The organism is Cytobacillus oceanisediminis (assembly GCF_022811925.1).
Lineage (GTDB): Bacteria > Bacillota > Bacilli > Bacillales > Cytobacillaceae > Cytobacillus > Cytobacillus oceanisediminis_D.
On the sequence record NZ_CP065511.1, the window covers coordinates 737,501 to 1,660,246 of the forward strand.

The following is a 922,746-nucleotide window of genomic DNA, read 5'->3' on the forward strand; positions in this document are numbered from 1 at the left end:
AGTCGGTAGAGCAAAGGACTGAAAATCCTTGTGTCGGCGGTTCGATTCCGTCCTGAGCCACCATTTCCTAAGTCTTTTCAGACTTGGAGGGGTAGCGAAGTGGCTAAACGCGGCGGACTGTAAATCCGCTCCTTCGGGTTCGGCAGTTCGAATCTGCCCCCCTCCACCATTTTTATATAGGGGTATAGTTTAATGGTAAAACGAAGGTCTCCAAAACCTTTGATGTGGGTTCGATTCCTACTACCCCTGCCAGTAGGATAGTGGCGGTTGTGGCGAAGTGGTTAACGCATCGGATTGTGGCTCCGACACTCGTGGGTTCGATTCCCATCAATCGCCCCATTATTCTTTTTAACAGCATTATTATTGGGCTATAGCCAAGCGGTAAGGCACCGGACTTTGACTCCGTCACCCGCAGGTTCGAATCCTGCTAGCCCAGCCATTTTTAAGGCAGCATAGCCAAGTGGTAAGGCAGAGGTCTGCAAAACCTCCATCCCCGGTTCAAATCCGGGTGTTGCCTCCAAATCATAATCATATGCGGGTGTAGTTTAGTGGTAAAACCTCAGCCTTCCAAGCTGATGATGAGGGTTCGATTCCCTTCACCCGCTCCAACAATGGGCCTATAGCTCAGCTGGTTAGAGCGCACGCCTGATAAGCGTGAGGTCGATGGTTCGAGTCCATTTAGGCCCACCATTATACATACCATTTTCAAACTAATTCCAATAGGGATTAGTTTTTTTGTGTTTGAGAAACTCCTTTATAAAACGGTTATTGGAAATTTTATATTCCTATGTTAAAAGCCCGTCTACTAGAGGTATTTGGTAATTATACTAATACTTATGGCGCAAACTATACTGTGTTTTTATGTGTTTTTTCACCTTTTCTCTACGAAATTCAATCTCTCCTTAGGTTAGTATCGACCACCTAATTTTCATTTGTTTTATCTTCTAACTCTTTTAATCTCTTTTCCAGTTTTTTAACTTTACCATCTGAAAATATTGCAAAAGAGAACGCACCAGCTGCTAATGAAAAAGCCAAAATTACAAAAACATCCAAATTAGCCCCTCCACTTTTATTTTAACGTAAAATCCCAATTCTTTATGTTCATTACATTAACATCTTTTAAAGCCTTATGAAGATTACATGATTTCCAAAACAGGTGAGTTGACTTTTTGTGAACTATTTGTGAACCGTTATGCTTGCCAGTGCAGAATTCAATGGATGAAAGCCTTGATATTACTGTGTTCTTGCTTGGATTTCAGCATTATTGCCTGCGAGAAATATGAAAAAAGTGTGATTCACTTCACTTTTATGAAAACCCTTCTCAACTATGATGTAGGTAACAAAGTTAAGGAGCTGATGGAAGGTGGAAACACGAAAAGTGGACCAGAGCAGTTCAAAAGAACATAACTCTCTAAAGGGTACGTTCTTTTCAGTTACAGTTGTAGGGCTTGGGATCTTTGTTACTTATTTAATCTTGTACGGCCTGTTTATGGCCAGAATATAGGGGGGATAAACAATGATGCATCGTTCTGAAAAGGTATGGCTTATTTTAAGCTTTGGAATGATTATTGGATTCATGTTAATCGCGGGCTACCAGGCATTCGCCTTTGAAATGGGGCCGCCAAGCTATGGAGAGCGAATTGATCCTCAGAAAGTGGATGAAACACCACCGTTTGATAAGCCTGGAATTAAGAAAATTGGCGAAAATGAGTATGAAGTAGTTATGACTCTTCAAGTGTTCAGTTTTACTACAAGTGAGATAGAAGTGCCAGCAGGATCAACAGTTCATTTTACATTGACGTCAAAAGATGTCGTTCATGGGTTTCAGGTTGCGGAAACTAACTTAAATGCAATGGTTGTGCCTGGTTATGTACAAAAAATCACCCAGAAATTTGATAAGCCAGGCGAATATTTGGTTCTTTGCAATGAGTACTGCGGTGCGGGTCATCAAATGATGAGCACGACCATTACGGTGAAATAAAGGGGGGATAGACAGTGGAAACAGTTATTAAACAATCAGGAAAAACACAAGCTATTAAGGAAAAAGCAAATAAAGTTATGGGGATTAGCCTCGAGGATGCAAAATTAACGAAATCATATTTATCTGTTGCTTTCTTAGCCATCCTTCTGGGCGGAATACTTGGACTGCTGCAAGGTCTGAACCGGGCTGGAATGTTCGAATTACCAGCATGGCTGAATTATTATCAGGTTCTTACAGCTCATGGCCTTCTGCTAGTAGTCGTACTGTCGGCGTTCTTCACAATTGGATACTTCTATGCCGGGTTATCCCATACACTGGGCGGCTTGCTTCCTAAGGTCAGAAAGATGGCATGGATTGGCTTCTGGATGAAGATTTTCGGATTTGTCCTAGCGGTGATCCCGATTTTAATGAATGAAGCATCTGTTATGTATACTTTCTATCCGCCAATGGCTGCTTCACCCATTTTCTATATCGGCTTAGTATTTATCGTATTGGGTGTATGGATGTGCGCCTTTGGTGCCTTTATCAATGTGGCCAGCTGGAGAAAGAGAAATCCCGGCCAGCATATCCCGATTCTTTCTTTCTTTGCAACAGGTGTCTTTGTTCTCTTATTCTTTGGAAGCATACCTGTAGCCATTGAGGTTTTTACCATTATTCCATGGGCTTTTGGATGGGTGGAGACAATAAATGTTATGGTTGCACGCACGCTGTTCTGGGCGTTCGGCCATACGCTGGTTAACATCTGGTATTTAACAGCTGTATCTGCCTGGTATGTCATTGTGCCGAAAGTTATTGGCGGCCGAAGATGGAATGACCTCTTAACAAGAATTGTGGTTATTGCACTAGTAATTATGAATATTACCGGCGGGTTCCACCATCAAATTATTGACCCAGGTATTTCTGAACCTGTGAAATATATGCACGTGTTTATGAGTTTGGCAATTGGCTTCCCTTCATTAATGACTGCTTATGCAATGTTTGCAGTCTTTGAACGCACAGCGAGAAGGAAAGGCGGAAAAGGCCTTGTTGGCTGGTATAAAAAGCTTCCTTGGGGAGACGTCAGATTCCTTGCACCATTTATCGCAATGGCTGCTTTTATCCCTGCTGGGGCAGGCGGCATTGCTCAAACTACAAACCAATTGAACCAAGTAGTCCATAACACGATGTGGGTCGTTGGCCATTTCCACTTAACACTTGGCATGTCGGTAGTTATGACGTTCTTCGGCCTTAGCTATTGGCTCATTCCTTATGTATCTAAAAGAGTGCTGACACCGCAGATCAATAAACTTGGGGTTATTCAAACGATTATATGGACGCTCGGTATGATCATCATGTCTGGTGCGATGCACTGGGTAGGGCTGCTTGGATCTCCAAGAAGAACTTCCTATTCAACATATTTTGATAATGCAACTGCTTTAAGCTGGGATCCTTATCTGTTCTTCCTGGCTATCGGTGGCACGCTTCTGATGATTGGTGTACTTATGCAGGTATACGCAGTTTTCTACCTCATGTTCTTTGCACCAAAAGGAAACACAGAGTTCCCTATTGCAGAAGTGGAAGAAGATGAAGCGCCAACACCTAGATGGACAGAACGCTGGGGATTGTGGGTTGTGTGTATGATTGTCCTTGTCGGCATGGCATATGTCATTCCATTGGTCGATTTCATTGTCAATGCGCCTCCAGGTTCACCCCCATATAAAACCTGGTAAGGAAAGAGAGATAGCTCGGCTGCTGGGCTGTCTCTTTCTTTTAAAAGGAAGTGATGAATCATGTTTCCAAAAAATAGAACGGCTTTATCAAGCTTGCTTGTATTGATGTTTGGCGTAGTCCTTTTTTACATTGGCACAGATGGGTTTCAGGCTTTTACTGCTGAAACAGCCAGGGTTAATCAGTTAATGGATGAAAAGCCTCAGTTCCCGGATGTAACGCTTGAAGATAATAATGGAAGGACCTATTCTTTCTCGGAATTTGAAGGGAAGTATGTTTTTATCACTTTTTTATATACTTCATGCGGTACTGTTTGCCCCGAGCTGGAGGTTAATATGTCTGAAGTATATAAACGGATTCCGGAAGAGTATATCGGCCATGACATTCAATTTCTTAGCATCAGTTTTGATCCGGAGAGGGATGATCCCAAAACATTGGATACTTACCGTAAGGCTTTCGGCAGTGACGGAGAAACGTGGAGAATGGCGAGGATTCCGGAACAGCAGGAGCTTGATTCTTTGCTGGACCGGTTTGGCGTCATTGTCATACCGGATGAATACGGCAACTTTGCCCATAACTCGGCTTTTTATCTGGTGAACCCAAAAGGACAGTTAATCGAAGTTATGGATTACACATTGATTGAAGAAGCGGCTGATCGGGTAACAGAGATTCTGCATAGTGGAGGGGAATAATGATGAAGCCATCAGTATACGGATTCCTGCTGCTTCTTGCACTGATTCTCCCGCCAGTAGCTAATTTGCTGGAGTCCATTATGATTACCCATATGCATATGCAAATGCCTTTACTGGTGATCACTGGTTTATTCATGGCGAAATTCTTTCAAATTCGCTTTCCGGAATTCTTTTCAAATTGGAATGAAAACGGAGTGCCGGGTTTATTGCTGTTTTCAATCATTATGGTGTATTGGTCTCTGCCAAGGACAATGGATGAAGCTTTGACGTTTACAAGTGTAGAAGTCTTTAAATTTATCTCACTGCCATTTTTGGCCGGGGTGCCATTGCGGGACAGCTGGCCAAAACTAAGTTCATTTTGGAAGCATGCTCTCATTATTTTCTTTACTATCTTATTTTTAGCTCTGGGATGGCTATATATCTGGTCCCCTGTACAGCTTTGCAATAATTATTTGGTCATCGAGCAGATTACGCTGGGATGGGGTTTTATCTCAACCGCGTTTGCAATGGTTGTATACTTGATTTATAGCTATTTTATGGATTTTTCAAAGTATGAGTAAAAGAATGACTGCTGCTGTGTTGGGAGCAACATTTACGTTTTTCGAATGGTTTTTCTCGTTTTATGAGTAGTGAGGTAAGAAATAAAATGGAATTATGCTAAAAATCATTAATATATATGAGAAGGAGTGAGTAATTGGGGAGGGGAAAAAATGGCGGATCCAATAGTCGTTAGATCGCTGGATGAAATTAAATTTTGGTCCAGGATTATGAAAGAACATGCACTATTTTTAAGTTTGGGGTTTACCTATGAACAGAAACAATTAATTGCCGAAGCACAGCAATTTATCGCTCTATTTGAAAGAATCGAGGAAAAGCTGGCCAGATTTACAGTCAACTCAGAACTTAGCCAGGTCCAGGCATTTAATAACGAGGTTTATCAAGCAGCTGCTGCAATCTGGAGCTATAAGAGGAAAGTGCTGGGGCTGACATTAAGATGCGAAATCCGTTCAAATAATTTTCCTTTATTGATTGACCATATAAGCAGAGAAGCTGCATACTTTGCAAATCGATTAAAAGACCTCAACTCAGGGATACTCGCACCAAAACCGGAAGCCATTATAGAAGAAAATGTCTTCTTTCTAAGGATCATGGCTGACCATGCTAAGTTTATTGGCCATTTACTAGATCCTTCGGAAAGAAAGCTGGTAGAACAGGCAAGAGAGTTTAGCCATGATTTCGACCAATTGGTCTTTCAAGCTGTTGATCTTGACTCTATGCAGCCTGAATCAGAAACGAAACCAATACTTAGCCATTTTTTAAATGAGAATAAAGTATCAGTTGCTTCATTAAGGGACTTCAAGAAAACGGCCAGAGAATTAATAGAGGCCTGCCGGATCAAAAGCAATATTCATCCACTTCTGGCTGACCATACATTTAGAGAAGCAGAGAGATTTTTGGAAATAATTGATTTGTTTGAGGCGAGTCTTAAAAAAGCCTAGATTTGCAGGTGGTTCAAATTCTGTTTCCTCCTTAATGCATATTAAAATGATACAAATTAAGCCAGCCGATTAAGAGGCTGGCTTAATTTTCGCTTGGGCAACTTAATTGCACTTTGCTTATTTATTTAATAATAGACAAAAAGATTGCTCTAGACCCACCCGAATTCCGCTTGGTAATATAAGCAAGGGTAAAGTAGGAGGCTAGAGCATGGAAGAGGAAAAATATCAAAACCTTAAGTTGGGTGAGCGTGCTGCGTCTATTAGTATTGCAGCCTATATATGTCTTTCTGTACTAAAATTAACTATTGGATATGTGAGTGACTCTGCTGCTTTGAAAGCGGATGGGTTGAATAATACAACAGATATTATTGCTTCAATTGCTGTGCTTATAGGGCTTAGGATTTCTCAGCGTCCGCCGGATAAAAATCATGGGTATGGCCATTGGAAGAGTGAAACCATTGCTTCCATGGTAGCTTCATTCATTATGGCTGCAGTAGGTCTTCAAGTTCTGCTGAATGCTGTTTCATCCATGTTTGATGGAGTTCATGAATCTCCTGATATTTTTGCTGCATATACCGGAGTTTTTTCTGGAGCCGCAATGTACTTTGTATACCGATACAATAAAAAATTAGCTATTAAAATTAACAGCAAGGCCGTAATGGCAGCGGCAAAGGACAATATTTCAGACGCATGGGTGAGTATAGGCACTGCCGTCGGGATTTTTGGTTCGCAGCTGAACATGCCATGGCTTGATCCATTAACAGCCATAGTTGTCGGGTTTTTAATATGCAAAACGGCTTGGGATATTTTTGTACAAGCCTCCCATGAGCTTTCAGATGGATTTGATGAAAAAAAGATTAAGCATTATCAGGATGTCATCAAAAATGTAGACGGGGTAAAAGGCATTAAAGATATTAAAGGCAGAAGCTATGGAAACAATGAAGTGATCGATGTGGTCATTCTGGTTAATTCCAAGCTTGATATTAAGGAAGCCCATGATATTGCGACACATGTGGAGAAAGTGATGGTGAAGGATTATGGGGTTTATGATGTTCACGTCCATGTGGAACCGAATTAAAAAAAATGCGTCTCTTAATGAGGCGCATTTCTTTTTCTAGCTGAACATTTTATCCAATTCCCGTAAATGATCATAGGCATTTACCAGGTGCTCAGGTACTATTTTTCTTCCATAATCCCAGGAGTTTTTTTCTATTTCAGACATGAGCTGTTCTTTCTCGTCATCTTCTCCATACATTAGGGTTCTTATATCATGTTTGTTTTTCTTGAAATCCAGATAATAGCCGATTTCATGGTATAGCATCAATTTAACCAGGTTCTCATCTGTTTCTTTAATTTTAAAATTAATTTTGGCTATGTAGCCGTTCACTTTCAGGTAGTTAAACTTAATTGTATTCGTTGAGACGTTGTAGCTCATGGGTGCAGTAAGTGTATTGCTGAACTCGTAATTTATATTGAGACGTTGTCCGTTTAATGTATGTAAAATAATTTTTTCAATATCCCAGATATACAGCACTTTTCTTATCACAGTCCTTTCACAGCGTTCTTGTCTTGATTATACAAGCCTATTAATGCCGGTAACAGTGTTTTCATATACTTTAGGTCCATTTGGGCACAATCGGTAAAAATGAGAATAGGAGAATGAGGCAAAAGAAGGGGAGAAATAGAATGGAAATATCTGAAACTTTTCGGTTTTTGCTCCGTACATTTAAATAGGGTCTTATTTCTTGAGGTGATGAGAATGTTGGAAAAAAGAAAACAATCGGTTGTTTCCATTTCAATGATGAAATTGCAGGTTTATTTATTCATTGCAACGATTGCGCTGGTATTTGGGGTGCTCTTTTTACATGCTGTGATTTATGGCGGAGGGGAAATGTCTTTTGATCTTACAGGTATGCTATTATTTTTAGCTGGTATGGCCGTTATAGTTATTTTGCATGAAGCCATCCATTTGGCAGGTTTTCGCTATATTGGCGGTGTCCCATGGAGCGAAATGTCCTGGGGAGTCAACTTGAAATTGGGTGTAGCCTATGCTCATGCCAAACAGCCTGTTACGGTTCAGCAGATGAAAAAGGTTTTAATGCTGCCTTTCATTCCGACAGGCCTATTACCCCTTGTTCTTGGAATTGCACTAAATATGCCGGGATTATCGATACTAGGGGCGATATTGACTGTTGGATGTTTTGGGGATCTTGTTTTGTATCAAAAGCTCTTAAGATTCTCAAATGATGCACTTGTCATTGACCATCCTACCAAACCGCAGTTTACAGTTTATGAATAGTGATAAAACCGGGAGCATTTCTAGATTCTTGGGCTTCATATTATAAACTTTTATGTTTGTTGTCCCACCCAATAAATATTTGGGTAAAAAAGAAAGCAACTAGGGCCGCCAGTGATGATATGAGGAGGTTTCTCATTGAATCCAGTCCATAAAGCTGGATCCCTATCAATTTGGATGTATTTGTACACAGTCTCCAGTTTTCAAAAACAATGGCTGTCTTATGAAAAAATGGAAAGAAAACACCGAACAGCATGAGAAAATAGATATATTTTTTCATTAACATAATCCTTTCTTTCTGATCCTAATAGAAAGATATGATGCCGATCCTGCTATTAGTATCAAATGGACAAGAAAAAGGACAGTCGCAGAGGCTGTCCTTTTTCAGTCTATTTTCTTTATGCGGCCATCAACCGCTGAGCTGAATGGTTGTGGTAAATTCTGTATATAATTTACTAGGGCATCTAAATCATTTGGTCCGGTCATTCTCTCTTTCCCTTTTCGGAATACTGTAAAATTGTCTCCGCCATCAGCGAGATAGGTATTTACAGTGACCGAATAGATTTTTTTCGGATCAAGTTTTGTTCCGTCAGGCAGATAAATATCTTTTATTTTTTCACCGGCAGGCTGGCTGTCACTCCAGGAATAAGTGAAGCCAGAAATCTGAAGAATTCTTGTTGTATTTGGCTGCCATTGCTGATTGAGGACATCACGAATTTGGCTGCCTGTCAGGTTCATTTTGACCAGTTGATTGCTGAAGGGAAGGACGACATATAAGTTTCCCCAAGTAACACGGCCGGCGTCAATGTCTGCCCGGATTCCTCCTGGATTGATGAAAGCCAAGTCTGTGTTCATCGCTGCCCGCTGGGAATCGGCAATAAGATTGCCCAGGGCTGATTCACCGCTTCTGTTTTGTTCGGCTGTAATTGGAATTGCAGCAGTGCCAATATATCTGTTAACTGCGGGTTCTACTTTTCTTTCATAGCGCTCGATCATCCTGGTTATGTCGCTTGCGGGCTGGATATTCTCTTGAAAAACATTCACAATTTCAGCGTGCTTGCGGACAATCTCCTTTGTCCGGGGATCTATTTCTATATCTACATCAGAAAAGGCAGTGCCATATGAATAGGCCTGCACAAGAAGCTTACCATCCACCACACTGTTCAGATAGGCATGACTATGGCCTCCGAAAATAATATCCACTTCGTCATCCGCCTGATGGGCCAACTCTATTAACTGGCCTCTGGCATGCTCCCCATTTGGTTTTGATTTGCCTGGAACATGGGCTAGTACCACAATGGCTCTTACTCCTTGTCTTTTAAGTTCTCGGGCATACTTGTTGATGGCTTCAGCTTCATCGGTGAAGATCAGACCTTTCACACTGTTAGGTGCGGAAAGAGACGGTGTTTCTTTCATGATGACTCCGATAAATCCAATTGGGATACCGCTAACGTTTAATATTTTATATGTAGGAAGGATGGGCTTGCCTGACTTTTGACTGATGACATTGGCTGCAATCCAAGGGAAATGGGATCCGGAATAATCTTTTGTTGCTGAAGGGCTGCTGCCACTTAGCAGGCGAAGCAGCTCTTCAGATCCTCGGTCAAATTCATGATTGCCGATAGTGCCGATATCAAACCCCATCTTATTCAAAAATTCAATAGTCGGTTCATCCCGCAGAAGAGCGGATACTGGCGGGCTAGCTCCAATCATGTCGCCAGCATGAAGCAAAATGGTGTTTTCATTTTCAGAAGCACGCTGCCGCAAATAGGCAGCGAGGTAATCTGCGCGTCCTGCTGGTCTATCGTTAACCTGCCGAGTGACATTCAGCTGTCCATGGAAATCATTAATACCCAGCAATTGAATTTGCTTGTATGGTGCTTCTTTACGTTCTTCAACATGTCCGTGATATTCTTCAGAAAGACCCTGCTGATCCCATTGTTCTTTTTCTGCAGGCTGCCCGCTGTATAGGGGCATTCCCAGAAAGCTAAATAATATAAGGGAGAAAAGTACTTTCATCATTCATCCTCCAGTATATGTGGCAGGGATAGTATTTGCAGATATTAGGTATTTAATCGGGTGATGGGCAATTAGAGATCAGAAAAGTTTGGCCTCCTGCCAAAAGGGTAAGGTCTTAAAGAAACATAATACTGCAAAAGGAGATGACAATACATGAATGATAAGAAGCTATGGCTATCAGTTCCATTGAGTGCAGGATTATTGTTGGCAGGGTGCGGAACGGATGAACAGGATCCGCCGCCGGAAACGGAAGATGTGGAATTGGAAGATAATCAGATGGAAGTAAACAATAATGAAGATAGTGAAATGCAGGATCCTGGGACATCAGAAGAATCTGATATTGAGGAGCCAGGCATGAATGAAGAATCACCACAAGATGAAGAGAGTATGGATGAAAGTGATATGGATATGAATGATGAGGAGTCTGACGGGAACTAACCTGCATAATTCACGGAAAACGTCTGCCACTGGCAGGCGCTTTTGATGTTCATTCAGAAGTAAAAAGCCTGAATTAAGGAAACGAGGTTAGGAGCAGAATAAAGGTAAAATTTTTCATCTGACAGAATTCTGAAAAAATTCCTTTCATTATTTTCCGCAATTCTGTATACTATAATTGAATTAAATAGCAATAACTAGGGGTGCCCAATAGCTTGGGCTGAGAAAGAAACGCGTTTAAGTTTCTTGACTCTTTGGACCTGATCTGGATCATACCAGCGTGGGGAAGTTAGAATGTGCAAAAGTTTTTTTGTGCAATAACATCTGCGGTTAAGCCGGTCCATCTTTATGTGGACCGGCTTTTTTACATATCTGGCACTTCCTTGGTTCCAGGTCTCGTCCTTACATTTTTAATAAGGGAGATATGATCAATGACTGCAAGTTCATTAAATCAGAAGAGCATTTCCATTATGTCGAGCTTTACTGGCAGCAAAAAAGTATATGTGGAGGGATCCAGGACTGATATAAAGGTTCCGATGCGTGAGATAGAATTAAGTCCCACTACCGGAAATTTTGGAGAAGAAATCAATGAGCCGGTTCGCGTATATGATACGAGCGGACCTTATACGGATCCTCAATATACGGCAGATCTAAAAAAAGGGCTTCCTGCATTAAGAAGAAAGTGGATTCATGAACGCGCGGATGTTGAAGAGTACGAAGGCCGAAGAGTGAAGCCCGAGGATAATGGGTTTCGGGACGAAAATGATCCGCGTGCTAATCATAAGGTCTTTCCTGGCTTAAACCGCAAGCCATTGAGAGCGAAAAAAGGGAAGAATGTTACCCAGCTTCACTATGCCAAAAAAGGAATTATTACTCCGGAGATGGAGTTTATAGCCATTCGGGAAAATATGGAACCGGAATTTGTGCGGTCTGAAGTAGCAAGAGGGCGGGCGATTATTCCTTCCAATATCAATCATCCTGAGACAGAGCCAATGATTATCGGAAGGAATTTTCACGTGAAAATTAATGCGAACATTGGAAACTCGGCTGTTTCATCCTCTATTGAAGAAGAGGTAGAGAAAATGACCTGGGCTACCCGATGGGGAGCAGATACAATTATGGATCTGTCTACAGGCAAAAATATTCATACTACACGTGAATGGATTATCAGAAACTCCGCCGTTCCGGTCGGTACTGTTCCCATTTATCAGGCACTTGAAAAGGTTAATGGCATTGCTGAGGATCTTACTTGGGAAGTATACAGGGATACCTTAATCGAACAAGCAGAGCAGGGGGTTGACTATTTTACAATTCATGCAGGTGTCCTTTTGAGGTATGTTCCGCTGTCAGCAAAACGCTTGACCGGAATTGTGTCGAGAGGCGGATCCATTATGGCCCAATGGTGCCTGCATCATCATAAAGAGAACTTTTTATATACACACTTTGAAGAAATCTGCGAGATCATGAAAGCTTATGATGTGGCCTTCTCCCTGGGGGATGGACTGCGGCCGGGATCGATTGCAGATGCAAATGACGAGGCTCAATTTGCAGAGCTCGAAACACTTGGGGAGTTGACTAAAATTGCTTGGGAACATGATGTACAGGTAATGGTCGAGGGACCTGGCCATGTTCCAATGCATTTAATCAAAGAGAACATGGATAAACAATTGGAGATCTGCAAAGAAGCGCCATTCTACACACTTGGACCACTTACGACTGATATAGCCCCGGGATATGACCATATTACCTCTGCCATCGGGGCTGCCATGATAGGCTGGTATGGTACGGCAATGCTTTGTTATGTTACCCCTAAGGAACATTTGGGTTTGCCAAATAGGGACGATGTGCGCGAGGGTGTCATCACGTATAAAATTGCAGCCCATGCTGCAGATCTGGCAAAGGGACATCCTGGAGCGCAAAAAAGGGATGATGCCCTGTCAAAAGCCCGTTTTGAATTCCGTTGGAGAGATCAATTCAATCTCTCATTGGATCCTGAGCGCGCTTTGGAATACCATGATGAAACACTGCCGGCTGAAGGTGCTAAAACAGCTCATTTCTGTTCCATGTGCGGGCCAAAGTTTTGCAGCATGAGAATTTCTCAGGATATCCGGAATTATGCAAAAGAGCATAAGCTTGGCACGGGTGAAGCGATACAGAAAGGTCTGGAAGAAAAAGCTGAGGAATTTAAAAAGGCTGGGGGAAGCATTTATCAGTAGTCTTTTTATAGTTTATAGAAATTATATCCGCTGGGGGTGCCTGTTTGCAGGCTGAGATTAAAGCAAAAGCTTAAGACCCTTGGAACCTGATCTGGCATGAATACCAGCGTAGGGAAGTGGAGTATCGGGGCTGTATTTATTGGGGCCCCATACCGCCGCTTTCTATTTAGAAGGTGGTTTTTTATTTGCAGAAAATCTAAAAATAGCAGGGGAGCAGTCGCTATGAGAAAACAGCTGCATGTTATATCAGATGGAAAGCTTTCTCTAGAGGCCTTCGCTGAAATAGCAGGTGAAGTGGAACCCTTTGCAGACAAGTTCCACTTGAGGGAAAAACATCGAACCTCTAAGGAGCTATATGAAGGAGTTAAGCTGCTTCGTAATAAGGGAATCCCCATTCATAAAATTGTTATAAATGATCGGGTGGATGTTGCATGGACATGTAAAACGGGTGTACATCTTGCTTTTCACAGCCTTCCAGTCCATGTTGTCAAAACGCATTTTCTAGAAATGCCTATCGGATGTTCCGTACATTCTCCTGAAGAAGCAGAAGAGGCTGTAAAACAGGGGGCTGATTATATCCTGTTTGGGCACATATTTAAAACCGATTCCAAGAAGGGAGTCCCGCCAAGGGGTACTGGGTCACTGGAGGCTCTTAAAAAGGCAGTAGATATTCCGGTATTGGCAATTGGAGGCATTAAACCAGAGAAAGTCCCTGAGGTTTTGGAGGCGGGGGCAGATGGCATTGCTGTAATGTCAGGGATTTTGCAGGCAAAGGACCCTGTAGAGGCAGCAAAGCTCTTTTCAAAAAAATTAAATGAGGAGGGGAAATAGTGAGGAAAATGTTTGACGCCGTTATAGTTGGAGGTGGCATTAACGGAAGCTCAATTGCATTTCAACTGGCTAAAAGAGGGTATAAAGTGGCCGTTTTGGATAAGGGGAAAATTGCCGGCAAGGCTTCCGGAGCAGCAGCTGGAATTTTAGGAGCCCAAACGGAACTGACAGAAGACGGCCCGCTATTTCAGTTGGCATGCAAAAGCCGCTCCATGTACCGGAGCCTGATTCCTGAACTGGAAGACTTATCACAAGTGCATATTGGCTATCAAAATAAGGGTGTATATAAAGTGGCGGCTAATAAAGAAGAGGAGCAGGTATTAAAAAGATTGATTGAAAGCCAGCAAAAAGCGGATGAGCAGGCCGAATGGTTTTCGATTGATGACCTGATCAAACGTGAACCGTTCGTATCAAACAAATTGAGGGGTGCCATGTATATACCGAATGACGGACAGGTACAGGCATATGAATTGTCCCTTGCATTTGCAAAAGCTTCAATAGCCCTCGGTGCAGAAATATATGAGTATATGCATGTATCAGATTTTATTTTAAAAGATGAAAAGGTTTATGGGGTCAGAACCAGCCAGGGAGAATTTCTGGCAGATTCTGTTATTATTGCTTCCGGGGCCTGGAGCAGGGAGATTCTTGAAAGAACGGGCCTTGCGCTGCCCATTATTCCGGTTAAAGGCGAGTGCTTCTCGGTCAAGATTGAAAAACCGCTTGTACAGGGGACAATCTTTTCACACGGATGCTATATCGTTCCAAAGCAATCTGGGAGGTTGGTAGTTGGAGCGACGGTTAAGGTAAATTCATTTGATGAGAAGGTGACCTTTGAGGGGATATCCTTGCTGATGGAAAAGGCTCAAAACCTGGTTCCGGATATCGCGAATGCAGAATGGGAACGTGCCTGGACAGGAATTCGTCCGCAATCGGCTGATGGCCAGCCTTTTTTAGGCGAACATCCTGCTTATAGAGGGCTATATATTGCCGCTGGCCATTTTCGAAATGGGATCCTCCTTGCCCCGGCAACAGGTGAACTGATGGCAGACATCCTCGAAGGAAAAACGGAGCAGCCAAATCCTTTTCAGCTGTCCCGCCTTGAATGCATAGTCCATTCGTCAAAAGGGGTGCTTTTATGAATGTTGTCATTAACGGTGATGCTATGGTGCTGCCGGAAACAGTTAATTCTGTTTCACGTCTGCTCGAGCACTTTAATTTGGAGCAAAAGGTAGTCATTGTCGAACTGAACCAGCATATTTTGGATAAATCCACGCATGCTGAAACCATTCTGTCAGATGGGGATCGAATCGAAATTGTACACTTTGTAGGAGGCGGATGATTTGTTGAAAATTGGACCATATGAATTTAACTCACGGCTGCTGCTCGGAACAGGAAAATATCCAAACTTTGATGTGCAAAGGGAAGCTGTTGAAGCTTCGGAAACAGAGGTGCTTACGTTTGCTGTACGCCGTATGAACATTTTTGAAGCGAACCAGCCCAACTTTTTGGAAAAGCTGGACTTAAAGAAATATAAATTACTCCCTAATACGGCAGGAGCAAGTACAGCTGAGGAGGCTGTCCGAATAGCGAGGCTATCCAAAGCTTCCGGGCTCTGCGACATGATTAAGGTTGAGGTTATTGGATGCAGCAAAACGCTTCTTCCCGATCCAATAGAAACAAAAAAAGCAGCGGAAATCCTATTAGACGAGGGATTTATTGTTCTGCCCTATACTTCTGATGATGTCGTGCTTGCTCGAAAACTTGAAGAACTAGGCTGCCATGCGGTCATGCCATGTGCTTCGCCAATTGGTTCAGGGCAGGGAATCATTAATCCTATTAACCTTCAATTTATTACAGAGCAGGCTACTGTGCCGATTATTGTGGATGCTGGAATTGGGAGCCCGGCAGATGCGGCATTGGCAATGGAGCTGGGAGCAGATGGAGTGTTATTAAATACGGCTGTCTCCTCTGCCGATGATCCTGTTAAAATGGCAAAAGCAATGAAACTCGCCATTGAAGCAGGGAGGCTGGGTTATGAAGCAGGCCGGATGCCGAAAAAACGTTATGCATCAGCAAGCAGCCCGGCGGAAGGAATGGTTTTTAGTTGAATGAACGGTACTCCCGCCAGATGTTATTTCCTCCAATTGGTAAAGAAGGACAGAAAAAGCTGAGGGAAAAACACGCTTTAATTGTAGGGGCTGGTGCATTAGGGGCTGCAAATGCAGAAACCCTCACAAGGGCAGGCGTCGGCAAATTAACCATTGCCGATCGGGATTATGTGGATTGGAGCAACCTGCAGCGCCAGCAGCTTTATTGTGAAGAAGATGCTGTCCGAAAATCGCCAAAAGCGATAGCAGCGGCTAACCGCCTAAAAGCCATCAATTCAGAGGTGCAAGTTATCGCCCGTATTATGGATGTAGGAGTACAGGAAATTGAAGAGCTGATTGAGGGTGTTGATTTAATCATTGACTCAACAGATAATTTTGACATTCGCTTTCTGATCAATGATATATCTCAAAAGCACCGGATTCCCTGGATATATGGAGGTTGTGTGGGGAGCTATGGTTTAAGCTATACCATCTTGCCAGGGGTGTCACCGTGCCTGAATTGCCTGATGGACAAATTGCCATTGGGGGGAATTACCTGCGATACGGCTGGTGTTATTCAGCCGGCTATTCAAATGGTTGCGGCTCACCAGTCTGCTGAGGCCTTAAAAATATTGGCAGAAGACTTGGAATCCTTACGCGGGACGCTTGTTTCCTTTGATTTATGGAAAAATCATTTTAGTTCTGTTAATGTTTCTTCCTTAAAAAATCCGCAGTGCTTATCGTGCGGGACTAATCCAGTTTATCCCTTCCTGGACTACAGAAATCAGACAAAAACAGCGCTGCTTTGCGGGAGGGATACCGTTCAAATCAGGCCTTCAGCCCTTCAGGATATGGATGTTGCTTATCTGGAAAAATCCCTGGTCTCTCAAGGAATCAATGTAGAGAGCAACCCTTATTTGCTCTCATTTTCGATCGATCAGGCCAGAGTGGTTGTATTTAAGGATGGAAGAGTGCTGGTTCACGGGGTAAGTGACATTCTACAGGCGAAGAACCTGTATCATCGCTTCCTGGGATAATGAGCTAAGCCTGTCGCTCTAAGAGTGACAGACTTATTTTAGGAAAAATGGGAATTTCGATTAAGACAAAGTACATATAGCATCAAATTATTTTAATATGATTGAAAAAAATGGTGAAAATTTTGAAGGCATTGCTGAAGAAGAAAGCATTTGAAGGAAGAGAAAAAAGACCTGTCCACTCAGCATTTGAAGGACAGGTCTTTTGGGAATTACTTATCCTCTCTCAATAAATAGTTATTTCCATCCTGGTCTTTAAACGTAAACATAGTTCCAAAAGGCATCTTTACCATATCCTCAACTTCCACGCCATTTTGTTTCATTTGTTCATAGGCAGCTTCAATATCAGATGTGCTGAAAAGGATGGATGGGTGGGCAACTGCAGATGGGTTTTGCTGTTCCATGGCTGCCTTTGAATAAAGAACTAAAGTTGTAAATTCATCATTGCTTGGAGCAACTTCAATCCAGGCAGCATTTGGTCCATAGGTTGTTCGAACTTTAGAACAAACCCCATTTTATTCAGCCAGAAATCTTTTGCCTGTTCCTGGTCCTTAACGTATACTGTGATTTTTCCAATTTTATTGATCAAATTAAGATCTTCTTTGATTCCAATCTTATAATAAGGATTTTATCAGTCCATGGCGGCAAAAACAATTTCAGTATAGGATGGTTCGCTTGAATTTATTCATAATTGGAGATAATTACTGTAAACATTGAGAGGAGAGGGATTATGAACATAGATTCCATAAGGTTCACTGATCCTCCTGTCCATCATCAATTTCCGTCATTATATGAGAACTTGGGGCTTCCTGAAGTTTCTTCCTTTATTGAGCAGAAATATGAATTTGATTTTACAATAGGAAAAAAAAAAAGAACTGGGCATGGAAGCATTCGAATGTATAAGCAATATGAAGAGTTTAAGGTGATAATCTCTGAAAAATTGACCGGATTCGGACCAAAAAGGCTTGAAAAGCTGGAGAGTCTGCTGATGGAGGAGGTTAAAGAACGATTTAGCAGCAATATAGAAGCTGAAACTAAAACACGAAAAGTATACCACATGCATTTTGGCCGTAATGACAGGGATAAATAGGGACAGTTTAACTGTCCCATATGGCTTACTTGGTGTTATCTCTTTGGGCTTTTAAAGCGATTCTTTCAAGACCATTTTCTCTGTCATCCGCATATTCTGTATCTTTTGGAAGTGCATTATTCTTATGATCTGATTGACTTTTCTTATTCTTTGCCATGATTTTCACCCCCTTTATAGCCATTAAGGCATCTGCGTTTTTAGTTTGCATTCTTTTTATGAGGCTATGCTTTGCGTTTCTATTTTTAAGTAGTTTTTGATGTGGGACTTAAGTGGGGCCTTATCTTGTTCAATCAAACGTTTGATTGAAATGCAATATACATCAAAAGAGTGCACTCTGCACTCTTTTTTATGTGTTAATTGACTGGCATCATAATCCGGATGAGGGTGCCGTTTTGCGGCTTGCTTTGAACATTGATGGTACCTCCATGGAGGTGGACAAGCTGTTTGGTGATGGCCATGCCTAGTCCTGATCCGCTTCCGGTTTCGCCTGTATGGGTTCCTCTATAGTAGCGGCTGAAGAGCTTTCCGAGTGTGGCGCTGTCCATGCCGATGCCATCATCCTTAATGTTAATGACAATTAGATGCTCTTCTATGGAAGTGAGGCTAACGGAAATGGCTGTTCCTGGCGGGTTATATTTAATCGCGTTGGATATGATATTATCCATAATCCGCTGAAACCATTTGGGATCAATGGAAGCCGTAATGGATTCAGGATGCGGAATGAAATGGAATGTTCTGTCCTGATAGACAGGATCATTAATGTAATAAATGATGATTCGGCGAATGAATTCGTTTAAGTCGGTCGGCACTTTGGCAATTGGCAGAGCATTGTTTTTGAGACGGTAAGTTAAGGTTAAGTCCTCCAGCAGGTCCATCATATAATCCGACTTTTCAGCCATAATGAGGGAGAACTCCTTTGTTTCCTTTTCGGACCATGTGTAATCATTGGAGGCAAGCATTTGAGCATATCCGGAAATGGAGGAGAGCGGAGTTTTTAAATCATGGGAAAGGCCGCTGATCCATTCTTCTCTTGTATTGGCCATAATCCGCTGCTGCTTCTCATTTTGCTGAAGAGTTTCGGTAAGCTGTGTTAAGGTTGCAATTAACTCTTTATAAAGACGGAACTTTCTTTTCAATTTTCCTTTTCTGCTGAGTGTTACCGGCCGGCCATGGACATCTGCAGGCTCCTGATATAGCCCGCTCCCCAGATTTTGAATCCATTTCATTAATGTCAGCAGAGGAACACCGAATTTGCGTGCATACCAGAGAGTTCCGCCCAGAAGCAGCAGGAATGCCAGGATAAAAATGATAAGGAGACTTCTGTTTAGACTTTCAAATAAACTTTTTTCCAGACTGGAAGCCTTATTGTCAGCAGGAATCCCTAATAGGATGGCACTTTCTGTGTTTGGGTCAAAGTATACAGATGGTGTGCTGCTTTCCGTATCCTGCTCTGCGAATAGCTTTCTGACTGAGTATTTGTTCTGCTGATTTTTGGCTCCATACTCATCCACTACATTGCCTTCAGGAGCAATAAGCTGGACCCAGGCATTTCTCCGGGATAGTTCGTTCTCTATGTTTTCAGAAAGGTTCAGCTTCTGTTGTTTCCAATCAACAAGTGGCGATATTTGATTCAGAAGTTTAGTCTCAGCCTTGGCTTTTCCAAAAAGGACAAAATGCGGTTTAGTGCCGATCTTCCAATATGTATAATGGGCTTCACTGCTTTCCCCATAAGTAATGGCGGCGATTTCACTTTTCCTTAACTTTTTAGGAGCTTTGTCCGGCATATTGAAAGTGCCAAGAACCTCCCCGGTTTCATTAATGGCAAGGAGCCATCCATTCTGTTCCTTTGCCAGGCTTTTCAATTCCTCTTTAAAAACAGCTTTCCCGTCTTTAAAGCTAACATGGTCAGATACAAAATAATCCTCAGCATTGGAGAGATCCTGTTTGGATTCGAAATCCATCATTGAAAAACCAAGAAAAGCCCAAAAAGAAATCAGAATGATAAAGAAGAGCACAAAAACGGTAATTAATTGGACAAAAAATTGAAAGATGAATCGTCTATGGATGTTCATGAATACAGCCTTCCGGAACAAATTTATAGCCAAGTCCCCTTACTGTAATAATGTGGCAGGGGCTGCTTGGATTGCTTTCAATTTTCTCCCGGAGCTTTCGGATATGCACCATGACCGTGTTGTCCTCCCCAAATCCTTCTTCTCCCCATACATGTTCATATAGCTGGCTTTTGCTGAAAATCTGATTGGGATGTTTGCTTAAGAATAGGAGAAGCTGGTAGACTTGCGCTGGCAGGTCTATCCTTTTTCCAGAAACAGTAACTTCCCCTGCTGAAGTATTGATCTTAATTCTGCCAAAATCATAGATTGTTTGTACGGGAATAGGCTGACTTCCTTTATGGCGCCGCAAGTGTGCTTTAATTCGCGCAGCTACTTCAAGCGGATTAAAGGGCTTGGTAATATAATCATCTGCTCCAAGGGCAAATCCTGAAAGTTTATCAAGGTCGGTGGATCGTGCAGTCAGAAAGAAGATGGGAGCATCTGTCGTTGCCCTTATTAAAGGGCAAATATCAAAACCGCTGCGGTCAGGGAGCATCACATCCAATAGAATGAGATCATAGGTATTGGCCCGGCAGCGCTCTAATGCCTGTGCGGCAGTAGAGGCGGTATCGATATTTCTGAATTGTTCACGCTGCAGTATCGTGCATAGCATGTGCAAAATGGCTTGTTCGTCATCAACAAGCAGTAATCTTGAATCTTGCATGGTTATTCTCCTAATCTAGTTTGTTCAAACCTATCATATCACTCCATTTCCAAAAATATAGGAATTAAGGAAAAATTAAGGAAGTATTTCAGGGGGGTTAAGATTGACGATATATACTTTAATCAGAATCACGCTGAAGGGAGCATGGAATATGTTTGTGATGTGCAAGAGAGAGTTTATAAGTCTTTTTAAAGGGATTAAATCCATTATTATGATTGCCATATTATTTGCAGTATCGTATTATGCAGCGAAGTTTTCCAGTGTACTATCATCTGGAGTGGAACTGACGGCAGGCGAGGCTGAGGATATCCATACGATCGGTCTTTTAAGTGTCATTTTGCTGCTTGGACAATTATTTGTGTTCGGTTTGTCCCATGACACAATAAACAGAGAAATCCATGAGCGTACAATGAGGTTTCTGGTGACAAGGGCATCACGCTCTACTATATTATTCGGTAAATTCCTTGGAATATGGTTGTTCTGGCTGTTCTGTATTGTGGTGTCTTTTTTGCTGATCAGTATCTTTTCCAAGAAGTTTAATCTGTTTATTTTTTCCCAGACGATGAGTCTGGTGACTTACCAGGCAGCTTTAGCTGTCCTATTGTCCGTGCTTATCCCTAGACCTGGATATACCATGTTTTTAGGCAACATTCTGGGGCTGATGCTTCCGGCTTTTGGATTTTGGGCTGCTTTTTCTCCAAATGGCTGGGTAAACTGGATGAAATACCTTATCCCTTTTTACTATTTGGAGCGTGATGATTTTACTTTCTTAGTCATACTGGGGCTGGCAGGTATGATGCTGCTGGCTGCAAATGCTGTCTTTAGAAGGAGGGAATGCTGATGATTGCCATCGAAGCGAAACAGCTCTCAAAAGCCTATGGTGCCCATCAGGTGGTCATGGGAATGGATTTAGCCGTAAGGAAAGGCGAGATATTTGGGTTTCTCGGACGTAACGGTGCAGGTAAATCCACCTTTATTAATATGCTGACAGGAATCATTTCCTCCAGCAGCGGAACATACTCACTTCTTGGGGTTGAAGGACCTGATAGCAAAGTGATGAAAAGAGTGGGGGTTATGCCGGATTATTCATCTTTCTATGGGTCATGGACCGCTCTGGATCATTTGCGCTTTTTCTCAGAGCTATCGGGCGCCAGGGCTTCAAAAGAGAAATGTCTGGAGGTTCTGAGAAGTGTTGATCTTTTATCACATGCCAATAAGAAAGCAGGCAAGTTCTCCTTTGGCATGAAAAAGAAACTGGGGATTGCTCAGGCGATTATTCATGATCCGGAGCTGATATTCCTTGACGAGCCTACATCGGGTATGGATGCGGAATCTGTTATTCTCATTCACCGTCTCATTAAAGAGCTTCAAAAACAGGGGAAGACGGTTTTTATGACATCGCATAATCTGGATGAAGTGGAGAAGATTTGCTCAAGGATTGCCATTATGCGGGATGGAATCATTGATAAGATTGGAACGATGGAAGAGTTACGGGCCTTTTACCGGTCAACCATAACTGTCAAAATGAAACACTCCAACGTGCCGAAGCAGGAACAAGCTAAGCTGAAGCAATGGCTTGATTCAACTGGCAGCCTGCTTGAACACGGGGATGCTTATACAGTGATCACAATCAGCGATGAGAATAAGATTGCTGACATGATAAGGGCTTTCACACAATGCAAGGCGGATGTTCTGCGGGTGGAAGTTGAAGAGCCATCGCTCGAAGAAATCTTTTTAAATGAATAATAGATGGGAGATTAATATGCATGTAAATATAAAGGAACCTCAAAACAGGATTTCACGGAACGCCATCCGGGTATGGATCATCAGTGAGGCGATCCAAAATATCATCGGATTTGCGGTTCTCGGAGTGTTGTTTTATCTGGATGATCGATTTTCATGGAAAGAATGGATCGGGTGGATCCTGATCATTTTATTGACTATATCGATACCGGCGGCAATTTGGTCTTTCATATCGCCATACATTCAGTACAAAAGCTGGCGTTACGATGTGGATGAAGAATATGTCCAGCTGAAGTCAGGGGTGTGGCAGGAAAGGCATCTGCTGATCCCCATGAGCAAAATACAATCGGTTGAAACCGTGCAGGGTCCTATTATGAGGAAATACGGCCTATATTCCGTAAGCATGGGAACGATGGGGTCTTCTCATGTAATCCCGGCATTGCCAAAAGAGGAGGCTGTCTCATTAAGAAATAAGATAGCCAAACTTGCCAAAGTAAAGGAAGAGGACGAATGAAGCAAGCCAGAAGATATCATCCGCTTCTTATATTGTTTGGACTCATTCAATTACTAAGAAATTCAGCCTTTATTGCCCTCTTTTTATTTGTGATGAAAGCGGGCTCCCAATCCTTTTTGATTGTATGGGGACGTAAGCTTTTTCTTCCTTTTATTGCTTTGGCTGCTTTGTATGTTCTTCTGGATTGGCTATCAAATAAGTATGAAGTGGACGATGCTCATATCCATTTATCCAAGGGAATCTTTGTCCGCTCCAAGAGAACTGTACCATTTACTAAAGTGCAAAATATCCAGAGACATACGTCTCTGCTTCACCGGCTATTTGGATTCACATCCCTTACCTTTGAAACAGGAATGGATGGAAGTGAGTCTTCAATAGAGTTTAAGGTAATTTCCTTAAAAGAAGCGAACCGGCTGGAAGAGACGGTTTCAGCGAAAACGAAAGCGGAAGTGCCGGAAGTGAGTGAAAAAACACTGCATTTTTCTCCGGGACAAAAAGATCTTATAAAAGCGGCCTTTACATCCCTAAGCTTTCTTATACTGCTGTCTTTAATAGCTTCTATTTATACAAAGATATCTGACTTTATTGATCTGGAAGAAAGAGGAATAGGCTTTTTGAAGGGATTCCTGGATTCCTGGCAGGTGCAGGCTGCTGCAATCATCTTTTTTCTGATTATATCTGTATTGGCAGGTTTCTTGCGGACCTTTATCAAGTATGGGAAATATGAAATATCTTCTGACGAAACCCGTATTTATATCCGGAAAGGATTCTTAGAAGAGACCTCCTTTTCTATTTCAAAAGATCGAGTCCAGGCAATAGAAATCAAGCAGAATATGATGAAACGTTTGACCGGGGTAGCTGAAGTGAAATTGGTGACAGCAGGTGATGTTTCGGAAGGAGATGAAAAGGCAGGCGTAAATTCGCTATTTCCTTTTCTGCCAGTTGATCGGGCCTGCAAGATAGCAGAGGAGATATTGCCGGCTTATGAAATTTTACAGAACATGCATCCGCTTCCGAAAAAGGCCCTATGGGCAAGCTTATTAAAGCCAAGCTGGCTATGGATCTTATCTACAGCCGCCCTGGTTTATTTCAAGCCTGAATTTCTGGGTATTGAAGAAACCTGGCTGGCAGGTTCTATCCTTCTCTTTTCCTTAATTGTCTTTGTACGAATCGCTGGGTATACAAATGCCCGATATTTGATCAATGGCCCTTTTATTCAAGTCAAAACCGGCATTGTTGGCACGCGGTTATTTATCTCTAAAAGAAGCAAGGTTATTGAGGCAGAAGTAACGGCAACACGATGGCAAAAGCTGTTTGGACTTGCCTCCATACAGACAGTGAACCGAGGTAAGCCTGTTCAGCATGCCTGTGTGGAGAATGTGCCAGCCGAGGTGGCTTCATCTTTCTATTCCTGGTATAAGAGCCGCAGGGAGGAAGTTCAAATTAAATAGATTTTTTTACCATAAAAAAGAAACCTCCATGATTACCTTTCGTATTAAATAAGTACAGGATAATCATGGAGATTTTCTTTTGAAGATGGTGTGGGTAATCACTGGAATAATTCTTATTGTGGCAGCAGCAGTTTTGGCCTTATTCATGTATCTAAAGGGAAAAAGCAGCGGTGATCATAAGTCAGTCATCGGGTATGTGCAGGAACACAGGGACACAGACAGCATGGAATCATGGCCGGAAAAATGAATCTTATCAACAGTAAGTTTCGTAGATTAGCAGGAAGCATTTGTTAGATTCGGGAACTTATTAGAAGATGTTCACAAGTAGATTTGTAAAAGATAAATTAAAGGGTGGAGAGTATGGCTAGAATTTTATACATAGAAGATGAAAGCGATATTGGCAGCTGGCTGAAAAATGATTTAGGGGAAAGAGGCTATGAAGTGATCTGGCTGCAGTCTGGAGAAGGCATGGAAAACTATCTTTCTGATGCGGATATTGCCATTTTGGATGTTATGCTTCCGGGGCTTGACGGGTTTTCGCTTGGGAAGCGGATTAAGAAAGTAAAGAATGACATGCCAGTACTAATGCTCTCGGCAAGAACGGCGGTGGAGGATAAGCTGGAGGGCCTGAGCTTTGCTGATGATTATCTGACAAAGCCTTTCCAGCCGGATGAGCTTGCTGCAAGGATTGAAGTGCTGTTAAGGCGATTTCAAAAGAATGATCAGGTGCTGGATCTGCATCACTTACAGGTGCATACAAAGGATTTTCGGATTATCAATCGGGAGGCAGACGGTGAAATTCAATTGACAGGAAAGCAGTATCAGCTGTTTCAGTACTTCATTCGCCATCTGAATCAGATTCTGACAAAAGAGCAGCTCTACGAAGGCGTCTGGGGAGAACAATATATGGAGGGCGACAAAACCTTGATGGTTCATATCCGCTATCTTCGTGAAAAACTCGAGAAGAACCCTTCCCGTCCTGAAATCATTGAGACCATCCGCGGAATCGGCTACAGGGTGAAGATATGAAAAGGTTCTTTCAATCGCTGCAGGCGAAGTATATGGCGATTATTCTGGTTGCCTTATTCCTTTTTCAGGCAGCTTATTTACTCGTGGCTATGCTGGCTATGGGTCTCCAGGAAGACATTTTAGGAGAACAGAGCAAGAATGAATCGGATCCCAAACATATTGAAGAAAAATGGCATGCGGATGCAAAAGAACTGGAGAGGGCTTCAAAGGAAACCATCCTTAGGCATTTTTCCAAATGGAAAAAGAAATATCCGGATGCTTCGATGTTTTGGGTAGACGAACAGGGAACCTTGATGGAGCAGCTGGATGTAAAGGGAAATCTGCCAGCTAATTGGACGCCTGCCTTTACAGCGAAGTTTATTAAGGAACGGTATGGCGGAGATCCGTTTACAGTTATAAGCTTTATTGGCGGGGATGAAAAGAACGGTTTTATCGTTCTGGAAATACCGAGGAATTTATTTCTTCCGCCGATGGTGCAGGTAACAGAGAAATATGGAATCCTCTTAGGGGCCGGTCTGCTTTTGATCATTTCCCTGTTTATCATCGTTTCCTTTTTATTTTTCCGGGGCATCCGCAAAAGGCTGCTTCATCTCCAGGAGGCGATGGAAAGACGGGATATGGATAATCTGCCGATCAAAATCGATGTGCAAAAAAATGATGAAATCGGCCAGCTGGAACAGACATTTAATGAGATGGTCTTAGAGCTTAAGGAAAGCAAGCTGCGCGAGCAGGAGGAAGAGCAGCTGCGGAGGGAGCTGATCGCCAATCTGTCCCATGACCTGCGGACGCCTTTGACGAAAATCAATGCGCAAACATACTCGATTGCAAAGGAGAATCTGTCTCCGGAAGGAATACAGGCTGTCAAAGCACTGGAAACCTCGATAGTCAATATTGATAGACTGATTGAGAATTTAATGAGCTACACGCTTTTAATGGCGAGCAAGCATAAGCAGGAGCTGATCGAGCTGGATGCTGTCCGGTTTATTCGAGAAAGTATGGCATCATGGTATCCGGTTTTTGAGAAGAATAATTTTGAAGTGATCATCGAGTTAGAGCCATTTGAAGAGAAATGGCTAGCGGATCCGATGTGGCTGGGCCGTATTTTTGATAACATTCTGCAAAATGTCCTGCGGCATGCAAAGGATGGGCTTTACCTTGAAGTGGCGACTGAATCAACTGATGAGTACGATGCGATTGTTTTTATTGATCATGGGAAGGGGCTGAATAACAGTTCCAATGAAAAAGGAGCCGGAATTGGGTTATCCATTATCGATTTAATGGTAAAGGGGATGAAGCTGGATTGGGAGATGGAATCTGGTGTTAAAGGTACAGCGATAAGAATCAGGAGAATCAAATGAAAGTGATTAGGTGAAGACATTAAGAACAATTATGATTCCAGTTAGTATATTTATTAAGTGAATTAAAAGGGAGTCACTCAAACTAGGAGTGGCTTCTTATTGATGAAAAATATTAATAAACAAAAATTACTATGAAAGGATTTTGTTAACCAACTGTATTAGCAGAAAAATACTGTACTTGTGTCTTAAAATATTGGTCATGCTCCTGATTTACGATCCAGAATACTATATCTAGAAATATAATGTTCAGGAGATGATTTGCAATTGGATAACATGAACAACACACAGCCAGACGATCTTTGTCAGGAATTTGCCGAAATTCTGGGATCAGTACCATCTGTCATAAATGGAGTTTGTACTGCGACTAATTCCCGTACAAATATACACCCGGTTGTATTAGGCCGGAGAGCTGAATCCTTTATGTTTGTTCCTCAGGCATATTCATTTGAAAATTTCGATCGGGACGGCCGGGCATTATGTCTTGGTGAGACAGTCCTCCTGCAGGAGGAAGTTAACCCCTTTATGACCAGCTTGCGTGAAGATGGAATCATTGTCACTGCCCTTCATAATCACTGGCTTTTTGAAAATCCAAGGTTAATGTATATGCATTTTGAATCCATTGATGAACCTTTAACTTTTGCCAGAAAAGTAAGAAATGCCCTAGACTTATTAACTACCCGCAATGTTGGAAGATCTGGCAGGGGACAAAGATCATCAAATAGACGAGGAGAAGAACTTTGTGAAGAGTTCAACAGAATTTTGGAAGGCAGCATGAATACATTTGAAAATGGGGTTTGCATTGTAATGAAATCCCGTACAAATATTAGGCCACGCGTTCTTGGCAGGAGGGGAAATTCCTTTTTATTAATTCCTCAAATGTTTGCATTTGAATCATTGACAGCAGACGGCCGGGCTCTTTGCAGTGGAGAAACGGTGATCCTGCAAGAAGAGATAAACCCATTTATTAGTGAGCTTCGTAAACATGACATTATTGTGACAGCTTTTCATAATCATTGGCTCTTTGATGATCCGAGGCTGATGTATATCCATTTTGAAAAAGTGGAAAAACCAATTCGCTTTGCCAATGATGTAAGAGATGCTCTTGAGGTGCTGACTGAAAAAAAGATATCATCAAATAGTAAATAAAGGAGTCACTTTTTCCGTGTGCTTCCGGGGATCTTCCAGTCGAAGATCCTTTTTTTATTTATTCATGGATTAAGAGCAATAAGTTCTTTCTCATAAAAAGGTTAAGCAACCTTTTTTGATTCCCTATTTCATTGGCTAGGTTCAAGCACATTGTTAATTTAAACTCTGATTGAAGTACAGGCGCGGGATTTCTGGGAAAAGCGGAACCGCAATCTGAATTTTAGAACAAAGTTTTGCAGAAAACGTCAAAATACATAAGCGGTTAGATATTTAAACAAATTTTAAACTTCTCCCTACCTTTGTTTTAACCTTGACTGGCTAAGATGGAAAGTGAGGTGAGAGGAATGGAGTTTATCGTAAGAACGGAAAATTTATCAAAGCATTTTGGTCAGGAGAAAGCTGTGTCAGGTCTGGAAATGAAAATACCCAAAGGGGAGATCTACGGATTTCTGGGTCCGAATGGTGCGGGGAAAACCACAACGATCCGGATGCTTTTGGGGCTGATGAAGCCTGATTCCGGCAGAATTGAAATTTTTCAAAAAGACTTAAAGAAAGACAGACTAACTATATTGGGACGGGTGGGCTCGCTTGTGGAGTCACCATCATATTATCCGCATTTAACAGCAAAAGAAAATCTGGAAGCAATGAGAAAAATACTTGGTGTGCCGAAACAGAGAATCGCTGAAGTGCTGGAGATTGTCCGGCTAACAGATGCTGGTGATAAAAAAGTAAAGGGCTTCTCACTTGGCATGAAGCAGCGGCTTGGAATTGCTGCCTCGCTGCTGAATAACCCGGAACTGCTGATTCTCGATGAGCCGACAAACGGTTTAGACCCTTCAGGAATTATTGAGATCCGCAATTTAATTAAAAGCCTGCCATCGGAATGCGGGATGACCGTGTTAATCTCCAGTCATTTATTATCAGAAATTGATCAGATGGCGACAACAGTAGGCATTGTGACGAAAGGGAAAATGATTTTTCAGGATTCGATTGAAGCGATGCGCATGTTTGCACAGCAGTCCGTTTTATTAAAGGTCAGCGAGAGCGACAAAGCCTGGCGATCCCTGCTGGGGAGAGGAATGAAGGCTGGTTTGGATAATGGCATTATTTCGCTTCCGCAGCAATCGGATGAAAAGGTGGCAGAGGCTGTGCGCGGACTTGTAGCAAATGGATTTTCCGTTTATCGGGTGGAAGAAGAAAAGCGATCATTGGAAGACATTTTCCTTCAAATGACGAGGGAGGGGCAGGCCGGATGATGGGAAAGCTGCTGGCAGCCGAATTTATGAAGATTAAGCGGAAAGGAATCTGGTTTCTGACCGTCCTCGGCCCAATTGGGGTAGTAGCCATGCAAATGGTCAATTACGGGGTGCGCAAGGATTATTTGTTCAGGCAAAATGATGACCGGTGGGGGTATTATTTGGACAATATTCATTCGTTCACTCCGCTTGCGATTGTGCTGGGCATCGTAATCCTGACATCTTTTATGTCGAGCATTGAGAATGAAACGAATGCCTGGAAGCAGCTGATTGCACTGCCAGTTTCGAAAATGAGCGTGTATTTATCGAAGTTCACAGTGCTGTCGGTTCTGCTCCTGACTTCTTCTGTGCTTTTAATGCTGTTCACAATCGTTTTTGGATTGTCTCTGGATTTAGGCGGGGAGGTTCCGTATGCCGGTCTGCTGAAATTTAGCTTTTATCCTTTTTTTGCGGCATTACCTGTTTTGGCGCTGCAGCTTTGGGTAGCGACTGTAAGTGTGAACCAGGGTGTGCCAATCACTCTGGGGATTCTGGGTGTAATTCTGACATATGCTGGTTTTACTTTGCCGGATTGGCTGATTTGGAAATGGCCGCTGCTGCTGAATGAGTGGGATGAACCGCTCATCAACGTCCTGCTCGGTGTTGGAACTGGCTTCTTCTTATACGCAGCAGGCATGATTGATTTTGCGAGAAGGGATGTGAAATAGATGCTATCTATTCTAAAGTCGGAATGGTTTAAACTGCGTAAATCAAGGATCTTCGGCATTCTTTTAGTGGGACCGCTGATTGGGCTGGGTGCGGGGATTGGGGCAGATACAGCTGAAACGGCGGGGGTGATGAATGAATGGTACATGCTTTTGATTTATATGAATTTGCCTTATTCGGTCCTCTTTTTGCCGTTAGTCACAGGGGTTCTGGCAAGCCTTGTCTGCCGGTATGAGCATCAGGCCGGGGGCTGGAAGCAGCTTCTGTCGCTGCCTGTCACAAGGGGAAAAGTGTTTGCAGCTAAGTATGCGCTGATTCTGCTATTGGTTTTGCTCATACAGTTATTTTATTTAGCTGCCATTTATGGAGCAGGATTGTATAAAGGCTTGGCCGATCCGTTTCCGGCAGCGATTGTCTGGAAAAGCATATTGGGAGGCTGGGTCGCGACTTTCCCATTAGTCGCTCTGCAGCTGTGGATGTCCGTCTGGTTCAAAAGCTTTGCGGCACCTTTTGCGGTCAACGTCGTTTTTACACTGCCATCCATTCTTGCGATGAATTCAGAGAAAGTAGGCCCCTATTATCCATGGGCACAGCCATTTGCAATGATGTATCCTGCGGCAGATACAGGCGATATCTTCTTTATTCCATGGGAACAGCTTTTGACTGTAATCGGCGGATTCTTTTTACTGTTTTATCTGGGCGGCTATTTTTATTTTCAGCGGAAGGCTGTGTAGACAGGATACCAAGGGAGAGATCTCTTGGTATTTTTAAATGGTAAATTGTAATTATTTGAAACTTTTTCTATATTATTCCGTAAAGCTATAGTGGAATTATTTTTAATAGAATAGGAGTGTTCTTTATGGAACAAGAAGTAAAAACAAATAGCGCAAAACCGAGTATGCTTGGGATGATTTGGAGTCCTGGGGAGCAGTTTGACCGCATACGCCAGAACCCGAAGATTTGGGTGCCGCTGATTTTGGTCAGTATTCTGTTTGCGGCAGGTATGTTTTTGATGGCCATGTCGATGGATGCTTCTTACCTTGGGCTTGAAGGCATGAGTGAGGCAGAGGCAGAGATGGTAATGATGTTTTCGAGGGTGGGTGTGGCAATAACAGGAATTTTCACACCTGTAGTGGTTGCCCTCATTTCCGGTGGTATTTATATGATTTTCATTAAAATTGCTGGATCAGATGCAACCTTCAAACAGATATTTTCCATGAATATTTATATTCTTGTTATTGGCGGGATAGGCCTCTTGGTCAATATGGCATTAAGAGCAGCTATTGGAGGAAATCCGGAAATATTTATTACTAGTTTAGCAGGATTGATGAACAGCGAGAAACCAGGGGTTTTGGGTTCTATCGAGTTATTCAGCATCTGGCAGTCTGTTGTAACGGCTATTGGCCTTCATCGGGTTGGAGGATTATCAAAAGGCTGGGCTTGGGGCATTGCGATTGCCTTCTTCATCATCGGCATTGTCTTCACTTTAATCAGCAATACCCTTTCAGGAATGACTGGTGTCTAAATGAAAAAGAAAGTTTGGATAGCAATAGGAGTTGCGGCTGTGTTTTTGCTGATGGCTGGCGTTAGCGTCTACAGACAGGCGTTTGCGAAAGGGCCTGAAGTAAAAACCGCCCATCCGGTTCAGGAGGAAATTACAGAGCAGATCATGATTCCGGGAACGGTAGAGCTGATGAATGAACAGAAAATATATGCTTCTCCTGAAAAAGGCGAAATAAAGGAGTTCCTGGTAGAAGAAGGGGATTCCGTTAAAAAAGGAGAGGTACTGGCCAAATTCGATGAACAGGCTTTGGAGCTTGAACTGGAAAAAGTCAAACTTCAGGCTGAATCAGGATATTTAAAAATCAGCCAGCTGGAAAAACAGGAAGACCAGCTGGGGAATAAGAAAAAAGAGCTGCGCAAACAGGCTGGTGAAAAGGAAGCTGATAAACAGATACAGCCTGAAAGGGATCAGTTGAAACTGGAAAAGCGATTGGCGAATCTGGAATTAAGCCAGGTGCTTCTGCAGAAGAAAGATATTGAAAAACGTCTTGGAGAATTAGAGGTTAAAAGCACAATGGATGGAGTGGTGCTTCAGGTGAACAAGGCAGCCTCCTCCGATCCAGCTTCGGCAGGGAAACCTGTCATTTATGTTGGCGATTTAAAGGCGATCGGCGCATCAGGCTTACTTTCAGAATTCGATTCATTAAAGGTGAAAGAGGGGCAAAAGGTGACTCTCCGGTCCGATGCGATTCCTGAAAAGAAATGGAAAGGCGAAGTCAGCGAAGTAGCTGATATGCCGGAAGAGAATCAGGGAATGAACCCTGCCGAAAATAGTGCGCCACAGTATCGGGTGGAGATCACGGTGAAGGAAATGTCCCTGAAACCAGGTTTTCAGCTCATAATGGAAATCGAAACGGATAAGAAGAAGGCTCTGACTGTTCCGGCAAACTCGGTTATAACTGGAGACAGCAGCGTATATCTATTCGTGGTCAGGGATCAGAAAAGCTATAAACAGGAAGTGGAGACAGGTGTCGCTTCCGGGAATAAAATCGAGATAACAAGCGGCCTCAAAGAGAAGGATTTGATTATTACTAATCCATCAGATCAGCTTAAAGACGGCATGGAAGTGGATGCGAAATGATTGATCTTAAAGGCATAATCAAGTCTTATCAGGCGGGAAAAGAAAGAATTGAAGTGTTAAAAGGGATTAATCTGAGCATTGAGCAAGGGGATTCTGTGGCGATTATGGGGCCATCCGGATCGGGAAAGTCCACGCTTATGAATATTATTGGATGTCTCGATCTGCCGACAGAAGGAATATATGAATTGGATGGTGAGAACATATCCAATTACTCGGAAGCAGAGCTGGCAAAGGTCAGAAATCAATCGATCGGGTTTGTGTTTCAGCAGTTTCACCTGCTTCCGAGACTGACGGCCATTCAAAATGTAGAGCTGCCGATGATTTACAGCGGCCTTGCAAAAAAGGAACGATTGGAAAGGGCGGAAGCCGCACTGATCAAAGTGGGTCTTGCTGATCGGATGGAGCATCTGCCAAATGCCTTATCAGGAGGTCAGAAGCAGCGGGTTGCCATCGCCAGAGCGATTGTGAACGAACCGAAAATCATATTGGCGGATGAACCAACAGGTGCTCTTGATACGAAAACAAGCGCCTCCATTATGGAGTTGTTCAGTGAGCTGAACCATGAAGGGTCTACGATTGTAATGGTTACACATGAACCTGAGGTTGCAGAGTATGCCCATCACACGATTATGGTGAGGGATGGGCTGATTGTGTCCGCAGAACCTTCCCGCAGGGGGGCGCCTACATGAGTTTTTTAGAAAATATCAAAATGGCGCTTAGTTCCTTAAAGGCGCATAAAATGAGATCGATTTTAACGATGATTGGGATCATTATTGGTGTTGGGGCTGTCATTATTGTAGTCGCAATCGGCCAGGGCGGAGAAGCGATGCTGAAGACGCAGCTGACAGGTCCCGGCAATACAGTGGAGCTGTTTTATCAGCCTTCTGACGAGGAAATTCAGGCAAACCCAAACATATTTAATGAAGCTCCTTTTGATGGGGAAGATATCAATGCACTGGAGCAGATTCCAGAGATTAAAAGAGTAGTTGCTTCAAGCTCACAGTTTTCACAGGCTTCTTTTGGGGAAAAGAAGGCAGAAACATCGACAACAGGAGTAGGTCCAGCCTATTTTGAGCTGAACAATGTTGATATGGAGAAAGGGCGGTCCTTTACGGCTGCAGATTTCCTTGGCGGACGCAGAGTGGGGCTTGTCAGCTATTCCATGCAGGAGGAGCTCTTTGATGGCAAGTCGCCGGTTGGCGAAGTGATCCGGATTGGGAACCAGCCGATTGAAATCATTGGAGTCATGGAAAAGCAGACAGGGCTCTTTTCATTCGGTGTTCTGGAGATCTATGTGCCTACTAAAACATGGCAGACAATTTATGGGAAGAGTGACTTTACCCAGGTGACGCTTCAGGCAGAATCCGCTGATCAGCTTCAGACGGCAGGAAAGAAGGCTGCCAACCTGCTTAACAAGATGCATAATACAGAAGAATCTTATATGGTTATCAACATGGAAGAAATGGCAGAAGGAATCGGCCAGATTACAAAGGTCATGACTTTAATCATCGGCAGTATCGCCGGTATCTCGCTATTTGTTGGCGGAATTGGGGTCATGAATATCATGCTCGTATCTGTAACGGAAAGAACGAGGGAAATCGGCATCCGAAAAGCACTCGGAGCGACCAGAGGGCAAATCATGGGACAGTTTTTAATCGAATCTGTCACGCTGACCTTAATTGGAGGAGTGCTGGGAATCCTGCTGGGCTGGGGTTCTGCATCTCTGATTTCATTCTTTGCCGGCTGGCCATCACTCATTTCCTGGCAGGTCGTCGCAGGCGCCCTTTTCTTCTCAATGGCGATCGGCATCATCTTCGGTCTGCTGCCGGCTAATAAAGCTTCTAGGCTGAGTCCAATTGAATCTTTGCGGTATGAGTGATTATTTAAGAGGCTATCTTCGGCTGAGGCTGGGGGTGGTCTTTTTTGCTGGCTGGGAATGTACTGCGATTAGTGTATGTAAGCTATCCTATATCTGGTAATATAGTGAAATAGGACTATGATACGATGAGGGTGTGCTTAGGATGTTTGCTTATGAAATGCTGGCGAGATTTTACCGGGAAGATGGATCGGTCATTTTTCCGGGAGAAATCTTTGGTGCAGCCAGAAAGCGAGGCAGGCTGTATGTCCTGGACCGCTTGTGCCGGATGACGGCGGTCAGGTTTGCTTCGTTTATTGACAAAAAGGCATTCATAAACTTTATCCCGACAAGCATTTACTCGCCGGAGTTCTGCCTGGAATCAACCGTCCAGCTTGCGAACCGATTAGGGGTGGATCCGAGTCAGCTCGTATTTGAGGTAGTGGAAACCGATAAAGTGGAGGATACGGATCATTTGAAAAGGATCCTCGCTTATTATAGGGAAAAAGGATTCCGCTATGCACTGGATGATGTGGGGGCTGGATTCAGCACGGTGGAGTTATTGAGCGAGCTGCAGCCGCATTATATGAAGCTGGATATGAAATATGTCCAGGGCGTGTCAAAAGATCCAGAGAAACAGAAGACAGCGGAAGCTTTTTTGCAGCAGGCATTGAAACTGAGATCGGTTCCGCTTGCTGAAGGGATTGAAACCCGGGAAGACTTTGTGTGGCTCCGGGGCAGGGGATATCAGCTGTTTCAGGGATATCTGTTTGGAAAACCTGCTCCAATTGCAGAAAAAGATAAGATATCAGTAAAGTAATGAAAGAAAATGCCTGTATTTTGCAGATCTGAACAAATTTCTTACTGTTTTTTCTAAAAAAAGGAGAGATGGAAAGATTTATGTGCGGATAGCTGAAAAATATGTGCGTTCAGCTTTTTTGGTGGCATTTCCTGCATTAGGGCCAGAGGCTTTATCAGTATTGTCTTCTGCGGTCTGAAATAATTGTTGGATAGATATGTAATCAATCCGAAATATATGTAACCTTTCACTCATGTTTATATTGCGGACCCAGGGGAATAGTCTTAATAGAAACATAATACTGCAAAAGGAGATGACATCACATGAAATACAAAAATCTACTATTATCGATTCCATTAGGAGCAGGATTAATGTTAGCAGGATGTGCTTCTGAGCAGGACCCACCTCCGGAAGATGAGGAAAACATGGAAATGGAAAATCAGGAAGATAACCAGGAACCAGATGTAACGGAAGAGCCTAGTGAAGAAAATATGGATGAAGAAGAGCCAGATATGGATGAAGAGCCGTCTGAAGAGAATAATAATCAATAAATAAACTTGACCTGAAAACAGCATCCGATACGGATGCTGTTTTCGTGCAGAAAAAAGTCAGCTATATAAAAAGGTTCAAAGGGTGATTACCCTTTGAACCAGTTAAATTTATTATGATTTAGTATCCTAAGAAGCTGCTTTGGTTATCATCTTTGCAAATCAGCAGAATTTTGCCTTTATCAAGCGTTTTTTCATATGATTCTGCCTCAGCTTGAGATAGTCCAATTTCCTCCATTTTAGTACGGAGTTCATCTCCCTGGCTTTGGAACATGTTTTTGAAAGCTGTCCCCAGCCCAGTTTCATCCACGCCAATTTTTTTAGCTTCAGAGTGGTCGGCTACCGTATCTGTTATGCTATCATCATGTGCAAGAACGAACACTTCATTTTCTGCGACACCTCTGCCATGCAAAGAATTGGCCGCCTGAACAGCTTCATTAATTGTGCTAAACTCTTTTACTAATGCCATTTAAACCTCTCCTTATCTATTTGAGATATAAGTTATTTACACTTTTTATATAGTGAATAAACATTAAGGAGGGTTCACAATGAAATATTCCAGAATTTAGAGGGGATTTTTCCAAAAGAGAAGAATACTCTCTTTATAAATTTTAATAGGGGAAAAGACGATGGACATTAAAACAAAGAGATTAACCGTAAGAAAGTTCGAGTCAGAAGACTGGCAGGCAGTTTATGAGTACACATCAAATCCAGAAGTAATGAAATACATTCCAGGTGGTATTTTTACAGAAGAAGCTGCTAAAGAGTTTATCCGCATGAATACCGAAAAAGCAGAGCATTTTCCCGTTCTTTTAAAAAATGAAGAGGTACTGATTGGCCATGTCGCTTTTCATAAGTATTTTGGCGATCATACATATGAAATTGGCTGGGTGTTTAATCCGAAGTTTTATAATAAAGGCTACGCATCAGAAGCAGCATATGCAGTGTTGAAATATGGCTTTGAAGAACTTGGGCTTCACCGGATTATTGCAACCTGCCAGCCCGAGAATCCGCCTTCTTACCGGGTGATGGAGAAAATCGGCATGAGGCGGGAAGGCTTTTTCAAAAAGTGCATTCCTCATGGCGATGAGTGGTGGGATGAATATTATTATGCGATTTTGAAAGAAGAGTGGAACATAGATAACTAAACAAGCAAGTATATCACCATCCTGTCTGGCTAAAAATAATAAAACAGGGGGTGATATACATGGCTAAAGATGTTCTTTGTGAAGTAAATAACTGCACTTATTGGGAACAGGGAAATAAGTGTGGTGCAGAAGCTATTTACGTTGTCAGCCATAAAGGCAAGCAGGCGTCCAATAGTAAAGAGACAGACTGTAAAACGTTTGAACCAGAAGTTTAAGCTAAGGGGTAACCGATTTGGTTACCTTCTTTATTTATTATTGATAATAATTATCAGTTTCATTCAAAAAATTTTCATCTTGCTGATTCTTTTGTTTTTCGAAGAGGCGTCAGTTTTTTCATGTTATTAAAAATCTTATAGTGAGCAGTGCCTATTTTTTCTTCTACATAATCCAATGAATAATCACCTGATGGATCAGATAGTTCCCCAATTGCACGTGATAGGTCATCAATCACTGTTCTGTATGAGTCATTCTTCTTATGGTCTTCCTTCGAATTCATTTCTACCATAATGTCGTGAGCAAGGCTTTGGATTCTCCGTAAACGAATTTGCTTCGCTGGCATATTATCGCATCCTCCCCTTTTTTACTGAATCAATATATTATATATGGCCTTTCCATAGAAAAAATAACTGAATTCCCATGTGCGCATTTATTGGAATATTATAGTATAATGAGTGGGTGTTTATTTTTCTGACAATTTAGTAAAAGGAGGCGTTCATTATGCTAAATAAAACTTTAGTTATTATGGATAAAAATAAGGGGAAAACGCCTAATTAAAATCAGCGTTTCCCCAAAATGTGAAAAGGGGAAATTAATATGAATACTGCCAAAGTGAGAATTGAAGAAGTAACAGCAGACAATTGGTATGATTGCTGCCTGTTGGAGCTTTCAGAGGTACAAAAAGCCTATATGGAGCCGAATGCTGTTTCCATTACGCAATCTAAATTTGAAACAGCGCTGAGACCGTATGTGATTTACTTGGAAGATAAAGCTGTCGGCTTCTTAATGTTTAATACATGTATAGAAGAATTGGATGCTTACTGGATTTATCGAATTATGGTTGACAAGGCGCACCAAGGCAAGGGAATAGGCCAAAAAGCGATGGATCTGATGATTGCGGAGATGGCGAAACTGCCGAATGCGAAAAAAATTGCAGTAGGCTACCATCCTGAGAATCTTGGGGCACACAAGCTTTATGCAAGTTTGGGATTTGCAGATCATGGCCACCGTTTTGGGAAGGAAATGGCGGTTGTGAAAGATTTAGGCTAGTGGAACAGGTGGGGAGAAGCAATGAAAATGGGAATGGCCCTGTTTATAGGAGGGCTGATTTTGTTTATGTCCGGCATCTTTCTGTCTGCCTATTGGACAGTCACCGGCAGTTTCATGGGGATCTTCGGAGGCATGATGATGGGATGCTCTTCTTATTTCCTTGCGAAACTGGGCAGAGGGCAGGTTAAGCGATAATGGAATTTATGATTTTTTTATTTGTATTCTTTATTTTTCTGGCAATCAGTTCAGTAATGAATGTTTTATTCAAGATGACCGAAAAGAAACACTGGGGCATGTCACTGCTGCTGAGCCTGGTGTTAACTGTCATTGCCATTGCTATTTTGGGGATTAAATAGAGATTGAAACCGGGTATTTTTGTGTATAAAAATGCTTGGAAAACACAAACTTTAGGTATCCTATTACGAAAAGGTGATGAAAAATGGATAAAGAATATCAATTTGCAAATTTGTCCGACGGAGATCTGCAACAGGTGCATAATCTTGAGAAGCAGTTAAGCGAAGAAAAGGGAGAAGAAGTCATTCTCATTGCTTATCATGATCAGAAAGAGAACAATAAATAAAAAGATTAGAAATCCCCAGGCAGAGATTGTAAATTAAATCAAACTGTATATCCATAATAAAACGCTTGGGAATTTATATCCCAAGCGTCTTTTTCTGTATAATTTATTTTTTATCTACAGACTGTGCATCATACACCTTCACCTGAGGAGGTGCAGCAAAATATTGAGGAGCCTTTGCTGTAAATGATGTAAAATGTTCAGTCTGATTGTGGAACTTCACAGCGTCCATACCCTTCCATAATTCCACCATCGTATAGGAACCCTCTTTTTCTGTATCTTTTAAAAGGTCATAAGAGATATTGCCTTCTTCTGCTCTAGAGGCATCAATAAGCCGATGGATTTCAGCAAGAAAATCATTTTCTTTATCAGTTTGTACTTGGAAGCCAGCATGAATAATGATCATGTTATATTTCTCCTTTATGAGTTATTTCCACTCCGTGATATCTTCAACAGGCAGGCGGACAGATTTATAGCCCTGATCAGCGGCTTTGCCGATTGAGATAAGCATGACAGGGTAGTAGCGTTCCCTGTCCAGATGGAATGCTTCAGCGATGCGGTCTTTTTCATAGCCTCCAATTGGATTTGTATCATAGCCATGGGCACGTGCTGCAAGCATTAGCTGCATGGATACGAGACCAGCATCGATCAGGTTCATATCTTTCTTTTGCTCGAATGTCATGTTTTCCACTAAACCTTTGATGGATGGCACCTGCTTGTCTCTTACATCAGCAGGCATGTATCCTTTTTCAACGGCTGTATCATAAATTTTTTCAATGAATGCTTCACTCTTCATATCAACAAAGACGGCAATGACAGCTGCTGAAGTCTCCACTTGCCTTTGATTGAATTTTGCGAGCGGTGCCAGTGTTTCTTTGCCTTCTTTTGAATCAATGACAACAAAGCGCCATGGCTGCAGGTTAACGGATGAAGGAGCTAAAGACGCTTCTTCCAGGATTTCAGCCATTTCTTCTCTGCTGATTTTGACTGTTGGGTCATAATTACGGATGGAACGGCGTCCTGTGATGATTTCCTTAAAGTCGTTGATAACTGTTTTATTCATAATGAACTCTCCTTTATGCTTTTCTGGATGTGGAATCACAATTTATCTACATTCTCTTGAATGCGTGTGAGCATATCTAATAGCGTGCTTCGCTCAAGTTCCGAAAAACCGTTCAGGATGCTGGAAATAAACCGGTGTTTTTCTTCACAGTAAGCAGCAATTTTTGTTTTTCCTTCTTCTGTCAGGCTGACATAGGTATAGCGATTATCTTCAGGACTTTTCCTGCGGATTACCATGCGTTTTTCTTCAAGCTGCTTAAGGTGTCTTGTGACAGCAGCATGATCAATATTCACTTTTTTCTGAAGCTCCCGCTGCGTAATTTCTTCCGCTTCAAAAAGCTCCCGAAGAATCTCAAGCCGTGACTGGCTGATGCCTGTACAGCGTTCAAACTTCGGCATTGTCTGCTTACTGAGCTCAAACAGCCGGGCGGCAATTATTTCTTCTTTCTTTGAACATTTGAACACAGCATCCCCCGCCTTTTAGATAATTGATAGGTCAATGATTGATACGTCAATTAATATACTCCAAAATATTTTAGAAGTCAAACTGGATGCTTAAGGCAGAGAAAATCCTGCTGAATAACTCATGAGTCAGCAGGGTTTTCAGTAATTGAGCTTCGGTTTCCTAAAGTTTCTCTGCTTCTATAAGCCACACATATCGATTTAGCTGCTTAAACTCAACAGAGAATCCATTGGAATGAAACATTCTTTCTAATATGGGGATGGTTGTATAGTATTCTGTTTCCAGGTCTTGCGCCAGGCTGAGGTAATGTTTTTTTTTAGCTTCGTGGATAAAAGTCTCTTTTTCGTCCTTGCTTCCAAAGACAGTATCGGCAAAAACAACTTTTCCGCCAGTTGAAAGGAGGGTGCTGTATTTAGAGATGGCATTGGCTTTTTCGCTGTCTTCTAAATGATGGAATGCGTAGGAGCTGACGAAGGCATCTATGGGGCCAATCAATTGAAAGTTTAAGAAATCACCATCTAATAATGTGAGATGAGGCATTTTTTTGCTTGCTATTTTCCGCATGGCAGCAGAAGGTTCCACTCCGACTACTGAACAGCCTTTCTCCAGGAGCTTTTGAGATAAGTTCCCCGTACCTGTACCAAATTCCACCACATTTCCATTAACAAGATCGGCAACTTCATTGAGAATTTGTTCATAATTCAAAAACACCTCTTGATATTCAAGGTCTTTACCCGTTACAGCCTGATCATAGGATTCTGCCCAATGGTCAAACAAATCTACAAATTCACGGCCCATTGAAAAATCACTCCTTATAATTCTTATAATGCTTATTGGTATAGTATGAATAAATATCTCGCTTGGCAACTTTGGAATTTTCCTTAAATCTCCGTCTCCAGATGATTTTTTAGCCGATAATTGACAAAAAAAAATTTAAAACATACTATACAAGTAGGAATAATATGAATTAAAGATAACGCAATAAATTTCCAAAGAACGGAATGGAGAAGCGTAACCATTCTTTGTGAAAAACAGAGGTGCTGACGATGAATTATCACAGCTGTGTGAAAGAACTGATTGGGCATACCCCTCTTGTGAAAATCAAACACTATGCTATTCCGCAAGGAGTAAATGTTTTCGCAAAGCTTGAATATTTTAACCCGGGAGGCAGTGTAAAGGACCGGTTAGGACAGAAGCTGATTCAGACTGCGATTGGGGATGGGCTTCTCTCGGAAGATGGTGCTGTAATTGAACCGACTGCAGGGAATACAGGGATCGGCTTAGCGCTGGCTGCAATTGGAACGAAGATCAAAGTCATCTGTGTCGTACCTCAAAAATTCAGCATTGAAAAGCAGGAACTAATGAAGGCGTTAGGGGCAGAAGTGATTAATACGCCAACTGAAGAAGGCATGGAAGGTGCTATTAAGAAGGCAGAGGAACTGCTGAAGAAGATTCCTAATTCCTATAGTCCTCAGCAATTCAGCAATGAGAATAACCCGCTAACGTATTATGAAACATTGGGACCTGAGGTTTTCGAAGAGTTAGATGGGAAGATTGATATTTTTGCAGCTGGAGCAGGGACTGGCGGTACGTTCATGGGCTGCGCCAGATATCTTAAAGAAAAGAATCCAAAGATAAAAACAGTTATCGTCGAACCTGAAGGCTCCATTTTAAATGGCGGAAAGGCAGGGCCGCATCGAACCGAGGGAATCGGGATGGAGTTTTTGCCACCGTATATGGAAATAGGCTTATTTGACGCCATTCATACGATTTCAGATAAAGATGCATTCAAACGAGTGAAGGAGCTGGCATTGCTGCAAGGATACTTAGTTGGAAGTTCGTCGGGAGCTGCTTTCGAAGCAGTACTGAGAGAAGCTGAAAATGCTCCGCCTGGCACGAATATTCTCACCATTTTTCCTGACAGCAGTGAGCGGTATTTAAGTAAATCTATTTATGAGGAGGATGAACAATGAGAAAGAAAACACAAATGATTCACGGCGGCATCTCCAGAGATGAACATACAGGTGCTGTCTCCATACCTGTCCACCATGCCAGTACGTTTAAACAAGATGGTGTGGGAAATTTTGTTTATGAGTACGCAAGAACAGGGAATCCGACCAGGCATGCTCTTGAGGAATTAATAAAGGATCTGGAAGGCGGATACCGAGGCTTTGCTTTCGGTTCGGGCATGGCGGCTATCTCTTCTGTAATGCACTTATTTTCAACAGGAGATCATGTTATTTTCACAGATGATGTGTATGGCGGATCTTATCGCTTAGTGACAAAGGTCTTATCTAAATATAATGTAGATGTAACCTTTGTGGATACAAGTGATTCGGCTGCTGTAGAGGCGGCGATAAAGGAAAATACAAAGGCTATCTATGTTGAGACGCCAACGAATCCATTGCTGAAGATTACAGACTTGGCCGGAATCTCCAAACTGGCCAAATCCAAGAATCTGCTTATGATTGTGGATAATACCTTCAGTACCCCTTACTGGCAAAATCCGATTGAATTGGGTGCAGATATAGTCCTGCATAGTGCCACCAAATATATAGGCGGACATAGTGATGTTGTTGCCGGGCTGGTTGTGGTGAATTCCGAACAGCTCGCAGCAGATATGCATTTCATCCAAAATTCAATCGGTGCTGTTCTCGGACCGCAGGATAGCTGGCTATTAATCAGGGGAATTCGGACACTGGCCATTCGGATGGAGGAAATTGAAGAAAATGCGAAAAGGGTGGCACATTTTCTTTCCGATCATCCGCAGGTTTCAAAGGTTTATTATCCAGGATTTAAAGATCATAAAGGGTATGACATTCACTCGAAGCAGGCACGGGGCTTTGGCGGAATGATTTCCTTTGATGCCGGAACCGGTGAAAAGGCAGAAGAGGTGCTGAAAAAAGTAAAATATTTTACACTGGCAGAAAGTTTGGGAGCAGTTGAAAGCCTGATTTCCCTTCCAGCCAAAATGACGCATGCATCGATTCCGAGAGAACGTCGTTTGGAATTAGGAATTAAAGATGGCCTAATTCGCATTTCGGTTGGCCTGGAAGATGCTGAAGATTTAATTGAGGATTTGCAGTCAGCATTATAGGAAAAAGCCCCAGTTAGTTTTCATTCTAAATGGGGCATTTTTTTTATTCTTTGTGGTTGGGGATTTATCTTGCCTCATGAGTAGGCACTTATTTTTTTCTAATAATGGTCTGCAAGATAAATATCATCTATCTGCTGGGCTATCTTAAAATCCAGTCCAGTCAGCCCATTTTCACTCCAGGAAGTGAGGGAGACGATCACCATTTTATATTGAATGGCGATAAAAGGATGGTGATTTTCGTTTTCGGCAAGGTCCGCTATTTTATTTACGAATGCGATACCTTCCAAATATTCTTTGAAGCGATAACGGCGATCAATCCATTTGCTGTCTTTTCTTTTCCAGTCCGGCAGCGTGGATAGTTGCCGGGCTATTTCTTCTTCACTTAATCTTGTCATACTGTGACATGCCTCCGATCAAAGATGACATCGAGTCCGTTTTGAATCAGCCGGACATAGCGTTCTTCCCTACTTAACTTTTCAAGCTGGTCCAGGAGCAGTTTTTTCAAAGGCGATTCTTTGTCATGCTTTTCAAGCAGTTCCAAAACTTCCAGCTGAAGCAGCCATTCTTCCGGGAACTCATCGAGAATTTTTCCGATAACACTCTGAAGAAGGACATCCTGAGGGAAATTCGTTTCCCGGATTTGCCTTACTTCCGCATATAGTTCTTCCAGAGGCGTAAGGGTTGTTCCTTCTTTTGGGCTTTCTTCGTTTATAACAGATTCCCCGTGGTATGCAGCGTAATCTGCTGCAATGGGCCGTGCAGAAACAATCTGGCTGCCCACAGCTAAATCGTATGTGCCCCAAGTGGGATGGAACAAGATTTCTTCTCCCTTTTTGACGAGACATTCTTCAAGTGATATTAAGACAAGGGAATCATGATTAAATAATAGATTCGTCACATGGCCGGAAATTTCTACTCCGCTTTCGAAGGTGATTTGCATCATTTTATTCATCTCAATGCCGAGCTTCTTCAGGCTTTGTTCAGTTTGATTCTCCAGCTTAATGCCTCCAGCCAGTTTTCCGATAGGAGCTCCAAAGCCTTCATTATGAATATCAGGACCATGATGATTAATTTGTTCATTTTGAATCGAAAGGGCACTTGGACCTGACGTTTTGACATAGATGGCTTCACCTTCTGCATCTTTCATGATATCAGTGAAAAGACCAGTAATCTGAATTCCAGAATTGAGTTCGATGTGTGCAACCTGGCTTGAAGCGATCGCTTTTTCGATAGCCTTCGTACCGCCTTTCCTGAAGGCCATCGACTCGCCGAATCTCGTCACTTCCTCTATCAATTGTTCAAAACTTTCGCAAACAAATAGCTGAGTCTGCATAGATGTAACGTCATAGCTGGTGTTAATTGCGTCTTCAATTGTGAACCTGCGCTTCATCACCTGATCGGACAGGCAATGTTTGCTTTCCCCTACAGATGACAGCAGTCCTGCACCGAAGATTTTGGGCTGCTGCAGATCGCCAATCAGGCCAAATTCGACTGTCCACCAGAAAATACGGGAGATTTGCTCAGCTTCAGAAAGTCCTTTCACGAGCTGCTGCTTTTCCTTTAATCGCTGTTTGGCTGCTACAATTTCTACTTCTGTTGAAGCAGGACTTTCCATGACAATCGATAAATGCCTGGTTGCTTCAAACACATCATGTTCTTCTTTTGTCGCAAAAGCGTTGGCGCCGATATTTCCAATTAATTTAACAAACTCTGAGTATGTTTCATCAAATAAAATCGGTGCATGCCCCGCCGCTTCATGGAGAATGTCAGGAGCGGGTGTGTATTCGATATTGGTCTTCTGGCGTATATCCGTTGCAATTGGAAGGATGCCATGCGCTTGAAAATCAAAAAAAGCTGTACCGGGAATCAATCCGTCGACAATGACAGCTCCCCAGCCGATTTTATCTAAATGATTGTTCATTTCACTTACCCTTGGAATGCTGTCAATGGAAATGCCGGACGCCTTCAGGCCTGAAGTGAATGCTTCATGGGCGATGTCCTCAAGGAAATGATGATTTTGCCTCATCACATATCTCCAAACTGCATGATCAATGGGGCTGTATGCATTGTAATGCTGCTGGGCTGTAAAAGGACGTAAGTGCAGGGGTATCGATTTCTTCATTTGGTATGTCTCCTTTTATTGGTTTTTATGCTTAAACGCTTTTAAGTGCGAAAGTGAACAGATATAAAAAATCCCTGCTGAATTTTCATTCAGCAGGGACGAATTTATTCGCGGTACCACCCTGATTGTAAGTAAAGAACTTACCACTTCACAGAATAACGGCTAAACCGTCTTATTTCAGGAAAAGAAATAAGAAGCTCCAGAAACGTAATTCATGATCTCCTATGTACTGGTTTTCAGCACCACCAGCTCTCTGCAACAGGGAGGATACCATTACTTCAATTCCTTCAAAGCATTTAAGTATTTGGATGCTTTATATCTTAAACGCTTTTAAGTGTTAAAGTCAACACATTTTTACTTTAATGAAAAGAAAAAGCCCTGAAGCATTTCTGAGCTTGGGTATTATTGCTCAATTTTAGCTGATCTGCGCTCCTGCTCTGCCATGATTTCTGCATCTTCGGCATTGTCCCGTGTTACTTTCTGAGTCAGAATGGACCCAACCGCCACCAGGAGCATGACCGCAATATAATACCCTTTTTCATTAAGCTCCATATCAGCATTGTAAAGTCCGATCAGAAACAAACCGACGCCGGCAATCAGTGTAAAGTATGCTAAAAATGTAAAAGCTGGCGTATTTCTCCTTCTATACTTTTGCATGTGTTTCAATCCCCTTTTTCCATAACATATTTTCTCGTTTTCCCCTTGCAGTGCTGTAAGGTTTGCACCCTAATCAGCAGATGTAACATTTTATTCTTTATGAATTAAAATTATCCTTTTTTGTAAAAAAATGCAACATGAAAATAAAGTGCCTTTGGCCAAGGAATATATTGAGAAGGTAGAGTCGAAGGATCGGGTTGGGGTAAAGCGGAAGACTTGTATATGCTAAGAGAATCTTAGAAGACAGGCATGGGAATATCCATGCCTGTAAAAACCTCAATAATAATACATGTGTTGAGGGGGATATTGCTGTGTGTATTGATATTGCTGGTTTGATTCCGTGCTATAAGCATTTCTGCTGCAGTTTTTCGTCGGGCCGATAAAGGCTGAAGGCTGAACAGGAGCTACGGTCTTTTTCCATTGCTTTTCATCCATACAATAAGTGTGCGCCATTATATTTGAAGGAGTTAATTTGAGAATGTCAGATCCCAGGATGACTTCCGGAGTAGGAGCATTAAAGATGGCCAGCAGGTGAGTGCTGTCGGTATTTGCTACCTCATAATGCCACCAGCCCTGAGGGACATTGGCTACCTGCCCGGGAGTAATGTAATAATTCTGGATTTGTTTTGTAAATGGATTAAGTAATGAAACCGTTGCGGCTCCCGAAATGCAATAAACCAATTCAGCAGCGTTTTGGTGATAATGAGGTTCTATCACATTATTTTTGCTTAGATAGATGTCCAGAAGGGAGACATCTTCCAGCGTGTTTAATTGCTGAATGCCTAATATATTTATTAAATTTCGATTATCTTTTTTCATCAGATTGCTTTTGTTCACATCAAAAAAGTAATTTAAAGACGGAGAGGTGTAATCCAAATATTTAACCATTTCTGCTCAGTCCTTTTGGGAAATGAATTTCTCAGATAAAGTATGCATATGACCGCAATCAGTGCATGTACCCGGATAACGTGGCAACCGTGGTTGTGTTTAATAAAGAAGGAGAGATAATAATGAAGAAAAAGCAGAGTGTTTAGGTGTAGGATTTGCATATGAATTAAAAAGAATCAACATAGCCAAACATAGGAGGACCTCCAATACTAAAAGCGAAAAAAGGCTTGTGCGCTGCAGTCATCTTTATTTGTTTTCTTACCCCATAGTGTACCTTCCATTAGTCCGTATTAACGTATCTTCTTTTTCCAAATTCTCCATCTTGATGCAAATAGTCTGATCATCTGCTACGGCTCAAGCCTTATTTGAAAATAAAGCTGAAGGTCATTTTAGCAATTTCGAAATACAGATAAGATGAAACCAAGAAAGGGATCGTGTCGATAAATATTCTTTTAGCACCCTATCCTTTGAAAATCAGCAATTATTGAGGGAGGGATCAAATGCCATTCTTGCCGTCCAATTTATTAAAAATAATACTGCTTCTTTTCCTGCTCACTTCAATTAGTATTACTTCGCTTGAATATCCGGCTTCAGCTAAGGAAGATATCGAAGCAAAAATTGAAAAGGGCATTAAGGATTACCTGGAAGAATATCAAGTTCCTGGAGCTTCAGTTGCCATCGTCCATAATAATGAGCTGTTTTTTTCAAAATCATGGGGAGTTACTGAAGAATCAGAGGAGGAGGTTACAGAACAAACTCCTTTTACGATTGGCTCCATAAGCAAATCATTAACGGGAATGGCCATTATGAAATTAGCTGATAATAGAACCATCCGCCTGGAAGCCAGCATTCAAGAATATCTTCCCTGGTTTACACTGAAAAATGGGAGAGCTGCCGAAATAACAGTGGAGCAATTGCTCGCGCAGACAAGCGGGTTGAGCACCTACGATGGACTGGCACTATCTGATAAAGAGTTAACAGGCAGTAATGCTATTAAGAATCAAGTCAAGAAATTGTCAGAAGTTGAACTGACTGCTGCGCCTGGTGAGAAGCATCAATACAGCAATGCCAATTTTTTAGTTCTGGGTGCGCTGATTGAAGAACTAACAGGAATGTCATATGCGGAGTATATGCAGAAGCAGATCTTTGAACCTTTAGGGATGAAAAATGCTGCAGCTAATAAGGAGGGAGCTTATAAGAATGGATACCTCAGCGGCTATCAATCCTGGTTGGGAATGCCGGTGAAAAGTTCTGTAGCCTATGATAATGCAGGCGCACCATACGGATACATTACAGCCAGTTCTGCAGATATGGTTCAATTTGTAAAATTATTGAGCGGGAAAGGGCCGGATCATTTTATCAGTGACAAAACTTTGGATTTATTTATGACACCGCAGGTCCAGACAGGAGAAGACCGATATTATGGTTTAGGAATACGCATATCACATCCGGATACTCCCAAAGAAACCATCTGGCATTCTGGTTCTACCCCTGATTCGCATGCAGAAGTCTTTTATATTCCGGAAACCGGCTGGGGCGGCGTGATTCTGACCAATAAGAATCATATTTTAGAGGAAGATGGGCTTTACTATCTGAAAAATCATATTATTAGTCTTTTGAATGGCGATGAGCCTGAACAAGTACCTAATCTTAGTCTGACCATACAATACATTGTGCTGGGATGTGTCCTGCTGCTAGTTATACTTTCAATCTATTTATGGAAAAGATTAAGAACCCAGAAGTTTTTAAAAAAGGGAATGGGACTTTTCTTAGGGCTGCTTTTTATTGGCCTGTCAGCAGCACTAGTCCCTCTTTTCACATTTAGCACATCTTCTCCTTGGCATTCCATCTCTGTCTTTGCACCTGATATTGCCCTTTTAACGATTTTGGCTGTAATTATGCTAGGAATAAATGGGCTGCTGCTGATTAGATTAATTTTTAAAAAAACAAGATAATGGAAATGCCTGTCTACATCCGTTAGACAGGCATTTATTATACGTTCACTGCATTTTTTCTTACTTTCCGGGCTGTCATGGCTTTCCATAATCCAATCCCTATTAACGCTCCAATGATATTTAGTATAAAGTCATCAATATCTAAACTGCCTCTTCTTGTGACCAGCTGTATAATTTCCACACTCAGGATCATGACCGTCATGGTAATTGTAAATGACTTAAGTCTGTTAAGCCTTCTAATATAATAGGGCAGAAAAATTCCCATTGGCAAAAATGCAGCCACATTGCCGGCAAGGTTTTTTATAGGAATGATTAAATTCATGCTTCCATTGGAAATAGCCATCACATACCCATTAATTGTTTTAAAGGGCACAAAGTTTGAGGAAAACTTCATATATTCCATTAACGGCATGTCTGACCAAAATCCTCTCGACATAAAAAAGAGCAGTACCGTTAATGCACATAGGTAAAAAAGAAAGCTTATTCCGATCATCAATTTTATTATTTTCTTCATTTTTTTCTCCGCTTAAAAATAGTCTTTGATAATAATAACATAATTTTTCCAGATTTCACTCGAAAAAATTAACTGCCAGCTATTATAATGTAAAGTACTTGCCGTGGAAGAGCTGCCAGATGAAATGAGGGAGTATTTTTTGACAAGTCCTTAGTAGATTAATAGTAATACTTTGGTAGATAGGGACATCTCTTATACAGAGGTGTTTATTTTGAAAAAGAAACTTATATGGTTATTCTTAGTTATAGTCTTGATTTTTACAATTTATGAGGTAATGTTAAAAACCAAAACGGTCCGTTATACGGGTGAAAACGGGGATTGGTCAGTTGAAATTAATGCTAAGCTGACTGGTTTCGAAGGAAGTCACTCCATTAAGATCCGCTATAAAGGGACAGGTACCGTTGAGCGAGCGGATTATAGAATTTTCCCGGATGATTATGAAGGAGGCTATCCGGATTTTGATAAAAAAGGAAACTATTATTGGGAGTGCAGGGACTGCGGTTATTATGACCAGAAAGATGAACTTCTTTTTTTCATTGTATGGAAGGAAAGAGGAACATCAGATGAAAAGGTGGGTTTTTTAGATTTAAAGAGGAGCCGATAGGAGGAAATTAATGCTGTGGGTTATGACGCAAAATAAGAGAAGCTTAGTCAATGTGAAAGAGGTAACCGTTAAAGGGAAAACTGTGGAAGGAATAATCAGCAGGAGTTTTTTTGTATATTGGAGTAGAGTGCTAGGGGAATATGACTCTCATGAAAGAGCATTGGAAGTGGTTGAACAGATTCATAAAAAATTAGAGCATGAAGAAAATGGTTCAACGGCCTTTTCTATGCCTGATAAGTAGAATTCAAGAATATTATGCCGTACCGATTATAAGCTGGGAGCGGCATTTTTATATGGTGAAAGTGGATGGTTAAATTTATATCTAATTGGATGGTTAATTGTTGGCCAGTTTACGATATTATTTAGTTATAGAAGTTTATTAAAATGTAAAAGAAGAGGTGCGCAGCATGGGAATAATGCTTGGGCTGGTTCTAATTATCTTAATTTTTGCTGTGGTTTCGACTTTGCTGCTGACAGGCAAGGCTGATGAGAACTATGGAAGTTCAACAAAACGGAACACAACCAATTTAACCTTAATATATGTGGTTATTATTTTTATCGGATTAGCTTCTCTCGGAGTTTATATTTGGCGGATTTAAATACAGAAGGAGATGAAGAAAGATGACATGGGCAGTATTGGTACCTATTATTCTCGTTAGTCTGCTGAAAATCGTGCTGACCTGTATGCCGACCGGCACGGTTAATTGGCTGATCCGGAAATTTGAAACTCATTCCAGGCTTGATGAGAAAGAGGTTACAGTCACAATTGGTGATCATAGGCTGGAAGATAAGGAGAAACTTCAGATTATCAATCAGTTCAATGAAGGAATATTTATTAAGAAACATTATATCCATCCTGGGAACGAACAGCTTTTTTTACAGCCGGAGAAGTGTGGAACCCCGATAGTTATCGAGTTTCTGGACAGAGATGACAGGCTGTTCATATTTAGTTATAAGGACCGTATTGATGTGGTCAAACAGCGCAGGAAAAAGGTCATCGCATATAGCCTGATTTCTGATAGCCTTCAAAACAGTTCGCTGGCAATCAAGGCCAGTTAAAATAAGAATATCAAATAGACGCCTGGATCTTTAGTGATTTAGGCTTTTTTTATGTCTGCAGGAGGGGGATGTAATTAAACCCCCAGAGGCAGCAGTTATCTCTTGGGTTTTCTAAAATTTCAAAAAATAACAAAAATAGTATTGACATATTAATCCAAATGTATATAATTTAAGTAATTAAGTAAATACTTAAATATTAACGGAGGTACAATAGTTGGCCATCAATGAATTATTTAAGGCACTATCTGACGAAAACAGAAGGAGGATTTTGGACCTCTTAAAGCATGGAGATTTAACAGCGGGAGAAATTGCACAGCATTTTGAAATGAGTAAAGCAGGTGTATCTCAGCATTTGTCTGTTCTGAAAAATGCTGAGCTGGTATATTCCGTGAAAAGGGGGCAATATGTTTATTATTCTTTAAATTCAACAGTATTTCAGGAAGTTCTAAAATGGATTGTTCAATTTCAAACAAATACAAAGGGGAATGATTAATGCTTAAAAAGTTCTTCAACATTATTTTAATCCTTTTTGCTTTTGGTGTAAGCATGTATTTATATGGATCAAATTTGGCATTAGAAGCAACGGGATATGGGCCATTGCCTGTATTATTATTTAGTATTCCTTTTACGATGATCATTGTAAACAGCAGCTTATTTTTTCTTCCAAAAATGATAAAAACCCATAGTTCTTATCTACGATATAAAAAGGATTTGAAAGTATATTTTTGTCTATAAGCCTAATATTGGCCATGCTTCATTTCGGTTTTATCCTTTTAGTTCTTGGATTTGAAGTCAGCTTCATTTTATTAGTGCCTTTAAGTGTAGGGATTGTCCTTATCACCACAGCAAATACTCTTCCCAGATTTCAATTAGAAATTTCCCGCACCTCTTCAGAATTAACCCAATCTGCTCATCAAGCATGGAACATCGCTGTTCGTCCCTTAGCTTTCCCATTGATTATTGGAGGATTAATCATGCTTTTCTGTGTGTTCCTTCCATCGAATCTAGTCCTTATTGGATTCTTTTTAGTACTGATTAGTACACTGCTGATATCCATATTTTTATCTTATAAAGCCTACCAAACACATGTAAGCAATCTATAAGCAGGAGCGTGAATGATTATGGATAACCCTAGAGTATGTTCAGAATGCGGCTCAAACAAAACAGAAATAGGTGAATTCAAAGGGTATGGGTCGCTGTTTAAGAAAAACGCAATCCTGAAATGTTCTGAGGTAGAAGCCTGTTTTTGTATGAAATGCGGCTATATATTATTTTTAAGAGTGAAGAACCCGGAAAAGATTCTATAAGTGGTCTCTCGCCAAAAGGATAAATAATCCTTGGAGTTTACAAGTTTTTTTAATTTTTTTATAATTAGTAAATTAATGCTAAAAAGGTGGTAATGAATATGGAAATCTATCAAGCTTCAATGGAGGATCGAGAAGGAGTTTCCGCTTTATTTAATTTATATCGTATATTTTACAAACAAGCACCCGATTTGGAAGCAGCAGCTGAGTACATAAAAGAACGCTTAGAGAAGAACGATTCTGTTATATATGTGGTGAAGAAGGAAGGAAAGTACCTTGGATTTACTCAGCTTTACCCAACTTTTTCATCTATATCTATGAAAAGAGCCTGGATCCTGAATGACTTGTATGTGGATGCAGAGGCAAGGAAACAGGGAATAGGGGAAAAGCTCATAGACAAAGCGAAAGAGCTCGCTGCTGAAACAGGGGCGGTAAATATCAGCCTCAGTACGGCTCCTGATAATTTCTCTGCACAAAGACTCTATGAAAAAATCGGGTTTAAGCGAGATGAGCAATTTTATCATTATGAATTAAGTATCTAATGAAAATGAAAAAACGCCTGAAAAAACCAGGCGTTTTTTCATTATTCGAGATTTTTCAGAGCCTCAGCAAACCGCTTAATTCCTTCATGGATGTTTTCTTCATTTTCCCTGCCAAACGTAAAACGCACGAATCCATTCTCAGATCCCATGGTTGTTCCGGGAACATAGATAACACCCCGTTTAATTGATTCCTCAAGCAGCTGATTTTCATTGTGCTCTTTTTTGATCCGGCACCAAAGATGGATTCCGCCTTGCGGAATGCTGAATTCCACTTGGTCTTTCAGGAAATGATCCAGGCTTGAAATAATTGAGTTTCTCCGCTGTTCCAATTGCCTGGCCAGAAATTTTAAATGTGACTCAAAGCGTGCGGACTCAATAAAATCATTCGCAATCCATTGCGAATAGCTTCCATGACCGAAATCGACCTGCTGCTTGGCATCTGATAACCGCTCAATTACCGATCTGGGGCCAATGATCCAGCCGACTCTGAGCCCGGAAGCGACAATTTTGGTCAAAGAGCTTATATATAAAACAATGCCGCTGCGGTCCAGGGCTTTGAGGGTATTCATTTTTTCGCCGGTAAAGGGTGTTAGGCTGTAAGGATCATCTTCTACCACCGGAATCCCGTATTCAGAGGACAATTCAAGGATTTTTCTGCGCCTGTCTTCAGGAAGCAATGTGCCTGTTGGGTTCTGAAAAATAGGATTTAAAAAGATCATCTTAATTCGATGCTTTTTATATAAGGCTATAATATCATCCGGATTTACTCCATCCTTGCCTGTTTTTAAATAATAAGTTTTGACTCCGGCTGATTTAAAGATTGGCAGGCTGTAGTGATAAGAGGGATCCTCGACGGCAACAGAGTCCCCGGGTTTTAAGAGGCATTGGACGACAAGGTGCAGGGCCTGCTGGGCACCGGATGTAATAAGTATGGAAGAAGGGCTGGTCTCGATGTCCCGGAATTTTTTTACATGGCCAGCCAGTGTTTTTCTCAGGATTTCATTTCCCTGAGGATGATCGTACCCCAGTGTCCCGATAAAAGATCGATTGGAAGTAATCTCTCTTAGCGAAGCCAAAGGAAAGAGGTCCTGAGAGAGTTCTCCGCTGGCCAGGTTGATCAGTTTTGTCTCTGCCAGTTCTTTATGGATCCTTTGTGTGACTGGCAAATTGGGCAAAAAGGAGCCTGCTTCAATATACCGGTTCCAGCTTGGGATGCGTCTTTTGGCCATTCCCCAAATATCTTTGCTGACCATTGTGCCGCTTCCCTGATTTCGTTCTACTATCCCGTTTGACTCCAGTTCATCATATGCAGCAACAACCGTGCTTCTATTGATATCAAACTGTTTTGCTAATCCTCTTTCTGAAGGAAGCGGTTTGTCTGGGGGGAATGTGCCATCTGCTATTCCGTTTTCTATATACATCGCAAGCTGCTTATAAATAGGTGTTTTTGATTTTCTATCAGGTTTCCAATCCAATTGAAACATCCTTTTAGTAAAAATGAGATATGTAATATTATATCAGCTCTTCAAATAATTATCGGCTGAAGGATTGAGTGAAAGTTCATATTGACTTTTGTAACTGTAAATATTATTATTACAGTATATCCTGTAGTATAAATGAATGTAACTTAAGTTGTGTATTAACTGTAATGTTTATTATTACATTTTTATAAAGACGAATTCAATAGAGGGAGTGTTTTTAAATGGTGAATTTATTCTTATCATCAAGCTGCGGTTCCTGCCGGAAAGCCCGGGCATGGCTTGAGGAGCATCAAATAGAGTATGTTGAACGGAACATTGTAACAGATCCGCTTACAGTGGAAGAAATTAAATCAATTCTTCGTCTTACAGAAAATGGGACTGAGGAGATTATTTCAACTAAATCAAAAGCTTTCCAGGAGTTAAACGTGAATATTGATTCCATGCCGCTAAAAGAGTTATATCAATTGATTATCAATAATCCGCAAATGCTGCGCAGACCGATTATTCTGGATGAAAAAAGACTCCAGGTCGGCTTTAACGAGGACGAAATTCGCAGCTTCCTTCCACGGAACTTTCGTACGTTTTCATACAATGAACTGCAAAGATTGGCTAACTAGGCAGCACCAGTCTGTAAATTCTTGACAAGTCAATCTGTAACACTTAGTATTACAGTACAGTACCAGAAAATATAGGAGGCCGGCCATGAATAGCGATTTTACTCTTGCCATTCACAGTCTAACTTATCTCGCCCTGCAGCTGGATCGCATGTCAACGAGCGATGCGATTTCTGAAAGTGCAGGTGTCCATCCGGTCCGCATCCGAAAAGTCCTGAGTTTATTAAAAAAACATGGATTTATTAAATCAAAAGAGGGAACGGGCGGCGGATTTATTTTTGCCCGGGATTTAAGCGAAGTGAATCTTTGGGATATTTATAAGATTACTTCTGAAGGCGCACTGCAGCCCAAGTGTCCGGATTCAAATGAAGCGTGTGTGGTGGGTGCAAATATGCAAAGAGTTCTGATCAACATCTTTTTAGGTGCAGAGGAACATTTGGGTGAATATTTAAAGCACTATACATTAAAGGATATTGTTGATTTGATCTATAAAGAAAATTAATTGGGAGCTTACAAGCTTTCCATTCGTTAAAATGTAACAAAAAATATTACAGTTTAAAAATCTCTTTTAAGAAGGTGAAAAAATATGATGTCCAACAATAATGCCATTTTAAAAGCGGGAGATTGGATTAAAGGAAAATCCCGTGAAGGGGAACTAATCATTGGCTATATCGAGACCTTAGAAGAAGGTATTATAAAGACAAAAGTAATTTCAAGTGATAATAAAACCATTGAAGGCAGAATCATTCCGCTGCTGAGCAAACAGGTTAAGAAAATGCCGGCAGCAAAAGTAGCCAACAAAGAACAGATCCATTTCCTGATTGACCTTGCCCTTTCCACTGAAGATGAAGAATGGTTTTTTGAATTGACCTCGAAGCTTAACTCGATGAGAGAGCTTGTGAAGGATATTAAATAAAAGCCGGGGAAGTGCCTGTGTCCGTCTGCTTATAAGCAGGCAGATGCAGGCACTTTGTTTTATATCGCCTTACAGTCTAACGGAGAGAGCAGAAGTATTAACTCCTATTTGTCTGCCATGTCTGTTTTTGACATGGGAGATGATGCACCTGATTAGAGAAGTGTTAATGAAGAACTGGAAAAGGAGTCTGTCAATATAGAAAGGCTCCTGGAATCTATAAAGGAACCGATGCTGGTAATAGATGATTATTATGCGGATGCCCTTAAGAATGTGGATAGTAACTAAGAGATTTCTTTTGGGATTTACATACACTAAAGGAATTCAAAGAACCCCCACAAAGATGTGGGGGTTCTTGTTCACCAAATATAAGCACCTTCACAAGTATTAGCTTTGGGTTCATAATAGCAATGCTGTTTGAATTGCCCTGAGAAAGGCTGATCGTACCATGTTGGCGGACATGCAGCATACGGATTGAAATACCAGAGAGCAAACTTGGAAGGATGCTGTCTCCAAAAGTCTAAGGTTTGCTTGGCCAATCTCTTTTCCACGCTTCTTGCCCTGTTGTAAAAAACATTCCCTTTCTGTACAGCTTCAAAAGAATAATTTCCACCCTGGATCTGGAAAATGACTTGCGGTATGGTCCTTAAGCCTTCAAAATCGAGACAATTAGCTTTTCGCCGGTTAACTATTACATTCCCAACCATCAGCATCCCCAGTTTTCCTTCACCTTCGGCTTCCGCCCTCATCATCCTTGCCATCAAAGCCACGTCACTGTCGGTATATTGTACTCTTGGCACTTTTTATCACCTCTAAAAGAATTGTATTAAGAAATCCTGTAAACATGATAACGGGTTCAAAGGAAGAAATATTAATTGGGGGTGCAAACCGCATTGCGTTCAGCACCCCCTTATAACGGATATATAAACAGTTAGTGTGGCTTAACTGCTTCGGGTTCTTTTGAAATAAGCTACCTAATTTATATGCTGTCTCAGTTTGAGATATGCAGAAAAAGGGCGTTTGATGAAACTTTCTCTATGGAAATTCGTACCATTACTTAAGAGGGGTGGGTATCTTGAGAACTCAAAATGATAAGAGAGAAGTAAGCCTGAAAAATTTATTATATGGTATAGGCCTATTTATTTTCGGAGGTTTGGCTTTAACAAATGTAACGACGCCACTGCCTTCAAAGGAATCAACCAAAGAATTTCTGCTGTTTATTTTGGGGTGTACATTAATCTATTACTTTTTAGTAAGTGTCTACTTCATAGGCGGATTATGGAGGAAGGTTTTTTATGCGATTTTAATTTTGCTATGCGGATTTAGTATATTAATGGTTTTTTATTTGATAACACATTCAATACCGCACTAATATTTAGAAAGGGAGAAGGGGACAGGTATTCTGTCACCAATTTTCAACTGGGACGAGGAACCTGTCCCTCTGTCCCGCTCCAAAGTGCCTGTTCTCTTAACGGAACAGGCACTAATTTTTATCTCTCCTTAACTGGCTCCCTCATGAACACTGGTGCGGGAATCCCCATTGTTGTTTTTCCAGGCCTGGTTTTAAGTGCCGAGAATAAGAAACACCCTGCAATGACAATGATGCTTCCGACAGCTTGTATCCAGTTCATGACCTCTCCTAAGAAGATAAAAGCTAAGATGGCTGTAAAAATCGGATTAAAGTTTAGGAACAGGCCGGAAGTGCTTGGTCCCAGCTGGTTGACCCCGATGTTCCAGAGCACCATGCATAGGACTGTTGAAATTAGACCCGTATACAGAATGGATAAAAGAAATGAAGCACTGACATCTGTAACGGTGAAACCAGCAGTGTTGAACGGCAAAAGCACGAGAAGGCCAAATATGCCTGAGTATAAGATGGACATCATAGGTGTAACGAAAGACATGGCCCATTTGCTGCAGACCGAATAGATTCCCCACATGCCCACCGCGGCCATCATATAAAGGTCCCCATTATTAAACTGCAGCGAAACCAGCATCTCCAGGCTTCCTTTTGAAAGGACCAGCAGTACGCCAAACAATGAAACGAACATGGACATGAGCTGCAGTGTGTTTATTTTTTCATTTAGAAAAATGAAAGAGAAGGCAGCAATGGAAAACATATTTAAAGTTGAGATTAAGCCAACGCTGGTGGCCGATGTTTTTTCCAGGGCCATGAATTGCAGTGCCTGAAACAAAGCTACTCCCGTGATGCCCATCAGCAATAATGGCAGGATGGCATTTTTCGGAGGCAGCAGCCGTTTCTCTTTATGCCATACAAGAGGAACAAGACAGATGATGGCGATAGCCCATCTTAAAATGGTTAAGGTAATAGGGGATGCGTGATCCACAAGCGTTTTTCCTACAATAAAATTTCCGCCCCAAAGAAAACTTGTTAATAGAAGGAGAAGGTAATATTTCACGTCATTTAGCTCCTTTTCAGAGCCATTGTGCACAATGACATTATTTATATGAATAATTTTAACATTTTTTAAATCAAACAAAAGATAATTTTGTATAATGGATTTAATTCAAAATAATTAAAAGTATATCAGATTATAAGTTTAGAAGATTCAGTTTGAGCATATGATTTGATCAGTATTTGGAATAATTGAAAAGGGCTGATGAATAGTGGAATCAATTGTAAGCAAGGTATTAGATCACCTGGATATAAAAATCTTGGATATGCTTCAAAAGGATGCTCGGATCAGCAATCTGGAACTGTCGAAAAGGGTGAATCTGTCTGCTCCGGCTGTGCATGCGAGAATTAAGCGGTTGGAAGCGGAAGGGTATATCCAAAAGCATGTGGCTATTTTAAGCCATGAGAAGCTGGGCTTTGATTTATTATGCTTCGTGTTCATGAGCACCAATATGCACCAGGCTGAAAGACTGGAATCTCTTGAAAAAACACTGGAATCCATGAAGGAAGTTTTAGAATGTCATTGTTTAACAGGGGAGTATGATTATCTGCTGAAAGTAGCATGCAAGGATCGCAAGGGGCTGGAGATGTTTATCAGGAAGCTGAATGAATTGGGGATCACGAAGATTCAGACCAGCCTGGCACTGAGGGAGATTAAGGATTCGACGGTGCTGCCGATACAGGATTAGCGTCTTTAACGAAAACTTGAACCTTTTCCAAAAATAAGCGTAGAAAGTAGGAACAAAGGTCAGGAGGGATTAGTTTGACAAAAAAGCTCGCGCAGCTCGAAACACGTTATTATGTGCTTTTTGGCGCTGTAATTGGTTCTGTACTCGGATTAGTGGCTTATGTGAAAGATTGGATCTAATCGATGAACATTATTGATACTATTCCGTTTTTTATGCGCAGCTATCAGCCTACATCAGAAGAAATGATGAGGTGGGAGCATGAGTGATCATAAAGATAAACCTAATGCAGGCTATACGCTATTTAAACCAACAGGTGTACGCCATGAACTTCCTCTTGTCGATTTAGTGAAACAACAAGTAACGGGAACTGTTCTTTACAAGGATAAGATACATATGACCGTTGTTGTTGACGTAAAGGCAGGTACAGTACAAGTTCAAGGAGACACTGCTGATTTAGGGGATTTAGCCATTAGCAGAGAGTCTTACATTGATATGTTCAAAGATCAGGCAAAGTTTTTCATTGATAACCATATTTCTAATCCCCAGCAGTATTATGATGAACTGATTAATAATCTTTCCGAGTAATTGGATGACGGGCAGCTTGTACAAGGGGTTATTTCCAAGGGCTGTGTTTAAGATGCACATAATCAGGAAAAATACATAAAAGAACATGTGCAGGGGAGGGAGCAAAAATGCCTTATGATAAAATAAGCGATCTGCCTGATTCCGTCAAAGATAATCTTCCGCATCACGCACAGGAAATTTTTAAAGAGGCGTTTAATTCTGCAAGCGATGAGTATGACGAGGAAGAAACGGCCTTTAAGGTTGCCTGGAGTGCAGTGAAGAAGAAATATGAGAAGAATGATGATGATAAATGGGTGAAGAAGGAAGAGTAAATAGGCATTTACAGTAAAAGGTGTCCCGTTCCAGGACACCTTTTTTATTCATCATCATCCGCTTCATTCTCAACATATCTCTTCAAGTTCTGGTATTGTTCTTCAAACACAAATTTAGCTGTCCATCCTAAAAGTTTGGTTGTCAGCCTATAGAAGAGGTTGCTTGGAACAAGGCTTGCTTCGACAATCAGACGCGTTCCGTTATGTTCTCTAGATAAGTGATACTTTGAAATGCTTAAGCCTTCTTTGGAATGAGAGTGAATAACAACTTTATGGGGAGCTTCATATTCAATCAATTCGGAATCGATTTTGATGATTTTTTTATCCAGTTTCTGAACGGTGACAAACTTAGTGCCAGGCTCCGGGACAGGTTTATTTTCTTCATTGTCATAAATGTTTTCGATAAGCATAGTATTCCAGAGCTTTATTTTTTCATCATCATCCACGTATTTGAAAACCAAATCAATCGGGGAGTGGATAACATCTTCATATCTGTAAACAAGCATTTCTTTCATCTTAAAATCCTCTTACTTTCTATATTATTCAAAGGCATCTTAATAGTTTTTTCGGCAGAACTTGCCTGTTATTAAACTCATAAATATATCGGTAAATATATTTAAATTTTCTGAAACTAAATAAACCATCATCCGTATTTAGAAATAAGGGGTGATGGAAATGTCAGGATTCATTATTATTGGTTTACTTCTTATTATCATGATCGCTATTGGTGGTTCCATACCATCGAATCGTTCTTATGTCAGCGGGAAAAATCATTCTTCCTATCATCATACAGGAGATTATAGCAGTTCGCATAACTGTGATAGTTTTGGAGGCGGCTTTGGAGGAGATGGCGGAGGCTGCGGTGGAGGAGGCGACTAAATATCATTCTCTTAGTCCAGCAATTTGAGTTAAATTCCACAAAACTAGAACCCGTCATTCATGGCGGGTTATTATTTTTCTCTTTGCTGTTTGCGCATACGAGATATGCTAGACTGAAAGAAACAAAAGTGGAAGGAAGATTCCAAATGAGTGTAACACTATTAAAGGGGCAAAAGGTTGATTTAACGAAGAAGCACCCTGACATTCAGGAGGTTACGGTTGGACTTGGCTGGGATATAGCAGGGACAGATTTTGATCTCGATGCGAGTGTGTTTCTGCTCGGCGGAAATGGAAAAGTGGAATCAGAAGGGGATTTCGTTTTTTACAACAATCCGATTGCCGGTGAAGGCAGTGTTCTTTACCATGGAGACAGCCGGATTGGAAGTGACCACGGCGACAGTGAACAGATTGAGGTCCGCCTTTCTAAAGTTCCTCCCCATGTGGAAAGGCTCAGTTTTACTGTGACGATTCACGATGCCGAGCAAAAGGGACAGCATTTTGGGCAGTTAAATAAAGCCTATATCCGCATCCTGAACCGAGTTTCCGGTGAAGAAATCCTTCGATTTGATCTGGGAAAAGATTTTACTGCTGAAACGGCGATTGTGGCAGCAGATCTTTACCGGCATAATGGGGAGTGGAAGTTCAATCCGGTTGCAAGAGGATTCCATGGCGGGCTTGCGGCTTTGTGTGCCCATTTTGGGGTGGAAACGGATGAGGAGGCTGCACCAGCCGAAGCTCTGCCGGCACCCGTGCCAGAATCTAAACCAGCTGCGCCTGTTCCTTCTCAGGCAAAACTGTCTAAAATTGAATTGAAAAAGAAAGAAACCGTCAATATTCAAAAATCGACCAGGATTACAGCTCATCTTGAGTGGGATGCTGACAACATGGATTTAGATCTCTACTGCTTTTATGTCACGAAGGCAGGAGAGCAGGGAAAAGTCTACTGGAAAGACCTTGGCAGTGCTGATAGCATGCCCTACATCACGCTTTCCGGGGATTCACAGAACAAGGGGCAGGAAACCATTCTCATCCACAGGCCAGATGAATTGAAGTATCTATTGTTTGCAGCCTATAGTGCACTTTCGAACGGGATCGGAAGCTTTAAAAGCATGAGGGCACGCGCTGTGGTGGACAATCATCTCGGCAGCACTGTGACGGCACCGCTTCTTGAAGAAAATAAGTATGCGTATTGGGTTGCGATCGCCCATGTGGATCTAACCATTCCAGGCGGTATGAAGGTTAGCCACGTTGAAGCCTATTCCGGCAGGCATAAAGAGAATTCACCAGTCCTATTTCCTGATGGAACGTTTCAAATGGACATTGGGCCAATTGAATTCAAGCGGGACGGAAAAGGATTCTTTGGCGGGCTGTTCGGTAAAAAGTAAAACAGAGGGCTTTATTAAGGTCGGCAACATTCCAATTTGACAGCAATGAAATGGTAAAAGAGCCTTAGCTTGAAGGCTCTTTTATAGTTTCTGCACTGCTGGAAGAATTCAATACGACTATTCCTCCAATAATCAAAATGATTCCCAGTATCTTAAGGCTGCTGAATGCTTCTCTCCATAGTATGGCACCGATTAAAGCAGTTAACGCTGTTCCTGCTCCTGACCAAATGGCATAAGCCAGACTTAATGGAACGGTTTTGAGACATAATGATAAGCAATAAAATGAAAGTGCATAGCCAAACAAGACTCCTGCAGATGGAAGCAGCACAGTAAATCCATCCGACAGCTTAAGCATGGTAGTGGCAAAAATCTCTCCGGCGATTGAGATTGTTAAATAAAAATATCCCCTCATATTAATGGCCTCCACCGCTATTCAATAAGATGACTCCTCCAACTATCAAAGCCAATCCCAGAATCTTTTTGCCATTTACATTCTCTTTATAGATGGTGATTCCGACCAAGGCTGTCAGCACAGTCCCGAGGCCAGCCCATATCGCATAGGCCACTCCCAGCGGCAGTGTTTTTAACGATAAAGACAGCGCGTAAAAAGCGACACCATATCCAATGATTACGCCAAGGGATGGCAGGAGCTTTTTAAATCCGTCTGCTGCTTTAAGCAAGGAGCTGCCAAACACTTCACTTACAATGGCTAATGCTAAAAGTAAATAGGCATTCATAAAGTCTCCCCGTTTCTTCTCCGAATGGATTCAGTTTATTTTACCTTTTCGAAGGTTCCTTTTGCCAAGTATATGAATAAAAGAATAAATGAAACCAATTTATTTCCAAATCGTAATCATAGATATATTCTTAATAGGGGAAATTCCCCCGGCGTTATGATGGAGGCCTTGTTATGAATTTCATAACACAAAAAACAAAATCACTTTGGATAGATCAAATAGCCAGCAAAAGCTGTGAAATAACGGATTCATCAGATTTTACCTGTATGGATCCATATGTTGAGGGGAAAAGAATTGTGCTGCTGGGAGAGAGCAGCCATGGAGTCGGGGATTTTTACACAGCCAAAATCAATATGATTAAGTATTTGCATAGTGTCCATGGATTTAATGTAGTTATTCTCGAGAGCGGTCTGCTTGAAGCGGTATTTTGCAGAAAAACTTTGAAAGGCCTGCCTGCCAGGGAACAAATCCAAAACGGACTGCTGGATATTTATCATAATGAAGAAATGCTTCCTTTATTTCAGGAAACCTGGGCCAATGGGATGCATCTCGCCGGAATGGATATTCAGCCTGCATACCCGCTGATCTCGCAAAACATGCTGGAATGGCTCAAGATTCATACAGAGGAAGAACTATATGCTTCCATTTATCAGGCAGAAACAGTATTTTTCAACATTGATAAGGAGATAAGGGGACAAACGAAAATACCTAAGAAGATTAAAGCAAAGATACAAATGTGTATGGATCTATATCATTCAAGCCTGGAACTTTTTGAGAACAGATTGGAAGAAGCCGATTGGGAAAAAGAAAAGATCTTTCACATTATTGGGAAGGGACTCGAAAATCGGCTGAAGTGGCTGGAAATCAATACAAAAAGCTGGATTTCTTCTGGCGTCATGCGGGGAATGCATATGTTCGGAAATCTGCAGTGGTTATTGGAAGAGTGTTACAAGGGTGAAAAGGTCATTGTATGGGCTCATAATTTTCACATTAGAAAAAGCAAAACAGTGACTTCTAAGCTGTTTGGAATCAAGAATGTCGGACAGCAGCTTTCAAAATGCTATGGGGATCAGGTTTATTCCATAGGATTTTATGCTGGAGAGGGTGAGTTTTCCTCCCTGCTTAGAGTGAACTTTCCCATTAATGTGTCTAAAAAGCAGCTGGAAAGGTTGCTTATGGAGGCCAGTGGGCATGACAGTTTTGTGCCTTTATGTGAAAAGGGGCTTCCACAGCGGAACTGGCTGAATCGGAGGTGGCGGCTCCTCGAAGCTGGCATGATGGGACAGCTGCCCATTGCCATATATCCGCAAAAGCACTATGACGGCATCATGTTTTGCAGAAAGGTTAAGCCGCCTGTGTATTTTAAGCGTGATGAAAGGAGTAAGGCATGAAATTTTTAAATTTTATATGTATGTTGTCATGACCATCATGGTATTGGTTAACCCGGCAAGCGAATTTTGGTTAAAAGGTGAGTATTCAGCCATTGCAAGCTGGCTTACGGTTTTTTTTATTTTTTGTGGGGACTATATTTGTTATTAATGCGAAATTTTATTTGTCCAAAAAACGAGTCTTGGACATCAATCTCGCCACCTTTGAGGAATAGCCTTCCTTCGGCTTGGCATTCTAATAAAGAATGCTAAAAAAGGAGATTGATGTTTCATGTACTTTTATAAAGAAGATTTAATCAATATGATTGTGCCGGATAAGCCGGATCCGCATGCGGCAAGAGTGCTTCAGGAAGCGTTGGGCGGACAGTTTGGCGAAATGAGGACGCTGATGCAGTTTTCATTCCAGAGCGCAAATTTCAGAGGAAAAGCGAAGCAATATCGTGATCTGATCAGAGGTGTGTTTTTGGAAGAGCTAAGCCATGTCGAACTCGTTCAAACTACGATTAATCAGCTTCTAAATGATGCTGGGGGAAGTATGCCAGGCAATCAGGCTGAAGATGGAGCTCCATTGGATGATGTGATTCAAGGAGGAGCAAACCCTCATCATTTTATTATGGGGGCAAAGGCATCTCTCCCTGTCGATGCTGGCGGCAACCCGTGGAACGGCTCCTGGGTATATGACCACGGTAACCTGGTGGCCAACCTCCTGAATAATGTCGTTCTTGAATCGACAGGTGTTCTCCAGAAATCAAGGATTTACGAGATGAGCAGCAATAAGACACTAAGAGAGACGATTGCCTTCCTGATTGTCCGGGATAATGCCCATCAAAATGCATTCGCAAAAGCACTGGAAACGTTAGGAGTGAATTGGGGCAAAATATTCCCGATTCCTAATTACGATTTAAATAAATACCCTGAATGCCGAAAATATGTGGAAATGGGCTTCCACAATGCCCAGTTTAATTTCAGGCTTGATGATACCCGGATCGGTGAGGTTTTCCAGGGGACCACTCCTAGCAGAAATGGTGGAGACCTTTCCGTGGTAGAACCGCCAAAAGGCTATCCTGTTCCTGAAATGCCTGATATGCCGAATGAGCATGCGCCGGGGCTTTTTGATTTGAATAATTAGTTTTTTCTTCTGGCGTCCTGAATATAGGACGCCATTTTATTATATATTTTTAAGGTTTCCTCCAGCATTTTTGGGGAATCTATAGTTATCGAATCAATGAAGAACATGTTTGTTGCTGAAAGGAGTGTCGCGGATGGAGTCCATTTGGCTTGAGTATGCCTGGGCATTATTGATATTAATTGGACTGGAAGGCTTGCTGTCGGCTGACAATGCTCTTGTCTTGGCCGTCATAGCGAAGCATTTACCCGAAGATCAGAAGAAAAAGGCGATTAATTACGGAATCATTATGGCTTTCGTTTTCAGGTTTGGTGCGCTTTTTGCCATTTCATTTATTGCAAACGTCTGGCAGATCCAGGCGATTGGGGCGGCCTATCTATTGTACCTTGGCTTAAAACATGTGATTAAGGCCAAGTTCGGGAAAGAAAATGAAAATATTCGTGAGGATGTAAAGGAAGAAGCGGCGGGGAAAGGATTTTGGCCTACGGTAGGGAAGATTGCATTAGCCGATCTTGCCTTTGCCATCGATTCGATTCTTGCAGCTGTGGCGCTGGCACTTGGTCTGCCGGATTCACCGCTTGATGATTTCGGCGGCATGGATGGAGGCCAGTTTATTGTAGTGGTGCTTGGCGGGATCGCCGGACTGATCCTGATTAAGTTCGCGGCTACCTGGTTTGTTAAGCTCCTTGCCAAACGGCCCGCATTAGAAACAACCGCTTATGCGATTGTCGCCTGGGTTGGTGTCAAACTTGCTGTTATCACACTTGCACATGAGGATATCGGTGTCCTTGACCATCATTTTCCTCATAGTACAGGCTGGACACTGGTCTTTTATGGCGTATTGGTGGCCATTGCCCTGTTTGGCTGGTTTGCGCCGGGTAAAAAGCAAACTGAGGGTGAAGCTTTATAAAGAGAAATGCGTTGATCTTTGGATTAACGCATTTTTTTATGGACATAAAAATGCAGCTAGTGCAGCTGTCTTTTTTTATTGTGGAAAAACAAAAAATTTGAGATTGAATTAAGTATAAAAAATTACAGGTGATATTAAAAGAGTGCTAGTGATAACGCTTTCACGGACTAGTAATAAAGTTATAATTTTTCCTGTAGGCAGGTGATTTTTATCCATTATAAAGGGGGAAAAAGAATGAAAAGAAAGTGGAAAGTTATTTCTCTTATGCTGACGGTTATGATGTTTGCGTTTATTGCAGCGGGATGCAGCCAGGGCACTGGCGGCGGCAGCAGTGAAGTGAGTGTCGGAATCGTTTTGCCAACGAAAGATGAGCCTAGATGGGTTCAGGATGAGCAAAGATTTAAAGATGCGTTAAAAGGAACGGAATATACAACTGAGATTTTGTTTAGCCAGGGATCCTCGGCTAAGGAAAAGGAAAATGTAGAGACTTTGCTGAACAAAGGAATTGATGTGCTGATCATCTGTCCTCAAGATGGAGATGCAGCTGCTGCAGCGGTTGAAGCTGCAAAGAAAGATGGCGTAAAAGTCATTTCTTATGACCGTTTAATTACCAATACAGATGCTATTGATTATTATGTAACATTTGACAGCCTTGCTGTAGGAGCTGCACAGGCGCAATACCTGGTTGACAACGCAAAGGGCAAGGATGTGCCTTTATATCTATACGCCGGCGCTGCTTCTGATAACAATGCTTTCTTGTTCTTCCAGGGAGCATGGAGTGTGCTTCAGCCTAAAATTGCAGATGGGACATTCAAGATTGCTAACTCAAGCGAAGCTGTTACTCTAAAAGATACAGCTGATCTGTCCCGTGACCAGCTAAGCAAAATTATTGGCCAGGTGACAACGAACTGGGATCCGAACGAAGCGAAGAACAAAGCACAAACTCATTTGACAGCAGCTTCTGACGATATGAAGGGCGATGTGGCTATTCTTGCTCCGAACGACGGAACTGCCCGTTCGATTGCAGATGTTTTTGGAACTGACAGCGCAGTATCAAGCTATCTAGTAACAGGTCAGGATGCAGAGAAAGCTTCCATTCAGTACGTTATTGATGAAAAGCAATCCATGACAGTATTCAAGGATGTTCGTACTCTCGTAAAAGATGCAATGGGCATGGCGATCGATATCCTTGAAGACAAAGACCCTGAGACAACTGGTTCTTACGATAACGGCAAGATTGAAGTAAAAGCAAAGCAAACAGATGTAATCGTTGTCGACAAAGATAACGTGAAAAAAGAACTGATTGATTCTGAATACTATAAAGCAGATGAATTTACAGGACTTTAATCAATAAAGGACGAGAAATGGTGATAGATGCGTCTATCACTATTTCTCCTTCTGATTAGCTGTTTGGCTAAGGGGGGAGCATAATGAGCGAAAATATTTTGGAAATGCACGGGATTTCCAAGGAATTTACAGGTGTCAAAGCGCTCAGCAATGTCAATTTCAAGGTGGAAAAAGGTGAGATCCACTGCTTGATCGGTGAAAACGGAGCGGGCAAATCCACTCTGATGAAAGTGCTCAGCGGCGTATACCCTTATGGCGCCTATCAGGGGGATATTGTATTTGAGGGCAGTGTGCAGCAATTCAACAAGATCAGTGACAGTGTAAAAGCAGGAATCGTCATTATCTACCAGGAGCTTGCATTGTTTCCTGATCTCACAGTCTATGAAAATATATTTGCGGGCAATGAAATTAAGCAAAGCGGAATCGTCGATTGGAACCGGACCATTGCTGAAGCTAAAAAAATGCTGGATAAGGTTAAACTCGATGTGAACCCTGAAACACTCGTAAAAGATCTGAGCGTTGGAAAACAGCAATTAGTCGAAATTGCCAAAGCTTTAAGCAAGGACGTGAAACTGCTTATCCTGGATGAGCCGACTGCAGCATTGAATGAGGATGACAGCGGAAATCTGCTGGATTTGTTAGGTGAGCTGAAAGAGCAGGGAATCACCTGCATTATGATCTCCCATAAGCTGAAAGAAGTCATCTCCATTGCAGATAAGGCTACGGTGCTTCGTGATGGCCAAACCATCTGTACCCTGGACGCAGCAAAAGGCGAAATCTCTGAAAATGTCATTATTAAAAACATGGTCGGCAGGGAGATTGAAGATATTTATCCAAAGAGGCCGAACAAAACATTTGGCGATCCTGTTCTTGAGCTTCGCAGCTGGTCTGCGTATGCTGTGCATTTGGGCAGGCAGGTTGTAAAAGATGTTAATTTTCATGTTAAGAAAGGAGAAATTGTCGGGATTGCGGGCTTGATGGGGTCAGGCAGGACAGAACTTGCCCTGAGTATTTTCGGAAATCCAAAATCTTATAAATTACAAGGCGAACTATTGGTGGATGGCGTTCCAAAAACGCTGAAGCATCCGAGTGACGCCATCAGGTCAGGGATTGCGTACGTGACGGAAGACCGAAAAGGGGATGGCCTGTTTTTAATACAGGATATTAAAAACAACATTTCTGCAGCAAACCTCAAACGGGTTGCTGTAAATGGAGTGATTAATGATAACGAAGAAGTGAAGGAAGCAACGGAATATAAAAAGTCCATGTATATCAAAGCATCTTCCCTTGAGCAAGTTGTCGGAAATTTGAGCGGTGGAAACCAGCAGAAAGTGTCCCTGGGCAAATGGCTATTTGTCGGGCCAAAATTGCTGATCCTGGACGAGCCGACGCGGGGCATTGATGTTGGGGCTAAATTCGAAATTTATACGATTATGAATCAATTGATTAAGGAAGGCATGAGCATCATTATGATTTCTTCAGAACTGGGTGAAGTTCTTGGGATGAGCGATCGTGTCTATGTCATGGCGGAAGGCCAAATTAAAGGCGAGCTGTCGATTGAAGAAGCAAATCAGGAAAGCATTATGCAGCTTGCTACGCAATAGGAGGTTAAACTAATGGAATTTATAAACGAAGCGAAATCGCTATTTAAGGATAATATCCGTGACTATGGCATGTACATTGCCTTATTCGTTATTATGCTCACCTTCACCATTATGACTGACGGACTGTTTATGTCTTCACGAAATATAAGTAATTTGCTTGATTCAACAGGGTACATCGCTGTCCTGGCAGTGGGGATGACGCTGGTTATCGTGATTCGCCATATTGACCTCTCAGTCGGATTTGTTGCCGGCTTTTTGGGAGCCATTGCTGCGATTCTCCTGACGGGAATGGGAGTGCCTTTTTATATCACCATTCCGATTATCCTCGTGCTGGGTATTTTTGTCGGACTATTCAATGGTCTCTTAGTGGCAAAATTCGGTATCCCATCCTTCGTAGCTACTCTTGCAGGAATGCTGATCTTTAGAGGTGCACTTCTTCAGGTAACAGAGAAGACAGGGACCATTATCATCAAGGATGACGGATTTAATGCAATCGGAAATGGGTTCATTCCTTCTATTATGCAAGTGAATGGACTGCATCTCCTTACACTGATTCTGGGTTTACTGGCGATATTGCTGTATATAAACAGTGAAATTTCCACCCGGAAAAACAAGATCAACTATCAATTCGAGGTAGTGTCAAAAGGGATTTTTATTATCAAATTAGTTTTTGTTTCTGCTATCATTTCCTATATTACCTGGATCCTGGCAGGCTACAACGGATTTTCCTGGACAGTTGTCATTATGCTTTTAGTGGTTGTCATCTACCATTTCCTGACAACGAAAACCGTGCTTGGAAGACATATATATGCTGTGGGAAGCAATCCGGAAGCGGCACATCTCAGCGGAATCAATGTAAATAAAATTACGTATATAGTCTTCGGTTCAATGGGGATGCTGGCAGCCCTTTCAGGCATATTATTCACCTCGCGCCTTCAGTCAGCGACTACTACAGCTGGGACATTATTTGAACTCGATGCCATTGCAGCTGCTTATGTCGGCGGGGTTTCTTCTGCAGGGGGCGTGGGCAAAATCACCGGTGCCATTATCGGTGCTGTAGTCATGGCCTCTTTATCAAGCGGCATGAATCTGCTCGGGGTAGGGGTTTCCCTCCAGTATATGATCCGCGGAGGAGTATTGGCGGGTGCTGTGATCTTTGATGTCATGACCCGGAAGAAGAGAGGGTAGATTTCCAGTTTCCTGCATTAGCAGTTATAAAAATGGGGCATCCGGCAAAAGGGTGCCCTCACGGTGAGATGGGCAGCATTCCTTAAAGCACCGATTATCCTCCTGTTAACACCAGACTATCCTCTCTCTTTCTAACTCTTCTATAAGCCTTAAAAAGGTGATATGATTAAAATTATTTAACTATTCATACTTAGGAAACGGAGATACAGCCTTGCGTAAAACGGGTATTCTACTATTTTGTCTTACATGTATCATCCTTGGTTATTTTACATTTACGCTATCAAAGAAAACGTTTACATACGAATGGGATCTCCCACCTGCATCAGATGGCCTGGAAGTAAAATATCGGCTGGTCCTGATAACGCAGGAATTAGAGACCCCTTTCTGGGACAAGGCAGGTATTGCTGCACAAGAACAAGCACGGAAGGATGGAGCAAGCCTGGAAGTCTGGGGAAGCTATGGAAAGAATCAAGAGGAATTTTTAAAAAAGTTAGAGATAGCCATTCAATCAAAAGTGGACGGCATCATTGTTCAGGGGCTGGACACTCAGGAATTCAAAGATTTAGCAAAGATAAAAGCAGCTTTTTATGGAATCCCGATTATTACTGTGGCCAATGACGTGCCCAAATCTGAAAGTTTGAGAAAAACGTACGTCGGCTCGGATCAATATCTGGCCGGGCAGTTAATTGCAGAACAGCTACTTGACGATATGGGCCATAAGGGAAAAGTCATTCTCATGGGCGACAAGCATAAAGAGTTTTATCAGCAGCAGCGTCTCGCTGGCATTCATGAAGTATTGAAGGATTATCCAAATATCCGGACCGTCTATGCGGAAACGACTGATGTTAGGGAGGAAATTATCGCTGCCACTCAGAACATGCTGAATCAAAACCCGGATACTGATAGTTTTATAGCTATTAAAGCCAATATAGCCGGAGCGATGATTCAGGAAATTGGCAGGCGATCACAGGTAGAACCTTATTATATCTATTCTTTTGACGATGGTCCGGATTCAATATCTCTGCTTACTCAGGGAAAACTTGATGGAATCATTGAACAGTCTCCTGAGAAGATGGGAAGCCTCAGTGCAGAGCTGATTTTGAAATGGCTTAAAGATGAAGAAGTGCCGCTGAAATCTGAGGGCTATCTTACCGACATCAGGATATTAAAGGCGATGGAAAAGCAATGAACAAAATTCATAAGAAAATCTGGACACTCACGACTGTTATTCTATTGATCATGGCAGCAATATGGATAACACTTACCTATTATAATCAGAAAACTCAGAATCAATATAACGACATTCTTCAGCGGTACCTTCGGATGAATGAGGTTACAAGAACAAGCCAGCAGATGATTGCAGACTTGAATAACTACTTCATCACGCCCATTCCGGAAAATCTGGACAAATTGAACAAAAGCAAGGAAAAAATGATAAAGGTAAAAAGGGATGTTTCATATCTTCGAAATTCAGAAAATGATTTTGCTTTGACAAATTATATGAATCTGATTGACAGCCTGGTTGAGACGACGGACCGCTCCCTTCTTTTCTTTATTGAAAAGGAGACAGAGGATTCTGTGAAAGAATTCTCGGAAGCGACGCGCATCTCGATGTATATCTCCGAGATGACGCTGACGCTGATCGATAGTGAACTAAATACGTATGAACGGTTTTACCGGGGGATCATTGAACAGTCCGAAGAAATCAAAAAACTGGGGATTTGGCTGATGCTGATGATAACCTGCCTCTTAATGTTCTTGACCTATGGCTTTTCCTTAAGCATTACGAAGCCTATACAGCGGTTGACCAAGGCAGCCAATGAGTTATCAAGGGGCAGATTTCACTTGCCGATAAAGGTTGATTCAAATGATGAAATTGCCTTTCTTGCCCAGACCTTTGACCGGATGCGGATTAATATCAATAACCTGATTTCAGAGATCCAGCATAAGGCACAGCTGGAGCATGAGCTCCAGGAAAGCAAGTTATTGCTGAAGGAAAGCCAGCTCTTGAACCTGCAAAGCCAGATTAACCCTCATTTTTTATTTAACACATTAAATACACTTTCCAAGAAAGCCTATCTGGAAGGTTCTCATGAAACCAGCGACCTGCTTGTTAGTGTGGCCGGCCTGCTGCGCTATAACTTAAAAAGGCTTGATAAGCCCGTAACACTTAGAGAAGAAGTGATGGTCCTGCAGCAATACATGGATATTCAAAAAGCCAGATTTACAGAGCGCCTGCATTTGAGAATGTCAATAGATGAATCGTGTCTGAATGTGGACATTCCGGGTCTCACCCTGCAGCCGATCATCGAGAATGCCGTCAACTATGCAGTGGAGCCAAGAGAAGAAGGCGGGATCATCTGGTTTCGCATTCAGGACGGAAATGAATGTGTGATTATAGAAGTGGAAGACGATGGTCCAGGTATTGAGGAATATAAAATTAAACAGATTCTTCAAGGGCAGTTCATTCAGAAGGATGGAAATTCAACAGGCATCGGGTTTACCAATGTTGTCAGGCGTTTGCGCCTTTTTTACGGCTATGAAGATGTCATGAACATTGAGAGCAGTGCTGCCGGCACAAAAGTAGTGATGACAATACCGAAAGATAGGAGGGGGGCAAATGACAAAACTCCTGATCGCGGATGATGAACAAATTGAACGGGAAGGACTGGACGTGATTCTGCAGAAAGCCTTTCCTGGCGTTGAAATTAGCCAGGCGAAAAATGGGAAGATGGCCGTTCAATTGGCTAAAGAGTTTAACCCTGATTTAATCATGATGGACATTCAAATGCCAGGGCTGAATGGCCTGGAAGCTATTAAGCAAATCAGTGAAGAGGATCCGCATATTAAATTTATTATGATTACAGCTTTCGATACATTCGATTATGCCCGGCAGGCGATAAAGCTTGGGGTCAAGGATTATTTACTCAAGCCAAGCAAGATCACGGAAATTGAAGCAACAGTTGGGAAGGTGCTTGAACAGATTGAGGAAGAGCGGAGGTTCCGTGAAATGACGAAGCTTCAGCAGGAGGCGCTGCAAAAGGCTCTTCCGGTCATTGAGACGGATGTCGTGACACAGCTGCTGTTCGATCATGTCCATGAAGTTCACCTGGATATGCTTGTTGAAATGCTCGATATTCGCTCAACAGATGAACAGTTCGTCATGAGCATCCTGCTTCCTGATGGACAAGAACACCTCTATACCTCAGTCAAAGAGAAGGTCAGGCATGCAGGCAGTGCATGGGTAGGTGCTCTATATGGCCGCCAGCTTCCCATCATCGTTTTTCGGGAAAAGCAGCATTCATTCCGTTCACAGGCTATATCTATAGCCGGCGAAATTCTGTCTCTTGCGAAAAAAGGCTCGTCAGAGGGCTGGTTCGTCGGGATTGGGAACGCTTGCGGGTCGTTGCAATCCATCCGTCAATCCTATCAGGAATCGGTTATTGCCACCCTGGATTCAACTCTCCCTGTTAAATACCGATTTTATTCCGATGTGCCAGTGCTTAGCGCAGGGGAAGATTTAGAGCTGACCAAAGAGCGGGAAAAGCAGTTTTTCGATCAAGTCAGGCTTGGCAAATGGCAGCAAATCAGCTTAAGTGTAATGGAGATGATTCAGCGGTGTGAAATGGAAAGGGCAGGGGTGATTCAAGCGCAGCAGCGGGTGCTGCAGCTGCTCTGGATTGCTTCACGTGTAATGAGTGAGATTGGGGTAGAAGCTCCTGCACCATTTTTTGAGTATCAAACCCAGGATTTCCGGCAGCTGCGCGCTGAAACGGATCAATTGCTAAAGCAAATGAAGAAATCGTATATGAGGCATTACGATAAGCTGGAAGCGGATACTATCCACCAGCTGAAACATTATATTACTGAACATTCTCATAAGGATATTTCCCTTGAAGCACTGGGAAGGAAAGTGGAGCTAAGCCCAATCTATATCAGTAAAATGTTCAAGGAGAAACTCGGGGTAAATTATATCGATTTCCTGACTGAATGCCGAATTGAAAAAGCCAAGAAGCTGATGGCGGATCACGGAAAAAGTCTGAAAGAAATTACCTTTGAGGTGGGCTATCATGAACCGAACTATTTCAGCAAGGTTTTCAAAAAGATGTGCGGCCAGTCACCGACAGAATTCCGAAAAACCCTTCTGGGCAAAAAAGATTGATGGAAGGAAAAGGGGGCAAGACAGATGGATAGAATCCAAAGAAAGCTGACTATGGCTGCGCTGTTTCTGGTTTGCCTCCTGTCAGCCTGCCAAACGAATACAGCACTCGAAAAAAATCCCGGGAAAGCAATTCCTGCTGCCGGTGAAGTGGAAGGAGGAGAGGATGGGGAGAAACCCATTAAGATCGGCTTTTCAATGGATACTTTATTGGAAGAGCGCTGGCTGAAGGATAGAGATCTGTTCAAAGAGGCTGTAGAAGAGCTTGGAGCCGAAGTGGAGATCATGGCTGCGAATGGGGATGATGCGGTTCAAATATCACAGGCAGAAACATTGATAAAACAAAGGGTTGACCTGCTGGTTGTCGTTCCCCATAATGCTGAAGCCACCGCTTCGATCGTCAAAAAAGCACATGAGGCAGGCATTAAGGTCATCTCATATGACCGGCTTGTGAAAAATGCTGATATCGACTTATACATATCCTTTGATAATGAAAAGGTTGGCGAGCTGCAGGCAAGTGCCATCACCAAACTGGTTCCTAAAGGGAAGTATGTGTATATTGGCGGAGCCATCACTGACCATAACGCCCATTTATTCAAACGAGGAGTCTTTAACGTGCTTCAGCCTTTAATTGAAAAAGGAGATATACAGATCGTATATGATCAGTGGTCCAGAGATTGGACGCCGGCGAATGCATTTGTGAATATGGAAGATGCTCTTAAAGCCAATCAAAATCAAATTGATGCCGTGATCGCAGCAAACGATGCAACTGCAGGCGGCGCCATCCAGGCACTGGCAGTGCAAGGGCTGGCAGGGAAAATTCCTGTAGCCGGTCAGGATGCCGAGCTTGCCGCTGCCCAGCGGATCATCAGAGGAACGCAGACGATGACGGTATACAAACCTATCGGCACGCTGACCAAAGAAGCTGCTGAACTAGCGGTCAGAATGGCAAAAGGAGAACAGATAGAAGCGAACCGAAAAATTAACAATGGCAAAATAGAGGTGCCTTCCGTCCTTCTTTCGCCAATTGCTGTCGATAAACACAATATGGATCGTACCATTATTGCAGATGGATTTCATTCCAGAGAAGAAGTTTATAAGTAGGGACGAGAGGACAGATACACACTCCCTCCCGCCGCCTGGGACATGGAACCTGTCCCTATGTCCCTATTGCATGAACGGGTCTGCACTGGTATGATAAATGTAATTATAATGAAATGGAGGTTTTCCTTTTGACAGCATCAATGAGACTAAGAAACCCGCTTTTCAATCGTTAATTGAATACGTTTGAAGGCTCTGCCTATGTTCAGAGCAGCGGGATTGGTCTGTCTATTTAAGGAAACCTGAATTTAACGGTTATTTTTAAAGAGGGGATGAATTTCTCCTCTTTTTTGCTGTCTATAGAAATAGAATGTATAGAGCGGATTGATCAACTGAATATAGGCAAAGCTTGTTTTTATTAAATATAGAAATGAGTGATTAGTTCATGAGTACTGTAAACCCTAATCTGAAGGAGAATTGGCTGAAGAATATTATTCTCTTTTTAAGCAGTCAGACGATCTCCCTTTTTGGATCGTCCCTCGTTCAATACGCCATTATGTGGCATATTACCTTAACGACAGAATCCGGTTTGATGATGACTCTCTACATCATTTGCGGGTTCATTCCGACCTTCTTTTTATCGCCGGTCGCCGGTGTCTGGGCAGACCGGTATAACCGGAAAATGCTGATTATTTTAGCGGATGGTCTTATTGCCTTTTCAACGCTGATTCTCGCTATCCTCTTTTTAATGGGATATGAATCCATCTGGCTGCTGTTTGTCATGGCAGGGATTCGTGCCCTTGGAACAGGGGTTCAGACTCCTGCCGTCGGGGCGATTCTGCCGCAGATAGTCCCTAAGGATAAGCTCACAAAGGTAAATGGAGCAAACGGGAGCATACAAGCGGTCATTATGTTTGTCTCGCCAATGGTCAGTGCCGCTCTGCTGGCGATGGCATCACTTGAAGTCATCTTTTTCATCGATGTGATCACAGCAGCGATTGCCATTGTCACACTGATGACTTTTGTCAAAATCGCTGTGCACGAAAAAGCAGCAGCCAAACAGACAACGAGCTACTTCAGCGACTTTAAACAAGGTCTGCAATATGTAAACAGTACTCCTTTCCTGAAGAAATTCTTCCTGTTCTTTGCGGTCTTTTTTGTCCTGATGGCACCTGCGGCCTTTTTGACGCCGCTGCAGGTTACCCGCACCTTTGGCGGGGATGTGTGGAAGCTGACAGCCATTGAAATTGCTTTTTCAGTCGGCATGATGGCTGGGGGCGGAATCATTGCTTCCTGGGGAGGATATCCAAATAAAATTAAAACCATGACCCTTGCCAGTCTTATCATGGGGATTTGCACCCTGGCTCTTGGCATCGTTCCGGTTTTCTGGATCTATTTAGTGTTCATGGCGTTATTCGGGGTTGCCATGCCAATATTCAATACACCGACAACAGTATTGCTGCAGGAAAAAATTGAAGAGAATTATTTAGGCAGAGTGTTTGGTGTCATGGGGATGATTTCCACCTCGATGATGCCGATTGGAATGCTGATATTTGGCCCGATTGCAGATATCATTGCCATCGAATGGCTTCTTGTGGGAACAGGGGCATTCATTATCCTATTAGCGGTCATTTTAGGCCGGGATCAGGTGCTTCTAGAAGCGGGGAAGCCTGCTCTGAGTGAAAGCTAAAGGACTCTTCCTATTAAATGAGGTTCTTTTGTAAGCAGTTCCGTTTAAGGTAAAAAAACAAAATTAACAGTCAAAGTAAAAGTCCACTTCGCAAATGAATTGGGCTTTTATTTTTTATTTATATTTTCCTGATTGAATGTTAGATTTTAATTATGTTTAAATGTACAGGATATTATAAGTTTGCAGGAGGTTATGATGGGTTTAAAATATAAATGTTTAATCTTAGACCATGATGATACAGGAGTAAAAAGCACACCAGGTATTCACTATCCGTCATTTGTAGAGGCTCTTAAAGACTTGCGGCCAAATGATGACCCTATTGTTTTTGAAGATTTTGTCAGATGCTGCTTCCATCCAGGTTTTTCTTCATTATGCAAAGACATTATTAAATTTACAGATGAAGAACAAAGACACCAGCAGATGGTATGGAAAAAATATACCGAGTCAACTGTACCAGACTTTTATGAGCTGTTTTCAGAGACTATTCAAGAATTTAAAAAACAAGGTGGAATTGTGACGGTTGTTTCTCATTCCGAGAGGAGTCGAATTGAAAGAGATTACTCCATTCATTGTGGATTTGTGCCAGATGCCATTTTTGGATGGGAACTTCCTGAACATCAGAGAAAACCATACCCATATCCAATTAAGGAAATTTTAAGACGCTATGATCTTCAAGAGACTGATGCATTAATGCTGGATGACCTGAAGCCTGGATTGGAAATGGCCAGAAGCTGCAATGTGGATTTTGCGGCTGCAGGGTGGTCTCACAGTATCCCTGAAATCAAGGAACAAATGAAATCAGAATCAAAATATTATTTTGAAACAGTAGAAGAATTTAATAAATTTATTTTTGAATAACAAGACGCTTGGGCCAAACCCTAAGCGTTTTGTTATGCTATTTCACTTGCTTAATCAATAGTGTATTAAAGAGTGAGTAACAAGGAACAGCAGCAGTTATGGAGAATATTTATACTTAACATTATTTGAGGGGGGTATAAGTATCAGGCAAATTATCGCACTCGGAGGAGGAGGGTTCTCCATGGAGCCGGAGAATCCATTATTAGATGAATACATTTTACGTCAGTCAGGTAAAGAAAATCCTAAAGTCTGTTATGTGCCTACTGCAACAGGAGATTCCGAAGTATGCATTAAATGGTTTTATGACTTCTTTGAAAAACAGAAGTGCCAGCCTTCCCATTTATCTTTATTTAAACCCCCAACAAGAGATATAGAGGGATTTATACTGGATAAAGATATCATTTATGTTGGAGGCGGAAATACGAAGAATTTATTGGCTTTATGGAAAGAATGGGGATTAGATAAGATTTTACGAAAGGTATGGGACCAAGGGATCGTATTAGCCGGCATCAGCGCGGGCTCCATTTGCTGGTTTGAAGAAGGGGTGACGGATTCTTATGGCGATAAACTGGAGCCCTTAACATGCCTGGGCTTTTTACAAGGAAGCAATTGCCCTCATTACGACGGGGAAGCGGAAAGAAGGCCTGCCTATCATGGGCTTTTGGCTTCTGGTAAAATAAAGCCTGGAATTGCAGCGGATGATGGAGTGGCTATCCACTTCATTGAGGAGGAGGTCAGCCGAATCGTAAGCTCAAGACCGAATGCCAGGGCCTATAAGGTCTATTTCGATAAAGAAGTAAAAGAGATTGAACTGAAAACCGAATATTTGGGTTCTTGAGGCGAATCAGTGTTTTGCTGTTAACTTTATTAAAATAGAAGGAAGTGCTTAAAGTTGGATTTACAGACGGTTATGCAGGAGCTCGAGGCTCTCGGCAAGGAGCGGACCAAGAAAATGTACATATCAAACGGCGCACACGAGCCGCTTTTTGGCGCTGCAACAGGAGCAATGAAGCCAATCGCTAAAAAAATTAAAAGAAATCAGCCTTTGGCAGAGGAGCTATACGCTACAGGGAACTATGATGCCATGTACTTTGCAGGCATCATTGCAGATCCAGAAGCCATGACAGCAGAGGATTTTGACCGCTGGATGGATGCAGCTTATTTTTATATGCTGTCCGATTATGTGGTGGCCGTTACATTAGCTGAAGCAGATATTGCACAGGACGTTGCCGATAAATGGATCGAAAGCGGGGAAGAGCTGCGGATGTCAGGGGGCTGGAGCTGCTATTGCTGGCTTTTGGGGAATCGTCCGGATGCTGAATTTTCAGAGGAGAAGCTGGCAAAAATGCTTGATAAAGTGAAAGACACCATCCATGATTCTCCGGAGCGTACGAAATCCGCCATGAATAATTTTGTCTATACAGTGGGTGTATCATATTTGCCGCTCCATGAAAAAGCGGTTGAAACAGCAAAAGCCATCGGGCCGGTAGAAATGAAGCGGGACAAGAAAAAAAGCAGTTTCCTGCACGCCTCAGAAAATATCCAGAAGGAAGTAGATAGAGGGAAGCTGGGTTTTAAAAGGAAATATGTAAGATGTTAAAACCTCGCGTGATGTATGAGCATTGATACAGAGTTGGAGGGACAGGGACCTGCCCCGTTGTCTCCATTCTTAGAACGGCACATTGGACGAAATAAAAAGGGGAGCTGCTGCAAATGAGAATACCTATCTATCAAATTGATGCTTTTACAGACGAGCAATTCAAAGGGAATCCAGCGGCGGTATGTCCATTGGAAAAATGGATTGATAATGACCTGATGCAAAGCATTGCTGCCGAAAATAATCTGGCTGAAACAGCCTTTTTTGTGAAGAAGGGAAAGGATTATGAGTTAAAATGGTTCACGCCAAAAGCAGAGATTGATTTATGCGGGCACGCGACATTGGCAGCTGCTTATGTCATTTTTACCTATCTCGATGAAAGCAAGATGAATGTAAAATTCCATACAAAAAGCGGAATTTTAGAAGTATCGAATGACCGTGAACTATTAACAATGACGTTCCCTGCCCGGGAAGGGGAAAAATGTGAAGCTCCGGAGGCACTCATTAGAGGACTGGGCAAGGAGCCAATAGAGACTTATTTATCAAGGGACTATCTGGCCGTCTTTGAATCAGAACAGGATTTACTGGACATGGAATTAAATATGGAAGAACTTAAAAAGCTGGATGCTTTCGGGGTTATCGCCACTGCCAAAGGAAATGAATCTGACTTCGCATCAAGATTTTTTGCTCCAAAGGCAGGTGTTGATGAAGACCCTGTTACCGGATCAGCTCATTGCACATTGGTTCCATACTGGAAAAAGGTGTTAAATAAGAGTGAATTTACGGCACTGCAATTATCAGAAAGGGGCGGAAAGCTTTATTGTGAAGATTTAGGCGATAAGGTGAAACTATCTGGAGAGGCTGTTGCTTATTTGGAAGGATATATTCATGTTTAGACGATCTGTTTCTTTGTGTGCCAGCGCATGTTATAATGAGGAACTTAGGAATTATGATCTCATAATGGAACGGATGCCAAGAAAAGCCTCCGCCTAGTGATGAAATATGGAGGTGCAAGTGAATGAATAAACGGTGGACTATCAGTAAAATTAAAGATTTTGTTGAGAAGAATTCGGATAGTAAGCTGCTAACGACGGAATATCATGGGTTTTCTCAAAAGCTGCTTTTTCAATGTGCATGCGGCAGTGAGTTTGAAAAAACATTTACGAAATTTAAAAATAATCACCAGCGCAAATGTGACGTTTGTCAGCCGCCAAAAGAGTCACGCTAAACGAATATCAGGAAATAAACGAAGTGCCGATTTCAATTTCAAGAAATTGGCGCTTTTTCTTTTTAATCTTCCTCTTTGTTCCGGAAAGAAATTGACTGAAGCAAGTAAATTAATTATTATATTTGACAAAGGCAACTATATTCAGAGGAGTGATTTCTTTGTCAATTATCTCATTTAAAGAAAGAATCAATGCTGTTCGCCATTTTAATCGTTTTATGACCAGGCAAATCGGAGCTTTGCGGGAGGGGTTACTACATAGTCCCTATTCGCTTACAGAATCCAGAATCCTGTTTGAAATTGCCACTAACGAGGACCCTGCAGCATCAAGTTTAGCTCAAGAGCTGGGTTTAGATGCAGGCTATTTAAGTCGAATATTAGCCCGGTTTGAAGAGAAAGGCCTTATAAAGAAAGAACGTTCTGCTAAAGATGCCAGGCAGCGCATTTTAAAGCTTACACCAGAGGGAGAAAAAGCTTTTTCTAAACTAAATGAACGTTCATACAATGAAATAGCGGAACTTCTCGGAAAATTGTCGGAAAGTGAACAGCAGCAATTAATAAACGCTATGAAAACCGTCGAGGGACTGATCAGCAAGAATGAAAGCCTAAAATTTTCTGGACCATATTTTCTTCGTCAGCATGAACCTGGTGATATGGGGTGGGTTGTACACAAGCATGGTCTTTTGTATTCACAAGAATATGGATGGGATGAGAGATTTGAAGCTCTTGTATCTCAAATTGCAGCAGATTTTATAAATAACTATAATCCTAAGCGGGAACGCTGCTGGATTGCCGAAATGAACGGAGAAATAGTGGGTTCTATTTTTGTTGTTGAAGGAAGTGAGGATACGGCTAAACTTCGTCTATTAATAGTAGACCAAAAGGCGAGAGGATTGGGCCTTGGTTCACAATTGGTTGAAGAATGCATAAACTTTTCCAAACAAGCAGGATATAAGAAACTCGTTCTATGGACAAACAGTGTTCTTAAAGAAGCGCGGCTTATCTATCAGAAAAAGGGATTTCAGCTTGTTAAGGAGGAAAAACATCATAGCTTTGGGCACGATTTAGTTGGAGAAACGTGGGAACTGCTGCTTTAAGGGACAAGGGGACAGGTACACTGTCCCTTTTGCTGTTTTTTCAGAGAAAATGTGCCCCTCAGATCAATAGATTAATAAAAAGCCTCCATTCAAATTGAATGGAGGCTCATAGAAGGAAACGGGATTACGGATGAATGGCCGTCGGCCTCCAGTGCCATGGTTGGTTATTGGTTACGGGTGAAGTTGTAATGGGTCATGGATAATCGGTTAGGCCATTGCCATTACAAGGTACCTTTGTACACAATAGGAGGGTGTTCCTTCTATGCCTTGAAGCAGAGTCTCACCGCTTCAAGGTTTAGAAATACTTTTCGCTGTCAAACTCTAATTCTATCAAATAATTCTTGTTATTGATTAAGTTGGACAGACGATTCGCCTGGCGTTCGGCTTCCAGGCCCTTTAATCGGTACTGCTCGGGATCGAAAAGGGCCATTTTCACCATCGACACGTTTTCCGACACGGTATAAAGGAATTCCTCCCTGGCTGCTGTGCCATACTCCTTGAATTTACGGGCCTTTGCCCGATATTGGGTGGCAAGCTCGATTGCTTCTACGATTGGCAATGATTCATTGTTAAATGTGATGTCATGTTCAATATTGGCTTTATATACAAGCTTATCAAGCAGTCTCATGTCTTTGCGGACTTCATCCATCTCTTTTTCCACCATGGCTAGCGATCGCGGTATTTCAGGAAGCTTGCTGCCTTTTTCAATATCAGCAAATGCGACACGGTCCATTTCTTCTTCTAACTCGTGAATTCGTTTAGCCAGTACACTTTTTAATTTTACTGCTTCAGCCAGAGTAAGTTTTTGCATGCCTGAATCTGCTCCTTTAATAGATTCGTTCTTAGTATTATTATATAGTTGGGAGTCATTTATTAAAAGAAATAGCTGAGCTCCTTGATATTCTGGGGGAAGCTTAAAAACGCACGACTTTAAAATTTGTATGTAAGTTCAATGTGGAACCTTGAAAAGACAGCTCGATGAAATAATGCCCATCTCTGATAGAATGAAGGTTGTTTTCGGTAAATTAAAATGATATATTACCACTAATAAACTTATTAAATATCTTTAATAAGTTTATTAGTGGATGCTTTTTAAATCTGTTTAATAAGTATAATTTGCAGGTGGTGAGTATAATGAAGACTGCTCCAAAATCTTTAAAGCTGGTCATCCTTGCTGGTATACGCAGATCGCTTTTAGACCTAGGAAGTGCAACCAAAGTTGAACTAAGCGATAAATTGGGAATCAGTTTCCCGACGATAAGCAAGTTCCTGTCACAGATGGAGAAGGATGGGGAAATTTTGTCGGCGGGATTGGATGAATCCAGTGGCGGGAGAAGAGCCAAAAGATATACATATAATCCTGACTATATGCTGGGCCTGGCAATTTTCTTAGAGAAGACAGAGACGAATTATGCCATTTTTAATTGTGCGGGAGAAGTGAAGGAACAAGGAACCGTTCAAAGTGTATTGACTGACAGCGGGCTGCATTTATTAACGAGTTCGATTGAAGCCTTATTGATGGCCAATCAGGCAATCCGTTCGCTTGCCATTGGGGTGCCTGGTTCCGTTAAGAATGGGCGGATTTTTTACATACCCGGCTATGAACAGTTTCAAGATTTCGATATTAAAGGATATTATGAGAATCTCTTTTCGATGCCAGTTGTTGTTGAGAACGACATGAATGCTGCTGTTCTTGGATATCACCATTATAAGGGGATAAAAGATCATCAATCCCTTGTTTATTTATATTCCGGTCAAAATGGTCCTGGTGCAGGATTTATGATTAACGGGGATGTTGTGCGGGGAAACACATTTTTTGCCGGGGAAGTCTCATTCGTTCCCCAATATGATGACCGTAACTTCCGCGAAGCCCTGGAAAATGAAACCAGTCATAAAGAGGTACTGATATCCAGAGATAATCAGGTTGATGCAATCAGCAGATTAGTAGCCTCGATTACGGCTATCATTAATCCTCATACGTTCATTTTCTGCAAAGATGAAGTGGAAGAGACCCTAGTAGAAAAAATTGCAGCAGCAAGCTCAAAATATATCCCGCCAGAACACCTCCCCATTCTTGCAATAAGTGATTGGAAACAAGACTATTTATACGGATTGCAGAGTCTGGGGCTGGCGCTTATGCTTGATTCGTCCGAAAAATATATCAGAAAATAGGTGAGGCTGAATCCATGGCAACAATCCTTTTGGTGATCATATATTTAGCTTTTATAAGCCTGGGTCTGCCGGATTCATTGTTAGGGGCAGCCTGGCCTGTCATGCAAGCAGACTTTGGCGCCCCGCTTGAGACTGCTGGATTGCTTTTTATGACTATAGCTGGCGGCACAATCATCTCGAGCTTAGTTAGCGGAAGAATCCTTAAACGGTTTGGAACTGGGAAGGTTTCATCTTTCAGTACGTTAATGACTGCAGGTGCGTTACTTGGGTTTTATTTTGCTCCATCTGTTATTTGGCTATTTTTATTTGCCATACCACTTGGGTTGGGAGCAGGAGCTATTGATGCCGGATTAAACGATTATGTTGCTGTACACTACAAAGCACATCATATGAGCTGGCTGCACAGTTTCTGGGGAGTCGGAGCCACTATTGGCCCTATCATCATGGCCCAGTATATTGCAGGGGGAACCTCCTGGAGCAATGGGTATTTTTCCATTGCAGGAATACAATTTGTGCTGGCAATTATCCTTTTGCTGACTTTGCCTTTATGGAATAAAGGAAAGAAATATAATAAAGCTTTAAGTGAAGAGGCGGAAAAATCAGAAGAAAGATTGGATCATGCTGAAAATGTAAAGCCACTCCAAATCAAAGGAGTTAAATCAGCATTAATTTCCTTCTTGTTTTATTGCAGTGCTGAAGCCACTATGGGACTTTGGGGAAGCAGTTTTCTGGTAAGCGTGAAGAATCTGCCGGCAGCGGCTGCTGCCCAATGGGTTTCCTTGTATTTCGCTGGCATTACAATCGGCAGATTTATTACAGGTTTCATTACTTTTAAAATGAATAATCGCAGCCTTATTCGGATGGGCCAAATTATTGCACTTGCTGGTGCCATCCTTCTTGTCCTGCCATTGCCATCTGCTTTCACGCTTGCCGGCTTTATTTTGGTTGGATTAGGATTGGCACCGATCTTTCCGTGTATGCTGCACGAAACGCCAGCGCGTTTTGGGAAGAAGCATTCCCAGACCATCATGGGCTATCAAATGGCTGTTGCATATACAGGCAGTACCTTTATGCCGCCAGTTTTAGGCTTCATTGCCTCTCACTCAACAATTGGAATCTTCCCGTTTTGTATTGTTCTTCTTGCTGCAGCAATGTTCTTAAGTTCTGAAAAACTGAACCGCTTGCTGAATATGAAAGAGATTAAAAGTTCAACAGATGTTACCTTTAACACACCTAAATGAATTTGAAAGCAGGTCATTAAAATGAGTACAGAAAAAGAAAAAATGCTGTCTGGAGAAATGTATGATCCTGCCGATCCGGTATTATTAAAGGAACGCGAAGAAGCAAGGCGAATGGTCAGAATTTATAATCAAACTCTGGAGACTGAAGGAGAAAAAAGGACAAAATTATTAAAGGAACTCCTCGGTTCAACTGGGAAAAACGTATATATGGAGCCAAATATCAGATTTGATTATGGCTATAATACGCATGTAGGTGAAAACTTTTTTGCGAACTTCGATTGCACGATCTTAGATGTCTGTGAAGTTCGTTTTGGAGATAATTGCATGCTTGCACCCGGAGTACAAATTTATACGGCAACACACCCGCTTCATCCTGCTGAACGCAATTCAGGCAGAGAATACGCAAAGCCGATCACGTTTGGAAACAATGTATGGATTGGCGGAAGTGCCATAATCAATCCAGGTGTAACAATTGGGGACAATGTTGTGATCGCATCAGGTGCAGTCGTTACCAAAGATGTGCCAGATAATGTAGTAGTTGGCGGAAATCCAGCGAAAGTAATTAAACAAATTGAGCTTTAAATTCTCCTCAGCATCCATAAAAAAGCCATTTCCCATTGGGGATTTGGCTTTTCTTATGTTTTAGTGAAGGAAGCTGACTCTATTTTTTGTTTTGTTCAAATATTTCTTTGTCCATTCCATCCGGCGATTTTAAAACAAGCTCTGTAAAAGCCTCTACAGCTGGAGATAGCCACTTTTTCTTTTTGATCAGCATATGAGAATAAATGGGTTCGAACTCCTCCGAATGTGTTAATAGTTTTAACTTTCCGTTCTCTACATCTTCTTTAACAGTGATGTAAGGCAAAGCGCAAAAACCAAGTCCGCTCATGACCATCTTCTTGATTGCTTCTATGCTCCATAGTTCCATTGTCTGAAAGTGCTGGATGCCATGCTTTAAAAGATATCTTTCAAACATTGACCGATAGCTGCAGCCTTCTTCATTTGTGATATAAAAGGGGCTGGCCTGACTTTTTTTATATTCATCAAAATGGTCAGGTCCATCATTCCCGCTCACAAGGACAATTTCCTCTCGGAACAAGGGATAGTGAATGCATTTTTCAGGATTTATTTCGGGATAAACCATGAATGCTGCATCTACCCGTCCGCTCATTAAATCACTTTGGTTTTGTCCGCATGTACCATTGATTAAGACTAATTTGACATGAGGATATTTTAATGAGAACTCCCTTATGATGGGTCCTAGCCTTGAGATGGTTAAAGACTCTGGTGCAGCCACTTTCAATACTCCGTTCACTTCACGGCTGCTTCGCATTTTTTTAATCTGTTCATGAGTAGAAAGAAGGTCCTCCGCTAAAGGAATTAAATCCCTGCCTAAAGGAGTAAGCTGCAGTTTTCTATTGATATAAGTAAAAATCTCTCCGCCAATCTCCTGTTCAAGTGCCTGTATGTGGGCGGTTAGGGTGGATTGGGTATACCCTAGCTTCGCAGCAGCGCCTGTATAACTGCCTATTTCTGCAATGGACTGAAACGTTATTAGATGTCTGATTTCCATTCCGTCTCTCCCTTGTATCGAAAAAAATGATAATGGATTTTTGAATTTCAATTTTATATATAGATAAAGTCATCATACAATAAAAGCTGTTAATTCGTAAATGAGTAAAAGAAGGTGAGTTTATGAGTATACTAGCGTTTCTATCTTATGTAATCATTACATCCATTACGCCTGGTCCAAGCAATATCTTAATCATGAATGAAGCGAGGAGATTTGGCTTCGCAGGATCGTGGAGGTTCACGGCGGGTATCCTGGCAGGGTTTGCTGTACTTGGGATCTTGAGCGGTGTATTCACAGCAGGTCTATATACTTTAATTCCAGTAATAGAGCCTTATTTAAAAATGGCTGGTGCTATTTATCTGCTCTGCTTAGCCTGGCAGGTAGGTCTGTCCAAACGATCCGGGGAGAAAGTAAGTGACATGAAATCTTCCTTTTTATCAGGTTTTATCTTTCAAATCATAAATGTAAAAAGCATTTTGTTCTTTTTAACTGTCATGAGTGCTTTTATACTTCCTTTTTATCATTCATCCCAGTCCATTGTTTTTTATTTAACGTTAGCCATTATTCTAGGGTGGTCAGCATTGCTTCTGTGGTCAGGGTTTGGCTCGATTTTTAAAAGAATTTTCACCCATTATGACAAGTTATTTCGGCTGGTGATGTGTTTGCTGCTGGTTTATTCTGCGGTTACTATTTTTCTGTGAATACCTATTTGTTTAAAGCTAGGTGACTGAAAAAAAGTAAGCTGTTTCTTTTTACAACAGATGGATGGTTTGTAATTCTTCGCTCTACGGTGACTTTCTGCAGGAATCAGGCGCTGAAGTGCAGCGATGAGAATAAGCTGGCCCCATGGATTCCGCACGAAACGAATAACATTATTCCTCAAAGAGAAAACTGTTAATAAAACTCTGGAGGAAAGTCATGAGAGATAATAAAGAAAAACTTGAGAATACGCAAAACAACGGTCAAAACGAAGATTTAAATGAAATTAGCAATCCAGACTACGGCCTCGAATCAGTTGCAGATGGATGCGATTTTGCAGATGGAGAAAAGAAGCCTCCCCAGTGCGATAGGCTATAGAATACCAGGATATCATTAAATTAAGGAGTTATAGAAAGTGTTGACCAGAGATGGTAAACGCTTTTTGTTCCGCCAGCAAAAGAGGAATTTCAGTTTTTACTTACTTAATAGAAGGTCTCTAACTAGGTTGCTTCAAAATTTTAGTATAAATATGGAAATTGATTTGGGGAGTTTAACAATCGAATTATTAGACTTTTTAATATTTTCACAAATCGATTTCATTCTTAAATTGATATACTAAACATATTAGACAACTTGAGGGAGGAACTATATGAAAGACATTTTAAAAATTGGAAGCGCTTTTATTGGTGTAATTGTGGGTGCTGGATTTGCATCGGGGCAGGAAGTTCTTCAGTATTTTACCAGTTTTGGCATTATGGGTATTTTTGCTGCTATTGTTGCAACCGCTTTATTTGCTTATGTCGGCATGATATTGGTGTGGTTAGGGAGCAGCATGAAAACTTCCTCACATAAGCATGTGATTTATAAGATAAGTGGCCGATATCTAGGGTTAATTATAGATTATATCCTTATTTTTACTTTGTTTGGTGTAGGTGTAGTCATGATAGCAGGTGCAGGGTCAAACTTAAATCAACAATTTGGATTGCCTATCATAATTGGAACAAGTGTTATGACGATTCTTGTTCTATTAACGGGAATGTTAAAGGTTGACCGTGTTGTTGCTATCATCGGTGGAATTACCCCAGTTCTAATCCTTTTTGTCATCATCACATCTATCTATAGTTTTATAAATGCTGATGGATCATTCCTCGCTTTGAATGGTGTGGCCAAGGAGACTCCGACAACTCTGCCAAACTGGTTTATTTCTGCCATCAATTATGTGTCCTTTAACACGGCAGTAGGTGCCTCAATGGCAATCGTGATGGGTGGAGCTGAAAATAAACGTAAAACTGCCGCGTTAGGTGGATTAGTTGGAGGTTTTGGTCTCGGTGTTCTCATTCTGCTTAGCCATCTGGCTATTTTCTCTAAGATTGAAAGTGTTGGCAGTATGGATATGCCAATGCTAGCCATTGTTAATAATATTTCACCTGCATTGGGTACGATCATGTCGGTTGTTCTCTTTGCAATGATCTTCAATACAGCTATAAGCATGTTTTTCTCTTTTGTGGCCCGGTTTTCCAAGGTTGATTCCGCACATTTTAAAAGGTTATTCGCGGGAACCATGATTGTAGCATTTGCAGCAAGCTTCATAGGTTTTACTGATCTTGTTAGCTACTTCTACCCGCTAATTGGTTATCTTGGATTGGTCCTAATTGCTGTATTATTTTACGCTCCACTTAGAATGAAAAGGATTGAAAAAGAAGGATACGGAGATGGCGAAGAATATCCTAAAAAAATAGTGAACAGCTAGATGCCAATAAAACAGAGAATAATGGAGAAGGAGAGCGTGGATGTGCACTGTGCTCTCCTTCTTTTTTAATTTGATTATTAAAGACATTGGTGAACGATCTGAATTCCTGGCAGCCTTCTTGTTCCGGCAGTTTTAGAATGTCAGCTGTGTACGAATGATATAAATAGTGTCTCAAGAACTTTGGTGTTTAGTGAGGTTCTTTTCTGGTCAAAGTAGGATAGGAGATGATTTTAATGATTGAAGAATTAATGAAAATGCTTGAAGAACGAGAAGAAGAGATGCTTAAGATACGCCGTTATTTACATCAGAATCCTGAGCTTTCATTTAAAGAGGAAAAAACGGCAGCCTATATCGCTGATTTTTACAGAGGGAAAGATGTTGATCTTATAACGAATGCAGGGAATGGATATGGCATTGTTGTCACTATTGAAGGTGGTAACCTGGGAAAAACCGTGGCACTTCGGGCTGATTTTGATGCGCTTCCTATTAAAGAAGAACTGGATGTTCCGTTTAAGTCAAAAAAGGAAGGTATCATGCATGCTTGCGGCCATGATGCACATACAGCATACCTTATGGTTTTGGCTGACTGTTTAATCCAATTAAAAGATAAGATCCATGGCACCGTGAAAATAATCCATCAGCATGCGGAAGAAGAGCCTCCAGGCGGAGCAAAAAGCATTGTTGAGGAAGGATTTCTCGCTGATGTCCATGCAATTTTTGGCATACATGTTTTGCCGATCGCCCCTGCTGGAACTGTTGGCTATCACAGCGGATATTCCTTTAATGGCCGCGCTTATTTTAAACTTAGAGTGCAGGCAAGCGGCGGACACGGTTCCTCTCCGCATAAGGCCAACGATGCTATTGTGGCAGGCGCTTATTTTGTAACAGCTATCCAAACAGTTGTGAGCCGCAGAGTGGATCCGTTTCATGCCGGTGTAGTGACAATTGGTTCATTTGATGGTAAAGGGAGTTTTAATGTGATCAAGGATCATATCGAAATTGAGGGGGATGTACGCTATTCCAATGATGAAACAAAGGATGTGATGAATAGAGAAATTCACCGCATTGTAAATGGTCTTGAGGAGTTATTTGGTGTAAGCTGTGAGCTAACGTATGAACCCGACTATCCGCCGCTGTATAATGATCCTGAATTGACAAGGTTTGTCGCGGATACGCTTTCAGCAGCCGGGGATAAAGACATTATCGAGATAAAGGAATTTCCTAAAATGGCACCATCGGACGATTTTGCGTATTATTTGGAGAAGGTCCCTGGCTGTTATTTTTATATTGGGTGCACGCCAAAGGGAACAGAAGAACCATACTTCAATCACCACCCTAAATTTGATATCGATGAGGGTTCGATGCTTGTTGCCGCAAAATCAGTGGGATATGTTGTTTGCCATTATTTTAATAAAAAAGAAAACAAAAGCTCACGCTGATGTGAGCTTTTTATGTTTAAAGGAATTCGCTTTTAACTTCTTATTGTTTTTGAATAGATTTGATAGGCAATCTCCAGCTGTAATGATGCGAAATTCCTCGCAGCATTAAAGTAACAGTAAAAAGAATATAGAAATGATAAGACTTTGATAGCCAATCAAGGCCTATAATAAACCCCGCAAAGATGGCCCATAAAAGATATACTTCATCACGTAAAACAATGGGCTTTCGCTGAGCCAGCACATCGCGGATCATTCCTCCGCCGGCACCGGTTATGGCAGCTGAGAACATAACAGCAAATAAGGGTAAATCAATTGATTGTGCATACATAGCTCCCTGAACAGCAAACGCTGACAAGCCAATTGAGTCAAAAATACTCCATTTCGTCAAAAGCTGAACTGCGCTGCTTGGCAATATGATGACAATGCTGATGGTAATAAGGGCAACGATAAAAAGAGTCGTTTGCTGCCATAATTCTATGATCGGAATGCCAGTAAGAAGGTTTCTGATAGCCCCGCCTCCAAATGCTGTAATTAACCCCAAAACATAGGCGCCCATAATGTCGTATTTTACTTCCAGTGCAACGACTGCCCCGCTCATTGCAAATGCAATGGTTCCAATCACGTTCAATACATCCCAAACCATACAATCCCCCTAATCAAGTATCTCTGTCCTTGTACCTGAGAGGTTTACCTATTCTATATTAAAAGGCCTGCCCCGTGGGTGCGTGATACGCTCTCCAGAGAAGCGTCCCGCAGCAGTCTTCTTACCTGAGAGATTCATCTTTCCTATAGATTTGCCCCTTCGGTGACGTACAATACGTTCTCTCCCGCAGCAGTCATTCGCTAGTATTTGTTTTTATAATTATAAAGTATAGAGCAGAGGCTTGGACAGTCAATTAAAATGTCTAAGTGGAAGTTTGAAAAGGGGGAACTGAACATGATCCCCTGGTGCTATGGCGTGCATAATTCTGCTTGTAGGGATTGGTGCCACCATTGTATTAAAGCGGAAATGAAGCAGGGGCAGTCGCTGCTTTTGGGTGCGTCAAAGAAGTGAACGCTAAAAACCCCTACAATTGTAGAGGATCTCGCATGAAGGTTATTCATCCTTCTTTTGTTTCTTTGCCAAAATCGTCCGCAGTTCGTTAATTTCCTCATCAGACAGGGAGTCTTCCTGGATGAATTGGACTAGCATGGATTTCACCGTTCCGCCATAGATTCGCTTGATAAAGGATTGAGCTTCTGCCCGCTGGCATTCATCCTGTGAATATAACGGGAAAAAGGTATAGATTCTCTGGTTTTTATTTACGCCCACTACATTCTTTTGGACAAGCCTGTCCAGAAGAGTACGGATTGTTTTGGGCTTCCAGTCTGTGCACTCTTGTAAGGATAGAATGACTTCATTAGCCGTTTTGGGTGCGCCGTGCCAAAGGACTGTCATGACTTCCCACTCGGATTCTGAAATGCTGGGAATCCTATCAGTCATATTACCGCCCTCCTTCTTTAATGAGATGAACGAATTAATAAATACCTTTTTTCTTCAAAATGGATAATGTAATTTCAGCTGCTTTACTTCCATTGGAGTTATCTTCATTCTGTATATTCGTTGCAAAAAAGTATGTGTCCTGCTCTGACTCAACATAACCGATGAACCATCCATTGATGTTTTTTCCATTTACAGTGCCTGTACCTGTTTTTCCTGAAAGGAGGGCCCCTTCTTTTCCTTCTAGTTTAATGGAATCTTTCACCGTTTGGATATTCTTTTCTTTAAAACCAAATTCGTTGGCATAAAATTTTTTTAGCAGCTGAACTTGTTCCACTGGAGAAATTTTAAGGGAAGATTCCAGCCAATATTCGTCTATTCCACCAGATAGATCGCGATTCCCGTACCTGATTCGGTCTAGAAAAGTTTGAATCGTACCGGGATGAGCCTGCTTGTCTAACGTCTGAAAATACCATGTAACGGAATTTTTTATTGCCGAAGTTAAATTCTGATCCGCATTCCAGGAATCAATAGGATATTTAAGTCCGTTCCATTTGGCCAAGGAGTTTTCATCCGTTATGGTGCCTGACTCTAAACCAAGCAGAGCACTATAAATTTTATAAGTAGAATTTGGTGAAACCCTTAATATGCTTTGTTTTTTATTATGAATAAGATAGTGGTCTGCTTCTTTATCATACAATACAAAACTTCCATTATATCCTGCAAAATAATCACCTAAATCCTCATATATAATGTTATCATCCTTGAATTTATAGCTGCCATCTTCATGAGCCATTACTGATATAAATGGAGCCTGGCCTGCAATAAATATCCCCGCCAAAATGATTATAACCGCACTTTTCCATCTCAGCAGTTTTGATTCCGACTTAAAACAGGCAATTTTTTCAATTCTCGTTTTGATTTGTTTCTTTGACCCGTTTAAATGGTCTGCCAAATCGACTGTCACTGCCCTTGAGGCTTTATGGGCAAAATGAATAATGCTGTTGCCATACTCCATATAAGACTGCTCATCCAAAGAATTTAAAACCGCCGCATCACAGGCAATTTCGCGATCCAGCCTCATTCTCCTAAAAGCTAGCCAAACTAGAGGATTAAACCAATATAGTATTTGAAAAATCACGATTAAATAATTGACTGCAACATCTTTATTTTTATAGTGGTTCAGTTCATGTAAAAAGATATATTCTATATCCTTTTCAGAAAGCCACTTGTCAAAATGGCGGGGAAGCACCACATAAGTCTTAAAAAATCCAAACGTCATTGGGGTTTTAACGAGAGATGACTCTCCAACAATAATACTCCTAGAAATCTTCAGTTTGTGTTTGCAGTGTTCGAATAATGATAAAAGCCCGTTATTTCTCAGGCTGTTTGTATGTTTCTTTATTTTACTGATCTTAAGCCTTGCGATCAGCGTAAATACAGCTAAAACAGCCACCCCCGAAATCCAAATATAGAATAAAGCATTATTTATTAATGTTAAGTCGTAGCGTTCCACCGAAACGGCTATGTCTTCCATCCAATTATTTTGCCTTAAAGGACTCTCCGCAGATGGTGCAATTTGGGATTGGACGCTGCTCTTGCTATTCCAAAAGGAAAATGAATCGGAAAAAGGCATGAGTTGTATTGGAATAAGAGGCAGTGGTAAAGCAAGCAATAATAGAAACCAAAGATTATAGTGAGCTTGTGCTGTTAAATGTTTCTTAAAAATGTTTTTTAACAGAAGAATGACTCCGATTGTAAAAGAAGACACCAGCAGACATTCCAAAAAAACAGATAAGAACTGTGAGCTTGTGATCATCCTCAGACCTTCCTCGCAATATTTGACATCTAGTTTCAATCCCTTAGAAAAAAAGAATACGAACCATTCTAGCATCCTATTTTTACTTTATCAAATCAGGGAGATCTTGTGAAACACCATAATATCAAGGGTTTTTATGAGCGGTTGACAAACATGGACTACAAATGTAGTATTGTATTACACCTGTAGTCTATATGGGGGTGTTTAAAAATAAAGTTGAAATATATGTTCAAAATTAATAAGGAAAGAGGTAATAAAATTGAGGAAACGATATCAATCGATTACTAGCAGGAATATGTTAAAAGCAGTCTGGTTATTCAGTTTGGTTCTGCTTCTTGCCCTGACTGGCTGTGCAAATGGCAATCATCCATCAGATGCAAGTGCGGCAGAAAACTCCAAAAAAACTTCTGTAAATACAAACCAAAAATTCAAACAGCTGGAGAAGGAGTATGACGCACGGTTTGGAGTGTATGCATATGACACAGGAACGAAAAAGACTATTGCTTACAGGTCTAATGAGAGATTTGCTTACGCATCTACATTCAAGCCGTTGGCAGCTGCAATATTGCTGGAGAGAAAATCACTGGAGGAAATGGATGAAAACATTACATACACAAGTGATGACCTGGTTACATATTCTCCGATTACAGAAAAGCATGTAAAGACTGGCATGACTTTGAGGGAACTCTGTGAAGCGGCAATCCGGTTTAGCGACAATACCGCAGGCAACTTAATTTTAGAGGAACTAGGAGGCCCTGACGGATTCGAAGCAGCTTTGAAAGAAATGGGGGATACTGTCACCAAGCCTGAGCGCTTCGAGACGGATTTGAACGAGGCAGAGCCAGGGGACATCCGGGATACAAGTACACCTAAAGCACTTGCAGCAAGCCTTCAAAAAGTTTTGATTGGCGATTTTCTGCCTGAAGAAAAGCGGAACATTTTAACCGATTGGATGCGGGGTAACGTTACTGGGGATCCATTAATCCGTGCTGGTGTGCCAAGCGGCTGGGAGGTAGCTGATAAGAGCGGTGCAGCAGGCTTTGGCACCCGTAATGACATTGCAATTGTCTGGCCTCCAAACAGGGAGCCGATTATCATGACGATCCTTTCCAGCCGGGATTCAAAGGATGCAGAATACGATAATGCCCTGATTGCAAAGACAGCGGAGATGGCAATAAAGGCTTTGGATTAAAGCATTTACCAGCGAGGAAGTTCTCCCCCGCTGAAAAATGTGAAAGGGTATTTCTATTCAGTTTCAAATAACCGTTTTGTAAAAAAACGTAAGGAAAAAGGCCGGTTTTTGTTAACATGATCTTTATTTAGCCATAAAAATAATCACACACCCCTTCAACATTCCTTTTCTAGAATATGGTTGAATACATATTTTAGATAGGAGATGGAGAGCATGAACAACAAATTATTAATTGGAACAGGGGTGGCTTTGTCACTGCTATTCAGCCCAATCAGCCAGTCGTTCGCAGCAGAACCGGCAACAGGGGAAAGGAAACAAGTTGATAATATAGCGCACCGCGGTGCCACAGGGTATGCACCGGAGAATACGATAGCCGGGTTTGATCTGGCTGTAGATATGAAAGCTGATTATATCGAAATTGATGTTCAAAGAAGCAAGGATGGCGAATTAGTGGTAATCCACGATACAACTGTGGATCGTACAACAGATGGCACCGGAAAAGTGGGGGATTTAACGTTTGACTATTTAAGAAGTCTTGATGCCGGCATTTGGAAAGGGGAACAATTCGCAGGGGAACCAATCCCGACATTTGAAGAGATTCTGGATCGCTACCATGGTAAGGTTGGAATATTAATAGAATTGAAGGCTCCAGAGCTTTATCCTGGCATTGAAAATCAAGTAGCAGATGCATTAAAAGCACGAAATCTAGATAAGCCGCAAAATGAAAAAATCATTATCCAGTCTTTTAACTTTGACTCTATGAAAACAATGGATCAGCTTCTTCCTAAAGTTCCCATTGGTGTATTGACCTCTAACCGTGCCGATACAACAGCGGAAGCTTTACAGGAATTTTCAGCTTATGCAGATTGGTTCAATCCAAGCTATGGAATTGTCACAGAAGAATTAGTGAATCAGGTTCACTCTCTTGGCATGCAAATTGGGTCATGGACAGTGCGCAGCCAGGAAGCCGCCGACTTCCTGTTCGAAATGGAAGTTGACGCCATCATTACCGATTATCCGGATTATGTAGATCCTAGAAATTAATACCTGGAAAAGGGGCAGCTGCTGCTCCTTTTTTGTCTGTAATTTATTTGCTGAATAAATTGAATCTGCTCATATATGAATAGAATAATATTAGGAATGTATTAATTAAATTCTAATCCAGGAACCCCTCATATTGACGGGTTTTTATTTTTTTCTCCAGCTCTAATGGATTTTTAAAATAATAATATTATTTTACCAAACTAAATCAAAAGAAACATGCTCCATACAGAAACCGGAATGGCATCGCTCACATAAAATTTTTAATAATTTAAATTGACTGAAAAGTATAATTGTATTATTATTCTAACAATATATATATTCTTCGCAAAACGAATGAATAGGAATTCATCTTAGAGAAGGGGATGGGAATTATGTCACAATTATTAGCTTTGGTTATTCTATTACTTATTTTATTTATTGGAGATCTGGTTGCGGTTCGCACAAAGGCATGGGTGCCGTCCATTTTCGTCTGTGCCGTACTGTTCCTTGCCGGTTATTGGACATTCTTTCCGCAGGATATCGTGGCATTGGCAGGAGTTCCGCCTGTTGTGGCTACGATGATGATGTACTTATTGATTACCAATATGGGAACATTGCTATCGATTCAGGAATTGAAAAATCAGTGGAAGACGATTGTTATTGCTTTATCAGGGATTTTGGGAATTATCGCAGTGTTACTGGGAATCGGAACATTTATTTTTGGTTTTAAGACAGTAGTTGTAGCCATTCCTCCTTTAGTTGGAGGTGTGGTATCTGCCCTGATCATGTCGGAAGGAGCTAAAGAAGCGGGTCTTGCTTCTCTATCTGTCTTTGCGATAGTGATTTATGTTATGCAGGGATTTGCCGGATATCCGCTCACATCCATTGTCCTGAAAAAAGAAGGAAAGCGGCTTTTACAGCAGTACCGAAGCGGACAGCTTGCCTATAAGGGAAAGGGCACGGCAGCTGAAGAGACGGCTGCTGCATCAGCGGCAGCTCCAAAACCTGAGCTTAAGCTTTTTAGAAATATGCCGGAGAAATATAATACAGATTTCTTCAAATTTTTAAGATTGGCAGCAGTATCCTACCTTGCTTATCTTACATCGACACTGCTGGCTCCAGTTGCCAGTGTCAGTCCATTTGTACTTTGTCTATTGTTCGGGGTTATTGCTACAAGTATTGGCTTTCTTGAAAAGCAGGTACTGCAGAAAGCAAACGGCTTTGGCTTTGCGATCATGGCCCTGATGCTCTTTATTTTTGACGGCTTAAAGCAGGCTACACCTGGGATGATGCTTGAAATTATTTATCCGCTTGCAGGAAGCATTATTCTAGGCGTAATGGGTATGTATACCTTCTCATTCATCGCAGGGAAAATTTTAAAGGTGAGCAAGGAAATGGCTTTCGCTGTTTCGCTGACGGCACTATATGGATTTCCGGCTGACTATATTATTACAAATGAAGTGATTAAATCATTAACAGAAGATGAAAAAGAGAGGGAAATGCTGACCAGCAATATGCTGCCGCCTATGCTTGTCGGGGGATTCATCACCGTTACCATTGTGTCGGTCGTATTGGCCGGAATTTTTGTCGGACTTTTATAAGAAAGGGATTGGATCGAAATGAGTGAAGTTCAAACAGGGAAAAATGTGAATCTGGAAAAAGTACAAGCACGTATCGAAAACCATATTGACACCTTAAGCACTTATACAGCCACTCCAGGCAGAGGAACAACCAGGCTGACGTATAGTCAGGAGGATCTGCTTGCACGGCAGTATATTAAGGTAAAAATGAAGGAAGCGGGCTTGACTGTCCGTGAAGATGGATTGGGCAATATCTTTGGAAAGCTTGAAGGGTCCCTAAAAGATGCACCAAGTGTTCTGATCGGCTCTCACTTTGATTCCGTCCCGAATGGGGGATCTTATGATGGACCTGCCGGAGTTGTAGCAGGACTTGAAGTGGCTGCACTTTTCACTGAGAATGGATTAACGCCAAAATATCCTCTGGAGGTTATCGCCCTTATCGAAGAGGAAGGCTCCAGATTTGGCGGCGGCTTAATGGGCTCACGCGGAATGGCCGGTTTGCTGGCTGAGGAAGACTTCAAATCATTGAAGGATAAAGATGGCATTACGACCGTTGAAGCTATGGAGAAAATCGGGCTCGATCCATCTCTTCCGAAAACAAGAGACCAGCAGTCAGTAAAGTCTTATCTGGAATTGCACATTGAACAGGGGCCTATTTTAGAAGAAAAGAATATCCCGATCGGGGTAGTCGAAGCGATTGTCGGCTTAACACAATTGGAAGTAACCGTAAAGGGACAGGCCGGACATGCTGGGACCACTCCAATGGACAGGCGGTCTGACGCGCTGGTTGCGGCCGCCAGAATGATAGCCCAATTTCCCGAGCTGGCTGCGGCTGAAGGAGAAGGGACGGTAGTGACAACCGGGCAATTGCAGGTATATCCAAATGGAGCCAATGTGATTCCGGATCAAACGGTCTTTTCAGTAGACATTCGCTCCAGCAAGGAAGAACATGTCCAGAATGTTATTCAAAAAGTGAAAGAATTAGCAAATTCCTATCGTGATAGCGGAGTAGAAATAACTGTTGAACAGCTTTTATATATTCAGCCAAAAGAGATGAATAAAGAGATTGTCAGCCTGTTGAAGGAGAAAAGCAGTGAACTGGGTTTCACTTCATGCTCCATGAATAGCGGCGCTGGCCACGATGCCATGGTTTTCGCAGATTATACGAATACAGGGATGCTGTTTATTCCAAGCAAAAACGGACTAAGCCATTGTCCGGAAGAATGGTCTGATTCCCGGCATATCGCCGAAGCTGTTAAAGTCCTGTTTGAGGCAGCAATAGAGCTAACGGAGGCGGAATAAGCAATGATTCATAACAGGCTAAAAGAATTGATGGGGGCATATAGTGATGAATTAACGGAACTGCGCAGAAAATTGCATCGTGAACCAGAGGTGTCATGGGAGGAATACAAAACCACGCAATTTATATGTGAGTATCTAGATGGTTTGGGCATCCCCTTTAAAAGAACAGAACCAACTGGTGTCATTGCTGAAATAGGAGGCGGGAAGCCTGGAAAGACGGTAGCTTTAAGGGGAGACATGGATGCGCTGCAGGTGGAGGGATTGAATAAGGATCTGCCTTATGCATCCCTGGAAAATGGCAAAATGCATGCATGCGGACATGATGCCCATACCGCAATGCTGCTGATTGCCGCCAAGGCATTAAATGAGATAAAAGAAGAATTGCAGGGGAATGTCCGCCTGCTGTTCCAGCCAGCCGAAGAAGTAGCCGAAGGGGCGAAGATGATGGTGGAACAGGGAGCGATGGAAGGCGTGGACAATGTCTTTGGCATCCACATCTGGTCGCAAATGCCGACACATAAAGTGTCCTGTACACCCGGGCCATCCTTCGCATCAGCTGATATATTCAAGGTGACATTCAAAGGGAAAGGCGGGCATGGGGCGATGCCGCATGATTGCATTGATGCCGCATGATTGCATTGATGCCGCTATAGTGGCATCTTCCTTTGTCATGAATGTGCAGAGTGTTGTGTCCAGAACCATTGATGCCCAGCTTCCTGCCGTACTCACCATTGGAAAAATGACCGTGGGCACAAGGTTCAACATTATCGCTGAAAATGCAGTCATTGAGGGAACAGTCCGCTGCTTCGATTCTGAAACAAGGAATCATATTGAAAAACAGCTTGAGCGTTATGCTGAAAAGACGGCAGCAATCTACGGTGCTACTGCAAAAGTAGAATACATCAGGGGTTCGCAAGCGGTAATTAATGAGGAATACAGTGCCCAACTCGTACAAAAAGTCGCATCTGAAGCTTTCGGGGAAAATGTACTTTACAAGGAAAAACCAACAATGGGTGCGGAGGATTTCAGTTTTTTCCTGGACAAAGTACCTGGCAGCTTCGCCCTCGTTGGCAGCGGCAATCCAGAAAAAGACACAGAATGGGCCCACCACCACGGAAAATTCAATATTGACGAAGACGCCTTATCGACAGGTGCAGAGCTATATGCACAATATGCCTGGGCATACTTGAACGAATAGCCGTAAATCTGATCTTAAAGAGAAATCCGCTCCTCTATATGGAGGAGCGGATTTATTTTAACCGAGTTTCAGTTCTTCTTATAAATTTTAAAGCCATGAAAAAAGGAAGCAGTTAATAAACTCTGCTCCCCATACACTGGTGATATTTAAATTTCCTGTGATCAAGGGGAATAGGTAATTGTCAATGGGTCTCTAATATTTTTGCAGATAATTTGGCGGAATGAAATTTAGGGGCAGTGGTCTTAAGATTACTTTAATGTCAGTGGGCATTTCAAAATCGTGCTGTGCTTGTTTTAAATAATGGTACATGGCTTTCCCGCCTACTGAATTGGCAGAGTGAACCGTTATACGATCTGCAAATAGCTGTTTTTGAACCATTATATGAACAAGCAAAAGACCATTTCTCGATTTACTTACTAAATCATGGTCCAAAGACAAGTGGTCAATTTCAAAGGTCTGAAGCAAATGGATACACTCATCAATGGTCTCAACTAATACATGACCATCAGGCGCTTTCCGATAATCATCCAGGAATACACTTATTTTCTCCAATTTTCTCCCCCTTTCGAAGGGATGACTAAGAAAAGTCAAATTGACCCTAAGGATTTGATTCACATTTCATTGTAACATACATATATAAGCAAAGATACCTTTAAGGGGATAACTGGAATTTTGAGCGCTGATTATGTTTTCAGGCGTGAATACAAAAACTTGGTAAAAAATGTGTATTTCTAAGAAAAGCCCAAAAGGAATAGTTCCCTTTTGGGGCTTCAAAAATCTATCTGCCGACGCCGTTTATTTCATTAATAAACCGCTCAATTACTTCCTGAATGCTCATCACACCGATATTTCCCTCTTTACGTTTTCTCAGCGACAGGGATTGCTGCTCCATTTCTTTATCACCAATCACCAGCATGTAGGAAACTTTCTGTTTTTCGGCTTCTCTGATCTTGAGTCCCATTTTCTCTGTTCTGAAGTCGACTTCTGCACGGATACCAGCTGATTCCAATTGTGATTTTACATAGTCTGCATATTCTGCATGGGCATCTGAGATGGGAATGACCTTTGCTTGGACGGGTGACAGCCACAGTGGGAAATCGCCAGCAAAATGTTCAATTAGAATAGCCATGAAACGTTCAACTGAACCAAAGATTGCCCTATGAATCATAATAGGAAGATGAAGTTTGTTATCTTCACCAACATAAGCACAATTAAACTTTTGCGGCATTTGAAAATCCAGCTGGACTGTACCGCATTGCCAGCTTCTGCCGAGTGAATCCAATATATGAAAGTCAATTTTCGGCCCGTAAAATGCCCCATCACCAGGATTAATCTGATAGTTAACTCCTTTGTTTTTCAAAACAGATTCTAAAGCCCCTTCAGCACGTTCCCACATTTCCTGTGATCCCATGTATTCCTCTGGGCGTGTTGAAAGTTCAACTTTATAGTCAAAACCAAAATGGGAGTAGAACTCATCAATTAGGACAAGTATTTTATCAATCTCCGCTTCAATCTGATCAGCCATCACAAATAAATGGGCGTCATCTTGAGTGAACGACCGAACTCTTAACAGTCCATTTAAAGAACCTGAGAGCTCGTGTCTGTGGACTAATCCCAGCTCCGCATAGCGGAGAGGCAGTTCCCGGTAGCTTCTCCGTTTGCTGTTGAAAATCAATATCGCACCCGGGCAGTTCATGGGCTTTATCGCATAATTTTGTTCATCCACATTTGAGAAATACATATTTTCATGATAATGATCCCAATGGCCGGATTGTTCCCAAAGTTCCTGTTTCATCATAATCGGTGTCTTAATTTCCTGATAGCCTGCCCGCTGGTGTTTTCTTCTCCAATAACTTTCAAGTTCATTTCGCATCACCATTCCCTTTGGCAGGAAAAAAGGCATTCCTGGGGCTTCCTCCATGGATGTGAAAAGCTCCAGCTCTTGACCTAACTTTCTATGATTTATTTTTTCTGCTTCCATTTTCAATTCCTCCTGATTTTTAGTTATAAAAAAAGACCACACTCCTCCCAAACATAGGGACGAGTGTGGTCGTGGTGCCACCCTAATTCCATAAAGCAATCGAAAGACTGTTTTATGCTCAAAAAGATAACGGAATCCCCGATTATGGATACTCTGATATAGATCATTTCCCCATAATAGCTCCAAGGCGGTAAATCATTCCCTTTTCTTCAGGGCTTGCAGCCGGTGACCCTGATCTCTGGAAAGAAATAAAGAATGATTCATGTCCTTTTCAACGCTAACTATATAGTTTTAATTAAAATAAAAAGCCGCACTCATCCCAGCAAAAGGGACGAGTGCGGCCGTGGTTCCACCCTAATTCCATAAAGCATATCGAAAGACTGCTTTATGCTCAAAAAGATAACGGATTCCCCGATTATGGATACTCTGATATAGATCATTTCCCCATAATAGCTCCAAGGCGGTAAATCAATCCCGTTTCTTCAGGGCTTGCAGCCGATGGCCCTGATCTCTGAAAAGAAAACAAAGAAAGATTCGTGTCCTTATCAACGCTAATTATATAGTTTTAAATAAAATAAAAAACGCACCCATCCCAGCAAAAGGGACGAGTGCGGTCGTGGTGCCACCCTAATTCCATAAAACATTCCCAAAGACTGCTTTATGCTCAAAAAGATAACGGATTCCCCGATTATAGATACTCTGAGTACATCATTTCACTATAATAGCTCCAAGGCGGTAAACCAATCCCGTTTCTTCAGGGCTTGCAGCCAAATGGCCCTGATCTCTGGAAAGAAAATAAAGATAGATTCGTGTCCTTTTCATAGCTCATATTGGATATTTTTACTGATTTTAATACACTTTTTGGAAAAGGTCAAGAGGGTTAATAAAACTTTTTAGACACTAATGAAACAACCCGGATTCCTTCGATTTCTTCATCAGCGCTTTCGTTTTTCTGCTTAATGGCTCTTTCAGGAAGGTTCCAATTAATAGTGCAATGAAACCGAATAGCATCAGGATCAGGAGGTCTCTGTACACTCTCTCCCATACAATGCCTCCAACAGCTTCTCTCATTAAATCAATGGCATAAGAGAAGGGCAGGAAGGGGTGGATGGTTTGGAAAAATTCCGGAAGCAAGGCGGTCGGATAGGTTCCGCCAGCACCCGCAATCTGAAGCACCAGCAAGACAATCGCCATGGCTTTACCTACATCGCCAAATACAGATACTAATGTATAAACAATTAATATAAACACTAAGCTGCTTACCAATCCAAACAGGATAAACCATACTGGTGCTGCCATATCCACTCCCAGAATGAAGATATCCCCTATTGTCACTACAAGGGTCTGTGCAAATCCAATGCTTAGGAAGGTGAGTAGCTTGCCGAAATAGATTTGTTTTCCTGTAAAGTCTTCGGGGTGATGAACATCTGTGGCCAACAGGGAAATTAGCAGAAGGGCACCAACCCAGATCGCAAGTACGGTATAAAAGGGAGTCATGCCTGTTCCGTAGTTTTGGATTGGGAAAAGGCTGTTTTTGTTGAGCAGAACAGGTTCCTCGAAAAATCCCTTCTCTGCTTCCGGATCATTTTGCAGCAGTTCAATTATCTCATTGATGTCTGTTTCGCCCTGGATGTCTCGAATCCGGTCGGCTAGTTGATTAATCTTTTCACTGACGTACGGAAACTCTCCGATGATATGTTTAAGTGTTTCCTCCCCTTCACCTAAGTTGCCCTCTGTATTAGCAAGAATCTTTTCAACCTCAGGCATGGAAGATTGTATTTCAGTCAGGATATTCCGGGCATTACTCAATGTTTCCTTGGCGCTGGACACTTCCTGTTTGATGGCTGGCCGGATGTTTTCATTATATTCTTTAACGAATGCGTCAATCTTGCCTGCAGTTGCAGCGGAATTTTCCTGAAGCCGGGTGATTAAATCATCCGCTTCCTGCTGCTTGTCTGAAAGAAAGGCATTGACCTTCTGTCCGTTTTCCTGGATAGACTGCAGTTCCTGTTTTAATGCAGCTAATTGTTCCAGAGCCTGATTGATTTGTTCCTGATTCTGGCTTGTGCCTTGTTCATTACTAGACTCCTGCAGCTGCTTTAGTGCAGTTTCGATTGCCTCGATATTCTGAAGCGAACCCGCTATCTGCTCATTGATTCTATTGCCAATTTCCTTTCCCTGTTCCAAGTTCAAATCAGAGGATTGAACCGCAGAGATAAAATCGTTCACCTTCACCGCCATATTCTGGACCTTCTCCAGATTCTCCTGAACCTGAGGCTCCATTGCATTCAGGCGATTCTCAGCCTCGTTTATAAATTTCATAGTTTCATTAATGGTCTGCAGACCGCTGCCTGTTGCGCGTTTGGCATCGGGAACGAGTGCTTGTGCCTTATCAATCATTTTTTTTGCATTCTCAGCATCTGACAAGGAGCTGCTTAATAAGGAATGGATTTCAGGAAGCTTTTCCTCCATTTGAAAAACATACTCTTCGAACCGCTTTATATCCGGGAGGTCTTTTTCAATCTCCAGACCCAATTCATTAAACTTCTCAAAAATAGTGCCGTTCACTGTAGAGATGAAATTGCTTGTAACCGCATCGACAATCCCGCCTGCACCTTTTTCGGTGATTTTAGGCGCAATGGCATTGATTTTTTCATTCACATAATACTCGATTTTCGCTTTTTCGGGCTGATCTTCAATGACAGTTCCCAGCTTGTGAGAGAAATTTTCCGGAATCACGATGACGGCAAAATAGTCGCCGTATTCCACCTTTTTCATCGCGTCTTTACGGTTATCAAAGTGCCAGTCCATATCATCGTTCTTCTTCAATTCCTTGACGATGTCATCTCCAATATGTATGTCCTTATCACGAACCACTGCTCCGGCATCTTCATTCACGATTCCTACTGGAAGCTGATTCGTTTGACTATAGGGATCCCAAGAAGCCTCGATGTTAAACCAGGCATATAAAGAAGGCAATAACGTCAAACCTCCGATTAATACTGCCGCAACCCAATTCGTAAAAATACTTGTAATATCCTTTTTGTAAATTTTCCACATGCTGTTCAGTCCAATCTGCTCGTCTTCCTATAGATTTTGTGAATAATCCGTTAAATATATTCAGGATCTCAGTGAACAACAATTCTATACCTTTTAAAAAAATGAGTAAAGTCAGAAGGCAGAGGGCAATTATATTCGGGGCTAAAGGAGCAGGCTCATTCGGACAAGAGGAGAAAAAACCCGACATTCATCAATAAATGACCAGCTTCTCTGCTTAAGAACTCATTACTTTTATAAAATCTTCAATAAATCCCTGATAATTAAAATCTAGAAAAATATTTTTATTCTTTTCAGAAGGCTTGGAACTGACTCTGAAATCAGCAATGGACGTACCTCTTCCATCATCCGCTGTTAGTATTTTCACATCTCTTCTAATAGAACGTCCCATTTCCGGGTTGGCCATGAGGAAGAGTGTTACAACATCATGTAATGGAGCACCGTTAATTCCAGGAATGAGTTTTTTATAGGCTTCTATATAATATTCCATCACTTCATCCATAATTTGAATTACTGGATTGTCAGTCATTTCCTGTATTATGTTGATATGTTCCATCGTGACGATAGCCCTGTTTGTGACATTAAGCGGGATAATATAGATATTATCCATATTGGTTACCACTACCTGTGAAGCGACAGGGTCACCATAAAAATTTGCTTCAGCTGAGGGGGTTACATTTCCAGGAACCAGAAAAGCACCACCCATTATATAAAAATCTTTAATGTCGTCTGATATATTTTCCCCTAATATAAAAAGTGCAGCTAAAGAGGTATTTCTCCCTACGTCTACTATAGTTACATCCTGGTTCTCCCTTATAATGTTGTAGAGCTCCGAGAAATTGGTTAGTTCCCCTTTTGCATCCTCTGGAGGCCGTATAGGGCCCAAGCCCTCTTTTCCATGAATTTCAGGATAAAACTTGGGAATCTCCCCTGATGAAGGGCTATTAGCTCCTCCGATAATAGGAATATCCGGTCTGCCGGCCAGTTTGAGTAAATAGGCGATGTTATCTGTTGCTTGTTCTTTTGTAACGTTCCCATAACTCGATACGATAGCTAGTACATTTATGCTTGGATTAAGAAGGGCATATATGATGGCAATGGAATCATCAATCCCAGGGTCAGCAAACAAAATGATGTTTTTCATATTCTATTCCCCCAATACTAAATATCCATTTCTATAACATATCAAAAAGGGGAGCGGGTTATGCCATTAAGGTGATTAACCTTATGGTGAAAAAGCTGCCAGGGCAGGTCTGATAATATTAGCAGAGGCATTCAACATGTTATTGACAAACATTTCAAAAAAATATATGATAAAAATCCTGCCAATTTTACATTGGCCTAAGGGGACTGTGAAAAGTTCATTCTTCTTTGAAAAGGATGGGTAACTATGAATAAAGAGCAATTGATGGAAAGTGCACGCAGTATGAAGGAAAGAGCCTATGCTCCCTATTCCAAATTTCCGGTTGGAGCAGCATTATTGCTAAAAGACGGCACTGTCATTAATGGAGTGAATGTGGAAAATGTTTCGTTAGGTGCAACGAATTGTGCCGAGAGAACAGCTATTTTCACTGCAATTGCGAACGGTTACAAAAAAGGTGATTTTCAAGCTATTGCTGTAGCAGGCGATACGGCAGATTTTCTTCCGCCATGCAGCATCTGCAGACAAGTGTTAGCCGAGTTCTGTATGCAGGATATGCCAGTTTACTTAACGAATGAGAAAAAAGAAATCTTAGAATTGACATTAAAGGATTTATTGCCGTATGCATTTACGGATTTAGAGATGTAATATAAATGGAGGGCAGGCTTTGAGAGATATTCATCAAAGCTTGCCCTCTTATTTTATCGTGAACTAAAAGTGGTTAGTCTTCACCTGCAATAACCACTCTGTTTCTTCCCTCTTGTTTTGCCTTATATAACGCTTGGTCAGTTCTGTTCATTAATTCCGAAAGGCTGCTGGCTGCAGTGGGAAAGCTGCAAATTCCCATTGAATGGACAATTTGGGGTTTAGCATTTGGTGCAGGTGTGGGGGCGATATTGGGAATCATAGCATACAATCAGCAGTGGCTGGGGTGAGTGAAGGGGTTTAAGAACAGGGTTCCCACATCTAAAAGTGTGGGAACCATTTTATTTATCTATCCATATCTATAGCAAAGGTTTCCTTAAGGCCCTTCATTCCTTGAGGGGTTATTTTGATGGCCCGGGTTTTGGGGATGCGCTGTATCCAATTTTGTTCAAGAAGTTTTTCCAGGATGGCATTCCCCAGTGCGCCTGCAAGGTGATGGCGTCTTTCGCTCCAGTCCAGACATTTATGGGAAAAAGAGCGGCGCTTCTTTTTCAATGAGGTCAGGTCTATTTGCATGGAGTGGAAAAATGTTTTTCCATCTTCCGTAACCCTAAATGTGTCATCTTCTTCCGTAATAAATCCTTTTCTTTTTAGCGATTCAGTTAGCTGCACACCTAAATTTCCAGCGAGATGATCATAGCACGTCCTGGCCAAACGGATCGCTTTATCTTCAGAGGCATGGTGAAAAGACTTGATTTCTACAGGAGGTGCTATGGAGAGAAAAGATTCCATCACCTGGGCAACTTCTTGATTCAAGATGCCATAATATCGGTGCCTGCCCTGTTTTTCTGCCGTCACCACTTGAGCATCCAGCATTTTTTTGAGATGGAAGCTGGCTGTTTGCGGTTTAATCCGTGCCATATGGGCGAGCTCATTCACAGTGTGATACCGGCCATCCAATAAGACGGTCAGTATGGCTGCCCGACTTGGTTCACTGACCAGAGAAGCGACTTTTGCAACGTTAGAATTCACATTCATATCATATTCCTCCATGTAATCCATATTTCGATGATAATTGAAATAATTAGCCCTTACAATGATATTTGAAAAAATATTCAGGAGGAAAATGTAATGAAAAAGGAAGAAAACCAAATACAGACTAAGTCCATTCAGCCTAAAATCTTATACTATGGAACACCAGTGATCTTATTAACAACACTTAATGAAGATGAAACATCCAACATCAGCCCATTATCCTCGTCATGGGCATTAGGGGAATGTATTGTCCTTGGAATCGGAGCTGGGGGGAAGGCATTGGAAAACCTTCGCAGTCATCCCGAGTGTGTTGTAAACGTTCCTCATCCTGGTCTTTGGGAGAATGTAGAAGCTTTAGCCCCGCTGACAGGCAAGAACCCAGTACCGGAATACAAACGGGTTAATTCATTCCGCTTTGAAAGGGATAAATTCTCTGCAGCCTCGCTTACAAAGCAGGAAGCAGAAATCGTAAAGCCCCTTAGAATCCTGGAATGTCCCCTTCAAATTGAGAGCAGGGTGGAACACATCAGAGTTCCGGAGCATGACCCCCACTTTGCTATCGTAGAAGTAAAAGCATTAAAGGTCCATGCCCATACATCCATCATTATGGATGATCATCATGTGAACCCCCATGAATGGAGTCCACTCATTTATAATTTCAGACACTATTACGGACTGGGCGGACACCTTGGGAAGACCTTTCGGGCATAGTTCTATGAAAATAATCACTTTGCTAAGCTGTTTAGAAATATTTCATACATATTTTAGAAAGTTTTAAGATTTATGTGATATAGTTCTTTTAATTTCTTAATCTGGATAAAAGGTTTATAAAATTATCTTGAATGCTAAGAATAAGGTATGATCTGATGAAAATTTTTATAACAGAGTGAGTGAAACAGATGTCCATTAAAATGAGGTTTCTGCTGTCTTATATTGGAGTGATTCTTTTTTCGATCACTTTATTATTGGCAGCAGGTTTTTTAATTATTTTTGCCATAACAGGTGATGTAAGATCTATAGAGCATCTTTATAAAAAATCCTATATACAAAAACCTTTAACCACAGTTGAAGAAAGTGTGTTTCTCGATTTAAAGCTTTTTGCTAAGAATAATCCGAAACAGCTCCTTAATGAAAAGGAGCTCAAAAAGATTGAGCAGGAGGATATCGAGATAGTTGTTAGAAAGGGTACCGAAGTCGAGTACGCTTCCCCTGATCTTAACAAGCAGGCATTGGTTAAATCTCTTCCGGGGTTTGAAGAAACAAACATTAACACGCGAGATACCATTAAACTCAACGACTATTTATTTACGTATGTGAAGTTTGATTTTTATTTTCCGGATAAGAGGGAAGGAAGTGTTTTCGTATTAAGAAAGGCCAGTTCCTCTGCTGAACTCATTCGAGAATTGTTCCCTATTTTATCCGGACTTTTACTGTTTCTGTTTATTATGATTATTGGTATATTGAATTATTTAGTTTCACGAAGCATTATTAAACCTATCTCATTTCTTAAAGAAGGTGCCGAAAGAATTAAATCAGGAGATTTAAATTTTGAAATCAAGGCGATTTCAAATGATGAAATCGGACAGTTAAACAGGGCGTTTGAGGAAATGAGAATAAAGCTAAAAGAATCGATAAGCCTCCAGCTTCGGTATGAAGAAAATCGAAAAGAGCTTCTGACCAATATTTCTCATGATTTGAAGACACCTATCACTTCGATTATTGGATATGTAGAGGGGATTAAAGATGGTGTAGCCAATACCCCTCAGAAGATGGAAAAGTATTTGTCGACTGTGTACTTAAAAGCAAATGACATGGATTCATTAATTGATGAGCTGTTCTTATTTTCCAAGCTGGATTTAAAAAAAGAACCATTCCATTTTGAGACTGTCGAACTGGATAAATATATGAAAGACTATGCAGAAGAACTTTATTTGGATTTACTTCAGCAAGGAATCCATATGGAGCTTCATCTTTTGAATAAACCAATCTGCGTGAAAGTGGATAGAGAGAAATTGAAACGAGTATTGGCCAACTTAATAAGCAATTGTGTTAAATATATGAACAAAGACAGGAAGAAGATTTCTATTTCTCTTCATGAACGATTAGGCGATGTAATTGTTAAAGTAGAAGATAATGGGCAAGGGGTAGAACCTTCTGCCTTGCCAAATATTTTTGAACGTTTTTACCGTGCAGAACAATCAAGAAGTTCCGAGACAGGCGGAAGCGGCTTAGGACTTGCGATCGCGAAACAAATAATTTTGGAGCATAGAGGGGAAATCTGGGCTTCAAGCGAGATAGGTAAAGGTACAAGTATATTCTTTTCCCTAAAGAAAGGTGAAAAAATATGAAAAAAATATTGCTTATTGAAGATGACGTTAGTATTGCAGAATTGCAAAGAGATTATTTAGAAATAAATAAGTTTCGTGTCGATATTCAACATTCTGGTGATGAAGGACTCCAACAGGCTCTTCAAGAGCACTATGATTTAATTATTTTAGACATCATGCTTCCAGGAGTAAATGGGTTTGAAATATGTAAACAGATACGCGCAGTTAAAAACATTCCTATCTTGTTTGTGTCAGCTAAAAAGGAGGATATCGATAAAATTCGGGGTCTCGGTTTAGGGGCGGACGATTATATTACCAAGCCTTTTAGTCCGAGTGAGCTGGTAGCCAGGGTGAAAGCACATCTTGAGCGATATGAGCGTTTAGCTGGAAAGCAAACTCAAACAAATACCATTTTCGTTCATGGAATATCAATTGATAAGTCAGCGCGCAAAGTTTATATTGACGGGGAAGAAACTCCGTTTACAACAAAGGAATTTGATTTATTAGTATTTCTTGTCATGCATCCAAATCAAGTATTGAGCAAAGAACAGCTTTATGAAAAGATTTGGGGGCTGGAATCAGCTGCAGATGTTTCAACGGTCACCGTTCATATCAGGAAAATACGAGGGAAAATTGAAGGAGACCCTGCACAGCCGAAATTTCTGGAAACCGTTTGGGGAGCCGGTTATCGATTCAATGTTTAAATAATGTTATGTGTTTAATTAGTTCCGTCACAAAGGTGGCGGTTATTTTTTTATAAATATGAAGAAATTTTAAGGTTAAGTTTATCTTTCTTTAAGAATTTATTTAGAGGGAGTTTACATTTTGGTACTAACATAATAGAGGCAGTAACTAATCAGAGTCATTTTATTTAAAGAAGATAGGCAGGTGAAGCAGATGCAGGGGTGGCTAACAATAGTGATTGGAGGCGTGATCCTCCTTCAAGGCTGTGTCTCGGATAATAATGCAGATACAAAAACACAGGAAAAGGAGGTAAGGGAAGATATGGATATGAGTGAATCATTGCTTCAAGCTGCAGAGCGCAGAGAAACAGAAACAATAAAGAGATTGATTGAGGAAGGTGCTGATATAAATAAAAAGGACTCAGACGGACGAACTGCTGCTATGATTGCAGCTTACAATAATGATGTCGAAACCTCTAAAGTCCTGATTAAAGCGGGGGCTGACGTCAACATTCAGGATAACATGAAAAACAACCCTTTCTTATATGCCGGTGCAGAAGGATATGTTGAGATTCTAAAGCTTACGATCGAAGCAGGTGCGGATCCGGCGATAATGAACCGTTATGGTGGAACTGCATTGATTCCTGCTTCCGAACATGGCCATATAGATGCCATCAAGGAACTTCTGACCAAGACAGATATTGATGTAAATCATGTAAATGATCTCGGCTGGACAGCTTTATTGGAAGCAATTATTTTGAATGATGGAAATGTAATACAGCAGCAAACTGTGCAATTGCTAATCGATGGCGGGGCGGATGTGAATATTCCGGATGGAAATAATGTAACTCCTCTGCAGCATGCACGTGAGAAAGGATTTAAAGAGATTGAACGTATTTTGTTAACAGCAGGAGCAAAATAGGCTTGTAATTATTAAGATCCACCAAAAATGAGAATGAGGTGTCGATAAAAATGAACAAAGCAAAGGCAATAACATCTATACTTATTGGATTTACATTAGTAGCAACGGGGTGCAGCGCTGGTGCAAACGCCCAGGAAAATCATAGTAAGCAGAAGCAAGAACAAGCGGTTAAAGAGACTAAAAAGGATCAATTAACCAAAGGACAGGAAATGGCTAACATTCTTAGCAGCACAAATTGGCAAGGTACAAGAGTGTATGACAAAAATAAGAACGACTTAACAAAAGAGAATGCAAACTTCATTGGTCTTGCGAAATATGATGTGAAATCAGGAAGATATGAATTTTTTGATGCGGAGACAGGCGAAAGCCGCGGCGATAAGGGAACTTTCTTTATTACCAATGATGGGAAGAGAAGAATATTAATTTCAGAATCAATGAATTATCAAGCTGTTGTCGAAATGACAAAACTAAATAAAGATATTTTTACTTATAAAAGAATGGGAAAGGATGCTAAAGGCAACGACGTAGAGGTATTTGTTGAACATATTCCATATAAAGAAAATGAGCTTTCTTTTACTGATCCGGGCAAGCAGCTGGACGCTGTTACGGGAGATATTATTAAAGACATAGATGGAGATAAAATTTTAGGCAGCACCCTCTGGAACGGAACAAAGGTATTAGATGAAGACGGCAATGATGTAACAAAGTATAATACGATGTTTATAAGTCTGGCAAAATTTGATGACAAGACTAATAAATATGAATTTTTCAATCTTGAAACAGGCAAAAGCCGCGGTGATTTTGGCTACTTCGATATTGTGAACGAAAATAAAATAAGAGCCCATGTTTCAATTGGAGCTAATAAGTATGGTGCAGCGCTTGAACTTACCGAACTTAATAAGAATAAATTTACTTATAAAAGAACGGGTAAAGACAAAGATGGTAAAGATATAACGGTGTTTGTTGAACATGAACCTTATAAGGGTGATTTTAACCCGAAATTTACTAAATAATAAACATCAAAAAGAGCAGCATCTATTCAAAAAGGAATGGATTTTTCCGTTCCTTTTTTGTGTGTTCCTTTAACTTACACTTTTCTTTTTTTTCTATTCTTATGCTTTGCCAAAAGAGGGGCTGAGTCTAAACGGGCGAAGCAGGATATGCTAAGGCCCTGTTATTTAACCAAGACCGGCACACCAAGTTCATCAAATGCATGCTTAAAGTCAAATGCAAAAGGATCAGGTCCATGCTGAATATAAAATTCGTATCTTTTGAAAGCTTCCTTCCAGGAAACATCCGATAACATGTCCGTCCACCATACCACATAATTAGGCTGTCTCTCTGGTAGAGGCCCAAACCACTTATTTCTGTCCTGCAATGCCTGCCTATGCAGGCCGGAATAGGTAAACTGATATAAAGATTGAAGGTTTTTCCATACTGTTAAGGTGAGAATGGGGGTACCCTCTCCTTTGATTATTTCTTTAGGGAACCTTGCTCTATTTGGTGAGAATTCTTTTATGAGCTGCCCTGTTTTAGCAGCCTCCCGCATGACTTCATTTCCCGCTTCAAAAAACTCCCGGGAGGCAGGATGTGCTTCTGAATGCTTCAGTCGTCCAACCGTCAAAATGGCTACAAATGCCAAAGTCAATTCCTCCATTTAACTTTTTTACCTACATATATTCTGGAAGAACTGGACTAATACCTGGATGGACGGGATATTATTTAATGGCTGCTGCCAGATATAAAAACAGTTTACAACGCAAGGTTAAGCATTGGCATTCTTATAGGGGAGGGTTACTTTACTTCCCTTAAGCCCTTCCCTTCAAGAATATCTTGAATACCTTCTTCACAAACGCCATATGAACGCCAGGAACAAGTTTCGCAAACAGTTTGTATATCTGAGGGAAGAGCATACTTTTGGATGTTTTTCTCAATGTCCTTCCAATACAGGATTTGCCCGATTTTAAGTCCTAGTTTTTCTAAAATAAGGGCATCTCTTGCGTAAATATCGTTGTGTTCACAGTGGTATTCACCTGAGTTGGGATACTTTTCACACAGTTGATCTGGCCCTTTTACAAGCTGTATCCATGTCCTGGGGTTGTCTCTTAAGGCTTGATGCAAACGTGTCATATTTTCCACGTACTCCTGGGAATAGCCCATTCCCCGATATCCCAGAAGGCAAAAAAGATGATGGCCGCGCAGCTTATACATAAAATCACCCCAATTTAACTTGTTCGTTTATGTTTAAATGTTAACTTAAAAAATATATAGTTAACATACTTGTTTATCATAACATTTAAAATGGATCAGCTGAGGTTTTTCTGGCTAATCTGGTTTACAGCCTTTCGGGGGAGGCTGTTAAAAATGGAAAATAAAATTTTGTAAATATTGAATTGCCTGTGACATGTTGATATATTAACTTATATATAGGCAATCAATGATGTGATCAAGTAAATAAGGATTGTGAAACAGAAAATATAGCCTGGGCTGAAAGCTATATCACCCCTCCTTATTGAACCCTGCCACGGAGATGTTAGTAAAGCTAACCGGGTCGTTTCGTTACAAACGTTTGGAGGACTTTATATTTTAATTAAAGTCGAACTAAGGTGGTACCACGTCTATTAGCGTAAAGACGTCCTTTTGATGGACTCTTTATGCTTTTTTTTATTTATTAAACAAATTTCATTTTCCAAGGAGGAAAAGAAGATGTCTCAACAAAAACCAAACAATTTTTCAAAATGGTATCTTGATACGATTCAAAAAGCCGATTTATTTGATTACACCCCAGTTCGCGGCTGTATTGCCTTTAAGCCGGATGGCTATGAAATATGGGAACATATTCAGGAAGAGATGGATAAGCGTTTTAAAGAAACCGGTCATCGCAATGCATATTTCCCGATGTTGATTCCAGAATCCTTCTTTCAGAAGGAAAAGGATCATATTGAAGGATTCTCGCCAGAGCTTCCATGGATAACTGAAGCGGCAGGAGAGAAATTGGAGGAACGTCTGGCACTGCGCCCAACTTCTGAAACCATGATCGGACATTTGTATTCAGATTGGATTAAGAGTTATCGGGATCTGCCTGTATTAATCAATCAATGGGCAAATGTATTCCGCTGGGAGAAGAAAACTCTTCCATTTATCCGCACTTCTGAATTTTTATGGCAGGAAGGCCATACGGCTCATGTGGATGAGGAAGATGCGCGTAAGGAAACCATGCAAATGCTGGCCATTTATAAAGAAGTTGTAGAAGGATTACTGGCGATTCCGGTTTATGATGGCCAAAAAACACCGTCAGAACGCTTTGCCGGCGCGGTTGATACTTTTTCCATTGAAGCGATGATGAAAGATGGAAAAGCTGTGCAGGCAGGTACTTCCCATTACTTAGGTACAAAATTTGCGGAAGCTTTCGATATCAAATATTTGAATAAAGAAAATAAACACACCTTTGTCCATACAACATCCTGGGGTACGTCTACACGGTTAATTGGCTCCGTCATCATGGTTCATGGAGATGAGCAAGGCCTTGTGCTGCCTCCAAAAATAGCACCGACTCAAGTTGTGCTGATTCCAGTCGGGCCATGGAAAAAGAACCCGGCCATTATGGAGAAGCTGGATGAAATCTTTGCCGCTTTAAAAGCAGAAGGAATTCGCGTCCGTCTTGATGATTCCGATCAATCACCAGGCTATAAATTTAATGAGTGGGAGCTAAAAGGCGTACCTGTGCGAATTGAACTTGGTCCACGTGATTTAGACCAAAATCATGGCTTGATGAAAGCACGTGATCTAGACGAGAAAGTTTCCGTACCATTAGAATCCATTGTAGACAGCATAAAAAAAGAGCTTGAAACCATGCAGACTCGTCTATTTGAAAAAGCAAAAGCATTCCGCTCGGAGAATTCGCACACTCATATCGATACAATGGAACAGTTAGAACAGCACATAGCAGAATCCGAATTAAATGACACCATTCCTGGCTGGATTTTAGCTGGCTGGTGCGGAGAAGACGCATGTGAAGAAAGTGTAAAAGAAAAAACAAAATTCACAACAAGGAACATTCCGTTCAACCCGCCGGCAACTAAGCACACATGCATCCATTGTGGTAAAGAAGCGAAGCATACGGTTTGGTTTGCGCGAGCGTATTAAACTGAGAATGTGAAATATAACGTGATCTTTCAGGGTCAATTATTTTTAGGTCCGCCTCACTCAGGCGGCCTTTTTTTTATGGACGTCCAGGTTTCACAGTAAAGCATTAAAAAAGGAACTTTAACATATTTTATTAAACTGATTAGTATGTTAAAATCTAAAATGTCTAAAAATTTAGATAACGTTTTTGGACAATGTTTTAATTTAGGAGGCAGATATTATGACAAACAAATATATTGGCGTGAAAATACTAAGAGGAACAGGTCTAAAATAATTTTAAAGGTATTGAAAGGGGAAAATCATTTGAATCAAACCTTATTAATTATTGATGCCCAACAAGAGTTAATTGATGGGAATCTGGAAGAAAGTAAAGTTTTTAATAAAGAGCAGCTTATTGGGAATATCAATTTAGTGATTGAAAAAGCAAAGCAATCCAGTGTTCCAGTTGTCTTTGTTAGGGATTTAGATGTTGCCGAAGGGAAAGGCAAAGGATTTCAGGTTCACGAAGAAATTAATGTGCCTGCGGAGACAAAGTTCTTTGATAAAGCTGCAACGAATTCTTTTCATGGAACAGGACTGCTGGATCACCTAAAATCTCAAAAGGTCAAGCATGTTGTTATAATGGGGTGCAAAACCCAGCACTGTATAGACAGTGCAGTTAGAACTGCAACTATTAGTGGATTGGATGTCACATTAGTAGGTGATGGACATTCAACAACGGACAGCGATGCTTTAAGTGCAGAACAAATTATCAAGCATCATAATAAAACCCTTCATGGCCACTACAATGTGGAACACTTTTCAGTTGTCAGAAATGCAGTGGAAGACTTGTTTCATCCGATACATGATTCTTATAGGTAATTTGAAATTATAGTATAGCATTAGATTCCCAATTTCTTACTAAGAAATTGGGATATTTAATTTGCGAAAGAAACACATTAATGATAGTAGAAGGATGAAAGAATTTCCCGAATTTCAAGAATGCCATCCTCGTTTTTTTTCCTCATTTTTTGCTTTGAGAATCCATTTAATGAACTGTTCCCGATCGTATAAGCGGATATGATTTGCTTTAGCAAATTCAATTGCTTGATGGGCGAAGCGCTCGTTTGTGATGACCCAGCATTCAGCATCATCATAAATATCCATTTGTCTTAACGTTTTTTGGATTAGGCGTATTCCGACTTCTCTTTTATGGCTTTTGACTTTTACAATCACTTGATTGCCAGTTGGAGAGGTCAGTAAAAAACTTATATCCGGATTTTTATCAATCGGTTTAGTAACTGTATAACCTAGTTTGGATAATAGCGAGATGGTGAAGTCCTCTAATTGTTCATCTGAAAGTTTGCGGATTACCCAGATTTCGGAATCCACTTGCCTTTTCTGATCCCGGCGGAACCAAAACAATCCGTAAACAAGATAAAAAATTACCCCTCCCAGAAAAGTCAGAAATGTATTTTCCAAATGGTTCGTGTTTATAAATACAATTATCGGCACCAGGATGATCACAATCCAAAGTATTAGATGTTGACGGTCGTTCAAGCTAAAATACATCCCTTCATTTAAAAATCTTCTAATCTTGTTATATCACAAATCATTTGAGCGGCAACACAGCAGGCTGTAAGAAATAGGATAATCTAATAGTTTTGGAAAAGCAGAAGTATTTAGGGATTATCTGCGGTCCCATCCTGCTGAAGCAGCAAGGTACACTAGTTTCAAGGAAGAATTAGCAAAAAGGTTTGATAACACAAGCGAGTATAGCAAAGCGAAAAAAACATTTGTGAAGGAAATGGAGCAGAAGGCACTTGCTTGGTTTGCGGAAGGAGGAAAATTAAATGTAGAGGAATAGCAATATGCTCTCATTTCTTCACAAATATGGCATTAGGCTAAAAGGATTTTTAATGACAGCCAATGTGCTTAACAAAATTTTGGTATGCTTTTGCAGTAATCATAGAAATCAAATAAATGCTTATGAATGAAGCAACAGATACGAAGAGTATATATATTGCTGTATAAGGTTTAGGACTATCCATATTGAAAAAGGCAAATATAGTTATTAACAATGAAAGTCCTATTGCTTTTGCGGTGTGTTTATTTTGGGTGCTCATAAAATCCTCCTTTCGATTAATCTCAATAACTGCCTGTTAGTTAAATATCATATATTTATATATTAACATATAATTCCATAAATTCCTTTTGAAGGATTTATCTTCAAAATACCGAATAAAATTAGGAAAGTCTTATATTTAGGAGATTACTATGGGTTATGTAATGGATTTAAGAAAAATAGTTGGAAGCCGTCCTCTTGTTATTACTGGAGCGAGTGTTATCCTTTTGGATAAGAATAATAGGCTGTTATTACAATTAAGGAAGGATAATAACTGCTGGGGATTGGCGGGAGGTTCTCTGGAGCCCGGAGAAACATTGGAAGAGGTGGCTAAGAGAGAGCTGCTTGAAGAAACTGGGTTAACAGCAAATGATCTGCGGTTGTTTAATATTTATTCAGGAGATGAATTTTACTATAAATATCCTCACGGTGATGAAGTATATAATGTCATTACCGCCTATATCTGCACCGACTATGATGGAGATCTTACAATCGATTACGAAGAGGTTAATGGTTTACGCTTTTTTCATGTTCATGAAATTCCCTCGAATATAAGTCCTCCAGATCGTAAAGTGATTAAGGATTATATTAATTCCATATAGAAAGGAGTTCCCAGGCGGAGCTCTTTTTTCTTCGCTGAAAAACATGGAATTTTGGGATAATTTTCTATCTGAAACATGGTAAGATTAGTTTGGAAGGAGTGAGCGCAGAAATAATTATTTTTTTAATGTTTGATGATACTGAAGGATTTGTTCAAAAAATGAAAAGTATAAATTTCGTTAATATAAAAAGGAAGTTTGAAAATGGAAAAAAACAAGAAGTTTTTGGCGGTACTGCTAACAGTAGCATTATCAGGTGTACTGGCTGCTTGTGCAGACTCATTTGAAGAATCGAGCAGCCAGCCAGTTAGTAACAGCTCCGCTCAAGATAAAGATGGCGGCTCAATGGATAAGGATTCTGCAGATTCAGAGGAAAATGAAGCAGAAAACTCTTCTGGCAGCAGTGATACCACACAGCTCAGTGAACAAGAAGATACAGACAATTCATCCGCAGTCTCAAATGATGGAGAGTCAGCTGAGTCCAGCAATGATCAAAGTGAAAATCTTGAAAGTAATAAGGATGAATATCTCAAGAAACTAAACAAAATGGAAGAAGCGGACAGATACGCAGAAGCCAAGACAACCACGGCAGAATTGGTGGAACAAGAGGCAGAAAGATATAGAACTTGGGATGAGGAATTAAACAAAATTTATGGTCTGTTAGAAGAGCAGCTTGATAAAGTACAGATGGACCAACTAAGAGAAGAACAGCGGAACTGGATCCAACAAAGAGATGAAACTGCGAAAAAGTCTTCTCTAAAATACAAAGGCGGATCGATGGAGCCATTGGAATATGTAGCTGCACAAGCAAGTCTTACAAGAGAGAGGTGTTATTTGTTAGTTGCAAAGTATATGAAGTAAGTTAACACTGACGAGTATGTTGATTCTTCAAATTCCTCAACCCCTCTGTACTACATAAATGGGTGAAAGAGCTGTAGATCCAATAGGGAATGGCAGCTCTTTTTTCTTCTTCGACAGACGGGGCAGTGTAATGGAGTGAAATTTTATTGATTACTAGATTTAATTCAGAGAAGGGGTTATAAGGTTGGAATGTAAAGAGATCACTAAATATTACTTGATTAATGCTTTTACAAAAGAAGAGTTTAAGGGCAATCCCGCATCTGTTGTTTTACTGACAGCAGACAAATCTGAAGGATGGATGAAGTCATTTGCAAAAGAAATTAAACAGCCAATTACAGCTTTTATTTCGTTAACAAATGATAATGCATACCAGCTTAGATGGTTTACCCCCACTCAAGAAATAGATTTATGCGGACATGGAACATTGGGGGCTGCCCATATTTTGTGGAGTGAGGGTATTGTAAGGGAGACAGCAATCAATTTTCATACTAAATCAGGCATTCTTAAAACTGAATTGTCAGGGCATCAGATTATGATGAGATTGAAGATAAAAGAATCCTGTCCAATCAAGGTAAGTGATAAACTTCAACAGGTTTTTAATTTCCCTATCAAAGCTGCTGCCTGGGCAGAGGATCGGTATATTATTGAATTTGAGAATGAAAATATAATTCATAATGTCGAAGCAGATTATGAATTAATAAAGGAGCTAAATGGCCCAGGAATCATAATTACCAGCCGGGGATTGGGGAAGTATGATTTTGTTTCAAGATACTTCGCTCCCAAGATTGGAATTAAAGAGGACTTTGTTACTGGTTCAGCACACTGTGCATTAGCCTCTTATTGGAGTAAGCTTCTTAACAAAGCAGATTTTACCGCTTATCAGGATTCAGAGCGTGGGGGTGAAATAAAATTAAGAGTGGTGGAGGGCACTGTTGAACTGATAGGGGAATGCGTAACTCTTTTAAGGGGACAGATATGTATTGGCAGCGAAAATAATATAGTTACTTAATAGATAATTCCTCATTGTTGAACCATCATTGTTAAGGTGTTGTTAACATAAACTTGATCAATTGTGGATCAAGTTTTTTCAGAGGGAGTCGAAGTTGGCTTGTTACATAGGTTTGATAATTTTTCACTGTATATGAAACCCTCAGTGTAAAAGACGGAATAAATTAAAAATTGAAACAATTTAAAGTTTCAACCGTATATTTAGGTAAATGAGGTGTGGAGTTGAAGTATCTAATTATCGGAATCGTTTTATCAATAACTGGTGTTTTATTATTTTTTGGTTTTTGGGGATTAAGTAAGGCTTACTTAGTGACAGGAGCAATTGGATTGTTTTTTATAGCCATGTCTGTACTTATGTCAGGTTTAATAGCTGGCCCCCACCGGATGAGGGCAGGCTTAGAAGCATCAGATTCTCCTGGCGAAAGGCAGAAACGAAAAAGAACAAGCATCGGCTCAGTTTTAATTGGTCTGCCAAATATTATGACTGCGCTGCTTCTTTATCTTTTCTTAACTATATAAGAGTTTATCAATAAAGCCTTTTTAACTAGGGGGATTTAACCTATGTGGTGGCTAGTGATTTTTATTGTTGGAATTATACTATTTGCCTTATTTATTGATTGGAGACGCAAGAAAAACAATAATAACCCTCCTGTCCCAACAAATCCTAACGCAAAACCAGGAGAAAGTTCAAATTATATGATGGGAGATAATAAAGACACAGGAGGATTTCAATAATTTCATGAACTAATTGTTAACAAACGCAGCTGCCAATCCAGGTGGCTTGTAATCAGGTACGGAACCGGCACTTATCCGCAAAAGGGTAAGTGCCTTTATTCTAAAAAAGATATAGAAAAATGAAACCTATATCTAACTCATTCGTCTTAGCATCAAAGTGAAAATGGGGTGGGGAGTGTGTGAGAAAGGTCAGGGATGAAGGCCCATTAGAAAATCGCGATGCTTGGCTGGAGTTTATCATGGATGAGTACGGTGAAAGGCTCACAAAGCTGGTTTATAACTATGTGAAGGACTGGAAGCTGGCGGAAGATATTGTTCAGGATGTATTCATTGCGTGCTACAAAAATTTTGACAAAATCGATGAAGTGATCTCCTTTAAATCATGGATTTATCGATTGACTATTAATAAATCAAAAGATGTCTTGAAGAGTTATGCGTTTCGAAAAGTAGTGATGAATTCAAGCCTGTTTGCTCTTTTTTCTTCAAAAGAATTGTCGCCGGAAAAGGATCTGCTGAAGCGCAGCGAGGAAGAATTTCTTTCCTTATGTGTATTGTCTTTGCCTGTAAAGTACCGGGAAGTGGTTACTCTCTATTATTATGAAGAATGTTCGATTGAAGAGATCCAAGGAATATTAGGCGTGAACCACAATACGATCAAAACCAGACTGAGCAGAGGCAGGTTGAAACTGAAAAAAATGATGGAGAGGTGGGGATATAATGGAGAGCAAGCTTAAGCAGCTGCGGAGGGCGATGGACTCGACGACTCACAAAGGTGACCACTTTACGGAATTTCAAAAAATGAATATTAGAAAAGCTGTCCATACATATAGAAGAGTGAAGCCAAACAGACCCAATAAATTCGTTATATTCGCCATTTCCACTTTTGCCATCTGTCTCTTAGCCTTCTTCGTTTCAACTGAGATTTTGATCAGGCAAGATCCCGAAAAGATAAGTGGCGGCATGAATAATGAATGGGAAATACGGCATGAATATAAGGTGAATCAAAATATAAAATTTAGCATATTACCCGATCCTAATCTGAAAGCAACAACGCCTTATGGCTATATTTTTAGTTTCGCAGAGCCTTTTGACACTTATAAAGGAAAAGAACTTTCCATTTCTGCCTTTCATAAAGAAACTGGTGAAAGAATACAAGTTTTACCTCATCAAGAAATAACAGAACCATCTCCTGGATACCCAGGTTTGCAGCGTTTTACGACTACATTCACACTTCCTTACGAAGGCCTGTGGAAGTATGAAGTGTATCTGGATGGCAAAGCCTATGGGGATGTAGTTGTCAGTGTGGCTGAAAAAGAGAAAGACGCCCCTATTACTCTGCCAGAGGACATACCAGATTTTGTTCAAGAGAGCGATTTTGACACTATTGATTGGGAGAGAAAAGCTGTGGAGTTCGGTGACAGGGGCATTATCGGAAATGAAAACAAGTCCGGTGTGATAGGCGCTGGCATGCCAAGTCTAAACGGCCAAAAGTGGATGTGGCATCTTTGGGGAGTTGAAGATGCAGATCTGACGATTGTTGGATTTCATAAAGAATCGCAAACTGTCCATCAAATTTTAACGAATGGAATGGGATGGACCATTCGTGCTTATGGTCCAAACAACGGGGCAGATGCGCATACACCATCATCTGTTAAAATTCCTAAAAAGGGAGAATGGGCCATTTTGCTTTATGTGGATGGGGAGTTATTCGATCAATTGATTTACGATATAAATGAATGATTATGCTTTATTATGATCTTCTTCGCAAAGATTTGAAGTTTTATTTATACGAGTTTATTGGGAGGTCTTATATGAAACCACGAATTTCAGTTATCACATTAGGTGTAGATGATTTAGAAAGGTCCTTACATTTCTATCAGAAGGGTCTTGGACTTCCAACACAGGGGATAGTAGGAAGAGAATTCGAGCATGGTGCTGTGGCGTTTTTTGATCTGCAATCAGGATTAAAACTGGCAATTTGGAATCGTAAAGATATCGCTCATGACACAAGCATGAAGCAGACAGGAATAAGCCCAACTGAATTTACAATTGGGCATAATGTTGGGAGTAAAGAAGAGGTAGATACGGTAATGGAACAGGCTGAGAGTGCGGGTGCAGTTATTACGGTTCAAGCTCAAGACACCTTTTGGGGTGGATATTCTGGATACTTCCAAGACCCAGATGGGCATTTGTGGGAAGTGGTTTGGAATCCTGCTTGGGAATTTACAGAATAAGTTCCATTGCAATGCCTTTATCAATAAATAGGTACAAGAGCTGCCGATCAAGCTTGTTGATCGGCAGCTCTTTTTTTATCCAGCCTCTTATTCTGAAAAAGCTTTTGAATAATGGACAACACCGGCAGCGTTTTTAAGAGCATTCTCCGTCAATTCCAGAGCCATGAACACTTCGTCAGGTACTTCAAACGGAGCCTGGATATTCCAAAGGCTGGCTGGCTTAAAGCCGAACTTTGGATAGTAATCCTTATGACCTAGCACGACTATGGATTGATATCCGGCCGCTTTTGCCTTGTTAAGTGCAGTTCGAATTAATTGACTGCCGATGCCTTTTCCTTGATAACCGGGAGCAACAGAAACGGGGGCAAGTGCCAGAGAATCTGCAGCTTTCCCGCCATCAGCTATGGTGATTTTTGATAGAAGTATGTGACCCACAACCTCCTTAGCCTGAGTTAACGCTACTAAAGAAAGCTCCGGAATAAATGCGTCTGAATTTCTGATTCTTTTAACAAGGAAATGTTCTGTCTTGTCGCTGTATTCTTCATTTAAAAAAGCTTTTTTGATCATTCCTTCCGTGGAATGATAGTCTGCAGGGAGTTCTTGCCGAATTAAAATATCCATTTATAGTCTCCTGTTCTATAAGTGATTTATAAAGTTCGATATAAATGGCACTTTCTCATGCAGGCAGCCATGAAGAAAGTGTTACTCCTCCAGCTCTAAACATAAATTCAACAAACAAAAACCTCCAATTTGGGATGTTTTCATTTTATTAAGTTATCTGGCAATGGTCAACGGTATCAGCACTCGTGAATAGTCGAGGAATTGCCTGCAAAGGAGAAATAGCTTTTTTATTGAATATGTAGGTAATGAGCTTAATAAAGAGGTGATGTCTGTGCTTTTTCATTATCATTTTTGGACTCCGCATGTGGAGGAAACAGAAAGATTTTACGTAAATAACGGCTTTCTTATATATCAGCGAATTGGAAAATACCAGGGGGTTTTTCAGAACTTTGATCCTCCTTTAGTGTGGGACGACTTCCGGGAGAAGAAAATCCTTTTTCGTATAATCGAAGCAAGAAAAGGGACCGTAAATATCACTTTTGGATATGGAAAGAAGGTAATATTTGACCATATAGGCTTTTGGGTATCTGAAAAAGAACAAGAGCTTATATGTCAAAATGCAGATAATATGGATTGGACTGTTGATAGGGGGGAACGAAGAACGTTTATTACAACCCCTTATTCTTTTAGGATAGAACTTCAAACAAACAAAGATATAGTAGATTCGATGACTGATAACATAAAAATAGAAGAATTAAGATTAGAAACAAAGAAAACGGGGTTAGAAGATGACCTTTCCATTATGTTTGGAAAACCTGTCAGCTCAATTAAATCGGTAATTGGTGAGACAGTTACAATCAGGGAAGCTGTTTTAAAGGGTTTCTCATCGAAACCATTAGTGGACCCTAATGGCGTAAGGATTTTGAATGGATACTGCTGATTTAATATAGGGGGAAACACTATGGGAAGAACGGTTACTTTCTCATTTAGCAGTACCCAGTATGAGGGTGCTGAGGCGACAGAGACATTTACTTTTGAAAAATTAGGCATTGACGAGAATATGGATGATAATGCCTTAGAAAAAGAATTAGAAGAAATCTTTCAAGCTTGGGTTTGGGATAAACTCAATATTTCTTATAGTATAGTAACTACCAAAGAAAAGGATAAGTTGTGATGATTCCTGTTAAATCTAACATACGATAAAAAGAGTTATTTGGCCTTTCTTGAACATTTTGTGACAATCGCTAAATTACCACCTGATTTTAGTATCAGGTATTATATTTATAACTATTCAACTGACCCCCATTCGCACAATAATGGAGAAGAAATAATTCGACGTTGAAATGGGGTATTCTTTTGAGATTTCCACAATTAAGAATTGGTCATATGAAGCCAAAATTTCCAATCATGCAAGGTGGTATGGGCGTAGGTATTTCTTTAAGTGGTCTGTCGTCAGCTGTTGCGAATGCCGGGGGGATTGGAACTATTTCTGGAACAGGAATTAGCATCGAAGATTTAAGATTGCATATAAGAAAGGCTAAGGCATCTATCAAGGGTGAGGGCTATATTGGGGTGAATGTTCTTTTTGCCATGAATGATTTTGCTGAAAAAATGAAAGCAGCGATTGAGGAAAAGGCTGATTTCATTATTTCAGGTGCTGGAATATCAAGAGATATGTACAGCTGGGGCAAAGAATCTGGCACACCGGTCATCTCGATTGTGTCATCTGCTAGGCTGGCCAAAATGTCAGAACGGCTTGGTGCTTCTGCCGTTGTGGTCGAGGGCAATGAAGCAGGAGGACATTTAGGAACTGAAAGACCGCTGTTTGATATTTTACAGGAAGTCGTGGAAGCAGTTAAGATTCCTGTCATTGCTGCTGGAGGGATTATGACAGGAAGAGATATCGCTCATGCCATTCATATCGGTGCTTCCGGTGTTCAGATGGGAACAAGATTTGTCGCAAGTCAAGAATGTGATGCACCATTATCCTTCAAAGAAAAGTATGTCCATGCCAAACAGGAAGATATCGTCATGGTGAAAACCACCGTAGGGCTGGAAGGCCGTGCCATTAAGAACCACTTTACAGAGCAGATATCTGACAATAAAAAGGTGAAAATAAAGAAATGTATCGATTGCCTGAAAAACTGCTCTTATCGCTTTTGCACAATGGATTCCTTGATAACTTCCATGGATGGGGACTGCGAGAATGGTCTCGTATTTGCGGGGGCAAGAGTCCATGAAATTAACGAAATATTGCCTGTTCAGACGATCATCAATAACCTCAAAACTGAATATGAAGCTTGTATTTAATTTTATATTGGTGCATTGCTTCAAGTCTAGCTGCCAAATAGGCGGCTTTTTTTATTTAAAGGGGTGTTTAGATGATGAAGGAATAAATCATTTAAATATAGAATACCTTTTTGAATGGGATAAAGATAAAGAATGGGTCGTGAATGGGAGAAGAAATATGGAGAATAAGGGACACAATCATGAAAAGACAGAGTAATTCTAATTCGTTAATCCTCGTAATCCACGAAATCTATGGAATAAATCAACATATTAAGAGTTTTTGCGAATTATTATCAAAGCAGGGTTTTGATGTGACTTGCCCAAATTTATTAGAGCGAGAGACACCTTTTGAATATTCTCAAGAGGAAGCCGCTTACCGTCATTTTATGGATCATGTAGGATTCGCCAGTACTGCCCAAAAAATCAAAGGTTTATTATCAGATGTTAAAGGTGAATACGAAAAAATATTTATCATTGGTTTCAGTGTAGGTGCCACAGTTGCCTGGCTGTGCTGTGAGGAGGATGGTATTGATGGAATAGTTGGCTACTACGGTTCCCGGATTAGGGACTATGTGGAGTTGACACCCAAGTGTCCTGCAATGCTATTCTTTCCGGAGGAAGAGCAGTCTTTTAATGTTGACGAGGTACTATTAACCTTGGAAAAAAAGAAAATTGAAGTACATAAATTTACAGGAAAACATGGATTCAGTGACCCTTATTCCTCTAGATATGATGCAAAATCAGAACAAGAAGCATTTAGCAAAACGATAGAATTTTTATTTCATATTGATTGAGGTATTTTAAAGCTAAAGGTGAGTGTTATCGACCTGGGAATTTTAATAAAAGGTTTACAAGCTCGTTCAATATTATTAATACAAAGATGCTAATTTAGATTAAGCGGGGATAGCATGTGTGGCTATCATTGTATTTGGCGCAGGCGGAGCCAAATGCTTTTTTTGTTTTGCTTATAAAAAGTTTGATTATTGTAAATTCAACTTAATAAGCTTACTTTTTATTATGCAGCCTCCATAAAGGATGAGGTGGGAAATGTCTATTATTTTAGGGAGAAAAATCTTAGCGTCCATTTTTAGCAGTGTGTTATTTGCACTGATTTTTTCAGTGCTAACCGGCTTTGATATGAATTCATTTGTAAATTTATATTATTTAAACTTTATGTTTGTCGTTACTTATGGAGTAATCAATTCCAGATTCAGTGACTGGTTGAGCAAGAAGCTTTTCACTTCAAACACTAATCGTGAAATTGCCTCCTTTTTTTTCCATTGTTTATTTGGTTCAGTGTTAAAAGAGCTTAGTCTTGTTTCAGCTGTCTCTTTTTTCATCATTGACCGTTTACTGACAAAAGTAAAAATAAGATGGTGGTCAGTAAGTATAGCTTTATTCGTTATAGTGCTTATATTTATCTTTGTTATTAATATTGATTTCCTATAACAAGTGCAAGAGCTGAAAACTCATTGAATTTCAGCTCTTTTTTGGTGTCAAAGGGACAATTTTGTTCAATATTGGCTGATACTCCTATGAAAGCTCAAGCTCTGCCGGTAATACTTAACTGTTTACAAAAATTATCTCGAAATAATATAATAATCTAGTGATGTATGCTTAATCTTATTTTAAGAACGGGGGACCCAATATTTACAGCGGAGTTTCCGCTTGGGGTGAATCCTATCTATGGAAGGGCTTACTGTTTCCACAGTCCTAACCCGAAAGCTAACCTCGTCAGCGTTTAAGGAAACATAAGAGAATATGAAATAGTGTGAATTGACAAAATCCGTATTTTTGGCGATTTTCTTTTTTATCAGGATCATCTTTGTTTCCCTTGCCTGCGCAGCACGTATAAAACTAAACAAGAAGGTAGGGTAATTGATGAAAAAAATTAAATTAAGTTTAGCCACTCAAATTTTCATCGGTCTTATTTTAGGGATTGCGGTTGGTGGTATTTTCTATGGAAGTGAAACGGCGCAAAGTGTCCTGCAGCCGTTTGGCGATCTTTTTATCCGCTTAATCAAAATGATCGTGGTTCCCATTGTACTATCAACGATTATTGTTGCCATTGCTGGTGTTGGAGACATAAAGTCCGTTGGTAAGCTTGGCGGGAAATCATTGGCTTATTTTATCGGCATGACCATGGTTGCCATTGTGGTTGGCCTGATTGCCGGCAATGTGATTCAGCCTGGTGCCGGCCTGAATATGGACAGCCTGCAGCAAAGTGACATTTCAAGCTATGTCGAAACCAATAAAGAGCAGGAGGGCAAGTCGATAGCGGATACATTTTTGCATATCGTACCTACTAATCCTGTACAAGCCATGGTTGAAGGAGATATGCTGGCGATTATCTTCTTTGCCGTTGTATTTGGCCTCGGAATTGCAGCAATTGGGGAAAAGGGAAAACCAGTTCTGAGATTTTTCGAAGGCACGGCAAAGGCCATGTTCTATGTGACAAACCTATTTATGAAGTATGCACCAATCGGAGTATTTGCCTTAATTGGTGTAACAATTTCCAAGTATGGTTTTGCCTCATTGATTCCATTGGGCAAGCTGGCACTTACTGTATATGGAGCCATGATATTCTTTGTTCTAGTTGTGTTAGGGATAATGGCCAAAGTTGTCGGGTTCAGCATCTTTAAATTATTGAAGATGATTAAAGAAGAATTGATTTTGGCATTTTCAACTGCAAGTTCTGAAACAGTGCTTCCGAGAATCATGGACAAAATGGAGAAAGCGGGAAGCCCGAAACATATTTCGTCATTCGTTATTCCAACAGGCTACTCTTTTAACCTGGACGGATCCGTTTTATATCAGGCCATTGCCTCTTTATTTATTGCACAGATGTTTGGAATAGAATTAAGCATAGGGCAGCAAATTACGTTAATGTTAGTACTGATGGTTACATCGAAAGGAATGGCGGGAGTGCCGGGCGTATCCTTTGTCGTGCTGCTGGCTACATTCAGCACAATCGGATTGCCTGCAGAAGGCCTTGCCTTTATTGCCGGCATCGACCGTATCCTTGATATGGGCCGAACAGCCGTTAACGTGGTGGGGAACTCACTGGCGGCGATTGTTATTGCTAAGTGGGAAGGTCAATTTAACCCTCCAGCAGAAGAAAGATTTGAGCAACAAGCTTCATAATAAATTGGAAAACACTAACAAATGGCAGCGTATTTGTTAGTGTTTTTTTGTTTCTTTGTGGCATTCCATAAAGAGAGGAAGATGGAGCAGGTTCGGACAGAAAAGCGGGAAACCAACGTGAATGAGTCCGAAGATGGAGCAAGTTCGGACAGAAAAGCGGGAAATCAACGTGAACGAGTCCGAAGGTGGAGCAGGTTTGGACAGAAAAGCGGGAAATCAACGTGAACGAGTCCGAAGATGGAGCAGGTTTGGACAGAAAAGCGGGAAATCAATGAGAAAGTCCGAAGGTGGAGCAGGTTTGGACAGAAAAGCGGGAAATCAACGTGAGAGAGTCCGAAGGTGGAGCTAGTTCGGACAGAAAAGCGGGAAACCAACGTGAATGAGTCCGAAGGTGGAGCAGGTTCGGACAGAAAAACGGGAAATCAACGTGAGAGAGTCCGAAGGTGGAGCAGGTTCGGACAGAAAAACAGGAAACCAACGTGAGAGAGTCCGAAGGTGGAGCAGGTTCGGACAGAAAAACAGGAAACCAACGTGAACGAGTCCGAAGATGGAGCAGGTTCGGACAGAAAAGCGGGAAATCAACGTGAGAGAGTCCGAAGGTGGAGCAGGTTCGGACAGAAAAACAGGAAATCAACGTGAGAGAGTCCGAAGGTGGAGCTAGTTCGGACAGAAAAGCGGGAAACCAACGTGAATGAGTCCGAAGGTGGAGCTAGTTCGGACAGAAAAACAGGAAACCAACGTGAACGAGTCCGAAGATGGAGATAGTTCGGACAGAAAAACAGGAAACCAACGTGAGAGAGTCCGAAGGTGGCTCATGAAAAGTTAATGCTGCTCCACTTTTATCAAATAGCCCTTCAGGGTCATAATTATATTATAATGGAGTAAAAACTAGGAGGAGTTAACTTGACAATGGGAAATATGGAGCTGTCACCAGAACAGCGTGAAGAACTGCTTGAAACTCTGAAAGCACGTTTTGAGAAAAACATGCACCGCCATGAAGGTGTGGAGTGGGCTGATGTTCAAGCGAAGCTCGAGGCTAATCCTGAAAAATTGTGGTCACTCAATGAAATGGAAGGGACTGAAGGTGAACCGGATGTTGTCCGCCATGATCAAGAGACCGACGAATACATATTTTATGATTGTTCAGCTGAAAGTCCAAAAGGCAGGAGAAGTATTTGTTACGACTGTGAAGCGCTGGAGGCACGGAAAAAACACAAGCCGGAAAACAGTGCTATGGATATGGCAGCTGCCATGGGCATTGAACTTTTAACAGAAGAGCAATACCGGGAACTTCAGGAGCTTGAAAATGTCGATAAGAAAACCTCGAGCTGGGTGCAAACACCTGAGAATATCAGAAAACTTGGAGGGGCTATCTTTTGTGACCGCCGCTACGACACTGTTTTTGTGTATCACAATGGAGCCGATTCCTACTATGGTGCAAGGGGTTTCCGCGGCTCGCTGAGGGTGTAGACTCATTGCAAATCTACTTCCTGGATTACACTATAACAAACAGGTTTTGTAATGTGCTGCCATTTCGGCGGCTTTTTCTTTATGAGAAAACTGGCAATTCAGTTGATAATTGTACAGGGGAAATTTAAATGTCAAAGTGTAGATGGGGGTGAATTTGCTGATCATCTAATAGGTTTAGCGGATAAAGAACCGCAAGGAAGAGCGGAGGATTTTGGCGGACCAGATGTAATGACATTAAGAGAAATGGCTGAACTGAAAATCAAACTAAATAATGAACCAAATAAAGTTTTAAGCTTATCTCTAACTGGAAAACTATATAAATCCTTTTCTGATGGGAAAAACACCAATCCTGCCCGGAAAATGGGAAAAATCACATTCGGGGAATATCTAAGTGAAAAGATAAAGGGGCAGTAGTGCACTCATACTGATTGAGGCGTTGATCCAGGAAGGGATTAACGCTATTTTTGTGGAACTACCTTAATATGCAGATATGGAATCCAGATTAAAAATTACATAATAGAGGTAATCACCTATGATTTATTTTAGATTTTGTTTTTATCAATTTTTTTTATTTTCCACGCTTTTTGTTATTAACATCAACTTTGATAAATACATCAGTAAACCATTTACTCGTGTTGATTTAATCGCCATATGTATAAGTGTGCCTATCCTAATCATTCTTTTTATCGTTGTAAGTAAGTTATATAGAAGATTCGAGGTTATTAGATTGCGAAATAAAATATTCATTTCAATCCCTATTTTTATCATATCAGTCCTATTTGTAGGGTTTCTTGAGCAGCTGTTCTTCTAAAAATCAGCTGCCGATATGGCTGCTTTCTGTACTTAAATTAAAGGGCTTTTGGGAGTGTTCAATAAGTGAAGATTGCAGGAATCAAGAAATATGTTATTTTGCTATTGGATTGAGGAGAAAACCTTAAAAGGAGAAGTAAGATGAAGACCGTTATTAGGGCTGCTATTGAAGATTTGGACAACATTGTGAATATAGACAGTGAGGTTATTGGCAATACAAGCAGACGAGATTATATTCAAAATGCCATTGAAAGAGGACATTGTATCATTGCGAAAAACCAGCAGGAGATCGAGGGATTTTTAATTTACGATACCACCTTTTTTGATTGCTCTTTTATATCATTAATTATTGTGTCACCTTCTAAGAGACGTAAAGGAAATGCTAGCTCACTGATCGATTTTATGCTGAGGACAGCTCCCACTGCAAAGATATTTTCCTCTACTAATCGTTCTAATGTTAATATGCAGAAAGTTTTTAGTGCAAATGGATTTATTCAGAGTGGTATAGTTGAAAATTTAGATGAAGGAGATCCTGAAATCATTTATTTCAAATCAAAATTGATTAATTATTAAGATGCTTTTTGTTAAAGAGAGCTGTTTTTACGCTTTGCTTTTTTAAAAAACGGGGCAGATTTGTTGAAAATGTTCATAATAAAAAGACCAATAAGAGATTTTTAAAGAGAGAAATCTAGAGTTTTAAGTAACGGATCAATTTTGAGTCGAAGGTGAAAAAATAAGATTTATTTTCATCATCAAATAAGAGTAAATATGGCTTTTCGTTTTTGGAATGATAATGATAATTTCATCAATCAAAGCATATATCCATTTGTTTTCTACTCGATGAGACGGTTCTAAGGGTATTTTAATCATATAGCCTTTGTCTGGAATTGGTTTTAAATTTTTAACAACATTATCAATTTCTTTAATTATTCTTTCAGCTTCTAATTGTATCTTAGGATTTGTTGGGACTGTTTTCGTTATCTCATTTTTTTCAATATCAAGAAGTTCAATATTCGAACTGCTTTGTGCATTTACTATGACTAGATTAATTAGCAAAAATATGTGAATGAATGAAAACAGTATTTTATGAACCACAATTTTCACCTCGGTTGTTATTATCACCATCGATAATTAAGTTATGTATGAACTTGTTGTGCTCATGAGATCTTGGGTGAAAGAGCTGTCATTTAGGCAGCTTTTTCTTACTCAGCTAACGGGGAGTTTAGTTGAAGAAGGGGTTTGGGTTAGTAATAGTGAAGAATAAAAGAACCTCAATCAGGGAGTGTGGGGGCAGAAATGATTAAAGCTGTTATATTCGATTTAGATGGAACTTTGTTAAATAGAGATGAATCAGTAAAAATGTTTATACAGAAGCAATACGAAAGACTAATTAAATTGGTAGGGCATATACCAAAAGAGACATACGTGAAAAGGTTTATTGAACTAGATAACCGTGGATATGTTTGGAAAGATAAAGTGTATCAGCAACTAGTCAATGAATTTAAGATTACTGACATTTCTTGGGATAATTTACTTCAAGATTATATAAGTCAATTTAAGAATACTTGCATCTCTTTCCCAAATCTTATTAGTATGTTAGAAGAATTAAGGGCCAATAAACTAGTTCTAGGATTGATTACTAATGGTAAAGGGCAATTTCAGATGGATAACATAACAGCATTGGGAATAAGGGATTATTTTCAAACTATTTTAGTGTCTGAATGGGAAGGCGTTAAAAAACCGGACCCTCAAATATTTAATCGGGCCCTGGACCAGCTTAATGTATTACCTAATGAAAGTATATTTGTTGGCGACCATCCAGAAAATGATGTAAAAGCTGCCCAAATTGTAGGAATGAAAGGAATTTGGAAAGCGAATTTTCAATCGAACAATATCGAAGCAGATTTTATTGTAGATGATTTGGGGGAATTACCTATAATCATTGAAAATTTAAGGCGAAAAATTATTGAGTCATGTTAAACAAACTGGGCTCGAGTTCAATGAGTGCAAACTATCTTTAGTGCCATGACTTTCAATAAACGGCGTATTTCTGTGTAATAATTGCACCTTTTTTTACTGCCTCTGCCTGAAACGTAATAACCATGGCACGACACAGTTTGAATGCAAGGTTCCTTAAAATAAAGGAATCTTGCATTTTTTTGTTGGACTCCGATTCTATAATAATATGAATTTCATTTCTTGTGATAACAAATTGTCATTTTTAAAAATAAAATTGACAATTTGTTATCACGATGATATAGTGACAATATGAAAACGTTTTCTGATCATTTTCTTGAGAACAGGGATGACAGCCGTCTTGGAAGCATCAAAGGAATGACAGGTAGGAGAGGTATTATGGATGTATTAGATAGGATAAAAGGCAGATTAATAGTTTCATGTCAGGCCCTTGAAGATGAGCCGCTTCATGATTCTTATATTATGAGTAAGATGGCTTTTGCAGCAAAGCTAGGCGGGGCTTCCGGAATTAGAGCAAACAGCGTGAAAGATATCCGTGCAATCAAGAAGGAAGTCGATCTGCCCATCATCGGGATTATCAAAAAGGATTATCCCGGCAGCGGTGTGTATATTACGGCAACGGAAAAAGAAGTAGATGACCTGTATCAGGAAGGTGCAGATATCATTGCTTTTGATGCGACAAAGCAAATCCGTCCGGATGGCAAAAGTTTTCAGGGATTTTTTGCAAAAGTGAAATCTAGGTACCCAGATCAGTTGTTTATGGCTGATATTTCTACATTAGAAGAAGCGATTGCAGCTGAAAAAGCAGGGGTTGATATTGTGGCAACCACTTTAGCGGGATATACTCCTTATTCGGAAGGAGTTGTTCCTTTGGAATTACTGGAACAAGTACTATCCCATGTTACAGTTCCTGTTATTGCGGAAGGGAATATGGATACACCGGAAAAAGCAAAAAGAGCTATTGAATTAGGAGCTCATGCAGTTGTTGTAGGAAGTGCCATTACACGTCCGAAATTAATTACTGAGAAATTTGCAAAAGCTATACAAAACTACTAGTGAAAAATTAGAAATGAGGGTGTTCGGGATGAAAGGAATTTTTACAGCGTTAATGTGTTCATTTGATGAAAACGGAAAGGTGAACGAAAAGGGATTAAGGGAGATTGTCCGTTACAATATCGATATTTCAAAGGTGGATGGCTTGTATGTCAATGGAAGTACAGGTGAGAACTTTCTGATTTCCACTGCACAAAAAAAGCAAATCTTTGAAATCGTAAAAGATGAAGCTAAAGATCAAGTGAAATTGATTGCTCAGGTGGGTTCATTAAATATTGATGAAGCAGTAGAATTAGCACAATTTGCAACAGATTTAGGCTATGATGCTATTTCAGCTGTAACACCTTTCTACTATAAGTTTGATTTCCAGGAGATTAAAGATTATTATTACACCATTTTAGAAAGCGTTAACAACAAAATGATCATCTATTCTATCCCAGCCTTAACAGGGGTTAGCATGAATCTTGAGCAATTTGGAGAGCTTTTTGAAAATGAAAAAGTGATCGGCGTTAAGTTTACAGCACCTGACTTTTTCTTACTGGAAAGACTTCGCCATGCTTATCCTGATAAGCTCATTTACTCCGGATTTGATGAAATGCTGCTTTCGGCAAGTGTCTTGAATGTAGACGGAGCGATTGGCAGTACGTTTAATGTAAATGGACAGCGTGCAAAGCAAATTTTTGAACTGGCACAAAAAGGCCAAATTGAAGAAGCAAGGAAGCTTCAAAAGGTAACCAATGATTTAATCGGCGAGATTTTAGATAACGGCTTATACCAGACGATTAAAGAGGTCCTGAAGACACAAGGCGTTGATGCAGGTGTATGCAGGAAGCCGATGAAAGCGCTTGAAGAGGACAAAGTTCAGCGTTCGAAAATGATTGCGGAAAAATATCTGTAAAATCAGGGGGATAAATGATGACTGGATCATTTGCTGTAATTGATTACGTTATATTATTTGCCTACCTATTGTTCATTCTATGGGTAGGGATTGCAGTTGCCAAAAAAGAAATGCAGGGAAAAGAGTTCTTCAAAGGGGATGGCTCTATTCCGTGGTGGGTGACATCTGTCAGCTTATTCGCAACCTTATTAAGTCCGATTTCATTCTTATCCTTAGCCGGAAACTCCTATTTAGGATCATGGGAGCTGTGGTTTGCACAATTAGGTTTATTTATTGCCGTGCCAATCGCAATTTATTATTTCCTGCCGGTTTATCGGAAGTTAAATTTAGATACAGCTTACGAATATTTAGAGCGGCGCTTTGATACAAAGCTGCGCGTCATTGGCAGTCTGCTTTTTATTGTCTATCAAATCGGGCGCATGTCCATTATTATGTATCTGCCGGCTTTGGCATTAGCGGCTGTTACAGGCATCAATGCCGTGCTGATCGTATTATTCATGGGTGTAGTGGCAACCATTTATTCAGCTTTTGGAGGGATTAAATCAGTGCTTTGGACAGACTTCATCCAGGGTATTGTCTTAATCGGCGGCGGTATTTTTGCCCTCATTATGCTGATGTTCTCCATTGATGGCGGATTTGGAGAAGTGGTCCGTGTCGGAACGCAAGACGGGAAATTCTTTACGGATACACCATTCTTTGATCCGAACTTTGTCAATAATAGTGTTCTGCTTCTTATTTTTGGTGCCGGGATTTCAACAGCATTCTCTTATATTTCAAGTCAGGATATGGTTCAGCGTTATTTAACAACTACTGACTTAAAAGAAATGAATAAAATGACTTATTTAAATGGTATTCTGTCACTTGGTACAGCAACATTGTTCTTCTTTATCGGAACAGCCTTATATACATTTTATACACAGCAGGCAGGTGCGATGCCGGAAGGAAAGGCTGACCTGATTTTTGCCAACTTTATCGTTGCTGAACTGCCGGCAGGAATTTCAGGCTTACTGATTGCCGGATTATTCGCTGCGGGACAATCAACACTTTCAACGGGCTTGAACAGTGTGGCGACAAGCTGGACATTGGATATTCAGAAAGTTCTTAAACCAAATATGAGTGATGAAAAAAGCACTAAGATGGCGCGTAATGTATCAACAATTGTAGGGATTTTCTCCATTGCTTTTGCCATAATCCTGATTTACACAGATGTAGGGGATGCTTATTCCTGGTTCAATGGATTAATGGGGTTAGTATTGGGTATTATCGGCGGTACTTTCACGCTTGGAGTCATGACGAAAAGAGCAAACGCCAAAGGGGCAATCTGTGGTTTCTTCGCAACAGCAGCCGTTGCAATCTATGTGTCTTACTTTACTGATATTACCTTATGGGCCTATTCCATTATTAATTTAATTGCTTCTATCGTGTTCGGTTATGTCTTTAGCTTATTATTCAAGCAAAAAAGCAAGGCTGAAGATGAAAATCTGACATTCTATGATAGTAAAAAACCAGCGTAAAATGGTGAGACTATGTTTCAAATAAAAAAGAAAATAAAGACAGATGTCTTGGTGGCAGGAAGCGGGCTAGCCGGGATAAAAGTAAGTAAAGAGCTTGCAGATCAACAGGCAGATGTATTGATGGTCACAAAGATGCAGGTTGCATCAGGTTCAAGCTTTTATCCGCTGAAAGCCTCCCTTGGAACTCAGGTGACAAAAGATCAAGAAGACGAATCTGTATTTCTTGAGGATATTGAGAGCCTGAGCCATGGCATGCATGGACAGGATTTGGCTGAGGTGTATGTGAAAGAAATCCCAGAGCGTGTTAAGGAATATCAGGCGATTGGTGTGAAGGCGAAAAAGTTAGAAGGAGAGCGTAAAGCTTGTTTCGCTGAACATGAACGGGAAATCTATTTATTAAGTGACTGGGATCAGATTCGTGAAAATGTGAGAACTATTTTTGCAGCGTATGAAAATCTGTCTATCATGGAAAAAACAATAGTCCTTACTTTGCTGAAAAAAGATAACTGTGTGGCGGGAGCCATACTTTTAGATGAAAATAATGAACTCGTTATGGTGGAGAGCAAGTCTGTCATATTGGCAACAGGCGGTTTCGGCAGTATTTATCAGCATAACTTAAATCCCAATGATGTGGATGGATCCGGCCATATCCTGGCGATCGAAGCGGGGACCCGTTTTGTTAATATGGAGTACATTCAATTCATTCCAGGCATTACGGCCCCGAAATATAAAACCCTTTTTGGAGAGCATACATTAATGTATTGTGATGATATAGTCGATGAAGCAGGAAGCAGCTTACTTGACTCTGTGCTGCCTGAAGGGTTATCGAAGCAGGAAAGTCTGAAGATTCGGAGCACGCACGGTCCGTTCACCCATTCACTAGATTCGAAGTATTTTGATATCGCGATGATGAAAAACATCATCGCGAATCAAAATGATCGCGGATTCAGGCTTTTATATCGGACCGGGTTATATGAGAACGAGGAAGAGTTCTACACGGTCTATTTAAATTGGCTGAAAGAGAGAAATATTCATCTTTTGGAAAATGAAATTCGGATTGCCCCATTTGCCCATGCCAGCAATGGAGGAGTCTATATTGACACATATGGCAGAACCGGCGTGAACGGATTATATGCCATTGGCGAGCTGTCCTGCAATATTGAGGGGGCGAACCGATTGGGAGGAAATTCGACTGGTGCCTGCATGGTATTTGGCAAAAGGGCTGCAGCAGATTGTGTCAGGTATATCGAAACACAAAGCCGTGCGGAAATCTCTGAACATGAAGCTTTGAAACAGATCGAGAGCATGTTTGGCGTTCAGGGGCAAAGAAAAGGTCCTTTTATAGATAAAGAGAAAAAGGTTCATCAGGCTATTGAATCGATTAAAAAGCTCATGTGGTATCATGGTAATGTCGTGCGCAATAAGGAAGGCCTATTGAAAGCATTGGAAACCATCAGAAAGCTGGAGTCAGAGCTTGACTTAGGAAGATTATTCGAACAGCAGTCGACCCGAAAGCTGACAGTTAAGGCACGAAACTTCTTCAAGCTTTCGCAAATTCTGCTTGAGGCCATGCTGGAACGAAAAGAAAGCAGGGGCGCACATTATCGTGAGGATTATCCGGAAGAACGGGAAGAATATAATAAAAGATTGTTTATTTCCATGAAAGATGATGGAGCATTGGAGTATCGCTTTCTGAATGAATAGGGAGTAGCTTTTCAATGCTCATAAGTGGAGGGGGAAAACCTGGATATGGGTTTTCTCTTTTTTTCAATTGTAAGGGAGGAGCACAATCATGCAGATTGGAGTCATTGATATTGGCGGAACATCGATAAAATATGGCATCGCTTCAGACGAAGGAGAGCTTTTTAGCCTTGATTCTATCCCCGCTGAGGCTTATAAGGGCGGCCCTTTTATAGTAGAAAAAGTGAAGATGATCTGTGATGTGTTGTTAAAACAGGCAAGAGTAGAGGGCATTGCCATCAGCTCGGCAGGTCAGATTGATAACCAGAATGGGACCGTGGTGCATGCAACGGATAATATTCCGGGATACACGGGTACCCGGCTAGCTGAGTTTATTTCAAAACATACTGGACTGCCGGTTACTGTTGAAAACGATGTGAATTGTACGGCTTTAGGTGAATATTGGCAAGGTGCAGCTAAAGATACAGATGATTTTATCTGTGTAACTATTGGCACGGGGATTGGCGGTGCGTTATTCTTAAATGGTAAGCTATACACAGGCGCCAACTTTTCAGCCGGGGAAATCGGCCATATCAATCTGTACCCAAACGGGAAGCCCTGCACCTGTGGAAACAATGGCTGTTATGAAAGATATGCTTCCAGTTCAGCCCTATCAGAGCAGGTGGAGGAAAGAATGGGTGTGAATCTCCCATTAGAGAAGTTTTTCGAGCTTGCCAGAGAGGGCAATAAGGAAGCTTATAACCTATTTGTGCAGTGGGCAGATGATGTGGCGACAGGCATTCAAAGCCTTGTTCATATTTTTAATCCCGAGCTTGTATTGATTGGCGGCGGAATTTCTGCACAAGGAGACTTTTTATTGCAAGAGATACAATCGTCTTTAGCAAAGAAAGTGATGCCAAACCACTGGAAGTCGCTTCGTTTGAGAATTGCTGCGCATGAAAACAAAGCTAATTTATTAGGGGCAGCGAAGCACTTTTTGGACATGAACAGGAAAAGTTAGTTGAGGGGTTACTATGGAAACGAATAGAAAAATCACAGGACTGAAGCCTACTATATTAATGGAACAGCATAAACACAACTTTACTAAATCCGACCATAGAATACATGAGTATATTTTATCGAATACGGACAAGGTTTTATACCATTCATTAACGGAATTATCTGAGGCGATAGGAGCTGCAGAGGCTACAGTTTTACGTTTTTTCAGAAAGCTGGGCTTTAAAGGTTTTCAGGATTTTAAATTTTCGCTGGCCCAAGAGGTATCTGGCAATTCCAGTCAGGCTGGCGACGAGACCTATATTGAACGCATTCGTACGAATATGGTACATGCCATTGAAGATACGTATAGTATGCTGAATAATCAGGCTCTTGAAAACAGCATCGAGGCAATAGTCCGTTCCAGGGATGTGGTGATTTTCGGCATAGGCTCTTCCGGAATTGCCGGGCTTGATATGCAAAATCGCCTAATGAGAATAGGAAAACATGTTGATGTCGTCACAGATCCTCACTTCCAGGTGATGAGGGCGACCTCCTTAGATGAACATTCCGTTGTGATTGCGATTAGTTTAACAGGCAGCACAAAGGATATTGTCGACACTGTCAAAATAGCAAATGAAAAGAAAGCTACAGTGATTGTATTAACAAACTATGTGAAATCCCCTTTGGCAAAATACGCAGATTATATTTTACTGACATCTGTAAAGGAAAGCCCGTTAGACAGCGGTTCATTAGTAGCCAAAATCACACAGCTATATTTAATTGATCTTATCTGCACGGGAATCACCATGAAAAACTATGAACAAGCTTCAAAAGTTAAAATGGAGATATCCGAAAATATCAGTAATAAGCTGTATTAATGGGATTCATTTAAGCAACTACTGCTGTTTCTAATTGTATTAAATATTAAAAGGAAGGCCATTGTGCCTTCCTTTTATAACTAATTGGAAAGGGAGATTATATAATGAAAAAGCGTTACCTGTTATTTTTTTCGTTAACGGTCCTTTTTTTATCATTGGCTGGATGTTCAAATAATGACCAAACTAAAAATTCAGGAGAGGAGAAGCAAGAAGGAACCAAAGAGAAAGTGGAATTGACTATCTCGGCAGCAGCAAGCCTGCAGGATGCCTTAACGGATATTGAAGCAAGCTTCGAAAAAGAGCATCCGAATGTGCTGGTAAACTTTAACTTTGGAGCTTCAGGCTCACTTCAGCAGCAAATTTCCCAGGGAGCACCCGTTGATCTTTTCTTTTCAGCTGCAGAGGATAAATTTGATAAATTAGTACAGGACGGGCTTATTGAAGAAAAGAATGGAATTGATTTAGTTGGAAATGAACTTGTTCTGGTGGTGCCTAAAGAATCAGCAATGGGAATTAAATCGTTTAATGATCTTGCTGAAGCAGATAAAGTGTCTATCGGCACTCCAGAGTCTGTTCCTGCAGGGAAATATGCGAAGGAGTCTTTAGAAAATACGGGTATTTGGAAAAACATGGAACAAAAAGTGGTGTATGCCAAAGATGTTCGGCAAGTGCTTACATATGTAGAGACAAATAATGTGGATGCTGGAATTGTTTATAAAACGGATGCATTAATATCTGAAAAAGTTAACATTGTGGACACGGCAGATGAAAACACTCACGATGCCATTATTTATCCTTTGGGTGTGGTTAAAGATACAAGCCATCCAGAGGAAGCCAAGTTATTCTATGATTATCTTCAAAATGAAAAATCAATGAGTATTTTTGAAGAGTATGGGTTTAAAGGCCTTAAATAAGTTAAATGGCTGCTGATTTTTGTTCACCAGTCCTAACGTTTGCCGGAAATATCCCAGGAAAAAACGATTCCAACAGCTATTTATGTAGCTATTGACTCAGGCAATGCCTGGTTATAGGTAGCGAGTATGATAGGAATTTCATTTATCATGCTAGTTTTTGTCCAGATGATAAAATCTTAAAAATTCATTTTAAATTAGCTGGCATCCTTTTGCGGGATGTCTATTTTTATTGCAAGAGAGCTGGAATTCGCACAAACATCAGGTGACAGTTCAAAAAGAGGCAAAAAAAGAGCCGCCAATATTGGCAGCTAAAGCTTAAAACAAGAAGCAGATTAAAATCCGCAAGGAGAAGCCATGCGGTTAGCCGATATCAAAATGACCATCCTTTGATAAACGCCAAGCAGGTTATTCAACAATCTGTTCCCACGTAATATTGAAAGCCAGCTTCCAAAAAATACCCAGGTAAATAATCGCTATCCCCAAATACAGATAGATTCCATATGGCAATAATGTGCTGACAAAATGAAGGCCGGCAAATAATGCCACAATCAGCATCAATCCGAATATAATGGCACTATTGCCGTTTTGATTGTACTCATTAAAAGACTCCGAAAAGGGCAGGGCTTTCTTTAGAACCATAAAACAAATGACCGCATATAGACAGGCACTGATAAATACAGCGATAAGATCCGGCAGGATTTTTGCCCCAAATAGGAAAAGGAATAGTGCACTTAGAAGCAAGTAAACTGGCAAATATAACTTAAAGATAAATGCCTTGATGGTACCCCTGAACACCGGCTTTAGCTGTTTGAGAGGGGCAACCCGGTAAATAAAGGCACCCTTATATTTGCCTGAATACTTTAGAAGAATCATAATGGTCGGAATGATGATCAAGCTAAAGTAAATCGTTAAATAGGACTTGCTGTCAGATAGCTGTGCAAAATCTTCACGAAGAGTATTCATGATAAAAATAAACGGAATCACGATGGAAAAACCCAGAGACGGATAGGCTTTCAGCTTAAAATCCCGTTCATTTCTCATCATGCTGCCGGCAAATCTGAAAACTGCTCTTTCTTCAGGTGAGCGGCAAATGATGCTGAGAAGGAATTGTCCCGCTTTACTCCGTTTCGTTTCTTTGGCTTTTCCATGATAAGCAAGCTTTTGGAGGTTTTGCTCGAAGGTGCTGGTAAATTTCATATAAATCCAGATGGACAGGATCGGAACAATGAGTCCTAATGCTGAAAAGATGAGATAAAACGGCTGGAAGGTGCCCTTCATCATCATTTCGATATTTGCCCCAAACCACATTGGAAAGATGAATACCTGCCACCACTTTGGCTGAAGCGAAACCGTTAAGTCAATTAACTCAAAAGAGCGAATAAGCAATTGATAGCCAACCATGATCATAAGGGACAGCCCAATTTGGACATAGTTGATGATATCTTTTAATTTTTCCCCATCAAAAAATCGCAAAATCGATAAATAGATCAGGGCGGTTAAACCAACAACCAAAAGGTCAATCAGGATGATGTTTACGGCAGCTATAAGGAAAAATAAGAGGCCATTTTTAATTAGTCCCACTATCAAAGGGATTCCCGCAAGCGCAATGGTAAGGAAAGAAAGATAAATCGTAACATGCACCATTTTTGCTGTGCTGATCGTTTTTCGGTCGACTGGCTTTGGAAACAGGATGTTACGATCACGAATATCCAATAAAACCGAAGAAAAATCGGAAATCATGGAGGTCATGACGAAAAAGGTGAAAATCCCATAAAAGAGGCTCATCTGGAAAAGGTAATTGTCCCCCATAAGCACAAATGGAATCAAAAACAGCCCAAACAATACGTAAATCCATAAAGACTTTATGTACTGATTGTTCTTTTCTTTGTTTCCTTTTTTTGCATTCTGCGAGAAAATGGTGGGCACACGCCGTCCATCCATCGTTAGCTTTACTTGCAGGAGTGTTCTCATTATCTTGTAATCTACGCCAAAGCTGCTGAAAATCCGCTCAAAACGATCCAATAGTTTAAGAGTGCGATAGTCCTGCATCCCTACATCTCCCTTACTACTGAAACAAATCTGGCACCAAGTTCCTTATGTTCACTGAATCCCGTAAGCTGGTTGAAGATCTGTTCGAGTGAACCTTCCGTATTTTGCTGCCTTAACTCTTCAAAGGTGCCATCTGCAGCAATTCTGCCGTCATGCAGGAGAATAATGCGGCTGCTTATTTTTTCGACCACATCCATAATATGAGAAGAATAAAAGATCGTTTTTCCCTGTTCGGCAAGCTGTGCCATGATTTCTTTGAATATCATGACACTATTTGCATCCAGACCATTGATGGGTTCATCAAAAAACAGAAGTTCCGGATTATGCAGTAAGCTCGAGATAATGAGGAGCTTTTGACGCATTCCTTTTGAATAAGAAGCTATCCGGGAATGGTAGACTTCCCCTGTTCCAAATAGTTCCATCAGGCTTTTTGCCTTATCACTGGCGAGGTCCGAATCGAGACCATACAATTCGCCAACAAAGGTTAAGTATTCCTGGCCGGTCAAATTATCGTATACATCAGCGATTTCCGGCACATATCCGATTTTTCTTTTATATTCAATATTTCCATCCGAAATATCCTGGCCAAAGATTTTGACTTGTCCTGAATAGTCATCTTCAATGCCAAGCATGACTTTGACAGTAGTGCTTTTTCCAGCACCGTTCGGGCCAATATACCCGATGATTTCCCCGCTTTTCACCTGAAAAGATACACCATTCAGCACGGACTTCGGACCATAGTTCTTTCTCAAATCACTAATCTCTAATATAAAGTCCTCCATCATCTTAACCCCATTTCTAAATTATTCCATTAATTCTAGTGTAACATTAGATTTGTTGTTTGCTAAAGGGGGATTTGGGAATTCCTTTATTATTAATTGCGATGTAAAACTGAAGGTATAAGAATTCATGGTTAATGGAGCAGGAGGTATCCTCGTAGGCTAAAAGGCCAGGTTAGTGGAAGCACACCATTGGCTGCTTCCACTATTTAAGCTTACAAATTGTCTTTATGATAGGGCGAATTCATTTCTTCGCTTACTGCACTGAAGGTATTCCCATCAAGGTCAAAGAAATCAAACCCTTTCATAATCCCATAATCATGAATGTCTGTTGTTTCCACTCCATTTTGTTTCAACCGATCGTAAGCTTGCTGGATGTTATCTACTTCGAAATTATAATAGACATTTTTACTTTTCCCTTTGACGGTAAATTCCGTTGGCTGAGGTTTTTCTACCTTTATTAAAGCAAGACCTGTGGTGTCATTCTCAAAAACATAACCCACACCATGATCAGCCCCGTTTTCCTGCCACTCATCTACTTTCGTTAGGCCGAGGTTTACTTCATACCATTTTTTAGACCTTTCCAAGTCCGTAACCGGAATAAAAATGCTGCCTACCTTAAACATGCAAAGTCACACTCCTTATTTTTTGTTCCTATACAAACGAGTATAATAAAAGAAAAGTTACAAAAAAATGAAAATATTTTTCGGAGGAAAAATGATTATTGAATCTTTAACTGTTGAGGAAATTTCTTTGAGGCTATATAAATATTGTTTATCCTTAACATCCTCAGAATGGCTGGCCGAGGATCTAACCCAGGAGACAATGATTAAATTGATCAAAATAAGAGAAAAAGAGCCAGACAGAGTGATTAACATAACTTTTTTGTACACCATTGCCAGAAATATATTTATTGATGAAAAGCGCAAGAAAACTGAAATGTTGGTGGACCCTCATGAGTTATTTGAGAAAAGTTGGGATTTTACGGAGTGGGACAGTTTAGTAGAAATCTTATATAGTACACTTCCACTCCGTCAGGCTATGCTAATAACGTTAAAAGATGTGTTCCAATATACTTCTGAAGAAATCGCCGCAATGCTGAGAGTCAGTAATGAATCAATTAAAACAGCCCTTCACCGAGCAAGAACTTCATTAAAGAAAAATACTTCAATAGATAATAAAAAACAGCCATACAATGACAATATAATAAATGAATTTTCATTAGCAGTTAAAAACCAGCAGCCGTTAAAGATATTTTACTATTATCGACTGCTGCAAACAGAACAGTTCAAGGTGATTACCAATAGGGAGAAGGGTTTCCATGCCATTTTTATATCAGATCCTGATGGAAATATTCTTCAGATATTATCAAGATAGTATATAGCTATAGAAGTTAAGGGGAGAAAAAAGTGATACCGACATTAGAGACTAAAAGATTGATGCTGAGAGAAATCTTGAAAGAAGATGCTGAGAGTATATACGCTTGTTTTTCTAATGACAATGTGACCCGTTACTATGGGCAGGAAACATTAGAAAGGATGGAACAGGCTGAAGCAATTGTTGACTTTTTTGCAAATAGCTACAGGGAGAAAAGAGGAATACGCTGGGGAATTGAACTTAAAGGGAAGAAAGGAATAATTGGGACTGTTGGCTTCAATGCATTGTCTCTCAAACATAAGCGGGCAGAAATAGGATATGAAATACATCCTGAACATTGGAGAAAAGGCTATACTTTCGAAGCTGTATCGAAAGTTATTCAATATGGATTCGAGGAATTGGATCTAACTCGTATTGGGGCAGTTGTATTTATGGAAAATGAGGCATCTAATAAATTACTGACTAGAGCCGGATTTCAAAAAGAGGGTATTCTAAGAGATTATATGCAGCAAAATGGAGAAGCACACGATACCTATGTATATTCAATTCTAAAAGATAATAGGTAGGCTCTAAATAGGAGAATTAATGAGAAACCTTGCCGGCCAGGTGGCTTATTCAATTTGCACAGACGGGGAAGAAGAGTTTATTACATTTGAGGTGGCTTTAAATGAAAACTTATGCAGTTGAGGATTTACCGAAAAATAAAATAATAGAATTCTTTAAATTGCATTGGGGAAGCCCAGAAATGGTTACCTCCAGTGGAATTTATGATTGTAGTGCACTAGATGGTATTGCTGTTGTAAATGAAGAAGACAAAATCATTGGCTTAATTACCTACATAATTAAAGATAAGGAATGCGAAATTATATCCTTAGATAGTATGGAAGAAGGTAAGGGGATAGGTACATCATTAGTTCAAGAGGTAGAAAATCATGCTATAAAGAAAAATTGTAAAATCGTTAAACTTATAACAACAAACGATAATTTATTAGCATTAAAATTTTATCAGAAACGAGGATTTATCCTGTCCAAAATTATTAATAATGCGGTTGAGAGAGCAAGAAAGGTAAAACCCGAGATACCCTTAATTGGAAATGATGGTATTCCGATCAGAGATGAAATTGAATTGATAAAGGTATTGAACTAATGGGTACTTATGTACAAAATTAGCTGCTAATCGAGCAGCTTTTTTCTTTTTAAACTAAGTAGTTGAACGGGTATAACTAAAAAATCGTAATGATTACTATTTACAAATCGTAATCATTACGATAAAATGTTCACTATGTAAAGGGGGAGTTACATTGGTAAAAAAATTTGCAGGCTTACTTAGGTTATTTATTGTTATCTTAACGCTAGTTGCGTGTGGAGGAAAAGCTACAAACAGCACTGAAAGTGAGAGGGAACCAAAAGGATCCAGCAAAGAGTTAAAGATTTATACAACTGTATATCCTCTTCAGTTTTTTGCTGAACAAATTGCAGGAGATCAAGCTTCCGTGGAGTCTATTCTGCCATCGGGATCAGACTCGCATACATATGAACCAACCACCAGCGATATGATAAAAATATCTGAATCTGATGCTTTTATTTATAATGGGGCAGGTTTAGAATCATATGCAAACAAAATCTCGGAAACCATTCAATCTGATGACGTTAAGATACTTGAAGCATCAAAAGGAATTAACTTGGAAAAGCATGTACATACCCATGAAGGAGAGGATGGCGGCCATGAGCATGAAGAAGAAGGCAGTCATGAGGATGAACATGCTGGACATAATCATGGGGATCAAGATCCTCACGTTTGGCTGGATCCTATTCGTTCTATTCAGCTGGCAGAGCATATAAAAGATTTATTAGTTGAATTAAAACCTGAGCAAGAAGAGATTTTTAACCAAAACTTTGAGGGGCTGAAAGGAAAGCTCGAAAACTTAGACCAGGACTTCCGTGCACAACTTGAAAATTTACCTGAAAATAAAATTATTGTATCTCATGCTGCTTATGGCTATTGGGAGAAAACCTATGGGATCGAGCAAATCGCAGTATCCGGCTTGAGCCCTGCTAACGAACCCTCACATAAAGAGGTACAAAACATCATTAAGACTGCTGAAAAGCATGGTTTGAAGCATGTATTTTTTGAACAGAATATAACTCCTAAAGTGGCAGACATAGTTAGGAAGGAAATTGATGCAGAGGCTTTACGTATACACAATTTATCGGTTTTAACAGAAGAAGATATAAAGAATAATGAGGACTACTTTACTCTCATGCAGTACAACTTAGAGGAACTGACAAAAGCTTTATCGAAACCTTCATCCGAGGGAGCTTCTGAGACAAATGAGCAGGGTGAACACGATCACGGCCATACTCATTCACATAATGAAGAAACAGCAAAAATTTATGAAGGATATTTTGAAAACAGTCAAGTGAAGGATCGATCCTTATCCGACTGGGAAGGTGACTGGCAGTCGGTATACCCATATCTTCAAGATGGCACCCTTGACGAAGTATTTGCTCATAAAGCAGAGCATGGGGGAGAGATGACAGCTAAAGAATATAAGGAATATTATAGTGAAGGATACCAAACAAATGTTGGACGAATTCAGATACAGGGGAATAAGGTAACGTTTTTCAAAAACGGAGAAGAATATTCTGGGGAGTATATCTACGATGGGTATGAAATTTTAACATATGATGCGGGAAATAGAGGGGTTAGATATGTATTTAAACTAGAAGCAAAAAATGAAGGTCTTCCTCAATATATTCAGTTTAGTGATCATAGTATCTATCCGACAGAAGCTAGTCACTATCACCTGTATTGGGGTGACGACCGAGAAAAATTACTGGATGAAGTTACCCATTGGCCTACGTACTATCCATCTGACATGGATGGCCATGACATTGCCCTTGAAATGATGGAGCATTAAAATACGGAGCAGAACAGGAGGATGATGATTTAAGAGATTCGTTATTACAAACTAAAAGAAGAAACTGGTTCTGCAGAATATAAGATAGCAAATTAAATGAAAAATATGCTTTGAACTTCACGATGAAATCAAAAAGAAAATCTAGTATGTAAGGCAAGAAACTAGAATGTTCCCGGCTCTGATGAAAAGGCCCATTTCAACATTGCAGATAGCGGCAGTTTTTATTTTTTCTGCAATCAAGAAAAACATGATTGGATTGTGTATTGTGTATTGTGATACTTATTAGATGGTTTTTTTAGTTAAAGAAAGCCGCCTGTATAAAATACAGGCGGCTTTCTGTCAGCTATTAATCTCTATTTTATCTTCCTTATGAATATCTTCCGTACCTGCTTCCAGTGCAGTCTTGTAGTATAAGCATTTATGCTCGATGACATCCATTGTTTTTCTTAGTTCTTCCATTTGTGCTTCTACATTTGCTTTTCGCTCCAGAAACATGTCATATCTTTGCTGCAGTGTAGCATCCCCTTCAGAACACCAGTCTATGAAATTTTTTATTTCCTTAATAGGCATTCCGGTGGCTTTCAGGCATTCTATTACTTTTAGAGCGCTAAGGTCGGATTCTTTAAACAAGCGGTTTCCGCTGGAGGTCCGTTCTACAAAAGGCATCAGACCTTCTTTGTCGTAGTAGCGGAGGGTATATACTGTCAGATTCAATTCCTTTGCCACTTCACTGATCGTGTATGTCTTCATTATTTATCTCCTATTCTTATAGATATAGACCTAGAGTTAACTATAAGGTATGAGGTGAGATTATCATGGTATTTTATAAATGTCAAAGTCACTTTATTGGGATTAAAAAAATTAAATTTATCACTTGACCTAGAGTTAACTATAAGCCTTAACATGGTGGTGAAAAGAGAGAAACGATGGGAACTTAACTGAGTTCTTTTTAAAATCTATCATTCTCTTAAAAAAATTCTTCAGGAGGTTTTATTCATGATAACTTCTAAAGCGCGGGCCGTTGACGGTCCGGACAAGCCGTTTAGAGTGGCTGAAATTAAAAGGCGCGATCTGGATTTGCATGATGTACTGATTGAAATTAAATATGCTGGCATTTGCCATTCTGACATTCATACTGCTCATGGGGAGTGGGGTCCTGTGAACTATCCGCTCGTACCCGGGCATGAGATTGCAGGAATTGTTGCGGAAGTAGGAGCTGAGGTTACAAAGTACAAGGTCGGTGACCGGGTTGGGGTCGGATGTATGGTTGACTCCTGCGGAGAATGTGATAACTGCCGTAAAGGAGAAGAACAATACTGCTTCAAGGGAAATATTCAAACCTACGCAGGTGTTGACAAATACGGTGAACCAACTCAAGGCGGGTATTCTACGCACATTGTAGTACAGGAAGAATTCGTACTCAGAATTCCTGATAGCATTGGGCTTGACGCTGCAGCACCACTGCTTTGCGCGGGCATTACTACTTATTCGCCGCTAAATCATTGGGAAGCTGGGCCGGGAAAGAAAGTAGCGGTTGTCGGTATGGGCGGCCTTGGCCATATGGCTGTCAAAATTGCACATGCCATGGGTGCAGAAGTAACAGTCATTTCGCAAACATTGAATAAAAAAGAAGACGGCCTGCAATTCGGAGCAGATCATTACTTTGCCACAAACGACCCGGAAACTTTCAAAAAACTTGCCGGAACGTTTGACTTAATTATTAACACGGTAAGTGCAAAGATCGACATAGATGCTTACTTCTCACTGCTCACGCTTGACGGAACATTGGTTAACGTTGGTGCTCCAGCAGAGCCATTGTCAGTCAATGTGTTCTCACTCATAGGCCATCGCCGTTCCTTTGCGGGTTCTATGATTGGAGGCATCCGTGAGACGCAGGAAATGCTGGATTTCTGTGCAAAACATAACATCGCTCCAAAGATTGAAGTCATTACAGCTGATCAAATAGATGAAGCTTACGAACGAGTTTTAGCTTCAGATGTGAAGTATCGATTTGTGATTGATATCAGCACAATGTGATATGTGAATGATAAGTTAATCATTGTAAGGTGTCTTGAAAGGCTGGCTTTCAAGACACTTTTTTTTCGAATGATCGTACAAAAATAGCTTATAGTATTGAAGCCATTCTCCAATACTCCCCAGGCAAATCATTGCAGCCCCAAAGTACAGATAGATTCCATATGAATAAAGTGCTGACGAAAAGCAGGTCAAAGTTTTGCTGTTCTTTTTATTTACAAGTCTTTTTAATTAGATCCTGAATCTATGAAAATGAGAATCTTTTTAACGCCTAATTCAAGAACCTAACCAGTTCATCAATGAAAAATTAATCGATATTTGTAAAATGGTTTTTACTAAAGCCTTACATATATTTAATATTCATTTAAGAATAATCTGATAACTTATGAATAGTGGACACGGCAGCAAAGGATCATAAGTCATCCAATTATTTATCAGGAGGCGGATTAGATTGAGCAATAGCGGCATGAACAGGCGGGACTTTTTAAAAGCTGGAGGAGCAGGTACGTTAGCAGTTGCATTAGGAGCGTCGGGTGTCTATTCTTTAGGCGGCATAACAAAGACATTGGCTGCAGCACCAGGGAACAATCCAACTAGTGGTTTTGGCGGATATGGCCCATTAGTAAAAGATCCAAACGGAATATTAGATCTTCCTAAAGGGTTCCATTACAAAATTATATCCAAAACGGGCGATAAAATGTCAAACGGTGACCTCGTGCCTGCAATGCTTGATGGAATGGCTGCTTATAGAGGCGAGAAAAACACGACCATTCTTGTACGCAATCATGAAAACAGCACAAATTCTCAATACCCTGTAAACGGAAAAAATCCTTGGAGCAAAGGTGCTGCGGGAGGTACAACCACAATAGTCGTTGGTTCGAACAGAGAGGTTATTCAGGAGTATGTGACAAGTTCTGGTACAATCCGCAACTGTGCCGGCGGCTCCACAACCTGGGGGACTTGGTTAACATGTGAAGAGACACGGGAATTGGGACATGGCTTTGTTTTTGAAGTCAATCCGCTTGATCCGGAAAACGAAATGTCGAAAACCCCAATCCGTGATATGGGTTACTTCTCTCATGAAGCCTGTGCAGTCGATCCTGCGACAGGGATATGGTATCTGACAGAAGATGCGAGTCCAAGCTTCCTATATCGGTTTACTCCAAATGACCGTACCCAGACTCTCGGCTCCCTTCAAAAAGGAGGAAAATTGGAGGCATTGGCAATCGATGAACTTCCGGCATCTAAAGCAAGTTCGTTTGAAAAAGGACAAAAATTTGGCGTCGTGTGGAAGGAAATCAATCCTGAACGCGCACAGCAGGATGCCAAAGACAAAGGCTGTATTCAGTTTAGCCGCTTAGAAGGTGCGTTCTTTTCTGCTGGTGTGTTCTGGTTTGACGATACGAGTGCCGGGGATGGCAGACTTGGCCGTGTTTACCGCTACTTTCCTGCTACAAATACATTAGAACTTTTTTATGAATCCACTGATAAAAACGATTTGGAAATGCCAGACAATATTTGTATGAGTCCCTGGGGTGACCTTTGGATTGCTGAAGATGGCGGCGGGAATGACAGAATCATTGGCCTGACACCTGAGGGAAATGTGTATACCTTTGCTGAGAACACATTGAATGGCTCTGAATTTGCCGGACCGGCATTCTCCCCTGATGGAAATACGTTCTTTGTAAATATTCAAACCCCAGGTATCACATTTGCGATTTGGGGACCATTTGCAAGGCGAAACTCTGCCCGCCAAAGAGCCATGGGACATGCTGCTCCGCCTGCCGGCCTCGGCCCGATTGTGTCCGGCAAAGTCGCATCACTTGCCGAAGAGCAAGGAATGAGCATCCTGGAAGCAGCTGCATTAGAGCGTCATGGAATGCCTATTCTATAACTGCTAAATTTATATGAATTTTAATGGAAATTTTCTGGATGGTAAATGCCATCCAGATTACGGAGGTGCAGGATGCTGCAGAATATCGGGATACCCGGGCTCATTTTAATCCTGGTGATTGCGTTAATTATTTTTGGACCTTCAAAGCTTCCGGAAATTGGACGAGCTTTTGGCAATACGTTGAAGGAATTCAAGAGAGCGACCCGTGACTTAGTAAATGGTGCTGAAGAGAATGAAGAAACAAAAAATGTGAAAGAGAAAACCTATCTAAAGGCAGTAGAGACAAAGGAAAGCAAGACTGTGAATTAAAGTCTGCTATTTACCGGAATTCTCGCTTTTTTAAAAGAACAGGGAGGGGGATAGAGTCATCTTCCTCCCTGTTTATGAAATGAATTGAAAAATTTCAACCTGTGCCCAATAGAAAGGGAGTTCTTTAATGACTGCCACTAGTCCACTCAAATTAACGGAAGAAAGCAAGGAGAATTCAGTAAAAGAGATTCATTGCAATAAGTGCTTCACCTGCCGTCTTTGCTCCAAACCAGGAAAGAAGATAGCAAAAGTAATGGAGGCTGTCCCAGAAGATCGTTAAGTTACGGTCTTTTATGGACAGCCTTTAATTTTTTTTAAAGACCTATACGATATGTAATCAAAATCATTTCAATATTCGATGGAGAAACTTAGTTTTAGTCAGTTTTCTGGCAGTATGAAAAAAAGAAAAGGCAGGACTTATTTAACTTCCCTTAGTCTCTTCCCTTCAAGTATCTCTTAACTGCCTTCTTCACAAACTCCATATAGGCCAGGAACAAGTTTTACATTGGCTATCAGAGAGTGCGACATACTCTTGAAGGTGCGATTCAATGCCCTTCCAATAGAGGATTAGACCGGATTTTATATCCCAATTTCTCTAAAATAGGGGCATCTCTTTCATAAATATGGTCGTGCTGGCAGTGGTATTCACCAAAGTTGGGGTACTTTTTACTCAGCTGACCAGCTCCCTTTACAAGTTGTATCAATCAAAAAAAATAGTAAATTACGAATGGCTTCACCGTAAATTTAATTCTGCAATTATATACTATAAGCCGCTTAATCCTAAGATGTATATTTATGTGAGAATACCCTGAAAGGAGTTTTCTTCATGAATATTACATCTTTTTTAGTATATTGTTTTATTGTTACGTTTACGCCAGGCCCGACGAATATCGTCATATTATCCACTGTCCATAATATTGGGACGAAAAAGGCGATGGAATATACGTATGGAGCAACGATTGCTTTTGGCCTGCTGCTTATGATTTCAGCTATGCTGAATACGATCCTTATGGAGGTCATACCAAAAATATTAATCGTTATGCAGTTAATCGGAAGCTTTTATATATTCTATCTCGCTTATCAAATATTCAAAGCGGATACTTCAAAGCCAGCTGTAAACCAAAATGGCACCTTTATGTCGGGCTTCCTGATGCAGTTTTTAAATCCAAAGGTCGTTTTATTTACAATGACTGTCATTCCCAGCTTCATCATGCCGTATTATACGGAAGTGCCGGCTGTGACACTGAGTGTTCTCGCCATCACGTTTATTGGATTTTTAGCATTTATTACATGGGTTCTTTTCGGTACCATTTTCAAGGCGTTTTTACAGAAGCATGATAAGATTGTAAATATAGTAATGGCCATATTTTTAGCTTATTCCGGCTTGATGATCTGGATGTAGGTATGCTGTTAAGGGGTGAGTCCAATGGACAAATTTATCTATAAAAAATCGACAGGGATTACTGCGTTGTCAGCAAGTATTTCTGAATTTGCGTATAAAAAGCATGCTCACGCGGAATATGCAATAGGTGTTACGCTGCGCGGCATTCAGCACTATACCCTGGATGGCGGTCTGCAATTATCCTATCCCAATGGCGTTATGCTTTTTAATCCGGAACAGGCACATGACGGAATGGCGCATGATGAGACCGGTCTTGACTATGTGATGTTATATATTGACCCCCAGCTGATTTCAGAGGTCAGCGGGACAAAGGATATCGTCCGTTTTTCAAATCCCGTTGTGTATGATGATCGGCTTGAACAAAAAATATTGAGTCTTTCTCATGCCATATTAAGCGAAAAAGATGAAGCATTATGCAGTGAATTGCTTTTATCCCTCACAGATCATCTCATTCATACTAAACTTTCATCATATGATAAGAAAGATAATGCTCTAATTAGAAAAGCGAAGGATATGGTTCATGCAAGCTTGGGGAATGTGCTTAAACTGGACGACATATGTAAAGAGCTGAATCTATCAAAATTCCAGTTCATCAGATTATTTAAGGCTCATACTGGAATATCACCGTACCAGTATTTTCTTAACTGCAAGATCGAACGCGCCAAGCAGGTAATAGAAAAGAATAAAGACATCTATGCAGCCGTTACTGAATGTGGTTTTGTTGATTTAACTCACTTAAATAAGCATTTTAAAAGCGTTTATGGGACGACAGCATTTGAATATATGTCACATTTAAATTGAGGTTGAAATTTTAGGAGGCGAAGCTTTGAATATTATTTTCTTTGAAAGAAAGTTTCCAAGTGCGAATATGGTTCTGATCAAGGATGAACTTCCAATCCTTATTGATACTGGATTTGGAAGTGATATCAAAGAAACTGAGCAATTAATGAAAGAAGCAGGTGTTTCACCGGAAGAAATACAACTTATTGTAAACACGCACTATCATAGCGACCATGTGGGAGGCAATTTTCATTTTCAAAAAAATTATGATGTTAGGATTGCTGCTCATAGATGGGAAGCGGAATTAATTAACTCCTGTGATCCCGAAGCCTGCAGTGCAGAATGGCTGGATCAGCCTGTAGAACCTTATCGAGTCGATACTAAACTTTCAGATAAAGATGAAATTCAGACAGGAAGCAGAACCTTTAAAGTCCTGCATACACCTGGACATACTTTAGGGCATATTTCTTTGTATGGACCTGAAGAAGAGGTATTAATTTGCGGGGATCTTTTTCACCAAAATGATATCGGATGGTTGAATATCTTTCGGGAGGGTGTTTCATCAATCCAGCGATCGATGGAAAGTCTGGAACGGCTGTCGGGACTCCGGATCGGGCAGGCCTATTCAGGACATGGGCCTCAAATCGAGAATCCTCTGGCTGCCATTGATACAGCAAAGAGACGGTTTGAAAAGTGGCTTAAGGCACCAGAAAAAGTGTCATGGCATGCCTGCAAGCGGATTTTTTCATTCACCTTAATCATGAAAGATGGATTGGCCAAAGAAGAGATCAGCGACTACCTGCTAAAGTGCGGATGGTTCCAGGATTTTGCGCGCTATTCTTTCCAGCTGCAGCCTGAAGAATTTATTCCAGTCCTGCTCGATGAAATGATTCGTTCCGGAGCAGCAAGCTGGCACAATAATCATTTGGTCGCCAACACCCCATACCAGGCACCGCAAAAGGAATGGGTGAATAAGGATATAAAGCCAAAAGATTGGAAATTCGATACATAAACAGCAAGTGGAAACTGGGCTAATAAGTTGAATACCATCTTCAATTATTGTAATATTCAGTGATTAATTGATATATTGTTTAACTTTCGGGAGGGAGCTTTTTATGCCATTAAAAGTTGGGGACATGATTACATTTGAACGGACTTTTACAAAAAGGGATGTTGAATTATTTACAGAAATATCAGGTGATGAAGGAATTCACCATATAACCCCGGATGAACAGGGGAGGCTTGTAGTCCAAGGATTATTAACGGCCACTCTGCCAACCAAAGTGGGCGGAGACGCAAACGTGTTGGCCCGTACGATGAATTTTTAGTTTTTGAGACCTGTCTTTACAGGAGATACAATCATATGTGAAGTAACGATCGATAAATATGAAGAGCAAGATCATAATAGAATGGCCATTGCCGCCTCTTTCCTTTGTACGAACCAGAATGAGAAACAAGTACTAAGAGGGAATTTTGCGGGTGTGATATTATCTTAAATGGTGCATATATTGAGCAGCTGCCGAGTAAGGCAGCTTTTTCTTTTTGTGCTAAACAATATTAATATTGCAAAATATGGAACTTCTGAAAATGGATTTCGTAATAGTATTAAAGAAGGGGGGATTACATGGTCTGGTTACTCCTGCTTGCAGTGGTTATTTGGTTTATTTTATTTTTGCGCAAAAAGCTCTCATTTAAATTTGGTTTATCTCCAAAATCATTAGACATAAAACCAATTAAAGGGTTGAAAAAGTTAAGTGATCACCTGGAGAAGTCCCTTAGTAAAAGTTATATGGGAAACGTAGAAGAGAGGGTAATGAAAGAAATTAAGCTAAAAGAAAATGAGTAAAGCTGGCGTCTGCTGGATTTAAAACGCTACTTTATTTTGACTTCTCTTTTAAAAGAGTCACTTATGTTCAGCGAAAAAGTCGATGATCTGTGGCATCAGATGCTCATGTTTACCCGTGAGTATGATGACTTTTCAAAAGAATATTTAGGAAGCACTCTTCGTCACAGTCCAAATCTAAAAAAGTCGCCTGAACCTGATTTGCGCGGATTTTTTGATTGGGTGTATGGTGAGCTCTTTTTCATAAGAAAGGAAAATATCCATCTTTATAAGGGATTTTACAGATTCCCTGTACCTCCAAATATAATTGATGAGTTTAAGTGTTTGCCGGAAAATGAACTAATAGAGCTCTATTTTAAGAGTGATAGCCAATATATGGCTACTGTGCTCTCGCTCATTTCTGTCATGAAAAAAACAGCAAAGAAAGTAAAAAATTACGAAAAAGACGCCATACAAGAAATGATGAGAAAAAGAAAAAATCAGCAAAACTATAACGCAATGCTCGTTCCTTTTTTATCTGTGTCGTATTTTCATTATGATGATTTTTCCGGTTACATGAAAATCAGCAGCAAGATTTCATCAAGCTGTACAAGCTGCGGGTCGGGCAGCTCCTGCTCAAGCTGCGGCGGGGGTGGAGATTAATAAAGAAGAGCCGAGCTGGTCGAAAAAGCCAGCTCGGCTCAGCAGCCGGTAAGACATTGACGGGGGGAACACCCCTCACACAAATGAGGGTATAACTTATTTATCTTTTGCAAGTTCTTTTCTATTGGGAGCAAGTGGCTGCTGTTCTAACCACTTGTTTTTCACCATAATACCGAACCATTTTCTGGTGATTCCCAAGGTTTTTAGAATGGCTTTTTCATAAGCTAAGGCCAGGTCTGTTCGCATGGCTCCAGCTAGACCTGTCCCGTAATATACTTGTGCAGTTTGAGCCAGGAAACCCATATGATACAACATTAATTTATCAGAAAAAGGAGAGTCTTTTGACGTTGTAATCTCTGATTCCCACGACATTGGGACTGGCAAATTATCTTTGTGCAAAATTTTTGAAAGAGCCTGCAGGTTTTCATCGGCAGTTTTTTCTAATTCCTCAAAAAACTTTCTTACTTCTTTTAATTCTGTGACTTGACTGAATCCGATTGAAAGAGCTTTTGCCATAATGCCCTTTTTAATGTTAAGAGAAATACTGATTATTTCTGTGGAAGATAAAAGTCTCCCTTTTCCGAAAAATCCATCAGTAAAATCTGTTGCAGTAATAAGTTCAGGGCTCTCGTTAGGATAAAAATAGGGATCTCTTTGAAAAACTCCTTTCTTCAGCAGCAGCTCAATGGTTAAATCGTACATGCCTTTTGCGTCATCAACACACGAGTTGTAAAACTCCCGTATGTCCTTTCTGACTGAAACACATAAAGCGGTTGTATGACCCAACAAACCATGTATAGTCATAATATGTAAATAATTCAGGCAGAATGTGTCTGAAAACAATCTCCCTGCACCTTTATTGAGGTCGGACACTGTAAACCCAATGGGAACTGGAAATCCATCCTTCTCAATGAAGGAAACAAGCTGCTTCTTTTGCTTTTCCCCTGTCTTAATAGCTATATCAAAAACTTGTTTTATTTCTTCGTCTTCTATAATGGAGATCATATACCTATTTACGATTTCGGTCATTGTTCCGTTTACATACTCCCCCCATAGTGTTCCTATTTCGGAAGATGTAAGCTTTAAATTTTCATTTTCCAATTGTTCTCACCTCTTTAGTATTTTTTACTAATACAGAATTAGGTATACATTTCTTTGGGATTAAACCTTTAGAGTAATTATGCAGGTTCTTTCTTGGTGCTTGATGCCGCGATTGATAAGGCACCTCCATTAGGCAACCATAAAGTTGCCTGTGTTGACAAGTAACCGTATGGTTGCTTATAATCAATATATGAATTGGGACAAAGAGGCTATATTCAAAGCACTTGGTGATTCGACTCGGCGGCTTATTTTAGACGAACTGTCTGAACGCAAAGAGATGACGCTGTATGAACTGACGGCTCGTCTCATTATGAAGCACGGCCTTTCCATTTCGCGGCAGGCAATAGCTAAACACCTTTCTGTATTAGAAGAAGCAGAGCTCATAAATTCCGAACGAAAGGGAAAATATCGCGTAATTATTTTTAATAACAAGCCGCTTAAAAATTTGCTGAAAGGATGGGTAGAGTAATTTTATAAAATCGGAATAGGAATTAACAAATGTGTGGGCTGGTTTTGCTGGCAGCCAGATTGTTAGTACAGAATCATGCGTTACAAATATCAAAGGAGGCAAAAACATGATGAAAGTTATTGTTACCAGTGTCTTCGTCCAGGATCAAGATAATGCATTGAAATTTTACACAGAAACGCTGGGGTTTGTAAAAAAGCATGACATCCCCGTCGGAGAACACAGGTGGATCGCCCTTGTTTCTCCAGAAGATCAAGACGGTACGGAGCTTTTGCTGGAACCGAATGAACATCCGGCCGCCAAAGAATATCAAATGAAGATATTTGCCGAAGGAATCCCGGCCACAATGTTTGGCGTTGCTGATGTTCACGAAGAGTATAACCGATTAATAAAACTCGGAGTGAAGTTTACTATTGAGCCGACAGTAATGGGTGATGTCACATTGGCTGTCTTCGATGATACATGCGGCAACCTTATTCAAATTGCGCAGAAGTAGCTCAGTAAAGGGCATTTTTGGGGGTTCTATTTTCTCATTATGTTGCGTAATATATACGCAGACAAAATAGAACACATTATTTCAAGATAATGGATGATAGAGGGCCGAACGTTGTGATTCTGCTTTCAACACACGAATAATGTCATTTCCTCTCGAATTCTTTTATGTAAAAAGAAATTGGGGAGGATTTTTTATGTTAAAGAGATTTAGAAACATGCTGATGGTTCTTGCGGCTGGAGTTCTCATGCTTGCGGCTCCTTCATTTACAGAAGCGGCGTTCGGGGATCGGACACTTGCCAATGGATCATCAGGGTCAGATGTGGCCGAATTGCAGGATTACCTTATGACGAAAGGGGTTTTCCCGTACCATACATCGACAGGATACTATGGATCTATCACGGTGGAAGCCGTCAAGGACTTTCAGCGTAAGCGCAATCTGAAGGTTGATGGAATTGCAGGACCGCAAACAAGCCATGCGTTAAAAGTGCTGAGATATGGAGATATTGGGAAGCAAGTCATTCAAATTCAATATCAATTGAAACAAACAGGTCACTATAAATCTAATTTAGATGGTATTTATGGAAATGGCACATTGAGCGCTGTCAAGAGCTTTCAAAAACAGCAAGGACTGACTGCAGACGGAATTGCCGGTCCGAAGACAAGAACAGAGCTGGATCGAAAGGCCAAGCGCGGCACAGCTGCCGGTAAAACTTTAACTGTGGAAAGCACAGCGTACACGGCAGATTGTGAGGGCTGTTCAGGTGTGACACGGATGGGCCTGGATTTGAAAAAGTACCCTGATGCGAAAGTGATTGCTGTCGATCCCAGTGTCATTCCGCTTGGATCTATCGTGAAAGTAGAAGGCTATGGAGTTGCGATAGCAGCGGACATAGGCGGCGGCATAAATGGAAGTTCAATCGATGTGTTCATTCCTAACCGCAGCGATGCCCTTCAATGGGGCCGGAAAAGCGTACGTGTGGAAGTAATCGAATAGGTATGGGCTGGCTCGCACATTCATGCGGGGCAGCTTTTTTGTTTTGGAAATCCCTAAATAGAGGAAGGCAAATACATATAAAGAAGTATAAGACTTCATCCATATTGTGGACGGAATATGGCTCCGTTACTGATATATTAATGCTAAGAAAATTAGGGAATGAGGTTAAAAAATGATTAAAGGACTGTATGAAGCACATTTACCAGTAAGTAATATCAGTAAGTCGATTGAATTTTACAAGGGCTTGGGGTTGGAATTAGCAATAAAATACGAAAAAACAGCATTTTTTTGGATCGTTAAGAATGAAAGCTGGCTTGGATTATGGGAATGTGAACAGGCGAAAATAACTTATCATCCATCCATCAGACATATTGCATTTAGAGTAGATTTAGAAGATCTAAAGAATGCCAAAACGTGGCTGGAAAAGCGCGGCATTGAAATGCGTGAAGAATTCGGCTTTAAACCTCTTGAACCCATTGTAATGCCAGACCAGACACATGCTATGGTCTATTTTCATGACCCAGATGGAAATTCATTAGAATTTATCTGTAAATTATCATCTGAGCCTGAAGATAAGCCAAAGATGTATTTAAGTGATTGGGAAAAGTATTTGAAGAATAAAAACTAAAGTTTTTTCTTTGATCAATGAAAGGGGCGGGGTAGTTGAACAAAGGTTATAATTATAGATACAGCTTCATTGAAAACTTGTACAAAAAAGGATGCGTATCATGCCGATTAATTCTTTTGAAAACTATCCTATGACCTGGAAGCCATCCATCGATAAAACAGAAAAGCCCATTTTTCAAGCACTGGCAGGGCAATTGGAACAGGATATTTTAAACGGAGTTTTATTGCCTGGAACGAAACTTCCTCCACAGCGGGAATTGGCCGATTATTTAGATTTAAATGTGAGCACCATTTCAAAAGCATTTAAAGTGTGTGAGTTAAAGGGCTTATTAAGTGCAACGGTTGGAAGCGGCACATTTGTGTCCTATGATGCTCTATCGAATGCTTATTTACTTGAAGATACAAAGCCGAAGCATTTAATTGAAATGGGAGCGACACTTCCGGATAATGCTTCTTTCGAGCCGCTGATGCTCCAGCTGAAAAGTATGCTGCAAGAGACCGATTATGAAAAATGGTTTGGTTATGGCCGGGCAGGCGAAAGCCATTGGCAAAAGGATGCAGCGGTTAAGCTTATCCGCAGAGGCGGGTTAGAAACAACCGTTGATCACATTTTATTTGCGAATGGTGGTCAAAATGCTATTGCTGCTGCACTGGCAAGTCTTTGTAAGCCTGGAGAGCGCATTGGAGTTGACCAGCATACATACCCTGGTTTAAAAACGGCTGCAGCGATGCTTAGTGTGCAGCTGGTGCCAATAAAAACAGAGAATTATGAAATGAGTCCAGCGTCTTTTGAATATGCGTGTAAAAATGAAAATATTAAAGGCATTTACTTGATTCCGGATTATCATAATCCGACAGCTTCCTTTATGTCGGTCGAGAATCGAAAAATGATCGCAGCCATTGCCAAAAAGTATAATCAGTTCATTATCGAAGATGCATCGTACCATCTTCTCAACAAAGAACCATTGCCGGCAGTCGCATCGTTTGCACCAGATCAGGTTATCTATATTGCAAGTCTATCTAAAACATTTGCACCGGGTCTGCGGCTGGCCTATGCAGCAGTGCCGAGTCAATTCAAAGAGCCAATTTCAAAGGCACTTTATAATTTAAATGTATCCGTTTCCCCATTACTGGCAGAACTGGCAGCACGTACGATTGTATCAAATCAATTTGAAGTCTTAATTGAGGGTCATCAGGAGCAGACTATCCGCAGAAACCAACTTGTAAACCGATATTTGGCAGACTTTACGTGTTTAGGTGCTGAAACAGGCATCTTTCGCTGGCTGCTATTGCCAGGCAAGATTACAGGTGCTGAATTTGAAACGTTAGCTAAACAGCAAGGGGTACAAGTGTTTGCAGCTGAACGCTTTGTAGTTGGAAACAGTTGTCCGGAGAGGGCTGTTAGAGTTTCTGTATGTACACCGGAAACGCTTGAAGAGCTTGAGAGAGGTTTGATTATCCTTAAACGCCTGCTAAACAATCTTAGCTAATATTGTTCGCCATACAATTATAATATTGTATGGTTTTTTTGCGCGTGTTAAGATGATTTAAATCTAGTTGGAATATTATGAAAATAGAGCGTTCTAGAAAGGGAGGTGAGCTTTTGTTACCGTTAGACGTCCAATCTGCTTGGCTGCAAAGCTATATAAATTCTTCAGAAAAACAGCAGCAATTATACAAAAGAACATTAATTGTCATTGTCATATCCCAGATTTTTGGAGGAGCAGGACTTGCAGCAGGGATAACAGTAGGGGCACTTCTAGCGCAAAACATGCTGGGTACAGATAGTGTAACGGGAATTCCGACGGCGTTATTTACTTTTGGATCAGCGGGGGCTGCGCTGCTGGTGGGCCGTCTTTCACAGCGATTTGGACGCCGTCCTGGACTTGCGGCAGGATTTATGGCTGGAGGCATCGGCGCCATTGGAGTAGTGATTTCAGCATTAACAAACAACATTCTGCTTTTGTTTATTTCACTGCTCATCTACGGGGCTGGAACGGCTACAAACTTACAGGCACGCTACGCTGGAACTGACCTGGCAAACCCAAAACAAAGGGCAAAGGCTATTAGCATGGCCATGGTTTCCACTACATTCGGTGCTGTCGCAGGACCTAACCTGGTGGATGTAATGGGGGAGTTTTCCATATCCATAGGAATTCCTGCTTTAGCCGGTCCCTTTTTATTAGCGGCTGCGGCGTATATACTTGCTGGATTCGTTCTATTTATTTTCCTTCGTCCTGATCCCTTTATTGTGGCAAAAGCAATATCAGAGGCACAAAGTAAAACCAATCATTTAGTGAAAAGTTCAAATTTGGCATCGATAAACAGGCGAGGCATTTTTGCAGGGGCTGCCGTAATGGTTTTAACTCAATTTGTGATGATGGCCATTATGACGATGACCCCCATACATATGGGACACCATGGACATGCTTTAAATGAAGTAGGGCTTGTCATTGGATTTCATATAGGTGCGATGTTTTTGCCTTCGTTAGTAACTGGCTTCCTTGTTGATAAAATTGGCCGTGCTGCTATGGCTATTGCTTCTGCTGTTACGCTGCTTGCTTCTGGCATTCTGGCTGCAACTGGACCTGCTGATTCAATGGCCGTACTCAATATAGCCCTTGTTTTACTTGGGCTTGGATGGAATTTTGGATTAATTAGCGGCACGGCCATTCTGGTAGATTCAACTCACGCTTCTACTCGGGCTAAAACGCAGGGTTCTATCGATGTATGGATTGCTTTGTCAGGAGCATTAGGAGGAGGATTATCCGGAATAGTTGTAGCATATTCCAGTTATGCAGCCCTTTCCATTTCAGGTGCTGTCCTTTCATTACTGCTTATTCCCATTGTGATATGGGCAGGTATCCATCAAAAAGAGAAAGGTATAAGCAGAACTAACTGAATTTTCAGTATCGTAATTAACTAAAAAATTATAAAAGGAATGTATATAAATGGAACATAAATTTGCTGAGAGAGCTCGCTTTGTAACATCTTCCGAGACACGTGAAATATTAAAAGTAACAGAAAGACCAGAAGTTATCTCTTTTGCGGGAGGTTTGCCAGCTCCAGAGCTGTTTCCTGTAGAAGCTCTAAAGGATGTATGCAATGCTGTATTGAATGAAGAAGGTGCGGCTGCCCTTCAATATAGTACGACTGAAGGATATATTCCTTTGAGAGAAGCTATTTGTCAGAGAATGAAAATGGCTGGGATTGACTCCAGCTTTGAAAATGTTCTTATTACATCAGGATCCCAGCAGGCAATCGACCTGACGGGAAGATTATTTATCAATGAGGGAGATGCTATTATTTGCGAAAGCCCGACCTATCTTGCAGCCATTAATGTATTCAAGTCATATAAGGCCCAATTTATTGAAGTAGCAATGGATGATGATGGAATGGTGATGGAAGAGCTGGAGCAAAAGCTGCAAGAGCATCCTGATGCAAAATTTATTTATACAATTCCTGATTTCCAAAACCCTACTGGCCGCACCTTAAAACTCGAAAGACGAAAAAGAATGATTGAGCTTGCTAATCAATATGATGTGCTGATTGTAGAGGATAATCCCTATGGAGCTGTAAGATTTGCTGGAGTGGAACTCCCGCCTGTGAAACATTTTGACACAGAAGGCAGAGTCATTTATTTAAGCACTTTCTCTAAAATTTTCACTCCCGGTCTTCGGCTTGGCTGGATTTGTGCGGACGAAACTTTCATTGATAAGTATGTTGCTTTTAAGCAAACAGCTGACTTGCACACGGATAGCTTTGCTCAAAGAATTACGGCAAAATATATGGAGCTTTACGATATCGAAGAGCACATAAATAAAATAAAAGCTGTTTATAAAGAAAGATGCACAGCTATGTTATCCTGCATTGAAGAATTTTTCCCAAATAATTTATCTTACAGTAAGCCGGAAGGCGGATTATTTATTTGGGTTGAGCTTCCGGAGGGCATTGATTCAGCGCATATATTCACAGAGTGCCTGAAAAACAATGTTGCTTGTGTACCTGGTGCTCCCTTTTTTCCAAATGGCACACAAACAAATACATTGCGTTTAAATTACTCCAATATGTCTAAAGAGAAAATCATTGAAGGGATGAAGCGTATGGGAGAAGTATTGCATCAGGAGTTAGAAATAAACAACTCTTTTTATGATTCATTGACAGTCTGACCGAGGAAAACAGCCAAAGTGATCCAATTTTATATGAATCATACATTTCCTTTGATGGCTATTGGCGGGGATACGCTACAACCAGAGATCAATCTAACAATTTCACCTCAACAATACCGACTAAAAAATCGTGTGGTATAAGTGTTAAAACACTAAATTTAGCGTATATACGAATAAAATTGCCAAATTTTCCAAAAGGTATCCTTAACATATAAAAAGTTGAGGATACATTTATGCGAAATTTTGAACCGATCAATCCAATAAACCCTACCCAAAGAGCACGGAGGTATAAAGCTCACGTTAGCACCCTTGGAACAACTCAACTTCATCTGCGAAATCCCTATATTATTGCATGGTGGTCGGCGGCATTTCCTGGATTTGGTCATCTTCTTTTGTCTAAATATCTTAGAGGTTATGCCTTGTTTATTTGGGAGATTTTTGTAAATAATATGGCCCACATAAACCAAGCGCTGGTTTTATCTTTTACTGGGAATATTGAAATGGCAAAAGACGTTCTTGACCCAAGGTGGACACTTATGTATATTCCTGTTTACATTTTCGCGATTTGGGATAGTTATCGAACAACTGTAGATTTGAATAGAGTATTCCTATTAGCTGAACGAGAAAATGCGGATTTCAATTCATATATCATTGGTGCCTTAGAGATAAATTATTTAGATAAAAGAAGACCACTAAACGCAATAGTATGGTCTGTTTTTACTCCTGGGTTAGGGCAATTATATATCCATAGAGTTGTGGCTGCGATTTTTACAATGATTTTTATGATTGTTTTTGTCTATTTTTCAAAAATTCTTGTGGCCATTCATTTTCTTTTCATAGGAGAGATTAGTCAAGCAACACAAGTCATTAATCCGCAATGGTTTCTTTTTATTCCTTCTCTTTACGGGTTTTCTATATATGATTCATACGTTAATACAGTTGAAAATAATAAACTATTTGAAAGTGAACAACGAAAATATCTAAAGGAAAATTACCAGCAGTATCGAGTGAAAATTCCCGTTTCAGTGGATGAGGTGAAATGATTGCAGATAATCTCAACCTTTGAGCATTCCTCCTATCTTGAATTAGCAATCACAGCTTTGGAAAAAGAGGGTGTGAAGAAAGAGAGTATTCTTGCTGTTCCCCTTATTAACAGAGTAGAGGAAAGGAGATTATTTGATACACTTCATCGGGCAGACGGCATTAGTCTTTTTGATAAGGGAGCAGCGATTGGAACGGCTTTTTCTGTTATTGGAGCAAGTGTAGGGTTTATTTTAGAATGGGGTCCCATTTATTGGGGGCTAATTGGTGCGGCAACTGGCTTTATACTTGGCTTTATTATCGACTACATCATTTTTAAAGTTGTACATAAAAGAAATAGGGTAGTAAAAGGAAAAAAGTCTGAAGTAGTTTTAGTTATAGAATGTCAGAAGGAATTGGCTGAGAAAGTTGAAGATGTGCTGTGGGAATACTTAGCATTAGGAGTAGCAAGAGTAGAGTAATTGTTCTTGTTCAGTTAACATAAAGTAATACATCAGGAATGGGACTTACTGTTTATTAAAGTAAAGGAACAGCATAGTTGCAAAAGTTATCTAACCAGGCGGTTCTCTAGAGAAGCATTGTATTTCGGGGAAAGAGATTGTGAATACATGTACTTAAACTAATAATAGGGAACATTTAGTAAATGGGGAAATAAGGAAAGGGGATTTCACATGATACTAGAAGCAGTAATGTTACAAGTTAAGCAGGGTATGGAGGAGGAATATGAAGAAGCATTTCGTGAAGCATCAAAAATTATTTCTTCTATGAAAGGTTACATATTTCACGAGCTTCAGCGATGTATGGAAGTTAGGGGTAAATATTTATTGCTGGTGAAGTGGGAATCATTGGAGGACCATACAATTGGGTTTAGACAATCGATAGAGTATCAAGATTGGAAAAAACAGCTGCACCATTTCTATGATCCATTTCCTGAAGTTGAACATTTTGAAAACGTTCCTCTTTAATTGGTGTTTTAGTCATTTTTCTATTAATGGTTCATCCTTCAATTTGGATGAATCATTTTTTGCTTTTAGGTACTCATTTTTTATGACAAGAAAATATCTTCCTAATAATCAAATGAATGTTTGACTATTCAAAAAAAGATGCATATACTAATAGTCAAATGATCGTTTGATTAAGGAGGTGGCTTCTTTTGAAGCACGATGATGTTTGTGAAGTAACCTGCGTCGATGAAGAGAAAGTAAGGCGTGTGAAAGAATCTGTCTCCCATCAGAATACCTCTGCTGTTGCCCAAATATTTAAAGCGTTATCTGATGACACTAGGGTTAAGATTGCCTTTTCCCTATGTGAAGAAGAAGAATTATGTGTCTGTGATGTAGCCAATATTGTTGGGTGCACTACGGCAACGGCTTCTCACCACTTACGTCTTCTTCGAAATATGGGCTTGGCGAAATACCGGAAGGAAGGCAAATTAGTCTTTTATTCGCTCGATGATGATCATGTCAAACAGCTGATTCAAATTGCCTTAACACATCAAAAGGAGGTGGAGCACTATGAGTGAGGCTTTAGCGAAATCAGATGAAAAAAATGTCTATCGTGTACAGGGTTTTTCCTGAGCAGGCTGTGCTGCAAAGTTCGAAAAGAACGTAAAACACCTGGATGGTGTTTCTGATGCAAATATAAATTTCGGTGCATCAAAGCTGACGGTTTATGGAGAAGCAACCATTGAAGAACTAGAAAAGGCCGGAGCTTTTGAAAATTTAAAAGTTATCCCTGAAAAGGAGCGATTTGAAGAGAAGAAAGAACCTTTTCTGAAAAAACATGCGACTGTCATTGCCTCCCTTGTCCTCCTCATAATTGGCTGGTTTGCCGGGCAGCTGAATGGAGAAGAGAGCATTTTTTCGATTCTAGCGTATGGTGCCTCTATGGTAATTGGCGGTTATCGCCTTTTCACAACAGGGCTGAAAAATTTAATTCGCCTTCAGTTTGATATGAGAACACTTATGACGATTGCCGTCATTGGTGCTGCCTTTATTGGGGAATGGGGCGAAGGAGCAACCGTCGTCATCCTATTTGCGATTAGTGAAGCTCTTGAAACGTATTCCATGGATAAAGCTCGTCAATCGATCCGTTCCTTAATGGATATAGCTCCACGGGAAGCCTTAATCCGAAGAGGGAACAAAGAAATGATGGTTGAGGTGGAGGACATTCAGCTTGGCGACATTATGATTGTCAAGCCAGGGCAAAAAATCGCGATGGATGGCATCGTAGTAAAGGGCTTGTCTTCCGTCAATCAAGCTGCTATTACGGGGGAATCTGTCCCTGTTGCTAAAACGGCTGAAGATGAAGTCTTTGCAGGGACATTGAATGAAGAGGGACTGCTTGAGGTTAAAGTGACGAAACATGTAGATGATACGACAATTGCGAAGATCATCCACTTGGTGGAAGAGGCTCAGGCTGAGCGAGCACCTTCACAAGCCTTTGTCGACAAATTTGCTAAATACTATACGCCGCTCATCATGCTTATCGCCTTAGGTGTGGCCGTTGTTCCTCCGCTGTTTTTTGGAGCTGATTGGGATACGTGGATTTACCAGGGATTAGCTGCGCTTGTGGTTGGGTGCCCTTGTGCGCTCGTCATCTCTACTCCTGTTGCGATTGTAACTGCGATTGGGAATGCCGCAAAAAATGGCGTACTGATCAAAGGCGGTATTCATTTAGAAGAGATGGGGGCAATCAAAGCCATTGCCTTTGACAAAACGGGAACACTAACAAAAGGGATCCCCATGGTAACGGATTACCTGCCGCAATCCAATGCCAATTCTAATGAGCTTCTGTCCATTGTTGCCGCATTGGAAAAAGGATCACAGCATCCACTGGCATCAGCTATTATGAAAAAGGCGGAAGAAGAAAATGCGCCCTACCAGGATATCAGTATTGAAGACTTTTCCTCCATTATGGGAAAAGGAATTAAAGGGATCTTTCAAAATAGGATGTATTATGTTGGAAGCCCGAATTTGTTCGAGGAACTATTAACAAATGGAATTCCAGCTGAATTAAAAGCAACAATTGCCCATCTTCAAAAGCAAGGAAAAACGGTCATGGTGGCAGGTACCTCAAAGGAAGTATTGGGTCTGATTGCCGTTGCGGATGTGTTAAGAGAAAACAGCAAAAATGTTATTGAAAATCTTCATTCTATGGGGATTCAAAAAACCATTATGCTTACTGGCGATAACGAAGGAACTGCAAACGCGATTGGTGAACAAGTAAGCGTATCGGATATTAAAGCTGAATTATTGCCACAGGATAAATTAACGTTTATAAAAGATCTTAGAAATAAATATGACCGTGTGGCAATGGTTGGTGACGGTGTAAATGATGCCCCTGCATTGGCTGCTTCTACCATTGGGATTGCCATGGGGGGAGCTGGAACGGATACCGCTCTTGAAACAGCGGATATTGCCCTGATGGCAGATGATCTTGGGAAACTGCCATTTACCGTTAAGTTAAGCAGAAAAGCCCTTAGCATTATTAAGCAAAACATTACGTTTTCATTAGGGATAAAGCTTGTCGCATTACTTCTGGTCATTCCAGGCTGGCTAACGCTTTGGATTGCGATTTTTGCAGATATGGGTGCGACTCTTATTGTCACATTAAACGGCTTGCGTCTTCTCAGAATTAAGGACAAATAAGTTAGGGCTTCCCACTTTTCATGGGAAGCTCTTTTACTAGGGGGGATATTTTGTTATGTACTTTAACAACCGGGTGCTCTATTTTAATGGCCTGATTGTGAAGTAAGAGCAGCCCAATTTCTCGTTAATAACATTGAGAAATTGGGCTTGAACTTTCCTTATGTTACCTTAAATAAAACTAGTAAATACAACTAAAACCAAGCCTTCTTGCGTGAAGGGATATTTTCTTTCAACTTATTCTTCTTATCTAGAACTAAGCTTTACAACGGAATCTATAATCTGATTCCAGTCTTCACTATGAATCTCGTGTCCAGTTCCATCAAGTGTCACTAATTCAGAATGAGGGATGGCTTTCTTAAGAGCAAGCCCGTGCTCGTATGGGAGGGCTGGGTCTTCTGTGCCATGAATAATGAGCACCGGTACGCTGATCTCATCCATTCTATCGAAATATACGTCTCCACCTTGCAGCATGGCATGGTTAAATCTGCTTGGCAGATGTTTGGCGCGATCTGCTTCTCTTGCAGCAAGTTTATATATTCTTTCCTGCTCGAAAGGTTTGGAGCCGGCTAAAGTTTTCCATCCGCCCGCGAGATAAGGAATAGCGGCATCCCGATTCGACCAATCGATGGAAGCGCTCTTCGCGTGGTAATCCAGTATGTTCTGATCCATTGGCGGCAGCTTTTCCATCTCAGTCCCAAACACACTTGATGCAATGAGCGTAAGCGTCAGTACACGGTCAGGATATCTTAACGCTAGAATCTGGCCAGTTAAGCCTCCCATGGACATGCCAACGATATGTGCCTGCTCTATATGATAAGCATCCAGTACACCAGCCGCATCGTCGGCTAAGTCTGTTATCGTATAATTGGAAGTCCCAGGTTCATAAGTGGTCGATCGTCCCAGATCCCGATGGTCGTACCGAATGACAAATCTCCCCTGATCAGCTAGACGGAGACAGAAGTCTTCGTCCCACCAGTCCAGTGAAGTCATTGCGCCCATGATCAAAAGAATTGCTGGATCCTTAGAATTTCCAAAGCTCTCTGTACATATATCCACTTTATTTATTTTCATTATCTGTTCACTCATATTTTACCTCCGTATGATCTTATCACCGTTCCTAATATCGCAAATCAGATTTTTTCCGGAGCATATTTGGCCTGCCCCTGTTCATTATCTGTGCCGAATCCACTTGATAATCATGACGAGGCCTCCTTTTAAATCTTATTTAACAAGGGACTCATCCCTATATTTATTACCTTAACATATGTCTAAGCACTTAAAAGCTAAAATTTCCCTGTGTTTTTTCTGGATATGAAACTTTTCATACTAATTTGCAGATTAGAGAAGGGAAAATATGAAGGGTGTGAATAACTAATATATTCGCATGTAGGTTAGATTAACAACCTTATTTTGTACTAATGAGGCAAGTTAAATATATCTAAAAAAGCACACATTCTTAAATAGAAGGGATGTGTGCTTTCGATTTTTATGTTCTTTTCTCTTTAGTAATAAATAATAAAATCTGGGTGATGACGGCCAGGATAGGCAATTCCAGCAGAGGGCCTACTACTAAGGTTAACGCAATCAAAGGCTGATCTGGAAATGCGGTCATAGCAATGGCTAAAGCAATCGGGGAATTTCTGGCTAAAGTAGTCAAGCTTAAACTGGCTCTGTCGGAGTTCGGAAATCTCATAAGCTGTCCAGCTTTTTGACTGACAAAAAGATTAACGATAAAAAATAAAAGGATAGGTATTGTTATTTTCCACAGTAAATCTAAATGATTAAGCAATAATTGTCCCTGTGATGCAAACATTGCAACGATGGCCAAGCTTAGAAAAATAATTGGCAATATGCTAAGATTGGATACAAGGCTTTCTCTTAACTGATCCTTGTTTTTTAAGAGGATCTTGGTTAAAACCGCCAGAACTAACGGTATGATTAATGCAACCAAAATACTTTCAACTAAAAACCCCAGTTCTATTACTCCTGTCGTTCCGCCAAAGATCAGGAGGTAAATAGGCAGCAATATGACCTGTAAGATTAAGTTTAGAGGCAGGATAGCAGTTGATAAGGCTACATTTCCTTTTGCTATGCCTGTAAAGATTAAGTACCAATCAGTGCAAGGTGTAACCATCAGCATAATAAACCCAATATATAGTGCGGGATTATCGCCTAAAAATACCATTGCCAGCAGCCATGCCAGGATGGGTGTCCAGACAAAGTTAATGATGATTGAAGTGTATGTAAATTTTATGTTCTTAAAAGCTATCCTGATATCTTCAATAGGAATTTGCAAGAAAGTAATATATAGCATTGCTACTAATAAAGGCATAATAAAATTTTCCGAATTAGACCTTATTAACTCTGCTTGCCCTATACTAATACCGATAATCACTGCTAAAAATATTATAAGAGTATATAATTTCTCAATTAAGTTCAATTTGTCTCACGGCCTCTGAAATATTTATGCACAAATAACTTTAGCATAGTTACATTTGATTTGCTTATATCAGCAACAGGTGCCGCAAATCATCTCTCCACAATTTCTCCATATTTATTTGCTATTGTTTACTTTGGCAATAATCAGTAAGGAAGAAACTGAATAAGGATGTGAAAAAAGATGAAGGTAAAAATATTTCTGGCTGTCTTACTCATTTCAATTGTATTAGCTGGCTGTGGACAAGCCAATTCAAATGATGAGGCTGCTTTAAAGGCTGAAGACATCAAAGAATTAGTGAATGATTACAGTGTAGGAAACGTGAAAAGCGAGTCTGCTTCGATTACCTCACAGCAGCTGATGGTAAAAAAAGCGGATGGTGAAGAATTAGTCTATGATTTGCCAAAAGAAGAATTTTTTGTTTCTATTGCACCTTACGTTAATGAAACCCATCCTTGAACTAATCATAGCTTGACAGGTTGTCAAGGTGAATTAGCTGAGAAAGAGTTTGATGTATATATTGAAGATGAGGAAGGCAATGTCATTTTGAAAGAAAAAGTAAAGTCCCAGGCTAATGGGTTTTTCGATCTATGGCTCCCAAGAGATAAAACGTATCAAATAAGGATTAAGTATGATGGAAAAGAATCAGAATCAGAAATTAAAACTTTTGAGAATGACGGTACTTGTATTACAACTATTCAATTAACTTAAAAGAACCTTCTGTTACCTGAAGGTTCCTGGTTTGTTAATCCTTTGCTAACAACTAAAGATGCATAAATTTAAGTCAAGCTGCCAATAGGCGGCTTTTTTGTTTACTCAAAGGAGCAGCAGGCTTAACGTTTAATAAAGAAGATATTCTGTTAATTGTTAACGAATTACATTTACAATAAAATGAAAACCGATTATAGTTATTAAAGAGTCATTATATCTATGATTGGGATTTATGGCGTTAATCAACTCACCATAATGAAAATAAAACATAAAGGAGATAGAGACCTATGGAATTCTGGGAATCAAGTTTTATAGAAAAACAAACCATGTGGGGGTTTGAGGCTGCAGATTCCGCTATCTTAACAAAGGACTTTTTCCTTGAAAAGAATGTTAAGGATATACTGTTGCCCGGTATTGGATATGGAAGAAATGCGAAGGTTTTTATTGAAAATGGAATAAATGTGACCGGTATTGAGATTTCCAAAACAGCCATTGATCTGGCGAGGCAAAATGGGATTGACAGCAGAATTTTTCATGGCTCAGTAATTGACATGCCTTTTGATGACCAACTTTACAATGGTGTATTCTCTCACGCTCTTCTTCACTTATTGAATAAGGATGAGAGAGAGAAGTTTATTAAAGATTGCTATGATCAGTTAAAGCCAAATGGATATATGATTTTTACAGCTGTTTCAAAAAAAGCCCCCATGTTTGGTAAGGGCAAACAATTGGATAAAGACTATTTTGAGATCATGGAAGGTGTGAAAATGTTTTTTTATGATTCTCACACCATAAAACAAGAATTTGGACAATACGGCCTGATCGAGATTTCAGAAATTGACGAGCCAAATAAGGATATGAAAAATAAACCATCAATAAACTTCTTCATGATAAAATGCAAGAAAAAATAGTGCCAGCTGCCATCACGGCAGCTTGTATTTCCCTTTAATTACTTATTTTTTCTCAAGGATAGCATCCTCATCAAATGAAATAAAATTCAACTGTACAAACATTTGTTCCTCCCTTACTATTGAACTGAGGAGGAATAATAAATGCAAAAAACAAATTATTTAGAGTTAAGACATTTCTCTACTGAACATATGGATATTTTAAATTCTTTTGAGCTTCCTAAAGAGCAGGTTCAATTCACTTCGCTGCCAGGCAATTATAAAGAAGTAACTGAAGGTCAGTATCGGATCGTTATCCTTTGTGATGGAGAACCAGTGGGCTTCTTTTTGCTGCATTCAACTGAAAGAGTAAAAGATTATTCGGACAATCCGCAGGCGATGCTGCTAACTTCATTATCCATTAACCAGGCTAAGCAAGGACAAGGGTATGCAAAACAGGCTATGTTATTACTAAGAAAATTTGCTGCTGACGAATTCCCTGACTGTAATGAAATCGTATTAGCTGTTAATCATAAAAACATAGCTGCTCAAAAACTGTATGAGAAAGTTGGGTTTCAGGATACAGGGAGCAGAAAAATGGGACCAATTGGAGAACAGTACATAATGAATTTAATTTTTGCTGAATAGTTCTTATATTAAAAAGGGGGGGTCAGCTATAACAAATGTAAGAACACATCAATTTTATGGGGCTGAAGTAATAGAAAGGAAAATACGATACGATTCCGAGGTCGTGGAATATAATTGTATGCTGTTGACAGTACGAAATCAAAGTGCGGTGCTTTTTCATATTATTGAAGACACTTTTACAATGATAGCCAATCAAGCTCAATTAACCATACCGAAAGGCAGTTATACAATTGCTTATTACTGGGAAGATCGCCCATATAATTTATATTTCTGGAGAGATCATAAAGGAAATTATTTAGGCTCCTATTTTAACATTGTAAAAAATACATTTATAAACGATAGAATGGTATCTTTTGAAGATTTAATAATCGATATATTGGTGCTTCCGAATGGAGAATATTATATTTTAGACGAGGATGAATTGCCTGAGTCATTGGAGAAATTTGAGAATGGTTCTGTCCAGCAGTCTTTAAACTTATTAACAGAATCTTTACAGGCAGTTCTTCTTCAAACTATTTCAGAATCTGAAGGCATTTATGCGCATGAGAAATTTATTCCTTTGTTGGAGAAGTTTGTGAATAAGCACACGTAAAATACATTATCCCAGAAATCAGTGGGGATTTAAGGTCAATAATTTGATATTGATATTAAATATAAAAAGCACTATAATGACAGTATAAAAGTTCATGGGTGTTACGTAATGTATAATTGCCTGACTCTATGTCTTTTTTTAAAAGTATAATGGTGAGATGGATAACTAGTAGGATAACCTGCTTAGAGATTAGCCCGCCATAAAATAGTTTGTGTATATTCATGCACAAAACTATTTTATGGCGGGCTTTTTATTTTGGGAAAAGGGGAGTTTACATTGTCAGAAACAGTCAGAGTAAAGATTAATGGGGAGGTTCGTGAGGCGGAAAAGGGAGTGCGTATCCTTGATTATCTTTTGCAGCAAGGGATAGAGCACCCGCATATCTGCTATTCAGAGGTATTAGGCCCAATACAGACTTGTGATACATGTATGTGTGAGATAGATGGGAAAATTGCGAGGGCCTGTTCTACGCAAATGGAGGAAGGAATGAATATCCTGACTTCCTCAGAACGGGCCAAAACGGCACAATCAGAGGCAATGGACCGCATCTTGGAGAATCACTTGCTTTATTGTACGGTTTGCGACAATAACAACGGGAATTGCCGTGTTCATAATACCGCTGAATTTTTGGAAGTTGAACATCAAACCCGTCCATTCCGGGAAAAAGGATATGAAGTGGATATGTCACATCCTTTTTACCGATACGATCCGAATCAGTGTATTCTTTGCGGGCGCTGTGTGGAAGTATGCCAGGATTTACAGGTTAATGAAACACTGACGATTGATTGGGAGCGGAAAATGCCGCGTGTCATTTGGGATAAAGATTCATCCATAAATGAATCTTCCTGCGTATCCTGCGGACAGTGTGCAACGGTTTGTCCATGTAACGCGCTAATGGAAAAATCAATGCTCGGGGAAGCTGGTCTTATGACTGCTATTCCAAATGAATTATTAAACCCAATGGTAGATCTGATTAAAGAAGTCGAACCCGACTATAAGACCATCTTTGCTTTGTCAGAAGTAGAGGCTGCAATGCGGGATACCCGCACAAAGAAAACCAAAACCGTTTGTACGTTTTGCGGAGTTGGGTGTTCATTTGAAGTATGGACAAAGGGCCGTGAAATCTTAAAGATCGAGCCGACTGAAAATGGGCCTGTTAACAGTGTTTCTACCTGTGTTAAAGGAAAGTTTGGGTGGGATTTTATCAATAGCGAGCAGCGTCTTACAACCCCTTTAATCCGAAAGGGGGATGAGTTTGTTCCTGCCTCCTGGGATGAAGCCCTGACATTGATTGCAGAAAAATTGGGCTCGATCAAACAAATGTATGGAGGGCGTGGTTTAGGATTTGTCAGTTCTTCCAAAACAACGAATGAAGACGCTTATCTTATGCAAAAATTAGCCCGCCAGGTATTTGAATCAAACAACATTGACAATTGTTCTCGATACTGCCAGTCACCTGCAACAGATGGATTGCTGGCGACAGTTGGACATGGAGGCGACTCCGGCACGATTAAAGATATTGCGAGTGCAGGGCTTGTGATCATTATTGGTGCAAACCCAACTGAAGGCCACCCTGTGCTGGCGACCCGGGTGAAGCGTGCAAAGAAATTATATGGCCAGAAGCTGATTGTGTCAGATCTTCGAAAACATGAAATGGCTGAGCGATCTGATCTGTATCTACATCCTAAACAGGGAACGGATTATGTATGGATAACAGCTGTTGCCAAATATATCATCGATCAAGGCTGGCATGATGAAACCTTTATTGAAAAACGTGTAAATCAATACAGTGAGTATCTGTCACTCCTTGAAAAATACACGCTTGAATATGCGGAGGAAGTAACGGGGCTTTCAAAAGAACATCTGATTGAAACAGCTAAAATGATATATGAAGCAGATGGAACATGCGTTTTATGGGGAATGGGAGTCACTCAAAATGTAGCAGGATCACATACATCCGCTGCGATCGCGAATCTTCTGCTTGTAACAGGGAACTTTGGCCGTCCTGGTGCAGGGGCATATCCTCTTAGGGGGCATAACAATGTACAGGGATCCTGCGATATGGGGACTCTGCCGCAATGGCTTCCAGGGAATCAGCGTCTGGCAGATGATTTGGCCCGGGCGAAGTTTGAACAGGCATATGGCGCCAGAATTTCCGAAAAGCCTGGGCTAACCAATATTGAAATGTTAGAAGCAGTGGAGAAGGGCGATTTAAAAGCCATGTATCTAATGGGAGAGGATATGGCATGGGTCGATTCAAACTCCAACCATGTGCATGATACTCTCAGCAAACTGGAATTCTTTGTTGTTCAGGATGTGTTTCTTACCAAAACGGCCCAATTTGCAGATGTCGTCTTGCCGGCGGCTCCGTCACTAGAGAAAGATGGAACATTTACCAATACAGAGCGGCGCATTCAGCGGCTCTATCGTGCACTTGAACCATTGGGTGAATCAAAACCGGATTGGTGGATTATTCAGCAAATCGCGCAATATATGGGGGCTGATTGGAATTACGGACATCCAAGCGAAATAATGGATGAAATTGCAGACTTATCTCCGATTTTTGAAGGTGTATCGTATGAACGGCTTGAGGGATGGAACAGCTTAATATGGCCAGTACAAAAAGATGGAACCGATGAGCCCCTCCTTTATACGGAACGGTTTAACTTTCCAGATGGAAAAGCCCGTCTTTCCCTGGTGGAATTTGTTCCGCCTATTGAATTTTCGCTGGAATACGATCTGACATTGAATAATGGACGGCTATTAGAACATTTCCATGAAGGAAACATGACCAATAAATCCAAGGGGCTTCAGTATAAACTGCCTGAGGTATTCGTGGAAGTTTCCCCGGAGCTGGCACGTGAACGAGGTGTTAAGGACGGGTCGCTTGTACGTCTTGTGTCCCCGTATGGAGCAATAAAGCTTCGTACGATCATAACCGATCGGGTACAGGGGAAAGAACTGTATGTCCCTATGCATTCAGTCAGTCATGAAAATGCGATCAATCTATTAACTGGAAGTGTCGGTGATGTTCGGACACAGACACCAGCCTATAAGCAGACAAAAGTAAAAATGGAAATATTAAAGGCAAAAGGCAGTACGCCGCTTCCGTTATATAATCCCCGTTATGCAAAACGAAATCCGCAGCTCGGTGTACAGGTGGAACGAAAATGGGCACGTGAAGATTATGAGCCCATTGCCGGCCTGACAGGAGGGATTAAGTAATGGCGAAACCGATACACAAAGTCGCTGAACCAATATTAAATGAAAAAGATATGCAAGGCCAGGCTCTTGAAAAAGTGCTGAGAGACTTAACGCAAAATGCGGATGGCATACAGGAAGCAATAAAACTGCTCCAAGAGCTTCATGAGAGCGGAATTCTGGAAGCCGTTACTAGTTTAGTTGAAGCAAAGGAAAAAATCGCTAAGATTGCGGTTGGGCAAATGCTGCGGCCGCCTGTCACAAACGCCATTAATAATGGAATGGCTGTCGCAGGACTGTTGACGGAGCTAAATCCTGAAACGACGAAAATATTGATGGAAGGCTTGTCTAAAGGTCTTCAAAAAGCAGAAGAGGGACTTCAGCAGAATCAAAAAGTAGGTCTATTTGATTTAATAAAACTTACGAAGGATCCTGATGTGAACCGTGCCATGGGATTCGGCATCAACTTTTTGAAAGGGCTTGGAGAGGGAATGAAGGAATAGACCTCCGTGACTCCACTGTCTAAATTATATTAATAATAAAATAGGATTAGTAACGATGGAGGGGAACAATGGCTGTATTAGATCGATTGAATAAAGGGAACTGGTTAATAAAATTTTATCAGATAATGTTAAATTCATCGTTGAGTATTCTAAGCTGTGCCCTCATTTTTTTTCTTTTTAGGGAACTTTACCATATTGTAAATGATGCATTTATTGGAAATTATAATGTACATGATATTCTTGGGAAGGTTTTAGTATTTTTCCTGTATTTCGGATTTATTTCGATGATTGTTGAATATTTCAAGGAAAATTATCATTTTCCATTAAGGAACCTTCTCTATATAGGAATTACAGCGACCATCCGTTTTATCATTGTGAATAATGAACATCCAATCCAAAATCTGTGGTTATCTTTAGTAGTATTGGTCCTTATGATTAGTTATTTTTTACCAAGTAAGAGGTTGTTTTTAATCGGCGAAAGAGGAGAATCGTAATGACAATTGAACATCAATTCAATATGCTGGTTCGGGAAATACGTAAAGAATGTGTTGGGAATGGACCGAGAGAAATTACCACACGGTTTGCAGGTCCCTGGGCGATTAGTGAGATGAAAGGGAATCTGACTAATATAGAAAAATTTATGATTGAATCAAGTGAAGGACATCAGATGGTTCATGAGGCAAGGACTACATTAGTGAAAAGGATCTATGAGGATTCTTCTAAAGTAAAAAAATTGGAGGAATTAGTTCAGGCGAAGCTTGTCAGCATTTATGCGGATATTAATATAGATTTGGATATTGCCATGACTGTTTATGTGTTTGACAAAGATATTAGGGTTAATGAAAAGTAGACCGAGCCTGCCTTGATATGACATAACTGCGACCCAGGAAAGATTATTAATGGACACCCTTGGTTAAATGAAATCAAGTAAATATCTTATTATATAGTGTGCGATTGTTCAATTAGGGCAGTCGCTTTTCTTGTATAAAAATATTTATAATAGAAAAGTAGAAATTGTAAAAATATTAACCTGGAGGAAACTATGTATGAATGGAATTGTAAAAACTCCTGAACCACCTTATTACGCAGTGATTTTTTCATCACAAAGAACTGAGGGAGATAGAGGTTACGGAAAAATGGCGGAAAAAATGGTAGAGTTAGCTTCTCAGCAAAAGGGATTCTTAGGCGTGGAAAGTGCTCGTGATGAAGGGTTAGGAATTACAGTTTCATATTGGGTTTCCTTGGATGCAATAAAGAATTGGAAGGAAAACTCAGCACATCAAGTTGCACAGGATAGAGGTAAAAATGAATGGTATAAGAGCTTCGCGCTAAGAGTGTGTAAAGTAGAAAGGGATAACTTTTTCGAAATATAATAATTCTTGCCTTTTTCAACAAACGGGGGCTTTAACGGAATAAGAACGGGAACGTCCAAATCAGACGTTCCCATATTTTTTGCCTGAAAAACAACAATACTATTTAACAAAGCCTTTCTTATTAAACAAACGGGGCAGTTTAGTGTAACAAGATAAGCTGATAAAGATAAAAATGAGTGGGCGCGAAGATTGGAACTTCGCACCGCTCATTTTTATTTTTATGGTTTCCCGATGAATCAGAAATCGGGTTTCTTTGTCGTTTTCTCTACGTAGGCGAAGCGCGAAGCTGCTGTAAATATTTTTCCGACAGTAATTGCAGCCCAAACATCTAGCGTGCGACCTTGGGCTAGAAGATTTTGGTTGGTATTCTTGGTATCCAATCGGGAGGTGGCGGGCGCGTGGGGACATGGACGACAGAAATTTCTGAAAGCCCGTGAGCCCTAAACCCCGAGCGAATCACGGGTACCAAGTCCGCGGACGAGATTCGCCATTGCAAGCCGACGCCAGCCCGTTTCGCGACCCGCAACTGAGCCTCTGCCTGACGAATCTTGGACATAGCGATCGCGGGATCGGAGAGCCCACGCATGGATTTGCTGACATTACCCCAGTAGGCCCAATCCTTCGCATCGACGAGCATGCCATTGAGGAAGTTTTCGAACTGCAAGCCACCGCAGCGATATCCCCATCCCGGCGGGGTGCCCGCGGCTTCCAATTGATAGTAGGCGTTACGTGCCGACATATTTACCCCTGCTTCAAAATCTCTAACCCAGGCCCCGGGGCCGGTCATGGACGGTTGGATCCCTTTCCAACGCCAGACGGCACCCTCCACGCGGGCGGCCCCGACCGAGCCGGCCCATTTGTCCGGTGTGGGCTTAGGATTAGCCAAGCGGGTAATGAATGGTTGCGCCAAGCCGAAAACCGACCACGCGAATTGGATTTTTTCGTAGGCGTCGTGGGCCTGCTCGATGATGCTGACAAGGTTCTCATTCTCCAGCTGTTCGAGGATCGCTTTCTTCGCGGCGTGGATGCGGGGCGTCATTGCCCGGTTGAGCCATTTAGGATAGGTCAGGTTCGCGCTTCCGTATGTGGGAGGATCGGGGTCGATCTGATCTCCGTCTGAAATGTCATCGGCATAGATAACGATGCTTCGAGTGGGCGGCCACTTGTCGAATATCAGCCGGATCTGGACGGTTGAAAGGTGAGCCTGAGCCCGCTTTTCATCCGGCTCCTTGCTTAGGGGATCGAGCATGTAACTGGTGAATGCGTCCACATACAAGGCACTTTGATTGTAGGTGAATCCCTCTATCACGCGCAGGACCCGTGCCAGATCGATCGGCCGGTTCGTCTGGCTCGCTTCCTGCTCGAAACTGGCGAGAAGGTCCATGATCACAGCCTGCCCGGTTTTCTCTGCGGACCAGAGCTGGTCGATAACATCTTCCAGCAGCACATCGCTTAGGCCCATCAGTGCCCGCCATCGCATGGACTGCGACTCCTCCTCTTTAAGGAACGCGATGGTATCGGCGACAGAATCGATATTGTGCTTGGACTGCATTCCGGCGTGCGCTGTCAGGACCAATGGTTGTTCGTACCTCAGTTCAAAAGGGTCCGGTCCGTCCAGATCGACACTGAAGCGTAGTCCAGGCTTGACCGCCTCGTTGATGAGCCAAACTTTCTTTTCCGCATTGACACTCAGCGTGTAGGCGCCCGCGTCCAGGTCCGTGTCGACGTAGCCGCGAAGGGCCGGGCCCTCTCGGGATAGGAACGCGATCCGGCCTTCGTAGAGGTCGAGGTCCATTCTGTAGATTGCGCCGGTCCCGGCGGCGTCGCGGTTCGACGATGCAATGCGTTCATGTCTGATTGGCCCGAGTTCGAGTCTGGATTGCGGTGTCTCCCGTGCTGCCTGAGGCGGAGCCGGGCTTGGGAGAGGACTCCCCTTTGGGGCCTCTGGGCGGGCATGTGCTGATACAGGTGAGGCCCGCACTGGCCGATCGGGTGCCGCGATGGGGGCGATTGGTGCGGCTGGCTCAATCCGACCGGTCATGGCTTAGTACCATTGTTACCAGCTTGGTTCATAGCGTTCCCACCTTGATTTGCGTATCCACCGTTGCGATTGCGTTCGTTATTTTCAGTCATCTATTTCACTCCCATGTTTGTAATGGGGAAGATCTAAGCATGGTTAGCACCATTCCCGCAATATATTCTGCCCAACCGAAATGGTCTTACCCACTTATTTGAAATTTTCCTAAAATACCCTTTTAGACTTTTTTGTCTTTGGCTAATTTTTTACGATTATTTATCTGTAAAAAGCGGTTGGATCTTTCAACTTAGCAACCAGTAAATCCTTCACACGACGACTTACAAGGTATTGATCTTTGACATAGATGTACTCTCGTGCATTGATGATGCCGTTCTTGACAAGTTGCCAAGCAGACTGGTCGGGAGATTTAAACTTATAAGAGTCTCCAGGTTTGAATTTCGATAGGTTGGGAAAGGTCCGCCCGATAGAAACCAGCATCTTTCTCGGTTTGACTTTGCCCCCTGGCGCGGTACACGTGTCCATGACTCCTGATCTTGAGGCGGCAACGCGGATAAAATCTTGCCTAACAGCGTCAGGAGTCATTTGGAATTTGACTTTATCCAGCGCTGGGGTTGATGGATGATCCATCCAACGGTCGCGGAAGACGCTAAAGGCCTCAACTAGTCATTACTGATTTCAGACTGTATTATATACCACTTTAGTTTTTCAATATCTAGCTTAAGTCAATTTCTAAGCCGTAAGAAGATAGTTAAAACTTATTCCCTAACGCTACAAGGTTTTAAAATACATATTTACTCTGATAATTGGGAAATCCTATGTCATGAGACGGCTAGGGTATTAGTCATCTAAAACGAAAGGGGTACATCACTTGTCAAATATTAAGAGAATAACTAATTTATCCGACTATCAATCCGTACTGCCTTACGCTAGTGAGCTCTTTGGCGTATATAATTCCTTGATCGGTTGGAATTCTAAAAGGCAGCTCGACCGAATCAAAAACAATATTAAATATGAAAATAACGCTCTATTATCTCGATTGAGTCCTTATTTGGAAGTCAAGACAAATATCAATTTCGGTAAAAAATGTTCAATTTCGGCTCCCGACTTGAAGCCTGCGGGATTTGCTGCTCCTAAATTGATTCCCCAGGATTCCATTGTACTTCAGCAAATCAGCGAAAAAATTTATAATTTTGGAAAGGTTCCAAATAAGGAAGATGAGTGGCGGCACCTTGTGAACAATGACTTTCTTACGGAAATCCTTAGAACCAAAGTCATCGACCATTACAATGAAGTTTTAGCCAGCTGCTGCGAAGAAAACGACACGGAGGAAAAAAAGGAAAAATGTCAAGAAGAGGTGAGGAGTGGTATCGCCAATGAAACAGTGATTGCAGGGGTCATTAAAGAGCTAGTTGTAAATGGTCGCGTCAATGAATTAAACAATATCTTTTTTAAAAAATTGGACATGGACTCAAAGGACTCTTTCCTTCAAGCGTTAAACAAGAAAGACATGGATTTTACGGACCCTTACCTGACCTTTGATCCAAAAAAAGACGTAAAAAACGCTGCATTGTCCCCGCTTGGTATTGTCCATTTGTTCCGACAGTATTTCTTTGAGTTGGACACGTTTCTTGGGACGCCAACTGGCCACGTATGGCTAAGCCCCGGATCAACAGTAGAACTGGTAGAGGTTAGTACTCGGAGGACTACTACCGAAAAGACCGTTGAAACATTTTTTGAAACCACGAAAAAAAAGGAGACCAATATAACGGACCAAGATGATATAAGTGATGCGGTGAAGGAAGAAAACAAAGAAGATCTTAAACTTGGTTTCACAACCACCGTGAATCAATCGTGGGGTACTGGAGACGCTTCCGCCACAGCAAGCCTTAACATGGACAAAACCCAACAGTCCTCCAGGGAAAAAACTCATAAAAGGATGAGACAACAGAGCGAAAAGCTATCAAGCGAAATACGTGAAAATTATAAATCGACTTTTAAAACTGTTACAGAGGTAACAGACACGTCAAGTAAACGGTATGTTATAGCCAACAACACAAAAAAGCTAATTAACTATGAATTACGTAGAAAGATGAGACAGGTTGGTGTACAAGTCCAAGATATTGGTACTTATCTATGTTGGGAGACCTTTGTTGAAGATCCCGGTGAAGATCTTGGACTTGCGGAAATGATTCATTACGCCCAACCGACCGATCTCGTGCCGATGCCGGACCAGACAGAAATACCCATTCCTGCCGATCAAGTGATTCCTTTTACAGCAAATGCGAAATGGGATTTTGACGACCAACGACAACACGGATTTGTAACACTTACAATGATCGATCCCCCGAAGGCACCAGACGGTTTTGAAGTTGTCGTTGTTGAAGGAATCATTCCGGCCACACAGATCTCAGGTACTGGTGATGATTTCCACGGAGTTTGGGGTTTCGGGGCTCGGTTTACGCCATCTAAACAGCTTGAAATTGGTGTCATCACGGGTCCCGGTGGCCTTGAATGGGACAAACGCGTAGACTTTGTAGTCGGTGGAACGTTGAGATATACAGCGAGCACAGCCAAAAGAGAAGAAATCGCAGCCGCCAACAAAAAGAAGAAAGAAGAGGGTATTGCAGCAACCAACGAAAATAACCGTAAATCCAAAGAAGCTTTTTACAAGGCTGTTAAGGAGCGTGTCGAACTTGCCAGCGGGATCAACAAGCGCAAATTTGAAGAGTTGCGAGAAGAAGAACGCATCATTATTTACCGTAGGCTCATACGTTCCTTGATGACTGATGCTCATTACGACAATGTGGTAAAAGGTAGCGAGCACGGCCGTCACGTTCTCTCGGAATTGATAAACTCAATCTTTGATATTGATAAGATGCTGTACTTTGTCGCTCCAGAGTGGTGGAAGCCCCGTAAGCATATGCAGAAATTTAAGACTTTGTCCGACATCCAGACACAGCTTGACGGTAACCTCGTTCCCTGGCCTGATAGTCCTCCGCGGAAAGACAATTACCTGATTACTGAAAAATCGCAACCAGCACCGTTGGGCAGTTCGCTCGGATGGCTTTTGCAATTAGACGGGGACAATTTGCGAAATACCTTCCTTAACGCACCCTGGGTTAAAGCAGTTATCCCTGTACGGCCCGGAAAGGAGAAGGCTGCTATAAATTGGCTACAAAACGCTAATATAGAGGGGGTTGATGGCCTGAAATGTGATTACGCTGCTCCAGAAGATGAACTAAACCAAATCAAAACGAGGTTGGGACTAGAACCTGAAGCGACAGTCACCATACAAAACGCAATCGACTATCTTTGCTTTCAAGTTGCAGAGAAACATGAGGAATCCAATAAAGTCAACACTTATCCGGAAACTGAGCTAAACGTTGATAACAAGGTTACTTCAACTCCAGTTGAAAAGGTCTTTGAGCATGGTTTTTATCCACTACAAAATGGCTTCCGTGTAGACCCGAACGATCCAAATCGGGATCCTAACAATAAAGATAAGAACTTCCAAGTTTTCGACCAATGGATTGAAGTACTACCGACTGATCAAATGGTCCCTGTCGAGGTAACCTACAACCCGCTTACAGGGAGGCAAATTCCCATAGAATGTGAACGAGAGTCTGGAATACCTGAAGTAATGGAAATAATCATCGATAGTACCATTACAGATACTTCTACTGCACCTTATCCCGGCCATGTTGTGAAACTAGGTGATAAGGGAGCAGAGGTGAAAAAGATTCAGGCTCGTCTCAATGAAGCGAATATTGATGTTAATATTGATGGTATTTTTGACCCGAATACTCAGATGAAGGTAAAAGAATTTCAAAAAAGATTCGAGCTTCAAGTTGACGGAATAGTTGGTCCAGAAACTTGGCACACTCTCTTTAACTCTGATTTAAAAGCAGCGCCTCATTTACGAAGTCTTGGGATAGAGGCGTTAGGTAATCCGGAGAGTTGATCAAAAGTTGCACTAAATCCTTGTTGTACAATAGGGTTGATTCATAATCCATCCGACAACTAAGCCATACTTATGAAACGGTCGGCGTTGAGTAGGAGACCGAATATTAGAAGCTTTATGTAAAATAGACACACAAAGAAATATGTTATTCTTATTCCGTAATCGGGCGCGATTGTTTAATAACATAGGCAGAAAATGATCAATTTTAATACTACAATATAAGAATCCTTTTTGATTAAACTTTTTTCAAAATGGATTCTTTTTATTTATTGTAAAATGCTGGCTCGTAAGATACAAAACAACAAAGAGACTAACTAATAACCAAGGGGTATGAGGTGTATTTAAGCTATGTCTACTTTGCCCCTGGTTACAGCAACGCTGGTACTGGGCCAATATGAAAATCCACTTTAAAAGCTACAACAGGAGAATAGAGTCATTCTAGAGATACCGGCTTTCTCTGCAGCATCCGTCCGAGTCATTCCTTGTTCCAGAAGATGAGTAATAACTAACAAGCACATCCTTATTGAACTAAAGGGTGCAATTACTTAATAAATTCTATAAAACTAGTATATTTTTTAGTTTTCAGGCGGATAATGTTAATAATAGAACGGTCAGGGAGTTGTTCATTATGCTTGTATCTGAAGCCTGGAATCTTTATAAAGCAGATAAACAAATTCAGGGATATTCTTCTCAAACCTTAAAGGTATATAAAGTGCAAATGTCTTTATTAATCAAGTACTTTGGAGATATTAAAATCACTGATATTACAACAGAATCCATTAAATTATTTCTTGGAGAAGTTGCTGCAGAGTTAAAAGCTTCTAGTCTCTGTCATCGGATACGTTTTATAAAATCATTGTTTAAATGGGCTCAAGAAGAGAAATACGTTTCTATTAACCCGGTATCTACTATTAAAGAACCTAAGCCAGAGAGTAGAATTCCTAAGTTTCTTACGGAAGAGGAAATTGAATTGCTTCGTGAAGCATGTAAAACAACTTTTGAGAAAGCTATTTATGTATTCAACAGGCTGTAGGATAGGAGAAGTTGTAAACTTAGATAAGCACTCAATAAATATGGCAGAACAATCCGTTATCGTTTTTGGAAAAGGAAAAAAAGAAAGAGAAGTGTATTTTAATACTCAATGTAGTATTTGGTTAAAAAGATATCTAGAAGAAAGAGCTGATGATCAACAAGCGTTGTTCGTTACGATTCGAGCACCACATCGAATGAATATTGCACAAATGAGATATGTCATAAAACAGATTTCCAAAAGATCACGAATAAATAAGTGCATTCACCCACATCAACTTAGACATAGCTATGCAACTACACTTATTAATAATGGGGCGCCATTAGAGGTTATACAAAATTTAATGGGACACGAAAAAAGCGAAACTACCAGAGTCTATGCATACCTGAGCGGCCACTTGAGACGTGAATTATATAAGAAATTTTTTTAGGTGCTGCTTTGCAGCATTTTTTATTGAACTAAAGGGCAGGTTTGTTCAATAAGGATAGTCTTAATTGACTTGGGAAAAATACCCCTAAATATAATTTAGGGGTGATGAAAGAATGAACAAAAGGTTTTCTCTTTTATTACTTATGTTCAGTATCATAATTTGCGGAACAAATAATGTAAATGTATTAGCCAATTCAAAAGGAGAAAGAAAGCCTCCTAAAAGTGTATGTGTAAAGGAATTTGAAAAGAAACGGATAGAATTTGATGACAGTGTACTAAAAGATATTGTTAAGAGCTACAACTTAGACTTATCTGGATATCAAGAATTTAAGCACAGTTACTTAAACTTAAAAGTAGGGGATAAAATTAATGACCATTCTGATAAAGTTTCATTACAGCATTTATTTGTAGGTCATAGTATTGGCTCAATGCGATTGTTTTTAGAGAATGGCTTAGAAGGGTCAAAAGGATATTTTCTTTATAAAAGAATCGAAGGAAACAATGTCAAAAAGGAATTGCATAAAATGGGTGAAGTTTGGGTTGTTATGTCAGTAGATGAAAAGAAAGCAGAAAAGCTGCAACTGATGCCTTTTAATTGGAACAAATGCACTGAAAATTGACAATTACTGATATAAACTCTTTCAACTAAAATATGCAATTGTTCAATATCAGCTGCCGAACCAGGCGGCTTTTTTGTTGAACTAAAGGAGCAGGTTTAAGCAATAAGTAAAAAAGATAACTTAGTTCGACGTATTGATCTAAGAAGGATTAATGCGTCTTTTTGTTGAAATTATTGTACAACATCCAAAAAATATACGAGAAGTGTGAGGAATAATGAAAGTACTCGTACTAGGTGGGAAGGGGTTTCTTGGCTCTTCTTTAATTGCCCAGGCAAATAAAAAAAAGGTAACTATTTACGGAACTTCACGTCACGCAGTAGATAAAAAGAATATCATACAAGTAGATGTTAATAATTTCTCCTCTTTAAAAGGGATGATAGCTGAAATTAAACCAGATGTTATTGTCTGGACTCTTATGAGTAACGATAACGAAATGGAATTAATCCACACAGGTCTTAATAATTTGTTGACAGTCATTAAACCTGAAACAAAACTTATTTTCATTTCAACTGATGCCGTATTTACTGAAGGGCTAGGAAACTATAAGGAATCGGATACAATAGGTTTTCTCCCAAATGATGCTCCTCTTTCTGTATATGTAAATGCAAAACATACGGGAGAACAACTAATTAGGCATCTCCATAACAATCATATAATTGTTCGAATAGGACCACTCTATGGTGACCGAAATAATATAGAAAAAAGAACAAACCGAATCATCCGATTAATGGAGGAAAATCAAGAAGTTAAAGCAGCAACTAATTTATACCGTACATTTACACACGTTAATGATTTATCGAATGCAATACTTGAATTGATTTACAATGAATTTACAGGAACTCTACACTTAGGACCTAAACAGAGCATAAGTTATTTTACATTTTATGAAAGACGGTTAAAGCAACTTGGAATTCATACGACTATAACACCATACGAAATAGATACGGATAAAGAAAGGTATGTTTCTCTAGATACTTCACTTAACACTCAAAAGGCAAACAATTTAATAAAGACTACTTTTCAAATAATATAAAAATAAAATCCTTATTTAGCTATAGGGGCAGGTTGTTGAATAAGAACTGCAGCAAATAAAGCTAAAGTTGTGAAAGGATTTGCACAGAAGTGATCTATTAGAGTTCAAAAAAAGGATTGTATTTATGTAAACAACTGTAAGGATTTAAAACACGTTGAGTTTTTGTATGCATTTGTTAATTTGGTTGAGATCATGGGTTGAGAGTTTGGTCTAGGTAGTTCCCTAAAAGATGAAATAGGAATAAGATTTCGATATTAGCTAGGTATTTGAACTATGCTTGCTTTGCTTCAATATGGAGCAAAGCATCTTTCTTTTTCGGCTAACGGGACAGGAAATTGTTTAAATCAATCGAATTACCACATTATTGTGTTATTAGAACCGACATTTTTAGGCAATATATGTCGGGCAGCAAAGCCTGCTTTCTTCTAAAATGATTATTGGAAAGGGATGGAATAGATGGATTGGCTGGAAAAAATGAATAACGTATTGGATTATATTGAACAAAACCTTGATAGTGAAATTGACTATAAAAGGATGGCAGCAATTGCTTATACTTCGGAGTTTCATTTCTCAAGGATGTTTTCATCTATTTCTGGTATATCATTATCAGAATACATTAGACGAAGACGTCTAACAGCTGCAGCTTTTGATATTCAAAAAAGTGATATGCGGATAATAGATATAGCAGCAAAATACGGTTATGATTCTGTTGATTCATTTACCCGGGCTTTTAAAAAGACACATGGAATGACGCCTTCTGCTGCCCGTAAAAATGGAATGCAATTAAAAGCCTTTCCAAGAATCTCTTTTCAAATTTCTATTAAAGGAGATGTAGAAATGGATTACAGATTAGAGAAAATCGACTTTGAACTAAGAATTGTTGGAAAGGGAAGACCGGTAAAAACTAGTAGAGCATTCAAAACCATACCTTCAATATGGAATACTGCGAAAAAGGATGGATTTATGCAAAGGCTAATAGATATGTCATGGGAAAATCCAAAATGTACACTTGAAGGTCTATTGGGGATTTGCGGTAATGAAGCTGCTATTACAGATGAAGAGTTTGAGTATTTTATGGGGGTGAGATATGAGGAGGAACTCCCGAAGGATCTAAGAACAATTTGTATACCTCCAAGTACATGGGCTGTCTTCCCCAATATACCTAATGCATGGAAAAGGTTGTATTCAGAATGGGTTCCGACTTCTGGCTATGAGTTAGCAAATTTGCCTTGTATTGAATGTTATTACGGACCAAAGCATCAACCAAGGCATGAGTTATGGGTTCCAGTGAGATCAAGATAAAAGAACGTTCTATAATTGAATTCCTTATTAAGGTAAAGGGGGAAATGGAATAAGCCATATTGAAAATCAAGTGAGGGTGTTATTACTTATGTAGACCAAGATGAAGAAGCCGACTTCTATTCTGATGAAGAAGAGGGATGCTGCGTTTGTTGTACCAACGAGGGTAGTTGTTAAATAAGAAGAGGTTATTACAAAAGGAGAATTCAACCAAAATTGGAAATCCAAATTTATGGGGTGCAGCCTTAAAGAAAAAAGGAGGAGGTAATTTTATTAAAAGGGAGAATTTAATAAGCATATTATTGAGAGGAGTTTGAAGATGTATCATAGCTTAAGCGATTTTTATGCATCTTGGGAATTTGAGGCAGGAGCTACAAGCAGGATTATTAAAAATCTCACGGATGAATCATTAAAGCAAGAAGTCACTCCAAATCAATGGTCTTTAGGACGTATTGCGTGGCATACGGTCACTTCTATTATAGTTATTAGTTCACAGGCAGGATTAAGGTTTGACGCTCCTGATGAAGACTGGTCTGTCCCATCATCTGCTAATTTCATTGCTGAAAGCTATATTAAATCTTCACATGAATTTGTTGAGGCTTTGAAAACTCAATGGACTGATCAGACCCTATTGGAACAAATTAATTTCTTTGGAATAAACATGACAAAGGGAAGTCTTTTATTATTTTTAAGCCAACATCAAACTCATCACCGGGGACAAATGACTATTCTAATGAGACAAGCAGGAATTAGTGTTCCAGGGATTTACGGTCCTTCAAAAGAAGAATGGGCACAATTTGGAATGGCTGAACCAAAACAGACTTTATTTGACAAAAATTTTTAGAGACTGGATTGCATCTAGATATTTAATCAATTCACTATTATACAAAGCAAAGCCCCCTAATAACTGACTTATGAACCAGCTGCCATCTAAGGCGGCTTTTCTTAATGGGCTAACGATGCAGGATAGTTAAAGAAGTTTTTCTTTTCTGGATAGGTGCAAACTGTGTAGGAGGACCTTATGAAGGAATTGTATAAGTTGTTAGAAAATAAATTTTCATATAGAGGTGGAATTATATGCCTAAAATTGACAATATGTTAGCAATTCTATGGATGCTTCGTTCAGGTGAAAAAATTACTGCAAAACAAATTTCAGAAAAGTTAGAGATGAATATAAGGACTGTGTATCGTTATATTGATACAATTTCAACAAGTGGCGTACCTATAATTTCAGAACCAGGACATAACGGTGGATACACTTTATTGAACAACTTTATTGAGGCTCCTCTTTTTTTTGATTTTGAGGAGCAAACTTCACTATTTCACGCTGCTGTTTTTGCAGAAGAAGCCGGATATTATGGAGGTGAAGCACTAAATAGGGCCATTTCTAAACTAAGTAAATACTCAAATCAAGAGCAGGAAACAAAGATAAACCAACATTTAACTAGTCTTGAAGTAATAAGTCGATTAAGTTCACTCTCTATGAAACCTTATTTGAAGGAGTTGGAACAGGCCGTTGCTGACGGGTACTCAGTAAAAATTCTCTACCATAAAAGTGGCGAAAAGCAATTAAATTATAGATTGGTCGATCCGTACAGAATTATCTATTGGAATAATATGTGGTATGTGATTGGATTTTGTCATCTTAGGAATGATATCCGTAGTTTTAGAGTAGATCGAATTGAAAGTCTAATGCTAACCGAAAATAAGTGTAACCGGCCAGAAAATTTTTCAGCACGTGACTTTTTTATAAAAAACCTTCTTCCAACTATGGAAGATAAGGAAGGGATTATTCCTTTGGTTATTAATGGAGATAAAAGTGTATTGGCTGATATTTGCCAACATTGGTTTTTAGGACATTATTTACAAGAACGGACTTCAAATCAAGCAGTTTTTCTTCTTGAAGAAGATATAATACATACATATGTACCTTATTTACTTTTACCGTACAATAAATCTATTAAAGTTATTGAGCCTATAAGTCTTAAGAAAAGACTTATTGAAGTTCTGTCGGAATTAATAAAATTTCATCATGATAACTTCCTGACGTTAACTGTCAGGAAGTTATTTTATAATTGCTATATAAATTGTGATTGGGAGTGTTGTTGGATGCAAACAAAAAAAGTTTTTCTATATGTATTTAATTCAATGTCGGACTGGGAATATGGATATTTAATTGCTGAACTAAACTCAGGAAGATACTTCAAAAAAGATTTAGCACCTTTAAAAGTAATTACAGTAGGAGCTAATAAAGAAATGATTATTACTATGGGAGGACTGAGCATAAAACCAGATATTTCCCTTGATGAATGTACTCTTGAAAGTAAAGATCTGTTAATTTTACCGGGAGGGACTACTTGGAGTGAAGAAATTAACCAACCTATCTTGGAAAGAATAGGCCAAGCTTTAAAGCTTGGCACTGTTGTTGCTGCAATTTGTGGTGCAACTGAGGCCCTGGCGAATATGGGATACTTAGATACTAGAAAGCATACAAGTAATAATTTAGAATACACTAAAATGGTATGTCCTAACTATAAAGGAGAAAAGTTCTATGAGGGGGGATCTGCCGTATCTGATGCGAATTTAGTTACTGCATCAGGAATAGCTCCTCTGGAATTTGCGATGGAAGTACTGAAAAAATTAGATGTATTTGCACAAGATACATTACATTCCTGGTATAACCTAAATAAGACTCATAAATCTGAATACTACTTCCAGTTAATGAATTCAATAAATAGCTGAGCTAAAAAATCTACTTAGCAGTTTTATATTAGTTCAAATAAAAATAATGAAGTAACTGAAAAGCTCACTTTCTCTATTTTGTTTTGTAGAGAGTTGGGCTTTTTAAGTTGGAAATTCCTTATCGCTGTAAATCCGCATTTTCCTGCCGTTACCTCATATTGAAGTTACGTGCAACATTCCTGAAAGAAGTTTGTGAACAAATGTACTTAAGCTATAGGGTGCGTTACTTTTATATCCAGCTGCCATCCCAGGTGGCTATTTTTATTGAACTAAAGGGGCAGGTTACTTGAACAAGGAACCAATTTAATTTTAGACTTTTGAAGAAGATTACTGGAATATTATGCTAAACTTAATAAAACGATATTGAAGGACTGATTTTATTAATGGAAATTAGGAAACCTAATGATTCAGAACTTAAAAATATTATTTTACTATCGCCCCTAGCTGTATTTGATGGCACATTAGGTGAAGTAAAACCTACAAATGAAAAAATCAAACATCTTGTTGAACCACTGCTGGAGAAGGGAAGCTATTATTTAATAGCAACTGAGAACGATAAATTAATGGGCTGGATTCTTATAGGGGCAAGTAAAGACCAATTCACTGATAAGATGAATGGATTTATTTATGAACTATTTGTTAGAGAAGAATTTAGAGGAAACGGAATTTCTAAACAGTTAATGAGAACAGCCATTTACCATCTAAGACAAGATGGACACTCCGAAGTCCGTCTAAGTGCATTTGCAGGGAATCAAGCTAAAAAATGGGCTTTAATATAAGAACAGTTTCTATGAGTTTGCCATTATAAGCAACTGGTTTCTTTCACTAATGGGTGCTTGAATTCAAGAAGGTAATGTTGCTGCGGCAGCCTTTTTTTATTTAACTACCGGGGCAGTTTTGTTCAAGAAGAACGATAATATTGTCTTAGAAACAATAAGAAAGGATGTTTATTAGTGGAAATACGCAATGTGAAAAGTTCTGATTATTACGTGATATCACCTTTGATTAACGAGTGGTGGGGTGGTAGGCCAATGTCCGATAAGTTGCCAAAGTTGTTCTTTGACCATTTTGATAATACAAGTTTTATTGCTGAAAAAGATGGTCAAATCATTGGCTTTCTAATTGGTTTTTTGTCTCAATCTAACACTGATGTTGCATACATACATTTTGTTGGTGTAAATCCCGACTTTCGCAGGATCCAAATTGGAAAGCAACTTTATAATGAATTTTTCAAGGTGGTAAAAATGAATAATAGAAATGTTGTTCGTGCTGTAACTTCACCAGTAAATAAGGATTCAATTGCAGGTTTTCAGATCGAAAAGGGTGACAAAGAAATTGATGGAGTATCTGTATTTACTGATTACGATGGATCAAGTCAAGATAGGGTATTGTTTGTTAAAGAGGTAAATTAAAACTTATTCTTGCTTTGCTAACTCGTATTTATTTTTTTGATTAGCTGCCAACCCCGACAGCTTTTCTTGTTCCATAAAAGGGGCAGGTTAATGCAATAAGGAGTATTGTTAGTAGATTTTAATTTGCATTTATTTACTGTCAATCGTTATAATTAGCACCAGGTATTAATATCAACTTCTAATTTAAGGCGGGTGGATTATATGATAGGTGCTAGAATAACAGCTATAGGGACATATGTACCCGAAAAAAAGCTAACAAATTTTGATCTTGAGCAAATGGTCGATACAAATAATGAATGGATTATTCAAAGGACTGGCATTCATGAACGCAGAATTAGCCATCCTAATGAATTTACGAGTGATTTATGTGAAGCTGCCGTAAAGGATTTAATGCAAAGATATAATAAAAAAGTTGAAGATGTAGATATGATAATCGTAGCAACAAGTACGCCGGATTTCCCATTTCCTTCTGTTTCAAGTATCATTCAAGACCGTTTAAATATTGGTCAAACAGGTGCCATAGATATAAGTGCGGCATGTGCAGGGTTTGTTTATGCATTACATACAGCTCATACTTTTATCGCCTCTGGACTCCATAATAAGGTGCTTGTTATCGGAGCGGATACATTATCAAAAATTACTGATTATACTGATAGAAGTACATGCATTTTATTTGGTGATGGTGCTGGTGCGGTATTGGTTGAAAAGGATGAACAATCAAAAAGTTTCATTGGGTTTAATCTCGGAAGTGACGGGAGCGGAGGACAGCATGTTTACCGAACAGGGTTATCAAAAAAGGTTAATGGTATTGAGTTACTCGATACTCAATTTCTTGTACAAAACGGCAGGGAAGTTTTTCGATGGGTTGTTAGGAATGTTCCTAAGAGTGTAAAAAAAATTGTAGAAAAAACGAAAACGAGTTTAGAACAAGTTGATTGGTTTATTCCTCATAGTGCTAACTTACGGCTAATTGAGCCCATTTGCGAGAAATTAGAATTCCCAATGGAAAAAACTCTTTATAGCCTAGTCAACTTTGGAAATACTTCTGCTGCAACTATTCCATTAGCTCTTGACCTTGGAATTCGTGAGGGAAAAGTTAATAATGGAGACAGAGTTCTTATGTATGGATTTGGATCTGGTTTAGTTCACGCTGGTCAACTTTTAGAAATAAATTTTGACGAGCAAACTAATATTCCAACACAGCTGTAACATAAAAAGATTGTGAAGGATTATACTTAATCTATCAGGTGCAAAATTTGAACACTGGTAGCTGCTATGGTAGCAAAACTAAGTTCAAATAAATAATTTCAAAGGTGATTTTATGAGTTCATTAAAAGGAAAAAAGATTTTAATTACAAGTGGAGGAACACTTGAAAAATGGGACAGTGTTAGAGGTCATACTAATCTGGCGAAAGGTACTATGGGTTGTTATCTCGCTGAAGAAGCGTTAAGAAAAGATGCAGAGGTAATTTATTTACACGGCTATTTTGCGAAATTACCTGAAAATCATAGAGATATGACTTTATATCAATTTGAAGGTATTTATGACTTAGGTGAAAAATTAAAAAAAATTGTACAATCTGAACATATAGATGTTGTAATAATGGCTGCAGCTGGTTCAGATTGGGTTATTGATAAAATAGTAGATCAAAGTGGAAATCAAATTTTAGAATCTGGAAAAATGTCTAGTGACGAATCTCCAATAATTCATTTTAAAAAGGCTCCTAAAGTATTATCACAAATAAAAAATGGAATTCAATTTATTACTTGTAGGATTTAAGTTAGAACATACAAATGAAGTTGATTTCTTAATCGAAAGAGCTAATCTACGAATGATCACTTCTAATGCAGAATTTATGGTTGCTAATAAATCAGGTTCACTATATGGTGAGGAAGAGAAACATTATATCGTTATAAAAGATCAAAAACCTCGTTGCTATTCAAGTAAAAAAGAAACTGCCATAGGGTTAATAAATTTACTTGAAGGCTATTTAAGCTAACCATTTGTTGTTCAATTAAAGGGTGAGATGCTTTAAAAGCATCTCTTTTTTGTTTAATTGTGAAGAAATGCACTTAAACGAAACCAGCTAATAGTTTGTCAACATTTTTCAATGAAATAGAATTTTATATTATGGTATGCTAAAAATAAGCATGCCAAATAACCTTCCTAACCTGGATGTTTGGAAAGTTTTGCTTTTATTAGTCTATCTGGGTAGCTAAGCTAGATCTTGGAAAGTCGTTCTGCTTTTCAAAAGGGCATAAATCCATTGTAAAAGCTTATTGGCACAGGCTATTATTGCTACTTTAAAGGGTTTTCCTTCTTCCCGTTTTTTATCATAGAATTCTCTCAACCTTTTATTGCGAGGGATTAGTTCCTCCGTCGTTTTGCTTTTCCTGGAATCCCGAATAGCACACCTAACGGCCATATACAGTGTATGCCTAAGTCGGCTTGAACCTCTTTGGGTAATCCTGTTTACGGTTCCTCTGAATTTACCTGATTCAAAGATACTCGGGTCAATACCAGCGAATGCGACAAGCTTTTTAGGGTGATCAAACCGTTCAATCTCGCCAATTTCGGAAATGATCGTTGCAGCGATCTTTTCTCCGATCCCAGGGATTGATTGGATGATTTTATATTCTTCAATATCTTTTGCCAAGGCATCTATCTCTTCTTCAAATTTGGATAGATGCTTTTGGTATTCCAGAAGCATTTTTATATACATTTCCACGCTTAAAATGTGGCTTTGGTAGATATTTTCCCTAAAGGGATTTTGGCTTGCAGCAGCTAAAAGGGATATTGCTTTTGTCTTAGCCCATTTGATGGAGCGCCTTGGACATAACTTTTTTATTGTGTTAGTAACTGTCTCTTCGCCTGCTTCTAAGATACTTTGAGATGTTGGAAATTCAAGTAAGGTGAGTAGAGAGACAACAGAATATAAGTCCCCAAACACTCCTCTATATACTGGAAACACCTGATCCAAGACGGCTTGGAATTGCAGTTTTGTTTGCACATAAATCCCCGTAATATTTTCGTGCTGTCTAGTCAGGTTTCGAAGGTTCAAGAGCTGGATACCGCGTTTTTTATAAGGTACCAAATCCTCCTTGTAATACATCTCGCAGAGATGATTGGCATCAATTATATCTGTCTTTACCTTTCTTAAACTTGAACTCTTTGCCCGATATGAGACTAAAGGGTTAACAATAATGATCAAGTATCCTCTTTCCTCAAAATAATGGACTACCGGAGTATGATAGTGACCGGTTGACTCCATGACTAATGGAGGTTTTACCCCAGTTATTCTCTCAACATCTGAGAGAAAGGAATGCAGTTTTTCCAGACCTTCAAGAGTGTGTTCAACTTTAAAGCTTTTTTGATAAGGTTTTTTCTTATCCAGGAAAGCTTGTATCTGGCTTTCACCTTTGGCTACATCCAGTCCAACCACTGGATTCATTGGCTTCTCCTCCTAAATCATATTTGCCGGTACCCCTAATCCTTCTTGCAGTATCATAGCTTCGCTTGTTATACGAGATCAACGTCCCAACCAGCCTCAATCATGTTTCTACAAGTAGGGGGCGAACGGTTTAGTTGACGGGATCATGTCCCACGGGTGCTTACGTTCTACCCCGGCTACGGTTATCATATATCGATATAAAAAATGGTCAACCAGAAATATTTTCATTTCTAGTTGACCTTATAATACGAAAGGGTGCTTTGCTTAAAGAGCTGGCTGCTAAGATACAGCCTTTTCTTATGCAATAAACGGGGCAGGATTGTTTAAGATATTTGACACTTCTATTTTGTGTAAAAATTAATTATAATGAATAATTATTATATAAAAGGGAGATTAACAATGATTATAAATCCTGCAATATCTTCTGATGCACCAGTAATTCATGATTTAATGATTAAGGCATTTATGGAATATAAGAATGATATTCCACCATCAAGTGCTTTAGAAGAAACTGTTCAGTCAGTATTAGACGCTTTAGAAAAAGAAGAAAAAGCATTGATTGCTTATGAAGATAATCAACCAGTTGGAATGGTGCGATTTCAGATAAAAGACGAGGGTTTGTATTTTTATCGTTTGTCAGTTATTCCCGAAAAACAAGGTAAAGGCATTGCAAAAATTATATTAAAGTCTTTAGAGGATTACGTAAATAAAATTGGAGTTCCTACAATACTATGTAAAGTCAGAACGACAGTAGCTAAGAACATAAAGCTATATAGTTCCATTGGTTATCATGTTTATGATGAAGAGATTGTACATAAACCAAACGGTATAAATATTAAAGTTGTTTCTATGAAAAAAGAACTTTAGTTATTCAAGTAACAGGTGCGATTGTCCAATAAGGATAGTCGCTTCTTGTGTTAAAGGGACAGTTTAGTCTAAGAAGGAATGATAAAATAGAATTAAAAAATGGAGGGGAAATTAATGTTAATCGGACATATTAAGGAGATTGTTCGTCATCCCGTAAAATCCTTTTACGGAGAGAGCGTACAGAAAACAAGAGTAATGGATTATGGTTTGTACGGAGACCGTAGCCATACTTTTTTAGATAAAACAAGACCAGGGAAGTTTTTAACAATAACGCAGTTTCCAGAGATGGTTCGATACAAAGCAAGATTTGTAGGAGAAGAGTTAATGGAGGAGTATCCTAAGATTGAAATAATGACACCTGAAGGTAAGATTCTTGATTGGGGTAATGAAGAATTAACTAAAGAAATTGAAAACAAATCGAAACGAAAAATTTCTCTTATTACATATTCCCCTTCAAATGTACCTTTAGGGGCGATTGAAGAAGAACACATTCAACTTGTTACGGACGCTTCATTACAAGAATTGAAACAAATTTTGGGAAAAACAGAGATTGATTATCGACGTTTTCGTCCCAATTTACTTATATCATTAAAAGATAAAATCCCGTTTATCGAAGAGAAATGGTTTGGGAGACGAATTAGAATAGGGAACGAAGTTGAATTAGAATTAAAAAGGCATTGTGAAAGATGTATGATTATTACTGTTAACCCCGATAGTGCAGAACGAGATTCTACTTTACTGAAAACAGTTGCAAAAGAAAGAAATAATTATTTTGGCGTTTATGCTACTGTTATTAGAACTGGTGAAATTAATGTGGGTGATGAAGTTCTTCTTGAATAGATTTTTGGTTTGGTAAAACAGCACAAATAATTAACGAAATACCTTTCAGTAAATGGGGGGCAAGCTGAAGTTTGTGAAGAAATGTACTTAAAGTAACGGGTGCGTTTAGTTAAACAAAGGGGAATTGAAAAGACGTAGAAATGTTAGGTTAGGTAAGTAGCTATCAATTATTTTGGAATGTTTATTCACCAGGAGGTGTGTATTTGTCAAAGGGGTTGCTCCATCATATCGAGCTGTACGTATCAAATCTGGAAAGGTCATCCGAATTTTGGGGGTGGTTTCTCGAGGAGTTAGGATATGTATCTTTTCAAAAGTGGGAATTCGGACAAAGCTGGAGACTAGGTGAAACCTACATTGTCTTTGTGCAGGCAGAGGAACGCTTTCTTGATATTCCATATCATAGATGCCGAGTGGGGCTGAATCATCTGGCATTTTATGCTGAATCACGGCTTCACGTTGATGAAATAACGAATGTATTAGAGGCTAAAGGGGTCAATATCCTTTATAAAAACAAGCATCCTTTTGCGGGAGGAACTGCTCATTACGCAGTCTATTTCGAAGATCCTGATCGAATGAAAGTTGAATTAATTGCTCCTTTATAAAACCTGGTCTGCTTCTATTAATGATAGGCAGTGATATTTATGAGTAGGAGGCGCAAAATGTTTATTGTAAATGTAGAAGGAGCTATAAGGAAAAATGACAAGTGGCTCATTGTTGAAAGAAGTAAAAAAGAGGAACATGCAGGTGGTTTGCTTTCCCTTGTTGGAGGAAAGGTGGATTTAGAAGGAAACTCATCAAATATTTTAGAAAGAACTGTAAAGCGTGAAATTTTAGAGGAAGTCGGTGTAAAAGTAAAAGACCGTTTAATTTATGTACACAGTACTTCTTTCGTAACAGATACTAATCAAAATGTAGTCGATATTGTTTTTCTTTGCGAATATGAATCTGGTGATGCATTACCTTTATGTTCCGATGAGGTCGAAGAGGTGTTATGGCTAACAACTGAAGAGATATTACATCACCCTAATGCGCCTGTTTACTTAAAGGAAAGCATTAAATGTGCTGAAGCCTTGATTCCAGTCCATTAGTAGCAGGGTTCTTCTTAATCTCGTAATTGGAAAGAAAAAAGCAGCCCAATTTCTCATTAATAATTTTGAGAAATTGGGCTTTAAACTTTTCTAACTATTATTTTATCAGGAACTATGCTTTGCAACAGAATCTATAATCTGATTCCAGTCTTCACTATGAATCTCATGTCCAGTTCCAGCAAGTGTCAGCAATTCAGAATGCGGGATGGCTTTCTTAAGCGCAAGTCCGTGCTCGTATGGAAGGGCCGGGTCTTCTGTTCCGTGAATAATGAGAACTGGTACGCGTATCTCATTCATTCTATCGTAATAGGCTTCTCCACCCTGTAGCATGGCATGGTTAAATCTGCTCGGCAAATGATTGGCACGGTCTGCTTCTCTTGCTGCCAGCTTATACATTCTTTCTTGTTCGAAAGGTTTGGAGCCGGCTAGTGTTTTCCATCCTCCCGCGAGATACGGAATAGCCGCATCCCGATCCGACCAATCGATGGAAGCGCTCTTCGTGTGGTAATCCAGGATTTTCTGATCCATTGGCGGGAGCTTTTCTATCTCAGTTCCAAATACACTTGATGCAATAAGTGTAAGTGTCAATACACGTGCCGGATATCTTAAGGCAAGAATCTGTCCGGTTAATCCGCCCATGGACATGCCGACGATATGGGCCCGGTCAATGTGATAAGCATCAAGTACGCCTGCTGCATCGTCAGCCAAGTCTGTTATTGTATAATTGGAAGTTCCGTGTTCATAAGTGGTCGATCTGCCCAGATCCCGATGATCGTAACGAATGACAAATCTCCCCTGATCAGCCAGACGGAGACAGAAATCCTCGTCCCACCAGTCCAGTGAAGACATTGCGCCCATGATCAAAAGAATTGCTGGATCCTTAGAGTTTCCAAAGCTCTCTGTACATATATCCACATTATTTATTTTCATTATTTGTTCACTCATATTTTACCTCCGTATAATCGTAAATATCGCAGATCAGATTGTTTCCGGAGCATTTAGGCCTGCCCCTGTTCATTATCTGTGCCGAATCCACTTGATAATCATGACGAGGCCTCCTTTGAATTTTTTACCAAGGGACTCATCCCTATATGTATTACCCTAACATATCTCTAAGAACTTTAAAGCCGAATTTTCCGGTGGTTTCTGCTTTAGACTGAGTGAGGAGATGTGGGCATATGGAATAAAAAAGAAATAAAAAGAGCCGTATTTACGCTAAAAACTGTAAATACGGCTCTTTTTTGAATTAACCATTGAAATAAATGAATTCCTGTGGTAAATTTATATAGATGTGCATTATAAAAATAAAGTTAAGTATATTATCCCTATCTTAATTATATAATGCAATCGATTCGTTTGTCAACCTTTTTATAAATTTTTTTAAAGGAGTGTTTGCTATGAATTCAAAACTTCAGCAGGAGCAAAAACGATTGGATGGTGTTATGGAGACGATTACGGAGGAAGTCCGCAGATTGGAAGAAGAAACCTCCAGGCGCAAAAACGAAGTGGTTCATATCCGCAAACACTTTTGGGATGAAGTGAAGGTGAATACGGATACCTTTGATGATTATTTGGAGACCATTATCGGTTTGAGGCAGGAGGCACAGGCTCTGTCTGTCAGCCAGAGTACCCATCGGCATGCTTCCAAGCGCTTGTCTGCCTTGCGCCGGATGGAGGAGGTGCCCTATTTCGGCCGGATCGATTTTACGGAAGAAGGATCTTCAGAACAGGAGCCTGTTTATATTGGCATTTCTACGCTGAGAGATCAGAGCGGCGAGAATTTTCTTATTTACGACTGGAGGGCGCCGGTTTCGAGTGTGTACTATGATTACCAGCCCGGCCCGGCTAAGTATGAAACACCCGGAGGCGCAATTGAGGGCACATTGGAGAAAAAGTGGCAATATTTGATCCGCCGCGGTGAACTTCAATCCATGTTCGATACGAGTCTGACCATTGGGGATGAAATTCTGCAGCAGGTTCTCGGCAAGGGAACTGATAAGCATATGCACAATATTGTCGCGACCATTCAACAGGATCAAAACCGGATCATCCGCCATGATCAGGGAAGGCTGCTTATTGTTCACGGTGCAGCTGGAAGCGGCAAGACGTCAGCTGCCCTGCAGCGGATTGCTTATCTGCTTTACAAGTACCGGGAAAATCTGAATGCTGATCAAATCATTCTGTTTTCACCTAATAGGATGTTTAACAGCTATGTATCCAATGTGCTGCCGGAGCTCGGGGAAGAAAACATGCAGCAGGTTACCTTCCAGGAATATTTGGATCATCGGCTGGGTAAAGAGTTCGCCGTAGAAAATCCATATGAGCAATTGGAGTATGTTTTAACTGCTGTGAAAACCCCTGAGTACAGATCGAGGGTTGCGGGCATTAAATTTAAAGCATCTGCCCGTTTTTTTGAGGCGATTAATGCTTACTTGAAGTCGCTGGAGTTATCGGGAATGATGTTTAAGGATATAAGTTTCAGAGGAAATTCAATCGTTGCTGCTCAGCAAATGGCAGATCAATTCTACAGCAGTGGCACTTCACTCCGTTTTCATAACAGACTTGAGAAGCTGGCGGATTGGCTTATTAAGAAAATTACTGAAGCTGAAAAAGCCGAACGGTCCAAGGAGTGGGTACAGGAGGAAATTGAACTGCTCAGCAATGAGGAATACCATAAGGCGCATGCCTACCTGGCGAAAAAACGCGGCTTTACAGGGGATTCGATTCATGATTATGAAATCGAGCCTGAAGCGTTAGCCCGCCTGATTGTCCGGAAAAAATTCAAGCCGCTGCGAAAACAAATCCGGGCCATGCGTTTCATTGATTTTAAGGCGATATACAAGCAGCTTTTTGCAGATCCCCTGAAAATCCGAGAGTGGATGGAAGAGGAGATGCCGGCAGAATGGGCTGCTATCTGTCAGTCGACTCAGGAAATGCTCGATGAAGGCAGATTATGTTATGAAGATGCTACTCCATTTTTATATGTGAAAGAGCAAATTCAAGGCTTTCAGACAAATAGTGCGATTAAACATATTGTGGTGGATGAGGCGCAGGATTACTCTCCGTTTCAATTTGATTTCTTAAAGCGTTTGTTTCCTGCATCCAAGATGACGGTGCTCGGTGATTTTAACCAGGCGATCTTCGCCCATGCCAGCGAAACGGCTGATTTTCACACACTCACCAGCCTGTATGGACCGGATCAGACAGAACTGATTAATTTAGCGAGGAGCTACCGGTCGACTAAACCGATCATCGAATTTACACGAAGACTGGTTCCTAACGGGAAAGAGATTATCCCGTTTGAACGCGATGGCAAGCTGCCTGAGCTGAAGCAATTATCCGATCAAACCGAACTGCACAGCTTCATTGCCTCTCAGGTTGCTGACTGGAGAAGCCAGGGGCTTAACAGCATGGCCATTATCTGTAAGTCTGCAGAAGAAAGTGCACAGGCCTATGAAGCCCTGTCCGGCATCGAGGGAATAAAACTCCTGAAAAGCAACTCGACCGAATATGAAGAAGGAGTTGTTGTCGTACCTTCGTATTTATCCAAGGGCATTGAATTTGATGCCGTTATTATTTATGATGCATCGGAAAGTGTATATGGTGATGAAAGCCTGCGAAGAGTGTTTTATACCTCCTGCACGAGAGCGATGCATGATTTGCAGCTCTGCAGTGTGGGTGAACCGAGTCCGTTCTTGCAGGATGTTTTGCGGGAAGGTCTCATTCAGGTTTGATCAGGTCAGGTGTATCCTATAATCAAATCTATATTTAACATAGAAAGAAGGATTGATCGAATGTCGCAGCAAACCAATACGGATCAAAACAAACCGCCGTATGGCATGATCGCCATTTTATTTATCGGGGCTTTTGTAGCGATATTGAATGAAACATTGCTGAATGTAGCTCTCCCATCCATTATGGAAGAATTTGATGTGAATGCAACTGCCGTACAATGGCTGTCTACAGGCTATATGCTTATTAACGGGATTTTAATACCGGCGAGTGCATTCTTCATTCAGCGATTTTCCGACAAGAAATTATTCATTACAGCCATGTCACTGTTTACTTTGGGAACATTCCTGGCCAGTATTGCGCCTGCATTTGGTGTGTTATTAGGGGCTCGGATGATTCAGGCTTCAGGATCGGCGATTATGATGCCGTTATTAATGAATGTCATGCTTACCGCATTTCCGGTCGAGAAAAGAGGGGCTGCAATGGGGATGTTTGGTCTTGTCATGATTACAGCTCCAGCGATTGGGCCGACTCTTTCAGGATGGCTGATTGAACATTACAGCTGGAGAATGTTATTTGACCTTGTTCTGCCAATTGCCCTGTTAACCGTAGTTTTTGCAGTCTTTAAATTAAAAGATATTACACCGCAGAGAGCGATTAAGCTTGATTTCATCTCTCTGGTATTATCAAGCATTGGATTTGGCGGACTGCTTTATGGCTTTAGTTCAGCAGGGGAAAAAGGATGGGATAGCCCCCTCGTGTACGGCACAATTGCGATTGGGGCAATTGCTTTAATTACCTTTATAATCCGTCAGCTACGGATGGATGATCCTATGCTTGAGTTTCGCATCTACAAATATCCGATGTTTGCCCTGTCATCGGCCATTTCAATCGTGATAGCTGTCGCCATGTTTTCAGCGATGATTTTGATGCCCATCTATGTACAGACCATCCGCGGAATTTCACCAATGGATTCGGGTCTATTGATGCTTCCGGGAGCGATTGTTATGGGGATCATGTCTCCCATTACAGGAAAACTCTTTGATAAGTATGGGGCAAGAGTTTTGGCGGTGATCGGGCTGACCATTACCGTTGTAACATCTTATTACTTCAGCAGAATCGGCATGAATACGGCCTATTCTACCCTTGTTCTGCTGTATACCTTTCGGATGTTCGGGATGTCAATGGTTATGATGCCTGTCATGACCAATGGATTGAATCAGCTGCCGGCGATAAATAATCCGCACGGAACCGCTATGAATAATACACTGCAGCAGGTATCCGGCGCCATTGGCTCTGCGCTGCTGATTACCGTCATGAATAACCGCACGAAAGAAAAAGCAGAGGAACTGGCAGGTGACACACTGGCCAATATGAGTGCAAGTGCAGCTCAGCCATCTGCACAGGCCGCAGCTGATATGCAGCAGCAAATCATGAATGAAGCGATGCTGCATGGCATTAATTTCACTTTCTTCCTTTCTGCATTGATTGCGGTGATCGCCCTCATACTTGCTTTCTTTATTAAAAGAGTGAAACCCCATCATGAAAATCAAACAGGTGAAGAAGCGGCTGTTAAAGATTGATTAATAGGCTGAAAACCGGGTGGTATCCAGTTCCGATACCGCCCGGTTTTTTATTTAGCCACTATTTTTTTAATAAAAAAGGGGCGGTTGCAATAACGCCAATCACATACAAAAGCAAAGCGAAGTAAGCAGGAAGCAAGTGGATGAAATCCGTATAGTTAATAAAAAAATGAGTTAAGATCCCGGCGGCAAATGCCGGAATGGCCCCAATGGTGAAGGTCCACCACACCCATCTTTCCCCCTCGCGGATTCCCCATAAAGCCAGCATCAAGACGAGCAAGCCCACACTTAATAGTGCACTTCCAAATCCCGCACGGTCATGTGCGATCACAGGAATTAGCCGATCGTTAAATTCGTTCAGAGCTTCAGGAGTCAGGCAAAGATAAGCAAGGTCCGTTGGTACAAATACATGTGAAGCTCCTATGGCGGAAATGACCATCCCGCCAATAGCTAATGAAAACCCCAGTATCACAAAGCAAAGCTGGCCGAATAAGCTCAGCTTCCACTGCGCACTGTTGAAAAGATTTGAACTGGAGGGAGATGCAATTGCTGTTCTTGATTTTGCATATCCCAATATAAATAAGGGAAGTAAAATAAGCCAAAACAGCCCATGAAGCCAATCGAAATAACCGTAGCCAATAAACAGGACAATTCCCAGGAAGCCGATAGTGCCTGCTATATTTACTGCTTTTCTTGCCCAGTGGAGGCCATTTCTTATTCCATGCCTGGCAAGCTGCATATAGATGATTCCGCCTGAAATCATCGTTCCTGACAGCGTCATTCTGTCATGAGCCATAAAATATAAAATGGCAGGGTTAAAATAAATAATATCTTTCCTAAAGATTCCCAGAAATCTCTCATCATAGGGAAGGATCACCGAAGTCATGCTGAAAAACAGGGCAATGAACCCTGCAATGGCAATAGCTAAGCCAAACAGCCAGTACCAGCGCCATCCCTCCACATTGGCAGTCTCCTTCGGAAATGTGCTGGTATAGGCCTCATTAATCCTCTTCGGCAATCCGGGTCCAGTAAAAATGTACTCATCGCTTAACATAGTTAAAGAAGCTCCGCTTTCCAGCAGTTTAATAGCATCTGAAGGCTCTTTAATACAGCCTGAAGTGATGATGGGGAAATCTTCGCTGAACAGCTTCCTGAGAGTTCCAAGCTTATGAATGAGTTCTTCCGGGGAATCCTTTCCTGTAAGGAGAATTCCGTCCGGGCTATAGTCCAGGCTGAGAATATCATCCTGCGAAATAGAAAGGATGATAGGTTTATTTAATTCATATTTAAATTGGTTAAATTGGCTCGCTGATTGAAAAGTATGGCTGCCCAAAATAAATCCGTCGCTAAAAGGAAGTAATTCTTCACAAATTTGGATGGCCTCTTGATAAGTTCCTTCAACGTTTATAAGAAGCGGAATTTTCTTTTTCTTTAGAGAAAGCAACTGTTTCTTAGCAGCCGTTAACTCTACTGAAGCGTCCATTAATCTATGTATCTTTTCTTGTTTCGGGTCTACATATAGTTCTTCTGCTGACCCTCGAATAGAAACGGGCCCGATTTCAATAAAACCAAACCCCAGATTATGAAAAGCCTTCATCCCGGTTAAGTGAGGATCAATCCTGCCGCTTAGTCCGACTGGAGTGGAAAAATGAACGCCAAATACATTTTTCGCAAGCTTTCTGGAGGGTTCCATATGACCAAGAAATTCGATTAATCCTTCCCCTATACGGCTGGATGATATCATGCTCATCCCGCGATGGATAAACTCCCTGCTGAAGGAAGCGGGCAGCTTCTGAAGTATGGGCTTAAAAATAGGATGATACGACCAATCCGGCAAACAAAACACCTCCCATTTATTTCTATTTTAGCATATAGGTTTGGGATGGGTGTTGCCGTTAGAAAAGTATATAAATAATAGGGACGATTGGATCGCCCCATAGTACACCATAGTACATTCCAAAACATATCATTTGACAAATTTGCTATTTTCATAGAAAAAGGATATTGACGAAACGAGTAGGGGTATGTAGAATGTAGTAAGTGATAATAATTATCAATATCAAATACATATATAAAGGTGGAAAGAAACATGAACTTATCAAAATTACTAAAGCCTTTTATCGCAACAACAGCTCTAACCCTTACTCTGGCTGGATGCGGGGGAGAAAGCACTTCTGAGGGTAAAAAGGACACCGCTTCCAAAAAGGAAGAGCAGGTAGTCAATGTCTATACTGCCAGACATTATGAGGCAGATGATCAAGTATACAAGGATTTCACAGAAGAAACGGGCATTAAAGTCAATGTCGTTAAAGGGGAAGCCGAAGAACTGATTGAGCGTCTAAAGCGTGAAGGCGAAAGCACGGAAGCCGATTTATTCATTACTGTGGACGGCGGTGTCCTTGCGCACGCAAAAGAAAATGATATACTTCAGCCTGTTGAATCTGATGTAATCAATGAAAATGTACCTGAGAATTTGCGCGATAACGAAAACAAATGGATTGGAATGGCTACAAGGGCACGTGTAATCGTGTATTCGAAGGACAGAGTCTCACCTGATCAATTATCCACTTATGAAGATTTAACAAGCGATAAGTGGAAGGGCAAAGTGCTCGCCCGCTCTTCAACCAGCCTTTACAACCAGTCCCTGCTTGCTTCTTTCATTGAATTAAATGGTGATAAAGCGGCAGAAGAATGGTCAGAAGGCATTGTGAAGAACTTCGCCCGCCAGCCGGATGGCGGGGACCGAGACCAGGCTAAAGCCATCGCAGCCGGCATCGGTGATGTGGGGATTATGAATACGTACTATGTAGGACTGCTTGCCAATTCATCTGACCCTGAAGAAGTGAAAGTGGCGGAAGGTTTGGGCGTATTCTTCCCTAACCAGGAAACAAACGGCACACATGTGAATATCAGCGGAATTGGGTTAACGAAGCACAGCAAAAATCCTGAAAATGCGACGAAGCTGATCGAATATATGACTGGCAAGGATGCTCAGGAATATTTAGCAGCAAACAACTATGAATTCCCTGTTAATCCTGAAGCGGAAAAGCCTGAAATCCTTAAGTCATGGGGTGACTTTAAGATGCAGGAGCTTGACTTTGATACTTTAGGCAAGCATAACCAAAAGGCTATTGAAATCTTTAATAAAACAGGCTGGAAATAATAATGAATACGGAATCTGTTAAACATTTCTTTCGAAAGGATTTTAACGGATGGTGGCTGGTAAGCTTGATTGGGGCGGCAATGATTTTGCTGCCCATCTTGTTTATCTTTTTTTCTATTTTCCAGGAACCGAATGAAAATTGGTTTCAGATCAGGGAGTATCTATTAAAAAATTATGCTGCCAATTCGATTATCCTGGTTGTGCTGACAGGGGTTTTTACAGCTATATTGGGAGTAAGCCTGGCCTGGCTCATAGCTGCATACGACTTCCCGATGAGGCGCTTTTTCAGCTGGGGGCTGATTCTTCCGCTGGCTATTCCTCCTTATATCGCAGCCTATACCTATCGAACAATGTTGAGCTATACAGGGGTTGTTCAGGTAACCATAAGGAACGAGTTCGATTATCAGATTAACCCGGAATGGCTTTCCATATCCTCGCTTAAAGGTGCTGTATTTATATTTACGATTTTTCTATTTCCGTATGTATATATCATTTGCAGAGCTTTTCTTGAAAATCAAAGCTCTTCCTACCTTGAGAATGCAAGGCTTCTGGGGAGAAAACCCTTTGCCATTTTTGTGAGAATTGTACTGCCGCTCTCAAGACCGGCAATCGTTGCTGGAGCTGTGCTTGTTATTTATGAGGTTTTGAGTGATTATGGAGTGACAAGCTATTTTGGCATTCATACGATTACGACAGCCATATTCCAGACTTGGTTTGGCATGTATGATGCAGATTCAGCCATGCGCCTGGCTGCATGGTTAATGGTCATCATAGTTGGATTGTTTTTTATTGAAAAATTGCTCAGGCAGGGGAGACGGTATAATATCAGCAGCAAATCCAGGCCCCTGGGACGCCAAAAGCTGAAGGGGCTTCGGGCTGCAGCGGTTTTTATCTACTGTTCGGTGATTTTCCTTCTTGGGTTTTTAATACCTGTGGTTCAGCTGCTGGCATGGTCCAGGCTGACTTTCACGAAGGTGTGGAACGACACGTTCTTTACATTATTAAACCAGACTGTTTTTGTTGGAATAATCTCTACGGCACTGATTCTTTTATTTGCCGTGATTATCGCAAATGTAACACGGTCCCATTCCTCCGGAGCGTACATTTTATCCAAGCTGGCAACAGCAGGATATTCGATTCCCGGAGCGATCATTGCGATTGGAGTCCTTGCGTTATTTATAGAACTTGATTCTGTGCTTGCGCCATTTTACTCTTATATGGGGTGGGGTAAAGCTCCCCTTATCTTAAGCTTATCTCTGGCCATGCTGGTGATTGGCTATACCATACGATTTATGGCAACAGGCTATAATGCTGTTGAAATCGGATTTGAGAAAATAGGGAACAAATATACAGAAGCATCAAGGATGCTGGGCTTCGGCGTCACAAAAACCTTTTTCAAGGTGGATTTGCCCTTGATTAAAGGCGCTTTATTCAGCGGTTTTATTCTAACATTTGTAGAAATTATTAAAGAGCTTCCATTAGCTTTGCTGCTCAGGCCATTTAATTTTGATACCCTTGCCACGAAGACCTATCAATACGCAAAAGATGAGATGATTTATGAGGCGGCCATACCTTCCCTCATGATTATTCTCATAAGTGTTATATCTGTTGCGGTGTTTCAAATGATTGATAAGAAGGTGAAGAAATGAACATCCTTACAATTCATAACCTGACATTTTCATTTCCAAAAGCTCATGTTCCTGTAATTGAAGATTTTTCTTTTACAATGGACGAAGGGGAGATCGTTGGCATACTTGGACAAAGTGGAAGCGGGAAGAGCACGCTTCTTCGATTGATTTCAGGTCTTGAAATTCCAAGGGCGGGCACGATAGAAATCGCCGGTACAGAAGCAGCAGGCAAGAAGACTTTCCTGCATCCGGAAGATCGCGGAGTGGGCATGGTATTTCAGGACTACGCGCTTTTTCCTCATATGTCAGTAAAAGATAATCTTTTATTCGGCTTATCCCGCCTGTCACGAAAGGAAAGATTGCCGCGTGTCAGGGAGATGCTTGAGCTTGTGCAGATGACTGATTTTGAAAAAAGATATCCGCATCAGCTAAGCGGCGGGCAGCAGCAGAGGATTGCTCTGGCCAGGGCTCTTGCGCCAAAGCCGAAATTGCTGCTGATGGATGAGCCATTCAGCAATTTGGATGCGAATTTAAAAGGCTCGATCAGGGATGAACTTCGGGAGATCCTGAAAAAGGCAAACATGACCTGTATCATGGTGACACATGATAAAGAAGATGTAGAGGCCATCTGCGACAGAAGCATCGTATTTGGAAAACCTGAAGGATCACAATATGAAATCAATGAAAAGGAAAGTAAGCTTACATTTGTAAGATAACACTTTAAGGCTCGCTGAAAAGCGGGCCTTTTGACATTAAACAAACGGTTGTAAGATTTAAAAGTCATAATAGGTAGAAACAAATATTTAATTATTTTTTTATTGCAAATGCAACAAAAATAAGTTAGATTGAATACATAACATTATTATTGCATTTACAACAAAAAAACGTGTTGAGGAGCTGAGTACGCTGGAAATTCTCCGTGAAATTGGCATGATCGCAAGGGCTCTGGATTCCATAAGCAATATCGAGTTTAAAGAGCTTGACCTTACAAAAGGTCAGTACCTGTACCTTGTGCGAATATGTGAAAATCCAGGCATAATTCAGGAAAAGTTAGCTGAGATGATAAAAGTAGATCGGACAACAGCGGCCCGAGCGATTAAAAAGCTTGAAATGAATGGCTTCATAGAAAAGAAAGATGATGAACAGAACAAGAAAATCAGGAGGCTCTTCCCAACAGAGAAAGGGGAAAAAGCTTTTCCTTTTATAAAAAGAGAACATGAATATTCCAATGCGATTTGCTTAGAAGGACTTTCCGAGAAAGAAGCTGAAACCATTTTCGAGCTGCTTCAAAGGGTTAGAAAAAATGTAGAAAAAGACTGGGAATATGTGAAGAAGGGGAACAAGAGAAATTATTAAAGGAGAGGCATAATGACTATTCATATAAAAAAATGTACGCTTGAAGATTTAAGCAGACTTCAGGAAATTAGCTATGAAACATTTAGTGAGACGTTTAAGGATCAGAATTCTCCCGATAATATGCAAGCCTATTTGGAAAAGGCATTTAACCTAAAGCAATTAGAAACTGAACTATCTCAATCTTCATCACAGTTCTACTTTGTTGAATTTGAGGGCGAGACTGCCGGGTATTTAAAGGTTAATACCGATGAGGCTCAGACTGAAGAAATGGGCGAGGAAGCACTTGAAATCGAGAGGATTTATATCAGAAGCCCATTTCAGAAACAGGGGCTTGGTAAGTATCTGTTCCATAAAGCCCTGGAAGTTGCGATGGAGCTTAATAAAAAGAAAATCTGGCTGGGTGTATGGGAAAAAAATGAAAAGGCAATTGCCTTTTATAAGAAAATAGGGTTTGTCCAAACGGGAGCCCACTCTTTTTATATGGGTGATGAAGAACAAACGGATTTTATAATGGTCAAGACTCTCAAATAATTTTTTCGAAGGGCGGATGGTTATGTATATTCCAAAATACTATAAAGTCACAAATGCGGATGAAATTTGGGAGTTTGTTCAAAGTAACTCGTTTGGCACGATGGTCACAGTAAAACAAGGAAGACCCATTGCTACGCATCTGCCATTGCAGTTAATGAAAGAAGGAGATACGTGCTATTTAACAGGGCATATGGCTTATGGGAACCCGCAATGGAGAACATTCGAAGCCTCTGAAGATGTGCTGGTGATGTTCCAGGGGCCACATGCTTACATTTCTTCCTCCTGGTATGAAGAAGAAAATGTACCGACATGGAACTATCAGGCTGTCCATGTATATGGTCAAGCGAGTATTCTGAGTGAAGAGGAATTAAAGAGGGACCTGGCCATGCTGCTTCAAAAATATGAAAAGCATCGCAAAAATCCTGTCTTATGGGATAAGCTTTCTCCGGAGCTTTTAGAACAGCAGCTGAAAGGAATTGTTGGATTCAAGATTAAAGTACAGGAAATTCAAGCTGCCAATAAACTAAGCCAGAACCGTAATGAAAGAGACTATCAAAACATCATTCATAAACTCTATGAAGAGAATGATCTTAATTCTAAGCAAATGGCCCAGCTGATGGAGGGAAAGGTGAAAAAGGGATTATAAGTTTATAGGAAAAACAGAGGAACCCAGATGGCCCTCTGTTTTTTAGTATTTGGAATATTATGTTAGCATAGGGGAATATCGAACTTATTTTACATGAAACGAATTAATATCAATCTCATACATTAGTTATTAAAAGGGAGGTGAAACCTCGATATGAAAATCATTTTATTTTTGGCCATACTCGGTTTATGCCTGATTGGTTTTAATTGGCTTATGGGATATAGAAAAAATCATATCACCATTGATCTGGATGAGAGGTATGTGGATTTTAAAGAGTATGTTGAAGCAATACAGAGTGAACTTGTCAATCAAGGGAGAGATGCCAGTTATATAGGGAATCGAAAATTTGTCATTGATGGCCGTACCTATATTTTCATAGAACGCAATGTTTCGATGGGAGGTGTTCCCTTGCAAAGAACCATTCTGAAACCGGAAAAATGACTGACCTGAAGGTGTTAAAGGGCGATAGCGGAAGACAAAACATCTTCCAGCTCGGAAGATGTTTTATTTTAGATGGGGAAATCCCTGCTGGCGAAGAGCCTCATACACCAATATAGCAGCTGTGCTCGAAAGGTTGAGTGAACGGACATTATCATTCATGGGTATTCTTAAAAAGTGATCTTTATTTTCTTCCAGTAAGTCTTTTGGCAAGCCCGTTGTTTCTTTTCCAAACATAAAATAATGTTCCTTTGAAGCATCGCTGAAATCAAAGGATGAATGTGCTTGTTCACCAAAGGTTTCAATATAGTAAAACTCCCCCTGGTTTTGTGAAAAAAAGTCATCCATTGAATCATAATACGTTATGTTCACGGATTCCCAGAAATCAAAGCCTGCCCGTTTTATCATTTCTGCATCTGTTGAAAAACCAAGCGGCCGGATTAAATGCAAGGAAGTATCCGTTGCAGCGCAAGTAAGGGCAATATTTCCGGTATTGGCCGGAATATCCGGCTGATATAGTACGACATGTATGGCCAAGGATTGTCACCTCTATCTTCATTTTACCCTCCAAATTATAGCATATTGATTGGGCGCATTAGAAATTATGCTAACGAGGCAGCTTAGTTGGACAAGCACGGTTTGGATAATTATGATGGAATTTATCGGAAATGGTAATATGAGGAAGGTGGAGGATTTTGATCTTTTTAAAACCACTGGAATTAATAATATTCTTGGCTTTCACATTATTATTTGTTTGTGACTATTTTCCAGATAATCCGCTTGCGTATAAAACCCCAAAAAACGTGGTGATTATACTGTTTGTTGGGTTATTTCTGACCAGTTTCTTCATTAAAAGATATAGAGACACTAATCGGGAATTAGCCTTAAAATGGCAATTATGTTCGATCGCCTATATCCTTTTCTTAATGGGGTTGCTAACAGTATTTGGAGGGCAATCCGCCTCAGGAATATCATTTGATAATGGTTTCTTATGGATTGGATTCCTTATTTCGTCAATAGAAATATTTTCTAATTGGAAGAAAATAAAACAGTCAAAAACTACAAATAGTGAAGAAACACACGTAAAATAAATGGTGCTTATGTTCAGGATCAGCTGCCGAATAAGGCGGCTTTTTCTTATTTAGCAAAAGGGGCAGCCGTTTTCGCTTCTTTTATTGAGGGAGTTTAGTATAAAAACTTTTTCTCTAAATTTAATTTGAGTACTAGTCGAACTTTTATAAGGTATTGCTTTTCTAATGCAGGAAACATTAATGAATTGGGATAACCAAACTAAGACAGATTCTGTTTTTTATAAAAAAATCCTCTTTTCTAGAACGAAGGATTTCACACATTTTCTGTTTTTTCAATTTGGATCCTATATTTAAAATTTTTAGGAGTATTGGTATCATAAGAAGCTAAAATATTATTTAGTTCAGCCTCAAATTCCTCAATAGATCTTTCACTGGTTTTTGCAAGATCAATTTTAATAGTTGGTTCTGGTTCGGAAAAACTTATTACACGTTGAATATCTGTATAATTTTTTCCTTCTATATAGTCAAATAGAACACCTTCGATTTTAGCTAAATTAGTCTCTGTCTGAACTTCCTCCAGAGGTCTTTTAGTTATGTCATATCTATATTGTTCCATTTCTTTTTTAGCAATTTGCTTTGATAGATATTCCTTTAGTTCTTTTTCACTCTTTGCTGAATCCATAAAAATATAGATAATTGATTCTTCATGACTTACCGAATAGCCAAATAAACCAAATTCATCATCCACAGTGTCAAGAACAGACATGATCTGGCTGCTCTTATCTTCCTCATTAATGGGAGCATCATCTTTTTTTACAGCCAAATCAAATACAAAGAGTGCAGCAACGATTGTTAAGATTGAAGCAAACTTCTTCATGTCATCCTTCTTTCATAATAGTTTACCATATTTACCCAAGGGGAATTGCTGTCTTTTCAAATATTTATCTACCCGGATATAAATTTGTCTTGTTTGGATATTAGATATTGTTTAAAAGGGATCTCTCTTGTTTCTTATTCTACAAACGGGGCAGTTTAGTTGAATAAAGAAGGAGTTTTTTAACAGAGGTATTTTGTTAAAAGTTTCTATTCGAGTTAAAGATATAACAAATTTTATAGCGATTTACTTTACATCCTTTGCAATAAGGTTGCATAATGATCTATTGTATAGGATGTATTTTTCATATACATATCTAAAGGAGAGTGTAACTTGTGAGCAAAACCTGTGTTCCGACTGGCATTGAACTAAAAGACACTGGCTTTGGATATACGTTGTCCTTAATAGGCGGTAAATATAAAATGATCATTATATATTGGCTGTCTGAACATAAGGTTATGCGGCATAATGAGCTGAAGCGAAGTATTGGTACCATTTCCTTTAAAACGCTAAGCATCATGTTAAAAGAGCTGGAGGCAGAGGGCCTTATCATACGCAAGGAATTTCCCCAAATACCTCCAAAAGTTGAATATTCATTATCTGACCGTGGTCTTTCTCTTGTTCCATTGTTAAATATGATGTGCGAGTGGGGAGAGAAAAATCGTTTGCCAGCTCTGGATAATGCAGAGTAAGCCTTGCTAACTTTTAAAATCAAAAGAAGTATTTCTCAACAAAAATACTTCTTTTTTATAGCTTTAAATAAGCGGCCTATTACAGGTTGTCAACAAAATTCAAATAATCCTGAGCGCTTTTTTCCAATTTGCTTGTACCCGGCTCATTTTCTTCTTCTTCGTTTCCACCCGGCTCACTTTCTTTGCCATAAAACGCAAAAAACGATCGATAATCTGCATTGCAGTACAAGAATGTCGTTTTAAATGGAACTAAAATTTGTTCAAGTGTATACTGATATCTCCCAGTTTCACTATAATCTTCTTTTTTGATTCCGGCAGATACACCTAAAGCTACTTTACGATTCTTTAATTTATCGCCTCCATTTGAACCATAAGCCCATCCATAAGCTAAAACATCGTCAAACCATTTTTTAAGGAGAGGCGGACAATTAAACCAATATATAGGGAACTGCAAAACAAGATTACCATGTGATTCAACCAATTTTTGTTCTTTTTCCACGTCTATGTTTCCATCAGGGTAAACCTTAGACAATTCGTGAACAGTATACTTTTCCGGATGTTTTTTCAGTTCTTCTACCCATCGCTTATTAATGACGGATGTTTCTATGCTGGGATGTGTTACGATAATAAGAGTTTTCAAAGACTTCTCCTCCTTAAGTAATATTTATATCTTAATGATAAAGTGAACACTACAAATATGTAAGTATGCACTTTTAGTACAGGTACTTACATAAAGGTTAGTGTTAAATCAGTCATAAAAATTTTTTCTATAAGGGAGGACCAGCGAACCAATCGCTAAGTAAAATAGCTACATTCTCAGGTCACCGTACGTAATGTGAAAAGATCGTGTACTAAGTCATTTTTTACCTATTCAAGAACAGGGCACTTTTCTTTAATAAGAAGGCGTCTTTTTGATATGCCCCTACACATTAAGGTATCTGATTTTGTTAAGGCAAAGAAATATTGTGAAGATTTTCACTTAAACTAAAGGGTGCATTACTTTAAGATCCAGCTGCCAACTCAGGCGGATTTTCCGGCCTGGGCTGCAGAAGTACAAATACAAGGACGAATTGCTCTATATAGCACTTCTAAGGACAACTTAGCATCTCAATCTGTGGCAAGGAAACTACAATTAGCTCAGTATGGAACAGACATTCATATAAGTTGATTAACACAGGACTGCTTTTGCATCTAATAGGGCAATAATCCAGGAGGGATTATTGCTTCTTTTGTTAAAGTCACTATTGGGCAAACGGGGCAGAATACTTCAATAAGATTTTGTATAATGACTATATAAAAAACTTAGGTTGGGGTGATTTGGTGTCAATAAAAGGCATTAATCATTTTTTATTTTCAGTTTCCAATTTAGAAGCTTCTATTGAGTTTTATAAAAATGTGTTTGGTGCAAAGTTGTTAGTTAAGGGAAAAAGTACTGCCTATTTTGATTTAAACGGTATATGGCTTGCCCTTAATGAAGAAAAGGATATTCCTCGTACTGAAATTTGCCAATCATATACACATATAGCTTTTTCAATAGAAGAAGCGGAATTTGATAATATGTACCGTAAACTAAAAGAATTGAAGGTAAACATCCTGTCAGGTCGTCCAAGAGACGAAAAAGATAAAAAGTCTATTTACTTTACTGATCCAGATGGGCATAAGTTTGAATTTCATACTGGTACTTTACAAGACAGACTAGATTATTACAAAAAGGAAAAAACACATATGGAGTTTTACAATTAAATGATTTTAGTTGGTTTGATGAGTTTTTGAAGGATTGCAATGTAACTGGTGCTTATATTCAAGATCAGCTGCTAATCAGACAGCTTTTTTCTTATTAAACTAAAGGGGCAGGCTAATTTAATGGAATTATTATCAGTTAATAATATTTTGTAAAGTGGTGAATTCATGAATATTATAGATAAATTTGGTGATGTACCTAAAATAGAAACGGAACGTCTCGTTCTTAGAAAAATCACATTAAATGATGCAGAAGATATGTATTTATATGCCTCGAATGAAGAAGTAACGAGATATGTAACGTGGGATACTCATTCTTCATTATCAGATTTTATTAATTCATTTTTACCTCAATATGATGCTCCATGGGGGATTGAGCTAAAAGAAAATGGTAAATTTATTGGAACAGTTCACTTTGTTTGGTGGCATCCAAAACACAATAGTGCTGAAATTGGATATGTTCTATCTAAAGAATACTGGGGCAAAGGGTTAATTACCGAAGCAGCAAAGGCAATCATCTCTTTTGGGCTCGAAAGTATGAACTTAGTTCGTATTCAGGCAAGATGCTTCTTAGAAAATGAGGGTTCAGAGCGTGTTATGGAAAAGTTAGGTATGTCTTTTGAAGGTATAAGTAGAAAAGTAATGTATGTTAAAGGGGAACATAAAGACTTAAAGGTGTACTCTTTATTAAAGTTTTAGAGTTTTTACCAAAGATTTAACGTAGTAAACAAATTATGTACTACCTTTTATTTTTTTTTGTTTCAACTGATGAACGTTATTTTACAACAGTCGTATTTAGATATAAAAGAAAAAAACGTAACCAGCGGGAATCTGCTCATCAATTTTACCGCAGGATGGGATATCAGGCAAAAACTACAGGGTTTGTTAAGAATTTTCAATGGCAGAATCAGATAATGGAGCCAACATACAAGTTTAATAAACTTATTTGTAAGAGAGGGCAGCAGCCTTCTCTTTTTTTGTATCTCCATGGGACAAACACCGTTCCCTTTTTTCTGCCTTTTCATAGCTTGTTACTAGCTTATGGGAAAGGAGGACAAACATGTTTGGATTTTCAATGATACAAATGGTTCGTACACATGCGGATAAGCTGGATTTGCAGCTCCGACAAGATTTGATTCACCTTTATACCCCTTTTAAATGGACACCCTGCTTTTTACATTCTCCTTTGGAAAAAGTACTGAAAAGAACCAAAAACTTTCCTGTAGTTGTGGAATTTAAGAAAGGCTGCAGTTTTTCTGATGCAGTAGAGGAATGTCATGCTGTTTCACAAAGGCATTTCAGAGCAAAGGTAAATAGAAGCTTTTCAAGCATTTCCTGCTGCAGTATGGATATGACGCCAGCCGCACTAGATGATCTATTAACCTCTTGCTCCCATATTCATAAAATCCATTACGATCGAAGAGTACAAGCACTGCTCGACGTCGCTACACCCTCTGTTGAAGCAGGAGAAGCGCTGAGAGAAAGCAATTTGCTGACAGGGCAAGATGTAACGATTGCCGTAATTGATACTGGAGTTTACCCTCACCAGGATATAGGGGATCGTTTAAAACATTTTAAAGACTTTATTAATAACCGTACAGCAGCGTATGACGACAATGGCCATGGTACCCATTGCGCCGGTGACGCTGCCGGTGATGGTACCGCCTCGGGCGGAATATATCGAGGGCCTGCACCGAATGCAAATATTATTGGTGTCAAAGTATTGGATAAGCTGGGTTCAGGTTCCCTGTCCACTGTCATGGCAGGGGTTCAGTGGTGCATTGAGTATAACAGCACCCCGGAAAACCAGCCGAAAATTGACATCATAAGTATGTCGCTGGGAAGTTCACCTGTAGGGGATCCGGAAGATGACATGATGGTAAAAGCGGTTAATGCAGCATGGGATGCCGGTATTGTTGTTTGTGTTGCAGCAGGAAATTCAGGTCCGAATTTTGGAACGATTGCCAGTCCTGGAATCAGCGAAAAGGTCATAACAGTCGGGGCCATGGATGATTGGAATACACCCGTTCGTGAAGGTGATATAATCGCAAACTTTTCAAGTCGTGGAACCCTATCAAGTCAGTTGATTAAGCCAGATGTTGTAGCACCTGGTGTAAATATCATATCATTACGGTCGCCAAATTCATATTTGGATAAACTGCAAAAATCAGCACGTGTGGGTACTGAATACTTCTCATTATCCGGAACTTCAATGGCAACGCCAATTTGTGCTGGAGTTGCCGCATTAATTCTAGAAAGCAACAGACAGCTGTCACCGGATCAGGTCAAAAATAAACTTATGACCGGTGCTGAAACATGGGGGAATCCCCAGAATGAAAATAATAAATATATATATGGAGCCGGTTATATAAGCGCCAAAAATTCAATCCTGGAAACAAACAATCAATAAAAATTCAAAGCGATTCTTCTAAAGGGAATCGCTTAATTCTATTATTAGGTACATACTAAAAGAAAAGAATTATCCGAAGGAGAAAAATATAACAAACCAACGTAAATTAGTAATATTTATTGCAGCAAGTTTGGATGGGTACATCGCTGCAAAGGATGAATCACTGGATTGCTTTTTAATGTTGAAGGGGAGGGCGATAACGGTTTTTCAGCTTTTTATAAAACAGATGACACAATCATAATGGGGAGAAAAACATATGACTGGGTTAATGAAGCACGAGAATGGCAAGTTTCCATATGAAAACAAAGAATGCTATGTTTTTTTTAATTTGTCCATAGGTACACTAAATATGTAAAGTTTATTAACCAAGGTCTAACCTCTTTTAGAGAAACTAAAGCACCAGGATGGAAAAAAATATTGATCGTTGGCGGAGGGGCCTTGCTGCATTCTTTTATAAAAGAAAAATTGATAGATGAAATCATCCTTACGGTTGCTCCTGCAGTAATTGGACGGGGAATCCCATTGTTTAAAGAAGGTGATTATGAACCTGAACAGATTTTCAAAAAACATTTAACTCAATAAGCACAACTTCTAATTAAATAAACGAAGGCTTATGTTCAAGACCAGCTGCTGAATTTTGCAGCTTTGTTTGTTCGACTACCATGAAAATAAGTTTCCTTAAGATTAGATAAATGACATTCCTTAAGAAGACCCTGCTTAATCGTTTAAAAAAAGAGGAGAGCGTTAAAATAATAAATCTATGGATTGGTTGACTGGATTAAGGTCAGTATCAGTATTGACACTTCCTATCCATTTTCATTCTCTGTGGTGAAGCGCTGATTTTTGCGCTTCATGGATGACTAACGGGTGATATTGACTCAGGAAGGATTAACGCATTTTCTATTCAAGTAAAAGTGCAGTTTAGTTGAAGAATAGTCTTTAGCTCTTATTCAACAATCGGTCCATTTAATTGAGTTAAGTGGTTGAAAAAAATCCTTACTTTTATATGCAGTAAAAAGTATTGTGAAAAATCAGAAAAAAGTGATTCATCAACGGTTTTTAAAGTTCTACATAAAATAAAAACGCCAATCCTCCGATTCATATGGGTTTGGCGTTTTTCTACCTTTATAGTTGTGTTTATGTAAACCTAAAATTGCATTTGCTTGTTTTTGCTCTGCCTAATTTTTACCTTTATCACTCACGTAGATATCACTATAGAATTTTTAGCCTAATGGTTGTTGAGAACCAGGTGGGACGTAAAAAGGTGGGACTTTAATCCATCCGCGCTTGCGCATTAAATGTTTTAATCTAGTCGCGAAAGCTAATTTTTCTGCTTGAAACTGAATAAACAATATACCTACATCTGTACGAATCGATTCTGAAGCAGCACTAGCAGCACGCATAATTAAGCTAATAATTTTTAAAGATAATTCGTTTGCAATTACATCATCCGTTAATTTAACACCGAAAGGAACACTGTTAGGGTCTGATTTTGGCATATCTTCAGGGGCAGAAGGCAATGTAATTCCTTCCTTAATCATAAAATCATGAAGTCGTTCCCTCTGACTGTTCCCTAGTTTCATGTCTTCTTCAAGTATTGCTTTTAGTTCATTATCCGTCGTGGTATTTATACCTGCTTGAACAGAAACTTTTGCTAATTCAAGGCCTGCTAAGTAAATCCAGCATGCCATCACTTCTCCAACATGAAGAGGTTGATCTTCATCTTGATCTGTCATCGATTTCATGGTATCCATAACTGTTTCCCATACATTTAGCATGTGATCCCTCCTGATTTTTTAGCTTATTTACTTATATTGTTTGTTGCATATGAATATCTATTCAACAGGTGAGAATGAGAACAATTAGGGAATGCTTGATCACAATTGTTGCCATAAGAAAAAACATGTTAAGTAAGAGGACGTCTTTTTGTAATGCTCCAACACATTTAAGAGATTAGATATTGTTAGGTAAAGAAAAGATTGTGAAAATTTCCATTTAAACTAAAGGGTGTGTTGATCCAAGAAGGATTAATCGCCTTTTTTGTTGTATTCCTTATTGGACTAACGAAGCGGATAGTTGAAGAAGAAATAAATGGTGATTTGCCTCTAAACAAGAAGGAGGAAATTTATATGCTCTTTATGCTGATTGTCAAAGCCTCGAAGAATTCGGAAGCCGGTCAGCTCCCGAGCCCTGAACTCATGGAAGCTATGACGAAGTACAATGAGGAATTAGTCAAGGCAGGCGTGCGGGTTATGGCTAAAGGACTCCATCCAAGTTCAAATGGGATTCGCATTTCGTTTCCGCATCCAGGGGAAAAGCCGGTGGTTACCGAAGGCCCATTTACAGAATCGCAAGAATTGATTGCCGGCTTCATTCTGATTGATGTGAAGTCGAGGGAAGATGCCATCGAATGGGCCATGCGGATGCCGGACCCCCAAGGACATGGGGAAGGTCAGATTGAATTGCGTCAAGTATTTTAGGCATCAGAGGGAATAGGCGGAATGGTTTTACTGTTGTACTAACGGGGCAGGTTAGCATTCCTGTAGATCGTTATTTTTGAGCTTTGAAAAAAATAGGGCTCCTCAGTAAGATATGAGTAAGACACGACTCTAACTCAAACTTAGGAGGAACCCTTACTATGAAGTTTAAAATGCAGGACAAACAAAATCAACTAATAGAAAGAATTACTGATAAACATCTTGTGGTTGGTGTGGATATTGCACAACAATTTCACGTAGCCAGAGCAGTGAATTTCCGTGGGATTGTAGTAGGAGATCCAATCACTTTTCCAAACAACGAAGAGGATTTTCGTCCCTGTTAATCTGGATTAATAGCATTAAAAGATTACATAAACTTGAGGCTGCCATAGTTGGTATGGAACCTACCGGTCATTATTGGATTAACCTTTCTAAATGGCTGATGAAACAAGATATTGAGGTAGTGACAGTTAACCCTCATTTGGTGAAAAGAAATAAAGAAAACCGTGATAATACCCAATCAAAGAGTGATAAAAAAGACGCTCTTGTAATAGCCGATATGGTGAAGAACGGTTACTATGCCTTTGTGAGGAATACTTCTGAGTCGTTTGAAAAGCTCAGGGTGCTCATGTCAAATCGGGATGTCATTGTTAAGAGGCTTGTAAGCTCGATTAATCAATTGAATCGCTGGGTGGATATTGTCTTCCCCGAGCTTAGGCAAGTATTTAAAGACATCACTGCTAAAGGGGCCATCGCAACACTTCGGCTTTTCACATCTCCGATGGAACTGGGTTCCATGAAGCCTGAAGAGATCGTGGCCGGGTGGAAGTTACTGATGAAGCGACAGCCTGGATTAAAGAAAGCCTATTTACTCCTCAATGTAGCCAGGAAATCAGTTGGTACAAGGCAAGCATTAGAAGCTTATAAATTTCATCTTGAACAATTACTCGAAGAGTATGACCTTGCGATTCAACAACTTGAAAGAGTTGAGCTGGCAATTAAGGATGAACTACCTAAAATTCCTTTCGCGAATAAGTTACTTATGATTAAGGGAATTAGTGAAATTTCGTTAGCTGGTATTTTAGGGGAAGCAGGAGATTTAAGTGGTTTTTCACACGGCAACTCTTTACTTCGCCATGCAGGACTCCATCTAGCCGAAGCCAGTTCAGGGAAGTGGAAAGGGCAAATTATCATTTCAAAGCGTGGAAGATCAAGGTTAAGACGTTTCCTCTATTTAGCTACTATGAGTCTGGTAATGAACAACCCGGAATTTAAAGCCCTCCACTCGAATAATGTTAAGGTCAAGAAAATGAAAAAAATGAAATCTATAATGAAGCTGATCGGGAAGTTAGCTAGGATCTTTGTAGGGATAGCGCGAAAAAACGAAGCTTATTGTGCCAAGAAGGTCCAGCCGTTAACTGAGTTGGCAGCGTAGTTCAATTCACTTTTTCTCGAAGAGAATCATTACCCCTTATATTTTTAAAGGTCGAGTGTTGGCTTATTCGCAGGATTTCAAATATGTACGGAGTATCAGGTTTGTTCAACAAAAGGGCACTGACCCATCAGGTTAGCATAACTGGCCTCCACCCCTTGGATAGGCATGACGAAGGAATGAGAGGGCAATTGACCCGTTGAGACATGGGAGGGAAAGCCTCCAAGGGCTGGCGTGGAGAAGTACATCATATGGTAGAATTTGGAGTGTAATCCTACTCCTCTATTTAACTATGTCTTCACGTAGCCATTTGTCCAGAATCTACTTTTTTCAATTTAGAAATATATATCCATGGAAGATGAAATCCTGCGAATAAGCGAGCATTCGTGAGTAAACCGTATTAAACTGAGGGAGTTAAATAAGTCCATATCCAATTAGAACTTCTATAAAATTGGAAGTTCAATTTTTCCGCGAATATTAACGATAAACTATAAAAAAACTAAATAATTAAAGAATAGGAGTAATGTTAGAAGGCATCATTATTTCGTGTATTCTGGTTACAAATGAATAATGAAAATGTTTTTGTCAATTTAAAAGGGAGACATATTCAATAACTTACTTTTTGGAGGTATAAGTAATGGCTAAAATTCCTATTAGACCAATTATTAAATTTACTAAAGAACAAGGGCCAAAGGCTGGTAAATTTGTGAAAGAAAATTGGAAGGATATTAGTAAAGTAATTGCGGGTGGTGCGATAAATCAAATAACTAAAAACAGAAAAGAAGAAAAACTAAATCAGGAAATATCATTATAGAAAAATGCGTTATTTTCAATATCAATCTGAAGAATTACCAAATTTAAATAATAAAACGCGGAAAGAATTACTACAATGTAAGATAGAAATTGAACAATTTATTCAACAAATAGAAACTGAGGAAAATAAGGGACTTGCTATAAAAACCGGTTCACTCCAAAGAATAAACAATTGGAATAATATTCTTATTCAAATTGAAGATAAAATGTCGGCAAAAGATTATCAAGAATTGTTACTTATTTACAATGATCCAAATTATCAAAGCAAATATTATGAAGGATTTGAAAAATTTATAAGTAATACAAAAAAGTAATAGAACAGGGGATATGGAAGAGCTGTATACTTATCTTCAAGCAAAAACCAATAAAGATAGAACCACAATTGAAAAAGATTTCCAGAGCTAGATTGACATATAAAAATATAGTAAGTCTGTCGACAATAACTAATTGAAATAATATATTGTATTAAACTTGAATCATCATCAATAGCAGTAGACAAATAAACAATTAGAAAATTTAAAAAGTAAAATTTGTTTGAAAATTATTACGCTTTTTGTTGAATTCAACTAACAACTGCTTATGTTCAAGATCAGCTGCTAATCTTCAGCTTTTTTCATATTGAACTAAAGGGGCAGGTTAGTGAAAGAGGGCGTTTCCAAAAAACAGGAATTCTTTTAGTAATACAGAATATTTGTTATGAATAAACTTTGAGTTCCGGGTGTAGTACATGGTTATTAAAAGTGGGTGGCCGGGAGAAATCCTGGCTTTTTTTAGTTAAATGAATCTCTATCTTATGTTTCCAAAATTTTTATTTAAATTTAACTTTTCTTTGAGTATAATTATCTAAATTACTCATAAAGGATGGACACCATGTTCAAAAAATTCTTTGGAAGAAACTATACAGTTGCTGACTTCTGGATTTGGTTTGAAAAGAATTCACAAGACTATTATCGGTTAAAAGAAGAAAATTTAAATTCATTGTTCAACAAACTAAGTAAACAGTTATCTAAGATAAATGATGATTTAGCATTTGAATTTAGTGCAGATCTTATAGAAGGAAAGAGAGAGTTTATAATAAGCGCTGATGGCATCTTGTCTGCCTTTCCAGACGTCATTGACCTTGTTGAAAATGCACCCCAACTTGAAGGCTTTAAAATAATTGCCTTTCGCCAAAAAAGTGCTGTTGATGATATTTCCACTATAGAATATGATGATATAAGTTTAGGGCCTGATGATGTCTATTTCACTTACAGAAAAAATGGTGATACTTTAGACATTGTTCTATATCTCAGAGGCTATGACTCTGATTTTGAAGAATGGGAAAATGCTGCCTTTATATTATTAGACACTATTATTGGAGAGTATGATGTTGCTACTAAAATAGGAAGCATTGATATGCTACCTTATAAAGAAAGTCCTAATTTAAAATCCATTTTAGAATTACCTTCATTAATAGATAAGGAAGTAAGGGGGATAAGCTTATAAGGCTTATCCTTTATTAGATAGCAGCTCTTATTGTACTAAAGGGGCAGTTTAATAGAAGAAGATAATATAAATATTAATGAAAGAGGATGTCTTGAAATGGTTACTCGGAATGTTATTGAAAATGATTATAATAAAGTAATAGATGTTATTAATGATTGGTGGGGAGGTCGGGAAATGAAACATTTGTTGCCTCGATTATTCTTCGAACATTTCCAATCGACGAGTTTTATAGTTGAAGATGAAGACAAAAGTTTGTCGGCTTTCCTTATTGGATTTGTCTCTCAAACACATCCTAACGAAGCTTATATACATTTTGTTGGTATTAATCCTGAACTTAGAAATAAAGGATTAGCAAGAGAATTATATAATTTATTCTTCTTAAAAGTTCGTAATTTAGGGTGCGATACAGTTAAATGTATAACTTCTCCAGTTAACGAAGGTTCGGTTGCATATCACAAGTCAATGGGTTTTACTCTTACTTTAGGAACGGATTATGCTGGAAAAGGACAAGACCGTATTTTATTCTCTAAGTACATAGGTTAACATTTTTATCATTTTAAAGTCGATGTGTTTTAGCTAACGGGTGAAAGAGTTGAAGATCCAGCTAGGATTAGCAGCTCTTTTTTCTTATTCGACTAACGGGGCAGTTTAGTTTAATAAGGGAAATAGTTTATGTAGATAGAAAAGAAGGCTCCTGAAATAGCATAAAGGGTTCCGTTTTGGGGTGCATAATCTATAAATGACAATAGAAATGTCCTGTGAATTGGTACAGGACATTTTGCAGTAATTGAACGAACCCGTGGTATTGCACGCAACATTAGCCAACTCTTGAAGGAGTTCTTAATAGAGAGTCGTTTCATCAAAACGGGGCATGTTAGTTGAAGAAGAACATAGAATACTAAGGTGCAATGCTAGATGCTTAAGAGGCATTATTATCTCTTAAGCATCTGGAATCATTGTAATAGCAACTGTTCGAACTGCAGTATCTTCTGCATTATTTTCACTTGTATTATGATAGTACTTATTAATTAATTCATTTAATTCATTTTGGAATTGCTTGAATTTTTCATCATCTAACGCTAACGCGGCTAAAGAAAAAGTAGCACTATCCTCTGAATTGTTTTGTTCTTCTAATTTTTTAAGATAACTTTGATATTGATACAAAAGAGATAATTGGTAGTAAGTAACATAATCAAGTTTCTGCTGTTGCGATGCTTTTTTCCATTCCTCCGCATCGATTTTAGCCTCATCTTCTATTAAAGCATAATATTTTTCAGAAACTGATTTCACTTTTTTTCTTTAATAACGTGAATAATTCCAGAATCCATCATAATTTGTAACTGTCTATATAGAGTTGCTTGAGGTACATCTTTAATGATTTTGACCATTTCTAAAGGTGTTAATCCATTTTCTTTATTTCTCATTAATGATTGGCAAATTTTCATTCTAACGGGATGCATTAAAACATCAACTTTATTGACCATAATATCCTCTTATTCATCCAATTTTTCATTCCTATTATAAATAATGAGAATTATTATTGCAATCATCCAACTTTTTATTTATCATTATCGATAATGATAATGAAAGTTGGTTATGCAGAGTTAAATGCTCTTAAAGATATTGATTTTTAGCTTTTCTCTAAGGGCGTTAATCTAAGACTATTACTTTTATGAGAGGGGATAAGAAAATGATAAAAAGAATAGGATTGATATTAACAGTTAGTATTATTATGTTTTTGACTGTTTTTGGACTAAGTACAAAACTTAGTTTTGCAGCGGAAATAAAGAAAATTAACGGGGAAACACCTTCGGGTATTCCATTGAATGAGATGGAAGAAAAGATAGATCAATATGTATCGCAGTATTTAGATAAAACAACACCAGGGGTTGCAATTGCAGTTGTGAAAGATGGTCAAATTATTCTCTCAAAAGGCTATGGATATGCGGATGTTGAAAAGCAAATTTCAGTTGATCCATCAAAGACAGTTTTTGAATGGGCATCCATAAGTAAATTATTCACTTGGACATCTGCAATGCAATTAGTTGAACAAGGTAAACTTGATTTAGATGAGGATCTTAAAACATATCTACCTTCTGACTTTGCAAAAAAACTTAATTTCCAACAAACTGTTACAATGAGAGATCTTATGAATCATGCTGCTGGATTTGGAGACTACGCCTTTGATACAATTGCTTTTTCAAAGGATGGATTATTCCCTCTTGAAGAAGCATTACTACTTGATAAATCTAAACAGTATTATAAAGTGGGAACAGCTAGTTCGTATAGTAACTATGGAGCATCTCTTGCTGGTTATGTAGTGGAATGTATAAGTAAACAGCCATTTCATGATTATGAACGGGAACATTTATTTAATGTACTTGAGATGAATAATACAACGGGAAATACAACATTTGATGATAATAAAAAACTTTTAGAAACAAAAGCAAAGGGATATTTACCAAATCCAGAAGGAGGTTTCCTTCTTGGTAATTGGTCATATGTTTCTCATTATCCGGCAGGTTCTATAAACGGTACGGTAGAAGATTTGGCAAAATATGCAATTGCAATAACTCCTGAAAAAGGTCAAAAATCACCACTATTCGATAATTCAGTTACATTAGAAACTATGTTTTCACCAAGTTACAGTTTAGATGGAGAAATGGTTGGAACGGCACATGGTTTTTTTGAATATTTGGGAGAATACCGTACTATTGGTCATGGAGGTAATACTGCAGCATTTTCAAGTCAATTTGCGATAGTACCTGAAGAAAGATTTGGAATTGTAATCCTTACAAATGCAAGTGCTGAAATGGACATTCTATTTGGAGTACAAGAATTGTTAATTGGTAAAAAGCATACAGAGAGTAAAGTTCCTTATCAAAAACTACCTTCTTCAAATGAAGTAGATGGAAAATATGTTCCATTTCAACGGCAAGAGGGAAATTTTTTAGAATTTGCAAATTATCAAAATTTATATACTGTTAGTGCAACGAACAAAAATGAAATCACAATGAGTTTAGGGCAATATAAAGGTACTTATGTACAGACGAAACCATATTATTATGAACTTGTTAAAGAAAATTTCCTATTTTTAGAAATGCGTATCCCATTTTAAAATTCAAAATGGAAGAAGGCAAAGTGAAACAGATAATTGTAGGACATGGTATGGATTTATCTGAACTACCACCTGATAGAACAATCCCAGTTTTAATTGCTAGTGTTTTAGTATTATTAAGTACAACTCTATATTTCTTAATTGCACCACTGATTTTACTCATTCTTAAATTTAAAAATAGAAAGAAACAATTAGAATTAGAAGATAAAAGATTTAATTTCTACTATTCAATGTTAATATTATGTGGTACAACGACCGTTTTAAACAATCTAATATGTATTACTAGAATTATGATGAATAAATTCCGTACTTTTGCGGAGGTCAAACCTCATCTTTACTGAATTATCCTTTACTCGTATGTACAGTTATTGTTCTTCTCTATCAAATATATGAGAAAAATAGTAAGTTCTAAAAACGTAAAGTATTTTATATTCTTACACTTACTTTGTTAACTTTATTATTTGCATTATTAATAGGATGGAATTTCTTTATTGTTGTATAAATAATTATCTAACTATGATTGTCAGTGTTGTTGAACAATTTTATATGGAAAATCATGAGTGAAGAATGGAAGAACCCACAAATTGGTGAAGTAAATCAAATATTACAGTTCCGAGATTTTCATTAAAAAAGTTAACAGCACTTTATATAATTATCTTGTTCAGCTAACAGGTGCTATTACTTTAAGATATTAGCTGCCAAAAGGCGGCTTTTTTTGTTGAACTAAAGGGGCAGCATTCCTGTAATGAAGGAAAATGGAGTTTGAACAAAAAAATAACCTCTTGGTAGAATGAGAGAGTCCTGAAGCCGGCAAGCGAAAAGGACATTACTCAAATACCAGGAGGCTTTAAAATGAATTATAACCAGAATAAGAAGATTGCTCAAATTACTCCTTACACCCTAATTATAGGGGTGGATATCGCGAAATTCAAGCATGTGGCACGTGCCCAGGATTTCAGGGGAATGGAGTTTGGAACCCCTTGTTATTTTGAAAATACAAAAGAAGGTTTTGAGCATTTTCTTCATTGGATTTCGGAAACGAAGAAAGCACACAGTATGGAGAAAGTGATTGTCGGTATGGAGCCAACAGGTCATTATTGGTTTAACCTGGCTCATATTTTAAAAGAGAACGAGATTAAGTTTGTAGCTGTAAATCCCTTGCACGTCAAGAAAAGCAAGGAGCTTGATGATAATTCTCCAACTAAGAATGATGTAAAAGATGCCAAGGTCATTGCCCAGTTGGTCAAGGACGGAAGATACGCCGAACTTATCATACCGCAAGGTGTTTATGCCGAACTCCGTGTAGCAAAGAAAATACGCGATCTTTTAACCGAGGACCTTCAAACGGTCCAAGGCCAGGTGCATAACTGGATTGACCGGTATTTTCCGGAATTTCTTAAGGTCTTTAAGAAGTGGGAGGGCAAGGCTGCATTACAATTCTTACGGCTTTATGCTCTACCGTATGAAATAGCCAATTTCACAGAAGATGAATTGCTTTTCCATTTAAGAAAATCCGTAAAAAGAAGTGTAGGTGCTAATAAGATTCGGGAGTTAAAGCAAGCAGCGAGTCAGTCCATCGGACTTCGCCAAGGCTCTGAGATGGCAAAAATGGAGCTTAAAACTCTTCTGGCTAAATATGATTTGATTCAGAAGGAATTCGAAGAATTGGACGGAAAAATAGATTACCTGCTTGATGAAATTCCAGGTGTAGCCCAAATGTTAGCGGTCAAGGGTGTTGGAAGAGATACAGTCGCTGGTTTCTTTGCGGAAGTGGGTGACCTACGTGAGTACACTCACTCACCCCCGACAAATTATTAAGCTGGCTGGCTTGAGTCTGAAGGAAAATACGTCTGGAAAGCATAAGGGAAAAACCACCATCTCCAAGAGAGGACGGAAGAAGCTAAGGGCTCTGTTGTTTAGGGTTTGCATGATTCTAGTTGCCAAAAATTCAGCTTTTAAGGCCCTGCATACTTACTTTACACAACGGCCAGACAACCCGCTAAAGAAGATGCAGTCCCTTATCGCTTTGTGTAATAAATTGATTCGTATTTTCTTTAGTATAAGTAAAAAGCAATTTGAATTTAGTGAAGAAAAGATGTTAAAAGATATCCCTCACTTGGCAGGATCAAAGAAGGCAGAACTGGCCGCTTAATTCTGGTTTCGTTTAGATTAGAAATAGTCCTTGGCTTATAGTTTTGGAGACATTTGAAGCACGGATTAGTCGGCAAAGCAACTAAATTACGGGCATGGACCCTGTGGGGCAGCATGGCCGACATCCACCTCATGGAAAGGTTGGACGAAGGAATTTGAGAGCGAAGACTCTGTGAGGCATGGGAGGGTTGACCTCCATGAGAAATGTGGACATCCACCAGTGCGATCATATTTTTACTCATCCACCAATTTCTGTAATTGGTTGGTTAGTGGGTTATAATTCTTTTTTCTTTAATGGTCCAAATATATCCTTTCAAGTGATAAATCTCCAACAATAAAGGACTTACCGGCAGGTAATTAACTATGAAAATCTAAGAAAACAAGAGTAAACAGCCGTTTTCGCTTCTTTTATTGAGGGAGTTTAGTTGAAGAATCGTCATTAGGTTTTTTTCAACAATCGGGCCATTTTCTTGAACAAGAGAAGGAATTATTTGTAAGAAAATCGAAGTTAATCAAAGATGTTATTTAGTTTAGCTTCGGACGTGCTACTTAACATTAAGGAGGAAATCGATTATGAGCGACACACAGACAATACGAGGGCTCACCACTGTCAGTTTTTGGACGGATGATCTAGCAGCGGCAAAGAAGTGGTACGCCAAGCTATTGAGCATTCAACCATACTTTGAACGTCCAGGATATGCCGAGTTTCGCCTCGGCGACTACCAGCACGAGCTGGGTCTGATCGATAGACGATTCGCGCCCGATGGTTCAGTTACCGGCCCAGCCGGTGCAGTAGTGTACTGGCACGTCGACAATGTAGAAGCAACTTTCAAGAAGCTGCTCTCTATGGGAGCAAAAGAGTACGAGGCACCCACAGAGCGCGGAGAGGGATTCATCACTGCTTCTGTGGTAGATCCTTTTGGGAACATCCTAGGCATTATGTACAATCAGCACTATTTGGAGGTTCTAGGTTCGACCAGAAAAGCGTGACCCCTGCCGTTGGCATTCACAGTCCACCTAGGCTTTGCAAGTTGCACTGTGGGGTAAAGCAATTATCTGTGCAGTGGCAGCAGACTCTCTTTTATATATATGACTTCATTAATATAAAGCCAAATTTTTCTCTGTTATTCATTTTGGTATGGGCGTTTATAAGTGTTGGGATAGAGCGAATCTCTGAGTACATAGGGATCTTTCACTATCAAAATGGATATAACATCTATTATTCTTTTGCTATTTATTTAGTGGTTCAAAGTTTTTGGGTGATATTTTACAGGATTATTAAAGCATATGGAGAAAAACAACTTTAAAATGTAATGGTAGCTGTTTGTATATTGTCAGAATTTTTATACAAATGATATCACTAAGCTAATCAATAAATGCTGTGAATAAGCAATAAGTAATTTTGTTGCAGAATTAAAAGCAATGTGTGAAGAAGCATTAGAGTTATAAAACACTTATATACAATTAGGGGTAAAGAAAACATACTGTTCTTTAGTAAAAAAGGTGACTTTTTATCTTCGGATAAACAGTAGCCCTCTCCCTTACAGGAAGAGGGCTATTTACCTTTATTTTAGCTGCATAATGGAGCACGTTTTGTGCATGTAACCGGTGTATTTGCCGTTTTCTTTCATAGCTATTCTCAACTACTTAACAATTTGAATAAAGGTAATTACGATAGCTAAAGTAAGCATAGTTAAAGCATTTAACCCCATAATCGGTCTATGTTTGGCTCTTAAGAAGTGAGCATGTAAAGCACCAAGCATAAGAATAATAATTAGGGATCCTGAAAGCAAAATAAATTTAGGAAGCCAAAATCCTATGATCAATCCACCTACGCTCAAACTTTCCAAGAAAGCAGTTAATTGCATAAACCATAGGGGGTAACGATATTCGCTCCAGTGCTTAACCATTGACTTGGTACGTGTTAATTTCATCGAAATGGATATTGCGAAAATCAAAATTAAAATAATTTGAATGGTTACCGTTATAACATCCATACAGTTTCCTCCTTTTGTATAATAGACGTAGCTGCTATACATGAATTCTAGGCTTTTTTGTTTAGTGAGTATGTAGTCTGGACTACATTCCGCAGAATTTGGGGGAGGGCTATATGGATAAGATTAAGTATTTATCGAGAATACAGCTTTTGGGGGATCTGGAACTGGAAGAATTAAAGAAATATGAACCGGTCATACCCATGAAAGTTGTGAAAAAAGGTACCATTATTAGTTCTCCTCATATGGATCAAAAGATATTGTATTTAATCAAATCGGGTAAAGTTCGTTTGTATAGATTAACTGAAAGCGGGAAAGAGTTTACAGTTGATATTTTAGAAACTGGGCATTTGTTTGGAGATATTGGTACGTTTACAACAGGTTCTGAAAATTTATATGCTGAGACATAGGAAGATTCTGTTATTTGCAGAATAGATAGAGTGCAGTTTGAAAAAATAATACATGAAAATCCAAGTATTTCATTAAAGCTTCTTGAAATAATCTCCAGCCGTTTAAAGGAAGTCGAAGAGTTATTAGAGTATATGGCATATAGCAGTGCAAGGAAACGGCTTTTATTCCTGTTAAATAAACTTACAGAAAAGTTTGGGGATAAATTGTCTAGCAGCAGTCCGGGAGATTGGATTGCACTTGATATTTACATAACTCATCAAGAATTAGCAATGATGATGGGCAGTATTCGTGAAACAGTGACAGCACTTTTAAATGAATTGAATGCAGAAGGAATTGTACGCAAAGCAGGAAGGCGAGGAACAATGGAAGTTCATAGTGTACGCCTAAAATGTGCATTAAAAGAGGACGGATAAAAATCAGCACTTATTGCAGAGAGCATTGGTGACTGCATTTACACCGAATATTCTTAGTAAGCAAACGGGGCAGCATAGTAAAGAAAGCAAATTTCATTATGTACAATAGTAAATTACATTATTTACAAGATGTTGGTATGGGATTCTCGATTAGTATTTACCGGATTAAATAAAGGAGAGAAGGCTATGAGTAAATCATTTATTGAACAAGTACATTATATTAGAATTCCTGTAAAAGATTTAGAACTGTCTGCACAATGGTATAGAGATGTATTAGAGCTCCAGTTACTAAACAATACTGAGGAACTTGCAATTTTAAAAGTAAATGAAGGACCTTTCTTACTTATCTTAGTTCCTACCGAAGATGAAACATTTGCACATTTTACAATTGAAAATGAACAAGAATTTAGCATTGGCTTTACAAGTCCAGAATTATCTAAATTTCATCAACACTTAATTGATAATCAAGTTAAGGTCGAGGATATAAAAGAAGATAATGGTCATGCCTTTTTCCACTTTTATGACCCAAATGGTAATAAACTTCAAGTACACTGGTAAGATTATAATAAATAAATTACCTTATTTCATTAACGGGTGCTTTAACAGAATAAGAACGGGAACGTCCAAATCAGACGTTCCCATATTTTTTGCCTGAAAAACAACAATACTATTTAACAAAGCCTTTCTTTTTAAACAAACAGGGCAGGTTTATTCACTAAGAATCTATGCTGTTATATCACATTAGACTATTGTTGCGTAACAAGAATCTTCACTTTTAAATAACTTTGCTAAAGAATGTACTTAAGTTAACGGCAGATAATTGAAGAAGTTTTTGGAAGTAATTATAAGGTTAATTATAAAAATAACACACTACTTTTATGTTAGTATTTTATTAAAATAGTCCCGACCAAATTGAATAGGTAGGGACTATTTTACTTACAAGAGGCTTTGATAATGTTAATGAACTCTGTGCAGCCAAAATACTTTCAAGCTTGTGTTCATTTGTACAAGCTAAATTGAATTTCCTAAGCTGCTTTATCTTGAAGTAGTAATGGGACACGTTCCACTAGGCTTAGGGCGTCTAACCAATTCCCCTCCGCAATTGGGACAAATATAATTCATATTTTCTGTGCAAGGTTCACAAAAAGTACATTCGTGAGTACAAATATAAGCAATGGTTTCTATTGAGCTGCTTTGTTCACAAGCTTCACAAGACTTTCTCATTTCTAATGCCATTTATTACTCTCCTTTGTTAAGTTCTTTTTTACTTACCACACAACAAAATTTTCCAATTTAACTTTATAACATTGCTAATATTTCTTCTGTTTTTTTAATAATTGCAAATTCTTCATGCAGATTTGCTAAAGTCATCTCATGTATTTTTTCTGCATTAAATGTTTTCCCATTGAAACTCTGCCTATCAAAAGTTGCCGTCGCATCTGAAACTAAAAAAGGATTAAAGCCGAGATTTCCAGCCATACGTGTTGTTGTTTCCACACAGTGGTTAGTCGTCAAGCCTGTTATAACAATATTAGGGCAATTATTTTTCCTTAATATTTTTTCAAGGTTTGTACCAATAAACGCACTATTAACACTTTTGGTAATAACAATATCCTTTGGCTGTGGGTTAATCATTTCCTTGAATTCACTTGTTTCGCTTTTATAATAAAAAAGAGATTCTTTATTTTTTGACAAGTGTTTAACATAGATGACTAATCTTTGATTTAAATTCCAATACTCTATTAGCTTTTCGATATTTCTTTCAGCACATGGATTGTTTCTCTTTCCCCAACTGGAATCATCAAAAGCGCTTTGGACATCGATCACAATTAACGGGACGTTATCATGCAGCTTTATCAAAGTCATTACCTCCATAGATTTAATAACTTAATTGTAATAATTCACTTTCACTTTTTACATAGATTTATTATTGTATTTTTATTAAAATATTTAATAAATTAAGCTTTTTATAAGGTTACACTTTAAAAATGAAGGTGGCTTTAGAATGGATGAAATTGACAAGAGAATTTTGGTTGAATTGCAAGAGAATGCACGCATATCGGTGACAGAGCTAGGAAAAAAAATTGGGCTATCCACACCGGCAACAAATGAGAGGTTAAAAAGATTAGAGGAAAAGGAAGTTATTATAGGGTATCGAGCTGTTATTAACCCGGAAAAAATAAACAAGCATGTTATTGCTTTTATACTTTATGACACAAAGAAATGTAAGGAGTTTAGAGATTTTTGCATTGCCCATCCAAGTGTAATAGAGTGTCATAGGCTAGCTGGACAATTCAGTTATTTAGTAAAGGTTGTAACAGAAACAGTTCACACTCTTGAGGACTTTATAGACGATTCAATGGTTTATGGACAACCCTCTTCATTAATAAACCTTTCATCACCGGTAAAACATAAACCTATAGCTTAGTTTGCATTATTTCTTTCAGCTGCTGCACAGTACGATAGAAATATGTACTAACGGAGAAGGTGGTTATTCAACTTAAGGGTGCTTATATTCAAGATCAGCTGCCGAATTGGGCAGCTTTTTTTATTCAACAAAAGGGGCAGATTAATGAAATATAGATATACTCACTAATATACAAAATGTTACAATTATTGGTAGAGGAGAAAGAGTTGAGTATTTTTCTTTTTGCTGTTATTCACATATTGATAGGATTAGCCTTAATTTATTTTTATGGAAAATTGCCAAAGGCACTTACGGTATTTCTATCTGTGTTCTTTATTATTAGTTTTCTTTATTGGGGAACAATTTTAATAAATTCTTCGTTAAGCTAATGGGTGCTTATGTTCAAGAACAGCTGCTAATCAGGCAGCTTTTTTCTTATTCCATAAACGGGGCAGGTTAGTGAAACAAAAAGATGATAAAATTCCATCTTATATGTGGTATTTGACACATACTGTGAAAAAAATATGCTTTAAAAAGGAAAAAAGCGCCTAACAAGAGGCGCTTTATACATTAGCAATCCTTAGATTCATTGTAGTGTAGAGGAGGGGGGATTAACCATCCTTTTTCTTTGTTAAGCTTTAAGATTTTTAAACCGAATTGTGCCTTTGCCATATGAAACTGACCATACATCATGGCAATATCTTCTCGAATACTTTGACCCATTACTTGACTACATGTCACTAATCCAGCAGCTGTATCTTTTGAAATTGATGCGCTAATTTCTGGATCAGTAAATCTGGCTCCTACCGGGATACTTTCAAGATTTGCATTAGGGCGATCCGGTGGAGCAGGTGGTAGTCCAATTCCATTTGTTTTTAATAAGTCTTGCAATTGATTATTCTCGTTTTTTAAACCTTGTATCGCTTCTTCAATGAGTTTTTTTAAGTCTTGATCACCAGAATGGTTAAAAAAAGACTGATATCCTGCAATCATGCCGTTATTAGTCAAAAGATGAGTCCAAGTCGAAACTACCTCACCATAATGCATGGGTTCATCCTGGGGGTTACCACTTAATATTCCCATAACTACACTCCTTATCATTTTTTGAATATTCATATGTTACTCCTTTTAAGTAAAAATGAGTATAAGGATAGTATGTATTTGAATGCAGGAGGATATTCTCTGTAATGGAATTTTAATGTAAGGATATATATGACTGATTACCAGGGAAAACGGTTTATATTGCACAATTCGAACAGGTTATTAAAGTAAAGGGTGCTTACTAAAAGAACTAGCTGCCATCTTAGGCGGCTTTTCTTATTCCATAAAAGGGCAGGTTTCTTCAACAAGGGAGCGTTTTTTATGGAAAAATATGGGTGATCCTTTAATTGAGAAAACTGCTATTGGAGGTGATAAAAATTCCTAAGGTTGCAATGAAACGATGTTTTTTTGCATTAAGACTATTGGTTTTTATGATTCTCCTGGCATTTGTTATTTTTAATGGTTTAGAAACAGAAAGTTTTATCGCATTGTTGATAACACCTTTATTCTTCATAGGAAAGCCTTGGTACAGTTATTTTAGAAAAGACCAAAAGTAAATATGTTTAAGGTCATCGTTTTTATTTTATAGATAACGAATAGCTTGAGTTAAACTAGGGGTTGCTACGGCAGCCCTTTTTCTTATTCCACTAAGGGGTAGATTAGTTCAACAATTGATTGGGGTAATTTGGTAAAATGAATTTAAAAAGGAGGGTATAATGAAAAAGTTAAAATCTATTTCTATTTTAATTATAACATTTGTCGTACTTCTACTATCTGATGTTTATATCAACAAAGACGACGTTTCTACCAACGATGACGATGATGATGGTAAGGCTCGAGATGACCGTATTGCATCTGTTATTAACGCTGTATTTGATGAATATGGTTTATTCAACTCTCAAGTAGGTAGTACAGACTCAATAATCCGGATTGAAATGGACGAAGCAAACAGTGAGCAAGAGCTACTGGAATATTTAGAGAAAAACATATCTAAAGCAGATTTAAGGCACTACAATATAAAAATTTTGAAGAGAAATTTAAAAGAAGTACAGACAGAGCATGCTATGCTGTTGCTTGAAGGTATTGCAATGGATTACATAAAGGAAAAAAATTATAATGATGTTCAAGTTTATTATCCTAATGGTAAACCAGAACAAGTATTAAAAATAATTATTAATGAGACAAGTGAACGATCCAGTGAAGATTTAAAAGCTGAGTTAGAAAATTTCTTAGCTACTAAGGGTGCTGAACTTCCAGTACCACTAAGAGATATTTCATATGAAATTCAGATAATAAAAGTTTGAATGATTTTCCCTCAGGAAAGTCGTTATCCTTATTCAACTATAGGGTGCTTTTGCTCAAGAAAGTGTTGCAATGATCTTCAACAATCGGGCAGGGCTTTTTACAGTGAAGACCGAAGTATTTAGGAAGGAAAAATTTAACTGAAAGGGAGGAATCCTTGATGGGAAAGCATCATGCGTTAAAACTGTATGATTATCACGTTTGGGCGAACAAAAAGTTTTTCGAGCGATTGAAAGAATTGCCCAAGGACATTTATGATCGGGAAATACAAAGTGTTTTTTCCTCGATTGCGAAGGCACTTGTTCATATTTATACGGCAGATACAATATGGCTCGGTGTAATGCAGGAGAATAGTATGGAAGAGATTCAAGCTTCTATCGCCATTGCTCAAGAAACGACAAAAGATAAGAGTCTTGAAGAAATGGAAAAGCTGTTTCAAAGTTTGTCAGAGGAATATCAAAAGCTTCTTAACAATGTTAGCGATTTGGATAAAGAGATTTCACCAGTGCATCCTAAATTTGGGCGTTTGGATACTCATTTTTCTGAATTGATTCAGCATGTTGTTAACCATGGCACATATCACCGCGGAAATCTTACGGCAATGATTCGTCAACAGGGATACTCAAGTGTATCTAATGATTATGTTTTTTATCTTTACGATATCAGCACGTCAAATTAGTTTTTTGCTTAAATTTATTCCGGAAGGTAAGTAAGGTTTTGTATCTAATTATCGCACTCGGGTTCTTTTAGAGTAAAGCGTAATGTGTATAGGGCCATTTAAGGGGAATCAGTTTATATCTGCAAATTTTTTCAACATATTAAGACCTGTAGGTTGATAAGACAATTTTACAAAATTAAAAAGAATCAAAATCTTATATAAAATGTGATTGATGGTGGAAATCACATTTTAGATTTTGATTAAGAACCAATAAAATCTATTGAAATATTAAAAGGTGTCATTTCAAGGTTAGTGGAACTTGATAATTTAAAGAATTTTTTATAAAAAGGATGACTGTCATGAAAAAGCAGTGAAAATAGCCTCCTAAGATAAATTTAATTATATTAGGAGGCGTTGAATATGAAATTTAACATTATTAATCGTGACAATTGGGATCGAAAAGAATATTTTGAACACTATTTACAGCAGCAGACAACATTCAGTATAACGAATGAAATGAATATTACTATTCTGATGAAGAACTTAAAGAAAAAGAATTATAAGTTATATCCTGCGTTTATTTTTATGGTTACAAAAATCGTTAACTCCCACAGAGAATTTAGAATAAGTTTTAACTCAGAAGGTAATTTAGGTTATTGGACAGAGATTTGCCCTCTCTATACAATTTTTGATAAGAAGACGCACACATTTTCTGGCATCTGGTCACCAAACTTAGCAGTTTTTTCTGAGTTTCATTCTCAATATGAAAATGATGTAGAAGAATACAATGGTACGGGGAGATTATTTCCAAAAACACCTATACCAGATAATAATATTCCGATCTCTATGATTCCCTGGAGTTCTTTTACGGCATTTAATTTAAATATAAATAATGGTGGGGATTTTCTCTTGCCCATAATAACTGGAGGGAAGTATTCACAAGTAAATGATGAATTATTCCTGCCTGTCTCTTTACAAATGCATCATGCTGTTTGTGATGGCTATCATGCTGGAGTTTTTATGAATGATTTACAAAGACTTGCTGATGAAAGTGCAGACTGGATTTAGCTGGTCATTGGAGGAGTATAACAAAGGAACTGTGTACAGCAGTTCCTTTTTTATAGAAATACTAAAGTTTGTAAAGATAACAATCGAAAAACGAAAAGAATAAAATAAGATAGGGGCTAGTTACGATGATAAAAGGTTTCGGCGGGATATTTTGGCGAACTAAGAATCTTGATGCTGTGAAAAAATGGTACAGTGAAGTGTTGAAGATTGAAATAGAAAATTGGAATGGGACTGTGGTTAAACCACAATTAGGGAATGAAACCATCTTTTCTTTCTTTGCCGAGAATGACAGTTATTTTCCAACAGAACAACAAGTGATGTTGAATTTTCAAGTACATAATCTAAACGAGACTATTAAGCATCTTGAACAAATGGGTGTACCTCTTGTTAAGGAAAAAGAGGTTAGTGAGTTTGGGAAGTTTATTTGGATTGAAGACCCTGAAGGTCGGCTGGTCGAGCTTTGGGAGAAATAGCAAGTTGTCATTTATTTGCTATTGAGCTATCGGGTGCCTATGTTCAAGGTCAGCTGCCGAAAAAGCGGCTTTTGATTATTAATTAAACAGGCCAGGTTAGTATAAAAAGGAGTTCCTGTCATTTTGTTGAAATACTCTTTAGTGGCACCTAATTTTTTTAAGGAGTGGATAAAAATGAATCGAACTGAATTGCTCTTAAGAATGCTTGATACTACATACGATAATGAGAGCTGGTATGCGCCTTTCAAACCTGCAATAGAAGGACTCACCGCCGAACAGGCCAGGTGGAGACCGGCAGGAGAGACAACAAAATCAATTTGGGAAAATGTTAATCATCTTATTTACTATAAAGAAAGACTTGCAGCAAATTTAGAAGGCCGTGAATGGGCACAAAATCTCGATGGGGATCAAACTTTCTGCCTTACAGAACAAATAAATGATGACAGGGAATGGATGGCTGTCGTTGAACGCGCAGAAAAGGTTCAACGCAGTTTAAGAGAAGCTTTAATTAAAACAACCACTGAAGTGCTTGAACAAAATTCTCTGGAAGAAAAGCTATTAGACATAATGCTTCACGATGCATACCATACGGGTCAAATTATTCAAATTAGGAAGATGCAGGGTTCCTGGCCATCACATCGTTGATAGGAGGAAAAGCAGCTGAATAATAGACATAAATAAACGGGTGATTTGCTCCTGGATCCTAAGGGGTTATGCAACTGAAGCTGTGAGTAATTTAGTGAAGAAGTTATTTGTTGAGTTTGATGTGCATCGTATACAAGCCAGCCTTGATGCAAGAAATAAACCCTCACAAAAGTTGTGTGAGCGTATAGGTATGAGAAAAGAAGCTCATTTCATACAGGATTTTTGGAATATGGATGAATGGACAGAGAGCATTGTGTATGGAATGCTACTTTCAGATTTAAATTTATGAAACTAGCAGCAGGATTGTACTGAGATTTTTTATATATATTAAATTCCGTTGAAATGCTCCTCGCGGTACTGGTTGAGTTACTTTTCCAGACAAAGTACCCCTAAAGATTTCACTAAACTGTATTAATTTGATTATACAGCTGCTTTATTGAACTATAGGTGCTTATGCTCAGGGATGCTGCCGAATAAGGCGGCATTTATTATTTAATTAACGGAGCAGCTTAGTTGAAATTATTTTTAAAATAAAAAGTTGACGCCTTTTGCTACTCGGTGATACAATGTACTTGTAATAAGCAATACTGAATAGCGGAGTTTTCAAAAGCTGTTCAGTATAAATTTTCCCTGGTACTAAGTAATACTGAATATACGTCAGACACAATAGAGGAGGCTCTGAACATGGAAAATTTAACTGAAATGCTGAAGGGTTCGCTGGAAGGCTGTGTACTGGAAATCATCAGCCGACATGAAACCTATGGCTACGAGATTACCCGCCGGCTGAACCAGCTTGGATTTACCGAAGTCGTGGAAGGGACGGTCTACACCATCCTCGTGCGATTAGAAAAGAAAATGCTGGTGAACGTGGAAAAGAAACCGTCAGATATGGGGCCGCCCCGCAAGTTTTACTCACTTAATGATGCCGGCCGCCAGGAACTTGAATTATTTTGGGAAAAATGGGATTTTGTATCATCAAAAATCAACGTCTTGAAGTCAACCTAGTTTCATAAGATATTCTGTCGGATATTTTTGGAGTGTCTTGTTCAGCTTTATAAAAAAGGAGGAAAAATAGCATGTTGGAAATGTTCAAAAAAATGATTGGTGATAAAAAAGAATACAAGATGATGATGGCAAGGGTTGAAGCACTGCCTGAGGATTACCAGTTTGTATTTAAGAAAATTCAAAACTACATGTGGAATTTCTCAGCGGGCAACGGGATGGATATGCTGCACATGCAGTATGAATTAATCGAGTTGTTCGAAGCCGGTGCGGCAGAAGGCAGACAAGTGCTGGAAATCACCGGAGATGACGTGGCGTCCTTTGCTGACGAACTAGTGGCAAATGCTAAAACCTATGTCGCCAAGTATCGAGAAGATTTGAATGAGAGTATCATGAAGCGATTGGGAAAAAAGTAAATTCTATAGATAATACCGACTGAATAGGTGTTTTACAAATGTATTTATTACCTGCACTATTCAGTTTCATTTTTACCCCGGTACTAAGTTATACAGAATATCTGTCAGACTAAGTAGAGGCTTGTAGGCAATCCAGCTCCGTAAGGCGCTTATTATAAGGAGGAAAAAAGTATGAGCAATGCAGCGATTTCTGTAAAAGGGTTAAAAAAATCCTTTAAAGACAAGGAAGTCTTAAAGGGGGTGGATTTTGAGGTGCAGCGTGGCTCCATTTTCGCACTGCTGGGCTCAAATGGAGCGGGCAAGACGACGACCGTCAACATCCTCTCGACGCTGATGAAGTCCGATGGCGGAGAAGCAGGTATTTGCGGCTTTGACGTCCAGCGTCAACCGGATCATGTTCGCCAGAGCATCAGTCTGACAGGGCAGTTCGCAGCTTTAGACGGCATGCTCACCGGGCGGGAAAACCTGATGATGATCGCCAAGCTGCGGGGAATTTCCAATCCTGCTCAAGTCGCTGACAATCTGCTTGCAAGATTCAGCCTGACCGATGCGGCCAACCGCCGGGCGGACAATTATTCCGGCGGGATGAAGCGCCGGCTTGACATCGCCATGAGCCTTATCGGGACGCCAGCAGTCATTTTTCTCGACGAACCGACGACAGGGCTTGACCCGGAAGCGCGAATTGAAGTCTGGGATACCGTCAAGGAACTTGCCGGCGGCGGCACGACCATCTTGCTGACGACCCAGTACCTGGAAGAAGCCGAACAACTGGCGGACCGAATCGCCATCCTGCATGGCGGAAAAATCATCACGACCGGTACCCTTGCCGAACTTAAAGGGATGTTCCCGCCCGCGAAAGTGGAGTACATCGAGAAGCAGCCGACATTGGAGGAAATTTTCCTCGCGATCATCGGCAAAAAGGAGGAGATGTAAATGAAAAGCAAAACAGGGGTATTACTAGGGCGTTTAATGCGCAACATTATGCGCAGTCCGGATACAATTATCACGGTGGCGATTACGCCGATTATGATGCTGCTGCTGTTTGTCTACGTATTTGGCGGCGCCATAGAGACAGGCACGGACAACTACGTCAATTATTTATTGCCGGGAATCTTGCTGATGGCCATCGCATCCGGCGTTGCTTACACTTCCGTGCGGCTGTTTTCGGATGTTAAGAGCGGGCTGATGGCGCGTTTCATTACCATGCCCATCAAGCGCTCGTCGGTATTGTGGGCTCACGTGCTGACCTCGCTTGTTTCCAATGCGCTTACTATCATGGTGGTTATCCTCGTTGCGCTCTTAATGGGCTTCCGTTCCAGCGCTAATATCCTGGATTGGCTCGCGGTAGCAGGGATACTCGGGCTGTTTACGCTGGCGCTGACATGGCTGGCGGTCATTCCCGGATTGAAAGCGGGGTCTATGGAAGGGGCTACAGCCTACTCGTACCCGCTGATTTTCCTGCCGTTTATCAGTTCGGCCTTTGTTCCCACCGATACCATGCCTAAAATAGTCCGTGCGTTCGCTGAGAACCAGCCTGTGACTTCAATCGTGGATGCGATCCGCGCCCTCTTGTATGAAGGGTCTGTTGGCAGCGGCATCTGGATCGCGCTTGCCTGGTGCGTCGGCATCATGGTCATCTCTTACTTCTTCGCCGTTAAAGAATTCAAACGCCAGTTAGGGTAAGTACACCATTATAGGATTAACGGAATCATAGCCCTGCAGGACACCTTTGGGTAAAGGTTAATAAAGCATGCAAATAATGAAAAAGGTGAATCTGCAGTGGATTCACCTTTTTCTTATTGTATGATACTTTTTTTAATGACAAGTGACATGCTTTCAGCTATTTGCTGATAAGTAGCATCATTCGGATGGAAGACGTCACTGGAAAGATCGCGTTTGGCATCCGTGACCAGATTGAAAGTATCCACTACTTGAACTCTGTATTTCAAGCCTAGTGTACGGGCAGACTCATTCCATTTTTGGATGATGGAATCAAATGAATCCCCGTTGGGCGATTGCTTGAATGGATTATAAAGCCCCATATAGAGTATGACTGCATTCGGATTACTTTCACGAATGTTTTTAAACGTCTTTTCCAAATTGGGAATTTCGGTCTCCACGATGCCAAGGGCGGTTTCTTCAGAATATTTTTTTAGGATCTCTCCGCTATTAAATAGGTTATTTCCCCCTATTGTGATAGTAATGATTTTGGCATCTTTAAGAGATCTCTTGACTTCCTTTTGTTCTAACTGGACCAGCAAATCTTCAATCCTTGCACCTCTTACACCCAGGTTTTGGAAACGTTCAACAGTATTATTTTCTTTAAGTTCATTTCCAACCAGCGGGACAAAACCTTCTCCCTTTGATGAGCCGACACCCCTGGTTAATGAATCTCCGAGTGCGATATATGTATCACCAGGTGTGACAGGAACTTCCTCTGATTTTGCTAATATTTCCGCTTGAGGCGGGCTGGTAACATCCATATAGGCACTGGCAAGGCCATACCCAAAAAGAACTGTCAGCGCAAGGGATAAGGTGAAAAATAACGGCCACATCCATTTTTTCATCGTTTGACCTCTCCTTCTAATGTAATTGTATCTAAATTTTTCTCAAATTGAGTATTTAAAAGAGTCATTGTTCGAAGATTTAGTTAGAATAGAAAAAGGGTGATGCTATGAGCTTAAAGCCGACAGTTCTATTGGAAAATGCAACGAAAATCATTGGAAAGAAAACGATTATTGATAATATATCATTTGAAATTTATCCAGGAGAAGTATTTGGGTTCCTGGGCCCTAATGGCGCCGGGAAAACCACCACGATCCGGATGCTCGTCGGGCTCATTAAGCCAACGTCCGGAAAGATTCACATCTGCGGTTTTGATGTAAGAAAGCAATTCGTTCAGGCGATGCAGCGCCTTGGTTCTATCGTCGAAAATCCCGAGCTGTATAAGTATTTGAGCGGCCGCGAAAACCTGCAGATGTTTGCGCGAATGCTGCCTGATGTGGATGAAGAACGGATACAGGAAGTCATTGATCTGGTTGATCTGACCGCTAGAATTGATGATCAGGTTCGGACCTATTCATTAGGAATGCGTCAGCGTCTTGGTATTACACAAGCATTGTTAGGCCGCCCGGATGTGCTTATATTGGATGAGCCTACGAATGGCTTGGACCCGATGGGAATAAAAGACCTTCGAACATTTATCAGGAAGCTGGTCGATGATACGGGCCTTTCGGTGCTCGTATCCAGTCATATTTTAAGTGAAATCGAATTGCTGGCGGATCGTGTGGCTATTATGAGCCATGGGAAAATCGTGAAGGTCGGCAGCGTAAGCGATTTAGTTGGTGCACTGTCATCTGGTGTGGATTGGAGAGTCAGTGATTCTGCTCGTGCACTTGCTATTTTACAAGAATCCCAGTATGTCCAGGCTGCAGAACTATACGATGACCATACTATACACACTCTTATGGATGAAAGCAAAACCTCAATTCTGAATGAGGCTTTAATGAAGGCGGGTATTGAGGTATGGACGATCGAAAGGAAAGTGCAGACATTGGAGGACCTATTCATCAGTTTGACAGGAGGCGATCATATTGTCTAATCCGAATATGGTTGGACTGATTCGTAATGAAGTGATGAAAATTGCTTCCAAAAAACGCCTGGCGGTTGTCAGCGTTATATTAGTCATTCTGGTCTCGATGTTTACATATGCACAGTACCGGGAGATACAGGAGAAAATAGAAAAGCAGGGCACTCTGGACTGGCGGGTGGAGCTTCAGCAGGAGATTGTCGACCGGCAAAATCGGCTCGCATCGAGTGGAATCCAGGACGAGTTCAGACAGTTCCTTGAATTTGATCTGAAGCAAAAGCAGTACTATCTGGACAACGATATCAACCCAAACTATCCTGGAGCCCCTACGTTTATCCGCATCTTTTTCTCACAGGGAGTCACACTTGTCCTGCCTTTATTCATTATTATTATAATGGCTGATATTGTGAGCGGGGAATATAATGATGGCACCATCAAAACATTACTGTCCCGGCCGGTTAAACGATGGAGAATCCTGATGGCTAAATGGCTGACGGTTTTGCTGTATACCTCCATGCTGATGGCGGCAACCGTGATTGTTTGTTATGGGGTTTCAGGAATCGTGCTCGGATATGATGGATGGACCGCCCCAATTTTGACCGGATTTCAAGCTTCTGCATCTGGTGAATTTTCAACGGAATACATCCATACTCTGCCGATGTGGGAATACTTGCTGATGTCAGTTGGACTTGCCTGGGTAGTAACAGCGGTTGTTGGAACCATAAGCCTCATGATATCAGTTCTAGTCAAAAATACAGCGACTGGAATAGGGGCGATGATGGCCGTGTTAATCGCAGGCACTCTGCTATCTTCTATCGGTTCGAGCTGGACGAGTTCCAAGTATTTAGTGAACTTGAACTTTGATCTGATTAACTATTTAGAAGGCCAGGCTCCGCCGATTGAAGGGATGTCCCTGCCGTTTTCGCTGACCGTTCTCGGGGTTTGGACGGCCGCCTGCCTGGCTGTGGCGTTTTGGAATTTTACTCAGAAGGATATGTATTAAGAGGGTCATTTTTCAAGGCTAATCTTACCAATATTTAGAGTTCAGAAATAATTGATTGACAATTGGATGAATTTAAATTATTATCGCTTTAAATAATTAAAAAGTTGAATATTTTTCTTCTTATCCAGAGAGGTGGAGGGACTGGCCCTTTGAAGCCTCGGCAGCAGGTTCTGATGAATACTGTGCCAATTCCAGCAAGCGTATCGCTTGAAAGATGAGAAGAGGGTTTATCAAACTCTCTTCTTAGGAGGAGAGTTTTTTTATTGTTTGTAAATCCAACTTAATTTATGCGAAAAGTAGATATTTAAAATGCAAGAGGAGAGAAGAAAAATGAAATATGGTTTCTGGCTGCCGATTTTTGGAGGCTGGCTGCGAAATGTGGATGACGAAAAGATGCCGCCAACCTTTGAATATGCTAAAAACGTCATTCAGTCGGCTGAAAAATGGGGATACTCGACTACGTTAATAGCTGAATTATATTTAAATGATATTAAAGGACCGGACCATGATTCTCTTGAAGCATGGTCCACGGCAGCCGCACTTGCAGCCGTGACGGAAAAAATTGAAATTATGACCGCGATTCGCCCTGGTTTTCATAATCCTGCTGTAGCAGCAAAAATGGCAGCCAATATTGATCAAATCAGCAGCGGACGTTTTACTCTTAACGTTGTTTCTGCCTGGTGGGCCGAAGAAGCCCGTCAATATGGCGGCATTTTTACAGAACATGATGAGCGGTACGCCCGTACTGAAGAGTTCATTGATGTTCTAAAAGGGTTATGGACAGAAGAAAACTTCAATTATTCTGGCCAATTTTACGACTTAAACGATACGAAGCTTGCTCCGAAGCCAGTTCAAAGACCTAACCCGATTCTTTATGCAGGCGGTGAAAGTGAAAAAGGCAAGCAGACCATCGCAGAAAAATGTGATGCTTATGTTATGCACGGCGGAACGGTTGAAGAGATTGAACGGAAAATAGGAGAAATGAAGGCACGGCGTGAACAAACGAACAATGCGCCATTCAGTTCTTTCGGAATGGCAGCTTATGTTATTTGCCGTGATACAGAAGAAGAGTCTCTTGCTGAGCTTGAAAAAATCACGACCGTAAAGGATTCCAGCGGTTACGCAGGCTTTAAGGACTTCACGACAAAATCACAATTAGAGCAGCAGATTCAGCTGCAGGATTACTCTGTCTCTAACAGAGGTTTGCGGCCAAACTTAGTAGGAACACCAGAGCAAATTGCTGATCGAATCCTGCAATATGAAGAAGCTGGACTAGACCTGCTATTATTGCAATTTTCACCTCAACTGGAGGAAATGGAACGCTTCGCAAAGACGGTTATGCCATTAGTGGAACAAAAACGCAGTTTAATAAAGAGCTAGAAAGGGGCCGGAATAATGACCAAGGTATATGTAATACATGAAAATAGTGAGTGGACAGTCCATTTGACAAAAAGGCTGGAGGAACTGGGTGTTCCTTATGAAGAATGGCATTTAGACGAAGGGACGTTAGATTTATCTGCAGAACCGCCAGAAGGAATCTTCTATAGCCGGATGAGTGCTTCTTCTCATACTCGTGATCATCGTTTTGCAGCTGAATTTTCCGGACAAGTATTGGCCTGGCTAGAAGCACATGGCCGTACAGTGTTAAATGGAACGAGCGCTCTCAAGCTGGAAGTTAGTAAGGTCTTACAATACTTGGAGTTAAACAAATCTGGTGTCAGGACTCCAAAAACGATTGCAGCGGTGGGAAAACAAAATATTATTAATGCAGCTGAAGAATTTGCAGGAAAGCCGTTTATCACGAAACATAACCGAGCCGGTAAAGGCCTGGGTGTTCAATTATTCCATAGTATTGAAGCTTTAAAAGCTTATGTGGAGGGACCTTCCTTCGAAGAGCCTGTTGATGGTATTACTCTTATTCAGGAATACATTCAATCTCCTGAAAGCTATATCACCCGCTGTGAGTTTGTAGGGGGCAACTTTGTTTATTCCGTCAGGGTTGATACTTCGGAAGGATTTGAACTTTGCCCGGCGGACGCATGCCAGATTGGCGACTTATTCTGCCCGGTAGGAGAAGAGGTTGAAGAGAAGCCTAAATTCCAGATCATTGAAGATTTTGAGGACGAAATTTTAGAAAAATACAAAGAGGTTCTGGCCAGGAATCATATTCAAGTCGCTGGAATCGAATTTATCAGAAATGCTGAAGGTAATATTTACACTTATGATATTAATACAAACACAAACTATAATTCTGATGCAGAAGCGAAAGCTGGAAAATATGGAATGCTCGAGTTAGCTTCATTCTTAAAGAAGACATTGGAAGAAAAATACGCTGTATCGGTAACGGCTTAAGTTGTGGGGACTTGCCTCAGCAGGTCCTTTTGGATTATAAATTGAATTCGGAGGTACCAAAATACTTCAGGATCGGCTGCAAATTACAGCCGATTTTTTTTTTATAACAATTGGGGCAGGTTAATTGAACGGGGAAGTCAAATAAATAGAGGTTAATAACTCTAAGTATTGGAGTGACTGCAAATGCAAATATACCCAGATGATCCATTTATTACTAGAACAGTAGAAGTTGGCGGACTTACGAAATCGCAGCTTCATCAAAAACTGCAGCAATACTCCATCTTGATGAATGAGTATGGCGAAAGACTGTTTGCCGATGATAGATTTACGACTTCTGATAGGGTGTCCAGCCTGAAGACAGTTGAGCTAACCGTTATGAACCTTGGTTTTCATGATGGAGCTACTACAGAACAGCTTTTTAAAAGAGCGAGAAGCCTTGGTTTGGAATTATGTCCGCATGAGCTGGGTCCTCACCTGAGACTGAAATATCTGGACCAGCCTGAAGGTTTTTCGGGGAATACCGCAAAGCAGCAGCAAGAAGCTCCACCTGGCTCTGTCACAATAGCATCGGAGATCCTAACTGAAGATGATGATTTTCCGAAAGGTTTTTATCTTAGACGAATTAATGGCGTTTTATGGCTGCGCGGATACATAGCGGACCATCTGCACGTTTGGAACCCTGAAGACCGCTTTATCTTTATCAAACTATAAAAATTATGAAAAGAGAGAGATTAAGTGAAGACTTGCCTTTTTTATTTAACTAAAGAGATCAGCTTTCAAACCAGGAGTTTTTTTTCTGTTTAACAAGGAATTGATTGAAGAAGAAATCAGGCAACTATTTTCTTTTTAAACTAAAGGGGGAGGCTAGATAATAAGGTATTGGTTAATTAATGATGACTGGATTTTGCATTGTAACCGTAAGGATGATCACTATTAACCAGGAAATGAAATAAAGTAGCAACTTTCTATATAATTTGATATATTTTTACATAATTATCGTAAAGGAATGACCTATATGAAATTAATTAAACGATTTATTTTAAACCGCCCTGCTGAAAAGCGGCTTGCATATTTTTATGGTATGGTTACAACGGATGAACAGGTGTGGCTGCTGCGCGACGAGAATGGCGACCTATTTCTCTTAGAAGATGATGGGGAATATGAATTTTTGCTGCCTGTATGGCCAAGCAGAAGCTTTGCTGAAATGAAGGCTGCCAATTTAGATGAGTCATACGAAGCGTTTAACATTCCACTTTCAAATTTTTTAGACGAGTTATTAGTTGATATTGAACATGACGGTGGTGCTGCAGCGATTTTCCCTAATGAAAACGATACAACCATTCAAAAACGTGAAGAAATAAAAGAAATGCTTCGCAATTTATAGCAAGAAAAATGCTCACATTAAATAGGAAAGTGTATTTAGACTAGTAACGGAGAATCCTAACATAAGTGAGTTCAGTTCTTTTGTAGAAATTGAGTATGTTATATAACTAATGGGTGCAAGAGGAGCAATAAGAAGCGACACCATTAACCAGTAATGTATGGATTTCTTTGAGAGGTGTGTGGCAGTTAATGATTTTGGTCAGTTCTTGTTTAGCTGGATTAGAAGTTAGGTATAACGGTACACATAGCTTAGATAACAAGATTAGTAATTTAGTTGGAGAGAATAAAGCTGTTACGGTCTGTCCCGAAATGCTTGGTGGGTTTTCAACCCCAAGGGAACCTGCTGAAATAGTAGGCGGAGACGGAGAAGATGTACTGGATGGAAAGGCTAAAGTGGTTGAGAAATCTGGTAATGACGTAACCGAACTTTACATAAAAGGAGCTTATGCAACTTTAGAAAAAGCTAAAAAAATTAACGCAACAATAGTTGTTCTCAAGGAGAATAGCCCATCTTGTGGTAGTTCAATGATTTATAACGGTGAATTTAAGGGTAACAAAATTGTTGGAAACGGAGTTACTTCAGCTTTACTTAAAAGAAATGGTTTACAAGTAATTTCAGAAGAACAATTTGCTGAAAATTTCTTTTAGTAATCAATTTACGGGTACTTATGTTCAAGATCAGCTGCTAATCGCGCAGCTTTTTTCAGGTTAGTAAAATAACTAGAAGAGATATTACCCAAAAGGAAAATTAAATCAGGATTGGAAATTCCAAGTTTCTGGGGTGCAGCCTTAATGAAAAACAGGGAAGGTAATTTTATTAAAAGGGAGAATTTTAATATGAGTATAAATTGAGAGGAGTCTGAAGATGTATCATAGCTTAAGCGACTTTTTAAAATCCTGGGAATTTGAGGCTGGGGCTACAAACAGGATTCTTAATAATCTCACAGATGAATCATTAAAACATGAAGTCACTCCAAATCAATGGTCTTTAGGACGTATTGCGTGGCATACGGTTACTGCTATAAAAGTGATTAGTTCGCAGGCAGGTTTAAGGTTTGAAGCTCCTGATGAAGATTGGTCTGTTCCATCTTCGGCTAATTTCATTGCTGAAAGCTATATTAATTCTTCTTATAACTTTGTTGAGGCTTTGGAAACTCAATGGACTGATCAGACCCTATTAGAAAAAATTGATTTCTTTGGCATAAAAATGACAAAGGGAAGTCTGTTATTATTTTTAAACCAACATCAAACCCACCACCGAGGACAAATGACTATTCTAATGAGACAAGCAGGACTTATTGTTCCAGGGATTTACGGACCCTCAAAAGAAGAATGGGCACAATTTGGAATGGCTGAACCAAGACAAACTTTATTTGATTAAATTCTAGAGCCACTATTGAAAATAGAAATTAATCAATTCATTATTATACAAAGACCATAATAACCGATTAAATCCAGCTGCCATCTTAGGCGGCTTTTCTTATTGTGCTAAGGGGGCAGATTAGTAAAGAAAGCAAAAATGTAAAAATTTATTTGAATAATGGGAAGAGGGGTTAATTGTGAAGAGAGTAGACGTTGTATATGCGTTTATTTATGAAGAAATAACAGAGAAAGTATTAATGGTTAATAATCGACATTCAACTTGGTCTCTACCAGGTGGGGCAGTTGAAAAAGGTGAAACGTTAGAACAGGCAGTTATCCGAGAAACAAAAGAAGAAACTGGTTTAGTAGTTGAAATAGAAAATATTATTGCAGTTAATGAAGCGTTCTTTTCTAAACACGGTCATCACGGTTTAATGATTACATTTGGGGCAAAAGTTATTGACGGAGAAATTACAATTAAAGATAAGAACGAAATTGCAGAAATAAAATGGGTAGACATAAATACTGCTAATAACTTAATGCCTTACCACCCAGGTGGAGTAGAGGACTTATTAAAATCCTCTACACCTTATATTTTTCAAGGTGAATGTTAATAAAATCTTTTTCAACTAATGGGTACTGTTAGTTAAATAAAGACTGCTAACAGCAGCCATTTTTCTTGTTCGACTAACGGGGCAGGTTGGTTAAAAAATTAAAAAACTGTTCAATACTTGTATGATAAGTATGATAGCGGGTTTTACAGCTTGTGCTGAGTTTACTTCATACGCTTTAGTACATCCCGTTATCCGTCATTTACCTCAAAAGCAGCATATATACTTTGAACAAGGTTCGCTGAAAACATTTGGACTTATTATGCCTATATTAATGCCTGTAAGTGTAATTCTAACCTTGTCTTTCGCAGTATTTACGAAAGAACCTGGAATTATCGGGCTTGCAAGCCGTTTTTCTTCTGCTGGAATGTTCATTTTAGCAACAATAATAACTATTAGATTTAACGTTCCTATTAACAAGGCAATCAAACAGTGGGATGCAGACAATCCGCCAATTGATTGGAAGGAGATAAGAAAACGATGGATGTTCTATCAATCTATTCGTTCTTGGTTACTTCTTATTGGCTTCGTGTTACTTTGTTTATCAGTTAGGATTTAATTATATATGCTTTGAGCAAACGGGTCAGGGTAATTAAGCAGTAAGAAGGTGTGTCTCATTTGAAAAATAAGTAGAGGATATATTCAGCAGGGATTTTTGCGCTAACAGTGAGTAACCTTAAACTGTTTTATTAACAAACGGTCACGTTTCCACAGGACGTGTCTTTTTATTTGGACCCAATTGTTGAAGATGAACTGGGAATGATAATGAAAATTCATAGTTAAGGAAACAATATGTAAGACAAGGTAACAGATGATCCTGGAAATTTTCCTTTTTAGGGAGTGGATGGATGGACCTATTAACTTTTACTGAGGAATTTTTTGATTATATAAGGAAGTTTTTACTTTTAAGATTTACTCTATTTGCTTTGGTTCTCATTACCTTTTCAATTGTCATAAACCGTATTATAAATTGGTTCTTTAAGAAGTCTAATTTTTTTGATGAAGAGGTAGAACAGACGATACAAGGTGTAACTCGATCCATTTTTAGATATGGAATTGCGATTAGCCTTGTTATTTACCTAATTAGTCAGTTTGTAGATATAAAAGGTATTCTTGCAGGTGCAGGGATTGCCGGTGTTGTCATCGGTTTTGCTGCACAGCAGATGTTAAAAGACGTTATTTTAGGGTTCGCAAGATTAACGGACAAAGAGTTTCGTGTCGGCGATTTTGTTACTTTCAACGGGACAAGTTCAGGTACCATTGAAGAGATAAGTATACGCTTTATGCAAATTCGTGAATGGTCGGGAAAGCTCCTTACCATCCCGCATGGAGAGATTAGAGCGATACAAAATTTTAATAAAGGCTGGATGCGGGTTATTGAACGGATTACGGTAAGTTATCAGGAAGATCCAGCAAGAATAAAGGAATTGTTAGAGAAAGCAAGTGTTATGTGCAATGAAAAATTAGTTCATAGCCTGTATAGGCAAGGGGGCGAGGCTGCTGAACCTTTTCAATATATTGGGATTACAGACTTAAATCCAAACCTTAAACATGTTGGGTACGAATTTTGTATTGTAGGCTTGGTTAAGCCTGAAGAGTATTTTGAATCTTCCAGGCAGGTAAGATTTGAACTAATGTCTTTATTCCATAAGAATCAAGTACAAATGCCAACCGCGAACATGTTCGTTCAAACTGAAAATTTACAGGAGATTCTTGAGCAGCCTTCACCCAGCACGTAAAGGAAAAACTAGCTGATTCGAGAGCCTGGCGGTTTATGAGGAGTGGCAGCAAATTATTTAGAATGTGGATTTGCAGATCGGCAGCTTGTCTATTCACTGTTTCAGATAGCACTTTGGAACAAAATTTATGGTGATAATATTTTGTGAATCAGATAAAACTAGTGTTTAGGAAAGGAGGGATTGCGAATGTCTGTGAAAAAGCGGGTAACAGGATTAGTCGTTGTGCTTGCAATGGTTGTGGTGCTGTCAACTCTAGGCTCATTCGGTGTATTTGCCGAATCCGGTGTTGGAACTAAGGTGAAATCGATTGAGGTCGAGCTGAACGATGATTACTTTAATCCGAAAGTCATCACTATTCCGAAAGGAACAACCACAACGTTAATATTGAAAAATAAAGGTAAGAAAGAGCACACCTTCACAGTGGAAAAGCTCGGAATTGACGCCGAGATCCAGCCAGGAAAAGAAACAAACATTTCCGTGAAACCGAATCAGCCCGGTACATATGAGCTTATATGCCGGTACCATTTCCAGGAAGGAATGGTTGGAAACGTAATAGTCAAATAATAACCGGGGCCATTAAGGCCCTTGTTTTTTTATGGTTGAAGGAAATTTATTTATTATTACCCAGATAGCAACACTGCAGCTAACTTTCCTCTGTAAATGGATTATAAAAAATCGTTCACCTCTAATAAATGGTAAATATAATGTATAGTAACGCTTAAACCAATATAGAAGGAGGTGAATAGGTGTATTTTTTTAAACCTATTTCTGATGAGGTTCGTCTATTTCAGGAAATATTCAATAAATATAAAAAAACAATGAAGCTCATTTTAGTGTCTATTTTTACTTGTATTGCTGCTATTCTACAGGCTGCTGGCGGCTTTTTACCAGGTATAGGATATTTTTTAAGTCCGCTTGCCACTGCACCTATTATGTTATGTTCCATGTTTTCCATTCCATTTGGAGTAATGTCCTATTCTCTGACAATTATGTTGTTATTTATCCTGCAGCCATCTGAACTAATTATATTTCCTTTTACAACAGGCTTGTTAGGGCTTGGCATTGGGGCTTCTTTTTCCTTTTTCAGGAAGAGGTTAAGTGTTATTGCTGCTGGTACAATCCTTTTAATGTTAGGAATTATGAGTTTAATATTTTTTTTTCACTTTCCAGTTTTAGGTCCAGCCGTCTCTGTATCCTTTTCATTTCTTACAGCGGGAAGTATTTTTTTATTTGTTTTCCTTTATAGCTGGTTATGGGTTGAAGTTGCTTTAATCATGATTATAAGATTAAAAATGATTATCATTTAGTGATTCTCCACCTCGTGGTTTTATTTCCGATTCAATCCATGTAAGAGATTTATCAGGATTAAGCAGAATTCTATAGTTATGATTCATGGAACTATTTCAAAAACAGTGCCTTGGTTAAAATCAGTCACTTTCATAGATCCATAAACCCCTAAATATAATCTGGTCTGTTTCAGATTCGTTCCCAAATTAACATAATAGGCTGATTGAGATCCAAAATCATAATCGGTTTGTATCACACTAAATTCATTTTGTTCACCATTTGGTCTTATGGTGGTATAGGCTAAAGCCCCTCTAACCTGAGGCTGCGATTCTTTCCGGGCAAGATCGGTAAACACAACGCTTCCTGTTAAACCAGGGATTCTTTTCCCCATATAGGCTTGCACTCCTGTAAGTGCAGTTCCTCCAAACTTATCTGGTCTAGAGTCTTTATGAAAATAACTGGTTAAAGGCCGGAGACGACTCGCTGAAAGTGCTGCTGCTTCATTGTAATAAGCAATTGTCTTCTCATCCAAAGTCCCATTATTGGTGCAGCCTCTTATAATCGATGCAGGAAAATCACCTTCCCAGCCTCGCCAGCCAAAGTTTATAAATCCTTCCATGTCAGGTTCTGAATTCATGAAAGAAGCTTGAACAAGCTGAGTAACCGGTATGGGTTTATAATGAACGAATGAAAAAATCGATTCGACCAAATCCTGGCCGACATTCCCTGCATATTTAATATACTGATTATAAAACCTTTGAAATGAAATGCCTGGAATATTGCGAACCCCTTTGGCCATTACTGTTAGGGTTTCCTGAATCGCTGCGGGAAGTTCATTAAAGCGCGTGGCAATGGGGGGATTAATGATATAAGTATTCTTATCTACATCCATTTCAATTATTTTACCAGCAATTTCGAGATCATCCTGGCTTAAGTTAAATGGATCATGGCCTGATCCGCCATCTCCGGTTGTTAAAACAAGTTTTCCTGTTTCTGGTGAAAAGTTTAAACTATTGACTCCGTTATGATTTGAAAATGGCCTTCTTAAGTTAAGTAAAGTCCTTCGTTTTTGGGGTCCGCCATTCGATTGTAAAATCCATTCTTCAATGGTATCAATATGGTCATATTGTGTTTCTCTATTCATCCACCTGAGGTTTAAAGTTCCAGGATCACACGGGTTAGGATTAAAAGATTCAGAAAGAACACCTGGTCCTTGTGTCCCGGCTGCTGAATAATGAAGATAAAACAGACCGTTATAATAAAATTCGGGATGAAACGCTAGTCCCAGCAATCCCCGTTCATCATATCCGCCACCAGAAACACCTAGCTTTAGGATTCGGGGGCGAATATCTAAAAAAGTCCTTAAGCTTGAGTTTCTTATGTAAAAGATCTCTCCTACCTGGGTTGCAATAAATAATCTTTCCTTTGAGTCACCTGGAAGTATAGCTGTTTTCAAAACAGTAGGTAAATTTATCTTACTGGCAATGGGCCGTAAACCAACCTTGACTGTTATCAACTGACTTTCCACCCCTTCATATTGTTTCCTTTTATAAGAATATGATTAGAACCGGCTATTAGTACTAAGTTAGTCAGGGGAACTCTGGAACAGACTCCTTCAATTATAGATAGTCTAATATTATTAGATGAAGGATGTGTGTTACCGTGCTAGAATGTAAACAAAAACAAAGGAGCAACAGGATGGGGGAAGTTGAATGATCATACATAATATACTGGTTGCAGGAAGCTATGAAAAGGAATTTCAAGAACAGCTGCCAGCTGAAGCATCTCAGTGCTTTCGTTTTAAGCAGGTTGACGATATTACAGAAGAGGATTTGTCATGGGCGGATGCCTATGTCGGTTTCAAGCCATGTCCCGGCTTCCGCTTTGCCGATCTTAAATGGGTACATTCCTTTAATGCCGGAGTAAACAATTATTTGGAAATTGAAGGATGGAAGGAACGTGATATTCTTCTAACCAGGACTGTTTGCTCGTTTGGACAGAGAATAAGCGAGTATTGTTTAAGCTATGTATTAAGGGATCTTCAATTTCATCAATACTTTGAAGGAAAACAAAGGGAGAAAAGGTGGGCTCCAAAAACTCCGCAAATGGTGAAGGATCAAACGATTGTTATCTTTGGTACAGGGGAGATTGGGCAGGAGGCTGCGAAGGTTTTTTCAAGTCTTGGAGCCACCGTTTACGGCGTCTCGCAAAGCGGCAGGCAAAAGGAGTATTTTCATAAGGTCGCGAAAACCAGCTCTGCAGGCACACTGGCTGCACAGGCAGATTGGATTATCAGCACATTGCCTTTGACAAAAGAAACGAGTAAGCTATTTGATCGTACGTTTTTCAGCCATTTAAACGGAGCTGCCTTTATTAATGTCGGCAGAGGCCATACAGTGGACGAGCAAGCGCTTATTGAAGCGCTCAATTTCAGAAAGGTCCGTTTTGCTGTGTTAGATGTTCTTGAAACAGAACCGCTGCCAGAGACTTCCGGGCTATGGGGAAGAGACGATATCATCATCACTCCTCATATATCAGCAGTGACAGAGCTAAATGAAGCGATCGCTTGCTTTTTGGATACATTGAAGAGAATCGAAAATAATGATGCTATACCTAATAGGGTGGATTTTCTGAAGGGGTATTAATAGATAAGCAAAGATCTTCGGTGGGGACGTATTCATGGCTAGGGAAAATTGTTTAAAGGTTAGTGTTAAGCAAACAGGCGCTTTTTTGAAATATGGATAGCGTCTTTCTTTATGAAAAGGGCCAGATTGTTGAATATGAAATAGCAGGATTTATTATAAAAAGGCAGAATCTTAAAAAGATGATTTGTTTATTAGTTTTGTTGAATTCTAAAGTAGGAGATGACTATGAAACTGACTTTCTCTGAATAAAAAGTTGTTCTTCGGGATTCTCATCTTGTTGGGTGAAAAAAGTTCGTTTAATTTTCTAAAAGTGAGGGAATGCTTATGTCATCTTATTTCTTTGAAACCGGGTTACATGGGGAAAATGCTCATGTTGACCCCTTGGAGGTGTTTGAGGGTTTACGGTGGGAGATGGCTGGCGTTAAACCCGCAAACTGTCCATATTCAGTATGGCAGATTATAAACCATATGATTTTTTGGCAGGATTTCTATCTTGTCTACCTTAATGGCGGCGTGCCCAATCATCCAGAGCATGACGAAGACTCTTGGCCCGCGGAAACAGCTCCGTCAAATGAAACCGAGTGGAGTGACACTGTTTTACAATTCAGTAAGGGGCTAATGGAAGCTGAAAACGAAGCAAAAAAAGATTTAAAGGAACAAAGAGACGCGGGATTGGAAAGGACGCGTGGTGACCTTTTAGCCACGCTTATGGCACACAACAGTTATCATACCGGACAGGTAGCACTGATTCGGCAATTAATTGGAGCATGGCCTCCCCCTTCTTGGTGATGCATGGAGCCAACTGCTTACCTTTTTAAGTCTTGAAAGTTCAACGATCGGGTGCTTTAATGAAAAAATGAAAAAGCTCAATTTTTCTTTGAATTACGGGGAAGTTGGGCTTTTTAGTATTCCCTTATCATTGTAAATCGCACTTTCCTGACGTTACCACTAATAGAGCTAAGTTTGTTAAAAAAGTACTTAACAAAGGTGTGCTAAATTAAAGTGGCAGGTTTATTGAAGGATAATTTACGGATGAAGGAAGCTAGCCGCTTTTCTAAAGGAACATTTCAATTTTATTTCTATCTTTTCTGCGAAACCATTTTTTTAACCTAATAAGCTGGGAATACGGACTATTATGGCCCGCTTTTATTCAAGAACGCCTGTTTCTTCTATTACTACATTGCAGTTAACATCAAAGCCTAACATTTTGTAATCGTCTTCCCACTTTTTAAAGTCAAAGTTCCGATTCCGGTTTTTTTTCTTTTGACCCAGGCCAACAGGGTCTATTCCGAGATCCTGAAATTGTATTAATAATCTTAAGCATTCCTGTTCAATTTTTTTCTCCAGGTTCTTTTCAATCTCTCCAACAATCTGTGGGGTTAAAATATCTCCCGTAAACTCACGAATAATTCCTTCGAGATTAATGGTTATGGCAGCGTGATTATCAGTCATTTTGATTTTATTTTTTGATTTTATGCTCTTTACAGCAGCTCGATCTCCCTTTTTTAACTTAACATCAAAGTTTCCTTCGCTATATTTATCTACCAGCAATTTAAAATAGAACAGGTCCTTTACAGGGAGGATGGCCACTTCTTTATCCTTTTGGAAGAGACTAATTCCAACTATCTTCACCTTATCATTCCCGGCTTTCTTTAGGCGGGGCAGGAAGGGATCCTTACCATCCTGATAGTAATCACGGGAAAAAATATGCAAATTGGTTATTGGAATATCGCGATGTTCAATATTATGTTGAATAAGATTAGAGATATACGTAGCGTTTCCCCGGCTTCCATACTCGCCATTTAACAATTCTTCTGTTTTTCCCTCTGCGGTTGCAACAAATACGCGCGCCCCCATACTTGCATCTCTCTGAAAAGAATCTATTAAGTCATAAATTCCTTTTGTGGAAATTTCAGGTCCGAATACAGCCAGCTTTAATCCACCAGAGACTACTGGTTCTGATGTTTGTTTAGAAACATCTAGACGTATGTCCTGCCTAAGTTTTCCACTTCCAGAAAATGTCTTGTTAATTACACTTTGATCAGGCTGGAATTCCTGGAATAATACAGTTCCTCTATACTTATCTTTCTCATCCTCTGCTAAATCGTAGCCGACTCCTACTTCAATATTTATATCATCAATGATTTCTTTTTCCACACACCCTGAAAGCAGCAAGGACAGGCATATTAGTATAAGCTTTTTCATTTCTATTTCACCTTTACTATTGGCAATTATGACAGCAGCGAATTCCAACTGAATATATAAAAAGGTAATAGCAAATCCCATCTTTCCCAACAGTATCACTTAGTGAATAGCTTTTTCTTTTGAGTACTGATTTAGATGGAAATACATACTACGGGAAATAATCCAAATATGAATACAAAATTAGTATTAATCTTTGTGTGGGAGAATATTCGTAATAAGGGAATTCCTGAATTAAGGAAGTTTTAGTTATTAAGATGAAAGTAGATGCTTTAGGGGGCTGGCTTCTATATAAAGGTTTAGCAGATCAAGGGCTACAGCTTTCTGTGCTAAAGGGGCAGGGTAGTTGAAGAAGAAACCTTATACCAATAATTATCGTAAAAAAGGGTAGGGCTTATCCTGAGACATTTGTGTATAGTAACTTGCATCGTTTTTTTATTTGTTACTGGTTGCACTAATTCGAATACTAATTCACATACCAAGTTAAAAGCCTATACACCATCTGATACTGATATCCCGGTTGGTGCTAGAAGTAAATTCTAACTCTTAATAATTTCTTTGTATAAAGGTTGAAAAAATGTTTTTGGACAGCAGGCAATCACATATTTGTTCTGTTCTAGTACATTTGCTCGCACTAAACTTGTCTTTTTTGCATTTCCTAATATTAGTTAGGAAAGGAGGTGCAGATAAAATGCCTTGTACTCTAGAAAATTTATCTCAACAAGTTTGTTTAACTCTAATCTACAATTTAAGTAGTCGCATACTTTTAGATTCTTTCATTGATTGTGGAGCATGTAAACTAGAAACTGAACTAGACCCTATTAATAGAAATTTAACTATAAGAGTCCCATTAGTTCTTGAAGGAGAAGTTACATTTACTGATAATCCATTCCAATCTGGTTGTGTTACAACAGGTGTTCGGTTAGGAACTAAATAAAAGTATTTTATTTAAAAGGAAAAGTAGAGTGTTGATTCTACTTTCCCTTATTTTACTTTGTGTTTTGTTGTAGTCTGATTAGAAAGTGAAATTAATTCTTTTAAAATGTTTTGATAATGGTGAGGATGTAATATGATAATCACTAATTGAATTATGTTGAATAAAAAAGACGAAAAATAACAGAGTAATTTGCTGCGTAGTACAAGGATACTATGCATTCAATACAGGATGTATCTGAACTACTTTGTGAAAGAATGTACTTAAAGTAAAGGGTGCTTGTGTTCAAAATCAGCTGCCAACTCGGTGGCTTTTTTCTTTATAAAATAAAGGGGCAGATTAGATCAAAAAGGTTATGGTTTCATTCAATAAGAATATATATATAATCGACCCGAAACTAATATGAGGTGGATCTAAAATGGATAAAAGAGTTATTTTCGACTTTGAAATCGATTTTACTAATGGCGGTGGATTGCAAGGACAGGATTTTCGGCTTGATCTTGATGGTGATGACATTACTGATGAAGAGTTGGCGAAGTATATCGTAGAAGATATGAGGCTGCTTATGGTCGGGGAGGTTAGGATACTTAACAAGAAAATAATTAATGAGAAACATAAACGAAATTGAGATTTTATTTATGCTGCGGGTAGAAGGACTTTGTCAAAGGAAAGCCGAAGAAGGAGATAGGGCATTTCAAAAAATGATCGATGAAGGACATCTTGAACATTATCAAAAGGAACTTTAGTTCATTCGTGAACATGGAATAGAGTGGAGTTATATTAACATAAATAAAGTCAAAGGGAGCGTGGCGAGTATGTCTTATGCTATAGATGTTTTGGCCGATCAATTGTCAGCAAATACAAATGATCCTAGCTGGTACATTCCGTTTTCAGAATCAGTTGCAAACTTATCAGAGGAAGATGCGTTTTGGAAACCTAATGAGGAAAGCAATAGCATCGCTGAAATTGTGCAGCATCTTCTCTATTGGAATGAAACCTGGCAAAAGAGGTATCATAAATCTCACGTAGATGCTGTTCCATCCTTACGCAATAATAATGAAAGCTTTATAATACCGGAAAATACGAAGTTTACTGACTTAAAAGAGCAGCTATTAGAGGTGCTCCTGCAGTGGCAAGACTTACTCTCCCAAGATAAACTAGAAAGTGAAATTGAGGGTTTCCCTGTAGCTGCAAAGTGGTGGGCAATACTTGGGAATCTATCCACGCATAATGCCTACCATATAGGACAAATCATATACGTCCGGAAACTGCAAAAGAGTTGGAGTAATGACAACAAGTAAGAGGGTTAATAGGATTTCGATGGGGCAAGGGTTAGTCTGATAAGGACTGACAAAGGTAGTCTATGCAGTCAGTATTTAAATTAAAAGATAATATACTTAATTAAAAATCAGATAAAGTAAACCCAGAGATTAATATGGAAACAAATAGATCAACATTACTCAAAAAAGCAAAATGGATTGTCCTATAATTAGACAATCCATTTTTGTTGTTATTTATTCAATTCAACCGTTTCATTCACATCTGTCGATTTAGAACTTTGCCCTGTCATCCGTTTTAAGAGAAAGGCTATTTTCTTCGTAAAGTTACCGGTTTCCCAATATTCGACTGCTTCCGCTTTTATTTTTATCAAGACTACATTAGGATCATCATAAGAAGTTTGCATAATTTCCTCATATACTTTGCTCCACAATTCCTTTTTCTTATCTAAGTCCTCAACTATTTCTGCTTTTCCACGGACGGAAACATAGGATTTACCTGCATAAGCTACATTAACATCTTGATCATGTAAAATTTCCTCATATTTATTAGTCTCTTTTTTAGTGAAAAACCATAAGTCACCATCAAACTCTACTTCTTGTGTTTTCATTGGACGGGAAACAAGTCCTTCTTCAGTTACCGTGGTCAGCATGGCCGTGTCTATGTCTTTGATTAACTCTCTTAATGTTTCTATTTCTTCTTGATTCATCATGTTAGACATTTCCATCACCTCGTTAAAGTTTTATAGAGGTATATTACCCTTAATACCAGCTTTTATTCAGGTTGCCTAACAAGGCAGCTTTTTTCTTTTTGAACATAGAGGCAGGTTAATCGAACAAGGAAGTCAAATAATTAGCATTACATACCTAATAAGTATTAAGAGGAATAGAAGAGGATTGAAAGTGAATTGCTTAAAAGTTTGGAGGAGATATAAATGGTTTTCGGTTCATTCTTATTTTCTATCATTCTTTGGATTGCAGGATTATTTATTCTGTATATAGTCATTTCTGCAGCAGTCAGGGATGGTATTAACAAGTCTGTGGCTGGTCAATTTATCGAAGCCAAGTATGGGAGTAAAAAGGAAAGGGACTCATTTCTTGACCGTGATTTAGATAATGACATATAAAGAACGAACGTGGTATATAATTTCAAATAGACTATATAAAATATAAGGAGAAAAAAATGCACGCATTATTAATAGGAGCAACGGGAGCAACAGGTAAGGACTTGCTGGATTTATTGCTGGAAGACGATTCTTTTCATCAGGTTGATATTTTTGTCAGGCGTGATCTTCATATCCAGCATGAAAAATTAAAGGTGCATGTGATTGACTTTGACAACTCAGAACAATGGAAGCATTTGGTGAAGGGCGATGTTTTGTTTTCTTCTTTGGGAACTACTCTTAAAGCTGCGGGAAGTAAAGAAGCTCAATGGAAAATTGATTACGATTATCAATACCAGTTTGCTAAAGTTGCCAGAGAAAACAATGTGAGTAATTATGTGTTGGTATCTTCAGGTTCTTCCTCGCCTGATTCTCTCTTTTTTTATACAAGGATGAAGGGGCAGTTAGAAGAAGCTGTAAAGGCTTTAGGGTTCCCAAAACTATCAATCTTCAAACCGCCAGTATTGATACGAAAAAATAGTGATAGAACAATGGAAGTTGCCGGATTGAAAACCATACAGCTTTTTAATAAATTTGGAATACTTCGTTCTCAAGAACCTCTGCCGACTGAAATATTGGCGGAAGCCATGATCAATTCCGCTAAAACAAAAGATTACGGCATTCTTACGTTAGAAGGCAAAGCGATTCGGGAATGTGCAGGGCTGAATAATATCGATTAATCAATAGGTACATCATAGAGTAAGATACTAATAACTTTGGCCAAAAAGGTCAAAGTTATTTTTTTATACCTATTTCACCGATCATTATGATTCTTAAAGCTTGAATGTGCTGCTTTCCTCCAATATCGATGTGACAATATGCCGTGAATCCCATTCCCCGCCTGAAAATTTGACGATCGGATATTTTTTCGGAAAAAGCTTTTGCCGGATCGTGTCGGCTGAATTCCCTTCTTTGTGCAGAGCGAATACGTCATCCTGGATGGACAGCAAATAATCCCGCTTTCGCTGGAGTGCTGCGCGCCCATCTTCTACATAGCCTGCATGGCTGCAGAACACATCTTCGAAATCATAAGTTAGAACCCGATCCAATGAGCGGATAATTTCCGGAATGCTTTCTTCGGCTAAAACGACCTTGGTCTTTTCGCTGACGAATAAATCGCCAGTAAACAGCTGGCCTGTTTCCCTGTTTAAGAAGGCTTTATGATCGAAAGCGTGGCCGGGGGTGTCGATGATATCCCACTGCGCTTTACGGGATGAAAACGAGTCAGGCATGGCCTGGGCATTGAATGGCTTCCTTCTTCCCCAAAAGAGCTGCCTGTATAAAGGGTAATCTGCCTTTTTGGCACAGGAATGGATAGATTTTTCGTTTAAAAAGATAGGCAGTTTCTTCGTTTTTTCAGCATATGCCGCGCAGCCTGTATGGTCTTCATGAAAATGGGTGATCACGACCTGGTCAAAATCGCCTTCATCCATAAATGGCTCAAAGAATGTATGTAAGGACTGGGCGCCCGTGTCAATTAAGACTCCATCCGTTAAATAGCAATAGACATTTAATGAAACACCCTGAAACTTAATTTGACCATTCAGGTAGGAAACACCGTTTTTCTCTCCAGTGGATGCCTTCTTCTTAACAAACAAAACATTCAGCTCCTTTCCCGATATCAGGGTCAAGCAGGGAGTATTTCCCCGTAACGCTGTACATTGTTTCTGCCATTCCTTTTTGCATCATAAAGTGCGAGGTCGGCGTGCTTCAATAGGATTTTGGCTGCACCATCCAGATTATCCGCTGAGACTTTTGTATGTGACAGGCCGAAACTTGAGGTGATTGAAATTGTTTTCTCATCCACCACGATCGGGCTCCCGGCAATGTCCAGGCGGATCGCTTCGATCAGCAGGTGTGCTTCGTGTGCAGGCGTGTCAGGCAAATAAATCATGAATTCTTCCCCGCCATATCTGCCGATGATATCACGATTTCGAAGGCTGGTTTTCACGAGGCTTGCGACCTGGACCAGCACTAGATCGCCAGCTTCGTGGCCATATGTATCATTGACATGTTTAAAGTGGTCAATATCAAACATAATAAGTGAAACATCCGCACCTGGAGATAGGGTGCTAAGTGAGCTTTCCATCTCACTTAGAAAATAGGCCCGATTATAAATCTGGGTTAAACTATCAATGCTGGCCAAACGTTTAAGGGTTTTCTGCATATTTACTTTTTCAGTTACATCCGCCAGGGAGATAATTCGTCCAATTGGGTCTTTGTTCAGGGAATAGACGGGTGAAAATTGTACTTGGAAATGGACCTGTGCACCCACTTTTTCCCACACATAATCCCCATTCCTACCAGAGCAGATAACTTGTCTAAGCATGCTGTTTCCATGCAGAACATCATGAATAGGCTTGCCGATGGCAGATTCCTTCAGGTCAGGCATAACAGGCAGCATCGCCTGGTTATAATCCACGATCGCCCCGTTCTGATTGAGAACGATGACACCCTCCTTCAAGCTTTCAAAAACCGTGTCCCTTGCTATTGGAGCGAGATTGAACATCTGGAATGAGAAGAGCGCTATGCCATGAAGAATGAAGGAAATACTCATGGATACAGGGCCTAAATCAATGCCGTAGGGACTCAGGTCATTCAGATAATAATGGTTGGCCACAATCGGAACAGCCAGTCCGGCGGTCATCAAAAGGATTTGCACCCGGAATCGCCAGAAGGATCTTCTTAAGCGCAGAAGAAGGATGATGATGCTGAACATCAGGCACATGAACAGAAAAATGGCGTGCACATAAAACCAGAACCCATATTCCAAATCCAGCACGGGAAATGGCGTATCCTCTCTCAGCCTGATTGCTGAGTAGTAGAATTGATGGAGCTTATTGGTATGATGCATAAAGATGGTCAAAATCGGGATGATGAACAGGGAAAAATACAGGCGCCTGCTCAGCTTGTGTCCGGCATATTCCAGACACATCAATAAGGTGAAAACAGGAATGAATGGCATGAACAAATATTCAATGCCCAGCCAGAATTGAATTTCTGTTAAAGTGGAGCTCGTCAGTTCGAATGCATAGGAAAAGGTAAAAATCGCGGACAGCAGTGTTAAGATCTTATAAGGTCCGGCACCCGGTGCATTCCTTAGTTTAAAGTGTGCAAAGAAACAAAGCGATAAGCTGAGTGCCCCTGAAAAAGTGAGAATGAGGATGTACATCCATAATTCGTGCCCCATATGAGTTTTCTCCAAAATGAAAATATTTTTCTCCTATTATATAATTCCTTTTTCTATAAAACTAGCTTTATATTCTTCAATAAGCTATGGGGCTCATTGCGTTTCTGAAAAGGTCATTTCATTGGGTGCAGCAGCGCTGAGTGTCAGGACAGCCGCCCGTTTAGGGAGGCTTTCCTTAATACAATCTATTTTTATAACTATCCTGGAGGTCCTTCGCCACTTGTTCGGATGTATCATTCGGCAATTTTGTATGAGCTGCCAGCATTGCAGGGGCAGAAGGAAGGGTTTCTTTCGCAAGCCATGACTCCCTGTTCCATAATCCCGATCGAATCAATGCTTTCGCACAATGGATAAAGCATTCCTCTGCTTCTACTAAAATTCCAAATAAGGGAGCTCGGCCTTTTACCTTGCTCTTCTCTAAGAGCTCAGGATCACGGCAAATATAAGCTTTGCCATTAATTCTTAGCGTTTCTCCAAGCCCGGGTATGAGAAAAAGAAGTCCAATATTGGGATTTGCTATGATATTATGAGCGGAATCCATTCTTTTATTGCCTGGCCGTTCGGGAATAAAAAGATGCTGCTCGTCAAGAACCGTCACAAATCCGGGGGAATCCCCCCTTGGAGAAACATCACATTTTCCGTCAGAATCTGAAGTGGACAAAGTTAAAAAAGGAGATTTGGAAATAAAATCAATGCAATGCTCATCGATGAAAGTAATGACTTTGCTGGCGGCACGCGCACTGGGCTGGCCGATTTCCTCCCGAAAAGACGCAAATTCTTCTCTGGTAGTTATAATATCTTGATATTTTGAACTCATAGGTTTCACCTTTTTCTAATGGAATAGGGATCTTTAGTGTTCTGTCTTGGATGATCTTTTGACAATACGGAAAACAAAATAATAAACCCCGCTAAGCCCCAATATCCCCAGCACAGTCAGGAAAGGCATTTTTTCAGAAAATAATATTCCAATCACAAATAGGGCAAAACTCAAAATGATGGCTAATAGACTTAATAAAAGCCGCTGCGATTTATTCAAAACTCTCACCGCCTTCTTTTCTATAAAATCATGTGTGTTAAAATAGCCATACCTTTTTACTGGAGTGCTGCAAATGGACTTTTTGTGGATTTGTTTTGGCTGTTATTCGTAATCATGTGCTTAAGTTTTTTCGTATTCCTTGCTTATAGACAGCACGAAATGAAGAAAGAGCAGGAATATATCATAAAGTTAAATCATGAGATTCTGGATAGATTAAAGAATAAAGAAAGGCTGTAAACTATATTTTAACATAAATATCCATTTTTGAAGGAGGGAGTAAATGAATATTTCTAACAAGTTATTAGACTATGCAATTGTTTATGATGATCGAAGACAAGTAAACTCAGGAAAGTATGAGGATAAGAGAATCATTATGGAGGAGGTTAAAAACAGATTTAAGGCTGAAGTGGAAAACAGAACAGACAAGAGCGTACTAGTCGTTTATGATTGGCGCAAGACACATAGCGGGATGGAGATTATATTGTATGCTTTTGAAAGCTGACAAAGACCGTAATATAGTCGAGGTATGGTCGGGCAGATCTGCTGTCTGGCCATGCCTCTTTTTCTTTTTTTGTACAGGCTACTTTATCGGGACAAAGAACGTGTCCCTCTGTAATGCAAATAGACCATCTTGCCGGGCGTTTTTATAACTGACCATGAAACTTTCCGTCCAATAAAATCGTAAACTATTATAAAGGAGGGACTGATTTTGAAAGAAAATAGCGGCAGGTTTGATTTTTACTCGGCCATCATTATTTCTGTAATAGCCATAATATTGATGATTAGAAACATGATAACGGGTATAGACTTCTTTTCCGTGACTAATGCTTTGGCAGTTTTTGCTCTCGTGGTATCCCTCAGAAGTTTATATAATTTAACCATGTCATCCCAGAAAGGGGAATCTTCATGAATTTCTTAATATTATCTCAAGCCGGATTTAATGGTGGCGATATTTTATTTCAGCTTTTAGCTTTTGCCTTTTTACTGACGATTCCAGCGTTTATGGTCATTCTGTTTTTTATTTTTAAGAGAAGAAACGACAGACTGAAGCGGGTGGGAGAAAAGCTGGACCGATTATTAGAGAATAAGGGTGGTTAGCGGCTTATGAAATTTACTCTTTTTACCTCAATCCCTGAAGCAGAAACTTTAAAAGGAATCTTAGAACTGCATAAAACCATATTTGGAGAGTCTGATCATTTAGTCAGCAAAATGAAAAGCAGACCCCAATTACTGGTGCTGACGGCTATGGATGGAGAAAAGGTGATCGGATATAAAATGGGGTATGCCATTGATCAGGATACATTTTATAGCTGGCTGGGCGGGGTCGACCCTGATTACAGAAAAAACGGGATTGCTTCCATACTGATGGAAAAGCAGCATGAATACCTAAAAGAAACGGGATATAAAGTGGTCAGGACGAAGACGATGAACAAATGGCGAAGCATGCTGATATTAAATATTAAGCATGGATTTGATGTTATTGAAACATACACCGATGAAAAAGGACTGCATAAGATAGTACTGGAGAAACGATTACATAACTGAGGCTGCCGAAAATGGGCAGCCTTTATTTGTTTGTTCATGAAATTTTCATAATTACCAATAAAATATTAATTCACCATGTCTTTTTGGGGCGCTCAAATGGATTATATATATGAGAAGATTGCGATTCTCGAATCTGCCAAACCGAATTTAGCAGAATTGGAGCATGAAAATATTGGGGGGATTTATATGAGCTCACTTTTGGTGGATGAAAGGCCAATTTTAATTCTTCCGTCATTGGCGGAGAAGATGGGACTGAATGAGGCGGTGCTCATTCAGCAGATTCATTATTGGCTTGTGAAGAGCAGGCATATAAAAGAAGGGCGCAAATGGATTTACAATACCTATAAAGATTGGAAGAAGCAGATGCCATTTTGGTCCCATGCAACGATCGGACGTACCATTCGTTCCCTTGAGGAGATGGGGTTCTTGATATCTGCGAATTTTAATGCCACTAAAATGGATAAGACCAAATGGTACACGATTGATTATAAAAAACTGGCTGAATTGGAAGCATCACTTGGCATGGAACATCGAGTATATCAGGTTGAAGAATCGAATATAACAGATTGCGATCTCGAGGATGACAATATGCAACAACCAATACCAGAGACTACTACAGAGACTACAACAGAGAAAAAAGATATTCCTTATGCTGCGGTTGTCGAATACCTGAACAGCCAAACCCATTCAGCATACCGGACAGGCTCGAAGAAAACGAAGAAGCTGATCCGGGCACGGTGGCTGGAGGGATTCAGGCTCGAGGATTTAAAAAAGTGATCGACCTGAAGGCGGAGGAATGGCTGCATGATCCGTACTGGAGGAAGTTCCTGAGGCCTGAGACGCTGTTTGGCGCCCGCTTTGAATCGTACCTGAATCAAAAGCCGCTTGGTAAGCAGCTGCGGGAGGAGGATTTTAATCTTGATGACTAAACGGGAGTCTTGAATATTACCAGAAGCGCAAGGCTGTCGAAATTGCGGGTCGGATTCAGCAAAATGCCCAGACTGGAGACATTTCCTGTACTTTGCGGGATGGCATTCAGGATCTCATGCAGATTGAGGATCATGTTGGGGATGATGACTTGGGGGAGGTCATGCCTTCCTTGGTTGAGCTTTACGGGGAAGCGGAAAAGGATCTTGGCGAAATGACCGGGATTCCGTCTGGTTTTAGGAACCTGGACAGGCTGACCGGCGGGTTCCAGGAGTCTGATTTGATCATTGTCGGAGCGCGGCCGAGTGTCGGGAAAACAGCCTTTGCCTTGAATATGGCTCTTCATGCGGCTGATCAGGATGTGGCCCTTATTTTTTCATTGGAAATGTCTAAAAAGCAGCTCCTGAAAAGGATGATCAGCTGCAAAGGGGAAATCAGCTCGATTAAAATGAGGAACCCGAAGCGCTATTTCAGTGATGGAGACTGGGCTCATTTTTCCGGTGTGATGGGGGAGTTCGGCGAGGTGAAGCTGCATATTTTCGATCAGGCAGGGATGGATATTGGGTACATCTGGTCCAAGGTCAGAAAAGCACGCCGGAAGTACGGCGAGAGTAGACGGATGCTGGTGGTGATTGATTATATGCAGCTGATTGCGGGGGATCCCAGGCATCAGAACCGCCAGGCGAAAATCAGCGAGATCAGCCGGAAGCTGAAGACGATGGCAAGGGATTTGAATGTAGCTGTGATTGCTCTTTCGCAGCTAAGCCGGGGCGTGGAAAGCAGGCAGGATAAGCGGCCGATGCTTTCAGATTTGCGGGAGAGCGGGCAGATTGAGCAGGATGCGGATGTGATTGCGTTTTTGTACCGTGATGATTATTACCATAAGGAATCCGACCGCAAGGATACGATTGAGATCATCCTCGCCAAACAGCGGAATGGGCCGATTGGGACTGTGCGTTTGGCGTTTTTGAAGGAGATTGGGAAGTGGGATTTGCCGGCGGGGGAGTTTGCGTGAGTGGCTGCTTTAGTGGCGGGGAAGTCGGTTGTGAGCGGGACGAATGTAGGGTTGCGTTCCCTTTGAGTGGGGAAGTCGTTGATGAGGAGCACGAATAAGGTGGAATCGTTCCCTTTGAGTGGGGAAGTCGTTGATGAGGGGCACGAATAAGGTGGAATCGTTCCCTTTGTGCTGGGAAATCGTTGATGAGCTCACGAATGAGGTGGAATCGTACCCATTGTGCGGGAAAATTGTTCGTGAGCGTCACGAATTGGATGGAATCGTTCCCTTCGCAATGAGAAATTGATAATGAACGGAACTAATCGATCTGAATAGTACCCCTCAAATTAGAAAACTGATAATGAGCGGCGCTAATCAGGCAGAGTAGTCACCCTCAGATTGGCAGACCGACATTGAACGGCACAAATCAAACCGAATAGTTCCCTCAAATTTAGCAAACCGACATCAAGCGCCCTTAATTGTTATGCTTATTCAACGCCTGACCAGAAAAGGGACAGATTCACTGTCCCATCAGGTTGTTCTTAAATACCCCTCATTTTGAACATCTATATGAAATTGAATATCAGATTTTAAATTAGGATAGTAAATGGACCGCCAGTTTTTTAGCTCTTTTCGGTCGATTTTAGTGCGATACAATTGCCCCAAGCCCAGAATATCTGCTTCGCTTTCCTGGAGTTTGGCTAACATGCTGCTGAATCGGTCTGTCAGTAAATGGCTCAACTCTTTTTTGATCATATCACTGGATGTTTTGCCCCTTGTCTCGAGGACGACAACCTTTAGGTTTATTCGGCTTTGTAAAATTGGCTGTTTATCAGTCAAGTCAGTTTGGTGGTCCATGGAGTTGCCGATAATCATGACACTTGCGTGATTCAGGACTTCAATTTGTCCATGGGTGCCTTCATTATTAAAAGCGTTGAAAAGCAGGGTTTCATCATTGCTGATCTGCTCCACCATCTTTCCGTTCTTTATTACGGCAGAGCCGACTTGTTCGTAGGTAGTCGTTTCTCCGGTAACAATCAGCGGGATTGCTACATCGCGTGTATAGGAATGGATGCTGCGGTAGACTTCCCATATTCTTGTAAGGGCAATTTCCGGATTCCAGCCTGCATTTTTTTCAAAGTAATCGAACATGTTGGTTCCTCGAAGATCCTTTGATTCTGAGAGTATCGAAAAAAATTCATCCAGGTTCTGGTCACAAATCGTTACTAGTGCTTTTGGGGATACTTCCCGTGATCTCATGAAACCGGCGATGATGTCTTTCATGCCTTTCTCCGCTGTTTTCCTCTCAATCATGATTACTTTTACATGAAGCAGGTCTACACTGGTCTCCATGTTTCGGCTGATGACATCGACAGCGTGGGAAATGGTTTCCCCCGTACCGGATACAATCTTTACTTCCAAAGACCCTTCCACAGGCTCAGGAATTTTTAGGAAAACCTTGTATTGATCGTCTTCAACAGTAGAAATGCCAAGGACAACAGGAAGTGTCCGATGATTGATATCCCTAATGTCCCAGCAGCCGGTTAATGTCATCACTGCCAGAAGCAGACAGACAGTAATAGGGGCTTTAGATTTTACATTAAATGGTTTCATCTTTACCCTTCCTCTTCATGCGGCGTCCAAAGAAAAAGATTGAAAATGGAACTGCAATTAAAATGTAGAACCTCAGAAACGTATTCCACCAAAATAATTTCTCAACATCCTTCCAGTCCGGAATGAAAAAACATGAAATATAGACTGCGGCGGATAGCGCGAGCAACAATTTTACCGGTTTAATGGAAGGAAGGTAATGACTTAAGATTCGAATTGCTTTCCAGGACACAAGGGCAAGGTAAAGCATGATAAAGGAGATGAGGCTCAGCAGAAAAAACATCGTGACCCTGTCGAACATCAGCCAATTAATATTGATGGCATCCACAGCCACAACATATGGAAGGAAGGTTGTGGCTGATGTTGCCTGCCCAAAAGTCAGGACCGGAATATAGACTGAAAAAAGGAAAAAGGGAATAAGGAATGCGGCGGCCCATAATACATATTTTCTGTCATAGGAGAAATAAGGCTGGACAAAGCCGAGAAACAGAAAGCCTCCGGAGAAAGCAAAAAAGCTTTCTAAGTATGTTCGTTTTATAATGAATCCGAGATCTGCATCTAAAGGAACCATGTACCTCCAATCCACGTTCTGAAAAGAAGTGAAGAAAATAAAGATGATGATGGGAAGAAATAAAAGGGATAGGAGAAGTCCAGTGCGAAAAATGGTTTCGACTCCTTTGGCTGCTATATATGTTGAAATAGATATCAATAAAAGCATGATGGCCCATAAGGGAGTGTTGGATAAAAAGACAATGGTGATGATTTCGGCATAAGCCCGGAGTGTTATCAATAAAATCATGCTGAAATATAAGAATACCGGGGCAATAAAGAAGATAGCTGTCCCTTTTCCGATTCCTGCATAGATGCGAATGATGTCTTTTTTCGGAAAATAGCTTAGTCCCTTCATATAAATAGTGATAAAAATGAAATGAATGACCACGCCGACCAGAACAGGAAGCCAGTGGCCCTGTTCTGTACTTGAAATAACATTGCCCGGATACATAAAGAAAATAAGGCCCAAATGACTGATGACATACATCAGCATGACATGCAAACTTTTATCCGCCATTGCTTTCATTCCCTTTTAAATTTAAGTAGAGATAGGACTTGCCATAAGTATTGAGGCTTGCTAGGTAAGCGCCAACGAAAACCAAACCGGCAACCAGTCCCAGGATGCCAAATATCGCCGCCAGAAGCACAATGGCATATTTGAAAAGCCGAATGGAAACAGAGTTTTGAAACCCGACGATGGTTGAGTTGGCAATGGTAGTGGCGGCAAGAATGATGATCAGCAGATTGCTGACTAATTTCGCTTCCACGGCAGCCTGCCCCAGAATAATTCCACCTACCATTGTAATAGTGGGTCCAATGGATTTCGGCAGCCTTACACTGGCTTCCAGGATTAATTCAAGAATAAGAAGCATGAAAATAATTTCCACCAATGCCGGATAAGGAACTCCTTCGCGGCTTTGGGCAACTGATAAAGCTAGCTGGATCTGCAAGACTTCAGGGTTTACGGAAACCAGTGCCACATACAGCCCGGGTGTTATCAGCGTGATTAAAATGCCGATGATTCTGATCGCCCGAATGGCTAGCATGATGGGGAGAGGAAAATTCCGGTCATTTTCAACAGCAAACATATCCCAGAGCAAATTTGGAAGAATCAGCGCAAAAGGCAATCGATCCACAAACAGAATGACTTTTCCTTTTTTCAGATTCTGAACCGCATGATGGGGCAGCTCGGTCGTATTAAACTTTGAGATTGCACTCCAAGATGGAAACCCCAGCATTTTGGCTAGCCCCTGCAGATCACAGGCTTCTATTTGAATATTTTTTTCAATATGATCACGAATGCTATTAACCAGATCCGCATCCGCTTGGCCATCAATATACAGCAAGGATAGTTTGTTTTTGCGGCTGCGGCCGGCTGTAAAAGAGTCGATTCTGATTTCGTCCGAGTTCACCAGTTTTCGGACCATGCCGATATTAGTATCGATTCCTTCTGTAAAGGAATCCAATGCTCCTTGAATAACATTTTCATTTGTGGGTGAATCAATCGAACGATCGAGCATCGCGGGTACAGGCTCCATAATGATAAAACGGGCGGTGTTTTCAAAATGGATAATCAGTTTGCCTTCATATATGGATGAAATGGCTTTCCGGACATCCCCTTCAATCACTTCCCCTATGGCCCGCCATAAATCCCCAGAAGGCTGATTCTGCAAAAGGATGCTCTCCGCATGCTTGTGAAGCACCACTCTCGTTTTGATAAAATCAATGAGTGTATTAAATCCCAGCAGCATAACGGCAGCATCAGCAAGATAGTCTCTCTGAAGATGAAAATCGCCATTGTTTCCAAGCTCTGCTTTTATTTCATTAATAAATCGATCCATTGCGGGTTACCCCTTCGTAAGACATAAATATTATTAATCTTCGCTGGATGGAAAATTTTATTCCTAAAAACTTTATTTGGAGTGTTACCTGCGGCTAAAAATGAGGTATCTTTCGTTCTTTGAACGAGAGTTCCGCCACCTAAAAAGGAATTAACAAAACTCGAGAGGAATAATTAATGTGGGAGGATAGACAAATGAAAATTATCGCAGTTCACGAACATCCACATTTATTTGATAGCGCAGTTCAATATTCCTGGGAGAAGTGGGGAACAGAAGAAAACTTCACTTTTTACCAGGATTGCATGATTCACTCCGGGAAAACAGAGGACGGCATCCCGAGATTTTATGCAGCGATCGAGAATGAGGAGATCATTGGCACGTACGCTTTAATCCGCAATGACCTCAATAGCCGGCAGGATTTGTATCCGTGGCTGGCATGTCTGTACGTTGATCCCAACAGCAGGGGAAAGAAGCTTGGTGCCAGGCTGCTTGATCATGGTATTGTAGAAGCGGCGAAGCTTGGATTTAAAAAACTCTATCTCCAGACCGATTTGGAAGGGTATTATGAAAAATACGGCTGGACGCATAGCGGAGAGGTATACGGGGCGAGCGGTGACTCCATTAAGTTATATGAAAAGGATACTGCATCAGCTAGACAAGCTGGGAACGACAAAAACTAAACGCCCAGGATTATCCTGAGCGTCTGTTTGAATGATTATTGTCGTTTTCCAAAAAACGTACCGGTCACTTCCTGTTCCTGCAGGGATAGAAGCTGGGAGACGGTAATGAATTCGTAGCCTTCTTTTTCAAGATAGGTCAGCAGGTCCGGAAGTGCTTCAGCAGTTGGCTTATGGATATCGTGCATTAAGACGATTGAGCCTGGCACGGCATTGGCCTTCACGATTTTTTGAATAGCCGAGGCATTGAGTGTTTTCCAGTCCAGTGAATCGACGGACCATAGAATAAGCGGTGTATGGGCCATTCCAGCAATTTTTTTCACATCTTCATTCATGGCCCCATAAGGCGGGCGGACGGTTGCTGGAAGCTGGCCGCTTGCTTCTTTGATTTTGTTGCTGGCTTCTTCCATTTCTTTGCGGATTTCTTTTTCGCCGAGGGATGAAAGGTCTGCATGGCTGTCACTGTGATTTCCGATTTCATGGCCTTCTTCAGCCACTTGGCTTGCGAGGGCAGGATAGAATTGCGCCTGGCTGCCAAGCATATAAAAGGTAGCCTTTGCGTTATGTTTTTTTAGAATATCCAGAATAAGCGGTGTGACTTTCGGGTGTGGCCCATCATCAAAGGTAAGGGCAATATACTTGCCGTTTGGATCCAGCGGAGCTGCTTCTGGTTCCTTGACTTCCGGTTCAGGAAGCTGAATGTCAGGCAGTTTCAAATGCTGGGCGATTTCATCCTTTAAGAGAGGACGGATCTGTTCGATTGGAATTTTCACTTTGACCGCTCCGGCTGCACCGGCCGCAATTTCATATTCGTTAAAATAAAGGGTGAAATTCTTGCCGCTCAGTGACCATTTCCAGCTCGGCGGATTTTCCAGAGTTTCGTCAAGCAGGTCATCAAACAGATAGTCCTGGAGTTCTTCCTTCTCGCCGATTTGCTTTTTTATCATCGTCCTGAGGGTCGTCAGGGACTCCTCATCCATACGGATTACATCAGCAAGCTGCACCATTTTCTGATTGGCAAGATCGATGGTGAACGTTTTAACCACTGCTTGCCCATTTGCGCCACCGGTGTACTGGTAGGCTTCAAATACAAGGGTGTACATGGTATCGGAGACTTTTTTCGGCTCCGCCTTGATATTAAGATGGGCACGGAATTCTTCGCTGTCCAGATGCTGCCGGTTTGCTTTCACAAGTTCCAGGAATTCCATTTCCTGAGCCTGAATCCATTCTTTCATGGGTTTGTTCAAATTCTCAATTTCAGTGATCGGAGTACTGATCGCAAGGGTATAAGATTTCGTTTCCTTTGTCCGGGTTTCAAGGTTTAATCCGGGGAAAGCTGCCGGGGAAGTGGTTTCTGTTCTGGAAAAAGCCTGCAGGCTGGTGTCAGCTCCAGAGCTGATAAAATAATAGATGCCTGCAACGAAGATGCTGAATAATACCCATGATGGCCATTTTAACCGCTTAAGCAATGATATCCTTTCCTTTCCTGTCTTTAAAATTATGACTCTCCAAATATATAATTATATCAGGTGAAAAAGGGAAAATCATCGGGCTTGAGAAAAATTCACCATTTACTTTTAAAAAAATATAGTATAAAATAACACTTTAATCCGACTAAAAAGATAAGAAAAGGAGTGAATGAGGTTGGCTCAAGTAGAAGTTAAAAGTAAATCATGGGTTTCAGCACCAACAACAGTTGTTTCAAACTTAAATCCGATTCAAAAGCCTTTTGTAGCAGCTGGCGTTCTTGCAGCTATCATTTTGTTCATTTCCATTATAAATGCAGCGAACATGACACAGGGAGTTCTATTTATTATTGGAATTGCACTCGGCATGACCTTGCTTCATGCCCGCTTCGGCTTCACATCTGCATTCAGGCGCTTCGCAAGCGTCGGAAACGGGCAGGGCCTGCAGGCGCATATGCTGATGCTGGCCGTTGCTTCAGCATTATTTGCGATTATTTTAAGCACTGGCTTTAGTTTTACAGGAATCGAGCCTAAAGGATATGTGTCTCCTGTAGGAGTTAGCGTCCTGTTTGGTTCCTTTATTTTTGGAATTGGGATGCAGCTTGGGAATGGCTGTGCGTCCGGTACTTTGTATTCGGTAGGCGGAGGACAATCCTCCATGATCCTGACGCTGATTTCTTTCATCGTTGGTTCCACGATCGGAGCGTACCACTTCTCATTCTGGATGGAAGAAACACCGGCATTGCCGCCAATCTCCCTGGCTACATCTACGGGACTCGGCTACGGCGGAGCATTGCTTCTGCAGCTTGCCTTATTTGCATTGATCTATTGGGTAACTCTGCAAATTGCGAAAAAGCGTAAAGCGCCAATGATGAAAGCTCTGCCTACAACGGCCGGGTGGAAAAAAATCCTGAGAGGATCCTGGCCATTGTTCGCAGCCGCAATCGTCTTGGCTTTGCTGAATGCACTGACTCTGACTGTCCGCGGAACACCTTGGGGCATCACATCCGCATTCGCATTATGGGGCTGTAAAACGTTGATGGCAATGGGAATCGACGTAACATCATGGGGTTACTTTGCAAGTGAACCAAATTTAGCCGCATTGAAAAATACAGTGCTTGCTGATTCTACAAGCGTTATGAACTTCGGCATCATCCTTGGTGCCTTCATTTCAGCGGCATCACAGGGAACGTTCAAGCCTGGAAAAATCAAGCCGGGTGTCGCAGGTGCTGCGATTGTCGGCGGACTGCTTATGGGATATGGTTCCCGCCTTGCGTTTGGCTGCAACATCGGTGCCTACTTTGGCGGAATCGCATCTTTCAGCCTGCACGGCTGGGTATGGGCCATCATGGCCATGCTTGGAACGGGCGTGGCGCTGTTCATCCGTCCGCTGTTTGGATTGAAGAACCCGAAATCTACGGATTCGGTTTGTTAATGGAAAGCCTGGCACTCTTGATGAGTGCCAGGTTTTTTTAGCCAAAAAACAAAATCAGTTCCTGCTGTCAAAATGATTACTCTCCAGCTGCCCCAGCAAATCCTCGGCTAGTTCTTTAATTCCGTTGAAAGGGTTCCCGCCATTTCCAAGACTTTCCTCTCATTAGTAACAGAGTTACATTTTTTGAAAAATATTGAATTTTAGGAAAAAGTAATCTATTAATATTTCTAAACTCGAAATATAATGAATGGCAAATAGTAGAGGAGGGATTCTATGAAAAAGAAAAAGCTTCTCAGACCTGCAGCTGTGTTAGCTGTCATTTCTATGACTCTATCATCATTTGCCTACACACCTGCAAATGCAGCTGTGAAAGAAAAATCGGCACAGGCAGCACAAATCGAGGAGGAAAAGTCTCAGCCAATCTATTCATATGAAGAGGCGATTCGTGAAACTGTGTATGTCGAATCCACACTTGATTCGGATGAAAACGGAAAAGCAGACAGGATTGCCGTGGATATCATCCGTCCGAAAGAAACAGAAGAAGGCCTGAAGGTTCCCGTGATCATGGATGCGAGTCCATATTATGAAAGTCTTGGGCGGGGAAATGAAAGTGAAGTGAAAGACCGGGACAAGGATGGCATTAATGAGAAGTTCCCTCTATTTTATGATAATTATTTTGTGCCAAGAGGGTATGCAGTCGCTTTGCCTGAAATGGTTGGGACCAATAATTCGGATGGCTGTCCGACAACAGGCGGATATGAGGAAATTGAAAGCATCCGAGTTGTGATTGACTGGATGAATGGCAGAGCAAAAGCCTGGGACAAAGATAATAATGAAGTGAAAGCAGAATGGACAACCGGGAATGTGGGCATGATTGGAAAGTCCTATGATGGCACGCTGGCCAATGGGGTAGCGGCTACAGGCGTAGAGGGCTTAAAAACAATTGTTCCAATTGGAGCCATTAGCAGCTGGTACAATTATTACCGCTATGAGGGACTTACATATTACAACAACGGGCCAGGGGGCTTGGCCAGCAGAGTTGCCAGCAGCTCCCGAAAACAAGCCTGCAAGCCGGTGTTTGATCGTTTGAACTTTCAAGCGGATGATCCTTCAGGAGATTATAATGAGTTTTGGGATGAAAGAAATTACGTAAAGGACGTAAAAAATGTAAAAGCAAGTGTGTTTGCGGTCCATGGATTAAATGATTTCAATGTAAAAATGAATCACCTTGCGGATTGGTGGATAGCCCTATCCAAAGAAGATGTTCCGAGAAAACTATGGCTCACCCAGACTGGCCATGTTGATCCATTTGACTTCCGGAGAGCAGAGTGGGTTGATACGCTGCATCGCTGGTTCGACTACTGGCTGATGGATATTGAGAATGGCATTATGGACGAGCCTGCTGTTGATATTGAAAGAGGTGCGGATAAATGGGAAACCCAATCCTCATGGCCGGATCAAAATGCGGCAAATGTTAAAATACGATTAGCGCCAGGCGAGAATGATCAGACAAATGGCATGCTGACAACTGGGCCTGTGAAGGGCAATTTCCAGCAATCCTTTACAGATAACCCGGCACAAACAGAGCAGCAGATGGTCACCAATGAAACGGCTGTCAAAAGCGACCGCCTTGCATTTCTTTCTCCACAGCTTGAAGAAGATGTCCGTTTAAGCGGCATACCTGAAATTTCACTTCGGGCAAAGGTCAATAAAGAAGACTCTAATTTGACAGTTCTCATTGTCGACTATGGAACGGATACCCGCATTCATCATGAAGGCCCGGGAGAGGGAGTCCGAACTCTGAATACAGAAAGCTGCTGGGGAGAAAGTATTTTAACAGATGACGCATGTTACAAAGAAACAGAAAAAACTACTCAGACAGCACCATATGAAGTCGTGACAAGAGGATGGTTTGATCCGCAGAACTGGAAAACGATTGAGAAGGATGACCCTTTAAAAGAGGGCAAGAATTATAAGTTTGAATGGGATGTTTTGCCTGAAGACTACGTATTTAAGGAAGGTCACCGAATCGGCATCATCATCGCTGGAAGCGATCGAAGACGTACAATTCCTTCAACAACAGGGGCCACGTTTGAAGTAAAGCTTGGGCAAAGTTTTATCAGCCTTCCTGTTGTGGGCGGAAAAAAGGCAGTTGGATTTTAATAGAATAGAAGAGGCGGGTCTGCAGCAAGTGCAGACTCGTTTTTTATTTCACAGCAAAAAAGAAGGTCAATTGTTTACGCAAATTCCATTTCATAACAGAGTTCTTCCTGCTGTGTATCGTCAAACCACTTCATTCCAGCTGCGGTCATGCCGATTTTCCCGAGCACCTTCCCGGATGCAGGGTTGGCCGGATCCACAGCCGCGATCATTTTCCGGACGTTCGGGCAATTTTTCCTTAAAGCGGCCACGCATGCAGCCGCTGCTTCAGCAGCATATCCCTTTCCCCAGCAATGCTGATTAAAATGATAGAGGAGCTCGACTTCGTGTTCATTTTCTGCCGGATTAAACCCGCAAACTCCAATGATGGCGGAGGTTTCTTTTAGCAAAACAGTATAAACAGAGTAGCCTTTTTCATTCTGCAGCCGCTGGTAAAAATCGATGGAGCGCTGGACACGGCTTTTTGAGCTGGCGCCGCCGCAGTATTTCATTACCTCCGGGCTGCCCCAAATCTCATAAACTGCATCCAGATCATCGGCCTGCATGGTCCGAAGCAGGAGCCGTTCCGTTTCAAAAGGAAAGGTCATTCAATTCACCTCGCGCGGTTTCGTATTCTATGAAAATATTATAAGATAGAGTGAGGAAAAACGTTAGGAGTTTTTGTCATGCACGTACTCTATAAATCTTTGATTTTGGGAATGGCCGCCAGCATCCAGGGTCTCGCGATGACCTTTTTCTTGTTTCCGCATTTTATCCCGTCCGGCGGCGCGGCGAGTATGGCGGTTTTATTCAATTATCTATTGGACACGCCTTACTCGGTGACATTGTGGGTTTTGAATGCGGGCCTGCTGCTGGCAGCAGCCAAATGGCTCGGGAAAAGCAGTGTGATCTGGACACTGTTTTGTGTTTCGGTTACTTCGGTTACGATTGATTTTCTGACTCCATACATAACGGAACCGCTGAATCCGGTTCTCCTGGATCTTTTGCTTGGAGCTGTAGTCTTTGGAATAGGAGTGGGAATTTTATTCCGGATGGGCGCTTCGTCAGGAGGCATGGATATCCTTGCGTTAATCATTTCAAAAGCAAGGGGAAGTGCGCCGGGACGGACGTTATTTTACATAAATGGCAGTCTGCTTATCCTTGCCGGCGTTGTCGTGGACTGGAAGGTTATTGTTTATGCAGTGATCTGCCAGATGATTGGGACGCGGATGATTGATCTTATTTACAAGGTTGATATAAAAATCCTTGCGGAGAAATATAAAATTCATTACTAAAGAAAGGGCCGTGCAGGCCTTTTCTTTTTTATGGAAAATAATTTACTATTATTCCAGGTTAACAGGAAAGCGGGGATACTATGATTCAGCTGCAAGAAGATAAGGAGAATAGCAAGAAGAATAATGAAGAAGAGGATAATGGCTGGGATGTAGGCGAGAATGCGTATGAAGCTGGGGAGCAGCTGGCGGATGAGGGCTGTCTTGGCTGTGCCGGCGGGTGTTTTTTTCAGGCTTTATTTCTTGTGATGACACCACTATATTTTTTTCTGACATAGAAAGGACAGGGGAACCTGTCCTCTATTAGATATATCGGCCAAAATGTTATGATATTGCCGGATTTTTATTTTATCGGTCACTTTCAAAAGGATATCCATCCGAATTTCATTTTATCGGTCAGATTTTCAATATATTGGCCACTCCGCGTCACATTAGTTTTTCGGCGATGGCACAGTGCAAATAATTTAATATAATACTCTCCACAAATAAAAAGTAGCATACGCTTCCCAATTCTCCCAGCCAGCCGAATATTTTAGGATTTCCTCCTTCGCTGGTTTCCTTTCAGAGCCGAGAGTCGCTTTGATCGCATTATGAAGGCCGACATCATCGATTGGAAAAGCGTTCGGGAAGCGCAGACACCGCATGAGGACATAATGGGCGGTCCAGGGGCCGATGCCGCGTATTTTGGTCAGCCTTTTTTCTGCAGCCTTCACATCTCCCGTGGTCAGCAAGTCCTTTTTCGAAAGCTCGCCATTTGCAATCAAGCGGGCTACGTCTATCAGATATTCACATTTTTTCAAGGTCATTTTTAAGTCAGCCAGATCTTCGATGGTTAACCCGGCAATCGTTTCCGCTTCAGGGAAGAGCCAGTATTTACTCCCGCCGTTTTCCAGGGACTCCCCATATTTTTCAACCAGCCGCCGCTTTAGTGTATACGCATATGTAAGGTTAATCTGCTGCCCAAGGATTCCCCACGCAAGAGCCTCGAATAAATCGGGAATTCCCATAACTCTCAGTCCGAAAAATTGCTCGGCAGGCTTTTGCAGCAAGGGATCTGTTTGTGCCATCTCATAAAATGGGGTCAGGCTGGCTCCGAGGTCGAACCAATCATGAATATATGCCGCAATTTCCGCTTTCATTTGATGCGTGACGGGCTTATGAATGACGACGGAGAGAGATTGATCTGACACAGCACTTATTTCAAGCAGCAGCTTTTCATTCCCGATGGCAAGGGCGCGTCTAATTGTCTCGCCGGAAATTTCATAGAGGCATTCATTTGCCGATCTTGATAAGTATCGCAAGTTTTCGGAAAAGCTGAATTCATGCGGAGTGAAAATGACCAGGCCATTTTCATTCACTTTCCAGTCAACAGTGTGAGAGCTCATTTGGATTCCTCCTTTTCTATATTGTAAACCCTCAGGATTACGTTATCTTGCGTTTATATTTAGGAAATCGCTGATGATAAATGTTTTTTGTGTATACTTTTTAGCAGAGGTGAGCGCAGATGGCTTATGAACAGATTCCGGAAGATTATTGGAACGCCATAAAGGATTGCGACAAGTCCTATGATGATCTCTTTCTTTATGGTGTTAAAACGACAGGGATATTCTGCAGGCCATCGTGCCGGTCGAGGGTCCCGAATATCGGCAATGTCGCTATTTTTAAAAATGCCGCTCAAGCACTGGCGGAAAATTTCAGGCCGTGCAAGCGCTGCAAACCGGAAGGCCTCAGCCTGCCTGCTGAAGAATGGATTAAGCAAATAACCGGGTGGATCGATCAGCATTATAGCGACCCGATTACATTGCATCAATTGGGGGACCTGTTTCATGGAAGTCCCTATCATTTACAGCGGGTGTTCAAAAGGGTCACCGGGAAGTCGCCCACAGAGTATATTCAGGATATCCGGCTCGAAAAAGCCGTCCATATGCTGGAGGCCGGGGAGCAATCGATAGCCGATGTCGGTGCATCAGCAGGATTCCCCAGCACCCCCTATTTTATCTCTTTATTCAAAAAGAAGCTGGGTACAACGCCTGCAGCATATAGAAACAAAACTAGGGAGGAGAAAGAATGAACATTGAATGGGCGAACCTGCAGGAAGGTGAATGGAGCCTTTATCTGGCGAAAACAGAAAAGGGTCTCTGCTATATTGGATCTGACCCGGAGTTTGAGGATTTTGAAAGCTCCTTGAAAAAATACTTGCCAGATGCGGTGCTTGTGGAAAATAAAGAAGCATTGCAGCCATACATGATTGAATTACAGGAATTTCTTCAGGGGAAAAGACAAGTTTTTTCAATGGACCTGGATGTGAAAGGCAGCCCGTTTCAAGAGGAAGTCTGGGAGGAATTAGCGCAGATTCCATACGGAAAAACAGTCTCTTATTCGGACATCGCAGAGAAAATAAACAGGCCACAGGCAGTCCGGGCAGCAGGGAAAGCAATCGGTGCCAATCCGCTGTTAATCGCGGTCCCATGCCATCGTGTCATCGGAAAAAATGGTGCGATAACCGGCTACCGCGGAGGCATTGAAATGAAGCAGCTTCTGCTTGAATTGGAGAAACAAGGCTGAAGAGATGGACCTCTTCGGCTTTTTTATTATTCAGCAGCTGGTATATAGCTTGAGGCGATAATAAATTGGATCCTTCAAAATAAATCCGAATTCGGATCTATTCAGGGAGGAGAGGGATAAAACAGACGACCTGAGTCCGAATGTGTGGCTTTATTCGGACAGGATGCGGATAAAACCGAGGATTTGAGTCCGAATGCAGTGCCTATTCGGACAGGATGCGGATAAAACCGAGGATTTGAGTCCGAAAGCAGTGCCTATTTGGACAGGATAGGGAGAAAACTGAGGATTTGAGTCCGAATGCAGTGCCTATTCGGACAGGATAGGGAGAAAACCGAGGATTTGAGTCCGAATGCAGTGCCTATCCGGACAGGAGAGGAAGAATAGCTGCCGAAAAAACTCCCGACAGTCTTGTTTTATTTTTTAGCGGTTAACTTCTTTTTCGAAAAGCATTTGGAATCCGTAATTTAGTAATGCCAAAGCATAATACATAATAAATAATCCCATTGAGTTTAATTTATTTAACTTATAATGGCCTATTTTTTGAAAAATTGCACTCAAAGGAAAAGCGAATAAGAGATCCATGATGAGATTGCATAAGGCATAGATCGAGAATTTTCCATATGTAAAATGAAATACCCATAAGTTTATGGTGAAAAATGGCCCGTATATAAAAGCAAGGTCATCAAAAATAAGAAATTTAGTGCCGCCTTTTACATTCCACCATTTAAAGATGAAGTTAAGAAGAGAAAGTATCAGCAAATTACCTGCGCAGAACAGTGTAACCGGTAAATACCTTTTCAATGATTTCTTTGGAAGAAACTTAATGACTATAGCCCATAAGATAATCGCATTGACTATTCTAAAGAAATTTGCCATCCGGATACCACCCCCATTTTTTCCTTATCATGTGACATTTGGCTTTTTTTATTCAGTTTAGGATTTCCGATTCATTATCCAATCTTTAATCCCTCATAGTTTCGGATTATAATAAACTAAAGCATGATCAGGGGGGAGTAAAATGAAAAGCATTACCTGCGAAAAAAGATCCTATTCCAGAGAGTTTCATTCGCACCAGCATGAGTTTGGCCAGTTTCTTTTCCCCTTGCAGGGCTCCCTGGATATACAGACGAAATGGCAGGAAATTAAGCTTGACCCGGACTATTGTTTTTACCTTCCGCAAGGGGTTGATCATAACTATCGGTCGATGGACCGGAATGAGTTTTTGATCCTGGATATCCCGAAGGCCTATTTGCCGGAAGAGACCAGCAGTATGTACATTCAGCTGGATCAGCAATGGTCTTCGATCCGTTATTTGCTGCTGGAAGAGGCGGGGAATCAGGGGAATGCGTCTTCCCTGGCTGATTTGACCAGGTTTGTGACCAGCAAACTGCAAATCGCCAAGCCCCCATCGATTGACTATATTCATAAGCATTTTAAGGAGTCCATCCGATTAGAGACTTTAGCGCAAATCGAACATTATCATCCAGCCTATTATTCCGCATGGTTTAAGAAGAAAACCGGGAGAAGCCCAAAAGCCTACATATCTGATCTTCGTTTGAAAGAGGCGAAGCATTTATTAATGTCAACATCCTGGTCCATGTCGGTGATCAGCGGGGAATTAGGCTTCGAAAATTCTTCCTCCTTTACCCGGTGGTTCAACCGCTGTGAAGGGGTAGCACCACAAAAGTACAGGATCCTTAAGAATGGATAAAAGGGATATTAAACTTGGTAAAGAAAATTCTCAGGGAATTTTCTAAGATAAGTTTAATGATTCCTTTTATCTTTTTTTATTGAGGTGAGAACATGAGTGTTAAAATAGCTCCGTTTTATATATTGCTTGCCGGAGTGCTCTGGGGGACCACGGGTACCACGCAGGCATTTGCGCCGGAAAACGCACACCCGATTGCCATCGGGGCTGCCCGTCTGGCGGCAGGAGGTTTATTTTTATTATGCATGGTTCTACTGGCAGGGAAACTGGAACTGAAAAATTGGCCCATTAAGAACACCCTGATGGCATCACTTTGTATGGCGCTGTACCAGCCATTGTTCTTTTCAGCGGTCACTTTAACAGGGGTTGCCATTGGGACCGTGACCGCAATAGGGAGTGCGCCGATCTTATCTGGTTTCCTTGAATGGCTCTATTTGAAAAAACGCCCCTCTGCCATTTGGTGGTGTTCAACCTCCCTGTCTATTTTGGGCTGTGTTCTGCTTTTCATGAACAAAAATTTGGTTCATATGGACCCGATTGGCCTAATAATGGCATTGGGGGCTGGTTTGACATTTGCAGGCTATACGCTTGTCAGCAGGGATCTGGTTGAAAATTATTCATCTTTATCAGTCGTTGCCGTTGTATTCACACTAAGTGCCATTCTGCTATCGCCATTCTTATTTATTTTTGACATGTCCTGGCTTGCGAGTGTTCGAGGTTTGACTGTCAGTCTACACCTGGGGATCCTGGCTACGGGAATTGCCTATTTCCTTTTTTCAAAAGGGCTTGTCCATGTTTCCTCTTCAACGGCTGTCACACTTGCGCTGGCGGAGCCATTGACAGCTGCACTATTAGGGGTTTTCCTATTGGGTGAATCGTTAAACATGACTTCCTGGTTAGGGATTTTCCTTTTGCTGCTTGGAATTGGAGTATTGATAGGGACTTCAAAAGGTTCTGGAAGAAACCTTGAGCCTGGGGTGGTTCAGAAACATTGATATTCATAGAAAGCCTAACTTCTACCGAAGAAATTAGGCTTTCTTTTTTTTGTAGAACAAAAAAGATTGCATTGCAGAATAAACTTCTTTAATATTTTTTGTAGAACAAAAAATATTCCGGAGGGTTTATGAAAGAACAAACCTTTACATCATTCGAACAGTATGAAGAATTTCTTAGAAACAAGATGATTCATAAAGCGAAAAAGAAAGGCCTGGAAGGTGAGGATCTTGCAGAATATCTGAAAAAACATGAAAATGATGCAGCACGTATTTGGAAGGAAAATGATCTTCAGAAATGGCTGGAAAAGGACGGGTATGTGACCATAGCCGTTTGGAGGGACGAAACAGGACAGCGGAAAATTGGAAGGGGCCGGCCAAAGAAGCCTGAAGGCCAAAAACTTAAGCATTCCATCCATGTCAGGCTGGATGAAGAAATGTTCAAAAAGCTGAATCATTTCTGCCAGGAAAAAAAGGTGGATGTTTCAGAAGCCATACGGATTCTTATCAATAACCTTTGATCTTAAAGTCCAAAATTCATAGGAAAAGGCAGGAAAATCAATGAATGATTCTTTAGAAAGTATAAGAAATGCCCCGGGTGCACCTTCAAAGTCAAGGCGATTATGGATGGCGATCGTTCTTGGTACTTTAGCCGCGTTTGCCCCCTTATCCATCGACATGTATTTGCCGGCTCTGCCTGATATAGCTAATGATCTGCATACCAAGCCGTCCCTCGTACAGCTTAGTTTAACCTTTTTCCTGCTCGGCCTATCATTAGGCCAGCTGCTTGCAGGGCCGCTCAGTGATGTGCGCGGACGCCGGAAGCCGCTACTTATAGGGTTATTGATTTATTTTGCCGTTTCTCTCTTGTGCGCCTTTAGCCATTCCATCTGGGGCTTGATTGTGCTGAGGTTTATTCAGGGCCTGGCCGGGGCAGCCGGGATTGTCATCTCCCGTGCGATTGTCAGGGATCTTTACTCAGGCACTGAGCTGACTAAATTTTTCTCTCTGCTGGCTTTAGTGAATGGTGTGGCCCCCATACTTGCCCCTATACTTGGCGGCCAGTTATTGCGGATTGCTCCCTGGCAGGGAGTGTTTATCGTTTTGAGTGTAATCGGCTTGGTGATGTTTCTTGTCGTCCTATTCGGTCTGCCGGAGACGCTGCCAGATGTTTCCCGATCACAGGGCGGCATAAAAAACACATTAACTACCTTTCAACAGCTCTTGATTGATCGAAGCTTCATAGGGTATGCATTGTCGCAAGGCCTGGTGTTTGCAGCCATGTTTGCGTATATATCCGGCTCACCCTTCGTACTGCAAAACATTTATGGGGCCTCCCCGCAGGTGTTCAGCCTGATATTTGCCATCAATGGACTTGGAATTATCATTTCCAGTCAAATTACGGGAAGGTTAGCGGGGCGGATCAGTGAAAGGAAGCTTTTTACGGCTGGTATTTGCATCGCTTTCATTGGAGCTATTACTCTTTTAATCATCCTTCTTTTTGATGCAGGATTGTACGCAATTTTGCCGCCGTTATTCTTTGTTGTCTCAAGTATTGGGGTGGTGAGTACTTCAGGCTTTTCGCTGGCCATGCAGAATCAGGGAAAGTCAGCAGGGAGTGCCTCCGCATTACTGGGGGTACTATCCTTAATTTTTGGCGGATGTGTGGCTCCCCTTGTTGGCTTAGGAAACAGCCCGGCGATGTCAATGGGGATTGTCATAGCTTGTACTAGTGCCGGGGCTGTTCTGTCCTATATGTTCCTGGCAGCCCGGGCAAAGGGGAGTTCCATTGATAATGAGAAAGCTGTCATGTAAATAACCTATTAATCTAGTAAAATGAATCCTAAATGAAAGGGGAAATTAACAATGGATATACAGAAAATAATCACGACTCGCCGCAACATAAAAAAATTTAAATCTGATAAAGTGGAGCACAGTTTAATCACATCCTGGCTGGAGGCTGCGAGCATGGCACCCAACCATAAAATGACGGAGCCATGGGAAGTATTATTTGTTGGTCCGGAAACAAGGGCTAAGCTGAATCACAAAACCGATTTTGGCCAGGCACCAGTCGTGCTGGCGATCCTATCCAGGTATGGAGCAACCGATCTGGAACGAACTGAGAATATGGCTGCAGTATCCTGCTTTATTCAGAACTTCATGCTGATGGCGTGGGAATCAGGAGTGGGGACATTCTGGTCTTCCCTGGGGGTTTCAGCTGCAGCAAGAACTACTTTAAATGTCCCGGATGATTGCGATGTGGTCGGTATTTTAGGAGTAGGCTTTCCTGAGGAAGTACCTGAAGCTAAGGAGCGTACACCGATTGATAGGAAAATAAAGCATTTATCATAAGTATTTTATAGGGCGCCTATCCAAAACAAGGATGGCGCTCATTTTTTTACTCTAGAACAGGATTAATACGAGTAATGGTCAATTCATTCGAAAAAAGGGAACCTAATATAAAAAAACAATAAGTGCATTATTTTAAGAAGGATTAAGGCTTATTTTATGAATTAACGCTTGATTTCAAATGACTTTGATAAATTTTCTGTAATTCTACTCCTTTAAGGACTTTAATAACCATAAAAGTTATTTACAATGTCTTCAACAACCCGTAATGATTCAATTAATAGGCTGTTGCATTGAACGGTTTAATCTCCCTTCTTTTTCTCTAAGGGTAAGCTAGTTTGTCCAAACTATACAAGATACTTTTAAAAAGTTTGCTAAGTTTATTTAAAATTTTCTTTACATTATAAATATTCTGAATTAATATAATTGTATACAATTATTCAATTATATTGGAGGGAGGGGAAAAGGGTGATTTCGGAAAAAAAGATAGCTAGAATTTCAGCAAAAGATATTGCTTACTCAGAATTAAAGAAAAGAATTATAAATTGTTCGTTCAAACCAGGTCAGCCTATTATAGAGGATGAATTAGCCAGCGAATTAGAGATTAGTCGCACTCCTCTCAGAGAGGCGCTGCAAAGGTTAGAGTTAGAGGAATTAGTGGTTCGACAGCCTAATGGACGATTAAAAGTTGCACCAGTATCAAAGCAAGAAGTAAAAGAATTATTTTTAGTACGTAGTATGTTAGAAGGAGTTGTGGTTGTAGAAGCAATTGAGAACATTACAGAGAAAGAAATTAGGCATCTTTCCTATTTAGTGAAAATGCTTAAAGAAACATCGAGAGAAGGAAACTATGAAGATGTTAACCATTTCGGCAGTCAATTTCATATTTCTCTCTACGACCTTTGCGATAACAAAACAGTTGTAAAAATTTTGTACCAGCTTAATGATCGTATCACCAGATATAGAAGGTTAGCACATTTTGTTGATACAAAAAAAACATCAGATGAGCATGAGGTTATTCTTGAGTACATTATTAAAAAAGATAAAGTAAACGCTGAATTAACAATAAAAAACCATGTTTTGGATTCGTTGGAGCAAGCTTTAGAAATTGTGAAACAGTATGAAGAAGCTATTATAAACGAGTAGACTAGGGGGATTATATGTCATATGCAGTAATTGGAGCTGGTAACACAGGCCAGGCAATCGCAAGCTACCTCTCACTAAATGGAAAAAAGGTAAAACTATATAGTCGAAGTCCTATAAAAGCAGAAAGGCTTACACAACAAGGTCTTGAACTTAAGGGCGTGTACTCAGCTAAGATATCTATTGAAGCGTCTGCCAATATTAACGAGGTTATCAAAGATGCAGAATTTATTATTATTACAACTACTTCTTTTGGGCACAAACCAATCTTTAGACAACTCAAACCATTCCTGAAAAACAATCAAACAATTGTCATCTTCCCAGGTTATTGGGGGGCAGCGGAATGTAAAGAAGTTCTAGGTCCTGTCATGGAAGATAGGAATATTACTATTGCAGAAACGAGTGCCATGCCATTTGTTAGTAAAGCAGATAATGCTGGATCAGTTTATATCAATAGAATTAAGAAAAATGTTCAAGTCAGCTCTATACCTACCTCAAAGAATCCTTCCATATCGACAACATTTTTAGATGCATTCCCTCAATTAATACCAGCCAATAATATTTTTGAAACATCATTGAATAATACAAATGTTTGTATTCATACCCCAATTACTTTATTTAATGCCAGCAGGATTGATGCTTCTGAGGAATTCAAATTTTATACCAATGGTGTTTCTCCCTTAACGGTAACCTATGTTGAAAAACTTGATGAGGAAAGGAGAAAACTAGCAGACTTGTTCCTGGTTGAAACCATAGATATTTTAACCCTATTGAATGATTTTTATGAAACAGACTATTCGAGTCTTTACGAAGCTTTACCAGGATTATTCCCAGAAGCTATTGCCCCAACTACTTTAAATCATAGGTATATGAATGAAGATATTCCTTTTGGTCTTGTTCCTATATCCGAATTAGGAAGAAAAGTGGGGATAGAAACCCCTTATACAGATTCAATTATTAATACAGCCTCATTACTAATGAACAAAGATTTCAGGAAAGAAGGAGTCAATTTTGAAGGACTAACGAAAGAGGAAATTGTTAGTTTAGGAGGGCTTACACAACCTATTTAACAATCTTTGTATAAAAAAATAGGAGGTATTGTTATGGCAGAAATAGGGATGGAAAATAGGATAAATCTCTTAAATAAAAAGGTAACTGCGGTTGATTTAATCACGATTGTTATTTTTGCCGTTTTGTATCGTGTACTTTGGTATTTCTTCAAATTTGCAGGAGTTGTTTTCCCTTTCAACCATACTTTTGTCTATCTTTTCTGTGCGTTTTGTTTGGTTCTTTGCTGGGTGGTTGTAAGAAGGCCTTATGCGTCGGTTTATTTCACCGCAGCTTGGTGCGCAATAAACTTTTTTCTTCAAGGCGAACTCCCAATCTATTGGATACTAGTTGTAGCTGCTCCATTTTTACCTGAACTATATTTAAAGAAAAGAAGTAAATCTTTTAGCAATCCTGATGATGTATATTCTAGTACAAAAGATTTAATTGTAGCTGCAGTGCTTTACAACATTGTTTACGAGGCTTTTGTTTGGTGGAGTATTATTTATCCTTATCAGATTCCTGTTCCTTTTAATCTAATGGCGATTGTTTTTGGAATTTCCATTATTGGTATGATTATCGGTACTGTGATTGCGAAGCCGCTTGGACTTAAATTAAAAGCTCTCATAGGATGATTATTTGGAGGTGTATAGTAAATTATGGCAGCGATTGATTTTGTTTCTAATCTAGATACAGATACTTGGGTTCATAGACTAGATCCAAGGGCTAAACTACTTTTAATATTAGGATTCGTTATTATTCCTCTATTGTTTATGGATCCTCTTTATTTATCAGCGGTTTTACTGTTGGGTCTGCCGGTGTGGTTTTCTGCCAAGATTAAAATTAAGTCTATTGCTCCCTTGTTAGGGACAATCGTTATACTCGCTCTATCTGCAGTTGTTTTTTCTACTTTTTATAATTACAATCAGGCCGATGCAGTAGTTCTTTTTTCTATAGGGTCTCTTCAAGCAACCGATATTGGACTATTCTCTGGCTTAGTACTTGGTTATAGGATTGCCATCCCCTGCTTTATGACTATAATCATCATTTCAACTACAGACCCTGCGTTATTAGCAAAAGGGTTAATGAAAATGAAGGTACCTATGAGTATAGCCTTCATGTTTTTAGGAACATTGCGTTTTTTTCCTTTAGTATTCGAAGAACTCACTAATATTTCCAACGCTCAAACCATTCGAGGTGTAAATAAGAAAGGAATAAAGGGTAGTTGGAACAGTTTTAAATTGGCTGCTTTTCCTCTTTTAGTAAACTCATTGAGAAGAAGTAGGACAATGGGGCTTGCTGTTGAAAGTAAAGGATTTAGTAAAATGGCTTGGCGTGAATACTATCAAGATATGAAACTCACAAAAATGGATATTACGGTTATCATTTTAACGATTCTATTCTTTGCTGCTGCGTTATACGTAAGATATGCGCTCGGACTAGGTGGAAATAATTCGATAGTCGCATAATCTAGAGTATAAGTCGAGACCCTTCAAAAAGGAGGAAGTTATGGATAATAACAATATTATTGAGGTAAGAGGGGCTAGTTTTTCATATCCAGGTGTAGAAGCAAAAACTTTGAAAAACATCAACTTAGAGATCAAGAAAGGGGAATTTGTCCTCATTTCCGGCACTAGTGGAAGTGGAAAGACAACTCTTGCAAAATGCCTTAATGGGATAATTCCCCATCTCTCTGAAGGGAATCTGACAGGGGACATAATCATAAATGGAAAGGATACCCAAGGTGTTCCAATGCATGAACTTTCCTCCGAAATCGGAATGGTATTTCAAAATCCAGAAGATCAGATTTTTTCAATACGGGTAGAGGATGAAGTTGCATTTGGAGTGGAATGCCAAGGGTACACTAAGGAAGAGATACAAAAACGGGTTCAGTATGGACTTCAAAAATTAAGATTAGAAGACATTAAAAAGCAAATTACATTTTCATTATCTGGAGGGCAAAAGCAAAAGGTGTCAATTGCAAGTAACTTAGCCATGTTGCCCTCCATTTTAATACTTGATGATCCAACAACGGATCTAGATCCAATTAGCAAACAAGAAGTAATGGATATAATATCAGAGTTAAAAGAAGAAATTGATACAACCTTCCTTATTATAGAGCATGATCTGAATGATTTGATTGAATTTATTGATAGAGTCATTATCATGCACGAAGGGGAAATTCTTTATAACGGAAGCCCTAGTGAAATTTTTTATAACCATTTTAAAGCACTGGATGATCTAGGAATTCGAATCCCGGATCATATAAGGTTAGGGAAATATCTGTTTGATAAAGGCTTTAAATACAATTCCTACCCCATATCTAAAAGGGAAGTATTAGAATGGGCCAAACAACTACTTACTTCTAAAAAGTTAACACTGCCTATGGCTGAAAATCAGGTAACAGGTGATAGGCAAGACAGCGTTGCAAAATTACAGGATGTAAACTTTAGTTATCAAAAAGGTAAACAAATTCTACATGATATAAATTTAGATATTAAAAAAGGGGAACTTTTGGCTATCGTTGGACATAATGGTTGCGGTAAATCCACTTTAATGAAAAACCTAATTGGATTATTAAGGCCATCTCAAGGTTCGGTTGAAATCAATAACAAAAACACTAAAGATTTCAAAGTACAAGACATAATATTAGAAATTGGGTATGTTTTCCAAAATCCTGATAATCAACTGTTCTGTAATTCAGTTGAAGAGGAAGTGCAATTTGGCTTAAAAAATAGAGGCTACAGCGAAGAGATAATCAGTAAACAAGTTGAATTAGCCCTCAATACAGTAGGATTACAGAAAAAAAGAAAGGAACATCCTTTTTCTTTGAGCAGGGGAGAGCGACAAAGATTAGCCGTGGCAACGATGTTAGTTTCAAATCCCAAGATTATTTTATTGGATGAACCAACGACTGGCCAGGATGAGCAAAGCTTAAAAGCTCTTTTAACTTTAATGGAAAATCTAATTACGGAAAAAGAAGCAACAATTGTGATGATTACTCATGATATGGAAGTCGTAGCTCAATACGCTAGTAGAGTAGTAGTTGTAGATGCAGGGAGAATTGTACTTGATGGCAGCCCAAGTGAAGTCTTTTCTACAAACTATCAAAAACTTCATTCCCTAAAATTAAAGCCGCCGATTATCTCACAATTCTCAGCAGAATTAAATAAATACGGATTTCCAAACGTTTCTAATTGGAACATGTTTAGTAACCATTTTATTAGAAAAGACAATGATGCTCAAAGCGTATCAAAAGTATCAATCATTTAATATTACAGCTGACTATACCTACCTTCAAATTCATTTTGAAATTCTAAGCTCCATTACAATAAACAAACTTATTTATGATACCTTAAAATAAGAAGAATGATGAACAAAGTTTTCTAATATTAAAAAGCCTACTTTACCGCTGGAATTTGAAGAGGTAAAGTAGGTTTTCTTTTTTTGACGCAATTATTGAACCAAGATTAATAAAGTCCTTTTCGGAGTGTCACACATGGCAGTGAATTCCCCTCTTTCAACAGTCAAATCAATATTTTTTAAGACCTGTGTTTTTCCATAAGATTTCGATAGGTTTTTTGTTTGTATCATCTTGGTCATGGCTTCGACCTCCTTCACTACCATACTATACCGGCCATTTTTCCCGCCAACCATCGATGTAACAGAATGTAAAGTGACACTTTTGTCATGTTGAAGGCAGAGACGGCAGGATCGCGTCATTTTAAAATGCAGACGATCTTATTGAAGGGAAAAAAACAAGCAGACGCTTTGACATGGACTGCTTGTTTTTAACTTAGTTGTATGTGCATTTTTTGAGGTACTGTTTCTCGGCTTGTCCCTATTTTTAAATGCTGATTCCTTTCTTTCCTTAAAAAACGAAAATGCCAGCGCATATAAAGGCAGGCTCCAATATAATAGATGGCTGACCACCATACTTGCCAGCCCTAATATACTACGTAGCCAAAGTAATGGATAGGACTTCGTAACATACAGAAAAACCGACCCAAAACAAAAGGTAAAGCAAAAATTTCTTCTTTGGTTTAGGCATGAAGTTAACATATAGGATTCCGAATGTTGGCCGGCAGGGTGATTCCAATAAATAAATCAAATAGCTGGGGACCTGGATCCATTAAGTCGTATAGGTCTAAAACATGGCCAAAAATTAAATCTGCAAGAAGCGCATTTAAAGTGACAGCCAGCCAGCCAGGTTGTATAAAGCTCCTGCCGGGTTAATTTTAATGGAATAATGAAAATCAATATAGAGTTGATAGCAAGCGTTGTAATTGTAAAGATATAGACCATTCAGATTCTCCGGTTTTTATAGAGTTATTTCTTATCTATCTTGCCCTCTTTTTGAAATTTATCTGCTTATTTGGCGGTGAAGTGAGTTTCTATTAAAAGTAGTTCATTTACGGTAATGAATCCTATTTACATTTGGACTGGAACCTAAAGATAAGTTCATCTAATATCTGACTGTTTTTTATAGTATCAGGATGCTCTAAACCTTTCTTTATTCCAGTTTCAATAAGTGTTTTTCTAAAAAGTTGAATCTTCTTTCTAAGTTCACTGCAAAAATGACACATTTATTTACTCCTTTAAATAATAAAAGTCCAGGAACTATTATTGCAAATTAAGGAAAAACATTGAATCATTTCGACAAAACTAGTCTCTAAATGACAAAAAATTAAAAAACAGAGAGGAGTGTTTTGGGAGGATTGAATTCTCGCTCAATGCAAATAATATCTAAAAACTTTCCGGAGTGGAAAATGATCTTACAAATTGCCTCAGTTGTTGTGTTTAATTTGATATTATATAAGACCATTAAGGGGATATCAGCCAATAAAATTGTCCATATTTGGGTTTTTACTATTGCATTCCAACTATTCTTTGATATTTTTATCGATCTAAAGTACAAAGGATACTGGTACTTTACACAAGGAATAGACTGGGTAGCATTTCCTGCTTAAACAATCTTAATCCCACCTATTAATTTGATGTTTATCAATTGGTATCCTTTTAATGGTTCTTTCATGAAAAAGGTACGTTACTTTATTATTTGGGAAATCTTCCTGCTAAGCTAAGAAGCTGTAGCCATGCTGCCTCATCCATTTGGTTTCTTTCATTATGGATGGTGGAGTATATGGCATTCTGCCATTGTTAATCCGATCTTATTAACCATACTTCTAGGGTATTACAAATGGATTAGTGCATTAGAAAAGAAAGCGTGTGTCTAAAAAGGGCTGCTGAGGCAGCTCTTTTTTAAAAGAATGTATAAATTCTGAAGTTACATAATTGTCTAGCTCCAGGCGCCTTCCGCTTTTCTTTCCCGTTCACCTTATGGCATAATTTTCTAAGACAAAGGAGTGAGAGGATGCAGAAAGTATTCATTATTGAGGATGATCCGAAGATCGCGGAGCACCTGCAGACCTACTTAGTGAAGTATGGCTATGACGCTGCGGCTGCGGAACAGTTCGATGATGTGATGGGGGAGTTTCATAAGCATAAACCGGATCTTGTCCTCCTGGATATTAATCTTCCGAGCTTTGATGGCTATTACTGGTGCAGGCAAATCCGGCAGGAGTCAATCTGTCCGGTTATTTTCATTTCCGCACGGGTAGGGGAGATGGACCAGGTGATGGCGCTGGAGAATGGGGGCGATGATTTCATCACCAAACCGTTTCATCCGGAAATTGTGATGGCGAAAATCCGCAGCCAGCTGCGCCGTGCTTACGGGGAGTATGCATCACAGGCCCAGGAACGAGTTATGGAGGCAGAAGGATTGAAGCTGTTTCCGGAAAGGCTGGAATTGTGTTTCGGTGATAAAACCGTTCCGCTGTCCAAAAAAGAGGCGGATATTATTGAGAATTTACTGGAGCGGTATCCTCGTGTGGCCGGCCGTGAAGACTTGCTGGAAAAGCTGTGGGATGAGCAGGTCTATGTGGATGAAAATACGCTGAATGTAAATATGGCAAGGGTAAGAAAGAAATTTGAGGCAATCGGGCTTTCAGGAGCGGTCGAAACCGTGAGAGGCGCAGGTTACCGTTTGATTGTTACCTGGTGAAAGGCTGGAGAAACATGAAATTATTCCTTAAAGAGCATGCGTTCCTAATCACTGTACAGATCTTTCAATTTTTTATGATTCTGGCCATCTATTGGCTTGATGGCTATCGTCATCTATTGCCAGCCCTATATGGCATCTTTCTCGGCCTATTCTTTCTCACGGCCTACCTGGCCTACCACTATTTTAGCCGCCGCAAGTTTTATAAGAGGCTGACGGAGGAACTTGCTTCCCTTGACGATTCCTTTCAAACAACAGAAAACTCACCGATTTCACAGGCGCTTGATCATCTGCTGAAGGATCAATACAGGCATTATCAGACGAGAATCAAAGAGCTGGAATCCAGGCAGGAGGAGCATCTGAAGTTTATGGATCAATGGGTCCATCAGATGAAAACACCGCTTTCTGTCATTGAACTGATTGCGCAAAACCTGGATGAACCTGACTCCTCCAGTATTCGTGAAGAAACGGATCGGATGAAAACGGGCCTGAACACCATCCTCTATATGGCCAGACTTCGGACGATCGAACAGGATTTTCATATCAGACCTGTAAACTTGTCTAAAATCATTCATGAAGTGAATGGCGAAAACAAACGGTTTTACATCCGGAACGGGGTGTATCCGAATCTCCTGCAGGAGAAGAAGGACATGATCGTGGAGACAGATGAGAAATGGCTGTTCTTTATGCTTTCTCAGCTGATCAATAATGCGGTCAAGTATTCCAGAGGGAAGAGCAATCGGGTTGATATTGCCATCTTTGAAAAAAACGGTGAAGCTGTCTTAGAAGTGAAGGACTATGGCATTGGGATTCCGGAGGAGGACAAGCGCCGTGTGTTTGAACCTTTTTATACCGGTGAAAATGGACGGAAATTCAGAGAATCCACAGGTATGGGGCTGTACTTGACGAAGGAGGCAGCCGATCATCTTGGCCATCGCATTGAACTGGAATCCAAGATGGGAGAAGGGTCTCTTTTCCGGCTGATTTTTGGAAAAACACAAAACCTTACAGCCTTGTAAGGTAAGTGAAAGAAAAATCGATTTTTTGAAATGGGTATAGAAGATATACTGATCACAAGTCAACGGAATGTGAAAGGAGAACTTGTGATGCTAAAAGTGAAGCAAGTAAGCAAGATTTATGAAGGAAAGATCGCCTATCGAGCGTTAACGGATATTAACTTAACCATTGATGAAGGTGAGTTTGTCGGAATCATGGGTCCATCGGGAAGCGGGAAAACGACGCTGCTGAACATGATTGCCACCATTGATGAACCGACAACAGGAGAAATCCTGATCAATGAAAGAAATCCACATGTCTTAAAAAAAGAGGAGCTGGCCCAATTTCGGCGCCGTGAATTAGGGTTTGTCTTCCAGGACTTCAATCTGCTTCATACCTTAACGGTTGAAGAAAATATGGTCCTGCCGCTGACATTGGACGGAAAAAAAGTGAAGGATATGAAGGAAAAGGCGTATCAAATTGCCGAAAAACTGGGGATTACCGGCATTATGAATAAACGGACGTATGAAATATCCGGAGGACAGGCGCAAAGAGCCGCTGTGGCAAGAGCGATGATTCATACGCCGAAGCTGCTTTTGGCAGATGAACCAACAGGTAATCTCGATTCCAAGTCTTCCAAGGATGTTATGGAGATGCTTGAATCGATTAATAAAACGGAGAAGACAACCATGATGCTTGTCACACATGATGCGCAGGCAGCGAGCTATTGCAACCGGGTCATTTTCATCCGGGACGGGAAGTTCTATTCAGAAATTCACCGCGGTGACAACCGCCAGGCCTTTTTCCAAAAGATCATCGATACACTTTCACTGCTGGGAGGGGATGCACATGACCTTTCGTCAGTTCGCGTTTAATAACGTCATACGCAACAAACGGCTGTATGCAGCCTACTTCCTCAGCAGTTTATTTACGGTCATGGTTTTCTTTACCTTCTCGATTTTTGCGAATCATCCTGCATTAAGCGGGGATCAGATGAACTCAACCGTCACGAAGGGAATGAATGCAGCTGCAGGAATTATCTATGTGTTTTCGTTCTTTTTTGTTTTATATTCGATGAGCTCATTCCTGCAATCCAGGAAGAAAGAGTTTGGGTTATTAATGATTCAGGGCATGTCCATGAAGCAGATCCGTCTAATGGTCTTCCTGGAGAATATGCTGATTGGCTTATTGGCAACCCTGGGCGGAATTCTCCTTGGCCTTGTGTTTGCAAAGGCGATTTTGCTGCTGGCTGAAAATGTGCTGATTATTGAACGATCGCTGTCTTTTTATTTTCCGGCTAAAGCCATCCTGATCACTTTTATCTCCTTTATTATTTTATTTTTCTTTATTTCCTTATTTGTGACATATGTTCTCCGCAGCAAAAAGCTGATTGAATTAATTAAAGGGAATAAAATGTCAAAAGGTGAGCCAAAAGCGAATCTTCTCTTAACGGTGCTGGCTGTCCTTTTATTAGGGGCGGGGTATGCAGTCGCCTTACTTGCAAAAGGTGTGATGGTAGTAGCTGCAATGGTGCCAGTCATTATTGTTGTTTGTATAGGCACTTATTTGTTATTTACACAATTAAGCGTGTTTATCATTAGAAGATTAAAGAAGAATGAGCATGTTTTCTGGTTTAAAACCAATATGCTGCTGTTTTCGGATTTAGCCTTCCGCATGAAGGATAATGCCCGGACTTTTTTTATGGTGGCCATGGTTTCAACGGTTGCCTTCAGTGCAATCGGCACTTTGTTCGGATTTCAAACCGTTTTGACCTCCAGCATAAAAAATGTGAATGCCACAACGTTTTCCTATAAAACATCTGAAGGACATGAGGAACAGAATGTAGCATTTATCAATCAAACGTTAAAGGAAGAAAAGATTGAAGCGGATTCGGAGCATACCGTATTGCGCTACTTTGAAATCGGCGGGGATACCATCCTGATTGCCAGTCAATCTGATTTTAACCGCTTTGCCGCGCTCATTGACGAAGATCCGATTGACTTAATAGACGGGCAAGTAATGACAGTGGAGTTTGCAGGAACCAGCTTCGGGCAAACGAAGGAACTCCTGAATGAAACCATTACACTGACGTCCGGCACAGTTTTGAAACCGAAAGAAGTCATTCATTCGAAAGCCTTGCCGGCAACAGATTCGTATTTTATCGTGTCAGATGAAGACTATCAAAAGCTTCCTGAACCAGAGTTTCAGGAAAGCTATTATGCCTGGCAGGCAAGGGATGGAAAGGAAAGGGTAATGGCTGCCTCTGAAAAGCTGTACAAGAAACTGCCAAGATATGAAATTACATCAGTAGACTACGAAATATATGAGATTATGAAAGGCTACGGGCCCATATTATTTGTCGGGCTGTTCATAGGGATTGTCTTCTTCGTATCAGCCGGCAGCTTCCTATACTTCAGGCTTTACATGGACCTGGATGAAGATAAACAAAAATTCCAATCGATTTCCAAGATGGGGTTAACCGAGAAAGAGCTGAAAAAGGTCTTAAACAGACAGACCATGATCCTCTTTTTCGCGCCGATACTTGTGGCACTGATCCATGGTGCTATAGCCCTGACAGCGTTATCGAACCTGTTCTACTTTAACCTGTTTAAAGAATCAGTTGCAGTTCTGAGTGTTTTCCTGGCCATCCAGGTTGTATACTTTTTCATTGTGCGCTTTTTCTATACGAAGCAGATTAAGGCGGCGATTTAAATTTAATAAGCATTGTGGGGGCCAGATTGAATCTGGCCTTTTTTTAAATTGAAATTGACAGGGGAAAGGGGAATTGAGTAAACCTGGTGCTGATTCGGACAGGAGAAGGAGAAAATCGAGGAAAGCAGTCCGAATCCGGGGCTGATTCGGACAGGAAAAGAAGAAAACCGGTCAGTGGAGTCCGAACCTGATGCAACTTCGGACAGGAAAAGAAGAAAACCCGGCTGTGGAGTCCGAACCTGATGCAACTTCGGACAGGAAAAGAAGAAAACCCGGCTGTGGAGTCCGAACCTGATGCAACTTCGGACAGGAAAGAGAGAAAACCGGTCAGTGGAGTCCGAACCTGATGCAACTTCGGACAGGAAAGGGAGAAAACCCGGCTGTGGAGTCCGAACCTGATGCAACTTCGGACAGGAAAAGGAGAAAACCCGGCTGTGGAGTCCGAACCTGATACAACTTCGGACAGGAAAAGAAGAAAACCGGTCAGTGGAGTCCGAACCTGATGCAACTTCGGACAGGAAAAGAAGAAAACCCGGCTGTGGAGTCCGAACCTGATGCAACTTCGGACAGGAAAAGGAGAAAACCCGGCTGTGGAGTCTGAACCTGATGCAACTTCGGACAGGAGAAGGAGAAATCCGCGCGGTGGAGTCCGAACCTGGAGCCACTTCGGACAGGAGGAGTGGAAATCCGGGCGGAGCAGTCTGAACCTGGAGCCACTTCGGACAGGAGAAGAAGAAATCCGAACAGAAGAGCCGAACCTGATACTCATTCGGGGAATGAGGGACTCCGCAGTTTTATCATACTCAACATCAAACCTGCATATAGAAAAGAGAATATAAACCTATGCAGGAGTGATGGAATGGCAATCTTGGTTACAGGAGGAGCAGGTTATATTGGTTCACATATTGTAGATCTTCTCATTCGAAAAGGGTATGAAACAGTGGTAGTTGATCATTTGGCTGAGGGTCACAGGCAGGCGGTCCATCCGAAGGCAGCTTTCTATGAGGGGGATATCAGATCGCAGGATTTTCTGAATAGTGTCCTTTGCCGTGAGCGAATAGAGGCAGTCTTTCATTTTGCGGCATCATCACTGGTAGGGGAATCGATGAAAAATCCGCTAAGTTACTATGATAATAATGTAATTGGTTCTCTTAGCCTTCTAAAAGCTTTGGAAACTTATAATGTTAAACGGCTCGTGTTTTCGTCCACTGCCGCCGTATATGGAGAGGCGAAAAGCCAGCCTATACGGGAAGACGCTCCGCTCAAGCCTGCCAGCCCGTATGGCGAGACAAAGCTTGCCATTGAACGGATGCTCCATTGGTGGGGGCAGTCATCAGGAGCAAAGTTCGTGTCGCTCCGGTATTTTAATGCTGCAGGGGCAAAGGCATCAGGGGAGATTGGGGAAGACCATCAATACGAGACACACCTAATTCCGATTATCCTGCAGGCGGCACTTGGAAAAAGAGAATCTGTCTCCATTTTTGGGGATGACTATCCAACAAAGGATGGTACCTGCATAAGGGACTATATTCATGTAGAGGATTTGGCTGAAGCCCATCTGCTGGCACTCCGGTACCTGGAAGATGGAGGGGAAAGCAATGTCTTTAATCTGGGCGGCAGCAAAGGGATCTCTGTAAAAGAAGTAATCAGAACTGCAGCAGAGGTAACAAACAGATATTTTAAAGTAACGATAGCTCCCCGCCGGTCTGGAGACCCGGCAGAACTGGTTGCGTCATCAGAAAAAGCAAGGTCACTGCTGAACTGGAAGCCACAAAAAACAAGTATCCGCCAGATTGTCGAGGATGCCTGGAGCTGGCACAGGTCCCATCCTGACGGATATCACAAATCATACACGAGCTTGCCTTAAGTATAGTAAAAGCTTTTCCCTCAGCTCAGGTCTTTGCAGGGCGTAATCAATCGAGGCTTTAAGAAAGCCGAATTTATCTCCAATATCATAACGGCTGCCCTTGATCAGATACGAATAAATTTTTTCCCGGTGAAGCAAAGCATGAAGGGCATCTGTCAGCTGCAGCTCGCCTTTTCTGTCCGGGCTTCCGTTCTCAAGCATGTCAAAGATTGCAGGTGTTAAAACATAGCGGCCAATAATCGCATGGGCAGAAGGCGCTTTTTCAGCAGGAGGTTTTTCAACAAGGCTATCCACTTTGTATAATGGGCCCCTCTGTTCTGAATAGCCGACAATTCCATACTTATTGACTTCAGACAGAGGAACCTCACTGCATCCGAGGATGCTCGCCCCTGTTTGGTTATATTGCTCAATCATTTGCAGCATGGCAGGAGGTTCCCCGTCAATAATATCATCGCCAAGGAGGACGGCAAACGGCTCCCTGCCAATGAACTTTCTCGCGCATAAAATGGCGTGCCCCAATCCCAGCGGCTCCTTTTGCCTGACATAATGGATATCAGCCAGATTGGTTATTTCGCGCACTTCTTCGAGCATCTCAAGCTTTCCGCTTTTCTGCAGCAGCAGCTCCATTTCAACCGACTTATCAAAATGGTCTTCAATGGCCCGTTTGTTTCTCCCGGTTATGATGATGATATCTTCAATCCCTGAAGCGATGGCTTCCTCCACAATGTATTGAATGGCGGGCTTGTCGACAATGGGGAGCATTTCCTTTGGCTGTGCCTTTGTGGCCGGCAGAAAGCGGGTTCCGAGGCCTGCAGCGGGAATGACCGCTTTTTTAATCATTTAATTCCCCCCTTTCCACTCTATTTTTATGTCGGAGGAAGGTTGTATTATCCCTTCCTGAATATTTTGCCCCTGTTCGTGAACCCTAAATTTGTAAATAATCTTGAACCAAGAGGTGTAAAGGTTGCTTTTTAAAAAAATGACAGCCGAGAAAAATCTTCTTATTCTGGCCGGAATTGCCTTAGTTTTGTTTGTATCCCCCCTATACATATTAGGTGAAGACGCGCATATCCGCGTTCATGATAATCTGGATTCCAATCTGGCCTGGTATAAAGTCCTGGCTGAAAGCGGGCAGCTGACAGGACCAATAGATGCTGTTATTCCGCAGATTATAAACGGAAATCTGTCCCGAAATGCATTTGGCTCTGAATTTACTTTAATTGTGTGGCTGTATGCCCTTTTCCCGAAGATGATTGCCTATGCGCTCAGCCAGACGATTACAAGGGTATTTGCCTTTATCGGCATGTATTTGCTTTTGAAAAAGCACTTCCTTAAAGAAGAGAAGTGGGCGCCCATTACGATTGGGACAGCCCTAGCTTTTGCCTTCACACCATTCTGGCCATCCGGTATGCTGAGCACACTTGGGATGCCGCTTGCACTGTGGGCTTTTTTAAATATCAGGCAGGGGGAAAGGTCCTGGAGAAATGTTCTTGTCCTCACCCTGTTGCCTTTATATGCAAGCATTGTCCTTGGCTTTTTCTTTTTCCTGAGTGCGATGGGGATTTTCTGGCTGACAGACTTGATCCGGAAAAGAACATTGAATTGGCCATTTCTCTTATCGATTGTTTATATGACCGGAATCTTTTTCATCGTGGAATACAGACTGGTTTATTCCTTTCTTTTTGACGATGAGCCAAACAGCCGGGATGAATACTTTCATGCGAGGCTTACCTTCTGGCATTGCGTCAGACTGACATTCAAGAACTTTGCTCTCGGGCACCACCATGCTGCCACGATGCATACTCTGGTCATTCTTCCGCTGATGTTTGTGGCCCTTTTTATGACGCTAAGGCAGAAAAAGGGGAAGATGGACAAGGTGTTTTTGTTCCTGTTCCTTCTTAACTTTGCCCTATCAGCATGGTATGCCTTCTGGTTTTACAAAGGCTGGCTGCCGCTGACAGAGCGATTTCATGTTCTCGATACTTTCAACTTTGCCAGGTATCACTTTTTAAGGCCGCTGGTTATCTATGTGCTTTTCGCGCTATCCCTGAAAATCATTTGGTCATATTGCCAGTTCTGGAGGCGGCTGGTTCCGGTTTTTGTGCTGGCACAGGTCATGACCGTTTCATTTTTTAACGAGGAAATTCTTTTTCAGGATAAGCCAACGGTCAAGCAATTTTACGCAGAAAAGCAGTTCTTGGATATTAAAGAATACATTGGGCTTCCGCAGGAGGATTACCGGGTGGCAAGCATTGGGCTTCATCCGGCCATTGCCCAGTATAATGGCTTCTACACGCTGGATTCGTATAATAATTTCTACCCCTTAACATACAAATATCAATTTCGGAAAATCATTGAAAAAGAGCTGGAAAAAAATAAAGCCATCCGCATTTATTTTGATGAATGGGGCGGAAGATGCTATCTCTTTACAGACGAGCTTGGCAAGCATTATATGTTCAAAAAGCGGACGAAAAAAAGGCTGAAGAATCTTGAGTTGAATACAGAAGCCTTTAAGGCCATGGGCGGTTCCTATCTTTTTTCATCCGTCCCGATCGACAATGCGGAAGATAATCAGCTTCGGCTGGAGAAGGTTTTTGAATCAAAAAGCTCTGTGTGGAAAATCTACCTTTATAAAGCCATATAAGCAGGGGGAATTAGAATGACCAACCCAGTACTCACCATCGTAGTTCCTTGCTATAACGAAGAGGAGGTACTGCCGGATACCATTCATCAGCTGAATGGGATGCTTGCAGAATTGCTGGACGAGGATCTTGTTTCTGATAAAAGCAAGATTTTATTTGTGGATGATGGCAGCATGGACCGGACCTGGCAGATCATTTATAAGCAGAGCCTGAATAACCCTAAAGTACGGGGGCTGAAGCTTGCCAGAAATGCAGGACATCAGAATGCCCTGCTTGCGGGATTAACAGCTGCAGGAAAGGTTTCGGATTGCACGGTGTCCATCGATGCCGATCTTCAGGATGATATTGCCGTGATCCGGGAGTTTATCCTGAAATTCCGTGAAGGATATGACATTGTCTATGGAGTAAGGAAAAAGAGGGACAGTGATACGTTTTTCAAAAGAAGCACGGCACAGGGATTTTATAAACTGATGAAGAAAATGGGCGTAGATCTTGTCTATAATCATGCTGATTTCCGCCTGATGAGCAAGCGTGCCTTGGAAGAGCTGCAGCGCTATGAGGAAACCAATCTGTTTTTACGCGGAATTGTGCCCTTATTGGGCTATAAAACGGCCAATGTTTACTATGACCGAAAAGAGCGGCTTGCCGGAGAAACGAAGTATCCGCTGAAAAAAATGCTGGCCTTTTCCTTTGAGGGTATTACTTCTTTTTCCGTGACGCCAATCCGGATGGTATTGGCATTGGGGATCGGATCTTTTTTTATCAGCTTTCTATTTGGCCTCTACTTTCTAGGTTTGCGCTATTTTGGCGAAACGGAAACCGGCTGGACATCGTTAATCGCCTCGATCTGGATGTTGGGGGGGCTTCAGCTGACAGCCATTGGTCTGGTGGGGGAATATATCGGGAAAATCTATAAAGAGACAAAACGCAGACCTAAGTTTTCGATTGAAGTAGATGCGTTTAATTTACCGATTTCCCGCCATTTGATTACGGACGGAGACCATGATGATGAGTTCGCGGACATTCATTTTGGAACATTATCTGAAACGAACTGATACTTTTATTCGATTTTTGCTTGTGGGAACAGTGAATACAATTGTCGGGCTATCCATGATATTTATGCTGCTGGATTTGGCGGGGCTGTCGTATTGGACTGCTACATTTCTGGGAAACAGTACGGGGGCAGCGGTCAGCTATTTCCTGAACAGATCGTTCACCTTCAGGAGCAGGGCCCGCATTCAAAGCAGTGCTGTGCGCTTCATATTCATTCTGTTTTTTAGCTATATTCTTTCTTATTCCATAAGCGGCATGGCTGCAGAATTTATCCAGACTTTCACCCTTCTTGGGCATGATGTATCACCTGAAGAGCTTGCGGTTCTTTTGGGAGCGGGCATTTACACATCAACTAACTATATCGGGCAAAAATACCTCGTTTTTACTAAATAGTGAAATATGAACTGCCAACAGAGCAGGTTTTTAGGGGAAGTTCACGGGGGAGCCAAATTAGTCTCACTTATTAAAGGTGAGACTAATTTTATTTACAGTAAATCCTGTCTGCATTTTTCTGTTTCTTCACTCATTCATTTACAAGAAAGTTATGGCAAAATAGGAGACTTTCTTTTAATTCATTACTAACCCTTTCTGAATCGTAGGCGCAAACAGACAGGAGTTTTGTTTTGGCAACGATTAGATCAGCTTCTTTTTCAGATACCGATAATTTTTTATTGACTTCAGGTTCATCACGCCATTCGACATGAGCCCAGCTCCGGACAGCTAAATCCCGTTCTGAATAACCTTCAATTAAGTTTGGGAGATAATCGAAAATAGAATTAACGCTAAAGTCCCCCTTGGCATAATAGAAGTCATAATTATTGACGAACATTACTTTTTCCAGGCAGTTATTATTCAACTTCTCTGTGAGTCTTTTCTTAATCAATGGAGTCATTCGGTCATTTTCTACAATGATGGAGTATTCATTTTGTTCTAAGCCGGAAATAACAAATTCAATGACATTCGAAATATACTGGTCCTGATTCTTGAAAAAATTTAATACATGTCCCTTAGTAAGGCCGTGAATTTCATGGACTTCTTTTACATGTATACTTTCCAAATTTGCACCCCATTGGATTCTGACATTTTATGCCTGCAAATTCAGTTTATCATACTTTGATATTGAAATGGGTTCACCAGCGAAAGAAGAAATCCCTCTTTCTAAAGCCCTGTTGAAGGATTGTAAATAAAATGCAATAGTGTTAACCTGAAACGACATAGTGTTTTTCCTATGTAAAAAGGAGCGAATACACTATGCTTAGTAAGGAAGAAAACTTACTATTCATTAGAGAACTTGGACGTTTGCAGGCTGATTTTGAGAACTGCAGCGATGATCAAGTATGCAACAGCATTCATCAGGATATTCTTTTACTTCTTAAGGCGCTATCAATGACTGCTATGAAATAGCAGTTTTTTTATGCTTAATATTCGAAGTTTGTGCATGCTTTTATTTGAGGAATAGAGAAATGATGTTTTCCTTTATATGTTTTCTTGCATATAATTCTGAAAAATGTTAATCTAAATAAGAATTATTTTTGTTCGGTGTAAAGGATAGTTTGAGTAAAACTTTACGTCTTGATGATCACTGAGAGCAAGGATAGTAACACAATGTGTGTTTATACGCACAAGGAGGCAACAAAAATGGAAAATGGTAAAGTAAAATGGTTTAACAGTGAAAAAGGCTTCGGATTCATCGAACGCGAAGGTGGAGAAGACGTATTCGTTCATTTCTCAGCTATCCAAGGCGAAGGTTATAAATCTTTAGAAGAAGGTCAAGAAGTGACTTTCGATGTTGAGCAAGGTCAGCGTGGAGCTCAAGCAGCTAACGTGCGTAAAGCTTAAATTTTAAAACCAAACTCAGGGCAGGCTCTTAATGGGCCTGTTTTTTTGTGAAAATAAGGAACCCTGCTCACGAATGAGCAGGGCACATGTACACAGTAAATCAAATGGTAAACAAAGTGTATCATATTATTGTGAATTTTCCTAACAGCTTTTGAATAAAGAATCACGGAAATCCTATCCCCGGGCAACCTGCATCATAATTTTAGTGACAAAATGCTCCTTATCATTCTGTACAACGGTATCATAAATGTACTCTTCAAAAACATGCTCCCCTAAGGTTAAATGCAGCCTTTCCATCTCTGAGAAAAATCGCTTATATGTATGGCTGATGGTTTTTTCGCTCCCAACATGATAGCCGATGAGAAAATCACCTTTTACGGCCCGAAAATACGGATGTCCTTCCTTTGGATTGGGCTGCTCGATATACAAATAGCTGTAATTGGAGTATTCCCCCTTCAGCATCTGCTCCCGCTTCGTTATAGATCCAATCGGATACCCTGAGTCAAGCTGTGAGATCTGCAATTCATTAATAAAATCCGAGATGACCTCCACAAATTCTTCATCGGATATATTTTGGATGTTCCTGCTTAGATAGAGGGTTGCTTCCGGCAATGGCTGAAGCGTAATCCTATTAAAATCAAGTTGAGAAGCTTCTTCCATTAATCCAATTTTGGCCTCGATCATTTTCTCCTTCATTTCGATTTCCTGCCGCTTTTTTACAATCTCTTCTTTTTTCCGGTACATAATGGACAAAAAGCTTTCGGGCGATTTATTTTGCATGTACTGCTGAATATCGTTAAGAGACATGCCAAGATCCTTTAATAAATCAATCACAAAAAATAACTCTAATTGGTGAATGGAATAATAGCGGTATCCTTTTTCGTTTTTCTTTACCGGGGACAAAATCCCAATCTGATCGTAATAAAAGATAGTCTGCTTATTAACCTTGCAAAGCTTTGCGAATTCACCTGTCGTTAAATATTTTCCATCTTTTTTACTCATTTTTTACATCACTGCCCTTGACTATATAGTTACTATATACACTAGGATAAAACGTATAAATAAATCAAGTTTTGACTGTTTTGTAAGGAGCATGATATAGATGAAGACACAAAAAATCACATTGGGATTATTATTAACAAATTTATTCATAGCCTTTTTGGGAATTGGACTGGTCATTCCTGTTCTGCCTACATTGATGAATGAATTGGGCATAACGGGCACAACCATCGGGTATTTAACAGCCGCTTTTGCATTGGCCCAGCTGATTGTTTCCCCGTTTGCAGGGAGAGCAGCCGATAAATGGGGCAGGAAGATCATGATTGTCACGGGCCTATTTATTTTCGGCTTATCAGAATTTTTATTCGGGATCGGCAAAGAGATCGAGCTGCTGTTCGTTTCCCGGATCTTAGGCGGAATTAGTGCGGCCTTTATTATGCCGGCCGTAACAGCCTTTATCGCAGATATTACGACGACGGATACCCGTCCAAAGGCACTCGGATATATGTCAGCAGCCATCAGTACCGGATTTATTATCGGCCCTGGCATCGGCGGATTTTTAGCGGAGTTTGGAACGCGCGTGCCATTCTTCTTTGCGGGAGCACTCGGCGCACTTGCAGGAGTCCTTTCCATGATTTTATTAACTGAGCCAGAGCGCAGTGAAGAAGAAAATCAAGAAGGGGCCACAGATGGCAAGAGCGGCTTCAGACGCATAACAGAGCCAAAGTATCTCCTGGCCTTTATTCTGATCTTTATTGCGTCATTCGGGCTGGCCGCATTTGAATCATTCTTTAGCTTATTTGTGGATCACAAATTTGCCTTTAAACCATCAGATATCGCCATTGTGATCACAGGCGGAGCCATTTTCGGAGCCGTATCGCAAATCCTCCTGTTTGACCGCATGACCCGCATTTGGGGCGAAATCAAACTGATCCGCTACAGTTTAATATTATCTGGCCTGCTTGTGTTCTTAATGACTGTTGTTCATTCCTACTTCGCGATTTTACTTGTAACCTTCATTGTGTTCGTAGGGTTCGACTTATTCCGTCCGGCTGTCACTTCCTATCTTTCCAACATCGCAGGCAATGAACAAGGCTTCGTGGGCGGCATGAACTCGATGTTTACTAGCCTCGCGAATATCAGCGGCCCTATTATAGGGGGGATGCTGTTTGATATCGATATTAACTATCCTTATTATTTTGCGACGGTCATCCTGGCAGTGGGGATTGGTTTAACGCTGGTATGGAAAAAGCCTGCTGAGAAGGCATCCAAAGTGGTGAAAGCAGTATAGAAGCTAATTAAAATACACATTCCACAAAAAAATAGAGTGCAGGATATAATAAAAGAAGTATTAATTACCTGAAAGAGAGTTGATTTATTGTGGATACTCAAATAACTGCGAAATTTAAAATAAATAAGCCGGCTAATGAGGTGTTTGAAGCCATAGTAGACCCAGTTAAAATCGGTCATTTCTGGTTCTCATCGAGTTCCGAAAGATGGGAGCAAGGCAAGTCCATTACAGTGAAATATGATGAATATAACGCAGAAGGCATTTTAAAAGTTTTAAAAATGGAGGAAAATAAGAAAATCGTGTTTTCATGGGGCGGAGAAACGAATGAAGAAACAGTTGTTGCCATTACACTGAATGAACCGGATCATTTAAGTACAATCATTGAGGTGAACGAATCTGGTCTTGACGAAAATGACCCTGAAGTCGTAAGCAAAATGCTGGGACAAAAAGAAGGCTGGATTTATATGCTAACTTGCCTCAAGGGCTATTTGGAACATGGCATTAGTGATTTGAGAGCGTCATTAATCCATTAATAAGATTTCAACTCTGTTATCGACTATTAACCCAGGCGTAATGATTGGAAGGTTCGCATGCATAAAGTAAAAAGAGTGAATTAAAGTCTAATTCACTCTTACCAGAATTAATTTTTAGCTCCATTATCCGGGTATGGCTGACCGTACCCTTCTACTTTCCCAGCACGTTCTCTTTCATATTCTGAACCTGCACCTTGACGATTATCAACTGAGGATTTCGCTGCTTGCTTCTCTGACTTGCCGTTCTGACGTGACAATATCTTCACCTCCCATACACACTTTAGATTGCTTAATAATTGTGAAACTATTCAAGGGGGGAGACAGGAATCAGGAGAGAATGTGCAAAACGCGTTCCTGCAAAAGCAGGAGCGTTTTTTTTTGCCAAAGGCGGTTTGAATAAAAAAGGAGAAATAATACAAAAAGGAGAAGTGATTAGGGAAGAAGGAGTGGTTTTTTTTGGCGGATTTACAAATGGTTGAATTTGATACAAAACTCCTCGAAGGAACGGGGAGTTTTTGCCTGAGAAGTAAAAAGATTCGCTGGGATACATAAGCAAAAATAAGTGACTGAACGAAAGGTTCGAGGAAGGACTAAAGTATATCCAGCTATTTGAAGGCAATAAGCAAGCTGGTTTTATTGAATACACGGATGCTGCTTTTTCTTCAAGAGTCGTCTACGCAGACAATTATCTGGTCATTCATTGTCTATGGGTAAGCGAAACACTGGAAAAGGATACGGCACTCAATTGATAAACAGATGTCTGCAGGATGCAAGGAATAATGCTAAGCAGGGTGTCATTGTGGTGACAAATCCCGATACCTCATGGACACCGGGCAAGGACATTTTTTTGAAGAATGGATTTCAATTGGCAGATACGGCACCTTTTCAATTCGAGCTGCTTGTGTATCAGTTTGAACAGAGTTCCTCAATGCCTTTCTTTCCAGCAGATTGGGATGAAAGAATAAGTAAATTCGACGACCTGACAATCATGCGCTCTTTTCAATGCCCATACGTTGACATCGCTGCAGAAAACATAATCACATCAGCAAATAAATTAGGCATCCCTCTCAAAATAATCGATTTTAAGCACAGAGAAGAATTAATGGAGTTATCTCCAACTCCTTATGGTGTGTTTTCGGTTATTTATAAAAAGAAGCTTATTTCCTTTCATAGACTGACTGTTCATTCGGCAGTGAAGCGGCTGAAGGGAATTATGTAAAAAGAACATTGTGAGCATCTGTATACAAACAGCTAGGTACCTAAACCTGTTAGCTGGCTAAAAGGCAGGATTTATATGAACAGCAAATAATTGTAAATATAATACAAATTCACAAGGGGATGGATATATGAATAAGCCGTTGCTAAAAGGTGTGGAAGGAATATTTATTCCGGTTAAAGACCCGGAGCTTTCTGCAAAATGGTATAAAGAAATACTTGGATTTCAGCTTGATTTAATAGTGGCATAATAGATTAATCAGTATTTAAATGGCCATTCAAAAAAAGGCTGCCGGTACGGCAGCCGAAATAGAGGCTAAGCTTCAAACGTAAAGGTGACTTTATATTTAAATATACCTGTATATTCCTGTCCGCCAGCTAGTGGAAATAAAGCAATTTCTCGAATATCATTAAAAATAAAAGTAGCGCTGTCTCCTGGTGGGACGTTTAAATTCATGCTTGGCCCGCTGTTGAAAACAATTAAAGCATTGAATCCAACCCCATTTGTGCTTTCAAATGAACCAATCATCGTCACGTCTATCTCCGGATCTGCAATAAATACGATATTTCCAGTTGTGCTGCTGGTGCCAGAAACAGGAACACAATTTGAAAAAGTTAAACTTTGATCATTTTCAGTAAGGGGGCGTGGAGGGCAATTATCATCACATCCGTTTTTATTAGAACTCATCATTATTATTTCCTCCTTTCTCATAGAGTGTTTTTTACTCTATTAAGCTATGATAAAAGGGAGAAAACGCTTGGACAAAGATTATGGTATAAAGATACATTTTGCTCTTATATAATTATGATGCTGCTTGCAGCATTTTAATAGGATTAATCGTTAGCTGGCTTTTCAGGTACATATATGCTATGTTGTAAACATATAGTAGACCTTTCTTTGTAAACGGGAAAGGTCTGCTTTTTATATATTCAAAAGAAGGATGGTGCAAGGAAATGACAGTAGAATTGAAGTTTTGCAAGGTGTTTAATCCCAGCAGGGGGGTTATCTACTATGAACCATAGTCTTGAGGCTCTTACTGAAAAAGAGTACTTTATTAAACAGCTGACGTTTATTGATGAAAATTATCAGGATTTGAATAGCCTTTATGTATCTTCCACTCCGTTAAAGGAGCGGAAAAACGACTTCCTTAGTATCTATGTAAGCGAAGTGGAGCAATACATTGCACGTTGTAATCAGGTTCCTGCAGAACCGCCTTTGCGAAAAGTGTTGATTGGAACAAAAGTAACAGTGTTATTAAACGGGGAGGATGACCGGGAGGATTATCATATCTGCCTGCCAGATCAGTCGGACCCTGATAATGGCTGCATTTCATTCTTGTCTCCGGTTGGCAGGCAGCTTCTGTTAAAAAATATGGGTGAACAAACCTCCCTGATTATCCCAAGCGGCCAGCTGGATGTGGTAATCGAAAATATATCGTATTGGGATCAGGAGACAGGTTAACATATTTTTACTTGGAGCAGAGGGACAGAAGACTGTCCCCCTGTCCCACCAGGCGGAAAAAGCTTGCGGTTCAAATAATTGACTTCCTAAACTGTAACTTATAGTATTACAGTATAGTTTCGCTGTCAGTTTATTTTGCGTAAACATTAAACAAACTAGGTTTGAACGAAAAAAAGGAGTGATTTACATGAATCCAAGCTATAAACCGCTATTAGAATCTCTTCAGTTAAAAAATAATGTGGAGTTAAAAAACAGAGTGGTCCTGGCTCCGATGACCAATTTCTCTTCCCATCCGGATGGAACGGTGTCAGATGCCGAGATCGATTATTACGTACGCCGCTCCAAAGGGGCCGGAATGGTGATTACGGCCTGTACAAATGTGACAGCCAACGGAAAGGGATTTCATGGTGAATTCGGCGGCGATCACGATGGGATGATTCCAAGTCTTTCGAGGCTGGCAGCCAGCATTAAAGAGCAGGGTGCCAAAGCGATTCTCCAGATTTTTCATGGCGGGAGGGAATGCCCTCCAGAGCTTGTTCCAAATGGGGAAACAGTAAGTGCCAGTGCGGTTGCTTCAGAAGGAAGCGAAAATACGCCAAGGGCACTGACGGAAAAAGAAGTGGAGGACATCATTGCCGCTTTCAGAGAGACCACCCGCCGGGCCATCCAGGCAGGCTATGATGGTGTCGAAATTCATGGAGCCAACGGCTATTTAATTCAGCAGTTCTTTTCTCCGCATTCAAATCGCCGTGAGGACCGATTTGGGGGCAGCCTTGAAAAGCGCATGACGTTCCCGTTAGCTGTGGTAGACGCAGTGCAAAAAGCTGTACAAGAACATGCGAAAGAGCCATTCATTGTCGGTTACCGTTTTTCGCCTGAAGAGCCGACTGATCCAGGGATTACAATGGAAGATACACTTCAGCTTGTGGATGTCCTATCGGATAAAGGGCTTGACTATCTTCATGTCTCCCTTATGGAGTTCTGGTCCAAGCCAAGACGCGGGGCTGATGAAGCTAAGCCGAGAATTCAGCATCTTTTAGAAAAAATTAATAATCGCCTGCCGCTTATCGGAGTAGGGTCGATCCATACTCCTGATGAAGCTGTAAAAGCACTGGAAACGGGAGTGGCCATGGTTGCTCTTGGCCGGGAACTGATTATGGAGCCGGATTGGGTGCAAAAGGTGCAGGAAGGAAAAGAATCTGAAATTGCCACAACTTTATCCAGGAAGGATCAGGAGAAACTGGTTATCCCGGATCCGCTCTGGCAGGCAATCGTGAACACTCCGGGGTGGTTTCCGGTTGTAGATTAAGTGATTGGATGGCAGTACCTTTATGATTATATTAAAGGGCAGAAGTGACAGCCTTTACTGTCATTTCTGCCCTTTTGTTTTCATATTTCTCCATCTTCCTTTAATGATGATGCCCCTGCCCGGCTTCCTGCTTGCCTGTTCCTTCTTGCAGGAATTCCAAGTCGCTTTTCGACAGCTCCCCCACAATAAACTGCTTTTGCGGCATGATCAGGCTATCGCCTTGCTGGGCATGCACTTTTACAAAGTAGAGCCCATCCTTGTCAAAGTCCTTGCTGATGCTGTAGACGCCCCCGCCCTCATTGACTGCTTCTTCCATCCCATATTGGACAGTGCCGTCCTGCTTCCAAATTTCGAAATGAACAAAATCAGCATGATCAGCCGGTTTGCCGTCCTGTGTGAGAGTGGCTTTAATTGTTTCCTGTTCTCCAGCTGTAAAAGTGTCGGGTGTTTGTATTTCCAGTTTCAGCGGAGTTTCCTGTTTGTAAAGCTCTGCTGCATTCTCATCAAGTGAACATGCACTCAGAAAAGACAGCAGCAGGATCATAAAGATATATTTTTTCACGGCATTAGACTCCCCTATCATAAACTTATGCATTCAGAAACCTCTTCAACGCTGGTATTCTCCGGATTAAGAAAAAGTCAATTATCAAAACAGCGATGATCGTTAAGCCGACTAATGGGAAGAGGACTCCCATGGCAATTAACAGAAGGAAGAATCCCTTTGTGTTGTTAAACCCAGCTGTTTTTGGTGCACCCATGTCTTTTTTCGGCTTGCGTTTGAGCCACAGATAATAGCCGCTTACCGCCACAAGGATGATGCCAAGGCAGATGAATAAACTGATTAATTGGTTAATCAGACCAAATTGTGTCCCCTTATGAAGCGTAATTCCCCACGCGACCATTTTCCCGATCCACCCGTAATGGTCATAGCGGTAATCTGTCAAAACCGCACCTGTATACTGATCGACATGCATCGTAATTTCATCCTGCGCTTTGGGCGGGAAGGCTGAAATTGTATACACTCCCAATTTATCCTGTGGAATATAAATTGAATAGCTAGGATGGACGCCTTCACGTTCTGCAGCAGAAACAACATCATCAATCGAAAGAGGAATAAATCCCTGAAGGTCTGACACAGGCACGTCCAGATTTTCGGCAGCCCATGGAACATCGGCAATGTCTTTCGTTTGGATGGTTGACTGTGGTCCGCTTCCAACCCAGACACTAGGGGGATATCCTTCCCCGGTATTGGTTGCCATCGATTGAAAGTTCGTACCCCAGAATCCGGACCAAGGCAATCCTGTCATGATTAAAAAGAGCATCCCAGCAGTGACCCAGAAGGCAGGTACAGCATGCAAATCTCTTCTGAATGTTTTTTTTCCTTTATTCAGACGCGGAAAAAGTATACCAGCCATGCCGGGCCTTTTCTTCGGGAACCATAAATACAGCCCCGTTACAATCAGCACAACTGCCCAGCAGGCCGCAAGCTCCACGATCCGGTCTCCCAGCGTGCCGGCCATCAGTTCCCCGTGAAACTCTTCAATTTTATCCATAATCCGCTCTTCGCTGTTTAATTCCCCGAGGGACTCACCTGTATAAGGATTCATAAAAACAGTAAGCGATTCATCGTTATTCACAATGCCGACTTCACTTGAACGATTGGCGCTTTCCCCGGGACGGTACACCGTCACTGCTGCATCCGGATAAAGCTTCTTCACTTCTTCAATCTGCTGTGAAGCCGAAATTTTTTCATTCTGAGGGGTGACTTCATAATAATCCTGATAAAGGACACCCTCGATTTGTGGCTTAAATAAATAGATTGCTCCTGTTACTGCCAGAATAAAAAGAAATGGCGCAAAAATAATGCCCGCATAAAAATGCCATCTCCAAACCGTTCTGTACAGAGATGTGTTAGTCTGCGGCTGTTTCTGTATATCAGTCGTTTCTTTAACCTTTTCCATGTCATCAAAGCTCCTCTTCGTCCATCTTCTTTTCATATCTTAAAAGGGGAATGTGAGAAATGAATGAAGTTTTGAAAAAATTTTTTGGCAAAAAGCTATCATAACAGCCAGAATACAAGGATTTCTATATATAGTGTTGAATAGTGTCATTAATGAACAGATAAGGGAGTTTTAAGATGATCCATAAACAATTAAAATCACAAAAAAGCATAGAGATTCTGGCAAAGGTAAGGGAGATTGCCATTGGTTTTCCTGAAACCGCCGAACAGGTTGATAAATTTGGACATACTTCATTTCGGGTGAAAGATAAACCTTTTATTATTTTGGGAGAAAACGAAGAGGGCATTCCGTCCATTGCCATGAAAACATCAAAAGAAACGCAGGAGTTTTTATTGCAGGGAGGCAGCCGTTTTTTCAAGACCCCCTATATCGGGCAGCATGGCTGGACCTCCATTCTAGGTGATCATGAACTAGAGTTTAATGAGGTAGAAGGCTTGATAAAAGAAGCTTATTTGCGGACAGCCCCTAAATCTATCCTGAAAAGCTTGAAAATAGGGGGGAGTCAATCCTAGAAGCATGAAAACCAGACAAATCGTCCGGGTTCAGTTAAAGGAAAAGGGCAGTCAATCCGCCTATTAATAAAAGGATGGTACTTGATAGAATGGCGATTTTACCTGTGCGGTCTGATTTATGAAAAAGTCGAATAAACATTCTCCACACCTCGCTTTTTAGTCAGTTATAGTATAGTACGATTTGGGATTGAAAAGGATTCATGACATGCTGAGAGAAAGATTCTCTGGGCATTTTTTTGTGGAAGCAGGCATCCATTTTCTCTTTCTGAGCGAATTCCATTAATCCTATTTTTCATTTTCCAAAATGGATAGGGGGATTCTAGTTTGATACCCAAGCTTGCAACTGCCCTGTGAATATAATGAAATGATCATCATGAAGAAACCAAATAGAAGATACAGGGGAGATTATATGGAAGAAAAGAAAATTTACTATGATAAGGAAAAAGGCTGCTTAATAGCACCTAAAACTGGGTGGAAGCGAATGAAGGCAGCCTTTTGCATCCGTCTTGTGTCTGCTGCTTCTCAACTGCTCGTGCCGCCAAAAGAACATCCATGCAATGGAGATGAACAGCTTCCCGGGAAAATAGGCAGCTACACCAAGGGACTTCCCCATAATTCTCTTGGAGAAGTTGTATCCGAGGCGTATGACCAGTATATGGAAGCTTTAAGTTCGGAAATCCAGAGGATTTTGAATCAATCCCAATGGGAGGGAAGGTTAGGCTTTCAAATCCACAGGCTTCCTATGTGTATGATTTAATTGGACCGGATTGCCATCAATTGAAACTGTCCAAGCCTCCAGCATTCAGCAGCGCATGGGAGGCGGGAGAAATGGCAGAGTTATACTGGCAGGCACTTACCAGGGATATTCCTTTCTGGGCTTATGAAAGTGATCTCCTTATTGCCGAGGCTGCTGGTGAACTATCAAGATTTTCTGATTTTCGCGGACCGGAAGTTAACGGAAAGGTCACTCCTGAAACATTGTTCCGCAGTGAGTTTCCAGGTAATCTTACAGGTCCCTATATTTCACAGTTGCTGTGGAAGGACATTCCATTTGGTTCTGCAGACATTCCCCAGAAATACCGCACCACTTTGGCTGGGTCTGATCATATGACATCTTATGAAGAATGGCTGGATATACAAAATGGCTCATCACCCCGAGAACCGATAAAAGATCCGGTGCCCCGCTATATCCGCAACGGGCGTGACTTAGGTGAGTATGTACATTATGATTTTTCATTTCAATGTCCGCTATCGGCCTGTTTAATTTTGCTTAGTTATGGGCCCGATGCTCTCGACACGAACAACCCTTATCTTAAGTCGGCTACCCAGGGAGGTTTCATTACCTTCGGAGCTGCTCATATATTGGACATGGTCACAAAAGCAGGGAGGATGGCACTGGAAGCTGCCTGGTTCCAAAAGTTCCTCGTCCACCGCAGACTCCGGCCAGAAGAATTTGGCGGGCGTGTTCATAACCATATGAATGGATCGGCTAAATACCCGATCCACTCAGAACTCCTTGAATCCAGCGTCCTTACTCAGGTTTACAGCAGATATGGCTCTTATCTTCTGCCTATGGCATATCCGGAAGGCTGTCCGACCCATCCAGCCTATCCTGCCGGCCATGCATGCATAGCCGGTGCAGGGGTTACGATCCTTAAAGCATTTTTCAACGAATCATTTGTGATTCCGGATCCGGTGGAAGCATGTTTGGATGGACTCTCGCTGCTTCCTTATCCGGGGGCACCTCTGACAGCAGGAGGGGAGCTTAATAAGCTTGGTGTGAATATTTCCCTGGGCAGAGACACAGCAGGTGTTCATTGGCGTTCTGATGGCATAGAAGGGCTAAAGCTTGGTGAAGCAGTGGCCATTGGGCTCCTGCGGGATTACAGCTCATCCTTTAATGAGCATTTTAACGGTTTTACGCTAACCAAATTTAATGGAACGAAAGTAATAATTTAATAAGCTTTAGAGATGTTTGTGCGAACCTGAGCACTATGAGTTTTGTAAAAGGAAAAAAATAAGATCTCAATAACAGTCCTGTTTCAGCGTCTGTTTTTGAGGTCTTCTTTTATTTGATGGTTCTCCAGGATTTCATCTGCCGCAGTCCGATTAGCCGGTGGATTCGGACAGAATCGCCCGAATTTCATCTAAAAATGTCCGAAAAACCGCTGGATTCGGACAGAGTCACCCGGATTTCATCAAAAACTGTCCGAATAACCGCTGGATTCGGACAGGATCACCCGGTTTTCATCAAAAACTGTCCGAAAAACCGCTGGATTCGGACAGGATCACCCGGTTTTCACCAAAAACTGTCCGAATAACCACTGGATTCGGACAGGATCACCCGGATTTCATCAAAAACTGTCCGAATAACCGCTGGATTCGGACAGAGTCACCCGCTTTTCATCAAAAACTGTCCGAATAACCACTGGATTCGGACAGGATCACCCGGTTTTCATCAAAAACTTCCGAATAACCGCTGGATTCGGACAGGATCACCCGGTTTTCATCAAAAACTGTCCGAAAAACCGCTGGATTCGGACAGGATCACCCGGTTTTCATCAAAAACAGTCCGAATAACCACTGGATTCGGACAGGATCACCCAGTTTTCATCAAAAACAATCCGAATAACCACTGGATTCGGACAGAGTCACCCGGTTTTCATCAAAAACAGTCCGAATAACCACTGGATACGGACAGAATCACCCGAATTTCATCTAAAAATGTCCGAAAAACCGCTGGATTCGGACAGGATCACCCGGATTTCATCAAAAACAGTCCGAATAACCATTGGATTCGGACAGAGTCACCCGGATTTCATCAACAACTGTCCGAATAACCGCCAGGTTCGATCATTTGCTCTCGGATTTCATCTGAAACAGTCTGAAAAGCCACAGGGTTCGGACATTTTCTCCTAGACCTCAACTACTCCTGGCCGAAAACCTATGCAGTCATAAGAAAATTTTTTCGAAAAATCCCCTTTGACATTTTCCTGACACATTGGGCCTTTAAAGTATGACTTGTAAGGCAAACGAAAACTAATTCAAATTCAAAATAGATAAGAAGGAAGTGTTCAATCATGACAGAGTTTAACGAAGAAAGCAGAACGGAAAACCGGGCGGTGAAAAAGCCGGTATGGAAAGGGTTTCTGTCAACCGTGGCGGCTGGTGTGCTGGGTTCGGCGCTTACGCTGACAGTGGTTCCGTATTTCCAGGAAGATACGCCGCAGGCAACCGTTCCAGAAGAAACTGGACAAGCTGAAAGCTCATCCAATCTCAATGTGACGCCGGTATCTTCTTCATCCAATTCCCTGGCGGATACAATTGAGCAGGCATCGAAAGCGATTGTCGGCGTAGTGAATATGCAGCAGCAAAACAATAATCCGTTCAGCCAGTCGAGTGAAGCTTCAGAAAGCGGTACGGGTTCAGGGGTTATTTTTAAAAAGACAGACGATGCGGCATACATTGTGACTAATAACCATGTGATTGAAAATGCCAGCGAAATTCAGGTGACGCTGCATGATGGCGAGAAGGCAACAGCAGAATTGGTAGGAACCGATGCACTGACAGATATTGCGGTGCTGAAAATCAAAGGAGATGTAGACGCTGCAGCCATGACGTTTGGCGATTCTTCCAAGCTGAGAGCAGGTGATCAGGTGCTGGCGATCGGCAATCCGCTTGGCCTGGATTTATCCAGAACGGTTACACAGGGCATTGTGAGCGCAGTGGACCGCTCGATTGAAGTGAGCACTTCTGCAGGGGAATGGAACATAAATGTCATTCAGACAGATGCAGCGATTAATCCCGGCAACAGCGGAGGTGCCCTTATGAATACAGCCGGCCAGCTGGTCGGGATCAACAGCCTGAAGATTGCGGACAGCGGGGTGGAAGGTCTTGGGTTTGCCATCCCAAGCAATGAAGTGAAAACACTGATTGATCAGCTGATTGAAAATGGACAAGTGGTCCGCCCGTATCTTGGCGTTGGCCTGGCAAGCTTTGACGAAGTGCCGCCTCAATATTTGCGCAATCTTCCTGATGGCGTAACTAGCGGGGCGATTGTAGCAAACATAGATCCGGATTCCGCTGCAGCTAAAGCAGGATTGCAGGCAGAGGACATTCTCGTCAGCATTGGCGGAAAGCAAATCACGAATTCCGGAGATTTGCGCAAGCATTTATACAGCGATTTTTCGATTGGCGATAAGGTGAAAATCGAATTTTATCGCGGGGGCGAATTGAAAACAGCTGAAGTCACGCTGACAAGCAATCAGAAAGCGAATTAGGAGAGGGGAACAGGATGAAGAATAAGAAAGTTTTCTATTGGATTTTAGGTAGTTTATTAACAATCGGGGCAGCTGCAGCCATCTTTTTCACTATACAAGATGATGCTGCTGCGACCGTAAACGGAGAAAAAATCAGCAAGGATGAGCTGCATGAGCGTCTCGTTGACCAGTACGGGCAGGAGCTTCTGGATTCGCTGATCACCGAGAAAGTGATTGATCAGGAAGCGAAGAAAGAAAATGTGAAAGTGACACAGGAAGAAATTGATGAGGAAAAGGCAGTATATGCGGAGTCATACGGCGGTGAGGATGCTTTAAAGCAGACGCTCGAATCAAGCGGCCTGACGATGGCCGATTTTGAGGAAGATATCGAATCCTACCTGGCAACGAAGAAGCTGCTCGAACCAAGGATTGAAATTTCGGAAGAAGATATGAAAGCCTATTTTGATGAAAACAAAGACAGCTTTGCCCAGGAGGAACAGGTTTCGGCTAGCCATATTTTAGTAGAAGATGAGAAGGCGGCAAAAGAAGTCATTGAGAAGCTGAATGATGGCGGGGACTTCGCAGAGCTGGCGGCTGAATACTCGACAGATGAAAGCAACAAAGATGCGGGCGGTGACCTCGGCTTTTTCGGAAAAGGAGACATGGCTGCAGAATTTGAAGAGGTCGCCTTTGCACTCGAGCCGGGAAAAATCAGCGAGCCCGTAAAAACCGAATATGGCTATCATGTCATCAAAGTAGCAGAAAAGCAGGAAGCCAAAGAAGCAGTCTATGAGGATGTGAAGGAGGATATTAAAAATACCTTATTCGAAACAGAGATGCAGACCGAGTACACCGCATGGCTGGAAGAGAAATTTGAAGAATATGAGATTAAGAACTATTTAGAGGGCTGAGGGGAATCTTGAGATGAATTTTTTAAAACGAGCGTTTTTAAGCGTGAAGGCCCGAAAAGGGAAAAGCATTCTGCAGATCTTCGTATTTACCGTGATTTGTGTATTAGTGCTGGCAGGACTGTCGATCCAGACAGCTGCCGAAAAGTCGGGTGATCTCGCCCGCCAAAAGCTGGGGGCAGATGTCACCCTGCAGGCTGATATGGAAAAACTGAGAGAGCAGGCGATGTCCGGGCAGCAGAGCGGGGGGGAGCGGGTACGTTTCCAGTCAGTGCCTGTCCCGCTTGATGCAGCAGAGGAACTGGCTTCTTATGACCAGATTAAAGGCTATAATTTTTACTCATCCAACACTGGGCTGGCCTCCGATTTTGAGGCGATTGAAAGCGAGTCGGCTGCCTCAGACACATCTGATGAAAGCAGTGAAGGGCAGGAGCCTGGGAGGGGCATGCCGGGTGGAATGATGCAGGGGGATGTGAGCCTGCAGGGGGTTGCATTTACAGACTCGGTTGCGGAGTTTATGGATGGAACCTCCTCGATTGTTGAAGGAACCGGGATCACAGAAGAGCATATCGGAAAAAATGTCACGCTGATTGAACAGACATTGGCGGAAGAAAACGAGCTGGCTGTTGGAGACAAGATTACCGTCACAAACCCGCGTGATGAGACCGCTGTAATGGAGCTTGAAGTGATCGGAATCTATCAAACAGCTTCTGCCGGATCTGATCAGGCAATGGATTTTACAGCACTGAATCCTTATAACAAGCTGTATGTTCCATACACTGCTGCTGCAGCACTAAAAGGTGCTGACTATGAAAATACGATCGATAGCGCTATCTACTACATAGATGATCCAGCTGATATGCAGAGCTTTATCGATCAGGCAAAAGCAGAGAGCAGCATCGATTTCGAAACGTTCAAGCTTGATGCCGATGACCAGCTTTATCAGCAGATGGTCGGCCCGATTGAGAATGTAGCCGGATTTTCGAAAAATATTGTGTACCTGGTATCCATTGCCGGAGCGATCATATTGGGTCTGATCGTCATGATGTCGATCCGTGAGCGGAAGTATGAAATGGGCGTCCTGCTGGCGATCGGGGAAAAAAGGTGGAAGCTCGCAGGCCAGTTTATAGCGGAAATTTTAGTCGTGGCTGTATTATCGCTCGGCATTGCCACAGCGAGCGGCAATGTGGTGGCGAGTCAGCTTGGCGACCAGCTCCTGAATCAGGAACTGGCTTCAGCGGAACAGACGGATACACCGGAATCCTTCAGAGGAAGAGGCATGGGCGGCTTCGGACCGGGAATGATGCAGGCTCAGGAATCAGTGGAGACAGTAGATGAAATGGATGTCCAGGTGACAGGAGAGGATCTTGGCTTCCTTGCGCTAATTGGCCTGGTAATCGCAGCATTGTCGGCATTACTGCCTTCGTTATCCGTATTACGCCTTCAGCCAAAAGCCATTCTAAGCAAGCAGGATTAAAAGGAGATGGAAAAATGAGTTCATTGCTGGAATTCAAAAATATCAGCTACTGGTATAAACACGAAAATAAAAAACATGATATCTTGAAAAATATTAATGTGAGTTTTGAAAAAGGGAATTTTTACAGCATAATCGGGCCGTCCGGATCCGGGAAAACGACATTCCTTGCTCTGGCCAGTGCCCTGGATGTTCCGAAAGAAGGAGAAGTCCTTTACGAAGGAAAGGATATCCGAAAAATCGGGCTGACGCGGTTCCGGAACAAATTTGTCTCGATTGTCTTTCAATCTTATAATCTGCTTCCTTATATGACGGCCCTGCAGAATGTATTGACAGCGATGGAAATTACGGGGTCTTCTGCGAAAAATAAAAAGGCGATTGCTGTGGAGATGCTGAAGCGGGTCGGGATTTCTGAAATCCAGGCCCGGCAAAAAGTGCTTACTTTAAGCGGCGGCCAGCAGCAACGTGTGTCCATTGCCCGGGCATTGTGCTGTGACGCCGAGCTGATTGTGGCGGACGAGCCGACCGGCAACCTGGATGAAGATACCGCCAAGGAGATTGTTGGGCTTTTACGGGCTCTGGCCCATGAAGAAGGGAAATGCGTGATCGTCGTTACGCATGACCCCGACATTGCGAGAGATTCGGATGTGGTTGTGAAGATTTCGAAAGGGAGTATTACGGTTACATCGAATGAACCCAAGCTGGTTTCGAATTGAAAAAAGGTGCCTTTTCCTGGGGGAGGAGGCACCTTTTTTTGAAATTTATAACAGACGGTGGAATGGGAAATGGCACATATAATTGAATAGTGGCACATAATTGAACCATAAAATGAAAAAGGGGCAGGCAAATCATTAAAAGTGGCACATAAATCTTTATTCGTACAGCCCGCCCGTATACATGCTCGTCAAATTAACAATCACGTCATCCATCTGATACTTCTCCTCATTCATCACAAGCTCCCACATGAACATCTCATTTGAATAAAACCAGCCTCTCGCGGTAAGGGCCGGATCGAGGTGCTCTTTGGCAAGCTTTTGCGCCTGTGCGTAGCGGATATCGACTGAAATCCGCTCGATGAAGCGTTCACGAATTCCGTACCATTTTTCCTCTATCTCAGGTGAGACGCCGATTGCCTCTTTTACGACCTTCATCATGTCCCGCTCGTCCAAAGCCAGCTGCAGAAACAGCCTGACCTGCTTCTTAATATTTTCATAGGCCTCTTCTTTGGCCTGCGGCTTAAAGGGCATCTCTGCCACTTCGTAAAATTGGTTCATGAGATCTTCCATTAAAGTAATGAAAAGCTCATCTTTATTTTTAAAATAGACGTACGCCGTGCCGTAGCCTGTTTTTGCTTTTTTGATTACTTGGGAGATGGTTGCTTTTTGGAAGCCGTTTTCGAGAAAAACTTCTTTTCCGGCCTGGAGAAGCTTTTGGCGTGTTTTCAGGGCCTGCTGCTGCCTTGCCGGCAATTGATCGATCGGGTTCGTCATTTCTTTCATTCCTTCGTTCATTTTCTGACAACTATACTGACATTATATCATTGACATAGTGTCAATCAAACAATATAATTTTCGTAAATAATAAATATTCTGAAAGGTTGGAAATCAATGGATATTACACGAGAGTATGCAATCGGAATGGATGCACGGAATGATCTGTCCTACCGGGAAGAGTTTTATATAAAAGAAGATGGAATTTATCTGGATGGCAATTCACTTGGATTGCTTTCAAAACGTGCGGAAAAGTCACTCCTCGAACTGCTGGATTCCTGGAAGCACCATGCTATTGACGGCTGGACAGAAGGGGACAATCCCTGGTTCTATCTTTCTGAAAAACTCGGAAAAGAATTGGCGCCAATCGTGGGGGCAAATCCGGAGGAAGTGATTGTAAGCGGTTCCACAACCGTTAATCTGCACCAGCTTGTCTCGACTTTTTATAAGCCGGAAGGAAAAAGAACGAAGATACTGGCAGATGAACTGAATTTTCCAAGTGATATTTATGCGCTGCAAAGCCAGGTTAAGCTGAAGGGCTATGATCCTGAAGAGCATCTTGTCCAGGTGAAAAGCGCGGATGGCCATACTCTGAGGGAAGAAGACATTGTCGCGGCGATGACAGATGAAATCGCGCTGATTGTCCTGCCGGGTGTTTTATACCGAAGCGGCCAGGTGCTGGATATCGAGTATCTGACTGCAGAAGCACATAAGCGCGGGATTGAGATTGGCTTTGATCTATGTCATTCGGTTGGATCTGTCCCGCATTCTCTGAGTGATTGGGATGTGGATTTCGCGTTCTGGTGCAACTATAAGCATCTGAATGGGGGACCAGGCTCGACGGGCGGATTGTTTGTGAACAAGCGCCATTTTGGCCAGGTCCCGGGACTAGCCGGCTGGTTCAGCTCCCGCAAGGATAAGCAGTTTGATATGGAACATGTGCTGACAGCAGCAGAAGATGCAGGCGCATATCAGATTGGAACTCCGAATATCTTTAGCATGGCGCCAATTATTGGGTCACTCAGCACGTTTAATGAAGTCGGCATGGAAAGAATCCGTGAAAAATCCCTTAAACTGACGGGCTATATGATTGAGCTGATTCAGCATGAGCTTGACGGACACGGATTTATCCTGCGCAACCCGCTTGATGAAAAGAAGCGCGGCGGCCATATTTATCTGGAGCACCCGGAAGCAGCAAGGATTTGCAAGGCGCTGAAGTCTGAGGGAGTCATTCCGGATTTCCGTGCGCCAAACGGAATCCGCCTGGCGCCGGTTGCTTTGTATAACACATTTGAAGAAGTGTGGAAAACGGTGCAAATTTTAAAAGGCATCATGGAAGAGGAAAAATACAAACAATATGAAAATAAGCGGGGAGTCGTAGCATGATGAAAAAAGGCTGGATTGATATTTCACAGCCGCTCACCAGCGGCATCGCCCACTGGCCAGGTGATACGCCATTCAGCTATGAAACGGCTTTTACAAAAGAACAAACCGGCTCTGTCAATATTGGCCGGATTACGACCAGCCTGCATACCGGAACACATGTCGATGCGCCGTTCCATTTTAATGATGAAGGCGAAAAGATCTTGGACCTGGACATCGAGCTGTATATCGGACCGGCGCGGGTAATTGATGTATCTGCCTATGAAACGGTGGATTCGGAAGTTCTGAACGGATTTGATCTCGAAGGCGTGGAACGTGTCCTGCTTAGGACCGCGGTTCCGAATGATCCGGAAGTGTTTCCGAATCGGATCCCTGAACTGACAGCGGATATGGCAGATTACCTCGGCAGTAAAGGCGTGCGCCTGCTCGGAGTGGATGTGCCATCTGTCGATGCGCTCGACAGCAAAGAGATGGAAACACACCATGCGTTATATCGAAATGGCATTCATATTTTGGAAAATATCATGCTGGATGAGGTAGAAGAAGGAAATTATGAGCTAATTGCCCTGCCGCTCCCGATAAAAGACGGAGACGGCAGCCCGGTGCGGGCGGTTATTCGGCCGATTTAGGCGGGATAACGGCCAAAATAGCCTAATTAACTGCCGAACGGCCAGGTTTATCGGCCAAACGCTATATTTCTGCCTTGCAGGAACCGCAGCAGCCAGCAGAGATAGCCTTTACCGGCCGATTTGAAGGAAATACCGGCCAAACTGGTACATTTACCGGCCAATTTCAATAAAATACCGGCCAAACTGCAGGATTTACGGGCCAAATGAAGTTCGGCCGCAACCAGCAGCAGGTCTATCGGCCAAAAAAGTAACATATCGGTCAAAATTTTAATTTATCGGCCAATCACATAACAATATCGGTCAGATTTTCAATATATCGGTCACTTTCCAGATATATCGGTCAGTCGCTGATATACCGGGCCTCAGAACCAGGCCGAATCGAGAACGACAAGAACCAATACCAAGGAGGAACCCACATGAGCAACGAAAAACACCAGGACGTAAACGCGACAACCTCTGAAAAGAGCATCCATACAGATTTCACCAACAACATGACATACGGTGAATATCTTCAGCTCGACAAAATCCTATCCGCTCAAAACAGGCTTTCCGGCCATCATGATGAGATGCTGTTCATCGTCATACACCAGGTGAGTGAGCTGTGGATGAAGCTGATTCTTCATGAAATGGGCGCAGCCATCGAATCGATTGAAAACAATGATTTATCCACAGCACAGAAGCGATTGGCACGCGTTTCGAAGACGCAATCGCAAATTATTCAGGCATGGGATGTGCTGTCCACATTGACGCCGTCCGAGTATATGGAGTTCCGCGATTCACTCGGCCAGGCATCTGGCTTCCAATCCTACCAGTATCGTATGGTAGAATTTGCGTTAGGCTACAAAACCGAGCATGTTCTGAAAATCTATCAAAAAGATCCGGAGCTTCATGCGAAATTAACCGAAGCGTTCGAAAAGCCTGGCCTATACGATGTAGCCATCCGCGCGCTTCACAAAGCTGGCCTGCCGGTTGATGAAGACATTCTGAACAGAGATGTAACCAGAACATACAAAGAAAATGATTCTGTCCGCGCAGCCTGGATGACGGTGTATAAAAATCCTGAAAAGTACTGGGAGTTATACGAGCTTGCAGAAAAACTTGTGGATATCGAAGATTGGCTCCAGCAGTGGCGCTTCCGCCATATGAAAACGGTGGAACGGATCATCGGCTTCAAGATGGGCACAGGCGGTTCCTCCGGTGTCGGCTATTTGAAAAAAGTATTGGATCAGCGCTTCTTCCCTGAACTTTGGGATATCCGCACAGAGCTGTAATCTGCGCCTTAAAGGAAAGTCCGGGCCCGCCATTTTAAAAACGGGCCCCTACATAAAAATAGAGAACAGGGGGGTACTATGAGTACAAATCGAGAGCAATGGTCATCTAAATTCGGCTTTATCATGTCCTCAGCGGGTGCCGCGATTGGCCTGGGAGCGATCTGGAAGTTCCCGTATGTAGCCGGAACGAGCGGCGGCGGCGCTTTTTTGCTGATGTTTATCGCATTTACGATTCTGATTGGTCTTCCGATGCTCATTTCAGAATTTATTATCGGGCGGGGCGCACAGAAAGAAGCAGTGTCTGCTTATTATAAACTGGCGCCAAAAAGCCCGTGGACCATTACCGGCAAGCTTGGCGTTGTCGGCTGCTTCCTGCTGCTGAGTTTTTATTCGGTTGTTGGAGGCTGGGTGCTGATTTATACAGTCCTGTCAATTGGCGGCAAAATCATCACGCCAGGTGCAGCCTATCCGGAACTGTTTGGCATGATCACTTCCACGCCAAGCTGGACTCTAATGGGACTGGCAGCTTTTCTGCTTATTAACATTGTGGTTATCACATTCGGAATCCAAAACGGGATTGAAGCTGCAAGCAAATATATGATGCCGCTATTATTCATCTTTTTTATCGTGCTTGTGGTACGCGCACTGACGCTTGATGGAGCGATGGAAGGAGTCAAGTTCTTCCTGAACCCGGACTTCAGCAAAATCACAGGGGAATCGGCCCTATATGCATTGGGACAGTCTTTCTTTGCATTGGCAGTCGGCTTCTCATGCATGGTCACTTACAGCTCGTATCTGGACAAAAAAGTCAGCATCCCAAATTCAGCGGGCTCTGTTGTCATCATGAACATCATAATTTCCGTTTTGGCAGGATTGGCGATTTTTCCGGTTGTGTTTGCATTCGGATTTGAACCAACGGAAGGCCCGGGACTTTTGTTCATGGTCCTGCCGGCCGTCTTTTCACAGATCCCATTAGGAGAAATGTTCCTGGCGATCTTCCTGCTGCTTTTCTTATTTGCCACTTTAACATCATCGTTCAGCATGCTTGAGATCATCGTTTCTGCATTCATCGAGAACGGAAAGCATTCCCGGAAAAAGATCTCCTGGATCTCCGGAATTGTCATGTTTGCCGCCGGGATTCCTGCTGCGCTGTCGTTCAGCCTGCTTGGGGACTTCAACATTTTCGGGAAAAATATCTTTGATGCGACCGACTACCTGGTCAGCAACATCCTGCTCCCTCTAGGCTGCCTGCTGATTGCCCTGTTTATATCTTTTAGAATGGACAAACAGCTTGTAAAAGAGGAATTTCTGCTTGGCAGCAATCTTTCGCCAGCTATGTACACAGCCTGGAGCATCCTGATGAAAGTATTGGTTCCTGCTACGATTGTTGTTGTGTTTATCAGCACATCCGGAATTTTTTAAAAAGAAGCGCCAATTCCGGCGCTTCTTTTTCGTTATAAAAAAATCAAATTAAAGGTTTAAGGGTAAATTAGAAAGGGTATAAAAAGTTAGGGGTCTGGAAGCATGATGATATCTTCCATATTTAAGTTCAAGAGAAGGACTTTTCGAGATAAAAACGAAAGTGTATAGTATATAAAACAAAGGGGCGTATGCTTAAAATGGAAGCAACTTACAAGGAAACCAAGGATATAGCAGGGTTTATTGTCGCAAATCGTGAGAATTTTCAGCGAAAATTATTATCCGAGGCTGTGAATGTAGCCTCTAAAATCAATGAAATCCTCCAGAGAGGCAATATCGATCTTTTAAAAAATGCCGAGAAATTGGCTTTATATGTGGCCGAAAATAAAGAAGAAGAGCTGATTGCTTTTGCCAGACAGGAAGGCGTTGCCTGGGCGGAGCATTCCCTGACGCTGTCATTTAAGCTGGAATGGGTACAGGCCATCCGGCGCACTTTGTGGTACTTTTTATACCAGTTTGACAAAATCAAAGGGCAACAGACCGTGGGTGAGGACTTCTATAATATGGAAAAGGAAGTCAATGATCATGTTGACCAATTTTTGAATAACTTCTTCATCAGCTACTCTGATTATAAAGATGAAATGCTTAAGTCACAGCGCAACCTGGTTGAGCATTTGTCGGTGCCGATTATTCCGGTCAGCACTTCTGTGGCCGTACTGCCGCTGATTGGCATGATTGATTCCTACCGGATTCAGACGATTGAAGAGAAGGTTCTGATGGATATCTCATCCATTAAAATCCAGACCTTGATCATGGATCTTTCCGGAATTGCCGATATGGAAATCGACGTCATTGTTCACTTCAAAAAGATCCTGAGCGGCATCAAAATGATGGGATGTGATGCGGTCCTTACAGGCCTGCGTGCTGAACTTGTCCGAAAAATGATCCATGCCGGCGTATCATTCGAAAATCAGGCGGAAACAAAGGGAACAATGCAGCAGACATTAAAAGAATATCTAGTGAATGAATCGAAATAAATACTACATATAACAATGCCTGGTGCTGTCCAATTTGGATGGCGGCAGGCATTTTTTAGCGGAGGAATCCAGCATGAAAAAATTTGATGAAATGCTCAGCATCCATACAAGCGGCGACCAAATAGGATTCCATAAATCTTTCCACTACCACCGCTACGAGCCCACTCCATATCACGGCCTGGAAAAACTGTTCAGCGAATACGGGCTAGAAAGCAGTGACCGCCTGGTGGATTTCGGCTGCGGCAAAGGCCGGCTGCCATTTTATATTCACCATACATTTCGGGCATCTGCTGCCGGTGTTGAGATGAGTGAGGACTTTTACCGTGAGGCACTGGAAAACCTGCGGACTTACAAAGGAGAAAAAGGCAGAATCAGCTTTCATTGCATCCTGGCTCAGGATTATGAAATAACACCGCAGGACAGCCACTTTTACTTTTTCAATCCGTTTTCGGTGCAGATTTTCATGAAAGTCGTCAACAGCATCCTGCGCTCAGCAGAAGGGAACCCGCGTACAATGGACATCATTTTATATTACCCCTCAGAAGATTATATTTTTTATCTGGAAAACAGCACCCCATTTGAGCTGATAAAAGAGGTGGTCCTCGAGGGCAATGAAAATGAGCGTTTTTTGGTCTATCGGTTCAATCAAACGTTTGATTGAAAGACCCCCCAGCCATATTGGGTGGGGGAATTCCTTTTATCGCACAGGTCTTGATTCCGGCTCTCTTTCATATTCGCGGCTTGGTTTAAAGAGGAGACCTAGATTGATCAATCCGGCAATTCCCACTAAACCATAGACTATTCTTGATAAAACTGCATCCTGTCCTCCGAATAAGCTGGCAACTAAATCAAATTGGAAAAATCCAATCAGCCCCCAATTGATGGATCCAATGATCGTCAGTACAAGTGCAATGCGCTGGAAACCGTTCATGTTCTTGTCCTCCTCGATTTAATTAATTATCCAGGGTGCTGCATCGGGGCATACCGTCACAGCCTTAGCCCCGATGCTTTTTCCTGCTGTATAGTAGGAGGTTACCCGGATAATGGAGGGGCAAACAATTTTCAGAGAGTTGGAGGGGAAAGAATATGAAAAGGGTGCCCCCGTGAGGGCACCCTTTCCCATGTCTAGCGCAAGCAGCCTACCCCCTCGAGGTGTCGGGGGTGGACAAGGCGCTTGCGCTTTTATGTTTACTTCGCACTCAAACGTCTAATACGCTCATCCAAATCGGGATGTGTCGAGAACAGGGAAGCTTTGCTTCTGTTATTAATTTTCAAAGTGGAGATCGCTGTCTGTTCTTCACCCTTAATGCGGCTTGAGTAGGCCTTCAGCATCTGCAGGGCATGTGTCATTTTGTCTTTGCCGGCAAGGTCAGCTCCTCCGCGGTCCGCATGGAACTCGCGGTGGCGTGAGTAAGCGAAGACCACAAGGCTTCCAAGGATTGAAAAGGCGATTTGGAACACGATTACAGCTATAAAGTGTACAATCGGCGCCATTTCTTCTCTGACAAAACGGGATGCCACCCAGGCTGCAATTCGTGCAAGGAAGACAACGAATGTGTTGACAACCCCCTGGAGAAGGGTCATGGTGACCATGTCTCCGTTGGCAATATGGGCGACTTCATGGGCGATGACACCTTCAATTGCATCGTCATCCATTTCCTGCAGCAATCCAGTTGAAACCGCCACAAGAGAGCGTTTTTTCGTAGGACCTGTTGCAAATGCGTTCACTTCAGGGGAATGGTAGATTCCCACTTCAGGCATATGTGTTAAGCCTGCTGCTCTTGATAGGCGGTGAACTTTTTCCACGATGTCGCGTTCAGCTGCTGAAAGGGCACCATTTGGATCCAGTACCTGGACATTCATCATTCTCTTGGCCATCCAGCGGGACATCCACAGAGAAATGAATGAGCCCGTGAAACCAATCACGGCACTGACAACAAGCAATGCGCCGAAATCAATGCCGCCCTGGGCATTGATGTAATTACCTCCGCCAATCAGCGAGAAAATAATACTGATCGTCAATAGAACAAGCACGTTCGTCAATAAAAAGTAAAAAATACGTTTACCCATTTCCTCACCCTTTAATCTATTTTGAGTTCATATGAACTTGTCATCTGACTATATAATATAATTTTTCAATTAAAATGACAAGTAAAAACTAGGCGGTAATGAAATAGACGTTGACTGTTATCATTGAAACCATTAGGATGAAAGCATCGAAAAGAGAACGCAGGGGCTGATTATCTTGGAATTATTCCAGCTATCGAGGAAAAGCATGGCTGATTTCCTTCTGTCGCTGAAGGGGGAAGGAGGGCATTCGCCCAAACAAATCCTCCAGCAGGCATGGGCGGCCGCCCATGAAAAGAAGGGAATATCAACGGAGGCTTTTCTGGATACCAAAATGCCGGCCATATTTGAAAAATTGCTGCGGGCAGATTTGCAGAAAATCGGCTTTTCCCTCAATGAAATTGTTGCGCTGGGAAACCAGATCGAATTTACCCATCTATCTTCGACTGCTGTGCAAAACTGGGTGAAGCGGGATGTGAAGGACCTGATTGGCAGTCCGCAGCTCGGCAAGAAATATTCGGCCGACCAGGCTGCCATGCTTTTTATCGTGGAGGATCTGAAAGCGACGCTTGACTTCAATTCGATCCGAAAAATTCTTGCTCTCCTTTTTAATGATCTGGATGACCGCACAGACGACCTGATTGAGCCGATTCCTTTTTATTCTGCTTACGCGGCCATTTTTGAAAAAGCCCATCAGCACAATGGTGCCGGGAAAAGCATGTACGATCAGACAGAACAATGCATCAAAAAAGAAGCATTGAAAACATTGGAGAGTTTTCAGGATTTTACTGATCAGCAGAAAGACATCGTTTCCAATATTCTTGTAACGGCTTCAATGACGGTTTTATCGGCCTACTACAAGTCGCTGACAAAGAAATATGTAACAGCTACCTTATTTTTAAATGGGTAAGTCCGGAAAGCATCGCCACTAGAGGGCGATGTTTTTTTATGCTCTTGTTTTGATAATGATTATCATTATTAACAGAACGAAACAGGAGTGTTAAAGATGAATACAGATTGTTTTACATTAGAAGACCTGATATTCAGGCTGAGATAAATAGAATACATAAAGGAAGTCATGCTGGACATCGCCGAGGGGGAAAACCATATTTCTGTCGTGCCTTCCGCTTTAAGCCGTGCATTGAGATTTGTGCTGAACCCATAATAACCCGGAAGCCTTAACGGACAATGCCGTTAAGGCTTTTTTCATGTACACTGAAAATAATGCATTGACCGTGTGGTGCACCCCACAGTTTAAGATGTAAGGGAGGAAGCGATGTACAAGATTAGCGAGTTTGCGGAAATGACCGGGTTAACGAAGGAAACATTGCGATATTACGCAGAAGTGAAGCTGCTGGAGCCCGCATTTATTGACCCTAATAATAATTACCGGTATTACGATGACGGCAGCTACTTTTTGGCTATCCTTTTACTAAAGCTAAGAAGATTAGGCTTCACCATTCAGGAAATGATTTCCGTGATGGAGGATGAATCATTCGCCAATCTGGAAGCATTGCTATTGCAAAAAAGAAAGCTGATCAAGAAGCAGATGGAGGAGCTTCAAGGTCAAATAGAGGAAATCGATGCCTTTTTGGAATCGGGAAAGGAGGAAGAATCGTGATTCAATGGAAAGAAGAAATCATGATTGAAAGAAATATTGAAATGGTGTGGAGTTTGTTTTCCGACCAGCACATAAAGAAAATCATGCCCAAGGTTGAAGAGCACATCCTGATCGAAAAAAGGGAAAATGAAGCAGGGGCAAAGCACAGGCAAACCTACAGAGAAGGCAAGCGTCTTGAGACTTATATTGTCGAAACGCTGGCTTATGAGAACTCAGAGGATAAAAAGCATAAGCAGATCCATTTTGTATTGGGAAAGGCCTTTGAAATCACCCTCGCATTTACGCTGGTCAAAATCGATGAATCCCACACCAGGTTTATTTATGAAGGGGAAAATAAAGGGGTAAACTTCGTTGGAAGGGCCATGCTGAAGCTTGGCGGCGATAAAAATAACCTGAAGGTGGTAGAGGAATTCCTGCAGAAGGTTCGCGAGGAAGCAATGAAGCTATAATGGAAAACATCGCCGGCTTAAACCAGCGATGTTTTTTCTATTATACTTCCCGTCTCATCGCCTTCAGCACATCCACCTGTGTCGCGCGCTTGGCAGGACGCCAGCCGGAGAAGATGGTGACTGTCAGACAAATCGCCACACTGATCAGTGTCAGGGACCACGGAATGTAGGAAAGCATGAGACCCTCAGGCGGAGCTTCCTCAAACACTCTTTCCAGCACAAGCGGAAGGGCCAGGTTGACAGCATAGCTGATTCCATAAGCGACAATTGTGCCAAACAGGGCGCCAAGCAGGCCGATATAGCTGCTTTCAAGGACAAAGATCCGCTTAATCGTCTTCGGATGGGCGCCGATCGCTTTCATGATGCCGATATCGGGGGCGCGCTCCGTAACGGCCATCGTCATTGTATTATAAATGCCGATGGAAGCAATGATTAAAGCGATGGTTCCGATGAAGAGAAGACCGATTTTTAGAATCGTAAAAACCATATTGATCTGCTTCATCTCGTTTACGATGGAATAGACCATATAATTGTCGTCTTTCAATTTGTCATTGATACCTGTGACAGCCTCGACATCTTTAGCGTAAAGGCTGACCGTATCGTAAATCCGGCCAGTATCTTCGGGCGTTCCTTCAATCTGCTCCGGGTTTCCGCCAGGTGTGCCGGTGAAAGCTTCGACTTCTTTAAAGATGTCTTCAGAAATGAAGACCGTGCGGATCTGCATCCATTCTTTAGAAGGCTTCTTCGTGACCCCGGTTATGGTCAGGGGAATGGACTTTTTGATTTCTTTGCCATCCTCCATTTTGATAACTTCCATTTCAATCGTCTTTCCGACTAATTCACCCTTGTAGGCGTATTCTTCTTTTATAGATCCATCCTCATTAAAGGCGTTTTCTCCTTCTTTCGGCTCCAGAGACAGAGCATCTGCAAAGGAGGAGCCAACCACCACTTCATTCCCTTTTTCCGGGAGTCTTCCTTCAGAAAGTTCGAATCCTGCCTTCACTTCTTCCGGAAAATAGGCCGAAACGGCTTCTGATTGAGCGGAATAATCCTCTGTTTTAAAGCTCGGGCTTTGCTGCAGAGATTGCCTGCGGGTGACTGCTTTTACCCCGGTGATTTCTTGAAAATGTTTGATATCTTCATCTTTGATGCCCTGGAAATTTCCTTCGCCCGCTTCCTTGCCGTGAACCTGGATTTCCGTTACGAGGCTGTCTTCCATTACATCCTGGATGATCGATTTATGCAGCCCGAATCCGACCGATGCCAGCACAATCAGAAAGGTACATCCAATCGCTGTGGCTAAAATCGTCATAAACAGCCTTGTTTTATTCTTTTTCATATTTTGCCTTACAAATCTGAATTGATCTTTTAAATTCATGCCAACACACCCTCCATAACCCTTCCATCTGTGATTTCAATTGTCTTATGGCCGATGGCTGCCACTTTTTCGTCGTGCGTAATAATCAGAAACGTAATGCCCAGATCGCGGTTCAGCTCTTGAATGAACTGCAGCAGCTCGTTTTCTGTTTCGCTGTCCAGGCTGCCTGTCGGTTCATCCGCCAGAATGAGGGGAGGATTCACGACAAGCGCCCGGGCGATGCTGACGCGCTGCTGCTGTCCGCCGGAAAGCTCACTTGGATAATGATCCTTATATTCGATGAGTCCTACACGCTTTAACGTCTCTTCCGTCTTCTGCTGTCTTTCCTTTTCAGTCATCCCTTTGAGAATGAGAGGGAGCTCGACATTCTGGTAAGCCGTCATGCTTGGAATCAGCTGAAAGCTCTGGAAAATGAAACCGAGATTCGCCAGGCGGAAATCAGCAAATTTCCCTTCGTTATAATCACTGACCTTCTCGCCATGTATCCACACCTCTCCATGCTTTGGCTTAATAAAACCGCTGATGATATTTAGAAGAGTCGACTTCCCGGATCCGCTCCTGCCCACAATCGTGACAATCTCGCCTTTTTCCACTGAAAAAGAAACATCCTCCAATACAGGAATAACCGTCTTCTTTTCTTTTTTGCCAATCTCAAACGCATGGCTTAATTCTCTAACTTCTATCACGCAATAACCTTCCTTCTAAAAAAGTGTCTGCAATCTAGACGTACGAAACAGCACTTTCGGCTTCAAAAAAATATAAAATAATTTTTGGTGACAGGCACCGCCCGAATTTTGTCGAATCAATTTCGTTCGGTTTGAATATTTTGAATTTTAAAAGAGATACGGCTAATATGAATAGTAGTGACACTGTAAAAAAGGAGGAAATGCTATTGGAGCAGACACTTATTAAAGCTGATGATTATGTAACACTATGGGGAATTATTGTGGTTTGGGCCTCGGCAAGCATCTATCTGGAGCAGCGATACAGCTGGGCAGCAAAAATTTCAGGGGCGATTGTTGCCCTGATTGGCGCCATTATTCTATCCAATACCGGCATTATTCCGACAGCATCGCCTGTATACGATGCAGTCTGGACTTTTATCATTCCGCTTGCGATCCCATTGCTTCTTTTTCATGTGAAGATTAAAAGAATCTGGCAGGAAAGCGGCCGGCTGCTGATTATCTTTCTCATCAGCTCCATTGGGACAGTGGCAGGGGTGATCATCAGCTTCTTCTTGCTGAAAGATCATATACCTGTCCTTGATAAACTGGGCGCGATGCTCAGCGCGTCCTATATTGGCGGCGGAGTAAACTTCGCTGCAATGGCGGCAAAATTCGAGACGCCTGGAGAAATGGTTTCCGCCGCAGTTGTCGCCGATAATTTAATGATGGCGATTTATTTCGTCGTTTTGATGATGGTACCAGCCATTGGTTTTTTCCGGCGCCGGTTTAAAACGCCGCATGTAGACCAGGTGGAAAGCGGTAGTATAGGAGAAGAGGGGAAGACACTTGCGGAAAGCTTTTGGAAGAGAAAGGACATTTCCTTAAAGGATATCGCGTTATCCGTCGGAACAGCCTTTTTGCTGGTGATTGTTTCTTTTAAAATCGCTGAATTCCTGGACGCAGCCATTCCTTCCGGGGACGGCGTTTCTTTCTTTATCAATCTCGTAAATGGGCTGTTTGGAGACAAATATCTGATGCTGACCACTCTGACGTTCCTTGCTCTGGCCATGTTTCCCAAATACTTCGATTCGATTAACGGAAGCCAGGAAATCGGCACATTCCTGATATACCTGTTCTTTGTCGTGATCGGCATTCCGGCATCGATCCCGCTGATTATTGAAAATGCCCCGCTGCTGCTGGTATTTGTGTTCATCATCGTTGTGGTGAATTTGGCCGTATCCTTAACAGCAGGCAAACTATTAAAATATGACCTCGAAGAAATCCTTTTGGCCAGCAATGCCAATGTCGGCGGACCGACCACCGCTGCCGCCATGGCCATCGCCAAAGGCTGGAAGGATCTGATCGGACCGATACTCGTTGTCGGAACGCTAGGCTATATCATCGGCAACTATGTCGGAACCGCGCTCGGACTGTGGTTTTCCGGGTTTATGTAAAATGGAGGGGGCCCGCAATGGAATTTGCGGGCTTTTCCTATATTGCATGCCCGTTATATCGGTTAACATCTCTAGTATTTCGGTCATTTAATGAAAATATCGGTCAGCCTCTCTAGTATTTCGGTCAATTAATGGATATATCGGTCAAATTTTCACTTTATCGGTCAGCTTTTTATTATTTCGGTCAGATTTCCAATATATCGGTCAGCCGCTGTTATTCCGGGCTCCAGCTCCTCCTTCTCCTGAATTTCAACCTTTCTTCAAGAAAAATCCAAAGAAATTTTTCACGATTTGTACTATAATAATAGCTGGTTTATTTTTAGAGTAACGAAATAATAGAAAGCGGTGTTGATACCTTGGATAAACGGTTTGGTACCGTAACGATATTTTCTTCTGTTCAATGGCTATTTTTTATTTTTGCAAATACAGTGATGGTCCCGATTTCAGTTGGAACAGTCTTCGGGCTGCCGGGAGAAACGATTGCGATGATGCTGAGAGCCTCGCTTATCTTTACGGGGCTGGCGACCATTTTTCAAGGCTGGAAAGGGCATCGTTATCCTCTCATGGAAGGCCACTCCGGCTTGCTGTGGGGAGTCATCTTAAACCTTGGCCTGTCGGCGTCGTCCCTTGGCATGAGCTATACGGAAATCGGTGGCGGAATTGCGACAGGCGTGCTGCTCGCTTCGGCTGTCACGCTGATTCTCGCAGCCTTTAACGGCATCTCTCTGCTAAAATCGATATTCAGCCCGATGGTGATGTCCGTTTACCTGTTCCTATTAACCTTCCAGCTGATTTTCATCTTTTTCAAAGGCATGATGAAGGTCAGTGAACATGGAACAATTGATGTTCCAATCACCCTTTATTCCTTTGCCCTCGTCATTTTTGTGAGTTTATTAAAATTAAAAGGGAACGCCGTCATCAGCAATTTTTCTATTTTAATAGGGTTGCTGGCAGGCTGGATCGGCTATGATCTCCTGTTTGCCGGTGAAGCGGTGCAGGGGACAGCGTCTGGAGATGTGAGCTTTATGCTGTTTCCGCTGGGACAGCCTAACCTCGAAATCGGAATTGTGGCTGTAGCCTTTTTTGCCAGTCTGATGAACCTGAGCAACACAGTCGCTTCCATCAGTTCCAGTGACCGATTATTTAAAAAAGAATCCGGGAAGCGCGAGTACCGCGGCTCCATTTTTATCACCGCGGTATTCACGGTGATTGGAAGCGGGTTTGGCCTCGTGCCGTATACGCCGTTTACCTCATCGATCGGATTCCTTCAGAGTACGCGAATATTGATGAGAACACCATTCTTTATTGGGGGTGCGCTGTTGACGGTCATTGGCCTGATCCCGCACCTAGGTTCATGGCTGGCCGGCATGCCGGTAACAGTCGGGAACGCCGTGCTGTTTGTCGCGTATCTGCAGCTGTTCGGGACTGCTTTCAACAGCTTAAGCGGAAAAGTGTTTAACTCAGACACCATCTTCCGTTTAGCTGCACCCGTCCTGATCGGCATCAGCTTGATGAATACACCGGCCGCGGTGTTCGCGGAATTGCCAGTTCTGATTCAGCCATTCCTATCCAACGGGCTCCTGATGGGCGTCCTGATCTCCATTCTTCTTGAAAAAATGGTGAACTGGTCTGCGTTCGAACAGCTGGAATTGAAGAATAACTAGAAAAATCCCCTGATGAAGGGGATTTTTTTAATAGATGTATGATGCATCGGCAGGCAGGCTGCGGACATGCTTTAAAAAAGCAGTCACACGCTTATCATCTTCAAATGGGTACTCGAAGCCCAGTTTCTCCGCGACCTCGACGGCCGTTTTTCTGAAAAGGGAGCACATTGTAAAAAGGACTTCCCATATGTGATTAAAATCGGCGTCTGAATAGGTGGCCTCGAACTGCTCCCAATCCTCGGCAGGAAGAAAATCGGGCAGATACTTGCCGGCTTTGCCTGCGCTCTTTGCAAAATCGGCTGCGATGCCGACCTTCCATTCCAGCATTGTAATCATCACATTGCGGTTGATCTGCTCATGCATAAACATCGCGTAAGTCAGCTCCCTGCGCCAAAGCCCTTTGCTGATATTCATTGTGATCCACCAAAACTCATTGCAGAGATCCGCAAACTCTTGAGCATCCGGCTTCCTGATGAGATAATCCCGATCACTGGCTGGCGGCAGGTACCCAATCAGCCCATCCTTATCCAGAAGCAGCACACTCATACTGTCGGGCTCCAGCAGTTCATCCATCTTTTCAGCCGGAATTAAAGTCAGATCAATCCGGTTCCCGTCCATAAACTGCATCAAATAGTGGAAGCGTCCGCGTCCATCGGCAGGCGGCAGCACCTTCTCCTCCGGCATCTGCATCATAACCCGCTCGCCAAATACATCCACCCAGCTATGATTACAGATAAAGGACTCCATTTCCCTAACTATGTACACAATATCGTAATCCTGAAAAATATCCCTCCTCACATTCGGATTCGCGCGCGAACCATTCAGAATAACCGCGCGCACCCGCTCATCTTCCTTGGCAGTTGTTAAAATCATATTCATTATCTCGGTTTCGGTTCTTGACTTCATGTGGCCTCCTGGATCGTTTGGTTATACTATTAAGATACTTTTTTTAGGGGGAAATTCCTGCTATTTTCATCATAAACCTGAAAAAGGCAACAGAGTGGGAGGGATGGTCTCCATAGAGGGTCCATGAAGCCGAAAAAGAAAGCAGAACCAGAAAAATAGTCGCCATAAAACCTCCATAAACAAAAAAAGGACCAGGCGCCTTCCTAAGCACCTGATCCCCATACAATTATGCATGCACCAATTTCACCTGCTGCTTCAAAATCTTCCCGCTCGCATTCCGCGGCAGTTCATCCACAAAGGAATAAATCCGAGGACATTTAAACTCAGCCAGATGTTCAGCAGCAAATGCCCGCAATTCCTCCTCTGAAGCATTTCCCTTCAGCACGACGACAGCTTTGACGGTTTCGCCCCATTCTTCATGCGGCACACCGACTACACAGGATTCCAAAACCGCGTCATGCTTCGCGAGTACTTCTTCGATTTCACGCGGATAAATGTTGACGCCGCCCGAAATGATGACATCCTTTTTTCGGTCCACAATGTAAAAGTAGCCATCCTCATCCCGATAGGCAATGTCCCCGGTATAGAGCCAGCCATCTTTCAATACGGCATTCGTTTCATCCACATTATTATCATATCCCACCATAAGGCTGTCGCCTGCCAGAAGAATCTCGCCGTATTCATTCGGAGCCGTATCGGTGCCATCCGGACGGACGACCCGGATTTCCATATTAACCGTCGGATTCTTGCCGATGCTTCCGGCCTTTTCCAGATGCTCTTCCGGATATAATAAAATTCCATTCGGTCCCGCTTCCGTCAGCCCGTATACCTGATAGAAGTTTTCGTTCTGAAATGCTTTTTTTACATGATGATAGGAGGCCAGTGCCAGCGGGCCGCCGCCATACGCAAAAACACGCATGCTGGATAAATCATAAGAAGCCAAATCCGGATCCTTGGCCGCAAGCAAATAGGCGACCGGTGCTGCAAATGAGAAGGTCGTCTTTTCCAGCTGAATCCAGTTCAGGAACCCTTTAGGCGTAAAGTCCCCAATCACATGAGTTGCGCCGCAGTAAAACCCGCTCATGAAAAAAGTATTCAATGGAGCAGAGTGGGAGAGAGGCATCAGGGTAAGCATGGAATCACTATGCGACAAGCTGAAATTAACCGAAACCGCGGCGGCAATCGCAAGAATGCGTTCATGGTTGAACACAACTCCCTTTGGCATCCCTGTTGTTCCGGATGTAAAAAGAATCTCGCAGACATCCCGCGAATCAATTGGCACATCGAGATTGCCGTCAGAAAAATGAGCAGAAGCCTCAACTGATTCCTGTATCGGAAAATGGAAATTCAAATTCTCTTTTAACGACGTCACCGTTTCAGCAAGCTCATCCTCATACAGAACCCCAGCAGCATTCGCATTTTGAAAAATATCCCCCAATTCCTTCGGTGTCAAACGGATATTCATCGGCATCGGAATGGCGCCGATCTTCATGCAGGCAAAAAAAGCATAAAAGAAGTACTCATTATTGCGAAACATCACCGCAATCCGGTCGCCGCGCCGGATACCTTCATCCTGAAGATATCGTGCCAGTTTGTTGCATGTACGGTTCATGTCTACGTATGTAAGGCGGTTTGACGCCGTAATAAAGGCATCCTTTTCAGGAAACTTCCTTGCGTTTCTCTCCAATACTCCGTGAATCGTTGCTCCCACTTCAATCAGCCCCTTTTAAAATGAATAATTTTATGTTTTCACCCGGCTGTTTTCATACTTTTCTTTGTAAGTCAGAATGTCTTCCCGCAGCATTTGCAGCTGCATGATCTGCTCTTCAATTTCCTTTAGCTTGCTGTCAGCAAATGCAATAATCCTGCTTTTTTCCGCTTCACCTTCCGGATTTAATTCATAAAGATCAATCATCTCCTTGATTTCCTGAAGGCTGAAGCCGAGCTTTTTTCCGCGCAGAATCATTTTCAGGCGCCGGCGCTCACGATTCGTATAGCTGCGCTGCTTGGTCAGGCTGTCCCGGTTTTCCGATGTCAGCATACCAATTTCCTCGTAATAGCGGATCGTTCTTGAGCTGATGTCAAACATCGTTGCAAGCTCGCTAATGGTAAAAACCTTTTCTTCTGTCATTATGTATCCTCCTAGTTGACGTTAACGTTAGCTTAGTTTTATAATAATTCTGAAAATTATATTTTGTCAATCAAAAAAGGAGTGATTTTTCCATGAATATAACTTCCCAGGACGTTCAGGCAAGAGGAAAGAATATGTACTCATTTGATGAGTTTTTAGAGAAGCGCAGCAATCTGGACTGGTATAAGGATGATCCATTTTTGCAAAAGGCCTTAAAGAAATATGCAGGCTCACAATATGAACAGATACATAATGAGCTGCAGCATTTTTCTCCTGCTGTTTCTTCCAAATGGAACACCCTTGCAGAAAGAGCGGCAAGGCCCGAAGTCCGTCCCTATATGCTTCATTTTGATGCCTTCAATCACCGCATTGACCGTGTCGTCCGTCCAATGGAAACACATCAGCTTGAGAAAGAAGTGTTCGGTGCAGGGCTTTTTTCAAGCAAAATGCCATCCTGGGAAAGTTTCACAAAGCGGATGCTGATTCATCAGCTGGGAGAAGCTGGTGTCGCCTGCCCGCTGACATGCACGATTGGATTAATTGCACTCCTCGAACAATATCCGAATGAAGATATTCCAGAGCTGGAACAAATTTTACAGCATACGAAAGAGGGGCTGGACGGGGACTTTGCGATCGGTGCCCAATTCATGACGGAAATCCAGGGCGGTTCCGATTTGCCTGCCAATGTGCTTGAGGTCGTTCCGGATGGAAAAAACTATCGCCTCTACGGCAATAAATTTTTCTGCTCGGTTGCCCATGCCGACTATTCGGTGGTCACCGCGAAAATTTCCGGCACTGATAAAGTATCGACATTCATCGTTCCGTCCTGGCTTCCGGGGGATAAAGAAAAAGAAAAACGCAATGGGTATGAAATCAACCGGATCAAGTGGAAAATGGGCACGGCCGAGCTGCCTACAGGGGAATTCCAGTATAAAGGGGCTCTTGCTTACCCGGTTGGCCCGGCAGGAAAAGGGGTGGCCGTTGCAGTCGGAATCGTCCTGACACTATCCCGCCTTGAAATCGGCATTGCCTGTGCAGGCTTCATGCTCCGTGCAGCCCGTGAAGCCAGTCTCTATGGTGATTTCCGGACCGTTTTTGGAAAAAAGGTAAAAGCTTACCCGCTATCAGCGAGAACGGTGAAGAAAATTGAAAACGCCGCACACCGCACAGCGGCAGGCGCTTTTAAAATCTATGATCAATTCCTGCGCCTTGATCAGCCGCTGAATGCCGGTATTCCGGTTGATCAGCCGCTTGAACTGAGAAAACAGCTGTTTAACCTGAGGGAGCTTGTGCTGCTGCAGAAAATCTGTGCGACGAACGAAGGAGCAGAAGTGCTGCGCGATGCCATTTCCGTCTTTGCAGGCCATGGCGTAATGGAGGAATTCTCCTCACTTCCGCGCATTTTCCGCGATATCGTCGTCAATGAGCAGTGGGAAGGCCCGCGCAATCTGCTGCTGACACAAATTTACCGCGATATTCATAGAGTGACAGACTGGTATTTGCCAGCTGATTTTGTAGCGAACGTGCTGGAAGGTGCTTCTCAGGAAACGATTGATCGATTTGCCGAGCAGCTGACTGACCTCCTGCAGCGCCCGGTGTGCGGGGAAGTCAGCGAAGCTTCCATGGAAGCGGCTGAAGAGTGGGATGTGTTCTGTGATTCCTTTTTTAAAGCGTATCAGAAAATTGCGCTGGAGGAATTGCAGTAAAAAAGATGCCTGGCGGAAGCCCGCCAGGCTATTTTAATAACTTATCCGCGAAACCGCTCAATGTTTGATCCGATAGATAACCGATGCCAGCGAATTAGCCAGAAAAAAGATTGGATTTCCCTGCATGTCCTCATGCAGAACCAGTTCATCCACTCTCATGCTGTCGTACATTTCACCCTGTGTTTTCCCCTTCGCTTTATTTTCGGCTTCTTTCTTTTTTAAAGCTGCCAAAAAGCGGTATTGCATAGGCAGAATCAGGAGAGAAAACAAAACATATATTCCGAGAATTCCCCAAAAAATCGTTAAAAGCATCATGTCCCCTCCTAGTTAAATCCATTTTACACCAAATCTTTCGTATGTGTATTTAGGAACGTACGTTCTAATATTATGCATAAATCCGCCTCTTCCAAAATAAGATGAAGTATCATCCAAGAAAAGAGGCGATCCATACATGATTACAAAAGAGATGCTGGTCCGTTTTGATGAGCTGAACCGCAGAAAAAAGGATTTGGAAGCCGAACTCGATAACCTCAAAGACATGTTCCACCAGTATTTCGATACAGCAGTGGGACAGAATGAAAAAGGAGAAGTGAAGATTGATAGCTACAAATTGCAGAGGCAGATCAGAAGGACAGAAAAATTCGACCCCGCTCCAACTGTCAGCAAACTGGAGGAGCTGAATCTTCTCGACCTGATTCAAAAGCGGCCTGATGAAGGGAAAATAAAATCTGCTATGGATCTGGGATTGATTAAGGAGGAGGACCTGGAAGGATGCAGAATTTCCAAGACAACTGCAGCTCTCCTGATTAAAAAGCTGGATTAATTTTTTTTATGAAAAGTGTTTGACCTTCACGCTGCGTAAAGGTGTATCGTAATAAACAGAAAGTACTTTCTAACGTCTTTCGAAAGGAGGCCATCGCATGGAATACACAGTGCAGAAGCTTGCACAGCTGGCTGGGGTCAGCTCGAGGACCCTCAGGTATTATGATGAAATTGGCATTCTTAAGCCAGCAAGAACCAATTCGTCAGGATACCGGATTTATGGACAGCAGGAAGTTGACAGACTGCAGCAGATTCTGTTTTACAGAGAGCTTGGCATCAGCCTTGATCAGATTAAGGAAATTATCACAGCACCCGCTTTCGATGCTGCGGATGCACTGAGGGAGCACCGCGAGAAACTCCTTGAGAAAAGAAAGCAGCTTGATCTGCTTATTACGAATGTAGAAAAAACGATAGCGTCAGCAGAAGGGAGAACGACCATGTCAGACAAAGAGAAGTTTGTAGGATTCAAAAAGAAAATGATTGAAGATAATGAGGAACAATACGGAAAAGAAATCCGTGAGAAATATGGCGATGAGACGGTTGATAAGTCCAATGCCAAACTCATGAACATGACCCAGGAGGAGTATATGGCCGTTACCAAATTGTCCGAACAGGTGAACAGCACCTTAGCCCAAGCCATGGAAACGGGCGATCCGGCAGGCGAGCTCGCACAAAGAGCAGCCGATCTGCACAAGCAGTGGATCACTTTCTACTGGAGTGAATACAGCAAAGAGGCCCACGCCGGCCTGGCGGAAATGTATGTGGCAGATGAAAGATTTAAAGCCTATTATGATAAAATTGGCCCAGGTGCAGCCGAGTTTTTAAGAGATGCGATTAGCATTTATACTGGACAGCAATAGGAATGAAAGCGGCTGGCTCTGCCAGCTGCTTCTTTTTGTGAAAACTGTATGCGCCGCTGCTGCTGATTATTGGGTGTTTTGGTTGGCATTGCGCTGTTCTGCAGCATGATTGCGCTGCCAGCCAGGTTAAAGAGGCCAAAGTCCCCGATAAATGCGCTGCCATACCAGATACGCGCGCCTGCATCCAATAAATGCGCCCACCCGCATCATGATTGCGCCGTCCGCCCAGTTAATTGAGTCAACATCACCAGTAAATGCGCCATCACGCCAGATATGCGCCGTTTCAATGAACAAATGCGCCAAACAGCAGAATAATTGCGCCCACCAGCAGAATATTTGCACCTACCCCGCAAACCAATCCCGCAAACCCGCCAATATTTCACTAAAACCATCGGCTTACTGTATGTAACTTCTTCCATGGGGAAAGATGAGTAACAAGATACCAACTCGTGTGGGCAGGTGATAAATTGAGCCGCATTTCTTCATATAAAGATGAGCAAAACATTAGAGAAAAGCTAAGAGATGTTTCTCTTGAGCATTGGCTGAAGGAGGATTTGTTCAGCTTTAATTGGTGGCTGCTGCTGGCTGCGAGCATTTTGCCGTTTTTTATTTGGTGGAGGCTCGTGGATAAGGGGCGGTTCTTTGAAATACTTGCTTTCGGGCTACTCTGTGGGATCATCGCCTGTTTTCTTGATGTTGTGGGAGTGAACTTTCTTTTGTGGGGATATCCGGATAAGCTGCTACACTTTATTCCGCCATTATTGCCTGCAGATTTTGTGGTGATCCCAATTTCGGGCATGCTGATATATCAGTACTTCAGTACGTGGAAAAGCTATGCCTTTGCAGCTGTTGGCCTTGGAATCATGTTTGCTTATATCTTTGAACCGTTATTTAGCTTTTTGAATATCTTTGTCCTTATCAATTGGACTCACACCTATTCCTTCATCTGTTTTATCCTCTTTTTTCTTGGTGTCCGACTTTTAATGCTGTCCTTAAAGCGTGTGGCTGATAAAATAAAGTAAGCGGTCAGCAAAGCTGGCCGCTGTTTTACTGGATTAATAGTCATCGCTATGGAAACATTTTTTACAGCAGCAAAAATGCTTGTGTTCAAATGAGCATTTCTTGCAAGAGCAATGATGAATTTCCGGTGAGCATTTTTTGCAGGAACATCTTTTATGCTCATCAGAGCATTTTTTGCAGGAACATTTTTTATGCTCATCAGAGCATTTTTTACAGGAACAGTGAGGTTTAAAATCGCTGGTGCATTTCTTGCAGCTGTGATGTTCATGTTTGTCCTTCTTTTTGCAGCAGACTTTCTTCTTGTAATAATATTCTTCAACACAATATTGGCACATGGGATTCACTCCTTTCTCCTACTAATATATGTGGAAAAAAACAGAAGGAGAGAGCCCTTGTCCATAGTGCTTGAAATATCCGCAAAAGCCCCCTCAGTTTTTGAGGGGGCGGAACTATGTTAATTAACGGTCTCCGGAATCACTTTAACATCATTGCTTTTCTTTTTTTGCTTTTTCTTCAGCCAGCCAAAACGGAGGCTGGACGTAGTGAATAAGCGGTAAACCGCCGGGATTAGCAGCAACGTGATAAAGGTTGCAAACAGCAGGCCCGAAATAATGACCGTTGCCATCGGCGCCTGATAGTTGCCGGAAGTTCCCGATGCCAGGGCAAGGGGCAGCATTCCGCCAACCGTTGTCAGGGTTGTCATGAATATCGGCCGGATCCGGTTTTTGCCTGCTTCCAGAAGTGCCTCTTCAACAGAGAAGCCTTCCAGGCGGAGCTGATTCGTACGGTCGATCAGCAGGATGGCGTTATTGAGCACAATCCCAATCAGCATCACAATTCCCATTCCTGACATTACGCTAAGCTCCATCTGCGTCAGGAACAAACCGAGAATGACGCCGACGATGGTCATCGGTATGACAGACATGACAATCAGCGGATGGCCAAGGTGGTTAAATTGGACAGCCATCACGAGGTACACAAGGAAAATCGCAATTGCTAAAACAAACACCATATCCATGATTAATTCCTGCTGCTGTTCAAGATCCCCGGCAGCTGCCACACTATAGCCAGCAGGGGCTTCAAAATCATTGATCAGCTTTTGAACATCCCGGTTCACGGCACCAAGGTCCTTGCCTTCAATATCAGCTGAAATGGAGATGAAGCGCTCCCCGTCATGATGGGAAATTTCATTAGGTGTATCTACACTCTTCAATTCAATGAAGGAAGATAATGCTTTCTCGCCCTGGGCAGTTGGAACCTTTAAATCCAGCAGATCTGACCTGGAATCTGTTTTCTCAGCCCATTTCAAGGCAAGCGGCACATTTTCTTCATTCATGGCCATTTCCCCGACAGGCATTTCCATGAACGCCTGCTCAATAAACTGCCTGATTTGCAGCTGGGTTAAGCCTGCCTTTTCAATCGATTCTTCCTTTAAAACAACAACCTGCTCCTCTGACGTGCGCTCCATCGAGTTGGTCACACCGACGATGCCGTCAATCTTTTCGAGCTCCTCTGTAAAATCTCTGGTAAGCTTCTGCAGATCTGCAAAATCTTCGCCCATAATATTAACCTGAACCGGTGATCCGCCGCCAGCCGACATCGCACTCTGAACATTTTTAACCGGGAGGGTATCAGACAGGCTGCGAAGTTCTTTCATAATGTCTTCATTGACATCTTTTTGCTCTCTTGTAATGTCATCGCCCTTTGTCATATTGATGATCGTATAGAACATGCCGCCGCTGTCCATGACATAATTGGACTCTACATCTTCAATCGATTGCAGTTTCTGATTGATTCCTTGAGCGATGTCTTCTTTATCTTCAATCGAAATACCCGTTTCCAGGTCAACCATCAGCTCTGTGTACCGGTTAAACATATCGGGCATAATCGTCATCGGAATTTTCGTCACAAGCGTTAATGAACCGGCAAACATCAGGAAGAAAATCGCAATGACCGCAAAACTGTACCTCTTTTTCCGGATGGTCCAGGCCACAATCCGGCTATAAAGGCGCATAATCGGCCCTTCTTTGCGCTCCTTCTTCGGCTTGCGGAGCTTCAGCATTTTTCCCGAAAGAGATGGGATCAAAGTAAACGAGACAATAACCGAACTGATCAATGTAATGGCTACAACAGCAGACAGCATGATCATGAATGTTCCCACATCGCCGCCAATCAGTCCGATCGGCAGGAATACCACAATCGTAGTGAGCATCGAAGCAATAACTGCTGATGAAACCTCTTTCGTTCCTTCTAAAACGGACTCCAGCTTGCCAAGGCCCTGCTCTTTCTTGCGGTAAATGGATTCGATGATCACAATTGAAGAATCCACCATCATCCCGATTCCGAGGCCAAGCCCAATCAGGGTCAGGATATTAAAGCTGTAATCAAAAACCCACATCGCCGTAAACGTCAGCAGGATGGAAGTCGGGATTGACAGGCCGATGATAAAGGTGGCCCTTACATTCCTTAAAAAGATCAGCAGAATGGCAATGGCAATGACGCCGCCGATTAAAATGTTGCCGGTCACGCCATCAATTGATTCCTGCACATAATCTGCCTGTGCCACCATTTCGTTCAGTTCAAAGCCTTTCACCAGTCCGTCTTCGCGGATGTAATTCACTTCATCTCGGACCGCAGCTGCCATTTCAATTTGCGTGGCATCTGCAGCACGGCCAACCTGGACAAAGATGAAATCCTTCGTGCCGTTTTTCCAGACGAAGGATGAGCTTTCAATCGGCTGAAAATGAACATCTGCAACATCTTTCAGATCAACAAACCCATTTTGTGAGGGGATTTTGATATTCTGTAGATCCTCCACATTTTCAAGCTTCGTATTCCAGCGGAGGGAAGGAGAGCCGGCATCGCTGCTGAGTTCTCCCAGTGTGGCTTCGCTGTTAACCTGCTGAATCGCACCGATCACAGCTGCAGAATCCAGCCCTTTCTCAGCCAATTTGCTGCGGTCCAATTCAATGATTACCTCGTGCTCCTGAACACCGGCAAGCGATACGTCGCGGACTTCCGGCAATGCTTCCAGGCGCGGTTCAAGAACCTTTTTGGCAAAAGCGGTCATCTCCTCCATGCTGCCGCCGGATACATCCATATAGAATTCATAGCTTTGCGTGGTCCCATACTGTCCCGAAGTGACATCCGTGATCGCGGCATTCTCGCCTTTAGCGGCGGTTGCAGCCGTTTCTACTTCTTTAAAAAGATCGTCGCCCCGGCCCTGTTCAAATGAAACTTGAAGTGAGCTCCGTCCGATCGCCGATGTGGAGTCAACCGATTCCACTCCATCAATCCCCCTGATTTGCTGCTCCAGGGGGTTGGTGATCGATCGCTCCACTTCAATAGCTGCCATTTCACCGGCACTGATCTCCACATAAGCGCCATCCATCGTTACCGGCGGCATCAGCTCTTTATCCAATTCGATAATGGAAAAGCTGCCAATGGCCAAAATCAGCACCGTCATAAGGGCAACCAAAATCTTTCTCTGCACAATCATTTTTAATAATTTCATAAACATTCTCCTTACTCCCTAATAGTGAAAATTTGCACCCAAGACCTAATTATACAGAGGGGAATAGGTATTAATAACCACCTTTTCTTTAATTTTCCAATAAATCGTCCGACCTAATTCGCCAAAATGCGATCTTGTTTGCAGGAAAAACTTAACAATTCTTACAGATACTATCTTAACCGGGAATAACGAGAGTCATAACGAGCCAGAGACATATCTTGGCATCGGACTTAAGGCTGAGAAGAAGGGGGACGGGGATTAATGATGAAAAACTTGGAGAGTACGTGAAAATGGTAGTTAATCATCCTGATTAAAGACGAAAAAGTGGAGAGAGGAAGAGAAATGGTAGTTAATCAACCGGATTAAAGACGAAAATGTGGGGCAAGGAGAGAAAATGGTAGTTAATCAACCGGATTAAAGACGAAAATGTGGGGCAAGGAGAGAAAATGGTAGTTAATCAACCGGATTAAAGACGAAAATATGGGGCGAGGAGAGAAAATGGTAGTTAATCATCCAAATTAACGACGAAAAATCGGAGAATAAATAGAAACAGCAACTATTTATCCAGCAAACAAAAAATCTCATCAATTGCCTATAACCCTCCCAAAATGACAATCCAAATCAGTGTGTTATACTTAATAAAGCCAGAAAACTCCCAAAATTGGAGGAGAGTTCATGTACACCGTTTTTTCAACATTTGACGTTCCCGATGAAAAGTCGGAAGAAGTCATTCGCATATATAAAAATCGTTCGCGGTCGGTCGACCAGGCGGAGGGGTTTATCGATTTTCTGCTGCTGCAGAATGATAAGCGCGCCGGTGAACTGACGGTGCAGCTCATCTTTGATACAAAGGAAAACTATTTAAACTGGGTCCGGAGCGAAGATTTTAAGAGAATCCATGATTTAGAGAAAAAGTATCCGGATCAGGAATTGGCTGCAGTGGTTCCAAAGGTTTCGCAATATAAGGTGGTGGCTAAGTGAAATTTGAAAAGATCGTAAACAGTGTTACCGAAGAAATCTATGAACGCGAGCCTTCCCTGCTGGAGCGGTTTGGCGAACAAGGAAAAGAGAAGTGCCGCGAAGATAACCATCATCATATGAAGCATCTCGAGACAGCTTATGAGCTGAACCAATCTGCTTTTTTCACTGATTATGCCGTCTGGCTTGATGGCATTTTAAAGAAGCATGGGATGAAGACCCGGCATCTGATCGACAATTTCGAAATCATTCAGGCTGTGCTGGCTAATGATACAGATTCTGCTGATAAGGCAGAGAAGTTTCATCTTTATCTGGCGGAAGCCATTGCTGTTTTGAAAGGTGAACCTGTGAAGGGAGGAGTGTAAGATGAACCAGGCTGAAACACTCGCTTCACTGCTGCTGGAAGGCAATTCTGCAAAAGTTTGGGAAAACATTCAAGAGCATCCGCAGCTATCGCGTCTCGAAGTTTATCAAAATTTGATTACACCCGCAATGCAGCATATCGGCTTTTTATGGGAGACAAATCAGATCACAGTCGCAGACGAACATTTGGCAACAGCAACATGTGATTTTGTGCTCTCAAAACTCGCTTATCAGCGGGAAAAAAGACAATCAAGCCAAAAAGCCATGTTTCTCTGCCTGGATGGGGAACAGCATTATATTGGCCTGAAAATGGTCAACAGCCTTTTTGAAGAGCACGGCTGGGAGACGAAATATTTTGGCCCGAGCCTGCCTTTGGAATATGCGCTGAAAACGGCAAAAGATTGGAAGCCAAGCGTAATCGGACTGTCGGTCAGCATCGTCTATCACCTGCCGAAGCTGAAGGAATATGCCGAAGCATTTGCTAAACTGCCGCATAAGCCGGCTGTTCTTCTTGGCGGGCGTTTAGCAGGGAAGTATGATCTGCTTCCTTATTGCTCTGATCATACGGTCATTCTACAGGATTTGCCGGAAACAAAGGAATGGCTGCAAAACTATGAAGCGGGAGGACAGCAAAATGCAATATTTTGATCAGCCGCTTCCGCTTGCGTTTTTAAAAGCTGACAGGAACGGGAAAATAGTTAGCTACTCCACAATAGCATGGGAAAGCTTTGACCTGAGCCAGGGGCATTTAAAAGGAATCATTGATGAGGAGAGCATTGAAAAGCTGATTCAGTACAGCTGGGAGCCCGGATTGGATCCCGTGAAGCTGGAACTGAACATGAAGACCAGGGAAACACAGCTTTCTTTATTTGAGGTTCATATTCAATGGGACAGCGAGGATCATGCCAATATGCTGTTTCTGCCAAAAGACAGCTCGAATGAAGGCTTGATGGATAAACTGATGCAGCTGCAGCAGCGCCTGTCCTCAACCGACTTTGAACTGCTGGAGAAAAAAGAAGAGCTGGAGCAGGTGCTGATCCGCTTAAACCAGCTGTCCGGGCCGTTTATTCCGCTGTCGGAAACCCTGTGCCTGATTCCTTTATTCGGCGACATTACACCAGATAAAATAAACGTTATTTCCGAAAGCTGCTTGAAAGCTGTTTTTGCAGGCGAATATGAAGAAATTCTCTTTGATCTGACAGCGGTTGGGGAGATTGAAGGAAAAGGCATTGAGAAATTCACCCAGCTGATTAAAACATTGAACTTCATGACAGGCAGCATTATCAAATTGATCGGCATTAAGCCAAACCTGGCGAAAATGCTGAATAACTATAAGCTGGATGAATGGGTGCAGATCGATCAATCCCTGAAGCAGGTTTTAAATGTCTATTTTAATCGGAATGAGTTAGGGGCCTCTTAGGAGGTCTTTTTTTGTCAAAACTTCCAAATGCGAAATAGTTTGACAATTCCCTTATTTAAAATCATGATAGTAAGTAAAATAATCGGAAGTCGGGGGCAGGAAAAATGGGTTTGCCGAAGGAAAGGCATAGCGGATACAGTCAAGAAGTACAGAAGCGTTCGTTCATAAGGGATCTGACAGCGGAAAACATGTCATCGGGAATCATTGCAAGCACGCTGGTTATGACGGGGCCGGCACTGATCATTTTACAGGCTGCGTCAGCAGGTGGATTTACTGATCAGCAGACGATTAACTGGATGTTTGCGGTTTATTTTTTCGGGGGTGTCTACAGCATCCTCCTGCCGCTTCTATATAGGATTCCCATCACAGGAGGGCATTCGATTACTGGAGCGGCCTTTTTGGCGACTGTGACTGCCCAATATTCGTATCCTGAACTGATAGGCGGGTATGTGATGTCCGGGCTGCTGATTTTTCTGGTCGGCATTTCTGGGCTGTTTACAAAAATCATTGGCTGGGTGCCGAAAGAAGTCATCGCATCCATGCTTGGCGGATTGGTTGCCGGCTATGTCGTGAAGCTCGTACCGGCCATTCAGGAAATGCCTGTTGTCGGAGGAGCGGCTTTAATCAGTTTTCTGCTTTTTACGAGATATGTGAAGAAGTTCCCGCCTGTGCTTGCGGCCGTTGCGATTGCCTTTGCGGTGCTGTATTTGACAGCTGATTTAAATCCGGCTAAAGAGATTGCCTATTTCCTGCCGTCTATCCAAATGCCGGAATTCAGTTGGATGGGGCTTGTGACGATTGCCCTGCCGCTGGCGATGCTGATACTGAGCAATGACGCTGCACCGGGAATCGGGGCCCTCGAAAGTGAGGACTTTAAACCGCCTATTCGTAAAATCGTCTCATCAAGCGGCGTCTTCTCCGTAATCACCAGCTTCTTTGGCGGCCAGTGTGCCAATATCGCAGGCATGATGAGCGCCATCTGTGCCGGGCCGGATTCAGGCCCAAGGGAGAAAAGGTATATGGGAGCTGTGATTTCAGGCGCGATTACGATTGTTTTCGGCATATTCGCCTGGAAAATCGTGCCCTTTATCCAGTCGCTTCCACAGGCATTTGTTTCATTGCTCGCCGGGTTCGCCCTGATTGGCGTCCTACATTCAAGTCTGCAAATGGGCTTCTCCGAAAACCGTTTGCGGTTAAGCGCACTCGCAGCCTTCATCGTCACCCTATCAGGCGTAAGCTTTCTCCATATCAGCGCACCCGTTTGGGGACTCATCGCCGGGGCGGTATTGGCTCGGACGGTAGAGAGGCAGTGAAGTGAATAAGGATAGTTTGGCAGAAAAATAGATAGTTTGCAGCAATAATAGATTGTAATGTCTTTGAGATAATTTCACCAAACCTATTAGAAAGGAGAACAGCCATGACGATCTTGCAGGACAAAATCTCAAGCCTCCTGGAAATTAATCGCAGTTTAACCCAGTCTCTTGAACTGGAGGAGATTCTAAAGAGGCTGGTACAAGCTGCCTTTGATTTAGTAGACCATGCTGACACGACCATTCTTTACACATTAAAGGAAGATGGATTATTGCATTTTTCCAGCGGGGTTGGGGTGGAAACAGGCTTTATGAGCCAGCTGAAGTTTGAGCCTGGTGAATCCTTGACGGGGCAGGTTTTTCTGACTAAAAAGGGAGTAATTGCGTCAGGACATGAGTTCAGGGAGCATATGAGCCATATGACTGAGGCAAATTATCATTACTTTTTTAATGGCGTTTACCAGCGGGATGTGAAAAGCGGAATCGTCGTCCCATTGGTTTATAAGGAGAATTGCATCGGCGTGCTTGTGGTGGATAACTTCGACAGGGATGTACAGTTTACTGAAGCTGACTTTCAAGTGCTGGAGGTGGTGGCAGACCAGGCGGCTATTGCCATCATGAACTCGAAGCTTTACGAAGAAGTCAGGCGAAAAAATGAGGAGCTTAGCCAATCTCTTGATATTCACCGGAAATTCACGAAGATTCTGCTGGAGGGAAGGGGGACTTCGTATATCCTTGATACGATCAGTCATATTTTGAGTACCCCGGTAATCTTTGCAGAGTCAGCAGTTGAGCCATCCCATTCATTTCCGATCATAAATTCCAACGAACTTTTCGGATATTTCCTTTTGAATGAGCCAATCGAGCGTTTGACCAATATCCAGAAGGCTGCTCTTGAACACGCTTCAACGGCTTTGTCACTGGAGTTTGTCAGGCAGAATACGCTTTTTGAAAAAGAGATGCATCTAAGGGAAGAGGCCTTTCATGATTTGATCAATGGCGGACGTCTGAATGCAAGGATTCTGGAAAAGTTCCGCATGAATGAGAAAAGCAGCATCGCCTGTATGATGGTGGAATGCAAGTCTGGTTTTCTATGGGATGCAGCCTCCATCCTTCAAAAAGAAAAGCTCATCCGATCGATTGAACAGATCATCATGAAATACTGTGAAACCTCGATCGTTTTTACGAAATCAAACCAAATCATTGCACTTCTGGTGAATGGCCGGAAAAAGTATGACCAGTCTCTGGCTGATGCTATTCAGAGAAAAGTGAACAGAGCTGTCATAGGTTTGGGCAGAGAGGTTGCTTTGACAGATATGACAGATACTTATCAGGAAGCTGCCGAAGCTTTATCATTTGCTAAAAACCATCAGCACAAAACCTTTATCACTTATTCTGAGCTTGGTGCTGAAAGACTGTGGCTCAACACCGACCGCAGCTTGCTGAATAAATTTGTCTCCGATAAAATTGGCTCTCTTTTAAAGATGGAGCCAGAATATTTGAAAACGATGCAAATCTTTCTGGCACATAATCAAAGCCATAAACAAACAGCAGAAGAGATGCATATCCATCCCAATACCCTGGCATACCGGCTGAAAAAAATTGAGAGCGAACTGCAGCTTGATTTTTCCCGGAAAGAAGATTGGATTACAGTTGTCCTGGCCTTCCAGGTTTTCGACTTTTTAAACCCTTAATTGGGGATTGCCACAAAGAAGGGAAGGAATATTTGTCTATCGGCACGTGTACATAGAATATTCTAAATATTATAATAATCTCAACTTAAGCGATAAGGAGAGATTGAATGAGTACAGAGGTTAATAGCCAGAAAACTGCGGTCAGGAATACTGGTGCAGAAACTTATTACAATTACATTGGCGGGGAATGGGTTCCTTCTGTGACAGGGGAAACGTATCCCAGCTTGAATCCTGCCCATACAGATGAGGTACTGGGTTACTTTCAGAAATCGAATGCGATTGATGTGCAAAAAGCAATCGAAAGTGCAAAGAGGGCTTTTCCCGAATGGAAAAATACATCTCCAATCAGCCGGGGGGACATCCTTTTTAAACTGATCTTTCTCATCCAGCAGGAAAAAGAGGAATTAGCAGAAATCATTACGAAGGAAGTCGGCAAAACGATCGAGGCAGCCCGAAAGGAGGTAGATGCAACGGTTCAGGCTCTGAAGCATTTCAGCGGCGAGGCTAACCGGATCTCAGGAGAAACCGTGCCTGCGATTGATCCGAAAACCTTTGCCTGCACGATTCAGGAGCCGCTGGGAGTGGTGGCCGTCGTTACGCCATTTAATTTTCCGCTCGGAATCGCCATCTATAAAATTGCACCTTCCATGCTGGCGGGAAATACGATCATCTATAAGGCCGCAAGTGACACGTCTTTAATCGCAGTGAAGGTGGTCGAGCTGTTCGAAAAGGCTGGAATGCCAGCGGGCGTGCTGAATATGATCACGGGCCCGGGCTCTGTCGTGGGAGAAGAGCTTGGAACCAATCCGGAAATTAAGGCAGTCTCGTTTACAGGCTCCTCTGATGTCGGCATCCATCTTGGCAAGCTCGTGACAGCCCATGGCGGAAAAATGCAGGCTGAAATGGGCGGGAAGAACGCGACGGTCATTCTGGAGGATGCCAATCTGGAAGATGCTGTCCAGAGTGTGGTCATCAGCGGATTTTATAATAACGGCCAAAGCTGTACGGGAACCAGCCGCGTGATTGTGCCCCGGTCCATTTCGCGAAATGTCATTGAGTTATTAGTTGAAAAAGCGAAGCAAGTAAAGGTCGGCAATGGGGTTCGGGAAGGATATGACAACGGCGCGGTTGCGAATAAGCATCAATTGAATACGTATCTCCATTATGTGAATAGCGCCATCGAAGAAGGAGCTGTGCTTGAATATGGCGGAAAGCAGCTGACAGATGGCGATTTGGCGAATGGCTATTTCGTTGCTCCGACTGTTTTCAGTAAAGTTACAAAAGATTTTACAATCGCCCAGGAAGAGATTTTCGGTCCTGTTGTGGCTGTGATGGAAGTGGATTCTTACGAAGAGGCGATTGAGCTTGCAAATGATACGGATTTTGGCTTGTCATCCGCCATTTTTACGAATGACCTTCAGAAGGCATTCGATTTTGTCCGAAAAATTGAAACAGGGGTCACGCACGTAAATATCCCATCCAATCATTATGAAAACCAGCTCCCGTTTGGCGGCAAAAAGACATCCAGCATCGGGCCGCGTGAACAGGGCAGTACGGCATTGGATTTCTGGCTTGATACCAAAACAGTTTATATAAAACCTTAAGGAGGGAGAGGATGAAAAACATTGGCGTAATTGGCTGCGGGGCCATGGGAAAGGGCATTGTGAAAAATTTAATCAAAAGCGGGTATAAGGTGTATGCTTATGATCCAAGTCAGGATGCACTGGCGAAATGCGAGGCGCTGGGGGCCATTCCCCAGCCTTCTCCATACGAGACAGCAAGACAGGCGGATCTAGTAATTTCTTCATTGCCTGGACCAAGTATTGTGAAGGATGTTATGATGGGTGGAAGCGGAGTCTTTCCTGCTTTAAAGCCTCACAGTTTTGTGCTGGATATGAGCACCATAGACCCGAAAACAGCCCAGGAATTGAATCAGGCTGCAAATGAGCAAGGCATCCATTTTTATGACTGTCCGTTAAGCGGGGGACCAAAGGGTGCTGATGCCGGTACGCTGACCATAATGGTTGGGGGAGACGATAGATATTTGCCGGACATTCGCCCGGTCCTGGAGAGCGTAGGAAAGGATATCTTTCTGCTCGGTCCTTCAGGATCAGGCCAGGTGGCAAAGCTGTGCCATAATATGCTGGTTGCACTAACGACTGCAGGCCTGGGGGAGGCTTTTGCAGTGGGGGAGAAAGCAGGTGTCAGCCGGTCTCAGCTGGCGGAAGTCATTCAAAGCGGGTCTGCGCATAATCGCGTTCTGACCGTATTCGGTGAAAATATCCTTCAGCATACATACGAGAATGTGCTGTTCAGCCTGGAGCACATGAATAAGGATATTCACTTATACAAAGAAACAGCCGAATTTTATAGCGAAGATTCTCCTTTGGGTCAGCTGGTGTGCGATATCTATGAAAAGGCGATGGAGCAAGGGAAGGGCAAGCTTGATTCTTCCGCCGTGTGCGGATCTATCTAGAAATCTTTTAATCTAGGGGGGAAAACATGAAAAACGAAAAGACAGAAATTTTAAAAGATTGGCGCTTGCATGCCGTTGTGCTAGTTCTGGTTGCGGCCACCGAAGCGATTGGACAGATCAGCTTTAAAGTAGGCGCAGGGGTTATTCTGCTGCTGCCTATGCTCTATGCTTTTTTCCTGGGGCTGGGACTTTACTTCACTCCGCTTATTAAGGAAAAACAGGCTAAAAATGCAGAGCCCCTCATCGTGCTTGGGGTTACTCTTTTAATTGCGAAAATTGGAGTAACGATCGGGCCGCAAATCGAGGCAATCATTGCGGCGGGGCCATCTTTATTGCTGCAGGAACTTGGTAACTTGGGAACGATCTTATTTGCACTGCCAGTGGCCATTTTTCTTGGTTTTAAAAGAGAAGCCATTGGCATGACCCACTCGATTGGCCGGGAGCCGAACGTCGGGCTGATTATGAATAAATACGGATTTGATTCGCCAGAAGGCAGAGGAGTAATGGCTATTTATATTTTCGGTACTGTGTTTGGTGCTGCCTTCCTTGGATTGATTTCCGGATTCCTGGCCACGATTACGCCGCTCCATCCGCTGTCGTTCGCGATGGCATCGGGGGTGGGAAGCGGCAGCATGATGGCGGCCGCCAGCGGATCGCTCGTCGCTGCCTTCCCTGAAATGGAGGCGCAGATTGTTGCCTTCGCAGGCGCCAGTAACCTGCTTTCACTTTCTACAGGGCTGTATGCCAGTATTTTCATTGGATTGCCTCTTACTGAAAAGCTGTACAGCATCATGATGAAACGCAAAGAGAAAAAGGCTGCGGACAAAGGGGGAGATATCCATGCTTAAAAATATAACAGAGTGGTTCCTGATTTTAGGCATATTCGGTCTTTCAGCGCTAATCGGAAACTGGGTAGGCTACGATATCCTGCCGTCTGCAGCCATTCCGGGCATGCTTGTTTTAATTGTCATCAGTGTGCTGGGTCTGATTCTTGAAAAAGTGCTGCCAGGCAATATCCCGAGCGTCGGATATATCGGGATTATCGGAATCATCGTTTCCATTCCGGGAGTACCGGGATCTGAATATGTTGTCGAGTGGACAACTCAGGTCAATATCCTCGCTCTTGCTACGCCAATTCTGGCTTATGCAGGCATCTCGATCGGAAAAAACTGGGCTGACTTTTCCAAGCTGGGCTGGAGAAGCATTATTGTCGCAGTTTTCGTGTTCTTCGGAACTTTCATCGGATCTGCAGTAATTGCCGAGATTATTTTACGAATGCAGGGGATTATTTAATGATTTGCGGCCTGGCAGGTTGATATCTGCCGGGCTTTTTGCACTGCATCAGTCATTTTTTAGCACTGCCTCAAAATTTATCGGCCACTTTCACAGGTTTATCGGTCAGATTTAAAATATATCGGTTACTTTATTGATATATCGGTCAAAATTCCATTTTATCGGTCTGTTTTCCGAGATATCGGTCAAGTTTCCAATTTATCGGTCACTTCGCGCAGAATCAACATTCTAGTAATCTCACAGTGTTAATAGTATCAAAAAAAATTAAGAAAGAGTGAAACCCATGAACCTTTATGAACAGTTAATAAAAGATTATGACCAAGAACTGACACACTCAGGTGTAAACGGCGAAAGATTGGCCTCAAGGCTTGATGAGCTTTCAAGAATAGGCCTCATGGAAAGCGGCGGGGTAACACGCCCAGGCTATTCTGCCGACGAGAAAGAAGCGAAAGAGCTAGTAATCAAGTGGATGAAAAACGCAGGACTTACCGTTACAGCAGATGGAGCAGGAAACGTTTTTGGAAGACTCGAAGGAAAAACAGAAGGTCCGGCAATCGCTTCCGGTTCCCATGTTGACAGTGTTCCAAATGGAGGGCATTTCGATGGGCCGTTAGGGGTTCTTTCAGCATTGGAAGTTGCGGAGTCATGGAAAGAAACAGGATACATACCGGAGAAGCCGTATGAGGTTGTGATTTTTTCAGATGAAGAGGGTTCGAGATTCAAGAGCAGCTTAACAGGCAGCCGGGCATTTATGGGGCAGCTGAAGCCGGAAGAAATGGATAGCCTGCGGGATGAAAATGGCAAGTCGTTTCGGGAAGTATTGACCGAATATGGCAGCAGTGCGGAAGAGTGCTTAAAGGCAGGAAAAAACAGGCGTGAAATTGAAGCCTTTGTGGAAGTCCATATCGAGCAGGGGAAGGTGCTGGAAAGAGAGAATCAGCCAGTTGGAGTGGTAAAAGGCATTGCAGGGCCAGCCTCGCTGGAGGTTACCTTTATAGGAGAAGCTGGACATGCAGGAAATACGCCGATGGCTGGACGAAAAGATCCGCTGGTGGCTGCCTCATTGTTTGTAGCTGCCATTGAGAATTTTCCAAAGCAGGTCAGTGATACGGCCGTTACGACTGTCGGAAAGCTGAACGTACATCCAAATGGCTTTAATGTCATCGCACAGGAAGTAATATTAACAGTGGATATCCGGGATATTTTTGAAGAAACCCGTGATCAGCTGCTTGATCAAATTAAGATCGAAGCGGTGAAAATAGCAGAGGAACGAAGTATTGACGTGCAAATGAACCTGAATGCCAAAATCAAACCTTTGCCAATTGATGAAAGCCTGCAGGCTGGTATAGCAGAATCCCTTGAGAAGTTCGATATTAAACCCGTTTACATCCCAAGCGGCGCCGGCCATGACACCATGATCGTCGGAACTGAAATGCCGGCCGCCATGCTGTTCGTCCGCAGCAGGGATGGCATCAGCCACAATCCGCGGGAATGGACGTCATTAAATGACTGTGTATATGGTGTACATGTTTTGAAAGATTTTGTTGAAGGGCTTATGAAAAAATAGTAAAAGGGAGCAATCGCATGATCATCCGCCACATAAAACCAGCAGACGCCCAGGCCCTGGCCGACTTGATCAAACAAGTAGAAAACGAATCAGACTACATGCTTTTCGAGCCAGGTGAAAGAAAGACCTCAGCCGAGGCACAAAGAAAAAGAATAGAAGCTATACAAAAAGAAGACCAATCGACTATCATCATCTCGGAAAAAGATAATCAATTGGTCGGCTTCTTAATGGCCATTGGCGGTGCTGCACGGAGAAACCGGCACTCAGCCTATCTCGTTGCAGGCATCCTCAGCGAACACAGAGGCCAGGGAATCGGCACAAAGCTGTTTGAAGAGCTTGACTGTTGGGCAAGTAAACACGATATCCACAGGCTGGAACTCACAGTAGTTATCCACAATCAGGCCGGTGTCGCCCTCTACAAAAAGGCCGGCTTCCAAGTAGAAGGCACCAAGAAACATTCGCTTATGATAAACGGAGAATTTGTCGATGAATACTATATGGGTAAGCTGTTATAAAAGAAAGGCCATTTTCTGAACAGAGAAAATGGTCTTTCTTTGTTTGTAACTCTGCCAGGTAAAAACTCCTATTTTCACATTCGAAAACCCAGAAATATCAAAGGATGAGCCCATTTTATTTTCCGGAATAAAACAAAAAGTCTGAATTTTAATTGAATTCAAAACCTGTAATCTTGTATACTTGTAATACAAGTTTGAAAAAACGCTTACATACTTACTAGAAAGGGAGGATTTTATGATTCAGAAAAAGTGGAAGATTATCATATCGGTTCTGACACTTGTTTTTATTGCCATTGTTGGCGTGCGGACAGCGGCCGAGAACAAGGATAAAAAGTTCGTATCCGTTGCCACCGCTTCAACAGGAGGTACATATTACCCGATTGGGGTTGGAATGGCCAATGTATGGAGCAGTCATTTAAAGGGTGAGAAAATCCAGGCGAGCGGCCAGTCTTCAGCCGGCTCCATTGAAAATATAGAACTGCTTCGTGAAGGGGAAGCACAGCTTGCCATTCTTCAGGGGTTAATTTCGTCCCAGGCCTATGCAGGAGATGGCTCCTTTGAAGGAAAGCGTTATGAGGATCTGCGCACGATCTCCATGCTCTGGCCAAATGTGGAGCATTTCGTGCTGATGAACAGTAAAATCAACAGTGGAACCATCGACGATATAAAAGGAACACAATTTTCTGTAGGGCCGCAGGCAAGCGGTACGGAGCAATCCACAGTTGTGATGATGGAAGGCCTTGATCTTACGAAAAAGGATATTTCTCCTGAGTATCTTGGCTACAGTGACACGGTTTCCGCGATGCGTGACGGGAGATTGGATGGAGGCTCGCTTCCTGCAGGAATCCCGATTTCCGCTGTAACAGATATGTATGCAAGTAATGTCAAAGCATCGATTTTAGAAGTAACCGATGAACAGCTGGATGCCATTAATGCAGTATCTGACAGCTGGTACCGCTATGTGATTCCTGGAGGGACATATCCTCGCATTGACGAAGATATCAACACCATTGCCCAGCCGAACCTTTTATCCACAACAAAAGAAATGGACGAAGAAACCATCTATATTTTAACCAAAACGCTCTATGAAAATCTGGATGAAATGTATGAGGTTCATAGCTCTGCCAAGGAAATGACACTGGAAACGGCCCTTGATGGCGTATCCGTGCCATTGCACGCCGGAGCCTACAGATATTTTAAAGAAGCAGGTCTTGATATACCTGAAAATCTAATTCCGCCGGAAGCGAAATAAAGGAGGGAAAACCATGACAAAATCAACAAGCGAACCCATTGTACAGCCAGCCGATCTGGATAAAGAAGCAGGCGGCGGCATGCGGCTGCTGGAGGGTCCATACAAAAAAGCGGCTGCCATCATTGCTGTTCTGTTTTCTGTTTTTTCCATTTATTCGAATGGATTATCCAATATTCAAGAGATTTATAGAAACCTGATTTTTCTGGGCATCCTGCTGGTCATGACTTTTTTCTATTATCCGGCCGGAAAATCTTCCAATCAAAAAAGGTTTACAGCCCCTGATTATGTCTTTGCGGCGCTTGCCATTGCAGGTCTTGGCTACCTGCTCCTGAATTACACAACGATTCATGTGGACCGCGGCTCCCAGCCGATTATGATTGACTATGTCTTTGGAGCCATTACGATCATCGTCCTCCTTGAAGCTTCAAGACGGGCAGTTGGGATCTTTATCCCGATCCTGTGCGGAGGGGCTATTGTATACGCCCTGTTTGGAACCTACTTCCCGTGGATTTTCGGGCATGCCGGCTTTTCACTGGAACGCCTGCTGTACCGCCTTTATATGACGACTGAGGGCGTGCTGGGATTGACGCTTTCGACGGCATCCACATTCATCGTCATGTTTGTCCTCTTTGGTGCATTCCTGTCTGTAAGCGGTGCAACCCAGCTTTTCAATGATCTCGCCCTTGCCATTGCAGGCAGAAAGCGCGGAGGCCCTGCCCAAGTAGCGGTCATCTCCAGTGCACTGACAGGATCATTGAGCGGAAGTGCAGTGGCCAACGTCGCGACAACAGGAGCTTTTACGATTCCATTGATGAAATCCATTGGCCTTAAGCCCAAGTTTGCCGGTGCCGTGGAAGCGGCTGCTTCAACAGGCGGAATGATTATGCCGCCGATTATGGGCGCTGCCGCCTTCATCATGGCCGGTTTCCTTGGAATCTCTTATACAACGGTCATCCTGGCAGCGATCATCCCAAGCTTTCTCTACTATATCGCACTGATTTTTGCTATTGATATTGAAGCGAAAAAGCAAGGCCTAAAAGGCATCAGTAAAGAAAATATCCCGGATGTCGTCCAAATCCTGAAGGAACGCGGTGTCCTGCTTATTCCGATCATCGTTGTCATCACAACACTATTAATGGGAAAGACAGCTCTATTTGCCGGATTTGCCGGAATAGGTGCTGTCATTGTGGCGAGCTGGCTGGCAAAGGATAAATCTTCAAGAATCACGATTTCTAAAACAATTGAAGCTTTTATTGAAGGCGGAAGAGGGACGATTCAAGTCGGGATTGCCTGTGCCGCCATCGGAATCATCATCTGCGTTGTCACCATGACGGGAATTGGATCTACATTAGCTTATAATATTGTCGAATTAACGGGCGGCCAGCTTTGGCTGATTTTAATCGTCGTCATGCTCACTTGCATCGTTTTAAGTATGGGGCTTCCATCCACAGCTCTTTACATCGTCGTTGCGGTTACGGCAGCTCCTGCACTTGTGGAAGCGGGCGTTAATCCAATCGCTGCACATTTCTTTGTGTTCTGGTTTGGTGCATTGTCCAACATTACGCCGCCTGTGGCTCTGGCATCATATACCGCAGCAGGACTGGCTGGCGCCAATGCGATGCAGACATCATGGGAAGCGCTTAGAATTTCACTTCCGGGTTTTATCATCCCGTTCATGATTGCCTATAACCCTATTATTCTGCTTCAGGCAGCAGAGGGAGAAACGATATCCATTTTATCAGTCGCACTAGTGGTCCTCACAAGTACGCTGGGCATTTACGCCCTGGCAAGTTCGCTTGGAAACTACCTGAATGCCAAGCTGACGATTGTTGAAAGAGTCCTAATGTTTGCAGGGGCTTTAATGCTTATTAAGCCAGGCATGATCACGGATATTGCCGGACTTGGGCTTTGTGTGTTTGCGATTCTCTTCCACATCATCAGAGTAAAGAAAAACAGTTCTGTCGAAATCACCATATAAGGAGCTAACATCAATGAAAATCGAACGGAAAAAAATCTCGGCCCAGGTGCTGGATCAGCTGAAGGAAATGATAAAAGAAGGCAAGTTCACGGCAAATGAGCCGATGCCATCCGAGAATGAACTGGCCAAACTGTTTGGCGTCAGCCGTGCGCCTGTTCGAGAAGCATTGAGCGTATTATCTGCCAGCGGAATTATTGAATCCAGGCAAGGCGGCCGCAGCTTTGTCAAAGAAGTTAATATGGCAGACATGCTTGGTTCGTTAGCGATTGAATACATTCCCGTGGAACAGGTTTTTGAGCTTCTGGAAATGCGGATGATTATGGAGACACAGGCAGCAGCGATTGCTGCCTTGCGTCGTGATGAGGCCGACCTGGAAAAAATGAAGCTGGCGCTCGATCAATTTGAAATCACGCTGACGAACCCCGAAGCGGTAGGCGATCTGGCAGACGTTAATTTTCATAAACACCTGATCGCTGCAACGAAAAATCGTTTCATGATACAGGTAATGGAAAATATCGATGATCTGTACCGAAAAGCGATTGCTTTTTCCCTTCAGAAGAATGTGGGTCTTCCGGCAAAGCGCGAACAGGTTTATCAGGAGCATATGAGCATTTTTACAGCTATAAAAGAACAGGATGAAGAAAGAGCGGCAAAGGCGATGCGGGTGCATCTTGAGAATGTTACAAAGAAATTGAAGGTGAACGAAGGGGAAGGAAAGAAGGTGCCGTTGTGATCACCGAACAGATTGTTGAGAGGCTTAAAAGCATCATGGGATCAGAAAAGCGCATTCTGCTTGAGAAAGCAGACTTGGTCTCATATTCATACGATGGCTCATTTGGAGCCTATATTCCGGAGATCATCCTGCAGCCAGTTTCGACTGAGGAAGTGGCAGGCATTGTAAAGGTCGCCAATGATATGAAAGTACCAGTCTATCCAAGAGGCAGGGGAACGAGTCTGAGCGGAGGCCCGCTCCCTGTCCATGGCGGGATGGTCCTTGATTTTTCCAGGTGGACCCAGAAGCTGATCATCGACCCGGAGGATACCGTTGCAATTGTATCTCCAGGTGTCATCACTGCTGATATTGACCGTGAGGCACAGCGGCATGGGCTGATGTATCCGCCGGACCCAAGCAGTTCCCATGTTTCCACAATTGGAGGGAACCTTGCCGAGAATGCAGGTGGGCCGCGCGGTTTAAAGTACGGGGTTACAAAGGATTATGTGCTGGGGCTTGAGATCGTCACGCCAGAAGGGGACATTATCCGGACAGGCGGACGGACGGTCAAAAACGTCACAGGCTATGACCTGACGAAGCTGATTGTGGGTTCGGAAGGGACATTGGGCATCATCACAGAGGCAACTCTTCAGCTGATTCCAAGGCCGCAGGCAACCCAGACGATGATGGTCATATTTGATGATATTATTGATGCCGGAAAAGCGATTTCTGCGGTGCTAACTTCCGGCATCCTGCCTTCCAAAATGGAAATCATGGATCAGGCTTCCATCCGGGCGGTTGAAGAGTTTCAGCCGATCGGGCTCCCGATTGATGTGGATGCCATTATCCTGATTGAGCTTGATGGCCATCCTATCGCTATCAGGGATGAAAGCGAGCAGGTGAAGCAGGTTTGCCTGGAAGTAGGGGCAAGGGAAGCCATCATCGCCAGGGATGAGGAATCTGCTGTGAACTTATGGAAAGCGAGGAAGCTCGTTTCACCTGCGATTGTCAGGAAAAAACCAACGAAAATTTCCGAGGATGCCACAATTCCAAGAAGCAAGATTCCTGAAATGTTCAGAAGGCTTCAGGAAATCAAAGCAAAATATGAAATCGACTTAGTCGTATTCGGTCATGCTGGCGACGGAAATCTGCATCCGAATATCATTACCGATAAACAGGACAAAGAAGAAATGAAGCGTGTGGAAAAAGCAGTAGCGGAGATTTTTTCCGCTGCGATTGAATTGGGAGGAACCCTCTCAGGCGAGCATGGCATCGGAACCATGAAGGCGCCATTTATGGAGATGGAGCTTGGGGAAGCGGGACTGGATATGATGAAACGAATGAAAACAGCGTGGGATCCGAACAACATTATGAATCCGGGCAAGATTTTTCCCGAGACAAAAGGGCAGAAGCTGGTGTTAGTCCATGACTAGCCAGCTCGCCTATAAAGAAACGTTTGACTGTGTCCAGTGCGGCTATTGTCTCCCGGCCTGCCCCACATATGCCAGCTTGGGGAAGGAAAGGCATTCTCCACGGGGCCGAATCAATCTTGTGCAAATGGCCGCAGAAGGGAAAATAACCATCGATGAAATAACCGAATCAATGGAGCTCTGCCTTGGCTGCCGTGCCTGTGAAACAGCCTGCCCAACCAATGTGCAGTATGGAAAAATCCTCGAATCATTTAAGAAAGTAAAAGCTGCCGAAGCACCAGCTCCATTCATAGAGAACATGGCTCTGCAAAAGGCCTTGCCGAATAAAAAACTGCTGGCAGTCATGAGAGCTTCACTTCGGGCCTATCAAAAAACAGGCATTGATTCGTTTGCCCGCAAAAGCAAGGTGCTCAGCATTCTTCCCGAACAGCTTCGGGCTTTTGAAGAGATTGCTCCGGCTGTGGAAATGCCAAATAAACAGCTGAGAACAGGCATCCTTCTGCCAGAGCGCGATCCGAATGCCCGTGTCGCTTTTTTTACAGGCTGTATTATGGATGTGTTTTTTGCCAAAATCAATGACCTCAGCATCAAGCTGCTTCAGCATGCCGGCTGCGAAGTCACCGTAATCAAGGAACAGACCTGCTGCGGTGCCCTGCAGAACCATAGCGGAGATACGGGAACATCCAGGAAACTGGCGAAGGAAAATATTGCGGCTTTTGAAAAAGGGAACTTTGATTATGTGGTTAATGCGATTGGCGGCTGCGGTGCGATGCTCGTTGAATATGATCATCTTCTCGCAGATGACCCGGAATGGGCAGAGCGTGCCAAGGTGTTCGCACAAAAGAATAAGGATGTAAGTGTAATACTGAACAAACTCGGAATCAGTTTCAGCCGGGAACTCTCAGGTGCTGTGACCTATCAGCCATCCTGCCATCTGTTAAATGTGCAGAAGGTGGCGGATGATCCCGTTCAGCTCCTCGAAAGCATACCTGGCATTACATATATTCCTCTTCCTAAAGGGGATGTGTGCTGCGGATCGGCCGGAATCTATAATATTGTTCACTATGAAGAGTCCATGGAAATACTCGACGCCAAAATGGAACAAGTCCAAAAAATCTCGCCGGACACCATCGTCACGTCTAACCCTGGCTGCCATCTGCAGATGTGCCTCGGGGTGAAACGGGAAGGGCTAGAAGAGAAGGTGCGTGTGGTCCATATTATCGAATTACTGGCAAAAGCCTGCGGGATCGATCATAAATAAGAGAAAGGGTGGAGGATCATGTATGATTACATCATTATTGGCGGGGGCATTGTCGGCCTGTCAACAGGAATGGAGCTGCTGAACCGGTTTCCGGCAGCAAAAGTGGCCATCCTGGAAAAAGAAAGCCATGTGGCGGCCCACCAGACAGGCCATAACAGCGGCGTCATCCATTCCGGAATTTACTATAAACCTGGCAGCTATAAAGCCAGGCTTGCCAAAAAAGGCAGCGAGTCCATGACAGAATTTTGCCGTAAGCATGGCCTTGAAGTGGATATCTGCGGAAAAGTCATTGTCGCAAGCGAAGATTTCGAACTGCCTCTATTGGATGATTTATATCAGCGCGGTGTAGACAATGGCCTGGGAATCCGCATGATTGACGATGGCGAGCTCCATGAAATCGAGCCGCATGTGAACGGAAAAAAGGCCATCCATGTGCCAATGGCTGGCATTGTCAATTATAAGCAGGTTTCGGAAAAAATGGCTGAGATCATTACAGCAAAAGGCGGGGACATACTGCTGAATCATAAAGTATTAGCCATTGACGAAACGGCTCAGGAAGTTGTCGTCCAGACCAGCAGGGGAGAGATAAGAGGAGCTTACTATGTAAACTGCGGCGGCCTGCAGTCAGACCGGATCGCCAAGCTTGCCGGATTGAAAACTGATGTCAAAATAGTGCCATTCAGAGGCGAGTATTTCATGCTCAAACCGGAGAAAAGCAGCCTCGTCAAAAATCTCATCTACCCTGTGCCAAATCCCAACTTCCCGTTCCTTGGGGTCCATTTTACCAGGATGATTAACGGAGCCATTGATGTTGGTCCAAATGCCGTTCTAAGCTTTAAGCGGGAGGGCTATAAAAAGACGGATCTGAATGTGGCAGACCTTATGGAGGTTGTGGCTTATAAAGGCTTCTGGAAGCTCGCAAAGAAATATATGAAAGAGGGAGTGGAAGAAATGATCCGCTCAGCATCCAAGGAGCTCTTCATGAAAAATGTCCAGAAGCTTATGCCGGACATCCAGAAGGATGATATTGTTCCCGGGCCGGCCGGTGTCAGAGCGCAGGCCTTGAAGGACGATGGCTCATTAGTCGATGACTTTTTCATTGTGCCTAGCAAGCGCTCCATTCATGTCTTAAATGCACCATCTCCGGCCGCGACGGCGTCCATTGAAATTGGAAAAGAAATCGTCAGGAAGATGGACGGAATGTTTAAGATGGAATCAGCTGTTTAAGTAATTGGAGAATAATTCAAAATCCCCTGAACCATAATATGGAAGAAAGGGGATTTTTACATGAAAGCAACTACAGCGATCAGGCTGCTTCACTTGGTCATTCCTTGGCTGACCATATTTTTTCTGCCGAAAAAGTCATTCAATAAATTTTCAACCGTTTCGGTTTTTGCAGGTATTTTAGTGTTAATTTTAAGCACTCTGGCCATACCCTTTAAATGGTGGACTGTGGAAGGCGGACACTTCAAGAAACTTCTCAATGATCTAACCTTCATACTGGGTCCATTTTTTATCGGGACCTTATGGATCTTTCATTTTACCTTTGGCAGTTTCAAGAAGTACCTGACAGTAAATGCAATCATGGATTTGCTGTTTGCATACCCGCTAAATTACTTGTATCAAAGGTTTAACTTATACAAGCTCGTAAAATTTAAGCCCATCCATATTTTCCTGTTTTTCACCTCTTACGCATGGATTATTTACGGGTATCAGGAATTCTTCCATCGGAATAACCGGTAAGAAAAAGCCATTCCATCAAGGAACGGCTTTTCTCGTTAAAGAAGAAAGTATAAAACTCTGAACGTTGATAACTGTCTAGCGCAAGCAGCCTACCCCCTCGAGGTGTCGGGGGTGGGCGAGGCGCTTCCGCTTTTCTCGTTAACACTCACCATTATGGCACTCGACCCCAATCACACGGAAGCCATTTGTGTCCAGTTCTTTCTTAATTTTATCCAGGGTTTCCTCTGTCGTATCCTTCGGCAATGTAAAAAGGATACGGCGGATCAGGCTGACATGGAAGCTGGATGAGTCCAGTGAAATGACTCCCTGTATATCGCTGTATTTACTGATAATACTGCTTATCTTTTTCAGTGTTCCCTGTGTGCCATAGCTTCCCACAGTCAGCGTATAGCTTCCGCGGTTCAGTCCCCACGCTTCCTCCAGCAGTTCCAGGACGGCCGCATGTGTCAGCAATCCGACAAACTGCCCATTTTCTTTTTCAACCGGCAGATAAGGATATCTCTTCAGCGTGAAAAAGGCTTTCATGAAAGAGTCATCCTCATCAATTACGGTCTGCTGGTCTTTAGCCAGAGCCGTAATCGGTTCAACCAAAGAATGATTCTCCTTATATTCTAAGATATCAACCTTATAGATATTGCCGACAAACTTTGTATGTGCGGCATCCAGAATAGGGACACAGCGGTAGCCAGTTTCATTTAAAAACTGCAGCGCCTGTTCCAAATTAAAGGTTTCATCACAAAACCGAACATCTTTTTTCTCCACCATCTGATGGCGAATCAGCATATCAGCATCCTCCTTTACCCCTAACCTTCTCTATTCTATGCCGGTGCCTTTTCGGCAATGATAAGAAATTAAGTGAATCCCCCTCCGAAAACTTGTAAAATAAGAAAAAGCCATCATCATGAAAGGTGCTGAGAGAACGTGGAAAGCATTACAGTTGTATCGCTGCTGGATGTAATTGGAGAGCTGTTTTCCGATGAAATATCCATAGCGGTTTCCAATACGAATGAATATATCTATTACCGGCCGAGCAAGCGCATCGATTTGAAAATCAGGCCGGGGGACAGGGTAAAGGAAGGAACCATCGCCTATAAGGCTTTAGGGACACAGCAAAGAGTGTCGGAGTTTATTGACCGCGATGTATTTGGTGTTCCGTATCACGGCATGGCCGTGCCATTTTTGCATGAAGGAAAGCTTGAAGGCTGCGTAACCGCCATTTTCCCGGCATTGACGGACGGCAAATCGGTTGTGACAATGAAAACGAATGATGGCTGGATTCCGATTCCTTTTTCCGAGGTTGTTTACCTTGAGGCAAAGGATAAGAAGACCTATGTACATACTGGCGGCAATTCAGGCACCCATAAATACTCGCTTCAGGATTTTGAGTATTCTTTGCCGAAGGACAGTTTCATCCGCTGCCACCGCTCATTCATTGTAAATGTCAATCATATCAAGGAAATCTTTCCTGACACGCATTCCACTTTTCTCCTCGTCATGAAAAATGGGGACCGGGTGCCTGTCAGCCAGTCTTACTCCAGCTATTTCCGCAAATTGCTCGGTTTTTAGAAAATTCTTTCTGTTTCAGCCTTGGAATTTGCTGTTTTATCGGAATTTTCCGTAATATGATCGGAAAAGTCCTGGCTCCCTCTTTATCCGGGTAAAATGATTTTATATATCATGATAGAGGGGATGAGCATCATGGAGAAAAATTTAGAACGGATTCGCGACAGCCGCCTGCATGACCGGGTTGTCACACCGGAAGAAGCAGCATCCTGGATTCAGGATGGCATGACTCTGGGGCTAAGCGGCTTTACACGTGCGGGTGACGTGAAAGCGGTGCCATTTGCGCTGGCCGATCGTGCCCAGCATGAGAGCTTTAAAGTGAATGTCTATACAGGGGCTTCTTTGGGATCTGATGTGGATAAGCTTTTTGCTGAAGCGGAGATTTTAGGAAAAAGGCTGCCATTTCAGGCCGATCCGACCATGAGAAAAGGGATTAACCAGGGGGATTTCTTATTTGTCGATCAGCATTTGTCCCACACGGCAGAGCTTGTGCGCGCCAGTGTCATGGATCCTATTGATTTCGCTATTTTGGAAGCGGTTTCTATCACGGAGGATGGGCTGATCATTCCGTCTACTTCAATAGGAAACTCGCTATCTTTCGCTGAAAATGCCAGACACATCATCATCGAAATCAATCTTGCCCAATCCACGCAGCTGGAAGGTTTGCATGATTTATATGAACCTGGCAAGCAGGGGGAACGGAATCCGATTCCGCTGACGAAAGCAGACGATCGTATTGGCGCTCCTGGAATTAAAGTGGATTTGGATAAGGTGAGGGGAATCGTATTCACAAATCAGCAGGACTCTCCTTCGACAATCGTTCGCCGGATGAAGAGACCGCCATCATGGCCCAGCACCTGCTTCAGTTTCTCCGCGGGGAAATTGCAGCCGGCAGGCTGACAAATAGCCTGGCACCGCTGCAGTCAGGCATTGGTTCCGTGGCAAATGCCGTGCTTCATGGAATGCTCGACTCTGAGTTTGAGAATCTGGAAGTCTATTCAGAAGTGCTGCAGGATGCCGTATTCGATTTGATGGATGCCGGAAAGGTGAACTTTGCTTCCTGCTGTTCTATCACTCTATCGGATGAAAAAATGAAGGAGGTTTTCACGAACTTTGACCGGTACAGGGACCGTTTAATCATGCGTCCGCAGGAGATTTCCAACCATCCTGAAATCATCCGCCGCCTCGGCTTGATTTCGATCAATACAGCGCTCGAGCTTGATATCTATGGAAACGTGAACTCCACCCATGTCCTTGGAACGAAAATGATGAACGGCATCGGGGGATCTGGCGATTTTGCCAGAAATGCGCGCCTGGCGATCTTCGTGACAAAATCAATTGCCAAAGACGGCAAGATTTCAAGCATCGTCCCATTCGTCTCACATGTTGACCACACCGAGCATGATGTGGATGTCATCGTGACGGAACAGGGCTATGCAGATCTTCGCGGACTTGCTCCAAGACAGCGAGTCGAACTGATCATCGAGAATTGCGCACACCCTCTGTACCGCGACCAGCTTCGCGAATATTACCGGGAAGCCCTCACAAGAGGCGGACAGACTCCGCACGTACTGGAAAAAGCCCTCTCCTGGCATACAGACTTCGCCAGGAATGGAACGATGCTGAAAGAAACAGCGGAAGCTGCCCCTACTCAGTGGAGTTTCTGCTAAAGCATCTAGTGCCAGGCACCCATACCACTTCACCCAGCTGGTATAGGTGCCTGGCACTTTTAATGTTACAATGATAGCTATACTAACAAAATGATTGGGTGGAAATATGAGTAAAGTTATCAAATTAATCGCGGCTTCTAAATATAAGAATGGGTTTAAGGATGGCTATCCGCTGGTGACGGAGGAGTCGGTGCAGCGTATTCCGAAGGGGATAGAAGAGGGTGCGGTCATTGAACTGGCTGATGAGAGCGGACGGTTTATCGGCAAAGGATATTATGGAAAGCAGAATAAAGGCAGAGGCTGGATTCTTACGCGTAATCCTCAGGAAACCTTCGACGAAGCGTTTTTTGCGAAAAAATTTAAAGAAGCTTTAAAAAGGCGGGAAGCTCTATTCCGTGATTCCGAAACAACCGCTTTTCGGGTTTTCAATGGAGAAGGAGATGGAATCGGAGGCATCACGATTGATTATTACGATGGATTTTACGTGATCAGCTGGTACAGTGAAGGGGTTTACACCTTCAGGGATACGGTGATTCAGGCATTGATGAACAGTGCTGATGTAAAAGGCCTGTATGAAAAGAAACGGTTTGCTGTAAAAGGTACTTACATCGAGGATGATGATTTTGCAGCAGGAGAACGGGCATCTTTTCCGCTGATGGTGAAGGAGAATGGAATCAGCTTTCCTATTTATCTGAATGATGGCGCCATGGTAGGCGTATTCCTTGACCAGAGGCATGTCCGGAAGACGATCAGGGACAAGTATGCGGAAGGAAAAACGGTACTGAACACGTTCTCTTATACGGGCGCTTTTTCAGCGGCTGCCGCATTAGGGGGAGCAGTGAAAACAACCAGTGTTGACCTTGCCAACCGCAGCAAAAGCAAAACCATCGAAATGTTCAGTGTCAACGGCATTGATTTTGAGGCACAGGATATCATTGTGGAAGATGTGTTCAACTACTTCAAATACGCCGTTCGGAAGCAGCTGAAATTTGATATGGTCATCCTGGACCCTCCAAGCTTTGCCCGTTCCAAAAAACATACATTCAGCGCCAGAAAAGATTACCCGGAACTGCTCGCGCAGGCCATTCAGATCACAGAAAAGAACGGAATCATTGTGGCATCATCAAACTGCAGCACATTCAACATGAAAAAATTCAAAGACTTTATCAAAAAAGCGTTCGCACAAACAGGGGACCGCTACAAAATCCTTGAGGAATTCACCCTCCCGGAAGACTTCCGCACCATTAAGGAATTCAAAGAAGGAGACTACCTCAAAGTAGCATTCATACAGAAGCTGTAAAAAAGAGTGACAGGCACCTTCAGCGGGCTAGCAGAGGTGCCTGTCATCTTTTTATTCATATTTAGCCCGCAGCTCCTGCATCTCTTCCACAAGTTTCTTCCCGATTTCATGCGAAAAGTCTTCATAGACAGGGTCCAGTTCAGCCTGCCATTTCTGTTTTTCTTCAGGTGTAAGCTCATGAATTTGAATGGAGGAATTCAGCCTGATTTTTTCAAGCAGTTCTTCGTTCATTTCAAAAGCCATCCGGCTGTTCCATGCGGTTGTTTCTTCCATTGCCTCAAGCAGAATCTTCTTTGTTTCCTCACTCTGCTCATTCCAGACCTTTTCGCTCATCATCACCGCATATCCAAGATAGCCATGATTGCTGATTGTCATATGCTTTTGCAGGTTATAAAATTTCTTTGAGTAGATATTGGAAATGGTATTTTCTTCTCCATCCACATCGCCTTCTTCAAGGAGTTTATAAGTGGAATTGAATGAATCCTGAACAGCCTTTGCCTTCAGGCGGCTGAATTGGGCCGATATCACATCACTTTGCATGATTCGGAAGGATTGTCCTTCCAGATCCCCTGGTTTTTGGATAGGACCCTGATTCGAAGTGATCTGCTTAAATCCATTTGGCCAGTGGGCGAGCCCTTTAATGCCGTCCCCCTGCAGGGATCTCAGCAGCTGCTTGCCGATATCCCCGTTCAATCCTTCAAGCGCAGCTTCACGCGTAGGGAACGCAAAAGGCAGATCCAGCACTCCCCATTGCGGGGAAAGCATGCCTAGCTTGGATGTGGAGGGGGCAATAAAGTGAACCTGGCCTTCTTTAAGAGCATTTATTTCTTCTATATCAGAATAGAGACTGCCATTTGGAAACACCTCTATTTTAATATGGCCATTCGACTTTTCGGCGACAAGTTCCGCAAACTTTTGGGCGGCAAGGCCCTTCGGCGTATTTTCAGCCACCACATGGCTGAACTTGAAGACAATTTGATCCTTGAGCCCTTCCTGGTCATCATCATAGGGAATCTCATCCCGGGGAAAAAAGCTTTGATAGCCAAAGAAGCCAGCCAGCAGCAAAACCATACCGGCAAGGAGAATATAGCCTGCGGCGCTTTTCATTTGAATCCTCCTTTTTAAAACTATTAATGTTATCATACTTACAAGAATTCTATCCGTAAAGGCAGAAGGGAGGGACCCTTGTGAATCAGATGCCCATCCGCTGGAAGATTACCATCCTGTCTTATGCAGTCGTTATTTTTTCTTTATTGATTGGCGGAATGGTCGTTATTGCAAACATCCAGGAGCAGGAAGAAAAAGAACTGAGAATACGCTCGATGAATACAGCCAGAACGGTGGCAGAACTGTCAGATGTGAAAAAAGGAATCCTGCAGCCCCAGGGCTGGAAGACGGTTAACAAAGTCGCAGAGGAAATCCGCATTATTAATGAAACAGATTATATTGTAATCATGAATATGGAGCGTATCCGCTATTCTCACCCGGTCAGGGAACTGATCGGCAGGCCTTCTTCAGGGGAGGATGAGAAGCCGGCTTTTGCCGAGCATATTTATTTTTCCAAGGCAGAGGGAGACGTCGGCACCTTTATCCGCGCATTCATCCCGATCAAAAATGAAAGCCTCAATCAAATCGGTGTGGTCGTTGTCGGCAATAAGATCCCTTCGATTACGGAGATTATCACAGATCTGGCAGACGAAATCAGCATTATTGTCCTGCTGACACTCATATTTGGACTGATCGGCTCTTTAATGCTTGCCAATCATATTAAAAAGCAGATGTTCCAGCTGGAGCCCCATGAAATAAAACGGATGCTGGAGGAAAGGACAGCCACGTTCCATTCGATCAATGAAGGCGTAATCGCGATCGATAACCAGGAAAACATTACGATTTTCAATGAAAAGGCAAAGAAAATATTTAATGTGACAGGACCCGTCGCCGGCAAAAAAATCAGAGACGTTCTAAAAGACACAAGGCTCCCGGAGATTGTGGAGAGTAATCGTGCAGTCTATAACGAACAAATCATTGTAAGCGGCAAGGTCATCCTGAGCACCAGAATTCCCATCCGGAAAGACAATGAGAAGATTGGAGCTGTGGCCATCTTCCAGGACCGTACAGAAGTCACGAAGCTAGCCGAAGAGCTGACAGGCGTAAAAAGCTTTGTAGAGGCGCTTAGGGTGCAGAACCATGAACATATGAACAAGCTTCACACCATTGCCGGATTGATCCAGCTTGGGAAAGCAGACAAAGCATTAAAGCTGACGTTCGATGCTTCTGAGGAGCAGGAAAACCTCTCGAATTTCCTCAGCGATAAAATCAGGAACGATGCCATCGCAGGCCTTTTATTAAGCAAAGTGCGGCGCGGCAGGGAATTGGGCATCACTGTGGTCATTGACCTAAACAGCAGCCTGGAGGAGTTTCCGAACCGCCTGGATCACCATGACTTTGTATTGCTGCTGGGCAATCTGATTGAAAATGCCTTCGGGGCTTTTGAGCATAGTGATCGTGAAGATCGAAAAGTTGATATCAGCATTGAACAGACCGAAGAGATTTGTGCCGTGCTGGTGGAAGATAACGGCTGCGGGATAGAGGAAGCGCTTTTGCCGAAGCTATATGAAAAAGGATTCACCGCCAATAAATCAGGCGGGACAGGATATGGGCTTTACCTTGTTAAACAAATTACAGAAAAAGGCGGAGGAGCGATCGAAGTGTCAACAAGCCGGGGTGAAGGAACTTCATTTACGATCACTTTTCCTATGGAAGCGGAGGGAGAATCATATGGCGGTTAAAGAGGAAATCAGTGTGCTGCTGATTGAAGATGATCCAATGGTCCAGGAAGTGAATAAAGAATTTATTGCAAGTGTTGAAGGATTTAAAATCATCGCGGCAGCCGGAAATGGGGAGGAAGGCATCACCCTTGCCAAAAAGCTGCAGCCTGACCTGGTGATTTTAGATATTTTTATGCCGAAAAAAGATGGCATTCAAACCCTGCAGGAATTCAGAAAGCAGCACCTTGATTCTGATGTCATTGTCGTTTCCGCTGCAAAGGATAAGGAAACCATCAAGCTGATGCTTCAAAACGGAGCCAGGGATTATATTATCAAACCCTTTAAGCTGAACAGGATTCAGCAGGCTCTCGAAAAATACCGCCATTACAGGGAAAGCCTTAAGGAATCAGGCATCCTGTCACAGGAGCAGCTCGATGCCCTGATTTATGCCAAGCAGGCGAAGAAAGAAGCAAACATTCTGCCAAAAGGGCTGAATGAATTCACCTTAAATGAAATTACCGCATTTATGCAGCAGCAGACTGAACCTCGCTCTGCCGAAGAAGTCGCCAACGGCATCGGCATTGCCAGAGTAACCGCCCGCCGCTATCTTGATTACCTTGAAAAAAGCGGTGCGATCAGGCTTGATGTGCAGTACGGGGGAATCGGCAGGCCTGTCAATCGGTATGTCATTGTTTAGTTTCATTCCTTGAGACCAAAATGAACAAAACATCCGTTATGACCATAAACTTCTCGCTTTTATCTGAAAACGCTATCATTTCTAATAGAATGAATAGTTAGAAAAAAGGAGATGAGATAAAAGTGAAGAAGCAGCGGATTTATAAGAATTTAACCTTTCAGGTATTAACGGCTATTTTTATCGGTGTTATGGTCGGGCTGATTTGGCCGGAAGTCGGAAAAGAGATGAAGCCGGTCGGCGACACCTTCATCAACGCAGTCAAAATGGTCATTGCCCCGATTATTTTCCTGACCATCGTCCTTGGAATCGCCAAAATGGGTGATATGAAAAAAGTCGGCAAGGTTGGCGGGAAAGCGTTCATATATTTTGAGGTTGTTACTACACTTGCTTTAATGATCGGTCTTATCGTCGTTAATGTCATTAAACCAGGTGCAGGCCTGAACTTTAATGAATTGGAAAAAGGGGATGTTTCACAGTATACAGCCAATGGCGGTGAGGGCATTAACTGGATCGAATTTGTGACACATATCGTGCCTTCCAACATGGTGGATGCCTTTGCAAAAGGAGATATCCTGCAGGTATTATTCTTTTCTATCTTATTTGGTGTCGGTCTGGCCGCTCTTGGTGAAAAGGGCAAAATCGTCATTGAATTTTTGGATAAGCTATCATTAGTCTTCTTTAAAATTATCGGCTATGTCATGAAGGCAGCCCCGCTTGGAGCATTTGGAGCGATGGCCTATACAATCGGACATTTCGGCCTGGCATCCCTTGTTCCGCTTGGGAAACTGATGATTTCCGTGTATGTGACGATGTTCTTATTTATCTTTGTTGTTTTAAATATTATCTGCAAAATGTACGGATTCAGCTTATGGAATTATCTGAAGTTCATCAAAGATGAAATTTTAATCGTATTAGGCACAAGTTCATCAGAATCAGTGCTTCCGAGAATGATGGATAAAATGGAGCGCATCGGCTGCTCGAAATCGGTTGTTGGGCTGGTTATCCCAACAGGTTATTCCTTTAACCTGGATGGTACATCCATTTACCTGTCCATGGCGGTTGTCTTCCTTGCACAAGTGTTCGGAGTGGATCTGACAATCGGCCAGCAGGTTACCATTCTATTAGTGCTCATGCTGACTTCAAAGGGTGCTGCGGGTGTAACAGGCAGCGGATTTATCGTATTGGCATCCACGCTTGCCGCCCTTCAGGTTATTCCTCTGGAAGGATTGGCGCTTCTTCTTGGTGTAGACCGCTTCATGAGTGAAGGAAGAGCCATCGTGAACCTGATCGGAAACGGAATCGCAACGATGGTTGTAGCAAAGAGCGAAAATGAATTTGATGAAAATAAGGCTAAGAAAGCCATTAGTGAAATGAAATTAATGAAGCAGGAGCAGCAAAAACAGGCTGTATAAAAGGCAAAGGCCATTCTCAAAAGGGAATGGCCTTTAATCATATATTGACGAAAGGGCTTTGCTGTTCCCCGACAATTCCTGCACCTATTTCCCGGGAAAAAATCAAGTATAAGAAGGATTGTCTGTCCTTTCAATCAAACGTTTGATTGAAAGGTAAATTGTTGAATAACCGCGAAAAACAGACAAAATTTAGAAAGTTATAAAAATTGTATGGTATGATTATTCTTAAAAAAGTGACAGGCACCTATACCACTTAAGCAAACTGGCATAGGTGCCTGTCACCGGAAAGAAGGTTCACATCGTGAAGCGCTTAAAGATTCATTATGCGTGGATTATTTTAATATTGACGTTTTTGGCGTTGCTGGCTGCGCAAGGTGTACGATTGTCGTTCGGGGCGTTTATGGCGCCATGGGAGCATGAGTTTTCAGCGAATCGCAGCGTCATATCCTTCATTGCCTTTGTCAGCTATATTGTTTTTGCCATTTCACAGCCGTATGTTGGCAGGCTGATTGATAAATATGGCATCCGCTATATTCTGTCCTGCAGCATTTTAGTGATTGGTTTTTCAACACTCCTGACCTTTTTCACCACTAATGCTGTTCAGCTGATGATCATCTATGGTGTAATCGCCTCTGTTGGCTTTGGCGGTGCATCCAATGTAGCGGGAACGATGGCGGTGGCAACCTGGTTTGCCGATAAAAAAGGTATGGCCATGGGACTGATGTCTGCAGGCACAGCCGCAGGACAGCTTATTCTCGTCCCGCTGACCTTATTCCTAATTGACCAGCTGGGCTGGAAGACAACCGTGCTCGTGCTCGGCTTCTTTTTGATTGTATTCATTTTTCCGCTGCTTCTGCTCTTTATCCGTTCAACCCCGGCTGATTTGCATATCGAGGCTTATGGAGCAAAAGTGAGTGATAGTGAGAAGGGGAAGCAAGGTAAAAAGGAAGCACCAAAAGGAACGCTATCTATATTCCAGCTCTTAAAGCGAAAAGAATTCCTGTTTCTCATGCTCCCGTTTTTCGTATGCGGCGTCACCACTACAGGCCTGATGGATACGCATCTTATTCCCTTTGCCCAGTATTGCGGATTTACGCCTGGCGTTACCGGAGCCGCTGTCAGTCTGCTGGCCGGCTTTAATATTCTCGGCACAGTTGTATCCGGGTTCCTCGCAGATAGGTGGAATTGCAGAAGGATTCTTGCCTTTCTCTATGGAGTGCGGGCCCTGACCATTGTTCTGCTGCTCATCATCGTGAATGATGCTTCCCTGTTTGGCTTTTTTGTCACTCAATCCCATCTGTTAATTCTGTTTGCCATCAGCTTTGGGATTGTCAATTTTGCCACTGTCGCACCGACCATGAAACTGGCTGCGGAATATTTCAGGCATCTTTCCGCTGGAGCCGTGATTGGCTGGATATATTTGAGCCATCAGCTGGGTTCTGCTCTCGGTTCCTTCGTCCCTGGTGTCATATTTGATCTGACAGGGAGCTATGACAGTTCTTTCATTGCGTCCATCGTTCTTCTTGTCCTGGCTTCCGCCTTTAGCATAATGCTTCCGAGACCAGGGGCAGACTATCAGTATGCGGACAGCAGGGAATTAGCGCAAAATAGGTAGGAGTTTAGAATCGACACTTTATTTCCCATCGGTTAAAATAATAATAATATTGAAATAACAGTTCGGTTAGGGGAGACAGGCATGCATCGTAATCAAGATCTATATCAATTTTTCCTGGACAAAACCTGGGACTTAACAGAAGAATGGTATAAAAATGTGAACAAGGAAGAGAGCGGCGGGATTTATACCTCGGAAGACCCCGCTGTGATTGAAAGCGTAAAGAAGCAGAATTACGAATTCCACAAGCAGTTCTCCGAAGTCTTCCATAAAGAAGAAGAAGCGTTCTTTCATGATTTGGAAAGCTGGATTGTCAAAGTGGCGCAGGATGATGAACACCTCCGTACCCCTCTGGAGATGATCCTGCAGGAGTTCTTTAACACCCAGGAACAGTATTTGAACTTGCTTGAGCAGTTCGTTGAAACCAGCCAGGGCCAATATGATGAAAAACAAATTGCATTATGGCGCAGGATGATTATTAGAACCATTGGTGAAGTGGTTACGTGGTTCACGGAAGAATATAATAACCATTCCCAGAAGAGGCTGCAGGCTCAGCAGGCATTAATCCTTGAACTAAGTTCCCCGGTCATTTCTTTAACAGAAGATATCGCACTTCTGCCGCTTGTCGGGGATATTGATACGGCACGTGCAAAAAGCATGCTTGAAAATACACTTCAGCAATGCAATAAATTAGGCGTCAACCAGCTGTTCCTGGACCTTTCAGGCGTAGTTATGATTGATACCATGGTAGCCCATCAGCTATTCCAGCTGATAGAAGCGCTAAGCCTGATCGGCGTAAAGACAACAATCTCCGGCTTAAGACCGGAAATTGCCCAGACCGCAGTACAGCTCGGTTTGTCATTTGATCACGTCAGCATCAAATCCACGCTATCCAGTGCCATTAAATCAGCGAACATAATAGCAGGGTAATAAAAAACACGATGAAGACTGTCTTCATCGTGTTTCTTAATATTTAAGGCGTATCAGGCCGGAAGTTAGATAACTGTCTAGCTCCAGGCGCCGATGAGCGGGCGCCTGGAGCTTTTAGTTATTCCAATCCTTTAATGGTCATTTCCTTCACTGGCAGGAATGCCTCACCTGTATCGAGATAGTTCATGTCCACCTGATCGCCTTCCTGCAGATAAATGGCCATCGGCACGGTTTCAGATGAAACCACATAGCTCTGGCGGTTATCCAGCAGAAATGATACGACTGTGTATTCCACGGATTTCTCCTTGTACACCCGCAGTACAGTGCCGCTCATCTGTTTTTCCTCTGCTTTCGAGCTTCCGTCTACAGTGCCTCCGCCTCGCTGCAATGCGGTTTTATATAAACGCAATGCTTCATTTGGCGTTGTCCCATAAGCAGATATTTCCGGGTTGGCAGCTGATACAATAAAGTAGTTCTGCAGGAATCCGTTAGCATCAAGCACAGGCGTCAGCCAGCTCGCTTCCCCGTAGAAGTTATACAGAACAGGCATTTCGCCGCTCCATTTCTTCTCGATGAATTTCTTCTCGATAATCTGGAGGGCACCCTGCGAATCCATATAAGATTCCTCAAGATTACCTGTAAAGAAGGTCGCTTCGCCCGTCCTTGAATTTGTCAGAGAATAGCCAAGCATCGAATCGACGCCTTCTTTTGGACTTGTAAAATCTGTGAAGTAATACATGTCGCCATTCTCATCAAAAATCGGACTCACATTGGCTTCCGTTCCTTCATCCGATGGAAGCCTTACATCGGACTTTCCGAATTTGCTGTTCCAGAAGCCATGGACATAATTCCCGAAATAGCTGTTCTGCAGACTGACAGTTTCAGGAGAAACAGCTCCATCAATAAAGGAAGGCACATCCGCAAGTTTATAGGATTTCGTCTGTCCGTTCAGCGGGTCAACCATGACCACCCCTTGAACATCAAAGCCATTTCGCGCCGAAATAAATTCTCCATATGAACGGATATAAAACGGCTTCCCGTCGTCATCCACTTCCAGCTGCACATCTCCGTAAAAAATGGCCTGCGGATACTGCATCCGGATATGGCGCTCAATATTTTTATTAAAATAAGAGGATGGTGTGTACACCATATCGCTTTTCACAAACTTTGGATTGGCTGAGGAGTCAGTCGCGCTGATTGTAAAATAGCCAGGTGTTTTATCTCCATTCCACCATTTGAAAAAGCCGGAAAACTCTACAGGCGCAATATAAACATACTCTCCATTGACTTTCTGGATCTGCAGGCTGCCAAGTTCATAATAACTCGTATTCGGAACCTGACCGAAAGCCTTCTTCATCTTATTGCGCGCAAACTGCGGTGGCACACTCGCCGGTGTTTCTTTTTCGTCAAACGTCTCAATCTCCGTTTTTTCATTCATTTTGGCACTTTCATATTTATCATCTGCATTGAATAGAAAAGCTGTCAGAAAGAAAACCCCTGCAATCAGACTGACAGCAAACACACCCGTTTTTATCATTCGTTCCCTGCCTGTCGCGAAAACTGCTCCTATTAAAGAAGCGATAACCGCAAATAGCCATAAGCTGGTTAAGTTCCGGTCCAGATTGGTGAAATAATACACGGCAAAAACAAGCAGCACAGATAGGGCGGCGGTGCCGGCCATAAGTCCGGTCCCCAGTTTCCTGCCTTCCTTTTCCTTCGCCCTAGCCTTCGGTTTATAGCTGAACGGAATCAGCAGGATAGAAATCGCCAGTCCGGCAATCAGTGAAAAAATAAAAATATTTCCCATAAGAATCTCTCCTAAAATAAGTTCGTTATTATTTAATACGGGCGGCAGACAAAAAAGTTTCATAAAGCAAATCCTTGTATAGGGCATCGCAGGGTAATAGGAAGAATCTTGTGCATCCAAGGTGCATAACCGTTAAAGAAGAGGATTTTTCCGCATTAAGCCAGAATAGGATTAGCATTCCATTGTTAAGGAGATTTTTTATGTTCAAATATGAATTTGCCATACCGGATAAGGATCAATTATTTCGGTTATATGAAAATGACGGCTGGAATAAATTTTTGAAGCTGCCGAAAGAAAAACTGCATAAGGCGATGGAGCAGAGCTGGCTTGTGATCAGTGCCTATGATGGAGAGTGCCTGATCGGGACAGGACGCATTATTTCAGACGGAGTGATTAATGCCTATCTTTGCGGATTAATCGTTGATCCAGATTATCGCAGCCAGGGTATCGGCAAGGAAATGGTGCGAAGGCTGGCAGAAGAGTGTTCGAATGCATATCTGCATGTACAATTGCTGGCCGAGGAAGAGAAAGCCGGCTATTACGAAAAGCTGGACTTTGAGGTTTTTACCTTAGGCTTAAAGTATAAGTCTTCAGGCTAAAGTTGTAGCCATATTCAGTCGGAACGGCGATTTAGCATAACGTTTGCAGCATTAAAATGGGTAATGTAACCAGTATGAGAAATGGAGGCAACCCTTATGGAAAAATATATATGCAAAACGTGCGGAACGCAATTTCCGCCATCCGGCCATCAGCCTGAAAGCTGCCCGATCTGCATGGAAGAGCGCCAGTACGTTGGACCCCGCGGCCAGGAATGGACAACATTACATGAAATGACGGATAGCCAAACTTATATAAATGAAATACAGCAGGAGGAATCCAATCTTTATAGCCTGAAAACAGCTCCGGAGTTTGCCATTGGCCAGACAGCCTATCTCGTTCAAAATAATGGCTTTAATCTGATGTGGGACTGCATTACCTATCTCGATGAGCACACGATTGAAACGATAAAAGAACTAGGCGGATTGGACGCGATCGCATTGTCCCATCCTCATTATTATTCAGCACAGGCGGAATGGGCGGAAACATTCAATGTGCCGATCTATATACATGAAGACGACAGGGAATGGGTGATGAGGGACAGTGAACACATCATTTTCTGGAGCGGAGAATCGCTCAAACTTCAAGATGGCCTGGTCATCCACCGCCTCGGCGGCCATTTTAAAGGCGGTGCTGTCCTTCATTGGGAAAATGGGAATGAAGGCAAGGGCATCATGCTCACCGGCGACATCATTCAGGTTGTCGCAGACAGTGGGTGGGTCAGCTTCATGTACAGCTACCCGAATCTCATCCCGCTTCCGGCTGAAACGGTAGAACGAATGGCCGGCAGAATAAAACCGCTATCATTTGACCGGATTTACAACGCGTTTCACAGAGTTATAGAAAAAGAGGCAGACCTTGCTGTGCAGCGGTCAGTGGAACGCTATATAAAAGCAGTTCGGGGCGAGCTGTTTCAGACCTAATAGTGGCTCTGAAAACAGAAATTTAGTAAAATAAGGTAATAGAATGGGAGGGAACGCGATGTTAAAGAAACCTGAATTCAATGAGTATGCACCCTATTATGAGAAATATGTCAGCTCCGTACCGGAAGGGGACCTGCTGCAAATCCTCGATGGGCAAATAAAGGAAACGATGAATCTGGTAAAAGGCCTGAATGAAGATCAGGCTCATTTTCGTTATGCTCCGGAAAAATGGACTGTTAAAGAAGTTATCGGTCATATCGCAGATACCGAACGCATCATGAGCTACCGCCTGCTTTGCGTTGGCAGAGGGGAGAAGGCGAAGCTGCCGGGCTATGATGATAATGAGTATGTGAAGACTGGGCAATTCAACCGTTTCAGCATCATGGAACTTTTAGAGCAGCTGTCACATGCCCGCCAAAACACGATTGCCTTACTAAAAAGCCTGGATGATGAGGCATTGCTAAGGAGCGGGAATGCGAACGGCACCGAAGTAACGGCCCGGGCCATTGCTTATATCATTGCCGGCCATGAACTTCATCACCGCACCTTGATCAAAGATCGGTATATAGGTGCAGAAAGCTTTGGTGGAACACATTGAATAAGCATGAAATAGCGAGCTGGCTGAAATCCCTTCTGATTGCTTTTGGAATCGCAATGGTAATCAGGGTCTTCCTTTTTTCACCTTACTATGTGGAAGGAGCCTCCATGGATCCAACTCTCCATGATGAGGAAAAAATCTTCGTAAATAAATTTGAAGAACTGGACAGAGGCGATATTGTTATCATCAAGGGCGAAGAAAAAAACTATGTTAAAAGATTAATAGGATTCCCCGGTGATGAACTGGAAATGAAAGATGACCATCTGTATATAAACGGCAAGCAGTGGGATGAAGACTATCTTTCAGAAAATCGCGAAGCGGCAGAAGGAATTGTCAACAAACTGACCGGTGACTTCGGCCCCCTCACTGTTCCGGAAGATCACTATTTTGTGATGGGCGACAACCGCCTTGTCAGCCTGGACAGCCGAAATGGACTCGGGTTTATTGAGAAGGAGAGGATCATCGGCGTCAGCGAATTCGTCTGGTATCCTTTTACAAGCATAAGAAAAGTAGATTAGCTTCAGGAGCGGCAAGTACCGCTCTTTTTACTTAGATAAGAGATCGACTATTTTAATAGAATAACAATCAAATGAAAAGAAAGGACGTGTTATAGATGACAAATATCGGTTTGATCAGGCACGGAATTACAGCCTGGAATAAGGAGGGACGGGCACAGGGGAGCTCGGATATTCCCCTCAATGAAGAAGGATTGGCTGAGGCAGAACGCCTGGCAGAAAGGCTTGCCGCAGAAAGCTGGGATGTAATCTACTCTAGCAATCTCATAAGGGCAAAGCAGACTGCAGAAGCCATCCAGGAGAAAATCGGTTCCATTCCCCTTCAACTTGATCCCCGAATAAGAGAAGTCGGCGGCGGGATGATTGAAGGCACAACCGAAGCGGAGCGTATTAAAAAATGGGGCACAGGCTGGCGTGAAATGGACCTCGGTTTTGAGCCGAAAGAAAGCATCATTAATAGAGGACTTGAGTTCCTGCAGGAAATTACAGATAAGCACCCGGGCGAAAATGTGCTGATCGTAAGCCACGGCTCCTTCATCCGCCATCTGTTAAGAGAACTGGTGCCGCACACGGATCTGTCATCCCCGCTGAAAAACACATCCATCACAAAGCTTTTGATCAAAGAAAGCCAGTGGGACTGTGAGCTGTATAACTGCACGAAGCATCTTGAGGTGAAGCAGATAAAATCATGTTAAGCCAGTAAAAAACAGCAGCCGCCGCTGCTGTTTTTTTATTCATTATGTAACTCCGACTTATAGTTCGGAAAAGTAAAGCTGAAAACGGTGCCTTTACCGACTTCGCTTTTGACGCGAACATTGCCATCCATGGCCCTTACAATACTGAATACGACCATCATTCCGAGGCCGGTCCCTTTGGAGCCTTTGGTGGAATAATAGGGTTCTCCTAAACGCTGAAGCTGATCGGACGTCATGCCGACACCGGTGTCTTTTATTTCGATGGTGATCTGGCTGCTGCTATAGTGCGTTTCTATGTATAATTGCCCGCCGCGCGGCATGGCCTCAATTGAATTTTTTATTACATTCAAAAAGCATTGGTGGAATTTTTGCCGGTCACCTTTAATCGACCCGAGGAGGGCAAAATGGGCATTGATCTCTACGGAATTCTGGTTGGCAGTCGGTTTTAATATATTCATGACTTGCATTAGTTCTTTTTTTACATTAATTTCTTCAATCTTATCTAAGGATGGCTTTGAAAAGGTTAAATAATTTTGAATGACCTGCTCCGCCGATTCCAATTCGGCTTTCACGATGCCCAAATACTCAACCCTTTTTCGCGGCGGCAGCCGCTGTTCCTGCAATAGCTGAACAAATCCGATTGCAGCCGTCAGCGGATTGCGGATTTCATGTGAGATGGCTGCTCCCATTTGCTCGACAGCTTCAAGTTTTTCTGCCCGGACGAGATTTTCACGGATATCCAGATTTCTTTTGGCAAACTCAAATACATATGAAATCATGAAAACGCCCAATGGCGGAATCACCAGGTAGGCAAACCAGGCATCAAACCGATTCTGAGGCGGCACCGATAATTCCATAACCACAACGGTCAGCACACTTAAAATCAGGGCAATGATAACTGTAAGGCGAATCCTTTTCCGCGGCACCTGCCTCCAAAACCAGGGATAGAGCCTCCAAAGAATAATCCCTAGGGGCAAATATAAAAGAATATTAGAATAAAACCCAGGTTCTATTCCATAAAAACTTCTCATCAAAATCACAGACCCGGCCAATGCGGGGCCAATACCCGCATATAAACCGCCGATGATGACAGGTATTAATCGTAAATCAAAAAAGTAATGCGGGCTTGGCTGATAGGAAAACTGAAAGCATATCCAGATCATAAACAAAAGCCATATAAAAGAGCAGCCTTTGGAAAACCGGAATTTAGAGCTTTTTTCCGCCCATACCAGCACAATAAACAAGATGACGATCAAGAGCGATAGATTAAAGAAAAAATGCTTTGTGATTTCCACCGTTTCACCTGCCTCTTTGTGAGGTTATAAGAAAATTCTATATTGTTTTACTATTTATGACAATACTCATTTGCTTTTTTTATATAATATTGTCAGAAAATACGAAATTGTGGAGGGTGGGCGGAACAATCCTGTAAAAAGATAAACTGTAACAACGGATATTTATTTATATTTATTTAAAAAAATGTATCATTCTAATTTTTTAGAACATATAATAAAATTAGAATAAATAAGTGATTTAGAAAGGGTGAAACCATCTTGGATTTAATCAAGAAAACGATGGAGATCAATCTTGAACAGCAGAAGCTGATATCCAGCCCGTTAAGAATTAAAATTATATATCTTCTCGCTAAAAGTGCCATGACAGCCAAACAGGTTGCTGAAGAGCTCGGGAGGTCTGCGGGAAGTATTCATTACCATATTCAGCAGCTTTATAAAGGCGGAATACTGGAGATTGAGGAAACGAAAGAAAACAGGGGCATTATCGAAAAGTATTACCGTTCAAAAGCGACCCAATTTAACTTGAAAGAAGAAAAAAGACAGGAGAAGGGAGAAAGCAGCAGCACCATGGGAATAAGCATCTCCCTTACAGAGGAAGAACTAAAGGGATTTCAGGACGATTTGTATGATCTGATGGTAAAATACATGGAAAAGAGCGTCAAGGGAGCTATAAATCGCAATCCATATGAAATCTCCTGCAGCTTCAAATTGCTTAATTCCGAGGAGGAAGAATAGATGGAAGCACAGATTAAAAGAAATATAACACTGTTTCTTGCAGGGAAATTGACAGCGGTGCTCGGTTCTTCCATTTACGGCTTTGCCATTGGGCTGTATATCCTTGCAGAAACAGGGTCCAGCTTAAACTTTGCCATAACCCTCATTCTTAGTGCGCTGCCAAGAATCCTGCTTTCCCCTGTTGCGGGAGCACTCAGTGACAGATGGGACCGCAAAAAGATCATCATTATTTCCGATTTTGCCTGTGCCGTCTGGCTTATTGCCATTTTGCTGCTGTATCTTTTTTCCACACAGGAAATCTGGCTCCTTTACACAGCCACAGCCGTTTTAAGCATTTTGAATACCTTTTATTCAGCGGCAGTCACTTCAGCGATTTACAACATGGTTGGTCCTGATACTCTGCAAAAAGCGATGTCACTCAATCAGGCTGCAGCTTCATCATCCGCCATCTTGGGACCCGTTCTTGGGGGCGTCTTCTTTGGCATCTTCCATCTATCAGTCTTCATGCTTATCAACATCATCGCCTTCATAGTCTCCGGCATCACCAGTTTACTCATTCAATACAATCTATTTGCAGAGAAAAAAGAAAGACCAGAAGAAAATGGTATGATCTACGATCTGAAAATGGGTGTTTCATATGTGAAAAATCAGCCATTCATAAAAAATCTCATTATCATTAGCATCTGGCTGAATTTTTGGTTCGCGGTTTTTCCCGTTGCCATGCCTTATCTGGTTCTGACAGTGCGGGAAATGAGTTCCCTCCAGCTGGGCATCATTGAAGGGGCATTTTCCGTCGGGATGCTGATCATGTCAGTCGTTCTATCCGCCCGCCCCGAAGTAAAGAGAAAAGAAATTACCATCTTTGGGGGCGTAATAGCCATGTCCCTTATCATTGCTCTGCTTGGCCTCCCGAATTTTCCTGGCCTGATGAGCATTTCAAACAGCATCATGTTTCCTTTTTTAATCGGAATGGTCCTGCTGCTATCTTCAGTTATCATGGTGGTCAACATTCCGGTAATGGTTTTACTGCAAAAAGGCACGCCTGATGCCTATCGGGGCAGGGTCATGTCACTCCTTGAAACAGGAGCGAGTGCCATGACACCATTGGGCTTTATCTTCTTTGGCTTCTTACTTGAAAAATTGCCTGTCTGGATCCTGCTGGCTGCATGCGGAGGCTGTATTCTGGTGCTAATCCTGTATCATCTGCAAAAAAGGACCTTTATTCAGCTGCTGAGAGACGCGGATCAGCCTAAAACTGAGATTAGCCCACAAGCCTGAGAGAAAGCAGTTTTCCGCTGCTTTCTTTTATTTTGCCGTTTACCGCCTTCATTCTGGGGTATTTCAACATATAGATACATATTTACATCGTAGCCCAGAAGCAATTGCTTCTTTATATAAGGAGGAAGAACATTTGAAACAAGATCCGCAAAACAAAGGCGTAAATGAGCACAGCAAGGACAAGCAGCTTGAGGAGTTTCGCATGGATAACACAGGTAAGAAGCTGACGACCAATCAGGGAGTCAAGGTTTCGGAGGATGAGCATTCGTTAAAAGCCGGTTCCCGCGGTCCGACCTTGATGGAGGACTTTCACTTCCGGGAAAAAATGACGCACTTTGATCATGAGCGCATCCCTGAACGGGTTGTCCATGCCCGCGGTTTTGGCGCGCACGGGTACTTTCAGGTGTATGAATCCATGGCAGACTATACCCGGGCAAAGTTTCTGCAGGATCCATCTGTCAAAACCCCGGTCTTTGTTCGTTTCTCGACTGTTGCCGGTTCCCGCGGCTCGGCAGACTCTGTACGTGATGCCCGCGGCTTTGCGACGAAGTTTTATACCGAAGAGGGCAACTACGACTTAGTCGGCAATAATATTCCGGTATTCTTCATTCAGGATGCCATCAAATTCCCGGATCTCGTTCATTCATTCAAGCCGGAGCCGCATAACGAAATGCCGCAGGCCTCAACGGCACATGATACGTTCTGGGATTTTGCCGCCAACAATACTGAAACAGCCCACATGATCATGTGGACGATGTCAGACCGTGCCATTCCGCGCAGTTTCCGCATGATGGAGGGCTTTGGTGTTCACACGTTCCGATTTGTGAACGAGCAGGGTAAGGCACGTTTTGTGAAATTCCACTGGAAGCCTGTTCTGGGCACGCATTCCCTGGTTTTTGACGAAGCCCAAAAACTTGCCGGAAAGGATCCGGATTTCCACCGCCGCGATCTTTGGGAAGCCATCGAAATGGGGGATTACCCTGAATTTGAGCTCGGTGTTCAGATGATTGATGAAGAAGATGAATTCTCCTTTGATTTTGATATTCTGGATGCGACAAAGCTGTGGCCGGAGGAAATGGTCCCGGTTAAGATCATTGGAAAAATGACGCTGAACCGCAATCAGGATAATGTATTTGCAGAAACGGAGCAGGTTGCATTCCATCCCGGGCATGTTGTACCTGGCATTGATTTTTCAAATGACCCGCTGCTGCAGGGACGATTATTTTCCTATACAGATACCCAGCTGATCCGCCTGGGAGGGCCGAACTTCCATGAGATCCCGATCAACCGTCCTGTTTGTCCGTTCCATAATAATCAGTATGACGGCTACCATCGCATGACGATTAATAAAGGGCCGGTTGCTTATCATAAAAACTCAATGCAGAATAATGATCCAAGCCCTGCCACAGCAGAAGAGGGCGGCTATATTCATTATCAGGAAAAAGTCGAAGGACGCAAAGTTCGCGAGCGCAGCGACAGCTTCAAGGACCATTACAGCCAGGCGAAAATGTTCTGGAACAGCATGTCTGAAGTGGAAAAGCAGCATATGATTGAGGCGTTCCGCTTTGAAGTCGGAAAGGTGCAGAACAAAGATGTGAAGCAGCAGGTTGTCGACATGTTCAGCAATGTGGATCATTTCCTAGCCGAACAAATTGCCCTCGGAGTTGGCGCTATAGTGCCGGATGCTGCGAATGAATCCAAAGTAACGCTTTCTTCACCAGCATTAAGCCAAATGAACACAGCCAAATCACCTAAGACCCGAAAAGTCGCCATTCTTGCTGATAATGGCTTCAGCTATACTGAAGTCAGCAGCGTGATGGAAGCTTTGAAAGGTGCTGGGATTATGCCTGAAATTGTCAGCAAAAACCTGGGCATGATCAAAGGGGACGGCGGAGAACTGGAAATAATGAAAACATTCCTGACCTCCCACTCCGTTATGTATGACGCCATCTATATCGCCGGCGGAAAAGAAAGTGCAGATGCTCTGAAAATGGTGCCGCAGGCCAAGGAATTCGTCAGCGAAGCCTACAAGCATTTCAAAACTATTGCGTTTGGCGGCGAAGGAGCCGAGCTGCTGCCTGCAGAAGCAATGAACACGCTGGGGCAATCCCAAACCCTTTCGGAAATGGGAATCGTCGAAATCAAAAGCGGCGATGCTTCCTCCAATGAGAATTTAATTAATAGCATTGCCATGCACCGTCATTGGGGACGTGCCATATAAGATGCCATCGAAGCCAGCTGCCCGATATCGGGCGGCTGGCTATTTTCAGGTTCCTTGATAGAATAAGGACTGACCGATATAGCTGGAAACTGACCGAAATATTGGAGAAACTGACCGATAAAATCGAATAGTAACCGATAAATTAAAATTATGACCGATAAAGCTGATGAAGTGACCGATAAACGGAATACTGACAGTTCGGCCGATAAATCGTTGAGTTTGGCCGTTAAATTTACAAATTCGGCCGTAAAACCTTCATTTTGGCCGATAAAATCGGAAAAATGGCCGTTAAAACTTTCAAGGCAGGATGCCTATTCCTTTTGGCCGGTAAATGCCCCACATTGGCCGGTATTTTCCTAAATTTGGCCGGTGAAACGGCAAAATAGGCCGGTAAATCCCCCATTTCGGCCGGTATTTTCCTGATTCTGCCCGACCTGCCAGCATCTGCATCAAAAATTCCCCAATAAGCAGGTATTCCCCTCCTATAATAAGAATTCTTTAATATCAACCTGCCAAAACAAAGCAAAAAATGACAGGAAGTCAAAAAGAGAAAAAGGTAGGATTTATTCAAGGGAGTGATCAGTAATGTCATGGATCGTATCGCTGCAGAAGGCGATTGATTATATAGAGGAGTACTTGCTGGATGAGGATCTTTCCATCGGAAAAGCCGCGGAGGCAGCGAACTCCTCCGTATTTCATTTTCAGCGCACGTTCGCCATTTTGACAGATATGCCGGTCGGCGAATATATCCGGGGAAGAAGACTGACCATCGCTGCACAGGAGCTGGTCCGAACCGACAGCAAAGTGATTGATCTCGCCTATAAATACGGCTATGACACTCCCGAAGCTTTTACCAAGGCTTTCCGCAGGCAGCATGGCATGACCCCGACTGAAGCAAGAAACTTTTCCGGAAAGCTGAAATCATATAACCGCCTGGTGATCCAGGTGAGTCTGAAAGGGGCAGAACCAATGCAATATGCAATTGTCGAAAAAGAAGCTTTTAAAGTAGCAGGAATCAAAAGGGAGTTCTCATTGTGCAATGAAGAGAATCTGGCCGGCATCCCGAAAATGTGGGATGAAGTAAATAGTAACGGAACAGATGACAAATTATTTATGCTGAATAATGGAGAAATTAAAGGGGTTCTCGGCGTATGTGTCGATAAACGCAGCACGAAGCCTGACAGCATGGATTACTGGATCGGGGCAAGCTTCAAAGGCGATAAGCCTGACAGCTTCGAGTGCCTGGAAGTCCCTGCCTCCAAATGGGCGGTGTTCGAAGTTCATGGCGCCATGCCTCATGCCATGCAAACCGCCTGGAAAAAAATCTTCTCGGAATGGTTTCCATCCAGCGGTTATGAACATGCTGCTGCACCAGAGCTGGAAGTCTATTCTGCCGGGGATGCGTCCAGTCCGGATTATTATTCAGAGATCTGGATCCCGGTAAAATAAACATTAGTAAAACCTGCAGATTTCAATCTGCAGGTGTTCTATTAAGGCTTCCTCTTCGGAATTTTTCCAATCCCAAGCTCCTTCGCTTCTTTCTGCAGAGCCTTGATCAGACTGAAGGTCATTAAAGCCATGATAACGGAAAAAGGAAGGGCTGCTGCGATCATCGTATTCTGCAGCGCTTGAAGCCCGCCGGAATAGAGCAGGACCAATGAAATGGCAGCAAGCAATATTCCCCAAACCATTTTTATCCTATTGCCAGGATGGTGCGAACCATTTGTTGTCATCATGCCTAAAACATATGTGCCGGAGTCGGCAGAGGTAATAAAAAACGTACAAATGAGTAAGATGGCAATGACCGAAAGGACCGTTCCCATCGGAAAGTTCGAAAATACACCAAACAATGCTTCCTCAGTAGCCAATTCGGAGATTTTGGCAACACCGTTATGCTCTTGCATAATGGCAGTTCCGCCAAATGTTGCAAACCATATGAAGCCTATCAGCGATGGCACAAGGAGGACGCCGAAAACAAATTCCCGGATGGTTCTCCCTTTTGAAACGCGGGCGATGAAAATCCCCACGAAGGGTGCCCAGGCAATCCACCAGGCCCAGTAAAAAATTGTCCAGCCATTAATCCATTCCCTGACCTCTGGATTTAACGGCGCGATTCTAAGACTCATGCCAGGCAAATTCTGCAGATACGACCCAAGTGTATTGGTGAACAGGTTTAAGATGAACAATGAAGGTCCCAGGAAAAAAGTGAGCAGGAATAGAATCGCTGCTAAAATCATATTGGCATTGCTCAAGATTTTGATGCCCTTTCCAAGTCCTGACCAGGCGGATATCATGAAAAGAACCGTAACAATAACCACAATAATGAACTGGACAGTAATGCTAACCGGTATGCCAAAAAGATAAGATAACCCTCCATTAATCTGAACAGCTCCAAACCCAAGTGTTGTAGCTACACCAATCACAGTCGCAACCACTGAAAGAATATCAATGATCTTCCCAGCAGCTTTCTGTGTATGGTCGCCTAAAATCGGCTTCAAAGTGGCGCTGATTAAACCAGGTTCCCCGTGGCGGAAGTTAAAGTAAGCCAGAACAAGCGCAACAATTCCATAAATTGCCCATGCATGGATTCCCCAATGGAAGTAAGTATACCTCATGGCATTCCTAATGGCCTGGTCCGTCCCTACTTCCCCGCCTGTCGGGGACCCGACCGCATAGTGATAAATCGGCTCAGCTGCACCCCAGAAAACCAGCCCGATCCCCATCCCTGCACTGAACAGCATGGCAAACCACGTAGGGCGGGAAAATTCCGGTTTATCATCCTGCTTCCCAAGCTTGATTCTTCCTAAAGGGCTGATTAAAAAATATAAACAAACAATGACAATAAACGAAACAAGAATCAAATAATACCACCCGAATTTATCGGTGATAAAAGCCTGTACATTTGCTGTCACACTCTCCAGCGAATCCGGGATAAAAACACCGAATAAAACAAGCAATAATAATATGCCCACCGATATATAGAAAACCATTAAGTTCTTCTTCACATACAATCCCCTTTCTTCTGTTGCTGCTTCCTTTAGGATTAAGTACATTGAAAGTAATTATGCGGCTGAAAAAGAAATTTGCAGGAAATTCCCCTATGCTGACGAAATTCCATAAGTATCTGGACAAGGAGGTAAGAGGATATGCTGACATTATTTCGCTATAACTGGCAAGTGCGTGATGAGTGGTTTGAATGGTGCCGCCAGCTCTCAGCCGAAGATCTGAATGCTAATCGGACTGGAGGAGTTGGGGGCATTCTGGAAACCCTTTTTCATATCGTAGATGTTGAATACAGCTGGATTTGTGTCATTCAAGGCAAGGAAGTGAAAGACCCCCTGTTTTCCGACTATGATGAATTGGAAAAAGTAATGGCACTTTCTGAAGAATACCGCAGGGAATTAGAAAGCTTTTTTCAGGAGGAATGGCCAGTTCAATACAATGAAATGGTTACACCGCCGTGGATGGAGGAGGGGCTATACAAAAAGGGGGACATCTTGAACCATGCCATTGCCCATGAAATCCATCATATCGGCCAGCTTTCTGTATGGGCAAGAGAGATGAATCTAAAGCCGGTATCAGCCAATCTGATAGGAAGGGAATTAAATCAATTAAGGGGTATAGAAAAGAAAATGTCCTGATCCAGGGCATTTTTTTTGCGGGAAAATTTCCAAAAAATCGTCAAATAGGACATATATCACCGATTTAACTTTTGAGCTTCCATAAAATAAGGTTTGGGGATTGTTGAAAATTTATGGGAGGGGTATGAATGTATCAGCAAATCGCAATGTATGCAACTGTTTTCTTTGTCTTCCTGCTGGCGCTGGCATTTGCGTTTGTCTACGGTGAATCCAAGCGCAGCGGAGAGTATAGCACCATCCAGGAAAAAGGATATAAGATCAGGAAATTCTATTTTCTCTGGCTAATTGCCATTATGGCTTTTGCCACCGTCATGACGCTTGGCAGGCTGCCGTACGACAGCAATCAGGCCGAAGCGGAAGGCTTAAATGAAGCGAAAGTAGTGAAGGTAACTGGAGTCCAATATGCATGGGAGATGAGTGAGGAAACCTTCGAAGCAGGAGACAAAGTCCAATTTGATGTGACGGCCACGGATGTTACCCATGGTTTTGGCTTATACAATGAAAATATGGAGCTTGTCGAACAAACTCAGGCCATGCCTGAATATACAAATACAGTTTATTATACTTTTGAAGAACCTGGAACTTATCAAATATTATGTCTTGAATACTGTTCAGCCGGACATCATGTGATGGTCAAAGAAATTGTTGTCGAACCGGAAGGGGGAGCGTCTGATGAATGAAGCGATTCCCCCTTTAGCCAAGAAAACAGTGGTATGGCACCTGGCTTTGACTTCACTTGTCTTAATTCTTATGATGATCTTTGGTGTTATTATGCTGATGATTCAGGGTGAAATGATCAGCATCACACCGCAGTGGTTTTATAAGATTATGACTGCGCACGGAACAGGAATGGTTGGCATCGCTGCACTGGGCGGAACGGCCATCTTATGGTACTTCCTGTCTAAATACATAAAACTGAACGCTCTCATCCTCATTGTAAACTTTGTCCTTTTTATAACCGGAGTCACGATGGTTCTAATCGCCATTTTTGTCTTTGACTTTTCAGATGGATGGACATTTTTATATCCGCTTCCTGCCCAGTCAGCCAAAATGTATGGGGCGGCAGGGGCGGTATTCTTCTTATCGGGCATGCTGGTTCTTGGCATTGGTTTTTTAATTCTTTACATGTACCTGGCTGCGAGGCTGACAGCAGTTTATGGGGGCCTTGGAAAGGCACTTGGATGGGATATCATTTTCAGGGGGGAGAAAGGATACGGGCCGCCTGCTGCTGTCGTGGCGACAGCCATGGTCATCATCACCAATTCGACTGCCCTGCTGGCAGGAGCAACTGTGCTGACTGCATCCCTAGTGAATATCATCAATCCGGCCGTCACAATGGACCCTCTGCTTGCCAAGCATCTTACCTATGCATTCGGCCATATCTTTGCCAACTGCACCATCTATATGGCTGTTATTGCCGTCTATGAGGTTCTCTCAGAATATACAAAACGGCCATGGAAAGCTAACAAAGTCTTTTTAATTGCGTGGAACTGCTCGACACTTTTTACCTTAATGATCTATACGCACCATCTGCTGATGGACTTTGCGGTACCAAAATGGATGCTCATCATCGGGCAGGTGTTTTCTTATGCAAACGGCTTGCCCGTTATGGTCGTTACGGCCTACGGAGCGCTGATGATTGTCTATCGCTCGCGGATGAAATGGGACTTTGCCTCAAGCATGTTTTTCCTTTCCATGTTCGGATGGGTGGCAGGAGCGATTCCGGCCATCATTGATGCCACCATTGTGGTCAATCATGTGATGCATAACACGAAATGGGTTCCGGGCCATTTCCATACGTATATGGGAATGGGTGTAGTCGCTATGATTATTGGGTTTATGTATTATTTTAATAAGACCGAAGGCAATCAGGAGCACAGGGGAATCGATACGTTCACAATCGCTCTCTATTTTGCCTTTTTTACGGGGCTTGTAGGCTCTTTTCTATATGCAGGCGGGATGAGTGCACCAAGAAGATGGGCGGAGCACCTGCCGCAGTGGATACTGTCCGACCAGGTAGGCGCCGTCAGCGGAATCTTTATCGTTCTGGCTGCAATCATCTCCACAGCAAGATTTTTTGCCGGTTTAAGAAGTGTTGGCACGAAGGTTCCTTACAAAAAAAAATCAGCAGCTGGCTGAGAAATAGGCGCTCTGGAGATTCCTCTCCAGGGCTTTTTTTATTAAATTAGAAAGTATAAAATTTTGAACTTCGATAACTGTCTAGCTCCAGCGCCTACCCCCTCGAGGTCACAAACCAATCCTCCCATAAAGGCAAAGAACGCCTTTCCGTGAGGCTCGTCTTGTGCTTGTCGGGGGTGGGCGAGGCGCTTCCACTTTTCTTATGCTATACTAATAATTGGGAAAATTCTAAATATATGCAGGTGATCTATGAAACAATTTAATTGGAAAATGGCGTCCTTCCTGCTGACGGGGATTGGAATATCCAGACTGGGAGATTTCATTTACCTGATTGCTATTAATTTGATTGTCTATAACATGACCGGCTCAGCTGCTGCTGTGGCAGGATTATGGATCATAGGCCCTGTCACTTCCGTTTTAACCAATTCGTGGAGCGGGGGCATGATTGACCGGAAAAATAAAAAGAGCATTATGATTTGGACGGATATGGCCAGGGCCCTGGGTGTAGCGCTGATACCGTTTCTGGGAAGCATTGGCTTCATTTATGCAGTCCTCTCTCTAATCAGTATGGCGAAGGCTCTATTTATGCCGGCTTCCGCTACGTATATAACCAAGCTGGTTCCAATCGAAAGCAGAAAACGGTTCAACTCCATCAACAGTCTTGTTACCTCAGGCGCTTTCATCGTCGGGCCAGCCATCGCAGGCGGATTATTTCTGATTGGAACCATTGAAACGGCCATCTTTTTAAATGCGGCTTCCTTTGTCTTTTCAGCTGTCATCATCTGGCTGCTGCCGGACATGGATAAAGAGTTAAAGTCCCCTTCAGTACAAACATCAGCCTATGAAACGCTCCGGGATGATTGGAAGCAGGTCATCACGTTTGGCAGGAGAGAGGTTTTTATCATTTCTGTTTACGGGTGTTTCCTGGCATTCGGTTTGTTCTCACTCGCAATGGATTCCCAGGAGGTTGTTTTTATCCAGGATGTTGTTGGGCTGACAGAAGCGGATTATAGTTTCCTTGTCAGTATCAGCGGTATTGGCTTTGCGCTGGGAGCTCTCTTTATCACCGTCGTTTCAAAAATGCTTAGCATCAAACAGCTCATGGGCTATGGCATGCTTTTGACAGCGGCGGGTTATCTGATTTATGCCTTGGCAGACTCCTATATGATGGTGGTCATTGGATTTACTGTCCTCGGCATTTTTAATGCTTTCTCAAGTGCGGGATACCAAACCTTTTATCAGAATAATGTGCCTGTGGAAATCATGGGCAGAATGACCAGTGTGATCGGTGTCATCCAAAGCTTTGCGCAGATTATCCTGCTCTTTGGAATCGGTGTTCTCGGAGACCTGTTTCCGCTCCGCTATACGATTGTCATTTTAGCAGGCCTGAATTTAATTCTTTCTCTTTATGTCTGCTGGCAGCTGCTGAAGCCGGGGAAGCAGCAGTATTTTTCAGAAACAACTTCCGCTTAAAAAGAAACGCCGGCCCAATCGGACCGGCGCTGGCATTAATTACGCATAATGATATAAATCAAATACATAATGTAAGAGGCTGCGAGAAAGCTGCCCTCATATTTTCCTACAGCATAATGGCTTCTTGAGAAGATGAGGAGCACAAATGTGATTAAAATTAAAATCGTAATATCGATGAATATTTTAGGGTCTACAGGAAGCGGCGATATGGCAGCTGAAGCCCCGAGGACAAACAGGATGTTGAAGATATTGCTCCCTACAATATTTCCAAGAGCGATCTCACTCTCTTTTTTTATGGCTGCGGCGACAGAGGTCACCAGTTCAGGCAGAGAAGTCCCGATGGCAACAATCGTTAAGCCGACCAATGTTTCACTCATTCCCAATGAGTAAGCAATCTCTGTACTGCTTCTGACTACCAAATCACCGCCAAAGATAATGGCAGCCAATCCGGCAATTGTCAAAAGGCTTTGCTTCGTCCATTGGCCGGCGCTTGTTTTAATAGGATCAGCCTTTGTACTGCTTCGGCTTTCCCGGGCCACTTCAAATAAATAGTACATAAATACAGCAAAAATCAGCAGCAGAACGAGACCATCACTGCGTGAAACCACATTGCTGCCGATAGAGTTCAGATATGTATCACTAATGAAAATCATAAGTGCGGCTGTGGCAAGCAAAGTGAATGGAATCTCCTTGCGGATGGTTGTGCTCTCCACTTTCAGGGGAAAAATCACTGCGGTAATACCGACAACCAATGTGATGTTAAAGATATTACTGCCGACGACATTCCCAATGGCCACATCGGCACTGCCATCCAGCGCTGCCAGAATGCTGACTGTGGCTTCAGGTGAACTTGTCCCAAACGCAACGATTGTCAACCCGACCAGCAGCGGAGAAATCTTAAGAAACCCGGCAATTTTTGAAGCGCCATCCACAAAAAAGTTTGCCCCTGCTATCAAAAGGGCAAATCCAATGATTAGAAGTAAATATGACACTTTTCGAAGCACCTCCCGTTTTTACTATGTTTATCCAATTATGGATTGAATTCAATAAACCTTCAACTAAAAGCCACCGGAATGCTATGCCGGCGGCTTCATTTGTTATTCCACTTCTTTTTTGAGCTCCTCATACCAGCTCTGAGTCTCTGCGGAATCTTTGCTGTTAACAAATATCTGCTCATCTTTGAGCTTAATGTACAGAATGGGCGTATGGTCTTTTTGGATGAATAATAGGCTGCTGCCATAGCGAGTCACTTTAAAATGCCCCTGTGCAAGGGTAGGAAGGCCGATACCATTTTGTCTCCAGGTTACTTCAGGCATCTCCTCCAATAATTGCACGGACTGAATATCTTCATAATCCCATTCATCTCCGTACATCCCGGAGATTTCAAATGAATCCTCTGCTAATGCCATTTCATAGCCTTTATGACTGGAGACGGTTAGATAAACGAGAGGTCCAAGCGTTACGATGGCGAGGATGATGGCGAATATATAACTGCGTTTTCTCTTGGCCGGGACTTCATATCTGGATAAGTAGATGAGTCCTCCAAACAATACGACCAGCATGAAGCCGAATTGCGCTTCGGTTCCGAATCTGAATTCGGTAAACGATAGAGGCAGAAACACCAGCATTCCGATAGCGGTGCCGATGAGCAGGCTGCCGATTTTTTGCGGATACCTGTTTTCTATTAATGTTTCTTTCTCTTCCTCGGGCCGTAATGCAAATCCGGAAATGAGCCAGTAAGCCTTTTTGAATCTTACAGCCCATCCGAGAATCAGGAAGAGCGCGATCACTGCAATCTGTGTAATGACAAGTCCAATCATGGGAAAAACCTCCTTACTATTCTTACGGAGAAAGCCCCAGTTTTGTTTCGAATTTGGTATAATAATAAGACAGTTTCTTTTAAAAAAAGTATTGAAATAAGGGGAGGAGCATCCTTGAAAAGCAAAAATATTTTATTTTATATATTGCTGATACTTTTGCTCACGACCGTTGTCAGCATTGTCATGGGCTACCATAACTTCGGCTTTGGGGTAGGTTTTCTGTTCGCATTTCTGTCTCTTTCCACAGGATATTTCTATTCCATGAAAAATCGGGAATATATGCATCAGAATTATCATGCCGATTATGTGGACCGCTTAAAAAACGATAAAAAGATCTAAGAGCGGTTCCGCTGGCATTCAGCACTCCTCTATTATATGCTTAATTTAAAATGAATAGAGGAGGCTGGCCATGAGAGACCAGGAAAAGATGGGATTGCTGCTGGATGTGGAGACGACAGGGCTTGGACCAAATTCCGATGAAATCATCGAACTGGCATTAAAGCTGTTTTCGTACCGTTCGGATACAGGGGAGATACTTGATATTAAGGATAAAGCTGCATTCCTGCGGGAGCCCATCAGCAAATCGGCCAAAAACAATTACAGCCGCGCCTTCAGGGTCCACGGGATTCCTTATGAAGCTGTCAGCGGAAAAAGCTTTGATGATATCAAAATAAAAAAATACTTCTTCCATGCCGATTCCGTTTTCGCTCATAATGCATCCTTTGACCGCAGCTTTTTATACCGGATGTATCCTGAAGACATCAACGAATTAAAATGGTATTGCACGATGAGAAGTGTTCCATGGAAGGAATACGGTTTTACAGACAGCAAGCTGCTGACGCTCCTTCAGTCCCACCAGATTGCAGAAAGCCAGACACATAGGGCGATGGATGATATTACATACCTCTTAGATCTGCTGAAAAAAACAAATCCTGCCGGGGATTTCTATATGCGTGATGTTCTGGCAAAAGGTCCGATGAGAAAATACCAGCCTGCGGTACAGGGCCGGCTAGGTTAAAAGGCAATACAGCAAAAGAGTGCACACAGGCACTCTTTTTTTTGGCAATTTCTCTTTCTTAATCACTCTTCAGCAGGGGCAGTACAATTTTCACTGTCGTTCCCTTGCCAATATCGCTGTCATATTCAATCGTTCCTTGCATTTCACGGATGATCTTGTTCGTAACCATGCTGCCAAGGCCTGTGCCCTTCGTCTTTGTTGTATAAAAAGGCAGTCCGATATTCTCTAATTGCTCGGATGTCATGCCCCGGCCGTTATCTGCAATGGTTATTTCAACCGTGTTGTGAAAATAATCTGCAGAGGTGAAAATATGAATCCTTCCCTTTTCCGGAACTGATTCTATTCCATTCTTAATCACATTCATGATGGCCTGTTTCAGGTGGTGTTCATCTCCCTGAACATAAAACGGTCCTTTATCCGCGTACTCAATCACAACATTGGAATAAGAGGCAAGCGGCCTCATGAGCAGTACACAATCCTGAATCACGTCATGCAAGGGGACATTAGCCAGATGGAACTGCTCGGGCTTTGAGACTTTCAAATAGTTCGTAATGATGCTGTTTGTGCGATCCAATTCCTCAATTATGAGCGGGGAGAACTTTTTTAAACTCTCATCCGCCGTATCCTGGCTCAAATATTGAATGAAGCCCCTCACAGTGGATAAAGGATTTCTGATTTCATGTGCGATGGAAGCTGCCAGCTGGCCGACCATTGTCAGCTTATCCATATACATCATTTCATTGATCTGTTTGTTCGTTTTAAAAAGATTCTCGATTACAAAGATTAGGGCAATAAATGTTAGATAAAACGCCGCGAAGTAAGTCAGGTAAAAGAATGTATCCAGAAAAATGACGGCTGTAGCAAGTATGGAAATATATAGGTAAAAATAAAAGAATAGAATGAATGAACCAGTAACCACCCGATGGCTGGAATTAAGGAACACTCGTCTTAGGGAAAGGGTAATCACAAATGCCAGAATGGAAACCAAAATCCCAATATAAATAAACTGGCCGCCTATTAAATAGCGGCTAATGACTGTACTTAGCATCACTATGGATCCTGGAAGCCATCCTGTATACAGCGTCACGATCATGATGGCGACCATGCGCAAATCAAAATGGGTTTCCCCCAGCGTTTCAATGGGATAAAACATGCACAAAAGTGCCCCGAATGAGCCAAGCAGTCCGTAAATCAATTTTTGTTTAAGGGTGAGAGGGGTCTTTGTCTGATATGGAAAAAACAAATTCCCGTTAAACGTAAATGAAAAAAGAATTGTAATGTTTACCAGTAAAGGCTTGATCAGTGTAACCAATAGTCTCCTCCAAGTATATTCAAATCTAGTGAAAGGGATCTGTCCCTATTAACGTAAAATTTGTTTTACCCGGCCAACCTGTCCATCTTCCAGTCTCACTTTTATACCATGCGGGTGAGAAGGTGACTTTGTTAGAATGTCTTTCACGATTCCTTCTGTCAGCACACCTGTCCGCTGATCCTTTTTAAGAACAATTTTTACTTTTAATCCAGGCGCAATTGCAGCGCGATTCTGCCCTTCCATTACACACCCGTCCGTTTCCGCTGATTATTGGTCTTCTTTGTCTGCTGGCTTTTCAATGCTTTCGCCGATTTAACCGGAGTATTATTGAACTTTCCGCCTGTCTGCTCTTGTTTTTTATTCATAAGCTGCTGTTTCATTGCTTCTTTAAGGCTGATTTTTTTTCGTTCATTGTCTTCTATATGAGTCATGTTAGAGTCTCCTTTATTTACATATCCCTCTATTATAAATCATTAAACAGTTAAAGGAAATTTCACAGAGAAATTATCTTTTTTACCTGTAACTTTTCAGAAAAATAAGTCTTTAAGACCACGAGAATTATTATCAAACCATCCCTTGTTCCTATTTAGAAAATACTGAATATTTTGTACTATTTAGATTACAGAAATAGATTATAGGGAGTGAGTCAATTGTTAAAAGTCCTATCAACTTCAGCTTTATCCCTTGCTTTAGCAGGAAGTGCCGTTTTTGCAGGAGCAGGACCGGCAGATACTCAGGCCAAGCAGGAAAGTAAGCATCAAATCAGTCTTGCCCATCATGTAGGTGCGTCGCCGGAGCTTGCTGCCAAGGCAAAGGAATTGGGAATTGATCTATCAAAAGTGGATCCGGCTGAGAAAGCAGCCAAGGCAGGTGCAAAATTCCAGCAGCCTGGTGACAATCATGTGGCGTATAAAGAAGCAACAGGAGATATACCGGTTCTTGTTCTTCTGGCAAAGTATCCGGATGGTGATGAGCCGGTCGGCGATATGCCTGGACAAGTTCCAGCTGAGTATTATGAGGATCTAATTTTTGGGACTGAGTATAATCCTTATGAGCTTCCTCAATTCCAGAAATATGATGGTGAGAATGTTCCAAAGGACCGCACGATGCAAAACGCTTATAAAGAATCCAGTTATGGTAAAACAAACCTGGTCCGCAAGGAAAATACTGAATTTGTCTGGGTAGAAATGCCAAAAGGTGCATCATACTACTTGGATCAGGAAGGCAAATATGCTGAAAACGGTACATACGTAAATGGCAACGTGAATGGAGATGCCCATACAGGCGAGTTCATCCGTGACTTATTGAAAGCGGCAGACGAGCAGGTTGATTTTTCAAAGTATGCCGAGGATGGGGAAGTGCCTAACGTTTTCGTCATTCATGAAGGTACAGGAGCTGAATTCAGCCGTGACCCGGCACAGTTCTGGTCTCATAAGTGGAATATCCTGAGCGCGCTTTACTATGGCAAATACTATGAAACTGGCAAACCTGCTGATGTACATGCTGGCATGCCTCAAAATGAATGGATTAATAAAACAGTTGCAGAAGATATGACCTATGATGGCGTAATCGTTAACAACTACAACATCCAGCCAGGCATCGGCGGAAACGTTGCCGGATTTGATGCTGCAACAAATTCTTATAAAGAAGAGGCAAAAACGGGTCCATTCCCGGCACAAACCGGGGTTTATGCACATGAATTTGGACATGCATTAGGATTGCCTGATTTCTATGATACGGTTTATAGCTCTGAGGGTGTAGGAAACTATTCGATGATGGCGGGCGGCTCCTGGATGCGCTACCCGGATGCTGCAGCTTATGCCGGAAACTCTCCAACGCACTTTGATCCGTTCTCTAAGATTTTCTTGGGATGGGTAAATCCGATTGAAGTGAAGCCTGAAGATGGCGTGCAGGAGATTACACTGCCGGCAATCAATAAAGCCGATGCAGACAACGGCATCGTCAAAATGGAAGTGCCGGGCTCGAATGGAACGGAATACTTCTTATTCGAAAACGTCCAGCAGGATGGGTTTAACCAGGGCTTAATTCGCCAGGGTGCAGATTCTAAAGGTTTAATGGCGTGGCATGTAGATGAGAACATCATCAACTTGTACCAAACTGCCGGCTTCCGTCCAAACAACGTGGAAAACTGGATGAACAAACGCTTCCAGTACAACCAATCTGAAACAGCAAGTGATGGTACAGTAGTGACACACTACGGTTTATCCGTTCTACAGGCAGATGGCAATTATGATTTGGAGAAGAATGTAAATCGCGGTGATGCTGGCGACTTCTTTAAAACCGGAGGAAAAATCACGCCTGTATCCGGAAATGTTCACACGGGTTCTTACTACTTCTGGAAGGGCTATAGCTCAACTCCAGCTGATTCTGGAATCCATGTAACAGATATTAAAGAAAATGCAGATGGATCCATCACGGCGAAATTCTACTATAATACGAACAGCAGCACGAATTAATAGACTAAAATCCGAGCGGGGATACCTGCTCGGATTTTAGTTTAAAGACTATTTTTCTCATAAACTTTCAGGTTAGCGTATATCGCACCGATAACAGGAGCATCCAAATCCAGCAGCTTAGCCTTTTCCAGCAAATATCCAAAGAAATGATCAGCTTCGATTGCCTGCTGCTTTTCCATATCGCGCTGCAGGGAAGATTTCATTTCATAGCCCATTTCTTTTATTTTTTGAACCTGGGCATCTTCAATCCCGTCAGCCAGCGGAGCATCCAAGCCCCTCATAATGGCAGATGCTTCTCTCAAAAGTTCTTTAACCGAACTCAATCCGAATGTCTGATCTCTGATCGGCCCAATTGGAGAGCGGAACAGGGAGGTGACGCCAGAAAGTGTGGAGATAAACAGGTACTTATGCCACATCTCCTGTTCGATATTTTCGGAGAGGCGGAAGTTTGCTTTTGTACCTGAAAAAGCCTCTTGAAGCTTCAGGATCCGCTCCGTTTTTTCGCCGGATCGTTCCCCAAAAACAAAGTCATGGACCGGGCTGGTTTGAATCACTTTCCCATTTTCACCAAGAGTGGTTTCAATAAAGCAAAGGCCGCCAAGAACGTTCTCTTCCCCAAAAGCGGCTGTCAATTCATCAATGTGGGCAATTCCATTTAAGAGAGGAAGAATCAAGGTTTTATCGGCTGTGTATGGATGGATATCCTCTATGGCTCCCTCAAGATGATAGGCTTTTGTTGAGAGCAGGATGACATCGAATGCATCTGCCTTTTCTCCGGCTTGGATTGTTTTCGGCTCAGGAAACTTCATATCCCCATGTACACTTTCCACCAGAAGCCCGTATTTCTCAAGCTGCTCCTTTCTGTTTTCTCTTACCAGGAACGTAACATCTTCGCCTTTTTCCAAAAGCCTTCCGCCAAAATAGCCGCCAATGGCGCCGGCTCCGACAACTAATATTCTCATTTTATAGTGCCTCCTTTGGTTAAATGGAAAAGTGCACGCATGTACGTGCACTTTTGCTAAGTTAAATAGAAGAATAACCCGATTACAGATATTACACCAAAAATCAACTTGGCAGGAAGAGGAAGAGAATCTGTGCCCTTTTCGTTTATTCTCTTCTCTTCCTCATTTACCGTTTCACGGTATTTGGGACCGCAGCAGCCCATTAAGCGGATTTCTTCCAGCCGGAAATATCTTCTTCAAGCGGCAGGTTATTCGCCCGGGCCTTTTTAGCAGCAGAGAAGAATAGTGCCACAAGAATGACTGTACCGATTGCTCCGCCAATCCAGGAAGCATTCATCGATAAACCGAAGCCGATTTGCGCATTAAAGATATACGTTAGGACCATCAGCAGCATGAATATTCCCGGAATAAGGGAGATCCAGTAATTTTTCTTCGCGATATACAAGTACATGGCACCGACAAACAGCGCGATTACCGCAGTTGATTGGTTAGCCCAGCTGAAGTATCTCCATAGGATGTTAAAGTCGATTTGCGTAAGTGCCAGTGAGATTGCAAATAGAGGCAAAGCAATCATTAGGCGGCTTGAGAATTTCTTCTGTGCAAAGTTAATGTAATCAGCAATAATCATACGTGCACTTCGGAAAGCCGTATCCCCGGAAGTGATCGGAAGGACCACGACACCGAGAATCGCAAGCGTTCCGCCGATTGCTCCAAGCATCAGGGTAGAAGCTTCGCTTACCACGGCACCAGGACCTCCGTTAGCAAGGAAATCACTTAAACCGTTATAGCCATCGAATAAGCTCATTGCAGCAGCAGCCCAGATCATGGCGATGATACCTTCTGCAATCATCATGCCATAGAAAATCTTACGTCCCTGGTTTTCATTCTGAGTTGTACGGGAGATAATCGGTGTCTGTGTTGCATGGAATCCGGAAAGAGCACCGCAAGTGATCGTGAAAAACAGCAATGGGAAAATAGGTGCGTTAGCCGGGTGGAAATTCTGCAGTGAAATTTCCGGGATTTTAGCTCCTGTTGCAACTAAGCCAATCCCTACGCCAAGTGCGCTGATTAAAAGCAATGCGCCAAAGTAAGGGTACAGGCGGCCGATAATTTTATCAACAGGCAGCAAAGTCGCCAAAATATAATAGATGAAAATCGCAGCAATGATTAGTGTGAGTGAGATCTTCTGATCCAACACTACATAAAGCAGATCAGCAGGAGTAGTAACAAACACCGTACCAACCAATAACAGAAGAAGAACAGCGAAAGCGTTCACAACATGTTTCATGACTTTCCCGAGGAACTTGCTCGCAAGCTCAGGCAAATGCGCGCCGCGGTTCCGGATCGAAATCATTCCTGTTAAATAATCGTGAACAGCACCGGCAAAAATACAGCCGACCACGATCCAGATAAAGGCAACAGGTCCGTAAAGCGCTCCCATAATCGGGCCGAAAATCGGACCAGTACCAGCAATATTCAACAGCTGAATCAGCGAGTTCTTTGGTGTGCTCATAGCGATATAGTCCACACCGTCAGAATGCGTGTAGGCAGGAGTCGTCCGTGCCTCCTTCACACCGAATACTTTTTCAACAAACTTGCCGTACGTAAAATAACCAATAATTAAAAGTGCAATACAGACTAAGAAAGTAATCATCATTATCCCCCTTTATGAATGCGTTTACATAAATTATATAAGAAGAAGAGGAAATTTGAACAATTTGTGTCCAACATGTAAAAAACAAAGATTAAAATGCAGTGATGGGGGATTAACATGCATCGAAGGATGGGAATGTATAGAAAATTCATTATATTTGGCGTCTGGGCCGGGGAGCGCAGTTAAACTGGTATATAGCGCAAAAATTAAAAGGAAAGCGCAATTATCCGAGGCAAAGCGCTATTAAGCTTTTGAAGCGGCGCAAATCCAGCTTTAGGACGCAATTCCACTCAAGGAAAGAGCAATTAATGATAATAACGGCTCAAAATCGCATGGGAAAGCGCAATCCTCATCCAGCTCGGCGCAATTCCAAATAATAAAAGCGCAAATCCGAACTCAAAGCGCAAAAACTTCACAGATAAGCGCAATCACACACTGTAACAGCGCGAAACCGAGCACAAGAGCGCAATCCTCATCCAGCTCGGCACAATTCCAAATAATAAAAGCGCAAACCCGAACTCAAAGCGCAAAAACTTCACAGATAAGCGCAATCAGACACAATAACAGCGCGAAACCGAAGCAGAAGAGGGCAATCCCCGCCAAACAAAGCGCAATCACCTCAAACTTGAACCCCCACAAAAAACAAAAAAGCACCGTCCTCGATGCTTTTTCACAACTCCAATCGCACCCGCAGTGTCTTCACATAATTCCGGCTCACAGACAAGAGTTCTTCCCGGCCTTCCATCTCAAGCTGGTATGCGCCGTTGAACCAGGGGGTGAGTCGTGTGACATAATCCAGATTCACCAGATAGCTTTTATGAATCCGGAAAAAGCTGAAGGGAAGCAGCCGGCTCTCCAAATCTTTTAGCGGGGTTTTGGTTTCATGCTCCCCGGTTCTGGTTATAATCCTGGATACTTTTTCATCCCGGTAAATATAGAGGATTTCTTTTGGCTCGAGATATAGAATTTCCCCATCTTCTTCAACAGCCAGTTTGCCGGCCGGCTTGCTGATATCATTTTCTGTTTTTGCCCCAATCAATTTTTCTACGCGCCTGATGGTCTGTTCCAGCTGTTCCTCGTCGTAGGGCTTCAGTAAGTAATCGGTTGCTTCATAGCGGAAGGCTTCAGCAGCAAACTGCGGGTAGGCAGTTGCAAAGATGATGAGCGGCACTTTTTTCAGCTCCTGCAGTGATTTGGCAGCTTCCATCCCGTTCATTTTGGGCATCTCCACATCAAGGAAAACGACATCCGGCTGAAGCTGGATGGCTTTCATCACCGCCGCTTCGCCCGATTCAGCCTCGCCGACTACCTGGATCACAGGAAATTCCTCAAGTAAATGCTTTAATTCATCTCTGCTGTATCGTTCGTCATCAGCGATTAAGGTTCGGATCGTTTTTTCCATCAATTTTTTCCTCCGTTTGCGGAATGGCGAATTGAATGTCAGTGCCGATGCCTGGCGTGCTAGCAATTTGAAGCGAAGCTTCCTCTCCAAACATCATGGTCAGCCGGCGGTTTACATTGTACAATGCAAGTCCTGATCCCGATTCTGACTGCAGGGTTTCCTTGCCGAGCTGTTCGGCTCTTTCCCGGCTCATTCCCTGTCCATTATCTTTCACTTTTACTATCGTCATTCCGTCCTGTTTCTGAATTTTGATCATAATGATACAGTCCTGTTCCTTGTTCTTAATTCCATGCTTTACGGCATTTTCCACAATCGGCTGCAGTGTGAGCGGCGGGATTCTTTCCAAAAGGGCATCTTCATCAATGTCGTATATGACTTCGAGCCGATCCACAAACCGGGTTTCTTCAATTGACAGATAAGCCTTTACATGTCTGAGCTCCTGTTCAAGGCTCGTGCAGCTGACTGTCGTGGCCGTCAGGTTTTGCCGCAGAAAATGCGATAAGGATACGAGCAATTTCCGTGCCTGGGCAGGCTCGATCCGCACAAGGGAGATAATCGTATTCAATGAATTAAATAAAAAATGCGGTGATATTTGAGCCTGCAGCGCTTTAATTTCAGCTTCCTTTGCCAGCTGGTAGGCTTTATCAGCCTCAGCGATCTCAAGCTGATTGCTGAGCAGTACACTGAGCCCGGAGATCAGCTCCATCACGAGATTAGTCATTTCTTTTTCCGAACTGAAGTAAAACTTCAGCGTTCCGATCGTTTCGCCGCGCAGCTTTAAAGGAGCTACAATGGCTGCGCCAAGAGGGCAGTTTTCCTGCCGGCAGTGAATGGTCTGGTCATTGGCAACCACAATTTCCCCGTGCTGAATGACATCCCGCGTTATCTGGGTCTGGATTGGGCTTCCCGAACGGTGGTGGTCATTTCCCAGGCCGACATGGGCAAGGATTTCGGTGTGATTGGTGATTGCGACTGCTTTCATCTGAAGTTCCTTATGTAAAATCAGGCAGACTGCCAGAGCGGACTTATGATTAATGCCTTCCCGAAGGTGAGCAAGCGTCTGGTCAGCAATCCGCAGTGTTTTTTGTGCATGAAAAGCACCTGCTTTTTCTTCTTCGTTTATAACATTTTTTATGATCAGCAGAAAAAGGGCACTGCCAAGTCCATTGGCTATAATCATGGGAATCCCGATCATTTCGACAAGTGCAATGGCTTTTTCTATAGGCCGTGAAATTCCGAGAATAATCAGCATCTGCACGGCTTCAGCTGTGGCACCAATGAAGAAGGCCGAAGACAGCTTCACATGTTCATTTTTTCGCCGGAAAAAGCCGGCAAGCAGCCCCGCCACAATGGAGGCCAGCCCGCAGGCAAACCCGGTAAAGCCGCCAAGCGTAAATCGGTGGAATCCCGCTATAATCCCTGCACCAATCCCTACTTTAGGGCCGCCAAGCAATCCTGCGAGCACGACTCCGATCACCCTGGAGTTGGCAATGGCTTCATCTGAAGCAAGCTCGGAAGCCCAGCGGTTGAACTGCAGTGTGTCCGTATTGAAGGCAAGCCCGGAATAGGTTCCTATGATGCCAAAGAAACCGAAAAAAAGAATGGCTTTATACTCCTGCTGCCGTTTTAATCTTTCGCCATAAATCATCTCTCTGAAAAAGCGGAACCTTGTCAGGATCAGCGCAATGGTGACAATGATTCCAAGCCGCTCCAGCATTGTAATCAGCAATTCAAGCATCCTTAGTGCCCCTTTAACCAAGTTTGTTATCATCATTTTAATAGATTAAAGAGTAAATGAAAAATGACCCGTTTGAATTTTTCAAAAAAATGTACAGGCTTTTCCTTCATATTTGTCGAAAATTTATTGTATTAAAGGGTCAGGAGGAATTCTGAATGCTTCTTTCTGATATAAAAGGGAGCTGATAAAATGATCGAATATGCAGTGAATTCAGAAGGAATTTCAGCAGATATGCTGGAAGGTTTTTTTGATGGATGGCCAAATCCGCCGAGCCCTCAAAAACATCTGAAGCTTCTAAAAAACAGCACGAAAATCGTACTTGCCGTTGACCGTGATAAAAATGCAGTGGCTGGGTTCATAACAGCAATCAGCGACGGAGTGATATCAGCCTACATTCCGCTGCTCGAAGTACTGCCTGATTACCAGCAGCAGGGAATCGGTCAAAAGCTGGTCACCCGCATGCTGGAAGAGCTGGACGGTATTTATATGATCGACATCATGTGTGATCCTGAATTGCAGCCGTTTTATGAAAGATTCGGAATGATCAAATCTTCCGGAATGGTGCAGCGAAATTATCAGAATCAATCAGGAAAGCAGTGACAGGGGATACCGGAAGCTGGGTATCCCTTCTGCTTACCTCTAATAAGGAGGACTTTCTATGAAGTACACCCTCAATCAGATTAGACCTGAAGAACTAATTGAAAACCGGCTTAACCTAAAGGGATTCCTTCAATCTCAGATCAGTCCCTTGATCGGCAGGAAATCCTGGATGCAGGACTGGGAACAGCTGGCCAAAAGATTTCAGCTACTTAAATTTGCAGTATTACCAGAAGCGGAGGCTATTAAATACAGCTGGAATCCTGAGGAGATTTCAGCAATCATCGAAGAAACGTGCAATGAAGCTGAGAGGCATCTTCACTTCGAAAGCCTAACCATAACAATCGTGCCTGCACTTTCTTTCCCGTGGTTTCAGAATTTCGATCAATCACTGTGGACAAATGGCTACACAATAGGTCCAGATACCATCATCCTTGCTATTCCGCCTCAGCCGGACCCCGACTTTTTAAAATATATGCTTGCCCATGAGCTCCATCATGCTTCCCCTGAAAATCCGATCTACAATCTCACATTGGAAACCTTTACTCTTGCGGACTGGTATAAAATGGAGGGGGGCGCTGAGTATTTCAGTCTTTCACTTTATAAGGACAAACGCTGGTGGAAGAAAGAATTTACTGAGGAAATCGAGCAGAACTATATAGAAATTGCCCGGCAAAACCTGATTACAGCAGACGAGGTTTTAAAAAGCAAAATCTGTTTTGGCAATAAAGAGATGGGCATCCCGGTATTTGCCGGCTATTCATTTGCTTATAAAATGGTAAGGCATTATGCAGAGAAGGAGAAACTTACGAAGTATCGGGATTTATATCAAGCAGACCCGCATGAAATATTCCATAGCTATTTGATAAAGGAGGCCATTTAATTGGAGACAGAACTTCTGAATATTTTTGATGAAAGCCGAAAACAAATCGGTGTGGCTTCCCGTGAAGATGTCCATAAAAAAGGTCACTGGCATGAAACCTTTCATTGCTGGTTCATCAGCAGGGAAAAAGATCAGGATTATATATATTTTCAATACCGCAGCAAAGAAAAGAAGGATTATCCAGGCCTTTTGGATATAACCGCCGCTGGCCACCTCTTAAGCCATGAATCTGTCATGGACGGCATGAGGGAAGTGGAGGAAGAACTGGGGATTCGTGTTGATTTTGCGGACCTGGTGCCACTGGGCGTCATTGATTATATCGCGGAAAAAGAAAATTTTATCGACAAAGAATTGGCCCATGTTTTTCTTTATTACAGCAATCATTCTTTAGAGGAGTTCAGCCTGCAGCCAGAAGAGGTTACGGGTATTTACCGGATTACCCTGGAAGACTTTTATGAACTGTGGTTTTGCGGAAAAGAATTTACTGAGGCAGAGGGATTCCAAGTCGACAATGGCATAAGAATCCCCAACTCCTTAAATGTTAGGAAAACGGACTTTGTCCCTCATCAGGATTACTATTATAAGCGTGTCCTGCATTCGATGCGTGAACAGATTGTTCAATCAAAGGTATGATTGAAGAGAAGAAGACAATGAGAAAGGTGTTCTTAATACTTTTTGCGCTTTTGCTGGCAGGGAGTTCACCATCATTGGCAACAAAATGGCTTGAACTTAATCCTGAAAAGGTTGAATCCCGCTCACAAGTTATTGTGCTGGGTACATATAATTTTAAAAGTAAACAAAAATCAAGCAAGGGTATTTTTTATGGAAGACAGTTTCAAGTCGAAAAGGTATATAAAGGAGAAGCAGCAGAAACCATCACAGCGGGCATTGATATTTACGATGCAGGATGGCGGCAAGTTCCGTTTATTTTTGGAGAAAACGAATGAAGCCCGCTTTCTTGTACCCATTGCCGGCCCCAATGGAATGGTTCAAGTGCAGGATGACAGGATTATATCAGGGCATGAGGATTTTTACGGACAAATACTGAGCGGAGAAGCAAGAAAACCTAGCCCTCCTAAATCAAATGAAGGAGGCCATCTGCTTGAAGTCTTGCTGTTTTCCTTTATAGGACTTATCACTTTCCTGTTGATTATTAGGTTTTTAGCAAGAGAAAAGGCGAAATCTTATTAAGCGCGCCACATTTAGATTATAATAGAGAAATAACAACTAATGAAAAGGCAGGATTCTTATGATAGTAAAAAATGAGGAAGAATTAGCAAAACTGAAGGAAATCGGCAGAATTGTCGCGGAGATTCGCGATGTGATGATTGAAAAAACAAAGCCGGGCGTAACAACCAAGGAGCTTGATGACATAGCCGGAGAGCTTTTTGAAAAGCACGGAGCGATTTCAGGCCCTAAAGGAGAATACGATTTTCCAGGCTTCACATGCATAAGCGTGAATGAAGAAGTGGCCCATGGCATTCCTGGAAGCCGAGTGATTAAAGAGGGCGATCTTGTAAATATTGATGTTTCAGGATCAAAAGATGGCTACTTCGCAGACACAGGCCTATCATTTGTCGTTGGTGAAGACGAGAAGCTGCAAAAATTATGTGATGCGGCTCAGGAGGCATTCGATGAAGGGCTGAAAAAATTAAAGCCGGGCGGCAAGCTGAGCCTTGTCGGAAAGACAGTTCACAAAGTTGCCAAAAACAATGGATTCAACGTTATCATGAATCTGACTGGACACGGTGTCGGCCGCTCCCTTCATGAAAAGCCGGACCATATCCTGAACTATTTTGATCCATGGGATAAGCAGCTGTTAAGAGAAGGCATGGTTGTAGCCTTCGAACCATTTATTTCAAGCGGAGATGAGGAAGTAAGAGAAATGAGCGACGGCTGGACGTTCGTCACACCTAACAAAAGCCATGTCGCCCAATGTGAACATACCGTTGTCATCACAAAAGAAGGACCAATTATCTTAACGAAATAAGCATGGACCAGGGGCATTGCATGTTCCTGGTTTTTATATATGATTACTGTTAATGTGCTATAATAGAGAGATACAGGAGGTGAATTAAATGGAAGAACAAATAGTGAAGATCCTGCATCAAATCAATGGAAAACTTGATGCACAGAGTGGGGTTCAAAAAGAGCAGGGTGTGATTCTAAGTGCATTAAAGTCAGGGCAGGAAATCTTAAAAGCCGAGATTAATGAATTGAGACTCCAAAATGCCAAGGATTTTGGTGAACTAAAAGAAAGAATAGATACCCAGGAAGTCAGCATGGAGCTTCTAGAAAAAGAAACATGGAGTAATAAAAAAGAAATCCATAGAATACAAAAAGTATTGGGAATGATGTAATCTGAAATGATGGCTATTAATGGATTCATTCCCCCAATATTTTTATACTTCCAGCTTCTCCAAAAAATCTTCAATTATTATTACTCACGAAAAAACACTTGAACAATTCCCTCCATTCCGCTAAAATAATAAAAATTTCAAATTTTAAGTAATGACAGAAACAAGTAGCTGCTTATCTCCCTGTTGCAGAGAGCTGATGCCTGGTGAAAATCAGCACATAGATAACAGCGAATTACCTTCTTGAACTTTCTCTGTGAACAAAAGTAGCAGGGAACGGCACGGACCGTTAATCCGCTGAGTGGAAGAGCAATCTTCAAAAAGGGTGGTACCGCGTTAACCACGTCCCTTTCTTTAGGGGCGTGGTTTTTTGTATTCAAATTAAAGAAAGGATGGGGGACATGGAGAATTTTATTGAAAAATTAACAGCCCAACAAAAACTCGAAGCAGAGAGGCAGCTTGAGGTTTACCGCAATGGCGTCCAGGAGATTCTGCCGGAAGCGGAGCTGAAGAATAAAATAGCCAAATCCCTTTTTCAGAACCAGCCTTTAAAAATTAAATTGGGGCTTGATCCTTCTGCGCCGGATGTCCATATTGGCCATACGGTTGTGCTGAATAAATTAAAACAGTTCCAGGACAACGGCCACATCATCCAGCTGATCATTGGCGATTTCACCGGGAAAATTGGCGACCCGACAGGCAAATCGTCAGCCCGGAACCAGCTCACCGATGAAGAAGTGAAGCATAATGCCAAAACATACTTCGAGCAATTCAGCAAAGTGCTGGACATGGAGAAAGTCGATCTTCATTACAACTCAGCATGGCTATCGGACCTCCAGCTCGAAGACGTCATCCGCCTGTCTGCCAGCATAACAGTTGCCCGCATGCTGGAACGCAACGACTTTTCAGAGCGCCTGGCCACAGGCAAACCGATCTCGCTTCATGAATTTTTCTACCCGCTGATGCAGGGCTATGACTCGGTTGCTCTAGAAAGCGATATCGAGCTTGGCGGCAATGATCAGCACTTCAATGTCCTGATGGGACGCCATCTGCAGGAACATTTCCAAAAAGAAAAGCAGGTGGTCATCCTGATGCCGCTCCTTGAAGGCCTGGATGGCAAAGAGAAAATGTCCAAATCAAAAAACAATTACATTGGTGTGGATGAGGATCCCAATAATATGTACGGCAAAACCATGTCCATCCCGGATGAGCTAATTGCAAAATACTTCAATCTCGCAACAGATCTGCCAGTAAAAGAAAAACAGCAAATCGCAGATGGGCTCGATAACGGCACTCTGCACCCGCGTGACGCCAAAATGCTTTTAGGCAGAACAATCGTCCGCATGTACCATGGCACCGGTGCAGCTGATAAAGCCGAACTGCATTTCAAAACCATTTTCCAAAAGGGAGCCATGCCGAATGAGATCCCGGAAGCCGAATGGAAGGGTGAATGTGAAGTCCTCATTACAGACCTGATTGCCGGCCTCGGCCTGCTTTCCTCCAAAACGGAAACGAGAAAAATGATTGCAGGCGGCGGCATCCGTTTAAACGGAGAGAAAGTCAGCGATGTTCAGATGCTCGTGAAAATCACAGACGGATTAGTTCTTCAGGCAGGGAAAAGAAAATTTGTGAAACTAAGGCTCAGCACTTCAAAGTAGGCAAATCGCTTTTTCCTCCTGGCACTTTCAAGATATGATAGAATAGACGAAATTTTTAAAGAAAAGCAGGTGGAGAAAATGAAAGCGATCATTCATGAAGGAAAAGCAGGCCGTGCCGGATTATCTTATGGTGAACTGGAAAATCCCGAGCCGGGTGCCGGCGAGGTCAGGGTAAAATTGAAAACGGCAGGCTTGAACCATCGTGATTTATTTGTCCTGAACCGCCATAAGCCAGAAGATCCTGCGCTTGTCATCGGTTCAGATGGAGCGGGAATCATAGACTCAGTCGGGGAAGACGTTACAGACGTGAAGCCAGGCGATGAAGTCATCATCAATCCCGGACTGGGCTGGAAGGAAAAGAGCGATGCACCGCCGGCTGGCTTTGAAATCGTCGGCTTGCCGTTTCATGGCACATTCGCCGAATATATCACCATTCCGTCTGAAAACGCAGCACCCAAGCCGGCGTATTTAACCTGGGAGGAAGCGGGCGTCCTATCCCTGGCAGCACTAACCGCCTACAGAGCATTATTCACAAGAGGAAAGCTTCAATCAGGCATGAAGGTGTTCATTCCAGGGATTGGAGGAGGAGTTGCAACCTTCTTAATGCAATTTGCAAAAGCAGCGGGAGCAACCGTATATGTTGCTTCCCGTTCGGAGGAAAAATGTCAGAGAGCGCTTGAACTCGGTGCGGATAAAGCCCTGAACAGCAGCGAATACTGGAATGGAGTCCTTGGCGGGGAAAAAGTCGATCTTGTCATTGAATCAGTTGGTCCGGCAACATTCAATAAATCGCTCGAAATCCTGCGCAATGGCGGCACCATCGTAACATTTGGCTCCTCCACAGGCGATCAGCTGGAACTCAACCTCCGCAGCCTCTTTTACGCCCAGCAAAATCTGCTTGGCTCAACAATGGGCAGTGCAGAAGAGTATCATGAAATGCTTCAGTTTATTGAAAAGCATCAAATCAGGCCTGTGCTGGATGAGGCACTGACGCTTGATCAATTCGAGCAGGCTTTTGATAAAATCGAAAACGCAGAACAATGGGGGAAGATTGCCTTTAAAATTGGTGTGTAAAAAAAGGGGTGAGATTCTGCGAAACGCAGTATCTCACCTTATTTCTTACACATGTAAAAACTTCACACAAACCGGATCCGGAACCATTACATCTGATTGAAGCAGTGTAAGCGTCCCGTTGTTTTCATCCCGGGAATACAAAATAATATTGCTGGAATTCTGGTTGGAGCCAATCACAAATTTTTCGGTTGGATCAAGCACAAAGTCGCGCGGCCAGTTTCCTTCTGTGGAGGTATGTCCCACAAACGCAAGCTCTCCATTATCCTGATTGACGGAGAACACAGCAATGCTGTCGTGCCCGCGGTTGCCGGAATAAATAAAGCGGCCATCGGAAGAGATATGAATGGCACTTCCCTGGTTATTTTCCGTAAAACCTTCCGGAAGCGTGGAAATAGCCTGCTTTTGAACTAAGCTTCCATCCTCATGATACTGAAGCAAAAGAACCTCTGAGCTAAACTCGGTCATCACATAGGCGTACCTTCCATTTGGATGGAACACAAGGTGTCTCGGACCGCTGCCCGGCTTTACAGACAGGATGCTTTTTTCCTTCAGAATGCCTTCATTCACTTCATACGTAATCACCTGGTCCGTTCCCAGGTCAACTGCAACTAAATACTTTTCGTCCGGAGTAAGTCCAGCATAGTGAGTATGCGGTTTTTCCTGCCTGCTGTCCGGTCCTGATCCGCTATGTTCAATAACCGAAACGGCAGGGTTTAGAGAGCCGTCTTCATTTGTTAAGTAAGACTCCACAGTCCCTTTATGGTAGTTTGCACTGAAAACATTTCGTACGGATGAATCCACACTGACATGGCAAGGAGGAGAGCCCTCTGCCACCTGGCTGTTGATTTTCTCAAGTGAACCGCTGCTGCTGTCAAGACGATATGCAGCTACTCCGCCGGATTCGCCTTCCTTGGCTACCGAGTATAAATATTGATTATCCTGGCTAATCGTTAAATAAGTGGGATTATCCAGTTTCGCTGCCGTTTTCACATCGGAAATTCTGCCCGCTTCTGTATCCAGAATAAATGAATAAATCCCTTCACTTTCACCCTTTGTGTATGTCCCTATGTATCCTCTGTACTTGGCCATATGAAGCCTCCTTTAAATGCTTTCTTCTGAAAATACTCTATCATACATCGCAGTTCAAACAAAAGGAAGAGGAATTTTACAATCGAAAAAGAATAGTAAAAAGGTATATATATGAGAGGATGATCATGTTGAAGGCACCCCATTCCATATTGTCGATTTGGAAAAGGTTTGACTGTTTTCCGATGGAGACCTTGACAAAAGCATGGTTTTACAATAAAGCAGGAATTAAAAAGCAGCGGGATGTTTCCTTAATGAAGGAGCACCGTGCCCAATATGGCATTACCGGAAACTGTTTTGACCTGGCGATCTGGCTTCTACATGAATTTAAGCAGGCTGGAATCGAGGCCTATCCGGTTGGCCACGAATTGAAAACGCCTTCTGCCCATGCGGCAGTGGTGGCAGTGGATGAAGAGGGGCGCCGCTATCTATGCGATCTGGGTGATCAATGGCTGCAGCCCATATTGATTGATCCAGAGGCAAGAGACTTTACGCCGGAAAAAGTAAGCGGATTTTTCCCGGCAGCAGATGTTCAGGTCTCATCTGAAGAAAGGCAGCTGGAAATCGCTTATCACCGACCGAACGGAAAAATATCGAGGCAGAGTTATGATACGGATGCTGCAGATATGAACATTTTCCTGGAAGCAGCTGAACGATCTCAAAACACTATTTATCCAAAGGCATTGCTGGAACAGCGGATTCCCTATAAAAACGAAACCGCCCACTGGGAATTTTATAATTGGAAAAGCTTTCTCAGTACTACAGAAGGCCTGTATCATGACGCCCCTGCGGATACTATTGAAGAATGGGCAGCCCGGATTCATGAAAAGACAGGGTATGATATTGAGTTTTTAATAGAAGCATTGGGCTTCTACAAAAAGCTGGGAAATTGAAAAACTGATGCGGGTTTAGAATCTTTTTATCTTAATGACACTCAAAAACTGGATTCGCTCATAAAATAGGAATTTCGCTCATAAACACAATAAAAACGATCATAAAATGGGGATTTCGCTCATAAACACAATAAAATCGCTCATAAAATGGGGATTTAGCCCATAAATACAAATGCTCATAACTTCCCAAGTTCCGCCCATAACGCGAATAACCAAAGGAGCTGCCATGTATATAAAACTCTATCAATATCATATCCGTCCGGAAAACGAACAGGAACTGATGCTGATCCAGCGGAAAGCCGGTCAAATCTACAGGAATTACATCGATGTTCAAACCAAAATCTTAAAAAACAATATAGATGAGACAAAGTGGACAGAAATCAGTTTTTTTAAGTCGGAAGAGGACTATCAAAACAAGCTGCCGCTGATAAATAGCGACCCCGACATCCAGGAGCTTTACAAAAGGTTTGAATCTCTGCTGATCAGCGGTATAAGGGAAGAGGATTATGAGGAATGGCTTTAAAACCATAGTTAATGACTCTTCCTCTTAAGGAAATTCTCCTATTTATCTACCATTCTGTCATTTTGAAGATATAGTAGGATATAATCTAAGCATGACAAAAGAGAGGAGATATACACATAGATGGAGCCTATTCAAAAAGTTTCAGCGTATCTTACTCAAAATGCGGAGGTATTATCCGAAGAGATTGTTGCAGAAATCGTAAGCCGGTTCAGTTTCGAAATTCCCAGACAGGAAATTGATGCGGCCGTTTCGATGTATGTTGAGTTTATAAATTATTTGGGAGCCATGATTGCGAACAGCGAAGACCGGGTTCCTGAAGGGCTGGTCGAGTGGAGTAAAGGAAACGGCGAACGGGCTGCCTCCATGGGAGGGAAAATTTCCGATATAGTCACCCGATATCCGGACACACGCCTCGTTTTTACTGATAGATTACGTAATATAGGGATAGAATTTGAGTTATCAGCGGATGAAGTTATTTCTATTGTGAAAAAAGTCAACTACATACTCGACATCAGCATTAATGAAACCGTATTTGCTTTTGAACGGCACTCCGAGGAACAATTAAAGGAGACGCAATCCCAGATAAATGAGCTGTCTGCTGCCATCGTACCCATTCAGGACAGCATTGCCATTCTTCCGCTGATCGGCAGCATAGACTATGACAGAGCACAAATCATCATTGAGAAAACAGTCCCGCGGGTAAGCCAGCTGGGAATTGAAACCTTAATAATCGACTTTTCCGGCACGGTGAATATAGATATTGAAATCGCCAAGCATATTTTTGATATCCGGAACATCCTTCTGCTGATCGGCGTCAACACGATTGCCACAGGTGTCAGACCGGATTTAGCGAAAAAAGCCGTTACCCTTGGCATCGATTTATCATCACTTGAAGTTTACTCGAATGTCCTGCAGGCGATTAGAAGCATTAAATAAATGAAATGATTGAAGCTGCTCATAAAGCGGCTTCTTTTTATATAAAAATAGAAAATAGAAATTTTTTAACTGCGATAACTGTCTGGCTTCAGCGCCTACCCCCTCGAGGTCACAAGCTTGTCTAGCTGCGGCTCCTAGGAACTCGAGACATAAGCCAATCCCTTTCAGAAGGAAAGAACACCTTCTTGCAGGGCTCGTCTTATGCCTGTCGTCCCTTGGCAGTCGCCTCCACATATCGGGCAATCCTCCCAAAAAGGCAAAGAACGCCTTTCCGTGAGGTTCGTCTTGTGCTTGTCGGGGGTGAGCACAAAGGAAAGCTTCCTTGGGTGTTCTTCGCAGGAACAAGCGCTTTTGGCTTGTTCCGAAGGCGCTTCCGCTTTTCTTTTAAAAAAATATTGTCGAACCCCCAGTCACATGATAGTATTTAGATATTTTCAAATATATTAAATTCACAAAATCATAGATACTATCAAAAAGATTCGTATTGGGGGCTTTTTGCATGACTGTTTTTACATCCGCCTATTTTACAATGACTGAACAGGAAGCCATTGAATATGCCAGAACGAGACTGAATTATTTTTCTCCAGATGCCGAATTGGACTGCAGGGAAATTGGCGATGGCAATTTAAACTATGTGTTCAAGCTGACTGACCATAAACACAATAAGTCTCTGATTATCAAGCAGGCTGGACCGGTTGCCAGAATCTCTGATGAATTTAAGCTGTCTCCTGACCGCAACCGCATTGAATACGAAATTCTGGACCTGCAGAACAAACTCGCTCCAGGTTTCGTGCCAAAAGTGTTTAGCTACGATCCCATTATGAACTGTACCGCGATGGAGGATCTGTCTGATTACACCATTATGAGAACAGCTTTAATGCAGCATGAAAAATTTCCGCTGTTTGCTGACCATATCTCGACTTTCCTGGTAAATACCCTATTGCTTACTTCCGATGTCGTAATGGGGCATAAGGAAAAGAAAGAGCTCGTCCAAAAATTTATCAACCCGGAATTGTGCGAAATTTCAGAGGACCTCGTTTTCACGGAACCGTTTTACGACTGTCCGAGAAATGAAGTGTTTGAAGGCACAAGGGAATTTGCCAAAAGGGAAATTTGGGAGGATCCAAAGCTTCAGCTTGAAACTGCTAAGCTTAAATTCGAGTTTATGACCAATGCCCAGTCCCTGCTGCATGGCGATCTGCACACAGGCTCGATTTTTGTAAAAGAAGATTCTACAAAAATCATTGATCCCGAATTTGCTTTCTGCGGCCCAGCCGGCTACGATGTCGGCAACGTGATCGCCAACCTGATTTTCGCCTATGTGAACGCGAAATATACAATGGCAGAGGGGGAAGAAAGACAGGTTCAGCTGGAATATCTCGAAAATACAATGGAAGATATTATCGACTTGTTCAAAAAGAAATTCCTGCAGGCATGGGATGAGAAAGCAACTGAGCAAACAGCCCGTTATGAGGGGTTTAAAGAATATTATCTGGATACAGTCCTGCGTGACACAGCAGCTGTCACAGGACTTGAACTGTGCAGGAGAATTATTGGGCTGGCATCTGTAAAGGATGTCACTTCCATTGAAGATTACAGCAGCAGAGCTGCAGCGGAAAAGATTTGTCTGGCAGCCGGAAAAATGTTTATTATAGATAGGGAATCTTTTAAAACAGGAGCGGATTTTGTACGTGTTCTAAAAGACTGTGAAAAAAGATTCTAAAGGAGGCAGCATGATGGGAAAACCAGTGGATGTCATCCAATCTGTCAGATTGGACGATGAAAATGACACGCTCATTCTATTAGATCAAACAGTTCTGCCGAATGAAAAGAACTTTTTGCATTTGAAAGAATTAAAGGATATATGGGATGCAATCTATCATTTGAAGGTCCGAGGTGCACCTGCCATTGGAATAGCCGCGGCTTACGGTGTTTATTTGGGCACAAAGCAATCAGCGGCAGCAAGCTATGAAGAACTTTATCTGGATTTTAAAAAAGCGAAGGAATACCTGGCGTCATCACGGCCAACTGCAGTCAATCTGTTTTGGGCGCTCGACCGCATGGAAGCCCGTTTCCAGAAGGAAGAAGGCAAAGCTGCAGCTGAAATAAAGCAGGCCCTGAAAGTGGAAGCAGAAAAAATACGCGCTGAGGATGAAAAAGTTTGCGAGTCGATCGGACAGCACGCGCTTTCCGTTCTTGAGCCTGGATGGGGCATTCTGACACACTGTAATGCCGGTACGATTGCGACCGCTAAATATGGGACAGCTCTTGCTCCGATTTATTTAGGACGGGAAAAGGGATATGATTTTAAAGTATACGCCGATGAAACCCGCCCGCTTCTGCAGGGGGCCCGCCTGACTGCATGGGAGCTCGAAGAAGCAGGTGTCGATGTTACGCTGATCTGCGATAATATGGCCAGCATCGTCATGAAAGAAGGCAAGATTCAAGCGGTACTTGTCGGCTGTGACCGTGTTGCAGCCAATGGGGATGCAGCCAATAAGATTGGAACATCTGGCGTTGCGATTCTCGCAAAACATTATAGTATACCTTTCTATGTTTGTGCCCCGCTGTCAACAGTCGATCTCGCATGCAAAACAGGGGACGATATCCAAATTGAATTAAGAGATTCAGAAGAGATTACTTCTAAATGGTACGAAAAGCCGATGGCGCCAGAAGGTGTGAGAACCTATAATCCCGCATTCGATGTAACAGGTAATGAACTGATCACAGGCATAATAACGGAGAACGGCATAGCTTATGCACCGTTCACTGAAAGTCTGTCTAAAATGTTTAAATAGGAAGAATACCGCCTCCTGGCCAAGTGGTCAGGAGGCATTTTCATAAATGCACTTCTATTCTTCATATCTTTAAAGCGTTTAACTAGGAAAATATCCCTGATCAAGATAAAAATAGAGTGTAATTTAACTCTTTACATCAATCAAAGGTACTATTTTATTTGGGGTAATTCCTTTATTTATGGGAAATTTAAGAAGAAAACAACATGTGAGTAGTATAAACTATTTGTAAACCCTCCAAATTGCCTGATACTTTTTGAGAAACTATGTTTCTGTGCCTGATTCCAAAGTCTGGTAATTAAATAATTTAGCATATTGTTAGAGTCTGAATATTTTAAATATACTTTAATTACAACAAGAAATGACAGGAAAAATATAGATTCGAGAGGAGAAAAAGGATGAAGAAAAAAAGGGCATTAGGAGCAGCACTTCTAAGTATGACTATGGGTTTATCAGTTTTCACAGCGGGGGCATTTGCAAAAGAGCCAGAGACTCAAAACGAAACCTACCGGGTATTGATCCAGGGACCGTCAAACGCTAAAGCTTCTGTGAATTCACAGGTGGACAAGCGCTGGGATTTTGGCAGCGATGGCATGACTGCAGAAGTCAATGCAAAGCAATACCAGGCACTTTTGAAGAACAAGAACTTAAAGATTGAAAAGGTAAGCGAAGTTACTCTTGATACTGCCAGAACGGAAGCTTCCAAGAAAGATTCGGTTTCTATTCAGGCAGCAGGATACCCTAGTGATCAGACACCATGGGGAATTGCTTCCATCTATAATAACAGCAGCATTACCAGTACGTCAGGCGGAAGCGGCATTAAGGTTGCTGTTCTTGATACGGGCGTTTATACAAGTCATATAGACCTCGAAGGCTCTGCAGAGCAATGTAAGGATTTCACACAATCCAGCCCGATTGTAAATGGCTCATGTACTGATCGTCAGGGACATGGTACACATGTAGCTGGGACGGTTTTAGCACATGGGGGATACGACGGCCAGGGAATTTATGGAGTAGCTCCACAGGCGAAATTATGGGCATACAAAGTCCTTGGCGATAATGGTTCAGGCTACTCAGATGATATTGCAGCAGCAATCCGCCACGTTGCGGACGAAGCATCCCGAACAGGTTCAAAAGTGGTCATCAATATGTCACTTGGTTCAAGCGGAAAAGATTCTTTAATCAGCAGTGCGGTTGATTATGCCTACAGCAAAGGTGTCCTTGTTGTTGCCGCAGCAGGAAATTCCGGCTACAGCGCTAATACAATCGGCTATCCTGGAGCATTAAAGAATGCGATTGCGGTTGCAGCCCTTGAAAACGTTCAGCAAAACGGTACATACCGTGTAGCCAACTTCTCGTCCCGCGGAAACCCTAACACTGACGGTGACTATGTCATTCAGGAAAAAGACGTGGAAGTGTCTGCACCGGGAGCAAGCATCGAGTCTACGTGGTATAACGGAGGCTATAACACGATCAGCGGAACATCCATGGCTACACCTCACGTAGCTGGCCTTGCAGCAAAAATTTGGTCATCCAGCCCATCCATGAGCCATACTCAGCTTCGCACAGAGCTTCAAAACCGTGCCAAGCAATATGACATTAAAGGCGGATACGGTGCAGCAGCTGGTGACGACTATGCATCAGGCTTTGGATACCCTCGTGTGAAATAAGCAGGCAGCATCATACCCCCGAAGAACCGTCCGATCCTCTGATCGGGCGGTTTTTATGAGTAGAATGAATTTCCGCGAATTACAAAATATTTCCGCGGAAATGATCATATTTTAGCGAAAGATGAAATCTGATAAAAAATGCTGATGCAAATCACTTTTGAATATACAATAAGGAGTGGATGTGAATAGGAAGGGAGCTGACAGCCATGGCTGTTCAAAATACATATATAAGCGATCAGGAAGCAAAGGAACTGATCTGCGAAATCGGCAGAAGAGTGTACAATAAAAACTTCGTAGCAGCAAACGACGGAAATATCTCCATTAAGATAGGCGACCATGAACTCTGGACAACACCAACCGGAGTAAGCAAAGGATTTATGACCCCTGAAATGATGGTCAAAATGGATCTTTCAGGCAATGTGCTTGAGGGCAATCTGAAGCCTTCATCCGAAGTAAAGATGCACCTCAGAGTGTATCAGGAAAATCCTGAAGCAAAGGCAGTTGTCCATGCCCATCCCCCTGTGGCCACTTCGTTTGCCATAGCCGGAATCAGCCTTGAAAAACCTGTATCTCCGGAAGCGATAGTCCTGCTTGGCAAAGTGCCGGTTGCCCCGTATGCCACACCAGGCACACAGGAAGTGCCCGATTCAATTGCCTCATACTGCAGGGATTACAATGCCGTTCTTCTTGCCAACCATGGCGCCCTAACCTGGGGCAGGGACATCACAGAGGCCTATTTTCGTATGGAATCACTGGAACACTATGCACTCATGCTGCTGTATTCCGAACACATCATGCAAAAGTCAAACGAACTAAGCACAGGACAAATTACAGAACTGATCTCAATCCGTGAGAAAATGGGCATTAAAACAGGCGGAATACCGGTTCCGGGAAGTGATAAGAAAATCCGGACAGCCCCCGGCCTGCAGGAAGAAATGATTGAAAGCATTGTTCGAAAAGTAACGGAAGAAGTCTTGAAAAACGTTTTAAAATAGCCAAAAAGGGATAGCTATAAGGGTATAGCAATGTTGTATAATTTTAACCTTTTAACGAAACCTATCTTGAATACCTTATTGAAACGTGAGGAGAGATTCCGATGAAACTGCTGGTCATTGGCGGGGTGGCTGCAAGTATGTCTGCCGCATCGAAATTAAGGAGAATGGACGAAAAAGCTGAAATTACCGTCTATGAAAAAGGCAAATTTTTATCTTACGGTGCCTGCGGTCTTCCTTATTATATATCTGGAGAAAATGATGATTACCGGAAAATGATCGCAAGAACACAGGAGCAATTTACTGAGAGGAACATCAAAACACACCTTCAGCATGAAGTATTAAAAGTGGATACAATCGAGAAGGAAGTAACTGTTAAAGACCTTGCATCAGGAAAAATGTTTACGGATACATACGATAAGCTGATGATCGGAACAGGCACGTTTCCCATTATGCCCCCATTTCCTGGAGCCGATCTTGAGAACGTTCAGGTGCTGAAAACAATGGAAGATGGGATAGTACTAAAAGAAATTTCCCGCAAATCAGAAGTGAAAGATGTTGTCATTGTCGGCGGAGGCTATATTGGAATCGAGGTGGTCGAAGCGATGAAAACCCTCGGCAAAAATGTGCGTGTCATTGAAATGGGCGAGAGAATCCTAGCTCCTTTCGATAAGGAAATAACAGTTATCGCTGAAAAAGAAATACGTGATCATGGTGTAGAACTGAACCTGGGAGAAAAGGTAGAGAGCTTCAGCGGCAATGGGAAAGTGGAGAGTGTCAAAACGGATAAAGGCACTTATAAAGCAGATTTAGTGCTAGTTGCTGTAGGTGTAAAGCCTGCTACGAAGTTTCTGGAAGGATCGGGTATAGAGATGGCGAAAAATGGAGCCATCATCATCGACCGTGAAATGCGGACAAATATTGAAGGTGTTTATGCAGCGGGGGACTGCGCTCAGGTTTATCACAAAGTGCTTGAAGAAAATGATTATATCCCGCTGGGAACAAATGCGAATAAATGCGGTCGCCTGGCTGGGGCCAATATAGCCGGCAGCCATGAAAAATATGTGGGTACTCTGGGAAGCGCCGCGATTAAAATTTTTAATATGGAGCTTGGAAGAACGGGACTTTCCGAGGAGGATGCAAAAAAGCTTGGCATCGGCTATACAACTGAATTAGTGAAAGCCGCAGACCATCCAAGCTACTACCCGAATCAGACCCCTATATGGATCAAGCTGATCTGTGAAAAAGGAACAAACCGAATCCTCGGAGCCCACGCCATCGGCAATAAAGGGGTGGTCCTCCGAATTGATGTATTTGCCGTTGCCATCCACAATCATATGGCAGCAGAAGAACTTGGCATGGTGGATCTCTGTTATGCCCCGCCTTTTGCGGGTGTCTGGGATGCTGTCCATATCGCAAGTAACGCAGCGAAAAAATAGATTAAAGTCAGCGGAAACGCTGGCTTTTTTATATTCTCAGGAGGTTTTTGTAAGAAGATGTTGAATAAACTCCATATAAAATCCTTTTTATGGAGGCTGAAATGTTTACAAGAATCGATACAGTCTTTCTGCAGGTAACTGATTTTGGGAAAGCCATTGAATGGTACAGCACGGTGCTTGGTTTCCCGGTAAGATGGAGGGATGACCAGGGAGGGTATGCAGCCCTGGAAATCGGGGAAACGCCTTTAACCCTTGTCCGTTCTGAAAAAGTAATTCCTTCCTCCCATATGCCATTTAACTTTTATGTTTCCGATATTGATGAAGCACATCAGCATCTGACAGGGCATAAGGTGAAAACCGGTCCAATCCAGGCCGATGGAACGGTAAAGTGGTTTGAGTTTGAAGATCCGGACGGCAATAAGCTGGGCGTATGCCATTTTAAAGAATAAGGAAAAGCTGCCTCATGTAGGGCAGCTTTTACAGTAATTAATAAGAATCCTTCGCAAGCTTGGGATGGCGGTTCATCGCTCCGAGCAGAATCAGCCCGCTTAGAATGAGGAGTAAGCTTGTGACCACGAAGACTGCAGAAAAACCCAGATAGCCGGAGATCAAACCGCCGATGACCGGTCCGATAATGTTGCCGAAAAAGCGGAGGCTTGTGTTGTAGCCCAGCACTTCGCCTTGCATGGCAACTGGGGCTTCCTGACGGATATAAGCGATCCGGACAGGGATGATGCCACCGATGGTTATACCAAGTGCAAAGCGGACAAGAACAAGCTGCCACATGTTTGAGACAAATCCTCCCGGCAGATAAAACACGCCTGCGAGGAAGAGGAGAATAACCAATGTTTTTATATAGCCATGCTGGTCTCCGATTTTTCCCCATTGCCTGGCCATCAGCAGATTGCCAAGCCCTGCTGCCGAAAAAGCAATTCCCGCAAAGAACGCCAGATTTTCCGGTCCATGCAATTCACTGACATATAAAGATAATATAGGCTGGATGCTGAAGTGTGCGATTTGAACAAGCGTTGATATCAGCATAACTGTCAGCAGGACGGGATTGCTGATAATATGCTGGATGACTGCCTTGCTTGAATACCGGGTTTGCTCGCCCTTTTTTGTTTGAACTTTGTGTTCTTTTGTAAAAAAGACAAGAAAGGCAGAAACAAAGATGGCGATGGAGGTCCATTTAAAGGTATCTGAAAATCCGAATAAATCAGCGAGGACTCCGCCGAGAAGAGGGCCCATCAATGAACCTGTAATGCTTCCGGTCTGCAGTGTCCCCATCACCCTGCCGGCAATTTCCTTGGGAGTCTGCGTGGAAATAAACGCCTGGGACATTCCGATGAAGCCTGTAAAAATTCCTGTAAACAGCCTGAGAAAAAATAGCTGCCAGACGTTTGTCACGTACCCCATCAGGAAGATGGAAATGCCCATCCCGATTCCCGACAGAATCAATATTTTCCTGCGCCCAAAAAGGTCCCCGATTCTTCCCCAGACAGGTGAAAAAAGAAACGCAGTCACAAATGTGATCGCAAACGTCCACCCTGACCAATGCTGCACATAGGTTGGAGAGTGGTCGCCAAAACTTTCTATATATAACGAAATAAAGGGAAGCACCATCGTCATGCTGCCTGCCACAAAGAAATTGGCAAACCACATGATCATTAAATTTCTTTTCGTCTGTTTTATCATGTTTGAAACACTTCTTTCCGGTAAACATTTCGTTTCCCTAAATATATAATACTAAAAATTTCAAAAAAGAGGAAGGGTTATGCTATCACTCTAATTTTTATATAACCTGTTAACCATGATAAAAACGGCTTTTTTAAGGAAAAAGTCAAAATTTCTATGACATTATTACCAGAGTCCGTGAAAAAAACATTGTCTTATAACAGTATTTATTCTATAATTCCTAATAGGAAAAAGATTCAGAATATACATGAAAAAGGGGGAAGTTATTTGGAAGCTTTTGTTAATCAGCTAAACGGCATTTTATGGAGCACACCTGTTATTTACATCTGTTTAGCAATAGGGTTGTTCTTCTCAGTCTTAACTCGATTTTTACAGGTCCGCCATATTAAGGATATGGTACTGCTCATGTTTCAAGGGAAAAGTTCCGCAGCGGGCGTTTCGTCTTTCCAGGCCTTATCTATTGCTCTTTCCGGCCGTGTAGGAACTGGTAACATCGCAGGTACTGCCACTGCCATCGCAATGGGTGGACCTGGTGCTGTATTCTGGATGTGGGCCATCGCTTTTATCGGAGCAGGCAGTGCATTCGTTGAATCAACGCTGGCACAGATTTACAAAGTGAAAAAAGACGGGCTATACCGAGGCGGTCCGGCCTATTATATTGAAAAGGGAATCGGAATTAAATGGTTTGCCGTCCTTTTCGCTATTTCTGCATTGCTGGCTATGGCGCTTTTAATGCCTGGCATCCAGTCAAACTCAATTGCACTTGGAATGGAAAATGCATTCGGCATTGATAAAACAGTAACAGGTCTTATAATTATCGGTTTACTTGCCCTGATTATTTTCGGCGGTGTTAAGCGTATTGCAACTGTAGCTCAATATACGGTTCCTTTTATGGCAGTGGGTTATATTTTAGTCGCTTTAATTATTATTGCCATGAACATTGGTGAGCTGCCTGGCGTAATTTCGTTAATCTTCAGCAGTGCCTTTGGCGCAGACTCCATGTTTGGCGGAATTATCGGAAGCGCGATCGCCTGGGGCGTAAAGCGGGGAATTTATTCAAACGAAGCTGGTCAGGGTACAGGCCCGCATGCTGCTGCAGCTGCTGAGGTTTCCCACCCTGCAAAGCAAGGTCTCGTGCAGGCATTCTCTGTATACATCGATACACTATTCGTATGTTCCGCAACAGCTTTCATGATCCTATTTACTGGAATGTTCAATACAGTTGGCGCTGATGGAACGACTCCAATTGTAGAAAACCTTCCAGGAGTGGAAGCTGGCCCTGGTTATACACAGGCAGCTGTTGAATCTGTGCTTCCAGGCTTCGGTGCCGGATTCGTTGCTGTTTCTCTTTTCTTCTTTGCTTTCACAACCATCATGGCCTACTACTATATGGCTGAAACAAACGTAGCTTACCTGATTAGCGGCAAGAACAGCAAGCTGGCTATGTTTATCCTGAAAATTGTCTTGCTTGCTGCAACCTTCTATGGTGCTGTTAAAACAGCAGGCTTGGCGTGGGCACTCGGAGATGTTGGTTTGGGACTGATGGTTTGGCTGAACTTAATTGCCATCGTTATCTTAAGAAAACCGGCTCTGATTGCACTGAAAGATTACGAAGCCCAGAAGAAACAAGGGCTTGATCCAGTGTTTAATTCCAAAAAGCTTGGCATAAAAAATGCTGAGTATTGGGAAGAGGAATACAAGCCGCAGGAAGAAAAAGTATCTTAATAGAAAGATAAGAGATGTCCGGCTGATGCCGGGCATTTTTTTACAATCTTTAAACTACTTTTACAATTTTCAGGTTATTTCTTAGCATTCTCTTAATATTCATCTTTTAGTATTGTACTTGGGTTTGATACATAAATACGCTGCAAACAATATAAAAGAAGAGGTGCTAAGGATGTCAGAATTGAATCGCCGCAAGTTTTTAACGTATGTAGGTACAGGTGTGGGAGCTTTAACTGTAGCTTCGACAGGTTTGGGGGCAATGGTTCCAAAAGCGGAAGCTAAGGGTGTTGAGGCAGCCTCCCATTTATTCGGATTCCAGAAGAAAATCTCTGGTTTAAATTTTAAGCCAATTGACCCGACAGATAAAGACGACCTTGTTTTGCCGCGCGGGTACAAATACGATGTTGTGGCAGCCTATGGAGATGTCATTAACAAAAAAGGCGATACTTTCGGCTTTAACAATGACTTTACATTATATTTTCCAATTGATAAGGACAAACGTGGCCTCTTATGGGTGAATCATGAATATTCAAGCGATCTTTTTGTTCATGGTGCAAGGCCGGCAAATGGCAAGTATACAGCAGCGCAAATTCAGAAAATGCTATACAACCAGGGAGGATCGATTATCGAGGTATACCGTGATAAAGAAGGTACCTGGAAAATGGACACGGATTCTAAATATGCGCGCCGTATTACAGGCTTGACTCCGTTCCAGCTAACAGGTCCTGCCAAAGGTTCAAAAGCAGTGGGCGGTGCAACGAATGTACAGGGAACTTTTGCTAATTGTTCTGGCGGCATGACATTGTGGGGCACGGTTTTATCAGCTGAGGAGAATTTTGAATCTACATCAAAGGATGCAGGATTAAATGATACACATTATGGCTGGATTGTAGAGATCGATCCGTTTGATCCTAATTTCAAGCCGCGAAAGCACACCGCCCTTGGCCGCTTCAACCATGAAAATGCAGCAGTCGGCCTGACCAATGACAATCGGGTTGTGGTTTATATGGGAGATGATAAGAAAGATGCATGCGTCTATAAATTCATCAGTAAAAATAAATATGTAAAGTCCCGCGGGAAAGCCAACGCAGACCTTCTTGAAGAAGGGACACTTTATGTGGCTAATATGGGCAGCGGAAAATGGGTGCCATTAACTATCGAAAATGTGCAGAAAGCCGTCAATGGGAATGCAGATCTTTTAAAGAAATTCCAGACACAGGCTGATGTGGCTGTCCACTGCCATGAAGCAGCTCTGCTTGTTGGCGGAACGCCTACTGACCGTCCAGAAGATGTGGAAATCAGCCCGTTCGATAAAACGGTATTCATTGCCCACACCAACAATGATAAACATGGCAACTTCCACGGTCATATTACTAGATTTATCGAAGAGGGAGATGACCTGGGTGCACTGGCTTTTGATTTTGAAATCTTCGCAGCCGGCGGAAAACAGAGCGGCTTCAGTGCACCTGATAATCTAACTTTCGATAGCCTTGGCAATCTCTGGACTGTAACAGATATGTCATCAAGCAAGCTGAATACAGGAATCTACACGCATTTTGCCAACAATGGCATGTTCGTCATCCCAACAATAGGAAAAAATACAGGAGAAGCCTTTCAGTTTGCCTCAGCTCCTGTTGAAGCAGAACTAACTGGACCATCCTTTACACCAAACGAAACAACCCTGTTCCTGTCCATTCAGCATCCGGGAGAAGAGACGGAAGACCTGAACAATCTGACAAGCAAATGGCCGCACCGCAAGGGAGACACCATGCCGCGTCCGGGAGTTGTGGCGATTACAGGCTTCAAATACTAGGAGGTTACCATGCTATCAAATATCGGGATACCAGGATTGATTATTGTTCTAGTGCTGGCTCTGATCATTTTCGGCCCATCCAAGCTCCCTGAAATCGGCAGGGCATTCGGGACAACCCTGAAAGAATTCAAGAAATCCACACGCGAACTTGTTTCCGACGAACAGCCGGAAGAAAAGAAAAAAGAATTGCTATAAGAAAGAATAGGGAAGGGAGAGTATCTTCCTTCCTTTTATATTGAGGTGATTAATATGAATAATGAGGCAGTGAATGTCCTCCAGCATTTTGAAGAGCTCCGGAAGAGGCTGATGATTATAGCTGCTGTTTTTATAGCGTTCTTGGCACTATCCTTTATTTTCGTCAGCGACATTTATCAGTGGCTGGTTAAAGATCTGGACTTTAAATTGGCTGTTCTTGGTCCTTCTGAGATTCTATGGGTCTATTTTATGCTTGCGTCTGTGGTCGCCATTGCAGCCGCCATCCCGGTAGCTGCCCATCAAATCTGGCTGTTCGTCAGCCCGGCGCTTACCGGAATGGAGAAAAAGGTTGCCTTATCCTATATTCCCGCGTTATTTTTCCTGTTCATTACCGGTTTAGCATTTGGTTACTTCATCCTTTTGCCGCTGGTTCTGAATTTTTTAATGACCTTATCCGGAGACATGTTCACCGCCTTTTTTACAACGGAAAAATATTTTCAATTCGTGCTGCATTTAACACTGCCATTCGGCTTTCTGTTCGAGCTTCCGGTTGTGATTATGTTCCTGACCAGCCTTGGCATCCTCAACCCCTATTCGCTGCAGAAGATAAGGAAGTATGCCTATTTCGTACTGATTGTGGTGGCCATTTTAGTCACACCGCCTGATTTCATCTCAGATATACTGGTTACATTGCCTCTCCTGCTGCTGTATGAGGCGAGTGTCAGCCTGTCCAAAATCATTTATAACAGAAAGCAGAAAAAGCAGGCTGTTTTGCAGTAGTTTCAATAAAAATCAGATCACAAAAAAAGCTTGGACGGTAATGTCCAAGCTTCAGACTGTCGACAAACTCGATGAAAATCGTGCTTGTCTTCAGTCTTTTTTATTTTAAAATAGAAGTAATACAATGCTTGAGGTGAGTAAAATGCTTTCAAAACATAATCCAATTCAACGGGATCAAATTGAAATGATTGCTTTAGACGAACTTGTACCAGCGGACCATTTGGTTCGCAAAATTGAGGCTGCGATTGATTTCTCATTCATCTATGACTTGGTAAAAGATATGTATTCAGAGGTAGGGCGCCCAAGTATTGACCCTGTAATATTAATTAAACTCTCATTTATTCAATATACCTTCGGTATTCGCTCCATGCGTCAAACAATTGAAGAATTGAAAACGAATATGGCTTATCGATGGTTTTTAGGCTATGGTTTCCGATAAAGTTCCTCACTTCTCAACTTTCGGTAAAACTATGAGCGCCGATTTAAAAACACCGATCTCTTTGAACAGATATTTTACCGAATCTTAAAACTGCAACTGAAAAGAATTTAATTAGTGCTGAACACGTTTTTGTAGATTCTACGCATGTAAAAGCGAGTGCAAATAAGCGCAAATTTGAAAAGAAAGTTGTTCGAAAAGAAACACGTGCCTATCAAGAACGCCTTCAAGAGGAGATTAACCAAGACCGTGAGGATCATGGAAAAAAGCCGTTTCCACCAGATAAGTTTGATAAGGAAGAATACAAAGAAATTAAGGAGAGTACAACGGACCCAGAGAGTGGCTACTATGTAAAAGATGAGCGTACAAAACAGTTCGCCTATTCTTTCCATCGCAGCGACAACGGCTTCGTGCTAGGCACAATTGTAACCCCGGGTAACACGCATGATAGTCATATTTTAGAGCCATTGGTTGAACAAGTCATCGAGAAAGTTAGTAAACCAGAAGCTGTTGCGGCAGACGACTTATAAAACACCTGCCGTCACGAGCTACTTATTGAAAAACGATATCACACCTGCTTTACCTTACACGACCTCGCACAAAGAGGGTTACTTCAGAAAACATGAGTATGTTTATGACGAGCATTTTGACTGTTACATTTGCCCAGCTAGTGAGATATTAAAATATACAACGACTACAAAGGAAGGGTATCGTCAATATAAATCAGATCCGCGAATTTGTGCTGGATGCCCTTTCTTGTCTCAATGCACACAGAGTCAAGCACATCAAAAACTGATTCAACGACATGTGTGGGAGGAACACGTGGAAGAAGCAGATCACCTTCGTCACCATCAAGACGTCAAACCGATCTATGAGAAACGCAAAGAAACAATTGAACGTGTATTCGCAGATGCAAAAGAAAAGCATGGCATGAGTTGGACAACCCTAAGGGGACTTAAAAAATTGTCGATGCAGGCGATGCTTACTTTCGCTGCCATGAATTTGAAGAAGATGGCCAACTGGACTTGGCAAAGTCCAGAAATGGCCTAAATGATGACCTCGGAGAGGTCTAGAATTCTCTAAAATCCCTTCAAATCCAATAAAAAATCAAAAAAGGGGTTCGGAATGAGACTATTCCGAACCCCTTTTGTCTACAAACTGAAGCTTGGACGGTAATGTCCAAGCTTTTCTATTATTCTCTTATTTTACACGCGGGAAGCCAAAGCCTGACGCATAATCGTCACCCGCTGCAGCGCCTGTTCCGCCAAGAATATCATTTAGCTTGCCCCGGTTCTGAAGCTCGGTGCGAAGCTGTGTATGAGTCATGGATGGATTCTGAGCCCAGATTTTAGCAGCCAATCCGGATACATGGGGAGTAGCCATGGATGTGCCGCTGATTGTGCTGTAGCTGCCATCATACCATGTGGATTCAATTGCTCTGCCTGGTGCGGACAGCTCGACATCACGCTCCTGGATTAGGTAGTCGCCATCAGTAGCAGGGTTGCCCCTTGATGAGAAATCTGCAACACGGTATGAACCATTTTGCTGAACATTTTCCAGAGCGGCCACTGCAACAGCATTCACCAGTGCGCCAGGATAGCCAATCGTGTTATCGGCAGGACCATCATTTCCGGCAGCAGCCACTACCAGGACACCTTTGCTGTAGGCGTAATCAACTGCATCTGCAATCAATGTGCTCTTAGAGCTTGAACCTAATGACATGGAAATGACCACTTTAGATCCTGTGCGGACCGCTTCATCGGCCGCATGCTTAATAGCTCCGGCGATGTCATCAGAATATCCTGAACCTCTGTCATTTAACACCTTATATGCCCAGAGATCTGCCTCAGGAGCTACCCCATAAACACCTTGTCCGTTAGCGCCGCCATGAGCCAGTACAGTACCAGCAACATGTGTGCCGTGTCCGTTCTTGTCCCCGCAGCTTCCGTCAATTAAAGGTGACTTTCTTTGTGTAAAGTCTTTACACTGTTCAGCTTGTCCAGCAAGATCAGCATGCGCTGTATTTACCCCTGTGTCCAGCACGGCAACTTTTACCCCGTTTCCGCCTGAAGTGCTTTGAATGGAGCTGTCATTATAAATGGCCTCAATCCCCCAAGGTGTACCGTCTGCCGGAACTGATGCAGCCCCCGATCCAGGTTTTGCTGCTGTCACAGGTGAGTTCTTAACTTCTTCAACTCTATCAATCTTTAAGTTTTTATTTTTTAAAAGTGCCTGATACTGTTTAGCATTAACCGTTGTAGTAAAACCATTCTGGCCAAAATCCCATCGGACTCCATAGTTCGATTTTGCCTTCGCCTTTTCTGCACTTGGGCCCTGAATGACGACCCGATAGGTTTCATTGCTCTCAACCTGCTGACCGAACGCCCCTGACGCAAAAACAGATAGTCCCATTACTGCACTTAGTACTGCTGACCCAATGACTCTTTTTTTCTTCATCCAAAATCTCCTCTCATAATATGTATGGTTACAGCTAAAAAGCTGTGATTCTATTATATTTATAAAATTCAGAATAATTAAACTGGTCTTTTGTACTATTTTTCTAAATAAAAATAAATTTAACATTTAAGTAAAATATTTCAACTTATAAATTGGATATAAATGGAGTTATTTGAGCCCGGAGGAGGGTATAGCCTATTAAGTCAATAAAGGAGTGTGAAATATGAGAGCTGTCACCTACCAGGGAGCGAAAGATATTCAAGTGAAAAATGTAGAGGATCCCAGAATTGAAAAACGGGATGATGTCATTGTCCGAATCACGTCAACGGCCATTTGCGGATCGGACCTTCATTTATATCAGGGAAATATGCCATTGCGGCCAGGCTATGTTATCGGGCATGAACCCATGGGAATCGTGGAGGAGACAGGTCCTGATGTGACACGGGTAAAAAAAGGCGACAGGGTGGTCATCCCGTTTAATGTATCGTGCGGGCATTGCTTCTATTGCCAGCATGATATGGAAAGCCAGTGTGATAATTCGAACCCGCATAATGATTCAGGCGGCTACTTTGGCTATACCGAGAAATACGGAAACCATCCGGGCGGTCAGGCAGAGTTTCTAAAAGTGCCGTTTGGCAATTTCATGCCATTTGTTATACCGGAATCGTGCGAGCTGGAGGATGAATCACTGCTCTTTTTATCGGATGTGCTGCCGACAGCTTATTGGAGCGTGGAACATTCAGGCGTTAAAGCGGGAGACACGGTCGTCGTCCTCGACTGCGGTCCCATCGGGTTAATGACCCAGAAATTTGCCTGGATGAAAGGAGCTAAACGGGTAATTGCAGTAGATCATCTCGATTACCGCCTCAATCACGCCAAGCTTACCAATGATGTGGAAGTCTATGACTTTACGAAATATGATGACATGGGAGCTTATCTAAAAGAAATCACCCGTGGCGGAGCTGATGTCGTCATTGATTGCGTCGGCATGGACGGGAAGAAATCCGCTGTGGAAAAAATCGAGCAGAAGCTTAAGCTCCAGGGCGGAACGCTAGGCCCGATCCAAATCGCGACGAAAGCTGTCCGCAAATTTGGGACTGTCCAGCTGACCGGTGTGTACGGGCTGACTTATAATATGTTCCCGCTGGAGGAATTTTTCTCGAGAAACATCACCATTAAAATGGGCCAGGCTCCCGTTGTGCACTATATGCCTGAGCTATTCGAAAAAATAACGAATAAGGAATTCGATCCGAAGTCTATCATTACTCATCAGATCCCGCTCGAAGAAGCAGGTCGTGCGTATAAGATTTTTAATGACCATGAAGATGACTGCATTAAAGTTATCTTAAAGCCTTAATAATAAACACAAACCGGCCTGGATATACCATGGCCGGTTTTTTGAAGTTTAAGAATATAACATATTATACATGTTTCGACATAAACGTATATAATAGTGCTAAAGACACGTTATTAATAGAGTTAACCAAGGAGCATGTAAATGAAAGGCTTTAATCAACAGACTTTGATAAAAGAAGAAACAAAAGCAGTTAAGCTTTTTATATGGCTATTCTATATTATTTTAACACTTTATGATTTGTTTTATTATTATCTGCTTCCCCTCAATACTGACGGCAGTATCGGGCTCCCAAAGGGCGGGCTTGGAGTGGGGTATTATCTGGCTATTATCGGGCTCTTGCCTTTAGCGCTGTATTTAATCAGGATGAAACTCCCTTTTCAGGTAAAATACTTATATTTTGCAGGGTTTTTCCTGATAGATTTTAGCAACAGCATGCTGATCTATTTCGGTGAGTCGAAGGAATTTCAGAGCGGAAGCGCAGTAGAACTGTTATTTATTATATTTGCGCCGATTTTTGTGAATAAGCGCTATTTTTGGATAGTAACCGGCGGAATGATTGCGAAGTATCTTCTGGCCGGTTTACTGTTGAGCAGCCAGAAGGTCATGGTGCCAATCGTGCTTATGGCCATTTTTTCAAGTGTTTCATATGTTCTGCTGAACCGCTTCTATTCCTATATTCACTCGCTGACACATGTTTTCCAGGAGCTCCGCCAGACTGAAAAGCTGGCTGCTGTCGGACAGATGGCTTCGGCAGTCGGCCATGAAGTAAGAAATCCTTTAGCAGCATTAAGAGGATTTACTCAGCTGCAGATGGAAAAACACCCTGAAGACCAGGACCGCTATAAGATCATGATTGAGGAAATCGACCGCATTAATCTGATTGCCGATGACCTTATGATCCTTAGCAAGCCAAGGCTGCCTATGTTTAAAAGAGTTGAACTGAATGCAGTGATTAACTATGTCATCTCGATCATACATGAACAGGCAGCCAATCAGAATATCCGTCTTGAAACAGAAAATCTGGAAGCTGTTCCTAAAGTTCAGTGCGACGAAAATATGCTGAAGCAGGCTTTTATTAATTTGGTCAAGAATGCAATGGAATCTATGACAGAAGGCGGCACGATCCTGATTTCGGCCAAAGTGACGGAGGGTGACCAGGTTTTGATCAGCATTAAAGATGAAGGCTGCGGGATCGATGCAGAAAATATGGAACGGGTCGTGGATCCATTTTATACAACTAAGCCGGATGGAACCGGTTTAGGGCTGATGGTTACCAAGCAGATTGTGGATGAACATAAGGCGGGAATCACGTTTGAAAGTGAAAAGGGGAAAGGGACAATTGTGAACCTTACTATTCCTATAGAGCAGCCAACCCAATAAAAGAATTCAGGGGATGTCATTTAATCTCCAGGGCAGACCTGGAAAATAGTAACTGACACTATAATAATAATAATATTCGAAATCGTGCAGCATCCTTTGAGGGTGCTGTATTTTATTAGGTAAATATGCTTCTTTTTTACAGAAATTTAATAATTTTTCCATGCTAATTCCACCTAATTTCTCATTCTCAAATAAGTCTAAAAATAGATAGAATTATGAATGTTATCATACCAATCTACTAATTTTGAGGAGATGTATTCATTTGAAAAAGCCTATTCGCAAATTTAGAAAGACGATTCTCGCAACAACGATGGCCCTATCTGTCTTAGCAGCTCCTATTTCATATGATTCTGTTATGGCAGCAAAGCCTGATCATGCAGGTAAACCGGAACACAAATTAAGCCATGAAGTAAGCCTGCGGATTTTAGGAACAACAGATATACATACACACCTTTATAACTATGATTACTATAAAGATGCAGAAACCATTGAATTTGGTCTGGCTAAAACAGCTACCTTAATCAAACAGGCAAGAAAAGAAGCAAAGAATACATTATTATTTGACAATGGTGACTTAATTCAGGGAAATCCGCTAGGCGATTATAAAGCAAAAGTAGATACCCTCGAGGATGGGGAAGTGCATCCTGTTTTCAAAGCTATGGAACTATTAGATTATGATGCCGCTACGGTTGGAAACCATGAATTTAACTATGGGCTCGATTATCTGGATGAGGTCCTGGATGATTCGCCATTTCCTTATGTAAATGCCAATGTCTACAAAGACGACCACGATCAAAATCCGAATAACGATAGAAATTACTTTAAGCCATATAAAATCATCAAGAAAAAAGTTGTTGACGAAAAAGGCAGAAAACAGGTCATTAAGGTTGGGGTAATCGGTGCTGTGACTCCGCAGATTACACAATGGGATAAAGCCAATCTTGATGGGAAAATCATTACGAAAGATATTGTAAAATCAGTAGAAGCCAATATTCCCAAAATGAAAAAAGACGGGGCTGACATTATCATTGCACTCGCGCACTCCGGCATGGGGGACGCGGCATATGCTGAGATGGAAGAGAATGCAGCCTACGACTTAACAAAAGTAAAAGGCATTGATGCGGTCATTTCCGGGCACAACCATAAGAATTTTCCGGGAGATTTCACCGATCTTCCTGGAGTGGATACAGAAAAGGGAACGGTCAACGGGGTGCCGTTCATCATGCCGGGAAGCTGGGGCAATCAGCTTGGCGTTATGGACCTGACTATTGCCAAGGTGAAGGGCAAGTGGCAGGTTAAGGATTCCCAGTCATCTTTAAGGTCTATTTTTAGAAGCTATAAAAATGAAGCCGGTGCGACCGTCAAGGAAAGCCTTGCAGATGCAGATCCTGCCATTTTGAAAGCTGTAAAGGAAGAGCATGAAGGCACCGTGAATTATGTCCGCCAGCCTGTCGGGGAAACTACAGCTGATATCCACAGCTATTTTGCACTTGTAAAAGATGACCCGTCCATTCAAATTGTGACGAATGCACAGAAGTGGTATATCGAGAAGCAATTAAAAGGAACACCGGATGAAAATACACCAGTGCTTTCAGCGGGCGCCCCTTTTAAAGCAGGCGGCCGCAACGGCGCAAGCTATTATACGTATATCCCTGAAGGCACAATCGCCATTAAAAATGTAGCCGATCTATATCTGTATCCGAATACAGTCGCTACGGTAAAAATTAAAGGAGCAGACGTGAAAGAATGGCTTGAAATGTCGGCAGGCCAGTTCAATCAGATAAAAGAAAATGAAGCGGGAGAACAGTCACTCATTAATAATGATTTCCCTACTTATAACTATGATGTTATCGATGGTGTAACATATGAGATCGATGTAACAGAACCTGCCAAGTATGATAAAGATGGCAAGCAGGTTAATGCTGATGCAAACAGAATCAAAAATCTTCAGTATAACGGAGCGCCTATTGATCCAGATCAGGAATTCATCGTTGTGACAAATAATTATCGGGCCAGCGGCACTTTCCCTGGAGTTAGAAACAACACGGCAGTAGAGCTTTATCCGGATGAAAACCGCCAGGCGATCATTGATTACATCCGTGAAGAACAAACCATCGATCCTTCTGCAGATGCTAATTGGTCATTCGCACCGGTTGCCGGTGATGTAAATGTAACGTTCGAATCTTCACCTGATGCAAAGGATGCGATTGCTGAAGGCAGCGGAATCGGCTATGCCGGCGAAGCAGCCAATGGCTTTGCGAAATATTCGGTTCAATTGCCGGAGCCAAAGCCTTTTGAAGTCCAGCTTTTGGGCATCAATGATTTCCATGGACAGCTTGATACATTTAATGCCGGCTTGAATGCGGGTGGAATCGAATATTTAGCTGCACATTTAAAACAGCGTGAATCAGCGAATCCCAATACAATCATGCTGCATGCCGGTGATGCAGTCGGAGCGAGTTCCCCTGTTTCTGCCCTTCTTCGGGACGAGCCAACCATTAAAATGCTTAATGAGATCGGCTTTGATATAGGTACAGTCGGAAACCATGAATTCGATGAAGGGGTAGACGAAATGCTCCGCCTCATCAATGGCGGCGCCCATCCTAAAACAGTGGAGAAGTATGGCGAGTTTGAAGGAGCAGACTTTCCGTATGTTGCAGCAAATGTAGTCGATGAAACAACAAAGGAACCAATCCTTGATCCGTACGTAATTAAAGAAGTGAATGGAGTGCCTATCGGCTTTATTGGCATTGCCTATTCCGATACTCCTGGAATCGTAACGCCAAGCGGAACAGCTGGAGTAGAATTCACGGACGAAGCGGAAGCAATCAACAAGTACACGGCAGAGCTCAAGGAGCAGGGCGTTAAATCGATTGTGGTCATTACTCATAATCCTGTAACGTCTGACCAGGATGGGGCTAATCCTCAAGAGGAACTCGCTGACATTGCAAATGCGGTTGATGATGAAGTGGATGTGATGTTCGGCGGGCATAACCATAAGTATACAAATACTGTGGTTGAAGGAAAATTGCTTGTTCAATCTTATTCCTATGGTACAGCTTTTTCTGATGTGGATTTAACAATTGATCCTGTTTCCGGAGATATTGTTGCTAAAAAAGCCGAAGTCGTAAACGCCACACGTGATATTGAACCAGATGCAGAAATCAAGAAAATGCTGGATGTTTATATTGCTGATGCAGCTCCAATATTAAATGAGGTAATCGGCCATACTTCAACAGGCATTTCGAGGGATGTAAATGCTGACGGAGAGTCTCCGATGGGGAACCTGATTGCAGACTCCATGATTGCGCAGACCAATACTGATTTTGCCTTCATGAACTCAGGCGGCGTCCGTACAGGCATTGATGCTGGAGACATTACGTGGAAAGAAGCTTTTACGGTACAGCCTTTCGGAAATGACCTTGTGACAATGACATTGACCGGTGCCCAGATAAAAGAACTTTTTGAACAGCAATGGGGTTCAAAAGAAAGAATCATGCATGTTTCCGGCTTAAAGGTGACGTATGATTCTTCGAGAGCTGCTGGAGATCGGATCGTTTCTTTAGTAAAGAACGATGGAACGCTAATCGCTGCAGAACAAGAATATTCTGTGACGGTAAACAACTATATGGCTGATGGCGGAGACGGCTATAGCGCCCTTTTAAACGGCACGAACCGCACTGTGGATATCGTCGACCTTGATGCTTTAATCAACTACATTAAGGAACAAAAGGAAGTAAATCCAGCGGTTGAAGGAAGAATTACAAAATTGAATAAATAACAGGAAGGGAGCATCAGATCAGTCTGATGCTCTTTTTGTGCTTACCGCAAATAAGTGTAAATACCCAATTCTTTTCCTTATGATGGATAAATTGATTACATTTACCTAATCATATTTTATCAAATTATTAAAATAACAGTATTGTTAGACTATTAAAAACCTTATTTTAGTTTGATAGAATTAATCTCGCAATCCGAAAATTTAGAAAAATTAAACAGGAGGCTATTAGAATGAGTAATAAGAAAAAACCTTTTAAGGTTGTATCTTCCATTACAGCCAGCACGATGATGGCAGCTGCACTATTTGCGGGATCTTTTGCCGGAACAACAGCAGCTCCTTCAAAAGTTTCAGCAGACGAACTTTCTGCACCGATTGATTTGAATATTGTGAATGAAGACCGGCTGGGGAAGGCATTAAAAGACAGAGGATTGGTTAAAAAGGATGCTTCCTCTAAAGAAATAGAAAAGGCAGTTAAGGAGTACATAAAAGAAAAGCAAGGTGAAAAGCAGCCTGGAAATACAGCAAATAGCCATGACCATAATGATGAGTTTGATAAAAAAACAAAAGATTTCTTAACGAAACAAAAAGAACAGATGACAAAGCAGCTGAATAAAGGCCATAAAAACTATAAAAAGGGCAAACCGGACGGCTATGTAAAAGTAGATCCGGCCAAAGAAGCAAACTACAATGGTGATGTCAGAACAGACAAAGTGCTTGTGCTTCTAACTGAATTTGAAGATTTCAAGCATAACAATGTAACTCAGGAAGAGGGATATATGTACGCTGAGGATTTCAACAAAGAGCACTATGAGAAGCTGATGTTTGGCGATACTGAATTTGAATTATTTAATGGAGATAAAGTAAAAACGTTTAAGCAGTTTTATGAAGAGCAATCCGGCGGCAGCTACACTGTGGATGGCACTGTGTCAGAATGGCTGACGGTCCCTGGAAATGCGAGCGATTATGGTGATGATAGTCCTAACGGAGGTCATGATAATCTATCACCTCTTGGACCTCGCGACTTAGTAAAAGAGGCTTTAAAAGCTGCTGTGAACGCTGGAATGGATCTTTCGGAATATGATGAATTTGATTTATATGATTTAGATGGAGATGGAGACTTTAATGAGCCTGATGGATTAGTTGATCACCTCATGATTATCCACGCCGGCACAGGACAGGAAGCTGGCGGCGGTGCGCTTGGTGATGATGCCATCTGGTCTCACCGCTGGACACTTGGCGGAGTATTTGCTGTTCCGAATACTACAGCCAAGGTAGATTATTGGGGCGGAAAAATGGGTGCATTTGATTATACCATTCAGCCTGAAGACGGAGCGGTCGGGGTGTTTGCCCATGAGTTTGGACATGATTTAGGATTGCCGGATGAGTATGATACGCAATATACCGGTCAAGGCGAGCCAGTTGCTTCATGGTCCATCATGAGCGGCGGCAGCTGGAACGGCGAAATAGCAGGTACTGAACCAACTAGTTTCTCACCGCAAAATAAAGAATTTTTCCAAAAAGGCATGGGCGGAAACTGGGCTAATATTATGGAAGTAAATTATGAAGATATTGATAATAAAGGTTTGGCAACTGTTATTGACCAAAGTGTAACCAAATCTAAAAACCCTGGAATTGTAAAAGTAAATCTTCCCGAAAAAGAAGTGAAGGGGATTGCACCTGCTTTTGGCGAGAAATATTACTACAGCACGAAGGGTGATGACCTTCATACCGCTTTGACGACGCCTGAATTAGACTTAACAAATGCGGAAACAGCTGCCTTCAATGCGAAAGTTTATTATGATATTGAGTTTGATTATGATTATCTAACTGTTACTGCAAAAGCAGCCGATGGGACAGAAGCTGAGCTCGATGTAATTGGTGATGATGATACAGATGGCGATGCCCGTGCTGAATCTTCAAAAGGACTATGGGTAGATAAGACATATGACTTAAGCGAATTTGCCGGTAAAAAAGTTAGCCTGACATTCGAGTATGTAACAGATGGCGGGCTGGCATTAGATGGATTTGCGATTGATAATATCTCAGTAACAGCTGATGGAAATGTGATTTTCTCCGACGATGCTGAAGGCGGATCTCAGATGGCTCTTGACGGATTCATTGTTTCCAACGGGATCAGCTATGCGAAGAACCATTATTACCTGGAATGGAGAAACTACGCAGGCTCCGATACGGCTCTTGCCCACTCAAGAGGAGTAAAATATAACACTGGTTTAGTTGTTTGGTATGCTGATGACAGCCACACAGACAACTGGGTTGGCGTTCATCCGGGGGAAGGTTTCCTTGGAGTGGTGGATTCACATCCGGAAGCAATTATCGGTCTGAAAGATGGCATAGAAACAGTATCTCAAAGCACAAGATATCAAATTGCGGATGCCGCGTTCTCCTTGGACAAAACACCAGCATGGGAAGTAAGCTCGCCAACTCGCGGTGATTATGACTACCCTGGTTTAAAGGGAATTTCTGTTTTTGATGATTCTAAAACATACATTAACAGCCTCATTCCTGATGCAGGACGCATCGTTCCGGAACATGGCCTGAAATTCCAAGTGGTCGGTGAAGCAAAGGACAACTCTGCTGGAGCCGTATGGATTCATAAGTAAGTTTTAAAGGCGCGTATGCCAGAAATGGCTTCGTGCCTTTTTCTGTTAAAAGTGGACATCCTCCTTCCTATAAGCTAGTATCATTACCGATACTAGTTTTTTCCGATTTTTCGGCTATACTAAAAATAATTATCTTATTAAACGCGATAAAGTTAAAAGGAGTTACATATGACACAATCTTTTATTGAAAATATGAAGCCATTTATCCAGGAGGCATGGAAAAAGTCTGCATTTGCACAGCCGACGACAGTTCAGTCAGAAGCGGTTCCGCTGGCTTTGGAAGACAGGGATATTATTGCCGAGTCACCGACCGGAACAGGCAAGACACTTGCTTACCTGCTGCCGGTCCTAGAAAAAATTGACCCGGATAAACAGGCGGTCCAGGCCGTCATTTTGGCCTCATCACAGGAGCTTGTAATGCAGATATTAAGCGAGATTCAAAAATGGGCAGAAGGCAGCGGGATTAAAGCCGCTTCTTTTATTGGCGGAGCCAATGTGAAAAGGCAGCTTGAGAAATTGAAGAAGCATCCGCATATCGCTTTAGGAACGCCAGGCCGGGTGCTTGAGCTGATTAAACAGAAAAAGCTCAAAATGCATGAAGTAAAAACAGTTGTCCTTGATGAAGGAGATCAGCTTCTCGTGCCTGAACATGCTCAGACGGTCCAAAATATTGTTAAATCAACGCTTAAAGAACGCCAGGTCCTGTTATTCTCAGCGACACTGCCGCCGGCTGTTGAACAGCTTGCGAAAGAGCTGACAGCTGATGCTGAAGTCATTCGTGTTGAGAAGGATGAAACCATTCAGGCTGCAGGTGTGGACCATATTTATTTTGTGGCAGAAGCACGGGACAAAATTAAAATGCTCGAAAGGATCTCAAGGCTTGAGGACATAAAGGCACTGGTATTTGTTAAGGATATCGGCAACCTAACCGTTATGGCAGAAAAGCTTGATTTTAAAAATATCTCTTCAAGCACTCTGCACAGTGATCTGAGCAAATTCGACAGACAGAAAGCAATCAAGAACTTCCGCACCGGAAAAACCAATATGCTGATTGCCACGGATGTTGCGGCAAGAGGGCTGGACATCAAAGGAATCACCCATGTTGTGCATTTCGACTTCCCGAAAGATATTAATCAATATGTCCATCGTTCAGGAAGAACAGGAAGATTTGGCGCAAGCGGAACCGTTATCTCTCTGGTTACTGAAAGAGAAGAGCGCGAACTCAAGAAAATGGCCAAAGAACTTGGCCTAACTGCAGAAAAGAAAGTAATGCGCGGCGGCCAGATCGTATAAAATTAATGTGCCAGGCACCTATCAGTTGGTGCCTGGCATTCTTTTTATTAAAAGGATTTTCTCCTATTCTAAGCGAATTAGTAAGTGGAGCTTTATTTAACTAAAGAATAAGGGGAAATCGATAATGGAAAATCCAAGGCTAAAGAGCTTTCATGATGACTGTCTGCTTGAAGCGACGATAGATGAATTGCAGGAAAAAATAAAGAATGGGGAAATTACCTCCAAAGAACTTGTATTGATGTACATGAACCGGATTGGACAGCTGGATAAAAACATTCATTCTGTTTTAGAACTCAATCCGGATGCACTGCATATTGCAGCTGCTCTGGATGCGGAAAGAGAAGAGCAGGGGCCGCGCAGCCCTCTTCACGGCATTCCCATATTGTTAAAGGATAATATCGATACAGGGGACAAAATGCAGACAACTGCAGGTTCACTCGCCCTGAAGAATCATTGTGCACAGAAGGATTCGTTTGTGGCCTCTCAATTAAGGCAAGCGGGAGCAGTCATCTTAGGAAAAACAAATATGACAGAATGGGCCAATTTTATGACGGAAGGAATGCCCAGCGGATACAGCTCACGAGGCGGACAGACCTTGAATCCATATGGACCGGGTAAATTTGATGTTGGAGGCTCCAGCGCAGGATCCGGTGCAGCCATCGCCGCTAATTTTGCGGCCGCAGCCATTGGAACGGAGACATCAGGTTCCATTTTAAGTCCAGCCAGCCAAAATTCTCTCGTTGGAATTAAGCCGACAGTCGGACTTGTCAGCCGAACCGGCATTATTCCGATTGCCCATAGCCAGGATACTGCCGGACCTATGGCGAGAACGGTTAAGGATGCCGCTTTATTATTGAACGTGCTTGCAGTACCTGACGAAAATGATCCGATTACCCTGACAAATAAAGATCTGCAGGGCAAGGATTTTACCGTTTTCCTTGATGAAGCCGGATTAAAGGGTGCACGAATCGGCATCGCCAGGGAGACTTATTTTGACTATTTAAGTTCTGAAAAGCTCTCTGTGATGAATAAGGCAGTAGCCCGATTAAAAGAGCTTGGTGCAGAGGTGCAGGACGAAGTGCTGATTCCTTCCACCAATGAAGAGTGGAGCTATGATGTCCTGACATATGAATTTAAAGCTGATTTGAATGCCTACCTGCGAACTGTCGCGCCGCACCTTAATATCCGGACACTGTCCGATGTCATTAATTTTAATGAAAATAACAGCGAAAAGTGCTTAAAATACGGACAATCCATCCTGGTTGAATCAGAGGAAACAAGCGGAGATCTGACGGAAATGGCCTATATATCTGCACTTGAGAAAGATATCTATTTTTCAGGAGAAAAGGGCATTGATTACGTAATGAAAGAACATCATCTCGATGCCATCGTATTCCCGAATAATTATGGTGCAGGCATCCCTGCAAAAGCGGGATATCCATCCATCACAGTGCCGGCCGGCTATACTCCTGAGGGTGAGCCGGTGGGCATCACATTTACAGGGCTTGCCTATAGTGAACCGCTCCTCATTAAAATTGCTTATGCATTTGAACAGGCCACCAAGCATAGAAAAGCTCCAGAACTTGGAGTGCTGGCATAGAATAACTGCCGGTTAATTGACTCATACTACTTCTGAAAAACAAAAAAGGAGCAGATGAGAATATGGGCAGAACTAAACGCGGCAACGGCAATGCACAGCGCAATAACAATAAACACAGACCGCAGCGCACAAGTGAAGAGCTTGTTGAATTCACAACCGGAAGCAAAGAAAAGAAAGAAAACAACGTGCAGGACTGATGAACCAAATCCTCCTTTTTAGAAGGGGGATTTTTTGTTGCTGGAAAAAGTCTATCTGAAAATAAAAATGAGCTATGCCGCAATAAAAAAGTCTATCCGAAAATAAATATGAGCTATCTGCAAGTAAAATCCAGCTATCCGAAAATAAAAGCAGTGCACAATCTCTCAGGCAGCCACATGTACAAAGTAAAAGTGCTTCAGCACATAAAAATAAGCTATCCGCACAGAAAAAAATTTATCCGCACATAAAAGTGAGGTATCCGAACAGAAGAATTTTTATCCGCACATAAATCGGTACTATCTCCATAACACGCAAGTAAATCCTCGCAAAAATGATGATAAATGCATAGAAAAAGACAGTTTTCCAAGGAAGACTGTCTTCATTTCTTCAAAAAACCACGAATGAGTTAATCTTCAACTTTTTTAAGATGCTTGGCAGCCGGTCCTTCAACGACTGTTCCGTCATAGGAGAAGCGGGAGCCGTGGCATGGGCAGTCCCAGGTGCGGTCGCCGTGGTTCCATTCGCATTCACATCCCATATGGGTGCAGGTGGTATCCACAAGATGAAGGCTGCCTTCTGGATCCCTGTATGCACCTGTCCGCTTGCCATTGATCATCACGACTCCGCCTTCATCATGAGACAGATCTGCCATTTCTTTCGGCACGAATTCAAGCTTCCCTTTGATCAGCTGTCCGGCTACATCTGTATTGGCCGCAATAAATTTCTTGATGCTTGGGTCAGCCTGAAATCTGGATGGTGTAAACAGCTCGGCATAAGGGTTGTCCCTTTCCATAATCTGATCTTTTATCAGCATGGCGGCGGCTGTCCCGTTTGTCATTCCCCATTTCCGGTAGCCGGTTGCGACAAAGATATTCTTCTGTTTGGACGTAATTGGTCCGATATACGGTACTTTATCAAGCGTATATAAATCCTGGGCAGACCAGCGATAAGGATAATCGGTTATGCCGAGCACATCTTCCGCAAAAGTTTCAAGGGCTTCGTAGTGCTTCATCGTATCTGGTCCATGGCCAGTCTTGTGGCCGTCGCCGCTCACTAAAATGAGTTTGTCTCCGTTATAGGGTGTGTACCTCAGTGAGCGGGTCGGTGAATCGGCACTATAATACATGCCTCCAGGAAAATCCTCTTTGGTTTTTACGCCAAGTACATAAGATCTTTCCGGAGATAATCTGGCAAAATAAAAACCTTTCATATCCGCAAAAGGGAAGTGGGAAGCAGCGATAACATATTTGCATTTCAGGCGATGGCCTTCTCTGGTCACGACATCAGGGAGGCTGCCTTCTTCAATGTCTGCAGCTGTTGTATTTTCATAAACAATACCGCCCATATCCACAAAGTCTTTAAGCAGCTTTTTCAAGTATTTCACCGGATGAAACTGGGCCTGGTCAAACATGGAAAGCACTGCTTTTGTGCTGATGTTAAAAGGAATGTTTTCTTTCATACCGTGTGGAATTCCGAGTTTTTCATAGGCTTGCCGCTCTTTTTCTACTTTTTGTGCATACTCTTCTGAAACAGCATATATAATTGCTTCTTCATTGCTAAAGTCGCATTCAATTTGCTTTTCGGCAACTGTGCTCCGGACGAAATTCAGTGCATCAGCCGAAGCCTGATAATAGAGCTTGGCTTTTTCCTCGCCGAAATGGCTGATCAATTCATCATATATTAAGCCATGCTGTGCCGTCACTTTAGCCGTTGTATGTCCGGTAGTGCCGTTCAAAATATTGCCGGCTTCAAGAATCGCTACTTTATATCCTTCTTTGGCAAGAAGGTATCCAGCTGTAATCCCGGTAATGCCGCCGCCTACAATTGCAATTTCCGTTTGAGCATCTTCTCTGAGCTTGTCGAAGGCCGGAAGTTCCTCCTCCCTCCAATAAGGCTCTGGATATTGGGGCGTTTTGTGGTTGGATGTCGTCATACCCTGTCCTCCTGTAACGTTATATTCGTTCATAATTTTTCCTGAAAGCCCTATTCCTATACAAATTCTCCTTCTCTAACCATACCCATAAAATTGTTAATTAATCAGGGGGAATAATAAATCCGGTTCTCCACTGTTTTTTTATCATTTCTGGATAAAATGTGCAGGCCGAGAAAAGATATACAGTATCGAATGTTAATGGGGTACAGTCATGATTACATTTAGCTATCTGGCCATTTTTCTGTTAATGACTTTAACAGCTGCGTTTTTTGATATGAAAATATTTGATTATACGATCTGGGAAGCTTTGAGGAATTTACTGTTTAAGGAGATTGCCACTGGAAGAATGATCATTATTGTTTCTGTATTTATTGGATTGGCTTCAAGTGCAGTCATTGATTTTCGCCTTTTTAAAGCGAAGAAAAAAACGGGGTCATCCCAGTAGACACTCCATGTGGTGACAGAGGGAAGATTTTTAGCGCGCATACATTTAAAAGGGATTGGTGATGGAATGTTAAAAGAGAATATCTCTCTCAGCCAGCTGCTGACATTGTTGATCAATTTCCTTTTAGGAAGCGCCATTGTTGTCGGAGTAGGCGGGGATGCCAAGAAAGATGCCTGGATTGCAATCGCAGCCGCCATAATGATTGGGTTTGGAATCATGCTATTCTATTACTCTTTAATCAGCCGGGTGCCTGGAAAAAATTTATTCGAGCTGATGGAGTTTGGCTTTAAAAGGCCGCTTGCAATCATTTTTTCTATTACTTACGTGGTTTATTTCCTATACCTTGCCTGCAGGGTGGTCCGTGATTTTGGCGAATTGATTGCTTCGGCCATTCTGCCGTCGACGCCGATTGAAATCATCTCGCTGACCATCTGTCTGCTGATGGCTTATATTTTATATCTTGGTCTTGAAGTCCTGGGGAGAACTTCGGAAATTTTTACTCCTTATTTATTCGGATTTTTGTTTCTTCTAACCATCCTATTATTTGCAAGCGGCAATGCCAATTTACATGAGATTAAGCCTGTGCTTGGGGATGGGCTTAAGCCAGTTTTGAATGCGCTTTTTCCAACTTTGATCGTGTTTCCTTTTGGCGAGCTTATTGCATTTACACTCATTCTTCCGGTTGTAACCAACTTTAAATATTGCCTGCGTGTGTCATTGCTGGGGGTGGGAATTGCAGGTGCGCTTTTATTATTTGCGATGTTTCTGATGATTGTCACACTGGGGGCTGATGCTTTGCTGCGTTCCAATTTTCCCATGCTCAGTTCAGCGCGCGAGGTCTCAATCGGCAATTTCATTGAAAGAATTGATGCACTCGTTGTTTTTATTATGATGCTGGGGATTTTGGTCAAGGGGTCGGTGTTCATGTTTGCAGGATTGAAAGGCCTTGAGTACACCTTCCGGCTTCCTTACCGGTATTTTTCATTGCCGGTGGCCATGATTGTTTCATCTTTTTCTATATTAATATCAGTAAACTTCGGTGATCATTGGCAGGAGGGGCTTGAGATGGTACCATACTTCCTGCACTTGCCATTGCAGTTCGGACTGCCATCACTTCTGCTGATCGCAGTTTTATGGAAGCGGCGAAAGAAAAAGGCTAAACCCGGCGTGAAGGGGATGAAGTTTTGAGTATTCTTAAATCACTTTTAAAAATGCACAAAAAGAAAGAATATCCTGTTCAGCCTGAGCAAGCTGCAGACACTGGCCCAGATCTTAAAAGCATGAGTCTGGAACAGCTGAAAAAAAGAATAAATGCAGAGTTCGGAAGCACAGTTGATTTAAGCATGGATGAGCTGAAAACAGAGGGGAAAGATTCTTTGCTCATCTATCTTACAACTATGATTGATACAAAATTATTAAAGGAAACGATTCTTCAATCGCTCAGCGGGAAGGAGGATGGCATTGAATTAACAACGGAGGACGATCTGAAATCACTATGCAAGGAGAAATTCGGAGGGGCAGGCTACCAGCTGGTTGAGTCATTCGATGAAATCATTACAGCGCTGCTTTATGGAAACATCATTATTATTTTTAAAGATATGGAAAAAGCGCTTTCCCTTTCCATGGCTTCCGGTGAAGACCGGTCCATTACAGAGCCAAGCACCCAGACCGTTATAAGGGGTCCAAAGGATGGGTTTGTAGAATCAATCTCAACAAATGTAAGCCTGCTGAGGAGAAGAATTAAAAACAGAAAGCTTCGTTTTGAAAAATTCATTATTGGATCTGAGACCCATACTTCCGTGTACATCGGATATATGGAGGGCATCTCAAATAAAAAGATCGTCCAGGAAGTCCGCAAAAGGCTTTGGCAGATAAAGGTGAACGCTATCTTTGAATCTGGAAATATTGAAGAGCTGATTGCTGACAAATCCGCCACACCTTTTCCGCTGGCGCTGAATACAGAAAGGCCTGACGCAGTAGCATCCAATTTGCTTGAAGGGAAAATTGCCATCCTTGTTGACGGGACTCCTTTTGTGCTGGTGGTTCCGGCTGTTCTGGTTGATTTCTTTTCCATTGCAGAAGATTATTATCAAAACTTCATGATGGGAAGCTTTTTAAGAATGATCAGGTATTTATCATTTATGATTGCCTTGATTATGCCATCCTTATATGTCGGTATTTTAACCTTTCATCATGAGCTTCTTCCGACACCGCTGCTTCTCGGCATCATTGCACAGCGGGAAGGAGTGCCGTTTCCGGCAGTCATTGAAGTGTTATTGATGGAAGTTACCTTTGAGATTCTCCGTGAGGCCGGTGTTCGGATGCCAAGGGCTGTCGGGCAGACTGTATCAATTGTAGGCGCTCTCGTCATTGGACAGGCTGCAGCTGAAGCAGGGATTATATCGAATATAATGGTCATCATTGTCGCCATTACAGCCATAGCCAATTTTGTATCACCCACTTATAGTTTTGCTGCAGCAGCAAGGCTGTTAAGATTCCTGCTGATCATTGTGTCAGCCTTTCTGGGCTTATACGGCGTCCTGATTATTCTTGTTTTTATTGTGGCTCATTTGAGCTCTCTCAGATCCTTTGGCGTTCCGTATCTTTCACCGGTTGCTCCGTTTATCATCGAACAGCAGAAAGATGTCTTTTTCCGATTCCCGATTTGGAGCATGAGGAAGCGGCCAGCTTATCTAAAAACACAGAATCCTGAAAAGTTTACAAAGACAGGGTCGCCTTCTCCTCCTCCAATGGAAGGAGAGCAGTCCAATTGAGAAAATATGGTGTGATGTTCGCCGTTTTTTTGACGGCTATACTGCTCTCTGGATGCTGGGATCAGAGAGAGCTGGGTGAAATAACGGTTGTGACAGGAATGGCTGTGGATAAGGGCGAGGATGATAAGTATACCCTGACTGTAGAAGGCATTAATGCAACAGAGTTGAATAACCGCACCGCCAGCGGTTATGCTCCATCGATTGTTTATTCTGCTGAAGGAAACTCTTTGGCTGAGCTGACCTATAGAGTGAATGAAGGAATGTCCAGGCATTTGATCTATTCCCACATGCGCACTCTGATAATCGGAGAGGAACTTGCTAAAGAAGGGATTATTGACTTTATTGATTTTCTGGAAAGAAACAGGGAAATCCGGGATGATTTTAATATATTGATTGCAAGAGGGGGAAAGGGATCTGATGTATTAAGAGTGACGTATCAATTCCAGAAATCAACCTCTTTAAAATTGCACACTCAGCTGGACACCATGATGAAGGATTGGGGCGGAGATCCAGGGGTGAGGATGAATGATGTCATTACAGCCTGGACAGCTCCGGGCCGTCAGCCTGTAATGGCCGCTGTCCGGATTAAGGGTGACCCGGAAGCAGGAGCCAGTGCGGAAAATATGATGAAGGTCACCCCGGATGCACTAGTGGTCCTGGACTCTTTGGCTATATTCAAGGGTGATAAACTGGAAGGATTTCTGACACTGGAGGATTCAAGAAATTACTTATGGATTCAGGATAAAATCGTTAAAACCTCTATTACGATAGAATGCAGTGAAAATCAGTATATGGGATTACGAGTATATGATACAAGTACAAGGATTAAAGGGAAACTCGAAAATGGAAAAGCAAAAATTAATGTAAAAATCAGAGCAGAGGCATATATTGACGGGACTCATTGCAACGATCAGTTTGATAAAGCAAAGACATACGAGGAAAGTGGGAAGACTGCTCAGAAACAGATTAATGAAATGGTCACAGAAACGATTGAGAAGGTCCAGCAGGAATATGGAACCGATATTTTCGGTTTTGGTGAAGTTGTGCTGAGACAGGATTATCAGGATTTCAAAAAAGTCCAGAAAAACTGGGATGAAAAATTTGCTGATGCTGATATAAATGTAGACACAACTTTAATCATTCGGCGAACAGGCATCAGGACTAAAAGCTTTCTGAAGGAAGTAAAGTAGAGATCCTTTCCTTCATTGACGCATAAAAGCTGTATTGATATAATTTTTCTATAATTCAGCTAATTTCGCATTAAAGGTCTGGGCGTTGTCCAGCCCTTATTTCTTTTAAAGGGGAAAGGCCAAATGAATTTTGAAACTTCTGTTCTGCACAAGAAAAATAAGAGCAATCGCAAGATTAAAAGTAAAGTAACACCGATCTATCAAACTTCCGCCTTCGCATTCAATGATCTGGAAGAGTTGGAGGGATTTTATCAGGGAAACGGCAATTATCTCTATTCCCGGGTCGGAAATCCGAATACGGATGAGCTTGGGGACTTAATTGCAAGCCTGGAAGGAGCACCAGCCGGGACGGCTGCCTCATCCGGTTTATCCGCTATTCTGGCGGGAGTGCTTGCTGTGGTCAAAAGCGGCGACCATATTGTGGCAGCGGATGACCTGTACGGCGGCAGCTTCCATTTAATCAAGGAAGAGCTGTCACAGCTCGGTATAGAAGTAACCGTTGTTCCTTTTTCAGATGCTGTGCAGGTGGAGGGAGCCATACAGGAGAATACAAAACTTCTTTATTCTGAATCCATCACAAATCCATTATTGCGGGTGGAGAACCTTGAAGAAGTCGTCCGCCTCGCGAAGAAGCATAATCTCGTTACCCTGATCGATAATACATTTGCCACTCCCTATCATTGCCAGCCTTATTTGAAAGGCATTGATTTAGTCGTCCACAGTGCAACCAAATACTTAGGCGGGCATAGCGATATTACAGCAGGTGTCCTGGCTGGAAATGAAGAACTGGTCGGAAAAGCACGCGGAAAAATTGTAAACCTCGGGGCTAATTTAAGTCCGTTTGAGGCCTGGCTGACATGCAGGGGCGCGAAAACTCTGGCTCTCAGAATGAAGCAGCAGTCCGCAAATGCCAGAAGAGTGGCAAGGGCATTAGAGCAAAATCAAGAAATAAAAAATGTCTATTATCCTTTTCAGCACGGTGAAGAAGGGTTCGGCGCCATTGTTACGATTGAATTGGCTGACAATGCTGATGTGAATGAGTTTTTTAGAGAGCTGGGGTGGATTAAAATTGTGCCGACACTTGCGGGTGTTGAAACGTCCGTATCCCATCCGCTGACAACATCTCACCGGGCACTGCCTCCAGAAGTATGCAATGAACTCGGCATTACCAAGCAGGTGGTGCGGATATCCATCGGAATTGAACATGCGGATGATATCATGGCACAGCTGAATGAGGCAATTATTCGGAGTCTGGGATGAATTCTGTCAAATCCGTGTAATTTTCAGGAATGAAGTGATTCCTTCCATTAAATACTAAGGTAACAGTATTTAGGAAGGAGCTGACACCATGCCTGAACTTCCGGAAATGGAAACCTACAGAAGGCTGTTAACGGAGCAGCTGGCCCGTAAAGTCATTACTGATGTAGAAGTAAATCGGGAAAAGTCCATCAACGTGCAGCCTGCCCAATTCAAAAGTCAGCTGATAAATGCGCAAATAACCGAAATCACCCGAAGGGCTAAACATCTTATTTTTAAGCTGAGTTCCGGTAAAAATCTGTTGCTGCATCTGATGCTTGGCGGCTGGATGTATATTGGCAATGAAGCGGACAATCCTGACCGCACCAAACAGGTCATTATTTCTTTTGGGGATAAAAAGCTTTACTTTATTGGACTTAGACTTGGCTATCTCCACTTGCTGACAGACACAGAGGTGGAAAATGAGCTTTCAGATCTGGGACCGGAGCCTCTGGATCAAACGTTGGGATTTCCGGCCTTCCGCGAACTGATCGGAAGCAGAAGAGGAATGCTGAAAACGACATTCATCAATCAGCAGTTTCTTTCGGGAATCGGCAACTGCTACAGTGATGAAATCTGTTTTGAGGCTGGGCTGCTGCCTATGAGAAAAGCAGATGAATTGGATGAGGAAGAATTAAAAATCCTGTATCAGTCTATGAAGGGCGTATTAACCCGGGCCATTCAGTATGGGGGCTATATGGAAGAGCCTTTGTTTAAAGCAGATGCTAAAACCGGGGGTTATAATGAGCAGTGCAGAGTGTATGATCGAGAAGGAGAGCCATGCCTCCGCTGCAGCAGCCCTATAGTGAAAGAAGAAATATCTTCTCGGAAAACGTTTTACTGCGCAAATTGCCAAAACTAAGAAAGAGGCTGCCTTTACTTGCAGCCTCTTTTCTCTACTCTTCCGGATCAGTCTGAATCCTATCAACTGTCGTGGAATCACGGGAATCCATTGCACCCTTTAGAAAATGGACAAGCATAAATCCGGCCAGTCCCAATGAAACCATAAAACCGATTGTAATTGCCCACATTAAAGCCATTCCTTAACCTCCCTATTTTCATAAGATAGAAAGTATAAAATCTTGAACGTCGATAACTGTCTAGCTCCAGCGCCTACCCCCTCGAGGTCACAAGCCAATCCTCCCAAAAAGGCAAAGAACGCCTTTCCGGGAGGCTCGTCTTGTGCTTGTCGGGGGTGGGCAAGGCGCTTCCGCTTTTCTGAACCAAGAGCGTTTCCTTACTAAAAGGTATATGCCTGAAATCATCAATCTTTCCCTTTCGATTATTAAAAAAGGAAGGGAACAGGGTGCTGCATATCGAAGTAAAGAAGATGGCATAAAGTGTTTTACAGCCAAAAGCGCTAAAGGAGGAGATCTCTTTTGGATTTCAAAACGGCCGATTTATGTGATGACCACAGCAAAGATCTGCTTATTTGCCAGCAGGAGTTTAAATTTTATGGGCAAAAAAGAAAGTTTTCCGGTCCCATTTCAACGGTTAGAGTGTTTGAAGATAACGTTCTGGTAAAAGAGGCACTGGAGTCCATTCCAGAGGGAAGTGTACTGGTGGTGGATGGCGGCGGATCAAAAAGATGCGCCTTAATGGGTGACCGGCTTGGTGAAATTGCCCAATCAAGAAAGCTTGCCGGTGTGATCATTTATGGGTGCGTTCGGGATACAGTGGAGCTTGGAAGCCTTGATTCAGGCATCTTGGCACTTGGCAGCAATCCTTTAAAAAGCCGAAAAGAAGGAAAAGGGGATCGAAACATCCCAGTTACGTTCGGCGGGATTGACTGGAAGCCGGGAGAATATGTATATGCAGATGAAGATGGCGTGATTGTCTCTTCGAAAGCTCTTATCTAAAGCAGAACACCCGCTGATAAGCGGGTGTTCTCTTTTTATAGCACTTTCCTGCTTAACACAGAATACCGTATTTAAAAGGGGGTGCACCATATGTTTATAATCTTTATATTATTTTGGGCAGTCGGCATTTATTTTTTGTTCCGCAGCAGGAATGAGGAAGAAAAGCTTTTGATCCTGAAACTGATTGGTTATTATCTATTAGGAACATTTACATTTAGCTTTAATGGCATTGTTTTGCCAGTTGGTTTTGTAATCAGTTTATTCCTAAAGCCCCGGCAGAACAGAAGCGTGAAGCGCAGCTCTGCGATCTTCGGGCTGGTAATAATGGTCATCGGCCTTTTTTTATAGATTACATTAAATTAGTCAGATTTGGATGCCTGCCTGAATGCATGCTAACAAAGCTATCAATCCTCTAAAATCGCTTCCTTTTCAATGCTGATTTCTTCCGGCAGCATTGTTGACGCTTTAGGGACCTGGCGGGGCTCATAATCAATTTCATCAGAGGAATATACTCTGATTACCACTTGGCCATGCATAGCTTTTGCCCGTATGAGCAGGGGAGAGCTGTAACGGTTCTTAAAGGTGAAATCCGGGCCATACCAGCTTACAGTTGCATCTCGGCCAGGCGGTACATAGGGAACCTTTTTGCTGTGGGAATAACGCTCGATCACTTTGACGCCTGCCCGGTCAACTGCATTGAATAGAGTGGAGGATACCTGACAGATCCCGCCCCCGATATCTTCTGACAGTTCCCCTCTAACGATAACCGGAGCACGCTTATAGCCTTTCCCTGCCGTTCTTTTGCCGACAGCACGGTTAAAAGAAAATACTTCATTCGGAAAAACAACATAATTATCAAGGGATTCTGCTGCAAGCTGGATATTATGGGAGCGTGATGTGTTATTCGGATTAAAATACGTAACATACTGGCCGATCATTTTAACCCGGATATGGGAGATAAGATCCCGATCCACTCTCGGGTAAACGGGGAGTGTTGGGATCTCAATTTTAGCTGGCCTGTTACTGTAAAAATATGTATAAAAAACATCTGTGAATGCTTTGCGGTGCAGTATTCTTCCAGGCTTCTCAGCAACGACACGCCCGCTTTCGCCTATGTACGCGTTCTTAGGCGGAATATACGTCTGGCGATCTAATTTTTCCAGGAGCTGAATAAACCGTTCACCGTCCAATAGCGGAAGCCCGGGAAACGGCATTTGATATTCTGTCCTGTTGACACTTGCAATGGATCTGCCGTCATGTTCAATGGATAAGTCATCAGGAAGACTGGCAGTTTGAGTTTGTGTTAATAGCATGATCCCCAATACCCATGAGAATTTCATATCGCTGATGCACCTCCGACCTTAGTATGGGCAGGAGAGAATTGTTTCATGTGCCGAAAAAATGATTGATTATAGGCATCTCTTTGAACAGCTGCCATGAAGCCATGTCATCATGCCCGGGACTGCTGCAACATTCTCTGTCCGTTAGAAAGCCCTTAGCACACTCTCTCGGAATGTCGAATTCTTTAATTGATTAAGGAATATAGTGTAATAAAACTTTAGTGAGGGAATGAGGAATGTGCAGCTAGTCAAGGCAGAAATCAGCCGGTTAAGCGAATTGCTGAAAAGCAGCCAATCTCAGGATGGCTCATGGGCGTATCCTTTTGAAATTGGAATCATGACTGATGCTTATATGATTATCCTTTTGCGGACGCTTAACACGAAGGATGAAACGCTCATTCAAAAATTGGCGGAGAGAATTGAAAGCCGCCAGGATAAGAGTGGTGCGTGGAAGCTTTTTAGAGACGAAAAAAAAGGGAACTTATCTTTAACCATTGAAGCCTATTACGCCCTTTTGTACTCAGGCTATAGACAGAGGCATGATCCGCATCTGGCAGCTGCAAGGAAATTTATTTTATCAAAGGGCGGGATAAAAAAAGCAGGATTATTTACGAAAATCTTGCTTGCCATGACAGGCCAATATCCATGGCCGGCTGTTTTTCCAGTGCCCATCGAAATTGTGCTGCTTCCTCCATCCAGCCCAATCAGCATCTACCAGCTTTCGAGCTTTGCCAGAATTAATCTCCTGCCGGTTATCCTGCTTGGCAGCAAAAAATTCAGGAGAAGAACGGAAAATAGTCCGGATCTGGATGAAATCTATGGAACAAGGGACAGGGAAGAGCTATGGGAAGAAAGACGTTCTGATGAATGGAGAGAACTTGGTAACATTCTTACCGGCATGGCCGAAAGCTTAATTGGAATTCCTGAACGTCTCCGCAGTATGGCATATGAGGGAACAAAGCAATATATGCTCGAGCGGATTGAACCGGATGGAACATCATTAAATTATTTCAGCAGCACTTTTTATATGATTTTTGCCCTCCTCGCTCTAGGCTACTCTCCCAAAGATCCAGTCATCATCAAGGCGGTGAAGGGATTAAAGGGAATGTCCTGTACAATAGATGGACATATCCATTTTCAATTCACTGACGCTAAAGTATGGAATACGGCTTTAATTTCCCACGCCCTCCAGGAGGCAGGTGTAGATGAATCAGATGCGGCGATTCTTAAAGCAAATAAATATTTGCTGTCAAAGCAGCAAACCCGTCACGGAGACTGGACGGTCCACAACCGCAAGGGACTTCCTGGAGGCTGGGGATTTTCAGACTTCAACACTACCCATCCTGATGTGGACGATACGACCGCCAGTCTGAGAAGCATTCACAATCAAACAGGAGCTGCTGTCGAGAAATCCAGGCAGAGAGGAGTACAATGGGCTCTATCCATGCAAAACCGTGATGGGGGGTGGCCGGCATTTGAAAAAAATGTGGATAGCCGCCTGCTGAATCTAATTCCCATTCAAGGAGCAGAGTTTATTCTCACCGATCCGTCCACAGCAGATTTAACTGGCAGAACCATTGAATATTTAGGCATCTTCACTACAGGAGCTGAACCTTCAATTAAAAGAGGAATAGGCTGGCTGAAAAAGAATCAGAGAAGAGACGGTTCCTGGTATGGACGCTGGGGGATTTGCTATCTGTATGGAACCTGGGCAGCCCTTACCGGCCTCGCCGCTGCAGGGGAAAAGAAAGATGAAGAGTACATCAGAAAAGCGGTTGAGTGGCTGAAGTCTGTGCAGAATGAAGACGGCGGCTGGGGAGAATCCTGCAGAAGCGATATGGAAAAACGCTATGTTCCATTGGGAAGCAGTACATTAACACATACTGCCTGGGCCGTGGATGCTTTAATTGCCGTTTCTAATGAAAACAGCCCTGAGATCAGGAAAGGCATTGCCTTCCTGATTCGCGAGGGCCAAAGAAATGACTGGACGACAGATTACCCAAAAGGGCAAGGAATGGCCGGCTTCCTATACATGCACTATCACAGCTACCGGTATATTTGGCCGCTATTGGCACTAGGCCATTATGAAAAGAAATTTATGTAAAAAGGAAGCTCCGAATGATTGGGGCTTCCTTTTTTTATTGGCTTATTAATTAGGGTTATTGCGGATAATTTTGAGGTTTCGCTCATAATACTGGAATATCGCCGATAAAACTGAGATTTCGCTCATAACTTTGAAGTTTCGCCGATAAATCCGAGATTTCGCTCATAACTTTGAAATTTCGCCGATAAAACCAAAATTTCGCTCATAACTTTGAAATTCCGCCCATAAAACCGAAAATTCGCTCATACTCCTGCTCATTTTCTTTTCTCCTCATCAATCAGCTGGCAGTCTGCTGAGGAATCATCTTTATTTTTATCAAACCAGAGCTTGTACATGGCCTTACCGTCACTAAGCGTGCCATCTGCCATATCCATTGGCAGCAGGGCGAAAAAGACGTAATAAAAGGAGAAATATACAAATTGGTACCACAGCATGTTAGCTTCCAGAATGACCATCCGGATCAGGTAATTTACAATAAAAATACTGCCTATGTTAAAAATAGACCCTCCTAAAAAGATAAGAGATTTGGTCAGTTTATTGTTGTATTTTAAAGAGGTAAACTCACACCCTCCATACCAGAAGTAAAACCGTCTAACCTCCAAAAACCTCATTGAGAATAGTATTTTGCCTGTGCCAATGATAACTCGGATCCCTTTTCCTCCAAAAATGCCTGCAAAGAAGATATGTCCCAATAAATGAATCAGTGTGACCACCGGGTAAACCACAAAAAAAGCTTGAATGAATTTCAAAAAATCATCATACCCAAACACGGGAGGACCTCCATTTCAATAGATGTATGAAAAATCTGCGCAATGCAGCATCATTATTTGTTTGCCTACCCCATGTCTACCCCGCATTTTTCCGTATTAACGTACATTCTTTTTCCATATTTCCCATATTGATTGAAAGAGTCCGACCATCTGCTACGTCTCAGGTCTTATTTAAAAATAAAGCTGAGGCTCGTTATAGCATTTACACAATACAGGTAAGATGAAATCAAGAAAGGAGGAAACGAAAATGAAAAAACTTGGATTACTGATAGCAGGTGGAATTGCAGCCATGGTGCTGATTTCAAATCTGGGCCCGATCGTGGGTCTGGCAGTAAGTGCGGCGATTCTATACTTTGTGTTTAAACAATTTATAAAAGCAGAAAGCACGATGGCAAAAATCGGCTATGGAATCATTGGGTTCATCGCTTTGATGGCCACGGCTTCCAACTTTCCGGCAATCTTAGGGCTTGCAGCTGCATACGTTCTTTATCTGGTCTATAAAAAGTGGAACGATTCAAGCTCAAGTGTAATGGAAGAAGACAATGACCCTTTTGCTAACTTTGAAAAGCAATGGGCGGATTTAAACAGAAACTAAAAAAGGAGAGATAGAAATGGCAAACCTATTAACGAGAATCAAAGATACAGTAATGGCAGACCTTCATGAAGCATTGGATAAAAAGGAGAAAAAGAATCCAATCTCACTCTTAAACCAATACCTTCGTGAATGTGAGCGTGAAACCGAAAAGGTCCGCAAGCTTTTGGAACGTCAGTATACATTGAAGGAAGAGTTTACCCGAGAATACGAACAGGCGAAAAACCTTGCAGACAAACGCAAGCGCCAGGCAGAGGTTGCCACGCAGGCTGGTGAAGAAGAACTCTATCAGTTTGCAGCTCAGGAGCAAATGCAGTATGAAGAGCGTGCCAGCCGTTTGAAGGATCTCCTGAACCAGGCAGTACAGCAAATGGGTGATCTTGAAAGAAAATACGAGGAAATGAAGCACAAACTGAAGGATATGCACATCCGCCGCATGGAGCTGATGGGCCGTGAAAACATCACACGTGCCAACCACCAAATGGATAAAGTGCTTGATCAAAACAATGATAAGTCCTTTACAAGATTCCAGGAAATCGAATCCTATCTTGACCGTCTTGAACACCAGGTGAAAAGCTCCTATCACCGCAGCACAATCGATGCCCGCATCGCCCAGCTGGAAAAAGAGATGGAGAAGAAGCCTGTATTGTAATTGTTTCAGATAAAACTAAGCTAGAAAAAGTCTGAAATAAACAAAATACAAAAATTAATCCTGGCCTGTAATATCTTTTTCCCAAAAAAGATAAAAACTCTTTCTATTTTATGAACAAAAAATGGTATTCTAAAAAGGCGTAGGGATACTGCGCCTTTTAAAGTCTATAACTGTCTAGCTTTGTCTAGCTCCAGCGCCTACCTCTCGAGGTCACAAGCATGTCTTGTTGCGGCTCCTAGGGACTCGGGGTCATAAGCCGTTTCCTTTCAGAAGTAAGAACGCCTTCTTACAGGAACCGTCTTATGCCTGAGGCCCGCAGGATGCGGGTCATGCAGACGTTGCCACAGGACGTGGCGCTCTTAGTCTGCGTTCCTTGAAAGGGCAGTCGCCTCCACATTTCGGGCAATCCTCCCAAAAAGGCAAAGAACGCCTTTCCGTGAGGCTCGTCTTGTGCTTGTCGGGGGTGAGCACCAAGGGAAAGCTTCCTTGGATGTTCTTCGCAGGAACAAGCGTTTTTGGCTTGTTCCGAAGGCGCTTCCGCTTTTCTTATCATTCCATATACACAGAAGGGGGGATGCCTCATGAACATTAACAACAAAAGCGATTATATGAGCTGGATTATCATATTGGGCTTTGTCTTTCTCTTTGTGGAAATAGCCTTTTTTAATAGCGGCGTGTTATTCTCTCTTCTTGTGCCAATTGGAATGGTATATATCGGAAGAAAGAGGATGCCTAAGAGCTCCGGAAAATGGCTTTTCTGGCTTGGGCTAATTTTTCTGCTCATCAATATTTTCAGCATGATGACACTGAAATTTTTCCTGCTGGCGATTCTGATTCACCTGCTGATTCAGTTTGGGCAGTCCAAAAAAGACCCTAAACGGATTCTGCCGGAGTTCAAGGAACCGGCAGTGAATCTCCAGAAGGAAACAGTCATTAAAAAGAATCCTCTTTTTTCCAATATATTTGTCGGCCAGCAAAAAACACCTGAGCAAGTATATGAATGGAATGATATAAATATCCAGACCGGCATAGGCGATACGGTCATAGACTTAAGCTATACGGTTATTCCCAAGGGAGAAACCGTTATTTTCATCCGGAACTTCATCGGAAATGTGCAGGTGCTTGTGCCCTACGACGTGGAGGTTAGTGTCAGCCATTCAGCCATTGTGGGTAAGGCCAGAATCTTCGAGCACGAAGAATCAAAGATGTTTAACCAGCTCCTTCAGCTTCAGACGCCTGGCTATGATCAATCAGGACAGCGCGTTAAGATTTTCACTTCACTTGCAGTCGGGGATATCGAGGTGAAGCGCGTATGAGTATCATTCAGCGGCAAATTGCCTGGGGAGCAGGCATGTCCCTCTTCATTCTTGCTGTCCTGACAGCTTCTTTTTTTACGATGTTTCCCATTCCCGGCTGGCGGGATCTGTGGGAAACGGAAATACTCGATATTCCGTTTATCCTATTTGTGCCGAGCATAAGTCTGGCTCTTGGCCTGATCTTTGGATTATTGTCAGGCATTTACTGGCGCCGGCAGCTTTTTGCAGTAGATACTATGCTCCACCAGGTGGAGGAAGGCCGCCAATTGGATGTGCAGGAAACAGGTAAAGAATTGCATTCCATAGCAATCAGGGCCGAGAAGATTCAAAAGCATATGGCAGATCAGGCAAAGATTTCTCAAAAGCTGGCAAATGAAAAAGCGGAAGATATCGAGAACAGGATGCAGGAAATCGTTTCCCAGGAACGGAACAGGCTTGCACGCGAGCTTCACGACTCTGTCAGCCAGCAGCTGTTTGCAGCATCCATGATGATGTCCGCTATTACTGAAACCCAGCAGGATCCGGAAGGCAGGCAGGCAAAACAGCTGAAAATGGTGGAAGAAATGATCCATCAGTCACAGCTGGAAATGCGTGCCCTGCTGCTGCACCTTCGTCCAGCGGCCCTTAAGGGCAAAAGCCTCCAGGAAGGAATTGAAGAGCTTCTGGTCGAATTGCTTCAAAAAGTATCGATGGAGATTGAATGGAAGGTAGAGAATTTTCCGCTTGATAAAGGGGTGGAAGACCATCTTTTCCGCATTCTTCAGGAAGCTGTGTCCAATACACTCCGCCATTCCAAATCGCAAAATCTTGAAGTGCTCCTGATTCAAAGAGATGATTATGCCATACTCCGTGTGGCTGATGATGGAGTCGGTTTTGATGTAGAGGAAACGAGGGCTGGCTCTTACGGTCTGCAGAATATGTATGAACGTGCCGCTGAAGTTGGCGGAAGCATGAAAATCATCAGTGTAAGAAACAAAGGAACCCGTCTTGAAGTAAAGGTTCCGATTATGTAAATAAATGTCTGCTTGAGGCAAGACTAAATTCTGAGGGTGAGGCCAATGATTAAAGTTTTATTTGTGGATGACCATGAAATGGTTCGGATTGGAGTTTCTTCCTATTTGACGGCACAGCCGGATATAGAGGTTATAGGAGAAGCGGATAACGGGAATACAGCTATTGATCTGGCACTCGAATTGAGGCCGGATATCATTTTGATGGATCTCGTTATGAAAGAAATGGACGGCATAGAAGCGACCAGAAGAATCATTGAGCAATGGCCGGAAGCTAAGATCATCATTGTGACAAGCTTCCTTGATGATGAAAAAGTGTATCCGGCTTTGGAGGCAGGAGCGACAAGCTATATGCTGAAAACTTCTAAAGCCAGTGAAATTGCTGAGGCAGTCCGCTCGACCTATCATGGACAATCGGTGCTGGAGCCCGAAGTGACCGGTAAAATGATGGTGAAAATGAGGCAGAAAAACCAGCAGCTGCCCCATGAAGAGCTGACGAGCCGCGAGATGGAAATCCTTCTTTTGATGACAGAAGGTAAAACGAACCAGGAAATTGCCGACGAACTTTTCATTGCCTTAAAAACAGTCAAAACACATGTGAGTAATATATTAAGCAAGCTGCAGGTGCAGGACAGGACCCAGGCAGTCATTTATGCCTTCAAGCACTCGCTGGTTAAATAATGTTCTGGAGAGCTAATTATGATATTAGCTCTTTTTATTTTAGCCTGAATAATGAACCAGAAAAAAATGATTCAGAATCGGCTCATAAGGGTAACAATAAAACCAAACAAAAAAATTTGGCGGTGATGAAATGTCTGTGATTGCTTTATTGAAAAAAGGAAATAAATCATCGGGGATGGCGGCAATCGGAAATACGGCACTGGCGATTGCTAAAGGGCTGGCAGCTTTTGCAAGCGGGAGCGGGGCCATGCTTGCCACAACCCTTCATTCTCTCGCTGATGCACTGAACCAAGGGTTTGTGTTTTTTGGCAGTGCGCTTGCGGAAAAGGCGCCAACCAAAAGATTCCCTACAGGATTTGGCCGGGTGATCAACTTGTTCGTATTAATTGCTGTTATCGTCATTTCCATCATGGCCTATGAAACGATACATAAAGGCTGGGAATTGATTCAGCATCCAAAGGAATCAACCGACCTCTGGCTCAATGTAGGAGTTATGCTTCTTGCCGTAGCTGTCGATGGATTTATTTTATTAAAAGCCATGAAAGAAATCGGCCATGAAACCAGGAATCCTGCCAAAGGATTTGGCATTGTGCCTGTTGCCTTTAAAAATGTCAGGCTTGCCTCCCCTCCAACACGCCTGGTCTTTTATGAAGATATTATTGCGACATTTGGTGCCTTGCTTGCCCTTGTTTCAATTTTAATTGCTCATTTTACTGGACTTTACTTCCTGGATGGGGTCGGCACAATTTTAATTGGACTGCTTCTGGTGGGCATCGCAGTGAAAATCGGATTTGAAAATACATTGGGCCTGATTGGAGTAGCTGCACCAAAAGATATTGAAGACCGTATCGCCCAAATTATTCTCGGTGATCCTCAAGTCGTGGATATTAAACAGCTGCGGCTGATACAGGAGGGAAGAAGATATCATGTGGAAGGGTACATTGAGCTAGTCGAAGGCCTCACGCTTGCCGATGCGGATGATATAAAAATTGGTGTAAGAAATCAGCTGCTTGATGACCCTGATATTAGTGATGTAACTCTTGGTATTCTTGAAACAGACCAGATTCAGACGTGGAAATAATAATGAAAAGGAAGCCTGCATTAAAGGCTTCCTTTTTTAGTGAGTATAATTTTTCCTTACCAGCGGAACCCCAGATCCTAAAAAATGCACATTATGCTGGAAAATGTAGGCTAATACCCATTGCTTTTGAATTGAAGAAATATTAAAATAAAACTAACTTATTTGAAATGGAGGTGGAGAAGAGATGATTGGAACTGTTTTGGCACGTGGTGAATGGATTGAATTCCTGACAATTTACCGTGCAATTTTTCATGGCTTTGCTGTTAACGGGACAAGTCTGTCCTTTTTTAGCAAATTTCATATGAAAACAAAACAGTGAGAACATCTCTTTAACGCGCATTTCAGGAACGGTGAAGGGGGCTTCTTCAAGCTCTCTTTTTTTTATTCCGTTTTAGGGCAGTAAAGTCCGCTTCAGGATATAAAAATCTTGATGGGGAAACTGCCGCCCGTATCATTCTGATAAAAAAGCACACAGTTTAGATGAATACCCGCGCATTTGCGGGATTCACCTAACCTATGAGCGGGAAGGACCCGCAGAATTTTATCAGAATTTACTTAGGCCATAGGAGCATGTTCCCTATGGCCTTTTTGTGTTTATTTTTAAAAATCGGAGGAACTCATATGATCGCATGCAGCGCACAGCAAATCGGAAAAAGTTACGGCGGAAATATAGTATTTGAAAATTTATCCTTTGAAATTCATGAGAGGGACAGGGTTGGTTTGACAGGAAGAAATGGAAGCGGAAAAACGACACTGTTTAAATTGCTGGCTGGAGCAGAAGTCCCGGAAACCGGCAAAATTCATTGGAGAAAGGGGTGTGAGATTGGCTATATGGCGCAAATTCCGGATTATCCGGCTAGTATGACGGCAATTGATGTTTTAAAAACAGCTTTTGCTTATTTGCTGGAGATGGAAAAAACGATGAAGAAAATGGAACAGGAGATGGCGAATGAGACGGTTCCGGATCAATTAAATAAACTTATTGGAGAGTACGGAGAACTGCAGGATCAGTTCACACTGAATAACGGCTATGAAGTGGATAGCCAGATAGACCGCATCTCACATGGCCTCAATATCAGGAGTCTTCTGAACAAGGATTTCAGCAGTCTAAGCGGTGGAGAAAAAACAAAGGTATGTCTAGGACACATGCTCCTGAAAAGCCCGAATCTGCTTCTGCTGGATGAGCCGACCAACCACCTGGATATTAAGGCAGTGGAATGGCTGGCTGATTTTATAAAGAATTATGAAGGGACAGTGGTGCTCGTTTCACATGATCGCTTTTTTTTGGATGAAACGGTCAGCAGGATTCTGGATTTGGAAGATGGAGAAATCACCCTTTATCAGACAAACTATTCAGGCTTTGTAAAAGAGAAAGAAGAAAGGCTGCTGAGAGAGTTTCAGCAATATGAAGAACAGCAGAAAAAAATCAAAAAGATGAAGGAAGCCATCAAGAGGTTAAGAGAATGGGCCAATCAATGCACCCCGCCTAACGCGGGTCTTCATAAACGGGCAAGCAGCATGGAAAAAGCTCTCCAGCGTATGGAGAAGCTGGACCGGCCTGTATTAAACCGAAAAAAAATGAATATGGATCTTGAATCATCTGAGCGGAGCGGAAAAGATGTGGTTTTAATGAAAGAAGTAAGCAAGTCTTTTGGGAGTAAGTACTTATTCCAAAACGTCAGCATGCACATCCAATTCTGCGACCGGACTTCTATTGTCGGGGATAATGGAACAGGAAAATCGACTTTGGTCAAAATGATCCTGGGAGAGCTAGAACCTGATGCAGGGGAAATTCGGAAAGGAAGCAACCTGAAAATTGGCTATTTGTCACAGCATGTTTTCTCAAATGCTAATGATCAATCGGTAATTGACACTTTTAGGGAAGGGCTGACTGTAACAGAGGGAGAGGCACGCCATATTCTGGCCGGTTTCCTCTTTTATGGCCATACTGTTTTTCGTAAAGTATCGCAATTGAGCGGCGGTGAAAGAATGAGGCTTTGCCTGGCCCAGCTCATGCACAGGGATATTAACTTTCTTATACTTGATGAACCGACCAATCATCTTGATATCGAATCTAGAGAGGTACTTGAAGAGGCACTGGAAGAATTCAATGGAACGATTTTGGCTGTCTCTCATGACCGTTATTTTATCAATCGAATATTCAGCAAAATTTACTGGATTGATCAAAAAGAACTTCATTACTATGAAGGGAATTATGATTGGGCCAGAAAGAAAATGGAGGAGAAGCGGAAAGCGGAGATTGAAGTGCCTGCTGTTAAAAAGGCAAAGATAGCGGCTGTTTCTCCGAAAAAAAATAATAAAGGGCTGGCACCAGAGGAATTAGAGTACGCAATTGAACAACTTGAGACTAGTCTCATAAAATTAGAAACGATTCTGGAAAAGGAAATGGATTTAGAGAAGCTGCAGATAGCTTATCAAGAAAAAGAAGAACTTGAAAAGCAGAGGGAAGAGCTATACGGGAAACTGGATGCTATTTTATAAAAGCGAGTGAAGGCTAACAAATGGGTTAGCCTTTTTTATGCATTTTATTGAATTAATATAAAATTATTTCAAATAAACCTTTCAGTTTTCATCTATTTCCTGTATAGTAATATACAAAAATGAATAATTATTTAAATCTGAATAATTTTACGAGATTTTCTTTTAATAATAAGATCTTTCAAAAGAAGAAACACTATTCAATATTGAATAATTTTTTCGGAGGGACTAATGAACAGCTTTTTCATGGACTGGAATAATGACAAAGAAGTCATATCTTCAATGGAAGAAGACATTATGGTAACCAATGCAGACGGCATAATTATAAAAGTCAGTAAAGGCAGCGGCAGCCATTACGGCGTTGAACCGGAATCTCTTCTTGGCGAATCTGTTTATGATCTGGAAAGAAAAGGGGTCTTCAAGCCTGCGATTACTCCTGAAGTATTAAAGAAAAAGAAAAAAGTCATACTGGTGCAAAAAGCCGGCTCAGGCAAAAAGATCCTGGTTACTGGTATTCCAGTATTCAATGAAACTGGAAAAATCGATCATATTGTCAGCTATTCCTACGATGTTTCAGAACTTCTTGTTATAAAAGAATACCTGAACAGTGTTGAGGAAGAAATGGCCAGGGTTAAGAGCGAGCTGGATCTCCTGCGCAATAAGAGCATCAAAATGGATGGCATGATAGCTGACAGCCTGGCGATGAGAAATATAGCTGAAACCATCAGAAGAATCCGGGATGTAGATGTCACAGTCCTGCTCCTGGGTGAATCAGGTGTCGGAAAATCAGCTCTCGCCAAATGGATTCATCAAAACAGTACGCGAAAAGACGGGCCGTTCATTGAAGTAAACTGCAGTGCTATTCCGGAATCCATCTTTGAAGCTGAGTTTTTCGGGTATGAAGGCGGTGCTTTTACAGGGGCAAAGAATAAAGGCAAAATGGGATTTGCTGAAATGGCAAAAGGAGGCACGCTATTTCTTGATGAAATTGGCGAACTCTCAGCCCATCTGCAGGCAAAGCTGCTGAAATTCATACAAGACAAGCAGTTTTATAGAGTAGGGGGAACAAAGCCAGTTCAGGCAGACTTTCGGCTCCTGGCAGCTACAAATAAGGATCTCGAAAAAGCAGTTGAATCCAAGGATTTCAGGCAGGACTTATTCTTCCGGCTGAACGTGGTGCCATTAAAGATTCCGCCTTTAAGGGAGAGGAAGGAGGATTTATTTGCGCTCATTCATTATTTTCTCCACTCTATCTCCAAGCGGCATAATCGGGAAAGGCAGCTGGACAGATCCCTGGTTGATCACTTGCTGCAGCTCGAATGGAAGGGAAACGTAAGAGAACTTGAAAACCTGATGGAGCGGCTTATCGTTACAAGCACCAGCCTGATGATCACGAAAGAGGACCTGCCTTATGAATACCATATGCAAGGAAAAAAAGATGGTTTTATAGATTATGAGGGTCAATCTCTCCCTTCTATTTTGGAAGAAGTAGAGAAGAAAGTATTAATCAATGCAAGGAAGCGTTACCGAACCACTACAGAAATAGCGGGTGCCTTGGGGATCAGTCAGCCTTCAGTAGTAAGAAAATTAAAAAAATATGATTGTTAATACATACTTTGGCATGAATATTGCATTAAAGAATAGCAGAGAAAACATAGCATTTACATCTATGCAGGATTCAGGAGGGGAAAGTATGAACGGAGAAAATTGGAGTCATCTTGTCGGAAACATTTCAAACTTATTGGCGCCAAGCATGGCAAAGGATCACCCGAATTTGCCGGTGGTCAAGGCAGAAGGCTGCTATTACTACGGAGTCGACGGAAAAGAGTATTTGGATTTTACATCAGGCATCGCAGTGGAAAATGTCGGACATCGCCATCCAAAGGTTGTACAGGCCATTAAAGACAGTGCAGACCATTTGGTGCACGGCCCGTCAGGCGTTATCATCTATGAATCGATTTTGCGGCTCGCAGATGAGCTTGGAAAAATTACGCCGGGAAATCTGGATTGCTTTTTCTTTGCGAACAGCGGGACTGAGGCAATCGAAGGAGCTATTAAGCTTGCAAAGTATGTCACGCGGAGGCCCTATGTTGTCTCCTTCACAGGCTGTTTCCATGGAAGGTCGATGGGGGCACTGAGTGTATCCACATCCAAGAGCAAATACCGCAAGTTTCAGCAGCCGTCCTGGCTGACTTATCAGCTTCCATATGCGGATGAGCGGGATTGCCCTTTTGGTGAAGATCCTGAGGAGTACTTCCCAAGAAAAATGGAAAAGGATGCTGAAACACTCTTCAAGCATCAGGTAGACCCGGAAGAAGTTGCCTGCATGATCATTGAACCGGTTCTCGGGGAAGGAGGCTATATCATTCCTCCGAAGAAATGGATGCAGAAGATCAGGGAAATCTGTGACAGGCATGGTATCCTGCTGATATTTGATGAAGTGCAAACCGGCTTTGGGCGTACTGGAGAATGGTTTGCCGCTCAGGCTTTTGATGTTGTGCCGGATATTATGGCGATTGCAAAAGGAATCGCGGCAGGACTGCCGTTAAGCGCAACTGCAGCTTCGAAGGAACTGATGGAAAAGTGGCCGCTGGGTGCACATGGAACAACCTTCGGCGGAAATCCCATTGCATGCTCTGCAGCATTGGCGTCTCTTGAAGTCCTAAAAGCGGAGAATCTTTTGGAAAACGCAAAGCAAATGGGAGAGTATGCATTAAAGAAATTACAGGATTTGAAAGCCGAACATCCTGCAATTGGCAGTGTCCGAGGTCTGGGGCTGATGATCGGCATTGAAATAATCGACCCGCAAACCGGAAAACCGGATGGAAAAGCGGTAATGGATATTCTGAACTCTTCACTTGATAAGGGAGTCCTCTTTTATCTCTGCGGAAATTCAGGGGAAGTGATTCGGATGATTCCGCCGCTTATCGTGACAAAAGAGCAAATCGACCAGGGGCTGAAAGTATTGGAAGAAGCACTTACAGAACATGAAGCTGTTGTTTCCAAATTATAAGGAGGTATGAGAATGAAAGCTGAGACAAGGGTTAAGCCGCAGGCTGTCACAGGAGAATATTGGAAATTCATCATTCCATCTTTAATTGGTTCGCTCCTATTTCTGGTTCCAGTTAAATTTCAGGGAGATGTAACGATTGGTGTTGGTATTTTAGCCTCTCTTTTAGGCAATGCGTTCAGTGAACAGATGCCTGCCATTATCATTTTTATTTTAGGGATATCGGTTTTTCTTTCCATCCTGACAAAGGCAGCAAAACCGGCATTTATACTGGATAATAAGTTTTTAAAAGGATTATTTGATACCGGCAAGTTTGGATTAACCATGAGAATCCTTGGATTCGCAGTAGGGATCATGACTTTGTTTGAGATCGGGCCTGAATTTATCTGGTCGCGGAGTACAGGCGGAGTGGTTCTCTACGACCTGGCTCCCGTTTTGCTTACGTGGTTCCTGTTTGCCGGCATCCTTTTGCCGCTTTTAGTAGAGTTTGGTTTAATGGAGTTCATAGGGGCGCTTGTCCAAAAATTTATGAGACCATTTTTTACACTTCCCGGACGGTCCTCCATCGATTGCCTTGCGTCCTGGATGGGCGCCGGAACAGTAGGTGTATTGGTAACAACGAAGCAATATGATGAAGGATTTTACACAAAAAGAGAAGCAGCGGTCATTGCAACAACCTTTTCGATTGCATCTGTTGCTTTCAGTCTTGTCGTTGCGAATGTGGTTGGTCTTGGCCATTTATTCATCCCTTTTTACTTAACCGTTTCTGCTGCCTGTGTCGTGGCAGCATTGATTATGCCAAGAATTCCGCCATTATCCCGGAAGCCGGATACTTATTATGAGCCAGTAGGACAGCAGATTGATGAAACCATTCCGGAAGGGGTTTCGAAATTGAAATGGGGATGGGAGCAGGCAATTGATAAAGCAAGGAATGCTCCGGGTCCCAAAAAGCTGTTAACCAATGGCATTGAAACCGTTTTGGATATTTGGATGGGCCTGATTCCGCTTGTGATGAGCCTGGGAGCAGCAGCCCTGATCATTGCGGAATACACGCCTGCATTTAAGTTTATTTCATACCCGCTCATCCCGGTTTTGGAGTTTATGCAATTGCCGGAAGCAGGAGCAGCAGCACAGACCATGCTTGTTGGCTTTGCTGATATGTTCCTTCCGGCCGTTATAGGGAGCGGGATTGAGAGCGAGCTGACAAGATTTGTCGTGGCGGGCCTGTCATTAACACAATTAGTATACATGTCTGAAATCGGGATCCTGATCCTGCGTTCGAACATTCCGCTGAGCTTTTTGGATTTATTCGTTATTTTTATTGAAAGAACGGTTATTACTTTACCTGTTATTGTACTGATTGCACATGTTTTTGTATTTTAGTTGAAAGGAGGGTGGCATATAGCCAGCCTCCTTTTCGTTATATTAATTTTCTTAAAAGTTCCAAAAGGGCAATATATTATCGGGGCATGTCTCATATCTTATATAGAATCTGCATTATATAAGGAGAGGCGCAATGAGTAAATTCTTCAAAGGAGTCATATTGCTTGCACTGGCGGCTTTTGCAAGCGAGTGTATAGAGTTTGTGGTAAATATGGTGCTCGCCCGGGAACTGGGGGAGAGGGGACTCGGCATGTACATGTCGATTTTGCCGACCATATTTTTGATTGTGCTGCTGGCAAGTTTTGAGCTTCCGATCTCTATTTCCAAATTCATTGCGGAAAAAGATAAAAGGTACCATCTCAGCATGCTTCATCATGTCATCAAGCTGACTATTATCTTTACAGCCATTTTGGTGCCAGCTGCAGCGGTTATTATTCCGTTTGTCAGTGTCTTTAATGAGTATCACCCGCTGCTGAGATGGGTTGTGATCGGGTTCATCCCAATCGTGTCATTTTCCTCGATTGCCAGAGGCTTTTTCATGGGCAAGCATCAAATGGGGAAAATTGCAGCCTCCAATTTTCTGCGCAAATCCGTTCAGCTCCTTCTGCTCGTGGTTCTTTACCAGGCCTTTCAATTTGATGCCAATACCGCAGTATTCATTGCTTTTTGTACTTTTGTAGGAAGTGAGATTGTTGTTTTCCTATATCTTCTGCATATGTTTATTATTCAGTATCAGCGCATTAAAAAAGAGCCATCGAGTTTTATCAGCGGTAAAAGTGTTCGGCAAAACCTTCTATCTGTCTCTGTGCCGACTACCGCTTTACGAGTTTTTCATGCCTTGACCCATGCAGTTCAGCCATTTTTGATCAAAGCGGCGCTATTTAAAGCAGGGGTGCCGGGAGAAATCGCGACAGAGCATTTTGGTATGCTTGCAGGTGTGGCCATGACAATCGGCTTTTTTCCATCCTTCATTGCCCATTCATTTTTAATTATGCTGATTCCAACTGTGTCTAAAGAATATGCGGATAAAAACCTGGATGAACTGAGGAGGCTTCTTCAGCAGGTGTTTTTTGTCACTTTTTTATACGGAATTCCTTCGGTTGGACTTTTTTACTTTTTCGCACGGCCGCTGACCGATGTGTTTTTTCATTCAACAGATGCAGCAGTGTATTTGCAGATGCTTTGGCCATTCTTTTTGCTTCACTTCTTCATTATCCCGATGCAGGCCTACTTAATCGGCCTGGGCCTGATGAAAGATGCAGCTTATCATTCAGTATGGTCCACGGTTGTTTCATTTACAGTCATGTACCTGCTTGGTTCAATGCATAGCCTGCAGATGGATGGGATCATTATGGGCATGAATACAGGAGCAGTGCTCCTCGCCATGATGCATTATGTAACAGTATGCAGGAAAATTGGGCTGACTCTGTATCTATCGCCAGCTAAGCAGTTTTACTGAAAATGAAAAAGCATCTCCCTCCCATGGGCAGATGCTATTTTTTTCCCTCATTTTTTTTCCCGAATTTGCTCTCAATTGTATGTTCATCTCCGTACAGGATAATATGATCGCCTTCCTGAAGCTCCGTCACTAGCCGTTCTTTTCTAATCTTTACGTCACCCCGCTGGATATACAGCACATTGATATCCTCATCCTCTTCGATAATATCTCCTAACTCCTTTTCCTTAAATTCACATGTTTCATCAATGAAATAATCCAATACATGATCAGTATCATCTGTAAGCAGCGCTTCTCTTATCGGGAGATCACGAAAATCATAATGTTCTTCGAGCTCATGCTCCAGTTTCCCCGAAAGATAATCCCGCATTTTAGGCATCTTTAAAATAAAAATAACCATGATTAGGGCGGCGGCAACGAACGAGATCTTAGCAGTAAAAAATTCATCTGAGAGGATGCTGCTGATTGCAGAAATAATAACTGCCAATGAGAAGGCACCAAATAAAATTAAAAAGGCTCCGAACCTTCTGCGGATCGGATGGTCGATAATCAGTTCCGATTCCCCGGTTGTAAAGCCGGTTCCTGTCAGCATGCTGATCACCTGAAATCTCGCAATATGCTTATCAAGCCCAGTATATGTGAAGATAAGGGTATGAATTTCGATAACAGCCAAAACGATTCCCAAATAAATCAGGATGAAAAGAACACCCATCTTATTTCCTCCGAAAATTTAGAATTATGTAAAAAACCTAAGGAAGCCAGTCCTTAGGTCATTGCTGTACGGTTTCGTTATAGTAATTTACTGAATACATGGCACCTTCATCTACCATTTTGTTATCTTCAATATTATGCGGGTCCGGGTGGCCAAGTTTTTCTTCAGGCACTGTATCATTTAAAAAGCGGTCTGGAAGCATGCCTTTCATCTTAACTGCAAGAGACTGAACCTTATTTCGATTGTTTTTGCTTGCCAACAATAAAATACTTGTAATGCCAACACCGGCTAAAAGATATGGATTTAACGGACGAGAATTCATGAGTATGCTCCTCCTTCAAATAATTGGATTTGTATTTCTTGGTGTATATTTACCCGGTATAATTAAATGCAAACATTTAGTCTTATTAACATTGTTTCCAGTACTAGAAATAATTACTCCTTCTAAAGGGTTTTACTAGGGCCATGAGAGGGGAATTATGTATTTATTAAAAAGGATTAGGATTCCAGGAGGAAGATGGGGATGGAAAAGGAATATAGCGAAGATAATTGGAAATGGTACCGTTATGATCATTTGGATGAAATAGAGTTTAATGAGGCCGGCGACTATAAAGAAGCATTACAGGAATGGGCCAAGAACACATCAGAGAACAAAACAAATGTAATGGAAATAGATACTTTCGTTCGTGATAAGGAATTTCTAAGCGGCTCGCTTATTTATCAGCAGAAAACGAAGGAGAAGCATGAAAATAGTTTGTTTCACTATTTTCTGACAAGGGATTTTCTCATCACAGTCAACTTTGATTCGTCTGTCATTCAGTCTGATGATTCACTGCTTTTGAAAAAAATGAATTATACCCATAATGCCATTGATGGATTTTTCGTGATTTTAGGAGAAATCCTTAGTGATAACATCCAGAAGATTGATAAATTTGAAGTACGGTTAAATGAGCTGTTATGGAAAATAAAAGAGAAGAATAATATTAACCGCCTGGAAGAAATTTATGAACTCCGTCATCAGATCCTGGTGTGGAAGAATATCATGATTCCTGTTAAGGAAATCAGGCTGGGTGTAGAAGAAACATTTGGTGATGGTGTAACAGAAGGAATTGAATTTAAAAGAACGTGCAAGCGGATTGAAAGAGGCTATACGCTGGTGCGGGAGTATCAGCAGGAAATTGATGATCTTGTTAATTTTGAAGAAATGGTATCGATGCACCGGGGAAACGAAATCGTGAAGACGCTCACGGTCATTACCACCCTTATGACTCCGATCGCAACCTGGGGAGCACTATGGGGCATGAACTTCAAAATTATGCCCGAACTGGAATGGAAGTATGGGTATTTGTTCTCCATTATCATTATCATCGCTTCTACCGCAGCCCTCTATATCATGCTTGTTAAAAAAGGCTGGATGGGTGATATCCTAAGGGGAAAAAAGAAGAATTCATTCTTTAAATAAAGGAATGCCGTTAGAATGCGGCATTCCTTTCGTTTAGTAAATGATCCAGTGTCACTTTAATCCCAGCCTCGTATGGTGTTTTAGGGAGAGTTCCAATTCTCGCTTCATATTTACTGCCGTCCAAAATAACAGGCTTCTGATTCAAATACATCAATTCTGTATATTCCCTCATCATGGGATCAAAAACACCGATGGCACGAACCATCCATTTATGGACAGGTCTGAAAGTAACGCCTCTACTAAGATGATGAGAAACAATACTGGCTATTTCTTCCCCGGTTATGGTCCCTGCACCAGGGATATTCCAGACTTCACCGTATGAGTTTCCATTCAATGCAAGTTCGGCTAACGCTTCTGCTCCATCTTTAATAAAAATGAATTCTCTGGGTATATTGGTTTTGCCGACAAACATGCCCTTATTCTTTTCAATAATCTGGCTGAGAGTATAGTGCAAGAGAGTGTTGCCTGTTTGAGGTCCGTAAAAGTCAGGGAAGTGGGCAATGATGTATGGCACACCTGAGTTTTTTATCATCTCAATTAAGGTTTGGCGTAGCTTGCCTTTTTTTGTGTGCGGATTCTTGGGAGAAACTTCGTTAGCGGGGCTGGATTGAAGGCCATAGGAATATATATTATCAGCATAAATAAAAGGCTTATGATGTCTGCGGCAAGCCTGCAGGATATTATTTAAGATAATTGAGAGTGTGGGATCCCAGTCCGGGTAAGGGATATTGATGGCATGAAAAACAGCATCTGCTTCGGACACTGTCTTTTCAACATCATTTTCATTCAGTGCATCGCCTGAATGGATAACAGCATTTGGTCCCCAGTCTTTTTTGAAGTTAAGCAGGTTTTCTTCAGACCTTGCAAAAGCGATAGTTTTAATATTTCTGCGGCATAATGCCTCTGTTAAAGCATAGCCCATACCGCCTGTTGCTCCTAAAACTGCAGCTGTTTTCATCATTCTTCATCATCCTTTTTATTTAATTGACCACTGTTCAATTAAGGGGAAAAATTAAAGAAATGCAATGTCATTTCTTTAAAAAATTGCTTTTATTAAAAATTGGGCATGTGAAGAGGCGAGTTCCTTCACTTCTTCAAATGTTGTTTCCGATCTGCAATAATGTGTGACAAAGCCGTGCAAACTTAGAAATACAGACCAAATATCCTTTATGGAAAGAGATCTTGGAGCGAGTGAATTAATCGCTTGCGCAAAATGCATATAGCTTTTATTTGGTCCTTCATTTAGATAGCTTTTCACATCATCATCACGAATTAAAAACATCAGCTCATAATGTTTTTGATGGGTCAGCCCAAATTGGATATACCCGTAAAAAATGCTGAAAAGCTTCTGTTCATTGGTATCTGCAGATTCTCCCAGCACACTGTCGAGGACTTGATCGAGCTTTTGAAAATCGGCTTCAACAATTTCGTAAAATAATTGAGCCTTATTTTTGAAATGATAATAGATGGCACCATGGCTGCACTGAAGGGTGTCCGCAATTTTTCTCATGGATGCTGCTGAATATCCTTCCTTTACAAACAGGTCACGTGCAACAGAGATGATTGCTTCTTTTGTTAGTTCGTCATGGGCTGATTTTCTTGGACTCATGGAATCACCTTTCATTATTGAACACTGGTCAATAAGATTATATGACAAAGAGGATATTTTTGGCAATGTTTTTTTACTATCTATCCAAATTATTTTTATTAGCCATCAGCTTTTGATATGCTTTAATAAAACAGGAGGGAACAACATGAGTGAGACAAAAACATGCAGAGAATCTTTTACGGTAAAAACTAGCATCGTGCTTCCGCCAGACACGAATACATATGGAACACTATTCGGCGGCAAGCTGATGGCTTATATTGATGATGTGGCAGCCATCGCGGCGATGAGGCATGGAAGGAGAAATGTCGTAACCGCATCTACAGACTCTGTTGACTTTCTTCATCCGGTTTATGAAGGCAATTCAGTCTGCCTGGAGGCTTTTGTGACCTATACAGGCAGGACATCAATGGAGATCTTCGTAAAAGTAATTGCAGAAGACCTGCTGACCGGGGACCGAAATGTGTGTGCTATGTCCTTTTTGACAATGGTTGCGGTTGACGAGAAAGGAAAGCCGACCCCGGTGCCGGCGGTTGTGCCTGAGACAGATGAAGAAAAGAGCTTATATGAATCAGCAAAAGAACGTGCGGAAATTCGCAAAAGACGGAGAAAGGACAGTGAAGCCAGGGCAAAGAAATACGGTACAGGTCTGCCTTGGTAAATAAGGGGGAGAAGAATGGGATCTAGAGTGATGCATAGCATAATCGCCAATGAAATTGCATCCAGATTGAAAATGGAAGACAGAGCAGCTTTTTTACTGGGGGGAGTAGCGCCAGACGTTATTTCTCCCAAAGATCTTTCCCATTTTTACAAAGGGAATACGGACGATTACACGCGAAGAATAGATTATAAGAGTTTCCTTGATAAATACAGGAGCAAAAGTCATTCACCTTACATCCTCGGATATTACACCCACTTAATTGCAGACCATGTCTGGCTGACAGGCTTCTATCTTTCCTGGCTGAAAAACAGAATGGAAAAAGATGAGAAAGTCTTTACCCGCTATCATAATGATTTTCGCCTATGTAATGCAAAGCTGTCTGAACATTACGGCCAAGTTAGATTTGAGATGAAAAGTGTAAAGGTGCCAGATTTAGATGAGGTTTCTGCCGATCAAGTCAGTGCTTTCATTCCTTATGTTTTAAAAGACTTCGAATATGATAAAAACGACGCTGAAAAGCCCCTTGAAGTGTTTACATTCCAGCAGATCATCGGCTACGTGGAGACATCCGTGGAGCTGGGGGCTGCCGAGTTAAAGAAACTTTCAATTGTAAAAAACTGACTCCTTATATCTTCCTATTCTGCAAGTATAATTGAACCTTTTTACACATCAGTGTCTAGTAAAATAGATTTAACTTTCAGAATATTAACTCTTATTTCTTGATTATCCTTTTCCTTCCTCTTAAGTTAGACGTGTAGAACCTAACAGAAGGAGGAAGATTATGAGAAGAGTTTTGAAAGCTAGTATTCTAATGCTTTTAAGTATTTTACTAGTTGCCGGAACCATGCCTTTAACCGGGCAGGCGAAAAAGCCAAAGCCTGATGATGGTTATGGCGGTTATAGCCAGGTTGATATCGGCAAGGATGGAATGGTGGCTTCAGCCCATCCGCTTGCGTCAAAAATTGGGGCGGATGTTTTGAAAAAGGGCGGTAATGCCATCGATGCGGCTGTCGCTGTTCAACTTGCCCTCAATGTTGTGGAACCGATGATGTCCGGAATTGGCGGCGGGGGTTTCATGATGGTCTATGATGGCAAAACGAAAGAAACCAACATCATTAACAGCCGTGAACGTGCCCCAGCCGGTGCCTCACCAGATATGTTCCTGGATGAAAACGGAAAACCGATTCCATTTGCGGAGCGTTCAACTGGCGGTACGGCTGTCGGTGTTCCCGGCACATTGAAGGGATTGGAAACGGCTCTTGAAAAATGGGGAACACGCCCTATGCAGCAGCTGATCGGTCCTGCGATTAAGCTGGCAGATAAAGGCTTTCCGATTGATTCTGTATTAGCCGATGCGATTGCCGATAATCAGGATAAGCTTGGCAGAACGGCTGCCGGCAAAGTGTTTTTGCCTAAGGGTGAACCTCTTGAAGAGGGGGACCGTCTAGTACAGAAGGATCTTGCAAAAACCCTGAAGATGATACGTGCTGGCGGAACAGACGCTTTTTATAATGGGGAAATTGCAGACGCTCTTGCTGGTGTGGTGCAGGGTTTTGGCGGATCGATGACATCTGAAGACCTTGCGGGGTATGAAGTAACTATTGACGAGCCTATTTGGGGAGATTACCAGGGATATGAAATTGCAAGCATGCCGCCTCCAAGCTCTGGCGGAGTGTTTTTGCTGCAGATGCTGAAGATTTTGGATGACTTTAATCTATCACAATATGATTTGAAATCCTGGGAAAAATATCACCTGCTAGCTGAGACCATGCATCTTGCCTATGCAGACCGCGCCGTCTATGCAGGGGATCCAGAGTTTGTAAATGTCCCGGTCAATGGGCTCCTTCACCCGGATTACATTAAAGAGCGCCAGGAACTTATCAGCCTGGATAAAGTCAACAAAAATCCTGAAGCAGGCGATCCATGGAAATATGAAGAGGGTGAAGCCGATTATGAAAGGGCTGAACAGCCGAATGACAGCCAATACGGCGAGACTACCCATTTTTCCGTAACGGACAGGTGGGGAAATGTTGTCTCTTATACGACAACGATTGAACAGGTATTCGGAACAGGAATCATGGTTCCGGGCTATGGATTAATGCTGAATAATGAGCTGACAGATTTTGATGCCGTACCAGGCGGAGCAAATGAAGTCCAGCCTAACAAGCGGCCTTTAAGCTCGATGACACCGACGATTGTCTTTGAAGATGGAGAGCCTGTACTGACAGTCGGTTCACCAGGCGGCCCAACGATTATAACATCAGTCCTGCAGACGATCCTTTACGCCATAGAATATGACATGGAGTTAAAAGCAGCAGTTGAGGAACCGCGGATCTATACAAATAACCTGAACTCCTATCGCTTTGAAGAAGGCATTCCTTCAGAAGCTATAAACGAGCTGAATGGAATGGGGCATAACTTCGGTCCGAATCCGACCACAATTGGAAACGTCCAAAGTATTTTGATCGACCGTGATAAAGGAATTTTCAAAGGAGTAGCAGATTCAAGCCGCAATGGAGCTGCCATTGGCGTTGATTTGAAAGGTAAAGGGAAGAGAAAATAAAATATATGAGAATAGCGCCTTCTCAGTAAGGTGCTATTCTTTTGCTGGGAAATGAATAGTTGTTCATTTTTCGGCAGGGATTTATCATTATTTGTTGAAATATAATTTATGCAGGCATTCATAAAAGGAGGGGGAACATGCCATGACAGTTAAAGATGAATTATACCAGCTGGCAGTTAAAATGAACGCTGATCCCGTACATATCAAGGATGAAAAAAATAGGGTATTTCAAGTGGACCTTGAGGAAAGCGGTCCCATTCAGATTTCATTAAAGGAGGGAAAAGTCATAGTGGAAGAGGGTGCTCCTCATGAGCCTGAAGTGACACTGAAACTGTCAGACAAAAACTTTTCTAAGTTATTAAAAGATGATCTCAACACGACCATGGCATTTATGACAGGCAGCCTGAAAGTATGCGGCAAAATGGGGCTAGCTCTGAAGCTGCAGGAAATTGTAAAGAAATATCAATGATAAGAAGGCAGCACCTCAAACAGGAAGCTGCCTTATTTTATTATAAAAATAATGCCATCAGTTCTTCATCATAGTACTTTCCATCAATCTTCAGTGCGTGCCTCTCCTTGCCGTAAACCTCGAAGCCGAAAGAAGCATAAAGCTTTTTAGCTGGAATATTTTCAGATATTACGGCCAGGTGAATTTGTTCAACTCCGTCCCATGAGCGGGCCTTTTCCACAGCCTTGCCAACCAGGACCTTGCCAACGCCATTCCGACGCGCGGACTCTGTAACGTACATCGCATAAATATTGGAACGATGATTCATTTTCACTCCTGTATCTCTTACTAAACTGACTACACCTATTAGTTTTCCATCTTCAAATGCGCCGAAGTGAAAGGAGTTATCCCCCTTAAATCTTTCTCCATACACTTCAGGAGGCCTCCCGGCTTCCTCCTCATAGCTTGAACCAAATGCTTCCGGATTCTTTTTTAATCCTTCCAATCTTATCTCTTTGTATATTTCAGCATCATCCGGGCGCAGAAGCCTAATTTTCATCCTGGACACTCCTTTATTTTTTCCTAACCCCTAGATTCTCGTTAACAGTAAAAACTCCTTTAATATTTTTCTAAATATAGTTTTTTTCTGCCTTTATAAGGGAACAGGATAAAAAAAAGGTACAGGAGGGATTGGAATGTCTAAGGAAAACAGCAAGGACTTAAAAGATATGTAAAAGGGCAAAATACCGGGCAGAAACAAGAGCAGTCATTAAAAAATCAGGAGCGTAAGCCGGATCAGCAAAACCGTTTGAAGGACCAGGAGAATATGAGGAAGTAATTTTAAGAGGGAGCTATGAAGAATAGCTCTCTTTTTAAAAAGGAAAAAAGACTTCCGCCCCGAATAGTAAGCAATGGTTTATTCATATTGAATATACATATAAAAAGGGGGACGCAGAATGGGAGTGCTGTTTGGTTTAATTATCGCGACTCTGGCTTTCGCTTATTGGATCGACCGAAGAAGGAAAAAGATAAATAATACGATCCAAAAAGGAATCAGCCCAAGTGAAAAACCGGGGGAAAGCACGAATTATACGATGGGTGATAATCATTATACCGGAGGCGGACAATAGCCATGGAGTTTTGCGTTATCAGCAAGGCTCTTCTTTTTTTTCGGACCATGCTTTCTTCTCCTGAAAATGGGAAAAGCTAATGTTGCCTGGTTTCTATAGGGCATCAAAAAGGGTATAAGGAATCATACATATTGTAACCTTTTTAGATTTGGAGAAGTGGGCTATGAAAAAAAGAAGAGTTGAATCCTTATTTGTTTTTATCCTGATTGCATCAGTGTATACGATATTTTTCACGGATGCCGGCTCGCCAATTAAAATCGGTGCTGTCCTGCTTTATGCAGCTGTTATTTTTATCAGCGTCTATTCCTTGATGCTTGAGAATCGCAGCCCTAACCAGACCTTGCTGTGGATGTATGTGCTGGTGTTTTTTCCGGTTGCCGGCTATCTGTTTTATTTGTTTTCCGGGCAGCTTTATTTGAAGGGCTACTTGTTTAAAAGCAAAAGGAGCAGGGACAGGGATGAATGGAAAAGGCTGATGAAAAGAGAAGACGCGCCTGATATATCATTCCTGCAGGACAGCCAGCACTGCTTTGCAAAATTCGCCAATAATGTGGCATTGACCCCGCTAAGCACCAATTCACGGGCGAAGATCCTTAAAAATGGCGAGGAGACATTTAATGAAATCAAGAATAAGCTGCGGGAAGCAGAAGAGTTTATCCATATGGAATATTACATTTTCCGGTCTGACAGGCTTGGCAAGGAAATCATCAATATCTTGATGGATAAAGCCAGGCAGGGTGTGGAAGTGCTGTTTATTTTTGATGCGGCAGGCAGCATGGGGATTACACTGGAGGACTTGCAGTCGATGGAGGATGCAGGCATTAAGGTAAGGCCATTTTCTCCACTGAAGTACGGTTTTTTCAATCAGAAATTCAACTTCCGAAACCATCGCAAGATTGTTGTAATAGATGGGAAAGTCGGCTTTGTGGGAGGATTGAATGTGGGCGTTGAATACCTGGGCGAAAATGAAAAAATCGGCTTCTGGCGGGATACTCACATGCTCCTGAAGGGGGAGGCTGTGTACACACTGCATACGGTCTTTCTGCTGGACTGGGAATATGTCAGCAAGGAAGATGTGCTGGAGGAATACAGAAATGTAAAGTATCCAATTGATGATGATGTGCTCGATGGTGCGGTGCAGGTGGTGGCCAGCGGTCCCGACACACAGCAGGGAATTATGAGTGATCTGTATTATTCAATGATTTCCTGCGCGACACGGTCCATTTGGATTGCCACACCTTATTTTGTCCCCGATGAATCCATTCGCACCGCATTGAGGGTGGCTGCGGCTAAAGGAGTGGAAGTGCGCATCCTGGTCCCTGAGATCAATGACAGCTTCCTGACACAATACGCAAGCCGGTCTTATTTTGCGGAACTGCTTCGATATGGTGTCGAAATTTATTCCTATAAAAAAGGCTTCTTGCATCAGAAGATCATTATCGTTGACGGAATCCTCGCTTCAATAGGAACTGCGAACATGGATATGCGCAGCTTCCACTTGAACTTTGAAGTAAACGTCTTTCTATACGGTACAAGCTCAATCCGTGATCTTGCCGCCCATTATGAGGAGGATCTGGAAGAAAGTGAAAAGATTAGCCCTGTCCAGTATTATAAACGCGGACTGGCGGAAAGATCGAAGGAATCCTTCGCCCGGCTGTTTTCAGGGGTATTATAAAGAAAGTGCCATGGATGTGGCGCTTTTTTTGTGTGGAAAACAGTTTTTCAAATAGAGTAAACTTGCAAATAAAGCAGCTGAACTTGCAAATAAATAAGCGAAATTGCAAATAAAGCAGCTGAACTTGCAAATAAATAAGCGAAATTGCAAATAAAGCAGTTGAACTTGCAAATATACTTGTGAAGCTGCAAATAGAGCACCAGAACCAGCAAATAGATAAGTAAACCTGCAAATAGACCAAGCCCCCGTGCAAATAGAAATCCGAATTTGCAAATAACCTCATTTAAGTCTCCAGACCGAGGCATAATCATCCTCCTTATTGGTCAAAAAAGGAAAAAATCATACTAAAATGAAGATCAGTACGGTATGATTAGAATAGTTTGAAAAGTTAGAAAGAAGGAGGGTTTTTATGCTTTCACAATCAGTCATTCATGATGTTATTACAGCAGCCCTGGCTACTGGCGGGGATTTTGCGGAAGTGTTTGTTGAGGATCGTTTCACCAATAACCTTGCACTTCAGGGCGGGAAAATTGAGAGCAGCTTATCGGGCAGGGATTACGGGATCGGCATTCGCGTGTTTAAGGGGCTGCAGAGTGTTTATGCTTACACAACGGATGGATCAAAGGAAGGTTTGCTGAAAGCTGCAGGCAATGCTGCCCAAGCGATCAGAGGAGATAAAATCATTCAGCCTGAACAGCTGCAAAAAGAAATCATACCGGCAGCTCATCCTATATCTCTTAATCCGCGCGAAGTGGAGAAGCTTCGCAAAGTAGAAGTGATGAAAAAGGCTTACGAAATTGCGAAAAACTATCATAACAGCATCCAGCAGGTTACGGTCAGGTATTTGGATGAAGAACAGAATGTGCTGATTGCCAACTCGGAAGGTAAATTTGTTGAAGACCGCCGGGTGCGAAGCCGCCTTGCCATTCAGTCGATTGCTGCAGAAGGAAACCAAATGCAGCCTGGATTCTATGGACCTGGAGCTCATAAAGGCTTTGAATTCATGGAAAATCTGAATCTTGAGCATTATGCCAATGAAGCTTCCCGCATCGCGGTTACGATGCTTGGGGCAGAGCCATGCCCGAGCGGAAAATTGCCTGTCATCATCGATAATGAATTCGGCGGCGTTATTTTCCATGAAGCATGCGGACATGGCCTGGAAGCTACATCTGTGGCGAAGGAAAACTCCGTTTTTGCAAACCGGATCGGCGAAAAAGTGGCCTCAGATGTCGTTACATACATTGATGACGGCACGCTTGCCAATGAGTGGGGATCGATTACGATAGATGATGAAGGCGAAAAAGCCCGTAAAAATGTGCTGATTGAAAATGGGATTTTAAAAGGTTACTTGATTGATAAATTCGGGGGCCGCAGAATGGGCATGGAGTCGACAGGCTCAGGAAGACGGCAGTCCTACCGCTTTGCACCGACTTCCAGGATGACCAATACGTATATTGCGAACGGCAAATCCACTCCGGAAGAAATCATTTCAAATACAGAGTACGGAATTTATACAAAATACATGGGCGGCGGCCAGGTCAATACCACAACTGGCGATTACAATTTTGCTGTCATGGAGGCGTATCTTGTAAAAGACGGGAAAATCGGCAAGCCGTTAAAAGGTGCTACATTAATAGGGAATGGCCCGAAAACTCTACAGCTGGTTGATATGGTGGGGAATAACCTGGACCATGGTGCAGGCATGTGCGGGTCACAAAGCGGAAGCATCCCTGTCAATGTTGGCCAGCCGATGATCCGCGTAAGCGAAATGACTGTTGGCGGCACAAAGGGGGGCGAATAATATGAATCTGCAGGAATTTAAGGAAAAGCTATTTCATCTTGGCGGGCAGCATGGTTTTACAGATATGGAGCTTTATTATGAGAGAGAGGAAAAGTTCGCCTGCGAGCTTTACAAAGGAGAAATCGATTCCTACGACACTTCCGAAGTGTTCGGAACCTCCTTCCGAGGCCTTTACGAAGGCAGGATGGGCTATGCTTTTACTGAAAAACTGGATGAGGAATCCCTGTCTTTTCTGATCGAGAATGCGAAGGAAAACTCTCAATTTATAGAAGATGAAGTACAGGAAGAGATCTTTGCCGGCAGCGAACAGTATGAAAAAGGAAGCTACTATTCAGCTAATCTTGCGGAAGTTACAATCTCTGAAAAAATGAACCTGCTTAAGGAAATAGAAAAGCACATCTATGCATATGATGAGCGGGTAACCGGGACTGATTATTTCATGCTGAGCAGTGGTGAAACGGAAAGGGTTCTCCTCAACAGCAAAGGCCTGAATCTCAGCGAAAAGAACAATCATGCCGGCATTTATGTATCAGTCATCGTTAAGCAGGGAGATATAGTGAAAAATGGTGAATACTCCAAGTTTACGAGAGACTTTTCCATCTTGAAACCGGAGGAAATTGCCAAGCATGCAGTAGAAGAAGCATTATCTCAGCTTAATGCCAGAAGTGCTGAAAGCAAGAAATATCCTGTATTATTGAGAAATGATGCTGCCAGCGCCCTGCTTCAGACATACATCCCTATCTTCTCAGCGGAAAATACCCAAAAAGGGCAATCGGCTTTAAAGGGCAAAACAGGTGAAATCATTGCTGCAGCGTCATTGAATATAGTAGATGATCCATTTTTAGAAGAAGGTCTGCTCAGCTCTAATTTCGACAGCGAAGGGGTCGCCACTGCCAGGAAAGATATTGTGAAAGACGGCCGGCTTGTTACCTTGATGCATAACCGCAAAACAGCTCAAAAAGATGGAGTGGAATCGACGGGGAATGCCTACAAAGCTTCTTATAAAGGCGCTTTAACGGTAGCTCCAACGAACCTTCATGTCATTCCATCTGATCAAAGCTATGATGAGCTGGTGTCATCGCTCTCAGAGGGCATAATCATAACCGAATTATCCGGCCTCCATTCCGGTGCCAATACCGTATCAGGGGACTTTTCCATTGCGGCCAACGGCTATTATGTCAGAGACGGAAAAGTGCAAAATGCAGTAAACCAAATGACGATAGCCGGAAACTTCTATGAGCTATTGAATAATATTGAAGCCATCGGCTCAGACCTGGAATTCTCGATGGGATTCATGGCAACAGGCTACATTGGTTCGCCATCTCTATTAATCAGGGAACTGGCAGTGACGGTGGAATAAGGAGGACGAACAATGAAACCCCTTGGAACCAGCCGCCTAATTCTTCGCAGCCTTACCCTTGACGATGCACCCAAGGTAGAAGAATATGCAAGAGATTATGATGTGGCCAAAACAACACTAAATATTCCCCATCCCTATCCTGAAGGGGGAGCAAGGGAATTTATTACAAGCATCCTGGAAGCAGAGAGGAACGGTAAAATTGCGATTTTCGCCATTACGAAAAAAGTGGATAATAGCTTAATAGGGCTCATCAATATTACAGGCACTAATGCAAACAGAAGAGCAGAAATCGGCTATTGGATCGGCAAACCGTTCTGGGGAAAAGGGTATGGTACAGAGGCAGCAAGGGCAGTTATTAAATATGGATTCGAAGAGCTCCAACATAACCGCATTTATGCCCTTGCTTTTACAGACAATCCTGGATCATGGAGGATTATGGAGAAGTCAGGAATGAAGCATGAAGGAATTTTGCGCCAGCATGCGATGAAAGATGGCAGACCGATAGACCTGACTTATTATGCGATTTTACGGGAGGAATATATAGGGGAAGGTGCCGCCATTTGAATCCCGATCCGCATTATGTTTCAATGGAAGCAAATCATTTTTTATATGGAGGTTCATGTGCGGATCATTGCTTCCCACCCTTTTATAACAGTCAGCCGGAAGATCGTTTGGAATCAGCAGCAATACATTGAAAAGGAACTTTATCTTCACTTATATGAAGATCACATCCTTTCGCCAACGGATAAATTTCTGATTGATGAAGTTTGGGATATGTCATACAGATCTTCCAATTGCGAAATTGGTTTTCTCTACCTTCATACCAATCGGGGGCTATTCTCTTACCAAGTAAAGTCAGAGCCAAACCAGTTTATAAATCTTTATAGAGATCTAAAAAAGTAACAAAGCCGGAATTGTCATACACAACAATTCCGGCTTTGTTATTAGGCCTGTTCTGTCAGGCGTACAAGCATATGGGCCAGCTTATGCTTTTCTTCATCATTGCCAGCTTTCCATAATTCTTTCAGAAGCTGTTCTTCACGGTTTTTTGGCTCCACGTTTTCAGCCAGGTAGCCAGCCACTTTTTCCGCTGTTACCGCAAGCTGTTCCTCATTTAATCCCAGCTTTTTTCCAAGTTCGATTCTTTCAGCCAGATAGCTTTTAAACTCATCGAAACTGCTTAGAATATCTTCCGCTCTTTCATTCGACATCTTGTCCATTGCACTCTTGATATTTTTTGTATACAATTCACCATCTTGTTTGATTACATGATCCTGTTCATTCATTTTTACAGACCTCCCAAAAGAACGTTTTCTTATTAAATATCCTTTTGGGGGCCAACCTAAACTTGTTTAAATCTCGCTGGATGGAGATTCCTGAACATCTTTCAATTTCTTGAATTTTACTTTTGATAAAATAACGCCAATTTCATATAGCCCGATAAGAGGCACAAGGACAAGAATCTGTGAAAATAAATCAGGCGGTGTAATTAGGGCTGATACGACAGCCATGATCAAATAAGCGTATTTTCGCATCGAGCTGAGCATGGCTGGGGTGACAATGCCGATCGTTGTCAGAAACAATAACAGCAAAGGCACTTCAAACAGAAAACCAAAAGGAATGGTAGACATCAGCAGAAAAGAAAAATACTCCCTGGCAGTGATCATCATCGCAAAATGTGATTCACCCAATAGCATTAAAAACTGATAAATAGCAGGGAATATAATAAAAAAGCCGAAACAAAGACCGCCGATAAAGCTGAAAAGAATGGCCGGAAAAAACATTAAGGATACTCTGCTTTCTTTTTCCGTTAATGCCGGCTTTACAAATAGCCAAATCTGATAGGAGATAAAAGGAAGCGCAAGTCCAAGGCTTATGCTTCCTGCAATTCCCGTATACAGCTTAATGACATCCAGCGGCCCAAGCATGACAAGCTCATGATCATTTGCGAGCATGGGTATCAGTCTGTTGATGAAAAACAGACATAGGGCAAAACTGGCTATAAAGAAAAGCAGTGATCGAATCAGCACTTTTCTCAGATCCGTTAAATGCTCTACAAGGGTTTGTTCTTCCGTTTTCATTCTAAACCCTCCTATTAAAGCGGTTTATCCTTCCGATCAGCCGTTTCAATTGAGCGTGTTTTTGAATCGGGTTCATCATCGTCGCTCATAATATCTCTGGCTGATTTTTTGAATTCTGATAAGGTCCTTCCAAAGGCAGACCCGATCTCAGGAAGCTTTTTTGGCCCGAAGATAATTAAGGTAATAACGAGGATAATAATCAATCCGGGAATTCCTATATTTGAAAGCCCCATGATGTTCACTCCTTTTTGTGGATTTTCTATGCTAACAGACCGCCTTCTTTGCTGTATTTGATGATTCCTTCGGCAGCACGGTAGGCGAGTGCCCCAACTGTTCCTGTCGGATTATACCCTCCGTTGTGAGGGAAAGCGGATGCGCCAATGACAAATACATTTTCTGCATCCCACATCTGCAGATAGTTATTTACAGCTGATGATTCGGGCTCAGCCCCCATGATCACGCCGCCGGTATTGTGGGTTGTCTGATAAGGGACGATGTCATAGTGCTCCAGCTGCTGCCTGTCGTTAATTTTTGCCGGTCCCATTTCCTTCATGATTTTGTCTGTGATTTTTCCAATATAGTTATAAAGATTCTTATCCTGTTCCGTGAAATCATATGTCAGGCGAAGCAGAGGGAGCCCGTAAGCATCTTTATATGAAGGGTCCAGGTCCATATAATTGTGCTGCACAGGCATGGAAGCCCCCTGTGTTCCAATGCTCAATGCTCTTGTGAAATACTTAATGGAGTTCTCCTTGAACTTGCTGCCCCATTTCGGTGTATCAGTCGGAACCATATTATATTGGATTGGACGGTATCCTGATTGGTTGATCGAAATGGAACCGCCATGGATGAAGCCAAGATCGGAGTGGTCAAAATTGTCTCCATTGTAATCATCCACAGTTGCACCAAGAGCACCGGCACCCATAAATGTATTAAATTGTTCTTCATCAAAAAATCCTGCTGACCCGGGAAGGATCTGGTAGCAATAATTCTTTCCGATAACCCCTGATCCTGTATCAGGATTGTATGGGCGCCCCAGTTTGGATGTCAGCAGCAGGCGGGTGTTATTCATGACATAGCTTGTCAGAATAACCATTTCTGCCGGCTGGATGAATTCTTCCTTTGTTTGCACATCCACATAGCGCACACCGGTTGCTTTTTTGCCGTCATGGATAATTTCTGTTACATTCGCAAAGTTGCGGATATCCACATTTCCTGTTTCTTTGGCAAACGGAATGACGGCCACGGTCGGATCTGCCTTTGCTCCATATTCACAGCCGAAGCGTTCACAAAACGCACAATACTGACATGGAGCCAGCTTGGCGCCATATTGGTTTTCATAAGCCTGGCTCATATTGCCGGATGGCATATGGTAAGGTTTCATCCCCAATGACTTCGCTGCTTCTTTAAATCTAGCCGTAATGGGCGTCTCCTTCATTGGTGGATTTGGGAACGGATTCGCTCTCTTTGGCCCTAACTCGCCTTCTTCTCCGCTAATCCCTGCCGCTTTTTCAAATTCGTAGAAATAGGGCTCCAATTCATCGTATGTAATGCCCCAGTCCTGAACTTGAAGACCTTTAATCTTTGCTTCGCCATATTTTTTAACCGTCTGCGACTTAATTTCAAAGTCATAGGGCAAAAAGCGGAAGGTATGCCCATTCCAGTGAACACCGGATCCTCCTAAGCCCTCGCCAAGCAAAAAGGAGCCAAGCTGACGCATAGGAAGAGATCTTTCTTTCCCGTGGTTGCGGAACGTGATCGTTTCTTTTGAAAGATCCTGCATTAATTCATAGCGGATTCCATAGCGAAGTTCATCATGGACAACATAGTAGTCCTTGACTCCGCGCTCTTTCCCCCGCTCCAGACCAACTACTTTTAACCCCTGTTTTCCAAGTTCAGCCGCAATGATGCCGCCTGCCCATCCGACTCCTACAACGACTGCATCTGTTTTTGGCAATGTTTTAGCCATTTTTACCACTTCCTTAAGAGATAGTACTATTTGGTATATGAATGGAGACTGTTCGGTTTAATTTCAACAAATTTTTCAGACTCTATTTGATTGATATAGCTCATTTGATGGCCAGGAAAGTCTTTCATTTTCCAGCCTTCCATATTCTTGTTGCCGGCATAGGCAGGATCTGCATAGACGCCTTCAATAGTTGCTGCCCGGAGAATATTAAAAAATGTCCTTGAGGTAACACCACGAAGCTCTACTTTATCCTCCTCAAAGGCAGTAAGAATTTCATCCTGCTGTTCACCCTCAAGTTCAGCAAAAGGCTTATTGAACTTATCACTGCTGTAGGTCTGCAGGGCGGCCAGGCCGACATCAAAGACCTCATGCCGTTTTAAAGGGGATTGGTAACCCTGAAAGTTTGAGCCTGGGAAGAATGGGCCCTGCATATATTCCCTTGTATTGTTTCCCCATGAGCCCGCAAGCTGATGGTCGATAAAAAACGGAACATCCAAATCATTAGCGCCAGGGCCATTTTCATCCTTTGGATAAATTCTTTCAACGGCCGCCTGCAGGATTCCGAATATCTCAGGGTTTGTGAAATATAAAGGTGACTGCTGGTAGGCAACCTGATCATGCCCGTTTGTATGGGCATTCTCTTCCGTTGCTGTACCGTCTTTATTCATGTTTGCACCAATTAAGCCGCCAAGAATGCCGCCTCCTACCAAACCCCCGGCAACTAACCCGGAATTGCGGATGAATCTCCTCCGGGACATGGTTGATTCTTGTTTTTGTTCATGTTCAGACATTTAGCTAGAAACCTCCTTTTATTTGCCATTATGGTGAAAAAAATACATGTCTAAACAGTGATCAGGAGTTTTTTAGCAGATAGTGAGAAAAGAAGACGGGTGAGAAGTGGATTTATGAGGCATTAAAAAAGATGCAAACCGATTGGTCTGCACCTTTTTTAAGTCCGATGACGGACAACCTGAGGATTATGATTTGCATAGGGCCGAACCGATTTTAAATATATCGGTTATAGACGAGAGTGCCTTTCGAACGCTCTGCAAACCCTCCCTGATTTCTTGCAATGCCAATGACGAACCTTGAAGTCGCTGTTACGCTTTTCATCGTCAACCAGTCCCTTCCGTTTTGTTATTGGCCTTGCATTAATTGTTTACCACGAGAACTTGACTTAAAACCTATTTCTTTTAAAAAATGAAGTTCTTTTTCTATTCAGTTTTATCCCTGATGGATAAAATATAAGAAAGGAAGTGAAACGCAATGAATACGAAGAAAGAAATCCGTGAGTACATATGGAATTATCTTGAGGAGAATAAGCTTGGCCGCTTTCCGTTTCCTTTAAAAAATAGAATCCCCAATTTCAAAGGAGCTGAAAAAGCGGCTGCATTTGTTTTTACTATGCCTGAGTATAAAGAGGCTAAGGTAATTAAAGTAAATCCTGATTCTCCGCAGCTGCCGGTCCGTTCACAAATTTTAAAAGATGGAAAGACATTGCTGGTTCCCACTCCAAGGCTGAAAGCAGGATTTATTATGGTAAAGCCCGAATGGGTGCCCGCCGGGGAGGAGCGAAAAGCAGCGAGCCTTAAGCATATCCACTCATATGGAAAAGAAGTTCCTCTCACAGAATTGCCGAAAATTGATTTGTTTTTTGCCGGATCAGTGGGCCTTCATCGGGATGGCCGGCGTGTCGGAAAAGGGGAGGGCTATGCTGACCGTGAATATGCCATAATCAGAGAGCTGGGAAATCCCGAAATCCCTGTGATTGGAACAGTCAACAGCGCCCAGATTACAGAGGCAGATATCCCGAGGGACCCATATGATTTGACTGTCGACTGGATTGCAACCGAAAAGGAACTGATCAAAACCAATACGCCATATCCAAAGCCTGAAGGCATTCAATGGGAGCTAGTAACCGAGGAGCAAATGGTAGAGATGCCAGTATTGCGTGACGTATGGGAGATTACAAAAGGAAAGGCAGCCAAGTAATTGACTGCCTTTTAAGCTTTAACTTCGTCCATTTTCTTTAAAACATCATCAATCTTTGCGTGATCTTCAGGTGATTCATCAATATGCTTCCATAAAATGTTTCCCTGCGGTGAGAACATAAAAAAAACAGGAGATCGCACTCCTGTTTAGTCCCTGCTCCCCAAAATTCCAAAAATGCGAAGAATATTAATGAACAGGTTGATAAAATCAAGGTATAAGTTAAGAGCCATCAAAGGAACTTCTTCCGGTGACACTCCATAATGCTTCATGCGGTTGAAATCGAATAGCACATATCCGCTGAACACTAGCACTCCGATGAAGGAGAATGCCAGCATAGCGTTAGAGCTTAACGGCCAGAAGATGCTGAAAACAGAGATCGCAATAAGGGCAAGCAATGCCGCCATCAGCATGCCGCCAAGGAAAGATAAATCCCGCTTGGTTGTCGTAGCGTATACAGCCAGGCCTGTAAACACAACCGTTGTCGCTGCAAGGGCGACCAATACAGGGTTCGGGCCAATGGCCGCCAGGTAATGGGCAACAATCGGATAGGTCGTCATCCCTGAAATAAATGTAAATACATACAGGAATGGATAACCAATGGCCTTTTTGCGGCGAAGCAGGAAAGCGAAAAGCAGCATTCCGAGTTCAAGAACCATGAGCGGCAAAAATAGGGCTGGAGGGATGAAAACACCCGCCATCGTTCCGATAAAAGCAATCCCTAATGATAAGGCAAACGCCCGTAAAACAGAAGGCAAATAACTGTTATTTGCGGTATGCTGTACATACATTTTTTCATTTCTCCTCTAAAATAATTTGTATATGTATATACGTCAGAACTATTGTTTAAGTTTCATCATTTATTTGGTTTTTAAAAGGTCTCTTATTTCAGTTAAAAGCTCAACGTTTTTATCCACAGCTGGTGCAGGCTTTGCTTCTTCTTTCTTTTTGAAACGATTGTTGATAATCCTGATAAAGACGAAAATCGAGAATGCCACTATGAAGAAATCAACCACATTTTGTATGAATAAACCGTATTTGACCTCCGCGCTGCCAACCTTTACCATCAGATCCCTAAAGTCAACTCCGCCCATCAGCAATCCAACAAGCGGCATGATGATATCATCTACAAGAGAAGATACAATCTTTCCGAAGGCAGCTCCGATAACAACCCCGACAGCCAAATCAAGCACATTTCCCTTTAGGGCGAATTTTTTAAACTCATTCCACATAACATGTCACCTTTCTTTGAAAATTACCGTAATTATACTATGAAGAATAAATGAAAACCAGATAAGGAAGCCCCTATTGACAGAAACAGGCTTTTTCTCTATAGTAACAATGACAATTATATTTCGAATATTCCCGTGTGAGCGGGAGAGGTTCATAGCTTCACCCTCTATAAAAAACTATGGCTTTGATTATAATAATCAACCATATCCATAAGAGGATATGGTTTTTGTTTTTTCAAGCTGTACTTTTTGGACCTCTCCTTAGGATCAGCGGGATCATATAAAGGGAGGCTTTTTTTATGTCAGGAAGAAAAGATGAGGAATTAACGGATATTACACTATTGGGAAATCAGGGTACAAACTATCTTTTTGAATACTCGCCTGAGATTCTGGAGGCTTTTGACAATAAGCATCCAAACCGCGATTATTTTGTAAAGTTTAATTGCCCTGAGTTTACGAGTCTTTGCCCGAAAACGGGACAGCCGGATTTTGCGACCATCTATATCAGCTATATTCCGGATCAGAAAATGGTAGAGAGCAAGTCATTAAAGCTATATCTTTTCAGTTTTAGAAATCATGGCGATTTCCATGAGGACTGCATGAACATCATTATGAACGATCTTATTGAATTAATGGATCCCCGCTATATTGAGGTTTGGGGTAAATTTACGCCACGTGGCGGAATCTCCATCGATCCGTATTGCAACTACGGAAAGCCGGGGACGAAATATGAAAAAATGGCGGATTACCGTTTGATGAACCATGACCTTTACCCGGAGACAATTGACAATCGTTAAGACCATAGCTTGCTTAAAGTGCGATTTTAAAATAATATCAAAAAAGGCAGAGCAATCTGCTTTTTTTGTTGCAGATAATATACATAAGTGGGATTATATTTAGGGAATATTCTGTATTTTTGAGAGCATTACTATAATAAAGCTCTGAAGGGGGACAAAATGAAGAAAGGCATACATAAAAAAGATCAGCGCTTCAAAATCGCAGAGAGAGAGGCGTGGATTGGCATTGGTCTGGTGCTCTTCAATTTTGTATGGTGGTATGGGTTTGCCTATGGGATGGGGTCTGGGCCTGCTGGTGAGTATACATATATTATGGGATTGCCTGCCTGGTTTTTTTGGAGCTGCGTGGCAGGGTTTGCTGTAATGGTGATTCTGGTAACAGCGGCTGTTAAATTTCTGTTTAAAGAGGTTCCGTTCGAAGAAAATGAAGAGGGGGGAGAATCCAAATGAACTGGCAGGTTATTGCTCCTCTTCTCATCTTTTTAATCATTATTTTTCTCGTCGGCTTATGGTCCAGCAGAAAGATTGATACCGGGAGTTCGTTCCTGCAGGATTACTTTCTTGGAGGAAGGCAGCTGGGTGGTTTTATTCTGGCTATGACCATGATTGCAACCTACGGAAGTGCCAGCAGTTTCATTGGAGGGCCGGGCGTTGCATACACACAGGGGCTTGGCTGGGTGCTGCTTGCCATGTCACAGGTTGTCACTGGTTATTTCGTTCTCATGGTTCTGGGGAAAAAGTTTGCCATCACAGCAAGAAAGTATGATGCTGTAACGCTCATCGATTTTCTAAAAGAAAGATATAACAGCAGATGGGTCGTCTGGCTATCCTCTCTCAGCATCATTATTTTCCTGTTTTCTGCCATGGCTGCCCAATGGGTTGGCGGAGCAAGATTAATTGAGTCACTGACAGGATTAAGCTATTTATCTGCTTTATTCATTTTTGCAGCTTCCGTTATGGTCTACGTGGTGATCGGCGGCTTCCGTGCTGTTGCAGTAACGGATGCCGTACAAGGGGGAATCATGTTCATCGGCACCATGATCCTTCTGATTGCTGTTATTGTGGCAGGTGGGGGAATACCGAATATTATCAGTGACCTGTCTTCAGAAAACCCGAATCTGATTACACCGTTTGGCTTTGATGGCGGATTGACTCCTTTATATGTGTCCTCATTCTGGATATTGGTGGGAGTTGGAGTTGTGGGCCTTCCGCAGGTTGCGGTGAGGGCCATGTCCTATAAAAATGCCAGAGCCATGCATAGGGCAATTATAATTGGAACAGTAGTGGTCGGGTTTATCATGCTTGGCATGCATTTAATTGGCGTATTTGCCCGGCCAATTCTTCCAGGGATTGAAGTGGGGGATAAAGTCATGCCGATGATTGCCATGGAAGTGCTTCCTCCATGGCTCGCGGGAATTGTACTGGCAGCACCGATGGCTGCCATCATGTCAACAGTGGATTCCCTGCTCCTTCTGGTCAGCTCGGCGATTGTGAAAGATGTCTATATTAATTACATTAAGCCTGATGCCAAAGAAGCTGCCATCAAGAAACTGAGTTTTGCGGTTACGGCCCTGCTTGGGATTCTGGTTTGCATCATGGCTCTCAGTCCGCCCGATTTGCTGATCTGGCTGAATCTCTTTTCTTTTGGAGGACTGGAAGCAGCCTTCATATGGCCTGTTGTGCTGGGCCTTTATTGGGCTAAAGGAAATAGATATGGTGCAGTGGCCTCGATGATAACCGGAACTGCCTCCTATATTTTATTCCATACTTTTTATCCAAATGCATTAGGCATGAATACAGTCGTATTGCCTATTGCTTTGTCACTGGCGGCTTATGTAACTGTAAGTCTATTTACCGAAAAATCAGCATCTGCACCAGCAGAAATTTAAGCAAGAAGCTCCGGAGATTATTCCGGAGCCTCTTGTATTTAACTGCAAAACGCTGATAAATAGGGCCCGTGGCGATTCAATCAAACGTTTGATTGAAGCAGGAGAAGAGTCATATATAAAGGATACGGGAGGAAACCCTTGTTTTTGTAAAAAAATGAGCATATTGATAGGTTTGTAGAAACGATCCCTATTTGTTACACTTAATTAGTTAAAGGAAACGTAATTGTAACATTTGACTTTAAATGGAAATGTTTTTATAACATTAGGGAGAATATAATGAAAAATTTTATAAATATGATTATGATTGCCATGCTGTCATCCGTTATAGCAGGCTGCTCAAGTGAAATAAATGCATCTTTAAATACAGAAGAAATAAAATTTGAAAAAGAAGATAAAGTGGAAGCAGAACAAAATACATCAGCTGTACAAGAGGACGGGAAAGAGAAAAAAGATACTGTCTGGCTTGAAGGCAAGTCACTATTCCAGTTGGACGCAACAGACGGAAAAATGAAATATACCGTTTATCTTTATGCGGAAGACGAAAGAAGAACCATTCTGGAAGAGGACAGTGCGAAAGGAAAGAAAGGCGATTCTTATTTTACAGGACATTATTCAGTTTACCTGGCTGAAAAAGGTTCGAAAGAGGCTTACAGACAAGAGGCTTTGAATAACAGTGCAGAAATGTCATTTAACCCTTCGAAGGAGCAGGTTTACACTCAAAAAATGAGGAACAAAACCATCATCTCGATCTTTCAGTCCAAGGGGGAAAATGCGGTTAAGGGTCAGTTATTGGCGATTAAAGATGGGGAAGTGCTGAAAATCAGTACAGAAAAAGAAGTGACCACATCCTCTAAAGCGAAAATAAAAAATATTAATCAGAAGTATCTTCAAACTGCCCAAAATAAGAATGATAGATGGGTTATTTCAACATGGCTATTTAATGAGGAAGCCCTTTCGATGAGCCTGCATGACCGAATAGAGCTGCACAAAGAAGATCATTCTGATATCGACTGGATGAATCTGTGGTTAAAAGAGGAAGCCCTTTACTATCCTTTTAAAAACCTGGCACTCAGTGTGGATGCCATTGAAAAAGCAAAACAGGGAATCCCGCTCGGAAGCCCATATCCGATTGGCACAAACATATCTGAAATTAAGAAGTCAGATCCAAATTTTATGAAGGAAGGGTTTGAAAATGGCAGCCCTTTTGTCATGTACCCTGAAATTACCTATTATTTTGAACGGGAAACCGGAAATGTAACTGCTATTTCTATTCCTGGACAGCGGGTGAGAACTTCAATTGACGAGATAACTGCTATGTTTGGCACTCCTGCGCAGGTAATGGAAAAGATGCTGTCAGGAGAAACTATTTCTACCTACCTGGCAGATAAATATTCCATCGAAATCATATCTGATTTAGAAGGAAATGTTAGTGAAATAGTATTAATGAAAACAAAAAATCATGCGGCACAATGACCGCATGATTTTTGGCGTTTCTTAAAATGCCCAATCACCTTTCCTGAATACAGGTTCAGCCTTGCCGTCTTCAGTGATTCCGTCGATATCCATTTCAGCGGAACCAATCATGAAGTCAACATGTGTTAAGCTTTCGTTCAAGCCGTTTTCAGCCAGTTCTTCACTGGACATTTTCTTGCCGCCTTCAATGCAGAATGCATACGCACTGCCAATGGCTAGGTGGTTTGAAGCATTTTCATCAAATAAAGTATTATAGAAAAGCAGATTGGACTGCGAAATTGGCGAGTTGAAAGGAACCAGGGCCACTTCACCAAGATAGTGGGAGCCTTCATCTGTCTCAACAAGCTGCTTAAGAATCTCTTCTCCTTCTTCTGCTTTCACATCGACAATGCGGCCGTTTTCAAAGGTCAGGCTGAATTTATCGATGATATTTCCGCCATAGCTTAAAGGCTTTGTGCTGGAAACCGTGCCGTTGACGCCTGTCTTGTAAGGTACCGTAAACACTTCTTCAGTCGGCATGTTAGCCATGAATTCATGTCCCTGTTCATTAACGCTGCCTGCCCCGACCCATAAGTGGCCTTTTGGAAGCTCGATTGTCAGGTCCGTACCTGGAGCTTTATAATGAAGCTTCTGATATCGCTTGCTGTTCAAATAATCCACTTTTTCATGAAGTGTTTCATCATGCTTTTTCCAGGCTTCAACCGGGTTATCCAAATCGGCGCGAGTAGCTTTGAAAATGGCTTCCCAAAGCATTTCCACACGGGATTCTTCCGGTGCTTCAGGGAATACCATGTCTGCCCAGGCTTGAGATGGAGCTGCAATGACTGTCCAGCTTACTTTATCGGACTGGATGAATTTGCGGTATTTTGCAAGCGCCTTTCCGGCAGCTTTCTGGAAACTTGAGATTCGTTCTGATTTCACGCCTTTCAGCAAATCAGGGCTTGCTGAAACGATTGACATGAATGCCGCACCCTTTTCAGCTAAATCTTCGACTTCCTTCGCACGCCATTCCGGGTATTCGGAGAAAGACTCTTCCGGTGCTAAATCGTACTTTGTGCGTGTGACCGCATCATCGCTCCAGTTCACAACTACGTTATGAGCTCCTGCTTCATAGGCCTTTTTAACAATTGTACGAACCAGTTCAGCTGCATCAAGGGTTGTGTTAATAACAAGCGTCTGTCCTTTTTGTACATTTACGCCGACCTTTACGGCAAGCTCTGCGTATTTCTCTAAATTCGTATGAAATTGACTCATTATGTATTCTCCTTTGTCAGAATCTTCTTTTTCATTGTAGCTGTTCTGTTAGCAAAAAGAAACCTATTGAACTGAAAATCGTTCTGAGGAACTTACCTGCTCCATCTCTCGGCGTAGGCAAAAATAAACAGCCAAACCCCGATAAGGCTTGGCTGTTCCTATTAATATACAAAAAACATCAAAACAGTAGTAACAATACCCACCCATATAGCCAGCAATGCACAGTAGCCCATTATATGGCGAATATGAAGGCCAACCACACTTAAAATAGGAAGGGCCCAGAAAGGCTGGATCAGGTTCGTCCAGGCATCACCCCAGCCGACAGCCATAGCAGTAATGGCGGGATCCACACCCAGCTGCAGACCGGCAGGTACTTGAAGCGGCCCCTGCAATGCCCACTGCCCGCCGCCTGAAGGAGCAAGAATATTGACGAGTCCAGCGGCCCAATAGGTGAATATATCAAAGGTGTCTTTACTTGCTATGGATGCCATTCCATTGATTATGGATTCTGCTAACCCGGAGCTGCCGAGAACCGCGATAATGCCAGCGTAAAATGGGAATTGCAGAATGATAGGTGAAATGGCAGAACCCGCTTCTTTAAAAGCATTGGCGTATTGTTCGAGCGATTTATGAAGGATGAGACCCAAGGATAGAAAGGTAATATTGATAATATTCAAGTCAAGGTCACGCCCGTTTACAAACTCAAATACTGCATAGATTAACCCGATTAATCCTGTAATGATGCCGAGAAAGGGAGTTCTTTCAAGCTTTCCGGCGGGAGTTTTTAAAATTTCCTGCTGTTCAGCTTCCTGCTTGGGTGCCTTTGGGGGAACGTATGGGATAATGCCTTTTTTGGGTGCCATCAGCACAATGAAAATCGGCATAGTAACAACAAGAGCAACTAAAATAGCAATCGTTCCCGGATGGAAAATGGTCTCCGAAGTTGGAATGACGCCAGCCACTTCCTCCAGGAAATGGCCCTTGGTCGCAACAGTCAAACCAATTGAACTCGATAAACCAGCGGTATATAGAGCAGTTGGTGCATAGGCTGCAGCCACTAATAGAGGGAAGTGTGCGTTTTGATTTCTTTTCCCAACTTCACGGGCAATTATGGCGCCAACTACAACAGCAAGGCCCCAGTTAATATAATAAGCAGCAGATGAAACGAGAAAAGTCAGTACGTAGGCCTGGTTTGCTGTCTTCGCTTTGGAGGACAGCTTTTCAAGTATGCGCTGTACAGAAGGAACAGAAGCAAGCGCCATGCCTGTCATTAAGAGGAGCACCATCTGCATGGTAAAAGCGAGATACACCCAGAAGCCGTCACCGAAGGATTTAAACAGCTCAACAGGTTCAGAAGGCTTCATGAAAAATCCCGCAATAAATACAAACAGAGTCATTAATACCGCAATGACAAAGGCATCCGGGAGATACCTTTCCACAAGCTTGGAGAAACGGTCTGCCATTCTGGTTAACATCTTTTCACTCTCCTTTCAGTATTAGTACATGCTATGGAGAGGACAAGCTGTGTATGCCAGTTCATACAGAAATAGCCCTGGCATCAGCCAGGGCTATTTATTAATCCTTATCATCCATTGCAGCCTTCAGCAAATCGCCAAGGCTCGTTCCAAAAGAATCTTCCTTCTGGGTATATTTCTGAACAAGTTTGCGTTCTTCGCGTTTGTTGACGGCTTTCTTTTTGTCCTGGGCTTTCTCCACCACATTGCATGGGCGGCACTGGAAGTAGGTCCCTGCTTTGCCCTGGTGGATCTCCATTTTTTTGCGGCACTGAGGGCAGCGGCGGTTTGAAAGCTTTGGATCCTTGCGCTTTCGGAAATTACAATCAAGATTGGAACAGACAAGTATTTTTCCGTCCTTGGTATTCCTTTCTTTTAGGAAGGAATCGCATTCTGGACATTTTGAGCCCGTGAGATTGTGGGCACGGTAAGATTTGTCGCTCTTTTTAATTTCTGAAACCAATGTCCGTGTCTGTTTGCGGATATTCTGCAGAAACTCTTTGGGGTCTGCTTTTCCGCGTGCGATTTTTTCCAATTCCTGTTCCCATTTAGCAGTCAGTTCAGGTGATTTCAGATCTTCATTCACCAGGTCCATCAGCTGTTTGCCCTTTTTAGTCGGAAACAGACGTCCATTTTGCCTTTCAATCGCTTCCGTATCAAGGAGCCGTTCAATGATTTCCGCTCTTGTCGCAGGTGTTCCGAGGCTGTATTTTTCCATCTGGGTCAAAATGTCAGCTTCGGAATAGCGAAGAGGGGGTTCAGTAAGCTTGGCGGACAATTCAGCAGTTTGTACCGTAAAGCGCTGTCCTTTTGAGATATTCTTCAGGCTCTGTTTTCCTGTTTCTTCATCACTGCTGCGTTCAACCTTGCGATAACCCAGGTCGATAACTGCTGTTTCCCTGGCTGTGAATGTCTCACCGTTAACATCAATAGCAGCATGGATGGTTTCATACTTATAAGGGTTATGGAAAATGGCCAGAAATCTGCGCAGAATCAATTCGTATAGTTTCCGCTCATCAGCAGACAAATCACCGAGGTGTACACGTTCTTCAGTCGGAATTATCGCATGGTGATCGGTTACTTTTTCATTATTAAAGACTCGCTTTGCCAGGACCTTGCCCTGATTCGCAAGGATCGGCTTCACTTCGTCTTTATAGGAAGCTGCAATGCCATGAAGGCGATCCATCATAGTTGCTTCCATATCTTTTGTCAAATAGCGTGAGTCTGTCCGCGGATATGTGACAAGCTTATGGTGCTCATAAAGTTTCTGCAGCACATTCGACGTTTTCTTGGCTGAGAAACCGTAACGCTTATTGGCGTCACGCTGCAGCTCCGTCAAATCATAAGGAAGCGGCTGCGGCTCAGTTTTTTCTTTCCGGTTAATGGACTGGATAACCGCTTTTTGCCCCTTTACTTTGGAAAGGACTCCATCAGCTGCTTCTTTAGAAAAGCTGCGCTTTTCACCGTTTTTCTCCCAGTCAGCCTGCAGAGGGCCAATTTGGGCGCGAATCGTCCAGTACTCTTTTGGAACAAATTTTTGAATGAATGTTTCCCTTTCCATCACGAGTGCCAGTGTCGGCGTCTGCACCCGGCCAGCGGATAGGGGATCCTTATATTTAGTAGTCAAGGCTCTTGTGACATTCAGGCCAATGAGCCAATCAGCCTCTGCCCGGCACACTGCGGATTCATACAGATCTTCAAATTGTTTTCCTGGCTTAAGGTTTTGAAAGCCGTCCCGGATGGCGCGGTCCGTTACAGAAGAAATCCATAAGCGTTTGATTGTCTTGCGCCAGCGGATTTTCTCCAATATCCAGCGTGCGACAAGCTCCCCTTCGCGGCCTGCATCAGTACCAATGATAATTTCCTTAATATCCTTCCGCTTTGCCAGGTTCTCAATGGCTTTATACTGGTGGCTGGTCTGCTTCATCACCTTCAGGCCCATTTGGTCAGGAATAATCGGCAGATCTTCCAGATTCCAGTTTTTGTATTTGCTGTCATAATGCTCAGGCATCTTTAACTCGATTAAATGGCCAAGAGCCCAAGTCACGATATATTTATCGCCTTCCATATAGCTTTTATGAGATTGCCGGCATCCCAGAACCCGTGCAATTTCACGGGCAACACTGGGCTTTTCAGCAAGAACAAGTGATTTCATAATAACTCCTTTCAAATTACATTCAGCCATTTCTGTCCAAACTAAGTATAGCTGAAAATCATCAATATTTGTAATGGGATAAATTTTGATGGGCAGTGAAGTGAATAACTGCCTAAGTTGTATTGCTTTTAATTAGTCCCAATTCATTCTACAATGGACTTACCAGTTTGTTTACAAATAGAAAGAGACAAGGTGAAATGAATGAATGCAAAAAATCAGCTTCTTTATGATTACATTCAGGAGAATTCAAAAAATATCACAGATATGTGGCTGTCTTTAAGGGATAAACAGAAAGGCTCGATTTATTCTGCAGATGCAGACCCCGCTTATGAGAAGCTCCTGAGAGAACAAAATACGTTTACCAACCGCACCGTTTCAGCAGCTCTGCTTGATGAGGACACATTTAACGAGAATATGGAAGAATGGGCTATTACAGTAGCGGAGAGCAGAGTGGATTCTAATACGCCCATTTTTCAAGTGCTTGAAGCTTTAAGTAATGTCCGGGAAACCTATTGGCATTTTGTTGAAAAGTTCATTAAAGAAAACCAGTCTGAAGTCACAGCAAATGATGTATTGAAATGGAGCACGATCATTAACAAGGCTTTCGATCAACTAATCAATAAATTTTCGGAGAGATATTATGAGCTGACGACCAGAAGGCTTGTTGCCCAGCAAAGCCTGATTAATGAACTTGGCACCCCAGTCATCCCTGTTAAGGACGATACAGCCGTACTGCCGCTTATCGGCAATATTGATACTGAACGTGCGCGAATCCTCCTGGAGGAAATTCCGAAAAAATGTGCAAAAGAAAATATCGAACATCTATTTATTGATTTATCAGGTGTGGCCATCATCGATACGATGGTTGCCCATCAAATATTCTCTTTAACGACAGCTTTACAGCTGCTAGGGGTAAAATCCACCATCTCAGGCATCAGCCCTGAAGTTGCCCAGACTTCCATTCAGCTTGGCCTGGACTTCACAGGCATTAATACTTACGGTACATTAAAGCAAGCACTGAAAAGACAAGACATTGAATGAAACTAAGCTGGCAGAAATGCCGGCTTTTTATATGGCTAAAATAAAAACGCTTTACTGTATTACCATTCTAACAATCTAATTTGTTAAAAAATGGGAAAAATTAATTGACATCCTCCCATATGGCACATAGAATTAATTATATTCAGAAAATATACTAAAAATAGGCTGTGATAAAGATGAGACATCTAAAAACTGATATTGCAAATAATCTTTTTAAAAAGGCTGTATTTCAAACCTGTGTTTGAGATACAGCCTTTTCTTTATCTCGCTAACGTACCGGGGAGGATTTGAAATGGAAAAATTGACAGAATCGATGATGACTTTAACTCGCGGGGAGGAGAGCAACGTGGTTACTTTAAATGGAAATACCCTTACTTTGTCTGAAGCGAAAAAAGTGCTTTTTGAAGGAGTAAAGGCTGCAGCATCAAAGGAAAGCATGCTTCGTGTAAAAAACAGCCGTGAAGCCGTAAAGAGAATTGTAAGTGAAGAAAAAGTCATTTACGGCATTAACACTGGCTTTGGCAAATTCAGCGATGTAAGAATTGATCAGGGAGATGTAGAGGATCTTCAGCTGAATTTAATCCGCTCGCATGCCTGCGGTGTAGGGGAACCATTCCCTGAGTCTGTCTCTAGAGCTATGCTCCTATTAAGAGCAAATGCTTTATTAAAAGGGTTCTCAGGAGTCCGTCCTGTCTTGATAGAAACTCTTTTAGCGCTTGTGAATAAACAAATCCATCCTGTCATCCCGCAGCAGGGATCTCTTGGAGCGAGCGGCGATTTGGCGCCTCTATCTCATTTGGCATTAGTATTAATGGGAGAAGGGGAAGTGTTTTTCAAGGGTGAAAGAAGGCCTGCGCTGGAAGTGCTTGTTCAGGAGGGAATAGAGCCTTTAACATTACAGGCGAAGGAAGGGCTAGCTCTGATTAACGGCACTCAAGCGATGACGGCAATGGGAGTCATTGGTTATCTGGAAGCGGAAAAAATCGCTTATCAAAGTGAACTCATCGCTGCAGTTACAATGGAGGGCTTAAACGGCATAATTGATGCGTTTGATGAAAATATCCATCAGGCAAGAGGCTATCAGCAGCAGGTGGATACAGCAAGAAGAATGAGGGAATACCTGGCAGGCAGCAGCCTGATCACAAGACAGGGAGAAATCCGTGTGCAGGACGCCTATTCCATCCGCTGCATCCCGCAGGTTCATGGGGCATCCTGGCAGGCTCTTGACTATGTAAAAGAAAAGCTTGAAATTGAAATGAACGCAGCCACAGATAACCCGCTAATTTTTGAAAATGGGGAAAGCGTTATATCCGGCGGAAACTTTCATGGACAGCCAATCGCACTTGCAATGGACTTCATGAAAATCGCGGTTGCGGAATTGGCCAATATTTCAGAGCGCCGGATTGAAAGACTTGTTAACCCGCAGCTGAGTGATTTGCCGCCATTTTTAAGCCCGGAGCCTGGACTGCAGTCAGGTGCGATGATTCTCCAATATGTTGCAGCATCACTTGTTTCAGAAAATAAGACACTTGCCCATCCAGCAAGTGTGGACTCGATCCCTTCATCTGGTAATCAGGAAGACCATGTGAGCATGGGAACCATCGGATCAAGACATGCTTATCAGATTATCCAGAATGTCAATAAAGTGCTTGCAATTGAACTGATTTGCGCGCTGCAGGCAGCAGAATTCCGCGGTTCTGATAAAATGGCTGATAAAACAAAACATTTTTATGAAGAAGCAAGAAAAGTGGTGCCTTCCATTACAAAAGATCGCGTATTTTCAAAGGATATTGAAGCATGCGCGTCCTGGCTGAAAGAAGTTGAAATAGACGCAATATAAGCAGCAGGGGTCTGAATGTTCTCAGACCCCTGACTTTTTAATCTTTGGCTCTTTCCTCAAGTTCCTTTGCTTCATCTTCTTCAAAGCGGTTTTTAAATGCTTCCTGTGTCACAATAAATTCTTCGTCTTCCTGTGCCTCAGTTGTATGGCGCTCGACCATTGTGTGTTCAGGAAACTCTCCAGGGTGATGTTTTCTTTTATGGTTAAAATGGACTCCGCGTGACATAATCAGGCTCCCTTCATTCTTGAATTAACATTCTTTCACTATTTTCCCCTTGGACATCTGGACTATGTACGGCTGTTTCACTCAATATTTTCCGTTCAATTTTGTCTTTGTTCGCATAAGTATATATAGCAGAGACGATAGAGGAAGGGAGGGGGATAGCCGTGAATGATTCGAATGCTTCCGTATTCTGTGCGGGCCGGGGAGATCGTGCTCCGGTATTTATTGCAGATGCTGTCATTGATCATCAAATAAAAAAGGTCAATTTGGAGAATTATATTGGAAAATGGGTGCTGCTGTTTTTTTACCCGAGTGATTTCACATTTGTCTGACCGACAGAATTGGCGGCGGTCGCCGCTGTGAATCCTTATTTAAAAGCCTTAAACTGTGAAGTAATGTCCATCAGTACGGACAGTGTATACGCCCATAAAGTATTTAAGGAAACATCTCCCTCTTTAAAAAATGTAAATTATCCAATGGTAAGCGATCGAACCCATCAAATAAGCAGAGCTTATAGGGTTTTGGACGAAAAGTCAGGAGCGGCGGTCAGGGCATCCGTTTTTATCGATCCTAATGGCATTATTGCGGCGAAGCTCATTTATCCTGGAGAAGTCGGCAGAAATCTGCATGAACATGTCAGAATCATGCAGGGAATTCAATATGCACAGCAGACAGGGAAAGGTGTACCGGCCAATTGGCAGCCTGGCCAGACCGGGATTAACATTGATCCGAACTTAATAGGAAAAATCTGATGGGAGGAGGCGCAAGCTTTCTCTTGATTTTTCTGCAGGTCCTCCATATACATAATTACTTTAATAAGCAGCACCGAAAATATATAATAATAAGTAACAAATGAAGTGAAGGGGGAACTTGAGATTGGACTTCTTTTCTATACTGTCTGAAGATCGGATAAAAAAAGCGTACAAGGATGGCGAATTTGATAATTTGCCAGGCTATGGGAAACCGCTTCCGTTCGATGACCTGTCTTCCGTCCCTGAGAATTTGCGAATGGCATACCGCATCATGAAGAATGCCGGATTCACTGATGAAGAAAACCAAATGAAGAAGGAAATGCTGACGATCGAAGACCTTATTAAAAAATGTGAGGATCAGGAAGAAAAAAAGGCATTGCAGAAGAAACTTAACGAAAAGATGCTCCGCTTTAACAGCATGATGTCGAAAAGAAGACAAAACACCAACTCATCCCTTTTCAAAAACTACGGAGAAAAAATTAACAATAAATTATTCTAATGGATTAGATGATTGGAATTGAGGAGAATACATGAACAAAGATGAATATATAACGGTCCTTGAAAAAAGAGTGGAAGAATATGAGGCAGCCATAGCGGATATGACTGCACCGATTATTCCATCGATTATTCCCCAGACGATACTGGTGCCAATTACAGGCCTGCTCATGGCAGAAAGATTCGAAAAAATTACGGCTAAAATCCTGAATCATATTAAAGACCATGACACTGAATTTGCCATCATAGATTTTACCGATATTACGGTCGACCGCATTGAGCAGATGTGCCTTTCCGAACTTGGACAGCAAATCCGCAACCTGACTGATTCCATTAACCTCATGGGAGTAAAGCCTTACTTTGTAGGAATGACCCCGCAGCTGATAAAGGAAATCGTCTTGTCTGGCATTGAATTAAATGCTGAAACACATGCTACCTTCCAGGCGGCCTTAAAGCATTTAATGAAAATAAACAGCCTCGTCTTTCAAAAAATATAAAATTCGTAAACTCCTCTCCTGAATAGGACAGGGGTTTTTTTCTTTAAACAGGCACATTTTCTTCCCGATTGGGGATTTGTCCATGCGAAAACCTCCTGTGGCACATATTCTATAGTATCCATGAGAAGGGAGGTAGACTTATGTCGAGAGATTGGAGAAGAAGATTTGAGATTAATGCAGATGAAGTGGAAATTAGAGCTGACAGAGTTATTGTAAAAGAAGATGATGATCGCCACCGTGATGATGTACGTGGAGCGGAAGACCGCCGCAGGGAGCACCGCCGAGATGACGATGTAGCTGGAATCGAAGACAGTCGCAGAAGACATTGCGGCTGTGGAAGAGACAGTGTTGGTGGAGTCGGTGATTTATGGTTCAACAGAGATTTAGCTGGATCTGGAAGAGGATGCAGACGCCGCCGAGATGACGATGACCGCAGAAGAAGAGGTTTCTGCGGATGCCGCTGGATCTAAAAATAATGAAAACGAAGGCAGGGGAAGCACCTCTGCCTTTTATATATGAAAATTTTCCTAAAGAACTGTTAAAATCATCCGAAATTAATAATAGAAAGTTTTGGAGATTTTCAGACTACATAGAAGGTGTGGCTTGCATGGATAAAACAACGATTATAGGAGTAATATTAGGGATCATAGCGGTTGGAGTAGGGATGGTTTTTAAAGGGGTTTCTCCATCTGTTCTTATTAACCCTGCCGCTATTCTGATCATTATCCTGGGAACAGCAGCAGCAGTGGCAATTGCATTTCCAACAAATGAAATCAAACGGGTGCCCAAGCTTTTTGGCATTTTATTTAAAGAAGAAAAGCTGATGAACCCGGCTGAGATGATTAAGATGTTTTCGGATTGGGCCCAGCTGGCAAGAAAAGAAGGATTGCTTGCACTTGAAGTCAAAACGAACGAAATCGAAAATACTTTTTTAAAAAACGGCTTATCTTTGGCCGTTGATGGGCAAAGTGCCGATTATATACGGGATGTATTAAGCGAAGAAATCGAAGCGATGGAAGAAAGACATCAGGCCGGAGCTCAAATTTTCAGCCAGGCAGGCACGTATGCCCCATCCCTTGGAGTACTGGGAGCGGTTATCGGATTGATTGCAGCACTGGGAAATATGGAGGACACCACCAGCCTTGGACATGCCATCAGTGCCGCATTCGTAGCGACTTTACTGGGGATTTTCACGGGGTATGTGTTCTGGCATCCGTTTGCCAATAAGCTAAAGAGAAAATCCAAGCAGGAAGCAAAAATTAAAAGTATGATGATCGAAGGAATTCTTTCTATTTTAGAAGGGGAGGCGCCCCGGGTGATAGAACAAAAGCTTGCTTCCTACCTTCCTGCAGGAGAACGCCGGATATTCCTTGAAGAAAGCAGCGTGGCGAAGGATGAGTAGGCGAAAAAAGAAGCAGCACCATGAGGAGCATGTAGATGAATCCTGGCTATTGCCGTATGCTGATTTATTAACACTGCTTCTAGCACTATTCATTGTCCTATTCGCAATGAGTTCCGTAGATGCCCAGAAATTCCAGAAGCTATCAAAGGCATTCAACGATGTCTTTTCAGGCGGAACCGGGGTATTTGAATTCCCAAGTCCAATGCCGGAAGGCCAAATGCAATCCACTGATGCTGTGTCTGAAAAGCCAAGCAAGGATCTTAAGGAAATGGCAGCTCTGGATGAATTGGAAAAAGAAAAGCTGAAGCAGGCTGCCGATCAGGAAGAACTGGCAGAGCTGCAGCAGAGAGTCAATGCCTTTATCGAAAATCAAAACCTGGCAGATAAATTGGAAACCTCTTTAACCACCGAAGGACTGCTTGTGTCAATCAGGGATAATGTCCTGTTCGGCTCAGGTAGTGCAGAAGTCAGTGAGCAGGATTTAAAAATGGCAAATGAAATTGCAGAGCTTCTTATCATGGACCCGCCAAGAAACATCATCATCAGCGGCCATACAGACAACGTCCCGATCCGCAACTCAAAATTCGAATCAAACTGGGAGCTCAGTGTGATGCGCGCTGTCAACTTTATGAAAATAATCCTGAAAAATGACCAGCTGGACCCTAAATGGTTCAGTGCCAAAGGCTTCGGAGAATTCCAGCCGGTTGCCGGAAATGATACCAAGGAAGGCAGAGCAAAGAACAGACGGGTAGAGATTTTAATATTGCCAAGAACGGGGAATCAGCCTTAGCGGGCTGGTTTTTTTTGCAGTGAAATAAAAAAAGCGCTGTGATCCAGCGGCTTTGAAGTAAAAAAATCATTATTCATTTGCTTCCTGTTCCGTGCCATCCGGTTTACACATGCGGTCGACCATTACACCAAATAGAAATACACAGGCAATTGGAATAGAAAAATTCAAAACATGAACAATGGTCATTAGCGAACCTCCCAAAAGGTATTAATTACATTATATGCCAATGTTCACAAAAAAGACAAAGTATATTTGGAAAATATACATAATTCAGATTGACAAAAAGAAAAGAGCCGCAAATGGGCTCTTTATAATGGCAGATTTGCCTCTGAATGTATCCTCTTTGGTTCTGTCTTTTTTCCGTGAAGAAGGTAGTAAACGAGCAAGCCAAACAGTGCTACTCCGGCAAGCATAAAATAAAGCGATGAGAAGCCTGTCTTAACAGCAAGTATTCCAAGAACATAGGATCCTAATCCAATTCCGGTATCAAAGAGTGTGAAAAAGGTCGAGGTAGCAAGCCCGCGTTTAGCGGGATCCGCCTGCTTAATTGCAACCGTTTGAAGACTCGGAACAATTGTGCCATATCCCAATCCGATGATCGCACCTGACAGCAGAAACACAAAGGTGCTGTTTGCCTGACTGAGCAAAAATAACCCTGCCGCAAAAAGAATAATGGCCGGATAGATCACTTTATTTTCTCCGTACGCATCAAACCAGCGGCCTGTAAATGGACGGGACATAATAATGAATGCCGCATATACCACAAAAAAGAAGCTTGCAGCTTCAAGCAAATCAAGCTCTTTCGCATAAACAGAAATAAAGGAAAGAATTCCTGAGTAAGCGAAAGCAAGGATGCCAGCAGAAATTGCCACAGGAACAGCATTTTTTTCAAATAAGCTTGAAAGTGTAAATTTCGGATGCTTCACAGAGCTCTCTGCTTTTTGCGGTATTTTTACAAAAACACCCAGCACTATAGCAATAAATGATAAAACTGTACATAAAGCAAAAATCCATAAGAAGCTTGCATATTGAACAATCGTCAAACCGGCAAACGGTCCAATGACCATGGCCAGATTCATGAACATGGCATAATAGCCAAGCCCTTCGCCTCTGCGTTCATTCGGCACAATATCAGCAACGATAGCTCCAGTAGCTGTGGTGGCCATGCCAAATCCAATTCCGTGCAGAAATCGCAGTGCTAAAAGAACAGGTGTAGAGTCAGCCCAGAAATAAAGCAGGGAAGATACGGCAAACACAATCAAGGAAGCAAGCAGGATCTTTCGGCGTCCAACCTCGTCAATCCATTTCCCTGTAAAAGGCCGGCTGATCACTGCAGCAATCAGAAAGACCGAAATGATCAGTCCCACCTGTGTTTCGTCCCCTTTTAAATCATCCAAAATATAAAGGGGAAGCGTAGTCAGCAAAACATAAAACCCCATAAATAAGAAAAAACTCGTAACAGAAATACTCAAAAAATCCTTCGTCCATAATGGCTGTTTCTTCATGTTGTCCTCCTAACAATGAAGTACCAGGTACCCCTACCAATTTGGTGAACTGGTCTAGGTGCCTGGTACCATATTTTCTCTCATTTTTGCCATAAGTCTGATCATTGTGCTGATTTCTTCTTCCGTAATATTCTGCAGGACATTACTTTCGCTTGATCGCACGGCGGCAAGCCAATTGTCGTATTCCTTGATGGCTGCATCAGTCAGTGAAATCAATTTTTCACGTTTGTCCTTTCCTGCCGTTCTGGTGATCCAGCCCGATTTCTCAAGACGGGCCAATGTCCTTGTCATGGTTGGAGCCTCAACTCCCAGATAAGAAGAAATCTCTTTTTGAGTGCTAGGGCCTCCAGTTTTCAGACGGTAAATTATCGTCCATTGAGCAGCATATAAACCAAGCGGCACCAAACTTTCATTAAGTACTTTGGAAAAATGACGGGTAAATTGGTTAATGGAATGGAAAAATTCGCTTTGATTAGGATGCATTGTATTCACCTGCTTAAAATAGTTACCTAGCTAACTATACATGAAATTTACCAATATGTCTACCTCGCATATTCTTTTGCTAACTAAGTGTTTAACTGGCAAATAAAAGGGAATGGAAGAACAAGGGCAACTGTGCATAACAATAAGGGGGAAATTTTTTTGGATACGTTATTAGAAGTCGTAGGAGATATTTCAGGATGGCTGTGGGGATATCCCATCATCCTATTATTAGCCGGAACAGGGCTGTATTTAACCTTTTTGCTTGGTTTCTTCCAGTTCCGTTATCCGGTATATATTTTTAAGCAAACATTCGGAAGTGTTTTTAAAAAGCCGAAGGGAAAAGGAACCGTTACACCATTGCAGGCACTCACATCTGCACTTGCTTCCACCATTGGTGCCGCAAACATTGTGGGTGTACCGGCAGCCATCATGTTTGGAGGTCCGGGTGCTGTCTTCTGGATGTGGGTCATTGCGCTCATTGGAATGGCCATCAAGTTCTCGGAAAGTGTATTGGCCATTAAGTATAGAGAAAAAAATGAAGATGGAGAATATGTAGGCGGCCCTATGTATTACATGACAAAAGGGCTTAACATGAAGTGGCTCGGAGTGATCTTTGCCTTCGCGCTGATGATTGAACTGATCCCAAGCATCATGGTACAGGGAAATGCAGTAGCCGCTGCGGTTGGCGAGACATTTAAAATAGATGGCCTGTATACCGGAATTGCTGTAGCAGTACTTGTTTCTTTAGTTGTTTTTGGCGGGATTCAGAGAATCGGCAAGGTGACCGAAATCTTCGTTCCGTTTATGGCTCTCATCTATGTAGGAGCAGCTTTAGTGGTTTTATTTATGAATCTGGGAAAACTTCCTGAAGTGTTGGAATTAATCTTCACTTATGCGTTTCAGCCGATGTCCGCAATAGGCGGATTTGCCGGAGCGGCAATTGGTGAAATCATTCGCTGGGGATTTGCACGAGGATTATATTCCAATGAGGCAGGACTCGGGACTGCTCCAATTGCCCATGCTGCAGCCACAACCGATCACCCGGTGCGCCAAGGCTTCTGGGCGATTGTCGGAATCGTTGTTGATACGCTGATTGTTTGTACTGCAACTGCATTTGTCGTACTATCCTCCGGGGTGTGGACAAGGGAGGGGGCTATGGAAGATCCCTCAGCCTTGACAGCAGCGGCATTTACGGAATACTTTGGATCATTTGGAGGTATTCTTGTAGCTGTATCACTAGTATTCTTTGTCATTTCAACGATCATTGTAGTAGTCTTTTATGGATCCAAAATGGCAGAATTCCTATTTGGCTCTTTTGCTGGAAAAGCCATCAAAGTGGTTTACATTGCTGCCATTGTTCTTGGTTCAGTTGGAGCAGCGAAAACGATCTGGCAGTTCCTTGATCTGGCTCTTGCCATGATTTTGATACCGAACATCGTGGCTGTTCTGCTTCTAAGCAAAGAGGTTAAACAGCTGAAAAACGAGTTCTTTACTTCGGAAAAGTATTATTTAAAGGATATTAAAAAAGAAGATAATGCTGCGTAAAAAGTGGTCTCCCGTATAAGGCGGGAGGCTATTTTATTAACTTGGCAAATTTTTTGAAAAATAACACTTGTATTACAAATGAACATAAGTTTATAATAAAGACAAAAGTTTAATAAGGCAGGGCTGATCAATTATGAATGATAAAGAAATATTGATTTTGCAGCTGATTAAAGAGGATCCATTTATTGCCCAAAACGAGCTGGCTGAAAAAACGGGACTTTCCAGGTCCGCTGTAGCCGGCTATATCTCTTCACTGACCAAGCAGGGGAAAATTCTTGGCAGAGCTTATGTCCTGCCGCAAAAGAAAGAAGTGCTTTGTGTTGGAGGGGCCAATGTGGACAGAAAAATCCAGACAACAGGGCAGCTCCAATATGGAACATCGAACCCTGCAGAGAGCTCCCAATCCTGCGGCGGAGTGGCCCGCAACATTGCTGAAAACCTTGGCAGGCTGGGCTGTGATGTGGGTTTGATGACAGTAGTGGGAGATGATCCGGAAGGCGAATGGCTTCTTGAATATACGAAAGCTTTTGCTGATATCACTCCTTCACAGTCGCTGGCAGGGTCCACTACCGGTACCTATACAGCAGTGCTTGACCTTGAAGGGGAAATGGCTGTGGCACTTGCTGATATGTCCATTTATGAAAGCGTTAGCAGAGAATTTGTCGAGAAAAAGTGGGGTTACCTGGCATCTTCTGAAATGGTGATTCTGGATACAAACTTTCCGCCAATGGTTTTAAAACAAATGATTACAAGGTGTTATGAAGAGAACATTCCGCTTTGCATCACTCCTGTTTCAGCTCCTAAAATAAAAAATCTGCCGGAAGATTTGAAGGGTGTTACCTGGCTGATTGCCAACAAAAATGAGGCAGAAGCACTTACAGGAATGGAGATCAGCAACGAAGGAGACTTCTTCAAGGCGGCACAGGAAATTATGAAAAAAGGCGTTGAAAAAGTCGTCATCAGCCGGGGAGATAAAGGGCTGATCTACTTTACAAACAGGGGTGAAGCAGGTGTGCAGCTTCCCCCGAAGGTGAAAATTGCTGATGTGACAGGGGCAGGCGACTCCCTTGTATCGGGAATTATATTTGCCCATTTAAAGGGCTTGGGCACAGAGGATGCGTGCAAAATCGGGATGTCCTGCTCCATGCTGGCTCTGCAGTCCCTTGAAACCGTTAATCCAAATCTAAACAACACACGCTTGCAGGAAACATTCAAACAATATTTCGACTAAGGAGAAGTGACATCATGTTAGAAAAATGGCTTGAGTACTCAGAAGAAGTGTTAGAAGCAAAGAAAGCAAATAAACCGGTTGTTGCCCTTGAATCCACAATCATTTCACATGGAATGCCATACCCGCAAAATGTTCAGACAGCAAAAGAGGTAGAGGAAATCATCCGCAAAAACGGTGCTGTTCCAGCAACCATTGCCATTTTAAACGGGAAAATTAAAATCGGTCTGTCAGATGAGGAGCTGGAGTTCCTGGCCCAAAGCAAGGACGTTGAAAAAGCAAGCCGCCGTGACCTTCCATACTTAGTGGCGAAGAAGAAAAATGGTGCAACAACTGTAGCGGCTACCATGATCTGTGCAGAGCTTGCAGGCATTGAAGTCTTTGTTACAGGCGGAATAGGCGGAGTTCACCGCGAAGCTGAAACCACAATGGACATCTCGGCTGACCTTCAGGAACTTGCTATGACCAATGTTGCCGTTATCTGCGCAGGTGCGAAATCCATCCTGGATATTGGTTTAACGCTTGAATATTTAGAAACGCATGGCGTTCCGGTTGTAGGGTTTGAAACAGATGTATTGCCTGCCTTTTACACACGCACAAGCCCGTTCAGCGTGAACTACCGGGTGGATAATGCAGGAGAAGCAGCAGAAATGATCCGCACTAAATGGGAGCTGGGCCTAAAAGGTGGCGTCGTCATTGCCAACCCAATCCCTGAAAAAGATGCGCTGGAAGAAGCGTTTATCACAAATGTTATTGAAACTGCTCTTAAAGAAGCAAAAGAAAACAACATCGCCGGCAAAAAAGTAACACCATTCCTTCTTGGAAAGGTAAAGGAATTAACAGAAGGAAGAAGCTTGACAGCGAACATTGCATTGGTGAAGCATAATGCGGAAGTGGGCTCGAAGATTGCTGTAAGTTTGAATAAGTAAGCAGAAAAGCCAGGCTTATAGAGTCTGGCTTTTTATACTGATAGAATGATAGCTGTAATGATGATGCCTAAATAAAGTAGTAATCTTAAGAAGTTAATCATTAGGATACGTCCCTTCTGGAAACCCATATAATAAAGGATATGTACAGGTTCTTATATGGGGGAAGGGTGTTTGTCTAGAAGAATTAAAAAGGGCGCTTTCCTTGGGAAAGTGCCTCTTAATTTTGTATTCTTTTTGCATTCAGGATATACCGGGAGGGTGCATTGCCCATATAGGAGAAGGGATAGCAGGTGGAAACAGTAAGGATTTCGTGGGGAGCGGTAGATCGGATTACAGTGGTATCATCTGCATCAACAATCTTTGAATCTGTAATTTCGTATGTAAACTCTCCATATGGCATGCTGACTTCAAAAATATCACCGATTTCAAGTTCGCCAAGACTGCGAAACACCGTGTCTCTATGCCCTGATAATAAAATCTGGTCGGGCTGCCCTGGAAGTACAGTTGTTGAGTAATGGCCAACCCCTTTTTCCAGCTCATCCTCATCAGTTCCTTCTATAATGGGAAGTTCAGCTTTCAAGCGGGGGATTTTTAAAATGCCAATGACTTCACCCTGCTCAAAGGAAACATCTATTGGCTGTTCTGTTTGAAGAACACTTTTGCTTTCTTTATTCACTTCATTATGAATTCTTTCTTGTGCCTGGGCTAAGGAATCCTTTGTTTTCTTCTCTTGAGCATACATTTCCAGCAGAGAGAACAGGACAAATCCGCCTCCGATTAAGATAAGGAAGGAGGCAGATATAATCAGCAAACGGCCTTTAACCTTCAACTAAACGTTCCCTCCATTCATCTTCTTAAATTTAATAAACTCCAGATAATAGGCGAAATCCTCTTTTGTGATTCCCTGCCTGATTGCTTCTTTGACAAGTGAAACCCACTCCTCATCCAGCTTAGACAAATCGGTAATTTCTACTTTATTCTCTTCCAGCAGATCTTCAAGATTAGCATCCAGTGTCCTGGCTATTCGTGATAAAACCTGCAATGAAGGGTTCTCCTGTATGCCTCTCTCAATGTAGCTCAAATACGATTTGGATACCTCCGCTTTTTCAGAAAGCTCATTAATTGAGTATCCCTTCTTGATTCTTAAGGTTTTAATCCGGCCACCTATCATAGGCTTAATACTCCCTTATCATAAATTATAAAGATGCTTTCATTATAACGAACAAAACGTTCAATAAAAAATACAAAATAATGAGAATTCTCGAGATATTCTAAGAAAAAGAACGGAAAACGTTCTTTAAAACGAAAAAACGGCTGAATTTGGAATTTTTCAAAATAAGACGGATGGACTATACTCGACTTATCGGTTCGATAAAAAGAACGAAACAAACAAATCCAAAGAACATCAACTCACTAGGAGGGGGTTCTTATACGATACAAACGGATTAGGAAATTTGGGAAGAAGAATAAAATCCTATTGCTTGTATTTAAGTTTGTGGCTGCCTGGTATCTGCTTATTGGGATGTCGGCAACTCTGACTGGGCAGACGAATGCATATTTTAGTGATAGGGACACAGTAACTGGGACCATTCAAGCTGGTACCTGGGAGACAGAAGAGCCAGGGTGTTCTAAAGGTGAGAAGCATGGTGAATGGGATTGCAGCTCTCTAAAATTCATTGGACAAAAATATGATGGACAGAAGATATATGCAACCATCCAAAATACTGGTTCCGATATGAAATCAGCTGGAAGATATGAGATTTACTACAGCGAGAATGATAATGCCAAAAAAGGTGAGTCTATTGAAGGAGTAATAGCTTTTGACCCTATTAAAGAGGGGCAAAAAGTAGAATTGTCCTTTATTCCTCAACAAAGTGGTTCATATATGTTTAAAGCTTATCAGCACAAAGATCATCCTGGAAATGGAGAACTCTGGAGTGAAGAAATAATAGTTACTTTAGAATCAGGTGAAGCTTCCAACGTGGAAGAAGAGAAAACGGAACAAAAGGCAGATGTAACAGAAGAGACTGCCAAGGAACAAGTAAACAATAAGACAGAGGAAACTGGCAAAGAAGCAGCTGAACCAACAGAAGATAAACCTCAAGAGAATCCAGAGCAAAAGCCAGCAGAAGAACCAAAAGAAGAGCAGAAAGTAGAACAGCCTGAAGTTGAAGAAAAGCCACAAGAGAAACCAAAAGAAGAATCAAAGCCGGAAGATACCAAGGTTAAGGCTTCAGAAGCTCCGGTTAATTCTGAAGAAAGCACAAATTGAGGCAGGTGAATAGTTTGAAAAAAGCATTGAAAATTATAAGCAACATTATAACAGCGGTTCTATTCATTAATTTAATTTTAATGGCCTTCCTAGTGGTCTCCTCCAAAGCATCAGGAGGAGAGCCGCAGGCCTTTGGATATCAGCTGAAGACAGTGTTATCAGGCTCTATGGAGCCTACCTTCCAAACTGGGTCTGTTATTGCAGTAAAGCCGCTTAGTTCCGAAGAAAGTAAGTCATTGAAGAAAGATGACGTTATTACATTCCAGGCAAGCGAAGAAAAGTTAGTTACTCACAGGATTATCGGAGTCACTAACAGCGGAGATCATGTCATGTATGAAACAAAAGGAGACAACAACAAGACGGCAGACATGGAACCTGTGCTATCTGACAATGTAAGAGCTGTTTATACTGGCTTCACCATTCCTTATGTGGGATATTTTATAGATTTTGCTCAATCGAAAGAAGGAAGTGCCATCTTGCTTATTGGCCCAGGGCTACTGCTTCTAGGATATGCAGCATTCAGCATCTTCCAGGCCATAAGAGAAATTGATCCTAAGAACAATAAAACAGACTCAAAAGAAAAAACTGCTTAAATTGGTTGCACTCCTTGTAGAAATGCAAGGGTCAATATATAAAAATTATACATACCCAAAAAGGGGTAAGAGGAGGAACTTTATTATGAATCTTAAGAAAAAGTTAGGTATGGGAATTGCATCAGCAGCACTAGGTATTTCATTAGTTGGTGGGGGAACATTTGCATACTTTAGTGACAGTGCTGTAGCTACTGGTAACTTCAAAGCAGGTACTTTACAATTAAGTACTAACCCTACACAGGTAATTAATGTAGAAAATATAAAGCCAGGGGATACTATGACTCGTTACTTTGAAATAAATAATGATGGTTCTCTAGATATTGCTGAAATTAATCTGAAAACCAATTATTCAGTTGGGGATACAAATGGAAATAATTCAGATGATTTAGGAAAGCATATTCGAGTTAACTTTTTCCTAAATGCTGATAAGTTAGATGTACCTATTTGGGAAACTACACTATTTGATCTTAAAAGTATGAGTCCTGATGTAATTGAGGGTAATTTCTGGAGCGCTTGGTTTGCAGAAAGGGGAGGTAATTTAGCCGCTGGTACAACTGATTCAGTTTATGTTCAATATGAGTTTGTTGATAATGGGGCAGATCAAAACCAATTCCAAGGTGACTCCCTGCAACTTGAGTGGACGTTTGAAGGTATGCAAGGCGCTGGTCAGGCAAAATAATAGATTTCCAAAACAAAAGGTGGGAATTTTTTCCCGCCTTTTGTTAAATCCATTATTGTGAGGGAATGCCATGAAAGTTAAAAGTTTGCTGGCAAAACCTATAAAAATATTTATTATATATAGCTTTGTTTTCTTAATTGTTTTTGGAAACGAAACTGCAATAGCAGTGGAGAAGGAAATTGATGTTAATACGAACTTAGAGAACTCAAATAGATACCTATTTAAAGTAGAAAATTTAAAACCAGGCGACTGGATGCCCCGAAATATAACGATAAAAAATGATGGTAAACAAGATTTTAAATATACATCTAACATTAGAAAATCGAAGTCTGTTAAAGGACTTTTTGAAGAATTAGAGCTTGAGGTTAAGAAAGATACAAAGATGCTTTACGAAGGAAAACTTAAAGATTTTAAAGGCTTCTCTCCCAGGGAATTATCGAAAGGGACAGAAGAAACTTTATTTTTCCAAGTAACAATGCCAGAGCATTTAGGAAATGAATTTCAAAACTCCTCTGCAGAGGTTGAAATCATTTTTCTTGCCGAAGCAACAGGTGATCCTGAAACCGACAATGAGACTCCAGGGACAGGGGATAATAGTGATTCTGGAGAGGGAACTAATAATTTACCACCATCCTCAGATGCCACGGTAATTCCAGAGAAGGTTAATAAGCTCCCAAATACCGCAACTAATAATTATAATTTATTACTTATTGGCGCACTATTTTTAGGTGCCGGAAGCGTAATTTTTTTATCGCGTTATAGAAGGCTGCGGAGTGAAACTTAGATTAAGGCCTGAGGAACTGATTGTTTAAGGCCTTAATTTTTATTCGTTTTAGAACTTATCTAAGCAGTTAATGAATATAATCAAAAAGCTACTTATTAAGCGGTGAACTTATGAAAAAAATTCTGCAGTATCTTGCCTTCATTAATCTTCTGGATGGCCTCTTGATGTTCTTTGGACTTAGCCTTTCGCTGATTGAAGAATTGAATCCAATAATGAATTTTTTTTATAATATAGAACCACTACTGTTCCAATCTGTTAAAGCTGTTCTTTCATGCTTTTTAATCCTGCTATCAACTTCGATTAATTTTCCGCCGTAAACTAAAGTAAAGGTATTGGCAAAAGGTGCAGCTTATCTTTATTCATTAATATTAGTACTTCATGTTTTATTGATTTATGAAGCTCTATCTTAACTGATAGAGTAAAAATAATATTTTTAGTCAAATGAGGAGGCTGTAAATGTACCGAAAGAACTGCAATAAATGCCACAAACCTTCATATAGCAGCAGTGAATCAGGTGACTGGCTATGCCCGATCTGCGGAACTGATTTAACGGATGAAATCTTTCTGAATGCTATGACCCTTGAACCAGTCCACACGGCCTTTAATAAAAGCAAAACTCCGCACACCTATTCAATAAAACAAATCAGCAAAAATTACAGAAAAAGAATCGGACTTTCCTACTACTCCAAAAGGAGTTCGACCATTAATAACAACTTACTGTAAAAGGTGAGGGGTTCAGGTAATCAAGAACACTAAAAGTATTAGGACTTTGTCGAAAAACAAATTAATTTAATATTAAATAATTAATTATATTTACAAAATAAGACACCATTAGCAATACGCCCATAGTAGAATACATCTATGGAAAATATTTCTTTGAGCCGATAGGCGCAGAAAAAGGCAAACTCATTGAAAGATGAGGACGCAAAGTCACGGGTCTAAGGTATTGAAAAAATACTAAGACGGCTGGGTTGCCTGGAATACGATATGTATCCTAGGGGGAAGAATTTTGACAGAGCAAAATGTAAAGGTCGAAGGAATTGATTTGGAGTGGCTGCAGTTAATTATGGAAGCAAAGAACTTAGGCCTGCAAAAGGAAGAAATTAGAGAGTTTTTACATAATAACAGAGCCAAAGAGGTTCTGATCGAAGCTTGATATCCGGTATTGCTAAGTATTTCTGTTAGAGGCATCTCTAGATGGAAATGCTTTTTATTTTGCCAAAAAAATAAGCCTGTATATTCAGGCTCTTACATCTATGACTTTTGTCCGCTTCTCCACTTATTAAAATCCAAAAACTCCCGAAATTGCTCCTTTGAAACACCAGACTCCATCGCTTCCTTCACAATTTTCATCCATTCTGAATCTAGATCATCCTTGTTGATTTGCTCATGGATTAAATGGTCTACGGGGACATTCAGAACACCCGCGATTTTCTCAAGAAATTGAATAGATGGGTTGGTTTGCAGGTTGCGTTCAAGTGAGCTTAAATATGATTTTGCCACACCGGCCTGGTCGGCAAGCTCGGATAAGGACATTTTCTTTTCTTGGCGAAGTTTTTTTACACGATCACCGATCATCGTATACCACACACCTTATTTTGTATGTAATAGGATTATTTCAGAAGTAGTTCCATATTAAGAACGTTTTGTTCAATATTATTATCATCATACCACAGTGTCAACCGATTTAAATAGTTAGTTATCCATGTTTTATAAAAATATATCTTTTGTCGCTCGTAAAAAGTAATGCTCCGCGTCAGAGGACGGGAGCATTTTGCTTTTCAATAATGTGAATAATTTGTTGTGCAGCTGCTTCCACATCATCCGCATTCACATGGTGGAATTGGCCTTCATAGTCATGCTGTTTAAAGGCATAACGCGGATCGTAATAGTGTTCTAATAAAAGTTTGATAAATAGCTCGTAGTTTTCTGCTTCAACTGATTCATCAAGCTGCTCGCGGATTTCAGTATCTTTCAGACGTTTTTTAATAAACACAAGGCTTTCATCAACTTTCGGTTTGAACCATTCTTCATTCTTATAAGGCTCAACATAGTCACGGACGATGCGCTGGACACGGGATTCCATGCTGGCGAACATATCAATGTGAATTCCGGTTTTTTTGGTATCAAGCAGCTCGTCCGGCTGAACAACCTTGCCTATTCGTTTGCTTTCGGCTTCCATAATTATATAAGGTGAACCTTTAACCTCAGAAAGGGCTTGATACAGTAGTGCATCAAATGTTTTCTGTGTGCTGCCGTTCCCCATGCCAAAGGAGCCGAAGATCGATCCGCGATGTCCCGCCATTTCTTCAAGGTCAATAACAGGGTATCCTTTTTCGCTTAACACCTTCAGCACATCCGTTTTCCCAACCCCGGTCATTCCATGAAGAACAACTGCTTTTTCAGGAATCAAGTCTGCTGTGTTTTCAAGAATATATTGACGGTAGGCTCTATAGCCCCCAATTAAACGGGGGATTGAAACGCCCGCATACGTGATAAATGTGGTGACCGCTTTGCTGCGCATGCCGCCGCGCCAGCAGTAAATGACAGGCTGGAAGCCATCATTTTTCAGGTCTCTGATTTTCTGCATCATGAAAGGGATCTTAGGTGAAACGATTTCCATCGCTCTCCACTTAGCCGCATCAGAACCTTCTTTTTTATATAGTGTCCCGATTTCCACACGCTCTTCATTGGTGAAAAGCGGCACATTGACAGCACCGGGAATGCTGCACTCCTCAAATTCAATTGGAGACCTGACATCGACCGGAACTGCGTTGTCCATTTGGATATATTGTTCGACTGCTATTTCTCTCATTTTAATGCCTCCAAAAATAATGCTATATATCGCCCGAAAAGGAACGTTAATTGATTTTACTCTCTCTATTATACAGGATTTTGAAAATATAGGTGTCCCCCACAATCATACTCCTATTTTCAAAAGATTGTTCTTATAATTTTTTCCAGACATTGTAATATCAGCATATCCATTGGTTTTGCTTTTTAAAAAGGAGGTTAAATAAAAGGCAAAGGTGGTGGAACCATGTCTTTGAATACAGAGGTTGCAATTGTAGGCGGAGGGATTGGCGGTTTGACGCTGGGATTGAAGCTGGCTCAAGCCAATATTGATGTCCTCGTTCTGGAAAAGCTGGATGCCCCGTCTTTCGTTTATAAGGGAGAACTCCTGCAGCCAAAGAGCCTGAAAATTTTTAAGCGGCTGGATGCTTTGGATGTAATCCGCGTGAATGGCTTTTCATTTGCCCGAATTGCGTTTGAGGAAGGTGAAAAAGAGTTTGCTATGGATTACAGCATTCTGCCGGGAGATTATGATTACTCCCTCATGATCGAGCATGAAAAGCTGAAAGGAATCCTTCTCAAACGGGCGCTTCAATATCCAAACTTTCATTATTTGTCAGGGACCCTGGCAAAAGGCTATGACAATGGCGAATTAATGGTTGAGCGGAAGGATTTAAAGGAGCATCTGACAGTGAGGGCTGACTTTTATATAGGAGCTGAGGGAAGGAATTCCATTACCAGGAAAGAAATGAACAGCAAAATTAAAAAGATTGAGTATAATCATCAATTTTTAACTGTTACGTTCCATCGGCCACAATCATTGAAGGAAGGGAAAATCATCGCTAAGGATGAACGGTTCCTCGGATTATTTCCGCTGCCGGATGAGAAAGTAAGGTCTGTCTATTTAATTCCGGAGGGAACTTATAAGGAACATCTCAAAAAAGGAATTCATTATTTTCATAAAAACTATTTAGAGCTTTTTCCGGAATTGGAGGGGTATGTGACCAGGCTGAAAAATTGGAAGGATATTCAGCTGATGATTCCGACTGCCTTCTATGCAGATAAATATGTGGAGGGAAGACTCGCTATTTTGGGGGATGCGGCCCATACGGTCCACCCGATGGCAGGTGAAGGAATGAATATGGCGATTCAGGATGCGGATGTGCTTGGTGAATTGCTTGCAGAGATGTATGCGAGCGGAAGAATTTCGCCGGACAAGCTTAAATGGTATGAAAAAGTCCGGAAACCCCGGGCTGAAAACATGATCAGCCTCAGCCATTTATCCGCCATAGCCTATTCTTATTCCAACCGGCTTATTACAGGAATACGCCGTAAAGGTCTGATGCAGATCGAAAGAGATAAAATCCTGCAATATAAGCAAATGCTGAATGTTTCAGGCCTCGGATATTGGTCAGAGAGCCTATGGGACCGATTGATTCAGGCAGGAATGCTGCCGGCAAGAAGAACAGAATTATCAGCGGCAGTTAAAAGCCATTATTTTTATACAGAAAAAGATGACTATCCCTGGAAGAAGGTTGAACAGCAATGATAAATGAATATGTAAGATTACTAAAAGCACGAAATTGGATGAAAAAGAACCAGCCGTTTTTGTACAGCTGGCATGCATACGTAGGCTTTGAGCTTGACCTTTTTTCCCAGTTTCGCAGCTGGAAAACGGTAAAACAGGTGGCATCATCCAAGAATCTTCAGGAGGAGCTGCTTTTAAGGTGGGTGGAGGTGGGACTGGCGATCCGCCATTTGAAAAAGAAAGGGAAGGATAAAATTAAGACAGCATCTAAATTCAGTCTTCCCTCCACGCCCAAAAACCCCCGATCCACAGGAATCATCCTGAAGGAAATGATGGAATTGCATATCCCGACGTTACTCTCTTATCCAGAACTGCTCCGTTCTAATAAGAAAAACACTTTTGACCATGAAGAGCATGGACCAACCGTAGCGAGAACCTCGTCACTGCTTGAACAGCTTGCACTTCCGCGCCTGATGAAAACCATTAAGAAAAACAAAATGGAAAGGATCATCGACATTGGCTGCGGGGAAGGCGGCTATTTAAGCAGAATCAGCCAAAGATTCCCACAAGCAAAACTGGTGGGAATTGAGATTAATGAAGAGGTCGCGGAATCTGCCCGAATTAATTGCAAAGATATTCCCAACATTAAAATTGTCACAGCGGATGTTCATGAATACTCACCTGAGCATCAGGCAGATTTAATTATGGTCAATAACTTGCTTCACTATATCCAGCCGGAAGACCGCAAGCAGCTGCTATCCCGCTTGAAAAGCTGGCTTAGCCGAAAAGGGTCCATTACCATTATCACGCCCATTCTTCATTCGAAAAAGGGCGAGGAGTTTTCAAGTGTTTTTAACAGCTTCTTTTCTGCATTTGAAAACCTATACCCAACCCCAACTGAGGAGGATATCCATCTAATCGCTAAAGAGCTGAAGCTGAAAATAAAAACCTTCAAGCCGGTCGTAACCGAAGGCGGATGGTATTTTATCCAGCTGTCCAACAGGTAAATGAAAGCTAATCCGATAAATGGTAGAATGGGGTAAACATGATTGAAATGGTGATTGAAAATGAGAAATAATAAATACTTAGTAATTTATGAAGAGATTGCCCAGCAAATACAAGAAGGCAAGTATCCTGCCCGATCCATTCTGCCATCTGAACATGAATTAACAGAGATGTATTCCACTTCAAGGGAAACCATCCGCAAAGCTTTGAATTTGCTTGCACAAAACGGCTTTATCCAGAAAATCCGCGGAAAAGGCTCGATGGTCCTTGATTTAAAAAAGCTGCAGTTCCCCATATCGGGTCTGGTCAGCTTTAAAGAGCTGGCCGGGAAAATGGGTCAGCGTGCCGAAACGATTGTGGACGAATTTTCACTTATTCAGCCTGACGCAGAAAAGATGAAGCATCTTCATATTGATAAAAGTGAAAAAGTATGGAAAGTCTATCGTGTCCGGAAAATTGAAGATGAGCGGATTATTTTGGACAAGGATTTTTTAATTGAGAAATATGTCCCGGGCTTAACCAGAGAAATATGCCAGAGCTCTATTTTTGCCTACATTGAGGGCGAACTCGGAAAAAAAATCAGCTTTGCCAAAAAGGAATTTACTGTGGAAGAACCAACTGCTGAAGACCGCAAGCTCCTTGATATGGAAGGATTCCATGCCATTGTCGTGGTGAAAAATTATATCTACTTTGACGATGCCACCCTTTTTCAATACACGGAATCCAGGCACAGACCCGACAAATTCAGGTTTGTTGACTTTGCCAGAAGAATGGACAGTCAGGTGTTTTAAAGGTGAATATGCATTTTTACGTTTAAGATTGTCCATTCAGGGAAATCTTCTTATGTGAAGATTTTTCAAAGGAGATGTTATTAATGAGTAAGAAAATTGCATGCTTAATTACAGAGATGTTCGAAGATAGTGAATACACGGGACCTGCTCAAGCATTCAAAGAAGCAGGACATGAAGTCGTGACTATTGAAAAAGAACAAGGCAAATCCGTTAAAGGAAAACAAGGTGAAGCCACTGTTCAAATAGATCAAAGCATTGATAACGTAAATCCGCAAGACTTTGATGCACTTTTCCTGCCTGGTGGCTTCTCACCGGACCAGCTTCGTGCCGATGACCGATTTGTTCAATTTACAAAATCCTTCATGGACGAAAAGAAACCAGTATTTGCCATCTGCCACGGACCGCAGCTGCTGCTGACAGCCAAGACACTCGAAGGGCGCGACGCAACCGGCTACAAATCCATCCAAGTCGATATGGAATACGCCGGCGCAAAATACCAGGATTCAGAAGTAGTCGTTTGCCAAAACCAGCTAGTCACAAGCCGCCAGCCAGAAGACATCCCGGCATTCACCCGTGAGTCGCTTAAGTTGTTAGGTTAATGAAAAATTGAAAGCCCTCTGCCTTAATTGGCAGGGGGTTTTTGTATTAATGGCGTAGAAAATGCATACGGGTTTTGATTTTAAAAAATTACTTTTAATACTGTGCTGATTGGAGCGGAAGGCGCGAGACTCCTACGGGAGTAGCGAACCAGGGGAGACCCCGCAGGCGGTCACGCCGAGGAGGCTCCCGGAAGCCCCGTGGAAAGCGAGTGCCTGTAGCGGAAATCAGCACCCAAATCAACAGCTGCATATTATGTTGATAAGTATGCTGAAACCCCATCAAAAAAACAGCCCTCAAAAGGCTGTTTCCATGATTATTTATTCTTCCTCAAATTCCCCAGCTCTTCCACCAAAGCCTGCATTTCATTCGGACTGAAGGATCCCTTCTTCATAACAAGGTCATAAATATCTTTCAATTCCTCATACATTTCCTCATCAAAGTGAGAAGGCTTTATAGCACCTAAGTTTAAAACCTTCAGCTTTTCCTTAATAGCCTCAATCATAAACTCCACATTCTCAACCGATTTCTCCGACAAATTATTCATTTCGGACACCCTCTCATAGCTATGTATTTGGACGCACACACTTTTCTTATCATCTTTCCACGATATCAACAAATTGTCAATATAAATTAGGCTTGCATGTACCATGGAAATTAGTAGAAAATAAAGGAGAAGTTTGTACAAATCACATAAGATAATACAAGAAAAGGACGAGTCAGGTTTCGTCAACCGGAAAATAGGGAAAAATTGAACCAAATTTTCATATAATAATTTTGCTAAAGGAGAATAAAATATGGGGAAATCATTGTTTTGGAAAGGTGTACTATATGGAGCACTTGCAGGCGGTGCACTAAGCCTTCTTGACAAATCCACAAGGGAAACCGTTTTTAATAATTGCCGGAAAACGTCCAGCAATGTCGGCTATTACATAAAACACCCAAGTGAAGCAGTGAATCAGGTGAAGGATGTTTCCAATAAGGTCAAAACAGCTATTGACCAGGTTAGTGAAGACGTCGCTTTTATTACTGGGACCGTTGAAGAAATAAGAGAAATGGCACCGGAAGTAACACAGATTGTCCAGAATACAAAGCAGGCATTTTCAGATATTAAGCAGAAGGGATCAAGTGAACTTCCGGAAAAATCTTCTGACGATTCAGTTCAGATTCCGCATTAAAAACAAGTGAGGTGTTGGAATGGGACGAACTTTTTCGGCTCTGATTCCAAACTTATGGAAGAGAGTAGAAGAAGATGATGTGTTTGGACTTGCTGCCCAATTGGCGTATTTCTTTCTTCTCTCTCTTTTTCCGCTGCTGATTTTCCTGGTCACACTCGTTCCTTATTTGCCGATCACACAGCAGGATATCTTAAATGTTGTCCGTGATTTTGCACCAGGAGAGACCATGAAGCTCATTGAAACCAATATATATGAAATTACGCAAAGAAATGGAAAGCTGCTTTCATTTGGGATCATAGCTACGCTCTGGTCAGCTTCAAATGGAATCAATGCTGTGGTGAAGGCTTTTAATAAGGCGTATGACGTAAAGGAAACCCGTCATTTTATTATTGCACGCGGGATGGCGATATTACTGACGTTTGCGATGATTTTTGTGTTTGTGCTGGCGTTGCTCCTCCCTGTTTTCGGAAGACAGATTGGTTTGTTTATATCTTCGGAATTTGGTTTGTCAGGCCAATTTCTGGCGATATGGAATATGGTTCGCTGGTTAGTGAGTCCATTTATCCTTTTTATGGTGTTTACAGGGTTATACTGGATTGCCCCCAATAAAAAGTTAACATGCATAAGCGTTGCGCCTGGTGCCATTTTTGCAACAGTTGGCTGGGTGCTGTCATCCCTTGCCTTTTCATACTATGTCAGCAACTTCGGCAATTTTTCCGCTACCTATGGAAGCATTGGGGCCATTATCGTGCTTATGATCTGGTTTTACATATCCGGCATTATCATCATTCTTGGCGGGGAAATCAATGCCATCAATTCTAAGATCAATAAAGAGGATTGTTGATGAAAAAGTTTCCTTCTTAAAAAAGCACTCTCCGTAACACAATAGTAATGGGGAAAATGAATTCTTTAGGAGGGCATGGATATGACAAAACACACGAAAAAAGACGGCGGCACAAAGCAAAAAGGCAAAAATAAACCTAAACAAAAAACATCCGGATCTGCTAACGGGCAGAACGGCTACCATTAAAAATAAAAGCCTGGGAAACTGACTTCCCAGGCTTTCCTTATGATCTTAATAACCTCAAGCTGTTTAAAATAACTAAAATGGTGGACCCTTCATGGCCGATTACTCCATAAGGAAGGTCAAGTATCTGCAGGAAGTTCGATGCAATTAAAAACATAATGACCGTTATAGAAAAGATGACATTTTGTTTGATAATGCGATTCATTCTGCTTGAAAGTTCAATGGCTTCGGCAATTTTTGGCAGGTCATTTTTCATTAAGACAACATCAGCTGTTTCAAGCGCTACATCCGTTCCTTCGCCCATGGCAATTCCGACATTTGCAGTTGCAAGGGCAGGGGCATCGTTAATTCCGTCACCGACCATGGCGACATTGCTGTATTTTTCTTTCAGCTTTTTTAAATGCTCCACTTTGTTTTCAGGAAGGCATTCGGCAATATGCTCATTAACATGGCTTTCGCTGGCAATCGCTGCTGCCGTTGTCTGGCTGTCTCCAGTAAGCATGATGGTGTAAATTCCTTGCTGCTTCAAAAGGTCAATTGCCTGCTTAGTCTCTTCGCGGACAACATCCTTGAGGGAAATAAGGCCAATTACTTCTTCATTTTTCTGTACAAAGACAACAGTTTTTCCTTCACTAGCCATGCGATCGGCAGCTCCATTTGCAAATGCTTTGGCCTCTGTTTTACCGACAAAAGAGGCTTTGCCGATTTTCCATACATCTTGATCAACTTTGGCTTTGACTCCAAATCCGGTAACATCTTCAATGCTTTCCGGACGAATAAGGGATTCTGATAGTGTTTCTTTGGCATATTTGACTATGGCATTTGCAAGCGGGTGGTTTGAATGACTCTCAATGGAAGCTACCTTTAGAAGCAGATCTTCCCTGGAAAGACCATCCTTGACTGCTACATCGGTTACTTCCGGTTTTCCTTTTGTCAGTGTGCCGGTTTTATCAAAGGCGATCGCTTTAAGATGGCTTAAGTTTTCGAGATGCACGCCTCCTTTAAAAAGAATTCCGTGTTTCGCACCATTCGAAATGGCTGATAAAGTCGCCGGCATGATTGATGCAACCAGGGCACAAGGTGAAGCGACAACAAGCAGAATCATTGCCCGGTAAAAGGTTTCTGTCCAGCTCCATCCTAAAAGAAAGTGAGGAGCAAACATCATTAAAACGACAACAGCTAAAACAACTTTGACATAGGTTCCTTCAAACTTTTCAATGAAAAGCTGTGAAGGAGATTTCTCGCTTTGGGCTGATTGCACAAGCTCGATAATTTTTTGAAAAAGGGTTTCGTTATTTGGTTTGGTTATTTCAACCGTAATCGATCCGTTCAGATTTACAGTACCGGCAAATACCTGGTCATCTGCCCCCTTGGAAACTGGCAGTGATTCACCCGTGATCGCTGCTTCGTCCAATGATGAATGGCCTTTTACGATTGTTCCATCGGATGGCACCCGCTCACCTGGTTTCACCAGGATTAAATCCCCGATTTCCAGCTCAGAAACATGCACACGTTCCTCGGACCCGTCTATGATCCTCAGGGCTTCTTCTGGCTGCAGTTCCATAAGGGAAGAGATTTCTTTATGACTTTTGTTCATGGTGTATGTTTCTAAAGCGCCGCTGACCGCGAAGATGAATATCAGGATTGCGCCTTCTGTCCAATAACCGATAATGGCAGATCCGATCGCAGCAAATATCATCAGCATTTCAACATTCAGCTCTTTATTCTCAATGGTCTCTTCGATGCCTTCTTTTGCTTTCGCAAAGCCGCCGATAATGAAAGCCAGCAGGTAAGCGGCAATCGATGCAGCTTCCATTTCGCTTCGGTCTAATAACCAGCCTGCCAGAATCAATACACCGCTTAGAAGAGCGGCAATCAGTTCAGCATGAGGTTTGATTTTTTCTAAAAGGTTTTCTTCAGATGCAGTGCTGCTTTTAAGCAGCGCCTTTGCCTCCATACTCATTGTTTGTCCTCCTAAAATGAATTTAAAGTTTTGTCAGTTGTCTTATTGAGAAGAATAATCACATTCAATACCCCTAAAAAACGACGAAAGCTGCCACCAATTAGGTGACAGCGTTAAAATCCAGTCATACAGGTAATGCAACTAGCATTATGCAAATATTGTATTCTATTACACTTATTTTACTATATAGCCTATGAAAAGAAAAGTTAAACAGTTACTTTTCTTTTTATATTTAAACTTGTTAGCTTCTAATGTAGCCCGTTGCTTTCCGCGGGGAGGCATGAGAGCCTCCTCGGCTTCGCCTGCGGGGTCTCTCACTTCCCTCTCCTCCCGTAGGAGTCAAGTGCCCTCCGCTACAATCAACTCAGCAGGTAAAACTTTATTTGTATTTCAAGGCAAAACTATCATATAACCTTTGTAAATTCTGCTATACCGAAATTAAAATGACTGGCTCTTTTCAAATACCTGCTGTTTATTCCCAAACAATGTGACTGCACCAAAGATAATCAAAAGCATGACACTGATAATATTGAAGAAGCTTATGGATTTGAATAATTCAATGAAAAGGCCGCCGAAATAGGGGCCAATCAGGCTGCCGATGCTAAATGCTACTCCGCATAGCAGGTTGCCGGTAGGAAGCAGGTTTTTTGGCATTAAGTCTGCCATATAGGTGATGCCAAGTGAAAAGGTTGATCCGACGGCCATGCCGGCAATGAATAAGCAAACTGTCAGAGCAAAAACCAATTCTTCGAGCATGCTTGCGGTGACGAAGCTGATAAACCCGATAAATAGAATACTCATTAACACATTGCGTCTTCCGAATTTATCACTCATGATCCCTAATGGAAGCTGAAATATGATTCCGCCGATTGCAAATGAAGTCAGCAGCAGTGAAACACTTGAAACTTCCAGCCCGATGCGCAGGCCATAGATGGGAAAGCTGCCGTTCAAGGAGGCTTCAAGAAACCCATAGCCCAGCGCAGGCAAGAAGGCAACCCATCCATATTTTGTGGCTTTTGAAAAGCGCTTCATTGTTTCCCTGAATGAGTTGATTTCAATGGACTGTTCAGGGAAGTCATTTTTCAATGTAAATAAGAACAGCCAGGCAATCAGACATAGTATGGAAGAAATGATAAATGGCATGGTTTCATTAATTTTGACAAGCGGAGCCATTAATGGCCCTACAGCAAATCCTACCCCGAAGAAAAGTCCATATAATGATATATTCCGGCCGCGTTTATTTTCAGGTGAAAAGGATGTGATCCATGTTTGTGTTCCGAAGTGCAGGGCATGGTCTCCAATTCCGATTAAAAGCCGGAGAATGAACCAAAACCAAAAGGATTTCCAGAGAGGAAACAGGATGAGAGATACCACCACTAATAAACCTCCAAGGATAATAACCGGCTTATAGCCGTATTTTCGCAATGGATATTCCATAAAAGGAGAGATGAGCAGGATCCCAATGTATAAACCTGTTGCATTCAAACCATTCAAACTGGAGGAAATGCCGTCATTTTCAAAAATAATCGCAATTAAAGGAAGCAGCATTCCCTGGCTAAAACCTGAAATGGCAACAATGCTGATGAGAATCCAAAAACGCATTGTTTCTTTATTCATATTAAAACCTCATTTTCTGACATGAAATATAAATGTCTCCTAAATGATGGTATCGGGAATAGGGATTCTTGGCAAGAGAAAGTTGCTGGTCATAATATTTTTGTTTGTAGATAAAATAGTGTAATCTCTAATATTAATAAGATAAAAAAGGGGCGAATACCATGGAATTTAAAATGAAGGAAGAAGCAGGCTTCTATACCGATTTGCCATTTGGACGCCTGGATGTTGCCGGGGATGAAGAGTATGGCTTCAGGCCGTATCAGCTGCTTGTCGCTTCGCTGGCTGTGTGCAGCGGGGGTGTTTTAAGAAAAATCATGAAAAAAATGCGCATGGAATTTGAAGACATCGAAATAAAAACCAGTGTGGAAAGAAATCCTGAAGTCGCTGACCGTGTAGAGAAGGTACATATTCATTTCATCATAAAAGGAACGGACTTAAATGAGGCCAAACTTCACAAAGCAATGGAATTGACTAGAAAAAATTGTTCAATGGTGCGTTCAGTGGAAGGAAGCATTGAAATAGAAGAGACATTTGAACTTATTTAATACGCAAACAAGGAAGAGGATGCCTCTTCCTTGTTTTAATAATGCAAGCTTTTCATCAGTATCTTTGTGAAGGGTGGAAGAAAAATAGTATAATAATTCCTATAAAAATAATAAGAATTAAATAATAGAAGTGAGGTGTCTCCTAATGAAATTCCAAGACTTAAATACAACAGAAGAAAGAATCCAGCTCATGGAAAAACTATCGGAAAAGTTTTTATCAAGAGCTGGCAAAAATGATGAAGAGGGTCTTTTCCCCTTTGAAAATATAAAAGAACTCAAAGAATCAGGATATACATCATTAACAGTCCCCAGACGATATGGAGGAAAGGAAATCTCCCTTTCTGAATTTCTGCGCCTCCAGGAAAAGATAGCTGAAGGAGATGGCTCCACAGCCTTATCCATTGGCTGGCATATGGGCATTATTAAAAGCCTTGGCGAGAAAAATAACTGGGAAGAACCCGTATTCAAGGCTTTATGTGAGGAAGTGAAAAAGGGAGCATTAATGAATAACTGTGCAACAGAACCGCAGACAGGCAGCCCTACAAGGGGAGGAAAGCCAGTTACCTCTGCAAGAAAAGAAGAAGGTTTCTGGATCATTAATGGCCGGAAAAGCTTTACGACCATGGCCCCTGTGCTTGATTACTTCAATGTGAGCGCCACGATTGAAGAAAGCGGAGAAATAGGAAACTTCTTAATTCCGAGAAGTTCCGAGGGCTTGGAGATAGAGGAAACATGGGACAGCATTGCCATGAGGGGAACGGGGAGCCATGACCTTCTTTTAAAAAATGTAAGGGTGAAGCAGGACGCGCTTGTTGAGCTGTTTCAGCCCGGCAAAAAAGGAGCGGCTGGATGGCTTCTCCATATACCGGCTTGTTATTTAGGCATTGCACAGGCAGCTCAAGATTATGCCATTACCTTTGCTAAAAATTATTCCCCGAACAGCATTAGCGGTACCATCATTGATTTGCCCAATGTTCAGCAAAAAATTGGCGAGATGGAGCTTGAACTCATGAGAGCACGCCATTTTCTCTATTCCGTTGCAAAAAAATGGGATGAAGCAAACGATGAAGCCAGAAGCAGGATGCAGCCTGAATTGGGAGCAGTCAAGCTGGCTGTAACGAACGCCGCCATTGCAGTAGTCGATTTAGCCATGCGTGTGGCAGGTGCCCGCAGTTTATCAGCAAAAAATCCTCTGCAGCGCTATTACAGGGATGTGCGTGCAGGCCTTCATAATCCGCCAATGGATGATATGACGATTCATGCTTTGGCAAAAAACGTTATAAAGTAACTCAGAAGGCTGCTGTCCTAGACGGCAGCTTTTTGTATGCCCAAAGCTTCAAGTTTCAATTTTTTCTAAATCGGCTAAAGAGAAAGAACGTACTACATAAACTCTCTGCATATAATCACATAGGCAGGAATGAGCAGGCAATACTAAAAAATATTAAGACAGTAAGGAGAAAAAGATATGACAAATAAAGTTTTCATGGTATTGGCGTTTGCTGGTGTACCGCTGTCTGTCATCGGAACTTTGATGCATTGGTCCAATATTTTGCTGTTTGTGATTTACTGCATCACCATTATCGCATTAGCCAGTTATATGGGAAGGGCGACAGAGAGCCTTGCCATAGTGACAGGCCCCCGAATTGGAGGATTGCTGAATGCCACCTTTGGAAACGCGGTCGAACTGATCATTTCGATTTTTGCTTTAAAGGCCGGCCTGATTAGTGTTGTTCTTGCATCACTGACAGGATCCGTATTGGGGAATTTACTGTTAGTGGCAGGTCTTTCATTTTTCGTTGGCGGGGTTAAATACAAGACCCAGTCCTTTAATGTCTATGATGCACGTCATAATTCAGGACTTCTGATGTTTGCCGTCATTGTGGCTTTTGTGATTCCTGAAGTTTTTTCAATGACCATGGATGAAGCTGAAACGATTACCTTCAGCATTGGCATCTCTGTCATTTTAATAGCTCTTTATTTAGCGGCTTTGTTCTTCAAACTGGTCACTCACCGGGGCGTCTATCAGTCCAAAGAGGAAGACAGAAGCTCTCATGAGGAGGAAACTCCGGAGTGGAGCAAAGGGAAAGCCATTGCTGTACTTGCCATTTCGACCATTGCCGTTGCTTATGTATCAGAGAATCTGGTTCACACCTTTGAAGAAGTTGGAGAAGCGTTTGGCTGGACAGAGCTTTTTATTGGGGTAGTTATAGTGGCAATCGTGGGAAATGCTGCTGAGCATGCTTCTGCCATCATTATGGCTTATAAAAATAAAATGGATATAGCTGTTGAAATTGCTGTTGGTTCCACGCTGCAGGTTGCAATGTTCGTAGCGCCTGTCCTTGTACTGCTTTCATTGCTGTTCCCAGCTGCAATGCCTCTTGTCTTTACAATGCCTGAGTTAATTGCCATGGTGACAGCGGTGCTGCTGATGATTGTAATTGGCAATGATGGAGAAACCAACTGGTTTGAAGGCGCCACTCTGCTGGCAGCTTACGTTATCATGGGAATAGGGTTTTATCTTTTATAGTTATGACCAAACAGAAAACCGGCTCTGAATAAATCTCAGGGCCGGTTATTTATATGGGTATTTAAGTACTTTTTTAAAGGATTATGTTTTTCAGAGAATGGTTCTGTTCGCTTTCAGTCATTGATCACCAACCTTTACGCTGATTTTTGACCATTAACCTGACTTGCAGATGACTTAACAAAAAAACTATTCTCCTCCTTTTACATAGTAGTGGGGTTGATTGCCACTGCCCTCCTTTTGTTTAGTAAGCCTATTATAAAACATTATTAGATATTTGTAAATATTCAGATTTTTACAAAATCATTACAAATGAAACATTTTTGCTGTTGATTCCTCCTTAAATCCCTTCCTTATTTTTCACGGGAGGGATAATATCCACTTTCTCCGAAAAAACTAATAACAACCTAAAAAGATTGTGACTTGAAAGGAGAAAGACATCATGAAAAAATACGTAAGCATTCTTTTTTTAGGTCTTATATTAATGCTGTCATTCCATCCGGCCGCAGAAGCGCAGAAAGGGACTGAGAAATCGGTAAAACAGCCGCAGAAGGCCATTGCTGTCCCTAATTCGGTGCTGAATGTTACAAAGGAAAATACGTATCCGAATCCGGCTCAGGATATGCCGACACTCCAGCCGAGTGAATTAACCCAGCAGCTCATTGATTCATCCAAGGTTAAAATCGAAAATCCGGATCTCATTCGGATGCTGAATGAAACCTCTGTGAGCAGCACTCCATTCGCACTCGGATACAGAGCCATCGTATATCTCGGTCAGTGGCCGCTCAATTACGAGTCTGCCGAAACCTCTCCTAATTGGGAATATCAGAGGATAAACACGAATTATTTCGACAACCGCGGCGGCAAGGCTCCTTACCAGATTCATTACGTGCAGGAAACCCAAAAGGTTGTCCGCGGAGGTCTGACTGCCAAGGTTCCCAATGCCGAGGATGTAAAAAAGATGATGCTTCTCAAAGCCATGGAGAAATCCGGTCTGCCTCTTGCTTTTGAAACCATTGTTGGCGCAGGCACCAAAAAAGATCATATTTATAACATTCCTCCAAAAAGATTAGGCTATCTATACGGCTATGCTCCTGCAATCAACGAAAAGGGGAAAGTAACGTATGGAGAGGTGTATTTGATGCTAAAAGGCAGCAAGAAAATGATCGTCATTAAAAATGTCACTTCACAGGGAATAGGTGCCTGGATTCCGATTCAGGATCATGTGACGTTTGGGTTTGTTGTTTCCGAAAGGCCAAGATAATAAAAGCGCAAGCGCCTTGCCCACCCCCGACAAGCACAAGACGAGCCTCACGGAAAGGCGTTCTTTGCCTTATTGGGAGGGTTGACTTGTGACCTCGAGGGGGGTAGGCGCTGGAGCTAGACAGTTATCGACGTTCAAAATTTTATATTTTTTTGTAAGAAAAGCCAGCCTTACATTTAGGCTGGCTTAATCTATTAGATCTTCGAGCGTCTTGTTTTAAAATCTGTTTCTTTATAATAGCTGTTCTTTACAAGGACGTTAGGGCCAAGGCATCTAACCCCCGCACAATGACAGTTCAGAGAATCAGCGAGTTCAGTTCTGCTCCACTTTTGATAAATATCCTCAAGCTGATCGGTTTGGATATTTCCCAGAGGCGGTGTATCGCCAAAGTCAGTGACAATGACATCGCCGGTGAAAATATTTATATTCAGCCGTGATCTTCCGTCAGGGTCATTCCGGACGGTTACATTATTTGATGAATGCAGTCTTCTTAAAAGCTCCAGGTCTTCTTTATTGCTGCTGCAGGCATAAAAGGGAAGGGTGCCAAACAGCATCCATGTATTCTCATCCCGGATATCCAGGAGATGATGGATGGCTGATCTCATTTCTTCAAGAGTTAAAGTTTCTAATGATGAGGCGAAGTCTGATGGATACATCGGATGGACCTCATGGCGCTGGCAGTGCATTTCTTCTGTAATCTGTTTATGGATTTTTTCCAGATAAGGCAATGTCCGTTTGTTGAGCATTGTTTCAGCAGAAACCATCACCCCCGCTTTCACGAGCTCCCTGCTGTTTTCAATCATCCTGTAAAAAAGCCGCTGACGCTGCTCGATTGTCGGCTTTCGCTCCATCATCGCAAAGCCGCCCTCGATAAAATCCGCCTCAGTTCCCCAATTATGTGAAATATGAAGGACATCCAAATAAGGAATGATTTCTTCATATCGGGCTAACTCCAGTGTCAGATTAGAATTAATCTGTGTTCTGACCCTTCTTTCGTGCGCATAGCGAAGCAGCGGCGCAACATAATTTTTAACTGATTTTTTTGAAAGCATCGGCTCCCCGCCTGTAATGCTCAGTGAGCTTAAAAGAGGGATTTCATCCAGTCTCTTAAGCATCAAATCAATGGGCAGGGCATCGGGGTCCCTGGGCTGAAGTGTATAGCCGACAGCGCAGTGTTCACAGCGCATATTGCATAATACAGTGGTTGTGAATTCAATATTTGAAAGCACCAATTTCCCGTGCTGATCGATATCGGAATAAGCTTCCCATGGATCATTTTCCGGTGTGATAGGTGAAAGTTGTGTTTTCATATGTATCTCCTTCTAAATCTAAGTCCTTTGTCATTATTTAATCTTTCATATCCCTTGTCAATCGATAGTTTGGACTAAATATTTTATAAAAACGTTTAATTTCTCCTCCTGCGGGAATTAACTCAATAACAAACGAGAAATACTTTTTAACTTAAGAGGAGGATTTAACATGGAACAGAATAACACTTATAATACAACAAACACAACAACTGCTTTGCGATCTGATTATGGACAGGATATGAATTATGACCATGATAACGGACAAAACAGCAAGCTGATGAAAGGGATTGTGATTGGCGGCATTATTGGCGGAGCCTTAGCTATGCTTGATACCTCAACAAGAACGAAAGTGAAAACGAAAGCAATGGATCTTAAAGATTCATCTGCAAACCTCATTTCAGAAGTGAGGGAAAATCCTGGTGATGTTAAGGAAAATATGATTAACCAGTTTAAGAGTGCTTCCAATACTCTTAAAGAGGCCATTAAAGATGCCCAGAGTTTGTACCAGCGTGTCAACGAAGACGTTTTCGGCAACATGGATATGGTAAAAGAAGTGTCTAACGAAGCCATGTCAACAGCAAAGGAAGCGAAAAGCGAGCTTGCTGATATCGGGTCAAAAGTAAAGGAGGCAGGTTCAGAATTAATGGAAAGCCCTATTGAAAACGGTGGAAATTCCACAGGCTCAGATTATCAGGCAGCAAGTTCAGTGAGCAGTTCAGAAACTGCTTTCCCGGTAGAACGTGGGGAAAGTGCAGTCACCTACAGTCCTGAGACTCAAAAGAACAGCAATAACCTTTAATGAATAATATAAAATTTCCTCTGCTCTTAGGAGTGGAGGATTTTTTATTGGTTCTTTTTCCTAATGATGGTTGTTTTATTAATACACGGCGGGGGTAACCCTTAACTATAGGTATAGGACATTTTTTGGAGGTTACATTTATGGGTTATAGACGAGGGAAATCATTATCAAAGGATATGGAAAAACAATCTCACGAAAGAGAAACAGCTGTTGGAACTGCGGGGATGGTAGTCAGTCCTCATTCAGTTGCCACAGATATAGGTGAAAAAATATTGCGGGAGGGCGGTAATTCTGTAGATGCTGCAGCAGCCATCCAATTTGCTCTAAATGTAGTAGAACCAATGATGACAGGCATTGGCGGAAGCGGATTTTTAATGGTTTACGACAATAAAAAGAAAGATGTAAAAATATATGATGGCCACACAAGGGCGCCAAAAGGCGTGCATCCGGAAATGTTCCTCGATGACAATGGGGAAGTAATCGATTTTCGCAAACGCTCTACACATGGAACAGCGGTGGGCATTCCGGGTATCTTAAAAGCTTTTGATACAGCTCTTAAGGAACAAGGTTCCAAGCCATTAGCTGATCTGATTCAGCCGGCAATAGAAGCCGCTGAGAGCGGTGTGGAAGTGAACTGGGTGATGGAGGAAGCTCTTCAGAATTTTCATTACAGACTGGGTGAGGAAGCGAAAGCCTTTTATTTTCCAGAAGGCAAATCCCTTAAGGAAGGTGACAGGTTAGTCAAGGATCATTTAGCCAAGACATTTAGGATCCTGCAAAAAGAGGGAATTGCCTCTTTTTATGAAGGGGAAATTGCTGAAGCCATTGTAGAAACTCTTAAAGAAGAAGGCGGCTTTATGACGCTTGAGGACCTAAAGAATTACCGGCTTACCATTGATGAACCGATATGGGGCGAGTATAAAGGCTATAAGATTGCTTCGTCAGCTCCTCCAAGTGCAGGCGGGGTAACAGTTATCCAAATTCTTAAAATGCTGGAAAAGTTTGATTTAAGCCAGTATGACGCAAAGTCCTGGGAAAAGTACTATCTGATTACCGAAGCCATGCGTTTGGCTTTTACGGACAAAGTTGCCTATTCAGGTGATCCGGAATTTTCCGATCTTCCTATTGAAGGGCTGCTTCATGATGATTATATTGCTGAAAGGGTAAAAGCCATTAATTTTAAAAGAAGAAATGATGCAATAGATTTTGGTAACCCCTGGAAATATCAAGAAGGGGAACCAAAGAAGATTATCCGCCAGCCTGATGATTTAGAGAAAAGCGAAACAACTCATTTCACGGTTGTCGACCAATGGGGCAATATTGCCGCATGTACATCAACCGTTGAGCATCCATTTGGGTCAGGGATTATGGTAAAGGGCTACGGATTTTTATTAAACAATGAGCTTACTGACTTTGATGCCAACCCTGGCGGTATTAATGAACCAAAACCGGACAAAAGGCCAGTCAGCTGCAAAAGCCCGACGATTTTATTTAAGGATGACCAGCCCGTTCTAACTCTTGGTTCTCCAGGCGGACCGACAATTATTGGCTCGGTTTTTCAGACGATCGTGAATATCATTGATCATAAAATGAATTTAAAGGAAGCCATTGAAGAGCCTAGAATCTTTGCCACCACAGGTCCTCTAATTGAATGGGAGCCGGGAATAAGCATGGAATCCAAAGGCGAAATGGAGTCAAGTGGATTTGAATTTGGAGATAAACCAAGCCGAATCGGGAATGTTCAGGCCATTCAGATCGACCGGGAGAAAGGCCGTCTATATGGTGCTGCTGACTCCAGCCGTGAAGGAAAGGCAGCCGGAATTACAGAGGAGCAAACAAAAAGCTGATGCCGCCTGGCGTCAGCTTTTCTTTGGTTCAATCATATTCCTTTTATAGGAGGCAGTAAACGGACGATTATTGACTATTACATGTTGCAGAAAGGCAATTGAAGGGTATATTAAGTAAAAATACTTATTTGCTGAAATAATAAATTTCATGTAGGATTTAATCGAGACGAAAGGAGAGAACGTTTTGGGCAGTCCGATTCAAGATAAAAATTCACAGGTTACTTTTCTAAAACAGCGCTTAAATATGTTCCTTGATGTACTGGAAGCTATTGAGCCGGAAGACACCGAAATCGAAGACATCGACCGTTTAATTGCTATGATCGATGACCTCGAATCCAAATGCCGTGAATTTAATAACCGCGATTAAAATAGGAGCCTGAGGGCTCTTTTTTTATGGAAATTGCTTTGGGAATTTCCTGTAAACGATTGCAACCTTTGTCTTTAAATACGCATCAGATAGGAGTATAATGATAGACGATTAATAATTGTAATTTTCATAAAAGATATAAGCTATATAGGGAGCAAAGGGAAGGGGACTAAAGCAATGAATATCGACAAATTTCAGGAAAGCATGTATCAGCTGATTGTTGAGACATCCACTAATCTTCCGCGTGATGTGCGCCGTGCGATCAAATCAGCGAAAGAAAGAGAAAATGCTGGCACGAGAGCGGCGATGAGCTTAGATACCATTACGAATAATATTAAAATGGCAGATGATAATGTGTCGCCGATTTGCCAGGATACCGGATTGCCGACTTTCAAAATCAAGACGCCAGTCGGTGCTAACCAGCTGGTCATGAAGGAAGCGATCAAAAACGCAATCGCCCAGGCAACTAAGGACGGAAAGCTTCGCCCGAACTCTGTTGATTCCTTAACTGGCGCAAACAGCGGGGACAACCTTGGCTTTGGGACACCTGTCATTAAATTTGAACAATGGGAAAACGATTATATTGACGCCCGCCTGATTCTTAAAGGCGGTGGCTGTGAAAATAAAAATATCCAATATAGCCTTCCTTGCGAACTTGAAGGCCTTGGCCGAGCTGGGCGCGACCTTGATGGAATCCGCAAATGCATCATGCACTCGGTATACCAGGCGCAGGGTCAGGGGTGCAGCGCCGGCTTTATCGGTGTCGGCATCGGGGGAGACCGCTCTTCAGGCTATGACCTGGCGAAAGAGCAGCTGTTCCGTTCTGTAGATGATGTGAATCCTAATGAAGACCTCCGCAAGCTCGAGGATTATGTGATGGAGAATGCAAATGAGTTAGGAATCGGAACAATGGGATTCGGCGGCGAAACAACACTTTTAGGCTGTAAAGTCGGTGTTATGAACCGTATTCCTGCAAGCTTCTTCGTATCTGTTGCCTACAATTGCTGGGCGTTCCGCCGCCTTGGCGTGGCAATCAGCATGGAAACAGGCGATATTAATGAATGGATGTACCAGGAAGGTGAGCACATCGACTTTGGTGCTTCTGAAGCCGAACTTGAGACAGCGGCAGCAGCAGACACGGCAGAGCAAACAAACATCGTGACTTTGCAGGCGCCGATCACTGAAGAACAGATCCGAAGCCTTAAGGTCGGTGATGTAGTTCAAATCAACGGTATGATGTACACGGGCCGTGACGCCATCCACCACCACTTGATGGACCATAATGCACCAGTTGATCTTAATGGCCAGGTTATTTACCACTGCGGTCCGGTCATGATGAAAGATGAAGAAGGCAAGTGGCATGTAAAAGCTGCTGGACCGACTACAAGTATTCGTGAGGAGCCTTATCAGGGCGATATCATGAAAAAGTTTGGCATCCGTGCTGTTATCGGTAAAGGCGGAATGGGTCCGAAAACACTGGCAGCACTCCAGGAACATGGCGGTGTTTACTTAAACGCAATCGGCGGAGCAGCACAATATTATGCTGACTGCATCAAGTCTGTTGAAGGCGTGGACCTCATGGAATTCGGTATTCCGGAAGCTATGTGGCACTTGAAGGTTGAAGGCTTTACTGCAGTTGTGACGATGGATTCCCATGGAAACAGTCTTCATAGGGATGTAGATAAATCTTCACTTGAGAAATTGGCTCAATTCAAAGAGCGTGTATTCTAATAGATGAACGGGAGAGAGGCTGTTTGCGGCCTCTCTTTTTTTGTCGTTTAGGAAATTATAAAATATAACGATGTGAATAACTTTGATGAAAAATTATTTGCATCCAGCTCCAGCGCCTAGCCCCTCGGGTCATAAGCCAAATCACTCCAGAAATCAGGATTTCCTGCGTGATTCGTCTTATGCCTGTCGGGGCTGATCAAGGCGCTTCCGCTTTTGTTCTGCATTTATTGCCAATAAGCCCTGCGAATGTTTTTATTCCATTCACAAACACTAAGAAAAAAATATTGGAGGAGCTCAGATGAAAAAATTAAGTATTTTCCTGAGTGTTTTTATTCTGTTTTTTTCCGGAACAGCTTATGCGAATTATGGCAACTCGCCGATTCATTGGGGATTCAAAAAAGCAAAAAATGAGGTGCCTGCCGAAGCAGGAAAGCCGCTTGACTCCCTTCTTGAAAGACATGGTTCTTATTATAAAGGCGATACAAGCAAAAAAGACATTTATTTAACATTCGATAATGGATATGAAAACGGCTATACAGGACAGATTTTGGACGTTCTGAAAAAGGAAAACGTTCCAGCAGCCTTTTTTGTAACCGGTCATTATTTAAAAAGCGCGCCAGATCTTGTAAAGAGGATGGCGGCTGAAGGGCATATCGTCGGAAATCATTCCTGGCATCACCCCGATATGACAAGAGTGAGCGATGAGAAATTTATTAAAGAGCTCGAAATGGTCCGTGCTGAAAACGAAAGGCTTACAGGTGTTAAGCAGATGGCTTATTTGCGGCCCCCTCGCGGCATTTTCAGTGAACGCACTTTGGCTTTAGCGAAAAAAGAAGGCTACACCCATGTTTTCTGGTCACTGGCCTTTGTCGACTGGAACACAGACCGGCAGAAGGGCTGGCAGTATTCTTATGACAATATTATGCGCCAGATCCATCCAGGCTGTATCCTACTATTGCACACTGTTTCAAAGGACAATGCCGATGCACTCCAAAAAGCAATACAGGATTTGAAAAAACGCGGGTACACCTTTAAGAGCCTTGATGATCTGACATGGGAACAGGCAATTGGGGAGAGGATGCTGTACTGATGGGTATTTGGCCGATAAATATTGTGGTTAGGCCGTTAAAGCTGGACATTTGGCCGATAAATCCAAGATTTGGCCGGTAAAACTGCAGAAATTCATTAATTGCATGAAATAGACCCAGCATTTCAGGGTCTATTTTTGCATAGACGAACAATTTTAGTAAAATAACGGCAAAAAATGCTATAATCGGGGAAAATGATAAAGGACGGATTCTTCTTGGAAAAGATACAAATAGAAGGACCTTATAATTTTGATCTTGTACTGGACAGGCTTTCAAATGACCCTCTTAATTCTGTTGATATTGGGAGCCGGTCTGTAAAGGTGCCGATGCTGCTCAGCCATCAACCGGTTGTGGCAGAAGTAAAAGCAACTGGAACAACTGATAAGCCGGAATTCTTAATTTACGGAACGGATGGCCCTCTTAAAGAAAAAGCAGCTGAGCGCTTATCGGAAATTTTTCAATGGCATCTGCCGCTTGAAACGATTCATATGCATTTTCAAAACACCGAATTAAAGCCAATTTTCGAAGCACATTATGGAACGCCGATTGTCCTCGACTTTGATCCATATGCCTGTATATTGAAATGCATTATTCACCAGCAGCTCAATCTTGCTTTTGCACACACATTAACAGAACGGTTTGTAAAAGCATTTGGATTCGAAAAGGATGGTGTGTGGTTTTATCCGCTTCCGGAGAAAGTTGCAGAACTGAAACTGGATGAATTAAGAGAGCTGCAGTTCAGCGGACGGAAGGCTGAATATGTAATTGGCATCGCAAAAGAAACGGCAGCGGGAAAATTAAACTTTGACGAGCTTAAAAACCTTTCAGATGAAGAAATTTATGATAAACTTATCAAATTGCGCGGTGTCGGACCATGGACTGTTCAGAATTTCTTAATGTTCGGGCTTGGCCGGCCAAATCTTTTTCCAGCAGCAGATATCGGCATCCAGAATGCCTTAAAAAAACTATTTAAATTAGAAGCGAAACCGACTCTGGAGGAAATGGAGACATTCTCGAAGAGCTGGGATCCTTATTTGAGCTATGCTTCTCTTTATTTGTGGAGGAGTATCGAGTAATTTGGAGTGATGAAGCACCATGAAACAAGAACAAACAGCTAAATTAAAACTAAAGCAAACGTTTCCGCTTACAATCAAACGGCTTGGCATCAATGGCGAAGGTGTCGGATATTTTAAAAGGCAGGTCGTATTTGTTCCAGGAGCACTGCCTGGCGAGGAAATTACAGCAGAAGCAACAAAGGTAAATCCAAAGTTTGCTGAGGCTAAAATAAAGAAAATCCGCAAAAAATCGGAATTTCGTGTTCAGCCGCCATGCCCGGTATATCATGAGTGCGGCGGCTGCCAGCTGCAGCATCTCCGCTATGATCAGCAGCTGAAGGAGAAACGGGATATTATCATTCAAGCTTTAGAGCGCCATACAAAGCTGAATCCTGAGAAGCTGGATATTAAAGAAACCATTGGAATGGAAGATCCTTGGAGCTACAGAAATAAAAGCCAGTTCCAGGTTGGCCAAAAAGACGGGAAGGTGCTTGCCGGATTATATGGCATGAATTCGCACCGCCTGATAAATATTGAGCACTGTGCGGTACAGCATCCGCAGACAACAAAGGCGACAGAAACAGTGAAACGAATTCTCCAGGACTTGAGAATTCCAATCTATAATGAAAGAAGCCGAAAAGGCATCGTGAGAACCATCGTTGCCAGGGTGGGAATCCAGACAGGAGAGCTTCAGGTTGTACTGATCACAACTCAAAAAGAGCTTCCAAAGAAAGAGATCATTATTGAAAAAATCAAAAGCGAGCTTCCTGAGGTAAAGTCAATCATTCAAAATGTGAACGGTGAAAAAACCTCCCTTATTTTTGGACAGGAAACCATGAATCTTGACGGAAGCGACTTTATCCAGGAAACACTTGGAGATTTGCAGTTTGAACTATCTGCACGGACATTTTTCCAGCTGAACCCTGAACAGACCGTCAAACTTTATAATGAAGTCAAGAGAGCAGCGGCTTTAACTGGCAAAGAAAAAGTAGCTGACGCATACTGCGGCGTCGGAACGATCGGACTATGGGTAGCAGATCAGGCAGCGGAAATCCGCGGCATGGATATCATCAAGGAATCCATTGAGGATGCAAAGAAAAATGCTGCCCGCCATGGAATTAAACATGCCCAATATGTTGTCGGCAAAGCAGAAGAATGGCTTCCTAAATGGACAAAAGATGGATGGCGTCCGGATGTTATTATCGTCGATCCGCCAAGAACAGGACTTGATCATCAGCTGTTAAAGACTATTTTAAAAGTCCAGCCGAAGAAAGTGGTTTATGTATCATGTAACCCATCAACATTGGCAAAGGATATTTCGGTCCTGGGGTCAAAATATAAAGTAAATGGCATACAGCCTGTGGATATGTTTCCGCAGACCGCGCACGTTGAAGCAGTTACGCTGCTTGAACTCAAATAATACGGTTGTGTTTCACTATAAAAAAATTCGAAGGGAGAGGGTTTTATATGGATGCAAATAAAAAATGGCTCTCCATTCCTAAAGAATTTAGAAGCAAACTTAGAAAAAATGTTTTTTGTACGAATTGTAAAGATGTTGTCGCTATTGAGAGTTTTACGATTGAAGACCATCAATTTGGAATTGTCTTACATGGCAAATGCCAGCAATGCGGACATGAAGTGGCAAGGGTTATTGAAACTGAGTAGTGTTGGATATGGCTTTCTGCCTCAAGTGGCGGTTCAGCTGTTAATCGCAAATAAGTCAACAATGATATGCATAAAAAGAAAAATGGAGAGCTTATTGGTAAACCAACAAAAAAACGGAGCGGTTAACAGCATACCCCTCCTCATTGAGGCTTGTTTCAGGATGGAGTCTGAAACAAGCCCATAAAATATTTTCTGTCTTGTTATAGACTTTATTTGAATAACTTATCAATCTGCTCTCGGTCATAATCTAAAATCCAATCATTAAGGTCTTTATAAAGTGGGAATAAATCCTCTTTATTTGATGATATAACATCACAACCTCAGTCGTCATATAAATGGTAAAGCATTTTTCTGGTTACATTTATAAAGTAAATATCGATTCCATTTCTGGGAAATCCCTTTAAAATTTGAGATGGGTGTGGAAAATCCTTATAACTAATAGCAGTTAAAAGCGATTTATAACGAATGTCGCTCTTTTTACAGGGCAGAACAAATCGGTGCGTGACCATTTCTTCATAATCTTCACCATCTTCATCTTCTAAGAAAACATTCGGTAACACCTTATGTTGTAGTCTTTCGCTTAACTTTTTGTCTCTTATATATTTTTGGTAAACCTTTGCTGGTCTCTTTTGCAAAAAGTTATCATTCCTCTCACAATGAATGTCAGTGATTAACAACATTTCATCCTCATCATTAAAAACCTTATTGAATACACCATTGATTCTTTCTTCGATTTGCTGAAGATTGCATTTATTTTCATGTTCCACCCATGGCATAGAAATTTCAAAGCGAATGCCATATTTCCATAAATAGAACAGGGGTGGTTTTAGCGTTAGATTGTTAAAATGCTCTTTCATAAATTGAGACAAAAGGTTTTTCATACTCCCTCCAGATAACCATGGTTAATACTTTTGTATTATGTAAAAATTGATTTAAAGTTCTTTAGATTAAGGAGATATTTAAAATGTCAAAGACAAGATTATTTACAGCTATATATATTCCAGAGACACCATTTGTAAATGAAGTATTAAAGCCGAAAAATCAAAGAAATACAACTATGAATTGGTAGAAAGTAAAAAATCGCTGATACTCTTTATCATTTTATTTATAAAAAGGATGAAAAACAACTTCATAGCTACTATTTTATAGGGGATTTAGAAGATGCGTTGGAAAAATATTTATTTGTGGAAAACAATGATTTATATGATGACTTTGTTTCGCAGTTTTGGGGTGGAGGACAAAGATATTGGGAAAGTGGCATGGACACCCATTTAGATGTTTATAATTCAGAAGATGTACTCAAACAACTAAACCAAGCGTATAACAATCATTTTTATGAAGAGGATGAACCTACACCTTTGTGCCATATATTTGGACAACAGATGTGGCATAGTAGCGCCTGCCTGATTGCTAATCGAACAGCTTTAATCGAACTAAGAGAAGCGATTGATGTCGCTTTAAAGCATAAAGAATCAAGGTTAGGATTATCTCCTTCTGATGGTGAGGGATATGATTTATTTATCAAATGTGCTGAAGATGACTTTGAATGGGAAGAGTTAGAAATGCCATACCACGATAGAAAGTGTTATGTACCTGATGAAGCAGCTGAACTTTCTCCATATAAAGTTTTCAAAAAATATAAACGTCATTTTCGTTAATTCTTCTGTATGAATGTCTTTACAAAACAAAAGGTAAGTCAGTTCAAGTAATTTCTGCCAAATAAAAGTAGAAAAAATTTAATGAAAGCCAGCAGCACGGCAATCAGCACGAAGTTCACCGCTCCAGGAGACCATTCAAATAAATAGAAGGTACAATCGTAATCCCCGAAATGTCTCCCTCGGAAAGCCCGTTCGGAATCGTAAAGAAATTGACCCCATTCGCAAAAACAAAGGCATCGGTTAAAAGCAGGAGAATATCTTTTATTATTTTTTTACTTGTCCGCCACCCTTATAGGATAAAACCAGATGGTGCTCGCCTGTTTCCATAGCCGCTAATTTATCATTGAACCCGGTCGGTAAGAATTCAAGCAGGCTTCATCCGCTGTCAATAAACAGGTTCTCTCCCGGAAAGGAAAAAAGCTTTTTAATTGGGTCTGGGTCAGACTGACCCCTTTGAAGCATTCCCGCCTGAGCAAACCAATACCATAGAGTCTACAAAGAATACTTACAAAATGATATACATAGCTTCTCTTTTTTCAGTCAACTGATGAATGGTTTCATGCCTGGTGTCGATTTTTTAGTAATAGGTCTTTTTGTTTCATCAGAAGAGCTGTTTGAGCAGGGAGCTGCTCCACGCCGTTCAAAGAGTAAGCCGGTGGCATTATCGCAATGAAAGCTGATGAATTGCATCAGGTTGTTTTGTATCAGCCTAGATTTTACCAGAAAATTTTAAAAATTTCAATTCACCCTGTCCTTTTTGCTGTTTTGTTTGTATATAGAGGGTGAGGGAGCTGAAACAATGGATGGTGTCATTGATTATCATTATGAGATTTGGCGAACCATTTTTGAAGATAGGCTGGAGGGAGAGGCTGTGAGAAAGGTGCTTGAAAATCCTTTTCCGCCGAAGGTTCCGGTTAAGGAGATGCGACCTCGCGTGCCATCCCAGATTGTAAAGAGACAAAGTGTCACATTCCAGTCATTGTATGAAATTTTAAACTTCTGCGGGCAGTTTGATAAAAAGTGCCTAAGCATGGTATAAGTGTAAAAGAAGCAGGGATACGCTGCTTTTTAATTTTGGGATATGGAGTTAGTATGGTATCCCTTAATGAGAGGATTGGAATGAAAAGATGAAAGAAAATTTTTGGCGTGAGTTACCGCGGCCATTTTTTATACTGGCACCAATGGAAGAGGTGACGGATGTTGTTTTTCGCCATGTGGTGAGTGAAGCAGCCAGACCTGATGTTTTTTTTACTGAGTTTACAAACTCAGATAGTTATTGTCACCCTGAGGGGATCAATAGTGTGCGTGGGCGTTTGACTTTTACAGAGGATGAACAGCCAATTGTAGCCCATATATGGGGGGATAAGCCTGAATATTTCCGGCAAATGAGTATTGGTATGGCGGAGATGGGCTTTAAGGGATTGGATATCAATATGGGCTGTCCTGTCCCCAATGTGGCACAGCACGGGAAGGGAAGCGGCTTGATCCGTCGCCCGGAAGTTGCAGCTGAATTGATCCAGGCAGCCAAAGCGGGAGGTTTGCCGGTAAGTGTAAAGACAAGGCTTGGCTTCACGGAAGTAGACGAATGGAAGGTCTGGCTGAAACACATTTTGGAACAAGACATTGCTAATCTTTCCATTCATCTGCGTACAAGGGACGAAATGAGCAAAGTGCCTGCGCATTGGGAGCTGATCCCGGAGATTAAGAAACTTCGCGATCAGGTAGCACCGGATACCTTTTTGACGATCAATGGAGATATTCCTGACCGTCAGACGGGCTTGGAGCTGGCCCAGAAATACGGTATTGATGGAGTTATGATTGGGCGCGGCATATTCCATAATCCATTTGCCTTTGAAAAGGAGAAGAAAGATCATAGCAGTGAGGAATTGCTGGACCTCTTAAGATTGCATATGGATCTCCATGATCAATATTCGCATTTAGAGCTGCGGCCGTTCACGGCACTTCATCGTTTTTTCAAGATCTATGTCAAAGGATTTCCAGGGGCAAGTGCACTAAGAAATCAATTGATGAACACAAGGTCTACAGATGAAGTGCGTGAATTGCTTGATGCCTTTGCGTCAAAGAAACTTGATTGAAACAATAACTGAATTCTAAAGGGAGGATGGGAAAGCGGCCCATCCTCTTTTTTTTCCTAACTTCTCCGGAAATGAAGAAAAATTAAGAAGACTAAATTTCTCCAGCCAAAAGCCATTTTCTCATTGGTGGAATTAAATTCCATATGGTTAATTCACTTGAAAAAGGGGTATTGATCAGTAAACCAAAAGGAGGTGGCCAAGAATGGAAGTAGAAGTTTTATGTAACGTTGAGAACTGCAAGTATTGGGCTGAAGGCGATAAATGTGTAGCCGATTCTATTTATGTAATTGGCCAGAATGGCCGGGAAGCTGATGATGTTGAGGAAACAGCCTGTAAAACGTTTGAGCATAGTGAACAATAGTGAGAAGGCCTGGCTGCTCGCGGATTTAAACGATCCCGGCCGTCAGGTTTTTTTTACATACAAAAAGAGAAGATTATAAAGCCCGCTAGGTTTCTCCGGAAAGGGTATAATAAATGAAAATGACATTAAATCCATGCAGACAGGAAGGAGATAGAATGACGACTAGTAATGAAACCGGATGGAATTTTGATAATAGCTATGCACGGCTGCCGCAGACATTCTTTTCAAAAGTAAAGCCAAACCCTGTACCATCCCCTGAAGTGGTGATCCTTAACGAGCCACTGGCGAAAACATTGGGATTAAACATTGATGCATTAACAAGCGAAACAGGCATTGAGGTACTTTCAGGCTGTCGGGTCCCAGAAGAAGCTGAACCACTTGCTCAAGCTTATGCAGGGCATCAGTTTGGACATTTTAATATGCTTGGAGATGGCCGGGCGATGCTGATCGGCGAGCAGATAACCCCTGAGGATAAACGGGTTGATATTCAGCTTAAGGGCTCCGGCAGAACGCCGTTTTCACGCGGTGGAGATGGGCGGGCGGCTCTTGGTCCAATGCTCCGTGAGTTCATAATCAGTGAAGCCATGTATGCACTGGGAATTCCCACTACCCGCAGTCTGGCTGTCGTAACAACAGGTGAAGCCATTATCCGTGAAACCATGCTTCCAGGTGCTATCCTGACAAGAGTGGCTGATAGCCATTTACGGGTGGGCACTTTTCAATATGCGGCAAATTGGAGGCCGGTTGAGGAGCTTAAAACTCTGGCAGATTACACCATTCAGCGCCATTATCCTGAAATTATAGATGATGAAAATCCTTACCGGGCTCTCTTGCAGACAGTGATCCAGCGCCAGGCTGCACTCATTGCCAAATGGCAGCTAACAGGTTTTATCCATGGAGTCATGAACACCGACAACATGGCAATAAGCGGAGAAACCATCGATTATGGTCCGTGCGCCTTTATGGATAAGTATGATTTAGCAACCGTGTTCAGCTCTATTGACAGAGAAGGCCGCTATGCCTATGGAAATCAGCCTTATATTGGCGGATGGAATCTGGCAAGGTTTGCTGAATCCATCTTGCCCCTGCTGCATGAAAATGAGGAAGAAGCTGTAAATATAGCCCAGGCTGCAATTTCCGAATACAATAAAATATATCAAAATCATTGGCTTGCAGGGATGAGGGCAAAGCTGGGATTTTTTAATGAAGAAGCACAGGATGAAGCCCTTTTTACCGGCCTTCTAAAGATGATGCAGAAGTCTGGAGCAGATTATACAAACACCTTCCGTTCATTAACTTTGGGCAAGTTAGAGGAAACTTCAGTATTTAAAGATCAGGAATTTGCGGACTGGCATGGACAATGGCAGGCAAGGCTGAACAGGCAGAAGGAATCGAAAGAAGCAGTGAATGAATTAATGAGGAAGAGCAACCCATCCGTCATCCCCCGAAATCACAGAGTGGAAGAAGCTCTTGAAGCAGCTGTTAACAATGGGGATTACAGCGTGATGAAAAAGCTTCTTGCAGCAGTGAGGGAACCTTATGCCTATACAATAGAACAGGAAGAATACTGCAAACTACCAGAGCCATCAGGCATGCCATATCGAACATTTTGCGGAACTTAATATAAAGAAATGAACAATAAATAGGCAAAGCCTGGCCCCGTTTTCGGGTCAGGCATTTTTTATTAAGCAGGAATTTTAACTTTAGAAAAGAATACTTTCTATGATTAAAAAAGGAGGAAATTTCCATGTTGAATCAAATATGTGTAATCACTATCAAAGTAAGGGATTTGAAAAGTGCGGTGAATTTTTACACTGAGGTTTTAGACTTCAAAGTATCGAAACATTATGGAGATAAAATTGTCAGTCTCGTACATAATGATGTACCGGTTGTTCTGGAAGAATGCGCAGATGAAAAAATGGGCTCCACTGTATTGCCTGGGATACTTTCAAAGAATATCGAAAGTGATTTTAGCAGAATGAGAGAAGCTGGTGTGAAAATGCTTTTTGAAGAACCTCAGCCATGTCCTCCAGGCCGTTACTTCATTATTGAGGATCCTTCAGGAAATCAGATTGAAATAGTTGAGTTCTCTAATTTATAGAAGAGTCTAATGGCAGGAGAAGTTAGTGCTTATTGTTGACATCAGTAGATCAGAGTGTTACTTTTAAGACAGAACATACATTCGATTTGGTGGTTAACTTGAACATACAACTTAAAGAAATCATATCAAAAAGTATCTTAACACCTGCCAAAGGTGCAATAGACAACTTTACTCATTCATTGAACCCCTATGCGGGCTGTGCTTTTGGCTGTAAATATTGCTACGTAAGGGAGCTCCCTGTTTCCATTTTCCGTGAAGAGGAATGGGGTGCGTGGATTGATATAAAATCAAATGCGGCCGAGCTTTTGGAAAAAGAATTGGCTAAAGCTAAAAAAAGAGGAAAAGTTGCTTTATTTATGTCCTCTTCCACTGATCCTTACCAGCCGATTGAATATAAATCAAAACTGACAAGAAGTTTATTGGAAGTTATTCTTGAAAATCAGCCTGACTTTTTACATGTGCAAACCCGTTCGCCGTTGGTGAAGAGGGATATCGATTTATTCCAGCAATATGGAGATAGAATCAGGATTTCCATGACAATCGAGACTGATAAAGAGGAAGTCAGAAAGGCATTTGCACCAGCGGCCCCTCCCATCCCGGCAAGAATGGCTGCACTAAAAGACATCAAAGATGCAGGAATTATAACTCAAGCAACATTAGCCCCGTTACTGCCATGTTCAAGGGAATTTCCTGCAAAACTTAAATCTATTGCAAACCGTGTTACGATTGACGATTTTTGGATGGGGGATGGAAGCGGCGGACGAAGGACAGAGAGACTTGGAATCCGCAAGATTTTTGAAGAGCTTGGTTTGGAGAAATGGTATAATCCATCTGCATATAAAGTGGTTCTTAAAATGCTGGACCGTGAATTTCAAGATGCACCCATTCAATTAGGTGTATCCAAGGCTGGTTTCAGCCCTGATGGCAAATAGCTGATTATAAAATATATGAGGTATTTTTTATGGATTTATTAAGTTCACAATATGTAAGAGGCATTCGCCTTAAAAGAGAAGATATTCCATCCTTCAATCAGTATCCCTTCAGCCTTCCCAGCTTGAAAACCATGGATGAGATGCCTTTCCACCCGAAAGTAACCTTTCTGATCGGCGAGAATGGAATGGGAAAGTCGACCCTGCTGGAGGCAGTAGCGGTTGCACTAGGATTTAATGCAGAAGGCGGATCTTTTAATTTTAACTTTTCAACCTTCGATTCGCATTCTGTGCTGGGAGATTATCTCAAGGTGATAAAAGGCATAGATAGGCCATCTGATGGCTTCTTCCTAAGAGCAGAGAGTTTCTATAATGTCGCGTCCAATATTGAGGAAATGGACCGGGAAGGCAGCGCACCAAAAGTAATCGACTCCTTTGGAGGCCGTTCTTTACATGAGCAATCTCATGGAGAAGCGTTTTTCTCCACGTTTCTTCACCGGTTTCGCGGCAATGGGATCTATATCCTGGACGAGCCGGAGGCGGCACTTTCTCCTTTGAGGCAAATGTCCATGCTGACAAGAATTCATGATTTGGTCAGGGAACACTCACAATTTATTATCGCCACACATTCTCCGATCATTATGGCCTATCCGGATGCAGCGATATATGAATTGAGCGAGGAAGGCATTTCAGAAAAGAAGGTGGAGGAAACGAATCATTACCGCATCATGAAACAGTTCTTTGATGATAAGAATAGAATGCTTCACCATTTGCTGGATGAATAATAAAAATGGAGGCCGCATGCCTCCATTGTCTATGTATCTTATTCACTTTCGTGGCTGAACATCCAGTTTATACCGAATTTATCTGTTAACTGGCCAAAGCTCTTGCTCCAGAATGTTTCCTGCAGCTCCATGGTTACTGTGCCGCCTTCCTGCAGATTGTTAAAATACTTTCTCAGGTTATCCAGGTCATTAGTGACAACTGCGAGATTAATGTTATTTCCTACTGTAAATGGCATACCGGGAAAAGTATCTGAAAACATAACATTACTCCCGCAAATAGTCAGGCTTGAATGCATGACCAAATTCTTTGCTTCCTCCGGAAGTGGATATTCAGGACTTTGCGGAGCATCACCAAAAGTTGTAATCTCAGGCATTTCCAGTTCAAAAGCCTTTACATAAAATTCAATAGCTTCGCGTGTATTTCCCTCAAAATTAAGATAGGCATTAACAGCCATTCCTTTCACTCCTTCCTAATACAATACCATTATAGACAAAATATTCTAAATTTAATATAGTTCAAAAGTCAAAAAGTCAAAATCAGAACATCTTTATAATTCCTGAAGTGCTTGTTCTATATTACTGAAGCCTCTTCGGTCAATGCTATCAGGTTCATCCGATTCAATTGTCCACTCAGTTTTTGCAGGAGTTAATCCTCCATTATTATCTTTAATGAATGGACTATGTACGTGATAAGTTTTCCCGGCCTTTTTCACCGTGTATCCTATATAGCAGTGATGGTCCTGGCCTTCTTCCTCGAAAATACCAATATCGTCGATTCCATATTTGTCTAAATATGAATGAAATGGCTCCTGCAATGCACTGATAATTTGCTCTCTTGGTAAAAATTCCATGACGAATGCTCCCTTCCGATTATCTATCCCTTAATATGGCTTTTTTTGCAGGGATTAAACACGGAACTGTGAAAAGAGTACCCCGCATCAGCGAAGTACTCTGCTCCTTAACTTAAATCTAAGTTTTCCGAGAAGCTCCATAAGTTCTTCATATTCTTCCAGCTCAATGCTGCAAGCCTGAATGGCCTCTCCGACATTTTGGGTGATAACCTCTTTTTCCTTGCGTGCTTTTTCCTCAAGGAAGATATACACCTTGCGTTCATCAGCTTTGGAACGCTCTTTTCGAAGCCATCCATTAGAAATCATTCTAGAAATCATAGGGGTGAGTGTCCCCGTGCCAAGATTTAGTCTTTCTCCAAGCTCCTTTGCTGTCACGCCATCCTTTTCCCAAAGTGCCAGAAGAACCAGATACTGCGGATAGGTTAAGCCGAATGGCTGAAGGGCACTTGTATACAGTTTTGTAAATTCGCCTGCTGTTTCATAAACAGCAAAGCATAGCTGTTTGTCCAGTGTAAAAAAGTCTTTCACATGATCACCTGATTCTAATCTAGCATTACAATAATTTCGTCAAATCATCCTCGATTTTTCCTGGTTCAGTTGTAGGTGCATACCGTTCTACAACCTGGCCATTCCGGTCCACGAGGAATTTAGTAAAGTTCCACTTAATGTTTTTAGAAAGAATTCCCTTTTTCTGTTCTTTTAGGTAAGCAAATAATGGGTCAGTATTGTCACCATTTACATCAATTTTAGCGAAGATCGGAAAGGATACACCATAATTAAGCTGGCAGAACTCAGTGGTTTCCTCAATATTATCAAATTCCTGGTTATTGAACTGATCACAAGGAAACCCAAGAATTTCAACTCCGCTGTCTTTATACTTTTCATAAAGCTCCTGCAGTCCTTTGAATTGTGGCGTTAATCCGCATTTGCTTGCTGTGTTTACAATAATCAGAGGTTTGCCTTCATATTCTTTCAGAGATTTCAATTCACCATTTGTTTTTTTGACTTCAAAATCATAAACCGTTGTCATAAGGATACCTCCTATTTTTAATCGTGTACGATTTAATTTTAAACGATCTAAATTCCATTTGCAAACAAATCAGCTTTTTGTGAAACTAACATTAAAGTTCATTCGTAGGAATGATAGATTTCCAATTCATTTACAAAGGGTGATCATGATGTTGGACGAAATGCGGGAAGCAATTGAGAAACTCCCGGAGAGGGGAGCGAAGAGCTATTTATTCCACATATTGCTTCGGGTCCACTTATTGAAAAATAGCACTGATTCTCAGGAAGAGATACTTGAACTGCTTAATGATATTCAAAAAAGGATACTCTTTTATTCTCAAAAAAAGAAAATTGGAGTGGGAATATGAAACATACCACATCGTGTGCGGAGAATCACCGGCAGGAGCTTTAAAGGTAGGGCTGAGTAAAGAAAATAAGGTGATTGGCTTTCCTGATTTCTTTAGCAATGGGCCTCTCTGCAAGCCGCATGAAGAAGTGGGCAGAAAAAAGCGATTAGAATGGCTGATGGATCACATTAATATGCATGAAGATTACCTGGAAATGAGATATGAAAGAAAAATAGCCAAAGCACTTGAAGAGATAGATGCAATTCCTGCGGGAAAACCGATCGTTATTTGGACAGCTGACAACGCAGACGAACAAACGGGTTTGCGGTATTTCCTTCACTTATTAAGAAACAAAGAAAATAATGTGCATGTTATTAATACTGCTCAGTCATATAAGGAGCTTTTCCCTGCGAAAAAGCATCAATCCATTTTAAGGCACTCAGGTGAAGCAGATCCAGAGAAGCTGAAGGTGATATTAGAAAAAAACATAGGAAGTCCTTTATCACCTGAAGAAAGAAACAGTTTTGTATCTGATTGGCAGGCACTCTCAAAGACAAAGGAAGTATTGCGTATATGGGAAGATAATGAAATACATAGTGTACCAGAGAGTTATTTTGATGAATATATCATCGAGTCAGCCAAAAAGCTTCATAAAAGCAATAAAGGTTTTATAAAATCAGCCAGATTAATTGGTGAAGTGATTGGGCATCTGGATGAGCCAATTGGTGATGGCTTTGCCGAGTATAGAGTAAGATCCTTAATTTATAACGGAATTTTTGCCATAAAGGGAATTCCGAAAAGTATGAGGTATTATAGCATTAAGCTAAAAGGATTAAAAACCAAAAACGGAGACCGTCCGTCATCAGATTATTTGCTGAAACTTTAGTATATGATTTATGCTGAAGCCTAATGTACGCAGGAAGGAGCAGGAAGGATAGCCTCCTCCTTATTTTATGGATTAACCGCTTACAAATTAGCGTTTGTCTCACCGCACATATTACTATAAAATCATAGGTAGATACATAATGGGGTGAACATGATTGAATTATAGACGTATTAAACCGCGCAAAATATATGAAGAATTGGCTGAAGCCATTATGGATATGATAAAAGCTGGTGATCTGAAGCCGGGTGATAAGCTCGATTCTGTCCAACAGCTGGCTGAGAACTTTCAGGTTGGCCGTTCGGCGGTACGGGAGGCCCTAAGTGCATTGCGGGCTATGGGCCTGGTTGAAATGCATCAGGGGGAAGGTACCTATGTCCGTGAATTCAATTCAAATATGCTTAAGTTTCCTGTGCAAATAGCTGTCTTAATGAAAAAAGACGATGTGAAAAATTTGCTTGAGGTTCGCAGAATTCTTGAAGTAGGAGCAGTTGAAGCCGCTGCGTCAAGGCGGACGGAAGAGCATCTTGCCGAAATCAAAGAAGCATTGGAGCAAATGAAAAATGCTAATGATGAAGAACTGGGTGAAGAAGCTGACTTTCGTTTTCATATGGCCATCGCAAGAGCATCCCAAAATGATTTGCTGATCAGCCTCATGAACAATGTTTCGGAAATGATGGTCACAACCATGCGTGAAACCCGCAGGCTATGGCTTTATTCGGAAAAATCCACACTTGGCCGGCTGACCCTTGAGCATGCCAGCATTTATGAGGCAATTGAGCAAAGGAATGGTGCAAGAGCACAAAAACTATTGCTTCAGCATCTTCAAAGTGTGGAAGAAGTATTAATGGAATACTTTCAGGAAATTGAAATGTAATGGAAGTGCCCAATCGTAATTCTTACGATTGGGTTTAATTCTGCAAATTATTCGAAATATTCTATTGAGATATGAAAACGTTTTATTTATACTGTTTAATATACTAAAGTCATCAGATGACCTGTTAATAGGATTAATTTCACAAGTGAAGTAATCCTTCATCATGAAAGGGGAAATGAAATTTGAGTATTGGTTCATTAGCTATAATTGCTACATTGCCTATTGTTTCAGTCTTTCTATTTTTAGTTATATTACGTTGGCCAGCTAAGAGGGCTATGCCGGTTTCTCTAATTCTGACCATCCTTATGGCCATGTTCATTTGGAAAGTTCCGGGAAATCAAATAGCTGCAGCCATTGTAAAAGGGGTTGTCACGGCGCTTGAAGTGGGAGTGATTGTATTTGGTGCGATCCTGCTGCTGAACACACTGAAAGCAAGCGGTGTTATTTTTACCATTCGTAAAGGTTTTATGAGCATTTCCCCTGACCGCCGTGTCCAAACGATTATCGTTTGCTGGTTATTCGGATCTTTCCTGGAAGGGGCAGCTGGCTGGGGTGCTCCAGCCACTATAGTTGGCCCTCTTTTAGTTGCGATTGGCTTTCCGGCAATGGGTGCAGTTATGGTCGCGCTTATTCTGCAATCCACACCCGTTTCCTATGGGGCTGTAGGAACACCGATATTAATCGGGGTCCATTCAGGGCTGAAGGATTCGCCTCTTGTTCAAAGCTATATTGCTGAGCAAGGCACGACATTTGATGCCTACATAAATGCAATCGGAGGACAGGTTGCCCTGATTCATGGTGTCATCGGCATATTTATTCCATTATTTATGGTAACAATGCTGACTTACTTCTTCGGAAAAAATAAATCAATTGCAGAAGGGCTGGCCATTTGGAAGTTTGCCGTTTTTGCAGGTTTGGCCTTTACAGTCCCATATGCTTTAGTTGCCAATTTACTGGGTCCTGAATTTCCATCTTTGATTGGCGGTTTAATCGGCCTGGCGATTGTGGTGCCAGCCGCTAAAAAAGGTTTATTTACCCCTGCAAAAGCATGGGACTTCGAAGAAAAAAGCCATTGGAATCCTTCATGGACGGGCTCACTTGATGTGGACGTGGCAGACAAACCAAAGAAACAAGTATCATTTCTGGCTGCCTGGCTGCCATACCTGCTGGTTGCTGTTCTATTAGTTTTAACACGTGTGCAATACTTGCCGTTCTCGGCCTGGCTTCAAGCCTTTGTCCTGAAATTTGAGAGCGTTTTCGGGACGGCTATAACAATTGAATCCAAGCCGCTAAATCTTCCTGGTGTCATTTTTATTGTTGTATCCTTGCTTTCAATCTTTATTTTTAAAATGAATGTGAGAGATTACGGACGGGCAGTAAAAGACTCTTTTAAAACGATTGTCAGTGCAATGGCTGCTCTGGTATTTGCGGTCCCAATGGTCCAGGTATTTATCAACTCAGGAATCAATGCAGCCGATTTTACTAGCATGCCACTGGCATTGGCAGAGGGAATCTCCAATATATTCGGGAGCTATTGGCCACTTGCGGCGCCAACAATCGGTGCGATTGGAGCATTTGCTGCAGGAAGCAATACAGTAAGCAACATGATGTTCTCTTTGTTTCAATTCGGAGTAGCTGATAATATCCTTGCTTCTCCCGCCACCATTGTTGCCTTGCAGGCTGTCGGCGGGGCAGCGGGTAACATGATTTGTGTCCATAATGTTGTTGCCGCTTCATCTTCTGCCGGGTTAATAGGAAGGGAAGGAAGCTTAATACGAAAAACGCTTATCCCAATGACTTTCTATGTTATTTTTGCAGGCGGAATCGGGTATGTGGCCATCAATGGAATTGGCATGAATATTGGAACGCTTATCCTGGCCGCAGTGGCAGTATTCATTGCAGTTTTTATTGCCAAAGGCCAGAAACAGAACAGAATGGAAGATAAAAGGCTGAAAAAGTCAGCATAATGGTGCAAGCTCCATTGAGGGGCTTGCTATATTACACTAAAGTCATCTGATGACCTGTTGACTGTGCGGAAATCTGGGCTTAAACTTAGTTAAGACCAAGAATGAATATATTTACTTGAAGAAAGTAAAGGTGAGATCTATGAAAGTATCATTATTTGTAACCTGTTTAATAGATATTTTTCAGACGGATGTAGGAATGGATACATTAGAATTACTGGAAAAGCTGGGCTGCGAAGTAGATTTTCCAGAAAAGCAGACATGCTGCGGGCAGCCTGCCTATAATAGCGGATATGTGGATAAGGCGAAAGAATCCATGAAGCATATGATTACTGTTTTCGAACCTTCAGATTATGTTGTAACTCCTTCGGGATCATGCGGAACTATGTTCAGAGAGTATCCGCACGTTTTTAAAGGAGACCCAGTGTGGGAGCCGCGCGCCAAAAAATTAGCTGAAAAAACGTATGAACTGACACAGTTTATCGTGGATGTTTTAGGAGTGGAGGACGTAGGGGCAAAGCTGAATGGCATAGCGACCTACCACACTTCATGTCATATGACGAGATTATTTGGTGTAAAGGAAGCTCCAATGAAGCTGCTGAGTAATGTAGAAGGGCTTGAGATGAAGCCGCTCGCACATAACTATAATTGCTGCGGCTTTGGAGGAACCTTCTCGGTGAAGATGACGGAAATCTCTGAGCAGATGGTAGATGAAAAGGTTCAGAGTGCTGAAGATTGCGGAGCAGAAATTCTAATAGGAGCCGACTGTGGCTGCTTGATGAACATTGGCGGAAGAATTGACAGAAAAGGGAAGCCGATTAAGGTGATGCATATTGCCTCTGTATTAAATAGCAGATAGGAAAAGGGGGAACCACAAATGGCTATGAAAATAGGGGAAAAACCTTTTAAAGAGCGTGTTACTGACGGTATAGGTGATATGTTCATGCGCGGTGCTGTTTCCTCTGCACAGGGGCGTTTTCGCAGCGGAAGGCTAAATGCAGCTGAAGAATTAGGGAATTGGGAGGAATGGCGCAAGCTGGGTGAAGAAATTCGGACCCATACGATTGAGAACCTGGATTATTATCTGGAACTCCTGAGCGAAAATGTTTCAAAGCGCGGAGGGAATGTTTTTTTCGCTGAAACAGCTGAAGAGGCAAATGAGTATATTACCAATGTTGTAAAAAAGAAAAATGGTAAAAAGGTTGTCAAATCCAAGTCAATGGTGACCGAAGAAATTAATATGAACGAAGCACTTGAAAAAGCTGGCTGTGAAGTCATTGAAAGCGACCTTGGCGAGTGGATTCTGCAAGTGGATGATCATGATCCCCCGTCCCATATCGTTACACCGGCCCTTCATAAAAATAAAGAACAAATCCGCGATGTTTTCAGGGATAAATTAGGCTATGAGAAAACTGAGAATCCAGAAGAGCTTGCATTATTCGCCCGGGAAAAACTGCGGGAAGAGTTTCTTCAGGCGGATATTGGCATTACGGGATGCAATTTTGCCATTGCCGAATCCGGAACGATTTCCCTGGTGACAAATGAAGGAAATGCGCGGATGGTGACAACCATTCCAAAAACGCAAATTACTGTAATGGGAATGGAGCGGATTGTACCCACATGGGAAGAGATGGAGGTTTTGGTAAGCCTGCTGACCCGTGCGGCAGTCGGGCAGAAACTGACAAGTTATATAACTGCATTAACTGGACCTAAGCAAGAGGGAGAAATAGATGGCCCTGAAGAATTCCATCTGGTTATTGTCGATAATGGCCGATCAAAAATTTTAGGAACAGCTTTCCAGTCTATCCTTCACTGTATCCGCTGTGCAGCCTGCATTAATGTCTGTCCGGTCTATCGCCATGTCGGCGGTCATTCCTATGGATCCATCTATCCGGGCCCGGTTGGAGCGGTATTGACTCCGCTTCTTGGCGGATATGATGACTATAAAGAGCTGCCATATGCTTCAACGCTGTGTGCAGCATGTACGGAAGCCTGTCCGGTGAAAATCCCATTGCACGAGCATTTGCTCCGCCACCGCCAGGAGATTGTTGAAAAAGAAGGCAGAGCACCGGTATTTGAAAATTTATCAATGAAGGCATTCAGTCTCGGCACAGCTTCACCTTCCATGTACAATATCGGATCAAAGCTCGCACCGAAAGCGCTGGGAGCATTTACAAAGGATGAAAAAATTTCTGATGGCCCCGGTCCACTGAAAAATTGGACAGAAATCCGCGACTTCCCTGCTCCTAAGAAAGACAGGTTCAGAGATTTATATAAAAAAAGAAAGAAAGAGAGGGGAGAATGATGGCAGCTGGACAAGTGCATAATCGCAATTCTTTCCTTGACAATCTGGCAAAAAATCTGGGGAGAAGACGTCTTTCTGAGGTAGAGAAACCTGCATGGAATCATAATCCTCAGTGGGACGTTTTAAAGTGCGCCTCACAGGACGAGCTTGTAGAGGTTCTGAAGAAGCAATGTTTGCTAATTCATACGGATGTATATGAAACAGCTTTTGCAGAGCTACCTGAACAAATCGGCCGCTTGATTAAGGAATATGGCGGCAAATCGGTCGTTACATGGGATGACCCGCGTTTTGAAGAATATGGATTATCTTCCCTCCCTATTGATTTGAATGGCGATGGAATAGCAGTCCATGTCTGGGATCAAGAAGGAGGAGAAGAGAATCTTGCTTTCTCCGCACATGCAGACATCGGAATTACCTTTAGTGATGCTGCGCTTGCAGAGTCAGGAACTGTTGTTTTGTTCAGTGATAAAGGGAAGGGACGAGCAGTAAGCCTTCTTCCAGTGATTTACTTTGCCATTATCCCAAAAAGCACAATTGTTCCAAGAATGACCCAGGTTGCAAAGCATATCCACACAATGGTGGAGAATGGCGAACCTGTCCCATCCTGTGTAAATTTCATTTCAGGCCCAAGCAACAGTGCCGATATTGAAATGAATTTAATTGTAGGTGTACATGGTCCTGTGCAGGCTGTATATATCATTGTTAACGATAAATAAAGGAGGCTGATCTGCATGCAAAAAGATGCGGATCAGTCTTTTTAAATTGATAAGCCATCTGCTGGAATTTCATGCAGGCTTCATTTATTCTTAATAAAAGAAACGAATAGAAGAGGGATTTATCTTGAAAAAGATTTACAGTGATATTATTCAATTCCGCGGAACCCACTTTGATTTTGGTTTCATGCAGGGAGAACTTATAAAGGATTCACTTTCTGTTAAAAATCGGGAGGATCAATGGAAGGTAAGAAAGCCGCGTTTTTCAATAAGTGAAGCTGAAGTGAAAGAAGCGATTACGAGGTTTGCACCAGGAATTTGGGATGAGCTGCTTGGAATACAGGAAGCATTGCAATGGCCGATGGAGCGGGTTTTGAAGGAGTTTGGCGGGTATCGCCTCGATTATGTCCGTTCGGGCTGTTCCATCCTTACAGGGGCTGACTACCTGATCCGCAATTATGATTACCACCCGAAAACCTATGAAGGACGCTATACCTTTTTTCAGCCATCAGACCAGGGCTATGCGATTATGGGCCCCAGCCAGAGGGTGACCGGCCGGATGGATGGCATGAACGAAAAAGGACTGGTGATTGGCTATAATTTTATGAACCGTAAAAAGCCTGCTGATGGCTTTATCTGCTGTATGATCGGCCGCCTGATTTTGGAAGCATGTGCAAAAGTGGAAGAAGCGGTTGAGATGCTGAAGGAAATACCGCACCGCCATTCTTTTACCTATGTGGTGTATGACACAAGCGGAGAGACTTATGCAGTGGAAACATCTCCGAGAGGTGTACAGGTCCGTCAGACAACTGCCTGTACAAACCATTTTGAAATCATGAAGGATGAAAATCGCAACCATCTAGCTGACAGCATGCGCAGGCTGGATGTCATGAAAAGCCGTCAGGGTGAACGATTAGATGTACATGGTGCTTTTCGCCTCCTGAATGATAGCGATAAAGGCGTTTTTTCAGATCTTTATGGTAGCTGGGCCGGGACGATTCATACATCAGCCTATCTGCCAGGGGAGATGAAAGTCTGGTTTGCGCTCGGCGGCGACAGAGAGCCTGTTATCTTTGACTTCGGGCATTGGCTCGATGGCCAGGATATTGAAATTAATAGAATCACTGGTGAAGTTGATACGGACATTCCTTTTTTGCATATGGATGAACAGGCGAATTGGTTCAGGAAATGATGAAACGGAGAGTTGTGCTCTCCGTTTTTACATTTTGAAAAATATATTCATCATTTGGACAAACCATCACATTCTTTCATCTCTTTATGTTGTGGTACACTTTATATATGAATTGGATGTAAACTGAGGTGCATACACGTGAAAACAGTATTGGTCATAGGCGGCGGTGTAACAGGATTGTCCGCTATGTATGAACTGAATAAGTGGAAAAAAGAAAATGATCAGGATATAAGGCTTGTGCTGGCAGAATCAGCGGAACAGCTTGGCGGGAAAATCCGCACTGTCAGAGAAGGCGGATTTGTAATCGAAGCGGGAGCTGATTCGATTGTTGCCCGCAAAGCGAATGGGATGAATTTTATCCAGGAGCTGGGGCTGGAAGAAGAGGTTGTGTACAATGCTGCGGGGCGATCTTATATATATAGTGATGGAGAGCTGAACCTGATCCCGGCAGATTCTGTATTTGGGATTCCGGCGAGCGTTGAATCTCTTGCCAAGTCAACGCTTGTTTCTGCTGAAGGAAAGGTTGAAGCCCTAAAAGATTTTTATACGAAAAATGATAGCTTTACAAAGAACGATTCCATCGGCGATTTCCTGGAGCATTTCTTCGGAAAAGAGCTAGTGGAAAAACAAATTGCGCCTGTTCTTTCGGGAGTATATTCCGGGAATCTCAGTGACTTAACTATTGCTTCGACACTGCCGCAGGTGTTCGAATATAAAGAAAAATACGGCAGCATCATAAGAGGTTTTGAGGAAAATAAAAAAGTGTTCCAGAGCGGTGGGGGAAAGAAGTTCCTTTCCTTTAAAAAAGGTCTGGATGCATTAATTGATGCTTATGAGGAAAAATTGGATGAAGCAGAAATATTAAAAAACACAGAGGCAGTTAAAATTAAGGAAACGAATCGCGGGTATCTGGTTGATTTTTCGAATGGAGAAAGCCTTGAGGCAGACCATGTAGTGCTGAGCATTCCGCATAATGCCGCTGTAGCCCTGTTTGATCATGAGGAGCTGAAAGCGGAATTCGAACTTTTGAAGAACAGTTCCCTGATTTCTATCTATCTTGCTTATGATATTCCAGACAGCGAGCTGCCTGAAGACGGGACAGGGTTCATTACTTCAAATACGGATGAATTAACCTGCAATGCCTGTACATGGACAAGCCGCAAGTGGAAGCATACCTCAGAAAACGGTAATTTGCTTGTTAGATTATTTTATAAAAGCAGCCATCCGGCCTTTGCATCTCTAAAGGAAATGAATGAAGAAGATCTGCTGCAGACGGCTTTGGCTGATATTGAAAAAAGCCTTGGCATTACGGCTGTTCCCGCTGCAAGTGAAGTGACGAACTGGACTGAAAAAATGCCAAACTATCTGATATCTCATCCGAAGACAGTAGCATCAATTGAAAACAGGCTGGGCCAGGAATACCCGGGAATATGGCTTGCAGGATGCTCCTATTATGGTGTAGGAATACCAGATTGCATCGAAAATGGGGCAGAAACTGCCAGAAAAATTATTGAACGTATATAAAACAAAATCCCCTTCTGTTTAAAGATGGGGATTTTTTGCTTATATGATTTTTGTATGATCCTTAGGACTTTCAATCCTCATTTGCTCCAGTTCGAGCTTCATTTTTTCTGTTTCAAGCAAATAGTTTTCCTGCCTCAGCTTTTCCAGGGTGATTTCATCTTTAATCATATTGTGTTTAATCTTTGCAAGTCTTTGTGTATGAAAAGTCAGGATGGCGATGATGGGAATAGAGAAAGTCATCACAACAGCAATAGTACCTGTCAAATTCCTTGCACCTCACATTTAATTGAATTAGGAAAATTTGTATAATTTGTATTTGTATAGATTATAGCAAATGACAAGTGAGATAGAAACGCGAAAATAATCTGGTGGTGAAGAAATGGCTGAAATTACTATAAAAAGAGTATACGATCCGTATGAAGAGGATGATGGATACCGAGTATTAGTGGATAGGCTATGGCCGAGAGGAATTAAAAAAGAAGCTGCACATCTATCAGCCTGGGAGAAAGAAGTTGCACCAAGCAGCGAGCTTAGAAAATCTTTTAATCATAAACCTGAACTTTTCGGTATGTTTCGGGAAAAGTATCTCATTGAGCTGCGCACACAGACAGACATGATTCGCAAGATGGAAGAACTGTACGAGATATCTAAGAAGCAAAAACTTACACTAATATATGCTGCAAAAGATACAGTAAATAACCATGCAATTATATTATTGGAAGAATTATTAAGGAAGCAGAAATAGAAGCTTAATTTTATAGGAAGGAAAAAAATAAAAAATAGGTAGAAATACTTTAAATTTATGTAACGATTCTGAAAGTTTTGCGTTTTCTTTTTTCCTATACTTAAAGTTAAAAGAAGTGAGGGAGAAGGAAATGATTGATTTACTCCTGATTCATGGAACTGTCATTACTATGGATCAAAACAGGCGCATCATCACCGATGGAGCTGTTGCCATAAATGGAAGCAGGATCCTGGATGTGGATATGAGTGAAAAACTATTGGAAAAATATGAGGCGAAAGAAGTGATAGATTGCAGCCATCATTGTATCCTGCCTGGATTAATAGATGTACATGGACATGGCGGACATTCGATGTTTAAGACAATTGCAATGGAAAGCATTGATTTTTGGATGCCTATTATGACGAATACGTATAAGCACTTTGTAACAGATGAATTCTGGTATTTTGAAGGAAAGCTTTCTGCACTTGAGCGTCTGAAGGCGGGCATAACAACAGGTGTATCTGTTCTTGGCTCAATGCCAAGGTCGGATGATCCGGTTTTTGCCATCAATCATGCAAAAGCCTATGCAGAAACTGGTGTCAGGGAGGTTGTTTGCACCGGTCCCTGCAACCCGCCATGGCCTCATTCATTCAGCAGGTGGATAGACGGTCAAAGAATTACTAAAGAAGTCACCTACGAGGAAGTGTTAAATGGTGCAGAAGCAGTGATTGAAGCTTTAAATCATGCCAACCAAGATCGGACAAGAGCATTTATTACCCCATTCGTAATCGTTACATCAGTTGAACCATCTGGCCCAACTTCACCTGCCAAACTTCATCATTTAACAGAACATGATTTATACCAAGCAAAGAAAGTCAGAGAAATTGCCAGAAAATATAATACAAGAATCCACTCTGATGCTTTTGGAGGCATGATTCACTTAGCAGTAAAGGATTGGGAGAATGCTCTTTTAGGTCCTGATGTTCATCTTCAGCATTGCCGGGGGATATCCTTTGATGAAGCGAAAATATTAGCTGAAACCGGAACAAATGTCAGTGCCTCCCCTGGATTCTCTCAAATTCATGCCCGCACACCGATGATAGAATTGATCGAGCTGGGAACAACAGTTGCTATATCAACAGATGGCACTTCACCATCAACAAGCTTTGACATGTTTCAAGCGATGAGAAAAACACAATTTATTCATCAGGCAGCACATAGAGATGAATATTGCTTACCTGCTGGTAAACTTCTGGAAATGGTTACGATTGATGCTGCAAAATGTATTGGATGGGATGATGAATTGGGCTCTCTTGAAGCGGGGAAAAAGGCGGATGTTATAACTGTCAACATGCATCAGCCGCACTTAACACCTGAGTTTATGCATATTCATCGGCTTGTCCATCAAGCTTATGCAACTGATGTGGGGCATGTTATCGTAGATGGCAGGGTCCTTATGAAAGACAGAGCAGTCTGCTCCGTTGATGAAAGGTCAGTTTTGGCAGAAGCAAATGAAGAAGCTAACTCAACAATTAAGCGTGCTGGTCTTGAAAGATACATGAAGCAAACGAAATATTTTTGGGGTCACAAACGAACCTATGGAGATGGAATGGATCATAACGAAGAAGAAGCTGTTGGGGAGAAGGGGGACAATCAATGAAGACCAGGATAAAGGGAAAATATGTAATTGGATACGATGGAGAAGATCATGTCCTGATAGAAAATGCTGAAGTTGTATTTGAAAATGAAACAATCATTTATGTTGGAAAAAGCTATTCGGGCCAAACTGATAAAGTTATAGATGCCGGCAGCGCTTTAATCAGTCCGGGATTCATTGACTTGAATGCACTAGGCGATATTGATCATGATATCTTGCATTTGGAGGCCAGTTCAGCAAGACAGAAAAATCTGCTTTGGTCAGAGAGGTATGTTAAGCAAGGACACCATGAAATTATGACGGCTGAAGAAGAGGCCTTTAAATCTTTATATGCCTATTCACAGCTGATCCTTCATGGAATTACAACTGCTATGCCAATCACTTCTGTGCATTATAAAAAATGGGCAGAAACATATGAGGAGCTTGCTTCAGCAGCGAGGCATGCTGCTGACCTGGGACTGCGTATATACCTGGGTCCAAGCTATCAATCGGGGATAAGAGTCGTTCAGGCTGATGGCAATATAAAGATTTATTGGGATGAAGAAGCTGGAAGGCAAGGATTAGAAAGAGCTGTGCGCTTTTTGGAAGAGTTTGATGGTTCATTTAATGGTTTGGTCAGGGGAATGCTTGCGCCTGAGCGGATTGAAAGTCAAACGGAAGAAAGCCTTCTCCGGACAAAGCAATATAGTGATCATTATAAAGTTCCGATAAAATTGCATGCAGCCCAAGGTGATTTTGAATATCATACAATGATTGAGAAATATGGCGTAACGCCAATTAGGCATTTATATAATCTTGGATTTTTAGGATCCAGAACGGCGATTCCTCATGCCCATTTTATTGCTGGATACAGTGAGGCAAAAACAGGTGGTGGAGATGATTTGTCTTTGCTGAGGGAAACGTGCACAACTGTCATTCATTGCCCTTTAATAATTGGAAGGCATGGGCAGGCAATGGAATCCTTTGCAAAATATAAGCAGTCAGGAATTAATTTAGCGTTAGGAACAGATACGTTTCCTCCGGATATGTTCCAGAATATCAGAACAGGGAGCATGCTTTCCCGGATCGTAAATAAAGAAGTTAAAGACTCAGCATACTCAGATCTTTACCGTGCTGCTACATTAGGTGCAGCGAAGTTTCTGGGAAGAGAAGACTTGGGCCGTCTTGCAGCAGGTGCAAAAGCAGATATTATTGCAATTGATTTAGACGGATTCCATATGGGAGTTTTAGATGATCCCCTAAGAACAGTGATGGTAAGCGGAACGGGAAGAGATGTAAAGTTATCCATTATCAATGGGAAAGTAGTCATGAAAGACCGAAAATTACCCAACCTTGATTTAGAGGAATTGAAAGGAAAAGCGCATGAATATTTTATGAAAATGAAAAAAGGTTATTTAAAAAGAGATTATCAAGAGCTTCCTGAGAATGAATTGCTGCCGCCTTCTTTTAGATTTGTTGATTCTATTGATCAGCAATGACGTTTTTTTTTTTTGAATAAGTAGTAGAAAAAGTTTAAAAACATGTAAAGAAAGTAGAAAAAAATTAATCAGAATATTTTATATAATTAGACAAAGGCTTTAGGGCTGAAAAAAGGGGGGATTGTATTTGAAAGTGAAAAAAAGAATGGGGTTAGTGATCTTAGCTCTGCTGATCGCAATTCTTATTTCAGGATGTTCGACTAAAAATGAGGTTAACAGCAGTCAGGACTCCAAGGGAATAGCATCCGAAAACGGCGGAACTTTAGTTATAGCCCGTTTATCTGACGCAGAAAATTTAGATCATCATTTTATGTCGACGATCAATGCTGCCAGCGTTACACATAATAAAATTTATGAGGGGCTTGTTGGTCGGGATAAAAATGCCGAAATCAAGCCGGTGCTGGCTGAAAAGTGGGAACAGTTAGATGAAACAACTTGGGAGTTCAAGCTTAGAGAGGATGTAACATTCCATGACGGGACTGCATTTAATGCCGATGCCGTGAAAGCAACATTTGACCGGTTATTAGATCCGGATGTTGCCTCCCCAAGAGCTGTTGTATTCAAAATGGTAGAAGAAGTAAAGGCAGTTGATGAATTTACTGTCCAATTTAAATTATCAGAACCGTTTTCACCCTTACTATCCATATTGGCCAATCATGAAGGCGGCATTATCTCACCAAAAACAATCGAGAAATATGGAAATAAAGTGATTCAAGAACCTGTTGGGACAGGTCCATTTGTATTTGAGTCCTGGACACCAGGCAAAGAAATTGTTTTTAACAGAAATGAAACGTATTGGGGGACTCAATCTAAGCTGGATAAAGTAATATTTAAGATCGTCCCTGAAGAAACAACAAGGATATCCATGCTTGAAACAGGCGAAGCCCACATAGCCGAACCGCTCTCGGTCACAATGATGGAAACGGTGGAAAACTCCAAAAATGCAGAAATTTACCGCAGTGAAGGATTTGGCACAGAATATATTGGGTTCAACGTTGAAAAGGAGCCATTCGATGATGCCAGAGTCCGAAAAGCGGTTGGACATGCAATTGAAATGGATTCTATCCTGGAAGGGGTATTTGAGAATGTCGGGAAAAAGTCCAACTCACTGCTGGGGCCAAAGGTATTTGGATATCATGAAAGCTTAGAAGCATATGAATATAATCTCAATGAGGCAAAAAGGCTTCTGGCCGAAGCAGGCTACCCAAATGGTTTTGAAACAACATTGAAAACAATGGATAAGAAAGAATGGATCAATATGGCAGAAGTTCTTCAGTCTCAGCTGAAAGGGATAGGAATCAAACTGGACATTCAGGTATATGAATATGGGACATTTGTTGAACAAGTAAACCGCGGTGACTCTGAAATGTTTATTTTAAGCTGGAGAAATGCCACGGGAGATGCTGATTATAATCAATATAACCTTTTCCATAGCAGTTCACACGGAGCTGCTGGCAATACCTTCTTTTACAGCAATAAAGAGGTGGACAGCTTAATAGAAGCTGCACGGGCTGAAAAAGATTCGGATAAGCGGATTGAATTCTATGCAAAAGCTCAGGAAATCGAAATGAAAGAATCCGTATATATACCTGTTCGTGTAATTGAGAATATGGCAGCCGTTTCTAAAGATGTAAAAGGCTTCTCTATTACTCCTTCTGGATATTTGGATATCAATGACATTTCAATTAAATAAACGCTCTAAGATAAGAGGGATATCCATTCTGGGTACCCTTTTATCTTGTCTGGGGCCGGAAAGGTGAATGAAAATGAATAATAGCTATTGGCTAAAGAATGTGCGTTTGGAATGCGGATACAAGAATGAGAATAATAGAGTGTCAGGTACTATAACAGATCGATTTCATTTATTAATAGAAGACGGCTGCATTGCAAAGATCACGAAGGACTTAGAGGCTTCCACTGATGATCTGCCCATAAAAGATGCAAAGGGACTGCTGTTGTTGCCATCCTTTGTCGAAAAGCATGTCCATCTTGATAAAACTTATATGGGGGATAAATGGAGAGCCTGCATCCCTGCATTGGGTGTCATAGAACGGTGTGAAATTGAAAAAAATGCATTATTATCCATGCCTTCAAGTACTTATCAGCGATCAAAAGCATTGCTTAAGCAGTTAATATCATATGGTTCAACCCATATTAGAACTCATGTGGATATCTACCCTGAAGTCCAATTACAGAATCTAGCTGAAGTTCAGCAGACATTGGAGGAGTTTTCAAACTATGCCAGCTCAGAAATCGTTGCCTTTGCCCAGCATGGCTTGCTGCGCTCAGGGACACCTCAGCTTATTAGAGAAGCTATTAGAAATGGTGCAGGAATTGTAGGTGCGGTCGATCCTGCTACCGTTGACAACAATATTGAAGCCTCGCTTGTTCAATTGATGGATTTAGCTGTAGAAGGGGATGCAGATATTGATTTGCATTTACATGATCCTGGCCACCTTGGTACTTTTACAATGAAAAGGCTGGCCTTTCTGACTAAAGAAGCTGGCTGGGAAGGAAGAGTTGCAATTAGCCATGCATTTTGCCTTGGTGATGTTTCAAGGGAAGAAGTCTCTGAAATGGCAGAGATTTTAAAAGACGCACGTATTTCGATCGTTACTAGCCTCCCGACAGGCCGTGCGACACCACCTGTTAATCTGTTAAGTGAGTGTGGAGTAGAGGTTGCAGTTGGAAACGATAATATTTTTGATTCATGGTGGCCAACAGGTAATGGCGATATCCTGGAAAGAGCAGGCCGCTTAATTGAACGATATCGATGGACGGATGAAAAGTCTCTTTCCCAAACATTTAAATATATTACAGGGGGTAAGACGCCACTGGATCAAGAGGGAAATCAGATCTGGCCTATCGCTGGAGATGAAGCCAGCATGATCCTTGTCGATGCAAGCTGTTCAGCAGAGGCCATGGCAAGAAGAGCGGAGCGCTGTGCAGTGTTCTACAAGGGGAAATTAGTTTACGAAAAAAAGCATGAATCAGTGTGATTTGATCAGTCTCTGGTTTATTTTTTCTAAAAAATTAAGAAGTAAAGAAAACTAAAAAATTGGTAAAGGAATCCGAAAAAAATAGTTAGATTTTTTTATACAATTTAATAAATCAGTTATGAGGTTCCTCAAAATACAGGATAAGGATTACATGGATGATTAAAAGTAGAGGGAGAAATGCGATGATATATGATTTGATTATAAAGGGCGGCAATGTGGTTCTTAAAGACGAGGTAATAAAGAATGATATCGCAATTATAAATGGAAAAATTGCAGCGATTGAGGAAACTATTGACCATGAAGCTGAGCAGATCATCGATGCATCTTCGCAATATGTTATGCCTGGAATGATTGATACTCATGTGCATATTTGTGAGCCAGGCCGAACAGAGTGGGAAGGGTTTATAACTGGAACTAAAGCACTGGCAGCAGGAGGAACTACATGTTATGTGGATATGCCCTTGAACGCCCTTCCGGCTACGATAGACAAGAACACACTGCAATTAAAGGCAGAAGCAGCCAAGGGGAAGAATTATATCGATTATGCATTTTATGGCGGACTTGTTCCAGGCAATATTGAAAGGCTTGAAGAGCTATCAGATGAAGGAGTTATCGCATATAAATGCTTTATGTCCACTTGTGGAACGGATAACCCCGATGATTTTTCTAATGTGGATGATTATACCCTTTATGCGGGGATGAAAAGGATTGCTAAACTAGGCCAAATTTTATCGATTCATGCGGAAAATGCCCAAATTACTGATCGTTTAGGCGAAGAGTTAATGGCACAGGGCAGGACAGCTGCCGCAGATTATGTCCTTTCACGGCCAGTATTTACAGAGGTTGAAGCAGTGAAACGCGCTCTTTATCTTGGAAAAGAAACGAAATGCCCTATTCATTTTGTGCACATTAGCAGCGCAGAAGCAGTAGAAGAAATTATTAATGCCCGAATCCAGGGTCAGGATGTGTCCCTTGAATCATGTCCCCATTATTTTATGCTTACATCTGAACAGATTGAGAAGATTGGGCCGGCTGCCAAATGTTCTCCTCCACTGCGAACTATTGAAGAACAAGAAAAGCTTTGGGACAAGTTAATAGAAGGCAAGATTGATATGTTAACGTCAGATCACTCACCATGCCCGCCTGAAATGAAGCATAGTTCTTCAAATAATTTTTTCGAAGTGTGGGGAGGAATCACAGGGTGTCAAAATAACGTTGATTTAATGTTTGATGAAGCGGTTTTGAAAAGAAATCTGCCAATAGCTCATTTTGCAAGGATGATTTCTTCTAATCCGGCTAAGCGATTTAATATTCCTAATAAAGGAGAATTAGCTGTTTCATTGGATGCAGATATCATCTTAGTTGATGCCAATCGTTCTTATGTTGTTGAGGAGGAAGGACTATATTATCGGCATAAGCATAGCCCATACATTGGGAGGGTGATTAATTGCCGGGTAACCAAAACCCTCGTTCGCGGCAAGGTTGTATATGATTTGGATCAGGGGATTGTTGGGAAACCTCTCGGAAAAGCCTTAAAGTTAAAAAATGGAACCGAAACTTTGAATTTGATCTGAAATCAAAAAGAAGGAATTCAATGTCCGCAGAAAGTTTAGATAGGGGAATTCGGGATGACAGACTTAATCAATTTGCAGGGGAAACTTGAATATGAAAATTTAGCAAAAAATATTGTGAAAAGGCTTGAATGGCTGGGTTCATTTGCAAAGGACCCAGAAGGAGGAATTACCCGTCTTCTTTATTCCCAACAATGGAGGGATACTCAGCAAGCTTTGAAGAGATGGATGGAAACTGAGGGTTTGGAAGTAAAGTTTGATGAAGTTGGAAATCTTAGCGGAATACTGAAGGGAGTAAATCAGGCAGAAACCGTTTTAACAGGATCCCATATAGATACTGTGAAAAATGGCGGGTTGTATGACGGCCAATATGGTATTGTGGCTGGGATTCTGGCATTAATTTATTTGAAAGAACGTTATGGAACTCCAAAACGTAATCTCGAGGTTGTTTCACTGGCAGAAGAAGAAGGAAGCAGATTTCCTTATTGCTTTTGGGGTTCAAAGAATATTGCAGGAAGCACATATAAAAAGGATGTTGAAAATCTTGCTGATTCAAATGGAGTAATTTTTTCAGAAGCTATATGTGAGGCGGGATTTAACTATAGGGATGAAACAAAATCTCCGCGCCAGGATTTGAAGGTATTCGTTGAAGTCCACGTCGAACAAGGAAATATCCTTGAAACTGAGAAAAAGTCTGTTGGTATCGTGAAATGCATCGTTGGCCAAAGGCGCTTTACAATTGAAGTAAACGGTGAAGCAAATCATGCTGGAACGACACCAATGGGATATCGCAAAGATGCTTCATTTGCTGCCAGCCATATGATATATGAAGCACTTAATATGGCAAAGCGATATGGTGATCCGCTGGTAGCAACAGTTGGCAGGATTGATATTTCACCCAATATTGCGAATGTGGTACCAGGAAAAGCTACATTTACTTTAGACCTGCGCCATATTGATAAAAATATGATTTCCCATTTTACTGATAGATTCATAAAAAAAATAAATGAGATTTCACTGGAGCATGGGGTTGAAACGACCGTTGAAAAATGGCTCGATACGGATCCAGTCCCAATGGATCCGGAAATTATAGAATTGATTGAAAATAAGTGCAAGGAAAAAAACTTGAGCTATAAAGTAATGCATAGTGGTGCAGGCCATGATGCACAAATTTTTGCACCCTTCATTCCAACGGCTATGCTATTCGTACCTAGTGAAAAAGGCATTAGTCATAACCCTGATGAATATACTCATCCGGATGATTTAGCTGAGGGAGTTAAAGCACTGATCGGCACTTTATATGAACTAGCTTATAAATAATAGCAATGAAAAGGGGAGTTTATGAATGGGCTATCCAAAAGATTTATTATCAAGCAGGTCTGTAATAGAACATGGGAAGTATGCCTTAATCGCACCTGAAGGATTAGTGAACAATGTTATTCCTGGGTTTCATAATTGCATTATTTCTATCTTAGGTTCTCCTAAGCTTGGGGCAAGCTTTGTCGACTATTATGTGACAGTGAAAAAAGGAGGAGGAAATTTAGAAGGTTTTTGCGGCCAGCAGGATATACAGACTTTTGTTTACATACTAGAGGGAAAAATAAAGGCTTCTGCAGACGAGAAAGAATTTATCTTGGAGGAAAGCGGATACCTTTATTGTCCGCCGGGAATGAAATTGTATCTGGAAAATATGGGTGATGGGGACTCTAAGCTCTTTTTATACAAGCAGAAATATCGCCCTCTTGAAGGGCGAAAACCCTGGGTTATATCAGGACATGCAAATAGAATTGAATTTAGAAACTACGATGATATGCACAATGTAAACATTAAAGATCTATTGCCTGCTGATTTGGATTTTGATATGAATTTCCATATCCTTTCATTCGATCCTGCTGCGAGCCACCCGTTTATTGAAACACATGTTCAAGAACACGGAGCATATATCCTTTCCGGGGAAGGAATGTATAATCTCGATAATAAGTGGATTCCAGTCAAAAAAGGGGATTATATATTTATGGGCCCTTATGTACACCAGGCTGCGTATGCTGTGGGGAGAGAGAATTTAACATATGTCTACTCCAAGGATTGCAATAGGGATGCGGAATTATAAAAAATAAAATTTTTAGGAGAGGAGAAATGACAGTGTCAAACATTCAGCAGATTATGGAGGAAAGAATCTTTGAAATCGATAAAATTGCAAAGTTTGATCCTGATAAGCCGCAAAAGAATTACTTTTATGAAACAGATAAAACGGTAGGAGCTGTTTGGTGTCTGGAACCAGGACAGGAGGTATACTTGCATTCTCACTCAAATGTAGATGATATGTGGGTTTGTATTGAGGGAACAGGAACCTACTTTCCTGACTTGGAGAATGAAATTCAAATAGGAAAAGGCATGGTGATCCTTGCTAAGCCTAACCAAATTCATGGAATGCGGAATACAGGGAAGGATAGGTTTTTATTTGTTGGTTTTGCTGCAGGTTCTTTGCCAATGGATATAACAAGATATTAACTTGCAGGCTGCAGACTTATAAAAAGCATATCGCTCTCTGCCAGATTTCGGGAAGAGAGCGATATGTAAATTTTAAACACAATTATATACACAATAAAGCAGCACCCGGCTAAACTTTCACAGTAAGCTTCGTTCTTAATAGATTATAAATGAAATAACCTAAGCAAAGAAAGCTAGATAGGGAAAAGCTGATCCAAATCGTAAGAAGATTTTCCATAATAGGCAAAGCTGCAAAGCCCCCGGCAGTCCCAATAACAGATGCAAGGGGAATAAGAGCAGGCAAGGTTTTACTGCCGAGTATAATATACAGCATTGGAACGATCATGGAAGCATAAATATTACCGAAAAAAAACAGCAGTTCAATAGGGGATGGAGGCAAAATACTTACGATAAAAAGCAATAATAAACATATAGCTCCGGAAAAAAGATATGTGAATCTCCATTTTTCTTTATTGTTAAGGGGGCGGAGCATACCGACAATATTTTTAATTATTAATGAGACAATTGCATGTAATTCTGCACTAATTGCAGATGAAATGGCACTAAAGCAAAACAAGACAAATAAGACAATAAGCAAAGTTGAATTGATTTTTCCAATAAGCTCAAATAACAAGGAATAAATGGAATCATAGCTTCTTCCAAAAATAATAATCATGATCAAAGACGATAATGCAAGAGGAATAGTCGCCCATATTAAACCTGCTAACGTAAAAGTCATGCGCAGTTTTTCTTTTTTTATAATAAAAACTCTTTGCCATGTGGCGCGATCAATGATCACTTGTCCAAATCCAATTAAAATTGCTGTTAAAATAAACCAAATAGCTTCCATATTTTTAACATAAAGTATGTATGGATGATATAATTTAATTCCTTCATAAACAGGATATACACCTTCCTGGATATAAAAGTAAACAGGGATAATGATGACTGCACTGAATATAAGCACGACGTTGATGCCTGCGAGCTGATGGATTCTATGTATGCCCCCTGCTCCCCCAATAAAAAAACAAAACAATAAAAAGAAAACCATTCCAGAAAAAACAGGCAGAGGAAAAATCATGTGCAGAAGGATTCCTGCACCCATAGCCTGAACAAATATAGAATGGAAACTTATCACGAGAAGAATAGAAATCATGAACCAGTAACCAAGTGGAGTCAATCTTTGGCGCAAGACATCACCTATTGTTTGCTGGTCATGAAACCGATCTCGAATCTTTTTTGCTAATATTCCAAATAAAATTAGTGCAAGAGCACCCATAAGGGAATAGCCGATCCCTCCGGTTAGCCCATACTTAATTATTGTTTCTGGCGATGAGAGAATGGTATTGCCTGTTACCCATCTGGACAAAAGGCTAACAACACCAAAACCGATTCCCAGCTGAAAAGCTCCGCCAATATAGTATTGAAAATCGGTTTTCTTCATTGTGAAGTCTCCTTCAAGCGGTAATCCCTGGGTGATTGGCCTGTCATTTTCCGGAATATTTGGCTGAAATAGTGCTGGCTGTTAAAACCGCACTTCTCCGAAATCGTACTAATGCTTAAATCAGGATTCTCAATCAGCATTTTTTGTGCCTGCTTTAACCGAAAGTCGTTTAAGTATTCCGAAAAGCCCATTCCTACTTCTTCGTGAAATTTCCTGCTCAGATAGGCTGAATTAATATGAATTTTTGATGCTAAATAACTTAAAGTAAGTTTTTCATTGTATTCCTTTTGAATAATTTGCAAAGCCTTTACAATTTGCTCAGAGTAACTGCTAATTCGTTCATACCTTCCCAAAACGCTCATTAACTCTTCTTCAATAACGGGCTTTGTAATGTAATCTATCACTCCAAGCCGGAGTGACGTTTGGATATAATCAAAGTTTTGATAAGCTGTAACCATGATTAAATCAATATCACCAGCAGAGGAAAGCTCCATAGCTAAATCTAATCCCGATTTGCCTGGGAGCTGAATATCAAGGAAAGCGAGAAAGATGTCATGCTTCTTAATAATTTGAAGAGCCTGAGAGGCATCCTGAGCCTTAAAAAGAATCCAATTAGGGAATTTCTTTTTAATGAGATATTCCAATTGTTCCAATTCTATAAGTTCATCATCTACAAGCAAGATATTCATTGCATACTTTCTCCTTCCAATTTTTCTGACATAATAACGTGGGGAAATATAGCCAAAACAGCTGTTCCATCCTCCTGATCTGTTAATTGAACTGAAGTTTCATCATCGGGGAATAATAGTTCAAGTCTTCGTTTTATATTCTCAAGCCCCAGCCCTCCATCCGGGGGACTTGTTTCATAGTTCTCTAAAGAATTGTTCCACACAGAAACATGAATCGCTGATTCGATCTTTATTATTTTTATTTTTAATAAGGCCTCGCCAATATGTCTTTCAAAGGCATGCTTGAAAGCATTTTCAACAAGAGTTTGTATTAAAAAGGGAATAATAATGGCTTTATTCACACAGTTGTCCAAATGGATTTCGTAATGAAGACGGTCTCTAAATCTGGTTTTTTGTATCTCCAAATAATAATTTACATAAGTAAGCTCATCTTCAATCGAAATAAAATTATTTATGGTTCGATATTTAAATTTTAGCAGCTTTGAAAGGGTTTCAATGGAACGTATTAATTCGGTTTTACGGTCCAGCCTGGCTAGAGCCAGGATTGAATTTAAGGTATTAAAAAAGAAATGAGGCTGAATCTCCTGGTTTAATTGATTGTATAAAGCTGTTTGAAGTTCCCTTTCTAACGCTATTTCACGTTTTTGCTTCTCAAGTAAATCAATTCTTTTTTCAAAAACAAATAAAAATAGCAAGGTAAAGGCTCCCGCCAGCGGAACCAGAACGCAAAACATAATATAAATGGAGAATGATTCAATAGGCAGCATGGGATTCGTTTCTCCTTAAGTATTAAAAAAGGGAGGTATAAGAACCTATCCCTTTTTTAATATAACATTTTATACAAAATAGAGGTATTTGTATTAAACTGGCAGAGTATCAGCAATATGGCAGCTTACAAAATGATTATTAACTAGCTCCCTTAGGGGGGGTTCTTCTTGTTTGCATTTTTCTACAGCAAAAGGACAGCGTGTATGGAACCTGCAGCCTCCAGGAGGATCAATCGGTGATGGAACATCTCCTTTTAATATGACGCGGTCTCTTTTTAAAGTTGGATCCGGAACTGGAATAGAAGATAGCAGCGCTTTTGTATACGGGTGGAGCGGAGAATCAAACATTTTTTTTTTCTCAGCGATTTCGACTACTTTCCCTAGATACATCACCATAACCCGATCTGAAATATGCCTGACGACACTAAGGTCATGAGAGATAAAAAGAAAGGTCAGTTTAAACTGTTTTTGCAGCTTCTTTAATAGATTGAGAATTTGCGCCTGGATTGATACATCCAGAGCAGATACAGCTTCATCGCAAATGATTAATTTGGGATTAACGGCCAATGCTCTGGCAATCCCAATACGCTGGCGCTGGCCGCCGCTAAATTCATGCGGGTATCTTTCAAGCGCTTCTGGAGGAAGTCCAACATAACCAAGCAGTTCGAGCATTCTTTCCTTTCGTTTTGATTTTTCAACCACATTCTGAATGGCCATTGCTTCATTCAAAATTTGCTTCACCGTTTGCCTGGGGTTAAGAGAGGCAAAAGGATCCTGAAAAATAACCTGCAAATCACCCCTAAGTTTTCTCATATCCTTTTTATTTAACGTTAAAATATCTTTCCCCATATAAAGAACCTTTCCATCAGTAGGTTCATCAAGCCTTAAAATTGCACGTCCGGTAGTTGATTTGCCGCATCCGGACTCTCCAACTATACTTAATGTCTCCCCTTCAAAAAGCTGAAATGAAATATCGTCTACCGCTTTTACATATGCCTTTGGCTTGAAAATAGAATCTTTTTTAACCGGGAAGTATTGTTTTAAATTGTCTACTTGTAAGATGATATTTTTTTCTGCTGTCGTTTCCATGCTAGACAACCCCTTCTTTATCTCTTTTGCCAGTCCACTTGTCTGTATATTTCCAGCATCTTACCTTAACATCGTCAGAATGGGAAAAAAGGTCAGGCTGATGTGTGGCGCATATATCTTCCGCGTAAGGGCATCTAGAGGCAAACCGGCATCCAGCAGGCATATTGTAAGGGCTGGGGACACTGCCATCTATCGTAATTAACTCATCCTGATCTTCATGGATTTTAGGTAATGAGTTCAAAAGCCCTTGGGTATAAGGATGCTTGGGTTCGGCAAAGATTTGCTCTGTAGAAGCATGCTCGACTATATTTCCGGCATACATAACAGCAACCTTATCACATGTTTCTGCCACAACTCCCAAATCGTGGGTAATCATGATAACACCCATTCCTATCTTTGTTTGCAGGTCTTTAATCAGCTCCAGTATTTGCGCTTGAATTGTAACATCCAGGGCGGTCGTTGGTTCATCTGCAATTAATACCTCTGGTGTACATGCAAGAGCCATAGCAATCATGACACGCTGGCGCATCCCGCCGCTCAACTGGAATGGCTCTTGCTTCGCTCTTTTTTCAGGAGACGGGATACCTACAAGCTTAAGCATTTCAACTGACTTATCCCACGCAGCTTTCTTTCCCATCTTTTGGTGTAGCCTTAAAGCTTCTGCAATTTGCTCTCCAACTGGGATTACAGGATTTAAGGAAGTCATAGGCTCCTGAAAAATCATTGATATTTCATTCCCGCGAATTTTCCTCATTTCATCCTCTGACATTGTTACTAAATCTTTTCCTTTAAAATAAACGGAACCCCCAGCAATTTTTCCAGGAGGAGAAGGAATAAGACGGAGAATGGAGAGGGAAGTCATACTTTTCCCGCATCCGGATTCCCCTACAATTCCCAGCGTTTCCCCTTTATGCACAGTAAAATCGATGCCATCAACCGCTTTACTGACTCCCCGCTTTGTTGTGAAATGTGTTTTTAAACCTTTTACTTCCAGTATTGGTTTGTTTCTTTCTTTCACAGCCAGTCACCACCCTTAACTTAATTTAGCTCAATGCGTTTATTGAAGAACCGATAAAAGACATCTACGAATAAATTCACAACTACGAAAATAAGTGAGGCAAATAATACTCCTCCCTGGACCATTGGCAAATCACGCATTCTTATCGCATCAACAATCATTCTTCCGAGGCCATTAATAGCAAAGATGGATTCAACCAATACTGTACCGCCAAGGAGTGCGCCAAACTGAAGTCCCACAACCGTAATCACTGGGATCAGTGCATTTCTTAATGCATGTTTAGAAATTATGATTCGTTCGCGAAGCCCTTTTGCACGTGCTGTTCGAATATAATCCTGGCGAATAACTTCCAGCATACTCGACCTGGTCATCCTTGCGACAATTGCTGCACCGCCTGCTCCAAGAGTAACAGCTGGCAAGATGACATGGAGCAGACTGTCCCATCCGGCAACTGGTAAAATTTGAAGCTTAACAGAGAAGAAATACATAAGCATGAGGCCAAACCAGAAGCTTGGCAGTGAAATTCCTAAGAGCGCGACAAGCATGACGCTGACATCGGTCAATGAATAAGGTTTAACAGCTGAAATAATTCCTGCTGCCATCCCCAGCACGATTGTAATAATGATGCTAAAGAAGGCAAGTTCAATGGTAATTGGCAGTCTTACCAATATTTCATCAAGAACAGGCTGGCTGTTTTTTAAGGAAACACCTAAATCACCCTTAAACACATTTGTTAAATATTCAAAGTACTGGATATATAAAGGCTGGTTTAATCCAAGCTGTTCACGAATAGCTTCAATTGTTTCTTTTGAGGCGCCTTCACCTGCAAGAAGTACTGCAGGATCCCCTGGAACGAGCTGCATAATGAAGAAGACAACAAAAGTAACTCCAATAATAACCGGGATTGTTTGTAAAATCCGGCGTAATATAAACATCAGCATAGATGTAACCTCCTCAAAGCTTTTATTTTTTCATCCTAGGGTCAAAAGCATCACGCAAACCATCCCCAAAAATATTAAACCCAAGGACGAGAATGGAAATAGCGAGACCAGGAAATAGGGCAATATACGGTGCTGAGAATAAGAAATCTCGTCCGCTGCTAAGCATAGTCCCCCATTCAGGTGAAGGGGGCTGTGCACCAAGGCCAAGGAATGATAATCCTGCAGCTGATAGAATGGCAGTAGCCAATCGCAAAGTCCCTTGAACAATAATGGGTGAAAGTATGTTTGGAAAAATATGCTTGAAAATAATGACTAAATCATTGGCGCCAAGCGAGCGTATTGCATCAATATATTCAAGGCGCTTTACTTCTAAAGTAGATCCGCGGACAATTCTGGCAAATAAAGGTACAGAAAAAGCTCCTACTGCTATGGTCACATTAATCAGACTTGGACCCAGTGCTGCAATAATGGCTAGGGCAAGAAGAATCCCTGGGAATGCAAGCATAACATCCATCATCCTCATGATAATGGTGTCAACCCATTTGCCATAATACCCAGCTGCAAGACCAAAAATAATTCCGAAAAATGCTCCGAATAACACAGCGGCAAATCCAACCCCCATTGATAGCCTTGAACCATAAAGAATCCGGCTTAAAATATCTCTTCCTTTATCATCTGTTCCCATCCAATGGTCTGCAGATGGAGGAGTCAGCTTATTTTCCAAATCAATTTCGTATGGGCTATATGGAGCCAGCAGCGGTGCAAATACCGCCATTAATAGATAAACAATAATAATGATGGCCCCAACTAAAGCAGCTTTATTTTGTATCAATATAGAAAGAAAATCTTTTATTCTAGATTCCTCTGGGCCAATAAATGTCCTCTGAGCAATTTTAGGCTGCTCCGTTTTTACTTGAACTGTCATCTTATTTCCCCCCTAAAGATTTTGTAGTAGTACCTGAAATTAAAAGTCAGTCTTCCTCCTTTCAAAAGAAGAATGGTATAAAAACGAATGATGTTTAGTTAAAACTATCAAAATTACCTGTAAAGTAAATATTTTTTAAAACAGTTGTCAAAATATTTAAAAATCAAGTAAATATTCTGTAAATATCTAAATGCATCATCTTCTATAATGCAGATAAGCATTTATGGAGGGATGGTGAACATTGATTTACTATCGGAATTTTTTATAAAAAAAGGGGAGAGAAAAATGGAGAAAGATAGAAAGCACTTTCCGAAGGGATTACTGATGATTTGCTTAAGCTTAATGATGCTGTTTGTATCAGCTTGTTCTACACAAACAAAAACAGAACAGGACGCCGGTACTGAATCCGAAGGGAAAAAGGATGGGGGCACCTTGTCAGTTGTCCGTCTATCAGATGCAACAAAATTAGACCCTCACTTTATTACAGACATTCCTTCTGCAAATATTATTTATCAAAAAGTATACGAAACTTTAGTAGAGCCAGATAAAGATATGAACATTCAGCCGCTGCTGGCAACAGAATGGAATGTCATTGATGATACGACCTGGGAGTTTAAGCTAAAAGAAGGAGTAACCTTTCATGACGGTACTCCGTTTAATGCAGAAGCAGTAAAGGCCACCTTTGACCGTTTGCTGGATCCAAACACTGGATCACCTCAGCGTGAGAAATTCGCGATGATTAATGAAGTAAAAGTAATTGATGAATACACAGTACAATTATTGCTTGATTACCCATATGCTCCACTGCTTTCAATTCTTGCAAGCAGCGAAGGCAGCATCATAAGTCCAAAGGCGTTAACTGAAAACCAAGAGACACTTGCAGAGAAACCTGTTGGTACAGGCCCATTTGTTTTTGAAGATTGGAAAACTGGCCAGGAAATTTCCTTGAAGAAAAATGAAAACTATTGGGGAAAACAGCCAAGTATTGACCGGGTTGTTTTTAAAGTGGTCCCAGAAGATGCGACTCGGCTGGCTATGATTGAAACTGGAGAAGCACATATTAATGATCAGGTGCCTGTTACGGAAATCGAACGAATTGAAGCTTCTGATTCGATGGGGCTTTTCCGGGCAGAGGGGCTTGCAGTTGAATATATCGGGTTTAATACCAAAAAGACACCATTGAATGATGTTAAAGTCCGAAAAGCAATCAGCCATGCCATCGAGAGAGAAGCAATTATAAAAGGGGTTTATAACAATGTAGGGACACTTGCTAATGCAGCAATGAGTCCAAAGGTTTTTGGCCACAGTGAAAATGTTAAGCCTTATAATTATGATTTAAATGAAGCGAAAAAATTGTTAAAAGAAGCAGGATATGAAAACGGGCTTAAGCTTAAATTACTGACAAGCGATAGAAAAGAACGGATCAATATGGCTGAAGTTATTCAATCCCAATTAAAGGGAATCGGCGTTGAGGTAGATATTCAAGTGATGGAATATGGAGCATATATCGATACGATTGATAAATCTGAGCATGATTTATTCATTGGCGGATGGGGAAATGCCACAGGCGATGGAGATTATAATCAGTATAACCTATTCCATACTGCCTCACAGGGACCTCCTGGAAACCATTTCTATTACAGCAATCCTGAGGTAGACAAAATCATCGAAGAAGCACGAAGAGAAACTGACGAAGCAAAGCGCAAGGATCTTTATGAACAAGTGATGCAAATGGAATTAGAGGATGCGGTTTATATTCCGATTCGAAACTATGAACATATGGCTGCCCATAGTCAAAATGTAAGCGGCTTTTGGCTGAATGCTGCCAATTATCTTATGATTGATGATGCAGTAATTAAGTAAATAGAAATTAAAAAGTGAAACGGAAAAGTACTTTTGAAGCAAAAGTGCTTTTCCTTCATTTTCAATTTTAGGAGGAATCAGAATGACAGCTCTATGGATTACAAATGTTCGGCTAGAAAAAGGATTCATCTACGAAAATGAACAAATTACAGGCACTAGCACTGAAATTTGCCACTTGAAAATCGATGATGGGAAAATTGCAGAAATCACACAACTTGCCCCAGGTTCTAATGAAAACCAATTCGATGCAAAACAGAAACTTGTACTTCCTTCTTTAAGAGATATGCACATTCATATTGACAAAACCTATTACGGTGGCCCATGGAAAGCCTGCACACCAATCACAAACGGCATTTTCACCAGATTAGAAGAGGAAAAAGAACTTTTGCCGAAGCTTCTCCCAACCGCACAAGAACGCGCTGAAAAAATGATAGAGCTGTATTTAAAAAATGGCCATACTCATATTCGCACACATTGTAATGTTGACCCTGTAATTGGCCTGAAAAACTTAGAAGCTACTGTCAATGCACTAAAAAAATATGAAGATGTCCTTACATATGACATTGTTGCGTTTCCGCAGCATGGGCTGCTGAGAAGCGGTTCTGTGCAGTTAATTCGGGATGCTATGAAAAATGGAGCCACCCTAGTTGGCGGTGTGGATCCAGCTACAGTGGACAGGAACATTGAAAAGTCATTAAATACAATATTTGAAATTGCAGCAGAACATAATAAGGGAGTCGATATCCATCTTCATGATCCTAACTCATTGGGGGCTTTTACATTCGAGAGAATGGCAGATTATACAAGAGAATCAGGAATGGCAGGAAGAGCAACGATTAGCCATGGAATTGCTTTAGCCGACCTGTCCGAAGAAGCATTGGCTGAGGTGGCGGCAATATTGAAAGAGCAAGAAATTGACGTGACCACTACCATTCCAATTAATCGTACAACTATTCCTGTTCTTGCACTTGATCGTTATGGTATTCCCGTTTCAGTAGGGCATGACAGCATCACTGATCATTGGTCTCCGTTTGGAACAGGAAACACCATACAGAAACTGGGAACTCTTGCGGAAAGGTTCCGAATGATTGATGAATATTCTTTATCATCTGTCTTGAAGTTTGCAACTGGCGGGGTTACTCCCCTAAATAAAGCTGGTGAACGGGTTTGGCCAAAAGTCGGGGACGATGCGACAATGATGCTTGTTGATGCGACATGTTCAGCAGAAGCAATTGCGAGAAGAGCAACGGCTGAAACATTATTTTTCAAAGGCAAGAAGGTTGAAAGCAAACGAACTGAACTAAACATAATAAATTCATAACTTAAGAGCAAAAAGGAGGAAATATAATGTCAACTTCCTATTGGTTAACAAATATTAAGCTTGAAACAGGATATCTTCAGGATGACAATGGAGCTTATACAACAACAACGGAACTCTTTCATTTAAAAATTGAAGATGGAAAAATAATAGAAAAACAGAGCAGCAGTTATAAAATTTCCGAGAATGAAAAAAAGTTGGACGGAAGAGGATTTCTGGCTGTGCCATCTTTTAAAGAGATGCACAACCATCTTGATAAGACCTATCTTTCTCTTGATTGGAAGGCTTGCAGGCCGGTCAAAAATTTAGAAGAACGTTTACAGTATGAAGCAATGGAGCTTGAGGAATTGGCGCCTACAGCCAAACAGCGGGCAAGCAAAATGATTGAGCTTCTCCTTTCTAAGGGGTCAACTCATATTCGTACCCATGTAAATATTGATCCCTATATAGGCTTGAAGAACCTGGAAGGCGTAAGAGAAGCTTTAGAAGACTATTCCGACAAACTGACATTCGAAATTGTAGCTTTCCCTCAACACGGTCTATTAAGGGAACATGTAATTCCTCTCATGAAAGAAGCGATGAGATCTGGAGCCAACATTGTAGGAGGTCTTGATCCTGCAGGAATTGACCGCAACATTGAAAAGTCACTCTATGAAGTCATGAATCTGAGTACAGAATTTGATGCAGATATAGATATCCATTTACATGATGGCGGACATGCAGGATTATATACCATTGATAAATTTGCTGAAATGATAGAAGAAGTAAAGTGGCACAATCGTGCTGCTGTAAGCCATGCATTTTGTTTAGGGGAAGTACCAGTTCCGCAAGCAGAAGAAATGGCGGAAAGATTGAGTGAGCTTGGAATTTCGATCATGTCCACTATTCCTATAACAAAATCTCTTCCACCAATTGAACTCTTAGACAGGAAAGGTGTAAATGTTTATCTGGGCTGCGATGGATTCTATGATTCCTGGGGTCCTTTCGGGAATGGAGATCTGCTGGAAAAAGTCACAAGATATGGTGAGCTTTATCGTAAGAGCGATGAAATATCTCTGGCACAATCCTTAAAATGGGCCACTGGGGGTCCTGTTCCATTAAACAAGGATGGAGAGATGAGTTGGCCGCTTGAGGGAGAAGAGGCAAACTTGGTACTTGTCAATGCTTCGTGTTCGGCAGAAGCAGTTGCGAGAACACCTAAGAGAGAAGCGGTAATTTTTAGAGGGAAAGTTGTCGCGGGGCAGCTAACATAGGAGTGTTAAAGGGTTTCCTGAATTAAATGATATATCTAAAGAAGATATGGAGGATCAGATGCTAAAAATTGATGATGGCCTAATGTTCTTTGAAGCAGCCGGGAAAGGTGACCTTGAATGTTTGAAAGCATGTGTAGAGAGTGGCATTAATATCAATCTGCAGGATAAGAAAAAACGAACTGCCATACTGATTGCTTCGATAAATAAGCATTATGATATGGTTCATTATCTGGCGGAGTCAGGGGCAGACATTAATCTTCAAGATCAAACCAGCTTAAACCCATTTTTATATGGATGCATTCATGGTGATTTGAAGTTAGTAAAAATGATGATAAGCGCAGGTGCTGATATTAATCTCTTAACTAGATTTGGCGGGGTGGGTATTACTCCAGCCTGTGAAAAGGGACATATAGAAGTAGTTCGGGAGCTTTTAATGTCTACAGATATAAACGTAAACCATACAAATTATTGCGGATGGACACCTTTGATTGAAGCAATTGTTTTGAATGATGGAGGAGAAAACCAGCAGGCCATCATAAAGTTATTGCTTGAACACGGAGCCGATACAAACCTTACAGACCAATATGGTGTGAAACCGATTGAGCTTGCCAGAAGAAAAGGATACAGAGAAATAGAGGATATTTTATTTACCGCTGGTATAGAGTAATTGCATAGTAAGGTCTGAAGTATTTTATAATACAATTATATTAATAAAGTCCGATAACATTTAAGGTAAAGAAATCCCTTTCTGTTTGATAGCAGAAAGGGATTTCTTTTGATTCATAAAGATGTCCTTGAAAGTTGATTCCCTCAGCAGCAATAGCGGCCAATGTAAAAGCATATTAAGTACCCGCAAGAAAACTAAAGTTTAAAAGTTTTATTAAGCAGGGAAGATATAGGAAAGGATATTCAAATAATTCTGAAGACAGTATGTTAACATCAAGTATAAGGACATATTTAAATAAAGGAGGAAATGCGATGAATACAGATATACAAAAAGAAGAAAACCGTTTTTTTATAAATGATGAGAAAGGGGACATGATTGCCGAAATCACCTATATTCCAAGCGGCGATTCGGTCATAACCATAGACCATACATATGTAAGCGAATCCCTGCGCGGTAAGGGAGTTGCAGGAAAACTGCTGGAAAGTGTCGTTCAGGAGGCGCGCAGCAAAGGATATAAGATTGTGCCTGCCTGCTCATATGCAAAAGCTGTTTTTGACCGGAAGAGCGAATATCAGGATTTACTCGCGAAATAAAGGAGGTTTTTCTGAATGCACGCAAAAATAAAAGAAGTAAATGGAACAGCCATCTCATATTATGATGAAGGCACAGGTGAGCCGCTGGTATTGCTGCATGGTTTTTGCGGCAGCAAAGATTACTGGGCAGGGGTGATTCCCGTTTTGGCGGAGAACTTTCGAGTCATTGCGGTGGATCTTCCAGGACATGGGGGTTCAGGTTTGCCAGCCGGTGACCCATCAATTGAGAAGATGGCTGAAGTAATCAAAGAGGCTATAGATGAGATGGAGCTGGATAAAATATCTCTTATCGGCCACTCATTGGGCGGCTATGTAACTCTTGCATTTGCTGAAGCATACGAAGACAAGCTGAAATCCTTTTCTCTTGTCCATTCAACAGCCAGCCCTGATTCAGAAGAAGGAAAGAAAGGAAGAGACGCAGCTTCCGGCAAAATTGATAAAGAGGGAATTGAATCCTTTATTGATGGACTTGTGCCCAAGCTCTTTGCACCCGGTGAGAAACATCCAGAAGAAATTCAAATGGCGAAAGAGATTGGCTATTGTACAAGACCTGAAGGTGCAAAGGCTGCCTTGAAAGCGATGAAACTGCGTGAGGACCGCAGCCATGTCTTGAAGAGCACTGAGCTCCCGGTATTACTTGTCGCTGGAGACAAAGATCAGATTGTCCCGCCTGAAAAGTCATTTGCAGTTGAAGGACCTAATATTAAGCAAATGACCATTAAAGCTGCCGGACATATGAGCATGTACGAAGCACCACAGGAACTCGCCGAAATTATTCGCAGGTTTTTGAAAGAGTAAGCAGTTTCTGATTTTTGAGCGCACATAAATATTTCTATCCGCACATAAATTTGTGTTATACGCACATAAAAAATCTTATCCGCACATAAATTGGCGTTATGCGCACATAAAGGTTCCTGTGACCCCAAATTAATCATTTTTGCGATTGAAATACAGAAAAAAAGCTCCTTTTCACCCGAAAAGGAGCTTTTCTTACTTAAAAATAACCGAAATGATCTCGTCTGTCGTCATTCCGCTTTCTATTTCAAACGTACCGGGACGCAAATCGTTCTCAAGGCCCCGTTTTTCTACATCTTTATAGAATTGGACTCCGCTTTCAATAATATGGGCTTTTTCAAGCGCGTTCCCCACGTCAATGCTGGTCATTCCCATTGATACGGTTAAAATAGTCCTGTAAACAACTTTTTCGCCAGTTTTGTCCTCAGTTTTCTCTTCTGCTTTTTCATCTTTTTTCTCGCTGGACTTTGCTGCGGCAGCGAGCTGTTTGCTCCATTCAGCTTCAGTGTTGACGACGTAGCCTTTAGATGCGAGCAATTCAATCATTTCTTTATCTGACAGCTTTTCTGCTTTCTCTGTCTTCTCAGAAGGCTTTTCTGTACTCTTTGCTTCAGAAGGTCCAAAAAGGTAGACGCTTCCTGTCAAGATGGCCGCCGCTAAAAGGCCTGCTGCAAAACTGCGCAAGGTATTGGGTGTCATTGGGCAACCATGCTCCTTTCACCTTTGTTTGCTGAATAAGGCAGGAGCATCAGGTCGACCTCGTTAGGTGTAAGCTGTTTTTTTAATGCAATGCTTTCATTCGAATATCCGCGTTTATGCATATCCAGTACTTCGCGAAGCAATAGTCTTTCTTCTGATGGCCCGCTCATTGCCCCGGATTGCTTTGCTGTAATCTCAGCATCCAATTCAATATTTCTGATTTGCTGCTGCAGTTCATGAATTTCATTTTTTAATGTAAAAGTAACCTGATCGATTTGCTGCTCAATATTTGATTTGGATTGCGCCGTTTTTAAAAACGATAAAATGAGCAGCACGACTGCTGAACCAAATAATATGGCGATTACCCATCCCATCCTAAAATCCTCCCTTATGTAAACACATTTTTTCTAGGTATCTATTTTTTTACCAAACTAAATTATACCTTTATTGCCGGGGGATTTCGAATGATAACCTCAAAATAACACGATAGTCCCGTTTTTATGTAAGAAAAAGGAGCGGATGGTAAATCTTTTTGCTTATTAGCTAAAGAAATAAGAGGGCAAAAAACCCGGTCCATACGGGACCAGGCATCAGTTTGTCAGCTTTCTTTCTGCAGCTGTGCGCGTTTGGCTGCATGCAGTATATCTTCAATAGGAGAGACTCTGCCGAATTTATCTTTATGAACAATGTGTTTTCTTTCGAATTGAGTCGGATTATCGATTCCTGCAGCTGCCGCAAGATTAAATAGTCCTTCTCTTAGAGAGATGACATAGTTGCAGACACGGTAATGCTTTTCATCAACAATCAATCCATCCTGCAGCTTTTTGTCGGTTGTCGCAACCCCTGCAGGACAGTGATTTGTATGACAGACTTGGGCCATGATGCAGCCGACGCTGATCATAAAACCCCTGGCGATATTGACCAGATCCGCTCCCATCGCAAGAGCAATGGCAATTTTATCAGGAGTGATTAATTTACCGGAAGCGATAATTTTTACACGGTCCCTGACTCCGTACTCTCTCAGCATTTCATCCACAACAGTCAGGGCGGATTGGATGGGGAGGCCCACACTGTCTGCAAGCTCTTGATAAGTAGCGCCTGTTCCGCCTTCACCGCCATCAACTGTAATAAAATCAGGGCCTTTGCCGCTCTCCTTCATATAGGAAATCATGTTCTCAAGGGCATCAAGATCGCCTACCACTATTTTCATTCCGACAGGTTTTCCGCCTACACTCCGGAGCTCCTCAATAAAGTCGAACATAGAAGGGGCATCATCAAATTCATAAAAACGGTTTGGACTGTTAATCGTTTTGCCAACCTCTACAAGCCGGATACTGGCAATTTCTTCGGTTACTTTTTCACCTTCAACATGGCCGCCGCGGGTTTTCGCACCCTGCGCAAGCTTTAGTTCAAAGGCTTTTACCTCAGGCAGTTCACTTTTCTTTTTAAATTCTTCCCATGAAAATTCCCCGTTTGCCTTTCGGACGCCGAACATATCAGGGCCAATTTGCATAATAATATCCGGGCTTCCGGCCAAATGGTACTGAGACAGACCGCCTTCACCGGTATTCATCCAGGTGCCTCCGGCAAGGCCAAGACCTTTTGAAAGGGCAGTGATCGCCTTTTCGCCAAGAGAGCCATAGCTCATGGCCGATTGGCCGACAAGTCCCTTGACTCTGAATGGCTGCCGGCAGGTCTTTTCTCCAAGCACAACCGCATCTTCATCCCGCAGATAGTAAGGATTGGCCAATTTTTCTTCGCTGTGTTCCTTTCTTGAAAACAGGTTGTCTCCATCCACTTTATAAACTCGTGTTTTAACTTTCTGTGTATTATCCACCTTCATTTCATCAACGAGTTTAGGGAACAAGGTATTGCGTATATAGAAGCCTTCTTCATTAAAATCTCTTATAGAGCCGAATCCTATTAACCTTTCTTTGTATTTGCCGGCTTTGACAACATCCTGGTATTCTTTTCTCGAAAAAGGCTTGCCTTCTGTATCATTATTGAATAGGTATTGTCTTAACTCTGGCCCTACTTTTTCTGTGATGTATCGCACCTTCCCAATTACAGGGAAGTTTCTGAGTATGGAGTGCTGTTTCTGCCTGTCATCTTTTACATACCAATAAATAAATAGAATAACTGGTACAAAAATAACGAATGCAATAAATAGAAATAATGCAATAACAAGGTAATCTATTAAACTCATTTTATCCTCCTTCTATTAAAACTGGCTTAGGGCTTCACGGATAGCGGTGTCGCCAGAGGCTGCCTCTATGGTTGAATTAAAGATAGCTTCTTTATCAATAGACTCTACCAGAACTTCGGCTGCGTCCTCACGCGGAATCTCAGCATCCCGATCATGGATTTTCTCTGACAGGGTAATCTTTCCGCTTCCGGGCTTGTCAGTTAATTGGCCAATCCGGATAACCGTGTAGACCAGATCGGCAGCTTTAAGCATATCTTCTGGAAGATCCTTCGCCGCAATCTTGCGGGAAGGGTCCGTTTCACTTTCCTCCGCTTTGACTGCACTCATCATCACAAATCGTCTGACATCGGATTTTTGTGCCAATTGGATGATATCTGAAATAGATTGGTGATCGACCATGACTGTTTTGCTCGTATGTTTTTTAGGATTGACGCCTGTTAAATAAATCACTGCATCTGATTCCTGGAGATGGGGGATTAGCTTTTGCTCGTCATAAACAATTGCATGGGCTGCACCAAGTTTTACAAGATCTTCAATTTGGTTTTCATTTGCGGCAACGGCAAGAGCTTCAAGCTTCCTATCTGCGAGCTTCCTGATTACATGCTCACCCACATCTCCATTGGCACCGATTACAATCACTTTCATGCTAACGCCTCCTTTTCTACCCTTTTTCCACATAGGGTTTATTTAAAACCAAAATTAGGCAAACAAAAAAGCGGCCCATTAGGACCGCGCTGGTATAGGATGATTCCGCTTTCACTTGCACTATGAATGTACATTGCCCTGCATGCCCAAAGCAGAGATCGCCGCATATAAAATTTTGGCCAAGAATTTCTTTTATCTGATGTGAAGGCCCCAGTTGCAGTGTGGATGGCTGCACCTTTGCCCAGTTCATGAACGATATCTATTTTTGTTTATTTCTTATATAATAAGTTATGATTAGCACGACGCGAAAGGAAGTAATAAAATCTTGAAAAATAGGAAGCTTATTGTCATCCCCATTATGATTCTTGTAGCTGCAGCTGCAATGTGGATGCTTAATAAAGATTATCAGCAAATAGATATGCTGATCCGATTTATGATAGCAGCTGGTGCAGCACTATTATCAGGAGTCATCTCATATTTTTTATTCAAGCCGGAAAAAGAAGAACAATAAAGATGCCTGCTCCCTGGAAAGGGGACAGGCATTTCTTTTTGGAACTTTTACCATTCGGTTTCGTATATAAGCTGAAGGAGTTGATAGAGGTGAATCATGTTAAGGAATGCCCAAGATGCAAAGGTACGGAATTTGCGGAAGGCACCGACTTCATGCCGGTTAAACCATTAAATAAAAAACTCTCCGCTGGATCTTTGAAAATCTATCGCTTTTGTTTAAGCTGCGGAGAAGTTGTTTCTATTAGAGTTGATAATCCAGGTAAGTTTAGAAGCCGGTGATGGATGAGAATGCTTCATGAAGCCGAAAACCAGGAAGCAAAGAGAAAAATGGTCGCCATGGGGGCTTCATGAAGCCGAAAATCAGGAAGCGAAGAGAAAAATGGTCGCCATGCGCTTCATGAATCGCTTCATCCACCCAGCACTCTTATTTCTTCCGCTTAAGCAGCTGTAAATCAATGTACAGCTGGCATCTTGTGTTAAAGTCATCAAAGTCGATGGATGTTAAATCTGTAATTTGTTTCATTCGGTATTTTAATGTATTTGTATGGATGAAAAGCTGTTCCGCAGTCGGCTTAAGGCGGCAGTTGTTCAATAAATATACTTCAAGCGTCTTCAGCAGGCTGGTTTGGCTTTCCAGGTCTTTTTTCTGTAGCTTCATAAGGTCTTCATTTACATATTTAGTCAGGCTGTTATGCTGAGCAATAGGTTCTAAATACCGGAATACCCATAGCTTTTTATATTCATAAGGCAATTCTTCAGGTGATCCAATGAATTTGGCGGCTTTGATGACCTCCCGAGCCTCTGCATAGCTTTTGCGCAGTTTTAGGATGGAGGAATATTCTCCTCCGATCCCTGCATACACAGTCTGCGATCTGAATTGGCTAAGAACGGTATTGGTTAATTCATGTGCGTCTTCTGATAGGCTGCCAGGTGCAGGGGAGCTGCTGCCGATCATGACGATAATTTCATGCTGGTTTGTAAATATGTGAGCTGGATGGCTGAGGGCATTCGCGAACAGCCGAACGGTTTCATTTAATTCCGCAAATATCTCTTCATCTGCCTGCACGACAGTAAATACATTGATTATATAGGCCTCCGGGAGGATGATCTTAACATTGGCGGCCTCCCATTTGATCTGATCTTCCGTCTGATAGGTACGATCAATAATCTTTTGGTAAAATTGATGTTTTTCTTCTTCTTTGCGAAGTTTTTTCAGGTTTTTCTGATATAATAGCTTTCCAATATGGAAGGAAACATCATGCAGAAAGTCCATTTCGCTTTCTGATAGAGAGCCTTCTAATTCCTGAACCCATATAAAACCCAGTATCTGCTCTTTATATTTTGCACTTACCACTATGCGCTGGTTAAGGCCGATTTCTTCCATTTTCTTAATTCTAAAAGGCTCAGGAATTGTCTTTAATTGATCAACAATGCCTTCATCCATGAATTTCTCCAAAATGGGAATGGGCCATCTCTTCGAAAATATAGTCTGCTGATTCGCCAAATCAAAATGTTCAATATAATACGAGCTATAGGCCAGCAGCGAGAATTGTTCATCCTCGATGACAACGGGCTTCTTTAAAAAAGTGCTGACCATTTCTGTGATCTCATCAATATCTGCCATATTAAGGATTTTCTCCAGCGGCTGGCTCATTAAGGCTCCCTCCTAAACATTGCTGTTCTTATTATAGTGAAAAATAATGGGAGGCACCACTCGAATTTTGCAGAAAGAAAAAGGACCGGGCATTTTCTTGGCCCAGTCCTGATAAGTTTAGGTTATTTTAAGGATTTTTCAAAGTCAGCAAATTGTTTTTCGATTTCTGCAGATGGCTTTGCAGTTAGAAGGCTTACCACTATGATGGCAATTAAGCTGGCAGCAAAGCCTGGAATCATTTCATAAAGCACATCAGATAATCCGGCTTGAGACCAAATTATTACAGTGCTTGCCCCAACAATCATTCCTGCTAATGCTCCCCATCTTGTCATGCGCTTCCAATATAAGCTAAGAATGATAAGAGGTCCGAAAGCGGATCCGAAACCAGCCCATGCATACCCCACAAGGTCTAGAATCGTTTCATTTTTCTCCCATGAAATAATCAATGCAATGATAGAAACCAGCAATACAGATAATCTTCCTATTGTAACTAGTTCTTTATCTGTCGCTGAGCGGCGGAAGAATGTTTTATATAAATCTTCCGTTAATGAACTTGATGTTACAAGCAGCTGGGATGAGATGGTACTCATGATAGCTGCGAGAATTGCCGAGATTAAAAAGCCGGTAATGATCGGGTGAAATAAGACTTCGCCAAGTAGGATGAAAATGGTTTCAGGGTCGTCTATTGAAATGCCTGTATCAGCAACATATGCGATACCGACGAAACCTGTCAGCATAGCTCCAATACTCGAGAAAATCATCCAGCCCATCCCAATGCGGGTGGCTTTCTTGATTTCTTTAACAGAACTGATAGCCATAAAACGGACGATAATATGAGGCTGGCCAAAGTAGCCAAGGCCCCATGCAAAAAGGGAAATGATGCCTAATAGACTTGTCCCTTTAAAGACATCAAGGAAAGCTGGATTGATTGTTCTTGCAGTATCAATTGCCGGCCCAAATCCGCCAACATGGAAAAGTGTTACTAGTGGTACAAGAATGAGGGCGATAAACATAATCAAACCTTGAACAAAGTCTGTCCAGCTAACCGCAAGAAATCCTCCAAATAGCGTATATGCTACTACAACACCTGTAATGATCCATAAACCTGTATGGTAATCCAGCCCGAAAGTGCTTTGGAATAATACTCCACCGGATACCATGCCTGATGATACATAAAAGGTAAAGAAAATTAAGATAACTAATCCTGAAATCAGGCGCAGGATTTTGGAAGCATCCCCGAAGCGGTTTTCTAGATAACCGGGAATCGTAATAGAATCATTGGCTACCTCAGTATATGTGCGAAGCCTTGGCGCAACATAGATCCAGTTCGCCCATGCCCCGAGAGTTAAGCCAAGGACAATCCAGGAAGCGCTTAAGCCAGTGGCATACATGGCTCCTGGGAGTCCCATCAGCAGCCAGCCGCTCATATCGGATGCACCCGCACTTAAAGCAGTTACTGCAGGACCCAGTGTTCGTCCGCCGAGCATGTAATCTGATAGATTGGAAGTCCGTTTATAGGCATAATAGCCAATCCAAAGCATCCCAATCATATACACGGTAATGGATATAATTAATGCATAATCCATTTGTAAGCCTCCTTTTTGTTAGTTTAACAAAATATTTAGATAAAATAAGCGATGAGAAAGCAGTGGATTTGCTTTCTCATTACTTAGAAATCATGAATGGTTGTTTATTATTATAGCCATATTTTATTGTTTTGGAAGAAAAATAATTTTAAAGTTTTACTTTTTGAAAATGCCCTTAAATGCAAAAGCAATATTAGCCGGGCGTTCAGCGAGCCTTCTCATGAAATATCCATACCAGTCCATTCCATAAGGTACATAGACACGCATCTTATAGCCTTGCTTTGCCAGTTCCAGCTGTGTTTTATTCCTCATGCCATAGAGCATTTGGAATTCAAAGCGATCGTTTGGAATGTTATGCTTCTTTGCCAATTTTTTTGTGTACTTGATGATCTGATCATCGTGAGAAGCTATTGCTGTATAATTTCCATTTAACAGACTTTGCTCAATTAATTTCTTATAGTTTTCATCTACATCTGTCTTTTCAGGAAATGCATGCTCCGGTGATTCTTTATAAGCACCTTTTACCATTCTTAAGAAAGGCTGGTATTTTCCCAGATCCTCGAGGTCCTTTTCAGTCCGGTACAGGTAAGCCTGCAGAACTGTGCTTACACAGCTGTACTTCTCTTTAAACTGTTTAAACAAATCGATAGTGGCCTGGCAGCGCGGTACATCCTCCATATCAATTGTCACCATTATCTTATGCTTCTCGGCAGTATCAAGAATTCTGGTCATGTTTTTCACAACAAGATTATGATCGATATCCAGACCAAGGGAAGTCATTTTTAGGGATACTTGTGAATCAAGTCCTTCTTTGCTGATCATTTCAATGGTTGAAATACATTCCTCTGTACGTTCATTCGCGACTTCAACAGAATCAACAAATTCTCCCAAATGGTCAACTGTTACAGAAAGTCCTTGATTATTCAGATCTCTGATAAAACGGACGCTGCTCTTGAAATCAACCCCGCCAATTAATTTACCTGCGGCAAAACTTCCGCCTCTGTTCTGGGCAATTTTATTTAGCAAGCTATTTTTTGATAAATATAGAAAAAAGTCTCTTGTAATCGCTTCCATTTTTTCAGGCACCTCCAATGGTTATATCTTTAGATTAATCTTACAATTCTGTGACAAGTTACGACAATGTTCATAAAAAACAAAGATTCTATATTTCTATTGTTGACTGAAGACAATGAAAGGCTGCATTTTCCAGACAATGAAACATCTGCATCAGTTTTAATTCTTTGATTACTGCTTCCCGGGAACTTCCGCTTTCTGTTGTCAATTAATATGTAAGAAAAGTTTCCATATTATTGTTTACATTGACAAGCATTTGTATTTAAATAGTAATATAGTTTTGAATATTAACTTATTTCTGAAAACGGGGGTTAGAGAAAATGAGAGAGCAGTTAAAGAAATTTGCGCAATTTACAGCATTGTCCAGTTTGCTTGTCCTCTCTGCATGCGGCGGCAATCAGGCTTCAGGGGATGAGGAAGGGGAGAGCAGCGGAGGAGCAGTTAAAGCGGATATTGGAGTTATTTCTTATATCAGCGGGCCAGGTGCAGCTTATGGCGAAGCTATTACAAATGGCTTAAAGCTCGCACAGGAAGAAATCAATGGCAAGGGTGAAGTCGAGATAAACCTTGTTATAGAAGATTCCGCCGGCAAGCAGGATCAGGCATTGACAGCAGCACAAAAGCTTATGAACTCAGAGAATGTAACAGGAATTATCGGGCCTACTTTAAGTACAGAAATGAATGTAGTTGGTCCAGAAGCCGATCTGAACGGGGTGCCGATCATGGGGACTTCAACAACTGCAGAAGGGATTCCGCAAATTGGGGCCTATGTTTTCCGCAACTCGCTGCCTGAAGCTTTGGCAATTCCGGCTTCAATAGATAAAGCCATTGAAAAATATGATGCTAAAAAAGTAGCAATTCTATATGGAAATGATGATGTTTTTACAAAATCGGGCTTTGACACGATGAAAAAAGCAGCAGAAGAGAAGGGCCTTGAAATCTTAACGATTGAAACGTTCCAAAAAGGACAATCAGACTATAATGCACAATTGACGAAAATTAAAGGTTTAAAGCCAGACCTTATTCTGGCGTCAGCTCTATACAATGAAGGTGCAGTCATAATGGATCAGGCAAGGAAAATGGGCATTGATGTCCCGTTTGTCGGAGGAAACGGCTTCAATTCTCCTGAGGTCATCAATATCGCAGGGGATGCAGCAAATGGCCTGATTGTGGCAACTCCTTGGTATGGTGAAAAAGAAGATGATAAGGTCAAGGAATTTGTCGGTAAGTATGAGGAAGAATACGGCAAAAAGCCTGACCAATTTGCAGCCCAGGCTTACGATGCACTATATATTATGGCTGAAGCATTAAAAAATGCGGGTGAAGCTGACCGTGATGCACTCCGTGACGCTTTGGCCGAAATCAAAGGCTTTAACGGAATCCTTGGAGAGTTCTCTTTTGATGAAGAAGGGGATGTCGTAATGGAGCCGACCGTTTTGGTTATCGAAGGCGGGGCATTTAAGGAATTTAATTAAGAAAGCTGCAAAAGTGAAGCTCTGGCGCTTTCAGTGCCAGAGCTTACTTTTAAGAAAATGATTCATATAAATAAAGTTAGTAGGTGAATACCGTGTTAATTGAACAATTAATAAACGGAATTACCCTTGGCAGCATTTATGCCATCGTTGCACTTGGGTTTACATTGGTTTTCGGGGTGCTTGGCATTATCAATATGGCACACGGAGAAATCTTTATGTTCGGAGCCTTCATTGGTGTTGTTGTCACTTCCACATTTAAAGGGCCGCTTTGGATGGCCTTTATGGCAGCAATTTTGATAACTGCCGCAATGGGATATCTGCTTGAGCGATTTGCCCTGAGACCGCTCAGGAATAAACAGGGGGTATCCCATCTGGCGCCATTGATCAGTACCATTGGCGTTTCGATACTGCTGGAAAACCTGTCCCACCACATTTTTGGTCCAGGCAACCATCCTTTCCGTGCTTCTTTTGCGGAAATAAGTTTCCAGATCGGTTCGATCACCGTATATCTTGTGCAGATTGTCATCTTCGTCATTTCTGTCCTTCTCATGTACGCCCTTTCTTTTTGGCTAGGCAAGACAAAGGCAGGAAAAGCCTTAAGGGCAACTGCTGAAAACCTGGAAACTGCAAGCCTTCTTGGTGTTGATGTGAAAAGAACGATTACGATGACTGTTATCATCGCATCTGCGATGGGCGGGATTGCCGGGATCCTGGTCGGAATGGCATTTAACTCTGTTACGCCTCAGATGGGATTATCCATTGGTCTAAAAGGACTTGCCATCATCATTCTTGGAGGCATGGGGAATGTCAAGGGAGCGATGGCCGGGGGCCTTATCCTTGGTCTGGCGGAAACCTTTGTCGTTGTTTACGGCAATTCGGGATACAAGGATGCAATAGCTTTTGCGGCCATTATCGTCATACTTCTAATCAGGCCGCAGGGATTGTTTGGCCAAAAAATTTCAGCGTAAGAAGGTGAACTCATGCTTGCAGAATTAATAAATCCATATTATTTACAGGTAGCTTCTTTTATATTAATCAACATTATTTTAGGGGTAAGTATATATATTACTCTATCAACTGGTCAGCTCTCGCTTGCCAATGCAGGATTTATGGGGATCGGTGCCTATACATCGGCCCTTCTGACGCTGAATTTTGACCTTCCGATTATTGTGGGGATACTGGCGGGCACTTTATTGGCGGGTTTATTCGGAATCCTTATCGGGATACCGACATTAAGGCTTCAGGGTGTTTACCTCGCCATTGTTACCCTCGGGTTTGGAGAGGTTATCCGGGTTATTTTTGTAAACTGGGAGTCTATGACAAAGGGAGCTGTGGGTTTATCAGGCATACCGCATATGGGCCGTGAACTGCTGAATACTTTAAAAGACTTTGGCTTTGATCCGAAAATACTTGGACTCCAAAATAACCAGTTTGTATTTCTAGCTATTTTCCTCATCTTATTGGGGGTTACAATCAGCATAATCACGTTTTTCAGAAGGCAGAACCGTTCCAGAGTGGGACGGGCTTTCGCAGCGATTAAGCTGGATGAAAAAGCTGCTGAGTCAATGGGCATCAATATTACTTATTATAAGGTCCTGGCATTTGCACAGGGGGCACTGGTAGCCGGATTTGCAGGCGCATTATTTGCACATGTTCTTGCGTACATAAGTCCTGCCGATTTTGCCTATCACCGTGCGGTTGAGATACTGATTTTCGCAGTTTTCGGGGGAAGCGAAGTAATTTGGGGACCGGTGTTTGGAGCGCTCTTTTTAACTGTAATGCCCGAAGTGCTCAGGTTTATCAGCGAATACCGCTACATGATTTATGGTCTGATCATTATTATTATGATGGCTGTCCGGCCGCAGGGATTAATTGATGTAAATATTTTAAATTGGCTCAAGCTTAAAACATCAAAGAGGAGGCAAAAGCATGGTACTTCAAGTCAAAAAAGCATGTAAAAACTTTGGCGGGCTGAGTGCCCTGTCTGATGTCTCGTTCTCTATTAACCAGGGTGAGATCTTTGGGCTGATCGGTCCAAACGGAGCCGGGAAGACAACGATGTTCAATCTGATTACATCGATGTTTACTCCCACCTCAGGCGAGATTATCTTTAATGAAGATAATATCAATGGCTTAAAACCGCACCTGATCACGAAAAAAGGCATTTGCAGAACATTCCAGAATATTCGCCTGTTTCCGCAGATGACAGCAGAAGAAAATGTGATGGTTGGTGAGCACTGCAGAAGTAAGTCCGGCGTATTAAGCAGTGTATTCAGGACAAAATCACAGAGAAAAGAAGAAGAAAGAATCCGCAGCAAAGCGAATGAACTATTAGAGTTTGTTGGGCTGGGAGGTTTTGCGGAGGTCGTTTCTGACAGCCTGGCATACGGCCAGCAAAGAAGGCTGGAAATTGCCCGGGCACTGGCCAGTTCTCCTCAGCTGCTGCTGCTGGATGAACCGGCAGCCGGAATGAATGAAACAGAAACAAGCGAATTATTTCATCTCATCAAAAAAATTCAGGAACAGGGCATCACTGTCCTGCTGATCGAGCATGACATGCCGCTTGTCATGAAATTATGCGACCGTATTGCCGTGCTTAACTTCGGCAAGAAAATTGCTGAAGGCACACCTGCTGAAATCCAAAATAATCCTGATGTCATAGAAGCCTATCTCGGCAGTGAGGAGGAAGATTTGTATGCTTAAGGTAAACGGGATTAACGCTTTTTATGGGAAAATCCAGGTTCTTAAGAACATTAGCCTCGAAGTGGAAGAAGGCAGTATTGTTACGATACTTGGCGCAAACGGAGCTGGGAAGACAACGACCATGAAGACCATTTCCGGGTTGCTTAAGCCTCAAGCCGGCAGCATTCAATTTCAGGGGCATGATGTAACGGGACTCCGGCCGGACCAGCTGCTTCGTAAAGGGATTGCCCTTGTTCCGGAAGGCCGCCAGATCCTTTCAGGAATGACAGTGCTCGAAAATCTGGAAATGGGTGCGTATCACCGTAAGGACAATGAAATTGACCAGGATATTAAGAATGTAATGAAGCGTTTTCCAATCCTCGAAGAAAGACAGAAACAGCAAGGTGGAACCTTATCCGGCGGACAGCAGCAGATGCTGGCCATTGCCAGAGCGATCCTCAGCAAACCCAAGCTGCTTCTCCTTGACGAGCCGTCAATGGGGCTGGCTCCTCTGATAGTGGCTGATATCTTTAAGATTATTAAAGAAATTAACGAAGCGGGCACTACCGTTCTTTTGGTAGAGCAGAATGCCAGGCAGGCACTAAAAATATCCGATTATGGGTATGTCCTGGAAACCGGAAAAATGGTTGCTGAGGGCAGCTCACAGAAGCTGCTGAATGACCCTAGAATCATGGAAGCCTACCTGGGGCGGAAATCAAGCTAAATATAAAAGGCCGAATCTTTAGATTTGGCCTTTTATATTTTTACCTATTGCATTATGGTAAAATCGGTTGATAAAGGAATTATTTGTGCAAAAACCGGAGGACAAATGAAAAAAATAAAGAAGATCTTAAAACGGCTGATTATAATTTTATTAATTCTCGGCGTATTTATGTTTTTAAACAACAGCTCCCTGCTTACAAAAGAAAGAAATGCTGAGCCGCTGCTTCTCGCCCATAGAGGAATGGCACAGACCTTTCATATGGAAGGGATAACGGGGGAGACGTGTACGGCTGAAAGAATCTACGAGCCTGAGCATCCCTTTCTTGAAAATACGATTCCTTCCATGGAAGCAGCTTTTGAAGCAGGTGCAGATGCAGTTGAATTGGATATTCAGCTTACAAAGGATGGACAGTTTGCGGTGTTCCATGATTGGACGCTGGAATGCCGGACAAATGCAAAGGGAAGCACCAGAGATTATACAATGGAGGAATTAAAAAAGCTGGACATTGGTTACGGCTATACAGCGGATAATGGAAAAACCTATCCGTTTCGCGGCAAAGTAATCGGAATGATGCCAAGCCTGGATGAAGTCATGAATGAGTTTCCGGAAGGCGATTTATTACTCCATATTAAAAGCAATGACCCCCAAGAAGGAGAAAAGCTTGCTGAATACCTGTCTTTGTTTTCAGAAGACAGATTGGAGAAAATATCTGTTTATGGAGGAGACGAACCTATTGCTGCACTGAAGGAAGAAATGCCTGCAATGAGGGTGATGTCAAAGGCAACATTGAAAGATTGCCTTCTGCCATATATAGGGGCGGGATGGACAGGGTATGTTCCAAACTCCTGCAAAAACACACAGCTTCATATTCCTGAATCATATACGAAGCTGATGTGGGGCTGGCCGAATAAATTTTTAAATCGAATGGACGATGCAGGCACGAGAGTTATTGTGGTTGCAGGGGACGGAAGCTGGTCGGAAGGATTTGATAGACCTAAAGACCTGGAAAGGCTGCCTGATGATTATTCAGGAGGCATCTGGACAAACAGGATCGACCTGATTGCCCCCAGATATAAGAAAGAATAGGCGCTTGGTTTGATCCAGGCGTTTTTAATTTTTCAAATGGAATTATTTAAAAATTTTGTAAAAAGGATTATGATATTAAAAAGGATTATTTAGTTTGCCGAAGGATTTCAGGTGTCTTATTATACATATATTATAAATTGCAATTACAGCTTGGGGGACTATAAATGGCGAAAGTTTTAGCATTTCTTAAGCCTTACCGGATAGCAGTGGCAATAGCATTATCCTTAATGCTGACTGAGCTTGCTGTTGAGCTTATTCAGCCATTATTAATGGCAAAGATCATAGATCAAGGCATCCTTCAGAATAATCTTCAGGAGGTCGTGAAGTGGGGAGGGATTATGCTGGCTGCTTCTTTTGCCGCTTTTGCAGCTGGAGTCATTAATTCCTTTTATGCTGCCCACGTCAGCCAAAGCTTTGGTTTTGATGTAAGGAGAAGCTTATATGACAAAGTGCAGTCCTTCTCTTTTGCCAACTTTAATCTTTTCCCGACATCTTCATTAATTACCCGAATGACTAATGATATTACGCAGCTTCAAAATACCGTTTTTATGAGCCTTCGAATCATGATGAGAGCTCCTTTATTAATAATTGGCGGCCTTATAATGGCTTTTGTGGTAAATGTGAAGCTTGCTCTTATCTTGTCAGCTGTGGCCCCATTCCTTTTTCTATTTCTGTTCTGGGTAATGGGAAAAGGCGGCGCGCTCTTTAAAGCAGTCCAGGAAAAGCTGGACTCTGTAAACAGCGTCATGCAGGAGAATCTGACGGGGATTCGGCTAATTAAAGCGTTTGTCCGCAGAAATCATGAAGTGAAACGATTTACGCGCACAAATGAGGATCTTAGAGATGGAACGGTTAAAGCATTGCGTATGATGGAAGTGACCATGCCTGTTTTGCTTTTAATCATGAATCTGAGTATTCTTGGCGTGCTTTGGTTTGGCAGCATACAGGTAAATGAAGGGGATGTAAAGGTAGGAGAGATTGTTGCCATTGTTAACTATGCAACCAGAATAACGGCCGCTTTCTCCATTTTCTCCTGGATTATCATGGCATTCTCAAGGGCGCGGGCCTCTGCAAATCGTGTTGCAGAGGTACTGGAGACTGATGTGGATTTGACAGACAGCTCAGAATCCAAGAATGCCCTAACAGTAAATCAGGGAAAAATTCATTTTGAAAATGTATCTTTTATATACCCAGGCACTTCAGAGAAGGTGCTGGACGGCATCAGCTTTACAATAAATCCTGGGGAAACAGTAGCGATATTAGGTGCAACAGGCTCAGGGAAAACCTCTTTATTCCAGCTCATTCCCCGGCTTTATGATGTGACCGGAGGAAAGGTTGAAATTGATGGGCATGATGTCCGGGAAATGAAAATGGAGAATCTTCGCAGGAAAATTGGCTTTGTGCCTCAGGAAGCCCTGCTTTTTACAGGCAGTGTGAAAGAGAACATTAAATGGGGCAAGGAAGATGCCGTGATGGAGGAAATCACTGAAGCAGCTGTCAATGCGCAAATACATGAAACGATTATGAAGCTGCCTCAAGGTTATGAAACAAAAGTGGGACAAAAGGGTGTTAATTTATCGGGCGGGCAAAAACAGCGGCTATCCATTGCCCGGGCGCTAGTAAGAATGCCGAAAATCCTTCTTCTTGATGACAGCACAAGTGCACTGGATATGAAAACAGAGGCAAAACTTTTGAGTTCTTTAAAAAAATATACTTGTACAACACTGATTATCACACAGAAAATCAGTACAGCAATGGAAGCAGACAGAATCTTATTGCTTGAAGATGGAAGGCTTCTGGCTGAGGGAGACCACGAGACTCTCCTTCAAACATCGGGATTGTATAAGAGGATTTTTCAATCCCAATCTGGAGAGGAGAACAGAAATTATGCTTAAACAGCTCAAAGAACCTTTCCAATATAAAAAGATTCCTCTCGACTTGAATGGTGAATTTACTAAAGGGAAAAAGCCGAAATCTGAGAACATTAACTTCACATTAAAAAGAATCTGGACATACTTAGCCTACAATAAAGGATTGTTATCTCTTGTTCTATTAATGGTGGTTATCAGCTCAGCAATGGGGCTGCTAGGTCCATATTTAGTCGGGATGGCGATCGACGAGTATATTGTCACAAAGAACAGCAATGGATTTATAGCCTTACTGATCTGGCTCGGGGTCATTTATGTGCTGAACTCGCTTGCACTTTGGTTTCAGAATTATTGGATGATCGGCATCGCACAGGAAACTGTATTTACAATGAGAACGAAGCTTTTCAAACATTTGCATAAGCTCCCCATTCCGTTCTTTGACAAGCGGCAGCAGGGGGAACTGATGAGCAGGGTAACAAACGATATTGAAAATGTCAGCTCGACTCTGAACAGTTCAGTGATCCAGGTCTTTTCCAGCTTGCTGACTTTAATTGGCACTGTTTCCGTAATGCTTTGGCTCAGTCCTTTGCTGACGCTCATTACACTGATCATTGTGCCGCTGATGTTTTTTGGAATGAAATGGATTACAGCACGGACAGGAAGGTTATTCAAAGAGCAGCAAAAGAATCTTGGAGAGCTAAACGGTTTTATTGAAGAGACCATATCAGGACAGAGGATCATCAAGACCTTTTCACAGGAAAAGAAAGTTATGGCCGAGTTCCGGGAAAAAGGAGAAAAACTTAGGGGGGCAGGGTTCTGGGCTCAGACATATTCCGGATTTATCCCGAAGCTGATGAATGTTCTGAACAACTTGAGCTTTGCCATTATTGCCGGGGTTGGAGGCATTTTTGCCCTGAATGGAATGATTTCAATCGGTGTCATTGTCATATTCACGGAGTATTCCCGACAATTCACACGTCCGCTTAATGACCTGGCAAACCAATTTAACACACTTTTATCAGCGATTGCAGGAGCAGAGCGGGTATTTGACATTATGGATGAAGATGAAGAATTCAGAAATGAGGAGCAGCTAAAAGAACTTACCGAAGTGAAAGGAGAGGTTGAATTCCATAAAGTATCTTTTTCATATGAAGAAGATGGAAATACGGTCAGGGATGTAAGCCTTCATGTAAAAGCAGGACAGACTGCTGCTTTAGTTGGTCCAACAGGTGCAGGAAAGTCAACAATGATCAATTTGCTCTCCCGATTTTATGAACGGGAGTCAGGCCGTATTTTAATTGACGGCGAAGATATAGCCAATGTGAAAAAAGAAAGCCTGAGGAAGCATATGGGATTTGTCCTGCAGGATTCATTTCTATTCCGTGGCACTGTGCGCGAAAATATCCGCTACGGCAGGCTGGAAGCCTCAGATGAAGAAGTGGTGGAAGCGGCTAAGCTTGCCAATGCCCATTCATTTATCATGAAACTTCCCCAGCAGTATGAGACACTGCTGAGTCAGGACGGAAATGGCATTAGTCAGGGACAGAAGCAGCTTCTTTCCATTGCACGTGCATTTCTGGCAAACCCGGGCATTTTAATTCTGGATGAAGCAACAAGCAGCATTGATACGGTGACAGAGCTTAAAATTCAGGATGCCCTTCAGGAACTGATGAAAGGCAGGACCAGCTTTGTCATTGCCCACCGTCTGAATACAATTAAGAACGCAGATAAGATCTTTGTTCTTGAAGAGGGACGGATTATTGAAGAAGGTACACATGGAACCCTGCTAGAACAGGAGGGCTTTTATTATCGGCTTCATGGTAAAGCGGCTGTGGGGGCAAATGCCTGAAATGGCAGTTTGATGCAAAAAAGGTGTATGCCCTTCAGCGATACAATGGATTTTCCAAACAAAAGGCGGATTTGATTAATATCAAATCCGCCTTTTCGCTTATCTATTAAATAACATTCATTTCTTTTGCTTCTTTTAGCCAGTCCGGGAATTCATTCAGCAAGAGGTCATATAGTTCGTTATCAGAAATGGTCTCGACATCTTTAATGTGGAAAAAGTTTGCGTTATCGATATAGCGGCCATCCATTTCATCCAGCTTTTCCAGTACTTCAAAGTTTGAATCGCCTATCCCGACAAACTGCCAAAATAATGGTTTATCGGATGATGCAACAACGGGTTTTTTGATCGTTCTTTTACAGCCTCCATCATTAATGAAAACAATGAAGGCAGGGTCTTTACTTGTATCTTCTGAGGTGTATTTCTGAATGACATCCTCCATTACGGGCGGTTCATCATTTCTTCCGAATTTGTGAATCAGATCATTATTTAAGATATATTGATCCACATATCCTTCAAAGTCATGTTCTGTTACCGGCTTCAACCTGGAAAATTCATTATCATAGACCCAAATATCAAGTGCGCCGTCATCATCAAATTGGCTGGCAACTGCTAAGATTCTCTCCACAACCCTTTGGACAGTCCCGTTTTTATATAACTTGCGCATGGAGCCTGAAATGTCCAGCACAAGTCCTACTCTGGCAGTAACATTTGTCAGTTTCTTTTTCTCCAGTACAATTCCCGCTGATTTTTTTAATAAACTAATAGAGCTCATTCTGTGAATCCCCCTTTAATCATCTATCCAAAAATTTACCATATTGGGAGACTATTAGCATTAATAAAGCTTTAATTTGAAAATTTCATGGCAAAGTCGATAAGCATTTTTTTATATAAATGGATGGAATGCGGCAGCACATATTCATTATCACCGTGCCAGTTCATGCCGGTTGGACCAAACTCGATAGCTGGTATCCCGTAATTGGCAAAGAACACAGTATCAGCAGAACCATGCTGTCCAAAGAAAACAGCTTTATCTTCGGTGTGTTTTTCAACAATAGGTTCAAGCATTAATATGAAAGGATTATCTCTGTCTGTCACAAGCGGCTTGCTGAACATACTCATAATAATTTCCCCATCTGTGATAGTTTCGATTTGTTTGATGATCTCTTCATGATCCTGTTCAGGCAAGTATCGGATATCATACGACATTATGCATTTTTCAGGCACCTTATTATAAACATCTCCTCCAGTTATTTTTGCCAGATTAATTGAAGGCTGCGGAAAGAAATCTGATGCTTCTTTTGCAAAAGGCAATTTTAATAGTTTTTGATGTACTTCAAAAGCCTTTTCAATGGCATTGACTCCTTCCCATGGACGGCTGCCGTGGGCCGGATCTCCATCTATCTCGATGTCCAGCCTGATAACCCCTTTTGCTTCCAGCGCAATTCCAAGCTGAGTGGGTTCAGAACAAATGACAAAATCCCCGCGATACCCTTGTTCTGCTAAATACCCTGAACAATTAAAACCGCCGATTTCTTCATCCGATACAATTTGAAGCTGTATTTTAACGCCAATAGGCTTATTGCGGAGTTCTTTTACTGCACACATCATGGCGGCAACCCCGGCTTTCATATCCGCTGCCCCGCGTCCGTATATCTTATCGCGGAGTTCTACAGGAATGAACTGTTCATCCTTTCCTGAAACAACATCCACATGTCCGTTAAAAATAATGGTCTGATCACCGCTTCCAATTTCACAGACTGCCATTTTATAGCCATTATTTTCGATTATTGTAGAAGGAAGGTCGTGGCCCGACAGCCATTGATGGCAATATTCGATAGCCTGGTTTGCTCCTTCCTTTGAAGAGCTTTTAATAGAAATGAGATCTTTCAGTAAGCTTTCAAGCATGTGTCAAAGGTCCTCCTTTAATGCAGCAATAATTTTACACAGTACTAATCCTATTCCCGCTTTGGCAGGATGAAAACAGCCTGATCAATGATAGCCCGATATTTGTGAAGAATTAGTGAAGTATATTGCGAAAAGGGAAGGGAAGGAGTATATTATAAGTGAGGAAAGTTAGTGAAGTATTTCACAAACAACTTCACTGCAGCAATCTTTCTTCTCAAGAGCTGGCCGGCTTTTAAATCCCCAGATAGGGAAAAATTTTTTAAGTGTTTATGTGAAATGATTCACAATAATAACATGGAGATGATTATCATGAAATGGTGGAAAACTCCTAAGGCAGCAGTCGTGTGGACAATATTAAGGGTTTGGCTTGGTATACAATGGCTGGAAGCAGGATGGCATAAGGTAGCAGACGGATTTAATGCAGGAGGATTCATGCAGGGGGCAATAGCCCAAGCCGCTGGCGACCATCCGGCAGTGCAGGGCTGGTATGCGGGCTTCCTGGAAAATGTAGCATTGCCAAACGCAGATTTATTCAGTACTTTAGTTGTATGGGGCGAAGTTCTTGTTGGAATTGGACTAATACTTGGAGCAGCAACCATTCCGGCATTAATCGCAGGCGCATTCATGAATCTAAACTTCTTATTAGCAGGAACAACAAGCACTAACCCAATACTATATACAGCAGCAATCATCCTTCTATTTACAGGTGCAGGTGCTTACTACTGGGGAGTCGACAGATTCGCCATCCCATATATTAAGACAATGATGAAAGGCGGTCACGGAATAGGAAAAAAAGAAGCACACAATCACTGAATTGGAAGAAGCAGGGGCTGAATGTCCCTGCTTCTTTTTTGTGTAAATTGAAACTTAGCGTTTTTGACTGTTCTTAACCCGCTGATTGGCTGCATTGGAACGTGCCATTGCCTCGAGATCTTCTTGGTCGGCAAGCTCGCGGTTGAACTCTACGTCGATGCCGTCAGATTTCATATTCTTTGGTACTTGTGGAAGTGATGCTTTGTTTTTATCACGAGTTTTATGTCCATGTGCACGGCCCATTGTAAATAACCCCTTTCAGCAATAAAGGTGCGGAAACTGAATGTTTCCTTACCTTTATCATGTGCCATTAATAGGGCTGGTATGGGTGGAAATTAATGTTTTGACTGTCTGCCTGCAAATCCGCCTGCTTTGTCAGCTCTTTTGAATTCTCTTGAATAAGTTACTTCCTGCATGCTTGATAAAGTGCTTTTAGATTTGTCTTTCTTCTTTTTGTCCACTTCGCAACATCCTTTCAGAATAAGGTTCACACTTCCCTTATTTTTCCCTTATTTGAAAAAAATGATACAAATTTCATTGATAAATATCGCCAAGAGCTGCCTTTAAATCTGGATATAAAAAATCAAAACCGAATGACTGCAATTTTTCAGGAAGCACTTTTTGCCCCTCTAATACCAGTGTACTCATCTCCCCAAGAGCTATCTTTAAAGCAAAGCCCGGAGCAGGCATCCAGTGAGGGCGATTAAGGACTTCTCCAAGTATTTGTCCAAATTCCTTCATTGTCACAGGATGGGGCGATGTGAAATTTACGGGACCTTGAAGCTGTTCTTGATCAATGCAAAAAAGGATTCCGTTTACGGCATCATCTAAATGGATCCATGAAACCCATTGGCTGCCTGTTCCGACAGTCCCTCCGGCAAATAATTTATAAGGAAAGGCCATTCGCGGAAGGGCACCATCGTTTTTCTCAAGAATGATTCCAAACCTGCAGAAAACTGTCCGGACTTCAAATTCTTCTGCTTTGGCTGCCTCTTCCTCCCAGCGTCTTACTGTTTCAGCCAAAAAATCAGTACCGCTTTTCCTGGAAGCTTCGGTGAAGGTTTCAATCTGGGAAGTGCCATAGTAACCGACAGCACTGGCATTGATTAGTGTATACGGCTTTTCTTCAAGGCGCCCAATAATCCGGAGAACTTCCTTCGTGGCTGTAATGCGGCTGTTTAATATCCGTTTTTTGCGTTCTTCTGTCCATCTTCCGCTGTTAATGGACTCACCTGCCAGGTTGATAAACACGTCAATGCCTTCCAGAACATCCTCCGGTGAATCATCATCGTTCAGCCATTGTACATAATTCAGATTTTTAGAATGCTGCTTATCAGATATATTTCTCGTTAGAATAAATATTTCATGTTTTATCTCCAGTAATTTTTTCACCAATGCGTTTCCAACAAACCCAGTTCCGCCTGCGATGGCTATTCTCATGTGAGATTCCCCTTTCAAGTGGCAAATACTTTGTTACAATTTACGACGTTTTCTTTCAAAATCCTTTTTTGGATATGTTACATTTAAGAAAAGAGGTGGAGAAATATGCCGATCATTACGAAAATCACATTTCAGAAAAAAAACACAGACCGCTACAATATATATATGGATTATGGGAAAGGTGAAGAATATGCATTTAGTGTGGATGAAGATGTGTTAATAAAACATCAGCTCAAAAAAGGAATGGAGCTGGATGAATTTTCACTTAATGAAATTGGCTACCAGGATGATATCCGAAAATCCTATAATATGGCTATTCATTATTTATCCAGAAGGATGCGCTCAGAAACCGAAGTCCGCAAACATTTAGCGGAAAAGGAAGTTGAAGAACCGGTTATTCAGGAAGTTGTCCACAAATTGTACGATTACAAATTTTTAAATGATGAAGAATATGCAATAGCATTTGTGCGTACACAAATGAACACATCAGATAAAGGGAAAGGATTAATCCGCACTGAACTAAAAGAGAAAGGGATTTCCCCTGAATTAATCGAAGAAGCGCTGAAGGAGTATCCATGGGAAGCTGAATTAAGTACAGCAAAAAGGCTGTGTGAAAAGCATTCACAGAAATATGCCCGTGATTCATCAAAGATCCTCAAACAAAAACTGGAACAGATGTTAATGCGCAAAGGTTTTAATTTTGACATCATTCAAGAAGCAGTATCTGAAACGGAGATTGAAAAAGAAGAAGATGAAGAATTTGCAGCCCTAAAGTACCAGGCGGAAAAAGCCAAGAGGAAATATGCGAACCTGCCTGAATTCGAATACAGGCAAAAAATGAAACAAGCCTTATTCAGAAAGGGCTTTTCGTTCAATTTAATTGATCAATATTTAAATGATGAAGAATAACACATGGAAACCCATGTGTTATTTTTTAGATTCGATGACAATTGATTCTTCATCCATATTATCCAGAATCATTGCTGCCACTTCTTTAGGAGAACGAAGCCTGGATTTGTCCTTGATATGGTCGCTTTCATCCCAGAAAGGGGTATCCATTCCGCCCATATAAACGGCTTTAACTTTAATATCTGTGTTTTCAAGTTCTTTCTGAAGGCTCTCTGTAAATCCTCTAACAGCAAACTTGCTTGCTGCATACACTGATTCATTTACTTTTCCTTTTAAGCCAGCTGTCGAAATGATATTCATCAGCAAGCCACCGTTTTTTTCTTTAAAATAAGGCAGAACAGCCTGAGTCATATAAATAGTGCCAAGCACGTTTGTTTCAAGCATTTCCTGTATTTCCTGCTCTCCAAGACGGTCAAATGGCCCAAAATGTCCAACTCCAGCATTATTAATTAAGCCGTAAAGTTCATAGCTTTGGATTTGCGTCATCAAGCTGCTGATCTCCTGGGGCTTTGTAATATCTAATGTAAAGAATTGAGCACTTCCGCCAGCTTCATGAATCTCCTTTTCCGCGCTTTGCAGTTTGTCCAAAGTCCTTCCAGTTAAAATAGTATGGAATCCTTGTTTGGCAAATAATAAAGCAAGCTCTTTACCTAATCCGGACCCCGCGCCGGTAATGATGACAGACTTCATATGTTTCGCTCCTTTGAAAGGTCTTATAAACAACATCTTAACAAAAAAGCTCAATACTTGCGAAATGGCATCAAAACAAAAAGCAGGAGCCTTTTCTAAACAGGCATTTTCTCATATACTTAGCTATGTGCAGTGGATTTTAAATTAAAATTTGTATATAAATTAGCTTGGCCAACTATCTAAAGAAAGTAAGAGGGATTTATATGCAGGACAAAAGGTACAGTACAATGACTACGTATGAGCTTCAGCAGGAAATTGCCAGCTTAAATGAAAAAGCAAAGAAAGCGGAACAGATGGGTATGGTAAATGAGTTTGCCGTGCTTGAGCGCAAGGTAATAATGGCAAAATCCTACCTGCTCAATCCTGATGAGTTTTCCCCTGGTGAAATTTATGAAATCGACGGGGATCCAGGAGTTTACTTTAAAATTGAATATATGAATGGCGTGTTTGCCTGGGGATTCCGGCTAAATGGCAGTAAAGGTGAAGAAGCTTTGCCGATCTCCATGCTGAAAAAACTGGAAGAAAGAGGATGATGTAAACCATCCTCTTTCTGCTGTTATGAATTTTTGCGAATCTGCCGTTTTAAAATAATGAGGTCTTGAGTTTGCTGGGTCTCACCATTTACTTGTGAATGTGCACGCTTAGGCCTAAAGTGTGGTGAAGTAAATGGACTGGAATAAGGATTATCCCCAAAAAAGTTTTTGCTGTTTCCCATAACCAAGCCCTCCTCGTATTTTAAAATTCTGGTGTGTCACTTTCGCGGTTCGATGAAGCTCTCATTCGTTCCTGAGGGTGCGTATTAATCGTGCCATCAGCCCGGCGTGAAGCATATTCTGCTTTAGCCCGCGGCTCCCCCTCCAATTTGATATTGTTTTGATTTGGGAAATTTCTCGCTTTATTGCGCATATGCAGCCTCCTAAACCGGAATAAGAGCGCGACCGGCACATTTGCCAATCACGTAATACTATTATTTGTTTTTTTCGGGAGGCTATGAAGGATACAGGTTATTAATAAATGGTAATGAGGTGACTTTTATGAATGAGTACCAGAAAAAGCTTTATGAGCTTTTATTGGAAAAAAACAAAATGCTTTCAGCAAGCCAGGCCCAGACATGGATTGAGCTGCTATGGGAAGATTTTGAAGCAACTTATGCCAAGGCTGGCAGAGAATATAAAGGTTCTGAAATGACAGAAAGAATCGTAAGGCAATGGGTAGAAAACCATGGAAGCAGGCTCCATGAATTTGTTGCTAATAATTCTAAATACAAGCATTTGCTTGAACAGGACAAAAATAAGCTAAATTAAAAACAGGCTGCCTGTATTAGCAGCCTGTTTTCATTAGCCAGGAAGAATATCCAGTTTTTTTCGAAGTTTTTCCTCACTGAAAATCCAGCCTGTATAGGATGATTGAATGTTAAACTCCCGATCGAGCTGAACCACGGCTACAAATGGATAATGTCCATTGCTCCGGTAGCGAAGGTCAATGAATCGAACTTCATAATAATCATCATATTCATCCACTTCCCAGCGGTAAACTGGTGAGAAGGATAGGAATGCAGATAAATTTTTATCTTTCTTCGCGGCTTCAATTACTGGTGTCTCAGGGACAGGAACACGATTAAATTGATCGAGAATCCTTACATGGTTTTTAACAGCACGACCAACGAAAAATTGCTGCCTGCTCATCACCGCAACACGCCATTGATTGAACCTCATGGTTGGGGCAATGATGATTTCTGTGGCATCCGGAATAATTACTTTTACAGCCCTCAGTACACTTCTCTGAGCTGCAAATCGAAGAAGATAATACACGACAATAATGCCATAAATAATTAAAAATGTATAACCAGGATGAGCCCCGAAGGCCCATATAAATAATCCAGCGACATGGATCCCGAAAATGAATGGGTCGAATGTGTTGATGATTCCCAATGCTACCCATTTCGATGAAAAGGGGCGAAGTGCCTGTGTTCCATAAGCATTAAAAATGTCGACAAAAACATGCAGGAAAACAGCCAAAAATGTCCACAGCCATAAGTGAAGCAAATTTGCCGCTGGAAAAAATGGGTAAACAACTGCAAGTATGACAAGTGGCCAAAGCAGTACTGCAGGTATGGAGTGGGTAATTCCCCTGTGATTGCGAATATAAACGGCATTATTTCTTAGTTTTAAGACAGTATCTATATCTGGTATTTGTGAACCGACTATGGCTCCAATCATGACACTTGTTGCTGTAGCAGAACTCTCCGCAACTACGGGGTCAAGAGTGGCAATGCCGCCAATCGCCAGCCCCATAACTACATGTGTGCCGGTATCCAAGAGGAAAATACCTCCTTCCTTGGGACATGATCTAGTGTTTGCTTTAATAATATATAGCGGACTTAATGGCCGCTTTCTAAAGTGTACCAACAAATTTCTTGTATTAACAGCTGAATATGGGTACCTTTAAAGGAGTTGCTGAAATTGAAACAAAATGTTCAATCATCAAGAACTAAAGATTAAAGAAGCGACTGTACTAATATATTCCCATATTTCCCGATTGTTTAACATCAGGAGGATTAAAAATTGAAAGAAATTAGTCAAAATAAGATTGAATCAGTTGATATAAAAGGTTTTCAAAATGATTTGCTCAGGTGGTTTGAAGCTGAGCAAAGGGATTTGCCCTGGAGAAAGGACCAGGATCCTTACAAGGTTTGGGTTTCTGAGATTATGCTTCAGCAGACGCGGGTGGATACCGTCATTCCTTACTTTCATCGCTTTATTGAACAGTTTCCGACCATAAAAGATCTTTCTGAAGCAGACGAAGAAAAGGTATTAAAAGCCTGGGAGGGTTTGGGCTATTATTCAAGAGCAAGAAACCTTCAGGCGGCCGTCCGGGAAGTCCATGAAAAATATGACGGAAGAGTTCCAGATACACCAAAAGAAATTTCTTCATTGAAAGGAGTAGGACCTTATACAGCAGGAGCAATTCTCAGTATTGCTTACGGAATACCGGAACCGGCTGTGGATGGCAATGTCATGCGGGTCCTTTCGCGTATCCTCTCTATCTGGGATGATATCGCCAAGCCTTCTTCCAGGAAAATCTTTGAGTCTTCCGTCCGAAAATTAATTTCACATGAAAATCCGTCCCATTTCAATCAGGCCCTGATGGAGCTTGGAGCATTAATTTGTACACCAACGTCACCTTCATGCTTATTATGCCCGGTGAGAGAACATTGTACTGCTTTTTATGAGGGGACGCAGCAGGAGCTGCCCGTAAAAACCAAAACAAAAAAGCAAAGAAATGTCCAATTAGCAGCAGCTGTCCTCATAGATGATTACAAAAGAATTTTGATACACAAAAGACCTGGAAAAGGCCTTCTTGCTAATCTCTGGGAATTTCCGATGGCAGAAATCAGTATTGCTTATGTAAGCGACAAAGAGCAGATGAAAGATGTGTTCAGCACACAATTTGGCGCCAAAGTGGAAATACAAAAAATGACTGGTCAGATTGAACACGTTTTTTCCCACCTAACATGGAACATAAATGTGTATAAAGGAAAAATAATAAAACTCGAAGAGGAAAAAAACGATTTGAAATTAGTCAGCATTGAAGAAATTAAGGAATTTCCTTTTCCGGTTTCCCATCAGAAAATATGGAAGCAATATTTGGAAAGCAGAGCATAGAAAAAGGGGGCGTGCCCCCTTTTTCTATAAGATTAATCGTAGCTTACCCGGGTTCCATGCGTATAATCAGCTTCCTGCCTTTTCAAGCCGCCGCGGTTTTCTATTTCTTCAATGATCTCCCTATGGATGGTTTGGCCTTCAGCATTTAAATAAGGCATGATCTGCTGAAATGAATGATGGTAAAAAGCAAGCTCACTGTCCTTCCAGTCTGATTTTGACATCATGGAAAGCTCTGTCATATCCCGTCCGACAAACATTTGCCATCTTCCTTTCCTCATTTGGATTACAGATAGTGTTTTAATTCGAATTGCCATATATACATGGAAAAAGCTAAAATGAAATCGGTAAGGGGTTATTTTTAAATTCCCAATATAACAATCCCTAAACAGTTTGGAACAGGAATACATAACAGAAAGGAAACTGAATCATGACACAAAAAGTAGCACTGATAACAGGAAGCAGCAGAGGAATTGGAAAAGCAACGGCCATCAGGCTTGCCAAAGAAGGCTATGACATTGTCATCAATTACGCACGCAGCAAATCGGCTGCAAATGAAACAGCAGCCGAAATTGAGGCACTGGGAAGAAAAGTCCTGGTTGTAAAAGCAAACGTAGGTGACGTAGAAAAAATTAAAGGGCTTTTCCAGGAGATTGACCGTGAATTTGGAAGATTGGATGTGTTTGTAAACAATGCAGCTTCCGGCGTTCTGCGTCCGGCAATGGAACTGGAAGAATCTCATTGGGATTGGACGATGAATATTAACAGCAAAGCCCTGCTTTTCTGCGGCCAGGAAGCTGCAAAGCTAATGGAGAAAAATGGCGGCGGAAAAATTGTAAGCATCAGCTCGCTGGGTTCGATCCGCTATCTGGAAAACTATACGACTGTAGGGGTTTCCAAAGCGGCATTAGAAGCACTGACACGCTACTTGGCTATTGAATTGGCTCCCAAAAATATCGTCGTAAACGCTGTTTCAGGCGGTGCAGTTGATACTGAAGCTTTAAAACATTTCCCTAACCGTGCAGAGCTTCTCGAAGAAGCAAAGACCAAAACTCCTGCAGGACGTATGGTGGAAATTGAAGATATGGTTGATACCGTTATGTTTTTGATAAGTGAGGAATCCAGCATGATCCGCGGCCAAACGATTATTGTGGATGGAGGCATTTCTCTGCTTGTTTAATGAAAAAATGGATATCTTTGGTTTTTAAAAAAATTGGATAGTTTCCTCCGCTCCCGGTTAAATTAATGAGCGTGGAGGTGATTATAATGGCTAAACAACCAAACCAATCTCAAGCTGGAACTAACGTTCAAGAAGTAAGACAACAAAACGCACAATCTGCTGGCCAAGGACAATTCGGTACTGAATTTGCCAGCGAAACAAACGCTGCTGAAGTAAGACAGCAAAACCAGCAAGCTGAAGCTAACAAAGGTCAAAATGCCGGCAAACAAAGCCGCTAATAGTATTAAAAGAAAGAAGCCGCCTTTTAATTGGAAAGGGCGGTTTCTTTCTTTGGCGTATTAGACCCAAAGTCCCCAGTTAATTTTTTATCTATGGCCATCGCTTCGACAAAACTTCCATAAAGTCAACATAACTAGTCAAAGGGTTAAAAAAAGGTACAGCGAAATATAGAAATAGGAAAAATAATGGGGACGGTGAAACAAACATGGAGAACTTTAACAGTTTAGTTTCAGAACAGATGAAAACGATGGAAAAGCTTCTTTATCTCCAAAGTGAATTGGAGCGCTGCCAAGAGATTGAAGAAGAATTGAAGGCTATTCAGCAGGAAACGGAGCTGGAAAGTGTACAGTATGAGATTGCAAGGATGAAAGAAGAACTAAAAGAAATTCATCGTATATTTGAGGAACAGACCGAAGAGGTCATCCGCTCCTATCAGGAAGTAAATGTAACTGTTTAAAAATAACATTCCTTCCCTAAATCTATCTGGTTTTCAATGCCTATAAAATCAGTTATTATATCCTTTTTTTAAAGCCGTTGATACATTTCAATGGCTCTTTGTTTTAAAAATTTCCTTTTACCGTTATAATAGTAGAAAACAGGAATCGTACTTTGTTGCCTTTTTCTTTTGGATATTATTGAGTCATGCTGTGCAGTAAACGCTGGCATGAAGGGGAGGACGCCTAATAAATGGCGCCAAAAAAAGTATTTTCAGGTTGCAAAGCTTCCGGAATGGAAAGTAGGGGAAAAAAATGGCGGTACCCATCGAAGGCGAACCAATGCAAATACACAGCTATAAACATAATGGGCATATCCACCGCGTCTGGGAGGAAACAACCGTATTAAAAGGAACACAAAATTTAGTGATTGGCGGAAATGACCGGACAATCGTAACAGAATCTGACGGAAGAACATGGGTGACAAGAGAGCCAGCCATTTGTTATTTCCATTCGCAGCACTGGTTTAATGTGATTGGAATGATTCGGGAAGATGGTGTTTATTATTACTGCAATATCAGTTCACCATTTATTTTTGACGGAGAAGCGTTAAAGTATATTGATTATGATCTGGATATTAAAGTATATCCGGACATGACATTCAATTTGCTTGACGAAGATGAGTATGAACGGCACCGTCAGGAAATGAATTATCCCGATGTAATTGACAGCATCCTTAAATCGAATGTTGACAATCTTATTCATTGGATCCGTCAGAGAAAAGGTCCTTTTGCACCGGACTTTATTGATATATGGTATGAACGTTATCTTACTTACAGACGCTAAAAAATGGCTGAATGCCGAAAAAAACGCCTGTTGGACCTTGAGTCAGCAGGTTTTTATTTTTGCCCAAATCTGCATGATTACCAGGTTTAGGGGTAAGTTTAAAAAAATAACTGGAAACATCGGCTTATTATCAAATATAAAAAAGCTGCATGATGCAGAGAGGGGGAGCGATCCGGTTGGACAGTATAAAGAGATATTTGAAATTCGTTAAGCCGTATCGGCTTCAGATTATCGGAACCATTATAATAGGCATAATTAAATTTGCCATTCCGCTTTTGATTCCGCTTCTGATTAAGTATGTAATAGATGATATTATTGGCAATGAGGCAGTGAGCCAAAGCGATAAGACCAGCACACTTTTAATGGTTATGGCTGTGATGATTGCTCTATTTGTCATCGCCCGTCCGCCAATTGAGTATTACCGCCAATACTTTGCCCAATGGGTGGCAAGCAAAATTCTATATGATATCCGGGATAAGCTTTTTACCCACATTCAAAAGTTAAGCTTCCGATTCTATGCAAATACAAGAACAGGGGAAGTCATCTCCAGGGTCATAAATGATGTTGAGCAAACCAAAACATTCGTAGTAACCGGTTTAATGAATTTATGGCTTGATGTGGCAACCATTTTAATTGCAGTTGTCATTATGCTGAATATGGATGTTACGTTGACGATTGTGTCTCTGCTTCTATTTCCGTTTTATGCATTTTCAGTCAAATACTTTTTTGGGAACCTCAGAAAGCTGACAAGGGCCCGTTCACAGGCTCTTGCAGAAGTACAGGGCTATCTGCATGAACGTGTTCAGGGGATGGCAGTTGTTAAAAGCTTTGCAATTGAAGATTATGAGCAAACTCAATTTGATGCGCAAAATAAAAATTTCCTGACAAAAGCGATCGACCATACGAAGTGGAACGCAAAGGCATTTGCAGTTGTTAACACCATTACAGATATTTCACCGCTTTTAGTAATTGGCTATTCAGGATATCAGGTTATCCAGGGGGATATTTCTCTCGGTGTCATGATGGCATTTGTCGCTTATATAGATAGATTGTACGGCCCGCTTAGAAGGCTTGTTAACTCATCAACAACCTTAACTCAATCGATAGCATCCATGGATCGTGTATTTGAGTTAATTGATGAGAAATATGATATTGACGATTCCCCTGATGCAATCCAATGCCAGAATGTTAAAGGGCATATCCAATTTGAAGAAGTGAGCTTTTCCTACAATGAGAATGAGCCTCCAGTATTAAAGAAAATAAACCTTGATGTATCAGCTGGGGAGACAATTGCCCTTGTTGGAATGAGCGGAGGAGGGAAGTCCTCTTTAGTAGGACTGATTCCGCGTTTTTATGATGTCAATGAAGGCAGAATCCTGCTTGATGGCACTGATATCCGTTCGTTTAAAGTAAGGAGCCTTCGCGATAAAATTGGCATGGTGCTTCAGGATAATATTCTGTTCAGTGAATCGGTTAAAACAAACATTCTTCTCGGCAAGCCCGATGCCACGGAGGTGGAAGTAATGGAAGCTGCCAAGGCTGCCAATGCCCACGAATTTATTATGAATTTGCCCGAAGGATATGACACCAAGGTAGGCGAGCGCGGTGTGAAGCTCTCGGGAGGGCAAAAACAGCGGATCGCCATTGCGAGGATTTTCTTGAAAAACCCGCCAATTCTTGTGCTGGATGAAGCCACTTCAGCCCTCGATTTAGAGAGTGAACATCTGATCCAGGAAGCATTGGAAAAATTGGCTAAAGACCGCACGACATTTATCGTGGCTCATCGCCTTTCCACCATCACTCATGCGGATAGGATTATCCTGATAGAGCATGGTGAAATTTCGGAAGCGGGTAGCCATGAAGAATTAATGAAAAAACAGGGTAATTATTATAAGCTTTTTCAGGTTCAGCAGCTTGAAAATTAGGTTTAAAAGCCGGCTCTATTACAGGGCCGGCTTTGTTGTGCGCTTTTTTATGGCAATGCGTTAAATTACTATAGCATTAAAATAGCTGCCCGCAAATTACGGTCATTAATCTCCATCTTTTTCATAAATATTAGTAGGATATTACTTATATAATCATATCAAAAAATATATAATGTTTACTATATTTAAATAATTTAGAAAAATGAGTAGACTTAACCAATCTTTTTTTATAGAATGAGAAAAAGATAGTGACCTAAGGTCCAAAATTGTTAAAAATGTCCCATTTCATAGAAACGGACGATCAAGAAAGGAGTATCCGTGTGACTCAAGCTCCAGTTTTAGATGTAAAGCAGCTGAGGACTTCCTTTTTCTCTTCAGATGGAGAAGTTCCCGCCGTGGACGATATCAGCTTCTCGGTTAACAAGGGTGAAATTCTTGGAATTGTAGGTGAATCGGGCTGCGGAAAGAGTGTTACATCTCTCTCCATTATGAAGCTGATTCCACAGCCCCCGGGAAAAATTGTTGGCGGCGAAATCCTCTTGGATGGAGAAGATCTTGTTAATGCATCAGAAAAAAGAATGCGTGAACTAAGAGGCAATGAAGTGGCTATGATTTTCCAGGAGCCGATGACTTCATTAAATCCGTTATTTACTATTGGAGATCAGCTGGTAGAAGGAATCAAATTACATAAAAAATTTAAAAAGAAGGCTGCGATCCAGCAGGCAGTTGAAATGCTGAAGCTTGTTGGACTGCCAAGGGCAGAGCAGATTATGAAGGAATATCCCCATCAGCTGTCAGGGGGAATGAGGCAGAGGGTAATGATTGCCATGGCATTGTCCTGCCATCCGCGCCTTTTAATTGCGGATGAGCCAACGACCGCTTTGGACGTGACAATTCAGGCCCAGATTCTATCTCTAATGAAAGATCTTAATGAAAAACTGGATACAGCCATTATTATGATCACTCATGATTTAGGGGTAGTAGCTGAAGTCTGTGAAAGGGTAATTGTTATGTATGCCGGGAAAATAGTGGAAGAAGCTCCGGTAGAAGAGATATTCAAAAACCCGAAGCACCCTTATACCCAGGGACTTCTTCAATCTGTGCCTGATGTAAGAGAAAAGAAGGAGCGTCTGTATTCCATACCTGGAAATGTCCCAAAACCGGGCTCCATCAAGACTGGATGCCGTTTTGCAGCGCGCTGTGAATTTGTCCATGACCGATGCATGGCGGAAAGTCCTCCGCTTTACAATGTAGAAAAAGCAGAACAGCATACGGTGCGCTGTTTCCTGCATGAGTCTGGGGGTGTCATTAATGACCGAAGTGCTGTTGGAAGTTAATCAGTTAAAAAAGTATTTTCCAGTAACCGGCGGTCTGTTTGGAAGAAAACAAGGTGATGTGAAAGCGGTTGACGATATCAGCTTCTTTGTCAATAAAGGGGAAACGCTTGGATTGGTCGGTGAATCAGGATGCGGCAAATCAACCACAGGCAGAATGCTGATGCGCCTGATAGAACCAACAGAAGGAAAAGTAGTCTTTGAAGGCAAGGATCTGACTGCCCTAAACTCAGCGGAAATGCGCAAAATGAGAAAGGAAATGCAGATGGTATTCCAGGATCCTTTTGCTTCCTTAAATCCGCGCCATACAGTTGAGCAGATTTTGGAGGAGCCTCTCATTGTCCACGGCATCGGTAATAAAGAAGAGCGTAAACAGCGGGTAAGGGAGATGCTTGAGGTTGTCGGCCTCAGCAGCTACCATGCCAAACGCTATCCGCATCAATTCAGCGGCGGCCAAAGGCAGAGGATTGGAATTGCAAGAGCATTGATGACCAAGCCTAAGCTGATCATTGCAGATGAGCCTGTTTCAGCTCTTGATGTATCCATTCAATCACAGGTGCTCAACCTGCTGGAAGATCTGCAAAAGGAATTTCAGCTGACGTATATATTCATTGCCCATGATCTCGGGGTAGTTAAACATATCAGTGATAGAGTTGGTGTTATGTATCTTGGAAGATTAGTTGAGATCACAACATCGGACCAGCTCTACGATAAACCGCTGCATCCGTATACAAAGGCTTTGCTTGGTGCAGTTCCCATCCCTGATCCGACTTTAAAGAAAGACAGGGAGCTATTAACAGGGGACATTCCAAGTCCTCAGAATCCGCCAGCTGGATGTGCATTCCATACAAGATGCAAAGAATGCATGGAGATATGCAAAACAGAGAGGCCACAGCTGAAGGAAATTGAACCAGGTCACTTTGCAGCCTGCCATCTTTATAGCTGAGCTATAAAAGGGCAGGACTGCATGGATGATAAATATGTAAATAGCCGATACCGGCAAAAGAAAAAAGGGGGAAAACAATGAAGAAGCGCAATGGCATTTGGTTCCTTGTGGCAGCTTTGCTTCTGTCACTGGCTCTTGCCGGCTGCAGCAGCAACTCAAGCAGCGGAACGAAAGACGAAAAGGATAATGAGAAAGGTACAGATACAGAAGAAACGTCTTCAGGCGGCACATTAGTATTTGGCCGCGGCGGTGACTCTACTTCGCTTGATCCGGCTATCACAACAGAAGGTGAATCTTTTAAAGTAACAAAAAACATCTATGAAACTTTGATTGAATTTGGTGAGCAGGATACAGAAATTCAGCCTGGCCTTGCTACTGAATGGGATTCAAGTGAAGATGGGCTAAAGCATACATTGAAGCTTCGAGAAGGCGTTAAGTTCCACGATGGAACTGATTTCAATGCTGAAGCGGTTGTCTTCAACTTTGAAAGATGGAAAGCGGGAAGCGCTGAGCAATTCTATTACTATAACTCACAGTTTGGAGACAAAATCTCTGAAGTGAAAGCTGTAGATGATTACACAGTTGAATTTATCTTAAACAAGCCAATCGCACCATTCTTAAAGAACCTTGCAATGTCCCCATTTGGAATTGCAAGCCCGGATGCAATTGAAAAGCACGGTGATAAATTCCTTCACAACCCGGTTGGTACAGGTCCATTTGTATTCCAAGAATACAAAGCCAACGACCGCATCACACTTGTTAAAAATGAGGAATACTGGCAGGAAGGCCTTCCAAAGCTCGATCAGGTTATCTTCCGTGTCATTCCTGAAAACTCTGCCCGTCTGAACGCTTTGGCTACAGGCGAAGTTGACTTAATCGATGGTGTTAACTTCAGTGATGTTGGCCAAATCGAAGGAAACCCGGACCTTCAAACTTTTGAACGTCCATCATTAAACGTAGCTTACCTTGGATTGACAAGCACCCGCGGACCATTAAAAGATAAAAAAGTCCGCCAGGCATTGAACTATGCAGTTGATAAGCAAGCTCTAATTGATGCTTTCTATGCTGGTGCAGCTGAGCCTGCGAAAAACCCAATGCCTTCAGTTGTAGCGGGTTACAATGATGACGTTAAAGATTATGAGTACGATCCTGAAAAAGCTAAGGAGCTTTTAAAAGAAGCAGGATATGAAGATGGTTTTGAAATGGAACTATGGGCAATGCCGGTTCCTAGACCATATATGCCGGATGGACAAAAAGTTGCTGAAGCACTTCAAGCCAACTTTGATGCAATCGGCGTTAAAGCAAAAATTGTTACTTATGAGTGGGGTACTTACCTGGATAAAGCTAAGAATGGTGAAGCTGACACATTCCTATTAGGATGGACTGGCGACAATGGGGATGCTGATAACTTCCTATATGTACTTCTTGACCAGGACAGCATCGGTTCTAACAACTACTCTTACTACCAAAACCCTGAAGTGCATGATCTGCTTGTAAAGGCACAGGCTAGTGCAGACCAGGCAGAGCGTGAAGAACTTTACAAACAGGCTCAGCTTCTGATCAAAGAAGATGCTCCGTGGATTCCTCTTGTTCACTCAAGACCAATCCTTGCGGGCAAAGCTGATATCACAGGCTTCAAACCGCATCCAACAGGTTCTGATTTACTGGCAACTGTAGAATTTAAATAAGATGCTTTTCAAGTGAGATAAGTATACTTCTTATATTCAAGGAAAAGGGAGTACAGTTCTGTAGCTCCCTTTTCTATTCCAACAAATTTTAGACAACCTTCAAGAGAGGTGAAATGGCAATGCTGTCCTATACACTAAAACGTTTGTTTTCCCTTATTCCAGTTCTGCTGGGGCTTTCCCTTATCGTCTTTTTTATGATTCGGGCAATTCCTGGTAATCCGGCACAGATTATCTTGGGACAATTGGCAACAAAAGAAGCAGTAGAGGAATTAACGAAGCAGCTGGGGCTTGATCAGCCTTGGTACCTTCAATATTTTACATATCTTGGCGGGCTTTTTACGGGAGATCTTGGAGAATCACTCCGTACGAAAACAGAAATTAGCCAGGAAATTTGGCCGTATCTGGCTGCAACAATTGAACTTACATTCGTTGCCATGTTAATTGCAGTTTTTATCGGTGTGAATGCGGGAATCATCAGTGCATGGTATCAGAATTCATGGTTTGATTATGTGGCAATGGTGCTTGCACTTATTGGTGTTTCCATGCCAATCTTCTGGCTTGGCTTAATGGAGCAGTGGGCATTTGCCATAAAGCTGGACTGGCTTCCTACATCGGGAAGGGAAGAAGTAAGAAATCCGATTACGGCTATTACGAACATATATATGATTGATACCCTCCTGCAGGGAAGGATGGATCAATTCTGGGATGTTATCAGACACTTGATTCTGCCTGCATTTGCTCTAGCGACAATACCAATGGCGATTATTGCGAGAATAACACGCTCTACGATGCTTGAAGTAATGAGATCCGATTTTGTCAGAACAGCGAGGGCAAAAGGCTTAAGAATGTTCTGGGTCGTTTATAAGCACTCATTAAAGAATGCCATCATTCCAGTTCTTACGATTATCGGTCTTCAAATGGGATTATTGCTTGGAGGAGCGATTTTAACAGAAACGATTTTCAGCTGGCCGGGAATCGGACGTTATATTTATGAGGCTATCAATTATCGTGATTATCCTGTTATCCAGTCAGGCATACTTATCATTGCATTTATCTTTGTCATGATCAATCTAGTGGTGGACTTGCTGTATGCAGCAATCGATCCGCGCATTAAATATAATTAAGGAGGGGGAACATACTTGGAACTTTCAACACAAAAAGACCTTCAGCCACCTATTATGCCAGCTGAAGAAAAAGCAGTTTCCCCCTGGGTGGAAGCATGGAGGAGCTTTAGAAAAAATAAACTGGCTTTAATCGGCACCATCATTGTATTATTTTTCATTCTTCTGGCTGTATTTGCACCGCTTATTGCGCCGCAGGGAATTAATGAACAAATGCTGTCAAAAAGGCTTCAGGCGCCATCAGGCGAGCATTGGTTTGGAACGGATGACTTCGGCAGGGATATCTTCTCAAGGGTTGTTTATGGGGCAAGGATCTCCTTATGGGTAGGGTTTCTGGCCGTAATCGGATCTATTGTAGTTGGCTGCCTTTTAGGTGTGGTGGCAGGATATTATGGCAAATGGGTTGATACAATTATCTCCCGCATTTTTGATATCATGCTTGCTTTCCCAAGCATCTTGCTGGCCATTGCGATTGTGGCAGTTCTTGGTCCATCATTGAGAAATGCCCTGATTGCCATTGCGGTAATCAATATTCCTAACTTTGGGAGACTTATCCGTTCAAGGGTGCTGAGTGTAAAACAGGAGGAATATATAATGGCCGCAAAAGCGATCGGAATGAGCAACAGCCGGATTCTCTTCAGGCATGTGCTGCCAAATAGTATGGCTCCGATTATTGTACAGGGAACACTTGCCATCGCCACAGCAATCATTGAATGTGCTGCCCTTGGATTCCTTGGCCTCGGTGCAGAGGCGCCAAATCCTGAATGGGGAAAAATGCTCTCCGATGCTAAGGCATATCTAATACAAGCTCCATGGACGATGATTTTCCCTGGGCTTGCGATTATGCTTACGGTTCTAGGTTTTAACTTAATGGGTGACGGATTAAGGGATGCACTTGATCCAAGAATGAAGAACTAACAAAAAAAGCAGCTGAAATCAGCTGCTTTTTCCTATGAATGTTAGTTGATATCCTCCGGTCTATTCGGCGTTCTCCGGTATTGAAACCTCATTTTCATCTTTATGATATGCCTGAAAACTGGATATAAGTTTATCAAGGTGTTCCACATGTTCATCGTAATCAACAATAGCTGATACAACTTGCATGATATGCGGGAGAATGGACTCTTCATCATGTTCATACTCTTTTTGCTGAGCCAGGAAAAGGTTCACCAGTTCCTTTCTGCTCAGGCTGAAGTCGCCTTCCTCAAACACTACATTCGGCCGAACTTTCCCAATAAATTTAAGCATGACGTGTTCATGATAATGTATAAGGATATCAAGCTGCTGCTGAACTGCATGCTGAAATTCTTCTGGCATTTGCTGCAGATCATTTTCATAGCGGTGAAGCTTTTTTAACGTTTCCAGCGAGCGTTTAACAGTCGAAATCATTTGCCTATATATAACGAGTTTTCTGGATTTAACCAGATCATTTCGTTTAAAATAATTTCTTTCCTCTTTATACATTAAGTACAGCTGATCAAGCTTCACATTGCTATCTTTCATTTTATCAATATCGTTTTTCAGCAGCTTGTGTTCAGACGCATGCCGTATATTTAGCCTGATCCATTTAGTAATTTCCTCCGTGTTGTTGGATATTTTAAAGTAAAGCTTATTCTCATATTTAGGAGGCAGAAATACAAGGTTAACGATAAAAGCTGATAATACACCAAGCATAATGGTTGAAAAACGAATAAGTGCAAACTGCAAAAAAGTATCGCCTGGTGTTTCCATAATGGCAATCAGGGTTACAAGTGACAGGCCAATCGTGTTTTCGATTTTAAGCTTTAGATTGATCGTGATAACAATGATAGCTGCCAGACCTATGATGAAGACATCGTTGCCGAATAAAAGCACGAAAATGACGGCAATTAATGCACCGATCGCATTCCCCTGGATCTGTTCAACAATAGAAAGATAAGATCTGTAAATAGTCGGCTGAACGGCAAAAATAGCTGCAATTCCAGCAAAGATAGGGGCAGGCAGATGAAAAAGTTCCGATAATAAAAGAGCTAGAATGATTGCGATTCCCGTCTTAAGTATGCGGGCGCCAAGTTTCATACAATATATGTCCTTTCTTTCTTTAAGATTTTTTATCTTATGGCTCATTAAAAAGCAAGTTGAATTAAACCGTAATTACAGTAATTATACATACTTTAAACGGTTTTGCTCATTATTAAACAATATTGTACTATACATGGATATGGAAAGAAGTTCAAGGGGCATTTTTATGAAATTTTTATTAAAAGTTATTAAAAAAGTTAAGGGTGCCTAAATGATGTGAAAAGTCCAAGAGAATGGATAATAGTGCCGCTGGGTGAGCACAGAAGAAGTGAAAGGAACTAAAGAGTTGTACCAAAACAGAATAACGAAGCCAAACTAAGACAAAAAGCCCCATCCTGAGAAAAGGATGGGGCTTGATTGGTGCAGATATATCACTCTGTGGAAACAGAAGGATCTGCTTGTTCTTTTACCGGAATGACTTGAACGAAGTGGTCTTCCGGATGATTAAGAAGGGAAGCCAGCTCTGAAGCTTCTTCTGTCTGGCCTTGATCTTTAAGCAGTGCAACGTATTGGCCAAGCAGGTCTTTTACATCTTCCTTTCCTTTATCGGAAAGAGAAGTAACGGAGACTTTTGCACCTTTGGCAATTCTGCGCTGGATGGCTTCTTTTGTTAAGCCCATTTCCGGCTGGTGTCTTAAGTAAACAACACCGCCTGTCATTCCTGCGCAGATCCATGGACCAGCATCGCCCAGGACCAGGCCTCGGCCATTAGTCATATACTCAAAGGCAAACCCTTTAATATTTGCATTTGAACCGATATTGCCGTATTCCTTTTCAGGCAGCGGCTTTTGAAGCTGGCCGCCGATAATCATATCTGCTCCGGATAATCTGATTCCGGCACGGGCATCAGCGTTTCCTTGAGCCACAAGCAAACCTTGCTGAGCTCCATAACCAAAGCCTTTACCAACAGAGCCATTATAAAACTTGCCATTCTTGCCTTTTGCTTTAAAGATTTTAATTTGTCCGCCGAAGGAAGTTTTTCCGATGCCATCCTGTGCCCCTCCAGCAACTTCGATGTTGATGCCGAAGCTATTGTAAGCTCCAAGGCCATTGCCCGGGATGGATCCGCCTTTGTATTTCAAATCAACTTGCGGAAGATTTTTATAAGAACCGTCAAGTCTGTCTCTTACACGGTGGCAGGAAACTCGGCTTCCCAGTACCCGCTGCTCGGAAGTGATGCTATGGAATTCACGTGACTGATGCAATTCCTCCACACTTGCGTCCAGATATTCTGCTCCAACAGCTACCTGCAGCTGGGCTTCCTGCAGGGCTTCAGGTGTTTCCTGAACAGAGAATTGGCCGATTTCAAGTGTTTTCAGAAGGTGAGTCAGATCAAGCTGATCCTGGCCCTTAATCTGTACAAGCAGGTCAGAACGGCCTACTGCATCCTGCAGGTTTTTTACACCAATTGAAGCTGCCAATGCTTTCAGTTCGTCGCCAAAAGCAGTAAACAGGTTCATGATGCCTTGGACAGCAAGGTCAAATTGACGTGGAACAAATCTTCTTAAACCATGCTCTTTCGCCTGTGCTTCAGAATCAATCTGGGTTGCAATACCAACATGGCAAGTATCAAGATGGCAGCCGCGGCATGTCGTACAGCCGATAGCAAGCATGGAAAGTGTACCAAAGCCTACACGATTAGCACCTAGCAGCATAACTTTTAATACGTCTGCTGCACTCTTGATTCCGCCATCAGCCCAAAGTTCTACATTCTCTCGGATACCTGCTTCCAGCAGGGCATTGTGGGCTGCTTTAACACCAATTTCAACTGGAAGGCCAACATGCTGCAGGGCATGAATTCTCGCTGCTCCAGTACCACCGTCAAAACCGCTTAGTGTGATAATATCGGCACCAGCTTTTGCAATCCCGACTGCAATGGTTCCAATATTTGGCACAACTGGCACCTTTACAGCAACTTTAGCTTTGTCATTGGCTGTCTTAAGCTCGTGAATCATCTGTGCCAAATCTTCAATCGAGTAGATGTCATGATTATTGGAAGGTGAAATCAAATCCGATCCAATCGTAGCATTACGTGCTTCGGCAATTTTTGCAGTTACCTTGGATCCAGGCAGGTGGCCTCCTTCACCAGGCTTTGCACCCTGCCCTATTTTTATTTCCAGCAAGTTGGATGAATTAAGGAGCTCGGCATTAACACCGAAGCGTCCCGATGCTACCTGCTGTCCGCGGGTTCTCGGATATTTTCCAAGCATATCCTTGATTTCTCCGCCTTCGCCATTCAGGCTGACCATGTTCAAGCGGTCAGCACCTTCAGCATAGGCTCTAAAGGCTGTTTCATTCTGAGATCCAAAGGACATGGAGGAGATGACAAATGGCAGGTCATGCTCGCCAACATGCAAGCTGATATCCTCAGGCTTTAGATGAGAAGCAGTTTCCTTAAATCCGGTTAAGTGACGGATTGTTGTTGGGTTCTGATCTTCCTGTTCTGTGATCTTTTCCTTATAAGCATTGTAGTCACCAGTTGAGGCAACTTCCCCGATCGCTTTCCAGATGCGGGGGAAAAGGCTGAATGTTTTTCCGATCCGTTCTTTTTCATTCTGGTAATCTTCTGCTCTTGCAAAAGCGTCTTCCTTTAAAGCGCTAAAGCTAAATGAAAGTTCCTTAGATCCGAAGAAATTTACTATATTCAGGTATTCGGCTAATTCTTCCTGAAGACCAATGGCAGAGAATAAACGTCCATAGCCTCTTAATTCATGAATGCCGATTGTTGAAATGACTTTTTCAAGTCCTTTAGTCAGAGCTGAGTATAAATTCTTCAGCGGTGTTTCAGATTCGCCAAGAACTGTCATAAACATATAGTAAGGACTTATAATATCAGCGCCTAAACCGAATGCTGTGATGATATCATGAAGCGATCTGATTGAAGCTGAGCGCAGCAATAGGGAACATTCACGGCGTATAGCTTCTTTTACTAGAGCTTGATCGATCGCAGAGACGGCAAGGTGCGGATCAATCCAGTAAGCTTCCTCCTGATGAGCATTGGCGTCGTCGAGTACAAGCAGAGTTTTGCCATTCTTGACAGCATCAACTGCTTCTGCTGATAAACGGTCTAAAGCTTCTTTTACCGTTTCATCTTTCGTAAATGTGGTAGACAAATAAGATATCAGCTTTTGTTCCTGATAGAAGCAGGTTACCTGATCGTAGCTCGGCTGATTAAGTTCATCGGAACATCCAAAGCCTGCTTTGCCTTCTATTAGAATAGGAGTCTGCAATTCAATAACTGCTCCTGGCTCCTGTTTTTCAAATAAAGAAGGACGCTGGCCGATAATCGTGCGGGTTGAGAAATGCTCAGTTTCCCGGTCACGGTCAATGGCAGGGTTTGTAACGACAGCAACACTTTCTTTAATAAAATCTGCAATGTTCTTTCTCTGGGGATTCAGAGCCGCCAATGGCGAATCGTGTCCAAGTGAACGGATTGGCTCGGCTCCTTTTTCTGCCATTTGCTCGACAAGCTGGACATGGTCTCTTTCCCAGCCGAACGCTTTATACTGCCCGTTGTGAATCTTATCCGGGTAGTTTATAGAAATGGTTTTCTCCAGTTTAGGAGACTGCAGGCGAATCCGGAAGTTTTCAGCGTTCACTCTCTTTGAAAATCTTTCAAAAACTTCAGCCTGATAGTGGCTATGCTCGTAAACAGCCAGAGTGTCTCCGTCCCATTTCAGCCCTACCTTTTCTCCCGGTGATAGCGGCTTAGGTTCATTAACATATTCGCTGGATGGGATGATTCCCGGCTCAGATGAGAACAGGTAAGAACTTTCGGTTTGCAGCATCCACAGCGGGCGAAGGCCCAGTGCATCTACACTGAACACTGCCTCATCCGCAAAGCGGGAAATAATTCCTGCTGGCCCTTGAGCAAAATGTCCCCATGCTTCCCGGATATAGGAGTACATATCCTGAAGGTGATCAGGGTATGACTTGATTTCATTCACGATAGGCGGGAACATGACATCCATTGCTTCAAAGAGGGTGTATCCATCCCTGCAGATAAACGTTTCAAGTGTTCTGCTCAGATCCTGAGAGTCACTGCCGTCTTTTACAAGCGGAACGCCAACCATCTTGGCTTCATCCCTGAGCTTGGCAATCGTGTTGATTTCTCCGTTATGCCCTAACACGCTAAAAGGCTGGACCCGAAAAAAGCTTGATAATGTATTAGTGGAATAGCGATTATGCCCCAGTGTCATTGTCGAGGCAACAAGCGGGCTTGCCAAGTCATGGTAATATTTTGGAAGAATGTCCCCTGCTCCCATTACTTTGTAAACGGCATGATGCTGGCTAAGGGAGGCGACATGGACATGCTCGTCTTCTTCAAAATCAACAATTATTTCAAACAGTTTCCTGGAAAGCTCTCCTCCAGTTGTTTCTGCTAAACAGGCAAACTGCCAGAATACAGGATTCTCCTGGATGGCAATTGGACCTAAAGCTGAGGACTCGGTTACTTCGTCAGATGCATAAATAACCATTAGATTTGCGTCAGCAAGCTTTTGCAGCAAAATGGCTTTTAGTGATTCAGTATCCTGCTTTCTGGACATAAACACATGTCCAACGACAAATCCTTCTTTTTCTGCTGCGTTAGGATCTGCTCCTGCTGCCTTTAGCTTTTCTTTCCATAGCTCTCTTGGGATATCAATATGAATCCCTACACCGTCGCCTTCTCCATTAATAAAGCCGGCACGGTGATTCATAGTAACAAGTGCATTGATACAGCTGAAAATGTTTTCACGGGTAGGGACTTTCTTTTTCTCCATTGCAGAAACGATGCCGCATGCATCGTGTTCCTGGCGGTGAAACTCTTTAAAAAGTGAAGGACTCCATTGCTGTAATGTCATAAAATTCGGCTGAAAATAAGGCTGTGCCTTAAAGCCGTTCACCTCCTGAAAAATAGTAATCTATAAAAATTTAATGTTTACGGGTTTTAAATGAGGCTGCTTCAAAGTTAATCTTGTTTTGAAAGGATAAATGCATAAGCATTTATTGAATGAATAGTTAGATTATTCGGGACAGGCTAATAATATTATTAAACTCTTTTTGTCAGCGTAATCCGCTCTTACACAAAAGATTTCTCCCATCATATCATATGAATTTTCAGAAATCAATTATTTATACAAAAAGTTGGATATGATTTGGAGGGGGACATTGGTTTTTGTATAAAAAATAGCCTTGTTTGTAAACGTTTTCATTATTGTGGTTAAAGAAAACGGAAGCATTTCTGCTCCCGTTAATGTATAGGAATATGAATATTTATTCGTCTTTTAATTGCTGAAATGCATTTTGTACCGCGTGAATCGTTGCATGAATATCTTCCTCGGTATGAGCGATTGTCATAAACCATGCTTCATATTTGGAAGGAGCCAGGTTTATTCCCTGGTTGAGCATCAGCTTGAAGAACTTTGCAAACATTTCTCCATCTGTATTTTCTGCCTGCTCATAATTCACAACTTTTTCTTCCGTAAAGTAGATGGTCAGTGCACCTTTTAATCGGTTAATTGTAATTGGGATGTTATGTTCTTCAGCTGCCTCGCTAATGCCTTTTTCAAGCATTTCGCCAAGTCGGTCCAGATATTCATAGACACCCGGCTGTTTCAATACTTCGAGACATGCAATTCCAGACAGAATCGAAGCGGGATTACCAGCCATTGTACCAGCTTGATATGCAGGACCTAACGGAGCTACCGTTTCCATGATTTCCTTCTTTCCGCCATACGCGCCGATTGGAAGGCCGCCTCCTATGATTTTCCCCATAGCGGTCAAGTCCGGTTTTAAGCCAAGCAGGTCCTGAGCGCCGCCGTACATAAAACGGAAAGCTGTGATGACTTCATCATAAATGACTAGTGCACCAGCTGCATGTGTTAATTCGTTAACCTGTTCTAAGAAACCTGGTTTGGGTTCAACAATTCCGAAGTTGCCGACAATCGGTTCAACCAGGACGGCAGCGATCTGGTCGCCCCATTTTTTCAGCGCTTCCTTATATGGCTCTATTTCATTGAAAGGAACCGTGATCACTTCCTGGGCAATGCTCTTTGGAACCCCGGCGGAGTCTGGGGTTCCGAGTGTTGATGGCCCTGAACCTGCAGCAACTAGAACAAGATCGGAATGGCCGTGATAGCAGCCTGCAAACTTGATGATTTTGTCCCTTCCCGTATAGGCTCTTGCAACACGGATCGTTGTCATAACCGCTTCAGTTCCTGAGTTCACAAAGCGGACTTTATCCAAATTAGGCATTGCTTCCTTTAGCATTTCGGCGAACTTCACTTCATGAGGTGTCGGAGTTCCATATAAAACTCCGCGCTCAGCTGCTGTTTTTATTGCTTCTGTAATATGGGGATGGGCATGCCCGGTAATGATAGGACCGTATGCAGCTAGATAATCAATATATTGATTGCCGTCCACATCCCAGAAATAAGCGCCCTGTGCACGTTCCATTGCAACCGGCGAGCCGCCGCCAACTGCTTTATAGGAGCGGGAAGGACTGTTCACCCCGCCGACAATATGTTCTAAAGCCTGTTTATGCAGCCGTTCAGAATTAGTAAATTGCATGTTAATCCTCCTGATAGAATCCAATTATACGTTCATCATTATTTTAACATGTTTGGATGGGGCTTCGTCCATTCTAATGGGAAGGCGGATTATTCTGTATTTTAAGAAGCGGGAAGAGAGCAATCTAGTTGTGAAGAAAGCGCTGTTTGTCTAAACTATTTCATTAGGGCATTAATTGGCAGGAGGAATTTTGATGAATGATGCAATAACAGTACGGAACTTAAAGAAGGAGTTTAAAGCTTATTCAAGCCGCTCAGGATTAAAAGGTGCTTTCCGTGACTTGCTTACAAGGAATTATAAGATTGTGCCAGCGGTTAACAATATCAGTTTTAATGTAAAGCAAGGGGAGATGGTTGGGTATATTGGTGAAAATGGAGCGGGGAAATCAACAACCATAAAAATGCTGACGGGAATTCTAACCCCAACGAGCGGCGAAGTGATCGTAAATGGAATGAACCCTCATAAAGACCGCGAAAAATTCGTCAGCACGATTGGAGTGGTTTTCGGCCAGAGATCACAGCTTTGGTGGGATATTGCTGTACAGGAATCTTTCAGGCTGCTAAAGAAGGTGTACAAAGTTTCTGATGAGCAGTACGACAGCCATATGGCGCATGTTATCAAAACCTTGGGTATTGAACCTTTGCTCGACAAGCCGGTCCGGAAGCTTTCACTCGGGCAGAGAATGAGGTGTGAACTGGCAGCAGCACTCATCCATAATCCGCCGCTGCTGTTCTTGGACGAGCCGACTATTGGGCTTGATGTGCTTGTTAAATTAAAAATCAGGGAGTTTTTAAAAGAAATTAATGAAAAATATAATACAACCATTCTGCTGACTACTCATGATCTGTCAGATATTGAGGCGCTATGCGAACGCGTGGTTATGCTAGATGACGGGAAAATCATTTATGATGGAGCATTAAAAAGCCTGAAGGAAAAATGGGGAGAAGGGAAGGAAATAGAATTTCAATTTCTTGAAGAAGTGGACCTTAGCGACTTAAACAAAATTACGGCTTCATCGGAAGTAAAATGGGAAAAGGATGATAAAGAAGCGATCTTTACGGCCTTTGCAGAGGATAATGATGAACTGATTTCCCTGCTGATCGCAAAAGTGGTGGCGGATTTGAAAGTGAAAGATATCAATATTAAAGAAACTTCAACAGAAGAAATTATAAGAAATATTTATGACCGGGGGATATCTTAATGGAAGGATTTATTTTTATCCGGGGGTGTTCCTGTGGATAAGTATATAGAAATGATTCGGATCCGCTTTTTGATGATGCTTGCCTACAGAACGAATTACTATACGGGCATTCTTATATACAGCATTAATATTGGTGCTTACTATTTCTTGTGGAGCGCCATTTATGGAGAAAAAGATGCGATCGAGGGAATGTCTGTGATCCAGATGTCGACATATGTGGCTGTAGCCTGGATGGCAAGGGCATTTTACTTTAATAATATAGACCGGGAAATGGCAGCTGAAATTAAAGAAGGAAAAGTAGCGGTGGAACTGATCCGCCCATATAATTATTTGGGCATGAAAACGATGCAGGGATTGGGAGAAGGGATATTCCGTCTCTTCTTTTTCTCGGTGCCGGGAATGGTAATTGTCTCGTTCATTTTTCCGCTCCAATTTTCTGCGGATTGGACTACCTGGATTTTCTTTGTTTTATCGATTTTATTAAGTTTTCTTATTAATACGCAAATTAATTTGCTGACAGGTATTACCACTTTCTTCTTATTTAATAATACAGGGCTTATCCGGGCGAAAAGAGTTGTGATTGATCTCTTTTCCGGCCTTCTGATTCCTATCAGCTTTTTTCCGTTATGGGCACAGGATATATTAAGATTTCTTCCCTTTCAGGGGATCAGTTATGTGCCGAGTATGATTTTTACTAATAGTTTTTCAAATAATGAAGCAGTTCAGGCGATCGTGATGCAGGGAGTATGGGTGATTATTCTGATCATACCAATCCAGGTTCTGTGGATCATAGCGAAAAAACAGCTCATTATTCAAGGAGGGTGACAGATGTTTTATATAACTATTTTCTTTCAATATGTCGCCCAATATATGAAAACAAGAATGCAGTACCGCGCAGATTTATTTGTAGAGATCTTTTCAGATCTATTATTTCAGGCAGTCAATTTAATTTTTATATTAGTTGTATTTGGCCATACAAATCTGCTTGGAGGCTGGACGAGGGATGAAATTATATTTATTTACGGATTTTTCCTTGTGCCTTATGCGCTGTTTTCATCTTTCTTTAATATTTGGGATTTCAATGAGAGGTATATTGTAAAGGGCGAACTCGATAGGGTTTTGACCCGGCCTATCCATAGTCTGTTTCAAATCGTTTTAGAACGGATGGAACTTGAATCTCTTTTTGGTGCTGTTACAGGCATTGCGGTTATGATTTACGCCGGAAACAGTCTTGGGTTAGAGATATCCTGGACAGATCCGTTCTTATTTTTCTTATTTGTGATAGGTGGAATGCTTGTGTACGGAGGCATCTTTGTTATGATTGCCTGCATTAGCTTTTGGGCGGATGCCAGAACATCAATCATGCCGATGATGTACAACATCGGGAATTATGGAAGGTATCCGGTTGATATTTATAACAGTGTCATACGCTTCGTCCTAACCTGGGTGCTTCCGTTTGCCTTTGTTGGTGTATACCCAGCTTCATACTTTTTGGGGAAAGAGGAATGGTTTTTGTATTCCTTTTTAACGCCTGTAATCGGTATAGTATTTTTCGGAATTTCAATCCTGACTTGGAATTCGGGTGTTAAGCGTTATCGAGGTGCGGGGAATTAAAGCCGGGTTAAACTCTGGCTTTTTTTATGGTTGGACCTTCTGACTATAAGCAGAAAAACGTTTCATAGACGGGCTGTCATACGGGCAAGGCCATAAGCGTATAAATGAATTGATAAGCATTTCGAAATGAGGTGCAGTATGGCATTTTATTTATCGCTGATTTTAATCGTGCTGTGCATGATCATGAGTCTGCAGACTCTTTTTTCATCCGCCAAGATAAAAGGAAGATGGGTTTCCGTGGAGAATTTTCTATATCTAATAAGTTTGTATGCAACGATTATGATTGGGTTTGGCCTGATATATATTTGGCTTGATTTACATGGGCTCGTGGTTTTGATGGATGGCACTGACTATATGGAAACTGGTTTCCTCGAGAGGCTGGAGACGGGTTTTTATTTTAGTGCGGTAACCCTGTTTTCGGTTGGGTATGGAGATATCAGTCCTATTGGAATAGGCAGGCTGATTGCGGTCCTTGAGGCTTTGATTGGCTACGTGATACCTGCAGCATTTGTAGCCAGGGTGGTATTTGATGCAGGTGACCGGGCTCCATAATGCCAGGAGTTGTTTTTGAACACAAAGTTGGATAGGCTTAGAGTAAGAAACTGATCCAACAGGAGGAATAAAAGATGGCAATTTCAATTGGAGAATTGGCACCGGATTTTGAACTGGCGGCCAGCAATGGTGAAAAAGTAAAGTTATCAGATTACCGCGGGAAAAATATTGTTCTTTATTTTTACCCAAAAGACATGACGCCTGGCTGCACAACACAGGCATGTGATTTCAGGGACAATCATGGGAATTTTGCAGATGTGAATGCCGTCGTTTTAGGAATAAGTCCCGATCCGCTCAGCAGGCATGAGAAGTTCATTGATAAGCATGGATTGCCTTTCCTGCTGCTTGCGGATGAGGACCATAAAGCGGCAGAGGCGTACGGTGTTTGGAAACTGAAAAAGAACTTCGGAAAAGAATATATGGGCATTGAGCGTTCCACTTTTATTATTGACCAGGAAGGCAAACTGGTTAAAGAGTGGCGTAAGGTTAAGGTGAAAGGGCATGTCGAGGAGGCCCTGGAATATATTAAGGAGAATCTTGCCTAGCCGTAAATGGGTTGCCTATTTTTTAACGGAACAAGGCTTTTGTCCATTCCTAAGAACAAGTTTTGCATATCATTTTATTAGGGCATACCTCCTCAGATACTTTTTCGAAACGGACCTGAACAGGTTCGTTTTTTTTATATTATTTTTGCCAAGCGGCAATGGGTGATATGATGAATAAAACTAATTTGGAGTGGAGTTTATAAAAATTGTGTCATCTATTTTGCCTCCCCGGGAGCTGCGGGAAGAGGTAATTCAGGATTTTCCTCAAGGGAATTTTCTATTGTTTGACGGATTTGAAGCAGCAGGGGAATCCATTATGATGATGAAGTATTTATTAATATGGAGAAGATATCTAACAGCAGAACATATTAATAAGACAACAAAATTAAAGTGGATTATGGTGAAGTCAGCAGGAATGGATGAAATGCCTTAAAAAACATGCAATGAGAAAGGGATTTTAAATACAAATGCAAGGGGAATCCATAATATCCCTAACGCTTGGTACTATGTTAGGGCATGTTAAACAAACTGCTTCCTAAAAATGAAAAGGCCCAAGTCTGGTTAAATTTTTAAGCATAACCTTCATACATATATATAAAATAACAAAGATTATATTAATGCGATCGATTTTGAAAGAGGGTATTAAGATGAGGATTTATACAAAAACGGGAGATAAGGGGACAACGTCATTAATATACGGGCAGAGAGTCAGTAAAAATGACATTCGCGTAGAGGCATACGGCTCATGTGATGAAGCGAATTCAATGATTGGAATGGCCTTAAGCCATTTAAGAAGTGAGTATTTCAGCGGCAAAGAAAAAGCGGAAGAGGTTTTTCATAAAGTGCAGACCGACCTGTTTCATGCAGGAGCAGAGCTGGCAACGCCTGCTGGGAAAGAAGTTAAATGGACGATAAAGGAAGAGGATATCACCTTCATGGAAAATCAAATTGATGAGTGGGAAACTGACCTTGCAGCGCTTCATAACTTTATATTACCCGGCGGTCATCCTTCAGGAGCTGCATTTCATGTGGCGAGAACGGTTGTGAGAAGAGCAGAACGATGTGCAGTGTCGCTTGGCGAAGAAGTGAATCCGCTCGTTTTAGTCTATCTGAACCGATTGTCTGATCTGCTGTTTGTTGCTGCACGATTTATCAATCAACATTTAGGCTCTGGTGAGCAATCGCTGCACGCTGAAAAGAGTTGATTCCTTCTATTATGGAGTTTGTAATATTGACAAATGTGGTAAAAAATTAGTACACTATTTATAAAGATTATAAAGTAAGAATATTTGTTGGAAAAGAGGTGCATGGCGGTGGCGCATATGGAATTAAAAGAGGCGCTGGATACTTTAAAAGACACTGGAGTCCGTATCACTCCGCAGCGTCATGCGATACTTGAATATTTAATAAACTCCATGTCACACCCTACTGCTGACGATATATACAAAGCATTAGAGGGGAAATTTCCAAATATGAGTGTGGCAACAGTTTACAATAATTTACGAGTATTCCGTGAGGTTGGCCTGGTAAAGGAACTGACATATGGTGACGCATCTAGCCGCTTCGATTTTGTAACCACTCATCATTATCATGTCATATGTGAAAGCTGCGGCAAGATTGTAGACTTCCACTATCCTGGTCTTGATGAAGTAGAGCACCTTGCTTCACATGTTACAGGTTTTAAAATCAGCCATCATAGAATGGAGATTTACGGGACATGTCCAGAATGTGCAAGTAAAGAAGCTCACTAATAAATTATTTAAAGCTGCCGGCTGTGTGCTGTCAGCTTTTTATTTTTCCATTAAAAAACCGGCTGTAAGTTAGCCGGTCATTCTCGAACTTGAATATGAAGCAAGAGATAAATCAGCTCTGCTTCGTATTTTTTTTGTTGTATTTTTCATCAAATTCAACGCCCTCAAGTTTTGGATCAAGCGTTAAAGGTTCATTACAGTACATGCACATATCAACGCGGCCAAGCATCTTTGTATGTTTTCCGCAATTTGGGCAAACCACCTGCACGGTTTTTGTTGAAAGCATGCCGATCCAAAAATATACACCGGTGCTAGCAAGAATGCAGAGCATTCCAAGAAGCATAAATATTGTCATGAGAAGAGCGGAATTCCTAAAGAATATTCCGAGATACATAACGATAAATCCGATAAAAATTAAACTAAGGGCAAATGTACGAATCTTATTGATTTTATTAGAGTACTTAGCCATTCTGCTCCCTCCTAAAAACTAACTATACCATACTCCTTTTGCTTAAATAAATATTAATATAGAATGGTGTCGAAAAATGTCTCACATTTAGGAAGGATTTCATTTATAATTGTCGAAGATATACGCTATCAATAAAATGGAGGAATTATGATGGAAGATATTCTCCGTCCTATATATCAAGAACGGGCAAGCCAGACAAACACTCTTGGCGTGATTATGACCGAAAAACTGCAAAAAGCTATTCCTGCTACTGATACATTTGATGCTGTACTGCTGATCCTTGTAGAGGAAGCAGATGAACCTGTGTTTGTTAAACATTACACATATAAAGATAAAAAAGCTGCTCTTCATATCGTGACAGATAAGCAGCTTCGCGAATGGATCCTGCTGGGGTCGAACCGAAAGATCTTTGATTGGCTTTATAATGGGAAAGTCTTATTCGATCGAAATGAATATGTTCATAACCTGAAGGTGGAATTAAGAGAATTTCCGTTCTATGGGCGAAAATTAAAAATGGGTCTTGAGTTTGCCAAGCTGATCAGGAGATATATGGATGGCAAAGCCTTTTTTGAAAATCGCCATTATTTTGATGCCTATAACCATATTGTACATTCCCTTCATCACCTGGCCAGGCTGGCTGTTATCGAAAATGGATTCCATCCAGAGGTAACTGTCTGGAATCAGGTAAAGCAAATTGAACCTGAAATAATGAAGCTTTATGAAGAATTGGTGAATAGCCAGGAGCCTCTTGAAAAAAGACTGGAGCTTCTGTTTCTTGCAAGTGAATTTTTAATTCATTCAAGAACTAAGCAAGGAATCAGCCATCTTGCAGATGTGCTTGCTGAGAAAGAAGAATGGTCCATCGACGATATTATGGACCATGAGGAACTTTATCTATATGCAGTTGACTTAAGCATGCTTCTTGAGTATTTGATTGATAAGCATTTTATCGAAGTAGTAAATGTGGAAACAAAAGGTCAAGGGATTTATCACAGGTATTACAAACTCAAAAAAAAAATATCGTAAAAAAACTTTAAAAGTTATTGACCTTTATTTAAATCCTTGTTATATTTATATCCGTCGCTGCGATATGAACGAAAAACATTTTCACAGACGACGGATAGCTTATAAAAAAAGTGTTGACAACTAAATTCAACACATGTTATATTTATAAAGTCGCTTCTGAGCGATAAGGCAAAATATAGCAAAGAGAAATTGATCTTTGAAAACTGAACGAACAAAAACGTCAACGTTAATTCTTTAGTCTTTTTTGAAAAGACAACTTATGAGCTTAATCAACTCTTATATGGAGAGTTTGATCCTGGCTCAGGACGAACGCTGGCGGCGTGCCTAATACATGCAAGTCGAGCGGACAGATGGGAGCTTGCTCCTGAAGTCAGCATGGACGGGTGAGTAACACGTGGGCAACCTGCCTGTAAGACTGGGATAACTCCGGGAAACCGGGGCTAATACCGGATAATTCTTTCCCTCACATGAGGGAAAGCTGAAAGATGGTTTCGGCTATCACTTACAGATGGGCCCGCGGCGCATTAGCTAGTTGGTGAGGTAACGGCTCACCAAGGCAACGATGCGTAGCCGACCTGAGAGGGTGATCGGCCACACTGGGACTGAGACACGGCCCAGACTCCTACGGGGCGAGTAGGGAATCTTCCGCAATGGACGAAAGTCTGACGGAGCAACGCGCGTGAGTGATGAAGGTTTTCGGATCGTAAAACTCTGTTGTTAGGGAAGAACAAGTACCGGAGTAACTGCCGGTACCTTGACGGTACCTAACCAGAAAGCCACGGCTAACTACGTGCCAGCAGCCGCGGTAATACGTAGGTGGCAAGCGTTGTCCGGAATTATTGGGCGTAAAGCGCGCGCAGGCGGTTCCTTAAGTCTGATGTGAAAGCCCCCGGCTCAACCGGGGAGGGTCATTGGAAACTGGGGAACTTGAGTGCAGAAGAGAAGAGTGGAATTCCACGTGTAGCGGTGAAATGCGTAGAGATGTGGAGGAACACCAGTGGCGAAGGCGACTCTTTGGTCTGTAACTGACGCTGAGGCGCGAAAGCGTGGGGAGCAAACAGGATTAGATACCCTGGTAGTCCACGCCGTAAACGATGAGTGCTAAGTGTTAGAGGGTTTCCGCCCTTTAGTGCTGCAGCAAACGCATTAAGCACTCCGCCTGGGGAGTACGGCCGCAAGGCTGAAACTCAAAGGAATTGACGGGGGCCCGCACAAGCGGTGGAGCATGTGGTTTAATTCGAAGCAACGCGAAGAACCTTACCAGGTCTTGACATCTCCTGACAACCCTAGAGATAGGGCGTTCCCCTTCGGGGGACAGGATGACAGGTGGTGCATGGTTGTCGTCAGCTCGTGTCGTGAGATGTTGGGTTAAGTCCCGCAACGAGCGCAACCCTTGATCTTAGTTGCCAGCATTCAGTTGGGCACTCTAAGGTGACTGCCGGTGACAAACCGGAGGAAGGTGGGGATGACGTCAAATCATCATGCCCCTTATGACCTGGGCTACACACGTGCTACAATGGATGGTACAAAGGGCTGCGAGACCGCGAGGTTAAGCGAATCCCATAAAACCATTCTCAGTTCGGATTGCAGGCTGCAACTCGCCTGCATGAAGCCGGAATCGCTAGTAATCGCGGATCAGCATGCCGCGGTGAATACGTTCCCGGGCCTTGTACACACCGCCCGTCACACCACGAGAGTTTGTAACACCCGAAGTCGGTGGGGTAACCATTTGGAGCCAGCCGCCTAAGGTGGGACAGATGATTGGGGTGAAGTCGTAACAAGGTAGCCGTATCGGAAGGTGCGGCTGGATCACCTCCTTTCTAAGGATATTTACATGAAACGTGACGCGTTTTGTTCGTTTAGTTTTGAGAGTCCAATCTCTCAATGATAGATTCGTTCTTTGAAAACTAGATAATGTTAATGAAGAAGCAATAACCGAGTAATCGCCATTTTAGTGAATTCTCTCTATGTTAAATAGAGTTAAAAACCTTTGATGCTGTTCATCTTCGATGAACCCGTCAAATACGGTTAAGTTATGAAGGGCGCACGGTGAATGCCTTGGCACTAGGAGCCGATGAAGGACGGTACTAACACCGATATGCTTCGGGGAGCTGTAAGTAAGCTTTGATCCGGAGATTTCCGAATGGGGAAACCCCCTATCCGTAATGGGATAGGATCTTTACCTGAATACATAGGGTATTGAAGGCAGACCCGGGGAACTGAAACATCTAAGTACCCGGAGGAAGAGAAAGCAAACGCGATTCCCTGAGTAGCATGAGCGAAACGGGATTAGCCCAAACCAGGAGGCTTGCCTCCTGGGGTTGTAGGACACTCTACACGGAGTTACAAAGGAACGAGGTAAATGAACAGGTCTGGAAAGGCCGGCCAGAGAAGGTAAAAGCCCTGTAGTTGAAACTTCGTTCCTCCAGAGTGGATCCTGAGTACGGCGGGACACGAGAAATCCGTCGGAAGCAGGGAGGACCATCTCCCAAGGCTAAATACTCCCTAGTGACCGATAGTGAACCAGTACCGTGAGGGAAAGGTGAAAAGCACCCCGGAAGGGGAGTGAAAGAGATCCTGAAACCGTGTGCCTACAAGTAGTTAGAGCCCGTTAATGGGTGATAGCGTGCCTTTTGTAGAATGAACCGGCGAGTTACGATTACATGCGAGGTTAAGTTGAAGAGACGGAGCCGCAGCGAAAGCGAGTCTGAATAGGGCGAATGAGTATGTGGTCGTAGACCCGAAACCAGGTGATCTACCCATGTCCAGGGTGAAGTCCAGGTAACACTGGATGGAGGCCGAACCCACGCACGTTGAAAAGTGCGGGGATGAGGTGTGGTAGCGGAGAAATTCCAATCGAACTTGGAGATAGCTGGTTCTCTCCGAAATAGCTTTAGGCTAGCCTCATGTAGTAAGAGTCTTGGAGGTAGAGCACTGTTTGGACTAGGGGCCCCCATCGGGTTACCGAATTCAGACAAACTCCGAATGCCAAAGACTTATCCATGGGAGTCAGACTGCGAGTGATAAGATCCGTAGTCAAGAGGGAAACAGCCCAGACCACCAGCTAAGGTCCCAAAGTATACGTTAAGTGGAAAAGGATGTGGAGTTGCTTAGACAACCAGGATGTTGGCTTAGAAGCAGCCACCATTTAAAGAGTGCGTAATAGCTCACTGGTCGAGTGACTCCGCGCCGAAAATGTACCGGGGCTAAACGTATCACCGAAGCTGTGGATTGACATCTTACGATGTCAGTGGTAGGAGAGCGTTCTAAGGGCGTTGAAGCGGGATCGCAAGGACCCGTGGAGCGCTTAGAAGTGAGAATGCCGGTATGAGTAGCGAAAGATGGGTGAGAATCCCATCCACCGAATGCCTAAGGTTTCCTGAGGAAGGCTCGTCCGCTCAGGGTTAGTCGGGACCTAAGCCGAGGCTGAAAAGCGTAGGCGATGGACAACAGGTTGATATTCCTGTACCACCTCTTTACCGTTTGAGCAATGGGGGGACGCAGGAGGATAGGGTAAGCGCGCTGCTGGATTAGCGCGTCCAAGCAGTTAGGCCGGTAACGAGGCAAATCCGTTACCACACAGGCTGAGCTGTGACGGCGAGGAAGTTTAGTACCGAAGTTCCTGATTCCACACTGCCAAGAAAAGCCTCTAGCGAGGGAAAAGGTGCCCGTACCGCAAACCGACACAGGTAGGCGAGGAGAGAATCCTAAGGTGAGCGAGAGAACTCTCGTTAAGGAACTCGGCAAAATGACCCGTAACTTCGGGAGAAGGGGTGCTCATTAGGTGCATAGCCCTGATGAGCAGTGAATAGGCCCAGGCGACTGTTTAGCAAAACACAGGTCTCTGCGAAGCAAGGCGAAGTATAGGGCTGACGCCTGCCCGGTGCTGGAAGGTTAAGAGGAGAGGTTAGCGCAAGCGAAGCTTTGAATCGAAGCCCCAGTAAACGGCCGTAACTATAACGGTCCTAAGGTAGCGAAATTCCTTGTCGGGTAAGTTCCGACCCGCACGAAAGGCGTAACGATCTGGGCACTGTCTCAACGAGAGACTCGGTGAAATTATAGTACCTGTGAAGATGCAGGTTACCCGCGACAGGACGGAAAGACCCGTGGAGCTTTACTGTAGCCTGATATTGAATTTTGGTACAGCTTGTACAGGATAGGTAGGAGCCTGAGAAGCCGGAGCGCCAGCTTCGGTGGAGGCGTCGGTGGATACTACCCTGGCTGTATTGAAATTCTAACCCGCGCCCCTTATCGGGGCGGGAGACAGTGTCAGGTGGGCAGTTTGACTGGGGCGGTCGCCTCCTAAAAGTAACGGAGGCGCCCAAAGGTTCCCTCAGAATGGTTGGAAATCATTCGCAGAGTGTAAAGGCACAAGGGAGCTTGACTGCGAGACCTACAAGTCGAGCAGGGACGAAAGTCGGGCTTAGTGATCCGGTGGTTCCGCATGGAAGGGCCATCGCTCAACGGATAAAAGCTACCCCGGGATAACAGGCTTATCTCCCCAAGAGTCCACATCGACGGGAGGTTTGGCACCTCGATGTCGGCTCATCGCATCCTGGGGCTGTAGTCGGTCCCAAGGGTTGGGCTGTTCGCCCATTAAAGCGGTACGCGAGCTGGGTTCAGAACGTCGTGAGACAGTTCGGTCCCTATCCGTCGTGGGCGCAGGAAATTTGAGAGGAGCTGTCCTTAGTACGAGAGGACCGGGATGGACGCACCGCTGGTGTACCAGTTGTCTTGCCAAAGGCATCGCTGGGTAGCTATGTGCGGAAGGGATAAGTGCTGAAAGCATCTAAGCATGAAGCCCCCCTCGAGATGAGATTTCCCATAGCGTCAAGCTAGTAAGATCCCTGAAAGATGATCAGGTTGATAGGTCAGAGGTGGAAGCGTGGCGACATGTGGAGCTGACTGATACTAATCGATCGAGGACTTAACCAAAAAGAAAAGCGAAGGCGACTGTTCAACTTCGAGAGACGTTGGAGAGCCGGCCATTCAAATCCTGGTTTTGGGATTTGGAGGGACGGATCGAAACGGCCGAGAAGTTAGGAGCCGAAGCTAGACAAGTCATTGGTTATTACTCGGCAAACACTTCTTCATGCATTATCTAGTTTTGAGGGAACGAAAAAAAGTAAATTTCCTCTTGAAAAATGATAGAAAGACGGTATAATAATACTTGTCTTTGAAAAATAGTCTGGTGGCGATGGCGAGAAGGTCACACCCGTTCCCATACCGAACACGGAAGTTAAGCTTCTCAGCGCCAATGGTAGTTAGGGGCTGTCCCCTTGTGAGAGTAGGACGCTGCCGGGCTGTTTTACAAATATCATTATTCCGCAGTAGCTCAGTGGTAGAGCATTCGGCTGTTAACCGAACGGTCGTAGGTTCGAATCCTACCTGCGGAGCCAAATGGAGAGCTGTCCGAGTGGCCGAAGGAGCACGATTGGAAATCGTGTATACGCTAACCGCGTATCAAGGGTTCAAATCCCTTGCTCTCCGCCATTATAATTTCACATTGGCCCCTTGGTCAAGCGGTTAAGACACCGCCCTTTCACGGCGGTAACACGGGTTCGAATCCCGTAGGGGTCACCATTTTGGAGGATTAGCTCAGCTGGGAGAGCATCTGCCTTACAAGCAGAGGGTCGGCGGTTCGATCCCGTCATCCTCCACCATATTATTGTCGCGGGGTGGAGCAGTCCGGTAGCTCGTCGGGCTCATAACCCGAAGGTCGCAGGTTCAAATCCTGCCCCCGCAATCTGGTCCGGTAGTTCAGTTGGTTAGAATGCCTGCCTGTCACGCAGGAGGTCGCGGGTTCGAGTCCCGTCCGGACCGCCATTTTTACAAAGTAAATAATATGTGGCTCAGTAGCTCAGTCGGTAGAGCAAAGGACTGAAAATCCTTGTGTCGGCGGTTCGATTCCGTCCTGAGCCACCTTTACTGAATTGATTAGCCGGTGTAGCTCAATTGGTAGAGCAACTGACTTGTAATCAGTAGGTTGGGGGTTCAAGTCCTCTCGCCGGCACCATTTTTTTATGTTAATATGGAGGGGTAGCGAAGTGGCTAAACGCGGCGGACTGTAAATCCGCTCCTTCGGGTTCGGCAGTTCGAATCTGCCCCCCTCCACCATTTATATAGGGGTATAGTTTAATGGTAAAACGAAGGTCTCCAAAACCTTTGATGTGGGTTCGATTCCTACTACCCCTGCCAATATAATAATGGCGGCTGTGGCGAAGTGGTTAACGCATCGGATTGTGGCTCCGACACTCGTGGGTTCGATTCCCATCAGTCGCCCCATAATTTTTAAGTAACAGTACGAGTATAACTCTCATATAAATGTAATATGAATGATCAATGGGCTATAGCCAAGCGGTAAGGCACCGGACTTTGACTCCGTCACTCGCAGGTTCGAATCCTGCTAGCCCAGCCATTTTGCGGAAGTAGTTCAGTGGTAGAACATCACCTTGCCAAGGTGGGGGTCGCGGGTTCGAATCCCGTCTTCCGCTCCAGAATAAACTTCAAATTATGGCGGCATAGCCAAGTGGTAAGGCAGAGGTCTGCAAAACCTTTACCACCGGTTCGAATCCGGTTGCCGCCTCCATAATCTAAATCTTGATTCGCTTATATACGCCGGGGTGGCGGAACTGGCAGACGCACAGGACTTAAAATCCTGCGGTAGGTGACTACCGTACCGGTTCGATTCCGGTCCTCGGCACCACAAGATTTACTACATTTTAATATGCCGGTGTGGCGGAATTGGCAGACGCGCACGACTCAAAATCGTGTTCCTTCTGGAGTGTCGGTTCGACCCCGACCACCGGTATCTGAAAAGAGGTTTCCTTTATTGGGAAACCTTTTTTTGTTCAGGAATTAATTTTAATTATGGGATCCCTATCATTTGAAAAATGTTGCTGCTTGGGTTGTAAACAGAAATTATATATGGCTCCGAACGATTCAGAGGGGACTTTCGAATGGGGTTCTGAATTGTTCGGAGCCATATATTGAATTGTTTAATTAGTATTTTAACTTGGCTACCTTAAAAAAATATAAGAGCATCATTCATTAGTTAAATATGAAGAATGAAACGAAAAAGATTAGACGTGCTTGTAATAGCTACATATGAAGAGCAGGAATGAAAGAGAGCTAAACGTGCGCGATTCTAGCAATATGAGAAGAGGAGGGGAACGAAAGAGAGCTAAACGTGCCCGATCTTAGCAATATGCGAAGAGGAAGGGGGCGAAAGGGCAGTATTCATCTGGAAGCCTTATAATAAATACTGAAGTCTTTATTTATAATATGATGATTTTCCCGTATTTATTAGCGTGTAATTATTTACAAGGATCTTTCTTATAGTTTTCTTTGAGTACATGGTTTTGCACCATTCATGTATATTAGCTGTAGTAACTTTTAGTTCTGGAAATAATAATCTATATTCATCTACACTTCTGGTAACTGCATGAGTAATATCCTCTTTTTATTCCACATTTTAGGCATATCATAGTTAATTTATTGAAAGGCATTATAAAAGTTTTGCAAGATAAGCATGTCATCCACTTCTCCAGGCCTTCAAAAGTATATTCCAATCCCCTGCCAAAAGATGTTTCCTCCAAATGCAAAGACATTAACTTGTCCGCCAGCATTAAATGGTTTTTATTCGCCGGCTGAGGTTTCAATTTTAATTTGTCCATAAATCGCTTAATTTGTGCTGGAAATATAGCGGGAAGATTCATTGTGGATTGATATAGGTGGAATCCGGGGTTAATAAAAATAAGAAGAGCCTTAAGAGGGGTTTTTACTCTCAATTCCTGCAGCAGTCTTCTCAGGAGGGATTCACATCGCTGCAGCTGCAGAAGAGGGTTCTTAACTTCTGTATTTGTTTGTGCGGTGTACCATCTGTCTTGTTCGATATAAAAGTCTCCCTCATAATTCTTAACTTCAAAAATATAGATACAGTCCCCAGTGATTAATAGTGAATCTATCTGGAAAAAGGTGTTACTGTAATCGAACAATAAATCATGAAGAATAGTCCATTCCTCAGGCGATTCTTCTAGCAGCTCATCAAATATCTTCTCACCTGAAAAACCTTTTTCTAAATTAAGAAAGTGGCTGTAATCTTTAGGGGTAAGCCGCATTCTTCCATGTAAAAACCGAAGCATCTTTAATTCTTCTGGTTCATACCGAAATTTTAATATCATAACTCACATCCCAATATTCAAGATAGCTTCATTCTATGCAATATCTTCCATTAAGGCAAGTTACACCTATAAGAAGTCAAAATATTGCACCATTTTAGTCAATCCAGTCACCTATATATGCAAGCGGCTTCAAATATAATGAAGGAAAGCGTTTGCAAGAGATGAGGGGGCGGTGAAAAGAATTGGAGACAAAGGTTGAGATACAGGAACCAGCAGTTAAGGCAGAGATTAAAACAGTATCTAGGAAAAAAGCAAATCTGAAAAAAATCCTAACGTACAGTGCTTTTGTAGGACCGGCATTAATTTTTTTTCTGGTGATTCAGATCATTCCCTTCTTGATGGGGATTTATTATTCTTTTACGTCCTGGAATGGTGTCAGTTCTGTGGTTGAATGGGTCGGACTTGAAAATTATATTAAGATTTTTAAGAATGATCCTAAGTTTTTTGATTCCTTTATTTTTACTACCAAGTTTATGTTAGCTTCGGTTATTATTAGTAATTTACTAGGTTTTGGGCTTGCATTATTATTGAACGCAGCCTTGAAGTCCAGGAATTTATTGCGGACTGTGTTTTTCATTCCTAATGTTATCGGGGGATTATTGCTTGGGTTCATCTGGCAGTTTATTTTTGTAAAAGGGTTTACTGCAATTGGAAATCTTACAGATCTGTCCGTTTTTAAGCTTCCATGGCTTGGGGATGAGACAACAGCATTCTGGGGAATTGTGATTGTGTTTGCCTGGCAGATCAGCGGATATATGATGGTTATTTATATTGCAGCGCTGCAGGGGGTTGATCAGACACTGCTGGAGGCTGCAAGGATCGATGGAGCATCGAGCTGGACACTTTTGACGAAAATTATCATTCCGCTTATTTTGCCGGCGTTTACGATTTGTTTCTTTTTAACTATTTCAATGGCATTTAAGATTTTCGACCTGAATATTTCACTGACAGGCGGCGGGCCATTTAATTCAACTCAATCTGTTGCGATTAATATCTATCAGGAAGCATTCCAGAATAACAGGTATGGTCTGGGTACCGCGAAATCCATTTTGTTCTTCCTTGTTGTAGCAATTTTTACAACGGTTCAGGTGATGATGACCAAGAAAAGGGAGGTTGAGGCATAATGAATCCCAGATATACGAAGGTTACGTTTCTGCTCGAGATTATAGGAATCGTATTAGGAGTCATATTCCTCATACCTTTTTATTTCGTGATCATCAATTCTGTAAAAGGCTTTGCAGATATTTTGATTGATGCTGCAGCGTGGCCGCAGGAATTTTTATTCTCCAATTACTTGAAGGTATGGGATATCATTAATTTCCCGCGGGCCTTCTGGAATTCGCTTATAATTACGGTGATCAGCAATATTGGACTTGTTGTCATTAGTTCCATGGCTGCCTGGAAGATGGTCCGAACCCAGGGGAAATTCAGCAAAATCCTGTTTGCGTTATTTGTATCTGCAATGGTTATTCCATTCCAGACGGTCATGATACCGCTAATGAAGCTGGGAGGCACGCTGAATCTGACAAACAGCATACCTGGTCTCATCATTATGTATTTTGGCTTTGGTGTACCGTTATCGCTTTTCCTGTATCACGGATTTATTAAAACAGTTCCAATAGAGATAGAAGAATCGGCCCGAATTGATGGGTGCAGCCAGTTTGGGGTCTTTTGGAGAATTGTTTTTCCGCTTCTAAAGCCAATCACTGTCACGGTTGTTATTTTAAATACATTATGGATCTGGAATGATTATCTCCTGCCGCTTCTTGTGCTTCAGGATGCAGAGCTTAGGACGATTCCTTTGGCCACAAGCTCATTCTTTGCACAATATACAAAGCAGTGGGACATGGGACTGGCCGCCCTTGTGATGGGCATTACCCCGGTGGTTATTTTCTTCCTGTTTCTGCAGAGACATATTATTAAAGGCATTGCACAAGGTTCCATTAAATAGTTATAGAGACTTTTCCAGCCAAATGGTCTGTTAAAGTTTATATAAAAAATTATTCAGGGGGGAAACAATATGAAACGCTTTGCTCTATTACTGCTGTCATTGGTTCTGATGGCGGGCATTATGGCGGGCTGTTCTTCTTCGAGCTCTTCAGGGGATGAAAAGCCTAAGGATGATTCAAAGAATGAGGATGAAGTGGTAACATTGAATATGTTCCAGTTTAAAGTGGAGATTGCCGATCAGCTTCAGGAAATGATCGGTGAATTCGAAAAGGAGCATCCGAATATTAAAGTAAAGCTTGAATCAGTCGGCGGCGGTGCAGATTATGGTGCCGCATTAAAAGCAAAGTTTGCATCCGGCGAACAGCCTGACATTTTTAACAATGGCGGATTTAAGGAATTGGAGCTTTGGAAAGAGCATCTTGCAGATCTTTCAAATGAGCCTTGGGCAGAGCATGTGCTTCCAATTGGAAAAGTTCCAATGACCGATACAGACGGCAAACTTTATGGAATGCCTGTAAACCTTGAAGGATACGGTTTCATTTATAATAAGGATTTATTTGAAGAAGCGGGCATTACTGAACCTCCTAATACGATTTCTGAACTGAAGGATGCTGCTGAAAAACTAAAAGATAAAGGTATTACCCCTTTCTCTGCCGGTTACGGAGAGTGGTGGGTCATTGGCCAGCATTTATTAAATATTCCATTTGCACAGCAGGAAGATCCGGTGGCATTTATTGAGGGTCTATACAGCGGATCTGAAAAGATTACTGGCAATGATAAATTTAAAGAATTCAAAGAAGTGCTTGATACTGAAATTAACTTCGGAAATGAAAATCCATTAACAACAGATTACAATACGCAAGTGACGCTATTTGCTTCCGGCAAAACGGCTATGCTTCAGCAGGGGAACTGGACAGAAAACATGATTCTTGAAATCAACCCTGAAATTAATATGGGGTTCCTTCCGATTCCGCTGACTGATGATGAAGCAGAAGCAGACCGCTTACCGGTAGGCGTTCCGAACAACTGGGTTCTTAATAAAAATTCAGAGAATCTGGAAGAAGCAAAATTATTCCTTGACTGGATGGTTTCTTCTGAAACAGGAAAGCGTTATATCACAGAGGAGTTTGCGTTCATTCCTGCCTTCGACAATATCGAGCCAACTGGTTTAGGGCCACTTGGCCAGCATATTCTTGAGTATTCTAAAGAAGAGAAAACCGTTCCTTGGACATGGTTCAGATGGCCAGATGGTGCAAATAAAGAGTTTGCTGCAACAATCCAGGAATACGCTGCAGGAAAGATTGACTATGATACGGTCGTTGAACGCTTCCAGGCATCCTGGGATAATTTGAAATAAATTTGGTTAAACAGGAAGCATGTCTGCGGAAGATATGCTTTCTGTTTTATATTTTTATAATATGCAAAACCCCATAGCAAAAAGGCATCCCCAAAAAGGGAAGTTCGCTTTATACTATTGTAAAAGACAAAGCAGCGGGGGATGTAAATGTTCAAAAAGAGCATTAGGAATAAACTGATTGTTCTATTGATGGTAGCCACGATCGTTCCATTTGGGGCGTCTATAATCATCACATATTATCATACAGCGGAATCATTGAAAGACCAGGCCATTAAGGAAAATAGCAATCTATTATATCAAGGAAAAGTGAACCTGGAGGGTTACATAAATGAGCTGGACGGATTAACACTATCCCTTTACAATAATCCAGGTTTAATAAACTTTTTAAAAGATCCCCAAAAGGAAAATAATTATCAGGCAGTAGAGGCTGTAAGAAATGTGATTTCTACCATACTGTATGCAGAAGAAAATATCAAAAGAGTCAACATTGCTGTTGCAAAGGAAGATCGGCTTATAACAGCTTCCAGGCGCTCTACAGTTATTTTTTCAAAGAAGCTGACAAATGCCAATCAGGAATTTTACGTAAAAGCAAAAGAAAGTCCAAGCAATATGTATCTTGAGCCTATTCATAGGATAAAGGAGCCTGAGGACAAAAAGCCTAAAAATGTAATAACGCTCCACAGATCTTTAATCAATATTCCATCAGATGATGTATTGGCATATATCTCACTGGAGTTCTCACCAGATCAAATAACCAATATCAGCCGTAATCTTTATTCGGGGGATAATGAAGAATTCTATATAATATCTCCTGAAGGTGATTTGATTTACCATTCAACTGATGAAGATACTAAAACGCCTGATTGGATCAATTGGGTGATCAGTACAAATAAAGAAAATGGCACGGTTGAATGGAAAGAAGGTTCATTCAACGGCGTTATGATATACGATCAATTATCGCAAAATTCTGGCGGCTGGTATCTTGTTAAACGTGTCCCATATACCACTTTATATGAAAGTGCATTCAGCGTAGCGAAAATAAATATCATGTTTGGCGTAATCGGACTCATCCTGGTTATTCTCGCCACTCTATTTATATCTGTTAGAATCACTTCACCAATCAGAATCCTGCTGAAATATATTGACCAGGTTGAAAAGGGAAACCTTAATGTCCGTTTTCAATCTTTTGGCAATGATGAGATTGGTTATCTCGGTGATCGATTTAAACAAATGATAGATAAAATTAATGATTTGATTAATCGGGAGTATAAGCTTCAGCTTGAAAACAAGACTAATCAGCTAAAGGTTCTGCAGTCCCAGGTCAATCCGCATTTTTTATACAACGCATTGCAATCGATTGGAACAGCGGCCTTAAAAAATCAAGGTCCGCAGATTTATTCGTCAGTTACCCGCCTTTCTAAAATCATGCGTTACAGCATGAATATGGAGGAGGATATGGTTCCTCTTCAAAGAGAGATTGAACATACCAAGGCCTACCTCCTGCTGCAAAAAGAGCGGTTTGGTGATCAGCTTCAATTCCGTTTTCAGCTTGATGAAGAAGCTTTTGGGTTTCCGGTGCCGAAAATGATCTTACAGCCCATAGTGGAAAATTACTTTAAGCATGGCTTTGATGCGCGGGAAAAAACTGGAGAGGTTAGTATAACCTGCAGACAGGATGAATTTTATCTGGATATTCTGATCGAGGATAATGGCACAGGCGTCTCTGAGAGCAGGCTGGAGGAAATACGATTGCATTTGATGAATGATCGGATAGGGCAAAAGGGTGAGTTAACGAATATCGGACTGAAGAATGTTTACACCCGGTTAAAACTCTATTATGGCAATCGGGCATACCTGCAGCTTAAGAATCTTGAACGAGGCGGGCTGCTTGTTTCTATTAAACTTCCAAAAAGGATGGAAGGTGGATAAGATGAAAGCAATTATTGTGGATGATGAAAAACATGTGAGGGAAGGCTTGATGCTTCTGGCGGATTGGAGCCGCTTTGGAATTGACACAATCATAGAGGCGGTAGATGGAAATGAGGCCATAAAGCTGATTAAAGAGCATCGCCCGGAAATCATATTCACTGATATGAGCATGCCAAAGAAAGATGGCATAAGCCTTTTAAAATGGATTCATTCTTCGGATCTATCCAGCAAGACGATTGTCGTCAGCGGATATGATGATTTTGACTATATGAGGAATGCCATCTGTTATAAAAGCTTTGATTATATCTTGAAGCCTATTGATCCTGAAATATTGAATGAAACCCTGGAGAAAGCCATAAATGAATGGAAACAGCAAAGTCCTCCAGTGGAATGCCAGCAGGAGCATGACGGGGAGATGAATGTGATTCAGCAAATAGAACAGTTTTTGCTGGAAAGCTATAACAAGGATATTAACCTGCAGGAAATTGCAGACAGATTTTATTTAAGCAGGGAGTACATTTCCAGAAAGTTTAAACAGGAATATCAGGCTACCATAACGGATTTTATAACAAATGTCCGTATGAACAAGGCAAAAGAGCTTCTGCAGAACCCTAAACTGAAAATCTATGAAATTGCTTTCCAGGTCGGCTATCAGGATGAAAAGTATTTTAGCAAAGTCTTTAAAAAGACAGAGGGGATTTCCCCTAATGAATATCGAAGTATGAATTAACAGAAGGAGGAAAATCATGATCAACGTGCTTGTCTGGAATGAGAATCGTCATGAACAAAAGGATGCAAAGGTAAGGACTGTCTATCCGGATGGTATTCACGGTGCCATTGCAGATTTTTTAAATGAAGAAGATTATAAAGTAAAGACAGCTACATTGGATGAGCCCCATCATGGACTTAGTGATGCTGTTTTACAGGAAACAGACGTTTTGGTCTGGTGGGGACATCTCGCGCATGGGGAAGTTGAGGATGCAATCGTTGAAAAAGTAAAACAAAGAGTGCTGGAGGGAATGGGGCTGATTGTCCTGCATTCCGGCCATTTCTCTAAGATCTTTAAAGTATTGATGGGAACATCCTGTGATTTAAAGTGGAGAGAAGCTGATGAAAAGGAACGGATTTGGATTGTAGATCCGAGCCATCCCATTGCAGAAGGAATAGGAGAATATATTGAACTTGAAAAAGAAGAAATGTATGGGGAACATTTTGATATCCCTGCACCGGATGAACTTGTAATGGTGAGCTGGTTTGAAGGCGGGGAAGTTTTCCGGAGCGGCTGTACATACAGGCGCGGAAAAGGGAAAATCTTTTATTTTCGCCCAGGACATGAAACGTATCCAACTTATTATCATAAGGATGTTCAGCAGGTTATTAAAAATGCTGTTAAGTGGGCAAAGCCAGCTGATCTTCCCGTACCGGTCTATGGAAATGCAAAGCCGTTGGAGAGAATCAGAGTGAGTCAAGAAGGAGTGGAAAATTAAGATGAAACAACTCAAAATTGGGATTATTGGATGCGGAAGTATAGCTAAGCATCGGCATATGCCTGAATATCATGCAAGCAGCGGGGCTGTCATTGCAGCGGTATGTGATATTAATGAAGAGCGTGCAAATGTGTTTGCCGGCTTGTATGGGGCGAAGGTGTACACCGATTATAGAGAATTATTGGCTAATCCGGATATAGATGCTGTGAGTGTCTGTACCCCGAACAATCTGCATGCCCCCATTTCAGTTGCAGCATTAAACTCAGGCAAGCATGTTTTATGTGAAAAGCCAATGGCAACCTCTAAGGTAGAGGCAGAGGACATGATTGAAGCAGCCCTTAAAAATGGAAAGAAGTTAATGATTGCTCATAATCAGCGCTTTGTTCCATCTCATAAAAAAGCAAAGGAATTGATTGCAAAAGGTGAAGCGGGAAAAATCTTTAGTTTCCGGACGGCTTTTGGCCACGGTGGGCCAGAGGGATGGAGTGCAGATGGCAAAGAAAGCTGGTTCTTCAAAAAAGATCAGGCTTTTATTGGCGCCATGGGCGACCTTGGTGTCCATAAGACCGACTTGCTGCGTTATCTGCTGGGAGAAGAGTTTGCTGAGGTAGGAGCATTTGTAGAGACAAGTGCCAAGATTGGTGCTGATGTCGATGATACAGCGGTATGCGTTTTGAAAACGGAAAGCGGTGTGATCGGAACATTGGCTGCAAGCTGGTCCTATGTCTCAAAAGAAGACAATTCCACCATTATTTATGGAGAAAAGGCAATTTTGAGATTAGAGGATGATCCGGTGCATTCTCTCGTTGTTCAGTATGTAAACGGTGAAACAGTAAAGTACGAACTCGGCGGGATCCAGACAAATGAAGAAGGAGGACAAAAGAATTCAGAAGTCATTGACCATTTTGTTGAAAGTATCTTAAATGAACAGGAGCCTGCGATTCCTGGTTCTGAGGGAATGAAGTCGCTCCAAGTGATACTTGCTGCGCTGGAGTCAAGCGAAACAAAGCAGATTGTCAGAATTAATTGAGGTGCATCAATGAAGAAACTTCGGATAGGAATTATCGGTGCTGGCGGAATCGCCCAGTCCAGGCATATTCCCGTTTTATTAAAATTATCGGATCGTGCTTCTGTAACAGCTATTTGCGATGTGAATGAGGATACTGCACAGTTGGCTGCAAAGAAGTTTGGAATTAGCAGCGTTTTTACAGATTATAAAGAAGTATTCAGTGTAACAGATGCCGTGGTTATTTGTACACCGAATAAGTTTCACGCTGAGATTACAGTTGCTGCAATGGAGGCTGGGCTGCATGTGTTGTGTGAGAAGCCAATGGCCATGAGAGCAGAAGAATGCATGAAAATGATTGATGCCAGAGACAGATCGGGAAAGGTTTTGGCCATAGCTTATCACTACCGGTTTATGAAAGAGGCTCAGGCTGCCAAAAAACTCATTGCAGAAGGTGAAATTGGCCTTCCATTTGCAGCCAGGGCAAGAGCGATGAGAAGAAGAAAGGTGCCGAGCTGGGGTGTTTTCACCAATAAGGAACTTCAGGGCGGAGGAAGTTTGATTGATTACGGGTGCCACTTGCTTGACCTCTCGCTTTGGCTTCTGGGAAACCCGGAGGAAGCCGAGGTTTCCGGTACTGCTTACAATATATTGAGCAGAATGCCTGAGCAGGTGAATCTATGGGGCAGTTTTGACCATCAATCCTTTAATGTCGATGATCATGTCACAGCTTACATAAAATTTGCGAATGGCGCATCCCTGCTTTTTGAAACCTCATGGTCGGCCAATATCGAACGGGATGATGAAAGCCTCAGCCTTTCAGGACAGGATGGAGGAATTGATTTATTCCCATTCAGTTTGAATCAATCCAAACATGGAATGCTGATTAATACACGTTCAGAGTGGCTGCCAGGGGAGGATGACTATGCTTTAGGTCAGGCACGGAACTTTATTGAGAGCTGTTTGGGGAGGGAAGAATTTATAGTTAAAGCGGAAGAAGCACTGCAGACAACCAGAATTATTGATGCGATTTATAAAAGCAGTGAAATGGGCAGAAGAGAAATAATTTAGAAGCCAGGAGGGGATTTGATGAAGCTCGGCGTATTTACCGTTTTATTTGCTGAGAAAAATTTTGAAGAAATGCTTGATCATGTGAAAGCTGCAGGGCTTAAGGCTGTTGAAATCGGAACGGGAGCATATCCCGGAAACGCTCACTGCTGCCTGCACGAGCTTTTAGAAAGTAAAGAACTCCGGGATGATTACCTGGACAAGGTTTTATCAAGAGGGCTTGAAATCAGCGCATTCAGCTGCCATGGCAATCCGATTTCACCTGATATAGCATTTGCAGAGGTATCGGACCGCGTTTTATATGACACGATTAAGTTAGCCAGCTTAATGAATGTTCCGGTTGTTAACTGTTTCTCCGGCACTGCAGGTGATGGGGAAGGGGCCAAGCATCCGAATTGGCCGGTTGCGCCATGGCCGAATGAATATGGAGAAGTGCTGAAATGGCAATGGGAGGAGAAACTCATTCCTTACTGGAAGAAAGCCGGACAATTTGCAAAAGACCATAATGTGAAAATTGGTCTTGAACTTCACGGCGGATTCCTTGTGCACACTCCTTATACACTTCTAAAATTAAGGGAAGAAACCTCTGACGCCATTGGAGCCAATTTAGACCCAAGCCATTTATGGTGGCAGGGAATCGACCCTGTAGCAGCAATAAAGATTCTGGGAAAAGAAAATGCCATTCATCATTTTCATGCAAAAGATACCTATATTGACCAGGAAAATGTTAATATGTATGGTTTAACGGATATGCAGCCGTATGGCAATGTCCAGACCAGGGCGTGGACCTTCAGGTCAGTAGGTTGCGGACACAGCCTGCAGGAATGGTCGGATATGATGAGCGCTTTGCGTACATTTGGGTATGATTACGTTGTCAGCATTGAGCACGAAGATCCGCTTATGTCTATAGAAGAAGGATTTACAAGGGCAGTAAGGAATCTTAAATCGATCTTAATCGAAGAGCAGCCTTCAGAAATGTGGTGGGTGTAAACATATTTAGCAGGGGAGGATGTTAAATCCTTTCCTGTATTTTCGACAAATTTCTCAAAAAAGGTTGACCATTCTGGCTGAATTTAGTATTATTAAATAGTTGATTCGACACAATGTTTATTTTGCTGTTGATAAAAATCGACATAGGATTTAGTCATAATTTCTTTAATGATTGAGTATATAGTCACAAATGCGGGTGTAGTTTAGTGGTAAAACCTCAGCCTTCCAAGCTGATGATGAGGGTTCGATTCCCTTCACCCGCTCCATACATAGCCAACGCAGTGTTTCGTTCAAAAAGAACGAGGTATTGCGTTTTTTCATTTTCTTTGGCTATTAAGCAAAAAAATCGGGCGGCATCCGCAGATTCCACTCGATTTTTTATAAACTTATTTAACATTCAATTACCTTAAAGTTTCCTTCTCCTCCATGAACTTGAGTGTACATGTTCATTAATGACTCAACCATTTTTTCAGCCTTTTCCATTTCCAGAGAAGGGCGCAGATATATGATTTGAACGGCATTTTTAGTCTGTTCCGTCACCGCTGTCCTTTCAGAGTCGACAAACGGACTGCCAAATGGCCCTGCCGCATCTTCACTAATAATTAAATTGGCAAGCGAATTGGGTCTTCCGTTTAAACCGTTATATTCTTCGCCTTCTTTGCCTAACCTGATAGTCAGATTGCCTGAAAGCTTATCGGCGTCATACACGCCAATCGGTATTTGATATTCCAGGGAAAAGAAGTTGTTAATATCTATGGAGCTGTTGACCGGCTGCAGATAATTTTGTTTTTTAATTCTTCTGTATAGTGCTTCTGCAGAGTGGCGGTAGCGATTTGGATCCTTGCCTGCTGTTTTGAAAATCTGTCTCCATTCTCTGATCCCTTCAAATTCTGTAACACTCTTGTCCTCTAAGTCAAAATAAATAGATTCCTGAAATAATTGGAGTCTGCCCTTTACCATTTGAGGAGATTGCCCGACTTCGATATTTTTATATGTAATGAATCCAATTTTAAATTGGGGAAATAACCTGCACAACTCGGGATCAATCATAATTTCCAAGCTTTCCACCTCCAAAATTACTTTAAAATAGTTTATCATAATAAGCGGTGATTCAATAAATTAAATACTTTCATATAAATATAATTTTCCATGAAAGGAGGTTACACAATGAATTTTGCCCTTTTTCAGCAGGAAGTGATTGAATACAGCAAAACAATTGGCATAGATAAAATCGGTTTTACAGCAGCCAGCACTTTTGATGAGATGAAAAATAGACTGATTCGCCAGCAGGAACTTCAATATCAATCAGGATTTGAAGAGCCTGATATTGAGAAGAGGGTGAGTCCCAGCCTGCTAATGGACATGCCCAGGTCCATTATCTCAATTGCTGTTGCTTATCCTTCAAAAATGAAGGTCAGAGTTGTCAGCAAAAGAGGTGAAAGAAGAGGAATTTTCTGCCGCGCTTCATGGGGGAAAGACTATCATCATATCCTGAGGGAACGTCTTCAGAAGCTTGAAGAATTCATTCAATCAAGAATTCCTGAGGCGATATGCAAATCCATGGTGGATACAGGTGAGCTGGTGGATCGGGCCGTAGCACAGCGTGCCGGAATTGGCTGGAGCGGAAAAAACTGTTCCATCATCACACCGGAATTCGGATCGTATGTCTATCTCGGAGAAATGATAACGAATCTGCCTTTTGAGCCGGATAAACCAATGGAAGACGGATGCGGAAGCTGTAATAAATGTGTTGACGTCTGTCCTACTGGAGCTTTAATACAGGGAGGTCAGCTTGATGCACAGAAATGCATAGCGTTTCTGACGCAGACAAAAGGCTTTCTTGCAGAGCCGTTTAGAGAAAAACTTGGGAACAGACTTTATGGATGCGATACCTGTCAAACCGTATGCCCTGAAAATAAAGGCAAGGATTTTCATCTGCACGAAGAAATGGAGCCGGATCCTGAAGTGGCAAAGCCTCTTTTAAGGCCGCTTCTATTTATCAGCAACCGTGAATTTAAAGAAAAGTATGGCCCGGTTTCAGGCTCCTGGAGAGGGAAGAAACCGATCCAGCGAAATGCCATTATCGCCTTGGCTCACTACAAAGACGAAACAGCTGTAGAAGATCTGATTAAAGTCATGACAGAAGATCCTCGGCCGGTGATCCGTGGAACGGCTGCATGGGCACTCGGGAAAATTGGCGGTGAGGAATCACTGGCTGCCCTGGAACAGGCTTTGCAGCAGGAAAAAGACGGAGAGGTCATTGCTGAGATTGAAAAAGGTTTAAGTTTTATTGAACAATGATGAGGGAGTAATCTCCCTCTTTTTTTATGGACACATAGAGAAACTAGTAGGCCCGGCTGATTTACTGTTATTTTGCACGAAAAATTAAGCAAAGTCCTCTGCTTCCTCTCATATGTATTGAATAGGAGAGGAGTGAGATGCGTGAGGGACCAGCTTCAGGAGCTGTTAATAAAAAGAGTGCAGCAGTGCGTTTCCCATTCAAGAAGTTCAATTCATACCTGCCCTAAGATTGAAAAGAAGAAAGAATCTCTTTCCGGCCGGTCCGGTGAGATTGTTAAGGCCCAGGCAACCGGAAAAGTGATCACGGTCGGCAGGGAGAAGGATGATGTGAAGCAGGTTGAATACAAAGTTCATTTTAAATATTTAATTAAGCAAAAAGGTGTATTCTATATGGAAGAAGAAATTGAAGAGCGCACAGCCGACTTTTATAAAGGAGTGTTTGTCGAGGATCGGGAGAAAAACCCTTTTAAAGAAATTCAAAAAGATGAAGCCTCTCCAGACCGTGAATATGGAGAGGAAAAAAGGCTTGAGTATGAGTATGACCGCATGAAGGCAGTGCAGTATGCAGAAAAATGGTGGAACAGCTATAATCCGGCTTATAAAAAATTTGAAGTGGATTGCACGAATTATATTTCCCAGTGTCTTCATGTAGGCGGCGGACCGATGAGAGGGTTTCCTAACCGCGGAAAAGGATGGTGGATGAGAAGCGGGAATTGGAGCTACAGCTGGACAGTAGCGAATTCATTGCGGTGGTATCTGCCGAGTTCGAATTCGGGGTTAAGAGCGGAGGAAGTCTCCAGTCCGGATCAGCTCTTAATTGGAGATGTTATTTGCTATGATTTTCAGGGAGACGGGCGATTTGACCATACAACAATCGTGACGGGAAAAGATGCCTCCGGTATGCCCCTGGTCAATGCCCATACTTATAACAGCCGAATGCGCTATTGGGCTTATGAAGATTCAACAGCCTATACACCCAATATTAAATATAAATTTTTGACTATAGCCGATGACCAGTAATTTGTATGGTGATTTCAAAGTGATATAATAACACATGCAGATTTAATTTAGAGGTGAAAAAAGTGGGATTGCATGTAGTATTATATCAGCCGGAAATTCCGGCCAACACTGGTAATATAGCACGTACTTGCGCGGCTACTGATACGACATTGCATCTGGTCCGGCCGCTTGGCTTCTCGACGGAAGATAAAATGCTGAAGCGTGCAGGCTTGGATTATTGGCAATTTGTTAATATTGTTTATCATGAATCATTGGACGATTTCTTTAATAGCAGTGAAGGCGGTGAATATTTCTACTTAACGAAGTATGGCGCCAAGCCGCATTCCGCTTTCGATTACAGCAATGTCGGGAAGGATTATTATTTTATATTCGGCAAAGAAACGACGGGCCTTCCGAAGGATATTATTGAAAGCAACATAGAGCGCGCATTAAGGATTCCAATGAACGATAAAGTCCGTTCGCTTAATTTATCCAACAGTGCAGCCATTCTTGTTTATGAAGCACTTCGGCAGCAGGATTACTTGCATTTAAAATAGGAAACAGAAGGCCTGATATTTTTCGGGCCTTTTCCTTTGGAGAAAACTTTCCTTTCTGGGTAAAATGAAAAAGTACATATGGAAAGGATGAGATGTGATGAATGAAGTTACCAATTTGCTGATGGACCATCGCTCCGTGCGCCACTTTGAGGACAAGCCTCTTTCCCGCGAGCAGATAGAAACGATTGTACTTTCTGCTCAAGCCGCGTCCACCTCAAGTTTTGTTCAAGCGTATTCAATAATCGGTCTTACCGATAAAGTGAAGAAAGCGAAACTTGCTGAATTTGCAGGCAATCAGAATTATGTAGCAGAAAATGGACATTTTTTCGTGTTTTGTGCTGATTTGCATCGTCATGAAGTCATGGGACAAATGGAAAACATCAATGTAATTCCTTCCATTGAAAGCACAGAGAAATTTATGGTGGCTGTCATTGATGCAGCATTGGCTGCCCAGAATGCTGCAGTTGCTGCTGAATCGCTGGGATTGGGAATCTGCTATATTGGCGGAATAAGAAACAATCTTGAAGGGGTAGCTGAGCTTTTAAAAACCCCGAATCGCGTGATTCCTTTGTTTGGACTGGCTGTTGGCTACCCTTCCAAAAAGAACGATAAAAAGCCGAGGCTGCCTCTTCAGCACATATACCATGAAAATGAATATAATCAGGATGAAACTGCCTACCGCGAAGAGCTGGAAGTGTATAATAACATCATTTCCGAGTACTATAATGAGCGTACGGGCGGAAAGCGGAATGACACGTGGACTGGTCAAATCGCCGGCATGCTCGAAAAGCAGACACGAATGTATATGAAGGATTTTGTACAGAAGAAAAAGATGGATTTAAGGTAGGGGTATATTGGGACACCAAGAGTCTGTGCTTCAAATAAGAAAAAAGCTGCTGAATTGATCAGCAGCTTATTTTTTGCTTACGCCTGGCTTGTCATCATAACCAGCAGTGAAAATAGCAGCAAGGAAAGCAACCATTACACCGATAATAATAATTGTACCCATGTATATGTAATCCTCCTTTAGCGGTATATCGATAGGCAAGCATGTAAATATAAGCTTATTATAGCCCAAAAATGAATAACTGTGAATGAAAAGTATGGAGTTTTTTTTACAGTTAGATCGCGCAGCAAAGTGTTCCTTATAATTAATCCCCGTAAAAAGTACAAACCAAACTCTCAATAGTTTACGCATGTTCGATTGCCGGGGCGCATAGAGTATATTAATCGTCTCTGATAATGCGACAGGGGGAGGTCCTTATGGATATTCTAAAAAAAATTGAGATGTACAGACACGAAGAGGAAAAGCTTAAATGGGAAGGGACTTTTGGAGAGTATTTAGAAATTATTAAAGAGAAGCCATGGGTTGCCCAGTCAGCACATTCACGGGTATATAGCATGATTAAAGATGCCGGTGTGGAAGAAGTGAAGGGGCAAAAAAGATATCAGTTTTTCAGCAATCAGCTCTTTGGATTAGAAGAAGCTTTGGAAAGGTTAGTGGAAGAGTATTTCCATCCGGCAGCCAAACGCCTTGATGTCCGCAAAAGGATCCTTTTATTAATGGGACCGGTCAGCGGCGGTAAATCAACATTAGTGACGATGCTAAAAAGAGGTTTGGAACAATATTCTCATTCTGATAGGGGAGCGGTCTATGCTATTAAGGGTTGCCCGATGCATGAAGATCCGCTTCATTTAATCCCGCACCATCTCCGAAAGGATTTCTATGACGAATATGGAATTAGAATTGAAGGAAATTTATCGCCACTGAATAGCATGCGTCTTGAGCAGGAATATGGCGGCCGCATTGAGGATGTTTTGATTGAAAGGATCATTTTCTCGGAAGATCGAAGGGTAGGTATTGGAACTTTCAGCCCTTCAGATCCAAAATCACAGGATATTGCCGATCTGACTGGAAGCATTGACTTTTCAACCATTGCTGAATATGGTTCGGAGTCAGATCCTCGTGCCTATCGTTTCGATGGAGAACTAAATAAAGCAAACCGCGGTATGATGGAATTCCAGGAAATGCTGAAGTGCGACGAGAAGTTTTTATGGCATTTATTGTCACTGACTCAGGAAGGCAACTTTAAAGCTGGACGCTTCGCTCTGATTTCGGCAGATGAGCTAATTGTCGCTCACACGAATGAAACAGAGTATCGTTCATTCATTTCCAATAAAAAGAATGAAGCTTTGCATTCCAGGATAATTGTTATGCCAATCCCATATAATTTAAAGGTTTCAGAGGAAGAGAAGATTTACGATAAAATGATTCGTGAAAGCGATGTTTCCAACGTGCATATTGCACCGCATACTTTGAGGGTTGCAGCGATGTTTACGATTCTAACCCGCATGAAAGATCCGAAAAAAGGCGATATTGATTTAGTTAAGAAAATGCGTTTGTATGATGGAGAGAGCGTTGAAGGCTATAACAGAGCTGATGTGGAAGAATTGAAAAAAGAGCATGCAGATGAAGGCATGAGCGGTATTGACCCGCGCTATGTCATCAACAGGATCTCTTCTACAATCATCCGCAAAAATATCACAAGCATCAATGCGCTGGATGTATTGCGGTCGCTTAAAGAAGGTTTGGATCAGCATCCATCCATTACTCCAGAACTGAAAGAAAGATACCTGAACTTTATTTCTCTGGCCCGCAAGGAGTATGATGATATTGCGAAGAAAGAAGTTCAAAAGGCATTTGTTTACTCTTATGAAGAATCTGCGAAAACGCTTATGGAAAACTATCTTGATAATGTTGAAGCATACTGCAATAAAGCGAAGCTGCGCGACCCATTAACGGGTGAGGAAATCAGTCCGGATGAAAAGCTGATGCGCTCAATCGAAGAGCAGATTGGCATCTCCGAGAATGCGAAGAAAGCATTCAGGGAGGAAATCCTCATACGCATCTCAGCTTACGCAAGAAAAGGCAAGCGCTTTGACTATAATTCGCATGACCGTCTGCGTGAAGCTATCCAGAAGAAGCTTTTCGCTGACCTGAAAGATGTCGTAAAGATCACCACATCTTCAAAAACGCCTGATGAGCAGCAGCTGAAGAAGGTGAATGAGGTTGTAGCAAGATTAATTGACGAACATGGCTATAACTCAACATCAGCAAACGAACTGCTCCGCTATGTGGGAAGCTTGCTGAATCGATAAAAAGAAGGGCCTGGCAGAGTTCTGCCAGGCTTATTTTTAGGATGAAAAAGAAAAAACAGTGGTGTAATTGATAGATTTAATGAAAAATACCCCATATAAAAAAGAGGCTCCGAAAGCCTCTTCATCAATTTTTCTCTATTTTAAGTACAGCTTCTTTCTCTTTTTTCTGACATTCAGGACAAATTGGCTTGTTTTCAAGATAAACCGTCCGATCATACAGTGATAATTCACCGCACCAGCCGCAGCAAAGGATTTCGCTCATAAAAATCCCCCCTTTAGTATAATCCTATTTTCGCTTGGCCATATTTATGCAGCAGAACCTGCCTAAAAGTTTAGATAAGCCCAATTAGGGGTATAAATACATCAGAGGTGATATTCATGAAAAAGAAAGAATTAGATAAGAATTATACACCGAGAAACAGCTCAATGGCAGAGAATATTGAAGAAATGGAAAATCTGGGCAAGCAAATGGAAAATTTGCGGACCAATAAAGAATTAAAAGAGGATTATGATAAATATCCCGATCCCATTCAGAATAAAAACAAGGACAAGAACCTTCGCTAAACGCGGAGGTTTATTTTTGTTTAATGAGGCAAATCCCCATATTAAAAAATGGGCTTGTCCAAAAGATGCTGCGAATGTCTTATTGTCAAAATTATTTGTAAATTATTTTGTCTTCTCGCATATGATAGAGTAATAAACATTTCTTTGTATTGGTGCATTAATAACAAATTTGCTGCCGGGAAATGAGTCTATGAAAAGAAGGCAGACTGCTGAATTGGGGATGTTTCATCTTTTTTTGACACTCGAGATATTGTATGTTGGAAAGCTGTAATGTGTGAAATTTAATTTAAAAGGAGGGGTTAACATGACGAATGTCAATAACCATCAGTTTGTGATTTCCCAAGAAGATTGGTCCCTCCATCGCAAAGGCTATGATGACCAGCAGCGTCATCAGGATAAAGTCCAGGAAGCAATCCGCAACAATTTGCCTGATTTGATAACGGAAGAAAACATTGTAATGTCGAATGGGCGGGAAGTAGTGAAAATTCCGATTCGCTCATTGGATGAATACAAAATCCGTTATAACTATGATAAAAACAAACATGTCGGCCAAGGCGATGGAGATAGCCAGATTGGAGATGTAGTGGCACGTGATGGATCCGGCAGCCAGAAAGGACCCGGAAAGGGGCAAGGGGCAGGCGACCAGGCAGGCGAGGATTATTTTGAAGCTGAAGTATCACTGATGGAAATTGAAGAAGCATTATTTAAACAATTGGAATTGCCTAATTTAAAAAGAAAAGAGCAGGATGAAAACCTGGTAGAGGACATTGAATTTAATGATATCAGAAAGACTGGATTAATGGGCAATATTGATAAGAAACGCACCATGATGTCGGCATTTAAGCGCAATGCAATGAGTGGAAAAGCAGCGTTCCACCCAATTTATAAGGAAGATTTGAAGTTTAAGACCTGGAATGAAATTGTAAAGCCTGATTCAAAGGCTGTTGTGCTTGCGATGATGGATACGAGCGGCTCGATGGGGATCTGGGAAAAGTATATGGCCAGAAGCTTTTTCTTCTGGATGACGCGGTTTCTGAGAACCAAATATGAGACAGTCGAGATAGAATTTATTGCCCATCATACTGAAGCAAAGGTGGTCTCAGAAGAGGACTTTTTCTCAAAAGGAGAAAGCGGGGGAACCATTTGTTCATCTGCCTATCGTAAAGCACTTGAACTGATTGATGTCAAATACGACCCGCACAAATATAATATTTACCCTTTTCACTTCTCAGACGGTGATAACCTGACCTCTGACAACGCCCGCTGTGTTAAGCTAGTGGAAGACCTGATGAAGGTGTCCAATATGTTCGGATACGGTGAAGTAAACCAGTATAACCGCCACTCGACCCTGATGTCAGCCTATAAAAATATTAAAAATGAGGATTTCCGCTATTATATCCTTAAGCAAAAAGCAGATGTATTCCATGCGATGAAGAGTTTCTTCAAACAGGAGGAAGATAAGAAGAAGTACGCTTAAGAGAGGGGAACCTCTCTTTTTTATTCCGAAAAAAAGACCCCAATCGGGGGCCTTCTGCTATTTGAGCCTTTCTTTCGTATGTCGATCATCCCGGTTTAATTCAGCACTGGTTTTCACATCTGCAGACTTGGGTGAAACGTGAACACGATTGATTTCCTGATTATCGGCAGCACATGAGTTACGGGATTTATCTGCCAGTGTTTTGATATCTGCTTCATGGACAACTTCCCGGGCTGAAGCGCTTTCGAGGTACCCTTCTGAGTCTTCAGCAGTGATCCTCTGATTGTCCTCCTGGGAAGTGGGATAGTTCCCATAGTAGTCCGCGATTAAGACGTATTTTCCATCAAATACCATGCTTGCGTATTTATCCAGGTCATGTTCATCAAACCGTGTACCATCTTTTTTATCAGGATCCATTCCAGAACTTGTGGCTGGATCTTCTCCCATAAAAAGGGCTTTCACTGAATCAAGAAAGCGCTGATTGCCGAGCTCCTGGGATCCGACTATTCGCAAGTTCACTCCATGATTGTCTGCAAAGCTTTCAAGGTTCGCTCCATCTTTTGAAACAATCACCAGGTTGTCTTTCTGATACCCGTTTGACTCTGCCCCTTCAATAGCATCTTTTAGATCTTCCTGTGTATCATACCCGCCTACTAGTATATTTTTTTTCATATTTTCACTCCTAATGTCATATTATATTTTCTATTTTCCCTGAATTGCAGGCGGAGAAACTTTCTTTTTCTATTGAAGGGCTGACAGATAAGTAATAAACTGTGCAGAATCATTACATGGTACAAGCCGTATGAATTAATAAAACACAGTAAATACAGTATGATAAAGATAATAGCCGAAAAATTGGAATCGCTGCTGGAGGTGGGTATATGGAGATTGAGAAACTGGCTAAAAGGTTGGGTAACAGGACCCCAGTTATTTTAGGGAGTGAGCGATTTTTGAAATTCGCTATTTTGCTTCCGCTTGTTGAGAAAAATAATGAGGTACATGTCCTTTTTGAAGTGCGTTCACTTAAAATGAGAAGGCAGCCTGGGGAGGTCTGTTTCCCGGGCGGGAGAATAGATCCGGAAGATAGGGATGAGGAGCATACGGCCATCCGTGAGACCTCAGAGGAACTCGGCGTGAGTGAAGACAGCATTACAGATGTGTCCCCGCTGGATTACATGATTTCCTTCGGACAAATTATTTACCCTTATGCAGGCATTATCCATAATCCTAACCAGATTGTGCCAAACCCTGACGAAGTAGAAGAAGTTTTTACCGTGCCTCTTTCCTTTCTAAAAAATGTAAAGGCGGAAACGTATCACGTGAATTTTAAAGTGGAGCCCGAAGAAAATTTTCCTTTTGACTTGATTGCCGGGGGTGAAAATTACAAATGGCAGACAAGGAAAGTAGAAGAAGTATTTTACTATTTTGAGGATAAGGTTATTTGGGGGCTGACTGCCAGAATTCTTAAGCATTTTCTTGAAATCATTACTGAAGATTTCGAGGAAAGTGAAAGCGTTTGAAGAAAATAATTTTCAAAAAAGGTTGACGCAGTCCTTATAAATGTTTATGATTCATATAAATTGAATACTTAGAAACTTCTTATCAAGAGAGGCGGAGGGACTGACCCTATGAAGCCTCGGCAACCAGCATTTATGCACGGTGCCAAATTCAGAGGAATACATTTTCCGAAGATAAGAAGGCGGAATGAACGAAATGTAAATTCAAACCCCTTCTTGTCTGTAATGGACGGAAGGGGTTTTTTGTTTTTACAGGTATCTGCACTTTAAATATTAACCAGGGGGAATGAGAAATGTCAGCGATAACGATTGGGCTATTGGGGTTTGGAACAGTTGGAAAAGGAGTGTATGAAACGATCAGCAAACATCAGGGAAGGCTTCAGGCGATATTCGGGAAAGAAGTTAAGGTCTCGGCCATCCTTGTCAAAAATGTGAGTAAGCATTCTTTGCGCGATGATGAGGTGCTTTTAACTGATGACTTTCAAGATATTATTGAGCTTCCTAAGCTTGATGTCGTAATTGATGCCATTGTTGGCAGGGAACCAGGCTATACGTATTTGCGCCAGGCAATATCGAGAGGATGCCATGTCATTACAGCAAATAAGGAGATGTTTGCATTCCATGGAAGTGAGCTTGCGAGGCTCGCAAAAGAAAATAATGTATCATTAGGATTTGAAGCAACAGTCGGAGGCGGAATCCCTATAATTCAGACTATCAAGCAGCTGCTGAATGCCAACAAGATTGAACGGATCGAAGGAATATTAAATGGCACATCCAATTTCATTTTGACAAGTATGCGCGAGGAGAGCTTATCATTTGAAGAAGCACTGAAAATAGCTCAGGAAAAAGGATATGCAGAAGCCGATCCCAAAAATGATATCGAAGGATATGACGCTTTTTACAAAGCGGTTGTTCTGAGCGAGCTGGTATTCGGGAAAGCACCGGCGCAGGAAACATCTGTTAGAGAAGGCATTACTGACATTACAATTGAGCAAATTCGTATGGCTGATTCCCTGGGACTGAAATTTAAACATGTAGCATCAATTCAGAGGGAAAAAGATGCTATCCGCTGTACTGTAAAACCGGTCCTGACAGGGGAGGCACATCCCTTGTACAGAGTAGAAGGAGTGCAAAATGCAGTTTCGATTGATGCGGATATAGTCGGGAATATCAGCCTGCAGGGTCCTGGAGCCGGCATGTTTCCGACAGCTAGCGCAATTATTGAAGATTTGATTCATGTAGGCAGAGCCGATATTCCTTCAGTCTTTGAGGAAGGCAAGTCGGAAGGGACTGTTCTTGACGAGCCAGTTTGGATCATCTGGGGTGATGCTGATAAAGCGGGATTGCCTGAGGGATGTGAAATAATCAGAAAAGTGTCAAAAGATGTCTTCATCTTTAAGGCATCATTGGAAGCTGTGTCATTATTAGATACATCAGATTTGAAGGCTTATCAGGTGCTTGGAGACTATGCTCCGGCTGCAAAGGAAAATAAACAGGTACAGACGGTATAACCTGAAAGCATAATGAAAAAGCAGGAGGGGCAAGCTTATGAGCTGCCCCTCCCGAAGTATGTTTAGAGATGGTGGATGTTATCGCAGTCCAACTGCCCGTACAGGCCCGTCAGCAGAACAAAGACTAAAAACGCCACGTTCTCCCAAAAGCTATCACTTTCGGTCGTGCGATGCATCGCTGCCGCAGCTTTCCTTATCCTGTGGCAACGTCTTTGTGACCCGCTTCCTCCCAAAAGCTGTCGCATTTGGTCGTGCGATGCTCATGCTGACGAAGCCTTCCTTGTCCTGTGGGCCTCAACTAACAATCAGTGGGGTATAAAGCCCCCCACTGATTGAAGTTTCACTTTATGCCTGCTGGTTCTTTAACAAAGGATTATTTAATCCAGAATAAAGGTCTTTTACATGGACCGTTACAATCTTAGCGCCAATCTGGACATGGACCATATTATCAAAAACAGCTGTTACCAGGCCGTTTAATGAAACATTCGTGCCAATATTGAGATCTTTGCCGGGAGTTTTAACATTTTTCTTGTCTGCCATCGTAACACCATCCCATTCCGTTTTATTGAAACTTATACATAGAATATTGCCTTTTTATAGTAAAATAAACGCTTTAATAAAAAAAGTCCAGTAATATAGCCTGTTTTTTTATCGACAAATTTTATTGTTGCCAGGCACTTGTCGAATTTTCTTTATATAGAAAATTAAGTATTCATTTCCGAAAATCAAATACAGCCGAAAAAACAATGCTTGGAGGGAATTACGCAATTAATGCTATCCAATTTTGGATCTAACTGACAGGAGTGAAATTCAGACAAAGAGGGTATTTATAGTCCGTAAAAATACAGATTCAGAAAAGGATGAAAAACGGAATATGAATATGCCTCTTGCAATTGGGCTCATTTTTATTGCCCTTTATATAACTGCAATAATCGGGATTAAAATCTTAAGGATTCCTGATATTGTTATTTATATTATTTTAGGAGCCGGCATCTGTTTTTTTGGATTTTACAAAGAGGCGCAAGTAATTGAAGCTGCAGGTGAAATTGGCTTAATTCTGTTATTCTTTCTGCTTGGCACAAAATTCTCTGTGCGTGAATTAAGGAATAATGGAAGGAAAGTCTGGAAATCCGGGTTATTGGATGTTTTTCTGGGAGTGGGAGTGACTGCGGGAATTGCCTATGCTGCAGGTCAAAACATGTTTGTCTCTTTATTGATTGCCGGAATCGTATATGCAACCAGTTCTTCAATTACTGTTAAGCTGCTGGAATCAAAAAATCGCCTTGAAGATAAAGACTCTGAATATATGCTCTCTCTTCTGATTTTTGAAGACCTCGCTGCTCCGATTCTTGTGACTGTGTTAATTGGGCTGAGCGGCGGAAATAGTTTCTCCGCTGCAGATTTTCTGTTTATTTTTCTGAAGGTGTCTCTTCTTGCTGGCGCTGCAATTTGGATGAGCAGAATAGTTCTTCATAAAGCCCAGCATTGGATGAAAAAAGTTGCTCATGAAGATTCCTTTTTGATTCTTGTACTCGGAGTTGCGATTACCTATGGCGGATTTGCAGTATTTCTGGGGCTATCAGAGGTTATTGGCGCATTTCTTGCCGGCATCATTCTTGCCGGAACGGAGGTAAAAGAAAAAACAGAGGAAGTTGTACTTCCCGTCAGGAATCTGTTTCTTCCATTTTTCTTCTTGAATTTCGGGCTTTCGCTTGAGTTTAAGGAAGAAATTCCTTCTCTGGGTCTTCTGGTTATTATTGTTATCTGGTCTATCATTCACAAGCTTGCTGCAGGGTATTTTGGAGGACAATGGTATGGCCTATCGAAACAGGAAGCTCTAAAGGCGGGATTATCATTATCATCAAGGGGAGAATTCTCTGTAATTATTGCCGGATTGGCCACAGGGGGCCTTAAAGTATTTGCCGGGGCTTATATCCTGATTGCAGCTTTGATCGGCATGCTGCTGTTTCAATTATCGCCGCGGATCCATTCATGGATGAAGAGGAGTTCCAGTTAATAGCAATAAAAAATTACCGGAAAACCTCTTGTTCATTAAAAGTTTTTCCGGATTGCTGTTTATAAATTTCTTCTTTTACCTCCTGCTCCGTGAAACAAAAGGGTTTTCAGCAATCCAAAATCTCCATGGATAATTCCGTGCTTCACCGGAATTATCAATTCCGATTCGTTTTCCGCGTGTGACTTTCCCAGGAGGAATTCCTTTAGCAATCATAAGAGGGGGGCTTGTAAAATGCCGGCCATAATCATCTATTGTAATATCGAGAGCTTTGGTTAATTTTCCAGGCCCATTAGTGAGGTTCTTTAGATCATCCATTTTTCGTCTTTTCTTCATTAAATCAAGTCCGTCTACAGGTTCAATTCCCCTGATCAATACAGCTTCCGGCTTTTCCTTAGGGCCGCTCACAACATTAACCAAACAATGGGTATGCATTACATACGTGTAGACAAATCCGGGTTCATTGAACATGATTTCGGTCCGCTTTGTTCTCCTGTTCCCAAAGCTGTGAGCTGCCCTGTCTTCAGGACCCATATATGCTTCTGTTTCAACGATATAGCCTGAGGCGACCCCCTCTTCAGTTTCTTTGATCAATATGCAGCCCAGCAGTGCTTCCGCCAATAGTAGTGTCGGCTGCTGAAAAAAGCCTTCTGGCAGAGGGGCATATGGTTTTATTTCTTTCATGATCAATCTCTCCAAACAGTATTTTATTAGTTCTTGCAGCATCGTGTCTTATGTTTTACCCTTTGCTATTTTTTCATAACCATACCTGCAGTATAATAGCAAAAGGAAATACTATACAGGATGTGGGCATTGATGAATAAAAATATCGGTTTTATCGGATGTGGAAAAATGGCTCAGGCCATAATTGGAGGAATACTCAAATCCAATCTGGTAAATCCAAGCCAGATTATTGCTTCATCGAGAACAGAGAAGACGCTTGAGGATGTAAAAAGCAGGTGGAATATACAAATACGCCTTTCCAATATTGAAGCAGCGGAAGAAGCGGATATACTTTTTTTGGCTATTAAGCCTGATGCACATGGGGCAGTTATTGATGAAATTAAAGATAGCATTCGTTCCCATGCCATCATCTTAACCATTGCGGCCGGCATCAGCCTATCCTTTCTGGAACAGTCATTTGGCCGGAAAATCAGAGCAGTTCGAACCATGCCTAATACGCCATCATTAGTAGGAGAAGGAATGTGTGTCCTTTCCGCAAATGAATCAGTATCTACAGATGATATGGAAGAAGTGGCAAAAATATTCTCATGTATTGGAAGATCAGCTGTTATGGAAGAAAAGATGATGGACGCCATTCCTGCTATCAGCGGTTCTTCTCCAGCTTATGCCTATATGTTCATTGAAGCATTGGCAGATGGCGGTGTAAAAGCAGGATTGCCCCGTGACCAGTCTTATCAGCTCGCAGCCCAGGCTGTTTTGGGGGCAGCCAAGATGGTGCTGGAAACGGGTCTGCATCCAGCGGAATTAAAGGATGAGGTCTGTACTCCAGGAGGGGCAACGATTGAAGCAGTTGCCGAACTGGAGAGAAAAGGGTTCCGTGCAGCGGTGTTGAGTGCAATGGATCAATGTTTTGAAAAAACAAAGGCTCTTACAGGGAAAAACAATTAAACAAGATTTATTAACCTAAACCCGGCAGTTATACAACTGCCGTCTAAGGGTTCCTGAAATATAGGCACAAATCAAATGGGAAAACACTGAACATTTCACGGCAAAATGGAATATATAATAAGAAAATTTAAATTTTAATTCCGACTTGACTCATAGGAATACATGTATTATAGTAAGTCATTATGAAAACATCTATTGGGGAGGATTCAGTCCGATGAGTACAGGACTTTTAGTTTTAAATATTGCCATTATGCTTCTGCTTATAGGCGTATTATTCTTTATGCAAAAAAAGCATATTTCATTCTCAAAACGTGTGTTTACAGCGCTTGGATTAGGGATCTTGTTTGGCTTCGCACTTCAGCTGATTTACGGACCGGGTGCAGAGATCATTGCCAAATCTGCAGACTGGTTCAATTTAGTAGGCGGGGGTTATGTTAAATTCCTGCAAATGATTGTAATGCCGCTTGTCTTCATTTCTATATTAGGTGCATTTACTAAGCTAAAATTAACAAATAATATTGGAAAAATCAGTGTGCTTATTCTTGGGCTGCTTGTAGGTACAACAGCAGTTGCTGCCGCTGTCGGGATTGCAACAGCTGTCGGCTTTGACTTGGAGGCAGTCCAAATCAGCGGAGGCGATGCAGAGACTGCCCGCGGGGAACAGCTTGAAGAAACCTATCAGGGCATTGAAGGTAGAACATTCCCTCAGCAGATGCTGGATCTTCTTCCGGCCAACCCATTTCTTGATTTTACAGGGGCAAGACCAACATCCACCATTTCAGTTGTTATCTTTGCAGCCTTTTTAGGAATTGCTTACCTGAGTGTCAGACGGAAATCACCAGAACAGGCTGACCTTTTTGCGAAAATTGTGGATGCCTTCTATGCAATTATCATGCGTGTTGTTACATTAATCTTACGTTTAACACCATACGGAGTTTTGGCGATTATGACGAAAACAGTGGCCATGAGTGATTTCGACTCCATTTTAAATTTAGGAAAATTTGTTATTGCTTCTTATGTGGCACTTGCCATCATGTTCCTGATTCACCTGCTGCTTTTAACATTGAGCGGTTTAAATCCAATCACATATATGAAAAAAGCATTTCCTGTATTAACATTTGCCTTTACATCTAGAACAAGTGCCGGTGCATTGCCATTGAACATTAAAACGCAAAAGTCGCTGGGTGTTCCTGAAGGAATTGCTAACTTTGCAGGGTCATTTGGTCTTTCCATCGGCCAAAATGGGTGTGCTGGAATCTATCCGGCAATGCTGGCGGTAATGATTGCTCCGACTGTGGGCATTAACCCGCTGTCACCAGGATTTATTTTTACCGTCATTCTCATTGTAGCAATCAGCTCCTTTGGTGTGGCAGGGGTCGGCGGCGGTGCGACTTTCGCAGCGATCCTGGTATTATCTGCCCTTGACCTGCCAGTTGCACTGGCTGGCTTGCTGATCTCAATTGAACCGCTGATAGACATGGGACGCACAGCTGTTAACGTCAGCGGATCCATGACCTCCGGTATCTTAACGGGCCGAATCACCGGTGAAATTGATGGAAATCTTTATAGCGACATGAATGAAAAAATAGAAGCTGAAGCATAAGAAAAGCGACGGGTGCCGGGCACCTGTCGCTTTTTTCAATCAACGATATTCTGCTCTTTTCTTAACTGTTAACGATGTCATGGCGCCAACAAATATGATGGTGATAAACGAGTACAGGAACTTTTCAATACCGACAATTTTTAATCCGCTTAAAATAACCAATCCATCAATTGCGAATATCAAAGCGCCGATGTTAATAGGGAGGAGCTTTGTCATCAGCTGAGCCAGAAGGTCTGTACCTCCTGTGCTGGTTTCATAACGGAGCATGAGGCCGATCCCAAAGCCGACCAGGCAGCCGCCTAAAATCGAGCTGGGCAATATGGAAAGTTCAAAATGACCTCGCATAGCAGAAAGCAAATCAATAAGGAAGGATGAAATCAGGAGGCCGTGCAGACTATAGAAAAAATATTTCTTCTCATAAAACCAGGCAAGTACATATAATGGAATGCTTAAGACAATCATACTCAATCCAGTGGGAAGCTCGTAATAATAATGGAGGATCAGCCCTATGCCAATAATGCCCCCATCAAGCAAATGGTGGGGGACAAGGAAGCCGTTAATGCCTATGCCTAATAATAAACTTCCTATTAAAGTTGCAAACAGCTTTTCATACATAAGCTATCATCCTAACTTGTCCTTTTCTATACTTATAGAATATGAATGACCAGGTATTAAATAGAAGCGTTAAAAAACAAAAAAGCTTGTCCGATTTGGACAAGCTTTTGTTGTAAGGCGCTTCCGCTTTTCTATTTAGTGCGGCAGGAAAGCAAGCTGATAAAAGAATAACACTGCAAATAAATAAACCAGCGGATGAACCTCTCTCCATTTGCCTTTTACCACTTTCATAAGCGGATAAGCGATGAATCCAAGCGCAATTCCTGTTGCAATACTGGATGTCAGCGGCATGCTTAAGATAATCAGGAATGCAGGGAATGCTTCATCAAGTTCATTCCACTTAATATGTGAAATGCTGCCCATCATCAGGCTTCCAACGATGATCAGGGCTGGTGCAGTAATGGCAGCAAGACCTGATACCGCACTGACAAGCGGTCCGAAGAATGCTGAAAGCAGGAACAAACCTGCAACAGTCAAGGTTGTTAATCCTGTTCTTCCGCCCGCTGACACACCTGTGGAAGATTCAATATAAGCTGAAGTCGGGCTTGTACCAAACATAGCACCGATAGAAGTGGCGATGGAATCTGACAAAAGTGCCTCACGAGCTCTAGGCATCGTTTTGCCCTTCATTAATCCCGCCTGCTGGGCAACGCCGATCATCGTTCCTGTCGTATCAAAAATCGTTACAAGCAGGAAGGAGAAAACAACGGCGTATAAACTATGCTGGATAACATCTCCAATTGCTTCGAATGGATTTAAAATGATGATTCCATCCGGAAGCGAAGGCAGTGAAACAAATCCTTGGTCAAAAGAGAGCTGGCCGGTAAAGAAGGCAATCAGGGCTGTGATTATCATTCCGAAAAATAAAGCCCCATTAATCCCGAGCGTCATGAGAATTAATGTTAAAGCAAGACCGACCAGAGCAAGAATGGATTGTGGAGAATGCAAATCCCCAAGTGCAACAAGATTTGTTGGGTGGCTTGTGATCAGCCCGGTTAACCGCAAGCCGATAAATGCAATAAATAAACCGATTCCGGCAGTAATTCCGTGCTTTAAATTATCCGGTATCGCAATGATCAGTTTTTCCCGGAAAGGGGTAAGCGACAATATAATGAAGATAATACCTGCAATAAATACTGCTGAGAATGCAGTCATGTAATCAATATTTCCATGTGTGCCGACAACTGAGTAGGCAAAATAGGCGTTCAGGCCCATTCCCGGTGCGATGGCAATCGGATAATTGGCGAACAGCGCCATCCAAAGAGTACCTGCAACGGTTGCGATAATGGTTGCGGAAAAGACTTGCTCAAAGGGTACACCTGCATCAGATAAGATGACAGGGTTAACGACCACAATATAAACCATAGTTAAGAAAGTGGTGATGCCTGCCAGAACCTCGGTCTTTACGTTTGTTTGATTTTCTTTTAATTTGAACATATAAAGTCCCCCATAAACTAAAACTTCTTTCAGGTTGTATGTGTTATCAATAAATACGAACGTTAAGAAAGCACAAATAATATAATATTCGTTTTTGATATAGATTTCAAGACCTTAATGTTATTATTCTATATATTGGCGGTTTCATCCTTATATAAAGAAAAAAGCTTTGATACGGAAACTTGCTTTCCGCGAAACAGCCATTATATAAAAATGTGTTGATTATCAATGGAGTATGCTTATACACTATTGTCAAACGATAACGAAATGGGGTTGGGTTGGCCTATGTTTGCAAATCTTAAAACAATGAACTTGAGTCAGCAGGCCGAATATTTAACAAAGGCCCTTGTGCAGATGAAGAGCTACAATCATTCGGATGGAGAAAGGCATAAAGCTGATTTTTTAAAAGAAATAATACACTCGTACCCATCTTTTAATGATAATGATAATTTAGTATGGACTCAGGAAATACCTGGTGATGAATTGGGCCGCAAGAATGTGTTTGCCTTCCTCAAGGGGCGCTCCAGAAGCAAAAAGACTACTATATATCTGGCGCATTTAGACACGGTGGGCACAGAGGATTTTGGGCCGATTCAGGGACTGGCCCATGATCCGGATAAGCTCCAGGAGTTTTTTGTACAATATGGCTCTGATCCTGAAGTGCAGGAAGATGCCCGGTCTAATGAGTGGCTTTTTGGCAGAGGGGCATTGGATATGCAGAGCGGAATTGCTGTCCATCTGGCCAATCTCCTGTTTTTCTCGGAAAATCCAGACGAATTGGCCGGCAATTTGCTTGTCATGTTCAATGCTGATGAAGAGGGTGAGCATAAAGGAAGCAGAGCTGCTCTATCCGAATTGCTGAGGCTGAAAGAAAAAATGGGTCTGGAATATTTGGCTGCAATAAATAATGATTTTATCTCACCATTGTATGATGGGGACACCACGAAGTATATATACACAGGCACAGCAGGGAAAATCTTGCCATGTTTCTCCATTTTCGGAAGGGAGGCTCATGCAGGTGAAAGTCTTGCCGGGATTGATCCTACATTGATTGCTGCAGAGCTGACTGCCCGTATAAGCCAGAATTTTCAGCTGACTGAGAAACTTGAAGGAGAGCTGGTGCTTCCGCCAAGCTGTTTATATATGAGAGATGATAAAAAACGCTATGACGTTCAGACGGCAGTCGGCTGCCGGGTTTACTTCAATTACTTCTTCTACGAAAAACCCCTGAAGCAGCTTTCGAAAGAACTGGGGATGATTGCCGAAGATGCAGCCATCGCAGTAGAGGACCGGCTGAAAGGTGCCTATAAAGATTTTCGGACTGTCAATAAGCTGCCGGAAAGACAGCTGGACTGGGGAACAGAAGTGACGGCTTTAGATGATTTTCTTGTATATCTCGAAGAGAAGGGCATAGATACAGTGAGTGTTATGGAAGAAGCAAGGAAGCAAAGTTCGCTTGATGAAACCGATGCCAGAATGATTGCTTTTGATATTGTAGAAGCTTTACACCAATCAGACCCCGAGAAGAAACCTAGAGTGGTCTTATTTTATGGAACACCTTTTCTTCCTGCCAACACGGTTGATGTGAATACAGAAAGAGGGATCTTTTTGAAAAATTGCCTGGAGGAAGTGCTCTCTGAAGAAGCTAAGAAAACAGGTGAGACATTCAAGGTCCGCAAATATTTCCCCTACTTATCTGATGGAAGCTTCCTATCTTTTGACGGCTCGGATGAGGATATACAATCTCTTAAAAAGAACTTTCCTGCTATAAAAAGCCTTTTTCCAATTCCATTAAAGGCAATGAGAGATTTAAATATTCCTGTCATTAACCTCGGAGTTTATGGGAAGGCTGGCCATAAGTGGACAGAGCGGGTTTATAAACCATATACTTTTGAAGTTTTGCCTGAGATTATCCGAAAGCTTACAAGAAGAATACTTCAAAAGCCGGGAAGCTAGTTCCCGGCTTGCTTCAAAAAAGTAACTTTAATATAGCAGTAACGTCTAATGTATGAGGAAAGAATTCAGGAGGCGGTGGCAGAATGATAAAGGCTGTAATTTTTGATTTTGATGGAACCATTGTAGACACAGAGTCTTTATGGTATGAGGTCTTTAAACAAACCCTGTCAGAAGATTATGGATTTGAGCTTGGGCTGGAGGATTTTGCGCAGGGCATTGGCACCACAGATGATATTCTATTTAATTATATTGACAGTAAATTAGGCATCCAAATTAATCGTGAATCTGTTCAGGAGAAAACAGAAAAAGCATTTCAGAGTCAGAGGGATATTTTAATTTTGAGGGAAGGGATTCAGGACCTAATAGAAAAGTGCATTGAAAAAGGCCTTAAGCTTGGAGTTGCATCCAGCTCCGGCAGGGATTGGGTTAAGCATTATCTGAACCATTTTGGAATTGAGGGTCATTTTCAAACGCTCAAAACAAAAGAAGATGTTGAAAAAGTAAAGCCTGATCCGGCTCTTTACATAAAAGCACTAGAAGAAATGGGCGTCGAGCCGGAAGAAAGTCTGGCCATTGAAGATTCCGTAAATGGATCAATCGCAGCTGTTCAGGCAGGAATGCACTGTGCGGCTGTTCCAAATGATGTGACGCATTTTCTCTCTTTTCATGAAAAGGTAATGCGGTATAAAGCTTTCTCTGAAATTCCCATTGATGAACTGATAACAGAAAAAGGCAAGGGATAAGCCCCTGCCTTTTTAAATCCTCTTAACTGAAATAGCATTCCGCATCTTGTGGAGTGCTTTTTTGCCATCTTCTTTTCTTGCCATCATGACGTTCACATATAGCGCGTCAATAATACTTAGCTGGGCAATCCGGGAAGATAGGGCCTCAGAGCGGTAATCGGTTTCTTCAGCTACTGTAAAAAGTGAGATATCAACATTCTGGCTGAGCGGTGATTTTGCAAAATTTGTAATGGCAATGGTTTGCACCTTATTTTGTTTTGCCACATTAAGAACCTGAATGACATCCTTTGTTGTGCCGGAGTGAGAAATAAAAACTGCCACATCATTCTCGGTCAGCTGCGAAGCCGACATCAGCTGCAAATGCGAATCGCTGTTTGCCAGCACAGTAATGCCGGTGCGGATAAATTTGTGGTAAGCATCCATGGCGATAATACTGGATCCGCCGCTCCCGACAAATTCGACTTTATTTGCATTCAATATTAGGTCCACTGCTTTTTCAAAAGCCCCCCCGCCAATGATTCCAAGGGTATCTTCAAGGGTCTTGATATTGGAGCGGAACACCTTTTCCGAAACAGTCAGGATTCCATCATCTTCATTAATGGTTTCATGAATATCCTTAATAGGTGTAACGATTTCCGATGCCAATGCTATTTTAAGAGCCTGATAGCCTTTAAAGCCAATCCGCTTGCAAAAACGGAATACGGTTGAGTCAGCTATGCCAAGGTCATCAGCAAGCTGGTTAATGGAGCTGTGGACGATTTTTTCAGGGTGTTCAAGAATATAATCTGCAATCTTTTTTTCTTTATCGCTGAATTTTGCATAATGTGTTTTAATTCGGGCAAAACAATATAAGTTATCATGAACCATTTATGGGCATCTCCCTAAAATAAATTTCAAAAAATTTTTTTCATTAGGTATAGAAGATAGAAGGGAATAAAGCGCTTTCTAATTTCAATTTCTATTATAATCGAAAAATATTTTTTTGAAAACGATTGCAAACAGAAAAATATTTTGTATAATAAAGTCACATACGAAAAAAATTTTCTTCATCCAGGAGGCAATTATGCAAGTAGGAATGATCGGTCTAGGAAAGATGGGATACAACTTATCCCTGAATTTGAAAGACCATGGACATGAAGTGACAGCATTTGATAAAGACAATAATATAATCGAAAAAATTTCTGCTGAAGGGATTAAAGGAGTCCCATCTATTGCGGAATTGGTAAACAATCTTACAAAGCCGCGTGTGATATGGATGATGGTGCCTGCAGGTGATATTACAGAGGCAGTTATTGAGGAGACATCAGCACTTCTCGAAGAAGGCGATATATTAATCGATGGAGGTAACTCCAATTATAAGGAAACGCTGCGCAGAGCTGAAATGCTTCAGAAAAAAGGAATTTACTTCTTCGATTGCGGAACTAGCGGCGGTATGGAAGGTGCACGCAATGGTGCATGCACAATGATTGGCGGAGATGCGGAAGTATTTAAAACGATTGAGCCAATTTTTAAGGATATTACTGTGGAAAACGGCTATATGTATGCCGGAAGAACAGGAAGCGGCCATTTTCTGAAAATGGTACATAACGGAATTGAGTACGGCATGATGCAGGCAATTGCGGAGGGATTTGAAATCCTTGAAAAGAGCCCGTTTGACTATGATTATGAAAAAGTCGCTAAAGTTTGGAATAACGGTTCTGTCATTCGTTCATGGCTAATGGAACTAACTGAAAATGCATTCTCGAAGGATGCTAAGCTTGATGGCCTTAAAGGTGTCATGCATTCATCCGGAGAAGGGAAGTGGACGGTTGAAACAGCCCTTGATCTTCAGACAGCCGCTCCAGTCATTACCATGTCATTAATGATGCGCTACCGCTCTCTGGCAGAAGATACATTCTCGGGTAAAGTGGTCGCTGCATTAAGAAATGAATTTGGCGGACATGCAGTAGAAAAGAAATAAACTTTTTTGGGAACTGGACTAGCTGCCAATGGCAGCTTTCCAAATCCCGCAAATATATATTGTATCCATAAATGAAAACGCTTCAAATACAAAGGGGGAAATGAAATGTCAGGCTCAATGTTAATTTTAGTAGCGATGGCTGGTATCTTCTTGCTATTATTCTTAGTTATGAAAACAAAGCTTCATGCTTTTGTAGCTTTATTGCTTGTGAGTTTGCTAGTTGGGATTGCAGCAGGGATGCCGCTTGATGGCGTAATTCAATCAGTTCAGAATGGGATGGGCGGAACTCTCGGATTCGTAGCTGTTGTTGTGGGTCTTGGTGCAATGTTTGGCCGTATGCTTGAGGTTTCTGGAGGTGCTGAACGTCTTGCACAGACAATGATCAAGAAATTCGGTGAAGATAAAGCGCAGTGGGCGCTTGGTATTACAGGTTTTATTGTCGCAATACCGGTATTCTTTGATGTTGGTTTTATCATTCTTGTGCCGATTGTTTATGGTCTGGCAAAGAAAACAGGAAAGTCACTGCTTTACTATGGGATTCCGCTTTTAGCAGGTTTGGCTGTTACACACAGCTTTATTCCGCCGACTCCGGGACCGATAGCAGTGGCAGATTTAATTGGTGCTGATCTTGGCTGGGTAATTTTATTTGGTGTTATTGCCGGTATTCCTTCAATGATTATCGCAGGTCCTTTGTTTGGTAAGTATATCGCGAAAAAAATACATGTATCGGTTCCAGATTACATGCAAATTGAGGAAAAGGAATATGACAAAGAGCTTCCAAGTTTTGCGCTAATTGCAAGCATCATTTTCATTCCGCTGGTGCTGATCCTTCTAAACACTGTTTCAGGTGTTCTTTTAGAAGAAGGAAATGGTTTAAGAGCATTCTTCACATTCATGGGTCACCCGTTTGTGGCACTGACTTTAGCTACTTTACTGGCATTCTACAGTCTTGGAACAAAACGCGGCTATTCCCGCCAGGAAGTACAGGATATTGCTACAAAATCTTTAGAGCCAGCTGGTATCATTATTCTAGTTACGGGTGCCGGCGGTGTGTTTAAGCAGGTTCTGATTGATTCTGGTGTTGGACAGGTTTTGGGAGATATGATGGCTGCTTCCGCACTGCCTCCAATTCTTCTGGCCTTCCTAATTGCCACTTTTGTACGTGTTGCACAAGGTTCGGCAACAGTAGCAATGGTTACAGCTGCAGGATTAATTGCCCCGCTTATTGAAACAATGGGACTTGAAGGTCCGGTACTTGGATTGATTGTTATCTCCATTGCAGCAGGAGCAACGATATTCTCACATGTTAACGACTCTGGCTTCTGGCTTGTGAACCGCTATTTCGGCCTTGACGTTAAAGATACACTGAAATCATGGACCGTGATGGAAACATTAATTGCTTTAGTCGGATTTGCGACAGTATTTATACTTGGCTTCTTTATTGCCTAAAATTAATATGAAGAAGAAGGGAAGTGGCGACTTGTTAAAGCCGCTTCTTTCTTCAGTTTTAAATGACCGCTTTTTCAGATTTGTTTTTGAAAGGAGATTATCAATGTCTGCCACAAAATATGTAATCGGTACGGATATTGGAACAACAAGCACAAAATCAGTATTATTTGACCATAACGGCACGGTTCTTGGAAAATACACTATTGAGTATCCTCTTTATACTCCTAATCCTTCGACTGCAGAACAGGACCCGGAAGAAATTTTTCAAGCTGTTCTAGGTACCCTTAGAGGCTGCATAAAGGAATCAAATGTTAGAGCGGAGGATATTACATGCGTGTCCTTCAGTTCAGCCATGCATAGTGTCATAGCTGTAGACGCAGATGGAGTGCCATTGACAAACAGCATTACCTGGGCTGACAACCGCAGTGCAAAATGGGCTGAAAAGATAAAACAGGAACTGAATGGCCATGAAATATACTTACGGACTGGAACGCCTATTCATCCGATGTCACCGCTATCGAAAATCCTCTGGCTGAAAAATGAGAAGGAGGAAATATTCAAGCGCACCTACAAATTTATTTCCATTAAAGAGTATGTTTTTCACAAATTATTTGGTGAGTACATCGTTGATTATTCAATAGCATCAGCTACTGGAATGTTTAATTTGAAGAAACTGGACTGGGATGAAGAAGCTATAGAGACTGCTGGAATTACATCCGAAAAACTGTCGAAGCCTGTCCCAACTACTTTTTCTGTAAAAGGGATGAAAGAGGAATTCAGAAAGCTGACTGGTTTAAGCTCGGATACTCCGTTTATTGCAGGTGCCAGTGATGGAGTCCTTTCCAACCTTGGAGTTAATGCGATTGATCCAGGTGTGGTGGCCGTAACGATCGGAACAAGCGGAGCGATCCGTGCTGTAACCGACAAGCCTGTAACCGATCCAAAAGGCAGGATCTTCTGCTATGCCCTTACAGAAGAACACTGGGTTATTGGCGGTCCAGTAAATAATGGAGGCATGCTTTTCCGCTGGGTGCGCGATGAATTCGCTGCATCAGAAGTTGAAACGGCCAAGCGTCTGGGAATTGATCCTTATGATGTATTAACAAAGATTGCATCAGGAGTTGCACCTGGATCAGATGGCCTGATTTTCCATCCTTATATGACGGGGGAACGCGCACCTTTATGGAATGCCAATGCAAGGGGTTCATTCTTTGGTCTGAGCCTTCACCATAAAAAAGAGCATATGATCCGTTCTGTGCTTGAAGGGGTTATCTATAATTTATATACTGTATTGCTTGCTTTAGAGGAGCTGACAGGGGAGCCAAAGAGGATTCAGGCAACGGGCGGATTTGCCAGATCAGATCTATGGCGCCAAATGATGGCCGATATTTTCAATCAGGAAGTTGTTGTGCCTGAAAGCTATGAAAGCTCTTGCCTGGGAGCGGCTATTCTTGGATTATATGCTTTAGGGGTGGTTGAAGACTTAAATGTTGTCTCGGATATGGTAGGTGCAACGTTTAGCCATCAGCCGAAGGAAGAGGATGCGAAAGTATACAGGGAGTTAATGCCGATTTATATACGCTTATCGCGTTTGTTTGAAAATGAATATGAAAGTCTTTCAGATTTTCAAAGAAAATATTTAGGATGAAAAAAAGGAGCGGGCACAGCCTGCTCCTTTTTTTATTAGAAAATGGCATTCAATATTAAATAAACAATGCCAGCCAGGGTGGCCGAGATTGGCAAGGTGATTACCCATGTAATAAGCATTCTCTGCGCTGTTCCCCATTTTACTCCTTTTAGCCTGTGGGCAGAACCTACACCCAGGATAGAAGAGGAGATAACATGAGTTGTACTGACTGGCAAATGGATATACGTTGCACCGAAGATGATCATAGCGCCTGTTAAGTCTGCTGCCACTCCATTTATAGGACGGATTTTCATGATTTTTCCGCCGACTGTTTTAATGATTTTCCAGCCGCCGACAGAAGTTCCGAGACCCATGGCTAATGCACAGGAGAACTGTACCCAAAAAGGGATATCAGTTGTTGTAACATAATTGTTTGCAATCAGAGCCATTGTAATGATACCCATTGCTTTCTGTGCGTCATTTGTTCCATGTGTATAGGATTGCAGAGCAGCAGTGAAAATTTGGATCAGCCTGAAGTTCCGGTTAGTTTTAGTCAGGTTGTTGTGTTTGAAAACGATCTTGAAAATGCTGTAAACAATAAAACCGACTGCAAATGCAATTAACGGCGAAAAGATAAGTGCCTGAAGGATTTTTAAAAATCCCTGATAATTTAGAGCTGAAAATCCTGCTGCCGCAATCGCAGCACCGGCAATCGACCCTATGATCGCATGAGAAGAGCTGCTTGGGATGCCATAATACCAGGTCAGCAGGTTCCAGAATATCGCAGCGATTAAAGCGGCTAGGATGACAAGAGAACCATTCTGCAAGGTAAAAGGGTCCACAATATCTTTGGTAATGGTTTTAGCCACTCCAGTAAATGTCATGGCACCAACAAAGTTCATGACGGCTGCCAATATGATGGCGTGCCTTGGTTTAAGCGCCTTGGTGGAGACCGAGGTAGCTATTGCGTTTGCTGTATCGTGAAAACCATTGATAAAGTCAAATGCCAGGGCCCCAATGACAATTAAGATCGTTATAATAAATATTGCATCCATTGTGATCGCCCCTTAAGCATTTTTCATAATGATGGTTTCAAGCGTATTGGCGACATTCTGGCAGCTGTCAGCAATTTCTTCCAGCGTTTCATAAATTTCTTTATACTGAATGATTCGAATAGGATCTTTTTCTGTGGCAAAAAGATGCTTGATTGACTGACGGCGGACTCCATCACATTTGGATTCGTAATCTTTAATTTTGATTGCATGCTCTCTGATCTGCAGTAATTTCTTAGTTGAAAGAAGTACCACGCATTTTTCAATTTCAATTGCACAATTCTTAATCGCATCCACGAACTTCAGCATAAATTCATCAGCCTGTGTCATGGAATACATTTCAAATAAATCAGCACATTCTTCAAAGCCATCGAGCACATCATCCATGCTCATAGCGAGGTGGAGGATATCTTCTCTTTCAATCGGCGTAATAAAAGCGTTATTTAGTTCTTTAATGACTTCATGAACATAGGAATCGCCCTTTGTTTCATAATCCTTCATTGTTTTTGAAAAGGTTTTTAAATCACTGACATTGTTAATCTTATAGTCGGCAAAGTAAATTGCACTATCTTTTAAATTCACAGAAATATTGCTTAACAATGTGTTAAACTTGTCCTTCTTCTTAAAAACCATTTTTTTACCCCCAATTATTTTAGGAAAAATTCAATCAAACGTAATTATTTTATACGAAATCGACAAAATATGATAGTTTTTTTTATTACAGTAATATTCCCCAGTTTAATGAGAATAAACGAAGAGACTATTTATAACTGAAAGAAAGACACCGCCAAACTCGGCGGTGCCTTAATTATGGGATGGATGACCATCTATCCTTTCAGCCTTCCAATAAAATCATGTAGTTTTTGCAGTGAATTCAAATTTTCATTGCATTTCTGGCTGTCATGGCAAATGTAATTTCCTTTTTTTGTATAAGTGCCCAACTGAGTACCCTTGGTTTCAGTTAAGAACATGCCTGTTTCTTCAAATTTGCTGCAGATGGCACAGATTCCTTTTTTGCTCAGCGGTTTGAATGTTCCATATATGCCAGTCAGTTTGCCATCGAGCAGGCTGATCATATACTTCCTGTTTGTGCCTTTGTCGTCCCATCCCAAGTAGCTGATTTCCCTGAAATCGATATCTTCAAGTGCTGGTATCTTTAATTTTTTTGCTTTAGGGAACAGCTTTTTGATGGATTGTTCCGTCAAAGATGCAAACGGTATTACATATTCCTTTATTTGTGCCAAGAAGGCATCAGCCTGATCTCTTTCTTTTATATCAATGATCGGTGAAAGAAGCTGCTTTTGTTCCTCGCTAAGTTCTTCAAAAAGCCCCAACACTTTTTCGCTAGAAAGAGATTTCAGTGCATTCAGCACTCCTGTATCATTGACAGATGCATGGCCATTAATAAGCACTTGCGTCTGATATTTAATAAAATTATATTGATCATTTCTGATGAAAGGATCCATTATACTCACTCCTATACCTTTAGCACCTTTATATATCACCTTCACTTTAAAAGAATTACATAAAAATGTAAATGTATAAAACAATTAGGAAATGAACACGGCATATGAAAAAGCACTGAACAAGGTCCAGTGCGAAGATTTCACTTTTTATAAACTATTTTTTTGATTGTTTCGACTGAAAGAAAATATTCTTCCGCCAATTGGCTAATTGTTTTGCCGTTTTGGAAGGCACCTTTAATAGAACAGTTCCTTTCATCCAGAGCTTTTCTCGCTCCAGAGCGTGAGCCCCATTTTTCGTAGTCCTTTTCAGGCTTGGGGATATATATAGCCTCACCCTGAACATATTTTTGTATTTCTGCTATCAAATTCTCCGGTAAAACGGCATTAGCTTTTACATAACTCATTTCTGCCAGCTCCTTATTTATTTTTGACAATAAAAAATGAATAAGGTGCAAAGCCGATATCAGAAATGGTTTTAGCTGAATGGGCGATAATAATTAGTCTATTACCGCCTCATGCAAAGTATCGCCACCAATATCAGGCTTTGCATGAGACGCTGCATTATCAGGCATTGCAACTGCAATGGCCACTTTCATCACCTCCTAAAAAGTGTTTTTCTATATTATAAATAAAAATGATTGCCATTGCATTTAACACACTAATCCGACAAAATCTAATCAGTCCTTGTCACCACTTGATTCTTGCAGATTTTTCTGATAATATATTTTTCTGCCCACGCGTTTGCTCATATGTCCTTCTCCATTGCGGCTGAAAAACAATTGAAAGGAGAAACATATGCCATCTGAATTTGAACACCCCGATTTTCAGCAGGAGACTCAGCGGCTGGAATTTACGAAACGTTATATTGATGTCGTGATTAAAACTTCAGAATCCAGCAAAGATAAGTTTCAGGAGAATATGAAAGAAGCTTTCGAAGACGTTGATTGGCTTGAATCCAGTTTAAGTTACTCTTCTTTACTGACAAATGCCCGTTTTTTTGAGATGTCCAAAGATGAATTAAAACAATTGAAAAAAGCCCGGAAAAAGCCTTATTTCGCCAGAATTGATTTCTTAAGGGAAGATTTAAACGAAAAAGAGATTTTATACATAGGCAAAACTTCATTGTATTCAAGGGAGAATCAAGAGCAGATTATTGTTGACTGGCGTTCTCCGATAGCCAATTTATACTATGAAGGCAGGCTGGGTGAGGTTCAATACCATTCCTATGAAGAAAGCTTTACGGGTCATCTGTCATTGAAAAGGCAATATTTGATTGAAGACGGGATTCTGGATGAAATCCGGGATATAGACCTCACGACTACAGATGAATTGCTTCAGGAATCACTGTCTAAAAGCTCAAGCAACCGCCTCACTGAAATTATTTCAACCATTCAGGAAGAACAGAACAAAATAATTCGTGCTGATTTAAATAAGCCCATCATTGTTCAGGGGGCAGCAGGCAGCGGTAAGACAACGATTGCCCTGCACAGGATAAGTTATTTCATTTATCAGTACAAAGAAAATTTTGCCCCTGAACAGCTTATGATTCTGGCACCGAGCAGGCTATTCATTGATTATATTTCAGAAGCTCTTCCAGAGCTTGGGGTAGAAAGAGTCCGCCAGACTACCTACCAGGAATATGTGCTGGCATGTCTTGGCGAAGATCTTAAAATGGCTGATGACAGTAAATTGGTGAATTTGCTCGAAGGCCATGGCAGTGAAGAAGCAAACCTTGCAGCCTGGGCATCATCCATTAAAGGATCGCCTGTTTTTCAAGTAATCCTCGGCAATTACCTAAAAGAAATTTATAATAGCTTCTGCCCTAGTGATGATTTTATGGTAGATAAATTCAGGCTGTTCAGCCATAAGAAATTCTTCCAGCTTTTTTTGGTGGATTACAATTATCTGCCTCTTTATCGAAGACTCGAAAAATTAAAGGCTGTGCTTCAAAACGATCTTGCTAAGAAAAAGAAAAATATCATAAAGAAAATTGAAACGTATTATGACGAGAGAATCGAAAGGGCCCTTTACAGAGGGAAAGACCCTGAAAAAAGAAGACTGTATGTTTCAGATGCGCTTGATAAAAAAGCAGCCAGACTGGAAGAATTAAAGAAAAGCTTCAGAACTGCTGTGCCAAGATACATGAAGCAATTTCCGAAAAAAAGCCTGATCCGTTATTATAAAGACCTATTTGAAGACTCCATCCGTCTATCAAGATTATCAGGCGGGAAATTGCCTGTAAAAGATGCAGATCTACTATGTAAATACTGCCAGAAATTGTTCAGAAAAAAAGTTTATGAGAGAGAAGACTTAGCTTTAATGCTTTACTTGCAGGAAAGCCTTTTTGGCATTCCTAAAGAGCTGAAGGCAAAAAATATCGTCATTGATGAAGCACAGGATTACAGTTTCATGGAGCTCCTCTCTTTAAAAAAGTCACTTGAAACGGATATGTTCACATTAGTGGGGGATCTTGCACAGGGAATTCATTCCTACAGGGGACTAACAAGCTGGCAAGAGGTTCTTGACTTTATTTTTCCGCGTGCAACATATACAGAGCTTCAAAAAAGCTATCGTACCACAGTGGAAATCATGGAAAAGGCGAATGAATTGCTCAAGCTTCTTCCCTATTCATTCCCCGAAGTGGAGCCGGTTGTCCGCCATGGGAAAAGTCCTGAATTTATCAAGAGAGAGAATGGCCACGGTCTTGTACAGCAGCTTGAGGAACTGGTAATTTCATTGAAAGAAGAAAATTATAAAACGTTTGCGGTGATCGGGAAAACGATGAAAGACTGCCTGCTCATTCATGGCCTTTTTGAAGAGCATGCCAAACTCCCTTTTAAACTGCTGCAGGAGCAGGAAAGTATACCAAAGGATGAAATCGTTATCGTACCTTCCTACTTGGCAAAGGGCCTCGAATTTGATGCGGTCATGATTCTATCACTTGAAGAAGAATTTTCCAGAGAATATGAATTGGATATTAAGCTTCTTTATGTCGCCATGACACGGCCTCTGCACCGATTATATTTCTATGGACTGGAAAAAAACAATTTTATTATAGGATAAAACTTTTAGCAGCTGATTTTTCAGGCTGCTTTTTTTTGCCTAAAAGCACTTCGAACTTCAAAAAAATAATTTTAATGTCCATTGTTTAGGACATTTTTTCACCGGGAAAATCAATCTTACATAAGAAGGGATAGCGAAAAATCCGCGATATCACAATCCCGGCATTTGCCGTTTATATAGATGGGCGATTGCATCCCTCGGGCAATCGCTTTTGTTTTGAAAGTGTAAATAGTAGGTCTCCTTTTCATGCAAATGATAAAATGAAGTAAAAAACATGGAAGGAGATGATTTCATCATATGAAGGATATCAGCAGCACTTTAACCTTGCATAATGGAGTTGAAATGCCCCAATTCGGGCTGGGAGTATATAAAGTAGAAGAGGGCCAGCAGGTTGAAGACACGGTGAAAAATGCAATAAACATAGGCTACAGGCTAATTGATACCGCTGCCTTTTATGACAATGAAGAGGGTGTTGGAAGGGCAATAAAAGAAAGCGGTGTTCCCAGGGAAGATCTTTTCATAACGACAAAGGTGTGGAATACGGACCAGGGATATGAGCAAACTTTAGATGCCTTTGATAAGAGTTTAAAGAAGCTGGGTTTAGATTACATCGATTTATATCTAATCCATTGGCCAGTTAAGGAGAAATACCTGGAAACCTGGCGAGCGCTTGAGAAGCTTTATTGGGATGGAAAGGTAAGAGCTATCGGCGTGAGCAATTTTCAAATTCATCATTTAAAGGACATAATGGAAAACTCAGCTGAAAAGCCTGCAGTCAATCAGGTTGAGCTTCATCCTCTTCTATCTCAGGTAGAAATGAAGGCATTTTGTGATGATCACAATATAAAAGTGGAGGCTTGGTCTCCAATTGCAAGGGGCAGAGTGCTGGAGGACCCTGCCATAAAAGAAATTGCCGAAAGTCACGGCAAATCATCAGCCCAAATTATATTAAGATGGCATCTCCAAAACGGTATGATCGTAATCCCCAAATCAGTTAAAGAAGAAAGATTAAGGGAAAATGCAAATATTTTTGATTTTGAATTAACTGAAGAAGAAATGAAACAAATGAATACATTAAATAAAGATCAGCGATTTGGGGCCGACCCGGACAAATTTGATTTTTAATTAAGCTATTCAAAAAGCATCCTTAGGGGTGTTTTTTGTTTTTATAAATTTTTTCCAGAAGAATAGTTTTTAAATTTTTGGTTTTAGATAGAGAATCCTGGGTAATTTAATTGTACAAGCAGATAAGATCACCAAAAGCTGCGCAGCTACTGAATGAAATTCTTAATCTGAACAGAAACTAAATTAAATCAAAACGAGGAGTGATTTTCAATGTTAAGCTTTTTATGGGCATTAATTATAGGTGGTATCATTGGTTGGTTAGCAGGTATGATTTTGGGAAGAGATATTCCAGGAGGAATTATTGGGAACATCATCGCTGGTTTCATTGGTGCATGGTTAGGTTCATTAATCCTTGGTGATTGGGGTCCTGTAGTAGCTGACTTTGCTATTATTCCTGCTTTAATTGGTGCTATCGTGCTTGTATTCATCGTAGGCTTCATCATGAAGGCTATGCGCAAATCTCATGACTAATAGAATCATTTGAAAGAAGTCCCATATGGGGCTTCTTTTTTTGCGCTGAAAGCCTCTGCTTCTAAGTTTTAGTGAAATAAAAGCTGCCTCTGAACGGCAGCTCTAAATCGTTATTAAAAGGAATACGGATCAATTCCCTTAAAAATCTCAGGATCATCTAAAAAAGGCGCATGACAGACTATGGTTTCCTCTAAGAATGGGTGTGGAATCTCAAGTTTTACGGCGTGCAGTGCCTGCCGTGGAAAAGCAGGTTTCCCGCCATATAAAATATCCCCTGCAAGAGGATGTCCGATATGGCTGAGGTGAACACGGATCTGATGTGTTCTGCCTGTATCCAGAAGGCATTTAATAAGTGAAAGATTTAGCTTAGGAAAGTACTCAATTAGTTCATAGTTCGTGACAGCAGGCTGGCCGCTGGGGGATACTCTTCTTCTGGTTGGATGATGCCTGTCCCGCCCAATTTGTTCGCTGATGGTTCCTTTGATCTTTGAAATCCTGCCATGAACCAATGCTAAATATGTGCGTTTAATAGTTCGTTCCTCCAATTCTTTATCCAGGATTGCTCCTGCCAATGCATGTTTCGCAAATAAAATGGCACCGGTCGTATCTCGATCCAGGCGATGTATATGTTTTATGCTACTGGATTCACCCTGCATCTGCATATGAAAGGCTGCAGCGTTTGCTAAGGTATTATTTTGCTCTGGAGAATTAGGATGCGTGTCCATGCCTGCAGGCTTATTCAAAACAAGTAAATGATCATCTTCAAAGAGTACTTCGATGTCATAATAAGAGGGTATTAGGCCCAAATCTTCCTCCTTGAAGAAATGGAATTTTAATTTATCCCCTGCATGCAGCGGCTTTGTCCAATTGGCTGGTTCATCATTGGTTAATACCTGCTTGTTCATCCTCATATTGTGTGTCTGTTTTTTGGGTGCTCCCCATAATGTCCGGACTATATATTCGAGGGAATACCCTTCCCAGTGAACAGGCACCTCTATTTCACACCATTCGCCAAACCTTTGTATTTTTACCATAAATTGCTCCTTATCCTGATTGAATAATCGTGACTTTTATACATATAAATTAATTACAATAATATATTAGTCTTAAAAAACAGCTGATAAAAGGAATAGGTGTTCACAAAATATTATTGTAATATTTAAAGTCACCTTCTATTTTGCTGAAAATGGAGTTAATATAGTACTTTAGGACCAATTATAAAGCATTATGCCTGTTCCATCTATTTCCGCAGGAGGAATAAATGTCAACAAATCCCTTCTCTATGGGTATAATTACCACCCTAAAGGGCTTTCAGAATATGATATTCTTATGTATATATTACGAACTGATTACAAGGATTACAAAGGTGGGTTATCAGTGAAAGTTGTATTCGCATCAACTCCTGATCAGGAACAAAAAATTCAAGAATTAATTAGAAAATTCTATTCAAATGTGTTTCCTCTTTATTTCACAGATGATGACATAAGAGAATTTGAACAGCAGAAGATTTTACATACTTCTACACGGCACTTTGAATACTTCGGAACATTAAAGGAGGCTTACCAGGTTATAGCAGGACTGCAGACGCTAATGGCTATTCTGGAATCCCGTCATATGAATGACAAATATGAAATGATTTTCGTCAAAAATGTTCAAATACTTCAAGAATTCGGTTTGTCATTCCCATTTGACTACAGTCATTTTTGCGGAGAAAGGATGCCGCGGAATAATTTGTTCAGTGTCTACGCCAAAGCCGCAAATGAAATGCTTGTATAAAAAAACGCCTGCAGCTGACTGAGCCGCAGGCGTTTTTGGTTATTTCGAATTCTCATTAAACCATTGTTCAAAGACTTCTTTTTCCTGGTAACCAGTAATTCTGTTAACCTCTTTGCCGTCTTTGAATTGAACAATTGTTGGAGTTTCCTTAATTCCGTAATTGTCCCACCCGTCTTCAAATTCAAGAAGGTTGAATTGAACCAGGTCAATGCCCATATCTTCTGTAAGTGGAGCCACAACAGGAGTTGTTTTCTGACAATGAGGGCATGTAGGGCTATAAAAATACACAGTTACATCTTCATTTTCATTTAACTTTTTGTCCAATTCTTCAGGAAGGATCAGATTTTGATAATTTGGGTCTTCAAGCTGTTTGATTGTTTCAGGATGAAGTGAATCCTTTCCATATGGATTATTCCCAGACACTTTTTCTTCATTTTGCATTTTAGTTAAGATTCCAACCGCTGCGAATAACGCAACGATAATGGCAAGAAAAATAATGACCTTTTTCATTATTCTGCTACCTCCTTGGTTTTCTTCCAGACAAGATAACTGCTAATAAAAATAATTATAAAAGCTGTCAATGCTAAAAACGGAATCGTGATGAATCCAAGCCAATTAATATATTGCCCTGTACAGGGAACTCTCCCGCATGCTGCTGCATGGTCTGCCATAAATGAAATTTTCTGAATGGAATAGTGGTATATGGAAATCCCTGCTCCAACTGCAGATAACACCATTGTATAAAGGCTGATGCGATAATCTTTCTTAATAACAGCCAAGCCTAATATGACAGCAAATGGGTACATGATAATCCTTTGATACCAGCAAAGCTCGCAAGGCTCGTATTGCCTGATTTCCGAAAAATAAAGGCTGCCGAACATGGCCAGAATCGATGCTGCCCAGGCAAAAAACAGCAAATTCTCCCGCCGGTCTGTTTGTGTTTTCTCCATAATTATCTCCTTATTAATATGTACTCTAAAAATTATAAAGCTATTGGGCATCCCTTGTAAATTAACATGTTCAAAGGATCATCAGAAATAGGGCATTTGTTATATTGAAATGGTATTAGGCAAGGGACAGGGGTAATTACCGGAGAGAATAAATTAAAAGAAGATATTCAATCACCTTTATAGAAATATATATGAAGGAAAAGAAGCAAGATAAGAATAAGAGGGAAATTGGCTAAGAAAATTCAGAGGGTGTTATGAATGCAGTAAAAAAGGGAAAAGACCTGTATATCACTGGAGCGGCTGAGCTTTCCGTAACAGCTCCCAGGATAATTATTATTTCCAAAAGGAGTGCACCACCATTGACAAAGCTTGATTTAAAGAAGTTTGAGAAAAAAATGATTATCAGAAATACACGGCATTCAGATATAGATCATATCATTGCCCTGCAGGAGCTCTGTTTCCCCGGCATGATACCCTGGAAGAAGGATCAGCTTGAAAGCCATCTGGATATTTTCCCTGAAGGCCAGTTTGTAGCAGAATATGATGGAGAAATCATTGGTTCCTGTTCGAGCCTTATTATCAATTTTGATGAGTATGATGATCGTCATTCCTGGGATGATGTGACAGATAAGGGATACATAACGAACCATAATCCGGAAGGCTATAACCTTTATGGAATAGAAGTAATGGTTCATCCGGATTACCGCAGAATGAAAATTGGCCATCGCCTGTATGAGGAGAGAAAAGAGCTTGTCAGATCTTTAAATTTAAAAAGTATCATCATAGGGGGGCGCATTCCGAATTATCATAAATACGCCAAAGAAATGAACCCCCGTGAGTATGTGAACGAGGTCTCACTTCATAAAATCTATGACCCGGTTTTATCCTTTCAGCTCCTGAATGGATTTACTCTGATGAGGATTAACCCGAACTATTTGCCTGATGATGTTCAGTCAAATAAATATGCAACGCTGATGGAATGGAATAATGTTGATTACAGGCCAATGACTAAGCGTTTTTATAAAACAAGTTACCCGGTCCGTATATGCGTGGTGCAATACTTAATGCGGCAGATTAAATCCTTCGATGAATTTGCCCATCAGGTGGAATATTTTACAGATGTTGCTTCTGATTCCGGTTCTGACTTTGCAGTATTTCCCGAGCTATTTACCACCCAGTTAATGTCCTTTCTGGACGAACGGTCACCAAGCCTTGCGGTCAGGAAGCTGACGGAATACACTGAGCAATATATCGAGTTATTTACGGATTTGGCAGTCAGGTATAATATCAATATAATTGGCGGTTCTCATTTTGTTAAAGAAGATGATGATGAGATTTATAATATCGCTTATCTTTTCCGCCGCGATGGAACGATTGAAAAGCAGTATAAGCTCCACATTACGCCAAATGAGCGCAAATGGTGGGGAATCAGCCGCGGGGACGAAGTGAAAGTATTTGATACGGATTGCGGAAAAATAGCCATCCAAATTTGCTATGACATCGAATTTCCTGAGCTGGCGAGAATTGCGACTGATAAAGGTGCAAAAATTATATTTACACCTTTCTGTACTGAAGATCGCCAAGGATATTTGCGGGTGCGCTATTGTGCTCAGGCGCGCGCTGTTGAAAATCAGATATACACGGTTATTTCAGGAACGGTGGGCAATCTTCCCCAAACAGAGAATATGGATATTCAGTATGCACAGTCAGCCATATTTGCACCATCTGATTTTGAGTTTGCAAGGGATGGCATTGTGGGAGAGACCAATCCAAATATTGAAATGGTCCTGATTGGTGATGTTGATCTGGAAATTCTCCGCCGGCAAAGACAGGATGGCACGGTGCGCCAGCTAAAAGACCGCAGGCATGATATTTACAGCATTAGATATAAGAAGTAATATATAGTTGCAGATTGAGCGCCTTTCACTTGGCGCTCAATGCTTTTCAGCGGAAGCATACATAATCTTAAGGTGAATTTTGTCAAAATAACTCGGATGTTTTTAAGAGGAATATCCGCCTGGAACTCGAAAAGGATATGAAGAAGCTTTTTTTAGGAGGTCATACAATGGAATGGAAGACAGCGGCAGAACGATGGATAAACCATGAGAATTTGGACAGTGAATTACTGGAACAGCTAAAACGTCTGCAGGGAAATGAAAAGCTCTTTGAAGAAGCGTTTTATAAGGGACTGGAATTTGGAACAGGCGGTATGCGCGGGGAAATAGGACCGGGAACAAACCGAATGAATATATATACAGTCCGCAAGGCATCTGCGGGACTTGCCGCATACATAGAAGAAAAGGGATTGGAAGCAAAGAACAGAGGTGTGGCAATTGCATATGATTCACGCCACATGTCCCCGGAATTTGCAATGGAGGCGGCTAAAACACTTGCCAGCAGGGGCATTCAGACATATGTATTTGACGAACTTCGCCCAACACCTGAACTTTCATTCGCAGTCCGGTACCTGCATGCGTATGCAGGGATAGTCGTGACAGCAAGCCATAATCCTCCGGAATACAATGGCTATAAGGTGTATGGATCGGACGGTGCTCAGCTGACTCCTGCTGAAGCTGACATTGTTATCGGCAAAGTAAATGAAATAGAAAACGAACTGCTTATTGAAGTGATGGACGAGGACAGTTTAAAGGAAAAAGGCCTTATCACAATGATTGGAACTACAGTTGATCAGGCCTATCAGAAGCAGCTCCTTACCATTTCCGAAAACCCTGATGCCGCAAATGAAACGGATGTTCATGTAGTTTTTACACCTCTACACGGTACAGCCAACAAGCCAGTTAGAGAGGCTTTGGCTGCTTTGGGCTATGAACATGTGCATGTAGTGAAGGAACAGGAGCTCCCGGATCCTGAGTTTTCAACAGTAAAGAGTCCTAATCCAGAGGAAAAAATTGCATTTGAGCTGGCCATGAGAGATGGAAGAGAAACAAATGCAGATATATTAATTGCTACAGACCCAGACGCTGATCGTCTTGGCATCGCTGCAAAAAACAAAGATGGTGACTATGTTCTTTTGACAGGAAATCAGACAGGTGCGCTGCTGCTTCACTACATACTTTCTCAGAAGAAAGAGAAGAATACACTGCCTGACAATGGCATCATGCTAAAAACGATCGTTACATCTGAATTTGGACGCAGGGTTGCATCATCTTTTGGTGTAGAAACCATCGATGTTTTAACAGGCTTTAAGTTTATTGCAGAAAAAATCAAGGAATACGAGGAGACTGGTAAATACAGCTTCCTGTTTGGGTATGAGGAAAGCTATGGCTATCTTATCGGCGACTTTGCAAGGGATAAAGATGCTATCCAGGCGGCTTTGCTTGCTGCGGAAATGGCTGCTTTTTATAAAAAGAAAGACATGTCCCTTTATGATGCATTGCTCAGCTTGTTTGACGAGTATGGTTATTTCCTTGAAGGGTTAAAATCAATGACTCTAAAAGGAATTGAAGGAGCAGAAAAAATCCAGCAGACCCTGGCATCATTCCGTGCCAATCCGATAAAAGACCTTCAAGGAATGAAGGTCCAGGCTGTTGAAGATTACTTAACAGGAATCAGAACTGAAGCAGATGGAATGGAGAAAGTAATGGACCTGCCCAAGTCCAATGTTATTAAGTATTTCTTCGAAGATGGGACCTGGATCTGCCTAAGGCCATCAGGTACAGAACCGAAAATTAAATTCTACTTTGGAATCAGTGCCTCCTCATTAGCCAGCAGCAAGGAAAAACTGGAATCGGTCCAAAAAGAATTTATGCAAATCGTAGAAGAGAGAATGGACAGTTCAGTAATAAACTAAGGCTGTTTAGTCATTCATTTGTTCAAAACTATCCAATTGCATAATAGATGCACCGAAGGGTCATGCTCTTCGGTGTTTTTTCTGTCTGCAACTTTAGTCGCAGGCCGCTTCCTCCCAAATGCCAAGGAAGAAAGGGAATAAAAGTTATATAATAAAAGTACATAATATGAAAGTTCCAAGGGGGATAAGGGTGTTAGGGGAAAAAAGGCAATCTGAAATCAGAATTTTAAAAGAAATAGCAGAAATATTGAATGAAGGAACGGAAATTGATTCCCTTCTAAAGGAGGTTCTGCAGAAATTGCTTCATATTACCGGTCTTGAAACGGGATGGGTATTTCTAATCGATAGCCAAGGGGAGTTTCGCCTGGCAGCAGAAGAGAAACTGCCCCCTGCCCTTTCCGCGGATAACTGCAGACCGATGTGCAAGGGAGACTGCTGGTGTATTGACCGCTATAATGACGGCAGATTAAACAAAGCTTCGAACATTATTGAATGCAAAAGAATAGAAGATGCCATTGCCGAGCAAAGAAAGGATACCAATGGGCTTACCCATCATGCCTCCGTACCGCTGAGAGCAGGGGAAGAAAAGTTTGGGATCCTTAATATTGGCTCACCTGATAAAACCCATTTTTCACCTGAAGAATTGGCTTTACTGGAATCAGTGGCTTTTCAAATCGGAACGGCTATAAAACGAATCAAACTGACACAGCTGGAACAGGAGACGGCTCTTGCTGCGGAAAGAAACAGGCTGGCAAGGGACCTGCATGATTCGGTCAACCAGCTTTTGTTCTCCTTAAGCTTAACGGCGAGAGGAGGGGCTGAAATGACTGATAACCCTGAAATTAAAGAAACCTTTTCCTACATGCAGGATCTCGCACAGGAAGCTTTAAGCGAGATGAGGGCGCTTATCTGGCAGCTGAAACCCCGCGGGCTGGAAAATGGAATTGTATGTGCTATGCAGACCTACAGCCAAATGCTTGGCCTGAAGCTCGATTCAAAAGTAAAAGGTGTAATCTGTCTGCCCGGAAAAGTTGAAGAGACACTTTGGAGAATTGGCCAGGAAGCACTGGCCAATTGCAAAAAACACTCTGGTGGATCAACAGCGGATTTAACACTGGCAGTGGATGAAAAAACGGTAAAAATGGTTATCTCCGATTATGGCAGAGGGTTTCATTATCGTGAAAAAGACATACCTTCACTCGGCCTAAAAAGCATGAAAAAAAGGACAGAAGCCTTGAATGGTGTATTTTCATTAAGAACACAGCCTGGCCAGGGAACTGCAATTGAAATTATTATTCCAATTACAAAGGGAGGGAAATAGATGGCCATCAAGATTTTAATAGCGGACGATCATCATGTTGTAAGAAGGGGTCTTGTATTTTTTCTCAAAACACAGCCGGAAATAGAAATCATCGGAGAAGCAAAGAACGGCCGTGAAGCTGTGGAGATGATGCAAACGAGCCAGCCTGATGTTGTATTAATGGACTTGGATATGCCTGTTATGAATGGTATTGAAGCCACAAGGCAAATTAAAGCGAGCTGCCCTGAAGTGAAGATCATGATACTCACAAGTTTTTCAGACCAGGATCATGTGATTCCAGCAATTGAGGCCGGGGCCTCAGGATATCAGCTGAAGGACATTGAGCCGGATATTCTTGTTCAGGCAATTATCCAGCTGATGAAAGGGGAGAACCAGCTGCATCCAAAAGCGACCTCCCATCTGCTCACACATTTAACGAATAAAAACAGTACAGAAAAACAGCCGCTGGAAGAACTGACAAAGAGAGAACTGGAGGTTCTGCGGGAGATTGCAAAAGGGAAAAGCAATAAAGAAATTGCTTCATCCCTTTATATAACAGAAAAGACAGTCAAAACCCATGTTTCCAACCTGCTGTCCAAATTGGATCTCGCAGACAGAACACAGGCAGCACTTTATGCAGTGCGTCATGGTATTGCAGAGGAAGACTAAAAAACTCATCCAAAAGTTGCAGAAGATATTTACTAAATTAGACCTAAGATAAGCTTTATAAAACTCAGCCATACTGACGATGTTTATAATCGCATGTTTCTATATACTAAAGAATATAGGACTAAAAGGAGAGTTTATGATGAAGCTTACAATTATTAATGGAAGCCCGCGATTGAAGGGAAGAACGGGAATAGCCTCTCGTTATATTGCAAGGAAATATAATGCTGAACTGATCGATTTAAGTCTTGGAGAAATTCCTTTATATAATGGAACAGAAGATCAATATCAGGTGCCTGCCGTTAAAAAGCTGCGTCAGCAGATTGCAGACTCTGATGGGGTCATTCTAGCTTCCCCTGAGTACCACAGTGCCATGAGCGGAGCTCTAAAAAATGCGCTGGATTTTCTCGGAAGTGAGCAATTTGCCCATAAGCCAGTCGGCTTGCTGGTTGTGGCAGGAGGCGGAAAAGGCGGCATCAATGCCCTGAATAATTTAAGAATTGCCGGCAGAGGTGTATATGCCAATGTTATACCCAAACAGCTAGTCCTGGACCCACATTGTTTTGATTATGAAAATGATGGCCTTTTTGAGGAACCTGCCCAACTTGTTGAGGGTTTAATGAAAGAACTTCAGGTATATATGAAGGCATATGGTCAAATTAAGCAGGAATTAAAATAATAAAAATACAAAAACACGGACCAAAAATCCGTGTTTTATTATTGGTGGAATTCTTTTGTTAAGTTAGTTCATAAAATACTGTGTTTGGCAGCTGTTTTTCTGATAATTCATTGGCATGGTCAATATATCTCAGCAGTGAATATAAATGTTTCTCAATGACAGAATAGTCTTTTTCGAAGTTGTAGGCATGAAGAAAATGTTCGATCTTCTTCGAAAGAAATTGATCATCTGTTCTGACCATCAGGATCAGCAGGTTATCCCATTCTGACCGGTGCGTATAATATAGCGCACGGTCATAATCCACTTTATTCATTTGTCCTCTCCTCCTCTTTCAGGAGTTGATTATAGTTTATGATGATGCAGAATTTTATTTCGAAGTAAATCTTGGACTTGTTGATTTACAGGGGTTTTCATCATTTACCTGTATATTGGCCACATTCATTTATAAGACAATTCCATACATAAAATTTAAGACTGGGCCAAAAATATAATTAACGACACATGCTTTGGAGGCCAATATGAAAAAGTATTTATCGATGTTTATGCTGATTTGTTTATTAACCGGGGGAGGCTCATTGGCAGGAGCTGTCCAAAAACCGGATTATGAAAAGTATGGGAGAATTGCCATCGCAGTTGTAAAGGAAGACTATCCTGGGGAAGAAGTGGTGGATTATCAGTATGGAGGAAGGAAAAAAGCTATTGAAACAGATGTAACAGACACCTTCACTTTTACTGTAAAAGAAAATGGGAAGCCTGTAACCGTGCTGGTTATGGTCACACATAACCTTAAAGATAACAAAGCGGTTAGCCTCACTGTAGAGAGAAAAACACAGTAAGCTCCTTCGGGGGCTTTTTTCATTGTATTTGGCCAGCAAACCCCTTATTTAAAATAATGATAAAAAGATATTTTTCTGATAATCTTGGATTAAGAATATAACCGTCAAATATGGGGAGTGAGTTTTTTGAAGGAATCAATTCTTGTAGCGGAGGATGAAGCTAAGATCGCCAGGCTTCTGGAAATTGAACTTGAATTCGAGGGCTATCAAGTGACAAAGGCAATGGATGGTTTTCAGGCAATGGAGTTATATCGAACTGGAAGCTGGGACTTAATTATTCTGGATATCATGCTACCGGGATTTAGCGGAATTGAAATTCTGCGAAGAATTCGCAGCAAGGATAAACAGACCCCCATTTTGCTGCTGACGGCTAAAAGCTCAGTGGAAGACAAAGTATCTGGTTTAGATTTGGGTGCGAATGATTACATAACAAAACCTTTCCAGATTGAGGAGCTGCTTGCGAGGATTCGGGCGGCATTAAGGATTAAGTCAGCAGCTGCGGAAGAAACTGCAGCTAATGACTGTCTGGAAGTGTCAGATTTAAAGCTCAATGAAAAAACAAGAGAAGTCAGCCGGGGAGATCAGTTAATAGAACTGACGCCCAGAGAATTTGATTTGCTTGTGTATTTAATGACAAATAAAAGACAGGTCCTGAACAGGGAACAAATTTTGGAGGCAGTTTGGGGATATGATTTTTTGGGGGACACAAATGTTGTTGATGTCTATATCAGGTATTTGCGCAAGAAAATAGACTTGCCTGAGATGCCTTCTCTTATTCACACAATCCGCGGAGTAGGGTATGTATTAAAGGAGACCAAATGAATCTTAGGAAGAAAATTTATTTGTATACAACCGTTCTCTTTGCAGTACTTCTGCTTATCATGAATATCACTGTGTATGCTGTTTTCAGCAAATTAATATATGAAAATGAGCAGGCATCCATTTCAAATGAAATGGCTAATATTACAAAGATTGCCCAGAAATCAATCGGGAATGTTCCGGAAGCTGAACTGCTTAGGGCCTTTGTTCCTTCAAATGGAATGGTGAGACTGGTTCAGCCAGATAAAAAGGCAGTAACCTCCACATCCCCCGATGAAAAGGCGCTCAGTGAAATCCCTGCAGAGTATATCAGCAGTGAATTTATAAAAACAATGGAAAGTGATAAGAAGGTTTATATGTTTGCGTCTGCTCCTGTGATCCTTCCAGATGGTGAAATAGGAAGCTTTCAGCTGACCAGAAGCATGGAAAGTGCAGAAAAAATATTAAGGACTCTGCGCTTCGTTCTTGGAATTGTCACAGTCCTGGCAATGATTCCCGTTCTAATTTCCAGCGCTATCCTTAGTAAGTTTATTACAAGGCCTGTTGCAACAATGACAGCCACCATGAAAGAAATTAGAAAAAGCGGCCAATTCAAGCGTCTTGAACTGGAGGGGAAATCCCAGGATGAGCTGCAACAAATGGGTGAAACCTTCAACCATATGATAGATCTTCTTGAATCCAATTATGAGAAGCAAAAACTTTTTATTTCAAATGCTTCCCATGAATTAAAAACTCCATTAACTGTTATAGAAAGTTATTCAAGCCTGCTTAAGAGAAGGGGGTTGAAAGAACCTGAATTATTTAATGAATCAATAGAAGCCATTCATTCAGAGGCGTTAAGAATGAAGGAAATGACAGAACAGCTTCTTTTGCTTGCACGGCATGATGACCAGTGGATGCTCGATTTGAAAATGATGGATCTAAACAGTTTTTTAACCCAAGTCATTCGGACATATGGAGATGCTTTTAAAAGGACTGTGCATTTGGAATCGGGTCTGGCTGAAAATACATTTATTCATACTGATGAAAATAAATTAAAGCAGCTCCTGTTTATTTTTCTGGATAATGCCAGGAAATACAGTGATGATGTCATAAGGGTTACTGCTGGGACAGAGCAAAGTGAAGTTTATATCCGGATTGAAGATCGCGGTATGGGTATTCCTCAGAAGGATTTACCAAGGGTGTTTGACCGTTTTTACCGGGTAGATGAGGCGAGAAATAGAAAAACAGGAGGATCGGGACTGGGACTGTCCCTTGCCAAAGAAATCGCAGATGCACTTGGGATTGAAATCACGCTCGAAAGTACTGAAGGATTAGGAACTGCAGCATCCATAAGCATCAAAATGACTTAACCATTCTCATCTTTTTCTCATTTTATTATCAGATAATAGGGAAATAAGCTAAGTGGGAGGTGTAAGGAAATGAAGCATAAACCTATAATATTTGCAGCTTCGGGGCTTCTGCTGGCTGCGCTCCTTGTATTTGCAGTAATACAATTCACTAATGTCTCTGCTTCTGAATCCATTACTGAAAGTGAAGCCAGGGAACTAATAAAAGACCGATATCAGGGAGAAATTCTGAATTTGAAAAAAGTGAACAGCACTTATTTGATTGAAATGGAAAGAGGAGAAGGGTTCTATGAAATAAAGCTGGGTGAAAACGGAGGAGAAATTCTTTCTTTTGAAAAAAAAGAACGGATTTCAAATGGTGAACAGAAGCAGCTTGATGAAGAAAAAATAAAGGAAATTATTCAGGCTAAAGAATCTGGTGAATTACTCTCCCTCAAAAGGGTGACCCATAAAGAAAAGTCAGCCTTCGAGGCAATCATTCAGAAAGATGAAGAGAAGATTAAGATTACAGTTGATGCTCTGAATGGAGAAATTTTATCCCGTGCTGCTGAAGAAACAAAGGTCCCTGTCAAAAATCTAACCGAAGAGGAAGCTGTCCAAATTGCTTTAAAAAATGAACCTGGGGAAGTGGATGATATCAGCTTTGAGGAAACAGACAGCGGATCTTATTATCTTGTTGAGATAGAAAAGGATGATGGCAGGGAGGCAGCTGTCCAGATCCATGCTATTACAGGAAAAGTGATGTCGGTTACCTGGGATGATTAATCCCTTTCTCATCAAATTTTAATTTTCTTATCCTTTTTCTCTCATTTTCGCCGGTTATATTGAACATGTAGAAAAGAAAAAGGAGGAAGAATAAAATGAACAAAAAATTTGCAGTTATTTCTTTGGCAGGAGCTGTATTGCTGGGTGGTGCTGTTGCAGCAGGTGCAGCAGATACGAATGGAAAAGGAAGCACTGGGAGTAAAAAAGAAGCAGTACAGGATTTGATTACTGTTGAAGAAGCGAAAAAGATTGCTCTTTCTGAAGCAGAGGGAAGAGTAGAGAGCATTGAATTGGAAAGAGCAAATGGCAATCAGTATTATGAAATTGATATTGAGAACGGGAAAGAAGATTTCGATATTAAAATTAATGCCTTAGATGGTAAAGTTATTTCATTTAATAAAGAGCGAGACGACGATGATGACAATGATCAGTCCGAAAAAGAGGTAAATGGAGAAAATATAATCTCCGAACAAAAGGCTATTGAAATAGCTGAAAAAGAGGTTAATGGAACGATGAAAGAAATTGAAATAGATGAAGACGATGGTCAAATCCTATATGAAGTTGAACTGCAAACAAATAAAGGCGAAGCAGATGTTGATATTGATGCTGAAACAGGAAAAGTATTAAAAGTCGAATTGGGTGACTAATTCCAAATGGAAAGCGGGGCGGAATGCTCCGCTTTTTGCTGTAATTTGTTACAAGCTTATGAAGAGACTACTCATCAATCCTCTTGTTGGTTCATAGATTATGGTAAGGACTAAAAGGGGGAGTGGCAATGCGAGAAGAAGAAAATAAGTCATTGGAATATGCCATTCAGGAAATTACTGAAATTGCAAATGGGTTTGGCTTGGACTATTACCCGATGAGGTATGAAATCTGTCCTGCAGAAATCATTTATACATTCGGGGCTTATGGCATGCCGACCAGGTTTTCGCATTGGAGCTTTGGAAAACAGTTTCATAAGATGAAGCTGCATTATGATTTAGGATTATCAAAAATTTATGAGCTCGTAATCAATTCGGATCCTTGCTACGCGTTTCTGCTCGATTCCAATGCCCTTATTCAGAACAAATTAATTGTTGCTCATGTTTTAGCACACTGCGATTTCTTTAAAAATAATGTCCGTTTTCAAAACACAAAGAGGGACATGGTAGAGAGCATGGCTGCAACTGCCGAAAGAATCAGGCAATATGAAATTGAGTTTGGGAAGAAGGAAGTGGAAACTTTCCTTGATGCAGTGCTGGCAATTGAAGAACATATTGATCCGTCTATTATGAGGCCGAAGCTAGCCTGGAGTACGGAAGATGAATATGAAAGCAGCGGTGATACGGCAGCATCTAGCCCTTATGATGATTTATGGGGGTTGGATGAAAGGAACAAAAAGCATGAGCCAAAGAAGAAGAAAAAGAAATTCCCTCCAAAACCCGAAAAGGATTTACTGTTATTTATTGAAAGCTACAGCAGGGAGCTCACCGACTGGCAGCGGGATATTTTAACTATGATGCGGGAAGAAATGCTCTATTTTTGGCCGCAGCTCGAAACAAAAATCATGAATGAGGGATGGGCTTCCTATTGGCATCAGCGTATTTTAAGGGAAATGGATTTGACATCTGCAGAAGCGCTTGAATTTGCCAAATTGAATGCAGGAGTGGTTCAGCCGTCCAGAACCGGAATCAATCCATATTATCTGGGCCTGAAAATTTTCGAAGATATTGAAGAGAGGTATAACAATCCGACGGAGGAAATGAAGAGGCGCGGTGTAGTGCCAGGTTCGGGCAGGGAGAAAATGTTTGAGGTCCGTGAGATCGAGTCAGATATATCTTTTTTAAGAAATTATTTAACAAAAGACCTTGTCATGAGAGAAGACATGTATCTATTCCAAAAACAGGGAAAGGATTATAAGATTGTTGATAAACAGTGGGAGCATGTTCGTGATCAGCTTGTCAGCATGCGCGTAAATGGAGGTTTCCCGTATTTGACGGTTAATGACGGCGATTATATGAAGAATGGGGAGCTGTATCTAAAGCACTGGTTTGAAGGAGTGGAGCTTGATCTTAAATATCTTGAAAAAGTACTCCCATACGTATACCAGCTTTGGGGCAGAGGAGTCCACATGGAAACCATTGTTGAAGGCAAAAATATGCTTTTCACTTACGATGGGAAGAGCATTCATAGAAAATACTTATAAGAATGGAGGACGAACCACATCTGAAGTGGTTCGTCTTTTTTTGGTTGAGCTACAAACCGGTTTATTAAAAAATGGGCAGGATATAAACTAAATACTTTCTTCCTAAGGAGTATTGCAGTAATATTAACGTGTACAGGCGGGGGTATTGGAATAGGTTATTTTATTTGATGACTTACCAGTTACTGATATTTAGCTTGAATCCATTTATAAACTAAGAAAGGATGATAATTCTTGAAAATTACAGATTCAGCTCGGGACCTATTGAAGCAAGTGTTTCAAGAGAAAGATGCGGGCGGCATTAGAGTTTACTTCGCAGGCTTTGGCTGAGGAGGCCCACAAATTGGACTGGCTCTGGATGAGCCGGAAGCAGACGATTTAATCGAAACAATCAATGAAATCCAGGTTGCATTTGACCCGGAAATCAAACCGCATACAGAAAGTATGATTCTGGACCATGACAAGGAAAATGAAAGACTAGTCTTGCTGGGCAACGAAAGCGAATGCTGCTAGGCAAGTAACAAAACACCCGTTTGGGTGTTTTTTCTATTGAAAAAAATTTCAATCAGGTATTGACTATATACCTTATAGGGTATATTATATGAATTGTAATTGTATTAATAATGCATATGAGATTACTTTCATGCTGTGCAAAAAGGGTTTTGAAATTGCAGCCATTCTCAATGCCTGGTTGTCATTCCGCAAAATAAATGGGGTGGGAAATATTGGTATACGATGAAAGATCAAAAAACCGAATCAAAAGAGCTGAGGGACAGCTAAGGGGTATTTTAAAAATGATGGAAGATGAGAAGGATTGCAAATCTGTTATTACTCAACTAACTGCATCCCGTTCTGCGATTGATAAAGCAATCGCGGTTATTGTTAGTCAAAATCTTGAACAGTGTATTATAGAAAATGCTGAAAAAGGTACAGCAAATTCAAGCATTATTGAAGAGGCCGTCAACTTACTTGTTAAAAGCAGATAAAAGACAGTTGACTTCCTCATTTTATTTAGTTATTATATACCCTACAGGGTATTAAGATCTATAATCGGAGGTAATCAAATGACCATTGTAAATGGAGTTATTATTGCTCTTCTTATTATCCTTTTAGTTCGAAAATTGATTCCAGTTAAAGGAGTCAGGCAGATGACACCTGCTCAGCTGCAAAACGAAATAAAGGACAAAAACAAGCAATGCATTGATGTTAGAACACCTGCAGAGTTTAAACGATTCCATGTTCCGGGATTTGTCAATATGCCTCTTCATCAGCTTACCCAGAAAATGAGCCAGCTTTCAAAGGATCAGGAAGTAGTTGTCATGTGCCAAAGTGGAATGAGAAGCAGCAAAGCGAGCAAAATCCTGAAGAAAGAAGGCTTTAAAAATATAACAAATATCAGAGGCGGACTGAGCGCCTGGAGATAAGAGGGGATATTTCATATGAAAACTATGACTGCAAAGGATGTAGAGCAGAAGTTAGCTGCCGGGAAACCTTTGAATTTAATCGATGTGCGTGAGGTGGATGAGGTTAAGGAAGGGAAGATTCCATCAGCCATTCATATTCCGCTTGGATTAATTGAATTCCGCATGCATGAACTGGATAAAAATAAAGAATATGTAATGGTTTGCAGATCAGGCAGCCGCAGTGGACTAGCTGCCCGCTTTCTAGAAAGCCAGGGTTTTAGCGTGATCAATATGAGCGGCGGTATGATGAACTGGGAAGGCCCCATAGAATAAAACTTGATGTTCGAAAAGAAAAGGGGTATTGACAGAAAGTAAAACATACTGTAATGTATACCCCGTGAGGTATTAAAACCTGATTACTAATAACACAATAGAAACTTTATTTTTTTTGATTATATGAATACCCATTGGGGTAAAAGGAGGAAAAGGAATGGAAAAGAAGAAGACAACAATTGTTCTATTCAGCGGAGATTATGACAAGGTGATGGCAGCTTATATCATTGCGAATGGAGCAGCTGCTTATGACCATGAGGTAACGATCTTTCACACTTTTTGGGGACTGAATGCTCTAAGGAAAGATGAGCCTATCCAAGTGAAAAAATCATTTATGGAAAAAATGTTTGGAAAAATGATGCCTAGAGGTCCTGAAAAAATGGGTCTTTCAAAAATGAATATGGCTGGCATGGGTCCTAAAATGATTAAAGATATTATGAAAAAGCACAACACGATGCCAGTAAAAGATTTGATTGAAATGGCAAAAGAACAGGATATTAAGCTGGTAGCCTGTCAGATGACAGTTGATCTTCTAGGCTTCAAACCAGATGAAATTATTGATGGCGTTGAATATGCTGGTGTAGCAGCGTACCTGGCAGATGCAGAAGATGGAAATGTAAACTTATTCATCTAAACCAAATTTTTAAAATAGGGGGATTTCTAAATGAAAACATTAAAAGCAAACTTTACGGTAGATGCAAAAGGCCTTGCTTGCCCAATGCCAATTGTAAGAACAAAAAAAGCAATTAATAATTTAAACGCTGGTGAAGTACTTGAGGTCCTTGCAACTGATAAAGGTTCAAAGGCAGATATTCAGGCCTGGTCAAAAAGTTCAGGACATCAATATCTTGGGACAATTGAAGAAGGGGATGTGCTAAAGCACTATATCCGCAAAGCAAGTGAAAATGAAGAGCGCGAAGCAGTAAATTTTGAGATTATTGCTTCTAACGAAGATCTGCAAAGAGAACTTGAATCAAATACAGAGATTGTCGTTCTTGATGTAAGGGAACCGGCAGAATATGCATTTGGACATATTCCAAACGCTATTTCCATTCCTTTTGGCGAACTTGAAGAACGAATGGGCGAGCTGAATAAAGATAAAAAGATTTATGTAGTATGCCGTACAGGCAGCCGCAGTGATATGGCTTCACAGGCATTAACCGAAAAAGGCTTCTCCCACATAATTAATGTAGTGCCGGGAATGTCTGATTGGAATGGACCGACAGAAACTAAAGTGAACTAAAAAATTTTTTTAAAAAATATACATTAGGGGGTATGAAACGATGAAAGCAATGACTGCTAAAGAAGTAACAAAAAAAGTTATTCAAAATGAAGAGCTATTTATACTGGATGTGCGCAATGAAAGTGACTTTAATGATTGGAAGATTGAAGGAAAAAACTTTGAATACATGAATGTTCCCTACTTCGATCTTCTTGATGGAGTAGAGTCAATTCTGGATAAAATTCCAGCTGATAAAGAACTTTTAATCGTTTGTGCAAAAGAAGGATCTTCTGTCATGATTGCAGAAATGCTTGAGGAAGCTGGACGAGAGGCATCTTACCTGAAGGGCGGAATGAAAGCATGGAGCGAACACCTTGAGCCTGTTAAAGTAGGAGACTTGAAGCACGGGGGCGAAATGTACCAATTTGTCCGCATTGGTAAAGGGTGTCTATCATATATGGTTATTTCTAATGGGGAAGCGGCGATAGTCGATGCAACAAGAATGACTGAGGTATTCACTGACTTTGCTGCTGAAAAGAATGCTGTAATCAAGCATGTTTTTGATACACACCTCCATGCTGACCATATCTCAGGGGGAAGAAAAATTGCTGAAAAAACTGGTGCTTCATACTGGCTTCCTCCTAAGGATGCTGAAGAAGTAACATTTGATTACAAAAGTCTTGATGATGGAAACGAAGTAATGATTGGTTCTACTAAGATCAGTATTCAAGCTATTTATTCACCAGGCCATACAATTGGATCAACATCATTTGTGGTAGATGATCAATACCTTCTATCAGGCGATATTCTATTCATCGATTCAATTGGCCGACCGGACCTTGCAGGAAAAGCCGGTGACTGGGCTGGCGATTTAAGGGAGACACTTTATAAGCGTTATAAAGAGCTATCAAGTGAATTAGTTGTTATGCCTGCACACTTCATGATCATTGATGAGTTAAATGAAGATGGCAGTGTTTCTGAGAAACTTGGCACATTATTTGCTGAGAATCATGGATTAAATATTGATGACGAAGGAGAATTCAGAAAATTAGTTTCTGAGAACCTTCCTCCTCAGCCAAATGCTTATCAGGAAATCCGTGAAACAAATATGGGTAAAATCAGCCCGGATGAAGAAAAACAGAGAGAGATGGAAATCGGTCCTAACCGCTGTGCTGTAAGATAATTACCTGAATTCAAAAAACTTTAGCTTAGATAATTTAAAAAATTGGAGGAATGAAAACATGAACGCAGCAAAAGTACTGGATGCAAAAGGCTTAGCTTGTCCAATGCCAATCGTAAAAACAAAGAAAGCAATTGGGGAAATCGAATCAGGCCAGGTGCTTGAAGTTCATACAACCGACAAAGGCGCAGTTAAAGACTTGGCTGCCTGGACAGAGTCAACAGGACATGAGCTTTTAAAACATGAGGATGACAACGGAATTTTAAAGTTCTGGATAAAAAAAGGCTAATCTATTGAAAGGTAAAAGGGGGTTTCTACTCCCTTTTATCGCTAAAAGGAGGAGATAGCCACATGGATTTAACCTTTTTAATCGTTATATTTTTAATTGGTTTTATCGGGTCTTACATTTCCGGCATGGTAGGAATTGGCGGCTCAATCATTAAATACCCTATGCTTTTATACATTCCGCCATTATTTGGATTAGCTGCTTTTTCTGCTCACGAAGTATCCGGAATCAGTGCAGTACAGGTGTTTTTTGCAACAATCGGGGGCGTCTGGGCTTACAGAAAAGGTGGATACCTGAATAAAACACTAATTATTTATATGGGTTCAGCAATACTAATCGGAAGTTTAATCGGAAGCTATGGTTCAAGGTTTATGACTGAGGGCGGCATCAATCTTGTATATGGTGTATTAGCTTTAATTGCCGCAGTCATGATGTTCGTGCCGAAAAAAGGCTTGGATGATATACCTTTGGATCAAGTAAAGTTCAATAAATGGCTTGCAGCCTTTTTTGCTTTGATTGTCGGCATCGGAGCTGGAATCGTAGGTGCAGCAGGTGCATTTTTACTGGTTCCTATTATGCTGGTTGTATTGAAGATCCCTACAAGGATGACGATTGCGACATCACTGGCCATCACGTTTATTTCATCGATTGGATCTACAGCTGGCAAATTGGCAACCGGCCAGGTGGACTATATTCCTGCTGCCATAATGATAATTGCCAGCTTAATTGCTTCTCCATTAGGAGCTGCTGCAGGAAAAAGAGTAAATACAAAAATCCTCCAAGTCATTTTGGCTGTTTTAATTCTGGCAACATCAATCAAAATCTGGATGGATATTTTATAATTAATAGGGAGGGGGCAGCGGACGCTGTTCCCTTTTAAGTTTAACATTTTGAGATTTATCTTATTACTAACATATTTATTTGTTATTTTAATTTAACTGCCGCTCCAAGCCGGTTTTGCAACAACGGAGTTTACTTAATAGAGGTTTTCATAAGACCATTAAAACCATTCTTAGTGGATGGCTTTCTTTTTAAATCTGCCGCCTCTCACTTCAGCAATATCAGCAACTGCTAAAAAAGCACTCGGATCTATTTCTTCGACAATGGATTTTAATTTTGCTTCTTCAAGTCTGGTTATGACACAAAAAATTACTTTTTTGTCATCCCCAGTGTATGCGCCTTCCCCATTTAAGTAGGTAACGCCTCGTCCCAGCCGGGCCATAATCGCTTCGCCGATTACCTTATGCTGGTCGCTGATGATCCAGGCGGATTTGGATTCATCCAGTCCGCTGATGACAACATCAATTGTCTTGAAAGCAATGAAATATGCAAGGATTGAGTACATGGCCCGGTTCCAGCCGAAAACAAAGCCTGCAGTAGCAAAAATGAAGATATTGAAAAACATAATGATTTCCCCGACAGAGAACGGGAGTTTTTTATTTACCAGAATGGCCAGTATCTCAGTTCCATCTAAAGATCCCCCATATCTGATTACCATTCCGACCCCAACGCCAAGAACAATGCCGCCAAATACTGTTGCTAACAGCAAGTCCTCTGTAAATACGGGAACATCATGCAAGAGGAGGGTGGTGGCTGATAATACCGCAATGCCCAGCAATGTAGACAATGCAAAGGTTTTCCCTATCTGTTTATACCCTATGTAAAAAAATGGAATATTTAAGGTGAAAATAAACCAGCCGAGTTTCCAGCCGGACAAGTGAGAGAGGATAATGGAGATTCCTACTATTCCGCCATCCAGAATTTTATTGGGCACTAGGAATTCTTCGATTCCGACACCCATAAGTATGGCTCCAAGTATGATGAAGAAAATCCTTTTTGCAAGCTTGCCTTTAGTCAATCCTTTATGTACATTTGCTTCAACAGCAGTTTCGAGTGAAACGTTCATAAATGACCCCCATTTTTTAAGTGGTAAAAAATAAATTTATATATAAAACGCTGTCAGACTGAACGAGCATCTTTAATGAGCTAATAGCATTATATGATAGCTTGTGCCATTTTTAGCTTAAATTAATTATTCGATAAGTCTGATAAAGACTATATCTAATTATAACATTACTTATATTAAATGAGGGATACCGAGTTCACAATTATAAGGTGTGTGCCCTTATAAGGGTAATTTTCCATTCTGATGGAAAGGCATCTTTTTTATTTGTTTATCAAAATGGAATGAATATTTTATTAAAATACGATTAGCTCAAAGATCTTCGGGGAAATAAACACATACAAGCTATAAGCTGATTAAGGGAGGAGTAGTAAAATGCATAAGGTTATTCAATTTGGCAAGAAGCTCGGAAAGGAATTTAAGAATGATCGGGCAACCGGGCTTGCAGCCGAACAAGCCTATTATTATATGCTCTCCATTTTTCCTTTGTTAATCCTGCTTATCTCCATTGTTCCATATCTTTCACTGGATCCTCAAAAAGCATTATCATACTTACAGAGTGTAATGCCGTCAGATTCATTTAATGTTATTGAAGATAATGTAGTAGATATCATTACGAAGCCGAACGGCGGACTGCTGACGTTCGGTATCATAGGTACTTTATGGTCAGCTTCTAATGGAATGCAGGCTTTCATAAGAGCCATGAATGACGCCTTTGATGTGGAGGAAACGAGGTCATTTATAAAATCAAGACTGATATCCATAGGTTTGACTCTGGGTTTGCTCGCAGCATTCATCATTGCTATGGTTCTTCCCGTTTTCGGAAAAGTCATCATGAACTTTGTTGAGAATTTTATTAATATACCTGATGGGATGCAGATACTGATCAATGTATTGAGATGGGCCATTGCTTTTGTGATCATGGTTACAGTCCTGGCTATCCTTTATAAGGTGGCACCGAATAAACATTTTCCTTTCAAACAGGTATTGCCAGGTGCTATAGCCGCAACGGTTATGTGGCAGCTTATATCTTTTGGCTTGTCCTTTTATGTAAGCAATTTTGGGAATTATTCCGCCACATATGGAAGCCTTGGCGGAGTCATTGTCTTGATGCTATGGTTCTTTTTAACCGGACTTGTCCTTGTCATTGGCGGGGAAATCAGTGCCCTCTATCACAGAAATAATACATTCAAGCCGGGCAGCGGAATGAAAGATGACAAAGAAAATCCCAAGGTACAAACAGATGCAGAAGCATATCGTACACTTTCATTAAAATAGGACAAAATAAAACGAGGGCTCAGCCCTCGTTTTATTTGATTTGGTGGATAAAAGGTATCTTAATGTTCCACCATTTCTTTATTTTCTTCGGTGTTTCCTTTACAGCGGATACCGTATTATTAAAGGTCTGTTTTTTATAATTGATATCTCCTTGAATTTCTTTCTGAGTTGCTCTCAGTTCGTCAACCCCATTTTTCAATTGATCAGCTTTTAGCTGCATGATAGTGCTTATAGCTGTCAGTTTCTTAATTGCCGGTTTGGCATCCTTGTAAGCTTTAAAAGCATAGATGCCCAGAAAGATCAGGGATGCTGCAATAAGAATCAAGCTTGCATATACAATGAACATTGTGACCTGCCTCCTCATGCTGGGTTTTTCTTATTGTTTACCCATTACAAATAAAAATTAACATTAAACCCCTGTATCCTTAATATAAAGGGGAATTCTCAGAATAAATTAAAGAATTGACCTTCATATTTGAGTTTGCTAGAATTATTTTCATTATATCAATATATTATTTTGTTTGGCTCAGGACATTGATCGATTGGTTTGCTGAGGCCATTCATTTTAACCTGTATATGTTCAGAGATAGGGTCTGAGCGTTTCTACCGGGCTGCCGTAAATAGCTTGACTACAGGGGATATAGCTTGTTCGAATCGGCATGCTATTTTCTTCTGTTTTCTTATGGCAGCTTCGCATATTGCGGAGCTTTTTTTATTGGTTACTAAATAAGGAGGGAATGGTATGTCATCTTTTTTCCGGTTTCGTGAAAGAGAAACATCATATAAACAGGAAACAATCGCAGGTTTAACGACATTTTTATCAATGGCATATATATTAATTGTAAATCCAATTATACTTAGCCAGGCTGGAATGGATAAAGGAGCTGTCTTTACGGCTACTGCGCTGTCAGCAATTATTGGCTCTTTATTAATTGGCTTGCTGTCCAATTACCCAATTGGGATTGCACCAAGCATGGGCCTCAATTCTTTCTTCACTTTTTCTGTCTGCATCGGCATGGGCATACCATGGCAAACGGCTTTAACTGGTGTATTTGTTTCTGGGATCTTATTTGTGATCTTAAGCTTATTAAAAATACGGGAAAAAATTATTAACATTATACCCAAGGATTTAAAACATGCAATAGCAGGCGGCATAGGCTTCTTTATTGCTTTTATCGGATTGAAAAATGCTGGCCTGATTGTAGGTAATGACGCGACATTTGTTGCGATTGGCGATTTTAAATCCCCAGTCACGCTGCTGGCTGTTTTCTGTTTTATCTTAACAATCGTTTTAATGGTAAGGGGAGTTAAAGGTGCCATTTTCTATGGTATGGTCATTTCAGCTGCTGCTGGAATGTTAATTGGCCTTATTGATAAACCGGAAAAAATTGTTGGGGCCATTCCGAGCCTTGAACCGACATTTGGTGAAGTTTTTCTGAATATTGATCAAATCTTTACGCCGGAAATGCTGGCAGTCATATTCACTTTCTTATTTGTTGCCTTTTTTGATACGGCTGGAGCCTTAATAGCCATTGCAAGCCAGGCAGGCCTGATGAAGAATAATGAAATCCCTAATGCAGGAAAAGCGCTTCTGGCAGATTCAAGTGCTACTGTAGTCGGTTCTGTGCTTGGAACTTCTACAACTGCCTCCATGATTGAGTCCAGTTCTGGGATTGCGGCTGGAGGAAGGACAGGCTTTACTTCAGTTATCATCTCTGCATGCTTCGCTATTGCATTATTCTTTTCTCCATTGCTCGGTGTTATTACGGCCGAAGTTACGTCTCCGGCACTTATCATTGTCGGAGCACTGATGGCTATGGAAGTGAAGCATATTGATTGGGGCAAACTGGAAATCGCCATTCCGGCGTTCGTGACCATCTTAATGATGCCGCTGACTTTCAGTGTAGCAACTGGGATTGCTCTCGGCTTCATCTTATACCCAATCACAATGCTGGCATTGAAAAGGCCAAAAGAAATTCATCCGATCATGTATGGATTATGTATTGCATTTATGGGTTATTTTGTTTATCTTGCATAAGGAAAAGGGCTGCCTGTATAGTCAGGCAGCCTTTTTGTGAATCCTATAATTGCTTTGAGAAATTGCAGGATTCACTTTTCTGCTGTTTCTGCTGAATATTATCATAAAATGTTTGACCCCGCTCTTTTAGTCTAAATTATAAGGAAACAATATAAAATCATTGAACAATAAGCCAATGTCATACATAATATATATGAGCATATATTCATATAAAGGGGTGTAATGTATGGGACACAGTCATGGGCACGGACATGGGCATTCACATGATCACCATCACACAGGCAATAAAAAGGCTTTAAAGTGGGCATTTATTTTGATTGCTTCATTTATGATTGTAGAAGTAATTGGAGGCATATGGACTAACAGCCTTGCGCTCCTATCGGATGCCGGACACATGCTGAGTGATGCAGCTGCGCTTGGCTTAAGTTTTCTGGCAATCAAAATAGGGGAAAAAAAGGCGACAAATTCAAAAACATTTGGCTATAAACGATTTGAAATTATTGCTGCTTCAATTAATGGCATTACACTTCTCTTGATTTCTCTCTATATTTTCTATGAAGCCTACCACCGCATTCTTGAGCCGCCGGCTGTTCAAAGTATGGGGATGCTGGTGATCTCATCGATCGGACTGCTCGTAAATATCGCAGCGGCATTAATATTAATGAGTGGGGATAAGGATCACAATTTAAATGTTAGGAGCGCTTTTCTGCATGTTCTTGGTGACTTGCTTGGTTCCGTTGGAGCTATAACAGCTGCGCTTCTAATTTATTTCTTCGGCTGGGGCATTGCGGACCCGATTGCAAGTGTAATGGTAGCAATTCTCATCCTTATAAGCGGGTGGAGGGTGGTAAAAGAGTCCTTTCATATTTTAATGGAAGGGACACCTTCCCACCTGAATCCTGAGGATATTAAAAGTGCGCTCCTTGGCCTTGCACATGTAAAAGATGTTCATGATCTTCATATTTGGACGATTACTTCTGGTTTCCCTTCTCTTAGCTGCCATCTTGTGATTGAACATAACGGCGGCCACGATGCAGTCCTTCATGCGGCGCAATCGGTACTGCATGATGAATATGGCATTGAGCATAGCACAATTCAAGTGGAAGGAGAAAGAAAAGGCTGCCCCGGCCATAATGAAAGCTGCAATTAATAGGGGCCAAAGGACAGCTTATTCATGAATGCTGGCTATGTTCGATTGCCTGGTTCAGTAAACTAATGACGTGTTCATCATCATGGCTGTAGAAAAGAGTGGTTCCTTCACGGCGGAATTTTACCAGCCGCAGGTTTTTCAAAAAGCGAAGCTGGTGAGAAACCGTAGACTGAAGCAGTGATAGGTATTCGGCAATCTCATTTACCGAATACTCTCCGTGAAATAATAAATGAAGAATTCTAAGCCTGGTTGGATCTGACAAAGCTTTGAATGTCTGGGAAACCATGAATAAGGTTTCTTCATCCAGATCGGCTGGGTACGACGTGTTTTCTTCTGTCATTTTGTTCACCTCTGCCTTTCATTATAATTCTGTTTTAAATAAAACGAAACCGCAGAGGTGTGCCCTCTGCGGTTTTACATATTATTTTGTCTTTCTGACTTCCTTGTGAATCTCATCAACCAGTTTTTTTATTTCTGCATGGATTTGTTCTTTTTCAAGGTTCAGTTCCTTTTTTATTTCAGGCATTGATTTTCCTTGTTCCTTCATTTGAATTATTTCGCCCAGATCCTTATTTGCCGCCTTTGCGATGGCTGCCCCGGAAATAAGGAAACGAAGAGGGACTCCTTTGTCAAGATACCCCTGCAGCACTTGGGGGGACTTGCCGGAATACTCGGAGACCTTTTGCAGAACAACTTGCTTATTAGTTTCAAGGAACTTATCCATGTGATGATGATGCTTCTTTATTTTGTCTAAATCCACTCCATACTGCTGTGCTGTTTTTTCCCAGGAAGAGTTATTTTTTTTATAAAATGCCAATACGTCTGCAACCTGTTTATTTGAAAACTTTGCAATGTGGGCAGCTATGAAGATTTCCTTTTTGGTGAATCCTTGTTCCAGAAGGGATTTCATTTGGGATTCATCAATCATTCTGTGATGGTGTTCATGTTTTTGCTCTTGTGCCGGTGATTGTTCCTTTGGTGCTGTTTCGGCGTTAACGGATAAAGCGGCCCCCATTAAAATAATGCAAAAAGACAATACTAATAGTAATTTTTTATTCATGCTGCACTGCACTCCTTTCAAAATTATAATTCGTATATAGCATTTCCCAAGATAAAGCGAAAGCATGAATAAATTTGGCTATCTTTTTCACGAAAACATTAAGGACAGAGATATTCATTGAAAAAAAACACTCATTTCGATTACATTAAGAAAAGAAGACTGTTCGGGGACGGTGATGGGAAAATGAAAATACTTGTTGTGGAAGATAATGAAAGTGTTTGTTCAATGCTTGGGATGTTCTTTATGAAAGAAGGATACCAAGGAGTCTTTGTCCATGATGGGCAGCAGGGGTTTGAGCATTTTAATAAAGAAAGATGGGACTTAATTATCGTCGATTGGATGCTTCCTATCATGGATGGAGTGACTCTCTGCCGTAAAATAAGGGAATTGAGCAAGGTCCCGATCATTATGCTGACGGCTAAAGATAGCGAGTCTGATCAGGTTCTGGGCCTTGAAATGGGTGCTGATGATTATGTGACCAAGCCATTCAGTCCGCTGACGCTAATGGCCAGGATCAAAGCGGTGACACGCAGGTTTCAGGCTGAAGCAGGATCAGTGGATGACCCCCACTATGTTGCCAGTGAATACTTCAAAATCAGCAAAGATTCCAGAGAGGCCTATTATAATGGGCAGCTTCTCAAGAATTTGACCCCAAAGGAATTTGACTTGCTGTATTATCTTGTAAAACATCCAAAACAGGTTTTTACAAGAGAGCAGCTGCTTGATAGTGTATGGGGTTATCAGTTTTATGGAGATGAAAGAACGGTAGATGTACATATAAAAAGGCTCAGGAAAAAAATAGGCACGGATGAGCAGCCTTTTATCCATACAGTATGGGGCGTGGGCTATAAATTTGATGAAACGGCAGCTGAAAATGAAAGTTAAATATTTTTATCAGCTGCTGATTAGCCATGTCAGCATCCTCATTCTGGCATTCCTGTTATTAAGCCTTCTTTTCTCCCAGTTTGTTGAGAATTATATTTTTGAAAATAAAGTGGAAGAGCTCGATTCCTATGGGGAACAGATCCTGACTGATTTAACAGTCAGGATAGAGGGGGATGAACAATTTTTAACAGAATACAGCCAGCTGCTTGATGCGAGGAATATAAAATATATACTCTTTGATCATAAAGGGAGGGTCTTGTATCCGGAGCTTAAATCAGATCCGATGATTCAGCTGACCAAATCTGAGTGGGCAGAAATTTCGAAAGGAAGTAAAGTAACTGTAAAGCATGATATAGAACGCTTTGGCCAGGAGGTAACATTGGTTGCCATGCCTTATATGCAGGGGGGCAATCTGGTTGGCGGAGTTTTGCTTCTGTCTCCTATAACTGGAGCTATGGAGGTTGTCAGCCAATTAAATCGATTTTTATTATATACCATTTTTATTTCGCTCTCTGCGACCATCCTGTTAAGCCTGGTTCTCTCTAAAAATCTGATCAAGAGGATAACGGACCTCAGGAATGCTGCCTCTATGATTTCATCCGGGAACTATGATGTAAATGTTCCATACACCTATATGGATGAAATCGGTGAACTGGCTAAAGACTTTAACGATATGGCAGCCAGGTTGAGGGAATCTAATGAAGAAATTAAAAGACTGGAGAATAGAAGGAGGAAATTCATTGCTGATGTCTCGCACGAGCTGCGGACTCCTTTGACCACCATCAGCGGTTTGGCTGAAGGCATTAAAGGAGGGCTGATCCCGGAGGCGGAAAAAGAAAAAGGGATGGTCCTGATTGACAGGGAAGCAAAGAGACTTATTCGTCTGGTAAACGAAAATCTGGATTATGAAAAGATCCGGTCCAATCAGCTGCAGCTGAATAAAATGGATATTGATCTTATGGAAGCCTTTGAAATTGTTAAGGAACAGCTGGAAATTCAGGCAGGGGAAAAAGGCAACAGGATTTATCTTGAGGCTGAAGAAGGGGTTTCAGTTCATGCAGATTATGACCGGCTTATTCAAATTTTGGTTAATATTGTAAAGAACAGCATACAATTCACCGATCAAGGCTCTATATTTTTAAGGGGAAGAGAAGATCCTGACCACACAGTGATCGAAATAGAAGACACAGGAATTGGCATCGATCCTCAAGAAATCGAGTCTATCTGGCTGCGTTTTTATAAAGCTGATCTATCCAGGACCAATCATTCCTTTGGTGAATTTGGCATTGGACTTTCCATTGTTAAACAGCTTGTTCAGCTGCACAGCGGAGAGATTGCTGTCAGCAGTGATAGAGGGGAAGGGACTAAATTTACGATTAGGTTTCCACGGAAAAAAGCATCTTTGCAATAAGGCAAAAAAAAGGAACAGCACTCTGATAGGCTGTTCCTTTTGTTCATTTATGACAATACCTCTGTTTCAGTAAAAGGCACTTCTTTTGCGGGTGCCGGCTCTTCTGTTTCTGGTACTGCTGTTACTTCAATATACTTAATATGGTGCTCTTCCATATCCAGAATTTTGAACCGGTAATTTTCATGTTCAATCATGTCGCCTTGTTTGGCTTCGTAGTTTTCAGTCAATATCCATCCGCCAATGGTATCGACATCTTCATCATTGATACCGGTACCCAGCAAGTCGTTAACTTCGCTGACAAGAACTTTGGAATCAATGATATATTGGCCTTCTTCCGTCTTTCTGACCATAGGCACTTCATCCATATCGAACTCATCACGGATTTCACCAACAATCTCTTCAATGATATCCTCAACAGTGACTAAGCCTGAGGTACCGCCGTATTCATCCATTAAGATGGCCATGTGAATGCGTTCTTTCTGCATTTTAAGCAGCAGCTCATGGATAGGTATGCTGTCAATGACCCTGATAATGGGACGAATGTAAGATTCAAGGGTGCTTGATGATAATTCCCTGTTCATAATGAGATCTGTCATGACTTCTTTAATGTTGACCATGCCAATGATATGATCCTTATCTCCATCTATAATGGGATATCGTGTAAATTTCTCTTCCTGAACGATTTGCAGGAAGTCTTCAAGTGTATCATCTTTTGAGAGAGAGACAATTTCTGTACGCGGAACCATTATTTCTTTCGCGATACGATTATCAAACTCAAAGATTTTATTTACATACTTAAACTCAGATTGGTTGATTTCGCCGCTTTCATAGCTTTCTGATAAAATAATGCGAAGTTCTTCTTCAGAATGTGCCAAATCGTGTTCAGAAGCAGGCTTTAATCCAAACATGCTGGTCAATAGGCGGGCAGAACCATTCAGCGCCCAGATAATCGGATACATAACCCGGTAAAACCAGATTAAAGGACGTGTTGTTAACAGCGTAACCGCTTCTGCCTTTTGTATCGCCAGGGTCTTTGGAGCCAATTCCCCCACAACTACGTGCAGGAACGTGATAAAAGCAAAAGCAATGCTGAATGAGATAATATGCGAAATGGAAGACGGCAATCCGAAACTGTTGATCACTGGCCGCAGCAGGTGTTCAATTGTCGGTTCACCCAGCCAGCCAAGACCGAGGGCTGTAATGGTAATTCCCAGCTGGCAGGCTGAAAGGTATTCATCCAAATTCGAAATGACTTTCTTCGCAGCAATTGCATTTTTATTGCCTTCTTCAATTAGCTGATCAATCCTGGAACTTCGTATTTTAACAATGGCAAATTCCGATGTAACGAAAAAAGCCGTTAAAGCAATTAAAATGGCTATAAAAACCAAGTTTAATATGTCCAAATAAGTTCCCCTTATCCCGCCTAAACGGGCAGGGTGTCACCTCCTGATTTTGTGAAAAATGGGATTAGCTGGTTAAGTCGGAAAGGGAACGGAGCAATGCAGTGCTTTCAATAGTCAGCTTCTTGGAAAAGCCATCTTTCTGTTCATCATCCAGTGTATTAATAAGCGGCATGAGAACAGCTATTTCCTGATGAAGCTGTTTAATCTGCAATGTGACTGCGTTAATATGCTTTTCAACTTCCCCTGTCTGAATCTCCCTTTTCGTTTTCATTTCTAGTTTTCTCTTAATCTCTTCAAGCGGAAAATGCAGCAGTTTGCATTCCTCAATGAATCTTAAATCAGACAATACTTCTTCTGAGTATATGCGATAATTTGATTTTGAGCGTTTCGCTTTTATTAGGCCAATGCTAGTGTAGTAATCTATAGTTCTTTTAGAAACATTAGCAATATTGGCTAATTCGCCGATACGATAGTAAGCCCCATCATATCACCTCTGTTTTGAATACTTATATCTCATGAAAATGTGCTTTTCCATCAAGAGATATAGTTAGAATCAATTATACGTTAGCACAAACCATACAGTCAAACGTAGTAGTTTTGGAAAAAGGGTTACATTTATTTTATGAAATTATGCATTAAATATGAAGTAAAAAGATTCGGAAAAATTATTTTTTTTCAGGGCCCGGTGTGCACCTTTTTGACTTATGCCATCCGAAGGTAAGACAGCTTATGACAGGCAGGTGACTATTTTAGCATAAGCAGCCTGAAGGCGAACAAAAACCAGGAGCAAGAAAATCGCTCCCGGTCATTAAAAATGCAGGTCATATTTTCACAACTTCAATATAGGAAATGTGGTGCCCTTCCATGTCCTTAATAATAAATCTGAATCCTTCTTCTTCGATAAAGTCTCCCTGTGTCACATCATACTTCTGCGTCATTATCCAGCCTCCGATGGTGTCTACATCATCATCAGATAATGATGTCCCCAGAAGGTCATTTGCTTCTGAAATCAGCAGCTTTGCATCCAGGATATAATGATTTTCTCCTGACTTTTGAACAAACGGAAGTTCATCGGCATCAAATTCGTCTCGAATTTCACCTACAATTTCTTCGAGGATATCTTCAACTGTGACCACTCCAGCTGTTCCGCCGTACTCATCAAGAAGAATTGCCATATGGGACCGCTCTTTTTGCATTCTTAGGAGCAAATCGTGAATGGGAATGGTTTCAATCACCCTGATGACAGGTTTAATATATTGCCGTAAAGGGTGTTTGCCTTCACACTTTTTTCTAACGCAGTCAGTTAAGATTTCCTTTACATTAATAATCCCCAGAATATTATCTTTATCACCCGCCGTAACCGGATATCTGGTGTATCGCTCATTCAATATGAGATCCAGGATTTCTGCCAATGATGAATCTTCCGGGAGGGTAACAATCTCGGTTCGCGGAACCATTATCTCTTTAGCAATTCTATTGTCAAACTCAAAAATTCTATCCACATACTGGTATTCTGATGGATTGATTTCTCCGCTCTTTAAGCTTTCAGATAGGATAATCCGAAGCTCTTCCTCTGAATGGGCCATTTCACTTTCTGATACAGGCTTCAGTCCAAATAATCCTGTAACAATTCTTGCTGAACCATATAAAATCCAAATAAATGGATACATGATCCTGTAAAATAATATTAATGGTTTTGAAAAAGATAACGTTATTGCCTCTGCTTTTTGTATGGCAAAGGTTTTTGGCGCCAGTTCTCCAATGACCACATGGAGAAATGTCACAACAGAAAAAGCAATGACAAAAGAGAGGATATGAGTTAGGGCAGCCTGTAAGTTAATGCTTTCAAATACGGGATGGAGCAGACTCTCAATAGTCGGTTCACCAAGCCAGCCGAGGCCCAGTGCTGTAATCGTAATTCCAAGCTGACAGGCAGATAAGTATTCATCCAGACTGCTTATAACTTGTTTTGCTGAACGGGCTTTAGCATTTCCCTCCATAATAAGCTGGTCAATTCGTGAAGTCCGGACTTTAACAATCGCAAATTCAGATGCAACAAAAAAAGCAGTTAATGCAATTAAGAAAAATAATAAGAATAGGTTAAGGGTGATCATATAAAATCCCTACACGATATGTAAGGGGCTGGCACCTCCTTTATTATAAGTACTTTTCCCTTATTCATGAATTTTACAAATAAACCATGAATAAAGGATTTCCTTAATAAGAAATTACCCTTAATTAGGAGGAAGGTAACCAGAAAAAATAAAAATTGAGGATTCAAGATATGCATGTTCCTGTCAGTAAAAAATAAAAAAGCCTGAGGCAGGCTTTTTCTAAAGATACACGTATAATTTTTAAAGATAGATAACTTTCTAGCTCCAGGCGACTTCCGCTTTTCTTATCAATAATTCCATTCTCTTGCCAGAAGTCCATATACGGCAAGGTCGTGATATCGATTATAAAGGTACTCGCCATCCCGGATGATTCCTTCCTGACGAAAGCCGAGCCTCTCCGGTATCGCGCGGCTTTTTCCATTTTTGATCCCGCAGCGTATTTCGATTCTGTTCAGTTTTAAATCAAAGAAAGCATGATTAATCATGGCCTGCACACTTCGTGTCATAATTCCGCTTCCCTCAAAATCCTTTGCAAGGTAATATCCAATGCTGGTTTGTCTGTTGTTCCAGTCGATCTGGTGAAAACCAATAGAGCCTGCAAGCTTTCCCTGATAACGGATACCTGCATTAAAGCCGTTGTTATCGGCAAACTGTTTCAGCCATATTGGAATAATAGAGTGATACTGTACAGGTGAAGCCATATTATCTACCCATGGAAGCCATTCTCTTAAATGACTGCGGTTTCTGTCCACCAGGTTGAAAAGCTCTTCTGAATGATGCAGCTGGAACAATTGCAATTCTATATCTTCATCTGCTTTTAAGGAAAACATGGGACAATCTCCTCCAATAATCTGTAAATATATTAATAATAATCTGAAATTAAATAAAAATATATATTTTTGGTTAAAATCATGTAAGCTTTTAAGCCAGAAAATGAAAAAGCTGCTCCTCAATTGGGAGTCAGCCTTTGACTTTTGTCTGTTTTTCAGTTGGCAGGATTATGCTGAAAACGGTCCAATCCGACTCTGTATCACAGGTCAGTGTCCCTTGATGTTTTTCAATTATCTCTCTGCATACAAATAAACCCAGCCCTGTTCCAAGTGTTTTTGTTGTAACAAACGGTTCGAAAATGGAACTGACGAGATGCTCTGGAATTCTTGGCCCATTGTTAGCAATATCAAGCTTTATGTGTCCATCTGGAGTCCATTTGCTTTTAATATGAATGACAGGGTCGCTGCGGTACTGAGTAAGCACATCAATTGCATTGAAAATAATATTAATGAATACTTGACGGATTTCATCAGCATAGCCATTCAAATATATATCTTCGTTCATATCCTGAAGAATCTTAACCTTTCCATCCAGGATACTGGGATATAAAAATATCAGGACTTCATCTATTAATTCATTTAGAGAGAAAGTGATTTTCTCTTTTCCAATCAGTTCCTTTTTTGAGAGGAGCAAAAATTGTGAAATTCTAAAATTCAGCTGCTCCAGTTCATTCGATATGATGTCCAAATATTTCATGGAGGGATTTTCGGATTTTAACAGCTGGATAAACCCCTGTACAGATGTAAGCGGATTTCTGAACTCATGAATAAAGCTGGAAGTCATCTGGCCGAGCAGCGTCAATCTATCTTTATGGGTGGAATCGATAAATTGTGTCTTTTCCTTAATAATCTGATCTTTTGCATCCGTGTATCTGGATACAGCGTGGTATAAGAATTTATCGAAGCAATAACCGATTTTTTCGTACTGGCTCTGCAGTTCATGAAAATGTATTTCGGAACGATTCAATATATCGAGAAAAATCGTTCTTCCCAAATTGACATTATAAACAAAGTCTCCAATATTAATTTCTGCTTTCACTCGCTGTTCAGCGACAGAGTAGGCAAGTTTCTGAATATATTCTTCAAGTTCATCGCCGTCTTTTATCATAAATTGAATAATTAATTGGAACATGGCGTTGCCATTATCTTTGATTTTATCTTTAAAAGGATCATCCTTATTAATGAGGATTTTTTCATTCCATTCACTTAAAAGGTCTTCTTTTTCAGTTAGCAGAAGTTCCAATATGGCATTATTTGTTTCAATCGTCATTTTACCCTCCACTTTTTCTCATTAAAACAGTTATCCCATAGATTTCGATAGATTACAGCAAAATCCTCTGTTAATTTAATGGAAAATAACAGTAATTTTACCCTATGGATTATGGCCATACTTGTGACAAAAAGCACAGTCATTTTTTTGTGACAATTGGTATATTTAAATAACCAGGCAGTTTTTTATTTGTAAAATTGTCACTATTTCTTTTATAATATAGAAACAGGTGTAAATTTACACCAACAACGAAAAGGGAATGAAGCTGCATTGACTAGAGATGAAATTATACTGAAAGTTTCAGATAAGATCCGTCTTATCCGTACAGAGGCAGGATACACACAGGATAAGATGGCGGAAATTATTGGAGTTTCAAAGAAGACCCTGGTTCAAATTGAGAAAGGGCGGGCAGAAGCAGGATGGTCGACAGTGGTGGCTGTATGTGCCTTATTCAGGGAAACGGAAACAGTCCGATTTCTGTTTGGAAACGAACCCCTTGAAGTTCTGGAGACTATTGCAAGAGAGGGAATCGATTATAGGAAGGAAAAGACTCTTGGCGGAAAGCTCTGGTGGAGGGAATTGAAGAGAAGCAACGGTTTGATCCTTCAGCAGAATATCATCAGCCAGCATTACAGGATTATTGATCAGGACCATTTTAGAATTTACAGCAGTTTTGATGAAGTGTCTTCTAAAGAACGGTTTGAAGAGCTGGCTGCAGAGAATAAAGGCCTTCTTTAATAATAGGTGTATACTATTAAATATAAAAAAGCAGCCGCCGGGCTGCTTTTCCTGTTTTAAGGGATTTGCGGTCTTTCCTTATCTTTAGCTATAAGCACTGGGCAAGGAGCATTCTTGGCAATTTTTGAACTGGTGCTACCAAGGAACATCTTTTTAATTCCGCCTTTGCCTGAGCTCCCCACTATAATTAAATCGGCATTTTCGGCAGCTGCATATTCACATATGCTGTCAGCGGGACTTCCTTCTATAACATCGAACTTTACATTAATGTTATACGGCTCGAGAATTTCCCTCGCATTGAAAAAAGCATTGTCAACACTATGTTTCACTCTTGCGTGAGTCCTGGCTGAGGATTCATCATGATATACCGGCAGGGGAGGTATTTGAATTCCTTCCAGCAGATAGCCATTTGTCCTTACAGGCTCTATCGCTTTCTCATTGCTTATGGGAACATTTTCAATTGTCTCCTCAAAGACTTGTGCAATCAGAAGCTGGGATTCAGGATGCTGCTTAACCAATTCGATCGCCATATTTAAAGCCTGTCTGCTTCCATCTGTATCATCATAGCCAACTACAATTTTTTCAAAGAACATAATAGTTCACTCCTTCTTAAGGTAAGGAAACTTATTGTACATATACCCTTCACTGCAAGAAATCAATCATTGTAAATCAAATGGCTCCTGAAAATTTGTTCATACCCCCACAAAAAACGCTATTGCTTCGTAGATTCTAGTATTAATAAAAATGAAGCAAAACTCATATGGAATGCTATGGATTAGTCCAGTTCCAGCGTCTGCAAAAAATTCCATTCTTATCAAAAAAAGCATTCGGTCTACGATTGCTTTTTTTCATTGATGCTGCGTTTGGGAGTTTTGTCACCATTTAATCTGGATAGTAAATTCCGGGTCATACAGACTAAAAATTAAATTTACAAAAGATGATAAAAAATTTGAGTTTTTGGGTACATGTATATGTCTGGGAGAATTATAGTTTTTAGTTGGGAACAAAATACTATATGAAAACATATTCTTTGCAGGTATGCTGATATCGGTATAGTCTAGAGGCTGCCGTTAAACCAGCAAAATGATATTCAGCAAGAGGTATTGGAGGAAATATGAGAAAGAGAACTTCAGTTATTAAAAAGTTTCAGTCAACTTGGAAAAAGCTGCACCTGACACAGGTATCCATATTGCTTGCATCTACATTAGTCTTGGCTTTCTTAAGCTTCGTTTATTTTTCATACAAGGATGCGGATATAAGTGCGCTTGAAGCAGGGCTTGCACAATCTACTGTCATTTATGACGCTGATGAGGAAGTAGCCAGCAAGATCTCTGCAAACAAAAATGAAGGCATTTCAATTGATCAAATTCCTGATCATATGAAGAATGCTGTTATTGCCATTGAAGACCACCGTTTTTATGAACATGGAGGAATAGATTTAAAAGGAATAGGCAGAGCCTTTTTTACAAACCTGAAGGCAGGCGGAATTGTTGAGGGGGGCAGTACGCTTACCCAGCAGCTGACTAAAAACGCCTTATTGTCTGCAGAGAAAACATATAAAAGGAAGCTGGAAGAATTCTTCCTTGCGCTTGAAATAGAAAAGGAATACAGCAAAGACGAAATTATTCAGATGTATTTAAATCAGGTTTATTTTGGAGAAGGCGCCTGGGGCATAAAGCGTGCAGCGATGAAATACTATGCAAAGGATGTTGAGGATCTCTCAATTAGCGAAGCAGCACTGCTTGCTGGGCTGGTTAAAGCCCCTTCAGCGATCAATCCTTACCAAAATAAAGAAAAAGCAATTGAAAGAAGAAACCTCGTGCTTGATCGCATGAAGGAACACAGCTTAATTTCAGAAAAAGAATGGGAAAAGGCTAAAAATGAAAAGCTTGTTTTTGAAGATGGCGGGGGAGATCCCCTTAAAGGGAAATACCCTTACTATGTAGATGTTGTTCTTGAAGAGGCTATTAATAAGTATAATATTTCCCTTGACGATCTTCTTAGTAACGGTTATCACATTTACACTGAGCTTGATCAGGATATGCAGGGCAGTGTAGAAGATACTTACAAAAATGATCAATTATTCCCTAAAGGTACTGGAGATCAGCCGGTGCAAAGCGGAGCCATACTTCTGGATCCTCAGAATGGCGGAATCCGTGCTCTTGCAGGCGGAAGAGGTGAACACACTCTTCTGGGACATAACCGCGCTGTCCATAAAGTAGGCCAGCCTGGATCGACAATGAAGCCGATTGTACCATACACAGCTGCACTGGAATCGGGATGGGAAATCACTGATGAACTTAAGGATGAGAGAATGACATTTGGCAAAGATTATGAGCCGAATAATTATAATGGCCAGTTCCGAGGAAATGTGCCGATGTATGAAGCAGTAAAGGACTCATTGAATGTTCCTGCTGTATGGCTTTTGGATGAGATTGGTGTGGAAAAAGGGGTGGATGCCGCGAAGAGTTTTGGCATACCTGAAGATGCCATTAATCATAATCTGGCACTCGCCCTTGGGGGTACAAATGAAGGAGTTTCACCGCTAACCATGGCACAGGCATATGCTGTGTTTGCAAATGGCGGAGAGAGGCCGGAAGCCCATTCCATTACAAAAATAGTTGATAAAGATGGAGAGACAGTTGCAGAATGGAAAGGTGAAAACACAAGGGTCATTTCAAAGGATGTTGCAGATAAAGTGACAACCATGCTTCTTGGGGTAGTTCAGCATGGTACAGGGAAGGCTGCCCAAATACCCGGCAGAGAAGTTGCGGGGAAGACAGGAAGTACACAAATGACCATTGAAGGCATAGATGGCGTTAAAGATCAATGGTTTGTCGGCTATACACCACAGCTGGTAGGTGCTGTGTGGGTTGGCCACGATAAGACAGATGCAAAAAACTATCTTACAACCTCCAGCAGTGAAGGCACGGCTCCAATATTCCGCGAAATCATGGGAGAAGCCCTGAAAAACCAGGAAGCAGAATCATTTAATGTCCCTCAAATTGCTGGCCTGATGGAACAGAGGCAAAGGGAGCAGCAAAGAAAAGCATGGGAGGAAAACATAAGAAAAGAAACAGAGAAGATAAAAGAAAAAATTGAAAAAGAAAAGGAAAAATGGAAAGATAAATGGAATAAAGGGGAGGAAAAAGGCAAAGAGAAAGAGAAGGAAAAAGATAAAAAGAAAGATAAAGAAAAAGAGGATGATTAACAATATACACTTAAGGAGTACAGTGAAAATCTGTACTCTTTTTTTAGGAGGTGCGCCGTCATGGCAGAGAAATTTTATGATGAATTAGCAGGAGATTATCACTTGATTTTTGAGGACTGGGATCGTTCCATTGCCAGACAGGGAGAGGTGCTGGATAATTTATTAACGGCAGAAGGCATAAAAAAATCCTCATCTATTTTGGATTGTTCCTGCGGCATTGGAACCCAGACTTTAGGACTAGCTAAAAAAGGATATAAAATAACAGCGTCTGACATTAGCGGAAAGTCTATCGAAAGGGCAATAAGGGAAGCAGAACTGAGACACCTGAACATCCAATTTTTTCAGGCAGACATGAGGGCATTGTCATCTGTACACAGCGATTATTTTCAAGCAATCATCTCTATGGATAACGCCTTGCCGCACCTCATTACCGATAAGGAATGCCTAGAGGCACTTAAAGAGGTATACTGTTCCCTCAGCCAGAAAGGTATTTTTCTTTTTTCTACCAGAAATTACGATGAAATACATAAGGAAAGGCCTTCGTCTACCTTGCCTGCAAGAAGGAAAAAAACTATAACCTTTCAGCTGTGGGATTGGCATCAAAATTCTGACGTATATGATTTGCGGCATTTCACAATGGCGGAAAAAGACGGAACCTGGGATGTTTCGGAAAGAAATTCCCAGTATAGGGCCTATAAAAGGGAAGACCTAAAGCAGCTGCTGCTGGAAGCTGGTTTCCGGCAGGTAAAATGGCTTCACCCTGAAGAATCTGGTTTTTATCAGCCAATTGCCATTGCTTATAAATAAAAAAAGGCCATCCGGCCTTTTTTTAAATAGAAATTATTTAGAATAACCAGCTGATTATCGCGCCAATTACCACAATCGCTCCAACTACCATAAAAATTGTACGTATCATCTATCTTCACTCCAATCACTTTGCAATAAAAATGGTCATTTATAGCTGAAATGTTTCAGCTGAATTGATTAAGCGTTTTTCTGACATGTGAAGCACTGAAACATGGTTGCTGCACATCTCTTTGATGTGCTCCAGATGGTTCTGAACTTCATTTCCTTCAACAATGATCTTTAGGGTCGTTTGCGGTTTCACCGTTAATAGGAAAGACACTAATTTAGACAGGTTTGAGGCATCCACAGCTTTGTGTTTGCTATAGAGGTATGTAGTGCCTTCAAATTGTTTTGATCCCTGATAAATTTCAAGCATCTTCTTCATTGTGAACCTATTTTGGACTAAAACATTAGTAGAAATAATTTCTTTCATTTTATAAATCTCCCTTTCAAAAAGTATTTTATATATTAATCGTTTAATGATGCGGTTGTACTAGGGATTTACCCATGTAATCTGAACCGTAAACCATCATGAATCAAAGTGTGAATAATTACCTTTTTTTAGTCGTTAAATATATCGGGGTTGAGGCACCATCAGTCTCCAGAAGGAGATAAAAACCATCAAAAGCCGCTTAATCAATTGTGTATCTATAATTAAACTAGTGATATAAACAGGGAAACTGAGGTAAAACGGATGAAAAAATTCAAAGAAATCTTTCAAAATGCCAATTATGTGAAATTGTTTTTCGCCAACTTTACTTCTCAAATGGGCAGCACGATTGGCTTAACTGCATTCATGTTTTATTTGCTTGATCGTTTCTCGGCACAGCCTTTTTATGCTACATTAACTGAATTGATGTTCTCAGTTCCGACCCTGGCGGTATTTTTTTTAGTTGGAGTGTTTGCGGATAGGATGGATCGCCAGAAAATTGCTTATTATTGTGACTGGATCAGCTCATTATTATCAATTGTACTTTTGCTGACTGTTATCATCGGCTGGATGCCGCTGGTATTTGCAGTATTGTTCCTGAGGAGTGCAATCCAGAAATTCTTCTTTCCCGCTGAGCATGCAATGATCCAAGGGATATTAAAAAGCGAAGATTATACCACTGCTGCGGGCCTTAACCAGGTTGTGATGAGTCTTTTCATGCTTTTCGGAAATGGCCTTGGCATTTTTGTATACTGGACAGTGGGAGTATACGGCGCAATTATGACTGATGCACTTACCTTTATCATCAGTGCATTATTAATAAGATCCTGCCGTATCCCCGAAGAAGTCCGCCTGCCAAATGGCGGCCATAAGCTGAAAGACTTAAATATCGCGCTTGTCTTCAAGGACTTTAATCATGGGATGAAATATATTCTCCAGCACAAGTTATTATCAGCCTTGCTTGTTGGTTTCTTCGTTTTCGGAGTGGTAAACGGCGGATTTTCAGTAATGCCTATTTTTATGCTGAAATATAAGCTGGAGCCGCACGCCTATGAGGAATATTCAGTCCTGCTCGGAATAACCTTTGGGATTGGCGTTCTGATTGGCAGCTTTGCTGCCTCTTTGCTCACTCAAAAATTCAAACTTTATCAGCTGATCATTGCCGGATTATTATTATCCGGAAGCTTCATCATTGCTGCCTCTTTTGCAGAAGACACGTTCATTTTCCTTTCTTTATTATTTGCTGCAGCATTTGGCCTTCCTTTAGTGAACATTGCCATTGGCGGGTGGATGCCAAGCATTGTTGATCCGAAGATGATGGGAAGGGTACAGGGATGGATTAGCCCGCTGATGATGCTTTCTCAATCATTAACACTCGGATTTATTGCTGTCAGCTTTCCTGGACTCCTCAAAGTAGAAATGCTTTATTGGATGGTAGGGGGCTGTTTAGCACTTGTGGGTGTTTTTTACAGCCTCGTCCTTCCAGGATTAACGAAAAAGTCAGAAAAAGGCAGTGAAGCACATTCCTTGGAACAAACTGGTGCAGTATAATGTAATAAAAGACTAAAAGTCCCTATTATAGGGGCTTTTTATGTATAAAAATTTTTTTAAATAAATTTTGAACGTTTTCATCTCTTGAGCGTCTAATGAGTGAAATAAACAGTTACCAATGGGATGATAGGGAAGAGAGGAAAGAAGCTGATGGAGGAGAAAGACCTTATAATAAGCGCCAAACGAGGAGATCAGCTCGCTTTTGCTATGCTTTTTAAAAATAACTATCCCTTTCTGGTTAAATACTTAATCAAAATCACCATGAATCCTGATGCAGCTGAAGAGCTTGCTCAGGAAACCATGGCCAAATGTGTTGAAAAAATCGGCCTGTTTAATGGCAAATCGAAATTTTCCTCCTGGCTGATATCTATTGCGACGAATTTGTATATTGATCAGAAGCGAAAGTCGAAAAGAGAGCGGAACTGGAAAGCAGAGGAAGAAGTATCCAGACGCATGAAGTGGCATCTTGAAAGCCGAAATGAAGAATGGAATGATGCCTTATCGGCATTGGGAAAACTAAAAGACGAGATGAGGATACCTATCGTTCTTAAGCATTATTATGGCTACTCATATGAGGAAATAGGAGAAATGATGAAGATATCTACAGGCACTGTCAAATCAAGAGTGCACAATGGAATCATGTCTGTAAGAGAGGAGTTGAAGCTTCATGGCGAACAGGAAAGTGCTGCAGCTCGAACACGATCATCAAGATGAGAATTTTCTTGCTGCTGTAAAGAAGATAGAAGACGGATTGGAATCGCTGGAAGAAAATGTCCCGGTTTATACACCTGATCTGCAATTTTTTGAACACTTAGTTGCAGAGCAAAAACAGTCGATGAAAAGGAAATTGATCAGGGACTTAGCTATCTTCACTGTTGCAGCACTCCTCATTGTAACTTCTGTATTATTTATGCTGTATCAGGTTCCAGCTGTATTTTTTATTATGCAGGGAATTGTCACTGTTTTTATTATGGCTTATAGTACAGTCAGCTTTGTTAAGCAGGTGAATGGCACATGAGCAGCGAAGAAATTTCCCTCCCTTTGCTGATTGCTGTGGGGATTATCTTAATTGCACAGAGTACGTTTTTATTCTTGGATGCAAGAAAGCACGGCCACAATTATTGGCTATGGGGAATTATCGGTTTAATTCAGGCGCCAATGCCGACGCTGTTTTACTTGATTTTCGTCAGAAAGATTTGGCAGAAAAAAGATTAATTGAGGGATGGAAGGATGAAAAAGTTAAAACAGATGCTGCTGCTTACAGCCACTGGCGGCCAGCTGCTTGGAATCGCGATGCTGTTCATCAATATTAAGGCAGCGATTATGTTTTATATATTATATGCATTAATGATTTTTGCGATATTTATTGTGCTGATAGCTGAGAGAAAAAAAGAAAAAGAGGAGGAAGAACAAAATGATTATCGTGACTACTGATGCGGTACCTGGGAAAGAGATTAAAGAAATTAAAGGTTTTGTAAGAGGAAGTACAGTACAGACAAAACATATAGGAAAAGATATCCTTGCAGGATTGAAAACAATTGTCGGCGGAGAAATTGGCGAATATACTGAAATGATGGATGAAGCAAGACAGAAGGCAATAGGCCGAATGGTTGAAGATGCAAGAGCAAAAGGGGCCAACGCAATTATTGGAATGCGGCTGCAAACATCAGCTGTTATGCAGAATGCTGCAGAGATCATTGCATACGGAACCGCAGCTATAATTGAAGAATAACAGGGGGAAAAACCAGCTGAAAACATTAGCTGGTTTTTTTATATTTTTTTAGATAGTACTGGTTTTTCAATGTGATAAATAGGGAAAGATTTGTAGGTGAATATTTGGCAGAAAATACTTGAAAAGAAACTAGTGAATTTTTTGTGATTTTAAAAGCAATTTACACTGAAATCCTTTACAATAGAGTGAAACTTCTTTAAAAAACAACACTATGAAAATGACACTTGAATGTGGATTGGAGTTTATATGCTATATTACCGTACGTATGTGAAAGATGAATCATTGCCATGGGTTACCTTTGTTCATGGTGCAGGGGGCAGCTCTGCAATTTGGTATAAACAAATGAGAGAGTACAAAAAGCATTTCAATGTTCTGCTGGTAGATTTGCGCGGACATGGTCAATCTGGAAGAGGCACCTGGGAAGAAGGAGATCATTTTTCAGAAGTATCTCAGGAAATAGTTGAGGTGCTCGATCATCTCCATATCACCGAGTCCCACTTTGTAGGTATCTCGTTGGGGACAATAGTGATTCAGACAATTGCTCAGGATCATCCGGAAAGAGTGGCTTCCATGATTTTGGGCGGAGCCATTACAGAATTGAACTGGCGTACAAGATTTTTGATAGCCATTGCCAATTTGACTAAGTACATGCTGCCATATATGCTTCTTTATCAGCTTTTTGCGTGGATTATCATGCCAAAAAGAAATCATCTTGAATCAAGACATGCCTTTGTAAGTCAGGCAGCAAAAATGTGCCAAAAAGAATTCATCAACTGGCTGTCCTTAACAAAGTCAGTCAATCCGTACCTTGGAAAAATCCAGACAAGCATATCCCACATCCCTACCCTTTTCATCATGGGGCAGGAAGACCACTTGTTTATTAAGTCTGTAAAAAGCATTGCCCAAAAAGCAAAAACAGCTACAGTCAAAGTCATTACAGGTGCAGGGCATGTATGCAATATTGATAAACCTGATGCCTTTAACCAGATAACCATCGACTTCATCAGAAGGCAAAAAAGAAGATTGGCTTCATAAAGGATCCCATAGGATCCTTTTTTAAATGAGTTGATGACAGAAAATTTTTAAGAATAGGAAAAAGGCGGATTGACTTTTGGTGTGAGCGGTGATAATCTTACCAATATGGAAAAAAATGAAAAGGAGGGTTACGAAATGATCTTAATTCATCATCATCAAAAAACAACTCAAAAAAGAAAATCTGTAACCTCTCCTTTAAAGCTTATAAAAATGTAAACAGGATCTGTCTGTACATTTTGAAGGAGCACAGGTTACTTTTTGTAACGTGGGCTCTTTTGTCTATTAAGACATATCGCATGCCGCGGTATGTCTTTTTTTGTCCGATTATACAGAAGTTCCAATAGGAATTGCAGGCATAGCCTGTTTCCATATATTTACGCTTTTATTAAGCGGCTGTTTTCGGCAGCAATAGAAAAAAAGGAGGATAATTTTATGAATGTTTTAAGGATGAAAAGAAAAACAATTTTGCCGGAAGATCTTGATGGAGGCTAGTTATGGATTTGCAGCTGTTTATGTATGAAAGCTCTTGATTGAAACTTGAGCTTCATGCGGGAAAGGGGAGAGATCGTTGTTTTCTATTTTAGGGAAATTAAGCTGGTTTTTTAAAGAGAACTGGAAAAGGTATACAATTGCCATTGCTCTGCTGATCATTGTCGGAATCCTTGATGTAATGCCTCCAAGGCTTGTAGGAATGGCAATTGATGATATCCATCTGGGTGAAATGAGCAGTGCTAAAATAATGGAATACCTTGGTTTATTGGCAATCATCACAATCGTGTCCTATGCAATAACTTATATCTGGATGTATCAGCTCTTCGGAGGGGCATTTTTGGTAGAAAGGAAACTGCGTTCACAGTTTATGGGACACCTATTGAAAATGACCCCAACATTTTTTGAGAAAAACCGGACCGGTGATTTAATGGCCAGGGCTACAAATGATTTGAAAGCTATTTCGGTTACAGCCGGATTTGGCATATTGACACTTGTGGATTCCAGCGTATTTATGCTGACGATATTATTTACAATGGGGTTTCTGGTTAGCTGGAAACTAACCTTTGCAGCAATATTGCCTCTGCCTATCATGGCTTATCTGATAAAGATTTACGGGAAGAAGATTCATACACGGTTTATGAGTGCACAGGATGCCTTCGGAGAACTTAATGACAGAGTTCTTGAATCCGTTTCGGGAGTCCGGGTGGTGCGCGCTTATGTACAGGAAAGAGCGGATCAGCAGCGTTTCCATGAACTCACTGAAGATGTTTACAACAAAAATATAGAAGTTGCCAAAATTGATTCTCTTTTTGAGCCAACCATAAAGGTGATTGTGGGTCTAAGCTATCTTATAGGACTTGGGTACGGTGCATATCTTGTCTTCCATCAAACCATCACCCTGGGCCAGCTCGTGTCATTTAATGTGTATTTGGGCATGCTGATTTGGCCGATGTTCGCTATTGGAGAATTAATTAATGTTATGCAAAGGGGAAATGCGTCCCTTGATCGGGTACAGGAAACATTGTCCGCCAAGCAGGATATTAAGAATCCTGAAAACCCATCTATCGTTGAAACCCCTGCCAGTGTTACCTTTAAGGATGTTCATTTCCAATATCCTTCCTCAAAAACGGCTAACCTCAAAGGGATTAAGCTGCATATCGAGCGCGGGGAAACGCTGGGGATTGTAGGGAAAACAGGTAGCGGGAAGACCACTTTCATTAAGCAGCTTCTAAGAGAATACCCAACAGGCACCGGGATGCTTGCAATTGCAGATGTTCCGATTGAAGAACAGGAGCTTGAAAGAACGAGGGGATGGATCGGTTACGTTCCGCAGGATCATGTTCTTTTCTCCAGAACTGTCCGGGAAAACATCCTTTTTGGAAAAGAGGAAGCGACTGAAGAAGATATGCAAAAAGCAATTGATTTGGCAGCTTTCCGCAAAGACCTTGAACTGCTGCCTGAAGGGCTTGGAACACTGGTCGGTGAAAAGGGAGTGGCCTTATCAGGAGGACAAAAACAGCGGATTTCCATTGCACGTGCACTAGTGAAGGATCCGGAAATTCTGATCCTTGATGACTCACTTTCAGCCGTTGATGCCAAAACGGAAAAAAAGATCATTGATAATATCCGGACTGAGCGCAAGGGTAAAACGACAATAATTACAACACACAGGATGTCAGCCGTCCAGCACGCTGATCATATTATCGTCCTTGATGAAGGAGGAGTTGCAGAAGAAGGCACTCATGAGGACTTAATGGCTGCGAATGGATGGTACAAGGAACAATTTTTGAGGCAGCAAACTCAATTCTCTGAGGAAGAGGAGGTGCTTTCATGACCACTGGGAAGCGTTTATTCCGGTATGCACTTCATTATAAAAAAACAATTATTGCGGCACTGCTGATGCTTACGATAGCTGTAACGGCAGATCTGGCTGGGCCTTTCATAGCCAAGAAAATGATTGATGACCATATCCTTGGCATAGAATCTGTCTGGTATCAGACAGAGGGCGGAGAAGATGCTGTAGAATTTGATGGACATTTTTACAAAAAAGAGCAAAACCTTGATCAGGGTGAGCAGAAAATAAATCAGGCCCGCATTCTGCAGGCAGGAAGCCAATTCGTCTTTATCAGCGGTGACATTGCATTTGATGGAGAGCGAACCTATAAAGATGGCAAACTGTTTATTGAAAAAAGCGGCCAAACCGAAATATATGCTGGGAAGGCATTGACTGGTGAAGAATTGATGCTCTTTTATTCACCTGAGATTCCTAAGATCGTTCAGCTTTTGGCCTTTTACTTTGGATTGCTGGTTATCGCTGCATTTTTTCAGTACGGCCAGCGGTTTTTTCTGCAAAAGTCGGCAAATAGGATCATTCAGCAAATGAGAGAGGATGTCTTCGGGCAGATTCAAAGACTGCCAATCAGTTACTTTGACAATCTGCCGGCAGGCAAGGTGGTTGCCCGTATAACTAATGATACAGAAGCCATAAGGGAGCTTTATGTGACAGTACTGGCAACCTTTTTTACAAGTGCCATATATATTTCAGGTATTTATATCGCTTTATTTATTTTAGATGCCAAGCTTGCTGCAATCTGTTTAATCCTGCTCCCGATTTTATATGTATGGGCGATTGTGTACCGTAAGTATGCATCGAAATACAACCATGTAATCCGTTCCAGGGTGAGTGATATCAATGGCATGGTTAACGAATCTATTCAGGGAATGAACATTATCCAGGCGTTTGGCCGCGAAAAAGATACACAAAAGGATTTTGAAAAGCTGAATACAGAGCATTTTACTTTCCAGAATAAACTTTTAAGCCTGAATTCCCTGACCTCACATAATTTAGTGGGGGTGCTGAGAAATGTGGTCTTTGTTGCCTTTATCTGGTATTTCGGGGGAGAATCGCTACATGCATCATCTGTCATTTCACTCGGAATGCTTTATGCATTTGTAGACTACATTAACCGCCTGTTTCAGCCGGTGCAAGGCATTGTTAATCAATTGGCCAATCTTGAGCAGGCACTTGTTGCCGGTGAAAGAGTCTTCAAATTGCTTGATGAAAAGGGCATTGATATTAGTGATAATAACATATCCCGCTATAAAGGGGATGTTACATTCGATCATGTGCACTTTGGCTATAAAGAGAAGGAATATGTGCTGAAGGATCTAAATTTTGAAGCAAAACACGGAGAGACAGTTGCGCTGGTAGGCCATACCGGATCAGGTAAAAGTTCAATCATGAATCTTCTCTTCCGTTTTTATGATTGCCAGGAAGGCAAAATTATGATTGATGGAATGGATATAAAACAGATTCCAAGGCAGGAGCTCCGCAAACATATGGGCATCGTCCTGCAGGATCCTTTTTTGTTCACAGGGACCATTGCTTCCAATGTCAGTCTTGATGACCCTGAAATAACGCGTGACAAAGTGGAGAAGGCTCTGAGGGATGTCGGAGCAGATAAGATTTTTCAGCATCTTGAAAAAGGTTTTGATGAGCCGGTTATCGAGAAGGGAAGTACGCTCTCCAGCGGGCAGAGGCAGCTCATTTCCTTTGCGCGCGCCCTTGCTTTTGACCCGGCCATCCTGATACTCGATGAAGCAACATCAAGCATTGATACTGAGACAGAATTGATTATCCAGGAAGCCATGGATGTGCTGAAAAAAGGAAGAACCACTTTTATTATCGCCCATCGGCTGTCGACAATCCGAAATGCTGATCAAATCCTCGTTCTAGATAGAGGCAAAATAGTTGAAAAAGGAAACCATGATGAATTAATGGAGCAAAAGGGTAAATATTATCAAATGTATCAGCTCCAGCAAGGATCAACACTTGCAGGATAGCAGGGAAGCGCCGGATGGCGCTTTCTTTTTAGGTTTTTGAGGTTTTTTACATTGATATGATGAGCATATCCGCGAAAATTTCGATATAACTGCAGAAAATCAAATTTATCCGCGAATCGCCATCCCAAGGAATTAACATAAACATTTTGTTGTTCAATTAATTTTCACTTTTCGGACACAAAATAGTACCGGGCAAAGAATTTCTGATAAGTTATTTCATGGTATTTTGATATTATCAAACATATCTGGAGGAGTTCAAATGGAGGAATTTTCTATTACTTTGGTGATTGCAAGTATTATGGTGCTTGGATACTTCATAGGATATACAATTGTGAAAGCATAGCTGCCGGCTTTACCGCCCGGCAGTTTTTTTATTCCAAGTTATATCATTAAAATTTAAAAATAAGGGAAAAGAATAAATATGAATCATAGTGATCATTTAAGGAGGTATGAAATTTGGCTGATTTCAGAATTGAAAAGGATACACTTGGCGAAGTGAAGGTGCCTGCGGATAAATATTGGGGAGCCCAGACGCAGCGGAGCAAGGATAATTTCAAAATCGGCATTGAAAAAATGCCGATGGAAGTGATTTATGCTTTTGCTAAGGTAAAGCGTTCAGCTGCAGTGGTCAATAATAAACTTGGGAAACTGTCTGATGACAAAAAGGATGCCATCTCACTGGCCTGTGATGAAGTTCTTGATCATAAGTTTGACAGTCATTTTCCGCTGGCTGTCTGGCAGACAGGGAGTGGCACACAATCAAATATGAATGTAAATGAGGTTGTCGCGAAAAAGGCAAATGAATTGCTGGCCAAGAAGGGTTTGCAAGAAATTAAAGTTCATCCGAATGATGATGTCAATATGTCTCAAAGCTCGAATGATACATTTCCGACTGCCATGCATATCGCAGCCTATACCGAGGTGGAGAAAAAACTGCTTCCATCGTTAAAGGACTTAATAAAGACGGTCAAATTGAAAGAGGCGGCCTTTAAGACAATCGTGAAAATAGGCAGGACCCATTTACAGGATGCAACTCCCCTTACATTGGGCCAGGAGATCAGCGGCTGGCGTGCCATGCTTGAAAAGAATGAAAAAATGCTGACGGATGCAAAGCAATATTTGCTTGACTTAGCCATTGGAGGTACAGCAGTCGGTACAGGCATTAATGCAGATAAGTCATTTGGATCTGAAATGGCAAACGAAATATCCAGACTTACAGGCTATTCATTCCGATCTTCTGAAAATAAATTTCAGGCCCTGACCAGCCATAATGAAATTGTCCATGTTCATGGCACATTGAAGGGGCTTGCGGCCGATTTAATGAAAATTGCCAATGATGTCCGCTGGCTCTCAAGCGGGCCGCGCAGCGGAATTGGGGAATTATCGATACCTGCAAATGAACCTGGCAGTTCAATCATGCCAGGCAAAGTAAATCCGACACAGAGTGAAGCCCTTACGATGGTGGTTTGCCAGGTCTTTGGTAATGATGCCTCGATTGGATTCGCTGCCAGTCAAGGGAATTTCGAATTGAATGTGTTCAAGCCTGTTATTATCTATAATCTTCTTCAAAGCATCAGAATCCTAGCAGATGGAATGGCCTCTTTCAATGAAAATTGCATGAGGGGACTGGAAGCTAATAATGAAGTGATTAATGGCCATGTTGAGAGGTCACTAATGCTTGTAACAGCACTTAATCCGCATATTGGCTATGAAAAAGCAGCGGAAATAGCAAAACTCGCATTCAGGGAGAATACAACTTTGAAAGAAGCAGCATTAAAAACAGGCTATATTACTGAGGAACAATATGAGAATTGGGTTGTACCCGAAAAAATGTTCTAATATTAAATGGCCCTCCTTTCAGAAAGGAGGGCCAAGCCATATTTATTCAATTGTTATATTGCTTTATTAGAAAGAACCGCCACCAAGCTGTTGTTCAGCCATTTGTACAAGGCGTTTTGTGATTTCTCCGCCAACAGATCCGTTAGCGCGGGAAGTTGTTTCTGCACCAAGGTTTACACCAAATTCAGTAGCGATTTCGTACTTCATTTGATCAAGTGCTTGTGCTACTCCTGGTACTAGTAATTGGTTTGAGGAATTGCTTCTGCTAGATGATTGGTTGTTCATGTGATTTCCTCCTCGAAATATAAGTGTTGGTTTATTGGTTGGGTTAGCTGGAATTGCACCAGCACAAGGATTTTATCCTGCTCCACTGCCTGGCGTAACCCATCGTTTTTTAGTGCGGGAGCTTGATGCCGCTGTGTTTACTCTCTATTATGTTTGATTTATAAGAGTTTATTCTTTTTGGGAATCGGGAATTTTTTCCTGAAGGGACTTTCTGATTAAGAGCTTTACATAAGGAAGCTTATACAAACAAACCATATTTAATATCAGCTGAGTTAACGAAAGTGAGAGGATTGAAAATGGCGATATGCCCTGTCTGCAACGGGTTTGAGAAACTGGAAGCAACCTGCAGCTCCTGTGGAAGCAGTATGGAGGACAGTGGAAGAGTAATGGATTTTTACGATGATTACAGTGCCTATATGCCAATCGACCAGATGAAAATGGAAGATGGCTATCCCCAGGATTATCAAAGGGAAGAATGTCCGCATTTGCTAAAGTGTCCATCATGCGGTCAGGATTCAGTAAAGTTAATCAAAGAGTAGAATGGAAATATAGAAAAGCGAAAGCGCCTTGCTCACCCCCGACACCTCGAGGGAGTAGGCGCTGGAGCTAGACAGTATAAAAAAACCCCGTCATCGACGGGGCTTCGATATTATTCTTTTTCAGAACGGATTCTTCTTTCATTGTCTGCATCAAAGAAATGTGCTTTGTTCATATCGAAAGCCAGCTCAAGGTTTTGGCCAGGCTTAATATCTGTGCGGGAATCCACGCGTGCAACAAAATCCTGGCCTTCGACGCTTGAGTAAATCATTGTTTCAGCACCTGTCAGTTCGGAAACGTCAATGCGGGCATTAATTTTTGAACCGGCAGAAGCATCAATAAATACTGGCTCATCGTGAATGTCTTCTGGGCGAATGCCAAGGACGATGTCTTTGCCTGTATACCCTTGTTCACGAAGAACTTTCATTTTACCCTCTGGGACAGCAATCTGAGTTTTGCCAATGACAAATTTGCCGTCTTCAAGCTTTCCGTTAAAGAAGTTCATGGCTGGTGAACCAATAAATCCGCCTACAAATACGTTTTCAGGCTTCTCATAAACTTCTTTCGGTGCGCCTACCTGCTGAATCACTCCATCTTTCATAACAACCAGGCGGGTAGCCATTGTCATGGCCTCTGTCTGATCATGGGTTACATAGATGGTTGTAGTTTGAAGGCGCTGATGAAGTTTGGCAATTTCTGCACGCATTTGAACACGAAGCTTTGCATCAAGGTTTGATAAAGGTTCGTCCATCAGGAATACCTTTGCATCACGGACAATCGCACGGCCCAAGGCTACACGCTGTCGCTGACCGCCTGACAATGCTTTCGGTTTGCGGTCAAGATAAGGCTCCAGACCAAGAATTTTAGCTGCTTCCTTTACACGGCGGTCGATTTCGTCTTTTGGAAATTTACGAAGCTTAAGGCCGAAAGCCATGTTATCGTACACAGACATATGCGGATAAAGTGCATAGTTCTGGAAAACCATTGCAATATCACGATCTTTTGGAGGGACATCGTTGACACGCTTTTCGTCGATATAGAAGTCGCCTTTTGAAATTTCCTCAAGGCCTGCAATCATACGGAGAGTTGTGGATTTACCGCAGCCGGAAGGACCGACAAATACGATAAATTCTTTATCCTTTATATGAAGGTTAAAATCTTCTACTGCTGTTACTTTATTGTCATAAATTTTATAAATATTATCGAGTTTTAATTCTGCCATCAGGGTAACCTCCCAGTATTCTTTATTAGTAACAGTTTAATGGATATGTGGGTTTTCCTATATGGCCAAACTGCACAAAAAATCTGAAAGCGTTTTTATGCAATGTGCTCAAATCATTTATGTTCAACCAGCAAACAAGCTAAATAAACAGTCAGCGCACTGTTGAAATCTTTTAATTGAATGCCGGTTTTCTCTGTGAACCTATCCAGTCTGTATTGCAGAGTATTGCGGTGGAGATACAATTTTTTTGCCGTTAATGAAACGTTGGAGCTGTTCTGTAAAAAAACCTTTATGGTGTGCAGGAGTTCTGGGTCTTCTTCCAGTAAAGTAAGGCGTGAAAGCAGGCTCATTTTTAAATTCTCATCCAGACTCCCGGTGACAAGGGAGGGAAATAGCGTTTCAAATTTCAGCACCCTTTCGGCTGGAAGCAAGGAGGAGGCTTGCTCAAAAAAACGCTGTTCTTCTTTAAAATAATTGCGCAAATGTGCCTCCAGCCTATTCGGAATGCCAATGTAAAAGGATGTTTTTACAAAAAAATCACTTTCAAAAGCGTTGGAAATAGCAAGGAATTCTTCTTCGGCAAGAGGGTCGTTAGCTTCCTCAACAATGACTCCTCTAGCTGGCCCGTTCCATAAGATCATAATGTCCTTTTCAAAAAAGCCTTTAAAAGCAGCTTCCATATCCTCGCGGATCCATTCGCCCTCAGACATCTTAAATTGAACAAGCCTGTACGGAACATCTTTTGCTAATGATGGAAATTCCCCATTTGAAAATAGGTATTGAAACCAGGCTTGCGCAGCGGGGGCATGGTGAATGGAGCAGTCATGGAATTCAAATAAAGTTTTTAAGACCATCAGACTGTCTGCAGATACCTCTTGAGATGGGATGCCAAGCCATTGGCCCGAATCCTCATGATGAAGCCAGTACATATCAGAATAACAGCTAAAATCAGGTCTTTCATTTTCAAGCAGAGAGCCCGGATATTGGTCATGTAATTTTTTTAACATATCATTACCCTTTAGTTTGATAAATTTTTGTGTTTCTTATATTATAGCAGTTATAATTTAATTGAAAAAATTAACTTAATCTGTGAATGTTTCTATAAAGGTGAAATGAAAGTATAAGGGGTGAGACTCATGGAATATACACCGGAAATGAAAAACCGCTTGAAGAGGCTGGAAGGCCAGGTGCGGGGTGTTATCCGAATGATGGAAGAAGAAAAACACTGCAAGGATGTTGTAACACAATTATCTGCTGTCCGTTCTGCAGTTGACCGTGCAATGGGATATATTGTAGCTAAAAATCTGGAGACATGTATTCGGGAAGCTAATGACGAAGGCAAAAATGCGGAGAATGCAATCCAGGAAGCAGTGAATATGATTGTGAAAAGCAGATGATCAGAAAAGCGGAAGGCGCCTGGAGCTAGACAGTTATCTAATTCAGAATTAATACAATTTAATCTTTATTAAAAGGCACCTGAAATCAGGTGCCTCTTAGTTATTCTGCCTGATTTGGAGGTTCTTCCTCATGCAGTTCCCTAGCCTGTTCGATATTAACATCATCACCGCGTCCATGAACGGAGCCTCCGGAAAGACCTTCGTTTATGATTCTGTCTATATCCATATAAGCTTTGTCCCTGCCTTCATAGTTCATGTCCTCTGAAACCTGGCGTTTCTTATCCATGTTTGAATCGCTCCTTTATATGAAATATCCTGGCGGGGTTATTTTTCCAAAAGAGCTTTAGGGTCATGCATGAATCCTCTAATTTTTTTCTCATTCATACACATGAAATAACATTAATTCATGGATTTGGGATTTTAAGTCTTCCTCCTGGGCAGCAGGGTCTCCGGATGTCCATTCAATTTTACCGTCAGGATGATAGATGCCAGTCATTTTTTGCTTTTTAAAGTAAAAAGAAAATGTCCATCCCGGCAATTGTTTATTTTCATATAAAGGTTTGAATTGAAAGTGTGTCAGCATTAGGATTCCTCCAGATGTTGTAATATCCCGTTTAATGTTCCTGAAAAGGGGAATGGAATAGATGTAGAAACATTTTAACATTAAAAGGAGGCAAAGATGATGAAAAGAAACAATAAATTTATGATGTCAGCCATGGCACTTGGAGCAGCTTATTTAATGAGAAACCCTGAGGCACGCCAAAAGCTTAAAGACCAGTTTAAATCATTCTCCGGAAGTGCCTCTAAAAAAGATAAAGTGAAGACAGCGAAAAGCCCTGTAACGACTTATTAATCCTTTTGCGGTTTTGGACCTGGCACTTGTAAAAAATCGCATAAAAATAGCCGTGCACGCTATGGGTGTACGGCTATTTTTATTGATCTGCTAGAACCCCGCCAGCGAGAAAAATAAGCGGGTCAGTTCTTCAATTCTTTTTTCTTCTATCCAAACTTCATCAAAACTCATCGGTTTGGAATTTATTTCATAAATCACATAAGTGCCCTGGTCAGTTAATCCTGCATCAATAGAGTATTCTCCATAAAAACCTTTCTTCTTCTCAAGGAGCTTTCCTGCCTCCGCTGCTGCTGTATGAATAAACGCATCATGTTCTTTCGTACGGACACTTTCATATGGAATCATTACCCCGCCATTCGGTATATGTGTTGTAATATCCTGTTCCTTAGACTGCCTGATGCCAATCCCTGTAACAGAATATTTCCCTTCGCTGAAATGGGCTAGAATTCTAAAATCAAATCTCTTGCCTTCCTTTCTGGCAGGGCTGATCGCTTTCTGTGCCAAATAAGGTTTATTCGTCAGGAGAATATCCCATTGGTTCCAGAAATTATCATAATCAGCGTAACTGAAAGAATCGTGCAGACCGTTCAATCGTATTCCCTTTCCCAGCTGGCTTAAATGGTATATCCCCTTGCCTTTGGAGCCGTTTGCTGGCTTTAAGTAGACATTATTATATTTGCGGATAAAATCCTTAAGCTCTTTTGGACCGGAGACAAGAATGGTTTCAGGAATATACTCCTGCAAGGGCGGATAGTCCATTAATAGCTGGAAAACTTCGAATTTGTCCAGAAATCCCGGGTTGAAAAATGGAATATTATGCTCCTTAAAAAAACGGCTCGCTTTATGAAAGGCTTCTTTTTTTTCAAGTTTCCGGAAAGGCACCCTGTTGTAGACAAGATGCGGAAGAGGGCATCTTGCCTCAATCCATTTATCCTGCTGGGGAAAATAAATATAGCCGTTCACGGAATTCTCCTTCAGGTCTTCTGCCGTAAATACAAAGGAAACGCCATTTTGCTGAAGTATGTTTTTCTGCAGTGCCTTAAATAAGGGGCCATTGCCGGCGATAGACTGGTCCTTTCCTTTTCCGGTCAGAATGCCTATCACCGGTCCTGCATTATCGTTTTGCATTGTCAATGAAAAGGAAATCGAATTTAGTTCCGCCTGCGGGCTTATGGTGCTTAAAGGATGCGGATCCCTTCCCAGGGTACAGCTGGTGCTGCTGAACCATTTCCTGCTGGCCCAGTCATAATAAATCTTCATCTGAATATTTCCTGAGGTTTCATAATGGATGCTTCGGCAAGGAAGACGGCAAATGAAAGCGAAAGCTTGCGGGTAAGAAAATCGAACTCACGGAGCTGAGGGTGTTTAAATATAGATCTGCCAGGCTTGGAGTTTGCTTCGAAAAGCCATACATGGCCATTTCGGTCCAATCCAAAGTCAAAGCCGATTTCACCGATAATTCCTTCCATGTTTCGTTCTAGAGCCTTGCTGATTTTTAGTGCCGCCTCACTCAACTTTTCCACTGCTGCTGCTTTTTCAGCCTCCGATTCAAACACTTCTTCCAGGGTTTTGATTTCACCGCCGCTTTTAACATGGGTTGTAACACTGCCAGGTCCCGCCATTTTTGCGGCTGCAGCTGTTACTTTCCATTCCCCATTCTCATCTTTATTCGTATGAATCCTGAAATCAATCGTCCTCTGTTCATGACGGAGCAAATGGATTCCCTGCTGAACAAGCATCCGGCTTAAACTCCGTCCTGCAAAAACATTCCCCATCAAATTTTCCAGGCTGTTAAACTTTCTCAGCCGGTTGTCATCCCGCACTCTATATCGGCAATAATAATGACCATCCTTTTTATCATAAATAATTTGATGAATACCAAGCCCCAGGCTTCCATTAATCGGTTTTAGGAAAACATGGCCATAATCAGCCAGCATTCTTTCAATTACAGAAAATGAAGAAAAAGGGTGGGTTTCCGGCAAGTAGTGACTAATATCATCATCGTTCTGCAGTCTTTCATAAACATCCAATTTATTAAAGAAACCAGGATTATACCAAGGAATTAAATAGTCTTTCTGCAGACGGTCACGAACTTCTTTAAGTTCGATCCTTCTTTCACTTTTTCGATTGGGAAGCCGATCATATACGACATTCGGAAAAGGCACTTCAAAGGTTTCCCATCCTTCCTCATGATAAAAAAGCCCCCTGATTGTTCCTTGTTCCCAGTTGATATGCTGGTCACCGAACAAATACGGAATTGCTCCAACCGTTTTTTTGACTGAAAGCAGTTTGGCAAAAAACAAGGTCCGATCCCCGACTGGCCTCAAAGGAAAGGAGGTGAATCCTGATGTGAAGATTCCTACGAGCGGGCCGAGGTACAGTGTCCCCTTATTGGCAAATGCATGCAGAGGAATCTTAAGGTCAGGGAAATGCAGTGCATCTGCCACACATTTACTTATAATGATGGAGTTTTTCTTTGTTTTCTGAAGTAAGAAAGCGGCATCTGCAGAATGTGTGCCAAAGGCCAGTTTCGTCAAATGAGTATGAAGGTTAAGCTCATTCGGAATATAAACTGTTTTGGAGGCTGAATCGGAAATTTCAATTTGATATTGTTTTCTCATGATTCATTCTCCTTTCCAATTCCTTTTTGGCTGCCAGGAATTTGGCATAGTGAAGGGGAGCAGTATATAATTCTTCCTTCTTTTCAGGCTGGCTGTTTAGGATGGTTTTTCTGCCAGGTTTTGAGTTGATGTCCAAAATCCAAATGGAGCCGTTGTTTTCCACTCCTATATCGATTCCCATTTCAAATAGCGGAGGAAGCTTTCGTTCAAGCGCAGCGGGAAGTGTATCGATAATGTCATTAAGCTCATCGCAAAGAAAACTCCTCAATGAAGATGGGTATTCAGTAATCCAGTCCTCAAAAGAAATGTTGCTGCCGCCAGTGCTTAAATTGGAGACGATACTGCCATTTCTGCCCGTCCGAATGCCCCGGCCAAGCTCCTTCCAGGTGCCATTCCTGTCCTTTTGAAGCAAAATTCTTATATCAAAGGGCTGTTCTTCCTTGTTCGATAGATTCACATATGGCTGGAAGAGGTACTGCCGTTTCGTGGTCAAGTTATTAAGCCAGCCCGCTGCCTTTTCAGCGCTTTCAAAGCTGCGGGTAACCTGAGCATTCTTTTTATCTGTTTTAACAAGAATGTTTTTGCCTGTTTTCTCAATATAATAGATTCCGTGCCCCTGTGAGCCGCTTGCGGGTTTTAAGATGAGGGGATGATCAGGCAGGAGGCTGCCTATGAACCTGTCAGCGCCAGTAAAGGGTGTTGTTTTTAGCAAATAGGGTGAAATGTTTGTGCAGGACAGGATTTCATATAATTCGAGCTTATTAGGCAAGCCATAGCCAAGGAATTGGATGTCACTTCTTGCCTTGAGCCAATTCACGATGGACATGCATTGTTTTGAGTGGGAATCATTTCCGTAAAAACAGCGGTCATAAAGGATTTCAGGCACTGTAAATTCTGCTGGCTCCCATCCGCCTGAAGCAGGGTTATAGAAATCACCTGTAATTCTTTCTGTAATAGGATTGATATCTGAAGGCACAAACCGGCAGCAGTTAATATTACATTCATTAGCTCTTTTGGCCAATTCCATAAAATATGACTGTTCACTCCGTTTATTCAATGTCATGATTCCGAATGAAAGCATGTTGTAATCCTCCTCTTTGGATGAATGATAATGCCGTTGCATATTCCATCAGTGCCTTGGCTGAGGGCCTGACTCTTTTTTCTTTGTCTTCGAAATTTTTGGAGGGCTTAGAATTCACTTCGATGATCCATAGTTTTCCATTTACATCTAAACCAATATCAATTCCGAGTTCTCCGACAAGCCCTTCGCATTTCTGGCTGATAATCGTTGCTGTTTCAACTGCAAGCTCCTTCAATAATGCCAGCTGCTGAACCGCTGTTTTCTGATCAGACAGCATCGAGAAAATTCTTAGAGGTTTCATGATTTCCCCGCCTCTTGCAATGTTTGAAACAAATTGCTGCTCAGCAGAAATCCTTGCAACTGCTGAAGTAGCTTTCCAGATATCCTGAAAATTTTTGTGGCAGAGCACACGGAAATCAAGCTGCCTGTTTTTATAGGTTTGCAGAGGGATGGCCTGCTGGGTCAGAAAAATTGTATTCTTTTGGTATTGCTGGTACCACTGTTCAAAGCGGGTATAATTTTTGAAAATGAGTGTATTCTCCCTGCCGTTTCCGGTCGATAGTTCTGTCATGATTTCTTCGCCGTTTAAACTCAGTCTGATAATATTCCGGCCCTGGCTGCCGTGTATGGGCTTTAGGAATATTAATCTGTGTCTGGCCAGCATATCCTTGATGGTTTGTTCATCTGCTATGGCTGTATCAGGGAGATAAGGCTGCATATGATCCTCAGAAAAAAGCAGGTTATGAACTTCCTTTTTTGATAAAAAACGGTCATTAAACACAGGGATATTATATTTTATTAGGCTGTTTTTAAATGATTGAAATGCGGAACTTGCTTCAAGCATTCGGGAGTGAATCCGGTTATAGATTACACTCGGCAAAGGAACCGGACGTTTTATCCACTTTCCATCCTGCAGGCAGTACCCTTGCAGACTGCCTTGAATGAAGTCCTTAAAGTGAAACACATAAAAAAATCCCCCCATATTTGAAACAACCTCATGCAATTCTTCGCAAAAAGAATGAATAGAGCGGAAGTAAGGCTCTTCGCCGCTATCATTGAAATCTGTCATCAGCCCTATAATCGGTCCGGCAGTAATAGTAAAGTCCTTTCTGGAGTAACTGGCAACGAAATGGAGATCGTCCATTGGCAAGCAGCATTCCTGAAAAAGCCGATCACTGAAAATAACCTCATCCTTCGTAATGTTTGCTCCTTCAATGGTTATTTGAATGGTGTGCTTGCCGATCTGCAGCAAATGTGGCATATGCAGATCAATATTCCAGTAATGGACGAGAGAATGGCTAATTTGAATGCGAAATTGATTTTCCTGAAACTTCTTTCCCGGAACAATCGTAATAGGCAATAAAGAAACTGACATGATCATTCCTCATTTGCTTATCTTTATTTGAGCCTATTCTGGGTAGCCGAATGCAGGGTGCAAAATGAATGCTGAATTTTACCTGCGGCAGAAAGTGCAAAACTCCCATTGATGAAGTTTTCACTGTATAATGAAAAAATAGGCAAAAGCTGATACCATATCGTATGTTCTGGGCAATAAAATGGTGCGTCTAGAGAGGCGCTTGTAACTTAAGGAAGGTAGAGATGTCTATGGATATTGCAATAACAATAATTTTGATGATGTTAATTGGGGCTCTCATTGGCGGGTTTACTAATTACCTGGCTATTAAAATGCTCTTTAAACCTTATAATGCCGTTTATATAGGCAAATGGAAGGTTCCATTTACCCCGGGGCTGATTCCTAAAAGAAGAGATGAAATGGCTGATCAGATGGGTAAGCTTGTTGTTAATCATCTTTTGACACCAGAAAGCATCAAGAAAAAGTTCATCAATGCTCAATTTCAGCGTGATATGACTGGGCTGGTTCAAAAAGAGCTTGAAACTATCCTGCTGTCGGAAAAATCAGCAGATGACATTCTTGCAGCGTTTGGAATCACGGATGGGCAAGCGAAAACAGAATACCGCATTAACTTATTAATTGAGCAGAAGTATGAAAAAATCATTAGTGAATATCGCAGCCGGCCCCTTAAAGAAGTTATTCCTCAGGCTCTTTTGGATAAAGTGGATGAAAAAATCCCGGCTATCAGTTCAATGATCCTTCAAAAGGGGACTGATTATTTTTCCAGCATTGAAGGCAAAATGAGGATACAAAGAATGGCAGATGATTTTGTTCGTGAGCGCAGCGGCGTGCTGAGCAACATGCTGCAGATGTTTATGGGGAACATCAATATTGCAGATAAAATTCAGCCGGAAATCATAAAGTTTTTAAATAATGAGGGAACGTCCGATCTGATTACAGCACTTTTACAAAGAGAGTGGGGTAAAGTTCTTGAACTGGACGCTGCAGTTATTGAAGAGCAGCTCGAAAAAGAACAGATTCTTTCAGTATTAAAGAATATTGCCCATAAAGTCATTAATCTGGAGAATTTATTTAAAACGCCTATTTCATCTTTTATGGTCCCTTATAGGCCTGTATTAATAGATGAACTGGCTCCTAAAAGTGTTCAAATGCTTTCTGATTGGCTTTCAGGAAAAACTGAAATGTTCATGGAAAGGCTTCGTCTTGCTGAAATTGTCCGTGAACAGGTCAGCAATTTTTCGGTGGAACGACTGGAAGAAATGGTCTTTTCCATAATTAAAAGCGAATTGAAAATGATTACTAATTTAGGGGTCCTGCTTGGGGGCATTATCGGGCTCATTCAGGGATTCATAGCCATATTGATTAATTAAGGGTATCGCCTCGCGTTTACTGACATAGTTTGTTATAGTGTAGTGGATGTTCAAAATGAGGAAGATGAATTTTCCTTTTTGAACGAGAATCGGAAGGAGTGTTTTTATGGCAGTAAATTTATATGATTCAGCCTATGAATTAGAAAAAGCAGTGCGGGAAAGCGATGAATATAAGGCTTTAAAACAAGCATACGATGATGTGAATGCAGATCCGTCTGCCAAAGCAATGTTTGATAACTTCCGCAAAATCCAGATGGAACTTCAGCAAAAACAAATGATGGGCCAGGATATTACACAGGAAGAAGTAGAACAGGCACAAAAGACAGTCGCCCTTGTACAGCAGCACGCCCAAATCTCAAAGCTTATGGAAGCAGAACAGCGCATGAGCATGATGATTGCAGAAATGAACAAAATCATCATGAAGCCTCTTGAAGAGCTTTATGGTGCAGCTGAATAATTAGCATTGGAAAACTCCCGGAATTGATTTCGGGGGTTTTTTAATAAGAAAAAGCATTATCCATATTAATCTGAACGAGGTTTGGGTACCTTTAGGATAGATGTTGATTTACAGTAAGGGGGCAGCAAATTGAAAAAAGCCATTTTTCTTGACCGGGACGGCGTTTTGAACGAGGTTTTATCTGACAGGGTGAAATTCGTTAACAAGCCTGAGCAGTTATATTTACTTGAAGGGGCGGCAGAAGCTGTGGCAGAGCTGACCAAAGCAGGATATGAAATTTTTGTTGTGACAAATCAGGGCGGCGTGGGACTCGGTTTTTTGAAAGAAAGAGAGCTAAGGAGAATTCATGAAAGGCTGCAGGAGCTTGTTAAAGAAAAAGGCGGACATATTAAAGAGGTGGCCTATTGTCCTCATAAACCGAAAGCTGGGTGTGAATGCCGCAAGCCAAATGCAGGCATGCTGGTGGATTTGGCGGAAAGGCACCATCTTGATCTGGCTAAGAGCATTATGGTAGGCGATCACGAGCGGGACATTGAGGCAGGCAAGAAGGCTGGCTGTAAAACTGTTTTTATCGGCTCTGATCCAACAAGTGCAGATATCCAGGCTTCATCACTTTTTGAGGCAGTGGAAGATATTTTGGAAATGCTTAAATAGGAGAGTAAAAAACCGCTTCCAGGATTGGCTGGAAGCGGCATTTTATTTTACTATGATTGCGTGGAAGGACTAGCGTGCTCCGCCAAGCTGCTGCTCAGCCATTTGCACCAGGCGCTTTGTGATTTCTCCGCCTACTGATCCATTTGCTCTTGAAGATGTTTCCGGGCCAAGGTTCACACCGAATTCTGTTGCGATTTCATACTTCATTTGATCAATTGCCTTGCTGACTCCTGATACTAAAAGCTGATTAGAATTGCTGTTTCTTGCCATGTAAATCATCTCCTTTGGTGTAGTTTTCTTGATTGTTACACTCATAGCTTTAGGAGAGAAAATAAGATTTATTCATAGGTGTATATGGTAATATAAGGTATTTTTTGACGGACTCTAATGTGGATTTGACTTGAAATCAGCTTTGCGCATATAAATTGGTCCTAAACGCACAGAAAAAATCTTATGCGCACATAAATTTCCTCCATCCGCACATAAATAAATGCCATCCGCACATAACTTTCTAAAGTTCGCCATTATAAAGCTGCAGAAATCCGAAAAGCCACGAAATATAGGCACTTGCCAGCACTGCTCCAATAAAAAAGGCGAAATATGCCCAATCCTTCCAGGAAACAGAGATTTTTTGATAGAAATCCCGGTTTCCATCTCCGGTAAACCCTTTTGATTCCATCGCCATTGCCGTCCTCTCGGCTTTACGGATCGCTCCGGCAAGAAGAGGAACTGAATACCTCTTAAGTTCTGCCATTTTTTCAGAAAGTGTCCGGGCTTTGGGTACTCCCCTAATCCGGTGGGCGCTTCTGATAATCTCAAATTCTTCTTTCATTAATGGCAGAAACCGATAGCCTGCCATGATTCCATATGCAAGCTTTGGAGAGAGCCGGCATTGCTGCATGAGACTGAGCAGGAATTCTGTCGGCTTTGTGGTTAAAATGAACAGAAGGGACAGCGAGGTAAAGCTTAAAACCCTCATTCCAAGAGATAGGGCACGCTGAAAGCCCTCCTCAGTCAATGTGAAGATCCCCCATGTCCATAGGATGGTTTCTCCTTCAATAGTCTTTGAAAAAATCAGAGCTGACCAAATATATATTATAGCCATGAAGATAAACGGCGAGAAAAGCAAAATCCATCTTTTGAATGAAACCTTACCAAAAATAAAGGTGGCTCCTGCAGTCACCACTAAGGTCAGAAAAGGAGTAACCGGGTCAAAGAAAACTGACAAAATCAATACACAGACAACCACAGTCAGAGCCTTTATGCTTGGGTTAAATTCATGTAAGAGCAAACTTGTTCCTCCCTTCCACGGCACCCAGTTCGTTCCTGAGTTTTTCAGTGTAAGGGACTTTTAGAGAAGCAATCTTCATAATCTCATGTTTCTTCCATAATGAATCAGGCAATCCCTCGTAAATCTTCTCTCCTTCTGAAAGGACAATCACTTTATCGGCATAGGAATGCAGGATTTCCATGTCATGAGTGATCATCACCACGGAGCTTCTGTTATGGATCTTAGTTTCCAAAAGCGCCATAAGCTCCGCAGAGGTCCTGGCATCCTGTCCAAATGTTGGTTCATCAAGGAGCAGCAAATCCTGTTCATTCACAAGCATTGATGCAACACTAAGCCGCCGCTTTTGTCCCTGACTTAAGGAAAAAGGATGCATGTCAGCGTGCTGAAGCAAGTTCACTTGATCCAAAACAGCATGAACCATTTTTTGTATTTCGGCATCTGGTATTCGCTGAATTTTTAAACTGAAGGCAATTTCACCATATACAGAATCTGCAATAAATTGGTGTTCGGGATTCTGAAAAACGTATCCTAATTTTAGTCTTAACTCTTGCTCCTTCCACTGGGAAAGGGAGCGATCATTAAAAAGAATATTGCCTTTGGATGGAGCAGATAATCCTGCCAGCAGTCTGGAAAGCGTTGTTTTTCCTGATCCATTTGAACCAGCTATTGCCACAAATTCACCTTTTTTAACAGAAAAACTAATATTTCTAAGCAAATCCTTCCCATCTTTATGAAAAGAGAGATTCTCTGCCGATAGGATGATCTGCTCTTCAAAGCCTTGATGTATAGTTTTCCTGTTATCTAATATCTGAAGTGCAGCAGAGGGATCTACAAATCCAGCAATTAATTCCCGATCAGTTAACGGAAGCTTTTGCCCACTGTAAATCCCTGCCTTTTTTCCTAATAGGCCTGCTCTTACTGCGCTTGGCAGCCATATACCCTCAAGCAGAAGTTCTTCTGCATACTTATTAAAGCAGTCTGCCGTGCTTCCATTAAATATAATTTCGCCATCCCGGTTTAGCACCACGCAGCGGTCGGTCAAATCAACCCAATCATCCAGCTTGTGCTCAATTATTAGAAGGGAAAAGGATTGCTCCTCTTTAAGCTGTTTGATGATGCGGGTAAGTTCATAGCCTGAAGCCGGGTCAAGATTTGCTGTCGGTTCATCCAAAATAAGGATATCCGGTTTTAATGACAATACACATGCAAGGGCAAGTTTTTGTTTTTGTCCCCCCGAAAGGGTGTGGATTAAGGCGTTTTTAAATGGCAGAAGATGAACAAGTTCGAGTGCTTCATCAATCTTGCTCTCAATTTCTTCAGGAGGTGTTTTCATATTCTCAAGGCCGAATGCCAGCTCCTCTTCAACTGTTGTCATGCAAAACTGGCTTTCAGGATCCTGAAACACAATGCCGATGTGCTGATTAATTTCACCGTGCCGGAATTCCTCCAGCATCTTTCCCTTGAAAGAAATGGTGCCATCCAGTTCGCCATCAACGGCTTCCGGATACAATTTATTTAAGCAGAAAGCAAGCGTGCTTTTTCCGCAGCCGCTGGGGCCCAATAATAGAACAGCTTCCCCAGGATAAAGGCAGAAATTCACATTCTTAAAAACAGGATTCTTCACATCTTCATGCCGGAAGGACAGCTGTTCTGTTATTAATAAAGGCTGGTTATGCTGTAATGCCATTTTTGGATTTTTCCCTTCTCAGCTCTTTTCCGATAGGAAAGCTGTTTAATGCCCCAGTTTTAGCAAGACTCTCACTCAGCCATTTCCCTAGCAATCCAGCAAGCAAAGCTCCGCTAATCAGTCTCACAAAAAACATGGCAGTTACATAACCCGGTGAGAGGGCAGCATAGCCGGAAATGAAATAGCCCCAAATAAAGCTTGTAACAGAAGAGCCCATGCCGGCAGCAATTAAAACCCATGTACGGTAATTGTTCCATTTTGTGGCCGCAAAAACAGCTTCTGCTCCAATCCCCTGAATCATACCTGAAAGAATCAGGCGAGGGCCTACTGCATTGCCAATCATGACTTCAATGGCTGCAGCGATGGTTTCCGATAAAAAGGCTGCACCGGGTTTTCTGATTATATACGCTGCGATGATCGAAACAATAAACCAAATGCCAAAAATCAGATCATAGCCAATTAAGCCGAACATCCCATATAGCACGTTGCCAAATTGCATGAACACCAGGTACACAACTGCAAACACAACTGCGAGAACAGACAGGACAATGACCTCACGAAGCTTCCATTTTTCGAGCATATTACATAGCCCCCTTCTTGGAAGGACTGTTCGCAGACATATTCACCGTCATGACAATATGAGTAGAATCGCTTTTTTTACAGCTTTCGAAAGCATCTTCCAGCGTTTTAAAAACAGCGTGTGCATCTCCATCTAATCTTGAAGCATAATGGACACCTTCAGTAAATGTTCCCTGATCCTTTGCGAGCTCGACTTGGTCCATAATGACGTTCATATATGCAGGAATCCCCATCGGATAAAGTGCGAACTGTACAGCGACTTCCTGGTTGATTCCTGCTGATTTTTCTTCATTCGCCCGTTCCTCATTTTCAGCAAGATAAGCATCGCCGGCAGTATCCCCAGGGCATCCATTTGAAAAAGTGCCATTAAATACTACATGGTCACCATGCTTAACAGCTTCAAGATAAATAGCTTTGACCACATCAAAAACATGAATGGACCTGCCTCTCACACAAGTGCTTACATCATCTGTTTCCATCCATACCTTGCTTGTATCCACTTCTTTTAGAGCAGATAAAATAACATCCACAAACCTGTCAGTCATTGGATAAATTGAAAACCTGCAACCTGTAATCTCACTTGTTCCGCATAAGAAATTTTCCTGCATTTTGCCATCCTCCTATTTTAAATAAAAATAAAAAACTGCATTCCCATAAGGAAATGCAGTTGAATGATATCAATACACTAGAAATGATAGCCGTTCACCTGCACTTCCCCACGCTGGTATTATCCAGATCGGGTGATAAGAGTCAGAACGGATTGTTCTTCTCAGCCATTAAAGCTCCCCTAGTGCAAAATAAGATATGCAGTTTTTATTGACTCCATCTTAATACGGAGCATACAAATTGTAAATGAATAATTTATAATTCTTTAAATCAAATGATCTATGAAAACAGATAAACGCCGTCACTAAGCAGATATGCTATGAAAATATTTTTACATTGTCCATGTCATGTTCTATTCCAATCCTTCCCTTCATAAAAGTGTAATAGGACAATTTTACACCGAGAATAGGGGGCAAATTGGATGATATACAGAATGCTTGCTTTAAATATTGACGGAACACTGCTCCAATCAAATGGAAGACTTCATAAATCAACAAAAGAAGCGATTGAATATGTGCAGCAAAAAGGAATTTATGTAACACTTGTCACATCCAGAAGTTTTCCATCTGCGAAAAAAGCGGCCAAAGCATTGAAAATCAATTCTTTGCTGGTCACACACAGGGGGGCTTATATTGCAGCTTCTCAGGAAAAGCCGATATATGTAAAAAGGATACAGGAAGATGAAACGTTTGAAATCGTGCGCCTGCTTGAAGGCTTTACCTGTCAAATCAGGCTGGTGCACGAAAAATATTCCCTTGCCAACAAAACCAAGCTAAATACCAATATGCTTGCTAAAACGGTTTTTACAACCGGGGATCCCATTTTTTACTCGCAGCAATTTGTGGATTCATTAAGTGACACCATTTTAGATGAGCCGGTCACACCGCCAAAAATCGAAGTGTATTTTGAAGATAAAGAAGACCTTGAGGATGCTAAGGCAGCCATTAGGGGCATGTTTGAAAATGTAGAAGTCATTAAGTTGAGTGATCTGCGAATGGATATCGTTCCTTCCGGAGTTTCAAAGCTAAATGGTTTGCTTTATTTATGTGAACATCTCGGAATTTCCCGAAACCAAATGGTCGTTATAGGCGACTCGGCAGATGACCTGGAAATGATTGAAGCCGCCGGTCTCGGTGTGGCTATGGGCAATGCCCCTGCAGAAGTAAAAAAAGCAGCCGACTGGCTGACCCGATCCAATGACCAGAACGGCGTAAGCTACATGGTTAAAGAACATTTCCGGAAGCAGCATCCAATCGATTTCCTGAAGAAAATGAATCTATTAAAATAAAATCAATGAAAGAGAGTTCGATTAGGTAATCGGCTCTTTTTTTGCTTTGTGAAATTGCCAAAGGAGAAAGAAAAAAGAACCATGAATAATATAAACAATCCATTAGGAATCATTCCCCTTATATTGACCTTGTTTCCCCATTTCTGTACACTAAAAGAAGTTTGTCAACATGAAAAATAGACACTTTGCAGCTGCCTTAAGAAAACAAAGACATCGGCAGATTTAATATATTTTCTAAAAAAGGTGATCGATTTGAATATTTCAATTTTAGGTATACAGGATGAACGGTTCCATCGGCCGCTCCGGCTGATCGGGAACCTCTTTTTTGAAGAATGTGCGGTGACGCTGGGTGAGAATGCTGCAGCTGATCTGACAATTAATTTTCAGCTTGAACATGGAAAACACATTAAAGCCATTGCAGAGCTTACTGATAAAGATGGCAAGAACCTTTCAGCCAATTTTGAGAAGGAATTCGTTCCGGCTGAGTCAGAAAAAGAGAATTTCAAACAAATAAAAAATGCAGTATCCCATGTATATCTGACTGTTTTGCAGGATTGGACAGGCATTATTCAAAAGTGGGGAATTCTGACTGGGGTACGTCCCACAAAATTGCTTCACCGTGCCATCCAGCATCAGACACCTCTCCATGAAGCCCATCAGCAGCTGAAGGAAGAGTATTTGATTACAGATGAAAAAATCCAGCTTATGCAGAATATCGTAGACAGGCAGCTTGCTGTCGTACCGGATCTTTATGACTTAAAAAATGAAGTCAGCATATATATTGGCATTCCATTCTGCCCGACAAAATGCGCATATTGCACTTTTCCTGCATATGCGATTAATGGCAGGCAGGGTTCTGTAAACTCATTCCTTGGCGGCCTGCATTACGAAATGCGCAAAATTGGCGAGTGGCTGAAAGAAAATGATGTAAAAATTACTACTGTCTATTATGGAGGAGGTACTCCGACAAGCATTACGGCGGAAGAGATGGATATGCTTTATGAAGAAATGTATGAATCTTTTCCAGAAGTAGAAAACATACGGGAGGTCACTGTGGAAGCCGGCCGTCCGGATACAATCACACCTGAAAAGCTTGAAGTGCTGAAAAAATGGAATATTGACCGCATCAGCATCAATCCTCAGTCCTATATTCAGGAGACCCTGAAAGCCATTGGCCGCCACCATACAGTGGAAGAAACCGTGGATAAATTCCATCTGGCTCGCAATATGGGAATGAATAACATCAATATGGATCTGATCATTGGGCTTCCTGGAGAAGGTGTGCCGGAATTTTCACATACTTTGGATGAAACTGAGAAATTAATGCCGGAATCCCTGACAGTTCATACTTTATCCTTTAAACGAGCTTCGGAAATGACGAAGAACAAGCAAAAATATAAAGTTGCCGAGCGGGAAGAAATTGAAAAAATGATGGACATGGCTGAGGATTGGACAAAAGAGCATAATTACCATCCTTATTATCTTTACCGTCAGAAAAATATTCTCGGCAATCTTGAAAATGTCGGCTATGCCCTTCCGAACCAGGAAAGCATCTATAACATCATGATAATGGAAGAACAGCAGACAATCATCGGGCTAGGATGCGGAGCTTCCAGTAAGTTCATTGATCCTCAGACAGGGAAAATCACTCATTTTGCAAACCCAAAGGATCCTAAATCGTATAATGACAGTTTTGAGCATTATGCAAACGAGAAGTTGAAAATATTAAAAGAACTTTTTAATAAACACGAATCCCTGGCCGAATAGGCGGGGATTTTTTTAGAGAAATATTTTAGAAAATTTAGAAAAATATTAAAGGATTTCCTGAAAATAAAGAGAATGAAATAGGTAATAAATCATAGAATTCTATAAATTCAAATGTAAGCGTTTTCTAAAAAGGGGGAATTGTAATGATGATGCAGACACCTTTGACTATGACGCAAATGATAAAGCGTGCAGAAAAGTATTTTCCAAGGAAGACAGTCGTTTCAAGAACAGCCGGCGGAATTCAGAGATTTACATATAAGGAGATTGCAGAACGGACCAGGAAGCTGGCAGAAAGCCTGCAAAAGCTAGGAGTGGAAAGAGGGGACAAGGTCGGGACACTTGCGTGGAACCATCATCGCCACCTGGAGGCTTATTTTGCCATTCCATGCAGCGGGGCCGTTCTCCATACGATTAATATTCGTCTGTCACCTCAGCATATTACTTATATAATTAACCATGCTGAAGATAAGGTGCTGCTGATCGATCTTGACATTGTACCACTAATTGAGAAGGTTAAGGATGAACTGAAGACGGTCAAGGCGTTCATTATTATGACTGATGAAGATGAATTGCCTGAGACTTCTCTTTCGCCGGTTTATCACTATGAAACGCTTATCAATGAAGCAAGCGGTGCATATGAATATCCTGATGATCTGGATGAAAATTCAGCAGCTGGAATGTGCTATACCTCAGCAACCACAGGCAACCCTAAAGGTGTCCTCTATTCCCACAGGGGCATTGTCCTTCACAGTATGGCGCTGGGAATGGCAGATAGTGCAGCGGTAAGCGAGAAAGATATCGCCCTTCCGGTAGTGCCGATGTTCCATGTAAATGCATGGGGGCTGCCTTTTGCTGCTGTCTGGTTTGGAACCACTCTCGTTTTACCGGGACCATATTTTACACCTAAGCTTCTTGCTGAGCTTATCCAATCAGAAAAAGTTACGATAACAGCCGGAGTCCCGACAATCTGGCTCGGACTATTAAAAGAACTTGATGAAAATAAATATGACATGAGTTCACTCCGATCGGTTCTGTGCGGAGGATCGGCGGCACCAAAAGGCATGATTAAAGCTTTCGAGCAAAAGCACAAAATTCCATTCATGCATGCTTACGGAATGACCGAAACAAGCCCTCTTGTTGTTATTTCGACTTTAAAAAGCTATCAGGAAGAGTTGTCAGCAGAAGAGAAGCTGGACATAAAAGCCAAACAGGGCATACTTGTACCCGGATTGGAAATGAAGATTGCCGGCAAGGATGGGGAAGCAGCATGGGACGGAAAGGAAATGGGGGAACTCGCCATTAGAGGACCATGGATTGCTTCTGAATATTACAAGGATGAGCGGACCAATGAGGCGTTCCGTGATGGCTGGCTCTACACGGGTGATGTCGTAACCATTGATGAAGAAGGATTTATGAAAATTGTTGACCGGACAAAAGATTTGATTAAGAGCGGAGGGGAGTGGATTTCTTCTGTTGATATTGAAAATGCCTTAATGGCTCATGAATCGGTATTTGAGGCAGCGGTTGTTGCTGTCCCGCACGAGCAATGGCAGGAACGGCCGGTGGCATGTGTTGTTCTGAAAGAGCCATTTAAAGGGCAGACAACTAAAGAAGAGCTTTATGAATTCCTGAAGCCGCAATTTGCAAAATGGTGGCTTCCGGATGAAATTCTTTTCTTTGAAGAAATACCAAAAACCTCTGTAGGAAAATTCCTCAAAATGGCATTAAGAGATCAGGTCCAAAAAGAATATACAGGTAATACCAAGTAAATATCGGCCAAGTGCAGCATCCTTCTGCGGATGCTGTTTTTTAGTGCAGGTTTTGGAACGTTAAAACTTACTTAATTTCTGCTATAGTTTGGATTTACAGCAAAAAACTTGAATAAGTGACAAAATTAAAAATTTTTAGACAAAACACTTTTTAAATATAATAATAATCTTTATAATAAAAGGAGCACAAAAAGGAGGGGAAGGATTTGGCAACAGATTTTGTAACTGATACTGTCAGCGTACAGCTTGATGGGCGAGTAGCCACAGTTGAGATGAACAGGCCGGAATCACTGAATGCATTGAATGTGGAAATGATTAAGGGGCTCTTGGCTGCTATGAAGGATATAAGCCAAATGGATGAGGTGGATATCGTTGTATTAAAAGGAAAGGGACGCGCATTTTCCTCAGGCGGGGATATTAAAACAATGCTATTGGAAACAAATGAAAGCGATTTCCCAGTTGTGATGGATTGCATCAACGAGCTGGTTGTAACTCTTTATAGCATGCCGAAGCTGACAATCAGTGCTGTAACAGGTGCAGCTGCTGGTTTGGGATTAAGCCTGGCATTGGCCACTGATTATATTTTGGCAGACAAGGGCAGCAAGCTTGCCATGAATTTTATTGGAATTGGATTAATTCCTGATGGAGGGTCGCACTTCTTCCTGCAGCAGCGCATTGGCGAGGATAAAGCTAAGCATTTAATCTGGGAAGGAAAAGTGCTGACTGCAGATGAGGCTTTACAAATGGGGCTGATTCACGAAATTGCCGGGGATGATTTAAGTACAGCTGTTGATGCGAAATTAAGCAAATGGCTTAACAGCCCGACTGAAGCAATGATTAAGACAAAGAAAATTCTTGCTGATAAAAACCGGCCGCTCCTGCTGAAAGTGCTTGAGCTCGAAAAGCTCGGACAGCATAAAATGAGGCAAACGGAAGATCACAAAGAAGGTATCCAGGCCTTTATTGAAAAAAGAAAGCCTGTGTTTAAGGGGAAATAAAGATTGAAAGAAGAAAAGCAAAGAGCTAAGCCCTTTGCTTTTTTACTATCTATGAAACAAAATCAGTTTGCCGGCCGGAGAAGTGCAGCGGTGCGTTTTTTCATCCAACCCTTTTTCCTTAAGGAGGTTTTCTCCCACACTCTTAGCTTCATTATCTGTAGCTGCCTGGAATGATTCATCCAATATCTTTTCCCCGTCCTGTTCAAATGCAGTTAGCTTATACGTTTTCATAATAAGATACTCCTTTATTATAAAATTCAGATAGTTACTATTATTCTTGCATAATTTTTATAAATGTGCAAAATATTTTTTAAAAGAAATGCCGTAAATTAAGATGCTAAATTTTTAAAAATAGTGAACCTTTTTTACGTTATGGCCGTATTACCAATTAGGCAAAGGAGGAGTTCGATATGGCTTTAGAGCTTGAACATGTAACAAAGCGGTTTGGCAAGTTTACGGCAGTTGATGATTTATCTCTATCTATTCCCGAAAGTGAGATGTTTGGGTTCCTGGGGGCGAATGGCGCCGGTAAAACGACTACCTTCCGAATGATACTGGGGCTATTGGATCCCAGCGGAGGAAAGATTACATGGAATGGAAATCCCATCGATTATTCAACTAGTCCGCTGATAGGCTACCTTCCCGAAGAAAGAGGCTTATATCCAAAGCTTAAGGTAAAGGATCAGGTGGTCTATTTAGCTAAGCTGAGGGGGATGGCAAAGCAGGACTGTTTAAAGGAATTAACATATTGGCTTGAGCGCTTTAAGGTTCCCGAATATGCGAATAAAAAAATTGAAGAGCTATCAAAAGGCAATCAGCAAAAAATCCAGTTTATTACTGCAGTTATACATAAGCCTAAGCTATTAATATTGGATGAACCTTTCAGCGGGCTGGATCCGGTTAATGTAGAACAGCTGAAGGATGCTGTGCTGGATTTGAAGGATAACGGCACAACGATTGTTTTTTCCTCCCATAGGATGGAACATGTAGAAGAACTTTGTGAGCATTTATGCATCATGCAAAAAGGACGGCCTGTTGTGCACGGGTCTCTAAAAGAAATTAAACGTTCCTTTGGAAGGAAGAATCTTGTTATCCATGCAGACTATGATTTAAGCTTTTTGGCGGATAGCAGGGGAGTGGTGAAAGCCAGACAGACAGCTGAGGGAATTCAGCTGCAGATTTCCGGAGAAGAAGCAGCTGAAGCCATTTTCAGGGAGGTTGCAGAAAAGGGATTTGTCCGTAAATTTGTACTGGAAGAGCCGTCCCTGAATGATATTTTTATAGAAAAGGCTGGTGCTTCCTATGAGTAACTTTATGACGATCCTTCTTCATACTTATTTAAGCAAGCTGAAAACCAAGTCATTTATTGCAACGACCATCATTACTGTGGTGATTGTTGCAGGGCTTGCCAACTTATCAAGTATTATTGATTATTTTAATAAGGATGATGAAGAAAGAATTGCAGTGATCGATGAGACAGGTGTGCTGTTAACTCCTCTTCAGGAACAAATGGATGCCCTAAATAACAAAATAACTTTAATTGCATACAAAGGGTCTGAGTCAGAAGGGGAAACTGCTGTTAAAGATGGAGATTATAAAGGGCTTTTACTGTTATCCTTTAGCACAGAAGAGCTCCCTGAAGCAGCCTATAAAGCCAGAAGCATAGCCGATTCAGCCATCCCATCCGAATTGCAGGGCGGACTGCAGCAGCTGAAAACACAGATGGCTGCCACTCAAATTAACCTTAGTCCAGAGCAATTAAGCAAGCTATATGAGCCGGTACCTTTTGATAAGACCGCTCTTGAAGAAAACGCTAAAACTGAAGAAGAATTGAATCAGGCAAGAGGGCTTGTTTATGTTCTATTATTCATCATATATTTTGCCGTCATCTTATACGCCAATATGATTGCCATGGAAGTAGCAACAGAAAAGTCTTCCCGTGTCATGGAAATCTTAATATCCAGTGTTTCTCCAATCAAGCAGATGTTCGCAAAAATATTGGGTATCGGGCTGCTTAGCCTTACACAGATGGCACTCATTCTATTAGTAGGCTATTTTTCAGTCAAACAAAATCTTGATTCGATGGAAGGCGGCTTTTTTGAATTTTTTGGCTTTGGAAACATTCCGGCTTCGACCATCGCTTATGCACTCATCTTTTTCATTCTGGGATATTTCCTTTATGCCACACTGGCTGCTTTTCTTGGTTCGCTGGTAAGCAGGATTGAAGATATCCAGCAGATGATTACTCCAATGACCATGATGGTTGTGGCAGGCTTTATGATTGCTATGTTTGGCTTAAGCCAGCCGGAAGCTTCTTTTATAACAATCACCTCTTATATTCCATTCTTCACTCCGATGCTCATGTTCATGAGAGTGGGGATGCTGTCACTGCCTGTATGGGAGCCAATTCTCGGGATCGTGATCCTGCTCGCTGCCATTATATTACTGGCTGTCTTTGGAGCAAGAGTCTACAGGGGCGGAGTATTGATGTATGGGAAGTCGAATTCCTTTAAAGATATCAAAAAAGCATTACAGCTTACTAAAAACGAATAATGCGAAAAAAAGCTCCGTCTTTGTGAGACGGAGCTTTTTTCAATGGGGTTTTCTTTAAGCAAATAATGCCTTTATGCCTTCGAAAGCGAAGTAAATCCCAAATCCAATTAGGGATAATCCTGAAAGAATCGAGATGATGATTATTCCTTTGGATGTCAGGAATCGGCGAAACCCTGTGGTCAGTCCAGCTACAAACAAATCCCAGAGCATGAGACCCAGAAAAATCATTGTACTGTATAAAAAGAGCTCTGTTTTTCCATAGGCTGCTGCTGTTTTTGCAAGAACTGATCCGTAGATGCCCAGCCAGAACAAAATGGAAAGAGGACTGGATATGGACATAATAAATCCGGAAAGAAAGCATTTAAACAATGAATCCCGGCTTCGCACATAGCTTATGGAAATTTTATTGGCATTTGCAATGCTCTCAATCCCTGTATATAAGAGTATAAATCCTCCAAAAAGCCACAGGAAGATCTGTACGATAGGGGTGTCCAAAAAATGGACAAGTCCAAGGTATACAACCAGCATATAAAAGGCATCAGCAAACATGGAGCCAACTCCAACAATCCACGCATGCCAAAATCCATTTTTTATCCCCTTTTCAAGCCTGACAGCATTTACCGGCCCGATTGGAGCTGCCAGGGATAGTCCGAGAAACACATAACTTAAATAAATTCCAATTCCCAATATACCACTCCGCCCTTTAAATTTTCCTTGAAGCTGCAAACCCGTCCTCAAGGAAAGAGTCCTTGTACATTTTTATGCACAAGCTTCCCAGTCTAAAACAAACTTCAGGAAAATTTTCAGACGGGAACATATAGCAATTTAATTCGAATAGGAACGTGCATTCGTTTTTTGGATGAGGTAAAATGAGAGAAAAGGAATGAAAGGAAGTTTACATGAAAAGGGTTACGTTTATTCATGCAGCTGATTTGCACCTGGATAGTCCAATGTCCGGCTTGAAGCATTTGCCCCCATCCATTTTTAAAAAGCTCCAGGAAAGTACTTTTGACGCATTTACGAAAATAATTGACTTAGCCATTTTCCATACTGTGGACTTTATCATTTTAGCCGGAGATTTATTTGACGGTGAAGACAGGAGCATAAGGGCACAAACACGTTTTCGGAAAGAGATGGAGCGGCTGGCTGAATGCGGGATTGCTGTTTATGCAGTTCATGGAAATCATGATCATATGGATGGGCGATGGGCCCAATTGCCAATGCCGGAAAATGTCCATATTTTTTCCCATGAAGTTGAAGTGGTAAAGCATATTGCTGAAAATGGTACATCCGTTCACCTTTATGGTTTCAGCTACCCTAAGAGACATGTGGCTGAACGGATGATCGATCAATTTAGCAGGGAAAATGGAGCTGACCTGCACATTGGAATCCTTCATGGCTCTTTTGAAGGCAGCAGTGATCATGTTCAATATGCCCCATTCCGAATAAATGATTTGCTTGAAAAGGACTTTGATTACTGGGCTCTCGGACATATACATAAACGGGAAATCATAATCTCCCAGCCACCCGTCATTTACCCTGGTAATATACAGGGAAGGAACCGGAAAGAAACTGGTCCCAAAGGTTACTATTTAGTTGAGCTGGATAGTTCTGGTGCAAAGACGGAGTTTCTCGAAGCTGCTCCTGTTATATGGGAGAATGCAGAAATAGATGCTTCAAAATCGGAAAGCTATCAGGAGATTTATGAGATTTGCTTAAGTTTGATTGAAGAAAAGCGCCAAAACAGGAAGGGGACTATCATAAATCTGACGCTCAAAAATGTAGGCTTGCCTGATCATGAATTAAGAAGCATAACGAATGGTGAGCTGCTCGAATCCTTACAGGAGGAAGAGGCAGAAGAGGAAGCATTTGTATGGATTTCCGGTCTCACGGTGATTGAAAAAAGAATGTGGAATAAAGAAAAGCTGGCACATGAATCGGATTTTTTCAATGAGCTTTTTAAAACTGCGGGTGATTTTGCAGAAGGAAATGAAAGTGCTCTGATCTTGTATGCACATCCCCTGGCAAGAAGATTTTTGGGCGAGCTCGATAAGGATGAAAAACGGAGAATCGCAGATGAAGCCGAAGCACTGCTTGTGGATCTTCTATACAAAGCTGAAGGACATTGAATGGAGGTGGACCTTTGAAAATTACAGATATACATATTTACGGATACGGAAAGCTTACTGACTTTATACTAACCGATATTCAATCTTTGCAGGTGATCTACGGAGAAAATGAGGCAGGCAAATCTACCATCATGTCTTTTATCCATAGTATTCTTTTTGGCTTTCCAGCAAAGATCCAATCGGAATTAAGGTATGAGCCCAAGGAAGGAGCAAAATATGGCGGCAGGCTTACCGCGATTTTTCCTGATAGAGGGAAGGCGGTCATAGAGCGTGTTAAAGGAAAAGCATCCGGAGATGTCAGTGTCTTGCTTGAGGATGGAACAAGGGGAGGGGAAGAGCTTTTAAACGATCTCCTTCACCACATTGATAAAGGGCTGTATCAATCTATTTTCTCCTTTAATATCCATGGGCTGCAAAATGTAAATCAAATGAAGGGTGAAGATTTGGGGAGGTATTTGTTTTCAGCAGGTTCACTGGGAACGGATCATCTGGTTTCTGCGGAAAATATACTTCAAAAGGAATTGGAAAGCCGCTTTAAGCCAAACGGAAAAAAGCCATCTCTGAATGTAAAGCTAAAAGAGATGAAGCAGCTGCATCAGGATTTGAAAAAAGCGGAGCAAAATAATGAGCAGTATTGGACATTGCTTCGTGAAAAAGAAAATCTTGAAAACGATTTAAACAGAATACATCAGAGACTGGACCAAGCTCAGCAGGAGCTTTTCCGTTTAAAAGAATGGCAGGACCTATCTCCATTAATAGCAGAGGAGCAAGAGCTGATCAAAGAAAGGGGAAAATTTACAGACATTTCTTTCCCGGCAAATGGGCTTGCTCTTTTGGAGAAGCTCGAAAGTATGATTAAGCCCCTGGAAGGGCGCAGAGCTAGTCTGGAATCCAGAATAATTATCCTTGAACAAGAGCTGCAGAATAATAAGCCGGATCATTTGCTCCTTAGCAATGAGCATCACATCAATGCAGCGGTTGAAGGGCTGCCGTTTTTGGAAAAGTTAAACCAAGAAGAAAAAGAATTATCAATTAAGCTGGAAAATATTATAGAAGAAATCTTAAATCTTCAGGAAAGACTTCATCTCCAAATTGACGAACAGCAGCTTGAACAAGTTGATACGAGTGTTTTTATGAAGGAAAAGGTTAATAATGCGCACATTCGCCGAAACCGTCTTCAAGCACTGAAACAGGAATTGGATGATCGATTTAACGATGAAAAGTCAGTGCTGGAGAACACGGAACGAAAAATTGGCGAATTGAAAGAACAGCTTCTTAAGGAAGAGGAACGTTCAGCCATTAAGGAAACATTAAGCTTCACTGCAGATAGGCGTAATATCGAAAAAGAACTGAAGGATACACAGGAGAGGCTTCAGTTCCTTCAGAGAGCAGAAAAAAAGGAGCAGGAAAAAAGACGGCAAAAAACATACCAGGAGAAAAGGCAGCTTTTGTTTTTGGGAGTTCTTTTTGCAGCTTTGTTCGGCTGGGGAATCTTTAGCCAATCATGGGTGATTGCAGGTGCAGGATTTATAGGCGCAGCCTTTTGTTTTGCCATGGCAAATAAAAAGGAGCCTAAGGGGCAAGACAGTTTTATTAAAAATGAGATAAAAGCTCTGAGTGAAAAAGAACGCTCACTGCTTGATAAATTAAAGCAGCCTGACATTCAGCATGCAGCCAGCCTGGAGACACAGCTGAAGAAAGACAGCGACCGGCAATATCAGCTTATCCAATTGCAGTTTCAGCTTGAACAGGCAAATGAAAAATACGAAAAGATCATTGCCTCTTTTGAAAAATGGGAGAATGAATGTGCCGAACTTGAGAATGAACTGCTGGAGCTGGGTAAACAGCTATTTCTCCCTCATGATATCTCCAAAACCTTTTTGAGTGAAGCTTTTAATCTGATTGAACAGCTAAAAGCCCTCTACAGGGAAAAGAAATACACTACTGAAAGAAAGGCATCAGCAGAAAAGGGAATCAATGAGAAGCTTCATACTTTTCATAAGCTAAAAGGTTTATTGAATAGCGAGCCGGGAAGTGTACAGGAAATCGGCTATCAATTGAAAAAAAGGCTAAAAGAAGAAACGGAAAAACATATTAAGCAGGGTGAAAGGGAAGCCGCACTTCATGAGTTAAAGCTAGAACACAGCACAGTGCAGGCCGAACTTAGCCACTTTCAAAAAGATTACGAGCATCTGCTTTCCCTTGCCGGAACCGATGCAGCCGAAGAGTACAGGGAAAAAGCTGCTGAAGCACAGAAATTAACAGAACTTGAAGAACAGATTAAACAGGTCCGCAAGCAAATTAATCTTAACTCTTTTTCACAGGAAGAAATCAATAAATATTCCAATGTGACAAATCCAGAAGCAGAGGTCCAAGCTGTCAGCGATGAAGCTGCTCTCCTCCAGGAAAGCATCCCTGGTTTACAGAGCAAACTTGCAGAGGTCAAATATGAAATTCAAATACTTGAAGAGGGCGGAACCTATGCGGAACTCCTTCATAGGTTCGCCTTGCTGAAATCTGAGTTTGAAGAAGAAGCAAGAGAGTGGGCAAAATATGCTACTGCCAAGGATATATTAGATAGAACGATAAACAGTTTTAAAAATGAGCGTTTGCCCAAAATGCTGGAAAAAGCAGAGCAATTTCTTTCTTTTTTAACCAATGGCGGCTATGTACGGATTTTTCCTAAAGAAGAAGGAAGCGGGTTTCTTATAGAAAGCAAGACAGGGGCAGTTTTTGAAGCAAAAGAACTGAGCCAGGCGACTGCGGAACAGATATACGTATCCTTTAGGCTGGCACTCACCATGACGATTTATGGAAAGTACCCCTTCCCCATTATTATAGATGACAGCTTCGTGAATTTTGATCATGTCCGAACTGAAAGAATGATTAACCTGTTAAAGAACCTAACAGGCAGGCAAATTTTATTTTTTACCTGTCATAAGCATCTTCTGACGCATTTTCAGGAAGAACAAATACAGTCCGTTGCAAAGGAAAAGCTGTCTGTGTAATTATAACAGGCAGCTTTTTTATAAGTGTTGTAAGCAAATCTTACAATAACACACAAGCATTTTAAAAAGTGTGTAAAGAAACCTTACAAATATCATGTTTTCTCTTTTTTTATCCAGTAAGATGAAAAAAAGCGGTTAGGAAGGAGAAAATAATTTGCCCTGGCTGATTCAAATATTGTTTCTCGCTATTTTTCTGATTGCAGGGAATTTTGCGGCTGCGTTCTTTCATATTCCGCTTCCTGGAAGTGTCATAGGGATGATTATGTTATTAATCCTATTGGTAACCAACTTAATTAAATTAGAATGGATAGAGAAAGCAGCATCTTTTCAAATTAAACACATGACCCTGCTGTTTATCCCCTTTGTCATTGGATTATTTTTATCTCCCAATTTTATTCCTCTATTAAATTTTCATTTCCTTTTGGTGCTGATTCTAAGCAGCTTTTGCTGTTTATTGGGCACAGCGTATTCTGTTCAATTGTATGAGAACATAAGAAGGAGGAGCCAAAAATGAGTTCTGTTTTTTTCAATAGCATAGGGTGCATCTTGATGACTCTTGCCAGTTATATCGCAAGCCTGCAAGTTTTCAGGAAGTTTAAGAAGAGCTGGTTAAATCCTTTATACACCGGAACTGCGCTCTTAATTATCATTCTTCTATTGTGCAACATCCCTCTATCAGTCTATCAAAAAGGAAGCAGTCTGTTTGAACTGCTCCTCCAGCTTTCGGTTGTCTCTTTTGCTGTTCCTTTATATAAGGAGTGGCCCTTAATGAAAAGACATCTTAAGAAAATAATATCAGGAGTCTTTGCCGGGACCTCCTTAGGCATATTTTCGGTTTACATCATGTCACAGGTTTTTCACTTTAATCAGGAGATCATGGCTTCTCTTATTCCGCGTTCGGTAACACTCCCGGTAGCCTTAACGGTCTCGGATGGCCTGGGAGGAACCACAGCCTTTACTGTTTTCTTTGTGCTATTTTCTGGTCTTTTTTCCGTTATGCTGGGACCAAACTTATTGAAATGGCTTGGAATAAATAGTAAAGCTGCCAAAGGATTGGCAATGGGCACTTCAGCACAGATGCTGGGAGCCAGCCGTTCACTCATGTGGGGAGAGGAAGAAGGTGCCATGGGGTGTATAGCCATGACAACTTCTGCAATTATCCTTTCGTTATTCATTCCAATATTGCTGCTTTTGCTGTAACCAGCAAATATCAAAAAAACCCATTCATGAAAAAGTGAATGGGTTTTTATGGCGGATAAAAGACATGATTAATTTAGGAGAGAGCAGGATCTGTGTGGTATACTAGGTTAATAGAATTGCATGTTTAATGAGGCTGCCAAAGATCTGTCTGTTTCTTAGTACCCTTTTTAAACAACCTCGTGAAGGGAGCGTCGGTGCGCGTATGTCAAAAGGAATTGTTTATTACGAAGTAGGAGAACAAATCGAGCTTTTTCTGCTTATCAAAAGTGCAGCTAAAGGGATTGCAAGTAATGGAAAACCGTTCTTGACCCTAATTTTCCAGGACCAAAGCGGAGAAATTGAAGCCAAGCTTTGGGACGTGTCTGATGATGATGCGAAAAACTACAGCCCTGAAACCATTGTAAAAGTCGCAGGGGATATTTTAAATTACCGTGGACGCAATCAGCTAAGAATCCGCCAAATTCGGCCGGCGTCCCCAACAGACCCGGTCAAGCTGGCAGACTTTCTCGAAACAGCGCCCTTAAGTACAGATGAAATGATGAGTAAAATCACTCAATATATATTTGAAATGAAAAACCCGAATATCCAAAGGATTACTCGCCATTTATTGAAGAAGCACCAAAAGGACTTTCTTGAATATCCGGCCGCTACGAAGAATCATCATGAGTTTGTATCCGGTCTTGCCTATCATGTAGTTTCCATGCTGGATTTGGCAAAGGCAATTTCCGGTTTGTATCCAAGCCTGGATAAGGACTTATTGTACGCTGGAGTCATTTTACACGATTTAGGAAAGATTACAGAGCTGTCTGGACCGATTTCAACATCTTACACAATAGAAGGAAACTTGCTTGGACATATTACCATTATGATTAATGAAATTGGAAAAGCTGCTGAGGAACTGGGAATCAGCGGTGAAGAGATTATGATCCTTCAGCATATGGTTTTATCCCATCACGGTAAAGCGGAATGGGGCAGTCCAAAACCGCCGCTTATCAAGGAAGCAGAAATTCTTCATTACATTGATAATATTGATGCAAAAATGAATATGCTTGATAGAGCCCTTGAGAGGGTGAAACCGGGAGAGTTCTCGGAGCGGGTATTTGCTCTGGATAACCGTTCATTCTATAAGCCCAGTTTTCATAAATAATAACTGCCATCCTTCCTAATGGGAAAGGATGGCCTTTTTATAGATATCCATAAAAATTTTGAAGTTAGATAACTGTCTAGCTCCAGCGCTTTTCTTATTCCTGTCTATCATATTTTTCCTGGTTTAGCATACATTTTTAGTAAATGGACAACCATTATGAAAAGAAAGAGGGGAAACTGATGATTCCAATTTGGGTATATTTTGTTGCAGCCGGAATCGTTGTAAGTGCATATATGGCGGTAACGACGGGCAGGGAAGAGAAAAAGGTGGAGCAAGACAGCATTGAACGTGAGGGTGAAATTTATATGAAGCGTCTTGAAAGGGAAAAAGAAGAGCGGAAATCTGCTCAGCAATCGGCAGGCTGATTTGAATCATTCTAAAAAACATAAATAACGGGACTCCAGCCTGGAGCCCCGTTATTCATTATTTTTCTTCAGTTCCTGCTTCACCTTCAGCCCCAGCTTCAGGTTCTTCAAGAACTCCTTTTAGTTCCTTATCTTTAATATCAACATCAGCAGCCTTTAATTCACGATCCATTGCCTGCTGAATTTTTTCGCCGTCAAGCTTGGAGACTTTCACTTGATATTCCATTTCCTTCTTCATTTCATCAAATGATTTTTTCTCTTTTTTCTCTGTTACTTGAATGATGTGGAAACCATGCTCTGATTTAACAGGAGCGCTGATTTCGTTCACATCAAGGGCATAAGCAGCCTCCTCGAATTCAGGAACCATTTTACCTGGGCCGAACCAGCCTAAATCACCGCCATTGGCAGCAGATCCTGGGTCTTTTGAATATTCTTTGGCCAGGTCTTCAAATTTTCCGCCTTCGTCCAGCTTTTTCTTTACTTCGCCCGCAGTTTTTTCATCCTCTACAAGGATATGGCGTGCTTTAATTTCTGGCTTGTAGTTATCATAGTATTCTTTAACCTCTTTTTCTGTTGCTTCAATATCTTTAATAGCTGCTTTTTCCTGAAGCAAGCCTGTTTTGAAAGTTTCCCTTAGATCTTCTTCATCTTTATAACCATATTGCATAAGTGCCATCTCAAAATTAGCGCCAAGCTGCTGTTTTAGTTCATCAATTTTCTCGTTAAGTTCCTTGTCTGTTACTTCGTATTTATCAGAAAGAACTTTTTCATAAATGAGCTCCTGGAGCGCCTGTTCGCCGTATTTTTCCTTCATTGCTTCATAAAGCTCGTCCTTCGTAATGTTTCCGCTCTTTGTTTCAACGACAACATCTCCTGATTCGCCGCCGGTGTTGTTGCATGCGCTTAATCCAATTACTCCGGCTGCAATGGAGAGGGATAGCATCCATTTTTTCATGTTGAACACTCCTAAATTAATTTTCAATTCGACTCTGGTGAGCTGGAGCTGGAATTTTTATACATCTTAATAACAGCATTTGTCTTCACAGAGCCTGCATTTATCACAATCCCTACTATACCATAAATGTAAAAAATAACAAAAGAAGAAAGTAATGCTTGGTTTATTAACACAGCGTTTTTTGAAAAAATTGGGTATTCGCCCATCCCATTCAGGACAATTGTACATATGATACATGGAACCCTCTGATGGGAGGTTTCAAAGCAGCCTAAAAAAGTTAGGATAGCCGGGATAGAAGCCTATCCGACCACAGAGGCAAATGAATAGGATATGGTAGCAACCTGAAGGGGAGGTGTTATCCATGGGTGCTGGATACGGCGGAGGTTTCGCGTTAATCGTTGTATTGTTTATTTTATTAATCATTGTAGGCTGCGCGTGGCTGTAAATCTAAGGTGGGCATAGGGTCTTTTGACAGGGCCCTGTGCCGGAATTTGAGAGGAGGCAACCATATGTCTGGAGGACATGGATGCGGCGGAGGTTTTGCGTTAGTTGTCGTGCTGTTCATTTTGTTAATCATCATTGGAGCTTCTTGTTTTTGCTAAGCTTTTAATGTTTGAAATTAATGTATATATAAAAGCGGCGGAAAATTTCCGCCGCTTTTGCTCATGTTTATGAGCTCTCAGGATATCCTAAGCATACAAGATTTCTACAAAAGAAGAGATTAGCAATATGGTAATAAGAATGTTAATGATTCTAAATACTTTGGGCTGCCGTTCCTCAGGAATCTCTTTTTGGAGACAAAGCGAATTTGTCATCTTGTTGATATAAAATAAAATAAAAACGGCAAAAATAATAAAGATGGAGATCATCCAAGATTCCCTCCTTGGGCAGTCATTTTATTGCTTTTACATGTTTTGTCTGTTATTTACAATATCAAAGTTCACAAAAAAAAGATAGTATTAAAGATTGCCTGTCCGGTAAGTAAAAGGTATCCTTTGTCAGGATACCCGGGATTTATGCTTATGCTACTGGTTCGAATGAAGCAATATTTCAAACCCATCTTCGTTTTCTTCAACATAAGATTGATTTGGGGCATTCAGCACATTTTTGGCGCACACAATGTCAGAAAAAGATAAGCCTGCATGGAAAGCAAACAGAATTATTAAATAATGAACATAATGCGGAAAAATAAAGCAAGCAGCCAGAAGCAGGCTGTTTATGATAAATATAGGGGCCAAAGTGGCAGTCAGGAAAAGCCGTTTTGAAATAGGCTCCGTTATTCGAATATATATAATTGGCATAAAGCCATATTTAATTGTCAGCTGTTTTTTAACGATACTTCCAAGGTGTGCAATAGGAAGAAAGTGAAGTAGCTTATGCACAGGATACATCAGCCATAAACCGGCTGCAAAGAAAATGAAATAATTATCGTAAAAGGAACCTGGCAAAAATACATACGTTGCAGGAACATATGTAAATATGAAAGTAGCCAGCATGGTTAAGGAAGACAGTATAAAAAGTCTTTGCGATCCATATTGCTTCGTGAAGTTAATCGTCTTCCAGCAATTCATCATAAAAATACCTCCAAATGGAGTAAATTAGTAATCTTTCAAACTCACTTAAGATACTTTACGATGAATAAATAAAAAAATCAATAGGGAAAGCTAACACATTTTGTCGAAAAAAAATTTAATATAATGAAACAAATGTGAAACTGTGAGCAACCGAATTCATAAATACAAAGCGAATAGCATGCTTTCGCTTTGTAAGGGTTTACATAATGATGAAAGGAACTTTATCTATTTAAACAAGTTCCTTTTCAGCTGTTGTTTTTTTCTTTAATTTGCCATCATCTTCATCAAATTGATTTTCAAGGTTGGCAAAGGACTTTTCAAAAATCTCCATGAAATCGTCACCATATATATTGCGGACTATCGCCATAATTTCAATGATATCTGGAAACTTCCCATACAGATCCCTTAATGGCATCGCACCTGAGAACACGGCATTTTTCTCAGGTGAATAGGTTTCCATCAGACTTAGTAATACCTTTTCGCCATCCGCAGTCAATTTTATATAGGTATTTCTTTTATCGCTTTCTTTTTTAGAAAACTGAAGAAAACCTCGTTCTTCGAGCTTTTTGGAGAAATTGAATGCAGTAGAAACATGCATTACGCCAAATTTGGCAACATCGGAAATCGATGCTCCATTTAAATGATAGGCAATCCATAGAATATGGTGTTCATTAATATTTAAATCGTAGGGTTTTATCCATTGCTGCCAATCTTTTTCTATAGACTTCCACAGGGCTTTACTCAGCTGTGCCACTCGCTGGCTGAAGATCATTGCTTCCTTCATAGAAATTGGTTTATCCGACATTCAAAAATTCACCTACTTTGTAAAATTAATTATTTCTGGTCAAACACCCAGAAGTTCATTTTTCTTTTCATAGTATCATTATGCCAATAAAACAAAAATTAATAAAGATATAAATTTACAAAATTTTTAGAAATATAATTAGATATTTCTATAAAAGGCTTAAGGGCAAGGGATGAGAGCTTGTTCAAAGCTTAATAAAATTTTGAAGCATTTTCATAATATATTGGTTTTCGTTCAAAAATAAAAAAATCCTTCTTTTTAACCAAAGAAAAAGAAGGATTTTTTATTCACTTTTTATTTAAATTTGTTTCAAGTTCATGGATGGCTGCTTCAATTTCCTGCAATTCTCTCTGCAGCTTGTGCTGATGGGGAAGGATTTCGTTTTTCCAATTGCTGATGGAATATTTGATGTCGTTTGAGAATTCCTTAAAGGCGGTTTTTCCTTCCTTCGAAGCAAATGATGCTGAGTCCTTTATGGCCAGCAATTCGGATTTAAATTCCCTCAGCTGCTCCTTCAGGGTGTTTGTGGTTTCTTTTAACTGCTGTCTTGTATCCCTTCCTGAAGCAGGTGCGGTCAGCAGGGTTGATATGCCGGCTGCAGCGCCGCCTGCTAATAGTCCAAGCAATAACGATTTGGCTTTCATAACCATCACCTCAAAATCTTGTTTATATGTCTATTTTACTACATTACTCATTTTTCTAAAGCGGAAAATGAAAAGTTCCCGTTTCTATATCTATATCACAAAACATAGAAGGGTAAACCATATCCTCATAGCTCCCGGCATACAGGCATACAATTCAGTAGAGGGATATAAAGCGAAAGGGGGAGATAGGTTGTCCGGAGCGGCGGCTGGAATTTTTGCATTGAGTGTGGTGCTGTTTTTAGGAGGTATTCATTTTTTTCTTTCTATAAAGAAACCCGGAGTCTATCCTCCGAAGTATGTACTGAAAAAAAGGGCAGCTGCTCTAGCGGCAGGCGGTGCACTGTTGTTCCTGCTGGGAATGATTGTAGGGAGTTTCCAATAATGTAAATATAAAAAGCCCGCTTATATTGCGGGCTTTGTCTATTACTGGCTGATCGTCTGCTGAGTCAGCTTTGTTCTGTTTGCAATTGATTGTGCTACTGGATAAAGGATAACCATTGCCACCGTGTTAACTGCAGCTGCGGGCAGTACAACTGCTGCAAATAATGCAGTGAATGGCCCTGGCAGTCCGACAATCAGGTATGCGGAAGTTAAAAACACAATTCCGGATACAATTGTTCCTGCTGCTGTTAAGACAGCTGCACTGACGATATTCTTCCGGAATTTCTTTAAGATCAGGAACAAAGCGAAAAAGGTGAATGCAGTAACAGGCTTATCAATAATATTCGGTATTAATCCTCCGGGAAAAGTTGTGGTAAGCCCGGATATCAGGCCTGTAACCAAACCTAAAAGCAAAACGCTTTTGCTGTCTGGAAAAAGGATTATGCCCAAAAACATCATGGTAAGCATCATGTCCGGTTTCATCCCAAGAAAGAACCCTGGAACAACGGCATGAAGCACTGCGCCCATCCCGACTAATAGGGATAAGGCCACTAAATTTTTTGTATTCATTTCTAATCTCTCCTCTGCTATTCTCTGACTAAGCTCTGTTCGTCTCTCCTGCAGTGCTCTCTTTGCCTGCAGCGAAAAACTTTAACTCATTATAACACATATCCCCGGGATGAAAAGGTGTTATATTATTAATTTTTATTCTTAAAGGCTTTCATAAATGCGGCCAGTTTTTCAACATGCTGTTCTGGCACAGCATTGTAAATGGAAGCGCGGCAGCCGCCTATAGAACGGTGTCCGCCGAGCCCAACAAACCCTGCTTCTTTTGCCTGGTGCAGAAATTCCCTGGAGAGGTCCTCATTGTGAAGGTTAAAAGTGACATTCATGCGGGATCTGCTGTCTTTATGAGCATGCCCTATGTAAAAGCCTTCGCTTTCATCTATAACATCATAAAGGATTTTTGCCTTCTTCTCATTGGTCTTTTCAATCTGCTGAAGGCCGCCTTTCTTATCCGCCCATTCAAGCACCAGTGACAGCAAATAAATAGCCAGAGTGGGAGGTGTGTTATATAAAGAGTTATTATTGGCGAACGTATTATAATTCAGCATTGCAGGGAGCTTTTCTGATGATCTTTGTAATAGTTCTTTTCGGATAATGACTACTGTTACACCGGAAGGGCCGAGATTTTTCTGGGCGCCTGCATAGATCATATCAAATTGTTCCACTTCCAATGGACGGCTTAAAATATCGCTGGACATATCTGCTACAAGTGGTGTTTTTTCATTAGAAGGAAATGTTTTCCATTGTGTGCCGTAAATTGTATTGTTGCTGGTAATATGAAGATACGCGGCATTGTCAGGAATATCATCTTGATTGTATGCTGGGATGAAGCGGTATTTTTGATCCTTGCTGGAGGCAGAAATAACGGTTTCGCCAATTTTATCTGCTTCTTTTAAGGCTTTCTCCGACCAGGAGCCGCTGAGGATATAATGGGCTTCTTGATCTTTTCCCAGCAGGTTCATCGGAACCATTGAAAACTGGAGACTTGCACCTCCCTGGATAAATAGCACCTCATAATCATCCGGAATGGCCAGCAGTTTTCTCAAAAGTGCTATTGCCTGATCATGTACTGCCTGATACTCTTTGCTTCTATGGCTTAGTTCCATTATGCTCATTCCGGTATTGCTGAAATTCAGTAAATTCTTTTCCGCTTCTTTTAATACCTTTTCCGGCAGGGCCGCGGGACCTGCATTAAAATTTAGAGCACGGTACATTTTTCTCCCTCCAAAAATATAAAATCAATGCACTATAATGCTGTAAAGAAATAAAGATATTTAATATGTTAACAAAATTTACTGATTTGTACAGAGAAAAAAATGAACATTTTGAAAATTAGGGGGTAAAAGAGGCAAAAAAATTCCTCCTGCAGAAACAGGAGGAAGGGAAATTTATAAATGTTTTTTTATAGCTTCAGAAATTTCCTGAAGGTCGGACGCTGAATATTCCGATTGATGTGATTTCCATACAACTCCTAAGCCATCACCTTCGCCGTAGCGGGGAATAAGGTGGGAGTGAAAGTGGAAAACGGTCTGCCCGGCATGTTCGCCGTTGTTATTAATTAAATTCAAACCAATGGGATCAAATTCAGCCTTGATAGCTCTTGCAATCTCCGGAACCGCTTCGAAATAGCAGCGGGCTGTTTCCGCATCCATTTCATATAAATTTTCTTTATGTACTTTCGGAATGACAAGTGTATGCCCTTTAGTGACCTGGCTTATGTCCAGAAACGCCATCACATGCTCGTTTTCGAAAACTTTCGCTGAAGGAATCTCGCCATTGATTATTTTACAGAAAATACAATCGTTCATTATGTCAGCTCCTAACCAAATATCCTTTTACACAATTCTACCATATTCGCCAAAAAACAAAAAAGTGAAACATATTATTGGGGATAAGGAGTATTGCATTGTTCTATTCCTAAAATAAAAGGGCAGGATCCACTTGGAATCCTGCCTCCGGTGAAGGGGAAGCTTCTATCGGAACGTTTCTACTTCAGGTAAATTCTCTTTAACAAACACCTCATTTATGAATGAATTGTGTTCATATCTAGAGAAAATCGATCTTTGTTCAATCGGACCATCCCCTTATTTCTTTATATGCATTCACGGGCGTATAAAGCATGGATGATAGTCTTTAACAAACACCTCATTTAAAAAATGACTTAGTGACCACTTTAGGATGAAGCGATCAAGTGTTTAAGATCATCAGGTTTCATGTGCAATGCAACCATCCCCTTATTAGGAACGTTTGAAGCTTATACTGAAAGGAAACTGTCTGCGACAGACACCTCATTTCAAGTTTTGATCATCTGAATGTTGTTCAAATGATTTGTTTCCCCTTCATAGATTAGAATGTCCGGATTCGGGATTTATATACAGGAATTTTCCCCAAACTGGACAATATCCTTTGGCTTTTTTTACAATGGTCTTACATATATAGTAGGAAGGACGTTGAAAATGGCGCTGCTTGAAATTAAAAACGTTACCGGCGGCTATACAAGAAATCCGGTCTTGAAGGATGTCTCCTTTGATGTGGGAGAAAACGAAATAGTCGGCCTGATTGGCCTTAACGGAGCCGGAAAAAGTACGACCATCAAACATGTAATTGGCTTAATGGAACCGAAGGAAGGTGAAATAACAATCAATGGCAAGCAATTCCTTAATGATAAGGAAGGGTATCGCAAGCAATTCACCTTTGTTCCGGAAACGCCGATTTTGTATGATGAATTAACACTGGAAGAACATTTGCGTATTACAGCCATGGCATACGGCCTGCCTGAAGCAGAGTATAAATCAAGAGTGAAAACACTCCTAAATGAATTCAGAATGGAAAAAAGACTGAAGTGGTTTCCAGCCCATTTTTCTAAAGGGATGAAACAGAAGGTAATGATTATGTGCGCTTTTCTGGTGCAGCCGTCATTATACATTGTTGATGAACCGTTTGTAGGTCTTGACCCGCTGGGCATTCAATCACTTCTTGATTTGATGAAGAAAATGAAAGAAAGCGGTGCAGGCATTCTTATGTCCACCCATATACTGGCAACTGCTGAAAGATATTGTGATCGTTTTGTGATTTTGCATGAAGGAAAAGTGAGGGCGAAGGGAACTTTAGCAGAGCTGCAGCAGCAATTTGCTATGCCGGGAGCTACCCTCGATGATTTATATATCCAGCTCACAAAGGAAGAAGATTATGTTTGATGAAAAACAATTATGGAAGGAGAGATTCGGGAGGACAGTCAAAGAGCTTTCCCGCTATCTCCGGTATATTTTTAATGGCCATATTGTCATAGTCATGGTGTTCCTTCTGGGCACTGCCGCTTTTTATTATCAGGAATGGATAAAGACGCTTCCCGGTCATTTTCCTGCTGCAGCGGTAATGGCAATTATTTTAGCTCTTCTGGTTACATACAGCCCGATTTATACATTTTTTTCTGAGGCAGACAAAATTTTTCTTCTGCCGCTTGAAGATAGGCTTTCAGGTTATTTTAGGCGTTCGCTGGCAGTCAGCTTTTTTGTGCATGCATACATCCTGGTAATGGGGCTAGGGGTTTTTATGCCCTTATATGCCAGAGTGAATGATGGCAATTTTAGAACATTTTTACCTTTTCTGCTTATCTTGCTGTCGTTAAAAATTATCAATTTGCTGATCCGCTGGAAGATACAATATTACATCGAAACAAGCGTACATATCTTTGATGCATGTGTGCGTTACGCAGTAAACGCTGTGTTCCTATATTTTCTTTTTAGCGGTGCTTCCCCCATTTTCATGCTGGCGGCAGGCGTGCTCCTGATTCTGCTGTACTTGTTCTTTAGTATGAAATCCAGGGGTAAAGGACTAAAATGGGAGTTTTTGATTGACCAGGAAGAGAGGAGAATGACGTCTTTCTACAGGCTCGCCAATATGTTTACAGATGTTCCAAAGCTGAAAGATCGCGTAAAAAGGCGGAAATGGCTTGATTGGCTGCTACCAGGCATTCCTTTCAAACAGGATGCGACGTTTAAAAACCTTTTTGTCCGAACGTTTCTCCGTTCTGGTGATTACTTCGGTCTATTCATTCGTTTAACGTTCATTGGTGCTGGAGCGATTTATTTAATTTCGTATGGAATGGGACAAATAATGCTTGTACCGCTATTCATGTACTTAACAGGCTTTCAGCTCCTGCCTCTATGGAATCATCATCAGGATAAGCTGTGGGTGAATTTATACCCGGTTAAAGGGGACATAAAGGAGAAGTCCTTTAAACAGCTGCTTACAGGCATCCTATATTTTCAGGCATTCCTCTTATCGCTGGCTGTCCTGGCCAATGGCGGCTGGATGGCATCACTGCTGTCTTTGGCATTAGGGATTTTATTTGCATATATATATACTCATTTCTATATTCAGAAACGGCTGGCGGGCAGCCGGGCATAAAATGAAACCATTGCTGTCTGGTATGCGTATATATAGTCATCCTGAAAAAAGGCAGGTATGAAAATGAGGGAGTATGAATTAAATGCATATCACGAAATTGAAGAATGGAAGATGCGAATAAATAAGCGCTCCAGTATGCTGACTCGCCTTTCAAAAAAAGCTCAAACAAAGGTAAATAGTATAATACCTGAAAAAGCTCATCAAATTATTACAGACAGCATAAAAAATATGGTGAAGGCAACCCTGATTGGATCAAATGCAACCACCAGAAAAAAACAATCTGCCGGCCGCGGCCTTGAAGTGATGGATCACATGCTTGAAGAGAAGGTTTCGACCTACCGCAAAACAGCTGCGGTCGAAGGTGCCGGAACTGGGGCAGGGGGAATTCTCCTTGGCCTGGCTGATTTTCCTTTGCTGCTAAGCATAAAGATGAAATTTCTTTTTGAGGCTGCTGCCATATATGGATTTGATACAAATGATTATGAAGAGCGCCTGTTTCTCCTGCACGTCTTTCAGCTCGCATTTTCCAGCGATGACAAAAGGAAAGAAACACTGAAGCTGATTGAAGAATGGGATGACCGTAAGGAAGCATTAGCAGAAATGGACTGGAAGGTGTTTCAGCAGGAATACCGTGATTATATCGACCTCGTTAAGATGCTCCAGCTGGTGCCCGGTATAGGTGCTGCTGTTGGGGCGTATGCGAATTATAATTTGCTTGACCATTTAGGAGAAACCGCTAAAAATGCTTATCGTCTGCGGATATTAAAGACAGCCCCAAGGCCTGATTAGGCTTGGGGCTGTTTTTTACGGACTTTCTCCTTACTATCCTACCTCAACAGAATCCTTGCTTTCCTGAAAGCTATGATAGTTTAAAGCTGCTGCTCCCAATGTTTTGGCTGCGATCAGCATGGCTTTTTCATCGATATCAAACTTTGGATGATGGTGCGGGTAATTTTCAACTGTGTTTTCCGGTCTTGCACCTGTAAAGAAGAAGGTGCCTTTCACATGCTGCAGGTAATAAGCGAAATCTTCTCCGCCCATCTCAGGGTCTGTCTCTTCCACCCATTTGACTTCATTAATTTTCCCTGCTAGTTCAGCCAGGTATTCGGTTTCTTTTTTATGATTCACAACAGCAGGGTAGCCCCTATGGAACTGATACTCATAAGCACTGTCTGCTGTGTAGCATGTTCCTTTTACTATGCGCCCGATTTCCTCTTCGATATTATTTCGGACGTCTTCGTTAAATGTGCGGACGGTACCGATCAATTTTGCTCTATCGGCAATTACATTAAATGCGTTATCAGCTACGAAGGATCCAACTGTTACAACAGCAGAATCTATTGGATTTACTTTTCTGCTGACGATTTGCTGAAGATTGACGACCAGCTGGGACGCAGTTACAATCGCATCTTTTGTTTTGTGAGGCTGTGCTCCATGCCCGCCTTTTCCTTGAATGGAAACTTCAAATCTGTCTGCTGCTGCCATAAATGGACCGACTCGATATTGAATTTTCCCTGTTGGTTCGGATGCCCATAGGTGAGTTCCAAAAATGGCATCTACTCCATCAAGGCAGCCATCTTCGATCATCGATTTCGCTCCGCCTGGGGCATATTCCTCGGCGTGCTGGTGAATCATGACATATGTACCTTCTAATTCATCGCGAAGTTCATTGAGTGCCTTTGCCAGCACAAGCAAAGTTGCTGTGTGTCCATCGTGTCCGCAAGCATGCATAACACCCGGTACCAATGATTTATATGGGACATCCTTTTCATCTTGGATAGGCAGTGCATCAAAATCGGCTCTTAAAGCGATGGTTTTTCCTGGTTTGCTGCCATGGATCTTAGCAACTACTCCATTTCCTCCTACATGCCCCCGGACTTCAATACCCAGATTTTTATAATAGGTTTTGATATAGTGAGACGTCTTTTCTTCCTTAAAGGATACTTCAGGGTTCTGGTGAAGATAGCGGCGGATGGAGACCATTTCATCGTAATAGCTTTCCAGTTTTTCAAATAATGTTTCGGACATGATTCCCTCTCCTAACTGCATAATTTTTTCATTATTATAACATTCTTTAATAGGTTAAAGGAGAAAATCTTCTTTTTTCTCAAACTTAACATAATAAAAGGGAAGAAGAGATGATACTATAAATTAAAGTGCTGAATGGGAGGTATTTGTAAGATTGGAAATGCATAAATCTAAATGGGCATACTTTTTCCTGGCTGTATCAGCAGCAGTTTTTCTTTATTTTTTGACTTCTGTTAATATCGGAACATCACTGATATTTGATCGTTATTTTTCGGAATTTTTTACAGGTTTGTTTTCAGAAAACACCCATCCATTTTTTGAAGCTATGGACAGTTTGGGGGATAAAGCCGGTGTTGGAATCATCACATTGGCATTCTTATTGTTGCTTTTGTTTAAATATAGGAATTATGAAGCGATGGCATCAGTAGTTTTTGCTGTTGCAGCGGGAAATGAAGTAAATAAGTGGCTTAAAGAGGCTATCGGAAGGCCGCGCCCTGATCAGGAACAGCTGGTTGATGTGGCGAGTCTCAGCTTTCCGAGCGGACACGCTATGATTGGGATGATCCTGTATACGGTTATTGCCTATTTTATCATTAACGAATTAAAGTCCAGTTCTGCAAAATGGATGACGGCGATTTTAGCTGGCATTTGGATTTTCCTAATGGGAATCAGCCGGATTGTGATGGGTGTACATTATCCGTCAGATATTGCAGCGGGATTTGCAGCAGGCTATATTTGGGTATTCATTTCCATTTCCCTTTACGCGGCACTAAAGTCAATGTTCAGAAGAAATTCACACCAAAGAGAATCGGCATAAAAGCAAAGAGACTATCGCAGATAGTCTCTTTGCTGCTTTTTAAATGAGGAACATGGCTGCAATAGTTGTAACAATTAAACCAATTGTCACCGGAAGCAAATTCCTGCGAGCCAGTTCAAAAGCGTCTACATTACAGATGGCTGCTGCAGGGATGAGGGCCCAGGGAACAAGCGTACCGCCGCCTACCCAGATTCCGGCTACCTGGCCTAGAGCTGTTAAGGTTGCCGCACCTGTGCCTATGGCTGCAGCAAACAGGCTTGCAATCGAGCCGGCAAGTGATATGCCGGAAAAACCAGATCCGTCCAGGCCGGTAATGGCGCCAACCACTGTTAATGTAATGGCGCCTGCTTCTTTACTTAAAGGGACAGCAGAAGCCAGACCAACTCCAAGATCATTAACAATTCCATGAGAGTCTTTTGGCAGAAAGTCTCCTATCATTTGTGTAAATCCAGCGTCCCCCAAATAAAAGAAAGCTGCTATTGGAATTACAGGGCCAAATACCCTAAAACCAAACTGGAAGCCTTCAACTAAATAGCCAGTTGTTTTTTCAAGGCCTTTATTGCGATGGGCAGATAGCGTAATCATCAGAAGGATGAAAATCGATGTTCCTCCTACTAAAGCTGTAGCGTCACCGCCCTGGAGGTCCAGTGCAAACATGGCAGCAACATCAGCAGCAAATAAAACAGGTATGAATAGTGCAAAAAAACGCTTTTGATTAAGTGATAGCAGATGTTGTTGACTGTCGTCAGACTGAAGTTCAGCAGGGGTATCCACGGTGAGTCCTGTTGCTGCAGTCAGTTTTCCGCTTTTCATGTCTCTCTTTATAAGATAAAAAGCTGTAATAGTTGTCACTGCTCCCATAATAATAACAAGCGGAATACTGGCTGATATGACTTCCCCGACAGGAAGCCCGGCTGCATCGGCAGTTAACTTCGGTGCAGCCTGGATTATAAAATCGCCAGATAGTGCAATTCCGTGCCCGAATAGGTTCATGGCCATTGCAACGCCCAAAGCAGGCAATCCAACTCGAATGGCTACTGGAAGAAGTACTGCCCCCATTAATGCAACTGCAGGAGATGGCCAAAAAAACCATGAGATGACCATCATCAAAATCCCAATAGTCCAATAGGCAAGTGCTGGTGTTCTGATTAATTTGGTAAAAGGAGAGATCATGACATCATTGATTCCAGTTGTGGTCAGTGTCCGGCTCATGGCGACGATTATCGAAATGACCAGTATAGTGGAAAGGAGTTCTGTAATGGCAAATATAAAACTGGTAAAAATACTGCTGACTGAACTGCTTAAGGAGCCGGTAGCCGTTATGGCAATTATAAAGATTCCTGAAATACAGACAAGGGTTGTATCTCTCCTCATAATCATGAAACCAATAATAAACAGAATAAAAAGAACATAAATCCAATGGATGGCTGTTAGTTCAACTCCCATCTATAGTCTCCCCCTTTCATAATTCCATAAGAGAAGCGCCGATTTAGGCGAATCACCCGATTTGGAATGTAGTACAGAATATGATGGAAAGAAATAAATGGTGATATGGATTGCATCCGTCCGGAGGCGGAGGCTGAACCACTCTGCGGAATGTTTCCATAAAAAAGCTGAGTGATAAAATGAAAATACTGGAGGAAAAGGTTTCTATTTTAGCGAATACAAGAATAGGAGAAAAGAAGGAAGGGAACGCCTATGAGATACAGGTCAGTTAATCAGATAATCTTCGCGGTAACTTTATCAGCAGTTGGAGTTTTGCTTCTCCTTATGAACATAGGTGTCATTTCCTTGGAAATAAAAGAGGTATTTGTCGTAATTTACCCCTTTATTCTATTGGCTGCAGGATTCCATTGCCTGCTGTCATACATGTTGAAGAAAAGCCGGAGCGGAATGTTTCCCGGGTTATTTCTAATAGTATTTTCATTTCTATTAATCCTTGATCGTTTCGAAGTAATTGAATTTAGGTTTATGGAAATATGGAAACTCTGGCCCCTGTTTCTTATTTTTTTCGGCATTAATATTTTATTAAAAAAAGATCGTTTAAAGATTCATTTTGAACAGGACTTCCCGGCGGATATTTATGAAAAAAACAAAGGTGCAGCGGAGAAGAAGGTTATTAATATCTCAAAATACGAAAGCCCGCAGCCGCTTAAAAATATAAGAGGTTTTTCGATTGGCGATGTGGATTTTAAACAGCCAAATTGGTCTCTGGAGCCAATGGATTTATATACAATGATCGGTGATTATTTTATTGATTTCAGCAAGGCTTTCATCCCGGAGAAAGAGACACCTGTCATTGTAAGAGGGTGGATTGGGGATGTAAAAATGATCATCCCTGAAAATATTCCGGTGATGATCCAGTCAAATATTAATATAGGAGACATTCGTATTTTTGATCAAAAGACAGGTGACATTAACCGCAGTCTTCAATATAAGTCGCCAGGTTACGATGAAGCATCAAGAAAGCTGAGAATCGCTGTACAAGTAAAAATTGGATCCATCCGGATCGATAAAGTATAGGGGTATATGATGAGAAAAACCGGAATCAGGTATTGGTTTGTACAGAGCTTCATTATGATGGCCATTATAAGTTCATTAATCTTTTTTGTCGGCTTACAGGTGTATCTATTTTATAATCCTGAATCGCCAATGACGATAAAGAGCACCTTCTGGCTTTTTTTGTACGCTTTAACCATTTTACTCCTTACGGGAGCCTACTTTGGGCTTAAGGGCAGCTATTTAATAAAAGGCAGGCTCGGTGATATTTTATTATTTGTTTCAACTTTAAGAAGCGGCAAGTATGCTGATCGGATGGAATCTTATGAAAAAGATGAGATAGGATTAATTTCAGATGAACTGAATCAGCTGGCGGAAAATATCCAGGAGCAGGTTTTTTCCATGCAGCGGCTTGCTGATGAAAAGTCTATCCTGGCACAAACAGCCCATTCAGCTGCTGTGATGGAAGAAAGACAGCGCCTGGCAAGGGATCTGCATGATGTTGTGAGCCAGCAGCTTTTCGCTTTGAGTATGATGTCTTCAGCTGCCCTAAGAGTTTTTGATTTGGATAGTGATAAAGCAAGGGAGCAGTTAAATGAAATCTCTGAAATCGCTGCGAAAGCGCAGGGGGAAATGAGGGCTCTTCTTCTCCATTTGAGGCCAGTGCAACTGAGTGATGACAGGCTATGCGATGGAATTATTAAGCTGATACAGGAGTTAAAGGCAAAGACAAACATCCATTTTCACGCAAGCATTGATGAGATCGAAAATCTTTCGAAAGCAGCGGAAGAGCATTTGTTTCGGATCGTGCAGGAAGCCTTATCCAATGTGCTCCGCCATGCTGATGCAGGGAATATAAAAATAACTTTAACGGAAGAAGAAGATTACATTTATCTTTTTATTGCTGATAATGGTAAAGGTTTTAATCCTCATAAAGAGAGGATAACCTCCTATGGGCTGAAGACAATGAGGGAACGCTGTGAAGAAGTAGGCGGAATATTCAAAATACGTTCTAAAAAAAACGAAGGAACCTATATAGATATCAAAATACCGGCAAAAGAGGAGATGCTGAAATGATCAGGGTTGCTGTAGTAGATGATCATGAAATGGTAAGAAAGGGCATTATTTCTTATTTGGCAACGGAAGCTGGCATAGAGGTGATTGGGGAAGCAGAAAGCGGAAATGATGCTGTACAGCTTGTACTCAAAGAACGGCCGGAAATCGTTCTGATGGATTTGCTGATGGAAAATGGGAACGGAATTGAAGCGACAAGGGAGATTTTAAAAAGCTATCCTGGATGCAAAATTATAATCATAACCAGCTATTACGATGATGAACAAGTTTTCCCGGCAATTGAAGCGGGTGCGTTCAGCTATATGCTTAAAACAGCAAATGCTGCCGAGGTTGTGAATGCAATTAAGAAAGCTGCAAAAGGAGAGCCCGTTATTGAATCAAAGGTTGCAGGGAAAATGGTAAGCCGTTTTAGAGAAAAAGAGAAAAAGCCTCATGACGATTTAACTGAAAGGGAGTTTGATGTCCTGCTCTGCATTGGGGAAGGGATGACAAACCAGGAAATAAGTGAAGAATTGTTCATTGGCATCAAAACAGTCAAAACACATGTAAGCAATATCCTCAGTAAACTGGGCGTTACTGACCGTACACAGGCAGCGGTTTATGCCAATCGAAATGGCATAATTAAAAAGCAGGCATAGAAAAGGATGAGCCGATGCAGCTCATCCTTTTCTATTACTCTTCTTCAGGGATATAATATTGGGTCACATATGAAGGGCTGGAGAATATATTCGGTGTCTTATCGATGCCGCTTTCCGTCCCGCGTTTTTCATGTGCTTTTTCATATGCTTTGGAATTCTGCCAGTTCTTAAAGGATTTTTCATCCCGCCATAGCGTTAGAATGATATATGTGTTTGATTCAAGAGGCCGCAGAACCCGGATAGCCGCAAATCCCGGTTCATTTTCGATAAGTCCCGCCCTGTTTTTAAACCGGTGCTCAAAAAGCGGCCTGCCTTCATCTGTAACAGGTATATTATTCAGAACTGCAAATCCTGCATCCGTGAATGTCCCGGAAGAATCAATTACTTCATAGGAACGAGGTTCTTTAAAAATGGAGGCGCCTGCAGTTTCGTGGATTAATAAGGCACTCTCAGTATTTTGCATTGCAACCATGGTTTCATCGGAGTGCTTTTCCTCAATTTTTTTCAAAAAATCGTAAGTTCCTCTGGCCATATATATCTTCATTTTTTCTCACTCCACTTGGAAAAGTTTTATAGTGTTCTTTAAAGGTCATTTTAGTGAAAGCATCATGCTATTAATAGAATCTACATCATAAACACTTCACTCATAAATTTAAATTTTTAATGTGCTAATATCCTTACATTCTTTAATTTTCCCTTATTTAGACAGTTAAAAACGTCAAATTTTTGACATTTGGCCTTCAAATCTATACAAAAACAGAGAAAAAAGGATATAGTCATAAAGGATAGATACTGGCGATTTCTAATTTTGGTATATATATATTACAATAATACGCAGACAAGTCTTGAAAGGTGGATAAAATTTAATGACAAACTCATTTAATGATACATTTCTGAAGGCAGCAAGGGGGGAACAGACAGATTATGTTCCTGTTTGGTATATGCGCCAGGCTGGCCGCTCGCAGCCGGAATATAGAGCGATAAAAGAAAAATACTCCCTATTCGAAATTACACACCAGCCTGAGCTTTGTGCTTATGTTACAAGGCTGCCGGTAGAGCAATATAACAATGATGCTGCCATTCTTTATAAAGATATTATGTCACCGCTTCCTGCCATTGGGGTTGATGTGGAAATTAAATCAGGTATCGGCCCTGTTATTTCAAATCCAATCCGTTCCATAGCAGATGTAGAGAAGCTTGGGGAAATAAATCCGGAAGAGGACGTTCCATATGTACTGGATACTATTAAGCTTCTTACTCAAGAGCAGTTGACTGTGCCTCTAATCGGTTTTGCAGGGGCTCCATTTACTCTTGCCAGTTATATGATTGAAGGCGGACCATCAAAGAATTACAACAAAACGAAAGCATTCATGTATGCAGAACCTAAAGCCTGGTTTGCTTTAATGGATAAGCTTGGGGAAATGACTATTACATATGTGAAATCCCAGGTCAAAGCAGGTGCAAAAGCCATCCAGATTTTCGATTCATGGGTTGGCGCCTTAAATGTGGAGGATTACCGCTATTTTATTAAGCCTGTAATGAATCGTATTTTCTCTGCCTTAAAAGAAGAGAATGTCCCGCTGATCATGTTCGGTGTAGGCGCAAGCCACCTGGCATTGGAGTGGGACGATCTGCCGCTTGATGTAGTTGGGCTGGATTGGAGACTTCCGATTCAGGAAGCAAGGGCAAAAGGCATCTCCAAAACAGTTCAGGGCAATCTTGATCCGGCTATTCTCCTTGCACCATGGGAGGTTATAGAGGAAAAGGCAAAAGCAATTCTCGATCAGGGAATGGCCCAGCCGGGTTATATATTCAATCTTGGGCATGGTGTTTTCCCGGAGGTTAATCCGGACACCTTAAGAAAATTAACAACTTTTATTCATGAATACTCTGCTTCAAAATTAAGCAAGTAGCCTCCGGTTTGCTTTATGCGATAGCAGGCTGCATTTGCATATTGCTATGAGCATTTGTTTTGTAATCGATTTGTTTTTTGGCACAATAAAAACTGGAGACAGAAAGAATTTGAGGTGGATGACATGGGTAAAAAGACAATGGGTTTACTTGTAATGGCTTATGGAACTCCCTATAAGGAAGAAGACATTGAGCGTTACTATACACATATCCGCAGGGGAAGAAAGCCTTCTGAGGAAATGCTTGAAGATTTAAGAAGCAGATATGAAGCGATTGGCGGAATATCACCGCTTGCAGAAATTACTAAAGATCAGGCTGAAAAACTTGAACTGCATTTAAATGAAATTCAGGACGATTATGAATTCAAAATGTATTTAGGGTTAAAGCATATTGAGCCTTTCGTAGAAGATGCGGTTAAACAAATGCATGAGGATGGGATTGAAGAGGCTGTCAGCATTGTTCTTGCACCTCATTTCTCAACCTTTAGCGTAAAATCATATAACGGCAGAGCCAAAGAAGAGGCTGAAAAGCTTGGTGGTCCTGTAATAAAATCAGTTGAAAGCTGGTATAAAGAGCCTAAGTTTATCAAATATTGGGCCGATCGTGTAAAGGAAACATTCGATAAAATGCCTGCTGAAGAAAAAGATTCTGCAGTGTTAATTGTTTCTGCACATAGTTTGCCTGAAAAAATTCTGAAATCAGGGGATCCATATCCGCATCAGCTGCAGGAAACAGCTGACCTCATTGCCGAACAGGCTGGTGTCAAAAACTATGCCGTTGGCTGGCAAAGTGCAGGAAACACACCTGAGCCTTGGCTTGGTCCTGATGTGCAGGATTTGACAAGAGACCTTTATGAAAACAAGGGCTACAAGGCATTTGTGTATACTCCTGTTGGTTTTGTGTCAGATCATCTTGAAGTGCTGTACGACAATGACTATGAATGCAAAGTTGTCACTGATGAGCTTGGTGCAGGCTATTACCGTCCCGAAATGCCAAATTCTAAGCCGGAGTTTATTGATGCGATGTCAGATGCCATTTTTAAATTGCTGAATAGATAAGCAAAAAATTAGAAAAGAAGGCGATTTACCGTGCAGGGAGAGAGACAGAAAGTTGTTGTTGCCGGAGGAGGAATTACTGGTCTTGCTGCAGCTTACTATCTGCAGAAGGAAGCAAAAGAAAAAGGAATGGCCCTGGATATAAAGCTCATAGAAGCCTCACATCGTCTTGGCGGCAAGATTCAAACGATAACACGAGACGGTTTTGTGATCGAAAGAGGGCCAGATTCCTTTTTGGCCCGTAAACAAAGTGCGTCCCGGCTTGCCAAGGAAGCAGGCCTGGAAAAAGAGCTTGTGAGAAATACATCCGGTAAGTCCTATGTGCTTGTAAGGCAGCGTCTATTTCCAATGCCGGGCGGATCCATCATGGGGATCCCGACACAAATTGCTCCCTTTATTACAACCGGCTTATTCTCTCCCGCAGGGAAGGCAAGAGCTGTTGCAGATTTTGTGCTGCCGCGCTCCAATCCTTCCAATGATCAGTCACTGGGTGCCTTTTTTAGAAGAAGGCTTGGTGATGAGGTTGTCGATAATTTGATTGAACCGCTTCTCTCTGGCATATATGCTGGCGATATTGATCAATTAAGCCTTATGGCCACTTTCCCGCAGTTTTACCAGGTTGAGCAGAAGTATAGAAGTTTAATTCTGGGAATGAAAAAGTCCACAGGATCTCAGCCGAAACAAGCCGCAAACCGCAAGAGCAAAGAAGGGATGTTCCTTACTTTCAAATCAGGGCTTCAATCACTTGTCGATGCCCTCGAGAGCAAGCTTGAACCTGGAACTGTACTGAAAGGCCATCGCATTGAATCGATTATGAAGGCTGGCAGAGGCTATACAGTTGAAATGAATGGCGGAGAAAACCTTCAGGCAGATTGCATGGTTATGGCTGTTCCCCACCATGCTCTGTGCAGCATATTCTCTGGCTGGGGACTTTTTGAGCAGTTCAAAGAAATGCCGTCCACTTCAGTGGCAACTGTAGCGCTGGCCTTTCCTGAGGAAGCGATCGAAAGGGATATTGACGGAACCGGTTTTGTTGTTTCACGCCATAGTGATTACACCATTACTGCATGTACCTGGACACATAAGAAATGGCCCCATTCGACCCCAAAAGGAAAAGTGCTTCTGCGCTGTTACGTTGGCAAAGCCGGTGATGAAGCTGTGGTGGATCTGTCAGATGATCAAATTGTTAAAGTTGTACTTGATGATTTAAATAAAACAATGAATATAAAAATGAATCCGGACTTTGTTTATGTAACAAGATGGAAGGATTCTATGCCGCAGTATACTGTAGGACATAAAGAACGCGTCGGGCTGGCAAAGAAACAGGCACAGGAAAAGCTGCCGGGCATTTTTCTGGCAGGAAGTTCATTTGAAGGTCTTGGCGTTCCTGACTGCATAGATCAGGCAGAAGAGGCAGTTCGAAATGCAGTTGAATACTTGCAAAGCAACAAGCAAAAAGCTGTCCATTTGTGACAGCTTTTTAAATTGGCATCATTTCAGGTTGCTTTTTCAATTAGAGTATGATAAATTACTTTTTGTACTAATGACCAATTTGTTCATTTAGTCATTTTTAAGAGGTGAGTTTATGTCAGCAGATCGGAAACAGCAAATTATTGAGGCGGCCACTAAATCATTTTCTCTGTTTGGATATAAAGCAACCACTATGGATCAGGTTGCAAAGCTTGCAAATGTAGGAAAAGGCACTATTTATAATTTCTTTAAAAATAAAGAAGAGCTGTTTGATGAAATTATCCATACGCTCATCGTAGAAATGAAAAGCGCAGCTGATGAAGCGCTTGATCCTTCTTTGCCCTTTCATAAAAATGTTCATCGGGGATTGTATAAAATACTTGAATTCCGTATGAAGCATCAGCTGACAATCAAGCTTTTCCAAGAAGCAAAGGAAATGGGAACTCCTGCTGTTACAGATGTAATTGGGAAAGTAGAGGATGCGATATTAAATTATGTAAAAGACAAAGTTGCACAAGCGATTGAAAAAGGAGAAATCCGTCAATGCGATCCGGAACTGACATCTTTTGTGATGCTGAAGCTTTATATTGCTCTCATATTTGATTGGGAGCAGCGTCATGAACCTTTAGAAAAAGAAAAAATTGCTATGCTGTTTGAACAATACATTATGAAAGGATTATCGAATTAGATAGTCCTAAATTTTTTCAGAAAAATGACCAAATGAGGAATTTAGTCATTAAGTTATAACGGAGGGATTTACGGTGAACAACAAACTTTTCTTGAAGGAGTTTTCAGCAATTATAAAAAACAAAAAGCTGCTGATTCCTATTATAGCAGTAATGTTTATTCCTATTTTATACAGCGGAATGTTTCTTTGGGCATTTTGGGATCCATACGATCATTTAGATGATCTGCCTGTTGCTATCGTTAACGAGGATGCCGGTGCTGCATTTGAAGAAAATGACTTGCATCTGGGCGATGACCTTGTTGATAAATTAAAGGAAAGCAAGGACTTTAATTTTCAATTTGTTGATAAAGCGGAAGCATACAAAGATCTAAATGATCAGCAATATTATATGCTTGTTGAAATCCCTAAGGATTTTTCCAAGAATGCAACCACTCTCCTGGAAGACAATCCGCAGAAAATGAACCTGATTTACGTTCCCAATGAGAGCTACAATTTTTTATCAGCTCAAATTGGCGGAACAGCTGTAGAAAAAATTAAAGCGTCTCTGTCAGAAAAAGTGACTGAAACATATGCAGAAACAATGTTCGATAAGGTAGGGGAACTGGCAGATGGCATTGGACAGGCAAGTGATGGGGCTCTTCAAATCAGCGAAGGAGCTGCAGGTTTAAAGGATGGTTCTAAAACGCTGCATGAGAAGCTGGAGCTTTTGGCCGATAAATCCATTGAATTCAATAATGGCGTAAGCTCAGCAAGCAAAGGTTCAGAGGAAATGGCAGAAGGAGCTAAATCCCTTTCAGAAGGATTAGGCAAACTGGCTGAAGGCCAATCAGAATTAAGTAAAGCATCTGATCAGCTGGAATCTGGAAGTGAAAAGCTTTCTGCAGGTGTTACACAAACAAAGGCAGGGATTGTTACTGTAAAGGAAAAACTTCCTGTTATGATTGATGGAACCGAGCAGCTTGAAAATGGAGCGAAAACCTTATCTTCATCTCTGGAACAATGGCAAACGGAGGCACAAAAACTAAGCGGAGGCACTGCTCTTTTAGAGCAAAAGCTGCAGGGCTTTATTTCGCAGCTTCCGGATGGATCTCCTGAAAAAGCTGAGCTTCAGACTGCGCTTGCCCAGCTGAAGGCTGGATCAGCCCAGCTTGCTGAGTCAGCTGGCAAACTATCTGCGGGAGGAGCCGAATTGTCCCAAAAAATGGGGCAGCTAAATGAAGGACAGCTGCAGCTCCAGCAGGGAATAAATCAGCTTGCCCAAGGGGCATCCGAGCTGGAAACTGGTTCTCAGCAGCTAGTACAGGGCCATAAAGATTTCGGTGCTGGAATGGAAACATTTGCTCAGAAATTTGGTGAAGCACAAGCCGGAGCAGACAGGCTAGCAGGCGGTGCAGCAGATTTATCAGGCGGGCTTGGCAAACTGACCCAAGGTTCAGCTGCATTTGCAGATGGCACAAAGCAGCTTGAAGATGGCGCAGGCAAAGTAGCTGAAGGTAATACACAAATTTATGAAGGATCTTCAGAGTTAGCAAATAAATTAGCGGATGGCGCTGAAAATGCTTCATCTGTAAATGCCAGCGATAAAACTTATAATATGATGGCAAACCCGGTAGAAATAGATAATGAGAAGATTACAGAAGTTCCTAACTATGGTACAGGGTTCGCGCCTTATTTTCTGTCTCTTGGCCTTTTCGTAGGTGCTCTGCTTCTTTCTATTGTATTCCCGCTTCGGGAGCCGGCTGGCGTTCCGCGGTCAGGATTTAGCTGGTTTGCAAGCAAGTTTGGGATTCTTGCTGGAATAGGCATTATTCAGGGTCTCATTGCAGCCATGATTCTATTGCTGGGACTTGGCCTGGAAGTGCAGAGTGTACCTTTGTTTCTTCTGTTTACAATCATAACCAGCATTACTTTCATAGCGCTGATTCAATTTTTTGTCACCGTCATGGGTGATCCGGGCCGGTTTGTTGCAATAATCATATTAATTCTCCAGCTGACAACAAGTGCTGGTACTTTCCCGCTTGAGCTGATTCCTAATGCACTTCAGCCAATCAGTTCATACTTGCCTATGACCTATTCTGTTTCCGGACTAAAGGCTGTCATTTCTAGCGGAAATTTTGATTTCATGTGGGAGAATGCAGTCATTCTATTGAGTTTTGCTGCCCTGTTCATTGCAGGAACTTTTGTTTACTTTACTGCAATGCACAAGAAAAAATTTGCAGCTGCTGCAGGGCAGGCTGATTGATTATAAGCAAAAAACAAAGCCAGCCCACAGGGCTGGCTTTTAATATATTATTCTATAAATCTGTTATTCCCATGCACTTATCACACTTGTTTCCGTAGCATTCATGCTGCTCTTCGATCGACTTCCCGCATTCTGAACATTGTTTTGCCGGCAGGTTTCTGAAAAACTCCATAATGTTTTGAATCATGTTGAAGCCTCCTAATTTGTGAATTTGTTCTAAATAGTTTGATTATTTAAGTTGATTGTATTATAACAGAATTCATATGTCAACTTCTGTTTCAATACAATTTTAAAAAAGTGAAAAAATAGGCATAATCGAGTATATTGGACATAGGAAAGCTGGGTCTTTCTTGAGAGTTTGTTATAAGTCAAAGCGTAAGGTTTACGCTTTTCTAAAGTGATAAGCTATAAACTCTGAAGTTAGATAACTGTCTGGCTCCAGGCGCCAGCGCCTTTCAGGTCTAAGCCGGAAAAGGCGGGCGCCTTGCGCTTTTTTTATAAGGAGGAAACGTGATGAAGTTAACTGTTATTGGGAGCTGGGGCGGTTATCCTAAAGCAGATGAGGCCAGTTCAGGGTATTTGCTGGAGCATGAAGGGTTTCATTTGCTGATCGACTGCGGAAGCGGCGTCCTTTCAAAAATGCAGAATTTTTTTCAGCCAGAAGAATTGGATGCATTGATTATCTCCCATTACCACCCAGATCACATTGCGGATATAGGGGTTCTGCAGCATGCAAGGCTCATTCAGGGTTTTTTGGGCAGGAAAACAGATACACTCCCGATTTATGGTCATTCCCTTGATCAGCATGAATTTGCCAAATTTACATACAAGGATATCACAAAAGGAGTCTGCTATGATCCTGATGGCACTCTCTCTGCAGGGCCGTTTCAAATTCGCTTTTTAAAGACTAATCACCCTGTGACATGCTATGCAATGAGAATTGAAGCAGACGGCAAAACGCTTATTTATACGGCTGATACCTCATATAAAGAAGAGCTGGTTGCATTTAGCGAAAATGCTGATTTATTAGTTTGCGAATGCAATTTTTATGGTCATCAAAATGGAAAAAATGCAGGGCATATGACAAGCTTGGATGCTGGAACATTGGCCAGCAAAGCAAATGTCAAAAATTTGCTGCTGACTCATTTGCCTCATTATGGTGAACTTCGAAAACTGAAGGAAGAGGCTTCAACAAAATATACCGGTCCTATTTCTATTGCGGATTATCAATGGTCCCATACTTTTTGAGGAGGAAAACAGATGCTTTTTATTGACAACCAGGGAATCACAGATCCCAGAATTAACCTTGCTATTGAGGAATATGCACTAAAGAATCTTGATATTGAAGAAACCTATTTGCTTTTTTATATTAATGAACCTTCCATAATTATTGGAAAAAACCAGAATACCGTTGAAGAGATTAATACTGAATATGTCGAGAACAATGGCATCCATGTGGTCAGAAGGCTTTCTGGCGGCGGGGCTGTTTATCATGATTTAGGCAATCTCAACTTCAGCTTTATCACAAAAGATGATGGAGAAAGCTTCCATAACTTTCAAAAGTTCACCGAACCAGTTGTAGAAGCTTTGCAGAAGCTTGGTGTTAATGCTGAATTGAGCGGCCGAAATGACCTGATGGCAGAAGGCAGAAAGATATCCGGGAATGCCCAGTTTTCTACTAAAGGCAGAATGTTTAGCCATGGCACCCTCTTGTTTGATTCCGAAATAGAAAGTGTAGTTTCGGCACTAAAGGTAAAGAAAGATAAAATTGAATCGAAAGGCATTAAATCTATTCGAAGCCGGGTTGCTAATATCTCAGAGTTCCTGGATAAAAAAATCACAATTCAAGAGTTTCGCAATTTGCTGCTTAAGAATATTTTTGGTGATTTAGATGAAATTCCAGAGTACAAGCTCACAAATGATGATTGGGAAAAAATTCACCAGCTGTCCAAGGAGCGCTATCAAAACTGGGATTGGAATTATGGAAAATCTCCCAAATTTGATCTACAGCACTCGCATCGTTTCCCAGTGGGGCAAATTGATATTAGACTTAATGTCACAAAAGGGAAAATTGAGGAATGTAAAATTTACGGAGACTTCTTTGGGGTTGGCGATGTCAGCGAAATTGAAAACAAGCTTACAGGAATTCGCTATGAAAAGTCAGAGATTGAAAATGCCCTTGAAGAAGTGGACATTAAGCATTACTTCGGAAATGTGACAAAGACCGAATTTATCAACCTGATTTATTAATGCGGTCATTTATTTGAAAGCTGGCATAATGCCGGCTTTTCTTATATTTATATAAAGTCTTGCGAAAGGAAGTTTCGCTGTAAAAAAGAAATTGTGAACAATTCGCTTTCCTACTTGAATACAAAAATTTCTTTCAATATAATATATTTAGAAAATTTTTTTAATAAAAATGAATGACTATTCATTCATTGTAGGGGGAGTGTAAATGAATTTAACAGAGCAGCTGCATGAAACGGCGATCAAGATGGGCAATAAGACTGCCTATTATTTTTTGGACCAGTCCAGTACATATGCGGAGCTTGATGGTGCAGTGACCAAATTTGCGGATGGGCTCTCAAAGCTGGGAGTGAAAAAAGGAGATCATATTGCTCTTTTACTGGGGAATTCACCGCATTTTGTCATCGGCCTGCATGGAGCACTGCGGCTTGGAGCAACTGTTATACCGATCAACCCAATCTATACACCTGATGAAATTGGCTACATTGTTAATAATGGTGATGTAAAAGCGGTTGTTACGCTTGATCTATTAGTGCCTTTGATTGAGAAGATGCATCAGGCTCTTCCAAAGGTGGAGAACTTTATTATTTGTGAAACCCCGCAGGGACAGGCTTCAAAAGTCGACTCGTCTGCATTATCAGCTTTCTTAAAAATGAAATCGTTTACACAGGTGATAGCTTCAGGAGATTTGGATTTTAAAGGCCCTGAACTCGAAGAAGATGAAACAGCCGTTATCCTATATACATCCGGTACAACAGGCAAGCCAAAAGGTGCCATGCTGACACATAAAAACCTCTACAGCAATGCAAAGGATGTCAGCGACTATTTGCACATGAACGAAAATGACCGGGTTATCACTACTTTGCCGATGTTTCATGTTTTCTGTTTAACGGTTGCTCTCAATGCACCGCTGATGAATGGGGCTACTATTTTAATAGATCCAAAATTCAGCCCGAAAGAGATTTTTAGACTCGCTAAAAAATATGAACCTACTGTTTTTGCCGGCGTTCCGACCATGTACAATTTCCTTCTTCAGTATGATGATGGCAACCCGGAAGATCTGAAATCGTTAAGGCTTTGCATTTCGGGCGGTGCTGCCATGCCTGTTGCACTTCTTCATGGCTTTGAGAAAAAATTCAATGTCATTGTCTCAGAAGGATATGGTCTTTCAGAAGCTTCTCCGGTTACCTGCTTTAATCCGCTTGATAAGCCGCGAAAAGCAGGCTCGATCGGGCAATCCATTATGAACGTTGAGAATAAGGTCGTAAATGAACTGGGAGAGGAAGTTTCTGTTGGTGAAGTAGGTGAACTGATTGTACGCGGGCCCAACGTGATGAAGGGGTACTACAAGCTGCCGGAAGAAACCGCGGCTACTATTCGCGATGGCTGGCTTTATACAGGAGACCTCGCAAAAAAGGATGAGGAAGGCTACTTTTATATCGTTGACCGTAAAAAGGACCTTATTTTAGTCGGCGGATATAATGTGTATCCGCGGGAAGTAGAAGAGGTGCTCTATAATCACGAGGATGTAGTTGAAGTTGCTGTATTGGGCGTGCCTGACCCGAATCTGGGAGAAGCGGTGAGGTGCTATGCAGTAACTAAAAATCCTCAGCTGACAGAAGAATTGCTGCTTGCATACTGTGCTGAGCATCTGGCTAAATATAAAGTGCCGACATCGATCGAGTTTTTAGAGGAGCTTCCAAAGAACACAACTGGTAAAATTTTGCGGAGAGCATTGAGGAATCAGGTTCTTCAGACTAAATAGGCTTTTAAGGACAGGCATGGGATGTGTCTGTCCTTTACTTTTCTAATTTCAAATTAACAAATTTGAAAGGGTTTTCACGGAATTTATCGAATTATTAGATAGCACTGGAAAGAGGAGAGATACATATGAGTTCTATTGCAGTCGAAACAAAAGGCCATATTGCGGTCGTAACGATTAACCGCCCTGATGCATTGAATGCTTTTAATTTTGAGACCTTATCGGAGCTTCAGGAATCAGTTGAGAAACTGCGCACCAGCCCTGATGTTCGTGCCGTGATTTTTACAGGGGCTGGAGAAAAAGCATTCAGTGTGGGAGCAGATTTAAAAGAGCGCAGGACCCTATCTGAAGAACAAGTCCGCAGAAATATATATAAAATAGGTGAGGTATTCTCGCTTGTTGATCAGCTTCCGCAGCCTACTATCGCTGCTATAAACGGTTTTGCCTTCGGGGGCGGGATGGAATTGGCTCTATCCTGCGATTTCCGCATCTCAGTTTCAGGCACTTCCATGGGACTTACAGAAACAAGTTTAGCCATAATACCAGGAGCAGGCGGCACCCAAAGGCTCCCAAGATTGATTGGCCAGGCCAAAGCCCTTGAATTAATTTTGACGGCTAAAAGGCTTACTTCTGAAGAAGCGCTTGAATACGGCATCCTTACTAAAGTGACTGAAAAAGAAAATCTCTTAAATGATTGTTTTGAATTTGCCGGACAAATGCTTAATAACGGCCCGCTTGCCCTTCAGCAGGCTAAATTTGCTGTAAAGCATGGAATGGGCGTCGATCTGCAGACTGGGCTTCAGATTGAAAGGAAGGCATATGAAGTCATTATCCCAACAGAAGATAGAGTTGAAGCTCTTTCAGCCTTTGCTGAAAAAAGAAAACCTGAGTTTAAAGGGAAATAAAATGAATAAGCAAGTAATGGGACACGGCAGAATTTTGCTGTGTCTTTTCTATTAAAATAATAATTTTTAGAAAATTATTAAAAAACATCTTGAATAGTCAGGATGTTAACTATATAATTTAGTGAATAAAAGCATAAAAGCATAAAAGTGTTGAAGTGGAAAGATAGAGATAAAAGGGGGATCATCTAGTATGTTAGAGAGAATAAAATCATTTAAAGCAATAGCTGCAGCAGGTCTTATGGGAACATTGCTGCTAAGCGGCTGCGGCAGTGAAAGCACAAATGGAGATGCAGGTTCTTCTGATAAAGAAAAGGAAGAATCATTTAAAATAGGAGTTACGCAGATTGTCGAGCATCCTTCGTTAGATGCGGCACTGGAGGGCTTTAAAAAGGCATTAGAGGAATCTGGTATTGAAGCAAGCTACGATGTCCAGATTGCTCAGGGGGACCAGAATAATAATCAATCCATTGCCAATAATTTTGCCGGTGATGGAGTAGACCTGATCTTTGCCAACTCTACCCCCAGTGCATTAAGTGCACTGAATGCAACGAAGGATATACCAATTGTATTTACTTCAGTAACTGATCCAGTGGGTGCGCAATTAGTAAAATCAATGGATTCACCTGAAGGAAATATAACTGGTACAACAGATACGCATCCTGATGCGATACCCAACATGGTTAAATTTATAGATGAACAGTTTGAGGCTGGAACGGTGGGTGTTATTTACAATTCTGGAGAACAAAATTCAGAGGTGCAGATTGAAAAGGTGAAGGAAGCTCTTTCAGGTTCAGATATGAAATTGGCCGAAGCTACCGTATCCAATTCTTCTGAAGTGAAACAGGCTGCAGAATCACTTGTCGGAAAAGCAGATGCCATCTATATTATTACGGATAATACTGTCGTTTCCGCTTTGGAATCCGTCATTCAGGTTTCAAACGACAATGACATTCCGCTATTCGTAGGAGAGCTGGATTCTGTTAAACGCGGGGGCTTTGCTGCTTACGGATTTGACTATGAAGATATCGGGTATGAAGCCGGGGAAATGGCTGCAAAAATTTTAAAAGACGGCAAGAAACCCTCCGAACTTCCTGTCCAATATCCGCAGAATCTAAAGCTGGTAATCAATAAAAAGGCTGCAGAAGAAATGGGAATTGACTTAAAAGAGGAATGGAGCGATCTTGCCGAGTTTGTGGAGTAATACCAGCAAATAACCACCAGCGCTTACGCTTTTCTAATAGAAAGGGAGATTACTATGCCAACAGCGATCTTTGGTTCCATTGAGGCAGGAGCAATTTATGCCTTAATGGCATTGGGGGTTTACCTATCATTCAGAATACTGGATTTTCCCGATCTGACGGTGGATGGAAGCTTTGTAACGGGCGCATCTGTAGCAGCTGTCATGATAGTAGGAGGATACAATCCATTTTTGGCAACAATGACAGCTTTGCTTGCGGGTTTTGCAGCAGGCTGCCTTACAGGCCTTCTTCATACAAAAGGAAAAATTAATGCCCTCTTGTCCGGAATATTAATGATGATCGCATTGTACTCTATCAATCTCAGGATTATGGGCAAGTCAAATGTTCCTCTGCTGTCAGAGGAAACGGCTATCACAAAGCTTACAGCATTCTGGCAGGGGCTTGGGATTGATCAGGCTATTCAAAGCCTGTTTGGGGCACTGGGAATGGGTTTCATCCCAAAGACCTGGGGTATTCTCATTTTAATGCTAATATTAGCCTTTGCTGTGAAAGTATTGATTGATCTTTTCTTAAAGACAGATATTGGCCTGGCTATACGTGCAACAGGCGACAATGAGACGATGATCCGAAGCTTTTCGGCTGATACAGATCTTCTGAAGATAGCTGGCTTGGGCATTTCAAATGCACTGGTTGCTTTTTCTGGAGCATTAGTGGCACAGTATAACGGATTCAGTGACGTCGGAATGGGAATCGGGATGATTATCATCGGACTTGCATCCGTAATCATTGGAGAAGCAATCTTTGGTGCAAAAACAATTGTCCGAGCAACGCTGGCTGTCATCGGAGGAGCCATTTTATATCGTATTATAGTAACTCTTGCATTGAGAGTTGAATTCCTTGAAACAGGAGATATGAAGCTAATCACAGCAGTAATCGTGATTGGTGCGCTGATTCTGCCCAAGCTTATTCAGCAGCAAAAAGAAAAGCAGAGAAAGCGGCGGAGATTAGCGGAAGCGAAAAAAACTAATGCTTACGGGAAAAGTGGTGAACATCTTGCTGCAATTAAATCAGATTCATAAAGTGTTTAATGAGGGAACTCCAGACGAAAAAACAGCACTTCACAGAATCAATCTTCATTTAAAGCCAGGCGACTTCATGACGGTTATCGGCAGTAATGGAGCGGGAAAATCTACCCTTATGAATATGATTTCCGGCAAATTGATTCCTGATATGGGAGAAGTGCTGGTTGATGGCACTGATGTCACTCTTGTGAAGGAACATAAAAGATCCAGGCTGATTGGACGCGTTTTCCAGGATCCGATGGCAGGAACAGCCCCTTCCATGACGATAGAGGAAAATCTGGCCATTGCTTATTCGAGAACTATGGCGCGCGGCCTTCGCAAAGGAGTTTCCAAGAAACGCCGCGACTTTTTCCGGGAAAAGCTGGAAATGCTGCATCTTGGATTGGAAAACAGGCTTTCAGCAAAAGTCGGACTGCTGTCAGGCGGGGAGAGGCAGGCATTATCCCTGTTGATGGCGACTTTTACAGAGCCTAAAATATTGCTTTTGGACGAACATACCGCTGCCTTGGACCCGGCTCGTGCAGAATTGATTACCAGCCTTACGAAAGAGATTGTGGAAACATATAAACTTACCACATTAATGGTGACCCACAATATGCAGCAGGCGCTTGACCTGGGAAATAGGCTGATCATGATGGACAAGGGCCAGATCATTTTTGAAACAAATGAAGACCAAAAGAAAGATTTGACTGTAGAAAAACTGCTTGAAGAATTCCAAAAAATCCGCGGAGAGAAAATGAGCAGCGACAAGGCTGTATTAATCTAAAGGGATACCGGACAAAGGCTTTTGGCTTTGTCCGGCTTGTTTGTTTTGGAAATATTTTAGTGAAAAAGCATACCGCCCGCAGCGATATGCCAACTTTTTCATGGATAATACATGACTGCCTGGTAGCGAATCAGTTCGTCTCCGAGATTTTTATACGTATGCGCTTTATTTGCTGAGAATTTTATTGAATTTCCGGGGCGGACAGTGATTCGCTGGTCTCCGATCTCCATTTCAAGCGTTCCGGACATGACAGTGATATATTCTTCAACACCCTCATTATGTTTATCAGATGTATGCTGGCAGCCCGGTTCAATTTCGACTGTGAAGATCTCGAATTTCTTGCGGGGGTCAAAAGGGAACACGGGATAAACCCTGTAGTTGCCCATGCTCTCCATTATTGGAGTTAGAGTCTTCAATTCTATGAATTGGACATCTGATGGTTCCTCATGAATAAGTGAGGAAAATGAAACTTGAAGGCCGCTCGCGATTTTCCAAAGGGTGGTGACAGTCGGGTTGGATTCCCCCCGCTCAATCTGCCCCAGCATCGCCTTGCTGACCCCGGTTATTTCTGCCGCTGCATCCAGGCTGTAGCCTCTTGTTTTTCGAATATTCCTTAGGTTTTCCCCAATACTTTTTTGAATATTCTCCATTATATCCTCCAAGCTTATTGTGTAATATAACGCACGAATGTATAATATATTATATCAAAGCATCATTCTTCAATATTAAGTCTATTATAGTATAATTTTCAGGCCTAGTATTATATTTTTTAAGGCGGTGAGCATTATGGCAGAACTTGCAGTCGGCAAACCTTCCGGGGAATATAAGAAAGGGGTGCAGTCGGGTATCAGCATCGCGATAGGATATGCACCCATCGCTTTAACATTTGGGCTGCTTGCCAAAACAACTGGTCTTTCAATTGGTGAAACAGCTTTAATGAGTTTGCTTGTATTTGCCGGGGCAGCACAGTACATATCCCTGAGCCTTCTTTCATTGGGAACGGGCATATTTGAAATTGTTTTGACAACTTTTATCGTGAATATCAGGCACTTCTTAATGTCAACCTCTCTTAATGAAAAGTGGGATGATGAACAGGCTGCTAACAAGGTAATTTTATCATTTGGGATTACGGACGAAACTTTCTCAGTTGCAGCAGTACGTGAAGAAAAGGTAACAAGCGGTTATATGCTTGGGCTTATCTCGGTATCCTATGCAAGCTGGGTCATTTGCTCGGGGCTTGGGCACCTTATTGGTGCGAGCCTTCCGCAAACCTTGCAGGAAAGCATGTCTGTTGCTCTTTATGCCATGTTTGTCGGCCTTCTCGTTCCGTCGATGAAAAAGAGTGCAAAAGTTGTATTTCTTGCGATACTTGCAGCGTGTTTTAACACAATTTTCACTTTGACTAATACGCTATCGACAGGCTGGGCAATTGTACTGTCTACGCTTTTATCGGCTGTAATAGTAGAATGGATTGAAAGTGTAAAAAACAGGCACAGGGGGCAGGGGCATGAGTAGCCATATCGTGTGGATGATTGTTGGGATGGCAGCAGTTACTTATATCCCAAGGCTGCTGCCTTTTATGCTTTTTAAGGGGAAGGAGCTTCCCGGGTTTGTTCAGGGGATATTAAAGAATGTGCCGTATGCGACATTAGGGGCACTCATTTTTCCAGGCATTCTGTTTATAAATGAAGATATTTGGTTTGGGCTGCTCGGGGCAGCCGCTGCTTTTCTCGCAGCCTTTTTAGGTGCAAATGTGATTATTGTTGTATTAGGATCGATTGCTGTGTTATCTGTATATTCTTTCTTGTTTTAGAAAAGATTATTATTGATGTTCTTTAGCCGGTTCCTCCTAGAACCGGCTTTTTCAATAGAACTGCTGGAATAGGCTAATAACTTTTAATTAATGATTGTCCCACCAAAATAGTTCTAATTACAGATTTTTATACTAAACTAAATATAGAAAGGTTGTACCATAAGGGGGGATCAGATGGCGCGGAAATTAGGCTTTTACGGGGCGCTGGCCTTTTTCGTATACGGTTTATTTTTTTATTGGTATTTATTCTATTTTGCTGACAGCAGTCTGCCGTTTGAGTATGAAGGCTCACGTGCAGATCCGGAAACTTTCCTGAACGGCAGGGAACTGATGCTCAGTGAGGAATATTCTAAAATAAGAAACCTGCTGTTTTTTATTTCTACACCTTTTGAATGGATTTTCTATTTATTCATTCTTTTATTTGGTTTATCGAAGGCTTTTAAGAAGTGGGCTGAGCAGACTGCGCCTTATAAATTCCTGCAAACGGCGATCTATTTGATTTGGCTTTCTTTTTTCGCGTTTATGGCCACGATGCCATTAAGCTATATCAGCTTTTCACTTTCAAAAACGTATAATATCTCAACTCAGAGCTTCAGCGGATGGATGAAGGATGAGCTCATTGATTTTTGGGTTAATTATGGAATGATGGTTCTAATTGTGTCTGTACTGTACTGGCTGATTAATAAGAGCAGGAAGAGATGGTGGCTTTATGCCTGGCTATTGTCTGTTCCATTTACCTTATTTATGATGTTCCTGCAGCCGGTTGTCATTGACCCTCTGTATAATGATTTCTATCCTTTGAAAAACAAGGAACTTGAAACAAAAATTCTTGATTTGGCCAGTCAGGCTAAAATACCGGCGGAACATGTCTTTGAAGTCGATATGGCAGAGAAAACAAATGCGCTGAATGCATATGTGACAGGTATCGGATCAAATTCAAGAATTGTTCTATGGGATACAACACTGAATAAATTAACTGAAGATCAGATCCTTTTTATTATGGCACATGAAATGGCCCACTACGTGGAAAAGCATATATACATCGGAATTGGCGGTTACTTGCTGCTTTCCCTGCTGGGACTTTATTTGACAGCCAAATTAATGGAGAAAGCAGTCGATAAATGGGGAAGGGCGCTAAAAATTCCTGCGGTAAATGATATTCGGTCCCTGCCGCTGTTTTTGATGATTCTTTCGATGCTGCTCTTTATTTCAAGCCCTTTATCCAATCTTGTTTCACGGTATCAGGAAACAAGGGCAGACCATTATGCCATCGAAATGACGAAGGACTCAAAAGCAGCAATAGGAACATTTCAGGAGCTGACACGTGCCGGTTTAAGCCAGGTTAATCCGCCGCTTCTCGTAAAAATATTCCGGTATGGACATCCAACCATGCTGGAGCGTATTTCCATGCTTGAAGAATTTGAAGTGGAACAGAGGCAAAAAGAACGGGAGCAGGCGGCAGACTGATTTGACAATAATATGAGAGAAAAGCAGGCCATGTGGCTTGCTTTTTTACGTTTCATTCTTATAAATATGTATGCGGCCTTCAATATCAGTCTGTATTTCATTATAAAAATAAATGCCTGCATCATCATCAATTCCATAACCAGTCGTGACATTGGTTTTCCCGGCTGCCTTCTTTAAATTTTCCCCTCCATTCCATTTAGTGAAATGGACACTTATGACACAATCCCTGATTAACCCGATGCCATTCAGAAAGAGATGCTGTTTTCCGGGTGTATCAATAGGGGGAATTATGCAATGCTCTGGGATGATTAGGGCACCTGCCGAAAAGCCTGCTACAGGAATACCGTTCATGTACATTTTGCCAATGTATTCTCCCACTTCAGTATCCACAATAAAACTTCTGTATTTTTCCGTTTCACCGCCTCCAATGATGATGCCGGAACAGGACGCCAATTCTTGAAGAAAAGATTCTGATGGTGCAGGGGAAAGCGGCAGATAACAGAAATTCCTTGCGCCATTTTGAGTTAAGCCAGCAGTATACTTATTCATATAGCCTTCCCAGCCTTCCCTTTCCAAAAAGAGGATAGCTATTTTGCCAGCCGCTCCGGAAGCCAGCTCTGTAAACTTTTTTCCAAGCCTTTGCCCGAATGGAGGGCTTCCGCCCATTAAAAATAAATGCCTGCTTTCCATTAATTTTCTCCTGCCTTATTAAAAATAAAATACCCCGCTGATTGGCGGGGGCAAACTAGTATACTAAGTGCCAAAACGTTTGGAAAGTTCTTTGTACTGCTTCGATAAATGCATAAATGACGGTTTATTTCCTTCATCAATTGCTGCGTCTATTTTTTTCATCAGCTTTTCTTTTTCTGTATTCAGCAGAATCTCGGAAACAAGCATATCAATATAAAGGTCAAGAACAAAAGAATCCTTATGATTTTTCCGCTTCATCCCACTGGTTTTCATTAATTCGGTGTATGATTTTTCCTTCATGGAAATCACCCCTGAGCTTTTTAATATTATATGGAATTGCCTCTGAATATTCAACTGAGTTTTTTAAATTTTTAGAAAATATTTTCAGAATGTCGAAATTGTGAACAATTTAAAAACTATTGAATAAATTAGTAATTTTTAGATAAATTGGTGTTAATATGGAAAAGCAAGAGCGAAATAGAAAAGGAGATGAAAACATATGAACCATAAAACCCAAATGATCGAAGAGTATGAAGTCAATCCAAATACAATGATTATCAAACCCCTTTCTTATGGGCTAAAAGTTTATTCGCAAATCTGGGAGCTTGATGATGAGGTGACTTCCCCTTTTAAGCCGGTCGATATAATTAAAAGCAGCTGCAGATATTTTGGATCAAGCTATGAAGGCAGAAAAGAGGGTACACGCCAATTAACCGGCATTACCCATAAAGCTCCGATAACGATCGACCCCACAAATTTCATTTATTTTTTCCCGACGGCCTCTCCAAACAATCCTGAATGCATCTGGATTGCATTGGATCACATCAATTATTTCAAGCGAGCGGAAAACGCACATACTCAAGTGGTTTTCAAGAATAAGCAAAGCTTCATCATTCCAGTATCTTATACTACTCTTAATAATCAGGTGCTCAGAACAGCTTTACTAAAAACGACATTGATAAGAAGGATAGAAGATTCAGAGAGAAAAGCACTGTACTTTGTGAATGGTTCCAAAATAATGAATGCTTCGGAGAGAACTGGAGCCTACCAATAGAGAAGGGAAAGGATAACTAAGAAGCATGCGGAATTTCATGCTTCTGTTTTCCGTGTGTATATTACCTTATTAGCTGCAGGCTTTTCTTATTACAAATATTAATTTGCCTTCAGATTTTTTCCTGGCCCAGGCATAGGTTTTTTAATAAGATAATATGTCATCAGCTCCTGGACTTTATTGCGGATGCGGGGGTTAAAGTAATTATGGTGCTCCTCATATCCTTTGTAAAGGAACATAAACATAGTAAATGCCTCATCTCTCTTTATTTCCTGTACCTTTAGCTGGTGTTTATTCATATAGCGTTTTACCTCAGAGAGTTCACTTTGAATGACCTTCATTGTTTCTTCTACCAAATCAAGATAAGGCTGTTTTAGTTTAAACGGGCTTTTATTAATGACGATGGAGTCCCGATTTAAAATGGTTAGCACCATTGGCAAATAAATAGCCTGCTCCATGATATTACGGTCTTCCTCAGGAATTCTGGTCATATTTTTTCTGCTCCCTTAATCAATAGTATCCTGTTAGTGTTACAGAACAAATGTTCTCATTCAATTTTACAAAGGAATGTTTTTTCTTGCAAGAGCCTATATTTGTCGAAACGCTGTTATTCTTCATCATTTCCAATAATTAAAAAAAGTTTCAGCCAGCAGCTTATTGAGAAGGGATTTTATTTCTGATGTCGAAATAAGTAGAACAGCACAGTTAGGAAGGATGGAATCAATGACGCAAAAAAGAACAATTAAACCGGAAGACCTTTATCAGTTAAAATCTGTAGCTGATCCGCAGCTATCCTTGAATGGAAATGACTTAGCTTTTGTTGAGACCAGAATGCTTGATGAGGAAAATACATATAGTTCAAATATTTTTTACTTAAATACCATTGGAAGCAATATGCCGGTTCAGTGGACTTACGGCAAGCACCGTAATCATTCACCCCGCTGGTCTCCTGATGGGGAGTCAATCGCATTTGTATCCGACAGAGATGGAAAATCACAGATTTATGTGATGAGCAAAGCAGGCGGAGAAGCCAGACAGCTGACACACTGTGCAAATGGCGCTTCAAATCCTGTTTGGTCACCTGATGGGAAGAAGATTGTTTTCAATCTTTCAATAAAACCTGGTGAAGATGCAGAAACAAAGGAAAATCAGGAAAAACAGGCAGACAAGCCCGTTCCGCTTGAAATTGAAAAAATGAAGCATAAATCAGACGCCCAGGGTTTTTGGAGCGGAAGGTACAGCCAGGTTGCATTAATAGATATTGAAACTGGCGGGATGGAGCAGCTGACATCCGGAGAACATGACTACCAATTGCAGGACTGGTCACCTGATGGAAAATGGATTGCTGTTACGGCAGATTTAAGTGAAGACAAAGATTTCTCTTTTCTAAGCGATGTGTATATCATCCATCCTGAAACAAAAGACATGAAAAGGATCACAAATGGAAAAGGTTATTTTGGAAGCGCCACATGGTCGCCGGATGGAAAATACATAGGATTGTTCGGGCATGAAAGGGAATACGAAAATGCTACGCATACAAAGGTCTGGGTGTATAATCTCGAATTTGGAAATCTGCAGTGCCTGACTGCAGAATCAGATATATTGGCTGGTGATTATGCCATCGGAGATTTCCAGCAGGGTGCAGTAACGCCGGGAATTCTTTGGGCAGAGGACAGCAGAAGCTTTTATTTCCTGGCAACTGATCATGGCAATACAGTTGTTTATTATGGCTCTTTAGATGGGGAATTATATCCTGCACTGCTGGATCAGCAGCATGTATATGGATTGACAACAGGAGGAAGTATCAATAAAGCTGTTGTAGCCATTAGCAAGCCGTCATATCCAGGGGATTTATTTTTGCTTGATGTCCCATCAGGGGAATTAAAACAGCTCACAAAAGTGAATGAAGAGTTCCTGAACGGAGTTGAACTGGCAGATGCGGAGCCAATTCAGTTTAAATCTTCGGATAATTGGGACCTGCATGGCTGGATCATGAAACCAATCCATCTGAAAGAGGGCGAAAAAGCACCGCTTGTGGTCGAAATCCATGGCGGGCCTCATGCCATGTATGCCAATTCTTATTTCCACGAATTTCAATGTCTCGCAGCAAAAGGCTATGCGGTCTTATTTATCAATCCACGGGGAAGCCATGGATATGGCCAGCATTTTGTAGACGCTGTAAGAGGAGATTACGGGCGCAAGGATTATGAAGATATTATGGATGCAGTCGATTACGCGCTGGAAAACTTCGATTTTATCGATAAAGACCGGCTTGGCGTAACGGGAGGAAGCTATGGCGGCTTTATGACCAACTGGATTATTGGACACACCAGCCGCTTTAAGGCAGCAGTCACTCAGCGCTCCATCTCCAACTGGATCAGCTTTTATGGTGTAAGTGATATCGGCTACTATTTTACTGATTGGCAAATCAAGAGTGATTTGAATGATATAGAAAAGCTTTGGAAACATTCGCCGCTTGCTTATGTGAATGATATGAATACACCCCTGCTGATTCTGCACAGCGAAAAAGATTATCGCTGTCCAATTGAGCAGGCAGAGCAATTATTCATTGCCTTAAAGCATCGGAAGAAAACAGCAAAATTTGTGCGGTTCCCTGAAGCCAACCATGAGCTTTCCAGAAGCGGAAAACCGAATTTAAGAATCAGCCGCCTTAACTACATTGCCGGCTGGTTTGATGAATATCTCTAAACAGTTACCGCAGGCCTTCGGGTTTGCGGTTTTTTGAATAAAGCTGTAAAGTAACATCAAAATCGCCGATATATCAATGAAATCAGTTTTCATATTAGCGTAAAGAAACTATTTAAAATAAATTGCAACGAAACCAATTCATCTGCAAAGTATAAGGGTATACAGGATATACCAGCAGTGATATCGAAACTTTTTTATGGAAACCGCAGTCGAATATAGGTGAAGGTATTTCCATACCCGCGGCCGAATTATAATTTAACTGTAAAGAAAGGACTTATTTTTATGAGATCAGATAGATATGAAAAGAAAAAAAAGAAAAGTAAATGGAAATCCGTCCTCTTAGTCCTGTTTCTCCTGATTGCAGGAACTCTTGGCTATTCGTATTTTCAGTTCAAGCAAGGTGTTTCCCAGACAGAGGGAGAGGCAAATATACAGACAGAAGAGTTTGAATTTAACGGTGAAAAAGATAAATATGGAGGAACGAATATCCTGATCCTTGGAAGTGACGCAAGGGGAAAAGAGAAATCTAGGGCAGATACCATTATGGTTGCCCAGTATCATCCTGAAAAGGGAACTTATAAACTTATTTCTTTTATGAGAGATATGTACGTTGACATACCGGGCCATGGGCAAAACAGAATAAATTCAGCTCTTGCTTATGGCGGTCCTGAATTATTAAGGCAGACGCTCAAGGAAAACTTTGATATAGATATAAAATATTACTCTATTGTTGACTTTGAAGGCTTTGTCCATTTAATTGATGAAGCTTTTCCAAGAGGGGTAGAAATTGATGTGGAAAAAAGAATGTCTGCCAATATCGGCGTTACTCTGGAACCGGGTCTGCAGCGTCTTGATGGTGAGCATCTCCTTGGGTATGTCAGGTTCAGGCAGGATGCCGTAGGGGATTTTGGAAGAGTAGAACGCCAGCAGAAGGTAATGAAAGAAGTAGCAAGCCAGTTTACAAGCCTTCAGACCATTACAAAGCTTCCAAAACTCATCGGGGTGGTAACTCCTTTTGTAAATACCAATATGAATACGGGCGATATTCTGTATATTGGGAAAGATTTCTTATCTGAGGATAACAGGAATGTAGAGACTCTTCGTGTTCCTGTTGATGGAACATTTGAAAACCAGAGAATTAATGGTGCTGCTGTTTTAGGCATAGATAAAGAGGCGAACAAAGCGGCAATCCATGAGTTTCTTTCGAAATAAAAGTTAGAAACACTGTTTTTGGCGGATTAGGTGTACAATAAAAGGGGAAGTGGTAAAACTAGGGTAAACTTCCCTTTAATGATAATCGAACGAATAGGACTTTGCTGCATATTGGACAAGGAGATACTAAATGGATTTTGAACTGTTCAAAGATTGGTTTACATTGGATCATATAATGGATTTAATCCGGGAATATCGTTCATTTGGGCCCCTTCCCGGTATTCTGCTTCCAATGCTAGAAGCATTTTTGCCTTTTCTGCCCCTGGTTTTGTTTGTAATGGCAAATGCGAGTGCATTTGGTCTCTGGCTGGGTTTTTTATACTCCTGGCTCGGCGCGGTGGCAGGAGCGCTGCTCGTTTTCCTGCTGGTCAGGAAATATGGCCAGAAACGAATACTCCGTTTTTTGAAGAAGCATAAGCAGGTACAGAAACTTATGAAATGGGTGGAAAAGCATGGGTTTGGGCCATTGTTCATCCTGCTCTGTTTTCCGTTTACTCCTTCGGCAGTTGTAAATATTGTCGCCGGGCTTTCAAATATCAGCATTGCTCAATATATGCTGGCAGTTCTGACTGGCAAAATAGTAATGATTTTTACAATAAGCTTTGTCGGATATGATATCAAATCATTAATAACACAGCCAATTCGGACAGCCATTGTTGCATTGGTCATTTTCATTCTTTGGTATGTCGGCAAAATCATTGAAATAAAGATGAATATGAGCGTAGAAAAAGACCGCGGGAATAAAAAGCATTGAATGCAGTACTGGGGGAGATGGAATGTGAAGGAAGGCTTGAGAAAAGAAGGAGCGGAATGGCTGAAGGCTTTTGCAATTGGCATCATCATCTTTGCTTTTATACGGACTTTTTTCTTCTCCAATTATGTTGTGGAAGGTGAATCCATGATGCCCACCCTTCAGGATGGAAATAAGCTGATTGTCAATAAAATCGGCTATCAGGTCAGCGATTTAGAGCGCTTTGACGTAATTGTTTTTCATCATAATGATGAAGAGGATTTTGTAAAAAGAATAATAGGGATGCCAGGGGATGAAATCGAATACCGCAATGATGAATTATTTATAAATGGCAAAAAAGTGGATGAACCTTACTTGGAGAAGTACCGGAAAGAAACATTAGGAGGCAAACTGACAGGTGATTTTACACTCCTGGAGATGACGGGCACAGAAACGGTTCCGGACGGAAAACTTTTTGTTATGGGAGATAATCGCCACGGAAGCTGGGACAGCCGGCATTTTGGATTTATTTCAGCCGGCCAGGTTGTAGGAAAAGTAAACCTGCGCTATTGGCCGCTTGATGAAATGGATGCGTCATTCTAAACAAACTTATTTTGCGAAAAAGGGACTCGATAATATCAATTATTCGAGTCCCTTTTATTTAAACTGTCTAGCGCAAGCGTCTTGCCCCCTCCTAGAGGTGTCGGGGGGTGGGCAAGACGCTTGCGCTTTTCAAATTGCAGGCAAGACATCTCAGATAACATGCAAATTAGGATTATTCCTATATTCAGGTTCGCAGTTTACACATACGTTTTCATCATAGTCAGTCATATTGACATCTTCACGATTGTATTCAATTCCGCAAAGGGAGCAGGCAACCATTTTTTCTTCTGCCATTTCCTCTGGGGGAATTGGTATAGCGTCATTAATAGTAATGGGCTCTACGGTAATTCCGCGTGTATTGGCCATTTCGGCATTTAAATATTCCTTTGCGGATTCTTCACTTTCCCAAAATCCCAAATCCCATAACAGCTCCTGGGCGTCTCCGTTTTGAGCCATCAAGCCATAAACAACTTTCATGATAAATGCTCCTTTCAATTTTGCTGTCCTTTTGTTTTATATTTCTTAGCCTTTTTTGGCTGCGATTAAACCGATTCAAAAAATTACCATGAGTTCCCTTGGAAGACCGGGATAGCTTTTTAAACAATGAGAATATATTGCAGGGGCACAGGAGAAACTGCAGGCTTTGTCGAATAATAGCTTGTGTACACGTCAAAGGATCCGTTTCAGTATCTGATGTCGGAATATTTAAATATATCATGGAGGTGCAATTGATGAGGCTGAAGGATAAAGTCGCCATTATTACTGGTGCGGCTAATGGAATTGGTCTGGCTGCGGCCGAAAAGTTTGCAGGTGAAGGAGCGGTGGTAGCCATGGCAGATTATGATGCAGACATGGGAATTACCAGGGCTCAAGAGCTGAAGGAAAAAGGTCTTCAGGTTGAGTTTTTTCAGGTGAATGTCGCGGAAAGGCAAAGCATAGACAGTATGGCGGAAGCTGTAAAAGCGGCATTTGGAAAAATTGACATCCTTATCAATAATGCAGGAATAACAAGGGACGGGATGCTGGCAAAGTTATCTGCAGACGATTTCCAGGCGGTTATGGACGTGAATCTGGCAGGTGTCTTCCATTGTACACAAGCAGTGCTTCCAGTCATGCTGGAACAGGGAAGCGGTAAAATTATCAATACCTCCTCTGTTTCCGGAGTCTATGGGAATGTCGGACAGACAAACTATGCTGCAGCCAAAGCGGGTGTAGTGGGAATGACCAAAACATGGGCAAAAGAACTCGGCAGAAAAGGAATCAACGTAAATGCCGTTGCCCCAGGATTTATCTCAACCGGTATGACAGCAAAAGTACCGGAAAAGGTTATTGGCCAAATGCAAAGCATGGTTCCGCTGGGCAGACTTGGAAAACCGGAAGATATTGCGAATGCATACCTGTTTCTGGCTTCCGATGAATCGGATTATGTGAATGGCACGGTCCTTCATGTAGATGGCGGCATCATGATGTAATGACCTGACTTCGAGCGCCTGCTCGATAATCAGAAGATAAAATGAGGTGGAAAAGATGAGAAATGTTGTAATAACATCAGCAGTCAGAACACCGGTTGGAACGTTTGGCGGAGCCTTTAAGGATCTTCTGCCGACAGATTTGATTGTGCCTGTATTAAAAGAAGCTGCCGAGAGAAGCGGCCTGCAGAGCAATGAGGTGGATGAAGTGATTTTGGGACACTGCATTCAACGTACAGATGAACCGAATACAGCAAGGACAGCAGCTTTGCTTGCAGGCTTTGATGATACAACAACAGGGTTCACAGTCCAGAGGCAGTGTGCATCCGGTATGCAGGCAATTATTTCTGCAGCGCTGCAGATTCAGTCAGGGATGTCAGATATCGTGATTGCTGGAGGAGTGGAAGCCATGAGCTCCAGCCCTTATGTATTAAAACAGCATCGCTGGGGCGCCCGCATGCAGCATGGGCAGGTAACCGACACCGTATGGGAAATTCTCGAAGATCCAATCCATCATATTATGATGGGGGAAACGGCAGAAAACCTGGCAGAAATTCATGCCATTACAAGAGAAGAACAAGATGAAGCGGCCTTGCTTAGCCACAAGAGAGCCTTGCACGCAATTGAAAACAGTTACTTTGATTCTCAGATCGTTCCAATTACTATGAAAAGCAGGAAAGGGGAAGTAACCGTTACAAAAGATGAAAACCCACGTGCAGATTTAACAGCCGAAAAGCTGCGAAGCTTGAAGCCTGTCTTTAGAAAGGGCGGCTCCGTTACAGCAGGAAATGCATCAAGCCTGAATGACGGCGGAGCAGCACTTGTCCTGATGCCGGAAGAACTGGCTCTGAAAAAGGGACTGAAGCCTCTGGCAAAGATTGTTGGCTTCTCCGTGGCTGGAGTAGATCCAAAAGTAATGGGAAGAGGGCCAGTGCCCGCAGTCAAAAAAGGTCTTGCTAATGTCAGCTGGTCGCTTGATGATGCAGACTTGATTGAGGTCAATGAGGCTTTTGCAGCCCAATATTTGGCGGTGGAGAAAGAGTTAGGCTTAAACCGGGACAAAGTGAATGTAAATGGAAGCGGAATCAGTCTGGGACACCCTATTGGATGTACCGGTGCGCGCCTTGTTGTGAGTCTCGTTCATGAATTAAAAAGAAGAGGCGGCCATAAAGGAATAGCTTCTCTATGTGTCGGAGGCGGGATGGGGGCCACAGTATTTGTGGAAACGTACGAATAAAGAGTTCCTTCGGGAGCTCTTTATTTATCCGAAATAAGTGGATCCCATCTTCTGCAGAATTGATTTTTCCGGGGGTGAAGAAAGTGATAAGCAGTACGATATTGTCTGGAAGGAGTATCATTCTGGGGTCGTTTATTGAGGAAGATATTAAAAAGATAATCCAGTGGCATTCAGACGAAAAAATCATGCGAAACCTGGGTGCTCTTCCGGTAAAACCCAAACAGGAAACGGAAATTAAGAAATGGCTTGATGAATGTCCGCAAGACACCTTCAGATTCTCGCCTCAGGTTAAAAGAAGCAAATGAACTGATAGGCTATGCAGAGTTAAACGGCATTTTATGGCCCCACAGAACAGGCTGGATCACCATTGCCATTGCAGATGAAACCGAATGGGGAAAAGGGTACGGAAAGGAAGCCGTGCAATGCCTGATTCGCTATGCTTTTATGGAGCTTAATCTGTATAGGCTTCAGCTTACTGTATTTTCCTATAATACTAGAGCAAAAACTCTTTATGAAAGTCTTGGATTCCAGAGAGAAGGCTGCTATAGAGAGTTTCTTGAGCGCGATGGAAAACGGCATGATATGTATCTATACGGGCTCCTGAGAAAGGAGTGGAAAGAGTGAAGAAGCGCGGAATGATTCCGCGCTTTACAAGATTTATTCTGGCTGACTGACAAAAATAATTTCTTTTGACAAGAAATAGCTAAGAACGATATTCGTCAGGAAAAAGGCAAGAAGCAGATACAGTACATAATGATATTCAAGAATCATGACTGCCGGCGGGGCAAGGCTTGCTCCGGTTAATAGAAAAAAAGAATAGAGAGAAAGCGCTTTTGCACGATCAGCCCCTGCAATCATGCCAATCAGTGTGATAACAGTGGGAACAAGAAGAGATATGGAAGCCACGAACATTATAGAAATAGCCATTAAGGCAAAAGTGCTGCTGAAGAAAAACATATTAATGATGCTGAAGATTCCTAAAAGTAAACCAAGCTTTAATGTCGAATGGGCACCAATCCGCTCAATTAATTTTCCCGTAAAGAGAGACAGCAGCGCCCCGATTAGTCCCACAGCTCTTAATGTGAACAGCTCCTCCATGGTTCCCTCGAAATTCCTTCCTATTGCATCGTAAAAAGCTACAAAGGTAAACAGCAAAGTAAATGTAATAGCATAGCTTTGGAGCAGGCTTCCGTTCATTAATAGGTTTTTCATAATAGAAATAACGGAAACCCCTGATTTGGAAGGAGGAGAAGTGCCTGGAAGTATTTTATACGATACAAGGAAAAGAATAAAATAGCAAAACGCAAAGAAATAAAAAGCATAGTTCCATTTAAAATAAAAAGTAATTGTCGAACTGATCAGCTGTCCAAGAATGCCGGCGACAAGGAACCCTGTATTGATAAAAACAAGCAGCAGGGTGCGGCTCCTGGGCTGAAAAAGATCAAAAGAATAAGCGAAGGCAACAGGAGCAAAGCTCCCAAGGGTCAGCCCCTGAATCGACCTGGTTATATAGAGAGCCTCTACATTAGGAGAGAGCCCGACGGCACAAGTGGATAAAGCAGAAGCAAACAAACCCGTAATAATAATTCTGCGCCTGCCAAATGTATCTGAAGCAGGACCAAAGAATAGCAGGCCGGCTGCATAAAAAAATGCAAAAAGGCTTCCCCCGCCGACAATATAATTTTCGTTTACTTTAAATGAGTCAGCAATGTCCCCGTAAATAGGGATTAGTGTATAAATGTTGCTGGCCACAAAAATTCCTGTAACTGTCAGAATGACTGAAGTTGCAATCAGGACCGGTTTTGACATCATCCTTATCACCTGCCGATATACTTTATGCACGAAACCCCGTATAGGAAAGTTGTCATTTCCACAATTTTGAAAAACCCCATTCAAAAAATTGAACAGCTTATATGATAAAATAATGATAGAGAGAGAGCTTTTTTTAAGGAGGAAAAATATGACCGTACGTTTATTGATAGGCCGTTCCGGAAGCGGCAAAACGGAACACTGCCTAAATGAAATCCGCGATGAACTGCGGCTTAATCCGGATGGAGATCCAATCATTTATTTAGTTCCGGAACAAATGACGTTCCTTTCAGAATATAAATTAATTACCACGCCAGGCCTTGGCGGAATGATACGCAGCCAGGTATATTCTTTCACGCGCCTTGCCTGGAGAATTCTTCAGGAAACAGGAGGCATGAGCAGATACCATCTTAACAGTGTTGGCATCAGCATGCTAATCCGCAAAATTATCGAAGATAAAAAGGATGAACTGAAGCTTTTCCAGAGGGCTGCAGATAAAAATGGTTTTATTCAGCAAATTGAACAAATAATGACTGAATTCAAACGTTATTGTGTAGCTCCCGATGAACTGGCTGAAAGGCAGCAGCAGCTCTCAGGAACAGGGAAATCGAATAAGGCACTTCAGGACAAGCTGCATGATCTTGAATTAATCTATAAAAATTTTGAAGAATCCCTTGCCGGCAAATATACAGATTCAGAGGATTATTTCCGCCTGCTTGCTGAAAAAGCCTCCAATTCAGAGTATCTAAAAAATGCCGAGGTTTATATAGATGGCTTTTACAGCTTTACACCACAGGAATATTCGATTGTTGAACAGCTGATGAAGCAGTGTAAAAACGTCACTATTACACTGACGCTTGACCAGCCGTTTAAAAATAGTGCTCCTGATGATCTTCATTTATTCAGAATGCCTGGAGAAAACTATCAGACAATCAAAGAAATGGCTTCCCGCAACAGTCTGGATGTTGAAGAAATGATCCTTACTGAGCAAAGAAGGTGGAGCAGCCCTTCTCTTAGGCATCTTGAGGACCATTTTGACAGCAGGCCTGCTGAGGCATTGCCAGGGGAAGCAGACATTCATATCGGACAGGCTGTTAACAGGAGAGCTGAAATCGAGGGCGTTGCCAGAAAAATAAATAAGCTTGTTCGTACAGATGGCTATCGCTATCGTGATATTGCAGTACTTGCAAGAAACGGACAGGGTTATCATGACATGATTGAAACAGTGTTCCATGACTATGATATCCCATTTTTTATTGACCAAAAAAGAACTATGCTGAATCATCCCCTCGTAGAGTTAATTCGGTCAACTCTTGAAATCATCAATGGGAATTGGCGCTATGAACCGATCTTCAGGGCAGTAAAAACGGAGCTGATTTTTCCGTCCAGGTTAAACGCCGGCAAGCTTCGTGAGCAAATGGACAGACTTGAGAACTATGTTCTTGCCTATGGCATTCAAGGAGACAAATGGACGAAGAAGAAGAGATGGATTTACAGGAGAATCAGGGGGCTGGAGTTTGATGCGGTTGCCCAGACTGATGCCGAGAAGAAAATAGAAGATGAGTTAAGTGATTTGCGCAAAATGATTACAGGCCCAATATTAAGGCTGCACAGGCGCTTGAAAAAGGCTGCTGATGGCCGCGGACTTTGTGAAGCTTTATTTTTGTACATGGAAGAAATGGATGTGCCTGTGAAGATTGAAAAGTGGAAAACAGCTGAAGAGGAAAAAGGGAACCTTGTTAAGTCAAGGGAACATGGACAAGCATGGAATGCCATTATGGAGCTTCTGGATCAGTATGTAGAAATGCTTGGTGAAGAAGAAGTGACGCTTAAGCGCTTTGCTTCCATTCTGGATGCCGGTCTGGAGTCGCTGAGATTTACGCTTGTTCCGCCTGCCATCGATCAGGTCATGGCGGCCGATTTGGAAAGGTCAAGGCTAACTGATATTAAAGCTGCCTTTGTCATTGGTCTGAATGAGGGAGTACTTCCTGCCAAATTCTCAGAGGACGGTGTGCTGGCGGATGACGACAGAGAAATTCTGAACACCAACGGAATGAAACTGGCGCCAGGAAGCCGTACACGACTTCTTGATGAAGAATTTATAGCCTATAAAGCGTTTGTTACTCCATCAGAAAAACTTTTTATCAGTTATCCGCTGTCAAATGAAGAAGGTAAGGCTCTTATGCCTTCTCCTTATATTAAGAGATTGGGAGATTTATTCCCTGATTGCAGGCAGCATTCCTTCATGTCGGATCCGGCAGAGCTGCCGGAAACGGAGCAGCTGGAATATGCGGATAACCTTAATACAGCACTTTCGTATTTGACTTCACAGCTTCAGCTGAAAAAACGCAGCTACCCAATCTATGACCTGTGGTGGGATGTTTATAACTGCTACCTTAATAATGAGCAGTGGAGAAGGCCAGCATTAAAGGTTCTTTCCAGCCTGAATTATGAAAACAGGACACTTCAGCTTGGCGAAGACATCAGTAAAGAATTGTACGGCGATCATATTCAGGCAAGTGTTTCCAGAATGGAATTATTCCATAGCTGTCCATTTTCCCATTTTGCACAGCATGGACTAAGGCTGCGGGAAAGACAGGTATACCGCTTGGAGGCACCGGATATCGGGGATTTATTCCATGCTGCTTTAAAATTTATCGCAGAAACAGTTATGACTCAGAAGCTTTCATGGACAGATATGACGAGGGAACAGTGTGAGATCCTTGCAAAAGAAGCAGTTGAAATGCTTGCTCCTAAACTGCAAAATGAAATTCTTTTAAGCTCGAACAGACATCACTATATTAAGAGAAAGCTTGAGCAAATCATCAGCAGGGCCTCCTATGTAATCAGTGAGCATGCCAAATCAAGCGGATTTTCGCCAGTGGGGCTTGAGCTGGGATTTGGTCCAAAAGGAGAACTTCCTTCGCTTGTTTTCCCGCTTAAAAACGGGACGAAAATGGAACTTGTCGGAAGAATTGACAGGGTGGATAAGGCTCAGGATACAAACGGAACATTTTTACGGGTTATTGACTATAAATCCAGTTCCAAAGACTTAAATGTCAGTGAGGTTTATTATGGCATTGCTCTGCAGATGCTTACGTATCTTGATATTATCATTGCCCATTCCAATGCCTTAATCGGAACAGAAGCAGATCCAGCTGGAGTACTTTATTTCCATGTCCACAATCCAATTGTAAGCACATCTAAGATGCTTACATTGGAAGATATTGAGCAGGAACTTTATAAGAAATTTAAAATGAATGGTCTGATGCTTGGGAATGAAAATGTTATCAGATTAATGGATCAGACTCTTGAGACAGGAGATTCTTCCATCATCTCTGCAGGATTCAAGAAGGACGGGACACTCTCGAAGCGATCTAAAGTGGCAAGCAAGCAGGAGTTTGACTATTTGCGCCGTTATGTACGGAAAATGTATGCAAATACCGGCAATAAGATTACAGAGGGGGCTGTCGATATTGCCCCGTATAAAATGAAAGACAAAACACCTTGTACTTTTTGTGCCTATAAATCTGTATGCCAATTTGACGAATCGCTCGATACAAATGATTACAGATTATTTGTGCCTAAGCCAAAAGAAGACATGATTGAAATCATCAAGAAGGAGGTAGAGGGCGATGAAAATGGCCATACCGCCTAAGCCGGAAGATGCAACCTGGACTGATGACCAATGGAAAGCGATTATGGCCAAGGGCCAGGATATCCTGGTGGCTGCTGCAGCCGGATCAGGGAAAACGGCTGTTTTGGTTGAAAGGATTATCAATAAGATTATCGCTGATGAAGATCCTATTAATGTCGATGAACTGCTTGTTGTGACCTTCACAAATGCCTCGGCAGCCGAAATGAGGCACAGAATCGGCGAGGCTCTTGAAAAAGCGATAAATGCCGATCCGAAGTCAGCTCACCTCAGAAAGCAGGTAAGCTTATTAAACAGGGCATCCATCTCGACTTTGCATTCATTTTGCTTAGAGATGATCCGAAAATATTACTACATGACCGATATTGATCCCGGATTTCGAATCGCTGATGAAACAGAAGCACAGCTCTTAAGGGATGAAGTACTTGAAGAGCTTTTTGAAGAGGAATACGGTAGAGAGGGAAATGAAGCATTCTTTGCACTTGTTGACACTTTTACAAATGACAGGAGTGACACTGCGCTTCAGGATATAATTAGGGACTTATACGATTTTGCCCGCTCCAACCCTTCACCTGATCAATATCTTGATTCAATTGTTGAGATGTATAACGTGGATGGAGTTAACAGTCTTGAACAGCTTCCATTTGTCCGTTCCCTTTTGGAAGATATAGATCTTCAGCTGAAAGGGGCCAAGCAGCTGCTGGAATATGGGCTGGAGCTGACCAAGCTTCCAGGAGGACCGGCTCCGAGAGCAGAAAACTTTATCGCAGATCTGCACGTCGTAAATACTCTAATTGAAGCGAAAAATGATTCTTGGCTGATGCTATATGAAGCGATGCAATCATGGTCTTTTGGCAGAGCCAAAACGTGTAAGGGTGATGATTATGATGAAGGGCTGGTTGAAAAAGCAAAGAAACTTAGGGACCAGGCCAAGAAAATCATAACAGGCCTGCAGGAAGAATTGTTTTTCCGCAGACAGGAAAGCTTCATGCGTGACATGGCGGAAATGAAGCCACATATAGAATCGCTTGTTTCGTTAGTTAAAGAATTTTCCATTCGCTTTGACCAGGTTAAAACTGAAAAAGGGCTGGTTGACTTTGCCGATCTTGAGCATTATTGCCTTGAAATTCTTTCATCATCAGATGAAGAGGGGAGGCTTTTGCCATCAGAAGCAGCTCTTGCCTGCAAAAATCAGTTCAGAGAAGTTCTTGTTGATGAGTATCAGGATACCAACATGGTTCAGGAAGCTATTTTGCAGCTGGTAACGGCAGATTCAGAAGAAAACGGGAATCTTTTCATGGTAGGCGATGTAAAGCAGTCGATCTACCGTTTCCGCCTTGCAGAGCCTAATCTGTTTTTGGGTAAGTACACCCGGTTTGGCCGGGACGGAGAAGAGGCGGGGCTCAGAATTGATTTGGCACGCAATTTCAGAAGCCGTAAAGAAGTCCTGCATGGGACCAACTATATTTTTAAGCAAATTATGGGAACATCTGTCGGTGAAATTGAGTATGATCAGGCAGCTGAGCTTGTTAAAGGAGCTCCTTATTCAGAGAGTCAGGAACACCCTGTAGAAATTGCCATTATTGACCTTGAAGGAAATGAAAAAAACGAACCTGAGCCTAAATCAATGGATGAGGGTTTTGACAGCGAAGATTTAGCCCAGTCACAGCTCGAAGCCAGATTTATGGCGTCGAAAATAAAAGAAATCATTGAGAATCGGAAAGAAGTTTACAACACAAAGACCCAATCTGGGCGGCCTGCCAAGTATAGGGATATTGTCATCCTGCTACGTTCCATGACATGGGCTCCGCAAATAATGGAGGAGTTCAAACAGCAGGGAATCCCTGTTTATGCCAATCTCTCCAGCGGCTATTTTGAAGCAACGGAAGTAGCGATTATGATGTCACTTCTAAAAGTGATTGATAATCCATATCAGGATATTCCGCTGGCATCTGTTCTAAGATCTCCTATTTTGGGGCTGACCGAAGAAGAGCTTGCACAAATCAGGATCCATAATAAAAGAGGATCTTTCTATGAAGCATTGACTTCTTTTTGCCGGAATGACCCAACCCTGGAAACAGGAGAATTATATGAAAAAGTGCGGCCATTTTTTGATCAGCTTAAAGATTGGCGTGTGATGGCGCGCCAGGGTTCTCTTTCCGAGCTGATTTGGCATCTGTATAGAGAAACCAGGTTTTTTGATTTCGTGGGCGGCATGCCGGGCGGAAAACAGAGGCAGGCAAACCTTCGCGCATTGTACGACAGAGCAAGACAGTATGAAGCAACATCATTCAGAGGATTATTCCGCTTCTTAAGGTTTATTGAACGAATGCGGGACAGAGGCGATGATCTTGGCGCTGCCCGTGCTTTGGGTGAGCAGGAAGATGTTGTCCGCCTTATGACGATTCACAGCAGCAAAGGACTGGAATTTCCTTTCGTTTTCATTGCAGGGCTTGCCCGCACCTTTAATACGATGGACCTGAAAAAGCCATACATGCTTGATAAGGAATTTGGATTCGCGGCAAAATATGTAAATGCCGAGAAAAGAATTTCTTATCCCTCTTTGCCGCAGATTGCCTTTAAACGAAAAAAGAAAATGGAAATGCTTGCTGAAGAAATGCGGGTCCTATATGTTGCTTTAACAAGGGCGAAGGAAAAGCTTTTCCTTGTTTCGTCCGTCAAGAGTGCAGACAAAAAAATAAATCAGTGGCTGCAGGCATCTGAGCATAAAGAGTGGCTCCTGAATGAGTATGACAGGGCTTCTGCAAACAGTTACCTGGACTGGATTGGCCCATCGCTTGTAAGACATAAAGATTGTGAGGCATTGAGAGGGGAAGGGCCGGTGTATCCTCTCGTTCCGGCTGACATACTTGAACACCCTTCCTGCTGGAATATAACCATAATCAAAAGCGAAGAAGCTGCTGTTCTTTCAGAAGAAGCCAAAGATGGCGAAACGGATCTGCTGCCATTGGTTTATGAAGGTAAACCTGTTCCGGCTGAATCGACTTATAAGGATAAAGTAGAGGAACAGCTTTCCTGGAAATATTCCTATAAGCAAGCAGCACAGCATCGATCTAAACAATCCGTTTCGGAAGTGAAGAGGCAGCGGGAGATTTTTTCTGAAGAAGACAGCGGTACTGAATTAATCCGTAAAATCAATAAACCCCTGCTAGGAAGGCCTCGATTTATGCAGGAAAAATCACTTTCTCCAGCTGAACGGGGTACTGCTATGCATGCTGTCATGCAGCATATTGATTTCAGCAGGCCTGCAACTGTGGAAACGATATCTTCCAAAATGGCAGAGATGGTTCATAACGAATTGCTGACAGAAGAGCAGCATGCCAGCATTGAGCCGCTGCTGATTGTACAGTTTTTCGAAACCGAACTGGGACAAAGAATTGTTCAGGCTAAATCGGTAAGAAGAGAAATCCCATTCAGTTTATCTTTCCCAGCCCGGGAAATCTATTCAGATTGGAAGGGAGGAGCTGAACCAGTTCTCATTCAGGGGATTGTGGACTGTGTATTTGAAGATGAGCAGGGCTTGGTGCTTCTGGATTATAAAACGGATGGAATCACCGGCCGATTTAAGGGAGGCTTTGCTGAAGCCAAACCCGTTCTCGAAAACAGGTACAAAGTTCAAATTGATATGTACACCAGAGCACTGGAACAAATATTAAAGAGAGAAGTCAATGAAAGATGCCTATTCTTCTTTGACGGGGCTCATACAATTAAGTTATAGGGAAAGCCGGCAAGGGAACTTGCCGGTTTTTTTGTATTAGCAGGAATGGTATTGCACGCACTAGCCGAAAAGCCGCGCACAACCAGTGTGTTTCCGCGCGCAAAAGGGAGAATCCCGCGCAGAACGAGGCGAAGCGCGCGCACCAGCTGAAAAAGCACGCACAATCAGAGAGTTCCGCTCGCAAACGAAATATTCCCGCGCGCAAAAGGGAGTAATCCGCGCAGAACGAGGTGAAGCGCGCGCACCAGCTGAAAAAGCGCGCACAATCAGAGAGTTCCCGCGCACAAAAAAGAGAATCCGTGCATTATTACAGCCCCAATATAGAGGGTAATTTAAATATAAAGGAGGCTTACAATGGGAAAAAAGCAAACAGAGACGGGAACCTGCGAATTATGCCTGCGGGAGGATACTGAAATAACCGTCCATCATTTAACGCCGAAAGAAATGGGGGGCACCTTCATGCCGACCGCGAAATTATGCATACCCTGTCATAAGCAGATTCATGCTTTATATACGAATGCAGAGCTAGCTGTAAGACTGAATTCAATAGAATTATTACAGCAGGATGATAAAATTGGAAAATATTTGAAATGGATCAGGAAGCAGCCTTCATCTAAGATAACGAAAGCCAAAAAGTCTAATGACAGGAAATCAAAAGGACGATAACAAATGTGCTATCGTCCGGAATTACTGATAAAAAATTAGTTATTGCCGACATTTGGCTGATCAACCAGACTGGTATCCAGTACATTGCTGGCACTCAGGCCATTGTTTGTAATGATTAAGCCGCCCGTATTTGCGGCACCCTGTCCGGTCGTTGATTTGGAATTGCTTTTTGGAGAGATGTACAGGGAGTCTCCAAATTGCACAATCCCCCCGCCGACATTGATGATTTGTACCGGTCCGATTATAGCTGGCATGTAAAACATCCTTTATGAAAAAATTTTTTCATCCTTGAGAAGTGCTGTTTTTGGGATAAACCTGACGGATATGCTTGACTCGGGCTTCCATTGAAATATTTCCACTGTTGCCGATATGAATGACAGATGAGGAGGAAACCCCGATAATATCAATGTTCTGAACCCGAATGATCGGATTAAGCTGTGTTGTCTGCATGGTTATGTCTTCTTCAATAGGGATTAAAGGAATGGGTTCCCTGAATACGGGATAGACTGAAAAATTCCCTTCCTTTGCGTTAAAATATTCAGCTTCACGCTGAGCAGCAATTGCTCTGGAGAATCCTTTAATAAAACAGGAGTCCCCAATTTCAAATACAGAAGAAAAGGCGATGGTGTCAATATTGATTCTGTCTACGGATGAAGTTCTTTGCAGCATAGCAGCTTACTCCGGTGTCAGAGGCACAAATGGCCCAACCAGAAGCGATTCAGGTGGTGTATCAAAAGTGGCTGCCAGCTGGATCGTATGCGTATCTCCCACCATTAAAACAGATGAGCTGGATACACCCAGCACTCTTATGCTGCCAACACATAAATCTCTGTTATATACCTGATAATTCATTCGTTATTCATCCCTTTCATATTCTCTGGCAAATGCGAGATAAAGGCATGGACTCCATTGTGAATTTCCTTTTTTATAAGCTCAATAATCTCTGCGTTATCATTTTCCTGCCCGGATCGATTCGAAGCCTGCTGCTGTTTAATATAGAAGTCAATCCTGTTAGGCAGCTGCTTTTTGATATCTTCTTTGATAAACGCAATATAGGAATCATCTACACTGACATTTAACTTCTTCTGTACAGAAGCTGTAATGTCAGGAAGTTCCCGTTCTAAATATTGATAGATGGCATCTTCAATTTCCATTGTTCTCTTCATTTGGTTCTTAGGCGAAATCGGTGCTTTGATGTTTTTGTTATCTACGGCAAAATCTTCAATGTTTTGCAGCTCAGAAGGATTTAAGCCAATATTTAAAGTGCCTTCAAGAGACTCTACCTTAAGCTGGTCGAATTTATATTCAATCCGATCGACCTGCATCGGCGGACGGCTTTTCAGAACTTCAGTCTCTTCCTGAAGTTTTTTGACCGCTGCTTCCAGGCTGTGTATTCGTTTTTCCTGTGCCTCTACAAAAGCATGCAATTGCTGAAGATAGGTATTTAATTGCTGGTTCAAGCGCACCACCTCGCTTTATTAAAAATGAACTTATCGTTTCTGCGCTCGGGTCAGGGGTACAGATGGCCCCAGAAAAACACTCCCTCCTGCTGGTCCCGCCGGCGTTGGCAATTCCGCTTCAGGTGCAGGCTCAGTAAAGCCGCCAGTGTTATACAAATAAGACGCTGGCTTTATAATGCCTGCACTTCCAATCTGCAAGACGGAAGAGTTTGTAATCCCGCCGATCTTTATTAAATTAATATGAATGGATTGCTGTATATAAAAATTCATATGATCACCCGTTTTAAGCATTGAAATAATTGCCCTGATCCACGCCATCACAATCATAAGTGTTTGTTGTGCTCCGATGATTGTAAACATTCAGGCCATCCCCCGTGTTAAACGATCCAGCGCCTGAAAAGGTCTTAGCGTTAGAAACAGGCATGATTTTATAGACATCCCCAATGTTGAAGACAGAACTGCTTCCGATTGATATGACCTGTGCGACTCCGACAATAGCTGGCATACATAACACCCTTTAAATTGATTTCTTGTATATCGTATGTGCCTACTAGCTGATTGTGATTAATTAGCCCAAATATCTAAAATGCACTTTAATAAGAAGGCCTGCAAATGTTATATAACAGACAAAATTCAGGTGAAACTGTCATAATTTTTATGATAATATAAAAAATATAGAATTAACTAAATTTTCAGTGAGGTGGCCATAAGATGAATGTCCCATTAATAGTAACGCAATTTTTAGATCGTGCTGTGTCTCTTTACGGTTCTAAAAAAGCCATTTTTGCAGATGATCGAGTTTTTACATATGAGGAATTGAACACGAGAGTTAATCAGCTCTCCCATGGCTTAAAAGCTTCAGGGATTGAAAAAGGGGACAGGGTGGCTTATCTTGCACCTAATTCAGTCGAAATGCTGGAGGGCTTTTATGGTATTTTTCAGCTGGGAGGAATCATAGTCCCTCTGAATATACGGCTGAAACCGGAAGATTATCTGTATATATTAAATCATAGCGAATCCAAAATCCTATTTGTAGACCAGGACCTTTATCACCTTATACTTCCTGTGAAAGATCAGCTGAGAACTGTGGAAAAAATCTTCGTGCATTATAAAGAGGAAGAGACTGAAGAGACCAATTATGATTCATGGCTCAGCAGTCAGGACAGCAGTCCATATCAGAGGGAAGTCCTCGACGAAAATGATCTATGCAGCCTATTATATACCAGCGGTACAACAGGCAATCCAAAAGGTGTCATGCTGACCCATCGCAACAATTACTTGCATGCGTTGTCAACTATGCATCATTTGAGGGTCAGCGATCAGGATGTATTGCTGCATGTCCTGCCGATGTTCCATGTGAATGGATGGGGTTCTCCTTTTTATTACACGGCAAATGGCGCTTCTCAGGTGTGTATAAGAAAAGCCACTCCGGAAAAGATTTTTGATGCACTGCAAAAACATAAAGTATCCGTCATGCATATGGCCCCTACTGTATTGAATTCGCTGATGCAGCATTATGAACAATTTGTACCGCCAGTTGAGCAGGATGTCAGAGTTGTTATAGCTGGCTCCGCACCACCGCCAGCTTTTGTAACAAGAGTTGAAAAGGAGCTTGGGTGGGAGTTCATACAGGTATATGGAATGACTGAATCATCTCCATTGAGCACTGTATCGACGATTCGGTCTCATCTTAAAGAACTTCCCCTTACTCAGCAATACCGGATGAAAGCAAAGGCAGGACACCAGATGATAGGCTGTGAAGTCAAGGTAATCAATGAACAGGGCGAAGAAGTGGCCCATAATGGCTTGGAAATCGGTGAAGTCGTTGTCCGCAGCAACGGAGTGATGAAAGGATATTGGAAAAATGAAGAGGCAACGATGGAAGCTATTCGTGGCGGCTGGCTTCATACCGGTGATATGGCAAATGTAGATGAGTACGGCAATATCGATATCGTTGACCGAAAAAAGGATATCATTATCAGCGGCGGAGAAAACATCTCATCCATAGAAATTGAAGGGTCCTTATACGAGCATCCTGCCATCCTGGAAGCAGCTGTTATAGCTGTGCCTCACGAAAAGTGGGGGGAAACTCCGCATGCATTTGTAGTCCTGCGAAGTGGAAAAATACTGACTGAGCAGGAAATTATCAGTTTTACCAGGGAGAAACTTGCCCACTTTAAAGCCGTTACGGGAGTGACTTTTGTCGAAGAGCTGCCGAAAACAGCTTCGGGGAAAATTCAAAAAATCCATCTTCGGAATGATTACTGGGAGTCGAAAGGGAAAAAAGGCCGTTTTGTTAATTAACTGGAAGCTGGACTTCAGCATTTGCTGGGGTCCTTTTATCAAAAAAAGAAAGTTTGAATGTTGATAGCTGTCTAGCTCCAGCGTCTACCCCCTCGAGGTCACTAGCTTGTCTTGTTACGGCTCCTAGGGACTCGGGGTCATAAGCCGTTTCCCTTCAGAAGGAAAAACACCTTCTTACAGGAACCGTCTTATGCCTGTCGTCCCTGGGCAGTCGCCTACACATTTCGGTCAATCCTCCCAAAAAGGCAAAAGACGCCTTTCCGTGAGGCTCGTCTTGTGCTTGTCGGGGTGGGCAAGGCGCTTCCGCATTTCTTTTCTGGACAATTAGAATTCTGCTCTCTATCATTAAGGTTAGATTTTCTTTCCAAAAGAAGGAGGCGTTTTATGGACAGGCAAGTCAGTCCGGTCCTGGAGAAGGATCGGATCATTTCGCTGGATATAATGAGGGGATTTGCCATCCTCGGGATCTTTTTAGTTAATATGCTTTCTTTCCATTCGCCATATCTATACATTGATCCTTTTGAATGGTGGGACAGCCGGGCAGATAATGCTGCCTATGCCTTTATTGATATCTTTGTGCAGGCCAGTTTTTATCCTTTATTTTCCATGCTGTTCGGTTATGGATTAGTTATTCTAAGGGAGAGGGCAATGGCTAAAGGCCTTGGATTTGGAGGAATGGCTGCAAGGAGATTTTCCCTTCTGCTTCTGATAGGCATCATTCATGCTTTTCTTATATGGCATGGGGATATTTTAATTAACTATGCAATCTTTGGCTTTATCTTTTTATTGTTTGTAAAAATGTCCGGAAGAAATATGCTTTTGACCGGAATATTGCTTTACATTATTCCCAATCTGCTATTTGCCCTTTTATTATTTGCAACGGTTCTGTTTGTTCCTGCTGATGAGCTATCTATCTATGACCCTCAAGCGGCATTAGCTTCTTTACAGGCATATCAAAATGGAAGCTTTTCCGAGGTTACCGCACAGCGGATAGAGGACTGGTCAGGTGTTAATAATCTTGCTTCACTGCCTATCATGCTGGCATCTATTTTTCCTTTATTTTTAATAGGGGGAGGAGCCGCCAAGCTGAGATGGCTGGAGGAACCTGAAAAAAACCGGGTATTCTTCAAGAAAATCATGCTGGTTTCTTTGGCTGCAGGGTTATTGTTTAAATTGCTGCCTTACTTGGCAGAAAGCAACCTGGGACTGGATTACGTGCAGGATATATTTGGAGGACCGCTGCTGGCTATTGCTTATGGTTTAGGGATAGCAGTGATGATAAAAAATGGCCAAGGACCAGGCTTTCTGCTGCCGCTCTCATATGTAGGGAAACTTTCGCTATCAAATTATCTTTTCCAGTCCACTATCTCGACTTTTATTTTTTACAGTTATGGATTAGGCTTCTATGGAAAGGTCTCTGTTTTTTGGGGGACACTTCTGGTTATTTTCATTTTCGCTTTTCAGATAATAATCAGCCGCTTCTGGGCTGCCCGCTATTATTATGGACCCGTTGAATGGCTATGGAGGAGCTTCACTTATTTGAGGATCCCTAATTGGAAGAGAAAGGGTTAATTATCTGGTTTCTCTTATAAATAGTCCAAAAATCTGAAAATTTATATTATACTAAAAAAGTGAATAATAAAATGAGGTGATGGGATTGAAGTTTGTTACTTTTAAGGATAGCACCGGAAGTGTGGCTGGTATATTAGACGACACCGGCACAAAGGTTCTTCCGCTGAATGCAGCTTTAGAAAAAATGGAAGGCAAAAGTGATTTGCCAGCGACTTTGAAGGAATGTATTGCCTTAGGGGATAAGTTCATTGAAAAGGTACATAGTTTAAAAGATTGGCTAAGCATCAATCCTGGCAGGGAAGAACTCTTCCGCCCGCTCGCTTCTGTTGCATTGGAAGCCCCGATTCCCCGTCCCGATAAGAATATCTTTTGTGTAGGCAAGAATTATGCCGAGCATGCAATTGAAATGGGAAGCAAAGAAGACATTCCTGAGCACATAATGGTCTTTACGAAATCGCCAACAACGGTAATAGGACCTAATGAAACGGTATTAAATCATAATAATGTTACAGCAGAGCTGGATTATGAAGGAGAGCTTGCCGTTGTAATCGGAAAAAAAGGACGGACTATCCCAAAAGAAGAAGCACTGGAACACATCTTTGGCTATACGATTATTAATGATGTAACAGCTAGGGATCTGCAGTCCCGCCATAAGCAATTTTTTATCGGTAAAAGCCTGGATGCCACATGCCCGATGGGTCCATGGATCGTCCATTCATCTGCTGTTGAAAACCCGAATCAGCTTGATATTCAAACAAAGGTAAACGGAGAATTGAGACAAAGTTCAAATACTGAAAACTTTATCTTCCCAATCGAAGAAATCATCTCGGTCCTGTCAAAAGGCATGACCCTTGAGCCGGGAGATATTATTGCTACTGGAACTCCTGCAGGTGTAGGCAAAGGCTTTAAGCCTCCACGCTTTCTTCAGCCGGGAGATAAAGTGGAAATTACAGTTGAAAAAATAGGAACTCTAACAAATTCTATAGAAAAATAAAAAGGTGGCCTGTGTATAAAAGCACAGGCCTTTACATATTAATTTAGATTATCAGATTGTCAATGAGATATATCACATATTGCCTTAAATAGTTCACAAAGTTATCCATATTGAGATCTTTGCAGCACCATAATTTTAGGATTTTCTATTCCAATATGGTATGATGGTATCGAATTTTACAATAGGAGGCACTGGAATGATACATGCCCATATAACAACATGGTTTTTGGCACTAGTTTTATTTATTATTGCCCTTATGATGCATAAAAGCGGCAAGCAAAAAGGTTTAAAAGTCGTTCACATGATCTTGAGACTGTTCTATTTGCTGATTATTGGAACAGGGGTTTGGATTTTAAGCAGCCTTAATAGCATCGACCTTCTTTATGTGCTGAAGTCCCTGGTAGGCATTTGGGTTATAGCTATGTTTGAAATGATTATTATCCGTACTGTCAAAGGGAAAAAGACGTCTATTTTATGGGGGCAGTTTGTTGTTGCTTTAATTCTGGTTTTATATTTAGGCTTTGTTAAATTGCCATTAACATTTATGACGTAAATAAGGATATTTTTTGAGAAAGCTGCCAAAAAGGCAGCTTTTTCTAATTTTGTCATGTCATGACTTCACTAAATATGGTAATTTAAAAATATAACTAACTATGTGATAAAAATTAGAAATTGGAGCCTCAGCCGTACAAGGAGCGTCCCTTTTAGCGGGTAACTGGCATTTTTCTAATGATCTTACTATGATGGTGGGTTTATATGGCAAAGACAATTTCATGTTTATATAAGAATACTAGCCAGCTGAATAGATTTATAGACTTGAATGAATTGGATGAATACCCCAATTTGCTTGTGCAGGTTTTTACAGGAAACCCTGAAAGTCTATATATCGCGAAACTTCAAAAAGAACTGGCAGAAAAGCTTCCATTTGCACATATAGCAGGCTGTTCGACTTCTGGTGAAATTTATAAAGGCCGCATAACGGAAAAACAAACAGTGATCTGCTTTACTGTTTTTGAAAAAACAGAATTAAAATCTTTCCTTTTCAACAGGAGTGATTTTAAGGATAGTTATGAAATGGGCAAAACCTTGGCACGGGAACTTGCTATCTTCAATACAGAAGCTGTAATCATTTTCCCTGCAGGGTTTGATGTGGATTCCACTGACTTGCTGGAGGGGATAAATGAAACCTATCCGGATATTGTGATTTCAGGGGGCCTTGCGGGAGATAATGGTTTATTTCAGGAGGGCTTTTCTTTTACTCAAGGTGGAATCACGTGCGATGGGCTTGCAGCAGTTGCTCTTCAAAGCGGCCATCTTTCAGTCCGTCCGTTTGCAAATTATCAGTGGCAGGAGATCGGAAAAAGCTTTACTGTTACAAAGGCCGAAGGATCTATCATCTATTCTTTAGATCATAAGAAGCCCTTAAATATTCTAAAGCACTATTTGGGAGAGGCTTTTATTAAGGATTTGCCGGAATCAGGTACTGAATTCCCATTCCTTTTAAAGTACCGCGGGGAAAAAGTATCCGTTTTTATTATTAAATCACTCGGAAATGGTGCTATTAAAGTAAACAGAAGGGTTGAAGAAGGAGACACACTCACGTTTGCTTATGCAAATCTGGAAGACATCATTGAGCGGTCTTTACAGGAATTAAAAGAGCTTGACCATCTAGCTCCTGAAAGCATATTTATATACAATTGTATGGCCCGAAAACAGTTTGCAAGAGATTTTACGGAAAAAGAACTGGAAATGTTCCAGGGGATTGCCCCAGCGAATGGGTTCTTTTCTTACGGGGAAATATCTTCCCGAAAAGGCGGAGTTCCGCAGATGGTCGGACATTCTCTTACATATCTTGCTCTATCAGAAAATAGTGCTGAATCAAAAAAGAATCGGCCAAATTTATATACTTATGAAAAAACGGCCCAATTTAAAACGATTACTTCTTTGACTCATTTAATGCATGCTTCTCAGGATGATATTAATGCATTAAACAGCAGTTTGAAAATGTCTGAACAATATTATAAATCTCTGTTTGATAACAATGCAGATTTTGTTTATTCAACCGATTTGAAGGGGAATTTCACAAGTGTTAACCCTGCATTCGAGAAAACTTTTGGGTACAGACGGGATGAAATAATCGGAAAAACAGCTCTTTCATATGTTCGTGATGGGGATGTGCAAAGGGTCAGAATGCATTTTTATCGGGCATTAAGAGGGAAAGAGCAATATTATAACGTTTATATCGATACAAAATCTGGCGAAACAAATCTTTTTCAGCTGAAAAATATTCCGATTACTGTTAATGGGGAATGTGTAGGCATTTATGGAATTGGCAGAAATATTACAGAACAGAAAAAGATTGAAGAGAAGATAACAGAACTGGCTTTTTTTGACCGGGATACAGGGTTGCCAAATAGAATGAAGTTTACCGAACAATTGGAAATGCAATTAAAGAGAGCCAGAAAAAAACAGAAGAAAATTGCAGTTCTTTCTATTGATATTGACCGCTTTAAAATCATAAATGACAGTCTGGGGCACTTTGCCGGGGATATGGTGTTAAAGGAGATTTCCGAAAGAATAGAAAGGGTTCTGCCGTCGGGTTCTTATTTGGGAAGGTTCAGCGGGGATAAGTTTACTTTGGTATTATCAAGGGAAGCAACTATCGAGAAAGTTATGAAAGTATCCAAAAAGATATTAGAGAAAATATCCCATCCTATATCTCAGTCGAATCAGGAATTTATTGTCACTGCCAGCATTGGTGCGAGCCTGCATCCAGATGATGGGTCCGATGAGCATTTGCTGCTGAAAAATGCGGATATTGCCACGAATCGCTCCAAGCAACAAGGAGGAAACAGGGTCACCTTTTTCTCGATGGAAATGAATCAGCAGGCAATGGTCAGACTTGAGCTTGAAAGCTACTTAAGAAAAGCTTTGCAGAAAAATGAATTCTATTTATGCTATCAGCCCTTAATTGATCTTGAAACAGGCAATTTATACGGAAGCGAAGCCCTGATCCGCTGGAATCATCCAAAACTTGGCCTTGTTTCACCCGGTGAATTTATTCCTCTTGCAGAAGAGACTGGTCTCATTGAGGATATCGGCGGCTGGGTATTGCGGTCGGCTTGTAAGCAGAATAAACGGTGGCAAATGCTTGGCTATGAATCTCTTTCCATCTCTGTGAATGTATCGGCCTATCAATTCCAGCAGCCGGGATTTCTTCAAGAAGTTAAGATGGCATTGGAACTTTCCGGTATGGAGCCGCAATATTTAACATTGGAGCTGACGGAGAGCACGATGCTGAGAAATGTTGAGTACAGTATACAAGTTATGAAGTCGCTGCAGGGTATAGGAGTCAAAGTATCCATTGATGATTTTGGCACAGGCTATTCTTCTTTAAGTTATTTAAAGGACCTTCCAATCAATACATTAAAGATCGATCGGTCGTTTATTAATAATCTGCGATTAAACACATCCGATGTTGCCATTGTAAAAGCCATCATCACCATGGGGCACGGGCTTGCCGTGAAAGTCGTGGCAGAAGGGGTGGAAACACAGGAGCAGATTGAGCTTTTAAAAGAATTAAAATGCCATTATGCACAGGGCTTCTATATTCATAAGCCGCTTATGACCCGTGAGTTTGAGGAAGGCTTATCTAAATATGCCCAAACGCACAGCTAGAATAAAGAAACAGCAGCACCGCCATTAAAGGCAGGCTGCTGTTTTTTTCATGAAAATAGTATAAGATTTTGAACGTCGATAACTGTCTAGCTCCAGCGCCTACCCCCTCGAGGTCACAAGCCAAGCCTCCCAAAAAGGCAAAGGACGCCTTTCCGTGAGGCTCGTCTTGTGCTTGTCGGGGGTGGTCAAGGCGCTTCCGCTTTTCTTATGAAGAAATTTTTTCAATAACCATCCTTTTTCCGCTGTTTAAGGTAAATTCAAACCGGTCACTCATTTTTTCATAATAGCAAAAATGGTGCTGTACATTGCAAATATGATCCTGGTTATCAAAAACGATGAAGTTCACACCGCTTTTCCTGTCCTTATCATTGAAAAATGCCAGCTGGTTATAGCAATAAATGCAGTCATAAACCGAGAATTGCATGGAATTTAAAGTGGTTACGAACTGGTAAAAAGCATCATCATTCATTTCCTCCAGTAATCTCTCGAGGGAGAAAACAAGATGTTTTCGGATTCGGATCGAGTCCTGATTCTTCAAGTGAAATATTTCATCATCAAAGGCCACTTTGCCATCCTCGAATAAAATGCCTTTCTTCCAGCGTTTAAAGCGGAATACTTCCATTTCCTGATGGAGGAATTCATCCAATAATGATGCTTCATCTGTTTCATTGTCGAAAAAAACCCATTGTTCATTAATATACTCTACAGTGCCTTCTGTAAAAGCACGGGATTGATATTCAATAAGCTTTGTTCGCTGCTGTCTATTCATATAAAACCTCCATTAACTTCCTCAACTTCTTTTTAGACAGTTTTGGCGATTTTTATAACCGCTGTATGTGGACAATTAACTTTTTTCTAGGCTGTGCATACAATAGCATCATGAAAAATGTGCCCATGCGATTCCGCTTTGAAAGGATGATGTAAAGTGTGTGGAATTACCGGCTGGATTGATTTCCAAAAGGATTTGAGAAAAGAAACGGCAGCAATTGGCAAAATGGCGGATACGCTGGCAAAGCGGGGTCCAGATGAAACAAACATATGGACAGATGTGCATGCTGGATTCGGCCATAAAAGGTTAATCGTTGTAGACCCGGCAGGCGGAAAACAGCCAATGTCTAGGGGAAAATATCAAAACCGCTATACTATTTGCTATAATGGAGAGCTTTATAATACGGAGGATCTCCGTAAAGAACTCCTTATAAAAGGATATTCGTTTGATGGCCATTCTGACACTGAGGTTTTGCTGACTTCTTATATAGAATGGGGAAAAAATTGCCTTCAATATTTGAATGGCATCTATGCTTTTGCTGTATGGGATGAGAAGAAAGAACAATTATTTATAGGCAGGGACCGTTTAGGGGTAAAACCTTTATTTTATAGAGAAACGAAGCAGGGCATTATATTTGGATCTGAATTGAAAGCCATTTTGGCCCATCCTGATGTTAAGGCTGAAATCGGGAGGGAAGGCCTGGCAGAAGTCTTTGGACTGGGGCCATCAAGGTCCCCGGGTTCAGGAGTTTTCAGAGGCATTGATGAATTAAGGCCTGCACATGCGCTGACGTTTTCAAGAAATGGACTGAAGGTATGGCGTTATTGGAATGTGAAAAGTGCGCCTCATGAGGATAACGTTGAGGAAACTGCTGAACGAGTCAGAGAATTGTTTACGGATGCTGTAACAAGGCAGCTGGTCTCGGATGTCCCGTTATGCACGTTCCTATCCGGCGGTGTGGATTCGAGTGCGATTACAGCTATTGCGGCAAAAGCTTACGAAAGAGATGGAAAGGGCCAGTTGAACACTTATTCGATAGATTATGAGGGAAATGAGGAGTTTTTCAAGGCTAATGAGTTTCAGCCCAATTCAGACGGAGCATTTATCCAAAAGATGTCCCAGACCTTTAATACGAGACATAACAGCTGTATAATCACCCAGCAGCAGCTGGCAGAGGATTTAATCGAATCCGTGCATGTAAGGGATCTTCCGGGCATGGCTGATGTCGATTCCTCCCTGCTATGGTTTTGCAGGGAAATAAAAAAGGATTTTGTTGTAAGCTTATCAGGGGAATGCGCGGATGAAATATTTGGCGGCTATCCATGGTTCCACAGAGAGGAAGACTTAAAGCGCAAGGGCTTCCCATGGATGAGGTCGCTCGAAGCCAGACAGGGTCTATTGAAAGAAGATTGGAGTAAGAAACTAAATATTCATGAATATGCCATGGAAAAATATCTTCAGGCAATCTCTGAAACCCCTGCCTTAGACGGGGAAAGCAGGGCAGACGCAAGCAGGAGAGAACTTTTCTATATTAATATGATTTACTTTATGACGACCCTATTGGACCGTAAAGACAGAATGAGTATGGGGGCGAGCCTTGAAGTCCGGGTGCCTTTTGCTGACCATCGCCTGGTGGAATATGTTTGGAATATTCCTTGGGAGATCAAAATGCATGGAAACCGCGAAAAAGGAATCCTGCGCAAAGCACTCGAAGGCATCCTGCCGAATGAAGTTTTATACAGAAAGAAAAGCCCGTACCCCAAAACGCATCATCCGGAATATACGGGTGCAGTCCAAAAGATGCTCACTGGATACCTGGAAGACCGGTCATCCGCTCTGTATGAATTCTTTGATTACAGCCAGCTGAAGAATATAATTGAATCGGGCGGTGACTCATTCCAGAAACCATGGTTTGGGCAGCTCATGACTGGGCCTCAACTGTTAGCACACCTTGCACAGATTCATGTTTGGTTTAAAGACTATAATATAAATATTGCAGAATGAAAAAGCAGCGGCAGTCATTACTGCCGCTTTCCTTATGGTTTTATAGAATATGTCTGCAGGGGGCTGCAGTTTTTATTGTTTAGACAGCTTTTGAAGACACGAACGACTTGTTAACCCAGACTCTGGATCTCCAGCGCCATAACATGAGCAATCCTCTAAGCCATTCATCGGCAATAAAGGCGATCCAAATGCCGGCAAGACCCAGTCCAAAATGAATTCCAAGAACATAGGAAAGGGTGACGCTTACGCCCCACATGGACAGGATCCCCATATAAACGGGGAATTTTACATCGCCGGCTGCACGGAGGGAGTTAATGACGACCAAATTAAACGATCTGCCGGGCTCCAGGAGGATGGTCAGAAGAATGAGAACACTGCCAACCTTTATGATGTCTGGATTAGAAGTGAATATGCCCATCAATTCTTCTGAGAACAAGGAGAAAAGAACGGCAGTTCCGAACGAAATCATGATGGCAAGGCGCAGGCTTTTCATGCACCTTTTATAGGCTGCCTCGTAATCCTTTCCACCTACCATATGGCCAATCAGAATTTGAGTGCCCTGGCTGATGGCGACACTGAAAAGGAAAATGAACATCATAATATTTTGTGCATAAACTTTTGCAGTCAGAGCTTCTGTACCCAGAGCAGCGATGAAAATGGTAATGACCATTTGCGACCCATTATAGGATAAATGTTCTCCTGCTGAAGGGATCCCGATTCTTAAAAGATTTTTGATATGTTCCTTTGGAAAGCGGAAAAGTAAGCGGAACGGAAGTGCTTTTTCTGTTCTTCTAAGCAGGACGGCGACAGCAGCAGCAAATCCGATCAATCTGCTGACGACAGTGGAGATGGCCACTCCTTCTACACCCAATACAGGAAAACCGAATGGGCCAAAAATGAATAAGTAATTGCCTATAACATTTAAAATGTTCATGCCGATGGTAATGTACATAACATCTCTGGTAAATCCATAACTTCTGATGATGGCTCCAATTGTCATAATTAATGCCTGGACAAAGGAAAAGCCGCCAACGATGACCAAGTAGGCGTTTGCCTGGTTTAAAAGTTCCTCCGGCAAATCCATCATCCGAAGCAGCGGTTTGCCTGATGCGAATAGAAGGATACTTAAGATGATTCCAAATACAAGGTTTGCCCCTAAGGAGACAATTGAAATTTCAGCAGCTGTTTTATTATTTTTTGCGCCTAAATTTTGAGCGATAAGGATGGAGGTCCCAGTTGCAACAAATCCAAACATGACGATCACGAGCGAAAGGATCTGATTTGACACACCGACTGCAGCCACGGATTCATCCGAATATTGCGAGAGCATAAGCGTGTCAGCATTCCCCATAAGCATGTGAAGCAATATTTCTATAAAGATCGGCCAGGTTAATGCAAATAATGTCAATTTTTTCTGGTTCTTAGTCATGGTTATTCTCCCTGTTTGTAAATAAATTTTCATGTAAATAGGAGGGGCCGACGACAATGTAAAACTGAAAAAAGAAAAGCCTTAAGGTCTTGCCCTTAAGAACTTTCCTTATTCCATCAGGTTCCCTATTTATTGAAGGTGACGGGGAAGGACAGGACTTCAAACCCCCATCCATCAAGCTGAACTTTAAGGTTCTCCGCTTCTGCTGCAAATTCTTCGTCTGTAAGCATATTCGTAATCTTTACACCCTTCAGCGGATAAGGCAAAGTAACTTCCGCACTTTCATCCGCAGGATTGGCGAGCACAATGATTGTTTTAAAATCATCGTATTTGCGATAGGCAACTATATTAGAATCTGTTTGAATAAATTCAAAATGGCCTTCATTTGCCAGCAGCTTTTCTTCTTTCCGCAGCTTAATAAGCCTTTGAATATGAGAATGCAAATCACGATCCTGTTTTTCCTCATCCCATTCCATGCATTTTCTGCAGCCTGGATCCATTTCACCGCTGAGCCCAATTTCATCCCCGTAATACAGGCATGGTGAACCCATAAAGGTAAATAAAAGTGTATAAATAAGTTTTACCCTATTTTTATCATCGTCACATTCCGTTAAAATTCTGGGTGTATCATGGCTTCCGACCAGATTGAATGCAGCTTCATAGACATTGGCCGGATAGCTGTGGATTTCAGCGGTCATATTATTGGCGAATTCAGTTCCGGTAATGGATTTTTTTGCAATTAAATTAAGCAAGTTGGTGGTAAAAGGATAATTCATGACAGCATCAAACTGGTCTCCGCGCAGCCAGGGCATGGAATTGTGCCAGATTTCCCCTAATATATAGAGATCTGGCTTAATTCGTTTAACAGTCTGCCTGAATTCACGCCAGAACTGATGGTCAACTTCATTGGCCACATCCAGCCGCCAGCCGTCAATATTAAACTCTTTAATCCAGTAACTGGCCACTTTGAGCAAATATTTTTTTACCTCGGGATTATTTGTATTCAGCTTTGGCATCTGCTCAACAAAAGCGAAGGTCTCATAATTAGGGTACTCCCCGCCTTTTAGCGGGAAACTATGCGGATGGAACCAATCTTTATATTGTGATTTTTCTCCCTTCTCAAGCAAATCCTGAAAAGGGGGAAAGTAGTACCCGCTATGGTTAAAAACGGCATCGAGCATCACTCTAATATCCCGTTTATGGCATTCTTGAACAAGTCTTTTTAATGTATCCTTTGAACCGAACTGGGGATCAATTTCCAGATAATCTATTGTATCATATTTATGGTTGGAAAATGCCTTAAAAACAGGCGTGAAATAGATGCCGGTAATGCCAAGGTCATGAAGATAATCCAGATGTTCAATGACACCTTCAAAATCACCGCCAAAAAAGTTATCCTTAGAGGGATGTTCACTGCCCCAGGGAAGAACTCCTTCGGGGTCATTGCCTCGATTCCCGTTAGCAAATCTTTCCGGGAAAATCTGATACCATACCGTATCCTTCACCCAGGTAGGAGCTTTAAATACTTCTTCAGGATGCAGATATGGAAAGTTGAAATAATAACCTGAATCAGAAGGAGCCTCCTCGTAAAAACCTTTTTCAGTCAAGATTAATTCTTCTTCACCAGATTTTAATTGGAAGCCGTATCTGGATCTTCTATATGGCGGGTCAATATAGACATGCCAATAATCATGAATGCCATCAGATCCGGATTTCTTCATATCCGTTTTTTCATACTGCCATTTTCCATCCGCCCAAAAATATTGGTCACCGTGTATTAATGTGACTTCAGAAACATCATCTTTCTTTGTTTGCAGTCTAATATGTAAGGTTTTCTTGTTGATAGGATAAACATAATGATCAGCAGGATAATGTATGATAGCTGCCTTTTCCATTGAAATTCCCCTTTCAAAAGTGCAATCGCTTGCATTATACCATATGAAAGAAATGAAAATATAGAAGAGAAATGAGTATCAATCTTTTAAAATTAATTTTCGCTTAAAAATATTTAGAAAAAGTAGTTGTAAAAGCCCAAAAACCTTGTATAATAAAAATTAGAAATTGTGCAATCGTTTTCATTAAGCGGTTTCATTGGGTAATAGTTTAAGTGAACGCTCATTTTTTTAGAAATAGATTAAAGCGTTTACACTTTTGTGCAAACGGTTGTACTTTTTACATTACTCAACAGATCTATTTAAAGGGGGCAATATCATGAAAAAGTCACTATCTTTCTTTATGATGCTGGTATTAGTGATCGGAATGCTGGCAGCTTGCGGTCCTCAGCGTGAGGCACAGCCGGAAAACACAGATAAAGATAACGGCACAGGCGAAAACCAGGCTGAAGAGCCAAAACCGGAAAAATTAGTAGTATGGGAAGACACAGATAAAGGCGTAGCTTTAAAGCCTGCCATTGAGTCTTTTGAAAAAGAATATGGAATTAAAGTTGAATTTAAAGAGTTGGGCATGGCAGATAAGATCCGTGACCAATTAAGACTTGATGGACCTGCCGGAAATGCACCTGACGTTGTTACACTTCCTCATGACCAAATTGGCCAGGTTGTAACTGAAGGTCTTCTTCAGGAAATCCAGGTAGAAGACAGCGTTCTTGATACTTTCACAGAATCATCCATCACTGCTCAAATGTTTGACGGAAAACTATATGGTCTTCCAAAAGCAACTGAAACACCAGTTTTCATCTATAATAAAGCATTAATGGAAAAAGCTCCTGAAACAATGGATGAGCTTTATACTCAAGCTAAAGAATTGACGACTGGCGGACAGTATGGATTCCTGGCTCTATTCGACAATTTCTATTTCGCACACGGACCTATTGCTGGCATGGGCGGATATGTTTTTAAGGAAAATGACGGTGCATTAGACCGTGAAGATGTAGGCTTAAACAACGAAGGCGCTGTTGAAGGTGCAGAGTTCATTCAAAAATGGTACGGTGAAGGCTTATTCCCTAAAGGAATCATCGGGGAAAGCGGTGGAGCAGCAATGGATGGCCTATTCAATGAAGGAAAAGCTGCTTCTGTTATGAATGGTCCATGGGCACTTCAAGGTATGAAGGATGCAGGAATTGAGGTTGGCGTTTCTGTAATGCCAAAGCTTCCAAACGGTGAGCCTGTTAAAACATTCATGGGTGTTAAAGGCTGGCATGTAACTGCATTCACTAAAAATCCTTATTGGGCAACAAAATTTGTTGAGCATATAACAAATGAAGAAAACTCAAAAATCCGTTTTGAGACAACTCAGGAAATCCCTCCTGTAAAATCTCTTATTGAAGACCCTGTAATTGCAGACAATGAAGCTGCAAAAGCAGTTGCTGAGCAATCTCAATATGCTGTTCCAATGCCAAACATTCCTGAAATGGCTGAAGTTTGGGGACCGATGGCCTCTGCACTTCAAACAATTGCAACAGGAAAAGCGGAGCCAAAAGCAGCACTTGATGATGCAGTAAAAACCATTAAAACAAATATTGAAACAAATCACCCTGCCAAGTAATTCTTGACAGACAAAGGGCGGTACCTTCCAGGAGGTATTGCCCCTCATTTTTATAGAAAGAAAATAGAAGCGGCAGAGGCCGCTTTCCTGTTCCTCTTTAAAGCAACCGTTTGCACAAAAAAGACAGCCACTATTATTTTGGAAATGAATTATAATAATAGAAAATACTTTCTCCTATAAAGAAAGGGGAGGCCACAGCCATATGGACGCAAAAAAAATGACATCCAAACATGGAAGAAATGCTGCTCTATTATCCATCCTGCCTGGGTTTGGACAGTTTTATAATAAACAGTTCGTAAAAGGTGCCATATTCTTAATACTTACGGTTTCGTTCTTTGCAGCATTCTATGACACACTCAATTGGGGATTCTGGGGACTTATTACACTGGGGGAAATTCCAGTTCTGGACCACTCGATTTTTCTCCTGATTGATGGAATTATCGCACTGATTGTAACAGCATTGGGACTTATCATTTATGCTTTCAATATTTATGATGCATATAATAATGGAAAAAAGCGTGATTTGGGTCTGAAATTAAACAGTGTAAGAGAACAGTACCACAATCTCCTTGATAATGGTTTTCCATACTTAATGATATCACCAGGATTTTTTCTCTTAGTTTTCGTTGTTATTTTTCCTATCTTATTCGTAGTTCTTCTTGCATTTACAAACTATGATCTATATCATTCTCCGCCTGCAAAACTGGTAGATTGGGTTGGCATTCAGAATTTTATCGATATCTTCAAGCTGGATTTATGGAGAAAAACCTTCTTTGGCGTAATGGGCTGGACAATAGTCTGGACTTTCGTAGCTACCACTTTGCAGGTAGCTCTGGGTATTTTCCTGGCAATTCTTGTTAACCAGAAGGATCTTAAAGGGAAAGCGATTATCCGAACAATCTTCATTCTCCCTTGGGCAGTGCCGGCATTTATTTCGATCCTGATTTTCTCAGGCATGTTCAATGAGACATTCGGTGTAATTAATAAAACGATACTAGATGCGATTGGCATCGGTCCCGTTCCATGGATGACAGAGGAAAATTGGACACGTTTAGCATTAATTTTTATTCAGTCATGGCTTGGATTCCCGTTCATTTTTGCCATGACAACAGGTGTGCTGCAGTCCATTCCGGATGAGCTTTATGAAGCTGCAACAGTTGATGGTGCAACGATTCTGCAGAAATTTTCAAAGATCACTCTGCCGCTGGTTCTTTTTGCAACAGCACCCATAATCATTACTCAGTATACATTCAACTTCAACAACTTTAATGTAATCTTCTTGTTCAATGGCGGGGGACCGGCCATTCCGGGCCAAAATGCCGGCGGTTCGGATATTCTTATATCATGGATTTATAAACTGACAATGACTTCTGCCCAATACGGCAAAGCAGCTGCGGTTACCATGATCCTGTCACTCATTGTCATCACGGTAGCTCTTTGGCAGTTTAGAAGAACAAAATCATTCCAAGAAGAGGATTTGATGTAGTTATGAGCATGAAGAAAAATAAAATAATCCGGCTGACTTTTTCATATGTAATCATTGCCTTAATGAGCTTTATTGTGATTTATCCGCTTTTGTGGGTAGTGGGTTCTTCCTTAAATCCAGGCCAAAGTTTGTCGGGATCCACAATGTTTCCTGAAAATCCGACATTAGATCATTACAAATATCTTTTTGATTCAGATAAGTCCAATTATGTTAAATGGTACTGGAATTCTTTGAAAATAAGTACATTGACCATGATATTAACGGTTATTACAGTATCCTTCACTGCGTACTCATTTTCACGTTACCGCTTTATCGGAAGGAAAAATGGATTATTAACTTTCCTGATACTGCAAATGATACCTAACTTTGCAGCACTTATTGCCATTTTTGTATTAGCGACAAGAACTGGTTTAATTGATACTCATCTTGGATTGATCCTTGTGTATGTCGGCGGACAGATTCCAATGAATACTTGGCTGATGAAGGGCTATCTCGATACGATTCCGAAAGAACTTGATGAATCTGCGAAAATGGATGGTGCGAGCCATCTGCGTGTCTTCTGGCAAATTGTTATGCCGCTCGCAAAACCAATTGTTGCGGTAGTTGCCCTATTTTCTTTCATTGCTCCTTTTGGGGATTTCATCCTTGCCAGAATTTTATTAAGAACAGATGAAAAGTTTACAATGGCTGTAGGATTGTATGAAATGGTTGCGAAGCAATTTGGAAATGAATTTACAAAGTTTGCAGCTGGCTCTGTTTTAATTGCGATTCCGATTGCTGCACTGTTCCTTATGTTCCAAAAATACTTTGTATCTGGTTTGACGGCAGGGGGAACAAAAGGCTAATCTTAAAGGGCTGAAACTTTACTGGCCGCTGCAGTCTGCGAACTTGATTGCAGTCTCTCAGCGGCTTGAAAAATGAAGGAGGAGCGGCGATGAAAAAAGGAATCATAACCTTCATCTTAATCCCGTTTCTTCTTTTTTATGCCCTGCCGGCAGGAGCAGCTGAAAAAGAAGAGCGTAAATGGCAAGATGAAACATTTTATTTCTTAATGGTTGACCGATTTAGCAATGGAGATCCAAACAATGACTTTAAAGTCGATGTTCAGGACCCAAAGGCTTATCATGGCGGAGATTTTAAGGGGATTACAGAACGCCTGGATTATATTAAAGATATGGGGTTTACCGCAATTTGGCTGACTCCCGTTTTCGATAATGAAGAGAAGGGCTATCACGGTTACTGGATTAAAGATTTTTATAACACGGAAGAACACTTTGGCACGATGGATGAGTTCAAGCAGTTAGTCCAGGAAGCTCACAAAAGAGATATGAAAGTGATTTTGGACTTCGTAGTAAATCATGTGGGCTCCAACCATGAATGGGTTAATGACCCCGGGAAAAAGGATTGGTTCCATGAAAAAAAAGATATCGTGAATTGGACGAATCAATCTGAGATTGAAAATGGCTGGATTTATGGACTCCCTGATTTAAAGCAGGAAAACCCTGATGTACAAAACTATTTAATTGATGCAGCAAAGTGGTGGATCGAAGAAACGGATATTGACGGATATCGTCTTGATACCGTAAAGCATGTTCCAAAATCATTCTGGACCGATTTCGCCAAAAATGTAAAGTCAGTTAAAGAAGACTTTTATTTGCTTGGAGAAGTATGGTCGGATGATCCTAAATATATTGCCGAGTATGAAAAAACCGGGATAGACGGCTTTGTTGATTATCCTTTACATGAACATTTAAGAACTGCCTTTGCAGAACCTGACAAGCCGTTAAGCTGGCTTTTTACAAACTGGGACCGAAATAAAGCATTTTATGAAAATCCCTATCTTATGGGAAGCTTCATGGATAATCATGATACTGTCAGGTTCACCCGGGATGCCATTACAAAAAATCATCATCCGGGCCCAAGATGGAAACTTGCATTAACATACATGTATACCTCACCTGGGATTCCGATTGTCTATTATGGAAGTGAAATAGCCATGGATGGCGGTGAGGATCCAGACAACCGCAGACAAATGGATTTCCGTACAGATAAAGAACTGATAGATTATATCGCAAAACTTGGGGAAGTTAGGCAATTGCTGCCATCTTTAACAAGGGGCGACATGGAACTGCTGGAAGAAAAGGACGGTTTTGCCGTTTATAAACGGACTTACAAAGATGAAACAACGGTGATTGCGATCAATAATTCAACAAAGTCACAGAAAGCGGTACTTGAATCCTCTCAATTAGAAGAAGGAAAAGAGCTTCGCGGCATGATTGCTGATGATCTTATCCGAGGTAAAGACGGCAAGTATGAGTTAATCATTGACCGGGAAGAGGCTGAAGTATATGTTCTGGCAGAAAAATCAGGATTGAATATTCCGCTGATTGCAGCCCTCGCAGCAGTTTATTCAGCCTTTATGATTTTTATCTATCTTTTATGGAAGCGGTCAAAAAAGAAGAAATCCGAGTAATTTTGGCTTTAGAGCCTCCCCTTCTTCCTATGCCTGTTAACTGTTTAAAAAAGGAAAGAAAATCAAACCTGTTTTGATTATAATATTAATAACAGAGACCTCACGGAGAGGGTGATTCTATTGGCAGTCACAATTAAAGATGTAGCAAAGATGGCAAAAGTTGCGCCTTCTACTGTTTCAAGGGTAATTGCCAACAATCCTCGCATCAGCGAGAAAACCAAGCAAAAAGTCAGGGAGGCAATGGAACAATTAGGATATCATCCGAATTTTATTGCCCGAAGCCTTGCAAGCCAGTCAACCCGCGCAATTGGACTGATAATGCCCAGTTCTACGGATGTTGTATTTCAGAACCCCTTCTTTCCAACTGTCCTTAGGGGTCTGAGCGAGGGAGCTCATGAAAGGCAATATGCCCTCCATATGACAACCGGGAAAACGGATGATGAGATTTATGAAGGTGTTGTCCAGATGGTACAGGGCGGCCGGGTAGATGGAGTGATATTGCTGTATTCAAAAGTGGAGGATAAAGTTCTGGCCTTCTTAAAGGAAAGGGATTTCCCATTTGTTGTTATAGGCAAGCCTTTTTCAGATGAAGAAGAAATCACTTACGTGGATAATAATAATTTCCGTGCAGCCAAAGAAGTAACGGAATACTTGATTAAGCTTGGCCATAAGCAAATTGCGTTTGTCGGCGGAAACTTGAATCTAACCGTTACAGTTGAACGGCTGCTTGGCTATGAAAAAGCATTAAGGGATGCTGGCATTGAGCTGGTAAATGAATATATTGTTCATGAAGAATTCTTAAAAGAAGGAGGCCAGGAAGCTGTCAGAGGACTCATTTCCCTGAAAAAACCTCCAACCGCCCTTGTCGTTGCCGACGACTTAATGGCATTGGGTGTCTTGAATACGTTGGATGAATTGGGTATAAGAGTTCCTGAAGATATGTCTATCATCAGCTTTAATAATGTGCTGTTGGCTGAAATGTCCAGGCCTCCTCTAACTTCTGTCGACATCAATATATTCGATCTGGGATTTGAATCTGCACGAAGCCTAATTTACAGAATTGAAAACCCGAGGGAGCCTGTAAAGCGAATTATTATTCCTCATAAAATAATAAAACGCTGCTCATGCAGCAGTCCAAATAGTGAAGAGCCATTGATTATATCTTAAAAAAAGGGAAGCCTACTTTAGGCTTCCTTCTTCGTTTAACCATTTACAATTGTGCCGCCATTTACATGAATCATCTGGCCGCTCACATAAGATGAATCATCACTGGCAAGATAGACATAGGCCGGAGCTAATTCATAAGGCTGTCCTGCTCTGCCTATTGGAGTATTTGATCCAAATTTCGATACCTTATCCGCGGTGAATGTAGACGGAATAAGCGGTGTCCAAATAGGTCCAGGAGCAACTCCATTTACCCGGATTCCCTGTTCAGCCAGCGATTTGGCCAATGAGCGTGTAAAGGAGACAATCGCACCTTTTGTTGAAGAATAGTCGATTAGCTGCTCGTTGCCTTCATAAGCTGTTATGGAAGCAGTATTGATAATTGAGCTTCCTTTTTTAAGGTGAGGAAGTACTGCTTTTGTCAGATGGAAGAATGAAAAGATGTTTGTTCTGAATGTTTTTTCAAGCTGTTCAGCAGTGATATCAAGCAGGCTTTTTTGAGGATGCTGCTCGGCTGCATTATTAACCAGTACATCGATTTGACCAAATTTATCAAGTGTTTTCTTGACTGCATCCTTACAGAATGTTTCGCTTCCGATATCACCGGAGATCAGCAGACAGTCCTGTCCCTCAGCCTGAATGGCCTCTTTAGTCTTTTCTGCGTCTTCATGTTCTTCCAAATAGACAATTGCCACGCTGGCTCCTTCTTTGGCAAAATAAATGGCGGCTGATTTTCCGATGCCGCTGTCTCCGCCTGTTATTAAAACAACTTTTCCTTTTAATTTATCAGACCCTTTATAATTTGGATCAACAGTTTGGGGCTCAGGCTGCATTGGCGCCTCTGTGCCGGGCTGATGATCCTGATGCTGAGGCGGAAATTCCTTTGGATTGTTTTGAGTATTAGACATTACGAAATCCCTCCAAATCATTAATACTCTTTTAATTCCATTTTATTATGGTAAAAAAACATGGAAATTATTTGCATTGCTCCATATAATAGATTCTAAAAAAGAGTGGGGGAGCAGAATTTGCAAATTCGTACAGCTTACAAAAAGGATGCAGAAGCAATTTTGGAACATTGCCGGAAGGCTTTTGGGGAAAGCGATTTTTTAATGACTGAATCCGAAGAATTTAATATGACAATTGAGGAAGAGGAAGTATGGATTGAGCAGAGCATTCAATCCGGGGACCTCATTTTATTAGCGGAAATTGACAATGAAGTGATTGGGATGCTTAATTTTAGGCGTTCGCAAAGAAAGAAGGTGCGCCACCTTGGTTATTTTGGGATTACGATTCAGGAAAAGTACTGCAATCAAGGACTTGGCGGAAAATTGATGAACCATTTCCTTAAATGGGCGGAAGAAGAGCCCGGTTTGGAAAAAGTTTGCCTTGAAGTCTTTTCCTACAATGAACGTGCTATCCACCTATATAAAAAATTAGGATTCCTAGAGGAAGGCCGAAAAATTAAGCATATTAAGAGAACGGATGGAACGTATGCCGATGAATTAATGATGTATAAATTTGTGAAGCAGGTAGGGGATTAAGGTGTGTTGAGTGCAAAGGTGCAAATCTGGGAAAGGACGACGCATTAGCAGTGAGAATGACGCAAAAAAAGTTTGGGAGGACGGAAAAAGCATTAAAAGCCGAAAATCGATTAAGACCTGTGGGAAAGGTTCAAAAAGAATCAATTGGAAAGATGCGTGTTCAAAATAATAGTGCATCATCCGAATGGAGCCACACAGCATGGCTTTAAAGTGAAAAACCTGACAGGCGGTTATAATTAATGGCATTTGACGGAATGCCGACTATATCCTTTGTACTATACATCTAAAGCATAAGATATTTACAAATTATAACATTAGATGAACAGGCAAATGAACGATTAAATATTATACTAGTATTGTGTCCCGCCATATGAGGTGAGCGACAGCCGGTTATTGGCTAGTGGATATTTTTCCATTTTGCCAGTGCCGGTTTTTTGTTAGATAATAATGGATAAATAGATTCTTTGAAATAAAGGAAGGTGGCGTTTTGAAAAAGATAGACTCTATTACTAGGAGGGAACGAATAGCAAGTTTTTATATTTATTCTATTTCTTTTCTTGGTGTGATTGCTGTTATCTTTTCTATATGTAAAAGTGAAATGCCTTCTGAACCCATAACTCTTTTGCTGTTAGCAGTGTTTATGGGGATTACTGAGTATTTTCCGATCCGGATTGGAAGAGGAGGTGTTACACTCAGCCTGACGCTTATTTATCCAATGAGTTGGGAGTTTGGAATACATATAACGGTTGTTGCTTGTGTATGTGCAATGGTATTCACTCATACACTTCGTCGCTTGCCAATGCAAAGGACATTATTTAATTGCACCCAATTTGCTTTTAGTATCATTTTGGCAGAATGGGTTTCCAACAAATGTATTTCTTTTTTTACGGAGATGAACCTCCCGGTTTTATATGAAGAATTAATAAGCTTCCTTATATTTACCATATTTTTTTGCCTGATCAACACCCTTTTATACGATCTTTTAATGGTTCTTCTTCCTCAGCCATATTCACTGGAACAGTGGTACAAGAAAAATATATTACTATTGTTGAGTGGAAGTTTTTGCCTGATTTACGCTTCCCTTATTTATATTCTAGAACACCGATATCTCGGAGAGTTGGATGGAATTACCGTTCTGTTCTTCTTTTTCCCGCTTGTAGCAATCTGCATCATTAGCTCCTTCATGCGGCAAATACGGATTGAAAAAGAACGATTATATAACCTATTTTCTGTTACGACAGAGTTAAGTCACGGGCTATCTGCCAAAAACTTACATCAGATGAAACAAACACTCCAAGGATTCTTGGGGATACAGGCCTATGCATTATGGACAAAAGAAGGAGGAGACTGGATGATTCTGTTAAAGGATGGAAAGGTGCATTCCAATCGTTCAAACTCTTCTAATCCGAATTTTGAAGAGATCTCAGAAACCTTTGTTGCTGCTGATTGGAAAACAGGTATGGCTCCGGGTGATGAAATATTTGAAGATGTCATACGTTCCCTTGTCTATCTGCCCCTTAAAGTAAATCATGAATTGGTAGGGATGTTTGTTGCGGGTAAAAGCAGGGGGGCGAGTTTTATTCCCGAAGATATACAATCCTTATCTACGTTTGCCAATCAATTGGGCAGCTTGCTTAAAACACGGTCGCTCGTCTCGGAGCAGGAAAAACGAATGATCCTGGAAGAAAGAAATCGGCTTGCCCGGGAAATTCACGATGGAATTGCACAAGTATTAGCCGGGGTCATATTTCAGCTGGAATCATCTCTGAGGCAGTCCGCAGATCAATCAGGAAACATGGAGCAAACGGTAGACAAAAGTATAAAAAAATTACGGAACAGTTTAGGTGAAGTCCGCTATTCTATCTATGCTTTAAAGCCATATCCTACCCAAAGACTAGGGCTAAAACAAGCCATTGCAAATAAAATTCAATCGATCAAACAAGACTATGATCTGGCGATTAAATATCATGAAAGGGGCCGTTCACGACCACTCAGTTTTACAAAAGAAAGAGTTATCTTCGAAACTTTACAGGAAAGCCTGCAGAATATTGTAAAGCATGCAAAAGCAGACGAAGTTGATATTCTTCTAAGCTATCAGCGTGAACATGTGCTTTTAAAAGTGAAGGACAACGGGGTTGGTTTTTCCCTTTTTGAATCCATGATTAAAACAAAGCATGAGCCTCATTATGGCATTTTGAATATGAATGAACAAGCTGAAAAGCTGGGTGCTACCCTTCAGATTGATAGTTCCATAGGAAAAGGTACAGAAATTACATTATTAATTCCAGATTCAGAAATAAAGGAGGGGTATCATGATTCAAGTATTATTAGTGGATGATCATACAGTTTTGCGTGATGGAATTCGGAGCATATTAGATCTCGAATCTGACATCCAAGTCGCAGGAGAAGCCGTTTCCGGGAATGAGGTATTGAAGAAAGTAGAAGAGTATCGACCTGATTGTATTTTGATGGACATCAATCTCCCAGGAAAAAATGGCATTGAGGTCACGTCCCTCGTGAAAAGTCAGTATCCGAATTGCCGCGTTCTTGTTTTGACGATGTTTGAAGATGATGAATATTTAATGGAAGCACTTCGTGCGGGGGCAGATGGCTATTTATTGAAGGACTCGTCATCTGAACAAGTGGTGGAAGCGATTCGAATGGTATCACAAGGAGATTCGGTTATTCATCCCCGCATGACCAAAAAGCTGATCACGTATCATCACCAGCAAACGAAATCCGAATCAACTGAAAATGCGCTGACAGAGCGTGAAAAAGAAATACTGTTTGAATTGGTCAAAGGTCTTAGCAACAAAGAAATCGCTGAAGCCTTATTTATCAGTGATAAGACCGTCAAAATTCACATCAATAAGATTTTCAAAAAGCTTAATGTGAAAAGCCGTTCACAGGCAGTCATATATGCCGTTCGAAATCAACTTGTTCCTTTTTCTTAATTAAAAATAACTTAAATGTTAAAAAAGTACTTTCCCTGATTATTTCACTCTTGGAATAGTACTTTTGTTTTATGTTGGTATAGAACCAATACCAGTAAAATTTACGTCCTATGTTTAATTTTCAGAAAAGTAGAAATGTGGGATGATAAATGTCGAAACATAGTTTGCTAGTTGCATACATTTATTTTTATATGACTTGTATGTAAAAAACAATTAAATAGGACAAGGGGATGCGATATGAAGAGGAAAAAAATAAGGAAGATCCTTACAGGAACATTGGCTGTAGGCATGTTACTATCTCAAGGCACTCCATATAACGTATTGGCGAAAAGCACCTATGAACTGAATCCAGTGGATCATGCGGAAGAAATTCTAAAGAGCCTGTCTTCAGAACAAAGAAAAGCGTTAGAGCAATTGGATGCCAAACCAAACTTTACGATTTCTCAGGATATTAATGTGAATAGTCCGGAATTAGTCAAAGTCATCGTGGAATTTGAACAGGCACCGGCGAAAATTGAAGTGATGAAACAAGCGGCGAAAGGAACGAAACTATCTACTGCTGATGCGAATGAAAAAGTAAAAGAATCCCACAAGGCTTTTATAGAACATGTGCAATCATTGAAATCACAGAAAAACGTAACCAAATACAAAGCAGAAGATGTAAAGATCACAAGAGAGTATACAAACGCCATTAATGGTGTAGCGATGACGCTGCCTGGCGTGGCCGTGCAGGATTTGCTGCAATCTGGAGTAGTGAAACGTATTTTTAAAGATTACGAAGTAAAAGTGGAACCGCCGGTAAAAACAAAAGAAGTGATCGATCCAAAAATGGCAGACAGTATTCCGCAAATTGGTGTGGACAAGCTACATGCCGAGAACATTACCGGTAAGGGAATAAAAGTCGGTGTTCTTGATACAGGTGTTGACTACAATCATCCTGACTTAAAAGAAGCTTATAAAGGCGGATATGATTTTATCGATAATGATGCCGATCCAATGGAAACGACATACGAGGATTGGATCAATGCCGGCAAGCCAGAATATCCTGGTTTAGTGTATTACACAAACCACGGGACACATGTCGCGGGGACGATTGCAGCCCAAAAGAAAAACAATGTCGATTACGCTGTAAAAGGGGTAGCACCTGAAGTAGATTTATATGCTTATAGAGTATTAGGACCTTGGGGAGGGGGAGATACAGCGGGAATCCTTGCTGGAATCGATCAAGCGATTGCAGATAGCATGGATGTCATCAATATGTCGCTCGGTGCCAGAACCAACGATCCGTTATATGCTACTTCTGTCGCAACGAATAACGCCATGCTTTCAGGAGTGGTGACGGTTGTTGCCGCAGGAAACTCCGGACCAGGCGAAAAAACCCTCGGTTCTCCAGGAACGGCTGCTCTCGGGATATCAGTAGGAGCAAGCGATGCTTCGATGTCCATTCCGACATTTAATGGAAGCGCTTCCGGAGAAAAATTTGAAAATATGCAACTGCTGGGTAAAGATTTTTCTGATCGATTAGCAGAATTGCAGGGGCAATCCTTACCAATTGTATTTGCAGGGCTTGGTAAAGCTGCTGACTTTGCTGGAAAAGATGTCAATGGGAAACTTGCGCTGATTCAGCGTGGGGAAATTACGTTTGATGAAAAAATCAAGAATGCTAAAAACGCCGGGGCTAAAGCAGTGATTGTGTACAACAATGTTGATGGGCAAATATCTGCCTACTTGGGCGAATCCGTCGGATTAATCCCTTCTTTCCGCCTGTCAAAAGCGGATGGTGAGCGATTAAAGGGACTGGGCGAAAGCTCCTTCACATTTGAAACGTTAAGTAACACAAAAACGGAAGGTGATCACTTAGCAGATTTCAGTTCGCGTGGGCCGGTAAATGGAAATTATGATATTAAGCCGGATGTTGTCGCTCCAGGTGTGTCGGTTTTCTCAACAGCACCGGAGTTTATCAATGATCCGCAGGATGGCATTAATTATGGCAATGCCTATGTGCGCTTATCGGGTACGTCTATGGCTGCTCCTCATACAGCAGGTACAGCAGCATTGATTTTGCAGGAGCATCCGGAATACACTCCTTTCGATGTAAAATCGGCACTCATGAATACTTCAGACGATTTAAAAGGCGATTATTCTGTATACGAAGTGGGTGCAGGACGAATCGATGCCTATCAAGCGGTTCATACAGATACATCCATCAAAGTATGGGATAAGACAAAAAATATCGAAAATGGAAACGTCGTAGAAATTGACGAACAAACCGGCTCCATCGTATTCGGCAGATATTATAAAAAAGGTGATGCACCAATTGAAGCAAGCAAAAAGGTGACGGTTCAAAACAACAGCCAGGAAGAAAAATCTTTTAACCTAGAAGTGGAGTATCATGGCGAGCGTAAAGGCATTCAAGATGCAGTGAAGAACGGTGTAAAAGTGGCAGTGCCTTCATCGATTACAGTGGGAGGCGGCCAAGAACAGGAGCTCCAGCCAAAAATAACGATTCCAACCAGCGCAGCGGCAGGAAGATATGAAGGGTATATTCATGTAACCAATGTGAACAATCCTGCTGAATCCTATCAAATTCCATTTGCTGTCATGGTGACGGAAAAGGGATTTGACTATGCGAAAACAAGCAGTCCATCCGTGACAAATACGACGCCTTTCTGGCAATATATGTACCCGTTTGTCCATGTCATCATGAAGCTGAATAGCCCGGTGAAAACCATTGATGTGCTTGTTAAGGACAGTAAAACAGGAAAAGCTGTAGGGTTCATAGGAACAGCAAACACGAGTAAATTATCAATTGATGTGGAAACTTTTTTAATCAATGCGTTCGCCGGTACGGTCTATCCATTTACAAATGATCCTTCCAAGCCGATTGGTGATCTTCCTGTGAAGCTTCCGGCAGGCGATTATATACTGGAACTGATCGGGCATGACGAAGAAGGAAAAACATATGTGGTCGATAATCCACTGATTGTGGACAATACAGCACCGGAAGTAAATTTGGATAAAAAACCGGGTGTAATCGAGATTAATGACTCCATGTTTACGGAAGAGGATGGCCAAAAAGCGGTATGGCTGCATGGAACAGCAAAGGATGCGACAGTGGATCTATTAAAATCCAAAGGGTTAAACTATGATCAATCGTCTAACACAATGGGTTACTCTGCAAACTCCGGATTCATAGATGGATACTTCCCAATCCAAGCGAATGGAGATGTGAAATTCGGAATTGAGGAAAGTGATATTGCAACAAAACCTTTACATTTGACTTTGACTACGTATGATATTGCAACGGCAATGGGTAAGCAAAACTATGTCTTTGTAAAAGAAGGTACGGAATATACGACTTCTAGTTATGATAAGAAAGATGTAAAAATCGGTGATACTGTAACAATGACACTTAGCCTCAATAATGTGAAGCAGCTTGTATCCGGGGAATACCAAGTCGAATTCATGAATGATCTGTTTAAGTTTGAGAATGTGAAACTGAACAATGCGGTAAATGAGTATGCAAAGGAAAGAGGCTTGGAGGTATCGTTGCAAGAGCCTGTCGTGAAGGAAGGAACTCACAATAATACAGTGAAAGTCGGCGCATCTATGAAAGGGGATGCATTCAGCGGTATGGATGGAGATATGCCTTTTCTTGATGTTACGTTCAAAGTAGTAAGTGATGCATATTTCGATAATGTTATCGGATTTAATGTACAACAGGCTTCTTATATGAAAGCGGGACAAACAGCAGCTACTGCCATTCCTTATTTCAGAACAGAAAACTTTAATATTATTCCAACGCATTCGAGAGTGCAGGGTTCTATCCAGCCAGAAGCATTTTTGATTGGGCCTGAGAACTCTCAGTATTTGAGAAAAGCGGATTATACAAAAATCGGTGCCCAAGTATATGCGATGTCCCCAAGCGGTAAAAAATATAAGGGAACAATTGATAATAGAGGTTTCTACACTATTCATGGTATCCCAGCTTCTACTGAAGCACACACAGTTGTTATTGATGTTCCGGGACATCTCAAAGTGATGAAGAAATTCATTCCTGGATATTCTGTAAACGGTGAGATGCGCGGGCAACATGTTAGATTAGGCGGTAAAGGTCTTGCAGGTGACGTGAATGACGACAGCATGATTGATATTCTCGATATTCAAAGTATCACAGAGGCCTATGGTACGAATGATCCATCGATCGTGCCGCAAGATATCAATCAAGACGGCGTGGTAGACGAAACAGATATTCGTTTCGTCGAGAAAAACTTCTTAACGAAGGGACCGGATGCACCTGCTAAAAAGGAGCCAAAAGAATCACTTGGCAATGGCAAGAAGGATTTAGCATACTTCCTGCGTCTTGTCGGTCTTGAGCCGAAGCAATAACAAGGGATGATGATGAAAAAGGGAGGAATGCAAAAGCATTTCTCCCTTTCTTTTTATAAAATAAGAATAGCAGAGTAAAGAAAGGTTGATAAATCCCCTCTTTTTAGATGGTCTGTATAAACTCAGCCAGTCTCAAATTGTCTTGCCAATCTGTTAGTTTTTATTTTAATGAATTACTTTCTGAGTTCTTAGATCGAATCAGACTTTTCAACAGGCACTTGTATTTCAAATGTAATCTCATTTGGTTTGTCTGTGATTGTAATATCAACATGCATGATTTGCAGGGCATCGCCGATTATTCGATATCCCGTTTTAGTTATATTTTCTAACACTTTACTTAAACTCTCGCTTCGATTCCACAATAATTCTCCGTTATAACGGATGCACGCAAATAACCCAGAGGGAACTGTCTTTTGGTACTGCTTTGGTATTTTTTCTTTATTTTTTGCGACTACGAAAATAACGGATGGTTCCTCAAACCGCTCCGCTCTCAGATCCGCCTCTGAGATAATAATGCCCAGTCTGTTACTGGCCAGAATCGGTGTTTTCTCAGTGAGCATATTCTCTAGCCTGATGACACCATAACTGAGTTCCAAATTATTATTTATTTTTTCATGTAAGGTTATTAATTTCCTTCTTCCTATTTCACGGAAAAACACCTTTTGAAGTTCTTTCTCTTTTGCTACGTGCTCCAAGTATCCAATTTTTACTCGAATATTTTCCTCCAAGTCATTTAACTCATTTAGTTTTGACACAAGTTCGAAGTGCTTTGCTTTTAAAATATCCAGGGACTTACTAAAATTACGTTCCTTGAAATAATCCTTTATTTCGTCCGTACTCATCCCAAGCTGCCGTAACTCTTTAATGGTTCCCAAAATTTCGTACTGAAAAATAGAATAATAGCGATATCCTGATTGGGGATCGACATATTGCGGTTTGAATAAGCCAATCCGATCATAGTGGCGCAAAGTTTCCGTTGTTACTTCTCGTAATTTTGCCATCTCGCCGATGGTTAATTTTTCCTTAACCCCCAGTTGAACCACCTCCTTAAAAAATAGTATACAGCTATTGACCTTTGTGTAACAACAAGGTTTACAATGAAAACACATAATTTTCATAATCCTCTGAGAATTAAATTTATTGACAGGGAGGGAGTTGATTTATGAAAGCTCTTGTAAGAACACTTACTTTGTCACAGGTTGTTTTTTTAGGGATTGCATGGAATAACCCCATGGTATTTTTTAATACTTATGGAATCGCTGCAGTAACATCACAGGGGGTTATTACGAGTGCATACACGATTGCATTTCTAGCGATCTTGTTTACAGCACTCAGCTATGGAAAAATGGCAAAAGCATACCCGATCTCAGGGTCAGCTTATACCTTTACACAAAAATCGATTAATCCTGAAATTGGGTTCCTTGTCGGCTGGACGATTTTGCTAGATTATGTGTTAACGCCAATGGTTACTTGCTTGATGTCTACGGTCTTTTTAAATGCAGTATTTCCAGATATCCCGCATTATGTGTGGATCATTCTTTTAACTGCCAGCATTGTGGCACCGAGCATGCTTGGCGTAGAGATATCTGCATTCGCCAGCAAGATTTTTGTTATTGCTCAAATCATTTTTGTTTGTCTTTTCTGGATATTAACCGTCAAGAATTTATTAGAAGGAGTAGGAACAGGCAGTTTTCTTTCAAGTAAACCATTGTTTAATCCAGATGTTTCCTTGTCCGTAATCCTAGCAGGTGCTTCCATCCTTTGTTTTAGTTTTCTTGGCTTCGACTCACTCACCACCTTGTCAGAGGAAACAATCAATCCGGAGAAAACGATCCCAAGAGCGATTATCATCATGCTAGTGTTTATCGGAGTCTTGTATATCGGTTCTTCTTATCTAGCACAGTTGGTACATCCGGGATTCTCATTCAAACATGCTGATTCTGCAGCACTTGAAATCGCTTTACTTATTGGTGGCAATTTATTTAAATCCATTTTTATTACAGCGGTGATTATTGGCAACTTTTCTTCGGGTGTTGCTTCAACTACAAGTGCATCCCGTGTGTTGTATGCAATGGGACGAGATTCCGCTTTGCCAAAAAAAATATTTGGATATATTCATCCCAATTTTAAAACCCCCTCACGTGGCATCCTTGTGATCGGTGCCGTTTCATTAATAGCTATTTTCTTGACATTGGAACAAGTGATTAAGTTTATCAATTTTGGAGGACTTATTGCTTTTACATCTGTTAATCTATCAGTCATTGCCCATTATTTTATCAAGAATCACAAACGTTCTTTTAACGATTTCATCCGTTATCTGATTTTGCCGCTGATTGGTGCCGCTTTTACTTTATGGTTATGGTCACATTTAGAAATGGAGGCACTTGTTCTCGGGGGCATTTGGATGGGATGCGGCTTCGTATATCTTGTCTATATGACTAAATGGTTTCGCAAACCACTTCCTGAGTTTCATTTTGATGAAGAGTCAGTTCCTCAAAAGGACGCTGATAGTGAAAAGAATCCACAAAATGTACCGTGTATTGATAGCGAGTCCATGCCCCAACAGGTAGGAGATCTTTAATCATCTATTACAATTTTTCATTTCGCTGTTAAACAGTTGTTGTTAATTATCAAGGAAACGGCTGATTACTTATAACAAGTTTTGAGTTCTAATTAGGAGGTGGTGCCACTTCTTATGTAAGCGGTAACTCACTAAAACCAAAAGTAAGGACTTTATTAATGATCAGGCAAGAAAAATGTATTGGAGGTTTGTCAAAATGTTTCAGTTAAAAATGTTTATAAATGGTGAGTGGATGGATTCTTTAAATGGACAAAAAAGTCATATTATAAACCCGGCAAACGGCACGATCATTGCAGAGGCTCCAAGCGGTAATGAAGAAGATGCCACGATGGCGATTGATGCAGCACGAAGAGCCTTTGATTCCGGAATTTGGTCGGATTTGTCAGCTTTCGAACGGGCTTCTTATTTATATAAAATAGCGGATAAGATTGAAGAAAATGCAGCTGAGCTTAGCAAGCTTGAAACAGAGAACACGGGTAAACCACTGAAAGAATCAGAGTTTGACATTGCTGATACAGTAGGCTGTTTTCGTTACTATGCGGGCTTAGTGACAAAACCAAGCGGGCAAACGTATCATGTTTCCGATCCTGTCCAGGCTATGGTTGTTCGGGAACCTATCGGTGTATGCGGACTAATTGCTCCATGGAATTTCCCATTACTGACCGGAGCCTGGAAAATAGCCCCTGCTCTTGCGGCAGGAAATACCGTAGTGTTTAAACCAGCCGAGATTACTCCGGTTACTACTTATAAATTATTCGAGATCATAAAAGAAGCGGGAATTCCAGATGGTGTTGCAAACTTAGTTTTGGGCAGTGGTGCAGCTGTTGGAAATAAAATCGCAGAAAGCGATAAAGTAGATATGGTTTCCTTCACGGGAAGCACATCAACGGGCAGAAGCATCATGAAATCAGCATCTGGGAATATCAAAAACATTTCTCTCGAATTAGGCGGCAAGTCACCTAACATTGTTTTTGCCGATGCAGACTTTGAGACATCAGTCGATTATGCGCTGAATGGGATTTTTCTCAACGCCGGCCAGGTTTGTAATGCAGGATCGCGGCTGCTGCTGGAAGAAAGCATTCATGACAAGTTTATTGAACGGCTGATCGAAAAAGCGAACAAGATTCAAGTCGGTCCTGGGGATCATCCTTCTACAGAAATGGGCGCCCTTGTAAGTGAGGAACATATGAATAAGATACTGGAATATATTCAAATTGGCTTAGACGAAGGGGCGAAATTAGCTTGCGGCGGCAAGCGGATCACTGGCAATGGGCTTGAAAATGGTTATTTTGTTGAGCCAACGATATTTGTTAATGCGAAACCTGACATGAGAATTGTTCAGGAAGAAATATTCGGACCAGTTCTTATTGTTCAAAAGTTTAAAGATGAGGCAGAAGCAATCCAACTTGCAAATGATACTCCATACGGTCTTGCAGCCGGTGTATTTTCACAAGACGGTGCCAAGGCTTTAAGGGTAATCAAAAAAATAAAAGCAGGAATTACGTGGATTAATGCATATAACCTTGCTTACAATGAAGCACCTTGGGGAGGCTACAAGCAGAGCGGGATTGGCCGGGGGTTAGGAACTTTTGGTTTGGATACGTTTACTGAGGTAAAACAAATCAACATTAATTTAGATGTTAAGCCAACACAATGGTTTAATGATTAAAAATAAGAAGTGAAAAATTTAGCTAAAAAGCGATTAAGCAACACACTATATTCTTAATATTTTGAAAAAGGAAAGGGGAAATACATTATGTTATGGGATTTTAATTTCAATCTTCCTACCTCTATCGAGTTTGGAAACGGGAAAGTAAAAAATATTGGAAAAAGGGCAAAAGAGCTAGGTGGAAAAAAAGCTCTTCTTATTACAGACAAAGGGCTGGCGCAAACGGGAATTTTGGAAAAAGTCACAAATTCATTAGAGCAAGAAGGTGTCCATTACATTGTCTTTGATGAACTTTCTCCGAATCCAAAAGATGTAGATTGCGAGAAAGCCTATCACCAGTTTAAAGATGAGGAAATAGATCTATTAATTGGTCTAGGCGGGGGAAGCTCCATGGATACAGCTAAAGCAATTGGTACACTTATAACGAATGAAGGGGAGTTAAGAGATCGTTACGGTGTAAATTTATTGGATCGAGAAATCCCCCCGCTTATTTGTATTCCTACAACATCAGGCACTGGTAGTGAGGTTACACGAGGTTCTGTCATTACGGATACAGTTACGAAACAGAAGATGGCTATACTAGATTTGAAAATCGCTCCAAAACTGGCACTTGTGGATCCTGAATTAACTTTAACGCTCCCTAAATCTATTACCGCTGCTACAGGAATGGATGCATTAACACATGCTATAGAAGCTTATACGTGCAAAGTTTCTCAACCGATCTCAGATGCACTCAGTCTTTATGCAATTGAATTAATTGCTAAGTACCTTCCTTTAGCGGTAGAAAACGGCAATGACCTGGATGCCAGGAAAAATATGCTTTTAGCTAGTTTAGTTGCAGGTGTCGCATTTGATAACACAGATCTTGGTGCGGTACATGCTATGGCTGAACCACTTGGAGGTCTCTATGATACACCGCATGGGGTAGCAAATTCTATTTTTCTGCCATATGTGTTTGAATTTAATATTCCTTCAAATCCAGAAAAGCACGCAATAGTAGCGACAAAGCTTGGTGCCAATAAAGAAGGTAAAACAACAGAGGAATTGGCATGTGAAGGTGTTGTGTTGCTAAAAGAGCTGGCAGCTAAAATTGGGATTCCTAATCTTCGAGATTTAGGGAATGTAAATCCTGACGACTTCCCGTTCTTGGCAGAAGGGGCTTTTGAACATTTGTGTACACAGGTGAATTCAAGAGAATTAACAAAAGAAGATTATCTGAATTTATTTCAAAAAACATATGAAGCAAAAAACATCAGCTTGATTGAAAATGTATAATTTGGTAGTTTTCAAAATCTCTTGTTAAAAAAGACACCTTGGGCTGATACAAACTTACCTGGAGAAAAAGTAAGGAATAAAGCGGAAAGGGGGCAGCAAATGTCTAATCGTGATGAAAAGCAACTTTTAAATTTACCTTTTACAGGCATCTGTACTTTTGGAAAATACCCGATGTGTCCGGACCTGGATCATCTTGACGCAGATGCAGCCGTCATCGGGGTGCCCAATGACATGGGGACACAATGGAAATCGGGAGCAAGAATGGGCCCTAGAGGAATCCGTGAAGGTTCTACTTTATATAGTTTCGGGCTGGATGGTGCCTATGATATTGAAAACGATATAATGTACCTTGGACCTGACTGGAAAGTTGTCGACTGTGGTGATGTAGACATGGTACATGGGGATATTATGCAATGTCATGAGAATACCGAAGGAGCGATTCGTAAAATTATATCCAAAGGCGCTATGCCGGTAGTATTGGGTGGTGATCATTCAATCACAGCAGCAGTTGGAAAAGGACTGGAAGACCTGGGTCCGTTTCATGTAATTCAAATTGATGCCCATTTAGATTGGGCGGATCATCGCTCGGGAATGAGGTATGGCCACGGAAATTGTATTCGCCGCTTATCTGAGCTGGATCATGTTCAGAGAATATTTCAATTTGGCATTCGAGGGATCAGCAGCAGCAAAAAAGAAGACGTCGACGCAGCAAGACAATATGGCAGTGTGATCTTGTCACCTCGTCAGATGAGAAAAATGGGACTTAAGGAAGTGCTTAACCAAATTCCCGTAGGAGAAAAATATTATGTAACGATTGACATCGACGGAATCGATCCGTCCATCGCTCCTGGAACAGGTACACCATCACCGGGCGGCCTGCTTTACGATGAGGTCAATGAATTGCTCGAAGGGATTGCCAAAAGAGGAGAAGTCATCGGTTTTGATTTAGTTGAAGTAGCTCCTCCATATGATCCAACCGGTATGACCGGACAAGTAGCAGCCCGTATATTACTGGACTTGCTCAGCTATGTCTTAAAGGAAAAAGAGAAAAAAAAGAAAAAAGACTACGGAAAAGAAAAAGAAGAAATTCTTTCTTAACAGGTTGACATAATTGGGGAATAACTATCGTGTCGTAAGACTTTGGATATTTAAAGGCTATTATTGTTAATAAAAGGAGAGGAACGCAAATTGTTTCTCTCTTTTTAATTTGGTTTTCTATTAAAAGAGATGCCTGAAAGGTGGGAAAGGAGAGGTAAAAGCACGTAACTTAAGATGAGAATGGGGATTGTTGTTGGTATTTTGTGGGGTTTATGGTCATCAAAGAACGAGAATGGAACTCCTCCCCCAGCATTTTGTGCTTCACGCTCGACAAAGCTCAGAATGAATTTGACGAATAAAGAGTGTTTTTACAAAAGCTTAATATTTGATTAATGTGGGGTTAATATTGTCGGATTATGATGAAACCGTAACAAACAGTAATAAATATTAAAAAATCCACATTAATTGGAGGAACTTTTAATGAATTGCTCATTTAAGAAAAAAGGTTACAAGTTTATTCAAGCTATGATGTTAGGTGTAAGTGTATTAGGACTAGCTGCTTGTGAAGCAAATAAAGAAAAAGCTGCTCCAGTTGTAAGTGATACAACATCATTAACCATCAAAGAAATCGAAACAAAAGCAAAAGAAGAGGGAGAAATTAATAGTGTTGGTATGCCTGATTCTTGGGCTAACTGGGGTGAAACGTGGACAGAGGTTACAGGTAAATATTCATTGAAACACACGGATACAGATTTATCCAGTGCCGAAGAGATCGCTAAAATGGAATCTGAAAAAGAAAATGCAACTGCTGATATCGGTGATGTTGGGGTTTCATTTGGACCAATCGCAGAACAAAAAGAATTAACACTTCCTTATAAAACTTCCTATTGGGACGAGTTACCTGAATGGGCAAAAGATGATAACGGAGATTGGGTTGTTGGCTACCAAGGAACGATTGCATTCTTATCGAATAAGGAGTTAGTAAAAAATCCGCCAAAATCTTGGGATGACATCTTAAATGGAGATTATAAAGTAACCGTTGGAGATGTACAACGCGGTGCACAGAACCAAATGGCTGTTCTTGCTGCTGCGATCGCTTACGGCGGTGATGAAACAAACCTTCAGCCGGGAATTGACTTTTTTACTAAGCTTGCTAAGCAAGGCCGTCTAAGCTTAACAGATGCAAAACCAGCTAATATCGAAAAAGGGGAAGTGGAGGTTGCATTAGTATGGGACTTCAATGCTCTTGGTTACGCTGAACAAATCAATCGTGATCAATTTGATGTAAGCATTCCAAGTGAGGGTTCAGTAGTAAGCGGTTATGCAACAATTATTAACAAATATGCAAAGCATCCTCATGCAGCGATGGCGACTAGAGAATATATTTTAAGCGATGAAGGACAAATTAACTTGGCTAAAGGATTCGCCCGCCCAATTCGTGACGTGGAACTTCCAAAAGAAGTAGCTGAAAAAATGGTTCCAGAAGAACAGTACAAAAATGCAAAACCTATCGAAGACTCCAAAGCTTGGGAAGAAACCGTTAAAACGCTGCCGCAGGTTTGGCAGGAAGAGGTGTTAGTACATGTCAAATAAAGTAATCGCCATTGTTGTCGATGGTATGAGATACGATAAAGCATGTGAGGCCTTAGGATTTCTTCAGCATTTAGTTGAAACGAATCAGGCATCCCTTTACAAAGTGAAGTCGGAGCTTCCTAGTCTTTCCCGTCCATTATATGAAGTGCTGTTAACAGGTACACCAGCATCAGTGAACGGCATTACGTCCAATCAAGCGGTGCGGCTATCTGCTGAGAAAAGTCTCTTTCATCTGACGAAAGAGAATGGTTTAAGAAACGGAACGGTATCGTATTATTGGGTAAGCGAACTTTATAATCGTGCTCCGTTCCATTTTATTGAAGACCGTGAGCAAGAGGATCCATCCAAGCCAATTCAATACGGAAAATTTTATTGGGATGATGATTATCCAGACAGTCATGTGCTCATGGATGCAGAAGCTTTGCGCAGGAAGTATGACCCGCATTTCTTATATATCCATCCGCTTGGTGTAGATGTAAAAGGAGAAATCTATGGTTCGGAATCAAAAGAATATCGTGAACAGATCTTAAAAATGGGAAGCATTTTGGCTCAGCTTCTGCCAATTTGGCTCAAAGAAGGCTACCACATTTTAATAACTTCTGATCATGGGATGAGTGAAACGGGCAATCATGGCGGCATAACTGATGGTGAGCGTGATGTACCACTCTTTATTGTCAGTCCAAAAGTTGAGCCTGGCGTTTATAGTGAAGTGGTTCCGCAATTGGCTTTCGCACCGCTCGTATGTGAACTTTTAAATATTGAGCCATCCAATAAAATGATTTACTATCAATTTCCAGGTCTTAAAGGGAAAATTACTATTTAAATCAGTAAAATGAAGAATGACTGTGAATTGGTTTAACGTACGCTTGGTTAAACCAATTCCGATATTGATAGAGAACATAGAGGAGCGAGAAGTCTTGCGAACAATTAAAAAACAAAAAATTTACTTATTAGCTCTTTTACTGCCATTTATTTTGTTTGTCATTGGTTTTGAAATCGGGCCATTAGCAGCAATGATTAAAAATAGCTTTTATGCAGACGATGGAATTCAAGTTACGGTAAATCAGTATTTAACCATTTTCAAAAGTGATTTTTACATGAAAGCCATTCAGAATAGCCTTGTAATTTCCTTAATATCTGCTGTGATTTCTGTGATTATAGCGGTCATTGCAGCGTATTCAATTACAATGTTCTCACAAAAAATACAAAATCGGCTGCTGATGATTACGAATATGACTTCGAATTTTGAGGGGATCCCCCTTTCATTTTCATACATTATTTTGCTTGGAAACAACGGATTGTTTACATTGCTTTTTTCTAAAATGGGTTTGGATGTGTTTGCGGACTTTAATTTATACTCTTGGACAGGCCTCATACTTGTTTATATCTATTTTCAAATTCCGCTTGCTGTTATGCTCATCTACCCATCTTATCAAGGAATTAAAAAACAATGGAAAGAAGCTTCTTCACTATTAGGCGGTTCAAAGTTTTCATTTTGGCACCGTATCGGAATTCCAGTTCTGCTGCCTAGTATTGTAGGTACGTTCAGTATTTTGTTTGCCAATGCGATGGGAGCTTATGCTACAGCCTATGCCTTGGTCGGAAACAACTATAATTTATTGTCATTGCAAATCGCCTCCTTGGTTGCAAGTGATGTAGCGTTAAAGCCGCAGCTGGGCAGTGCGATGGGAGTTCTTTTAGCAGCGACGATGATAGGTGCGTTATGGTTCAATGAACGAATGATGCGCCGCATTAGGAGGGATTTACGATGAAAGCTTCATTGTCTTTTCATAAAGCAGTCGTTGGACTTCTGGTTATCTATTTATTAATTCCGCTTATAGGAACATTTTTGTTCTCGATCGCAGGTAAATGGGATCATACGATTTTACCTGAGAGTTATACAATGAAATGGTATATTGAATTATTTCAAGATGAACGCTTTTTTGATGCTTTTCAGCGAACGCTGTTTTTAATCGTGATGTCAGTAGGTCTTAGTATTGTTATCATGCTTCCAACGATCTTTATCATCACAGTATATTTCAGTAAGTGGGAACGATTGCTTCAGGCAGCAGCAATGCTTCCATATGGAATACCTCCCATTGTTGGAGCTGTAGGATTAATCAAGTTATATTCTGATGGCCCAATTCCAATTGCCGGAACACCTTGGATATTAATTGGTGCTTACTTCATAACCATTCTGCCATTTATGTATCAAGGTATTCGCAACAGCCTACGAACACTTAATGCGGTACAGCTTGTTGATGCTGCCGAATTACTCGGTGCCACAAAGTTTCAGGCGTTCCGTACAGTAGTGTTTCCAAATATTATCTCTGGTATTTTAGTATCTACTTTATTATCAGTCGCACTTTTGTTTAGTGAATTTGCTTTGGCTAATTTGCTTGTTGGAGGCAGATTTGAAACGCTGCAAATCTATCTTGCAGATAAACTGAATAGCAGCGGTCACTTAACAAGTGCAATTGTTATTACGTATTATTCCGTGATTTTGCTTTTAACGGGGACTGTATTAAAACTTACTTTTAAAAACGAAAAGAATCCAGCCGAGTCAAAAAAGAGCCGCGTTCTTTCATTATTAAGAAAACAAAGCCGTGATAAAAAAATTGCATTAGAAGGTGAAAACTCATGAGCTATGTAACCATCGATCAAGTAATTAAGAAGTATGATAATCAAGTGGTATTAAACGATATTTCTATTACCTTAAACAAAGGAGAATTTGCTACTTTGCTTGGGCAAAGCGGATGCGGAAAGAGCACATTGCTGCGTTCGATTGCAGGGCTTGAAGATGTTGATGCAGGAAAAATCTTAATTGATGGAAAAGACATTACAAACTTATCTCCGCGTCAGCGTGAAGTCGGGATGGTGTTTCAGTCATATGCTCTTTTCCCAAATATGAATGTTTTTGATAATATCGCATACGGCCTTAAAATGAAAAAGGTTAAAAATATAAAATCCAAAGTGGTAAAGATGATTGAGATGGTTGACTTAGCTGGAAAAGAAGAATCTTATCCTCACCAATTATCAGGCGGACAGCAGCAGCGGGTTGCTTTGGCTCGCGCGCTTGTTATGGAGCCGAAAGTACTGCTTTTAGATGAACCGTTAAGCGCATTGGATGCTAAAATTAGAAAAAGTTTGCAAAAAGAATTAAAGAGAATTCAAAAGGAATTAAACATTACTACCATTTTTGTAACACATGATCAGGAAGAAGCAATGACGATGTCTGATCGAATTTTTGTAATGAATAAAGGAAATGTTGTACAATCCGGCTCTCCAACGGAAATTTATACATCTCCTGTCAATACATTTGTTGCAAATTTCATTGGGAATTATAATGTCTTTAAAATGGAAACGTTCTGTAAACTCGTTCGCAGCACGGAATTAAAAGGGGATGAAGTTGCCTTTCGACCTGAAGTGCTAAAACTGCTTCCTATTGGTGAAGAGAGCCTGGGTTTACAAGAGAATTGGCGGCTTAAAGGAGTTATTAAAGATGTCTCCATGAAAGGCAATGTATTAAGATATGAAGTCGAATCAGAGGATTCTTCTTTCCATGTAGATGATCTTCACCACCGAGGGGCAATGCTTGAACAAGGAACACCCATTCAAATTATTTTACCAAAGAAAGAATGCCTTATTCTATAAATAATTTTTCTTGGAGGATGAGCTATGTCCGTTTTGCCTGAAGAAAGGAAAAATGAAATATTAAAAGAACTTAAGAAGACTGGAAAAGTAAAAGTCGTGGAGTTAGTTGAGCAATTTCAGGTTTCTGAAGAAACGATTCGACGCGATTTGATGATCTTAGAGGAAAAAGGATTATTAAAAAGGGTTTACGGAGGAGCGATTCATGCCGTTTTTCAATCTGAAGAGCCCCCTTTTCTCCAGCGTACTACTGTGAATCAAGATGCGAAAGTGAAGGTTGGCAAAAAAGCTGTGGAACTCATTTCTGACGGAGATGTGATTTCCATTGATGTGGGAACAACCATGCTCGAATTTGCTAAGCAGATTGAAAAGAAAAAGGATATTACCATTATCACCAATTCTCTTCCTGTATCATCCGTGTTGACGGAATCTATCAATCAAAATATGTTCACAGGTCAAGTGTTATTGCTTGGCGGACAAATTGATCCAAAGCACCAATCGATTTGTGGAAGTTTTACTGAACAAATGCTGAATCAATTTAATATCGATAAAGCTTTCATCTCAGCGGGCGGTTTTTCTATTCAAAAAGGAGTTAGTAATTATCATTTACATGAAACTTTGGTTTCTCGCAAGATGGTTGAAGTATCTAAGCAAGTGATATTGCTAACGGATTCCTCCAAAATTGGCGTTGATACTTTTAGTAAAGTTTGTCCTTTAGAAAAAATTGATGTAGTTGTCTGTGAACACCCTTTTCCAGAGGTATGGAAGGATCATCAAGAATTAGGGAAGATGAATTGGATTCAAGCTTGATCCATGTCCTCCCTTTAAGTAGAGAAGTATGCTTAAGCAAAGGAGCATTATTTTATGAGTTTTATTGCAATAGATTTAGATGGAACATTATTGAACGACCAGAATGAAATTAGTGAAGAAAATATAAAGGCGATTCAATCCGCTCAAGAAAAAGGTTTTGAAGTAGTGATTTCAACAGGGCGTGCCTATTTTGATGTTCAAATGATTTGCGAAAAAGCTGGAATATCTCCGTTTGTCATCGGGACAAATGGAGCAACCATTCATGCGAAAAATGGAGAATGTATTTCCTCTATTGCTCTAGCGAAAGATTGTGTTGAATCTATTCTTCAATGGCTGGATGAACGAAATTATTATTACGAGGTGTTTACGGATCAAGCAATTTATGCACCTAAAAAAAGAAGACAGGATTTCTATAATGAGATTCATAGTTTGAAAAGCTCGGATTTAGATAAGGATATGAAAGAATTGGTTGCAGAAGCGGAGAGGCAATTTGATCAGTTTGGATATGTAATCGTTGAAAGCTACCAGGATATTCTAGATCAAGCGGAAGAATTCAATAATATTTTGGCATGTTCTTTTGACAAAATGAAATTGGAGGAAGCATGGAATCAATTTAGGATGAATGGTGAGTTAATGGTTGTTTCATCTGCCAATCATAACATTGAAATTACGAATAAAAGAGCAACAAAAGGAATGGCCCTTGAAAAATTGGCGTTCATGCTGAATGGCACCTTAGAGCGGGCTATGGCCATAGGAGACAGCAACAATGATATATCCATGTTCGAAAAAGTTGGATACAATGTGGCGATGGGAAATGCGAAAGATGAGATCAAAGCGGTTTGTACAATGACAACCCTTTCGAACGTTGAGAATGGGGTAGCGTATGCAATCAGTCGATATATGGAAAGTTTTGCTGCTGCAAAATAGATGTCAATGCCGGAAGGAGAGAACTAGATATGGCATGGATCTATCTTATCATGGCAGGGCTTTTAGAAATTGTTTGGGTAATCGGTCTTAAATATTCACATGGATTTACCATCCTGATCCCTAGTATCATAACAGTTGCGTTAATACTCTTAAGCTTCTTTTTACTTTCAAAATCGTTCCATTCCGTTCCTTTAGGAACTGGCTACTCCGTTTTTACTGGATTAGGAACGGTGGGAACAGTCGCAGCCGGGATGCTTTTTTGGGGAGAGACTATTAATCTATTGAAACTATTTTTTGTCGCGTTAATGATCGCAGGGATCATTGGACTAAAAATAAGCCAGGCGAAACCTAAAACATGAAAGGAAGTATATGATAGGTAAAGGGTTAGGTGAGGTGATGATTATATGGATTGGTTTTTTCTTCTTATTGCCGGCATTGCCGAGATTGGAAGTGTGATCAGTCTGAAGCGTGCAGATGGGTTTAAAAAATGGCCTTCTACGGTCAGTTGTCTTGTTTGCGGAAGTTTAAGCTTTTATTTTCTTTCTTTGTCAGTAACATCCCTTCCAGTGGGGACTGCTTATGCAATATGGACTGGCATAGGCGCTGTCGGCAGTGTTTTAGCCGGCATGATCCTCTTTAATGAACCTAGAAGTTTAAGGTCAACGATATGGATTATGTGTATTATTGCAGGAGCTGTCGGTGTTAAAATAACTTCAGGGCATTAAGGTCCCGTTTGGAGGGGAGAAGAGAGATGAAATCGATTCAAGATTGGATAAAAGAATATCCTTTAATAGGCGAGTTGGCAGCTGTAAAGGAGGTATTTTGGGCAAACCCGAAAAAGGAACCATTTCAAACAGGAGTTAAGAAACTTCCGCTTAATGAGAATGATGTAAAAGATGCAGAGGAAAGGCTGAAGCGTTTTGCTTCTTACATCGCAAAGGTTTTTCCGGAAACTAGAAAACATGGAGGTATCATTGAATCTCCTATTGTCTCTATTCCGGCGATGCGTCAAAAATTATCACAGTTGTATGATCATCCATTAGAAGGGGAATTTTTGCTGAAATGTGACAGTCATCTTCCGATTTCAGGTTCCATTAAAGCACGCGGCGGCATTTACGAAGTATTGAAACACGCAGAAACATTGGCGATTCAACATGGTTTATTATCAATAGAGGATGATTATTCGATCCTTGATAAGGAGAAATTCAGAAACTTCTTTTCCGAATACTCCATTGCCGTCGGATCTACGGGCAATTTAGGGTTAAGTATAGGCATAATGAGTGCCAAATTAGGTTTTAAAGTAACAGTCCATATGTCTGCAGATGCAAAGGAATGGAAGAAAGATCTCCTTAAAAGCAAAGGAGTAACGGTGATCGAATATAAGGAAGATTACAGCAAAGCGGTCGAAGAGGGGCGCAAACAGGCTGATAGTGATCCGAATTGCTACTTCATTGACGACGAGAACTCTCGCGATTTGTTTTTAGGATATGCAGTGGCAGCCATTCGCTTAAAAAAACAATTAGAAGATCTGAATGTTACAGTAGATGAAAACCATCCGCTATTTGTTTACCTTCCATGCGGAGTAGGCGGCGGACCGGGGGGAGTCGCTTTTGGTTTAAAATTAATGTATCAAGATCAAGTACATTGCTTCTTTGCAGAACCTACTCATTCTCCATGTATGCTGCTTGGACTCGTAACAGGAATGCATGATAAAGTATCGGTCCAAGACTTTGGAATTGACAACATCACATCAGCTGACGGCCTTGCCGTTGGAAGACCATCAGGATTCGTTGGTCAAACGATTGAGCCTTTATTAAGCGGAAGCTATACGGTAAGTGATCATGAATTATTTAAACTATTAAGCGCATTGGCCGATACAGAAAATATTCATCTTGAGCCTTCCGCATTGGCAGGTGTAATAGGTCCAGTAAAGTTATCGACTGAGAAGCAAGGGAAAGAATATGTACAAAATCATAACTTAAAAGATCAAATGAAAAATGCTGTCCATCTCATGTGGGCGACTGGCGGCAGTATGGTTCCGAAAGAAATAATGGACGAATATTATAAAAAAGGAGCAGAGATATTATTCAAAAGGAGTCAGAATCTATCACCCTGAATACAGAAATTTAACCTGCTCCTTATAAAACAAACTTATGAACTCGTCAATCGGCGAGTTCTATTTTTTTTGAAACATTACCATTTATGTTAACCGTTTTTGATATGCCACTAGGATCCATAATGAAATACCTATTTAATAACAGGAATTCCTATTTTATATGTATGACGATGGCTGCTTGCATTATTAAACAATAAAAAAGCAAACGGAAACGGATCCGTTTGCTTTAGGATTTAACGATAGTTAACGAACTGGACATCAACAGTCAAATCAGCCTCTTTAACTGCAGCTATAATCTTCTGAAGATCATCGCGGTTTTTGCCGGTTACACGGACCTGATCATCCTGAACCTGGCTCTTCACCTTTAAACCGCTGTTTTTAATAAGGGTATTAATCTTCTTGGCATTTTCTTTATCAATTCCCTGAACAAGCTTTGCTCTTTGGCGTACTGTTCCGCCTGATGCCCCTTCAATTTTGCTGTAATCAAGATTTTTTACAGGAATGCCCCTTTTTATCAATTTACCCAATAAAACATCTTTAAGCTGTTCCAGTTTAAATTCGTCATCAGATAGAAGCACGAGCTCTTCTTTATCCAGCTTTATATCACTTTTGCTGCCTTTAAAGTCATAGCGGGTGGAGATTTCCTTCATGGCAATATTAATGGCATTGGTTACTTCAGAAAAGTCAACTTTGGATACAATATCAAATGAGCTTTCTTTAGACATGACAGCCTCCTTGGAGATAACATTTTAAGTTTCACTTCTTGTCCTTATTATAGTAAAATATAGCAGTTCAAACAACTTTAGGAGTTATGTGATCTTAATTGGGAAAGATTTAATATAATGAATATTTGTTTACTGGAAACTAAGAAGGAGGAAAAGGGATGGCTTTAGAAGAGAATTTAGGCCGTGCTGCTAAGCTGATTGTTTCAAGGGAAGCGGCATTTGGCTATTTTTTGACGGATGGAGAGGAAGATGTTCTTCTTCATCAGAACGAGACGGATGAAAAGCTGGAAGAAGGACAGGAAGTCGAGGCTTTCCTTTATATGGACTCACAGGGAAGAATCGCAGCAACGACAGTGATTCCGGAGGTTCAGGTTGGCACATATGGATGGGCGCAAGTAAGTGATGTAAAGCCCGGCATCGGTGTATTCATCAACATTGGCATTCAGAAGGACATGCTCCTTGGGGAGGAGGATCTGCCTGTACATGAAGCCGTCTGGCCGATTGAAGGAGATAGATTATACATTACGCTCCGTGTGAATAAGAATAACAGAATTTATGTAAAAATGGCTACTGATCCTGTGATTACAGATATATCACTAAAAGCAGCCAAAAGCGATTTTAATAAGAATATCCACGGACATATATATAGAACTGCAAAGGTTGGGAGCTGGATTTATACAGCTGAGGGCTTTAAAGGCTTTATCCATGAATCCCAGCGCAAAAGGGAGCCCCGTCTTGGCGAAAAAATTGAAGGGCGAATTGTTGATGTGAAAGAAGACGGAACAGTGAATGTTTCTCTTATCCCAAGAAAACATGAGGTACTGGACGATGATTCCGAAAAAATCCTATCTTATCTTGAAAGCCGCAATGGTGCAATGCCATTTGGCGATAAAAGCGCGCCAGAAGATATACAGGAGCGTTTTCAGCTAAGCAAAGCTTCTTTTAAAAGGGCTTTGGGCAGGCTTATGAAGGAAGGCAAGGTTTATCAGGAAGAAGGATGGACATATATAAAGAAAGACTAATTCACTCGAATAACAATCTAAAGCGGACAAGCTATTGCTTGCCCGTTTTATTATTATAAATGGTCTGTCTTTTTGGAATATTGGTTTTTCCCGGCTTTGCGGTTTTTCTCCCGCATCATATTTTTTTCGTGAAGAAGCGCATTATTGTCTTTTGCTTTTTTATCATTATCGGAAGTATGCGGCATAATAAAAATACTCCTTTCATACTGATAGGTTTATCCTTCAGAATATAACTGAAGTACAATCATATTGTCTGTCAGAATGAAATGGAGTATGTATTCTTCACTTAAGGTTTATTTTTGCTTTTGGTAGAAAATTGCAATTGTTCCTGGACCCGTATGAGACCCGATTGCAGAGCCTATGGATGTAATATAGACTTCTTTGGCTTTAAGCTCTTCCAGGATTAATTTTTGCATTTCAAGAGCTGTGTCTTCATCATCAGCATGGCTGATGCCGACAGTCTGATTCTCAAACGCAGTCCCATTTTCTTTCATCAGTTCAATAACGCGGCGAAGAAGCTTTTTCTTGCCGCGCAGTTTCTCAATCGGTACAAGTTTGCCATCTTCTACTGTTAAAAGAGGTTTAATGTTCAAAAGTCCGCCTAGAAATGCGGAAGCTTTAGAAACACGGCCGCCTTTTGCCAGATATTCGAGATCATTTACAGTGAATAAACTCTCGAGATGCTGGCAGCGAAATTCGATATCTTTCTGGATGTCGACCTTGGATGAGCCTGATTGAGCTTTAGCAGCAGCAGCCTTCACAATTAATCCATATCCCAATGAAGCAGCCTTGGAATCGATAATGGATAATTTGAAATCCGGGTATTTCTCTTTTACCTGCTCCAAAATCATTACAGCAGTCTGGTATGTACCTGAAAGTCCGGAGGAAAAAGAAATATAAATGCCGTCTTCATTTTGTTCTGCCATTTTCATGAACGTTTCCTCAAAAAGGAGAGGGGATACCTGAGATGTTTTAGGCACCTGGCCTTCACGTATAGCATCATAAACATCCTTAGGTTCTATGGTGACTAAATCTTCAAATTCTGTATCATTCAGTTGAACCTTTAATGGAAAAAGTGTGACGCCATTTTCTTCATAGAAGCTTAGCGGCAGATCACACGCACTGTCAGCTAGAATTTTTACTGACATTTTCTTTCACCTGCTTTCAAACTATATGAATTAAGTTTATAGAAATCAAGGAGAAAAAACAATGAATTGTGTTGAAAATGACACTGACTGGGTAAAGAAAATAATAAGATAATTCAGGGGGTAAAAAATGGTTTGGTTAGAAACTAAGAAAGTATTTATTGTTTTGATTGGGGCGATATTGAACGCGATTGCGATGAATTTTTTTCTGATACCTGCCAATGTATATGCGAGCGGTTTTACAGGTGTGGCACAGCTCTTATCAAGCATTCTGGGGGATTTTGGATCAACAGGGATCCTGCTTTTCATTCTAAATATTCCTGTCACCATATTAGCCTGGAAAAAGGTTGGAAGGTCGTTTACCATTTATAGTTTTCTAAGCGTATTCTTAATGTCTTTTTTCTTGGAAATTATACCGGTAATTCATGTATCAAAAGATATTTTGCTTAATGCAGTTTTTGGAGGTGTCATTGCGGCTGTTGGTGTAGGGATAACACTTAAATGGGGGGCTTCCACAGGAGGAATGGATATCATTGCGATGGTATTGTCCCGAATGAAAGACAAGCCTGTCGGTACATACTTTTTCACACTTAACGCCATTATTATAATAACAGCCGGCTTTTTGTATGGATGGGAAAAAGCTTTATACACTCTTGTTACCCTTTATGCCTCAACCAGGGTCATTGATGCCATTCATACAAGACATGAAAAACTGACAGCACTGATTATAACGAAAAAATCGGAAGAAATGAAAAAAGCCATCCATGACCATCTTGTCAGGGGGATTACAACCATTCCTGCAAAGGGGGCTTTTACAAATGAAAACAAGGAAATGATGATGATTGTCATCACCCGTTACGAGTTATTTGACCTTGAAAGAATTATTAAAGAAGTGGATCCGAATGCCTTTACAAATATTGTCCAAACAGCTGGTGTCTATGGTTTCTTCCGCAGGGATTAAATGAATGGAGGGATGAAGAATGCTTCGGCTTTTGGCTGCTGCTGCTCTAATTATTTTCACTATGCCTTTGCAAAGTTTTGAAGCTTCTAAACAGGAAATGCCATTTGATTTTAAAGTAATACCTCAAGCAGGAACGAAAAGCATGGAGATAGAACTGCTTCTGGGTAATACTGCCAATTACCCGCTGAGCTTTGAGTTTAGGACGTCCCAATTTTACGAAGTGGAAATTTTCAATCAAAAAGGCGAAAAGGTATATTCCTCTTCAGAAGGTAAAGCGTTTTTACAAGCTATACAGACCATTGCCGTCAAACCGGATGAAATCAAGGTATGGAAAGAGCATTGGGATTATCGGCATAATGGCAAAAGAGTTAAGGAAGGGAAGTACAGTGTAAAAGCCAAGCTTTTGGCATCAAACTTAAATGGCAAAGGATTGGAGACCAAAGCGGAATCAGAAGCCTCAGTATTTATCCCAGGACAAAATCCTGCCTTTCGCCATGTTGAGGTTTCTGGAGAGAACGGCTTATATACAATATCAATAGAAGGGCGTCTAAAAAGCGGAAAGCTATGGTATACAGTTGAAGATGGCCATAATGAACTGCAGGGTGAAAAGGGCGTATCAGCACTTTCAAATGACTGGGAGAACTTTAAGTTAAAAATAAACATTCCTGCTGATAAACTGCCTGAAAACGGATCAGTGATTTTGCATTTATATGAAAAAAGCCATGAAGACGGACATATTATTAATTCCTTTCCTGTTATCCTGGAAAGGAGGTAAAAAAGAAGCTGGCAGCCATCGAGGCTGCCAGCTTCTTTTTAGCGATTCTGCGAATATTGTTCCAGCTCCTGCTGCATCTCCCGCAGCTGTGCCTGTTCAGCCGCAGTGGAGTTGGCAAACGCGGAACTTAAAGCATTTTTCGCGCGGGAAACAGTTTCTTCGCCTGCAGAATTTTTAGCTATTTCCACATATTCTCTGGCTTCCTGAAATAATCTGTTTCCCATCGTTATATTCCTCCGAGGGATGATTCTTTCACATTAGCTAATTTTTGGGCTTCCGCCTCTGCATAGGTCATGTGGTACGGGATACGTTCATCATGCTTACTAACAGTATCAACACCCTGTTGTACGAAGCGTTTTGATTTATTACGTTTACCCATTCGAATCCCCTCCATGAAAGAGTTTGAAGCAGCATTGTGCTGCTCCATCCTTTAGTATGCTCTAAAGGAATGATTTAAAAAGGGTATTTAATGGCCTGATTACTATTTAATTCTTTTTGTTCATTTGCTTATAGTGCTTTAAGGTTTAATAATTCATTTAAATAGATTCCGATTCCATCTTCCTCGTTGGTTAAGGTGACTTCATTGGCAATATTTTTCACCTGGTCAATAGCATTGCCCATGGCAATCCCGTAGCCTGCAAATTCAAGCATTTCAAGATCATTGTCTTCATCACCGAAAGCGATGATCCGCTCAGGCGGTATTTGGAAGTAATCAGCTGCTTTTTGAAGGCCAACGGCTTTATTCAGCCCGGTTTTGACGATTTCTATGACATGCCATGGAGCCGCCCAGCGACGGTGGTCAATCACTTCGGCATGAACTTCAGAAAGATGATTTCTAATGGTCTTTACATGTTCCTCATCTGTATGGATCAGCATGCTTGTCGGATTATCATTGAGATAATTGCGCAAATCACCAGTCGTAATTTTTGGATCGCCAAAACCGAAGATATCCAGAAGCTTTTCATCATGGTAATGCAGGTAAACATCATCTATAACTTCTGCTACAATATTATGAACTGTATAGCTATTAACGGCTTCGACAATTTCTTTTGCTACATTCATTTGGAGTGGTGTGTGGTAGACTCCCCAATTATGATCTTTAGGATGATGTATGTATGCACCATTGAAATTGACAATTGGCGTAGTCAATCCCATTTCACGATAGTAAATTTCGCTGGAGCGAAATGGCCTTCCGGTGGCAATCATCACTTCGTGTCCTTGTTCCCGTGCCTTTTGAATAATCATTTTAGTTTTAGCTGAGATGGTTTTGTCATCTTTTAATAATGTGCCATCAAGGTCCAGTGCAATTAAATGTTTTTCTGCCATAAGATCTCCTTTTAAGCGCTCAGCACTTTTTAATAAGAATAAAACTGCAGTTAGCGGACTGCAGCCAATTGCTTATCTTGAAGTATGCCCCGCTTTTCTTTTAAGTGTAAAGGTTTTGGAAAAAAAAAATCTACGTGTTAAACTGAAAAAATAGAAAGAATTAACATTAAGACAAGAGCGTAAGCTTTTACAAAATCATTTTATACATATATGTTATCAATATTATTATAATTTTGTAAAAAAAATTCACTTTTGCCCTAACAGATTTAGGAGGAGAACTGTGGTTGTTATTGAACATAAGCATATCAAAGAAATTCCTGTTCTTGAACTCGCCAGACAGGAAGTAAAAGGGGAACGCTTGCCTTTTATTATTTTCGTTCATGGCTTTACGAGTGCCAAAGAACATAATCTGCATTATGCCTATCTGCTTGCTGAAAAAGGGTTCAGGGTGGTGCTTCCGGATACCCTATTTCATGGGGAAAGATCTGAAGGTATATCAGGCAGCGATTTAAATTTCAAGCTATGGGATATTGTTCTGAATACCATTGCGGAATTGAACATAATCAGGAATGCCTATGAGGATGCAGATTTGATCGACCAGGGAAGAATAGGGCTTGTGGGCACCTCCATGGGAGGAATAGTCACTTTGGGCGCCTTGACCCAGTTTGAGTGGGTCAAAGCTGCAGTAAGCCTTATGGGTATGCCGTATTATGAAAAATTTGCTCAGCTTCAGCTGGATGAATTGAAGAAGAATAATATAAAAATTCCGCTTTCCAATGAAGAACTAGCAGATCTGCTGGGAACTTTAAGGGAGCGGGATCTAAGTCTTCAGCCTGAAAAGCTTGGAGGAAGACCGCTTATGTTCTGGCATGGCAAAAAAGACCCGGTTGTGCCTTATTCCTATACATACCAATTTTATGAGACCATCCAGTCCTTATATAGTGAGTCACCTGAAAATCTCATGTTTATATCAGATGAACAGGCGGGGCATAAAGTAAGCAGGGAAGGGCTGCTGGAAACGGTTAAATGGTTTGACGAACATCTATAACCAACATTTTTTCAATTCATTTAAATATTTGTTAAGATAGAGATAAAGTAAATATTGAAGGAGTGCTGCAGATATGGACCAGGATTTAAAAGACAGCATCATGGGCGCACTTGAGCTTGTCGTTGACCCGGAGCTGGGGATAGATATTGTAAACTTAGGATTAGTATATGATGTGAAAATGGAAGAGGAAGGGAAAGCCATTGTAGATATGACTCTTACTTCCATGGGCTGCCCTTTGGCAGGAACAATTGTTGAACAAGTAAAGTCAGCGTTGGCTGATATTCCTGAAGTAAAGGACACTGAAGTGAACATTGTCTGGAACCCGCCTTGGTCTAAGGACAGAATGTCCCGGTATGCAAAAATTGCACTTGGCGTACAATAAGATTGAATCTTAAAAATAGCAGGGGTATTTCCCTGCTGTTTTTTTGTGCCCTTGTCCTGATGCCTTTTTACACAACTCTGTAAATTCTCCAGAAATGATCATTTGTATGTGAGGTAGTTCACTTATTTAACATGCCGATTATCCTATAATAACGATGGAAAGACAAAATATAGTTTGCTTTGCGTTAATGAAACAGCCAGGATTGAGCCTGTTAAGGAGGCATTTCAAATGGGATTTGATAGAGATTTTAATAAAGACCCTTTTATTGTGATATGGGAATTAACAAGGGCATGCCAGCTAAAATGTCTGCATTGCCGTGCGGAAGCGCAATACAGGAGAGATCCGCGAGAACTTTCTTTTGAAGAAGGGAAGTATTTGATTGACCAAATTAAGGAAATGAACAACCCTATGCTTGTTTTTACGGGTGGAGATCCATTAATGAGGCAGGATGTATTCGACATTGCCGAATATGCTGTAAAAAAAGGCGTGCGTGTTTCGATGACGCCCAGTGCGACACCCAATGTAACAAAAGAAGCTATTGAAAAAGCCAAAGAGGTCGGCTTAGCTCGATGGGCTTTCAGCCTTGATGGGCCAAATGCGGATATCCATGACCATTTTAGAGGTACTGCCGGTTCCTTTGATTTAACGATCGAAAGGATTAAATATTTGCACGAGCTTGAAATTCCAGTCCAGATTAATACAGTTATTTCGCGTTATAATATCGATTATCTTGAGGAAATGGCTAAGGTTGTAGAAGATCTCAAATGTGTTCTTTGGAGTGTGTTCTTCCTCGTCCCAACAGGGAGAGGGCAGGAAAAAGATATGATTTCTCCGGTTGAACATGAGAAGGTATTTACATGGCTCTATAACTTAAGCAAAAAAGTTACGTTCGATATTAAGACAACAGCTGCCCAGCATTACCGCCGAGTGGTCATTCAGCAAAAAATGAAGGAAGCGAAGGCTCAAAATAAGGACATTCAATATCTCGATGCACTTACACAGCAAGGGCTAACTGGTTCTATAGATGGTTTAGGCAGGGCTCCTAAAGGAGTAAATGACGGAAATGGATTTGTTTTCATTTCACATATTGGGGATGTTTATCCCAGTGGGCTTCTGCCTGTTAAAGCAGGAAATGTCAGGGAACAGCCACTCTCTGAAATATACAGGGAATCGCCAATTTTTAAAGACCTTAGAAATCCTGATAAATATAAAGGGAAATGCGGACAATGCGAGTTCCGTTATGTATGCGGGGGATCAAGGTCACGTGCATTTGCCATGACAGGGGATTATATGGAAAGCGAGCCGTTTTGTGTTTATATTCCAAAAGCACTTAGAAAGAAAGAGGCAAAATCATAAAAGAAAGAGGAGTGCAGTTCGGATGCACTCCTACTCAATGCTGCAATATACGGCAGGGCAGTTTTCACAGCCTATTTCATTTTTTAAATATTGAAGATCTTTGACTGTGATTTTTCCATTTAGAATGGTGATGATGCCGTCTTTCTTCAGTTCACCCAGTATCCGGTTGGTGCTTTCCCTGGAGGTGCCGCAGAAATTCCCAAGCTCTTGATTCGTAAGGGGCAGATCAATGAGTATGCCGTCCTTAACCTTTATGCCATAGCTGTTAGTCATTCTGATAAGGGTTGAATATAGGGCACCTTTTTTTCCATTAAGGACGAGATCTCTAAATTTGGTCTGTGTATTACGGAAGTGGTCGCTCATCCATTTCATAAATTCATAAGCCAATGTACTATTTTTAAAAATCTCCCTTTCCAGGACATCTTTTTTTATCACAGCCACTTCACCAGCTTCAAGAACTAAAGCATTCAATAAATATTTAGGGTCACTGGTAAATAGGGTCAGCTCACCAATGATTTCATTTTCTCCGCATAACCTGAAGGTGAGTTCTCTGCCATCTGCTGTTATCTTGCTGATTTGTATCTTGCCTGAAAGTATAATATAAAGCTCATCAGCATCCATACCTTCCTGAAAAATGTAAGCCCCTTTAGGGGTTTTCATACGCCGGTCTGCGAAATGAAGAAGCTCTTTAATCTCTATGGAATGTGTCGGTTTAATGGCTGTACGAGCCATGTTAATCCTCCTTCATAAAACAACTGTCTTTTTTCACAATAATATCATTTGTATAGTGAAAACATTGCCGGCTTTTGTGTCTTTATTGTGGCATTTTCTATTGAAATGGTGTGTCTTTGCTATGATACAAACAATTCCCTATTAACATTGAAACGATTGTATGTTCTAATAGTAGAAGCCCTTAATTTGAGATACTGGGTTATTTCTGTTATTTTAAGGGAAAGGCTAAAATATACATCTGTATAGAAAGCTTATTTAAGTCACTCTTTATATGGAGTTGAACGAAATGGCTAAAACAATCGTTAAAGATAAATTGAATAGACCTTTAAGAGATCTTCGCATTTCTGTCATTGACCGCTGTAATTTCCGCTGTCAATATTGCATGCCAGCAGAAATTTTTGGGCCAGATTTTGCTTTCCTTCCAAAAAACGAGCTCCTGAGCTATGAAGAAATTGAACGGCTGGCTAAAATTTTTGTAAGCCTTGGAGTGGAGAAGATCAGGTTAACAGGCGGAGAACCCCTTATGAGAAAGGACATGCCTAAACTTGTAAAAATGCTTTCAGACATTGAGGGCTTAAAAGATATAGGGCTAACCACAAATGGTGTATTGCTGCCCAAGCATGCGAAAGATTTAAAGGAAGCAGGACTGGTGAGAGTTAACATCAGTCTTGACAGCCTGGATGATGAGCTGTTTGGAAAAATAAACGGACGCAATGTGGGTGTCAAACCAGTTCTTGAAGGGATCGAGGCAGCAAAAGAAGCAGGGCTTGGCGTCAAGCTTAATATGGTCGTTAAAAAAGGCCTGAATGATTCTGAAATTGTCCCGATGGCTAAGTTCTGCAAAGATAACGGTTTACAGCTCCGCTTTATTGAATACATGGATGTCGGCAGTACAAACGGCTGGAAGATGGACGAGGTTGTTACCAAAAAAGAAATTTATGACATTTTAAAGGAACATTATTTATTGGAACCGGTAGATCCGGATTATTTCGGAGAGGTTGCCAAGCGATACCGTTATAAGGGCACGGATGTGGATGTTGGGTTTATTACATCTGTTTCTGAATCTTTCTGTTCAAGCTGCACACGTTCAAGATTGTCAGCAAACGGCCAAATTTTTACATGCCTATTCAATGGAGAAGGGCATGATCTGAAGGAATTTATGAGAAAAGGCGCCACGGATGAAAAAATTACCGATCGGATTATTAATATTTGGAACGGCAGAAAAGACAGATATTCAGACGAACGGACTGAAGAAACTATTGCCAGCAGGAAAAAAATTGAAATGTCCTATATTGGAGGATAAAAAAAGCATGCTTTGCTGTGTCATGAGTAATGGACATAGCGGGGCAGGCTTTTTATTTTGTCTTTTAGAATGCAAAAAAACTGCAGCCGTTATTGGCTGCAGATCGTAATGTTTATATATATCGTGGAAATAGAATGTTATTCTCAAGGTGAACATGCATGAAGGTTTGGCTTTCCAGATCTTCCAGCCGCTTATACACAAGACGGTAAGAGCCGCATGCATCTGCTGGAGGAGTAAAATCAAATGTAATTTCCCTCAATTCCTTTAAAATTGCACCTGCATGATCATGCTCTTTCTCAAGCTCCCGGATATAGCTGATGATTTCTTCACGATTTTCAACCTGAGGGTCTTCAAGCTTCAGAAGCATTGGAAAAACAGACTCTTCTTCTTTAGAAGTATGTTCAAGAAGCTCGTGCTTCAGCTCAAAGAATAATTGATGTACTTTTAAAAGCTCCTCATGGCTTTCTCCATGAACTCTTGAAACCTTTGTTACATATGGGCTTAATAGTGAAAGTTCCTCCTCAAGGGGACGATGATATCGTTTGATGACATGTTCAATAATGTCTTCTGATGTACTGTCTGTCCAAACCTCTATATCATCGGTTTGGTTTTCCTTCTGAATAACCTCCTTCAATTCTTTAATCAGAACGTCCATATCGGCAGACTGCTCTGAAACTGCACGCACCAGCGGAATATTTCCACCGCAGCAAAAATCAATGCGATGACGTTTAAAAACATCACTTGTTTTTGGAAATTCATTTACAATATCTTTTACCAGACGGTTTTCTGTAAGATGTATAGTCATTGAATTCTCCTCCTTCTATCTTGTGAACTATCTTTAGAATAAATGAATATCTTTTTTAATTTGGTGACGGGCATCACACTTGAAGCCTTTATTTAAAATTTTTATGGAAATCATGCACATGCAAAAAACGGAATGTGTGATGATTGTCATGTTATGGATTTTCATGTACGTTTATAATAATTGAAATAGAAAAGGCATTAAGAAAAGTACATAGGAGCTGATATAATGCTGGAAAAAAGAACTCCCATTCCTGTTGGGGAAGCAGTAAAAAAAATCATGGCCTATCAATTAAAAGGAAGTGCAGAATACATATCCATTAATAAAAGCAACGGCCGTTTTCTGGCAGAAGACTTAAAAGCGACCCATGATGTCCCTCATTTTGATCGATCACCATATGATGGATTTGCTGTTCGTTCAGCAGATACAAAGGAAGCTTCAATGGAAAATCCTGCAGTATTTGAGGTAGTAGACCACATTGGCGCCGGACATATGACATCCAAAAACATTGGTCCATTCCAGGCCGTTAGAATTATGACTGGTGCGCAAATGCCTGAAGAATGTGATGCCGTTGTAATGCTTGAACTGGCAAAAGCATTTGAAGAAGACGGTAAGAATTTTATGTCCATTAAACGCACCTATAATCCTGGAGACAATGTTTCCTTCAAGGGCGAAGATGCGAAAGAAGGAGATTCTCTGGTTAAGAAGGGGACAAAAATCAATCCTGGAATTCAGGCTATTCTTGCTACTTTTGGCTATGCCGAAGTACCGGTTGCAAAGAAGCCTGTTATCGGATTATTTGCAACAGGCACTGAGTTATTGGAAGTACACGAACCGCTGCAGCCGGGGAAAATCAGAAACAGCAACGCCCATATGATTACAGCGCAAATTGAAAGGGCTGGGGCGGAAGTTGTTTATTATGGAAAGCTCCCTGACGAATTTGATACTTGTTTCAATGCTGTGAAAGAAGCATTGAACAGTGTGGATATGCTGATTACTACGGGCGGTGTATCTGTGGGCGATTATGATTATCTGCCGGGCATTTATGAAAAGCTTGGGGCAGAGGTCCTTTTCAATAAGGTTGCGATGCGGCCCGGCAGTGTGACTACAGTTGCCCAGCATGAAGGGAAGCTGCTGTTTGGACTTTCCGGAAATCCTTCTGCCTGCTATGTCGGGTTTGAGCTTTTTGCAAGACCGATCATCCGGAAAATGCTGTTCTCTGAGAAACCGCATTTAAGAAAAGAAACAGCAGAGCTTGTGGCCGAGTTTCCAAAAGCAAACCCATTTACACGATTTGTCCGGACGGCTGTGAATTATTCAGGAGGCAGACTGGTTGCGGCGCCAAGCGGAGTGGATAAATCAAACATTGTGATGAGTCTTGCAGGAGCGAATTCGCTAATGATCCTGCCAGGCGGAACTAGAGGCTATGGCAAGGGCGACATTGTTGAAGTGCTATTGCTTGAGGACCATGAAGGAAGCAAATGGCCATGGTAAAGGAACCTGTTATTTTTCAGGTATCCGGCTATCAAAACAGCGGAAAAACAACATTGGTAAATAAATTAATCTCTGGATTAAAAGAGAAGGGCCTTTCTGTCATTACCATTAAGCATCATGGACATGGCGGCAAACCCGAAACCCCAGGAGGAAAGGATTCCAGCAGTCATGTTGAATCTGGAGCAGCCGCTTCACTTGTTGAAGGTGGCGGCAGACTGCTTTTACAAGCTGAGAAGAAAAGCTGGAGCCTGGAGGAGCAGATCAGGATTGCCTTGCAGCTGCAGCCCGACGTCGTGCTTATTGAAGGTCATAAAAAGGCTTCATTTCCTAAAGCAGTCCTGCTCAGAAGTGATGAAGATCTGTACCTTATGGAGGAACTGACAAATATCTGTGCACTCTTCTGCTGGGAAGATAAAGTGATTAAGCACAAGACTGCAGATTTGGAAACTCCGTTTTTCAGCATCCGTGATCCTAAAGGCCCTGAGTGGATTATTGAGTATTTAGTGAGCGAAAGTAAGAAAAGGAGATAAGAATATACAAAACAGTCCAATCTATTTTGGGCTGTTTTTATAATTTCTAAAAAAATGAACGTTTTTGTGGCGATGTGTTTATCAGTGATAATCTTCACTTAGTATTTACCGGGAATATTATATATTATAGGCAGAAATCAGCGGGGAGGTATTATAGATGAAGTTATTTACGCCGAAACAGCATGGAGCCTGGGCAATGCTAATACTGCCATTTTGGCTCGGAGCGGCTGCATCTGATATTATTTGGTCACATATCCCGTTTTTTTTAGGATGGATATTACTATATCTGGCTACTTATCCGTGCCTTCTTCTTTTTAAAAGAAAAAGAATGGCTTTTTATGCGAAGTGGACTACTATTTATCTGGTTCCGGCTATTTTACTGCTATTAATTCCTTTACTGGTAAGGCCATCGATTATCATATTTGGACTTCTTATGATTCCTTTTTTTATTATTAATGCACGCTATTCGTCTAAAAATAGAGATAGGGCATTAGGTAACGACTTTAGTGCCATTTGTGCATTTTCAATAGCAGGCCTTGCGAGCAGCTACTTGCCGCATGGGGAAATTACACTGCTGGCCTGGACAGTATTTGCAGCTTCCATTTTGTTTTTTGCCGGAAGCACCTTCTATGTAAAATCAATGATCAGAGAAAAGAAAAATATTTCCTTCAAATGGATTTCGTGGATCTTTCATGCTGCGGTACCGATCCTCTGGCTGCTGGCAGGCGGATGGATTGTATCTGCAGCGTTTCTTCCCAGCCTTTTTCGGTCCATTGCATTTTATGGGAAATCATTTACACCTAAAAAAATTGGAATTTATGAAATTGCTAATGCAGCCATATTCTTTTTCATATTATTACTTGCCATACACACTTAAGGACCGGCCTGACCAGGCCGGTTTTTCAATTTATCCAGAAATGCAATAAAGCTGTGCTGTGAAAAAATAAATATTAGAAATCTTTAAAACTTCAGTAAAATAGGTTGCAATTTTTCCTCCCAGTTTCTATAATAAGAGAAACATAAATTCATAAATATGTATATAAATGATTAAATATACAAAAGAGTGTGGAAGGAGCAATTATGAACGTTTCAATTATCGGAACAACCGGATATGGGGGTGCGGAATTGCTCCGTATCCTAAAGCAGCATCCGGAATTTAACATTAAATCGATCCATTCAACGAAAGAAGATCTCCCCATTTGGAATGAATATCCCCATCTATATGGAATCATTGACAAGAAATTACAGGGGATTGATTCAGCTCAAATAGCAGAACAGTCTGATATTGTTTTTCTGGCAACGCCATCTGGAGTATCAGGGAAACTTGCTGAAAATTTTTCAGGCAAGAATATAAAGGTAATTGACCTTTCCGGTGATCTTCGAATCCCAGCTCAAGCATATCTGGAGTGGTATAAACACGCTCCTGCAAACGAATCTCTTGTTGCACAAGCAGTATATGGGCTTCCTGAGTGGCATCATGACGAAATAGCTTCCGCAGAAGTCATATCTAATCCTGGGTGCTATCCAACAGCTGCTCTGCTAAGTCTTGCACCAGTTGTAAAAGAAAATTTAATAAAACCAGATAGTGTTGTTGTCGATGCAAAATCCGGGGTGTCCGGGGCAGGAAGGGGACTTTCAAGAACAACAAGCTACGCAGAAGCAAATGAAAACCTGCGGGTTTATAAGGTAAATCAGCATCAGCATACACCAGAGATCGAGCAGCAGCTGATGAATTGGAATTCCGCAATAAAGCCGATCACATTCACGACCCATCTTCTTCCTATAACAAGAGGCATTATGACAACCAGCTATGTTCAGCTGACAAAAGAATACACTTCTTCTCAAATTCTTGAACTTTATCAATCAGTCTATGAAAAGCAGCCATTTATTCGAATTCGTCCCGAAAATTCATTTCCTTCCGTCAAAGAGGTCGCAGGCTCTAATTTTTGCGACATAGGTGTCCATGTGGATTCCAGAACGGGCAGACTGACAATAGTTTCAGTGATTGATAATTTAATGAAGGGTGCTGCCGGGCAGGCTGTACAAAATGCCAATATAATGAGCGGATTGGATGAAGCAGCGGGTCTCGGATTTGTTCCGCTCTATCCATAAGGAGGAAAGATAAATGCAATTAGTATCTCAAACTGAAGTAACCGAACTGCCCACCGGAAGCATCATAACACCGAAAGGCTTTACAGCAGCTGGTGTTCATGCAGGGCTGCGATATTCAAAAAAGGACTTAGGAATTATATTAAGCGATACGCCTGCACAATGTGCAGCTGTCTATACTACAAGCCATTTTCAGGCTGCCCCTCTAAAAGTTACACAGGAAAGCATTGCAGCAGAAGGCCTCATTCAGGCTGTTATAGTAAATAGTGCATGTGCCAATGCCTGTACAGGGGACCAGGGGCTAAAAGATGCTTATCAAATGAGAAAATCAGCTGCAGATAAATTCAATTTAAAGGAACAGCATGTGGCGGTTGCCTCTACTGGTGTCATTGGGGAGTATATGCAGATGGATAAGATAGAAGAGGGCATTAAGATGCTGAAGCCCGGCAATGAGGCATTACACTCAGAGGATTTTCAAACAGCCATATTAACAACGGATTTAGTGATGAAGAAGTGCTGCTATTCGGCAGTCATCGATGGGAAAACCGTTACAATGGGCGGTTCCGCAAAGGGTTCTGGAATGATTCATCCCAATATGGCAACAATGCTTGCGTTTATCACAACAGATGCAAATATAGACTGCAGCGATTTGCAATTTGCTTTAAAACAGGTTACCGATCGAACGTTCAATCAGATAACCGTTGATGGAGATACCTCAACAAATGATATGGTAATGGTCATGGCCAATGGAACCAGCGGTATAAATAAACTTTCGCCGGATCACCCAGATTGGGATGTATTTATACAGATGCTTTCCCAAACAAGTGAGAGTCTTGCCAAACAGATTGCAAAAGATGGTGAAGGAGCAACAAAGCTGATAGAAGTGGTGGTATCGGGAACAAAAACTGATGATGATGCAAGAATGATTGCTAAGCAGATTGTCGGCTCGAACCTTGTTAAGACTGCTGTATATGGAGCGGATGCCAATTGGGGCAGAATTATCGGGGCAATCGGACAGAGCCAGGCAGCTTTTGATCCGTCTTCGGTAGATATCGCAATCGGACCTATAGCCATGCTGCAAAATAGTGTTCCACTGGCATTTTCTGAAGAAGAAGCAAAAGAGTACTTATCCAATGCCGCCATTCAGATTACTGTGGATCTTCATCAGGGAGCAGGCAAAGGGAAGGCCTGGGGATGTGACTTATCCTATGATTATGTCAAAATCAATGCAAGCTATCGTACCTGAGGGGGATGCCATTTGAAAAGTATAGTCATTAAGTGCGGAGGCAGTGTAATGGAAGAGCTGGGAGAGGCTTTTTTTGATAGTCTTTTAGTGTTGAAGAATGAAGGATACCAGATTGTTTTTGTTCATGGAGGCGGCCCGGCAATTAACAGCATGCTGGAACTTTATAATATCCCTCATGAATTTGTCAATGGGCTAAGAAAGACGACTCCGGAAGTTCTGGAGGTAGCAGAGATGGTCTTGTCAGGACAATCCAACCGCAAACTTACCTCAATGATTGAACTGCATGGATTGAAAGGGTTTGGCGTAAATGGAAGTGATGCGGGATTACTAAAGGCAGAATATATCAATCAGGATGAGCTTGGACTGGTTGGTGAAATAACGGCTGTTAATCAGTCAGTACTGGAAATGTTATTTAACGAAGACCTGGTCCCTGTCATTACTCCTATTGCAGCTGCAGAAGGCGGCACGAAACTGAATATCAATGCCGACTATGCGGCGGCAGCTGTTGCCAATGCCATTAAAGCTGAACATTGCATCTTTGTAACGGATGTAAAAGGAATTTTCATTGACGGTAACCTCTCTCCCCAGCTTGACGCGGATGAAATTGAACAGCATATTAACGATAAAAAAATTACAGGCGGAATGATTCCAAAAGTTACCTCTGCCTTGAACCTAATCAGCAAAGGGCTAAATAGCGTAATGATTGTATCAGGAAAAGAAAAGTTTTATGAGGAAGGCATATGGATCGGTACGAATGTATCTGCCAAGAAGGAGGTCTTAACTTGAGTAATCTATTTCCAACGTATGCCCGGTGGGAAGTGGAGCCGGAAAAAGCAGAAGGAAGCTATCTTTTTGATAAAAATGGGAAACGCTATTTGGACTTCACATCAGGGATCGGAGTCTGCAATCTTGGTCACCGCCCAGCAGCAGTACAAAAATCAATCAATGAACAGCTGAATAAATTCTGGCATGTTTCCAATTTATTTATGCAGGATCAGCAGGAGGCTGCAGCAAAGACTCTCTCTGAAGCTGTGGGCATGGACCTCGTATTCTTTGCCAACAGCGGAGCAGAAGCAAATGAAGCAGCGATTAAGCTTGCAAGAAAAGCTTCGGGACGGAAAAAAATCATTACTTTTCAACAATCATTCCACGGGAGAACCTTCGCCACTATGGCTGCAACGGGCCAGGAAAAAATTAAAAAAGGCTATGGTTCCATGCTTGAGACTTTTAAGTATGTTCCTTTTAATGATATTAATGCATTGAAGGATGAGATTGATGCGGAAACAGCGGCCGTAATGCTGGAAATTGTACAGGGTGAAGGCGGGATTCACATTGGGAATCAGGAGTTTCTAACAAAAACTGAGCAGCTTTGCAAAGAATATGGAGCGCTGCTGATTGTAGATGAAATTCAGACCGGCATTGGCAGAACGGGTAAAGCCTTTGGATTTCAGCATTTTGACCTTTCTCCCGATATCGTAACCGCAGCTAAAGGCCTGGGAAGCGGATTGCCAATAGGCGCTGTGATTGGAAAAAAAGCATTAGAAGGAGTATTTGGACCAGGAAGCCATGGATCAACATTTGGCGGGAACCCGATCAGCATTGCAGCAGCTATTGCTACCATGAACACAATATTTGATGATGATTTTTTACAAGGCGTTCAGGAAAAGAGTGCATATCTTGCTGACAAATTGGCAGAATCGCTTGAACAGATTGCAGCTGTTAAGGAGATTCGCTATCTTGGTTTGATGGTCGGTATTGAATCAGATGTTCCCCTTCCATCATTGTTAAAGGAATTAAGAGCCAATTTCTTGCTGGCATTGCCTGCAGGGGAAAATGTTTTGCGGCTGCTGCCTCCGCTGACAGCATCAAAATCTGAAATAGATGAAGCGGTACAAATTCTGCAATCCACATTAATGGAATTTTCAAAATCAGCTGTGTAGGCTGTATTATTTTTCAAATGGATGAATAAAAATTAACAAAGTTATATAAATATACAGATAGCTTCGAGGTGTTGATAATGGAAGGATACCTTCATTTAAATAGCGGCCATTCCTATAAGGGCCAATGGCTGTCGGATCAGCCTGAAAAGGATATAGAAGGGGAAATCGTTTTTTTTACAGGAATGACAGGCTACCAGGAAGTATTGACAGATCCCTCTTATAAGGACCAAATTATTGTATTTACGTATCCTTTAATCGGAAATTACGGAATAAATGAGTCTGATTTTGAGAGCAAGAAACCTCATGTGGCCGGGGTTATTGTATATGAAGGAAGCAGAAATCCTTCGCATTACAAATCGGCTTATTCGCTTCAGGAATACCTTCAGAAATGGAATATTCCATTATTAGGGCATATGGATACCCGTTCCATTGTAAAGAAAATCCGTTCAGAAGGCAGCATGCCGGCAAAAATGTCTTCTTCGGAAACGGCAGCCGCCGGATTGCTGCTTCCAAAGGATGAAAAAGTTTGTAAAGTATCTTCACAAACTATGGAGTGCTTTGGAGAGGGCGGCATTCATATAGTTGTCATGGATTTTGGAGCTAAAAAATCAATTGTGGATTCTTTGCTGAAAAGAGCGTGCAAGGTTACATCTGTTCCTTATAATACAAGCTTTGAACAGATAAAAAAACTAAATCCAGACGGCGTGGTGCTTTCAAACGGGCCTGGAGATCCAAAAGAATTAAAAAGCATCCTCCCGGAATTAAAAAAGGTGCTGGAGCAGTATCCGGCATTGGGAATTTGCCTTGGCCACCAGCTGGCAGCTTTAGCATTTGGAGGCAACACAAAGAAACTGTCCTTTGGCCATAGGGGTGCCAACCACCCGATTGCGGACATGAAGAAGGGCACTGTCTTTATGTCATCACAAAATCATAGCTATGTGGTTGATGAAGAAAGCATAAAAGATACAGGGTTTAAAACCCGCTATGTAAACCTTCATGACCAGTCAATTGAGGGACTAATGCATAAGGTGCTGCCAATCCATACGGTGCAATTCCATCCGGAAGCCCATCCGGGACCTGCGGATGGTGATTATATTTTTGATGAGTTTATGAACATGATTCAAGAGGAGAATAGGAGAGTTTTCGCTTATGCCTAAAGACACCAGTATCCAATCCATATTAGTAATCGGCTCAGGCCCGATTGTCATCGGCCAGGCAGCAGAATTTGATTATGCAGGAACACAGGCCTGTGCAGCATTAAAGGAAGAAGGCTATAAGGTTATCCTTGTGAATAACAATCCGGCTACCATCATGTCTGACAAAGCTTTTGCAGACAAAGTCTATTTCGAGCCAATGACAGCTGACAGCCTTGAGAAGATTATAAAAAAAGAATGTCCCGATGGCCTGCTTGCCACACTGGGAGGCCAGACAGGGTTGAATCTTGCTTTTAAACTTAGTGAATCAGGTGTGCTTGAACGTTATGGAGTGAAGCTTTTGGGAAGCAGTATTGAATCCATAAAGAAAGGTGAAGACCGGGAAGCTTTTCGTAAGCTGATGCACGAGCTTAACGAACCTGTTCCTGAAAGCATCATTGTCCATGAAGTGGAAGAAGCCATCCAATTTGCCCAAGAAATTGGATTTCCTATTATCGTCCGTCCAGCTTATACTCTTGGCGGAACAGGCGGAGGCATAGCAGGAGATTTCGATGAACTGACGTCTTTGGTTCAGGGCGGCTTAAAAGAGAGTGCGATCAGCCAGTGCCTGGTTGAAAAAAGCATAGCAGGATTTAAGGAAGTAGAATACGAGGTCATGCGGGATTCACAGAATACGTGCATCACTATTTGCAATATGGAAAATATTGATCCCGTTGGGGTTCATACTGGTGACTCAATTGTTGTCGCACCTTCACAAACCTTAACAGATGATGAGTATCAGATGCTGAGATCAGCATCAATTAAGATCATTTCAGAGCTTGGCATTATTGGCGGGTGCAACATTCAGTTTGCCCTTGATCCGCATAGTAAGAATTATTACTTGATTGAAGTAAATCCCAGAGTCAGCAGGTCATCTGCCCTTGCATCCAAAGCAACAGGATATCCAATTGCCAGAATGGCTGCAAAGCTAGCCGTCGGGTATACCTTATCGGAAATTATCAACCCTGTAACAGGAGATACATTTGCTAGCTTTGAACCAGCTCTGGATTATGTCATCGTTAAGTTTCCAAAATGGCCTTTTGATAAATTTCCTTCTGCAGACCGCAAACTTGGAACGCAAATGAAAGCAACCGGAGAAGTAATGGGCATTGACCGGAATCTGGAACGCGCTCTCTTAAAGGCAATCCATTCACTTGAAGTAAAGGGAAATGATTTGAAATCACCGGGCTTATCAGCTAAATCGAATGCCTCACTTGAGGAACTTCTGTTAAAGCAGACTGATGAAAGATTTTTTACCGTGATTGAATTACTCCGGAGAAATTATTCATTGGAAGCTTTACACTCAATCACGAAAATAGATTATTTCTATCTCAATATACTCAATGAAATGGTAAAAATGGAAAAACAAATTTCTGCCTTAACACTTGATGAAGCAACAAAAGAAGAGCTGCAGCTATTTAAGGAAAAGGGCTTCAGTGATAAGTTTCTTGCATTGGAATGGAAAGTTGCGGAGAAAGCAGTCAGAGATAAACGCAAAAAGGCTGGAATTCTTCCAGCCTATAAAATGGTTGACACATGCGCTGCTGAATTTGAAGCACAATCAAATTATTATTACTCCAGTTACTTTGGCGAAAATGAACAAGTGAAGAGTGAAAAGAGGAAAGTCCTGGTTATAGGAAGCGGCCCCATCAGAATTGGCCAGGGCATTGAATTTGATTATTGCTCCGTTCAGGGAGTGTTTGCTCTGAAAGATGAAGGCGTTGAGACAATCATGATCAATAACAACCCTGAAACGGTAAGTACGGATTATACAACCGCTGACAGGCTTTATTTTGAACCGTTAATTCTTGAGGATATCTTGAATGTGATTGAAGCAGAAGGAATTTCAGAAGTCATTGTGCAGCTTGGCGGGCAGACAGCTCTGAATCTGGCATCCGATCTTGAAGCTTATGGCGTTACCCTGCTTGGAACTGACTCAAATACCATTGATGCATTAGAGGACCGGAAGCTTTTTTATCAGCTATTGGATGATTTGAATATCCCGAGGATAAAAGGAGATGTTGTCCACACAGAAGCAGAGCTAAAAGAAGCAGCCGAAAATATTGGATTCCCGATTCTTGTCCGCCCATCCTATGTTATAGGCGGCAGAGGGATGGAACGTATTGCTTCATCATCTGAGCTGGAGAGTTATTTAACGAAAGGTGATGTCCCTTATCCGATTTTAATTGATCAATTCGTTCATGCATCAGAAGCTGAGCTTGATCTGGCAGCAGACGGAAATCATATCTGTGCACCTGCAATTATGGAGCATATTGAAAAAACGGGTGTTCACTCTGGCGACAGCATGTCCGTTCTCCCGCCGCAAAATCTTTCAGAAAATGTCCAGAATAAAATGCTAGCCTATGCAAAAGCCATTGTGCAAAAGCTCCAGTATAAAGGACTCATGAATATTCAATATATCGTTAATGGCGAAGAGGTATTTATTCTTGAAATAAACCCTCGTGCGAGCAGAACAGTACCAATTATCAGCAAGGTCACAGGCGTGCAGCTGGTGGAGATTGCGACAAAAATATTGCTTGGGAAATATAATTTGTCGAAAGATGAAATGCCGGCTGCGGCGAAACTCCCATTTATATGTGTGAAATTCCCGGTTTTCTCAAATTATGCTTTGAAGGGATTGGACAGCAAGGTAGGTCCTGAAATGAAATCAACAGGAGAGGGGATTGCACTGGCACCAAATTATGAGGCAGCAATCAGAAAATCTTTCCATGCTGGTTTAAATGGTGCTAAAGGCAAATGTGTCGTAATAGCAAACTCTCAAGAAACAGAAGAATTAACTCATTATATTAATCAGGCTAAAGTTGTGCCTGTTTTTCTGACTCAAGAAAATATGGACTGGAATGCCCAGGAAACCTTCGCTTTATATAATCCTGGCATGAGTGAAGAAGATAAGAGAATGAGAGAAATGGGAACCAAAAACAGAATTTTGACTTTCAGTGAAAAAGAAACGCTTATTGCATTATTAAAATCTATGTCAGCAGGCGAATGGGATGTTAAATCCATTGAAGATTGGCAGGGCATTAAAAATAATATTGGAGAAAAGGAAGTGGGCGTCTTATGATTTCAATTCAGGCCTCTGATAAGCTTTTAAATTTGAAAGGAAAGGATTTTCTAACACTTGCAGACTTTTCATCAGAGGAGATTAAGGGGCTGCTGGAAAAAGCAAAGCAATTAAAAGAAGCTCATCTGCAGGGTGCAGAAACTTCCATCCTAAAAGGCAAAATTCTTGGCATGATTTTTGAAAAGTCATCTACACGTACAAGAGTTTCCTTTGAAGCAGGGATGCTGCAGCTTGGGGGCCATGCCTTATATTTAAATAGCCAGGATCTGCAGCTGGGAAGAGGAGAAAGCATTGCGGATACAGCTAAAGTGCTTTCACAGTATGTTGATGCGATTATGATCCGCACATTCTCCCATGCGAAGATCCAGGAACTGGCTCATCATGCGGACATTCCGGTTATTAACGGCTTGACCGATCTTTATCATCCATGCCAGGCTCTTGCCGATCTCCTTACAATCGAAGAGAAAAATGGGGAGTTAAAAGGCCAAACCCTCGTATATGTAGGCGATGGCAATAATGTGGCCCATTCTTTAATGATTGCTTCTGCCAAGATGGGGGTAAATATCACGATTGCCTGTCCTGAAGGGTATGAACCAGATAAATCTGTTCTCCAGCAATCACAAGAGTTTGCTGAACAAAGCGGTTCAAAGGTAATCGTAACATCTAACCCTGAAGAAGCGGTTGCTAATGCCGATGCCGTCTATACAGATGTCTGGACGAGCATGGGACAGGAAGCTGAGAATGAACAGAGGCTGAAAGACTTTGCTGATTATCAGGTTAATGAATATCTTGTCCAAAAAGCCAAAAAAGATTACGTCTTTTTGCATTGCCTGCCTGCTCATCGCGGTGAGGAAGTTTCAGCGGAAGTCATTGATGGAAACAATTCCGCTGTCTTTCAGCAGGCTGGGAACAGACTTCATGTTCAAAAAGCCATTCTTTCAGAGATATTATAATGAAAAAGCCTTCTCAGCGCTGAGAAGGCTTTTTCATTAAGATAGGAAATAAACAAGCGGCCCAACAATAAAACAATAAATCGCAAAATACTTCAGGTTCCCTTTAGCCATAATATTCATAAACCATTTCAGCGAAAAGTAAGATGCAGCCAGTGAGGCAATAAAGGCAATTGTATAGGGCAAAGCATATTTAGATAAATTGGGATCCGTTATTATGTCGTTAAAACCTAGTATCATTCCGCCGGCACTTACCGGGATATATAAAAGGAAAGAAAACCTTAAAGCTGTTTCCTGTTTCATCCCAAGCCCCATTGCGGCTACAATGGTAGCACCGGAACGGCTGATTCCCGGTATCAGGGCAACTGCCTGTGCAAGTCCTACAATGATTGCATCCTTATAAGATAATTCAGCATCATTTTTCCGTCCGCGTAAATTACGGATCAGCCACAGCGCAAGTCCAGTCACGATAAGAGTAATCCCAACAGTTCTTATATTTGCAAGGTGGGTATCGATAAAATCCTCGAACAAAATTCCGATGACTCCTGCAGGAATGGTTCCAATTATCAAGTAAATGATAAACCGAAAGTCTGATTCCGCCTGTTTATCTTTGGTGGTAATATATGCAAGGCCATTTCGGATCAGTCTCATAATATCTTCCCTGTATATAAGCAGTACAGCCAATAATGAGGCTGTATTTACCAGGAGGGCAAAGCTAAGCCCTTTGATGTCAAGGCCGAAAAAATGCTGGGCAATCTCCAGGTGCCCGCTCGATGAAATGGGAATAGGCTCTGTAAATCCCTGAAACAATCCCAAAAACAAGTATTTAAGCAATGTCAGAAAATCAGTCACAAGTAAATCCCCCATAATGAAATCTCATACCTCCCCATTTAACTATAAAAAGGACGGCAGAGTAAAGTGATATCCTTTTCATTGCTTCTACGCGATGCCAATAGTTTCCCTCATGAGAGATGCAAGAGTGGAAATAATAATAAGTGATTTACGATTAAAGGAGGTATTCAGCATGGGGCAAAACAGACAATTTAAGCCTGGCCAGAAAGCACCTAATAATGGAATTTATATAGAAATTGGCGAAACGGGTAGTAACGTGAATAATCCTCAAATGCTTAAAATGAGAGCTGGAGACCAATTTCCGGAAACATCCAATCATAACCGGATTTGGACGTATAAAAGAAAGCCTTGATTTTGATTATTTACCAAGAAGATGGGGAAATAGTATAAAAAATAGAGCCATCCCAATTGCGGATGGCTTTTTCGACTGAGAATAAACTGCTGGAAACTTTACATATGAAAAGATTGGATTATAATAAAACTAAAAGGTCAAAAAAGGTCAAAAAGGAGGTTGCATAATGGATCTAAATCGGATGACAGAGCGGCTTCAGGAAGGGTTATTAAATGCACAGTCCATAGCGTTGCGCGAGCAGCATCAGGAGGTGGATGAAGCCCATTTATTCCTGGCTTTAATGGGGCAGGAAAACAGCCTGATTTCATTAATATTGTCAAAAATGCAGATTCCGGCTGATTCTTTTAATAATAAAATGCAGGAAGCACTGAGGAAAAAACCACAAGTGTCCGGTTCAGGTACAGAACAAGGAAAATTGTATATAACCAGTAAACTGCAGCGGCTCCTGGCGGAAGCAGAAAATTATATGAAGATTTATCAGGATGATTTCATGTCAGTTGAGCATGTTTTCATGGCTGCTGCAGCAGAGGAAACCGAAACGGCAGCAGTTTTAAAGTCATACGGAATCAATAAAGAACTAGTGGAGCAGGCGATTAAGGAGATTAGGGGGAATCAGAGGGTGACATCGCAAAATCCGGAATCAACATATGAGGCACTAAAAAAATATGGAAGAGATCTTGTTGCAGAGGTGAAACAGGGGAAAGTTGATCCTGTAATTGGCCGGGATAGTGAAATCAGGCATGTCATTCGCATCCTTTCAAGGAAAACCAAGAATAATCCAGTTTTAATAGGCGAACCTGGGGTAGGAAAGACAGCTATTGTCGAAGGTTTGGCACAAAGAATTGTACGTAAAGACGTGCCTGAGGGCCTCAAGGATAAAACCATTTTTGCTCTGGATATGAGCTCTTTAATTGCCGGGGCCAAATTCCGGGGTGAATTCGAAGAAAGACTGAAAGCTGTATTAAATGAGGTTAAGAAAAGCGAAGGCAGAATTCTTCTTTTTATTGACGAACTTCATACCATTGTTGGAGCGGGCAAGACAGAAGGAGCAATGGATGCAGGGAATATGCTGAAGCCTATGCTTGCAAGGGGAGAATTGCACTGCATAGGAGCTACCACACTTGAGGAGCACCGCAAATATATCGAGAAAGACCCTGCCCTGGAACGGCGTTTTCAGCAGGTATTGGTGCAGGAGCCGGATGTAGAGGATACAATCTCAATTCTCAGAGGTCTGAAGGAGCGCTTTGAAATCCATCATGGAGTCAATATCCACGATCGCGCTATAGTGGCTGCCGCAACCTTGTCAGACAGGTATATTACAGACCGGTTCCTTCCAGATAAAGCGATTGACTTGGTTGACGAAGCTTGTGCCATGATCAGGACGGAAATCGATTCAATGCCATCAGAGTTGGATGAAGTTACAAGAAGAGTCATGCAGCTTGAGATAGAAGAAGCAGCTTTACGAAAAGAGAGTGATGAAGGGAGCAAGCAGAGACTTGCAGGCCTGCAAAAAGAACTGGCTGAATTAAAAGACCAGGCTAACAGCATGAAAGCAAAATGGCAGCTTGAAAAGGAAGGAATCCAGAAAGTCCAGGAAAAACGGGAGCAGCTTGAGAAAATGCGCCGTGAACTGGAAGAAGCAGAAAATAATTATGACTTGAATAAAGCTGCAGAACTGCGCCATGGAAGAATCCCTTCTTTGGAAAAGGAATTGAAAGAGCTTGAAAGTGCAGTTAACGAGAATCAAGGGGACCGGCTGCTGAGAGAGGAAGTCACAGAAGAAGAAATTGCCGGCATTGTGGCAAGGTGGACAGGTATTCCAGTGGTTAAACTTGTTGAAGGAGAACGTGAAAAGCTGCTTCGTCTTGAAAGCATTCTTCATGAAAGAGTGATTGGCCAGGATGAAGCTGTAGAGCTTGTGTCAGATGCTGTCCTTAGGGCAAGGGCAGGAATTAAAGATCCGAATCGCCCCATTGGCTCCTTCATTTTCCTGGGCCCAACTGGAGTGGGAAAAACAGAATTGGCTAAGGCACTTGCACAGTCACTATTCGATAGTGAAGAACAAATAATCAGAGTTGATATGTCCGAATATATGGAAAAACATGCTGTGTCAAGATTGATTGGTGCTCCTCCGGGGTATGTAGGATATGAGGAAGGCGGTCAGCTGACAGAAGCTGTCAGAAGGAAACCATACTCAGTAATCCTGCTTGATGAAATTGAAAAGGCACATCCTGAAGTATTCAATATCCTCCTGCAGATGCTTGATGATGGAAGAATCACTGACTCACAGGGCCGCACGGTTGATTTTAAAAATACCGTTATTATTATGACTTCCAATATTGGCTCCCATTTTCTTCTGGAACGTTCTGCTGGTGAGGTAGATATATCTGAAGAAACCAGAAACAATGTACTGGGACAGCTGCGGAGCCATTTCCGTCCAGAGTTTCTAAACAGAGTGGACGAAATTATTCTGTTTAAGCCTCTAGCTCTTAATGAAATAAAGAGTATTGTTTTAAAATTAATTACTCACCTTCAAGCAAGATTATCTGATCAGCATATTAAGTTGAGTATAAATGATAATGCCAAAGAATATATTGCAGAAAACGGATTTGATCCCGTCTATGGAGCCAGGCCGCTCAAACGTTTTATTCAAAGGAACGTTGAAACAGCACTCGCCCGCAAAATAATAGCAGGTGAAATTAAAGATTACAGTGAAGTTGTCATATCCGCAGATAATGGCAAAATTGAATTGCTGGTAAAATAAGGCCACAAATGAAAAGAATCATCCTGAATCAATCAGGATGACTCTTTTCATTTCCTGCATAAGCTGCAGATTAATGAAGTCCTTCTTTCTCAACAGGACCTTCAGGAATGATGGAAGCGACAACAAAAATTAAAACAGTTGTCCCAACCGCCAGAATGGTGCCGGTTACAAAATCATAAGGCGCTCCAAGCATTGAAGAAACTACGTACGTTAACATTTGAACAAGAAGGAAAGTCCAGAAAAATGTCCAAAAGTATCTCATCTATTTCACCTCTAACATAATTAATCCCTTTTCATATTAGCATAAGCTATTAAAGAAATAAATTTATTTTTACATCCTATACATGTACTTTTCAGCTCTCTGATTGTATACAGCCTGCTTCATAATGAACTTGTCTAAAACTAGGCAAATCCCCCATTCATTTTAATTTTACTCACATACATTATTATGAACAAACTTGCAAAGGAGTTTTACTATGGAAAGCCGGAACTTCCAGCTGGATACAGAATGGTGCATGATTCATTACCCAGATAAACCTAGTGGTTTCGGTATCCTGATTATTGGGGATGATCGGCACTTTGTTGACAGAAACTGCAGTTTTTGGACTCAAAATGAAGGGAAACATTCACTAATAAAGAAGCTCAGGGAAAATGGCTATACAATTTTTTATTCAAATCTTTACGGGAGGCACTGGGGGAGCGATCGGGCTGTCGATAAGGCAAAATACTTGTATGAACATATTCTGCGAACGGAAATTATTAACGAAAAGATCCATATTGTTGCTGAGGGCATGGGAGCATTGGTAGCCCTTAGATTATTGCATGAAATGAGCGATTTAATCCGTTCAGCCGTATTAATCAATCCCATTCTTTCACTAAAGCACCATCTCGATCAGGAAAAAGAGCATAAGTTTTTTTACAAGAAACTATTAAAAGAACTGGCATTTTCATATGAAATAGAAACGGATAAAATAGCGGATCTGCTCAGCAAGCATGAAAAAAACCTCACAACAGGCCTTAAAGTGCCAGTCAGAATCATTCAGGTACTGGCGGGCGGAAGAGCTTACAAGCAATCAGATTATTTAAAGAAACGATCAATACAATGGGAAAATGAAAATAGCCCTATCTCTGTGTTTTATATCCTTCCAGATAAAAAACAGCGAATGTCTTCTCAAATGACAAACTTCTTTAGAAAATATGAAAAAGTCCTATAAAAATCTGCTGCCATTCCGCAAAGAAATAAAGACAATCCCTGAAGCATAGTATACATTAATATGCTTCTAAGGAGGAGTAAAGATGGACAGGGCAGTAATAATAGGGACGTTTGAATTTATAGGATTCAGCCTGTGCAAGCATTTTCTTGAACAGGGCTGTGAGATAGATGGAATTCATTTCAATAAGGAAAAAGAAAATGCTTTAATCAGCGAAAAACGCCTGGCAATCGGACGGAATGCCAATTTCTATGAAAAAAACTATTCATCATGGATTAAATCTAAAAGAGAGATAATAAAAAGTGACGTAATCTTTATAGATATATACGATTTATATATAAAGAATGAGCTCGCCTCTTTAAGGGAGAAGGAGCTTATTGAGGAATTTCTTATAAAAAACTTGGCTGAATTCAAAGAACTTCAAGTGAAAATTACATTCCTTCTCCCTATTCAGTGGCTTAAAGACATCAGCAGAACACACAGCCGCTTGGAAGATGCTATTGAAATCCTTAGAGAAAACAATATTTCAGTTTCATCCTTTTACCTTCCTGTCATATACGGTCCCTGGCAGCCAAAGGAATTTAGTTTCCACCAGGCTCTTGCCAATGGAAAAAGAGTAATGATAAGTGAAAGGGAATGGATACATGACGCTATTTTCATTGATGATCTCATCTGTTTTTTATCGGATTGTGCAGATAAGTTAGGCGATTCCTGCCTATTAATGAGCAGCGTCACCGGACATTGGCAAAAATGCGCAGAATACCTTTCACTTGACTATAATGAAAATTGGCGCAGTCCCGATCTGGCAAAAGGAAAAGTAATTGAAAAAGCGATTAAGTGTTCCGTGAAATTTTCTGAAGGTCTTGAGAAGCAAAGAAGCCATATTCTTTCTTTAGAGAGCCTGGATGGTTTGTAAATTAGAAAAAAATCTTTTCAATTAACATATAGACAAGGTAGAATTGAATTAGTCTGGTAAAATAAACCGGTCATACCATTAGTATGAAGCAAAAGACAGAGAGGCGGAGAAAAAGGAGATGCATAAGACATTAGTGAAATTCGGGATCCTTCTTTTGTGCCTTCTTTTATTGGCCTCCTGCGGACAAGCGATGTCTACAGGAAAACTTGAAAAAGCTGGATTATTAGTGCCCGATACCGTCAATGATCAGGTATGGGGGACCAAAGGCTATAAAGGCATGTTAAAGATTCAATCCCATTATAATGTTGAGGTTTATTATAAAGAGGGCATGAATTCTGAGATGGTTGTTGAAAGAGCTGTTAAAGAGTTAGATCAAAAAGGTGTAAACCTGATTTTTGGACATGGCAATGAATACGCGGCATACTTTAATAACATTTCTAAAAAATACCCTGACATTCATTTTGTCAGCTTTAATGGCGATGCCCAAAATGACAACACCACCAGCTTGAATTTTGAAGCCTATGCAATGGGATTCTTTGGCGGCATGGTTGCTGGTCATATGACGAAAACCAATAATATAGGAATACTCGCAGCTTTTGAATGGCAGCCGGAGGTAGAAGGTTTTTATCAAGGTGTAAGCCAAATTGATGAAAGAATAAATGTGCAAATTCAATATGTCGGCAACTGGGACAATGATAATAAAGCCATAGCTCTCTTGGAAAAAATGATTGCCAATAAGACAGATGTTGTCTATCCAGCTGGAGATGGGTATAATGTTCCTGTCATCGAGAAACTAAAAGAAGAAGGGCTCTACGCCATCGGTTATATTTCCGACCAGTCTGATCTGGGTGAATCAGTTGTGCTGACCAGTACTGTTCAGCATGTCGATGTTTTGTATGAACTAGTTGCAGAAAAATTCAACGAAGGCGAACTGGAGTCAGGAAATTTAACTTTCGATTTCGAGGATGAAGTTATTTCACTGGGAAAATTCAGCCCTGACGTCGACGAAGAATTCAAAAAAGAACTAAACGCCGCCATTGAGAATTACAAAAAAACAGGCAAACTGCCCACCAAGAATTGATATACATAGGAGGTACTACAAGATGCAGCTAAACGAAAAAAACATGGAATTCATGCAAATCGCCATGAAATATCTGCCAGAAGCCAAACAGCAGCTCGACGAAGCAGGCATTGAACTATCCATGGAAATGATCCAGCCATTCATGAACCTATTCACCAAAGTCATGAACGAAGCCTACGAAATGGGCAAAGCGGATGCT

The 922,746-nt window shown here is 41.7% G+C and carries 923 protein-coding genes, 25 tRNA genes, 3 rRNA genes, 15 pseudogenes, 11 riboswitches and 6 other annotated features (2 of these 983 only partly in view); of the genes and pseudogenes, 705 read left to right on the forward strand and 261 right to left on the reverse strand.

The features are described 5' to 3' along the window. From IRB79_RS03785 to IRB79_RS03820, 8 genes are all read left to right on the forward strand, one after another. Positions 1 to 63, forward strand: a tRNA-Phe gene (locus IRB79_RS03785); it begins 13 nt to the left of the window's first position. A 22-nt stretch (positions 64 to 85) separates the two neighbouring features. After that, positions 86 to 169 (forward strand) — tRNA-Tyr (locus IRB79_RS03790). Positions 170 to 178: 9 nt separating this feature from the next. Beyond that, a tRNA-Trp gene (locus tag IRB79_RS03795) sits at positions 179 to 252 on the forward strand. A gap of 11 nt (positions 253 to 263) precedes the next feature. Further along, positions 264 to 339: transfer RNA gene (locus IRB79_RS03800), tRNA-His, on the forward strand. 25 nt (positions 340 to 364) lie between these two features. Beyond that, positions 365 to 439 (forward strand) — tRNA-Gln (locus IRB79_RS03805). Positions 440 to 446: 7 nt separating this feature from the next. Further along, positions 447 to 520: transfer RNA gene (locus IRB79_RS03810), tRNA-Cys, on the forward strand. Between the two features lie 14 nt (positions 521 to 534). Further along, positions 535 to 608, forward strand: a tRNA-Gly gene (locus IRB79_RS03815). A gap of 5 nt (positions 609 to 613) precedes the next feature. After that, positions 614 to 690 (forward strand) — tRNA-Ile (locus IRB79_RS03820). Positions 691 to 921: 231 nt separating this feature from the next. Here the strand turns inward: IRB79_RS03820 and IRB79_RS28000 are convergent. Further along, positions 922 to 1,053: a hypothetical protein gene (locus IRB79_RS28000; protein WP_279401049.1), complete on the reverse strand. Its 132-nt coding sequence runs from the start codon at positions 1,051 to 1,053 to the stop codon at positions 922 to 924. 310 nt (positions 1,054 to 1,363) lie between these two features. Between IRB79_RS28000 and IRB79_RS03825 the strand changes: the two genes are divergently transcribed. The 7 genes from IRB79_RS03825 to IRB79_RS03855 all read left to right on the forward strand — a co-directional run bounded on the left by IRB79_RS03825 (position 1,364) and on the right by IRB79_RS03855 (position 6,957). Continuing rightward, on the forward strand, positions 1,364 to 1,504 hold the full coding sequence (locus tag IRB79_RS03825) for a cytochrome c oxidase subunit 2A (RefSeq protein ID WP_243506804.1): 141 nt from the start codon (positions 1,364 to 1,366) through the stop codon (positions 1,502 to 1,504). A 12-nt stretch (positions 1,505 to 1,516) separates the two neighbouring features. Next, a complete protein-coding gene (locus IRB79_RS03830; RefSeq protein WP_243506805.1) occupies positions 1,517 to 1,981 on the forward strand; it encodes a cytochrome c oxidase subunit II in 465 nt (154 codons plus the stop codon). Positions 1,982 to 1,995: 14 nt separating this feature from the next. Beyond that, positions 1,996 to 3,690 carry a cbb3-type cytochrome c oxidase subunit I gene (locus IRB79_RS03835; RefSeq protein ID WP_243506807.1) on the forward strand — a complete coding sequence of 565 codons (1,695 nt, stop codon included), beginning with the start codon at positions 1,996 to 1,998 and terminating at the stop codon, positions 3,688 to 3,690. 60 nt (positions 3,691 to 3,750) lie between these two features. Beyond that, complete coding sequence (locus IRB79_RS03840) at positions 3,751 to 4,380, forward strand: SCO family protein (protein WP_243506808.1); 630 nt, start codon at positions 3,751 to 3,753, stop codon at positions 4,378 to 4,380. After that, positions 4,380 to 4,940: a hypothetical protein gene (locus IRB79_RS03845; RefSeq protein WP_243506809.1), complete on the forward strand. Its 561-nt coding sequence runs from the start codon at positions 4,380 to 4,382 to the stop codon at positions 4,938 to 4,940. The genes IRB79_RS03840 and IRB79_RS03845 overlap by 1 nt, the downstream gene beginning before the upstream one ends. A 150-nt stretch (positions 4,941 to 5,090) precedes the next feature. Next, positions 5,091 to 5,879 (forward strand): DUF2935 domain-containing protein, encoded by a 789-nt coding sequence (locus IRB79_RS03850; RefSeq protein ID WP_243506810.1) that lies wholly within the window; start codon positions 5,091 to 5,093, stop codon positions 5,877 to 5,879. Positions 5,880 to 6,087: 208 nt separating this feature from the next. Next, entirely contained in the window at positions 6,088 to 6,957 is an 870-nt protein-coding gene (locus IRB79_RS03855) for a cation diffusion facilitator family transporter (protein WP_243506811.1), read from the forward strand. A 36-nt stretch (positions 6,958 to 6,993) separates the two neighbouring features. Here the strand turns inward: IRB79_RS03855 and IRB79_RS03860 are convergent, their stop codons facing one another. Further along, entirely contained in the window at positions 6,994 to 7,413 is a 420-nt protein-coding gene (locus IRB79_RS03860) for a hypothetical protein (protein WP_243509201.1), read from the reverse strand. Between the two features lie 228 nt (positions 7,414 to 7,641). Here IRB79_RS03860 and IRB79_RS03865 point away from each other — a divergent pair, with 228 nt between their 5' ends. Then, the gene (locus IRB79_RS03865; protein WP_243509204.1) at positions 7,642 to 8,178 is read left to right on the forward strand and encodes a DUF3267 domain-containing protein; all 537 of its coding nucleotides are present in this window, start codon (positions 7,642 to 7,644) and stop codon (positions 8,176 to 8,178) included. A gap of 381 nt (positions 8,179 to 8,559) precedes the next feature. Here IRB79_RS03865 and IRB79_RS03870 read toward each other — a convergent pair whose 3' ends face one another. Beyond that, a complete protein-coding gene (locus IRB79_RS03870) occupies positions 8,560 to 10,194 on the reverse strand; it encodes a bifunctional metallophosphatase/5'-nucleotidase (RefSeq protein ID WP_243509207.1) in 1,635 nt (544 codons plus the stop codon). A gap of 153 nt (positions 10,195 to 10,347) precedes the next feature. Between IRB79_RS03870 and IRB79_RS03875 the strand changes: the two genes are divergently transcribed. The 7 genes from IRB79_RS03875 (at position 10,348) to IRB79_RS03905 (ending at position 16,800) form a co-directional block, all read left to right on the forward strand. Next, on the forward strand, positions 10,348 to 10,632 hold the full coding sequence (locus IRB79_RS03875; RefSeq protein WP_243506812.1) for a hypothetical protein: 285 nt from the start codon (positions 10,348 to 10,350) through the stop codon (positions 10,630 to 10,632). Between the two features lie 186 nt (positions 10,633 to 10,818). Next, positions 10,819 to 10,933: riboswitch (TPP riboswitch) on the forward strand. A gap of 127 nt (positions 10,934 to 11,060) precedes the next feature. Continuing rightward, complete coding sequence (thiC, locus tag IRB79_RS03880) at positions 11,061 to 12,845, forward strand: phosphomethylpyrimidine synthase ThiC (protein WP_243506813.1); 1,785 nt, start codon at positions 11,061 to 11,063, stop codon at positions 12,843 to 12,845. Between the two features lie 22 nt (positions 12,846 to 12,867). After that, a riboswitch (TPP riboswitch) is annotated at positions 12,868 to 12,977 on the forward strand. A 90-nt stretch (positions 12,978 to 13,067) separates the two neighbouring features. Then, positions 13,068 to 13,676 (forward strand): thiamine phosphate synthase, encoded by a 609-nt coding sequence (locus IRB79_RS03885; protein WP_243506814.1) that lies wholly within the window; start codon positions 13,068 to 13,070, stop codon positions 13,674 to 13,676. Then, positions 13,676 to 14,815 (forward strand): glycine oxidase ThiO, encoded by a 1,140-nt coding sequence (gene thiO, locus IRB79_RS03890; protein ID WP_243506816.1) that lies wholly within the window; start codon positions 13,676 to 13,678, stop codon positions 14,813 to 14,815. Before IRB79_RS03885 ends, thiO begins: the two co-directional genes overlap by 1 nt. After that, positions 14,812 to 15,015 (forward strand): sulfur carrier protein ThiS, encoded by a 204-nt coding sequence (gene thiS, locus IRB79_RS03895; RefSeq protein ID WP_221879872.1) that lies wholly within the window; start codon positions 14,812 to 14,814, stop codon positions 15,013 to 15,015. Before thiO ends, thiS begins: the two co-directional genes overlap by 4 nt. Before the next feature lies 1 nt (position 15,016). After that, positions 15,017 to 15,784, forward strand: a complete 768-nt coding sequence (locus tag IRB79_RS03900) for a thiazole synthase (RefSeq protein WP_243506817.1) — start codon at positions 15,017 to 15,019, stop codon at positions 15,782 to 15,784. After that, positions 15,781 to 16,800 carry a MoeB/ThiF family adenylyltransferase gene (locus IRB79_RS03905; protein ID WP_243506818.1) on the forward strand — a complete coding sequence of 340 codons (1,020 nt, stop codon included), beginning with the start codon at positions 15,781 to 15,783 and terminating at the stop codon, positions 16,798 to 16,800. Before IRB79_RS03900 ends, IRB79_RS03905 begins: the two co-directional genes overlap by 4 nt. A 209-nt stretch (positions 16,801 to 17,009) precedes the next feature. Here the strand turns inward: IRB79_RS03905 and IRB79_RS03910 are convergent, their stop codons facing one another. Both IRB79_RS03910 and IRB79_RS28135 read right to left on the reverse strand, forming a co-directional pair. Then, positions 17,010 to 17,201, reverse strand: coding sequence for a VOC family protein (locus IRB79_RS03910; RefSeq protein ID WP_243506821.1), 192 nt, complete (start codon positions 17,199 to 17,201; stop codon positions 17,010 to 17,012). 20 nt (positions 17,202 to 17,221) lie between these two features. Next, on the reverse strand, positions 17,222 to 17,386 hold the full coding sequence (locus tag IRB79_RS28135; RefSeq protein WP_347815347.1) for a VOC family protein: 165 nt from the start codon (positions 17,384 to 17,386) through the stop codon (positions 17,222 to 17,224). 141 nt (positions 17,387 to 17,527) lie between these two features. Between IRB79_RS28135 and IRB79_RS03915 the strand changes: the two genes are divergently transcribed. Then, positions 17,528 to 17,887 (forward strand): hypothetical protein, encoded by a 360-nt coding sequence (locus IRB79_RS03915; RefSeq protein ID WP_243506822.1) that lies wholly within the window; start codon positions 17,528 to 17,530, stop codon positions 17,885 to 17,887. A 25-nt stretch (positions 17,888 to 17,912) separates the two neighbouring features. Here the strand turns inward: IRB79_RS03915 and IRB79_RS28005 are convergent, their stop codons facing one another. The 3 genes from IRB79_RS28005 to IRB79_RS03925 all read right to left on the reverse strand — a co-directional run bounded on the left by IRB79_RS28005 (position 17,913) and on the right by IRB79_RS03925 (position 20,662). After that, complete coding sequence (locus tag IRB79_RS28005; protein WP_275720988.1) at positions 17,913 to 18,044, reverse strand: hypothetical protein; 132 nt, start codon at positions 18,042 to 18,044, stop codon at positions 17,913 to 17,915. A gap of 196 nt (positions 18,045 to 18,240) precedes the next feature. Beyond that, positions 18,241 to 19,959: a sensor histidine kinase gene (locus tag IRB79_RS03920; protein WP_243506823.1), complete on the reverse strand. Its 1,719-nt coding sequence runs from the start codon at positions 19,957 to 19,959 to the stop codon at positions 18,241 to 18,243. Further along, the gene (locus IRB79_RS03925) at positions 19,946 to 20,662 is read right to left on the reverse strand and encodes a response regulator transcription factor (RefSeq protein WP_243506824.1); all 717 of its coding nucleotides are present in this window, start codon (positions 20,660 to 20,662) and stop codon (positions 19,946 to 19,948) included. Before IRB79_RS03925 ends, IRB79_RS03920 begins: the two co-directional genes overlap by 14 nt. Positions 20,663 to 20,765: 103 nt before the next feature. Between IRB79_RS03925 and IRB79_RS03930 the strand changes: the two genes are divergently transcribed. The 17 genes from IRB79_RS03930 (at position 20,766) to IRB79_RS04010 (ending at position 35,713) form a co-directional block, all read left to right on the forward strand. Next, positions 20,766 to 21,503 (forward strand): ABC transporter permease, encoded by a 738-nt coding sequence (locus tag IRB79_RS03930; RefSeq protein ID WP_243506825.1) that lies wholly within the window; start codon positions 20,766 to 20,768, stop codon positions 21,501 to 21,503. After that, complete coding sequence (locus tag IRB79_RS03935; protein ID WP_243506826.1) at positions 21,503 to 22,408, forward strand: ABC transporter ATP-binding protein; 906 nt, start codon at positions 21,503 to 21,505, stop codon at positions 22,406 to 22,408. The genes IRB79_RS03930 and IRB79_RS03935 overlap by 1 nt, the downstream gene beginning before the upstream one ends. A 16-nt stretch (positions 22,409 to 22,424) precedes the next feature. Further along, a complete protein-coding gene (locus IRB79_RS03940) occupies positions 22,425 to 22,919 on the forward strand; it encodes a PH domain-containing protein (RefSeq protein WP_243506827.1) in 495 nt (164 codons plus the stop codon). Continuing rightward, positions 22,916 to 24,370, forward strand: a complete 1,455-nt coding sequence (locus tag IRB79_RS03945; protein WP_243506828.1) for a PH domain-containing protein — start codon at positions 22,916 to 22,918, stop codon at positions 24,368 to 24,370. Before IRB79_RS03940 ends, IRB79_RS03945 begins: the two co-directional genes overlap by 4 nt. Positions 24,371 to 24,449: 79 nt before the next feature. Beyond that, entirely contained in the window at positions 24,450 to 24,617 is a 168-nt protein-coding gene (locus IRB79_RS03950) for a hypothetical protein (RefSeq protein ID WP_243506829.1), read from the forward strand. 113 nt (positions 24,618 to 24,730) lie between these two features. Next, positions 24,731 to 25,399, forward strand: a complete 669-nt coding sequence (locus IRB79_RS03955) for a response regulator transcription factor (RefSeq protein WP_243506831.1) — start codon at positions 24,731 to 24,733, stop codon at positions 25,397 to 25,399. Then, entirely contained in the window at positions 25,396 to 26,757 is a 1,362-nt protein-coding gene (locus IRB79_RS03960) for a sensor histidine kinase (protein ID WP_243506833.1), read from the forward strand. The genes IRB79_RS03955 and IRB79_RS03960 overlap by 4 nt, the downstream gene beginning before the upstream one ends. 273 nt (positions 26,758 to 27,030) lie before the next feature. Next, positions 27,031 to 27,903: a DUF1259 domain-containing protein gene (locus IRB79_RS03965; protein ID WP_243509209.1), complete on the forward strand. Its 873-nt coding sequence runs from the start codon at positions 27,031 to 27,033 to the stop codon at positions 27,901 to 27,903. Positions 27,904 to 28,247: 344 nt separating this feature from the next. Next, positions 28,248 to 29,159 (forward strand): ABC transporter ATP-binding protein, encoded by a 912-nt coding sequence (locus IRB79_RS03970; protein ID WP_243506834.1) that lies wholly within the window; start codon positions 28,248 to 28,250, stop codon positions 29,157 to 29,159. Further along, positions 29,156 to 29,866 carry an ABC transporter permease gene (locus IRB79_RS03975; RefSeq protein ID WP_243506835.1) on the forward strand — a complete coding sequence of 237 codons (711 nt, stop codon included), beginning with the start codon at positions 29,156 to 29,158 and terminating at the stop codon, positions 29,864 to 29,866. The genes IRB79_RS03970 and IRB79_RS03975 overlap by 4 nt, the downstream gene beginning before the upstream one ends. Next, entirely contained in the window at positions 29,867 to 30,598 is a 732-nt protein-coding gene (locus IRB79_RS03980) for an ABC transporter permease (RefSeq protein WP_243506836.1), read from the forward strand. Positions 30,599 to 30,723: 125 nt separating this feature from the next. Further along, on the forward strand, positions 30,724 to 31,389 hold the full coding sequence (locus IRB79_RS03985; protein ID WP_243506837.1) for a YknW family membrane protein: 666 nt from the start codon (positions 30,724 to 30,726) through the stop codon (positions 31,387 to 31,389). After that, positions 31,390 to 32,508, forward strand: coding sequence for an efflux RND transporter periplasmic adaptor subunit (locus IRB79_RS03990; RefSeq protein ID WP_243506838.1), 1,119 nt, complete (start codon positions 31,390 to 31,392; stop codon positions 32,506 to 32,508). Continuing rightward, positions 32,505 to 33,197: an ABC transporter ATP-binding protein gene (locus IRB79_RS03995; RefSeq protein ID WP_243506839.1), complete on the forward strand. Its 693-nt coding sequence runs from the start codon at positions 32,505 to 32,507 to the stop codon at positions 33,195 to 33,197. Before IRB79_RS03990 ends, IRB79_RS03995 begins: the two co-directional genes overlap by 4 nt. Continuing rightward, on the forward strand, positions 33,194 to 34,387 hold the full coding sequence (locus IRB79_RS04000; RefSeq protein ID WP_243506840.1) for an ABC transporter permease: 1,194 nt from the start codon (positions 33,194 to 33,196) through the stop codon (positions 34,385 to 34,387). Before IRB79_RS03995 ends, IRB79_RS04000 begins: the two co-directional genes overlap by 4 nt. Before the next feature lie 142 nt (positions 34,388 to 34,529). Next, positions 34,530 to 35,183 (forward strand): EAL domain-containing protein, encoded by a 654-nt coding sequence (locus IRB79_RS04005; protein WP_243506842.1) that lies wholly within the window; start codon positions 34,530 to 34,532, stop codon positions 35,181 to 35,183. A 302-nt stretch (positions 35,184 to 35,485) separates the two neighbouring features. Further along, positions 35,486 to 35,713 (forward strand): hypothetical protein, encoded by a 228-nt coding sequence (locus IRB79_RS04010; protein WP_221879850.1) that lies wholly within the window; start codon positions 35,486 to 35,488, stop codon positions 35,711 to 35,713. A gap of 118 nt (positions 35,714 to 35,831) precedes the next feature. Here the strand turns inward: IRB79_RS04010 and IRB79_RS04015 are convergent, their stop codons facing one another. Next, positions 35,832 to 36,179 carry a YflT domain-containing protein gene (locus IRB79_RS04015; protein ID WP_243506844.1) on the reverse strand — a complete coding sequence of 116 codons (348 nt, stop codon included), beginning with the start codon at positions 36,177 to 36,179 and terminating at the stop codon, positions 35,832 to 35,834. A gap of 160 nt (positions 36,180 to 36,339) precedes the next feature. On the opposite strand from IRB79_RS04015, the gene IRB79_RS04020 reads away from it, so the two are divergent. Both IRB79_RS04020 and IRB79_RS04025 read left to right on the forward strand, forming a co-directional pair. Then, on the forward strand, positions 36,340 to 36,858 hold the full coding sequence (locus tag IRB79_RS04020; RefSeq protein ID WP_243506846.1) for a GNAT family N-acetyltransferase: 519 nt from the start codon (positions 36,340 to 36,342) through the stop codon (positions 36,856 to 36,858). Positions 36,859 to 36,917: 59 nt separating this feature from the next. Further along, positions 36,918 to 37,073: a DUF1540 domain-containing protein gene (locus tag IRB79_RS04025; RefSeq protein ID WP_221879847.1), complete on the forward strand. Its 156-nt coding sequence runs from the start codon at positions 36,918 to 36,920 to the stop codon at positions 37,071 to 37,073. A 74-nt stretch (positions 37,074 to 37,147) separates the two neighbouring features. Here IRB79_RS04025 and IRB79_RS04030 read toward each other — a convergent pair whose 3' ends face one another. Next, complete coding sequence (locus IRB79_RS04030; RefSeq protein WP_243506848.1) at positions 37,148 to 37,417, reverse strand: hypothetical protein; 270 nt, start codon at positions 37,415 to 37,417, stop codon at positions 37,148 to 37,150. 254 nt (positions 37,418 to 37,671) lie between these two features. On the opposite strand from IRB79_RS04030, the gene IRB79_RS04035 reads away from it, so the two are divergent. The 4 genes from IRB79_RS04035 (at position 37,672) to IRB79_RS04050 (ending at position 38,704) form a co-directional block, all read left to right on the forward strand. Beyond that, positions 37,672 to 38,124: a GNAT family N-acetyltransferase gene (locus tag IRB79_RS04035; protein ID WP_243506850.1), complete on the forward strand. Its 453-nt coding sequence runs from the start codon at positions 37,672 to 37,674 to the stop codon at positions 38,122 to 38,124. Positions 38,125 to 38,145: 21 nt separating this feature from the next. After that, positions 38,146 to 38,319 carry a hypothetical protein gene (locus IRB79_RS04040; RefSeq protein ID WP_243506852.1) on the forward strand — a complete coding sequence of 58 codons (174 nt, stop codon included), beginning with the start codon at positions 38,146 to 38,148 and terminating at the stop codon, positions 38,317 to 38,319. After that, positions 38,319 to 38,480 (forward strand): hypothetical protein, encoded by a 162-nt coding sequence (locus tag IRB79_RS04045; RefSeq protein WP_206845150.1) that lies wholly within the window; start codon positions 38,319 to 38,321, stop codon positions 38,478 to 38,480. Before IRB79_RS04040 ends, IRB79_RS04045 begins: the two co-directional genes overlap by 1 nt. Positions 38,481 to 38,563: 83 nt before the next feature. Next, the gene (locus IRB79_RS04050) at positions 38,564 to 38,704 is read left to right on the forward strand and encodes a hypothetical protein (protein WP_243506853.1); all 141 of its coding nucleotides are present in this window, start codon (positions 38,564 to 38,566) and stop codon (positions 38,702 to 38,704) included. A 103-nt stretch (positions 38,705 to 38,807) separates the two neighbouring features. On the opposite strand, the gene IRB79_RS04055 is transcribed toward IRB79_RS04050, so the two are convergent. The 4 genes from IRB79_RS04055 to IRB79_RS04070 all read right to left on the reverse strand — a co-directional run bounded on the left by IRB79_RS04055 (position 38,808) and on the right by IRB79_RS04070 (position 41,024). Continuing rightward, positions 38,808 to 39,107: a putative quinol monooxygenase gene (locus IRB79_RS04055; protein WP_243506854.1), complete on the reverse strand. Its 300-nt coding sequence runs from the start codon at positions 39,105 to 39,107 to the stop codon at positions 38,808 to 38,810. 21 nt (positions 39,108 to 39,128) lie between these two features. After that, complete coding sequence (locus IRB79_RS04060) at positions 39,129 to 39,764, reverse strand: nitroreductase family protein (protein WP_243506855.1); 636 nt, start codon at positions 39,762 to 39,764, stop codon at positions 39,129 to 39,131. Between the two features lie 35 nt (positions 39,765 to 39,799). Further along, positions 39,800 to 40,228, reverse strand: coding sequence for a MarR family winged helix-turn-helix transcriptional regulator (locus tag IRB79_RS04065; protein WP_243506856.1), 429 nt, complete (start codon positions 40,226 to 40,228; stop codon positions 39,800 to 39,802). A gap of 160 nt (positions 40,229 to 40,388) precedes the next feature. Next, a complete protein-coding gene (locus IRB79_RS04070; RefSeq protein ID WP_243506857.1) occupies positions 40,389 to 41,024 on the reverse strand; it encodes a class I SAM-dependent DNA methyltransferase in 636 nt (211 codons plus the stop codon). 248 nt (positions 41,025 to 41,272) lie between these two features. Here IRB79_RS04070 and IRB79_RS04075 point away from each other — a divergent pair, with 248 nt between their 5' ends. Next, positions 41,273 to 42,199 (forward strand): PLP-dependent cysteine synthase family protein, encoded by a 927-nt coding sequence (locus IRB79_RS04075; RefSeq protein ID WP_243506858.1) that lies wholly within the window; start codon positions 41,273 to 41,275, stop codon positions 42,197 to 42,199. Continuing rightward, positions 42,196 to 43,323: a bifunctional cystathionine gamma-lyase/homocysteine desulfhydrase gene (locus IRB79_RS04080; protein WP_243506859.1), complete on the forward strand. Its 1,128-nt coding sequence runs from the start codon at positions 42,196 to 42,198 to the stop codon at positions 43,321 to 43,323. Before IRB79_RS04075 ends, IRB79_RS04080 begins: the two co-directional genes overlap by 4 nt. A 98-nt stretch (positions 43,324 to 43,421) precedes the next feature. On the opposite strand, the gene IRB79_RS04085 is transcribed toward IRB79_RS04080, so the two are convergent. The 4 genes from IRB79_RS04085 to IRB79_RS04100 form a co-directional block, all read right to left on the reverse strand. Further along, entirely contained in the window at positions 43,422 to 43,718 is a 297-nt protein-coding gene (locus tag IRB79_RS04085; RefSeq protein WP_243506860.1) for a 4a-hydroxytetrahydrobiopterin dehydratase, read from the reverse strand. Beyond that, positions 43,715 to 45,445 carry an aromatic amino acid hydroxylase gene (locus IRB79_RS04090; protein WP_243506862.1) on the reverse strand — a complete coding sequence of 577 codons (1,731 nt, stop codon included), beginning with the start codon at positions 45,443 to 45,445 and terminating at the stop codon, positions 43,715 to 43,717. Before IRB79_RS04090 ends, IRB79_RS04085 begins: the two co-directional genes overlap by 4 nt. A 91-nt stretch (positions 45,446 to 45,536) precedes the next feature. Continuing rightward, positions 45,537 to 45,745 (reverse strand) — a binding site (T-box leader). A gap of 102 nt (positions 45,746 to 45,847) precedes the next feature. Further along, on the reverse strand, positions 45,848 to 46,102 hold the full coding sequence (locus IRB79_RS04095; protein WP_009335475.1) for a YiaA/YiaB family inner membrane protein: 255 nt from the start codon (positions 46,100 to 46,102) through the stop codon (positions 45,848 to 45,850). Between the two features lie 276 nt (positions 46,103 to 46,378). Next, on the reverse strand, positions 46,379 to 46,990 hold the full coding sequence (locus tag IRB79_RS04100) for a cupin domain-containing protein (protein WP_243506863.1): 612 nt from the start codon (positions 46,988 to 46,990) through the stop codon (positions 46,379 to 46,381). A gap of 500 nt (positions 46,991 to 47,490) precedes the next feature. Here IRB79_RS04100 and IRB79_RS04105 point away from each other — a divergent pair, with 500 nt between their 5' ends. After that, entirely contained in the window at positions 47,491 to 48,945 is a 1,455-nt protein-coding gene (locus tag IRB79_RS04105; protein WP_243506864.1) for a serine hydrolase domain-containing protein, read from the forward strand. A gap of 37 nt (positions 48,946 to 48,982) precedes the next feature. Here the strand turns inward: IRB79_RS04105 and IRB79_RS04110 are convergent, their stop codons facing one another. Then, the gene (locus tag IRB79_RS04110) at positions 48,983 to 49,459 is read right to left on the reverse strand and encodes a VanZ family protein (RefSeq protein ID WP_243506865.1); all 477 of its coding nucleotides are present in this window, start codon (positions 49,457 to 49,459) and stop codon (positions 48,983 to 48,985) included. 274 nt (positions 49,460 to 49,733) lie between these two features. Here IRB79_RS04110 and IRB79_RS04115 point away from each other — a divergent pair, with 274 nt between their 5' ends. The 6 genes from IRB79_RS04115 (at position 49,734) to IRB79_RS04140 (ending at position 52,968) form a co-directional block, all read left to right on the forward strand. Beyond that, the gene (locus IRB79_RS04115; RefSeq protein ID WP_243506866.1) at positions 49,734 to 50,063 is read left to right on the forward strand and encodes a hypothetical protein; all 330 of its coding nucleotides are present in this window, start codon (positions 49,734 to 49,736) and stop codon (positions 50,061 to 50,063) included. Positions 50,064 to 50,073: 10 nt separating this feature from the next. Further along, positions 50,074 to 50,304, forward strand: coding sequence for a hypothetical protein (locus IRB79_RS04120; protein ID WP_243506867.1), 231 nt, complete (start codon positions 50,074 to 50,076; stop codon positions 50,302 to 50,304). Between the two features lie 166 nt (positions 50,305 to 50,470). Continuing rightward, positions 50,471 to 50,662 carry a hypothetical protein gene (locus tag IRB79_RS04125; RefSeq protein ID WP_035325451.1) on the forward strand — a complete coding sequence of 64 codons (192 nt, stop codon included), beginning with the start codon at positions 50,471 to 50,473 and terminating at the stop codon, positions 50,660 to 50,662. 22 nt (positions 50,663 to 50,684) lie between these two features. Further along, entirely contained in the window at positions 50,685 to 51,122 is a 438-nt protein-coding gene (locus IRB79_RS04130; RefSeq protein WP_243506868.1) for a YfmQ family protein, read from the forward strand. A 220-nt stretch (positions 51,123 to 51,342) separates the two neighbouring features. Further along, on the forward strand, positions 51,343 to 51,615 hold the full coding sequence (locus tag IRB79_RS04135) for an autorepressor SdpR family transcription factor (protein WP_243509212.1): 273 nt from the start codon (positions 51,343 to 51,345) through the stop codon (positions 51,613 to 51,615). Between the two features lie 912 nt (positions 51,616 to 52,527). Beyond that, a complete protein-coding gene (locus IRB79_RS04140) occupies positions 52,528 to 52,968 on the forward strand; it encodes a GNAT family N-acetyltransferase (RefSeq protein ID WP_243506869.1) in 441 nt (146 codons plus the stop codon). A 41-nt stretch (positions 52,969 to 53,009) separates the two neighbouring features. On the opposite strand, the gene IRB79_RS04145 is transcribed toward IRB79_RS04140, so the two are convergent. Beyond that, the gene (locus tag IRB79_RS04145; RefSeq protein WP_243506870.1) at positions 53,010 to 54,443 is read right to left on the reverse strand and encodes a MocR-like pyridoxine biosynthesis transcription factor PdxR; all 1,434 of its coding nucleotides are present in this window, start codon (positions 54,441 to 54,443) and stop codon (positions 53,010 to 53,012) included. A 227-nt stretch (positions 54,444 to 54,670) separates the two neighbouring features. On the opposite strand from IRB79_RS04145, the gene spxA reads away from it, so the two are divergent. The 3 genes from spxA (at position 54,671) to IRB79_RS04160 (ending at position 55,979) form a co-directional block, all read left to right on the forward strand. Next, positions 54,671 to 55,066: a transcriptional regulator SpxA gene (gene spxA / locus IRB79_RS04150; protein ID WP_243506872.1), complete on the forward strand. Its 396-nt coding sequence runs from the start codon at positions 54,671 to 54,673 to the stop codon at positions 55,064 to 55,066. Between the two features lie 85 nt (positions 55,067 to 55,151). Continuing rightward, on the forward strand, positions 55,152 to 55,565 hold the full coding sequence (locus tag IRB79_RS04155) for an RrF2 family transcriptional regulator (protein WP_113884237.1): 414 nt from the start codon (positions 55,152 to 55,154) through the stop codon (positions 55,563 to 55,565). An 84-nt stretch (positions 55,566 to 55,649) separates the two neighbouring features. Beyond that, the gene (locus IRB79_RS04160) at positions 55,650 to 55,979 is read left to right on the forward strand and encodes an IDEAL domain-containing protein (protein WP_243506874.1); all 330 of its coding nucleotides are present in this window, start codon (positions 55,650 to 55,652) and stop codon (positions 55,977 to 55,979) included. A gap of 356 nt (positions 55,980 to 56,335) precedes the next feature. Here IRB79_RS04160 and IRB79_RS04165 read toward each other — a convergent pair whose 3' ends face one another. Then, positions 56,336 to 56,776: a cell wall hydrolase gene (locus IRB79_RS04165; RefSeq protein WP_243506875.1), complete on the reverse strand. Its 441-nt coding sequence runs from the start codon at positions 56,774 to 56,776 to the stop codon at positions 56,336 to 56,338. A 690-nt stretch (positions 56,777 to 57,466) separates the two neighbouring features. Then, positions 57,467 to 58,396, reverse strand: coding sequence for a DMT family transporter (locus IRB79_RS04170; protein WP_243506876.1), 930 nt, complete (start codon positions 58,394 to 58,396; stop codon positions 57,467 to 57,469). A 208-nt stretch (positions 58,397 to 58,604) separates the two neighbouring features. On the opposite strand from IRB79_RS04170, the gene IRB79_RS04175 reads away from it, so the two are divergent. The 3 genes from IRB79_RS04175 (at position 58,605) to IRB79_RS04185 (ending at position 59,977) form a co-directional block, all read left to right on the forward strand. Continuing rightward, a complete protein-coding gene (locus IRB79_RS04175; RefSeq protein WP_243506877.1) occupies positions 58,605 to 59,081 on the forward strand; it encodes an Lrp/AsnC family transcriptional regulator in 477 nt (158 codons plus the stop codon). 258 nt (positions 59,082 to 59,339) lie between these two features. Next, the gene (locus tag IRB79_RS04180; RefSeq protein WP_243506878.1) at positions 59,340 to 59,666 is read left to right on the forward strand and encodes a hypothetical protein; all 327 of its coding nucleotides are present in this window, start codon (positions 59,340 to 59,342) and stop codon (positions 59,664 to 59,666) included. Between the two features lie 107 nt (positions 59,667 to 59,773). Then, positions 59,774 to 59,977 carry a ChaB family protein gene (locus tag IRB79_RS04185; RefSeq protein WP_243506879.1) on the forward strand — a complete coding sequence of 68 codons (204 nt, stop codon included), beginning with the start codon at positions 59,774 to 59,776 and terminating at the stop codon, positions 59,975 to 59,977. A gap of 44 nt (positions 59,978 to 60,021) precedes the next feature. On the opposite strand, the gene IRB79_RS04190 is transcribed toward IRB79_RS04185, so the two are convergent. Then, a complete protein-coding gene (locus IRB79_RS04190; protein ID WP_243506880.1) occupies positions 60,022 to 60,492 on the reverse strand; it encodes an SRPBCC domain-containing protein in 471 nt (156 codons plus the stop codon). A gap of 160 nt (positions 60,493 to 60,652) precedes the next feature. On the opposite strand from IRB79_RS04190, the gene IRB79_RS04195 reads away from it, so the two are divergent. After that, the gene (locus tag IRB79_RS04195) at positions 60,653 to 60,856 is read left to right on the forward strand and encodes a hypothetical protein (RefSeq protein ID WP_243506881.1); all 204 of its coding nucleotides are present in this window, start codon (positions 60,653 to 60,655) and stop codon (positions 60,854 to 60,856) included. 146 nt (positions 60,857 to 61,002) lie between these two features. Further along, on the forward strand, positions 61,003 to 62,241 hold the full coding sequence (locus IRB79_RS04200; RefSeq protein ID WP_243506882.1) for a TerD family protein: 1,239 nt from the start codon (positions 61,003 to 61,005) through the stop codon (positions 62,239 to 62,241). Between the two features lie 64 nt (positions 62,242 to 62,305). Here IRB79_RS04200 and IRB79_RS04205 read toward each other — a convergent pair whose 3' ends face one another. After that, positions 62,306 to 62,653, reverse strand: a complete 348-nt coding sequence (locus IRB79_RS04205) for a DMT family transporter (protein WP_243506884.1) — start codon at positions 62,651 to 62,653, stop codon at positions 62,306 to 62,308. A 1-nt stretch (position 62,654) separates the two neighbouring features. Continuing rightward, the gene (locus tag IRB79_RS04210; protein ID WP_243506885.1) at positions 62,655 to 62,978 is read right to left on the reverse strand and encodes a DMT family transporter; all 324 of its coding nucleotides are present in this window, start codon (positions 62,976 to 62,978) and stop codon (positions 62,655 to 62,657) included. 173 nt (positions 62,979 to 63,151) lie between these two features. On the opposite strand from IRB79_RS04210, the gene IRB79_RS04215 reads away from it, so the two are divergent. From IRB79_RS04215 to IRB79_RS04295, 17 genes are all read left to right on the forward strand, one after another. Continuing rightward, positions 63,152 to 64,369: an erythromycin esterase family protein gene (locus IRB79_RS04215; RefSeq protein ID WP_243506886.1), complete on the forward strand. Its 1,218-nt coding sequence runs from the start codon at positions 63,152 to 63,154 to the stop codon at positions 64,367 to 64,369. 268 nt (positions 64,370 to 64,637) lie between these two features. Next, the gene (locus IRB79_RS04220; RefSeq protein ID WP_243506887.1) at positions 64,638 to 65,495 is read left to right on the forward strand and encodes a manganese catalase family protein; all 858 of its coding nucleotides are present in this window, start codon (positions 64,638 to 64,640) and stop codon (positions 65,493 to 65,495) included. A gap of 133 nt (positions 65,496 to 65,628) precedes the next feature. Continuing rightward, on the forward strand, positions 65,629 to 66,402 hold the full coding sequence (locus IRB79_RS04225; RefSeq protein WP_019380227.1) for a TerC family protein: 774 nt from the start codon (positions 65,629 to 65,631) through the stop codon (positions 66,400 to 66,402). A gap of 234 nt (positions 66,403 to 66,636) precedes the next feature. After that, positions 66,637 to 67,749: a sugar ABC transporter substrate-binding protein gene (locus IRB79_RS04230; RefSeq protein WP_243506888.1), complete on the forward strand. Its 1,113-nt coding sequence runs from the start codon at positions 66,637 to 66,639 to the stop codon at positions 67,747 to 67,749. 83 nt (positions 67,750 to 67,832) lie between these two features. Continuing rightward, positions 67,833 to 69,353 carry a sugar ABC transporter ATP-binding protein gene (locus tag IRB79_RS04235; RefSeq protein WP_243506889.1) on the forward strand — a complete coding sequence of 507 codons (1,521 nt, stop codon included), beginning with the start codon at positions 67,833 to 67,835 and terminating at the stop codon, positions 69,351 to 69,353. Positions 69,354 to 69,365: 12 nt separating this feature from the next. Then, positions 69,366 to 70,541 (forward strand): sugar ABC transporter permease, encoded by a 1,176-nt coding sequence (locus IRB79_RS04240; protein ID WP_243506890.1) that lies wholly within the window; start codon positions 69,366 to 69,368, stop codon positions 70,539 to 70,541. Positions 70,542 to 70,752: 211 nt separating this feature from the next. Beyond that, on the forward strand, positions 70,753 to 71,730 hold the full coding sequence (locus tag IRB79_RS04245) for a sugar ABC transporter substrate-binding protein (protein WP_243506891.1): 978 nt from the start codon (positions 70,753 to 70,755) through the stop codon (positions 71,728 to 71,730). Beyond that, positions 71,727 to 73,187 (forward strand): sensor histidine kinase, encoded by a 1,461-nt coding sequence (locus tag IRB79_RS04250; RefSeq protein WP_243506892.1) that lies wholly within the window; start codon positions 71,727 to 71,729, stop codon positions 73,185 to 73,187. Before IRB79_RS04245 ends, IRB79_RS04250 begins: the two co-directional genes overlap by 4 nt. Next, complete coding sequence (locus IRB79_RS04255) at positions 73,162 to 74,703, forward strand: response regulator (RefSeq protein WP_243506895.1); 1,542 nt, start codon at positions 73,162 to 73,164, stop codon at positions 74,701 to 74,703. Before IRB79_RS04250 ends, IRB79_RS04255 begins: the two co-directional genes overlap by 26 nt. Positions 74,704 to 74,727: 24 nt before the next feature. Next, positions 74,728 to 75,804 carry a D-xylose ABC transporter substrate-binding protein gene (gene xylF, locus IRB79_RS04260; RefSeq protein WP_243506897.1) on the forward strand — a complete coding sequence of 359 codons (1,077 nt, stop codon included), beginning with the start codon at positions 74,728 to 74,730 and terminating at the stop codon, positions 75,802 to 75,804. 382 nt (positions 75,805 to 76,186) lie between these two features. Further along, a complete protein-coding gene (locus tag IRB79_RS04265) occupies positions 76,187 to 77,431 on the forward strand; it encodes an MFS transporter (protein ID WP_243506898.1) in 1,245 nt (414 codons plus the stop codon). Between the two features lie 192 nt (positions 77,432 to 77,623). Continuing rightward, the gene (locus IRB79_RS04270; RefSeq protein WP_243506899.1) at positions 77,624 to 78,289 is read left to right on the forward strand and encodes an HAD family hydrolase; all 666 of its coding nucleotides are present in this window, start codon (positions 77,624 to 77,626) and stop codon (positions 78,287 to 78,289) included. 142 nt (positions 78,290 to 78,431) lie between these two features. Beyond that, positions 78,432 to 79,127, forward strand: coding sequence for a Type 1 glutamine amidotransferase-like domain-containing protein (locus IRB79_RS04275; RefSeq protein WP_243509215.1), 696 nt, complete (start codon positions 78,432 to 78,434; stop codon positions 79,125 to 79,127). A gap of 54 nt (positions 79,128 to 79,181) precedes the next feature. Further along, the gene (locus tag IRB79_RS04280) at positions 79,182 to 79,889 is read left to right on the forward strand and encodes a DNA alkylation repair protein (protein WP_243506900.1); all 708 of its coding nucleotides are present in this window, start codon (positions 79,182 to 79,184) and stop codon (positions 79,887 to 79,889) included. A 113-nt stretch (positions 79,890 to 80,002) separates the two neighbouring features. Beyond that, positions 80,003 to 80,782 carry a PhzF family phenazine biosynthesis protein gene (locus IRB79_RS04285; RefSeq protein ID WP_243506901.1) on the forward strand — a complete coding sequence of 260 codons (780 nt, stop codon included), beginning with the start codon at positions 80,003 to 80,005 and terminating at the stop codon, positions 80,780 to 80,782. Positions 80,783 to 80,904: 122 nt separating this feature from the next. After that, positions 80,905 to 81,114, forward strand: coding sequence for a hypothetical protein (locus IRB79_RS04290; protein WP_243506902.1), 210 nt, complete (start codon positions 80,905 to 80,907; stop codon positions 81,112 to 81,114). A 149-nt stretch (positions 81,115 to 81,263) separates the two neighbouring features. Next, the gene (locus IRB79_RS04295) at positions 81,264 to 82,208 is read left to right on the forward strand and encodes a bifunctional helix-turn-helix transcriptional regulator/GNAT family N-acetyltransferase (protein ID WP_243506903.1); all 945 of its coding nucleotides are present in this window, start codon (positions 81,264 to 81,266) and stop codon (positions 82,206 to 82,208) included. Between the two features lie 295 nt (positions 82,209 to 82,503). Here the strand turns inward: IRB79_RS04295 and IRB79_RS04300 are convergent, their stop codons facing one another. Then, entirely contained in the window at positions 82,504 to 83,019 is a 516-nt protein-coding gene (locus IRB79_RS04300; RefSeq protein WP_243506904.1) for a DIP1984 family protein, read from the reverse strand. A gap of 323 nt (positions 83,020 to 83,342) precedes the next feature. On the opposite strand from IRB79_RS04300, the gene IRB79_RS04305 reads away from it, so the two are divergent. From IRB79_RS04305 to IRB79_RS04315, 3 genes are read left to right on the forward strand one after another with little or no spacing between them, the layout of a single operon-like run. Further along, positions 83,343 to 84,380 (forward strand): ROK family transcriptional regulator, encoded by a 1,038-nt coding sequence (locus IRB79_RS04305; protein WP_243506905.1) that lies wholly within the window; start codon positions 83,343 to 83,345, stop codon positions 84,378 to 84,380. A 14-nt stretch (positions 84,381 to 84,394) separates the two neighbouring features. Further along, the gene (locus IRB79_RS04310) at positions 84,395 to 85,621 is read left to right on the forward strand and encodes an MFS transporter (RefSeq protein ID WP_243506906.1); all 1,227 of its coding nucleotides are present in this window, start codon (positions 84,395 to 84,397) and stop codon (positions 85,619 to 85,621) included. Positions 85,622 to 85,642: 21 nt separating this feature from the next. Beyond that, complete coding sequence (locus IRB79_RS04315; protein ID WP_243506907.1) at positions 85,643 to 86,203, forward strand: sugar O-acetyltransferase; 561 nt, start codon at positions 85,643 to 85,645, stop codon at positions 86,201 to 86,203. A gap of 79 nt (positions 86,204 to 86,282) precedes the next feature. On the opposite strand, the gene IRB79_RS04320 is transcribed toward IRB79_RS04315, so the two are convergent. Beyond that, positions 86,283 to 87,194 carry a LysR family transcriptional regulator gene (locus IRB79_RS04320; RefSeq protein ID WP_243506908.1) on the reverse strand — a complete coding sequence of 304 codons (912 nt, stop codon included), beginning with the start codon at positions 87,192 to 87,194 and terminating at the stop codon, positions 86,283 to 86,285. Between the two features lie 122 nt (positions 87,195 to 87,316). Between IRB79_RS04320 and IRB79_RS04325 the strand changes: the two genes are divergently transcribed. The 4 genes from IRB79_RS04325 to IRB79_RS04340 all read left to right on the forward strand — a co-directional run bounded on the left by IRB79_RS04325 (position 87,317) and on the right by IRB79_RS04340 (position 91,082). Further along, a complete protein-coding gene (locus IRB79_RS04325) occupies positions 87,317 to 87,895 on the forward strand; it encodes a LysE family transporter (RefSeq protein ID WP_243506909.1) in 579 nt (192 codons plus the stop codon). 217 nt (positions 87,896 to 88,112) lie between these two features. Beyond that, the gene (locus IRB79_RS04330; RefSeq protein WP_243506910.1) at positions 88,113 to 88,271 is read left to right on the forward strand and encodes a hypothetical protein; all 159 of its coding nucleotides are present in this window, start codon (positions 88,113 to 88,115) and stop codon (positions 88,269 to 88,271) included. A gap of 271 nt (positions 88,272 to 88,542) precedes the next feature. Beyond that, positions 88,543 to 89,643, forward strand: coding sequence for a YkvI family membrane protein (locus IRB79_RS04335; RefSeq protein ID WP_243506911.1), 1,101 nt, complete (start codon positions 88,543 to 88,545; stop codon positions 89,641 to 89,643). A gap of 233 nt (positions 89,644 to 89,876) precedes the next feature. Further along, positions 89,877 to 91,082: an amidohydrolase gene (locus IRB79_RS04340; protein ID WP_243506913.1), complete on the forward strand. Its 1,206-nt coding sequence runs from the start codon at positions 89,877 to 89,879 to the stop codon at positions 91,080 to 91,082. 40 nt (positions 91,083 to 91,122) lie between these two features. Here IRB79_RS04340 and IRB79_RS04345 read toward each other — a convergent pair whose 3' ends face one another. From IRB79_RS04345 to IRB79_RS04355, 3 genes are all read right to left on the reverse strand, one after another. Further along, positions 91,123 to 91,725, reverse strand: a complete 603-nt coding sequence (locus IRB79_RS04345; protein WP_243506915.1) for a trimeric intracellular cation channel family protein — start codon at positions 91,723 to 91,725, stop codon at positions 91,123 to 91,125. Positions 91,726 to 91,745: 20 nt separating this feature from the next. Beyond that, positions 91,746 to 91,826, reverse strand: a riboswitch (glycine riboswitch). Between the two features lie 2 nt (positions 91,827 to 91,828). Next, positions 91,829 to 91,922, reverse strand: a riboswitch (glycine riboswitch). 256 nt (positions 91,923 to 92,178) lie between these two features. Then, positions 92,179 to 92,565 carry a penicillinase repressor BlaI gene (blaI, locus tag IRB79_RS04350; RefSeq protein WP_243506917.1) on the reverse strand — a complete coding sequence of 129 codons (387 nt, stop codon included), beginning with the start codon at positions 92,563 to 92,565 and terminating at the stop codon, positions 92,179 to 92,181. Positions 92,566 to 92,599: 34 nt separating this feature from the next. Beyond that, a complete protein-coding gene (locus IRB79_RS04355) occupies positions 92,600 to 94,381 on the reverse strand; it encodes a BlaR1 family beta-lactam sensor/signal transducer (RefSeq protein ID WP_243506918.1) in 1,782 nt (593 codons plus the stop codon). A 295-nt stretch (positions 94,382 to 94,676) separates the two neighbouring features. On the opposite strand from IRB79_RS04355, the gene bla reads away from it, so the two are divergent. From bla to IRB79_RS04380, 5 genes and pseudogenes are all read left to right on the forward strand, one after another. Continuing rightward, the gene (gene bla / locus IRB79_RS04360) at positions 94,677 to 95,573 is read left to right on the forward strand and encodes a class A beta-lactamase (protein ID WP_243509218.1); all 897 of its coding nucleotides are present in this window, start codon (positions 94,677 to 94,679) and stop codon (positions 95,571 to 95,573) included. Positions 95,574 to 95,786: 213 nt separating this feature from the next. Continuing rightward, positions 95,787 to 96,617, forward strand: coding sequence for a glycerophosphodiester phosphodiesterase (locus tag IRB79_RS04365; RefSeq protein WP_243506919.1), 831 nt, complete (start codon positions 95,787 to 95,789; stop codon positions 96,615 to 96,617). A 371-nt stretch (positions 96,618 to 96,988) separates the two neighbouring features. Then, the gene (locus IRB79_RS04370; RefSeq protein ID WP_243506920.1) at positions 96,989 to 98,197 is read left to right on the forward strand and encodes a hypothetical protein; all 1,209 of its coding nucleotides are present in this window, start codon (positions 96,989 to 96,991) and stop codon (positions 98,195 to 98,197) included. An 18-nt stretch (positions 98,198 to 98,215) separates the two neighbouring features. Further along, positions 98,216 to 99,478, forward strand: coding sequence for a Zn-dependent hydrolase (locus tag IRB79_RS04375; RefSeq protein WP_243506921.1), 1,263 nt, complete (start codon positions 98,216 to 98,218; stop codon positions 99,476 to 99,478). A gap of 3 nt (positions 99,479 to 99,481) precedes the next feature. Further along, positions 99,482 to 100,676, forward strand: a pseudogene (locus tag IRB79_RS04380) (amidohydrolase). A gap of 192 nt (positions 100,677 to 100,868) precedes the next feature. On the opposite strand, the gene IRB79_RS04385 reads toward IRB79_RS04380, so the two are convergent. The 4 genes from IRB79_RS04385 to IRB79_RS04400 all read right to left on the reverse strand — a co-directional run bounded on the left by IRB79_RS04385 (position 100,869) and on the right by IRB79_RS04400 (position 106,858). Further along, on the reverse strand, positions 100,869 to 101,228 hold the full coding sequence (locus tag IRB79_RS04385) for a cyclic-phosphate processing receiver domain-containing protein (protein WP_243506922.1): 360 nt from the start codon (positions 101,226 to 101,228) through the stop codon (positions 100,869 to 100,871). A 226-nt stretch (positions 101,229 to 101,454) separates the two neighbouring features. Continuing rightward, entirely contained in the window at positions 101,455 to 102,657 is a 1,203-nt protein-coding gene (thrS, locus tag IRB79_RS04390) for a threonine--tRNA ligase (RefSeq protein WP_243506923.1), read from the reverse strand. Positions 102,658 to 102,709: 52 nt separating this feature from the next. Then, positions 102,710 to 102,941 (reverse strand) — a binding site (T-box leader). 40 nt (positions 102,942 to 102,981) lie between these two features. After that, positions 102,982 to 103,215, reverse strand: a binding site (T-box leader). A 39-nt stretch (positions 103,216 to 103,254) separates the two neighbouring features. Then, positions 103,255 to 103,488 (reverse strand) — a binding site (T-box leader). 69 nt (positions 103,489 to 103,557) lie between these two features. Further along, the gene (locus IRB79_RS04395; RefSeq protein WP_243506925.1) at positions 103,558 to 105,717 is read right to left on the reverse strand and encodes a YhgE/Pip domain-containing protein; all 2,160 of its coding nucleotides are present in this window, start codon (positions 105,715 to 105,717) and stop codon (positions 103,558 to 103,560) included. A 214-nt stretch (positions 105,718 to 105,931) separates the two neighbouring features. Beyond that, positions 105,932 to 106,858: a nucleoside hydrolase gene (locus tag IRB79_RS04400; RefSeq protein ID WP_243506926.1), complete on the reverse strand. Its 927-nt coding sequence runs from the start codon at positions 106,856 to 106,858 to the stop codon at positions 105,932 to 105,934. A gap of 246 nt (positions 106,859 to 107,104) precedes the next feature. On the opposite strand from IRB79_RS04400, the gene IRB79_RS04405 reads away from it, so the two are divergent. Then, entirely contained in the window at positions 107,105 to 107,503 is a 399-nt protein-coding gene (locus IRB79_RS04405; protein WP_243506927.1) for a cytidine deaminase, read from the forward strand. Between the two features lie 73 nt (positions 107,504 to 107,576). Here IRB79_RS04405 and IRB79_RS28205 read toward each other — a convergent pair whose 3' ends face one another. Together IRB79_RS28205 and IRB79_RS04410 are read right to left on the reverse strand one after the other, a co-directional pair. Continuing rightward, positions 107,577 to 107,762 (reverse strand): GGDEF domain-containing protein, encoded by a 186-nt coding sequence (locus IRB79_RS28205; protein WP_431833406.1) that lies wholly within the window; start codon positions 107,760 to 107,762, stop codon positions 107,577 to 107,579. A gap of 83 nt (positions 107,763 to 107,845) precedes the next feature. Further along, the gene (locus tag IRB79_RS04410; RefSeq protein WP_243506928.1) at positions 107,846 to 108,538 is read right to left on the reverse strand and encodes an ArsR/SmtB family transcription factor; all 693 of its coding nucleotides are present in this window, start codon (positions 108,536 to 108,538) and stop codon (positions 107,846 to 107,848) included. Between the two features lie 93 nt (positions 108,539 to 108,631). Between IRB79_RS04410 and IRB79_RS04415 the strand changes: the two genes are divergently transcribed. From IRB79_RS04415 to IRB79_RS04435, 5 genes are all read left to right on the forward strand, one after another. Further along, positions 108,632 to 109,246, forward strand: a complete 615-nt coding sequence (locus IRB79_RS04415) for a flavin reductase family protein (RefSeq protein ID WP_243506929.1) — start codon at positions 108,632 to 108,634, stop codon at positions 109,244 to 109,246. Between the two features lie 188 nt (positions 109,247 to 109,434). Beyond that, positions 109,435 to 110,883 carry a sensor histidine kinase gene (locus tag IRB79_RS04420; protein WP_243506930.1) on the forward strand — a complete coding sequence of 483 codons (1,449 nt, stop codon included), beginning with the start codon at positions 109,435 to 109,437 and terminating at the stop codon, positions 110,881 to 110,883. Further along, the gene (locus tag IRB79_RS04425; RefSeq protein ID WP_243506931.1) at positions 110,880 to 111,566 is read left to right on the forward strand and encodes a response regulator transcription factor; all 687 of its coding nucleotides are present in this window, start codon (positions 110,880 to 110,882) and stop codon (positions 111,564 to 111,566) included. The genes IRB79_RS04420 and IRB79_RS04425 overlap by 4 nt, the downstream gene beginning before the upstream one ends. 193 nt (positions 111,567 to 111,759) lie before the next feature. Continuing rightward, complete coding sequence (locus IRB79_RS04430) at positions 111,760 to 112,467, forward strand: ankyrin repeat domain-containing protein (RefSeq protein WP_431833422.1); 708 nt, start codon at positions 111,760 to 111,762, stop codon at positions 112,465 to 112,467. Between the two features lie 50 nt (positions 112,468 to 112,517). Beyond that, positions 112,518 to 113,480 (forward strand): DUF4822 domain-containing protein, encoded by a 963-nt coding sequence (locus tag IRB79_RS04435; protein ID WP_243506932.1) that lies wholly within the window; start codon positions 112,518 to 112,520, stop codon positions 113,478 to 113,480. A gap of 161 nt (positions 113,481 to 113,641) precedes the next feature. Here the strand turns inward: IRB79_RS04435 and IRB79_RS04440 are convergent, their stop codons facing one another. Next, positions 113,642 to 114,109 (reverse strand): DUF3291 domain-containing protein, encoded by a 468-nt coding sequence (locus IRB79_RS04440; RefSeq protein ID WP_243506934.1) that lies wholly within the window; start codon positions 114,107 to 114,109, stop codon positions 113,642 to 113,644. A 152-nt stretch (positions 114,110 to 114,261) separates the two neighbouring features. Then, complete coding sequence (locus tag IRB79_RS04445) at positions 114,262 to 114,678, reverse strand: DUF1284 domain-containing protein (protein ID WP_243506937.1); 417 nt, start codon at positions 114,676 to 114,678, stop codon at positions 114,262 to 114,264. Positions 114,679 to 114,895: 217 nt separating this feature from the next. Beyond that, positions 114,896 to 115,110, forward strand: a binding site (T-box leader). A 63-nt stretch (positions 115,111 to 115,173) separates the two neighbouring features. Here IRB79_RS04445 and proS point away from each other — a divergent pair. Then, the gene (gene proS, locus IRB79_RS04450) at positions 115,174 to 116,613 is read left to right on the forward strand and encodes a proline--tRNA ligase (RefSeq protein WP_243506938.1); all 1,440 of its coding nucleotides are present in this window, start codon (positions 115,174 to 115,176) and stop codon (positions 116,611 to 116,613) included. A gap of 303 nt (positions 116,614 to 116,916) precedes the next feature. Beyond that, entirely contained in the window at positions 116,917 to 117,474 is a 558-nt protein-coding gene (locus IRB79_RS04455; protein ID WP_243506940.1) for a cysteine hydrolase family protein, read from the forward strand. 114 nt (positions 117,475 to 117,588) lie between these two features. Here IRB79_RS04455 and IRB79_RS04460 read toward each other — a convergent pair whose 3' ends face one another. Further along, positions 117,589 to 118,152 (reverse strand): restriction endonuclease, encoded by a 564-nt coding sequence (locus tag IRB79_RS04460; RefSeq protein ID WP_243506942.1) that lies wholly within the window; start codon positions 118,150 to 118,152, stop codon positions 117,589 to 117,591. 118 nt (positions 118,153 to 118,270) lie between these two features. On the opposite strand from IRB79_RS04460, the pseudogene IRB79_RS04465 reads away from it, so the two are divergent. From IRB79_RS04465 to IRB79_RS04505, 9 genes and pseudogenes are all read left to right on the forward strand, one after another. Continuing rightward, positions 118,271 to 118,459 (forward strand): annotated as a pseudogene (locus IRB79_RS04465) (GrpB family protein); the annotation flags it as partial. 410 nt (positions 118,460 to 118,869) lie between these two features. Continuing rightward, positions 118,870 to 119,319 carry an NUDIX hydrolase gene (locus tag IRB79_RS04470; protein WP_243506943.1) on the forward strand — a complete coding sequence of 150 codons (450 nt, stop codon included), beginning with the start codon at positions 118,870 to 118,872 and terminating at the stop codon, positions 119,317 to 119,319. Between the two features lie 201 nt (positions 119,320 to 119,520). Then, positions 119,521 to 120,177, forward strand: a complete 657-nt coding sequence (locus IRB79_RS04475) for a lysozyme inhibitor LprI family protein (protein WP_243506945.1) — start codon at positions 119,521 to 119,523, stop codon at positions 120,175 to 120,177. Between the two features lie 184 nt (positions 120,178 to 120,361). After that, complete coding sequence (locus IRB79_RS04480; protein ID WP_243506947.1) at positions 120,362 to 121,186, forward strand: PhzF family phenazine biosynthesis protein; 825 nt, start codon at positions 120,362 to 120,364, stop codon at positions 121,184 to 121,186. 221 nt (positions 121,187 to 121,407) lie between these two features. Beyond that, the gene (locus IRB79_RS04485) at positions 121,408 to 121,704 is read left to right on the forward strand and encodes a DUF5316 family protein (protein WP_243506949.1); all 297 of its coding nucleotides are present in this window, start codon (positions 121,408 to 121,410) and stop codon (positions 121,702 to 121,704) included. A 42-nt stretch (positions 121,705 to 121,746) separates the two neighbouring features. Next, positions 121,747 to 121,920 (forward strand): hypothetical protein, encoded by a 174-nt coding sequence (locus tag IRB79_RS04490; RefSeq protein ID WP_243506951.1) that lies wholly within the window; start codon positions 121,747 to 121,749, stop codon positions 121,918 to 121,920. Between the two features lie 179 nt (positions 121,921 to 122,099). Beyond that, a complete protein-coding gene (locus tag IRB79_RS04495; RefSeq protein ID WP_243506953.1) occupies positions 122,100 to 122,654 on the forward strand; it encodes a sigma-70 family RNA polymerase sigma factor in 555 nt (184 codons plus the stop codon). After that, positions 122,638 to 123,660, forward strand: coding sequence for a DUF4871 domain-containing protein (locus IRB79_RS04500; protein WP_243506955.1), 1,023 nt, complete (start codon positions 122,638 to 122,640; stop codon positions 123,658 to 123,660). The genes IRB79_RS04495 and IRB79_RS04500 overlap by 17 nt, the downstream gene beginning before the upstream one ends. A gap of 71 nt (positions 123,661 to 123,731) precedes the next feature. Beyond that, positions 123,732 to 124,154 (forward strand): VOC family protein, encoded by a 423-nt coding sequence (locus tag IRB79_RS04505; protein ID WP_243506957.1) that lies wholly within the window; start codon positions 123,732 to 123,734, stop codon positions 124,152 to 124,154. A gap of 87 nt (positions 124,155 to 124,241) precedes the next feature. Here the strand turns inward: IRB79_RS04505 and IRB79_RS04510 are convergent, their stop codons facing one another. Continuing rightward, positions 124,242 to 124,775, reverse strand: coding sequence for a GNAT family N-acetyltransferase (locus IRB79_RS04510; RefSeq protein ID WP_243506958.1), 534 nt, complete (start codon positions 124,773 to 124,775; stop codon positions 124,242 to 124,244). Between the two features lie 271 nt (positions 124,776 to 125,046). On the opposite strand from IRB79_RS04510, the gene IRB79_RS04515 reads away from it, so the two are divergent. From IRB79_RS04515 to IRB79_RS04560, 10 genes are all read left to right on the forward strand, one after another. After that, entirely contained in the window at positions 125,047 to 125,655 is a 609-nt protein-coding gene (locus IRB79_RS04515; RefSeq protein ID WP_431833407.1) for a hypothetical protein, read from the forward strand. A 21-nt stretch (positions 125,656 to 125,676) separates the two neighbouring features. After that, entirely contained in the window at positions 125,677 to 125,889 is a 213-nt protein-coding gene (locus IRB79_RS04520) for a DUF7167 family protein (protein ID WP_243506962.1), read from the forward strand. 164 nt (positions 125,890 to 126,053) lie between these two features. After that, positions 126,054 to 127,025 carry an NAD(P)H-dependent flavin oxidoreductase gene (locus IRB79_RS04525; RefSeq protein ID WP_243506964.1) on the forward strand — a complete coding sequence of 324 codons (972 nt, stop codon included), beginning with the start codon at positions 126,054 to 126,056 and terminating at the stop codon, positions 127,023 to 127,025. Between the two features lie 176 nt (positions 127,026 to 127,201). Further along, on the forward strand, positions 127,202 to 127,798 hold the full coding sequence (locus IRB79_RS04530) for a dienelactone hydrolase family protein (RefSeq protein ID WP_431833423.1): 597 nt from the start codon (positions 127,202 to 127,204) through the stop codon (positions 127,796 to 127,798). Positions 127,799 to 128,051: 253 nt separating this feature from the next. Next, positions 128,052 to 128,453 carry a hypothetical protein gene (locus IRB79_RS04535; RefSeq protein WP_243506966.1) on the forward strand — a complete coding sequence of 134 codons (402 nt, stop codon included), beginning with the start codon at positions 128,052 to 128,054 and terminating at the stop codon, positions 128,451 to 128,453. 155 nt (positions 128,454 to 128,608) lie between these two features. Continuing rightward, positions 128,609 to 128,759, forward strand: a riboswitch (cyclic di-AMP (ydaO/yuaA leader). Between the two features lie 126 nt (positions 128,760 to 128,885). Continuing rightward, positions 128,886 to 130,148 carry a cation:dicarboxylate symporter family transporter gene (locus IRB79_RS04540; protein WP_243506967.1) on the forward strand — a complete coding sequence of 421 codons (1,263 nt, stop codon included), beginning with the start codon at positions 128,886 to 128,888 and terminating at the stop codon, positions 130,146 to 130,148. A gap of 133 nt (positions 130,149 to 130,281) precedes the next feature. Beyond that, positions 130,282 to 130,497: a hypothetical protein gene (locus tag IRB79_RS04545; RefSeq protein WP_243506968.1), complete on the forward strand. Its 216-nt coding sequence runs from the start codon at positions 130,282 to 130,284 to the stop codon at positions 130,495 to 130,497. A gap of 560 nt (positions 130,498 to 131,057) precedes the next feature. Continuing rightward, positions 131,058 to 131,618 carry a DUF4256 domain-containing protein gene (locus tag IRB79_RS04550; protein WP_243509224.1) on the forward strand — a complete coding sequence of 187 codons (561 nt, stop codon included), beginning with the start codon at positions 131,058 to 131,060 and terminating at the stop codon, positions 131,616 to 131,618. An 81-nt stretch (positions 131,619 to 131,699) separates the two neighbouring features. Further along, a complete protein-coding gene (locus IRB79_RS04555) occupies positions 131,700 to 132,032 on the forward strand; it encodes an SDR family oxidoreductase (protein WP_243506969.1) in 333 nt (110 codons plus the stop codon). A 537-nt stretch (positions 132,033 to 132,569) separates the two neighbouring features. After that, positions 132,570 to 133,001: a GNAT family N-acetyltransferase gene (locus IRB79_RS04560; protein ID WP_243506970.1), complete on the forward strand. Its 432-nt coding sequence runs from the start codon at positions 132,570 to 132,572 to the stop codon at positions 132,999 to 133,001. Positions 133,002 to 133,136: 135 nt separating this feature from the next. Here IRB79_RS04560 and IRB79_RS04565 read toward each other — a convergent pair whose 3' ends face one another. Beyond that, positions 133,137 to 133,523 (reverse strand): hypothetical protein, encoded by a 387-nt coding sequence (locus IRB79_RS04565; protein ID WP_243506971.1) that lies wholly within the window; start codon positions 133,521 to 133,523, stop codon positions 133,137 to 133,139. Between the two features lie 201 nt (positions 133,524 to 133,724). On the opposite strand from IRB79_RS04565, the gene IRB79_RS04570 reads away from it, so the two are divergent. The 8 genes from IRB79_RS04570 (at position 133,725) to modA (ending at position 142,341) form a co-directional block, all read left to right on the forward strand. Beyond that, entirely contained in the window at positions 133,725 to 134,408 is a 684-nt protein-coding gene (locus IRB79_RS04570; protein ID WP_243506973.1) for an HAD family hydrolase, read from the forward strand. A 375-nt stretch (positions 134,409 to 134,783) separates the two neighbouring features. Beyond that, positions 134,784 to 135,461, forward strand: a complete 678-nt coding sequence (locus IRB79_RS04575) for an N-acetylmannosamine-6-phosphate 2-epimerase (protein ID WP_243506975.1) — start codon at positions 134,784 to 134,786, stop codon at positions 135,459 to 135,461. Positions 135,462 to 135,489: 28 nt separating this feature from the next. Next, positions 135,490 to 136,356 (forward strand): N-acetylneuraminate lyase, encoded by an 867-nt coding sequence (locus IRB79_RS04580; protein WP_243506977.1) that lies wholly within the window; start codon positions 135,490 to 135,492, stop codon positions 136,354 to 136,356. Positions 136,357 to 136,370: 14 nt separating this feature from the next. Further along, positions 136,371 to 137,870 carry a sodium:solute symporter family protein gene (locus IRB79_RS04585; protein WP_243506978.1) on the forward strand — a complete coding sequence of 500 codons (1,500 nt, stop codon included), beginning with the start codon at positions 136,371 to 136,373 and terminating at the stop codon, positions 137,868 to 137,870. A 12-nt stretch (positions 137,871 to 137,882) separates the two neighbouring features. Then, on the forward strand, positions 137,883 to 139,574 hold the full coding sequence (locus IRB79_RS04590) for an FAD-binding protein (RefSeq protein WP_243506980.1): 1,692 nt from the start codon (positions 137,883 to 137,885) through the stop codon (positions 139,572 to 139,574). An 88-nt stretch (positions 139,575 to 139,662) separates the two neighbouring features. Then, positions 139,663 to 140,571 carry an ROK family protein gene (locus IRB79_RS04595; RefSeq protein ID WP_243506982.1) on the forward strand — a complete coding sequence of 303 codons (909 nt, stop codon included), beginning with the start codon at positions 139,663 to 139,665 and terminating at the stop codon, positions 140,569 to 140,571. Between the two features lie 13 nt (positions 140,572 to 140,584). Further along, a complete protein-coding gene (locus IRB79_RS04600; RefSeq protein WP_243506983.1) occupies positions 140,585 to 141,427 on the forward strand; it encodes a MurR/RpiR family transcriptional regulator in 843 nt (280 codons plus the stop codon). A gap of 104 nt (positions 141,428 to 141,531) precedes the next feature. Beyond that, on the forward strand, positions 141,532 to 142,341 hold the full coding sequence (modA, locus tag IRB79_RS04605) for a molybdate ABC transporter substrate-binding protein (protein ID WP_243506985.1): 810 nt from the start codon (positions 141,532 to 141,534) through the stop codon (positions 142,339 to 142,341). A gap of 405 nt (positions 142,342 to 142,746) precedes the next feature. On the opposite strand, the gene IRB79_RS04610 is transcribed toward modA, so the two are convergent. The 3 genes from IRB79_RS04610 to IRB79_RS04620 all read right to left on the reverse strand — a co-directional run bounded on the left by IRB79_RS04610 (position 142,747) and on the right by IRB79_RS04620 (position 145,795). Continuing rightward, positions 142,747 to 144,390, reverse strand: coding sequence for a hypothetical protein (locus tag IRB79_RS04610; RefSeq protein ID WP_243506987.1), 1,644 nt, complete (start codon positions 144,388 to 144,390; stop codon positions 142,747 to 142,749). A gap of 2 nt (positions 144,391 to 144,392) precedes the next feature. Then, positions 144,393 to 145,172: an ABC transporter ATP-binding protein gene (locus IRB79_RS04615; RefSeq protein ID WP_243509226.1), complete on the reverse strand. Its 780-nt coding sequence runs from the start codon at positions 145,170 to 145,172 to the stop codon at positions 144,393 to 144,395. A gap of 212 nt (positions 145,173 to 145,384) precedes the next feature. After that, positions 145,385 to 145,795, reverse strand: coding sequence for a VOC family protein (locus IRB79_RS04620; RefSeq protein ID WP_243506989.1), 411 nt, complete (start codon positions 145,793 to 145,795; stop codon positions 145,385 to 145,387). 91 nt (positions 145,796 to 145,886) lie between these two features. On the opposite strand from IRB79_RS04620, the gene IRB79_RS04625 reads away from it, so the two are divergent. From IRB79_RS04625 to IRB79_RS04640, 4 genes are all read left to right on the forward strand, one after another. Continuing rightward, positions 145,887 to 146,546, forward strand: coding sequence for an RNA polymerase sigma factor (locus IRB79_RS04625; protein ID WP_243506990.1), 660 nt, complete (start codon positions 145,887 to 145,889; stop codon positions 146,544 to 146,546). A gap of 32 nt (positions 146,547 to 146,578) precedes the next feature. Continuing rightward, on the forward strand, positions 146,579 to 147,112 hold the full coding sequence (locus IRB79_RS04630; RefSeq protein WP_243506992.1) for a GNAT family N-acetyltransferase: 534 nt from the start codon (positions 146,579 to 146,581) through the stop codon (positions 147,110 to 147,112). 101 nt (positions 147,113 to 147,213) lie between these two features. Continuing rightward, entirely contained in the window at positions 147,214 to 147,693 is a 480-nt protein-coding gene (locus IRB79_RS04635) for a GNAT family N-acetyltransferase (RefSeq protein WP_243506994.1), read from the forward strand. A gap of 154 nt (positions 147,694 to 147,847) precedes the next feature. Further along, on the forward strand, positions 147,848 to 149,467 hold the full coding sequence (locus IRB79_RS04640) for a metal ABC transporter solute-binding protein, Zn/Mn family (RefSeq protein ID WP_243506995.1): 1,620 nt from the start codon (positions 147,848 to 147,850) through the stop codon (positions 149,465 to 149,467). 339 nt (positions 149,468 to 149,806) lie between these two features. Here IRB79_RS04640 and IRB79_RS04645 read toward each other — a convergent pair whose 3' ends face one another. Continuing rightward, positions 149,807 to 150,217, reverse strand: coding sequence for a MerR family transcriptional regulator (locus tag IRB79_RS04645; protein ID WP_243506996.1), 411 nt, complete (start codon positions 150,215 to 150,217; stop codon positions 149,807 to 149,809). 246 nt (positions 150,218 to 150,463) lie between these two features. Between IRB79_RS04645 and IRB79_RS04650 the strand changes: the two genes are divergently transcribed. The 9 genes and pseudogenes from IRB79_RS04650 to IRB79_RS04690 all read left to right on the forward strand — a co-directional run bounded on the left by IRB79_RS04650 (position 150,464) and on the right by IRB79_RS04690 (position 158,371). Continuing rightward, a complete protein-coding gene (locus IRB79_RS04650) occupies positions 150,464 to 151,504 on the forward strand; it encodes an NAD(P)-dependent alcohol dehydrogenase (RefSeq protein ID WP_243506997.1) in 1,041 nt (346 codons plus the stop codon). 448 nt (positions 151,505 to 151,952) lie between these two features. Continuing rightward, on the forward strand, positions 151,953 to 153,395 hold the full coding sequence (locus tag IRB79_RS04655; RefSeq protein ID WP_243506998.1) for an alkaline phosphatase PhoX: 1,443 nt from the start codon (positions 151,953 to 151,955) through the stop codon (positions 153,393 to 153,395). Between the two features lie 72 nt (positions 153,396 to 153,467). Continuing rightward, a complete protein-coding gene (locus tag IRB79_RS04660) occupies positions 153,468 to 153,704 on the forward strand; it encodes a twin-arginine translocase TatA/TatE family subunit (RefSeq protein ID WP_243506999.1) in 237 nt (78 codons plus the stop codon). 826 nt (positions 153,705 to 154,530) lie between these two features. Continuing rightward, positions 154,531 to 155,106: a LysE family translocator gene (locus tag IRB79_RS04665; protein WP_243507000.1), complete on the forward strand. Its 576-nt coding sequence runs from the start codon at positions 154,531 to 154,533 to the stop codon at positions 155,104 to 155,106. Between the two features lie 24 nt (positions 155,107 to 155,130). After that, on the forward strand, positions 155,131 to 155,907 hold the full coding sequence (locus IRB79_RS04670; protein WP_243507001.1) for a helix-turn-helix transcriptional regulator: 777 nt from the start codon (positions 155,131 to 155,133) through the stop codon (positions 155,905 to 155,907). A 25-nt stretch (positions 155,908 to 155,932) separates the two neighbouring features. Next, on the forward strand, positions 155,933 to 156,898 hold the full coding sequence (locus IRB79_RS04675; RefSeq protein ID WP_243507002.1) for an MBL fold metallo-hydrolase: 966 nt from the start codon (positions 155,933 to 155,935) through the stop codon (positions 156,896 to 156,898). A gap of 103 nt (positions 156,899 to 157,001) precedes the next feature. Next, a pseudogene (locus IRB79_RS04680) lies at positions 157,002 to 157,382 on the forward strand (enoyl-CoA hydratase). Positions 157,383 to 157,510: 128 nt separating this feature from the next. Next, positions 157,511 to 157,732, forward strand: coding sequence for a hypothetical protein (locus IRB79_RS04685; protein WP_243507003.1), 222 nt, complete (start codon positions 157,511 to 157,513; stop codon positions 157,730 to 157,732). Positions 157,733 to 157,795: 63 nt separating this feature from the next. Continuing rightward, on the forward strand, positions 157,796 to 158,371 hold the full coding sequence (locus tag IRB79_RS04690) for a glycine-rich domain-containing protein (protein ID WP_243507004.1): 576 nt from the start codon (positions 157,796 to 157,798) through the stop codon (positions 158,369 to 158,371). Between the two features lie 96 nt (positions 158,372 to 158,467). Here IRB79_RS04690 and IRB79_RS04695 read toward each other — a convergent pair whose 3' ends face one another. Then, on the reverse strand, positions 158,468 to 159,472 hold the full coding sequence (locus IRB79_RS04695) for a DUF3231 family protein (protein WP_243507005.1): 1,005 nt from the start codon (positions 159,470 to 159,472) through the stop codon (positions 158,468 to 158,470). Positions 159,473 to 159,662: 190 nt separating this feature from the next. Between IRB79_RS04695 and IRB79_RS04700 the strand changes: the two genes are divergently transcribed. The 12 genes from IRB79_RS04700 to IRB79_RS04755 all read left to right on the forward strand — a co-directional run bounded on the left by IRB79_RS04700 (position 159,663) and on the right by IRB79_RS04755 (position 170,915). Next, positions 159,663 to 159,941 carry an ArsR/SmtB family transcription factor gene (locus IRB79_RS04700; RefSeq protein ID WP_243509229.1) on the forward strand — a complete coding sequence of 93 codons (279 nt, stop codon included), beginning with the start codon at positions 159,663 to 159,665 and terminating at the stop codon, positions 159,939 to 159,941. 109 nt (positions 159,942 to 160,050) lie between these two features. Continuing rightward, positions 160,051 to 160,434, forward strand: a complete 384-nt coding sequence (locus IRB79_RS04705) for a VOC family protein (RefSeq protein ID WP_243509232.1) — start codon at positions 160,051 to 160,053, stop codon at positions 160,432 to 160,434. A gap of 193 nt (positions 160,435 to 160,627) precedes the next feature. Beyond that, the gene (locus IRB79_RS04710) at positions 160,628 to 161,428 is read left to right on the forward strand and encodes a peptidoglycan-binding protein (protein ID WP_243507007.1); all 801 of its coding nucleotides are present in this window, start codon (positions 160,628 to 160,630) and stop codon (positions 161,426 to 161,428) included. 172 nt (positions 161,429 to 161,600) lie between these two features. Then, positions 161,601 to 162,056 carry a VOC family protein gene (locus IRB79_RS04715; protein WP_243507008.1) on the forward strand — a complete coding sequence of 152 codons (456 nt, stop codon included), beginning with the start codon at positions 161,601 to 161,603 and terminating at the stop codon, positions 162,054 to 162,056. A gap of 100 nt (positions 162,057 to 162,156) precedes the next feature. After that, the gene (locus IRB79_RS04720) at positions 162,157 to 163,545 is read left to right on the forward strand and encodes an aminotransferase-like domain-containing protein (protein WP_243507010.1); all 1,389 of its coding nucleotides are present in this window, start codon (positions 162,157 to 162,159) and stop codon (positions 163,543 to 163,545) included. Between the two features lie 113 nt (positions 163,546 to 163,658). Beyond that, positions 163,659 to 164,957 carry an MFS transporter gene (locus tag IRB79_RS04725; protein ID WP_431833408.1) on the forward strand — a complete coding sequence of 433 codons (1,299 nt, stop codon included), beginning with the start codon at positions 163,659 to 163,661 and terminating at the stop codon, positions 164,955 to 164,957. 49 nt (positions 164,958 to 165,006) lie between these two features. Beyond that, positions 165,007 to 166,224 carry an aminotransferase-like domain-containing protein gene (locus IRB79_RS04730; RefSeq protein WP_243507014.1) on the forward strand — a complete coding sequence of 406 codons (1,218 nt, stop codon included), beginning with the start codon at positions 165,007 to 165,009 and terminating at the stop codon, positions 166,222 to 166,224. Positions 166,225 to 166,457: 233 nt separating this feature from the next. Further along, positions 166,458 to 167,267, forward strand: coding sequence for a hypothetical protein (locus IRB79_RS04735; RefSeq protein WP_243507015.1), 810 nt, complete (start codon positions 166,458 to 166,460; stop codon positions 167,265 to 167,267). Beyond that, positions 167,268 to 167,726, forward strand: coding sequence for a hypothetical protein (locus IRB79_RS04740; protein WP_243507017.1), 459 nt, complete (start codon positions 167,268 to 167,270; stop codon positions 167,724 to 167,726). Between the two features lie 210 nt (positions 167,727 to 167,936). After that, complete coding sequence (locus IRB79_RS04745) at positions 167,937 to 168,230, forward strand: antibiotic biosynthesis monooxygenase family protein (RefSeq protein ID WP_243507019.1); 294 nt, start codon at positions 167,937 to 167,939, stop codon at positions 168,228 to 168,230. Between the two features lie 188 nt (positions 168,231 to 168,418). Further along, a complete protein-coding gene (locus tag IRB79_RS04750; protein WP_243507022.1) occupies positions 168,419 to 168,787 on the forward strand; it encodes an ArsR/SmtB family transcription factor in 369 nt (122 codons plus the stop codon). Then, the gene (locus IRB79_RS04755; protein WP_243507024.1) at positions 168,780 to 170,915 is read left to right on the forward strand and encodes a heavy metal translocating P-type ATPase; all 2,136 of its coding nucleotides are present in this window, start codon (positions 168,780 to 168,782) and stop codon (positions 170,913 to 170,915) included. Before IRB79_RS04750 ends, IRB79_RS04755 begins: the two co-directional genes overlap by 8 nt. Positions 170,916 to 171,158: 243 nt before the next feature. Here the strand turns inward: IRB79_RS04755 and IRB79_RS04760 are convergent, their stop codons facing one another. Both IRB79_RS04760 and IRB79_RS04765 read right to left on the reverse strand, forming a co-directional pair. Next, entirely contained in the window at positions 171,159 to 172,001 is an 843-nt protein-coding gene (locus tag IRB79_RS04760) for a CBF family alpha/beta fold macrolide esterase (RefSeq protein ID WP_243507026.1), read from the reverse strand. A gap of 400 nt (positions 172,002 to 172,401) precedes the next feature. Next, positions 172,402 to 173,355: an arsenic resistance protein gene (locus IRB79_RS04765; protein ID WP_243507028.1), complete on the reverse strand. Its 954-nt coding sequence runs from the start codon at positions 173,353 to 173,355 to the stop codon at positions 172,402 to 172,404. A 180-nt stretch (positions 173,356 to 173,535) separates the two neighbouring features. On the opposite strand from IRB79_RS04765, the gene IRB79_RS04770 reads away from it, so the two are divergent. The 9 genes from IRB79_RS04770 to IRB79_RS04810 all read left to right on the forward strand — a co-directional run bounded on the left by IRB79_RS04770 (position 173,536) and on the right by IRB79_RS04810 (position 181,267). Beyond that, on the forward strand, positions 173,536 to 174,063 hold the full coding sequence (locus IRB79_RS04770) for a CueP family metal-binding protein (protein ID WP_243507030.1): 528 nt from the start codon (positions 173,536 to 173,538) through the stop codon (positions 174,061 to 174,063). A 287-nt stretch (positions 174,064 to 174,350) separates the two neighbouring features. Further along, on the forward strand, positions 174,351 to 174,974 hold the full coding sequence (locus tag IRB79_RS04775) for a class I SAM-dependent methyltransferase (RefSeq protein WP_243507032.1): 624 nt from the start codon (positions 174,351 to 174,353) through the stop codon (positions 174,972 to 174,974). A 141-nt stretch (positions 174,975 to 175,115) separates the two neighbouring features. Continuing rightward, on the forward strand, positions 175,116 to 175,598 hold the full coding sequence (locus IRB79_RS04780) for a GNAT family N-acetyltransferase (RefSeq protein ID WP_243507034.1): 483 nt from the start codon (positions 175,116 to 175,118) through the stop codon (positions 175,596 to 175,598). 28 nt (positions 175,599 to 175,626) lie between these two features. Then, positions 175,627 to 176,190 (forward strand): ribonuclease FAU-1 family protein, encoded by a 564-nt coding sequence (locus IRB79_RS04785; RefSeq protein ID WP_431833424.1) that lies wholly within the window; start codon positions 175,627 to 175,629, stop codon positions 176,188 to 176,190. A 276-nt stretch (positions 176,191 to 176,466) separates the two neighbouring features. Next, a complete protein-coding gene (gene fdhF / locus IRB79_RS04790; protein WP_243507036.1) occupies positions 176,467 to 179,415 on the forward strand; it encodes a formate dehydrogenase subunit alpha in 2,949 nt (982 codons plus the stop codon). Continuing rightward, a complete protein-coding gene (locus tag IRB79_RS04795) occupies positions 179,415 to 179,894 on the forward strand; it encodes a helical membrane plugin domain-containing protein (RefSeq protein ID WP_243507037.1) in 480 nt (159 codons plus the stop codon). The genes fdhF and IRB79_RS04795 overlap by 1 nt, the downstream gene beginning before the upstream one ends. 68 nt (positions 179,895 to 179,962) lie before the next feature. After that, entirely contained in the window at positions 179,963 to 180,388 is a 426-nt protein-coding gene (locus IRB79_RS04800; protein ID WP_243507038.1) for a phosphate-starvation-inducible protein PsiE, read from the forward strand. Next, entirely contained in the window at positions 180,388 to 180,744 is a 357-nt protein-coding gene (locus IRB79_RS04805; RefSeq protein WP_431833409.1) for a Na-translocating system protein MpsC family protein, read from the forward strand. Before IRB79_RS04800 ends, IRB79_RS04805 begins: the two co-directional genes overlap by 1 nt. A 196-nt stretch (positions 180,745 to 180,940) precedes the next feature. Next, on the forward strand, positions 180,941 to 181,267 hold the full coding sequence (locus tag IRB79_RS04810; protein ID WP_243507039.1) for an antibiotic biosynthesis monooxygenase family protein: 327 nt from the start codon (positions 180,941 to 180,943) through the stop codon (positions 181,265 to 181,267). A gap of 346 nt (positions 181,268 to 181,613) precedes the next feature. Here IRB79_RS04810 and IRB79_RS04815 read toward each other — a convergent pair whose 3' ends face one another. Continuing rightward, a complete protein-coding gene (locus tag IRB79_RS04815) occupies positions 181,614 to 183,062 on the reverse strand; it encodes a hypothetical protein (RefSeq protein WP_243507040.1) in 1,449 nt (482 codons plus the stop codon). 498 nt (positions 183,063 to 183,560) lie between these two features. Beyond that, complete coding sequence (locus IRB79_RS04820) at positions 183,561 to 183,932, reverse strand: phospholipase D-like domain-containing protein (protein ID WP_243507041.1); 372 nt, start codon at positions 183,930 to 183,932, stop codon at positions 183,561 to 183,563. A gap of 241 nt (positions 183,933 to 184,173) precedes the next feature. On the opposite strand from IRB79_RS04820, the gene IRB79_RS04825 reads away from it, so the two are divergent. From IRB79_RS04825 to IRB79_RS04880, 12 genes and pseudogenes are all read left to right on the forward strand, one after another. Then, entirely contained in the window at positions 184,174 to 187,266 is a 3,093-nt protein-coding gene (locus IRB79_RS04825; protein ID WP_243507042.1) for a peptidoglycan-binding domain-containing protein, read from the forward strand. A 628-nt stretch (positions 187,267 to 187,894) separates the two neighbouring features. Beyond that, a pseudogene (locus IRB79_RS04830) lies at positions 187,895 to 188,726 on the forward strand (tyrosine-type recombinase/integrase). A 112-nt stretch (positions 188,727 to 188,838) separates the two neighbouring features. After that, positions 188,839 to 189,345, forward strand: coding sequence for a hypothetical protein (locus IRB79_RS04835; RefSeq protein WP_243507044.1), 507 nt, complete (start codon positions 188,839 to 188,841; stop codon positions 189,343 to 189,345). Positions 189,346 to 189,559: 214 nt separating this feature from the next. After that, positions 189,560 to 190,378: an SDR family oxidoreductase gene (locus tag IRB79_RS04840; protein WP_243507047.1), complete on the forward strand. Its 819-nt coding sequence runs from the start codon at positions 189,560 to 189,562 to the stop codon at positions 190,376 to 190,378. A 456-nt stretch (positions 190,379 to 190,834) separates the two neighbouring features. Further along, entirely contained in the window at positions 190,835 to 191,680 is an 846-nt protein-coding gene (locus tag IRB79_RS04845; protein WP_243507048.1) for an AraC family transcriptional regulator, read from the forward strand. A 316-nt stretch (positions 191,681 to 191,996) separates the two neighbouring features. Then, entirely contained in the window at positions 191,997 to 192,521 is a 525-nt protein-coding gene (locus tag IRB79_RS04850) for a DinB family protein (RefSeq protein WP_243507049.1), read from the forward strand. Positions 192,522 to 192,754: 233 nt separating this feature from the next. After that, positions 192,755 to 193,708, forward strand: a pseudogene (locus IRB79_RS04855) (helix-turn-helix transcriptional regulator); the annotation flags it as partial. Positions 193,709 to 193,786: 78 nt separating this feature from the next. Next, positions 193,787 to 194,419, forward strand: coding sequence for a type 1 glutamine amidotransferase family protein (locus IRB79_RS04860; protein ID WP_243509238.1), 633 nt, complete (start codon positions 193,787 to 193,789; stop codon positions 194,417 to 194,419). Positions 194,420 to 194,802: 383 nt separating this feature from the next. Further along, positions 194,803 to 195,198 carry a GNAT family N-acetyltransferase gene (locus IRB79_RS04865; RefSeq protein ID WP_431833410.1) on the forward strand — a complete coding sequence of 132 codons (396 nt, stop codon included), beginning with the start codon at positions 194,803 to 194,805 and terminating at the stop codon, positions 195,196 to 195,198. 174 nt (positions 195,199 to 195,372) lie between these two features. Beyond that, positions 195,373 to 195,831 carry a GNAT family N-acetyltransferase gene (locus IRB79_RS04870; RefSeq protein WP_243507050.1) on the forward strand — a complete coding sequence of 153 codons (459 nt, stop codon included), beginning with the start codon at positions 195,373 to 195,375 and terminating at the stop codon, positions 195,829 to 195,831. Positions 195,832 to 196,032: 201 nt separating this feature from the next. Next, positions 196,033 to 197,040, forward strand: a complete 1,008-nt coding sequence (locus IRB79_RS04875; protein ID WP_243507051.1) for a ketoacyl-ACP synthase III — start codon at positions 196,033 to 196,035, stop codon at positions 197,038 to 197,040. 112 nt (positions 197,041 to 197,152) lie between these two features. Continuing rightward, positions 197,153 to 197,831, forward strand: a pseudogene (locus IRB79_RS04880) (phosphopantothenoylcysteine decarboxylase). Between the two features lie 216 nt (positions 197,832 to 198,047). On the opposite strand, the gene IRB79_RS04885 reads toward IRB79_RS04880, so the two are convergent. Beyond that, positions 198,048 to 199,283 carry an IS110 family RNA-guided transposase gene (locus IRB79_RS04885; protein ID WP_243507052.1) on the reverse strand — a complete coding sequence of 412 codons (1,236 nt, stop codon included), beginning with the start codon at positions 199,281 to 199,283 and terminating at the stop codon, positions 198,048 to 198,050. Between the two features lie 399 nt (positions 199,284 to 199,682). Between IRB79_RS04885 and IRB79_RS04890 the strand changes: the two genes are divergently transcribed. From IRB79_RS04890 to IRB79_RS04905, 4 genes are all read left to right on the forward strand, one after another. Next, positions 199,683 to 200,150 carry a GNAT family N-acetyltransferase gene (locus tag IRB79_RS04890; RefSeq protein ID WP_243507053.1) on the forward strand — a complete coding sequence of 156 codons (468 nt, stop codon included), beginning with the start codon at positions 199,683 to 199,685 and terminating at the stop codon, positions 200,148 to 200,150. Between the two features lie 114 nt (positions 200,151 to 200,264). Further along, entirely contained in the window at positions 200,265 to 200,990 is a 726-nt protein-coding gene (locus tag IRB79_RS04895) for an MOSC domain-containing protein (RefSeq protein ID WP_243507054.1), read from the forward strand. Positions 200,991 to 201,193: 203 nt separating this feature from the next. Beyond that, positions 201,194 to 201,592 carry a VOC family protein gene (locus tag IRB79_RS04900; protein ID WP_243507056.1) on the forward strand — a complete coding sequence of 133 codons (399 nt, stop codon included), beginning with the start codon at positions 201,194 to 201,196 and terminating at the stop codon, positions 201,590 to 201,592. A 57-nt stretch (positions 201,593 to 201,649) separates the two neighbouring features. Then, positions 201,650 to 202,078: an NUDIX hydrolase gene (locus IRB79_RS04905; RefSeq protein ID WP_243507057.1), complete on the forward strand. Its 429-nt coding sequence runs from the start codon at positions 201,650 to 201,652 to the stop codon at positions 202,076 to 202,078. A gap of 105 nt (positions 202,079 to 202,183) precedes the next feature. Here the strand turns inward: IRB79_RS04905 and IRB79_RS04910 are convergent, their stop codons facing one another. Further along, positions 202,184 to 203,023, reverse strand: coding sequence for a CBF family alpha/beta fold macrolide esterase (locus tag IRB79_RS04910; RefSeq protein ID WP_243507058.1), 840 nt, complete (start codon positions 203,021 to 203,023; stop codon positions 202,184 to 202,186). Positions 203,024 to 203,475: 452 nt separating this feature from the next. On the opposite strand from IRB79_RS04910, the gene helD (IRB79_RS04915) reads away from it, so the two are divergent. Further along, positions 203,476 to 205,812, forward strand: coding sequence for an RNA polymerase recycling motor HelD (gene helD, locus IRB79_RS04915; protein ID WP_243507059.1), 2,337 nt, complete (start codon positions 203,476 to 203,478; stop codon positions 205,810 to 205,812). 60 nt (positions 205,813 to 205,872) lie between these two features. Next, positions 205,873 to 207,393, forward strand: a complete 1,521-nt coding sequence (locus IRB79_RS04920; protein ID WP_243507060.1) for a DHA2 family efflux MFS transporter permease subunit — start codon at positions 205,873 to 205,875, stop codon at positions 207,391 to 207,393. A gap of 61 nt (positions 207,394 to 207,454) precedes the next feature. Here IRB79_RS04920 and IRB79_RS04925 read toward each other — a convergent pair whose 3' ends face one another. Beyond that, positions 207,455 to 209,230 (reverse strand): dihydroorotate dehydrogenase, encoded by a 1,776-nt coding sequence (locus tag IRB79_RS04925; RefSeq protein ID WP_243507061.1) that lies wholly within the window; start codon positions 209,228 to 209,230, stop codon positions 207,455 to 207,457. Between the two features lie 252 nt (positions 209,231 to 209,482). On the opposite strand from IRB79_RS04925, the gene IRB79_RS04930 reads away from it, so the two are divergent. From IRB79_RS04930 to IRB79_RS04960, 7 genes are all read left to right on the forward strand, one after another. After that, positions 209,483 to 210,556 carry a Fe(3+) ABC transporter substrate-binding protein gene (locus tag IRB79_RS04930; protein WP_243507062.1) on the forward strand — a complete coding sequence of 358 codons (1,074 nt, stop codon included), beginning with the start codon at positions 209,483 to 209,485 and terminating at the stop codon, positions 210,554 to 210,556. A 2-nt stretch (positions 210,557 to 210,558) separates the two neighbouring features. Further along, positions 210,559 to 212,205 (forward strand): ABC transporter permease, encoded by a 1,647-nt coding sequence (locus tag IRB79_RS04935; RefSeq protein ID WP_243507063.1) that lies wholly within the window; start codon positions 210,559 to 210,561, stop codon positions 212,203 to 212,205. Continuing rightward, on the forward strand, positions 212,202 to 212,900 hold the full coding sequence (locus IRB79_RS04940) for an ABC transporter ATP-binding protein (protein ID WP_243507064.1): 699 nt from the start codon (positions 212,202 to 212,204) through the stop codon (positions 212,898 to 212,900). The genes IRB79_RS04935 and IRB79_RS04940 overlap by 4 nt, the downstream gene beginning before the upstream one ends. A gap of 214 nt (positions 212,901 to 213,114) precedes the next feature. Further along, positions 213,115 to 213,540, forward strand: coding sequence for a MarR family winged helix-turn-helix transcriptional regulator (locus IRB79_RS04945; RefSeq protein ID WP_243507066.1), 426 nt, complete (start codon positions 213,115 to 213,117; stop codon positions 213,538 to 213,540). Between the two features lie 12 nt (positions 213,541 to 213,552). Further along, positions 213,553 to 214,071 (forward strand): spermidine/spermine N(1)-acetyltransferase, encoded by a 519-nt coding sequence (locus tag IRB79_RS04950; protein WP_243507067.1) that lies wholly within the window; start codon positions 213,553 to 213,555, stop codon positions 214,069 to 214,071. 22 nt (positions 214,072 to 214,093) lie between these two features. Next, entirely contained in the window at positions 214,094 to 214,717 is a 624-nt protein-coding gene (locus IRB79_RS04955) for an FMN-binding negative transcriptional regulator (RefSeq protein WP_243507068.1), read from the forward strand. Between the two features lie 153 nt (positions 214,718 to 214,870). Beyond that, on the forward strand, positions 214,871 to 215,158 hold the full coding sequence (locus IRB79_RS04960) for a hypothetical protein (RefSeq protein ID WP_243507069.1): 288 nt from the start codon (positions 214,871 to 214,873) through the stop codon (positions 215,156 to 215,158). Positions 215,159 to 215,221: 63 nt separating this feature from the next. Here IRB79_RS04960 and trmL (IRB79_RS04965) read toward each other — a convergent pair whose 3' ends face one another. Continuing rightward, entirely contained in the window at positions 215,222 to 215,692 is a 471-nt protein-coding gene (gene trmL, locus IRB79_RS04965; RefSeq protein ID WP_243507070.1) for a tRNA (uridine(34)/cytosine(34)/5-carboxymethylaminomethyluridine(34)-2'-O)-methyltransferase TrmL, read from the reverse strand. Positions 215,693 to 215,850: 158 nt separating this feature from the next. On the opposite strand from trmL (IRB79_RS04965), the gene IRB79_RS04970 reads away from it, so the two are divergent. Further along, positions 215,851 to 216,246, forward strand: a complete 396-nt coding sequence (locus IRB79_RS04970) for a hypothetical protein (protein WP_243507071.1) — start codon at positions 215,851 to 215,853, stop codon at positions 216,244 to 216,246. 253 nt (positions 216,247 to 216,499) lie between these two features. Here the strand turns inward: IRB79_RS04970 and IRB79_RS04975 are convergent, their stop codons facing one another. Next, positions 216,500 to 217,063 carry a YolC/YozM family protein gene (locus tag IRB79_RS04975; protein ID WP_243507072.1) on the reverse strand — a complete coding sequence of 188 codons (564 nt, stop codon included), beginning with the start codon at positions 217,061 to 217,063 and terminating at the stop codon, positions 216,500 to 216,502. A gap of 332 nt (positions 217,064 to 217,395) precedes the next feature. On the opposite strand from IRB79_RS04975, the gene IRB79_RS04980 reads away from it, so the two are divergent. After that, on the forward strand, positions 217,396 to 217,752 hold the full coding sequence (locus tag IRB79_RS04980; RefSeq protein WP_243507073.1) for a winged helix-turn-helix transcriptional regulator: 357 nt from the start codon (positions 217,396 to 217,398) through the stop codon (positions 217,750 to 217,752). Positions 217,753 to 217,831: 79 nt separating this feature from the next. Here IRB79_RS04980 and IRB79_RS04985 read toward each other — a convergent pair whose 3' ends face one another. Further along, the gene (locus IRB79_RS04985) at positions 217,832 to 218,392 is read right to left on the reverse strand and encodes an NAD(P)H-dependent oxidoreductase (RefSeq protein ID WP_243507074.1); all 561 of its coding nucleotides are present in this window, start codon (positions 218,390 to 218,392) and stop codon (positions 217,832 to 217,834) included. 680 nt (positions 218,393 to 219,072) lie between these two features. Here IRB79_RS04985 and fosM point away from each other — a divergent pair. The 4 genes from fosM (at position 219,073) to IRB79_RS05010 (ending at position 222,484) form a co-directional block, all read left to right on the forward strand. After that, positions 219,073 to 219,495 (forward strand): FosM family fosfomycin resistance protein, encoded by a 423-nt coding sequence (gene fosM, locus IRB79_RS04995; protein WP_243507075.1) that lies wholly within the window; start codon positions 219,073 to 219,075, stop codon positions 219,493 to 219,495. 165 nt (positions 219,496 to 219,660) lie between these two features. Continuing rightward, on the forward strand, positions 219,661 to 220,191 hold the full coding sequence (locus IRB79_RS05000; protein WP_243507077.1) for a GNAT family N-acetyltransferase: 531 nt from the start codon (positions 219,661 to 219,663) through the stop codon (positions 220,189 to 220,191). 361 nt (positions 220,192 to 220,552) lie between these two features. Further along, complete coding sequence (locus IRB79_RS05005; RefSeq protein WP_243507078.1) at positions 220,553 to 221,902, forward strand: S8 family peptidase; 1,350 nt, start codon at positions 220,553 to 220,555, stop codon at positions 221,900 to 221,902. Between the two features lie 417 nt (positions 221,903 to 222,319). Next, the gene (locus tag IRB79_RS05010) at positions 222,320 to 222,484 is read left to right on the forward strand and encodes a dihydrofolate reductase family protein (protein ID WP_243507079.1); all 165 of its coding nucleotides are present in this window, start codon (positions 222,320 to 222,322) and stop codon (positions 222,482 to 222,484) included. A gap of 641 nt (positions 222,485 to 223,125) precedes the next feature. Here IRB79_RS05010 and IRB79_RS05015 read toward each other — a convergent pair. Continuing rightward, positions 223,126 to 223,680 carry a DUF3231 family protein gene (locus tag IRB79_RS05015; RefSeq protein WP_243507080.1) on the reverse strand — a complete coding sequence of 185 codons (555 nt, stop codon included), beginning with the start codon at positions 223,678 to 223,680 and terminating at the stop codon, positions 223,126 to 223,128. Positions 223,681 to 224,031: 351 nt separating this feature from the next. Here IRB79_RS05015 and IRB79_RS05020 point away from each other — a divergent pair, with 351 nt between their 5' ends. The 6 genes and pseudogenes from IRB79_RS05020 (at position 224,032) to IRB79_RS05045 (ending at position 228,652) form a co-directional block, all read left to right on the forward strand. Further along, positions 224,032 to 224,382, forward strand: a complete 351-nt coding sequence (locus IRB79_RS05020) for a YciI family protein (protein ID WP_243509240.1) — start codon at positions 224,032 to 224,034, stop codon at positions 224,380 to 224,382. A gap of 158 nt (positions 224,383 to 224,540) precedes the next feature. Further along, a pseudogene (locus IRB79_RS05025) lies at positions 224,541 to 225,814 on the forward strand (IS110 family transposase). 634 nt (positions 225,815 to 226,448) lie between these two features. Next, on the forward strand, positions 226,449 to 226,625 hold the full coding sequence (locus IRB79_RS05030; RefSeq protein WP_243507081.1) for a hypothetical protein: 177 nt from the start codon (positions 226,449 to 226,451) through the stop codon (positions 226,623 to 226,625). Positions 226,626 to 226,629: 4 nt separating this feature from the next. After that, on the forward strand, positions 226,630 to 226,938 hold the full coding sequence (locus tag IRB79_RS05035) for a hypothetical protein (RefSeq protein ID WP_243507082.1): 309 nt from the start codon (positions 226,630 to 226,632) through the stop codon (positions 226,936 to 226,938). Between the two features lie 556 nt (positions 226,939 to 227,494). Continuing rightward, complete coding sequence (locus IRB79_RS05040) at positions 227,495 to 228,109, forward strand: hypothetical protein (protein ID WP_243507083.1); 615 nt, start codon at positions 227,495 to 227,497, stop codon at positions 228,107 to 228,109. Between the two features lie 96 nt (positions 228,110 to 228,205). Beyond that, complete coding sequence (locus IRB79_RS05045) at positions 228,206 to 228,652, forward strand: GNAT family N-acetyltransferase (RefSeq protein WP_243507085.1); 447 nt, start codon at positions 228,206 to 228,208, stop codon at positions 228,650 to 228,652. A gap of 396 nt (positions 228,653 to 229,048) precedes the next feature. On the opposite strand, the pseudogene IRB79_RS05050 reads toward IRB79_RS05045, so the two are convergent. Continuing rightward, a pseudogene (locus tag IRB79_RS05050) lies at positions 229,049 to 229,593 on the reverse strand (helix-turn-helix domain-containing protein). 206 nt (positions 229,594 to 229,799) lie between these two features. On the opposite strand from IRB79_RS05050, the gene IRB79_RS05055 reads away from it, so the two are divergent. The 4 genes and pseudogenes from IRB79_RS05055 (at position 229,800) to IRB79_RS05070 (ending at position 234,368) form a co-directional block, all read left to right on the forward strand. Next, entirely contained in the window at positions 229,800 to 231,227 is a 1,428-nt protein-coding gene (locus IRB79_RS05055) for a serine hydrolase domain-containing protein (RefSeq protein WP_243507086.1), read from the forward strand. 23 nt (positions 231,228 to 231,250) lie between these two features. Next, the gene (locus IRB79_RS05060; RefSeq protein ID WP_243507087.1) at positions 231,251 to 231,568 is read left to right on the forward strand and encodes a hypothetical protein; all 318 of its coding nucleotides are present in this window, start codon (positions 231,251 to 231,253) and stop codon (positions 231,566 to 231,568) included. 511 nt (positions 231,569 to 232,079) lie between these two features. Further along, a pseudogene (locus tag IRB79_RS05065) lies at positions 232,080 to 233,379 on the forward strand (IS110 family transposase). A 572-nt stretch (positions 233,380 to 233,951) separates the two neighbouring features. Further along, positions 233,952 to 234,368: a VOC family protein gene (locus IRB79_RS05070; protein ID WP_243507088.1), complete on the forward strand. Its 417-nt coding sequence runs from the start codon at positions 233,952 to 233,954 to the stop codon at positions 234,366 to 234,368. A gap of 653 nt (positions 234,369 to 235,021) precedes the next feature. On the opposite strand, the gene IRB79_RS05075 is transcribed toward IRB79_RS05070, so the two are convergent. After that, entirely contained in the window at positions 235,022 to 235,375 is a 354-nt protein-coding gene (locus IRB79_RS05075) for a DoxX family protein (RefSeq protein WP_243507090.1), read from the reverse strand. A gap of 113 nt (positions 235,376 to 235,488) precedes the next feature. Here IRB79_RS05075 and IRB79_RS28140 point away from each other — a divergent pair, with 113 nt between their 5' ends. The 3 genes from IRB79_RS28140 (at position 235,489) to IRB79_RS05085 (ending at position 236,754) form a co-directional block, all read left to right on the forward strand. Beyond that, positions 235,489 to 235,782 (forward strand): Crp/Fnr family transcriptional regulator, encoded by a 294-nt coding sequence (locus IRB79_RS28140; RefSeq protein ID WP_347815348.1) that lies wholly within the window; start codon positions 235,489 to 235,491, stop codon positions 235,780 to 235,782. Between the two features lie 30 nt (positions 235,783 to 235,812). Continuing rightward, positions 235,813 to 236,196, forward strand: coding sequence for a Crp/Fnr family transcriptional regulator (locus IRB79_RS28145; RefSeq protein ID WP_347815349.1), 384 nt, complete (start codon positions 235,813 to 235,815; stop codon positions 236,194 to 236,196). A 186-nt stretch (positions 236,197 to 236,382) separates the two neighbouring features. Then, complete coding sequence (locus IRB79_RS05085; protein ID WP_243507091.1) at positions 236,383 to 236,754, forward strand: VOC family protein; 372 nt, start codon at positions 236,383 to 236,385, stop codon at positions 236,752 to 236,754. Positions 236,755 to 237,231: 477 nt separating this feature from the next. On the opposite strand, the gene IRB79_RS05090 is transcribed toward IRB79_RS05085, so the two are convergent. Both IRB79_RS05090 and IRB79_RS05095 read right to left on the reverse strand, forming a co-directional pair. Then, on the reverse strand, positions 237,232 to 237,432 hold the full coding sequence (locus IRB79_RS05090) for a DUF1272 domain-containing protein (RefSeq protein WP_243507092.1): 201 nt from the start codon (positions 237,430 to 237,432) through the stop codon (positions 237,232 to 237,234). A 63-nt stretch (positions 237,433 to 237,495) separates the two neighbouring features. Continuing rightward, the gene (locus IRB79_RS05095) at positions 237,496 to 238,047 is read right to left on the reverse strand and encodes a cysteine hydrolase family protein (RefSeq protein ID WP_243509243.1); all 552 of its coding nucleotides are present in this window, start codon (positions 238,045 to 238,047) and stop codon (positions 237,496 to 237,498) included. A gap of 154 nt (positions 238,048 to 238,201) precedes the next feature. Here IRB79_RS05095 and IRB79_RS05100 point away from each other — a divergent pair, with 154 nt between their 5' ends. Next, positions 238,202 to 238,624, forward strand: a complete 423-nt coding sequence (locus IRB79_RS05100; protein WP_243507093.1) for an Lrp/AsnC family transcriptional regulator — start codon at positions 238,202 to 238,204, stop codon at positions 238,622 to 238,624. Positions 238,625 to 239,173: 549 nt separating this feature from the next. On the opposite strand, the gene IRB79_RS05105 is transcribed toward IRB79_RS05100, so the two are convergent. Then, a complete protein-coding gene (locus IRB79_RS05105; protein WP_243507094.1) occupies positions 239,174 to 239,719 on the reverse strand; it encodes a DUF3231 family protein in 546 nt (181 codons plus the stop codon). Between the two features lie 641 nt (positions 239,720 to 240,360). On the opposite strand from IRB79_RS05105, the gene IRB79_RS05110 reads away from it, so the two are divergent. From IRB79_RS05110 to IRB79_RS05155, 10 genes and pseudogenes are all read left to right on the forward strand, one after another. Then, positions 240,361 to 240,948, forward strand: a complete 588-nt coding sequence (locus tag IRB79_RS05110) for a YolC/YozM family protein (RefSeq protein WP_243507095.1) — start codon at positions 240,361 to 240,363, stop codon at positions 240,946 to 240,948. Positions 240,949 to 241,106: 158 nt separating this feature from the next. Then, a complete protein-coding gene (locus tag IRB79_RS05115) occupies positions 241,107 to 241,625 on the forward strand; it encodes a DinB family protein (protein WP_243507096.1) in 519 nt (172 codons plus the stop codon). A 399-nt stretch (positions 241,626 to 242,024) separates the two neighbouring features. After that, positions 242,025 to 242,672 carry a type A chloramphenicol O-acetyltransferase gene (gene catA / locus IRB79_RS05120; RefSeq protein ID WP_243507097.1) on the forward strand — a complete coding sequence of 216 codons (648 nt, stop codon included), beginning with the start codon at positions 242,025 to 242,027 and terminating at the stop codon, positions 242,670 to 242,672. 125 nt (positions 242,673 to 242,797) lie between these two features. Next, entirely contained in the window at positions 242,798 to 243,145 is a 348-nt protein-coding gene (locus IRB79_RS05125; RefSeq protein WP_243507098.1) for a VOC family protein, read from the forward strand. Positions 243,146 to 243,319: 174 nt separating this feature from the next. Next, positions 243,320 to 243,790: a DinB family protein gene (locus IRB79_RS05130; protein ID WP_243507100.1), complete on the forward strand. Its 471-nt coding sequence runs from the start codon at positions 243,320 to 243,322 to the stop codon at positions 243,788 to 243,790. Between the two features lie 61 nt (positions 243,791 to 243,851). After that, positions 243,852 to 244,079: pseudogene (locus IRB79_RS05135) on the forward strand (GNAT family N-acetyltransferase); the annotation flags it as partial. Between the two features lie 395 nt (positions 244,080 to 244,474). Further along, positions 244,475 to 244,795 (forward strand): PadR family transcriptional regulator, encoded by a 321-nt coding sequence (locus tag IRB79_RS05140; RefSeq protein ID WP_243507102.1) that lies wholly within the window; start codon positions 244,475 to 244,477, stop codon positions 244,793 to 244,795. A gap of 71 nt (positions 244,796 to 244,866) precedes the next feature. Continuing rightward, the gene (locus IRB79_RS05145) at positions 244,867 to 245,208 is read left to right on the forward strand and encodes a DUF1048 domain-containing protein (protein WP_221881125.1); all 342 of its coding nucleotides are present in this window, start codon (positions 244,867 to 244,869) and stop codon (positions 245,206 to 245,208) included. A gap of 171 nt (positions 245,209 to 245,379) precedes the next feature. Further along, positions 245,380 to 246,141, forward strand: a complete 762-nt coding sequence (locus IRB79_RS05150) for an ABC transporter ATP-binding protein (protein WP_243507103.1) — start codon at positions 245,380 to 245,382, stop codon at positions 246,139 to 246,141. Beyond that, positions 246,142 to 246,891, forward strand: a complete 750-nt coding sequence (locus IRB79_RS05155) for an ABC transporter permease (RefSeq protein ID WP_243507105.1) — start codon at positions 246,142 to 246,144, stop codon at positions 246,889 to 246,891. It begins immediately after the preceding gene. A 113-nt stretch (positions 246,892 to 247,004) separates the two neighbouring features. Here IRB79_RS05155 and IRB79_RS05160 read toward each other — a convergent pair whose 3' ends face one another. Next, complete coding sequence (locus IRB79_RS05160) at positions 247,005 to 247,775, reverse strand: SGNH/GDSL hydrolase family protein (RefSeq protein WP_243507107.1); 771 nt, start codon at positions 247,773 to 247,775, stop codon at positions 247,005 to 247,007. A 107-nt stretch (positions 247,776 to 247,882) separates the two neighbouring features. On the opposite strand from IRB79_RS05160, the gene IRB79_RS05165 reads away from it, so the two are divergent. The 13 genes from IRB79_RS05165 (at position 247,883) to IRB79_RS05225 (ending at position 258,554) form a co-directional block, all read left to right on the forward strand. Next, on the forward strand, positions 247,883 to 248,809 hold the full coding sequence (locus IRB79_RS05165; RefSeq protein ID WP_243507109.1) for an ABC transporter ATP-binding protein: 927 nt from the start codon (positions 247,883 to 247,885) through the stop codon (positions 248,807 to 248,809). Continuing rightward, entirely contained in the window at positions 248,802 to 249,800 is a 999-nt protein-coding gene (locus tag IRB79_RS05170; protein WP_252217133.1) for an ABC transporter permease, read from the forward strand. The genes IRB79_RS05165 and IRB79_RS05170 overlap by 8 nt, the downstream gene beginning before the upstream one ends. Positions 249,801 to 249,917: 117 nt before the next feature. Beyond that, a riboswitch (SAM riboswitch) is annotated at positions 249,918 to 250,021 on the forward strand. 109 nt (positions 250,022 to 250,130) lie between these two features. Then, entirely contained in the window at positions 250,131 to 251,180 is a 1,050-nt protein-coding gene (locus IRB79_RS05175) for an LLM class flavin-dependent oxidoreductase (RefSeq protein WP_243507111.1), read from the forward strand. Between the two features lie 15 nt (positions 251,181 to 251,195). Beyond that, on the forward strand, positions 251,196 to 252,152 hold the full coding sequence (locus tag IRB79_RS05180; protein ID WP_243507112.1) for an ATP-grasp domain-containing protein: 957 nt from the start codon (positions 251,196 to 251,198) through the stop codon (positions 252,150 to 252,152). Positions 252,153 to 252,335: 183 nt separating this feature from the next. Then, positions 252,336 to 252,863, forward strand: a complete 528-nt coding sequence (locus IRB79_RS05185) for a helicase (RefSeq protein WP_243507114.1) — start codon at positions 252,336 to 252,338, stop codon at positions 252,861 to 252,863. A 304-nt stretch (positions 252,864 to 253,167) separates the two neighbouring features. Then, positions 253,168 to 253,536, forward strand: coding sequence for a DUF2750 domain-containing protein (locus IRB79_RS05190; protein ID WP_243507116.1), 369 nt, complete (start codon positions 253,168 to 253,170; stop codon positions 253,534 to 253,536). Between the two features lie 188 nt (positions 253,537 to 253,724). Next, on the forward strand, positions 253,725 to 254,183 hold the full coding sequence (locus IRB79_RS05195; protein ID WP_243507118.1) for a 2-thiouracil desulfurase family protein: 459 nt from the start codon (positions 253,725 to 253,727) through the stop codon (positions 254,181 to 254,183). Positions 254,184 to 254,400: 217 nt separating this feature from the next. Further along, positions 254,401 to 254,916 carry a DinB family protein gene (locus IRB79_RS05200; RefSeq protein ID WP_243507119.1) on the forward strand — a complete coding sequence of 172 codons (516 nt, stop codon included), beginning with the start codon at positions 254,401 to 254,403 and terminating at the stop codon, positions 254,914 to 254,916. A gap of 178 nt (positions 254,917 to 255,094) precedes the next feature. Beyond that, positions 255,095 to 255,511 (forward strand): NUDIX hydrolase, encoded by a 417-nt coding sequence (locus IRB79_RS05205; protein ID WP_243507121.1) that lies wholly within the window; start codon positions 255,095 to 255,097, stop codon positions 255,509 to 255,511. Positions 255,512 to 255,632: 121 nt separating this feature from the next. Next, the gene (locus IRB79_RS05210; RefSeq protein WP_243507122.1) at positions 255,633 to 256,067 is read left to right on the forward strand and encodes an anthrone oxygenase family protein; all 435 of its coding nucleotides are present in this window, start codon (positions 255,633 to 255,635) and stop codon (positions 256,065 to 256,067) included. Between the two features lie 289 nt (positions 256,068 to 256,356). Further along, positions 256,357 to 257,247: a mechanosensitive ion channel family protein gene (locus IRB79_RS05215; RefSeq protein ID WP_243507124.1), complete on the forward strand. Its 891-nt coding sequence runs from the start codon at positions 256,357 to 256,359 to the stop codon at positions 257,245 to 257,247. A 186-nt stretch (positions 257,248 to 257,433) separates the two neighbouring features. After that, positions 257,434 to 257,811, forward strand: a complete 378-nt coding sequence (locus IRB79_RS05220; RefSeq protein WP_243507125.1) for a cupredoxin domain-containing protein — start codon at positions 257,434 to 257,436, stop codon at positions 257,809 to 257,811. Between the two features lie 182 nt (positions 257,812 to 257,993). Further along, positions 257,994 to 258,554: a hypothetical protein gene (locus IRB79_RS05225; RefSeq protein WP_243507126.1), complete on the forward strand. Its 561-nt coding sequence runs from the start codon at positions 257,994 to 257,996 to the stop codon at positions 258,552 to 258,554. Positions 258,555 to 258,637: 83 nt separating this feature from the next. Here IRB79_RS05225 and IRB79_RS05230 read toward each other — a convergent pair whose 3' ends face one another. Continuing rightward, positions 258,638 to 260,050 carry a PQQ-dependent sugar dehydrogenase gene (locus tag IRB79_RS05230; protein WP_243507127.1) on the reverse strand — a complete coding sequence of 471 codons (1,413 nt, stop codon included), beginning with the start codon at positions 260,048 to 260,050 and terminating at the stop codon, positions 258,638 to 258,640. Positions 260,051 to 260,246: 196 nt separating this feature from the next. On the opposite strand from IRB79_RS05230, the gene IRB79_RS05235 reads away from it, so the two are divergent. Together IRB79_RS05235 and IRB79_RS05240 are read left to right on the forward strand one after the other, a co-directional pair. Continuing rightward, on the forward strand, positions 260,247 to 261,179 hold the full coding sequence (locus IRB79_RS05235) for a D-2-hydroxyacid dehydrogenase (RefSeq protein WP_243507128.1): 933 nt from the start codon (positions 260,247 to 260,249) through the stop codon (positions 261,177 to 261,179). 324 nt (positions 261,180 to 261,503) lie between these two features. Further along, complete coding sequence (locus IRB79_RS05240; protein ID WP_243507129.1) at positions 261,504 to 261,968, forward strand: DinB family protein; 465 nt, start codon at positions 261,504 to 261,506, stop codon at positions 261,966 to 261,968. A gap of 357 nt (positions 261,969 to 262,325) precedes the next feature. Here the strand turns inward: IRB79_RS05240 and IRB79_RS05245 are convergent, their stop codons facing one another. Then, positions 262,326 to 263,465 carry a Ger(x)C family spore germination protein gene (locus IRB79_RS05245; RefSeq protein WP_279401064.1) on the reverse strand — a complete coding sequence of 380 codons (1,140 nt, stop codon included), beginning with the start codon at positions 263,463 to 263,465 and terminating at the stop codon, positions 262,326 to 262,328. Between the two features lie 1,268 nt (positions 263,466 to 264,733). On the opposite strand from IRB79_RS05245, the gene IRB79_RS05250 reads away from it, so the two are divergent. From IRB79_RS05250 to IRB79_RS05260, 3 genes and pseudogenes are all read left to right on the forward strand, one after another. Beyond that, entirely contained in the window at positions 264,734 to 264,943 is a 210-nt protein-coding gene (locus tag IRB79_RS05250; RefSeq protein WP_243507131.1) for a cyclase, read from the forward strand. Between the two features lie 4 nt (positions 264,944 to 264,947). Beyond that, positions 264,948 to 265,061 (forward strand): annotated as a pseudogene (locus tag IRB79_RS05255) (aminoglycoside phosphotransferase); the annotation flags it as partial. Between the two features lie 69 nt (positions 265,062 to 265,130). Then, positions 265,131 to 265,616, forward strand: a complete 486-nt coding sequence (locus tag IRB79_RS05260; RefSeq protein ID WP_243507133.1) for a DinB family protein — start codon at positions 265,131 to 265,133, stop codon at positions 265,614 to 265,616. Positions 265,617 to 265,825: 209 nt separating this feature from the next. Here the strand turns inward: IRB79_RS05260 and IRB79_RS05265 are convergent, their stop codons facing one another. Next, positions 265,826 to 266,314 carry a pyridoxamine 5'-phosphate oxidase family protein gene (locus IRB79_RS05265; protein ID WP_243507134.1) on the reverse strand — a complete coding sequence of 163 codons (489 nt, stop codon included), beginning with the start codon at positions 266,312 to 266,314 and terminating at the stop codon, positions 265,826 to 265,828. A 213-nt stretch (positions 266,315 to 266,527) separates the two neighbouring features. Here IRB79_RS05265 and IRB79_RS05270 point away from each other — a divergent pair, with 213 nt between their 5' ends. Next, positions 266,528 to 266,719 (forward strand): hypothetical protein, encoded by a 192-nt coding sequence (locus IRB79_RS05270; RefSeq protein WP_243507135.1) that lies wholly within the window; start codon positions 266,528 to 266,530, stop codon positions 266,717 to 266,719. A 56-nt stretch (positions 266,720 to 266,775) separates the two neighbouring features. After that, on the forward strand, positions 266,776 to 267,435 hold the full coding sequence (locus IRB79_RS05275) for an NAD(P)H-binding protein (RefSeq protein ID WP_243507136.1): 660 nt from the start codon (positions 266,776 to 266,778) through the stop codon (positions 267,433 to 267,435). Between the two features lie 93 nt (positions 267,436 to 267,528). On the opposite strand, the gene IRB79_RS05280 is transcribed toward IRB79_RS05275, so the two are convergent. The 4 genes from IRB79_RS05280 to IRB79_RS05295 form a co-directional block, all read right to left on the reverse strand. After that, positions 267,529 to 268,353 carry an MBL fold metallo-hydrolase gene (locus tag IRB79_RS05280; protein WP_243507137.1) on the reverse strand — a complete coding sequence of 275 codons (825 nt, stop codon included), beginning with the start codon at positions 268,351 to 268,353 and terminating at the stop codon, positions 267,529 to 267,531. 29 nt (positions 268,354 to 268,382) lie between these two features. Continuing rightward, positions 268,383 to 269,945, reverse strand: coding sequence for a histidine kinase N-terminal 7TM domain-containing diguanylate cyclase (locus tag IRB79_RS05285; protein WP_243507138.1), 1,563 nt, complete (start codon positions 269,943 to 269,945; stop codon positions 268,383 to 268,385). A gap of 175 nt (positions 269,946 to 270,120) precedes the next feature. Then, the gene (locus tag IRB79_RS05290) at positions 270,121 to 270,762 is read right to left on the reverse strand and encodes a pyridoxamine 5'-phosphate oxidase family protein (protein WP_243507139.1); all 642 of its coding nucleotides are present in this window, start codon (positions 270,760 to 270,762) and stop codon (positions 270,121 to 270,123) included. A gap of 33 nt (positions 270,763 to 270,795) precedes the next feature. Next, positions 270,796 to 270,981 carry a hypothetical protein gene (locus IRB79_RS05295; RefSeq protein ID WP_243507141.1) on the reverse strand — a complete coding sequence of 62 codons (186 nt, stop codon included), beginning with the start codon at positions 270,979 to 270,981 and terminating at the stop codon, positions 270,796 to 270,798. Between the two features lie 280 nt (positions 270,982 to 271,261). On the opposite strand from IRB79_RS05295, the gene IRB79_RS05300 reads away from it, so the two are divergent. The 6 genes and pseudogenes from IRB79_RS05300 to IRB79_RS05325 all read left to right on the forward strand — a co-directional run bounded on the left by IRB79_RS05300 (position 271,262) and on the right by IRB79_RS05325 (position 274,468). Further along, positions 271,262 to 271,483, forward strand: coding sequence for a hypothetical protein (locus IRB79_RS05300; protein WP_243507143.1), 222 nt, complete (start codon positions 271,262 to 271,264; stop codon positions 271,481 to 271,483). A gap of 207 nt (positions 271,484 to 271,690) precedes the next feature. Beyond that, positions 271,691 to 271,891 (forward strand): hypothetical protein, encoded by a 201-nt coding sequence (locus IRB79_RS05305; protein WP_243507145.1) that lies wholly within the window; start codon positions 271,691 to 271,693, stop codon positions 271,889 to 271,891. Beyond that, a complete protein-coding gene (locus IRB79_RS05310; RefSeq protein ID WP_243507147.1) occupies positions 271,888 to 272,079 on the forward strand; it encodes a hypothetical protein in 192 nt (63 codons plus the stop codon). Before IRB79_RS05305 ends, IRB79_RS05310 begins: the two co-directional genes overlap by 4 nt. Before the next feature lie 6 nt (positions 272,080 to 272,085). Continuing rightward, positions 272,086 to 272,526 (forward strand): GNAT family N-acetyltransferase, encoded by a 441-nt coding sequence (locus IRB79_RS05315; protein WP_243507149.1) that lies wholly within the window; start codon positions 272,086 to 272,088, stop codon positions 272,524 to 272,526. Between the two features lie 588 nt (positions 272,527 to 273,114). Beyond that, a pseudogene (locus tag IRB79_RS05320) lies at positions 273,115 to 273,455 on the forward strand (conserved phage C-terminal domain-containing protein). A 92-nt stretch (positions 273,456 to 273,547) separates the two neighbouring features. Then, the gene (locus tag IRB79_RS05325) at positions 273,548 to 274,468 is read left to right on the forward strand and encodes a replicative DNA helicase (RefSeq protein WP_243507151.1); all 921 of its coding nucleotides are present in this window, start codon (positions 273,548 to 273,550) and stop codon (positions 274,466 to 274,468) included. A gap of 510 nt (positions 274,469 to 274,978) precedes the next feature. Here IRB79_RS05325 and IRB79_RS05330 read toward each other — a convergent pair. The 3 genes from IRB79_RS05330 to IRB79_RS05340 are packed head-to-tail and all read right to left on the reverse strand — an operon-like array spanning position 274,979 to position 278,451. Next, positions 274,979 to 276,061 (reverse strand): Ger(x)C family spore germination protein, encoded by a 1,083-nt coding sequence (locus IRB79_RS05330; RefSeq protein ID WP_243507152.1) that lies wholly within the window; start codon positions 276,059 to 276,061, stop codon positions 274,979 to 274,981. Continuing rightward, positions 276,048 to 277,127, reverse strand: coding sequence for a GerAB/ArcD/ProY family transporter (locus IRB79_RS05335; protein WP_243507153.1), 1,080 nt, complete (start codon positions 277,125 to 277,127; stop codon positions 276,048 to 276,050). The genes IRB79_RS05330 and IRB79_RS05335 overlap by 14 nt, the downstream gene beginning before the upstream one ends. Further along, the gene (locus IRB79_RS05340; RefSeq protein ID WP_243507154.1) at positions 277,117 to 278,451 is read right to left on the reverse strand and encodes a spore germination protein; all 1,335 of its coding nucleotides are present in this window, start codon (positions 278,449 to 278,451) and stop codon (positions 277,117 to 277,119) included. The genes IRB79_RS05335 and IRB79_RS05340 overlap by 11 nt, the downstream gene beginning before the upstream one ends. A gap of 194 nt (positions 278,452 to 278,645) precedes the next feature. Here IRB79_RS05340 and IRB79_RS05345 point away from each other — a divergent pair, with 194 nt between their 5' ends. After that, positions 278,646 to 279,131, forward strand: a complete 486-nt coding sequence (locus IRB79_RS05345; protein ID WP_243507155.1) for a GNAT family N-acetyltransferase — start codon at positions 278,646 to 278,648, stop codon at positions 279,129 to 279,131. A 35-nt stretch (positions 279,132 to 279,166) separates the two neighbouring features. Here the strand turns inward: IRB79_RS05345 and IRB79_RS05350 are convergent, their stop codons facing one another. Then, the gene (locus IRB79_RS05350) at positions 279,167 to 280,597 is read right to left on the reverse strand and encodes a polysaccharide deacetylase family protein (RefSeq protein WP_243507156.1); all 1,431 of its coding nucleotides are present in this window, start codon (positions 280,595 to 280,597) and stop codon (positions 279,167 to 279,169) included. Positions 280,598 to 280,766: 169 nt separating this feature from the next. Between IRB79_RS05350 and IRB79_RS05355 the strand changes: the two genes are divergently transcribed. Both IRB79_RS05355 and IRB79_RS05360 read left to right on the forward strand, forming a co-directional pair. Beyond that, complete coding sequence (locus IRB79_RS05355; protein ID WP_243507157.1) at positions 280,767 to 282,029, forward strand: YeeE/YedE family protein; 1,263 nt, start codon at positions 280,767 to 280,769, stop codon at positions 282,027 to 282,029. A 273-nt stretch (positions 282,030 to 282,302) separates the two neighbouring features. Beyond that, complete coding sequence (locus IRB79_RS05360) at positions 282,303 to 284,192, forward strand: Xaa-Pro dipeptidyl-peptidase (protein WP_243507158.1); 1,890 nt, start codon at positions 282,303 to 282,305, stop codon at positions 284,190 to 284,192. Positions 284,193 to 284,266: 74 nt separating this feature from the next. Here the strand turns inward: IRB79_RS05360 and IRB79_RS05365 are convergent, their stop codons facing one another. Further along, complete coding sequence (locus tag IRB79_RS05365) at positions 284,267 to 284,776, reverse strand: GNAT family N-acetyltransferase (protein ID WP_243507161.1); 510 nt, start codon at positions 284,774 to 284,776, stop codon at positions 284,267 to 284,269. A 78-nt stretch (positions 284,777 to 284,854) separates the two neighbouring features. On the opposite strand from IRB79_RS05365, the gene IRB79_RS05370 reads away from it, so the two are divergent. Continuing rightward, positions 284,855 to 285,463 carry a YitT family protein gene (locus tag IRB79_RS05370; protein ID WP_243507164.1) on the forward strand — a complete coding sequence of 203 codons (609 nt, stop codon included), beginning with the start codon at positions 284,855 to 284,857 and terminating at the stop codon, positions 285,461 to 285,463. Between the two features lie 80 nt (positions 285,464 to 285,543). After that, positions 285,544 to 285,738 (forward strand): hypothetical protein, encoded by a 195-nt coding sequence (locus tag IRB79_RS05375; RefSeq protein ID WP_243507166.1) that lies wholly within the window; start codon positions 285,544 to 285,546, stop codon positions 285,736 to 285,738. Positions 285,739 to 285,924: 186 nt separating this feature from the next. Here IRB79_RS05375 and IRB79_RS05380 read toward each other — a convergent pair whose 3' ends face one another. After that, positions 285,925 to 286,845 carry a DNA-3-methyladenine glycosylase 2 gene (locus IRB79_RS05380; protein WP_243507167.1) on the reverse strand — a complete coding sequence of 307 codons (921 nt, stop codon included), beginning with the start codon at positions 286,843 to 286,845 and terminating at the stop codon, positions 285,925 to 285,927. A 119-nt stretch (positions 286,846 to 286,964) separates the two neighbouring features. Between IRB79_RS05380 and IRB79_RS05385 the strand changes: the two genes are divergently transcribed. After that, complete coding sequence (locus tag IRB79_RS05385; protein ID WP_243507169.1) at positions 286,965 to 287,531, forward strand: bifunctional transcriptional activator/DNA repair enzyme AdaA; 567 nt, start codon at positions 286,965 to 286,967, stop codon at positions 287,529 to 287,531. Then, complete coding sequence (locus IRB79_RS05390) at positions 287,528 to 288,025, forward strand: methylated-DNA--[protein]-cysteine S-methyltransferase (protein ID WP_243507171.1); 498 nt, start codon at positions 287,528 to 287,530, stop codon at positions 288,023 to 288,025. Before IRB79_RS05385 ends, IRB79_RS05390 begins: the two co-directional genes overlap by 4 nt. Positions 288,026 to 288,445: 420 nt before the next feature. On the opposite strand, the gene IRB79_RS05395 is transcribed toward IRB79_RS05390, so the two are convergent. Continuing rightward, positions 288,446 to 288,901, reverse strand: coding sequence for a hypothetical protein (locus tag IRB79_RS05395; RefSeq protein ID WP_243507172.1), 456 nt, complete (start codon positions 288,899 to 288,901; stop codon positions 288,446 to 288,448). A 142-nt stretch (positions 288,902 to 289,043) separates the two neighbouring features. On the opposite strand from IRB79_RS05395, the gene IRB79_RS05400 reads away from it, so the two are divergent. The 10 genes from IRB79_RS05400 to IRB79_RS05445 all read left to right on the forward strand — a co-directional run bounded on the left by IRB79_RS05400 (position 289,044) and on the right by IRB79_RS05445 (position 298,537). Beyond that, a complete protein-coding gene (locus IRB79_RS05400) occupies positions 289,044 to 289,736 on the forward strand; it encodes an AraC family transcriptional regulator (protein ID WP_243507174.1) in 693 nt (230 codons plus the stop codon). A 92-nt stretch (positions 289,737 to 289,828) separates the two neighbouring features. Next, a complete protein-coding gene (locus tag IRB79_RS05405; protein WP_243507176.1) occupies positions 289,829 to 290,728 on the forward strand; it encodes an EamA family transporter in 900 nt (299 codons plus the stop codon). A 128-nt stretch (positions 290,729 to 290,856) separates the two neighbouring features. Continuing rightward, positions 290,857 to 291,246, forward strand: coding sequence for a hypothetical protein (locus IRB79_RS05410; RefSeq protein WP_243507178.1), 390 nt, complete (start codon positions 290,857 to 290,859; stop codon positions 291,244 to 291,246). A 40-nt stretch (positions 291,247 to 291,286) separates the two neighbouring features. After that, positions 291,287 to 292,540, forward strand: a complete 1,254-nt coding sequence (locus IRB79_RS05415; protein ID WP_243507180.1) for a multidrug effflux MFS transporter — start codon at positions 291,287 to 291,289, stop codon at positions 292,538 to 292,540. Positions 292,541 to 292,591: 51 nt separating this feature from the next. Next, positions 292,592 to 293,077, forward strand: coding sequence for a nitroreductase family protein (locus tag IRB79_RS05420; RefSeq protein ID WP_243507182.1), 486 nt, complete (start codon positions 292,592 to 292,594; stop codon positions 293,075 to 293,077). 465 nt (positions 293,078 to 293,542) lie between these two features. Next, positions 293,543 to 294,220, forward strand: a complete 678-nt coding sequence (locus tag IRB79_RS05425; protein WP_243507184.1) for a GntR family transcriptional regulator — start codon at positions 293,543 to 293,545, stop codon at positions 294,218 to 294,220. A 14-nt stretch (positions 294,221 to 294,234) separates the two neighbouring features. Beyond that, positions 294,235 to 295,287, forward strand: coding sequence for an NAD/NADP-dependent octopine/nopaline dehydrogenase family protein (locus tag IRB79_RS05430; protein WP_243507186.1), 1,053 nt, complete (start codon positions 294,235 to 294,237; stop codon positions 295,285 to 295,287). 33 nt (positions 295,288 to 295,320) lie between these two features. Further along, complete coding sequence (locus IRB79_RS05435; RefSeq protein WP_243507188.1) at positions 295,321 to 295,899, forward strand: hypothetical protein; 579 nt, start codon at positions 295,321 to 295,323, stop codon at positions 295,897 to 295,899. A 24-nt stretch (positions 295,900 to 295,923) separates the two neighbouring features. Then, complete coding sequence (locus tag IRB79_RS05440) at positions 295,924 to 296,733, forward strand: energy-coupling factor transporter transmembrane component T family protein (protein ID WP_243507190.1); 810 nt, start codon at positions 295,924 to 295,926, stop codon at positions 296,731 to 296,733. A gap of 40 nt (positions 296,734 to 296,773) precedes the next feature. Then, the gene (locus tag IRB79_RS05445; protein ID WP_243507192.1) at positions 296,774 to 298,537 is read left to right on the forward strand and encodes an ABC transporter ATP-binding protein; all 1,764 of its coding nucleotides are present in this window, start codon (positions 296,774 to 296,776) and stop codon (positions 298,535 to 298,537) included. A gap of 183 nt (positions 298,538 to 298,720) precedes the next feature. On the opposite strand, the gene IRB79_RS05450 is transcribed toward IRB79_RS05445, so the two are convergent. Together IRB79_RS05450 and IRB79_RS28150 are read right to left on the reverse strand one after the other, a co-directional pair. Further along, a complete protein-coding gene (locus IRB79_RS05450; protein ID WP_243507193.1) occupies positions 298,721 to 298,867 on the reverse strand; it encodes a hypothetical protein in 147 nt (48 codons plus the stop codon). A gap of 824 nt (positions 298,868 to 299,691) precedes the next feature. Next, entirely contained in the window at positions 299,692 to 299,850 is a 159-nt protein-coding gene (locus IRB79_RS28150) for a Spo0E family sporulation regulatory protein-aspartic acid phosphatase (RefSeq protein ID WP_286675732.1), read from the reverse strand. A gap of 788 nt (positions 299,851 to 300,638) precedes the next feature. On the opposite strand from IRB79_RS28150, the gene IRB79_RS05460 reads away from it, so the two are divergent. The 6 genes from IRB79_RS05460 (at position 300,639) to galE (ending at position 306,900) form a co-directional block, all read left to right on the forward strand. Beyond that, on the forward strand, positions 300,639 to 301,328 hold the full coding sequence (locus tag IRB79_RS05460) for a response regulator transcription factor (RefSeq protein ID WP_243507195.1): 690 nt from the start codon (positions 300,639 to 300,641) through the stop codon (positions 301,326 to 301,328). A gap of 14 nt (positions 301,329 to 301,342) precedes the next feature. Further along, positions 301,343 to 302,344 carry a sensor histidine kinase gene (locus tag IRB79_RS05465; protein WP_243507197.1) on the forward strand — a complete coding sequence of 334 codons (1,002 nt, stop codon included), beginning with the start codon at positions 301,343 to 301,345 and terminating at the stop codon, positions 302,342 to 302,344. Between the two features lie 87 nt (positions 302,345 to 302,431). Then, positions 302,432 to 303,196: an ABC transporter ATP-binding protein gene (locus IRB79_RS05470; RefSeq protein ID WP_243507199.1), complete on the forward strand. Its 765-nt coding sequence runs from the start codon at positions 302,432 to 302,434 to the stop codon at positions 303,194 to 303,196. After that, entirely contained in the window at positions 303,171 to 305,033 is a 1,863-nt protein-coding gene (locus IRB79_RS05475) for an ABC transporter permease (RefSeq protein WP_243507201.1), read from the forward strand. The genes IRB79_RS05470 and IRB79_RS05475 overlap by 26 nt, the downstream gene beginning before the upstream one ends. 554 nt (positions 305,034 to 305,587) lie before the next feature. Continuing rightward, positions 305,588 to 305,872 (forward strand): hypothetical protein, encoded by a 285-nt coding sequence (locus IRB79_RS05480; RefSeq protein ID WP_243507203.1) that lies wholly within the window; start codon positions 305,588 to 305,590, stop codon positions 305,870 to 305,872. 20 nt (positions 305,873 to 305,892) lie between these two features. Continuing rightward, positions 305,893 to 306,900: a UDP-glucose 4-epimerase GalE gene (galE, locus tag IRB79_RS05485; RefSeq protein WP_243507205.1), complete on the forward strand. Its 1,008-nt coding sequence runs from the start codon at positions 305,893 to 305,895 to the stop codon at positions 306,898 to 306,900. Here galE and galU read toward each other — a convergent pair. Next, positions 306,880 to 307,740: a UTP--glucose-1-phosphate uridylyltransferase GalU gene (gene galU, locus IRB79_RS05490; protein WP_243507207.1), complete on the reverse strand. Its 861-nt coding sequence runs from the start codon at positions 307,738 to 307,740 to the stop codon at positions 306,880 to 306,882. The genes galE and galU overlap by 21 nt on opposite strands. A gap of 139 nt (positions 307,741 to 307,879) precedes the next feature. Here galU and IRB79_RS05495 point away from each other — a divergent pair, with 139 nt between their 5' ends. From IRB79_RS05495 to IRB79_RS05505, 3 genes are read left to right on the forward strand one after another with little or no spacing between them, the layout of a single operon-like run. After that, on the forward strand, positions 307,880 to 309,544 hold the full coding sequence (locus IRB79_RS05495; RefSeq protein WP_243509249.1) for a DUF6044 family protein: 1,665 nt from the start codon (positions 307,880 to 307,882) through the stop codon (positions 309,542 to 309,544). A gap of 15 nt (positions 309,545 to 309,559) precedes the next feature. Continuing rightward, a complete protein-coding gene (locus IRB79_RS05500) occupies positions 309,560 to 310,597 on the forward strand; it encodes a glycosyltransferase family 2 protein (protein WP_243507209.1) in 1,038 nt (345 codons plus the stop codon). After that, on the forward strand, positions 310,551 to 310,988 hold the full coding sequence (locus IRB79_RS05505; protein ID WP_243507211.1) for a GtrA family protein: 438 nt from the start codon (positions 310,551 to 310,553) through the stop codon (positions 310,986 to 310,988). The genes IRB79_RS05500 and IRB79_RS05505 overlap by 47 nt, the downstream gene beginning before the upstream one ends. Positions 310,989 to 311,118: 130 nt before the next feature. On the opposite strand, the gene IRB79_RS05510 is transcribed toward IRB79_RS05505, so the two are convergent. Continuing rightward, a complete protein-coding gene (locus IRB79_RS05510) occupies positions 311,119 to 311,652 on the reverse strand; it encodes an MEDS domain-containing protein (RefSeq protein ID WP_243507213.1) in 534 nt (177 codons plus the stop codon). A gap of 194 nt (positions 311,653 to 311,846) precedes the next feature. Between IRB79_RS05510 and IRB79_RS05515 the strand changes: the two genes are divergently transcribed. Both IRB79_RS05515 and IRB79_RS05520 read left to right on the forward strand, forming a co-directional pair. Continuing rightward, the gene (locus IRB79_RS05515) at positions 311,847 to 311,999 is read left to right on the forward strand and encodes a hypothetical protein (protein WP_206841178.1); all 153 of its coding nucleotides are present in this window, start codon (positions 311,847 to 311,849) and stop codon (positions 311,997 to 311,999) included. Between the two features lie 234 nt (positions 312,000 to 312,233). Then, positions 312,234 to 312,434 (forward strand): cold-shock protein, encoded by a 201-nt coding sequence (locus tag IRB79_RS05520; protein WP_009335135.1) that lies wholly within the window; start codon positions 312,234 to 312,236, stop codon positions 312,432 to 312,434. Positions 312,435 to 312,608: 174 nt separating this feature from the next. Here the strand turns inward: IRB79_RS05520 and IRB79_RS05525 are convergent, their stop codons facing one another. Continuing rightward, the gene (locus tag IRB79_RS05525; RefSeq protein ID WP_243507215.1) at positions 312,609 to 313,436 is read right to left on the reverse strand and encodes a MerR family transcriptional regulator; all 828 of its coding nucleotides are present in this window, start codon (positions 313,434 to 313,436) and stop codon (positions 312,609 to 312,611) included. A gap of 100 nt (positions 313,437 to 313,536) precedes the next feature. On the opposite strand from IRB79_RS05525, the gene norA reads away from it, so the two are divergent. Beyond that, a complete protein-coding gene (gene norA, locus IRB79_RS05530; protein ID WP_243507217.1) occupies positions 313,537 to 314,724 on the forward strand; it encodes a multidrug efflux MFS transporter NorA in 1,188 nt (395 codons plus the stop codon). An 89-nt stretch (positions 314,725 to 314,813) separates the two neighbouring features. Further along, on the forward strand, positions 314,814 to 315,257 hold the full coding sequence (locus IRB79_RS05535; protein ID WP_243507219.1) for an SRPBCC family protein: 444 nt from the start codon (positions 314,814 to 314,816) through the stop codon (positions 315,255 to 315,257). A 107-nt stretch (positions 315,258 to 315,364) separates the two neighbouring features. Here IRB79_RS05535 and IRB79_RS05540 read toward each other — a convergent pair whose 3' ends face one another. Further along, positions 315,365 to 315,514, reverse strand: coding sequence for a hypothetical protein (locus IRB79_RS05540; protein ID WP_243507222.1), 150 nt, complete (start codon positions 315,512 to 315,514; stop codon positions 315,365 to 315,367). A gap of 488 nt (positions 315,515 to 316,002) precedes the next feature. On the opposite strand from IRB79_RS05540, the gene IRB79_RS28155 reads away from it, so the two are divergent. Then, on the forward strand, positions 316,003 to 316,476 hold the full coding sequence (locus tag IRB79_RS28155) for a hypothetical protein (protein ID WP_347815350.1): 474 nt from the start codon (positions 316,003 to 316,005) through the stop codon (positions 316,474 to 316,476). Between the two features lie 127 nt (positions 316,477 to 316,603). Beyond that, positions 316,604 to 316,723: a VOC family protein gene (locus tag IRB79_RS05550; RefSeq protein WP_431833411.1), complete on the forward strand. Its 120-nt coding sequence runs from the start codon at positions 316,604 to 316,606 to the stop codon at positions 316,721 to 316,723. Between the two features lie 65 nt (positions 316,724 to 316,788). Here IRB79_RS05550 and IRB79_RS05555 read toward each other — a convergent pair whose 3' ends face one another. Continuing rightward, positions 316,789 to 317,163, reverse strand: a complete 375-nt coding sequence (locus IRB79_RS05555; RefSeq protein WP_243507224.1) for a hypothetical protein — start codon at positions 317,161 to 317,163, stop codon at positions 316,789 to 316,791. 321 nt (positions 317,164 to 317,484) lie between these two features. On the opposite strand from IRB79_RS05555, the gene IRB79_RS05560 reads away from it, so the two are divergent. Together IRB79_RS05560 and IRB79_RS05565 are read left to right on the forward strand one after the other, a co-directional pair. Beyond that, complete coding sequence (locus IRB79_RS05560; RefSeq protein ID WP_243507226.1) at positions 317,485 to 317,934, forward strand: GreA/GreB family elongation factor; 450 nt, start codon at positions 317,485 to 317,487, stop codon at positions 317,932 to 317,934. A 187-nt stretch (positions 317,935 to 318,121) separates the two neighbouring features. Continuing rightward, positions 318,122 to 319,243: an NADH-dependent flavin oxidoreductase gene (locus tag IRB79_RS05565; protein WP_243507227.1), complete on the forward strand. Its 1,122-nt coding sequence runs from the start codon at positions 318,122 to 318,124 to the stop codon at positions 319,241 to 319,243. Between the two features lie 100 nt (positions 319,244 to 319,343). Here the strand turns inward: IRB79_RS05565 and IRB79_RS05570 are convergent, their stop codons facing one another. Together IRB79_RS05570 and IRB79_RS05575 are read right to left on the reverse strand one after the other, a co-directional pair. Beyond that, on the reverse strand, positions 319,344 to 319,838 hold the full coding sequence (locus IRB79_RS05570) for a FixH family protein (protein ID WP_243507229.1): 495 nt from the start codon (positions 319,836 to 319,838) through the stop codon (positions 319,344 to 319,346). After that, positions 319,831 to 321,204, reverse strand: coding sequence for a PepSY-associated TM helix domain-containing protein (locus IRB79_RS05575; protein WP_243507231.1), 1,374 nt, complete (start codon positions 321,202 to 321,204; stop codon positions 319,831 to 319,833). The genes IRB79_RS05570 and IRB79_RS05575 overlap by 8 nt, the downstream gene beginning before the upstream one ends. Positions 321,205 to 321,380: 176 nt before the next feature. Between IRB79_RS05575 and IRB79_RS05580 the strand changes: the two genes are divergently transcribed. The 7 genes from IRB79_RS05580 (at position 321,381) to IRB79_RS05610 (ending at position 329,133) form a co-directional block, all read left to right on the forward strand. Continuing rightward, positions 321,381 to 321,776: an MmcQ/YjbR family DNA-binding protein gene (locus IRB79_RS05580; RefSeq protein ID WP_243507233.1), complete on the forward strand. Its 396-nt coding sequence runs from the start codon at positions 321,381 to 321,383 to the stop codon at positions 321,774 to 321,776. Positions 321,777 to 322,185: 409 nt separating this feature from the next. Further along, positions 322,186 to 322,533, forward strand: a complete 348-nt coding sequence (locus tag IRB79_RS05585; protein ID WP_243507234.1) for a hypothetical protein — start codon at positions 322,186 to 322,188, stop codon at positions 322,531 to 322,533. A gap of 71 nt (positions 322,534 to 322,604) precedes the next feature. Next, positions 322,605 to 323,735 carry a vanadium-dependent haloperoxidase gene (locus IRB79_RS05590; protein ID WP_243507236.1) on the forward strand — a complete coding sequence of 377 codons (1,131 nt, stop codon included), beginning with the start codon at positions 322,605 to 322,607 and terminating at the stop codon, positions 323,733 to 323,735. Between the two features lie 1,121 nt (positions 323,736 to 324,856). After that, the gene (locus IRB79_RS05595; protein ID WP_243507239.1) at positions 324,857 to 326,056 is read left to right on the forward strand and encodes a S1C family serine protease; all 1,200 of its coding nucleotides are present in this window, start codon (positions 324,857 to 324,859) and stop codon (positions 326,054 to 326,056) included. Between the two features lie 14 nt (positions 326,057 to 326,070). After that, entirely contained in the window at positions 326,071 to 326,946 is an 876-nt protein-coding gene (locus tag IRB79_RS05600) for a peptidylprolyl isomerase (RefSeq protein ID WP_243507241.1), read from the forward strand. A 13-nt stretch (positions 326,947 to 326,959) separates the two neighbouring features. Continuing rightward, entirely contained in the window at positions 326,960 to 328,420 is a 1,461-nt protein-coding gene (locus IRB79_RS05605) for an ABC transporter permease (RefSeq protein ID WP_243507243.1), read from the forward strand. 14 nt (positions 328,421 to 328,434) lie between these two features. Beyond that, complete coding sequence (locus IRB79_RS05610) at positions 328,435 to 329,133, forward strand: ABC transporter ATP-binding protein (protein ID WP_243507245.1); 699 nt, start codon at positions 328,435 to 328,437, stop codon at positions 329,131 to 329,133. A gap of 156 nt (positions 329,134 to 329,289) precedes the next feature. Here the strand turns inward: IRB79_RS05610 and IRB79_RS05615 are convergent, their stop codons facing one another. Beyond that, a complete protein-coding gene (locus IRB79_RS05615; protein ID WP_243509251.1) occupies positions 329,290 to 329,907 on the reverse strand; it encodes a TetR/AcrR family transcriptional regulator in 618 nt (205 codons plus the stop codon). Between the two features lie 117 nt (positions 329,908 to 330,024). On the opposite strand from IRB79_RS05615, the gene kynU reads away from it, so the two are divergent. The 6 genes from kynU (at position 330,025) to IRB79_RS05645 (ending at position 336,307) form a co-directional block, all read left to right on the forward strand. After that, positions 330,025 to 331,293: a kynureninase gene (gene kynU, locus IRB79_RS05620; RefSeq protein WP_243507248.1), complete on the forward strand. Its 1,269-nt coding sequence runs from the start codon at positions 330,025 to 330,027 to the stop codon at positions 331,291 to 331,293. Continuing rightward, positions 331,290 to 331,919, forward strand: coding sequence for an arylformamidase (gene kynB / locus IRB79_RS05625; protein WP_243507250.1), 630 nt, complete (start codon positions 331,290 to 331,292; stop codon positions 331,917 to 331,919). Before kynU ends, kynB begins: the two co-directional genes overlap by 4 nt. Before the next feature lie 416 nt (positions 331,920 to 332,335). Next, complete coding sequence (gene kynA, locus IRB79_RS05630; RefSeq protein WP_197246894.1) at positions 332,336 to 333,190, forward strand: tryptophan 2,3-dioxygenase; 855 nt, start codon at positions 332,336 to 332,338, stop codon at positions 333,188 to 333,190. 78 nt (positions 333,191 to 333,268) lie between these two features. Continuing rightward, a complete protein-coding gene (locus tag IRB79_RS05635; protein ID WP_243507252.1) occupies positions 333,269 to 334,612 on the forward strand; it encodes a sodium-dependent transporter in 1,344 nt (447 codons plus the stop codon). A gap of 197 nt (positions 334,613 to 334,809) precedes the next feature. Next, a complete protein-coding gene (locus IRB79_RS05640; RefSeq protein ID WP_243507254.1) occupies positions 334,810 to 335,646 on the forward strand; it encodes an STAS domain-containing protein in 837 nt (278 codons plus the stop codon). A gap of 73 nt (positions 335,647 to 335,719) precedes the next feature. Further along, a complete protein-coding gene (locus tag IRB79_RS05645) occupies positions 335,720 to 336,307 on the forward strand; it encodes an SAM-dependent methyltransferase (protein WP_243507256.1) in 588 nt (195 codons plus the stop codon). A gap of 36 nt (positions 336,308 to 336,343) precedes the next feature. Here the strand turns inward: IRB79_RS05645 and IRB79_RS05650 are convergent, their stop codons facing one another. Next, positions 336,344 to 336,577: a DUF378 domain-containing protein gene (locus IRB79_RS05650; protein ID WP_243507258.1), complete on the reverse strand. Its 234-nt coding sequence runs from the start codon at positions 336,575 to 336,577 to the stop codon at positions 336,344 to 336,346. Between the two features lie 257 nt (positions 336,578 to 336,834). Continuing rightward, complete coding sequence (gene htpX, locus IRB79_RS05655; RefSeq protein ID WP_221881002.1) at positions 336,835 to 337,716, reverse strand: protease HtpX; 882 nt, start codon at positions 337,714 to 337,716, stop codon at positions 336,835 to 336,837. 175 nt (positions 337,717 to 337,891) lie between these two features. Between htpX and IRB79_RS05660 the strand changes: the two genes are divergently transcribed. From IRB79_RS05660 to IRB79_RS05670, 3 genes are all read left to right on the forward strand, one after another. Then, positions 337,892 to 338,623 (forward strand): DUF1836 domain-containing protein, encoded by a 732-nt coding sequence (locus IRB79_RS05660; RefSeq protein ID WP_243507260.1) that lies wholly within the window; start codon positions 337,892 to 337,894, stop codon positions 338,621 to 338,623. Positions 338,624 to 338,989: 366 nt separating this feature from the next. Continuing rightward, positions 338,990 to 339,334, forward strand: a complete 345-nt coding sequence (locus IRB79_RS05665) for a MerR family transcriptional regulator (RefSeq protein ID WP_243507262.1) — start codon at positions 338,990 to 338,992, stop codon at positions 339,332 to 339,334. Further along, the gene (locus IRB79_RS05670; protein ID WP_243507264.1) at positions 339,331 to 339,783 is read left to right on the forward strand and encodes an SRPBCC family protein; all 453 of its coding nucleotides are present in this window, start codon (positions 339,331 to 339,333) and stop codon (positions 339,781 to 339,783) included. Before IRB79_RS05665 ends, IRB79_RS05670 begins: the two co-directional genes overlap by 4 nt. 40 nt (positions 339,784 to 339,823) lie before the next feature. Here the strand turns inward: IRB79_RS05670 and IRB79_RS05675 are convergent, their stop codons facing one another. Together IRB79_RS05675 and IRB79_RS05680 are read right to left on the reverse strand one after the other, a co-directional pair. After that, positions 339,824 to 341,161, reverse strand: coding sequence for an ABC transporter permease (locus IRB79_RS05675; protein WP_243507266.1), 1,338 nt, complete (start codon positions 341,159 to 341,161; stop codon positions 339,824 to 339,826). Continuing rightward, positions 341,158 to 341,847, reverse strand: a complete 690-nt coding sequence (locus IRB79_RS05680; RefSeq protein WP_243507268.1) for an ABC transporter ATP-binding protein — start codon at positions 341,845 to 341,847, stop codon at positions 341,158 to 341,160. The genes IRB79_RS05675 and IRB79_RS05680 overlap by 4 nt, the downstream gene beginning before the upstream one ends. Positions 341,848 to 342,053: 206 nt before the next feature. Between IRB79_RS05680 and IRB79_RS05685 the strand changes: the two genes are divergently transcribed. Both IRB79_RS05685 and IRB79_RS05690 read left to right on the forward strand, forming a co-directional pair. Further along, positions 342,054 to 343,280: a DUF819 family protein gene (locus IRB79_RS05685; RefSeq protein WP_243507270.1), complete on the forward strand. Its 1,227-nt coding sequence runs from the start codon at positions 342,054 to 342,056 to the stop codon at positions 343,278 to 343,280. A 356-nt stretch (positions 343,281 to 343,636) separates the two neighbouring features. Then, the gene (locus IRB79_RS05690; RefSeq protein ID WP_243507272.1) at positions 343,637 to 344,944 is read left to right on the forward strand and encodes a uracil/xanthine transporter; all 1,308 of its coding nucleotides are present in this window, start codon (positions 343,637 to 343,639) and stop codon (positions 344,942 to 344,944) included. Positions 344,945 to 344,971: 27 nt separating this feature from the next. On the opposite strand, the gene IRB79_RS05695 is transcribed toward IRB79_RS05690, so the two are convergent. From IRB79_RS05695 to IRB79_RS05705, 3 genes are all read right to left on the reverse strand, one after another. Beyond that, complete coding sequence (locus tag IRB79_RS05695) at positions 344,972 to 345,850, reverse strand: aminoglycoside 6-adenylyltransferase (RefSeq protein WP_243507274.1); 879 nt, start codon at positions 345,848 to 345,850, stop codon at positions 344,972 to 344,974. 226 nt (positions 345,851 to 346,076) lie between these two features. Next, positions 346,077 to 347,561: a class I adenylate-forming enzyme family protein gene (locus IRB79_RS05700; RefSeq protein ID WP_243507276.1), complete on the reverse strand. Its 1,485-nt coding sequence runs from the start codon at positions 347,559 to 347,561 to the stop codon at positions 346,077 to 346,079. A 30-nt stretch (positions 347,562 to 347,591) separates the two neighbouring features. After that, complete coding sequence (locus IRB79_RS05705) at positions 347,592 to 347,981, reverse strand: MerR family DNA-binding protein (RefSeq protein ID WP_243507278.1); 390 nt, start codon at positions 347,979 to 347,981, stop codon at positions 347,592 to 347,594. A 92-nt stretch (positions 347,982 to 348,073) separates the two neighbouring features. Here IRB79_RS05705 and IRB79_RS05710 point away from each other — a divergent pair, with 92 nt between their 5' ends. Further along, positions 348,074 to 349,687, forward strand: a complete 1,614-nt coding sequence (locus IRB79_RS05710; protein ID WP_243507280.1) for an acyl-CoA dehydrogenase family protein — start codon at positions 348,074 to 348,076, stop codon at positions 349,685 to 349,687. A gap of 57 nt (positions 349,688 to 349,744) precedes the next feature. Here IRB79_RS05710 and IRB79_RS05715 read toward each other — a convergent pair whose 3' ends face one another. Beyond that, complete coding sequence (locus IRB79_RS05715) at positions 349,745 to 350,002, reverse strand: DUF3949 domain-containing protein (protein ID WP_243507282.1); 258 nt, start codon at positions 350,000 to 350,002, stop codon at positions 349,745 to 349,747. Positions 350,003 to 350,138: 136 nt separating this feature from the next. Between IRB79_RS05715 and IRB79_RS05720 the strand changes: the two genes are divergently transcribed. Both IRB79_RS05720 and IRB79_RS05725 read left to right on the forward strand, forming a co-directional pair. Beyond that, a complete protein-coding gene (locus IRB79_RS05720; RefSeq protein ID WP_243507284.1) occupies positions 350,139 to 350,510 on the forward strand; it encodes a hypothetical protein in 372 nt (123 codons plus the stop codon). Positions 350,511 to 350,607: 97 nt separating this feature from the next. Then, complete coding sequence (locus tag IRB79_RS05725; RefSeq protein ID WP_243507286.1) at positions 350,608 to 351,369, forward strand: MerR family transcriptional regulator; 762 nt, start codon at positions 350,608 to 350,610, stop codon at positions 351,367 to 351,369. Here the strand turns inward: IRB79_RS05725 and IRB79_RS05730 are convergent. Beyond that, positions 351,351 to 351,557 (reverse strand): hypothetical protein, encoded by a 207-nt coding sequence (locus IRB79_RS05730; protein ID WP_243507288.1) that lies wholly within the window; start codon positions 351,555 to 351,557, stop codon positions 351,351 to 351,353. The genes IRB79_RS05725 and IRB79_RS05730 overlap by 19 nt on opposite strands. Before the next feature lie 279 nt (positions 351,558 to 351,836). Between IRB79_RS05730 and IRB79_RS05735 the strand changes: the two genes are divergently transcribed. Both IRB79_RS05735 and IRB79_RS05740 read left to right on the forward strand, forming a co-directional pair. Beyond that, positions 351,837 to 352,391, forward strand: a complete 555-nt coding sequence (locus IRB79_RS05735; RefSeq protein WP_243507289.1) for a CBO0543 family protein — start codon at positions 351,837 to 351,839, stop codon at positions 352,389 to 352,391. Between the two features lie 153 nt (positions 352,392 to 352,544). Continuing rightward, on the forward strand, positions 352,545 to 352,847 hold the full coding sequence (locus IRB79_RS05740) for a hypothetical protein (protein ID WP_243507292.1): 303 nt from the start codon (positions 352,545 to 352,547) through the stop codon (positions 352,845 to 352,847). Here IRB79_RS05740 and IRB79_RS05745 read toward each other — a convergent pair. Then, entirely contained in the window at positions 352,844 to 355,903 is a 3,060-nt protein-coding gene (locus IRB79_RS05745; RefSeq protein ID WP_243507293.1) for an efflux RND transporter permease subunit, read from the reverse strand. The genes IRB79_RS05740 and IRB79_RS05745 overlap by 4 nt on opposite strands. 675 nt (positions 355,904 to 356,578) lie before the next feature. Here IRB79_RS05745 and IRB79_RS05750 point away from each other — a divergent pair. From IRB79_RS05750 to IRB79_RS05840, 19 genes are all read left to right on the forward strand, one after another. Beyond that, on the forward strand, positions 356,579 to 356,884 hold the full coding sequence (locus IRB79_RS05750) for an antibiotic biosynthesis monooxygenase family protein (protein ID WP_243507295.1): 306 nt from the start codon (positions 356,579 to 356,581) through the stop codon (positions 356,882 to 356,884). After that, complete coding sequence (locus IRB79_RS05755) at positions 356,881 to 357,246, forward strand: globin family protein (RefSeq protein WP_243507297.1); 366 nt, start codon at positions 356,881 to 356,883, stop codon at positions 357,244 to 357,246. The genes IRB79_RS05750 and IRB79_RS05755 overlap by 4 nt, the downstream gene beginning before the upstream one ends. A gap of 1 nt (position 357,247) precedes the next feature. Beyond that, positions 357,248 to 357,892, forward strand: coding sequence for a cobalamin B12-binding domain-containing protein (locus IRB79_RS05760; protein ID WP_243507299.1), 645 nt, complete (start codon positions 357,248 to 357,250; stop codon positions 357,890 to 357,892). After that, positions 357,879 to 358,664 (forward strand): STAS domain-containing protein, encoded by a 786-nt coding sequence (locus tag IRB79_RS05765; RefSeq protein ID WP_243507301.1) that lies wholly within the window; start codon positions 357,879 to 357,881, stop codon positions 358,662 to 358,664. The genes IRB79_RS05760 and IRB79_RS05765 overlap by 14 nt, the downstream gene beginning before the upstream one ends. 104 nt (positions 358,665 to 358,768) lie before the next feature. After that, positions 358,769 to 359,977: a benzoate/H(+) symporter BenE family transporter gene (locus IRB79_RS05770; RefSeq protein ID WP_243507302.1), complete on the forward strand. Its 1,209-nt coding sequence runs from the start codon at positions 358,769 to 358,771 to the stop codon at positions 359,975 to 359,977. 104 nt (positions 359,978 to 360,081) lie between these two features. Beyond that, entirely contained in the window at positions 360,082 to 361,668 is a 1,587-nt protein-coding gene (locus IRB79_RS05775) for a helix-turn-helix domain-containing protein (protein ID WP_243507303.1), read from the forward strand. A 107-nt stretch (positions 361,669 to 361,775) separates the two neighbouring features. Continuing rightward, positions 361,776 to 363,272, forward strand: a complete 1,497-nt coding sequence (locus IRB79_RS05780; protein WP_243507304.1) for an aldehyde dehydrogenase family protein — start codon at positions 361,776 to 361,778, stop codon at positions 363,270 to 363,272. Between the two features lie 11 nt (positions 363,273 to 363,283). Then, the gene (locus tag IRB79_RS05785; protein ID WP_243507305.1) at positions 363,284 to 364,144 is read left to right on the forward strand and encodes an NAD(P)-dependent oxidoreductase; all 861 of its coding nucleotides are present in this window, start codon (positions 363,284 to 363,286) and stop codon (positions 364,142 to 364,144) included. Between the two features lie 26 nt (positions 364,145 to 364,170). Continuing rightward, positions 364,171 to 364,992, forward strand: a complete 822-nt coding sequence (locus tag IRB79_RS05790) for a DUF3100 domain-containing protein (protein ID WP_035326022.1) — start codon at positions 364,171 to 364,173, stop codon at positions 364,990 to 364,992. Next, entirely contained in the window at positions 364,985 to 365,437 is a 453-nt protein-coding gene (locus IRB79_RS05795) for a hypothetical protein (protein ID WP_009335080.1), read from the forward strand. The genes IRB79_RS05790 and IRB79_RS05795 overlap by 8 nt, the downstream gene beginning before the upstream one ends. A gap of 283 nt (positions 365,438 to 365,720) precedes the next feature. Then, positions 365,721 to 367,004, forward strand: a complete 1,284-nt coding sequence (locus IRB79_RS05800; protein ID WP_243507306.1) for a M20 family metallo-hydrolase — start codon at positions 365,721 to 365,723, stop codon at positions 367,002 to 367,004. 17 nt (positions 367,005 to 367,021) lie between these two features. Further along, positions 367,022 to 367,519 (forward strand): GNAT family N-acetyltransferase, encoded by a 498-nt coding sequence (locus IRB79_RS05805; protein ID WP_243507307.1) that lies wholly within the window; start codon positions 367,022 to 367,024, stop codon positions 367,517 to 367,519. Between the two features lie 235 nt (positions 367,520 to 367,754). Beyond that, on the forward strand, positions 367,755 to 368,771 hold the full coding sequence (locus IRB79_RS05810) for a TAXI family TRAP transporter solute-binding subunit (RefSeq protein WP_243507308.1): 1,017 nt from the start codon (positions 367,755 to 367,757) through the stop codon (positions 368,769 to 368,771). Positions 368,772 to 368,784: 13 nt separating this feature from the next. Continuing rightward, positions 368,785 to 370,749, forward strand: a complete 1,965-nt coding sequence (locus IRB79_RS05815) for a TRAP transporter permease (protein ID WP_243507309.1) — start codon at positions 368,785 to 368,787, stop codon at positions 370,747 to 370,749. Positions 370,750 to 370,762: 13 nt separating this feature from the next. Continuing rightward, entirely contained in the window at positions 370,763 to 371,482 is a 720-nt protein-coding gene (locus tag IRB79_RS05820) for a FadR/GntR family transcriptional regulator (RefSeq protein ID WP_243507310.1), read from the forward strand. Next, positions 371,479 to 372,894 carry an FAD-binding oxidoreductase gene (locus IRB79_RS05825; RefSeq protein WP_243507312.1) on the forward strand — a complete coding sequence of 472 codons (1,416 nt, stop codon included), beginning with the start codon at positions 371,479 to 371,481 and terminating at the stop codon, positions 372,892 to 372,894. The genes IRB79_RS05820 and IRB79_RS05825 overlap by 4 nt, the downstream gene beginning before the upstream one ends. After that, positions 372,887 to 374,152, forward strand: a complete 1,266-nt coding sequence (locus IRB79_RS05830; RefSeq protein WP_243507314.1) for a (Fe-S)-binding protein — start codon at positions 372,887 to 372,889, stop codon at positions 374,150 to 374,152. The genes IRB79_RS05825 and IRB79_RS05830 overlap by 8 nt, the downstream gene beginning before the upstream one ends. Before the next feature lie 18 nt (positions 374,153 to 374,170). Beyond that, positions 374,171 to 375,379, forward strand: coding sequence for an L-2-hydroxyglutarate oxidase (lhgO, locus tag IRB79_RS05835; protein WP_243507315.1), 1,209 nt, complete (start codon positions 374,171 to 374,173; stop codon positions 375,377 to 375,379). Positions 375,380 to 375,439: 60 nt separating this feature from the next. Then, positions 375,440 to 375,895: a hypothetical protein gene (locus IRB79_RS05840; RefSeq protein ID WP_243507317.1), complete on the forward strand. Its 456-nt coding sequence runs from the start codon at positions 375,440 to 375,442 to the stop codon at positions 375,893 to 375,895. Between the two features lie 138 nt (positions 375,896 to 376,033). Here the strand turns inward: IRB79_RS05840 and cbpA are convergent, their stop codons facing one another. Further along, positions 376,034 to 376,678 carry a cyclic di-AMP binding protein CbpA gene (gene cbpA / locus IRB79_RS05845; RefSeq protein WP_243507319.1) on the reverse strand — a complete coding sequence of 215 codons (645 nt, stop codon included), beginning with the start codon at positions 376,676 to 376,678 and terminating at the stop codon, positions 376,034 to 376,036. 138 nt (positions 376,679 to 376,816) lie between these two features. Between cbpA and IRB79_RS05850 the strand changes: the two genes are divergently transcribed. The 3 genes and pseudogenes from IRB79_RS05850 (at position 376,817) to IRB79_RS05860 (ending at position 380,428) form a co-directional block, all read left to right on the forward strand. Beyond that, positions 376,817 to 377,461, forward strand: coding sequence for a LytTR family DNA-binding domain-containing protein (locus IRB79_RS05850; RefSeq protein WP_243507321.1), 645 nt, complete (start codon positions 376,817 to 376,819; stop codon positions 377,459 to 377,461). A gap of 132 nt (positions 377,462 to 377,593) precedes the next feature. Then, positions 377,594 to 379,128, forward strand: a pseudogene (locus IRB79_RS05855) (acetyl-CoA hydrolase/transferase family protein). A gap of 106 nt (positions 379,129 to 379,234) precedes the next feature. Further along, the gene (locus IRB79_RS05860) at positions 379,235 to 380,428 is read left to right on the forward strand and encodes a class I SAM-dependent rRNA methyltransferase (RefSeq protein WP_243507323.1); all 1,194 of its coding nucleotides are present in this window, start codon (positions 379,235 to 379,237) and stop codon (positions 380,426 to 380,428) included. Positions 380,429 to 380,479: 51 nt separating this feature from the next. On the opposite strand, the gene IRB79_RS05865 is transcribed toward IRB79_RS05860, so the two are convergent. Then, on the reverse strand, positions 380,480 to 381,535 hold the full coding sequence (locus IRB79_RS05865) for a TRAP transporter substrate-binding protein (RefSeq protein WP_243507325.1): 1,056 nt from the start codon (positions 381,533 to 381,535) through the stop codon (positions 380,480 to 380,482). 89 nt (positions 381,536 to 381,624) lie between these two features. Here IRB79_RS05865 and IRB79_RS05870 point away from each other — a divergent pair, with 89 nt between their 5' ends. The 5 genes from IRB79_RS05870 to IRB79_RS05890 all read left to right on the forward strand — a co-directional run bounded on the left by IRB79_RS05870 (position 381,625) and on the right by IRB79_RS05890 (position 387,847). Then, positions 381,625 to 383,217 carry an ATP-binding protein gene (locus tag IRB79_RS05870; protein ID WP_431833425.1) on the forward strand — a complete coding sequence of 531 codons (1,593 nt, stop codon included), beginning with the start codon at positions 381,625 to 381,627 and terminating at the stop codon, positions 383,215 to 383,217. After that, a complete protein-coding gene (locus tag IRB79_RS05875; protein ID WP_243507329.1) occupies positions 383,207 to 383,893 on the forward strand; it encodes a response regulator in 687 nt (228 codons plus the stop codon). Before IRB79_RS05870 ends, IRB79_RS05875 begins: the two co-directional genes overlap by 11 nt. A 188-nt stretch (positions 383,894 to 384,081) precedes the next feature. Beyond that, a complete protein-coding gene (dctP, locus tag IRB79_RS05880) occupies positions 384,082 to 385,305 on the forward strand; it encodes a C4-dicarboxylate transporter DctP (RefSeq protein ID WP_232292531.1) in 1,224 nt (407 codons plus the stop codon). A 301-nt stretch (positions 385,306 to 385,606) separates the two neighbouring features. Beyond that, complete coding sequence (locus IRB79_RS05885) at positions 385,607 to 386,920, forward strand: MFS transporter (RefSeq protein ID WP_243507331.1); 1,314 nt, start codon at positions 385,607 to 385,609, stop codon at positions 386,918 to 386,920. An 81-nt stretch (positions 386,921 to 387,001) separates the two neighbouring features. Beyond that, positions 387,002 to 387,847: an STAS domain-containing protein gene (locus IRB79_RS05890; protein ID WP_243507333.1), complete on the forward strand. Its 846-nt coding sequence runs from the start codon at positions 387,002 to 387,004 to the stop codon at positions 387,845 to 387,847. A gap of 118 nt (positions 387,848 to 387,965) precedes the next feature. Here the strand turns inward: IRB79_RS05890 and IRB79_RS05895 are convergent, their stop codons facing one another. Further along, on the reverse strand, positions 387,966 to 389,654 hold the full coding sequence (locus IRB79_RS05895) for a hypothetical protein (protein ID WP_243507334.1): 1,689 nt from the start codon (positions 389,652 to 389,654) through the stop codon (positions 387,966 to 387,968). A 200-nt stretch (positions 389,655 to 389,854) separates the two neighbouring features. Between IRB79_RS05895 and IRB79_RS05900 the strand changes: the two genes are divergently transcribed. From IRB79_RS05900 to IRB79_RS05920, 5 genes are all read left to right on the forward strand, one after another. After that, positions 389,855 to 390,253: a GNAT family N-acetyltransferase gene (locus IRB79_RS05900; RefSeq protein WP_243507336.1), complete on the forward strand. Its 399-nt coding sequence runs from the start codon at positions 389,855 to 389,857 to the stop codon at positions 390,251 to 390,253. Between the two features lie 96 nt (positions 390,254 to 390,349). Then, complete coding sequence (locus IRB79_RS05905; RefSeq protein ID WP_243507337.1) at positions 390,350 to 391,174, forward strand: MBL fold metallo-hydrolase; 825 nt, start codon at positions 390,350 to 390,352, stop codon at positions 391,172 to 391,174. Between the two features lie 58 nt (positions 391,175 to 391,232). After that, entirely contained in the window at positions 391,233 to 391,772 is a 540-nt protein-coding gene (locus tag IRB79_RS05910; RefSeq protein ID WP_243507340.1) for a DinB family protein, read from the forward strand. Then, entirely contained in the window at positions 391,769 to 392,290 is a 522-nt protein-coding gene (gene lepB / locus IRB79_RS05915) for a signal peptidase I (protein WP_264740198.1), read from the forward strand. The genes IRB79_RS05910 and lepB (IRB79_RS05915) overlap by 4 nt, the downstream gene beginning before the upstream one ends. Positions 392,291 to 392,385: 95 nt before the next feature. Then, a complete protein-coding gene (locus IRB79_RS05920; protein WP_243507341.1) occupies positions 392,386 to 392,982 on the forward strand; it encodes a histidine phosphatase family protein in 597 nt (198 codons plus the stop codon). A gap of 35 nt (positions 392,983 to 393,017) precedes the next feature. On the opposite strand, the gene IRB79_RS05925 is transcribed toward IRB79_RS05920, so the two are convergent. Next, positions 393,018 to 394,277 carry a sensor histidine kinase gene (locus IRB79_RS05925; RefSeq protein ID WP_243507342.1) on the reverse strand — a complete coding sequence of 420 codons (1,260 nt, stop codon included), beginning with the start codon at positions 394,275 to 394,277 and terminating at the stop codon, positions 393,018 to 393,020. A gap of 279 nt (positions 394,278 to 394,556) precedes the next feature. Here IRB79_RS05925 and IRB79_RS05930 point away from each other — a divergent pair, with 279 nt between their 5' ends. The 4 genes from IRB79_RS05930 (at position 394,557) to IRB79_RS05945 (ending at position 399,960) form a co-directional block, all read left to right on the forward strand. After that, on the forward strand, positions 394,557 to 395,012 hold the full coding sequence (locus IRB79_RS05930; RefSeq protein ID WP_431833426.1) for an ArsR/SmtB family transcription factor: 456 nt from the start codon (positions 394,557 to 394,559) through the stop codon (positions 395,010 to 395,012). Further along, complete coding sequence (locus IRB79_RS05935; protein ID WP_243507345.1) at positions 395,013 to 396,290, forward strand: MFS transporter; 1,278 nt, start codon at positions 395,013 to 395,015, stop codon at positions 396,288 to 396,290. It begins immediately after the preceding gene. A gap of 133 nt (positions 396,291 to 396,423) precedes the next feature. After that, entirely contained in the window at positions 396,424 to 398,511 is a 2,088-nt protein-coding gene (locus IRB79_RS05940) for a catalase (RefSeq protein ID WP_243507347.1), read from the forward strand. A 585-nt stretch (positions 398,512 to 399,096) separates the two neighbouring features. Then, complete coding sequence (locus tag IRB79_RS05945) at positions 399,097 to 399,960, forward strand: AraC family transcriptional regulator (protein WP_243507349.1); 864 nt, start codon at positions 399,097 to 399,099, stop codon at positions 399,958 to 399,960. A 41-nt stretch (positions 399,961 to 400,001) separates the two neighbouring features. Here IRB79_RS05945 and IRB79_RS05950 read toward each other — a convergent pair whose 3' ends face one another. Further along, positions 400,002 to 401,516 (reverse strand): glycine betaine uptake BCCT transporter, encoded by a 1,515-nt coding sequence (locus IRB79_RS05950; protein ID WP_279401050.1) that lies wholly within the window; start codon positions 401,514 to 401,516, stop codon positions 400,002 to 400,004. Positions 401,517 to 401,657: 141 nt separating this feature from the next. Between IRB79_RS05950 and IRB79_RS05955 the strand changes: the two genes are divergently transcribed. From IRB79_RS05955 to IRB79_RS05970, 4 genes are all read left to right on the forward strand, one after another. Beyond that, on the forward strand, positions 401,658 to 402,152 hold the full coding sequence (locus IRB79_RS05955) for a DinB family protein (RefSeq protein ID WP_243507350.1): 495 nt from the start codon (positions 401,658 to 401,660) through the stop codon (positions 402,150 to 402,152). A 128-nt stretch (positions 402,153 to 402,280) separates the two neighbouring features. Further along, a complete protein-coding gene (locus IRB79_RS05960) occupies positions 402,281 to 402,832 on the forward strand; it encodes a cupredoxin domain-containing protein (RefSeq protein WP_243507352.1) in 552 nt (183 codons plus the stop codon). Continuing rightward, positions 402,825 to 404,291, forward strand: coding sequence for a cbb3-type cytochrome c oxidase subunit I (locus IRB79_RS05965; protein WP_243507354.1), 1,467 nt, complete (start codon positions 402,825 to 402,827; stop codon positions 404,289 to 404,291). Before IRB79_RS05960 ends, IRB79_RS05965 begins: the two co-directional genes overlap by 8 nt. A gap of 249 nt (positions 404,292 to 404,540) precedes the next feature. Then, the gene (locus tag IRB79_RS05970; protein ID WP_243507355.1) at positions 404,541 to 405,764 is read left to right on the forward strand and encodes an MFS transporter; all 1,224 of its coding nucleotides are present in this window, start codon (positions 404,541 to 404,543) and stop codon (positions 405,762 to 405,764) included. 35 nt (positions 405,765 to 405,799) lie between these two features. On the opposite strand, the gene IRB79_RS05975 is transcribed toward IRB79_RS05970, so the two are convergent. Next, positions 405,800 to 406,756, reverse strand: coding sequence for a calcium/sodium antiporter (locus IRB79_RS05975; protein ID WP_243507357.1), 957 nt, complete (start codon positions 406,754 to 406,756; stop codon positions 405,800 to 405,802). A gap of 105 nt (positions 406,757 to 406,861) precedes the next feature. After that, a complete protein-coding gene (locus IRB79_RS05980; RefSeq protein ID WP_243507359.1) occupies positions 406,862 to 407,584 on the reverse strand; it encodes a DUF3784 domain-containing protein in 723 nt (240 codons plus the stop codon). A gap of 114 nt (positions 407,585 to 407,698) precedes the next feature. Between IRB79_RS05980 and IRB79_RS05985 the strand changes: the two genes are divergently transcribed. Then, positions 407,699 to 407,923 (forward strand): hypothetical protein, encoded by a 225-nt coding sequence (locus IRB79_RS05985; RefSeq protein WP_243507361.1) that lies wholly within the window; start codon positions 407,699 to 407,701, stop codon positions 407,921 to 407,923. Between the two features lie 70 nt (positions 407,924 to 407,993). Continuing rightward, entirely contained in the window at positions 407,994 to 408,602 is a 609-nt protein-coding gene (locus tag IRB79_RS05990; RefSeq protein ID WP_243507363.1) for an exonuclease domain-containing protein, read from the forward strand. A gap of 58 nt (positions 408,603 to 408,660) precedes the next feature. Here IRB79_RS05990 and IRB79_RS05995 read toward each other — a convergent pair whose 3' ends face one another. The 3 genes from IRB79_RS05995 to IRB79_RS06005 are packed head-to-tail and all read right to left on the reverse strand — an operon-like array spanning position 408,661 to position 410,345. Then, a complete protein-coding gene (locus IRB79_RS05995) occupies positions 408,661 to 409,914 on the reverse strand; it encodes an ATP-binding protein (RefSeq protein ID WP_243507365.1) in 1,254 nt (417 codons plus the stop codon). 48 nt (positions 409,915 to 409,962) lie between these two features. Beyond that, positions 409,963 to 410,157, reverse strand: coding sequence for a YwbE family protein (locus tag IRB79_RS06000; protein WP_009335037.1), 195 nt, complete (start codon positions 410,155 to 410,157; stop codon positions 409,963 to 409,965). After that, positions 410,157 to 410,345 (reverse strand): hypothetical protein, encoded by a 189-nt coding sequence (locus IRB79_RS06005; RefSeq protein WP_243507367.1) that lies wholly within the window; start codon positions 410,343 to 410,345, stop codon positions 410,157 to 410,159. The genes IRB79_RS06000 and IRB79_RS06005 overlap by 1 nt, the downstream gene beginning before the upstream one ends. A 219-nt stretch (positions 410,346 to 410,564) precedes the next feature. On the opposite strand from IRB79_RS06005, the gene IRB79_RS06010 reads away from it, so the two are divergent. Continuing rightward, on the forward strand, positions 410,565 to 412,391 hold the full coding sequence (locus tag IRB79_RS06010; protein WP_243507368.1) for a M6 family metalloprotease domain-containing protein: 1,827 nt from the start codon (positions 410,565 to 410,567) through the stop codon (positions 412,389 to 412,391). Between the two features lie 41 nt (positions 412,392 to 412,432). Here IRB79_RS06010 and IRB79_RS06015 read toward each other — a convergent pair whose 3' ends face one another. The 4 genes from IRB79_RS06015 to IRB79_RS06030 all read right to left on the reverse strand — a co-directional run bounded on the left by IRB79_RS06015 (position 412,433) and on the right by IRB79_RS06030 (position 418,147). Next, a complete protein-coding gene (locus IRB79_RS06015; RefSeq protein ID WP_243507370.1) occupies positions 412,433 to 413,353 on the reverse strand; it encodes a ketopantoate reductase family protein in 921 nt (306 codons plus the stop codon). 202 nt (positions 413,354 to 413,555) lie between these two features. Beyond that, complete coding sequence (locus tag IRB79_RS06020; RefSeq protein WP_243509260.1) at positions 413,556 to 415,007, reverse strand: carbon starvation CstA family protein; 1,452 nt, start codon at positions 415,005 to 415,007, stop codon at positions 413,556 to 413,558. A 670-nt stretch (positions 415,008 to 415,677) separates the two neighbouring features. Then, the gene (locus IRB79_RS06025) at positions 415,678 to 416,409 is read right to left on the reverse strand and encodes a LytR/AlgR family response regulator transcription factor (RefSeq protein ID WP_243507372.1); all 732 of its coding nucleotides are present in this window, start codon (positions 416,407 to 416,409) and stop codon (positions 415,678 to 415,680) included. Then, the gene (locus IRB79_RS06030; RefSeq protein ID WP_243507374.1) at positions 416,378 to 418,147 is read right to left on the reverse strand and encodes a sensor histidine kinase; all 1,770 of its coding nucleotides are present in this window, start codon (positions 418,145 to 418,147) and stop codon (positions 416,378 to 416,380) included. Before IRB79_RS06030 ends, IRB79_RS06025 begins: the two co-directional genes overlap by 32 nt. 189 nt (positions 418,148 to 418,336) lie before the next feature. On the opposite strand from IRB79_RS06030, the gene IRB79_RS06035 reads away from it, so the two are divergent. The 9 genes from IRB79_RS06035 to IRB79_RS06075 all read left to right on the forward strand — a co-directional run bounded on the left by IRB79_RS06035 (position 418,337) and on the right by IRB79_RS06075 (position 424,716). Next, positions 418,337 to 418,747, forward strand: coding sequence for a GNAT family N-acetyltransferase (locus tag IRB79_RS06035; RefSeq protein WP_243507375.1), 411 nt, complete (start codon positions 418,337 to 418,339; stop codon positions 418,745 to 418,747). 58 nt (positions 418,748 to 418,805) lie between these two features. Further along, on the forward strand, positions 418,806 to 419,627 hold the full coding sequence (locus IRB79_RS06040; protein ID WP_243507379.1) for a DUF2268 domain-containing putative Zn-dependent protease: 822 nt from the start codon (positions 418,806 to 418,808) through the stop codon (positions 419,625 to 419,627). After that, positions 419,628 to 420,260, forward strand: coding sequence for an NUDIX hydrolase (locus tag IRB79_RS06045; protein WP_243507381.1), 633 nt, complete (start codon positions 419,628 to 419,630; stop codon positions 420,258 to 420,260). It abuts the gene before it with no gap. Between the two features lie 17 nt (positions 420,261 to 420,277). Next, entirely contained in the window at positions 420,278 to 420,574 is a 297-nt protein-coding gene (locus IRB79_RS06050; RefSeq protein WP_243507383.1) for a hypothetical protein, read from the forward strand. Continuing rightward, on the forward strand, positions 420,516 to 420,818 hold the full coding sequence (locus tag IRB79_RS06055) for a hypothetical protein (RefSeq protein WP_243507384.1): 303 nt from the start codon (positions 420,516 to 420,518) through the stop codon (positions 420,816 to 420,818). Before IRB79_RS06050 ends, IRB79_RS06055 begins: the two co-directional genes overlap by 59 nt. A 58-nt stretch (positions 420,819 to 420,876) precedes the next feature. Continuing rightward, a complete protein-coding gene (map, locus tag IRB79_RS06060) occupies positions 420,877 to 421,617 on the forward strand; it encodes a type I methionyl aminopeptidase (RefSeq protein WP_243507386.1) in 741 nt (246 codons plus the stop codon). A gap of 88 nt (positions 421,618 to 421,705) precedes the next feature. Beyond that, entirely contained in the window at positions 421,706 to 421,987 is a 282-nt protein-coding gene (locus IRB79_RS06065) for a hypothetical protein (RefSeq protein ID WP_243507388.1), read from the forward strand. A gap of 142 nt (positions 421,988 to 422,129) precedes the next feature. After that, positions 422,130 to 422,337 (forward strand) — a binding site (T-box leader). A gap of 48 nt (positions 422,338 to 422,385) precedes the next feature. After that, positions 422,386 to 423,642, forward strand: coding sequence for a tyrosine--tRNA ligase (gene tyrS / locus IRB79_RS06070; protein ID WP_243507390.1), 1,257 nt, complete (start codon positions 422,386 to 422,388; stop codon positions 423,640 to 423,642). 78 nt (positions 423,643 to 423,720) lie between these two features. Continuing rightward, positions 423,721 to 424,716: a zinc-binding dehydrogenase gene (locus IRB79_RS06075; RefSeq protein ID WP_243507392.1), complete on the forward strand. Its 996-nt coding sequence runs from the start codon at positions 423,721 to 423,723 to the stop codon at positions 424,714 to 424,716. A 45-nt stretch (positions 424,717 to 424,761) separates the two neighbouring features. Here IRB79_RS06075 and IRB79_RS06080 read toward each other — a convergent pair whose 3' ends face one another. Then, on the reverse strand, positions 424,762 to 425,805 hold the full coding sequence (locus IRB79_RS06080) for a lactonase family protein (RefSeq protein WP_243507395.1): 1,044 nt from the start codon (positions 425,803 to 425,805) through the stop codon (positions 424,762 to 424,764). 125 nt (positions 425,806 to 425,930) lie between these two features. Here IRB79_RS06080 and IRB79_RS06085 point away from each other — a divergent pair, with 125 nt between their 5' ends. From IRB79_RS06085 to IRB79_RS06125, 9 genes are all read left to right on the forward strand, one after another. Further along, on the forward strand, positions 425,931 to 426,695 hold the full coding sequence (locus tag IRB79_RS06085; RefSeq protein ID WP_243507397.1) for a hypothetical protein: 765 nt from the start codon (positions 425,931 to 425,933) through the stop codon (positions 426,693 to 426,695). A 226-nt stretch (positions 426,696 to 426,921) separates the two neighbouring features. Further along, the gene (locus IRB79_RS06090; RefSeq protein ID WP_243507398.1) at positions 426,922 to 427,218 is read left to right on the forward strand and encodes a hypothetical protein; all 297 of its coding nucleotides are present in this window, start codon (positions 426,922 to 426,924) and stop codon (positions 427,216 to 427,218) included. Between the two features lie 120 nt (positions 427,219 to 427,338). Next, complete coding sequence (locus tag IRB79_RS06095; RefSeq protein WP_243507400.1) at positions 427,339 to 428,154, forward strand: STAS domain-containing protein; 816 nt, start codon at positions 427,339 to 427,341, stop codon at positions 428,152 to 428,154. 499 nt (positions 428,155 to 428,653) lie between these two features. Beyond that, a complete protein-coding gene (mtnK, locus tag IRB79_RS06100) occupies positions 428,654 to 429,877 on the forward strand; it encodes an S-methyl-5-thioribose kinase (protein ID WP_243507402.1) in 1,224 nt (407 codons plus the stop codon). Between the two features lie 13 nt (positions 429,878 to 429,890). After that, entirely contained in the window at positions 429,891 to 430,952 is a 1,062-nt protein-coding gene (gene mtnA / locus IRB79_RS06105) for an S-methyl-5-thioribose-1-phosphate isomerase (RefSeq protein ID WP_431833427.1), read from the forward strand. Between the two features lie 395 nt (positions 430,953 to 431,347). Then, the gene (locus IRB79_RS06110; protein WP_243507406.1) at positions 431,348 to 432,619 is read left to right on the forward strand and encodes a S8 family peptidase; all 1,272 of its coding nucleotides are present in this window, start codon (positions 431,348 to 431,350) and stop codon (positions 432,617 to 432,619) included. A 206-nt stretch (positions 432,620 to 432,825) separates the two neighbouring features. Then, entirely contained in the window at positions 432,826 to 433,614 is a 789-nt protein-coding gene (locus tag IRB79_RS06115) for a class II aldolase/adducin family protein (RefSeq protein ID WP_243507408.1), read from the forward strand. Between the two features lie 101 nt (positions 433,615 to 433,715). Next, positions 433,716 to 435,050 carry a CoA-disulfide reductase gene (locus IRB79_RS06120; RefSeq protein ID WP_243507411.1) on the forward strand — a complete coding sequence of 445 codons (1,335 nt, stop codon included), beginning with the start codon at positions 433,716 to 433,718 and terminating at the stop codon, positions 435,048 to 435,050. 101 nt (positions 435,051 to 435,151) lie between these two features. Next, positions 435,152 to 435,499, forward strand: coding sequence for a VOC family protein (locus IRB79_RS06125; protein WP_243507413.1), 348 nt, complete (start codon positions 435,152 to 435,154; stop codon positions 435,497 to 435,499). A 37-nt stretch (positions 435,500 to 435,536) separates the two neighbouring features. On the opposite strand, the gene IRB79_RS06130 is transcribed toward IRB79_RS06125, so the two are convergent. After that, positions 435,537 to 436,745, reverse strand: coding sequence for an MFS transporter (locus IRB79_RS06130; RefSeq protein WP_206841801.1), 1,209 nt, complete (start codon positions 436,743 to 436,745; stop codon positions 435,537 to 435,539). 267 nt (positions 436,746 to 437,012) lie between these two features. Here IRB79_RS06130 and IRB79_RS06135 point away from each other — a divergent pair, with 267 nt between their 5' ends. The 5 genes and pseudogenes from IRB79_RS06135 (at position 437,013) to IRB79_RS06155 (ending at position 442,744) form a co-directional block, all read left to right on the forward strand. Continuing rightward, complete coding sequence (locus tag IRB79_RS06135; RefSeq protein WP_243507414.1) at positions 437,013 to 438,470, forward strand: alanine/glycine:cation symporter family protein; 1,458 nt, start codon at positions 437,013 to 437,015, stop codon at positions 438,468 to 438,470. A gap of 172 nt (positions 438,471 to 438,642) precedes the next feature. Continuing rightward, the gene (locus tag IRB79_RS06140) at positions 438,643 to 440,283 is read left to right on the forward strand and encodes a PhoX family protein (protein ID WP_243507416.1); all 1,641 of its coding nucleotides are present in this window, start codon (positions 438,643 to 438,645) and stop codon (positions 440,281 to 440,283) included. 9 nt (positions 440,284 to 440,292) lie between these two features. Continuing rightward, complete coding sequence (locus IRB79_RS06145; protein ID WP_009335004.1) at positions 440,293 to 440,478, forward strand: twin-arginine translocase TatA/TatE family subunit; 186 nt, start codon at positions 440,293 to 440,295, stop codon at positions 440,476 to 440,478. 54 nt (positions 440,479 to 440,532) lie between these two features. Continuing rightward, entirely contained in the window at positions 440,533 to 441,258 is a 726-nt protein-coding gene (gene tatC / locus IRB79_RS06150) for a twin-arginine translocase subunit TatC (RefSeq protein ID WP_243507418.1), read from the forward strand. A gap of 142 nt (positions 441,259 to 441,400) precedes the next feature. Further along, positions 441,401 to 442,744: pseudogene (locus IRB79_RS06155) on the forward strand (IS1182 family transposase). Positions 442,745 to 442,894: 150 nt separating this feature from the next. On the opposite strand, the gene IRB79_RS06160 reads toward IRB79_RS06155, so the two are convergent. Further along, complete coding sequence (locus IRB79_RS06160) at positions 442,895 to 444,151, reverse strand: S8 family peptidase (protein ID WP_243507420.1); 1,257 nt, start codon at positions 444,149 to 444,151, stop codon at positions 442,895 to 442,897. A gap of 223 nt (positions 444,152 to 444,374) precedes the next feature. On the opposite strand from IRB79_RS06160, the gene IRB79_RS06165 reads away from it, so the two are divergent. From IRB79_RS06165 to IRB79_RS28010, 7 genes are all read left to right on the forward strand, one after another. Beyond that, positions 444,375 to 445,508: a zinc-dependent alcohol dehydrogenase gene (locus IRB79_RS06165; RefSeq protein ID WP_243507422.1), complete on the forward strand. Its 1,134-nt coding sequence runs from the start codon at positions 444,375 to 444,377 to the stop codon at positions 445,506 to 445,508. A gap of 141 nt (positions 445,509 to 445,649) precedes the next feature. Continuing rightward, positions 445,650 to 446,888 carry an ATP-binding protein gene (locus tag IRB79_RS06170; protein WP_243507424.1) on the forward strand — a complete coding sequence of 413 codons (1,239 nt, stop codon included), beginning with the start codon at positions 445,650 to 445,652 and terminating at the stop codon, positions 446,886 to 446,888. A gap of 262 nt (positions 446,889 to 447,150) precedes the next feature. Next, positions 447,151 to 450,669, forward strand: coding sequence for a bifunctional 2',3'-cyclic-nucleotide 2'-phosphodiesterase/3'-nucleotidase (locus IRB79_RS06175; RefSeq protein WP_243507426.1), 3,519 nt, complete (start codon positions 447,151 to 447,153; stop codon positions 450,667 to 450,669). Positions 450,670 to 450,899: 230 nt separating this feature from the next. Beyond that, on the forward strand, positions 450,900 to 453,290 hold the full coding sequence (locus IRB79_RS06180; RefSeq protein ID WP_243507427.1) for an immune inhibitor A domain-containing protein: 2,391 nt from the start codon (positions 450,900 to 450,902) through the stop codon (positions 453,288 to 453,290). Positions 453,291 to 453,458: 168 nt separating this feature from the next. Further along, positions 453,459 to 454,583 (forward strand): DEAD/DEAH box helicase, encoded by a 1,125-nt coding sequence (locus IRB79_RS06185; protein WP_243507429.1) that lies wholly within the window; start codon positions 453,459 to 453,461, stop codon positions 454,581 to 454,583. A gap of 124 nt (positions 454,584 to 454,707) precedes the next feature. Next, positions 454,708 to 456,183 (forward strand): amidase family protein, encoded by a 1,476-nt coding sequence (locus tag IRB79_RS06190; RefSeq protein WP_243507431.1) that lies wholly within the window; start codon positions 454,708 to 454,710, stop codon positions 456,181 to 456,183. A gap of 62 nt (positions 456,184 to 456,245) precedes the next feature. Further along, entirely contained in the window at positions 456,246 to 456,380 is a 135-nt protein-coding gene (locus IRB79_RS28010) for a hypothetical protein (RefSeq protein WP_019382593.1), read from the forward strand. A gap of 407 nt (positions 456,381 to 456,787) precedes the next feature. Here the strand turns inward: IRB79_RS28010 and IRB79_RS06195 are convergent, their stop codons facing one another. Next, positions 456,788 to 458,314: an FAD-dependent oxidoreductase gene (locus IRB79_RS06195; RefSeq protein ID WP_243507433.1), complete on the reverse strand. Its 1,527-nt coding sequence runs from the start codon at positions 458,312 to 458,314 to the stop codon at positions 456,788 to 456,790. A 211-nt stretch (positions 458,315 to 458,525) separates the two neighbouring features. On the opposite strand from IRB79_RS06195, the gene IRB79_RS06200 reads away from it, so the two are divergent. The 6 genes from IRB79_RS06200 to mutM all read left to right on the forward strand — a co-directional run bounded on the left by IRB79_RS06200 (position 458,526) and on the right by mutM (position 464,881). Next, positions 458,526 to 458,759, forward strand: coding sequence for a hypothetical protein (locus IRB79_RS06200; RefSeq protein WP_243507435.1), 234 nt, complete (start codon positions 458,526 to 458,528; stop codon positions 458,757 to 458,759). A 66-nt stretch (positions 458,760 to 458,825) separates the two neighbouring features. Then, a complete protein-coding gene (locus IRB79_RS06205) occupies positions 458,826 to 459,947 on the forward strand; it encodes a GerAB/ArcD/ProY family transporter (RefSeq protein ID WP_243507437.1) in 1,122 nt (373 codons plus the stop codon). Next, complete coding sequence (locus IRB79_RS06210) at positions 459,944 to 461,533, forward strand: spore germination protein (RefSeq protein ID WP_243507439.1); 1,590 nt, start codon at positions 459,944 to 459,946, stop codon at positions 461,531 to 461,533. The genes IRB79_RS06205 and IRB79_RS06210 overlap by 4 nt, the downstream gene beginning before the upstream one ends. Beyond that, positions 461,530 to 462,723, forward strand: coding sequence for a Ger(x)C family spore germination protein (locus tag IRB79_RS06215; protein WP_243507441.1), 1,194 nt, complete (start codon positions 461,530 to 461,532; stop codon positions 462,721 to 462,723). The genes IRB79_RS06210 and IRB79_RS06215 overlap by 4 nt, the downstream gene beginning before the upstream one ends. A gap of 123 nt (positions 462,724 to 462,846) precedes the next feature. After that, a complete protein-coding gene (locus IRB79_RS06220) occupies positions 462,847 to 463,983 on the forward strand; it encodes a trans-sulfuration enzyme family protein (protein ID WP_243507443.1) in 1,137 nt (378 codons plus the stop codon). An 88-nt stretch (positions 463,984 to 464,071) separates the two neighbouring features. Continuing rightward, positions 464,072 to 464,881 (forward strand): bifunctional DNA-formamidopyrimidine glycosylase/DNA-(apurinic or apyrimidinic site) lyase, encoded by an 810-nt coding sequence (gene mutM / locus IRB79_RS06225; protein WP_243507445.1) that lies wholly within the window; start codon positions 464,072 to 464,074, stop codon positions 464,879 to 464,881. Positions 464,882 to 464,915: 34 nt separating this feature from the next. Here the strand turns inward: mutM and IRB79_RS06230 are convergent, their stop codons facing one another. Next, complete coding sequence (locus IRB79_RS06230; protein ID WP_243507447.1) at positions 464,916 to 465,059, reverse strand: hypothetical protein; 144 nt, start codon at positions 465,057 to 465,059, stop codon at positions 464,916 to 464,918. Positions 465,060 to 465,398: 339 nt separating this feature from the next. Between IRB79_RS06230 and rraA the strand changes: the two genes are divergently transcribed. Together rraA and IRB79_RS06240 are read left to right on the forward strand one after the other, a co-directional pair. Continuing rightward, the gene (rraA, locus tag IRB79_RS06235; protein WP_243507448.1) at positions 465,399 to 465,878 is read left to right on the forward strand and encodes a ribonuclease E activity regulator RraA; all 480 of its coding nucleotides are present in this window, start codon (positions 465,399 to 465,401) and stop codon (positions 465,876 to 465,878) included. 90 nt (positions 465,879 to 465,968) lie between these two features. Further along, complete coding sequence (locus IRB79_RS06240) at positions 465,969 to 466,226, forward strand: hypothetical protein (protein ID WP_243507449.1); 258 nt, start codon at positions 465,969 to 465,971, stop codon at positions 466,224 to 466,226. A 56-nt stretch (positions 466,227 to 466,282) separates the two neighbouring features. Here the strand turns inward: IRB79_RS06240 and IRB79_RS06245 are convergent, their stop codons facing one another. Further along, the gene (locus IRB79_RS06245; RefSeq protein ID WP_243507450.1) at positions 466,283 to 467,218 is read right to left on the reverse strand and encodes a VanW family protein; all 936 of its coding nucleotides are present in this window, start codon (positions 467,216 to 467,218) and stop codon (positions 466,283 to 466,285) included. 229 nt (positions 467,219 to 467,447) lie between these two features. On the opposite strand from IRB79_RS06245, the gene shc reads away from it, so the two are divergent. Next, positions 467,448 to 469,322 carry a squalene--hopene cyclase gene (shc, locus tag IRB79_RS06250; protein ID WP_243507451.1) on the forward strand — a complete coding sequence of 625 codons (1,875 nt, stop codon included), beginning with the start codon at positions 467,448 to 467,450 and terminating at the stop codon, positions 469,320 to 469,322. 254 nt (positions 469,323 to 469,576) lie between these two features. Here the strand turns inward: shc and IRB79_RS06255 are convergent, their stop codons facing one another. Next, positions 469,577 to 470,092: a hypothetical protein gene (locus tag IRB79_RS06255; protein ID WP_243507452.1), complete on the reverse strand. Its 516-nt coding sequence runs from the start codon at positions 470,090 to 470,092 to the stop codon at positions 469,577 to 469,579. A gap of 247 nt (positions 470,093 to 470,339) precedes the next feature. On the opposite strand from IRB79_RS06255, the gene IRB79_RS06260 reads away from it, so the two are divergent. The 12 genes from IRB79_RS06260 to IRB79_RS06310 all read left to right on the forward strand — a co-directional run bounded on the left by IRB79_RS06260 (position 470,340) and on the right by IRB79_RS06310 (position 483,775). Continuing rightward, positions 470,340 to 470,687: a lmo0954 family membrane protein gene (locus tag IRB79_RS06260; protein ID WP_243507453.1), complete on the forward strand. Its 348-nt coding sequence runs from the start codon at positions 470,340 to 470,342 to the stop codon at positions 470,685 to 470,687. Positions 470,688 to 470,703: 16 nt separating this feature from the next. After that, positions 470,704 to 471,336, forward strand: coding sequence for a PspA/IM30 family protein (locus IRB79_RS06265; protein ID WP_243507454.1), 633 nt, complete (start codon positions 470,704 to 470,706; stop codon positions 471,334 to 471,336). A gap of 581 nt (positions 471,337 to 471,917) precedes the next feature. After that, positions 471,918 to 472,652, forward strand: a complete 735-nt coding sequence (gene liaF / locus IRB79_RS06270) for a cell wall-active antibiotics response protein LiaF (protein WP_243507456.1) — start codon at positions 471,918 to 471,920, stop codon at positions 472,650 to 472,652. Beyond that, the gene (locus tag IRB79_RS06275) at positions 472,649 to 473,665 is read left to right on the forward strand and encodes a sensor histidine kinase (RefSeq protein ID WP_243507458.1); all 1,017 of its coding nucleotides are present in this window, start codon (positions 472,649 to 472,651) and stop codon (positions 473,663 to 473,665) included. The genes liaF (IRB79_RS06270) and IRB79_RS06275 overlap by 4 nt, the downstream gene beginning before the upstream one ends. A gap of 45 nt (positions 473,666 to 473,710) precedes the next feature. Then, a complete protein-coding gene (locus IRB79_RS06280) occupies positions 473,711 to 474,343 on the forward strand; it encodes a response regulator transcription factor (RefSeq protein ID WP_243507459.1) in 633 nt (210 codons plus the stop codon). Between the two features lie 130 nt (positions 474,344 to 474,473). Then, a complete protein-coding gene (locus IRB79_RS06285; protein WP_019382577.1) occupies positions 474,474 to 475,424 on the forward strand; it encodes a cation diffusion facilitator family transporter in 951 nt (316 codons plus the stop codon). A gap of 184 nt (positions 475,425 to 475,608) precedes the next feature. Next, entirely contained in the window at positions 475,609 to 475,743 is a 135-nt protein-coding gene (locus IRB79_RS28015; RefSeq protein WP_264740266.1) for an RAxF-45 family protein, read from the forward strand. Positions 475,744 to 476,045: 302 nt separating this feature from the next. Further along, complete coding sequence (gene abc-f, locus IRB79_RS06290) at positions 476,046 to 477,926, forward strand: ribosomal protection-like ABC-F family protein (protein WP_243507461.1); 1,881 nt, start codon at positions 476,046 to 476,048, stop codon at positions 477,924 to 477,926. Between the two features lie 228 nt (positions 477,927 to 478,154). Then, positions 478,155 to 479,531 (forward strand): sigma-54 interaction domain-containing protein, encoded by a 1,377-nt coding sequence (locus IRB79_RS06295; protein ID WP_243507463.1) that lies wholly within the window; start codon positions 478,155 to 478,157, stop codon positions 479,529 to 479,531. 85 nt (positions 479,532 to 479,616) lie between these two features. Further along, positions 479,617 to 480,936: an aspartate aminotransferase family protein gene (locus IRB79_RS06300; protein ID WP_243507465.1), complete on the forward strand. Its 1,320-nt coding sequence runs from the start codon at positions 479,617 to 479,619 to the stop codon at positions 480,934 to 480,936. Between the two features lie 12 nt (positions 480,937 to 480,948). Beyond that, positions 480,949 to 482,316, forward strand: coding sequence for a YjiH family protein (locus tag IRB79_RS06305; RefSeq protein WP_243507466.1), 1,368 nt, complete (start codon positions 480,949 to 480,951; stop codon positions 482,314 to 482,316). Positions 482,317 to 482,449: 133 nt separating this feature from the next. Beyond that, the gene (locus IRB79_RS06310) at positions 482,450 to 483,775 is read left to right on the forward strand and encodes a polysaccharide biosynthesis protein (protein WP_243507468.1); all 1,326 of its coding nucleotides are present in this window, start codon (positions 482,450 to 482,452) and stop codon (positions 483,773 to 483,775) included. 34 nt (positions 483,776 to 483,809) lie between these two features. On the opposite strand, the gene IRB79_RS06315 is transcribed toward IRB79_RS06310, so the two are convergent. Further along, on the reverse strand, positions 483,810 to 484,484 hold the full coding sequence (locus IRB79_RS06315; RefSeq protein WP_243507470.1) for a hypothetical protein: 675 nt from the start codon (positions 484,482 to 484,484) through the stop codon (positions 483,810 to 483,812). A gap of 58 nt (positions 484,485 to 484,542) precedes the next feature. Next, positions 484,543 to 484,806 (reverse strand): hypothetical protein, encoded by a 264-nt coding sequence (locus IRB79_RS06320; protein WP_243507471.1) that lies wholly within the window; start codon positions 484,804 to 484,806, stop codon positions 484,543 to 484,545. A 201-nt stretch (positions 484,807 to 485,007) separates the two neighbouring features. Between IRB79_RS06320 and IRB79_RS06325 the strand changes: the two genes are divergently transcribed. Then, a complete protein-coding gene (locus IRB79_RS06325; RefSeq protein WP_243507473.1) occupies positions 485,008 to 485,946 on the forward strand; it encodes a magnesium transporter CorA family protein in 939 nt (312 codons plus the stop codon). Positions 485,947 to 485,956: 10 nt separating this feature from the next. On the opposite strand, the gene IRB79_RS06330 is transcribed toward IRB79_RS06325, so the two are convergent. After that, positions 485,957 to 486,907 carry an SDR family NAD(P)-dependent oxidoreductase gene (locus tag IRB79_RS06330; protein WP_243507475.1) on the reverse strand — a complete coding sequence of 317 codons (951 nt, stop codon included), beginning with the start codon at positions 486,905 to 486,907 and terminating at the stop codon, positions 485,957 to 485,959. Positions 486,908 to 486,982: 75 nt separating this feature from the next. After that, a complete protein-coding gene (locus tag IRB79_RS06335) occupies positions 486,983 to 487,555 on the reverse strand; it encodes a TetR/AcrR family transcriptional regulator (RefSeq protein WP_243507477.1) in 573 nt (190 codons plus the stop codon). 145 nt (positions 487,556 to 487,700) lie between these two features. Between IRB79_RS06335 and IRB79_RS06340 the strand changes: the two genes are divergently transcribed. The 4 genes from IRB79_RS06340 to IRB79_RS06355 all read left to right on the forward strand — a co-directional run bounded on the left by IRB79_RS06340 (position 487,701) and on the right by IRB79_RS06355 (position 491,245). Next, positions 487,701 to 488,213: an acyl-CoA thioesterase gene (locus tag IRB79_RS06340; protein ID WP_243507479.1), complete on the forward strand. Its 513-nt coding sequence runs from the start codon at positions 487,701 to 487,703 to the stop codon at positions 488,211 to 488,213. Positions 488,214 to 488,228: 15 nt separating this feature from the next. Further along, positions 488,229 to 488,834, forward strand: a complete 606-nt coding sequence (locus tag IRB79_RS06345; protein ID WP_243507480.1) for a zinc dependent phospholipase C family protein — start codon at positions 488,229 to 488,231, stop codon at positions 488,832 to 488,834. Positions 488,835 to 488,994: 160 nt separating this feature from the next. After that, positions 488,995 to 490,776, forward strand: coding sequence for a gamma-glutamyltransferase (gene ggt, locus IRB79_RS06350; protein WP_243507482.1), 1,782 nt, complete (start codon positions 488,995 to 488,997; stop codon positions 490,774 to 490,776). Between the two features lie 142 nt (positions 490,777 to 490,918). Beyond that, positions 490,919 to 491,245, forward strand: coding sequence for an SCP2 sterol-binding domain-containing protein (locus tag IRB79_RS06355; protein ID WP_243507484.1), 327 nt, complete (start codon positions 490,919 to 490,921; stop codon positions 491,243 to 491,245). A 40-nt stretch (positions 491,246 to 491,285) separates the two neighbouring features. Here IRB79_RS06355 and IRB79_RS06360 read toward each other — a convergent pair whose 3' ends face one another. Continuing rightward, positions 491,286 to 491,783 carry a GNAT family N-acetyltransferase gene (locus IRB79_RS06360; RefSeq protein ID WP_243507485.1) on the reverse strand — a complete coding sequence of 166 codons (498 nt, stop codon included), beginning with the start codon at positions 491,781 to 491,783 and terminating at the stop codon, positions 491,286 to 491,288. 397 nt (positions 491,784 to 492,180) lie between these two features. On the opposite strand from IRB79_RS06360, the gene IRB79_RS06365 reads away from it, so the two are divergent. The 6 genes from IRB79_RS06365 to IRB79_RS06390 all read left to right on the forward strand — a co-directional run bounded on the left by IRB79_RS06365 (position 492,181) and on the right by IRB79_RS06390 (position 498,093). Beyond that, positions 492,181 to 492,354 (forward strand): hypothetical protein, encoded by a 174-nt coding sequence (locus tag IRB79_RS06365; protein WP_243507487.1) that lies wholly within the window; start codon positions 492,181 to 492,183, stop codon positions 492,352 to 492,354. Positions 492,355 to 492,517: 163 nt separating this feature from the next. Further along, a complete protein-coding gene (gene cls, locus IRB79_RS06370) occupies positions 492,518 to 494,029 on the forward strand; it encodes a cardiolipin synthase (protein WP_243507489.1) in 1,512 nt (503 codons plus the stop codon). Between the two features lie 409 nt (positions 494,030 to 494,438). Continuing rightward, on the forward strand, positions 494,439 to 495,830 hold the full coding sequence (locus tag IRB79_RS06375; protein ID WP_243507491.1) for a TldD/PmbA family protein: 1,392 nt from the start codon (positions 494,439 to 494,441) through the stop codon (positions 495,828 to 495,830). A 1-nt stretch (position 495,831) separates the two neighbouring features. Next, complete coding sequence (locus tag IRB79_RS06380) at positions 495,832 to 497,190, forward strand: TldD/PmbA family protein (RefSeq protein WP_243507492.1); 1,359 nt, start codon at positions 495,832 to 495,834, stop codon at positions 497,188 to 497,190. A gap of 12 nt (positions 497,191 to 497,202) precedes the next feature. Beyond that, on the forward strand, positions 497,203 to 497,754 hold the full coding sequence (locus IRB79_RS06385; protein WP_243507494.1) for a GNAT family N-acetyltransferase: 552 nt from the start codon (positions 497,203 to 497,205) through the stop codon (positions 497,752 to 497,754). Positions 497,755 to 497,811: 57 nt separating this feature from the next. Then, complete coding sequence (locus tag IRB79_RS06390) at positions 497,812 to 498,093, forward strand: hypothetical protein (RefSeq protein WP_243507496.1); 282 nt, start codon at positions 497,812 to 497,814, stop codon at positions 498,091 to 498,093. Positions 498,094 to 498,134: 41 nt separating this feature from the next. Here the strand turns inward: IRB79_RS06390 and IRB79_RS06395 are convergent, their stop codons facing one another. The 5 genes from IRB79_RS06395 to IRB79_RS06415 all read right to left on the reverse strand — a co-directional run bounded on the left by IRB79_RS06395 (position 498,135) and on the right by IRB79_RS06415 (position 502,031). After that, positions 498,135 to 498,476, reverse strand: a complete 342-nt coding sequence (locus IRB79_RS06395; protein WP_243507498.1) for a DUF3243 domain-containing protein — start codon at positions 498,474 to 498,476, stop codon at positions 498,135 to 498,137. A gap of 66 nt (positions 498,477 to 498,542) precedes the next feature. Next, positions 498,543 to 499,271 carry a twin-arginine translocase subunit TatC gene (gene tatC / locus IRB79_RS06400; RefSeq protein WP_243507500.1) on the reverse strand — a complete coding sequence of 243 codons (729 nt, stop codon included), beginning with the start codon at positions 499,269 to 499,271 and terminating at the stop codon, positions 498,543 to 498,545. 14 nt (positions 499,272 to 499,285) lie between these two features. Next, positions 499,286 to 499,504, reverse strand: coding sequence for a twin-arginine translocase TatA/TatE family subunit (tatA, locus tag IRB79_RS06405; protein WP_095244370.1), 219 nt, complete (start codon positions 499,502 to 499,504; stop codon positions 499,286 to 499,288). 26 nt (positions 499,505 to 499,530) lie between these two features. Then, positions 499,531 to 501,240 carry a GMC family oxidoreductase gene (locus IRB79_RS06410; protein WP_243507501.1) on the reverse strand — a complete coding sequence of 570 codons (1,710 nt, stop codon included), beginning with the start codon at positions 501,238 to 501,240 and terminating at the stop codon, positions 499,531 to 499,533. Positions 501,241 to 501,266: 26 nt separating this feature from the next. After that, complete coding sequence (locus IRB79_RS06415) at positions 501,267 to 502,031, reverse strand: gluconate 2-dehydrogenase subunit 3 family protein (protein ID WP_243507503.1); 765 nt, start codon at positions 502,029 to 502,031, stop codon at positions 501,267 to 501,269. A 475-nt stretch (positions 502,032 to 502,506) separates the two neighbouring features. On the opposite strand from IRB79_RS06415, the gene IRB79_RS06420 reads away from it, so the two are divergent. After that, complete coding sequence (locus tag IRB79_RS06420; RefSeq protein WP_243507505.1) at positions 502,507 to 503,232, forward strand: 5-formyltetrahydrofolate cyclo-ligase; 726 nt, start codon at positions 502,507 to 502,509, stop codon at positions 503,230 to 503,232. A 146-nt stretch (positions 503,233 to 503,378) separates the two neighbouring features. On the opposite strand, the gene IRB79_RS06425 is transcribed toward IRB79_RS06420, so the two are convergent. Both IRB79_RS06425 and mscL read right to left on the reverse strand, forming a co-directional pair. Beyond that, entirely contained in the window at positions 503,379 to 504,020 is a 642-nt protein-coding gene (locus tag IRB79_RS06425) for a Bax inhibitor-1/YccA family protein (RefSeq protein WP_243507506.1), read from the reverse strand. A gap of 69 nt (positions 504,021 to 504,089) precedes the next feature. Then, on the reverse strand, positions 504,090 to 504,461 hold the full coding sequence (gene mscL / locus IRB79_RS06430; RefSeq protein WP_243507508.1) for a large conductance mechanosensitive channel protein MscL: 372 nt from the start codon (positions 504,459 to 504,461) through the stop codon (positions 504,090 to 504,092). A gap of 141 nt (positions 504,462 to 504,602) precedes the next feature. After that, a riboswitch (PreQ1 riboswitch) is annotated at positions 504,603 to 504,648 on the forward strand. A gap of 112 nt (positions 504,649 to 504,760) precedes the next feature. Between mscL and queF the strand changes: the two genes are divergently transcribed. The 4 genes from queF to IRB79_RS06450 all read left to right on the forward strand — a co-directional run bounded on the left by queF (position 504,761) and on the right by IRB79_RS06450 (position 508,620). Then, entirely contained in the window at positions 504,761 to 505,258 is a 498-nt protein-coding gene (gene queF, locus IRB79_RS06435) for a preQ(1) synthase (RefSeq protein ID WP_095244376.1), read from the forward strand. Positions 505,259 to 505,417: 159 nt separating this feature from the next. Beyond that, positions 505,418 to 505,708, forward strand: a complete 291-nt coding sequence (locus IRB79_RS06440; RefSeq protein ID WP_243507510.1) for a YhdT family protein — start codon at positions 505,418 to 505,420, stop codon at positions 505,706 to 505,708. Then, complete coding sequence (gene panF / locus IRB79_RS06445; RefSeq protein ID WP_243507512.1) at positions 505,705 to 507,147, forward strand: sodium/pantothenate symporter; 1,443 nt, start codon at positions 505,705 to 505,707, stop codon at positions 507,145 to 507,147. Before IRB79_RS06440 ends, panF begins: the two co-directional genes overlap by 4 nt. Positions 507,148 to 507,423: 276 nt before the next feature. Next, entirely contained in the window at positions 507,424 to 508,620 is a 1,197-nt protein-coding gene (locus IRB79_RS06450) for a hypothetical protein (RefSeq protein ID WP_243507514.1), read from the forward strand. Between the two features lie 21 nt (positions 508,621 to 508,641). Here the strand turns inward: IRB79_RS06450 and IRB79_RS06455 are convergent, their stop codons facing one another. The 3 genes from IRB79_RS06455 to IRB79_RS06465 form a co-directional block, all read right to left on the reverse strand. Further along, on the reverse strand, positions 508,642 to 509,874 hold the full coding sequence (locus IRB79_RS06455; RefSeq protein WP_243507515.1) for an aminopeptidase: 1,233 nt from the start codon (positions 509,872 to 509,874) through the stop codon (positions 508,642 to 508,644). 161 nt (positions 509,875 to 510,035) lie between these two features. Next, entirely contained in the window at positions 510,036 to 511,349 is a 1,314-nt protein-coding gene (locus tag IRB79_RS06460) for a short-chain fatty acid transporter (RefSeq protein ID WP_243507517.1), read from the reverse strand. Positions 511,350 to 511,449: 100 nt separating this feature from the next. Further along, positions 511,450 to 513,543 carry a DNA topoisomerase III gene (locus tag IRB79_RS06465; protein ID WP_243507518.1) on the reverse strand — a complete coding sequence of 698 codons (2,094 nt, stop codon included), beginning with the start codon at positions 513,541 to 513,543 and terminating at the stop codon, positions 511,450 to 511,452. Positions 513,544 to 513,744: 201 nt separating this feature from the next. On the opposite strand from IRB79_RS06465, the gene IRB79_RS06470 reads away from it, so the two are divergent. Both IRB79_RS06470 and hutH read left to right on the forward strand, forming a co-directional pair. Then, positions 513,745 to 514,584: an STAS domain-containing protein gene (locus tag IRB79_RS06470; protein ID WP_243507519.1), complete on the forward strand. Its 840-nt coding sequence runs from the start codon at positions 513,745 to 513,747 to the stop codon at positions 514,582 to 514,584. A 346-nt stretch (positions 514,585 to 514,930) separates the two neighbouring features. Beyond that, positions 514,931 to 516,424, forward strand: a complete 1,494-nt coding sequence (gene hutH / locus IRB79_RS06475; RefSeq protein ID WP_243509262.1) for a histidine ammonia-lyase — start codon at positions 514,931 to 514,933, stop codon at positions 516,422 to 516,424. Positions 516,425 to 516,461: 37 nt separating this feature from the next. Here the strand turns inward: hutH and IRB79_RS06480 are convergent, their stop codons facing one another. Next, positions 516,462 to 516,650: a hypothetical protein gene (locus tag IRB79_RS06480; RefSeq protein ID WP_159346951.1), complete on the reverse strand. Its 189-nt coding sequence runs from the start codon at positions 516,648 to 516,650 to the stop codon at positions 516,462 to 516,464. 161 nt (positions 516,651 to 516,811) lie between these two features. On the opposite strand from IRB79_RS06480, the gene IRB79_RS06485 reads away from it, so the two are divergent. From IRB79_RS06485 to motB, 6 genes are all read left to right on the forward strand, one after another. After that, entirely contained in the window at positions 516,812 to 517,399 is a 588-nt protein-coding gene (locus tag IRB79_RS06485) for a peroxiredoxin (protein ID WP_252217275.1), read from the forward strand. 124 nt (positions 517,400 to 517,523) lie between these two features. Next, a complete protein-coding gene (locus tag IRB79_RS06490) occupies positions 517,524 to 517,898 on the forward strand; it encodes a DnaJ family domain-containing protein (protein ID WP_243507521.1) in 375 nt (124 codons plus the stop codon). 31 nt (positions 517,899 to 517,929) lie between these two features. Continuing rightward, on the forward strand, positions 517,930 to 518,391 hold the full coding sequence (locus tag IRB79_RS06495; RefSeq protein WP_243507523.1) for an STAS domain-containing protein: 462 nt from the start codon (positions 517,930 to 517,932) through the stop codon (positions 518,389 to 518,391). A 140-nt stretch (positions 518,392 to 518,531) separates the two neighbouring features. Continuing rightward, positions 518,532 to 518,861 carry a hypothetical protein gene (locus tag IRB79_RS06500; RefSeq protein WP_243507525.1) on the forward strand — a complete coding sequence of 110 codons (330 nt, stop codon included), beginning with the start codon at positions 518,532 to 518,534 and terminating at the stop codon, positions 518,859 to 518,861. A 137-nt stretch (positions 518,862 to 518,998) separates the two neighbouring features. Further along, positions 518,999 to 519,793 carry a flagellar motor stator protein MotA gene (gene motA, locus IRB79_RS06505; protein WP_243507527.1) on the forward strand — a complete coding sequence of 265 codons (795 nt, stop codon included), beginning with the start codon at positions 518,999 to 519,001 and terminating at the stop codon, positions 519,791 to 519,793. Beyond that, positions 519,786 to 520,583 (forward strand): flagellar motor protein MotB, encoded by a 798-nt coding sequence (motB, locus tag IRB79_RS06510; protein WP_243507529.1) that lies wholly within the window; start codon positions 519,786 to 519,788, stop codon positions 520,581 to 520,583. The genes motA and motB overlap by 8 nt, the downstream gene beginning before the upstream one ends. A gap of 308 nt (positions 520,584 to 520,891) precedes the next feature. Here motB and IRB79_RS06515 read toward each other — a convergent pair whose 3' ends face one another. Both IRB79_RS06515 and IRB79_RS06520 read right to left on the reverse strand, forming a co-directional pair. Continuing rightward, positions 520,892 to 522,088, reverse strand: a complete 1,197-nt coding sequence (locus tag IRB79_RS06515) for an MFS transporter (RefSeq protein WP_243507531.1) — start codon at positions 522,086 to 522,088, stop codon at positions 520,892 to 520,894. 54 nt (positions 522,089 to 522,142) lie between these two features. Then, positions 522,143 to 522,571: a MarR family winged helix-turn-helix transcriptional regulator gene (locus tag IRB79_RS06520; protein WP_243507532.1), complete on the reverse strand. Its 429-nt coding sequence runs from the start codon at positions 522,569 to 522,571 to the stop codon at positions 522,143 to 522,145. A gap of 159 nt (positions 522,572 to 522,730) precedes the next feature. Here IRB79_RS06520 and IRB79_RS06525 point away from each other — a divergent pair, with 159 nt between their 5' ends. The 3 genes from IRB79_RS06525 (at position 522,731) to IRB79_RS06535 (ending at position 526,273) form a co-directional block, all read left to right on the forward strand. Next, positions 522,731 to 524,116 (forward strand): alanine/glycine:cation symporter family protein, encoded by a 1,386-nt coding sequence (locus IRB79_RS06525; protein ID WP_243507533.1) that lies wholly within the window; start codon positions 522,731 to 522,733, stop codon positions 524,114 to 524,116. A 133-nt stretch (positions 524,117 to 524,249) separates the two neighbouring features. Then, complete coding sequence (locus tag IRB79_RS06530) at positions 524,250 to 525,347, forward strand: carbohydrate kinase (protein ID WP_243507534.1); 1,098 nt, start codon at positions 524,250 to 524,252, stop codon at positions 525,345 to 525,347. A 14-nt stretch (positions 525,348 to 525,361) separates the two neighbouring features. Then, on the forward strand, positions 525,362 to 526,273 hold the full coding sequence (locus tag IRB79_RS06535; RefSeq protein WP_243507535.1) for a pseudouridine-5'-phosphate glycosidase: 912 nt from the start codon (positions 525,362 to 525,364) through the stop codon (positions 526,271 to 526,273). 217 nt (positions 526,274 to 526,490) lie between these two features. On the opposite strand, the gene IRB79_RS06540 is transcribed toward IRB79_RS06535, so the two are convergent. Further along, on the reverse strand, positions 526,491 to 527,102 hold the full coding sequence (locus IRB79_RS06540) for a class D sortase (protein ID WP_243507536.1): 612 nt from the start codon (positions 527,100 to 527,102) through the stop codon (positions 526,491 to 526,493). Then, the gene (locus IRB79_RS06545; RefSeq protein ID WP_243507538.1) at positions 527,103 to 527,444 is read right to left on the reverse strand and encodes a helix-turn-helix domain-containing protein; all 342 of its coding nucleotides are present in this window, start codon (positions 527,442 to 527,444) and stop codon (positions 527,103 to 527,105) included. It abuts the gene before it with no gap. Between the two features lie 306 nt (positions 527,445 to 527,750). On the opposite strand from IRB79_RS06545, the gene tapA reads away from it, so the two are divergent. The 7 genes from tapA to IRB79_RS06580 all read left to right on the forward strand — a co-directional run bounded on the left by tapA (position 527,751) and on the right by IRB79_RS06580 (position 531,757). Beyond that, entirely contained in the window at positions 527,751 to 528,545 is a 795-nt protein-coding gene (tapA, locus tag IRB79_RS06550; protein WP_243507540.1) for an amyloid fiber anchoring/assembly protein TapA, read from the forward strand. 14 nt (positions 528,546 to 528,559) lie between these two features. Next, positions 528,560 to 529,138: a signal peptidase I SipW gene (gene sipW, locus IRB79_RS06555; RefSeq protein ID WP_243507542.1), complete on the forward strand. Its 579-nt coding sequence runs from the start codon at positions 528,560 to 528,562 to the stop codon at positions 529,136 to 529,138. A gap of 85 nt (positions 529,139 to 529,223) precedes the next feature. Beyond that, entirely contained in the window at positions 529,224 to 529,817 is a 594-nt protein-coding gene (locus tag IRB79_RS06560; protein ID WP_243507544.1) for a CalY family protein, read from the forward strand. Positions 529,818 to 529,887: 70 nt separating this feature from the next. After that, positions 529,888 to 530,601 carry an LPXTG cell wall anchor domain-containing protein gene (locus IRB79_RS06565; protein ID WP_243507546.1) on the forward strand — a complete coding sequence of 238 codons (714 nt, stop codon included), beginning with the start codon at positions 529,888 to 529,890 and terminating at the stop codon, positions 530,599 to 530,601. Positions 530,602 to 530,711: 110 nt separating this feature from the next. Next, the gene (locus IRB79_RS06570) at positions 530,712 to 530,918 is read left to right on the forward strand and encodes a DUF5658 family protein (protein ID WP_243507548.1); all 207 of its coding nucleotides are present in this window, start codon (positions 530,712 to 530,714) and stop codon (positions 530,916 to 530,918) included. Positions 530,919 to 531,057: 139 nt separating this feature from the next. Further along, the gene (locus IRB79_RS06575) at positions 531,058 to 531,324 is read left to right on the forward strand and encodes a hypothetical protein (protein WP_243507550.1); all 267 of its coding nucleotides are present in this window, start codon (positions 531,058 to 531,060) and stop codon (positions 531,322 to 531,324) included. Between the two features lie 166 nt (positions 531,325 to 531,490). Continuing rightward, positions 531,491 to 531,580: riboswitch (cyclic di-GMP riboswitch) on the forward strand. Positions 531,581 to 531,610: 30 nt separating this feature from the next. Further along, positions 531,611 to 531,757, forward strand: a complete 147-nt coding sequence (locus IRB79_RS06580; RefSeq protein WP_095244404.1) for an anti-repressor SinI family protein — start codon at positions 531,611 to 531,613, stop codon at positions 531,755 to 531,757. 98 nt (positions 531,758 to 531,855) lie between these two features. Here the strand turns inward: IRB79_RS06580 and IRB79_RS06585 are convergent, their stop codons facing one another. Both IRB79_RS06585 and mnmH read right to left on the reverse strand, forming a co-directional pair. Next, a complete protein-coding gene (locus tag IRB79_RS06585; RefSeq protein WP_221880714.1) occupies positions 531,856 to 532,179 on the reverse strand; it encodes a helix-turn-helix domain-containing protein in 324 nt (107 codons plus the stop codon). A 178-nt stretch (positions 532,180 to 532,357) separates the two neighbouring features. Beyond that, entirely contained in the window at positions 532,358 to 533,416 is a 1,059-nt protein-coding gene (mnmH, locus tag IRB79_RS06590; protein ID WP_243507552.1) for a tRNA 2-selenouridine(34) synthase MnmH, read from the reverse strand. A 225-nt stretch (positions 533,417 to 533,641) separates the two neighbouring features. Between mnmH and IRB79_RS06595 the strand changes: the two genes are divergently transcribed. The 4 genes from IRB79_RS06595 (at position 533,642) to IRB79_RS06610 (ending at position 537,317) form a co-directional block, all read left to right on the forward strand. Continuing rightward, positions 533,642 to 534,943 (forward strand): FAD-dependent oxidoreductase, encoded by a 1,302-nt coding sequence (locus IRB79_RS06595; RefSeq protein ID WP_243507554.1) that lies wholly within the window; start codon positions 533,642 to 533,644, stop codon positions 534,941 to 534,943. Continuing rightward, positions 534,940 to 535,929, forward strand: a complete 990-nt coding sequence (locus IRB79_RS06600; protein ID WP_243507556.1) for a class I SAM-dependent methyltransferase — start codon at positions 534,940 to 534,942, stop codon at positions 535,927 to 535,929. Before IRB79_RS06595 ends, IRB79_RS06600 begins: the two co-directional genes overlap by 4 nt. Before the next feature lie 60 nt (positions 535,930 to 535,989). Continuing rightward, positions 535,990 to 536,718 carry a trehalose operon repressor gene (gene treR, locus IRB79_RS06605; protein ID WP_243507558.1) on the forward strand — a complete coding sequence of 243 codons (729 nt, stop codon included), beginning with the start codon at positions 535,990 to 535,992 and terminating at the stop codon, positions 536,716 to 536,718. A gap of 83 nt (positions 536,719 to 536,801) precedes the next feature. Further along, positions 536,802 to 537,317, forward strand: coding sequence for a type 1 glutamine amidotransferase domain-containing protein (locus tag IRB79_RS06610; protein ID WP_243507560.1), 516 nt, complete (start codon positions 536,802 to 536,804; stop codon positions 537,315 to 537,317). A 314-nt stretch (positions 537,318 to 537,631) separates the two neighbouring features. On the opposite strand, the gene IRB79_RS06615 is transcribed toward IRB79_RS06610, so the two are convergent. After that, positions 537,632 to 537,862, reverse strand: a complete 231-nt coding sequence (locus IRB79_RS06615) for a DUF1128 domain-containing protein (protein ID WP_243507562.1) — start codon at positions 537,860 to 537,862, stop codon at positions 537,632 to 537,634. Between the two features lie 250 nt (positions 537,863 to 538,112). Between IRB79_RS06615 and IRB79_RS06620 the strand changes: the two genes are divergently transcribed. Beyond that, positions 538,113 to 538,493: a YtxH domain-containing protein gene (locus IRB79_RS06620; RefSeq protein ID WP_243507564.1), complete on the forward strand. Its 381-nt coding sequence runs from the start codon at positions 538,113 to 538,115 to the stop codon at positions 538,491 to 538,493. Positions 538,494 to 538,512: 19 nt separating this feature from the next. Next, on the forward strand, positions 538,513 to 539,337 hold the full coding sequence (locus IRB79_RS06625) for a YihY/virulence factor BrkB family protein (RefSeq protein WP_243507566.1): 825 nt from the start codon (positions 538,513 to 538,515) through the stop codon (positions 539,335 to 539,337). Positions 539,338 to 539,560: 223 nt separating this feature from the next. On the opposite strand, the gene IRB79_RS06630 is transcribed toward IRB79_RS06625, so the two are convergent. Then, on the reverse strand, positions 539,561 to 541,483 hold the full coding sequence (locus tag IRB79_RS06630; RefSeq protein WP_243507568.1) for a heavy metal translocating P-type ATPase: 1,923 nt from the start codon (positions 541,481 to 541,483) through the stop codon (positions 539,561 to 539,563). A gap of 438 nt (positions 541,484 to 541,921) precedes the next feature. Further along, on the reverse strand, positions 541,922 to 543,100 hold the full coding sequence (locus tag IRB79_RS06635; RefSeq protein WP_243507570.1) for an MFS transporter: 1,179 nt from the start codon (positions 543,098 to 543,100) through the stop codon (positions 541,922 to 541,924). A gap of 161 nt (positions 543,101 to 543,261) precedes the next feature. Between IRB79_RS06635 and IRB79_RS06640 the strand changes: the two genes are divergently transcribed. The 4 genes from IRB79_RS06640 (at position 543,262) to IRB79_RS06655 (ending at position 547,433) form a co-directional block, all read left to right on the forward strand. Further along, entirely contained in the window at positions 543,262 to 543,645 is a 384-nt protein-coding gene (locus IRB79_RS06640) for an OsmC family protein (RefSeq protein ID WP_243507572.1), read from the forward strand. Positions 543,646 to 543,790: 145 nt separating this feature from the next. After that, positions 543,791 to 544,933 carry an acyl-CoA dehydrogenase family protein gene (locus tag IRB79_RS06645; RefSeq protein ID WP_243507574.1) on the forward strand — a complete coding sequence of 381 codons (1,143 nt, stop codon included), beginning with the start codon at positions 543,791 to 543,793 and terminating at the stop codon, positions 544,931 to 544,933. A 177-nt stretch (positions 544,934 to 545,110) separates the two neighbouring features. Next, the gene (gene cax, locus IRB79_RS06650; RefSeq protein WP_243507576.1) at positions 545,111 to 546,172 is read left to right on the forward strand and encodes a calcium/proton exchanger; all 1,062 of its coding nucleotides are present in this window, start codon (positions 545,111 to 545,113) and stop codon (positions 546,170 to 546,172) included. 439 nt (positions 546,173 to 546,611) lie between these two features. Then, positions 546,612 to 547,433 (forward strand): YfkD famly protein, encoded by an 822-nt coding sequence (locus IRB79_RS06655; protein WP_243507578.1) that lies wholly within the window; start codon positions 546,612 to 546,614, stop codon positions 547,431 to 547,433. A gap of 194 nt (positions 547,434 to 547,627) precedes the next feature. Here IRB79_RS06655 and yfkAB read toward each other — a convergent pair whose 3' ends face one another. Next, on the reverse strand, positions 547,628 to 548,743 hold the full coding sequence (yfkAB, locus tag IRB79_RS06660; RefSeq protein WP_431833412.1) for a radical SAM/CxCxxxxC motif protein YfkAB: 1,116 nt from the start codon (positions 548,741 to 548,743) through the stop codon (positions 547,628 to 547,630). A gap of 169 nt (positions 548,744 to 548,912) precedes the next feature. Here yfkAB and IRB79_RS06665 point away from each other — a divergent pair, with 169 nt between their 5' ends. The 8 genes from IRB79_RS06665 (at position 548,913) to IRB79_RS06700 (ending at position 557,295) form a co-directional block, all read left to right on the forward strand. Further along, positions 548,913 to 549,542 (forward strand): hypothetical protein, encoded by a 630-nt coding sequence (locus IRB79_RS06665; protein ID WP_243507580.1) that lies wholly within the window; start codon positions 548,913 to 548,915, stop codon positions 549,540 to 549,542. A gap of 140 nt (positions 549,543 to 549,682) precedes the next feature. Next, a complete protein-coding gene (gene ggt / locus IRB79_RS06670; protein ID WP_243507581.1) occupies positions 549,683 to 551,389 on the forward strand; it encodes a gamma-glutamyltransferase in 1,707 nt (568 codons plus the stop codon). 184 nt (positions 551,390 to 551,573) lie between these two features. Next, positions 551,574 to 551,756, forward strand: a complete 183-nt coding sequence (locus tag IRB79_RS06675; protein WP_009335760.1) for an SE1561 family protein — start codon at positions 551,574 to 551,576, stop codon at positions 551,754 to 551,756. Positions 551,757 to 551,933: 177 nt separating this feature from the next. After that, positions 551,934 to 553,487, forward strand: coding sequence for a fumarate hydratase (locus IRB79_RS06680; RefSeq protein ID WP_279401051.1), 1,554 nt, complete (start codon positions 551,934 to 551,936; stop codon positions 553,485 to 553,487). A gap of 298 nt (positions 553,488 to 553,785) precedes the next feature. Then, positions 553,786 to 554,577, forward strand: a complete 792-nt coding sequence (gene pdaA, locus IRB79_RS06685) for a delta-lactam-biosynthetic de-N-acetylase (RefSeq protein ID WP_243507583.1) — start codon at positions 553,786 to 553,788, stop codon at positions 554,575 to 554,577. A 192-nt stretch (positions 554,578 to 554,769) separates the two neighbouring features. Next, complete coding sequence (locus IRB79_RS06690; RefSeq protein ID WP_243507585.1) at positions 554,770 to 555,651, forward strand: DNA-3-methyladenine glycosylase family protein; 882 nt, start codon at positions 554,770 to 554,772, stop codon at positions 555,649 to 555,651. A 19-nt stretch (positions 555,652 to 555,670) separates the two neighbouring features. Then, positions 555,671 to 557,050: a 23S rRNA (uracil(1939)-C(5))-methyltransferase RlmD gene (gene rlmD, locus IRB79_RS06695; RefSeq protein ID WP_243507587.1), complete on the forward strand. Its 1,380-nt coding sequence runs from the start codon at positions 555,671 to 555,673 to the stop codon at positions 557,048 to 557,050. 47 nt (positions 557,051 to 557,097) lie between these two features. Further along, complete coding sequence (locus IRB79_RS06700; protein WP_243507588.1) at positions 557,098 to 557,295, forward strand: hypothetical protein; 198 nt, start codon at positions 557,098 to 557,100, stop codon at positions 557,293 to 557,295. Between the two features lie 209 nt (positions 557,296 to 557,504). On the opposite strand, the pseudogene IRB79_RS06710 reads toward IRB79_RS06700, so the two are convergent. Continuing rightward, positions 557,505 to 558,176, reverse strand: a pseudogene (locus IRB79_RS06710) (DUF3885 domain-containing protein). Between the two features lie 285 nt (positions 558,177 to 558,461). On the opposite strand from IRB79_RS06710, the gene IRB79_RS06715 reads away from it, so the two are divergent. The 8 genes from IRB79_RS06715 to IRB79_RS06750 all read left to right on the forward strand — a co-directional run bounded on the left by IRB79_RS06715 (position 558,462) and on the right by IRB79_RS06750 (position 565,225). Further along, positions 558,462 to 558,953, forward strand: coding sequence for a hypothetical protein (locus IRB79_RS06715; RefSeq protein ID WP_243507592.1), 492 nt, complete (start codon positions 558,462 to 558,464; stop codon positions 558,951 to 558,953). Between the two features lie 799 nt (positions 558,954 to 559,752). After that, positions 559,753 to 559,992: a hypothetical protein gene (locus tag IRB79_RS06720; protein ID WP_243507594.1), complete on the forward strand. Its 240-nt coding sequence runs from the start codon at positions 559,753 to 559,755 to the stop codon at positions 559,990 to 559,992. A gap of 88 nt (positions 559,993 to 560,080) precedes the next feature. After that, the gene (locus IRB79_RS06725) at positions 560,081 to 561,049 is read left to right on the forward strand and encodes a tRNA dihydrouridine synthase (protein ID WP_243507597.1); all 969 of its coding nucleotides are present in this window, start codon (positions 560,081 to 560,083) and stop codon (positions 561,047 to 561,049) included. Positions 561,050 to 561,251: 202 nt separating this feature from the next. Beyond that, entirely contained in the window at positions 561,252 to 561,410 is a 159-nt protein-coding gene (locus IRB79_RS06730) for a DUF1540 domain-containing protein (protein ID WP_243507599.1), read from the forward strand. 155 nt (positions 561,411 to 561,565) lie between these two features. Continuing rightward, the gene (locus tag IRB79_RS06735; RefSeq protein WP_243509276.1) at positions 561,566 to 563,032 is read left to right on the forward strand and encodes a protein adenylyltransferase SelO; all 1,467 of its coding nucleotides are present in this window, start codon (positions 561,566 to 561,568) and stop codon (positions 563,030 to 563,032) included. 125 nt (positions 563,033 to 563,157) lie between these two features. Then, positions 563,158 to 563,511 (forward strand): VOC family protein, encoded by a 354-nt coding sequence (locus IRB79_RS06740; RefSeq protein WP_243507601.1) that lies wholly within the window; start codon positions 563,158 to 563,160, stop codon positions 563,509 to 563,511. 98 nt (positions 563,512 to 563,609) lie between these two features. Continuing rightward, positions 563,610 to 564,443: an SPL family radical SAM protein gene (locus IRB79_RS06745; RefSeq protein ID WP_431833413.1), complete on the forward strand. Its 834-nt coding sequence runs from the start codon at positions 563,610 to 563,612 to the stop codon at positions 564,441 to 564,443. Positions 564,444 to 564,472: 29 nt separating this feature from the next. Then, on the forward strand, positions 564,473 to 565,225 hold the full coding sequence (locus tag IRB79_RS06750) for an AAA family ATPase (protein WP_243507603.1): 753 nt from the start codon (positions 564,473 to 564,475) through the stop codon (positions 565,223 to 565,225). A gap of 38 nt (positions 565,226 to 565,263) precedes the next feature. On the opposite strand, the gene IRB79_RS06755 is transcribed toward IRB79_RS06750, so the two are convergent. The 4 genes from IRB79_RS06755 to IRB79_RS06770 all read right to left on the reverse strand — a co-directional run bounded on the left by IRB79_RS06755 (position 565,264) and on the right by IRB79_RS06770 (position 567,106). Beyond that, positions 565,264 to 565,680 carry a VOC family protein gene (locus IRB79_RS06755; protein WP_243507604.1) on the reverse strand — a complete coding sequence of 139 codons (417 nt, stop codon included), beginning with the start codon at positions 565,678 to 565,680 and terminating at the stop codon, positions 565,264 to 565,266. Between the two features lie 93 nt (positions 565,681 to 565,773). Continuing rightward, positions 565,774 to 566,076: a DUF5634 family protein gene (locus IRB79_RS06760; protein ID WP_243507606.1), complete on the reverse strand. Its 303-nt coding sequence runs from the start codon at positions 566,074 to 566,076 to the stop codon at positions 565,774 to 565,776. Positions 566,077 to 566,163: 87 nt separating this feature from the next. Further along, entirely contained in the window at positions 566,164 to 566,604 is a 441-nt protein-coding gene (locus IRB79_RS06765) for a MarR family winged helix-turn-helix transcriptional regulator (protein ID WP_243507608.1), read from the reverse strand. Between the two features lie 25 nt (positions 566,605 to 566,629). Continuing rightward, a complete protein-coding gene (locus IRB79_RS06770; RefSeq protein ID WP_009335774.1) occupies positions 566,630 to 567,106 on the reverse strand; it encodes a glutathione peroxidase in 477 nt (158 codons plus the stop codon). A gap of 272 nt (positions 567,107 to 567,378) precedes the next feature. Between IRB79_RS06770 and IRB79_RS06775 the strand changes: the two genes are divergently transcribed. From IRB79_RS06775 to hemG, 8 genes are all read left to right on the forward strand, one after another. Next, complete coding sequence (locus tag IRB79_RS06775) at positions 567,379 to 568,317, forward strand: DUF1835 domain-containing protein (protein WP_243507610.1); 939 nt, start codon at positions 567,379 to 567,381, stop codon at positions 568,315 to 568,317. Positions 568,318 to 568,471: 154 nt separating this feature from the next. Continuing rightward, entirely contained in the window at positions 568,472 to 569,191 is a 720-nt protein-coding gene (locus tag IRB79_RS06780; protein WP_279401052.1) for a FadR/GntR family transcriptional regulator, read from the forward strand. Between the two features lie 182 nt (positions 569,192 to 569,373). After that, on the forward strand, positions 569,374 to 571,158 hold the full coding sequence (locus IRB79_RS06785; protein ID WP_243507612.1) for an L-lactate permease: 1,785 nt from the start codon (positions 569,374 to 569,376) through the stop codon (positions 571,156 to 571,158). Positions 571,159 to 571,297: 139 nt separating this feature from the next. Next, complete coding sequence (locus IRB79_RS06790; RefSeq protein ID WP_243507614.1) at positions 571,298 to 572,014, forward strand: (Fe-S)-binding protein; 717 nt, start codon at positions 571,298 to 571,300, stop codon at positions 572,012 to 572,014. An 18-nt stretch (positions 572,015 to 572,032) separates the two neighbouring features. After that, positions 572,033 to 573,460, forward strand: a complete 1,428-nt coding sequence (locus IRB79_RS06795; RefSeq protein ID WP_243507616.1) for a LutB/LldF family L-lactate oxidation iron-sulfur protein — start codon at positions 572,033 to 572,035, stop codon at positions 573,458 to 573,460. Next, positions 573,460 to 574,176, forward strand: coding sequence for a LutC/YkgG family protein (locus IRB79_RS06800; RefSeq protein WP_243509284.1), 717 nt, complete (start codon positions 573,460 to 573,462; stop codon positions 574,174 to 574,176). The genes IRB79_RS06795 and IRB79_RS06800 overlap by 1 nt, the downstream gene beginning before the upstream one ends. 124 nt (positions 574,177 to 574,300) lie before the next feature. Further along, entirely contained in the window at positions 574,301 to 575,365 is a 1,065-nt protein-coding gene (locus tag IRB79_RS06805; protein WP_243507618.1) for a C45 family autoproteolytic acyltransferase/hydrolase, read from the forward strand. A 138-nt stretch (positions 575,366 to 575,503) separates the two neighbouring features. Continuing rightward, a complete protein-coding gene (gene hemG, locus IRB79_RS06810; protein WP_243507620.1) occupies positions 575,504 to 576,889 on the forward strand; it encodes a protoporphyrinogen oxidase in 1,386 nt (461 codons plus the stop codon). A gap of 39 nt (positions 576,890 to 576,928) precedes the next feature. Here the strand turns inward: hemG and IRB79_RS06815 are convergent, their stop codons facing one another. Beyond that, the gene (locus tag IRB79_RS06815; protein ID WP_221880753.1) at positions 576,929 to 577,153 is read right to left on the reverse strand and encodes a hypothetical protein; all 225 of its coding nucleotides are present in this window, start codon (positions 577,151 to 577,153) and stop codon (positions 576,929 to 576,931) included. Between the two features lie 115 nt (positions 577,154 to 577,268). Between IRB79_RS06815 and IRB79_RS06820 the strand changes: the two genes are divergently transcribed. The 9 genes from IRB79_RS06820 (at position 577,269) to IRB79_RS06860 (ending at position 587,829) form a co-directional block, all read left to right on the forward strand. Continuing rightward, entirely contained in the window at positions 577,269 to 577,634 is a 366-nt protein-coding gene (locus IRB79_RS06820; RefSeq protein WP_243507622.1) for a DUF488 domain-containing protein, read from the forward strand. Positions 577,635 to 577,764: 130 nt separating this feature from the next. Next, positions 577,765 to 579,273 (forward strand): amidohydrolase family protein, encoded by a 1,509-nt coding sequence (locus IRB79_RS06825; protein ID WP_243507624.1) that lies wholly within the window; start codon positions 577,765 to 577,767, stop codon positions 579,271 to 579,273. Then, positions 579,270 to 580,748 (forward strand): amidohydrolase family protein, encoded by a 1,479-nt coding sequence (locus IRB79_RS06830; protein WP_243507626.1) that lies wholly within the window; start codon positions 579,270 to 579,272, stop codon positions 580,746 to 580,748. Before IRB79_RS06825 ends, IRB79_RS06830 begins: the two co-directional genes overlap by 4 nt. 145 nt (positions 580,749 to 580,893) lie before the next feature. Next, positions 580,894 to 582,441, forward strand: coding sequence for a glutathione ABC transporter substrate-binding protein (locus IRB79_RS06835; RefSeq protein ID WP_431833428.1), 1,548 nt, complete (start codon positions 580,894 to 580,896; stop codon positions 582,439 to 582,441). A gap of 73 nt (positions 582,442 to 582,514) precedes the next feature. Continuing rightward, positions 582,515 to 583,747 carry an amidohydrolase gene (locus IRB79_RS06840; protein WP_243507629.1) on the forward strand — a complete coding sequence of 411 codons (1,233 nt, stop codon included), beginning with the start codon at positions 582,515 to 582,517 and terminating at the stop codon, positions 583,745 to 583,747. A gap of 182 nt (positions 583,748 to 583,929) precedes the next feature. After that, entirely contained in the window at positions 583,930 to 585,321 is a 1,392-nt protein-coding gene (gene allB, locus IRB79_RS06845; RefSeq protein WP_243507631.1) for an allantoinase AllB, read from the forward strand. Positions 585,322 to 585,375: 54 nt separating this feature from the next. Continuing rightward, a complete protein-coding gene (gene allC, locus IRB79_RS06850) occupies positions 585,376 to 586,638 on the forward strand; it encodes an allantoate deiminase (RefSeq protein WP_243507633.1) in 1,263 nt (420 codons plus the stop codon). Positions 586,639 to 586,663: 25 nt separating this feature from the next. Next, entirely contained in the window at positions 586,664 to 587,428 is a 765-nt protein-coding gene (gene allE, locus IRB79_RS06855) for a (S)-ureidoglycine aminohydrolase (RefSeq protein WP_243507635.1), read from the forward strand. A 26-nt stretch (positions 587,429 to 587,454) separates the two neighbouring features. Next, complete coding sequence (locus IRB79_RS06860) at positions 587,455 to 587,829, forward strand: cupin domain-containing protein (RefSeq protein ID WP_243507636.1); 375 nt, start codon at positions 587,455 to 587,457, stop codon at positions 587,827 to 587,829. Between the two features lie 109 nt (positions 587,830 to 587,938). On the opposite strand, the gene IRB79_RS06865 is transcribed toward IRB79_RS06860, so the two are convergent. The 7 genes from IRB79_RS06865 to IRB79_RS06895 all read right to left on the reverse strand — a co-directional run bounded on the left by IRB79_RS06865 (position 587,939) and on the right by IRB79_RS06895 (position 594,681). After that, the gene (locus IRB79_RS06865) at positions 587,939 to 589,252 is read right to left on the reverse strand and encodes an SLC5/6 family protein (protein ID WP_243507638.1); all 1,314 of its coding nucleotides are present in this window, start codon (positions 589,250 to 589,252) and stop codon (positions 587,939 to 587,941) included. Further along, positions 589,249 to 589,941, reverse strand: a complete 693-nt coding sequence (locus IRB79_RS06870) for a response regulator transcription factor (RefSeq protein WP_243507640.1) — start codon at positions 589,939 to 589,941, stop codon at positions 589,249 to 589,251. Before IRB79_RS06870 ends, IRB79_RS06865 begins: the two co-directional genes overlap by 4 nt. Further along, positions 589,938 to 590,708, reverse strand: coding sequence for a sensor histidine kinase (locus tag IRB79_RS06875; RefSeq protein WP_243507642.1), 771 nt, complete (start codon positions 590,706 to 590,708; stop codon positions 589,938 to 589,940). Before IRB79_RS06875 ends, IRB79_RS06870 begins: the two co-directional genes overlap by 4 nt. A 93-nt stretch (positions 590,709 to 590,801) precedes the next feature. Next, positions 590,802 to 591,797 carry an ABC transporter ATP-binding protein gene (locus IRB79_RS06880; protein ID WP_243507644.1) on the reverse strand — a complete coding sequence of 332 codons (996 nt, stop codon included), beginning with the start codon at positions 591,795 to 591,797 and terminating at the stop codon, positions 590,802 to 590,804. 1 nt (position 591,798) lies between these two features. Continuing rightward, complete coding sequence (locus IRB79_RS06885) at positions 591,799 to 592,815, reverse strand: ABC transporter ATP-binding protein (protein ID WP_243507646.1); 1,017 nt, start codon at positions 592,813 to 592,815, stop codon at positions 591,799 to 591,801. Positions 592,816 to 592,835: 20 nt separating this feature from the next. Next, entirely contained in the window at positions 592,836 to 593,756 is a 921-nt protein-coding gene (gene nikB / locus IRB79_RS06890; RefSeq protein ID WP_197249156.1) for a nickel ABC transporter permease, read from the reverse strand. Positions 593,757 to 593,778: 22 nt separating this feature from the next. Continuing rightward, positions 593,779 to 594,681, reverse strand: a complete 903-nt coding sequence (locus IRB79_RS06895) for an ABC transporter permease (RefSeq protein ID WP_243507648.1) — start codon at positions 594,679 to 594,681, stop codon at positions 593,779 to 593,781. A 285-nt stretch (positions 594,682 to 594,966) separates the two neighbouring features. Here IRB79_RS06895 and IRB79_RS06900 point away from each other — a divergent pair, with 285 nt between their 5' ends. The 6 genes from IRB79_RS06900 (at position 594,967) to IRB79_RS06925 (ending at position 601,173) form a co-directional block, all read left to right on the forward strand. Next, a complete protein-coding gene (locus tag IRB79_RS06900; protein ID WP_243507650.1) occupies positions 594,967 to 596,544 on the forward strand; it encodes a glutathione ABC transporter substrate-binding protein in 1,578 nt (525 codons plus the stop codon). Between the two features lie 82 nt (positions 596,545 to 596,626). Continuing rightward, a complete protein-coding gene (locus tag IRB79_RS06905; RefSeq protein ID WP_243507652.1) occupies positions 596,627 to 597,865 on the forward strand; it encodes an amidohydrolase family protein in 1,239 nt (412 codons plus the stop codon). A gap of 26 nt (positions 597,866 to 597,891) precedes the next feature. Next, positions 597,892 to 599,115 (forward strand): amidohydrolase, encoded by a 1,224-nt coding sequence (locus IRB79_RS06910; protein ID WP_243507654.1) that lies wholly within the window; start codon positions 597,892 to 597,894, stop codon positions 599,113 to 599,115. Between the two features lie 58 nt (positions 599,116 to 599,173). Continuing rightward, positions 599,174 to 599,782 (forward strand): ankyrin repeat domain-containing protein, encoded by a 609-nt coding sequence (locus IRB79_RS06915; protein ID WP_243507655.1) that lies wholly within the window; start codon positions 599,174 to 599,176, stop codon positions 599,780 to 599,782. 311 nt (positions 599,783 to 600,093) lie between these two features. Beyond that, positions 600,094 to 600,375, forward strand: a complete 282-nt coding sequence (locus tag IRB79_RS06920) for a GNAT family N-acetyltransferase (protein ID WP_243507657.1) — start codon at positions 600,094 to 600,096, stop codon at positions 600,373 to 600,375. Between the two features lie 15 nt (positions 600,376 to 600,390). Continuing rightward, positions 600,391 to 601,173: an alpha/beta fold hydrolase gene (locus tag IRB79_RS06925; protein WP_243507659.1), complete on the forward strand. Its 783-nt coding sequence runs from the start codon at positions 600,391 to 600,393 to the stop codon at positions 601,171 to 601,173. A 192-nt stretch (positions 601,174 to 601,365) separates the two neighbouring features. Here IRB79_RS06925 and IRB79_RS06930 read toward each other — a convergent pair whose 3' ends face one another. The 4 genes from IRB79_RS06930 to IRB79_RS06945 all read right to left on the reverse strand — a co-directional run bounded on the left by IRB79_RS06930 (position 601,366) and on the right by IRB79_RS06945 (position 604,720). Next, positions 601,366 to 601,869, reverse strand: coding sequence for an endolytic transglycosylase MltG (locus IRB79_RS06930; RefSeq protein WP_243507661.1), 504 nt, complete (start codon positions 601,867 to 601,869; stop codon positions 601,366 to 601,368). Beyond that, positions 601,866 to 602,243 carry a hypothetical protein gene (locus IRB79_RS06935; protein ID WP_048010370.1) on the reverse strand — a complete coding sequence of 126 codons (378 nt, stop codon included), beginning with the start codon at positions 602,241 to 602,243 and terminating at the stop codon, positions 601,866 to 601,868. The genes IRB79_RS06930 and IRB79_RS06935 overlap by 4 nt, the downstream gene beginning before the upstream one ends. A 224-nt stretch (positions 602,244 to 602,467) precedes the next feature. Further along, positions 602,468 to 604,066: an FMN-binding glutamate synthase family protein gene (locus tag IRB79_RS06940; RefSeq protein WP_243509287.1), complete on the reverse strand. Its 1,599-nt coding sequence runs from the start codon at positions 604,064 to 604,066 to the stop codon at positions 602,468 to 602,470. Between the two features lie 24 nt (positions 604,067 to 604,090). After that, positions 604,091 to 604,720: an NAD(P)H-binding protein gene (locus IRB79_RS06945; RefSeq protein WP_243507663.1), complete on the reverse strand. Its 630-nt coding sequence runs from the start codon at positions 604,718 to 604,720 to the stop codon at positions 604,091 to 604,093. A gap of 325 nt (positions 604,721 to 605,045) precedes the next feature. Here IRB79_RS06945 and IRB79_RS06950 point away from each other — a divergent pair, with 325 nt between their 5' ends. The 3 genes from IRB79_RS06950 (at position 605,046) to IRB79_RS06960 (ending at position 605,681) form a co-directional block, all read left to right on the forward strand. After that, a complete protein-coding gene (locus IRB79_RS06950) occupies positions 605,046 to 605,231 on the forward strand; it encodes a histidine kinase (protein ID WP_243507664.1) in 186 nt (61 codons plus the stop codon). 89 nt (positions 605,232 to 605,320) lie between these two features. Then, a complete protein-coding gene (locus tag IRB79_RS06955; protein ID WP_243507665.1) occupies positions 605,321 to 605,509 on the forward strand; it encodes a hypothetical protein in 189 nt (62 codons plus the stop codon). A 16-nt stretch (positions 605,510 to 605,525) separates the two neighbouring features. Further along, positions 605,526 to 605,681: a hypothetical protein gene (locus tag IRB79_RS06960; protein ID WP_243507666.1), complete on the forward strand. Its 156-nt coding sequence runs from the start codon at positions 605,526 to 605,528 to the stop codon at positions 605,679 to 605,681. On the opposite strand, the gene IRB79_RS06965 is transcribed toward IRB79_RS06960, so the two are convergent. The 3 genes from IRB79_RS06965 to IRB79_RS06975 all read right to left on the reverse strand — a co-directional run bounded on the left by IRB79_RS06965 (position 605,655) and on the right by IRB79_RS06975 (position 609,544). Next, positions 605,655 to 606,884 (reverse strand): PucR family transcriptional regulator, encoded by a 1,230-nt coding sequence (locus tag IRB79_RS06965; protein ID WP_243507667.1) that lies wholly within the window; start codon positions 606,882 to 606,884, stop codon positions 605,655 to 605,657. The genes IRB79_RS06960 and IRB79_RS06965 overlap by 27 nt on opposite strands. 122 nt (positions 606,885 to 607,006) lie before the next feature. After that, on the reverse strand, positions 607,007 to 608,470 hold the full coding sequence (putP, locus tag IRB79_RS06970) for a sodium/proline symporter PutP (RefSeq protein WP_243507668.1): 1,464 nt from the start codon (positions 608,468 to 608,470) through the stop codon (positions 607,007 to 607,009). 156 nt (positions 608,471 to 608,626) lie between these two features. Next, positions 608,627 to 609,544, reverse strand: coding sequence for a proline dehydrogenase family protein (locus IRB79_RS06975; RefSeq protein ID WP_243507670.1), 918 nt, complete (start codon positions 609,542 to 609,544; stop codon positions 608,627 to 608,629). Positions 609,545 to 609,864: 320 nt separating this feature from the next. Here IRB79_RS06975 and IRB79_RS06980 point away from each other — a divergent pair, with 320 nt between their 5' ends. From IRB79_RS06980 to IRB79_RS07015, 8 genes are all read left to right on the forward strand, one after another. Continuing rightward, positions 609,865 to 611,019: an ABC transporter substrate-binding protein gene (locus tag IRB79_RS06980; RefSeq protein ID WP_243507672.1), complete on the forward strand. Its 1,155-nt coding sequence runs from the start codon at positions 609,865 to 609,867 to the stop codon at positions 611,017 to 611,019. 92 nt (positions 611,020 to 611,111) lie between these two features. After that, complete coding sequence (locus IRB79_RS06985) at positions 611,112 to 611,987, forward strand: branched-chain amino acid ABC transporter permease (protein WP_243507674.1); 876 nt, start codon at positions 611,112 to 611,114, stop codon at positions 611,985 to 611,987. 12 nt (positions 611,988 to 611,999) lie between these two features. Further along, positions 612,000 to 612,977, forward strand: coding sequence for a branched-chain amino acid ABC transporter permease (locus IRB79_RS06990; RefSeq protein WP_243507676.1), 978 nt, complete (start codon positions 612,000 to 612,002; stop codon positions 612,975 to 612,977). Then, entirely contained in the window at positions 612,949 to 613,722 is a 774-nt protein-coding gene (locus IRB79_RS06995) for an ABC transporter ATP-binding protein (protein ID WP_243507678.1), read from the forward strand. Before IRB79_RS06990 ends, IRB79_RS06995 begins: the two co-directional genes overlap by 29 nt. Further along, positions 613,715 to 614,425 carry an ABC transporter ATP-binding protein gene (locus tag IRB79_RS07000; RefSeq protein ID WP_243507680.1) on the forward strand — a complete coding sequence of 237 codons (711 nt, stop codon included), beginning with the start codon at positions 613,715 to 613,717 and terminating at the stop codon, positions 614,423 to 614,425. Before IRB79_RS06995 ends, IRB79_RS07000 begins: the two co-directional genes overlap by 8 nt. A 105-nt stretch (positions 614,426 to 614,530) precedes the next feature. Next, the gene (locus IRB79_RS07005; RefSeq protein WP_243507682.1) at positions 614,531 to 615,511 is read left to right on the forward strand and encodes a glycerophosphodiester phosphodiesterase family protein; all 981 of its coding nucleotides are present in this window, start codon (positions 614,531 to 614,533) and stop codon (positions 615,509 to 615,511) included. A 164-nt stretch (positions 615,512 to 615,675) separates the two neighbouring features. Beyond that, positions 615,676 to 617,406: an ABC transporter ATP-binding protein gene (locus IRB79_RS07010; protein ID WP_243507684.1), complete on the forward strand. Its 1,731-nt coding sequence runs from the start codon at positions 615,676 to 615,678 to the stop codon at positions 617,404 to 617,406. Continuing rightward, positions 617,399 to 619,228: an ABC transporter ATP-binding protein gene (locus IRB79_RS07015; RefSeq protein ID WP_243507686.1), complete on the forward strand. Its 1,830-nt coding sequence runs from the start codon at positions 617,399 to 617,401 to the stop codon at positions 619,226 to 619,228. The genes IRB79_RS07010 and IRB79_RS07015 overlap by 8 nt, the downstream gene beginning before the upstream one ends. A 106-nt stretch (positions 619,229 to 619,334) precedes the next feature. On the opposite strand, the gene IRB79_RS07020 is transcribed toward IRB79_RS07015, so the two are convergent. Together IRB79_RS07020 and IRB79_RS07025 are read right to left on the reverse strand one after the other, a co-directional pair. Next, positions 619,335 to 620,000 carry a vWA domain-containing protein gene (locus tag IRB79_RS07020; RefSeq protein WP_243507688.1) on the reverse strand — a complete coding sequence of 222 codons (666 nt, stop codon included), beginning with the start codon at positions 619,998 to 620,000 and terminating at the stop codon, positions 619,335 to 619,337. A 71-nt stretch (positions 620,001 to 620,071) separates the two neighbouring features. Continuing rightward, positions 620,072 to 621,133, reverse strand: a complete 1,062-nt coding sequence (locus IRB79_RS07025) for a M20 family metallopeptidase (protein ID WP_243507690.1) — start codon at positions 621,131 to 621,133, stop codon at positions 620,072 to 620,074. Between the two features lie 309 nt (positions 621,134 to 621,442). Here IRB79_RS07025 and IRB79_RS07030 point away from each other — a divergent pair, with 309 nt between their 5' ends. Beyond that, positions 621,443 to 621,946 (forward strand): DoxX family protein, encoded by a 504-nt coding sequence (locus IRB79_RS07030; RefSeq protein ID WP_243507691.1) that lies wholly within the window; start codon positions 621,443 to 621,445, stop codon positions 621,944 to 621,946. 54 nt (positions 621,947 to 622,000) lie between these two features. Here the strand turns inward: IRB79_RS07030 and IRB79_RS07035 are convergent, their stop codons facing one another. The 3 genes from IRB79_RS07035 to IRB79_RS07045 form a co-directional block, all read right to left on the reverse strand. Beyond that, positions 622,001 to 622,189: a YfhD family protein gene (locus IRB79_RS07035; protein ID WP_206842545.1), complete on the reverse strand. Its 189-nt coding sequence runs from the start codon at positions 622,187 to 622,189 to the stop codon at positions 622,001 to 622,003. 92 nt (positions 622,190 to 622,281) lie between these two features. Then, complete coding sequence (locus tag IRB79_RS07040; protein ID WP_081757217.1) at positions 622,282 to 622,407, reverse strand: YfhE family protein; 126 nt, start codon at positions 622,405 to 622,407, stop codon at positions 622,282 to 622,284. 73 nt (positions 622,408 to 622,480) lie between these two features. Beyond that, entirely contained in the window at positions 622,481 to 623,386 is a 906-nt protein-coding gene (locus IRB79_RS07045) for a TIGR01777 family oxidoreductase (RefSeq protein WP_243507693.1), read from the reverse strand. Between the two features lie 105 nt (positions 623,387 to 623,491). On the opposite strand from IRB79_RS07045, the gene recX reads away from it, so the two are divergent. Continuing rightward, a complete protein-coding gene (gene recX / locus IRB79_RS07050) occupies positions 623,492 to 624,295 on the forward strand; it encodes a recombination regulator RecX (RefSeq protein ID WP_243507694.1) in 804 nt (267 codons plus the stop codon). A gap of 18 nt (positions 624,296 to 624,313) precedes the next feature. Here recX and IRB79_RS07055 read toward each other — a convergent pair whose 3' ends face one another. Then, positions 624,314 to 624,985 (reverse strand): SDR family NAD(P)-dependent oxidoreductase, encoded by a 672-nt coding sequence (locus IRB79_RS07055; RefSeq protein ID WP_243507696.1) that lies wholly within the window; start codon positions 624,983 to 624,985, stop codon positions 624,314 to 624,316. Between the two features lie 203 nt (positions 624,986 to 625,188). On the opposite strand from IRB79_RS07055, the gene IRB79_RS07060 reads away from it, so the two are divergent. Continuing rightward, positions 625,189 to 625,518 (forward strand): YfhH family protein, encoded by a 330-nt coding sequence (locus IRB79_RS07060; RefSeq protein WP_243507698.1) that lies wholly within the window; start codon positions 625,189 to 625,191, stop codon positions 625,516 to 625,518. A gap of 23 nt (positions 625,519 to 625,541) precedes the next feature. On the opposite strand, the gene IRB79_RS07065 is transcribed toward IRB79_RS07060, so the two are convergent. Beyond that, the gene (locus tag IRB79_RS07065; RefSeq protein WP_009335831.1) at positions 625,542 to 625,700 is read right to left on the reverse strand and encodes a YpzG family protein; all 159 of its coding nucleotides are present in this window, start codon (positions 625,698 to 625,700) and stop codon (positions 625,542 to 625,544) included. Between the two features lie 20 nt (positions 625,701 to 625,720). Next, the gene (locus tag IRB79_RS07070; RefSeq protein WP_009335832.1) at positions 625,721 to 625,891 is read right to left on the reverse strand and encodes a small, acid-soluble spore protein K; all 171 of its coding nucleotides are present in this window, start codon (positions 625,889 to 625,891) and stop codon (positions 625,721 to 625,723) included. Between the two features lie 128 nt (positions 625,892 to 626,019). Here IRB79_RS07070 and IRB79_RS07075 point away from each other — a divergent pair, with 128 nt between their 5' ends. Further along, positions 626,020 to 626,289: a YfhJ family protein gene (locus tag IRB79_RS07075; RefSeq protein ID WP_243507700.1), complete on the forward strand. Its 270-nt coding sequence runs from the start codon at positions 626,020 to 626,022 to the stop codon at positions 626,287 to 626,289. 33 nt (positions 626,290 to 626,322) lie between these two features. Here the strand turns inward: IRB79_RS07075 and IRB79_RS07080 are convergent, their stop codons facing one another. Further along, the gene (locus IRB79_RS07080; RefSeq protein ID WP_243507702.1) at positions 626,323 to 627,303 is read right to left on the reverse strand and encodes a metal-dependent hydrolase; all 981 of its coding nucleotides are present in this window, start codon (positions 627,301 to 627,303) and stop codon (positions 626,323 to 626,325) included. Between the two features lie 246 nt (positions 627,304 to 627,549). On the opposite strand from IRB79_RS07080, the gene mutY reads away from it, so the two are divergent. After that, positions 627,550 to 628,650, forward strand: a complete 1,101-nt coding sequence (mutY, locus tag IRB79_RS07085) for an A/G-specific adenine glycosylase (protein WP_243507704.1) — start codon at positions 627,550 to 627,552, stop codon at positions 628,648 to 628,650. A gap of 32 nt (positions 628,651 to 628,682) precedes the next feature. Here mutY and IRB79_RS07090 read toward each other — a convergent pair whose 3' ends face one another. Then, positions 628,683 to 628,907, reverse strand: a complete 225-nt coding sequence (locus IRB79_RS07090) for a hypothetical protein (RefSeq protein WP_019383506.1) — start codon at positions 628,905 to 628,907, stop codon at positions 628,683 to 628,685. Positions 628,908 to 629,077: 170 nt separating this feature from the next. On the opposite strand from IRB79_RS07090, the gene fabL reads away from it, so the two are divergent. From fabL to nikC, 10 genes are all read left to right on the forward strand, one after another. Further along, positions 629,078 to 629,827, forward strand: a complete 750-nt coding sequence (gene fabL / locus IRB79_RS07095; protein ID WP_243507706.1) for an enoyl-[acyl-carrier-protein] reductase FabL — start codon at positions 629,078 to 629,080, stop codon at positions 629,825 to 629,827. Positions 629,828 to 629,913: 86 nt separating this feature from the next. Beyond that, complete coding sequence (locus IRB79_RS07100) at positions 629,914 to 630,105, forward strand: gamma-type small acid-soluble spore protein (RefSeq protein ID WP_243507708.1); 192 nt, start codon at positions 629,914 to 629,916, stop codon at positions 630,103 to 630,105. A 206-nt stretch (positions 630,106 to 630,311) separates the two neighbouring features. Beyond that, a complete protein-coding gene (locus tag IRB79_RS07105; protein ID WP_009335839.1) occupies positions 630,312 to 630,563 on the forward strand; it encodes a YgaB family protein in 252 nt (83 codons plus the stop codon). A gap of 292 nt (positions 630,564 to 630,855) precedes the next feature. After that, entirely contained in the window at positions 630,856 to 631,386 is a 531-nt protein-coding gene (gene ntdP, locus IRB79_RS07110; protein WP_009335840.1) for a nucleoside tri-diphosphate phosphatase, read from the forward strand. 176 nt (positions 631,387 to 631,562) lie between these two features. Then, a complete protein-coding gene (locus IRB79_RS07115; RefSeq protein ID WP_279401053.1) occupies positions 631,563 to 633,311 on the forward strand; it encodes an ABC transporter ATP-binding protein in 1,749 nt (582 codons plus the stop codon). Positions 633,312 to 633,631: 320 nt separating this feature from the next. Next, positions 633,632 to 634,648: an ABC transporter ATP-binding protein gene (locus tag IRB79_RS07120; RefSeq protein WP_243507711.1), complete on the forward strand. Its 1,017-nt coding sequence runs from the start codon at positions 633,632 to 633,634 to the stop codon at positions 634,646 to 634,648. Continuing rightward, a complete protein-coding gene (locus IRB79_RS07125) occupies positions 634,623 to 635,591 on the forward strand; it encodes an ABC transporter ATP-binding protein (protein WP_243507713.1) in 969 nt (322 codons plus the stop codon). Before IRB79_RS07120 ends, IRB79_RS07125 begins: the two co-directional genes overlap by 26 nt. Before the next feature lie 77 nt (positions 635,592 to 635,668). Continuing rightward, positions 635,669 to 637,279: an ABC transporter substrate-binding protein gene (locus IRB79_RS07130; protein ID WP_243507714.1), complete on the forward strand. Its 1,611-nt coding sequence runs from the start codon at positions 635,669 to 635,671 to the stop codon at positions 637,277 to 637,279. A gap of 119 nt (positions 637,280 to 637,398) precedes the next feature. Beyond that, complete coding sequence (locus IRB79_RS07135; protein ID WP_243507716.1) at positions 637,399 to 638,403, forward strand: ABC transporter permease; 1,005 nt, start codon at positions 637,399 to 637,401, stop codon at positions 638,401 to 638,403. A 54-nt stretch (positions 638,404 to 638,457) separates the two neighbouring features. Beyond that, positions 638,458 to 639,318, forward strand: coding sequence for a nickel transporter permease (gene nikC, locus IRB79_RS07140; RefSeq protein ID WP_050807843.1), 861 nt, complete (start codon positions 638,458 to 638,460; stop codon positions 639,316 to 639,318). A 60-nt stretch (positions 639,319 to 639,378) separates the two neighbouring features. Here the strand turns inward: nikC and IRB79_RS07145 are convergent, their stop codons facing one another. From IRB79_RS07145 to IRB79_RS07155, 3 genes are all read right to left on the reverse strand, one after another. Then, the gene (locus tag IRB79_RS07145) at positions 639,379 to 640,458 is read right to left on the reverse strand and encodes an FUSC family protein (RefSeq protein WP_243507718.1); all 1,080 of its coding nucleotides are present in this window, start codon (positions 640,456 to 640,458) and stop codon (positions 639,379 to 639,381) included. 374 nt (positions 640,459 to 640,832) lie between these two features. Further along, a complete protein-coding gene (locus IRB79_RS07150; protein ID WP_243507720.1) occupies positions 640,833 to 645,305 on the reverse strand; it encodes a glutamate synthase-related protein in 4,473 nt (1,490 codons plus the stop codon). A 412-nt stretch (positions 645,306 to 645,717) separates the two neighbouring features. Further along, positions 645,718 to 647,013: a glutamate-1-semialdehyde 2,1-aminomutase gene (locus tag IRB79_RS07155; protein ID WP_252217365.1), complete on the reverse strand. Its 1,296-nt coding sequence runs from the start codon at positions 647,011 to 647,013 to the stop codon at positions 645,718 to 645,720. Between the two features lie 193 nt (positions 647,014 to 647,206). On the opposite strand from IRB79_RS07155, the gene IRB79_RS07160 reads away from it, so the two are divergent. The 8 genes from IRB79_RS07160 (at position 647,207) to perR (ending at position 652,676) form a co-directional block, all read left to right on the forward strand. After that, a complete protein-coding gene (locus IRB79_RS07160; RefSeq protein WP_243507722.1) occupies positions 647,207 to 648,214 on the forward strand; it encodes an ABC transporter ATP-binding protein in 1,008 nt (335 codons plus the stop codon). Positions 648,215 to 648,247: 33 nt separating this feature from the next. Further along, complete coding sequence (locus IRB79_RS07165; protein WP_243507723.1) at positions 648,248 to 649,039, forward strand: ABC transporter permease; 792 nt, start codon at positions 648,248 to 648,250, stop codon at positions 649,037 to 649,039. Positions 649,040 to 649,042: 3 nt separating this feature from the next. Continuing rightward, entirely contained in the window at positions 649,043 to 649,828 is a 786-nt protein-coding gene (locus tag IRB79_RS07170) for an ABC transporter permease (protein WP_243507725.1), read from the forward strand. A gap of 138 nt (positions 649,829 to 649,966) precedes the next feature. After that, complete coding sequence (locus IRB79_RS07175; protein ID WP_206842618.1) at positions 649,967 to 650,380, forward strand: potassium channel family protein; 414 nt, start codon at positions 649,967 to 649,969, stop codon at positions 650,378 to 650,380. Between the two features lie 74 nt (positions 650,381 to 650,454). After that, a complete protein-coding gene (gene bcp, locus IRB79_RS07180) occupies positions 650,455 to 650,925 on the forward strand; it encodes a thioredoxin-dependent thiol peroxidase (RefSeq protein WP_243507727.1) in 471 nt (156 codons plus the stop codon). A 208-nt stretch (positions 650,926 to 651,133) separates the two neighbouring features. Continuing rightward, the gene (locus IRB79_RS07185) at positions 651,134 to 651,358 is read left to right on the forward strand and encodes a hypothetical protein (protein ID WP_243507729.1); all 225 of its coding nucleotides are present in this window, start codon (positions 651,134 to 651,136) and stop codon (positions 651,356 to 651,358) included. A 214-nt stretch (positions 651,359 to 651,572) separates the two neighbouring features. After that, on the forward strand, positions 651,573 to 652,130 hold the full coding sequence (locus IRB79_RS07190; protein WP_243507731.1) for a cob(I)yrinic acid a,c-diamide adenosyltransferase: 558 nt from the start codon (positions 651,573 to 651,575) through the stop codon (positions 652,128 to 652,130). Between the two features lie 108 nt (positions 652,131 to 652,238). Next, positions 652,239 to 652,676, forward strand: coding sequence for a peroxide-responsive transcriptional repressor PerR (perR, locus tag IRB79_RS07195; protein ID WP_166672513.1), 438 nt, complete (start codon positions 652,239 to 652,241; stop codon positions 652,674 to 652,676). 112 nt (positions 652,677 to 652,788) lie between these two features. On the opposite strand, the gene IRB79_RS07200 is transcribed toward perR, so the two are convergent. Further along, positions 652,789 to 653,145: a YgzB family protein gene (locus IRB79_RS07200; protein WP_009335859.1), complete on the reverse strand. Its 357-nt coding sequence runs from the start codon at positions 653,143 to 653,145 to the stop codon at positions 652,789 to 652,791. A gap of 150 nt (positions 653,146 to 653,295) precedes the next feature. On the opposite strand from IRB79_RS07200, the gene IRB79_RS07205 reads away from it, so the two are divergent. The 20 genes from IRB79_RS07205 (at position 653,296) to IRB79_RS07300 (ending at position 660,982) form a co-directional block, all read left to right on the forward strand. After that, positions 653,296 to 654,171, forward strand: a complete 876-nt coding sequence (locus IRB79_RS07205; protein ID WP_243509296.1) for a nucleotidyltransferase-like protein — start codon at positions 653,296 to 653,298, stop codon at positions 654,169 to 654,171. 277 nt (positions 654,172 to 654,448) lie between these two features. Then, positions 654,449 to 655,991, forward strand: a 16S ribosomal RNA gene (locus IRB79_RS07210). Positions 655,992 to 656,197: 206 nt separating this feature from the next. Continuing rightward, a 23S ribosomal RNA gene (locus IRB79_RS07215) occupies positions 656,198 to 659,106 on the forward strand. Positions 659,107 to 659,358: 252 nt separating this feature from the next. Continuing rightward, a 5S ribosomal RNA gene (gene rrf, locus IRB79_RS07220) occupies positions 659,359 to 659,475 on the forward strand. The 16S, 23S and 5S rRNA genes sit together here with 16 tRNA genes alongside, the layout of an rRNA operon. 20 nt (positions 659,476 to 659,495) lie before the next feature. Further along, positions 659,496 to 659,570: transfer RNA gene (locus IRB79_RS07225), tRNA-Asn, on the forward strand. Between the two features lie 3 nt (positions 659,571 to 659,573). Then, a tRNA-Ser gene (locus IRB79_RS07230) sits at positions 659,574 to 659,664 on the forward strand. 15 nt (positions 659,665 to 659,679) lie between these two features. Next, positions 659,680 to 659,754, forward strand: a tRNA-Glu gene (locus IRB79_RS07235). Between the two features lie 4 nt (positions 659,755 to 659,758). Then, positions 659,759 to 659,834: transfer RNA gene (locus IRB79_RS07240), tRNA-Val, on the forward strand. Positions 659,835 to 659,843: 9 nt separating this feature from the next. Continuing rightward, positions 659,844 to 659,917 (forward strand) — tRNA-Met (locus tag IRB79_RS07245). Positions 659,918 to 659,920: 3 nt separating this feature from the next. Continuing rightward, positions 659,921 to 659,997 (forward strand) — tRNA-Asp (locus IRB79_RS07250). Positions 659,998 to 660,020: 23 nt separating this feature from the next. Next, positions 660,021 to 660,093 (forward strand) — tRNA-Phe (locus tag IRB79_RS07255). 18 nt (positions 660,094 to 660,111) lie between these two features. Then, positions 660,112 to 660,187 (forward strand) — tRNA-Thr (locus tag IRB79_RS07260). 17 nt (positions 660,188 to 660,204) lie between these two features. After that, positions 660,205 to 660,288, forward strand: a tRNA-Tyr gene (locus IRB79_RS07265). A 7-nt stretch (positions 660,289 to 660,295) separates the two neighbouring features. Then, positions 660,296 to 660,369, forward strand: a tRNA-Trp gene (locus tag IRB79_RS07270). An 11-nt stretch (positions 660,370 to 660,380) separates the two neighbouring features. After that, positions 660,381 to 660,456 (forward strand) — tRNA-His (locus IRB79_RS07275). 58 nt (positions 660,457 to 660,514) lie between these two features. Continuing rightward, a tRNA-Gln gene (locus IRB79_RS07280) sits at positions 660,515 to 660,589 on the forward strand. 4 nt (positions 660,590 to 660,593) lie between these two features. Next, positions 660,594 to 660,668, forward strand: a tRNA-Gly gene (locus tag IRB79_RS07285). Positions 660,669 to 660,686: 18 nt separating this feature from the next. Further along, positions 660,687 to 660,760 (forward strand) — tRNA-Cys (locus IRB79_RS07290). Between the two features lie 28 nt (positions 660,761 to 660,788). Next, positions 660,789 to 660,877 (forward strand) — tRNA-Leu (locus IRB79_RS07295). Positions 660,878 to 660,900: 23 nt separating this feature from the next. Beyond that, positions 660,901 to 660,982: transfer RNA gene (locus tag IRB79_RS07300), tRNA-Leu, on the forward strand. Positions 660,983 to 661,592: 610 nt separating this feature from the next. Here the strand turns inward: IRB79_RS07300 and IRB79_RS07305 are convergent. After that, positions 661,593 to 662,354 (reverse strand): nuclease-related domain-containing protein, encoded by a 762-nt coding sequence (locus IRB79_RS07305; protein ID WP_347815351.1) that lies wholly within the window; start codon positions 662,352 to 662,354, stop codon positions 661,593 to 661,595. Positions 662,355 to 662,536: 182 nt separating this feature from the next. On the opposite strand from IRB79_RS07305, the gene IRB79_RS07310 reads away from it, so the two are divergent. The 10 genes from IRB79_RS07310 (at position 662,537) to IRB79_RS07355 (ending at position 672,407) form a co-directional block, all read left to right on the forward strand. Continuing rightward, a complete protein-coding gene (locus tag IRB79_RS07310; protein WP_243507734.1) occupies positions 662,537 to 663,478 on the forward strand; it encodes a carbohydrate ABC transporter permease in 942 nt (313 codons plus the stop codon). Then, positions 663,478 to 664,305: a carbohydrate ABC transporter permease gene (locus IRB79_RS07315; protein ID WP_243507735.1), complete on the forward strand. Its 828-nt coding sequence runs from the start codon at positions 663,478 to 663,480 to the stop codon at positions 664,303 to 664,305. The genes IRB79_RS07310 and IRB79_RS07315 overlap by 1 nt, the downstream gene beginning before the upstream one ends. Before the next feature lie 69 nt (positions 664,306 to 664,374). Further along, positions 664,375 to 665,661 (forward strand): ABC transporter substrate-binding protein, encoded by a 1,287-nt coding sequence (locus IRB79_RS07320; protein ID WP_243507737.1) that lies wholly within the window; start codon positions 664,375 to 664,377, stop codon positions 665,659 to 665,661. A 147-nt stretch (positions 665,662 to 665,808) separates the two neighbouring features. Next, positions 665,809 to 667,590 carry a sensor histidine kinase gene (locus tag IRB79_RS07325; RefSeq protein WP_243507738.1) on the forward strand — a complete coding sequence of 594 codons (1,782 nt, stop codon included), beginning with the start codon at positions 665,809 to 665,811 and terminating at the stop codon, positions 667,588 to 667,590. Position 667,591: 1 nt separating this feature from the next. Further along, positions 667,592 to 668,320: a response regulator transcription factor gene (locus IRB79_RS07330; protein ID WP_243507740.1), complete on the forward strand. Its 729-nt coding sequence runs from the start codon at positions 667,592 to 667,594 to the stop codon at positions 668,318 to 668,320. A 16-nt stretch (positions 668,321 to 668,336) separates the two neighbouring features. After that, the gene (locus tag IRB79_RS07335) at positions 668,337 to 669,077 is read left to right on the forward strand and encodes a ThuA domain-containing protein (RefSeq protein ID WP_243507742.1); all 741 of its coding nucleotides are present in this window, start codon (positions 668,337 to 668,339) and stop codon (positions 669,075 to 669,077) included. A gap of 1 nt (position 669,078) precedes the next feature. Next, positions 669,079 to 670,107, forward strand: coding sequence for a Gfo/Idh/MocA family protein (locus tag IRB79_RS07340; RefSeq protein ID WP_243507744.1), 1,029 nt, complete (start codon positions 669,079 to 669,081; stop codon positions 670,105 to 670,107). A 9-nt stretch (positions 670,108 to 670,116) separates the two neighbouring features. Then, a complete protein-coding gene (locus IRB79_RS07345; protein WP_243507746.1) occupies positions 670,117 to 671,154 on the forward strand; it encodes a Gfo/Idh/MocA family protein in 1,038 nt (345 codons plus the stop codon). 18 nt (positions 671,155 to 671,172) lie between these two features. Further along, positions 671,173 to 672,141 (forward strand): sugar phosphate isomerase/epimerase family protein, encoded by a 969-nt coding sequence (locus tag IRB79_RS07350; RefSeq protein WP_243507747.1) that lies wholly within the window; start codon positions 671,173 to 671,175, stop codon positions 672,139 to 672,141. A gap of 192 nt (positions 672,142 to 672,333) precedes the next feature. Further along, a tRNA-Gly gene (locus IRB79_RS07355) sits at positions 672,334 to 672,407 on the forward strand. Between the two features lie 124 nt (positions 672,408 to 672,531). Here the strand turns inward: IRB79_RS07355 and IRB79_RS07360 are convergent. Continuing rightward, positions 672,532 to 673,200 (reverse strand): B3/B4 domain-containing protein, encoded by a 669-nt coding sequence (locus IRB79_RS07360; RefSeq protein WP_243507750.1) that lies wholly within the window; start codon positions 673,198 to 673,200, stop codon positions 672,532 to 672,534. A 108-nt stretch (positions 673,201 to 673,308) separates the two neighbouring features. On the opposite strand from IRB79_RS07360, the gene queG reads away from it, so the two are divergent. The 5 genes from queG (at position 673,309) to IRB79_RS07385 (ending at position 679,157) form a co-directional block, all read left to right on the forward strand. Further along, positions 673,309 to 674,442, forward strand: coding sequence for a tRNA epoxyqueuosine(34) reductase QueG (gene queG / locus IRB79_RS07365; RefSeq protein WP_243507752.1), 1,134 nt, complete (start codon positions 673,309 to 673,311; stop codon positions 674,440 to 674,442). A gap of 141 nt (positions 674,443 to 674,583) precedes the next feature. Beyond that, entirely contained in the window at positions 674,584 to 675,462 is an 879-nt protein-coding gene (locus tag IRB79_RS07370; RefSeq protein WP_243507754.1) for an amidase domain-containing protein, read from the forward strand. 62 nt (positions 675,463 to 675,524) lie between these two features. After that, positions 675,525 to 675,998, forward strand: a complete 474-nt coding sequence (gene trmL / locus IRB79_RS07375; RefSeq protein WP_243507756.1) for a tRNA (uridine(34)/cytosine(34)/5-carboxymethylaminomethyluridine(34)-2'-O)-methyltransferase TrmL — start codon at positions 675,525 to 675,527, stop codon at positions 675,996 to 675,998. A gap of 97 nt (positions 675,999 to 676,095) precedes the next feature. Further along, positions 676,096 to 676,845, forward strand: a complete 750-nt coding sequence (nfsA, locus tag IRB79_RS07380; protein ID WP_243507758.1) for an oxygen-insensitive NADPH nitroreductase — start codon at positions 676,096 to 676,098, stop codon at positions 676,843 to 676,845. A 416-nt stretch (positions 676,846 to 677,261) separates the two neighbouring features. Beyond that, positions 677,262 to 679,157 carry a PrkA family serine protein kinase gene (locus IRB79_RS07385; protein ID WP_061793527.1) on the forward strand — a complete coding sequence of 632 codons (1,896 nt, stop codon included), beginning with the start codon at positions 677,262 to 677,264 and terminating at the stop codon, positions 679,155 to 679,157. Positions 679,158 to 679,281: 124 nt separating this feature from the next. Here IRB79_RS07385 and IRB79_RS07390 read toward each other — a convergent pair whose 3' ends face one another. Beyond that, positions 679,282 to 679,419 (reverse strand): hypothetical protein, encoded by a 138-nt coding sequence (locus IRB79_RS07390; protein ID WP_243507760.1) that lies wholly within the window; start codon positions 679,417 to 679,419, stop codon positions 679,282 to 679,284. Positions 679,420 to 679,535: 116 nt separating this feature from the next. On the opposite strand from IRB79_RS07390, the gene IRB79_RS07395 reads away from it, so the two are divergent. Together IRB79_RS07395 and yhbH are read left to right on the forward strand one after the other, a co-directional pair. Beyond that, on the forward strand, positions 679,536 to 679,721 hold the full coding sequence (locus tag IRB79_RS07395) for a hypothetical protein (protein ID WP_243507762.1): 186 nt from the start codon (positions 679,536 to 679,538) through the stop codon (positions 679,719 to 679,721). 304 nt (positions 679,722 to 680,025) lie between these two features. Continuing rightward, positions 680,026 to 681,198, forward strand: coding sequence for a sporulation protein YhbH (yhbH, locus tag IRB79_RS07400; protein WP_243507764.1), 1,173 nt, complete (start codon positions 680,026 to 680,028; stop codon positions 681,196 to 681,198). 57 nt (positions 681,199 to 681,255) lie between these two features. Here the strand turns inward: yhbH and IRB79_RS07405 are convergent, their stop codons facing one another. Beyond that, positions 681,256 to 681,870 carry a general stress protein gene (locus IRB79_RS07405; protein ID WP_243507766.1) on the reverse strand — a complete coding sequence of 205 codons (615 nt, stop codon included), beginning with the start codon at positions 681,868 to 681,870 and terminating at the stop codon, positions 681,256 to 681,258. Positions 681,871 to 682,079: 209 nt separating this feature from the next. On the opposite strand from IRB79_RS07405, the gene IRB79_RS07410 reads away from it, so the two are divergent. Continuing rightward, entirely contained in the window at positions 682,080 to 682,718 is a 639-nt protein-coding gene (locus IRB79_RS07410; RefSeq protein ID WP_243507768.1) for an NUDIX hydrolase, read from the forward strand. Positions 682,719 to 682,794: 76 nt separating this feature from the next. Next, positions 682,795 to 682,896, forward strand: a riboswitch (SAM riboswitch). Between the two features lie 112 nt (positions 682,897 to 683,008). Next, entirely contained in the window at positions 683,009 to 684,226 is a 1,218-nt protein-coding gene (locus tag IRB79_RS07415; protein WP_243507770.1) for a homoserine dehydrogenase, read from the forward strand. A gap of 345 nt (positions 684,227 to 684,571) precedes the next feature. On the opposite strand, the gene IRB79_RS07420 is transcribed toward IRB79_RS07415, so the two are convergent. Further along, positions 684,572 to 684,766, reverse strand: coding sequence for a hypothetical protein (locus tag IRB79_RS07420; RefSeq protein ID WP_243507772.1), 195 nt, complete (start codon positions 684,764 to 684,766; stop codon positions 684,572 to 684,574). A gap of 334 nt (positions 684,767 to 685,100) precedes the next feature. On the opposite strand from IRB79_RS07420, the gene IRB79_RS07425 reads away from it, so the two are divergent. Beyond that, positions 685,101 to 686,243, forward strand: a complete 1,143-nt coding sequence (locus tag IRB79_RS07425) for a cation:proton antiporter (RefSeq protein ID WP_243507774.1) — start codon at positions 685,101 to 685,103, stop codon at positions 686,241 to 686,243. Positions 686,244 to 686,318: 75 nt separating this feature from the next. Here IRB79_RS07425 and IRB79_RS07430 read toward each other — a convergent pair whose 3' ends face one another. Next, positions 686,319 to 686,924, reverse strand: coding sequence for a DNA-3-methyladenine glycosylase (locus tag IRB79_RS07430; protein WP_243507776.1), 606 nt, complete (start codon positions 686,922 to 686,924; stop codon positions 686,319 to 686,321). A gap of 132 nt (positions 686,925 to 687,056) precedes the next feature. Between IRB79_RS07430 and proC the strand changes: the two genes are divergently transcribed. Then, positions 687,057 to 687,872 carry a pyrroline-5-carboxylate reductase gene (proC, locus tag IRB79_RS07435; protein ID WP_243507778.1) on the forward strand — a complete coding sequence of 272 codons (816 nt, stop codon included), beginning with the start codon at positions 687,057 to 687,059 and terminating at the stop codon, positions 687,870 to 687,872. 214 nt (positions 687,873 to 688,086) lie between these two features. Continuing rightward, positions 688,087 to 689,475: an L-cystine transporter gene (locus IRB79_RS07440; RefSeq protein ID WP_243507779.1), complete on the forward strand. Its 1,389-nt coding sequence runs from the start codon at positions 688,087 to 688,089 to the stop codon at positions 689,473 to 689,475. A 39-nt stretch (positions 689,476 to 689,514) separates the two neighbouring features. Here the strand turns inward: IRB79_RS07440 and IRB79_RS07445 are convergent, their stop codons facing one another. Next, positions 689,515 to 690,090, reverse strand: coding sequence for a YitT family protein (locus IRB79_RS07445; protein ID WP_243507781.1), 576 nt, complete (start codon positions 690,088 to 690,090; stop codon positions 689,515 to 689,517). Between the two features lie 135 nt (positions 690,091 to 690,225). Continuing rightward, a complete protein-coding gene (locus IRB79_RS07450; RefSeq protein WP_243507783.1) occupies positions 690,226 to 691,527 on the reverse strand; it encodes an NCS2 family permease in 1,302 nt (433 codons plus the stop codon). 285 nt (positions 691,528 to 691,812) lie between these two features. Between IRB79_RS07450 and IRB79_RS07455 the strand changes: the two genes are divergently transcribed. Beyond that, positions 691,813 to 693,483 (forward strand): M20 family metallopeptidase, encoded by a 1,671-nt coding sequence (locus tag IRB79_RS07455; protein WP_243507786.1) that lies wholly within the window; start codon positions 691,813 to 691,815, stop codon positions 693,481 to 693,483. 83 nt (positions 693,484 to 693,566) lie between these two features. Further along, positions 693,567 to 694,226 (forward strand): HAD family hydrolase, encoded by a 660-nt coding sequence (locus tag IRB79_RS07460; protein ID WP_243507787.1) that lies wholly within the window; start codon positions 693,567 to 693,569, stop codon positions 694,224 to 694,226. A 12-nt stretch (positions 694,227 to 694,238) separates the two neighbouring features. Here the strand turns inward: IRB79_RS07460 and IRB79_RS07465 are convergent, their stop codons facing one another. Beyond that, complete coding sequence (locus IRB79_RS07465; protein WP_243507789.1) at positions 694,239 to 695,093, reverse strand: MurR/RpiR family transcriptional regulator; 855 nt, start codon at positions 695,091 to 695,093, stop codon at positions 694,239 to 694,241. A 196-nt stretch (positions 695,094 to 695,289) separates the two neighbouring features. Between IRB79_RS07465 and gnd the strand changes: the two genes are divergently transcribed. From gnd to gntK, 3 genes are all read left to right on the forward strand, one after another. Next, on the forward strand, positions 695,290 to 696,186 hold the full coding sequence (gnd, locus tag IRB79_RS07470) for a phosphogluconate dehydrogenase (NAD(+)-dependent, decarboxylating) (RefSeq protein ID WP_243507791.1): 897 nt from the start codon (positions 695,290 to 695,292) through the stop codon (positions 696,184 to 696,186). A 105-nt stretch (positions 696,187 to 696,291) separates the two neighbouring features. Then, a complete protein-coding gene (locus IRB79_RS07475; protein ID WP_243507793.1) occupies positions 696,292 to 697,635 on the forward strand; it encodes a GntP family permease in 1,344 nt (447 codons plus the stop codon). 103 nt (positions 697,636 to 697,738) lie between these two features. Further along, the gene (gene gntK, locus IRB79_RS07480) at positions 697,739 to 699,283 is read left to right on the forward strand and encodes a gluconokinase (RefSeq protein ID WP_243507794.1); all 1,545 of its coding nucleotides are present in this window, start codon (positions 697,739 to 697,741) and stop codon (positions 699,281 to 699,283) included. 35 nt (positions 699,284 to 699,318) lie between these two features. On the opposite strand, the gene IRB79_RS07485 is transcribed toward gntK, so the two are convergent. From IRB79_RS07485 to IRB79_RS07500, 4 genes are all read right to left on the reverse strand, one after another. After that, positions 699,319 to 700,317 carry an inorganic phosphate transporter gene (locus IRB79_RS07485; protein WP_243507796.1) on the reverse strand — a complete coding sequence of 333 codons (999 nt, stop codon included), beginning with the start codon at positions 700,315 to 700,317 and terminating at the stop codon, positions 699,319 to 699,321. A 12-nt stretch (positions 700,318 to 700,329) separates the two neighbouring features. Beyond that, positions 700,330 to 700,947 (reverse strand): DUF47 domain-containing protein, encoded by a 618-nt coding sequence (locus IRB79_RS07490; RefSeq protein ID WP_206834824.1) that lies wholly within the window; start codon positions 700,945 to 700,947, stop codon positions 700,330 to 700,332. Between the two features lie 194 nt (positions 700,948 to 701,141). Continuing rightward, the gene (locus IRB79_RS07495) at positions 701,142 to 701,780 is read right to left on the reverse strand and encodes a FusB/FusC family EF-G-binding protein (RefSeq protein WP_243507799.1); all 639 of its coding nucleotides are present in this window, start codon (positions 701,778 to 701,780) and stop codon (positions 701,142 to 701,144) included. Between the two features lie 140 nt (positions 701,781 to 701,920). Next, positions 701,921 to 702,184, reverse strand: coding sequence for a CD3324 family protein (locus IRB79_RS07500; RefSeq protein WP_243507801.1), 264 nt, complete (start codon positions 702,182 to 702,184; stop codon positions 701,921 to 701,923). Between the two features lie 391 nt (positions 702,185 to 702,575). On the opposite strand from IRB79_RS07500, the gene helD (IRB79_RS07505) reads away from it, so the two are divergent. From helD (IRB79_RS07505) to IRB79_RS07515, 3 genes are all read left to right on the forward strand, one after another. Then, on the forward strand, positions 702,576 to 704,843 hold the full coding sequence (helD, locus tag IRB79_RS07505; protein ID WP_243507803.1) for an RNA polymerase recycling motor HelD: 2,268 nt from the start codon (positions 702,576 to 702,578) through the stop codon (positions 704,841 to 704,843). 297 nt (positions 704,844 to 705,140) lie between these two features. After that, positions 705,141 to 705,968 (forward strand): aldo/keto reductase, encoded by an 828-nt coding sequence (locus IRB79_RS07510; protein WP_243507804.1) that lies wholly within the window; start codon positions 705,141 to 705,143, stop codon positions 705,966 to 705,968. Positions 705,969 to 706,178: 210 nt separating this feature from the next. Next, positions 706,179 to 706,439: a GlsB/YeaQ/YmgE family stress response membrane protein gene (locus tag IRB79_RS07515; protein WP_035326710.1), complete on the forward strand. Its 261-nt coding sequence runs from the start codon at positions 706,179 to 706,181 to the stop codon at positions 706,437 to 706,439. 113 nt (positions 706,440 to 706,552) lie between these two features. Here the strand turns inward: IRB79_RS07515 and IRB79_RS07520 are convergent, their stop codons facing one another. Beyond that, complete coding sequence (locus IRB79_RS07520) at positions 706,553 to 707,473, reverse strand: RluA family pseudouridine synthase (protein WP_243507805.1); 921 nt, start codon at positions 707,471 to 707,473, stop codon at positions 706,553 to 706,555. A gap of 343 nt (positions 707,474 to 707,816) precedes the next feature. Here IRB79_RS07520 and IRB79_RS07525 point away from each other — a divergent pair, with 343 nt between their 5' ends. Beyond that, positions 707,817 to 708,215, forward strand: a complete 399-nt coding sequence (locus IRB79_RS07525) for a YhcU family protein (protein ID WP_243507806.1) — start codon at positions 707,817 to 707,819, stop codon at positions 708,213 to 708,215. 39 nt (positions 708,216 to 708,254) lie between these two features. Here the strand turns inward: IRB79_RS07525 and IRB79_RS07530 are convergent, their stop codons facing one another. After that, positions 708,255 to 708,725: a thioredoxin family protein gene (locus IRB79_RS07530; protein ID WP_243507808.1), complete on the reverse strand. Its 471-nt coding sequence runs from the start codon at positions 708,723 to 708,725 to the stop codon at positions 708,255 to 708,257. Beyond that, a complete protein-coding gene (locus tag IRB79_RS07535; RefSeq protein ID WP_243507810.1) occupies positions 708,725 to 709,165 on the reverse strand; it encodes a disulfide oxidoreductase in 441 nt (146 codons plus the stop codon). Before IRB79_RS07535 ends, IRB79_RS07530 begins: the two co-directional genes overlap by 1 nt. A gap of 395 nt (positions 709,166 to 709,560) precedes the next feature. Between IRB79_RS07535 and IRB79_RS07540 the strand changes: the two genes are divergently transcribed. The 5 genes from IRB79_RS07540 (at position 709,561) to IRB79_RS07560 (ending at position 715,621) form a co-directional block, all read left to right on the forward strand. Beyond that, positions 709,561 to 711,063 (forward strand): bifunctional GNAT family N-acetyltransferase/carbon-nitrogen hydrolase family protein, encoded by a 1,503-nt coding sequence (locus tag IRB79_RS07540; RefSeq protein ID WP_243509302.1) that lies wholly within the window; start codon positions 709,561 to 709,563, stop codon positions 711,061 to 711,063. Positions 711,064 to 711,230: 167 nt separating this feature from the next. After that, on the forward strand, positions 711,231 to 712,976 hold the full coding sequence (locus tag IRB79_RS07545; protein WP_243507812.1) for a phospho-sugar mutase: 1,746 nt from the start codon (positions 711,231 to 711,233) through the stop codon (positions 712,974 to 712,976). A 166-nt stretch (positions 712,977 to 713,142) separates the two neighbouring features. After that, the gene (locus IRB79_RS07550; protein ID WP_243507814.1) at positions 713,143 to 714,297 is read left to right on the forward strand and encodes a GAF domain-containing sensor histidine kinase; all 1,155 of its coding nucleotides are present in this window, start codon (positions 713,143 to 713,145) and stop codon (positions 714,295 to 714,297) included. Beyond that, complete coding sequence (locus tag IRB79_RS07555) at positions 714,298 to 714,945, forward strand: response regulator (RefSeq protein ID WP_243507816.1); 648 nt, start codon at positions 714,298 to 714,300, stop codon at positions 714,943 to 714,945. A 139-nt stretch (positions 714,946 to 715,084) separates the two neighbouring features. Next, positions 715,085 to 715,621, forward strand: a complete 537-nt coding sequence (locus IRB79_RS07560; RefSeq protein WP_243509305.1) for an NADPH-dependent FMN reductase — start codon at positions 715,085 to 715,087, stop codon at positions 715,619 to 715,621. A gap of 58 nt (positions 715,622 to 715,679) precedes the next feature. On the opposite strand, the gene IRB79_RS07565 is transcribed toward IRB79_RS07560, so the two are convergent. After that, positions 715,680 to 715,934 carry a YhdB family protein gene (locus IRB79_RS07565; RefSeq protein ID WP_009331507.1) on the reverse strand — a complete coding sequence of 85 codons (255 nt, stop codon included), beginning with the start codon at positions 715,932 to 715,934 and terminating at the stop codon, positions 715,680 to 715,682. Positions 715,935 to 716,139: 205 nt separating this feature from the next. Between IRB79_RS07565 and IRB79_RS07570 the strand changes: the two genes are divergently transcribed. The 14 genes from IRB79_RS07570 (at position 716,140) to IRB79_RS07635 (ending at position 726,841) form a co-directional block, all read left to right on the forward strand. Further along, positions 716,140 to 716,457, forward strand: coding sequence for a DUF3889 domain-containing protein (locus tag IRB79_RS07570; protein ID WP_243507818.1), 318 nt, complete (start codon positions 716,140 to 716,142; stop codon positions 716,455 to 716,457). Between the two features lie 126 nt (positions 716,458 to 716,583). Beyond that, the gene (locus IRB79_RS07575; protein ID WP_243507820.1) at positions 716,584 to 717,279 is read left to right on the forward strand and encodes a response regulator transcription factor; all 696 of its coding nucleotides are present in this window, start codon (positions 716,584 to 716,586) and stop codon (positions 717,277 to 717,279) included. Continuing rightward, complete coding sequence (locus IRB79_RS07580; RefSeq protein WP_243507821.1) at positions 717,276 to 718,628, forward strand: HAMP domain-containing sensor histidine kinase; 1,353 nt, start codon at positions 717,276 to 717,278, stop codon at positions 718,626 to 718,628. Before IRB79_RS07575 ends, IRB79_RS07580 begins: the two co-directional genes overlap by 4 nt. Before the next feature lie 69 nt (positions 718,629 to 718,697). Next, entirely contained in the window at positions 718,698 to 719,390 is a 693-nt protein-coding gene (locus tag IRB79_RS07585; RefSeq protein ID WP_243507823.1) for a PepSY domain-containing protein, read from the forward strand. Positions 719,391 to 719,485: 95 nt separating this feature from the next. Continuing rightward, positions 719,486 to 720,037, forward strand: a complete 552-nt coding sequence (locus IRB79_RS07590) for a PepSY domain-containing protein (protein WP_243507825.1) — start codon at positions 719,486 to 719,488, stop codon at positions 720,035 to 720,037. 128 nt (positions 720,038 to 720,165) lie between these two features. After that, the gene (locus IRB79_RS07595; protein WP_243507827.1) at positions 720,166 to 721,578 is read left to right on the forward strand and encodes a SpoVR family protein; all 1,413 of its coding nucleotides are present in this window, start codon (positions 720,166 to 720,168) and stop codon (positions 721,576 to 721,578) included. A gap of 722 nt (positions 721,579 to 722,300) precedes the next feature. Beyond that, entirely contained in the window at positions 722,301 to 722,561 is a 261-nt protein-coding gene (locus IRB79_RS07600) for a metal-sensitive transcriptional regulator (RefSeq protein ID WP_243507829.1), read from the forward strand. 78 nt (positions 722,562 to 722,639) lie between these two features. Next, a complete protein-coding gene (locus IRB79_RS07605; RefSeq protein ID WP_243507831.1) occupies positions 722,640 to 722,999 on the forward strand; it encodes a rhodanese-like domain-containing protein in 360 nt (119 codons plus the stop codon). A 15-nt stretch (positions 723,000 to 723,014) separates the two neighbouring features. Continuing rightward, positions 723,015 to 723,311, forward strand: coding sequence for a rhodanese-like domain-containing protein (locus IRB79_RS07610; RefSeq protein WP_243507833.1), 297 nt, complete (start codon positions 723,015 to 723,017; stop codon positions 723,309 to 723,311). A gap of 157 nt (positions 723,312 to 723,468) precedes the next feature. Next, positions 723,469 to 723,945, forward strand: a complete 477-nt coding sequence (locus IRB79_RS07615) for a DsrE/DsrF/DrsH-like family protein (RefSeq protein ID WP_243507835.1) — start codon at positions 723,469 to 723,471, stop codon at positions 723,943 to 723,945. 30 nt (positions 723,946 to 723,975) lie between these two features. After that, positions 723,976 to 724,554, forward strand: coding sequence for a sulfurtransferase TusA family protein (locus tag IRB79_RS07620; protein WP_243507837.1), 579 nt, complete (start codon positions 723,976 to 723,978; stop codon positions 724,552 to 724,554). Between the two features lie 40 nt (positions 724,555 to 724,594). Then, entirely contained in the window at positions 724,595 to 725,716 is a 1,122-nt protein-coding gene (locus IRB79_RS07625; protein WP_243507840.1) for an MBL fold metallo-hydrolase, read from the forward strand. Positions 725,717 to 725,774: 58 nt separating this feature from the next. Beyond that, positions 725,775 to 726,002 carry a sulfurtransferase TusA family protein gene (locus IRB79_RS07630; protein ID WP_243507842.1) on the forward strand — a complete coding sequence of 76 codons (228 nt, stop codon included), beginning with the start codon at positions 725,775 to 725,777 and terminating at the stop codon, positions 726,000 to 726,002. A gap of 62 nt (positions 726,003 to 726,064) precedes the next feature. Then, a complete protein-coding gene (locus IRB79_RS07635) occupies positions 726,065 to 726,841 on the forward strand; it encodes a sulfite exporter TauE/SafE family protein (RefSeq protein ID WP_243507845.1) in 777 nt (258 codons plus the stop codon). A 170-nt stretch (positions 726,842 to 727,011) separates the two neighbouring features. On the opposite strand, the gene IRB79_RS07640 is transcribed toward IRB79_RS07635, so the two are convergent. Next, positions 727,012 to 727,905: a YitT family protein gene (locus IRB79_RS07640; RefSeq protein WP_243507846.1), complete on the reverse strand. Its 894-nt coding sequence runs from the start codon at positions 727,903 to 727,905 to the stop codon at positions 727,012 to 727,014. A gap of 372 nt (positions 727,906 to 728,277) precedes the next feature. Between IRB79_RS07640 and IRB79_RS07645 the strand changes: the two genes are divergently transcribed. Continuing rightward, entirely contained in the window at positions 728,278 to 729,180 is a 903-nt protein-coding gene (locus IRB79_RS07645) for a YihY/virulence factor BrkB family protein (RefSeq protein ID WP_243507848.1), read from the forward strand. A gap of 31 nt (positions 729,181 to 729,211) precedes the next feature. On the opposite strand, the gene IRB79_RS07650 is transcribed toward IRB79_RS07645, so the two are convergent. After that, positions 729,212 to 729,526, reverse strand: a complete 315-nt coding sequence (locus IRB79_RS07650; RefSeq protein ID WP_243507850.1) for a DUF948 domain-containing protein — start codon at positions 729,524 to 729,526, stop codon at positions 729,212 to 729,214. A gap of 204 nt (positions 729,527 to 729,730) precedes the next feature. Further along, positions 729,731 to 729,832, forward strand: a riboswitch (purine riboswitch). Positions 729,833 to 729,922: 90 nt separating this feature from the next. Here IRB79_RS07650 and IRB79_RS07655 point away from each other — a divergent pair. Next, positions 729,923 to 731,218: an NCS2 family permease gene (locus IRB79_RS07655; RefSeq protein ID WP_221877260.1), complete on the forward strand. Its 1,296-nt coding sequence runs from the start codon at positions 729,923 to 729,925 to the stop codon at positions 731,216 to 731,218. 226 nt (positions 731,219 to 731,444) lie between these two features. After that, positions 731,445 to 732,368, forward strand: a complete 924-nt coding sequence (locus IRB79_RS07660; RefSeq protein ID WP_243507852.1) for a cation diffusion facilitator family transporter — start codon at positions 731,445 to 731,447, stop codon at positions 732,366 to 732,368. Positions 732,369 to 732,390: 22 nt separating this feature from the next. Here IRB79_RS07660 and IRB79_RS07665 read toward each other — a convergent pair whose 3' ends face one another. Further along, a complete protein-coding gene (locus tag IRB79_RS07665; RefSeq protein WP_243507854.1) occupies positions 732,391 to 732,708 on the reverse strand; it encodes an ArsR/SmtB family transcription factor in 318 nt (105 codons plus the stop codon). A gap of 81 nt (positions 732,709 to 732,789) precedes the next feature. Further along, the gene (locus IRB79_RS07670) at positions 732,790 to 733,428 is read right to left on the reverse strand and encodes a hypothetical protein (RefSeq protein ID WP_243507856.1); all 639 of its coding nucleotides are present in this window, start codon (positions 733,426 to 733,428) and stop codon (positions 732,790 to 732,792) included. Between the two features lie 183 nt (positions 733,429 to 733,611). Between IRB79_RS07670 and IRB79_RS07675 the strand changes: the two genes are divergently transcribed. Beyond that, the gene (locus tag IRB79_RS07675; RefSeq protein WP_221877967.1) at positions 733,612 to 734,313 is read left to right on the forward strand and encodes a response regulator transcription factor; all 702 of its coding nucleotides are present in this window, start codon (positions 733,612 to 733,614) and stop codon (positions 734,311 to 734,313) included. Continuing rightward, positions 734,303 to 735,724 carry a sensor histidine kinase gene (locus IRB79_RS07680; RefSeq protein WP_243507858.1) on the forward strand — a complete coding sequence of 474 codons (1,422 nt, stop codon included), beginning with the start codon at positions 734,303 to 734,305 and terminating at the stop codon, positions 735,722 to 735,724. The genes IRB79_RS07675 and IRB79_RS07680 overlap by 11 nt, the downstream gene beginning before the upstream one ends. Positions 735,725 to 735,771: 47 nt before the next feature. On the opposite strand, the gene IRB79_RS07685 is transcribed toward IRB79_RS07680, so the two are convergent. From IRB79_RS07685 to IRB79_RS07705, 5 genes are all read right to left on the reverse strand, one after another. Further along, complete coding sequence (locus IRB79_RS07685) at positions 735,772 to 737,127, reverse strand: hemolysin family protein (protein ID WP_243507860.1); 1,356 nt, start codon at positions 737,125 to 737,127, stop codon at positions 735,772 to 735,774. 64 nt (positions 737,128 to 737,191) lie between these two features. Beyond that, on the reverse strand, positions 737,192 to 737,593 hold the full coding sequence (locus tag IRB79_RS07690) for a MerR family transcriptional regulator (protein WP_264737409.1): 402 nt from the start codon (positions 737,591 to 737,593) through the stop codon (positions 737,192 to 737,194). Between the two features lie 355 nt (positions 737,594 to 737,948). Then, entirely contained in the window at positions 737,949 to 739,241 is a 1,293-nt protein-coding gene (locus tag IRB79_RS07695; protein ID WP_243507862.1) for a hemolysin family protein, read from the reverse strand. A 287-nt stretch (positions 739,242 to 739,528) separates the two neighbouring features. Further along, positions 739,529 to 740,071 carry a GNAT family N-acetyltransferase gene (locus IRB79_RS07700; protein WP_243507864.1) on the reverse strand — a complete coding sequence of 181 codons (543 nt, stop codon included), beginning with the start codon at positions 740,069 to 740,071 and terminating at the stop codon, positions 739,529 to 739,531. A gap of 130 nt (positions 740,072 to 740,201) precedes the next feature. After that, a complete protein-coding gene (locus tag IRB79_RS07705; RefSeq protein ID WP_243507866.1) occupies positions 740,202 to 741,341 on the reverse strand; it encodes a histidine kinase N-terminal domain-containing protein in 1,140 nt (379 codons plus the stop codon). 270 nt (positions 741,342 to 741,611) lie between these two features. On the opposite strand from IRB79_RS07705, the gene IRB79_RS07710 reads away from it, so the two are divergent. Then, entirely contained in the window at positions 741,612 to 742,079 is a 468-nt protein-coding gene (locus IRB79_RS07710) for a helix-turn-helix transcriptional regulator (RefSeq protein ID WP_243507868.1), read from the forward strand. 56 nt (positions 742,080 to 742,135) lie between these two features. Here the strand turns inward: IRB79_RS07710 and IRB79_RS07715 are convergent, their stop codons facing one another. Next, a complete protein-coding gene (locus IRB79_RS07715; protein ID WP_243507870.1) occupies positions 742,136 to 742,672 on the reverse strand; it encodes a universal stress protein in 537 nt (178 codons plus the stop codon). Between the two features lie 521 nt (positions 742,673 to 743,193). On the opposite strand from IRB79_RS07715, the gene IRB79_RS07720 reads away from it, so the two are divergent. Both IRB79_RS07720 and IRB79_RS07725 read left to right on the forward strand, forming a co-directional pair. Next, entirely contained in the window at positions 743,194 to 745,290 is a 2,097-nt protein-coding gene (locus tag IRB79_RS07720) for a transglycosylase domain-containing protein (protein ID WP_243507872.1), read from the forward strand. A 60-nt stretch (positions 745,291 to 745,350) separates the two neighbouring features. Next, on the forward strand, positions 745,351 to 746,097 hold the full coding sequence (locus IRB79_RS07725) for a class I SAM-dependent methyltransferase (RefSeq protein WP_243507874.1): 747 nt from the start codon (positions 745,351 to 745,353) through the stop codon (positions 746,095 to 746,097). A gap of 148 nt (positions 746,098 to 746,245) precedes the next feature. On the opposite strand, the gene IRB79_RS07730 is transcribed toward IRB79_RS07725, so the two are convergent. After that, entirely contained in the window at positions 746,246 to 746,569 is a 324-nt protein-coding gene (locus tag IRB79_RS07730; protein ID WP_243507876.1) for an HPr family phosphocarrier protein, read from the reverse strand. A 261-nt stretch (positions 746,570 to 746,830) separates the two neighbouring features. On the opposite strand from IRB79_RS07730, the gene IRB79_RS07735 reads away from it, so the two are divergent. The 10 genes from IRB79_RS07735 to fumC all read left to right on the forward strand — a co-directional run bounded on the left by IRB79_RS07735 (position 746,831) and on the right by fumC (position 757,058). After that, on the forward strand, positions 746,831 to 748,117 hold the full coding sequence (locus IRB79_RS07735) for an MFS transporter (RefSeq protein ID WP_243507877.1): 1,287 nt from the start codon (positions 746,831 to 746,833) through the stop codon (positions 748,115 to 748,117). Positions 748,118 to 748,240: 123 nt separating this feature from the next. Beyond that, positions 748,241 to 748,831 (forward strand): RNA polymerase sigma factor SigY, encoded by a 591-nt coding sequence (gene sigY / locus IRB79_RS07740; RefSeq protein ID WP_243507878.1) that lies wholly within the window; start codon positions 748,241 to 748,243, stop codon positions 748,829 to 748,831. Continuing rightward, positions 748,785 to 749,135 carry a YxlC family protein gene (locus IRB79_RS07745; protein ID WP_243507879.1) on the forward strand — a complete coding sequence of 117 codons (351 nt, stop codon included), beginning with the start codon at positions 748,785 to 748,787 and terminating at the stop codon, positions 749,133 to 749,135. Before sigY ends, IRB79_RS07745 begins: the two co-directional genes overlap by 47 nt. After that, positions 749,132 to 749,332 carry a sigma-Y antisigma factor component gene (locus tag IRB79_RS07750; protein ID WP_243507881.1) on the forward strand — a complete coding sequence of 67 codons (201 nt, stop codon included), beginning with the start codon at positions 749,132 to 749,134 and terminating at the stop codon, positions 749,330 to 749,332. The genes IRB79_RS07745 and IRB79_RS07750 overlap by 4 nt, the downstream gene beginning before the upstream one ends. 15 nt (positions 749,333 to 749,347) lie before the next feature. Next, the gene (locus IRB79_RS07755; protein ID WP_019381403.1) at positions 749,348 to 749,551 is read left to right on the forward strand and encodes a hypothetical protein; all 204 of its coding nucleotides are present in this window, start codon (positions 749,348 to 749,350) and stop codon (positions 749,549 to 749,551) included. Further along, complete coding sequence (locus IRB79_RS07760; protein ID WP_243507883.1) at positions 749,532 to 749,849, forward strand: YbjQ family protein; 318 nt, start codon at positions 749,532 to 749,534, stop codon at positions 749,847 to 749,849. The genes IRB79_RS07755 and IRB79_RS07760 overlap by 20 nt, the downstream gene beginning before the upstream one ends. 246 nt (positions 749,850 to 750,095) lie before the next feature. Next, a complete protein-coding gene (locus IRB79_RS07765; protein WP_243507885.1) occupies positions 750,096 to 750,884 on the forward strand; it encodes an alpha/beta fold hydrolase in 789 nt (262 codons plus the stop codon). Between the two features lie 568 nt (positions 750,885 to 751,452). Beyond that, positions 751,453 to 753,210 (forward strand): ABC transporter ATP-binding protein, encoded by a 1,758-nt coding sequence (locus IRB79_RS07770; RefSeq protein ID WP_243507886.1) that lies wholly within the window; start codon positions 751,453 to 751,455, stop codon positions 753,208 to 753,210. Then, positions 753,207 to 755,219 (forward strand): ABC transporter ATP-binding protein, encoded by a 2,013-nt coding sequence (locus tag IRB79_RS07775; protein ID WP_243507888.1) that lies wholly within the window; start codon positions 753,207 to 753,209, stop codon positions 755,217 to 755,219. The genes IRB79_RS07770 and IRB79_RS07775 overlap by 4 nt, the downstream gene beginning before the upstream one ends. A 456-nt stretch (positions 755,220 to 755,675) precedes the next feature. Beyond that, positions 755,676 to 757,058 (forward strand): class II fumarate hydratase, encoded by a 1,383-nt coding sequence (fumC, locus tag IRB79_RS07780; protein WP_243507890.1) that lies wholly within the window; start codon positions 755,676 to 755,678, stop codon positions 757,056 to 757,058. Positions 757,059 to 757,124: 66 nt separating this feature from the next. On the opposite strand, the gene IRB79_RS07785 is transcribed toward fumC, so the two are convergent. Beyond that, a complete protein-coding gene (locus IRB79_RS07785; protein WP_035326833.1) occupies positions 757,125 to 757,343 on the reverse strand; it encodes an alpha/beta-type small acid-soluble spore protein in 219 nt (72 codons plus the stop codon). A 296-nt stretch (positions 757,344 to 757,639) separates the two neighbouring features. Between IRB79_RS07785 and IRB79_RS07790 the strand changes: the two genes are divergently transcribed. Continuing rightward, positions 757,640 to 757,882 (forward strand): hypothetical protein, encoded by a 243-nt coding sequence (locus tag IRB79_RS07790; RefSeq protein ID WP_243507892.1) that lies wholly within the window; start codon positions 757,640 to 757,642, stop codon positions 757,880 to 757,882. Between the two features lie 110 nt (positions 757,883 to 757,992). Here the strand turns inward: IRB79_RS07790 and IRB79_RS07795 are convergent, their stop codons facing one another. Further along, positions 757,993 to 759,102 (reverse strand): ABC transporter ATP-binding protein, encoded by a 1,110-nt coding sequence (locus IRB79_RS07795; protein ID WP_243507894.1) that lies wholly within the window; start codon positions 759,100 to 759,102, stop codon positions 757,993 to 757,995. Positions 759,103 to 759,215: 113 nt separating this feature from the next. Continuing rightward, positions 759,216 to 760,109, reverse strand: a complete 894-nt coding sequence (locus IRB79_RS07800) for a PucR family transcriptional regulator (protein ID WP_243507896.1) — start codon at positions 760,107 to 760,109, stop codon at positions 759,216 to 759,218. A gap of 129 nt (positions 760,110 to 760,238) precedes the next feature. On the opposite strand from IRB79_RS07800, the gene IRB79_RS07805 reads away from it, so the two are divergent. Then, positions 760,239 to 760,499 carry a metal-sensitive transcriptional regulator gene (locus IRB79_RS07805; RefSeq protein WP_221877286.1) on the forward strand — a complete coding sequence of 87 codons (261 nt, stop codon included), beginning with the start codon at positions 760,239 to 760,241 and terminating at the stop codon, positions 760,497 to 760,499. 100 nt (positions 760,500 to 760,599) lie between these two features. On the opposite strand, the gene IRB79_RS07810 is transcribed toward IRB79_RS07805, so the two are convergent. Together IRB79_RS07810 and IRB79_RS07815 are read right to left on the reverse strand one after the other, a co-directional pair. Continuing rightward, a complete protein-coding gene (locus IRB79_RS07810) occupies positions 760,600 to 760,785 on the reverse strand; it encodes a hypothetical protein (RefSeq protein WP_243507897.1) in 186 nt (61 codons plus the stop codon). Between the two features lie 90 nt (positions 760,786 to 760,875). Continuing rightward, complete coding sequence (locus IRB79_RS07815; protein WP_243507899.1) at positions 760,876 to 761,082, reverse strand: YheE family protein; 207 nt, start codon at positions 761,080 to 761,082, stop codon at positions 760,876 to 760,878. A gap of 96 nt (positions 761,083 to 761,178) precedes the next feature. On the opposite strand from IRB79_RS07815, the gene IRB79_RS07820 reads away from it, so the two are divergent. Beyond that, a complete protein-coding gene (locus IRB79_RS07820) occupies positions 761,179 to 761,352 on the forward strand; it encodes a hypothetical protein (RefSeq protein WP_221877289.1) in 174 nt (57 codons plus the stop codon). A 90-nt stretch (positions 761,353 to 761,442) separates the two neighbouring features. On the opposite strand, the gene IRB79_RS07825 is transcribed toward IRB79_RS07820, so the two are convergent. Genes IRB79_RS07825 through IRB79_RS07840 form a run of 4 tightly spaced genes read right to left on the reverse strand, consistent with a single transcriptional unit; the run spans position 761,443 to position 766,429 of the window. Beyond that, entirely contained in the window at positions 761,443 to 762,612 is a 1,170-nt protein-coding gene (locus tag IRB79_RS07825; RefSeq protein WP_243507901.1) for a YheC/YheD family endospore coat-associated protein, read from the reverse strand. Continuing rightward, the gene (locus tag IRB79_RS07830) at positions 762,609 to 763,973 is read right to left on the reverse strand and encodes a YheC/YheD family endospore coat-associated protein (protein WP_243507903.1); all 1,365 of its coding nucleotides are present in this window, start codon (positions 763,971 to 763,973) and stop codon (positions 762,609 to 762,611) included. The genes IRB79_RS07825 and IRB79_RS07830 overlap by 4 nt, the downstream gene beginning before the upstream one ends. After that, complete coding sequence (locus tag IRB79_RS07835; RefSeq protein WP_243507905.1) at positions 763,951 to 765,054, reverse strand: YheC/YheD family endospore coat-associated protein; 1,104 nt, start codon at positions 765,052 to 765,054, stop codon at positions 763,951 to 763,953. Before IRB79_RS07835 ends, IRB79_RS07830 begins: the two co-directional genes overlap by 23 nt. Further along, complete coding sequence (locus IRB79_RS07840; protein WP_243507907.1) at positions 765,023 to 766,429, reverse strand: YheC/YheD family endospore coat-associated protein; 1,407 nt, start codon at positions 766,427 to 766,429, stop codon at positions 765,023 to 765,025. Before IRB79_RS07840 ends, IRB79_RS07835 begins: the two co-directional genes overlap by 32 nt. A 224-nt stretch (positions 766,430 to 766,653) precedes the next feature. Here IRB79_RS07840 and IRB79_RS07845 point away from each other — a divergent pair, with 224 nt between their 5' ends. The 3 genes from IRB79_RS07845 (at position 766,654) to IRB79_RS07855 (ending at position 768,910) form a co-directional block, all read left to right on the forward strand. Next, positions 766,654 to 767,799, forward strand: coding sequence for a DUF445 domain-containing protein (locus IRB79_RS07845; RefSeq protein WP_243507909.1), 1,146 nt, complete (start codon positions 766,654 to 766,656; stop codon positions 767,797 to 767,799). A 106-nt stretch (positions 767,800 to 767,905) separates the two neighbouring features. Then, entirely contained in the window at positions 767,906 to 768,256 is a 351-nt protein-coding gene (locus IRB79_RS07850; RefSeq protein WP_035326868.1) for a YlbF/YmcA family competence regulator, read from the forward strand. A 129-nt stretch (positions 768,257 to 768,385) separates the two neighbouring features. Further along, positions 768,386 to 768,910 carry a D-glycero-alpha-D-manno-heptose-1,7-bisphosphate 7-phosphatase gene (locus IRB79_RS07855; protein WP_243507911.1) on the forward strand — a complete coding sequence of 175 codons (525 nt, stop codon included), beginning with the start codon at positions 768,386 to 768,388 and terminating at the stop codon, positions 768,908 to 768,910. 69 nt (positions 768,911 to 768,979) lie between these two features. Here the strand turns inward: IRB79_RS07855 and IRB79_RS07860 are convergent, their stop codons facing one another. From IRB79_RS07860 to IRB79_RS07880, 5 genes are all read right to left on the reverse strand, one after another. Next, on the reverse strand, positions 768,980 to 769,180 hold the full coding sequence (locus tag IRB79_RS07860) for an alpha/beta-type small acid-soluble spore protein (protein ID WP_243507912.1): 201 nt from the start codon (positions 769,178 to 769,180) through the stop codon (positions 768,980 to 768,982). A gap of 241 nt (positions 769,181 to 769,421) precedes the next feature. Then, positions 769,422 to 770,201, reverse strand: coding sequence for an energy-coupling factor transporter transmembrane component T family protein (locus tag IRB79_RS07865; RefSeq protein WP_243507914.1), 780 nt, complete (start codon positions 770,199 to 770,201; stop codon positions 769,422 to 769,424). Further along, on the reverse strand, positions 770,188 to 771,888 hold the full coding sequence (locus IRB79_RS07870; protein ID WP_243507916.1) for an ABC transporter ATP-binding protein: 1,701 nt from the start codon (positions 771,886 to 771,888) through the stop codon (positions 770,188 to 770,190). Before IRB79_RS07870 ends, IRB79_RS07865 begins: the two co-directional genes overlap by 14 nt. Further along, the gene (locus IRB79_RS07875; protein ID WP_243507918.1) at positions 771,872 to 772,468 is read right to left on the reverse strand and encodes an ECF transporter S component; all 597 of its coding nucleotides are present in this window, start codon (positions 772,466 to 772,468) and stop codon (positions 771,872 to 771,874) included. Before IRB79_RS07875 ends, IRB79_RS07870 begins: the two co-directional genes overlap by 17 nt. Before the next feature lies 1 nt (position 772,469). Next, positions 772,470 to 773,075: a YkoF family thiamine/hydroxymethylpyrimidine-binding protein gene (locus tag IRB79_RS07880; RefSeq protein WP_243507920.1), complete on the reverse strand. Its 606-nt coding sequence runs from the start codon at positions 773,073 to 773,075 to the stop codon at positions 772,470 to 772,472. An 88-nt stretch (positions 773,076 to 773,163) separates the two neighbouring features. Further along, positions 773,164 to 773,266, reverse strand: a riboswitch (TPP riboswitch). Between the two features lie 228 nt (positions 773,267 to 773,494). Between IRB79_RS07880 and IRB79_RS07885 the strand changes: the two genes are divergently transcribed. The 4 genes from IRB79_RS07885 to IRB79_RS07900 all read left to right on the forward strand — a co-directional run bounded on the left by IRB79_RS07885 (position 773,495) and on the right by IRB79_RS07900 (position 778,895). Continuing rightward, on the forward strand, positions 773,495 to 774,361 hold the full coding sequence (locus tag IRB79_RS07885; RefSeq protein ID WP_243507922.1) for a Cof-type HAD-IIB family hydrolase: 867 nt from the start codon (positions 773,495 to 773,497) through the stop codon (positions 774,359 to 774,361). A gap of 252 nt (positions 774,362 to 774,613) precedes the next feature. Beyond that, the gene (locus IRB79_RS07890) at positions 774,614 to 776,128 is read left to right on the forward strand and encodes a coproporphyrinogen III oxidase (RefSeq protein WP_243507935.1); all 1,515 of its coding nucleotides are present in this window, start codon (positions 774,614 to 774,616) and stop codon (positions 776,126 to 776,128) included. Between the two features lie 146 nt (positions 776,129 to 776,274). After that, a complete protein-coding gene (locus tag IRB79_RS07895) occupies positions 776,275 to 777,897 on the forward strand; it encodes a long-chain fatty acid--CoA ligase (RefSeq protein WP_243509309.1) in 1,623 nt (540 codons plus the stop codon). Between the two features lie 206 nt (positions 777,898 to 778,103). Next, positions 778,104 to 778,895 carry an enoyl-CoA hydratase gene (locus tag IRB79_RS07900; protein WP_243507936.1) on the forward strand — a complete coding sequence of 264 codons (792 nt, stop codon included), beginning with the start codon at positions 778,104 to 778,106 and terminating at the stop codon, positions 778,893 to 778,895. Between the two features lie 45 nt (positions 778,896 to 778,940). On the opposite strand, the gene IRB79_RS07905 is transcribed toward IRB79_RS07900, so the two are convergent. Next, positions 778,941 to 779,126, reverse strand: a complete 186-nt coding sequence (locus tag IRB79_RS07905; protein ID WP_243507938.1) for a YhzD family protein — start codon at positions 779,124 to 779,126, stop codon at positions 778,941 to 778,943. Positions 779,127 to 779,305: 179 nt separating this feature from the next. Here IRB79_RS07905 and IRB79_RS07910 point away from each other — a divergent pair, with 179 nt between their 5' ends. Then, complete coding sequence (locus IRB79_RS07910) at positions 779,306 to 780,205, forward strand: ABC transporter ATP-binding protein (RefSeq protein ID WP_243507940.1); 900 nt, start codon at positions 779,306 to 779,308, stop codon at positions 780,203 to 780,205. After that, entirely contained in the window at positions 780,198 to 781,448 is a 1,251-nt protein-coding gene (locus IRB79_RS07915) for an ABC transporter permease (RefSeq protein ID WP_243507942.1), read from the forward strand. The genes IRB79_RS07910 and IRB79_RS07915 overlap by 8 nt, the downstream gene beginning before the upstream one ends. Before the next feature lie 54 nt (positions 781,449 to 781,502). Here the strand turns inward: IRB79_RS07915 and IRB79_RS07920 are convergent, their stop codons facing one another. Continuing rightward, positions 781,503 to 782,135 carry a LysE family transporter gene (locus IRB79_RS07920; protein WP_243507944.1) on the reverse strand — a complete coding sequence of 211 codons (633 nt, stop codon included), beginning with the start codon at positions 782,133 to 782,135 and terminating at the stop codon, positions 781,503 to 781,505. Between the two features lie 212 nt (positions 782,136 to 782,347). Here IRB79_RS07920 and IRB79_RS07925 point away from each other — a divergent pair, with 212 nt between their 5' ends. The 6 genes from IRB79_RS07925 to IRB79_RS07950 all read left to right on the forward strand — a co-directional run bounded on the left by IRB79_RS07925 (position 782,348) and on the right by IRB79_RS07950 (position 789,297). Beyond that, complete coding sequence (locus IRB79_RS07925; RefSeq protein WP_243507946.1) at positions 782,348 to 783,577, forward strand: metallophosphoesterase family protein; 1,230 nt, start codon at positions 782,348 to 782,350, stop codon at positions 783,575 to 783,577. A 14-nt stretch (positions 783,578 to 783,591) separates the two neighbouring features. Continuing rightward, positions 783,592 to 786,585 (forward strand): ATP-binding protein, encoded by a 2,994-nt coding sequence (locus tag IRB79_RS07930; protein WP_243507947.1) that lies wholly within the window; start codon positions 783,592 to 783,594, stop codon positions 786,583 to 786,585. 256 nt (positions 786,586 to 786,841) lie between these two features. After that, complete coding sequence (locus IRB79_RS07935) at positions 786,842 to 787,099, forward strand: CidA/LrgA family protein (RefSeq protein WP_243509312.1); 258 nt, start codon at positions 786,842 to 786,844, stop codon at positions 787,097 to 787,099. Continuing rightward, complete coding sequence (locus IRB79_RS07940; RefSeq protein ID WP_243507948.1) at positions 787,096 to 787,785, forward strand: LrgB family protein; 690 nt, start codon at positions 787,096 to 787,098, stop codon at positions 787,783 to 787,785. Before IRB79_RS07935 ends, IRB79_RS07940 begins: the two co-directional genes overlap by 4 nt. Before the next feature lie 202 nt (positions 787,786 to 787,987). Beyond that, the gene (yhaM, locus tag IRB79_RS07945) at positions 787,988 to 788,932 is read left to right on the forward strand and encodes a 3'-5' exoribonuclease YhaM (protein WP_221877311.1); all 945 of its coding nucleotides are present in this window, start codon (positions 787,988 to 787,990) and stop codon (positions 788,930 to 788,932) included. A gap of 179 nt (positions 788,933 to 789,111) precedes the next feature. Continuing rightward, positions 789,112 to 789,297: a sporulation YhaL family protein gene (locus tag IRB79_RS07950; protein ID WP_221877312.1), complete on the forward strand. Its 186-nt coding sequence runs from the start codon at positions 789,112 to 789,114 to the stop codon at positions 789,295 to 789,297. A gap of 58 nt (positions 789,298 to 789,355) precedes the next feature. On the opposite strand, the gene IRB79_RS07955 is transcribed toward IRB79_RS07950, so the two are convergent. Then, positions 789,356 to 790,252: a peptidylprolyl isomerase gene (locus IRB79_RS07955; protein WP_243507949.1), complete on the reverse strand. Its 897-nt coding sequence runs from the start codon at positions 790,250 to 790,252 to the stop codon at positions 789,356 to 789,358. 361 nt (positions 790,253 to 790,613) lie between these two features. Between IRB79_RS07955 and IRB79_RS07960 the strand changes: the two genes are divergently transcribed. Further along, a complete protein-coding gene (locus tag IRB79_RS07960) occupies positions 790,614 to 790,697 on the forward strand; it encodes a YjcZ family sporulation protein (RefSeq protein ID WP_019381424.1) in 84 nt (27 codons plus the stop codon). Positions 790,698 to 790,761: 64 nt separating this feature from the next. Beyond that, positions 790,762 to 790,854, forward strand: coding sequence for a YjcZ family sporulation protein (locus IRB79_RS07965; protein ID WP_082139012.1), 93 nt, complete (start codon positions 790,762 to 790,764; stop codon positions 790,852 to 790,854). Positions 790,855 to 790,941: 87 nt separating this feature from the next. On the opposite strand, the gene IRB79_RS07970 is transcribed toward IRB79_RS07965, so the two are convergent. The 4 genes from IRB79_RS07970 to IRB79_RS07985 all read right to left on the reverse strand — a co-directional run bounded on the left by IRB79_RS07970 (position 790,942) and on the right by IRB79_RS07985 (position 793,275). Beyond that, positions 790,942 to 791,121 (reverse strand): hypothetical protein, encoded by a 180-nt coding sequence (locus IRB79_RS07970; RefSeq protein WP_243507950.1) that lies wholly within the window; start codon positions 791,119 to 791,121, stop codon positions 790,942 to 790,944. 156 nt (positions 791,122 to 791,277) lie between these two features. Beyond that, a complete protein-coding gene (locus IRB79_RS07975; protein WP_243507952.1) occupies positions 791,278 to 791,826 on the reverse strand; it encodes a DUF3267 domain-containing protein in 549 nt (182 codons plus the stop codon). Between the two features lie 229 nt (positions 791,827 to 792,055). Next, entirely contained in the window at positions 792,056 to 792,631 is a 576-nt protein-coding gene (locus IRB79_RS07980) for an HTH-type transcriptional regulator Hpr (protein WP_243507954.1), read from the reverse strand. Positions 792,632 to 792,918: 287 nt separating this feature from the next. Then, positions 792,919 to 793,275, reverse strand: a complete 357-nt coding sequence (locus tag IRB79_RS07985; RefSeq protein WP_243507955.1) for a YtxH domain-containing protein — start codon at positions 793,273 to 793,275, stop codon at positions 792,919 to 792,921. A gap of 190 nt (positions 793,276 to 793,465) precedes the next feature. On the opposite strand from IRB79_RS07985, the gene IRB79_RS07990 reads away from it, so the two are divergent. Next, positions 793,466 to 793,657: a membrane protein YhzF gene (locus tag IRB79_RS07990; protein ID WP_009331428.1), complete on the forward strand. Its 192-nt coding sequence runs from the start codon at positions 793,466 to 793,468 to the stop codon at positions 793,655 to 793,657. Between the two features lie 41 nt (positions 793,658 to 793,698). Here IRB79_RS07990 and IRB79_RS07995 read toward each other — a convergent pair whose 3' ends face one another. The 3 genes from IRB79_RS07995 to IRB79_RS08005 all read right to left on the reverse strand — a co-directional run bounded on the left by IRB79_RS07995 (position 793,699) and on the right by IRB79_RS08005 (position 796,031). Next, the gene (locus IRB79_RS07995; RefSeq protein WP_221877317.1) at positions 793,699 to 794,226 is read right to left on the reverse strand and encodes a tryptophan transporter; all 528 of its coding nucleotides are present in this window, start codon (positions 794,224 to 794,226) and stop codon (positions 793,699 to 793,701) included. A gap of 128 nt (positions 794,227 to 794,354) precedes the next feature. Beyond that, the gene (serC, locus tag IRB79_RS08000; protein WP_243507958.1) at positions 794,355 to 795,437 is read right to left on the reverse strand and encodes a 3-phosphoserine/phosphohydroxythreonine transaminase; all 1,083 of its coding nucleotides are present in this window, start codon (positions 795,435 to 795,437) and stop codon (positions 794,355 to 794,357) included. A 174-nt stretch (positions 795,438 to 795,611) separates the two neighbouring features. Next, positions 795,612 to 796,031: an HIT family protein gene (locus tag IRB79_RS08005; protein ID WP_243507960.1), complete on the reverse strand. Its 420-nt coding sequence runs from the start codon at positions 796,029 to 796,031 to the stop codon at positions 795,612 to 795,614. Positions 796,032 to 796,679: 648 nt separating this feature from the next. Here IRB79_RS08005 and IRB79_RS08010 point away from each other — a divergent pair. From IRB79_RS08010 to IRB79_RS08020, 3 genes are all read left to right on the forward strand, one after another. Beyond that, on the forward strand, positions 796,680 to 797,420 hold the full coding sequence (locus tag IRB79_RS08010; protein ID WP_243507961.1) for an ABC transporter ATP-binding protein: 741 nt from the start codon (positions 796,680 to 796,682) through the stop codon (positions 797,418 to 797,420). Beyond that, the gene (locus tag IRB79_RS08015) at positions 797,413 to 798,633 is read left to right on the forward strand and encodes an ABC transporter permease (RefSeq protein WP_243507963.1); all 1,221 of its coding nucleotides are present in this window, start codon (positions 797,413 to 797,415) and stop codon (positions 798,631 to 798,633) included. The genes IRB79_RS08010 and IRB79_RS08015 overlap by 8 nt, the downstream gene beginning before the upstream one ends. A gap of 63 nt (positions 798,634 to 798,696) precedes the next feature. Next, positions 798,697 to 799,422, forward strand: a complete 726-nt coding sequence (locus tag IRB79_RS08020; RefSeq protein WP_243507964.1) for an EcsC family protein — start codon at positions 798,697 to 798,699, stop codon at positions 799,420 to 799,422. Positions 799,423 to 799,455: 33 nt separating this feature from the next. Here the strand turns inward: IRB79_RS08020 and IRB79_RS08025 are convergent, their stop codons facing one another. Continuing rightward, on the reverse strand, positions 799,456 to 800,661 hold the full coding sequence (locus IRB79_RS08025; protein ID WP_243507966.1) for a M20 family metallopeptidase: 1,206 nt from the start codon (positions 800,659 to 800,661) through the stop codon (positions 799,456 to 799,458). A gap of 160 nt (positions 800,662 to 800,821) precedes the next feature. Between IRB79_RS08025 and IRB79_RS08030 the strand changes: the two genes are divergently transcribed. Next, positions 800,822 to 801,478 carry a phosphatase PAP2 family protein gene (locus IRB79_RS08030; RefSeq protein ID WP_243509314.1) on the forward strand — a complete coding sequence of 219 codons (657 nt, stop codon included), beginning with the start codon at positions 800,822 to 800,824 and terminating at the stop codon, positions 801,476 to 801,478. 39 nt (positions 801,479 to 801,517) lie between these two features. Here IRB79_RS08030 and IRB79_RS08035 read toward each other — a convergent pair whose 3' ends face one another. Next, the gene (locus IRB79_RS08035; RefSeq protein ID WP_243507968.1) at positions 801,518 to 802,924 is read right to left on the reverse strand and encodes a hypothetical protein; all 1,407 of its coding nucleotides are present in this window, start codon (positions 802,922 to 802,924) and stop codon (positions 801,518 to 801,520) included. A gap of 252 nt (positions 802,925 to 803,176) precedes the next feature. Here IRB79_RS08035 and liaF (IRB79_RS08040) point away from each other — a divergent pair, with 252 nt between their 5' ends. The 3 genes from liaF (IRB79_RS08040) to IRB79_RS08050 are packed head-to-tail and all read left to right on the forward strand — an operon-like array spanning position 803,177 to position 805,689. Then, positions 803,177 to 804,001 (forward strand): cell wall-active antibiotics response protein LiaF, encoded by an 825-nt coding sequence (liaF, locus tag IRB79_RS08040; protein ID WP_243507970.1) that lies wholly within the window; start codon positions 803,177 to 803,179, stop codon positions 803,999 to 804,001. A 6-nt stretch (positions 804,002 to 804,007) separates the two neighbouring features. Further along, positions 804,008 to 805,054, forward strand: coding sequence for a sensor histidine kinase (locus IRB79_RS08045; protein ID WP_243507972.1), 1,047 nt, complete (start codon positions 804,008 to 804,010; stop codon positions 805,052 to 805,054). Beyond that, positions 805,051 to 805,689, forward strand: coding sequence for a response regulator transcription factor (locus IRB79_RS08050; RefSeq protein WP_243507974.1), 639 nt, complete (start codon positions 805,051 to 805,053; stop codon positions 805,687 to 805,689). The genes IRB79_RS08045 and IRB79_RS08050 overlap by 4 nt, the downstream gene beginning before the upstream one ends. A gap of 34 nt (positions 805,690 to 805,723) precedes the next feature. On the opposite strand, the gene IRB79_RS08055 is transcribed toward IRB79_RS08050, so the two are convergent. Further along, positions 805,724 to 806,233: an antibiotic biosynthesis monooxygenase family protein gene (locus tag IRB79_RS08055; RefSeq protein WP_243507976.1), complete on the reverse strand. Its 510-nt coding sequence runs from the start codon at positions 806,231 to 806,233 to the stop codon at positions 805,724 to 805,726. A 322-nt stretch (positions 806,234 to 806,555) separates the two neighbouring features. Here IRB79_RS08055 and hemE point away from each other — a divergent pair, with 322 nt between their 5' ends. From hemE to IRB79_RS08080, 5 genes are all read left to right on the forward strand, one after another. After that, entirely contained in the window at positions 806,556 to 807,602 is a 1,047-nt protein-coding gene (gene hemE, locus IRB79_RS08060; RefSeq protein WP_243507978.1) for a uroporphyrinogen decarboxylase, read from the forward strand. Positions 807,603 to 807,725: 123 nt separating this feature from the next. Further along, a complete protein-coding gene (hemH, locus tag IRB79_RS08065) occupies positions 807,726 to 808,658 on the forward strand; it encodes a ferrochelatase (protein ID WP_243507979.1) in 933 nt (310 codons plus the stop codon). A gap of 30 nt (positions 808,659 to 808,688) precedes the next feature. Beyond that, complete coding sequence (gene hemY / locus IRB79_RS08070; protein ID WP_243507981.1) at positions 808,689 to 810,128, forward strand: protoporphyrinogen oxidase; 1,440 nt, start codon at positions 808,689 to 808,691, stop codon at positions 810,126 to 810,128. Positions 810,129 to 810,240: 112 nt separating this feature from the next. Beyond that, complete coding sequence (locus IRB79_RS08075) at positions 810,241 to 810,813, forward strand: TetR/AcrR family transcriptional regulator (RefSeq protein ID WP_243507984.1); 573 nt, start codon at positions 810,241 to 810,243, stop codon at positions 810,811 to 810,813. 73 nt (positions 810,814 to 810,886) lie between these two features. Next, on the forward strand, positions 810,887 to 813,055 hold the full coding sequence (locus tag IRB79_RS08080; RefSeq protein ID WP_243507985.1) for a YhgE/Pip domain-containing protein: 2,169 nt from the start codon (positions 810,887 to 810,889) through the stop codon (positions 813,053 to 813,055). A gap of 52 nt (positions 813,056 to 813,107) precedes the next feature. On the opposite strand, the gene yhfH is transcribed toward IRB79_RS08080, so the two are convergent. Continuing rightward, positions 813,108 to 813,242, reverse strand: a complete 135-nt coding sequence (gene yhfH, locus IRB79_RS08085) for a protein YhfH (protein WP_009331400.1) — start codon at positions 813,240 to 813,242, stop codon at positions 813,108 to 813,110. A 326-nt stretch (positions 813,243 to 813,568) separates the two neighbouring features. Here yhfH and IRB79_RS08090 point away from each other — a divergent pair, with 326 nt between their 5' ends. The 7 genes from IRB79_RS08090 to IRB79_RS08120 all read left to right on the forward strand — a co-directional run bounded on the left by IRB79_RS08090 (position 813,569) and on the right by IRB79_RS08120 (position 821,016). Then, positions 813,569 to 814,303 carry an MBL fold metallo-hydrolase gene (locus tag IRB79_RS08090; protein ID WP_243507987.1) on the forward strand — a complete coding sequence of 245 codons (735 nt, stop codon included), beginning with the start codon at positions 813,569 to 813,571 and terminating at the stop codon, positions 814,301 to 814,303. Between the two features lie 12 nt (positions 814,304 to 814,315). Then, positions 814,316 to 815,305 (forward strand): lipoate--protein ligase, encoded by a 990-nt coding sequence (locus IRB79_RS08095; RefSeq protein WP_243507989.1) that lies wholly within the window; start codon positions 814,316 to 814,318, stop codon positions 815,303 to 815,305. 205 nt (positions 815,306 to 815,510) lie between these two features. Next, the gene (locus IRB79_RS08100) at positions 815,511 to 817,067 is read left to right on the forward strand and encodes a fatty acid--CoA ligase family protein (RefSeq protein ID WP_243507991.1); all 1,557 of its coding nucleotides are present in this window, start codon (positions 815,511 to 815,513) and stop codon (positions 817,065 to 817,067) included. 125 nt (positions 817,068 to 817,192) lie between these two features. Continuing rightward, positions 817,193 to 817,969 carry an enoyl-CoA hydratase-related protein gene (locus IRB79_RS08105; protein WP_243507993.1) on the forward strand — a complete coding sequence of 259 codons (777 nt, stop codon included), beginning with the start codon at positions 817,193 to 817,195 and terminating at the stop codon, positions 817,967 to 817,969. 190 nt (positions 817,970 to 818,159) lie between these two features. Further along, positions 818,160 to 819,170: an ABC transporter substrate-binding protein gene (locus IRB79_RS08110; protein WP_243507995.1), complete on the forward strand. Its 1,011-nt coding sequence runs from the start codon at positions 818,160 to 818,162 to the stop codon at positions 819,168 to 819,170. A 54-nt stretch (positions 819,171 to 819,224) separates the two neighbouring features. After that, positions 819,225 to 820,247 carry an ABC transporter permease gene (locus tag IRB79_RS08115; RefSeq protein WP_243507997.1) on the forward strand — a complete coding sequence of 341 codons (1,023 nt, stop codon included), beginning with the start codon at positions 819,225 to 819,227 and terminating at the stop codon, positions 820,245 to 820,247. Next, positions 820,222 to 821,016: an ABC transporter ATP-binding protein gene (locus IRB79_RS08120; protein ID WP_243507999.1), complete on the forward strand. Its 795-nt coding sequence runs from the start codon at positions 820,222 to 820,224 to the stop codon at positions 821,014 to 821,016. Before IRB79_RS08115 ends, IRB79_RS08120 begins: the two co-directional genes overlap by 26 nt. 98 nt (positions 821,017 to 821,114) lie before the next feature. Here IRB79_RS08120 and IRB79_RS08125 read toward each other — a convergent pair whose 3' ends face one another. Next, positions 821,115 to 821,666 (reverse strand): helix-turn-helix domain-containing protein, encoded by a 552-nt coding sequence (locus IRB79_RS08125; RefSeq protein ID WP_243508001.1) that lies wholly within the window; start codon positions 821,664 to 821,666, stop codon positions 821,115 to 821,117. 136 nt (positions 821,667 to 821,802) lie between these two features. On the opposite strand from IRB79_RS08125, the gene IRB79_RS08130 reads away from it, so the two are divergent. The 3 genes from IRB79_RS08130 to IRB79_RS08140 all read left to right on the forward strand — a co-directional run bounded on the left by IRB79_RS08130 (position 821,803) and on the right by IRB79_RS08140 (position 824,296). Further along, entirely contained in the window at positions 821,803 to 822,531 is a 729-nt protein-coding gene (locus IRB79_RS08130) for an AzlC family ABC transporter permease (RefSeq protein WP_243508003.1), read from the forward strand. Beyond that, positions 822,524 to 822,829 carry an AzlD domain-containing protein gene (locus tag IRB79_RS08135; protein WP_243508005.1) on the forward strand — a complete coding sequence of 102 codons (306 nt, stop codon included), beginning with the start codon at positions 822,524 to 822,526 and terminating at the stop codon, positions 822,827 to 822,829. Before IRB79_RS08130 ends, IRB79_RS08135 begins: the two co-directional genes overlap by 8 nt. Positions 822,830 to 823,003: 174 nt before the next feature. Then, positions 823,004 to 824,296, forward strand: a complete 1,293-nt coding sequence (locus tag IRB79_RS08140; protein ID WP_243508006.1) for a M48 family metallopeptidase — start codon at positions 823,004 to 823,006, stop codon at positions 824,294 to 824,296. 45 nt (positions 824,297 to 824,341) lie between these two features. Here the strand turns inward: IRB79_RS08140 and IRB79_RS08145 are convergent, their stop codons facing one another. Continuing rightward, positions 824,342 to 824,986, reverse strand: coding sequence for a Type 1 glutamine amidotransferase-like domain-containing protein (locus tag IRB79_RS08145; protein WP_243508008.1), 645 nt, complete (start codon positions 824,984 to 824,986; stop codon positions 824,342 to 824,344). 63 nt (positions 824,987 to 825,049) lie between these two features. Next, positions 825,050 to 825,286 carry an IDEAL domain-containing protein gene (locus IRB79_RS08150; protein WP_243508009.1) on the reverse strand — a complete coding sequence of 79 codons (237 nt, stop codon included), beginning with the start codon at positions 825,284 to 825,286 and terminating at the stop codon, positions 825,050 to 825,052. A gap of 199 nt (positions 825,287 to 825,485) precedes the next feature. Here IRB79_RS08150 and IRB79_RS08155 point away from each other — a divergent pair, with 199 nt between their 5' ends. Next, a complete protein-coding gene (locus tag IRB79_RS08155) occupies positions 825,486 to 826,040 on the forward strand; it encodes a competence protein ComK (protein ID WP_243508010.1) in 555 nt (184 codons plus the stop codon). A gap of 98 nt (positions 826,041 to 826,138) precedes the next feature. Here IRB79_RS08155 and IRB79_RS08160 read toward each other — a convergent pair whose 3' ends face one another. After that, the gene (locus IRB79_RS08160) at positions 826,139 to 826,528 is read right to left on the reverse strand and encodes a YhjD family protein (protein ID WP_221877347.1); all 390 of its coding nucleotides are present in this window, start codon (positions 826,526 to 826,528) and stop codon (positions 826,139 to 826,141) included. A gap of 232 nt (positions 826,529 to 826,760) precedes the next feature. Between IRB79_RS08160 and IRB79_RS08165 the strand changes: the two genes are divergently transcribed. From IRB79_RS08165 to lepB (IRB79_RS08180), 4 genes are all read left to right on the forward strand, one after another. Next, positions 826,761 to 828,746 carry a S9 family peptidase gene (locus IRB79_RS08165; protein ID WP_243508011.1) on the forward strand — a complete coding sequence of 662 codons (1,986 nt, stop codon included), beginning with the start codon at positions 826,761 to 826,763 and terminating at the stop codon, positions 828,744 to 828,746. A 282-nt stretch (positions 828,747 to 829,028) separates the two neighbouring features. Beyond that, on the forward strand, positions 829,029 to 829,958 hold the full coding sequence (locus IRB79_RS08170; protein WP_243508012.1) for an LCP family protein: 930 nt from the start codon (positions 829,029 to 829,031) through the stop codon (positions 829,956 to 829,958). A gap of 130 nt (positions 829,959 to 830,088) precedes the next feature. Then, positions 830,089 to 830,712: a TVP38/TMEM64 family protein gene (locus IRB79_RS08175; protein ID WP_243508013.1), complete on the forward strand. Its 624-nt coding sequence runs from the start codon at positions 830,089 to 830,091 to the stop codon at positions 830,710 to 830,712. 24 nt (positions 830,713 to 830,736) lie between these two features. After that, on the forward strand, positions 830,737 to 831,291 hold the full coding sequence (gene lepB, locus IRB79_RS08180; protein ID WP_243508014.1) for a signal peptidase I: 555 nt from the start codon (positions 830,737 to 830,739) through the stop codon (positions 831,289 to 831,291). Positions 831,292 to 831,441: 150 nt separating this feature from the next. On the opposite strand, the gene IRB79_RS08185 is transcribed toward lepB (IRB79_RS08180), so the two are convergent. Next, the gene (locus tag IRB79_RS08185; protein WP_243508015.1) at positions 831,442 to 831,768 is read right to left on the reverse strand and encodes a hypothetical protein; all 327 of its coding nucleotides are present in this window, start codon (positions 831,766 to 831,768) and stop codon (positions 831,442 to 831,444) included. 254 nt (positions 831,769 to 832,022) lie between these two features. On the opposite strand from IRB79_RS08185, the gene fabG reads away from it, so the two are divergent. The 3 genes from fabG (at position 832,023) to IRB79_RS08200 (ending at position 834,621) form a co-directional block, all read left to right on the forward strand. After that, positions 832,023 to 832,763, forward strand: a complete 741-nt coding sequence (gene fabG, locus IRB79_RS08190; RefSeq protein WP_243508016.1) for a 3-oxoacyl-ACP reductase FabG — start codon at positions 832,023 to 832,025, stop codon at positions 832,761 to 832,763. Positions 832,764 to 832,818: 55 nt separating this feature from the next. Further along, a complete protein-coding gene (locus IRB79_RS08195) occupies positions 832,819 to 833,997 on the forward strand; it encodes a thiolase family protein (RefSeq protein ID WP_243508017.1) in 1,179 nt (392 codons plus the stop codon). Positions 833,998 to 834,246: 249 nt separating this feature from the next. Continuing rightward, complete coding sequence (locus IRB79_RS08200) at positions 834,247 to 834,621, forward strand: GNAT family N-acetyltransferase (protein WP_243508018.1); 375 nt, start codon at positions 834,247 to 834,249, stop codon at positions 834,619 to 834,621. A 33-nt stretch (positions 834,622 to 834,654) separates the two neighbouring features. Here the strand turns inward: IRB79_RS08200 and IRB79_RS08205 are convergent, their stop codons facing one another. Beyond that, positions 834,655 to 835,809, reverse strand: coding sequence for an MFS transporter (locus tag IRB79_RS08205; RefSeq protein WP_243508019.1), 1,155 nt, complete (start codon positions 835,807 to 835,809; stop codon positions 834,655 to 834,657). 148 nt (positions 835,810 to 835,957) lie between these two features. Between IRB79_RS08205 and addB the strand changes: the two genes are divergently transcribed. The 3 genes from addB (at position 835,958) to IRB79_RS08220 (ending at position 843,866) form a co-directional block, all read left to right on the forward strand. Then, entirely contained in the window at positions 835,958 to 839,464 is a 3,507-nt protein-coding gene (gene addB, locus IRB79_RS08210; protein WP_243508020.1) for a helicase-exonuclease AddAB subunit AddB, read from the forward strand. Next, complete coding sequence (addA, locus tag IRB79_RS08215; RefSeq protein ID WP_243508021.1) at positions 839,442 to 843,200, forward strand: helicase-exonuclease AddAB subunit AddA; 3,759 nt, start codon at positions 839,442 to 839,444, stop codon at positions 843,198 to 843,200. Before addB ends, addA begins: the two co-directional genes overlap by 23 nt. A 354-nt stretch (positions 843,201 to 843,554) precedes the next feature. Next, positions 843,555 to 843,866 (forward strand): HNH endonuclease, encoded by a 312-nt coding sequence (locus IRB79_RS08220; RefSeq protein WP_243508022.1) that lies wholly within the window; start codon positions 843,555 to 843,557, stop codon positions 843,864 to 843,866. 35 nt (positions 843,867 to 843,901) lie between these two features. Here IRB79_RS08220 and IRB79_RS08225 read toward each other — a convergent pair whose 3' ends face one another. Genes IRB79_RS08225 through IRB79_RS08250 form a run of 6 tightly spaced genes read right to left on the reverse strand, consistent with a single transcriptional unit; the run spans position 843,902 to position 845,831 of the window. Beyond that, complete coding sequence (locus IRB79_RS08225; protein WP_243508023.1) at positions 843,902 to 844,120, reverse strand: spore germination protein; 219 nt, start codon at positions 844,118 to 844,120, stop codon at positions 843,902 to 843,904. 28 nt (positions 844,121 to 844,148) lie between these two features. After that, positions 844,149 to 844,535: a spore germination protein GerPE gene (locus IRB79_RS08230; protein WP_243508024.1), complete on the reverse strand. Its 387-nt coding sequence runs from the start codon at positions 844,533 to 844,535 to the stop codon at positions 844,149 to 844,151. 6 nt (positions 844,536 to 844,541) lie between these two features. Next, on the reverse strand, positions 844,542 to 844,718 hold the full coding sequence (locus IRB79_RS08235; RefSeq protein WP_243508025.1) for a spore gernimation protein GerPD: 177 nt from the start codon (positions 844,716 to 844,718) through the stop codon (positions 844,542 to 844,544). Next, positions 844,715 to 845,326 (reverse strand): spore germination protein GerPC, encoded by a 612-nt coding sequence (gene gerPC, locus IRB79_RS08240; protein WP_243508026.1) that lies wholly within the window; start codon positions 845,324 to 845,326, stop codon positions 844,715 to 844,717. Before gerPC ends, IRB79_RS08235 begins: the two co-directional genes overlap by 4 nt. Before the next feature lie 30 nt (positions 845,327 to 845,356). Beyond that, positions 845,357 to 845,596 (reverse strand): spore germination protein GerPB, encoded by a 240-nt coding sequence (locus IRB79_RS08245; RefSeq protein ID WP_243508027.1) that lies wholly within the window; start codon positions 845,594 to 845,596, stop codon positions 845,357 to 845,359. A 13-nt stretch (positions 845,597 to 845,609) separates the two neighbouring features. Next, complete coding sequence (locus IRB79_RS08250) at positions 845,610 to 845,831, reverse strand: spore germination protein (protein ID WP_009331280.1); 222 nt, start codon at positions 845,829 to 845,831, stop codon at positions 845,610 to 845,612. 206 nt (positions 845,832 to 846,037) lie between these two features. Here IRB79_RS08250 and IRB79_RS08255 point away from each other — a divergent pair, with 206 nt between their 5' ends. From IRB79_RS08255 to IRB79_RS08275, 5 genes are all read left to right on the forward strand, one after another. Next, on the forward strand, positions 846,038 to 847,630 hold the full coding sequence (locus tag IRB79_RS08255; RefSeq protein ID WP_243508028.1) for a long-chain-fatty-acid--CoA ligase: 1,593 nt from the start codon (positions 846,038 to 846,040) through the stop codon (positions 847,628 to 847,630). A 384-nt stretch (positions 847,631 to 848,014) separates the two neighbouring features. After that, positions 848,015 to 849,202 (forward strand): DUF418 domain-containing protein, encoded by a 1,188-nt coding sequence (locus IRB79_RS08260; protein ID WP_243508029.1) that lies wholly within the window; start codon positions 848,015 to 848,017, stop codon positions 849,200 to 849,202. An 85-nt stretch (positions 849,203 to 849,287) separates the two neighbouring features. Beyond that, positions 849,288 to 850,196, forward strand: coding sequence for a fumarylacetoacetate hydrolase family protein (locus tag IRB79_RS08265; RefSeq protein WP_243508030.1), 909 nt, complete (start codon positions 849,288 to 849,290; stop codon positions 850,194 to 850,196). Positions 850,197 to 850,392: 196 nt separating this feature from the next. After that, a complete protein-coding gene (locus IRB79_RS08270) occupies positions 850,393 to 850,749 on the forward strand; it encodes a YisL family protein (protein WP_009331275.1) in 357 nt (118 codons plus the stop codon). Between the two features lie 203 nt (positions 850,750 to 850,952). After that, the gene (locus IRB79_RS08275) at positions 850,953 to 853,874 is read left to right on the forward strand and encodes an EAL domain-containing protein (RefSeq protein ID WP_243508031.1); all 2,922 of its coding nucleotides are present in this window, start codon (positions 850,953 to 850,955) and stop codon (positions 853,872 to 853,874) included. 205 nt (positions 853,875 to 854,079) lie between these two features. Here IRB79_RS08275 and IRB79_RS08280 read toward each other — a convergent pair whose 3' ends face one another. Continuing rightward, on the reverse strand, positions 854,080 to 854,643 hold the full coding sequence (locus IRB79_RS08280; RefSeq protein ID WP_243508032.1) for a DUF2777 domain-containing protein: 564 nt from the start codon (positions 854,641 to 854,643) through the stop codon (positions 854,080 to 854,082). A gap of 156 nt (positions 854,644 to 854,799) precedes the next feature. Between IRB79_RS08280 and asnB the strand changes: the two genes are divergently transcribed. Then, positions 854,800 to 856,647 carry an asparagine synthase (glutamine-hydrolyzing) gene (gene asnB / locus IRB79_RS08285; protein ID WP_243508033.1) on the forward strand — a complete coding sequence of 616 codons (1,848 nt, stop codon included), beginning with the start codon at positions 854,800 to 854,802 and terminating at the stop codon, positions 856,645 to 856,647. A 79-nt stretch (positions 856,648 to 856,726) separates the two neighbouring features. Here asnB and IRB79_RS08290 read toward each other — a convergent pair whose 3' ends face one another. Beyond that, positions 856,727 to 858,076: an MATE family efflux transporter gene (locus IRB79_RS08290; RefSeq protein WP_243508034.1), complete on the reverse strand. Its 1,350-nt coding sequence runs from the start codon at positions 858,074 to 858,076 to the stop codon at positions 856,727 to 856,729. Positions 858,077 to 858,201: 125 nt separating this feature from the next. Next, the gene (locus IRB79_RS08295; RefSeq protein WP_243508035.1) at positions 858,202 to 859,971 is read right to left on the reverse strand and encodes an alpha-glycosidase; all 1,770 of its coding nucleotides are present in this window, start codon (positions 859,969 to 859,971) and stop codon (positions 858,202 to 858,204) included. 316 nt (positions 859,972 to 860,287) lie between these two features. On the opposite strand from IRB79_RS08295, the gene IRB79_RS08300 reads away from it, so the two are divergent. From IRB79_RS08300 to IRB79_RS08320, 5 genes are all read left to right on the forward strand, one after another. Next, positions 860,288 to 861,580, forward strand: a complete 1,293-nt coding sequence (locus IRB79_RS08300; RefSeq protein WP_243508036.1) for an extracellular solute-binding protein — start codon at positions 860,288 to 860,290, stop codon at positions 861,578 to 861,580. A gap of 202 nt (positions 861,581 to 861,782) precedes the next feature. Further along, complete coding sequence (locus IRB79_RS08305; protein ID WP_243508037.1) at positions 861,783 to 863,066, forward strand: carbohydrate ABC transporter permease; 1,284 nt, start codon at positions 861,783 to 861,785, stop codon at positions 863,064 to 863,066. 2 nt (positions 863,067 to 863,068) lie between these two features. Next, positions 863,069 to 863,911, forward strand: coding sequence for a sugar ABC transporter permease (locus tag IRB79_RS08310; protein ID WP_019381459.1), 843 nt, complete (start codon positions 863,069 to 863,071; stop codon positions 863,909 to 863,911). An 89-nt stretch (positions 863,912 to 864,000) separates the two neighbouring features. After that, on the forward strand, positions 864,001 to 865,539 hold the full coding sequence (locus IRB79_RS08315; RefSeq protein ID WP_243508038.1) for an alpha-amylase family glycosyl hydrolase: 1,539 nt from the start codon (positions 864,001 to 864,003) through the stop codon (positions 865,537 to 865,539). 120 nt (positions 865,540 to 865,659) lie between these two features. Continuing rightward, positions 865,660 to 866,706, forward strand: coding sequence for a LacI family DNA-binding transcriptional regulator (locus tag IRB79_RS08320; protein ID WP_243508039.1), 1,047 nt, complete (start codon positions 865,660 to 865,662; stop codon positions 866,704 to 866,706). A 35-nt stretch (positions 866,707 to 866,741) separates the two neighbouring features. On the opposite strand, the gene IRB79_RS08325 is transcribed toward IRB79_RS08320, so the two are convergent. Beyond that, entirely contained in the window at positions 866,742 to 867,611 is an 870-nt protein-coding gene (locus IRB79_RS08325; RefSeq protein ID WP_243508040.1) for an SDR family oxidoreductase, read from the reverse strand. Positions 867,612 to 867,731: 120 nt separating this feature from the next. Here IRB79_RS08325 and IRB79_RS08330 point away from each other — a divergent pair, with 120 nt between their 5' ends. The 4 genes from IRB79_RS08330 to IRB79_RS08345 all read left to right on the forward strand — a co-directional run bounded on the left by IRB79_RS08330 (position 867,732) and on the right by IRB79_RS08345 (position 875,590). Next, positions 867,732 to 868,247: a GNAT family N-acetyltransferase gene (locus IRB79_RS08330; protein WP_243508041.1), complete on the forward strand. Its 516-nt coding sequence runs from the start codon at positions 867,732 to 867,734 to the stop codon at positions 868,245 to 868,247. Positions 868,248 to 868,734: 487 nt separating this feature from the next. Further along, a complete protein-coding gene (locus tag IRB79_RS08335) occupies positions 868,735 to 870,585 on the forward strand; it encodes a GAF domain-containing sensor histidine kinase (protein WP_243508042.1) in 1,851 nt (616 codons plus the stop codon). After that, the gene (locus tag IRB79_RS08340) at positions 870,560 to 871,201 is read left to right on the forward strand and encodes a response regulator (RefSeq protein ID WP_243508043.1); all 642 of its coding nucleotides are present in this window, start codon (positions 870,560 to 870,562) and stop codon (positions 871,199 to 871,201) included. The genes IRB79_RS08335 and IRB79_RS08340 overlap by 26 nt, the downstream gene beginning before the upstream one ends. A gap of 237 nt (positions 871,202 to 871,438) precedes the next feature. Continuing rightward, entirely contained in the window at positions 871,439 to 875,590 is a 4,152-nt protein-coding gene (locus IRB79_RS08345) for a S8 family serine peptidase (protein WP_243508044.1), read from the forward strand. 188 nt (positions 875,591 to 875,778) lie between these two features. On the opposite strand, the gene IRB79_RS08350 is transcribed toward IRB79_RS08345, so the two are convergent. Then, positions 875,779 to 876,708 (reverse strand): MerR family transcriptional regulator, encoded by a 930-nt coding sequence (locus tag IRB79_RS08350; protein ID WP_243508045.1) that lies wholly within the window; start codon positions 876,706 to 876,708, stop codon positions 875,779 to 875,781. 44 nt (positions 876,709 to 876,752) lie between these two features. Here IRB79_RS08350 and IRB79_RS08355 point away from each other — a divergent pair, with 44 nt between their 5' ends. From IRB79_RS08355 to IRB79_RS08420, 14 genes are all read left to right on the forward strand, one after another. Beyond that, positions 876,753 to 878,171 (forward strand): APC family permease, encoded by a 1,419-nt coding sequence (locus IRB79_RS08355; RefSeq protein ID WP_243508046.1) that lies wholly within the window; start codon positions 876,753 to 876,755, stop codon positions 878,169 to 878,171. A gap of 196 nt (positions 878,172 to 878,367) precedes the next feature. Next, positions 878,368 to 879,840 (forward strand): aldehyde dehydrogenase family protein, encoded by a 1,473-nt coding sequence (locus tag IRB79_RS08360; protein ID WP_243508047.1) that lies wholly within the window; start codon positions 878,368 to 878,370, stop codon positions 879,838 to 879,840. 87 nt (positions 879,841 to 879,927) lie between these two features. Beyond that, complete coding sequence (locus tag IRB79_RS08365; RefSeq protein WP_243508048.1) at positions 879,928 to 881,115, forward strand: iron-containing alcohol dehydrogenase; 1,188 nt, start codon at positions 879,928 to 879,930, stop codon at positions 881,113 to 881,115. Positions 881,116 to 881,214: 99 nt separating this feature from the next. After that, a complete protein-coding gene (speB, locus tag IRB79_RS08370; protein ID WP_243508049.1) occupies positions 881,215 to 882,213 on the forward strand; it encodes an agmatinase in 999 nt (332 codons plus the stop codon). A gap of 420 nt (positions 882,214 to 882,633) precedes the next feature. Next, complete coding sequence (locus IRB79_RS08375) at positions 882,634 to 883,746, forward strand: ABC transporter substrate-binding protein (protein ID WP_243508050.1); 1,113 nt, start codon at positions 882,634 to 882,636, stop codon at positions 883,744 to 883,746. Next, positions 883,736 to 884,569 carry an alkaline phosphatase family protein gene (locus IRB79_RS08380; protein WP_243508051.1) on the forward strand — a complete coding sequence of 278 codons (834 nt, stop codon included), beginning with the start codon at positions 883,736 to 883,738 and terminating at the stop codon, positions 884,567 to 884,569. The genes IRB79_RS08375 and IRB79_RS08380 overlap by 11 nt, the downstream gene beginning before the upstream one ends. Positions 884,570 to 884,933: 364 nt before the next feature. Then, positions 884,934 to 885,518, forward strand: a complete 585-nt coding sequence (locus IRB79_RS08385) for an ABC transporter permease (protein ID WP_431833429.1) — start codon at positions 884,934 to 884,936, stop codon at positions 885,516 to 885,518. Then, the gene (locus IRB79_RS08390; RefSeq protein WP_243508053.1) at positions 885,515 to 886,390 is read left to right on the forward strand and encodes an ABC transporter permease; all 876 of its coding nucleotides are present in this window, start codon (positions 885,515 to 885,517) and stop codon (positions 886,388 to 886,390) included. The genes IRB79_RS08385 and IRB79_RS08390 overlap by 4 nt, the downstream gene beginning before the upstream one ends. Beyond that, the gene (locus tag IRB79_RS08395; protein ID WP_243508054.1) at positions 886,387 to 887,400 is read left to right on the forward strand and encodes an ABC transporter ATP-binding protein; all 1,014 of its coding nucleotides are present in this window, start codon (positions 886,387 to 886,389) and stop codon (positions 887,398 to 887,400) included. The genes IRB79_RS08390 and IRB79_RS08395 overlap by 4 nt, the downstream gene beginning before the upstream one ends. 24 nt (positions 887,401 to 887,424) lie before the next feature. Next, on the forward strand, positions 887,425 to 888,207 hold the full coding sequence (locus tag IRB79_RS08400; RefSeq protein WP_243508055.1) for a DeoR/GlpR family DNA-binding transcription regulator: 783 nt from the start codon (positions 887,425 to 887,427) through the stop codon (positions 888,205 to 888,207). Positions 888,208 to 888,261: 54 nt separating this feature from the next. Continuing rightward, positions 888,262 to 889,134 (forward strand): Cof-type HAD-IIB family hydrolase, encoded by an 873-nt coding sequence (locus IRB79_RS08405; RefSeq protein WP_243508056.1) that lies wholly within the window; start codon positions 888,262 to 888,264, stop codon positions 889,132 to 889,134. A gap of 29 nt (positions 889,135 to 889,163) precedes the next feature. Beyond that, positions 889,164 to 889,493 (forward strand): DMT family transporter, encoded by a 330-nt coding sequence (locus IRB79_RS08410; RefSeq protein WP_243508057.1) that lies wholly within the window; start codon positions 889,164 to 889,166, stop codon positions 889,491 to 889,493. A gap of 45 nt (positions 889,494 to 889,538) precedes the next feature. Continuing rightward, positions 889,539 to 889,859 carry a DMT family transporter gene (locus tag IRB79_RS08415; protein WP_243508058.1) on the forward strand — a complete coding sequence of 107 codons (321 nt, stop codon included), beginning with the start codon at positions 889,539 to 889,541 and terminating at the stop codon, positions 889,857 to 889,859. Between the two features lie 26 nt (positions 889,860 to 889,885). Continuing rightward, positions 889,886 to 891,250 (forward strand): D-serine ammonia-lyase, encoded by a 1,365-nt coding sequence (locus IRB79_RS08420; RefSeq protein ID WP_243508059.1) that lies wholly within the window; start codon positions 889,886 to 889,888, stop codon positions 891,248 to 891,250. A gap of 233 nt (positions 891,251 to 891,483) precedes the next feature. Here the strand turns inward: IRB79_RS08420 and IRB79_RS08425 are convergent, their stop codons facing one another. Further along, positions 891,484 to 891,975, reverse strand: a complete 492-nt coding sequence (locus IRB79_RS08425) for a YajQ family cyclic di-GMP-binding protein (RefSeq protein ID WP_159866208.1) — start codon at positions 891,973 to 891,975, stop codon at positions 891,484 to 891,486. Between the two features lie 158 nt (positions 891,976 to 892,133). Between IRB79_RS08425 and IRB79_RS08430 the strand changes: the two genes are divergently transcribed. Continuing rightward, positions 892,134 to 892,997: a CvfB family protein gene (locus IRB79_RS08430; protein WP_243508060.1), complete on the forward strand. Its 864-nt coding sequence runs from the start codon at positions 892,134 to 892,136 to the stop codon at positions 892,995 to 892,997. A 53-nt stretch (positions 892,998 to 893,050) separates the two neighbouring features. Here the strand turns inward: IRB79_RS08430 and IRB79_RS08435 are convergent, their stop codons facing one another. Continuing rightward, positions 893,051 to 893,182 carry a DUF3941 domain-containing protein gene (locus IRB79_RS08435; protein ID WP_009331260.1) on the reverse strand — a complete coding sequence of 44 codons (132 nt, stop codon included), beginning with the start codon at positions 893,180 to 893,182 and terminating at the stop codon, positions 893,051 to 893,053. A gap of 108 nt (positions 893,183 to 893,290) precedes the next feature. Beyond that, the gene (locus IRB79_RS08440; protein WP_243508061.1) at positions 893,291 to 894,145 is read right to left on the reverse strand and encodes a DegV family protein; all 855 of its coding nucleotides are present in this window, start codon (positions 894,143 to 894,145) and stop codon (positions 893,291 to 893,293) included. A 127-nt stretch (positions 894,146 to 894,272) separates the two neighbouring features. Between IRB79_RS08440 and IRB79_RS08445 the strand changes: the two genes are divergently transcribed. Then, the gene (locus IRB79_RS08445) at positions 894,273 to 895,103 is read left to right on the forward strand and encodes a YitT family protein (RefSeq protein ID WP_009331258.1); all 831 of its coding nucleotides are present in this window, start codon (positions 894,273 to 894,275) and stop codon (positions 895,101 to 895,103) included. Positions 895,104 to 895,122: 19 nt separating this feature from the next. Then, entirely contained in the window at positions 895,123 to 895,878 is a 756-nt protein-coding gene (locus IRB79_RS08450) for a BsuPI-related putative proteinase inhibitor (RefSeq protein ID WP_243508062.1), read from the forward strand. A gap of 38 nt (positions 895,879 to 895,916) precedes the next feature. On the opposite strand, the gene IRB79_RS08455 is transcribed toward IRB79_RS08450, so the two are convergent. The 3 genes from IRB79_RS08455 to IRB79_RS08465 all read right to left on the reverse strand — a co-directional run bounded on the left by IRB79_RS08455 (position 895,917) and on the right by IRB79_RS08465 (position 897,204). Beyond that, positions 895,917 to 896,102 carry a DUF3813 domain-containing protein gene (locus tag IRB79_RS08455; RefSeq protein WP_243508063.1) on the reverse strand — a complete coding sequence of 62 codons (186 nt, stop codon included), beginning with the start codon at positions 896,100 to 896,102 and terminating at the stop codon, positions 895,917 to 895,919. A gap of 2 nt (positions 896,103 to 896,104) precedes the next feature. Further along, positions 896,105 to 896,257, reverse strand: a complete 153-nt coding sequence (locus IRB79_RS08460; protein WP_009331255.1) for a hypothetical protein — start codon at positions 896,255 to 896,257, stop codon at positions 896,105 to 896,107. Between the two features lie 128 nt (positions 896,258 to 896,385). Next, positions 896,386 to 897,204, reverse strand: coding sequence for a Cof-type HAD-IIB family hydrolase (locus IRB79_RS08465; protein ID WP_243508064.1), 819 nt, complete (start codon positions 897,202 to 897,204; stop codon positions 896,386 to 896,388). 280 nt (positions 897,205 to 897,484) lie between these two features. Here IRB79_RS08465 and IRB79_RS08470 point away from each other — a divergent pair, with 280 nt between their 5' ends. The 3 genes from IRB79_RS08470 (at position 897,485) to IRB79_RS08480 (ending at position 899,990) form a co-directional block, all read left to right on the forward strand. Further along, entirely contained in the window at positions 897,485 to 898,252 is a 768-nt protein-coding gene (locus IRB79_RS08470; RefSeq protein WP_243508065.1) for an alpha/beta fold hydrolase, read from the forward strand. Between the two features lie 73 nt (positions 898,253 to 898,325). Continuing rightward, complete coding sequence (locus tag IRB79_RS08475; RefSeq protein ID WP_243508066.1) at positions 898,326 to 898,634, forward strand: metal-sulfur cluster assembly factor; 309 nt, start codon at positions 898,326 to 898,328, stop codon at positions 898,632 to 898,634. Between the two features lie 228 nt (positions 898,635 to 898,862). Beyond that, positions 898,863 to 899,990 (forward strand): TIGR04053 family radical SAM/SPASM domain-containing protein, encoded by a 1,128-nt coding sequence (locus IRB79_RS08480; protein WP_243508067.1) that lies wholly within the window; start codon positions 898,863 to 898,865, stop codon positions 899,988 to 899,990. Positions 899,991 to 900,020: 30 nt separating this feature from the next. Here the strand turns inward: IRB79_RS08480 and IRB79_RS08485 are convergent, their stop codons facing one another. Further along, positions 900,021 to 900,722 carry a Crp/Fnr family transcriptional regulator gene (locus tag IRB79_RS08485; RefSeq protein WP_243508068.1) on the reverse strand — a complete coding sequence of 234 codons (702 nt, stop codon included), beginning with the start codon at positions 900,720 to 900,722 and terminating at the stop codon, positions 900,021 to 900,023. A 286-nt stretch (positions 900,723 to 901,008) separates the two neighbouring features. Here IRB79_RS08485 and moaA point away from each other — a divergent pair, with 286 nt between their 5' ends. Further along, positions 901,009 to 902,025, forward strand: a complete 1,017-nt coding sequence (gene moaA / locus IRB79_RS08490; RefSeq protein WP_243508069.1) for a GTP 3',8-cyclase MoaA — start codon at positions 901,009 to 901,011, stop codon at positions 902,023 to 902,025. 112 nt (positions 902,026 to 902,137) lie between these two features. Here the strand turns inward: moaA and ric are convergent, their stop codons facing one another. Further along, a complete protein-coding gene (gene ric / locus IRB79_RS08495) occupies positions 902,138 to 902,830 on the reverse strand; it encodes an iron-sulfur cluster repair di-iron protein (protein WP_243508070.1) in 693 nt (230 codons plus the stop codon). Positions 902,831 to 903,055: 225 nt separating this feature from the next. On the opposite strand from ric, the gene IRB79_RS08500 reads away from it, so the two are divergent. The 10 genes from IRB79_RS08500 to argF all read left to right on the forward strand — a co-directional run bounded on the left by IRB79_RS08500 (position 903,056) and on the right by argF (position 915,374). Beyond that, complete coding sequence (locus IRB79_RS08500; protein WP_243508071.1) at positions 903,056 to 904,321, forward strand: molybdopterin molybdotransferase MoeA; 1,266 nt, start codon at positions 903,056 to 903,058, stop codon at positions 904,319 to 904,321. Next, a complete protein-coding gene (gene mobB, locus IRB79_RS08505) occupies positions 904,315 to 904,851 on the forward strand; it encodes a molybdopterin-guanine dinucleotide biosynthesis protein B (protein ID WP_243508072.1) in 537 nt (178 codons plus the stop codon). The genes IRB79_RS08500 and mobB overlap by 7 nt, the downstream gene beginning before the upstream one ends. A gap of 157 nt (positions 904,852 to 905,008) precedes the next feature. Beyond that, positions 905,009 to 905,728: a YwiC-like family protein gene (locus IRB79_RS08510; protein WP_243508073.1), complete on the forward strand. Its 720-nt coding sequence runs from the start codon at positions 905,009 to 905,011 to the stop codon at positions 905,726 to 905,728. A 203-nt stretch (positions 905,729 to 905,931) separates the two neighbouring features. Then, positions 905,932 to 906,963, forward strand: coding sequence for an N-acetyl-gamma-glutamyl-phosphate reductase (gene argC, locus IRB79_RS08515; protein WP_243508074.1), 1,032 nt, complete (start codon positions 905,932 to 905,934; stop codon positions 906,961 to 906,963). Between the two features lie 13 nt (positions 906,964 to 906,976). Further along, on the forward strand, positions 906,977 to 908,206 hold the full coding sequence (gene argJ, locus IRB79_RS08520) for a bifunctional ornithine acetyltransferase/N-acetylglutamate synthase (protein ID WP_243508075.1): 1,230 nt from the start codon (positions 906,977 to 906,979) through the stop codon (positions 908,204 to 908,206). 12 nt (positions 908,207 to 908,218) lie between these two features. Further along, positions 908,219 to 908,992, forward strand: coding sequence for an acetylglutamate kinase (gene argB / locus IRB79_RS08525; RefSeq protein ID WP_243508076.1), 774 nt, complete (start codon positions 908,219 to 908,221; stop codon positions 908,990 to 908,992). Beyond that, entirely contained in the window at positions 908,989 to 910,146 is a 1,158-nt protein-coding gene (locus tag IRB79_RS08530) for an acetylornithine transaminase (RefSeq protein ID WP_279401054.1), read from the forward strand. Before argB ends, IRB79_RS08530 begins: the two co-directional genes overlap by 4 nt. Positions 910,147 to 910,223: 77 nt before the next feature. After that, a complete protein-coding gene (locus IRB79_RS08535) occupies positions 910,224 to 911,303 on the forward strand; it encodes a carbamoyl phosphate synthase small subunit (protein WP_243508078.1) in 1,080 nt (359 codons plus the stop codon). Further along, positions 911,296 to 914,421, forward strand: a complete 3,126-nt coding sequence (locus tag IRB79_RS08540; protein WP_243508079.1) for a carbamoyl-phosphate synthase (glutamine-hydrolyzing) large subunit — start codon at positions 911,296 to 911,298, stop codon at positions 914,419 to 914,421. Before IRB79_RS08535 ends, IRB79_RS08540 begins: the two co-directional genes overlap by 8 nt. Then, positions 914,418 to 915,374 (forward strand): ornithine carbamoyltransferase, encoded by a 957-nt coding sequence (argF, locus tag IRB79_RS08545; RefSeq protein WP_243508080.1) that lies wholly within the window; start codon positions 914,418 to 914,420, stop codon positions 915,372 to 915,374. Before IRB79_RS08540 ends, argF begins: the two co-directional genes overlap by 4 nt. Before the next feature lie 36 nt (positions 915,375 to 915,410). On the opposite strand, the gene IRB79_RS08550 is transcribed toward argF, so the two are convergent. After that, positions 915,411 to 916,223 (reverse strand): undecaprenyl-diphosphate phosphatase, encoded by an 813-nt coding sequence (locus IRB79_RS08550; RefSeq protein WP_431833414.1) that lies wholly within the window; start codon positions 916,221 to 916,223, stop codon positions 915,411 to 915,413. A 172-nt stretch (positions 916,224 to 916,395) separates the two neighbouring features. On the opposite strand from IRB79_RS08550, the gene IRB79_RS08555 reads away from it, so the two are divergent. Both IRB79_RS08555 and clpB read left to right on the forward strand, forming a co-directional pair. Further along, complete coding sequence (locus IRB79_RS08555; RefSeq protein ID WP_048010977.1) at positions 916,396 to 916,575, forward strand: YjzC family protein; 180 nt, start codon at positions 916,396 to 916,398, stop codon at positions 916,573 to 916,575. 166 nt (positions 916,576 to 916,741) lie between these two features. Then, the gene (gene clpB / locus IRB79_RS08560) at positions 916,742 to 919,339 is read left to right on the forward strand and encodes an ATP-dependent chaperone ClpB (protein WP_243508082.1); all 2,598 of its coding nucleotides are present in this window, start codon (positions 916,742 to 916,744) and stop codon (positions 919,337 to 919,339) included. 70 nt (positions 919,340 to 919,409) lie between these two features. Here clpB and IRB79_RS08565 read toward each other — a convergent pair whose 3' ends face one another. After that, complete coding sequence (locus IRB79_RS08565; RefSeq protein WP_206835273.1) at positions 919,410 to 919,601, reverse strand: YjzD family protein; 192 nt, start codon at positions 919,599 to 919,601, stop codon at positions 919,410 to 919,412. A 214-nt stretch (positions 919,602 to 919,815) separates the two neighbouring features. Between IRB79_RS08565 and IRB79_RS08570 the strand changes: the two genes are divergently transcribed. The 4 genes from IRB79_RS08570 to IRB79_RS08585 all read left to right on the forward strand — a co-directional run. Continuing rightward, positions 919,816 to 920,553: an alpha/beta fold hydrolase gene (locus IRB79_RS08570; protein ID WP_243508083.1), complete on the forward strand. Its 738-nt coding sequence runs from the start codon at positions 919,816 to 919,818 to the stop codon at positions 920,551 to 920,553. 82 nt (positions 920,554 to 920,635) lie between these two features. Continuing rightward, the gene (locus IRB79_RS08575) at positions 920,636 to 921,466 is read left to right on the forward strand and encodes a hypothetical protein (protein WP_243508084.1); all 831 of its coding nucleotides are present in this window, start codon (positions 920,636 to 920,638) and stop codon (positions 921,464 to 921,466) included. A 118-nt stretch (positions 921,467 to 921,584) separates the two neighbouring features. Continuing rightward, positions 921,585 to 922,547 (forward strand): BMP family ABC transporter substrate-binding protein, encoded by a 963-nt coding sequence (locus IRB79_RS08580; protein WP_243508085.1) that lies wholly within the window; start codon positions 921,585 to 921,587, stop codon positions 922,545 to 922,547. Positions 922,548 to 922,569: 22 nt separating this feature from the next. Next, on the forward strand, positions 922,570 to 922,746 hold the 5' portion of the coding sequence (locus IRB79_RS08585; RefSeq protein ID WP_243508086.1) for a ComZ family protein. Its footprint extends 18 nt past the window's final position; 177 of the gene's 195 nt are visible here — the first part of the coding sequence; its start codon is at positions 922,570 to 922,572; the stop codon falls past the right edge of the window.

Coding starts and splice junctions, on each gene's coding strand:
- IRB79_RS03840 (WP_243506808.1), top strand. CDS start 3,751: ATGTTTCCAAAAAATAGAACGGCTTTATCAAGCTTGCTTGTATTGATG.
- blaI (WP_243506917.1), bottom strand. CDS start 92,565: ATGACTGATAGGATTCCCAGCATTTCAGAATCCGAGTGGGAAGTCATG.
- IRB79_RS05790 (WP_035326022.1), top strand. CDS start 364,171: ATGAAAAACGAAAAGACAGAAATTTTAAAAGATTGGCGCTTGCATGCC.
- IRB79_RS07975 (WP_243507952.1), bottom strand. CDS start 791,826: ATGATGAATTGCTGGAAGACGATTAACTTCACGAAGCAATATGGATCG.
- IRB79_RS07465 (WP_243507789.1), bottom strand. CDS start 695,093: ATGGTTCATGATAACTTATATTGTTTTGCCCGAATTAAAACACATTAT.
- kynB (WP_243507250.1), top strand. CDS start 331,290: ATGATGAAAAAAGGCTGGATTGATATTTCACAGCCGCTCACCAGCGGC.
- IRB79_RS06870 (WP_243507640.1), bottom strand. CDS start 589,941: ATGAATATCTTGCTTGTAGATGATGAACTTATAGAATTGGAACAATTG.
- IRB79_RS05480 (WP_243507203.1), top strand. CDS start 305,588: ATGCAACTTCGGACAGGAAAAGGAGAAAACCCGGCTGTGGAGTCTGAA.
- IRB79_RS07645 (WP_243507848.1), top strand. CDS start 728,278: ATGCATAAGGTTATTCAATTTGGCAAGAAGCTCGGAAAGGAATTTAAG.
- IRB79_RS05780 (WP_243507304.1), top strand. CDS start 361,776: ATGAGTACAGAGGTTAATAGCCAGAAAACTGCGGTCAGGAATACTGGT.
- IRB79_RS06945 (WP_243507663.1), bottom strand. CDS start 604,720: ATGAAAGTGATTGTAATCGGTGCCAATGGAGATGTGGGTGAGCATGTA.
- IRB79_RS07845 (WP_243507909.1), top strand. CDS start 766,654: ATGTCTATGGATATTGCAATAACAATAATTTTGATGATGTTAATTGGG.
- IRB79_RS03915 (WP_243506822.1), top strand. CDS start 17,528: ATGAACATAGATTCCATAAGGTTCACTGATCCTCCTGTCCATCATCAA.
- IRB79_RS07515 (WP_035326710.1), top strand. CDS start 706,179: ATGTTAAGCTTTTTATGGGCATTAATTATAGGTGGTATCATTGGTTGG.
- IRB79_RS07035 (WP_206842545.1), bottom strand. CDS start 622,189: ATGGGCCGTGCACATGGACATAAAACTCGTGATAAAAACAAAGCATCA.
- IRB79_RS07850 (WP_035326868.1), top strand. CDS start 767,906: ATGGCAGTAAATTTATATGATTCAGCCTATGAATTAGAAAAAGCAGTG.
- IRB79_RS06440 (WP_243507510.1), top strand. CDS start 505,418: ATGAAGAAAGGCATACATAAAAAAGATCAGCGCTTCAAAATCGCAGAG.
- mscL (WP_243507508.1), bottom strand. CDS start 504,461: ATGTGGAATGAGTTTAAAAAATTCGCCCTAAAGGGAAATGTGCTTGAT.
- IRB79_RS08015 (WP_243507963.1), top strand. CDS start 797,413: ATGTTTGATGAAAAACAATTATGGAAGGAGAGATTCGGGAGGACAGTC.
- proS (WP_243506938.1), top strand. CDS start 115,174: ATGTCTCAACAAAAACCAAACAATTTTTCAAAATGGTATCTTGATACG.
- IRB79_RS05505 (WP_243507211.1), top strand. CDS start 310,551: ATGAGTTCGCGGACATTCATTTTGGAACATTATCTGAAACGAACTGAT.
- IRB79_RS07345 (WP_243507746.1), top strand. CDS start 670,117: ATGAAGAAACTTCGGATAGGAATTATCGGTGCTGGCGGAATCGCCCAG.
- IRB79_RS07605 (WP_243507831.1), top strand. CDS start 722,640: ATGACCATTGTAAATGGAGTTATTATTGCTCTTCTTATTATCCTTTTA.
- IRB79_RS07630 (WP_243507842.1), top strand. CDS start 725,775: ATGAACGCAGCAAAAGTACTGGATGCAAAAGGCTTAGCTTGTCCAATG.
- IRB79_RS05555 (WP_243507224.1), bottom strand. CDS start 317,163: ATGATGAGTTCTAATAAAAACGGATGTGATGATAATTGCCCTCCACGC.
- IRB79_RS06990 (WP_243507676.1), top strand. CDS start 612,000: ATGCTTGCAGAATTAATAAATCCATATTATTTACAGGTAGCTTCTTTT.
- IRB79_RS07570 (WP_243507818.1), top strand. CDS start 716,140: ATGAAAAAGTATTTATCGATGTTTATGCTGATTTGTTTATTAACCGGG.
- IRB79_RS07870 (WP_243507916.1), bottom strand. CDS start 771,888: ATGGCATTACAGCATAACCAGCCTTTATTAATAACAGAACAGCTGTCC.
- IRB79_RS04430 (WP_431833422.1), top strand. CDS start 111,760: ATGCAGGGGTGGCTAACAATAGTGATTGGAGGCGTGATCCTCCTTCAA.
- IRB79_RS06535 (WP_243507535.1), top strand. CDS start 525,362: ATGTTAGAAAAATGGCTTGAGTACTCAGAAGAAGTGTTAGAAGCAAAG.
- IRB79_RS07655 (WP_221877260.1), top strand. CDS start 729,923: ATGTCATCTTTTTTCCGGTTTCGTGAAAGAGAAACATCATATAAACAG.
- IRB79_RS06610 (WP_243507560.1), top strand. CDS start 536,802: ATGAGTAAGAAAATTGCATGCTTAATTACAGAGATGTTCGAAGATAGT.
- IRB79_RS04510 (WP_243506958.1), bottom strand. CDS start 124,775: ATGGATATTTTAATTCGGCAAGAACTCCCTGCAGACTATCATTCCACG.
- IRB79_RS03955 (WP_243506831.1), top strand. CDS start 24,731: ATGGCTAGAATTTTATACATAGAAGATGAAAGCGATATTGGCAGCTGG.
- liaF (WP_243507970.1), top strand. CDS start 803,177: ATGAGATACAGGTCAGTTAATCAGATAATCTTCGCGGTAACTTTATCA.
- IRB79_RS04155 (WP_113884237.1), top strand. CDS start 55,152: ATGAATAGCGATTTTACTCTTGCCATTCACAGTCTAACTTATCTCGCC.
- IRB79_RS04205 (WP_243506884.1), bottom strand. CDS start 62,653: ATGAGGGGATATTTTTATTTAACAATCTCAATCGCCGGAGAGATTTTT.
- IRB79_RS04580 (WP_243506977.1), top strand. CDS start 135,490: ATGAAAGGAATTTTTACAGCGTTAATGTGTTCATTTGATGAAAACGGA.
- IRB79_RS04320 (WP_243506908.1), bottom strand. CDS start 87,194: ATGGAAATCAGACATCTAATAACGTTTCAGTCCATTGCAGAAATAGGC.
- IRB79_RS05930 (WP_431833426.1), top strand. CDS start 394,557: ATGGAGATCAATCTTGAACAGCAGAAGCTGATATCCAGCCCGTTAAGA.
- IRB79_RS05240 (WP_243507129.1), top strand. CDS start 261,504: ATGTCATCTTATTTCTTTGAAACCGGGTTACATGGGGAAAATGCTCAT.
- IRB79_RS07100 (WP_243507708.1), top strand. CDS start 629,914: ATGGCTAAACAACCAAACCAATCTCAAGCTGGAACTAACGTTCAAGAA.
- IRB79_RS05900 (WP_243507336.1), top strand. CDS start 389,855: ATGTTCAAATATGAATTTGCCATACCGGATAAGGATCAATTATTTCGG.
- IRB79_RS07835 (WP_243507905.1), bottom strand. CDS start 765,054: ATGCTTTCATTCGGAATCATGACATTGAATAAACGGAGTGAACAGTCA.
- IRB79_RS04505 (WP_243506957.1), top strand. CDS start 123,732: ATGAAACCACGAATTTCAGTTATCACATTAGGTGTAGATGATTTAGAA.
- IRB79_RS08390 (WP_243508053.1), top strand. CDS start 885,515: ATGAAAGCTTCATTGTCTTTTCATAAAGCAGTCGTTGGACTTCTGGTT.
- IRB79_RS05635 (WP_243507252.1), top strand. CDS start 333,269: ATGAGTACAAATCGAGAGCAATGGTCATCTAAATTCGGCTTTATCATG.
- shc (WP_243507451.1), top strand. CDS start 467,448: ATGAGGAATGTGCAGCTAGTCAAGGCAGAAATCAGCCGGTTAAGCGAA.
- queG (WP_243507752.1), top strand. CDS start 673,309: ATGAATTTTGCCCTTTTTCAGCAGGAAGTGATTGAATACAGCAAAACA.
- IRB79_RS05820 (WP_243507310.1), top strand. CDS start 370,763: ATGAAAATCGAACGGAAAAAAATCTCGGCCCAGGTGCTGGATCAGCTG.
- IRB79_RS04635 (WP_243506994.1), top strand. CDS start 147,214: ATGAAAACTTATGCAGTTGAGGATTTACCGAAAAATAAAATAATAGAA.
- IRB79_RS08580 (WP_243508085.1), top strand. CDS start 921,585: ATGCATAAGACATTAGTGAAATTCGGGATCCTTCTTTTGTGCCTTCTT.
- IRB79_RS04585 (WP_243506978.1), top strand. CDS start 136,371: ATGATGACTGGATCATTTGCTGTAATTGATTACGTTATATTATTTGCC.
- IRB79_RS04835 (WP_243507044.1), top strand. CDS start 188,839: ATGAACAAAAGGTTTTCTCTTTTATTACTTATGTTCAGTATCATAATT.
- mtnA (WP_431833427.1), top strand. CDS start 429,891: ATGGGAAAACCAGTGGATGTCATCCAATCTGTCAGATTGGACGATGAA.
- gnd (WP_243507791.1), top strand. CDS start 695,290: ATGCAAGTAGGAATGATCGGTCTAGGAAAGATGGGATACAACTTATCC.
- IRB79_RS07530 (WP_243507808.1), bottom strand. CDS start 708,725: ATGAAAAAGGTCATTATTTTTCTTGCCATTATCGTTGCGTTATTCGCA.
- lhgO (WP_243507315.1), top strand. CDS start 374,171: ATGTATGATTACATCATTATTGGCGGGGGCATTGTCGGCCTGTCAACA.
- hemH (WP_243507979.1), top strand. CDS start 807,726: ATGGGTAAAAAGACAATGGGTTTACTTGTAATGGCTTATGGAACTCCC.
- IRB79_RS04125 (WP_035325451.1), top strand. CDS start 50,471: ATGGGAATAATGCTTGGGCTGGTTCTAATTATCTTAATTTTTGCTGTG.
- norA (WP_243507217.1), top strand. CDS start 313,537: ATGAAGACACAAAAAATCACATTGGGATTATTATTAACAAATTTATTC.
- IRB79_RS06285 (WP_019382577.1), top strand. CDS start 474,474: ATGTCTGTGATTGCTTTATTGAAAAAAGGAAATAAATCATCGGGGATG.
- IRB79_RS07560 (WP_243509305.1), top strand. CDS start 715,085: ATGAAGCTTACAATTATTAATGGAAGCCCGCGATTGAAGGGAAGAACG.
- IRB79_RS04600 (WP_243506983.1), top strand. CDS start 140,585: ATGGAAACGAATAGAAAAATCACAGGACTGAAGCCTACTATATTAATG.
- IRB79_RS08125 (WP_243508001.1), bottom strand. CDS start 821,666: ATGGAGAATATTCAAAAAAGTATTGGGGAAAACCTAAGGAATATTCGA.
- IRB79_RS04615 (WP_243509226.1), bottom strand. CDS start 145,172: ATGGAGGACTTTATATTAGAGATTAGTGATTTGAGAAAGAACTATGGT.
- IRB79_RS07175 (WP_206842618.1), top strand. CDS start 649,967: ATGGCATTTTATTTATCGCTGATTTTAATCGTGCTGTGCATGATCATG.
- IRB79_RS06295 (WP_243507463.1), top strand. CDS start 478,155: ATGAACAGCTTTTTCATGGACTGGAATAATGACAAAGAAGTCATATCT.
- IRB79_RS05045 (WP_243507085.1), top strand. CDS start 228,206: ATGGTTACTCGGAATGTTATTGAAAATGATTATAATAAAGTAATAGAT.
- proC (WP_243507778.1), top strand. CDS start 687,057: ATGAATAAAAATATCGGTTTTATCGGATGTGGAAAAATGGCTCAGGCC.
- IRB79_RS07640 (WP_243507846.1), bottom strand. CDS start 727,905: ATGAACGTTTCACTCGAAACTGCTGTTGAAGCAAATGTACATAAAGGA.
- IRB79_RS07700 (WP_243507864.1), bottom strand. CDS start 740,071: ATGTTTTCCTTAAAAGCAGATGAAGATATAGAATTGCAATTGTTCCAG.
- IRB79_RS04685 (WP_243507003.1), top strand. CDS start 157,511: ATGGTCTGGTTACTCCTGCTTGCAGTGGTTATTTGGTTTATTTTATTT.
- IRB79_RS05235 (WP_243507128.1), top strand. CDS start 260,247: ATGATCATACATAATATACTGGTTGCAGGAAGCTATGAAAAGGAATTT.
- speB (WP_243508049.1), top strand. CDS start 881,215: ATGTCTAATCGTGATGAAAAGCAACTTTTAAATTTACCTTTTACAGGC.
- IRB79_RS08325 (WP_243508040.1), bottom strand. CDS start 867,611: ATGTCTAATACTCAAAACAATCCAAAGGAATTTCCGCCTCAGCATCAG.
- IRB79_RS06115 (WP_243507408.1), top strand. CDS start 432,826: ATGGCTGTTCAAAATACATATATAAGCGATCAGGAAGCAAAGGAACTG.
- IRB79_RS04105 (WP_243506864.1), top strand. CDS start 47,491: ATGCCATTCTTGCCGTCCAATTTATTAAAAATAATACTGCTTCTTTTC.
- IRB79_RS07075 (WP_243507700.1), top strand. CDS start 626,020: ATGAATGAGTACCAGAAAAAGCTTTATGAGCTTTTATTGGAAAAAAAC.
- IRB79_RS05420 (WP_243507182.1), top strand. CDS start 292,592: ATGGATATACAGAAAATAATCACGACTCGCCGCAACATAAAAAAATTT.
- IRB79_RS05020 (WP_243509240.1), top strand. CDS start 224,032: ATGCTCTTTATGCTGATTGTCAAAGCCTCGAAGAATTCGGAAGCCGGT.
- IRB79_RS28205 (WP_431833406.1), bottom strand. CDS start 107,762: ATGATTCCCAATATCGCCCCCACACCTGCACCAAATGCTAAACCCCAA.
- IRB79_RS06910 (WP_243507654.1), top strand. CDS start 597,892: ATGTCAACTTCCTATTGGTTAACAAATATTAAGCTTGAAACAGGATAT.
- ggt (WP_243507482.1), top strand. CDS start 488,995: ATGAGAAGAGTTTTGAAAGCTAGTATTCTAATGCTTTTAAGTATTTTA.
- IRB79_RS08555 (WP_048010977.1), top strand. CDS start 916,396: ATGGGGCAAAACAGACAATTTAAGCCTGGCCAGAAAGCACCTAATAAT.
- IRB79_RS05040 (WP_243507083.1), top strand. CDS start 227,495: ATGTTCAAAAAATTCTTTGGAAGAAACTATACAGTTGCTGACTTCTGG.
- IRB79_RS07455 (WP_243507786.1), top strand. CDS start 691,813: ATGTTTGCAAATCTTAAAACAATGAACTTGAGTCAGCAGGCCGAATAT.
- IRB79_RS05070 (WP_243507088.1), top strand. CDS start 233,952: ATGAGCGACACACAGACAATACGAGGGCTCACCACTGTCAGTTTTTGG.
- IRB79_RS05990 (WP_243507363.1), top strand. CDS start 407,994: ATGAGAGACCAGGAAAAGATGGGATTGCTGCTGGATGTGGAGACGACA.
- IRB79_RS04935 (WP_243507063.1), top strand. CDS start 210,559: ATGAATACGGAATCTGTTAAACATTTCTTTCGAAAGGATTTTAACGGA.
- IRB79_RS07540 (WP_243509302.1), top strand. CDS start 709,561: ATGATTATCAGAAATACACGGCATTCAGATATAGATCATATCATTGCC.
- IRB79_RS05105 (WP_243507094.1), bottom strand. CDS start 239,719: ATGAATATTCAAAAAATGATAAGGAGTGTAGTTATGGGAATATTAAGT.
- IRB79_RS08135 (WP_243508005.1), top strand. CDS start 822,524: ATGAGTAGCCATATCGTGTGGATGATTGTTGGGATGGCAGCAGTTACT.
- IRB79_RS04780 (WP_243507034.1), top strand. CDS start 175,116: ATGCAAAAAACAAATTATTTAGAGTTAAGACATTTCTCTACTGAACAT.
- bla (WP_243509218.1), top strand. CDS start 94,677: ATGTTAAAAGCAGTCTGGTTATTCAGTTTGGTTCTGCTTCTTGCCCTG.
- IRB79_RS06240 (WP_243507449.1), top strand. CDS start 465,969: ATGTTTATAATCTTTATATTATTTTGGGCAGTCGGCATTTATTTTTTG.
- IRB79_RS03985 (WP_243506837.1), top strand. CDS start 30,724: ATGGAACAAGAAGTAAAAACAAATAGCGCAAAACCGAGTATGCTTGGG.
- cls (WP_243507489.1), top strand. CDS start 492,518: ATGAAAAAAAGAAGAGTTGAATCCTTATTTGTTTTTATCCTGATTGCA.
- IRB79_RS05100 (WP_243507093.1), top strand. CDS start 238,202: ATGGATGAAATTGACAAGAGAATTTTGGTTGAATTGCAAGAGAATGCA.
- IRB79_RS05965 (WP_243507354.1), top strand. CDS start 402,825: ATGAATGAAGCGATTCCCCCTTTAGCCAAGAAAACAGTGGTATGGCAC.
- IRB79_RS05920 (WP_243507341.1), top strand. CDS start 392,386: ATGACAAATATCGGTTTGATCAGGCACGGAATTACAGCCTGGAATAAG.
- IRB79_RS07340 (WP_243507744.1), top strand. CDS start 669,079: ATGAAACAACTCAAAATTGGGATTATTGGATGCGGAAGTATAGCTAAG.
- IRB79_RS07830 (WP_243507903.1), bottom strand. CDS start 763,973: ATGAGAAAACAATATCAAATTGAAATTTCCGATTCAGCCTCCAAAACA.
- galE (WP_243507205.1), top strand. CDS start 305,893: ATGGCAATCTTGGTTACAGGAGGAGCAGGTTATATTGGTTCACATATT.
- IRB79_RS08110 (WP_243507995.1), top strand. CDS start 818,160: ATGTTAGAGAGAATAAAATCATTTAAAGCAATAGCTGCAGCAGGTCTT.
- IRB79_RS07895 (WP_243509309.1), top strand. CDS start 776,275: ATGATGCAGACACCTTTGACTATGACGCAAATGATAAAGCGTGCAGAA.
- IRB79_RS08280 (WP_243508032.1), bottom strand. CDS start 854,643: ATGAATAGACAGCAGCGAACAAAGCTTATTGAATATCAATCCCGTGCT.
- IRB79_RS08275 (WP_243508031.1), top strand. CDS start 850,953: ATGGCAAAGACAATTTCATGTTTATATAAGAATACTAGCCAGCTGAAT.
- IRB79_RS06110 (WP_243507406.1), top strand. CDS start 431,348: ATGAAGAAAAAAAGGGCATTAGGAGCAGCACTTCTAAGTATGACTATG.
- IRB79_RS06825 (WP_243507624.1), top strand. CDS start 577,765: ATGATTGATTTACTCCTGATTCATGGAACTGTCATTACTATGGATCAA.
- IRB79_RS07925 (WP_243507946.1), top strand. CDS start 782,348: ATGAAAAGGGTTACGTTTATTCATGCAGCTGATTTGCACCTGGATAGT.
- IRB79_RS06300 (WP_243507465.1), top strand. CDS start 479,617: ATGAACGGAGAAAATTGGAGTCATCTTGTCGGAAACATTTCAAACTTA.
- IRB79_RS08455 (WP_243508063.1), bottom strand. CDS start 896,102: ATGGGAAACAGATTATTTCAGGAAGCCAGAGAATATGTGGAAATAGCT.
- IRB79_RS05605 (WP_243507243.1), top strand. CDS start 326,960: ATGAATTTTTTAAAACGAGCGTTTTTAAGCGTGAAGGCCCGAAAAGGG.
- IRB79_RS06050 (WP_243507383.1), top strand. CDS start 420,278: ATGAGAAAGGTGTTCTTAATACTTTTTGCGCTTTTGCTGGCAGGGAGT.
- IRB79_RS04340 (WP_243506913.1), top strand. CDS start 89,877: ATGATTGAAGAATTAATGAAAATGCTTGAAGAACGAGAAGAAGAGATG.
- IRB79_RS06095 (WP_243507400.1), top strand. CDS start 427,339: ATGGAGCCTATTCAAAAAGTTTCAGCGTATCTTACTCAAAATGCGGAG.
- IRB79_RS06915 (WP_243507655.1), top strand. CDS start 599,174: ATGCTAAAAATTGATGATGGCCTAATGTTCTTTGAAGCAGCCGGGAAA.
- IRB79_RS04185 (WP_243506879.1), top strand. CDS start 59,774: ATGCCTTATGATAAAATAAGCGATCTGCCTGATTCCGTCAAAGATAAT.
- IRB79_RS05585 (WP_243507234.1), top strand. CDS start 322,186: ATGGAAGAAAAGAAAATTTACTATGATAAGGAAAAAGGCTGCTTAATA.
- IRB79_RS07020 (WP_243507688.1), bottom strand. CDS start 620,000: ATGAGCTCTATTAGTTTATTAAAAAAATCAGCGGGAATTGTACTGGAG.
- IRB79_RS06840 (WP_243507629.1), top strand. CDS start 582,515: ATGAATAATAGCTATTGGCTAAAGAATGTGCGTTTGGAATGCGGATAC.
- IRB79_RS05765 (WP_243507301.1), top strand. CDS start 357,879: ATGCAATATTTTGATCAGCCGCTTCCGCTTGCGTTTTTAAAAGCTGAC.
- IRB79_RS06585 (WP_221880714.1), bottom strand. CDS start 532,179: ATGATCGGTGATCGTGTAAAAAAACTTCGCCAAGAAAAGAAAATGTCC.
- IRB79_RS08300 (WP_243508036.1), top strand. CDS start 860,288: ATGAAAAAGTCACTATCTTTCTTTATGATGCTGGTATTAGTGATCGGA.
- IRB79_RS07670 (WP_243507856.1), bottom strand. CDS start 733,428: ATGAATAAAAAATTACTATTAGTATTGTCTTTTTGCATTATTTTAATG.
- IRB79_RS08310 (WP_019381459.1), top strand. CDS start 863,069: ATGAGCATGAAGAAAAATAAAATAATCCGGCTGACTTTTTCATATGTA.
- IRB79_RS03845 (WP_243506809.1), top strand. CDS start 4,380: ATGATGAAGCCATCAGTATACGGATTCCTGCTGCTTCTTGCACTGATT.
- IRB79_RS06690 (WP_243507585.1), top strand. CDS start 554,770: ATGATAAAGGACGGATTCTTCTTGGAAAAGATACAAATAGAAGGACCT.
- IRB79_RS07065 (WP_009335831.1), bottom strand. CDS start 625,700: ATGGGAAACAGCAAAAACTTTTTTGGGGATAATCCTTATTCCAGTCCA.
- IRB79_RS04015 (WP_243506844.1), bottom strand. CDS start 36,179: ATGGCATTAGTAAAAGAGTTTAGCACAATTAATGAAGCTGTTCAGGCG.
- IRB79_RS03885 (WP_243506814.1), top strand. CDS start 13,068: ATGAGAAAACAGCTGCATGTTATATCAGATGGAAAGCTTTCTCTAGAG.
- IRB79_RS04920 (WP_243507060.1), top strand. CDS start 205,873: ATGTCGCAGCAAACCAATACGGATCAAAACAAACCGCCGTATGGCATG.
- ric (WP_243508070.1), bottom strand. CDS start 902,830: ATGACTATACATCTTACAGAAAACCGTCTGGTAAAAGATATTGTAAAT.
- IRB79_RS06905 (WP_243507652.1), top strand. CDS start 596,627: ATGACAGCTCTATGGATTACAAATGTTCGGCTAGAAAAAGGATTCATC.
- IRB79_RS05810 (WP_243507308.1), top strand. CDS start 367,755: ATGATTCAGAAAAAGTGGAAGATTATCATATCGGTTCTGACACTTGTT.
- helD (WP_243507803.1), top strand. CDS start 702,576: ATGCCATCTGAATTTGAACACCCCGATTTTCAGCAGGAGACTCAGCGG.
- IRB79_RS06185 (WP_243507429.1), top strand. CDS start 453,459: ATGACACAATCTTTTATTGAAAATATGAAGCCATTTATCCAGGAGGCA.
- IRB79_RS05430 (WP_243507186.1), top strand. CDS start 294,235: ATGTCATATGCAGTAATTGGAGCTGGTAACACAGGCCAGGCAATCGCA.
- IRB79_RS05410 (WP_243507178.1), top strand. CDS start 290,857: ATGAAAGAACAAACCTTTACATCATTCGAACAGTATGAAGAATTTCTT.
- IRB79_RS07565 (WP_009331507.1), bottom strand. CDS start 715,934: ATGAATAAAGTGGATTATGACCGTGCGCTATATTATACGCACCGGTCA.
- IRB79_RS05570 (WP_243507229.1), bottom strand. CDS start 319,838: ATGCATAAGTTTATGATAGGGGAGTCTAATGCCGTGAAAAAATATATC.
- IRB79_RS05360 (WP_243507158.1), top strand. CDS start 282,303: ATGAAAAAGAAAAAGCTTCTCAGACCTGCAGCTGTGTTAGCTGTCATT.
- IRB79_RS06760 (WP_243507606.1), bottom strand. CDS start 566,076: ATGGAATTTTTACCAAGAGAGCAAATTATCAGTGCATTGCAGGAGCCA.
- IRB79_RS07745 (WP_243507879.1), top strand. CDS start 748,785: ATGGCGAACAGGAAAGTGCTGCAGCTCGAACACGATCATCAAGATGAG.
- IRB79_RS06280 (WP_243507459.1), top strand. CDS start 473,711: ATGATTAAAGTTTTATTTGTGGATGACCATGAAATGGTTCGGATTGGA.
- IRB79_RS06340 (WP_243507479.1), top strand. CDS start 487,701: ATGAGTGAGACAAAAACATGCAGAGAATCTTTTACGGTAAAAACTAGC.
- IRB79_RS06330 (WP_243507475.1), bottom strand. CDS start 486,907: ATGATGAAAACAGCTGCAGTTTTAGGAGCAACAGGCGGTATGGGCTAT.
- IRB79_RS05270 (WP_243507135.1), top strand. CDS start 266,528: ATGGTTTTCGGTTCATTCTTATTTTCTATCATTCTTTGGATTGCAGGA.
- IRB79_RS07735 (WP_243507877.1), top strand. CDS start 746,831: ATGAAAAAATTCAAAGAAATCTTTCAAAATGCCAATTATGTGAAATTG.
- IRB79_RS03975 (WP_243506835.1), top strand. CDS start 29,156: ATGATGGGAAAGCTGCTGGCAGCCGAATTTATGAAGATTAAGCGGAAA.
- IRB79_RS06865 (WP_243507638.1), bottom strand. CDS start 589,252: ATGAAGAAAACCGATTTTCAATACTATATTGGCGGAGCTTTTCAGCTG.
- argF (WP_243508080.1), top strand. CDS start 914,418: ATGATTTCAATTCAGGCCTCTGATAAGCTTTTAAATTTGAAAGGAAAG.
- IRB79_RS07550 (WP_243507814.1), top strand. CDS start 713,143: ATGAAAGTTCCAAGGGGGATAAGGGTGTTAGGGGAAAAAAGGCAATCT.
- IRB79_RS06570 (WP_243507548.1), top strand. CDS start 530,712: ATGAAAAAAATTCTGCAGTATCTTGCCTTCATTAATCTTCTGGATGGC.
- IRB79_RS04950 (WP_243507067.1), top strand. CDS start 213,553: ATGACTATTCATATAAAAAAATGTACGCTTGAAGATTTAAGCAGACTT.
- IRB79_RS06615 (WP_243507562.1), bottom strand. CDS start 537,862: ATGAATAATTTGTCGGAGAAATCGGTTGAGAATGTGGAGTTTATGATT.
- IRB79_RS06015 (WP_243507370.1), bottom strand. CDS start 413,353: ATGAGAATATTAGTTGTCGGAGCCGGCGCCATTGGCGGCTATTTTGGC.
- IRB79_RS07485 (WP_243507796.1), bottom strand. CDS start 700,317: ATGGATGCAATATTTATTATAACGATCTTAATTGTCATTGGGGCCCTG.
- IRB79_RS04195 (WP_243506881.1), top strand. CDS start 60,653: ATGTCAGGATTCATTATTATTGGTTTACTTCTTATTATCATGATCGCT.
- IRB79_RS05285 (WP_243507138.1), bottom strand. CDS start 269,945: ATGGGGCACGAATTATGGATGTACATCCTCATTCTCACTTTTTCAGGG.
- IRB79_RS08570 (WP_243508083.1), top strand. CDS start 919,816: ATGGAAAGCCGGAACTTCCAGCTGGATACAGAATGGTGCATGATTCAT.
- IRB79_RS06170 (WP_243507424.1), top strand. CDS start 445,650: ATGAAAGGCTTTAATCAACAGACTTTGATAAAAGAAGAAACAAAAGCA.
- serC (WP_243507958.1), bottom strand. CDS start 795,437: ATGTACCGTGCTCTAAATTTTAATGCAGGTCCCGCGGCCCTGCCGGAA.
- IRB79_RS04365 (WP_243506919.1), top strand. CDS start 95,787: ATGAACAACAAATTATTAATTGGAACAGGGGTGGCTTTGTCACTGCTA.
- IRB79_RS06355 (WP_243507484.1), top strand. CDS start 490,919: ATGACAGTTAAAGATGAATTATACCAGCTGGCAGTTAAAATGAACGCT.
- IRB79_RS05300 (WP_243507143.1), top strand. CDS start 271,262: ATGAATATTTCTAACAAGTTATTAGACTATGCAATTGTTTATGATGAT.
- IRB79_RS06315 (WP_243507470.1), bottom strand. CDS start 484,484: ATGGGTGTTCTTTTCATCCTGATTTATTTGGGAATCGTTTTGGCTGTT.
- IRB79_RS04475 (WP_243506945.1), top strand. CDS start 119,521: ATGGAAAAAAACAAGAAGTTTTTGGCGGTACTGCTAACAGTAGCATTA.
- galU (WP_243507207.1), bottom strand. CDS start 307,740: ATGATTAAAAAAGCGGTCATTCCCGCTGCAGGCCTCGGAACCCGCTTT.
- IRB79_RS08360 (WP_243508047.1), top strand. CDS start 878,368: ATGTTTCAGTTAAAAATGTTTATAAATGGTGAGTGGATGGATTCTTTA.
- IRB79_RS04610 (WP_243506987.1), bottom strand. CDS start 144,390: ATGCAGGACTATCGCACTCTTAAACTATTGGATCGTTTTGAGCGGATT.
- IRB79_RS06880 (WP_243507644.1), bottom strand. CDS start 591,797: ATGGAAACGACAGCAGAAAAAAATATCATCTTACAAGTAGACAATTTA.
- IRB79_RS08140 (WP_243508006.1), top strand. CDS start 823,004: ATGGCGCGGAAATTAGGCTTTTACGGGGCGCTGGCCTTTTTCGTATAC.
- IRB79_RS05310 (WP_243507147.1), top strand. CDS start 271,888: ATGAATTTCTTAATATTATCTCAAGCCGGATTTAATGGTGGCGATATT.
- IRB79_RS04050 (WP_243506853.1), top strand. CDS start 38,564: ATGGATAAAGAATATCAATTTGCAAATTTGTCCGACGGAGATCTGCAA.
- IRB79_RS05405 (WP_243507176.1), top strand. CDS start 289,829: ATGAGTGTTAAAATAGCTCCGTTTTATATATTGCTTGCCGGAGTGCTC.
- IRB79_RS04025 (WP_221879847.1), top strand. CDS start 36,918: ATGGCTAAAGATGTTCTTTGTGAAGTAAATAACTGCACTTATTGGGAA.
- IRB79_RS04310 (WP_243506906.1), top strand. CDS start 84,395: ATGGCAACAATCCTTTTGGTGATCATATATTTAGCTTTTATAAGCCTG.
- IRB79_RS07625 (WP_243507840.1), top strand. CDS start 724,595: ATGAAAGCAATGACTGCTAAAGAAGTAACAAAAAAAGTTATTCAAAAT.
- mtnK (WP_243507402.1), top strand. CDS start 428,654: ATGACTGTTTTTACATCCGCCTATTTTACAATGACTGAACAGGAAGCC.
- IRB79_RS05210 (WP_243507122.1), top strand. CDS start 255,633: ATGATAAGTATGATAGCGGGTTTTACAGCTTGTGCTGAGTTTACTTCA.
- IRB79_RS07815 (WP_243507899.1), bottom strand. CDS start 761,082: ATGCTGACACACTTTCAATTCAAACCTTTATATGAAAATAAACAATTG.
- IRB79_RS05970 (WP_243507355.1), top strand. CDS start 404,541: ATGAAACAATTTAATTGGAAAATGGCGTCCTTCCTGCTGACGGGGATT.
- IRB79_RS06600 (WP_243507556.1), top strand. CDS start 534,940: ATGATAAATGAATATGTAAGATTACTAAAAGCACGAAATTGGATGAAA.
- IRB79_RS07415 (WP_243507770.1), top strand. CDS start 683,009: ATGTCAGCGATAACGATTGGGCTATTGGGGTTTGGAACAGTTGGAAAA.
- IRB79_RS04930 (WP_243507062.1), top strand. CDS start 209,483: ATGAACTTATCAAAATTACTAAAGCCTTTTATCGCAACAACAGCTCTA.
- IRB79_RS06360 (WP_243507485.1), bottom strand. CDS start 491,783: ATGAAAATTAGGCTTCTGCGCCCGGATGATGCTGAAATATACAAAGAG.
- IRB79_RS04845 (WP_243507048.1), top strand. CDS start 190,835: ATGGATTGGCTGGAAAAAATGAATAACGTATTGGATTATATTGAACAA.
- IRB79_RS06755 (WP_243507604.1), bottom strand. CDS start 565,680: ATGGCTGTTAATGCCTATCTTAATTTTGAGGGAAATACACGCGAAGCT.
- IRB79_RS06450 (WP_243507514.1), top strand. CDS start 507,424: ATGAAAAATTTTATAAATATGATTATGATTGCCATGCTGTCATCCGTT.
- IRB79_RS04425 (WP_243506931.1), top strand. CDS start 110,880: ATGAAAAAAATATTGCTTATTGAAGATGACGTTAGTATTGCAGAATTG.
- IRB79_RS07880 (WP_243507920.1), bottom strand. CDS start 773,075: ATGCAGGAAAATTTCTTATGCGGAACAAGTGAGATTACAGGTTGCAGG.
- IRB79_RS08025 (WP_243507966.1), bottom strand. CDS start 800,661: ATGTCCGAAACATTATTTGAAAAACTGGAAAGCTATTACGATGAAATG.
- IRB79_RS04555 (WP_243506969.1), top strand. CDS start 131,700: ATGAGAAAACTGGCAATTCAGTTGATAATTGTACAGGGGAAATTTAAA.
- IRB79_RS07760 (WP_243507883.1), top strand. CDS start 749,532: ATGATTATCGTGACTACTGATGCGGTACCTGGGAAAGAGATTAAAGAA.
- IRB79_RS04410 (WP_243506928.1), bottom strand. CDS start 108,538: ATGAATGTGAATTCTAACGTTGCAAAAGTCGCTTCTCTGGTCAGTGAA.
- nikB (WP_197249156.1), bottom strand. CDS start 593,756: ATGCTGATGTTTATATTACGCCGGATTTTACAAACAATCCCGGTTATT.
- IRB79_RS05650 (WP_243507258.1), bottom strand. CDS start 336,577: ATGAACGGTTTCCAGCGCATTGCACTTGTACTGACGATCATTGGATCC.
- IRB79_RS05740 (WP_243507292.1), top strand. CDS start 352,545: ATGCTCATCAGAGCATTTTTTGCAGGAACATTTTTTATGCTCATCAGA.
- IRB79_RS28015 (WP_264740266.1), top strand. CDS start 475,609: ATGATTGGAACTGTTTTGGCACGTGGTGAATGGATTGAATTCCTGACA.
- IRB79_RS07060 (WP_243507698.1), top strand. CDS start 625,189: ATGCAGGACAAAAGGTACAGTACAATGACTACGTATGAGCTTCAGCAG.
- IRB79_RS06835 (WP_431833428.1), top strand. CDS start 580,894: ATGGGGTTAGTGATCTTAGCTCTGCTGATCGCAATTCTTATTTCAGGA.
- IRB79_RS08415 (WP_243508058.1), top strand. CDS start 889,539: ATGGATTGGTTTTTTCTTCTTATTGCCGGCATTGCCGAGATTGGAAGT.
- IRB79_RS08205 (WP_243508019.1), bottom strand. CDS start 835,809: ATGATGTCAAAACCGGTCCTGATTGCAACTTCAGTCATTCTGACAGTT.
- xylF (WP_243506897.1), top strand. CDS start 74,728: ATGGATAGAATCCAAAGAAAGCTGACTATGGCTGCGCTGTTTCTGGTT.
- IRB79_RS07430 (WP_243507776.1), bottom strand. CDS start 686,924: ATGAAAGAAATAAAACCATATGCCCCTCTGCCAGAAGGCTTTTTTCAG.
- IRB79_RS04575 (WP_243506975.1), top strand. CDS start 134,784: ATGGATGTATTAGATAGGATAAAAGGCAGATTAATAGTTTCATGTCAG.
- IRB79_RS08485 (WP_243508068.1), bottom strand. CDS start 900,722: ATGGCTCGTACAGCCATTAAACCGACACATTCCATAGAGATTAAAGAG.
- tyrS (WP_243507390.1), top strand. CDS start 422,386: ATGGAGAATTTTATTGAAAAATTAACAGCCCAACAAAAACTCGAAGCA.
- IRB79_RS07190 (WP_243507731.1), top strand. CDS start 651,573: ATGAGGATTTATACAAAAACGGGAGATAAGGGGACAACGTCATTAATA.
- IRB79_RS04860 (WP_243509238.1), top strand. CDS start 193,787: ATGCAAACAAAAAAAGTTTTTCTATATGTATTTAATTCAATGTCGGAC.
- IRB79_RS04910 (WP_243507058.1), bottom strand. CDS start 203,023: ATGAGTGAACAAATAATGAAAATAAATAATGTGGATATATGTACAGAG.
- IRB79_RS05015 (WP_243507080.1), bottom strand. CDS start 223,680: ATGCTAAATGTATGGGAAACAGTTATGGATACCATGAAATCGATGACA.
- IRB79_RS06160 (WP_243507420.1), bottom strand. CDS start 444,151: ATGAAGAAAAAAAGAGTCATTGGGTCAGCAGTACTAAGTGCAGTAATG.
- IRB79_RS04085 (WP_243506860.1), bottom strand. CDS start 43,718: ATGACAAGATTAAGTGAAGAAGAAATAGCCCGGCAACTATCCACGCTG.
- treR (WP_243507558.1), top strand. CDS start 535,990: ATGAGAAATAATAAATACTTAGTAATTTATGAAGAGATTGCCCAGCAA.
- IRB79_RS05440 (WP_243507190.1), top strand. CDS start 295,924: ATGGCAGCGATTGATTTTGTTTCTAATCTAGATACAGATACTTGGGTT.
- IRB79_RS06795 (WP_243507616.1), top strand. CDS start 572,033: ATGGCTATGAAAATAGGGGAAAAACCTTTTAAAGAGCGTGTTACTGAC.
- IRB79_RS03970 (WP_243506834.1), top strand. CDS start 28,248: ATGGAGTTTATCGTAAGAACGGAAAATTTATCAAAGCATTTTGGTCAG.
- IRB79_RS07980 (WP_243507954.1), bottom strand. CDS start 792,631: ATGTCGGATAAACCAATTTCTATGAAGGAAGCAATGATCTTCAGCCAG.
- IRB79_RS03850 (WP_243506810.1), top strand. CDS start 5,091: ATGGCGGATCCAATAGTCGTTAGATCGCTGGATGAAATTAAATTTTGG.
- IRB79_RS04265 (WP_243506898.1), top strand. CDS start 76,187: ATGAGTACTGTAAACCCTAATCTGAAGGAGAATTGGCTGAAGAATATT.
- IRB79_RS04795 (WP_243507037.1), top strand. CDS start 179,415: ATGGCGAAACCGATACACAAAGTCGCTGAACCAATATTAAATGAAAAA.
- map (WP_243507386.1), top strand. CDS start 420,877: ATGATAGTAAAAAATGAGGAAGAATTAGCAAAACTGAAGGAAATCGGC.
- IRB79_RS06740 (WP_243507601.1), top strand. CDS start 563,158: ATGTTGAATCAAATATGTGTAATCACTATCAAAGTAAGGGATTTGAAA.
- IRB79_RS06345 (WP_243507480.1), top strand. CDS start 488,229: ATGGGATCTAGAGTGATGCATAGCATAATCGCCAATGAAATTGCATCC.
- IRB79_RS06275 (WP_243507458.1), top strand. CDS start 472,649: ATGAGTATCATTCAGCGGCAAATTGCCTGGGGAGCAGGCATGTCCCTC.
- IRB79_RS04030 (WP_243506848.1), bottom strand. CDS start 37,417: ATGCCAGCGAAGCAAATTCGTTTACGGAGAATCCAAAGCCTTGCTCAC.
- IRB79_RS08030 (WP_243509314.1), top strand. CDS start 800,822: ATGCATAAATCTAAATGGGCATACTTTTTCCTGGCTGTATCAGCAGCA.
- htpX (WP_221881002.1), bottom strand. CDS start 337,716: ATGGGTAAACGTATTTTTTACTTTTTATTGACGAACGTGCTTGTTCTA.
- IRB79_RS04405 (WP_243506927.1), top strand. CDS start 107,105: ATGAATAAAGAGCAATTGATGGAAAGTGCACGCAGTATGAAGGAAAGA.
- IRB79_RS07090 (WP_019383506.1), bottom strand. CDS start 628,907: ATGTTTGTCGGACGGGATATGACAGAGCTTTCCATGATGTCAAAATCA.
- IRB79_RS06200 (WP_243507435.1), top strand. CDS start 458,526: ATGATTACATTTAGCTATCTGGCCATTTTTCTGTTAATGACTTTAACA.
- IRB79_RS08510 (WP_243508073.1), top strand. CDS start 905,009: ATGAAGTTATTTACGCCGAAACAGCATGGAGCCTGGGCAATGCTAATA.
- IRB79_RS05250 (WP_243507131.1), top strand. CDS start 264,734: ATGGATAAAAGAGTTATTTTCGACTTTGAAATCGATTTTACTAATGGC.
- IRB79_RS04960 (WP_243507069.1), top strand. CDS start 214,871: ATGAAAATCATTTTATTTTTGGCCATACTCGGTTTATGCCTGATTGGT.
- IRB79_RS07620 (WP_243507837.1), top strand. CDS start 723,976: ATGAAAACATTAAAAGCAAACTTTACGGTAGATGCAAAAGGCCTTGCT.
- IRB79_RS05615 (WP_243509251.1), bottom strand. CDS start 329,907: ATGACGAACCCGATCGATCAATTGCCGGCAAGGCAGCAGCAGGCCCTG.
- IRB79_RS05465 (WP_243507197.1), top strand. CDS start 301,343: ATGAAATTATTCCTTAAAGAGCATGCGTTCCTAATCACTGTACAGATC.
- IRB79_RS07695 (WP_243507862.1), bottom strand. CDS start 739,241: ATGATCACCCTTAACCTATTCTTATTATTTTTCTTAATTGCATTAACT.
- IRB79_RS06495 (WP_243507523.1), top strand. CDS start 517,930: ATGAACAAAGATGAATATATAACGGTCCTTGAAAAAAGAGTGGAAGAA.
- IRB79_RS06935 (WP_048010370.1), bottom strand. CDS start 602,243: ATGGGATGGGTAATCGCCATATTATTTGGTTCAGCAGTCGTGCTGCTC.
- IRB79_RS03925 (WP_243506824.1), bottom strand. CDS start 20,662: ATGCAAGATTCAAGATTACTGCTTGTTGATGACGAACAAGCCATTTTG.
- IRB79_RS07125 (WP_243507713.1), top strand. CDS start 634,623: ATGACCGAAGTGCTGTTGGAAGTTAATCAGTTAAAAAAGTATTTTCCA.
- IRB79_RS07130 (WP_243507714.1), top strand. CDS start 635,669: ATGAAGAAGCGCAATGGCATTTGGTTCCTTGTGGCAGCTTTGCTTCTG.
- IRB79_RS05890 (WP_243507333.1), top strand. CDS start 387,002: ATGCATCGTAATCAAGATCTATATCAATTTTTCCTGGACAAAACCTGG.
- IRB79_RS06260 (WP_243507453.1), top strand. CDS start 470,340: ATGAAAAAACTTGGATTACTGATAGCAGGTGGAATTGCAGCCATGGTG.
- IRB79_RS05695 (WP_243507274.1), bottom strand. CDS start 345,850: ATGAAGTCAAGAACCGAAACCGAGATAATGAATATGATTTTAACAACT.
- IRB79_RS05760 (WP_243507299.1), top strand. CDS start 357,248: ATGAACCAGGCTGAAACACTCGCTTCACTGCTGCTGGAAGGCAATTCT.
- IRB79_RS05190 (WP_243507116.1), top strand. CDS start 253,168: ATGAAATTAATTAAACGATTTATTTTAAACCGCCCTGCTGAAAAGCGG.
- IRB79_RS06380 (WP_243507492.1), top strand. CDS start 495,832: ATGAATCTGCAGGAATTTAAGGAAAAGCTATTTCATCTTGGCGGGCAG.
- mnmH (WP_243507552.1), bottom strand. CDS start 533,416: ATGAGAGAAATAGCAGTCGAACAATATATCCAAATGGACAACGCAGTT.
- liaF (WP_243507456.1), top strand. CDS start 471,918: ATGAACATTAACAACAAAAGCGATTATATGAGCTGGATTATCATATTG.
- IRB79_RS04805 (WP_431833409.1), top strand. CDS start 180,388: ATGACAATTGAACATCAATTCAATATGCTGGTTCGGGAAATACGTAAA.
- IRB79_RS04110 (WP_243506865.1), bottom strand. CDS start 49,459: ATGAAGAAAATAATAAAATTGATGATCGGAATAAGCTTTCTTTTTTAC.
- IRB79_RS05115 (WP_243507096.1), top strand. CDS start 241,107: ATGGGAAAGCATCATGCGTTAAAACTGTATGATTATCACGTTTGGGCG.
- IRB79_RS06520 (WP_243507532.1), bottom strand. CDS start 522,571: ATGCATCCTAATCAAAGCGAATTTTTCCATTCCATTAACCAATTTACC.
- IRB79_RS04250 (WP_243506892.1), top strand. CDS start 71,727: ATGAACAAAATTCATAAGAAAATCTGGACACTCACGACTGTTATTCTA.
- IRB79_RS07325 (WP_243507738.1), top strand. CDS start 665,809: ATGTTCAAAAAGAGCATTAGGAATAAACTGATTGTTCTATTGATGGTA.
- IRB79_RS05395 (WP_243507172.1), bottom strand. CDS start 288,901: ATGGCAAATTTCTTTAGAATAGTCAATGCGATTATCTTATGGGCTATA.
- IRB79_RS05720 (WP_243507284.1), top strand. CDS start 350,139: ATGATTACAAAAGAGATGCTGGTCCGTTTTGATGAGCTGAACCGCAGA.
- IRB79_RS07445 (WP_243507781.1), bottom strand. CDS start 690,090: ATGTATGAAAAGCTGTTTGCAACTTTAATAGGAAGTTTATTATTAGGC.
- helD (WP_243507059.1), top strand. CDS start 203,476: ATGAATTCAAAACTTCAGCAGGAGCAAAAACGATTGGATGGTGTTATG.
- IRB79_RS04490 (WP_243506951.1), top strand. CDS start 121,747: ATGTGGTGGCTAGTGATTTTTATTGTTGGAATTATACTATTTGCCTTA.
- IRB79_RS04375 (WP_243506921.1), top strand. CDS start 98,216: ATGAGTGAAGTTCAAACAGGGAAAAATGTGAATCTGGAAAAAGTACAA.
- IRB79_RS06455 (WP_243507515.1), bottom strand. CDS start 509,874: ATGAGTCAATTTCATACGAATTTAGAGAAATACGCAGAGCTTGCCGTA.
- IRB79_RS08155 (WP_243508010.1), top strand. CDS start 825,486: ATGAACCATAAAACCCAAATGATCGAAGAGTATGAAGTCAATCCAAAT.
- IRB79_RS05590 (WP_243507236.1), top strand. CDS start 322,605: ATGGCAGAGTTATACTGGCAGGCACTTACCAGGGATATTCCTTTCTGG.
- IRB79_RS04705 (WP_243509232.1), top strand. CDS start 160,051: ATGAAAGTTATTGTTACCAGTGTCTTCGTCCAGGATCAAGATAATGCA.
- IRB79_RS04590 (WP_243506980.1), top strand. CDS start 137,883: ATGTTTCAAATAAAAAAGAAAATAAAGACAGATGTCTTGGTGGCAGGA.
- IRB79_RS06635 (WP_243507570.1), bottom strand. CDS start 543,100: ATGAATAAAGAAACAATGCGTTTTTGGATTCTCATCAGCATTGTTGCC.
- IRB79_RS05165 (WP_243507109.1), top strand. CDS start 247,883: ATGAGCTTAAAGCCGACAGTTCTATTGGAAAATGCAACGAAAATCATT.
- IRB79_RS07440 (WP_243507779.1), top strand. CDS start 688,087: ATGAGTACAGGACTTTTAGTTTTAAATATTGCCATTATGCTTCTGCTT.
- IRB79_RS04075 (WP_243506858.1), top strand. CDS start 41,273: ATGAATTATCACAGCTGTGTGAAAGAACTGATTGGGCATACCCCTCTT.
- IRB79_RS05875 (WP_243507329.1), top strand. CDS start 383,207: ATGGCGGTTAAAGAGGAAATCAGTGTGCTGCTGATTGAAGATGATCCA.
- allB (WP_243507631.1), top strand. CDS start 583,930: ATGATATATGATTTGATTATAAAGGGCGGCAATGTGGTTCTTAAAGAC.
- IRB79_RS07995 (WP_221877317.1), bottom strand. CDS start 794,226: ATGAATACAAAAAATTTAGTGGCCTTATCCCTATTAGTCGGGATGGGC.
- IRB79_RS07490 (WP_206834824.1), bottom strand. CDS start 700,947: ATGGTTTTTAAGAAGAAGGACAAGTTTAACACATTGTTAAGCAATATT.
- IRB79_RS07675 (WP_221877967.1), top strand. CDS start 733,612: ATGAAAATACTTGTTGTGGAAGATAATGAAAGTGTTTGTTCAATGCTT.
- IRB79_RS06395 (WP_243507498.1), bottom strand. CDS start 498,476: ATGAATGAACAGGATCATGTAATCAAACAAGATGGTGAATTGTATACA.
- IRB79_RS04905 (WP_243507057.1), top strand. CDS start 201,650: ATGTTTATTGTAAATGTAGAAGGAGCTATAAGGAAAAATGACAAGTGG.
- IRB79_RS07755 (WP_019381403.1), top strand. CDS start 749,348: ATGAAAAAGTTAAAACAGATGCTGCTGCTTACAGCCACTGGCGGCCAG.
- IRB79_RS08400 (WP_243508055.1), top strand. CDS start 887,425: ATGTCCGTTTTGCCTGAAGAAAGGAAAAATGAAATATTAAAAGAACTT.
- IRB79_RS04570 (WP_243506973.1), top strand. CDS start 133,725: ATGATTAAAGCTGTTATATTCGATTTAGATGGAACTTTGTTAAATAGA.
- IRB79_RS08235 (WP_243508025.1), bottom strand. CDS start 844,718: ATGAATTATCAGGTATATAACAGAGATTTATGTGTTGGCAGCATAAGA.
- IRB79_RS05370 (WP_243507164.1), top strand. CDS start 284,855: ATGCACGTACTCTATAAATCTTTGATTTTGGGAATGGCCGCCAGCATC.
- IRB79_RS05870 (WP_431833425.1), top strand. CDS start 381,625: ATGCCCATCCGCTGGAAGATTACCATCCTGTCTTATGCAGTCGTTATT.
- IRB79_RS04370 (WP_243506920.1), top strand. CDS start 96,989: ATGTCACAATTATTAGCTTTGGTTATTCTATTACTTATTTTATTTATT.
- IRB79_RS06080 (WP_243507395.1), bottom strand. CDS start 425,805: ATGGCCAAGTACAGAGGATACATAGGGACATACACAAAGGGTGAAAGT.
- recX (WP_243507694.1), top strand. CDS start 623,492: ATGCCGATCATTACGAAAATCACATTTCAGAAAAAAAACACAGACCGC.
- IRB79_RS06500 (WP_243507525.1), top strand. CDS start 518,532: ATGTCGAGAGATTGGAGAAGAAGATTTGAGATTAATGCAGATGAAGTG.
- IRB79_RS07730 (WP_243507876.1), bottom strand. CDS start 746,569: ATGAAAGAAATTATTTCTACTAATGTTTTAGTCCAAAATAGGTTCACA.
- IRB79_RS06530 (WP_243507534.1), top strand. CDS start 524,250: ATGAATGATAAAGAAATATTGATTTTGCAGCTGATTAAAGAGGATCCA.
- IRB79_RS06040 (WP_243507379.1), top strand. CDS start 418,806: ATGAAGTACACCCTCAATCAGATTAGACCTGAAGAACTAATTGAAAAC.
- IRB79_RS04395 (WP_243506925.1), bottom strand. CDS start 105,717: ATGTGGAAAATTTACAAAAAGGATATTACAAGTATTTTTACGAATTGG.
- IRB79_RS06230 (WP_243507447.1), bottom strand. CDS start 465,059: ATGGCTTTAATGTGGGCAATTACAATCGGTTTTATGGTTTCATTGGGA.
- IRB79_RS07410 (WP_243507768.1), top strand. CDS start 682,080: ATGGAGATTGAGAAACTGGCTAAAAGGTTGGGTAACAGGACCCCAGTT.
- IRB79_RS06965 (WP_243507667.1), bottom strand. CDS start 606,884: ATGAGCCAGCCGCTGGAGAAAATCCTTAATATGGCAGATATTGATGAG.
- IRB79_RS06320 (WP_243507471.1), bottom strand. CDS start 484,806: ATGAATTCTCGTCCGTTAAATCCATATCTTTTAGCCGGTGTTGGCATT.
- IRB79_RS07495 (WP_243507799.1), bottom strand. CDS start 701,780: ATGGATCCTTTCATCAGAAATGATCAATATAATTTTATTAAATATCAG.
- IRB79_RS06305 (WP_243507466.1), top strand. CDS start 480,949: ATGAAAGCTGAGACAAGGGTTAAGCCGCAGGCTGTCACAGGAGAATAT.
- IRB79_RS06410 (WP_243507501.1), bottom strand. CDS start 501,240: ATGGCTAAAACATTGCCAAAAACAGATGCAGTCGTTGTAGGAGTCGGA.
- IRB79_RS05445 (WP_243507192.1), top strand. CDS start 296,774: ATGGATAATAACAATATTATTGAGGTAAGAGGGGCTAGTTTTTCATAT.
- IRB79_RS04400 (WP_243506926.1), bottom strand. CDS start 106,858: ATGAAAAACATCATTTTGTTTGCTGACCCTGGGATTGATGATTCCATT.
- IRB79_RS08380 (WP_243508051.1), top strand. CDS start 883,736: ATGTCAAATAAAGTAATCGCCATTGTTGTCGATGGTATGAGATACGAT.
- IRB79_RS28140 (WP_347815348.1), top strand. CDS start 235,489: ATGGATAAGATTAAGTATTTATCGAGAATACAGCTTTTGGGGGATCTG.
- IRB79_RS05775 (WP_243507303.1), top strand. CDS start 360,082: ATGACGATCTTGCAGGACAAAATCTCAAGCCTCCTGGAAATTAATCGC.
- IRB79_RS05515 (WP_206841178.1), top strand. CDS start 311,847: ATGCTTAGTAAGGAAGAAAACTTACTATTCATTAGAGAACTTGGACGT.
- IRB79_RS06595 (WP_243507554.1), top strand. CDS start 533,642: ATGTCTTTGAATACAGAGGTTGCAATTGTAGGCGGAGGGATTGGCGGT.
- IRB79_RS04840 (WP_243507047.1), top strand. CDS start 189,560: ATGAAAGTACTCGTACTAGGTGGGAAGGGGTTTCTTGGCTCTTCTTTA.
- IRB79_RS06655 (WP_243507578.1), top strand. CDS start 546,612: ATGAAAAAATACGTAAGCATTCTTTTTTTAGGTCTTATATTAATGCTG.
- moaA (WP_243508069.1), top strand. CDS start 901,009: ATGGCTAAAACAATCGTTAAAGATAAATTGAATAGACCTTTAAGAGAT.
- IRB79_RS05675 (WP_243507266.1), bottom strand. CDS start 341,161: ATGAATTTAAAAGATCAATTCAGATTTGTAAGGCAAAATATGAAAAAG.
- IRB79_RS05260 (WP_243507133.1), top strand. CDS start 265,131: ATGTCTTATGCTATAGATGTTTTGGCCGATCAATTGTCAGCAAATACA.
- IRB79_RS06545 (WP_243507538.1), bottom strand. CDS start 527,444: ATGATAGGTGGCCGGATTAAAACCTTAAGAATCAAGAAGGGATACTCA.
- IRB79_RS08010 (WP_243507961.1), top strand. CDS start 796,680: ATGGCGCTGCTTGAAATTAAAAACGTTACCGGCGGCTATACAAGAAAT.
- IRB79_RS06730 (WP_243507599.1), top strand. CDS start 561,252: ATGGAAGTAGAAGTTTTATGTAACGTTGAGAACTGCAAGTATTGGGCT.
- IRB79_RS07030 (WP_243507691.1), top strand. CDS start 621,443: ATGAAATGGTGGAAAACTCCTAAGGCAGCAGTCGTGTGGACAATATTA.
- IRB79_RS03995 (WP_243506839.1), top strand. CDS start 32,505: ATGATTGATCTTAAAGGCATAATCAAGTCTTATCAGGCGGGAAAAGAA.
- IRB79_RS07860 (WP_243507912.1), bottom strand. CDS start 769,180: ATGGCAAGAAACAGCAATTCTAATCAGCTTTTAGTATCAGGAGTCAGC.
- IRB79_RS08055 (WP_243507976.1), bottom strand. CDS start 806,233: ATGAAGATATATATGGCCAGAGGAACTTACGATTTTTTGAAAAAAATT.
- IRB79_RS05335 (WP_243507153.1), bottom strand. CDS start 277,127: ATGGCGGATAAAAGTTTGCATGTCATGCTGATGTATGTCATCAGTCAT.
- IRB79_RS07170 (WP_243507725.1), top strand. CDS start 649,043: ATGTTTTATATAACTATTTTCTTTCAATATGTCGCCCAATATATGAAA.
- IRB79_RS03990 (WP_243506838.1), top strand. CDS start 31,390: ATGAAAAAGAAAGTTTGGATAGCAATAGGAGTTGCGGCTGTGTTTTTG.
- IRB79_RS08020 (WP_243507964.1), top strand. CDS start 798,697: ATGAGGGAGTATGAATTAAATGCATATCACGAAATTGAAGAATGGAAG.
- IRB79_RS07960 (WP_019381424.1), top strand. CDS start 790,614: ATGGGTGCTGGATACGGCGGAGGTTTCGCGTTAATCGTTGTATTGTTT.
- IRB79_RS04235 (WP_243506889.1), top strand. CDS start 67,833: ATGAGCGAAAATATTTTGGAAATGCACGGGATTTCCAAGGAATTTACA.
- IRB79_RS06960 (WP_243507666.1), top strand. CDS start 605,526: ATGAAGCCGAAAACCAGGAAGCAAAGAGAAAAATGGTCGCCATGGGGG.
- IRB79_RS04815 (WP_243507040.1), bottom strand. CDS start 183,062: ATGGACCTCGACCTCTACGAAGGCCGGATCGCGTTCCTATCCCGAGAG.
- IRB79_RS08385 (WP_431833429.1), top strand. CDS start 884,934: ATGTTCTCACAAAAAATACAAAATCGGCTGCTGATGATTACGAATATG.
- IRB79_RS08540 (WP_243508079.1), top strand. CDS start 911,296: ATGCCTAAAGACACCAGTATCCAATCCATATTAGTAATCGGCTCAGGC.
- IRB79_RS03940 (WP_243506827.1), top strand. CDS start 22,425: ATGCATGTAAATATAAAGGAACCTCAAAACAGGATTTCACGGAACGCC.
- IRB79_RS07725 (WP_243507874.1), top strand. CDS start 745,351: ATGGCAGAGAAATTTTATGATGAATTAGCAGGAGATTATCACTTGATT.
- IRB79_RS06195 (WP_243507433.1), bottom strand. CDS start 458,314: ATGACGACATCCAACCACAAAACGCCCCAATATCCAGAGCCTTATTGG.
- IRB79_RS05960 (WP_243507352.1), top strand. CDS start 402,281: ATGTATCAGCAAATCGCAATGTATGCAACTGTTTTCTTTGTCTTCCTG.
- IRB79_RS28005 (WP_275720988.1), bottom strand. CDS start 18,044: ATGGCAAAGAATAAGAAAAGTCAATCAGATCATAAGAATAATGCACTT.
- IRB79_RS05785 (WP_243507305.1), top strand. CDS start 363,284: ATGAAAAACATTGGCGTAATTGGCTGCGGGGCCATGGGAAAGGGCATT.
- IRB79_RS05610 (WP_243507245.1), top strand. CDS start 328,435: ATGAGTTCATTGCTGGAATTCAAAAATATCAGCTACTGGTATAAACAC.
- IRB79_RS03910 (WP_243506821.1), bottom strand. CDS start 17,201: ATGGAACAGCAAAACCCATCTGCAGTTGCCCACCCATCCATCCTTTTC.
- IRB79_RS06800 (WP_243509284.1), top strand. CDS start 573,460: ATGGCAGCTGGACAAGTGCATAATCGCAATTCTTTCCTTGACAATCTG.
- IRB79_RS08295 (WP_243508035.1), bottom strand. CDS start 859,971: ATGGAAAAGGCAGCTATCATACATTATCCTGCTGATCATTATGTTTAT.
- IRB79_RS05595 (WP_243507239.1), top strand. CDS start 324,857: ATGACAGAGTTTAACGAAGAAAGCAGAACGGAAAACCGGGCGGTGAAA.
- IRB79_RS06205 (WP_243507437.1), top strand. CDS start 458,826: ATGTTAAAAGAGAATATCTCTCTCAGCCAGCTGCTGACATTGTTGATC.
- IRB79_RS06130 (WP_206841801.1), bottom strand. CDS start 436,745: ATGATAAAACAGACGAAAAGAAATTTAATGATCATGTGGTTTGCCAAT.
- IRB79_RS06565 (WP_243507546.1), top strand. CDS start 529,888: ATGAAAGTTAAAAGTTTGCTGGCAAAACCTATAAAAATATTTATTATA.
- IRB79_RS04000 (WP_243506840.1), top strand. CDS start 33,194: ATGAGTTTTTTAGAAAATATCAAAATGGCGCTTAGTTCCTTAAAGGCG.
- argJ (WP_243508075.1), top strand. CDS start 906,977: ATGCAATTAGTATCTCAAACTGAAGTAACCGAACTGCCCACCGGAAGC.
- IRB79_RS04270 (WP_243506899.1), top strand. CDS start 77,624: ATGATGGGTTTAAAATATAAATGTTTAATCTTAGACCATGATGATACA.
- IRB79_RS04115 (WP_243506866.1), top strand. CDS start 49,734: ATGTTAAAAACCAAAACGGTCCGTTATACGGGTGAAAACGGGGATTGG.
- IRB79_RS06900 (WP_243507650.1), top strand. CDS start 594,967: ATGGAGAAAGATAGAAAGCACTTTCCGAAGGGATTACTGATGATTTGC.
- IRB79_RS07015 (WP_243507686.1), top strand. CDS start 617,399: ATGCTTAAACAGCTCAAAGAACCTTTCCAATATAAAAAGATTCCTCTC.
- IRB79_RS04670 (WP_243507001.1), top strand. CDS start 155,131: ATGGACAAATTTATCTATAAAAAATCGACAGGGATTACTGCGTTGTCA.
- IRB79_RS06830 (WP_243507626.1), top strand. CDS start 579,270: ATGAAGACCAGGATAAAGGGAAAATATGTAATTGGATACGATGGAGAA.
- IRB79_RS04335 (WP_243506911.1), top strand. CDS start 88,543: ATGAAAGACATTTTAAAAATTGGAAGCGCTTTTATTGGTGTAATTGTG.
- IRB79_RS04325 (WP_243506909.1), top strand. CDS start 87,317: ATGAGTATACTAGCGTTTCTATCTTATGTAATCATTACATCCATTACG.
- IRB79_RS05805 (WP_243507307.1), top strand. CDS start 367,022: ATGATCATCCGCCACATAAAACCAGCAGACGCCCAGGCCCTGGCCGAC.
- IRB79_RS05375 (WP_243507166.1), top strand. CDS start 285,544: ATGATTCAGCTGCAAGAAGATAAGGAGAATAGCAAGAAGAATAATGAA.
- IRB79_RS06025 (WP_243507372.1), bottom strand. CDS start 416,409: ATGGAAAAAACGATCCGAACCTTAATCGCTGATGACGAACGATACAGC.
- IRB79_RS05365 (WP_243507161.1), bottom strand. CDS start 284,776: ATGACCTTTCCTTTTGAAACGGAACGGCTCCTGCTTCGGACCATGCAG.
- IRB79_RS07665 (WP_243507854.1), bottom strand. CDS start 732,708: ATGACAGAAGAAAACACGTCGTACCCAGCCGATCTGGATGAAGAAACC.
- IRB79_RS04775 (WP_243507032.1), top strand. CDS start 174,351: ATGGAATTCTGGGAATCAAGTTTTATAGAAAAACAAACCATGTGGGGG.
- IRB79_RS08445 (WP_009331258.1), top strand. CDS start 894,273: ATGGTTTGGTTAGAAACTAAGAAAGTATTTATTGTTTTGATTGGGGCG.
- IRB79_RS04290 (WP_243506902.1), top strand. CDS start 80,905: ATGAATAAACGGTGGACTATCAGTAAAATTAAAGATTTTGTTGAGAAG.
- allC (WP_243507633.1), top strand. CDS start 585,376: ATGACAGACTTAATCAATTTGCAGGGGAAACTTGAATATGAAAATTTA.
- IRB79_RS05075 (WP_243507090.1), bottom strand. CDS start 235,375: ATGGATGTTATAACGGTAACCATTCAAATTATTTTAATTTTGATTTTC.
- IRB79_RS06460 (WP_243507517.1), bottom strand. CDS start 511,349: ATGTTAACCAGAATGGCAGACCGTTTCTCCAAGCTTGTGGAAAGGTAT.
- IRB79_RS06035 (WP_243507375.1), top strand. CDS start 418,337: ATGATCGAATATGCAGTGAATTCAGAAGGAATTTCAGCAGATATGCTG.
- yhaM (WP_221877311.1), top strand. CDS start 787,988: ATGTCAAAAGGAATTGTTTATTACGAAGTAGGAGAACAAATCGAGCTT.
- IRB79_RS04090 (WP_243506862.1), bottom strand. CDS start 45,445: ATGAAGAAATCGATACCCCTGCACTTACGTCCTTTTACAGCCCAGCAG.
- IRB79_RS07935 (WP_243509312.1), top strand. CDS start 786,842: ATGATTATGTTATTAATCCTATTGGTAACCAACTTAATTAAATTAGAA.
- IRB79_RS06310 (WP_243507468.1), top strand. CDS start 482,450: ATGAGTAAATTCTTCAAAGGAGTCATATTGCTTGCACTGGCGGCTTTT.
- IRB79_RS04735 (WP_243507015.1), top strand. CDS start 166,458: ATGCGAAATTTTGAACCGATCAATCCAATAAACCCTACCCAAAGAGCA.
- IRB79_RS05725 (WP_243507286.1), top strand. CDS start 350,608: ATGGAATACACAGTGCAGAAGCTTGCACAGCTGGCTGGGGTCAGCTCG.
- IRB79_RS04595 (WP_243506982.1), top strand. CDS start 139,663: ATGCAGATTGGAGTCATTGATATTGGCGGAACATCGATAAAATATGGC.
- IRB79_RS06415 (WP_243507503.1), bottom strand. CDS start 502,031: ATGTCTGAACATGAACAAAAACAAGAATCAACCATGTCCCGGAGGAGA.
- thrS (WP_243506923.1), bottom strand. CDS start 102,657: ATGGAAGCAGAAAAAATAAATCATAGAAAGTTAGGTCAAGAGCTGGAG.
- IRB79_RS06265 (WP_243507454.1), top strand. CDS start 470,704: ATGGCAAACCTATTAACGAGAATCAAAGATACAGTAATGGCAGACCTT.
- IRB79_RS06750 (WP_243507603.1), top strand. CDS start 564,473: ATGGATTTATTAAGTTCACAATATGTAAGAGGCATTCGCCTTAAAAGA.
- IRB79_RS07390 (WP_243507760.1), bottom strand. CDS start 679,419: ATGAGCGAAATCCTTTGCTGCGGCTGGTGCGGTGAATTATCACTGTAT.
- IRB79_RS06930 (WP_243507661.1), bottom strand. CDS start 601,869: ATGACACCCAATACCTTGCGCAGTTTTGCAGCAGGCCTTTTAGCGGCG.
- IRB79_RS07715 (WP_243507870.1), bottom strand. CDS start 742,672: ATGTTCTTTGAAAAAATTGTAGTTGGCTATGATGATACAGATGGAAGC.
- IRB79_RS08375 (WP_243508050.1), top strand. CDS start 882,634: ATGAATTGCTCATTTAAGAAAAAAGGTTACAAGTTTATTCAAGCTATG.
- IRB79_RS06895 (WP_243507648.1), bottom strand. CDS start 594,681: ATGACAGTTCAAGTAAAAACGGAGCAGCCTAAAATTGCTCAGAGGACA.
- IRB79_RS04975 (WP_243507072.1), bottom strand. CDS start 217,063: ATGAAGAAGTTTGCTTCAATCTTAACAATCGTTGCTGCACTCTTTGTA.
- IRB79_RS04550 (WP_243509224.1), top strand. CDS start 131,058: ATGGGAAATATGGAGCTGTCACCAGAACAGCGTGAAGAACTGCTTGAA.
- IRB79_RS04745 (WP_243507019.1), top strand. CDS start 167,937: ATGATACTAGAAGCAGTAATGTTACAAGTTAAGCAGGGTATGGAGGAG.
- IRB79_RS08005 (WP_243507960.1), bottom strand. CDS start 796,031: ATGAACGATTGTATTTTCTGTAAAATAATCAATGGCGAGATTCCTTCA.
- IRB79_RS07145 (WP_243507718.1), bottom strand. CDS start 640,458: ATGAAACTTGGCGCCCGCATACTTAAGACGGGAATCGCAATCATTCTA.
- IRB79_RS04010 (WP_221879850.1), top strand. CDS start 35,486: ATGAAATACAAAAATCTACTATTATCGATTCCATTAGGAGCAGGATTA.
- cbpA (WP_243507319.1), bottom strand. CDS start 376,678: ATGCTGATTCGCCATCAGATGGTGGAGAAAAAAGATGTTCGGTTTTGT.
- thiS (WP_221879872.1), top strand. CDS start 14,812: ATGAATGTTGTCATTAACGGTGATGCTATGGTGCTGCCGGAAACAGTT.
- IRB79_RS05560 (WP_243507226.1), top strand. CDS start 317,485: ATGAACCATAGTCTTGAGGCTCTTACTGAAAAAGAGTACTTTATTAAA.
- IRB79_RS04665 (WP_243507000.1), top strand. CDS start 154,531: ATGAATATTACATCTTTTTTAGTATATTGTTTTATTGTTACGTTTACG.
- sigY (WP_243507878.1), top strand. CDS start 748,241: ATGATAGGGAAGAGAGGAAAGAAGCTGATGGAGGAGAAAGACCTTATA.
- motB (WP_243507529.1), top strand. CDS start 519,786: ATGAGTAGGCGAAAAAAGAAGCAGCACCATGAGGAGCATGTAGATGAA.
- IRB79_RS08305 (WP_243508037.1), top strand. CDS start 861,783: ATGGACGCAAAAAAAATGACATCCAAACATGGAAGAAATGCTGCTCTA.
- IRB79_RS05460 (WP_243507195.1), top strand. CDS start 300,639: ATGCAGAAAGTATTCATTATTGAGGATGATCCGAAGATCGCGGAGCAC.
- dctP (WP_232292531.1), top strand. CDS start 384,082: ATGGTCGGGCTGATTTGGCCGGAAGTCGGAAAAGAGATGAAGCCGGTC.
- IRB79_RS05180 (WP_243507112.1), top strand. CDS start 251,196: ATGACCAAGGTATATGTAATACATGAAAATAGTGAGTGGACAGTCCAT.
- IRB79_RS08475 (WP_243508066.1), top strand. CDS start 898,326: ATGGACCAGGATTTAAAAGACAGCATCATGGGCGCACTTGAGCTTGTC.
- motA (WP_243507527.1), top strand. CDS start 518,999: ATGGATAAAACAACGATTATAGGAGTAATATTAGGGATCATAGCGGTT.
- IRB79_RS08185 (WP_243508015.1), bottom strand. CDS start 831,768: ATGAAAGTTGTTTATGGCTTGATGGCTCAAAACGGAGACGCCCAGGAG.
- IRB79_RS07650 (WP_243507850.1), bottom strand. CDS start 729,526: ATGTTCATTGTATATGCAAGCTTGATTCTTATTGCAGCATCCCTGATC.
- IRB79_RS07135 (WP_243507716.1), top strand. CDS start 637,399: ATGCTGTCCTATACACTAAAACGTTTGTTTTCCCTTATTCCAGTTCTG.
- IRB79_RS06860 (WP_243507636.1), top strand. CDS start 587,455: ATGACAGTGTCAAACATTCAGCAGATTATGGAGGAAAGAATCTTTGAA.
- IRB79_RS07790 (WP_243507892.1), top strand. CDS start 757,640: ATGGCGATATGCCCTGTCTGCAACGGGTTTGAGAAACTGGAAGCAACC.
- IRB79_RS05195 (WP_243507118.1), top strand. CDS start 253,725: ATGATTTTGGTCAGTTCTTGTTTAGCTGGATTAGAAGTTAGGTATAAC.
- IRB79_RS05895 (WP_243507334.1), bottom strand. CDS start 389,654: ATGGGAAATATTTTTATTTTTTCACTGATTGCCGGACTGGCGATTTCT.
- IRB79_RS03920 (WP_243506823.1), bottom strand. CDS start 19,959: ATGAACATCCATAGACGATTCATCTTTCAATTTTTTGTCCAATTAATT.
- IRB79_RS06680 (WP_279401051.1), top strand. CDS start 551,934: ATGAATATCGACAAATTTCAGGAAAGCATGTATCAGCTGATTGTTGAG.
- IRB79_RS05345 (WP_243507155.1), top strand. CDS start 278,646: ATGAAAATTATCGCAGTTCACGAACATCCACATTTATTTGATAGCGCA.
- IRB79_RS06820 (WP_243507622.1), top strand. CDS start 577,269: ATGGCTGAAATTACTATAAAAAGAGTATACGATCCGTATGAAGAGGAT.
- IRB79_RS06180 (WP_243507427.1), top strand. CDS start 450,900: ATGAGTAATAAGAAAAAACCTTTTAAGGTTGTATCTTCCATTACAGCC.
- IRB79_RS04730 (WP_243507014.1), top strand. CDS start 165,007: ATGGAACATAAATTTGCTGAGAGAGCTCGCTTTGTAACATCTTCCGAG.
- IRB79_RS05315 (WP_243507149.1), top strand. CDS start 272,086: ATGAAATTTACTCTTTTTACCTCAATCCCTGAAGCAGAAACTTTAAAA.
- IRB79_RS07635 (WP_243507845.1), top strand. CDS start 726,065: ATGGATTTAACCTTTTTAATCGTTATATTTTTAATTGGTTTTATCGGG.
- IRB79_RS07595 (WP_243507827.1), top strand. CDS start 720,166: ATGCGAGAAGAAGAAAATAAGTCATTGGAATATGCCATTCAGGAAATT.
- IRB79_RS05800 (WP_243507306.1), top strand. CDS start 365,721: ATGAACCTTTATGAACAGTTAATAAAAGATTATGACCAAGAACTGACA.
- IRB79_RS06165 (WP_243507422.1), top strand. CDS start 444,375: ATGAGAGCTGTCACCTACCAGGGAGCGAAAGATATTCAAGTGAAAAAT.
- IRB79_RS05385 (WP_243507169.1), top strand. CDS start 286,965: ATGGCTTATGAACAGATTCCGGAAGATTATTGGAACGCCATAAAGGAT.
- IRB79_RS04700 (WP_243509229.1), top strand. CDS start 159,663: ATGAATTGGGACAAAGAGGCTATATTCAAAGCACTTGGTGATTCGACT.
- IRB79_RS05435 (WP_243507188.1), top strand. CDS start 295,321: ATGGCAGAAATAGGGATGGAAAATAGGATAAATCTCTTAAATAAAAAG.
- IRB79_RS08250 (WP_009331280.1), bottom strand. CDS start 845,831: ATGCCAGCTATTGTCGGAGTCGCACAGGTCATATCAATCGGAAGCAGT.
- IRB79_RS04470 (WP_243506943.1), top strand. CDS start 118,870: ATGGGTTATGTAATGGATTTAAGAAAAATAGTTGGAAGCCGTCCTCTT.
- IRB79_RS07385 (WP_061793527.1), top strand. CDS start 677,262: ATGGATATTCTAAAAAAAATTGAGATGTACAGACACGAAGAGGAAAAG.
- IRB79_RS08115 (WP_243507997.1), top strand. CDS start 819,225: ATGCCAACAGCGATCTTTGGTTCCATTGAGGCAGGAGCAATTTATGCC.
- queF (WP_095244376.1), top strand. CDS start 504,761: ATGTCAGGAAGAAAAGATGAGGAATTAACGGATATTACACTATTGGGA.
- fabL (WP_243507706.1), top strand. CDS start 629,078: ATGACACAAAAAGTAGCACTGATAACAGGAAGCAGCAGAGGAATTGGA.
- IRB79_RS06365 (WP_243507487.1), top strand. CDS start 492,181: ATGGGAGTGCTGTTTGGTTTAATTATCGCGACTCTGGCTTTCGCTTAT.
- IRB79_RS05055 (WP_243507086.1), top strand. CDS start 229,800: ATGATAAAAAGAATAGGATTGATATTAACAGTTAGTATTATTATGTTT.
- IRB79_RS04080 (WP_243506859.1), top strand. CDS start 42,196: ATGAGAAAGAAAACACAAATGATTCACGGCGGCATCTCCAGAGATGAA.
- IRB79_RS06625 (WP_243507566.1), top strand. CDS start 538,513: ATGGGACGAACTTTTTCGGCTCTGATTCCAAACTTATGGAAGAGAGTA.
- abc-f (WP_243507461.1), top strand. CDS start 476,046: ATGATCGCATGCAGCGCACAGCAAATCGGAAAAAGTTACGGCGGAAAT.
- IRB79_RS07025 (WP_243507690.1), bottom strand. CDS start 621,133: ATGCTTGAAAGCTTACTGAAAGATCTCATTTCTATTAAAAGCTCTTCA.
- IRB79_RS08100 (WP_243507991.1), top strand. CDS start 815,511: ATGAATTTAACAGAGCAGCTGCATGAAACGGCGATCAAGATGGGCAAT.
- hemE (WP_243507978.1), top strand. CDS start 806,556: ATGACAAACTCATTTAATGATACATTTCTGAAGGCAGCAAGGGGGGAA.
- IRB79_RS07940 (WP_243507948.1), top strand. CDS start 787,096: ATGAGTTCTGTTTTTTTCAATAGCATAGGGTGCATCTTGATGACTCTT.
- IRB79_RS05390 (WP_243507171.1), top strand. CDS start 287,528: ATGAACATTGAATGGGCGAACCTGCAGGAAGGTGAATGGAGCCTTTAT.
- IRB79_RS05450 (WP_243507193.1), bottom strand. CDS start 298,867: ATGACCAAGATGATACAAACAAAAAACCTATCGAAATCTTATGGAAAA.
- IRB79_RS07825 (WP_243507901.1), bottom strand. CDS start 762,612: ATGAAGATTTATTATGACTGGGCCAGCAGGAAATGGTTCAGCAGCACC.
- IRB79_RS07720 (WP_243507872.1), top strand. CDS start 743,194: ATGAGAAAGAGAACTTCAGTTATTAAAAAGTTTCAGTCAACTTGGAAA.
- IRB79_RS08130 (WP_243508003.1), top strand. CDS start 821,803: ATGGCAGAACTTGCAGTCGGCAAACCTTCCGGGGAATATAAGAAAGGG.
- IRB79_RS04955 (WP_243507068.1), top strand. CDS start 214,094: ATGTATATTCCAAAATACTATAAAGTCACAAATGCGGATGAAATTTGG.
- IRB79_RS05125 (WP_243507098.1), top strand. CDS start 242,798: ATGATAAAAGGTTTCGGCGGGATATTTTGGCGAACTAAGAATCTTGAT.
- IRB79_RS04095 (WP_009335475.1), bottom strand. CDS start 46,102: ATGCAAAAGTATAGAAGGAGAAATACGCCAGCTTTTACATTTTTAGCA.
- mutM (WP_243507445.1), top strand. CDS start 464,072: ATGCCTGAACTTCCGGAAATGGAAACCTACAGAAGGCTGTTAACGGAG.
- IRB79_RS07840 (WP_243507907.1), bottom strand. CDS start 766,429: ATGTCAGTTTCTTTATTGCCTATTACGATTGTTCCGGGAAAGAAGTTT.
- IRB79_RS04620 (WP_243506989.1), bottom strand. CDS start 145,795: ATGTTTAAGGTAGGCAGCATTTTTATTCCGGTTACGGACTTGGAAAGG.
- IRB79_RS08535 (WP_243508078.1), top strand. CDS start 910,224: ATGGAAGGATACCTTCATTTAAATAGCGGCCATTCCTATAAGGGCCAA.
- cax (WP_243507576.1), top strand. CDS start 545,111: ATGACAAATAAAGTTTTCATGGTATTGGCGTTTGCTGGTGTACCGCTG.
- IRB79_RS08245 (WP_243508027.1), bottom strand. CDS start 845,596: ATGAATTTTTATATACAGCAATCCATTCATATTAATTTAATAAAGATC.
- IRB79_RS08175 (WP_243508013.1), top strand. CDS start 830,089: ATGGATTTTGAACTGTTCAAAGATTGGTTTACATTGGATCATATAATG.
- IRB79_RS06190 (WP_243507431.1), top strand. CDS start 454,708: ATGGAAAATCCAAGGCTAAAGAGCTTTCATGATGACTGTCTGCTTGAA.
- IRB79_RS07965 (WP_082139012.1), top strand. CDS start 790,762: ATGTCTGGAGGACATGGATGCGGCGGAGGTTTTGCGTTAGTTGTCGTG.
- IRB79_RS05035 (WP_243507082.1), top strand. CDS start 226,630: ATGCGTTATTTTCAATATCAATCTGAAGAATTACCAAATTTAAATAAT.
- modA (WP_243506985.1), top strand. CDS start 141,532: ATGAAAAAGCGTTACCTGTTATTTTTTTCGTTAACGGTCCTTTTTTTA.
- IRB79_RS04055 (WP_243506854.1), bottom strand. CDS start 39,107: ATGATCATTATTCATGCTGGCTTCCAAGTACAAACTGATAAAGAAAAT.
- IRB79_RS07905 (WP_243507938.1), bottom strand. CDS start 779,126: ATGAAAACGTATAAGCTAACTGCATTTGAACAGGACGGGGAAAAGATA.
- IRB79_RS07775 (WP_243507888.1), top strand. CDS start 753,207: ATGACCACTGGGAAGCGTTTATTCCGGTATGCACTTCATTATAAAAAA.
- IRB79_RS08220 (WP_243508022.1), top strand. CDS start 843,555: ATGGGAAAAAAGCAAACAGAGACGGGAACCTGCGAATTATGCCTGCGG.
- IRB79_RS08405 (WP_243508056.1), top strand. CDS start 888,262: ATGAGTTTTATTGCAATAGATTTAGATGGAACATTATTGAACGACCAG.
- IRB79_RS05340 (WP_243507154.1), bottom strand. CDS start 278,451: ATGGATCGATTTATTAATGAAATAAAAGCAGAGCTTGGAAACAATGGC.
- IRB79_RS06665 (WP_243507580.1), top strand. CDS start 548,913: ATGGAACAGAATAACACTTATAATACAACAAACACAACAACTGCTTTG.
- IRB79_RS08465 (WP_243508064.1), bottom strand. CDS start 897,204: ATGGCAGAAAAACATTTAATTGCACTGGACCTTGATGGCACATTATTA.
- IRB79_RS08105 (WP_243507993.1), top strand. CDS start 817,193: ATGAGTTCTATTGCAGTCGAAACAAAAGGCCATATTGCGGTCGTAACG.
- IRB79_RS04255 (WP_243506895.1), top strand. CDS start 73,162: ATGACAAAACTCCTGATCGCGGATGATGAACAAATTGAACGGGAAGGA.
- IRB79_RS05935 (WP_243507345.1), top strand. CDS start 395,013: ATGGAAGCACAGATTAAAAGAAATATAACACTGTTTCTTGCAGGGAAA.
- IRB79_RS04180 (WP_243506878.1), top strand. CDS start 59,340: ATGAGTGATCATAAAGATAAACCTAATGCAGGCTATACGCTATTTAAA.
- IRB79_RS04300 (WP_243506904.1), bottom strand. CDS start 83,019: ATGCAAAAACTTACTCTGGCTGAAGCAGTAAAATTAAAAAGTGTACTG.
- IRB79_RS08170 (WP_243508012.1), top strand. CDS start 829,029: ATGAGATCAGATAGATATGAAAAGAAAAAAAAGAAAAGTAAATGGAAA.
- IRB79_RS06085 (WP_243507397.1), top strand. CDS start 425,931: ATGTTGAAGGCACCCCATTCCATATTGTCGATTTGGAAAAGGTTTGAC.
- tatC (WP_243507500.1), bottom strand. CDS start 499,271: ATGAAAACGGAAGAACAAACCCTTGTAGAGCATTTAACGGATCTGAGA.
- IRB79_RS07545 (WP_243507812.1), top strand. CDS start 711,231: ATGGAATGGAAGACAGCGGCAGAACGATGGATAAACCATGAGAATTTG.
- IRB79_RS06980 (WP_243507672.1), top strand. CDS start 609,865: ATGAGAGAGCAGTTAAAGAAATTTGCGCAATTTACAGCATTGTCCAGT.
- bcp (WP_243507727.1), top strand. CDS start 650,455: ATGGCAATTTCAATTGGAGAATTGGCACCGGATTTTGAACTGGCGGCC.
- IRB79_RS05245 (WP_279401064.1), bottom strand. CDS start 263,465: ATGGGATTTGCTATTACCTTTTTATATATTCAGTTGGAATTCGCTGCT.
- IRB79_RS04330 (WP_243506910.1), top strand. CDS start 88,113: ATGAGAGATAATAAAGAAAAACTTGAGAATACGCAAAACAACGGTCAA.
- IRB79_RS07320 (WP_243507737.1), top strand. CDS start 664,375: ATGAAACGCTTTGCTCTATTACTGCTGTCATTGGTTCTGATGGCGGGC.
- IRB79_RS06220 (WP_243507443.1), top strand. CDS start 462,847: ATGAATTTTGAAACTTCTGTTCTGCACAAGAAAAATAAGAGCAATCGC.
- gntK (WP_243507794.1), top strand. CDS start 697,739: ATGTCTGCCACAAAATATGTAATCGGTACGGATATTGGAACAACAAGC.
- IRB79_RS05945 (WP_243507349.1), top strand. CDS start 399,097: ATGTCATGGATCGTATCGCTGCAGAAGGCGATTGATTATATAGAGGAG.
- IRB79_RS05495 (WP_243509249.1), top strand. CDS start 307,880: ATGACAGCCGAGAAAAATCTTCTTATTCTGGCCGGAATTGCCTTAGTT.
- IRB79_RS05400 (WP_243507174.1), top strand. CDS start 289,044: ATGAAAAGCATTACCTGCGAAAAAAGATCCTATTCCAGAGAGTTTCAT.
- IRB79_RS05980 (WP_243507359.1), bottom strand. CDS start 407,584: ATGATTGGACTTGTCATTACACAGATTGCAGTGATCGCGCTCTTCCTG.
- IRB79_RS05520 (WP_009335135.1), top strand. CDS start 312,234: ATGGAAAATGGTAAAGTAAAATGGTTTAACAGTGAAAAAGGCTTCGGA.
- IRB79_RS05770 (WP_243507302.1), top strand. CDS start 358,769: ATGGGTTTGCCGAAGGAAAGGCATAGCGGATACAGTCAAGAAGTACAG.
- IRB79_RS06420 (WP_243507505.1), top strand. CDS start 502,507: ATGAATACGAAGAAAGAAATCCGTGAGTACATATGGAATTATCTTGAG.
- IRB79_RS08355 (WP_243508046.1), top strand. CDS start 876,753: ATGAAAGCTCTTGTAAGAACACTTACTTTGTCACAGGTTGTTTTTTTA.
- IRB79_RS04540 (WP_243506967.1), top strand. CDS start 128,886: ATGAAAAAAATTAAATTAAGTTTAGCCACTCAAATTTTCATCGGTCTT.
- IRB79_RS06925 (WP_243507659.1), top strand. CDS start 600,391: ATGCACGCAAAAATAAAAGAAGTAAATGGAACAGCCATCTCATATTAT.
- IRB79_RS05565 (WP_243507227.1), top strand. CDS start 318,122: ATGAATCCAAGCTATAAACCGCTATTAGAATCTCTTCAGTTAAAAAAT.
- IRB79_RS06640 (WP_243507572.1), top strand. CDS start 543,262: ATGGAATTTAAAATGAAGGAAGAAGCAGGCTTCTATACCGATTTGCCA.
- spxA (WP_243506872.1), top strand. CDS start 54,671: ATGGTGAATTTATTCTTATCATCAAGCTGCGGTTCCTGCCGGAAAGCC.
- IRB79_RS06575 (WP_243507550.1), top strand. CDS start 531,058: ATGTACCGAAAGAACTGCAATAAATGCCACAAACCTTCATATAGCAGC.
- IRB79_RS06720 (WP_243507594.1), top strand. CDS start 559,753: ATGGATGGTGTCATTGATTATCATTATGAGATTTGGCGAACCATTTTT.
- IRB79_RS07750 (WP_243507881.1), top strand. CDS start 749,132: ATGAGCAGCGAAGAAATTTCCCTCCCTTTGCTGATTGCTGTGGGGATT.
- IRB79_RS08255 (WP_243508028.1), top strand. CDS start 846,038: ATGAATGTCCCATTAATAGTAACGCAATTTTTAGATCGTGCTGTGTCT.
- IRB79_RS05745 (WP_243507293.1), bottom strand. CDS start 355,903: ATGAAATTATTAAAAATGATTGTGCAGAGAAAGATTTTGGTTGCCCTT.
- IRB79_RS05710 (WP_243507280.1), top strand. CDS start 348,074: ATGAATATAACTTCCCAGGACGTTCAGGCAAGAGGAAAGAATATGTAC.
- IRB79_RS07055 (WP_243507696.1), bottom strand. CDS start 624,985: ATGAAGTCTGTCATCATTACCGGCGCGGGGTCCGGATTAGGTAAAGAG.
- IRB79_RS05175 (WP_243507111.1), top strand. CDS start 250,131: ATGAAATATGGTTTCTGGCTGCCGATTTTTGGAGGCTGGCTGCGAAAT.
- yhbH (WP_243507764.1), top strand. CDS start 680,026: ATGACGAATGTCAATAACCATCAGTTTGTGATTTCCCAAGAAGATTGG.
- IRB79_RS05000 (WP_243507077.1), top strand. CDS start 219,661: ATGAATATTATAGATAAATTTGGTGATGTACCTAAAATAGAAACGGAA.
- IRB79_RS05355 (WP_243507157.1), top strand. CDS start 280,767: ATGAGGTTGGCTCAAGTAGAAGTTAAAAGTAAATCATGGGTTTCAGCA.
- IRB79_RS04225 (WP_019380227.1), top strand. CDS start 65,629: ATGGAGTCCATTTGGCTTGAGTATGCCTGGGCATTATTGATATTAATT.
- IRB79_RS08565 (WP_206835273.1), bottom strand. CDS start 919,601: ATGAGATACTTTTGGACATTTTTCTGGACTTTCCTTCTTGTTCAAATG.
- IRB79_RS07315 (WP_243507735.1), top strand. CDS start 663,478: ATGAATCCCAGATATACGAAGGTTACGTTTCTGCTCGAGATTATAGGA.
- IRB79_RS05715 (WP_243507282.1), bottom strand. CDS start 350,002: ATGATGCTTTTAACGATTTTTTGGGGAATTCTCGGAATATATGTTTTG.
- IRB79_RS08435 (WP_009331260.1), bottom strand. CDS start 893,182: ATGCCGCATACTTCCGATAATGATAAAAAAGCAAAAGACAATAATGCG.
- tatC (WP_243507418.1), top strand. CDS start 440,533: ATGAATAATGAGGCAGTGAATGTCCTCCAGCATTTTGAAGAGCTCCGG.
- IRB79_RS04435 (WP_243506932.1), top strand. CDS start 112,518: ATGAACAAAGCAAAGGCAATAACATCTATACTTATTGGATTTACATTA.
- IRB79_RS04100 (WP_243506863.1), bottom strand. CDS start 46,990: ATGGTTAAATATTTGGATTACACCTCTCCGTCTTTAAATTACTTTTTT.
- addB (WP_243508020.1), top strand. CDS start 835,958: ATGACCGTACGTTTATTGATAGGCCGTTCCGGAAGCGGCAAAACGGAA.
- IRB79_RS05475 (WP_243507201.1), top strand. CDS start 303,171: ATGACCTTTCGTCAGTTCGCGTTTAATAACGTCATACGCAACAAACGG.
- IRB79_RS04210 (WP_243506885.1), bottom strand. CDS start 62,978: ATGAATGCCTATTTACTTTTAGCATTAGCCATTGTAAGTGAAGTGTTT.
- IRB79_RS06385 (WP_243507494.1), top strand. CDS start 497,203: ATGAAACCCCTTGGAACCAGCCGCCTAATTCTTCGCAGCCTTACCCTT.
- IRB79_RS07810 (WP_243507897.1), bottom strand. CDS start 760,785: ATGGATAAGAAACGCCAGGTTTCAGAGGACATGAACTATGAAGGCAGG.
- IRB79_RS04545 (WP_243506968.1), top strand. CDS start 130,282: ATGGAGCAAGTTCGGACAGAAAAGCGGGAAATCAACGTGAACGAGTCC.
- IRB79_RS08260 (WP_243508029.1), top strand. CDS start 848,015: ATGGACAGGCAAGTCAGTCCGGTCCTGGAGAAGGATCGGATCATTTCG.
- allE (WP_243507635.1), top strand. CDS start 586,664: ATGGGCTATCCAAAAGATTTATTATCAAGCAGGTCTGTAATAGAACAT.
- IRB79_RS07785 (WP_035326833.1), bottom strand. CDS start 757,343: ATGAACAACCAATCATCTAGCAGAAGCAATTCCTCAAACCAATTACTA.
- IRB79_RS06000 (WP_009335037.1), bottom strand. CDS start 410,157: ATGGAAGGGCAGAATCGCGCTGCAATTGCGCCTGGATTAAAAGTAAAA.
- IRB79_RS06375 (WP_243507491.1), top strand. CDS start 494,439: ATGCTTTCACAATCAGTCATTCATGATGTTATTACAGCAGCCCTGGCT.
- IRB79_RS05130 (WP_243507100.1), top strand. CDS start 243,320: ATGAATCGAACTGAATTGCTCTTAAGAATGCTTGATACTACATACGAT.
- IRB79_RS05830 (WP_243507314.1), top strand. CDS start 372,887: ATGACTAGCCAGCTCGCCTATAAAGAAACGTTTGACTGTGTCCAGTGC.
- IRB79_RS08075 (WP_243507984.1), top strand. CDS start 810,241: ATGTCAGCAGATCGGAAACAGCAAATTATTGAGGCGGCCACTAAATCA.
- IRB79_RS06325 (WP_243507473.1), top strand. CDS start 485,008: ATGGAAAAGGAATATAGCGAAGATAATTGGAAATGGTACCGTTATGAT.
- IRB79_RS04415 (WP_243506929.1), top strand. CDS start 108,632: ATGAAAAAGGAAGAAAACCAAATACAGACTAAGTCCATTCAGCCTAAA.
- IRB79_RS04760 (WP_243507026.1), bottom strand. CDS start 172,001: ATGAGTGAACAGATAATGAAAATAAATAAAGTGGATATATGTACAGAG.
- IRB79_RS04885 (WP_243507052.1), bottom strand. CDS start 199,283: ATGAATCCAGTGGTTGGACTGGATGTAGCCAAAGGTGAAAGCCAGATA.
- IRB79_RS07000 (WP_243507680.1), top strand. CDS start 613,715: ATGCTTAAGGTAAACGGGATTAACGCTTTTTATGGGAAAATCCAGGTT.
- IRB79_RS05910 (WP_243507340.1), top strand. CDS start 391,233: ATGTTAAAGAAACCTGAATTCAATGAGTATGCACCCTATTATGAGAAA.
- IRB79_RS08410 (WP_243508057.1), top strand. CDS start 889,164: ATGGCATGGATCTATCTTATCATGGCAGGGCTTTTAGAAATTGTTTGG.
- IRB79_RS06065 (WP_243507388.1), top strand. CDS start 421,706: ATGGAAGAACAAATAGTGAAGATCCTGCATCAAATCAATGGAAAACTT.
- IRB79_RS04500 (WP_243506955.1), top strand. CDS start 122,638: ATGGAGAGCAAGCTTAAGCAGCTGCGGAGGGCGATGGACTCGACGACT.
- IRB79_RS07985 (WP_243507955.1), bottom strand. CDS start 793,275: ATGAAAGCCAAATCGTTATTGCTTGGACTATTAGCAGGCGGCGCTGCA.
- IRB79_RS07520 (WP_243507805.1), bottom strand. CDS start 707,473: ATGGTAAAAATACAAAGGTTTGGCGAATGGTGTGAAATAGAGGTGCCT.
- IRB79_RS06465 (WP_243507518.1), bottom strand. CDS start 513,543: ATGAAATCACTTGTTCTTGCTGAAAAGCCCAGTGTTGCCCGTGAAATT.
- IRB79_RS08165 (WP_243508011.1), top strand. CDS start 826,761: ATGACGCAAAAAAGAACAATTAAACCGGAAGACCTTTATCAGTTAAAA.
- ntdP (WP_009335840.1), top strand. CDS start 630,856: ATGGCGGTACCCATCGAAGGCGAACCAATGCAAATACACAGCTATAAA.
- IRB79_RS05215 (WP_243507124.1), top strand. CDS start 256,357: ATGGACCTATTAACTTTTACTGAGGAATTTTTTGATTATATAAGGAAG.
- IRB79_RS05860 (WP_243507323.1), top strand. CDS start 379,235: ATGAGTAAAGTTATCAAATTAATCGCGGCTTCTAAATATAAGAATGGG.
- IRB79_RS08035 (WP_243507968.1), bottom strand. CDS start 802,924: ATGGGAGTTGAACTAACAGCCATCCATTGGATTTATGTTCTTTTTATT.
- IRB79_RS06125 (WP_243507413.1), top strand. CDS start 435,152: ATGTTTACAAGAATCGATACAGTCTTTCTGCAGGTAACTGATTTTGGG.
- IRB79_RS07765 (WP_243507885.1), top strand. CDS start 750,096: ATGCTATATTACCGTACGTATGTGAAAGATGAATCATTGCCATGGGTT.
- IRB79_RS05815 (WP_243507309.1), top strand. CDS start 368,785: ATGACAAAATCAACAAGCGAACCCATTGTACAGCCAGCCGATCTGGAT.
- IRB79_RS05640 (WP_243507254.1), top strand. CDS start 334,810: ATGGAAGCAACTTACAAGGAAACCAAGGATATAGCAGGGTTTATTGTC.
- IRB79_RS04045 (WP_206845150.1), top strand. CDS start 38,319: ATGGAATTTATGATTTTTTTATTTGTATTCTTTATTTTTCTGGCAATC.
- IRB79_RS06005 (WP_243507367.1), bottom strand. CDS start 410,345: ATGACTCATATAGAAGACAATGAACGAAAAAAAATCAGCCTTAAAGAA.
- IRB79_RS06020 (WP_243509260.1), bottom strand. CDS start 415,007: ATGATTACTTTCTTAGTCTGTATTGCACTTTTAATTATTGGTTATTTT.
- IRB79_RS07555 (WP_243507816.1), top strand. CDS start 714,298: ATGGCCATCAAGATTTTAATAGCGGACGATCATCATGTTGTAAGAAGG.
- IRB79_RS07160 (WP_243507722.1), top strand. CDS start 647,207: ATGAATGATGCAATAACAGTACGGAACTTAAAGAAGGAGTTTAAAGCT.
- IRB79_RS03965 (WP_243509209.1), top strand. CDS start 27,031: ATGAACAACACACAGCCAGACGATCTTTGTCAGGAATTTGCCGAAATT.
- IRB79_RS03980 (WP_243506836.1), top strand. CDS start 29,867: ATGCTATCTATTCTAAAGTCGGAATGGTTTAAACTGCGTAAATCAAGG.
- IRB79_RS04875 (WP_243507051.1), top strand. CDS start 196,033: ATGATAGGTGCTAGAATAACAGCTATAGGGACATATGTACCCGAAAAA.
- IRB79_RS06725 (WP_243507597.1), top strand. CDS start 560,081: ATGAAAGAAAATTTTTGGCGTGAGTTACCGCGGCCATTTTTTATACTG.
- tatA (WP_095244370.1), bottom strand. CDS start 499,504: ATGGGGCTTTCAAATATAGGAATTCCCGGATTGATTATTATCCTCGTT.
- nikC (WP_050807843.1), top strand. CDS start 638,458: ATGCCAGCTGAAGAAAAAGCAGTTTCCCCCTGGGTGGAAGCATGGAGG.
- IRB79_RS28010 (WP_019382593.1), top strand. CDS start 456,246: ATGGGCAGAACTAAACGCGGCAACGGCAATGCACAGCGCAATAACAAT.
- IRB79_RS04820 (WP_243507041.1), bottom strand. CDS start 183,932: ATGGATCATCCATCAACCCCAGCGCTGGATAAAGTCAAATTCCAAATG.
- IRB79_RS04890 (WP_243507053.1), top strand. CDS start 199,683: ATGATTATAAATCCTGCAATATCTTCTGATGCACCAGTAATTCATGAT.
- IRB79_RS06735 (WP_243509276.1), top strand. CDS start 561,566: ATGACGACTAGTAATGAAACCGGATGGAATTTTGATAATAGCTATGCA.
- IRB79_RS08045 (WP_243507972.1), top strand. CDS start 804,008: ATGATGAGAAAAACCGGAATCAGGTATTGGTTTGTACAGAGCTTCATT.
- IRB79_RS05200 (WP_243507119.1), top strand. CDS start 254,401: ATGTATCATAGCTTAAGCGACTTTTTAAAATCCTGGGAATTTGAGGCT.
- IRB79_RS07615 (WP_243507835.1), top strand. CDS start 723,469: ATGGAAAAGAAGAAGACAACAATTGTTCTATTCAGCGGAGATTATGAC.
- IRB79_RS04535 (WP_243506966.1), top strand. CDS start 128,052: ATGTCTATTATTTTAGGGAGAAAAATCTTAGCGTCCATTTTTAGCAGT.
- IRB79_RS04060 (WP_243506855.1), bottom strand. CDS start 39,764: ATGAATAAAACAGTTATCAACGACTTTAAGGAAATCATCACAGGACGC.
- IRB79_RS04625 (WP_243506990.1), top strand. CDS start 145,887: ATGATTATTGAATCTTTAACTGTTGAGGAAATTTCTTTGAGGCTATAT.
- IRB79_RS06645 (WP_243507574.1), top strand. CDS start 543,791: ATGAAATTCCAAGACTTAAATACAACAGAAGAAAGAATCCAGCTCATG.
- IRB79_RS08420 (WP_243508059.1), top strand. CDS start 889,886: ATGAAATCGATTCAAGATTGGATAAAAGAATATCCTTTAATAGGCGAG.
- IRB79_RS08365 (WP_243508048.1), top strand. CDS start 879,928: ATGTTATGGGATTTTAATTTCAATCTTCCTACCTCTATCGAGTTTGGA.
- IRB79_RS08395 (WP_243508054.1), top strand. CDS start 886,387: ATGAGCTATGTAACCATCGATCAAGTAATTAAGAAGTATGATAATCAA.
- IRB79_RS08200 (WP_243508018.1), top strand. CDS start 834,247: ATGAATGTCCGCAAGACACCTTCAGATTCTCGCCTCAGGTTAAAAGAA.
- addA (WP_243508021.1), top strand. CDS start 839,442: ATGAAAATGGCCATACCGCCTAAGCCGGAAGATGCAACCTGGACTGAT.
- IRB79_RS05220 (WP_243507125.1), top strand. CDS start 257,434: ATGTCTGTGAAAAAGCGGGTAACAGGATTAGTCGTTGTGCTTGCAATG.
- IRB79_RS07580 (WP_243507821.1), top strand. CDS start 717,276: ATGAATCTTAGGAAGAAAATTTATTTGTATACAACCGTTCTCTTTGCA.
- IRB79_RS04190 (WP_243506880.1), bottom strand. CDS start 60,492: ATGAAAGAAATGCTTGTTTACAGATATGAAGATGTTATCCACTCCCCG.
- IRB79_RS05140 (WP_243507102.1), top strand. CDS start 244,475: ATGGAAAATTTAACTGAAATGCTGAAGGGTTCGCTGGAAGGCTGTGTA.
- IRB79_RS03875 (WP_243506812.1), top strand. CDS start 10,348: ATGAATGATAAGAAGCTATGGCTATCAGTTCCATTGAGTGCAGGATTA.
- IRB79_RS04200 (WP_243506882.1), top strand. CDS start 61,003: ATGAGTGTAACACTATTAAAGGGGCAAAAGGTTGATTTAACGAAGAAG.
- IRB79_RS06770 (WP_009335774.1), bottom strand. CDS start 567,106: ATGACAACGGTTTATGATTTTGAAGTCAAAAAAACAAATGGTGAATTG.
- IRB79_RS08425 (WP_159866208.1), bottom strand. CDS start 891,975: ATGTCTAAAGAAAGCTCATTTGATATTGTATCCAAAGTTGACTTTTCT.
- IRB79_RS07305 (WP_347815351.1), bottom strand. CDS start 662,354: ATGATATTAAAATTTCGGTATGAACCAGAAGAATTAAAGATGCTTCGG.
- IRB79_RS04215 (WP_243506886.1), top strand. CDS start 63,152: ATGAATTTCATAACACAAAAAACAAAATCACTTTGGATAGATCAAATA.
- IRB79_RS06470 (WP_243507519.1), top strand. CDS start 513,745: ATGAATGCAAAAAATCAGCTTCTTTATGATTACATTCAGGAGAATTCA.
- IRB79_RS05865 (WP_243507325.1), bottom strand. CDS start 381,535: ATGAAAAGCGCCGCAGGCTATATTCTCCTTGCCGGTATGGTTTTGCTG.
- IRB79_RS06995 (WP_243507678.1), top strand. CDS start 612,949: ATGGTACTTCAAGTCAAAAAAGCATGTAAAAACTTTGGCGGGCTGAGT.
- IRB79_RS03855 (WP_243506811.1), top strand. CDS start 6,088: ATGGAAGAGGAAAAATATCAAAACCTTAAGTTGGGTGAGCGTGCTGCG.
- IRB79_RS07795 (WP_243507894.1), bottom strand. CDS start 759,102: ATGGCAGAATTAAAACTCGATAATATTTATAAAATTTATGACAATAAA.
- IRB79_RS04315 (WP_243506907.1), top strand. CDS start 85,643: ATGAGTACAGAAAAAGAAAAAATGCTGTCTGGAGAAATGTATGATCCT.
- IRB79_RS06245 (WP_243507450.1), bottom strand. CDS start 467,218: ATGAAATTCTCATGGGTATTGGGGATCATGCTATTAACACAAACTCAA.
- IRB79_RS08460 (WP_009331255.1), bottom strand. CDS start 896,257: ATGGGTAAACGTAATAAATCAAAACGCTTCGTACAACAGGGTGTTGAT.
- IRB79_RS05030 (WP_243507081.1), top strand. CDS start 226,449: ATGGCTAAAATTCCTATTAGACCAATTATTAAATTTACTAAAGAACAA.
- IRB79_RS05705 (WP_243507278.1), bottom strand. CDS start 347,981: ATGACAGAAGAAAAGGTTTTTACCATTAGCGAGCTTGCAACGATGTTT.
- rlmD (WP_243507587.1), top strand. CDS start 555,671: ATGAAACAAGAACAAACAGCTAAATTAAAACTAAAGCAAACGTTTCCG.
- IRB79_RS07460 (WP_243507787.1), top strand. CDS start 693,567: ATGATAAAGGCTGTAATTTTTGATTTTGATGGAACCATTGTAGACACA.
- IRB79_RS06335 (WP_243507477.1), bottom strand. CDS start 487,555: ATGAGTCCAAGAAAATCAGCCCATGACGAACTAACAAAAGAAGCAATC.
- IRB79_RS04715 (WP_243507008.1), top strand. CDS start 161,601: ATGATTAAAGGACTGTATGAAGCACATTTACCAGTAAGTAATATCAGT.
- kynA (WP_197246894.1), top strand. CDS start 332,336: ATGAGCAACGAAAAACACCAGGACGTAAACGCGACAACCTCTGAAAAG.
- IRB79_RS06140 (WP_243507416.1), top strand. CDS start 438,643: ATGTCAGAATTGAATCGCCGCAAGTTTTTAACGTATGTAGGTACAGGT.
- IRB79_RS05090 (WP_243507092.1), bottom strand. CDS start 237,432: ATGGCATTAGAAATGAGAAAGTCTTGTGAAGCTTGTGAACAAAGCAGC.
- IRB79_RS05665 (WP_243507262.1), top strand. CDS start 338,990: ATGTACAAGATTAGCGAGTTTGCGGAAATGACCGGGTTAACGAAGGAA.
- nfsA (WP_243507758.1), top strand. CDS start 676,096: ATGAATGAAGTTACCAATTTGCTGATGGACCATCGCTCCGTGCGCCAC.
- IRB79_RS07200 (WP_009335859.1), bottom strand. CDS start 653,145: ATGGCTAAGTACTCTAATAAAATCAATAAGATTCGTACATTTGCCCTT.
- IRB79_RS07330 (WP_243507740.1), top strand. CDS start 667,592: ATGAAAGCAATTATTGTGGATGATGAAAAACATGTGAGGGAAGGCTTG.
- IRB79_RS08575 (WP_243508084.1), top strand. CDS start 920,636: ATGGACAGGGCAGTAATAATAGGGACGTTTGAATTTATAGGATTCAGC.
- IRB79_RS06790 (WP_243507614.1), top strand. CDS start 571,298: ATGAAAGTATCATTATTTGTAACCTGTTTAATAGATATTTTTCAGACG.
- IRB79_RS05905 (WP_243507337.1), top strand. CDS start 390,350: ATGGAAAAATATATATGCAAAACGTGCGGAACGCAATTTCCGCCATCC.
- IRB79_RS28150 (WP_286675732.1), bottom strand. CDS start 299,850: ATGTGTCATTTTTGCAGTGAACTTAGAAAGAAGATTCAACTTTTTAGA.
- IRB79_RS04130 (WP_243506868.1), top strand. CDS start 50,685: ATGACATGGGCAGTATTGGTACCTATTATTCTCGTTAGTCTGCTGAAA.
- IRB79_RS04710 (WP_243507007.1), top strand. CDS start 160,628: ATGTTAAAGAGATTTAGAAACATGCTGATGGTTCTTGCGGCTGGAGTT.
- IRB79_RS04035 (WP_243506850.1), top strand. CDS start 37,672: ATGAATACTGCCAAAGTGAGAATTGAAGAAGTAACAGCAGACAATTGG.
- IRB79_RS03870 (WP_243509207.1), bottom strand. CDS start 10,194: ATGAAAGTACTTTTCTCCCTTATATTATTTAGCTTTCTGGGAATGCCC.
- IRB79_RS04660 (WP_243506999.1), top strand. CDS start 153,468: ATGCTGCAGAATATCGGGATACCCGGGCTCATTTTAATCCTGGTGATT.
- IRB79_RS04345 (WP_243506915.1), bottom strand. CDS start 91,725: ATGGTTTGGGATGTATTGAACGTGATTGGAACCATTGCATTTGCAATG.
- IRB79_RS07915 (WP_243507942.1), top strand. CDS start 780,198: ATGAGTAACTTTATGACGATCCTTCTTCATACTTATTTAAGCAAGCTG.
- IRB79_RS05265 (WP_243507134.1), bottom strand. CDS start 266,314: ATGTCTAACATGATGAATCAAGAAGAAATAGAAACATTAAGAGAGTTA.
- IRB79_RS05550 (WP_431833411.1), top strand. CDS start 316,604: ATGAATAAGCCGTTGCTAAAAGGTGTGGAAGGAATATTTATTCCGGTT.
- yfkAB (WP_431833412.1), bottom strand. CDS start 548,743: ATGAAAACACAACTTTCACCTATCACACCGGAAAATGATCCATGGGAA.
- IRB79_RS05575 (WP_243507231.1), bottom strand. CDS start 321,204: ATGGAAAAGGTTAAAGAAACGACTGATATACAGAAACAGCCGCAGACT.
- IRB79_RS08095 (WP_243507989.1), top strand. CDS start 814,316: ATGCTTTTTATTGACAACCAGGGAATCACAGATCCCAGAATTAACCTT.
- IRB79_RS06090 (WP_243507398.1), top strand. CDS start 426,922: ATGTATATAAAACTCTATCAATATCATATCCGTCCGGAAAACGAACAG.
- IRB79_RS06920 (WP_243507657.1), top strand. CDS start 600,094: ATGAATACAGATATACAAAAAGAAGAAAACCGTTTTTTTATAAATGAT.
- IRB79_RS08230 (WP_243508024.1), bottom strand. CDS start 844,535: ATGCTGCAAAGAACTTCATCCGTAGACAGAATCAATATTGACACCATC.
- IRB79_RS07425 (WP_243507774.1), top strand. CDS start 685,101: ATGAATATGCCTCTTGCAATTGGGCTCATTTTTATTGCCCTTTATATA.
- IRB79_RS07950 (WP_221877312.1), top strand. CDS start 789,112: ATGATTCCAATTTGGGTATATTTTGTTGCAGCCGGAATCGTTGTAAGT.
- IRB79_RS06425 (WP_243507506.1), bottom strand. CDS start 504,020: ATGTATGTACAGCATACCGCAAATAACAGTTATTTGCCTTCTGTTTTA.
- IRB79_RS04160 (WP_243506874.1), top strand. CDS start 55,650: ATGATGTCCAACAATAATGCCATTTTAAAAGCGGGAGATTGGATTAAA.
- IRB79_RS04355 (WP_243506918.1), bottom strand. CDS start 94,381: ATGATCACAAGCTCACAGTTCTTATCTGTTTTTTTGGAATGTCTGCTG.
- IRB79_RS07205 (WP_243509296.1), top strand. CDS start 653,296: ATGGAAGATATTCTCCGTCCTATATATCAAGAACGGGCAAGCCAGACA.
- IRB79_RS04305 (WP_243506905.1), top strand. CDS start 83,343: ATGAAGACTGCTCCAAAATCTTTAAAGCTGGTCATCCTTGCTGGTATA.
- IRB79_RS07155 (WP_252217365.1), bottom strand. CDS start 647,013: ATGCAATTTACTAATTCTGAACGGCTGCATAAACAGGCTTTAGAACAT.
- IRB79_RS07150 (WP_243507720.1), bottom strand. CDS start 645,305: ATGACATTACAGCAATGGAGTCCTTCACTTTTTAAAGAGTTTCACCGC.
- IRB79_RS07350 (WP_243507747.1), top strand. CDS start 671,173: ATGAAGCTCGGCGTATTTACCGTTTTATTTGCTGAGAAAAATTTTGAA.
- IRB79_RS05470 (WP_243507199.1), top strand. CDS start 302,432: ATGCTAAAAGTGAAGCAAGTAAGCAAGATTTATGAAGGAAAGATCGCC.
- IRB79_RS05005 (WP_243507078.1), top strand. CDS start 220,553: ATGTTTGGATTTTCAATGATACAAATGGTTCGTACACATGCGGATAAG.
- IRB79_RS08345 (WP_243508044.1), top strand. CDS start 871,439: ATGAAGAGGAAAAAAATAAGGAAGATCCTTACAGGAACATTGGCTGTA.
- IRB79_RS04690 (WP_243507004.1), top strand. CDS start 157,796: ATGTTCAGCGAAAAAGTCGATGATCTGTGGCATCAGATGCTCATGTTT.
- thiC (WP_243506813.1), top strand. CDS start 11,061: ATGACTGCAAGTTCATTAAATCAGAAGAGCATTTCCATTATGTCGAGC.
- IRB79_RS04120 (WP_243506867.1), top strand. CDS start 50,074: ATGCTGTGGGTTATGACGCAAAATAAGAGAAGCTTAGTCAATGTGAAA.
- IRB79_RS06620 (WP_243507564.1), top strand. CDS start 538,113: ATGGGGAAATCATTGTTTTGGAAAGGTGTACTATATGGAGCACTTGCA.
- IRB79_RS08340 (WP_243508043.1), top strand. CDS start 870,560: ATGATTCAAGTATTATTAGTGGATGATCATACAGTTTTGCGTGATGGA.
- IRB79_RS04645 (WP_243506996.1), bottom strand. CDS start 150,217: ATGAAGACATACACGATCAGTGAAGTGGCAAAGGAATTGAATCTGACA.
- IRB79_RS08440 (WP_243508061.1), bottom strand. CDS start 894,145: ATGTCAGTAAAAATTCTAGCTGACAGTGCGTGTGATCTGCCGCTAAGC.
- IRB79_RS05330 (WP_243507152.1), bottom strand. CDS start 276,061: ATGAAACCATTTAATGTAAAATCTAAAGCCCCTATTACTGTCTGTCTG.
- IRB79_RS07875 (WP_243507918.1), bottom strand. CDS start 772,468: ATGCTCGAAAAATGGAAGCTTCGTGAGGTCATTGTCCTGTCTGTTCTC.
- IRB79_RS06875 (WP_243507642.1), bottom strand. CDS start 590,708: ATGCTGCCTATTGAATCATTCTCCATTTATATTATGTTTTGCGTTCTG.
- IRB79_RS04140 (WP_243506869.1), top strand. CDS start 52,528: ATGGAAATCTATCAAGCTTCAATGGAGGATCGAGAAGGAGTTTCCGCT.
- IRB79_RS07420 (WP_243507772.1), bottom strand. CDS start 684,766: ATGGCAGACAAGAAAAATGTTAAAACTCCCGGCAAAGATCTCAATATT.
- IRB79_RS08270 (WP_009331275.1), top strand. CDS start 850,393: ATGATACATGCCCATATAACAACATGGTTTTTGGCACTAGTTTTATTT.
- IRB79_RS05795 (WP_009335080.1), top strand. CDS start 364,985: ATGCTTAAAAATATAACAGAGTGGTTCCTGATTTTAGGCATATTCGGT.
- IRB79_RS06700 (WP_243507588.1), top strand. CDS start 557,098: ATGGATGCAAATAAAAAATGGCTCTCCATTCCTAAAGAATTTAGAAGC.
- IRB79_RS03935 (WP_243506826.1), top strand. CDS start 21,503: ATGATTGCCATCGAAGCGAAACAGCTCTCAAAAGCCTATGGTGCCCAT.
- IRB79_RS07805 (WP_221877286.1), top strand. CDS start 760,239: ATGGAATATACACCGGAAATGAAAAACCGCTTGAAGAGGCTGGAAGGC.
- IRB79_RS08050 (WP_243507974.1), top strand. CDS start 805,051: ATGATCAGGGTTGCTGTAGTAGATGATCATGAAATGGTAAGAAAGGGC.
- IRB79_RS06145 (WP_009335004.1), top strand. CDS start 440,293: ATGCTATCAAATATCGGGATACCAGGATTGATTATTGTTCTAGTGCTG.
- putP (WP_243507668.1), bottom strand. CDS start 608,470: ATGGATTATGCATTAATTATATCCATTACCGTGTATATGATTGGGATG.
- fabG (WP_243508016.1), top strand. CDS start 832,023: ATGAGGCTGAAGGATAAAGTCGCCATTATTACTGGTGCGGCTAATGGA.
- IRB79_RS06630 (WP_243507568.1), bottom strand. CDS start 541,483: ATGAGTATGGAGGCAAAGGCGCTGCTTAAAAGCAGCACTGCATCTGAA.
- IRB79_RS08290 (WP_243508034.1), bottom strand. CDS start 858,076: ATGACTAAGAACCAGAAAAAATTGACATTATTTGCATTAACCTGGCCG.
- IRB79_RS07335 (WP_243507742.1), top strand. CDS start 668,337: ATGATCAACGTGCTTGTCTGGAATGAGAATCGTCATGAACAAAAGGAT.
- IRB79_RS05600 (WP_243507241.1), top strand. CDS start 326,071: ATGAAGAATAAGAAAGTTTTCTATTGGATTTTAGGTAGTTTATTAACA.
- IRB79_RS04005 (WP_243506842.1), top strand. CDS start 34,530: ATGTTTGCTTATGAAATGCTGGCGAGATTTTACCGGGAAGATGGATCG.
- IRB79_RS05415 (WP_243507180.1), top strand. CDS start 291,287: ATGAATGATTCTTTAGAAAGTATAAGAAATGCCCCGGGTGCACCTTCA.
- IRB79_RS07105 (WP_009335839.1), top strand. CDS start 630,312: ATGGAGAACTTTAACAGTTTAGTTTCAGAACAGATGAAAACGATGGAA.
- IRB79_RS04865 (WP_431833410.1), top strand. CDS start 194,803: ATGGAAATTAGGAAACCTAATGATTCAGAACTTAAAAATATTATTTTA.
- IRB79_RS07535 (WP_243507810.1), bottom strand. CDS start 709,165: ATGGAGAAAACACAAACAGACCGGCGGGAGAATTTGCTGTTTTTTGCC.
- IRB79_RS08450 (WP_243508062.1), top strand. CDS start 895,123: ATGCTTCGGCTTTTGGCTGCTGCTGCTCTAATTATTTTCACTATGCCT.
- IRB79_RS07405 (WP_243507766.1), bottom strand. CDS start 681,870: ATGAAAAAAAATATACTAGTAGGCGGGTATGATACACAGGAAGATCTA.
- IRB79_RS04940 (WP_243507064.1), top strand. CDS start 212,202: ATGAACATCCTTACAATTCATAACCTGACATTTTCATTTCCAAAAGCT.
- IRB79_RS05110 (WP_243507095.1), top strand. CDS start 240,361: ATGAAAAAGTTAAAATCTATTTCTATTTTAATTATAACATTTGTCGTA.
- argC (WP_243508074.1), top strand. CDS start 905,932: ATGAACGTTTCAATTATCGGAACAACCGGATATGGGGGTGCGGAATTG.
- yhfH (WP_009331400.1), bottom strand. CDS start 813,242: ATGATTCAAAACATTATGGAGTTTTTCAGAAACCTGCCGGCAAAACAA.
- IRB79_RS08430 (WP_243508060.1), top strand. CDS start 892,134: ATGGCTTTAGAAGAGAATTTAGGCCGTGCTGCTAAGCTGATTGTTTCA.
- IRB79_RS07970 (WP_243507950.1), bottom strand. CDS start 791,121: ATGATCTCCATCTTTATTATTTTTGCCGTTTTTATTTTATTTTATATC.
- IRB79_RS08090 (WP_243507987.1), top strand. CDS start 813,569: ATGAAGTTAACTGTTATTGGGAGCTGGGGCGGTTATCCTAAAGCAGAT.
- IRB79_RS08145 (WP_243508008.1), bottom strand. CDS start 824,986: ATGGAAAGCAGGCATTTATTTTTAATGGGCGGAAGCCCTCCATTCGGG.
- IRB79_RS07955 (WP_243507949.1), bottom strand. CDS start 790,252: ATGAAAAAATGGATGCTATCCCTCTCCATTGCAGCCGGAGTAATTGGA.
- IRB79_RS04520 (WP_243506962.1), top strand. CDS start 125,677: ATGGGAAGAACGGTTACTTTCTCATTTAGCAGTACCCAGTATGAGGGT.
- IRB79_RS05840 (WP_243507317.1), top strand. CDS start 375,440: ATGAAAGCAACTACAGCGATCAGGCTGCTTCACTTGGTCATTCCTTGG.
- IRB79_RS05275 (WP_243507136.1), top strand. CDS start 266,776: ATGCACGCATTATTAATAGGAGCAACGGGAGCAACAGGTAAGGACTTG.
- IRB79_RS05290 (WP_243507139.1), bottom strand. CDS start 270,762: ATGAGTTCAAAATATCAAGATATTATAACTACCAGAGAAGAATTTGCG.
- IRB79_RS06120 (WP_243507411.1), top strand. CDS start 433,716: ATGAAACTGCTGGTCATTGGCGGGGTGGCTGCAAGTATGTCTGCCGCA.
- IRB79_RS05580 (WP_243507233.1), top strand. CDS start 321,381: ATGATCCATAAACAATTAAAATCACAAAAAAGCATAGAGATTCTGGCA.
- IRB79_RS08480 (WP_243508067.1), top strand. CDS start 898,863: ATGGGATTTGATAGAGATTTTAATAAAGACCCTTTTATTGTGATATGG.
- IRB79_RS04230 (WP_243506888.1), top strand. CDS start 66,637: ATGAAAAGAAAGTGGAAAGTTATTTCTCTTATGCTGACGGTTATGATG.
- IRB79_RS07510 (WP_243507804.1), top strand. CDS start 705,141: ATGAAGGATATCAGCAGCACTTTAACCTTGCATAATGGAGTTGAAATG.
- IRB79_RS04560 (WP_243506970.1), top strand. CDS start 132,570: ATGAAGACCGTTATTAGGGCTGCTATTGAAGATTTGGACAACATTGTG.
- IRB79_RS04220 (WP_243506887.1), top strand. CDS start 64,638: ATGTACTTTTATAAAGAAGATTTAATCAATATGATTGTGCCGGATAAG.
- IRB79_RS08315 (WP_243508038.1), top strand. CDS start 864,001: ATGAAAAAAGGAATCATAACCTTCATCTTAATCCCGTTTCTTCTTTTT.
- IRB79_RS04720 (WP_243507010.1), top strand. CDS start 162,157: ATGCCGATTAATTCTTTTGAAAACTATCCTATGACCTGGAAGCCATCC.
- IRB79_RS07450 (WP_243507783.1), bottom strand. CDS start 691,527: ATGTTCAAATTAAAAGAAAATCAAACAAACGTAAAGACCGAGGTTCTG.
- IRB79_RS04650 (WP_243506997.1), top strand. CDS start 150,464: ATGATAACTTCTAAAGCGCGGGCCGTTGACGGTCCGGACAAGCCGTTT.
- IRB79_RS06030 (WP_243507374.1), bottom strand. CDS start 418,147: ATGCTTGAATTGCTGATTACAATGCTGGAGCGGCTTGGAATCATTGTC.
- IRB79_RS04285 (WP_243506901.1), top strand. CDS start 80,003: ATGAGAATACCTATCTATCAAATTGATGCTTTTACAGACGAGCAATTC.
- IRB79_RS06975 (WP_243507670.1), bottom strand. CDS start 609,544: ATGGAAGCGATTACAAGAGACTTTTTTCTATATTTATCAAAAAATAGC.
- IRB79_RS05380 (WP_243507167.1), bottom strand. CDS start 286,845: ATGAGCTCTCACACTGTTGACTGGAAAGTGAATGAAAATGGCCTGGTC.
- IRB79_RS04895 (WP_243507054.1), top strand. CDS start 200,265: ATGTTAATCGGACATATTAAGGAGATTGTTCGTCATCCCGTAAAATCC.
- IRB79_RS05750 (WP_243507295.1), top strand. CDS start 356,579: ATGTACACCGTTTTTTCAACATTTGACGTTCCCGATGAAAAGTCGGAA.
- IRB79_RS04800 (WP_243507038.1), top strand. CDS start 179,963: ATGGCTGTATTAGATCGATTGAATAAAGGGAACTGGTTAATAAAATTT.
- kynU (WP_243507248.1), top strand. CDS start 330,025: ATGGATATTACACGAGAGTATGCAATCGGAATGGATGCACGGAATGAT.
- IRB79_RS04850 (WP_243507049.1), top strand. CDS start 191,997: ATGTATCATAGCTTAAGCGATTTTTATGCATCTTGGGAATTTGAGGCA.
- ggt (WP_243507581.1), top strand. CDS start 549,683: ATGGGTTATAGACGAGGGAAATCATTATCAAAGGATATGGAAAAACAA.
- IRB79_RS05145 (WP_221881125.1), top strand. CDS start 244,867: ATGTTGGAAATGTTCAAAAAAATGATTGGTGATAAAAAAGAATACAAG.
- IRB79_RS06560 (WP_243507544.1), top strand. CDS start 529,224: ATGAATCTTAAGAAAAAGTTAGGTATGGGAATTGCATCAGCAGCACTA.
- IRB79_RS04445 (WP_243506937.1), bottom strand. CDS start 114,678: ATGTATAAGCTGCGCGGCCATCATCTTTTTTGCCTTCTGGGATATCGG.
- IRB79_RS04020 (WP_243506846.1), top strand. CDS start 36,340: ATGGACATTAAAACAAAGAGATTAACCGTAAGAAAGTTCGAGTCAGAA.
- IRB79_RS08160 (WP_221877347.1), bottom strand. CDS start 826,528: ATGACCAGAATTCCTGAGGAAGACCGTAATATCATGGAGCAGGCTATT.
- IRB79_RS07610 (WP_243507833.1), top strand. CDS start 723,015: ATGAAAACTATGACTGCAAAGGATGTAGAGCAGAAGTTAGCTGCCGGG.
- IRB79_RS04810 (WP_243507039.1), top strand. CDS start 180,941: ATGAATGGAATTGTAAAAACTCCTGAACCACCTTATTACGCAGTGATT.
- IRB79_RS07590 (WP_243507825.1), top strand. CDS start 719,486: ATGAACAAAAAATTTGCAGTTATTTCTTTGGCAGGAGCTGTATTGCTG.
- IRB79_RS07660 (WP_243507852.1), top strand. CDS start 731,445: ATGGGACACAGTCATGGGCACGGACATGGGCATTCACATGATCACCAT.
- IRB79_RS07585 (WP_243507823.1), top strand. CDS start 718,698: ATGAAGCATAAACCTATAATATTTGCAGCTTCGGGGCTTCTGCTGGCT.
- IRB79_RS07070 (WP_009335832.1), bottom strand. CDS start 625,891: ATGCGCAATAAAGCGAGAAATTTCCCAAATCAAAACAATATCAAATTG.
- IRB79_RS07885 (WP_243507922.1), top strand. CDS start 773,495: ATGATATACAGAATGCTTGCTTTAAATATTGACGGAACACTGCTCCAA.
- IRB79_RS07395 (WP_243507762.1), top strand. CDS start 679,536: ATGAAAAAGAAAGAATTAGATAAGAATTATACACCGAGAAACAGCTCA.
- IRB79_RS04945 (WP_243507066.1), top strand. CDS start 213,115: ATGATCGCAAGGGCTCTGGATTCCATAAGCAATATCGAGTTTAAAGAG.
- IRB79_RS05160 (WP_243507107.1), bottom strand. CDS start 247,775: ATGAAAAAATGGATGTGGCCGTTATTTTTCACCTTATCCCTTGCGCTG.
- IRB79_RS04040 (WP_243506852.1), top strand. CDS start 38,146: ATGAAAATGGGAATGGCCCTGTTTATAGGAGGGCTGATTTTGTTTATG.
- mobB (WP_243508072.1), top strand. CDS start 904,315: ATGGTAAAGGAACCTGTTATTTTTCAGGTATCCGGCTATCAAAACAGC.
- IRB79_RS07005 (WP_243507682.1), top strand. CDS start 614,531: ATGAAAAAAATAAAGAAGATCTTAAAACGGCTGATTATAATTTTATTA.
- catA (WP_243507097.1), top strand. CDS start 242,025: ATGAAATTTAACATTATTAATCGTGACAATTGGGATCGAAAAGAATAT.
- IRB79_RS05155 (WP_243507105.1), top strand. CDS start 246,142: ATGAAAAGCAAAACAGGGGTATTACTAGGGCGTTTAATGCGCAACATT.
- IRB79_RS08195 (WP_243508017.1), top strand. CDS start 832,819: ATGAGAAATGTTGTAATAACATCAGCAGTCAGAACACCGGTTGGAACG.
- IRB79_RS08500 (WP_243508071.1), top strand. CDS start 903,056: ATGCTGGAAAAAAGAACTCCCATTCCTGTTGGGGAAGCAGTAAAAAAA.
- IRB79_RS07705 (WP_243507866.1), bottom strand. CDS start 741,341: ATGACGATTGAAACAAATAATGCCATATTGGAACTTCTGCTAACTGAA.
- IRB79_RS05150 (WP_243507103.1), top strand. CDS start 245,380: ATGAGCAATGCAGCGATTTCTGTAAAAGGGTTAAAAAAATCCTTTAAA.
- IRB79_RS04240 (WP_243506890.1), top strand. CDS start 69,366: ATGGAATTTATAAACGAAGCGAAATCGCTATTTAAGGATAATATCCGT.
- IRB79_RS07010 (WP_243507684.1), top strand. CDS start 615,676: ATGGCGAAAGTTTTAGCATTTCTTAAGCCTTACCGGATAGCAGTGGCA.
- IRB79_RS06480 (WP_159346951.1), bottom strand. CDS start 516,650: ATGTCACGCGGAGTCCATTTTAACCATAAAAGAAAACATCACCCTGGA.
- IRB79_RS08150 (WP_243508009.1), bottom strand. CDS start 825,286: ATGAAGGAAAAATCATACACCGAATTAATGAAAACCAGTGGGATGAAG.
- IRB79_RS03960 (WP_243506833.1), top strand. CDS start 25,396: ATGAAAAGGTTCTTTCAATCGCTGCAGGCGAAGTATATGGCGATTATT.
- IRB79_RS03945 (WP_243506828.1), top strand. CDS start 22,916: ATGAAGCAAGCCAGAAGATATCATCCGCTTCTTATATTGTTTGGACTC.
- IRB79_RS05085 (WP_243507091.1), top strand. CDS start 236,383: ATGAGTAAATCATTTATTGAACAAGTACATTATATTAGAATTCCTGTA.
- IRB79_RS06515 (WP_243507531.1), bottom strand. CDS start 522,088: ATGAAGAAACAGCCATTATGGACGAAGGATTTTTTGAGTATTTCTGTT.
- IRB79_RS07910 (WP_243507940.1), top strand. CDS start 779,306: ATGGCTTTAGAGCTTGAACATGTAACAAAGCGGTTTGGCAAGTTTACG.
- IRB79_RS04070 (WP_243506857.1), bottom strand. CDS start 41,024: ATGGGCCGTGAATTTGTAGATTTGTTTGACCATTGGGCAGAATCCTAT.
- IRB79_RS05645 (WP_243507256.1), top strand. CDS start 335,720: ATGAAAAAATTTGATGAAATGCTCAGCATCCATACAAGCGGCGACCAA.
- IRB79_RS07500 (WP_243507801.1), bottom strand. CDS start 702,184: ATGAGTTATGTAAAAGCTAATGCCGTTTTACCGGAGAATTTGATAGCA.
- IRB79_RS08225 (WP_243508023.1), bottom strand. CDS start 844,120: ATGCCAGCTATAATCGGACCGGTACAAATCATCAATGTCGGCGGGGGG.
- IRB79_RS03830 (WP_243506805.1), top strand. CDS start 1,517: ATGATGCATCGTTCTGAAAAGGTATGGCTTATTTTAAGCTTTGGAATG.
- IRB79_RS05500 (WP_243507209.1), top strand. CDS start 309,560: ATGACCAACCCAGTACTCACCATCGTAGTTCCTTGCTATAACGAAGAG.
- IRB79_RS07820 (WP_221877289.1), top strand. CDS start 761,179: ATGATGAAAAGAAACAATAAATTTATGATGTCAGCCATGGCACTTGGA.
- IRB79_RS06075 (WP_243507392.1), top strand. CDS start 423,721: ATGAAAGCGATCATTCATGAAGGAAAAGCAGGCCGTGCCGGATTATCT.
- IRB79_RS05185 (WP_243507114.1), top strand. CDS start 252,336: ATGCAAATATACCCAGATGATCCATTTATTACTAGAACAGTAGAAGTT.
- pdaA (WP_243507583.1), top strand. CDS start 553,786: ATGAAAAAATTAAGTATTTTCCTGAGTGTTTTTATTCTGTTTTTTTCC.
- IRB79_RS05955 (WP_243507350.1), top strand. CDS start 401,658: ATGCTGACATTATTTCGCTATAACTGGCAAGTGCGTGATGAGTGGTTT.
- IRB79_RS04420 (WP_243506930.1), top strand. CDS start 109,435: ATGTCCATTAAAATGAGGTTTCTGCTGTCTTATATTGGAGTGATTCTT.
- panF (WP_243507512.1), top strand. CDS start 505,705: ATGAACTGGCAGGTTATTGCTCCTCTTCTCATCTTTTTAATCATTATT.
- IRB79_RS07045 (WP_243507693.1), bottom strand. CDS start 623,386: ATGAGAATAGCCATCGCAGGCGGAACTGGGTTTGTTGGAAACGCATTG.
- IRB79_RS05525 (WP_243507215.1), bottom strand. CDS start 313,436: ATGAGTAAAAAAGATGGAAAATATTTAACGACAGGTGAATTCGCAAAG.
- IRB79_RS08350 (WP_243508045.1), bottom strand. CDS start 876,708: ATGAAAATTATGTGTTTTCATTGTAAACCTTGTTGTTACACAAAGGTC.
- clpB (WP_243508082.1), top strand. CDS start 916,742: ATGGATCTAAATCGGATGACAGAGCGGCTTCAGGAAGGGTTATTAAAT.
- IRB79_RS07800 (WP_243507896.1), bottom strand. CDS start 760,109: ATGTTAAAAAAATTACATGACCAATATCCGGGCTCTCTGCTTGAAAAT.
- IRB79_RS07475 (WP_243507793.1), top strand. CDS start 696,292: ATGTCAGGCTCAATGTTAATTTTAGTAGCGATGGCTGGTATCTTCTTG.
- IRB79_RS07680 (WP_243507858.1), top strand. CDS start 734,303: ATGAAAGTTAAATATTTTTATCAGCTGCTGATTAGCCATGTCAGCATC.